Source organism: Kocuria salsicia (assembly GCF_039532055.1).
In the GTDB taxonomy this organism is placed as follows: domain Bacteria; phylum Actinomycetota; class Actinomycetes; order Actinomycetales; family Micrococcaceae; genus Kocuria; species Kocuria salsicia.
The window spans coordinates 1-922,746 of sequence record NZ_BAAARF010000003.1 but is presented as its reverse complement, the minus strand read 5'-3'; the positions used below and the strand labels follow the sequence as shown (position 1 = coordinate 922,746).

Genomic DNA, 922,746 nt, shown 5'->3' with positions numbered 1-922,746 from the left:
CTCCGCCGGAGGAGCGGAGTGCCCCAACTCAACCACCATATAGATGCAAAGTGATGCAACGCGGCCGTGTCGACGTCGTGCCACCAGCTTCCAGGCGTCGAAACGGTCCCTGAGCGGTACGGCACCGGTCTCGGACCCGCCCGCGGCGAACCTCCGCCGGGGCGGTGGAGGTGGCGCGCACGGCGCCGTAGTCTGGCGGTGCCCGTGACAGCACGCGGCTCCAGATCCCGCGAAGGAGCAACCATGACGCAGCCCATCCCGGACCCCAACCCGCTGGACGATCCCGAGGTGCACAACGAGATCCTCGGCAAGGACGAGTTCTCCGAGACCTCGGGGGACGAGGACGACGCCTGGGAGGAGGACGACGCCCAGTGGGGCCAGGACGACGACCCCCTGAAGCACCCCGAGGGCGCGGACGCCCGGCAGCTCGCGGACGACGAGGACCTCATGGTTGAGCCGGGTACGGACCCGGAGCTCACCGACCCGGAGGTCGAGCGGATGATCGACGACCCGCAGGCTGACGAGGAGGTCAACGAGTCCCTCGAGGACGCAGGCTTCGACAGCTCCGATCCCCTGGTGGACGAGGACTGACCGTCCGGGGGTGCCCTCTCCAGCAGTGGAGGGGGCACCCGCCCGGGTGACTGGACGCCGCGGCGTCGTCGATCACTCCGGACGCGGCGGTCGGCGCCCCGCGGGGAGTGGACACGGGAAACACGTGGTGCGCAACCGTGTCCGGGCGGAGGTCTATCCTGTTCCCATGACTCGTTTCAGCCCCCTGGAGTGGCCGGTCATCCGCCAGCTCCGCACGGGGGACCGCACCGGCCGCAGCTCTGCGGTGGAGTCCCGGCACACCCGTGACCTCACCGCCCGCACCGCCACGGCGGACCGGGTGGTGCAGAGCATCTGTCCCTACTGCGCGGTGGGCTGCGGACAGAAGGTGTACGTCAAGGACGAGCGCGTCATCCAGATCGAGGGTGACCCGGACTCGCCGATCTCCCGCGGGCGGTTGTGCCCCAAGGGCTCCGCGAGCGAGCAGCTCGTGAACTCCCCGGGCCGCCAGACCCAGATGCTCTACCGGGCGCCCGGCGCCTCGGAGTGGCAGCCCCTGGAGCTTGACACCGCGATCGACATGATCGCGGACCGCTTCCTCGAATCCCGACGCCGAGGCTGGCAGGACGCGGACGAGGACGGCCGTCCGCTGCGGCGCACCATGGGCATCGCGTCCCTGGGCGGCGCCACGCTGGACAACGAAGAGAACTACCTGATCAAGAAGCTGTTCACCGCGGCAGGGGCGGTGCAGATCGAGAACCAGGCCCGGATTTGACACTCCGCCACGGTTCCCAGTCTGGGAACCTCGTTCGGTCGCGGTGGCGCGACCCAGTCCCTGCAGGACATGGCCAACGCCGACTGCATCGTGATCCAGGGCTCCAACATGGCCGAGTGCCATCCCGTGGGCTTCCAGTGGGTCACGGAGGCCAAGGCGCGCGGTGCCAAAGTCATCCACGTGGACCCGCGCTTCACACGCACTTCCGCGGTCGCTGACAAGCACCTGCCCATCCGGGCGGGCTCGGACATCGTGCTGCTCGGTGCGCTCATCAACCACGTGCTGAGCAACGACCTCTGGTTCCACGACTACGTGGTCAACTACACGAACGCCTCCAACCTGATCAGCGAGGACTTCGAGGACGCCGAGGACCTGGACGGACTGTTCTCCGGCTACGACGAGGAGAGCGGCGGCTACCACCTGAAGTCGTGGGCGTACCAGACCGAGGACTCCGAGGGGCAGGACTCCCGCGGAGAGGCGTCTGACGACGCCGCGGGCCGCGGAGTCGACAACCACGTCTTCGGCGTCGAGCACGAGCACGCCAAGGGTGCCAAGCAGCGGGCCGAGGCCGGTGGCGACAAGTTCGGCAGCGGCGGCGCACCCGTGGGCGGGGGCGCTTCAGCGCGGGACGAGACCCTGCAGCACCCGCGCACGGTGTTCCAGATCCTCAGGCGCCACTATGCGCGGTACACGCCGCAGATGGTGCGGGAGGCGTGTGGCATCTCGGAGGCGGACTTCGAGTACCTGGCACGCTCCGTCACGGAGAACTCCGGACGGGACCGCACCACGTGCTTCGCGTACGCGGTGGGCTGGACCCAGCACACGCTGGGAGCCCAGTTCATCCGCACCGCGTCCATCCTGCAGCTGCTGCTGGGCAACATGGGCCGGCCCGGTGGCGGCATCATGGCGCTGCGCGGGCACGCGACCATCCAGGGCTCCACCGACATCCCCACCCTGTTCAACCTGCTGCCCGGCTACCTGCCCATGCCCTCGGTGACCCAGCAGTCGTTCTCCGACTACGTGGACGGCATCCGCACCACGGAGCAGAAGGGCTACTGGGCGAACGCAGAGGCGTACGCCGTCAACCTGCTGAAGGCGTGGTGGGGCGACGCCGCCACGGCCGAGAACGAGTGGGCGTACGACTACATCCCCCGCATCAACGGTGCCCACGGCACCTACCAGACGCTCATGGCCATGCTCGAGGACAAGGTGGAGGGCTACTTCCTCCTGGGGCAGAACCCCGCCGTGGGCTCGGCCAACGGACGGATGCAGCGGCTGGGCATGTCCCACCTGAAGTGGCTCGTGGTGCGGGACCTGAACATGATCGAGTCCGCCACGTGGTGGAAGGACGGCCCGGAGATCGCCTCGGGGGAGCTGAAGACCGAGGACATCCAGACCGAGGTCTTCTTCATGCCCGCGGCCACGCACGTGGAGAAGTCAGGCTCGTTCACCCAGACCCAGCGGCTCGTGCAGTGGCGCCACCAGGCCGTCACCCCGCCCGGGGACGCGCAGAGCGAGCTGGAGTTCTTCTTCGAGCTCGGCAAGCGCATCCGGCAGCGGCTCGCGGACTCCGAGGATGCGCGGGACCGTCCCCTGCTCGACCTCACGTGGAACTACCCGCTGGACGAGCAGGGTGAGATCGATCCGGTCTCCGTGCTGGCCGAGATCAACGGCCGATTCGAGACCGGAGAAGACGCAGGGGAGCCCCTGAGCAGCTACGGCCAGATGACCGCGGACGGCAGCACGTCCGGTGGGTGCTGGATCTACGCGGGCATCTACGCGGACCGCGTCAACCGGGCGGCCATGCGTGTTCCGGGGTGGCAGCAGGACGAGATCGCCTCGCAGTGGGCGTGGGCCTGGCCCGCGAACCGCCGCATCCTCTACAACCGCGCCTCCGCGGACCCGCAGGGCAGACCGTGGAGCGAGCGCAAGAAGCTCGTGTGGTGGGACGAGGAGAGCCGGCGCTGGACGGGAAAGGACAATCCGGACTTCCCCGTGGACAGGGACCCCTCGGCGCGGCCGGGACCGGACGTCGCCGGGCCTGACGGCCTGGCGGGCAACGACCCGTTCATCATGCAGGCGGATGGCAAGGGCTGGCTCTTCGCGCCCAAGGGCATGCTGGACGGGCCCCTGCCCACGCACTACGAGCCGCAGGAGTCCCCGGTTGCCAATCCGCTGTACGCGCAGCAGCAGAACCCCACCCGGGTGATGTTCCCGCGGGAGGACAACCTCTCCGCGGCCAGCGGTGACGCACCAGGCACGGACGTCTACCCGTTCATGTTCACCACGTACCGGCTCACGGAGCACCACACGGCCGGCGGCATGAGCCGGTGGCTGCCGTACCTCTCCGAGCTGCAGCCCGAGATGTTCTGCGAGATCTCGCCGGAGCTCGCGCAGCTGAAGGGGCTGGAGCCCTACGGGTGGGCCACCATCGTCTCGCCGCGCTCGGCCATCGAGGTCAAGGTCCTGGTGACGGACCGCATGACCCCGCTGACCGTGGCGGGCAAAACGATCCACCAGATCGGCCTGCCGTACCACTGGGGTGCGGGAACGGACGCGGTGGTCACCGGTGACGGTGCGAACGACCTGCTGGGCATCACGCTGGACCCCAACGTGCAGATCCAGAACTTCAAGACGGGTTCGTGCGACATCCTCCCCGGGCGGCGGCCGCGCGGTGCGCAGCGCAACGAGCTGGTGCGCGAGTACCAGCAGCGGGCGGGCCTCACGGTGCGCACGGGCATGGATCGGATCACGGATCCCGAGCGGGAGCTCAACCAGGATCCGCTGCGGGCACGCGACAGCGGTGACACCGCTGGCCGGTCCACGGCCTACCGCCCGGGGGTGCACCCGGAAGACCACCCCGCGGACCAGGAAGAGGACACGTGAGCACGGACCGGATGACGCCCACCTCGGCCTTCGAGGACGACACCTACTGGGAGCACTCCCACCCGCGGCGCGGGTTCTTCACGGACACCTCCATCTGCATCGGCTGCAAGGCCTGCGAGGTGGCGTGCAAGGAGTGGAACCGCAACCCCGCGGACTCGGACTACCAGATCCTCGGTTCCTCCTACGACAACACGGGCGGGCTCGGCGCGGACACATGGCGCCACGTCGCGTTCATCGAGCAGTCCCACGAGCGGATCGAGGAGGCCCGGGAGTCCGGGCGCGCCCTCGTGAGCCTGGGGATGCCGCGGGTGGGACCCCCTGCGACGTCGCCCGCGCCGTCGTCCGGTGGGTGCGCATGCGGCTCCGCAACCGGGGCCGACGCCGCGGCGGCGGCCACCGCTTCGCAGGGCGGGGCGTGCGGCTCGGGCGCGTGCGCGTGCGGTTCCACTCCGGACCCGGTCGACGCCGACGCGGCGGGGCCCGGGTGCGCGTGCTCGTCGCAGTCCACGCCGGGCGTCACCGCGCCCCTGGGCTGCGGCTCGGGGGGTGGCTGCGGCGGTGGCGCCGCGGCGTCGTCGACCCGCGGCACGCACGGCACGGACGCGGACGACTCGCCCGTGCTGGACACCCCGGACTTCCGCTGGCTCATGTCCTCGGACGTGTGCAAGCACTGCACCCACGCCGGCTGCCTGGACGTCTGCCCCACGGGGGCGCTGTTCCGCACGGAGTTCGGCACGGTGGTGGTGCAGGAGGACATCTGCAACGGCTGCGGCACGTGCGTGGCCGGGTGCCCGTTCGGTGTGATCGAGCGCCGCAACGACGGTCTCGTGGAGCCCAAGACTCAGCGCGGCGCCCCGCCCATGCCGGACACCGTGAAGGTCCCGCAGGACGGCATCGCCCAGAAGTGCACGCTGTGCTACGACCGCATGAAGAACGACCAGACCCCGGCGTGCGCGCAGGCGTGCCCCACCACGTCCATCAAGTACGGCGAGCGGGAGAGCATGCTCGAGACCGCCCAGCACCGCGTGACCCAGCTGCACGAGCAGGGCAGGACCGAGGCGCGGTTGTACGGCGCAAACCCCAGGGACGGCGTGGGCGGCACGGGCTCCATCTTCCTGCTGCTCGACGAGCCGGAGGTCTACGGCCTGCCGCCGGATCCCCGCGTGCCCACCGCGGACCTGCCGCGCATGTACAAGCGGGCGGGCGCCGCGGTGCTGGGGATGCTGGCGCTGGGTGCGGTGGCCTTCACGGCGGGTGACCGCGCATGAGCATCTCGCCCTACGACAGCTACCGCCCGCCCGAGGAGCCCCACCGCAAGCGGCGGCGCCGCAACCGGCCCGCCGGCGGGGGTGCCTTCCGCCGCGGTGGTGGGGACGGCTCCCGCGAAGTGGCCATGGTGCCCGAGCCGGAGTTCACCTCCTACTACGGCCGTCCGATCGTGAAGGCCCCGCCGTGGGACTCGAAGATCGCCACGTACCTGTTCCTGGGAGGGCTCTCCGGCGGCTCCGCGATCCTGGCGCTCGGCGGCTGCCTCACGGGCAGGTCCGCCATGCGCCGCAACGGTCGGCTGGCGGCGCTGACTGCGGCTGGGCTGGGCGGCATCGCACTGGTGGCAGACCTCGGGCGCCCGGAGCGCTTCCTGCACATGATGCGCACGTTCAAGCCCACCTCTCCCATGAGCGTGGGCTCGTGGGTGCTCGCGACGTTCTCCACGAACGCGGGGGTGGCCGCGGCCGTGGAGCTGGACCGCATGACGGGAGAGCGCCTGCCGCTGGGCCCGCTGCGCCCCGTGCTGCACGCGCTGGAACTTCCCACGAGTGTGGCCGCCGGTCTGCTCGGGGCGCCCATGGCCACGTACACGGCCATACTGCTCAGCGACACCTCTGTGCCCACGTGGCACGAGATGCACGGCCACCTGGCGTTCGTGTTCGCGTCCTCGGCATCCCTGGCCTCGGGCGGGCTGATCCTGCTCACCACACCCACGTCAGAGACGGGGCCCGCGCGCTTCTTCGCGGTGGTCGGTGTGGCCGGTGAACTCGTGGCCATGCACGTGATGAAGGGTGAGATGGATCCCGTGACGGTGGAGCCCCTGGAACAGGGCAAGCCCGGTGAGTGGCTGGAGTGGAGCGAACGGCTCTCGATCCTCGGGGGTCTCGGCGCGCTGCTCGGCGGACGACGCCGCTGGGTCGCCGCGGTCTCCGGCGCCGCCTTGATGACGTCCTCGGCGCTCACCCGTTTCGGCGTTTTCTGGGCCGGCAAGGAGTCCGTGAAGGACCCCAAGTACACGGTGATCCCGCAGCGCAACCGCCTCAACAAGCGGCGCGCGGCGGGTATCACCGACGACTCGATCACCACGGGCCCGCAGCACCAGGGGGGCTGAGACCACGCTTCCGCGCGGCTGCCGCCGGATGGTGCGCCCTCCGCCACCGCAACGGTCTCTTCACCGCGTGCTGCGGTGGCGCGGACGAGCAGGCGCCGCACCCTCGGTTCAGCTCACGCCTCAGCGCACGGTGACGAAGGTCTGCGCCGCCTCCGGAAGCACGGTGGTCTCGCCGATCACCGGGTAGCCCGGGACCTCGCCGACCACGAGCAGCCCGCCGGAGGTCTGGGCATCCGCGAGCAGCAGCAGGGTGTCCTCGGAGATTCCCGACTCGGCGGTGAGGTAGGGGCGTACCCAGTCCAGGTTGCGGCGGGTGCCGCCGGAGACGAAACCGTCCCGCAGGGCGTCCGCCGCGCCGTCGACCAGGGGAACGGCGGCGGCATCGATCATTGCGCCCACGCCGGAGGCCCGGCACATCTTGTAGAGGTGGCCCAGCAGGCCGAAGCCGGTGACGTCCGTGGCGGCCTCCGCCCCGGCGGCCAGTGCCGCCTCGGACGCCGCCTTGTTCAGTGACGTCATGGTCTCGATGGCCGCAGGGAAGATCTCACCGGTGGTCTTGTGGCGGTTGTTGAGCAACCCCACGCCGATCGGCTTGGTGAGGGTGATCGGCAGACCGGCCCGGGCGGCGTCGTTGCGCATCAGGCGCTGCGGGTCCGCTGTGCCCGTGACGGCCATGCCGTACGTGGGCTCCGGAGCGTCGATCGAGTGCCCGCCGATCACCGGGCAGCCCGCCAGCTGGGCCACGTCCAGTCCACCCTGGAGCACCTCCGACATCAGCTCCATCGGCAGCAGCTCGCGCGGCCAGCCCACCAGGTTGATCGCGACGACCGGGGTGCCGCCCATGGCGTAGACGTCCGAGAGGGCGTTGGCGGCGGCGATCCGACCCCAGTCGTAGGCGCTGTCCACCACCGGGGTGAAGAAGTCCGCCGTGGAGAGCACGGCGAGGTCCGGGCGCACGAGGACGGCCGCGGCGTCGTCGCCGTCGTCCAGCCCCACCAGGACGCCCGGCGCGTTCTGACCGGTCAGTCCGCGAACCGCGTCCTCCAGCTCTCCCGGGGGAATCTTGCACGCGCAGCCTCCACCGTGGGCGTAGCTCGTGAGGCGGCCGAGACCGGCTGCGGGGTCCTGGGCGGGGGAGTCCGCGGGGCGTTCACTCATGGGACCAGTGTAGGAACGCGCTCCGACAGCCTACTGAGCTCACGTGTCCGCGGGCGGTGATACATTCGGCCGCGGAGGCGTACGTGTCCTGGTGGGCGCCCCGGTCTTCAAAACCGGTGAGACCGAGCACCTCGGTCTGGCGGGTTCGATTCCCGTCCGCCTCCGCCAACCATCGCGTATCACGACCCCGGGGCTGCTGCGGTCAGGCCCGCGACCGATAGGTCCCGCTCCCGGGAGGCTGCCCCGCCCCAGCGCGGGCGGTGGGGTGCGGGGTCGTCGCGGACAGCCACGCGCAGCGCCCGCCGTGCACCGGGCCCGCACTCACCCGGGCGCCGGGCGGCCCCTGCGCGACCGGGGCGCCCGCGGGGAGCGGCGTCCAGACATCCACTCGAGGAGCAGCGTGAGCACAGAGGACCCCCGCCGTCGCATCCCCCGCACGGACCGTGTGCTTGCGGACCCGCGGGTCCGCGCGGCGGCCGCAGGACTGGGCGACGCCGCCGTGCGCGCCGCCGTCCTCGCCGCGCAGCAGCGCGCGCGGGGCGGGGAGATCGCCCCGGAGGCCGTGGTGGAGGCGGTGGTCGCGGGCCTGGGCGCGCGCGGCGCGAGCTCCCTGAGCCCGGTGCTCAACGCCACGGGCGTGGTTGTGCACACCAACCTCGGGCGGGCCCCACTGTCCCACGCCGCGAAGCAGGCCCTGCTCGCCGCCGCCGACTACGTGGACGTGGAACTGGACCTGGCCACCGGGCAGCGCTCCGCGCGCGGCGCGGGGGCCCGGGAGGCGCTGCTGGAGGCATGCCCCGCAGCGGAGGACGCTCTGGTCGTCACGAACGGCGCCGCCGCGCTGGTGCTCGCCACCACGGCCCTGGCCGGCACCCGAGAGGTGGTCGTCAGCCGGGGTGAGTTCGTGGAGATCGGAGCCGGATTCCGGCTCTCGGACCTCATGGAGTCCACGGGGGCGCGTCTGCGCGAGGTGGGCACCACCAACCGCACCCACCTGGGCGACTACGAGGCCGCTCTGGGTCCGGGGACGGGCTGCATCCTCAAGGTCCACCCCAGCAACTTCCGGGTGGCCGGCTTCACCGCGGCCGTGCCGCTGCGGGAGCTGCGCTCCCTCGCGGACGCGCACGGCGTGCCGCTCGTCGTGGACGTGGGCAGCGGCCTGCTGACCCCGGACCCCACCCTGCCGGACGAACCGAGTCTCGCCGAGGCCCTGGAGGCTGGGGCGGACGCGGTGATCGCGAGCGGGGACAAGCTCCTCGGCGGGCCCCAGGCCGGTCTGCTGCTGGGCCGCGCGAAGACTGTTCGGCGCCTGGCGCGCTTCCCGCTGGCCCGAGCAGTGCGCGCGGACAAGCTCACCCTCGCGGCGCTGGAGGCCACGCTGCGTGGGGGGCCCACTCCCGTCGGCCGGTCCCTGCACGCGGACCCCGAGCGGCTGCGCGAGCGCGCGGAGGCACTGGCCAGCGTGGTCGGCGCGGAGGCGGTCCCGCATGACGGCCGCGTGGGCGGGGGCGGCGCACCGGGGGTGCCTCTGCCGGGCTGGGCGGTGCGACTGCCGGAAGCGGCCGCCGAGGCGCTGCGGCTGGGCACCCCCGCGGTGCTGCCGCGCGTGCACGACGGCGCGTGCCTCGTGGATCTGCGCTGCATCCCGGAGGCGGACGACGCCGCACTGACCGACGCCGTGCGCGCCGCGCTGGAGGGACTGCGCTGATGTACGTGGTGGCAACCGCCGGTCACGTGGACCACGGCAAGAGCAGGCTTGTGCGGGCGCTGACGGGTATTGAGCCGGACCGCTGGGACGAGGAGAAGCAGCGCGGGCTCACCATCGACCTCGGCTTCGCCTGGACCGCGCTGCCCTCGGGGCGGCACGTGGCGTTCGTGGACGTCCCCGGGCACGAGCGCTTCCTCGGCAACATGCTTGCCGGCGTGGGACCGGCACCCGTGGTGTGCTTCGTGGTGGCCGCCGACGAGGGCTGGCAGGAGCAGTCCGGCGACCACCGGGACGCCGTGGCGGCCCTGGGCATCAGCGACGGGCTGATCGTGGTCACCAAGGCGGACCGCGCGCCGGAGCGGGTGGCCGACGTCGTGGCCCAGGCCCGCGCGGAACTGGCGGGAACGGGACTCGCCGAGGCCCCCGCCGTCGTCGTGTCCGCGCAGGACGGCACGGGGCTCGACCGGTTCCGCACCGCGCTCGACGACGTGCTGGCCCGGGTTCCCGCTCCTGACCCGGACGCGCGCGTGCGGCTGTGGATCGACAGGACGTTCACCATCTCGGGCGCTGGGACCGTGGTCACGGGGACGCTCACGGCGGGCACCCTGCGCGCGGGGGACCGCATGGTGCTGCGCGGGGCCGCGGGGGAGCAGGACGTCACGGTGCGCTCCCTGCAGAGCCAGAACACGTCGGTGCCGGAGATCGGGCCAACGAACCGCGTGGCCGTGAACCTGCGCGGCACGAGCAAGGACGCGATCCACCGCGGGGACACGCTGCTGACCCCGCGGGCCTGGCCGGTCACCGACGTCCTGGAGGTGAGGAGGGAGCGCGGGGAGCCCTTCACGGAGGTCCCGGAGCAGGTGGTGGTGCACGCCGGAACGGCCGGGGTGGGCGCGCGGCTGCGACCGCTGGACGCCGAGCACGCCCGCCTGCAGCTCGACCACCCGTTGACGCTGGTGCCGGGGGAGCGGCTGGTGCTCCGCAGCCCGGGGGCGCGCGTGGCGCTCGGTGGTGCTCGCGTGCTGGACGTGGACCCCCCGGCCCTGGACCGCCGCGGTGCCGCGTCGCGGGAGGCGGCGCGGCTCGCGGAGATTCCCGAGCACGGGGACCCCGTGGCCGAGACGGTCAAGTACGGCGCGGTCTCTGCCGCCCGGCTGCGGCTGCTCGGATTCCCCGCCGAGGCCGCACCCGCCGGTTCGCCCGTGCTGGTCACGGACGGGTGGTGGATCCACACCGCGCACCTGGACCGGTGGGCTCGCGAGCTGCGCGACGCCGTGGCGGCCCTGCGTGCGCGGGAGCCCCTGGCCCCGGGACTCTCCCGCGGTGCCGCGGCCACCGCACTGGGGGAGCCCGCCGCCCACGTGCTGCGCGCCGTCGTGACCCGTGCCGGTCTGGAGGAACGGGACGGGTACCTGCTCGTGCCCGGTCACGGGGGCGGGCTGGGCGCGGCCGAGACCGCCGTGGCCGCGCTCGAGGACAGGCTGCGCGCCACCCCCTTTGCTGCGCCCGAGGCCTACGAGCTCGACGACCTGGGACTGGGATCCCGCGAACTGGCCGCGGCGCAGCGGCTTGGCCGGCTGCTGAGGCTGCCCGGCGACGTCGTTCTGCTGCCCACTGCCCCCGCGCTCGCCATGCGCGAGCTCGCGCGCCTGCCGCAGCCGTTCACCACGAGCCAGGCCCGCCAGGCGTGGGGCACCACGCGCAGGGTCGCCATCCCCTTGCTCGAACACCTCGACGCGAAGGGCTGGACGCGCCGCGAGGACGGCAGCAACCGCAGCATCGTGCGCTGAGGAGCCGTGGGGCGACGACGCCGCGCGGCGGCCGGCGCGGCGGCTGCCGGTTCGCGCTGCGGTCCGGGGCACCGGGGGACCGTCCGCGTGACCTGCGGCAGGACGTGTGGCCCACTGACATGCAGGACGTGGCGCCCGACCTGTCGCGGGCCCTGCCACAGGCCGTGAGTGTGTCGGACGCCCCGCGTAGGATGACCGACACCGAACGCACCCCGTGGACCCCAGCGGTCCCCGACCCAGCCAAGGAGAAGCCATGACCGAGAACCCCGCACAGGAGCCCGGCGAGCAGAACGCCCAGCCGCCGCTCGAGAACGGCACGCCGGATGCGGCTCAGAACGGCGTCCAGGGTGGCGCCGCGCAGGGCGCGCCGCAGAACCCGGCCGGCAACGGGGCGCCCCAGGGCGAGACCATCGGTGCCACCGGGGACGCGCAGGACTCCACTCTGGAGAAGGACCCCTCCGAGTGGGTCAGCGGCGACGAGCCCATGACCCCCGCGCAGAAGTCCTACCTGGACACCCTCGCCAAGCAGGCCGGCGAGGAGCTGCCCGCGGACCTGACGAAGGCGCAGGCCTCCGAGCACATCGAGCGCCTCAAGGGTTCCTCGAACTGACCGACCCGGGTCTGTCCCGAGGACGCTTCCGGTGGGTCGCACCGCCGCGGTCTCACGACGGCGGCGAGCGGCCCACCGGCACCTCACGACCCTGCTCCGAGCGCGCCGGGCCCGGGTGACAGCCCCGTGCGACGCTGTCATCCGCTTTGGTGGCGCACGGACGGCGCAGTAGATTGACCGGCGTGCCGCAGGAAACGAAACCCACGCTGAAGACCACGCTCATCGGCTCCGGAGAGCACCGCCTCGTGTTCCTTCACGGGCTGTTCGGGCGGGGCAAAAACTTCACGAACATCGCCAAGGCCCTGCAGCCGGACTTCACGTGCCTGCTCGTGGACCTGCCGAACCACGGTGACTCGGCCTGGACGGAGAGCTTCGGCTACGCCGCGATGGCAGACACCGTGGCGGACGAGCTGCGCCGGGACTTCGCCGCGGACGGGCCCGTGGACGTGCTCGGGCACTCCATGGGTGGGAAAGTCGCCATGCTCCTGGCGCTGCGCCACCCGGACGTGGTGCGCAGGCTCGTGGTCGAGGACATCGCCCCCGTGGACTCCCAGGAGGCGGACACGGAGGCCTCCCGCGGGAACTTCGAGCACCTGCTCGGCTCCCTCAAGCGCCTGGACCTCACGGGCATCACGCACCGTTCCCAGGCCGACGCCGCCCTGCGCACCGAGATCCCCGAGGACCAGGTGCGCGGCTTCCTGCTCCAGAACCTGCGCCACCGCGACGGCGGCTTCGGATGGCAGCCCAACCTGGACCTGCTCCACGACCAGCTGGACGACGTGGGCGGCTGGCCAGAGGAGGACATCGCGGGCCGGACCTTCACCGGACCCGTCCTGTGGATGGCCGGCGAGAACTCGCCCTACATCCAGGACGCGGACGCACCGGTGATGCGTGCCCTGTTCCCCCGGACCGTGCGGATCACCGTGCGGGACGCCAGCCACTGGGTGCACGCGGACCGCCCGGACGAGGTCGTCATGGCGCTGCGCACGTTCCTGCTCGCGGACCGCTGAGCATGGTCCGCACCCCGCACCGCGACGGTTCCGCGCGGGACTCCACGGCTCAGGGTGTGCTCCTGGTGGTGGCCGCCACCCTCGTCACCCAGACGGGTGCTGCCATCGCCGTGAGCCTGTTCGACGAGATCGGCGCCCTGGGGGCCGTGTTCCTCAGACTCGCCATGGCCGCGGTGGTGCTGTGCGCCGTCGTCCGGCCCTCCCTGCGGGGGATGACCCGCGGGGTCCTCGGCGTGGTCCTGGCGTTCGGCGTCAGCCTGGGCGGGATGAACATGCTCATCTACCAGGCGTGGCGCGCCTGCCGCTGGGGGTCGCGGTGACCATCGAGCTGCTCGGGCCACTTGTCCTCTCCGTCGTGCTCTCCCGTCGGCTCACCGGGGTGCTGTGGGCCGGGCTCGCGCTCGCGGGTGTGCTGCTGCTCAGCGGAGTGGGTCCCGGAACGGAGATCCCCGATCCCGCGGGGGTGCTCTTCGCGCTGGGCGCGGCCTCCCTGTGGGTGCTCTACATCCTGATGTCCCGGCAGGCCGGGCGGTCGTTCCCCGGAGTGCAGGGGCTTGCGCTCGCCATGGTGGTGGGCGCGGTGCTCGCCGCGCCCTTCGGGATCGTCAGCGGCGGGGCGGCACTGCTGCGGCCGCACGTGCTGCTCATCGGTCTCGCCGTGGCCCTGATGTCCTCCGCGTTGCCGTACGCACTGGAACTCGCGGCGGAGACGTTCTCGATCCTCGTGAGCATGGCGCCCGCCGCCGCTGCACTCGTGGGGTGGCTGATCCTGGGGCAGGAGCTCGGGGCGGCGGAGCTGGCGGGTATGACGCTCGTGATCCTCGCGAGCGTGGCGGCGGTGCGGGCCGGGCGTGCGCCGTCGAAGGGGCCGACGCCGCCCACAGCCTGAGTGCCGGGACGTCCGGCCTAGCATGGGCAGCATGGGATTCACGCGCGCCGAACTCGACTCCTACCGCGACTGCACGGTCTCGGACCTGCTGCCGGACCCCTTGCGGCTGCTGTTCGTGGGCATCAACCCCGGACTGTGGACGGCCGCCACGGGGGCGCACTTCGCCCGGCCGGGCAACCGCTTCTACCCGGCCCTGTACCGGGCGGGGATCACCGACACACTCATCCACGCGGCGGACGGCTACGACCCCGCGGACCTCGACCAGCTCATGAGTCGGGGGATAGGCATCAGCAATGTGTGTCCCCGGGCGACGGCCCGTGCGGACGAACTCACTCTGGACGAGTTTCACGAGGGGGCCCAACGGCTCGACGCCCTGATCCGCGAGAAGCGGCCAGCGGTGGTGGCGGTCCTCGGCATCACCGCGTACCGCGCTGCTTTCGACCGTCCCAAGGCCACCGCGGGTAAGCAGGAGTCCCCATGGTCCGGCACGGAGCTGTACGTGGCACCGAACCCCAGCGGCCTCAATGCGCACTCCTCGCTGGACAACCTCGCACAGACCTACGGCGAGATCGCCCGGGCGGCGGGGATCGCCGCCCACGTTCCCGAGGACTGAGGGGCCGCGGCAATCCTCCGCGCACCGCGGGGTCAGGACGGCGCGGGTTGGAACGACAGCCACGCCGGGGCAGAACAGCGGGGGGGCGGCAACCCCGCCAGGCAATCTTCTGCGAGTCAGTCCGCGCCGCCCGCTGTGTCCTGCAAGTCGAACACCCGCAGCCCAGCACGGGCGTCCCCGTGGGCCCCGTGGCCCCGCGCGAACTCGGCCCAGGCGCGCCGCAGCCGAGCGCCGTCGTAGAGCACCTGGGCCCACGTGTGGCCCTCCACGAGAGGTGTGTGCTCCCAGACCCCGTGGCCCGGGAAGAGCAGCGGGAGCTCCGAGATGTGTGCACCGGCCACGGGATTGCGGCCCACGCCCCACGAGAACTCGTACCGCGCGCCGATGCCGCCGGCGTGCGCGTGCCGACGGGCGAAGCGAACCGCACCCTCCCCGTAGATCCGCCGGGTGAACGGTGCCACGAGGAACCGGTCCACGCGGGCTCCGCCGCGAGGACTGTGCATCCGGCGCAGCAGCGGCGGGATGCGGGCTGTGAACAGCGCGGCCTCGCGGACGGTGTTGCCCACCAGGACCTCCACGCGGTCGGCGGCCTCGCGCCAGCGGGCGTCGAGCTCCGACTCCGGCGGCAGGGGCGCCTGGCCGTACTGGAGTCCGAACGGCATCTGCCCCTTGAGCCCGTACCGGGTGGCGGCCTTCGCCACCCGCTGCTGCATGGCCCGCACGGCGGGCAGCGGCGCATCCTTCGCCAGTGGTGCGGCCACGGATGCCATGAGGGCGTTCATCTTCGCCCGGCCGGGGAGCAGCCCGAACGGCGAGCTCTGGATGATGGCGCGGCGAAAGAGCCCGCGGGTGCCGTCCGCGATCATCAGGTGTGCGACGGCGTCGCCGCCCGCCGACTGGCCGAACGCCGTGACGTTGCCGGGGTCCCCGCCAAAGGCCTCGATGTTCTCCCGCGTCCAGCGCAGTGCGGCGATCAAGTCCAGCAGGCCGAGGTTCGCGGGGATGTCCTTCCCATCGCCGAGAAACCCCAGCAGCCCTAGACGGTACGTGACGCTCACGATGACCACCCGCTGCTCACTCACCAGCGCGGCGGGGTCGTAGAAGGGCGCGTCACCGGCACCGGCGGCATAGGAGCCACCGTGGATCCACACCATCACGGGCAGCCCGGCGTCCGGCGCTGTCCCGGCGGGCACCGTGACGGACACCCGCAGGCAGTCCTCGTCCTGGGGCAGGTCGCCAATGTTGCTGCCCACGATGTCGTCCAGGAACGGCATGGGCGGCTGGGGGCAGGCGGGTGCCGGATCGGTCGCGTGGATCACGTTGGTGGCCGGGGGCAGCGGTGTGGGGAGTCCATAGCGTTCGGCCCGTGCATACCGGATGCCGGTGGCACGGTCCACGGGCCCATCGTGGCGGCCGAGCACCGTGCCGCACGGGGCATTCCACCGGGGCGCCCGGGCAGCGTGCGCATTCTCGCCCTGGAGCTCTGAGGCAGGGATCGGTGGGAGCCGCTGCCCGGCGGGCTCAATCGCGGGAGGCTCAATCGCGGGAGGCTCAGCCACGGGAGTCGTCCAGCCACATGGTCATGCCCTTGGTCATCGGCGCAGGGTCCGTGAACCCGCGCCCGGCGTGCAGCGCCTGTCCGGGGCGGTCCGCCATGAGGCTCACGTACGCGCCCGGGGGCGTGGAGGTGCGGATGGTCTCCAGCAGCCGGTCCAGGACGGCGCCGCCGAGGCCCTGCCCCTGGTGCTCGGGCAGCACGGCCATGTCGATCACGTGGAAGTACCACCCGCCGTCGCCGATCACCCGGCCCATGCCCACGGTCTCTCCGGAGGCGTCGTGGCGCACGCGCAGCGCCGCCCACACCCCGTGGATCCCGGCTTCTGCCTGCTCCTCGGTCTTGGGGCTCATGCCGGTCTCCCGGCGCAGTCTCAGGTAGTCCGCCACGTCGGGCGGGCCATCCAGCAGGGTGTATCCGGGGTGCACGGTGGTCATGGCACCATCCTGGCCCACCCCGCCGACACGCATAAGCGTTCCGGCCGTGGGCTGCCGCGTCCGGTCCCTCGGGGCGGGCCCGCGTCACGCCGGGACACCGCTGGAGACCACCGTCAGGCCGCCCCCTATGCTGTACGGGGCGCCGAGCGGCGTGACCGGGAGGGGAGGGCGCACGGTGAGCTTCGAGGCGGACGTCGTCTTCGACGTCGTGGACCTGCTGGGTGTGCTGACCAACGGCATCCTGGGCGGAGTGGTGGCGCGGCAGCTGCGCATGGACCTCGTGGGGTTCACGGTGCTCGCGATCCTCTCCGGCCTGGGCGGGGGCATCCTGCGCGACACGCTGCTGCAGCAGGGTTTCCCCGTGGCGCTGACGAATCCGGCCTACCTCACGTCCTCGCTCGTGGGCGCGGTGCTCGCGTACCTCATGGTCTTCGGCAGCACGTGGACCTTCCGTGCCCTCTTCCTCGCGGACTGCCTCTCGGTGGGCTGCTGGGCCGCGACGGGCACGGTCAAGGCCCTCGGGGCCGGTCTCGCGTGGCCGCCCGCCATCCTGCTGGGCGTTGTCACCGCGGTGGGCGGCGGCATGATCCGCGACGTCGCCGTCGGCCGGCTCCCCGCGATCTTCGGCGGCAACACCCTCTACGCCACCAGCGCCCTGATCGCGAGCGCCCTCATGGCGCTGTTTGCGGGACTCGGCCACCCCACGTGGGGCATGGCCGGCGCGATCGTGGTGAGCGCCGCGGTCAGCATCTCCGCGCGGCGCTTCGGCTGGCGGCTGCCCGGCCCGGCGAACCTGAGCCCGAGCACCCTGCGCAAGCTGCGACGTCGTCCCCGACAGGGCAGGCACGCGCGCCGGCGGTGAGGAACGGTGCTCGCCGGGTGGCGACGACGACGCCGCGTGGCCGCCTTGCCCGCGACCGGACGCTCAGCGGATCAGGGACTTCCACCGCATGGCCGGCTTCTCCACGAGCGTCCATGAAAGCCACGCAAGCGGCAGTACGAGAAGGAGACAGAGCAGGCAGTACCCCCCAGTAGCCCAGCGTGGTGTGCACACCCAGCACCACGAGCAGCTGCTGCAGGGGAAAGACATAGATATAGGTGCCGCAGGACCGGTCCGTGCGAGAGCAGAGCCGGACCGGGAGCACGGCACCGAGCCACAGCAAGGCGTAGGCCAGAGGCAGAGCCGAGACGATGTCGCCGTACGGTACCTCCCAGCGTGAGGCCACTAGCGCGAGCCCGAGGGCGGGCACGCCCAGCCATGCGCTGAGGGGCACCGACGACCGGGCCGCCCACAGGATCATCCCCGCGAGGAAGAAACCGGCCAGGCGCAGGCCGTTGAGGTAACGGCTCGTGGTGACGTCCAGGGGACCGTGCGCCAGGACCGCCAGCACGAGCACCACCACGAGCACCCCCGCGAGCCAGGGCAGCGGGCGCCGTCTCACGATCCCGACCGAGAGGACGAGACCAGCGGCCAGGTACGCGACGCCCTCGAACCACAGGGTCCACAGGGAACCGTTCCAGACTCCCGGATACGGCACCCCGAGCAGCAGGTGCTCGATGCCCCACTGGTGGATGGAGAGGCTCGCATTGTGGAGGACGTAGTCCACGGCGCGGCCCGCGATCCAGGACTCCCCGCTCAGTCGTGCCGTCAGGGGAGCGACCAGGAACGCCGTCGTCAGCAGCGCCACCCAGAACGCGGGGTACAGGCGCAGCGCCCGCCGCCAAAGGAAGCTGAGGAACGAGGTGCGCACACGAGAACCGGCGATCAGGAAGCCGGAGATCGCGAAGAATCCGTTGACAGCCATGCCGCTGAGGTCGTGCCACCGCTGTTGCTCGAAACCGCCCAGTACCGCGCCGTGACCCACGACCACGAGGGCTGCCAGGGTCAGGCGGATGAAGTTCAGGGCGTTGTCATGCGTACCCAGCCGGTCACCGAGCACGCGCCGAGGCGGGAGGTGGGTGCCGGGGGATGCAATGGTCCGGACGGAACGCAGCCGCCGCGTGGGGGGATGGGGAGCCACCCGCGCAGAGTAGTGGAGCGGAGCCTGCTCTAGGGTGAGGACATGGCCCTCCCCAAGATCGTGCTCTTCTACGTCTTCACCCCGCTCGCTGACCCGGAGGCCGTGCGGCTGTGGCAGCTCACCCTCGCGCGGGCGTGCAACGTCACGGGCCGGATCATCGTCTCGGAGCAGGGCATCAACGCCACGGTGGGCGGGGACATCCAGGACGTGAAGGCATACGTGCGCGCACTGCGGGAGTACGCCCCGTTCAAGCACGCGGACGTCAAGTGGTCGGACGGAGTGGGCAACGACTTCCCGCGGCTCAGCGTGAAGGTCCGCCCGGAGCTGGTGACCTTCAACGCCCCGGACACTGTCACCGTCACCGCGAACGGCGTGGTGGGTGGCGGCACGCACCTGTCCCCGCGCGAGGTGAACGAACTCGTGGCGCAGCGTGACGACGTCGTCTTCTTCGACGGCCGCAACGAGCTGGAGGCGCGCATCGGCAGGTTTCGGGATGCCGTCGTGCCCCAGACCGGGACCACCCGGGACTTCGTGGCCGAGCTGGACTCCGGCGCCTACGACCACCTCAAGGACAGGCCGGTGGTCACCTACTGCACCGGCGGGATCCGCTGCGAGGTGCTGAGCGTGCTGCTGCGCAACCGCGGTTTCCGGGACGTCTACCAGCTGGACGGCGGCATCGTCCGCTACGGCGAGGCCTACGGCAACGAGGGGCTGTGGGACGGTTCCCTCTACGTCTTCGACAGGCGCATGCACGTGGAGTTCTCCCCGGACGCCCGCTCCCTGGGTCGCTGCGCGCAGTGCCACGAGCCCACGCCGCGCTACGTCAACTGCGCCGATCCGCAGTGCCGCCGCCAGTTCCTGTGCTGCGAGTCGTGCACGGCCTCCGGTGCCCGCACCCGCTGCCCGCAGTGCGTGCCCGTCCCCGCGTGAGCCGCGCCCACCGACCCTGACAGGAGCCACATGGACAACCCACAGCCCACCGTCACCGACGCTCGGGTCCTCACGCTGCGCACGGGTGAGGTGCGTCGGCAGCACTGGGGCGGTCGTGACATCAGCACGGCGATCGAGAAGACCGAGCACCAGGGCCGCGTCTTCGTGAGCGGGTCCGGATTCATCGGGGACGAGCAGGGAGATCTCGTGCACCACGGCGGCCTGGAGAAGGCCGTGTGCTGCTACCCGGCCGAGCACTACGATGCGTGGCGCTGCGAGGGGCGTGACCTGGGGCCCGGCGCGTTCGGGGAGAACCTCACGCTGCGGGGCGCCACGGAGGACCGTGTGCACCTGGGCGACGTCTTCCAGGTGGGCACGGCGCTCGTGCAGGTGACGCAGCCTCGCACGCCGTGCAACACGCTGTCCCGGCGCTGGGCCGACGCCGAGCTTCCCCGTGACATGGAACGCCTCGGCCGGACGGGCTTCTACCTCCGTGTGCGGCGCGAGGGCCACGTCCGCGCCGGGGACGCGTTCGAGTTCGTGAGCCGGCCGTCCGGCGCGGTGTCCGTGGCCGACGTCGTGCGCGTCATGGCCGCGGGCGTCACCGACCGGGACGCGCTGCGGGCCTTGACCCGCGCCCCCGAGTTCCCTGAGCGGTGGCGCCGTCAGATCCTGCGGCGGCTGGGGGAGCAGAGCCTGCTCTGACCGGGGTGGCCGCCGCCGGCGGTCCAGAGGCGCGGCACGTTCTGGGCCGGGCCCGCCCTGGGGCCCGCGGCCCGGCAGGAGCGCGACGACGCCGCTCGCGCCGTGGCGTCCGGGCCGCGCGATACCCTCGGGGCGCCACGATGTCGTGATCCCGCCCTGCCGAGCCCGGCCCGGACCCGGGGGCCGCACGCTGAGAACCGAGAGAAGGGCACACCCATGAGCGAGACCCCTGAGCGGCTGCTGCCACACCCTCTGACCGGTCAGCTGTTCGCGTCGCCCGTGCCGCCCGGGACAGGATGGCCCGAGGACCCCGCCGCGCCGGACACCCCCGTGGCGCACACCGCGCGGCAGGTCCGCGAGCTCGCGGCGACCGCCCAGGACGTGGACCAGCTCAACGCCCTGTGCAGCGTGTGCAGCGCGTGCGAGCGGCTGGTCGAGTGGCGGGAGGACGTGGCCGAGCGCAAGCGCGCCTCCTTCGCCGGTGAGCCCTACTGGGGCAGGCCCGTGCCGTCCTATGGGGATCCGCACGCGCGGTTCGCCGTCGTCGGGCTTGCCCCCGCGGCGAACGGGGGCAACCGCACGGGCCGCATGTTCACCGGCGACCGCTCCGGGGACTGGGTCTACGCGGCCCTCCACCGGGCGGGTTACGCCGAGCACGAGACCGTCTCCACCGCCGGGGACGGCCAGGCGCTGCACGGCGTCCGCATGATCGCCCCGGTGCGCTGCGCACCACCGGCCAACAAACCCACCCCGGAAGAGAAGGCCACCTGCAGCGGCTGGTTCGACCGCGAGATCGAGCTGCTGCCGGAGCTGCGCGGCATGCTGGCCCTCGGCGGCATCGCGTGGCAGACGGTCCTCGCGGCCACCGCCCGCATGGGCTGGGAGGTTCCCCGGCCCAGACCCAAGTTCGGCCACGGCGCGGTCGCGTGGCTGCGCACCCCGGACGGGCGGGACATCCGGCTCGTGGGCTGCTACCACGTGAGCCAGCGCAACACCTTCACGGGCCTGCTGACCGAGCAGATGCTCGACGACGCCCTGGCACTGGCCGCGGCGCCCGTCGAGTGAGTGCCCACGCCCCGCAGGATGCGCTCCCAGCCCACGCCGGAGGAGCGGCCCGGTGCACGGGCCCGAGGCTGCTCTGGCTGCGGGATCCGCCATTGATGCCGTCCCCCGGGCTTGCACGGCTTGCACACTGAGCCCTCGTACCGCTGGCGGTAGGCTCGTCCACCATGAACGTATGTCCCTGCGGAGGTCTCCCGGCCGGTGCGTCCCTGCCCGAGTGCTGCGGCCCGGCGCTCGCGAACGAGGTGTGGCCAGCCACGGCGGAGACGCTGATGCGCTCGCGGTACACGGCGTTCGCCACCGGCGCGGAGGACCACCTGTTCCGCACGTGGCATCCCCGGACCCGCCCTACGGACACGTCCGTTGACCCGGAGACCCGCTGGACGGGGCTGGCCGTGGAGCGGGTGGTGGATGGCGGCGCAGAGGACGACCACGGCGTCGTCGAGTTCACCGCGTCCTACGTGAGCAACGGCGAGCCGGGCCGCCTGCACGAGGTCTCCGAGTTCACCAGGCGCGCGAAGCGCTGGATGTACGTGGGCCCCGCGTCCGAGTGATTCCCACGTGGCCGCTGGGCGTCGAACCTCGGGGCACGAGATGCCCGGCCGCGGCTCGCGTCACGTAGCGCGGCCGCGTTCTCACGGGCTGGCCGGGCCCTCCGAGCGGGGGAGCGGCAGTAGGGTGGCCGCATGAACATCGAGATCCGCAAGGGTGACATCACGAAGGTCCACACGGACGCGATCGTCAACGCCGCGAACTCCAAGCTCCTCGGGGGCGGAGGCGTGGACGGTGCGATTCACCGAGCCGCCGGGAAGCAGCTGCTGGCCGAGTGCAGGCGGTTGCGCGAGACCACGCTGCAGGACGGTTTGCCGGCCGGTCAGGCCGTGGCCACGGACGGCTACGACCTCCCCGCCCGCTGGGTGATCCACACGGTGGGCCCGGTGTACGCGAAGACGAAGGACAAGAGCGACATCCTGGCGTCGTGCTACCGCGAGTCGCTGCGCGTGGCGGACGAGCTCGGGGCAAAGTCGGTCGCCTTCCCCGCGATCTCCGCGGGCATCTACGGCTGGCCCATGGACAGTGCCACGCGAATCGCCGTGGACACGGTCCTGGCCTCGGACACGCAGGTGGGCACGGTCGTGTTCGTCCCGTTCTCGGAGGACGCGGAAGGGGCCTTTCAGGAGGCGTTGAGGACGTCGAGAGACGCGTAACACTGCCGGAACCTCTGCACTGACGGAGCAAATGCAGAAAACCGCGCCAAAGTCTGCGCCTGCTCCGCAGTTGCAGCCCCGGCCCTCAGACCAGGCCCAGCTCCGTCACCGCCGCGCGCTCCGTCTCCAGCTCGGCCACGGACGCGTCGATGCGCGTCCGCGAGAACTCGGAGATCTCCAGCCCCTGCACGATCGACCAGTCCCCGCCGGAGGTGGTCACGGGGAAGGAGCTGATGAGCCCCTCGGGCACGCCGTAGGAGCCGTCGGAGACCACCGCCATGGAGGTCCAGTCCCCGCGGGGGTTGCCGAGCATGAGGTCCCGGGCATGGTCGATGGTGGCGCTCGCGGCGGATGCGGCGGACGACGCTCCGCGGGCCTGCAGGATGGCCGCACCGCGGTGGGCCACGGTGGGGATGAACGTGTCCGTGACCCAGTCCCGGGAGACCAGTTCGGTGGCCGGGCGACCGGCCACCGTGGCGTGGTCGAGGTCTGGGTACTGGGTGGCGGAGTGGTTGCCCCACACGCTCAGGTGCTTGACGTCGTTCACGGACGCGCCGGTCTTCTCCGCCAGCATGGCCACACCCCGGTTGTGGTCCAGCCGGGTCAGGGCACTGAAACGTGAGGCGGGGATGTCCGGTGCGTTGCGCTGCGCGATCAGGGCGTTGGTGTTGGCCGGGTTGCCCGTGACCACCACCCGGACGTCGTCGTGGGCGGCGTCGTTCAGGGCGCGGCCCTGCTGCGTGAAGATCGCACCGTTGGCCTCCAGCAGGTCACCACGTTCCATGCCCTTGGCGCGGGGCCGGGCGCCCACGAGCAGGGCGAGCTGCGCACCGTCGAAGACCTCGTGGGGGTCGGATCCGATCTCCACGTCCTGCAGCAGCGGGAACGCGCAGTCCTGCAGCTCCATCACGGTGCCCTCCAGGGCGGGCAGTGCGGAGGGGATCTCCAGCAGCCGCAGCCGCACGGGCCGCTCCCGTCCCAGCAGGTCGCCGTTGGCGATCCGGAAGAGCAGGCTGTAGCCGATCTGACCGGCGGCCCCGGTCACGGCAACGGTCATGGGGTTGAGGCTCACGATGCTTCCTCCTGGGATGCGCAGTGCCTGTGGGGTGCGTGACGGGGACGTCCGTGGAATCGAGGCTATCAGCGGGCCCGGTTCAGCGCACGGCGTAAGCACCTGTCGAGGCCCTGGGTGGCGCACCAGAATGAAGCCATGACTACCACCGCATTCCAAGGAACCCCCGTCCACACCGTTGGCGAGCTGCCCTCCGAGGGCGAGGCCGCCCCCTCGTTCGAGCTGGTGAACACGGACCTCGCGCCGGTCACCTCGGACGAGTTCACGGGCCGCCGCGTGGTGCTGAACATCTTCCCGTCCGTGGACACCAGCGTGTGCGCCCAGTCCGTGCGTGAGTTCAACAAGCGCGCCTCCGCCCTGCAGGACACCACCGTGGTCTGCGTCTCCAAGGACCTCCCGTTCGCGCTGGGCCGCTTCTGCGGTGCCGAGGGGATCGAGAACGTGGTCACCGCCTCCGCCTTCCGCTCCGCGTTCGGCGAGGACTTCGGCGTCACCATGACCGACGGCCCGCTGGAGGGCCTGCTCGCCCGCTCGGTCGTGGTGGTGGACGAGAACGGCACCGTGGTCCACTCGCAGCTGGTCCCGGAGATCTCCGAGGAGCCGGACTACGACGCGGCTGTGGCCATCCTGTCCTGACGCGCCCGTGAGCGCGGGGCCAGGTCACGCCAGGACCCCGTTGCGAACGAAGAGCGTCATGGTCAAGCGCTGGCCGAACGGACGGTGCCTTGTACAAACGCCGCAGTGAACGAACGCCGCCGTGTCCCCGGGAAGGGGACGCGGCGGCGTTGTCGTGCCAGGAGCGCCGTCCCGATGCTGCCCGTGGTGCGCGGCGCTCCCGGAGAAGCGCCGCGCACCCCGAGCGGAACCAGGCCGCGCGGATCCGCCCGGTCGGCTCAGGCGGAGAGTGAGTCCATGATCCGGTTCAGCGTGGCGGAGGGACGCATGACGCCCGAGACCAGTTCAGGCTTGGGCCAGTAGTAGCCGCCCAGGTTCACCGGGGAACCCTGCACACCGAGCAGCTCGGCGTTGATGGCGTCCTCGTTGGCGCGCAGCTCGGAGGCGACCTTCTGGAATGCCTGGGCGAGCTCGGCGTCCTCCGTCTGCTGGGCCAGCTCCTCGGCCCAGTACAGAGCCAGGTAGAAGTGCGAGCCGCGGTTGTCGAGTTCGTGGACCTTGCGGGACGGGGACTTGTTCTCGTCCAGGAACGTGCCGGTGGCCCGGTCCAGGGTGTCCGCGAGGACCTGCGCCTTGGCGTTGTCGTAGCGCGTGGCGAGGTGCTCGAAGGACGCCGCCAGTGCCAGGAACTCACCGAGGGAGTCCCACCGGAGGTGGTTCTCCTCCAGGAGCTGCTGCACGTGCTTGGGCGCGGAGCCACCGGCACCGGTCTCGAACAGGCCGCCGCCGTTCATCAGCGGGACGATCGAGAGCATCTTCGCGGACGTGCCCAGCTCCAGGATGGGGAACAGGTCCGTGAGGTAGTCGCGCAGCACGTTGCCGGTCACGGAGATGGTGTCCTCACCGCGGCGCAGGCGCTCGATGGTGAACGCGGTGGCGTCCACGGGGGAGAGGATGCGGATGTCCAGCCCGTCCGTGTTCTCGTCCGCGAGGTAGGTGTTGACCTTCTCGATGAGGTTGCGGTCGTGGGCGCGGGTCTCGTCCAACCAGAACACGGCGGGCATCCCGGACTCGCGGGAGCGCCGCGCGGCCAGCTGCACCCAGTCCTTGATAGGGGCGTCCTTGGCCTGGCAGGCGCGCCAGATGTCACCCGGCTGGACCTCGTGGGACATCAGCACCTCACCGGCGGAGTTGACCACCTGAACGGTGCCGGCCTCGGGGATCTCGAAGGTCTTGTCGTGGGAGCCGTACTCCTCGGCCTTCTGCGCCATCAGGCCCACGTTCGGGACGGTGCCCATGGTGGTGGGATCGTACGCACCGTTCTCTCGGCAGTCGTCGATGACCGTCTGGTACACACCGGCGTAGGAGGAGTCCGGCAGCACGGCCAGGGTGTCCTTCTGCTCGCCCTCGCGGCCCCACATCTGCCCGGAGGTGCGGATCATCGCGGGCATGGACGCGTCCACGATCACGTCCGAGGGCACGTGCAGGTTCGTGACGCCCTTGTCCGAGTTCACGTAGGCGAGCTCGGGCCCGTTGTCGATGGCCTCCTGGAACGCGGCGGCGATCTCCTCGCCGTTCTCCAGCTGGGAGACCCCGGAGAGGATCGCGGCCAGGCCGTCGTTGGGGGACAGACCCGCCTTCTCGAGGTCCGTGCCGTAGCGCTGCAGGACGTCCTTGAAGAACGCCTTGACCACGTGGCCGAAGATGATGGGGTCCGAGACTTTCATCATGGTGGCCTTCAGGTGCGCCGAGAAGAGGATGCCCTCCTCCTTGGCGCGGGCCACCTGCTCCTCGAGGAACGCGTCCAGCGCGGCGGCGCTCATGAACGTGGCGTCCACGACCTCACCGGCGAGCACGGGCACGGACTGCTTGAGCACCGTGGTGCCGTGGTCCGTGACGTGCTGGATGGTGAGGGTGTCCTCCGCCGGCATCACCACGGACTGCTCGTTGGTGCGGAAGTCGTCGTGGCCCAGGGTGGCCACGTTGGTCTTCGAGTCCCTGGACCAGGCGCCCATGGTGTGCGGGTGCTTCTTGGCGTACTCCTTGACGGCCTTCGGCGCGCGGCGGTCCGAGTTGCCCTCCCGCAGCACGGGGTTCACGGCGGAGCCCTTGACGCGGTCGTAGCGCGCGCGGATCTCCTTTGCCTCGTCCGAGGAGGCGTCCTCCGGGTAGTCCGGGAGGTCGTAGCCGTCCGCCTGCAGCTCCTTGATGGTGGCCTTCAGCTGCGGGATGGACGCGGAGATGTTGGGAAGCTTCACGATGTTGGCTTCCGGGGTCTTGGCAAGCTCCCCCAGCTCGGCCAGGGTGTCCGGGACGCGCTGCTCATCCGTGAGCCGGTCCGGGAACTGGGCCAGGACGCGGGCGGCAAGGGAGATGTCCCGGGTCTCCACCTCCACACCGGCGGTCGACGCGAAGGCCTCCACCATGGGCTTGAACGAGTACGTGGCCAACATGGGTGCTTCGTCGGTCTCGGTGTAGATGATCTTGGGCATGAGCAATGACTCCTTGCATTGACGGTCACCGGGCTACCCTCCAGCCTACCCGCTGCGGGGGCGGCGCAGGCGGGCCCTGCGGGCCAAAAGCCCCGTCCCCGCGCGGATTTCCGGCCGTGGTCACCTGCGCCCACGGTGCCGGGGAGACCTCCGTCACGTGCCCTGCGTCCAGGGCCGTGGAGGGCCCATGGAGGGCGGGCGGCGGGGACGACGACGGCGCGCGGCACCCCGCGAGAGGTGGCCGCGCGCCGTCGTGGGCTCTGGGGGCGGGGGATCAGTCGGACACGGCCGTGCGGATCCGCTGCCGCTCCTTCTCGAGCTTGCGCAGGCGGTGCCCGAGCGTGAAGATCCGCACCGATCCCACGAGCGCCATGATGAGGGCGCCGGCGATGGCAGAGAACAGCATGGCCACGCCCAGCGGCAGGCTGAACTCCCAGGCCATGTACTCGAAGCGGGTGCTCACGTTGTTCTGGATGATGAACACGAGCAGCAGGATCAGCACGACCACCCCGAGGATCAGAGCGGCCCACACCGTGCCCGAGACCCCCCGCTTGGCGGGCTTGTCGAGGGCCGGGTCCACGGGGGCCTGCTGGCCCGTGGCGTGTGCCGACTCCGAGGTGCGGGGCGGTTCGGAGGGGCGGGGCTCGACGTCGTCGGCCGCGGTGGTCCGGGGGGCNCTCGACGTCGTCGGCCGCGGTGGTCCGGGGGGCGCTCGCACGTTCCTCGGCCACGGGCGACGGCGCCGCCCGGCCGGCTCCCGCGCGCTGCTCGCCGGGGGCGGGGGAGCCGAGCGGCTCGCCCGCCGGACCCCGGGTGCCGCGCGGGCGCGCGGCGTCGTCCCCGCCCGGCTCGCGTGCGGCGGTGGTGCGGTCGTGCGGTGTGGTGCTCACTGGGGGCCTCCCGGGACGGTGACGGTCTTGCGTGGTGGCACCAGGGTAGGCCAGCGGCGACGGTGCGGGGAGCCGTTTTCCTGGATGCGCGACACGCACGGGATGCCGACACGCCCACAACACGCTGACACTTTGACACGAATCAGGTTATCCACGGGTAACCTCTCGTTCACTGTGAGACGCACCACGGTCATGGGTGAAGCCAGCCACGGCCGGGGAATCCATCAGCGGGGGTGCAACGCACATTCCATGGACACCACATCGGGAGGAACCGACATGGGAAATCACACCTTCAAGGGCAAGGCTGCCCTCTCCGTGGCGGCGATCGCCGCTCTGACGCTCACCGGCTGCGCCAGTGTGGGCGGCGGCGGGGACGACAAGGCTAGCGGTGACAGCAGCGCAGCGGGCCAGGACGGCGGCGTCGTGACCGTGGCCGAGACCAACAAGTTCTCGGGCGCGAACCCCGGCTACACCAAGACGAACCTGGACATCAACGGCCACGTGGCGGAGATGACCCGCGAAGGGTTCACCACGGTGGACCCGGAGCAGAAGATCCACCCCAACGAGGGCTTCGGCACGTACAAGAAGACCTCGGACGACCCCCTGACGGTCGAGTACACGCTCAAGGACCCGCAGTGGTCGGACGGCAACAAGATCGACAAGGCCGACCTCATGCTGTGGTGGAGCGAACTCTCCGGCTACGCGAACGACTCCAGCGAGGACGGCAAGACCGGCAAGGACTACTTCTCGATCGCCGGCTCCACGGACATCCTGGGCTCCACGGAGATGCCCACGTTCTCCGAGGACGGCAAGACCATGACCGTCACGTGGGGCAAGCAGAACGCGGACTGGGAGATCGCCTTCGACGAAAACTCCCTGATGCCCGCGCACGTGGTGGCCAAGAAGGCCGGGATGTCCGAGGACGAGCTGCTCAAGGTGCTGGAGAACCAGAAGAAGGGGGACTCCAAGAGCCCGCAGAAGCAGCCCGAGCTGGAGAAGATCGGCAAGGCCTGGGACACCTCCTTCAACTTCACGTCCACCCCGGACGACAAGGACGTCCTCGTGGCCAACGGTCCGTACACGATCGACACCGTGGTGGAGAACAACTCCGTCACGCTGAAGAAGAACGAGAACTACAAGGGCGAGCACCAGGGCAAGCTGGACGAGATCACCCTGCGCACCATCGGCGACGCCACGGCTCAGATCCAGGCGCTGCGCAACGGCGAAGTGGACATCATGCAGCCGAACAACGTCAACAAGGACACGATGGACCAGGTCAAGCAGATCGAGAACGTGAACGTGCAGCAGGGCGACCAGCTCGCGTACGACCACGTGGACCTGAACTTCGGCTCGGACACCTTCAAGGACAAGGAGACCCGCGAGGCGTTCCTGAAGACCATCCCGCGCCAGCAGATCCTCGACCAGCTGGTCAAGCCGGTCAAGGAGGACGCCGAGGTGCTCAACTCGCAGATGTTCGTTTCCAGCCAGGGCGATGCCTACACGAAGGCCGTGGAGAAGAACGACGCCAAGAAGCTCTACGGGGACGTGGACATCGACGGCGCCAAGAAGCTGCTCGACGGCAAGACGCCCACGGTGCGGATCCTCTACAACAACGGCAATCCGCAGCGCGTGGACACCTTCCAGCTGATCAAGGAGTCCGCGGAGAAGGCCGGGTTCAAGGTCGAGGACCTGGGCGACCCGAACTGGTCCGAGAAGCTCTCCGACGGCGACTATGACGCGTCCCTGTACGGCTGGGTCTCCCCGGGCGTGGGCACCGAGATGCTCTCGCAGATCTTCAAGACCGGCGGCGGCGGCAACTACAACAAGTACTCGAACGCGGACGTGGACAAGCTCGTGGACGAGGCCCGCGCCAACCTGGACGAGTCCTCGCGCAACGACCAGATCGCTGAGGTGGACAAGCACACCTTCGAGGACGCCTACGGCCTCCCGCTCTTCCAGTCCGTGGGCTACGTGGCCACCTCGGACAAGATCGCCGGCGTGGACAAGTACCAGCCGAACCTGACCGGCGTGTTCTGGAACGTCTCCGAGTGGAGCCGCAAGTAGGGCGGCAGAGCCCCGACGACCGGGTCAACCCCTTCACGAGCACTGCGTGGGCGCGGGATCCCCGCGTCTGCGCAGTGCCGTGACCACCACTCGTCCTCCGAGGCAGCGACATGACTTCTTACATCCTCAGACGGCTCATCACAGCCGTGCTCATCCTGCTGGGCGCGTCCTTCATCGTGTACCTCATGACGGCCGCGTCCGGTGACCCTCTGTGGGACCTCTACGGCAACCCCAACGCGCAGCAGCTGATCCCGGCTCGCGTTGAGGCGCTGAACCTGGACACCCCTCCCGTGCTGCGCTATTTCACATGGCTCGGCGGGGCCGCCGGGTGCCTCGTGCCCTTCGCGGACACCTGCTCCCTGGGTGTGAGCCGCGAGGGCCAGGAGGTGACGAGCCTGCTGTCCTTCGCCATGGGCCAGACCATCATGCTCGTGACCGTGGGGACGATCCTCGCGATCGTCGTGGGCATCACCCTGGGCATCGTCTCCGCCCTGCGCCAGTACTCCGGGCTGGACTACGGCATCACGTTCCTGACCTTCCTGTGCTTCTCGCTGCCGAGCTTCTGGCTTGCGGTGCTGCTCAAGGAGGTCGTGGCCATCCAGTTCAACGACTTCCTGCAGAACCCGGCCATGTCCATGGGCTCGATCCTGCTGATATCGCTCGTGCTGGGCGTGATCTGGTACCTCGTCTCCTTCGGCAGGCCGCGGACCCGCATCCTGATGGGGGTGCTCGGCTTTGTGGTGACCTTCGGCGTCGTCTACTTCGTGCTGGCCACCAACTGGCTCAACCACCCGTTCCTGGGCATCCCGCTGATCGCCCTGACCGGGATCCTCGTGGCCGTGATCGCCACGGTGCTCATGGCGGGGCTGCGCAACCGGCGCGCCCTCTACGCCGCGCTCGGCACCGTGCTCGTGGGCCTGGTGCTGTACTTCCCGGTGCAGTCCCTCTTCAAGGGCGCCGGGGTCTGGACCGTGCTGGGTCTGACGGTCGTGATGGTCCTGGTGGGCGCCGGGATCGGGTACTTCGCCGGCGGCTACGACCGCGGCCAAGGCGCCCGGGTGGCCGGTGTCACCGGGTTCTTCGTGGCGCTGCTGCTCGTGCTGGACCGTTTCATGCAGTCCTGGCCGAGCTACGTGAACTCGGGGCACATCCGCGGCCGCCCGATCGCCACGGCCAACTCGGCCACCCCCGGGCTCACCGGTGACTTCTGGACCATGGGTCTGGACCGCTTCACCCACCTGCTGCTGCCCACCATCTGTCTGACGCTGCTCGCGCTGGCCTCCTACTCCCGGTACTCGCGGGCCTCGATGCTCGAGATCATGGGCCAGGACTACGTGCGTACTGCGCGCGCCAAGGGCCTCTCCGAGCGCACGGTGGTCATGCGCCACGCGTTCCGCAACGCGCTGATCCCGCTGGCCACGCTCGTGGCCTACGACATCGGTGGGCTGATCGGCGGTGCCATCATCACGGAGTCGGTCTTCGCGTTCACCGGCATGGGCCAGCTCTTCGTCCAGTCCGTGCGCAACGTGGACCCCAACCCCGTGATGGGCGTCTTCCTGGTCACCGGCATCGTCGCCATGGTCTTCAACCTGGTGGCGGATCTGGTGTACTCCGTACTCGACCCGCGCGTGAGGGTGAAAGCATGAGCCAGCCACAACCGATCGACGTCCCCCAGCCTGTGGGGCAGGTCCCCGAGGCGGGAGAGAAACCCCAGGACGTGCGCGGCAAGAGTCAGGGCCAGCTGGTGCGCCAGCGGTTCTTCGGCAACACGGGCGCGGTGGTCTCGCTGGTGGTGCTGCTGTTCATCGTGGTGCTCTCCGTGACCTCCCTGGGCGTGGGGCCCGTCCCCGGCTGGTGGAAGTGGAGTCCGGACGCCACCGGCACCGTGCTCGACGGTGGGCGGCCCACCCTCTCCCTGCTGCCCCCGGGTCTCGGGGAGCACCCGTTCGGCCAGGACAACCTGGGGCGGGACCTCTTCGCCATGGCCATGCAGGGCACGCAGTACTCCCTGGTGGTCATGATCGTGGTGGGTGTCGTGGCTGGGCTCGTGGGCACCGTGGTGGGTGGCCTCTCGGGCTACTTCCGCGGCTGGACCGAGGCCGTTCTGATGCGCCTCACGGACGTCATCATCATCATTCCGCTGGTGATCCTGGCGGCCCTGCTCGGGCGCCTCGCCATCACCTGGGTGCGCAGCCACGGCCTGCCCACGTTCGCCACGGTGGTGGCCCTGGGCCTGCTCGTGGGCCTGGCCTCATGGCCACCCCTGGGGCGGCTGGTGCGCGGCGAGTTCCTGACCCTGCGCGAGCGGGAGTTCGTGGACGCCGCACGCCTGGCGGGGGCCTCCAGTGGACGGATCATCTTCAAGCACATCCTGCCCAACACCGTGGGCGTGATCACCGTGAACATCACGCTGCTGATGTCCTCGGCCATCCTGCTGGAGACCGCGCTGTCCTACCTGGGCCTCGGCATCCAGGCGCCGGACTGGTCACTGGGCCGTCTGATCAGCGAGAACCAGACCGCGTTCGCCACCCGCCCCTGGTTGTTCTGGTGGCCCGGCGTGTTCATCGTGGCCATCGCCCTGACCATCAACTTCATCGGCGACGGCCTGCGGGACGCCTTCGACCCGCGCCAGCGCAAGTTCAACCCCCGGCGGGCCCGGGAGATCGGCTCCGGCCGTGACGAGCACGCGAGCGACGCAGCGACGACGGCGACGGCGTCGTCCCCCGGGGGCGCGGCCGGCACCCCTGCCGCTGACGGCGGGGGCGTCCGGTGACCCGCCCCGGATCAGAGCGTGAACAGGACGGCGCTCGCGGCCCCCAGCACCAGGGTGGTCGTGAGCGGTCCCGGCGTGAGCCGCACCCGCACCGGGTCCTCGGATCCGTCCGCGGAGGAGACGTCGAGCTCGCCGGTCTCGATCCTGCGCTGCCACACGCTGCGGACCCGGTGGGCCGCCGCGCCGGACGCGGTGGAGGTCAGGTCGCCCACGCGCACCGAGCCGTCCGGGCGGGCGATCGGATGGTTCCGGTTCACGGCGTCCGGGCCCGCGCGGAGGCTCGACCCGGCACCTGCCGCGGGCAGCGCGAAGCTCGAGTGCTTCCCGGTGTCGGTCACCAGGGTCACAGCGAACCGGGTGCCCACGTCCACGATCTGCGCCCACGGCACGCAGACGGTGCGCAGGGGATTCACCAGGCGCACCTCCCGCTCGTGGACCTCCAGCCGGGGACGCCAGTAGAGCGTGTAGCCCAGCCCCGCGAGGGCCAGGGCACCCAGCACGGCCGCCGCGTGGTGGGCCGGGGTGCGGCCCCAGCCCGAGACGCCCACCGACAGTCCCAGCAGCACCAGGAATCCTGTGAGCCACGGGGCCGACGCCCCGCGGTAGGTCTCGTGCTCCGGTGCTGCGTCGTAGCTGGTCGGCATGGTCCCCATGCTAGGCAGTCTGCGGCCCCGCACCGTGAACCCTCCGCTGCCCGGCACCGCAGTGCCCCGCACTCCGCGCGCGTCCGCCCCGCGCACCACGTTCTCGATACGATGGAGCACACACGATGAGCACCTCGAACCAGCCCCACGGCGTCCCCGAGGGTGCGCCCGATCCTCGCGACGGAGCCCAGTCTCCGGATGCGGTCCCCGCGCAGGGCCCGACCGCCGCCGAGCACAACGCCCCGTGGGACGGCTCGCTGGCCGGAGACGGCCGAGTGGCCACGTCGCCGACGGGTGATGCCGCGGCGCAGAACGCCGGGGCCCAAGGTGCTGAGACCAGCAGCGCCGAGGTCCTCGGGGCGAGCGAGGGCGTCGCGCCGGACAGTTCCGGTGCCACGTCGGAGGCGGGGAACGCCGTCGACGGCTCGACCGCCACGGACGCCAGCGCCGCGGCCGGGACGAAGAAGCGGGGCCGCCGAGCCCTGCGCGCCGAGCCCAGCGACCGGCGTGGCCGCTCCCGGACGAAGGTGGCCCGCGGGGAGCCCGTGCTGAGCGTGCGCGGCCTGAGCGTGGACTTCGGCGTGGACCGCGAGTGGGTTCCGGCCGCGATCGACCTGGACTACGACGTCGCCGCCGGTGAAGTCCTCGCGATCGTGGGTGAGTCCGGCTCCGGCAAGTCCGCGAGCTCGATGTCCATGCTGGGGCTGCTGCCGTCCAACGCGCGGGTGCGTGGCTCGGCGAAACTTGGCGGTGAAGAGCTGATCGGGCTGCGGGGCAGTGCCCTGCGCCGGGTGCGCGGTGAGGAGATTGCCGTGATCTTCCAGGAGCCCATGACCGCGCTGAACCCCGTGTACACGGTGGGCCAGCAGATCGTGGAGACCCTGCGCCTGCACCGGGACATCTCGCCCACGGAGGCCGCGGAGCGCGCCAAACAGATGCTCACCATGGTGGAGCTGCCGGACCCAGAGAAGGCGTTCCGCTCGTACCCCCACCAGCTTTCCGGCGGCCAGCGCCAGCGCGCGATGATTGCCCAGTCGCTCTCGTGCGACCCCAAGCTGCTGATCGCGGACGAGCCCACCACTGCTCTGGATGTGACCGTGCAGGCCGAGATCCTGGACCTGATCCGCAACCTCAAGGACCAGCTGGACTCAGCGGTCATCCTCATCACGCACGACATGGGAGTGGTGGCGGACCTCGCGGACAAGATCGCGGTCATGCAGAACGGCGTGATCGTGGAGCAGGGCAGCGCCGAACAGATCTTCTCCGCTCCGCGCCACCCCTACACGCGCACCCTGCTGGAGGCGGTGCCGCACCTGGGGCAGGGTACGGAGGGGGACGAGTCCGTGGACATGGTGGCCGCGCTCGAACGCTCCGTGGCCGCGCCCATCGTGGTGGACCGGAGCACGGCAGAGTCCGCCTCCATGGACACGCTCGCCCAGCGCGTGGCGGCACCCATCCTGCAGCTGAAGGACGTGGCGATCGAGTACCCCAAGCAGGGCCGCAACCCGGCGTTCCGCGCGGTGGAGGGCGTGAGCCTGACCGTGGCCTCGGGTGAGACCGTGGGCCTGGTCGGGGAGTCCGGATCCGGCAAGACGACGATCGGGCGCGCCGCCGTGGGCCTGCTGCCGGTGGTCGAGGGCTCGCTGGTGGTCGACGGCGTTGAACTCCACGGTGCCCCGCGCTCCACGCTAGACCGGGTGCGCAAGGACGTGGGCATGGTCTTCCAGGACCCGTCCTCGTCACTGAACCCGCGGCTCCCGATCGGCGAGTCCATCGGCGAGCCCATGTACCTGGCCAAGGTGGCCAAGGGTGCCGAGCTGCAGCACCGGATCGAGCAGCTGCTGGACCAGGTTCGGCTGCCGCGCAACTACCGCAACCGCTACCCGCACGAGCTCTCCGGCGGTCAGAAGCAGCGCGTGGGCATCGCCCGGGCCCTGTCCCTGAAGCCCAAGCTGCTTGTCGCGGACGAGCCGACCTCCGCGCTGGACGTGTCCGTCCAGGCCACGGTGCTGGACCTCTTCGAGGAGCTGCAGGCGGAGATGGGCTTCGCGTGCCTGTTCGTCACCCACGACCTCGCGGTGATCGACCGGCTCGCCCGGCGCATCGTGGTCATGCAGCACGGGCACATCGTGGAGCAGGGCTCGCGCGAGACGGTGCTGCGCCACCCGGAGCAGGAATACACCAAGCGGCTGCTCGCGGCGGTGCCCGTGCCGGATCCGCAGACCCAGCGCGCGCGGCGAGAGCTGCGCCAGCAGCTGGCGGAGACGCTGCCCTGAGCTCCTGAGCTCCTGAGCTCCTGAGCCCCTGAACCGCGGATGCCAGGAGGGCCCATGACGGAACCGCAGATGACCGGTTCCCGCCCTGGGCCCTTCGTCATGGCGCGGCTCACGGTCGGCTCACTACAGTGGGGTCCATGACGAACCCTTTGCGCGTGACCTCGGACCTCGCCCGACTGCGGCGGGAGACCGAGAGCTTCCTGGCCACCGTGGACTCCCTTTCAGACGCAGAGCTGGCTGAGCCGTCGCTGTGCGAGGGGTGGGACCGTGCCCACGTGGTCGCCCACCTGGCTTCCAACGGCCGGGCGCTCGTCCGGCTGGTCGACTGGGCCACCACGGGGGAGGCCCAGCAGCCCTACGACTCCCGGCAGGCACGGGAACAGGACATCGAGGCGTACGCGGTCCTGCCCCGGGAGGAGCTGGTCCAGGCGTTCGTGGACAGCGCCCGCTTCTTCGCTGAGCAGTGTGAGCGGCTGGAGGGGGAGCTGGCGGTCGAGGTGCTGGACCTGCACGGCAAGCCCATTCCCGCCGTGTCCATTCCCGCCGTGCGGATCACGGAGATCGTGCTGCACCACTGGGATCTCGACACCTCCTGGTCGCTCGCGCAAGCAGAGCCCGAGTCCGTGCTCGACGCGCTGGAGGCCGCGGTGAAGACCATGCGTGCCAAGAACGCTCCGGGCATGACGCTACGCACGGACGAGCACGACGAGTGGGTCGTCGGCGACGGCGGTCAGCTCGTCACCGGGGACCGCGTGGGCCTGCTGCTGTGGCTGGCCCGCGGAGAGACCGCCGCGGTCGAGACCGAGGGAGCACTGCCGGAGCTGCCGAGCTGGTGAGACCCGGGACGACGGCGGCGCGCGCCCGCGCTGCCGAGGGAATGGACCCGGCGACGTCCCGTCAGGAGAAGACCACGATGCCGTAGGCCGTGAAGAGCACGAGGTGAGCCGCCCCGTGCACGGCGGTGACGCGGGGCGCCGCGAGCGCGACCGTGGACAGCGCGAGCGTGACCCCGAGCAGCAGCAGGTTCGCGGGACTTTCCGCCAGCACCACGGTCTGACCTGTGAGCAGGCCGATCACGAGCACGGCGGGAATCGTCAGGCCCACGGTCGAGACCAGTGCACCGTGGCACAGGTTGCTCGCGCGCTGGATCCGCCCGGCACGCGCCGCCCGCAGAGAGGTGATGGACTCCGGCAGAAACACGATGCCTGCGATCAGCACCCCGGCCACGGCGGGCGGGGCGCCGGCGCGGCCCAGAGCGTCGTCGAGCAGCGCGGCCATGTCGTGGGAGAGCAGCACCACGGGCAGGACACTCACCACGAGGACCACCAGGCGCGCGGGCAGCTCGGGGCGGTGCGCGCGAAGGACCTCTCCCAGCGGAGGGCGGGACGCGGCGTCGTCGTCCCCGGTTCGAACGCTGCCGCTGGTGCCGGGAACAGGGGAGCTCACCGGCGCAGCGCCGCCCACCTCCGTGAAGTCCTCCGCCTGCGCGCCCGTCTGGCGCCACAGGAAGACGGCGTAGCAGCCCAGGGTCACAGCGACGACCGCGATCACCTGCCAGGGACGGAACGCGCCGTCCGTGCCGAGCGCCGCGGGCAGCCCGAAGGCGAGCATGCACAGCACCACGAGCAGGGACAGGTAGGTGGAGACGCCAGTGCGGTTGGGTTGCAGGTGCCCGTGCGCCAGACCGCCCACGAGCAGACAGAGTCCGACCACGAGGTTGAGAATGATCATGGACACCGCCATGACCGAGTCGCGGGCGATCGTGGGGTGCTCACCGGGGCCGAGCATGACGGCGCAGATCAGCACCACCTCGATCATCACGATCGACAGGGTGAGTACGAGGGACCCGTAGGGGTCGCCCAGCCGGCGCGCGAGCTGCTCCGCCTGGTGGACCACGCCGGTCGAGGCGAAGATGATCACGCCTACGATCACGGCGAGCGCAACCAGCAGCGGGACTGCCGGCACGGGTGGCGTCAGGAGATCAGAGACTGCCCACAGCACGAGGACGGTGAGCCAGCCCACGGCGGCGCGGGCGGTCGTCAGGGGTGTCAGGACACGGCGCAGGGCGGCGGTCATCTCGGGTCATCTGGTTCCTCGGGGCCGGGGGCACCGGTCGGCGCGGGACCGTGTGCTGCCCCGCTGGAGGCGGGGTCGTCCCCGGAATCTAGGACGGCGACCGGGTCGTCCCGGCAGCCGGGGGGGGGGGGGGGGAGAGAGACTGCGCCGCGGCGGGCCCCTGGCGGGTGGGGCCGCCCCCCCCGGGATGTCGAACGGTCCGGGTCCGACGGCGCGCGGCGCGGTGCCGCGCGGTGGGATCAGTCGCGCACGCCGAAGAGCCAGGGGTCTGCGCGGTCGGTGTGCGGGTCCTCGAAGTTCACGAACGTGCGGCCCTTGGCGGAGACCACCTTGTACTCCTGGACCACTTCGAGGCTCAGTCGTTCACGGTGCTCGACCTCGGCGATCACCGCGGCGGCGCCAGAGCGGTCCGGGAGGGTGGCGGGGTAGGCGAGAGCACCGACGAGGATGCTCGGAGCCTTCTCCCGCGCGATGGCACGCAAGGAGTCCAGGATCTGCTCGGGTCGCATGCCGGCGGCCTCCTGCGGGTCCACGGAGTTCAGCTCGAACTCTCCGTCCTTGCCACCGGTCACGAGGAACGCAGGGAAGGTGCCGTAGGCGGTCACCTGCTCCTCGACCACGGCCTGCACGTGGCTCAGTGCGGTGTCCACGGTCTCCACGGCGGAGTCCGAGATCCACTGCCGCCAGGCGTTGTCGTGGTCCGCGCGGGCGCGGGCGGCCTCGGCCCTGGTCATCCGGGACGTGCCCCGGGCGGGCGTGGAGCGGCGTCGGGAAGGGCGAGCGGAGGACTGAGCCACGAAGGAGGACCCCTTAGAACGGTGGAGCGGCAACGGGTGTGATGAGTCCAGGGTAGGCGCTCGCTAGACTGGATCGGAAACACTTTAGTCAATCCCAGGAGCATGCATGTCTGCGATCAACCGCGAACAGGTGGCGCACCTGGCGGAGCTGGCGCGGATCGAGATGACGGACGAGGAACTGGCCCGGGTGGCCGGGGAACTCGAACTGATCGTCTCGTCCGTGGCCTCCGTCAGCGAGGCCGCCGGACCCGACGTCCCCGCCACGAGCCACCCGCTGCCGTTGCAGAACGTCTTCCGCGATGACGTCGTGGGCGAGACGCTCACCCAGGAGGAGGCCCTCCTGAATGCCCCGGACGGCCAGGACGGCAAGTTCCGTGTCCCCGCGATCCTGGACGGTGAGTGAGCATGAGCGAGTCGATCATTGAACTCTCCGCCGCTGAGCTCGCGGCGAAGCTGGCCTCCGGCGAGGTCGCCTCGGTGGACGCCGTGCAGGCGCACCTGGACCACATCGAGGCCACGGACGGCACCGCGCTGGACGCGCAGGACCGCTCCCGCGGTACGGACGGGCTCAACGCCTTCCTGCACCGCAACACCGAGGAGGCGCTGCGGGTGGCGCGCGAGGTGGACGAGGCCCGCGCGAACGGTGAGGAGCTTCCCGAGCTCGCGGGCGTGCCGGTGGCCGTCAAGGACCTCATCGTCACGAAGGGCCAGCCCACCACGGCGGCCTCCCGCATGCTCGAGGGCTTCATGAGCCCGTACGACGGCACCGTCACCCGCAAACTGCGCGCCGCGCGGATGCCGATCCTCGGCAAGACCAACCTGGACGAGTTCGCCATGGGCTCCTCCACGGAGCACTCCGCCTTTGGCCCCACTCGCAACCCGTGGGATCTCACCAAGATCCCGGGCGGCTCCGGTGGCGGTTCCGCCGCGGCGGTCTCCGCGTTCCAGACCCCGCTGGCCCTCGGCACGGACACCGGCGGCTCCATCCGCCAGCCGGCCGCCGTGACCGGCACCGTGGGCGTGAAGCCCACCTACGGCTCGGTCTCGCGCTACGGCGTGATCGCCATGGCGTCCTCGCTGGACCAGGTGGGCCCGTGCTCGCGCACCGTGCTCGACGCCGCTCTGCTGCACGAGGTCGTGGGCGGCCACGACCCCGCAGACTCCACCTCCCTGCCAGACCCGGTGGGCGGCTACGCTCAGGCCGCGCGCACCGGCGCCGCGGACGGCGGGCTCAAGGGCCTGCGCGTGGGCGTGGTCAAGCAGCTCACCGGTGACGGCTTCCAGGCCGGCGTGCAGCAGCGCTTTGAGGAGTCCCTCGAATTGCTGCGCCGGGCCGGTGCGGAGATCGTGGAGGTGGAGACCCCCAACTTCGAGTACGCGCTGGGCGCCTACTACCTGATCATGTCCTCGGAGGTCTCTTCCAACCTCGCCAAGTACGACGGCGTGCGCTTCGGTCTGCGCGTCACGCCCGAGGGCACGCCCACCATCGAGAAGGTCATGGGCGCCTCGCGCGCCGCGGGCTTCGGCGACGAGGTCAAGCGCCGCATCATCCTGGGCACGTACGCGCTGTCCGCCGGGTATTACGACGCCTACTACGGCTCGGCGCAGCAGGTGCGCACCCTGGTGCAGCGCGACTTCGCCGCGGCGTTCGAGAAGGCCGACGTGCTGATCTCGCCCACTGCACCCACCACGGCGTTCGACATCGGCGGCGTGGACGAGTCCGCGGACCCCATGCAGATGTACCTCAACGACATCGCCACGATCCCCACCAACCTGGCCGGGATCCCCGCGCTCTCGCTGCCCGGTGGGCTGGCGCCCGAGGACGGGCTGCCCGTGGGCATCCAGTTCATGGCACCGGCACGCGAGGACGCCCGCGTCTACCGCGCGGGGGCAGGCCTGGAGCGGCTGCTCGCAGAGAAGTGGGGCGGGCCACTGTGGCAGCACCGCGGCGACGTCGCCGGCACCGTTCATGATTTCGCGGCCACCGCCGCGCAGGGAGGCAAGTGATGAGCCAGGACGTGCTGTCCTTCGAGGAAGCCCTCGAGCGCTTCGACCCCGTGCTGGGGTTCGAGGTGCACGTGGAACTGAACACGAAGACCAAGATGTTCGACGCCGCCCCCAACACCTTCGGGGACGAGCCCAACACCAACATCACACCGGTGTCTCTGGGCCTGCCCGGGGTGCTTCCCGTGGTCAACGGCAAGGCCGTGGAGTCCGCGATCAAGCTGGGCCTCGCGCTGAACTGCTCGATCGCCGAGAAGTGCCACTTCGCCCGGAAGAACTACTTCTACCCGGACACGCCCAAGAACTTCCAGACCTCCCAGTTCGACGAGCCCATCGCGTACGAGGGCTACCTGGACCTGGAGCTGGAGGACGGCACGGAGTTCCGGGTGGAGATTGAGCGCGCCCACATGGAGGAGGACGCCGGGAAGCTGACGCACATGGGCGGTGACGCCGGGCGCATCCAGAACGCCCAGTACTCCCTGGTGGACTACAACCGCGCCGGCGTGCCCCTGATCGAGATCGTCACCAAGCCCATCGAGGGTGCGGGGGAGCGGGCGCCGGAACTGGCCCGCGCCTACGTGGCCGCGATCCGCGAGATCGTGAAGAACCTCGGCATCTCGGACGCCCGCATGGAGCGCGGCAACGTGCGCTGCGACGCGAACGTGTCCCTGATGCCCAAGGGCGCCACGCAGTTCGGTACGCGCTCGGAGACGAAGAACGTGAACTCGCTGCGCGCCGTGGAGCGCACCGTGCGCTACGAGATCCAGCGCCACGCCGCCGTGCTCGCCGCGGGGGAGAAGGTCACGCAGGAGACCCGCTTCTGGCACGAGGACACCCGCTCCACCACGGCCGGGCGACCGAAGTCGGACGCGGACGACTACCGCTACTTCCCCGAGCCGGACCTGGTCCCGGTGGTCACCACCGCGGACTGGATCGAGGAGATCCGCACCACTCTGCCGGAGCCGCCGTCCGAGCGCCGCAAGCGTCTGAAGGCGGACTGGGGCTACTCGGACGAGGAGTTTCGCGACGTCGTCAACGCCGGCGTGATGGATGAGATCGAGCGGACCATCGCCGCGGGTGCCTCCGCCGCCACGGCCCGCAAGTGGTGGATGGGTGAGATCGCCCGTCTGGCCAAGCAGCGCGAGGTCGAGATCGCGGAGCTGCCCGTCGCCGCGGAGCACGTGGTGGAGCTGAACCAGCTCATCGAGGGCGGCAAGATCAACGACAAGCTTGCCAAGAAGGTCCTGGGCTTCGTCGTCGACGGCGAGGGCACGCCGGGAGAGATCGTCGAGGCCCGCGGCCTCGCGGTGGTCTCCGACGACGGCGCGCTGAGCACCGCCGTGGACGACGCCATGGCCCAGATGCCGGACGTCGTCGAGAAGATCAGGGGCGGCAAGGTGCAGGCCGTGGGCGCGCTGATCGGACCCGTCATGAAGGCCACGCGCGGTCAGGCGGACGCCGGGCGCGTGCGCCAGATCATCCTGGAGAAGCTCGGCATGCAGGGCTGATCCGCACTCTTCGCACGAGTGGTCGCTGAGGGCCGGTCCGGAAACGATCCCGGACCGGCCCTCAGTCCTTCCGGTCCTCGCTGAGCTTCCACTCGTGCAGCCCGTGCTCCCGCGCGGAGTCCGTGGTCACGATCCCCGCGATGCGCTCGCGGATGGCGGCGTCCTCCGCCTCCGAGCGGCAGACCCCCGAGGGGGCGTCCGACGCCACGGGGCACCACGCGTAGGCCCCGCCCTGCGTGTTGGAGCTCGGGACCCAGGCGAGATCGCTCACGCGCCAGTCGCCGTCGCCCGAGCGCGCGAACTGGAAGCGCGCCGTAATGCCCTGATTGTTCGTCTCGTTCACGGGCGGGGCGGTCTCGGTGACGTTGTTGCCCACCCCGTAGACGATCCACGTGTCGCGGTAGTTCTCGATCGGCTGGACGCTGTGCGAACCGTGGCCGTACACGGCGTCGAACACGCCGGAGTCCGCCAGGGCGTGGGCGGTCGTCCGCTGGTACTCGTCCGCGGTGTCCGTGTACTCGAGGATCGAGTGCATCGCGGCCACCACCACGTCCGCGCCCTCTTCCCGGGCCTTGCGGGCCTGCGCGACGGCGTGCGCCACGTCCTCGCGCGCCGCCTGCTCCCCGACGGCCGGGTCCGCCCCGTCACGCAGCCGGTCCACGCGCCAGGGTTGGTCCGCGGTCTTCTCGTTGAGGCTGTTCGTGCCCGTGACCACGGCGAGCTTCCCGGTGGGGGTGTCCACGATCATCGGCTCCTCGGAGTCCGCCTCGGTGGCGTACGAGCCCGTGTGCTGCAGACCGGCGTCGTCGAGGGCCCGCAGGGTGCGCTCCACGCCCTCGGTCCCCTGGTCGATCGAGTGGTTGCTCGCGGAGGTGCAGGCGTCGTAGCCCGCGCCCTTCGCCGCCGCGAAGATCTCGGGTGGCACGTTGAACTCGGGGTACCCGGAGTACGGCCCGCCGCTCGGGGCCACGGGAGTCTCGGCCTGGCACACGGCCACATCCGCGTTCTCCAGGTACGGCTTCTGCTGGGCCAGCAGGGGAGCGAAGTCGAAGTTCGCGCCGCCGGTCTGGGCCGGGTCCGCGGCGAACCGGCTCCACAGGCCCTCGTGCAGCAGCAGGTCGCCGCTGACCGCGAGGCTCAGGCACGTGTCCTCGGGGCACGCCGGGCCCTTGCCGGGTTCGGTCCGGTGGGACCCCGTCGAGTCCGTGGAAGCGGCTGCGGACCGGTCGGGTGCGGTGCCTTCGCCTTCCGCACCGGCCGAGCCGCCGGAGGACGACGACGACGCCGCGGCGTCGCCTCCCGCCCGCTCGCCGCCCGCGTCCCCGCCACCGGTCGGCGAACCGCAGCCGGTGGTGACCAGCAGCGTCGCCGCCGCGACCGCCACGGGCAGACGCCCGCGCAGGCGTGAGCGGTGGTCGGGGGTCCTGGCGGTCGTCGGCAGGGGAGTCATGCCCCGATGCTAGCGCCGGGTGAGGCACGCCACCATGACGATTTAGGACACGGCCGTGTGACCGAATTGCCGTCAGAACTTCCAGATCGCCGGTTCAGAGGTTAGGCTTTCCTAAGTTTTGCAGTCGAGATGAGCGGGGACGATCGTGGGTCGGTCGAACAACCAGGTGCGCGGTGGCCGCGCGAGCGTCGAGGAGCGGGCGGTCTCTCTCGCCCACCGGATGCTCGCCGGCTCGGGCCAGGCGAGCGTCGTGGCGTACCGGCTGGACGAGCAGCCCGTGCTGAACTCCGTGGCCCACGGCTTCACCCGCCGGGGGGAGCTCATGGTCGCGGCGGTCGTGGACCCCGCAGAGGTGGGCGAGGAGCTCGGTGTCACGGGGGAGCCCCTGGAGGTCCGCGTGGACATCACCAAGGTTGCGCCCGAGCCCAACGTCCGCATCGTGGCGGCCAGCGCGCACCTCCTCGCGTCCCTCGAGTGGCTGCACCCCCTGGATGCCGAGCTGCTCGCGGGCACCGGGGAGCTCCCGGAAATCGTGGCCGCGGTGGCGGCCGCACCCAACGGCCGCCTGGGCGTTCTCGACGTCGCCCGCGTGGTCCTCCACGACGGCGCCGGTGTCACGCCGCTGACGTTCGGCCAGCTCCTGGACCACCGCCACGGCGCCGTCGGAGACCCCGCCGAGGCCGTGGTGACCACGGAGGCCGCCGGTCTGGACGTGGTCACGGGCGTGGACCGCACGGACCTCGCGGTCATGTGCGACGCGGCGGAGCAGGGGTGGATGACCGCCCACATGCTCACCCAGAAGCCCTCGCTGAGCGGCTGCGCCCACACCACCAACAAGGACTTCGTGGTGGACGTGGACCTGACCGGGGTCACGGTGCTGCGCCACGGTGCGCAGCTCACGAGCGTCTACTTCATCCCGTTCGAGCAGGGCAGAACCTCACCGGCGGAACTGACCAACAACATCAGGACCCTGCTGGGAGCCCACGCCGCCGCGTGAGCCGCGGCGCATAACGAGCACGAACACGACGAAGGACCGCGGGGGTGTCCCGCGGTCCTTCGTCATGGGTGAGGTCGTGCGACCGAAGTGGCCGGCAGGGTGTCCCCGCCGGCCTGCTGCGAGGGGTCAGGCCGCCTCGTAGCTGCTGCAGTTGGCATCCGCGGTGACCTCGATGGAGGACGCGGTGCACAGCAGGTCCTTGTTGTGCTTGCACTCAAGACGCTGGCAGGCACCCACCTGGCCGTTGGCCGTGGGCAGGCCGCCGCGGGCGTCCAGCGAGATGAAGGTGGTGCAGGAGGCCTCGGAGCCCTGGCCGCCCACGGTGATGGCGGGGGCCTTGCAGCCGTTGTCGTTGAAGGCGCAGCCGGTGGCGGTGCAGGCGGACACAGCGGTGAGAGTAGCCATGAACTTCTCCTCGGTTGGTGTGGTGCTCTGTGCAACAAATGACGTTGGAACCAGATTAAAACCCTTTTCCGAAGCCGTCTAGCAAGTTCAACCTTACAACAGACGGGTATTTCCTAATTGCCGCCGCGCGGTTAGCGGTCAGCACAGGAATACCTCACCGGATTAAGAAAACATTCTGTTTCCTAATGTCCGCCCGGCGGTACGAGAGCGCCGGGCGCCCCTACCATGCCGCGCCGTTGCGGGGGTGGGAGGGCACTGGAGTTGGCCGCGCGGCTCTGGTGGAGCGGGCCCCGCGGGGGCCCGGAACGGCGTCGTCGTCCCCGGGGGCCCGGAAAGTCCCGTCAGAAGAGCAGGCCCGAGAGGGAATATGCGAGAAATCCTGCCACGAATCCCACGAGGAAATTCTTCGTCCCCAGTTTCACCAGCACGGAGACCGCCGCCGCGAGCAGCAGGCGGCCGAGCTGGGCGCCGGAGTCCGCCTCGAGCAGCGTGTAGACCACCAGGATCAGCATCAGCCCCGCGGGCAGCAGCGCCGCGAACTCCTGGAGGTCCTCCCGGTCCCGGTAGCGGTGCGCGACCAGCACCGGGACGAAGCGCAGCGAGAACGTCACGGCGGCGCACACAATGATGGCGGGGATCATCTCAGACCGTCCCTTCGGCTGCCGTCGCGGAACCGTGCCCACGGCGGCCCGAGGAACGGCCCGGCCGGGATCCCGCGAACCGGACCAGCAGGACGCACAGCAGGGCGTAGCAGAGCATGGCCCCCAGCAGGAACAGCGAGCGGGGCAGCAGCAGCCCCACGCCGATCGAGACACCCGCTGCGGCGAGGATCGCGACTCGGCGCGAGGCCCCTGCCAGGGCGTCCACGAACAGCAGGGAGAACAGGCCGGTCAGGGCGAAGTCGAACCCGTCGAACGAGTCCGGCACCAGCCCACCCGCAAACGCACCCACCGCGGCTCCGAAGACCCAGTAGAAGTGGGAGACGCCCTGGACCAGCAGTAGCTCGCGCTGCGTGGTGGGGTGCACGCCGCTGCTGATGAGCGCGTAGGCCTCGTCCGTGAGGGCGTAGGGGCCGTACACCTTGGCGAACGGCGAGTGCAGCAGGTGGGAGGGGTAGGAGAAGCCGTAGAAGATGTGACGGCTGTTGACCAGCAGAGTAGTCACGACGATCTGCGCGAGACCCGCGCTCGCCGCCACCAGACCCACGAGCAGGAACTCGATGGAGCCGGCGAAGACCACGAGCGCCGTGAGCGGCGCGAGGTACGGGGCGAAACCCAGGGAGACGCTGTATGCGCCGAAGGCCATTCCCAGGGGCAGATAACCCATGGCCACGGGCACCGTGACCCGCAGCGCCCAGGCGAGGCTGCCCTTCTCCGTGTTCATGGGGCCACTCCTGGCTCTCGGGACTGACGGTGTGCGGGGGCCGCCCGGTGGCCCGGTGGCCCGGGCCACCGTAGCGCGCGGACGCCGCGGCGTGGACCGCGGGCGTCACACGGGCGCCTGTAATCTACGACACATGACCTCCCGCTACGCGCACCCCGAGCAGCTCGTGACCACCCCGCGGATTGCAGGACTGGCGGCTCACCGCAACGGGCCGGTGGTGGTCCTGCGCCAGGAGCCCGCTCCGGACGGCAAGCGCTTCGTGAAGCACGCGTGGTCCGTGCTCCGCGACGGCGCGCCCGTGCAGCTGACCCACGACGAGAACGGGGTGCAGGAGGTGCGCCCCACGGGTTCCGGGGCCGTGTACTTCACCTCCGAGCGTCCGGTGCCCGGTGAGGACGCCAAGCGCACCCGGCTGTGGCTGCTCCCCGGGCACGGTGAGGCCCGTCCCGTGCTGGACGCCCCGAACGGGATCTCGAACCTGCAGCTGGGCGGGGGGCGCGTGTTCTTCGTCTCCGGCCTGCACCCCGGGGCCCGGGGCGCGGCGGACGAATTCGCCCGCAACCGGGAGATCCACGACCGTCGCGAGGAGACCGGAGTGAGCGCCGTTCTCTACGACCATGCACCCATCCGGTACTGGGACCACGACCTCCCGGCCGCGCAGGACGCCCTGTGGTTCCTCGACCCCTCGGGCCGGGTGCGACGTGTCGAGCTGCCCACGGGACGGTTCCTCGACTACTCCGTGGCCCCGGACGGGACGTGGCTGCTGGCGACCATCGGCACCCTGCTGCCCCGCGGCGTGCAGCGCTCGCAGCTGTGGCGGGTCCCGGTCTCCGGCGACGACGTTGCGGACCCCGACGGCGTGGCACCCCCCGGTCCGCAGCTGCTGCACGACTCCGCCGAGGCCGAGTCCTGGGACTGCGGCGAGGTCAGCCCGGACGGCACGCGCGTGCTGCTGACGCGGGAGCGGCTGTGGCGCGACGGTGTCAACATGGCGCTGTCCCTGTGGGTGCACGACGTCGCGACGGGCGCCGAGAGCGAAGTGGTTCCCGCGGACGAGCACTGGGCCCACGAGGGGCGCTGGATCGACGACGAGTCCTTCGTGTGCACCGCGGACCACAAGGGGCGTGGCATCGTGCTGCGCGTCCACTGCCCGCGGGACGGGCAGCCGCGAGTGGTCGTCGAGGCGGGCGGGGACGGTCAGGACTGGACGTACTCGTCGGTCCAGCCGGCCGGTGACGACCTCGTGGGACTGCGCGCGAGCTACGCGCACCCGGCGGAACTCGTGCGGTGGCCCGTCGGTGCGGGGGCGGTGGCCGAGGGGAAGGGCGTGGCGGCGTCGTCGAACGGCCTCGCGGAACCGGAGACCGTGGGCGGTCTGGTCCCCGAGGACACCGTCCCCGGGCACCTCGAGGAGGTCACCACCACCGCGGCGGACGGCACGGAGATCCGCGCGTGGCTCGCCCTGCCCGTCGACGAGCACACCGGGCCGCACCCGCTCCTCGTGTTCGTCCACGGCGGGCCGTGGGGATCCAGCAACCAGTGGAGCTGGCGGTGGAACCCGTGGCCGTTCGTGGCACGCGGCTACGCGGTGCTGCTGCCCGATCCCGCGATCTCCACGGGCTACGGGCAGTCAATGATCGAGCGCGGCCAGCAGGAGCTCGGGGGTGCGCCCTTCGACGACGTCATGGCCCTCACGGAGGCGGCCACGGCCCGGGCGGACGTGGACCCCGCACGGCAGGCGCTGCTGGGCGGCTCCTACGGCGGGTACATGGCCAACTGGGTGGCCACGCACACCGAGGACCGGTTCCGGTGCATCGTCACGCACGCCTCCCTGTGGAACCTCGACTCGATGGGCGCCACCACGGACAACACGGTCTGGCGCGAGGCCCTGGAGCCCGCGCAGGCCGCGGTGTACTCGCCGCACCGCTTCGTGGAGCGCATCCGCGTGCCGCTGCTCGTGATCCACGGGGACAAGGACTACCGCGTGCCCATCGCGCAGGGGCTGGAGCTGTGGTTGGACCTGCAGCTGCGCACCACCGTGGCCGGCCACCGGTTCCTGTACTACCCGGACGAGGGGCACTGGATCCTCAAGCCCGCCAACGCGCGCACCTGGTACGAGACGGTGCTCGCGTTCCTGGCCGAGCACGTGCTGGACGAGGACTGGACGCGCCCCGAGCTGCTCGGCTGAGCCGGACGGGCACGACGGCGCGGCCCGGGTGGCGCGGTGGTGCGGCGCGGGCGCGACGTCGCGGCATGCGCTGGCCCGACGGCGCGGCCCGGGTGGGCGGCCCCGGGAACCCGGGGTGCGGCGTCGTCGTCGGCGCGTGACGGCGGAGAGATCCATCACGTGTGCGCGGGAGGGTGCGCGCGGGGGAGTAGAATCACCAGGAATCCCCTCTGCCTCTATCTTGCGAAGAGAGACTTGTGTATGTCTGAAAACACCGCCCAGCGCGCCGATCTGCGCAACGTGGCCATCGTGGCCCACGTTGACCACGGCAAGACCACCATCGTGGACGCCATGCTCCAGCAGACGCACGCGTTCTCCAGCCACGGGGAGGTCGAGGAGCGCGTCATGGACTCCGGGGACCTGGAGCGCGAGAAGGGCATCACGATCCTCGCGAAGAACACCACGGTGTTCTACGACGGCCCCGCCGCGAACGGCGAGACCATCACCATCAACGTGATCGACACCCCGGGCCACGCGGACTTCGGCGGCGAGGTGGAGCGCGGGCTGTCCATGGTGGACGGCGTGGTGCTGCTCGTGGACGCGTCCGAGGGCCCGCTGCCTCAGACCCGCTTCGTGCTGCGCAAGGCCCTCGAGGCCAAGCTGCCCGTGATCGTGGTCGTGAACAAGGTGGACCGTCCGGACGCCCGGATCGAAGAGGTCGTCTCGGACACCATGGACCTGCTGCTGGGCCTGGCCTCCGACATCGCGGAGGACCACCCGGACCTGGACCTGGACGCCGTGCTGGACGTCCCCGTGGTCTACGCCTCCGGCAAGGCCGGCCGTGCCTCCACGGACCAGCCCGCGGACGGCGAGCTGCCGGAGAACGAGGACCTCGAGCCGCTGTTCAAGACGATCATCGAGCACATCCCGGCGCCGTCCTACAACCCCGAGGGAGTGCTGCAGGCCCACGTGACCAACCTGGACGCCTCGCCGTTCCTGGGCCGTCTCGCCCTGCTGCGCATCTTCAACGGCACCCTGAAGAAGGGCCAGACCGTGGCCTGGGCGCGGCACGACGGCACCCTGAAGAGCGTGCGGATCTCCGAGCTGCTCGCCACCAAGGGCCTGGACCGCGTCCCCGCCGAGAGCGCCGGACCCGGTGAGATCGTGGCCGTGGCAGGCATCGAGGACATTACAATCGGCGAGACGCTCACGGACCTGGAGAACCCGGCTCCGCTGCCGCTGATCACCGTGGACGACCCCGCGATCTCCATGACCATCGGCATCAACACCTCCCCGCTGGCCGGGCGCGTCAAGGGCGCGAAGGTCACTGCACGCCAGGTCAAGGACCGCCTGGACAAGGAGCTGATCGGCAACGTCTCCCTGAAGATCCTCCCCACGCAGCGTCCGGACGCGTGGGAGGTCCAGGGCCGCGGTGAGCTCGCGCTGGCCATTCTGGTGGAGCAGATGCGCCGCGAGGGCTTCGAGCTCACGGCGGGCAAGCCCCAGGTCGTCACCAAGACCGTTGACGGCAAGGTGCACGAGCCGTACGAGCACATGACCATCGACGTCCCCGAGGAGTACCTCGGCGCGGTCACGCAGCTGATGGCCGGGCGCAAGGGCCGCATGGAGGGCATGAGCAACCACGGCACCGGCTGGGTGCGCATGGAGTTCAAGGTTCCCTCGCGCGGTCTGATCGGCTTCCGCACCAGGTTCCTCACGGACACCCGCGGTGCTGGCATCGCCTCCTCCTACGCGGACGGCTACGAGCCGTGGGCCGGTGACATCGAGTACCGCACGAACGGCTCCATGGTGGCGGACCGCGCCGGCGTGGTGACGCCCTTCGCCATGATCAACCTGCAGGAGCGCGGCTCGTTCTTCGTGGAGCCCACCTCGGAGGTCTACGAGGGCATGATCGTGGGCGAGAACTCGCGCGCGGACGACATGGACGTGAACATCACCAAGGAGAAGAAGCTCACCAACATGCGTGCGGCCTCCTCCGAGACGTTCGAGAACCTGACCCCGCCGCGCAAGCTCACGCTCGAGGAGTGCCTCGAGTTCGCCCGCGAGGACGAGTGCGTGGAGGTCACCCCGGAGGCCATCCGCATCCGCAAGGTCGTGCTGGATGCCAACGAGCGCCTGAAGGTCGCACGCGCCCGGGCCCGCGCCTGATCGTGGTCGACCCGAAGTACCCGGGCGGGGGACACGCCACCGCGGGCGCAGTGGACTCGCTGCTGCCCGAGGGCGTGGACCCCGCCCGGGCGCGTCTGCTCTTCGTGCACGCGCACCCGGACGACGAGGCCGTGAACACCTCGGCCACGATGGGCCACTACAGCGCCCTGGGGGCCGAGACGGTGCTACTCACCATGACCCGTGGTGAGCGCGGCGAGGTCATCCCGCCCGCACTCCGGTACCTGGAGGTGGGTCAGCCGGGCTGCCCGGACACGGACGGCACCGCCCTGGGGCTGTACCGGATCGCGGAGCTCGACGCCGCCGCGCGCGCCATGGGTCTCGCGGACCGGTTCTACGCGGGGGAGCCCCCGGCGCAGGACCCGCGCGTGGGATTCGCGAACGGCGCGGGGAAGTACGTGGACTCCGGCATGAGCTGGGGTCCAGACGGCTACGCCCAGCCGGCCCTCGACGTCTCGCCCGCCGCCCTGACGGCGGCGGATCCTGAGGAGACGGCCGCGCACGTGGCTGCCGCGATCCGGGCGTTGCGCCCGCACGCCGTGGTCACCTACGCGGACGACGGCGGCTACGGCCACCCGGACCATGTGGCAGCCCACCGGGTCACCCAGCGCGCGGTCGAGATCGCGGCGTCTGCACCGGACGCCGCGGACGCCGTCTGGGACGTCCCCCTCTTCTGGGGCATCGAGAGCCAGGTGGACCCCGCCGACCCCCGGCTGCAGGCCGCGATCCACGGGGAGCTTGCCGTGAAGCGAGCCGCCATGGCGGCCCACGCCACGCAGATCGTGCTCGCGGAGGACCCGGAGGACCGCAGCTACACGATGTCCAACGGGGTGCCGCAACGCATCAACACCACCGAGACGTACCGGCTGCTGCGGCGGGCGGGCGCATGAGCACCTCCTCGCCGCAGCGCCGCGAGGCCCCGTGGGCGTCCCCCGAGGGCCAGAGATCGTACGAGACACCGGCGACGGACGAGCTGTCGGCGCCGGACGAGGAACGGACGACGGACGGGCCACGGGCGTCGGACGAGCGCCCCGGCGCAGCGTCGTCGGCCCTGACCGCCGTGCTCACCGGCGTGCTCGTGGGAGCGGTGGCCACCGCCATGCACGGTGGGATCTGGTACCTGGACGGGTGGTGGCTGCCGTGGGGGCTCGTGTTCTCCGGTGCTCTGCTGCTGTGCGCGGGTCTGTGGTGCGGCACCTCCACCCGCAGGGTCTGGGCCGCCGCGGTGCCCGGCCTGGCCACGTACCTGATCGCCTGGGCCACGGCCTACCTCCGGCAGGGTTCGGCGCTCGTGGTCACCCAGTGGAGCGCGCCCATCGGCGTGGTGGGCATTGCGTGGTTCGTGGTGGTCTTTCTGGCCGTGATGGCCTCGGTGATTGTTACGGGACGTTGGCTGGCCCGCCGGTGCACGCGGTAGCGTCAAAGGCCCGTCGCTAGAATGGTCGAAGTTTTGGGAACAGAAGGAAAGGTCCAACAACCGTGACTTACGTGATCGCTCAGCCCTGCGTGGACGTCAAGGACAAGGCGTGCGTGGAGGAGTGCCCCGTGGACTGCATCTACGAGGGTGAGCGCAGCCTGTACATCCACCCGGACGAGTGCGTGGACTGTGGTGCGTGCGAGCCGGTGTGCCCCGTGGAGGCGATCTACTACGAGGACGACACACCGGACGAGTGGGCCGACTACTACAAGGCCAATGTGGAGTTCTTCGACGACCTCGGGTCTCCGGGCGGAGCCGCGAAGCTCGGCAACACCCACAAGGACCACCCCCTGATCGAGGCGCTGCCTCCGCAGAACCAGGACTGAACCGGTGGATGAGCGCCGCGGCTTCGGCCTGGACCTGCCCGACTATCCCTGGAACGCGCTGGCTCCGTACCGTCGTCTCGCCGAGGAGCACCCGGGCGGTGTCGTGGACCTGTCCATCGGCACGCCGGTGGACCCCACGCCGCTTGTGGTCCAGGACGCCCTGGCCGCCGCCGCGGACGCACCCGGGTACCCGACGACGCACGGTACCGCCGCGTTGCGCGAGGCCGTGGCCGCGTGGTATGCCGAGCGGCGCAACGTTCCCGGGCTGGATCCCGATGCCGTGATGCCCACCGTGGGCTCCAAGGAACTCGTCGCGTGGTTGCCGCTGCTACTGGGGCTGGGCCCCGGGGACGTCGTCGTGCGGCCCGTGGTGGCCTACCCCACCTACGACATCGGGGCCCGGCTCGCTGGCGCCGAGGCGGTGGCCGCGGACTCCCTGGACGAGCTGGACCCGGCCGTGTGCGAGCGCGTACGCATGGTGTGGGTCAACTCCCCGGGCAATCCCACCGGCATCGTGCGGGACGTCGAGTCCCTGCGCACCCTGGTAGACCAGGCCCGCGCCCAGGGTGCCGTGGTGGTCTCGGACGAGTGCTACGCGGAGCTCGGCTGGGGCGCGTGGGACCCGTCGGAGGGCGGCGAACCCGTTCCGTCCGTACTGGACCCGCGCGTGAGCGGCGGGGACATGTCCTTGCTGTTCAGCGCGTACTCGCTGTCCAAGCAGTCGAACCTCGCCGGCTACCGCGCTGCGTTCCTCGCCGGTGACCCGGCGCTGATGCCGTCATTGATCAACTCCCGCAAGCACGCCGGGATGATCGTGGCGTACCCCGTGCAGGAGGCCATGCGCGTGGCCCTGGGGGACACCGTCCACGTGGCCGCGCAGAAGGCGCTCTACCGGGCCCGCCGCGCGGCGCTGAGGCCCGCGGTCGAGGCCTTCGGGCTGCGCGTCGAGCACTCGGAGGCCGGTCTCTACCTGTGGAGCACCGCGGGGGAGGACACATGGACCACCGTGGAGCGCTTCGCCCGCCTGGGCATCGTGGTGGGGCCGGGAACCTTCTACGGGGACGCCGGCGACGGCTTCGTCCGGCTGTCCCTCACGGCGTCGGACGAGCGCATGGCCGCCGCGGTGGAACGGCTCCGCACCGGGCGCTGAATGCACCTCCCGCGGGGCGGGAAAGTGGAATCGGGATCACACCAACGGGTAAGTTGGTGCCGGATCAATCTGTGTTCCCACCCGGCCCGCGTGCATGTCACCCGCCACGACGGTGTGGCGGACAGGGCCGCGAACAGGTCGCGGGACACCCCAGTCGAATTGCGAAGGACTCACCATGACAGAGGCCAAGAAGTCCACCGACAAGGTGGAGCTGAACTACGAGAAGGGCAAGTCCCTCGAGCTCCCCGTGCTGGAGGTGACCGAGGGCAACAAGGGCTACGGCGTGGGCTCCCTGCTCAAGGAGACCGGCAACGTCAGCTTCGACCCCGGGTTCGTGAACACCGCGAACACGCGCTCCACGGTGACCTACATCGACGGTGCCCAGGGCATCCTGCGCTACCGCGGCTACCCCATCGAGGAGCTTGCGGAGCACTCCAACTTCCTGGAGACCGCCTACCTGCTGATCTACGGCGAGCTTCCCACGCGTGAGCAGTACGAGGACTTCCAGCACCGCATCACCACGCACACCATGGTGCACGAGGACATCAAGATGTTCTTCAACGGCTTCCCCCGCTCCGCGCACCCCATGCCCGTGCTGTCCTCGGCCGTGTCCGCGCTGTCCACCTTCTACTCGGACTCCCTGGACCCGTTCAACAAGGAGCACGTGGAGATCTCCACCATCCGCCTGCTCGCCAAGGTCCCCACTCTGGCCGCGTACGCGTACAAGAAGTCCGTGGGCGAGCCGCAGCTGTACCCCCACAACAACCTCAACTACGCGGAGAACTTCCTGCGCATGTGCTTCGGTGTGCCCGCCGAGGACTACGAGGTGGACCCGGTGGTCGCCAAGACCCTGGACATCCTGTTCATGCTGCACGCGGACCACGAGCAGAACTGCTCCACCTCCACGGTGCGCCTGGTGGGTTCCTCCCACGCCAACATGTTCGCGTCCGTCTCCGCGGGCATCAACGCCCTCTACGGCCCGCTGCACGGCGGTGCCAATGAGGCCGTGCTGGCCATGCTGGACCAGATCCAGAACCGTGGGCTCTCCGCGGACGAGTTCATGGAGAAGGTCAAGAACAAGGAGGACGGCGTCCGCCTCATGGGGTTCGGGCACCGTGTCTACAAGAACTACGATCCCCGTGCCCGCATCATCAAGGGCTACGCGCACGACGTCCTGGCCAAGATGGGCGGCAACAACGAGCTGCTGGACCTGGCCATCGGCCTGGAGGAGAAGGCCCTCGCGGACGACTACTTCGTGGAGCGCAAGCTCTACCCGAACGTGGACTTCTACACGGGTTTGATCTACAAGGCCATGGGCTTCCCGGAGAAGATGTTCACCGTGCTCTTCGCGATCGGCCGCCTGCCCGGCTGGATCGCGCAGTGGCGCGAGATGATCGAGGACCCCGAGACCAAGATCGGCCGTCCCCGCCAGCTCTACGTGGGCGAGGGTGAGCGCCACTACCCCACGACCAACTGACCGCTCCCCGTACGCCGCCGCCCCGGTCACCTTCTCGGTGACCGGGGCGGCGTTCTCATGGGGCTTCGGCTGCGGCATCCCACCGCAGTACCGTGGTTGGGGCGGCCGGGGCTGCCCCAACGGCGATGGCGCTTCGGAACCAGCTCGGCTGAGCGGGCCCGGCGGTACCAGCCGAGGGACCAGCTCCGGGAGAGGGCTCAGCCCTCGTAGCCGTTGGGGTTGTTCTTCTGCCAGTTCCAGTGGTCGCGGCACATGGTGTCCATGTCGCGGTCCGCGGACCAGCCCAGCTCCGCCAGGGCGGAGGCGGGATCGGCGTAGGACACGGCGGCGTCGCCGGGGCGGCGCGGGGCGATCTCGTAGGGGATCTCGCGCCCGGAGGCCTTCTCGAACGCCTCGCGCACCTCCAGGACGGAGTAGCCGCGGCCGGTGCCCAGGTTCCACACGTGCACCCCGGGGTCCTCGCTGATCCGGTCCAGGGCCTTGAGGTGGCCGTCCGCGAGGTCCACCACGTGGATGTAGTCGCGCACGCCCGTGCCGTCCGGGGTGGGGTAGTCACCTCCGAAGACCATGAGCTTCTCGCGCCGTCCCACCGCCACCTGGGCCACGAAGGGCATGAGGTTGTTGGGGATGCCGGAGGGGTCCTCGCCGATCCGCCCGGACTCGTGCGCGCCCACGGGGTTGAAGTAGCGCAGCAGCGCCACGGACCAGCGCTCGTCCGCCGCGGCGAGGTCCGAGAGCATGTCCTCGATGTGCTCCTTGGTGCGCCCGTAGGGGTTCTGGGCATCCATCTCGAGCTTCTCCGTGAGCGGCATGGTCTCGGGGGCGCCGTAGACCGTGGCCGAGGAGGAGAAGACGATGGAGCGACACTCGTTCTCATCCATGGCCCACAGCAAATTCACGGTGCCACTGACGTTGTTCGTGTAGTACCACAGGGGCTTCTGCGCGGATTCCCCCACGGCCTTCAAGCCCGCGAAGTGGATCACGGCGTCCGGGCGGTGCTCGCGGAACACGCGGTCCAGGCCGGGGCGGTCCAGCAGGTCCACCTGCTCGAACGCGGTGACGTCCCGTCCGGCGAGTTCCGCCACGCGCTCCAGCGAGGTCCGCGAGGAGTTGGAGAGGTTGTCCAGCACCACGACGTCGTGCCCCGCCTCGAGCAGCGCCAGGACCGTGTGCGAGCCGATGTATCCGGTTCCCCCGGTGACAAGAATCTTCATGGACTCCACCCTATCCAGTGGGCCCCGGGAAACGGGTGTGGCCGGCGTCGCCAGAGGGCGGCGCCGGCCACGAACCGGGCGACGGGACTCAGTTGGCGTGCAGCACCGAGTTCAGCTTCACGGAGCCGCCGCTGCGGGGCAGGGCCTCCACTGCGCCGGTGGTGGAGTTGCGGCGGAACAGCAGGTTGTCGAGGCCCGAGAGCTCGGACGCCTTGACCACGCGGGGCTCCGCGGCGGCGTCGTCGAGCAGAGAGACCCGCGTGCCAGCGGTGACGTAGAGCCCGGCCTCCACCACGCAGTCGTTGCCGAGGGAGATCCCCACGCCGGCGTTGGCGCCCAGCAGGCACCGCTCGCCCAGGGTGATGCGCTGCTTGCCGCCGCCGGAGAGCGTGCCCATGATGGACGCGCCGCCACCGATGTCCGTGTGGTCGTGGACCACCACGCCGGCGGAGATCCTGCCCTCGACCATGGCCGCGCCGAGTGTGCCCGCGTTGAAGTTCACGAAGCCCTCGTGCATCACGGTGGTGCCCTCGCCCAGGTGGGCGCCCAGGCGCACGCGGTCCGCGTCCCCGATGCGCACACCGGAGGGGACCACATAGTCCACCATGCGGGGGAACTTGTCCACGGAGAAGACCGTCACGGGCCCTCCCGAGCGCAGGGCCAGCAGGGAGCGCGTGAGCTCCTCCGCGAGCACCGGCCCGCGGCTGGTCCAGGCCACGTTGGTCAGCAGACCGAAGAGACCGTCCAGGTTGAGGGTGTTCGGCCGCGCCAGGCGGTGGGAGAGCAGGTGCAGCCGCAGGTAGGCGTCGGCGGTGTCCTGCGGGGCGTCGTCCAGGTTGATGACAGTGGTCACGATCTCGGAGCGCACGTTGCGGTCCGGGTCCGTGGTGGCGGCCACACGCAGGTCTGCCTCGTAGGTCGTGTCGGGGTTGGCGCGCAGGGCGGGTGCGGGGTAGAAGACGTCCAGGACGGTCCCCGCGCGCTCGCCGGAGTCCACCACGGTGGCCAGGCCCACCGCGGAGGCCGTGCGGGAATTCTCGGTGCTCTCGCTCGTTGAAGTCATGGTCCCATCCTAGGGGGAGCGCCGGCACGCACAGGCGACGACGACGCGGCGTCCCCGCTGGTGGGACGGGCCCGGCCCGTTGATGCGAGGGCCACGCTCAGCCGAGTGGCCCGGCGCTGGAGGCCGTTGCGGTGACTATGCTGGCAGCCATGGCAGCCGATCAGCAGACCCCCGTACTCGACCTCACCACGGACCCCGCGGACCTCACGGCGGCGCTCGTGGACGTGGAGTCCGTCTCGGACCACGAGACGCCCCTCGCGGACGCCGTGGAGGCGGCGCTGCGGGCGCTGCCGCACCTGAGTGTGCACCGGGACGGTGACACCGTGGTGGCCCGCACGGACCTGGGACGGGCCGAGCGCGTGATCCTCGCCGGACACCTGGACACCGTGCCCCTGCCCTCCGTGGAGGGGGCGCTGGGCACCGTGCCGTCCGTGCGGCGTCGTGAGGGGGAGCGGGACGTGATCTACGGTCGCGGCACCACGGACATGAAGGGCGGCGTGGCCGTGCAGCTCGTGCTCGCGCAGCAGCTGCGGGAGCCGAACCGGGACGTGAGCTACGTGTTCTACGACCACGAGGAGGTTTCCAGTGACGCCAGCGGCCTGGGGCGCGTGATGCGCAACGCACCGGAGCTGCTCGAGGCGGACTTTGCGGTGCTGCTCGAACCCACCAACGGCACCGTGGAGGGCGGCTGCAACGGAACCATGCGCTTCCGCATCACCACCCACGGGAAGGCGTCCCACTCGGGGCGCTCGTGGATCGGGGAGAACGCGATCCACAAGCTGGCGGAGGTGCTGGCCACCCTGGCGGGCTACGAGCCGAAGACCGTGGGCGTGGAGGGACTCGACTACCGCGAGGGCCTCAACGCCATCCGCGTCGGTGGGGGAGTGGCGGGCAATGTCATCCCGGACACCGCGTGGGTGGAGATCAACTACCGCTTCGCCCCGGACAAGACCCTGGAGCAGGCGCAGCAGCATGTGCGCGAGGTCTTCGAGGGCTACGAGATCGAGTGGCAGGACCTCTCCCCGGCGGCGCGCCCTGGTCTGGACCGCCCCGCCGCCGCCCAGTTCGTGGCGGCGGTGGGCCAGGAGCCCCAGCCCAAGTACGGATGGACGGACGTAGCCCGCTTCTCCGAGCAGGGGGTCCCTGCCGTGAACTTCGGACCCGGGGACGCGCTGCTCGCCCACACGGACCACGAGCACGTGCACGCCGACGCCGTCCGCGAGTGCCACCGCGCGCTCCTCTCCTGGCTCTCCTGAGACCAGACGCGCCCCGCCTCGGGGGCGCACGGCGAGCGTGCAGAGCGGGACAGTAGCCTGTCCTGCATGCACACTGCCGAGTCATTGAACGAGCACACCATGCCCCCGGAGCGCCACAAGGGCCCGGTGGTGCTGCGCCGCGAGCAGCTGCGCCGCAGCACCTCCGACGAACGGCTGCTGGACCAGCGCCCCGCCCCGCCGGAGGACTTCACCCGCACGGATCCGTGGCGCGTGCTGCGCATCCAGGCGGAGTTCGTGGAGGGCTTCGACGCCCTCGCCCACCTGGGACCGGCGGTAGCCGTGTTCGGTTCCGCGCGAACCGCACCCGAGCACCCCGAGTACGAGCAGGCCCGAGAGCTCGGGCGCGCGCTCGGGGAGGCGGGGTACGCCGTCGTGACCGGGGGCGGGCCCGGCGTCATGGAGGCCGCCAACCGCGGCGCCGTGGACGCCGGCGCGAAGTCCGTGGGTATCGGCATCGAGCTGCCCCACGAGCAGCACCTGAACGAATGGGTGGACCTGGGGATCAACTTCCGCTACTTCTTCGCCCGCAAGACCATGTTCGTGAAGTACAGCCAGGGCTTCGTGGTGCTGCCCGGGGGCTTCGGCACCCTGGACGAGCTCTTCGAGGCGCTGACGCTGGTGCAGACGGGCAAGATCACGCGCTTCCCCGTGATCCTGCTCGGCACCGAGTACTGGGGTCCGCTCGTGGACTGGATCACCAGCACGCTCGTGGCCAGCGGCAAGGTCGCCGAGGGGGACCTGGACCTGCTGCGCGTGACCGACAGCGTGAGCGAGGCCGTGGCCGTGCTGACCGAGGTCCACGCGGGCTCCGAGTCCCTGCCCGACGACGCCGCGCCCGGTTTCGGGGCATGAGCCGGGCGGCACTCGATCCGGCCGCCCGCGCTACCCCGTCCGACTGCACCGCACGGGTGCGGCACGCCCTCGCGCGGTGCCCGTGGTGGCTCGCGGTGGTGCTGGTCTACGGCCTCTCGCGGTTGTGGGGCTGGGTGGTGTTCGCCACGATCGGCGGGCAGCAGGGCCCGGGGCCGTGGGGCGACGGCGCCCTGGGCTACCTGGACTTCGTGAACACCTGGGACGCGGACTGGTACCACCGGATCTTCAACGAGGGGTACCCCTCCACGCTTCCGGTGGACACCCTCGGCACGGTGGTGGAGAACCAGTGGGCCTTCTACCCGGTGTATCCGCTGCTCGTGCGGGGCATCACCGGACTCACGGGCACCGGGTGGGCAGGCACCGCGGCCACCGTGTCCCTGGTGGCCGGATTCGGGGCGGCCCTGGTGCTGTACCGGCTGTTCTGCAGCGCACCCGTGATGACGCAGCCGCGCACGGCGGGCGGGGTCTCCCGGCCCGCGCTGTGGGCTGTGGCTGTCTTTGCCTTCAACCCTGTGGCGCCCGTGCTGCAGACCCCCTATGCAGAGTCCCTGAGCATGCTCTTCCTGTGCGGCGCGATCCTGTGCGTGGTCCGCGAGCGGCCCGTGTGGGCGGTGGTGCTCATTGCGGCGCAGGCTCTGACACGGCCAACTGGGGTGGCGCTCGCTGCAGCCCTGGGCGTCTGGTGGCTGTGGCGCAGCGTGCGGGACGTCCGCGAGCGGCGTCGGCCCTGGTACCGTTGCGCGGATCGCTGGCTGGCCGTGGCCCTGTGTGCGTGCGTTGCCGCGCTCGCGTGGCCGGCCGTCGCGTGGGCGGTGACCGGGGAACCGGACGCGTACACCGCGACGGAGGCCGCGTGGCGGGGCAGCGGAGTGGTGGTTCCGGTCGTGCCCTGGTTCCACGAGGCGGCGACCTTGTTCGGCCCGGTCGGGGGCCTGGTGGCCCCGGTGGTCCTCATGGTGGTTGCGGTGCTGCTGCTGCGGTCCGCACCGGTCAAGCGCTCACTGCCGTTCTTCGTGCGCGTGTGGCTCGCCGCGTACGGGATCTATCTGCTGCTCGTGCTCAACCCACAGACCTCCACGTTCCGGCTGCTGCTGCCATGGGCCCCCGCCGCGGCCGCCCTGGTGCACGTGAGCGACTCGCGGGCCTACCGCGTGCTGCTGGTGATCACGGGCGCTGTGCTGCAGTTCGTGTGGGTCGGGTGGCTGTGGCACTGGAAGCAGCTGCCCGGCGGAGGCGACTACCCGCCGTGATGGCCGTTCCCGGACCAGTGTGTGTGTTCGATACCATGGAGGGCGTCAGTACACACGAAGAGGAGCTCTCAGATGGCGGCCATGAAGCCGAGAACTGGTGACGGACCCATGGAGGTCACCAAAGAAGGACGCAGCCTGATCATGCGGGTCCCCCTGGAAGGCGGCGGGCGTCTGGTGGTCGAGCTCAAGGCGGACGAAGCGGCGGAGCTGCGCGAGTGCCTGGCGTCGGTGACCCAGTAGCACCGGCGTCCACCCCACCTCATGCAGCGAGGGCCCCCGAAACCGGGGGCCCTCGCTGTGTGTTTGGGGTGCTGTGTGTTTGGGGTCTTCCGAGGGGGGGATTCAGCCGGCCCAGTGCGCGCCGAGTCTCATGCCGGCGGCGGCGGCGAGCAGGCTCCAGAACGCCGTGCCGAGCACCACGGCCAGCATGGCGCCGCCGCGGTGGCCGCGGGCCAGTCGAACGGCGTCCACCATCGCGGTGGAGAACGTGGTGTAGCCCCCGCACAGCCCCGTTCCCAGGGCCATGGTCCACACGGGACCGAGCACCATGCCCAGCCCGCTCACGAGCCCCAGCACGAACGAACCCGTGACGTTGACGACGATCATGGCCCACGGGAACGGACGCTTCTGACGCGAGGCGATCAGCCGGTCCACGAGGAAGCGCAGCACCGCGCCGGCGGCACCGCCCAGGGCGACGGCGAGCACGGCGATCACGGGGCCCCTCCATCCTGGGTGGCGCGCCCGGCGGCGTCGGACGAGCGCTGCAGTGCAGGTGCCGGATCCCCTCGCCCGGCCGCAGGACGGTCCCGCAGGGCGCTGCCGGCGAGAACCCCGAACGCTGCAGCGAGCAGACCGGCCCCGAGCGTGACCACGGCGTAGCCGAACGCCCCGGCGGAGTCACCGCCGTCGACCAGCTGCCACATCTCCTCGGCGAACGCGGAGTACGTGGTGAAACCGCCCAGCAGACCGGTGCCCACCAGCAGCCGCACGGTGTGGGCGCGCGTGCTCTCAACACCGGGGCGGGTCAGGAACTCCAGCAACAGGCCCAGCAGGAACGCACCCAGGGCGTTGACGGCGAACGTGGGCCAGTGCCACAGGGACCCGGCGGGCAGCACGTGGGCGACCCCCCAGCGGCCCAGGCTGCCGAGCGCTCCGCCGACGGCCACGAGCGCGGCGTCCCGCACGGGTGCCCGGCTCACCGGCGGACGGCCAGCAGCACGCCGGTGCCGGTGGACAGCACCGCGGTGGACAGCCTCGGCTCGTCGCGCAGCGTGCGCACGACCTCCCGCATGGCCACGGTCTCCTCCTGGCGCTGCGCGGGCTGGGGCACGAGGTCCTGGTGCAGGGCGTCGTTGACCACGAGCATCCCGCCGCGGCGCAGCAGCCGGGCACCCTCGATCACGTAGTCGGCCGTGCTCGCCACATCCGCGTCGATGAACACCATGTCGTAGGCGTTCTCGGTGAGTCGCGGCAGCACGAGCCCAGCCGCCCCGGAGATGGTGCGGGTGCGCTTGGTCTCGAACCTGGCCTCCCGGAACGTGTCTCGCGCGGCGCGCAGGGCACGGATGTCCGTGTCGATCGTGGTGAGGACGGACTCGGCGGGCATCCCGCGCAGCAGCGCGAGGCCCGAGACACCCGCACCGGTGCCCACCTCCACCGCGGTGGCGGGGCGGGCCGACGAGGCGAGGACGGTCAGCAGCGCGGCGGTCGCCGGGGTCACGGGGTCCAGCCGCAGGGCCAGGGAGCGCTCGCGGGCACGGAAGGCGGTCTCGTCCTCCGTGGCGTAGGCCTCGCAGTAGGCCCAGCTCGTGGTTTTATCCGTGGTCATGGACGCGGGGTGCCCTTCGCTGCTGTGTCTCGACGGTGCGCTCCCGGGTCCAGTGGACCCCGCGCTCCGCGGTTGGTGGACACGGCCTCGCGGCCGGGTCTCTTCGCTACGCTCAGCTTATCGCGGACCGTGCGCGGCGTCGGGAACACCCGGAGGACGCCCAGAGCTCTGTCAGGCTCCTGCACCACAATGGTCGCCGGAACGGCCCGGAACGGAGCCACCACCGGGGACGAGCTGAGCGGGAAGGGGAGCACATGGCCACACGTCTCGAGGGCCCTAGCACCCCGCGCACTCGTCTGCCGGGCAGGCGCACCGCGGGGCTCGTGGCCGCCGTTGCGGCGTGCGTGTGCGTGGCGCTGCTGACCGCGGTGGCGTTCACCGTGGGCAAGCGCTCGCAGCCGGAGGAGCAGCTCAGCGCCCGGGCCACCGCCACGTGGGCGCCCGGGGCCCAGGGGATGGTGGACACGACCTCCGAGTCGGACATCGGCACCCTCCGCTCCCAGGGCTGGGCGCTGCCTAGCCTCTCCTCGCAGGGCTACTCCATCGCGGACATCCGCCAGACCCGGGTGGGCGGACAGCCCGCCGTCGTGCTCTCCCTGCACAACGACCACGGCACCGTGACCATTGTGGAGCAGCGCGGACGGGTGAACGCGGAAAACCCCCTGGACGGCGTCACCGGGTTGCCGGTGAGCGCGGAGGGCATGGCGGCCTCCTCGATCTCCGGGTCCAGGATGTGGCTGGAGCGCCGCGAGTGGCGCGCCGTCGTGGCACGCACGGACGCGGTCTACACCGTGACGTCCCAGACCCCTCCGGCGACCATGGCGCAGACGGTCAGCGGAATCGTGGCGGAGGACCGGGGTCGGGTGAGTCTGCCCTCCGCGCAGGACGAGGGGTTCGCCGCCACCGTGGCGGACGGGCTCCGGAAGATGTTCGGGTAGGAGCGCCCCCGCGGGGGAGCTCCCTGACGTTGATAGGCTCGGCGAGTGTTCGGGATTTCTGGCGGAGAAGCCATCATCATTCTCATCGTGGCCCTGGTGATCATTGGGCCCGAACGGCTTCCCGAGTACACGCAGAAGTTCAAGGAGATGGTCAAGGCCGTCCGCCGCTACGCCACGGGTGCCACGGACGACCTCAAGGAGACCCTGGGCCCGGAGTTCTCGGACCTCGACTGGCGCAAGCTAGATCCCCGGCAGTACGACCCCCGTGTGATCGTGCGGGAGGCCCTGCTGGAGGAGGACCAGGACCGCGCGGCGCAGTCCCCCCGCGAACCTGCGCCGGGCACTCCCACGGTGCGACGGCTGGCCCGCGGCGAACGGGCGCCGTTCGACACCGAGGCCACCTGATCAGCCCCTCGGCGTGATTCCGAGGCTCTTCCCGGCGAGTCCCCGGCCCTGCTCGTCCAGAGCCCGGGCCACGTCCCACATCGCGGTGGCCGCGGGGGAGTCGGGGTTCGCCCACACAGCGGGAACCCCCCGGTCAGAGGCCTCCCGCACGGTGACGTCCAGGGGCACGCTGCCCAGCAGGGGGACGTCGTAGCCCAGCCGCTCGGTGAGGGACCTGGCGATCGTCTCGCCCCCGCCGGACCCGAAGACCTCCATCCGGGTGCCGTCTGGCATCACCATGGCGGACATGTTCTCCACGACCCCCGTGACCCGCTGCTCCGTCTGCTCGGCGAGCGTCCCCGAGCGCTGCGCCACGCTCACGGCAGCGTGCTGCGGGGTGGAGACCACCACCACGCCGGAGCGCGGCAGCAGCTGGCCCACCGAGATCGCGATGTCCCCGGTGCCCGGGGGCAGGTCCAGCAGCAGGTGGTCCAGGTCCCCGAAGTGCACGTCCGTGAGGAACTGCTCCACGGCCCGGTGCAGCATGGGGCCGCGCCACGCGACCGGTTGGGACGGGTCCACGAACATCCCGATCGAGATGACCTTAATGACACCGCGGGACCGGTGCCCGGCTCCCGCAGCGCTGTCCTCGGGCCGCCGGTCCACGCCCTCCGGGACCTCGACGACGGGCGGCAGGATCATGTCTCCCACGCGCGTGGGCGCCTGCGTGATGCCCAGCAGACCGGGCACGGAGAAGCCGTGGATGTCCGCGTCCACGATGCCCACGGTGCGTCCCATCGCTGCGAGCGCCGCCGCGAGGTTCACCGTGACGCTCGACTTTCCCACGCCGCCCTTGCCACTCGTGACAGCGTGCACACGCGTGAGGGTGTGCGGGTCGGCGAAGGGGTTGCTGCGGTGGTGGCCGAGACGTTCCTGCAGCTCCTGGCGCTGGGCCGGGGTCATCACCCCCACGTCAATGGTGACGTCCGTGACCTCGGGGACCTCCCGCAGGGCGGCGGTGAGGTCCGCCTCGATGGTCGAGCGCAGCGGGCACCCGGAGACGGTCAGCAGCACGCTGACCCGCGCCGCCCCGTCCTCCAGGGTTGCCGAGGGGATCATCCCCAGCTCCGTGACGGGGCGGCGCAGCTCGGGGTCGAGCACCCCGTCCAGGGCGGCTCGCAGCCGTGGGTCGACGTCATCCGTGGTCATCGCCGTGCTCCGTCCGTGTTCTTGGGCTGCGCGTCCAGCGCACCGCGCTGCGCCGCGCGCTCGTCCTGGTCCTGGATGATCTCCTCGAGCAGCCCGCGCAGCTCGGAGCGCACGTAGTCGCGGGTGGCGACCTCGCGCAGCGCGATCCGCAGGGACGCGATCTCCCGGGTGAGGTACTCGGTGTCCGCGAGGTTCTGCTGACCACGCTTGCGGTCCTCCTCCGCGACCACGCGGTCACGGTCGTCCTGCCGGTTCTGCGCGAGCAGCAGCAGGGGAGCCGCGTAGGAGGCCTGCAGCGAGAGCATCAGAGTGAGCAGCGTGAAGTTCAGCGACCGGGGGTCGAACTGGATCTCCTCGGGGGCCATGGTGTTCCACCCGAGCCAGATGGCCACGAAGACCGTCATCCACAGCAGGAACTGGGGGGTGCCCATCCACCGAGCGATCGACTCGGTGGACTGGCCGAAGGCGTCCGGGTTGGGCCGGAACCGGGTGAGGAACTCCTGGCGCTTCTCCCGCGGCTGGTCCAGGGGACCGGGGGAGTACTGCGAGGACGGGTTCTGTCTTGAGCTACTCATACCGCTTGCCCACCTTTCGAACAGGGGTTCCGTCGTCGTACGTGCGCCAGTCCTCGGGCAGCAGGGCGTCCAGGACGTCGTCGATCGTGACCGCGCCCACGAGCCGGTCCTGGTCGTTGACGACGGGCAGGATCGTGAGGTCGTACGAGGCCAGCTCGCGCGCCACGTCTGCCAGGGATGCCTGGTCCGAGACGGGCTCGATGGAGCGGTCGATCAGGTTGCCGATGGCCTCGGGCGGGGGATAGCGCAGCAGCCGCTGGGTGTGCACGAAACCCAGGTACTTGCCCGTGGGAGTCTCCAGGGGCGGGCGGCACACCAGCACCGCGGACGCCGCTGCGGGGATGATCTCCTCCTGGCGGATGTGCGCCAGGGCCTCCGCGACCGTGGCCTCCGGGGAGAGCACGATGGGCACGGGAGTCATCAGCGAACCGGCGGTGCCCTCCTCGTACTCGCGCAGTCGTCGGACGTCCTCGGCGTCCTCGGGCTCCATCATGGTGATCAGTCGCTCGGCCTCTGCCTCCGGCAGCTCGTTGAGCAGGTCCGTGGCGTCGTCCGGGTCCATCTCCTCGAGCAGGGCGACGGCGCGCTCGTTGTCCAGGTGCGTGAGGATGAACACCTGGTCCTCCTCGGGCAACTCCTCCAGGACGTCCGCGAGGCGTTCGTCTTGCAGCTCTGCGGCGATCTCGAGCTTGCGCTTGTCCGGCATGTCCCGCAGCTCGTCCGCGAGGTCCGCCGCCTGGTCCTCCTCGTGCTGCGCGACCCACTGGGTGGCCGGCTGGTGGCCCGCGTTGGAGGGGTCGTCCGTGTCCTCCCAGTCCACGATCAGCGTCTGGTTGCGACGCCGGATCAGACCACCGGTCGTCTGAGAGCGGCGCACGAAGAGCTGCGAGATGACCCAGTCCCCCCGGTTGCCGGACTTCTCCATGGCGACGTCCTCGATGGTCGCCGTGCCGGAGCCGTCCAGGAGCACCACCGTGCGGTCGAAGAGCTCTCCCACCGCCAGCGTCTCGGCACCTCGCTGCTCGAAGCGGCGCAGGTTCACCAGGCCCGTGGAGATGATCTGGTCCGCGTCGATGCTCGTCACCCGGGTCATGGGCACGAACACGCGTTTCTTTCCCAGCACCTCCACCACGAGACCCACCACGAGGGGACGGTTCATCACCGACGGGCGGGAGCCGGGGCGCAGCAGGACCACGACGTCGCGCAACCGCCCCAGGCGGTCGCCCAGGGGGTCGAAGACGTCCAGGCCGATGAGCCTGGCGACGAAGATCTTGGAAAGGTTTGTGCTCACCTGCCCAGCCTAGTGAACACGGCGACACGCACGCATTCCGGGCGCGGAGATCCGGTTCACGGGCCCCGCGGAGAGGGGAGGGGGGGCGTCGTCGTGTTCACCGGTCGCGATGCCCCGGCGTTCTCCCGGCGGGCTCCGGGGCGGATACGGGACAATGGTGGACATGAGCAACTCGAGTCGAGGTCCCGCACAGCTGTCCATCGCCCCGGAGATGCCGCGCGGCGAGGTGGTCGGTCGCTACCGCACCTACGCGCAGGCACAGAAGGCTGTGGACCACATGGCGGACGAGAACTTCCCCGTGGCCATGGTCTCGATTATCGGAAGCGACCTGAAGTCCGTGGAGCAGGTCACCGGGCGCCTGTCCTACCCGCGCGTAGCCCTGCAGGGTGCGCTCAACGGCGTGGTCTTCGGTGCGTTCTTCGGCCTGCTCATGTCCCTGCTGGGCGGCGCGAACATGGCGGCCTCCCTGGGGCTGACCATGGTGCTGGGTGGCGCGTTCTGGATGCTGATGGCCACCATCACGTACGCGATGTCACGCGGCAAGCGGGACTTCACGTCCACGAGCCGGATCGTTGCGGGCAGCTACGAGGTGCTGGCGGCGCCGGAGGTCGCGGGCCAGGCGCGGCAGGTGCTCAGCGCCATGGAGCGCGGCCAGGCCGCGGGACAGAACGGCCAGGGCCAGCCCCCCGCCGGGTTCGGCGGGCAGGCGCCGCAGGGCGGCCAGTGGGGCGGCCCGCAGCAGGGCGGCCCCCGCAACGGCGGCTTCCAGGGCGGACCGGGCCAGGGTGCACCGCAGCAGCGGCCCCCGTACGGCGGCCCCGCGCAGAACGGCCAGTACGGCAACAACGGCCAGGGCGCCCCGTCGCAGCCCTACAGTCCCGAGCCCTACAACCCGCAGTCCCAGGATCCGCGGACCCAGTCGTCGTCCGCGGGCGGCACCGGCTACGCCGGGGACGCGGCGCGCCCCGACGGCTCCACCGCCGCGGGCCAGTCCGCACAGGAGAGCGCCAACCGCTCGGCGAAGTTCCCCGACCTGCCGGACGGCCGCCCCCAGTACGGCATCCGCATCGACCCCGAGGCCAACGGCACGCCCACGGCCCCCGCGGCCCGCCCCGAGTCCGACCAGAGTCAGCCTGCCCAGGCCCAGCCGGAGCAGACGGCGCCGTGGAACCGCCCGTCCGGCGACGACGCCGCCCAGCGTACGGACGAGACGGAGCGCCTGCCGCAGGACCGCCGCGACTCCTGAGCCGGAACTGAGCGCTCGTCACCCCCACCCCCCCCTACGAAAGAGACCGCGCCCCGCACCATCTCGGTGCGGGGCGCGGTCTCTGCCGTTCGGCGTATCCCGAGCGGGAGGTCAGGCGGCGGGTCCCGCGGCGGGGCCCACGTTCTGGTCCCGGTTCCAGATGCCCTGGATCCAGGACTCGACGTCCTCCGGGCGGCGGGGCAGCGCCTCGGAGAGGTTCTCGTTGCCCTGCTCGGTGATCAGGACGTCGTCCTCGATGCGCACGCCGATCCCGCGGTACTCCTCCGGGATCGCGAGGTCCTCGTTCTTGAAGTACAGCCCGGGCTCGATGGTGAAGACCATGCCCGGTTCGATGACGGCGTCCAGGTACAGCTCGCGCTTGGCCTGCGCGCAGTCGTGGACGTCCAGACCCAGGTGGTGGCTCGTGCCGTGGGGCATCCAGCGGCGGTGGTGCTGCCCGGCCTCGGACAGGGAGACCTCCGCGGAGACGGGAAGCAGCCCCCACTCCTCGAGCCGCTGGGCGAGCACCGTCATGGCGGCCGCGTGCACGTCGCGGAAGCGGTTGCCGGGCACAGCGACCTCGAATGCGGCGTCCGCGGCGTCGAGCACCGCCTGGTAGATCCGGCGCTGCACGTCCGTGTAGCTGCCGTCCACCGGCAGGGTGCGGGTGAGGTCCGCGGTGTAGAGGGACTCGGCCTCCACCCCGGCGTCCACGAGGATCAACTCACCGGGCTTCACGGAGCCGTTGTTGCGGATCCAGTGCAGCACGGTGGCGTTGTTGCCGGCGGCGGCAATCGTGTCGTAGCCGAGGTCGTTGCCCTCCAGGCGGGCACGCGAGAAGAACGCCCCCTCGACCACACGCTCACCGCGCTCGCCGCCGATCGCGCGCGGCAGCACGGAGACGATGTCCTCGAAGCCGCGGATCGTCGCGGCCACGGCCTCGCGCAGCTGGGCGACCTCGTACCGGTCCTTGACCAGGCGCAGCTCGCTCAGCGCCTCGGACAGGGTGGCGTCCTTCGCGTCCGACTGCTCGAGGTCCACGCCAGTGTTGATCCGGGAGGTGTCCACGAGCGCGTCCATGTTCAGGTCCACGTCCCGCACGAGCCGGATGCTCAGACCGCCCAGGGCCGAGTTGCCGGCATCCTTCGTGACCGCGGTCTCCAGTGCGGAGAGGTCCTGCGTGGGCAGCGCGAACTCGTCCTGAAGCTGCTCGAGCGTGGGGCGCGGACCCACCCAGAACTCGCCGTTCTTGGCGTCCGCGTAGAACTCGGCGGAGTCCCGCCCGGCCATCGGGTGGAAGTAGAGGGTGGCCACGTGCCCCGAGCCGTCGTCCCCGGCTCCCTCGTCGGTGGGCTCCATGACCAGCACGGCCTCGGGCTCGTGGTCCACGCCCATGCCGGTCAGGTGGGCGAAGGCCGAGTGGGGACGGAAGCGGTAGTCGGTGTCGTTGGAGCGCACCTTCGGCGCGCCGGCCGGGACCACGAGGCGCTCACCCGGGAACAGTCGCGAGAGCCGGGCGCGGCGGGCGGCGGCGAACTCAGCGACCTCGGAGCGCGGCGTCGTCGTGTGCTCCGGCGCGGCCCAGCCGGAGGCCATGAACTCGCGGAACTGCTCGTTGTCGGGGCGCTGGGACCGGTTGTCCACGCGCTGCTCCATGGGCTGCGCGGTGTCCTCGCTCGCGTGCCCGGATGCTGTGGCGTGCTCTGAGCCCTGCGTCATGGGGCGCTCATCTCCTTCGCGGCGCGGATCCTCGCGCCCGTGGGGTCTGGTGGTGTCCGATCCATAGTGTCACGACGGTCAACCGGGCGGCGCGTGGGAGCCCGCGGGTATCGTGGCACGGGTGAAGATCGACCTGCACACCCACTCCATCGCCTCGGACGGCACCCAGACTCCCGCGGACGTGGCCCGCTCAGCCCGCGAGGCCGGACTCAACGTCTTCGCGCTCACGGACCACGACACGACGGCGGGCTGGCAGGAGGCTGGCGACGCCGCCGTGCGCCTCGGGGTGGCATTCGTCCCGGGGATGGAAGTCACATGCACCACGCAGGACGGGATCTCGGTGCACATGCTCAGCTACCTCCACGACCCCGGATACCAGCCGCTCGTGGAGCGGATCGAGGAGTGCCGCAGCAACCGCCTGACGCGGGCGCGCAGCATGGTGGAACTGCTCGCGGAGGACTACCCGATCTCGTGGCAGGACGTGCAGCACCAAGTGGGTCCGGGCGCAACGGTCGGGCGCCCGCACATCGCGGACGCCCTCGTGGAGCTCGGAGTGGTGCCCACCCGCTCCGCGGCGTTCTCCGGCCTGCTCTCGGGCCGATCCAAGTACTACGTGCGCCACCGGGCCCTGGACCCGGTGGAGGCCATCAAGCTCGTGCGTGCGGCGGGCGGGGTCCCGGTGTGCGCGCACCCCATGGCGCCGCTGCGGGGACGCGTGGCGAGTGCCGCGGACTTCGACGCCATGATCGACGTCGGGCTCGCCGGTCTGGAGGTGGCCCACCGGGACAACCCGGACGAGTCCCGCGCGATCCTCATGAAGCTCGCCGCGGAGCACGACCTGATCGTCACAGGCTCCAGCGACTACCACGGCGCGGGCAAGCCCAACCGGCTGGGGGAGAACTCCACCTCTGTGCGTTCGCTCACGAGGATCTGCGAACAGGCCACCTCTGGCGTGGAGGTGCGCTGGCCCTGAGGTCGGCAGCGGTGACCGGAGCGCGGCGTCGTCGGCGAGGGGCGGCCGCGACCTCTGGTCAAGCCGTCTCCCCACCGGATGGAAAGCAGGTGCTGCCGTCGGTTCGGGACCGGTGGTCGGGACAGTCGGTGGGCGGCGCGTCGTCCTCGGCCTGCTCGGCGAACGGCCCGCTCAGGGGGCGCGCAGCACCGGGACGCCCGGGAGGCGGCGGTGCATGACCGCCACGGACTCCGGGTTGCTGTCCACCAGCACGAACCGGCGGTCCAGGGCGGCGCAGACCGCGCCGGTGGTCCCGGAGCCGGCGAAGAAGTCGAGCACCCAGTCACCGGGGCGCGATGACGCCGTGACGATGCGCCGCAGCACCCCCTCCGGCTTCTGGGTGGGGTAGCCGGTCTTCTCCCGGCCCGTGGGGGAGACGATCGTGTGCCACCACACGTCCGTGGGCAGCTTGCCGCGGGCGGCCTTGGCCGGGCCCACGAGACCGGGGGCCATGTACGGCTCGCGGTCCACGTCCTCGGAGTTGAAGTGGTAGGCGTCCGGGTCCTTCACATAGACCAGGATGGTGTCGTGCTTCGCGGGCCAGCGCTTGAGCGTGCGCGCCCCGAAGTCGTAGGCCCAGACGATCTCGTTGAGGAAGCACTCCCGCCCGAACAGGGCGTCCAGCAGGATCTTCACGTAGTGCACCTCGCGGTAGTCCAGGTGCACGTACAGGGTCCCGTGGCTGGCGAGCACGCGCCGGGCGTGCAGCAGCCGGGGCTCCAGGAAGCCCAGGTAGTCCGCGAAGGAGTCCTCGTAGCGGCGCAGGCTGCCGAGCACCGTCTCGTAGGAGCGGCCCGCGAAGCCCACGCGGTCGCCCTCGCCCGCCGCACGATGGATGGAACGGGTGGTGCGCCGCACCTGGTCCCGGCCCGTGTTGAACGGGGGATCCAGGTAGATCAGGGAGAAGCTCTCGTCCGGCAGCGACTCCAGGACCGTGAGGTTCTCACCGGCCACCACGGCACTGACGCCCTGCGGGTCGAACGCGAAGGGCGCCCGCGCCGTCATCCGCCTCAGTCCTGGGCGGCGGGGGAGTTCTGCTCGCCCTGGGCGGGCCGGTTCTGACCCGAGGGACGGCGTCGCCGACGACGCCGCTTCGCCCCGGTTCCCGAGTTCTCCGTGGACTTCTCGCGTGGAGCCCGGGTGGAGTCCTCGCGGGAGCCCTCACCGCCGGCCTTCTCGCCAGCGGAGCCGTCCCGCGAGCGCTCGCCCGAACGGCCGGGGCCATCCGAGCGACTGCGGCCCGAGCCCCCGGAGCGGCTACGGCCGGAGCCGCCGCCGGAAGTGCCCGAGCGACGTCGTGACCCCGAGCCGTCGCGCGAGCCGCCCGGGGAGCGCTTGTCGCCGCGCGCCGGGCGGGCGTCGCCCAGGTCCTCGAGCTCCTCGCCGGCGAGGCCCTCGAGCGTGCGCTGGGAGCGGGGCAGCTTGCCCTTGGCCGTGCGCGGGATGTCGAGGTCCGTGTAGAGGTGCTCGGAGGATGAGTAGGTCTCCACGGGCTCGGGGATGCCGAGATCCAGGGCCTTGTCGATCAGCCGCCAGCGGGGGACGTCGTCCCAGTCCACGAACGTGATGGCCGTGCCCTTGTTGCCTGCGCGCCCGGTGCGGCCCGTGCGGTGCAGGTAGGTCTTCTCGTCCTCGGGGCACTGGAAGTTGATGACGTGGGTGACGTCCTCCACGTCGATGCCGCGGGCGGCCACGTCCGTGGCGACCAGCACGTCAACCTTGCCGTGGCGGAAGGCGCGCAGCGCCTGCTCACGGGCACCCTGGCCGAGGTCCCCGTGCAGGGGAGCGGCGGCGAAGCCACGGTGGATCAGCTCGTCCGCGAGCTTCGCGGCTGCGCGCTTGGTGCGCGTGAAGATGATGCTGCGTCCGCGGCCCTCGGCCTGCAGGATGCGCGCCACCACCTCATCCTTGTCCAGGTGGTGTGCGCGGTAGATGACCTGGCGGATGTCCTTCTTGGTGGTGCCCTCGTCCGGGGCGGCCGCGCGGATGTGCATCGGGTGGGTCATGTAGCGGCGCGCCATGGCGACCACGGGGCCCGGCATGGTGGCCGAGAACAGCATGGTCTGTCGCACCTCGGGAACGCTCGCGAGCAGCTTCTCGACGTCCGGGAGGAAGCCGAGGTCCAGCATCTCGTCCGCCTCGTCCAGTACGACCATGCGCACATGGCTCAGGTCCAGGTAGCGCTGCCGGCTGAGGTCGATCAGGCGCCCGGGGGTGCCCACCACGACCTCCACGCCCTTCTCCAGCTCGGCGATCTGCGACTCGTAGGGCCGCCCGCCGTAGATCGTGGCCACGCGGGCGTTGCGGGTCTTCGCGGCGATCGCGAGGTCGCTGCCCACCTGCACGGCGAGCTCACGCGTGGGGACCACGATCAGGGCCTGGGGGGCGCCAGGCTTCTTGAGCTGCTCCCACCCGGCGTCGTCCCGCCCCACGGCGCGCTGCAGCGCGGGGATGCCGAAGCCGAGGGTCTTGCCCGTGCCGGTCTTGGCCTGGCCGATGATGTCCTGCCCGGACAGCGCGATGGGCAGCGTCATGGCCTGGATGGGGAACGGGGAGGTGATGCCGTGGGCGGCGAGGGCGTCCACGATGTCCTGGCGGACGCCGAAGTCCGCGAACGTGGTCTCGGCCACGGGCTCGGCGGTCTCGACGGCCTGGGTCCCGGCCTCGTCGAGCTCGGGGGCTTTGTCCTGCGGTGTTGCGGTGATGTCGGTCACGAAAGTCCTTCACGGGTTGGCGCGGGGCACGAACCGCGGTGTCCGCTGCCGAGTCCGTCCTGGTGGACGGGCGGCGCGGGCCGGGGGCCGCCGCGCGGTGAGAGGAAGCCGATCGTGAAACGCACCCCGTCCGAGCGCTCTGCGGAGGGCGCTGGGGCTCTCCGGGCGGGATCCTCGAAAACGGGTGACAAGTGAACGTGACGGTCTCGTGGGACGACCGGTCATCCTGGCAAACAGTCCCAGTGTACCTGCTGCACGCACGATGCCCCCGGACGGGAGGTCCGGGGGCATCGTGCGGCGGGTCCTGGTGGTGGCGCCGGGCGGCGTCGGGCGTCCCAGGGCGTTTGAGCGGATCAGCCGAGGGGCAGCGGCGTGAAGCCCACCTTGCGCTTGGTCTCCTGGCCGGTCTCCACGTAGCCGATGCTCGCGGCGGGGACCACGGTGGTGCTGCCCTTGGTGTCCTGGAGCACGAGCGGCGTGCCGGACTGCAGGGCCTCGCTGACCTTGGCCTGGACCTCCTCCGCGCCGAGCTCCGAGTTCACGACGAGCTCGCGGGCCACGTTCTGGATGCCGATCTTGATTTCCATGGCTTGCCTCCTGCGACGGCGCGCGCTCACCGCGCGCCGGTGGGTGTCCTGTGTGCCGGACTCGGTGCCACCTCCGGGGCGGCGTGCCGTGTCAGGCGTGATCGTCGCCGCTCAGTCTAGGAGCCGCCTCGGCCCGGTCCTCGTCGAGCATCCTGATTCCGCCCCAGGCTAAACGGAAAACCTGCTCCTGCACCTCCTCCCGGGGGCCGGAGTCCGGGTGGTTGACCCAGAACACCGCGGAGGACTGCACCATGTGCACGAGACCGCGGGAGAGCAGGGTGGCCTGCAGCGCGGGGATGCCCGCGTTGGGTCCCAACAGGGCTGCCACGGCCTCCGCGACCCGCTCGTAGAACTCGTCCAGCTGGGCGGCAACCTCCGGGAAGGACATCAGGTCCGCGGAGAACACGAGCTTGTGGGCCACGGGGCTGGTGCACACGAAGCCGAAGTGCGTGTCGATCACGTTGCGCACCCGCTCCTTGTCCGTGTCCGCAGCGGACAGGGAGGCCTCCAAGCGCTCGGAGAGCTCCCGGAGCGTGAACTCCACGAGGCCGAGGAACAGCTCACGCTTGCCGGGGAAGTGCTGGTACAGCACGGGCTTGGACACACCCGCCGCCGTGGCGATCTCGTCCATGGACGTGGCGTGGTAGCCGCCCTCGGAGAAGACCCGCAGGGCGGTGCTGAGCAGCTGCTCCCGACGCTGGTCCCGGCTCATCCGGCGTGCTCGGGGGTGCTCGGAACGGCTGCGCGCCTCGCCGAGATCGGTCGCGTTCATGGGGTCCTCCTCCGGTCCGGGCGGCACGCCCGTGGTGTCGTCATCCCGCGGCACGCGGTCGGGGGGTGTCTGAGGAGGATCGTTCAGCGGGGGGTTCCTGTGCTTCCCCTGCGGTGCTGGGTGAACCGACCTCCAGGCCGTACAGCGCTTCCAATCCGGTGATGTACTCGTCCGCGCGGCCCTCGGCGGCGAGCTGGCGGGCCCGCACGGTGGGCGTGTGCAGCAGCGAGCGCACCATGCGGCGCATGGCCAGCTCGATCTGCTCTTCCGCACCCGTGCAGCCGTGGTGGGTGCGGACCTTCTTGAGCTCCGCGTCCAGCACGGACATGGTGTGCTTGCGCAGTGCCACGATCGCCTCGTCCATGCCCCGTGCGCTGCGGGCCGCCTCGAAGCGCTGGGCCGCGTGATCCACGATCTCCCGCGCGGCACTCACGGACTCGAGGGTCTCCTCGGGTGCGGCCACGCGCACGGACTCCAGGGTGATCAGTTCCACCTCGGGCAGGTCCGCGACGGCGGGGTCGAAGTCCCGCGCCAGGGCGAGGTCGACCACCGTGCGGGGCCCCTCCGGGAACACGTCCGCGGGCATGGGCGCCGAGCCTCCGGAGCAGCCGATGACGACGTCGGCCCGGCGCAGCGCCGCGGGCAGCTCCACCTGCGTGACGGGGGAGCCGCCGCGCTGGTCCGTAAACTGCTGGGCGCGCCCGGAGCCGGAGTAGACCTCGATGTCCGCGCAGCCTCGGTCGCGCAGGGCAGCCATGGTGGCGCCGGCATAGGCGCCGGTGCCGAAGACCAGGGCGCGGCGGCGGGGCCACTGCCCGGGGGTGATGTCATCCGCGAGGTCGAGGGCCACCGAGACGATGGACCGGCCGCGCTCACCGAGCGCGGTGCGGGTGCCCACCTCGCGCGCGGTGCGGGCGGCGGCCTCGAAGAGCTGGACGAGGTGGGGGGAGGCGGTGCCGGACTGGCGGGACTGGTTCAGGGCGCGTCGCACCTGACCGGTGATCTCCCGCTCGCCGACGACGGCGGACTCCAGCCCGGATACCACGGTGAAGAGGTGGCGGGGCACGCCCTCACCCTCGTGCGCGTCCATGGTCTCGAGTACGAAGCCCGCGTCCAGCCCGCAGCGTTCGGAGATCCGTTGGGCAACGTCCTGCTGGGCCCGGTGCACGAGACCGGGGGCCTCACCCGGGACCTCGCCGTAGAACTCCAGCCGGTTGCAGGTGGACAGCGTCACGGCGCCCGCCAGCGCTCCCGTGGAGACGGCGTCCTCGGCCACACCGAGGGCTCCGGTGCTCAACCGGGCAACAGTGTTGAGGTCAACGGATCGGTGGGATGCGACAAGACAGAAGAGAACCACAATCAAGCCATCCTAGACGAAGTCGATGCGCTACGCCCAGCATAGCCACGGGCGGCCCCTGGGCCCGGAAGGGCAGCCCCTCGACTCGGGCAGGCGGGCGGGCCCGGCACCGGGCGGGACGAACAGTCCGTCACCAAAACTCCCAGGTCTCCTTTGGCACAATGGGGAGCACTATGGCTTCCCAGATCGAGCGCGACGGCGACCACCGCGACCCCCTCAGCAGCGAGACCCCCGCCGCGGCCGCGCCAACCGTGGCGGACGGCACGGGCGGGTCCCGCCGGGCCGCGCCAGGACCGGGCACGCCAGGCCCGGACGCGGCAGGGGTGCACGAGGCAGTCTGGGCGCGGCGCCTGTCCCGCGTGCCGCAGGGCCACCCGCTGCACGGCACGGTCCGTGACTCCGCTCTCATCCGCACGCTGTGCGCCCTGCCGGTCCCGCACACCCCCGTGTGGTTCATGCGTCAGGCGGGCCGCTCCCTGCCGGAGTACCGCGAGGCGCGCCGAGGCACGGGGATGCTCGAGGCGTGCCTCGACCCGGCCCTCGCGGCGGAGATCACGCTGCAGCCGGTGCGCCGCCACGGCGTGGACGCCGCCATCTTCTTCTCGGACATCGTGGTTCCCATGAAGCTCGCGTCCGTGGACGTGGACATCGTCGCCGGGCGCGGCCCGGTGCTGGCGCATCCGGTGCGCACCGCCGCGGACGTCGCCGCCCTGCCCGAGCTGCCGGACGCGGCCCTGGACCCGATCCGCGAGGCTGTGTCCCGCACCGTCGCGGAGCTCGGGGACACCCCTCTGATCGGCTTCGCGGGAGCCCCGTTCACCATTGCCGCCTACGCGGTGGAGGGCGGGCCGTCCCGGGACCACCTGCGGCCGCGCACGATGATGCACGCGGACCCCTCGGCCTGGAACGCCCTGGCGCAGTGGGCGGCCCGCACCTCCGGGGCGTTCCTGCGGGCGCAGGTCGAGGCCGGGGCGAGCGCCGTGCAGCTGTTCGACTCATGGGCCGGCTCCCTCTCGCTCGCGGACTACGAGCAGCACGTCCGGGCGCACTCTGCGCAGGCGCTCGCGGCGGTCGAGGACCTCGGCGTGCCCCGGATCCACTTCGGCACCGGCACGGGGGAGCTGCTGGGTGCCATGCGCGACGCCGGTGCGGACGCCGTGGGCGTGGACTACCGGATCCCGCTGGACGAGGCCTCCCGGCGGCTGGGGGAGCGTACCGTGGTGCAGGGCAACATCGACCCCGCCCTGCTGGGCGCACCGCGGGAGGTCCTGCACGAGCACACCCGGGACGTCCTGCGCCGCGGCCGCACCGCACCCGGACACGTGGTCAACCTGGGCCACGGTGTTCCCCCGGAGACGGACCCGGACGTGCTGAGCGAACTCGTGACCTTCATCCACAAGGAGACCCGGTGACAACTTCCTCCGGTGAGAAACGGCGCACCCCCAGGCGCCCTCGGACCGCACTCGTGGTGGGTGGCGGCGTGGCGGGTCTCACGGCCGCACGCGATCTCGCCGCGGCGGGGCTGCGCGTGACCCTGGTGGAGGCCTCCGACCACTTCGGCGGGGCCGTGGGTGCACACCAGGTTGCGGGACTCGTGCTGGACTCCGGCGCCGAGTCCTTCGCCACCCGTTCCACCGCCGTCCCGGAGCTGCTGGACGAGCTCGGTCTCGCGGACCGGGTGGTCACCCCGGACCCGGCGGGCTCTTGGCTCTACCTGCCCGAGGGCGCCATCCCCGCACCGCACTCGGGCGTGCTGGGGATTCCCGCGGATCCCTCCGACCCCGAGCTGCGCGTCCCCCTGGGACGCGCCGGACTCGCGCGGGCACGGCTGGACCGGGTGCTGCCCGCGACCGTGGGAGCCGGCGAGCGCACCGTGGGCGGTCTCGTGCGCGCCCGCATGGGTCAGCGCGTCGTCGACAGGCTCGTGTCCCCGTTCGTCTCCGGCGTCTACTCCATGCACCCGGACCGTCTGGATGTCGACGCCGTCGCGCCCGGTCTGCGCAGCAGACTGCGAGAGCTCGGCAGCCTGGGGGCCGCGGCCGGCGCGCTGCGCGAAATCACCCCCGCCGGCTCGAACGTCGCGGGGCTCGACGGCGGGATGAATCTGCTGAGCGAGCGCCTGGTGGACGACGCCGAGCGGCTGGGCGTCAAGCTCGTCACCCGCTACGACGTGATCGCGCTGGACCGCGATCCCCGCCGGCCGGGCTGGATGGTCATCCAGCGCCAGCCCATGGACGGGGACAAGACGGCTGTGGCGCGCGGCGAGCTGCTCGTGATGGCCACGGACGGGCCCACCGCGGTGCGGCTGATGGGCAGCCACATGCAGGACGCCCAGAACTACACCCCGCGCCCCGGCCCGCGCATTGCGCTGGCCACGCTCGTGCTGGACTGCCCCGCCCTGGACCCCGCGCCGCGCGGCACGGGGCTGCTCGTGAGCGAGGACGTCCGAGACGTCAGCGCCAAGGCGCTGACCCACGCGAGCGCCAAGTGGAAGTGGGTGGCACGGGAGGTCGGCGAGCACCGTCACGTCCTGCGGCTGTCCTACGGCCGTGCGGCGCAGCGCGGCTCCGGCCCCTCCCCGGAAGTGGCGCTGGAGGACAAGCACCTCATCGCCCTGGCCCTGGGGGACGCCAGCACGCTGCTGGGGGTCCCCATCGAGCCGGAGCAGCTCGTGGGTGCGGACGTCGTGCGCTGGCACGCGGCGCTGCCACGCACGGATGCGGGGCACAGCGCCCGAGTCACGGGCTTCCGCCGGGCGCTGAAGGAGATCCCGGACGCCGCCGCCGTGGGCGCGTGGCTGTCCGGAACGGGTCTCGCGGCGGTTGTCGCGGACACCCGAAAGCAGGTCCGCACGCTGCTGGAGCACCACGGCTACGACACCGGCACCCCCTCGGGGAGCGCGGGTACGAGCCCGCACTAGGCACCGCGGTGCGCGGGCGGCGTCGTCGTGGGCAATGGTGCTCTGACGGCACCGCGAGCGCGGCGCGGACGGGAAGAGAACAGGACGTGGAAAGGAACGCGCAAGATGAGTGAGCACGCAGCGAAGACACAGGAGCACGGCGGCCAGAAGGCCGCGCCGGGCGGCGAGGACAAGCTCTACTGGTCCCAGTACACGGTGCTGGAGCGCACGGGGGACCGGTCGCAGAACGCGGACTCGGCGGCCAACAGGGAGAGTTTCGACACACTCGTGGCGCGGCTGGCGGAGCGGGACGTGGTCGTGCGGGGCGTGTACGACGTCTCCGGGATGCGCGAGAGCGCGGACCTGATGCTCTGGCTGACGGGCAGGAAGCCGGACGCCCTGCAGGCCGCCGTGCGCGAGCTGCGCCGGGAACCGCTGGTGGCCGGCACCCGCCAGTCCTGGAACGCCATGGGCGTGCACCGCGAGGCCGAGTTCACCTCGAACCACTCGCCGGCCTTCGCCCGGGGTGCAGAGCCCAGGGACTGGGTGTGCGTGTATCCGTTCGTGCGCTCCTACGACTGGTACTACATGAACCCCGAGCGCCGCGGCGAGATGCTCAAGAACCACGGCATGAAGGCGCGCGACTACCCGCAGGTGCTCGCGAACACCATCGCGTGCTTCGGGCTCAACGACTTCGAGTGGCTGCTGGCGCTGGAGGCCCCGGAGCTGGTGGACCTCGTGGACGTGATGCGCCACTTCCGCAACACCGAGGCGCGGCTGCACGTGCGCGAGGAGACCCCCTTCTACACGGGCCGCCGGATCCGCACGGACGAGATCGGAGAGGTCCTCGCCTGAGATGACTGAGACCCGCAACGACCAGACCAATGCCCTGAGCGCGGCGCGCAGCGCGCGGCCGCACGAGTTCCAGGCCCTGATCCTCTCGTCCTTCGGCGGACCCGAGGGCCAGGAGGACGTCATCCCGTTCCTGCGCAACGTGACGCGCGGGCGCGGCATCCCGGATGAACGGCTCGAGGAGGTGGCCACGCACTACCGTGCCAACGGCGGTGTGAGCCCCATCAACGCCCAGAACCGTGCGTTGCGAGACGCCCTCGAGGCGGAGCTCGCGCGGCGGGGGATTGAGCTGCCTGTGCTGCTCGCCAACCGCAACTGGGACCCGTACGTGGCGGACGTGCTGCGTGAGTGCCACGAGCGCGGTTACACGGACCTGCTGGTGATGGCCACGAGCGCCTACTCGGGCTACTCCAGCTGCCGCCAGTACCGAGAGGACTACGGCGTGGGACTCGAGGAGACCGGGCTGCAGGACGTCATGCACGTGGAGAAGATCCGGCAGTACTACGACTCCGAGGGTTTCCTGCGCCCCTACGCGCGCAACTTGCGCGACTCGCTGCAGGCCCTGCGCTCCCGCACGGACGGCGGGCTGCGGGTGCTGTTCACCACCCACTCGGTGCCCATGACGGACGCCAACGCCGCAGGCCCGCAGCGCATGGACTTCGAGGGGGACTCCGCCTACGTGGCCCAGCACCTCGCGGCCGCGCGCTGGATCGTGGAGCAGGTGGGGGAGGAGATGGCCGACGTCGAGTGGGAGCTGGTCTACCAGTCCCGTTCCGGGCCCCCGTCCACGCCGTGGCTGGAGCCGGACATCTGCGACGTCATCGAGTCGCTCCCCGAGCAGGGCGTGACCGGCGTGGCCGTGGTGCCGCTGGGCTTCGTCTCCGACCACATGGAGGTGATGTGGGACCTCGACACCGAGGCCCGAGACGCCGCCGCCGAGGCGCAGCTCGAGTTCGAGCGGATCCCCACTGCGGGAACGGACCCCGAGTTCGTGGCCGCTCTGGTGGACCTCGTGGAGCAGCGGCTGGGGACCCCCACCGCACCGCCGCGAGTCTCCGCGTGCTCCCGCGGCACGTGGTTCGACGAGTGCGCTCCCGACTGCTGCGTGAAGGTGCTGCACGGGCGGGACGAGCCCCGGCCCACGATCGCCCAGCGGCCGCAGGGGGAGCCCATCCCCGTGGACCTGGACACGGACGGCGGGGTGGTCCTGCGGTGAGCGCCGGCGTCTTCACCGTGGGCACCCGAGGCTCCCAGCTCGCGATGACCCAGACCCGCTGGGCGGCGGATGCGGTGACCCGCGCGAGCGGTGTGGCGCACGAGGTCGTCACGGTGCGCACCGAGGGGGACGTCCTCACAGGTCCCCTGTCCCAGCTGGGCGGCACCGGCGTCTTCGCGACCGCCCTGCGCTCGCGCGTGCTGGACGGGGACGTGGACCTCGCGGTCCACTCCCTCAAGGACCTGCCCACGTCGGATGTCGAGGGACTCGTGGTCGCCGCGCTGCCCGAGCGCGAGGACCCGAGGGACGCCCTGTGCGCCCGGGACGGCCTCACCCTGGAGGAGCTCCCCGAGGGTGCGGCTGTGGGGACCGGCTCGCCGCGGCGCGTGGCGCAGCTGCGGGCCCTGCGCCCGGACCTGCGCATCGTGGACATCCGCGGCAACGTGGGCACGCGGCTCAACCGCGTGGCACCGGCGGACCCGGGGGACCCGGGGGACCTGGATGCCGTCGTGCTGGCCGCCTCCGGACTGATCCGGCTGGGACTCGAGGGACGGATCACCCAGTACCTGGATCCGCACCTGATGCTCCCCGCCCCGGGGCAGGGAGCGTTGGCGCTGGAGGTGCGTGCGGACCTGGACCCGGACACAGAGCTGGCCCGCGGCCTGGCCGCCGTGGACCACCTGCCCACGCGCCTGGCGGTCACCGCGGAGCGCACTGTCCTTGCCACGCTCGAAGCCGGTTGCGCGGCCCCGGTGGGCACGTACGCGCGCCTCGTGGACGGTGTCCTGGAGCTCGAGGTGGTCGTGGCCGACCCGGATGGCTCCGAGGTCATGCGGCACGCGGCGTCGCTTCCGGGTGCTGACCTCGAGGGCGCCGCCGCCCTGGGTGCGCACGTGGCCCAGGAGCTGCTGGGCAACGGTGCCGGACGACTGGCGCGGTTGAGCCTGTGACCCCAACGCGCGTGCTCATCACCCGCGATCCCGTCGCTGCGCGCGAGCTCGCCGCCCTGCTGCGGGAGCGGGGCCACGAGCCGTACGCGTCCCCGATGCTGGAGGCGCAGCTTCCGGCGGACCCCTCCCAGCTCGCCGCCCTGCTGCGGCAGGCTGTCCACCCGTCCGTGCCCACCTGGCTGTGCGTGACGTCGGCCACCACCGTGGCCGCGCTCGACGCCGTTGCGGAGTCACCGGACTGGGGGGCTCAGCTGGAGGCGGCGCGCGCAACGGGCCTGCTCCGCGTGGCCGCAGTGGGAGATGCAACCGCCCGGGCGCTGGGGGAGTACGGTGTGGGGCTGGACTTCGTGCCGTCCCGCGTCCAGAGCGCGTCGGGAATGCTCGCGCAGTGGCCCGAGCGTCCTGGCGCACACCCGGGTGAGGGCGCTCGGGAGGCTCACCGCGCGTCCCGGCAGACGGGCGAGACGCCGCTGGCGCTCGTTCCCGTCTCGGCCCTCGGCTCGGACACCCTGGGCCAGGGTTTGCGCGAGCGGGGCTACGACGTGCGGCGGGTGACCGCGTACGAGATGGTACCCGTGCCCGCCCGACGGCCCGTGCCCCGCCGCCGTCCCGAGCCCCTGGCCGGGAACACGCCTGCCGGAGAACAGGCGAGCGAGGAACCGGCAGCGGTGGGGCCGACTGGCGCGGAGCCGGTGGTCGAGGAGCTGGCTCCGGGGGCCGCCCGGGCCGCCTGTGTGGCGGGTGGGGTGGCGGCGGTGGTGGTCACGGCACCGTCGCGGGCCGCCGCACTGCTCGACGGGCAGCGGCCCGCCGCCGACGTCGCATGGGTCGCGATCGGCGAGCCCACCGCCCGCGCGCTGCGGGAACGGGGCCTGAGCCCCGTGACCGCCACCTGGCCGACGCCGCGGGACCTGGCGGACGCGGTCGACGCCGCGCTCGGCACCGCACGACCCGACGGCCGCACCACGGCCGAAACAGACGCACGACCAACGACCTGCACCGACACGGATCAGGAGAACGAGAAGATGAACGACGACGAGATGTCCTACAACCTGGTGGCGCGCCCGCGCAGGCTGCGCACCACCCCCGCCATGCGCCGGTTCGCGGCCGAGACGCGGGTGACGCCCTCCGAGCTGATCCTGCCGGTCTTCGTCAAGGAGGGGCTGAGCGAGCCGCAGCCGCTCGCGTCCATGCCGGGCGTGGTCCAGCACAGCATGGACTCGCTGAAGCGCGCGGCCGCGGAGGCCGTGGAACTCGGCCTCGGCGGCTTCATGATCTTCGGTGTCCCCGAGACCCGCAACGCGGTGGGCTCGGCGGCGCTGGACCCGGAGGGGATCCTCAACCGCGGCATCCGTGCCGTGAGGGAAGAGGTGGGGGACGAGATCGTGGTGATGTCGGATCTGTGCCTTGACGAGTTCACGGACCACGGCCACTGCGGCGTGCTGGACGGGCAGGGCCGCGTGGACAACGACCGCACCCTGGAGATCTACGGTCGCATGGGCGTGGTGCAGGCGCAGGCCGGAGCGCACATGGTGGCTCCGTCCGGGATGATGGACGGTGAGGTGGGCGTGATCCGTGCCGCGCTGGACGCAGCCGGGCAGCAGGAGACCTCGATTCTCGCCTACAGCGCCAAGTACTCCTCCGCCTTCTACGGACCGTTCCGCGAGGCCGTGGACTCCACGCTCACGGGGGACCGCAAGGCCTACCAGATGGATCCCGCCAACCGCCGCGAGGCCCTGCTGGAGATGCAGCTGGACCTCGACGAGGGCGCGGACATGGTCATGGTCAAGCCGGCCATGAGCTACCTGGACATTCTGCGCGAGGTCGCGGACGCCTCCCCGGTGCCGGTCTCCGCGTACCAGATCTCCGGGGAGTACGCGATGATCGAGGCCGCCGCCGCGAACGGGTGGATCAACCGGGACGCCGCTGTGCGGGAGTCCGTGCTGTCCATCAAGCGCGCGGGCGCGAACTCAATCCTGACCTACTACGCCACGGAGCTCGCGCGGTGGTTCCGTGACGAGAACGGCCGGTAAACGCACGAGCGCCGCGCGTGGGTCTGCCGCGCCACGGTGTCCCCGGGAGCCGCTCCCGGCGAAAGGAATGAAGTGATCTCATGAGTGTTTCGCAAGAACTGTTCGACCGCGCCCGTCGGGTGATGCCCGGGGGAGTGAACTCCCCCGTGCGCGCGTTCAACTCGGTGGGCGGCACCCCGCCGTTCATCGCCGCAGCAAAGGGCCCCTACCTCACGGACGTGGACGGCCGGGAGTACGTGGATCTCGTGTGCTCGTGGGGTCCCGCCCTGCTGGGCCACGCCCACCCCGTGGTGACCGAGGCCGTGCACGAGGCCGTGGAGCGTGGGCTGGGCTTCGGTGCCTCGACCCGCGGGGAGACCGAGCTCGCGGAGCTCGTGGTGGACCGCGTGGCACCTCTGGAGGAGATCCGCATGGTCTCCACGGGCACGGAGGCCACCATGACGGCCCTGCGCCTGGCCCGTGGCTACACCGGGCGGGACCTCGTGGTGAAGTTCGCCGGCTGCTACCACGGCCACGTGGACTCCCTGCTCTCCGAGGCCGGTTCCGGGGTGGCCACCCTCGCCCTGCCCGGTTCCGCCGGAGTCACGGCCGCCACGGCCGCCCAGACGCTCGTGGTGCCCTACAACGACCTCGCCGCCCTCGAGGCCGTCTTCGCCGAGCACCCGGGAGAGATCGCCGCCGTCATCACCGAGGCCGCCCCCTGCAACATGGGCGTGGTCACCCCGGCGAACGAGTTCAACGCTCAGATCCGGCGTCTCACGCAGGACAACGGCGCCCTGATGATCCTCGACGAGGTCCTCACGGGCTTCCGTGTGCACGAGGCCGGCTACTGGGGACTGAGCAACGAGCACGGCGAGGACTGGGCCCCGGACCTCTTCACGTTCGGCAAGGTCATCGGCGGGGGACTGCCCACTGCCGCACTCGGCGGACGCCGAGAGATCATGGAGCACCTGGCGCCCACGGGTCCCGTCTACCAGGCGGGCACGCTGTCCGGGAACCCCGTGGCCATGGCCGCGGGCCTCGCCACCCTGAAGCTCGCGGACCGGATCGCGTACCAGACCATCAACCGGCGCTCGGAGCAGCTGCGCGCCGGGCTGCGCGAGGCGTTCGACGCCGCCGGGCTCGACTACTCGCTCCAGGAGGCGGGCAACCTCTTCTCCGTGGCGTTCGGCACCCGCGAGCACGGCGTGCACGACTACGCGGACGCCAAGGCGCAGGAGAGCTTCCGCTACACCCCGTTCTTCCACGCGATGCTCGATGCCGGGGTCTACCTCCCGCCCTCGGTCTTCGAAGCCTGGTTCCTCTCCGCGGCCCACGACGACTCGGCGATGGAGCGGATCCTCTCGGCACTGCCCACCGCCGCGGAGGCCGCTGCCTCCGCGCAGCCGCCGCAGGACTGAGCGGGCACCCCGGGCCGCCGCACACGGTGGCCGCGAGGATGTGACAACGGCGCGGCCCCTTCACGGGGTGCCGCGCCGTTTTTCTCTCGGCAGGTCGGCAGGTCGGCAGGTGGTCAGGTCGGCAGGGCAGCGGGGCCGTTTGAGCCAGCGGGTCAGCGGGCAGCGGGGTCACCAGGGTGCTCGGAGCGGAGGTGCCCAGAGGCGCGGGCGACTCGGCGCGGCCGTGACCAGGGCGCGGGTGCGCGGGGCGGAGGACGTCAGGGGCGCGGGTGCACGGGCCAGGTGCCGTCCACCACGGCGGCTGGATCCTTGCGCCGGAAGTACTCCTGCAGGGAGGCGGCCTGTTCGGCGGCCCACCCGATCTGCTGCTCGTGCAGCCGGGCGGCGGGCTGGCGCAGCTCGGCGAAGCGCGTGGCGAGCGCGGTGGCGAGGCGCTCGGTGGCGAGGGCGTCCGCGGCGGAGGTGTGGGCGGCGTCGAGCACCACGCCGTACTCCTCGCACAGCGCGCCCAGGGTGCGCTTGCCGCGGCGATAGCGGTGCACCTGCTTGTTGAGAACGAACGGGTCGAGCACGGGCAGCGGTGCGGGCGCGGTGAGGCCGTGGCGTTCGTTCTCACGCGCGAGGACCGTGAGGTCGTAGGCGGCGTTGAAGGCGAGCACCGGCACACCGTGGTCCCAGAGCCCGGCGAGGACGTCGTCGAGCTCCGCGGTGACCTCCGCGGCGGGGCGGCCCTCCGCGCGGGCGCGCTCGGTGCTCACGCCGTGCACCGCCGCGGCCTCCTCGGGGATCTCGACCTCGGGGTCCGCAAGCCACTCCCACTCCCGCAGCACGTCCCCGGAGGGCGAGACCAGCACCACGGAAGCCGTCACGATACGCGCCTGCTGCGGGTCCCGGCCGGTGGTCTCCAGGTCGAAGCACGCGCGGGGACCGTCGGTCCACGACGAATCCGGGTCCACGAGGGTGCCCTCGAGCGGGTTCACGGCGGCGCCACTGAGCGGTGCGCCCGTGGCGGGCGGTTGCGGGGAGCCGACGACGTCGGGCGCGGCGGTGCCGTGCGGCGCCAGGTCCCGGGGCGCTTCTGCGGGAGCCGTCGGCGCGGCGTCCACCTGCGGGGAGTTGACGTGCGGTGCCTCGAACAGGGCGGGCTGGTCAGGGAGCGCCGGTTCCGGGGCCGGGTCACCGGCGCTGGCCGGCGGCGTGGGCGCGTCGAAGAGCGCGGGCTGGTCGGAGTCCTCGGGACGGTGCGCGGAAGCCATGACCTCACGGTACCGGGAGCCGCCGACATGCTTATGAGTGTCGGAACGCCGTGGTCTGATGTGGTCATGCAAACGCAGCGTGAAGCGTCCTGGCGCGTCCTGCCGCCGCGCGGACTGGGCTCGGCCCAGGCCCCCGCGGTGCTGGACCCGGCTCAGGAGAGGGTCGCGGACCTGCCGCCCGGCCACGGTCCCGTGCTGGTCCTCGGCGCCCCGGGAACGGGTCGCAGCACCGTCACGGTCGAGGGCGTGGTGCGGCGCATCGCCGCTGGCGCGGATCCCCAGCGCATCCTCGTTCTCACGCCGTCGCGGGAGACCGCCGCCACGCTGCGGGACCTCGTCAGCAGCCGGGCCGCAGCGACCATCAGCACGCCGCTCGTGCGGGCCTGGCAGGCCTACGCGTTCGACGTCCTGCGGCGCGCGCTGGCCGAGGGACTGCTCCCGGGGGTCGCCACCGCCCCCGTCCTGCTCTCCGGGCCCGAGCAGGATGCCTTCCTCGCGGAGATGATGCGCGGCCACGAGGCCGGGTACGGGGGCGCGGTCGTGTGGCCCCCGGAACTGGACCAGGCCTTGGGCACGCGGGGGTTCCGTGGGCAGCTGCGGGAGCTCTTCGACCGGATGAACGAGTACCGTGTGGCGCCTGAGCAGCTCGCGGCCTGGGCCGAGCCCCTCGGCCATCCGGAGTGGCGCACTGCCGCGGCGTTCCGAGCCGAGTACCAGCAGATCCGGGCCCTGCGGATGCCGAACGCGTTCGACCCCTCAGAGCTCGTGGACCGGGCCGCGGGCGTCCTGGAGGAGAATCCCGAGTTCCTCGCCCGGGAGCAGCAACAGCTGGATGCCGTGCTGGTGGACGACCTCCAGGAGGCCACCCCCTCGGCCCACCGGCTCATCGGTGTGCTCACGCGCGGCCGGGACGCCGTCTACACGGCGGATCCTGACACCACAGTGCAGGGATTCCGCGGCGCCCGTCCGGACCTGTTGCGCACCCTGGAGGAACGGGTGGCCACTGCGGCCCACCCCCTGCAACGGCTGCACCTCGGCACGAGCCACCGCATGCCGCGGCAGGTGAACCTGGCATGGCAGAAGGTAGCGCGCGCGGTGTCCGTCGTGGCGGGTGCCCGCACCGACCGCTCGCCCGTGCCGCCGGAGACCGAGGGTGAGGATGCCCGCGTGGGCTCGGTGCGGGTGGCGCTCTTCGAGTCGCCGACCGCCCAGGCACGCTGGTGTGCGGACCACTTCCTGCGGCTGCATGTGCTGGACGGTGTGCCGTACCGGGAGATGGCCGTGGTGGTCCGCAGCGGCTCCCAGCTATCCGGGCTCACCCGTCAGCTCGCCGCATTGGGAGTCCCCACCACCACCTCCGCGGCGGAGACGCCGCTGCGGGACGAGCCCGCCGTGATCCCCCTGCTCAACGCCCTGCGCATCCTGCTGGCGGCGCAGGACCGCGGCGTCGGGCCCCAGGACGCGTTGAGGAACGCGACGGACGGTGCGGCTGAGACAGCAACAGACACAGAGACCGGGGACGGGACAGACGCCGCCGGGGACCTGGACCGTGACGAGCGCGGCACCATGCTCACTGCCACCGCGGCCGTCTCCCTGCTGACCTCGCGGATCGGCGGCGCCTCACCCATGGAGGTCCGCCGGATCCGCCAGAAGCTGCGCGGCTACGAGCTGCGCACGGGCGGTGGCCGCACGAGCGACGTCCTCCTGGTGCAGGCCCTCACGGACGGGGTGCTCCTCGAACTCGCGGAGGTCCGCTCGGACGCTGCCGCCCGTGTCGCGGACATGCTGCTGGAGGGCCAGAACGCGCTCCAGGAACCGGGGGCCACGGCGGAGTCCGTTCTGTGGGCCCTGTGGGAGGCCTCGGGCGTTGCCCCGAGATGGCGCCGTCGTGCCCTGGCCGGTGGAGCGGAGTCGGTGCGCGCGGACCGGGACCTGGACGCCGTTGTCGGCCTGTTCGAGGCCGCCGAGCGCTTCGTGGACCAGGTTCCCGGCGCCACGGCGCGTGCGTTCATGGAGTACATGGACCACCAGGAGCTGCCCATGGACACCCTCGCCGCGCGCGCGCCCGCTGAGGACAACGTGGCGGTGATGACACCGGCGGGGTCCGCGGGACGGGAGTGGAAGCACGTGGTGGTGGCTGGCGTGCAGCAGGGCGTGTGGCCCAACACGGCACTGCGCGGGCAGCTGCTCGGCACGGACGTCCTCACGGACGCGCTGGACCACGGGCCGGAGCAGGCCCTGCGGCTAGGGGTGGTGGACCGGCTGCGGCAGGTGCGCTTCGACGAGATGCGCCAGTTCTCGACCGCCGTCTCCCGGGCGGGGGAGAGTCTCGTGGTCACTGCCGTGGCCTCGCAGGACGAGCAGCCCTCCGAGTTCGTGAACCTGGTGGTAGGGAACGAGGGACAGGACACCGGGATGGTCGTCGAGCACCTCACCGCACCCGAACCCCTCACCCTGCGGCAGCTCACGGGCACCCTGCGCCGCACCCTGACCAGCGGCGCCTCCGACGAGCACGAGCGGGAGGCAGCGGCTCGGCTGCTGCACGATTTCGCCACCGCGGCGCAACCGGTGCGCGGGGCGGCCCCCGACGAGTGGTGGGGCCACGCCCCGCTCTCCAGCGAGGAAGCACTGTTCGACGCCGAGGAGGCGGTGCGTGTCTCGCCGTCCAAGATCGAGACGATCCACCGTTCACCACTCGACTGGTTCGTCGCCGAGGCCCGGGCCACCGAGGTCACGGACCTCAGCCGCAGCCTGGGCACCCTGGTCCACGACATCGCCGAGAACATGCCGGAGGCGGACGCCACGGAACTGGTGGCCGAACTGCGACGCCGCTGGCCCGCGCTCGGCATGCCCGCCGGGTGGACGGGCGCGCAGGAGCTCGAGCGCGCGGAGGAGATGCTCCGCAAGTTCGCCCAGTACGCCCGGGACATGGGTGGCAAGCACGGACGGCGGCTGGTGGGCGTGGAGGGAAGCTTCGAGGTGCTCGTGCGGGACGCCGCCAGGGATGCGCTGCTCACGGGTCGGGTGGACCGTCTCGAGGTCGACGCCCACGGACGCCATGTGGTGGTGGACCTGAAGACGGGCCGCTCGAAGCCCTCCAAGGAGGACCTCCCCGAGCACCCCCAACTCGCGGCGTACCAGGTGGCGCTGCAGGCCGGGGCCGGGCAGGCCATGGCAGAGCTCAGCCGCGCCGAGGACCTGCACGAGGCGCACCGGCCCGAGCGGATCGAGCTGCCCGAGGGAGTCGTGCTCGCCCAGCCTGGTGGTGCCCTGCTGGTCCAGCTCGGGGACGCCACGAAGACCCCGGGCGTCCAGGTGCAGGAGCCGCTGGACGAGGAGCAGAGCTGGGCGAGGGAACTCATCACCCGGGCCGCCGCACTGGTGGCGGGAACCCGGTTCGAAGCGCGCCACACGGCGGCCCAGGAGTCCGGGTTCGGCATCCGGTGCTCGGTGCCGTGGGTGTGCCCGCTGTGCGCACAGGGGAGACAGGTGACGGAGAAGTGACCGTGCAGCAGAACTTTGAGGAAAAGGTCCGGTACTCGCCGGAGCAGATCGCCGAGGCGCTGGGGGAGCACCCGCCCACCGAGCAGCAGTCGACGGTGATCTCCTCGCCGCTGACGCCCCGGCTGGTGGTAGCGGGAGCGGGGTCGGGCAAGACGACCACCATGTCGGACCGCGTGGCGTGGCTCGTGGCCAACGAGCTCGCGCAGCCGGAGGAGATCCTCGGCGTCACGTTCACCCGCAAGGCCGCCGGCGAGCTCTCCCAGCGGATCAACCACAAGTTGCGCAAGCTGCGCGCCACGGGGCTGATCACCGAGCCGGACGACGGGGACGACGCCCCGGAGGCCGTTCAGGAGCCCACCGTGAGCACCTACCACTCCTACGCGAACTCCCTGGTGCGCAGCTACGGCCTGAGACTCGGCGTGGAGTCGGACACCGTGCTGCTCGGGCAGGCCCAGGCATGGCAGCTGGCCCACGACCTCGTCCAGGGCTGGGACGGGCCCCTGCCCGCAAAGGTTCCGGCGGCCTCCACACTCACCACGGGACTGATGAAGCTCGCCTCCGAGGCGTCCGAGCACCTGGTGGACGCCCACCGCGTGCGCGAGTACGTCCACAACCTGCGGCTGCGCTGCCAGGGCGCTCCCCCTGCCGGCCGCAAGCGCAGCCCCGGGGGCAAGGTCAACGACGCACTGGCCCGAATGGAGCAGACGGAGGTCCTCGCCGAGCTCGTGGAGCGCTTCCACGCCGTGAAGCGAGTCGACTCCGCACTGGACTACGGGGACCTGCTCGCCCTGGCCGCCCGGATCGTGCAGGTGGACCCCCAGGCCCGCGCCGTCGAGCGGGACCGTTTCCGCGTGGTCCTCCTGGACGAGTTCCAGGACACATCCCACGCCCAGCTGGCCCTGTTCGCCGGGCTGTTCGGGGAGGGGCACTGCGTCATGGCGGTGGGGGACCCGCAGCAGTCGATCTACGGGTTCCGTGGCGCGTCCTCCGGGCAGCTGTTCAGCTTCGTGGAGAACTTCCCGCGCAGAGGGGCCTCCGAGGAGGACCCGGCACAGTTCGCGGACACCAGTTTCCTCACCACCGCGTGGCGCAACAGTCTCTCGGTGCTGGACGTGGCCAACACCGTGGCCCAGCCCCTGCGCACACCCCCGCCGTGGAGCCGCTCGGCCGCCACCGTGGAGGTCCCCGCACTCGACCCCGCCCCGGGCGCGGTGCGGGGCAGGGTCCGGGTCAGCAGGTTCCTCACGGACACGGAGGAGGCTCGGGAGGTCGCCGGCCGCATCCACGAACAGCGTGCTGCGCACAAGGGCCAGCCCCTCGAGGAGATGCCCACCATGGCGGTGCTGTGCCGCCGTCGGGCCCAGTTCGAGCCCCTGCGCCTGGAGCTCGAGGCGCTGGACATCCCCTACGAGGTGGTGGGCCTGGGCGGGCTGCTGGACACCCCGGAGGTCGGCGACGTCGTCGCCATGCTGTACGTGCTCACGGATCCGGGCCGCTCGGACGCGCTCGCCCGGCTGCTGACCGGCGCCCGCTGGCGGCTCGGCACCCGGGACCTCGCGGCCCTCGGCGACTGGGCCGCGGCGCTCGAACGAGGCCACGAGCGCGCGGCCCGGGGCGAGACCGACGATCCCACCCGCGCCGACGGCGGTCCCGCCGGGGACATCACGGGCGGGAACGCCACGGGTGAGCACGCACCGGGTGGGCACGCACCGGGTGGGACCGACGCAGCCGAGGAGACGGTCGTCATGGCGGACATCGTGGACCGGGCGAGCCTGATCGAAGCCCTGGAGACCCTGCCCCGCGAGGACTGGGTGTCCCCGCGGGGTCGCAGCATCACCCCGGAGGGGATGCGAAGGCTGCGGGCGCTGCGCCAGGATGTCCGGGAGCTGCGACAGGTGCTCGGAGACGAACTGACCAGTGTGCTCCACGAGGTGGAGATGGTCCTGGGCCTGGACGTGGAGCTCGCCGCCCTGCCGGACACGGATCCGGTGCACGTTCGGCGGAACCTGGACGGTTTCCACGACCAGGCCGTACAGTTCACGGCCACCACGCGCACGCACGACGTCCCGGCGTTCCTCGAGTGGCTGGAGGCGGCCTCCCACGAGGAGAACGGTCTGGAGCTGCCGCCGTCGCACACCCGGCACGACGCCGTCCAGCTGCTCACGGTGCACGCCTCCAAGGGGCTCGAGTGGGACCATGTCCACGTGCCCGGGCTCAACCGGGACGACTTCCCCAGCAAGAACCCGTCCGCGTGGACGGGGGAGGCGGCCAAGCTGCCGTGGCCCCTGCGTGGGGACGCCCACCAGCTGCCCCAGTGGGAGGCGCGCACCGGGGACGTGCGGGAGCTGGAGGAGTCCTTCGCCGAGTTCCTGGAGGACGTCTCGGAGCACGACCTGGCAGAGGAGAGGCGCCTCGCCTACGTCGCGTTCACGCGCGCCAAGTCCCTCCTTGAACTGTCCGGGAGCGTCTTCCGGGGGGCCTCCAAGGGTGCGAAGGACCCGTCGCCGTTCCTGCTCGAGGCGCGGGAGCTTGCAGAGGGGGTCAGCGCAGGTATCGAGCTCGGACCGTGGGTGGAACCGGAACCCGGTACCGCCAACCCGCAGCTGGACACCCGGGTCAGCGCCCTGTGGCCCTACGACCCCGTCGAGGGCCCGGAGATCGTGCGCACCGCGCGGGACGCAGAGGGGGAGCTCACGGAGACTGTGCTGCCGCCGGCGCACCGGGGGCGTCGCGCCCGGTTGGACGGCGCGGCCCGTGCCGTGCGCGAGGGTGGCTTCGACGCGACGCGCGACCTCACGGACCAGGATCTCGAGTGCGGCCCCGCGGGAGATCTCGTGACCCGGTGGCGGCGGGAGGCGGAGCTGCTGCTGGCGCGTCGTGAGGCCACCGACGAGCTGCGGACCGTCCACATGCCGTCCCACGTGTCAGCCTCCGCACTGGTGGCCATGGACACGGACCCCGAGGAGTTCGTGAGCACCCTGCGGCGGCCCATGCCGCGCCGTCCGGGCACCGCCGCCCGCGCGGGGACCGCGTTCCACTCGTGGGTCGAGGACTTCTTCGGGGACACGGCCATCTTCGACCTCGACGAGCTGCCCGGCTCGGACGACTACGTGGACGAGGACCTCGACCTGCCCCGTCTCACGGAGACCTTTCGGCGCAGTCCGTGGGCCACCCTGCAGCCCTATGCGATCGAGCTCCCCGTGGAGACCCCGGTGGGCTCGCTCACCGTGCGCGGCCGCATCGACGCCGTGTTCCGCACAGGGGACGGCTGGGAGCTCGTGGACTGGAAGACCGGCCGGGTGCCGCGAGGACGGGACCTGCGGCGCAAGGCGGGGCAGCTGGCCCTGTACCGGCTGGCCTTCGCAAGGCTGCAGGACGTGCCCCTGGAACGGGTGTCCGCCGCGTTCTACTACGTGGCCGCGGACGAGGTGGTCCGTCCCCACGACCTCGCCGGGGAGCGTGAGCTCGAGCGGATCGTGGAGTCCCTCTACCAGAGGGGCGTCCCTGGCTCGGATCAGGACCCGGATCGGGGCCCGGGCTCCGAGACCTGGCCCGGCCGGACGCGGCGGTCGAATCCGGCGGAGGAGGCTGGGAACTAGGCGTCGGTGCGCCGGCTCACCGCGGCGGCGGTCGAACCACCGTTCCCGGGACGGGCGGGCCGGAGCCGGGGCCCGTCGTCGCCCGCGGATGTGGCTCCGGGGGCTGTAGAAGCCGTTCCCTGTGTCCCGGTCGCCACGCCGTCCGCGTTCTCCGCAGCACCCGGGCCCGGCACACTGTCGGGAGCGGACGGGCCGTCCAGGTCCGATGCCGCGGGACGCCCCCACGACCCGACCCGGCCGGTCGTTCGGCCGAGGGGCGACGGACCGTGCTTGTCCACATCGAGGCCCGTCACCGTCGCGTCCACCGTGGCCCGAGCACCGGGCGCGTCCACCCCCGGGGTCGGCGAGGCACTTGCGCGGACGTCCTGCGCGAGCGTGGCGAGCATGCGCTCGGCGTTGTCCACCATGGACGGGATCCCGCGGTCCACGCCGCGCACGAGCCACTCGGCGAGCGCGAACTCGGCCTTGAGGTGCGCGCGCCGCAGCAGGTGGCGGTCCGGCGGCTGCACCGCGCTCACGGAGTACGCCTCGAGCACGGTGTCCACGAAGGTCGGGTCTGCCATGCCCACGAGCCACGAGAAGTCCTGGGCCGGGTCGCCCACATGCAGGTCGCTCCAGCCGGTGAAGGAGACGAGCGCCCCGTGGTCCACGGTGACGTTGTCCTCGTGCAGGTCGCCGTGGACCACGCGGGTGGAGAACTGCCAGAGGGTGGTGTCCTCCAACGCGTCCTCCCAGCGGCGCAGCAGCTCACCGGGGATCAGCCCGGTGGTGGCCGCCTGGTCGAGGTCGTGCAGCATCCGCTTGCGGCACTGCTCCGCAGAGTAGGCGGGAAGGTCCGCGTCCATGACGAGGGCGCGGGGCAGGGAGTGCAGGGTCCCGAGCGCGCGGCCGAGCTGCACCGCCAGCGGTGCCCGTGGCGCGGCACTCGGGGAGGGCACGTGCAGGGGCGGCTCGGGGTCCTCGTTCTGCCGCTGCAGCTGCCGGAGGCTGAGGGTGTGCCCGGGCAGGTGCGAGTACACGAAGGTGCGCAGCCCGTTGTGCGCCACGGAGCCGGCCACGGAAGGCAGGTGGAAGGGCAGGCGGGCGCGTACGGAGGGTGTGAAGGCCTGCAGCACCAGGTGCTCCGTCTCGAGGCGCATGCTCGACTCGGTGTTCAGGGGGCTGCGGACGCGCCAGCGCCGACCGTCCGCGTCCTGGATGATGCACGAGCGGAAGTCCGCGGGGTCGTCGGGGGAGGGACCGGTGGCCACAGGGGCCACCCCGGGCACGGCTGCGGCCGCCACGGCGGCTAGCAATTCGGGGGTCGTCCTCACCTCACCCACCCTACCGGCCTCGGCCCGGGGCGGGCTGTCCACCGCGGCCCGTGAGGATGTCCGGACCCCGGTCTACAGTGGTCGGGTGATCTCATCCCAGGACCGTCCCGGCGCCGTCGCGCCACTGCTCGACGACGCCCAGCTGCCCTTCGCCGGGCGCCCGTTCGACCGGGACGCGGTCGCCCGGGAGCACAGTGATCTCGTGGCTGAGGCGCTCGCCTCGCCCACCGCGCGGGTGCTCGTGCTGCGGGGCTCCCAGGCCCCCGCGCGCGACGGCGCCCTGGTCCTCCCGCTCGTGGCGGAGGTCCCGGGACCCACGGATGATGTCCGCCGCCCGGACGTGTACCTGGGCCGCCTGGCGGACGGCACCCAGGTGATCCTGCGCACCTTCCCCGAGGACACCCAGCTGTCCGGTCTCGACGGTGCCCGGTGGGAGGGGCTGCGCACGCTGGCCACCGTGGTGGACCCCGAGCAGACGTCGTTGCTCGTCACGGCGCAGGCGGTGGCCTTGTGGCACCGCGACCACCCGCGGTGTCCTCGCTGCGGGGCGCTCACGCAGAGCATCCGCTCCGGGTGGGCCCGGCGCTGCCTCGAAGACGACTCGCTGCACTTCCCCCGCACGGATCCAGCGATCATCGTGGCGGTGGTCGAGGACGGCCCGGACCCCGCCTCGCAGCGCATCCTGCTGGGCCGCTCGGCGGCATGGGCCGGCAACATGTACTCCACGTTCGCGGGTTTCGTGGAGCCTGGGGAGTCCGCGGAGCAGGCGGTGGTCCGCGAGGTCGGGGAGGAAGCGGGGATCACCGTGCACACGGTGCAGTACCAGGGCTCGCAGCCCTGGCCGTTCCCGCGCTCCCTGATGCTCGGCTTCCGGGCTCTTGCGAGTTCCGACGCCGCCGTGGCGGACGGCGAGGAGATCCTCGAGGTCCGCTGGTTCACCCGGGAGGAGCTCGTGGCGGCTGTCACGGACGGCACCGTCACCCTGCCGGGCGCCGTGTCCATCGCACACGCCCTGATCGTCAGCTGGCTCGGTCACAAGCTGCCAGAGACCGGGTGGTGAGCGTGGCGGAGCAGCGTGTCGAGGAGCAGAGCGCGGAAGAGCGGATCCTGGGCGGGCTGGACCCGGAGCAGCGAGCCGTGGCCACCACCCTGCACGGGCCGGTGTGCGTCCGGGCCGGAGCGGGCACGGGAAAGACGCGAGCGATCACGCACCGGATCGCGTGGGGGATCGCCTCCGGTGTGTACACCCCGCAGAAGACCCTGGCCCTGACCTTCACGGCGCGGGCGGCCAACGAGATGCGGCAGCGGTTGCGCGTGCTCGGGGCCCCGGGCGTGCAGGCCCGCACCTTCCACTCGGCTGCGTTGCGGCAGCTGCAGTACTTCTGGCCGCAGGCCGTGGGCGGGCCGCCCCCGGAGATCGTGAACCACAAGGCCCGGCTGATCACCGAGGCGGCGCAGGCCATGAGGCTCACCACGGACCGCGCGACCGTCCGTGACGTCGCCGCGCAGATCGAGTGGGCGAAGGTCACCATGCTCACCCCGGACACCTATGTCCAGGCGGCGGAGGGCCGTGACATGCCCGCGGGTTGGGACGTGCGCACCATGCAGCGGCTCTACCAGTCCTACGAGGACCTCAAGGCGGACCGCCACCTCATCGACTTCGAGGACGTCCTGCTGATCACCGTGGGCATCCTGGAGGAGGACGAGCGGATCGCGGCGGCGGTGCACTCCCAGTACCGCCAGTTCGTGGTGGACGAGTACCAGGACGTCTCCCCGCTGCAGCAGCGCCTTCTCGACGCGTGGCTTGGCTCCCGGGACGACCTCTGCGTGGTGGGGGACGCCTCCCAGACCATCTACTCGTTCACCGGGGCCACGTCCCGGCACCTGCTGGAGTTCCCGGCGCGCTACGCGGGTGCCACGGTCGTGGAGCTCGTGCGGGACTACCGCTCGAGCCCGCAGGTGGTCAACACCGCCAACAGGCTGCTCGCGGCCCGCCGCCCCACACTCGGCACCGCGCCGGACACATGGGCCACCCCGCTGCGGCTCGTCTCGCAGCGCCCGGCGGGGCCCGAGCCCACCTGGAACGAGTATCCGGACGACGAGGCCGAGGCCGCCGGCGTCGCGGTCCGTGTCCGGGATCTCATCGACGACGGCGTGGCGCCCCACGAGATTGCCGTCCTGTTCCGCACCAACGGGCAGTCGCAGGTCTTCGAGGCGGCGCTCGCGGACGCCGACATCGGCTTCCAGCTGCGCGGCTCGGAGCGGTTCTTCAACCGCCCCGAGATCCGCCAGGCCATCGTGCAGATCCGCTCCGCCGCCCGCACCGAGGGCGCGGACCGGGCGGACGTGCCCCAGCAGGTGCGGGACATGCTGCGCTCGCTCGGCTACAGCGACCGCGCACCGCGCTCGGACAGCGCCACGCGGGCCAGGTGGGAGTCGCTGCGCGCCCTCGTCTCGCTGTCGGACACCATGGCCGCCCGCGCGGCGGACAAGGACGAGACGCTGTCACTCGCGGGTTTCGCCCAGGAGCTGGAGCGCCGCGCCACCACCCAGGAGGCACCCGTGATGGACGGGGTCACGCTGGCCTCGATGCACTCCGCGAAGGGCCTCGAGTGGGACGCGGTGTTCCTCGCCGGGCTCTCCGAGGGGCTCATGCCCATCTCCTTCGCGGACACCCCGGAGGCCGTGGACGAGGAACGGCGTCTGCTCTACGTGGGGATCACCCGAGCGCGCGAGCACCTCGTGTTCTCGTGGTCGCTCTCGCGCACGCCGGGTGGGCGCCCGAACCGCTCGCGCTCGCGGTTCCTCGACGCCGTGCTGCCCCCGGCGTCGGGCGCGCCCGCGCGCCGTCGTTCCCGGTAGGACGACGACGCCGCGGCGGCTCAGCCCCGGTGGTCCACCTCGTCCCAGAACTCGCGCGCCAGGTGCGCGAAGTCCTCAGCACGCTCGATCTGTGGCCCGTGCCCGGTGTCCGCGAAGCGGTGGGTGCGAGCGCCCAGGGCCTTGGCGCCGCGCGCCATGTGCCGGAACGGCAGCACCGTGTCCTTGTCGCCCCACACGATGAGCACGGGCACGCCGGTGGCCCGGACGCGGGGGAGCAGCGCCCTGCGCCAGCCACCCTTCACGCCCGCGACTCCACCGAGCGAGCGCAGCATCCCCAGGAACGCGTCCGTGCCGCCGGGGCGCCCGGCCAGCTCGTAGCCGTGCTGCACACGCTCCTCGGTGACGAAGGCGGGGTCGTGGTACATCGCGCGTTCGGAGCGCCTGGCGCCCTCACGGCTGGGGCGCATGGCGCGCTCGCCCAGACCGGGGATGCTCGCCAGGCGCAGCGCGGGACTCACACCGCGGCCGAAGCCGGCGGAGTCCGCGAGCAGCAGGCTGCGCACGAGCTCCGGGTGGTCCGCGGTGAGCTGCATCGCCACGGCGCCGCCCAGGGAGTTGCCGACCACGTGGGCCGGGGCGACGCCCTGCGCGCGGAGGAACCCGGCGACGTCGCCCGCCAGGCGTTCCAGGGTCATGCCGCCGTCCGGGGCGGGGGAGTCCCCGAAGCCCGGGAGGTCCACGCTCCACACCTGGAAGGAGTCCTCCAGCAGCTCGTGCTGGGCCTGCCAGTCGGCGCGGCTGCGGCCGATGCCGTGGATGAGCAGCACCGGGGCGCCCTGCCCGCCCACGCGGTACGCGATGTCGTTGCTCAGCCGAGCGCTCACGACGCCACCGCCGCGGTCTCAGGGGTGGCCGGTGTGAACTCGAGCTGCCCGTCGCGCTCGCTGCCCGGTCGGAACAGGACTTTGTCCCGCAGGTAGTTCTGCCGCACGTGCCACGCCCCGTCCGGACCCTGGCGGGGGAGCAGGTGGGCGCCGCGCTGGATGTAGCCGGAGGCCAGGTCGATCAGGGGGCGCAGCTGGGACCGCGGCCCCTTGTAGCGCGGCGTCACGGCCACGGCGCCCCGGCGGTCCGTCTGGTCCAGCAGCCGACGGAAGTAGTCGGTGATGAGATCCACGCGCAGCGTCCACGACGAGTTGGTGTAGCCGATCGCGAAGGCGAGGTTCGGCACGCCGTCGAGCATCATGCCCCGGTAGCTCACCCGCGTGGCAGGATCCACGTGCTGGCCGTCCACCTGGACGTCCACGGCCCCGAAGAACTGCACGTTCAGGCCGGTGGCGGTGACGATCACGTCTGCCGGCAGGTGCCGTCCGGAGGTGAGGTCGATGCCGTCCGCGGTGAAGCGTTCGATGGTGTCGGTGACCACCTCGGCGTCGCCCTCGCGGATGGCCCGGAAGAAGTCGCCGTCCGGGGCGGCGCACAGCCGCTGGTCCCACGGGTCGTACTCGGGGGTGAAGTGCTCGTCCACGGGGAAGGTGGGACCCAGGTGCTTCACCGCGCCCTTGTGCAGCAGCTCGCGCATGGCCTGTGGGCGGCGGCGGCTGAACTCGTAGATGAACATCCCGCGTGCGATGTTGCGCCACCGGTTGGCCTCCCCGGCCAGGCGCGGCGGGAGCCAGGAGCGCAGCTTCATGCCCGCGGTGTCCCTGCCGGGCACGGAGGCCACGTAGGAGGGGGAGCGCTGCAGCATGCTCACGTGCGCGCCGCGCTCGGCGAGCGCCGGGAGCAGGGTCACGGCCGTGGCGCCGCTGCCGATCACGACGACGCGCCGGCCTGCCACGTCCACGTCCTCGGGCCAGTGCTGGGGGTGGATGACCGTGCCCCGGAAGTCCTGCAGGCTCGGCCACTCGGGCGTGTAGCCCTCGTCGTAGCGGTAGTAGCCGGTGGCCATGAACAGCCAGCGCGAGCTCAGTCGCGAGGTCTCCCCGGTGTGGACGTCCTCGTGGGTGACTGTCCAGGTGCTGGTCTCGGAGGACCACTGCGCGCTGCGGACCCGCTGTCCGAAGCGGATCTCGGAGGTGACACCCGCCTCGTCCGCGGCCTCGCGCAGGTACTCGAGGATGGTGTCGCCGGTGGCCAGGCTGCGCTCCCCGGTCCAGGGGTGGCTGCGGTAGCCGAAGGTGGCCATGTCCGAGTCGGAGCGGATGCCGGGGTAGCGGAAGAGGTCCCACGTGCCCCCGAGGTCGTCCCGGGCCTCCAGGACGGCGACCGTCCGCCCGGTTCCCGCAAGTTCGCGCGCGGCCCCGATGCCCGAGATGCCTGCGCCGACGACGATCACGTCAACGTCGTACGTGCTCATGGTGCGTCCCACTCCCTGTGGTCCTGTGCTGATGTGCTCGGTGTCCCGCCGCTGCCAGCCGGTGCCCTGCCCACTGTGCCGACTGCGTGCACGGCCCGGTGTCGGGCGGGTGTACTAACGCGTGTTAGTGTCTGTGGCACCGAGTGTAACAGGTCACATCAAGGGCGTCAGGGGCCAGGCTGTCAGAAGCTCAAAGCACCGGTGCATCTGTGCATCGGAGGACCAGGGTGCGCGGTGGTGCATCCAGCGCGTCTGCCCTGGGCGGAGCACGGCGGGAGAAGGAGCACGCGTATGGACGGTCAGGAGATCTCGCCCCGGCGGGCCACGAGTGCGGACGTCGCGCGGCTGGCGGGCGTCTCGCGCACCACCGTGAGCTTCGTGCTCAACGACACCCCCACCCAGTCGATCTCCGCGGAGACCCGACGCCGCGTGCTCGCCGCGGCGCGAGAGCTCAGCTACGCGCCGTCGGCCGAGGCGCGGGCGCTCAGCCGGGGCCGTTCCACGTCCGTGCTCGTCTACCTGCCGCCCGCCCGTTCCCTGACCGAGGAGATAGGGCGGATCGTGGAGCGGCTCTCCATGCTGTTCGACGAGGCCGGGCTGTCAATGGTCATCCACGCGTGGACCCGCCGCCCCGCGGCGCAGGTGTGGTCCTCCGTCACCCCGGCCGCGGTGCTCGCGTGGGACCTGACGGACGAGGACGCGCAGCTGATGCGCGGCAACGGCGTGCGCGGCGTGGCCTCCTGGACGGGCACGGACGCGATAGGCCGGTGGGTCACCGGCGCGAGGGAGCAGGACAGCGCACGGCTCCAGGTGGGACGGCTCGTGGCCGCCGGCCACCACCGGCTCGGCTACGCGGTCACGGGGGCAGACCACATGCACGGTGCATCCCAGTGGCGCTGCGAGGTGCTTCGCCGTGAGTGCGAGCAGCGCGGCCTTCCCGCACCCGGCGTGATCAGGTTGCCCGCGGATCCGTCGCGAGCCGCGCAGGCACTGGAGCAGTGGCGTGCCAGTGCGCCCGGGGTCACGGGGATCTGCGCACACGACAGCACTGCGGCGCTGGCCGTGCTGGCCGGTATGCGACGACTGGGGTGGCGCGCCCCGGAAGACCTCGCGGTGGTGGGCGTCAGCGACTCCGCAGCGGCGGCCCTGGCCGATCCGCCGCTGACCATGGTGGCGCTGGATCCAGAGGTCACCGCGCGCTACATCGTGGACGTCGTCACGGCGCTCGTTGCCGGGAGTCCGACACCGCCTGCGCCGTCCAGCGGCGGAGCGATCCTCGTGGACCGTGATTCCGTCTGACCCACCGCGGGCCCAGGCGACACGCTTCACGGGCCCATGAAGGACAGCGAGCACAGGCATCCGGGCTCGGGCGGCAGCAGAATCCGTCGCAGGCCGTGGTGCAGGGTGGGCCCCGCGAGGCACTGTCCCGCTGGAGGTTCACCGAGCTCCGCGGCGTCGTCGAAACCGAGCGCGAGGGACAGCAGGATTCCCGCGATCTCGCCTGCCACCACGGTGCGGGTCACCCGGCGGAAGGGCTGCGCGCGTTCCGAGAGGGCGGGTGCGGTCGCCACCAGCGGGTGCTCGCGGACGAACGCGCGGGCGTGGCGGGCAGCACCGGTCACGCAGCTGCGGCACGGCCGGTGCGCCCAGTCCGTCACGGGCCAGCGCACCACGCACGCGCCGTCCGTGAGCACCGTGAGGGTGGGCAGGTGCCCATCCACGTCCGGCACCGGGGGCTCTCTGAGATCCGCCAGGAGATCGCCCGCCACCGACCACGCGTGGACCGCGACTGCCCCGCCCACGGCGGCGCTCGGAAAGAGCTCCGGCGCGGTGAGGGGCACGCAGCGCGGGGAGCGCCGCCGGAGCATGGCGCGCATGGCGAGCTCCCGGGGCAGTCCTTCCGTCTGCGCGGGGTAGGGCCCGTCGAGGGCGTCCAGGGCGAGCACGCGAGACCGGTCGTTGACGTCGAAGAGACAGACCCCGGCGTCCGCCAGGGCGAGGGCCACCGCCGCCGCGAGCGGGTCGAGCCCGGTGAGGAGCACCCGGACATCGTCCACCCTCGGCACGGCGGCGCCCGGCCCCGCGAAGTTTTTGGGTGGTGATGCCGAGGTGGCGCGGACGGTGGACGTGCGCTGAGTCATGGCACCACTGTTCGACGCGAACCAGGCGCCGGGCCAGGCGCCGCGGGTAATCCACAGGGCGGATCGGCTTTGGCCACGCCCGGGTGGGGTGGTGGACTGGTGACATGCCCAGGAGACGAGCCCCCCAGCAGGCGCAGGACATGCCGGAGATCATCGTGCAGCGCAGCGCGCGACGCACCAAGACCGTGAGCGCCCACTTCAGCGGGGAGGCGATCGTACTTGCGGTGCCCCAGCGGGCCACCCGGGCGCAGATCGCGCACTGGAGCAGCACGCTGGTCCCCAAGGTGGTGGCGAAGCGTCGGACGGCGGAGGCCGCGGCCCGGCAGCGATCGACCGACACCGCGCTGGAGGAGATGGCCCAGCGGCTGTCCCGCACGTACCTGGACGGCGCGGCGCGACCCACGAGCGTGCGGTGGTCCGCGCGGCAGCACACCCGCTGGGGCTCGGCCACGCCCAGCACGGGAACCATCAGGATTGCCCGGCGCCTCGCGGACGCGCCCTCATGGGTTCTTGAGACCGTGGTGCTGCACGAACTCGTCCACCTGCTGGAGGCGCACCACAACGAGCGCTTCTGGGAGCTGGCGCGGCGCCATCCCAGAGCGAACGACGCCGCCCAGTTCTTGGACGGCGTCGCATGGGCAGAGCGTCACGGGGCCGGGGAGCCCGAGGATAGCGTTGCCAGTACTCAGCCCCGGTAGGCCCCGGGCTGGCGTCGTGCCCGGGGCCCGCACGGCGCCTGGTGGACCCAGCCGCGTCTGGCGGACCACCGCGTTCTCAGCGGATCGGGAGAGCAGGGCAGGTCAAGGAGACCCGGCGGATCGAGCGCACCGAGCACACCTGGTGGACCGAACAGACCCGGCGGACCCGTGGTGGCCGGTCCGCCGGACACCGGCCCCGTCTCAGCGCGCGGAGGGCCCCTCGGGGTCGGTGCCATCGGCGGGATCCTGGCCCTGCGGCCCGTTCTTCCCGGGTCCGTCGTTCGAAGCTCCGTCGTCCGCAGTGCCGTCGTCAGAAGCCCCGCTGTCCGGAGCACCGCTGTTGGCAGACCCGCTGCTCCGGGAGCTGTCGTCCTGAGATTCGTTGCCTTGTGCTCCGGCGGCCTCTGAACCTGGGGCCTCCGAATCGGTGGTCTCCGACCCGGACGCCCCGGACCCGTCGTCGTAGCCGCCCGAGAGCAGCTTCTCGAGGGCGGCGTCCATCTCCTCGTCGCTGGCCGTCAGCAGTCCGCGGCGCTCCTCGAAGCCCTGGGGGTCGTCGAGGTCCTCGTCGGTGGGCAGCAGCTCGGGGGACTCCCAGAGGCCGTCCCGCTCGGTGGTGCCGCGCTGCTCCTCCAGGTACGCCCAGAAGGCGGCCGCCTCGCGCAGCCTGCGTGGCCGCAGCTCGAGACCCACCAGGGAGCCGAAGGTGCGCTCGGCGGGCCCGCCCTCCGCGCGGCGCCGCGCCATCATCTCGGTGAGGGCGGGAGCGGACGGGATGTTCTGCGTGGCGGCCACAGTGACCCTGTTGACCCAGCCCTCGATGAGCGCGAGAACGGTCTCCAGCTTGGCCAGCGTGGCCTCCTGGCTGGGCGTCATCTCGGGGCTGAAGACCCCGGAGGTCAGGGCGTCCTGGATGCCGGAGGGGTCCGAGGGGTCCAGCTCCTGGGCGATGGACTCGATGCGCTCCATGTCGATGTGGATCTCGGAGGCGAAGGCCGTGATGAGGTCCAGCACGTACTGGCGCAACCAGGCGACGCCGTGGAACAGGCGCGTGTGGGCGGCCTCGCGGATGGCCAGGTAGAGCATGACGTCCGAGGCGGGCAGGTCCAGGCCCTCGCTGAACTCGGCCACGTTGGACGGCACCAGGGCGCACTTGTCCTTGGCCAGGGGGATCCCCACGTCCGTGGAGGAGAGCACCTCGCACGACAGCGCGCCCACCGCCTGACCGAGCTGCATGCCGAACATCATGGACCCGGCACCGGCGAGCATCCCGGAGAGGTCCGCACCGCCCATGGCCTGGGAGAGCTCCGGCGGAAGCTGCTGGGTGAGGGCCTCCGTCATGGCCTTGGACACCGAGGTGGCCACCGGCGCGGACATCTCCTGCCACGTCTGCCACGTGGCCTCTACCCACTCGGCTCGCGACCACGCGGACGGCAGCACCGGGGCCTCCCCGAACGCGGTCTTCTCCGTGAGCCACAGGTCCGCGAGCTTCATGGCGTCGCTCACGGCGCCCTTCTGCTTCTCCGTGACGGACGGATCGCCCTTCTGGGCGGCGGCCTGCCGGGCGTTCTGGTGGGCCAGCTCCCAGTTCACGGGTTCACCGCTGCCGGAGGAGCTCATCATGGACCGGATCTGCTGGAACATCATGGACATGGCCTGCGGGTCCACGGGCATCCCGGCGGGCATGTCACCGGGCTTCATGGCGCCGGAGCCAAGCAGACGTTCGAACATCTCCTGGAACGGGTCCTTGGGGTTCTCCCCGTTCTCGTCGTTGGGAGGATTCGAAGGCATGGGACCGCCAATCATCGAAAGAAGTCTGGGACTGCTTCCAGACTATCGGGAGGGCCCCAGCCCGAACCACTGTTCCCGCTCCCGGTTCGCTGACGGCTCAGGTCCTGCAAGCCACCTGAGAATGGGCGCCGGGACGCACGGCAAGGGGGTTGCCGCACCCACTGGCCGGGGGAGCTGTCCACGACCCGGGCGACGTCGTCCCAGGGACTGCGGGGGAGGGCACGTGCCGGGCACGACGACGCCGCGTGGCGACCCCGCGGCGTCGTCACCCCGTACCAGGGGGGAGCGGGGCGCGGCGCGCCGAGTACCATGGGGCGGTCCAGGAGGCCGCGGGAAGGGAACGAGACGTGACAGCTGAGCAGAAGGGGCGGTGGCGCGCACGCGTGCGACGGCCGTCGTTGCCCTCGGCGGCGCTCGCCGGTATGAGCGTGCTGCTCGTGGCCGGTGTGGTGCTGCCCGCACCGTACGTGGTCGAGGCCGCCGGACCCACGTTCAACACCGTGGGCAGCCACGACGACAAGCAGCTCGTGAAGATCACGGGCGCCGAGACCTACCCGAGCAACGGCCAGCTGGACCTCACCACGGTCTACGTCCAGGGTGGGCCCTCCGGCCGGATCAACTCCATCAACGCGATCCTCGGCTGGCTGGACCCCACGGAGGCCGTGCTTCCCGAGGACACGCTCTACCCGCCGCAGACCACGGGCCAGCAGGTGGACGAGTCCAACGCCGTTGCCATGACCACGTCCCAGGAGGACTCTGTGGCCGCGGCCATGACCTACCTGGGCAAGCCCTTCACCACCACGCTCACCGTGCACGCACTCGTGGCCAGCGGGCCTGCGGAGGGCGTCCTGCAGGCGGGGGACGAGCTTGTGTCCGTGAACGGCACGCGCGTCACGTCCCTGGACGGGCTTCGCAAGCAGCTGGATGCCGCCGGGGCCAGGGGTGCCGAGATCACGGTGCGCAGGGACGGGAAGGAGACCACCCGGCACGTGGCCCTCACCCGGGATGCGGACGATTCGCGCTGGCAGCTCGGCGTGTACCTTGTGCCCCACTACGACTTCCCCGTGGACGTGGACTTCCAGCTCGACCAGGTGGGCGGACCCAGCGCGGGCATGATGTTCGCGCTCGGGATCATCGAGGAGCTCACCCCCGGGTCCATGGCAGGAGACCAGCACATCGCAGGGACCGGGACCATTTCCCCGGACGGCACGGTGGGTCCCATCGGAGGCATCCGCCAGAAGCTCGAGGGCGCCAAGGACGCAGGGGCCACCTACTTCCTGGCGCCATCGCAGAACTGCGACGAGGTGGTGGACCACGTCCCGGACGGGCTCACCGTGGTGGAGGTGAACACCCTGGGCGAGGCCGTGAACTCGGTGGAGCACGCCGCCGCAGGCAACGTCACGGACCTGCCCAGCTGCGGCACGCGGTGACACCTCCGACACCGCGCAATTGCGCGTGTCAGAAGGGCTCAGCACAATAAGGTTGACACTGATCGTCGACAGACCGTCAGCCGCGCCCAGGAATCTACGAGGTATGCAGTGACCGCCGGATCCACATCCCCCCGTCCATCCAGCAGGTCCGCGACGGGCCGGCGCAAACGAGGGGCACTGCTGCCCACGGTGATTGCGGTGGTGGTCCTCATCGCGCTGTTCGTGGGCTTCACGCAGGTCTACACGAACGTCCTGTGGTTCCAGCAGCTCGGCTACCTGCGGGTTTTCATCACCCGGAACCTCGCCGTGGTCGGGCTGTTCGTGGTGGCCGCGCTGATCGTGGCCGGCCTCATGTTCCTCAGCCTGTGGCTCGCCTACCGCAACCGCCCCCGCGGTGAGGAGCGGATCAGCGAGAACATGCAGAAGTACCAGCAGGCGCTGGACCCGGTGCGCAAGGTCGTCATGGTGGCAGTGCCCGTGATCTTCGGGCTCTTCGCCGCCTCCACGATCGCCTCCCAGTGGAAGACGGTGCTGCTGTTCTTCAACCAGGAGCCGTTCGGGCAGACGGATCCGCAGTTCAACCTGGACCTAGGGTTCTACGTCTTCACCATTCCGTTTCTGCGCCTGCTCCTCGGGTTCCTGGTGACGGCACTGCTGCTCGCCGGGGTGGGTGGGCTGCTCATGCACTACGTCTACGGCGGCATCAGGATCCACGAGCGCGGGATCGACACCACCCGGGCGGCCCGCGTGCAGCTGGGATCGATCGCGGCCGCGTTCCTGGCCCTGCAGGCCGTGAACTTCTGGCTCGACCGCTACTCCACCCTGACCTCCAACTCCGGCAAGTGGACGGGCGCGCTCTACACGGACGTCAACGCGGTGATTCCCACCAAGGGGATCCTCGCCGTCGCTGCCGTCCTCGTGGCCATCCTCTTCGTCGTGGCCGGGTTCATCGGCCGCTGGAAGCTTCCGCTGATCGGCGCCGCGATGCTCGTGGTGGTGGCAGTGGTGGCCGGCGGGCTGTACCCGTGGGCCATCCAGCGATTCCAAGTGACGCCCACTGAGCAGGCCCTCGAGAACGAGTACATCCAGCGCAACATCACCATGACCCGCCAGGCCTACGGGCTGGACGACACCGAGGTCACCCCCTACGACGCCACCACGAAGACCGAGCAGGGCGCACTGCGTCAGGACACGGAGACCACCTCCAACATCCGCCTGCTGGATCCGAACGTGGTCTCCTCCGCGTTCGCCCAGCTCCAGCAGTTCCGGCCGTACTACCAGTTCGCGGACAACCTGAACGTGGACCGCTACGACATCGACGGCCAGACGCAGGACACGGTGATCGCCACCCGCGAGCTGAACCCGGACCAGATCCAGGGCTGGTACAACCAGTCCGTGGTCTACACGCACGGCTACGGCGTGGTCGCGGCCTACGGCTCACGGGTGCAGGAGGACGGCAAGCCGCAGTTCATGCAGGCTGGCATCCCCTCGAAGGGCCAGATCTCGGACGACTACGAGCCGCGCATCTACTTCGGTCAGAACTCCCCGGAGTACTCGATCGTGGGTGGCGGCGAGGGCGACGCCCCGCTCGAGCTCGACCGGCCCCAGACCAACGAGGGGGACGCCGCGGACGCGAAGACCACGTTCAGCGGTGACGGTGGGCCCAACGTGGGCAACCTGTTCAGCAAGCTCGCGTACTCCATCAAGTTCCAGTCCACGGACATGCTTCTCTCGGACGCGGTCCGTCCGAACTCCCAGATCCTCTACGACCGCAACCCGCGGGAGCGCGTGGAGAAGGTGGCCCCGTACCTGACAGTGGACGGGAAGCCCTACCCGGCGATCGTGGACAACAAGGTGGTGTGGATCGTGGACGCGTACACCACCGCGGCGTCCTACCCCTACTCCACGCCGTCAGTCCTGCAGGACGCAACCCAGGACACGCAGACCGCCCAGGGCACGGCCGCCGCGCTGCCGCCGGAGCGGGTGAACTACATCCGCAACTCGGTCAAGGCCACCGTCAATGCCTACGACGGCTCCGTGGACCTCTACGCCTGGGATGACGAGGACCCGGTGCTCAAGGCCTGGCAGAAGGTCTTCCCGAGCACGGTGAAGCCGTACTCGGAGATGTCTGCGGACCTCATGTCCCACGTGCGGTACCCGGAGGACATGTTCAAGGTCCAGCGGGACCTGCTGAACAGGTACCACGTCACGGACGCCAACAGTTTCTACGCGAACGACGACGTCTGGTCCGTCCCCAACGACCCCACCCAGCAGAACCGCAGCGTCTCGCAGCCGCCGTACTACCTGTCCATGCGGATGCCGGGGGAGAAGGAGGCGAACTTCTCGCTCACCTCCTCGTTCATCCCCCAGCAGAACGAGTCCGGCAATAGCCGCAACGTGATGTACGGGTACCTCTCCGCGAACGCGGACGCGGGTACCGGCCAGGCGGGCGTAAAGGACGAGAACTACGGCAAGCTGCGGCTGCTGGAGCTGCCACGCTCATCGGTGGTTCCCGGTCCGGGGCAGGCCCAGAACCTGTTCAACTCGGACACGGACGTGTCGCAGGATCTGAACCTGCTGCGCCAGGGTGCGTCCGAGGTGATCAACGGCAACCTCCTGACGCTGCCCGCCGGTGACGGGATGCTCTACGTCCAGCCGGTCTACGTGCAGTCCTCCGGCGACGCCGCGTACCCCACGCTGCGCAAGGTCCTCGTGGGCTTCGGCGAGAAGGTCGGCTACGCGCCCACGCTCGACGGTGCGCTGGACCAGGTATTCGGTGGCAATTCGGGTGCCACCACGGACAAGGGCGCGGGCGTGGACGAGAAGGCCGCGGAGGCGGCCCAGGGCGGGAGTTCGAGCGGCTCCAGCGACGACGGGGCCAAAGCCACCGCGAGCCCATCCCCTTCGACATCGTCGTCCGCGGAGCGCTCGGCCTCGCTCCAGGAGGCCCTGGACAAGGCGAACACCGCCATGAAGGACTCGGACAAGGCCCGGCAGGACGGTGACTGGGCCAAGTACGGCGAGGCCCAGGATCGGCTGCAGCAGGCCATCGAGGACGCCTTGCAGCAGGAGGGCGCCTCGCCCTCGAAGTGAGCACCTGCTTCCCTCGCCAGGGGCGGCTCCCGGGTTCCGGGGGGCCGCCCCTGGCTCGTCGGGCGTCGGACGGACGTGCCGAACGTGAGGCCGGGCGGGGGGAACCCCCCGATTTGCACGACCAGCCAACCCTCCGTATAGTTGTGGATGTCGCCGCGGGGTGGAGCAGTTCGGTAGCTCGCTGGGCTCATAACCCAGAGGTCGCAAGTTCAAATCTTGCCCCCGCAACCACGAAGAAGGCCGGTTCCCGAAGGAGCCGGCCTTCTGGCGTGTCCGGACCCGTGAACGGTCGGCGGCGCGGGGTATGGATTCGAATGCGCGTATGAGTAGGGCGTGTCACCGGGGATGCCGCCTGCGGGTGCGAGCACGCCGCCACCGGTCCCGTTCGACGGGCGCCGGCGGCGTGGGTTGCAGCAGGCAGCCACACGGCCCGGTGGGGCCGCTCAGCTCACCCGTCGGAGCGCACACCCACCTTGCGGGCCGGACTTCCGGCCCAGATCTCGTTCTCACCGGTGTCGCCCGTGAGCACGGAGTTGTCCCCCACGGTGCTCCCCGCACCGATCCGGTTGGCCCCGCCCAGCACCACGCAGCCGGGGAAGAGCACGGCGTCGTCCCCGAAGTGCAGCCGCCCGAACGGGGACTGCTCGCGGGGCAGATGCGCGTCCTGCCGACCGATGATCACGTTCTGGTCGATCCGCAACCGATCGCCCAGGGTGACCTCGGCGTCGACCACGGTGCCCATGCCGTAGTGCACGAGCCGCAGGCCATTCCCACCCCTGCCCCCCGGGGGATGGAAGTGTTCGCGGGCAGCAACGCGAGCCGCGCCCACCGGTGCCGACGTAGTGGCACGAGTTTCTCGGGCAGTCCCATGCCAGCGCAGACGAGTGGACCCGCGGGTCCCTGCCCGGGGCCGCCGCGGAGCCCGGTTGCCGCGGCTGGCGGACAGGGCCGGGGTCCGGTCCCGGGGGCGCAGGTCACTCCGCTTTCGCGATGGCTCGTGGCCCGCACAGCACGACGCCGACGGGCCCGTGGAGGGGCACCGGTGGCGTCGTGCGTTGCAGCGCTCGTCAACCGCGGCGGCGGCTCAGCGGCGACGCCGCGATGTGCCGAAAATCGACCGCGTGATCTCCCGGCCCAGCACGGACCCGGCTGAGCGCATCATCGAGCGCACCGCGGGATTCTCCATGACGGAGCCCAGGAAGCCGCCGTCCTCCTGCTCTTCGCGACGACCGCGGGGAGCGTCGTCACGGTCCTCGTCAGGACGTCGTTCCTCCGGGCGCTCCTCACAGGGCGCCTCGGGTGTCGCGTCCGTGCCGTCGGAGTCCGCCTGGGCCTTCTCCAGCCGCCCGCGCAGCAGCTCGTAGGCGGACTCGCGGTCCACCGCCTCTCCGTACCTGGACAGCAGCGGGGAGGCGGCGACCGCGGTGTCCACGGTGTCGGCCGGGGCCGGCTGCATCAGCGACTGCGGGGCGCGCATCCGGGTCCACGCCACGGGAGTGGGCGCGCCGGTCTCGGACAGCACCGTGACCACGGCCTCGCCGGTGGCGAGCTGCGTGAGCAGCTGCTCCAGGTCGTAGGCGCTCTTCGGGTAGGTGCGCACCGCGGACTTCAACGCCTTGGCATCGTCAGGGGTGAACGCGCGCAGGGCGTGCTGCACACGGTTGCCCAGCTGCGCCAGGACGTCCGAGGGGATGTCCTTGGGGGACTGCGTCACGAAGAAGATCCCCACGCCCTTGGAGCGGATCAGGCGCACGGTCTGCTCGATCGAGTTCAGGAACTCCTTGGAGGCGTCCTCGAAGAGCAGGTGGGCCTCGTCGAAGAAGAACACCAGGCGGGGCTTGTCCGCGTCCCCGACCTCGGGCAGGTCCTGGAACAGGTCTGCGAGCAGCCACATCAGGAACGTTGAGAACACGCGGGGGTGCTGCTGCACCTCGGAGAGCTCGAGGCAGGAGACGACGCCGCGGCCGTCCTCGGCCGTGCGCAGCAGGTCCGCCGTGTCGAACTCGGGCTCCCCGAAGAACACGTCCGCGCCCTCGTTGGCGAACGTGGTCAGCTCGCGCAGGATCACTCCGGCCGTCTGCTTGGACAGGCCGCCGATTTCCGCGAGCTCCTCCTTGCCCTCGGGTGAGGTCAGGTGCACGATCACCTCGCGCAGGTCCTTGAGGTCCAGCAGCGCATAGCCCTTGGAGTCCGCCCAGTGGAACACGAGTCCCAGGGAGGACTCCTGCGTGGTGTTCAGGCCGAGCACCTTGGACATCAGCGTGGGACCGAACGAGGTCACGGTGGCGCGGATCGGCACCCCCTTGCCCTGGCCGCCCAGGCTGTAGAACTCCGTGGGGCTTGCGGTAGGCGTCCACTGCTGGCCCACCGACTCCGCGCGCTGCGCGACCTTCGGGTTCTCCTCGCCGGGCTGCGAGATGCCGCTGAGATCGCCCTTGACGTCCGTGAGGAACACCGGCACACCCTGGGCGCTGAGCTGCTCCGCGAGGGCCTGCAGGGTCTTGGTCTTGCCCGTTCCGGTGGCACCGGCCACCAGACCGTGGCGGTTCAGAGTGGACAGGGGCACGCGGACCGGTGCGTCGGTGTGGGGACCGTCTTCGTCCAGGGCGGCACCGAGCTCGAGGCACGGGGCCTCGCTCGCGTAGCCGGTGCGGATGGCCTCGAGCTGCTCGCGGGCGCTGCCCGTCGTCGTCGCCACGACTCAGACTTCCTCGGAGGAGACGATGTTCTCCCCGTCCTTGGCGCCGGAGCCGGCCTTCAGCGCGGCGAGCCGGGCCTCGATCTCCGTCTGCTGGCCCATGTTCTCCAGCGCCTCGAACTGACGGTCCAGGGAGGAGTCCGCGAGCTCCTGCTGTCCGGCCACCCTTGCCTCCTCGCGGCGGACCTTCTCCTCGAAGCGGGAGACCTCACTGGTGGGATCCATGACGTCGAAGGACTTCAGGGCGTCCTGGACCTGGGACTGAGCCTGCACGGTCTTCTGGCGGGCGGCCAGCTCGTCGCGCTTGGTGGAGAGCTCCTGGAGCTTGCCGCGCATGCTGTTGAGCCCGTCCTTGAGCTTGTCCACGACCTCCGTCTGGGAGGAGATCTGCGGCTCTGCGGCGCGCGCCTCGTTCTCGGACTGGATCTGGCGCTGCAGTGCCACCTTGGCGAGGTCGTCGAACTTGCCGGCCTCCAGCTCCTTGCCGGCCCTGCGGAACTCGTCCGCCTTGTTGGACGCGGCGAGGGCCTTGTTGCCCCACTGCGCGGCCTCCTGGACGTCCTCCGCGTGGTCCTTCTCCAGCAGGCGAAGGTTGCCGATGGTCTGGGCCACGGCGGACTCTGCCTCGCGGATGTTCTCCGTGTAGTCGCGGACCATCTGGTCCAGCATCTTCTGCGGGTCCTCCGCAGAGTCGATCATGGCGTTGATGTTGGCCTTGGCCAGCTGGGCGATGCGCCCGAAAATCGACTGCTTGCTCATGTCGTTCTCCTCTTCTCGTGTGTCGGATGGAGCTGAGATCTTGCGGGTCAGGGCGGTGCGTGGCAGCCCGTGGGGACCCGGGGCGGCTCAAAAGCTGCCGCCCACCCCGCCGTCGAAGCCGCCGCCGTCGCCGAAACCACCGCCGAAACCGCCCCCGAAGCCGCCGCCGTCGCCGAAACCGCCGTCGTGGTGGCCGCCGCCGTAGCCGCCGCCCCCGTTGAGGATGCCGCCCAGCAGGATGCCGCCGAGCACCGCACCGCCAAGACCGTTGCTGCGGCGCCCGCCGTAGCCCATGCCGCCGTAGCCGGCGGGAGAGCTGTAGAACTGGTCGACGTCCGCGGTCGCGGAGCGCTGTGCGTCCTCGGCGAGCCGGATGGACTGGTTGGCCTCGTTTAGTGCACGCTCTGGATCGGACTCCTGCAGCTGCTGGGCGATCTGCAGGTGGCGCTCTGCCTCCGCGAGCTGGGTGCGCGCCTGAGCGCCCACGCCGCCCCGGCGCGCCCACACGTAGTCCGACGCCGTGGTGAGGCTCGCCTGCGCGCTCACCAGCGTGTGGGAGAGGGTCTCGCGGGCAGAGCGGGCACGGTCCTGGGCGTTGCGGACGTCCTGAAGCCCCTTGTCCAGCTCCGCCTTCGCCTGGGCCAGGCGACGGGCCGAGCCCACGGGGTCGTAGTGGCCCGAGGACATCTGCTCCGTGACCGTCTGCAGCACAGAGCGCACCCCCGCGGCGGCACCCGCGAGCTCGGGGCGAGAGCCGTGCTGCACGATCCCCTCGGCCTCGGCGACGTCCCGCTGCGCGATGCTCACGGCATCCTTGAGGGACTCCTCGGCCTTTGCCAGCTCGCGGCGCGCGTTGTCCACCGAGGTGATGAGCCCCTCGGCCTGACCCGTGGCCTCCTCGGCGGCCCGGATCGCGAGCACCCCTTCGGAGACCTCACCGGAGTCCAGGTGCTGCTGCGCCTGCTGGATCGAGGACTCCGCGAACTCGAGGCGGTCCCGCGCCTGGGTGCCGTTGTCCGCCACGGGGGCCAGGGCGGCGTCGTCGTAGGTCCCGTGCAGCGAGACGAGCGTAGCCTCGGCGTCCGCGAGGCGTGGCCGCGCGTCCGCCACGGCGCGGCGGACCCCCTCCAACGCCTCGGGGGCGCGGGTCTCCAGCTGCCGCAGCTGGGTGAAGTTCTTCTCCTGCTCCGCGAGCGGCGCCCTGGCCTGCCGCGTGCGGTCGATGATCTCACCGAGCCACGCGCGCTGGTCCGCCTCGGTGTCCGGGATGTCGTCCTCGAGCTTCTGCTGCAGCTCGAAGGACTCCCGCATGTGCTCCTTGGCGCGGGCGATCGCCTCCTGGAACGGCCGTGTCTGCTCCTCGCCGTACTGCAGCTGCGCGAACGCGAGCTCCTGCTCGGAGTGCTGGATGGCGTTGTCCGCCTCCACGAGTGCCGAGCCGGCCTGCCTGTGGAGCTCCGGCAGGGGCACCAGCGGACGCTGCGGCGCGCCACCGCGCTGCTGCTGGCCCCCCGGTACGTCTGCGCCACGACGACGTCGCTTGCGCGCCACGACCACGGCACCCACGCCCGCGGCGGCGAGCCCCCCGACCGCCACGGTGCCCAGAACCGCACCGCCACCGCCGCCCAGACCGCCGCTGAGGGCAGAGTCGATGCCCTTCACCGCGCCCTCGGCCGCGCCGTTCCAGTCACCCTTGTTCAGTGCGGGGGCAATGTCATCGGTGTAGATCTTCTGTCGGTCGCTGGTGGAGAGTGGCCCGGCGGAGCTGGCCAGGAATCGTGCCTGGCGAGCCTGTGTGGCCACCGCCAGCACGGCGTCGTTGCTGCCGAGACCGTTGTCGGAGGCGAACTGCTTCGCCCACTGCTCCGGGTCGGTGGGATCCGTGAAGCGCTCTACGTAGACCACGTAGAGCGTGATCTGGTGTTCCTGGGACAGGGACGCGATCGAGTCCTGCAGCGCGGAGGTGTCACCGAGCGCGTCCGCTGAATCCACGACGCGGACGCCCGGATCCACCGTGGGCGGGGTCTCGGCCAGTGCTGCGGGGGAGAGGAGCATCAGGGAGGAACCTGCGAGTGCGGCCGCCGACAGTGTGCGCCGCCAGTAGGTGCGTGAACTCATGACCCTCGTTCTTTCGACGTCAGCCCGGTGGTTCGGCGCCTCCCGTGATCGTCGGTGCGTTCTGCGCGGGAGCGGCGCCGCTCAAGTCACAGAATACGCTGAGCACAGGTGCTGGATCCGTGATGTCAGCGCGCACCCCGGAAAGGTTGAGCTGATTCACGAGAACCCGTCAGTTCTCACAGCACCGGCACAGCACGGGCGCGCATACTGTGGCAACGGAAAGAGACCGGCCCAGGAGTCGGTACCTGAGGTTCTGAGGAGAGAAGATGGCCGATTCCCACGATCCCCGCGACGGCGGCGATCCGCAGCGTCCCGTCCCCCGCTACGGAGAGCAGGCCTACAGAGCGAGCGACTCCGGGTCGACCGGCGCCGCGGGGGACACCGGGGCCGATCCGCGGCACGGTTCGCCCTGGAACCCGAACGACACTCAGCCCATTCCCCCCGCATCCCAGAACGGCCACAACGGCTACGGCTCGGGCAGCGCGGACGGCCAGGCTGGCGGGTACGGCGGGGGTTACGACGGTGCGTCGTTCCAGGGCGGCTCCGCGGCCCACCCGGGTGAGGGCGGCACGAAGACCCGCCGCAAGTTCTCCGCCGGCGCGATGGTGGCAGGCATGGCGCTCGCCGGTCTGCTCGGTGCGGGGACCGCGGTCGGCACCGGTGCGGTGGCCGGTGGGAGCAGCTCGTCGACGAGCGCGAACAGCTCCCCGGTGATCGTCAACAACACGGACTCGGTCAACGAGATCACGGGTGCCACGCAGAAGGCGTCCCCCTCCGTGGTCACCATCTCCGCGACGTCGGGCAGTGAGGCCGGCACCGGCTCCGGCGTGGTGCTCGACGACCAGGGCCACATCCTCACCAACACCCACGTGGTCACACTCGACGGCGCCACCTCCAACGCGAACCTGGAGGTGCAGACCGCGGACGGCTCGGTGCGCAAGGCCACCGTCGTGGGCACGGACCCCGAGTCCGATCTCGCCGTCATCAAGGTGGACCCCTCCGGGCTGACCCCCGCAGAGTTCGCGGACTCGAGCAAGCTCAACGTGGGCGACGTGGCGATCGCGATCGGTGCTCCTCTCGGACTGAGCGGAACCGTCACGGACGGCATCGTGTCCACGCTCAACCGGACGATCGCCGTCGCCTCCTCGGCGGCGCAGGAGACCCCGGAGGACTCCCAGCAGGGCGGCGGCGGGCAGGACTTCTTCTTCAACTTCCCGGACAACGGGCAGTCGGGCTCGCAGTCCGCGAAGTCGAGCGTCTACCTCAACGTCCTGCAGACGGACGCGGCGATCAACCCCGGCAACTCGGGTGGCGCGCTCGTGAACTCGAGCGGTCAGGTGATCGGCATCAACGTGGCGATCGCCTCGGCGGCGGGGTCCTCCTCGAACGACTCCTCCAGCTCGGGGAACATCGGGGTGGGATTCTCGATCCCGTCCAACACGGCCAAGCGGGTCGCGGACGAGATCATCAAGGACGGCAAGGCCACGCATGGCTACCTGGGCGCGTCCGTCTCCTCCTACACGCCGTCCGGGAGCAACTCGGGGCAGTTCTCCTCGGGCGCCCTGGTGCGCAGCGTGGAGAGCGGCTCCCCGGCCGCGGACGCCGGGCTGAAGGCCAACGACGTGGTCACGAAGTTCAACGGCAAGTCCATCACGGACGCCGATGCGCTGACCGCGGGCGTCCGCGAGCTCGCGGCCGGTTCCCAGGCGGAGCTCACCTTCCGCCGCGGCAACGACGAGAAGACCGTCACGGTCACCGTCGGCAACGCGGCGGACCACACGAGCAACTAGCCACTGCACGGGGACAGCCCCGGACGGAGCGCCCCTCGACGACGGCGCCCTGCGCACCCGGGTGCGCAGGGCGCCGCCGTTGTGCGCTGCGCTGGGCCGCCGTCGCCGTGTTCCCCGGCGTGGTGGCTGCGGTACCGGCCCCGCGCCGCCGTCGTCCCCGGCTCAGACGCCGTCCGGGAAGCCCAGCTGGCGCCAGGCCTCGTAGAGCGCGATGGACGCCGAGTTGGCGAGGTTGAGGGAGCGGCGGCCGGGCAGCATGGGGATGCGCACGCGTTCGCCCACGTGCGGGTCCTCCAGGACGTCCCCCGGAAGCCCCGTGGACTCGCGGCCGAAGAGCAGGACGTCCCCGTCCCGGTAGTCCAGCTGCGTGTGGCGCGTGCTCGAGTGGGACGTGAACGCGATCACGCGGGCATCCCCGAGCGAGTCCCAGAGCGCGTCAACGCTGGGGTGCACGTCCATGACTGCGAGGTCGTGGTAGTCCAGGCCCGCGCGGCGCAGGTTGGCATCGTCAAAGTTGAAGCCCAGGGGCTCCACCAGGTGCAGCCGCGCGCCGGTGCACGCGGCCAGGCGGATCGCGTTGCCCGTGTTGCCGGGGATCTCGGGGGTGTGGAAGACGAAGTGCAGCATGGGGGCGATTGTAGGCGCGCCTAGAATGGGGACCATGCCCACACCCCGCGTCTACATGGATCACGCCGCCACCACGGACATGCTCCCGGAGGCCGTTGAGGCGTTCGTCGAGCAGGCCCGCAGGGGCGGCAACCCGGCCTCCCTGCACTCCGGCGGACGCGCCGCGCGCATGACCCTGGAGACGGGGCGGGACCAGATCGCGGCAGCCCTCGACGCGGAACCGGTCGAGGTCATCCTGACCTCCGGCGGCACCGAGGCGGACAACATGGCGGTGCTCGGCCTCTACCGTGCGGCACGGGAGGCCGACCCTCGTCGCACGGTGATCGCGCTGTCCACCGTGGAGCACCACGCCGTGTCCGAGACAGCCGAGTGGCTCGTTGCCCACGAGGGCGCGGAGCTCGCGTGGCTCGAGGTGGCCGAGGACGGCCGCGTGGACCCCGCCGCGCTCGCGGACCTGCTCGCGCGGCGCGGTGACGAGGTCGCGCTGGCCACGGTGATGTGGGCGAACAACGAGGTCGGCGCCGTCCAGCCCGTGGCGGAACTCGCGGCCCTGTGCGACGACGCCGGGGTGGCCTGCCACGTGGACGCGGTCCAGGCGTTCTGCGCCGTGCCCGTGGACGCCCATCTGCGCGGCATCAGCACCCTCGCAGTCTCGGCCCACAAGCTCGGCGGCCCGATGGGTGTGGGTGCGCTCTACGCCCCACGCACGGTGAAGCTCGCCGCAACCAGCTTCGGGGGAGGTCAGGAGCGCAGTGTCCGCTCCGGCACCGTGAACGCGGCGGGTGCCGCGGCGTTCGGCGCGGCGGTCAAGGCGGCCCGGTCCGATCTGCGCGGGGAGTTCCTGCGCCGCGCACGCCTTCGCGACGCCCTCGTGGCCGGGATCCGGGAGCGGGTCCCGGACGCCGTTCTGCGAGGGACCGAGCCGGGTGCCCCGGAGGCGGAGTGGGAGCATCCCACCCGGCTGCCGGGCAACGCGCACTTCACGTTCCCCGGTTGCGAGGGGGACTCCATGCTCTTCCTCTTCGACGCGGCCGGGGTTGCGCTGTCCACCGGCTCGGCGTGCAACGCGGGCGTGCCGCGCGCCTCCCACGTGCTGCTGGCCATGGGCGTGCCGGAGGAGACTGCCCGCGGCGCGCAGCGCTTCTCGCTTGGGCACACGAGCACGCAGCAGGACGTCAAGCGCGTCCTGGACGCGGTGGGCGAGGTCTACGAGCGCGCCCGCACCGCGGGTCTCTCGGGACACGTGCCCGGAGCGTTCTGAGCAAGGCGCCGCCTGAGCACGACGACGCCGCGGCCCGTGCCGCTCGGACGTCCCGGCGCCGGGCACCCGCCCCGGCGTGCGGCGTCGTCGGGAATAGCGGCCGGAGAGGCACCGTTGTTAAGGCGTCCCACTCGACGACCTTCCCTGGAGGCACCCCGTGCGCGTTCTGGCAGCCATGAGCGGCGGCGTGGACTCGGCAGTGGCCGCGGCACGCGCCGTGGACGCCGGGCACGACGTCACCGGCGTCCACCTGGCACTGTCCCGCACCCCCGGCACGCTGCGCACCGGAGCGCGCGGGTGCTGCACGATTGAGGACTCCCGGGACGCGTGGCGCGCCGCGGAGAAACTGGGCATCCCGTACTACGTGTGGGACTTTTCCGAGCGCTTCCAGGCGGACGTGGTGGACGACTTCGTGGCCGAGTACGCCGCGGGGCGCACGCCGAACCCGTGCATGCGCTGCAACGAGAAGATCAAGTTCGCTGCCCTGCTGGAGAAGGCGCTCGCCCTGGGCTTCGACGCCGTGTGCACCGGCCACTACGCCAAGGTGGTGGAGGACGCGGACGGGCACAAGGAGCTGCACCGCGCCGCCGACTGGGCGAAGGACCAGTCCTACGTGCTGGGCGTGCTGACAGCCGAGCAGCTGGAGCACGCCATCTTCCCGCTCGCCGAGACGCCGTCCAAGGCTCAGGTGCGCGCGGAGGCGGAGCAGCGGGGGCTGTCCGTGGCCAAGAAGCCGGACTCCCACGACATCTGCTTCATCCCGGACGGCAACACGCGCGGGTGGCTCGAGGACCACATGGACCTGGACTCCGGGCGGATCGTCGACACCGAGGGCAACGATCTGGGCGAGCACCGCGGGGCCCAGGCCTACACCGTGGGACAGCGCCGTGGCCTGCACATCGGCCGCCCCGCCCCGGACGGCAAGCCCCGGTTCGTGCTGGAGATCCGGCCCAAGACCAACGAGGTGGTCGTGGGCCCCGAGCAGTTGCTCGCGATCGACGTCATGGAGGGGATCCGGCCCTCGTGGGCGGGTCTGGCCCCGCGCGAGGTCGCGGCCCTGGGGGACGCGACGGACGCCCGTTCCGAGGAGTTCCCGGTGACCGTGCAGGTGCGCGCCCACGGCGATCCCGCACCGGCCACCGCCTCGCTGAGCCGCGAGGCCGGTGAGCCCCGCCTGCACGTGCGCCTCGCCGAGTCCCAGCGCGGCGTCGCACCCGGCCAGACCATGGTCCTCTACCAGGGGACGCGCGTGCTGGGGCAGGCCACGATCGACTCCGCGCACGCGGACCGCCCTGTCGTCGCGGCCTCCTGAGAGCGTTTCGGGGCGCCGCGCCGCGGTGATTACAGTGGACGCATGACCTCAGCCACGCACCCGACCGGCCGCCCCGAGGACCACGCCCCTGTGGATTCGGCAGCATCCTCCGTCCCGCACCGCACGTCCGAGACCGCGCTCGAGCGGCTCGACTCGATCCGCGGCACGATCGACAACATCGACGCCGCTCTGATCCACCTGCTCGCGGAGCGCTTCAAGGCGACCCAGCGGGTGGGCAAGCTCAAGGCCGAGAACGACCTCCCGCCGTCGGACCCGGAGCGTGAGAAGGCACAGATCCAGCGGCTGCGCAGTCTCGCGGAGGCGGCCCACCTGGACCCCGAGTTCGCGGAGAAGTTTCTCACCTTCATCATCAGCGAGGTCATCCGTCACCACGAGGCCATCTCCGAGGACCGCCACCGCGGCCACGACGCATGAGCGCCCCCACGGGGGACGCCGTCACAGCCACCCTCACCCGGGCGCTGCGGGGGACGGACCTCTTCGAGACGTTCACCGTGCTGCGCGGTGAACTGGGGGCTCCCCACCTCGCGAGTGTTCCCGTGCTGCCGGACCGGGGGCCCCAGGCAGAGCTCGCGGCCCGCACGAGTGCCGTTCTCGACTCTCTGCACGCGGACCGGCAGCCCCACGGGTGGCGGATCACCTCGGTGCCCGGTGCTGACTCCCGGCAGGCCCGGGCCCTGCTCGCGAGCGACCTCAACGTGGTCGCGGACGTCCTGGGTGCCGAGTCCGGTTCGGACACCGGGCGCGTGTCCTTCTCCATGCTGGGCCCCGTCTCGCTGGCCGCCACGGTCCACGTGCACAACGGCGAGAAGCTGCAGTCCGATCCAGGCGCGCGGCGGGACCTCACGCAGTCGTGGCGCGCCGGGCTGGGCGAGCTGCTCGCAGCCCTGCGGCGCAACACGGACGGCCGCGGCACGGTGCTGGTGATCGAGGAACCCGAGCTGGACCGGGTGTTGCGCGGCACTATTCCCACCGCCAGCGGCTACCGCACCCTGCGCTCGCTGCCGCGCCACGAGGTGCGGGCGACCCTCACCGAGGCCGTCGGTGCAGCGCGCGACGCCGGTGCGGAGCGTGTGCTGCTCGCCGCCGGTTCCGCGGAGCCGGCCTGGGCGTTGCGCACGGGGGCGGACACTGCGGTGACCGCGCTGCCCACCGGTCCCACAGAGGCGTGGGAGCCCCTCGCCGCCCTGCACGAGGCGGGGGTGGGGCTGTGCTTCGACACCGCACCCGTGACCGGTCGTCCCGCCGTGCGCGCCCACGTGGAACGGGTGCTGCGTCCCTGGACCGAGCTGGGCATGAACCCCGCCGCGCTGCTCGGGACGCTGCTGGCGCCGTCGTCGGCCGTCAGCGAGCTCACCCCGCCCGAGCTGCCGGGCGCGCTGCGACGCGTGACCGGGCTCGGGGACGCGCTCACGGAAGCGTGCAGCGAGGCCTGAGCCCCACCAGGCCGTAGAATCTCAGCAGGACGCGGGGCGCCCGGTTGTGGCCGCACCCGATGGAGGACTCGAGTGCGAAAGCGGGCCATGAAGGCGAGAATCTTGGTAGTGGATGACGACGCCGCGCTGTCGGAAATGATCGGCATCATCCTGGCTTCGGAGGACTTCGAGCCGGTGTACTGCTACGAGGGTTCCAGTGCGCGCGAGGTCTTCCGCGCCTCCGAGCCGGACCTGATCCTGCTGGACCTGATGCTTCCGGGCATTGACGGCATCCAGGTCTGCCAGCAGATCCGTGCCGAGTCGGACATCCCCATCGTGATGCTCACCGCCAAGTCGGACACCGCGGACGTCGTGCGCGGGCTGGAGGCCGGCGCGGACGACTACGTCCCCAAGCCGTTCAAGCCCGCCGAGCTGGTGGCCCGCGTCAAGGCGCGGCTGCGCCCCACCGACCGCAGTGCCTCGCAGGAGATCACCCTGGGGGACATCGTCATCGACGTCACCGGGCACACGGTGACCCGCGACGGCGAGGAGATTGCCCTGACCCCGCTGGAGTTCGACCTGCTCGCCACTCTCTCGCGCTCCCCGCACCAGGTCTTCAGCCGCGACGAGCTGCTGCGAGACGTGTGGGGCTATCCCCACGCGGCGGACAACCGGCTCGTGAACGTGCACGTGCAGCGGCTGCGCTCCAAGGTCGAGCGCGACCCCGAGAACCCCGAGGTGGTGCTGACCGTGCGGGGCATCGGCTACAAGGCGGGCGGGCACCCGCATAGATGACGGTCGCCTCGGTGGACGCTGCGGCGCGCAAGCCCGGCCCGCGCCGTCGCCCCAAACGCTTCCGCAGGCTCCGGCTGAGCCGCCGTGTGCTGTTACGCCGCTGGCGGCAGTCGCTGCAGTTCCGGGCCATCGCGGTGGCGCTCACGCTCACCTCCATGGCGTTCTTCGCCACGGGCAGCTTCCTGTCCCACCAGATCGCGGACCGGCTTTTCACGGACCGTCTCAACCAGGTGCTCGAGGAGGCGCGCACGGACATCGGCACCGCGCAGGCCAGCTTTGACGCCTCGGACGCCTCGGACCGCACCGAGGTGCAGGCGCTCATCAACTCCACACTCGGCAAGCTGAGCCAGGACCCCAGCACCACGGACCACCGCTGGGTGCTGATCCCCCTGGACCAGGGGACGGGGCAGTCCTTCGTGGGGGTGCAGACGGAGAGCTCGTGGATGACCTCGGCATCGGTGCCCCAGCAGCTGCAGCAGCGCGTGGCGAGCGGGGACGGCACATACTGGCAGCCGGCGTCCGTGCGGATGGCCGAGAACGGGCCGGAGCAGCCCGTGATCGTGATCGGGGACGTGGTCCAGCTCAACCAGAACTCCCGCTACGGCCTCTACTTCGTCTACGACTTCTCGGACCCGCAGGCCACCCTGGACTCGATCCACGCCGTGCTGCTGCTGTCCATGGTGGCGCTGCTGCTGCTCGTGGGAACGATTGTGTGGTACGTGACCCGCGAGGTGGTGCGTCCGGTCTCCAACACGGCCCGCGTCTCCCAGCGCCTGTCCGAGGGCGACCTGGACGTGCGCATGGACGTGCGCGGCAGCAATGAGGTGGCACGGCTGAGCCGGTCCTTCAACCGGATGGCGGACTCCATCCAGAACCAGATCACGCAGCTCGAGCAGCTCTCGTCCATGCAGCAGACGTTCGTCTCGGACGTCTCCCACGAGCTGCGCACGCCCCTGACCACGGTCAAGATGGCCGCCGAGGTGCTCTACAACGCTCGCGACGACTTCGATCCTGTGAACCGGCGCTCGAGCGAGCTGCTGCACAACCAGGTGGAGCGCTTCGACTCGATGCTCTCGGACCTGCTGGAGATCTCCCGTTTCGACGCCGGCGCGGCGCGGCTGGACATGGCCTCGACCGACATCTTCGCCGTGATCTACGACGTTGTGGAGGCGGCCGCGCCGATCGTCCTCACCTCCGGCTCGGAGCTCACCGTGCGCTCGACCCTCACCCGCGCCGTGGTGCAGATGGACCAGCGGCGCATCGACCGGATCCTGCGGAACCTGGTGACCAACGCGCTGGAGCACGGGGAGAGCAAGCCCGTGGACATCTACGTGGGCGCGAACGAGAACTGCGTGGCGGTGGCGGTGCGGGACCACGGCATCGGCATGACCGAGGAGCAGGCCAGCAAGGTGTTCAACAGGTTCTGGCGCGGCGATCCCGCCCGCGCCCGCACCGTGGGCGGCACCGGCCTGGGGCTGGCGATCGCCACGGAGGACACCCTCCTGCACGGCGGACGGCTCGAGGTCTGGGCCGAGCCGGACAACGGCGCATGCTTCCGCCTCACCCTGCCGCTGCTGCGCGTCCAGCCCCTGGACCCGGAGCTGCCGAACCCCCTGCCCATGCCGCCGGACGAGGACTCCGCCGAGTCCACGGCGCGCGTCACGGACACCGGCTCCCTCCAGCTGACGGCGCCCACGCGCTTCGTGAGCGAGCCGGCCACGGGCGAGCTGCGCATCGACATCCCGGGGGCACGCGATGGACAGGACCCCTCGGCGGGCCCCGCAGCCCCGGAGCACGGGGACGGCTCCGGCGACGGCCGCGGTCAAGGACACGGTGACGCCACCGTGGACGTGACAGGGGGCGGTCACGGTGGGCGCGGCGTCGTCGCCGGCGCGGGAAGCGGTCAGGGCACGGGCTCGAGCCCGGCCGCGGACGGCCGCGGGACGGAGGAGTCATGACGGTACGGAAGCACTCGCGGCAGATGACGGGACGGACCGGCGGAACCCGGACCGGGAGGACGCGCGCGAAGCACCGGCGCGCCCGGTACACCGGTGCGCTGACTGCCGTGGCACTCGGTCTGATGCTGTCCGCGTGCGGGGCCATGCCGCGCTCCGGGCCGGTGCACAAGGTCATCGAGCCCACCGAGCAGTCCGAGCAGACCGCCATGGCGTTCAACCCCCAGGCCCCGCAGGTGGGGGCCTCGGCGCAGGAGGTCGTCGAGGGCTTCCTGGCCGCCGGGGTGGGAGCGCAGGACGACTACTCCGTGGCGCGCAAGTACCTCACCCCGCAGCTGGCCACCACGTGGAAGCCGGACACCCGCGTGCTCATCCACTCGGGTGAGCCCACCACCGTGCCCCGGCTCAACGAGGGCGAGTTCCGCACGAGTCTGGAGATCAGCGGGGAGCTGGGATCCAACGGCGTCCTCACATCCCAGCCCTCGGGCAGCACACGGGTGCTGGACTTCATGCTGACATCGGTGGACGGCCAGTGGCGGATCTCCAAGGCCCCGGACGGCGTGATCGTGCCGAGGGCCGACTTCGAGCAGATCTTCGACCCCATCACGCTCTACTTCTACTCCGCGAAGGACCCGAACTACCTGGTGCCGGATCCCCGGTGGTTCGTCAAGCGATCCACGGCCTCGACCGCCGCCGTGCGCGCCCTGCTGAGCGGGCCGGCGGGATATCTGGGGGGCGCGGTGACGAGCGCGCTGCCGCAGTCCGCGTCCCTCTCCCGCTCGTCTGTGCCCGTGTCCGGGGGGGCCGCCACGGTGGCACTGAGCCTCGCGAACTTCGACCCCGCGGATGTGGACGAGGCCCACCGCATGGACCAGCAGCTGCGGGCCACCCTGCAGTCGGTGCCGAACGTCGAGGACGTGGACCTCACCATCAACGATGCCCCCGTGGAGACCACCGGGCGGACGAGCAGCGAGGCCGTCCGCTCGGTCACCGTGCCCAACAGGCAGATCGGCGTGTCCGAGAACCACCTCGCGTTCTACCAGGGCGGGCAGTCCGAGGAGATCCCCAACGTGACCCTGCCCGAGGGCGCCTCGGTCGCCCGCCCGGCCATGGGCACCGAGGCCACCGTCTTCGGATTCGTCAACAACGCGGACTCCGCCGTCTACACCGTGGCCCCGGGGAGAGAGCCGGAGCGGCGCTGGTCCGGCACACAGCTGACCCGCCCCAGCTTCGACCGCATGGACTACGTGTGGGGCTCCGACCGTTCCGGGACGGTGCACGCGGTCCGCGCGTCCGACGAGGGCGAGGGCATGACCGTGAGCGCGCAGTGGCTGGAGAACCAGCACGTGGCATCCCTGCGGATCTCGCGGGAGGGGAGCCGGGCGCTCGTGGTCACCACCACGGGAAGCTCCTCCCGCGCCACGGTGTGGCTCGCGGGCGTGGTCCGGGATGACTCCGGACGCCCCACAGAGCTCGTGAAGGGCAACGCGGTGGCGGCGGACGTTGACGTGGACACGGCCCAGTGGATCAGCGCGGACGAGTTCGTCACCACGGCGCTGGACCAGGACGGCAACGCGCAGCCCCGGCGCTACACCGTGGCCGGGCGCTACGACGAGCTGCCCTCCCTGAAAGGCGTGACTTCGATCGCCGGCGGCAACGGCCCGGCCGCGGTGTACGGCGCCTCGGACGGCAAGCTGTACATGCTCACCGGCAGCTCGTGGGCCCTGCAGAGCGAGACGGTCACGGACACCGCGTTCGCGGGGTGAGACGGGGCTGATCCGGTGCGACATGCCTCGCCCCCTCCGCGAGGCGCACCCGGGGCCCGTGCGGTCTGCGCTCCCCACGGCTCTTGCGCGCTGTGGCCCGCCCGCCGCACGGTGTGGAGTGGTCCCATGATGACGACGCCGCGCCGCCCGCCCCCACGGCCGGCTCACCGCCCCGGGGCGGCGTGGGACGCCCGTGCCGCCCGGTTCGGCGGCTGGTGGGCCCAGGCCTTGGAACTTGTCCTGCCCGTGACCTGTGCAGTGTGCGGAGAACCGGGCAGGGCCCTGTGCCGCGAGTGCCGGATCGTGCTCCGGCGTGCCACGGCGCGCCCCCGTTCGCTGGTGCCCCCTCCGCCGCTTGCCGCCGCAGGGGTGCGTGTGTGGACGGCGGGTGAGTACGAGCACGAGCTCGCCTCCTGCCTCCTGGCGTTCAAGAACGGTGGACGCACAGACCTCGCCCCGGTCCTCTCGGCCGTGCTCGCCCCGGTGCTGGCCGCGGCCGCGCGGGACGTCCGGGAGGCGGCGGCTCCGGGGACGGTGCCGCTGTACTGGGTGCCGGTGCCCACGAGCGCCCGCGCGCGGCGTCGTCGCTGGCTTGATCCCGTGGCGAGCATCCTCGGGGGTGCCCCTCTGCCACGGAGCACCTGTGTCACTGCCGCCGTGTCCCACCGGCGGGTGCGGGGACGAGGCACCGGGAGCCAGAAAGGGCGCGGCGGGGCCCAACGGGAACGAGCGCTGCGCGCAACGATGCATGCCTCTGGAGTGCGCGGCGCGGTGTGCGTGGTCGTGGACGACGTCCTCACCACGGGTGCCACGGCGGCCGAGGCCGTGCGGGCGCTGCGGGCCGCCGGGGCGTGCGTGCCCGCTGTTGTGACCCTCGCCGGGGTCCGCGTCCCGCGTTCACCCCAGGAGAACGCATGGACGTCCGAGGTGGCGGTCAGTGAATTTCCTCACGGATTCATCTAGCGTTGGATCACGGGAATCAAAGGTGTCCCGCGTGGGCGAGCCACTGGTCCCACACCGTCCTCAAGCTCTGGAGGTTCTCATGGAACTGAACATCAAGGGTCGCAACATCACTCTGCCGGACCGTTTCCGGGAATACGTCGAGTCCAAGAGCGAGCGGTTCCAGCAGCTGGGCGACAAGGTGGAGTCCATCGAGGTCAAGGTGACCAAGGACAACCCTGGTTCCGGGCGCCAGGGGATCCGTGTGGAGATCACAGTGGTCGGTCGCGGTCCCGTGGTCCGCGCGGAGGCCCGCAACGACGACAAGTTTGCGGCATTCGACGAGGCCTACGCGAAGCTCATGGAGCAGTTGCGCCGGGCGCGTGACCGTCGCAAGATCCACCGCGGAGGCCACCAGCGCCCCGTCGCCGTCCACGAGGCCACGGGCTCCCTGCCCGTGGTGCCGAGCGATGCCGGGCCCACGTTCGGCTCCGAGCAGGAGCTGGCCGCCGCCGAGGACGAGGTGTTCGACGACGATTTCGTCCTGAGCGACACCCCCTCGCCCGTGGAGATCCGCCGCAAGCGCTTCCCGGCACACGAGATCACCGTGGACGAGGCCGTGGACCAGATGGAGCTCGTGGGCCATGACTTCTTCCTGTTCGTGGACAAGGACACGCAGGAGCCCTCGGCCGTCTACCGCCGCAAGGGGTGGGAGTACGGCGTGATCAGCCTCAGCGCGGACGGCGCCTCCGGCGAGGAGAAGGTCGCCTACCAGGCAGACGCCACTGCCCCCTGAATCCGCCCGCCGGGCATCACCGCCGAGCACCCCGCACCACCACCGGGCCCCGTGACCACGTCGCGGGGCCCGGGTCGTGGTCACGGGCGGCGTGCGTCCCGCGAGCACGCGGGAATCGTCCAGCCTCACTCACGTACACTGTTCGGCGGTGCACCCCCAGCCCATCTCCGGTGCCCACCACCGATCTCGGAGGAGCGAACACACGTGGCGTCATTCCTGGAAAAAGTCCTTCGCACGGGGGACAAGCGTGTCCTGAAGCGGCTGAGGACTTATGCGGACGCCGTCAACAGCCTCGAGGACAGCTTCAGGGAGCTCTCCGACGCCGAGCTGCGGGCCGAGACGGACTCGTTCCGGGAGCGCATCGAGGGCGGCGAGTCGCTCGACCGGCTGCTTCCGGAGGCGTTTGCGGCCGTGCGAGAGGCGGCTTCCCGCACGCTCGGCCAGCGCCACTTCGATGTCCAGATCATGGGCGGTGCGGCGCTGCACCTCGGCTACATCGCCGAGATGAAGACGGGTGAGGGCAAGACACTCGTGGCCACCCTGCCCGCGTACCTCAACGCGCTCACTGGCAAGGGCGTCCACGTAGTGACCGTCAACGACTACCTGGCCGAATACCAGGCGAACCTCATGGGCCGCGTCTACCGCTTCCTCGGGCTGGAGACGGGTGTGATCCTCAGCGGACAGGACCCGGCCACCCGCCGGGAGCAGTACAGCGCGGACATCACCTACGGCACGAACAATGAGTTCGGCTTCGACTACCTGCGCGACAACATGGCCTGGAGCAAGGACGAGCTCGTCCAGCGCGGACACAACTTCGCGATCGTGGACGAGGTGGACTCCATCCTCATCGACGAGGCCAGGACCCCGCTGATCATCTCAGGGCCGGCCTCCGGGGAGGCGAACCGCTGGTACCGCGAGTTCGCGACCGTCGTGAAGAAGCTCGTCCCGGAGACCGACTACGAGGTGGACGAGAAGAAACGCACCGTGGGCGTGCTCGAGCCCGGGATCGAGAAGGTCGAGGACTGGCTGGGGATCGAGAACCTCTACGAGTCGCAGAACACGCCGCTGATCGGGTTCCTGAACAACGCCATCAAGGCCAAGGAGCTGTTCCGCAACAACAAGGACTACATCGTGGCCGGTGGCGAGGTGAAGATCGTGGACGAGCACACCGGTCGTGTGCTCGCCGGTCGCCGCTACAACGAGGGTGTCCACCAGGCCATCGAGGCCAAGGAGGGTGTGGAGATCAAGCCCGAGAACCAGACGATGGCCACGATCACCCTGCAGAACTACTTCCGTCTCTACGACAAGCTCTCCGGCATGACGGGCACCGCCCAGACCGAGGCGGCGGAGTTCATGAACACGTACGAGATCGGCGTCGTCGCCATTCCGCCGCACCGGGGCATCGCCCGCGAGGACAAGCGGGACGTGGTCTACAAGAACGAGGCCACCAAGTACGCCGCTGTGGTGCGGGACATCGAGGAGCGCCACGAGAAGGGCCAGCCCGTGCTCGTGGGCACGGCCTCTGTGGAGAAGTCCGAGTACCTTTCCCGGCTGCTCGCCAAGCGCGGGGTGCGCCACGAGGTGCTCAACGCCAAGAACCACGCCCGTGAGGCCGCGATCGTAGCCCAGGCCGGGCGCAAGGGCGCGGTCACGGTCGCCACGAACATGGCCGGGCGCGGCACGGACATCATGCTGGGCGGCAACGCCGAGTTCAACGCCGTCGAGAAGATGGCCGAGCTGGGGCTGGACCCGGAGCGAGACGCCGAGAAGTACGAGGCGAAGTGGCCCACGGTGCTCGAGCAGTGCGAGGCCGCCACCCGCAGCGAGCACGACGACGTCCTGGAGGCGGGCGGCCTGTACGTGCTCGGCACGGAGCGCCACGAGTCCCGCCGCATCGACAACCAGCTCCGCGGCCGCTCGGGTCGTCAGGGCGATCCCGGGGAGTCCCGGTTCTACCTGTCCCTCTCGGACGACCTCATGCGCCTGTTCAACCCGGGTGCCGCCCAGCGTCTGATGGCCATCGCCCCGGATGACGTCCCTGTGACCGGGCGCCTGATCACCTCCGGTATCGCCAACGCCCAGAACCAGGTGGAGGGGCGCAATGCCGAGCAGCGCAAGAACGTGCTGAAGTACGACGACGTGCTCAACCGCCAGCGCGAGGTGGTCTACCGCGACCGTCGTCGGATCCTCATGGGCGAGGACATCAAGGGGCAGATCGAGCAGTTCACCGAGGAGATCATCACCTCCACCATCACCGACCGCACCCGCGTGGGACACTCCGAGGACTGGGACCTGGACGAGCTGTGGACCGCTCTGCGCGCCATCTACCCGATCTCGATCACGCACCAGGAAGTGGTGGAGGAAGCCGGCGGTCTTCCCCGTCTCTCTGCGGACTTCCTGCAGGAGCAGATCCTCTCGGATGCGAAGGTCAGCTACCAGGAGCGTGAGGAGCAGCTGGGCTCCGAGGCCATGCGCAACCTGGAGCGCCGGGTGCTGCTGTCGGTCATCGGGCAGCGCTGGCCGGAGCACCTGTACGAGATGGACTATCTCAAGGAGGGCATCGGGCTGCGGGCCATGGCCCAGCGCGATCCCCTGGTGGAGTACCAGCGCGAGGGCCACGCCATGTTCCAGGACATGATGGCCGCCATCCGTGAGCAGACCGTGGTCACGCTCTTCAACCTCGAGGTCCGCAGGCAGCGCACCGGTGAGACTGGCGGGGCGGTCGAGCTGACCACGCCGCAGCGCCCGGCGTTCCTGCAGTACACGGCTCCCGACGAGGACGGAGAGCCCCGCGCGGCGGTCGAGGCCGAGGCGCAGCCGGCGCCCGGCTCCGAGGCCGGAGCGGCCCGGGCGGCGTCGTCGGCCTCGTCGACCACCGCCTCGGCTGCGGCTTCCGCCGCTACCGCTACCGCGGCGTCGGACGGCGAGGCCGGTGGGGACGCAGACTCCGGGACGAACCGGGCCCAGCGGCGCACCAAGGCCGGCAAGGGCGCAGCCAGGACCAGGCGCAGCAAGCGCCGCTGAGCCGATGGCTCCCAGCACGGGAGCATTCAGCCGACCTCGAGGTGGGTGACCCGCCACTGGCGGCTGATCCGCTCGATGCGCAGCGCCACCGCGCGTGCCCGGGTGGTCTCCTCGACCACGAGCGAGGCTTCCCAGCACCCCGGGGCGGGACTGCACACGCGCACGCGACGGATTCTGGAGGCGCGGTGCACGTCGAATGCCGCACGCCGTTCGGGGCACTGCTCCTGCACGAGCTTCAGCATGGCCGCACGCTGCGTGAAGCGCTCGACCACCTCCGGTTCCGTCCACCGGGACAGCTGCGAGGCCGGACGGGTTCCCGCCAGGATCTCCACGGCAGCCTGGCCGATACTGCGCGCCATTGCTCCCACGCGCTCCATCTCATTCTTGCCGGTCAGCGCGGCGGCGGAACGGTCCTGCCGCCAGGTGTAGCCACCCGCGGGAGTGCGGGGTGCGGATTCGGGAACGGCGACGCTCATGGTGTGCTCCTCGTGGTTCGTGGTTCGTGGTTCGTGGTTCGTGGTTCGTGGTTGCTGGTTGCTGGTTGGTGCGATGGGGCCTCTGGCGCATCGGGGCTGCGCGGCGTGCGGTCTGCGGATTCAGCCTCGTCCTGCCTGCGCTGTCAGCAAGTGCGGTGGCACGCGCAGCTGGTCCCCGGGGTGGATCAGGTCCCCGTGCTCGGCGAGGGCGTTGTGCTCCAACCAGGCGCTGAAATTCTGGGGGAGGAGCGCGTCCGAGACGTCTGGGCCCAGCAGCTGGGACGTGAGGTCCCAGAGGGTGTCCCCGGCCATGACGGTGATGACCCCGTCCGCCACGCGATCCCGGGCGGGAGGATTGGTGGTCGGACTCGTTGTGCCGAGCGGCGCCCCTGCCCGCGTGTCAGCCTGGTCTGTGCTCTGGCCGAGCGGCAGATCCGTGGTCGAGGGCGTGCCTGCGGCGGGCGTCTCAGCCCTGCTCCTTCCGGCGGTGGGCGAACCGTCAGCGGGCAGGTCGGGGCTCTCCGGGGCGTCAGGGTCTGTCGCGGTGTCGGGTTCCGACGCCGTGGCATCCGTGGTGCTGGGCTGCTCGCCGGGTGCTGCGAGCTGCTCCGTGCCCGAGGCCGCGGAACCCCAGAACGGGTCCAGTGCGGCGTCGTCGGCGTGGGCGGGAGCGAGGACCGCGAGCTGGATGCCCACGGCGGCCGCCGTCGTCCGTGCGACAAGGCCCGGGGTGAGCCGAGTGGCCCAGCGCTCCAGGCCGGCCCAGCGCAGCCGTCTCGCGACCGCGGCGACGTAAAGCATGGCCAGTCCGCCGATCCACCACCCGGCCACGGCCAGGCACGTCCCGGCGGCGAGCACGGCGACGGCCAGGGTTGGGTCGTCGGTGGCGCCCGCGGAACGGAGGCGATCGGCCTGCACCCATCCGAGGGCTCCCAGAGGTGCAGCCGCGAGGGGAACCACGAGCCAGAGCGCCGCACGCGGTGACGGTGCGGAGGATTCGATCATTGCTCGTGGCATGTCGGACTCCTGATGATGTTGTTTGATGTCGTTTGATATTTTTAGATCATTCAGAGGTTTCACTCGGGAGTCAATCAAAGAACCAAATGCATGGAGCCGGAACGGGAGAGCGGCTGGGGCCCGAGCGCCCGGTGCCCTACGGTGAAGCGCAGGTCCTGCAGGGGCGCCGCCCCGGAGGGTGGCAGCTGGGCAGGGATCGGCACGGAGAGGCAGAGCTGGACATGCGGTGGGACGAGCTCTTCGAGGACATGGAGGCGCAGCTCGAGCAGGCGCACGTGCGCACCGTCGAGCAGGAGGCGGTGGAGACGGCGCGGGCGGAGCTCTCGCGGCTGTCGCTGCTGGAGCGGCTGGCCGCGCACAGGGAGCGCCCGGTACGGTTGCGACCCACACGGGGCGACACGCTGGAGGGCGTCCTGGCGGATGTTGGCGCGGGGTGGGTCGTGGTGCGGGAACGCCATCTGCAGCACCTGGTTCCGCTGCACAGTGTGGCGTGGTGGGAGGGGCTGCCGCGGCGTTTCGAGGTGCTGCCCGAGAGGTCCACGATCCGCAGACTCGGCATGGGCCACGTGCTGCGGGCCCTGAGCACGGCGCGGGTTCACGTGCGCGTGCTGCTGCAGGATCCAGCCGGTCAGGGTGAGCTGGAGGGCACGCTGGACGCGGTGGGGCAGGACTTCTTCGACGTGGCGGTGCACCCCGAGGACGAGTTCCGGCGACGCCGCGCGGTTACAGCGGTGCGCACGGTCGGATTCTCGGCGGTCGCCCTGGTCTCCTCGCTCGACACCGGGTCGGACGCGCTGTGAATCTCGGCCGAGCTCAGTGCAGGGTGCCCTCGCGCACCGCGGTCTGCGTGCGCTCGTAACCCTGCTGGATGTACTCCTCGAGCTTGCTCTTCTCCACGCGCCACTGTCCGCGGCCCCCCACCTGGATGGCCGGCAGCTCTCCGGAGCGCACCATCGCGCGGGCCTGTGCCACGGAGACGGAGAGGATCTCTGCGACGTCGGCGAGCGTGAGGAATCGTTGCTGCGTCACGGCCCTGTCTCACTTCCTTTGGTGCTGTTCGATGTCGAATCATCGGAGTTCACCGGACATTGTCCCACGTGGGGTGAGTGGGGACCGGCTATCAACAGGATCGACCGGGCATGGAGGCGTGGACATCTCTGTCCACAGTGTGTCCCGTCACACTTTCCAGCGCACGTCCGCGCGGGGCACACTCGGGTGGATCCGGTGGGTGCCGGGCACTGGGGAAAGGATGAGCACATGGGCAGCTCGGCATCGCAGGGGCGGGCATCCAGCACGGCGGCGAGGTTCCGGAAACCGTCCTGGCGTGACCCGCGGCTGCTCGTGGGTCTGCTGCTGGTGCTCGTCTCCGTGATGGGCGTGGTGCTTCTGGTCGCCGCGGCCAACAGGAGCCAGCCGTACTACGCCGCCGCCGGGGACCTCGCGGTGGGGCAGCGGATCACCCGAGAGGACCTCACCACCGTGGACGCGCACCTCCAGGACGCGTCCGAGCGCTACCTTTCCGCCTCTCGGGAGCTGCAGGAGAACACCGTGGTGACCCAGCGCGTGGCGCAGGGAGAGCTGGTCCCCGCCACCTCGCTGGGCACTGCCGACGAGCTGGACAGGACCCCGGTGGGCATCAAGCTCGAGACACCAGTCCCCGCCCAGGCCGGGCCCGGTTCCCACGTGGACGTGTGGGTGGCGCAGCCCAAGCCCACGGGTCGGGGGTACCAGGAGCCCAGGAGGCTCGTTCCGGGCGCGGAGATTGCCCGGGTGGACACCACAGACACCGCGCTCGGCGGCACGGGCGGCGTCACCGTCCACGTGCTCGTCCGCCAGGCGCAGGTGGGCCCGCTGGTGGACGCCCTCGGCAACGACGCCAAGGTCACCCTGGTGCTCGACGTCACCGGGAGCGGCTCGTGAGCATCTCCGTAGCCACCCTGGGGATCAGCACGTGGGAGCTGGTGGACCGGCTCGAACGGCTGCACGGAGACGTCACGGTGGTGCGGCGCTGCATGGACCTGTCGGAGCTGCTTGCCTGCTCGCACACCGGGATGGCGGACGTGGCACTCGTCGCGGAGGGCGCCGAGGAGCTCACAGGGAGTCTGCTGGAGCAGCTCGGCGGCAACGGCGTGAGCGTGCTCGTGGTCGAGGGGCACGACAGCTCACGGCTGTCCCGGCTCGGCGTGGGCAGCGTGGCCGTGGCGGCCTCGGGCGAGGACCTCGCGGAACGGATCCGCCTGGCGGTGCGAGGACCAGCCAGCGGCCACGCCGGGAACGGGGCCGGCGCGCGGGCGGTCGGTGCGACGTCGGCGGCCGCGGCGGAAGACGACGACGGCACAGCCCACGATGACGCTGCGGCGCGCCACGCGGAGGGCGCATCGGCCCGTACTCCAGCACGCGACGACGTCGCTGGCGCACCTGATCCCAGACTCGCACCCGCCGAACCCGGTGCGGCCGGAGGTAGCCGTTCCCGTGGGAGTCGATCCGAAGGTTCGGCGGGACAGGGGCGCAGCGGCGACAAGGGCAGTGCCGGCGGGGGCACGGCCGGGACCGGCACGGTCGGTGGTGGCCGGGACAAGCGCGGCAAGGCCGTGGGCCGTGCGGGCGGCGGTTCGTCCGACGCCACGGGGCGGAAGGCCCCCGGCAAGAGCGCTCGCGGGAAGGGACGCGGCCGCGCCGCAGGTCGGGCGGACGGTTCCGACGACGCACGTGGCAGCGCCTCGGCGCGTGGGGATTCCCCGTCAGCGGCACAGCCCACGGAGGGGGCTGGAGCCGCCACCTCGGCTGGTCCGGAGATGAACGAGCTCGGCCTGCGGTCCGGGGGGAACACCTGGCGGCCGGATGCTGACGCCGTGTCCGCATCCCCCGGGTCGGCCGAGGTCGGTTCTGGGGCCCGCGGTCTCGTGACCGTGTGGGGCCCCGCCGGCTCCCCGGGCCGGACCGTGACCGCCGTGAACCTCGCCGCGGAGGCCGCTCTCCTCGGCGTGCGCGTGCTGCTCGTGGACGCGGACACCTACGCCGCCTCGGTGGCAGCGAGTCTCGGCATGCTGGACGAGGCCGCCGGGCTCGCCCAGGCCTGCCGGCTGGCGGACCAGGGCCGCATGGACGAGGCGGGGCTTCGGCGCTGCGTCACGGCGGTCTCAGTGGCGGGTGGCTCGATGGACGTGCTGACCGGGATCACCCGTCACGACAGGTGGCCGGAGATCCGAGGGTCCGCGCTCGAGAGCGTCCTCAAACGGGCACAGCTGGACTACCAGCTCGTGGTGGTGGACGTCTCCTCGTGCCTCGAGGCGGACGAGGAGATCAGCACGGACTTCCTGGCCCCGCGCCGCAACGCTGCGGCCCTCGGCGCAGTCGCTGCGGCGGATACGGTGATCGCCCTCGGCGGCGCCGACGCCCTGGGGGTGCCCCGGCTCGTGAAGGCGTTGCCCGACCTCTGGCAGGCCGCGCCCTCCGCCCGCCTCGTGGTGGTGGTGAACAAGCTGCGCCCCGCGGCCGCGGGGCGCTCCGCGGGCGAGGCCGTGCGGGAGGCCTGGGACCGGTTCTCGCCTGGCCACCCCGTGGCCCACACTCTTCCGTGGGATCCGGCCGCGTGCGACGGCGCGCTGCTCGCCGGCGCGGTGCTCGCGGAGACGGCCCCGCGCAGCGCACTGCGGGTCGGGCTGGCCGCCCTCGTGCGCGTGCTGGAGCACCCGGAGGAAGACTCGGGTGCAGCGCAGGCCACCGTCAGGGGGACTAGGCTGGGGCGTCGAATGGGCGCGTGGTTGCGCCGCGGTTGACGGTCGGAAAGCGAGCCTGCCATGTCCTTCACGGACCCCCTGCGAAGCGTCCCGGACTTCGATGCGGGGGACGCCGAGTGGCTGCACCTGCTGGTGGGCGACTGGCAGATGGTCGCAGACCTCGGCGTGGGAGACCTGCTGCTGTGCTTCCCCCGCTCGGTGGTCTCCGCCGCGCAGAGTCCCACGGGCCGGCCCATCCCTACGGAGGACAGCGATTTCCTCGTGCTGGCCCACGCCCGGCCCACGACCGGGCCCACCGCGTACCAGAAGGACATGGTGGGAGAGACCGTTGGCGGGGACGTTGCGCGGACCCTGCGCAGGGCGTGGATCGACCAGCGCATCGAGAAGGTGGGTCCCTCGGAGTGGTCCAGCCTCGCGCCGCGGTCCGTGACCCTGGTTCCGCTCGTGCGAAACAACCGGACGATCGCTGTCGTGAGCCTGACGGCCGAACCCCACCACGACAGGCTGCCCTCCCACATGGAGCTGGTGTACCGGCAGTCGGCGAGCGACCTGCTGCGGATGGCCAACGAGGGCACGTGGCCGGACTTCGCCGTGCGCATCGACTCCAGGCGTGGAGCGCCACGGGTGGGCGACGGCCTGATCCGTCTCGACACGGACGGGGTCGTGGAGTTCTGCTCGCCCAACGGCCTCTCGACGTTCCGCAGGCTGGGCCTGCAGGGGGACCTGACGGGGCAGAACCTGCTCCACGCGGCTCGGCAGCTGCACCTCAACGCCCCGGGGGTGGACGAGACCCTGGCCCCCGTGCTGGCCGGGACCATGCCCTGGCGCGCGGAGCTCTCGGCAGTGAAGGCCTCGGCCTCGTTGCGGGCCTTCCCGTTGCGTCGCGGCACGGAGCGCGCGGGTGCACTCGTGCTGTGCCGCGACGTGACCGAGCTGCGGCGTCGTGACCTGCAGCTGGTCTCCAAGGACGCGACGATCCGCGAGATCCACCACCGGGTGAAGAACAACCTCCAAACCGTCTCCGCCCTGCTACGGCTCCAGTCGCGGCGCATGAACTCCGCCGAGGGCAGGAACGGTCTGCAGCAGGCCATGCGCCGTGTCAGCTCGATCGCCCGGGTGCACGAATCCCTCTCACACGAGATCTCCGAGGACGTGGACTTCGACGACCTCATCCGGCACCAGGTGAAGCTCGCCGTGGAGACGGCCTCCGCCTCCCAGCACGTGCGCACCGAGGTGCACGGGGAGTTCGGACGGCTGCCGTCCAAGAGTGCGACGTCGGTGGCGCTCGTGGTCAACGAGTTGGTCGCGAACGCGGTGGAGCACGGGCTCAGGGACAGCAACGGCACCGTGGAGCTGAGCGTGGCGCACCTGCAGGACGAGGTGGACGCCGCGGGGACCACCCACCGGGTCCTGGAGATCACGATCGACGACGACGGCAGGGGCATGGGGGACACCGTCATCGAGGAGTCCGGAGTGAACGCATACCGCCCTCCGGCCGAGGGGGAGGGGCTCGGGATGCAGATCGTGCGCACGCTCGTGGCGAGCGAGCTGGGCGGCGGCATCAGGTGGCAGCCTGGAGAAACCGGTGGGACCAGGGTGGTCATCACGGCGCGGTTCCCCCAGCAGACGTCGGGGCGGCGCTGAGTCGAACACGTGGGGCGCCCGCCGCGGCGGGGCCATCACCTCCCGGCGCTGCCCTGCAGCGGCCGCGCCAGTTCCATCCGAGCGAGGGCGCGCGGGTTCGCACCGGGGAGTGGGCAGGAACCAGGTGAGGTGCCCCGGACACGCCGACGGCCCGCGCACGTCTCTCTCCGAGAGGGTGCGCGGGCCGCGGAGTGTGGGACGTCAGGTCCCCGGTGCGTGGCTGCTCAGGAAGCGCGGCGGGCGCGGGCGGCACGACGCTTGAGCGCGCGACGCTCGTCCTCGCTCATGCCACCCCAGACGCCGGCATCCTGACCGGACTCCAGGGCCCACTGCAGGCAGGTGTCCATGACCTCGCACGTGCGGCACACGGACTTCGCTTCCTCGATCTGCAGCAGGGCGGGGCCCGTGTTGCCGACAGGGAAGAAAAGTTCGGGGTCTTTCTCGAGGCAGGCTGCGCGACTACGCCAATCCATGATGGCTACACCGCTCCTTTCAGGTTCGGGTGTGCCGGTCCGCGCACGTGCCGCAGTGCGCGGCGGGCCGTCGCGGCAGGGGGTGCTGGGGAGGGGCACACAGAAAAGGCCCGGGGGATCGGGCCTTTTGGGATCTTTTGATAGTTTCCCACGTAAACACACCGGAAACAAGAGTGTGAGCGCTACATCACAGGTGGGAAAGATGCGGGTTACTCGCGCGTACCGAGGGTCCGTGGAGACTGCCTGACCTCCCCGTGGGCGTGGGCGGGATGTGCGTTGCGCGGTGGTTGTCGCGGATCACCCGCAGCCCTCTGCTCACGCCCCAGCCGCACGGGGATCGGGGGGGGGGGGGGGGCACGGGCGGTCACTAGAGTGGAACGTGTCGTTCTTCCATTGAAAGGTCCTGTTCATGCTCAGCCCGGCGTCCCGTCCCTCCCCGGAGCTCTCCGAGGTCCGCCCGCGGACGGCAGGGGTGGTGACTGTGCTCGTGGCACTGGAAGCGGTGGCGCTGCTGGCCGTCGCGGTGGGTCTGATCGCATCGCTGTTCTCGGTCCACGTCCTACCTGTGGGCGGCATCGTCTTCGCAACCCTCGTGATGGCCGGGGGAAGCCTGTGGCTCGCGGCGGCCGCCCGGGGCACGTGGGGTGGCCGACGCTGGCCGCGGGCCGCGGTCCTCGTGTCGCAGGCGTTCCTCCTGATCGTGGCGATGTCCCTCCTGCGGGTGACGCTGGGGTGGTGGGGAATCCTGATCGCGGCGGTCCCCGTCATGACCATCCTGTGCCTCTTCGCCCCGCCCACCACGGCGTGGATGCAACGGACCCGCGATGATGCCGCCCGCTGAATCGACGCGGCACGGCGGCGGTGGCGCCGCTCGCTCGGGACCCGTTCCCGGATGGACAACGCTCGGTCGGGTGGCCCGCAAGTGCTGAAACCATCCCGTACGGCTGACCCCGTCGGCTCCGCCGCGGGCTCACGCACCGCTCCCCCCAGACGGACGCGGCACGGGTGCCGGGCTCTGCAGCAGCTCGACGAGACCGCGGTGCACCCAGAATGCCCTGCCCGCTGGGCCGCCCAGGGGCTGTCCCGTGAGCGGTGCTCCGAACAGGTCGCCGTCGAACGCGCGGCGGGGCCGGAGCAGGAGAGCATCCGCGCGGTGCCGCCACGAGAGCAGGGGCGGGAACGTGGATGTCAGCGAGTCGCTCAGGTGCACGGAGAGCACCAGGCGCGGGCCCGGTCGGCTCCCGGGTGGGCCCTGCGCCTCCCCGTCCGGCCGCTCGGAATCCGCCCGGCCGAAATCCTCCCGCGCGGAAACCCGCGGCTCCCACGCCGCCGCCAGGGCACGAATCGCCTCGATGGGCAGGGCGTCAGCGTCGTCGATCACGATGGTCACAGGGCGGGGGATCGCGCGGGCTTGCCGCAGGAGGGTCTCCACCTCCGCCGTCGTCCTGGGTAATGCCCGCACGACGCGATGGCTTGGGGTCAGCGCGGTGGGCCCGGTGTCCGCAGCGGCTCCGAGCCCGTTCGCAGTGCAGGCGGAGCCTGCTCGCGACCCCGCAGTGGTCCGCGTGGTCGCCGTTTCCACGACCCTCGGTGTGGTTCTCTCGCACTCCGACAGGCGTTCGGCGGCGCCGTCGAGGAACGTGGTGCGTCCAGAACGGGCGGGTCCGGCCACCACGAGGGTGGCGCCCGGCCCCCACGGGTGCACGACGACCTCGCCGTGCCGGGAGACGCCCAGGAGCAGGCCCGGGACGGCACGCGCGGGCGGCTGCCACGCCTCGGGCAGGGGGAAGGAACGGGGCCAGGCGTCGATCCCCGCTGACGCGAACGCGGGAACCGGTGACGGGCGTGACCCGGGACCGGGAAGTGGTGCGGTGCCGACCGCGAGCTGCACGACTGCCGAACCGTCCGTCGGCTGGGTGGTGCCCGGAGTGGTGCACCGGGCAGCACCCGGCCCGAAGTAGGCCGCGCGCAGGGCGTGGTGGGCCATCGGTGGCAGGCGCGGCCACTGCAGCAGGGCTTCCGGGGCCTGACCCACCGGGAAGTAGAGACGGCATGATCCCAGCTGCGCGGATCGCCCAGCGAGCAGCGCCCTGTCGCCGGCGACGAGGGCGGAGAGCCCGCGTGCAGGACCCACGGCCACGAGTGCCAGCAGCTCGTCCTCGAGGTGCGACCACGCCCCTGAGCGGAGGATCTGGCTGCAGCGGTCCCAGTCGTCGACGGCCAGGACTGCCCGCGGTGGTTTCTCCCCGGCTGCCGCCCCGGTCCGGTCGAGAGCCTCTCGCAGACGCTCGAGCAGATGTGCCAGGTCCGCGGGCCGGTCAGCCCGAGCCCAACCGCGCAGCGCCCCGTGCCGGGGCAAGCCCTCCGCGCTCGCGAGACCAGGGACCTCCGTGCCGGTCGCTGTCACGAGGTAGACCACGGGTGCCTGGTTTCCTCCGCCGGTTCGCGAGGTGAGGGCGCTTGCCGTGAGATCCGACGACGCCGCTGCCGCACCCGTACCCGCGTCCGCGCAGCGCCGGGCGAGCGCGGAAAACGGCTCACGCACCACGGACGGCCGGCCGATCAACAGCAGTGGTCCGTCCGCCCACGGTTCCCACGTGGACCGCCCGCACCAGTGTTCGGCCGGGTTCTCCCCGGGGCCGAGGTCCACGCCGGTGCCCTCGTGCTCCACAGTTCGGGCAGTGCGGGGCAGGGGCAGCGGTACCGCCAGCGACGCGGGGTCCGGTTCCACGGGACCCGCCCACGCCGCGCGGATGTCGGCCACTGCGGCGTCGACGCCCTGCACGGTGTGGTCTGAATGGCCGCCGTCGACCGCCGCTGTCTGCATCGGGCGGTGCAGGGAATGGAAGTGCATCGTCAGCGGTGCGGGTGCCGGTGGAGACATGCGGGTGGCCACGGCGCACTGCACAGCCACCGGGCTGCCGTCGCCGCGGTGCAGGAACCCGCGCCCAGGGATGGCGGGGATGCCCGCGGCGGCGGACGTCCCGAGCACGTCCATCGACTCCTGCTCCGTGCGCACCCGCAGGCACAGTGCCTGGGTGACGTTGGCGCGGACGTCCGCGGGCAGTGCCCCCTGGGGCCGCTGGGTGGCGAGCACCAGGTGGACGCCGAGGGAGCGGCCCACCGCGGCGATCACGGCCAGCTGCTCGGCGGCGTGCGGGAACGAGTCCGTGAGCATCTTGGCCTCGTCCACCACGACCACGAGCTCCCGGACCACCGGGTCCGGGCCAGCGTGCTCAAGCGCCTGGGCCATGTCCACGAATCCGCACCGGGCGAGGACCCGCTCGCGGCGCTGCAGCTCCGAGCGCAGGAAGGCCAGCGCACGTCGTACCTCGTCGGGGCCGAGATCGGTGAGCAGCGTGGTGGGGTGCGGCAGCGCCGTCAGGGGCGCGAGGGCCGCGCCTCCCTTGAAGTCAACCATTACGAACTCGAGACGACCGGGAGGGGCGGCCGCCGCGAGCCCCAGGATGAGCGTGCGCAGCACCTCCGATTTGCCGCACCCCGTGGTGCCGGCGATCAACAGGTGAGGGTTCTCGTCGTCGAGACCGATCCTCTCTGCCCCCGTGCCAGAGACCCCGATCGCGGTGCTCAGGCGCAGTGAGGTGGTGCCGGGCGCTCGCGGTTGGGCGCGGTTGTCGGGAACGTGCCCCGGTGCGTCGTCGCGCAGGAGCTCGTGCGTGCCCAGCAACCGGGGGAGAGAACGGTCCCCAGCAGTCCCGGCGCGCCCCACCGCACGCTTCCAGGTTCCCAGGGCCCGCGCCGCGGTCTCCCGTGCCACGGTGTCGGCCAAGAACTCCACGGTGACGCGCTGCTCTGCCGCGCACAGACCGGGGACCGCGGTGTCCACCGGGGTCGTGAGGCGGTACCGCGCACCGTGGGACGTGAGGAGGGCTGCCGTTGCATCCGGACGGCCCCCGCGCGCCACGACCACCCGCACCGCGTCCGGCCCCGGTGGCGATGCCCCCGCGTCCTGCGGGGTCAGGACTTCGAGCGTCGTGAGGGACGGCGGGTCGGGTTCCGTGGCCCGCGTGGACGCGGGTCTCGGACCTGGCTGCACGACGTCGTGGTCAAGCGGGGGATGCCACGAGATCCCCGGGGAGAGAACGAGGCCGTGCAGGGCCTGCGGACCGGTGAACAGCTGAAGCACCAGGGAGTCGAGGACACCGCGCAGCCGTTGCCCGTTCAGCTGGATGGTGAGCGAGGGGACGGCGGCGAGGTCCAGGAGCACGGGAGCGCGGCGGTGGCTCACACTCGCGAGCGGTGTGCCGCGTTCTCTCGTGAGCTGCGCCGCTCGCGGCCCGTGACCAAGCCGCACCCAGCGGGAGTGGCGTGCGGAAGGGGGTGCGGCGTGCCCGTTCGAGGGCTGAAGCGGGACGTGGAGTCCCTGGCGCGTGGCAGGGTCTCCTTGCAGCGCGTCGCACCGCTCCACGACCTCCGCGGACGACGGTGCGGCGTGGGCACTGCGGCGCAGGTCCCGGTCGAGCGCGGCGGCCACCCGGTGCCGGTGCTCCTGGCGGGCGCCCCGTTCCGAGGCCCATCCCGCGAGCGAGGTGGCCGCGCCGAGTGCGCTGAACAGGAGGAAGAACCACCAGCCGGTGGCCACGGCGATGCCGATGCCCGCCACGAGCGGCAGCAGGCCGGTCACCAGGGCGATCCGGCCAGCGTGCCGGCCCGGGTGCTCCAGCCGAAGAGGGCGCGACGGATCGGCCTCCTGCGCCGAGAAACCCGGCGGGGGCAGCGTCGGATCGGGCCAGCAGGTCTGCGCCACCACATCCCGGGGGAACATGCACCGGGCCCAGGACTCGTGCTCACCGTCGGACACGCGCACCCGGTCCCCGTGGGAGAGCACGGTCCCGCGGGGGAGAAGCCGCAGACCGGAGCCGTCCATGACGAGCGTTGTGCGGCGCGAGCCGTCCGTGGCACCGGTGTCGGTGGGTGGAACCGGGAGCAGCCGGGGAACGCCGTCGAGCAGCTCGAGCCGGAACCGGCCCCGCTGCAGCGGGAGCCTCAGCCCGACGGCGTCGCCCTCGACGACGACGAGGTGAGCGACGTTTTCGGACGCCACCGTGGAGGGCCCGTTGCGGCACGCCGTCCGCTCGGAGCCGGCGGGGGATTCTGGGGTGCCGGGATGGCCGGTCCCGGGATGCCCTTCACCTCGAGGGGGCGCAGCATGCGCCGAGTCCGCAGGATGCGGCCCGGAACCTGCCTCGCAGCACGGGGGATCCGCTCGTGCGCCCGTCAGCTTGCCCTCACCATCAGCGGGGCCCGCGGCCCGCAGGACGATCGTGGCGCCGTCGTCCAGGGGCGGGTGCCCCACCCGCGTCAGCTCCAGAGGGACCCCGTCCACGCTGGCTTCGTGACCTGGACCGAGGTGCCGGAGCAGTTCCCGGGCGAGCTCCTGCCCGCTCGTGTCGGCGGGCGCCGAGAGGGACACGGTGTGGAAATCCTGGGACCCGTGCCAGACCAGGCGGAGGGAGAGCTGCATGGGTCCACTGCAGTCGACCCGAGATCAACGGGGGTGGCGCCCCGACGTCCTTGGGGAGGCACAGGACCCACGAGGCTGCCCTGCGGATCGGGGGAGGGCGCTCGCCGTGCACCCACCACAGGGGCGCAACCCCGCGGTGAATCATGAGACAGTAATGCCCATGAGACCCCGCAAGGTTGTCATCGTCAGCCGCATCTTCCTCCCCGAACCGGCCGCTGCCTCCTTCCGCCTCGCCGCTCTCGCCAGGGGCTTCGCTGCCGAGGGCGCGGACGTCACGGTGCTGACCACCCGGCCGCCGCGCTCTATGGCTGCCGTGCGCGTGGACGAACCGTACGAGATCGTGCGCGTGCCCGTGCTGCGGGACAAGGAGGACTACGTCAGGGGCGTCGCCCAGTACCTGAGCTTCGACATTCAGGCCTTCACCCGTCTGCTGGTGATGGACGCGGACATCGTGGTGAGCGAGCCGCCGCCCACCACGGGCGTGGCCGTGTGGCTCGCAAGCGCGCTGCGTCGTCGGCCGTACATCTGGTACAACCCGGACGTCTGGACCTCCGCGACGCTGAACATGGACGTTCCCGGATTCGTCACGCAGGGGATGCGCGTGGCGGAGACGATCGCCGCCCGGCGCGCTGGCGGCGTCATCACCGTCTCCGAGTCCATGGGCGAGGAGCTCCACCGTGTGACCGGCGCCCGCTGGGACAGGATGTTCGTGGCGGAGAACGGGATCGACACGGACACCTTCACGGCGGACGGGCCCACCGAAGCTGTGCCCGGGCCCTATTTCGTCTACGCCGGCTCCATCTCGGAGTGGCAGGGCATGGACATCTTCATCGAGGCGCTGGCGCAGATCCTGCCCGAGCACCCGGACGTCACGCTCCAGGTGCTGGGTCGGGGCTCCGACCTCACGCGGGTGCAGGAGATCGCACAGCGGCTCGCCCCGCAGAACGTGGTCTTCCACGGCGTCCAGAGTCCGGCTCGCACCGCGGCCTTCACTCGCGGGGCGGTCGCCGCCCTCGCCTCGGTGATCCCGCACACCGGTTACGACTTCTCGAAGCCCACCAAGCTCTACGCGGCCGCCGCGTGCGGCACACCCTCCATCTACGCCGGGGTGGGGGTAGGGGCACGCCTGGTCGAGGAGAACGACCTGGGAACCCCCGTGGAGTTCACGCCCGACGCCGTGGCACAGGCCATGCGGCGAGCGCTCGGGGATGCTCGGTCCGGAGACAGAGCGGCGCAGCGCGAGCGCCGCAGCCGGTGGGCACGGGAGCACGCCTCCCTGGGGGCCTCTGGACGCGCCGCCGCCCGGTGGGTGCTCAGCGGTTTCCAGGAGTCGGGCCACTGAGCCGCGGGAGTCAGCCGGGCGGCATGTTGGGCGCCCGGTGCGCACCCGTCTGGACGACGACGTCGCGACGCGGGACGACGCCGCGGCCCACGGCCGTGCCGACGCCGGGGCGATGTCCTGGCACTGGGCGGCATCGCCCCGGGAAGTCTCGGGCGGCCCCGCGACCTGGGGTGATGCCGGGCACTCGGCACGCCACGGCCAGCGGGTCACACAGGGCCCTCGTGGCCTGGTCCGGTATTTTTAGCGCAGACGATGTGCGTGCATGGAACGTGGAAGAGGGTAGGAGAGACAGATGAACACTGATCTTGTGGTGGTGGGCTCGGGGCTTTTCGGTCTCACCGTGGCCGAACGGGCCGCGCGCGAGCTGGGTCTGAAGGTCACGATGATCGACCGGCGGCCGCACCTGGGCGGCAACGCCTACAGCGAGAACGAGGAGCGCACGGGCATCGAGGTGCACCGCTACGGCGCCCACCTCTTCCACACCTCCAACGAGCGCGTGTGGGAGTACGTGAACCGCTTCACCCAGTTCACCAACTACGTGCACCGCGTCTACACCCGCCACCAGGGCGAGGTGTACCCCATGCCCATCAACCTGGGCACGATCAACCAGTTCTTCCGGGCCGCCTACTCTCCCGGTGAGGCACGCGAGCTGATCCGCGAGCAGGCGGGCGAGCTGGCGGGCACGGACCCTCAGAACCTCAACGACAAGGGCATCCAGCTGATCGGCCGCCCCCTGTACGAGGCGTTCATCAAGCACTACACGGGCAAGCAGTGGCAGACGGATCCCAAGGACCTGCCCGCCTCCATCATCTCCCGGCTTCCGGTGCGCTACACGTACGACAACCGCTACTTCAACGACACCCACGAGGGTCTTCCGGTGGACGGCTACACCGCGTGGCTCGAGCGCATGGCGGACCACCCGAACATCGACGTCCGGCTGGAGACCGATTTCTTCGACAACTCCCAGGAGTTCTCGAAGGACAACGTTGTGGGTCAGGTCCCGGTGGTCTACACCGGTCCCGTGGACCGCTACTTCGACTACGCCGAGGGCGACCTCTCCTGGCGCACCATCGACCTGGAGGAGGAGGTGCTCGACATGGAGGACTTCCAGGGCACGTCGGTGATGAACTACCCGGACGAGGACGTCCCGTTCACCCGCATCCACGAGTTCCGCCACTTCCACCCGGAGCGGGACTACACGAGGGACGCCACGGTGATCATGCGCGAGTTCTCCCGTTTTGCTGAGAAGGGCGACGAGCCCTACTACCCCGTGAACACGTCCGAGGACCGTGAGAAGCTGTTCGCCTACCGAGACCTCGCCAACGGTGAGTCCTCCGTGCTGTTCGGCGGACGCCTGGGCACGTACAAGTACTTGGACATGCACATGGCCATCGGCTCCGCGCTGTCCATGGTGGACAACAAGATCGCACCGCACTTCACGTCCGGTGCACCCCTGACCAGTGGAGGAGTGGACGCGTGAGCGCCGATAACGCCCAGAAGACAGAGCAGTCGGCCGACGGGAACCACGAGTACCTGGCGAAGATCAACACCCAGCCGAGCACGCAGACGGATCTGCGAGAGGTGGCCCGCGTGATTTTCCCCGCCGACAAGGACCTCGACGCGCTGCCGCTGTACATCGACGGGCCCATCAACAGGGAGGGCCCGTCCTCCGCCGGCTCGGACACCGCCAACCAGCACCCGGACGACATCATCTCCCGGCGCTCGGTGCGCATCCGCGCGGGCCGCCGGGTGTCCTTCGGCTCCTACTTCAACGCGTTCCCAGCCTCGTACTGGCGCCGCTGGACCGTGGCGGACTCGGTGGTGCTGCGTGTGCGCACCACGGGTGCGGGCTCTCTGATCGTCTACCGCAGCAACGCCCGGGGTGTCTCCCAGCGCGTCGAGGACCGCCGCGTCAGCGGGGAGACCACCTGCGAGTTCGAGCTCACGCTCGCACCGTTCGGCGACGGCGGGTGGTACTGGTTCGACTTGATCTCCGACGAGGAGGGCATGGTCCTAGACGAGGCCTCGTGGCTGGTGCCCTCCCAGGGCCGTCCCGTGGGGCGGGTGACGCTCGGCGTGACCACGTTCAATCGGCCGGACTACTGCGTGAACACCATCAAGACCATCGCGAACGCGGACGGCCTGGACGAGGTCCTGGACGAGCTGATCATCGTGGACCAGGGCAACAAGCTGGTGCAGGACGAGCCGGACTTCGCGGAGGCGCAGAAGGCCATGGGCGGGAAGCTGCGCATGATCCGCCAGGGCAACATGGGCGGTTCCGGCGGCTTCGCCCGCAACATGTACGAGGTCGTGGAGGGGCGGCAGGGTCCGGACGGCGTCGAGAAGTCCGATTACGTGCTGATCCTGGACGACGACATCCTGCTGGAGTCCGAGGGCGTGCTGCGCGCGGCTGCTTTCGCGGACATGTGCCACACGCCGTCGATCGTGGGCGGGCACATGTTCGACATGTACAACAAGCCGCTGCTCAACGCGTACGCGGAGGTCGTGAACTCCTACCGCTTCCTGTGGGGTCCCATCGACGGCCTCGGCGCCGTGGACTTTGCCGAGCGTGGTCTGCGCTCCCGGCCCAGGCTGCACCGCCGCTGGGACGCCGACTACAACGGCTGGTGGATGTGCCTCATTCCGAGGGTGATTCTCGAGGAGATCGGGCTGTCGCTGCCGGTGTTCATCAAGTGGGACGACTCCGAGTACTCCCTGCGCGCCAAGGCCGCGGGCTACCCGACCATCTCCCTCCCGGGCGTTGCGGTGTGGCACGTGTCCTGGGCGGACAAGGACGACGCCGTGGACTGGCAGGCGTACTTCCACGAGCGCAACCGCCTCATCGCGGCACTGCTGCACTCGCCCTTCTCCAAGGGCGGGCGCATGCTGCGCGAGTCCATGACCACGGAGACAAAGCACGTGGTGTCCATGCAGTACTACCCGGCCAGGTCGGTGCTGCTGGCCATCCAGGACGTTCTGGACGGCCCGGACCGCCTGCACGAGATGCTGCCCAACCGCATGCCGCAGATCCGGGGCATGAAGGACAAGTACTCCGACGGTCGCGTGGTCAAGGACCTCTCCCAGCTGCCCCCGGTGCGGCGCGCCAAGCCGCCCAAGCGCATGGAGGCTCCCAAGTCGCCCACCAAGGCCCAGCTCATCCCGTGGGCGCTGCGCACCGTGCTCAAGCAGACGCTGCGCCCGGTGCGTGAGATGGCCAGGGAGTACCCGGAGGCCACCGTCGCCCACATGGACGGGCACTGGTCCTACCTGGCGACCCTCGACTCCGCGATCGTCTCCAACGCGGACGGCACGGGTGCCTCCTGGTATCGCCGGGACCCTGCGCAGGTGCGTGAGCTGATGGCGGAGAGCACCAAGCTGCACGCCGAGCTGCTGTCCCGGTGGGACGAGCTGAGCGAGCAGTACCGGGCTGCGCTGCCGGAGATCACCTCCCCTCAGGCCTGGGCCCGCACGTTCGCGGAGAACGGGCCCGCACAGTAGTTCCCTCCCGCCCGACGCCGCACGCCTGAGCAGGCGTGCGGCGTCGGCGTGTATTCCGGTCACGGCGCGTGAGGCGCGCCAGGAAAGGACGGCAGATGCCAAACGAAGCCCCCGCCACTCAGCTGCGGCCACCCGGGCAGGACCGCGGCCTGAGGGACGTGTTCGCCAACCGGTTCCTGCTCAGGCTGATCGTGGACAAGGAGATCCAGATCCGGTACCGAGGCACGGTGCTCGGACTTCTGTGGTCCTACCTCAAACCGGGAGTGCAGTTCCTGGTGTTCTACATCGCCATGGGCGTGTTCCTGGACCTCAACAGGGGGATCGAGAACTTCGCCGTGTACCTGTTCTCCGGGATCGTGGTGATGAACCTCTTTGGGGAGGTCTTCGGCAACGCGTCCCGCTCGGTCGTGGCCAACGGCGGACTGCTGAAGAAGATCTACCTGCCGCGGCAGCTGTTCCCCGTCTCCAACCTGCTCGTGGCCTTCATCCACTTCGTGCCGCAGCTGGTCATCCTGCTGCTCGCGTGCTTCGTCACAGGGTGGCACCCGGGGATCAAGCAGCTGCTCGCGGTGTTCGTGGGAACCGCGATCATCGCGGTGTTCTCCCTGGCCCTGGGCATGCTGTTCACCACGTTCAACGTGTTCTTCCGGGATGCCGAGAACATCGTGGACCTCATCATCATGGTCTCCACGTGGGCCTCCCCGGTGCTCTACCTGTGGACCATGGTGCACGAGAAGCTGTGGGACTGGGTGTACTACGTGTACATGCTCAACCCGCTCACGGTGGCGGTGGAGCTGTTCCACTACGGTTTCTGGTTCCCCACCACGGACTCTCCGCAGACGTGGCACATCCCGCCGCACCTGCTCACGGGGTGGACCCCGTTGGCCATCGTGACCAGTCTGATCGTCTTCTTCGTGGCGGACCGGTTGTTCCGGGCCCACGAGGGCAACTTCGCCCAGGAGCTGTGAACCATGTCCAGTGCAGTCAACGAGAACACACCGGGTCGCACGGACGCGGACCTCGCCATCCGGGTGAGCCACATGACCAAGGAGTTCGTGCTGCGCCACACGCGCTCCATGAAAGAGGCCTTCGTCTGGCTCGTGAAGGGCCGCAAGGGGGACCTGACCGCCAAGTTCACGGCACTCAACGACGTCTCCTTCGACATCCACGACGGCGAGACGGTCGCGCTGCTGGGCTTCAACGGCTCGGGCAAGTCCACCACGCTGAAGATGATCTCCGGTGTGATGAACCCGGATTCGGGTGAGATCCTCACGCGCGAGAAGGTGGCCGGCCTGATTGAGGTGGGTGCAGGCTTCCACCCGGACCTCACGGGCCGGGACAACGTCTACCTCAACGGCGCGATCCTGGGTATGACCAAGGAGGAGATCGACGAGAAGTTCGACGACATCGTGGCCTTCTCCGAGATCGCCGAGTTCATCGACACCGAGGTGAAGTTCTACAGCTCGGGCATGTACCTGCGGCTCGCGTTCTCCGTGGCCATCCACACGGATCCCGAGGTGTTCCTGGTGGACGAGATCCTCTCGGTGGGTGACGAGCCCTTCCAGAAGAAGTGCATCGGCCGCATCAAGGACCTGGTGCGACGCGGCAAGACCCTGGTGGTGGTCTCCCACGACCTCAACCTGGTGATGGACATCTGCGAGCGCGGCATCGTGATGGACCACGGCACCAAGGTCTTCGACGGCAGCGTGCACGGCGCGGTCGCCCACATGCGCAACCAGCCGGAGGAGGACGTTCGCCGGGAGCACGAGGAGGGCTTGGCCCGGGCGCTGGCGGACAAGCGCCACAAGCGGGAGTGGCAGGCGCGCGAGGCTGCCGAGCGCGGCGAGGAGTTCGTGCCCCAGTACGATCCCGACCTGGACGGGCCCCTGCCGGGCTGAGCTCGGCACTGTTTCGGACCGGATGACGACGGCGCCGCGAGAGACCATCTCTCGCGGCGCCGTCGTCATCCGGTCCAGGGTCAGTCGCCGCAGCCGGTGATCTTGTAGAGCTTGGCCTCGGGGCCGGTCTGGGCCAAGAGCTCGAAGCCCCTGTCAGGGGTGAGCTGGTCGTAGCCGCGCGTGTCGAAGTAGGCGAAGGGGTTCACCTGCCGGGTTCCGAAGTCCAGGACGTACTGCACGTTGTGCTTGTGCAGCGCGGGGCAGACCTCCGGGTCCGTGGTCAGTTCGTCGAGGTGGTGCGCGATCACGGAGGCCTCCCGGTCCGCGACGAGGCCGTTGTGGGGGAACAGCACCTTGACGTCGGAGACGGCGTAGGCCTGGGAGGTGCCCGTGAGGGGGTTGCCGAAGACCACGGCGTCCTGCGGCACGTACTCGGGAAGCTGCTCCAGCAGCTGCTCCTCGGCGGGGTCGAGCAGCGCGTACGGGTGGGCGCCGCCGCCGGCGTAGAGCGACTTGCCGTAGTTAACGACGTCCGTCATGGGCTCCGTCTGCACGGCCTGCCACCCCAGGACCACGGCCAGGAGGCCGCCCACCACGGCCGCGGTGCGGGTGCGCATCAGGGGACGCGTACGCTCGGCGGCCCGGCGGACGGCGGGAGAGGTCCCGGAGCGCTGGGAGAGCTTCAGGACGAAGGTGCGCACGTGCGTGACTACCCAGTGCAGCACAGCGAGCGCGCCGGCCACGGAGAGGGGAACGGCCATGACGGGGATGAGCGCGAGCAGTCGATTGGAGTCGTTGTACCAGACCCCGGTCCAGTCGTAGCGCAGCGGGAAGTTCCGGGAGGAGGCCACCAGGACGTAGAGCCACATCAGCAGGACCCACGCACCCACCAGCCAGCGAGAGGTGTGGCGCAGCAGGGCCGCGGCGCCGAGGAGCACCAGGACCATGAGCACCCAGGGGGCGTGCGGCGCGCCGGGGTAGACGGTGGCGAGCGCTTCACCCACGGCCTGGGGCTGGGTCGCGTGCGGCTTCCACGAGGAGGAGTCCCAGGAGGCCCGCGCGGAGAACCAGATCTGCTGCAGCACCAGGAGCATCGCCACCAGGGCGAGGGCGCCGAGCAGCTTGCGCCACCAGGCCCGCGGGGAGCGCAGCACCCGCCACCACAGGGTGAGCAGCATGATCCACAGCAGCGCGAGACCCAGCACCACGGTGGAGGGGTGGGCCAGTCCCATGGCCCCCGTGACCGCCAGGACGGTGATCCACAGGGCGAGCTTGGACCGGAGGTAGGGGCCCCGGGAGAGACCGAGCGCGTCCGTGAGCAGACCCAGCCATAGGGGCAGGAACGCGATGGACATGGCGTTCGGGAACAGGTTGCCGTAGAAGCTCAGCAGGTAGGGGAAGGCGGGGAAGCTGGAGGCCATGAGCCCGGTGGCCACGGCCACGGCAGGGCGGGAGCCCAGCACCCGCGTGGTGAAGTACAGGCAGCCCAGCACCCACACGACCCCGCACACCAGCATGGTCATCGCGTTGGCGGCCAGGGCCACGGGTAGGTGGCCCACCGCGGTCACGAAGGCCACGGAGTTGTGCCAGGCCGCGGGGTAGAACGAGGGGTCCGTGACGCCGAGCCCGCCGATCGTCAGCGAGGACGCGGTGCCGGTGTCCTCGATGTAGCGCACGGCGTTGTAGTGGAAGTTCGCGTCGTAGGTCTGGGAGAGGGCATCGGGGACCTGGAGGATCAGGTAGAGCCTCTGCACCACGATCCCGACGCCGAGAACCGCCCCGCACCAGATGCCCACCGTGGGGGCGGTGATCCGCTCCCGCCACGGGACGGTGCCCGCCCACGGAGCCGCGGCGACGCGGCGTCTTGCGGGGATCATGACAAGCCACAGCAGCACCGCCACTCCTGCGAACGCCGCCGTGACGGTGAGGGGGTTCCACGGCACGCCGAGCATCCCGTAGACCACCGCGGAGGCGCTGAACCCCGCCACGGACAGGGGGACCACGCTCGCCCACCGCGCCAGGCCGCGCAGCCCCAGGGCCACGCTCAGCAGCGCGCCGGGCAGGACCATGAGGACGGCCACCAGGGTGTAGGGGGGAAGTGCTTCAAGCCAGCTCAAGGGATCCAGGGCTCCAGACGGGGAAGGCGGGAGGGTCTGTGGGAAGTTTAGTGGACCGCCCGGCGCCCACCCCCGCGACCTGCGGGCCCCGCCTGCGCGCCGGAGGTCCCCAGCCGACTGTGGAACAATGAGGGGTGTGAGTCGAGCCTGGATAGTGATGCCCGTGTACAACGAGGCCCAAGTGGTGGGAGAGGTCCTGGAGAACCTCCGCAAGACCTTCCCGCACGTGGTCTGCGTGGACGACGGCTCCCGGGACGACTCCGCGCAGATCTGTCGGGACGCAGGGGCCGTGGTGGTCCAGCACCCCATCAACCTGGGGCAGGGTGCGGCGTTGCAGACGGGTTTCGAGTACGCGCTGCAGGATCCGGAGATGGACTGCGTGGTGACGTTCGACTCGGACGGCCAGCACCGCGTGATCGATGCGTACGACATGGTTCAGCGCATCCGCAGCGGCGAGGCCGAGGTGGTCCTGGGGTCGCGGTTCCTTGACGACCGCACACAGGTGTCCTCCTTGAAGCGACTCGTGCTGCGCACGGCGGCGTTCGTGTCCAAGTTCACGAGCGGCATGGACCTTTCGGACGCGCACAACGGCCTGCGGGCCATCAACCGGGACACGCTCGGCAAGCTGCACCTGAAGCAGAACCGCATGGCGCACGCCTCCGAGATCGTGAACCGGTTCGCGGAGATCCAGCCCAATTGGGTGGAGCACCCCGTGGAGATCATCTACACGGACTACTCGCGCGGCAAGGGCCAGTCCCTGCTCAACGGCGTGAACATCCTGGCCGAACTGTTCGTGAAGTAACGGGGCACTGCAATGACCATCGTGGTTCAGATCGTTCTCATCCTGGGCGTGGCCTACGGCGCGCTCACCCTGGTGCGCGGCGGCGCCAACGCCAAGCACCAGGCCATCCGCCGTCTGGGAGCGGTCGCCTTCTTCCTCTTCGCCGCCGTCTCGATCCTCGTGCCGGACCTGGTCACGCAGGTGGCCCGCCTGCTGGGGATCGGCCGTGGCACGGACCTCGTGCTCTACGCGCTCGTGGTGCTGTTCATGGTCTCCCAGTACAGCGCCGCCCAGCGCCGCCGCGTCGAGGAGGTCAACATCACGCGACTCGCCCGGCACATCGCCATTGCCGAGGCCGAGAAGCCGTGGGAGCCCGACGGCGCCCACACCGAGCGCGCCTCCGTGCTCACCTTCGCAGCGGCCTCCCCGCTGCAGCGCCCCGCCGAGGCACCCCACGTGGGGCCCGCGGGCCCGGACGTGTCCGTCGAGCGTCCCGCCACCGCTGCCCCCGGCGACGACGCCGCTCGCGGGGGTTCCACGGCCGTCTGACCTTCCGCACGTGCTCCACTGTGGTTCGGAGCACCGCGCATCACCCTGCCTTCGGCAGTCCCCGTCTTGTGGCCGGAGGGGCAAGGTGTTCCCGTCCCCTCCGACCAAAGCGTGATGAGTGTCACTTTGCATGAGGATGCATTCTGCGTCCGAGCATGACGCGTCGTGCTGCGGGCATCGGCGCAGGTCATGACGGGTTATCCACAGATCGGGCCCCCGGCCGTGTTCGCGGCCGGAAATTTCCCCTAGCGTTCCCTCCAGAGTTAACCAGCCAGTAACGGGTTCGGGGAAACCCCAGGGGGAGCCATGGCCACCGTTGCCGAGGACGCGATCGGACTGATCGAGGCGGACGTCCGCGAACAGATCCGGCGTACCGGGCTGGACCCGTTGCACGAGGTCGAGCCCACGCGCCGGATCGTGGCCGCGGTCGTGGCCGAGTACGACGTCCGCTCCGCGCAGGCCGGGCTGCCCCGGATCCAGGACCTGGAGGCCGCGCGCAAGACCGTGCTGGACCTCGTCGCGGGCTACGGGCCGCTGCAGCCGTACCTGGACGATCCCGAGGTCGAGGAGATCTGGCTCAACGGTCCTGCGTAAAACGGGTTTAGGTTTCTTGGTGTCAGGAGGTCACAACGACCTCACCGGAATCAAGAAAGGCACCACCATGAACACCACCGCACCCAAAATGCCCACCCCCTCCGAGATCAAAGCCTGGCCCAAGTTCAAAACCTGGACCCTCGGCACCACCCCCGGGCCCACCAGCCACCTGCACCAGGCCTGGAACGGCGACTACCTCTGGATTTACGGGGGGATGCTCTATGACTCCACCAGTCACACCATCTCGGCCTACTCCATGAAGGACGCCACGGACCGCGAGCGAACTGCCGTGAGCCGCGCCCTCGAGGCCCGCCACCGCCAATGGTTCCAGGGTGACGGAGAAACCACCCGCGACAAGATCCTCAGCGACGAGAACTGGCAGCCCGTGAACGGCCGGGAAGGGGTCTACGTGGTCGCCCTCGCCCGTGCGTGCCCCTTCGGCGGACCAGACACGGGAATGGAGCCCGGCGCCGCCAGTGAGATCGGCGAAGACGACGGCCACTTCGGGACGATGCTGGACACCGACGTGGACGGCCTGGACGGCGAGCGCAAGGAGTCCGAGTTCATCCTTACCCGGGTGTGGTCCCCGGAACACGGGGTGCAGCTCGCGGTGAGGATCGAGGACCGGAAAGTGGACGGCCCCGGGCACCCAGTGAACAACCTGGTGGCGTTCCACCAGCGCCTCGGGGAAGAGATCGAACGCCTGCTGCAGGATCACCCGGAGCAGGCCGGGTACTGGTCCGGGGAGTAGCCAAGTAACAGGGGACACCAGGGGATAAGAGAGCGGCCCTCAGCGTCATGCTGGGGGCCGCTTCTTCATGGGTCGAGGGTGGTTCTACAGACCAGACGTAACGCCGGCGTACTTCCCGTCCGGCAGACGGCCGGTAGCGATCATCACGCCGTCCGCGGTGTACATGGCCACGAGGTCAATGTTCTTCGCCTGCGGGGTGCCAGTCAGAGACTGGATCCTTGATTGCATGACACTGGGGGCGTAGTTCTCCGTCGCCGTAGCGCCTTGATTAGTGCGGAGTCGGATGATGTAGTCGTCTCCCTCCATCCCCTCTGACTCGACAATGGAGACGCCCTGCGATTCGTCCTCGGCAGCGTCTGTCTCTGCGGGTGCCGCGGGAGCTTCTACTGCGCCTGTGGGTGCGGTTTCGGGGGTCTCAGCTTCGGCGGGTGGTGCGGTCTCCATAGCCTGCGCTTCGGTGGTCTCGGCTGCTTCCGGGGTGGGCGTGAACGACTCAGCAGACGGAGTGGCCGTGACAGTGACGGTCGCCGTGGGTGCCGGGTCCTGCTGGGTGCCGCACCCGGTGAGAGCGAGGGCTGCGGCGGTGAGGGTCAAAGGGATGGTGTAACGGCGCATGGGGGTGCTCCAGGGCTAGTTTCGGGTGGGGTCTTTGAGGTGCTGCTCGAGCTTGTACGCCCCGCCCCAGTACAGGGTCTTCACGCCCACTTCGCCGCGCTCGCCGATGGTGATGACCTCGATGCGGGTGAAAGCCCGCGGGAACCACCACCCCAGGGCCAGGACCACAAGGACCGCGAAGAACCGGAGGACCAGGAAAGCGAGGACGACCACGGCGACGACCCACAACGCGTGAACGGTCAAGGCCACTGGCCATGCCGCCGTAAGGGGTTGCCCGGTTCGTACGTAAGCCTTGAACGGGCGGGTGGCGAGCAACTCGGACTTCCCCGTGGATGTCCGCTTAGTGATCTCCTGGGTGAGGATCTGCTCCCGCTGCTCAGCCGGCAACGTGTAGGGGACCGCGCTCATGAGGTGTCCTTAGCACTGGGGGTTGCTTCCGCTAAGTATTCCCGCCCCAGAGCCTGATACAGGTTGGGGCGGGAATGTTACCTGGGGGTCAGTGCGCGCCCCGCAGCTCACGGGTACCGTGCCGGTTTGCCGCCCGGCGCTCCCGCTGAGCCAAGAACCGCTCCAGTTCGGCCTTGATGACCGCCGCGTCCTGGGCGGTGTTCGCCGAGACCTGCACGTAGATGCTCTTACCGGCTCAGTACCTGCCGCACGGTGGACGCGTGCCAGGTGCGCCCGGTGGCGGTGGGGATGCTCTCATCGTTGAGGGCCGCGGCGATCTTGGCGTAGGACAGACCAGCGGCGCGCTCGCGGTGGATCCGGTCCACAGTGGCCTGGGGGAGCGCAGACGGGCGGCCCATGTGCTTGCCGGTGGTGGCCTTGATCTTGGCCATGCCGTCACGGGTCCGTTCGGCGATCTTCTTCCGCTCCATCTCCGCGAACGTGCAGGTGACCTGTGCCATGGCGGCGCCGGTGATGGTGGACGTGTCGATCCCCAGGTCCAGGCAGATCAGCGCCCAGTGTTGACGCGTGGCGGTCTCGAGCAGACCGGCGAAGTCTGCGACGGAGCGGGAGAGCCGGTCGAGCTTGGACACGGCGAGCGCGTCGGCCTTCCCGGCTTTGAGGTCCGCGAGGGCCTGGGCGAGCACGGGGCGGTTCTTGAGGGTCTTGGCGCTCGCGGCGTTCTCGCGTCTCAGGTCCAGCTCCCAGCCCAGCCGGTCCGCTTCGGCCTGTAGGGCGGCAATCTGCACCTCGGGGCCGATGTCCTGTTTATTGGTGGACACGCGGACGTAGCCGATGACGCGGAGCTGGGGGGTGGTCATGCCCTAACCATACACAAAGGGAACCCTTTATGTATGGTTTGTGCGGTAGCCCATCACGAAACCCTCCACACCGGCGCGGGTTGCCCGGTCCACCGGGTCCGCATCATCGGCAGGCAGCGCGGCCAGCATGTCCGCGAGCGCGTCCACCGTCCGGTCCGCCTCGTCCGGGGTCATGCCCGCGAACGTCTCCCTCAGATCGTCCATGCCCTCATCCTCTCAACCTCTCGGTGGGTGGGTCCTGTCCTAAACCCGCCCACCGGGGTGTCTGCCCTGCTGCTGGTCCTACGCGGCGGCGTCTGGGGTTGGTTCCGGTGTGCACCGCCGCTGGTCCTCACGCGCCGCTTCGACCCCGGCCTCCACAGCACGCGCCTGCCACGACACGGGTACCTCCTGACCGGCGGACCGCGCACGGGCACGCTCAATACCCACATCCTCGAACACCCGGTCCGCCAGCTCGCGCAGGTCACGGGCGAGGCGGTAAGGATCTGCTGGGTCCGGGTAGCCGATACCGTCGAGCTTGAACAGGGTGGGGGACTTCACCCCGTCGGGCGCCGCGTTGCCGGGACCGTAGAACGGGATTTCGCCGTGCTCCGCAAGGACCGCGGACCGCATCTCGGACCATGCGTCGGAGGCCGCGTAGGCGCGCCGCAAAAGGTCCTCCATGGCCGTGCGCACCTCGGCGGTACTGAGGTCCGCCTGGGTGGCTTTCGCGGCCTCTACGAGCTCACGGTGGCGGGCTCGGGCCTTCTCCTCGTCCACGGTGGACTGTTCGGCGTTGACGGCCGTCTGGGCGCGCTGGACCCGTTTGGATTTGATCGCAAGGTCACCTTGGGTGCCAGCCAGTTCCAGAGGGTCAACGTCCTCCCCGGACACTGCCCGATCCTCGAGGGCGGCGAACGCTGCAGCGGCGGTCTGGTGTGCCTGGGTGGCCTGTTCGAGGGTGGTCTGGGCTTCTCGCAGTCGTCGTTCAGCTCTGGTGCTCATTGTTCTTCTTTCTCGGGGTGGGGTAACGGGCGTCATGCTTCAGCCACGTTTTCGCGGTGGTGGCCTGTGTGGCCTTGTGGAGGGTTTCGAGGTCCGGGCGGCGGTACATGGCGCCGTTGACCAAAAACACGGTTGTGCTGGGCCGCCCCAGGTCCACTAGGGGCACCCCGGACAGACCCTCGGGGTCCGCCCCTCCCGCGAACGGGGGGAAGGCGCCGCACTCGGTGAGGACCCTGGCGCGGAGTTCGTCCCATGTGGCGATGTCTCGGACGCCTTCCCGGAAGTAGTCCTCAATGGCCTTGATGAGGGGCATCCCGTAGGACCCGAACCGGCGCATGCCCTCCACCGCGGCCACGAGGTCAGGGTTGGGCGTCATGGGTGGTGCCGCCCAGGGGACGCAGGTAGTCGGCTACGGCGAGCCGGATGAACCCTGCACGGCTGGTGCCGGTCAGCGAGCGCAGGGTGTCCACCCGGCGGACCATGTCCGGCGGCATGGCCACCACGAGGCGCTGCAGGTGGGGCGTGCTCACAGGCCCACCTCGTCCGCCCACTTGTCGAACGCGATGTCTTCGGCGGACTTGGCGTGGTAGTTCCGGGAAACCGAGAGCGCGCACTCGATAGCGGTCTCAGCGACCCGCGCACTGTTCCCGCGCTCGCCGAACTTGAGGGTGGTCAGTTCCGTCCAGAGGGCCCGTCCGAACTTCTCGAAGTCCGGCGGGTTCTGGGGGTCGAGCTTGGCCATGTGGCCCTCCTGGTGGTCGTGCCCCGGGGCTGGGTGCCCCTGGGCGGTGATACCAATGTGGGGTCAAAACGATGCCGAAAGGTGGACGGCGGGCAATGTCACCGGGCGCTCGCAGGCCGGCGTTTCCGCCGTTTCCCGGGCACTGGGCCACTCATAGCCGTAAACCGTTCCTGGGCCAGCAGCAGGCGCCGTCGCAGGTCCGGGAGCGCGTGTTGGGGGATGAACACGACCCCGGTACCGCCGTCGAGGCCGTTCAGGGACCCGCGGCGGGTGAGCCGGGCGCGGACCTCGTGCGGGTCCGCAGGGGCGAAATCGGTAAGTCCATTGCGCGAAAGTTTTTGCCCCTCCGCGGTCTCCTGAGGGCTTCCAGACGCCAGTCCTGTGCGCGCCATTACGGGGGTCCCACGTCCGGGGGAACGGGCCCTTCGGGGGCGGGGTCCGCCGGGGGCTGGGCCAGGGTAGTGGGGTCCTGTGGCCGCGGTTTGTTACTGTCCTGTGCGTTGCTCTGGTGGGTGTTCATGGGGTGTCCTTCCGGTGCTGGTGGAGCTGGAGTCGTAGCTGACGGTTGAGGTGCTGCAGGCGCATGTTCCGGGCATCCAGGGCCCGCACGAGGTCTTGCAGGTCGGCCTTGGTCCGGGCGTTGGTGAGCATGCCCTCGACGCGGCGGCGGTGGTAGTCCTCGAGGTCACCCATGGGAGGGGTCCACGTCCCTGAGCGCGGCCATGATCGCGGGTTTCGCCCATTCGGGGCGGATCTGCTGGAGGATCCCGGCGAGCGCCTCGGCCTGGGGTGCGGTGAGTGCTACTGGCTTGTGGTCCATCTGAGTCTCTCTTCCGTCCACGTGTGGGCCGGGACCACTCGTTTCCCCCTCTTTAGAGAGGGGGGAAAACGTGTGGTGGTCCGGGCGTGTGGTGCGTGTGGTAAACCGTGTGGTTCCTGACTAGGGGAAACGTTCAGAACGTGTGGTGCGTGGGTCCGCGTGTGGTCCCTGAGCGGACACACACCCGTGTGGTGCCCCGTGTGGCGCGTGTGGTCACGATTCACCATCCGTGTGAAGGGTCGGATCGGTGTTGATCGGGGTCCGGGGTGCGGTCCATCTCGAGACATCACGGTTGCGGTCATCCGTGATGTGCGTTTCCACCAGCAGCCCCTGCTTGGTGTAAGCCTTAATGCGCCGCCGGACCTTTTCCCTCTGCGCCTGACTGATCTCGTCCCCGTAGATAGCTTGGGCCGCCATGGTCACCGTGAGCCCTCCCCGGGCGCGGGCCAGTTCCACAAGGTCCACCTCTCCCTGGACGGTGGAAATACCGGCCTGGTGGTCGTGGAGGACTTCGAACGGGCCAACCTCCTCCATCACGGGCTTGAGCTGGGTGAGCTGCACGACCGGGTCACCGGCTTCGCCCCACAGCCCGATCACGGAACCGGCACCGGAGGTGAGCCAGGTGGACCCGTACACGTCCGAGAGCTTGTCCTGCTTTCCGCCCTGCGAGGTCGCCTTCCGCTGGTGGTGTAGCTCGATGATGTCCACACCGCCCGCGAGCGCGGTCTGTCGGGCCCTGTTGTACCCCGACCCCACGGCATCATCGGAGAGCCCCACCGCGGCATCCTTGAGGGAGTCCACGACCACCACGTCGGCGCCAGCTAGTTGGGCCAACTCGAGCAGGATGCCCGTCTTCTGAGCGAGGTCGTGCGGAGGAGGGCCCGGCCAGATGGTCAGCCGCTGGTCCACGCGCTCGCGGTCCGCCGGCCGGAAGTGGCGCCCCAGGGACCTGGCAATCTGTCGAGGCCGGTCCATGGCGAGGTACAGGACCTTCTCTGCGGGGGCCACGGTGTAGCCCAGGACGTTGTCCTGCAGCCCAAGTAGCCCGCGGACGACTTGCCCTGTGAGGGTGGTCTTGCCGACTCCTGGGGGTCCGCACAGCATGAGTGCCTCACCCTTGGCCCAGAGGATCTGTTCACCGTCTCCCCAGCGGGCGGGGATCTCTTCGGGCTGATCGAAGATGAACGCGCCGCCACTGACGTACCGCTCGTCGTGGTGCTCTCCGACTTCCTCTGAGAGCTCGGCGCTCGCAGACTGGATCATGTCTTCGAATGGGTGGTCGGTCATGCGGCTGCGCCCCCTTGGGTGCTGGCGCTTCTTGGGGCAGCGGCGGATCGGATAGTTCGGATAGCTTCGGCCCGGGGGAGACCGGCGGTTTCGGCTGCGTGGAGCAGAGCAATGGAGTAGTCCCGGGTGAACAGCCCGTCCTGCGCGAGTTGCCATGCCGCCCAGTTCAGCGTCGAGTTCCGTTGCCCCTCGGGTGCTTCGGCCACGGTGCGGATTAGGCCGCGGACCCGGCGTTCGACCTGCGAACGTGGCCCGGGGATGACCTGCGGCGTTCGCCGTTGTGTGGCCGCTGGGGTGGGCTTCTGCGGCTCGAGCAGCGCCCGGAGCCACTGGGGGAGCGGCGCGATGTTTCCAGGCCCTCCCACGGGCTTGTACGCCCCGTTGGGCAGGGTGGTGCCGGGTGCGCAGACGTACCCGCCCGCGGCCCGCACATCAACCTGCCAGCCGAGCTTCCCGGCGCTGTTGCGGATCCTGGAGCCCAGGGGTGCCCGGTAGTAGAAGTGCAGCCCACCGGAGGGGGTTTCCACGGTCATGGTGTCGAACAGCGGCGCCCGGGTGTGCCGGGCCCACAAGTCCGCGAACACGTCCAGGCCGTTGGTGATCCCCGGGCGGTCCCACTCCCGTGGGGGAGTCCCGCCGTGGTTGTCGCAGTCCACGACCACGAGCCCGGAGGGTCCGCACGCGATGCCGACACCGGCACCGGCTGGCCAGTTGTCCAGGAGGCTGGGTGCGGTGGTGGCTTTCTGCTCCCACCCGGTCACCATGGGGCGCTTCTCGCCGGGTACGAGCGGGAACACCCGGATGCCGTGCGCTGCGAGCGCGTAAAGGTGATCGCGGGTAGACTGGTGGTGGTTCGGAAGATCGTTCTTAGGGGCCCCCTGGTTGCCCGCCGGGGGGTTTCTTCTTGCCGTCATGCTGCTGCACCCCCGCGGGTCTCTACGGGGCGCAGGAGCCCGGCGAGCGTGGCCCGCTGGGCATCCGTGAGGGGTGGGGCCTCGGCGATGATGCGGGCCACGTAGGCGTCCAGGTCCAGCGCCCCGAACTGCGCTCGGATCACGGCGCTCATGCGACCACCTGCTTAGCGCGCCGGGCGGCCGCGGACTTGCGGCCCATCTCCACGTAGAATTCGCGCCGGGCCTCTGCTGCGAGGCGCTCGCGGTCCTCAGGATCCATGTATCCGTTCGGGTCCACTATCTTCAAGAACCGATCCCAGTTCGCCCTCCGCCCATTGGCTGTTCTTGCAGCGCGATCGGTGGTGAGATCCCATGATCGGCGGACCAGGACTCGGGCGGCCTCGGACGTTTCGGGGTGTGCGTGGATAGACGGCTCTGGGTACGCTTGAGCCGTCAGGTGGGAGCCTGACATTTGGAAACCTCTTCCGAAGGTTTTCAGTGCGGGTCCGGTGTTGGTAGCACCGGACCCGCAACTCTGTTCGATTGTGCTCCGAGTCTAGGCACCGATGACGGTGACGTTAGACGTTCTGGTGGCTCTGGAGAGTGCCGCACGGATTCGTACATGCGGGCTCCGCTGTGGATGGACTGTGGATGGACTGTGGATAACGGAAGCGTCTGTGTGGTTTGGGGTGGCTGGGTGTTTTCCACCATGCATTCCTTGTGATTCCGGCCCTCGAGGGCGGGACACGCCTAATATTTTCGTGGGTCGAAGTGGGGGAAAACATCCCCGGCCTTTCCAACCCTCGGGCCGTCTTGGGCGGGGCGCCCGCCTGAGGACTTCTTGACGGCGTCGGCAACATTGCCGGATTTTACTTGATTGGTGGACCCCAGCCCGGGCCTGAGTGCTTCAGGGAAATCTCCCAAGGTGACCGGAAGTGCTAACTTTTCCAGCTGATCTTCACGGATTCGGGGTCTCGTCCCCGCCCCGGACCCACGGGCAGGATGGTCACCGTCATCAGGGTGTCCACGATCTCTCGCTTCACCAGCAGGGTGGCGTCCTCCCAGCGGGCCACCGCATCTTCACCAGCTATCGCGGCCGCGGCGCTCGCCGGTGTCAGGTCCGCCAACTGGGCCCGGGTCTTGTCCAGCTGGGGGCGGACCCCGGCGGTGATCCTGGACAGCTGCTCACCAGTGATCGTGCCTGCCGTGAACAGATCCGCAGCCTCTGACAGCTTCGCCTCCAAGGTGGCGGCCTGCGAGCGCAGATCGTCCCCCCGGGCTGGATCCATCGTGGGCAGCGTCTCGAGCACGTCAGGGCGTTGCAGGCGCCCCAGGATCGCGCCCTCCACCACGGCGTCCACCAGGCCCATGGAGCGGGCCACACGGGTGCAGTCTCGGCACCCGTAGGAGGGCATGCCGTCACGGCCTCTGCTCTTCAGGTAGCGCATCTTCCCACCGCACCGGCCGCACTCGGCGATCCCGGTTAGCAGGTAGGCGGGGGTGGTGCCGTGGTGCACTCGGCGCCCCGGGTCTGCCAGGAGCGCCCGTACCCGGTGCAACTCGTCCTCGGTGATGAGCGGTTCGATCACGTCGGAGGGGAACAGCTCACCCTTGTGCTCGCGGAGCCCGGCGTTCGCGGCCCGCCGGAGGGTCTGCCGGACCGTGCCAGTCCTCCATCCGTTGCCCCGCTGGGTGGGTAACCCCTCCGTGTTCCAACGCAGGGCGATGGACCGGACCGATTCACCGGCAAGCAGTCGTGATACCCCGTCGCGGATCTGCTCCGCCTCGGGCGCATACGCCACGTCACGGCTCCCTGCGCGGCGTCCCTGGTCGTCGTAGACCCGGCGCCACCCGAACGGGCACAGTCCATTAGGGAGGCCCTGCTCAGCCCGTTCACGCTGCTTACGGCGGATACGTCGCGCCATCTGGTCCGTCTCATGCCGCGCCACACTGCCCTTGATGCGTGCCGTCATCCTTCCCTGTGGGGTTGCAAGGTCGATCTCCCCGCCGATGGACACCAGCGCGATGTTGTGGGCGTCGGCGAGGTCGATCACGTCTTCGAGCTCGCGGGGGGTGCGGGTGAGCCGGTCCACGTCCCACACAATGAGCGCGCCGGCGGTCCCGTTGGCGAGGTCCCGGAGCATCTGCTGGTACTGGGGGCGGACCTTCGCCCGGGTGGCGGAGGTGTCGTTCTCCACGTACTCATGGACCACGGTCCACCCGCGGGCGCTCGCGGCCTGCCGACAGTCCTCGAGCTGACGGTTCACACCCAGGTTTGTGCCCTCAGCGTCACGGCTGATGCGGGCGTAGATGACAGCGTCCATGTAAGAGATTCTAGCTCAGTCTTGACACCGGCCGAGGTGTACGTGGCACGCGGCGGGGAGTCCGAGCTGACGAGTCTCGTGCTGAGTGAGCCCCAGGTGCGCACCCTCGTGGAGCGGATGCTGAAGTCCTCCGGCCGGCGCCTGGACCTCAGCTCCCCGTTCGTGGACGCGTCCCTGCCGGACGGCTCCCGCCTGCACGTGGTCATCCCGGACGTCACCCGGACCCACTGGGCGGTGAACATCCGCAAGTTCGTGGCCCGGGCACGTCGGCTGCAGGACCTCGTGACACTCGGCTCGATGGCCGTCCAGGCGGCGGAGTTTCTGCACGCGGCGGTGGACTCCGGCCTGAACGTCCTGGTCTCGGGGGCCACGCAGGCGGGGAAGACCACCATGCTCAACTGTCTGTGCGCGGCCATCGGCCCGCGGGAGCGGGTGATCACCGTGGAGGAGGTCTTCGAGCTCAAGGTGGCGCTGCGCGACGTCGTCGGCATGCAGTGCCGGCAGGCCAACCTGGAGGGGACCGGCGAGATCCCGCTGCGGCGGCTGGTGAAGGAGGCGCTGCGGATGCGCCCGGACCGCCTGGTGGTGGGCGAGGTCCGGGAGGCCGAGAGCCTCGACATGCTGATCGCGCTGAACGCGGGTCTGCCAGGGATGTGCTCGATCCACGCGAACTCGGCACGGGACGCCGTCACCAAGATCTGCACCCTGCCGCTGCTCGCGGGCGAGAACATCAGCAGCGCGTTCGTGGTGCCCACCGTGGCCTCGTGCTTCGACATGGTGGTCCACTGCCACCGTGCCCCGGACGGGCACCGCTGCGTGGCCGAAATCCTGGGAGTCGGCAACCGGGTGGAGAACGGGGTGATCGAGACCTACCCCGTCTTCCAGCTGCGGGACGGCATCCTGCGAGCGGTCGCCTCCGAGGTGCCCGCGGCGCACAAGTTCGTGCGCGCCGGGTACTCGCCGGCGGTTCTCCTCCACGACGACGCCGCCCCGGGCCCCGGGGACGAGGGCACTTCGGAGCCGGTGTGGACTCTCGGCGGATCACTTCACGAGACGGGGGAAGGGTCCTCGGCCGGGGACGTCGCGGCAGTGAGCAGCGCGGGCGGCTCAGCTTCCGGCGCACGCCGCAACGGCGCCGGTCCACGCCGGGGCAGTTCCGGCCCGCGCGGCAACGGCACTGGTCCACGAGGTGACGCGTCGAGCGGGCGTGCGGGACGGGCCCCCCGGTGAGCGCGCTGCTCGGAGCCCTGCTCGGCACGGGAGTCTTCCTGGTGTGGTGGTCCTTCTGGACCCGGCGGCCTGCCCCGCGCACCCGACACGCGCGCACGGGCACGTTCCGCACCCTGATGGTCCAGGCGGACCTTCCCGGGGTCTCGCTCGCCGCGTTCGCGGGTCTCAGCGTCCTGCTCGCGTTGGTCGCGGGCGTCCTGGTGCTGGCGCTGACCTCCGCCGCAGTCTTCGGGCTCTGTGTCTTCCTGGTGTCCCTGTGCACTCCGCTCTGGTTCGTGCGCCGCCGCGCCCGTCGTCGCACCGCCGTGTTCCGTGAGGTGTGGCCGGACGTCGTGGACCACCTGCGCTCGGCGATCCGGGCGGGCATGGGGCTGCCGGAGGCGCTCATGCAGCTGCAGTACCGCGGCCCGGAACCGCTGCGGCCAGCCTTCGCGCGGTTCGCCGCCGACTACCGTGCGAGTGGTCAGCTGCACGGATCGCTCACGATGCTCAAGCAGCGCCTGGCCGATCCTGTGGCGGACAACATTGTGGAGGCCCTGCGGGTCACCCGCGAGGTGGGCGGCACGGATCTCGGCCGGCTGCTGGGGACGCTTTCGGAGTTCCTGCGCGAGAACGAGCGCACCCGCAGCGAGCTCGTGGCCCGTCAGTCCTGGACCGTCAACGCCGCCCGGCTCTCCGTGGCCGCCCCGTGGCTCATCCTCGCGCTGATGGCCACCCAACCCGCCGCGGTCCAGGCGTACAACACCGCTGCCGGTGCCGCCGTCCTCCTGGGTGGCCTCGCCGTGTCCGTGCTGGCCTACCAGCTGATGCTGCGCCTCGGCGCGCTGCCCACCGAACGGCGGGTGCTGCGATGAACGCCACCGTGGTCTCCGCCCTGCTCGGTGCGGTTCTGGCCCTGGGGCTGTGGCTCGTGCTGGTCGCCACCCGGGCGGTGGGCGCGCCGGGCTTCGCGGAGCGCATCGCACCCCAGCTGCGCGCCGCCGAGCTGGCGAACGGCTTGAGCGATCCCGCGTGGTCCTCCCGGCAGACCCGCGGCACGGCGCTGGCCGGTGCGGTCGGGGGCGCGGCCATGGAATGGCTCCTGCGGCGTGCCGCGCCCCTGTTCTCCAACGCGGACGTCCTGACCCGCCGGCTCGTGCGGGGCGGCTGCCGCAAGGACGTCATGGACTACCGGGCCGAGCAGGTGCTCTGCGCGGTGGCGGGCGCCGTGGCTGGCTGCGCCCTCGGTGTCGCCCTGGTGCTGCGGGAGGACGTGAACGTCGCGATCCTCGCCGTCGGGGCCGTGCTGGGTGCCGGGGTGGGCGTGTGGCTGCGCAACGACCTGCTCACCCGCAGCATCCGCGGCAGGGAGAAACGGATGCTTGCCGAGTTCCCCGCCGTGGCGGAGCTCATGGCGCTCGCGGTGGGTGCTGGGGAGAGCACCGTGGGTGCGCTCGAGAGGGTCTGCCGCGTGGCGGAGGGGGAGCTCGCGGGAGAGTTCCGGGCCGTCCTCGCCCAGACCCGGGCTGGCGCGGGGCTCACGACGGCGCTGCAGGACTTCTCGGCCCGCACGGACGTGGTTGCCCTCGGACGCTTCGTGGACGGCATCGTGGTGGCCATCGAGCGGGGCACTCCGCTCGCGGACGTGCTGCGCGCTCAGGCCCAGGACGTCCGCGACCACGACAAGCGCGTCCTGATGGAGATCGCGGGCAAGAAGGAGATCGCCATGCTCGTGCCCGTCGTGTTCTTCATCTTGCCCTTGAGCGTGGCGTTCGCGGTCTTCCCGGGCCTTGCGGTCCTCAACCTGGGGTTCTGAACCGCAGTCCCCGCCCCACTTCCACGAAGGAGAAACCCATGAAGCACCTGATCCGTCCGCTCGCCCTGCTGGGCTGGCTACTCACCACGGCGGTGCCCGCGCGGCTGCAAGCCGGGGAGGACGACGCCGACCGGGGAGACGTGCCCGGCTGGGTCATGCTCACCCTGATGTCCGCCGTGCTCGTGGCGGGGCTGCTGCTGATCGCACGCCCGGCGCTGGAGGGGCTGTTCCAGGATGCCATCAACAGGGTCTCCGGTCTCTGAGCCTCTCGCGCCCCGCCGCGCGGGCACGGGGGGAGCGCTGGCCGTGGACGAGGGCAGCGCCGTGGCGGAGTACGTCATGGTGCTGGCGCTCGCGAGCATCCTGTTCGGGATCATCCTCCAGGTGGGATTTGCCCTGCACGTGCGCAACACCCTGATCGACGCCGCCGCGACGGGTGCCCGGTACGCGAGCCTCGCGGACCGCACCGACGCTGACGGCGCCGAGCGCACCCGCGGGATCATCGCGGACACCGTGGGGGAGCGCTACGCGCAGGAGATCTCGGTGTCCCGGACCAGCGTGGGTGCGCTGCCCGCGGTGGAGATCCACGTCGTCGCCCCGCTGCCGGTGCTCGCAAGCCTCGGCCCTCCCGAGGGACTGGAGGTGAGCGGCCATGCGGTGGACATGGACTCCTGAGGCGAGGCAGGAACCGCTCGTGGACGACGACCCGGACCGGGGCAGCGCCATCGTGGAGTTCATCGGGCTCGGCCTGCTGCTGCTCATCCCCGTCATCTACCTGGTGGCCACCGTCGCCCGGGTGCAGGCGGCGTCCTTCGCGGTGGTCGCCGCGGCCGAGCAGGCGGGTCAGGCGATCTCCGTGCTGGAGGCGAAGGACGTGGACCGCACGGGCATCCACGACGTCGCCGCCGTGGCCGCGCAGGACCACGGCTTCGCCCCGCAGGACCTCACGGTCACGGTGGACTGCTCGGACGGCACGTGCGCCTCCCCGGGTGCGGTGGCGCGCGTCCACGCGAGCATCCGCGTGGGCCTGCCGGGCATGCCCGGATTCGCGACGGCCACGGTCGCGAACCTGTCGGCGGACGTCTCCGTGATCGCGGGGCGGTACTCGTGAGGCCGGTGCTGACGACGGCGGGGCGCGGGCGTTCCGGTCCGTTCACGCTGCTGCGCTCGCGATGGGCGGCGGAACCTGACGAGGACCCGGACGCGGGCCAGACCACCATCGTGCTGATCGGCTTCGCCCTCGTCTCGCTGCTGCTGGTGGTCACTGTCCTCGCGATCACGAGCGTGTACGTGGGCCAGCGGCAGCTGCAGTCTCTCGCGGACCGCGCGGCGGGTGCGGCGGCGGACACCTTCACCGACGTCGACCGCTCCGGCTCGGGTCCGCCCACGCCCATCCTCACGGACGAGGGCGTCTCCGGGGCCGCCACGAGCTACCTCGGAACCGTCGGCGCGTTCCACGACGTGAGCGGCCTGGCGGTGGGCGGGCCCACCGGCTCCACGGACGGGACGACGGCTCAGGTCTCGCTGACTGCTGTGGTCCACCCGCCTGTGGTCAACGTCGTCGTGCCCGCCGGTGTGCCCATCAGCGCCACCGGGGATGCCCGGGCCGTGATGCGTCGCTGAGGCATGACGCCGTGTGACACGGTGCCGAAACCCGTCCCGCGTCCGCCACCTCGGCCCCCGCCGAGCGCCCCGTGCGCCGCATCTGGCACTACCACGCGGTGGCCCCGGGCCTGCTCGTGCTGCGCGTGGTCCTGGGCAACACGTTTCTGATGCATGGCTGGCAAGATGTCCCGGAGTGGCGCTTCTCCGGCACCGCACAGAGCTTCGAGGGCATAGGCGTCCGCGCGTCCACCGCGTCCGCGGCCTTCGCGATCACCGTCGAACTGGTCGGCGGCATTGCGCTGATCCTCGGCGTGCTCACCCGCATTCCGGCCGCACTGCTGGCGCTGGACAGGGCAGCGGGCGTGGTCAGCGACTCCGGAGGTTTCGCGCCACCTGGCGTAATGCACCGTAGCGGCGGTACAGCCCGATCAGGGGGAGCACACCGCCCGCGCGGCGGACGGCCTGGTGGCGCACCGTGCGGAACAGCTCCCGCCGCAGCGCGGGACCGAGAGTGGCGCGGGATGGACGTCGCATGGCAGAGGCCTTTCGGGTGAGAGGACTGGGAGGACTTGTCAGTACTGTTCCCAGTTCCGGGGCAGTGCGGCGGAGGTGTCGAACGGCTCACGGTCCGCGACGGCACCGGATCGGTCGATCACCGTCACGTGCTGGGAGGATCCGCGCCGGGAGCCGCCGCTCACGTGTGCTCCGGTGTCCGCGACCACGTTCACCAGCTCCACGCCGGAGCCCACGTGCACACCGTCCAGCAGCACACAGTTGCGTACCACCGCACCGTGCTCCACCGTCACGTTCTGCCCGAGCACCGAGTGATCCACCGTACCGGCCACGTGCGAGCCGGGAGCCACCAGGGAACGGATGACCGCGGCGTCGTCGTCGACGAATGCGGGGAGCAGAGGGAGCTGTCCGCTCCAGACGGGCCAGGAGGGGTCGTCCAGGACCGCGCCGTCGCCGTCGAGCAGCTGCTGCTGGGCGGTCCAGAAGGACTGGACGGTGCCCAGGTCCATCCAGTACCCGCTGTGGCGGTGCTCCACCACCCTGTGGTGCTCCAGGACGTGGGGGATGAGGTCCTCGCCGTAGTCGCCGAGCTGGCCCAGCCGATCGTGCAGCGTCTCGAGCGAGTCCAGCAGCACGTCCGTGGTGAAGAGGAACATCTCCCCGGCCACCAGATGCCCCGAGGGTGCCTCGGGCTTGTACTCGAAGCCCGTGACCTCCCCGGACTCGGAGGTCTGGACCACGCTGTAGCGGGAGGGGTCCTCCGTGACCTCGGTGGTGACCATCGTGAGGTCAGCGCGCCGGCCCAGATGGGTGTCGACGACGTCCCTGAAGTCCACGGTGTAGAGGTGGTCCGCGGAGAGCACCAGCACGAGGTCCGGGGCCGCCTCCCGGATGACCGCGGCCTGCCGGAAGATGGAGTCCGAGTTGCCCGTGGCGAAGCCCTCCCCGTCCGCCCCCTCGTAGGGAGGCAGCACGTGCAGCCCGCCGTGGGAGCGGTCCAGGTCCCAGGGGCGGCCACCGGCCATGTAGAAGTTGAGGTCGTGGGGCAGGTACTGCTGCACCAGCCACACGTCCGTGATGTGCGAGTGCACCAGGTTGGACAGCGAGATGTCGATGAGGCGGTACGTGCCGCCCACCGAGAGGGCAGGTTTGACGGTGTGCTCCGTGAGTGCGCCCAGACGGGAGCCCTTGCCTCCCGCCAGGACGAGTGCGAGCACTGCAGGACGTTCCATCGACGGTCTCCTCGGTGAGCAGGCGGGGTGGATCCGAGCCTACCGGCTCCCGGGGTCCGCGGGCCATGACGTAAAGTGGTCTGCCATGGCCTCCATTGACTACGCTGCAGAAATCCGTGCCCTCCGCGCCACCTACGACTCCGTGGCGGCGGTCAGCGACGTCGAGTCCATGAAGACGCAGATCGCGGACCTCTCGGAGCAGGCGGCGGCCCCGGACCTCTGGGACAACCCGGAGGAGGCCCAGAAGGTCACGTCCCAGCTCTCCCACGCGCAGAGCAAGGTGGACCGGCTGAACAAGATCCACGGGCGCATCGACGACCTCGAGGTCATGGTGGAGCTCGCGGAGGACGAGGACGACCAGGAGACCCGGGACGCCTCGGCCGTGGAGCTTGAGTCCATCCGCAAGGCGCTGTCCGAGCTGGAGATCCAGACCCTGCTGGCCGGCGAGTACGACGAGCGCGAGGCCGTGGTCACCATCCGCTCCGGTGCCGGCGGCGTGGACGCCGCCGACTTCGCGGAGATTCTGATGCGCATGTACCTGCGCTGGGCCGAGCGCCACGGCTACCCCACCAAGGTGCTGGACACCTCCTACGCGGAGGAGGCCGGGCTGAAGTCCGCCACGTTCGAGGTCAAGGCCCCGTACGCGTTCGGCACGTTGTCCGTGGAGGCCGGCACCCACCGTCTGGTGCGCATCTCCCCGTTCGACAACCAGGGGCGGCGCCAGACCTCGTTCGCCGCGGTGGAGGTCATCCCGCTCATCGAGTCGGACGACACCGTGGAGATCCCCGAGACCGAGCTGAAGGTGGACGTGTTCCGCTCGTCCGGCCCCGGTGGGCAGTCCGTGAACACCACCGACTCCGCCGTGCGCATGACCCACATCCCCACGGGGATCGTGGTGTCGATGCAGAACGAGAAGTCGCAGATCCAGAACCGTGCGGCCGCGCTGCGCGTGCTGCAGTCCCGTCTGCTCCTGCAGCGCCAGGAGGAGGCGGACGCCAAGAAGAAGGAGATGGCGGGGGACGTGAAGGCGTCCTGGGGCGACCAGATGCGCTCGTACGTGCTGAACCCCTACCAGATGGTCAAGGACCTGCGCACCAACTACGAAGAGGGCAATCCCAGTTCCGTGTTCGACGGCGGGATCGACTCTTTCATCGACGAAGGCATTCGCTGGCGTGCAGGCGCGCGCCGCGACGACGAGAGCTGAGAGACTCTCACCGGCCGCGCGGCGTCGTCGGTCCCCGAGGGTGGGGGCCGTAGCGTGCACGGGGACCGGGGGAGCAGGGAGGAAAGAACAGGCCGATGGCCAAGAAGAACGCTGATGACGGCCGCCAGATCGTGGCCAACAACAAGAAGGCGCGCCACGACTACAACATCTACGACACCTATGAGGCCGGTCTGGCGCTCATGGGCACGGAGGTGAAGTCGCTGCGCATGGGGCGGGCGTCCCTGGTGGACGCGTTCTGCCAGTTCGACAACCGCGGTGAGCTGTGGCTCGAGCACGCCCACATCCCTGAGTACCTGCAGGGCTCGTGGACGAACCACTCCGCGCGGCGGCGGCGCAAGCTGCTGTTGCACCGCTCCGAGCTGGACAAGATCGCGGGCAAGACGCGCGAAGCCGGTTACACCATCATCCCGCTGTCCCTGTACTTCGTGCACGGCAAGCGCGTGAAGGTGGAGATCGCGGTGGCGCGCGGCAAGCGCGAGTACGACAAGCGCCAGACCCTGCGCGAGAAGCAGGACAACCGCGAGGCCCAGCGCGCCATGCGCTACCGCAACATGCGCGGCTGAGCCCTTCGACTCACGGCGTCCCGGCCGGTACCTCCAGTGCGAGGTGCCGGCCGGTCCAGTTCCTGCGCAACCAGCGGTCGTGGGAGGCCACGACCACGGTCCCCGGGTAGTTCGGCACCGCCGCCTCGAGCTGCGTGGCGAGCACGAGTGAGAAGTGGTTGGTGGGCTCGTCCAGCAACAACACGTGCGGCGGGTCCGCGAGCAGCACCGCCAGGGCGAGCCGACGCCGCTGACCCACGCTGAGCTCGCCGAGCCGACGGTTCTCGTCCCGCCCGGCCAGCAGACCGAACGTCCCGAGAGGAACGGTCTCCGCGCGATCCTCTCCCACGCGCTCATGGTAGATGTGGGCCGCCGTGCGCTCCGGGTCGGCGCCGGGCAGTGTGGCGTCCGGATCCAGTAACCCCACGCGTACGCCGGGTGCGACGTGCACGGAACCGCTCGTGGGTTCCAGTCGCCGGGCGAACAGGCTCAGCAGGGTGGATTTGCCCACGCCATTGGGACCCGTGATGAGCCACGACTCACCCGCGCTCACGGTCAGGGACGCGGGTGCCATCCGTCCCGCGACCTCGGCCGCGGAGGCGGTCAGTACCGGACCCGTGCGGTGCAGTGCGGCTTCCGATCCGGACAAACCCGCGGTGAGTCCCTGGAAGAACAGCTCCCGGGGTGGCTTGCGCACCTGCTCCTCCTCGAGCGTGGCGAGGCGCGTGCGGGTGTCGTTGACCCGGCGCGAGATCACGGTCGCGTTGCGGTCCGCGTAGAACTTCGCGGCCATCCGTGTCTCGGAGCGTGGGGTCCAGTTCGCGTGGCCCACGCTCTGCTGCTCCCTGACCGCGGCCCGCAACTCCTTCAGCTGCGCCTGCTCGTCCCGGTACGTGCGTTCCCAGCGCTCGCGGGCATCCATGCGGGCAAGCACGTACTGGGAATAGGTGCCGCCGAAGCGGGTCACGCCGATGCCCGTCCCGGTGCCGTCACCCACCAGATCCGAGGTGACGGCATGCGGTCGGGGTGCGGGGTCCAGGTCCACGAGCGAGGTTACGGCGGTGTCCAGAAATGCGCGGTCGTGGCTCGCCAGCAGCACCGGTCCGTGCCACGACCGCAGGGCCTCGCGCAGGAAGTCCGTGGCGGCGTCGTCCAGGTGGTTCGTGGGTTCGTCGAGCAGCAGCACGTCCGGGGTGGAGACCAGCAGCCAGGCCAGGGACAGTTGTGGGCGCTGTCCGCCGGACAGGGCACGCGTGGGCCGGTCGCGATTCACGCCTCCCAGGCCGAGCCCGTCCAGGGTGACGTCGATGCGGGTGTCCAGGTCCCACGCGCCGATCCGTTCGGCAGTGTCCAGGGCGGCGGCGTACGCGGTGGCGGCACCCTCGTCCTCCTGGGCGCGGGCGAGAGCGTCAGCTGTGCGGTCGACGGCGGATGCTGCGTGCCGCACGGTCCGCACCGCCGACTCCACGGCCCGGGCCACGGTGTCGTGCGGCGCGAAGGGGGGGGGTACTTGGTGCAGCAGGCCCACGCGCAGCGGATCGCCGGGTCCGACGGTGAGGACCTCACCGGCGTCGGGCTCGCCCAGGCCCGCCATGATGCGCAGCAGGGTGCTTTTGCCGGAACCGTTCCCTCCGATCAGACCCGTGGGGTCACCCACAGCCACGGAGAAGCTGATGTCCGTGAGCACCCGGTGGGAGCCGAAGGAGGCGGAGACGCCGGAAACGCGGATGTGCGCGGCCGTATTAGGGGAATGCGGGGGATGAGCCATGGGTGTCCTCGGATAGCCGGGATCCCCGCCGGGCAGCGGCCACGGGCGCGGGGAGGTCGAATGGCTCATCGGGACATGACCACACGGTAGGCCACGGTGGGCGAGCGGGCAAGGGCCGCACGGGACACCTTCCCCCGTCCGATCCGGGCGGCCTGTTGACGTGTGGTCAGGGGCGGGCGTATTCTTGTGTGTCCACGAGGTTCTCCGGTACTGGTACCGGGCGCACGTGGTGCTCATTGAAAAATGAATACGGGGATGATCGGTTTCGACGATGTGAGTTGAGACAGGGGAAGCGGGTCGAGGACACAGAGTTATCTCGTAAACGCTCTCTGTAAAAATATAAGTGCCAAATCCAAGCGCACTGACTTCGCTCTCGCTGCGTAAGTAGCGACAGCAGTCTGTCAGCCCAGGTACACCTTCGACCTGGAATCTGACATCAGCTAGAAGGTCACTGCTCTGGACGTACGTCACGGACGTCCAGAGGACTTCTACGTGACTGAGTCCGGCGGCCACTCGTGTGCGAGATGGCCGGGACTGAGAAACCTGCAAGCACACTGCACCCGGAGAAGCCCTGACAAAGCTGCATCGGACGGGGGTTCAATTCCCCCCATCTCCACTGGAACGGCCTGGGCCGCGACGTCGTGAACACGACCTCGCGACCCAGGCTTTTTTCGTGCGCCCGCCCCGCTGCATGCGTGCAGCGAACCCGCGGGCGCAGAGCCCCGTGTGAAAGACTGGAGTCCGCAACGGACCACCACCACCGAAAGGCAGGCGCCTCCATGAGCGAACGTCCCTCCGAGCAGTCCGGCTCCTCGTCGGCCTCCGACCGCGAGCAGCCCCGGTACGGGCAGTACTCCGAGAACCGCCCCCAGACCCCGGGGCAGGCCCAGCCCGAGTACGGCCAGTACGGGGACCACGCCACAACCGGTCAGTACGGGGACGCCGGCCACCAGGGTGCGGACCGCTCCAGCTACCGGGGCGGCTACGGCGAGCCCGCCGGGCCCCAGCAGGGCTACTCGCAGAACGGCTACGGCGAGCACAGCACCCAGCAGGGATACGGCAACCAGGGGTACGGCAACGAGGGCTACGGCGTCCAGTCCGGCACGGGCGAGCAGGACTACTCGGGCCAGAGCTACGGGAACCAGACCGGCGGCGGGTACCCCACGCACTACCAGAACGACTACTCGCAGCAGTCCTACGGACAGGGCTACAACGGCTACCAGCAGGGCCCGGTGCCAGGCAAGGGCCTGGCGATCGCGTCCCTCGTGCTGGGAATCCTCGGCATCCTGACCTTCTGGTTCTTCGGACTCGGCGGCCTGCTGGGCCTGGTGGGCCTGGTGCTGGGCATCATCGGCCTGGTCAAGATCCGCAAGTCCCGCCGTGACTCCCCGGCCCTGGCCATCGTGGGCATCGTGCTCTCGGCCCTCGCGCTGATCGGCGGGGCGTTCATGGCCGCCATCTTCGTGTGGGTCATGGGCTCCATGGGTGACTGCATGCAGTACGCCCAGCAGCAGGACCAGGCCCAGATGGAGCAGTGCATCAACGAGAACTTGAGCACCTCGATCGACTCCTGACGGGGTCCCTGGCGGGGCCGGTCACGGTCCACGCCGTTGCTCCCGGTACGACGACGCCCGGCACAGCTGTTCGCAGCGGTGCCGGGCGTCGTCGTGTCCGGGTCTTCGTACCCGGCTCTCCGTGTCCGGGTTCTTCTCGCCATGCCCTTCGCGCCTGCCCGTTCGTGCCTGGCTGTGACGCACGCGCTCCGGGGCGCGTGCGGGAATCGACCGGAGCGTGAGGGCGGCCGCTCCCGGCTCAGGACTCGCGGGTGCCGAGGGCGTCCAGAGCGGCGTCGTGCAGGAGGCCGTTCGTGGCCAGGGCGTTGCCCCCGAAGGGGCCGTCCTCCCCGGCGAGGGACGTGAACCGCCCGCCGGCCTCGGTCACGATCGGCACGAGCGCGGCCATGTCGTAGAGGTTCAGCTCGGGTTCGCACGCGATGTCCACCGCGCCCTCCGCCACGAGGCAGTAGGACCAGAAGTCACCGTAGGCACGGGTGCGCCACACGGTGTCCGTGAGATCCAGGAAGCGGTCGCGCACGCCGAGGTCCCGCCAGCCGCCGAGCGAGGAGTAGGACAGGGAGGCGTCCTGGAGCGTGGACACCGAGGACACGTGCAGGCGCTGGGCCTGGGAGAGGGAGCGGCCGGTGAACGCGCCGGAGCCCTTGGCTGCCCACCAGCGGCGGTTCAGGGCGGGTGCGGAGACCACGCCCAGCACCACCTCGCCGTCCTCCACGAGGCCGATGAGCGTGGCCCACACGGGCACGCCGCGGACGTAGTTCTTGGTGCCGTCGATCGGATCCACGACCCACTGCCGGCCTCCGGAGCCCGTGGTGCCGAACTCCTCGCCGATCACGGCGTCACGGTTGCGGATGCGTCCCAGCTGCGAGCGGATGATCTGCTCCGCCTCCCGGTCCGCGTCCGTCACGGGCGTGAGATCCGGTTTGGTCTCCACCGTGAGGTCCTGGGACTTGAAGCGCTTCATGGTCAGGCCGTCCACGGAGTCCGCCAGGATGTGGGCCAGGCGCAGGTCGTCCGTGTGGTTGCTGGGTGCTCGCATGTCCCTACGTTATCGCTTGTCCGAGCCGCTTTTCGCTGTCGCCCCGCTGTGTCTCCCCGCGCGACGCCGCCAGCAGGCGCCGCAGGGACTCGAGCCTTCCGGGGGCGGCGGGTGAGGCCTCCGGCCGGTGCACCCACGCATCGAGCGCGCAGCCGGGGGAGTCCTCCGTGTGCAGGCACCCGCGGGGGCAGTCCGCGGTGGCGGGGACCAGATCCGTGAACGCGTTGAGGAGGTCCTCCTCCGCCACGTGCGCGAGTCCGAGCGAGCGGATGCCGGGGGTGTCCACCACCCACGTGCCGGGGCGGGTGCCCGGGACGGTCAGGGCCAGCGCGGAGGAGGACGTGTGCCGCCCGCGGCCGGTGACGTCGTTGACGCCGCCGGTGGCGCGCTGAGAACCGGTGAGCGCGTTGACGAGCGTGGACTTCCCCACGCCGGAGGGCCCCAAGAACACGCTCACGTGCCCGTCCAGGACGGCGCGCAGCCTGTCGAGGGACTCGGGGGAGACCTCCAGCGAGGTGTCGTGCAGACCGGCCTCGGGGCGCTGACCGCGTTCCGTGGCGCGCTGCGTGGTCACCGTGAGGACGTCGAGGTCCTCGAAGTGCTCGAGGAACTCCGCGGGATCCTGGAGGTCCGTCTTGGTCATGCACACGACGGGGGTGATGCCGGCGTCCCAGGCGGCCACGAGCCCGCGGTCCACGAATCCGGTGCGAGGCGTGGGGGAGGCGGCGGCGAGGACGAGCACCAGACGGTCCGCGTTGGCCACGATCACCCGCTCCACCGGGTCGGTGTCGTCCGCGCTGCGTCGCAGCACCGTGGAACGGGGCTCGATCCGCACGATCCTGGCCAGGGTGTCAGCCTCCCCGGAGACGTCTCCGACCACTCCCACACGGTCCCCGGGCACGATGGGCTGACGCCGCAGCTCCTTGGCCCGGACGCACAGCACGGTGCGCGGGGTCGGGCCGTCCTCGTCCACCACGCACGTGTACCGGCCGCGGTCGACGGCGACGACACGTGCGATCACGGCGTCGTCGTGCGCCGGGCGCTGCTTGGTGCGGGGACGCGAGCCCCGCTTGTTGGCCCTGACGCGGACGTCCGACTCGTCCCAGCTCCTGCCCGCCACCGTTCAGGCCTGCGAGCCGAGCATCCGGGCCCACATCACCGGGAAGTCCGGCAGGGTCTTCGACGTGGTGGCGATGTCCTCGACCTCGATGCCCGGGACACGCAGCCCCAGGATCGCCCCGGCGGTGGCCATGCGGTGGTCGTGGTAGCTGTGGAAGACGCCGCCGTGCAGGGGCGCGGGGGTGATGACCAGCCCGTCCTGCGTCTCCTGCACGTTGCCGCCCAGCGCGTTGAGCTCCGCGCTCAGTGCGGCGAGCCGGTCGGTCTCGTGGCCGCGCAGGTGGGCGATGCCGCGCAGCCGGGACGGCGTGGTGGCCAGCGCGCACAGCGCGGCCACCGTGGGTGCCAGTTCGCCGGCCTCGGAGAGGTCCAGGTCCACGCCGCTGATCTGCTGCGGTCCGCTCACCGTGAAGGTGGTGCCGTCCAGCTGAGTCTGCGCGCCGAACCGGGGAAGGATCTGCCGCCAGTGGTCGCCGCCCTGGGTGGTCTGCCCAGGCCAGTCAGGAATGCTGACCGTGCCGCCGGTCACCACGGCGGCCGCCAGAAAGGGGCCCGCGTTGGAGAGGTCCGGTTCCACGGTGACGTCCATCCCGGCAATCGCTCCGGGGGTCACCCGCCACTCGGCGGGACCAGTGCGCTCGGCGTCCGCGCCGGCCTCGCGCAGCACCGCCACGGTCATGTCCACGTGCGGCAGGGAGGGCACGCCCCCCGAGCCCTCGTGGCGCAGGACGAGGGGGGCGTCGAAGGCAACGGCCGCCAGCAGCAGGGCGGAGACGAACTGGGACGACCCGCTCGCGTCGATCGACACGGTTCCCCCGGCCACGGCTCCGGTTCCGAGGACGCGCAAGGGCAGCGTGCCCCGGCCGTCGTCCTCGACGCCCACTCCGAGCTCGCGCAGCCCCGCGACCACGGGACCCATGGGGCGGACGCGGGCTCCGGCGTCGCCGTCGAAGTCCACGGCCCCGTCACGCAGTGCTGCCAGCGGCGGGACGAAGCGCATGACCGTGCCGGCGAGACCGCAGTCCACCGCCACGGGCTCCTCGAGCGCGCGGCCCACCGGCATGGGGGTGACGCGCAGATCCGGGCCGAAGGGGCCGGGATCGGGGAGGGGGGTGACCACCGCGCCCAGCTGCTCGAGCGCGGCCACCATCAGGGCGCTGTCACGCGAGTGCAACGGCTTGCGCAGCACCGAGGGCCCGGAGGCCAGCGCCGCGAGCACCAGGTACCTGTTGGTCAGGGACTTGGACCCGGGGATCGCCACCGTGGCGGAGACGGGAGTGTCTCGCCAGGGTGCGGGCCAGTGCGGGCCTGGGGACTGCGGCAAGCCGTTGCTCGGCGTCACGTGGGTACGGCTCCTAGTTCGAGACGGCGTCCTGCACGGCCTTCTCGGCCTGCGCCAGCTTCTTCTTCGTGTCCTTGCCCACCTTCGCGGCGTTCTTGCGGACGTCGTCCGCGAGGTGGCTCGCGCGCCACGCCAGCGAGGGGTTGCCGGAGGTGTCCACGGCGGCGATCATCACGGCACCGAGCAGGGACACGTTCTTCAGCAGACCGGCACGGCGGGTGGCCTTGCCCTCGGCAGAGCCCGTGTCCGCGGAGCGGTACTGGGTGTAGCCGTTGAGCGCGGTGGTACCCAGCAGCACGGTGGCCGAGAGGCGGGGCAACTTGCTGATGGCCAGCAGGGACGCAGCGGTGACCTGCGCGGCGGCGACACCCTGGGCGACGACGGCGCGGTTGGCGGTCACGGGGCGCAGCTGGGGGACAGCGGACTCCACGGCCTTCAGCACGGGATCCAGCTGCTGGGCGGCCGCGGACGAATTGCGGAACGCATCAATGCCTCCGGCGATGTAGCCGGTGGCCAGCAGCGGGCGGGCGAGACGACGAACGATGCTCATGGTTCTCCTCCTAGCATCCCGGCACTTCCGGGAGGGCACACCGACCATCCTATCGGCCTGCGCCCGTGCCTCCCCGGGAATACCCGCGTGCGGACGGCGTGTTATGCCGAATGGACAGACGGCGCCGCGCCCACGGTGCCGTGCCGCGTACGAGCCACGGAATGGGGTGATCACTGCAGATGCCGGTCGCGACCCTAGACTTGGGAACGATGAACGATCAGCGAAGTCAAGACTCCCGCGCAGTGGACCACCCGGAGGAAGTGCCCGCCGGGGAGGAGTCCACGCAGCAGCGGCGCGAACGGTTCGAGCGCGACGCCATGCAGTACGTGGACCAGCTCTACGCCGCCGCGTTGCGCATGGCGCGCAACCCCTCCGATGCCGAGGACCTGGTGCAGGAGGCCTACACCAAGGCGTTCTCCGCGTTCCACCAGTACAAACCCGGGACCAACCTCAAGGCCTGGCTGTACCGGATCCTCACGAACACCTACATCAACCTGTACCGCAAGCGTCAGCGCGAACCCCGCCAGGCCAACACGGACGCGGTGGAGGACTGGCAGCTGCATCGAGCGGAGTCGCACACCTCCACAGGCCTGCGCTCTGCCGAGGTTGAGGCGCTGGACCACCTGCCGGACTCGGACGTCAAGCGGGCACTGCAGGAGCTGCCCGAGGAGTTCCGCCTGGCGGTCTACTTCTCCGACGTGGAGGGATTCGCGTACAAGGAGATCTCCGAGATCATGGACACGCCCATCGGCACCGTGATGTCCCGGTTGCACCGGGGGCGCAAGCTTTTGCGAGAGAAACTGGGCGACTACGCCCAGGAACGAGGATTTGACACGTCCAAAACCCGCAAGGGCAAGGACGGCGCACCAGCGAAGGATCGAGGCTGAAAACATGACCGACAAACCGTGCCACAACGGCTGCACGGACGAGCGCATCCGCAGGATCTACGAGTACCTGGACGGCGCGCTGACCACCGAGGACCTCGAAGAGATCCACGCGCACCTCACGGACTGCCCGGAGTGCGCGCGTGAGTACAACTTCGAGTGCATCATCCGCTCGGTCATGAAGCGTTCGTGCTGCGAGACGGCGCCCACGGAGCTCAAGCGCTCGATCCTCGAGCGGATCGACGCCCAGTGCCGGGAGCACCCGGTGGCCTGAACAGTCATCTGTTCCAACCCCGGACGTGCAGAACGCCCGTGACCATGACGGTCACGGGCGTTCTGTGGTTCGTGTGCAAGACCTCAGGAGTTGGGCCGCTTGCCGCGGTTTGCCGAGTTCTTACGACGATCCTTGCGCTTACGTCCACGCTTGCTCATGATGTACCTCCTGCAGTGATTGGCTGGGACATCGTCTGTCAGTATCTCACATCCTCGCGCCGGTGCGAGCCACCCGAGCAGGCCACGGTTGCGAGCGACCGGGAACAACGACGCCGCGTCCGTGGGGTGCGCCGTGCGTGTGCGTACCGGGTTCCGCTCGGGTCAGCGGGGCTCGGGCAGCTGCAGCCAGGAGTACCAGCCACGGTGCAGCACGAGCCACGCGATGAGGCCGTAGCCGGCCTGTCCCGGGTTGCCGTGGTTCGCGGCGAGGTCCTTGCGCCACTGCTCGTGGTGCTGCAGGGGGTTGAACGTGTCCACGTACACGTGGTTGCGGCGGGTGGTGACGTCCCCGTAGGCGGCGGAGAGGTCAGCGATCTTGCGGTTGCGCTGCGGGTCCAGCGTGGGGGGAGGCCCCACCACGAGCACCTTGACGTTGTTCTGGGTGGCCTGGTCCACGATGTTCGCCATGTTCAGGCGGGAGCGCGCGGACGTGATGCCTAGGTCGATGTCCAGCACGGAGGGCGCGATGACCAGGCGGTTGTCGCAGGCCGGGTCGAAGCGGCGTGCCGCTTCGTCGAACCAGCGCTCGTTGAGGGTCTCGCTGCCTTCGCCCGGCGCCGCGAGGTTGTACGCGTCCACCGGGACGACGTCGCGGGGGGTGCGGGCCATGACGCGGCCGAACCAGCCGAGCGCGCGGGGGTCGTCCACGCCGGCCAGCAGTTCGTCTCCCACGGCCACAATGCGGATCCTGCGTTGGTCCACTCTTCTACATCCTTCGGGTTGCCGCGCGGACCGGGGTGGCCGCGCTGTCGTCGATCCCCCGCTGCCACGGACTCGACCAGGCCGGGTGCGGAACAGCGGAGGATCCGTTCCGGTGCCCCGGCGTGCGGTGTGCCCCGGCCCGCAACCGGAGCGCACCGCACGGGGATCTCACTCGCCGCGGTCGAACGCCTGCTGCACGAGGGTCTCCAGCTCGGCGGCGTGGCGCTTGGCCGAGCCGTTCGCGGGGGAGGCGGAGGCAGGGCGCGAGGCCAGCGTGACGGGGCGGTCCAGCTGGGGCACCAGGTTCACGGCCATGAACGGCCACGCGCCCTGGTTGGCAGGCTCGTCCTGCGCCCAGATGATGCGCGCATCCGGGTAGCGGTCCAGCTGCGCCTTGATCTCGTCCGTGGGCAGCGGGTAGAGCTGCTCAACGCGCACGATCGCGGTGGAGTGGTCGTCCGACTTTTTCCGCTGGGCCGCGAGGTCGTAGTACAGGCGGCCAGAGACGAGGATCACGTCCGTGACCTTGGCGTCGTCGAGCTCCGCGGCGTCCGGGATGACCGACTGGAAGTTGCCGCGCGTGAACTCCTCCACCGGGGAAGCGGCCGCCTTCAGGCGCAGCAGCTGCTTGGGGGTCGCCACGACCAGCGGACGGCGGGGACGGGAGTACGCCTGGCGCCGCAGCAGGTGGAAGTGGTTCGCCGGGGTGGAGGGCTGAGCCACGATCATGTTCTTCTCCGCGCACAGCGACAGGAAGCGCTCGATGCGGGCGGAGGAGTGGTCCGGGCCCTGGCCCTCGAAGCCGTGAGGCAGCAGCATGACCAGGTTGGAGCGCTGGCCCCACTTCTGCTCCGCGGAGGAGATGAACTCGTCCACGATCGTCTGCGCACCGTTGATGAAGTCGCCGAACTGGGCCTCCCACACAGTGAGCGCCTCGGGGCGCTCCACAGAGTAGCCGTACTCGAAGCCCAGCACGCCGTACTCGGAGAGCAGGGAGTTGTAGATCGAGAACCGTGCCTGGTCCGCAGAGAGGTTGTTCAGGGGCGTCCACTCCGCACCGTTCTCGGCATCAAAGAACACCGCGTGACGCTGGGTGAACGTGCCGCGGCGGACATCCTGGCCGGACATCCGTACCGGAACGCCGTCCATCACGAGGGAGCCGAAGGCCATGAGCTCGCCCATGCCCCAGTCGATGCCGCCCTCGAGAGTCATCTCCCGGCGCCTCTCCGCGAGCTTCTGCAGCTTGCGGTGCATGGTGAAGTTCTCGGGGAAGTCCACGTGGGCCTCGCCGATGCGGCGTGCGGTCTCCTCGGAGATGGCCGTGGTCTTGGGCACGGACACCCCGGAGTCCGCCTGCTGGGCGGAGGGGCGCTCGATGTTGGCGATCGCCGCGGCATCCCCGGTGACCAGGGGAACCGTGGAGTTCTGGGCTTCGTGCGTCTCCGCGAAGACCCGCTCGAGGCGCTCCTGGTAGTCCTTCAGTGCCCGGTCCGCCTCCTCTTGGTTGATGTCACCGCGGCCCACGAGGTTCTCGGTGTAGATCTTGCGGGTGGAGCGCTTGCCGTCGATCAGCGAGTACATCAGGGGCTGGGTCATCGAGGGGTCGTCGCCCTCGTTGTGGCCGCGGCGGCGGTAGCACACGAGGTCGACCACGACGTCGTGGTGGAAGCGCTGGCGGTACTCGAAGGCGAGCTGCGCCACGCGGGTCACGGCCTCGGGGTCGTCCGCGTTGACGTGGAAGATCGGTGCCTGCACCGTGCGGCCCACGTCCGTGGAGTAGGTGGAGGTGCGGCCCGCGGAGGGCGAGGTGGTGAAGCCCACCTGGTTGTTGACCACCACGTGGATGGTGCCGCCCACGTTGTAGGCGTCCAGCCCGGACATCTGCATGACCTCGTAGACGATGCCCTGCCCGGCCATGGCGGCGTCGCCGTGGACCTGGATGGGCAGCACGGGGAACTCGCCGTTGCCCTCGGGGCCGGCGCCCAGCACGTCCGTCTTGGCGCGGGCGATGCCCTCGATCACGGGATCCGCGGCCTCAAGGTGGGAGGGATTCGCGGCCAGGTAGACCTGGGTCTCGTTGCCGTTGTCGGAGGTGAAGACGCCCTCGGTGCCCAGGTGGTACTTCACGTCGCCGGAGCCCTCGGAGGCGCGCGGGTCCTGGCTGCCCTCGAACTCGCGGAAGACCTGGGCGTAGGACTTGCCCGCGATGTTGGTGAGCACGTTCAGGCGCCCGCGGTGGGCCATGGCGATGCCCACGCCCGCGAGGGAGGCGTCCGCGGCGTCGGAGATGATCGCGTCCAGCAGCGGGATCAGGGACTCGCCGCCCTCCAGGGAGAAGCGCTTCTGGCCCACGTACTTGGTCTGCAGGAAGGTCTCGAAGGCCTCCGCGGCGTTGAGACGCTCCAGGATGTGGAACTGCTCCTCACGGGCCGGCTTCTGGTAGTCCCGCTCGAGCTTGGACTGGAACCACTCGCGCTGCTCGGGCTCCTGGATGTGCATGTACTCCACACCCACGGTGCGGCAGTAGGCGTCCCGCAGCCGGCCGAGGATAACGCGCAGGGTGAGCAGGTTCTGGCCGCCGAAGCCGCCGGTGGGCCACTCGCGCTCGAGGTCCCACAGGGTGAGGCCGTAGGTGCGGATGTCCAGGTCCGGGTGCTTGCGCATCACGTACTCGAGCGGGTTGGTGTCCGCCATGAGGTGTCCACGCACGCGGTAGGCGTGGATCAGCTGCTGGATCCGCGCGACCTTGTTGATCTGGATCTCGGGGTTGACCTGGTTGTCCACGGCCCAGCGGACGGGCTCGTAGGGGATGCGCAGTGCCTCGAAGATGTGGTCGTAGAAGTCGTCCCCGCCCAGCAGGTAGTGCTCCACGAGCTTGAGGAACTCGCCGGAGCCGGCGCCCTGGATCACGCGGTGGTCGTAGGTGGAGGTCAGGGTGATGACCTTGGAGACCGCGTTGCGGGCGATCGTGCGGGGGGAGGCGCCCTTGTACTCGGCGGGGTAGTCGAGCGCGCCCACGCCGATGATGCACGCCTGGCCCTTGGACAGCCGCGGCACGGAGTGCACGGTGCCGATGCCGCCGGGGTTGGTCAGGGAGACGGTGGTCCCCGCGTAGTCGTCCATGGTGAGCGCGCCGTTGCGCCCGCGCTTGACGATGTCCTCGTAGGCGGTCCAGAACTGGAGGAACGACATCTCCTCGGCGCCCTTGACGTTGGGCACCACGAGGTTGCGGGAACCGTCCTTGTTGGGGATGTCGATCGCGATCCCGAAGTTTACGTGCGCCGGGTGGACGGCGGCGGGTTTTCCGTCCGAGTCGTCGTAGATCACGTTCATGGACGGGAAGTTGGACAGCGCACGAATGACGGCGTAGCCCACGAGGTGGGTGAAGGAGACCTTGCCGCCGCGGTTGCGGGCGAGGTGCGAGTTGATGACCAGGCGGTTGTCGATCAGCAGCTTGGCCGGCACGGCGCGCACGGTGGTGGCGGTGGGGACCGTGAGAGAGGCCTCCATGTTGGCGGCCACGGCCTTGGCGGGACCGCGCAGCTTGACCACGGTGTCCTCGGCCGGCTTCTCCTTGGCGGCCTTCGCGGACGCCTCGCCCTGGTGATCCTCCGGCTGTGCACGGATGGGGCGCTTGGTGCCGGAGGCCTCCGCGGCGTCGGCCTCGGTGTCCACGCCCGCGGGACGGCCCTTGGCCTTCGATCCGGTGGCGGCGGGAGCCGGGGACTTCGCGCGCTCGGGCGCGGCAGCGGCCTTGGGAGCGGACGCCGACGACGACGCCGCGGCGCCGGTCCCCGAGCTCTTCGCACCGGATGCCTGCGCGCCGGAGCTCTGAGTGGCGGAGTTCTGCTTGGGGGAGGCCTGCTTGCCGGAACCCTGCGCGCCGGAAGCCTGGTTGCTGGAGGCCGCGGGCTTCGCGTCCGAGTCGCTGCGACGGGAGGACGAGGCGACCTCTGAGGGCTTGTCGCCGCCGTCCATCTGCTCGAAGATGGGCCACCACTTCTTGTCCACCGAGTTCTTGTCCGCCTGGTACTTCTCGAACAGCTCGTCCACGAGCCATTCGTTGCCGGCGAATTCTTCAGGGATAAGGTGCTGCGGCTGCTCTGGCACGAGTGATACGCCTCTTCCGTAAGTGCTGTGTGTCCCGGGCGGTGAGCTGGTCCTCGTGGCCCGCTGGTGGCTCCCACGGAGCTTACCCGCCGTGGCTGACCTGCAGTGGCTTCGCGCTCGCAAAGCCGTGCCGACTTTCCAGTCTAGTAAGGCAGCTGGGCGCGTGCCACCCGTGACGGTGCGCTCCCGCACCGCACCCGGCACTAACCCGCAGCCCTGCCCGGCCCCGGCCCGCGCGGCCTCGGCGGGGACACCGTAGACTCCCGTGACGTGCGCTACCTCACGACTCCGACCACGGACCTCACCTACAACGACGTCTTCCTCGTGCCCTCCATGTCCCGGGTGACGTCCCGATTCGACGTGGACCTCACGCCGGGCGACGGCACGGGGGCCACGATCCCGCTCGTCGCCGCGAACATGACCGCGGTGACGGGCCGCCGCATGGTCGAGACCATGGCGCGGCGCGGCGGCCTGGGCATCCTCCCGCAGGACGTCCCGCTGGATGTGATCGCCGAGGTCACTACCTGGGTCAAGGACCGCTCGCACCTGTATGAGACCCCCGTGGTGCTGGCCGGGACGAGCACCATCCACGACGCCCTGGGCATCATGCACAAGCGCCCGCACGGTGCCGTGCTCGTCACGGACGAGGGAGGCGGCTATGAGGGGGTGGTGCTGGACGCGGACTGCCGGGACGTGGACCGCTTCACGCAGCTGCGGGACCTCGCCCGGACTGACGGACCCGTGCTTCAGGTCTCGGAGCTTCCCGCCACCTCGGACCCCGCCGCGCTGCGCGCCGCCTACGACACGCTCAGCGGCGCCCGCGTCCAGGCCGCACCCGTGCTGCGCGGACGCGAGGTGGTGGGGCTGCTGACGCGGCAGGGACTCGTGCGCTCCACCATCTACACGCCCGCGCTGGACACCTCCGGGCGGCTGCGTGTGGGCGCCGCGGTGGGCATCAACGGGGACGTCTCCGGCAAGGCGGCCAGGCTCCTCGCGGCCGGGGTGGACGTCCTCGTGGTGGACACCGCGCACGGGCACCAGGTCAAGGCGCTCGAGGCCCTGGCGGCCGTGCGCGCGCTGGACCCGCAGGTCCCCGTGGTGGCGGGCAACGTGGTCACCGCGGACGGCGTCCGGGACCTCGTCTCGGCCGGTGCGGACATCGTGAAGGTGGGGGTCGGACCCGGCGCCATGTGCACCACCCGCATGATGACGGCGGTCGGGCGCCCCCAGTTCTCGGCGGTCGTCGAGTGCGCGGAGGCCGCGGCGGACCTCGGCGCACACGTGTGGGCGGACGGCGGCGTCAAGCACCCGCGCGACGTCGCCCTCGCCCTCGCCGCCGGAGCAAGCCAGGTGGTGGTGGGCTCCTGGTTCGCGGGAACGCACGAGAGCCCGGGGGAGATCAACGTGGACGCGAACGGTCGCGCCTACAAGGAGTCCTTCGGAATGGCCTCGGCCCGTGCGGTGCGCCACCGCACGGTCGGCGAGGACCGCTTCGCCCGCGCCCGCAAGGCCCTGTTCGAGGAGGGCATCTCCAACTCCACCATGTACCTGGACCCGCAGCGCCCCGGCGTGGAGGACCTGCTGGACCACATCACGTCCGGGGTGCGCAGCTCGATGACCTACGCGGGGGCCGCGAGCCTCGAGCAGTTCGCGGCGCGCGCCGTTGTCGGCGTCCAGTCGCAGTCCGGCTACGACGAGGGTCGCCCACGCTCGGAGTCTTGGACGTGAGGCGCGGGGCCATGTGCCGACGCGGGCGCGAGTGGGTGTTCTCATCTGGCCGCTAATTGAGAATGGTTCGTGATAAGCTCGCTCACGCTCACGTGCCACCGATTCTCACGGCCCCGGTCGGGATCGCGACGGGAAGGAACCCCATGACCCAAGGACGCACCACTCGCACCGGCGGGCGCACCGTGGCCGCCGTCGCGCTCGCCGCGTTGACGGGTCTGACACTCGCGGGGTGCGCGAACGGCTCCACCGGCGGATCGGACGAATCCTCCGACGGTGGGAAGATCCGCGTGGTCACCTCCACCACCGTGTACTCAGACCTCACCTCCCAGGTGGGAGGGGACAAGGTCGAAGCCACCCCAGTAATTGACTCGAGCGCCCAGGACCCGCACTCCTACGAGGCCACCACGCAGGACAGGCTGCGGGTGGGTGAGGCGGAGCTCGTGGTGGAGAACGGCGGCGGGTACGACGAGTTCCTCTCGGGCCTCACGTCCAAGGACCAGCGCGTGGTCGACGCCGTCGACGTCTCCGGGCTGCGGAGCGGGGACCAGACGCGGGAGGCCGAGGACCACTCCCACGCGGCCGAGGACGGCCACCACGACCACGGCGACTTCAACGAGCACGTGTGGTATGACCTTGAGAGCATGCAGAAGGTCGTGGACGCGATCGCTACGCAGCTCGGCGAGGTGGACCAGGAGAACAAGGACTACTACGCGGACAACGCCAAGCGGGTCTCCTCCGAGCTGGGAACGGTGCGGGACGAGGTCTCGAAGATCGGGGCCTCCGGCGGCTACGTGGCCACCGAACCGGTGCCCGGGTATCTTCTGGAGGACGCCGGTCTGCACGACGACACCCCCGCGGAGTTCACCGCCGCGATCGACTCCGAGTCGGACGCCTCCCCGGCCGTGTTCAGCAAGACCGTGGACCTGGTCAAGAGCGAGCACGTCTCGCTACTGGCGTTCAACAAGCAGACCTCCACGGGCCAGACGGAAAAGCTGCGCACCGCCGCGCAGGACTCCGGGACGCCCGTGGTCGAGTTCACCGAGACCATCCCGGACGGCCAGAACTACCAGCAGTGGATGACGGAGAATACCCAGCACGTCGCCCAGGCACTCACGAAGTAGGACCATGCAGCCAGCCACACCACGCACCGGCCCCGCCGGGCCCGGACCGCAGAACGACGCGGCCGCACCGGCCACGGCGGCGGACGCCGCGCCCGCGATCAGCCTGCGGGACGCCGAGCTGGCGTTCGGGGACCGCGTCCTGTGGTCCGGGCTGAACCTCGACGTGGCACCGGGGGAGTACCTCGCCGTGCTCGGGGCCAACGGCACGGGCAAGACGAGCTTCCTGAAGGTGCTGCTGGGCCTGCTGCCCCTGACCTCCGGGACCGTGTCCGTGGCCGGAACCCGACCGCGCGTGGCTGCCGCCCACGTGGGCTATGTGCCCCAGCAGCGCGGCTTCCCCGCGCGGACCCCGCTGCGCGCCAAGGACCTCGTGGCCCAGGGCGTGGACGGGCACCGCTGGGGCGTCCGGCTGCACCCGCGGCGTGTGAACCGGCGCGTGGCCGAGCTCCTGGAGCGCGTGGGCGCCGCGGAGTACGCGGACGCGCCCGTGGGACTGCTCTCCGGCGGTGAGCAGCAGCGGCTGCGCGTGGCCCAGGCCCTGGCGGCGGACCCCTCGGTGATGCTGTGCGACGAGGCCCTGCTCTCCCTGGACCTGCACCACCAGCACGTGGTCAGCGAGCTCGTCCACGAGCAGCGCGAGCGCCACGGCAGCGCCGTCGTCTTCGTGACGCACGACGTGAACCCCATCATCGACCACGTGGACCGCATCCTGTACCTCGCCAACGGCTCGTTCCGGATCGGCACCCCGGACGAGGTGCTGCGTTCGGACGTGCTCTCGCAGCTCTACGGCACCGACATCGAGGTGCTGCGTAGCAACGGCCGGATCCTCGTGGCCGGACGCTCCGACAGCACCCACCACACCGACTCCCCGGAGGAGATCATCCCGTGATCCTGGCCGAGATCGACTGGAGCTCCTTCCTCAGCTCCGTGTTCGTCTTCGACGACTACGGCGAGCTGCTCGTGCTCGTGCGCAACTCCCTGTGGGCTGGCGCCGTGCTGGGGCTCGTGGGCGGCGTGGTGGGCACGTTCGTGATGATGCGGGACCTCGCTTTCGCGGTTCACGGAATCGCCGAGCTGTCCTTCGCGGGTGCGGCCGCCGCGCTGCTGATCGGCGCGGACGTGATCACCGGGTCCCTCGTGGGCTCCGTGCTCGCGGCGCTGATCATGGGCTTCACGGGGTTGCGCGCCAGGGAGGGCAACTCGTTCGTGGGTGTGCTGATGCCCTTCGGCCTGGGCCTGGGCATCCTCTTCCTCTCCCTCTACGAGGGGCGCTCCTCCAACAAGTTCTCGCTGCTCACCGGGCAGATCGTCTCGGTGTCCTCGCTGCAGCTCACGTCCATGGTGGTGCTCTCGGTGCTGGTGCTCGCCGTGCTCGTGGCCGTGTGGCGGCCACTGACGTTTGCGAGCACGGATCCGTTCGTTGCCCGCGCCAAGGGTCTGCCCGTGCGCGGGCTCGCCATCCTGTTCATGGTCCTGCTGGGGATCTCGGTGGCCTTGTCGGTGCAGATCGTGGGTGCGCTGCTCGTGCTGGCACTGCTCATCACCCCGGCCGCCGCAGCCATGAACCTCACCTCGAGCCCCGGCCGCACCGTGGTGCTCTCCGTGCTCTTCGCGGAACTGGCCATGGTGGGCGGGCTCCTGTTGGCACTTGGCGGGAACATCCCGATCAGCCCCTACGTCACCACCATCTCGTTCGCCCTGTGGCTCGTCTCGCGCGTGGTGCGCGCCGTCCGTGAGCGCTCGGCCTCCTACCGTCGCGCGGTGACGGCAACGGCAACGGCAACGACGACGACGCCGCGCGGCGCCGTGGCCGCGGACGGCACCGGGGCGGCCACGGCGTCGTCGACCCCGGCACCGTGACCCGCGGGGATCCGGACGCCGCGGGGCAGGATGTTCAACACGGGCAGCGTGCTCAGCAGGGGCAGGACGCTCAGAAGAGGAGCTGAACCGCCGCCGGCACGACCTCCAGGGACACGGGCAGGGGTCCCAGGCGCTCGCCGTCGCCGTACGCGGCGGCCTCGTGCGTCCCCTCGCCCTCGGTGGCCGCACCGTGCACCGCCACGCGGGCGGACACGGCGGGCTCCACCGAGACCTGCGGCAGCGCCAGGTGGGTGCCCCGGAACAGCTGCGGGAACCGCCAGACCAGGCGCAGCGGGTCCACGTCCGCGACCATGAAGAGGTCCAGCGCACCGTCCGAGGGGTCCGCGTCCGGCAGGATGGTGAGCCCGCCGCCGATCGAGGACGTGTTGGCCAGCACCAGGAACGAGAGGTCCCGGTCCGTGGCGTGGAGCATGCCGTCCGGGGAGGTCCACGACAGGTCGTAGCGCCGTGCGCGCATGGACAGCGCCTCGACGGCCAGCGCGACGGCGTACTTCGCGGAGACCTTGACCCGCGACCAGCGGTTGGCGCGCGCGTTGACGCGGGCGTCCAGACCGAGACACACCGCGGTGGCGCACAGGTGCTCGGTGCCGTCCGCGCAGGTCACACGGACCATGTCGGTGCTGCAGGGCTCGGACTCGAGACCGCGCAGCACGCGTCCGGCCGCGCGCTCCACGTCCCCCACGGGGATGCCGTGGAACCGGGCGAGGTCGTTTCCCGAGCCCGCCGGGACGAGCCCGAAGGGGAAGTCCACTCCCTGTCGGCGCAGGGCGTCCAGGCACTGCAGCACCAGGTGGGCCATGCCGTCCCCGCCCACCGCGACGACGGCCGCGATGCGCGGGGAGTCCGCGCGCAGAACGGCGACGAGCCGGCGGGACAGCTCCGCAGCGGTGGGCGCGGCCACGGGCACGGGCCGGTAGCCGCCCGCGCGCACGATGCCGGCCGCCCTGGCGTAGGCGGTGCGACCGGTGCGGGACGAGCCGTTGTGGACGAGCAGAATGTCTGAGGGTGGCTGCGGACTCACCGGTTCCGGCCCCGGGCGCGGGAGCCGTGCAGGGTGGAGGACGTGGTGGCGCGCGTCTCGTCCCGGGGGTCACTGGTCCCCGCGCCGGTCCCGGCGCTCGGCGCAGGGTCGGTCTCCGCCGGGGACCCGGACGCCTGCTGGTCCTCGGGATCGCCCCCGGCCTCAGCCCTCGCCGCCGCGGCGCACTCGGCGCAGATGCCGCTGATCTCCACCGTGTGGTCCACGTCTGCGTAGCCGTAGCGGCGGGCGGTCTGCTCCGCCCAGGACTCCACCTGTGGGGCCTCCAGCTCCACGGCGGCCCCGCACGAGCGGCACACCAGGTGGTGGTGGTGGTGCTCGGCCTCGCACCGGCGGTAGATGGCCTCGCCGTCCGAGCTGCGCAGCACGTCCACCTGTCCGAGCTCCGCCATGGACTGCAGGATGCGGTACGTGGTGGCCAGAGAGACCGACTCCTCCCGCTCCTGCAGCACGCGGTGCAGGTCCTGGGTGGAGATGAAGTCGTCCAGGTGCTGCAGGGCCCGGACGACGGCGCGGCGCTGCTTGGTGTTGCGCACTTCCGCGTGCTGCGTCTTCCTGGTGGTCACCCGGGTGTCCTTTCCATGGGCGGGCTGGTGCGGCCATGGTAGCGCGGGGTCCCGACACCACGAACGGGGCAGGATCCGCCGCGGGGCAGCGGGCGCGGTGCCCCGACGGTGCTGCGGCGGCACCGACCAGGCCTGCTCCCGAACACGTCTAGCCGCTAGGGTGAGGACATGCTGCTGACCAAGTTCACCCACTCGTGCGTGCGTCTGGAGAAGGACGGCGCGGTGCTCGTGATCGACCCCGGGACGTTCTCCGAGGTGGAGGAGGCGCTCGCGGGTGCCGGAACCGTGCTGGTCACCCACGTGCACGCGGACCACTACGACGCCGACCGGCTGGTGGCCGCGCTGGCCACCTCCCCGGGGCTCACGGTGTACGCGCCCCGGCAGGTGGTCGAGGAGCTCGCGCCGCGGGTGGCGGACGCCGACCGGCTGCACGCGGTGGAGGCGGACGGCGAGTTCACCGCGGGCCCGTTCACCGTGCGCACCTACGGGGGGCAGCACGCCCTGATCCACCCCCTCATCCCCACAATTGAGAACGTGGGATACGTGGTCGACGGCGCGGTGTTCCACCCCGGGGACTCGTTCACCGTCCCGCCGGGTCTGACGGTGCCCACCGTGCTTGTGCCGTTGCACGCCCCGTGGTCCAAGATGTCCGAGGTGATCGACTTCGTCATCGCCACGCGGGCCACCCGGGTGCACCAGATCCACGACGCCCTGCTCTCCGAGACGGGCGTCGGCGTGGTGGAGAAGCAGGTCTCGCACTTCGCCGGGGTCTACGGCACCGAGTACCAGCACCTGGACCCGCGCGAGAGCGTGGAGATCGTACCCGCATGACTTCACCCGTGCCCCAGCCTTGCCCCTCTGCCCCGTCAGCTGGGCGACCGACCGGCTGAGCAGCCGAACTCGGGTGCCGTCCGTGTACCCGCCCGACCGAGTTCCACCGCATCCCAGTGAAAGGACACCGCCGTGAGTTCAGTGTTCACCAAGATCATCGAGGGAGACCTCCCCGGCCGTTTCGTGTGGCGCGACGAGCAGTGCGTGGGCTTCCTGTCCATCCAGCCGCTCGCGCAGGGACACGTGCTCGTGGTGCCGCGCCAGGAGGTGGACGCGTGGGTTGACCTGCCCGGGGACCTCGCCGCGCACCTGATGACCGTGTCCCAGGCCATCGGAAAGGCCATCGACGCCGCCTTCGAGCCCAAGCGCGTGGGGCTCATGATCCAGGGCTTCGAGGTGCCGCACACCCACCTGCACGTGTGGCCCACCAACTCCATCGAGGAGTTCGACTTTGCCAACGTGGACCAGGACCCGGACCCCGCGGTCATGGACGAGTCCGCACGGCGGATCCGCGATGCGCTGATCGCCCAGGGCCACGCGGACGAGGTCGAGCAGGACTGACCCGTCCCACGGTCGCCTGAGTCGGCCGTCGGCGGCCGACACCGAGCACGTCACGCGCACCGCACGAGGCGCGGGCCACCCGAGGGTGGCCCGCGCCTCTGTCGTGCCGGTGTGCCGAGTCCTGCCGGGCGGGCGCCTCTGCCTTCCACTGCTCTGGTGCTCCGGGTCATCCCGGGGCTCCGGTGTCGGCGGACCGTGGGCCCCTGCTCAGGAGCGCTCGCGTAGCTTCTTGCGGATCCGCTTCTCCGAGACCGAGTGGGCGGTGCCGAGCTCCTGGGCGAAGAAGGACACGCGCAGCTCCTCGAGGTCCCACCGCACGGCGGTCAGCGCCGCGGGCACCGGCACGGTGGCCGGGACGGCCTCACGGGTACGGCGGTACTCGGCCTCGAGGTCGTGCACCGTCTGCATGGCCACGGCGTCGCGCTGCAGGTGCCCGGAGAGCTTGTCCAGCCGCCCGTTCACCCCGGCCAGGTAGCGGGGGAGGTGCTGCAGGGCCTGCCATCCGGTCCGGGCCACGAACCCGGGGTAGATGAGCCGGTCCACCTGCTCCGACATGTCCTTGAAGGCGGCGACAGCCCCCAGTGAGCCGGGCTTCTTCAGCCGTTTGCGTACCGTGGTGGCCTCCGTGAGCGTGGTGGTCACCAGCGAGGTGACAGCGAAGACGGTGTCGATGAGCTCCGCGCGCACGTGCTCGGCCACGCGGTCGAACTCCTCGCGGGTGAACGGGGGCTCCTGCGGCACGAGCCGGTCGATCGCGGCCACGGTGCAGTCGTGGATTAGCGCCTCTACCGAACCGTGCGGGTTCTGGGTGAAGATCAGCCGCTCCTTCTGGCTCAGGTGCTCCACCACGTAGCGGTGCACCGGGGGCAGGACGCGCTGCAGCATCGCAATCACGCCGTCGCGCTGGGCGGCGCGCTGCTCCTCGGGGTCGCTCAGGATCCGCAGGTCCACGCGCGGGGCCTCCGCGGTTCCCGGTGTCGCCGGGGGCACGGCCACGAGCGTGGGGTAGCCGGTAACCGTCTGACCGGCCACGAGCGTCTCCACGCTGCGGGGCGGGTCCGGCTCCGGCCAGGCCGTGAGGTCCGAGCGCTCCAGCCACGCGGTCGGCGGGGTGTCCTGGGTGCCGTTGCCGCCCGGGCGACGTCGTCCCGAGCCCGAGCGGGCTTCGTCGCGGGAGCCCGGCTTGCCGGTGCCCGCCCCTGCTGACTGTGAGCCCCGCGACCGCCTGCCCGAGTCGGCGGAACCGCTGCCTTGCCGGCCTCCGGTGCCCGCGGCGGCGTCGTCCGTGTGGGCGGCGTCGTAGAGCTGCGCGGCGGCGCCGCCCAGGGATGCCGCGAGCGCCTCCCGGACCCTGGGCCGCAGCCGCTGCTTGAGCTCCGTGAGGTCGTCCCCGCGGCCGAGCACGGCATTGCGGGCGTCGCGCACCTCGAAGCGCATCCGCAGGTGGGGCGGCAGCGCCTCCGGGTGGAAGTCGGCGGCCGTGACAGTGTGCCCGCGCAGGCGCTGCAGCACCGTGGCCAGGGAGGCGAGCAGCGAGTCCCGGGCGGGGTCGAACTCCTCGTCCAGGCGGGCGACGGCGCTCGCGGCGGTGTCCGGGGCGGGCACGAAGTTGCGGCGCACGGCCTTGGGCAGGGACTTGATCAGGGCGGTCACGAGCTCCACCCGCAGCCCGGGGATGTGCCACTCGAACTGCTCGGGGGACAGCCGGTCCAGGAAGAGGACGGGGATCCGCACGGTGACCCCGTCCGCGGTGTCAGCGCCGGGGGCGAACTCGTAGTCGAGGTCGAGGCTGAGCTCGCCGTCCGGGGTGGAGACCGTCCAGGAGCGGGGGAAGGACTCCGTGTCCAGCGCGGGAGCCTCGGGGGCGATCAGGTCCTGCGGTGTGAGGTCCAGCAGGTGCTCGTCCTCGTGGCGAGCCTTCTTCCACCACGAGTCGAAGTGGCGCTGGGAGACCACCTTCTCGGGGACGCGGGCGTCGTAGAAGTCGAAGAGCACCTGGTCGTCCACCCGCAGGTCCTTGCGGCGCATGCGGTTCTCGAGCTCCTCCACCTCCGCGAGTGCCCGGCGGTTGCGCTTCACGAACGTGTGGCGCGTCTGCCAGTCGCCCTCCACGAGGGCGTGGCGGATGAACAGCTCGCGCGAGAGCGCGGGGTCGATCGAGGAGAACAGCACGGGCCGTTCGCTCACCAGGGGCAGGCCGTAGAGCGTGACCTTCTCCGAGGCCATCACCGCACCGCGGGAGCGGGACCAGTGGGGCTCGGAGTAGCTGCGCTTGACGAGGTGCGGGGCGATCTCCTCGACCCACTCGGGGGAGATGGCCGCGTTGGTGCGCGCCCACAGCCGGGAGGTCTCCACGAGCTCCGCGGACACGAGCCAGTCCGGGGACTTCTTGAACAGGGCGGAGCCCGGGAAGATCGCAAAGCGTGTGCCGCGCGCGCCCCGGTACTCCCGGCTGCGCTCGTCCCGCACGCCCACGTTGCTCAGCAGCCCGGAGAGCAGGGACTTGTGCACGGCGTCCTGGTTCGCGGCCACGTCGATCTCGCGCGAGCCGCCGGCGTCGATGCCCACCTGCCGCGCGATCTGGCGCAGCTGGGCGTAGAGGTCCTGCCACTCCCGGATCCGCAGGAAGTTCAGGTACTCCCGCCGGCACAGCTTGCGGAACTGGGAGGACGAGAGCTCGTCCTGCTGCTCCTGCAGGTACTGCCACAGCAGCCCGAAGGAGAGGAAGTCTGAGGTCTTGTCACGGAAGCGCGCATGGAACTCGTCCGCGGCCTGGCGCTTCTCGAGCGGGCGCTCCCTCGGGTCCTGCACGGTGAGCGCGGCGGTCAGCACGAGCACCTCGCGCACGCAGCCGCGGCGCTGGGACTCCACGATCATCCGGCCCAGCCTCGGGTCCACCGGCAGCGCGGCGAGGATCTCGCCCGTGCGGGTGAGCGGGCCCTTCGCCCGTTCCCCGCCCCGCGGACCGCGGCCGCGGCGACCACGCCGGGAACGCTGCCGTGCGGAGGACGACGACGCGGCGGCGTCGTCCTCGTGCGGGTCCCCGGAACCCCGCAGCGCACCGAGCTCGCGCAGCAACAGGACCCCGTCCTTCACAGCGCGGGCGTCCGGTTTCTGCACGAAGGGGAACTCCGTGATGTCCGAGGGCTGCGAGACCACGCCCACGGAGATCATCTGCAGGATCACCGCCGCGAGATTCGTGCGCAGGATCTCCGGGTCCGTGAACTCGGGGCGGGACTCGAAGTCCTCCTGCGAGTACAGCCGGATGCACACGCCGTCCGAGGTGCGCCCGCTGCGGCCAGCACGCTGCTTCGCCGAGGCCTGCGAGATGCGCTCGATGGGCAGCCGCTGCACCTTGGTGCGGGCCGAGTAGCGCGAGATCCGCGCCGTACCCGGGTCCACCACGTACTTGATCCCCGGCACCGTCAGAGAGGTCTCGGCCACGTTGGTGGCGAGCACGATCCGCCGGTGCGAGGAGGGGGAGAACACCCGGTTCTGCTCCGCCATGGACAGCCTGCCGAACAGCGGCAGGATCTGGGTCCCGGCCAGCGAGCGGTGGGAGTCGATGACCTTCTGCAGGGCGTCCTGGGCGTCCCGGATCTCCCGCTCGCCCGCGAAGAACACGAGGATGTCCCCGCGGGGCTCCCGGGAGAGCTCGACGACGGCGTCGCACACCGCGTCGATCGGGTCCCGGTCCTCGTCCGCGAGCCCGTCCCCGGTCTCCTCCTCGTCCTCTCCGCCGTCCCCGCTGCGCTCCTGGCTCAGCGGCCGGTAGCGGATCTCCACGGGGTAGGTTCGTCCGGAGACCTCGATGATCGGGGCAGGCTCAAGCTCAGCCTCCGGGTGAAGCGGATCCGGCTGCGCAAAGTGCTCCGCAAAGCGCTGCGGGTCGATGGTCGCCGAGGTGATCACGATCTTCAGATCCGGACGCTGGGGAAGCAGCTGGCGCAGGTAGCCCAGCAGGAAGTCGATGTTCAGGGAGCGCTCGTGGGCCTCGTCGATGATGATCGCGTTGTAGCGCGAGAGCGTGGGGTCGTGGCTGATCTCGGCCAGCATGATGCCGTCCGTCATCAGCTTCACCCGGGAGTCCCGGCCCACCTCGGACGTGAAGCGCACCTGGTAGCCCACGGTGTCGCCCACGCGCTCGCCGAGCTCGTGGGCGATCCGCTCGGCCACGGAACGTGCGGCGATCCTGCGGGGCTGGGTGTGCCCGATCAGTCCGCCCTCGCCCAGACCAAGCTCCAGACACATCTTGGGCAGCTGGGTGGTCTTTCCGGAACCCGTCTCACCGGCGACCACCACCACCTGGTGGTCGCGGATGGCGGCCATGATGTCCTCCCGCCGCGCACTGACGGGCAGGTCTTCCGGGTACACGATGCGGGGTGCGGTGCTGGGCTCAGTCATCTCATCGAGAAGTCTACGGGTCGCCTCCGACACGCGAGTGTGACGGGGTTCCGGCCCAGGTCACGAGCCCCGTTGTCCTCACATGTGAGCTGCGTCGCATTTTTCGACCGATTGTTAGGTAATATCCAGTCACCACTCATCCTGCGGGGAAAGGACACCCACATGAAGCGTTTGCTCCCGATCACCGCGGCGGCCACCGCCGCCGCGCTGCTGCTCACAGGCTGCGGATCCGGCGGTGACGAGAAGTCCGACGAGAAGAAGGACGTCACCGTGGGGATCTCCCAGTTCGTGGAGCACCCCTCCCTCGACGCCGCGCGGGAGGGGTTCGTGCAGGCCCTCAACGACGCCGGGTACAAGGAGGGCGAGAACCTCACCCTCGACGTCCAGAACGCCTCCGGGGATCAGGCCACCGCCACGAACATCGCCTCCAACTTCGCCTCCTCCAAGGACGACCTGATCCTGGGCATCGCCACGCCGTCGGCGCAGTCCCTCGCGCAGGCTGTCACCGACAAGCCCGTGCTCTTCACCGCCGTGACCGACCCTGTGGACGCGGGCCTCGTGGACTCTGCCGAGAAGCCGGGCGGCAACGTGACCGGCACCACGGACATGAACCCCGTGGCGGACCAGATCAAGCTGGTCAAGGAGCTCAAACCCAGTGCCAAGTCCGTGGGCATCATCTACAGCTCCGGCGAGACCAACTCACAGATCCAGGTGGACGAGGCCAAGAAAGCCGCGGAGTCCGAGGGCCTGAAGGTCGTGGAGAAGACCGTGACCACCACGGCCGAGGTGGCCCAGGCCGCCGAGTCCTTCGACACGGACGCGATCTACGTGCCCACCGACAACAAGGTCGTTGCCGGGCTGGAGGCCGTGATCTCCGCCGCCGAGTCCAAGAAGATCCCTCTGATTGCCGGCGAGGGTGACTCCGTGGAGCGCGGTGCGCTGGCCACGCAGGGCCTTAACTACAAGGACCTCGGCAAGCAGACGGGTGAGATGGCCGTGCGCATCCTCAAGGACGGGGCGGAGCCCGCGGACATGGCGGTGGAGTCCCAGAAGGACACCAAGCTCATCATCAACGTCAAGGCCGCGAAGGCCATGGGCGTGGAGATCCCGCAGAGCCTGCGGGACAAGGCCGACCAGGTCATCGAGTAGCACCGGTGATCGCTGGAATCGAGCTGGGCCTGATCTACGCGATCATGGCCCTGGGGGTCTACCTCACGTTCCGCGTGCTGGACTTCCCGGACCTGACCGTGGACCAGTCCTTCACGAGCGGCGCCGCCACCGCCGCGATGGTCATCATCAACGGCGGCAGCCCGTGGCTCGCCACCGCGGTGGGATTCGTCGCGGGCGGTCTGGCCGGGCTGATCACGGCGCTGCTGCACACGAAGGCCCGCATCAACGGGCTGCTCGCGGGCATCCTGACCATGACGGCCCTGTACTCCGTGAACCTGCGGCTCATGGACGGCAAGGCAAACCTCGCGCTGCTGAGGGAGGACACCGTCTTCACCCCGCTTCGCGAGGTGGGGCTGCAGGGAACCATCGGGGGAGTGCTGCTCCTGCTGGTGGGCGTGCTCGTGGTCAAGGTGCTGCTGGACTGGTTCCTCTACACGGACGCCGGCCTGGCCATGCAGGCCACGGGTGACAACCCGGAGATGATCCGCTCGTTCGGGGTCAACACGGACAGGCAGAAGATTCTCGGGCTGTGCCTGTCCAACGCGCTGGTGGGTCTTGCGGGCGCGCTGATCGCCCAGTACCAGGGCTTCGCGGACATCGGTATGGGCATCGGCATGATCGTGGTGGGCCTCGCCTCCGTGATCCTGGGCCAGGGCATCTTCGGGACCCGCACCGTGGTGGTCGCCACGCTCGCCGTGGTCCTGGGCTCGGTGCTCTACCGCCTGGTCATCACCGTGGCGCTGCAGGCGGGCCTGAACCCCTCGGACATGAAGCTGATCTCCGCGGTGCTCGTGGTGATCGCACTGGTGCTCCCGCAGCTGAGCGTGTTCAAGCGATGGAAGCGGCGCCGCACGCTCAGAGCCGCCCAGGAGGTCCAGGCCGACGTGGGCGCGACCACCGAGCACCCGGTCACCGCGGCCATTGGCGCCGTCGACGCACGGAAGGGAGCGTGATCCCGTGCTGAGCATCACCGACGTCCGCAAGACGTTCTTCGCCGGGACGGTCAACGAGCGGGTGGCTCTCAACGGCGTGAGCCTCACGGTCAACGAGGGGGACTTCGTCACCGTCATCGGCTCCAACGGCGCGGGCAAGTCCACCCTGCTCAACACGGTCTCCGGGACGATCATCCCGGACAGCGGGGAGATCAGGGTGGGGGACCGCACGGTCACCCGCCTGCCCGAGCACCGCAAGGCCAGGTGGATCTCCCGCGTGTTCCAGGACCCCATGAAGGGCTCCTCGCCCACCCTGACGATCGAGCAGAACATGGCCATCGCCCAGCGCCGGGGACTCTCCCGAGGTCTCTCACGTGGCGTGACCAGGGCTCGGCGCCAGGAGTTCACCGAGGAGCTCAAGACGCTGCAGCTGGGGCTCGAGAACAGGCTCGGGGCGAAGGTGGGTCTGCTCTCGGGCGGTCAGCGCCAAGCACTGTCGCTGCTCATGGCCACGTTCTCCGCCCCGGAGATCCTGCTCCTGGACGAGCACACGGCGGCGCTGGACCCCCAGCGCGCGCAGCACGTCACGGAGATCACCGAGCGGATCGTGAACGAGCGGCACCTGACCACGCTGATGGTCACGCACAACATGGAGCAGGCGCTTCGGCTGGGCAACCGGCTGATCATGATGCACGAGGGGAGGATCCTCTTCGAGCTCGACGCCGAGCAGAAACGGGGCGCCACGGTGGCGGACCTGCTCGCGGAGTTCCGCAAGCTCCAGGCCGCCACGGGCGAGCCCGCGCTGGATGACGCTACGCTTCTGGAGACAGCTCGCAGCGCCGGGCCCAACGCCGCCGCGGAAGCAGTGGCACCGGGTGGCGCACCAACGGGTGGCTCCTCCGCCGCGGAGGTGGCACCGGAGAATCGGTGATCCCAGTGAATCAGCCCCATCGCAGACAACGACTCACCTCCGTCGTGACAGCGGTGGGGCTGATCCTTCTCTTCGTGTGCTGCTTCACGCTTCCCGAGGGGCTCGTGGCCCTGGGCCGGGCGGCCGCCGACCACGGGGGAGAGCCGCTGAACGCCAGGGGCTGGACGATGGTGCTCCTGGGTTTCGGGACCCTGGGGGTCGGGGGAGTCCTCACGATCGTGGGAGTGGTGCTGCGGCGCACGGCCGCACCGCAGCCGGTGGCGGAGGACGCGCTGCTGGAGGAGCAGTACGTGGGGGACGACGTCGTCAGCGCGTACGACCCGCTGCAGCTGCACCCGAACCTGCGGACGCGGGAGCAGCGGCGCGAACGGCGCTGAGACACTGCTCTGAGACGACGGGGTCCTGCGCTCCCGAAGGGCGGCGCCCGCACAGCGCGGAGGTTCGTGTGCGCGGGCGGGGTGAAGAGGGCATGGAAAGTGCCCGCGACAGAATGCGAACCTACGGCCTTCTGCGTCGTCGGTACCAGCAGCGGGTAATAGGGGCGTGGGGAACGAATAGGTGTCAACTGATCGTTGGCGTTGAGAGGCGCTGGCGGGGAGGATGTCATCATGGCTGGTCCTTATCCCGGAGAGTTCCGTGAGGACGTCATCGCGGTCGCTCGTCGCCGTGAGAGTGGTGAGAGTGGCGACACCATCAAACAGATCGCTACCGACTTCGGTATCAGCGAAGCGACCCTGCAGAACTGGCTCCGTCAGGCCGACGGTGCAGAAGGAAATCGGCCTGGTCACGCTGCGGCACACGCGGCGGAGGCTCGGGATCTGAAGAAGCGGATCCGCCTCCTCGCGCAGGACAACGAGGTGCTCAGGAGGGCTGCGGCGTATCTGTCGCCAGCGAATCTGCGCCTCGGCAGCTGCCCACAATGACATACCCGCTCGTTGCCGAGCTCGCCGACGCGGGGATACCCGTGACGGTTCAAGCACAGGGTGGGGAGCAGCCTCGACGGAACACCCCAACTCAACACGCTCCTGGAGCGTCTCGTGCCGGGCAGGACGTTGGTCGCCATGTGAGGTGCGCAAGAGCAAGTGGGTACGGACGATAACGTTCCATGGCATCCGCATCGCCACGGACTGTCCTTCCTCCGCGGCTCTCTGACGAACAAACCTCCGAGAAAAGGCCTGTATTTGAAGCGATGGCCGCCCCGAGGAACAGTCGCAATCATTTAACGATGTGACTATCTTCAAGTTCACTCTACGCCTGAAGTACATCGTCCCTTGGGCAACCCGCATCCAGGCGGCGACGCGTTGCATACTGCGTACCTCAACGCGTACTTGGCCACTACTCACTCCGGGCACCAAAAGGGCCCCTGATCGGCGTTTCTCATGATCAGGGGCCCTACCTTGTGCCCGCGACAGGATTCGAACCTACGACCTTCTGCTCCGGAGGCAGACGCTCTATCCACTGAGCTACGCGGGCGTGTCAGGTGCGCCACCCGTTTCATCCGGGCTGCAACGACGACTCGACGATACTACCAGGTGCACTCGGTGCACGAATCCGCACCAAACCGGGCCCGCACGGGCCCGCGAGCGTGTGAACCGTACCGGTCCGTGGCCGCGGGAACCGCTGCGCGTGACGGTCGGCGAATCGGTCCGCATGCACCTGCCCCGCTACACTGTCACAGTGACTCCTGAAGAACTTTCCTCCGCCGTCTCCGCATGCCTGCAGGACGCCGTGGCCGCCGGTGAACTCACCGTCGTGGACGGCGTCGACCTGCCCGAGGCGAAGGTGGAGCGCCCGAAGAACCGTGACCACGGCGACTGGGCCACCACGGTGGCCATGCAGGTGGCAAAGAAGGTGGGGCGCAGCCCTCGGGACGTCGCACAGATCCTCTCCGAGCGCCTCGCGCAGGTGCCCGGTGTGAAGACCGTGGACATCGCGGGCCCGGGGTTCCTCAACATCACGCTCGACGCCGCGGCGGCCGGTGAGCTCGCCCAGTCGATCGTGGAGCAGGGCGCGGCCTTCGGCACGGGGGAGACACTGAAGGGCACCACCATCAACCTGGAGTTCGTCTCCGCCAACCCCACCGGCCCCATCCACCTGGGCGGCACCCGCTGGGCCGCGGTGGGGGACTCCCTCGCCCGGATCCTGGGCGCGCAGGGCGCGGACGTGGTGCGCGAGTACTACTTCAATGACCACGGCAATCAGATCGATCGCTTCGCCCGCTCCCTGCTGGCCCGCGCCCGCGGCGAGGCCGCGCCGGAGGACGGATACGGCGGCCAGTACATCTCGGAGATCGCGGACCAAGTGCTCGCGCTGCACCCGGACGCCCTGGAGGCGGAGGACCCCCAGGAGGTCTTCCGGGCGGCCGGTGTGGAGCTGATGTTCGAGCAAATCAAGTCCTCGCTGCACGAGTTCGGGGTGGACTTCGACGTCTTCTTCCACGAGAACTCGCTCTTCGAGGGCGGGCAGGTGGAGACCCTGCTGGAGCAGCTGCGGACCTCCGGCTCCCTCTACTTCAAGGACGGCGCATGGTGGCTGCGCTCCACGGACCACGGGGACGACAAGGATCGCGTGGTCATCAAGTCGGACGGCAACGCCGCGTACATCGCCGGGGACATCGCATACTTCAAGAACAAGCGGGATCGTGGTGCGGACCTGTGCATCTACATGCTGGGTGCGGACCACCACGGCTACGTGGCCCGGCTCAAGGCCGCGGCGGCGGCCCTCGGGGACTCCCCGGACGCCGTCGAGGTGCTGATCGGGCAGATGGTCAACCTGGTGCGCGACGGCCAAGCCGTGCGGATGTCCAAGCGCGCGGGCACCGTGGTGACCATGGAGGACCTCGTGGAGGTCGTGGGCGTGGACGCCGCGCGCTACTCGCTGACCCGCTTCTCCGTGGACTCCAACATCGACATCGACCTCGACGTTCTCACGAAGCGCTCGAACGAGAACCCCGTCTTCTACGTGCAGTACGCCCACGCCCGCACGTGCGCGGTGAGCCGCAACGCCGAGGCCGCCGGTGTCTCGCGCACGGACGAGCAGGGGCAGTCCCTGTTCGACGCCGCGCTGCTGGAGCACCCGCGCGAGGCGGACCTGCTCGCGGCGCTGGGACAGTACCCGTCCGTCGTCGCGCAGGCCGCGCAGTTCCGCGAGCCGCACCGCGTGGCCCGCCACCTCGAGGCGCTGGCCGGTGCCTACCACCGCTGGTACGACGCGTGCCGGGTCACGCCGCAGAGCGAGGACCCCGTGGCCCCGATCCACCACAGTCGACTGTGGCTCAACGACGCCGTGCGCCAGGTCCTCGCCAACGGCCTGGACCTGCTCGGCGTGAGCGCCCCCGAGAGGATGTGACCCGTGTCCGAAACCTTTGAAACCCACCCCCTCGCACCGGCCTGGCTGGCAGTCCCCGCTGACCCGGCGGAGCTAGACCCACTGGTCTTCACGCGCCAGTACACCCGTGACGCGGACGGGTGCGTGTGCGTCTCCGGTGTGCCCGTCACGGAGCTCGCGCGGCAGTACGGGACGCCCAGCTACGTGCTCGACGAGCGCACCTTCCGTGAGCGCGCCCGAGCGTTCCGCGAGGCGTTCGAGGATGCGCTGCGCCCCCTCGGCATCGAGGTGGCCGTCTTCTACGCCTCCAAGGCACTGCTCACCACCGCCGTGGTCGGCTGGGCCACCGAGGAGGGGCTCAATGTGGACACCGCCTCCGGGGGTGAGCTGGCCGTCGCGCTCGCCGCGGGGGTCGATCCCGCACGCATCGCGCTGCACGGCAACAACAAGTCGGCCGCAGAGTTGGAGCTGGCCCTGCGCGTGGGCGTGGGGCGCATCGTCGTCGACTCCCTCGCGGAGATCGAGCTGCTCTCAGGACTCGCCCGTGACCGGGGCACCCGCGCGCCGGTGATGATCCGTGTGACCCCGGGCGTGCACGCCTCCACGCACGAGTTCATTGCCACGGCCCACGAGGACCAGAAGTTCGGCCTCTCCCTGAACCCAGCGCGGGACGGAGAGGACTCTCCAGCGCTGACGGCCGTGGCGGCGTGCCTGGAGGCCTCCGACGCCCTCGACCTGCGTGGGCTGCACTGCCACATCGGCTCCCAGATCTTCGCCGCCGAGGGTTTCGGTCAGGCGGCCGAGCGCGTGCTCGCGCTGCGAGAGGCAGTGGCGGCCCGCTGGGACGTCGTCCTGCCCGAGGTGGACCTGGGCGGTGGCCACGGAGTGGCCTACACCGCCGAGGACGCACCGCGCGAGGTGGCGGCCATCGCGGGTGACCTCGCCCCCCTGCTGGCCGAGTCGCTGGAAGCCTCCGAGCTGCCCGCACCACACCTTTCCTTCGAGCCGGGGCGCTACATCGCCGGTCCGTCCGGCTGCACCGTGTACACGGTGGGCACGGTCAAGACCGTGACCGTGGCCCCGGGCGTGCAGCGGCGCTACATCTCCGTGGACGGCGGCATGAGCGACAACGCCCGTCCCGTGCTCTACGACGCGGACTACACCGCGGTGCTCGGCAACAGGGTCTCCCACGAGGCCCCAGTGCTCAGCCGCGTGGTGGGCAAGCACTGCGAGTCGGGGGACGTCGTCGTCAAGGACGTCTACCTCCCGGGCGACGTCGCGGCGGGGGACCTGCTCGTCGTCCCCGTGACTGGCGCCTACTGCTGGGCGCTGTCGAGCAACTACAACTGGCTGCCGCGCCCTGGAATCGTGTCTGTGGCACCGGACGGTGCCACGCGCGAGATCGTGCGCCGTGAGACGGTGACGGACCTGCTCGGCAGGGACACCGGTGCCGTCGATCCCGCGGGCGCCATCACCGCGCACGCGCGCCCCGCATCCTGACCCCCCCCTTCCCGAAGCCCCCTTCCCAAGGAACCCGAGGACCATGAACACATCAGCCCCCGCACGCGAGACCCCCGTCCTGAAGGTCGGCCTGCTGGGTGCCGGCACCGTGGGTTCCCAGGTGGCCCGCGTGCTGCTCACCCAGTCGGACGAGCTGGCGCAGCGCACCGGTGTGCGGCTGGCGCTGACGGGTATCGCGGTGCGGGACGTCACCGCTCGCCGGGACGTGGAGCTGCCACCGGAGCTGCTGACCACGGACGCGGACGCCGTGATCGACCGGGCGGACGTGGTCGTGGAGCTGACGGGCGGCATCGAACCCACGCGCACCCGCGTGCTACGTGCCCTCAAGGCCGGGAAGTCAGTGATCACGGGCAACAAGGCATTGCTCGCGGAGTCCGGGCGCGAGCTGCAGGACGCCGCCGCGGGGTCGGGCGCGCAGCTGTCCTACGAGGCGGCCGTGGCCGGCGCCATCCCGATCGTGCGTCCCATGCGGGACTCGCTCGCCGGGGACAGCGTCAACCGCTTCCTGGGGATCATGAACGGGACCACGAACTTCATCCTGGACCAGATGGACAGCACCGGTGCCGCGTTCGACGACGCCCTGGCCGAGGCTCAGGAACTCGGCTATGCGGAGGCGGACCCGACGGCCGATGTCGAGGGCCACGACGCCGCGGCCAAGACCGCCGTGCTGGCGTCCCTGGCGTTCCACTCCAGCTACACGATCGCGGACGTTCACTGCGAGGGCATCACCGGGGTCACCGCGGACGACGTCGCGGCGGCACGGGAGGCGGGCTACGTCATCAAGCTGCTCTCCGTGGGAGAGCGCTGCGGGGACGGCGTGAACCTGCGGGTGAACCCGGTCATGATCCCGCGCGATCACGTGCTCGGCGGGGTGCGCGGGGCGTACAACGCGGTGTTCGTGGAGGCGGAGAACGCCGGGTCGCTGATGTTCTACGGGCAGGGCGCAGGCGGTGACCCCACGGCGTCGGCCGTGCTCGGGGACCTCGTCTCCGCGGCACGGGCCATCGCGCTGGGGGCCACGGGGATCCCGCTGGAGCCCTACGCGGCCCTTCCTGCCGTGAGCATGGACGACGTCACCACACGGCTGGCCGTTACTCTGGCCGCCAACGACCGGCTGGGCGTGCTGGCACGGCTGGCGAAGGTATTCGCGGACCACGGCGTGTCGATCTCCACCATGCAGCAGAGCGAGGACCCCCGCGAGAGCGACACGTCCCTGCTGCGACTGGTGACCCACAGCGGCCGCCACGAGTCCCTGATGGCCACGGTGGAGGCGCTGCGCGAGCTGCCGGTGGTGCGGGACGTCGTGTCCGTCACTCCGGTGGAAGCCGGAGAATGAGTTCCGGTGCCCGCCCACCGAGGGGCGGAGCACCGCGTGGAAGCAACGAGTCGAACCGAGGAGAGCGCCGCATGGCACACGTCTGGAAGGGCGTCATCAACGAGTACAGGGACCGGCTGCCGGTCACCGAGCAGACAGAGGTCGTGACCATGGGGGAGGGCGGCACGCCGCTGATCCGTGCGCGTGCGCTCTCCGAGCTGACCGGCTCCGCCGTGTGGCTGAAGTTCGAGGGCATGAACCCCACCGGCTCCTTCAAGGACCGCGGGATGACCATGGCAATCACCAAGGCCAAGGAGGAGGGCGCCAAGGCGGTGGTCTGCGCGTCCACCGGCAACACGTCCGCCTCCGCCGCCGCGTACGCGAAGCAGGCCGGAATGCGCTGCGCCGTGCTGGTGCCCGAGGGCAAGATCTCCATGGGCAAGATGTCCCAGGCCGTGGCGCACGGCGCGGACATCATCCAGATCGACGGCAACTTCGACAACTGCCTCGAGGTGGCGCGCAAGCTCTCCGAGTCCTACCCCGTGTTCCTGGTGAACTCGGTGAACCCGTACCGCATCGAGGGGCAGAAGACCGCCGCGTTCGAGGTGGTGGACACCCTCGGTGACGCACCGGACATCCACGCGCTGCCGGTGGGCAATGCGGGGAACATCACCGCGTACTGGAAGGGCTACCGCGAGTACGCGCAGGACGCCACGGCCACGGACGGCACCGCGCTTCCCGCCGTGGCAACGCACACCCCCGTGATGTGGGGCTTCCAGGCGGAGGGTGCCGCTCCGCTCGTGCTGGGCCACCCAGTGACCGAGCCGGAGACGATCGCCACGGCCATCCGGATCGGCAACCCCGCCTCGTGGCACACCGCCGTGGCCGCCCGGGATGAGTCGGGCGGGCTCATCGACTCCGTCACGGATGACGAGATCCTGGAGGCGCACCGCTGGCTCTCCTCGCGCGAGGGCGTGTTCGTGGAGCCGGGCTCCGCGGCGAGCGTCGCGGGTCTGCTCAAGCAGGCGCGCGCCGGTCTGGTCCCCTCCGGGAAGACCATCGTGGCCACGGTGACGGGCCACGGCCTCAAGGACCCCCAGTGGGCGGTCAAGGGCGCCGAGGCGGAGGACGCGCAGGCGGCCACGCCCAAGCGGGTGGCTTTCGACGTGGTCTCGGTGGCCGCGGCCCTCGGTCTCGAGTGAGCGGGTCCGTGGTGAGCGAGACACACGCAGCCGGCCCCGGCCAGGACGGCGCGCCCGGCCACGGTGCCGCCTCCTCTGAGGGCGGCGCCCCGCTCGGTGCGACCGTCACGGTCGAGGTCCCTGCCTCCACGGGAAACGTGGGGCCCGGTTTCGACTCGCTCGGGCTGGCCCTGGGCCACTACGACACCGTGCGGGTCACCCGGATCGCGAGCGGCCTGGAGTTCGACCTCACGGGGGAGGGCACAGACGGCATTCCGCGCACCTCTGAGCACCTGGTGCTGCGGGCAATGCAGGCCGCCTTCGACGCCGCGGGTGCGGGAGCGCTGCCCCCGTTGCGGCTCGAGGCGCACAACGTCATCCCGCACGGCCGAGGCATGGGCTCCTCGGCCTCGGCGGTGGTGGCCGGGGTGCTCGCGGCGAACGCTCTGCTCCCCATCCGCTCCCGGCTGAACCCGGACGAGGTGCTGCAGGTGTGTTCCAGGCTGGAGGGCCACCCAGACAACGTGGCGCCCACGCTGCTGGGCGGTCTCACGGTGTCGTGGGAGGAGACGAGCCGCTTCCACAGCGCCCCCGTGGACGTGCACCCGGACGTCGTCCCCGTGGTGGCGATCCCGGACTTCGAAGTGGCCACCGCGGTGGCCCGTGGACTGCTCCCGGACACCGTGGCCCATCGCGCCGCGGCGGTCAATGCGGGCCGCGCGGCCCTGCTCGTGGTAGCCCTGGGCGGGCGCCCCGAGCTGCTGCTGCCGGCCACGTTCGACCTGCTCCACCAGCGGTACAGGGCGCAGGCGATGGCCCCGAGTGCCGCTCTCGTGGAGGGGCTGCGCGAGCGCGGCCACGCCGCGCTGATCTCCGGCGCGGGACCCACGGTGCTGGTGCTCGCCAACGGGCCGCAGGGCGCCGAGCGCGCGGCCGAGGCGGTGCGTGCGATCGCCGCCGACGCGGCGTCGCCGGCACACTCCCACCACGGCGGGCGGGTCTCGTGGCGTGTCCTCACTCTGCACGTACCGCGCGAGGGTGCTAAGGTGAGTGTATCCACGCAATAGGCCCCGGGCTCCTGTCCGTCCAGGACGGGCCAGCCCCGTAGTCGAGCGTCATGCGCGGTTTTCCACCGCAGGTACTCGAACAGCATCGCCTCTCTGCGATCCTCTCTCGTGCAGACCCGCCACCTCTGTGATGTGGCAATTCGGTCCCACGAGGGATTCGGGGGTCTCCATTGCTGATGTCGCGTGCTCACGGCACGCACCCCGTGGCCCGCAACGGGCGGCCCACACCATCACCGCCGGGCTGCTGGCGATCTGGATGCCGCAGCCCCCACCGAGTCAGAAGGAACCTTCGTGACAGAATCCACCGCCCCCGAACAGGGAACGGAAACCTCGCAGGCCCAGAGCACCGGACTCTCCGGACTCAAGCTTGCGCAGCTGCAGGCCCTGGCCGCTCAGCTCGGCATCACCGGTGCCCGCCGGATGCGCAAGTCCCTCCTGGTCGAGGCGATCGAGGCGCACCAGCGCGGGGGCGCCGTCGCCGCCCGCGACAAGGCCGTCGAGGAGAAGATTGAGCAGACCGCTCGCCAGGCCTCCCGCCGCCACAAGGACACGGACGGCGACGACGCCGCCAAGGCCGGCACCGCGGAGGGCACCTCCCAGAGCGGCTCGGGCGGCACCGAGGACACCAGGTCCTCGGACGCGTCCCCCGCAGAGGGGGAGGACGGTGAGTCGAACGGCAAGCGCCAGAACGGCTCGCGCCGCTCCCGCCGTGAGGCCGGCTCCGCCGAGCGGCAGAACGAGCAGTCCTCCCAGGAGGAGAAGTCCGAGAACCAGAAGAACGGGTCATCGGACTCCGGCGAGGAGATCAAGGACGGTTCCGGCCGCGGCGGACGCAACCAGCGTTCGCGCGGCAACCGCGGGGAGAAGTCCTCACCGCAGGAGAATTCCGGCGCCAAGGACGAGAAGTCCCAGGATGCCAAGCGGGACGAGAAGTCCGATGGCGGCCGTGGCCGCGGCAACCAGAAGGACTCCAAGGACGGCGGCCAGGACCGCAACGACCGCGGCAACCAGCGCGACTCCAAGGACTCCCGCGACTCCAAGGACTCCGGGGACGGTGGCCAGGAAGGCTCGAACCGCAACGAGCGCCGCAACCGCAACAACAACGGCGGCAACGACGGCGAGAACGGTTCGCGCCGCAACCGCCGCAACCGCAACCGGAACGACCGGGACAACCGCGGCGATCGCAACGACCGCAACGAGCGCCGCAACCGCCGCAACCGCAACAACGGTCCCGACGTGGACGACGTTGAGATCACGGAGGACGACGTCCTGCTGCCCGTGGCCGGCATCCTGGACGTGCTCGACAACTACGCGTTCGTGCGTACCTCGGGCTACCTGCCCGGGCCCTCGGACGTCTATGTGAGCCTGTCCCAGGTCAAGAAGAACAACCTGCGCAAGGGCGACGCCATCGTGGGCGCCATCCGGGCGCCGCGCGAGGGGGAGCAGCACAACAACTCCCGCCAGAAGTTCTCCGCCCTCGTGCAGCTGACCACGGTCAACGGCCGCAAGCCGGAGGAGAACAGCGAACGCGTCGAGTTCAACAAGCTCGTGCCGCTGTACCCGCAGGAGCGCCTGCGACTGGAGACCGACCCGAAGAAGATCGGCCCCCGCGTGGTGGACCTTGTGGCCCCGATCGGAAAGGGCCAGCGCGGTCTGATCGTCTCCCCGCCCAAGGCGGGCAAGACCCTGATGCTGCAGTCGATCGCCAACGCGATCACCACGAACAACCCCGAGGTCCACCTCATGATGGTGCTCGTGGACGAACGGCCCGAAGAGGTCACTGACATGCAGCGCACGGTGAAGGGCGAGGTCATCGCCTCCACCTTCGACCGTCCCGCGGACGACCACACCACGGTGGCGGAGCTCGCGATCGAGCGCGCCAAGCGTCTCGTGGAGATGGGAATGGACGTGGTGGTCCTGCTGGACTCCATGACCCGCCTCGGCCGTGCGTACAACCTCTCCGCCCCGGCCTCCGGACGCATCCTGTCCGGCGGCGTGGACTCCGCGGCGCTGTATCCGCCCAAGAAGTTCTTCGGCGCGGCGCGCAACATCGAGAACGGCGGCTCGCTCACCATCCTGGCCACCGCGCTCGTGGAGACGGGTTCCAAGATGGACGAGGTCATCTTCGAAGAGTTCAAGGGCACGGGCAACATGGAGCTGCGGCTCTCCCGCCAGCTCGCGGACCGGCGCATCTTCCCGGCCGTGGACGTCAACTCCTCCGGCACGCGCCGCGAGGAGAACCTGCTCTCGTCCGAAGAGATCAAAATCATGTGGCGCCTGCGCCGTGTGCTCTCCGGTCTCGAGCAGCAGCAGGCCCTGGAGCTGCTCACGAGCAAGCTGCGGGACACCCAGTCCAACGCCGAGTTCCTGCTGCAGGTCCAGAAGACCACGCTCGCGGGCCACTAGGACGCCAACCCCGCGTCACGTCCCGCCCGTCGAGAAGGAGAACACCCCATGTCCGATCCCGTGCAGCCGCTGCTGGATGAGCACGCCCAGCTGCAGCACGAACTGGCGGACCCCGCCGTCCACGCGGATGCGGGCAGGGCCAGGAAACTGGGTCGGCGGTACTCCGAGCTCAACGCGATCGTGGAGGCGCACCGCAGGGTCGAGCGGCTGTCCGAGGACTTGGAGGCCGCGCGCGAACTCGGGAGCATGGATCCCGAGTTCGCCGCGGAGGTCAAGCCCCTCGAGGAGCAGCTCGGCGAGGCCCGTGAAGTGCTGCGCCGCAAGCTGGTGCCCAGGGACCCGGACGACGGCCGCAACGTGATCCTCGAGGTGAAGGCGGGGGAGGGGGGGGACGAGTCCGCGCTCTTCGCCGGGGACCTGCTGCGCATGTACATGCGCTTCGCGGAGCAGTCGGGGCTGAAGACGGAGATCCTCTCCTCGACCCCCACGGAACTGGGCGGCTACAAGGACGTCCAGCTGGCGGTGAAGGGAAACTCCCCGGACCCGTCCGAGGGCGCCTGGGCACGGTTCAAGTACGAGGGAGGGGTGCACCGCGTGCAGCGGGTTCCCGTGACGGAGTCCCAGGGGCGCGTGCACACCTCGGCCGCCGGGGTGCTCGTGTTCCCGGAGGTGGACGAGCCGGACGAGATCGACATCAGCCAGAACGACCTCAAGATCGACGTCTACCGCTCCTCGGGTCCCGGCGGGCAGTCCGTGAACACCACGGACTCGGCCGTGCGGATCACGCACGTCCCCACGGGCATCGTGGTCTCCATGCAGAACGAGAAGTCCCAGCTGCAGAACCGTGAGGCGGCAATGCGCGTGCTGCGGGCGCGTCTGCTCGCGCACCAGCAGGAGCAGATCGACGCGGAGAACGCGGCGGCCCGCAAGTCGCAGGTGCGCACGGTGGACCGCTCCGAGCGCATCCGCACCTACAACTTCCCCGAGAACCGCATCGCGGATCACCGCACGGGCTACAAGGCCTACAACCTGGACCACGTGCTGGACGGTGCCCTGGAGCCCGTCATCACGTCCGCGGTCGAGCTCGACGAACGCCACCGGCTGGAGCAGCTGAGCCAGGACTCCGCTGGGCAGGGGCCCTCGGGCCGGAAGAGCTGAGCCGTGACCACGACTCTCGCCCAGGCGATCGGGTGGGGCCGGCGCGAGCTCGCGGCCGCGGGCGTCCCCTCCCCGGACGCCGATGCCGTCCTGCTCGCCTCCCACGTCCTGGGCCTGGGCCGCGGGGAGACCGAGGCGAAGGCCATCCTGGGCGCGCCCGAGCCTCCTGGCTACCGGGGCCTCGTGGCGCGCCGCGCCCGGCGGGAACCCCTCCAGCACATCACCGGCCGAGCGCCCTTCCGACAGCTCGAGCTCGCCGTGGGGCCGGGGGTCTTCGTGCCACGGCCGGAGACCGAGCTGCTCGTGCAGCTGAGCCTGGACGAGGCACGGCTGTGGCGCGAGCACGGGGAGCTGCACCCCGCCGTCGTCGATCTCGGGACGGGCAGCGGGGCGATCGCCCTGGCTGTGGCCACCGAGGATCCGGCGTGCCGTGTGAGCGCGGTCGAACGGGAGCCAGAGGCCCTGCGGTGGACGCGCCAGAACCTCGCGGGCTCCCCGGTCCGTCTGCTCGAGTGCGACTACCGGGATCTCACGCTCGTAACGGCGGGCAGCTTCTGCGTGGTCGTGACCAACCCGCCGTACGTGCCCGACGGGGAGATTCCAGAGGACCCGGAGGTGCGGGATTACGACCCGCCCACCGCGCTCTACGGCGGCGACGAGACCGGGATGCGTCTGCCGTGCGCGGCGATGGACACGGCTTTGCGCCTGCTTCGCCCCGGTGGAAGCTTCATCGTGGAGCATGCGGAGTCGCAGGTGGCTGCCGTGGCCGAGGCACTGGTTGGGCGGGGTTTCACGGATGTAAGGCTGCACCACGATCTCGTGGGCCGGCCCCGCGCGACCACCGCTGTCCTGCCGGGAGAACGCTCCTGAGCCACGACCGACGGTTGCAGGCAGGGCGGGCCTACGCCCTGGGTGGGAGCACTGCACCCGTGACGACGAATCCCGGACAACAGAAGCCTCGACGGCGTCATGCTCCGGGGAAACAGACGAAGTACGTGAGCGGAGGAGAAGCCCGTGAGTGAGATCAGGCCCTGTGGGGACCAGCAGCAGCTGGACGAGGCCGTGGCGGCTGCCGCGGAGGTCGTGGGCGGCGGCGAGTGCATCGTGTTGCCCACCGACACGGTCTACGGCATCGGCTGCGACGCCTTCTCCGCCGCCGGGGTGCAGGCCCTGCTGGGCGCCAAAGGCAGAACGCGGGAGATGCCCCCGCCCGTGCTCATCGCCCGGCCCGAGGTCATGGACGCCCTCGCGGACCAGGTCTCGGCGGACGCCCGCGCGCTCGCGGAGGCCTTCTGGCCGGGTGCGCTGACCATCGTGTGCTGGGCGCAGCCCACGCTCGGCTGGGACCTGGGGGAGACCCACGGCACGGTGGCGCTGCGCGTCCCGGACGACCGCGTGTCGCGAGCGGTGCTCGAGCGGGTGGGACCCATGGCCGTGAGCTCAGCGAACCGCACGGGCATGCCCGCCGCACTGACCGCGCAGAGCGCCCAGGCGATGCTTCAGGACCGGGTTCCGCTCTACCTCGACGACGGCCCCCGCCCGGTTGTGTCCACCGCCGCGGGCGCACGGGACGTGGCCTCGACCATCGTGGACTGCACGGGGGAGACGCCCGTGGTGCTGCGCCACGGTGCTATTACGCTCGAGCGGCTGCGTGAGGTCGTTCCTGCGGTCCACGGCGGCGCCAAGGAGCCTGGCCAGGACGCCGCGACAGGCACCCCCGCGGAGGGCGTAGCCGCCGCTGCAGCCACCACGTCGGCCGAACCAGCTGCCGGAACCGTCGGCGCGACGGTCCCGTTGGCCGCGTCGCCCGCCGAGGACGGTACAGCGGCAGTGGCAACGGAGACCGGCGCGTCGGCGCAGACCGCCGCGGGTGCGGCGTCGTCGTCGGCCTCGCATGGCACGGCAGAGACGACGGATGTGACGTCCGCGGCCGGGACGACCGGTTCTGCCGGCGCCGCGGACGACGGCGACGTCGCGGCGCAGTCCTCCGCGGCGCACGAAGTGCCGCGGACCCCCACCACCCGGGATGCCTCCGATGTCTCGGACGAGGAGCTCATCAACGCCATGGTGCAGGACGGCGCGCCCACAGCGGAGAGCGCCGTCGACCAGGGCAGGGACCGCCGTGTGCGTCACGAACCCCGGTGGGACGGCACGAGCGCCCTGAGCATAGAGGACGCCGAACGTCTCGTGGGGGAGTGATCCCCTGACCTCACACAAGAACCCGCCCCCGTGCAGTGCTGCTGCGCCGCGAGGGGGCGGGCTCGTTGTTGGAAGGGGTCAGCGTCCGAGTGCGAGGTGCGCTTCTCGCAGGATCTCCTGGACGTGGGGCTGCGGAATCACGCCGTGCTCGTGGGCCCACCCGGGGACCTGCCGCTGGCCGAACCAGGTGACCTCGAGGCGGCGGATGAGACCCGCGTAGCGGTGTCCCACCGCGCCGGAGCCGAAGCGTGCGCACGCGATCACTGCGCGGCACAGCAGCGGCGGGAGGTTCAGGGGGTGGCGCCGGCCGGCGTCGCGCAGCACGGAACCGGTGGTTGCGCCCTCCCAGGGCTGCAGGATCACCGGCGGAAGCTCGCCCCGGAACTCGCCCACGGACGCGGTGAACTGCGCGAGCGCCGTCACCGAGGTCACGGGCGTGGGTGCGGTTCCGTCGCCGGCCACCGAGCTCAGCGGAGAGGAAGCGAAGCGGGCCAGCATGCGAGTCGTCCGACGGGCCGTGCCCATCACGGAGGTCGCCCGGATCACGGTGAGCTCCGGGGCGCTCGGCTCCTCGCTCCACTGCGAGTGCAGCCGGTACAGCGCGGACTCGCCGAGGGCCTTCGAGAACGAGTAGGGGGAGAACGGCGCCGTGCGGATGGACTCGTCGAGCACCGGTGCGTCCGCCTGCACCGATGCGGAGCTCATGTGGATCACCCGGCGCACACCGGTGCGGTGCGCCGCGAGCGCCACGAGCACCGGGAGCAGGGCGTTGGCGCCGGTCAGCGACTGCTGGTGGGTCTGGTCCGGTGCGGCGAGGCCCGCGGCATTGACGACGGTGTCGGCGCCCGCGAAGGACTCGGCCAGGTAGTCGATCACGGACTCCAGCCGGTGCGCGTGCTCAATCACGTGGTGGACGGTGGTCGCCGGAGAGGCCAGGCGGGGTGTGGCCACCGGGGTGACCGGGATGTCACGCGCCCGGAGGGCCGTGGTGATGGCGGAACCGATGAAGCCCGTTGCTCCGAGGACGCGCCAGCTGTGAGCCGTCACTGTGTATCTCCTCCCGTGATGGTCCTCCCATCGTACGGTAGCGCCGGAAGAGGACGGGGCCCGGCGCGCACCTGCAGCGGGCGTCCGGGTGACGTTGAGCGGGCACCACGGTGAGCGTTGATAGACTCCGGGAATTCGCCGGGCTCCGGCCCGCAGCGCGTCCGCCCGCGGTGGAGGGGAGCGCGACGGAGCAGCTTGGACTACCACACGACCAGATCGCCGGGGGCGTCATGACGGAAACCTACCCGAGGGCCGTGGCCCCCACGAACCCCATCGTGAGTGTTGCCTGCGTCACGCAGGACAGGCCGCGGGATGTGGCGGTGCTGATCGACGGGCTGCGCTCACAGACCGATCCCGTGGCGAGCCTGTGCCTCGTGGACGCTGGACGCACCGCACTGGACGAGGCCGCCCTGCGCGAGCAGATCGGGGGGGCTTTCGAGCTGCACTACCGCCGCTCCGTGGCGAACCTGGGGGGCGCCGGCGGCTTCTCCCTGGCCATCCTCACGGCCCTGGCCAGCGGAGCGGAGCAGGTCTGGCTCATGGACGACGATGCCCACCCGGAGGACCCCGACTGCCTGCGCGTGCTGCGCACGGCCGCCCGTGAGCGCGGTCTCGCCGTGGTCTCGCCCCTGATCGTGGCACCGCAAAACCACGAACTCCTCTCCTTCCCGTTCCGCCTCGACGGCGGGATCACGCACCGGCGCGAGGACCTTGTTCCGCTGGGTTTCATCGACTCGTACGCCAACTTCTTCAACGGGGCCCTCATGGATGAGTCCGTCTTCTTCCGTGTGGGCCTGCCGGACCTGAAGCTGTTCCTGCGCGGGGACGAGGTGGACTTCCTGGTGCGCCTGCGCAAGAGCGGGCTGCCGTTCGGCACCGTGACCACCGCCGCCGTCTCCCACCCGCCGGGCTGGGACGAGGAGCACGTGGTGATCCCCGGAAGGCTCCAGGTGCTGATCCCCCCGGGCGAGTTCAAGCAGCGCCACTTCTTCCGCAACCGCGGCTACGTCTCGTGGCGCTACAAGCGGTTCGTGCAGCTGGGCGCGGACGTGATCGGCTACCCGGCGCACTATCTCAAGAACCGGGACCTCGAAGGCCTGCGCACGTGGGTGCGGCTCTACGGCAACGGCATACGCGGACGTGGTTTCGGTGGCCCTCGCTGAGCCGCTGACCCCGTCCGAGCTGCCCGCGCGCTTCTCCCTGCTGCTGCCCGTGTACGCGGGGGACACACCCGAGCGCCTGCGCCGGGCGGTCGAGTCAAACACGGTGGAGCAGACCCGGCCCCCCGCCGAAGTCGTGGTCGTCCAGGACGGCCCTGTGCCGCCTGAGCTCCACGCCGAGCTCGAGCGTCTCGAGCGCGGGTGCCCGGTTCCCGTGCGCCTCGTACGCATCCCCGAGAACCACGGGCTCGCCCACGCACTGCGCACGGCTCTGCCCAGCTGCTCGTACGACGTCGTTGCGCGCGCGGACGCGGACGACGTCGCCTACCCTCGCCGCTTCGAGCTGCAGCTTCCGTTGATCGAGGCCGGCGCGGACCTCGTGGGGGCGTCGATGCACGAGATCGGCGACGACGAGGGCACGCCCCTGGCCCTGCGTGCGGCGCCCGTGGGGGCGCGGCGCATCATGGCGGTGAGCAGGCGCCGCAACCCCATCTCGCACCCCACCGTGGTGCTGCGCCGCAGTAGCGTGGAGCGCGTGGGCGGCTACGAGGACGCGCCGATGGCGGAGGACTACTGGCTGTGGGCACGCATGCTCCACGCGGGCGCGGACGTGCGCAATGTGGCCGAGCCGCTCGTGGGGTACCGGGTCTCCGCCGGCTCCTACGAACGCCGCGGCGGGTACAGCGTGCTCAGGGCGGAACTCGCGCTCCAGGCCCGGTTGCGGGCGCTTGGCCACGTGGGGTTCCTACAATGGGCAACGAACCTCACGGTGCGCGGCGGCTACCGGTTCGTGCCCGTCCGAGTGCGAGAAGCGGCCTACCGGCTCATGGTGGGTCACCGCAGCGGCTGATCCGCGCGCCCGAAAGGACTACGCCCCCATGCCCAACCCCCCGAGACCCACCACCCGAGGCGAGAAGCCCGTCGCGTGGCTGTGGATCCAGATGATCCTGGATTCCGCCGCGTGGATCGTGGCGCTGTGGGTGGCCGTCCTGCTGCGCTTCGAGCTCGACGTCGAGCTCGTCTCCGTGGGCGGTGTGGTGACCGCGTGCGTGGTGGCGGTGGCCCTGCAGCTGCTCTTGGGGTTCTCATTCGCCCTCTACAAGGGCCGGTACTCGTTCGGCAGCTTCGAGGAGGCCAAGCTGCTCGTGGTCGTCACGGTCATCGTGACGGCGCTGCTCGAGGGTGTGCTGCTCGTCTTCGGCGTCACGCTGCGGGTGCCGCGGTCGCTCGGTTTCATCGCCTTCCCCTTCGCGTGCCTGCTGATGGCCGCGTTGCGCTACCTGAAGCGGATGTACCAGGAGTCCACCGCCAAACCCGGGGACGAGGCCCAGCACGTGGTGATCTTCGGAGCAGGCGCCCTGGGCACGTTCCTGGTGCACCGCATGATGCAGGACCCCGCATCGGGCTTCCTGCCGGTGGCCCTGCTCGACGACGACCCGGCCAAGAAGCACCTGCGCATCTCCTCCGTTCCCGTCATGGGCACGCTGCACGACGCCGCATCCGTGCTGGAGCACACTCGCTCCGGTGTGCTGATCGTTGCGCTGGCGGACGCGGATCCCCGCACGATGCAGCGCGTGTCGGAGGCCGTGGAAGGCACCGGCACACGCGTGATGACCGTGCCCCCGCTGAGCGAGATGCTCGCCGGTGGGAACCAGGGCATGGACCTGCGCGACATCTCCATGGAGGACCTGATCGGCCGTCGGCCCGTGGACATCCATGTGGACGCCATCGCCGGCTACATCACCGGCAAGCGGGTACTTGTCACCGGCGCGGGCGGGTCCATCGGCTCCGAGCTGTGCCGTCAGCTGGTGGGCTTCGAGCCTGCTGAGCTGATCATGGTGGACCGGGACGAGACCGGATTGCAGGCCACCCAGATCTCCATCACCGGCCGCGGGCTTCTGGACGGCAAGGACACCGTGCTGTGCGACATCCGGGACGGGGACGCCCTGACCCGGGTGTTCCAGGAGCGCAGGCCACAGGTGGTGTTCCACGCGGCCGCGCTGAAGCACGTCTCCCTGCTGGAGCAGTATCCGGACGAGGCGTGGAAGACCAACGTGATGGGCTCCCTGAACGTGCTGGAGGCGGCGGCGTCGGTGGACGTGGACGTCTTCGTGAACGTCTCCACGGACAAGGCAGCAAACCCCACCACCGCGCTGGGCCACTCCAAGCGGGTCGCCGAGAAGCTCACGGCCTGGATGGGAGAGCAGACCGGCAGGCGCTACGCGTCCGTGCGATTCGGCAACGTCTTCGGCTCCCGCGGCTCCATGCTTCCCCTGTTCGCGGAGCAGATTCGGCAGGGTGGGCCGATCACCGTCACCCACCCGGACGCCACGCGCTACTTCATGACCATTCCTGAGGCCTGCCAGCTCGTGATCCAGGCCGGAGCGATCGCCCGCGGGGGAGAGGTGCTGATCCTGGACATGGGCGAGCCCGTGCGGATCATGGACATCGCCCAGCGGCTGCGGGCCATGTCCGGGCGGGAGGACATCGCCATCGAGATCACCGGGCTGCGCCACGGGGAGAAGCTGCATGAGGACCTGATCGGCACGGGGGAGACGGACGAGCGTCCCTTCCACCCCAAGATCTCCCATGCCAAGGCTGAACGTCTCGACCCCGCGAACCTGGACCGGCACGTGTGGAAGGTCCGCGGCGGCATGGTGTTCACGGGATCCATCCCCCAGGTTGTGGTGAGCACTCAGCCCAGGATCACGAGCTTCTCGGTGCCCCGCGCGGCGCGGTGCGTGTCCTCCCAAGAGGACGGGCGCGAGAGCGGGCACTCCTCGGCGGACACGCCGCGTGGTGCAACAGGCGGCGCCGTCGGGGCTTCCTCGGCGAGCCCTGATGGCAAGGGCGGCCATGCCGGCGACGGCGCGGGCCGGGTCCCGCAGCCACCCGCTGATCCGCACACCCCGGGGTTGAGCGTCCGAGACAACGAGGGGCACCGGGCATGAGCGCCGTGCTCACGGGCCTCCTCGCCCCCGCGCCAGCAGTGCTGGCGTTGACCGCGTCGTCGCCGGGCGCTGCCACCGTGCCGCGTGCCGCGCAGCTGCCGGCCATGGCCGAGCCCGGCGCGGTGACGGGCGGGGACGCGTTGTCGATGCTTCTGGGGCTGGCGCCCTGGACGCTGCTCCTGGCCTTCGTGCTCTCTGCGGTGCTTCCCTTCACGGTGAAGCCGTGGCTGACCCGCTGGGGGGTCGTCGACATCCCTTCGGACCGCTCCTCACACTCGAAACCCGTGCTGCGCGGCATGGGGCTCGCTGTGGCTGTCTCGCTCGTGCTCACCTACGGGACCTGCCTGCTGACCGGCCTGATTCCGGTGGACCGCTCGGTGGCCGTGGTGGTGCTCGCGATGACCCTGGCCCCGGCGGCCCTGGGCTGGGCGGAGGACTACCACGGCGTCTCCATCGGCATGCGCCTCGGCGCACAGGCTCTCGTGGGCGCCGTCGGCACGGCGGCGTTGATCGTCACCCTGGGCGTGCCCGCGTGGTGGTGGCCCGTGGGCGTCGTCGCGACCGTCGCGTACATCAACATCGCCAACTTCATGGACGGCATCAACGGGATCTCAGGTCTGCACGGCGGGGCCGTGGGGCTGCTCTACGCGTGGGCGGGTGCGGCCAACGGGATGCCCTGGATGGTCTGCGCCGGTCTTGCCCTGGCCGGAGCGTTCCTCGGGTTCCTGCCCTGGAACCTGGGACGCGGCACGGTCTTCCTGGGCGACGTCGGGTCCTACGTCCTCGGTGGCGCCATCGCGGCCATCGCGATCGCCGCCTTCCTCTCGGGTGTGTACGTGGAATACCTGCTGCCCCCGCTCCTCGTCTACCTCGCGGACACGGCCGTGACGCTGGTGCTGCGCATTCGTCGCGGCGAGGTCTGGTACAAGCCGCACCGTCAGCACGTCTACCAGCGCCTCACGGACGTGGGACTGTCCCACGTCCAGTCCTCGCTGGTGGTCACGGCGGCCACGGTGCTAGTCAGTCTGATCTCGTTGTACGGGCTGCGGGCGGACGGCACGGGCTCGGCGATCGCAGGCCTCGCCGTGGTGCTCGTCATCGTGGTGTACCTCGGCTCCCCGCAGTTGTTCTCGCGGCTCCAAAGGGTGAGGGGCGGGGCCGCATCGTGACGACTCGCCCAGAGACCGGGCGCGCCGGGGAGGACATCCCTCGTGCCGCCACCGACACGGCATCCTCCGTTGCCCCGCCAGCCGCGTCAACGATCCCGCAGTCCTACGGCCCGGGCGTGCGCCGCAGCTCCTTGGCCTGCCTCGGCCTCGGGGCGCTCCTCGTGCTGGTGGCCGGCCTGGGAACCTCCGACACGCTGCGCTCCGTCGTGCTCGGCGCGGGCCTGGTGGCCCTCAGCTCGAGTGCCACGGTGCTTGTTGCGGCGCAGATGTACCGGGTGGCCCCCGCAGCCACGGCCCCTGCGCTCGCGGCCCTCTACCTGCTCAAGGTGCTTGTCCTGGGATGGGTGCTGCTCGTGGTGGGCGCCCCCGGATGGTTGGCCTCGCGGGCCTTCGCCGTGACGGTGCTGGCCTGCCTCGTGCTCGCGACTGCCGTCTTCGCGCTGCTCGTGCGGCGCGTCACCGCCGGCATGACGCCCCGCTCCGAGCTCGCGCTGCCAGACGCCGATGGCGGCGCGAACCGGCCCCTGGGGGGCCTCCCAGGGAACAGGGACGCCACCGTCGGATCTCACCACCACGAGAGCGAGACGCCATGACCGCGACACCGGACCAGCCCGGCTCTCCGGGACCCACCGACCCGGACACTGACGGGTCTGCTGCCGACCGGCTCCGCAAGGCGTCCCACCGCTACCGAGACGCCGCGCGTGGGGAGACCCTGCAGACTGCGGGGGAGCTGGTCGAGGAGGGCGGTCTCGGCGGAGGACTCGCCGTGTTGCTCTACATAGTGGTCGGTGCGGTGTTATGGAGTTTGGTAGGCTGGTTCTTGGATCACCTGCTGGGAACACGGTGGATTGTGATCGCGGGTGCCGTCTTCGGCGCGTCCGCCGGGGTGTACCTCGGCTACCTCCACATGAGGGACGCCTTGAACCGCAGCCAACCCCCGCAGAAGACCACGTCGGAGACAAGGAAGTCATCTGAACCGGGCCACCGGCCCGGAGCATGACCGGTCTGGATACCGCAGAAAGGACCCGTATTGAACCCCGCCCTGAGGATTCCGGCCGAATTCGTGGCCCCTTCCACGGAAGACGCCCATCTTCCCCCGTTCTTCGAACTCGGGTCCCTCGCCTTCGGCAAGCAGTCTCTGCTGATCCTTCTGTCGGTGGTTCTGATCGCCGGCTTCTTCATGTTTGTGATCCGCCGCCGGGCCATGGTGCCCTCCAAGGGCCAGTACGTGGGCGAGATGGGCTACGGCCTGGTTCGCAACCACCTGGGTCGGGACATCATCGGGGAGAAGGACTTCCGGCCCTACGTGCCGCTGCTGTTCAGCTTCTTCTTCTTCATCCTGGTCAACAATCTCTTCGGGTCGATCCCCCTGCTCCAGCTTCCCACGCTGTCGCACCCGGGTTCCGCCTACGTGCTGGCCGCCATTGCCTACGTCGTGTGGGTCGGTGTCGGCATCAAACGTCACGGTCTCGGCCACTTCATGGTCAAGATGACCATGCCGCCGGACGTGCCCAAAGTCCTCTACGTGATCCTGATCCCGCTCGAGTTCCTCTCGAACATGATCATCCGTCCGGTGACGCACGCGCTGCGTGTGTTCGCCACGATGTTCGCGGGTCACATGGCCATCATGGTCGCAGCTGCGTTCATGGCGTACCTCGCCACCGAGGTGGGCGGCGTGCTCGGCATCGCCGGCTCGGCCTTCGGCCTCGTGCTGGGACTGTTCATCTACTTCCTGGAGGTTCTGATCCAGATCCTGCAGGCCTACATCTTCACCCTGCTGTTCGCCGTGTACGTACAGGGCGCACTGCAGGAGGGGCACTAGCCCCACGAAGGAGCGCCGCCTCCGGGCCGCTCATCTGACCATCGTCCGTTCACGGTTCTCGTAACGGCTCCACCGCTCGCTCCTGCGGGCACCCAGAAAGGAAACATCCACAATGGAAGGTTCGCTTAGCGTCATTGGCTACGGTCTTGCTGCCATCGGCGGTGGTATCGGTGTGGGGCTCATCTTCGCTGCCTACATGCAGTCCGTCGCTCGCCAGCCCGAGTCCCAGCGCGTGATCCAGCCGATGCTGTTTATGGGCTTCGCCGTGGTCGAGGCCCTCGCCATTCTGGGCTTCGTCCTGGCGTTGCTCTGAGGCGCCCCTCAGAACACGCCCTAACTAGAGAACAGGAATCGCGCTCATGAACGCACTGGTGTTGGCAGCCGAGGAGGCGAAGAGTCCTCTCTTCCCCGACGGCTGGGAAATGCTGATCACCTTCATCGGGTTCGTGATTCTGCTCTTCATCGCGTTCAAGTTCATCGTCCCGGCGTTCGAGAAGGTCTATAAGGACCGGGCGGACGCCATCGAGGGTGGACTTGCCAAGGCGAAGGCCGCTCAGGCCGAGGCCAAGGCAGCACGCGACGAGTACAACCAGCAGCTCGAAAGTGCCCGGCTCGAGGCCCAGAAGATCCGTGAGGAAGCTCGCTCAGAGGGCGAGAAGATCCTGGCGGACTTCAAGGATCGCGCCAACCTGGAATCCGCGCGGATCACCGAGAACGCCCACAAGGCCATCGAGGCCGAGCGTGCGGCGGCCGTGGTGTCCCTGCGGGACGAGGTCGGCACTCTGGCAACGCAGCTCGCGTCCAAGATCGTCGGGGAGTCCTTGAACGACGACGACCGCGCCAACCGCGTGGTCGATCGCTTCCTGGCTGACCTGGACGCCGAGCAAGGCCGTACGGGAGCTGCACGGTAATGGCAGAAGCATCGAACGAACCCTACCGACCCCTCACAGTGGACGTGGACCGCTGGGCCGGGGCCGCGAGCACCGGGATCACGAAGCAGCTCTTCGAGATCCTGCACATCGTGGACGCCAACGGCCCACTGCGCCGGGCACTCACGGACCCCTCGCGCTCCGCAGAGGACCGTGCCCGCCTCGTGCACACGCTGTTCGACGGCCGGGCCAACGACGTCGCCGTGGACATCGTCGCGGAACTCGCCTCCCAGCGAAGCGCCACCGAGCGCCAGCTGGGGGACGGGATCGAGCGGACGGCCGTGCAGCTCGCAGCCGCGGCCGCCGAGAACCGTGGCGGTGTCGACGCTCTCGAGGCGCTCGTGGACGAACTCATCGGGTTCAAGTCCATGCTGGAGCGCTCCGCCGAGCTGCAGCGCGCGTTCTCGGACGCGCGTGCGAGTGCCGAGGCCAAGGTGACCCTTGCCCGACGTCTTATGGCGCCGGGGTCCGAGGAGGCCGCACTGCTCGTGGAACGCGCGGTCAGCGAACCGCGCGGCTCGCTGCCCGGGCGGCTGCTCGAGCACTTCGCCCAGTGGGTCGCGGACCGGCAGCATCGTTGGATCGCCCGCGTGCAGACGGCTCGGCCGCTGCGCGAGGACCAGCTGGCGAAGCTGCGGGACGCGCTGAACCGCCTGTACGGACGGGATCTCAAACTGACCACGGAGACCTCTCCGTCGCTGGTGGGGGGTCTGCGCGTGCAGGTGGGCGAGGAGATCATCGACGGCTCGGTCACCCACCGGCTGGATCAGCTGCAGCAGCGGATCGCGGCCTGATCCTCTCGTGGAGCGAGGATCGCGGGGAGTCGGTCGATGCCGGCATCTCGTCGCGTTGCCTCCACGGGCGGCCCACGCGGCTGCACGGCGATGGGGCAACGCATCGCGACAAGAACAAGCCTGGTCATTGCTCACGCGATGATCACACGACGTAGAGAGCAGGGACAGCAGATGGCCGATGTGACCATCAATGCCGACGAGATCCGTAGCGCGCTGAACGATTTCGCCGCGTCCTACGATCCCGGCAACGTGGAACGAGTAGAAGTAGGACGCGTGTCGTCCGCGGCAGACGGCATCGCCCATGTGGAGGGCCTTCCCTCCGTCATGGCCAACGAGTTGCTCAAGTTCGAGAACGGGGTGCTGGGCCTGGCCCTGAACCTCGACACCCGCGACATCGGCGTCGTGGTCCTCGGCGACTTCCAGGGCATCGAGGAGGGCCAGGAGGTCCACCGCACCGGCGAGGTGCTCTCCGTGCCCGTGGGCGAGGGCTACCTCGGCCGCGTCGTGGATCCGCTCGGCGAGCCCCTCGACGACCTCGGGCCGGTCGCCACGGACGGCCGCCGCGAACTTGAGCTGCAGGCCCCCGGCGTGACCATGCGCAAGTCCGTGCACGAGCCGCTGCAGACCGGCATCAAGGCCATCGACGCCATGATCCCGATCGGTCGCGGCCAGCGTCAGCTGATCATCGGCGACCGCCAGACCGGAAAGACCGCCATCGCGGTGGACGCCATCCTGAACCAGCGCTCCAACTGGGAGTCCGGAGACGTCGAGAAGCAGGTCCGCTGCATCTACGTGGCGGTCGGCCAGAAGGCCTCCACCATCGCCGCTGTGCGCCAGACGCTGGAGGACAACGGTGCCCTGGACTACACGACCATCGTGGCGGCCCCGGCCTCGGAGTCCGCAGGTCTGAAGTACCTGGCTCCCTACGCCGGCTCGGCCATTGGCCAGCACTGGATGTACAACGGCAAGCACGTGCTGATCGTCTTCGACGACCTCTCCAAGCAGGCCGAGGCCTACCGTGCGGTGTCTCTGCTGCTGCGCCGTCCGCCGGGACGCGAGGCGTACCCCGGCGACGTGTTCTACCTGCACTCTCGCCTGCTCGAGCGCTGCGCCAAGCTCTCGGACGAGCTGGGCGCGGGCTCGATGACCGGTTTGCCCATCATCGAGACCAAGGCGAACGACGTCTCGGCGTTCATCCCCACCAACGTCATCTCCATCACCGATGGCCAGATCTTCCTCCAGTCGGACCTGTTCAACGCCAACCAGCGTCCCGCCGTGGACGTGGGCATCTCGGTGTCGCGCGTGGGCGGCGCCGCTCAGGTCAAGGCCATGAAGAAGGTCTCCGGCACGCTGAAGCTCGAGTTGGCGTCCTACCGCTCCATGCAAGCGTTCGCCATGTTTGCCTCGGACCTGGACGCCGCCTCCCGCCAGCAGCTGACCCGCGGTGAGCGTCTCATGGAGCTGCTCAAGCAGCCCCAGTACACGCCCTACCCCGTGGCGGACCAGGTCGTCTCGATCTGGGCCGGTACCACGGGCCAGCTCGACGACGTCGAGGTCGCCAACGTGTCCGAGTTCGAGCACGCGCTCCTGGACCAGGTGCGCCGCACGACCAACGTCATGGACTCGATCAACTCCACCGGCAAGCTCGAGGGCGACGCGATCGAGGCCCTGAAGACCGCGGTGGCCGAGGTCAAGCGTGACTTCCACGGTTCCAAGCACGGCATCGAGCCGGGCGTGGAGGAGCACGACAGCCTCGGCGCCACCGCTGTGAACCAGGAAACGATCGTCAAGAAGTAGCCGCTTCCGGTGGTGCGCCGGTCTTTGGCGCACCACCGCGGTGCTGAAAGGAAATTTCATGGGAGCGCAGATTCGGGTCTACCGACAGAAGATCGCATCCACGTCGTCGATGAAGAAGATCTTCAAGGCGATGGAGATGATTGCGACCTCGCGCATCAACAAGTCCCGGCAGAGCCTCGAAGGTGCGTACCCGTACGCCAACGCGCTGACCCGCGCGGTTTCCCAGATCGCCACGCAGCACAACATTACCCATCCCCTGACCACCGTTCCGGACGAGGTCCGGCGGGCGGCCGTCGTGGTCTTCACGTCGGACCGTGGGCTGGCGGGTTCCTACTCCTCCAACGTGCTCAAGCGCACGGAGGAGCTGCTGGAACTGTTGCGTTTGCAGGGCAAGGAGACCCGCGTGTACCTCGTGGGCCGCAAGGCCAAGGCGTACTTCGACTTCCGGCACCGCGACTACGACGACTTCTGGACGGGCAACACGGACAGCGCGAGCACCGAGCGCGCCGAGGAGCTCACCGAGCGTCTGATGAGCGACATCAACGCCCCCTACGAGGATGCAGGCGTGGACGAGGTCCTCCTCGTCTACACGCAGTTCAACTCCATGGTGAACCAGGAGCCGCGGGTGCTGCGCCTGCTGCCCCTGGAGGTCGTGGATGCGAACGACCTGGGCGATGAGGTCTCCCAGCGCTACGAGGCGCTGGAGGACACGCACAGCAACTTCGAGTTCGAGCCGAACCCGGAGGAGCTGTTCAACCAGATCCTTCCCAGGTATGTGAAGGCCCGCATCTACTCGGCACTGTGCCACGCGGCGTCGAGCGAGCTCGCGTCCCGCCAGCGCGCCATGAAGGCCGCGGGGGACAACGCCACCGAGCTCATCAAGAAGTACACGCGCCTGATGAACAACGCCCGCCAGGCGGAGATCACGACCGAGTTGACCGAAATCGTCAGTGGCGCCGAGGCCCTCTAGGCCCGCGCTGCCCATTGCCAGCCGAAACGAAGTGAGAGAAATGACTGCCACTATCAACGACCAGGCGACCCAGCCGGTCGCGGGGGGCGGCACCGGCCGCATCGCCCGCGTGATCGGACCCGTGGTCGACGTCGAGTTCCCCGAGAACCAGGTTCCGGACCTCTACAACGCGCTGACCGCTGACTACGACTTCAACGGCAAGCCGCGACGGATCACCTTCGAGACCGCCCAGCACCTCGGCTCCAACGTGGTGCGCGCGATCTCCCTGCAGCAGACCGACGGCCTGGTGCGCGGCACGCCCGTGCAGGACACCGGCGCCCCGATCTCCGTGCCCGTGGGCGAGGTGGTCAAGGGCCACATCTTCAACGTGCTCGGCGACTCCCTGGACTTGGCCACCTCCGAGCTGGACGTCCAGGAGCGCTGGCCCATCCACCGCAAGGCGCCGTCCTTCGCGGAGCTTGAGGGCAGCACCGAGATGATGGAGACCGGCATCAAGTCCATCGATCTCCTGACCCCCTACATCAAGGGTGGCAAGATCGGTCTGTTCGGCGGTGCCGGCGTGGGCAAGACGGTGCTCATCCAGGAGATGATCACCCGTGTGGCCCGCAACTTCGGCGGTACCTCGGTGTTCGCCGGCGTGGGCGAGCGCACCCGTGAGGGCAACGACCTGTGGGTCGAGATGGAGGAGGCCGGGGTTCTCAAGGACACCGCCCTCGTGTTCGGCCAGATGGACGAGCCGCCCGGAACGCGTCTGCGCGTGGCACTGACCGGTCTGACGATGGCGGAATACTTCCGCGACGTCATGAACCAGGACGTGCTGCTGTTCATCGACAACATCTTCCGCTTCACGCAGGCGGGCTCCGAGGTCTCAACGCTGCTGGGCCGCATCCCCTCCGCCGTGGGCTACCAGCCCACGCTGGCGGACGAGATGGGTGTCCTGCAGGAGCGCATCACCTCCACGCGCGGTCACTCCATCACGTCGATGCAGGCCATCTACGTGCCGGCGGACGACTACACGGACCCGGCTCCGGCCACCACGTTCGCGCACCTGGACGCCACCACGGAGCTCTCGCGTGAGATCGCCTCGCGCGGTCTGTACCCCGCGATCGATCCGCTGTCCTCCACCTCCCGTATCCTGGACCCGCAGTACGTGGGCCAGAAGCACTACGACGTGGCGACCCGCGTGAAGTCGATCCTGCAGGAGAACAAGGAACTGCAGGACATCATCGCGATCCTCGGCGTCGAGGAGCTCTCCGAGGAGCAGAAGGTCGTGGTCTCCCGCGCCCGTCGCATCGAGCAGTTCCTTTCCCAGAACACGTACACGGCGAAGCAGTTCACCGGTGTGGAAGGCTCCACGGTTCCCCTCGAGGAGACCATCGAGGCCTTTGGCAAGATCTGTGACGGGGAGCTGGACAATGTCCCGGAGCAGGCCTTCTACAACGTGGGCGGTCTGGACGACGTCATGCGGCGCTGGGACGAGATCAAGGCCGAGACGGGCGAGAAGTAGAGATGGCCGAACTCATCGTGGAAATCGTCGCCCTGGATCGGAAGATCTGGAACGGCACCGCCCGACTCGTACGGGTGCGGACCACCGAGGGCGACATCGGCATCATGCCCGGGCACGAGTCCATGGCTGGGCTGCTCACCGCCGGGGAGTTCGCGATAGACCGCGTGGAGGGTGACCGCCTGCGCGGCACCATCGACTCCGGTTTCGTCTCCGTCGACAACAACCGCGTCACGGTCGTCGCGGACGAGGTCTCCCTCGAGTCGGAGAACCGGTCCGCCTGACCGGATCGCCTGACCCGTCGTCATCGACCCTCGTGCCTGCTGGTGCGGGGGTCGACGACGTTGTGAGGTCTCCGCGGTGTCGTCACGGCCGCGCACGGTCACCGTGGCTGGCGCCGTTCCCAACTCCCCCAGACAATGCCGTGGCCACCAGGAGGAACCGTGGAAGAAATGATCGAGGTGCAGGGCCCGTCTGCCGTGGCCGGGGCACTGCCGGTGTATGGCGCCAAGAACAGCGTGCTCAAGCTCATGGCGGCCACGCTGCTGGCGGTGGGACGCTCCACCATCACCAACGTTCCCGAGATCCACGACGTCACCGTCATGGCGGAGCTGCTGCGGCGCCTGGGCTGCGACGTGTCCTACCGGCCGGCTGAGCACGAGGTCAGCATCGACGTCCCCGAGGAGCTCGGGCACCAGGCCGACTACGACCTCGTGCGGGCCATGCGCGCGTCCATCTCCGTGCTGGGGCCGCTGATGGCACGCTGCCACCGGGCGGAGGTGGCCCTGCCCGGGGGAGATGCGATCGGTACGCGCGGTCTCGACATGCACCGCGCCGGGCTGGAGGCCATGGGCGCCCAGCTGAGCATTGAGCGGGGCTTCCTGCGAGCCAGCGCGGACGGCGGGCTCGGGGGAGCGACGTACCGTCTCGGCTACCCGTCCGTGGGTGCCACGGAGAACCTGATGACGGCAGCGACCACGGCCCGGGGCGTGACCGTGCTGGAGAACGTGGCGCGTGAACCGGAGATCGTGGACATCGGCCGGATGCTGCGGGAGATGGGTGCCCGCATCGAGGGGCTCGGCACCACCACATTGACGATCCACGGGGTGCCCCGGCTGTCTCCGGTCACGCACCGCACCGTGGCGGACCGCATCGTCGCGGGCACCTGGGCTTTCGCCGCTGCGGTGACGGGTGGCAGAGTGGAGATCCAGGGGGCGGAACCCGAGCACCTGTCCGTGGTCCTCGACAAGCTGCGATGCGCGGGCTGCGAGATCGACACGCGCGAGGGACGGTTCGTGGTGCAGGGCCCCGAACGACCACGAGCCATCAACGTCTCCACGCTTCCGTACCCCGGGTTCCCCACGGACCTGCAGCCGTTCGTGGTGGCCCTCAACGCGGTGGCGGAAGGTTCCGGGATCATCACGGAGAACGTGTTCGAGGCTCGCTGGGGCTTCACGGCCGAACTCGAACGGCTGGGGGCGCGTGTCCGGCTGGACGGCCACCACGCCCGCGTGGACGGCGTCCCGGCTCACGAGCTCTCCGGCGCGCCCGTGGAGGCCATGGACATTCGCGCCGGCGCGGCCCTCGTGATCGCGGGCATGGCCGCCCAGGGCGTCACGGAGGTCTCCGGGGTGGAGCACATCGACCGCGGCTACGAGCACTTCGTGGACCACCTCGCCAACGCGGGTGTCCGGGTGCAGCGGCGGATCGCGCGCGGCTGGAGCTGAGCCGGGCGCGGGTCCCGGTCCTCCGGAACCCGCGCCCGGGCTGTCGGCGGGGGACCGTTCCCGGTCGGCTGTTCCGCCGCCGCATCCCGTGCCCGTCCCACCCCGGGCACGAGAAAACCCCCGCCACCTCTCGAGGTGGCGGGGGTTTCGTCCGGGGACGCGACTCAGATGAGGGTCACACCGGTGGCCTGGGGGCCCTTCTGGCCCTGGCCGATCTCGAACTCGACGCGCTGGTTCTCTTCGAGGGTGCGGAAGCCGCCCGACTGAATTTCGCTGTAGTGGACGAAGACGTCGCCATCAGCGTCGTCCGGCGTGATGAAGCCGAAGCCCTTTTCTGCGTTGAACCACTTAACGGTGCCCTGAGCCATAATGGGGCATCTCCTTCTGGAGTAATAGTGCGTGCACATGGATGTGCACCTGAACTGGTACCGCGAGAAGGCTGTGGATGCGGCTCACGATATGTTGTGCCACAGCGCCAGTCAGAACTTCACGCTCGCTACCATTCCTGCGAGCATGTCAAACATGATGCGAGAACACCTCAAGCATCACATACTGTTGCGGGACGGTCAATCGTTCCGCGTGGCCGCGGCGAATGTGTCGCCAAGATCTCAGTGGTAGCGCACTGGTCACTCTGAGCTCCGCAGGACACCACGACCTGCCATCCGGAGCGGTTGCAGCGACTGCGGCCCAGGAGGGAAGCGGCGCGTGCTGCCGGCCGGGGAGGCTCAGAAGAGTCGTGACTGCGTGTCGACGGCCCCGCGCATCTCGTCGTAGTCCAGGCTGAGGCACTCGATGCCGCGGTCGCGGGCCAGGGTGCGGGCCTGGGGTTTGATCTGCTGGGCCGCGTAGACGCCGCGGACGGGCCGCAGCAGGGGATCCCGGTTGAGGAGCTCGAGGTAGCGGGTGAGCTGCTCCACGCCGTCGATGTCGCCACGGCGCTTCAGCTCGATCGCCACGGTGGCCCCGTTGGCGTCCCGCGCGAGGATGTCCACGGGTCCGATGGTGGTGGGGTACTCCCGGCGCACGAGGGAGAAGCCCTCACCCAGGCGGGTGATCTGCTCGGCGAGCAGCCTCTGCAGGTCCGCCTCCACTCCGTCCTTGACCAGCCCCGGGTCCGCACCGAGCTCGTGGTGGAGCTGGCTGTGCACGGTGGTGATGTGGATGAGCAGGCGGTCGTCCGACTTGCCCGCGCGGACCTCCCACACCTCGGTGACTCCCTCCGCTGCAAGCTCCTCGGAGGGTTCGCGGACGTGGAGCGTCGCGGGTGGGCTCATCCAGTTCAGGGGCTTGTAGGAGCCGCCGTCGGAGTGCACGAGCACCGAGCCGTCGGCCTTGAGCATGATGAGTCGGCGGGCCGGGGGAAGGTAGGCGTTCAACCGTCCCTCGTAGCGCACCGAGCAGTCTGCAATCATTAAACGCACCAGGACAGCCTAGCGGCAGGCGTGGGTTGCGGCGGCGTCGTCGCTCACCGGGCGTCCTGGCGCGGGACGAAGACCTCACGGACCAGCAGCAGCCCCGCGGCCGCGGTGGGGATGGCGATGAGCGCACCCAGCACGCTCCACAGCGCGCCCCCGGCGGCGACGGCAATGACGGCCACCGCGCCCGGCACCGCGACAGCCCGGGCCATGATGCGCGGAGAGACCACGTAGGCCTCGAGCTGGAGGTAGGCGAAGTAGCAGATGGCGTAGGGGATGGCCGTGTCCCACCCGCCGAGGGAGGCCGCGATCGTGACAAGAATGCCGGCGAGCACGCCGCCCACGAGCGGGATGAACGCGAGCAGTCCCACGAAGAGCACGAGAAGGGTTGCGTAGGGCACTCCCCACACGTTCATGAGGATGAACGCCACGGCTGCGTTGATCAGCGCCACGCACGCCTGGCCCATGACGTAGTTGCCCACACCGTTGGTCATCCGCTCGCCGAGCTGCTGCACGCGGGCGCGGCGGCTCGCGGGGGCCAGCCGGTAGCACCACGCTTTCATGGTGGGCAGGGAGAAGAGGAAGTACAGGCTCAAGGCCATCACGATCAGCGTTCCGGTGATCGCGTTGAGCACCACCCCGCTCACGTTGACCACGGAGCCGAAGATGCCGCCCAGGAAGTTCTCGTCAGTGGTGATCCGCTTCTGCAGCCCGTCCGCGGCGGTCTGCACGGAGGAGGCGATGTCGAAGCGGGCGTCCAGGGTGTGGAAGAGGTCCGATTGCATGAAGTCGTTCACAAAGTCCGGGCCCCGCGCGGCAATCTGCTGCGCCTGTTCGACCATGCGGGGCACTACGCCCAGGATGAATCCGGTGATCAGCAGCGCCAGGGCGACGATCACAATTCCCGCCGCGAGCGGGCGGGGAAGGCCTTTGGATTCGAGCCACCGCACCAGGGGGTCGAGCCCCAGGCAGATGAACGCGGCCGTCACGATCCAGCCGACCAGCCCGCCCACGTTCGTGAGCACGTAGTAGACGAGCAGCGCGAGGCCCACGCCCACCGTGAGCATGAAGCCCGTCTGGACCGGGTGCGCCCGCACGTCACCCGGGCGATCCCAGGGGGCGCGGCGCCCATCCTGGTCCCCGGCGGGTTCCGGCGGCACCTCGAAGCGCTGGCGGGAGGGCCGGAATCGCGCGGGCGGCCTGCGTCGTGGATCGGAGGTTGTGCTCACGCCGGAAGCGTACATCGCGGCGCCGTCGGGACATCCCCGCCGCCCGGTGCACATAATGGAAATGACGACATCCGCGTGCTGTGTGGCACGGCGGGCACATTTTCGACCCGCGCTCCTCGAGGGCGCGGCTTCCGAGGAGGTCAGCCATGAGCGAGTTCCCCCCTTCACCGTCAGGACGTCAGGCCGGTGCGTCGGCCCGTGGACAGCAGGGTGCGCCCGGGCAGGGAGAGCAGCAGGTTCCCGCGTCTGTGCGCGGTGCCGTGGACCTGGGCGCGGCTACGGGCGGCGCGGCCGCCGGCGGGGCACCCCAGGCGGCGCAGGCGGCGTCGACAGCTGCGAACACCAGGGGCGGTTCCTACCGGGTGGCCCTGAACACCGGGAACTTCCAGCAGTACGCGGAAGCTTCCACGCAGTACCCGGTGGTCGTGGTGCTTCACGCGGCGCAGAGCCCGGAGTCGGAGAGCTTCGTTGACCTCGTCGCGAAGGTTGTGGACGGTTTCGACGGCAGGCTGCTGCTGGGCACGGTGGATACGGCCGCCGAGCCGCAGATCGCGCAGGCATTCCAGGCCCAGTCGGTTCCCACGGTGCTCGCCCTGCTGGGCGGGCGCGTGGTGCCGCTCGTGACCTCGACCGTCCCCGAGGAGCAGCTGCGCGGGCTGCTCGGCGAGCTGCTGGGCCTCGCGGAGCAGAACGGTGTCACCGGCACGGCGGAGCCCACGGATGCTGGGAACGGGGAGCCTGCACCATTGCCGCCCCTGCACCAGGAGGCGGTGGACAAGCTGGAAGCCGGTGACCTCGACGGCGCCGAGGCCGCGTACCGCAGGGCACTCGCCGAGAACCCCGGGGACCACGACGCCAAGCTCGCGCTCTCCCAGGTCCACCTGCTGCAGCGCGTGAGCTCCATGAACGCGAAGGCCGTGCGCGACGCCGCGGCGTCCGACCCGGAGGACCTGCAGGCGGCGCTCGCCGTCGCGGACCTCGACCTCTCCGGGGGTCACGTGGAGGACGCGTTCCGGCGGCTGCTGAACCTCGTGCGCACGAAGGCCGGCGACGAGAAGGACACCGCCCGGCAGCGGCTGGTGGACCTCTTCGACGTTGTGGGAGCAGACGACCCCCGGGTGGTCGCCGCCCGTTCGCAGCTCATGCGCGCGCTGTTCTGATCCGTTCGCGGTGTGGAGCAGTGACACCGGGGATGCCGGTTCCTAGGCTGGGAGCATGAGCATCCCCACAGACGGACCCACGACCCCGCGCCGCGAGCCCGGCCCAGGGGCCGCCACGACCGAGCGCACCCACCAGGACGTCCCCCGCCCGCAGGACCATGACCCCGCTGCGCGCCCCGGTGCGGCTGCGCTCGTGGTGCGGGCGCTCACCAAGGTCTACGGCCACGCGGAGCGCCCCGCCGCGGACCACGTGGACCTCACCGTCCCGCGCGGCTCCTTCTACGGCCTCGTGGGTCGCAACGGCGCGGGCAAGACAACCACCCTGTCCATGGCCACCGGACTGCTGCGTCCATCCTCCGGCACCGTGCTGGTGGGCGGCGGCAGCCGTGACGAACTCGTGGACGTGTGGGGGGACTCCGTGCGCGCCAAGCAGCGCATGGGCGTGCTGCCGGACGGCGCGCACCTCTTCGACCGGCTGACCGGCCGCCAGCTCGTGGCCTACTCGGGCCTGCTGCGCGGGATGGACAGGGAGGTCGTCAAGCAGCGCACGGAGGACCTGGTGAAGGCCATGGACCTTCAGGACGCCGCCGGACGCCAGGTGCAGGACTACTCAGCGGGCATGACGAAGAAGATCGCGCTCGCCGCCGCCATGATCCACGCGCCCAGCCTGCTCGTGCTCGATGAGCCGTTCGAGTCCGTGGACCCCGTCTCCGCCGCCAACATCCGCTCCCTGCTGCACCAGTACACGGAGGCGGGCGGGACCGTGGTGGTCTCGAGCCACGTCATGGACCTCGTTCAGCGCATGTGCGACCACGTGGCCGTGATGGACCAGGGGCGCGTGCTCGCTCAGGGCACCACGGCGCAGGTGTGCGACGGTCTCTCGCTGGAGGACCGTTTCGTGTCCCTCGTGGGCGGTCGCACAGACGCAGGGGAGGAGCTGCAGTGGCTTCGTCCCGAGTGAACCCCGACCAGTACCCTCTCGACCCTTCGCGCACCACATCGGGGCGTGCGCAGCCCCGGGACGGCACGACGTCGTCCGCGGAACCCGGTGCTGCCCCGTGGGACGGCACCGGGAGCCCGACGGCGCACGGTACGGACGCGCGCGATGCCGCCACGAGGGTACCTGCGGAAGCCGACGCCGCGGTGCCCCGCTCCGTGCACCCGGCGGGTGGCGGGGCAGCTGCCACCGTGCGGCACCTCGGGGTGCTAGAGGAGGCCCGTCGGCTCGCCTCACTGAAGTGGCGGGTGCTGCGCAACACGCTGTCCCGCAGCACGTGGGTGCTCGTGGGGACGATCCTCGGAGGGCTCTATGCCCTTGGCGTGCTCGCGATGCTGATGATCTCTCTCTACTTCCTGGGCGCGGAGGAGCTGCGGTGGGTGGTCACCGCGTCGGTGCTGCTGGGCACGGCGCTGCTGCTCGGGTGGTGGATCCTGCCCGTGGCCACGTCCAAGGCGGACGCGACGCTCGACCCCGCCCGGCTGGGACTCTTCCCGCTGAGCACGTCGGGTCTGCTGGTCGGACAGGTTCTGGGTGCGCTGATCGGCATCCCCGGAGCGCTGACGCTCGTTGCGGGCCTCGGGTGGGCGGTGGCATGGCGGAGCTCTCTTCCGGCGGTGCTCGTGTCCATTCCATGCGCGCTGCTCGGGTTGCTGCTTGCGTTCGTGGGATCGCGCTGCGTCTCCGCCGTGAGCCTCCGCCTGGCTGGTGGCCGGCGCACCACGGAGACGGTCTCGATCGTGGCGCTCGCGCTCGCGGTCCTGACCGGCCCGATCATCACCGCCCTGGGTGCCGGTCTGGAACGGGTCTGGGGCCTGCTCCCCACGTGGGCGGCGGTGCTCGCATGGACACCGCTGGGGGCCGTGTGGGCCGTGCCCGGCGACGTCGCCCTGGGCCACTGGGGCGCGGCACTGGCCCGCCTGCTCATCACCGCGGTGTCGATCGTCGCCCTCACGGTCCTTGCCCGTGTGGCCCTGCGCCGTGCCCTGGGGGACGCCGCAGCCGGAGCCGCCCGCGGCAGCACGAAGGCCATGGAGGGCATCGGGCTCTTCGGCCGTGTGCCCGCGACGCCCACGTGGGCGGTGGCCGTCCGCTGCCTGCTCTACTGGACGCGGGACCCCCGATACAGCGCGTCCCTGGTGATGGTCCCCGCGATGTGCGCGGTCGCGTGGTTCCTCACCTCGCAGTCCGGGTTCGTAGTCTGGCTGCTGCCTGCGGGCATCGCCCTGCTGATGGCCTTCGCGATCTCCGCGGACATCTCCTACGACAACTCCGCGTTCAGCCTGCACGTGCTGGCCGGGGTCCCCGGGCTGGCGGACCGGCTCGGGCGGGTGATGGCGCTGTTCGTCGTGAGCGTGCCCCTGGTGGCCGTGGCGCTCGTCGTGTGGCTCGTGCGCGCGGGGGACTGGGGCGCGGTGCCAGCAATGCTGGGCCTGTGCGCGACCCTGCTGCTCGGGGGTGCCGGAGTGGTCTCGGTCGTCTCTGCGCGCTACACCTATCCCACACCGCCCCCGGGGTCCACGCCCATGAAGAGCGCCCAGGGGTTCACCCTGCTGAACCTGGTGATGCAGTTCGTGCTCATGGGGGTGATCGTGCTGCTCGGCCTGCCCGCTCTCGCCCTGCTGGTCGTTTACCTGATCTCCGGGGACCACACGTGGAGCTGGCTCGCGCTGGCCGTCGGCCTCGTGGAGGGTCTCGCGCTGCTGTGGATCGGTGCGCGCGCAGGCGGGCGGTGGCTCGACGCGCGCGCCCCGGAGCTGCTGCAGGAGGTCTCCGCCTACCGGTGAACAGGGAAGTCGGCACTGGCACTCGGGGTACAGTGGGAGACATGGAATTCACCGATGCCCAGGAATCCCAGGTACCTTCCGTGCGGTCCTCCCGGGTGGTCAGCAGCACCGAGTCGGCGACCGAGCCGCAGACCGTGGGTGGCACCTCCACCATTGAGCGCGAGGAGACCCGCCAGTTCGCGGAGCCCGGTGACCACGAGCGCTTCGCGCACTACGTCCGCAAGGAGAAGATCATGGAGTCGGCGCTGTCCGGCGAACCCGTGATCGCCCTGTGCGGCAAGGTGTGGACCCCCGGTCGGGACCCGCAACGCTTCCCGGTGTGCCCGGAGTGCAAGGAGATCTACCAGGGCCTGCGCCCCGGCAAGGACAAGCCCGAGAACTGACTGGCATCCCAGAGCAGTGAGGCCCCGCAGAGCTGCGGGGCACCCGACGGCGCCCGCAACTGAGCGGGCGCCGTTGCCGTGCGACGTCGTTCCCTCGTGTGAGGACGACGCCGCCGCGGTGGTCGCGCGGTGCGCGACCGGGGCAGTGCGCGCCGCCGAGCGCGCGGAGAGGACGAACACCACGTGTCTGACGACGACCAGCTGTCCCTTTTCGGGGCGGCCGCAGATCTTCCCCCGGCCTACCCGGACAGGGCCGCGTGGGGCACCGCACCCAAGCTGCGCGCGTGGCAGGCCGAGGCGATCCAGCGCTACGAGACCGCCCAGCCCCGCGACTTCATGGCCGTGGCCACCCCCGGGGCCGGCAAGACCACCTTTGCGCTCACGGTCGCGAAGAAGCTGCACGACTCCGGCGCTGTCCAGCGCGTGACGGTGGTGACCCCCACCGACCACCTCAAGCGGCAGTGGGCGGACGCGGCCTCGCGCGTGGGGCTTGCCATCGACCCCAACTTCAAGAACGCGGACGGCCAGCACGGGCGAGGCTACATGGGCGCGGCCGTGACGTACGCGCAGGTGGCGAACAAGCCGTTGCTGCACCGGGCGCGCACCGAGGCCGGGCGCACGCTCGTGATCATGGACGAGATTCACCACGCGGGCGACGCCCTCTCCTGGGGCGACGGGCTGCGGGAGGCGTTCGAGCCCGCCACGCGGCGGCTCGCCCTCACGGGCACGCCGTTCCGCTCCGACACCTCACCCATACCGTTCGTGACCTACGAGGAGGACGGCGAGGGCATCCGGCGCTCCACGGCGGACTACACCTACGGGTACTCGAACGCGCTGCACGACCACGTGGTGCGCCCCGTGATCTTCATGGCCTACTCGGGGCAGATGCGCTGGCGCACCTCCGCCGGTGAGGAGATGGCCGCCCAGCTTGGGGAGGGCTTCACCAAGGACATCACCTCCCACGCGTGGCGCACCGCGCTGGACCCGAACGGCCAGTGGATCCCGTCCGTGCTGCGGGCCGCGGACCAGCGGCTCACGCAGGTGCGCCGAACGGTTCCCGACGCCGGTGCGCTCGTGATCGCCACCGACCACCAGGACGCGAAGGCCTACGCCGAACAGCTGCACGCGATCACGGGGGAGCGTCCCACCGTGGTGCTCTCGGACGACAAGGCGGCGTCGAACAAGATCGACCAGTTCTCCGAGTCGGACAGGCGCTGGATGGTGGCCGTCCGTATGGTCTCCGAGGGTGTGGACGTGCCGCGTCTCGCGGTGGGCGTCTACGCGACTTCGACGTCCACACCGCTGTTCTTCGCGCAGGCCGTGGGGCGCTTCGTGCGCGCCCGCAAGCGCGGCGAGACGGCCTCCGTGTTCCTCCCGTCCGTCCCGGCGCTGATGGCGCTCGCCAACTCCATGGAGGAGGAGCGGGACCACGCGCTGGACAGGCCCAAGAACATGCCCGGCGTGGTGGACTTCGACCAGCCCATGGAGGAGGGCTGGGACGACGACCTCCTGGACGCGGCAAATCGCGAGGAGAAGGCGTCTTCCGCGCTGGCCCAGGGCAACTTCCAGGCCCTGGACTCGGACGCCTCGTTCCACGGCGTGCTCTTCGACGGCGGCGCGTTCGGCGGGGGAGCGGCCGTGGGCTCCGAGGAGGAAGCCGAGTACCTCGGGATCCCGGGGCTTCTGGACCCGGAGCAGGTCTCGGCGCTGCTGCGGGAGCGCCAGACGCGCTCGTCACAGCGGCAGGGGTCGGGCGCCTCGCAGCCGGAGCAGCCCATGGTTCCGGACCACCGCCGGCTCAAGGAGCTGCGCTCTCAGCTGTCCAAGAACGTCTCCGCGTGGTCCGCCCGCACCGGCACGCCCCACGGCGTGATCCACAACGAGCTGCGCGCCAAGTGCGGTGGCCCCGCGGTGGCGCAGGCCTCGGAGGAACAGCTGGACGCGCGGATCGCGCTGCTGCAGCGGTGGTTCATCGGCCGCAAGTGAGCACTTGCCGCAGGCCGACGACGGCGCGGTCGTTCAGCGCCGTTCGGTCGGCGCCGTTCAGTCGAGTTCGGTGACGACCTCCGCGCCCGTGTCCTCGAGCTCTGCCACGGCCTGCTCACCGCGCTCGCGGTCCACCGGGGCGGTCAGGGGCAGCAGCACCCGCGTCTCGTAGCCGGCCTCCACAGCGTCCTTGGCGGTCGCGAGGACGCAGTGCTCCAGCGCGAGGCCCACGACGTCTACGACCTCGACGTTGCGCTCCCGCAGCCAGTCGTCCAGGCTCACCCGCTCCTCGTCCGCGCTCTCCTCGGGCTCGCCCATCGGAACGTCGACGTCCGGGGCAGAGAGGCCCTCGAAACCGGAGTAGGCGGCGTCGTAGGCGCCCTTGCGGAAGAACTCGGCCACGTGCTCCGTGTCCAGGTCCGGGTGGATCTCCGCGCCGCGGGTCTCCGCGACGCAGTGCACCGGCCAGCTCGTACGGTAGTCCGGGGTCTCGCTGAAGTGTGAGCCGGGCTCGATGTGCCAGTCCTGCGTGGCCGCCACGGCATCGTAGTCCGCGTGGTGGTCCTCGAGGTACTCGGAGACCGCAGCGGCCACCGCCGCGCCACCCGGCACAGCCAGGCTGCCGCCCTCGCAGAAGTCGTTCTGGATGTCCACGATCACAAGTGCGGTGCGCATGATCGCCTTCCTTTCGGTGTTCTCAGCCCGGTGTGTTCAGTGGGCAGTGCCGGGTTCGATGACGGTGGGAATCACGGGCTCGCCCTCCGAGAGCCTACGAGCCGCGCGCGGCAGCTCCGCGATCGACTCGGCGTGGCGAGTCCGGGCCCGCACCACGGCCTCAGGGCCGGTGAAGCCCTCGCGCAGCTCGCCGCCCGTCACGTAGTCCACGAGCAGGGGGCGGTCGTCGCCGTCGTCCTCGGGCAGGTGGGAGACGCCCACCATTTCGTGCGTGGCCACGCCCTGGGGGTTGCGACGGCGCAGCGCGTACTTCTCGCCGCCCACGGACGCCTTCCCGGACGAGGCCTTCGCCACGGGTTCCATCGTGCCGGATGCACCCTCGCGTGAGACGAGCTTGTAGACCATGGACGAGGTGGGGGCGCCGGAGCCGGTGACGAGCCGCGTGCCCACGCCGTAGGCGTCCACGGGAGCGGCCCGCAGCGCGGCGATGGCGTACTCGTCGAGGTCGCTCGTCACTGTGATCTTCGTGTGCTGGTTGCCGAGCGTGTCCAGCAACGCGCGCACCGACGACGCCTGGGTCACGAGGTCCCCGGAGTCCAGCCGCACGCCCCCGAGGTCCGGGCCTGCGATCTCCGCGGCGAGTCGGACGGCCCGCTCGACGTCGTACGTGTCCACGAGCAGCGCAGTGGAGACGCCCAGAGCGTCGAGCTGCGCGCGGAACGCCTGCTCCTCGGTGTCGTGCAGCAGCGTGAAGGAGTGCGCGGCGGTGCCCACGGTCTTCACGCCGTAGCGGAAGCCCGCCTCCAGATTGGAGGTGGAGTCGAAGCCGGCGACAATGGCGGCGCGCGCCGCGGCCACGGCGGCCTGCTCGTGCGCGCGGCGCGAACCCATCTCGATGCACGGCCGGCCCCCCGCGGCACCCACCATGCGTGACGCGGCGGAGGCCACGGCGGAGTCGTAGTTGAGGACGGAGAGGATGAAGGTCTCCAGCACGCACGCCTCGGCGAACGAGGACTCGACACTCAGCAGGGGTGAGTGAGGGAAGTACGTCTCGCCTTCGGCGTAGCCGCGGATCTGGCCCGTGAACCGGAAATTCTCCAGGTATGCGACGGTGGCGGCGTCGACGACGTTTGTGTCACGCAGGAAGCGCAGCTGCTCGTCCGTGAAGCGGAACTGCTCGAGGCCTTCGAGCAAGCGGCCCACCCCGGCGAAGACGCCGTAGCGCCGGCTGTGCGGCAGCCGCCGGGCGAAGACCTCGAAGACGCTGCGCCGCGACGCCGTGCCGGCGCGCAGGGCCGCCTGCAGCATGGTCAGCTCGTAGTGGTCCGTCAGCAGGGACGTGGGCTGCGGGTGCCAGGAGTAGGTGTGCTCGTTCACCCCGCCAGCCTAGTGCGCGCGCTCGACGAGCACATCCCGCCTGCGGATACGGGAACGCGCGACTACCATGAGGACAATGTCCGGTTCCTACACGGCGGCCCACACCCCGGCCCCCAGCACCAGCGCGGTTCCCGCGGTCCTCATGAGCGCCGCACCCGCGGAGTCCCCGACGGTCTCACGGGACGAGCAGGCCGCCACGGCCGTGAACGTCCCGTGGAACGTGGTGGTCTGGGACGACCCCGTCAACCTCATGAGCTACGTGGTCTACGTGTTCAGGGCCCACTTCGGCTACCCGGACGCCAAGGCCCGCACGCTCATGCTGGAGGTCCACCACCAGGGGAGATCCATCGTGTTCACGGGCTCGCTCGAGGAGGCCGAGGCGCACGTGAGTGCACTGCACGGCTACGGCCTGTGGGCGACCTACGAGAAGGCCGGGGAGAACTGATGGCACACGGGTTCAAACGCACGCGCAAGGGCATCACGGCTCGTTTCGAGCGTCCGGAGGTACGGCTGCTGCAGAAGCTGTTCTCCGACGTCGCCACCACCCTGGAGCCCGAGCCCCGCGAGGACGCGGACCCGCTCGAGTCACTCGTGGGGTGGGACGAGGAGGTCCCGGAGCCCGAGGACCCCGCGGTGCGTCGGCTGCTGCCCGCCGCGTCGTCGGACCCGGAGCAGGCCGCGGAGTTCCGGCGTCTCACTGACCGCACCCTGCGCGAGGGCAAGACCGCCGCGCTGCGGGCGTCCTCGCTCGCGCTTGAGTCCGATCCGGTGCTGCTCACCCCCGAGCAGGCGCAGGACTTCGCCCGCGCCCTCAACGACGTCCGCGTGGTGCTCGCCGCCCGGCTGGGCATCGAATCGCCAGAGGATGCCGAACGAGTGGGAGAGCTCACGGACTTCAGCCGCACGGAGACTGTGGAGGACTACATGGCGGTGGTCTACAACTTTGTCTCCTGGCTTCAGGAGACTCTCATGACGGCGCTGCTGAAGACGCTGCCGTCCCGGTAGCCCCGGCCCTGTTACCGGGTGACTCATGTGGGAGGTGCTCCCCGAAAAGCACTACAGTTTTCCGGTATGCAGGCTGAGCACGGACGTCGACCAGGACCAAACCCCAACTCGCCCATCGGTGTCTTCGACTCCGGTGTGGGCGGGCTCACGGTGGCCCGCTCGATCATCGACCAGCTGCCCCACGAGGAGATCCTCTACGTGGGCGACACGGCTCACGGGCCCTACGGCCCCCTGCCCATCGCGGAGGTCCGCTCCAACGCCCTGCGCATCATGGACGACCTCGTGGACTCAGGCGTCAAGCTGCTCGTGATCGCGTGCAACACAGCCTCCGCCGCCGTGCTGAGGGACGCCCGCGAGCGCTACACGCGCGGTTACGACATCCCGGTCACCGAGGTGATCCAACCGGCCGTGCGTCGAGCCGTGGCCACCACGCGCACGGGCCGGGTGGGCGTGATCGGCACCGAGGCGACCATCGGCTCGCGCGCCTACGACGACACCTTTGCCGCCGCACCCCAGCTGGAGATCACCTCCGTGGCGTGCCCCGAGTTCGTGGAGTACGTGGAGCGCGGCGTCACCACGGGCCCGCAGCTGCTGCGCACCGCCCAGGAGTACCTGCAGCCGCTCAAGGACGCCCAGGTGGACACGCTGGTGCTCGGCTGCACGCACTACCCGCTGCTCACCGCGGTGATCTCCTACGTCATGGGGGAGAGTGTCAACCTGGTCTCCTCCGCGGAGGAGACCGCGCGGGACGTCTACCGCTCGCTCATGGACCACGGCCTCGAACGCGATCCCGACCTTGCTCCCCACCACGAGTTCCTCGCCACGGGGGACCCCGTGGGCTTCGAGACGCTCGCGCAGCGCTTCCTCGGTCCCGAGGTGGTCCGGGTGCGCCACACCGCCTCCGTGGCGGAGCAGTACCCCACTGGCTCGCTCGCCACGATCCACCCGGCTCAGCGCTGAGCCGGCGGCAGAAAGGTCAACACATGCTGCTCACCGTGGTCGGCAACACCGGCAGCTTCCCCGGTCCCGACGCGCCTGCCTCCTGCTACCTGCTCAGCGGCGAGGACGCGGACGGCCGGACGTGGCGGATCGTGCTCGACATGGGCAACGGGACACTGGGCGCCCTGCAGCGCCACATCCAGCTCGATACCATCGACGCCATCATGCTGTCCCACCTGCACCCGGACCACTGCGTGGACGTGGGAGGACTGCACGTGGCGATCAAATGGGATCCCCGCAGCTGGACGGCCGGGACCATCCCGCTGTTCGGCCCGTCGCAGCTGCCGACCTACCTCAACCAGCTGCACCTGCTGCCTCCGGAGCACTCGATGGACACGGAGTTCGAGTTCCACGTGTGGCAGCCCCTGTGCGCCGTGACGGTGGGACCGTTCACCGTGACCCCGTTCCCGGTGAACCACCCGTGCCCCGAGCCGTACGCCCTGCGCGTGGAGTACCGGGGGCCCTCCGGGACCGAGGTGCTGACCTACTCGGGGGACACGGACGCGTGCGACGAGCTCGTGGAGGCGGCACGGGACGCGGACCTGTTCCTGTGCGAGGCGGCCTACCAGGAGGGGCGTGAGGACGGGTTGCGCGGCATCCACCTCACCGGCCGGCGCGCGGGAGAGACGGCCGTGGCCGCGGGAGCGCGGCGGCTGCTGCTCACCCACCTGCCCGTCTGGAACTCCCCGGAAACCGTCGAGGCCGAGGCAGCCGCGGTGTACGACGGCTCGGTGGAGGTGACGCGTGTGAACAGGCGCTACGACGTCGCCCGCCCCACCGAACGTTCGGTCGACGCGTTGGCACCGGCCGGAGCCGACGACTAGGCTGAGGCGCATGACCTCGCCTTCCGATCCGGCCACGTCCACCACCACCGCCGAGGGTCAGAGCGACTCGTCCGCTGAGCAGCTTGTTCGCTCGGACGGCCGCGGAGTCGCGGAGCTGCGACCCATCACCGTCACCCGCGGGTGGTCCGAGCAGGCAGAGGGCTCCGCGCTCATCGAGTTCGGCGGCACCAAGGTGCTGTGCACGGCCTCGCTCACGGAGGGCGTGCCCCGCTGGCTCAAGGGGCAGGGGCGCGGCTGGGTCACCGCCGAGTACGCGATGCTCCCGCGCGCCACCTCCACCCGCTCGGCCCGCGAGTCCGTGAAGGGCAAGATCGGCGGGCGCACCCACGAGATCTCCCGGCTGATCGGCCGCTCGCTGCGCTCCATCATCGACCTCGAGGCCCTCGGTGAGAACACCGTGGTGCTCGACTGCGACGTCCTGCAGGCGGACGGTGGCACCCGCACAGCGTCCATCACCGGTGCGTACGTTGCACTCGCGGACGCCCTCGCCTGGGCCCGCGAGAACGGCATCCTCAAAGCTGGCGCCCAGCCCCTGACCGACTCCGTGGCCGCCGTGTCCGTGGGCATCATCGACGGCGTGGCTATGCTGGACCTGCCTTACGTGGAGGACGTGCGTGCGGAGACCGACATGAACGTGGTCGTCACCGGCTCCGGAGACTTCGTGGAGGTCCAGGGCACTGCCGAGGGTGCGCCCTTCCGGCGGGACGAGCTCGACTCCCTGCTCGACCTCGCGGTGGCAGGGTGCGCACAGCTGGCGCAGATCCAGCACAGCACGCTGGATGGCACCCGTGACCGCTGACCCGCACGGTGCCCGCATCGTGCTGGCAACCCACAACCAGGGCAAGGTCCGCGAGCTGCAGAGCATGCTCGAGACGGCGGGGTTCTCCGGCACCGTGGTGGACGCCGCAGCGGCCGGACTGGGCGACGTCGTTGAGACCGGCGTGACCTTCCGGGAGAACGCCCTGCTCAAGGCGCGCGCCGCGGCCGCCGGGTCCGGTCTGATCGCGCTGGCGGACGACTCTGGTCTTGCCGTGGACGTGATGGGTGGGGCGCCTGGAATCTTCTCCGCGCGCTGGTCCGGGACGCACGGCGACGACGCCTCCAACCTCGACCTGCTGCTCGCCCAGCTCTCGGACATCGCGCCCGAGCATCGCCGTGCGAAGTTTGTGTGCGCCGTGGCCGTGGTGGGCCCGAGAGGCGAGGAGCACGTGGTTCACGGCGAGCTGCCCGGGACCATCCTGACCGCACCCGCCGGGTCGAACGGCTTCGGCTACGATCCCGTTCTGGCCCCTGAGGGGGAGGGCGGACGCAGCTGCGCGGAGCTGAGCCTCGAGCACAAGAACCGGATCAGCCACCGTGCGCGTGCCATGGCCGAGGCCCTTCCCATCCTGCTGGACCTGCTCCAGCGGGACTGCGGCGCCGCCCCGGGAGCGGACAGCAGGAGCGACGTCGTGGCGACCGAGGCCACCTCCTTTCCCGCCACGGAGCCCGAGGGCTGACACATGACCTTCGCGTGCGGACACCTCCCCTTTGCCGGAGCCGTCGAGGCGGTCCTCGCAGAGGCGGGCGTGAGCGTGGACCGCTCCGAGTGGGAGCTGCACGCCGGTGGATCGGCGCACATCGTGGTCAACGCCGGGCACCTCATGAGCGTGCGGATCGCCAAGAACCCCACGTCCGGAGAGAACGTCCGGCGGCGGACCGAAGCCCTCACGCGGCTGCCCGACTTCGACTTTGCAATTCCCCGGCCGCTGACCCCGGTGCTGCAGGACGGGCGCTACACGGCCGTGGGGATGACCTGGTTGCCGGGGGCCCCGCGCGCGCCGGGATCGGCCGACCCCCGGGAACTTCGCCGGGCGCTGGAGCAGATCCGGCACGCGGACGCCCGTGACGCCGAGCCGTGGCTGGACCGCCCGGGCCAGCACTGGGGCGGACACCGCCGCCGGCACGTTCTCCTCGACCAGGTGCTGCCCCTGCTGCTGCCGCGCACCAGGGACCGGGCCATGAGCGCGATCGAGGACCTCGTGGCGCTGGAGAACGTGACTCCCCAGCTGGTCCACGGGGACCTCATGGGCTCCAACATGCTGTGGGACGGTGAGCACCTGGTGGGTGTCATTGACTGGGACCATGCCTGCATGAGCGACCCCGCCTACGAGGTTGCCTCGCTCGGACTGTGGTTCGGGTGGTCGAGCGTGCGTGATGCCACCGATCCCGAGAGCTACGAGCGCGCGAAGCTGCACGCCAGGATCTTCCCCCTGCAGGCCATTGCCTACGCACTGCACCACGAGTTGGACGCCGCACAGGTCCGGCAGGCCGTGGAGAAGGCGGACGCGTGGTACGAGACGCGGGCGGCCGCGGCCGCCTGAAGGTCGTGGCGGGGCCGGCCGCCTTCGGGCAGACCACTCGCGGCCGGGTCGGTTTCTGCCGGATCGCTCTCTGCCAGATCGGTCTTGACCAGACGCGTCTCGGGCAGACCGCGCGTGGCCTGGCGTGTCTGGGTGTCGGAGTCGTTGCCTAGGCTCGGAGCGTGCCCGTCAGTTTCACCGCCATCGACTTCGAGACCGCCAACCGCAGCTTGGCCTCCGCATGCGCCCTTGGTGTGGTGCGGGTCCAGGACGGGCAGGTGGTCGACACGCGCTACTCGCTGCTCCGGCCACCTCCGGGCCACGACGCCTTCGAACCGGGAAATATCCGAATCCACGGCATCCGACCCGCGGACATCCAGAACGCCCCGAGCTTCGAGGCGGCCTGGGGCTGGGTGTGCCGCGCGATCACCCCGCAGGACCCGGACGCGGTGCTTGTGGCGCACAATGCGGTCTTCGACACGGGGGTCGTCAAGGCCGCCAACAGCGCCTGCGGTGGGACGGCCCGACCCTGGGACTACGCGTGCACCCTGCGTCTCTCCCGCGCGGCGTACACCCTGCGCTCCTACGCTCTGCCCTCGGCATCCCGCGCCGCGGGGGCCGAGGTGCAGGAGCACCACAACGCCCTCAGCGACGCGCTGGCCTGCGCGGGAATCGTGCTGGACCTGGCGCGGCGCAGCGGGGCGGACAGCATGGCCGAGCTCGCGGCGCACTATGGGGTGAAGATGCAGCGCACGGAGCTCTGAGGGGTTCGTGCCCGGTCGGGCGGTGCGGGGCCGAGTCGGGTTGTCACGTGCCCGCGGCCTCGGGGAATACCGGTCAGTGGTGCCACTCGCCCCCTGCCACTCGCCTGCGGCCTCGGGAAGCCGGCCAGGGCCTGCGACTCAGCCGCAGGCCCGGCGCGATCGGTCAGGACCGGAGCGCTCGGTCAGGGCCGCCACAGGGAGTTCCAGTGCTCCGCGAGGCGCAGGAGTTCCGTGCGCACCGGATCTACGGCATCCCGCGACCCGGTCTCCTCGGCACTTTGGGTGTTGCCGGCGCCCCCGGCACTCTCGATGTTCCCGGTGCTGCCGCGGTGTGATCCCGTCGGGACCCCCAGGGTGGGAGCATCGCCGGGGGAGTCAGCACCGTCAGACGCCATGGATTTCTCCGCCTGCTGATCCCCAGTCCGGGGCGCATCCTCTGCCTCCAGCTGAGCGGCTGCGAGTCCCCAGCGGGCGGCCGCGACGACGACAACCACCTGTTGCGCCGCGAAACTCGTCACACCGCGATCCGTGAGCAGGGCGCAGGCGCTGCGAACGACGTCGTCTCCCGAGCCGGGCCAGGCTCGGCCCTCCAGCGCACGGCTACCGGCATGGCCCTCACGCGCGAGGTCTTCACTCGCGAGGTCCTCGCGATCTGCTGCGTCCTCGACCGCGAGCAGTGCTGCGAGGCCCAGCGCCAGCGCGTCGGTGGCCGTAGCACCCGTGCCCAGCCGCCCCGTGAGGGTCTCGGGAGCACCGGTCCAGAGTGCCGTGCGGGCGTCCGCATCGGCCAGGGTTGCGAGCAGGTCGCGTGTGCGCGGGGCGGGCCTCGTGATCGCGGAGGAAACCCGGGCCGTCTCTGCGAGAACCTCTGCCAGGGAGGCGTCTGAACTGCGGGCTCGAATGGCCGCGTGGACCGTGAGAACCAGGGCTGTCGCCGCGGTCTGTGCCTCCGGGCTGCCGTGGGTGATCGCCGCCGAGTCGAGCGCCAGCACAATGAGCGACTTCCACCCCACGTTCGGAATCAGGCCGTACGGCGCAGTGCGCGCCAGCACCTCGGGGCTCTGCGCGTCCGGCAGGACCGGCCTCACGACCTCTCCGAGGCGACCGGTGGCAAGGGCCGTGAAACTGTCCCCGTCGTGCGGACCAGGGGCGGAGAGCGCCGGGAAGTCACGGTCCAGGACGTCAGCGGGCGGTCTGGGGGCGTCGGACGGGAGCTGCGCCCCGTTGGCGACGGCCCAGCGGAGATACGCCAGCCACGCGCAGGCGGTGGGGTCAGCGGACTGGCCGTCGTTGGCCCAGCGCGCGACCTCGTTGAGCGCACTCACCGTGCGGGCCGAGAGCTGGACGGCCTCGTTCCCAGCGGCTGGTTCCCCTGCGGACCACGGTGCCAGGAGGACGCTGCGCACCGCGTTCGGATAGTCCGACGACGACGGATCCAGGCCGTGGTCTCGGTCCAGCAGTTCAGGGGTCCCGGGTGACGTCATGGTTCCAGTCTATGAAAGGTGTGACTCCACGGCGCGGCTCGATTCAGTCCTCATTGCCTGACTCCAGGGCTCCCCGGCCCTGGGTTTCCGGCTCCCCGGCTCCTGGGCCCCTGACTTCCTGGGTCTCAGAGTGCGCGTCAGCGGCGACCACCCGGGCAGCCGAGTCCCGCGGGGTTGACCAGGCAGTCGTCGGCGACGTTGTGCACCGTGGCCCGCCACACCGTGAGCGCGACGGGCGGCGACGTGACCTGGTTGTAGCCATTGACCGGCTGCCACCCGGTGCCCGCGATGTTGTACTCCCCGTAGAACGAGGTGGTGAGCGTCAGGCTGTAGTCACCGGTGGCCGTGTAGACGTGCGAGGTGTCGGTGGGGACGTCCCATTCCCCGTCTGTCAGCGGGGCGCCCGTGAGGGGAGTGGGTCCAAGCGTGCTGCCGTCCCCGTAGTTCCAGGTGTACTGCACGGGATAGGCACGGACCGACACGGGATAGCCGCCCAGGGTGGTCTCAAAAGTCTGGGGCTGGGCCACCGCGTAGACGTTCGTGTTCATGTTCTTCAGGGTGTCCGGGGCTGGTTGGGCGTGGTTCTCCGCAGGTGCCACCGCGAGCTGTTGGAAATCCTGGAGCGTGAAGACGGGCAGGGGGACGTAGCCTTCATCGTCTGCACCCTCAGCCTGTCCCTGGGCCACGCACATCTGTGTCCCGCGAGCAGAACGCTGGCCGTCTCCGGCGCCACCCACCACGACGTCCATGTTCACACCCTTGGCTCCCGAGTCATTGGTGCACTCCTGCGACGTCCGGCAACGCGTGAGCGCGGATCCCTTGTCGTCGATGCAGGGATCCTGGAGACCAAAGGTTGTCCGGTTCTTGGCGGTGTCCATGAGCTGGGAGTTGAAGAAAATCGAGTCGTCGTTGGACATCAAGGCGTTGCGCAGAGCTCTCTGGTAGGAGGCATCCGTATCGGGATTCCAGGCAGCACCAGACTCCGTGCTTTTAGGCGCCGCGATGCCGACAACTTGGGACCCTGAATTGGATGCGCTTTTACGCACCTCTATTTCGATTGTGATATCCGAACCTTCAGCATTCGCCCTACTCAAACTTAACCCGGCTTCATCGCCTTGACCCCACCCTTGGCTTGAATCGTCTGCAAATGATACCCGTGAGCCATAAACCAGAAAAAAGAACGTCATGAATATGCCTAATACTATCGCTATTGGAATTTGGCGTTTTACGTGATTCACAGCGCGCCTCGAGGGGAAGCTGTTACGTATTGCCACGCGCCGTCCGTATAAACGATCGATGCATCAAGGAATGAATCTGAGTCGTACGGTCGCTGCCGACTATCGACCTTTCCATCTTTAAATACAATCACACCGCTACTGGTTGCATGCACCGGGGCTGTATATTCTCCGCTTTTTCGCTGAACGAACGAGTCTGGTAGAATCTCGGCAGTCTCGTAGCCACCTGCCATCCACTTACTGTCTGAAAAGTTTTCGTCAATGCGGGAATATTGATCACTGCAGCGAGTGCATGAGGGCGAGGTGACTGAGCGAATTAACGAGGTGTCCCCAGTTTGGAACGCGTACCATTGCGTCGCGAGTCGGTAATCCAGGAACGCCTGTGCGCCAGCCTCCGTCTCCTGCTTCGCCTCGTCGGGCATGACGGGCTTGGGTACGTTTCTCGCTGGGTGCGCGAGGGTGGCGGGTTCGTAGTCGTTGGGAATCTTTTGGCCCGTGGCGAGCACGGTGGGCTCCTGGGGACGCCAGTCGTCGGGCAGGGGGTTCTCCGACCCGGACGGTGCGGGCGTCGTCGTGCTGGTGTCATCGGACCCGGTGTTGGCGGTGGACTCAGCCGATGCACTGGCGTGGGAGGGTGACAACGAGTTGGACGACGCCGTGGCTGTCTCCTCGGGGACGTTGCCACCACCCGTGCACCCCGTGAGCAGCACCGCCGCCAGGACCGCGGCGGAGACCCCCGTTGCACGGCGGCTCCTCACTGCGACATCGTGGATGCCCATGATTTCCCCCTAGTCTCGAAACATCGGGTGTGACGTGTCGAACATCTCCCAGAGCATAGGGGGTGCTTCGCGACGCAAGCCACGCCTGCGGACGAACTGTGGACAGTAGGAAATATGCGCATGCATGACCGCAGGTCAGGGCCGGGCAGGAATCCCGAATCCGCTGAAACAATTCCGCGTGTTCACGGTGAGAGCCTGCACCACCCGTCCACGGGCATCGGGACAGCATCCCTCCACACGGCGCGGGATCCCATATGCGTGTCTGTGCTCCGTCTTACATTGAGCCCATGCTGATCCTTCACACCTCCGACTGGCACCTGGGGCGGACCTTCCACGGCGTCGACATCCTGGATGTCCAGGCGCGTGCCATGGGCGAGATCGTCGACTGGGTCCGCCGGTACGGAGTGGACGTGGTCCTGGTAGCCGGCGACGTCTACGACCGGGCCCAACCCCGGACCGAGGTGGTGGAGCTGCTGAACACGACCCTCGCGCAGATCCGGGAGGCGGGTGCGTACGTAGTGCTGACGAGTGGCAACCACGACTCCCCGGCACGCCTGGGCTTCGGCTCCCGCATCATGGCCCACGGCGGGGTCTTCCTCCTGACCACCCTGGAGGGATCCGCTCGGCCGGTTCTGTTCTCGGAGTCGTCCTCCGGAGGAATCACGGCCACCCGGGTGGAGATGGCCGGCCAGGGGACCGGCGGGCGAACGGCTGCGCAGCTTCCGTCCACGGGTGATGACGCCGCAGTCCTCGCGGTCTACGGCATTCCCTACCTGGATCCGCGGGCCACCGCGCCGCTGCTCGACTGCACACCCACCCACCAGGCGGTGCTGGGTGCGGTCATGCACCGTGTGGACGAGGACCGGGCCTCACGAGGTTCACCCGCATCCGTGGTCATGGCGCACGCCTTCGTCACGGGGTCCGAGGCCAGCGATTCCGAGCGCGTGGTGGACTCCGGCGGACTGGGGACTGTCTCCGCCCAGGTCTTCGCGGCGCACGACTACGCGGCACTGGGCCACATCCACCGACGCCAGCGCATCACGGAGACGGTTCGCTACAGCGGCTCACCCGTGGCCTACTCCTTCTCGGAAGCCACCCACGCCAAGGGCGCGTGGCTGGTGACGGTCGGCGGAAATGGCGTGGACGACGTCGTGCCCCTCGACCACCGGGCTGGCCTGCGGCTGGCACGGCTGAGGGGCTCCCTGGAGTCCCTGCTCTCGGACCACGCGCTGGCGCCCTCCGAAGATGCCTGGTGCCAGGTGGTCCTCACGGACGTGGAACGCCCAGCATCCGCCATGGAGCGGGTGCGCACGCGCTTCCCGAGAACAGTGGAGCTGAGGTGGGAGCCCGACGGCGGTCGGGCCAGTACCGAGCGCGACTACGGCGCACGCCTTGCGGAGGCCACGACCACAGAGGAACTGTGTGCCCAGTTCTATCAGCACGTCCGCTCGCGGGCACTGACTGCGCAGGAGTCGGCGGAGATCTCGGACGTCGTCTCCGTCGTGCAAAGCAGGGGAGTGGAACAGTGAAACTTCACCGTCTGGAGATCACCGCCTTCGGGCCGTTCCCGCAGCACGAGACCGTGGACTTCGACGCCCTCAACGAAGCCGGGGTCTTCCTGCTCAACGGCGAGACCGGCGCAGGCAAGACGAGTGTGCTGGATGCCGTCTGCTTCGCCCTCTACGGTTCCGGGCCCACCACGGTGGGCAAGGGTGGTCGCAAGGTTCAGCACAGCGACCACGCGGAGCCCCACACGGCTCCGCGCGTGGAAGTGGAGTTCACCGCGTCCGGTCGCCGGTGGTGCGTCACCCGGACCCCGGCGTGGCGAGAACCCTCCACGCGGGCGGCCTCCGGATGGCGCGACCGGCACGCCACGGTGCTGCTACGCGAGTACACGGAGGGGCAGTGGGCTGACCGGGGGCACCGCCCGGACGACGTGGGCCAGGCCATCCACCACGCCGTGGGCCTCAACCGGGAGCAGTTCACCCAGGTGATGATGCTGCCCCAGGGAAAGTTCGCCCAGTTCCTCCAGGCTGGATCGCGGGAGCGGGAGGAACTCCTGGAGACACTGTTCGGCACGGACGTCTACGCGGACGTGCAGGAGGAGCTGAAGGCCCGGGCGGACGCAGCCAAAACCGACGCGGCCTCGGCCCAGCTCGAGTGGGAACGCTCCGAGGAGCTGCTCTCCCGCGCGGGGGAGCGCCTGTCCCGACTCAACGAGCAGGATCCGCGGACCGGTCTGCCCGCAAGGGGATCCGTCCCGTCACCGGCTGACTCAGCAGACGGAGTGCGCAGTGCGAGCGAGGAGGATTCCCCGGACGACGGCGGTGATGACGAGGTCAGTGGCGGCGAAACCTCTCCTCCGGAGGGACCCGCTAGCCTCTCGGAGCGGTGGCATGCCCTCGTGTCCGATGGCGAATCGGCGCTCGCGGGAGCCGTAGCGGCCCGTGATGAAGCTGCCGATCGCCACGCATCTTCTCAGCAGCGGATCACGGAACTGGAGGTGCTGAGCGGGCTCCTCGCCCGTTTCGACCGGCTTACGGTGCGTCGTGCCGAGCTGCGGGCGCAGTCGCAGCGCCTCGGGGACGCGAGACGTCGGCTCGAGGAGCACGCGGCGGCCGAGGGCTTGGCGGAGCCCCTGGCATCGGCGATCCGGGCTCGACGGCGCGCGGCGGATTCTGCCTCCGCGGTCGAGGCGGTGCGGGCGGCGCTCACGGAGACCTCTGCGGGGGCGCGCTCGCTCCGGGATGTCCTGCGCGACCGGCCCGATCTGGTCCGAGAGCTGGAGGGCACCCCCGAGATGCCCCGGCAGCTGCGGGACGCGGCCGTGACGGCTCGTGAGGCGGCCCGTGGAACGGCGGAGCGCGCCCGCCTCCTGGCCCAGGAGGAGACCGCGCTGCAGCGGGACGAGGAGAGTCTGCGCACACTTGAGCTGCGATCCGAGGAGATCACAGCGGAGCTGACCGCACGGCACGCGGACCTCGCACGGTGGGAGGACTCCCGCCAGGAGCTGGAACTGCAGGTCAAGGACGAGGGCCTCGTGAGGGAGCGTGCCCGGGCGGCGCGCGAGGCGGTCGAGGCCAGCCGCGACTATGCCCGGGCCCGTGACACGGAGAACGCGCGGGCCGCAGAGTTCGAGTCCGCCGAGACCGCCCGGCGTGAAGCGGCCCGCCAGGTGGAGTCCCTGGAGACCCTCCGATATGCCGGTGCCGCCTCCAGCCTCGCCCGGGAACTCTCCGAAGGGGATCCGTGCCCCGTGTGCGGTTCCACGGTGCACCCGTGCCCGGCCACGGGGGAAGAGGAGCAGGACGTCACCCCGGGGATGCTGCAGCGCGCCCGGGAGGATCGGGAGACGGCGCAGAACACCGCCGATGCGGCCCACCACCGCTGGCAGCAGGCCCAGCGCACGAGCGCGGAACACCTGGCGCGCGGTGCCGGTGAGGACCTCGCAGACGTCGTGGAGCGGGCTCGACTGGCCCGTCTCGCCGAGGAGGCCGTCGAGTCCGCCCTCACGGAACTGCAGCGCGGCACGGAGGAAATCGCCACCGTGCACGACACCGTGACCCGTCTCGAGACGGAGGAACGGAACACCACCACACAGATGGCGGGTGTGCGCACGGGGGTGGAGGCGGCACGTGGTCGCTGCGCATCGGAACGGGAGCGCGTGGCCCGTGCCATCGGGCCTTTCGCGACCGTCCAGGACTGCGTCCGGGCCGCTGAGGAGCTCGTGCAGCTCACCACCCGCTGGTCCGACGCGCAGGACGAGCGGGACGCAGCCCGGCACGAGAAACGCACGGCGGAGGAAGCCCTTGACCGTGCGCTCGCGCGGTCCCCCTTCAGCAGGGAGGTGGACGTCCACGCGGCCCTCATGGACGAGGAGGAGGCCACCGAAGTGACCGACTGGGTCGAACGCGTCGCCAGCGAGGTCGCGGCGCTGGACGCGGAACTCGCAACCCAGGACATGCAGCGCGCGGCTCGGCTCACCGAGCAGCAGCGCCACGAGGTTTCGGCGGAGGCACGTGAACGCGCTCAGGCCGAGTGCGAGGAGGCCGCGCGCCACAGGGACGCACTCAACCGGCTGCTCGGAGGCCTCGAGGACCTCACGGTTGAGGCGCGATCCCACGCGCGCGAGGCACCGGCCCGTGAAACGGCGTTGCAGGCCGCCCGGGACCGGGCGGAACGCCTGAGCGGGCTCGCGGGCGTGGCCACCGCCACCACCTCGGAGAACTCCCTGCGCATGACACTGACCTCTTTCGTTCTGGCCGCGAGGCTTGAACACGTTGCGGCCGTCGCCTCGGAGCACCTCTCCACGATGTCGTCCGGGCGGTTCGCCCTGGTGCACACCGACCAGACCCGGGGCAGTGGCAAGTCCGGCCTTGGACTGGAAATTGAGGACGCCTGGACCGGAGCACGCCGCGGCACCGAGACCCTCTCCGGGGGTGAGTCGTTCTTCACCTCGCTGGCGCTGGCACTGGCGCTCGCGGACGTCGTGCGAGCCGATGCCGGGGGCACGGAGATCGACACGCTGTTCGTGGACGAAGGCTTCGGCTCCCTCGACGAGCAGACACTGGAACAGGTCCTGGAAACCCTGGACGGGCTGCGCCGCGGTGGGCGGGTGATCGGGGTGGTCTCCCACGTGAGCGAGATGAAGCAGCGGATCGAGACCCAGCTGGTGGTCACCAAGACTCCCCGGGGTTCCCACCTGCGTGTCGAGACCGGCTCTGCGGTGCTCACGTAGGCTGAGACGGTGAGTACCGCGACCCGCACCCAGGTGCCCGTTTCCGCGCCGCCCGATCCCGGCGCGCGGGAGCGGCTCGTCCGCAGCGACCGCCAGCTCAGCGCGATCACCCTGCTGCTGAGGTTGCCCCAGGTCATGGCTCCGCTCGGGGTGCTCACGTGGGTTGCGGTGTCCGCTTCCTCGGCATGGGCCGCGGCCCTGAGTTCCGCCGCGCTCTGCCTCGGCATGGCGGTGTGCGCCGTGGGCATGGCACTGTTCTCGAACGTCCGCTGGCGGCAGTGGGCCCTGGCCGGGATCGCCCTGATCCAGGGCGGGGTCATGTGGCAGCTCTCCCTGGTGGACGTCTCCACGGTGCCCGTCGCGTGGGGTGCGGTCTCCGCCTTCGTTCCCTTCTTCATTGCGGGCCTCTCCCTGACGCCCATGGGCCTCGCAGCCCGTCTGCGCTGGGCCTCCGTCCTTCAGGGACAGGGCCGTCTCGAAGCCTTCTCGTCGGCCATGCGGCGGGAGTCAGTCAACGAGGCTCTCGCCACCGTTCTGGGTGCGGCCCTCACCGGACTGCTCGCGGTGGTCATTGGCCCGTCCTCCGTTCTGAAGGTCTCCGCCACGCTGTCCCTGGTCACCATCGCGTTCTTCGTGGCCCACCGTTCGTCCCGCTATCCGCAGGCCAACATGCCGGTCCACCTGCTGTGGCGGGACCGTTCCCCGTTGGGCGTCCCCCGCTCCACCACGTTCCGGCTGCGCCACGGACTGCTCTACGGCATCGGGGCGCTCAGCGCGCTGCTCGGAGCGGTGCAGGGCTGCCTGGCCGTGTACTCCGTGTCCCTCGACAGCGGGGAGACCATGGGTGCCATCTACGCCCTCCTGGGATTCGGCGCAGCCGTGGGTTCGAGTTTGGCGGTGCGGTTCCGGCACCGCATCACGGCATCCAACATGATGGTGCTCTCGGGCACGGGGGCCCTGGTGGCATCCATGCTGCTCTCCGCACCCTCCGGGTCTCTGGGGTACTCGGTGGTGCTGCTGCTCGTGGGTCTCTTCTCTGGCCCCAGCCTGCTGTGCCTGCACAGTTCCGCTGGTCAGGTGGGCGTTACCACGGGGTTCCTGGGCCTGGTCGCCCAGATGTCAGTGGTCTCCAGCGCTTCCTCGGCCGTGGGGCTGATTGTCTGCGCCTACCTCGGCGTGCACCGCGACTACATGTCCGCGGCCATGGGACCGGTGGCGGCGGCGATGCTCCTTCTGGGCACGGCGCTCTTCTTCAGCTACACGCTGCGCCGCTCTCCGGTCCGCGATCCCAGGATCTGACCTCCGCACGGCCGCCGGGGGAGACTACGACGCCGCCCCGGCGCCTTCACCGTGGAAGGCACCGGGGCGGCGTCGTCGGCCAGAGGCCGGACCGTGTCAGTGACCGCGCGCGATCCACTCGCCCAGGTGGGGCTTCTCCTCGCCGATCGTGGTTGCGTCTCCGTGCCCGGGGAGCACGAGCGTGTCCTCCGGCAGCGTTAGCAGGCGCTTGTCGATCGAGTCGATGATCGTCGGGAAGTCGGAGTAGGAGCGTCCCGTGGCTCCCGGCCCGCCCTGGAAGAGGGTGTCGCCGGTGAAAACCACGCCGTGCTCACCGAGATCGGGGGCGTGGAAGACCACCGAGCCGGGGGAGTGGCCGGGCGTGGCGATCACGGTGAAGGCCACGGTGCCAGCGGTGAGCTCCTGGCCGTCGTGCAACGGTTCCGGTTCGGTCCCCTCGGGGTGGACGGCGTGCCACAGCATGACGTCCTCGGGGCTCATGAGCACGGGAGGGTTGCCGTCGAGCTGCTCCACGACGTCCCGCACGGCCCTGATGTGGTCGTCGTGGCCGTGGGTGAGCAGCACGTGGGTGACGGTGCGGCCGTCCACTGCCGCGAGCACGGCCTCGGGGTCGTGGGCGGGATCGATCACCACGCACTCGGCCTGGTTGCCCACCACCCACACGTTGTTCTCCACGTCCCACGTCTGCCCGTCAAGGCTGAAGGTGCCCTCCGTGACGCAGTTGGTCACGCGCACACCGTCGCGGGGGTCGGTGACGACGGTCTCGGGTGTCCGAGTCACCGGGACACCTCCACGACGGAGCGGAGGACCTTGCCGGACTTCATGGTCTCGAACGCCTCGTCCACCTGGGCGAGGCCGATGCGCTCGGAGACGAACGCGTCCAGGTCCAGGCGGCCCAGCACGTACTGGTCCACGAGCATCGGGAAGTCGCGGGAGGGCAGGGTGTCCCCGTACCACGCGGACTTGATGGACCCGCCGTGCGAGAACACCTCGTCCAGGGGGATCTCGGCGACCGTTCCGGGATTGGGCACGCCCACGAGGACCATGCGCCCCGCGAGGTCCCGGGCCTGGAAGGCCTGCATGAAGGTGTCCGGCACGCCGACGGCGTCAATGACGAGGTCCGCGCCGTTGCCGTGGGTCAGCTCCCGGATGCCCTCCACGGCGTCCGTCGAGCGGGAGTTGATCACGTGAGTTGCTCCGAGGCGCTGCGCGGTCTCGAGCTTCTCGTCGTCCACGTCCACCGCAATGATGGTGGTCGCACCGGCGAGAGCGGCACCGGCGACGGCCGCGGTCCCCACGCCGCCGCAGCCGATCACGGCCACGGACTCACCGCGCTTGACGGCGCCGGTGTTCAGCGCCGCACCGATCCCCGCCGTCACACCGCAGCCGAGCAGGCCCACGGCCGCGTACTGCTCGTCCTGCAGTGGGGTCTCGATCTTCGTGCACTGGCCGGCCGCCACCAGAGTCTTCTCCGCGAATGCCCCGATGCCGAGTGCGGGCTCCAGCTCGGTGCCGTCCTCGAGCGTCATCTTCTGCGTGGCATTGTGGGTGTTGAAGCAGTACCATGGCTCGCCCCGCCGGCACGCGCGGCACTCGCCGCACACCGCACGCCAGTTGAGGATCACGTGGTCACCCACCTCCACCTCGGTGACGCCTTCACCCACCGCGCTGACCACCCCGGCGGCCTCGTGGCCCAGGAGGTAGGGGAAGTCATCCCCCACGCCGCCTACCTTGTAGTGAAGGTCCGTCTGGCACACCCCGCACGTGAGCACGTCCACGAGTGCCTCGCCCGGCCCGGGATCCGGGACCAGGACGGTCTCCAGGGTTGCCGGCTCGTTCTTGGCGCGTACCACGACGCCCTTGACCTTGTGCATGCGGTTGCCTCCGTCGACTCGAATTCTGTGTCCTTCCCAGTATGCGTGGTGCCCCGCGAGCAGGGCACCGGTCGTGCGTCGTCGTTCGCCCACCGAGAAAACGCGCCTGACGCGGATCGCGCCCCGGCCGAGGGCAAGACCGGGGAGGCTCGAGGGGCCCGCACGGTGGTCACCGCGTGGGCCCCTCGGTGAGGAACAGGCTGTGCCGGAACCGGCTCAGGAGTCCTGGGAGTAGTCGATGTGCTCGGTGTGCAGCCGGATCTTGCGGCCCTGCGCCTCGAGCTCCTCCTCCTTCTTCTGCAGCTTCTCGGCCTGGGTGATGTCGCGCGGGGGAAGCTGGATGGTTCGCTCCGCGCGAATGCCGCCCTGCAGCTGGCGGACGCGCTCGATCTCCGCGTCCACCTCCGCGCCCAGAAGCAGCACGTTGTTCATGATCCACAGTCCCAGCAGCAGGATGATCACGGAGCCGATCACGCCGTAGGTTGCGTTGTACTTGGCGAAGTTCGCCACGTAGAACGCGAACGCCAGGCCGGCCACAGCCATGGCCACCAGGGCAATCGCGGCACCGGGGCTCAGCCACTTGAACTTGGGTTGCTTCACGTTGGGCGTGGCGTAGTAGAGGATCGCGATGAGCAGCACGAGCAGGAGGATGACCACGGGGATCTTGGCCCAGTTCCAGACAGTCACGGCGGTGCTGCCCAGGCCCACGAGGTCCCCGAGGGTCTGTGCGATGTCGCCCGAGATCACCACCATCATCATCACCAGTGCCACGATCAGGACCATCACGAGGGTCACGAGCAGCATGACCGGCTTCAGCTTCCAGAAGGGGCGCCCCTCCGTGACTTCGTAGATGCGGTTCATGGCCCGCGCAAAGGCCCCGGTGTAGCCGGAGGCGGTCCACAGGGCACCGACGATGCCGACGACCAGTGCCAGCCCTGCCCCCGACTGCGTGGTGAGCTGGGAGATGGGGCCGGAGAGCAGCTCCACCAGTGCCGAGGGGGCGTACTGGTCCAGGAAGTCCAGGATCGCGGTGGTGGTGGCCTCGCCCTGTCCGAAGACGCCCAGCAGGGACACGAGCGCGAGCAGCGCCGGGAAGATCGACAGGACGGCGAAGTACGTCAGGGAAGCCGCGAGGTCGGTGCACCCGTCCTTCGAGAACTCGGCCAGGCCGCGTTTGAAGATGTACCCCCAGGACCGGCCCTGGAGCTGGTGGGGGGACTCGGGCTTCGAGTCGTGGTCAGGGTGCGGAGCGGCGTCCTTCCGGTGGACGGTGGACTCCGGGTTCTGATCGGTCATGGGGATCCTCTCGGGGAGCGGAAGGCACGGATGCGGAGCGGGATTACTCCCAGAAGTGTACTGACTTCACGGTCCACAGTCCGGCACTTACGGTCACGGCGCTCGCGCGCTCCGGCGACGACGTCGCTCCCCGCCCTGCCGTCCGTCATGGAACCCCCGGGCTCGCAGTCACGGGATCCAAAGCCAGCCGCCGCGGAACCCCGCCGCGCGCCGTCGCGCCCCCGGACGACGACACCGCGCCCGTGAGAACTCACGGGCGCGGTGCGGATGTGAGGCGCGTGTCAGCGCGACAGCGAGAGCGCGTACTGGTGGATCCGCTCGCTGAGCCGCGTGAGGACCCTGATCTCCTGGGCGTCGAGCGCAGTGCTCATCACGTCCGCGACCTTCTGGTCATTGTCCTGCGAGATCTCGTCGTGGAGCCGGTTCCCGGCCTCGGTCAGGGCCACGCGCACTCCGCGCAGGTCCTGGGAGTCCTGACGGCGAGTCACGAGTCCCTTGTTCTCGAGACGTTCGAGCATGCGGGACAGGCTCGACTGCGTCAGCAGCACGTGGCTGTTGAGGTCTCGCAGCCTCAGGCCCCCACGGTCGGCGCTGTGCAGCGTTGTCAGCACCTCGAACTCACGACGGGACAGACCGCGAAGATCGACTTCGCGCTGCAGCTCCCGCGTGACGGAGACATGGCAGCGACTCAAGGCATCCCACGCCTCGATACTCCCCCTTGACGTCATACTTCCCCCTTTAATAACGCCCACCCCCCGATGGGCGTTATCTACATGCTACGAGAGGGTACTGACAGTTCTCTTATGACCTGTGTCCACACTTCTGGCCGAAGCCACGGGGCCTGTCCACGAAAAGGGGGCACGGGGAAAAGAGAACGGGGGCCTCCGCACGCTGTGCACGAAAGCCCCCGCGAAAGAGCGCGTGAGATCTACTTGATGCCGAGCACCGAGGCGGTGTGGCCCATGATCTCGTCCGCGAGCCCCGGGTTGTCGTTGAGCTTCACACCGTAGGCGGGGATGAGTTCCTTGATGCGGGGCTCCCACTCGGACATCTTGGCCGGGAAGCACTTGGTCAGGAGGTTCAGCATGATCGGCACCGCGGTCGAGGCGCCGGGGGAGGCGCCGAGCAGGGCCCCAATGGAGCCGTCCGCGCTGGTCACGAGCTCCGTGCCGAACTGCAGCACGCCACCCTTCTGGGGATCGGGCTTTATGACCTGCACGCGCTGGCCCGCCTCGATCAGCTCCCACTGGGACTCCTCCGCGGTGGGGTAGTACTCGTGGAGGGCGTCGATGCGCTGCGAACGGGTCTTGGTCAGCTCGCCCACCAGGTACTTCACGAGGTCCAGGTTGGCCATGCCCGCGCGGGTCATGGGGTACAGGTTGTGCGCGCGCACGCTCTTGGGTAGGTCCAGCAGGGAGCCGTGCTTGAGGAAGTTGGGCTTGAAACCGCCGTACGGGCCGAACATGATGGCGCGCCGGCCGTTGACGTAGCGCGTGTCCAGGTGGGGCACGGACATGGGCGGGGCTCCCACGGAGGCCTGGCCGTAGACCTTGGCGTTGTGCTGGGCGGTCACGGTGGGATCCGTGTTGCGCAGGAACAGCCCGGACACGGGGAAGCCGCCGTAGCCCTTGGCCTCCTTGATCTTGGACTTCTGCAGCAGTGGCAGGGCACCGCCGCCCGCGCCCAGGAACACGAAGCCCGCGCGGATCACGCGGTTGTTGTCGCTGTTGAGGCGGTCCACCACGGACACGAGCCAGGAGCCGTCGCTCTGGCGCTCCAGCGTGGTGACCTGCTGGCCGTACTGGATGCTCACGCCGCGGCCTCCCAGGTGGCGCAGCAGCTGGTTGGTCAGAGAGCCGAAGTCCACGTCCGTGCCCTCGGGAGCGAACGTTGCCGCTACGCGCCCGGCACCGCGGCCGTGCATGGTCAGGGGAGCCCACTGCGCGATCTGCTCGCGGTCCTCGGTGAACTCCATGCGCTCGAAGAGCTTGTGGGGCTTGAAGGCGTCGTAGCGGGCGCGTAGGTAGTTCGCGTGGTCGTCGCCGAAGACCATGGAGATGTGGGGCACGGAGTTGATGAATGTGCTGGGCGCGCCCAGCGTGCCGTTCTCCACGAGCGAGCTCCACAGCTGGCGCGTGATCTGGAACTGCTCGTTGATGTTCAGTGCCTTGGTGGCGCTGACTGTGCCGTCCGAGGCCTGGGGGGCGTAGTTGAGCTCGCACAGGGCGGAGTGGCCGGTGCCCGCGTTGTTCCAGGCGTTGGAGCTTTCGAGGCCGGCCGCGTCCAGGCGCTCCAGCACCGTCAGCTTCCACTCCGGCTGGAGGTCGTTGAGCAGTGTGGCCAGGGTGGCGCTCATGATGCCGGCACCCACAAGGACGACGTCGGCGGTTTCGGTGTGCTGAGGTGAAGTCACGTTTTCTCCCGTGCGTGCGTGATGGGCGCGGCATCGCACCCTGGCGTTCGTCGTCCAGGGTATCGCCCGCCCGGGGCAAGTCCCAACGGGTGGGGCCGAGGTCAGGCGAGCTGGAGCTCGTTGAAGCGCTCGAAACCCGTTGAGGTGAGGGGGAAAGAGGTCACGCGGGAGTTCACGGCCACTGCGGAGACGGGGTGGCACAGGGGGACGGCCGGCACGATGTCGGACACGCGGTTGTTGAGGGCCTTGTACGCGGCGCTGCGAGAATCGCCGTCCGGCATCATCGCGGCACGGTTGACGGCCGTCATGATCCCGTTGTCCGAGTAGCCCATCCGGGAGTCCGGGTTCCCGAGCAGCGGCGCCATGAAGCTGTCCGGGTCCCGGAAGCTGCCGCTCCAGCCGAGCAGGCTGAACGCGTGGCCCTTCTCCGGGTCCGTGACCACGTCCGCGTAGCCGTCCGCCCAGTTCACGGGAACGGGCTTGATCGAAAAGCCGGCCCGCGTGAGCTGTGCCGAGATCTGCGCGTACACGCGCTCGGGCTCCTGAAGGTACATGCGGGAGGTGTGGCGCGGGTAGTAGAAGGGTAGCCGCTGCCCGTTGTACGCGCTGGCCTTGAGGAGGTCCTTGGCGTGCTGCGGGTCGTAGCCGGGGATCTGGAGGTTGTCGCCGTCCACGTTGAACCGGGCCGGGACGAACTGGTTGGCCACGTTCGTGCCGTTGGGGAACAGGGACTTGGCGATCGCACCGCGGTCGATGGCGGCGGCGACGGCGCGGCGCACGTTCACGTCTTGCAGGATCGTGGCGCTCGGGTTCAGGCCGAGGTAGCTCACGGAGTACGGGTCTCGGTAGAGCACCTGCACGCCCTGCCGGGCCAGGGGACCGAAGGCGTCGAGCCCCACGAGATCGTACGCGTCGACGTCGCCGGAGAGCAGCAGCGCGCAGCGCACGTCGGCGTCGGGGACCACGCGCATCTCGAGCGTGCCCACGTCTCCGAGCTGTCCCCAGTAGCGGTCGTGGGCCACCAGGGTCACGGAGCTGTCCGAGGCGGAGTCGAAGCGGAAGGGTCCGGTGCCGACGGGGTGCTCCTCCCCGGAGCCGTCCGCGATGCTGGCCGGGGAGGCGATCCCGAACGCCGGCTGGGTGAGTGCGGAGAGCAGGGCCGTGTAGGGGCGGGTCAGGTGCAGGACCACCGTGTGCTCGTCAGTGGCCTCCACCCCGGAGTACGCGGTGCTGATCTGCGGGTTCGCGTGGCCGTGGCGGAAAGTCGTGGCGAACGCGCAGCGCGGTGCCCAGGACTCGTCCGACTCCGCCTGCGCCTGCCACTTGTCGAAGTTGGCCTTGACAGCCTCGGCATCCAGCGGGGAGCCGTCGTGGAAGACGACGTCGCGGCGCAGCGTGAACGTCACGGAACGGCGGTCGTCCGAGACGGTCCACGACTCGGCGAGACCGGGTGCCGGCTCTCCCGTGGAGCGGTCGGCGGAGACCAGCCCCTCCAGGATCTGGGCAGAGATCCGGGAGGTCTCCTGCGAGTTCCGGCGCGACGGATCCAGACCGGCGGGCGCGGCCGCGTGGGCCAGGACGAAGTGCCCACTGGGCACGGATGCGCCGGCGGACGGGCGGGCCGTGGCGTTCGAGCAGCCCGACAGTGCCAGCCCGAGACCGGCGGCGGCCAGGAAGCTGCGCCGGCCGAAGCGGTTCTCAGCGGCCATCGGGACCTTTCTGGCGTCGTCGGAAAGTCCTGCGCTCGGCAGGCTGGGCATGGTGCGCAAGACGGGACTCGAACCCGCACGCCGTGAGGCACAGGAACCTAAATCCTGCGTGTCTGCCAGTTTCACCACTCGCGCAGTCGCCGGCCGCGGGGATGCTCCGCGGCCGGCGAGATCGTGACCCATCCTAACCAGTCGCCGTGGCCGACTGGGGTGGATCCGGGCCGCGGTGGGGCCGTGCCGTGTGGCACCAGCCGGCGACGTCGACGCCGGCTGGCTCAGGCGTCGAGGCCCAGGTCCCGACGGAGCTTGGCCACGTGGCCCTTGGCGCGCACGTTGTACTGCGCGAGCGTCACCGCGCCCTGCTCGTCCACCACCACTGTGGAGCGGATGAGCCCCTCGTAGACCTTGCCGTAGTTCTTCTTCTCGCCCCACGCGCCGTAGGCCTCGGCCACGCGGTGGTCCTGGTCCGAGAGCAGGGGGAAGCCGAGCTCCTGGGCGGTCGTGAAGCGTTCCAGCGCGGCGGGGGCGTCCGGGGATATCCCGATCACGCGGTAGCCCTCGGCGGAGAAGGAGGCCATGCTGTCGCGGAAGTCGCACGCCTCGGTGGTGCACCCGGGGGTCGCCGCCTTCGGGTAGAAGTACAGGACCACGCGCTCACCGTGCAACTGCTGCGACGAGACGGTCTCGCCGTGCGCGTCCGGCAGGCTGAATTCGGGGGCGGGATCACCGGGGGACAGGTGTGCGGACACGGTGGATTCCTTCCGTCGTGGGAGACACGTGTTCCCCCAGTATGCGCCCTGCACGTTCAGTGCAGTCGTGGAGCATGGACGATCCGGTCTGTCGTCGCAGTGCTCGGAGTGTCCCTGGTCCCCCTCGGTCGAGTCGTTCCCGCGGGCCGCGAGGATCTCCGCGGAGCAGATCTTGACAGGCCGCTCCGACAAGGGCGGATGCTGCGTATATCCGCAGGGAATTGACCGCTCAGCGAACTTACTGTAATGCTCCGGAAATTTTTGTGCGGATATGATCAGCACATGCAAGACAGGAACCAGTGGCCTACGAACCGACTGCTCTCCACGGCAGCGCGACTCGTGGAGCACGCGTGGAACGAGAACCTTGCGTCGCTCGGCGTCACCCACGCGGGTGTCATGGCACTGGACGTCCTGCGCTCCGAGGGCAGCATGACGCAGGCGCAGCTCGCTCACCAGGTGCGGGTGCAGGCACAGACCATGGGCAAGACGCTGCACCGCCTGGAGGTCCACGGTCACATTACCCGGTCGAAGAACGAGCAGGACCGGCGCTCGCACGTGGTGAGCATCTCCCAGGCGGGCGAGCGGGTGCTGGAGGACGCGGCCGGGCTCGAGCGCGGGCTGCTGGGCGCGGGCGACGAGTCTGACGAGCAGTTCCGGCGCCGGCTCGCGGAGATCATCTCCTCACTCGGGGGAGCCCGGTGGCGCAAGGAGGTCCAGGAGGACCCCGACGTCGGCTCAGCAGACACCTCGGCCTCTGTTGAGGGTGTGCACGCGTCGGTGGCGAGTTCCTCGATCACGGGAGCCCCGGGCTCTGCCTTGTAGGTCTTCGGTTCCTCGCTCGTCAGCGCCATGGGCCTCACGCGCCGTCGCTCCCACTGTCCCCGGGCTTGCACGGAGCGGTGCTGCTGAGCCCAACCCGGCGTCCGTGTCAGCTCGGGGTGACCCCGAACGTGGCGGGGTCCACGGGGCGCCTGTGCCGGGGGAGCGCCTCCAGGACGAGCAGGTATGACTCGGTGACGAGTTCCTGCACGAGCTCGCGGTCCAGCTCGGCACTCGAGCGCAGTGTGATCCAGTGCTTCTTGTTCATGTGGTAACCCGGTGTAACAGCCGCGTACTGCTCACGCAGTGCTCGCGCGTCCTGGGGGCTCGCCTTGAGCGTGAGCAGCGGTTCCCCACCGAGCTCCGTGAGCAGCATGAAGACCTTGCCGCACACCTTGAACACGTCCCAGGCTGGACCGAAGGGGTGCTCGAGACCCGTGCCGGGCAGCTCGTCGGCACGCTCGCAGGCCCACTGCTGCACCGTGTCCCCACCTGATGTCTGCACGTGGCGCGCGCCCTCCGGTTGGTGGGCGGGAACCATGCGGGTGCCACCTCTTCGCTGGTCAGGTGCCGGAATCTCTGCGGGATGGGTGCCGTGCTGGACAGGCACAGAGACATGACGAAGGCCGGGTCACCTCGGTGACTCGGCCTTCGTCGTTCGTGCTGGTGCGCCCCCAGGGACTTGAACCCTGAACCCATTGATTAAGAGTCAATTGCTCTGCCAATTGAGCTAGAGGCGCATGGCGCTCGGGAAGATGCTTTCTGCTTTCGCCGTTGCCTTCTTCCTCGCAACGAGAAATAACTTTAGCATCACCGCGGAGGGAGTCAAATCAGGGGTGGGCCGGGGGCGATGCCGTCCTCGCGGCAGGCTGTCGAGAGGGCCGCCTGAGTAGACTCCGAGCATGGATTCCACGCCCCGGGACATCGCCCTGACCGACCTGCATGTGATCTCCCTCCCCGAGCCGCGCCTGTTCGAGGAGATCAGTGCGGCCACCTCGGGCTTTCGCTGCGTGCTGTGGGACCTCGTGGGGGAGCCGGAGGGGTGCTCTCGCGAGGAGGTGGACATCGCCGTGGCCCCCTACTACTCGAACCGCTGGCGCAAGGACACCTCGGTGCTGAGCGACGTGGCCCTGCTGCAGCTACAGTCCACGGGCTACGACGGCGTGCCGGAGCAGATCGGCCCGGACGTCGCCCTCGCGGCAGGCGGGTGGGTCCACGCGGCGGGCACGGCCGAGGTGGCGCTCGGCCTGATGATCGCCGCCCAGCGCGAGTTCGACCGCGCGATCGTGAACCAGCGCGCGGGCCGCTACGAGCGGTACTTCTCGCGCTCCCTCGCGGACTCGCGCGTCACAGTGGTGGGGACGGGGGAGATCGGCCGGGCCGTCATCGCGCGCCTGGAGCCCTTCGAGGTGGAGGTCACCCGGGTGGCCTCGAGCGCCAGGGAGGATGCCTCCGGGCGCGTGCACGGCGTAGCCGAGCTGGAGGAGATCCTGCCGCGCACCGACATCCTGGTCCTCGCGCTCCCCCTCAACGACGCCACCGAGCACCTCGTGGGGGAGTGGATGCTCTCCCTGCTGCCGGACGGCGCACTCGTGGTCAACGTGGGCCGCGGCGCCGTGGTGGACACGGCGGCCCTCACGGCTGAGGTGACGGCCGGGCGCCTGCGGTGCGCGCTCGACGTCGTCGACCCGGAGCCGCTGCCCGGTGACCACGCGCTGATGGCGGCGGAGGGTTCCATCGTGCTGCCCCACATCGGTGGCTCGAACGACTCCTTCCGGCCCCGCATCCGCACGCTGGTGCTCGAACAGCTCGAGGCCCTCCAGCAGGGGCGGAGCCCGCAGTTCCTGGTGCAGCCCGGACGGCTCGACCTGCCGCGGGACTGAGCCCCGGAGGCCCCGGGAGCCCGAGTGCGGCGCCGTGTCTCGCACCCGTCTCATTCTGGTGTCCACATTCTGAGACTGGGTGTCCGCGGATTGACACGGAGGTTTCCCACGTCACACCATGAGGGCATGAATACGGCACTGCGCACCCTCGTTGACCTCGTACCGGTCGTCCTCATTGGACACCGGGCCTGAGGCGTACCGAGCACGCACCCTCCAGGCCCTCAGCCCACGGAACCCGTGGCCAGGGCCTTTTTCATGTACCACGACGTCCCACCCGCTCGTTCCCGCCCCGCACCACCCCGCTCGGCGCCACGCACATCACAGCACGTAAGGACACAGCACTATGAGCAAGGACCAGCCGATCTCACCGGCGGTGATGGCACAGCGACGTGCGCCGTCCGCCGCGGTCGCCCAGGCCGCGGAGACGGACCCGGCACGGCTGACGGGCGCCGCGGCGGAGGTCGTGGGCCCCGAGGAGATGACCGGCTCCCAGGCGATCATCCGCTCCCTCGAGCAGCTGGGCGTGACGGACGTCTTCGGCCTGCCGGGCGGTGCGATCCTGCCGACCTACGACCCCCTGCTGGACACCGAGAAGATCAACCACATCCTGGTGCGCCACGAGCAGGGGGCTGGCCACGCGGCGGAGGGCTACGCGCTGGCCTCGGGTCGTGTGGGCGTGTGCATCGCGACGTCCGGACCCGGTGCCACGAACCTCGTCACCCCGTTGGCCGACGCAAACATGGACTCGATCCCGATGCTCGCGATCACTGGCCAGGTGGCCAGCTCCTCGATCGGCTCGGACGCCTTCCAGGAGGCGGACATCGTGGGCATGACGATGCCCGTGACCAAGCACTCGTACCTGGTCACCAACGCCCAGGACATCCCGCGCGTGCTCACCGAGGCCTACCACCTGGCCTCGACCGGGCGCCCCGGGCCGGTCCTCGTGGATGTGGCGAAGGACGCGCAGCAGGCCACGATGACTTTCAGCTGGCCCCCGGCCATGGAGCTGCCCGGGTACCGCCCGGTGACCCGCGGTCACTCCAAGCAGATCAAGGAGGCCGCACGCATGATCGCGGCCGCCGAGCGTCCCGTGCTCTACACCGGCGGCGGCGCCATGCGCGCGGATGTCGCGGACGAGCTCAAGGAGCTCGCGGAGCTCACAGGCGCCCCCGTGGTGACCACTCTGACCGCCCGCGGCATCTTCCCGGACTCGCACCCGCAGAACATGGGCATGCCGGGGATGCACGGCACGGTGCCTGCGGTCTTCGCGATGCAGCAGTCGGACCTTCTCGTGACACTGGGCGCGCGTTTCGACGACCGCGTCACCGGGCAGCTGGACACCTTCGCCCCCGGGGCCAAGGTAATCCATGCGGACATCGATCCGGCCGAGATCTCCAAGAACCGGATGGCGGACGTGCCCATCGTGGGGGACCTCAGGCACGTGATCCCGGACCTCACGCAGGCCGTGCGCGAGGTGGTCGAGGAGTCCGGCACGTCCGACCTCGAGGCGTGGTGGTCCGCCCTGAACACGCTCAAGGACACGTACCCTCTGGGCTACACCAGCACCGACGACGGCCACGGCAGCCCACAGCACGTGATCGAGCGGATCTCCGCCCTCACGGGCCCCGAGGCCGTGTACGCGGCGGGTGTGGGCCAGCACCAGATGTGGTCCGCGCAGTTCGTGGACTACGAGCGTCCCCGCCAGTGGCTGAACTCTGCCGGGCTGGGCACCATGGGCTTCGCGGTCCCCGCGGCCATGGGTGCCAAGGTGTCCCAGCCGGACCGGGTGGTGTGGGCAATCGACGGCGACGGCTGCTTCCAGATGACGAACCAGGAACTGGCCACGTGCGTGATCAACGACATCCCGATCAAGGTGGCGGTCATCAACAACTCGTCCCTCGGCATGGTGCGGCAGTGGCAGACCCTGTTCTACGACGGTCGCTACTCCAACACCGAGCTGAACACGGGGCACAACTCCCGCCGGGTCCCGGACTTCGTGAAGCTCGCCGAGGCATACGGCTGCGCGGCGCTGCGCTGCGAGCGGGACGAGGACGTGGACGCCACCATCAAGGAGGCTCTGGAGATCAACGACCGGCCCGTCGTGATCGACTTCGTGGTCTCGGCGGACGCGATGGTGTGGCCGATGGTCCCCGCGGGTGTGTCCAACGACCAGATCCAGATCGCCCGCAACATGACGCCCGAGTGGAACACGGAGGACTGATCGATGAGCCGACACACTCTTTCCGTTCTGGTGGAGGACAAGCCGGGCGTGCTGACCCGCGTGGCAGGGCTCTTCGCCCGGCGTGCGTTCAACATCCACTCGCTGGCCGTGGGCCCCACGGAACTGTCCGGGATCTCGCGCATCACGGTGGTGGTGGACGCGGACGGTGAGCTGCTGGAGCAGGTCACCAAGCAGCTGAACAAGCTGATCAACGTGATCAAGATCGTGGAGCTCACGGCCGAGTCCTCGGTGCAGCGAGAGCACATCATGGTCAAGGTCCGCGCGGACGCGAGCACGCGCCTGCAGGTCACGCAGGCGGCGGACCTGTTCCGCGCGACCATCGTGGACGTCTCCACGGAGTCCGTGGTGATCGAGTCCACGGGTTCGCGCGAGAAGATCCACGCCCTGCTGGACGTCCTGGAGCCCTTTGGAGTCCGGGAGATCGTCCGGGCCGGCACCGTGGCCCTGGGCCGCGGCCCCAAGTCCATGTCGGACAGGGCCCTGCGCCACTGACCGGCGGCCGCGCGAGCGGGCCGCCCACAGACCCGATCCCGGCTCCGCCGCCCGGCGGAGCGCGGATCACGCACAACCCCACCCGCTATCCAAGGAGACAGAGCAAGCTCATGGCCAAGATCTACTACAACGACGACGCCGACCTCTCGATCATCCAGAACCGCTCCGTGGCGGTCATCGGCTACGGCTCGCAGGGCCACGCCCACGCGCTGAACCTGCGCGACTCGGGTGTGGACGTCCGCATCGGCCTGAACGAGGGCTCTACATCCCGCGCCAAGGCCGAGGCCCAGGGCCTGCGCGTGCTGTCCATCGCGGACGCCGCGAAGGAAGCCGACGTCATCATGATCCTGACCCCGGACCAGGTCCAGGCCCAGGTGTTCAACGAGTCCATCAAGGACAACCTCGAAGAGGGCGACGCGATCTTCTTCGCGCACGGCTTCAACATCCGCTTCGGCTACATCGAGGCGCCCGAGGGCGTGGACGTCGCCATGGTTGCCCCCAAGGGCCCGGGCCACACCGTGCGCCGCGAGTTCGAGGCCGGGCGCGGCGTGCCGGACCTCGTGGCCGTGGAGGTCGACGCCTCCGGCCAGGCCCTGCAGCTCGCGCTGTCCTACGCGAAGGGCATCGGCGGCACCCGCGCCGGCGTCATCGAGACGACCTTCACCGAGGAGACCGAGTCGGACCTCTTCGGTGAGCAGGCCGTGCTGTGCGGCGGCATGTCCCACCTGGTCCAGTACGGCTTCGAGGTCCTGACCGAGGCCGGTTACCAGCCCGAGATCGCGTACTTCGAGGTGCTCCACGAACTGAAGCTGATCGTCGACCTGATGGTCGAGGGCGGCATTGCCAAGCAGCGCTGGTCCATCTCGGACACCGCCGAGTACGGCGACTACGTCTCCGGCCCCCGCGTGATCGACCCCTCCGTGAAGGAGCGCATGCAGGACGTCCTGAAGGACATCCAGGATGGCGTCTTCGCGGACCGCTTCATGAAGGACCAGGCCTCCGGCGGCAAGGAGTTCGCCGAGCTGCGCGCCAAGGAGGAGAAGCACCCCATCGAGACCACGGGCCGCAAGCTGCGCTCGCTGTTCGCGTGGGAGCAGACGGACGAGGACTACACCGAGGGCACGGCCGCGCGCTGATCCGCGCTGGTTCCGTGGCCCCCGCGAGGGCCGCGGCCTGAGACCCGACGACCTCGCCGCGGCGCCCCTCCCCACGGAGGGCGCCGCGGCGACGTCGTGCCCGGGGGTCGATAGAGTGGTGGGGTGACTGAGCAGACTCCCTTCTACGTGACCACCGCCATCTCCTACCCGAACGGGGCCCCGCACATCGGCCACGCCTACGAGGCGATCGCCGCGGACGCGCTGGCGCGCTTCAAGCGCCTGGACGGCTTCGACACCCGGTTCCAGACCGGCACGGACGAGCACGGCCAGAAGATGCAGCAGACGGCGGAGCAGCTCGGCGCCACGCCTCGGGAGCTCGCGGACACCAACTCGGCGCGCTTCCGGGCCATGGACGACGAGCTGGGGATCAGCTACGACCGCTTCATCCGCACCACGGACGATGACCACCGCGCGGCCTCGCAGGAGCTGTGGAAGCGGATGGAGGCCAACGGGGACATCTACCTGGACAAGTACGCCGGGTGGTACTCCGTGCGGGACGAGGCCTACTACGCCGAGGACGAGACCGAGGTTCGCGCGGACGGCCAGCGCTACTCGATTGGAACCGGCACCGAGCTGACGTGGACGGAGGAGGAGAGCTACTTCTTCCGGCTCTCCCGCTACCAGGACCGCCTGCTGGAGCTGTACCGCACCGGGTTCGTCCAGCCGGAGGCGCGCTCCCACGAGGTTGCGTCCTTCGTGGGCGGGGGGCTGCAGGACCTCTCGATCTCGCGCACCACGTTCGACTGGGGGATTCCTGTGCCGGGCAACCCGGACCACGTCATGTACGTGTGGGTGGACGCCCTGACCAACTACCTCACCGGGCTCGGCTACCCGGACACCGAGGACCCGCTGTTCCGCCAGTTCTGGCCCGCGCACGTGCACCTCATCGGCAAGGACATTGCGCGCTTCCACGCCGTGTACTGGCCGGCGTTCCTGATGTCCGCCGGCCTGGAGCTGCCGCGCAAGGTCTTCGCCCACGGGTTCCTGTTCAACCAGGGCGAGAAGATGTCAAAGTCCGTGGGCAATGTGATCGACCCGCACGCCATGGTCTCCGAGTACGGCCTGGACCAGCTGCGCTTCTTCCTGCTGCGCGAGGTGCCGTTCGGCCAGGACGGCAACTACTCGCACGACGCGATCGCCGGGCGCATCAACTCGGACCTCGCCAACGACCTCGGCAACCTGGCCCAGCGCAGCCTGTCCATGGTCGCCAAGAACCTCGAGGGCACAGTTCCGGAGCCGGGCGAGTTCACGCAGGAGGACCGGGAGATGCTCGCTCAGGCCGACGCCGTGGTGGCGGACTACCGGGCCGCGTTCGACTCCCTGGCGTTCCACCGCGGGCTGGAGTCCGTGTGGCGGGTCATCGCGTCCGCCAACCGGTACTTCACCGCTCAGCAGCCCTGGGTGCTGCGCAAGACCGACCCCGAGCGCATGGCCACCGTGCTGTACGTGACGGCCGAGGTGCTGCGGATCGTGGCCCTGCTGGTGCAGCCGATCATGCCGGGCTCGATGTCCCGCCTGCTGGAGCAGCTCGGCCAGCCCGAGGGAGAGGCACGTGGCTTCGAGGCCCTGGGCACACGCATCGCGCCGGGCACCGTGCTTCCCAAGCCCTCCGGGGTCTTCCCCCGGTACGAGGAGCCGGAGGCGCTGCAGGGCTGAGCTTGGCTCAACCGTGGAGTGGGGGTGGGCACCAGGGACAGGTCACGGGTGCCCACCGCCGTTTCGTCTCATTATCTGATACAGCGGTTCAGCATGTGGATGGAGGGCGCACGGCGTGCCTAGGCTGAGCGCATGAGCGAAACGACAGCCCCCGCACCCGCCCGCAGCCACTCGATCGCCGTTCTGCCCGGTGACGGCATCGGGCCGGAGGTTGTTGCGGAGGCCGTCAAGGTGCTCGACGCCGTGACCAGTCCGGCCGGGGTCACGCTCGAGAAGACCACCTACCCGCTCGGAGCTGAGCACTGGCTCGAGACCGGGGAGGTCCTCAACGAGGACACGATGGAGCGGCTGCGCGGCCACGACGCCATCCTCTTCGGTGCCGTGGGTGCCGCACCCAACGACAAGCGGGTGCCCTCGGGGATCCTCGAGCGGGACCTGCTGCTCAAGCTGCGGTTCGGCTTCGACCACTTCGTCAACCTGCGCCCCGCCACGCTCTACCCAGGGACCACGAGTCCACTGGCCAATCCGGGAGAGATCGACTTCGTGGTCGTGCGCGAGGGCACGGAGGGGCTCTACGCCGGCAACGGCGGCACCCTGCGTACGGGCACCGAGCACGAGATCGCCACCGAGGTCTCCGTCAACACCGCCCACGGTGTACGCCGGCTGGTGCGCTACGCGTTCGAGCTCGCCGCGAGCCGCGAGCGCAGGAAGCTGACCCTGGTGCACAAGCACAACGTGCTGGTCAACGCCGGTCGCCTGTACCAGCGCACCGTGGACGAGTTCGCGGAGCAGTTCCCCGAGGTCGCGGTGGACTACATGCACATCGACGCCGCCACGATCTTCATGACCACGGACCCCGCGCGCTTCGACGTGATCGTCACGGACAACCTCTTCGGGGACATCCTCACGGACCAGGCAGGGGCAGTGACGGGTGGCATCGGGCTCGCGCCGAGTGGCAACATCAACGCCGAGCGCACCGCGCCGTCCATGTTCGAGCCCGTGCACGGTTCCGCGCCGGACATTGCGGGGTCCGGCACCGCCCAGCCCACCGCCGCGATCCTGGCCGGCGCGATGATGCTCGAGCACCTGGGCCACACGGACCTGGCCGAGCGGGTCGAGCGGGCGGTGCGCCGGGACCTGGAGCTGCGCGGCACGAGCGCGCGCAGCACGTCCCAGGTGGGGGATGACGTCGTCGCCCTCCTCGGCGAGCCCGCCATCTAGATCCGCCCCCGCCGAGACCGGCTGCGGCCCAGATCCTGGGCGGGGCGCGCCCGACCCGGCATACTGCACGAAGAAGACTGCGTTCCTGCCCTCTCCGCCGGACGGGTGACGTGGACACGTTGGCAAGAGGAGAACACCCGTGAGCACAGAATTCGTCAAGCAGCTCAACACCCACCCGGCCACCGACGAGGTGCGCGAGGCCGTCCTGGAGAACCCGGGATTCGGGCAGCACTTCACCGACCACATGGTGTGCATCGACTGGCAGGGGGACGTGCAGGAGAACGTGGGGCGGTGGGACAACGCCCGGTTGCAGCCCTACGGCCCGCTGAGCCTGGACCCGTCCACGGCGGTGCTGCACTACGGCCAGGAGATCTTCGAGGGACTGAAGGCCTACCGGCATGCGGACGGCTCGGTGTGGACGTTCCGCCCCGAGGCCAACGCCGCGCGCCTGAACCGTTCCGCCCAGCGACTTGCCCTGCCCACGCTGCCCGAGGAGGTCTTCGTGGACTCCATCAGAGAGCTCGTGGTCCAGGACCAGCAGTGGGTTCCGTCCGGGGAGGGGGAGTCCCTGTACCTGCGCCCGTTCATGATCGGCACCGAGCCGTTCCTGGGGGTGCGCCCCTCCCGGCAGGCGCTGTTCTCCGTGATCGCCTCACCGGCCGGGAACTACTTCGGTTCCGTGGAGCCCGTGGACATCTGGCTCTCGCGCACCTACGCCCGCGCCGGCAGGGGTGGAACGGGGGCCGCGAAGTGCGGCGGCAACTACGCGGCGTCGCTGGTCGCCCAGATGGAGGGGGACGCCCACGGCTGCAGCCAGGTGGTCTTCCTGGACCCCGAGCGCGACGACGCGATCGAGGAGCTCGGCGGGATGAACGTGTTCTTCGTCTTCGACGACAACCGTCTGGTCACCCCGGAGCTGACCGGAACCATCCTCGAAGGCATCACCCGCGACTCTGTCATCCAGCTGGCACGGGAGCGCGGCATGACGGTGGAGGAGCGCGCCTTCACCCTGGACGAGTGGCGCGAGGGAGTGCGCTCGGGTCACCTCACGGAGGTCTTCGCGTGCGGCACTGCGGCCGTGATCGCCCCCGTGCGCCAGCTCGTGGGCCACGACGAGACCATCGGCCCGGACGACGCACAGCCCGGTGAGGTGACCATGTCCATTCGACAGCAGCTGCTCGACATCCAGACGGGGAAAGCCGAGGACACCCACGGCTGGCTGACCCGCCTGGTCTGAGCACCTGCCCCGCACCGCCTCGCGGTACCGCACAGCCGCCCCGTTCCGTGCCCCGGGACCGGGGCGGCTGTGTAGCCTGTGAGCATGCGTATCGCCCGTTTCACACACGAGAACGAAATCCACTACGGCACGGTCCACGGCGAGCCCGGGGACGAGACCCTGCAGTACCTCACCGGGGACCCGCTCTACGTGGGCGTCCAGGAGCTGGACCGCACGGTGGACGTCTCGGAGGCACGCCTGCTCGCGCCGGTGATCCCGCGCTCCAAGATCGTGTGCGTGGGGCGCAACTACGCGGACCACGCCCGGGAGATGGGCAATGACGTTCCCACCAGGCCGCTGCTTTTCTTCAAGCCGAACACCGCGGTCTCCGGCCCCGGTGACCCCGTCACGCTGCCGTCCTGGACCGAGGAGGTCTCCTACGAGGCGGAGCTCGCCGTGGTGATCGGTCGCATGTGCAAGGACGTCCCGGTGGAGCGGGTTCCGGAGGTGGTGTTCGGCTACACGGCCGCCAACGACCTCACCGCGCGTGACGCCCAGCGCACGGATGGTCAGTGGGCCCGGGCCAAGGGCTTCGACGGCGCGTGCCCACTCGGCCCGTGGATCGAGACGGAGCTGGACACCTCCGCGCTGTCGGTGCGCTCCAGCGTCAACGGCGAGCTCAAGCAGGACGGCAACACCGAGGACATGATCTTCGATGTCCCCACCCTGGTCTCCTACGTCTCCGAGGCCTTCACCCTGCTGCCCGGGGACGTGATCCTCACGGGCACCCCCGCCGGCGTGGGGACGGTGGACGACGGCGACCGGTTGAGCGTGGACGTCGAGGGGATCGGCGAGCTCACCACCGTGCTGCGCCGGTAGCACCCGGGTTCCCTGCCACGGACGTGTCGACGCCGCCGCGGTGCCGCGTGGTCGTCGCGGCTTCTCCGGACAGGGCCTGTGGACGGAACCCGGACACCGCACCCTGGCGCCGCCCCCGGCCGCAACAGCCCGGCCGCGCGGCCCGGGAGGTGGCGGGGCGCGGCGTCGTAGAATGGGCCCATCATGACTGACGACGCAGCGACCTTGCACCCCAACGTTCCCGAAGGCACCCCCGTGCGCGTGCGCTTCTGCCCATCACCCACGGGCACCCCGCACGTGGGCCTGATCCGCACCGCCCTGTTCAACTGGGCGTGGGCGCGCCACACCGGCGGCACCCTGGTGTTCCGGATCGAGGACACGGACGCCGCCCGCGACTCCGAGGAGAGCTTCCAGCAGATCCTCGAAGCGCTCGGCTGGCTGGGCATCACGTGGGACGAGGGCGTGAACGTGGGCGGTCCCCACGAGCCCTACCGGCAGTCCCAGCGCGGCGAGATCTACCAGGACGTGCTCGCGCGCCTGGTGGATGCGGGCTACGTCTACGAGGACTTCTCGACCCCCGCAGAGGTCGAGCAGCGCCACCGCGACAGGGGCGAGGACCCGAAGCGCGGCTACGACAACTACGACCGCGACCTCACCGAGGAGCAGAAGGCCGCATACCGCGCCGAGGGCCGTCAGCCGGTGCTGCGGCTGCGCATGCCGGACGAGGACATCTCCTTCACGGACCTCGTGCGCGGGGAGATCACGTTCAAGGCCGGCTCCGTCCCGGACTTCGTGGTGGCCCGCGCCAACGGCAAGCCGCTCTACACACTCGTGAACCCGGTGGACGACGCCCTGATGGGTATCACCCAGGTGCTGCGCGGCGAGGACCTGCTCTCCTCCACCCCGCGCCAGATCGCCCTCTACCGGGCGCTGATGGGCATCGGCGTTGCCGAGTTCATTCCCGAGTTCGGCCATCTGCCCTACGTCATGGGCGAGGGCAACAAGAAGCTGTCCAAGCGGGATCCGGAGTCCAATCTTTTCCTGCACCGGGACAACGGGTTCATCCCCGAGGGCCTGCTGAACTACCTGGCCCTGCTCGGCTGGTCCCTGTCCGCGGACGAGGATATCTTCACGGTCGAGCAGCTCGTGGCCAACTTCGACATCCACGACGTCCTGGCCAACCCCGCGCGCTTCGATGTCAAGAAGGCCACGGCGATCAACGGCACGCATGTGCGCATGCTGGACCCGCAGGACTTCCGGGACCGCCTGATCCCGTACCTGCGCGCGGCAGACCTGGTGGAGGAAACCCTCACCGCGCGGCAGAACGAGATCCTCGACCTCGCCGCACCGCTCGTCCAGGAGCGCATGAACCTGCTCGGGGAGACAGAGGGCCTGCTCGGGTTCCTGTTCCGCGCGGACGACGAGATCGTCGTGGCCGAGGACGCCGCCAAGCAGCTCAAGGACAGCGCACCCCAGGTCCTCGACGCCGCCGTCGCCGCGCTCGAGCCGCTCACGGAGTTCACCGCCGCGAGCATCGAGGAAGCCCTGCGCGAGGCCATCGTGGACGGCCTCGGCATCAAGCCGCGCCTGGCATTCGGCCCCGTGCGCACCGCGGTGTCAGGCCGCCGCATCTCGCCGCCGCTGTTCGAGTCCCTCGAGATCCTCGGCAAGGACTCCTCGCTGGCGCGGATCAGGGCCCTGCGGAACACGCTCGAGTCCTGAACCCGCCGCCGTCCTCCCACGACGGTGCGCGGCCGGGGGCCTCCTCCCGTGCGGAGGGGACCCCCGGGGCCCAGTTTGGCAGTCGCTCGGCACATGGGTATAGTTGTTGTTCGTTGCGCGGCACGGAGCAGTCGAGTCGGGTGACAGCCATTGGGATATGGTGTAATTGGCAACACAGCGGTTTCTGGTACCGCCGTTCTAGGTTCGAGTCCTGGTATCCCAGCGATTCTTCCTCGTGAATGGAGACGTTCGCGAGTGTGAGAACACCGTTCTGTTGAGCCTGACACGGCGAATTGGAACAACACACCGTTGATGTTACTGTTTGGTGCGTCAACCGGGCCGCAGGAAAGTTCACGCGGCCCACGAAAAGTACATGGCCCCATCGTATAGCGGCCTAGTACGCCGCCCTCTCACGGCGGTAACGCGGGTTCGAATCCCGCTGGGGTCACGCGACACAAAACCCCGGTTTCCACGGAAGCCGGGGTTTTGTCATGTCCGGATTCCGCGGCGTTGTCGGCACTGCGCGCCGGCGGCATGCCGAGCTGCTGGCACAATGACCGTGTGAACACCCACGAGACCCCGGCCGTGCCGCTCATCGAGGCCCTGGAGGGCACGCGCGAGCTCCTGCGTTCAACCACCCTGCCACTGGCCACCGCCAGCGCGCCCCAGCAGCGAGAGGACGCCGCCCGCGCCGTCGCCCAGCTGGACGACTACGTGCTGCCCCGGGTGCGTTCCCTGGACGCGCCCCTGCTCGCCGTGGTCGGAGGCTCAACGGGGGCGGGGAAGTCCACGCTCGTCAACGCCCTCGTGGGCCACCCCGTGACCCGGTCCGGGGCGATCCGCCCCACCACACGCAGGCCGCTGCTGATCCACCACCCGAGCGACGCCGGGGCCTTCACCACCCAGCGCGTGCTGCCCCGTCTGGCCAGGGTGCACGGCACCGTGGTGGCCGCGGGGCACACGCCGCCCGCGGGGGAGTCGGGTGACGGGACCGTCGAGGACACCGGGTCCCTCGTGCTGCTCGCGGACACGAACATCCCCGAGGGGCTCGCGATCCTCGACGCCCCGGACGTGGACTCGATTTCCGACGACAACCGTGCGCTCGCCGCGCAGCTGCTCTCCGCAGCGGACCTGTGGCTGTTCGTCACCACCGCCAACCGCTACGCGGACGCCGTCCCGTGGCAGCTGCTGCGCAACGCCGCGGGCCGGGACATCACCGTGGCCGTGGTGTTGGACCGGGTGCAGGCTTCCTCCGCCAAGGAGATCGAGGATGACCTCCGGCGGATGCTGGACGAGGAGGGCCTCGGGGCCGCGCCGATCTTCGTGGTGACCGAGTCCCCGCTGAACGAGACCGGGATGCTTCCGGCGGCGGCGGTGGAGCCGGTGCGCGAGTGGCTCGAACGCCTCGGCGCGGACGCCCAGGCGCGCTCCGAGATTGCGGCGCGCACCCTCGGCGGAGCGGTGCGCGAGCTGGCGGACACCACCGAGCGCACCGGCGAGGCCGTCGCCGCGCAGCAGCGCACCGAGGAGCACCTGCGCCGGGAGGTGTCCACCTCCTTCGGCGAGGCGCTGCGGGCGATCGTGGACTCCACGCGGGACGGCACCCTGCTGCGCGGAGAGGTGCTCTCCCGGTGGCAGGACTTCGTGGGGACCGGCGAGTTCTTCCGCAGCCTGGAGGCCGGGATCGGCCGGGTGCGGGACCGGATGACCGCGTTCTTCAAGGGCCAGCCGACGCCCGAGGTGCGGGTGGAGGAAGCCATCGAGACCGGGCTGCAGGCGGTGATCGTGGAGAACACGGCGCGCGCCGCGGAGTCCGCGGAGCGGCGCTGGCGGGACGAGCCGTCCGGGCAGGTGCTGCTCGCGGGACGGGACGCCTCCGCCCTGCCACCGGACTACCCCGAGCAGGTGGCCGAGAGCATCCGCGCCTGGCAGTCAGACGTGATGCTCATGATCCAGCAGGAGGGTGCGGGTAAGCGGACGCGTGCGCGGGCGATGTCCCTGGGCGTGAACGCCCTGGCCGTGATCCTGATGATCGCCGTGTTCTCGACCACCGGAGGGCTCACGGGACTGGAGGTCGGGATCGCCGGCGGCTCCGGTGTGGTGGGCATGAAGCTGCTCGAGGCCGTCTTCGGTGAGGACGCCGTGCGCCGCATGAGCGACCAGGCGCGCAGCAACCTTGAGTCCCGCATCCAAGGCCTTCTGGACCAGCGCGCCAAGCTCTTCCTGGACTCCATCGACGAGCTGGGGGAGCACCCCACCGCCCAGGAGCTGCATGCTGCGGCCGAGCTCGTGCGCCGGGAGAGTGAGGCCCTGTGAGCCCCCGTTCCCGGAACGAGACGGTAAGCCTGTCCGAACGGATCGAGGGGCTCGCACGGGCCACCGAGATCGCGGAGGGCCGCCTGGACGCGGACGTGGTGCAGCGGGCCCGGCACACGCTCGACACGGCCGGGCAGCGGCGTGCGCTGTCCGCGGACCACACGGTGGTGGGGTTCTTCGGCGCCACAGGCTCCGGGAAGTCCACGCTGTTCAACGCCGTGGCTGGCCAGGAGCTGGCCCGCGCAGCGGCACGCAGGCCCACGACGTCGAAGCCCCTGGCCGCCATCTGGGGCGAGGAGGGCAGCCAGCCGCTGCTGGACTGGCTCGACGTGGCCGACCGTCGGGTGGTGGGCCCCGCACTCAGCGTCTCCACCGGCAGCGGGCGGCGGGCGAGCACAGCGCAGGGTGGGCTCGTGCTGCTGGACCTGCCGGACTTCGACTCGGTGACCAGTGAGCACCGCCAGATCGTGCAGCGCATGGTGGGCCTGGTGGACGTGGTCGTGTGGGTCGTGGACCCACAGAAGTACGCAGACGCCGTGCTGCACCAGGACTTCGTGCAGCCGCTCGCCCGGCACGGGGCGGTGACCATGGTGGTGCTCAATCAGGCGGACCGGCTCGCGGAACGGGACGTGCCGGGCGTGCTCGCCTCGCTCACGGACCTCGTGCGCCAGGACGGGCTGCCCGCCACGGGGCAGAGCGCACCCGTGGCGGTCTCGGCCGCCACGGGACAGGGCATCGAGGTTCTGCGCGAGCGCATCCACGCGGTGGCCGCGGGGCGTGCGGCAGCGGGGCAGCGGCTCGAGACGGACGTGCAGCACGCCGCCCGGGAGCTCGCGAATGCCGCGGGACAGGGCGATCCGCACGGCATCGACAAGGCGGCGGGCGAACGACTCACCGAGGGGCTCGCGCGCGCCGGGGGGATCGAGATGGTCGCGGAAGCCGCTGCCCGCTCCTACCGGTTGAGGGCGGGCAGGCACACCGGGTGGATCGCCACCCGCTGGCTCTCCCGGTTCCGCAAGGACCCGCTCAAGCGCCTGCACATCGAGAGCCACGAGAAGACTTCCGACCCCGGGGTGCACCACACTTCGGTACCCGCGATGGACGCCTCCCGCAGGGCGGCAGCGGACTCCGCAGTGCGCGGCTTCGCGGACGAGGTCTCCGCCGGGGCCGGCGAGCCGTGGCGGCGCAGCGTCAGGGCCGCTGCACGCACCAACGAGCACCGCCTGCCGGACACGCTCGACCAGGCCGTGGCCCGCACGAAGTTTTCGGCCCACCGCTCGTCGTGGTGGTGGCTTGCCTTCGACCTCCTGCAGTGGCTCGCGATGCTCGTCACGGTGCTGGGCCTGCTGTGGCTGCTCGGGCTGTTCCTGGCCCAGTACTTCCAGATCCAGCTGCCGCCCCCGCCCACGGTCCAGGACTTCCCGCTGCCGGTGCCCACGCTGATGGTCCTCACCGGTGTGGTCCTCGCACTGTTCCTCGCGCTCACGGGTGCGGTGCTCGCGTCCCTTGCGTCCCGCGTCCACGCCTCGGGGGTGCGACGACGCCTGCTGCGCTCGGTGCGGGAGGCAGCCACCGAGTCCGTGGAGACACCGGTGCGCCGCGAGCTCGAGGCGCACCGGGAGTTCGCGGACGCCGTGGCGCGGGCGGGGCTCACGTCGCGCTGACGCGCACCGCCTCACTGAGCTGACGGGCGGCCTGGACCACGACATCCGCGTGCTTCTGTCCGGGCTGCTTGGACAGCCTCTCGATGGGGCCGCTGATGGACACGGCCGCGATCACCCTCCCGGAGGGGCCCCGCACGGGAGCCGAGACCGAGGCGATGCCCGGCTCGCGCTCGCCGATCGACTGCGCCCAGCCGCGACGTCGCACCCCGGCGAGCGTGGTTGCGGAGAACCGGGCGTGCTGCAGGCCCTCGATGAGCCGTGCGTGGTCTTCCCACGCTACGAGCACCTGGGCGGCGGAACCGGCCTTCATGGACAGCTGGGTGCCCACGGGAATCGTGTCCCTCAGCCCGATCGGGCGTTCCGCGGACGCGACGCACACGCGCCACTCGCCCTGGCGGCGGAAAACCTGCGAGGACTCGCCGGTGCTGTCCCGCAGCTGCAGCAGCACCGGGGCGGCCGCGGAGATCAGCCGGTCCTCGCGTGCCGCGGAGGCGAGCTCCACGAGCCGCGAGCCGAGGACGAAACGGCCCTGCACGTCCCTGCCCACGAGCCGGTGGTGGGCCAGTGCGACGGCCAGGCGGTGCGCCGTCGGGCGCGCGAGACCGGTGGCGTCCACGAGGTCCGCGAGCGAAGCCGGGCCTGCCTCGAGCGCGTCGAGGATCAGGGAGGCCTTGTCGATCACGCCCACGCCGGATGGTGAGAAGGAGGACTCCTCCTGCATGGCGGTGCCGGTGCCCCGGCCGCCCAGCGGAGAGCCCAGGGGAGCGCCGGACGGATCCATGGCGTGTGTCGTGTCCATTTTCTGATACTGCCGTCTCAGAATTCGAGAAGCAAGTTCGCGGAGTGGAACTGGTGCCCGGCAGCGGTGACGATGGTGCGAAAGGACGCCTCCGGCACCCGGAGCGCCACGGGCAGCCGCCCGCCACCGGGGCGCCGCAGCAAGAACGGGAGAGACGAGATGACGACGACCGCCGTGACCACCCCGCCGCGGACCCTCGCCGAGAAGGTCTGGAACGACCACCTGGTGCGCCAGGGCGAGGCGGGACGCCCGGACCTCATCTACATCGACCTCCACCTGCTCCACGAGGTCACGAGCCCGCAGGCCTTCGAGGGGCTGCGGCTGGCCGGGCGCGGCCTGCGCCGCACGGACCTCACGATCGCCACCGAGGACCACAACACCCCCACCGAGAACATTTTCTCGACCATCGCGGACGAGACCTCCCGCAAGCAGATCGAGACGCTGCGGCGCAACTGCGAGGAGTTCGGCGTGCGCCTGCACTCCCTGGGGGACTCCGAGCAGGGCATCGTGCACGTGGTGGGCCCCCAGCTGGGTCTGACGCAGCCGGGGATGACCGTGGTGTGCGGGGACTCCCACACCTCCACGCACGGCGCATTCGGCGCGCTGGCGTTCGGCATCGGCACCTCCGAGGTGGAGCACGTGATGGCCACGCAGACGCTCTCCCTGGCCCCGTTCAAGACCATGGCCATCAACGTGGAAGGGACGCTGAAGCCCGGCGTCAGCTCCAAGGACATCATCCTGGCCGTGATCGCCAAGATCGGCACGGGGGGCGGTCAGGGCCACGTGCTCGAGTACCGCGGCTCGGCGATCCGCTCGCTGTCCATGGAAGCGCGCATGACCATCTGCAACATGTCCATCGAGGCCGGCGCCCGCGCGGGGATGATCGCCCCGGACGAGACCACCATGGACTACGTCCAGGGCCGCCCGCACGCCCCGCAGGGCGAGGACTGGGACGCCGCCGTCGAGTACTGGCGCACGCTGCACACGGACGAGGGCGCGGCGTTCGACCGCGAGGTGTTCATCGACGCGGACGAGCTCGAGCCGTTCGTCACCTGGGGCACCAACCCCGGCCAGGGCGTGCCGCTGTCGCAGCCCGTCCCGGACCCGGAGGAGGTCGGGGACGACAACGCGAAGGACGCGGCGCGCCGCGCCCTGGAGTACATGGGCCTCGAGGCGGGCACCCCCATGAAGGAGATCCCGGTGGACACCGTGTTCCTGGGCTCGTGCACCAACTCCCGGATCGAGGACCTGCGCGCCGCCGCGGAGATCGTCAAGGGCCGCCGCAAGGCCGAGAACGTGCGCATGATGGTGGTCCCGGGCTCTGCCAGGGTTCGGCTGCAGGCCGAGGCGGAGGGCCTCGACCGGGTCTTCCGCGAGTTCGGCGCGGACTGGCGCTTCGCGGGATGCTCCATGTGCCTCGGCATGAACCCGGACCAGCTGGCCCCGGGGGAACGGTGCGCTTCCACGTCCAACCGCAACTTCGAGGGTCGGCAGGGCAAGGGTGGGCGCACCCACCTGGTCTCGCCCGTGGTCGCCGCGGCCACGGCCGTGCGCGGCACGCTCAGCGCGCCGTCGGACCTCGAGCCCGCCGGCGCCGCGGCGCCCGTGCCGTCCGGCCTCCAGCCCATGGCCTGAGCTCCGCAGCCCCGACCACCGCACCAGCTACTGAAGGACACCGCCATGGAGAAGTTCTCCACCCACACCGGCGTGGCCGCGCCGTTGAAGCAGTCCAATGTGGACACGGACCAGATCATCCCCGCCGTCTTCCTCAAGCGCATCACCAAGACCGGCTTCGAGGACGCCCTGTTCGCCGGGTGGCGCAAGAATCCGGACTTCGTGCTCAACCGCCCCGAGTACGAGAACGCCTCCGTGCTGGTGGCCGGCTCGGACTTCGGCACGGGCTCCTCCCGCGAGCACGCCGTCTGGGCGCTGCGGGACTACGGTTTCAAGGCCGTCATCTCCTCGCGCTTCGCGGACATATTCCGCGGCAACTCCGGCAAGCAGGGGCTGCTCGCGGCGCAGGTGGAGCAGTCGGACGTGGAGCTGCTGTGGAAGCTCATGGAGGAGCAGCCGGGCATCGAGGTCCGCGTGGACCTGGAGTCCCGCACCGTCACGTGCGGGCCGGTGACCGTGCCGTTCCAGATCGACGACTACACGCGCTGGCGGCTCATGGAGGGCCTGGACGACATCGGGCTGACCCTTCAGCAGGAGGAGGACATCGAGGCCTACGAGCGCACCCGCCCAGCGTTCAAGCCCACCACGCTGCCCGCTCGAACCTGAGCGGTGACTGGACCGGGGCCCGCCGCGAGTCGGTAGAATGTCGAGGTCTCGTGCGCGTTCCGCGTGCGGGCGACGCTTCCCCAGATCGGTAGGTCATGACTTCTCTGCGCATCACCGGCGGCGTGCCGCTGTCGGGTCAGGTGACGGTACGCGGCGCCAAGAACCTCGTTCCGAAGGCCATGGTGGCCGCACTCCTCGGGTCCACGCCGTCCACGCTCGGCAACGTGCCCGAGATCAAGGACGTCGAGGTCGTCACGGACCTGCTCGCGCTGCACGGCGTGGAGGTCACGCGTGACGACGCCCTCGGGCAGCTCACTCTCGATCCAACTAACGTCACGCGCGCCCGACACTCGGACATCGACGCCCACGCCGGGGACTCCCGGATCCCGATCCTGCTGTGCGGACCCCTGCTGCACGCGCTCGGTGAGGCCTTCATCCCCGATCTCGGCGGCTGCCGGATCGGGGACCGGCCCATCAACTACCACCTTGAGGTGCTGCGCAACTTCGGCGCCAAGGTGGACAAGCTCGACTCCGGCATCCGGATGAGCGCCCCGCACGGGCTGCAGGGCGCGAAGATCGACCTGCCGTACCCGTCCGTGGGTGCCACAGAGCAGGTGCTGCTGACCGCCACGCGCGCGGAGGGCCACACCGAGCTGCGCGGAGCGGCCACCGAGCCCGAGATCATGGACCTGATCGCCATCCTGCAGAAGATGGGTGCGCTCATCACGGTCCAGACGGACCGTGTGATCCGCATCGAGGGTGTCCCCGAGCTCACGGGCTACGTGCACAGCGCGCTGCCGGACCGCATGGAGGCGGCGTCGTGGGGCTCCGCGGCGCTCGCGACCAGCGGCGACATCTTCGTGGCCGGCGCCAAGCAGGCGGACATGATGACGTTCCTGAACACCTTCCGGAAGGTGGGCGGCGGGCTGGACATCCGCGAGGACGGCATCCGCTTCTACCACCCCGGCGGGGACCTGAACCCGCTGATCGTGGAGACGGACGTGCACCCCGGTTTCATGACCGACTGGCAGCAGCCGCTCGTGGTGGTGCTGACCCAGGCCAAGGGCGTGTCGATCGTCCACGAGACGGTCTACGAGAATCGCTTCGGCTTCACCCGCGCGCTCAACCGCATGGGATCCGTCATCCAGCTGCACCGCGAGTGCCTGGGCTCCGTGCCCTGCCGCTTCGGGCAGCGCAACTTCCTGCACTCCGCCGTGATCTCCGGACCCACGCCTCTGCACGCCACGGACATCCACATCCCGGACCTGCGTGGCGGCTTCTCGCACCTGATCGCCGCGCTGACCGCCGAGGGCGTGTCCCAGGTGACGGGTGTGGAGCTTATCAAGCGCGGTTACGAGCACTTCACCGACAAGCTCGACGGGCTCGGCGCGAACTTCGTCGTCGAGGAGTCGTGACGCCGCGGCGTCGTCGGCGCCCCGAACCTGCGTTGGCCGACGTGGCCCACGAAGCATCCCACAGCGGCCAGCGCCTCCCTGGGAGACGGCGCCTGCTGCCCACCGAGGAGTGGATGAACCCATGAGCAGGACCTCCCAGCGCCGCGTGTTCCGCGTGCTGGCGGGCATGGTGATCCCCGTCTACCGGGCGCTCGCCGTGCCGCGCTGGAGCGGGCAGGAGAACTTCCCCGCGCAGGGCGGCTTCGTGGTGGTGGCCAACCACCTCACGGAGATCGACCCCATCACCGTGGCGTACCCCGTCTACAAGGCCGGGATCATGCCGCGGTTCCTTGCCAAGGAATCCCTGTTCCGCGTCCCCGTGATGGGCTCCGTGATCCGGCGGACCGGCCAGGTTCCCGTGTACCGCGGCACCTCGCGGGCCAAGGACTCCCTGGTGGCCGCGCGCGCGGAGCTGGACAGTGGCGGCGCGATCATCGTGTACCCGGAGGGCACCATCACGAGGGACCCGGGCATGTGGCCCATGCGTGGTCGCACCGGTGCAGCCCGCCTGGCGCTGGAGACGGGTGTTCCCGTGGTGCCGATGGCGCACTGGGGGGACCAGGAGATCCTGTACCGGGATCCGCAGGGACACCGCACGTTCAGTGCGTGGCCCCCCAAGAGGGTCACGGGTGTCATCGGCGAGCCGCTTCGTGCACAGGACCTCGTGCCCGGCGGGCTCGTACGTTCCGGTCGCCCGTCCCCCGAGGAGCTCGGGCGCGCCACCGAGGTGATCATGGCCGCCGTCACCAGACTCACGGGCGAGCTGCGCGGCGAGACCCCGCCGCCGGAGCCCTTCGACCCCCGCCGTGGCGCGGCGCGGCAGCCGGGAGCAGTGACCGCTGGCGCGGCGTCGATGGACGTGGCTGGCACGGCCGGCGACGGCGCCTCGCCCGCAGAGACCCGTCTCGCCTCGGACGCGGCGCCCGGCAGCGCACCCGCTCCAGACCCGGGCGCCCCGCTCGGGAACGCCGGCGGGAGCGTGGCACCGTGACACGTACCGACGGGACACCTCCCGCCACCGTGCCGCGCTCCGAGGCTGGACCCGCCAAGATCACCGTGCTGGGCGCCGGGTCGTGGGGCACCACCTTCGCGAAGGTCCTCGCCGACGCCGCCGCGGACGCCGGTGCCGAGCGCACCGTGTGCCTGTGGGGCCGCTCCCCTGAGGCAATGGCCACCCTCTCCCGCGAGCACCGCAACGAGCGCTACGTGCCGGGCGTGGACCTGCCGGAGGGGCTTGAGTACTCGAGCGACCTCCCGGCGGCCCTGGAGGGCGCGGGACTCGTGGTCGCCGCGATCCCCGCCCAGTCGCTGCGCGCGCAGCTGACGGTGGCCGCCCCGCACCTGGACCCGGACGCCGTCGTGCTGTCCCTCGCCAAGGGGCTGGAGTCCACCACGGGTCTGCGCATGACCGAGGTGATCGCGCAGGTGCTCGGCGCGCACGCGGCCGGTTCGCAGGAGGAGTGGGCAGGGCGCACCTGTGTGCTCTCCGGGCCGAACCTCGCCATGGAGATCGCTCGGGAGGAGCCCACGGCGTCGGTCGTGGCCGCCCCGGAGCACGGGACCGCGGCATGGGTCGCCCTTTGCTGTGCCGCCCCGTACTTCCGTCCGTACACCAACGCGGATGTGGTGGGCACGGAGATCGGCGGACTCGTGAAGAACGTGATCGCCCTGTGCGTGGGGATCTGCGACGGTCGCGGCTACGGGGACAACTCGAAGGCCTCCGTGATGACGCGCGGTCTCGCGGAGACCACCCGGCTGGCTCTCGCACTGGGCGGGGACCTCACCACGCTGTCAGGGCTCTCCGGCATGGGTGACCTCGTGGCCACATGCTCCTCGTCCCTGTCCCGCAACCGCACCGCCGGCAGGCTCCTGGGGGCGGGCCTCACGCTCGCCCAGGTGCAGGACGCCATGACCCAGACCGCCGAGGGCATCACCTCGGCGCCCGCCGTCCTCACCCTCGCGCAGCGCCACGGCGTGGACATGCCCATCACGGACGCCGTCGTGAGCGTGCTGCGCGACGGCGCCCCGGTGGACGAACTGGCCCCCAAGCTGCTGGGCCGAGACCTGAAATCCGAAGGGAATACCGCATGAGCACCAGCCACGAGACCGCCGAGGCCACCGCGCAGGGCGAGAGGCCGTGCGTGGCGGTCGTGTTCGGTGGCCGCTCCTCCGAGCACTCCGTGTCCCTCATCACCGCCCGGTCCGTGCTGCGCGCGATCGACCGGGACAAGTGGGACGTCGTGAGCGTGGGGATCTCCCGGGACGGCGCATGGTTCCTGTTCTCGCAGGAGGAGCTGGAGGCGCTGCTGGAGGAGACGCCCCTGGCGCAGCTGCCGGTCGGGGAGCGCCGTGTGAGCCTTCCCCTGCAGGCCGGCGACAACCGCCTGCTGATCCACGACTCCGGCGAGTTCGGGGCACCGCTCACGAGGGGTCGCCACGTGGACGCCGTCTTCCCCCTGCTGCACGGGCCGTTCGGCGAGGACGGCACCCTCCAGGGGATGCTCGAGCTCGCGGACCTGCCCTACGTGGGGTGCGGTGTCGCCGCCTCCGCGATCGGCATGGACAAGCACTTCATGAAGATCGCTTTCGAGGCCGCCGGGCTCGAGGTGGGCCCCTACACGGTGGTCCCGGACCGGATGTGGCGCACGGACCGTGAGGGTGTGCGCGAGCGGATCGAGGCGCTGGGGTTCCCGGTGTTCGTGAAGCCGGCGCGCGCGGGATCGTCCTTCGGCATTACACGGGTGGACGAGGTGTCGCAGCTGGACGCCGCCATGGAGACGGCGCGGGAGCACGACCTGAAGGTCGTCGTCGAAGCGGGCCTCGAGGGCCGGGAGATCGAGTGCGCCGTCCTGGGGGATCACGGGATGGAGCCCGCTCGCGCGTCCCTGCCCGGGGAGATCGAGGTCCAGGGCCACGACTTCTACGACTTCGACGCCAAGTACGTGGAGGACGACGGCGCCACCCTCTCCTGCCCCGCACGGTTGCCGGACGAGGTGATCGAGACCCTGCGCCGCGACGCCGTGCGGGCCTTCAACGCCGTGGACGGTGAGGGACTCGCCCGCTGCGACTTCTTCGTCACTGCGGGCAACCGCGTGGTCATCAATGAGATCAACACCATGCCCGGCTTCACGCCCATCTCCATGTACCCCCGCATGTGGGCCGCGAGCGGGCTGGAGTACAGCGAGCTGATCGACGAGCTCATCACGCTCGCGCTCGAACGGCCCGTGGGGCTGCGCTGAGCGAGTGACCCCCCTGCGCCGCGGGTCCGGCGTCCGCGTTCGGTCGCGTTCCTCTGCTCCTGCGCCCAGGAAGTCCCTGCGCCCCGGAACATCCTGACCCGGTGACGTGAGCGCCGGGTCAGGACTGTCCCTGCTGCTCCAGGGTGTCCTTGACGGAGAGGCACTGGCGGGTCTGGGGAACGCTCTGCACGGCGGACCCGGTGTCCACCAGTGCCGTGGAGGAGGGCACTCGGCTTCCGTCGAAGAGCACCTCCGTGGCGGGGGAGCGCCCGTAGGTCACGGCGCGCCACTGGTCCTTCTGGTCCTCGACCTCGGAGATCAGCCAGTCCACGCCGTTGACGTTGGTGCACGGGTCCGTGGTGGGGCCCGGCTCGTCCACCCCGCAGCGCACGATCATCGCGGAGGGGTCCCCGTACGCGGTGGTCCCCTGGCTGGACGTCTCGCGGCGGTCTAGGTCGCTGACGACGTCAGGCATCGCCAGCATCACCGAGGCGCACTGCGGGTCCGTGGCGTGCGGGGCGCTCTCCACGGTCACGCTCGATCCGCAGCCCGTGAGTGCGAGCGTCCCGGCGACGAGCGCGCCGAGCCCCGCCGTGCGACGTCGTGCCCGCGAGGACGCCGCGCCGCGAGCAGGGTGCCCGGTCGTCCGGGCCGTGCCCGGAAGTCTCTCCCCGAGGGGCCTGGTGCCGCGGAAGCGCCGCGAGGCCGGGAGCCCCGTGTCCTGCGCCTGAACCTGCGCGTCGTCCTGAACATGGGCCCGAACCCCGGCCGATTTCCGGAACGACGGGCGGCGGTGTGGGGAGGGGAGAACCATGGCATCCAGGATAGGCGGTGGAGCGGGCGCGTAATGCGCGTCGGAGGGTGTGGCTAGGGTGAGACGCATGACGCACGAGTCCGTGACACCGCCGGGGGCCACCGTGTCCCAGGTGAGTGAGTCGCAGCTGTTGCGGGCGTTCCTGCCCGTCGCCACCACGCACGGCCCGCACGTGCTCACCGGACCGGGGGACGACTGTGCCGTGGTGGCCACACCCGGTGGCAGAGTGGTCGTCACCACGGACACGCTGACCGCGGGGCAGGACTTCCTGGCGGTGTGGCCCAGCGGAGACCGCACCACGGGCTGGGACCTCGGCCGCAAGTGCGCGGCGCAGAACCTTGCGGACGTGGCGGCCATGGGTGCCACGCCCACCGCGGTCGTCGTCTCCCTCACCCTGCCCGGGGACACCCCGGTGCAGTGGGTCACGGACTTCGCCGACGGTCTCTCCCGCGCGTTCGAGGAGCTTGGTGCCACGGAGTGCGCCCTCGTGGGAGGGGACCTCGGGCGAGGCCGGGAGCTCTCGGTCACCGCCACCGTGCTGGGACGCTGCGAGCTGGCCCCTGTGCTGCGCGGCGGCGCCGGGGGCGGGGGAACGCTCGTGCACACCGGCGTGCTCGGCCACGCCGCCGCGGGGCTCGACGCCCTCCTGACGCCCGTGCCCGGCCGGTGGGACGAGGTGCCCGGGGAGCTGCGCAGGACTCTGAGCGCGGCCCAGTTGCGACCCCGCCCACCGGTGGGCAGCGGGGTCGAGCTCGCCCGTGCCGGGGCCACCGCCATGCTGGACGTCTCGGACGGCCTGCTGCGGGACGCCCGAAGGATCGCCGAGGCCAGCGGGGTGCACATCGACCTCGATCCCACCGCACTGGAGGCCGCTCTGGCGCAGCTGGAGCCGGCGGCGTGGGTCGTGGGCACGGACCCGTGGCAGTGGCTGCTCACCGGCGGTGAGGACCACGGTCTGCTCGCCGTGCTGCCTGTGGATTCCCCTCTGCCCCCGGAGGTCCGTGCGATAGGCTCGTGTGCGCCCGCGGCCCCCGCGCGGGCCCGGTCCGGCAGTTCAGCGCCGGCGGGTTGCGACGCGCGCGGGCAGCATCGCGAGGGCCCGGCCGTCACGATCGCGGGACAGTCCCCGAGGCAGTGGTTCGGGTTCGACGTCGTTGAAGGATGGGATCATTTTGAGCCGTAAGCCCGGATCGTCCACCGAAGAGGTGCGCAGCTGGCTCGACGCCGCCCATCGCGGTCTGTGCGATCACGCGGACGTGCTGGACAACCTCAACGTCTTTCCTGTCGCGGACGCGGACACCGGGGCAAACCTCAGCGTCACCCTGGGCCACGCCGCGCAGGCCGCCCACCTGATCGAGGGCAGGGACGTCGGGGAGCTGCTGCTCTACGCGGGCCAGGCCGCCCTTGAGGAGGCACGGGGCAACTCCGGGATGCTGGCGGCCCTGACGCTCACCGCCATGGGCCACGCCGTGGAGGGCAGCGTGCGGCTGACCGCGGAGCAGCTCAGGGATGCCTTCACGGCGGCCAGGGTCCGCTGCTCCTCCGCCCTCACAGACCCCGTGCCCGGCACCATGCTCTCCGTGCTGCAGGCCGCCGGTGAGGTGCCCCTCCCGGACACGAGCGCCGAGGGCTCGAACCAGCAGCTCGTCGAGTGGCTGGACCTCATGCTGGCCTCGTGCGCTCAGGCGGTCGTGGACACCGTGGAGCAGATCCCCGTGCTCACCGAGCGCGGTACGGTGGACTCCGGTGCCCTCGGCATGCTCGTGATCCTCGCTGCCCTGCGGGCGGAGCTCGGCGGGGACGAGGGTTTCGAGGACCCCGTGACCGCGATCGTGCGCCAGCACGCGCTTCCACTGACGAGCGAACCCCAGGATCAGCTGGAAGGCTGGGAGGTCATGGGCACCATGGACCTGCCCGCCCTGGACGCCGCAGAGCTGCGCCATGAGCTGGACGACGCCGGTGACAGCGTCATCGTCAGCGCCGTGAGCGAGCAGGAGGACGGCTACACGTGGCGCGTCCACGTGCACGTCACGGACCCGGAGACCGCCCTGGAGCTGATGCGACGCCGCGGCAAGGCCCGCAACGTCACGGTCACCTCCCTCGCGGTGGAGCCCCGGTGACCGCCCGCGGGGGTGCCGGTGTCAGCGCCTTCGCCGGGGTCCTCGACCAGCCGCTGACCCGCTACGTCCCCGGCTCCTCGCCGCGCTCCACCGTGGCCCTGCTCGAGAAGGAGCTGGGCATCACCACGGTGGGCCAGCTGCTGGACCACGCCCCGCGGCGCTACATCAGGCGCGGGAAGATCCAGGCCCTCTCGGAGCTCGTGGCGGGGGAGCGGACCTCGTTCGTGGCGCGGGTGGAGAGCTCGAGCACCCGACGGATGCGCAGCGACCCGCGCCGAAGTCTCACGGACGTGGTCGTCTCGGACGACACGGGTGCGAGCCTGAAGATCACGTTCTTCAACGCCTACTCGGCCCAGAAGGACCTTTCCGTGGGCTCACTGGCCCTGTTCACGGGCAAGCCCGAGTTCTACCGCGGCACGCTGTCCATGGCCGGGGCGGACTACGCCCCCGTGGACACGCCCGAGTCACTCGACCGTTCGCCGGACGGCGAGCTGCTGCCCATTCCGGTCTACCCGGAGACGGCCAAGCTCACGACGCCGCGGATCGCGAAGGTGGTCCACCAGGTCCTGCTCACCGCGGACCTCGACTCCCTCGTGGACCCGCTGCCGTCGGAGGTGGTGGTTGTGGAGAAGCTGCCGCCCCCGGGCGACGCCTACCGAGACCTGCACCGGCCCGACTCCGTGGCCGCGTACGAGTCCGCTCAGCGCCGCTTCCGCTTCCAGGAGGCGTTCGTGCTGCAGGCCGAGCTGCGCCGTCGCCGTGCCGAGCACGCCTCGCACCCGGTGGACCCGCGCCCCGTTCTGGCGGACGGCATCCTCGCACGCTTCGACGCCGGTCTGTCGTTCGACCTCACCCGCGGCCAGCGCAAGGTGGGGGAGCAGATCGCGGCAGAGCTCGCGGGCACCGCGCCCATGAACCGCCTGCTGCAGGGTGATGTGGGCTCCGGCAAGACGGTGGTGGCGCTGCGGGCCATGCTGCAGGTGGTGGACAGCGGCGGTCAGGCGGCCATGCTCGCGCCCACCGAGGTGCTCGCCACCCAGCACCACGAGAAGATCACCCGTGCCCTTGGCCCGCTGGCCATGCCGGGCAGGCTGGGCGGGGACGAGCACGCCACCGAGGTCACGCTGCTCACCGGGAGCATGGGCGCCACGGCCCGGCGCAAGGCGCTGCTGGACATCGCGAGCGGTGCCGCCGGGATCGTCGTGGGCACCCACGCCCTGATTCAGGAGGCCGTCCAGTTCGCGGACCTCGGACTGGCCGTGGTGGACGAGCAGCACCGCTTCGGCGTGGAGCAGCGGGATGCCCTGCGGGACAAAGCGGGCCAGAGCCCCCACACCCTCGTGATGACGGCCACCCCCATCCCGCGCACCGTGGCCATGACCGTCTTCGGCGACCTGGACGTCAGCACGCTGCGGGAGCTGCCGGGTGGGCGCCGCCCGATCGAGACCCACGTGGTGGGTCTCGCGGAGCACGGCCCTGCGTGGGAACGCCGGGTCTGGGAGCTCGCCGCTGAGCACGTGGCCAACGGCCGCCAGGTCTACGTGGTGGCGCCGAAGATCGGCGACGACGCCGCGGTGCCGTCATTCACGAGTCTGCGGGAGTCCCTGGAGACCCAGGAGGACGAGCCGGAGGCCGCTACGGTCACGTGGCTCGCCGAGCTGGTTGCGGCGCGGCCGGAGTTGCGCGGTGCTTGCGTGCGGGTGCTGCACGGACGCCAGGAGACCCAGGACAAGGCCCGGACCATGGCGCAGTTCGCGGAGGGGGACGTGGACGTGCTCGTCTCCACCACCGTGGTGGAGGTCGGGGTGGACGTCCCGAACGCCACCCTGATGGTCGTGGTGGACCCGGAGCGCTTCGGGATCTCCCAGCTGCATCAGCTACGCGGGCGGATCGGGCGCGGGGAGCACGCGAGCACGTGCCTGCTCGTGACCCGCGTGGCACCGGACCACCCGTCCCGCGCGCGCCTGGACGCCGTGGCCGCGACCACGGACGGCTTCGAGCTCGCCGAGGTGGACCTGCGGCTGCGCCGGGAGGGCGACATCCTGGGTGCCTCCCAGTCCGGTGGCCGCTCCGGCTTGCGCTGGGTGGGGGTGCTGCGCGACGAGGCCCTGGTGGCCCGCGCCCGCACCGCCGCCGAGGCCGTGGTGGCCGAGGACCCGCAGCTCACCAACCACCCGCACCTGCGCGAGGCGATCGCCCGCGTGCTGGACGAGGACCGAGAAGCATTCCTGGAGCGAGGATGACACGCATCATTGCCGGCCGTGCCGGTGGCCAGCGCCTGAAGTCCGTACCGGGCTCCGCGACCCGACCGACCACGGACCGGGTCAAGGAGTCCCTGTTCGCGCGCCTGGACGCGTGGGGCATGTGCGACGGCGCCCGCGTCCTGGACCTCTTCGCGGGCTCGGGGGCCCTCGGGCTCGAGGCTGCGAGCCGCGGGGCGGCGACCGTGACGCTCGTGGAGCGCGCGGGACCCGCCGCGCGGGTGTGCCGTGAGAACGCGGCGACCCTGGCGGCGTCGTGCCCGGACACCCACATCACCACGGTGCAGTCCTCAGTGGGCGGCTACCTGGGGCGCGCCCCGTTCCACCGCTGGGACCTCGTGCTCGTGGACCCGCCCTACCCCCTGGAGAACGACGAGCTGGTCCGCACCCTGTCCCTGCTCAGGGGCAGGCTCGGCCCGGGCGGCGTCGTCGTGGTGGAGCGCTCGGCACGTACCGAGGAGCCGGTGTGGCCGGCCGGGCTGCAGCGCTTCGAAGTCAGCAACCACGGCGAGACGCGGCTGTGGTACCTCGAGGCGGAGGACGACGCCGCGGCGGCTGAGTAGGCCCCGCCTCAGACGGTGGCCACCAGTCCCGCCATCGCACCGCGCAGCACGTCCGTGCGCTTGCAGAAGGCCAGGCGCAGCCAGTCCGAGTAGAGCCCGCGGTTGCCCGGGCCCACGAACGCGGACACGGGGATGCCCACCACGCCCACCGTCTCGGCCCAGTGGTGCGCGAGGCCCTCGGCGTCCTGCACCCCGGCCAGCGGGTAGAGGTCGCTGACGTCCGCGACGGCGAAGAACGTGCCTGCTGGCATCGGCGGGTTCAGCCCGGCGGCGTGCAGACCGGAAACCAGCACGTCCCGGCGCTCGCGGTAGTCCTCGAGCAGCCGCTCGTAGAACCCGGCGGGTGAGGTCAGCACGGACGCCACGGCGTGCTGCAGGGGCGCGGCGGCGCTGTGGGAGAGGTAGGTCTTCACGGCCGTCACCCCGCGCACGAGGTCCCGCGGGCCGCTGACCCAGCCCACGCGCCAGCCCGTGGCGGAGAACGTCTTGCCCGCCGAAGACACCGTGAGGGTGCGACCCGCAGCTCCCGGGAGTTGGGCAATGGGCTCGTGCGGCCCGTTGTAGCGCAGGTGCTCGTAGACCTCGTCGGTCAGGATGACGGCGTCGAACTCGGTGGCGAGCTCCACGAGCTGCTGCTTGAACTCCCGGGAGGCCACCGTGCCGGTGGGGTTGTGGGGGTCGTTGAGGACCACCGCGCGGGTGCGCGGGGAGAAGGCTGCGCGGACGTCGTCCGGGTCCGGTACGAAGGTCGGCGGCAGCAGCGGAACGGGGACTGTGGTGGCCCCGGCGAACTCGACCACGGCACCGTAGAGGTCGTAGTGGGGCTCGAAGACGACCACCTCGTCCCCGGGCTGCAGCAAAGCCAGCAGGGCGGCGGTCATCCCCTCGGTGGCGCCGGCGCACACGGTCACCTGGCCGTCCGGGTCCAGGTCGAGTCCGTAGTGCTCGCGCTGGTGCGTGGCCACCGCCTCCCGCAGCGCGGGGACGCCCACGATCGGAGCGTACTGGTGGTGGCCGGCGTGCAGAGCGTCCACCGCGGCGGCCACCATCTCGGCCGGCGGGTCAAAGTCCGGGAAGCCCTGGCCCAGGTTCGCCGAACCCGTGCGGCGGGCCAGCGCGGTCATCTCCTCAAAGATCGTGGAGCGCAGCTGGCCGGAGGGATCCAGCAGGCCGCCGCCGGCAGCCATGCGCTGCCACGGTGCGGGGCGGCGGGGGTCCTCACCCGAGGAGCTCGCGGCGTTCGGTCGGTTCTGTGCGGTGCCGGTCATGGACCCAGTGTAGGAACCATCGGGGACACACCCGCATCGCCGGGCCACGGCTAGGGTGGTGCCATGAAACGCGCCATCTGCCCGGGGTCCTTCGATCCGCTGCACCTGGGACACTGCTCGGTAATCCGCCGTGCCGCCCGCCTCTTCGACGAGGTGGTCGTGGCGGTGTCCACCAACCCGCACAAGACCCACCGGTTCACGGAGCAGGAGAGGATCGCGCTGGTCCGCGAGGTCTTCGCGGACGAACCCGGCGTGGTGGTGGAGCCCCTGGAGTCCGGTCTGATCGCCGACTACGCGCAGCGACGGGAGGCCGTGGCCCTCGTCAAGGGGCTGCGCAACGGCGCGGACTACGACTACGAGCTGCCCATGGCCACCATGAACCGCTCGCTCACCGGCGTCGAGACGGTGTTCCTGCCGGGGGAACCCTCGCTGCTGCACGTGTCCTCCTCACTCGTGATGGAGGTCGCGGCACTCGGCGGAGACGTCTCCTCGTTCGTGCCGCCCCAGGTGCTGCACGCGATTCGCACCCGCTGAGTGCGCACCCGCCGGCCCTCGGACTGGCGGGCAACGACGCCGCGCGCCGCGGCCTCCCGTCTCGTCGGATCGCGGGGACCTACGAAGGCGATGCTCGACGGGAACGTGGACGGCGACGTCGTCGTCCACGGGGAGGCGCGATGTGAACAGGGGCCCACCGCGTGCTAAGATGGTCTGTCGGCCAGTGTCGTACGCCAGGAGTTTCGTGAATCACCGCAACAGTTCATCCCTCGCATTCGGTGTCAGGGAGCTCGAACACCGCCCGGGGACCATGGAAACCCTGGACGTCGAGGTCCCCGCACCGAAGGATTTCGGGACGGCGCTCATCGGTTCCCCCGAGGGCGCGCCCATGGATCTGCAGCTGCGGCTGGAATCCGTCCACGACGGTATTCTGGTCAGCGGAACCGTGATCGTCAGTGTTCACGGGGAGTGCAGCAGGTGCCTCGACCCCATTGACTACGAACTACCGGTCGACGTGCAAGAGCTTTTCGTCTTCGAACCGTCCCCCAAGGGTGACGAGAACGTCGAGGACGAGCAAGTGTATGAGGTGACGGACGAGGAGATCGACCTCGAACCGATGCTTCGGGACGCAGTGATCACTCAGCTGCCGTTCCAACCGGTGTGCCGGGCCGACTGCCCGGGCCTGTGCGCCCAGTGCGGCGCACTGCTCGAGAACGACCCGGACCACCACCACGACGTGACGGATCCCCGCTGGTCCGCCCTGCAGGGGCTGCTGACCAAGCCGGATCAGGATGCCGACACGTCGGAGCCGACAACCGACACGAGAGAAGAGAGATAGCCGTGGCTGTTCCCAAGCGGAAAATGTCCCGTGCGAATACGCGGATGCGTCGTTCGCAGTGGAAGGCGCAAGCCCCCCAGCTGGTGAAGACCGTCGAGAACGGCAAGGTCAGCTACAGCCTGCCGCACCAGGCCAAGCTGGTCTCCGATTCCGCCGGCACCCCCTTGTTCTACGAGTACAAGGGTCGCAAGGTCGCTGACGCGTAACGTGGCAACGTTGCCGGATTCCGGCGAACTGCTTGAGCGTCTCGGTGTCGATATCGACACCGAGACGCTTCGCATTGCGCTGACGCACCGTTCCTACGCCTACGAGCACACCGGGGAGTTGCACAACGAGCGCCTGGAGTTCCTGGGCGACGCCGTCCTGCAGCTCGCCGTGACGGACGAGATCTACCACCGCTACCCGGACTGGGACGAGGGGCGGCTCGCCAAGCTGCGGGCCTCCGTGGTCTCGGCCCGGGCGCTGGCCGGTGTGGCCCGCACCCTCGGTCTGGGCCCGCACATCCGCCTGGGCAAGGGAGAGATCCGCACCCACGGCAGCGAGAAGGCGTCCATCCTCGCGGACACCACGGAGGCCGTGATCGGAGCCGTGTACGAGTCCCAGGGGCCCGTTCCCGCGCGCGACCTCGTGCTGCGCATGATGGTCCCGCTGCTGGAGGACACCCGCGTGCTGCACGAGGGCAAAGACTGGAAGACCCAGATCGTCGAGCTGGTCGCCCAGCACGGCCTGGGCACCGTCCGCTACGAGGTCAAGGGCACCGGCCCGGACCACGAGCGCCACTTCACCGCCGACGCCGTGGTGAACGGCGAGGTGCTCGGCCACGGCGAGGGCACCTCCAAGAAGGCCGCCGAGCGCGCCGCCGCTGCCGCCGCGTGCGAGACGATCGCCGCCCGCTTCCCCTCGAAGAGCTGAGGCTTCCGTGCCCGAGCTGCCCGAGGTGGAGGTGGTGCGCCGCGGCGTCGAGCGGTGGATCGTGGGTCGGACGATCGACTCCGTGCAGGTTTTCGACGCGCGGTCACTGCGCCGCTACACGGCAGGCGTGCTGGACTTCCAGGAGAGCCTGACCGGGCTCACGGTGGACGCCGCGCAGCGCCGCGGGAAGTTCCTGTGGCTGCCCGTGCGCGCCCCCTCCGAAGCCGAGCCCTCCCGCGCGCTGCTCGTGCACCTGGGGATGAGCGGGCAGCTGCTCGTCGCCTCCGCGGATCAGCCGGCCCCGCGCCACGAACGGATCAGGCTGGGACTCTCACCCGCTGTGGCCTCAGACGGTTCTCCGCTGCCCGAGCAGGCACGGTTCGTGGACCAGCGGATCTTCGGCGGGATGCTCCTGGACCCGCTCGTCCCCAGCGCTGATGGCCAGGGCACCATCCCGGAGCACGCCTTCCACATCGCCCGTGATCCGCTGGACCCGCTCTTTGACGTCGACGCGTTCCACGCCGCCCTGCGACGACGCCGCACGGGGTTGAAGCGCGCCCTGCTGGACCAGGGGCTCATCTCCGGGATCGGCAACATCTACGCGGACGAGGCACTGTGGGCTGCCCGGCTGCACTGGGCTGCACCCACGGAGACCATGACCGCACCGCGCACGCGGGAACTCGTGGAAGCCTGCCAGCAGGTCATGCGTCGTGCCCTGGACGCGGGCGGCACGAGCTTCGACTCGCTGTACGTCAACGTGAACGGCGAGTCGGGCTACTTCGCCCGGTCCCTGAACGCCTACGGCCGTGCGGGGGAGCCGTGCCACCGCTGCGAGGAGGCCGGCCTCGACGGCGTCATCGTGCGCGAGAAGTTCGCGAACCGGTCCTCGTACCGCTGCTCGCGGTGCCAGCGGAAGCCGCGGCGGGCGCGGCCGTAGAAGCTGGTCAGTAGACGGTCTTCGTCGTGGTGACAGACACGCCGGAACAAGAGAACGGCGGGCGGCCCCGGAAGGGGACCGCCCGCCGTCGTCGTCTCCGCAGCCAGGAGACGGGGAACCTACCGGTCCCGCACGCTCTGCAGGTCCGTGGTCACGCCGCTGTCCTTGGCCTCCGAGGCCACAGAGGAGTCCTCCGCGCGGGCGCGCTGGTCGTCAGCCACTTCCTCCACGCGGTCCAGGGACGTGGAGCCGGTGTCCCTGCTGGGGCGCGGGTGGTCCTTGTAGTACGCCGCGAGCCGCGCAAAGCCCTCGTCCAGGCTCACGGACGGCGTCCAGTCGAGCAGCTCGCGCGTCTCGCGCTGGTCGAACCAGTGCGCGGTCGACATCTGCTCGGCGAGGAACTCGGTCATGGGCGGCTCGTCGTCCCCGCCACGGAACCTCGCGGGGATGTGCGGCCAGACCTTCTCGATCATGCGGCCCGCGAAGCGCGCCACGCCGCCCGGGATCGACCGCGTGGGAGCGGGGACGTCCGCGGCGGCGCACATGCGGGCCACGAGCTCGCCCACGGGGCGCGGTTCGCCATTGGTGACCACGAGCGCGCGGCCGTGCACGGCGTCGATCCGCTCGAGCGCGCGCACGATGGCCTCGGACGCGTTGTCGATGTAGGTGGTGTCGATCATCGCGGCGCCGTGGTCCAGGTCCGGCATGCGCCCGGCGGCCGCGCGGTCCACCACGCGCTCCACGAGCTGCGTGTCCCCGGGACCCCACACGATGTGCGGGCGCACCGCGGCGACCTTCAGCTCGCGCTGGCCGTCCATGCTCAGGGCCAGCAGCTCGGCGGCGGCCTTGGAGCGGGCGTAGTTGCCGCGGGCCTTCTCCGGGTTGGCGGGCTCCGCACCGGCGCCTTCAATGGAGACGCCCTCGTGCGCCACGGACGGGGAGGACACGAACACCACGTTGTGCACGCCGGCATTTTGCGCCTGGCACAGCAGCACGCGCGTGCCGGTCACGTTCACGCGCACGAACTCGGACCACTCGCCGGTGAAGGACACCTTGGCCGCCAGGTGGATGACGTCGTCCACGCCGTCGAGCGCGCGGGCCACGTCCTCGGGTTCGGTCACCGAGCCCAGCACCTCGTCCACGCCCTCGCGTTCAGCCACGGCTGCGTGGCCACGCTGGAACACTCGCACCTTCCAGCCGCGCGCGAGCAGGACGCGGGCGACGTCGCCGCCGAGCATCCCGGACGCACCCGTCACAAGAGCGGTGCGCCCGGTGCCGTCCAGGGTGCCCTTCGTGGCGGTGGCGCCGCCGCGCTCGGGGTCCGCGAACTGGACGGAACCCGTCACTCGGTCCGCGCTGGCCGGGGTGGACTCCGTGCGAGTCGGCTCCGGGTCGGCGGGACGGGGGTCAGCGGCGCGGTGGCGGCCGCGGGTCTGGTCGTCGCTCACAGGTCACTCAGCTTTCCGGTGGACAGGGCGCGCTCGGCCCAGCCACTCAACGCGGTCCGGTCGATCTTGGAGTTGTGGCGGATGTCGGTGGGCTGCTCGGGAATGACCAGCACCGCGCTCACGGGCAGCCCGGTGGCGAAGTCCACGGTGGCCCGCACGCGCTCGCTCAGCTCAGCGGGGGCGAGGTGCGGCTTCTCGGCGCGGGGCTCCGTTTCGATCACGGCCACGGCGGACTGCGAGCCCACGGGCCCGACGCCGACCACGGCGACGCGGCCCACACCGGGCACGGTCTGCGCGGCGTGCTCGGCGGCCACGGAGGAGACGGGGCCCTGTGCCATGGTGATCACGTGCGCGAGCCGACCCTCGTACCAGAGCCGCTCCCGGGCGTCGAAGTGCCCGACGTCCCCGGTGCGGTGCCAGCCCGGGGTCAGGTCCGACTCCCGCTCGGTGATCCACAGCCGGTCGTAGTGGTCCTTGGCGTGCGGGGCGCGCGCCACAATCTCGCCGGTCACACCGGGCGTGGTGACGATCTCCTCCGACACGGAACCGTCCACCGTCAGCGGCAGGACGCCGAGATCGGCGCCCTCCACGGGGGTCCCGATGCACACGCCACGTCCTGCGCCGTCGACGCCGCTCTGCGCATCCTCGCGGGCCGCCCGGATCACGTCCAGGCTGACGTCCGTGAGCGGCAAAGCCTCAGTCATCCCGTACGGGGTGTGCAGCTCGGCGGCGGGCATCAGCTCCTGCAGCCGCGCGAGCAGCTGCTCGGGGATGGGAGCCCCCGCGGAGAGCATGAGGCCCACGCGCGCCAGGGCGTCCCGCTCGGCGGGGGAGAGCTGGTCAGCGGTGGCCAGCACGTTCTCGATCGCCGCCGGGGACGCGAACACGGCGGTCGCTCGAATGGCCATGGTGGCCTCCGCCAGGGCCTGTGCCGTGAGGGTCTTGGGGCTCGTGACGTCCATGTCCGGGGTCACGGACGCCGCACCCAGCGCGGGGCCCAGCAGGGCGAACGGCGCGAAGCCGGCCACCAGACCGGTTCCGGCGCGCAGCCCGTAGGTGTCCCGGATGGTGTCCCGCATCCCGGCCATCTGGCGGTGGGTGTAGACCACGCCCTTGGCCGGGCCGGTGGAGCCGGAGGTGAAGAGCACGGCGGCCTCGGCGTCCGGGTCCACGGCGGGGATCTCGGCGGGGTCCACGCTCGTCACTGAGTCCATGAGCTCCGCCACCGTGTGCTCCACGCCGAGCAGCTTCTTGGAGACGGGGTCCAGGGAGTCCGCGGCGATCCGCCGTCCCGGCCACCCGAGGGCACGGGCACCCACGAGTGCCTTGCGGATGCCCACGAACCACTGCGGGGAGGAGCCCTTCAGTGCGCGGGTGAGCCCCTTGCGCCCGAGCCCCTGGTCCGCGACCACGATCACGGCGCCGATGCGCAGGCACGCGTAGATCAGCGTGGTGAGCATGGAGCCCGGGGGAACCATGAGGTTCACACGGTCGCCCGGGCGTACGCCGGTGCGCAGCAGGGCCACGGCGAGCCGGTCCACGGAGGCGGACAGCTGCGCCCACGTGACGCTGCGCTCGATGTTCAGCTCGGGCGCGGAGCCGTCCACGGTCCCGGTCACCGGGCCCATGTCCACCACGGCTGGGGTGTCGTCGTTGCGGCGGGCTTCCAGCTCCGCGAAGAAGGGGACGAACGCGGCCCGGCCACGGGCGCGGCGGTCACGGTGGGACTCGACCACGGGGTCGACGCCGCCGAAGCGCTCGTCCAGCCAGGTCAGAATCGCTGTGGAGATGTCCCGTGCCTCGGGCACCAGGTGCTTGGCGCCCTCGTAGCGGTGGACGTCCGCGTGGGGCGCGCGGTGCATGAGGTCCTCGAGGTAGCGCTGCTGGAACACCGGGTCCCCGGTGCCCCACAGCAGCAGGGTGGGGACCTCGCGGGCGCTCATCCGACCCGCGATCCGCTCGTACGCCGCGTGGGACGGGTGCTCCGGTGGTGCGGGGATGTCGGCGACGAAGTGCGCGATGCCCTCGCGGCGCTCACGGGTCGTGTAGGGCGCCTTGTACGCCTTCCTGACGTCCTTGGACGGCGCGGGATCGCACAGGGCGAGCGTGGTGTCCAGGAACGCGGTGGAACCAGTGGTCACGGGCCCGTGCACGGCCTTGTTCAGGGCCAGTCGCAGCGCGGAGGGGATCGGCTCGGCGTCGTCGTGGTGCACGGCGGTGTTGGTCATGACGGTCGCGGCGTGGATCTCGGGGTGCTCCTGGGCCCAGCCCTGCGAGATCAGACCGCCCCAGTCGTGCGCGAGGGTGACCACGGGCAGCCCGGCGGTGTCGAGGCCGATCTCCCGGGTGAGGTCGCCGAGGTCCGTCACTCGGTCCTCGAGGCGGCGGAAGAGCCCGGTGCGCTCGGAGAAGCCCATGTCCAGCTGGTCCACGGCCACCACGCGCCAGGGCCGCTCGGTCTCGGTGGCGGCCCGGACGACGTCGCGCCACAGGTAGGACCATGTGGGGTTGCCGTGCACGGCGAGGACGACGCCCTGGGGCGTGCGCCCGGCGGCGGAGAGGGCCTGTCCGTTGTCGAGCAGGTGCCAGCGGCGCTTGCGGCCAGGCACCGGCTCCACCGGGGCGGTGGAGGCCACGGTGACCACACGGGACCACGCGGGGTCCACACCGGGGAGGGGAGTCTCCGTGAACGGCAGCCGGGCGGCGTCGTCGGGGCAGGAGGTCATGCGTGCGGCTCCGTTCTCTGGGGCGCTCACCAGGCGATTTCCATGAGGGTCGTGTTCAGGCCCGAGCCCACTCCCAGGCACAGCACCCGGGCACCGGGCTCCAGTCGCTCGGCCTCGAGGGCGAGCGTCATGGGCAGGGCGGCGGCAGCCACGTTGCCCCAGTAGGGGAAGGTCAGGGGGACCCGCTCGGGGTCCAGACCCATGTCCGCGATGAGCTTGTTCGTGTGCGAGTTGGAGACCTGGTGGGTGACGTAGGAGTCCATGTCCCGCCAGTCCCAGCCGTCCTTCTCGGCGTCCAGCCAGGCCTCCACGACGAGGCCCACGCCGTGGTTGAGCAACCCGGTGGCGTCCGTGAACATGCCGTCCCCGCCTCCGATGCACAGCCGGCTGAACTCGGTACCGGCCCGGGTGACGGAGCCGACGATCCGGTGCCCGTCCGGGTGGCGGTCCGCGAGGCCCACCACGGCCGCGGCCGCACCGCAGCCGAGGGTGAGGGTCGCGAACTCCTGGACCACCTGGTCGCGGGTGATGCCGTCCTGGCTCAGCCGGGCGAGTGCCGCCTCGTGCCATGGGGAGGGATCCTCTCCGGCGACCACCAGGGCGTATTCGATCGCACCGGCGTCGATCATGGACGAGGCCACGGTGAGGGCGTTGACGAAGCCCAGGCACGCGTTGGTCATGTCGAAGTTCAGGGCCGAGCTGGGCAGTCCCAGTCGCTCGTGGATGCCCACGGCCACCGCGGGCTCGTAGTTGTCGCGTGTGACCGACGCGTTGATGAACAGCCCGATCTGCTCCGGTCGGATCCCGGCCTGCTGCAGCGCGGCCTCCCCGGCCTCCGTGGCGCCGTCCGTGAAGTGCCGACCGGGGGCCCACCCGCGGCGCTCCTTGATGCCAGCGAGCCGCTCCAGCAGCCCCTTGGGCATCCGCAGGCGCTTGAAGGTGTGCTCCAACTCCTCATCGAACCGGGTGGACGGGATGACCACGTCCGCCTCCGTCTTGGTCACGGACAGGATGGCGGCGTTGCGGTTTGTGATGGTGGAGTTACCGGTCAATGTGGCGCTTTCGATCAGACGCCACCCGTACGGTCAAGGAATCGGTCGCGACGAGCCTCGGCGCTCGGGTGAACAAGCGGGTAGGACCGGCCCAGTCTAACGGCCGATTCTGACAGGTTTCTCCGCCCGCGCGAGGCGTTGGCCCAGTTGCGGATGAACGCCCAGGCCACGCGGACCGTGGCCACCCGGGGAAGTGGCTGGAGCGGGCAGGCACGGGCGACGTCGCCGGGCCCGGGTCCGCGGGTGGCGCCGGGTAGACTCGCTTCCACCCCCGCAGCGCGCGCTCCGCGTGGGCCCGGCGCCCCCTGCCGCCCGCCTGAGCGTCCACCAGCTCGACACAGGAGACCCCCGGCGTGCACTTGAAGACACTCACCGTGCGTGGTTTCAAGTCCTTCGCCTCCGCCACCACCTTCGACTTCGAGCCCGGGGTCACCGCCGTGGTGGGGCCCAACGGCTCGGGCAAGTCCAACGTGGTGGACGCCCTCGCCTGGGTGATGGGCGAGCAGGGCGCCAAGTCGCTGCGCGGCGGGAAGATGGAGGACGTCATCTTCGCGGGCACCACCGGCCGTGCCGCCCTGGGGCGCGCACACGTCTCACTGACCATCGACAACGCGGACGGTGCACTGCCGATCGAGTACTCCGAGGTCACGATCTCCCGCACGCTCTTCCGCTCGGGCGGCTCCGAGTACGCGATCAACGGTCGCTCGTGCCGGCTGCTGGACATCCAGGAGCTGCTCTCGGACTCCGGGCTGGGCCGTGAGATGCACGTGATCGTGGGACAGGGGCAGCTGGACCGGATCCTGCAGGCCACGCCCGAGGACCGCCGCGGCTTCATCGAGGAGGCCTCGGGGATCCTCAAGCACCGGCGCCGCAAGGAGAAGACCCTGCGCAAGCTCGAGTCCGTGCAGGCGAACCTGGACCGGCTCGAGGACCTCACCGGGGAGATCCAGCGTCAGCTGACCCCGCTCGGGCGGCAGGCCCGCACCGCGCGCAAGGCGCAGCGGATCCAGTACGACGTGCGGGACGCCCGCGCCCGCCTGCTCGCCGACGACCTCGTGGCCGCCCGCGCGGGAATGGACACGGACCAGGGGGCGAGCACGGAGGCCCGGCGTCGCAGGGACGAGCTGGAGAAGTCCGCCGCCGCGCTCGCGGAGCGGCTGCAGGAGACCGAGACCCGGGCTGCGCAGACCGCCCCCGCGCTGAACGCCGCGCGCACCAGCTGGTACGAGCTGAGCACCGTGCGGGACCGCTTCCGGGCGCTGTCCGCGCTCGCGGGGGAGCGGCGTCGGCTGCTCGGCAGCGCGGAGGAGCCCGCTCCCCAGGGGCGGGACGCGGGCGCCCTCGAGGAGCAGGCCGCGCGCACGCTCGCCGAGGCCGAGCGGCTCGCGGAACGGGTCGCGGAGGCCCAGCAGACCCTGGACCGCGAGCACGCGGCAAAGGAGTCCGCGGAGGACGCGGCCCGCGCAGCCGAGGCCCACTCCGCAGAGCTCGTGCGGCGTGCCGCGGACCGGCGGGCGGGCCAGGCCCGGCTCGCGGCGGCGGCCACGGCCGCGCGCTCAGGGCTCACGGCGGCCGAGGCGGACGTGGAGCGCGTCCGTACCGAGATCACGGACGTCGTCGCTCGCGCCGAGAGGGCCCGGTTGGAGACCTCATCCCTCGCGGAGGCGGCGGAGACCACGGCCGCCCGGGCCCAGCAGGCGGGCGACCGGGCCCGGGAGGCAGAGGAGGCCGCCGAGGCCGCCCAGCGCGAGAGCCGCGCCGCGGAGTCCCGCAGGCAGGCCGCCGCGAGCGAGCTGAAGACCAACACCGTGCGTCTGGAGACGCTGCGCCAGTCCGTGCGCCAGCCGGACGGTTCCGCCTCCGTGGCGGACGTGGTCCCCGTCCTGGGTGAGGTGCCGCGGGCCGTGCGCGTGACCCCCGGGTGGGAGCGCGCCGTTGCCGCGGCCCTCGGGCCGTGGTCGGAGGCGCTCGCCGTCTCCTCGCACACCGCGGCGGCGCGCGTCTTCGCGCAGCTCACGGAGACGGGGCAGGGCCGGGTGCACCTTGTGGTCTCAGGAGGGGACGACGACGCCCGGGACCCGGCCGTGGCCCGGCTCACCCTTCCGGAGGGCTGCGTGGGCGCCGCCGAGGTCGTGCGCGCGGGGGAGACCGGCGGGGACGCCGCCCGGGTGCTCGCGGCGGTGCGCGCCGAACTGGCGACCACCGTCCTCGCCCCTGATGCGGAGACGGCTGTGCGGGTGCTGGAACTCGCGCGCTCGCGGGACGAGAGCACGGCCAACGCGGTGCGCGTTGCCACGAGCGACGGCAGCGTGTACTCCCGGCACCGGGCGCAGGGCGGTGCGGCGGAGGCTGCGGGACCGCTGGAGCTCTACGCGCTGATCGAACAGGCGGAGTCCCGCACCGCCGAGCTGCGGGACGCTGCCGAGCAGGCCGCCCGTGAGGCCGAACGCGCGGAGGCGCGGCGCGCGCGAGCCGTCGCCGCGGCGCGGGAGGCCGGGCAGGAGTCCACTCGGTCCCAGAAGGAGGCCGCTGCAGCAGGAGCGGCGCTGAGCAGGGCAGAGGCCACGGCGTCGTCGGCGGACTCGGAGCTGAAGCGCCGCCAGGACGTGCTCGCCACGGCCGAGCAGCGGCTGTCCCAGCGCGACGACGAGCTGCGCCGCGCCGTGGAGCGCGCCGACTCCGCGGAGACCGGGGACGAGGAGGACCTCGAGCGCGAGCAGCTCGCGGCCGCCGCTGCGAAAAACCGTGCCGACGCCACGGCGCGGGCGGCGCGGGAGGCGGAGACCGAGGCCCGGCTGTCGCTGCGCGGGCTCGAGGAGCAGCAGCGCCACGCGGCCTCCCGGGCGGAGGCGCAAGCCAGGGCCGCCCGCTCCGAGCGGGCCGCACAGGCCGAGGCCGCCCGCCGCGCGGAACGCCGCCGGGTGCAGGCCCGGGTCGCGTTCGCCGTCGCCACAGCTGCGGAGCACCTGAGGGCGCGAGCGGAGGAGGCGACCCGTGAGGCCGCCGCCGAGCGGGACGAGATCGAGACCCGGCGCGCCGGACTCGACGAGGCCGCCCAGCGGCTGCGCGCGGAACGCGACGAGGTCACGAAGGACCTGGCCCAGATCACGGAGCAGCTGCACCGCGCGGAGCTGAACCTCGCCCAGCGGCGCGCTCGGCTCGAGGGGCTGGAGACCACCGCGCTCGAGGAGCTCGGGCTGACCCCGGACTTCCTGGTGGACCACTACGGGCCGCACCTGCCCGTCCCGGACGCGGACTCCGTGCTGGAGCAGGCCCAGAGGGCCGAGGAGGACGCCCCGCGGCAGCTCGAGCTGCCGAAGATGACCGACCCCGGCGCGCCGTTCCGCAGGGAGGAGCAAGAGGTCCGGCTGCAGCGCGCGCAGAAGCAGCTCAAGGCGCTCGGCAAGGTCAACCCGCTCGCGCTCGAGGAGTTCGCGGCGCTGGAGGAGCGGCACACGTTCCTGGTCACCCAGCTGGAGGACGTCAAGAACTCCCGCACGGACCTGCGCAACATCATCCGGGACGTGGACCGGCACGTGGAAGAGGTGTTCACGCAGGCCTACCGGGACACCGCCGAGCAGTTCGTCTCCGTGTTCGCCACCCTGTTCCCGGGCGGCGAGGGGCGGCTGCGGCTCACGGATCCCGACGACATGCTCAACTCCGGCGTGGAGGTCGAGGCCCGTCCCGCCGGGAAGAAGATCAAGCGGCTCTCGCTGCTCTCCGGCGGCGAGCGCTCCCTGACCGCCATCGCCCTGCTGGTGGCCATCTTCAAGGCCCGCCCGTCCCCGTTCTACGTGATGGACGAGGTCGAGGCCGCACTGGACGACCGCAACCTGGGGCGGCTGCTCTCCATCTTCGAGCAGCTCAAGGAGAGCTCGCAGCTGATCATCGTGACCCACCAGAAGCGCACGATGGAGATCGCGGACGCCCTCTACGGGGTGTCCATGCGCGGCGACGGCGTGAGCCTGGTGGTGGGCCAGCAGCTCTCGCAGTTGCGCTAGTCACAAACCGCTGACGGCGACGCACGGTCGCGCTGCCGGCCCGTGTCGGCCTCCGGCGGGCGAGTCCTCCTGTGATCCCGAGCCCCTGATACGGACGACGGCGTCAGCACCAATGGCCGCGTGAAGCTCAGTGCCCGTGTCATCCTTCCGTGCTCGCACACGGGGATCGTGCTCGTGCAGGGCCTTCTCGATCGCCGTCGGGACAGAAGCGGAGTCAGCCGTGGACGACCACTTGTCACTGCGCGTGGAGGGTACCGGGAGGGTTTTCGACCGAGCCACGGGAGGATGACGCAGCGCAGCGCCACCATGAACAGCAGCACGACGACCGCCCCGGTCAGCAGCTCCGTGAGAAGGCCAGCCCCAGACTCTGGAACAGGAGCTGTCCCAGGACGCCGCGAAGCACATAACCGAGGAAGAAGCCGAGCACGTTGTAGCTCGTGGTGCTCGACGACGAACGCTTCGTCCTCATCGTGCCCTCACTCCTTCGTCTCCGTCCGTGTCGCGTCCGGCGCCGTCTCCCGCACCGGCAACCACGCGAGGGCGGCGATCAGCATGAGGGCCCCGGAGACCCCGAACGCCCACCCGAAGCCGGCGGCGTCCGCGAGTGCTCCGGCGATGATCGGCCCGGCGATCTGCCCGGCGTCCGCGCACATCTGGTAGCGGGACAGCACCTTGCCGCCGGCACGGTCCGGACCGATCACGTCGGCCACGGCCGCCTGCTGGCCGGGGTTCAGCGTGCCGGATCCCACGCCCGCGAGCAGTGAGAGAACGGCGAAGGCCACCACGGTGGAGCTGAGTCCCACCCCGATGGTTGCCACGCCGCACACCACGAGTCCCGTGAGAACCAGGGGTTTGCGCCCCCACCGGTCCGTGAGCCTGCCGGTCACCGTCAGCGCGCACGCGTTGCCCACCGCGAACAGGGCCAGTGCCAGCCCGGCGACGGCGGGGCCCTCGCCCACGATCTGCGTGGCCAGCAGCGGAACGAGAGCCACGCGCACGCCCATCGCGGTCCACCCCGTGGAGAAGCTGGAGGCGAGCGCGGCACGGTACGCCCCGGCGTCGAGTGCGTCCCGGACCCGCATGACCGGCTGGGTGGCCGCGCCTCGCCTGGCCCCGAGCGTCTCGTCCTTGAGCCGCAGCCACACCACGAGCACGGCCACGAACAGTGCCGCGGCGTAGATCAGGAACGGCGCGTGCATCCCCAGCCCGGCCAGCGCGCCGCCGAGCACGGGGCCCAGGATGCCGCCCAGCAGGAACGCCGTCGCGTAGTAGCCGGAGACCCGCCCGCGCATGGTCCGCGGGGAGAGCCGGACGATCAGCCCCATCGCGGAGACCGTGAACATGGTGGAGCCGATCCCGCCCAGGCCGCGGAAGACCAGCAGCTGCCAGTAGGTCTGCGCGAACGCGGTGGCCGCGGAGGACAGCGCCACCACGATCAGACCGATCAGGTAGGTGGGGCGCTCGCCGAGCCTGTTGACCACCGTGCCGCTCACGGGGGCGAAGACCAGTCGGCACAGGGCGAACGCGCTGATCACCGCGGAGGCCGCGGCCACCCCCACACCGAAGCTCGACGCGAACTGGGGCAGCACCGGGGCCACGATCCCGTAGCCCAGTGCGATCACGAACGCCGCGGCGATCAGCACCTTGATGGGTTCGGGGACCTTCTCCCGGGAGGCAGACGGCACGGCGTCCGGGACGGTCTCGACGGGGGGCTCGTCGGGGTCTGTCGGGATGCGGGGCTCGGCGGGATCGCGGGGTTCGAGGTGGGACACGCCTGGCAGTTTATGGGAGATTAGACGGGTGATGACTCCTGAACTGATGTGGATCGTGATAGCCGCCGCGGCGGTGGTGCTGCTCGTGGTGTTCGGCGTGCTGCTGCTGCGCAAGCCCAAGGCCCCGAAGGGTGGGTACCCGGGCACGCGGGACGTGGACGACGTCCCGGACATCACTGACGAGGGCGTGGTCGAGGACAGCCCCGTCGCCACTCTGGAGCGCCCCGAGTCCGCCCGCGGCCGCCTGGAGCGGCTTCGCGGACGCCTGGCGAAGTCCAACACAGTGCTCGGCAAGGGCCTTCTCAAGCTGCTCTCGCGCGAGCGGATCGACCAGGACACGTGGGACGAGATCGAGGACACGCTGCTCATGGCGGACCTCGGCACGGACGCCTCCGTGGAGCTCGTGGAGAACCTCAAGAAGCGTGTGCGCGTCACGGGCACCAAGGACCCGGGGGAGCTGAAGGCGCTGCTGCGCGAGGAGATGCTCGCCCTCGTGGATCCCACGCTGGACCGCTCCGTTCGCACCGAGGCGGTGCCCGGCAAGCCCGCCGTGGTGCTCGTGGTGGGCGTCAACGGCGTGGGCAAGACCACCACGGTGGGCAAACTCGCGCGCGTGCTCGTGGCCGAGGACAAGGACGTCCTGCTCGGCGCGGCAGACACGTTCCGCGCGGCCGCCGCTGACCAGCTCGAGACCTGGGGAGCCCGCGTGGGCGTGCCCACGGTGCGCTCCGAGCAGGAGGGCGCGGACCCCGCCTCCGTGGCCTACGACGCAGTGAAGGCCGGCATCGACCAGGAGGCGGACGTGGTCCTCGTGGACACCGCTGGCCGGCTGCAGAACAAGGCCGGTCTGATGGACCAGCTCGGCAAGGTCAAGCGCGTGATCGAGAAGGCAGCCGAGGTGGACGAGGTGCTGCTCGTGATCGACGCGACCACCGGGCAGAACGGCATGGCCCAGGCCAAGGTCTTCGCCGAGGCCGTGGACATCACCGGCATCGTGCTCACCAAGCTGGACGGCACCGCCAAGGGCGGCATCGTGGTCGCCATCCAGCGCGGGCTGGGCGTGCCCGTCAAGCTGATCGGTCTCGGCGAGGGCCCGGACGACCTCGCCCCCTTCAACGCCGAGCAGTTCGTGGACGCAATCATCGACTGAGCCTGCTTCCCCGCGCGATGCCGACGGCGCCCGCCCCCTTCGTGGGAGCGGGCGTCGTCGTCGGGGCACCGGCACTCGCCCTGGCCCTTGCCCCGGACTGGAACCGGCATCAACACCGGCACCTGAGGAGTTAACACGATCGTCACACGCGGACGTGACGTGAAACACCGGCGTCACGAACCCGCGCCGTCGCGGTAACACCCGCCCCGTTGACTGTGCGCAAGAGGCGCAAAGGCTGTGCCGACACGAAACAGGGACGAGGTGATCCGGGTGGAGTTGACCGCCGGACACGTGTGGACCGTGGTGGCCGCGGGGTTGGTGTTCTTCATGACCCCCGGACTTGCACTGTTCTACGGAGGCATGACCCGCGCCAAGGGTGTGCTGAACATGATGATGATGAGCTTCGCCGCGCTCGGCGTGGTGGGCGTCGTGTGGGTGCTGTGGGGCGGTTCCATGCTCGCCGGGGACCCGGTGCTGGGCGGCCTCACCGCGGATCCGTTCGCGCACTTCGGTCTGCACGGCCTGATGGGCACCGAGGACCTGCTGTCCTCAGACTTCTCCGTGACATTCGCGATCATCACCGTGGCCCTGATCTCCGGCGCGATCGCGGACCGCACCCGGTTCGGCACATGGGTGGTCTTCACGCTCGTGTGGGTCACCCTGGTCTACTTCCCTCTCGCGTACATGGTGTGGGGTGACGGGCTGTTCTCCGAGGACGGCGCCCTGGGCCGGATCTTCGGCGAGCCGATCGACTTCGCCGGCGGGCTCGCCGTGCACATCAACGCGGGCATCGCGGCTCTGGTGCTCATCCTGCTCATCGGTGCCCGCCGCGGCTTCGGCCGCGACTCGGGCCAGCGCCCGCACAACCTGCCGCTCGTGATGCTCGGCTCGGCCATCCTGTGGTTCGGCTGGTTCGGCTTCAACGCCGGCGCCGCAACCACCGTGGAGCAGGCCGCCCTGATCTGGACCAACACGCTCGTGGCCCCGGCTGCGGCCATGCTGGCCTGGCTGCTCACCGAGCGCATCCGGGACGGGCACGCGACGTCGCTGGGTGCGGCGTCGGGCGTCGTCGCCGGGCTCGTGGCCATCACGCCGGCGTGCGCCAACGTGACCCCGCTCGGCGCGATCCTGCTGTCTGCCGTGGCCGGTGCGTGCTCTGCGATCGCCGTGGGCCTGAAGTACCGGATCCACCTGGACGACTCGCTGGACGTGTGCGGCGTGCACCTGGTCTCCGGCATCGTCGGCACCGTGGCGCTGGGCTTCCTGGCGATCCCCTCCGAGGGCCGGGCCGGGGTGTTCTACGGTGGTGGCTGGGGCCTGCTGGGTACCCAGCTCGCCGCGACCCTCTTCGTGACGCTCTACACCGGCGTCCTCACGCTGGTCATCGGGCTCGTGCTGAAGGCCACCATGGGGCTGCGGATCACCCGCCGGGACGAGGTCATCGGCGTGGACCTCACCCAGCACGCGGAGTCCGCGTACTCGCTGAAGGACGAGGCCACCGGCTACTTCGCCGGGCAGGCCCCCGCGCGGCCCCTGCCCGGGACCGCCGAAGCCCCCGTGCCCGCCGCCAGCAAAGGAGACAACCAGTGAAGCTGATCACCGCAGTGGTGCGACCCGAGAAGTTCAGTGACGTCAAAGACGCCCTGGAGAGCTACGGCGTGCAGGGCATGACCGTGCTGACCGTCCACGGCTACGGCCGCCAGCGCGGGCACCGCGAGGTCTACCGCGGTGCCGAGTACACGGTGGACCTCCTCGAGAAGGTGCGCATCGAGACGGTCGTGGAGGACGGCGAGGTCCAGGACCTTGTGGACGTCATCGTCACCTCCGCACGCACGGGCGAACCCGGGGACGGCAAGGTGTGGGTGACTCCCGTGGAGAACACCGTGCGCGTGAGCACCGGCGAACTGGGTGACGTCGCGCTCTGAGGTCGCACGCGACGTCTTCGGCACAGGCCCCGTCCGGGCGACCGGGCGGGGCTTCGCTTGCTAACCTGGGACACTGAATTCATCCGTTGTCAGACGAAAGCAGCGACCACCCCGTGTTCAATTCACTGTCCGACCGGCTCACAGCGACCTTCAAGAACCTGCGCGGCAAGGGCCGGCTCTCGGAGGCCGATGTCGATGCCACCGTCCGGGAGATCCGCCGGGCCCTCCTCGAGGCGGATGTGGCCGTGCCCGTGGTCCGGGAGTTCACAGCGATCGTCAAGGAGCGCGCGCTCGGCGCGGAGGTCTCGGAGGCGCTGAACCCCGGCCAGCAGGTCGTGAAGATCGTCAACGAGGAGCTGCAGAACGTCCTCGGCGGCGAGACCCGGCGGATCAACCTCGCCAAGACCGGGCCCACGGTGATCATGCTCGCGGGCCTGCAGGGCGCGGGCAAAACCACCCTGGCCGGCAAGCTTGGCAAGTGGCTCACGGACCAGGGCCACAAGCCCGTGCTCGTGGCCTCCGACCTGCAGCGGCCCAACGCCGTCACCCAGCTGCAGGTGGTCGGCCAGCGCGCCGGGGTGCCGGTCTTCGCCCCGGAGCCCGGCGCCACCTCGGAGTTCGACGACCCCACGGGGGATCCCGTGAAGGTGGCCCGCGACGGCGTCGACTTCGCCCGCTCCAAGCTCTACGACGTCGTGATCGTCGACACCGCCGGACGCCTGGGCATCGACCAGGCGCTGATGAACCAGGCGCGCGACATCCGCGACGCCGTGGATCCGGACGAGGTCCTGTTCGTCATCGACGCCATGATCGGCCAGGACGCGGTGAACACCGCCAAGGCGTTCGACGAGGGCGTGGACTTCACCGGTGTGGTGCTCTCCAAGCTCGACGGCGACGCCCGCGGCGGTGCCGCGCTGTCCGTCCGTGCGGTGACCGGCAAGCCCATCATGTTCGCGTCCACCGGCGAGGGCGTGGGGGACTTCGAGCAGTTCCACCCGGACCGCATGGCCTCGCGCATCCTGGACATGGGCGACGTCATGACCCTGATCGAGCAGGCCGAGCGGCAGTGGGACAAGGCCGAGGCCGAGCGCATGGCCAAGAAGTTCACCGACCAGGAGGACTTCACCTTCGAGGACTTCCTCGCGCAGATGCAGCAGCTGCGCAAGATGGGCTCCATGAAGAAGATGCTCTCCATGATGCCCGGCGCCGCCGGCATGCGGGAGCAGCTCGAGAACTTCGACGAGCGCGAGATCGACCGGGTGGAGGCCATCGTGCGCTCCATGACCCCGCACGAGCGCGTGGCCCCCAAGATCATCAACGGTTCCCGCAGGGCGCGCATCGCCCGCGGCTCCGGTGTCACGGTCTCCGAGGTGAACCAGCTCATGGAGCGCTTCGCCCAGGCCCAGAAGATGATGAAGCGTCTCGCCTCGGGCCAGGGCGTCCCCGGTATGCCCGGCGGCATCCCCGGGATGGGTCGCGGCGGCGCGGCCAAGAAGGGCGGCAAGACCAAGAAGAAGGGGTCCAAGTCGGGGAACCCGGCCAAGCGTGCGCAGGAGAACGCGGCGCTGGCCTCGGGCCGGAAGCCCGCGGCCAGCGGCAGCTCCTTTGGAGCGCAGGGGCAGGAACTGGACGCCGAGTCCCTCAACCTGCCCAAGGGCTTCGAGAAGTTCCTCGGAAAGTAGAAAGTAGGCGGTCATGGGTTCGTACCTTCCCGACGACGAGCTGCGGGCGTTCATCGCCACGCTGCCCACCCGGCGACTCGCGTCTGCCGCGCTGATCCGTGACGAGAGCGGTCGCGTCCTGACGGTGGAACCCAACTACAAGGACGGCTGGACCCTGCCCGGCGGCACCGTGGAGGAGGGGGAGGACCCCCGCACCGGGTGCTTCCGCGAAGTGGTGGAGGAGGTTGGCCTGCACCTTCCCGAGGGGCGGCTGCTGGCCGTGAGTCACGGCGTGGCCATGGGCATGTGGGGCGACTCCGTCTCCTTCCTCTACGACGGCGGCGAGATCGCCTCTGACACGCCCATCACGGTGCAGGAGGAGGAGCTGTTGTCCCATCGGTGGGTCGCGCCGGAGGACCTGGAGACCGTGCTCCCGGCGAGCCTCGCGGAGCACCTGCGCGACGCACTCGGAGTTCTCGAGACCGGGGGCGTGGTGGAGCGCGTGGTGAACGGCGGCGGGGCATGAGCGAGACCGCGCACACCACGGCCCGGCAGACGCGCACTGTGGCGCTGCTGCACGCGGACGCACCCCAGCTGCCATTCCTCGCCGGGGCCCTGGGCAGCCCGTTCACCGCCGTCACCCAGGACGGCTGGTCGGCGGTGCTCGTCACTCCGGGCGTGGATCCCCTGGCACTCGCAGCTGCGGGTGACCCGGGCAGCGTCTCGGTGGTGCTCACCTCAGACGGCGAGAGCCGCACCCTGCGCGTGTGCCCGCCCGTGACGGCACTGGACTCGCACGCGGACTGGCGCGAGCAGCTGGCGGAGCTCGCCGAGGCCACCACCCTTCGGTGGGGTCCCGGGGAGCAGGCCGAGACCCCGTCAGACGTGGAGTCTGCCGCGGTCGTGGAGACGGTCGCGTCCCTGCGCGACCTGGACCCGGCAGCCACCGCGCGGCTCGAGAACTACGCCCGCACCCCGAGCTCGGCTCTGCTGCTGGAGTCCGTGCTGCAGCTGCTCGGTCTGCCCGTGATGGCGGCGAAGATCGTCGAGCAGCAGCGGGAGCTCCACGAGTTCGAGGGAGTCGGCGAGTACGAACCGCGGACGACAGGGCTGTCCCTGCTCGACGCCGCGAGCGTGGAGCCCAGCGGCAACGACGTGCTGGCGCGCATCCAGCGGGCCTACGTGCGCCGCCCCGCGCTGCTGCTCGCTGTCGGCGGGGCGGAGGTCGCCCTGGGCGCGGGTCTGGCCGGGCTGGCCTCGCGTGGCGGGCGCGGCGCGAAGCTGCTCGGCTCGGCGTCGGCCCTGATGCTCTCGGACGCCGCGGTGCAGACGGCACTGTGGGCGGCGGTACGGGCGCGCAAACGCCGCTGAGGCGCCGTCGTACCCGAAGAACGAGGGCACGACGCCCACGGGTGCCGGGTGATTTTGACACCTGTGGCACAATGGTCGGGTACTCGAACCGTGCGGACCCTCTCACCGCGCGTGATCTCGTGTCCACAGGAAACCCACGGACCACCCGCCCCACGGGCCGGTGCGTGCGGTGTCCGATCCATTCGAAACAGGAGTAACCACACAAGTGGCAGTCAAGATTCGTCTCAAGCGTATGGGCAAGATCCGCGATCCCCGCTACCGCGTGGTGGTCGTCGACTCCCGCAAGAAGCGCGACGGTCGCGTGATCGAAGAGGTCGGTGTGTACCAGCCCACCGAGAACCCTTCGTACATCAACCTGGTGTCCGATCGCGTGCAGTACTGGCTCGGTGTGGGCGCGCAGCCCTCCGAGGCCGTGCTGGCTCTCATGAAGATCACCGGCGACTGGCAGAAGTTCAAGGGTGAGCCGGGCGCCGAGGGCACCCTGAAGCAGCCCGAGGCCAAGAAGGAGTTCGTGGCCCCGGACAACGGGTCCGTGATCATCCCCGAGGCCATCACGCCCAAGGCTGAGAAGGCCGAGGAGGCTCCCGCCGAGGAGACCGCCGCCGCAGAGGACGACGCCGAGAAGGCCGAGTGAGCATGCTCGCCGAAGCCCTCGAGCACCTGGTCCGCGGCATCGTGGACGCCCCCGAGGACGTCACCGTGCGTGCCCGTGAGGGCCGCCGCGGTGAGACCCTTGAGGTCCGGGTGCACCCCGACGACCTCGGGCGCGTGATCGGGCGCTCGGGACGCACGGCCAAGGCCCTGCGTACCGTTGTCTCGGCACTGGCTTCCGGCGAGAGCGTTCGCGTGGACGTGGTCGACACCGACCGTCGTCGCTGAGCGGACACAGCACTGGTTCACGGCCCCCGTTCCTCCTTCGGTGAGGAATGGGGGCCGTTTTCGTCCCGTGGCACAGCCGCAGGGGCGACGAAACCCGGGCGGGGACGCCCTGGGACGCGACCGCCGGGCCGACAGGTGACCTGGGCGGCGCGAACGAGCACGAGAGACCACGAGATCCCACGAGGAGTTGCAATGAGCGTTCGGGTGGCCCGGATCGGCAAGCCGCACGGAGTGCGCGGCGAGGTCACGGTGGAGCTGTTCACCGATGACCCGCAGTCTCGCTTCACCCCGGGGTCGGTGCTGCGCGTTGCGGCGGGGAGACGTCCCCGCGGCGTGCAGGAGCCCCGGGAGCCGCTGCGCTTGGACGAGGTGACAGTGGCGGGTTCGCGCTGGAACAAGAGCGTGCTCGTGGCGAAGTTCGAGGAGATCTCGGACCGCAACGCCGCGGAGGCCGCACGGGGGCTCGAGCTCTTCGCGGAGGTCGCGGACCTCGACCTCGACGACGACGAGTGGCACCAGGACGACCTGCTGGGCCTCACCGTGGTGGACACGACCCGGGGAGACGCCACCATCGGCACGGTGAAGGCGCTGATCCAGGGCACGGTCCAGGACCTGCTTGAGGTGAGCCGCGCGGGGGGCGGCCAGCCCGTGCTGATCCCCTTCGTGGAGGAGATCGTCCCCGAGGTGGACCTGGACCGCGGGGTGGTCCTCGCGACCCCGCCCCCGGGTCTGCTCGAGCTGGGGGAGTCGGAGTAGAGCGTGCGCATCGACGTCCTGAGCATCTTCCCGGAGTACCTCGAACCGCTGCGGCTCTCGCTGATCGGCAAGGCCGTGACGGACGGGCTGCTTCAGCTGACCGTCACGGACCCGCGGGCGTTCGCGACCGACAGGCACCGCACCGTGGACGACACCCCCTACGGCGGGGGAGCGGGCATGGTCATGAAGCCGGAGCCGTGGGCGCAGGCCCTCGAGTCCGTGCTGGGCGCGCAGGACGACGCCGCGGCGTCGCGCCCCGTGCTCGTGGTCCCCTCGCCGGCGGGCGAGGTCTTCACCCAGGAGATCGCCTACGAGCTCGCCGCGGAGAAGCACCTGGTGTTCGCATGCGGTCGCTACGAGGGCATCGACGAGCGGTTCCTGGACTGGGCCAGCGGCGAGGTGCGGGTGCGTCCCCTGAGCCTGGGCGACTACGTGCTCAACGGGGGCGAGGTCGCGGTGCTCGCCATGACCGAGGCCGTGACACGCCTGATCCCCGGTGTGATCGGCAACCCCGAGTCCCTCGCGGAGGAGTCCCACACCGGCGGGCTGCTGGAGTACCCCGTCTACACGAAGCCCGCCACGTGGCGGGAGCGGGAGGTTCCCGAGACGCTCCTGTCCGGGCACCACGGCCGGATCGCGCGGTGGCGCCGGGACCAGCAACTGGCCCGGACCGCGCGGCGTCGTCCGGACATGGTGCTCGCGCTGGACCCGGCCACGCTGGACCGCGCGGACCTCGCGGTGCTCGCCGAGCACGGCTTCCACCCGGAGACCGGGGGCGAGGGTCTGGGCTGGCGCCGTGAGGTGACCCACGAGGCGCCCTGCAGCGGCCCCGATGTGGCATAATGGCACGCTGTGTGTGCGTCGGGCACGCCCCTGCCGCAGGGGGGAGAGCGACCAACGACGCACCGCGCGGACCGGGCATTCCATGATCCGGTCCGGATCTCAGCAGCGCGACCACCCCTCGGGGGCAGGGCGCAGACCACACGTGGGAGACCTGCGGCGATCACGAGGAGTCATGTCATGAACATTCTTGACCAGCTTGATGCCAAGTCGCTGCGCGACGACGTCCCCGACTTCCGTCCGGGCGACACCCTGAACGTTCACGTGAACATCGTGGAGGGCAACCGCTCCCGTGTCCAGGTGTTCAAGGGCTTCGTCCTGGGCCGCCAGGGCTCGGGCGTGCGCGAGACCTTCACGGTCCGCAAGGTCAGCTTCGGCGTGGGCGTGGAGCGCACCTTCCCGGTGCACTCCCCGATCATCGACAAGATCGAGCTCGTGAGCCGCGGCGACGTCCGCCGCGCGAAGCTGTACTACATGCGCGACCGTCACGGCAAGGCTGCTCGCATCCGCGAGAAGCGCGAGCCGAGCAAGTAGGACTCAACCGGGTGCCACAGCACACGGAACACGCGGAGGGCCCGGCAGCTGCCGGGTCCTCCGCCGTGAACAGGCCTGTTTCCACGCGTCGCTGGTGGCTGCGCGTGGTGGCCGTCGCCCTGCTCACGGCCCTCGTGCTGACCGCCGTGCTGCGGGGCTTCGTCGTGGACGTCTACTGGGTGGGTTCCGGGTCCATGGAGCCCACGCTGGAGGGCGGGGACCGGGTGCTCGTGGACAAGCTCGTCTCGGGGGACTCCGTGCAGCGCGGGGACCTGGTGGTCTTCGACGGTCGAGGCTCGCTGGAGCCCCTCCACTCCTCGGACCCGTGGTACGTCCAGGCGGCCCACACCACCGGGCGTTGGCTCGGCCTCACCGGCTCGGACACCGCCTACGTCAAGCGGGTCTTGGCCACAGCGGGCGACACCGTGGCGTGCTGCAGCGCGAACGGGCTGCTCACGGTCAACGGCCAGGAGCAGCACGAGGACTACATCTATCCTGGGGACGCACCCTCCGACATCACCTTCAGCGTGCAGGTTCCCGAGGGGCGGGTCTGGCTCATGGGCGACCACCGCCGCGTGTCCGTGGACTCGCGCTCCCTGCTGGGAGCCCCGGGCGGGGGCCTGATCCGCACGGAGCGGATCGTGGGCACCGCCGAACGCGTGGTGTGGCCCCTGGACCGCGCCCGCTCGTTGCACGGGTGAGGAACCCGGTGGACGCCGCGGGGCACCGTGGGCGTGGCCCGCGGGCGTGACTGCCGCCGGGCACCAGGGCGGGCCGCTACCGTGGCCCGCAGCAGCAGGTCCGACCACAGAGAAGGAACGCGCAGTGGCTGAGCAGCAAGAACCGGACGTTCCGGGCACCTCCCGTCCCCGCGAGGACCTCGGGGGGCAGACCCCCGCTGGGGCGGCCGAGTCCTCCGCCGACGCCGCGGCCTCGGGCGGGGCGCGCGGCGGCAGGGCACGGCGTCGTCGTCGTGGCTCCGAGAAGCCGACCACCGGGTGGGGCGCGGTGCGCGAGATCCTGATCGTGGTGGTGCTGGCGCTCGTGATCGCGTTCGTGGCCAAGACGTTCCTGATCCGCGGTTTCTTCATCCCCTCGGGGTCCATGGAGCAGACGCTCGAGCTGGACGACCGGATCTTCGTCAACGTGCTGGACGCGCGCATGGGAGAGATCGAGCGCGGGGACGTCGTGGTCTTCGACGACACGCAGGGCTGGCTCCCGGCCAGCGCCAAAACAGGGGCGAATCCCGTACGTGGTGCCCTGGAGTTCGTGGGGCTGCTGCCCGACAGCAGCCAGCAGGCCCTCGTGAAGCGTGTGATCGGCGTGGGCGGCGACCACGTGACGTGCTGCGACGCTTCCGGGAAGATCACCGTCAACGGCAAGGCCCTCGACGAGCCCTACCTGTACCCGGGCGTGCAGCCCTCCGAGATCCCCTTCGACGTCACGGTCCCGGGCGGCGAGTTTTTCGTGCTCGGCGACCACCGCAACGCCTCCGCGGACTCCCGCTACCACATCGAGACCGGGACCGAGTTCGTCAAGCGCGAGGACGTGGTGGGAACCGCGTTCGTGATCGCCTGGCCGCTGGACCGCTTCCGGTTCCTGCACAACCCCGAGGGGACGTTCCAGGACATCCCCTCGGCCGACAAGTGAGTCCAGCCAAGGCCGCGGCTCCGACCCTCGATCTCGAGCGCGAACTTGCACTCGCGGGTGCCCGCTACGTGGCGGGCATGGACGAGGTGGGGCGCGGCGCCCTGGCGGGACCCGCGAGCGTGGGTGTCGTGGTCGTGGACGCTGCCCGCTGGCTGGGCCCGGAGGGCGACGTCGCACCGTCCGGTGGGCTGTCGACGGCGCCGTCCGCGGGGGCTCCCTGGGAGGGCGTGCGCGACTCCAAGGCGCTCAGCGCCGCCCGGCGCGCCGCTGTCGCACCGACCATCCCCTCGTGGGCCGCAGCCCGTGGCGTGGGGCACGCAGAGCCCAGCGAGATCGACGCAGTGGGCATCAACGCCGCCCTGCGGCTCGCGGGGCTGCGCGCTCTTGCCGCGGTGCACGAGGACGGGGTGCCCGTGGACGCGTTGATCCTCGACGGGTCGTACAACTGGCTCGACGTCCCGCCTGTTCTCGGCCAGGACGAGGACCCCGTGGTGCTGCCGCCCGTGGTGCGCACCCTGGTCAAGGCCGATGCGCAGTGCGTGAGCGTCGCGGCCGCCTCGATCGTCGCCAAGGTGGAGCGCGACGACCTGATGGCCGCGCTCGACACCGACTACCCGGCGTACGGCTGGGCAGGCAACAAGGGGTACGGAAGTGTGGGACACCGGGAGGCGCTGACCCGGTACGGAAGCACTCCGCACCACCGGGTGAGCTGGAACCTGGGCATCTGAGGCAGCGCCCTCGCTCCACACCTGCGCCCCGTGCGTGACCTCGCCTGGGCGTACGGTTCACAGTGGGCGCATGAACACCTTTGCCCCGCACTCCGAAGCACCTCTGATCGAGCCTCCCACTGATCCGCCCACGGATCCCCCCGGCGGTCCGCGCACCGATCCCGCGAAAAACCCATCCACCGATCCCGCGGAGGGCCCACGTCCTCCCGCGGCCCCGCACCTCGGCGTGGGGCGTGCCGGCGAGGACCTCATCGCCGGTCTGCTCCAGCGCTCGGGGTGGCAGGTGCTGCACCGCAACTGGCGGCCCGTCCGGGCACCGGGCGCACCCCGCGGGGAACTGGACATCGTGGCGGAGCGGCACGGCCGAGTCACGGTCTTCGAGGTCAAGACACGCTCCGGCGGGGACTTCGGCCACCCTGCCGAGGCGGTGGGTGCCGACAAGCTCCGCAGACTGCACGTCCTCGCGCGGGCGTGGGCCCGCGAGAACGCCGCCGCCGTGCCGTCAGTGGACGTCGTGGCGGTGCACTGGCCACGCGGCTGCTCACCCCGGGTGGAGCACGTGGGATCGATCGGGTGGCTCTGACCGGCGCCCTCCTCGTACTGGCCCGGGCTCGCTGAGGGGGGTGATTCCCGCTCATCTCGGCAACTCCGACGGATTCCGGCGAGGGGACCACGGCGGAGCACATCACATTCGCCACGGGCGTCTCGTAGGATGGGAGCCTGCATGCGCGTGCCGTTCAGCGGCCGGGGGTGTGATTGGAGGGCCGGATGAAGACAGCGGGGTGGCTTCCACATGTGCTCTCCGCCACGGTGCTGACCGCCGCCGTCTCCCTGTGCGTCGTCGGCTGCGGGGAGGAGCGGAGCGACTCACCGGACACGAGGGCCTCCGCCTCTGCTTCGGCAGACGGCAGCCTGCACCCGGGCACCTTCCGGGCGAATCTCCCCGGCGGTGCGAGCGTGAGGATCACGTTGCCCGCTCCGGATGTCCCAGACCAGAGGATCGACAGGCTGCGCCAGGACGCCAAGGTCGCTCGTGCCACATACGCCACGGTGGAGATCGACAACGAACACGGTGCCTCGCCGGTGTCCGTGAGCCGTCTCGTACTCCGGGCGAAGGACGGCGCCTCCTACCAGCTCGAGCACGTCTCCCGCGCAACGGAGAAGTGGATGCCCCGGGTCCGCGACGAGGAATACCACGCCCGCGACGGGTCGACCCTGCCCCAGGAGACGGCCGAGAAGCTCAGGATGCGTCTGCGGGATGCTGCAGCATCCGCCACGAAGGACATCCCCGTGGGGGAACGGGGCTCCAACCTTCTGGTGGGGGACATCTCCGCGGTCCCGGACAGCTTCGTCAGTCTTGAGCTCATCCCCCAGATCGGTGACCGGGAGGTCACACCGGTGAAAGCCCACCCCGATGGCGGGGAAGGGTCCTCCGACGCACCGGGCACCAGCGGTTCGTCCCGGGTCGACGGCGCCGACGAGGCCGAGGACGCCCCCGCCCCGGACTCCACGGAGCTCCCCGTGGATCCGGGGGCGGCAGAGGACCCCAAGGACCCGGTGCCGTCCTCCCAACCGTCCGCGGCCAACCCGCCCGTGGACCCGGTCGACCCCAACCCCGTCGATCCGGGCCCCGTCGACCCCAACCCCGTCGATCCGGGCCCCGTCGACCCCAACCCCGTCGATCCGGGCCCCGTCGACCCCAACCCCGTCGATCCGGACCCCGAACTCTCGCAGCCCACGGTGCCGGATCCCCCGAACCCGGGTGCGCTCGACCCTCAGACGCCAGCCCCTGTCGACACGGATGCGGCGGTCACCGATCCCGTGGCGACAGCGCCTGAGCAGCCCGAGCCGGTGCCGACAGGCACCCAGATCGCCTCCGGGGCCCTGCGTCCTGCCGATCCGTCGGGCGTCACGGGAGAACTCGCTGCCTCCAGCCCACAGGGTCGCGTGGTGGACGTTGGATAATCCTCCTGTAGAAGTCGGCTGAGCCGCTGGGTGAGGCGGACAGTGCGCGGCCGTCCAGCGTTCCGGCGACCTGCCCGCCGCGCGAATCCCCGGTCCCCACCCCGCGGCGTGCGCACTGCACATCTCTCACGCGCTCCGGCCCTCTGGCGGGCCCTCGGGCACGGTGGACGCATGACTACTTCAGGGGTGATTGCGCGGGGCCCGGCCGGCAGCGGTGGTGGGGACGTGAGTGGGTTTGCACGCAGCCGCAGCGTGGCCCTCGTGGGGCTGGATGGCCACGTGGTGGAGGTGGAGGCGGACATCGGCCAGTCCCTCCCGGCCTTCACGATCATCGGGCTGCCGGACCAGGCGGTGAACGAGTCGAAGGAGCGCATCCGTTCCGCGGCACGACATGCCGGGGTGCCACTGGCCCCTCGCAAGATCACGGTAAACCTCTCACCCGCCACGTTGCCCAAGCGTGGTTCGCACTTCGACGTGGCCGTCGTCATGGCCGTGCTCAGCGCGCAGAGGGTGATCCGCGTACCCCCTGACACCGTGTTCTACGCGGAGCTGGGCCTGGACGGGTCCCTGCGGCCCGTGCGCGGCGTGCTTCCCTCGGTCCTGGCCGCCGTGCGGGCCGGAATCACCCGTGTGGTGGTCGCGGAGGAAAACAGGGCCGAGGCGGAGCTGGTGTCGGGCGCCTCCGTGAGTTCCGCGCGTCACCTCGCGGAGCTGCTGGTGGAGCACGGGGCCGATCCCGCGCTGCTCCAGCGCCTGAGTGTGTCATCTGTCACCCGCGCGGGACGGGGTCCCACCCCGGGGAGCGGGGCCGGGGAGGAGCCGGTCCGTGACCTGCGGGACGTCGTCGGGCAGGTCGAAGGGCGTCAGGCCCTGGAGATTGCGGCGGCGGGCGGGCACCACCTCCTGATGGTCGGCCCGCCGGGTGCGGGCAAGACGATGCTCGCCGAGCGGCTGCCGGGCATCCTGCCGGACCTCGAGGACGAGGACTCTCTGGAGGTCACGTCGGTCCACTCCCTGCGCGGCGACGACGGGTGCTCGGCCCTCGTGCGGCGTCCGCCGTTCCAGGCACCGCACCACAGCATCACGCTCCCGGCCCTGTGCGGAGGTGGCAGCGGCATGCCCCGTCCCGGGGCCATCTCCCTGGCCCACCGCGGGGTGCTGTTCCTGGACGAGGCACCCGAGTTCGACCGGCGGGTCCTCGACGCGCTGCGGCAGCCCCTCGAGTTGGGAAGCGTGACGATTGCCCGGGCGCAGTCCGTGGCGCACTATCCCGCCAGGTTCCAGCTCGTGCTGGCCGCCAACCCCTGTGCGTGCGGCAACGCCGGCGGAACCGGTCAGACCTGTACGTGCAGCGCGGTGCAACGACGGCACTACTTTGGCAAGCTCTCCGGGCCGCTGCTGGACCGGGTGGACCTGCAGCTGCGGGTGCCGGCCGTCACGTACCGGGAACTCAGCTCCACCGGGGACACAAGGCCCGAGGACAGCGCGACCGTCGCCGCACGCGTTCTCGCGGCCCGCAGGGCCCAGGTGGAACGTCTCGCGGCCGTGGGCTGTCGGCTCAACAGCACCGTTCCCGGTTCGCTGCTGCACCGGCGGCTGTCCCCGGGGACGCGTGCCGTCCAGCCCCTGCGTGCCGCCATGGAGCGCAGGACACTCACTGCCCGGGGATTCGTGAAGGTCCTCCGGGTGGCGTGGACGCTCGCGGACCTGGCCGGGAGCACCGTCCCCACCCCGGAGCACGTGCAGCTGGCTCTTTATTTCAAGACGACGGTGACGGCATGAGCGCTGATTCCTCCTCCGTCCGGGCCTGCCGCGTGCGCCTGGCGCGGGTGATCGAGCCTAGTGACGTCGCGGGTCTGCTCCTGTTGGAAGCCCTGGGTCCCGAGGTGCTGTGGCGCAGCATCAGCGAGCTGCAGACACCCAGCGCGGCGCTCGTGTCCGTGTACCGGAAGGCCGCGCAGGAGGCGTTGCCCGGTGCGGGGACTCCCGATCTCGCCCACCGGTTCGCGGCGTGGCGTGCGCGGCTGCCCGTGCCCGATCCCGCGACGGACGCGCGCCACGCGGAGCAGATCGACGCGTGGACCGTGATCCCAGAGGATGCCGACTGGCCGGCCCAGCTCGCATTCCTGGGGATTCAGCAGCCGATCGTGCTGTGGGGCAGGGGCGAGCGCACGGCCCTCAACCGTCTGGAGCGCAGCGTGGCCGTGGTCGGATCGCGCAATGCCAGCGCCTACGGCTCCGCAGTGACGCGCATGATCACCGGCGAGCTGTGCGAGGCGGGCTGGTGCGTGGTCTCCGGCGGTGCCTACGGGATCGACGCCGTCGCCCACCAGACCGCCCTCGAGACCGGGGCGGAGCACGCAACCACCGTGGCCGTGCTGGCCTGCGGGGTGGACAGGGTCTACCCCGTGGCGAACGCCGAACTTCTGGGTCGGATCTGCCACCGCGGCGCGGTCCTGAGCGAGGTCCCCCTGGGGTGCGCTCCCACTCGGTACCGGTTCCTGCAACGCAACAGGATCATCGCTGCCCTCACCCGCGCCACGGTCGTCACCGAGGCTGCGTGGCGTTCCGGTGCCCTGAACACCGCTCGGCACGCGGCAGGTCTTTCCCGGGAGGTAGCCGCCGTGCCGGGGGACGTGCTCGTCGGGGGATCCGCGGGATGCCACCGGCTCGTGCGGGAGGACCACGCGGTGCTCGTGAGCACCGGCGGAGAGGTGCTCGAACTCCTGGGTTCCCTCGGCAATGCGGCAGCTGAGGAGGTCCGCAGCCAGAGGGCGGGCCGGGACCAGAGGCCTGAGGACCGACTGGATCCCGTGCAGCTTCGGGTCTTCGATGCCCTGCCCCTGCACACGGATGCGGACCCCTCCCAGCTGTGTCGTGTCTCCGGACTCGGGCCGGGGGAGGTGCTCACGAGTCTTGCGCAGCTGCGGGAGCTTGGGCTGGCCACGGACTCGCTGCTCGGCTGGCGACGGGTAGGCTCACCGCATGGACGAATGGGCACACGACGCAGCGGTGGCTCGTGAGCAGCGCGCGTCGTCATCTCGAGCCGCTGACCGGGCAGGGGAGAACGCTGGGCAGCGGCGCGGGCGGGAAGCCCCACCGCAGCGTCGTGGCGCGGAAGGCTCGACCGGGCTTGTCCCGGAGGTGAGCCGATCTTCGGAGGTGTGTCGAGGTGATGGGGAGCGCCGAGCTGAGGAGGAGCGCCGATCCGTAACCCCGGGGGAGTCCGCTTCGCCGCACGGTGACAGCCCTGCGCCGGGGCCGCTCGAGGTGTACCTGCCACAGTTCCGAGCACACCTCGCGCTGGAGCGATCCCGCAGCGAGCACACCGTGCGCTCGTACACGAGCGATGTCCTGGACCTTTCGAACTGGATGCGGGACACGGGGATCGATGCCATGGACCTCCTGGACCGCGACGCGCTCCGGGGCTGGCTCGCGCAGCGTCACCAGCGGGGGCTCGCGCGCAGCTCCGTCTCCCGGGGGATCGCCGCCGTGCACACCTTCTTCCGCTGGGCTGTGGACACCCAGGGGTTGCGGTACGACCCCGCGTCCGGACTGCGCGGTCCGCGACCGGCACGGCACCTCCCTGACGTGGTCGGAGCCGCGGCACTGGCCACCATGCTGGACGACCTTGCGGATGCAGCCCTCGGGGAGCACGACGACGAGCAGGCCGCCGCGTGCGCCGCCCGCGACTGGGCTCTGCTCGAGCTGCTGTACGCAACCGGGGCCCGCATCAGCGAACTCGTGGGCCTGGACAGCTCGCACGTGGATGCCGTGAACCACGTGCTCACGGTCACCGGCAAGGGCGACAAGCAGCGCAGGATCCCCTACGGAGACGCCGCGGGGGAGGCACTGGCCCTGTGGTTCCACCGGCGCCGCACCCTTGCGCGACCCGCGGCCGGCAACGCCGTGTTCGTGGGGGCCCGCGGCGCCCGGATCGACCCCCGGGTGGCGCGGCGCGTCGTGGGCGAGGCCCTGCGCGGCGTCCCGGACACGAGTGCCCGCGGGCCGCACAGCCTGCGCCACAGTGCGGCGACACATCTGCTGGACGGAGGAGCGGATCTCCGAACGGTGCAGGAGCTCCTCGGACACTCCACGGTGGCGACCACGCAGATCTACACGCACGTCTCCGTGGAACGGCTGAAGAGTGCTTACTCACAGGCGCACCCGCGGGCTTGACTTCTGCCCTCCCCGCAGACTCCGGGTTGACCGTCGATGGGCCCTGCTGGACAATGAGAGCGACCGGCGGCGCGCGCGGCCTCGAATCCGCACAGCTCCACCCGGTTGACTCCGAAAACTGAACATGGGCGCCGGGTGACACGGCTGGGGCCTCCGTGCAGGACGTTGGGGAAGACGTACCTACACAACGGAGGAACAGGCTATGTCTTCACCCACCACGCGGGGTGTGCTCTACGTGCACTCCGCACCGCAGGCGCTGTGCCCCCACATCCAGTGGGCCCTGGAAGCCGTTTCGCGTGGCCGAACGGATCTAGAGTGGACCCCGCAGAACGCCGAACCCGGGTGCGTGCGGGCCGAACTGGAGTGGTCTGGCCGCGCAGGGACGGGCGCCCTTCTCGCCTCTGCCCTGCGCACGCTCGGACGCCTCCGCTTTGAGGTGACGGAGAACCCGAGCCAGGGCAGTGACGGCTCCCGGTGGTCCTTCACCCCGGACCTCGGCATCTTCCACGCCACCACGGACGCCGCCGGGAACATCTGCGTGAGTGAGGACCGCATCCGCTACGCCTTCGAGGCGGCTGGGGGGGACCCCTCCGCCGTCGTCTCCGAACTTTCCCTCGCGCTGGGGGAGGCCTGGGACGAGGAGCTCGAGCCCTTCCGTCACGCCGCAGAGGGAGCTCCGGTGCGCTGGCTGCACCGCGTGGGCTGAGACCGAGACCTTCCAACGTTCTCTGTGAGCCGCCCGGCGCGGCCGTCCAAGCTTTCCTGTCCCCGTTCCGTTGCGGGGGCTTGCGTCATTGCCCGCACTGCGACGACCGTGCCTGGATGACTGCTCGTCGTGAGCTGTGCAGAACAAACCCTGCGTGGAGATCGCTGCGCCGAGAACAGCGTGTGGCGAACCGAGTGTCGAGAAGCGGGACCTGCCACGGACGTGAGAGAACCCCGGTCACCTTCCGTAAAAGGTGACCGGGGTTCTCCGCACTCGGGGAGTCAGGGCCTCTAGAGCCTCCAGGGCGTCAGCGTGTCCAGCACCTCAGAGCGAGCGGAACGCCGCCACGGAGTTGTGGCCGCCGAAGCCGAACGAGTTGGAGATCGCGACCATGTCCCCTGGGCGGAGTTCACGGGCAGTTGTCACCACGTCGAGGTCGATCTTCGGGTCCTGGTTGTCCAGGTTGATGGTGCACGGTGCCATGCGCTCGGTGAGAGCGAGCACGGTCAGCACACCCTCCACGGCCCCGGAGCCGCCCAGGAGGTGACCGGTCATGGACTTGGTGGCCGAGACAGCCATGTCGTCCACGGCAGATCCGAAGGCCGCCCGCAGCGCGCCCGCCTCGGGCACGTCCCCTACCGGGGTGGAGGTGGCGTGGGCGTTGACGTGCTTGATGTCCGCCGGGTCGATGTCCCCGGAGACCATGGCCTCGCGCAGGGCGCGTGCGGGGCCGCCCTCGTCGCCGGTGGCCGGCGCCGTGATGTGGTGGGCATCCGCGCTGAGACCGGCACCCGCGAGCTCGGCGTAGATGCGGGCTCCGCGGCCGCGGGCGTGCTCCTCGGACTCGAGCACGATGGCACCGGCGCCCTCACCCATCACGAAGCCGTCGCGGTCGATGTCGAAGGGACGCGAGGCGTGCTCGGGGTCGTCGTTGCGGCGGGACAGAGCCTGCATGGAGTTGAACGCGGCGATGGTCATGGGGTGGATCGCACTCTCGGCGCCGCCCACGATCACCACGTCCGCCTTGCCGGAGCGGATCAGGTTCAGGCCCTGGAAGAAGGCTTCGGTGCCGGAGGCGCACGCGGACACGGGAGTGATGGCGCACGCGCGGGCCTTGAACTCCATGCTCACGGAGGAGGCGTTGCCGTTGGGCATGAGCATGGGGACCGTCATGGGCTTGACGCGGCGGGGGCCCTTCTCGACGAGGGTGTCCCACGCGTCCAGCAGCGTCCACACGCCACCGATGCCGGTGCCGAAGGCCACGCCCACACGGGTGGGGTCCAGCTCGTCGCTCGTGTCGGCGTCCGCACCGGAGAACCCGGCGTCGGTCCAGGCCTCGCGCGCGGCCGCCACGGACAGCTGACCCGAGGGATCCAGGCGCTTGGCCTGCACACGGGAGACGACGTCCTCCGAGGGTTTCGGGGACGTGGCACCGATGCGCACGGGCAGGTCGTACTTCTCCACCCAGTCCTGGGTCAGGGCATGGACGCCCGAGACGCCCTTGAGAGCGTTCTTCCAGGTCTCCTGGACGTTCTCACCGATCGGCGTGATGGCGCCGAGACCGGTGACCACTACTTTGCGGGACATGTTTGCACTTCCTCGTGTCCGAAATCGCAGGTGTTCCAGGGGCGGGGATGACCAACCGCCTGGTAGGACGGAGGTGGCGTGCCCCTCGTGCTGACAAGGGGCACGCCACCGCGCGCCGTGGGCTCAGCCCTGGGCGTTGTCGATGAAGTTGACGGCGTCCTCGACGGTCTTCAGGTTCTTGACCTCTTCGTCGGGGATGGTCACGTCGAACTTCTCCTCGGCGTTGACCACGATGGTCATCATCGAGATGGAGTCGATGTCCAGGTCCTCGGTGAAGGACTTCTCGAGCTGCACGGCCTCGGTCTCGAGTCCGGTCTCCTCGTTCACGATCTCGGCCAGGCCGGCCAGGATTTCGTCTTTGCTCGCCATATCGGCTTCCTTTCCTAGAGGTCGCAGTGCGCAACCGTACTGAGTCACACGGGGGTTCGGAAGAACCTCCGGGCGGGGCGTCCGATCACTCGGAACGCTGCAGGACAAGAGGTGTGCGGTCTAACCCTACGACACGCACGGGGGAGGATCAGGGCAGAAGAACCACTTGCGCTCCGTACACGAGACCGGCCCCGAAACCGATCTGCAGCGAGGGCTTGCCCGAGAGTTCGGGGTGTTCCGCGAGCAGGCGGTGGGTGGCCAGCGGGATGGACGCGGCGGAGGTGTTGCCCGCCTCCGCGATGTCCCGGGCCACGACGACGGACTCGGGAAGCTTCAGCACTTTGACCATCTGGTCGATGATGCGCATGTTGGCCTGGTGGGGCACGAAAGCCGCGAGGTCCTCGGGCTCCAGACCGGAGGCCTCCAGCGCCTCCTTGGCCACACGGGCACCCTCCCACGAGGCCCAGCGGAAGACGGTCTGCCCGTCCTGGCGCAGGGTGGGCCACAGGGTGGCGTCCTCGGGCATCTCCCCGGTCTCCGGGTCCACGAGGTCCTTGGAGAAGGTGCGCTGCCCGCCCTGCTCCACGGCGCGGATATCGGTGAGGGGGTGCGTCATGCGGATGGCATCCCACTTGGAGCCGTCCGAGCCCCACACGGAGGGGCTGATCCCGGGAACGTCGGACGGGCCGATGACCACGGCGCCGGCGCCGTCGCCCAGCAGGAAGGAGATGGAGCGCTCGGTGTTGTCGATGACGTCGGAGAGCTTCTCCACGCCGATGACCAGCACGTGGTCCGAGTCCCCGGAGCGCACGAGGGCGTCCGCCTGGGCCACGCCGTAGCAGTAGCCTGCGCACGCGGCGGAGATGTCGTACGCGGCGGCGGGAGTGGCGTCCAGGCGGTCCGCGAGCAGGGCGGCGCACGACGGCGTGAGGTACGGGAAGGTCACCGAGGAGACGATGACCGCGTCCAGCTGCTCGCCGGTGACCCCGGCGGCGGCCATGGCCTCACGGGCGGCGTGCTCCGCCATGTCGATCACGGACACGTCCGCCGGTGCGCGGTGGCGGGTGTGGACGCCGGTGCGCTTGACGATCCATTCGTCCGAGGAGTCGATCCACTGGCAGACGTCTTCGTTCGTGACGATCTCGGAGGGGCGGTAGGCGCCGATACCCAGGATCCGGGTGTGGGCGTTCGGGGTGTTCTGTTTCAAGGTCGCCACGGAAGGTCGACTCCTAACAAGGTGCGGTTCTCGGCGAGTGGGGTGTGCGGTGGGCACACGTCTCAGGTCAGGGTACTCCGCACCGTTTCGAGATCCTCCGGTGTGTTCACCGCGGTGGCTGGCACGCCCTTGAGACCGCGCTTCGCGAGTCCCACGAGGGTCCCAGCGGGGGGCAGCTCCACGATCTGCGAGACCTCCAGCTCGGCCATCGTCTCCATGCAGGCGTCCCAGCGCACCGGGCGGCACACTTGCTCCACGAGAGACTCGAGCACGGCGGTTCCGCCGGTGACGGCAGCGCCGTCGAAGTTGCTGAGCAGCGTGACGCGGGGATCCTGGGGGTTCAGCTGCGGCGCAAGCTCACGCAGGGGTGCGAGGGCGGGCGCCATGTGCTCGGTGTGGAAGGCGCCCGCAACCTTCAGCTTCACGACCTTGGCGCGGGTGGGCGGGTTCTCGGCCAGCGCGGTGAGCTGCTCCTCGGTACCGGCCGCGACCACCTGCCCGCCCCCGTTCGCGTTCGCGACGGTGACCCCCGCTGCGGCCAAGGCGGCGGCGACATCGTCCGGTTTGCCGCCCAGCACTGCGGCCATCCCCGTGGGGGTGGCGGCGGCCGCGCGGGCCATCTCCGCTGCGCGCACGCGCACGAAGCGCATGGCCTCCGCCTCGGTGAGCACCCCGGCGAGTGCCGCGGCGGTGATCTCGCCGACCGAGTGCCCGGCGAGCACGACGTCGTCCCGGGCCTCGAGCTGCGGGGCGAGCAGACGCCCCGCCACGAGACCGGCGGCCACGATCAGCGGCTGGGCGACGGCGGTGTCCTTGATCGTCTCCTCGTCCGCCTCCGTGCCGTAGTGCGCGAGGTCCAGACCGGCGGCGTCGGAGAGCTGCGCGAGATGCTCCGGCACGCCGGGGACGGTCAACCACTCGGTGAGGAAACCTGGCTTCTGGGACCCCTGTCCGGGGCAGACAACTGCAATCACCCGTTCATTCCACCAAGTCGGGCGGCCCATGACGCCTATGCGGTGTCACCAAGCCGGGGGACGGGATTTGTGGAGGTCCTACAAGTGCATGTCACGCGCCCGGGTTCAGCCGCCCCGCGAGCACCGCGCAGTGCAGCACGAACGCGTCCCGGGGCAGCAGCGGGTCCCAGCCGGTGATGTCACTGACGCGGCGCAGCCGGTAGCGCACCGTGTTGGCGTGCACGAACAGCTCGCGCGCGGTGGCCTCGAGCGAGTGCCCCACGCTGAGGTAGGTGGTCAGCGTGTCCACGAGACCGGTGGAGGAGGCGGAGAGCGGTTGCCAGACCGCCTCCACCATGGAGCGCAGCGCGAGCGGGTCCCCGTTGATGGCGCGCTCGGGCCACAGGTCCTCGGAGGCCGTGGGCCGCGGTGCCTGGGGCCACGCCGACGCCGCCCGCAGCCCCGCCTGGGCGCGGTCGGCGGACTGCTTGGCGTCGAACACGGAGCCGACCATCGGACCGTGGACCACAGGGCCGTCCCCGAACACGGCCGCGAGCCGGGCGAGGGACTGGGTCTGGTCACGCAACCCTCCCAGCACCAGCACGAGGCGGTCCGTCTGGATGGCTACAAGGCACTCTGCGGCGTGGCGTCCCGCGGCGCGGCGGATGCGCTCCACACCCACCGGTCCAGTGGTGGCCGGCGCGCGGCCCACCATCACCGTGACGTCCCCCGCGTCCGTCCAGCCGAGCGCGGAGACGCGGGAACGCATGGAATCCGAGTGGTCCCCCCGCATGATCCCGTCCACCACCAGGGACTCGAGCCGGGCGTCCCACGAACCCCGGTTCTCGGCGGCCCGGGCGTAGACGTCCGCGGCGGCGAACGCGACCTCCCGCGAGAAGCGCAGCACGGCCTCGCGCAGCGCCACCTCGTCGTTGTGCTGCGCGAGCTCCGGAACCTTCTCCTCCACCACGTCCACGACGATCCGCAGCACCTGCAGCGCGTTCTGCAGCGTGATGGAGCGGGTCAGGTCCGTGGGCGCCTGCTTGAAGATCTCGGTCAGCACCCACACGGGCTCCTGCGGGTTCTCGTACCAGCGCACGAAGGACGCGATGCCCCGCTGCGCGAGCAGCCCGAGCTCGGAGCGCTCGTCCGGGCGCAGCTGCGAGAACCAGGGGAGAGAGTTGTCCAGGCGCTGCACCGCGACCGTGGATACCTGCCCGAGGTTTGCCTTCAGGTTCTCGAGGGTCTTCGGGTGGGGCGTGCCCTGCTGGCGGCTGCGCAGCGGCCAGGTCACCCGGCGGCTGGAGCGTGACTTGCGGGAGGCTGGCCCGGAGGCGTCGGTGGGCATGAGTCGAGGGTAGTCGATGCGCGCACGCGCGCTCCGCCCCCACGGGTCCGGGGACGACGCCGCCCCCGCACCGTGGAAGGCGCGGGGGCGGCGTCGTCGTGGCCCAGGATCACGAGGGGATCAGGCGTCGCCCCCGGCGTTGCCCGACTTCCCCGCGGCGGGGTTGGCGAGGTCGTAGCGCGTGATGGCCTCGGCCGGAGCAGACCAGTCGATCTCGCCGCGCTTGGCCAGCATCTCGAGCGTGCGCACCACCATGGAGTGCGCGTCGATCGTGAAGAACCGGCGGGCACCGGCGCGCGTGTCCGCGAAGCCGAAGCCGTCCGCGCCCAGCGTGGCCCAGTCGTTGGGCACGTACTGGCGCACGGAGTCCGGCAGCTCGGACGCGTAGTCCGTGGTCGCGACGACCGGGCCGGTGGCACCGGCGAGCGCCTGCGTGATGTACGGCGTGGCCGCACCGCTCTCCGGGTGCATGAACGCGGCGTGCTCGCACGCCATGGCCTCCCGGCGCAGGTTCGTCCACGAGGTCACGGACCACACGTCTGCGGAGACGCCCCACTCCTCGGCCAGGATCTTCTGGGCCTCCAGCGCCCACGGCACGCCCACGCCCGAGGCCAGCAGCTGGGCCCGGGGGCCCTCGGTCTCGGCCGGCTTGAGGAGGTAGATGCCGTTGACGATCCCGTCCACGTCCACGTTCTCCGGCTCCGCCGGCTGGTGGATGGGCTCGTTGTACACCGTGAGGTAGTACATGACGTTGTGGTCCTCGTCCTTGGACCCGTACATGTGCTCGATGCCGCGCTTGACGATGTGCGCGATCTCGTACCCGTAGGCCGGGTCGTAGTGGATCACCGCGGGGTTGGTCGAGGCGATGATCGGGGAGTGGCCGTCAGCGTGCTGCAGGCCCTCACCGGTCAGCGTGGTGCGCCCCGCCGTGGCTCCAATGATGAACCCGCGGGCCAGCTGGTCCCCGGCGGCCCAGAACTCGTCACCGGTGCGCTGGAAGCCGAACATCGAGTAGAAGATGTAGACCGGGATCATGGTCTCGCCGTGGGTCGCGTAGGACGTGCCCGCCGCGGTGAACGCGGAGGTCGCACCGGCCTCGTTGATGCCCGGGTGCAGGATCACGCCCTGCGCGGACTCCTTGTAGGCCAGCATGAGCTCGCGGTCCACGGACAGGTAGTTCTGACCGTTCGGGTTGTAGATCTTGGACGTGGGGAAGAACGCGTCCATGCCGAACGTGCGGGCCTCGTCCGGGACGATCGGCACGATGCGGTGGCCGAAGTCCTTCTCCCGCATGAGGTCCTTGAGGATGCGCACGAACGCCATGGTGGTGGCGGCCAGCTGCTTGCCGGAGCCCTTCTTCCCGGACGCGAACGCCTTGTCCGAGGGCAGGGTGATCTCCGGCTGCTGGTGCGGGCGGTCCGGGAGGTAGCCGCCGAGCTCCTTGCGGCGCTCCTGCAGGTACTTGATCTCCGGCGAGTCCTGGCCCGGGTGGTAGTACGGGGCGTTGTAGATGTCCGCCTCGAGCTGCTCGTCCGTGATCGGGATGCGCAGGTGGTCGCGGAAGGTCTTCAGGTCCTCCAGCGTCAGCTTCTTCATCTGGTGGGTGGAGTTGCGCGCCTCGAAGTGGGGGCCCAGGCCGTAGCCCTTGATGCCCTGGGCGAGGATCACGGTGGGCTGGCCCTTGTGCTCGAGCGCCGCCTTGTACGCCGCGTACACCTTGCGGTAGTCGTGCGCACCGCGCTTGAGGTTCCAGATCTCCTCGTCCGTGTAGTCCGCCACGAGCTCCTTGGTGGCCGCGGAGCGGGCGAAGAAGTGGTCGCGGACGAAGCCGCCGGACTCCGCCTTGAACGTCTGGTAGTCGCCGTCCAGCGTCTCGTTCATGATGCGCACGAGCTCACCGGTGTGGTCCGCCTCGAGCAGGGCGTCCCACTCGCGGCCCCACACGACCTTGATGACGTTCCAACCGGCGCCGCGGAAGAACGCCTCCAGCTCCTGGATGATCTTGCCGTTGCCGCGCACCGGCCCGTCCAGGCGCTGCAGGTTGCAGTTGATCACGAAGGTCAGGTTGTCCAGCTTGTCGTTGGCGGCCAGCTGCAGCACGCCGCGCGACTCCGGCTCGTCCATCTCGCCGTCGCCCAGGAACGCCCAGACGTGCTGGTCCGAGGTGTCCTTGATGCCCCGGTTGTGCAGATACCGGTTGAACTGCGCCTGGTAGATCGCGTTCATGGGACCGATGCCCATGGACACCGTGGGGAACTGCCAGAAGTCCGGCAGGCAGCGCGGGTGCGGGTAGGAGGGCAGGCCGTTCGGGGCCATGGTCTTCTCCTGGCGGAACCCGTCCAGCTGGTCCTCGGTGAGGCGACCCTCGAGGTAGGCGCGGGCGTAGTTGCCGGGGGAGGAGTGGCCCTGGAAGAAGACCTGGTCCCCTCCGCCCGGGTGCTCCGGGCCGCGGAAGAAGTGGTTCAGGCCCACTTCGTAGAGGGTGGCGACGCCCGCGTAGGAGGAGATGTGCCCGCCCACGCCCACGCCGGGACGCTGCGCGCGGTGCACCATGACGGCCGCGTTCCAGCGCAGGAACGCGCGGTAGCGGCGCTCGATCTCCTCGTCACCGGGAAACTCTGGCTCCTGGTCCACGGGGATCGTGTTCACGTAGTCCGAGGTGGTCACCATCGGCACACCCACGGAGTGAGTTCCCGCGTGCTGGAGGAGGGCGCGCATCACGTACTGTGCGCGCTCGGTGCCCTGGGCCTTAATCAGGGCGTCGAAGGACTCGATCCACTCCTGGGTCTCCTGCGCGTCCGCGTCCTGGAGATTGTTCGTCAACCCACTCAAAATGTGGTGATTGCTGTCAGAAGACACGTGAACCTCTCTGTCGTCAGCTCCGCGCTGCGGGATCCCCGGTGTCGGAGCGGTGTGCCGTGCGACGGAAGGGGCCTGCACAGACCGGTCCCGTCATCCATCCATCGTGTCACAGGCTACGTGCTCAGCCCTTGCGACAACACGGTTCCGCCCGTCACACCGCCCGGAGGACACGCCGTCACACGGGGCGTGTCTCACCCCGCCCGGCGCCTGTGGGCTTGAACGTGCACCGGATCCGGTGTTGTCTTTGTTACGCACCGTTGGCACTCCCGTCACGGTGACGACGGTTCCGCACCACCGTTCCGCGGTGCTGTGGAACCCCCGGATCACAGCGCACGGAGATCGCGGCGCAGAAGGAGAGACACGGTGAGCGAGGCGAAAGCCCCCGAAGAGAGCATTGCGGAGCAGCTGAACCTGAAGGACGGCGACTACGTCCAGGAGTTCGGCTACGACGACGACGTCGATGCGCGGCTGCGGGAGCAGATCGAGGAAGCCATCGGCGCGGAGCTCTTCGACGAGGACGCGCAGGAGGTCGTGGACGCCGTCGTGCTGTGGTGGCGTGACGGGGACGGCGACCTCGTGGACGAGCTCGTGGACGTGCAGACCACGCTCGACGACGGCGGTGTGGTCTGGCTGCTGACGCCCAAGGCCGGGCGCGACGACCACGTCTCTCCCGCGGACATCCAGGAGGCGGCGTCCACCGCAGGGCTGCACGTCACGAGTACCGCGCGCGTCTCCTCCGACTGGTCGGTCTCCCGACTGGCACCCAAGCGCAACTTCTGAACCGCGCCGGGCAGATCCCAGATCCCACCGCAAGAAAGGCTCCCATGAGCGTCATCGGTTCCACCGCACCCGATTTCACCCTGGTTAACCGCCACGGCGAGCCCCGCAGCCTTTCCCAGTACCGGGGACGGCCGGTGGTGCTGGTGTTCTTCCCGTTCGCGTTCTCCCCGGTGTGCACGCAGGAGCTGTGCCACCTGCAGGACCACACGGACATGTTCGAGGAGTTCGACGTCACGCTGCTGTGCCTGTCCACGGACAGCCACTTTGCGCTGGACGCCTTCGCGCGCCAGGAGTCCTACGACTTCGAGCTGCTCTCCGACTTCTGGCCGCACGGCGAGGTCGCCTCCGCCTACGGCGTCATGGACGCGGAGGAGGGTTGCGCTCGGCGCCACACGGTGGTGGTCGACGCCGCCGGGACGGTCGTGGACGTCAGCGCGGCGGACATCACCGAGCCGCGCGCCTGGGAGGACCTGCGGCGGGTCCTCGAGTCGCTGCAGCGTTCCTGATGCCCCTCCGGGTGCTGCGTGCCGGATACGGCTCTCCCTCGCGGCAGGACCAGTTCCCGGACCCGCACGCGCTGGACGCCCGTGCCGGTCTGCCCCGGGCGATCGAGCTGCTCGACGGGCGGCGGATCGCCGTGCTCACGGGAGCCGGGGTCAGCACGCCGTCGGGCATTCCCGACTACCGCGGTCCGGACGCCACGCCGCGCACGCCCATGACGTACCAGGAGTTCATGTCCAGCGTGTCCAACCGGCGTCACTACTGGGCCCGCAACCAGTACGGCTGGCACTTCGTCGCCGACGCCGAGCCCACCGCCGCGCACACGGCCATCGCCCGCCTCGAGGCCGCCGGACACGTGGATGGGGTGATCACCCAGAACATCGACCGGCTGCACCAGAAGGCCGGGACCGTGGACGTGGTGGACCTGCACGGCACCTACGCGTGGGTGCTGTGCACCGCGTGCCGTTCACGGTTCCCCCGCGAGCAGGTCTCGCGCTACCTGGACGAGCTGAACCCGGGCTTCTACGACGGCATGGCCTCCGCGCAGGACATCGAGTACGCACCGGACGCGGACGCCACCGTGGAGGACACGGCGGGCTTCCGGGTCTGGGACTGCCCCGTGTGCCAGGGGGTGCTGAAACCGGACGTGGTCTTCTTCGGCGAGAACGCCCCGGCCGAGAAGGTGGCGCGCAGCCGGCGGATCGTGCAGCGCGCGGACGTGCTGCTGGTGGCCGGCTCCTCGCTGACGGTCAACTCCGGACGACGGTTCGTGCGCCAGGCCGCGCGGTCGCAGACGCCCGTGGTGATCGTCAACCACGGGGTGACCGGCGGAGACGCCTTGGCCACCGTGAAGGTGGACGCGCCGGTGGACCGCTTCCTCACGGAACTGGCCCGGAACCTGGGGGCTTGATCCCGTCAGGATCAGCGCATAGACTCCAGAAACGAGACCCCGAGGGTCTGCGGAGGGGAAGCCGCGGAAACCATCGGGGTCTCGCTCTGTGTACGGGCTCCTAGCCCGCCGTGTGCTGGCCCGGCCTACTTCACGGGGTCGATGACCGGCTTTGCGGCCTGCGCTTCACGGCACTGCTGCGCCCACAGTGCCGCCCCCACGATGCCCGCGTTGTTGCGCAGCGCGGCGATCTCCACCGGCGTGCGCAGTTCGAGGTAGGGAACGAACTTCTCCGAGTTCTTGGACACACCGCCGCCGATCACGAACAGGGACGGGGAGAAGAGGAACTCCACGTGCTCGAAGTAGCGCTGCAGCCGTTTCGTGGCCCACTTCTTCCAGGGCAGCTGCTCGCGCTCACGAGCGGCCGCGGAGGCGCGGGTCTCGGCGTCGTGCCCGTCGATCTCCAGGTGGCCCAGCTCGGCGTTCGGCACGAGCTGGCCGTTGAGGATCATTGCGGAGCCGATGCCGGTGCCGAGGGTGATGACCATGACCAGACCCTTCTTGCCCTTGCCCGCACCGTAGTGCGCCTCGGCAAGCCCGGCGCCGTCGGCGTCGTTGAGGGCCTCGACCTCGCGGCCCAGCGCCTCGGTCATGAGGGCGTCCACGTCCGTGTTGATCCAGGACTTGTCCACGTTCGCCGCAGACAGCGCCACGCCGTTCTTGATGATGGCGGGGAACACGATGCCCACGTGGCTGTCCGGCTCGGGGGCCTCCGGTCGCGACTGCAGCTCGTCCACGATCTGCCGGACCACACCCGCCACGGCCTCCGGGGTGGCCGGACGCGGCGTGGGGATCCGGAAGCGCTCGCCCACGAGCTGGCCCGTGGTGAGGTCCACGATCCCGCCCTTGGTGCCGGTGCCGCCAATGTCAATGCCGATGCCGTACCGCGATACGACGCCCTGCGGAGTACCTGAGCTCATGAACGGTCCCTTCGGTTCACGGTGGAGAACTGGAGCGGGGCCGATCGGAACGCCGTCGTCCCCCGCGTCGAGTTTACGGGAGGGTGAGGATCTCCACACCGTCCTGCGTGACGACCATGGTGTGTTCGTACTGCGCGGTGCGCATGCGGTCGTGGGTGGTGATCGTCCAGTCGTCGTCCCACTGGTCCCACGCGATGGTTCCGAGCGTGAGCATGGGCTCGATCGTGAAGATCATGCCCGGGACCATCTCGGTGGCGTAGGAGGGTGCGGCGTCGTAGTGCGGCACGATCAGACCCGTGTGGAACTCGCGGCCCACACCGTGACCGGTGAAGTCCCGCACCACCCCGTAGCCGAAGCGCTTGGCGTACTTCTCGATCACGCGGCCGATCACGTTGATCTCGCGCCCGGGGCGCACCGCCTTGATCGCACGGTTGGTGGCCTCCAGCGTGCGCTCCACGAGCAGGCGGGAGTCCTCGTCCACGTCCCCCACGAGGAACATGGCGTTCGTGTCCCCGTGCATCCCGTTCTTGTAGGCAGTGACGTCCAGGTTGATGATGTCCCCTTCCTCCAGCACCGTGGAGTCCGGGATGCCGTGGCAGATCACCTCGTTGAGCGAGGTGCAGATGGACTTGGGGAAGCCGCGGTACTCGAGACAGGAGGGGTAGGCGCCGTGGTCGCACATGTACTCGTGGGCGATGCGGTCCAGCTCGTCGGTCGTGACACCGGGCTTCGCCTCGGCACCGGCGGCCTGCAGCGCCCGCGCGGCGATCTGTCCCGCCTCACGGACGAGCTCGATCTCCTCGGGTGTGTAGACGTTCGAGGCACGGCCCTCATCCGGTTCCGCGCGGCCCACGTACTCGGGGCGCTCGATGCTCCGGGGGACCGGGCGCATCGGGGTGAGGGTTCCCGAGCTCAGGGCCCCCAGGGGCGCGGTGGATCCGGGTGCGGGTTCGAGGTTGTGGCTGGTCACGGTGGGTCTCTGCCTCCTGGGGCGTTCACGTGGTGGGCGGTCCGGGCACGTGGTGGCGCGCCGAACACCTGCTTCACCAACTACCCTAAGCCTTGGGTCCCGGGCTCGTTCCGCCCGGGCCGTTCGCGACCCCGCCAACCGGGCGGGCATGCGGCGCGCGGCGCCGGAGAGTGAGGAAGCACATGGCCGAGTACTGGTACAACCTCTACACCAAGCAGGTCGAGGAGGGCGCCAAGGACGACTACCGCCAGCTGATGGGCCCCTATGCGACCCGCGAGGAGGCCGCACACGCCCTGGAGCGCGCGGCTCAGAACACCAAGCGCTGGGATGACGAGGACGCCGCCTTCAACGGCGACTGAGTCCCTCGTCACGCGTCTCAAGGGCATCACGGGTCTCACGGGCCTCAGGGTTGCACGGTGCTTCACAGGCCTCGCGGGGTGGGGGCGGGCGACGATGCCGGGACGGCTTCCCAGCCCCGGCCCGGGTGGCGCGCCACGCGCCAGTCCGCGGCAGGTACGCGAGCCCACCTACCGGTCCGGCAACCGGTCCAGCCGGTCGGGGGACCCCGGCCACAGGACAACCGGGGCGTTCGTGCTTCCCCTGATCAGCCGCGGTAGGAGTGCTCCTCGCCGGGGAACGCGCCGGAGCGGACCTCGGCCACGTACTGCGCCACGGCGTCGTGCGCGGTCTCGGCCAGCTGCGCGTACTGCTTGACGAACCGCGGCATGGCCCCGGTACGCAGGCCCAGCATGTCCTGCCACACCAGGACCTGGCCGGTGGTCACGTTCCCGGCCCCGATGCCCACGGTGGGGATCCGCAGCTCCTGCTCGACGTCCCGTGCGGCGTCCGCGGAGACCATCTCCAGGACGACGGCGAAGCACCCCGCATCCTGCGCGGCCAGGGCGTCGCGGTGCAGCTGCGCGGCGGCGTCGCCCCGCCCCTGGATCCGGAAGCCGCCCAAAGCGTGCTCGGACTGCGGGGTGAAGCCGATGTGTCCCATCACGGGGATGCCCGCGCGCACCACAGCCGCCGCATGCCCGGCCAGGGCCGCACCCGCCTCGAGCTTCACGGCGTGCGCCCCGGTCTCGCGCATCACCCGCACGGCGTTGCGCACCGCCTGCTCGGGGGACTCCTCGTAGCTGCCGAACGGCAGGTCCACGACCACCAGGGCGCGGTTCGTGCCGCGCACGACGGCCCCGGCGAACGTGATCATCTGATCGAGCGTCACCGGAAGGGTCGAGCCGTGCCCCAGCACGGTGTTGCCGAGCGAATCCCCGACCAGCAGCACGTCCACGCCGGCGGCGTCGAAGATCCCGGCGGTGAGGACGTCGTAGCTCGTGAGCATCGAGAACTTCTCACCGGTGTCCTTGGCGCGCTGCAGGTGCAGGGTGCGCACGCGGGAGACCTCAGCGAGGGGACGGGCGGACGCGGAACCGGGCTGGGGAGCACTCATGGCTCCAGCCTACCGGGCGCTTCATGGGCCCCGGATGCGGCCGTCGGCCTGAGCTCCCGGGTGCGGTGCCGCGGCGGTGCATGGCCCCGAGATTCCCCGAGATTCGCGGGGCCGGCGCCGCGGCGGGGTGCGGGCGGCGTCGTCCGCGGGGTTCGAGGGCGGGGCTGCGGGGCGCGCCGAGGATGTCGGTGGGTGTCGTTAGAGTGGGGGCGACGCCCGGCCGGGGACCGGCTCGGGCTCCCAGACCGCTGTGCCGCACGCCCGAGGAATCCGAGGTGGACCGATGGACCGTCAGCAAGAGTTCGTGCTCCGAACGATCGAGGACAGGGACGTCCGCTTCGTCCGGCTCTGGTTCACGGACGTCGTGGGCACGCTGAAGTCCGTGGCGCTCGCCCCGGCGGAGGTCGAGGCGGCCTTCGAGGAGGGCCTGGGATTTGACGGCTCCTCGATCGAGGGACTCTCACGCGTCTTCGAGTCGGACATGCTGCTGCAGCCGGACCCCTCAACCTTCCAGCTGCTGCCGTGGCGCGGCGAGGACGAGCCCACGTCCCGGATGTTCTGTGACCTGAAGACCCCGGACGGCGAGCCCTCCGCAGCGGACCCGCGCGGCGTGCTCAAGCGCGTGCTGGCCAAGGCCTCCGACATGGGGTTCACGTGCTACACCGCGCCCGAGATCGAGTTCTACCTGCTGCGCTCCCCGGACCTCGACCCCGCCACGGGCGAGCCGGTGCCCGTGGACTACGAGGGCTACTTCGACCATGTGCCGGGCGGTGTGGTGCAGGACTTCCGGCGCCGCGCCGTGAGCATGCTGGAGGCCGTGGGCATCTCCGTGGAGTTCTCCCACCACGAGGCCGGGCCGGGGCAGAACGAGATCGACCTGCGCTACGCGGACGCCCTGCAGACCGCGGACAACATCATGACCTTCCGAACGGTCGTGCGAGAGGTGGCGCTGTCCCAGGGCATCTACGCGACCTTCATGCCCAAGCCGTTCTCGCGCCACCCGGGCTCCGGCATGCACACCCATTTCTCGCTCTTCGAGGGGGACACCAACGCGTTCTACGAGGCCGGTGCCGAGTTCCGGCTCTCCCAGACTGGGCGGCACTTCATTGCGGGGCTGCTGCGCCACGCACCCGAGTTCACCTCGGTGACCAACCAGTTCGTGAACTCCTACAAGCGGCTGTGGGCCGGCGACGAGGCCCCGTCCTACATGTCCTGGGGTCACAACAACCGCTCGGCGCTCGTGCGCGTGCCCCTCTACAAGCCGGACAAGGTGCAGTCCTCGCGGATCGAGTACCGCGGCATCGACTCCGCCACGAACCCGTACCTCTCCTACGCGGCACTGCTCGGGGCGGGACTGAAGGGCATCGAGAACGAGTACGAGCTGCCCCCAGTGGAGATGGACGACGTCTTCTCCATGAGCAGCGCCGAGCGCCGCGCCGTGGGCCACCAACCGCTGCCGAGCAGCCTGCACGACGCCATCCGTGAGACGGAGGACTCCGACTTCATGGCGGAGCTGCTGGGGGAGACGGTCTTCGACTACTTCCTGCGCAACAAGCGCCGCGACTGGGACCAGTACCGCCAGGAGGTCTCGCCGTACGAGCTGCGCACCAACCTGGGCATCCTGTAGGTGGCCGCGGTGAGCGGGGCGACGGGCAGCGCGAAGGAACGGGCGGAGAAGATCTCCGCGAAGGAGCTCATCGCGATCGGTTTCGCGGACGTCACGAACGCCCGGCGCTGGCTCGGCTTCCCGGAACTCGACACCGTGGAGCTGCCGGCGCTGCTGGAGGGCTTGTCCCACGCCGCGTCGCCGGACGTGGCCCTGCAGCTCCTGGTGCGGCTCATGGAGCAGCACCCGGAGATCGGCCGCCGCGTCAACGGGGACCCCGCCGACTCCGAGACCATGTTCCGGCTGCTCGGTGCCTCCGAGGCGCTCGGAGAGTTCCTGCTGCGCGCACCCGAGAACCTCGACCTGCTCGACATCCGTCCTCAGGTCCGTCCCGGCACGGACCAGCCCGCGGCGCTGCGGGCCGCGCTGCTCGAGTCGGTGGGTGCCGATCCGCAGGCGGAGACCCCCGTGGCCACGGTCACCGGTGCCGACGGCCAGAAGGCGTTGCGCCTGGCCTATCGTCGGGCTCTGGCGCGGGTTGCCGTGCGCGACGTGGGCGCCCTCGATCCCGTGGAGTACATGCCCGCGGTCGGACGCCAGCTCGCGGACCTCGCCGGCGCCGCCCTCGAGGCAGGTCTTGCCCTCGCCCGCGCCCAGTCGAACGAACGGTGGGACCCCGCGGTGGTGGAGCAGGTGCGCCTCGCGGTGATCGGCATGGGCAAGTGCGGCGCGCGCGAGCTGAACTACATCTCGGACGTCGACGTGGTCTACGTGATGGAGACCCGGGCCGCGGAGTCCGGAGAGGTCCCGGACGAGAACACCGCCACGGAGATCGCCACTGAACTCGCGCACCTGCTGGCCCAGGCCATGATGGCCACCGGTCCGGAGCCCGCCCTGTGGGAGGTGGACGCCAACCTGCGCCCCGAGGGCAAAGACGGCCCGCTCGTTCGTACGCTGGACTCCCACGTTCGCTACTACAAGCGCTGGGCGAAGTCCTGGGAGTTCCAGGCGCTGCTCAAGGCGCGCTGCGTGGCAGGGGACCAGGAGCTCGGGCGGCGATACGAGGACGCGATTGCCCCGTTCATCTGGTCCTCCGCCGAGCGGGAGGGATTCGTGGAGTCCGTGCAGGCCATGCGCCGCCGGGTCACCGAGAACATCCCCGAAGCCGACCGGGACCGGCAGATCAAGCTCGGCCCCGGCGGTCTGCGGGACGTGGAGTTCACCGTCCAGCTGCTGCAGCTCGTGCACGGGCGCAACGACGAGACGGTGCGCACCCGCGCGACGACCGAGTCCCTCGCCGCCCTGTCCTCCGGCGGGTACATCGGGCGCAAGGACGCCGAGGATTTCGGTCAGAACTACCGCTGGCTGCGACTGCTCGAGCACCGGATCCAGCTCTTCCGCCTGCGCCGCACCCACCTGATGCCGCGTGACGAACGCGAGCTCGCCGTCGTCGCCCGCTCCGTGGACGGCGCCGCACCGCGCACCCACCCCACGGCGCCGCGGCTCGTGGAGGAGTGGACCCGGGTCAAGCGGACGGTGCGCTCCATGCACGAGCGCATCTTCTACCGTCCGATGCTAGCCGCGCTGGCCAACGCCCCCGCGGACACGACCCTGACCACTGACTCCGCCCGGGACCGCCTGGCCGCCCTGGGGTACCAGGACACGAAGGCCGCCATGCGCCACATCGAGGCGCTGTCCCGCGGAGTGAGCCGACGTGCGGAGATCCTGCGCACCCTGCTCCCCGTGCTGCTCGACTGGCTCGCGGAGGGCGTGGACCCGGACGCCGGGCTGCTGAACCTGCGCCGCGTCTGCGACTCGCTGGGCACCACCCCGTGGTTCCTGCGGCTGCTGCGGGACTCCAACGCCGCGGCCGAGCGGCTGTGCCACATCCTCTCCAGCTCCCGCTACGTGTCGGACCTGCTGGAGACCTCCCCGGAGTCCACGGCGTGGCTCGGGGACGACTCCAAGCTCGCCACGCGCTCCCTCGACGAGCTCGTCACGGAGATGTGGGCCCAGCTCTCGCGGCACCGGGACGCAGCAGAGGCCATGCGTGCGGTGCGCCAGATCCGTCGGCGCGAACAGCTGCGTATCGCGCTGGCGGACACGAGCGGCGTGGCGGACGTGGAGACCACGGTGGCGGGGCTCTCAGACGTGGACCAGGCCACCGTGATGGCGGCCCTGCACCTCGCGCGCACAGAGTACGAGCGGGAGAACGAGCGGTCGGTGCCTGCCGAGATCCTGGTGGTGGCCATGGGTCGGCAGGGCGGCCGGGAGATCGGTTTCGGCTCGGACGCGGATGTGATGTACGCGTACGAGCCGGCGGAGGGTGCAGAGCCTCAGGAGGCACAGGAGGCCGCCGAACGCGTGCTCGCCCGCATGGTCAAGCTGCTCAAGCAGCCGTGCACGCCACCGATCCTGGCGGAGCGGATCCTGGAGATCGACAACGACCTGCGCCCAGAGGGCCGGTCCGGCGCGAAGGTGCGCTCCGTGGCTTCCTACGCGGAGTACTACGAACGCTGGTCCGAGACGTGGGAGCGCCAGGCCCTCACCCGGGCCCGGTACATGGCCGGCTCGGAGGAGGTGGCCCAGGCGTTCTTCCGCGTGGTGGACCGCTACCGGTACCCCGCGGAGTTCACGGACCGCCAGCTCGTGGACATCCGGCGCATGAAGGCCCGGGTGGAGAGCGAGCGGATGCCGCGAGGTGCCGACCCCACGCGGCAGGTCAAGCTCGGCCGGGGAGGTCTCTCGGACGTCGAGTGGCTCGTGCAGCTGCTGCAGCTGCAGCACGGCCACGACGTCCCGGAGCTGCGCACCACGTCCACGCTGCCTGCGCTGCACGCCGCCGTGGCCGCGGAGCTCGTGGGCCCGGAGGACGCCGCCGTGCTCGAGCACGCGTGGAAGCTCGCCACCGACATCCGCAACGGCAACGTGCTGCGCTCCGGACGTGCCTCCGACTCCGTGCCCTCCCGTCGCGCGGACCTCGAGGCGGTCGCCCGCTGGATCGGCTACGAGCCCGGTTCCGCCACGCAGCTGGAGGAGGACTACCTGCGGATCACGCGGCAGTCGCGCTCAGTCTTCGAGCGGCTGTTCTACGGCCGCTGAGTCCCTCCCTCACACTGCCGGGGCTGCTGGCCGCCCACCGCGCGCGTTCTGTCCGTACGCCGCCGGACTTACGGTCGCATGCGGCAGACTTCTGCGTGCACGCCGCGGGACTTCCGTCCGGACCAGGCGTGCACAGCCGGGGCACAGGCTGGAATGCGTGGCGGCTCAGACCCGCGGCGGACAGTGGGGTCATGTCAGCTTTCCCCTCCCACGGCGCGGTGCCGTCTCCACGTCAGCGCACCGCGGCGCCGTCACCCCGCCGTCGCCGTTCCACCGCGGTCCGCTCCGAGCTGCCCGTCGGGCCGGTCACGCGTGAGCCCGTGGGCCTGCCCGTGACCGGGGCCGTGATGGACCTGGTGGTCCCCGCGCGGGACGCTCAGCGGGAGCTCGAACCGTTCGTGCGCCGCCTGGACGGTTACCTCACGTGCTACTTCCCGTACGCGTACCGGCTCAGCGTGGTGGACCTCGCCTCCTCGGACCGGACGTTGGCGGTCGCGGAGCGCCTCGCCCGGGAGATGCCGGGAGTCCGCGCCGTGCACCAAGGTTCGGACAACCCCGTGACCGCGCTGCGTGCGGCGTGGGCGGAGTCGACCGCGCCCGTCGTGGCCGTCACCCGGATCGCACCCGGCATGGACTTAGCCGTCCTGGCCCCGCTCGTGGTTCCACTCATCAGCGGCCACTCGGACCTCGCGTTCGGCACCGACGCGGTGCGGGACCCGCGGTTCGCGCGGACGGTCGCGCAGCGCTCCGTCGCCCGGTTCGCCCACCGGCGCCCGCCCGCGGCCCGTGCCGTGCGACGTCGTCGTGCCAGCGCGGGCGTGGTGGCCGTGCGCGCGGACGCCGTCATGCGTGTGCTGCCTCTGCTGCGCGAGGAGGCCGGCACCTTCGAGGCGCAGCTGCTCGCGCTTGCCATCCGCAGCGACATGCGCGTGTTCGGAATGCCCGTGGAGCGCGCCGTGACCTGAGACGTGCGGCACCGCGCGGACCCGCTGTCAGTCGACGACGACGTCGCGCGGGTTCTGCAGCGGCAGCCGCACCTCGAACTCCGTGCGGCCCGGGCGGGAGTGCACCTCGACCGTGCCGCCGTGCGCCTCCACGATCGCCTTGACGATCGAGAGCCCCAGACCCGTGGTGTGGCCGTCCGAGCGCCGGGAGGTGTCCCCGCGGGTGAAGCGGCCGAAGATCTCCGGTAGCAGCTCAGGGTCGATGCCCTGGCCGTTGTCGGTGACGGTCAGGATGGCCTCACGGGCGTTGAGCGAGGGATGCACGCCGGCGACCACCCGTGTGCCGGCGGCCGTGTGGTTCCGGGCGTTGGCGAGCAGGTTGACGAGCACCTGGTGCAGCTGCCCACCGTCCGCGGAGACGAGCACCGGTTCCGGTGCGAGGTCGAGGTCCCACTCGTGGTCCCCGGCCGCGACGGCCACGTCCCCCACACACTCCACCACCAGCTCGGCGAGGTCCACGGGCTGCCGCGCCGGCGTGGTCTCGTGCGAGAGCCGGGTCAGCAGGAGCAGGTCCGAGACGAGCCCGCCCATGCGCTGGGCCTGCGCGCGGATGCGTTCCAGCGACTGCGCCCCGGTCTCGCTCAGGGGCTCGCTCATGCGCAGCAGGTCCGCGTAGCCCTGGATCGAGGCGAGGGGCGTGCGCAGCTCGTGGGAGGCGTCCGCGACGAAGCGGGCCATGCGGTCCTCCGACTCCTGGCGGGCCGTCAGGGCGGCGTCCACGTTGTCGAGCATGCTGTTCAGCGCGTGGCCCACGGCCCCCACCTCGTTGCCGGGATCCGCGTCCCTCGCCTCCACACGGTTGGCCTCCGGGAGCCGGGTGGAGCCGAGATCCAGGCGGGAGACCTCGGTGGCCACGTCCGAGACGCGTTCCAGTGGACGCAGGGCGCGGCGGATGCCCCAGCTGCCCAGCAGGCACACGAGCACCACGGCGAGGACGGAGACTGCCGTCACCACGGCCAGCACGGTGCCCAGGGGAGTGTTCACCTGGGACAGCGGCAGGCCCGTGATGATCACATCCCCGGTGGGCGCGGTGACCGCCTGCACACGGTATCTCCCTGCCTCGAGCCTCTCCGTGTGGACCGTGCCGTCCGGGGCGAGGGACTGCAGCCGGGAGCGGTCCGCGTCCGAGAGCGCCGTGACCTCTCCCTTGGCGTCCAGGATGCCGCTGTGCACCAGGGTGCCGCCGTCCACGCGGGCGTTCAGCGTGCCGGCGGCCTGCCCGGGGGCGTCCAGGGGATCCGGCGGGGCTGTGCGCGTGTCACCCTGGGACGACTCATGGGAGGGCTCCTGGGACGGCTGCTGCCCGGTCTGCTGGTCGGTCCTCCGGGAGGGACCGCCGCCGGAGAACCCGTCCGTGCCGGAGAACGAGGTGGCGCGCTGGGAGGCGTCCGCCAGCTGGCGGTCCAGCTGGTCCGTGAGCGAGCTCCGCACGGCAAGGTAGCTGGCCAGCCCCATGAGCACCGCCGCGGGGACGAGCAGGGCCAGCAGCAGGGCGAGCAGCCGGGTCCGCAGCCGACGACGCCGGGCCGGGCGGGCGCCCGTCGCGGCGGAGCTCATACTGCGGGCTTGATGACGTAGCCCGCCCCGCGCACGGTGTGGATCATGGGCGCCCGGCCCACGTCGATCTTCTTGCGCAGGTAGGAGATGTAGAGCTCCACGATGTTCGCCTGCCCGCCGAAGTCGTACTTCCACACGTTGTCGAGGATCTGCGACTTGGAGACCACGCGCTTGGCGTTCTCCATGAGGTAGCGCAGCAGCTCGAACTGGGTAGCGGTGAGCTCGATGTCCTCGCCACCGCGGGTGACCTCCCGCGTGTCCTCGTTCAGGACGAGGTCCCCGACCACGAGCTCCGCGCTGTCCGCCACGGTGGTCCCCGAGCGCTGGACCAGGCGGTGCAGGCGCAGCAGCACCTCGTCGAGGGAGAACGGCTTGGTGACGTAGTCGTCCGCGCCGGAGGCGAGACCGGCAATCCGGTCGTCCACCTGGTCCTTGGCGGTGAGGAACAGACACGGCACGTCCGCGTCCAGCTCGCGGATCCGGCGCAGCAGCTCGAGTCCGTCGAAGCCGGGGATCATGATGTCGAGCACCAGCACGTCCGGGCGGGCCGTTCTGGCGAGTTCGAGGGCGCTGGGCCCGTCCGCCGCCGTGTGGGGCTGCCAGCCGAGCATGGTCACCCCCATGGCGATCAGGTCCGAGAGCATGCGCTCGTCGTCCACCACGAGCGCGCGGATGGGTGAGCCGTCCGGGTGGGAGAGCGGAGGCAGGGACGCGGCGACGCCGACGGGTGAGTTCTGGGGGCTCATGGCCTCCGATGATAGGCGACGCGCCCACCAGGAGACCGGGAGCACTCGTGGCGCCCCTCTGCCCGGTCCCGTGTCGACGCCGACGGGTCCCGCGTCAACGGGCCCGCCTCTGCACCCGCTTGACCAGGTGTTGCGTGGTGCCCCAGGAGGGAGTCGAACCCCCGACCAAGAGATTAGAAGGCTCCTGCTCTATCCACTGAGCTACTGGGGCGGGCCGCGAAGCGACGACTCAGTTTAGCAACGGTGCGCCTGCCCGCCGGACACGGCCCGGTCCGTGCGGTGCGCCCTGCACAACGCGGGACGCGACGCCGCCCGCCCCGCGTTCTGCACGGATCCCGGCCCCGGTGCTGTCAACGCAGGGGACGGCGCGGAGAGTGGTGTCACCCCGCACCGGGGCCACCGATCGCCCGCAGGCCACCGCGCCGGGGCGCAGCGAACACAAGGAGCACCCCATGAGTGAACAGGTCACACTGCGCGGATTCGTGGGTAAGGACCCGCAGACCCGGATGTTCGACGACGGCACGAGCGTCGCCTGGTTCCGCCTGGCCACCACCTCCCGCCGCTTCGACGCCGCCACGAACACCTGGCACAACGGCACCACCAACTGGTACACCGTGCGCTGCTTCCGCACCCTGGCGATGCACGTCAGGGCCAGTGTCCGCTGCGGTCAGCCCGTCCTGGTCACCGGCAAGCTCGGCATCAACGAGTGGCAGTCGGAGAACGGGCCCCGCACGGAGATCCGCGTGGACGCCACGTCCATCGGCCACGACCTCGCCTTCGGCACCGCCAACTTCGCACGTGCGGGCGGTCGTCCGCAGCAGGGGGCGCTGGACGGGACCCAGAACGCCTGGGACGGCGGGTCGTCGGACCGGCGCAACGAGTCCGGGCCCCGTCACGGCACCGACGGGGAGGACGGCGGTGCCGAGGACGGCTCCGGCGGACGGTCCGGGAAGGACGAGGGCCACGGCGCGAGGTTCCGCTCCAGCCGGTCGCTGGGTCTCGGGGAGGACGGATTCGTGGGCACCAGCTCCGGTGCGGTGTTCGATCTTGCACCGGACGACGACACCTTCGACGGGCTGAGGACTCCGCAGGGGCAGGACGGGCAGGAACCCGAGGAGGAGAAGCAGCCGGTGGGCGAGGGTGCCCGCTGATTCCGCCCCGCGCCCGCGCCGGGGCCGGGGGCGGGGCGCTGCCCGTGGCACCCGGCCCGGGGTCGGCACGGTAGCCTGGAGGGTATGGCGGAATTTATCTACACCATGAACAAGGCCCGCAAGAAGGTGGGCGACAAAGTCATTCTGGACGACGTCACCATGTCGTTCTTCCCGGGCGCCAAGATCGGCGTCGTGGGCCCGAACGGCGCCGGCAAGTCGACGATCCTGAAGATCATGGCGGGACTGGACCAGCCCTCCAACGGCGAGGCGCGGCTGAGCCCCGGCTACTCCGTGGGCATCCTGCTGCAGGAGCCCCCGTTGAATGAGGACAAGACCGTCCTCGGCAACGTGGAGGAGGGCGTGGGCGAGATCAAGGCGAAGCTGGACCGCTTCAACGAGATCTCCGCCGAGATGGCCGAGCCGGACGCGGACTTCGATGCCCTCATGGAGGAGATGGGCAAGCTGCAGGAGGAGATCGACGCCGCGAACGCGTGGGATCTCGACTCGCAGCTCGAGCAGGCCATGGACGCGCTGCGCTGCCCGCCGCCGGACGCGGACGTCAAGGTGCTCTCCGGTGGTGAGCGCCGTCGTGTGGCACTGTGCAAGCTGCTGCTGGAGAAGCCGGACCTGCTGCTGCTGGACGAGCCCACCAACCACCTGGACGCGGAGTCCGTGCTGTGGCTCGAGCAGCACCTCGCCTCCTACCACGGTGCCGTGCTGGCCGTGACCCACGACCGGTACTTCCTGGACCACGTGGCGCAGTGGATCTGCGAGGTGGACCGCGGTCGCCTCTACCCCTACGAGGGCAACTACTCCACCTACCTGGAGACCAAGGCCAAGCGCATGGAGGTCCAGGGCAAGAAGGACGCCAAGCAGGCCAAGCGGCTGAAGGAAGAGCTGGACTGGGTCCGCACCAACGCCAAGGGCCGCCAGACCAAGTCCAAGTCGCGTCTGGCGCGCTACGAGGAGATGGCGGCGGAGGCCGAGAAGACCCGCAAGCTCGACTTCGAGGAGATCCAGATCCCGCCGGGACCGCGCCTGGGCAACCAGGTGATCGAGGCGACGGACCTGCAGAAGGGCTTCGGGGACCGCTCGCTCATCAATGGGCTCTCGTTCTCGCTGCCCCGCAACGGCATCGTGGGCGTGATCGGCCCGAACGGCGTCGGCAAGTCCACGCTGTTCAAGACGATCGTGGGTCTCGAGGAGCTCGACGGCGGCGAGCTGAAGGTCGGCGACTCCGTCCAGATCTCCTACGTGGACCAGAACCGCGAGAACCTGGACCCCGAGAAGTCGCTGTGGGAGGTCGTCTCGGACGGGCTGGACTACATCAACGTGGGCAAGGTGGAGATGCCCTCCCGCGCGTACGTCTCGGCCTTCGGCTTCAAGGGCCCGGACCAGCAGAAGAAGGCCGGCGTGCTCTCCGGTGGTGAGCGCAACCGCCTGAACCTGGCGCTGACCCTGAAGCAGGGCGGCAACCTGCTGCTGCTGGACGAGCCCACCAACGACCTCGATGTCGAGACGCTGGGTTCCCTGGAGAACGCCCTCCTCGAGTTCCCGGGCTGTGCCGTGGTCGTGTCCCACGACCGGTGGTTCCTGGACCGGGTGGCCACCCACATCCTCGCGTGGGAGGGCACCGAGGAGAACCCCGACCGCTGGTACTGGTTCGAGGGCAACTTCGAGGCGTACGAGGAGAACAAGGTGGAGCGTCTCGGTGCGGACGCCGCCCGCCCGCACCGTGTCACGCACCGTCGCCTCACGCGCGACTGACGGTCGCACCCTCCGGATCGCCCCGTGGACCCTCGTGCTCCGCGGGGCGATCCTCGTTCTCGGGTGGACCTCACGGGTGACGGGCAGAACACGGGTGGGAGACGGGGTGTCTCATCGGTCCGGGCCTGGCGTCGGAGCCCCGGGACGGGGGATGCCCCACGTACGAACCGCGGTGCATGGCGCACCCTGACTAAGGTTAGGCTTGCCTCTGTGAATTCGCGCGACGAGACGACGGCACCGACGACCTACGATCCCCGTGGGGCAGCCGCAGCAACCGGCACTGGGCCGACGCCGCCCGCGTTCGAGACCGTGGTGGTCACGGGGGCCGGCGGGGGAATGGGAACGGCCGTGGTGGCGGACCTGCTGGCGCGGGGCTATGCCGTGGCCGCGCTGGACCTTCCGGAGGGTGACCCGTGGCAGGGTCGGCGCGGACCCGGGGAGGACATCGAGGCCCTCACCATGACTGCCAAGGCGACGGAGACCGGGCGCCTGAGCTACCGCAGCTGCTCGGTGACCGACGGCACACAGGTGGCGAGCACGCTGGACGAGATCGCCGCGACCATGCCGCCGCTGCTCGGCCTGGTGAACGCGGCCGGCGCGCTGGAGACCGGCACGGTCCTGGAGACGGGCGAGGAGCAGTGGCACCGCGTGGTGGGCGTCAACGCCACGGGGGTCTTCCTGGTGACCCGCGAGACCTTGCGGGTGATGGTCAGCCAGTGCGCGCAGGACCCGTCCAACCGGCGCAGCCTGGTGACGATCTCCTCGAACTCCGCGGTGGTGCCGCGGGCTCACATGGCGGCCTACGCGGCGTCTAAGGCGGCGGCCACGCACTTCACCACGAGCCTCGGGCTGGAGTCCGCCCGCTACGGGGTGCGCGCGAACGTCGTGGCCCCGGGGACCACTCTCACCAACATGGTCATGGGCATGTGGGAGGGGCAGGACCGCTCGGCGCAGATGGTGGCCGGGGACCCGGAGGCCTTCAAGACGGGCATCCCGCTGGGCAGGGTTGGCCGGCCGGAGGACGTCACCGGCGTGGTGGGCTTCCTGCTGGGGGAGTCCTCGCGCCACATGACCATGCAGGTGCTCGCGGTGGACGGCGGCGCCGCCCAGCACTGAGCGGCCGGGCAACGAGGGGCCCGAACCGCGGGGAACGCAATGGGCGGCACACGCGCAGAACGCGTGCCGCCCATGGTCGTCGGGCCCGCCCGTGGGCCGGGGCTCAGGCCTCCAGCAGGCCCCGCCAGGCGTCGAGCCGGGGGTCCTCGGCGAGGTCCACGTAGTCGACGTCGTAGCCGCGCGCGATGATCCCCTCGACCACGCCCATGAGGCTTACAGAGTCCAACCCCAGGTCGGTCAGGTCCGCGGACGTGTCCACCTGCTCGGGCGCGACGCCCAGTGCCGTGGCGACCTCGCCGCGCAGCTCCTCGATGATCTCCGCCACCGTGTGTTCCTCTCGCTCCGACAGTGAAATTAGCTAAGGATAGGCTACCCTAATACGCGTTGTCCCAGCCCGTCCCCGGAAGGAACCCAGTCTCGCATGGCGTCCTCGTCGAGCCTCCCTGACCCCGCGGAGTGGTTTCCGCTCACCGGCGCGCAGGAGGGGATCTGGAACGCCCAGCGGCTCGATCCGACGTCCCCGTACTACGTGGTGGGGGAGGTCGTGGAGATCGGCCCGGGGGACGTCGACCCGCAGCGGCTGGCGGACGCGGTTTCCGAAGCCGTCGCGGAGACCGAGACCCTGCGGCTGCGCGTGCGTGAGCACGACGGCGCCGCGCAGCAGCGTGTCGCGGACGGGACGGGATACCGGCCCGAGATTCGTGACCTGCGGGCCGCACCAGATCCCTTCGCGCTCGCCGCGGCGGTCGTGGACGAGCAGCGCACGGACATGGCCCTGCGTTGCGCGCCGATGGTGGAGCGGGAGCTGTTCCGGTACACGATCCTGCGCCTGACGGACCAGCACGTGTGGCTCGTGCAGCTCTACCACCACCTCGTGATCGACGGGTACTCGGCGGCACGGCTGAGCCGCAGGATCGCTGCCCTCTACCGCGCCGTGACCACCGGCAATTCCGCGGCCCCGTCCGGCTACCGGTCGTTGCGAGATCTGGTGACCGAGGACCGCGAGTACCGGCAGAGCGAGCAGCGCGCGCAGGACGAGCGCTACTGGGTGGACGCCATGACCCCGCTGCCCCCGGTCGGCGGCAGAGAGGGCGGTGAGAAGCATTCCGGCGGGCGCACCGTGCACATCACGCAGACGCTCTCCCCGCAGGACAGCGATCGCCTGAAGAGCCTGGGCTCGCGCGCTGGCAGCAACTGGGTGGACGTGCTGCTCGGCGCGTACGCGGGGTACGTGCACCGGCTGACCGGGCGCCGCGACGTCGTCATGGCCCTGCCGATGATGGTGCGCACCACCACGGCCGCGCTGAAGACCCCGGCCATGGCGGTCAATGTGCTGCCCCTGCGCGTGCAGGTCTCCGCCGAGGACACCGCCGCGGACCTCGCGTCGAAGGTCTTCACAGCCATGGTGGGCGTGCGCGAGCACCAGCGCTTCCGCGGTGAGGACCTGCCCGGCGCCCTCGGGGTGCCCGGCGCCGGTGGCCTGCTGCACGGGGTGGGCGCCAACGTGAAGGTCTTCAACCCCGCGCTGGACTTCCACGGCGTCCCCGGGCTGCTGCGCAACGTGGCCGGAGGCCCGCCAGAGGACATGGGTCTCACGGTCACGCCGCTGGCCACCGGGCAGGGTACCGAGATCCAGCTGGGCTTCGAGACGGACCCGAGCCGGGTGACTCGTGACCGCGCGCTCGCCCGGCTGCGCGGGTTCGTCACGCTGCTGCGCGGGCTCCTCGCTGAGAACGCGCCCCGCCTGGGGGCGGTGTCCGCGCTGGCGGGTGAGGAACGGGAGGCGCTCGAGCGTCGTCGGGGTCCGTCGGCCGGTGCCGCGGAGGTCGGCGAGTCCTTCGCTCCCGTGGACCTCACGCAGGCCGTCGCGCAGATCGAGCTCCACCGCCCGGACGAGCCCGTGCTCGTGGACTCCCGCACCTCCCTCACCGGCACAGAGCTCGTGCACCGGGCCCGCGTGCTCGCGGGACGTCTGACGGAGGCGGGGGTGGGGCCCGAGGACGTCGTGGTGCTGGACCTGCCGCGCGGCCACGAGATGGTCCTGGGCATGCTCGCCACCCTGCTCGCGGGCGGCGCGTTCCAGGCGCTGGACCGCGCGCACCCCGCCGAGCGGCGTCGTACGACCACCGAGGACGGCGGCGCGGACGTCGTCCTCACGGATGCGGACGGCGACGCCTCCCTGCGCCCGGGTGCCCGCCGGATCCTGTGGGAGCAGGTCTGCTGGGACGCCCCCGCGTCCGAGCCCGCGGACGCCGCCGGGCCGGAGAACCTCGCCTATCTGTTGCACACCTCCGGGACAACCGGGCGCCCCAAGGGCGTGGAGGTGACCCGGGCGGCGCTCGGCCACCTGATCGCCCACCACCGCGCGCTGCTCTTCCCGCCGTCCGAGCAGCACGCGCAGACCACGCACCTGCACGTGGCGCACGCCGCGTCCTTCACGTTCGACGCCGCGATCGACCAGCTCTCCTGGCTGTTCGGCGGACACACGGTCCACGTCTATGACGCCACCGTGACCGGGGACGCCCTCGCCTTCCTGGACGCGCTCGCGGAGGACGGGATCGATGTGCTGGACTCCACGCCGTCGCTGGCCGGGGTGCTTGTGGAGTTCGGCCTGCTGCAGCTGCCCGCGCCCACCACGCTGATCCTGGGCGGCGAGACGCTGCCCACATCCCTGTGGCACGACGTCGTGGCCTCGGGGAAGCTCGCGTGGAACCTCTACGGGCCCACCGAGTCCACGGTGGACGCCGTGGCGGCGCCGGTGACCGGGCAGACCCCCACGATTGGGAGGCCCCTGGCCGGCCTCACCGCCCACCTGCTGGACACCGATCTGCAGCCCGTGCCGGACGGTGAGACGGGAGAGGTCTACCTGGGCGGCCCGCAGCTCGCCCGCAGCTACCGGACCCGTGCGATCGAAACAGCCACGCGCTTCGTCGCCGATCCCTTCACACCGGGTGGGCGCCTGTACCGCACGGGCGACCTCGCCCGCTGGGAGCCCGGCGTGGGCTACCTGCTGCTGGGCCGCGCAGATGACCAGGTGGAGATCCGCGGTCAGCGCGTGGAGCCCGCCGAGGTGGAGGCGCTGCTGCACGAGGTCCCCGGCGTGGCCGGGGCAGTGGTCGGCGTGCAGGGTCGGGACGAGGACGCGAGCCTCGTGGCGCACGTGGTGCCGTCGCGCGGTGCCCGCCTGGAGGCCGGGGCAGTGCGCGAGGGCCTGGCACGCCGCGCGCCGTCGCACCTGGTGCCCGCCCACGTGGTGGTGCTCGAGGCGTTCCCCGTCACGGTCGGCGGCAAGGTGGACCGCTCCGCCCTGCCCGCACCGCACGTGCAGGAGAGAATCCGCGAGGCACGGACCCCGGCGGAGGAAGTGCTCACGCGTGTGGTGGCCGAGGTGCTCGGCCGCCGCCGCGGGGCGAGCTGCGCTCCCGTGGCACTGGACCGGGACTTCGTCTCCCAGGGCGGGGACAGCATCAGCGCGCTGAGCGTGGTGGGCGCATCCCGCCGCGCGGGCCTGGACATCGCCGCCCAGGACCTGCTCAACGGCACACCGTTGGCCGTGGTCGCTACGCGCGCCGCGGCCTCGAACACGGACATTGCCGCGCTCGCGGCCGCTCGGGCCGAGGGCGGCACGGGAGAGGAGCTCGACGATGCCGCGGCCCCCTCCCGCGCCGACGTGGACCTCCCCGTGGGGCGCGTGGCGCTCTCACCGTTGGTGCGCACCCAGCTCGCTGCCGCGCCGAACGACCGGGCACTGGCGGGCCACGCGCAGTGGGTCGTGCTGGACACGGCCACCTCCCTGGACCGCGACGCCCTCGCGCGTGCGCTGCAGACGGTCCTGGACCGTCACGACTGCCTGCGCCTGGTGCTCGACACCACCGGTGGGGAACCCGCTCTGCTGGTGCGCCGGGCCGGTGCGGTGCTCGCCGAGGACGTCCTCGCCGGGTCGGAGCATCGCGCCGAGAACGACGCCGCTGCGACTGGCGCCGCTGGCCATTCCGGGCATTGCGTGGAGGACCACGCGGAGGCGCTCGTGGCGGAGCTCGACCCCCGCGCGGGCGTCGTGATCCGCGCGGCCGTGGTGGCCGTGAACGCCGCACAGCCGGTGGTCGCGGAGCAGCCCACGGGGGACCAACTTGTGCTCGTCGTGCACCACCTCGCGGTGGACGCCGTCTCCTGGCAGATCCTCACCGCGGACCTCGAGTGCGCGTACGAGGCCGCCGTGGCGGGGACCCTTCCCGAGACGGACGACGTGCCGTGCTCGTGGCGCCACGCCATGGATGTGATGGCTGCCCGCGCCGGTTCGGACACCGTGCGTGAGGACCTCCCCCACTGGGAGCGTGTGCTCCGCTCCGGCCCCGCCGCGCCCCTGGGCGGCCGTCGCCTGGACCCGGCTGTCGACACCGTGGCCACCGTCCGCACGGCGGACCTCGAGATCACCGGCGACGTCGCACGGGCGGTGCGTGAGACCGCACCCGAGGCGTACCGCATGCGCCCCGACGAGGTGGTGCTCGCCGTCGTGAGCCTCGCCCTCGCCCGCTTCGACCACGCGCGCGGACTGCCCGCCGCGGCGCTGCGGCCGGTGACGGTCGAGGGCCACGGCCGTGACACCCTCGCCCCGGGCTGCGACCTCTCGGGCACGGTCGGGTGGTTCACCACCGAGTCGCCCGTTCACGTGGCGTCGGACGCGCTCGGCCACCCCGTTGTCGGCGACGATTCCGGAACCGACTCCGGGACTGACGCCGTCGTCCGCGCCCGCGTGCTCGGCGCCGAGGACCTCGACGACATGCTCGGCGGCGGGTCAGCACTCTCCGCGCTGCTGCGCGCGGCCAAGGAGGCGCGCCGCACGAGCCCGGACACCGCCGGGTACGGCATCCTGCGCCACCTCGACCCGCTGGGCCGGGAGCGTCTCGCGGATCTGGCCGAGCCGGAGGTCGTGCTCAACGTGATCGCCGCGTCCGAGGAGGACCCGGATGGCTGGTCCACGGACGGTGGCCGCTCCTTCGCCGTCGTCGAGTCCCCCGAGCGGCGCCTGACCGAGGCGCTGACCGTCAACGTCTTCCAGAACGCGGGCCCGGAGCCGGGGCTGGGGATCGAGCTGCGCGCCGCGGGCGGCGTGTTCTCCGCCGCGGACCTCGACACCCTGGGTCAGTCCCTGCGCGAGGCTGCCGCCGCGGTGCACCTGCACCTGCTCCTGAACGAGAACGCCGGGGGAGCGAGTCCCTCGGACCTGACCCACCGCCTCCCACAGCCGGACATCGACGCCCTCGAACGCGAGCACGGCCCCGTGGCGGACGTGCTGCCGCTGTCCCCGCTGCAGGAGGGCCTGCTCTTCCACGCGCTCTCCGACGGAGAGGCGGACGCCTACGTCCTCGCGGCCGCGCTGGAGATCGAGGGGGCCGTGGACCCGCAGCGGCTGCAGGATGCCTTTGACGCCGTGCTGCGGCGCCACCCGGTGCTGCGCGCGGCGTTCGACGCGACCACCGTGGGCGAGCCCGTGCAGGTGGTCCCGCGCGCGGTGACCGTTCCGTGGCGCACCGTGGACCTGAGCGCGACCCCGGACGCCGCCGCCGAGCGCGCCGTGACGGCGCTGCTGACCGAGATGTCCCACCGCCCGGTGGACGTGGCCAGGGCACCGCTCGTGGCCGCCACGCTGGTGCGGCTGGGCCCGGAGCGCAGCGTGCTGATCCTCGGCGCGCACCACCTGGTCACGGACGGCTGGTCCACGCCCCTGATGGTGCGCGACCTCATGGCCTTGTACCGCGGCGAGGGGGACGAGCTGCCCACGGCCCTGCCGTTCGGCGCGCACGTCGCCCGGATCAGCGCCGGGGCCGACGCCGCCCTGGAGGCGTGGCGCACCCGCCTGGCCGGACTCGAGCATCCCACGGTGCTCGGCACCGAGCCGTCGGAGACCGCCGGTGGGAGGACGGAGCAGACCCGACAGGACCTGTCCCTCGCTCCGGGGACCGCGCAGCGCCTCGTCGAGGTGGCGCGGACGAACGGGCTCACCCCCAACACCGTGCTGCAGGGCGCGTGGGCCGTGGCGCTCGCCGCCGTGACGGGCCACGACGACGTCGTCTTCGGCGTCACCGTGTCCGGGCGCCCCACGGACCTGCCCGGCATCGAGAACACCGTGGGTCTCTTCGCCAACACGCTGCCCGCCCGGCTCACGCTGCGCCGCGACGAGCCCCTGCTCGAGGCCTTCGCCCGGCTGCGGGGCGAGCAGGCGGGGATGTCCGCGCACGAGTCGGCGGCGCTCGCCGAGATCGAGCGCGCCGTGGGGCTGGGCGAGCTCTTCGACTCGCTCGTCGTCTACGAGAACGCCCCGGCCGACGACGCCGGGCAGGAGGCACTGCCGCGCGTCACCGGTATCAGCAGCGCGGGCGGGACCCACTACCCGCTCAACGTGATGGTGCCGCCGGGGAACGAGTTCCGCGTGGTTGTGGAGCACGTTCCGACGCGCGTGGCCGAGCAGACCGCGCAGCGGTTGTGGGCGGAACTGGCCCGCGCCCTCGAGGCCGTGGCCGGGGATCCCACCGTGACGGTGGCGCAGCTTGCGGCCGGGCACGGCGGATCTGTGGCCGAGGAGGGGCGGCCGACGCCCGAGCACGGTGGAACCCCCATCGGGGAACAGGCGACATCGTCCCGTGTGACGGGCGCGGCCCCGACCGCCGAGGACGGGCAGACGGAGGGCGAGACGACCGGCGCGTCGGCCCAGGCATCGGAGAGCGCCAGGACGGCCGCCGCCGCGCCGGGGACGGCGGGTACGCCGTCATCCACCTCCGGGACGCCCAGGGCGACGTCGCCCGCGACGGACGGCGTCGCCACCGTCGTGGCCGCGGAGATGGCCGAGCTGCTGGGCCGCTCCGGAATGGACGTCGACGAGGACTTCTTTGCGCTCGGCGGGCACTCCCTGACCGCCATGCGACTGCTCGGCAGGCTGAGACGACGCGGCATCACCGTCTCCCTCGTGCAGGTGCTCGACGCCCGCACCCCGGCCGCCATTGCGCGGCTCGCGGAGGGCGGGGCGGTGTCGTCTGCGGACGGGGCGTCTCCGGACGACGCCGTGTCCGGTGACAACCAGGTGCCCCGCGACGCTGCCGTGTCGCAGCACGGCGCGGTGCCTCAAGACCATGCGATTGCACAGAACCGTGCAGACGCGCAGGACACGCCCCGGATCGAGGACGGCGCACGGGGTGGCGCGGAGGGCCCGACCAGCTCCGCTCCGGTCCTGACTCCCGCGCAGCAACGGCTGTGGTTTGTGCAGCAGCTGGAGGGCCCGTCCACGGTCTACGACGTGCCGGTGGCCCTCGAACTGCGCGGCGCCGTGGACGCGGAGGCACTGCGGGCGGCCTGGCACGACGTCGTGCTGCGCCACCGCGCCCTGCGCACCGTGTTCCCCGCCCAGCGTGACGGCACCGCGGGCGTGCGCGTGCTGGAGGGAGAGGAGCTGCCCGCGCTGCGCGTGCACGACCTCCCCGGTACCTTGGCGGAGACCGCTCCGAGCCGCGAGACGCTGGAGGGCGTCGTCGCCGAGCACCTGGCTGACCCGGCCCAGGCCGTCGACATCACCCGTGAGGCCCCGGCCCGCGCGGATCTGTGGACCGGCGGGGACACGGCGCTGCTGCTGGTCGTGGTGCACCACGTGGCGATCGACGCGGAGTCCGTCCAGCCCCTGCTCGCGGACCTCTCCGACGCCTACGGGGCGCGGGCCGCCGGGCGCGCACCGCAGTGGCCCGAGCCCCCGCACGACGAGCCCGCCGCCGAGGACCCCGAGCAGACGGCGGCGGACGAGAGCTTCTGGTCCGAGGAGCTGCGCGGCCTGCCCGCGGAGCTCGACCTGCCCCTGGACCGTCCCCGCCCGGAGACTCCGGGGCACGAGGGCCACACGGACGTGCTGGAGGTCCCCACAGAGCTGCGCGAACGCATGGACCGCGTGTGCGGCGAGCACGGCGTCACGCCCCTCATGCTGCTGCGCAACGCCGTGGCACTCACGTGGTGGCTGCACGGCGCCGGGCGGGACATTCCCCTCGGCAGCACGGTGGCCCTGCGCGAGGACCTCGCGGACGAGCAGCGTGCCGTGGGGTACTTCGTGAACTCGATGGTCGTGCGCTGCGCGGTGGACGCCACCGGCACGGTCGCCGAGAACCTGGCTGCCGTGCGGGGTGCCTCCCTGCGGGCGCTGGAGCACAGCGGGCTGCCGTTCGAGCGGGTCGTGGACCTCGTCTCACCCCAGCGTCAGCGCGCCCGGCACCCCCTGTTCCAGACGCTCGTCTCGCACGAGGCACCCGCCCCGACCCCGGGGATCGGCGCACTGGAGACCTCCGAGGTCACCGTGCGCACCACCACCTCGCGCTTCGACGTGGGCGTGTGGCTCGTGGACGGGGACACCTCCTCGCTGCGCGTCGTGGGGTTCGCGGACCTCTTCGACGCCGAGACCGTCTCCGCCCTCGCGCACCGAGTCCTGCGCGTGCTGGAGCAGGTGGCCGAGGACCCGCGTCGCGCCGTTGCCGCGCTGACGGTGGCGGACGAGGCCTCCCGCGAGATCCACCGGCCTGCGCAGCCCCACCGTTCTGCGGAGGCCCGCCGTTCTGCAGAGCGTCATGATCCTGCGGAGTCCGGCCGTGCGGCAGAGGGCCATCGCCCCGCGGCGAACCGGGACACGGCAGTGAACGCGGGCCCCGCGGAGACCCGGGTTCCGAGCGGGACGGACGCGCACGATGACGTCGTCCCCTGCCTCCCGAACGAGGGCGTGCCGAGCGTTCCCCGGGCCTTCGCGGCCCAGGTGGCACGGACACCGCACCGCGTGGCGCTGCGGGATGCCCAGGGAGACCTTTCCTACGCCGAGCTCGACGCCGCGGTGCGCGAGCTCGCCGCGAGGCTGGTCGCCCGCGGGGTGGGGGAGCAGTCGATGGTGGCCGTGGCCCTGCCGCGCGACCGCTCGCTGCTGACCGCCCTGCTCGCGGTGCAGCGCGTGGGTGCGGTCTACGTCCCGCTGGACCCGGACCACCCCCGCCAGCGCACGAGCCAGGTGCTCGAGGACGCCATGGTGGCCCTCGTAGTCTCCACGGCCGAGCTCGCCGCCGGGCTTCCCGCGGCCGGCGCGGACGTGCTGCTGCTGCTGGACGCTCCCGGCGCCCCGGAACAGGAAGGCGTGGACAGCGCCGGAGAGACGGCGTCGGCAGCCGGCGACCTGACCACCTCGGCCCTGCCCGAGATCCCCGCCGCAGACGACGGCCTGGCCTACGTCCTGCACACCTCCGGCTCCACCGGGCGGCCCAAGGGCGTCATGGTCACGCGGGCGAACATCGCCGCGTTCCTGCGCTCCGTGGCAGCGCTGGGCTGGGTCCGGGACCGGGACGCGCTCGTCGCGGTGACCACCGTGGCGTTCGACATCTCCGGCCTGGAGCTGTTCGCGCCGCTGTGCGTGGGCGGCACCGTGCACCTCGCGGACCGCGCAACCGTCCGCGATCCCGAGGCCCTGCTGCGCGTCGTCGCCCGGGCGGACGCGGACGTCCTGCAGGCCACGCCCTCCCTGTGGCGCGGTCTCGTGGAGGCCGCGGAGCACGAGGACGTGGACCTGAGCCGGGTGCGCGCTCTCGTGGGCGGTGAGGCCCTGGACCGGGACCTCGCCGCGCGCATGCGGCAGCGCTGCGCGGAGGTCCGCAACGTGTACGGACCCACCGAGGCCACCGTGTGGGTGACCCACGAGCCGGTCAGGGCCGAGGACCTCACGGGCTCCGGCGCCGTGCCGATCGGCACCCCGTGGGAGGGTGTGGACGCCACGGTGCTCGACGACGCCCTCCGGCCCGTGCCAGACGGCGTCGCCGGAGAGCTCTACCTGGGCGGCGTCCAGGTGGCTCGGGGATATCTGGGTCGACCGGCCCAGACCGCGGCGCGCTTCGTTGCCGACCCCGCGCACCCGGGGGCCAGGCTCTACCGCACCGGTGACCTGGTGGTGCGCCGCGAGGGACGGCTGCACTTCCTGCGGCGCGTGGACGACCAGGTCAAGGTCCGCGGGTACCGCATCGAGCTCGGCGAGGTCGAGACCGCGCTGCGCTCGCTGCCCGGCGTGCGCGCCGCGGCCGCGTGCGTGCGTCCCGATCCCAGCGGCGAGCACCGGCTGCTCGGCTACGTGGTTCCCACCGGGGACGACGACGCCGCGGGGCAGAGCTCCGCTGCGGCTGCCCGGGACGCCCTGCGCGAGCTGCTGCCGGAGTACATGGTTCCGGCGGTCGTCACGGTGGTTCCGTGCCTGCCGACGACCCCGAACGGCAAGATCGACCGCGCCGCCCTGCCGGAGCCGGACGGTTCCACGGCGGGCGGGATCGCACCGCGCACCGAGGTGGAGCGTGCCGTGTGCAGCGCCGTGGACGAGCTGCTCGGCCTGACCGGCAGCGGGCCGGAGGACGACTTCTTCGGGCTGGGCGGGGACAGCATCTCCTCCCTGCGCCTGGTCGCGGGTCTGCGGGAGAGCGGCTGGGACCTCACGGTCACGGACGTCTTTACGCACCCCGGCCTGGGTGAGCTGGCCGCGAGCGCCCGGCGCACCGCGAGCACGGTGGATGCCGAGGGCGCCACGGGGGCCCAGAGCACAGTCAGTGTGAAGGGTGCCGAGGGCACCGACAGCACCACCAGTTCCGGGAATGCCGCCAACATCACCAGCGGCGAGGGCAGTGACAGCGCCGTCGACTCCGGCAGCACCGGGGCCGAAACGCGCACGGCCACCCCCGCGGACGCCTTGTCCGTCCCGGTGACCCCCGAGCTGCGGGAGGTCTTGGAGGGGCTGGCTCCGCAGTGGCAGGAGGTGCTGCCGCTGACGCCGCTGCAGGAGGGCATGTACCTCCAGTCGCTCGTGGACGGAGCGGACGGCGCGGACGCCTACGTGGTCCAGCACCGCTTCACGCTGGGGGAGGACGTGGATCTCACGGCCGTGCACCGCGCGTGCGACGCCGTGTACCGGCGTCACCCGATGCTGCGGGCGGGCTTCACCCACCGCGGGGTGCCCGCGCCCGTGCAGTTCCTGCTGCCGGAGGGGCCCATGCCGTGGCACGAGACCACGGTGGACTCGCCCGCCGAGGTGGAGCGGGCGGCGTCGGCGCAATTCCACCGGCGCATCGACCCGCAGCGCCCGCCGCTGATCGGCGCGCTCGCCGTGCACCTTCCGGACGGCACGAGCGAACTGGTGGTCACGCAGCACCACCTGCTCACGGACGCGTGGTCCCAGGCGGTGCTCTTCGAGGAGCTGTTCACGCTCGTCGCTGCCCCGGGCCAGGACGAGTCTGTCCTGCCGCAGCCGGCGGACTTCCGTGAGCACCTGCGTCACGTGGCCTCCCGGGACGTGAACGCGGACACCGCGGCCTGGCGCGAGCACCTGGCCGGGATCGACGAGCCGACCCTCGTGGCCGGCCCCGCGCCCCTGACCGAGCCCGTGCCGCAGCTCGTTACCCGTCCCCTGGGCGCGGAGCTCGACGCCGCCGTGACCGCCCGCGCCCGGGAGCTCGGTGTCAGCCGGGCCACCCTGTTCCACGTGGCGTGGGGAGTGACGCTGCAGCAGCTGACCGGCCGCGACGACGTCGTCCTCGGCAGCGCCGTGACCGGCCGCGACCCCTCCGTGCCCGGGGCCGAGCGCATGGTGGGCCTGGCCCTGAACACCGTGGCCGTGCGCCTGAGCACCCGACCGCACCAGACGGTCCGGGACGTGGTGCGCCGCGCCTTCGCGCAGCAGGGGGCGATGAGCGCCCACCACCGCGCCGGGCTGGGCGAGATCCAGCGGGCCGCGGGTCACGCCACGCTCTTCGACACCCTCGTGGTGCACCGCAACACCGCGATGGACCGGGAGGACCCGAACGGTCCGTTCGCCGGCGCCGGTGTGCTGCGGGCGCAGGCCCTGGACGCCACCCACTATGCGATGGTGCTCGACGTTGACCCCGGGGACGGCACTCCCGGCTCCGGGACCGTCACGTGCGAGCACCACCCCGAGACGGTCTCGACCGAGCGTGCTCAGTGGGCTCTGGACCGCACCCTCGCGGCGCTGACCGACCTGGCCCGCGGCGACGCCGCGCACACGCGGATGGCCGAGGTGGCCGTGGCCGCCCCGCGCCCCAGCGCAGTGCTCGCACCCGCCCCGGTGCCGGTGCCCGGACCCGGTGAGCCCGGCGGCAGCGTGGACCGCCTGCTGCGGGACCTCGCGCGGCGCTCACCGGAGAGCCCGAGCCTCGTGTGCGGGGACGTGCGGTGGAACGCCCGTCAGGTGGACGAGCGCGTACAGCGCCTCGCCGCCGTGCTTGCTGACCGCGGGATCGGCCGCGGTGACGTGGTGGGCATCCGCCTGCCGCGCACGGCGGACCACATCGTGGCGATCTTCGCGGTCATGCGCACGGGCGCGGCCTACCTGCCGCTGGACGGCAACCAGCCGGTCGAGCGCGCCGCGCAGCTGCTCGCGGACTCCCACGCGAGCGGTCTGGTCCGCGGCGGGGACTGGGACGAGGTGCCGGGGGCACAGGACGCGCCGTTCGCCGTCGTCGACCTCGACGACGCCGCGGTGCGCGCCGTGCTCGACGGCACCGTGCCCGCCCCGGCCGTGGACCAGAACCGGCTCACCGGCCCCGCGAACCCGGACCAGCCGGCCTACGTGATCTACACGTCCGGCTCCACGGGCAGGCCGAAGGGCGTGCTCGTGGGTCACCGCGGGCTGACCACGATGTACCACAACCACGCCGCCGAGATCTTCGAGCCCACCGTGGCCCGACTGGGCGAGCGGCTGCGCGTGGCCCACACCGTGAACTTCGCGTTCGACATGTCCTGGGAGGAGCTGTTCTGGATGCTCCACGGGCACCAGGTGCACGTGGTGGACGACCGGCTGCGGCTGCAGACCGCGGAGCTCGTGGCGCACTACCACCGGGTGGGGATCGACGTGGTCAACGTGACCCCGACCTACGCCCGGGAGCTGCTCGGCCACGGCCTGCTCGAGGGGCCGCGCCACCCGGGGCTCGTGCTGCTGGGCGGTGAGGCCGTGCCGCAGGAGCTGTGGACGCTGCTGCGCGAGACGCCGGGCGTGAGCGGCTACGACCTCTACGGGCCCACCGAGTTCACGATCAACGCGTTCGGCTCGCCCGTCGAGGAGAGCACCTCGCCGTGCCTGGGCCGCCCCGTGCGCAACGCGCGCGCCGCGGTGCTGGACTCCTCCCTCCGCGAGGTGCCCGAGGGCGCCGTGGGGGAGCTCTACCTCTCCGGGGACGGGCTCGCGCACGGCTACGTGGGAATGCCGGGGCGCACCGCCACGACGTTCGTCGCGGACCCGCAGCGCTCCGGCCAGCGGATGTACCGCACGGGCGACCTCGTGCGCCGGGAACCCGGCGACAGGCTCGTCTACTGCGGCCGCAGCGACCGCCAGCTGAAGATCCGCGGCATGCGCGTGGAGCCGGGGGAGACGGAGGCCGCGGCCGAGTCCCTGCCCGGCGTCGCCTCCTGCGCGGTGGACGTGCGGGGCGGCGACGCCGCACGCCACCTCGTCGCGTGGGTCACCGCGGACGACGGCGCCGTGCTGGATCCCGCGGTGCTGCGCGAGCGGCTGCGAGAGCTGCTGCCCGCCCACCAGGTGCCGCGCCGCGTCACCGTGGTGGAGAAGATGCCGGTCACGGCCAACGGCAAGCTGGACCGCGCCGCGCTGCCGGACGAGCCCGGACGCGCCGAGGGGGCGGGCTCCCCGCGCACCGAGGCCGAGCGGGGGGTGTGCGACGCCGTCGCCGCGGTCCTCGAACTCGACGCCGCCGAGGTGGACGTGACCGGGTCCTTCGCGGACCACGGCGGGGACTCCCTGGCGGCCATGCGGGTGGCGAGCCACGTGGAGCGCCACGCCGGGTTCACCGTGGCCGTGGCAGAACTGCTCGCGGGGACGTCCCTCGCAAGGATCGCCGAGGCGTCGGACGGGTCGCAGGACCCGGTCGAGGACGACGCCGCACGGGACGCCTTCCCGGGCGACGGGACGGGTCTCGCGTCCGACGACACCCGGGACCCGGCCTCGGAGGCCACCGCGACGGTGCCGGAGACTGACGCTGGGGAGGTTCCCCTGGAGGTTCCCGCGGAGCGGGAGACTCCCGTGCCCGGGGCTCCCACTCCGGCTCAGCCCTCCTCCGCTCAGCCATCCTCGGCCCCGAGTACCCGGCTCACCCCGCCCACCCCGGCGCAGCCGGCCCGCGAGGTGCTGCACCTGCGGCGCGGCGAGGGGGTTCCGCTGTGGTGCCTGCACCCCGGTGGCGGCTTCGCGTGGCCGTTCCTGCCGCTCGCGACGCGGCTCGGGGAGCGGCCCGTGAACGGCGTGCAGCTGCCCACGGTGGAGGACGCGACGGACCGGGGCATCGACACGATGCGGGGACTCGCGCGGTTCTACGCGGACCTGATCCAGGAGGAGCAGCCCGAGGGGCCGTACGACCTGCTGGGCTACTCCTTCGGGGGAACCGCCGCGCACCACGTGGCCGCAGAGCTGACGGCGCGGGGTGAACGCGTGTCCTCGCTGACCGTGCTGGACGCCCACCCCGCGGGACGGGCCACGTCCCACCGCTCGGCGGCGGCCCGCCGGACCCGCGGGGAGCTGCCTGACGAGCACGTGATCGAGCTCGCGGGACTGGCCGAGGACTTCGCCACACGCTCGCCCGAGGTCCTGGACGCCCTGCGCGAGAACCTGCAGCGGTGCACCGCCCTGCTCACCACGTCCGAACCATGCGCCTACGACGGCCCGGTGATGCTCGTCGTCGCCGACCGGCTGCGGCCCGGCTTCGCCGAGAAGCAGGAGGAGGGCGTGTCCCGCCCCGGGCAGGACGACTGGGATCCGGAGAACGCGTGGCGCGCGTGCCACGACGGGGACCTCACGGTGCACCGGCTGCCGTTCTCGCACGCGGGGCTCGCGAGCCCCGAGGGCTGGGACACGATCCTGCCGCTGCTGCCACCGGCACCCACCCGCACCACCGCGGCCCGGTCGCAGGGTCGCTGAGACACCGCACCACCGAGACGCACCACCGAGACGCAGAACTGCTGACACACAGGAGGACGACACCATGAGTACCAACCCGTTCGACGACGAGGACGGCACCTTCCAGGTGCTCGTCAACGACGAGGAGCAGCACTCGCTGTGGCCCGTCTTCAAGCCCGTTCCCGAGGGCTGGACGGTGGCCTTCGGCGGGACCGAGGGCACCCGCCAGGCCTGCCTCGAATATGTAGAGGAGCACTGGACGGACATGCGCCCGCGCTCGCTGCGTGGGGATTCCGCCGACGCCTGAGACCCGCCCACCACGAAGGCCGCCCCCGCACACGCGATGTGTGCGGGGGCGGCCTTCTGCAGGGTGGTTCTGGCGTCTGGCGTCCTTTCACGGGCACGGGGTGGCTCAAACGGCTGCTCGTCTCAGCCGCGGGGGCGGGGTGGCGCCGGAACGGTCTCCAGCAGGTCCTGCACGCCCAGCGCCGTGAGGACGGGGGTGAACTTCAGCCGGGTCTCGGCGAGCTCGGCCTCCGGGTCGGAGTCGGCCACGATGCCGCCGCCCGCGTGCGCGGTGAGGCTGAGACCGTCCTCGGCCAGGTGGCCGCCGCGCAGCAGCACGCGCCAGTGCCCGTCTCCGGAGGCGTCGCACCATCCGACGGCACCGGCGTAGTACCCGCGCGGGGACTCGGTGGCGAGGATGTGGTCGAGCGCGGTGGAACGGGGCGACCCGCACACCGCGGGCGTGGGATGCAGGGCCGCGGCGAGGTCCAGTGCCGTGTGCGTCGGGTCGGCCAGGACGCCACGGATGGGGGTGCCCAGGTGCCAGATCCGCTCCGTGTGCGCGAGCGTGGGCAGGGGCGGCACGTCCAGCTCGGCGCACAGCGGACGGAGGACGGCCTCGATCGCGTCCACCACGTAGCGGTGCTCGTCGAGGTCCTTGTGCGAGGTCTGCAGTGCGAGCGCGGCCTCCCGGTCCAGGTTCCGGTCCTCGGGGCGGCGGGCGGCGGTTCCCGCCAGGGGGTGCGTGGAGACCTCGAGGCCTTCGCGCCGGACCAGCACTTCGGGGCTCGAGCCGATCATGTGCCCGCCGGGCAGCGCGGAGTCCGTGGGGAGACGGACGAGGTACCCGTTGCCCTCACGGTCGTCCGCCACGAAGCGCCGCAGCAGCTCCAGCGGATCCCCCGGCTCGGCGAGGTCCAGGCGCAGGACGCGGGCGAGGACCACCTTGTCGAGGGCGCCCGATCGGGCAAGTTCCACGGCGCGGGCCACGCGGGCCACGTGCTCGTGTGGTTCGGGCTCCTCGTGCCAGGAGCGGACGGTCGGCACGCCCGTGGCGGAGGTGCCGGGCCCCGGAAGGGCGGCGGCGTCCGGGTCCCAGGACTCGGGCTCGAAGAGTGCTGCCGGCTGGCGGGTGTCGAACGGAAGGCACCCGACGACGACGCCGGCGTCCCCGGCGCGCAGGGCGCGGGCCGCATCCTGCCCGGAGCTCCAGCGCTGCCGGATGCCGCGGCCCACGGCGGAGCGGCCGCGCTGGGAGAGGACGAAAGTGGGATCCAAGGCGCGGGAATGGGCTTGTGTGCGGGGAGAAGTCGTCGGCTGGTTCAACACGTTGCTAAGGATAGGCTAACCTAATTATTGAGTCCACAGTCTGCACCCTGGAGAACATCGTCATGCCCATTCCCCCCATCGACAGCTACGCCATCCCGGCGCCCAGCGAGGCCAACCGGGTGCACTGGCAACTGGACCGGTCCCGCTGCGCCGTGCTGGTGCACGACATGCAACGATACTTCCTCGCCGCCTACGACCGCGGGGCGGAACCGGCGCGCACCGCCGTGAGCAACACGACACTGCTGGTCGAGCACGCCCGGTCCCAGGGCATCCCCGTCATCTACTCCGCCCAGCCGGGGGACCAGCACCCGCACCGCCGCGGTCTGCTCAGCGAGTTCTGGGGCACCGGGATGACCGAGGGCGCCGACACCGAGATCATCTCGGAGCTCGAGCCGCAGGAGGCAGACGTGGTGCTGACCAAGTGGCGGTACTCCGCGTTCCAGCGCACGGACCTGCGCCAGGTGCTGAGCCACCTCAAGCGGGATCAGCTGGTGATCGCGGGCGTCTACGGCCACATGGGCTGCCAGGTGACTGCCACCGAGGCGTTCATGCACGACATCCAGCCGTTCCTTGTCTCGGACGCCGTGGCGGACTTCTCCCGGGAGGAGCACCGCAGCGCAGTGGACTACGTGGCCAAGCGCTGTGGCTACGTCCTGCAGACCCCGGACGTCCTCACGGCGTGGGACGCGGTTGGCACCGCGCAGGCCGGGGAGGTCGCCCGTGCCTGAGCCGAGCACCCAGGACCTCCCCCCGGTGCTGCCCAACGGCATGCCCGCCGAGGCCGCCCGGCGCTACCGCGAGCTCGGACTCTGGATGGGCCAGACGCACCGGGACCTCTTCGCCTCCGCGATCAACGGCCGTCCGGAGCACACCGCCGTGGTGGACCGCCACCGCAGCCTGACCTACCGGGAGCTCGGTGATGGCATTGCCCGCGCCGCCGCCGTGCTGGAGGCGGCCGGCGTGGGCAAGGGCTCACCCGTCGTCGTGCAGCTGCCGAACTCCGCCGTGTTCCTCGAGGCCGTGGGCGCGCTCTTTGCCCTCGGGGCCGTGCCGGTCTTCGCGCTGCCGGCGCACGGCTCGCGCGAGGTCGAGCACTTCTGCGACCTCGCCGACGCCGTGGCCTACGTGGGTCCGCGCCGCGGCCCCCGAGACCTGCTCACGGTGGCCCACGCCGTGCGGGAGCACCGCGGTGACATCGCCGTGGTGACCGTGGACGAGCGGGTCGCGGAACCGTGGGCCGAGGCCACAGTCGACGGCGACGTCGTCAACGTGCGCAAGGCGGCCATGCCCACCACCCGGGTCTCGCCCGCATCGCTTGCATTCCTGCAGCTCTCAGGTGGCACCACCGCGCTGCCGAAGCTGATTCCGCGCACCCACGACGACTACCTCTACTCCGTGCGGCGCAGCGTGGAGATCTGCGACGTGCGCCCCGAGGACGTCATGCTGGTGGCCCTGCCGTGCGCGCACAACTTCACCATGAGCTCCCCGGGGATCCTGGGCGCGCTGCACGTGGGCGCGACCATCGTGATGGCGGCGGACCCTAGCCCAACCACGTGCCTGAGCGCGATCGAGAAGTACGGAGTGACCCAGGCGGCGCTCGTGCCGCCGCTGCTGCTCGCGTGGCTCAACAGCCCGGCGGCGGCCCGCCACGACCCCTCCTCGCTGCGCACCCTGTGGGTGGGCGGCGCCAAGCTCAGCGACACCGCCGCCCGCCGCGTGGGCCCCGAACTGGGGTGCACGCTGCAGCAGGTCTTCGGCATGGCCGAGGGGCTCGTGAACTACACTCGCCTTGAGGATCCCGAGGACCTCGTGGTCACCACGCAGGGCCGGCCGATGTCCGAGCACGACGAGCTGCGCATCCTCGCCGAGGACGGCAGCCCCGTGGCACCCGGTGAGCCGGGCGTGCTGCACACCCGCGGGCCGTACACTATCCGCCAGTACTACCGCGCCCCTGAGGTCAACGCCCGCTCCTTCAGTGAGAACGGCTTCTACTGCACCGGGGACATCGTGCGCCAGCTGCCCAGCGGGCACATCGTGGTGGTCGGCCGGGACAAGGACCAGATCAACCGCGGCGGCGAGAAGGTGGCCCCGGAGGCGGTGGAGAACGAGCTGCTCGCCCACCCGGCGGTGCACGACGTCTCCGTGGTGGGCATTCCGGACGAGGTGCTCGGCGAGCGCATCTGCGCCTACCTGATCCCGCGCGCGGAGCACCGGGAGCGGATGCCCACGGCCGTGGAGCTGCGCGGGTTCCTGCGCGGACGCGGGCTGTCCTCGTTCGCCGTGCCGGACGTCTTCGAGGTCGTCAGCGAGTTCCCCCACACCGGTGTGGGCAAGACCAGCAAGAAGGATCAGAGGGGCATGGCGGTGCCGGGGCGGAACCCCGCCACCGACTGAGCCGCGCGAGTCCGTGCCTTCTCCTACGAACAACGAATCGAGTTGCCCCATGTACGACCTCATCGGCGTCGGCTTCGGACCGGCGAACCTGGCCCTGGCCATCGCGATCGACGACCACAACCGGCACTGCCCTGACGAAGAGCGGATCGAGGCGCTGTTCCTCGAGCGCTCGCAGCACTTCGCGTGGCACCCGGGCATGCTGCTGCCGCACACCACCATGCAGATCTCGTTCCTCAAGGACCTCGTCTCCTTCCGGGACGTGACGCACCCGCTGTCCTTCCTGTCCTACCTGCAGCACCGGGGTCGGCTGGACCACTTCGTGAACAAGCAGACGTTCTTCCCGTCCCGCGCCGAGTTCTCGGACTACCTGGGGTGGGCCGCGGACCAGGTCTCGGAGCAGGTGCGCTACGGCGCCGAGGTGCAGGCCGCCCGCGTGGATCCCGAAGACCGCAGCGTGGTGGTCGAGCTCGCGGACGGCGAGCAGCTGCACGCCCGCGCGGCGGTGCTGGCCCCGGGTCTGCAGCCGCGGCTGCCCGAGGGAGTGAGCCTCTCGGACCGGGTGATCCACACGTCCCAGACCGTGCACGCCCTGCAGCGACTGACGCGCCCCGTGCGCACCGCGGTGGTGGTGGGTGCGGGTCAGAGCGCCGCCGAGGTCGTGCGGTTCCTGCACGAGCGGGACACCGGGACCACCGTGCACTCCGTCTTCGCCAAGGTGGGCTACACCCCGGCGGACGACAGCCCCTTCGTCAACCGCATCTTCGACCCCGACATGGTGGACCGCTGGCACGGTGCCCCGGAGGACGTCCGGCGCCGGCTCTTCGACTACCACCGCGGCACCAACTACTCGGCGGTGGACCCGGAGCTCGTGGAGGCGCTCTACGACGTCGAGTACGAGGAGCGAGTGAGTGGGCACCGGCGACTGTTCATGGACAGCTGCTCGGAGGTCGTGGCCTACCGGGAGACCTCCGAGGCCGTGGAGGTGGACGTCCGAGACCTCACCACGGGGGAGACCACCACCCTGGAGGCGGACCTCGTGGTCTTCGCCTCCGGCTACCGCCCGGCGGACCCGGCCGAGCTCTTCGGCCCGGACGCCCGGTGGTACCGCCACGAGGGCACGGCACCGGCGGTCGCGCGGGACTACCAGTGGATCCCCGCGGACGAGTCCGCACCGCCGGTGTACCTCAACGGGGGTGTGGAGCACACCCACGGCCTGTCCTCGTCGCTGCTGTCCAACCTGGCGGTGCGCGGTGGCGAGATCGTGGACTCCGTGGTCGCGGCCCGTGCCGCGCAGTCCGTGGCCGACGCCGTCGACGCCGTCGACGCCGTCGACGCCGTCGACGCCGCGGGCGCCGTCGGCTCCGGCGCGCACTAGAGACCGCGCCGGTCCGCGCCGGTCAGCTCTCCGGCACGCACCAGACCGCACCCCGGCACCCGGCGGCCGGAGCCACAGACGCCGGAAGCGGGCGGCCCACGGCCCGCCCGGGCAGCAGGCAGAGAGAGGCAGCACATGCAACGCACCACCCGCGAGACCACCGTCTACCCGATCGCGATCCGCGAGCTGCAGGTGCAGCGGATCGAGGACCTGAGCCCGCACATGCGCCGCGTGGTGCTGGGCGGGCCGGGCCTGGAGGCCCACGAGCGCAACGGGGTCCCGGTCCCGGCGTTCCGCAGCACGGGCTTCGACGACGACGTGAAGATCATCGTCCCGGACCCGGTGACGGGGCTGTGCGCCATCCCGGAGCCCCAGCCCGGGGGCACGGTGGCGTGGACGGACGAGTCCGTCGCGCTCGCCCGGACCTACACGGTGCGCTCCGTGGACACCGAGGCGGGGGAGGTCGCCCTGGACTTCGTGCTGCACGGCACGGGCCTGGCCTCGGGATGGGCGCGGCGCGTCCGCCCGGGGGAGAGCGTGTACGTGGCGGGCCCCAAGGCCTCCGCCGCCGCACCCGAGGACGTGGACTGGCTGCTGCTGGCCGGAGACGACACCGCCCTGCCCGCGATCGCCCGCGCGCTGGAGGACCTGCCGCGCGGCACCCGGGTGCACGCCGTCGTCGAGGTCCCCACCGCCGCGGACCGGATCGAGCTGAGCACCGAGGCGGACGTCACCCTCACGTGGGCCGTGCGCGAGGCGGGCGAGGACCTGGTCTCCGCGGTGCAGGGCATCGACTGGCTGCCCGGCGAGGCCTTCGCGTGGGTGGCCGGGGAGGCCCTGAGCATCAAGCCCCTGCGCCGCTGGCTGCGCGAGGAGCGCGGCGTGACCCGCGAGCACACGGACATCTCCGGGTACTGGCGCCGACGGGACGTGGTCAGCGTGGCGGACTCCCCGGACGTCGTGGACGTGGGCGCCACCGGGCCCTCCGCGGAGGCCCGGCTGCACGAGCTCACCGAGCTGGCACCGGCGCTGCTCGTGCGCACCGCGTGCGCGCTGGGCGTGTTCTCCCACGTGGACGACGGCGCCACGAGCGTTCCCGCCCTGGCGCGCGTCCTCGACCTGCCGGAGACCTCGACCGGGCGGCTCGTGCGCGCCCTGCGCGTCCACGACCTGCTGACCGGGGACGACGACGCCGTACTGGCCCTGAGCGAGACGGGCGTCCTGCTCGCGGACCCCGACTCCCGGCTGGTGCGCTCCCTCTCCCCGGCGGCCACCGTGCGGGAGCTCTCCCTCGCGGGACTCGACCGGGCCCTGGCCACCGGCGCCGCCGTGCCCGTGGACACCGACGGCCGCCACTGGGACGAGCTGTGCTCCCAGGACGAGGCCCTCGCGGCGCAGGTCGACGACCAGGTGGCCGAGGAGGCGTGGTTCACCGCACCGGCGGTGCCCGCCGCCGTGGGCCTGGAGGAGTCCGAGACCGTGGTCTTCGCGGGTCCCGGATGCGGTGTCTACGCCGAGGAGGCGATGCGCCGCGTGCCCGGGCTGCGTGCCGTGCTGGCGGGCTCGGACGCCGAGGTGCGCCGGGGTCTGGCGGACGTCTCCGCCGTGCGCCGCGAGCACGTGCAGACCCTCGTCACGGAGGAGCCCGCGGACGTTCCCGACGGCACCGCCACGCTGCTGCTGCTCGACCCGTTCGGCTCCACCCCCGCGGCCGGGCACGCCGCCCTGCTGGACCGGGCCGTGCAGCGGGTGGGGCGCGTCGTCGTGATCACCGCCCTCGTGGACACCGAGACCCCCGACGAGTTCGACGTGGAGGAGGACCTGCGTCGGCTGTGCCTGAGCGGGGGCGAGATCCCCACCCGACACCGTCTGTCCTCGGTCGCCGCGGACGCCGGGGCGCTCGTCCACGCGGTGAACCCCGTGGGCTGGGGCGTGTGGGCCGTGGAGCTGCGACCCCTCACCGGACGGGTGTGAGCCCGGGTGCGCACGCTGCTCGAACCACCCGTTGACGAGGACCGCCGGACCTACCTGGCCGTGATGCCCTCGACCACCCCGGCGGGGCTGATCGGGCAGGTGCTGCGCTCGCGTCCCCGGCTGACCCTGGGCGCCGCGGTCCTCGCGGTCACCCACCAGCTCGGTGAGGTGCTCGTGCCCGTGGTCGTGGGCCGCGCGCTCGACGGGCCCCTGGCCAGCGGCGACCTGCGCGGCACCGTGCTGGTCGTGGTGCTGCTCGCGCTCGTCTTCGTGCTGCTCAGCTTCTCGTACCGCATCGGGGCCCGCAGGGGTCACGCCGCCACGAGCTATGTGGAGCACGAGCTGCGCCTGCGCGTGACGGACACCCTCACCCGACCCGAGGGCCTGGGCGGGCGCCGTCGCACCCCCGGTGACCTGATGACCGTGGCCGGTGCGGCCGTCACGGCGTTCGTCACGGACCGCCTGACCGCCCCGCTCGCCGCGCGCCAGCACCGGGCCCAGGAGACCGCGGGTGCCACGGCCGACGCCGCCGTGGACCACCTCACCGGTCTGCGGGTCATCACGGGGCTGGGAGCGGGCCCCGAGGCGGTCTCCCGCTACCGTGCCGCGGCGGTCGCTGCGCCGAGCTGTGGGCCGCCTCGCACACGGACGATACCGGGGCATGCTGACTCCTCCCCGGGGCCCGGCACGTTCAGGCCAGGACCTGGCCGTTCCGTGCTCTCGTGGTGGGGCGTGCCCCGGTCCTGGCATGGTGGGAACCGGCCACGTCACCACCCGGGAGCAGCCCGGGCCCCGCAGACCACCCCGGAGGTGCCCTATGAGACCCACGGCAGCCACGACCACTGGCACCGACAGTGCCTCCGGGGGTGGCGTGCCCGTCCCGTCCGGGCAGTCTGCGGTGGCCCGGGCGCTCGCGGCTCTGCTGCCCGACGGCGCGGTGGTGGTGGCGGCCACCGAGGACGTCGCGGGGGCACTGCGCCCCGGCGAGGGGGACTCGCTCGCCAAGGCCGTGCCGTCGCGGGTCGCGGAGTTCGCCACGGGGCGGTCGTGCGCGCACCAGGCACTGGATCTGCTGGGCGTGCCCACCGCGACGATCGGACGGGGCGGGCGCGGCGAGCCCCTGTGGCCGGCCGGTGTGGTGGGCAGCATCACCCACTGCGAGGGGCTGCGGGCGGCCGCGGTGGCCCGGGCGGGCGACGTCGCCGGCCTGGGGATCGACGCCGAACCCCACCTCCCGCTGCCCGAGGACGTCGTGGACCTCACGCTGACACGGCCCGAGCGGCATCGGCTGGTGGAGCTTCACCGCACGGCCCCGGACGTGGCGTGGACGCGCGTGGTCTTCAGCCTCAAGGAGGCCGTCTACAAGCTCTGGTACCCGTTGCGCCACGAGTGGCTCGGCTTCGAGGAGGTGGACACCGTGGTGCACCCGGACGGCACGTTCGCCGTGGCGCTGCCGCGCCCGCTGAGCGTCGGAGGTGAACAGATGATGACAGTGCGGGGGCGCTGGGCCCTCACGGGCGGATTCGTGCTGACGGCGGCGGCGCTGGGCCGTTCCAAGCAGTAACAGCGTCCTGGGGACAGTGCCCCGTCAGCGGAACTCGGGAAGGCGCATCATGCCCTCCTGCACCGTGGTGGCGATCATGGTGCCGTTGCGCGTGAACATCTTGCCGATGGACAGCCCTCGCGCCGACGACGCGCTGGGGGAGGTCTGCGTGTAGAGGATCCACTCGTCGGCCCGTGCGAAGCGGTGCCACCACATGGCGTGGTCCAGGGAGGCGACGTTCATGCCCCGGTCTCCCCAGGACCGGCCGTGGCGGCGCAGGATGGGTTCCATCATCGTGTAGTCGGACACGTAGGCCAGCGCCGCGCGGTGGATCGCGGGATCGTCCGGCAGGGGGGAGAGCGCCTTGATCCACACGGCGTTGTACGAGTCCTGGGCGCCCTGCCACGGGAGGAAGAGCGGCTGCGTGATGTAGCGCATGTCGAAGGGGCGCTCGAAGGCCTGGGCGCGGGCCTCGGGGATGTCCAGCGCCCCGAGGGTCTCACGCAGGGCCGGCAGCGACTCCGGGTCCGGGACGCCCTCGGGCATCTCGTCCTGGTGCTCCAGGCCCTCGGCGGGCTCCTGGAAGGACGCGATCACCGAGAGGATGGTCTTGCCCTCCTGGTAGGCGTGGATCCGGCGGGCGGAGAAGGAGCGGCCGTCCCGCACCCGCTCCACCCCGAAGGTGATGGGCACCTCGATGTCCCCGCCCCGCAGGAAGTACGCGTGCAGGGAGTGGATGGCCCGGCCCGGGTCCACGGTGCGCATGGCGGCCATCGCGGCCTGGGCGAGCACCTGCCCGCCGTACACCCGTGCCCGGGGGGTGGTGATCGTGTGGCCCACGAAGATGTCCTCCGTGGTCCGGGCGCCACCGCCGTCCGCGAGGTCGAGCATCCGGATCAGCGCGGCCACGGGTTCCTGGGTGGGATCGACAGTCATGGCCCCACTCTAAACCGGCTGACGAATGTGGTCTGATAGAACCATGACCTCGCTCAACATCCCCATCCAGATGCGCTTCTTCGACCAGGACCAGTACGGCCACATCAACAACGTGACCATGCTGCGCTACTTCGAGGACGCCCGCGTGCGACTGACAGCCTCGCCCATCGCCAAGGACCCGGACCACGGCATCCCCGAGGACACCACGTTCCGGGGGGCCGTGGGGGAGCTGCGCACCGTCGTCGCCCATCAGAGCGTGGACTACAAGGAGCAGCTGTTCTTCCGCATGGATCCTGTGTGCGTGCGCACGTGGATCTCCCGCATCGGCGGCTCGTCCTTCACCATCTCCTACAGCCTGCAGGAGGAGGACGGCTCGCACGTCTACGCGCAGGGCGAGTCCGTGATCGTGGTCATGGACCCGGAGACGGGCAAGAGCGTCAAGCTCTCCGAGGACCACAAGGCGCTGCTCGCCTCGCTCGAGGACGACGTGAAGTACGACCACGCACGATGAGCACCCCCCACGAGAACCCCGCCGAGGGCTTCGCGCTGCTGGACCAGCGCGACGCCGCGGACCTCGCCACGTACGTGAGCCGGGCCCGTTCCGTGGATCCCCAGGCCGCCGTGCGGCTGCAGGGCATGGACCGCGTGCTCGCCGTGTGGGTCTCCGTGATCCACCCCGCGGGCCTGCTCGACACCGCCCCGGTGGTCCTCGGGCTGCGCACCATGGCCCTCGCGGAGTCCTCGGGCCTGGACACCACGGTTGCTGCCTCGGCCATCACCGACCGCCTTGCGCGCGTGAGCACGCAGGCGGTTCCCGCGGGCGACGACGCCGTGTGGCTCAGTGCCCCACCGCAGCAGGTCAACGCGCCGTGGGCCGGGATCGTCGCACCGCGCACGGGTTGGAGCGCACTGGGGACGGTGGCCGCGCACCACGTGCGGGACGTTGCCCGCCGTGGCGTGCAGGCCGTCTCGGACGCCGTCCCCGCGGACTCGGGTGCCGCGATCGTGCAGAAGGTCCGCTCGCGGGTGTGGGGTGCCTCCTCCGGGTGGGGTCCACTCGACGGCCCGGAGATCCCGGACGGCGCCGCGTTCGCCCTGGACGTCCTCGGCTTCATCCCGTCCCCGGACTCAGACGTCCACGTGGCCGCGGAGCAGACCGGGCAGTGGCTGCGCCTGAGCACCGCCGCGGGCCACGTGCTGGTCAAGCTGCCGCGCTGATGCGGCTCGGCCCCACCACCGCGTCCGACGGCGCGGGGCTCACCCGTGCGCCGTCGGCAGAACCGGGAGCTCCCGCGGTGTTGCGGCCGTCGGAACCACCCGCACCGCCGGGAGCCGCGCCCGCATCTACGGGGCTCAGCCCGGCCGGTTCACCATCGCGTGGGCGGCCCGCTCGAAGTAGTCCCACATGATGCCGTCGTGCAGCGGGGAGAGCTGCACGGCGTCCATGGCCGCGCGCATGTGCGCCAGCCACGTCTCGCGCGCCCAGGTGTCCACGGGGAACGGCGCGTGGCGCATCCGCAGCCGGGGGTGCCCGCGCTGCTCGGAGTACGTGGTGGGCCCGCCCCAGTACTGCTCCAGGAACAACCGCAGCCGCTCCTCAGCCGGACCCAGGTCCTCCTCCGGGTACAGCGCCTTGAAGTCCGGGTCCTCGGCCACGCGCGCATAGAACTCGTGCGTGAGCTTCACGAACGTCTCGTGCCCGCCCACCTGCGCGTAGAACGAGTCCGACGACGCCGCCTCGGCGGCCTCCCGCGCGTCCCCCACCTGCTGCGGGGGCTGCGCCACGGACCCGCCCGCCGAGCGGGAGCCTACGGCCCCGAGGGTGAACGTGCGGCGCCCAGCGGGGGCAGCGGCCTCGGCGGACAGGTGTTCCGGATTGGCGGCGTCGCTCACCGGGCGGCTCCCTCACCATCGGAGGAGGACTCGCCCAGGGCCGCGGCGTCGATCCGCTGCGCGCGGACCGCGCGGCGTGCCGAGTCCTGGCGTTCGAGCACTATCCGCCGCAGCCCGCTCAGCTCGGGGTCGAGGGCGTCCAGGAAGCGCTGGGCCCCGTCCACGACCTCCTGGGAGTAGGCGCGGGGGAACAGCCCCACCGCGATCTGCTGGGCGATCTCGTGCGTGCGTTCGCGCCACACCCCGGTGACCTCCTGGAAGTACCGGTCCGCGTAGGGGGCCACCAGGGCGTCGTCGTGCCCGCGGAAGAAGCCCGCGATCGCCGCCTGCTGCTGGGAGTTGGGCAGGGCGCCCTGCTCCACCACGAGGCGCCAGGTGTTCGCCTTGGCCTCCGGCGTGGGGATCGCTGCGGACGCGGTCGCAGCCGCGATGGCACCCGTCTCGGTGTTGTCCTCGCGCAGGGCCGCCGCAATGTCGTCGGCGCCCTTGCGGCCGGCCGCCACGAGGGCGATCAGCACGGCCCAGCGGGTGTCAGTGTCCAGCTCCAGGCCCTCGGGAACGCCCTCGCCGCGGGAGAAGCCCGCCACACGCTCGATCTGGGCGTCCGTGCACGCCCGGCGCAGGAACGCGCGGAAGAACTGCCACTGGTGGTCGGAACCCGCCTCGGACTCCTCGACCAGGCGCCACAGGCTCTCCGCGGCGTCCTCCCGGACCTGCTGCGCGTGCTCGGGGGCGAGGTAGTGGTCCAGGGCGGTGTCCAGCTGGCGCAGCTGCACCTGCACGGTCGTGGAGTCCGTCTCGTGGCCCACGTTGGCGAGCACCAGGCGCACGTAGTCGCTCGCGGGGCTCACGCCGTCGTGCACGGAGTCCCAGGCCGCGGCCCACACGAGGGAGCGCGGCAGGGACTCGTCGAAGTCGCCCAGGTGGTTCATCGCGGTGGCCAGGGAGCACTCGTCCAGGCGGATCTTGGCGTAGGCGAGATCGTCGTCGTTGAGAAGCACGAGGTCCGGGCGCTCTCGGCCCACGAGGTCGGGGACCTGCGTGAGCTCGCCGTCCACGTCCAGTTCCACGCGCAGTGTGCGGCTCAGCCGGCCGGTGTCCTCGCGGTGGTCGTAGAAGCCCACAGCCACGCGGTGCGGGCGCAGCGTGGGGTGGCCCTCCTGGCCGATCTGCTCGATCGCGAAGGACGTGATGACCCCGTCCGCGTCCGCGGTCATTCGGGGGATCAGGGTGTTCACCCCGGCGGTCTCGAGCCAGCGCTCGGACCACCGCTTGAGGTCGCGACCGCTCGCCGCCTCCAGCTCCACCATGAGGTCGGAGAGCTCGGTGTTGGACCACGCGTGCTTGCCGAAGTAGCGGTTGAGCCCCGCCATGAACTCCTTCTGGCCCACCCACGCGACGAGCTGCTTGAGCACGGACGCGCCCTTGGCGTAGGTGATCCCGTCGAAGTTCACCAGGACGGCCTCGAGGTCCGGGATCTCTGCCTTGATGGGGTGCGTGGTGGGCAGCTGGTCCTGCGCGTAGCCCCAGGACTTCTCACCGGCGGCGAACGTGGTCCACGCGTTCGTGTACCTGGTGTTCTGCGCGCACGCGAGGGTGGACATGTACTCCGCGAAGGACTCGTTGAGCCACAGGTCGTTCCACCAGCGCATCGTCACGAGGTCCCCGAACCACATGTGGGCCAGCTCGTGCAGAACGGTGATCGCGCGGCGCTCCACGAGGGCCTGGGCCGGCTTGGAGCGGAAGATGTAGGACTCCACGAAGGTCACGGCGCCCGCGTTCTCCATGGCGCCGGCGTTGAACTGGGGCACGAAGAGCTGGTCGTACTTCTCGAACGGGTAGGGCACGCCGAACTGCGACTCGTAGAACTCGAAGCCCTGCTTGGTGATCTCGAACATCTCGTCCGCGTCCATGTGCTCGAACAGGGAGCGGCGGGCGAACAGGCCGAGGTCCACGGTGCGGCCGTCCGCAGAGACCAGGCTGTCGGTGGTCTTCAGGTACGGTCCGGCGATCAGCGCGGTCACGTAGCAGGACATCACCGGCGTGGGGGAGAAGTCCCAGCGGGCCACCCCGCCGGAGACGGCCACGGGCTCGGGGGTGGGCTGGTTGGAGACCACCTGCCAGGTCTCCGGTGCGGTCACGGAGAACTCGAACGCGGCCTTGAGGTCCGGCTGCTCGAACACGGGGAACATGCGCCGCGTGTCCGCGACCTCGAACTGCGAGTAGAGGTAGACCTCGCCGTCCGCGGGGTCCACGAAGCGGTGCAGGCCCTCGCCGGTGTTCATGTAGAACATGGTGGACTCGACCACCAGTTCGTTGTGCTCCGCGAGGCCGGGGAGCTGGATGCGCTCGCCGTCGCTGACCTCCGCGGGGCCCAGGGACTCGCCGTTGAGGGTCACCGACTCCACGGAGGCCGTGACCGCGTCGATGAACGTCTCGGACCCGGGCTCGGCCGTGAACACCACGGTGGTGCGCGCCGGGAAGGTCTCCGCCCCCCGGGTGAGGTCCAGGGCCACGCGGTAGGACTCCACCGAGATGGTCCGCGCGCGTTGGGCGGCCTCCGCTCGGGTCAGATTGGTTCCGGGCACGACGGCGTTCCTCTCCTCGACGACACTTCCATGCCCACGCGGGGCATTGGGCCATTATGACAGTCGTCGCAAGACCCGAGGCCCACGGCGGTCGTGCAGCCCGGTGGCCCGGTGGCGCCGCGGCCGAGGGGCGACGGCGCAGGGTCCGGCCGCGGCGATAGGCTGGGCACGTCCTGTTTCCCGGTCCGCGTCCCGTCCGGCGCGGCGGGGGACGTCTGCGGGAAACCACCTAGGAGTTGCAGAAGACCCATGCGCGTGCACATCGCCACCGACCACGCCGGCCTCGAGCTGTCCCACTACCTCATGGAGCAGCTCACGGAGCGGGGCTACGAGCTGATCGACCACGGCCCCGAGGAGTACGACGCCGCAGACGACTACCCGGCGTTCTGCATCAGCGCGGCACTCGGTGTGCGCGAGGACCGCGAGAACGGTCTCGACTCCCTGGGCATCGTGCTCGGCGGCTCCGGCAACGGCGAGCAGATGGCCGCCAACAAGGTGGCCGGGATCCGCGCCGCCCTGGCCTGGAACCTGGACACCGCACGTCTGGCCCGGGAGCACAACAACGCGCAGGTGGTCTCCCTGGGCGGTCGCCAGCATGAGAAGGAGGAGGCGCTGCAGCTCGTCGTCGCGTTTTTGGAGGAGCCGTTCTCGGACGAAGAGCGCCACGTGCGCAGGATCGAGCAGCTCGCCGAGTACGAGCGCACCGGGGACATCGCAGGCAGGCTGTCCGCGATCACGCCCCGCCCGTTCACCCGCGGCTGAGGGCTCCCGCGTGCCCGAGGGACACTCGATCCACCGGCTCGCCCGCCAGCTCGGGGACCTCTTCGAAGGCCAGCAGCTGGGCGTGAGCAGCCCGCAGGGGCGTTTCGCCGCCGGTGCCGCGCTGGTCGACGGCCGCGTGCTCACGAGCGCCCGCGCCCACGGCAAGCACTTGTACCTGGACTTCACCGCGCCGGAGGAGCCGTCGGACGTGCTCGTGCTGCGCTCGCACCTCGGGATCTACGGGGCGTGGAGCTTCGCGGGGGACGAGACGTTCGCGGCGGCGTCGTCGATCGGCGCGCCGCGCCGCGTGGGGGAGCGGGAGACCGGCAGCGCGGAGGCGGACGCCGTGACCTACGACGACGCCGGACGGGTCGTTCCCGAGGCCCCGGTGGGTGCCGTGCGTGCCCGGCTCGTGGGAGAGCACGGCTGGGCGGACCTGCGCGGTCCCGCGCTGTGCACAGTGGAGACGCCGGAGGAGGCCCGGGCCGCCGAGGCGAAGCTCGGACCCGATCCGCTGGACCCTCAGGCGGACCCCGAGCCGTTCCTCGCGGCTGCCGGTCGCAGCAGGCGGGCAGTTGGCGTGCTGCTCATGGAGCAGAACGTGGTCTCCGGGATCGGCAACATCTTCCGCGCCGAGTCTCTCTTCCGCCGCGGGGTGGATCCCCTGCGACCCGGCAGCTCCCTGACGCGCGATGAGCTGCTGGGGCTGTGGGAGGAGAACGTGGCGCTCATGGCCGTGGGCGCGCGGGTGGGGCGGATCATCACCACGGACCTCGCGGACCGCCCGGGTGTGCCCGAGTCCGAGGCGTGGCCCGAGCACGCAAACTACGTCTACCACCGCCACGGCCAGGACTGCCTGCACTGCGGGGCGACCGTGCTCAAGCGGGACCTCAACGGCCGGGGCCTGTACTGGTGCCCCGTGTGCCAGGCCTGAGGTCCGCAGAAGCCAGCAGGGCGGCGTCGTCGGCGTGCTCTCGTCCCGGTGGTGACGCGTTCTTGGCCGACACGCGAAAAACCCCGCAACCGGTGGCTGCGGGGTTTTATTCGCAATGACGAGGGGGCGACGGGAATCGAACCCGCGTAGCCAGTTTGGAAGACTGGGGCTCTACCATTGAGCTACGCCCCCGGGAACGTTGAAGACAGTACACGAGCACCGTGGGCCGTGCCACCCGCGGCGCCCGGTCCGGGGCCGGATTTACGGGCTCGGGCGTTCGGCACGATAGACTGTCGTGTTGTCGGCCGCCCACGGGCGCGCCGACGCCCGGTCCGCGCGCGTCCAGCAGTGGTGCGCGCGGGAGGAATTCGCGTGCCCCGCACGCGGCCACGGGGTGTAGCGCAGTGGCTAGCGCGCCTGCTTTGGGAGCAGGAGATCGCAGGTTCGAGTCCTGTCACCCCGACGTCTGGGCGCAACGGCCCGTGCCGTGCAGCCCGTGGACCCACCGGACCGACCCCGGTCCGTTGCAGGCAGTCACCCTACGACCCCAGGAGTACAGCGGAAGTGAAGAGCGCCGTCGAAAAACTCAATCCCACCGAGGCGAAGATCACCATGGAGATCGCCTACGAGGATCTGAAGCCTTTCCTCCAGGAGACCTACAAGGAGCTGGGCAACCAGATCCAGATCCCCGGTTTCCGCAAGGGCAAGGTGCCCTCCAAGCTCATCGACCAGCGCGTGGGCTTCGACTTCGTCGTGGAGAACGCCCTGAACGAGGGCCTCAACTCCTTCTACCAGCAGGCGCTGGCCGAGAACGAGCTCACCCCGCTGTCGCAGCCGCAGGTCGAGGTCCTCTCCAAGCCGGAGCAGGACGATCGCGAGGCCGACACCAAGGTCGAGATCTCCGTGGCCATCCGCCCCGACATCGAGCTGCCCGACTACAAGGGCCTCGAGATCGAGGTCGAGGCGCGTGAGGCCACCGCCGAGGACGAGCAGAAGGCTCTCGACGAGCTGCGCGCCCGTTTCGGCACCCTGAAGTCCGTGGACCGCCCCGCCGCCGAGGGTGACCACGTGACCCTCGACCTGCAGGCGCTCGTGGATGGCGACGAGGTCGACGCCGCGAACGACCTCTCCTACGAGGTGGGCTCCGGCACCATGCTCGAGGGCATGGACGAGGCCGTCACGGGTCTCTCGGCCGGCGAGGACGCCACCTTCGAGACCACCCTGGCCGGTGGCGAGCACTCCGGCGAGCAGGCGACCGTGAAGGTCAAGGTCACCGCCGTCAAGGAGCGCGAGTTGCCCGAGGCCGACGACGAGTTCGCCCAGCTGGCCTCCGAGTTCGACACCATCGAGGAGCTCAAGGAGGACCTGAAGAAGCAGGCCGCCGAGTCCGCCGTGGTCGAGCAGGGCATCGAGGCCCGCGACAAGGTCCTCGACAAGCTCGTGGAGCTCATCGAGGTCCCCGTGCCCGAGAAGGTCGTCGAGGACCAGGTCGCCCAGCACTTCGACTCCGAGCAGGCCCAGGCCTCCGCGGAGCCCGGTCACGACACCGAGGAGCACCGCGCGGAGGTCCGCAAGAACGCCGAGACCGCGTTCCGCAACGAGATCATCCTGGACGCCGTGGCCGAGGCCGAAGAGGTCGGCGTGGAGCAGTCCGAGCTGATCGACTACATCATCAACATGTCCCAGCAGTACGGCATGGACCCGAACCAGTTCGCGCAGATGCTCGACGGTTCCGGCCAGGCCGGGATGATGGTGGGCGAGGTTCGCCGCCGCAAGGCCCTGGGAAAGGTTCTGGAGACCGCCACTGTGAAGGACTCCAACGGCGAGACCGTGGACCTGTCCTCCTTCGTGGGCACCGCCGACGACGCTGAGAACACCGAGGCCACCGAGGCCGAGTGATCCCACCCGCCGTGGTGCCAGGGAGACCTGGTGCGGCGGCCCACGAGACGCCACGGCACCCCGCACGCACGCGGGGTGGCCGTGGCGTTTCGCTGTCCGCGTGCCACCATGCGCCACCAGCGAACAGCCCGGACCACCGGGCCACAGGCCGCGGGGCGGCTACTACGCTTCTGAGACAGCAAGTGATCGTGGGTCCGGGCGTGCCGTTCGGGCAGCTCGGACCCGTCCAGAAGAAAGAGGGCATTCATGACCTCCACTCCCATTCAGCCGTACGGTGCCGCACCGGCCACTCCGCGCATGGAGGACATGGCACCGGGCGGTCAGGACGACTACGTCTACAACCGGCTCCTCAAGGAGCGCATCATCTGGCTGGGCTCCGAGGTGCGCGACACCAACGCGAACCTGATCTGCTCCCAGATGCTCCTGCTCTCGGCGGAGGACCCGGAGGCGGACATCTACCTCTACATCAACTCCCCGGGCGGCTCGGTGACCGCGGGCATGGCCATCTACGACACCATGCAGCTGATCCCGAACGACGTCGTCACCGTGGCCACCGGCCTCGCCGCATCCATGGGTCAGTTCCTGCTCTCCTCCGGGACGAAGGGCAAGCGCTACGCCACGCCCAACGCCCGGATCCTCATGCACCAGCCCTCGGGCGGCATGGGCGGCACCGCGTCGGACATTCGCGTGCAGGCGGAGCTGATCCTGTCCATGAAGCAGCGCCTCGCGGAGCTCACCGCCGAGCAGACCGGCCAGAGCCTCGAGACCATCCTGCGCGACAACGACCGCGACAACTGGTTCGACGCCCCGCGCGCCCTGGAGTACGGCTTCTTCGACCAGATCGCGCAGTCCGCCGGCAACGTGACCGGCGGCGGCGGGACCATGAAGGACTCGCAGTAGCCCGCTCCCGCGCTGCCACGAACCATCCACAGACTTTTCAGGACGGACCAATGAACCTGCCACACGCCACCGCACCGCAGCTGCCCAGCAGCCGCTACGTGATCCCCGACTTCGAGGAACGCACCCCGTACGGCTACCGCCGTCAGAACCCGTACACCAAGCTGTTCGAAGACCGCATCATCTTCCTGGGCGTTCAGGTGGACGACACCTCCGCGGACGACATCATGGCGCAGCTGCTCGTGCTCGAGTCCCAGGACCCGGACCGGGACATCACCATGTACATCAACTCTCCGGGCGGCTCGTTCACGGCCATGACGGCCATCTACGACACCATGCAGTACATCCGCCCGGAGATCCAGACCGTGTGCCTGGGCCAGGCGGCGTCCGCGGCCTCCGTGCTGCTTGCCGGCGGCACCCCGGGCAAGCGCCTCGCGCTGCCCAACGCCCGCGTGCTGATCCACCAGCCTGCCATGGAGGGCCAGGGCGGCGGCCAGGCCTCGGACATCGAGATCCAGGCCAACGAGATCATGCGCATGCGCACGTGGCTCGAGGAGACCATGGCGCTGCACACGAACAAGGACGTGCAGGAGATCAACCGCGACATCGAGCGCGACAAGATCCTCACGGCCAGGGAGGCCCAGGAGTACGGGATCATCGACCAGGTGCTCGACTCCCGCAAGATCAACAAGCCCTCCACGGTCACCCAGGCCTGAGAGGCCCAGGGCCAGGACGCACCGCACGGTCACGGCGCACCCGTCACGGGGCGTCGTGACCGTCATGCGTCCGTGGGGGATTGGGCGCGGCCGGAACGGCTCGCCTAGAGTGGTTCCAGCATCCGTCGAGACGAAGTGTGAGGCTGATACATGGCGCGCATCGGAGAGAGCGTCGACCTGCTCAAGTGCTCCTTCTGCGGCAAGAGCCAGAAGCAGGTGCGCAAACTCATCGCCGGCCCGCGCGTGTACATCTGTGACGAGTGCATCGAGCTGTGCAACGAGATCATCGAGGAAGAACTCACCGAGGTCACGGAGACGGACCAGGCGGAGCTTCCCCGCCCGCAGCAGATCTACGACCACCTGCAGGAGTACGTGATCGGGCAGGAGCCCGCCAAGCGCGCCCTGGCAGTGGCCGTCTACAACCACTACAAGCGCATCCGGGCCGGTGTCTCCGGGCACACGCTGTCGATCGCCGGTTCCGAGGGGGACGAGGAGGCGATCGAGGTCGCCAAGTCCAACATCCTCCTGGTGGGCCCCACGGGCTCCGGCAAGACATACCTAGCGCAGTCGCTCGCCAAGAAGCTGGACGTGCCGTTCGCCGTGGCGGACGCCACGAGCCTCACGGAAGCAGGTTACGTCGGTGAAGACGTTGAGAACATTCTTCTCAAACTCATCCAGGCCGCTGATTTCGATATCAAGAAGGCGGAGCAGGGGATTATTTACATTGACGAGATCGACAAGATTTCGCGTAAATCGGAGAACCCCTCGATCACGCGCGACGTATCGGGCGAAGGGGTCCAGCAGGCGCTCCTGAAGATCCTCGAGGGCACCGTCGCCTCGGTTCCTCCGCAGGGTGGGCGCAAGCACCCGCAGCAGGAGTTCCTGCACCTGGACACCACCAACGTGCTGTTCATCGTCGCCGGGGCGTTCGCGGGGCTGGAGGAGATCGTCCAGCAGCGCACGGGAAAGAAGGGCATCGGCTTCGGGGCGCCCATCAAGGACACCTCCGAGGTGGACCTCACGGGCCAGGTGCAGCCGGAGGACCTGCTGAAGTTCGGACTGATCCCGGAGTTCATCGGGCGGCTGCCCGTGGTGACCACCCTCTCCAAGCTCTCGGTGCCGGACATGGTGCGGATCCTCACGGAGCCGCGCAACGCCCTGGTCAAGCAGTACCGCAAGCTCTTCCAGCTCGACGGGGTGGAGCTCACCTTCGACCCCCAGGCGCTGGAGGCCATTGCAGAGTTGGCGATCGAGCGCGGCACGGGAGCGCGCGGCCTGCGCGCGATCCTCGAGGACATCCTCATGCCCGTCATGTTCGACCTCCCGGGCCGCGACGACATCGCCGCTGTGCTCGTGACCGAGGACGCCGTGGCGAAGATCGCGGACCCCGAGATCTTCACGCACGAGATGATCGAGGCCGAGCGGCGACGTCACAAGTCCGCGTGAGACCGCGCAGAACGCACGAAAGGATTCAGTATGTCTGAGAAGCAGCACGTCGATTTCTGGTTCGACCCCCTGTGCCCGTGGGCGTGGATGACCTCCCGCTGGATGGAGGAGGTCGTGCGCATCCGGGACGTGGACGTGGACTGGAAGATCATCTCCCTGGGCATCCTCAACGAGGACAACCCCGAGAACCACCACCACGGCCACGACGAGTCCATGTGGCTCGTGCGCGTGATCCAGGCCGCGGCCGAGCAGCACGGCGGCGAGTACTACAAGAAGCTCTACGACGCCATGGGCTCCCGTCGTCACCCCGGTGGCATGCAGGACCTCGAGGCGATCATCACCGAGTCCCTCGCAGAGGTCGGTCTGCCGGCAGACCTCGCCGCGGCCAAGAACTCCACCGAGTACGACGACGCCATCCGGGCGTCCACGGACGAGGCCCGTGCCGTGGCGGGTCAGGACATCGGCACCCCGTGCATCGCCGTGAACGGCGTGGGCTTCTTCGGTCCCGTGTTCACCCCGGCGCCCAAGGGCGAGGAGGCCGGCAAGGTCTGGGACGGCGCCCTGGCGCTGGCGTCCTACCCCGGCTTCTACGAGCTCAAGCGCGGGCGCGAGAAGGGCCCGGACTTCAGCTGAGTCCGCTCCCGCACAGCGAGTGACAGACCCCGCCCCGGTGGCCTGAGAAGGTCACCGGGGCGGGGGTGCGTCGTCCTCGGGTCGGCCCCGCGAGCCGCTCCAGGTGAACCCATCCCGCCGTTCGGGCGCCCGGGGGGGGAGACGCGTGCTGTTACCGCCTCCGGTCGAAACCAGGCGGGATCAGTGCCGGTCCATGCCGTCCGCGAGGGCCCCGACGGCGTCGGCAAAGGCCCGGGGCTGGGCGTTCATGACGTCGTGCGCGGCACCGTCGACAATCCGCTCCTCCGGGTGTCCGAGCCGGTCCCGGGTGTCCTGGAGCGAGCCCCCGGATCGGGTGTCCTCCGCACCCCAGATGATGGCGCGGGGAACGGTGACCGCGCGCGTCTGGTCCTCCTGCAGGTGCAGGATGCCGCTGCGCCCGGCGCTGCCCAGCAGGGAGTGCTCCACGTCCCCCTGCATGAGCGGGCGCATCCACTGCTGGGCGAGGCGGGCGCCGTCGTCACCGTGGAACGCCGTGCACGCGGAGCCGCACGAGCCGGCCAAGGCCGCGCGGTTGAGCCACGTGAAGCGGGTAAAGATCCGGTACGCGCTCGTGGTGTACGGCAGGCGGGCGATGCGGGCCCGCCAGGTGCCGTCACCGAAGTTCAGGTCCTGGGCGTCGCCGTCCGCGAAGATCACACCGCCCACGTCCTCCGGATGCCACAGCGCGGTTCCCCCGGCCACGGCCGCGCCGAGGGAGTGGCCAACGACGACGGGCCGGGGAATTCCCAGCGCCCGGATCGAGCCCGCGACGAGGTCCGCCTGCAACCGCACGTCCTCGGTGTCCGCGCCGCGGGTGTAGCCGAATCCGGGGAGGTCGAACGCGTAGACGTCCCGGCCCTGCGCGGCGATCAGGGGTGCGGTGGCACGGAAGGCGACCGTGGACTCCGCGAAGCCGGGGAGCAGGACCACGGGCGCGGGGTCGGCGGAGGTGTGCTTCCCGGTCGCGGCCCAGTGCTCGTAGTGGACGGCCACGCCGCTTACGTCCGCGTACGCGCCCGCCTCGGGTTCGAGGGTGTCGGGCGGGGTGGTTACGGCGTTGCCCACCACGCTGACAACCGTGAGCAGCACGAGACCGACGACGCCGGCCAGCACCGCGCGGCGCAGGATGCGGCCGGTCCGTCGCAGGATCCGGCAGTCGCCGGACGGGGGAGGCGCGGAGGGCGGAGTCACCCGTTCATCATCACCCACGGGGGCTGGAACACGTACTGCGGCGGCGCTGCTTGGCCCTGCTGAGCACCGGCAGTTCTTCCACGTCCCGTGGTGCGGGAATCACTTCACCTCGACAGTGCTCTCCAGCGTCGAGTTGCCCAGGTAGTGGCCGACGGTCGCCAAATGGGTTTCCGTGGCGGCGGACTCGTCGGGTGACTGGATCACGGCGCAGACCCCGCCGTGGGACATCTCTGCCAGAGAGGCGGCTTCGTACTCCTTGTAGTCGGCGTTGCCGCTGAGGGCTCCCACGCCACTCTCCGACACCGCGTACTGGAACGGTCGCCAGTGGTGCCCGTTCGCGGTGGCTCCCGTCTCCTTCAGCTGCTCCTCGGTGGCGGCGTCGGAGCACAGCGCGCCCCAGGCACCCTTCAGCTGCGTAGGCATTGCGGCGTTGAGGTCCTTCTGCGCGTTGGGGCTGAAGATCCGGAAGTTGATGTCATTGCCCTTCAACGTGGTCCCGTTGAGGTCGGCCAGTTTGTCGTTGCTGCCCACGGCCTCGCTGGGCTCGGGGGCTCCCGTGGCCTTGTCGGTCTCGGCAGAGGTCTCGGACGGCGCGAGCGACGTCGTTCCGTTGACGGTGGCGTGCGTGACGTCGTGCGGGTAGTCGTTCTCCGAGGCGAGCACCACCGTCTTCTTCTGTCCCGCGACCACCTCGTACTCGTCGCTGGAGAACGCGTTGTGCACTTCGATGACCCGGTTCTCGGCGTCACCGCTCTCGCTCTCGGCGGCCTCGTAGTCGTTGAGGTAGTCGCCGACCATCGTGTATTCGACGAGCTCGCCCTCGGGAGTGGTGAAGGAGGCGCTGCTGGCACTGACCGGTTGTGTGCCGTGGATGTTGTCCACTGTCACGGCGAGGAAGTGCAGGGGCGTCTCCGACTTCTTCATGAGCGTGCGTGCTTCCTCGACCCCGGCCGGGGCTGCCACGTCTGCTGTGGCCCTAAACGCCACGCCGTCGTCTCCGGAGCCCTCCCAGTTCGTCACGCCCTCGAACGTGCCGTGGTCGGAGGCCTCCTGCGAGGAGCCGGTCCCGTTCTGACCGGCAGAGCAACCGGTGAGCGCGAGGAGGGCCAGGGCGGCGAGGGAGAGGGACTTCTTCATGGGATCGAGCTTTCTGGTGTGGGAGGGTGGCCCGCTCCGCGCGGGGACGAGCCGGTGGTTCATGCTGAGAGCGCCCCGGTGACCTGTCGAGGTCACCGGGGCGCTCTCCGACGCGTCGTCCGTCGAGACGGACTCCGCTCGTCGGCGGATCAGGCCTGCTCGGTCTGCTCCAGCACGACGTCGCTCACGGCCAGCTCGCCGTCCGCCTCCGTGAGGGTGACGTCCGCGGCGTTGCCGGCCGCCTTGAGGTCGTCCAGGCCGCCGCGCAGGCGGGCCAGGACGTCCGCCGGGGCGGAGATGGTGGCTGACTCCACGGCGGTGCGCTGCTTGACCTTGGCCTCGGACTTGGACTTGCGCAGCCCGGACAGGGCCTCGCCCACCACCGTGAGGACCTCGGGATCGCCGTCGCGCGCGAGCCCCGCGTAGCCGTCCGTGACGGGCCAGGAGGCGCGGTGCACGGAACCTGCACGCCACCAGGACCAGACCTCCTCGGTGGCGAACGGGATGAACGGAGCGAACAGCCGCAGCAGGGTGTCCAGGGTGGTGGCCAGCGCGGCGTGCACCGAGGCCTGGGCCTCGGCACCGCGGGAGCCGTACGCCCGGTCCTTCACGAGCTCCACGTAGTCGTCCGTGAACGTCCAGAAGAAGGACTCGATCAGCTGCAGCGCGCGGGCGTACTCGTACTCGCGGAACGCGGTGGTCGAACGCTCCACGACGTCGGCCAGCTGCGCGAGCAGGGCACGGTCCAGGTCGTTGCCGACCACCGAGGCGTCCGTCCCCGAGCCCAGCACGGAGGCCTCGGTGACACCCTGCGCGAGCACGAACTTGGAGGCGTTGAGCAGCTTGATGGCCAGGCGGCGCCCGATCTTCATCTGCCCCTCGTCGTACGCGGTGTCCGCGCCCAGGCGGGCCGAGGCGGCCCAGTAGCGAACGGCGTCCGCTCCGTACTTCTCGAGGACGTCGTTGGGGACCACCACGTTGCCCTTGGACTTGGACATCTTCTTGCGGTCCGGGTCCAGGATCCACCCGGACAGCGCCGTGTTGGTCCACGGCACGGTCCCGGCCAGCGTCTCCGCGCGCACCACGGTGGAGAACAGCCAGGTGCGGATGATGTCGTGGCCCTGGGGTCGCAGGTCCATGGGGAACGTCTTGGCGTGCAGCTCCTCGTCCACGCCCCATCCTGTGGCGATCTGCGGGGTCAGGGAGGAGGTGGCCCAGGTGTCCAGCACGTCAGGGTCCGCCATGAACCCGCCCGGCTGGTCGCGCTGCTCCTCGGTGTAGCCGGGAGCGGTGTCCGTCGCGGGATCCACCGGCAGCTGCTCGTGGGACGGCAGCACGGGGTGCTCGTAGTCCGGCTCACCGGAGGCGTCCAGCGGGTACCAGACGGGGAAGGGCACGCCGAAGAAGCGCTGGCGGGAGATCAGCCAGTCCCCGTTCAGACCCTCGATCCAGTTCTCATAGCGAGAGCGCATGAACGAGGGGTGCCAGGCCATCTCGCGGCCGCGCTGGATCAGGTCCTCGCGCCGCTCGGGGTCCCGCCCGCCGTTGCGGATGTACCACTGGCGGGAGGTGACCACCTCGAGGGGCTTGTCGCCCTTCTCGTAGAAGTTCACCGGGTGCATGATCTTCTTCGGCTCGCCCTCGAGATCTCCCGAGGCGGCGAGCATCTCCACCACGGCCTTCTGCGCGGAGAACACGGTCTTGCCGGCCACCTCGGCGTAGTGCTCGGCCGGGGCGCCGTCCGCGATCCACTCGGGCTGCTCGGCGGTGAAGCGGCCGTCACGGCCGATCAGGGCGCGCGTGGGCAGGTTCAGCTCACGCCACCAGGTGACGTCCGTGAGGTCGCCGAAGGTGCAGATCATGGCGATGCCCGAACCCTTGTCCGGCTTCGCGAGCGGGTGGGCGCGGACCTCGACCTCCACGTCGAACAGCGGCGAGCGCACCGTGGTGCCGAAGAGGTGCTGGTAGCGCTCGTCGTCCGGGTGGGCCACCAGGGCCACGCACGCGGGCAGCAGCTCGGGGCGCGTGGTCTCGATGAAGACCTTCCCGCCGTCGTGCTGGTGGAACGAGATCCGGTGGTAGGCGCCCTCGCGCTCGCGGTCCTCGAGCTCGGCCTGGGCCACCGCGGTGCGGAAGGTGACGTCCCACATGGTGGGGGCCTCGGCCATGTAGGCGTTGCCGGCCTCGAGATCCTTGAGGAACGCGAGCTGGGAGACCCTGCGGGAGTGGGCGTCGATCGTGCGGTAGGTGCGGTTCCAGTCCACGGACAGCCCGAGGGTGGAGAAGAGGTGTTCGAAGACCTTCTCGTCCTCAACGGCGAGCTCTTCGCACAGCTCGATGAAGTTCTGCCGGGACACGACGTCCCAGTCGCGCTGGTTCTTGGCGGGCTTCTCCGGGGGCCGGTAGCCCTCGACGTAGGGTCGGCCGGGTTCGCAGCGCACCCCGTAGTAGTTCTGCACGCGGCGCTCGGTGGGCAGGCCGTTGTCGTCCCAGCCCAGGGGGTAGAACACGTTCTTGCCGCTCATGCGCTGGTAGCGGGCAATGACGTCCGTCTGCGTGTAGGAGAACATGTGCCCCACGTGCAGGGAGCCCGAGGCCGTGGGCGGGGGGGTGTCGATCGAGTACACGGACGCACGGTCGGTGTGCTCGCGGAACGCGTACGTCCCGTTCTCGCGCCACTGCGTGGCGTACTTGTCCTCCAGGCCCTCCAGGGCTGGCTTCTCCGGGACCGCCACTGCGGCGGGGGTTGTGCTCTCGGTGTGCGTGGGCGTGTCTGTACCCGTCGTCTCTTGTGCCATGCCTCCCAGTCTCTCACGGGAGCCCGGGGCCCGGGCCCGTCCAGAGGGGGCGACGACGCCGCCCGCGCCGGTGCGCGGCGCACGGTTGCGGTCCTACGGGGCCGGGTGCGGGCGGCGTCGTCGGTAGAATCGGGGGCATGACGAACAGCACGGAATCGACGTATCCCGCCCCCGCCCGGCTCGGCGACGGCAAGGTGGCCGTGGTCTCCGGGGCCTCCACGGGAATCGGAGAGGCCACCGTGGAGCGGCTGCGCGCGAGCGGGTGGACCGTCTACGCGGTGGCCCGCCGCGAGGACCGGCTCGCGGAGCTGGCCGAGCGCACGGGAGCGGTGCCCGTGCCCACGGACATCACCGACCAGGCGCAGGTGGACGCCCTGCGGGACCGCGTGCTGGGCGAGGCCGGCACGGTGGACGCCCAGCTCAACATCTCGGGCGGGGCGCGCGGCACGGACTCCGTGGCGGACGCGGACGTGGACCGCTGGCAGTGGATGTACGAGGTCAACGTGCTCGGCACGCTTCGGGTGACCCGCGCGTTCCTGCCCGCGCTGCGGGCCAACGGGGAGGGCACGGTGCTGAACCTGACCTCGCTCGCCGCCATGCGCGCCTACGAGGGCGGCTCCGGGTACAACGCCGCGAAGTACGCGGAGCGCGCCATGACCGAGGCGCTGCGGCTGGAGGAGGCGGAGCACAACGTGCGCGTGGTCGAGATCGCGCCCGGGATGGTGCACACCCCGGAGTTCTCGCTGCGCCGCCTGGACGGGGACGCCGAGGGTGCGGACAAGGTCTACGAGGGTGTCGAGAAGCCGCTCACGGGCCGGGACGTGGCTGAGGTCTGCGCGTTCGCGGTGGAGCTGCCGCACCACGTGGACATCGACACCCTCACCCTCAAGCCCGTGGCCCAGGCGGCACCGCACAAGGTGATCCGCACCACCAGTTGAGCGTGGCCCCGCGTGGCGGCGGGGAACCTCTGGAGCACGGGGCGGTCTCCGCTTGCCAGCGCCGGGACGAGGAATTAGGTTAGGCGAGCCTTATCAAATTCTTTGCTCCAGGAGAGCCCATGCCCCGCGACCTGCCCCAGCCCCGTCACCAGCTCAGCCGCCGCGCCGTCCTCGGCTCCGGCCTGGCCCTGGCCTCCATCGTGGGCCTCGCCGCGTGCTCCACCGGATCCCGCGGAGGCGATGGCGCCGCGACCCCGGGGGCGACCGCCTCGTCCACGCCCACCGACGCGTTCCCCGTGACGGTCGAGCACAAGCTCGGCAGCACCACCGTGGAGAAGGCCCCCGAGCGCGTCGTGTGCGTGGGCGCGAGCAACACCCAGGACTTCGTGGCGGCCCTCGGCGTGGTCCCCGTGGGGATGACCAAGGTCTCGTGGGGCGGCAACGACAAGGGCTCCACGGACTGGTTCGACGCCAAGGTGACCGAGCTGGGCGGGCAGAGCCCCACGACCATCGACGAGTCGGACGGCGTGAACTTCACCGAGATCGCGCAGCTGAGCCCGGACCTGATCATCGCCGTGAACTCCGGGGTGACCCAGGACGAGTACACGCGCCTCACCGAGATCGCCCCCGTGGTGGCCTACCCCACGGGCCCGTGGGTGAACTCGTGGCAGGACATGCAGAAGCTCACCGCCAAGGCCCTGGGCCGCTCCCAGGCCGGTGACGACCTCGTCTCGCAGACCGAGGAGCTCATCAGCAAGCGCTCGGAGGACCTCGGGGACGCCAAGGGCAAGACCTTCATCTACGGGGACGTCACCCAGAGCCTGGGCTTCTACGGCCCCACGGACGGGCGGCCCCGCTTCCTCACCTCGCTGGGCCTGAGCCTGGCCCCGGTGGTCACCGAGAACATCCCCGGGGACGAGTTCTGGCGCGAGTGGCCCAAGGAGCGCGCTGACGAGCTGCAGAGCGACCTCTTCGTGGCGGCCGCGGAGGACGACGCCCAGGCGGAGAAGTTCCGCACGGACTCCGTGCTCAAGACGATCCCCGCGATCAAGGACGGCCACGGGCTGTTCCTCACGTCCAAGCCGGACGTGCTCTCCGGGTACTCGTCCTCGCCGCTGTCCATGCCGCACGCCCTGGACGCGCACGTCCCGGCACTCAAGAACGCCCTGGGGGCCTGACCTCCGTGAGCCTGAGCACCACCGCTGCCGGCCCCGAGACCCGGGGCTCCACCCGCGCACCCAGGACGGCGCGCGGGCCCGTCCTGTGGCTGGTCCTGCTCGTGGTGCTGGCCGCGGCGGTGGTGCTCTCCATCTCGTGGGGCGCGCGTCCCATCTCCCTGGACGCCACATGGCGCACGGTGCCGCAGGTGCTCTTCGGGGACCCGGAGAACGTCCCGGCAGTCGCCGCCATCGACGGTGCGGTGGTCCAGACCCGCGTGTGGCGCACGGCGGCCGGGGTCCTCACGGGCGCCGCGCTGTCCGTGGCCGGCGCGCTGCTGCAGGGCGCCACACGCAACCCCCTGGGCGACCCGGGAATCCTGGGCCTCACCGCAGGCGCGGCGTTCGCTGTGGTCACGGGCGGTGCCTTCCTGGGACTCACCGCCACGGTGGACCAGCTCTGGCTCGCGGCCCTCGGATCCGCGGTCGCGATGGCCGCCGTCTACGCCCTGTCCTCCGCCGCACGGGGCGGGGCCCGCCCCGTGACCCTGGCACTCACGGGCGCCGCCGTCTCCGCCGGACTGACCGCGCTCACCAGCTCCGTGCTGCTGAGCCACCAGGCCACCTTCGACACGTTCCGCCGCTGGCAGGTGGGGGAGCTCACCCGCCCGGACGGCTCGTTCCTGCTGCTCGCCACCCCGGTGGTCCTGGTGGGCCTGCTGCTGGGGTGGGCCGTCGCGCGCTCGCTGGACACCCTGACCCTGGGCGACGCCCTCGGGCGCGGCCTGGGCACGCACCCGGCTCTCACCCGTACGCTGGCCGGACTGGCCGTGGTGCTGCTGGCCGGCACGTCCACCGCACTGGTGGGACCGCTCGTGTTCTGCGGGCTGCTGGTGCCCCACGCGGTGCGCGTCCTCACCGGGGTGTCCTACCGCCGCGTGGTTCCGGCGTGCCTGCTCGCCGGGCCCAGCATCGTGCTGCTCGCCGACGTCGTGGCGCGCGTGCTCGTCCCGGACCGCGAGATCCAGGTGGGCATCGCCCTCGTCGTGCTCGGCGCCCCGGCCCTCGTGGCCGTGCTGCGCGGGAAGGCGGTGACCTGGTGAGCACCCTGACCGCACACCCACCGCAGCGCTCCGAGACCGTCACCGCCGTGCGCGCCTCCCGTTCCCGCACCCGACGCCGCACCCGCCGGGTGACCACCGGACTGCTCGCCGCCCTCCTGGTCGCCAGCTTTGCGCGGATCGCCCTGGGCAAATACGTGGTGGCGGTGCCGGACCTGCTCGCCGTGCTGGCCCACGACTACACCGGGCCCGCGGACTACATCGTCTGGCAGATCACCCTTCCCCGCACCGCGCTGGGCATCCTCACGGGAATCGCCTTCGGCCTCGCGGGCCACCTCTTCCAGCGGGTGCTGCGCAACCCCCTGGCCTCCCCGGACATCATGGGCGTCTCCTCCGGAGCCGGCCTCGGCGCCGTCCTCGCCATCACCGTGGGCGGGCTCTCCGGCGCCGCGGTCACGCTCAGCGCGCTCGCCGGCGGTTTCGGCCTCATGGCCGCCGTCGTCCTGGCCGCCGGGGGGACGCGCGCGAACATCGGCAGGCTCGTGCTCACGGGCGTGACGGGGGGCGCGCTCACGAGTGCGGCGATCAACGCCGTGCTCACCCGCGCGGACATCTACGCAGCGCAGGACGCCATGCAGTGGCTCACCGGCTCGCTTGCCGCCGCATCATGGCAGGACATCGCCCGGATGGTGCTCACCCTGCTCGTGCTGCTGCCCCTGTGCGCACTGCTGGTCCCCGCCGTGGACGCCCTCGGAACGGGCGACGCGCTCGCGGCCGGGCTGGGCGTTCGGGTGCCGCGGGTGCGTCTCGCCGCGCTGGGCCTGGCCGTGGCCCTGGTGGCCGTTGCCGCAGCCACGGTCGGCCCGGTGGCGTTCGTGTCCTTCATGGCCGCGCCCGTCGCGCGCGGGCTCGGCGGTGGTGAGGGCAGGGCCCACCACGCCGCACTGGTGGGTGCACTGCTCATGGTGGTCTCGGACTACGTGGCGGCCGAGGCCATCCCCACCCTGGCACTGCCCGTGGGTGTCGTCACGGCCGCCGCGGGCGCGCCCGTGCTGCTGTGGCTGCTGATCGGTCGAGGAAAGGGGGAGGCATGAGTGCTCTCCAGGAACAGGTGGACGCGACCGGGGACCGGCAGCGCGTGGCGTCGTCGCTCGAGGTGCGTGGGCTGAGCGTCGGCTACGGCGGCGCGCCGATCCTGCGGGACGTGAGCGTCTCGTTCCCCGCGGGGCGCGTGAGCGCGCTGGTCGGCGCCAACGGCTGCGGCAAGTCCACGCTGCTGCGCACGTGCGCCCGGCAGCTCACCGCGGACTCCGGACAGGTGCTCGTGGGCGGGGAGGACGTGAGCGCGTGGCACCGCCGACGCTTCGCGCGCACCGTAGGGTTTCTGCCGCAGGACCCGCTGGCGCCCGAGGGCGTGACCGTCCAGGAGCTGGTCTCCCGCGGACGCCACCCCCACCGCGGAGCCTTCGGGCGCTGGCGCGCCGAGGACGACGCCGCGGTGGCCGAGGCCATCGACCTCACCGGGCTGGCCGGGCTGGTGGACCGGCAGGTCACCGCACTGTCCGGCGGGCAGCGCCAGCGCGTGTGGATCGCGCTGGCCCTCGCGCAGCAGACGGACGTGCTGCTGCTCGACGAGCCCACCACCTACCTGGACATCGCCCGCCAGGTGGAGATTCTGGACATTCTGGGCCAGCTGCAGCGGACCCGCGGCATCACACTGGTCATGGTGCTGCACGAGCTCTCGCTGGCCGCCCGGTACGCGGACGTCCTCGTGGCCGTGAAGGACGGCGGCGTGGCCGCCCGCGGACCCGCCCACGAGGTCATGACGGACGAGACCGTGAGCTCCGTGTTCGACATGCGGGCGCGCGTGCTGCACGACGAGGTCACCGGGGCCCGTGTGGTGATCCCGCTGTCCACCGGGCGCGCGGACGCCCCAGCGGAAGGTGCGCGGTCGTGACGCAGCTGACATGCGTGAGCGCACGGGTCACGGGTACCGAGCGGTTGAGCGAGCACCTTGTGCGGGTGCGCGTGGCGGGTGAGCAGCTGTGGACGATGCCGTGGGGTGAGCAGGGCCCAGGTCCACGCGCCGACGCCTACCTCAAAGTGCTGGTCCCGCCGCGGCGCGGGCAGCTTCTGGACGTGGACGTCTCGGACGTGGCCCGTTGGCGCCGTGAGTTCATGGCCGCGCCGCCCGAGCAGAGCGGCTGGATCCGCACCTACACGGTGCGAGACGCCACCACCGTGGACATCGCCGGGCGGGAGGTCCCCGAGCTCGCGATCGACGTGGTGCTCCACGGGGACCCCGAGCACGGCATGGGCCCCGGGGCCGCGTGGGGCGAGTCCGCGCGGGAGGGCGAGGACGTCCAGCTGCTGGTTCCCGCGGGCGACGCCGCCTGGTGGGCCGCGTGGGACGAGCACCGGGCCGCCGGGCAGGACGTCGTGCTCGCCGGAGACGAGACGGCGCTGCCGGCCGTGGCGGCGATCGTGGACGGCCTCGACCGGGGGGTGCGGGTGCAGGCGGACGGCACGAGCTGCGCGCCGCCTCGACGGCTGGAGGTGGCCGTGGAAGTTCCCACGGGTGGTGACGCCGCGCGGGCTGCCGGACCGCGCGCACTGGAGCGGGCGGAGTCGTCCCCGGGGGACCGTGCGCTGCGTGTGCGGCTCGCGGGCGGCACCGAGCTGTCCTGGACGTGGCTGCCCCGGGAGCACCGGGCACGCAACCTGGCACTGGAGCTGTGGCTGTGGGCCCGGCTCTGCGAACGCTCGAGGCGGGGCTGGAGGCGCGCGGAGCCCGGGACCGCGAGCGCACCCGGGACCACGACCGAGGAACCGGAGTTCGTGTGGAACACGGCGAGCACGCAGGGCCGGGGCACGTACTGGTTCCTCGCTGCGGAATCCTCGGGCGTGAAGTCGCTGCGCCGGATGTGCGTGAGCGCGGGGGTGTCCCGCAGCGACGTCTCGTTCATGGGGTACTGGCGCCTCGGCGCCGCCACAGAGTGACGGGACACGCGTGACGCGTATGTGACGGGTCGGGCGGGCGCGGACGGTGCTGTGCGTAGCATGGCGGAGATCCCACCGTGCCCCGGTGTGTCGGCTCCGCCGTGGCGACCACTCGCTGCAATCGCCGCGCCCCCGGGCCCGGACCACCGCACGAGGACGGCCTCTCACCCGGGCCGCCCGCCCGAGGAGCTCCGCCGGCCATGACCTACCCCCTGGGCCTGAACCTGTCCGGACGCCGTGTCCTGGTGGTCGGCGGCGGTCCCGTCGCGGCGCGGCGGGTGCCGGGCCTGCTGGCCGAGGGCGCCGTCGTCGACCTCGTGGCTCCGCGCGTGACGGGTGACCTGCGTGAGCTGGCCACCGCGGGGGAGCTGACCTGGCACGAGCGCGGTTTCGCCCCGGAGGACCTCGACGGCGCGTGGCTCGTGCTCGCCCACACGGACTCCCCGGACCTCCAGGACCTCGTGGCGCGGGAGGCAGAGCGGCGTCGTGTCTTCTGCGTCAAGGGCGGCGACGCCGCGCACTCCGCTGCCTGGGTTCCGGCCACCGCGCGCGCCCACGGTGTGACGGTGGCCGTCAATGCCACGCGCGACCCGGTGCGCGCCAAGCGGGTCGCGGCGTGGATGGCCGCGCGCCTGGAGAGCGGTGAGATCCCCGTGGGCGCGCACCGCGCGTCCGAGGACGGCGTGGAGCGCGAACCGGGCGCGCAGGCCCCGGGCACCGTGGCCCTGGTGGGTGGCGGGCCCGGCGACCCCGGCCTGCTCACGCTGCGCGGCCGTCGGCTGCTGGCCGGCGCGGACGTCGTGGTCGCAGACCGGCTGGGGCCCACGTCTCTGCTTCCGGAGCTCTCCGACCACGCGCGGATCGTGGACGTGGGCAAGCGCGCCGGGTACCACAAGGTCACCCAGGACCGGATCAACGAGACCCTCGTTGCGGAGGCGCGGCTCGGGCACCGTGTCGTGCGGCTGAAGGGCGGGGACCCGTTCGTGTTCGGCCGCGGGGGCGAAGAGGTCGAGTACTGCCACGCCCACAGCATCCGGACCGAGGTGGTACCCGGGGTGACCTCGGCCATCTCCGTGCCCGCGGCGGCCGGGATCCCCGTGACGCACCGGGACCTGGCCCACGGATTCACGGTCATCACCGCGCACGAGGAGCTGCACCACGTGCCCTACCGGGACGGCCACACCCTCATCCTCATGATGGGCGTGCGCGGCCTGGCCCGGCACTGCGAGACACTCGTGGCCGCAGGCTACCCGCCGGAGACCCCCGTGGCGGTGGTCGAGCGGGGGTGGACCCCCGAGCAGCGGTGCACCGTGGGGGACCTGGCGAGCATTGCCGCCACCGCGGAGCAGCGGGGGGTGCGGGCGCCCGCCGTCATCCTGGTCGGCCGGGTGGCCGCGCTGGGGGAGGACGACGCCGCCGGGGAACGCTGAGGACCCCAGCCGGGAGCCCGTGAGGGCTCCCGGTGCTGCCGTCCCCAGGTAATGTTCCCAGCGAACTGGCCCCGGGCCCTTCCGCTCAGGAGAGACTGCTCAGAGGACCGCGGGTCAGGGGCAGCCTCAGGCGCAGTTGCTCGGAGAACGCCCGCTCACGGCTGGCCCACGGGGATCTTCGCCCCGGAGACGAGCACGCGGTGCCCGTTCCCGGCCTCGGACTCGTCCACCTCCTGCGGGGTGGCGGGGCGGATCTGGTCGCGTTCGAGCACGTACATGCGCGCGTCCAGGTCCGCGGGATCGCCCTCGGGCTCGTTGATGAAGGCCCGGAAGCGGCGCATGCGCTGCGGGTCCGCGAGGGTGGCGGCCCACTCGTCCTCGTACGCCTCCAGGTGCCGCTCCACCTCGGCCTCGAGGTCCGCGCAGATGCCGAGCGAGTCGTCCACGATCACGCTGCGCACGTGCTGGGTGCCGTCCCCGTAGGTCTCGTCCAGCTCCTCGAACCAGCGGGCGGTGCGCTGCAGCCGGTCCGCGGTGCGGATGTAGTACATGAGGTAGCGGTCCACGTAGCGGAAGACCTCCTCGCGCGTGAGGTCCTTGGCGAGCAGCCGCCCGTGCGCGGGGTTGGAGCCGCCGTTGCCGCCCAGGAACAGGTTCCAGCCGTGGGTCGTGGCGATCACGCCCACGTCCTTGCCCTGGGCCTCCGCGCACTCGCGGCTGCACCCGGACACGCCGAACTTGAACTTGTGGGGCGAGCGCAGCCCGCGGTAGCGGTTCTCCATGTCCACGGCGAGCGCCACGGAGTCCTGCACGCCGAAGCGGCACCACGAGTTGCCGATGCAGGACTTCACGTTGCGCAGGGCCTTGCCGTAGGCGGAGCCGGACTCGAAGCCGGCGTCCACGAGCTCCTGCCAGATCCGGGGCAGCTGCTCCAGGCGGGCGCCGTAGAGTCCGATCCGCTGCGCTCCGGTGATCTTGGTGTAGAGCCCGTACTTCTCGCCCACGGCGGCGAGCACGGCGAGCTTGCGCGGGGTGATCTCCCCGCCGGGGATGCGGGGGATGACCGAGTAGGTGCCGTCCTTCTGCATGTTGGCCATGTTGCGGTCGTTGGTGTCCTGCAGGGTGCCGCGCCCGCCGTCCAGCGAGTACGCGTGGACCTGGGAGTGGAGGATGGAGGCCACGGTGGGCTTGCACACCGCGCAGCCGTCCTCGCCGGTGCCGAAGCGGGCGAGCACGGACTCGAAGTCCTCCAGTCCGGTGCTGCGCACGGCCTCGTAGAGCTCGGGCCGGGAGAGCTCGAAGTGCTCGCACAGGGCCTTGGAGACCGAGAGCCCGAGGGCCTTCATGCGCTGCTTGAGGGTCTTCTCCAGCATGGGCACGCACGAGCCGCACTGGGTTCCGGCGCTCGTGCAGGCCTTCAGCGAGGCGACGTCCCGGTTGCCGGCGTCGATCGCGGAGCGCACCGTGCCGAAGTCCACGTTGTTGCACGAGCACAGCACGGCGTCGTCGGGCAGGTCGATGTCCCCGGGCCCGTCCCCGCCGGCGGCGGAGAGGTACACGCCCGGTTCGGCGGGCAGCTCGCGGCCCAGCAGGGGGCGCAGCGAGTCGAAGGGTGCGGTGTCGCCCACGAACACCCCGCCCAGCAGGGTGCGGGCGTCCTGGGCAACCACGATCTTCTGGTAGATCCCGCGCGCCGGGTCCGCGTAGACGACCTCGAGGCAGTCCGGGGTCTTGCCCAGCCGGTCGCCGAAGCCGGCGACGTCCACGCCGGAGAACTTCAGCTTGGTGGCCACGTCGAAGTCCGCGACGGCGCTGTCCCCGCCGAGCAGGTTCACGGCCGTGGCCTCGGCCATGGCGTTCGCCGGCGCCACGAGTCCCCACGTGCGCCCGAGGATGTGGGCGACCTCCCCGATGGACCACACGTGCGGGTCCGCGGTGCGGCAGCCCTCGTCCACCACGACGCCGCCGCGCGGGCCCACGGGCAGGTTCGCGTTCTTCGCGAGGTCGTCGTTGGGGCGGATGCCCGCGGCCATCACCACGAGGTCCGCGTCGATCGTGTGCACCTGGGACTCGTCCCCGAGGGACTCGGCCAGGGACACCGAGACCACGGAGCCGGAGGCGTCCAGGTTCACGGAGGAGATGAACGCGCCGCACTGCACGCCGATCCCCGTGGCCCGGATGAGGTCGTTGACCATGTGCCCGCCGGCCTGGTCCAGTTCGATGGACAGCAGCCACGAGGCCACATCCAGGATGGTGGGGTCCGCGCCCACGTGCTGCAGCCCCTGGGCGGCCTCCAGCCCGAGCAGTCCGCCGCCCACCACGACGGCCCGGGGCCTGCGCCCCAGCCGCGCGGTGAGCTCCGCGACCTCGTCGACCATGCCGCGGACGTCGTCCACCCCGCGGAACACGTGGGTGTGGTCCGAGCCGGGAATGGGGATCACGGCCGCGCGCGAGCCGGTGGCGAGCACGACGTCGTCGTAGGGGTGCTCCTCGCCCCGCTGGTCGGTGACCACCCGGCGCTCGCGGTCCAGGGCCACGGCGCGGGTCTCCGTGAGCAGGTGAACCTCCGGCCGGGACCACAGGGAGCCATCGCCCAGGGTGAGGTCCCGCTCCGGGTCGTCGAAGAGCTGCTCCAGCGCCACGCGGTCGTAGGGCGTGTAGGGCTCCTCCGCGAGCACGGTGATGCTCAGCGGCTCCTCCGCCCGTTCCGTGAGTGCGCGGACCAGGCGGAACGCGGCGGGGCCTCCACCGAGGACGAGGACGGACCGGGGCCTCTCGGCCGCGGGTCGATCGGAGAGCGTTGTCATGGGGTGTCCTTCCGGGGTCCGGCTGGCGTCCCGCGTCCGTGACGGACGCGACACTGCTAGATTAGCGCCGAGAATGCGAATTATCTGGGCGCCCGCGCGGCGCGGTGGGAGGTTTTCCATGGACAGCACGACGTCGCAGGGCACCACGCAGGGGTCTCCGGCCGCCCACGGCGAGGGGGCGCGGCGGCCGTCCGCCCCGGACGCGGAAGGCTGGGTGGACGTGTGCGCGTTCGAGGACCTGGAGGTCAACTGGGGCGAGGCCGCGATCGTGGCCGGGCACGAGTACGCGGTGTTCCGCACCAACGACGACCGCGTGTTCGTCACCGACCACCGGGACCCGCGCTCCGGTGCGCTCGTGATCGCCCGCGGCATCGTGGGCCGCCACGGCGAGCAGCACACGGTGGCCTCACCGCTCTACAAGGAGACCTACGACCTCGCCACCGGGCAGTGCGTGGCCGGCGGGGACTGGACGCTGCCCGTGTATCCCGTGCGGGTGCAGGAGGGCCGCGTGCAGTTCCAGCCCGCGGGGTGAGATCCCGGGCGCGTCGACCACGCCGACGGCGCAGGGAGCCCCGGGGCCATCACGAGCCGGGACAGCGCCCCTGGCGCCGGTCACGCCCCGAGCGCCGTACGTCACGGATGCCGGGGGAGGACGACGCCGTCCGGCGCGCTATCATGGACGGGCGCGCCTCGTGCGCGCGGGCGCTGATCCGGCCATCACCGGGGAGCCCCTCCGGAAGAACCGGCCGCCAGCGGCCCCAGTAGAACCGGACGTCCCGGGCACGTGACAGCCCTCAACGAGCGGCCCGCGGCGTCGTCGGCAGCAGCCGGCGAGGCGGCGGACAAGCGAGGTGGTACCGCGCCACCGGCGCCCCGTGCGCCCGGGCGTCCTCGCATCCTGAAACCGTTGTCATCTCAGGATGGAGCACCGTGTCCGACTCTTTCGTGTATCCCAAGGCGAGCACCGACCCCGCCGCTCAGGGTGTGCCGCCCGCACCGCGGCTTCCGCTCATCGAGGAGCGGGTGCTCGAGTACTGGAAGCTGGATCACACCTTCCAGGCCAGCATCGACCAGCGCGAGCGCGGCGAGGACGGCTCCAACGAGTTCGTCTTCTACGACGGCCCTCCCTTCGCCAACGGCCTGCCCCACTACGGCCACCTGCTCACCGGCTACGTCAAGGACCTCGTGGCCCGCTACCAGACCCAGCAGGGCCGCCGCGTGGAGCGCCGCTTCGGCTGGGACACCCACGGTCTGCCCGCCGAGCTGGAGGCCATGAAGCAGCTGGGGATGACCGACAAGCAGGAGATCGAGTCGATGGGCATCGACAAGTTCAACGACGCCTGCCGCTCCTCCGTGCTCACCTACGCCACCGAGTGGCAGGACTACGTGACCCGCCAGGCCCGCTGGGTGGACTTCGAGAACGACTACAAGACGCTGAACCCGGACTACATGGAGTCCGTGATCAGCGCGTTCAAGGCCCTCGACGACAAGGGCCTCGTCTACTCCGGCTACCGCGTGCTGCCGTACTGCTGGAAGGACGAGACGCCGCTGTCCAACCACGAGCTGCGCATGGACGACGACGTCTACAAGATGCGCCAGGACACCTCCCTGACCGTGGCGTTCCGGCTCTCGGCCGACACCTCCTGGGCCGCGGAGCCCGCCGTGGCCGCGGAGCTCGCCGGCGCCGAGGCCATCGCCTGGACCACCACCCCCTGGACCCTGCCCACCAACGAGGCGCTCGCCGTCGGGCCCGCAGTCGACTACGCACTGGTGCCCGGTGCGGGGGAGCTGGCGGGCCGCCGCTTCCTCGTGGCCGCGGAGCTGGCACCCGGCTACGCGAAGGACCTGGGCTACGGCGACGCCGAGGACCCGGCCGCCGCCGTGCGGGACGCGGTCACGGCGCACTACACGGGTGAGCAGCTCGCGGGCATCCGCTACGCCCCGCTGTGGGACTACTTCACCGACGCTGAGCGCTTCGGCACCGAGCATGCGTGGCAGATCCTCGTGGCGGACTACGTGACGACGACGGACGGCACGGGCATCGTGCACCAGGCCCCGGCCTACGGCGAGGACGACCAGTGGACGTGCGCCGAGCACGACATCCCGGTGGTGCTCACCGTGGACGAGAGCGGCCGGTTCCACCCGTTCTTCGCGGACGACTCGCTGGCCGAGGGCGCTCCGCTGGCCGCGCTCGCGGGGCTGAACGTGTTCGACAAGGAGGTAACCCGCACCGTGGTGCGCGACCTGCGTGAGCGCGGCGTGCTGGTGCGTGAGGCCTCCTACGAGCACTCCTACCCGCACTGCTGGCGCTGCCGGAACCCGTTGATCTACCGGGCGGTGTCCTCGTGGTTCGTGAGCGTCACCGCGTTCAAGGACCGCATGGTCGAGCTGAACCAGGAGATCAACTGGATCCCGGGCAACGTCAAGGACGGCCAGTTCGGCAAGTGGCTCGAGAACGCCCGCGACTGGTCGATCTCGCGCAACCGCTACTGGGGCTCGCCCATCCCCGTGTGGGAGTCCAGCGACCCCAACCACCCGCGCCGGGACGTCTACGGCTCGCTCGCGGAGATCGAGCGGGACTTCGGCCGACTGCCGCGCAACGCCTCCGGCGAGGTGGACCTGCACCGGCCGTGGATCGACGACCTCACGCGCCCCAACCCGGACGACCCCACGGGGCAGTCCGTGATGCGCCGGGTGCCCGAGGTGCTGGACGTGTGGTTCGACTCCGGGTCCATGCCCTACGCCCAGGTGCACTACCCCATGGAGAACCGCGAGTGGTTCGAGACGCACAACCCCGGTGACTTCATCGTGGAGTACATCGGCCAGACCCGCGGCTGGTTCTACACGCTGCACATCCTGGCCACGGCGCTGTTCGACCGCCCGGCGTTCCGCAACGTGATCTCCCACGGCATCGTGCTGGGCTCGGACGGGCAGAAGATGTCCAAGTCCCTGCGCAACTACCCGGACGTCAACGAGGTCCTGGACCGGGACGGCTCGGACGCCATGCGCTGGTTCCTGATGTCCTCGCCCATCCTGCGCGGTGGCAACCTGGTGGTGACCGAGCAGGGCATCCGCGACGGCGTGCGACAGATGCTGCTGCCCCTGTGGAACGTCTACCACTTCTTCGGTCTCTACACGAACGCCGCGCACGGGGGAGCGGGCTACGACGCCCAGCTGCGTTACGACGCCGAGCACGTGATGGACCGCTACATCCTGGCCGAGACCGGTGCGCTGGTCACCGACACCAAGCGGCTGTTCGACGAGTACGACATCTGGGCGGCCGCCGAGCGGCTGCGCAGCTACATGGACACCCTCACCAACTGGTACGTGCGCCGTTCCCGTGAGCGGTTCTTCGAGGAGGACACGGAGGCGTTCGACGTGCTGTACACGTGCCTGGAGACGGTCTGCCGCGTGAGCGCGCCCCTGCTGCCGCTGATCAGCGAGGAGATCTGGCGCGGTCTCACGGGCGGGCGCTCCGTGCACCTGACCGACTGGCCGGACGCGTCCCTGTTCCCGCGGGACGAGGACCTGGTCACGGTCATGGACCGCACGCGCGCCATCAGCTCGGCGGGCTCCGGGTTGCGCAAGGCCAGCAGCCTGCGCGTGCGCCAGCCGCTCGCAGGCATGACGGTCGCGGTTCCCGGTGCCCATGCCCTGGAAGGCACGTTCCAGGAGATCGTCGCGGACGAGCTCAACCTGCGCTCCGTGACCCTCGAGGACGCGGATGAGGTCTCTGCGGCCGATTACGGCATCTCCCAGGAGCTGAAGGTCAACGCCCGCGCGGCGGGCCCACGCCTGGGCAAGCAGGTGCAGCAGGTCATCAGGGCCACGAAGACGGGTGACTGGTCCGTGAGCGAGGAGGGCGGCGTCGTCGCCGGCGGGGTCGAGCTCCAGGAGGGCGAGTACGAGCTCGTCACCGTGGTCGACGACGCTGCGGCGAGCTCCGCGCGCGCCGTCACCGTGCTGCCGGGCGGCGGTTTCCTGGTGCTGGACACAGGGCTCACGGACGAGCTGCGCGCGGAGGGCGTCGCGCGCGACGTCGTGCGTGCCATCCAGCAGGCCCGCAAGGACGCCGCGCTGAACGTCTCCGACCGTATCCGCACCCGCGTGGCCGCGGACGCCACCACCGTGGCGGCCGTGGAGGCCAACCGCGAGCTCGTGGCGGGGGAGACCCTGTCCGAGGAGCTGGAGCTGGTCCCCGCAACGGACCTGAGCGTGAGCGTGGAGGTGGTGTCCGCATGAGCGCGGCGAGCGAGCACGAGAACTTCGCGTCCGTGGAGGACATCTACCAGCACCTGCTCTCCCGCGCGCCGGAGGACCGCATGGCGCCGCGCCTGGACGCGGTGCAGCTGGCCGTGGAGGCCCTCGGGGACCCGCACCGCAGCGCCCCCGTGGTGCACGTGACCGGCACCAACGGCAAGACCTCCACCGCACGGCTGATCGAGTCCCTGCTGCTGGCCCACGACCTGCGCGTGGGCCGCTACACGAGCCCGCACCTGGAGCGCGTGACCGAGCGGATCAGCATCGACGGCGAACCCGTCTCCGACGAGACCTTCGTGCGGATCTACGGCGAGATCGCCCCGTACCTGGACCTCGTGGACCGTCACCTGGAGGCGGACGGCGCCCCCCGGCTGACCTACTTCGAGACCCTCACGGTGCTCGCGTTCGCGGTCTTCGCGGACGAGCCCGTGGACGTGATGGTCCTGGAGGTGGGCATCGGCGGCTCGTGGGACGCCACCAACGTGGCGGACGCCGCGGTGTCCGTGGTGACGCCGATCGACCTCGACCACACCGGGATGCTCGGCGAGACCGTCGAGGAGATCGCCGGGGAGAAGTCCGGGATCGTGAAGCCCGGTGGGTTCCTGGTGAGCGCCGCGCAGCAACCCGGCGCCGCGCAGGTGCTGCTCGAACGCGCCACGGAGCTCTCCGTCCCGTTCCGGTTCGAGGCAGTGGAGTTCGGGGTCGAGCAGCGCACCACCGCCGTGGGCGGGCAGGTGATCACCCTGCAGGGTCTCGCCGCGCGCTACGAGGACCTCATGCTGCCGCTGTTCGGCGCCCACCAGGCGCAGAACGCCGCGGTGGCCGTGGCCGCCGTCGAGGCCCTGCTCGGGGGCGGCGAGAAGCCGCTGAACCACGAGCTCGTGGCCGCCGGGCTCGGCGCCGCGTCCTCGCCCGGCCGCCTCGAGCTCGTGCGCACCGCCCCGCCCGTGCTGCTCGACGCCGCCCACAACCCGCACGGGCTGCTCGCCTCCGCGGCCGCCCTGCGCGAGGCGTTCACGTTCACCACCCTGAACCTCGTGGTGGGCGTGCTCCAGGACAAGGACTCCGAGGCCATGTTCCGTGTGCTCGCGGACGAGTACCGCGAGTTCGACGTCACCCTGTGGTGCACGCGCTCGCAGTCCCCGCGGGCCATGGACCCGCAGGAGCTGGCGGAGATCGCCGTGGACATGGGCCTCGACGAGGACGCCGTGCGTGTGGCACCGCGACTGGAGGACGCGTGCTCGGCCGCCGTCCAGGACGCCGTGGACCGGCACGCCTCGGACGGGGCCGTGCTGATCACCGGGTCGATCACCGTGGTGGGTGAGGCGCGTGCGCTGCTCGAGCTCTGACCCCCGCGCCCGAACCCGCCACCCCCGATCCTCGGAAGGAACCGCATGGCCCGCATGAGCAAGGCGCAGCGCGAGTGGCGCCCCGGACAGCCCAAGAAGAAGGGCTCGGTCAAGACGATGTTCGCGTCCAGCGTGCTGAGCATCGAGGCCTTCATCGTCTTCTTCGCCGCGCTGGCCGCGTTCGGACTGGTGGCACGGGACTGGAGCACTCCCGCAAAGGTCTGGCTGATGGTCGGGGCGGTGGTGCTCGCGGCGGTGTTCGTCATGGTGTGCGCCGTGCTGCGCAGGCCGTGGGGCTACGCCGCGGGGTGGGTGCTGCAGCTCGCGCTGATCGCCACGGGGTTCGTGGTCCCGGCCATGTTCGTGATCGGTGCCATGTGCGCCCTGGCCTGGTGGTACGCCATGGTCAAGGGCGGAAGCATGGACCGGGAGAACGCCCAGCGCGCGGAGGAGCAGCGCCGCTGGGAGGAAGCCCACCCTCAGACCTGAACCGCCCGGGGCGGGCCCTGCCCCGGGCCGCGTTCCCGGACCCCCGGCCCGGGCGGATAGGCTCGCCACAGCACCCGACAACCCGGCACCGGCAGCGCCCTGCAGCTGAGAGGCACAGAGCGCGGTGCACCGCAGTGGACTCCTCACGAGTCCGTGACCAGCAAGGAGATCCTCATGACGCAGCGCACCCTCGTCCTCGTGAAGCCGGACGGTGTCCAGCGCGGACTCACCGGTCAGATCCTGGCCCGCATCGAGGCCAAGGGCTACACCCTAGCCGAGCTCAAGCGCGTGACGGCCACCCGCGAGGTCCTGGAGCAGCACTACGCCGAGCACCAGGGCAAGCCGTTCTTCGAGCCGCTCGTGGAGTTCATGATGTCCGGGCCCGTGGTGGCCGCGGTCGTCGAGGGCGACCGCGTGATCGAGGGCTTCCGCAGCCTCGCCGGCGCCACCGAGCCCACCACGGCCGCCCCGGGCACCATCCGCGGCGATCTCGGGCGCGACTGGGGCGAGAAGGTCCAGAAGAACCTCGTGCACGGCTCCGACTCGCCCGAGTCCGCCGAGCGCGAGATCGGCATCTGGTTCGGCTGACCGGCTCTCACCCGCCGACAGGACGCGGACCTCGGTCCGCAGAGACGACGACGGCGCGTCGCGGCCCCCTGGACATGGTCCGGGAGCCCGCGGCGCGCCGTCGTCGTACGGTGTCGGGCGTCCAGCGGGGGCGCTCAGGTGGTCAGGGTGCCCAGGTGGAGAGAGCGCTCAGATGTTCGGGGTGGTCAGCCGAAGATGACCGTGGCGAAGCGCACGGCGATCACGCCGAAGACCACCACCAGGGCGGCGATGCCGCTGAACCACGCCCACGCGGAGAGCCCGGAGTCCATCCCGCGCGGGGAGGAGCTGAGGATCCCGGCCTGGCGCATCCGGGCGGTGGTGTGTGCGAGCAGCAGGGTCTGGGCGCACCACACGATCATGCAGTAGAGGCACAGGGCGTTGATGTGGAAGGTGGTCTGCCACCACAGCCACAGGGTGAACACGGAACCCGCCGCGGTGCCCAGCCACAGCAGCACCCAGTACCAGCGCGCGTACCGGGCGCCGGCGAGCACACCCACGGCCACCGCGAGCACCACGGCGTAGGCCACGATGCCGATGAACGGGTTGGGGAAGCCGAAGAGCTCCGCCTGGGGGGTGCGCATCACGGTGCCGCAGGAGAGCCACGAGTTGAAGTCGCAGCTCGAGCGGTGGCCCGCGTCCTGGAAGATCGCGAGCCGTTCGGCCACGAGCACGGCGGAGGCAGCAAAGCCCACCACGGAGCACACGACGGCGAGCCAGGCCCAGGAGCGGTCCGCCCGGGGAACGGGAACGGGAGAGTGGTCCCGGACCGGATCGTGGGGGTGTGCGGCTGGTGCGGGGGATGTTGAGCTCACGCGCCCGATGGTAGACCACCTGTGTGGGCGTCCACTCGGTGCACCGCCGGGCCCGGGTGGGGAGTGCCCGCCGCCGGGATCACCTCCAGGAGGACCGTGTGCGCTGCACCACGCGGAATGCGCGGTGACAGGGGGACGACTGTGAGATACTGCAGGTGGTCGGCCCTCAGCCGCACATGAGGACCCGACCCGGCAGGAGCACCGATCGGCATCGGTGCGGACCCGCGGCTCTCAGAGGATCGAGCGCGTCCGCACCGGTCAAGTCCGCGGTCCCCAGGACCCAGCGGCTCGGGCATCCGTCGGCCCGTGGACGGCGCGCGTGACACACGCCACGCCCGCGGGTACGAAATCGACTTCCGGCGGCCGCGTGGAGAACACCGGCTCGACCGACCGAGCACACCTCGGGCCCGGGTGCGGGCGGTGCCCCGAGCAGGAGCACAACCACACATGGAACCTGAGCAGGAAAACTCCCAGTCCCCCCTGGAGGCCGCGGCCTCCACCCCAGTCGTGCAGGACGCCGCCGCTAGTACCGAGCCGGCCACCGCCTCCGTGGCGAACGACGCCGCTGCGGTTGCCGCGGCCGAGGAGGGCACCACCTCGGCCACGGTCGGCGAGATCCCCGCGGGGGACACCAAGGCCGCCGCCGCACTCGGTGCCTCAGCGCAGCCGTCCGCGGCGGAGCCCACCGACGCCGGTGCGGGTCAGGGCGAGGTCACGCCGTCGGAGTCCGGGCTGCAGCAGAGCGGGGCGGCCGAGGCCGTCGAGAACGTGACCGTGGAGGTCACCGAGGAGGAGACCGAGCCCCCCACGCAGGAGAACTTCGGCGCCTTCGGCCCCGGCGCGTCCCTGATGTTCCACGCGCCGGACCCGGACGAGATCCGCAAGGCCGCCGAGGCGCAGGCCGCTCGCCTCCGCGAGGCCGCCCAGGAGCGCGAGGCGCAGCGGGAGGCCGAGCGTGGCGCCCGCGGTGACCACGAGGACGAGGACGAGTTGGGCACCGCCTCCAGCAAGCGGCGTCGTCGTCGGCGCCGTGGCGAGGAGGACATGGAGCTCGTGGACGACTCCGACGGCTCCGTGACCCGCGTGCGCGCCCCCCGCGGCGGCTCCGAGGGCACCGGCCCGGACGAGGTGGTGGGCGTCAAGGGCTCCACGCGCCTGGAGGCGAAGCGACAGCGGCGCCGTGAGTCCCGCCAGTTCGGCCGCAAGCGCCACGTGATCACCGAGGCCGAGTTCCTCGCGCGCCGCGAGTCCGTGGAGCGCACGATGCTCGTGCGCCAGAAGGAGAACCGGATCCAGATCGGCGTGCTGGAGGACGGAATCCTCGCGGAGCACTTCGTCTCCCACACGCAGCAGGACTCCCTGATCGGCAACGTGTACGTGGGCAAGGTACAGAACGTGCTGCCGTCCATGGAGGCGGCGTTCGTGGACATCGGGCGCGGCCGCAACGCCGTGCTCTACGCCGGTGAGGTGGACTGGGACGCCGCCGAGCTCGGCAAGAAGCCCCGCAAGATCGAGAACGCCCTGAAGTCAGGGGACGCCGTCCTCGTGCAGGTCACCAAGGATCCGGTGGGCCACAAGGGTGCACGCCTGACGAGCCAGGTCTCGCTGCCCGGCCGCTACCTCGTGTACGTGCCAGGAGGCTCTATGACGGGGATCTCCCGCAAGCTGCCGGACGTCGAGCGGCAGCGGCTGAAGAAGATCCTCAAGGACCGCCTGCCCGAGGGCGCGGGCGTGATCGTGCGCACCGCGGCGGAGGGTGCCTCCGAGACGGAGCTGACCAACGACATCAACCGGCTGCGGTCCCAGTGGGAGCAGATCCAGGAGAAGGCCGCGTCCACCAAGACGCTCGCCCCGGAGATGCTCTACGCGGAGCCGGACCTGACCATCAAGACCGTCCGCGACGTCTTCAACGAGGACTTCACCGCCATGGTGGTCCAGGGCGAGCAGGCGTGGGACAACATCGAGGCCTACGTGACCTACGTGGCCCCGGACCTGCTGGACCGGCTGCACCGCTGGACCGAGGACGAGGACCTCTTCGAGCACATGCGCGTGGAGGAGCAGATCCACAAGGCGCTGGAGCGCAAGGTGTTCCTGCCCTCCGGTGGCTCCCTGGTGATCGACCGCACCGAGGCCATGACCGTGGTGGACGTCAACACGGGCAAGTTCACGGGCTCCGGCGGCAACCTCGAGGAGACCGTCACCAAGAACAACCTGGAGGCTGCCGAGGAGATCGTGCGCCAGCTGCGGCTGCGGGACATCGGCGGGATCATTGTGGTCGACTTCATCGACATGGTGCTCGAGTCCAACCGCGACCTCGTGCTGCGCCGGCTCGTGGAGTGCCTGGGCCGGGACCGCACCAAGCACCAGGTGGCCGAGGTGACCTCGCTGGGTCTCGTGCAGATGACGCGCAAGCGCATGGGCACCGGACTGCTCGAAGTCTTCTCGGAGCCCTGCGAGGAGTGCGCGGGACGCGGCGTCGTCGTCCACGACCACCCGCTCCAGGGCCGCTCCAGCGCCGCGCCCACGGACCACCGTGGCAACCGCAACGAGCGCAAGCGCTCTCGCTCCGGCAAGCCCCAAAGCAACCAGCAGCAGGGGCACTCCAAGTCCCAGAACCGGGGCGCGGGCTCGGAGGAGCAGGAGAACCAGGCCCGCGCCGAGGCCACCCGCGCTGCGCTCGCGAACATCGCCTCAGCCTCCACGCACGAGGACGACGACGCCGCGCAGCACGGTTCCGGTGCCGAGGCCACCCCGCAGGGTGGCGGCCAGAACCGGCAGGGCTCGGACACGAACGGTACTCCCGAGACTCACGGCTCCGCGGGCACCCACGGGGACTTGGACAACCGCAGCACCTCGGACGGCGAGTCCGACGGCGGCCGCCGCCGCAAGAAGCGCCGCGGCAAGCGCAGCCGGGGCCGTGGGCCGCAGGGCGAGGAGAATGGCACCCAGCAGGAGGGCTCGGCGGACGCGGGAGACTCCTCCGAGGGTGCGGACAGCTCCTCCAGCGTCACGATCCACGGCGAGGTCATCGAACTCCCGCAGGGACAGTCCGGCCAGGACCGCTCCGGCGCGCGTGACGTCGCAGGGCCCGGGGAGTCGCTCTCGCTGGACTCGCTGACGGCGGCGTTCACAGAGGAGACCTCCGGTGACTCCGCGCAGTCGGGGAAGAACCGTGGCGGATCCGGTGCGCCGGAGTCCGAGAGCTTCGACGGCTCCGAGGGCAAGGGCCCCGAGACCGCTGATTCCGGCTCGCGCGGGGGCAGCTCCCGCAACCGTTCGTCCAACGGCCGTGGCGGGTCCCGCCAGGGCAGCCGCCGCGCAGGACGCGACGGTGGTGCCGAGCAGGGCGGCCGTCAGGACGCGGAGTCGAACGCCCCGACATCCACCGGAAAGACCACAGCGCCCGCGCAGAACGGGGGCGCGGGCAGCCGTTCCGGCGTTCCCGCCACCACTGCCCAGCCAGCGGCCGAGACGCCGGCACCGGCGCGGCGTCGTCGAGGCTCGCGCCGTGCGGTGGCGCCGGCTGCCGCCCCCGGCACAGCGAGCGTGACCACCCAGGAGTACGAGGCGCAGAAGTCCACCGTCAGCCGCTTCACCGCGGCGGCCACCGGCCCGAAGAAGGCCGCGACCATGGACGGGCAGCCCACCGTGGTGGGCGTGGGTGTGAAGGCCCAGGACATCACGATGACCCGCAAGGGAGAGTGAACGCCGCCGCACCCCACTGGTGCGAGAGGTGAACCGATGCCGCAGGGGCGTCCGGAGGGATCCGGGCGCCCCTGTGGCATGATCGGTGGAGCACACACGGGGTGCCGCGCCACGCGGCTGAGAACACACCCGTCGAACCTGATCTAGCTCGCACTAGCGAAGGGATGTCGTGAACACCGCACCCGTCCTCACCGTGCCCCGCGTCCTGTCGATCGCCGGGACGGACCCCACCGGCGGCGCTGGCCACGCCGCGGACCTGAAGTCGATCGCCGCGATGGGCGGCTACGGCCTCAGCGTTGTCACCGCGGTGGTCGCCCAGAACACGCAGGGCGTGCGCAGCGTGCACACCCCTCCCGTCGACATTCTGCGCGCGCAGCTGGACGCGGTCTCGGACGATGTCGAGCTCGACGCCGTGAAGGTGGGGATGCTCGGTTCCGTGGACGTCATCGAGACGGTCCGGGAGTGGCTCGCGGCCGGTCGCGCGCCCGTGGTCGTTGTCGACCCCGTGATGGTCGCCACCGCCGGCGGGCGGCTGCTGGAGCGCGAGGCGGAGGAGGCTCTGCGCGGACTGCTGCCCGCGGCGGACCTCATCACCCCGAACCTTCCCGAGTTGGCGGTGCTCGCGGAGCGCCCCGTGGCCACCACGTGGGACGAGGCGCTCGCGCAGGGCCGCGCCGTCTCCGACGCCTTCGGCACGCGCGTGCTCGTCAAGGGCGGGCACCTGGGCGGCGAGCTCACGCCGGACGCCCTCGTGGTCCCGGGCGTCCACGAGCCGGTGGCCGAGTTCACCGGACCGCGCGTGGTCACACGCAACACCCACGGCACGGGCTGCTCACTGTCCTCCGCCGTGGCCACCGTGGTGGCTCGCACGGGGGACTGGGCCGGGGGCATCGGTACGGCCCGCGAGTGGCTGCGGGCCGCACTGCGCACCGCGGACACCCTGCACGTGGGCCACGGCAACGGCCCGGTGCACCACATGCACCACGTACAGGCCCTGGTCACGGACCCGCAGTTCCTGGCCGAGGCCTGCGCCGCCGACGCCACCGAGGCAGCGGACCCGGACGGCGCCGCCCCCGCGGGCGCAGCCACGCAGGGAGCCCCGGCGGCCTCGGACGTCTCGCCAAGGGAGCCATCCGCCGGCGACCTGGTCCCGGGCGATCGGTTCACCGACGAGCTGTGGGCGGACAGCGCCGAGATCCGGGAGCAGATCGCGCAGCTGGACTTCATCCGGGGCCTGGGGAACGGCACCCTGGGACCCGAGGCGTTCGAGTGGTACCTGGACCAGGACATGCAGTACCTCGAGTACTACTCCCGCGCGCTGGCCCTGCTCGCCGCGGCCGCCCCGGACGAGGACACCCGGGAGCACTTCGCGTCTGCCTCGGCATCGGTGGTCACCGCGGAGACCGCCCTGCACCGCGCCCGCCTGGCCGGGCGGGCACCCCACGAGCCGTCCGAGACCACGAGCGCCTACGCGGATTTCCTGCTGGCCCGCACCGGGCAGGACGGCTTCGCCGTGGGAGCGGCGGCCATCCTGCCCTGCTACTGGCTCTACGCCCATGTGGGGACCGAGCTCATGGAGCGTGCCCGCGCGGTGGGGTGGGAAGAGCATCCGTACGCGGACTGGCTGGCCACCTACAGCGATCCGGGGTTCCAGGCGGCCACCGATACGGTGCGCCGCGCCGTGGACCGCGCGGCTGCCGTCGCCAACCCGGCGAGCCGCTCCGAGATGCGGCGCGTGTTCCTGCGGGCGTGCCGACTCGAACTGGCATTCTTCGCCCAGACCGCGCGGGGGAGCAGCACGGAGGGGTGATTGGCGTGACTTCCCCGCATCGGGTAGTCTGGGCTGTCGGTGCCGGGCATCGCTGTGCGTCATATCAATGATCCGCACGCGGGAGCGGCACACTCGGGCGAACACCCTGTTCTGATGCGACAGCCACGTGGTACGCGGTCGGTCCTCGACCACCGCAGCGGGCTGACTCGACATTCGCAGCATCCAGGAGTCCGCCCGACCCACACACGCAGTCCATAGATGTCGAGAGAAGTGAGTTCCCAAGTGGTGTACGCGATTGTCCGCGCAGGCGGCCGCCAGGAGAAGGTTTCCGTAGGAGACCTCGTGACCCTTGACCGCGTCGCCGGCGAGGCAGGCAGCACCGTAGAGCTTCCTGCGCTGCTGCTGGTCGATGGGGACAAGGTCACCTCCGACTCCAAGACCCTGGCCGACGTCAAGGTCACGGCCGAGATCATCGAGGACCTGCGCGGTCCCAAGATCTCGATCATGAAGTACAAGAACAAGACCGGTTACAAGAAGCGTCAGGGCTTCCGCGCCGAGCTGACCACCGTCAAGATCACCGGCATCAACGCCTGATCCTCCCGGTCCCCGATACATTTTCAACGAAGGTAGGCACACACCATGGCACACAAGAAGGGTGCGAGCTCCACTCGCAACGGCCGTGACTCCAACGCCCAGTACCTGGGCGTGAAGCGCTTCGGCGGCCAGTCCGTCAACGCCGGCGAGATCATCGTCCGTCAGCGCGGAACGCACTTCCACCCCGGCCTGAACATGGGTCGCGGCAAGGACGACACACTGTTCGCCCTGGCCGCCGGTGTCGTCGAGTTCGGCACCCGCCGTGGCCGCCGCGTGGTCAACATCCAGACCGCCGAGTAGTCAGTTCTTCCGGACCCCAGGGTCCACCCGTCGCCGACTCGTGCGGTGACGACCACTAGAGGGTGGGCGCTCTACGCGCTCACCCTCTATTCTTTTCACCAGAGACCAACGGGTCCCGCGCACGGCGGGCCACCCAGATCCCGAGGAGCCACGTGGCCAGTTTTGTTGATCGAGTCGTCGTGCACGCCACCGGCGGCAACGGGGGCCACGGCTGCGTGTCCGTCAAGCGCGAGAAGTTCAAGCCCCTGGGCGGACCGGACGGCGGCAACGGGGGCGACGGCGGGTCGGTGATCCTGCGCGTGGACGGGCAGTCCACCACGCTGCTGGGCTTCCACCACGCCCCGCACCAGAAGGCCCCGAACGGCGAGCCGGGCAAGGGAGACATGCGCCACGGCTTCAAGGGCCAGGACCTGGTGCTCTCCGTCCCGGACGGCACCGTTGTCAAGGACCGCGAGGGCAATGTGCTCGCGGACCTGCTGGGAGAAGGCAGCGAGTACGTGCTGGCCGCCGGCGGCATGGGCGGCCGGGGCAACGCGGCGCTGGCCTCACCCAAGCGCAAGGCACCGGGCTTCGCACTGCTCGGCACCCCCGGTGAGGAGCAGGAGGTCGAGCTCGAACTGAAGTCCATCGCGGACATCGCGCTCGTGGGCTTCCCCTCCGCCGGCAAGTCCAGCCTGATCGCGGCCATGAGCGCCGCCCGCCCCAAGATCGCGGACTACCCCTTCACCACGCTCGTCCCCAACCTGGGCGTGGTGCAGGCGGGGGACACCCGCTTCACGGTCGCTGACGTTCCCGGCCTGATCCCCGGCGCGTCCGAGGGCAAGGGCCTGGGCCTGGAGTTCCTGCGCCACGTGGAGCGCTGCGCCGCTCTCGTGCACGTGATCGACTGCGCCACGCTGGAGCCCGGCCGCGACCCCCTCACGGACCTGGATGCCCTGGAGGAGGAACTCGCCCACTACGCGGAGGCCGTGCGGGACGAGGACCCCACCGCGGTCCCGCTCACCGAGCGCCCGCGGCTCGTGGTCTTGAACAAGGTGGACGTGCCGGACGCCAGGGAGCTCGCCAACTTCATCCGCCCGGAGCTCGAGCAGCGCGGCTACCCCGTCTTCGAGGTCTCCACCGCCTCCCACGAGGGCCTGCGGGAGCTCGGCTTCGCCATGGCGGCGCTCGTGTCCGAGGCGCGGGAGCAGGAGGAGAGGCGAGCGGAGGAGCAGCGCACGGTGACGGTTCTGCAGCCGGAGCCCGCGCGGCGTCGTCGTGGCCGGGACCGCCGCGAGTTCGTGATCACCCGCGAGGACCGGGCGGAGGAGCCTCTGTACCACGTACGGGGCGAGAAGCCCGAGCGGTGGGTGCTGCAGACGGACTTCAACAACGACGAGGCCGTGGGCTACCTCGCGGACCGTTTCGCTAAGCTCGGCATCGAGGATGAACTTTTCCGGATCGGCGCGAAGCCCGGCAACGCCGTGCTGATCGGACCGGAGGAGAACGGCGTGGTCTTCGACTGGGAGCCCACCATGCTGGGTGGCGCCGAGCTGCTCGGCGGTCCGCGCGGCACGGACCTGCGCATGGAGGAGACCTCCCGGCCCACCCGGCGCGAGAAGCGCGAGCAGTTCTACGATCGCATGGACGCCAAGTCCGAGGCACGCGCGGAGCTGGAGAACGAGCGCCGCGCGGGAATCTGGACCGAGTCCGTTGACGAGGCGCGTTCCCGCCGACAGACACCAAGCACCGAGGAGGAGACGCACGGTGAGTGAGCAACCACACCGCGAGAAGACCCCCACCGAGACGATTGACGTGTCCGCCGTGGAGCAGCAGGCCTCGAAGTCCGCGATCCAGCTCAGCACGGAGAGCCGCGGGAAGAACCGCCGCTCCGCGATCACGAGCCGGGAGCAGCTGCCCGAGGCCCGCCGCGTCGTCGTGAAGGTGGGCTCGTCCTCCCTGACGTCCATCGAGAACTCGATCGACGAGAACGCGCTGCGCGGCATCGTGGACGCCCTCGGGCGGGTCAAGGCACAGGGCGTGGAGATCGTCTTCGTGTCCTCTGGTGCCATCACGGCCGGGCTGCAACCGCTGGGGCTCTCCCGGCGGCCCAAGGACCTCTCCACCAAGCAGGCCGCGGCTTCGGTGGGCCAGGGGCTGCTGATCTCGCGCTACACCGAGTACTTCGCGCGCTACCACGTGACCGTGGGGCAGGTGCTGCTCACGGCAGAGGACCTGATGCGCCACTCGCAGTACAAGAACGCGCACCGCCAGATCGAGCGGCTGCTGGACCTAGGGATCCTGCCGATCGTCAACGAGAACGATGCCGTGGCCACCCACGAGATCAAGTTCGGCGACAACGACAGGATCGCCGCGCTCGTGGCGCACCTGATCAAGGCGGACGCCCTGCTGCTGCTCTCGGACGTGGACGCGCTCTACACCAAGCCCCCGCAGGACGGCGGGGAGCGGATCGCAACGGTCACGGACCCGATCACGGATCTCGAGGGCGTGGAGATCGGGACCATCGGCCGCGCCGGAGTGGGCTCCGGCGGCATGGTCACCAAGGTCGAGGCGGCGCGGATCGCGGCGGCGTCGGGCATCCCGGCGCTCGTGACGTCCGCGGCGAACATCGAGCGCGCCCTCGCTGGGGAGGACGTGGGCACGTGGTTCGCCACGACCGGCGGGCGTCGCAACGTGCGGTTGCTGTGGCTTGCCCACCTCGCGGACATCAAGGGCACCCTGACCCTGGACGACGGCGCCGTGGACGCGATTCGCGGCCGCCGGTCCCTGCTCGCGGCGGGTGTCACGGCCGTGAGCGGCACGTTCACGGCGGGAGACCCGGTGTCCATGGTGGACTCCGAGGGCAGCGAGGTGGGCCACGGGCTCGTCAACTATGGTTCGGACGAGATCCCCGGGATGCTCGGCAAGCGCACCGACGAGCTAGGGGAGGAGTTCGGCGAGGACTACGCCCGCGAGCTCGTCCACGTGGACAACCTCGTGAACCTGCGCCGCCGCTCCGCCCGCACGAAGCTCAAGCAGTAGGCCGCGGCGCCCACCGCCCCCGTTCGACACGCCCGACGAGCTGGCGACACGACGTCGTACCGCTCCCCAGCAAGCCCTCGACAAGCAGGAGGAACAGTGGCCGAGAACATGTCAGTGCTGACCGCGCAGGAGACCTTCGGGGACGACCCCGTGAAGGGTGTGGGCCTGATGGCCGACGACGCCCGCGTTGCAGCCCGCAGCCTCGCCCGCGCCCCGCGCGCGTGGAAGGACCGCGCCCTTAACCTGATGGCCGACCGGATCGAGTCCCGCCGGGACAGCATTCTGGAGGCCAACGCGCGCGACCTGGAGCGCGGGCGCCAGGACGGCACATCCGCCGCGATGCTGGACCGGCTGAAGCTGGACCCCGAGCGGATCACGGGGCTCGCGGACGCCCTGCGCGAGCTCGCGGCACTGCCGGATCCCGTGGGATCGGTGGTGCGAGGGCAGACGCTGGCCAACGGGCTGCGGATGCGGCAGATCCGGGTGCCCATGGGCGTCGTCGGCGTGATCTACGAGGCGCGGCCCAACGTGACCGTGGACATCGCCGGGATCGCCGTGAAGTCCGGCAACGCCGTGCTGCTGCGTGGCGGCTCCGCGGCCTTCGACTCCAACCGGGCGCTCGTGGGCGTGCTGCGGGACGCGCTGGCGGACGCCAAGCTGCCCGCGGACTGCGTGCAGACCGTGGACGACTACGGCCGCGAGGGCGCCAACGCCCTGATGGGCGCGCGCGGCAAGGTGGACGTGCTGATCCCGCGTGGTGGTCGGGGCCTGATCCAGTCCGTGGTCACCAACGCCACCGTGCCGGTGATCGAGACGGGCGAGGGCAACGTGCACGTGTTCGTGGACGAGTCCGCCCCCGCGGAGATGGCCGTGAAGGTGGTGGTGAACTCCAAGACCCACCGCACCTCCACGTGCAACTCCGCCGAGACGCTGCTGCTGCACAGCGGTGCTCCGGAGGCTTCCCGCGAGGTGCTGGCCGCGCTCGACAAGGCCGGGGTCACGCTGCACGTGGACGACCGTGCTGCGGCCCTGCTCCCCCCAGGCTCAGACCACCTGAAGGCCACCGAGGAGGACTGGGCCACGGAGTACCTGGACATGGACATGGCCGTGAAGGTCGTGGACGGGCTGGGGGAGGCGCTCGAGCACATCCGGCGCTACTCCACGGGTCACACCGAGGCCATCGTGACCAACGACCTCGCGAATGCCGAGTGCTTCACCGCCGAGGTGGACTCCGCGGCCGCGCTGGTCAACGCGTCCACCCGCTTCACGGACGGTGGGCAGCTGGGGCTCGGGGCGGAGATCGGGATCTCCACCCAGAAGATGCACGCTCGGGGGCCCATGGGCCTGGAGGAGCTGACCACCACCAAGTGGGTCGTCCAGGGTGACGGCCACGTGCGCTCCTGAGACGTACCATGGAGGGGACGTCCCCCGGGAGGTCCGTCACCACCGCAGACCGGCCCCGCCGGCACGAGAAGGGAAACGCATGAGCTCGCTGCACCTGTTGTCCACCGCCACCGTCCTCGCCGCCGAGGAGGGCCACTCCGTCAACGAGAGCCTCCACGAGCTGGCCCCGGTCTTCGGTGGCATCGCGTTCGCGCTCTTCCTCCTCATGCTGCTCGCGGCCATGTCCTTCTCCTCCCGCGGCACCGCCCCGAAGATTGGGGAGTACGAGGACCCGTCCCAGCTTCCCGCGGACGAGCGTGCCATGCTGGCCGGCGTCGGCGAACCCGTCCGCCACTGATCGACCGATCGGCCCGCGTGAACGCTCCGAGCCCCTCGGCGACGTCCCCTGACGACCTGAAGATCCCCCCGCGCACACCCGGCAGGCTCCGGCTGGGCGTGATGGGAGGCACCTTCGACCCGATCCACCACGGTCACCTGGTGGCGGCGTCCGAGGTGGCCTCAGTCTTCGACCTCGACGAGGTGGTCTTCGTGCCCACGGGCGAGCCGTGGCAGAAGGCCGGCCAGGACGTCTCCGACGCCGAGCACCGCTACCTCATGACGGTGGTGGCCACAGCGTCGAACCCGCGGTTCACGGTGTCCCGCGTGGACATCGACCGCAATGGGCCCACCTACACGGTCGACACTCTGCGGGACCTGCACCGGCTGCGCCCTGACGCGGAGCTGTTCTTCATCACCGGCGCGGACGCGATGGCGGAAATCATCACCTGGAAGGGCGCGGCGGAGCTGTGGCGTCTCGCGCGTTTCGTGGGCGTCACCCGCCCGGGCCATGTGCTCTCCGCACCCGTGGGCTCGGAGAGCGTGTCCCTGCTCAACGTGCCCGCCATGGCCATCTCCTCCACGGACTGCCGGGCCCGCGTGGCCGTCGGCAAGCCCGTGTGGTACCTCGTCCCGGACGGCGTGGTGCAGTACATCAACAAGTACGGGCTCTACCGCGGCCCCGAGCGTCTGGACGCGGGCGCGTCCTCCGCCGGGCCTGCGCAGCCCCCCGCCGGGGAGTGTGCATCCTCCCCGGCTTTCGCCCCCACGGAGTCCACCGAGACCCCCCACTCGGCACACAGGAGCACCGCGTGAGCACATCCTCCGAGAAGAACGACGCCCCTGGCACCCCTCAGAACTGCCCCTGGGCCACGCACCCCGCCACCGGCGAGCACGAGCGGTTGTCCCCGCCCGCCCCCATGATCGAGCTGGACACCCCCGTGTCCTCTAAAGCGGTCAAGCCGCTTGGCCCGCGCCGGCTCGCGCGGCTGCAGCGCGAGATGGCCGAGCACGCGCGGGAGATCCAGGACGCGGAGCGCGCCAACCAGGGCACGGGGGTCGACGACGCCCTGCTCGCCAAGCAGCAGCGGCTCGCGGACCTCGCGGTCCGGGCCGCAGCGGCGAACGAACGGGACCGCCACGATGCGCAGCGCGCGCTGGCGCGCAGCGGAGACGCCGCCGCCCCGGAAGCTTCCGGGGCTGCGGCTGCCGGTGTCATGGTTCCCGGGACGGCCACGCCGCGCGCCGGGGTTCCTCGGACCACCACTGCCGGCATCCCGGCTCCGGGCACCCATGATCCGAGAGCTCAGGCCCCCGATGCTACGGCGACGTCGTGGCCCGCGAGTCCCGTGGACTACGGGCCGGGCCCGGCCACCACTCAGATCCCGATCTACATTGCGCCGGCCGAGGCGACTGCTGCGCCGGCCGCGGCTGAACCGGCCGCCGGCCCCGAAGCCGGGCCGGGGGAGCGTGCGGGGGGTGACGCCGCGGCGTCGTCAACCGAGGACTCGCACCACGCCCCACCCGGCCGGCCCGTCCGCGCCGTGGACGCCGAAGGGCTCGAGCTTTTGGAGCCTGGCGCCTACAGGAGCCGCGGCGGCTGGATGCGGTGGCTGCTGGTGCTGCTGCTCCTGGTGGTCGCGGCGCTGGCCGTGGTCCTGATCATGTTCATCCTGTAAGACACACACCCTTGCGAAAGGACAGCACGCCTCCGTGACTGCAACCACCGAATCCATCGACCTCGTCCGCGCCGCCGCTCAGGCCGCGGACCAGAAGAAGGCGGAGAACGTCATCGCGTTCGACGTCAGCGACAGCCTGGCCATCACCGAGGCTTTTCTGGTGGCCTCCGCGCCCAACGAGCGCCAGGTGGCCGCCGTGGTGGACGCCGTGGAGGACACATTGATTGAGCGCTTCGACCGCCGCCCCCTGCGCCGCGAGGGCAAGGGCGAGGGCCGCTGGGTGCTGCTCGACTACGGCGACGCCGTGATCCACGTGCTGCACGACGAGGACCGCGCGTTCTACGCCCTGGAGCGGCTCTGGGGCGACTCCCCAGCCATCGACGTGCAGCTGCCGGAAGCGCCCGTGGCCCCCGCCGACGCCGCCTCGCCGGCCGTCTGAGCGGCCACCGCGACAATTTGCGCCCGTCCATCCTGACTGTTTAGGATGGTCGAGTTGTTCCGGGGAACTGGAAGCGCAAAGCCCCTCAGCGGGTGCACGGAAGACTCTTCCGGGCGAACGCGGACGGGCAGGCCGTGGTAGAGTTTTCCGAGTCGCACGGGGCTATGGCGCAGCTGGTAGCGCACCTGCATGGCATGCAGGGGGTCAGGGGTTCGAGTCCCCTTAGCTCCACGAAACAGGGAAACCCCTCACCGAGACGGTGAGGGGTTTTTCGCGTGCCCTGGTGCCCCTGGCTCGCAGGTGTCGAGGTGACGCGCGCCCGGCTGTCGTGGACCAGGGGCACAGGTGGTGGCGCTGCCCCTGGCACTCGGCGCTGTCCCCGTTCGTGCAGCTCTCCAGGGTGGAGGTCAGCGTCAGCCCCATGCTCTGCCTGAGGTCGGCGGTGGCGGACTCGTCGACTGCCTCAAGGAGGCTGGCACTCTCGTGGGCAATAACGTGCATTCCTCACTCGCCTTCGAGCGTCCGCGCGTCCACCAGCTCCATACCCGTGAGCGCGTACGAGGGCCACCCGGACACCGCCTCTCTTAGGGAACGGACGCCCGGGAACGGGGGAGCACCTCCCATGAAGGCGATCGTCATCATCGGCAGCACGCGGCCCGTCCGGGTGGGGGACCAGATCGCTGGGGTCGTGGACCGGATCAGGAGCGAGCGCGGCGTGGACACGAAGGTTGTGGATCTGAGCGAGCTGAACCTGCCACCGCTCAACGAGCCCCAGGTCCCCGCCACCGGGCAGTACGCCCGTGAGCACACCCGCAACTGGGCCGCCACGGTCAGCGGCGCGGACGCCGACGTCGTGGTGACGCCCCAGGACAACGACGGCGACCCCTCGGGCCCGAAGACCGCGATCAACTCGCTCTACAACGAGTGGCAGGGCAGGCTCGGCGCTATCATCAGCTACGGCGGTCGCGGTGGCGGCATGGTCTATGACCAGTTCGCCCAGGTGCTCTCCCTCGTGGGTCCGCAGCTGGACCCCGAGGGTGAGAAACTCTTCCAGTCGCGGGACGACTACGGGGAGAACGGCACGTTCACCGACGCGGAGGCCGCCGTCGGCGCCCAGGCGGCCGAGATCGCGGCGCTTGTGGACCGGGTGATCGCCGCCATGTCAGAGAAGGACGGCGCGCAGGGTTGACGACGCCGCCGCGGGACGGGAGAGCGCCTGTGGCCCGGGGTGCTGACGGATGGAGGCGGATCACCGCGTGAACGACTGGCTGCAGCGCCACCAGGTGCTCCTCTACCTGCTCGCCATCCTGGTGGGCGCGGCGGCCGGGTGGTTCGTGCCGGGCTCGGGCTCCCTGGCCAACCCCGCCGTGACGCCCCTCCTGGCCCTGCTGCTGTACGCCACCTTCCTCGGGATCCCGCTGCGCCACCTGGGCCGGGCCCTGCGTGACTGGAGTTTCCTGGGGACCGTGCTCGCCCTGGACTTCGTGCTGGTGCCGGTGGTCGTGCTGGGGCTGGTGCACCTGTTCGGCATCGAGGGGCCGCTGCTCACGGGGGCCTTGCTGGTCCTGCTGGCGCCGTGCGTGGACTACGTCATCGTCTTCACGGGCCTCGCCGGTGGTGCGGCCGAGAAGCTGCTCGCCGCCGCACCGGTGCTCATGCTGCTCCAGATCCCCGTGCTTCCTCTGCTCCTGTGGCTCTTTCTCGGGCCCGAAGCCGCCGCCTCTCTGCACTGGGGCACCTTCGCCTGGGCGCTGCTCACCTTGATCCTCGTGCCGCTGGCGCTCGCGGCCGCGACGCAGTGGGTGACGGCACAACGGACGACGGCGCGGCGGGCAACGGCGCCCGCCCGCCTGCCCTGCGCGTGGGAGGGTTTCGTGGCGGCGGCCATGGTGCCGCTGATGGTGCTTGTGCTCGCCACCGTGGTGGCCTCGCAGATTGCCGGCGTGGGTGCAAGGGTGTCGGAGCTCGCCCCGCTGGTTCCCCTCTACGCCGCGTTCGCACTGGTGATGACGGCGGTGGGCTGGGGTGTCGGGCGGCTCGCCCTGGGACCGGCTCGCGAGCGCCGGGCGGTGCTCTTCACCGGGGTGACCCGCAACTCGCTGGTGGTGCTTCCCCTCGCCCTGGCTCTGCCGGGCGGCTCGGGGCTCGCACCCCTCGCGGTGGTCACCCAGACGCTCGTGGAGCTGCCGGTGATGGTGGCCCTGGTGTGGGCCGTCCCCCGGCTGGTCCCGTTGCGTGGGGCGCAGAGGCCGGGGGACGGGGCCGAAAAACTGCAAGTCTCCAGCGAAACCTGAAAATCGCCACGGGGCGATGTTTCGAGTTTCACCCGAGACCTGAAAGGAAGTGACTGGGCCGACCGCCGGGTGGGGGAATCGGGGTGGTAACCAGCCCGCCGAAGCGGGCGCGGCGCGGCAGGGCCCGGGGGAACGGCGGCGTTGTCCGCGCCGGCGGAACCGGCCTGGTCCGGGAACTCGACGTAGAGGTTCGGGCCGGAGATCGGGAAGTACATGCCGTCACCGTGGGCCATGTCGTACTCCGTGGCACCGGATCAGTTGACGTACGTGTCGTCCAGGGATGCCTCGATCTGGTACCCCTCGTCGCTGAGGTCCGTGAGGTGCAGCCCCGCACGGTCCACGAACGAGACCGGGACGTTGGACCTGGAGGTCGTCTCCGCCTCGTCGTCGCGGTCGTGGACCACCTGTCACTTCTGCTCGTCCGAGAACGTGGCCAGGAACGCCTGCGCGGACTCGGCCGTCTCGGAGATCGTGCTCGCGGTGGTGGAGCCGTCTGCCGTCGCGTCCTCGGTGGTCGCGTCCGTGCTCGGCACGCTGGTCTTGGTGCTCGCCGTGGCCACGGTGGATGAGGACGCGGCGTTGGCCGGTGCCGAGCAGCCGCTGAGCAGGAGGCTGGAGGACAGCGCGAGGGTCGCGGACCAGACGGCGGTCTTGGGGAGGATCTTCATGGCGGGGCTCCCGTTCGTGACGATCGGTGGTTGACGTGCTCCACGCTAGGAACGGGCCCTGTGCCGGGTTGAGTGCGCGGCTGTGCCGGGGCTGTGACTCTGCGGGGTACGATCTTCGCCATGCCCACCGGTCCTTCGAGGACGGGCACGAAGCGAGCCCGGTGGCGGATCGTTGCGGTACTGGTTCTCCTGCTGGTCCTGATCGCCGCCGCCGTGCTCGTCGCCGTGGACCCGTTCACCTCTGCGCAAGCGCCCACCACCGACTGCACCCGCTATGGTCTCTCCGACGACGACTCCCGGGCCCATCCCCACACCGTGACCCTGCCCACCCAGCAGACGGACGAGGACCAGACGCAGGCCGGTGCGCTGGGTGCGCTGCAGCAGTCCTTCACCTCCAACGGCACCACGAGCAGGTACCACGTGGTGGACGGCGGGGTGGACACGAGCCGCCCCGTGGGCCTGGTGGTGGACCTGCACGGGGACGGGGGCGCGGAGTTCACCGAGCCCGGTGGACGCACCACGTGCCTGGCCGCGGTGGCGGCGTCCCACAACGCACTGTTGGTGGTCCCCCTGACACCCGACTGCACCGGCGACTGCACGTGGTGGCGGGACCTGCGCCCCAATCTGCGGTGGCTGCGGGCCCTGGTCACCCAGCGGCTGCTCACGGACCTGCCCGTGCAGAAGGACCGCGTGAGCTGGCTCGGCTACTCCGGTGGCGCCGAGATGCTCAGCTACGGGGTGCTCAGCGGCGCCCGGGACCTCGTGACCGGCGGTGCGGCAATGGTCGGCGGTGGCGGGTCCCCCGGATCGCTGATGAGCTCGGCGGACGAGCAGCAGAAGAAGGACCTGAAGATGTGGTGGTTCACCGGCGCGGACGACGACGGCACGGACCCCAATTCGGACTTCGACGCCGTGGAGGCCGCCACCCGGGGTCAGCGCTTCTACGAGAATCGCGGATTCCAGCAGACCCGGCTGGAGCTGCTCGCCGGGCACAATCACTTCGACATGCCCGACGCCGCGATCCTGGACGAGCTGCTCTCGGCCGAGGACCCGGCTGCCTCGCCGACCGGCTGAGCCCGCGCGGCCGCCGGGACCCCTGCTGGGTGCTCGACGGGAGACCCAGCGGAGCGCACGGCACGACATGGGTGTCACACACCACAGACGGAGAAGACATCCAGCGTGTTTTCTGACACAATGCCCCGAATCTCCTGAGTATTGCCCCGGCCAGGGCACATACCGTATTCTTGAACCACCATCTGGGCCAGCAGGGGGATTTTTCAACGCTGGAAACCGCGGCGCGTTCAAGGATGCCGCGCTGTCGTCGAGGTCGGGGGACCTGGGGGACGTCAAAGAAGCATCCACAACACACATGTGTCTCGTTCGGAGAAACGCGTGTGTCTCCTCCTGCGCCATCGGTCCTTAGCGAGGGGGAGAGTACACGCAGTGGACAGCCAAGAATCAACAAGCGGGGCACACGCCGCAGGTGCGGGCATCGGCCGGGACCGGGCCGTGTACCCGGTGGAGCAGCCACCGGAACCGCGCACCCTGGTGGACATCGTCCTGGACACCGTGGAGCAGTACCCGGACGCGATCGCGCTCGAGGACGAGAACGAGAGCGTGCCCTATGGCGAGCTCGAGGACCGTATCGAGACCCACGTGCAGCGGCTGTGGGATCTCGGCATCGGCCGCGGGGACCGCGTGGGCGTGCGCGTCCCGTCCGGCGGGGTGGACCTCTACGTGGCCATCCTCGCGACCCTCTTCGCCGGCGCGGCCTACGTGCCCGTGGACTGGGACGACCCGGACGAGCGCGCCAACACGGTGTGGGAGGAGGCCGGCGTCGCCGCCGTCTTCGGCCAGGGCCTCGAGCTGACCCGCAACCCCGCGGTCACCCCGGGCGAGCAGACGGAGACCCCGCGCACCCGCGACGACGCCTGGATCATCTTCACCTCCGGCTCCACCGGCAAGCCCAAGGGTGTGGCCATCAGCCACCGCTCCGCGGCCGCCCTCGTGGACGCGGAGTCCCAGATGTACCTGCAGCGCCGCCCGCTGAGCCCCGGTGACCGCGTGATGGCCGGGCTCTCCGTGGCCTTCGACGCCTCGTGCGAGGAGATGTGGCTCGCGTGGCGTCACGGCGCCACCCTGGTGCCCGCGCCCCGCAAGATCGTGCGCTCCGGCCCGGACCTGGGCCAGTGGATCGTGGACAAGCAGATCACTGCCGTCTCGACGGTGCCCACGCTCGCGTCCCTGTGGCCCAGCGAGGCGCTGGACCGGGTGCGCCTGCTGATCTTCGGCGGGGAGGCGTGCCCCCTGGAACTGACCAAGCACCTCGTGCGCCCCGGACGTGAGGTCTGGAACACGTACGGACCCACCGAGGCCACCGTCATCGCCACGGGTGCCCTGCTCACCGGTGAAGCGCCCATCCGCATCGGCTTGGCCGTGCCCGGGTGGGAGCTCGCCGTCGTCGACGCCGAGGGCGAGCCCGTGGCCTGGGGCGAGACCGGCGAGCTGATCATCGGCGGCGTGGGCCTGGGCCGCTACCTGGACCCGGAGAAGGACGCCGAGAAGTACGCACCGCTCGAGTCACTCGGCTGGGATCGCGCCTACCGTTCCGGGGACGTGGTGCGCGCCGATCAGGAGGGCATCGTCTTCGCCGGGCGCGCGGACGACCAGGTCAAGGTCTCCGGGCGGCGCATCGAGCTCGGGGAGATCGACACCCAGATGACCCAGGTCCCCGGCGTGAAGCTCGGCGCGTGCGCTGTGCACTCCACCCCGGGTGGCGGAAGCGTCATCGCCGGCTACCTCGTCCCCGAGTTCGAGGGTTCCGTGAACCTCTCCGAGGCGCGGCGCTGGCTCGTGGAGCGGCTGCCGGGCCAGATGGTCCCGGCCCTGTGCCTCATGGACGAGCTGCCCATGAAGACCTCCGGCAAAGTGGACCGCAAGGCCCTGCCCTGGCCGCTGCCCGCCTCCAACGAGGACGGCTCCGCGCCGCTGCAGGGCGATCTCGCGTGGCTCGCGGAACTGTGGGCAGACCAGCTCGGCCCGCTGCCCTTCACCGCGGACAGCGACTTCTTCGCCATGGGCGGCAGCTCGGTGGCACTCGCCCGCCTGGTCTCCGCCCTGCGCAAGACCCACCCGGACACCGAGATCGCCAAGATCTACTCGCACCCCACGCTCGAGTCCATGGCCGGCTACCTGGCCACGCTGGGGGAGTCCCACGACCACAAGCGGGACCCCGAGCCCATCCCCGCCTCCGCAGGATGGCTGCAGGGCGCGTTCCTGCTGCTGCTCAACGTGCTCAATGGCTTCCGCTACGTGGTCGGCTCAGTCATCGTGGTCTGGATCCTCGCCGTGGTCGCGGACGCCGGCTGGGTGCCCAAGCCGCCCCTGTGGCCGCTGATCATCGGGTGGCTCGTGATGTTCTCCCTACCGGGGCGCGTGCTCATCGGCGCGGCCACGGTGCGCCTGCTCACCGCCGGACTCAAGCCCGGGCACTACCCGCGCGGCAGCTGGAACCACGTGCGCGTGTGGGCCGCCGAGCGCCTGGTGGTCTACAACAAGTACGACGTTCTCACCGGCACGCCCATGGCGCGCGGTCTGCACCGGCTGTTCGGCAACCGAATCGGCAAGGGCGCCCACCTGTACAACACTCCTCCCGTCACCGGGCTGGTGAGCGTGGGCGAGAACTCCACGGTGGAGTTCGAGTCCGACCTCTCCGGCTACTGGCTGGACGGGGACGTCTTCCACGTGGGGGCCATCGAGGTCGGCAACGACGCCCGTGTGGGCACCCGCACCCTGCTGGACCCCGGAACCCGCGTGGGCGACGGCGCCGAGGTGCTGCCCGGCTCGCACGTCACCCACAGCATCCCGGACGGGGAGCTGTGGGGCGGCTCCCCGCTGCGCTACCTCGGCACCGCCGGGCTGACCTGGCCTGAAGGCTCCCCGGAGTCCACGGGTGGGCTGAAGACCTGGGGCAAGGGACTGTCCTACCTCATGTACAGCCTCGGCGCGGTCCTCGTGGGCGTGCTGCCGCTGCTCGCGCTGATCCCCGGGGCGCTGATCGTGCTCACCCAGGTCATCCACATCCAGGAGTACGAGATCGTGTTCCCCATCGTGGCCGTGTGGGTCCCGGTGTTCACGGTCGTCACCGCCGTGGTGTGGCTGCTGCTCGTCGTGGCGGTCGTGCGCCTGCTGGCCGGGACCATCGTCCCGGGCTACTTCCCGCAGGACAGCAAGGTGGGGTGGGCCATGTGGCTCACCGAGACGCTCATGCAGCGCACCCTGATCTCCACCTACCCGATCTACGCCTCGTGCATCACCCCGTGGTTCATGCGCCTGCTCGGTGCCAAGGTGGGGCGCAACGTGGAGATCTCCACCGCGGAGACCATTCCGCACCTGACCACGCTCAAGGACGGCTCATTCCTCGCGGACCACGCCCTGGTGACCTCGCACCGCGCTGGCTTCGGCTGGCTGCACGTGGGCACCTCGGTGATTGGTGAGCGCACCTTCGTGGGCAACTCTGGCATCGTGGGACCGGACCGGGACCTCCCTGCGGACGCGCTGGTGGCCGTGCTCAGCTCCGCGCCGTACCATGCCCCCGCCGGGTCCTCCTGGCTGGGTCGCACCGCGGAGCCGATTGCCCGGGCGAAAACCGAGGCGGACTCGGAGTCCACGTTCCAGCCGCAGCGCCGTCTGAAGGCGGCCCGCGCGTTCGTGGAGATCTTCCGCTTCCTGCCCGCCATGGTCTCGGCCTGGCTGGACCTGATCATCGTGTACGTGCTCACCGTGATCTACATGTCCCACGGCATGGGCGCCAGCGGCGTCGTGGCTGCGTTTGCGTGGTCCGGCGTGGTGCTGACCGTGGCGAGCACCGTGGCGTGCCTGGTGCCTGTGCTGGTCAAGTGGGCCCTGATGGGCCGCTTCCGGGCCTCGGAGCGCCCCCTGTTCAGCTCCTTCGTGTGGCGCAACGAGCTCACGGACATCTTCGCGGAGTCCCTGGCTGTGCCCTCCATGATCCGGCTGAGCGTGGGCTCGCCCATGTTCAACGTGTGGGCGCGCCTGATGGGCTCGAAGATCGGGCGCAGCGTGTGGTGCGAGACCTGGTGGCTGCCCGAGTTCGACCTCGTGCACCTGGAGGACAACGTGTCCGTGAACCGCGGCACCGTGCTGCAGACCCACCTGTTCCACGACCGCATCATGCGGATGGAGCCGGTGACCATGCGCCGCGGCTCCACCCTGGGGCCCAACAGCTTCGTGCTGCCGGGCGCCACGATCGAGGAGCGCACCACCGTGGCACCGGGCTCACTGGTGATGCGCCAGGAGACCGTGCCCTCGGACGGCAACTGGGGCGGCAACCCCATCCGCCACCTCGAGGCCGGTGACCAGGTGGTCAGCGCCATGGTGGTGCCCACCCCGGCACTGCCCACCGCCGGTGCCGCCGGCACCGGCACGTCGGCCACAGCGGCGTCGGTCACCCCGGGCTCCGGTGCCACCACGCACGGTGCCACGGAGCCCGGTGCGACAACGAGCAGCATGCCCGCCACGGCGTCGTCGCCCCGTACCGCAGGGTCCACCGCGGTGCCCTCGGCCCACACGGCCACCATCCCCCTCGGGGAGTCAGCCGCCCAGCACAAGGGAGCCACCGAATGACCCAGCAGAGTGTGAATGACGACGTCGTGGAAGGCGACCTCCCGCTCGGGCAGCGCCCGCAGCCGGGGCGCCGCCCACCGCGTGAGGTGTGGTTGGGGGACCGCGGGGACGAGGGCCGCACGGCCGCCGAGAGTGGACTGTGGACCCATGCCACCCCGGTGGTCACCGCCCCGCCGCGCTCCACCTCCGCGCCCCGTCACGGGGCGGTCACGCGCAACGAGACCAGTGCGGACGGGCGGCGCACCAAGCGCCGCATCATGGGCGTGGACGTGGCCCGTGGCTTCGCCCTGATCGGCATGATCGCGGTCCACGTGCTGCCCGCGACCCACGGCGTGGACGAGGAGCCCACCCTGCAGTGGAGCCTGTTCGCCGGCCACTCCGCCGCACTGTTCGCCACCCTGGCCGGAGTGAGCCTCGCGTTCATGACCGGCGGCCGCCACCCCCGCAAGGGCAGGGAGGGCCACCGGGCGCGCGTGTCGATCCTCGTCCGCGCGATCGTGCTGTTCCTCATCGGCATGACCATAAACCTGCTGGACCTGCCGGTGTACAACATCCTGATCTACTACGGTCTGATGTTCCTGGTGGCCATCCCGTTCACGCTGATGACCGTTCGGTGGCTGCTTGCCTCCTCGGTGTTCTTCGCGGTGGTCATGCCGTTCGTGATGCAGTGGTCCCTGTCCGTGCTGCCTGCGCACGTCTACGGCAACCCGAGCTACGCGGAGCTGTTCACGGATCCGGGAGCTGTGCTCGCGGAGCTGTTCCTCACCGGCACCTACCCGGCGCTGCCGTGGATGACGTTCATCTGCCTGGGCATGGCCCTGGGCCGGCTGCCGCTGTCCCGTGACCGGGTGCAGGTGCTGCTCGTGATCGTGGGTGCCGTGGTGGCCGCCATCGGCTGGGGGGTGTCCCTGCTGATGCTGTGGCGCTTCGACCTTGAGGACGCCCTGCTCCAGGCGACCCCGTGGATGACGTGGGAGGACGTGTGGACCATCCAGGCCTTCGGCCCGGACCCCCAGATGCCGAACACCACCAACCTGTGGCTGCTGCTCTCCGGGCCGCACACCAACACCCCGTTCGCGCTGTTCAAGAGTGCGGGCATGGCCATGATCGCGCTGGGCATCTTCCTGTTGCTCAGCCGCGTGATCGGCAAGTGGTTGACCTGGCTCGGCGCCATGGGCTCCATGACGCTGACCCTGTACGTGAGCCACCTGGTGTTCCTGTCCTTCGTGTGGACGGACGGCACGCCGTGGTTCTGGTACTTCGTGCAGATCGCGGTCGCGGCGCTGTTCGCGGTGGCCTGGCAGAAGGCGCTGGGCAACGGACCGCTGGAGCGGCTGGTCACGAAGGTGTCGAAGGGCGTGGCCGCCGCGGTCGTGCCGGTCAAGAAGGCGCCGCCGCGACGTCGTGCGGAGACCCGCGCGCGGTGAGCACCCGGTAGCGCGCACCGCATCCGACGAACGGACCTCAGCCCTGCGGGGCGGGGTCCGTTCGCCATGCCACGGCCAGCCGGGCGTTCTCCCGGGTGCTGGTGCGCACGTCGCCCACAGTCCAGTCCGGGCCGTAGGTGGCGCGGGAGCGGGTGCCCACGTTGATGCTCGCCGGGTCCCGTGCCAGGCCGGTCTGCCAACCCTTCACGAGCGCCTCCACGCGCACCCATGCGCGGGTCACCGCCACACGACGACGCCGCCCGCGCAGTCCCGCGAGCCGGGCGCGGTCTGCGGGGTGCAGGATATCCAGGAGCACGTCCGCCTCCACCTCGCTCTGCAGCCTCTCGACGTCGACGCCCACCTCGCGCTGCGCGGTGACCACCGCCACGAGACCCGCCGTGCGGGAGACCGAGAAGTGGACGGGGCGCAGAGCTCCGAGGGCGGGGGACCAGCCGAGTTCGGGGCCCGCGTCACCGCCCCACCCGGCCACGGCACTCGCGCGGCCGTGCACCTCGCGGGGAGCGCCGGTGCGCGGGTCGTGCGTCACGGGGGCGTCCCCGGGGGCGCAGCCCAGGCGGTGGCCAAGCACGTGGCGCAGGGCCACGCGGGAGACCACGAACAGCTCCCTTGCGGAGGTCTCCTGGATCCCGCGGGCGCGGGCGAGCTCCTCCGGGGAGAGACAGCCCGTTGCGGACTCGACCCAGGCCGCGACCTCGGACAGCGGCAGCACGTGCAGGGTCAGGTCTGCAGGGGCTCCGGGCACTCGGCGGCGCAGCTGCGCCCAGACGGGCTGGGCCACGGTGACGGTCCGGGCGCTCACAGGGCGCCGTCCGCGGACTCGTCCAGGGCGGCGTGGAGCAGGTCCGGGTGCGCATACAGGCCGTGGTGGCCACCGGGGACCTCCAGGGTGCGCACGGCTCCACCCGTGCAGCGGGCCCACCCAGCCATGGCCTCGGCGGTGGCGCCGCCGTCCTCGCGGGCGTGCACGAGTAGCAGGGGAGTCGCCAGGTGCGGGGGCTGTCCGTCGTAGGACAGGGAGGCGCGCAGGTCCGCTCGCAGCGGGGCGAGGACCATCTCGCGCAGCCCGGGATCGGTGAGCAGCTCCTCGGGGGTGCCGCCGAGGGCGAGCAGCCAGGCGGCCAGCGCGCCGTCGTCCTCCAGGATCGCCGCGAGCTGCGGGTCCGGAGCTGGCGGGGTGGCTTTGGCCGAGAGCACCACGCGCTCGAGGCGCCCCGGGCGCAGCCTGTCCAGGGCGGCGGCGAACTCCGCGGCGAGCAGCGCGCCGAAGGAGTGGCCGAGGACCGCGGTGGGAACGCCGTCGGCGTCAAGCACGGGAAGCAGGGCGGCGAGTGCCTCGTCGATGGCGCCGCGCACGCTCACGGGGGTGGGGTCGCCCATGCGGGACTCGCGGCCGGGGCGGCGGTGGACGACCACCTCCGTGCCGGGGTGCAGCAGTGCTCTGCCGCTGAGCCCGCCGCCGCCGGCGTGGGGGAAGACGAGCAGCCGGCGCCGGGGAGCGGCGCCGGCCGCGGGGAAGTGCTCGAGGGCCACCGGGTGCGGCTCGGGCAGAGGGGTGGTGCCGGGGGCGTGTGTGGTGGCCAACGTCCCGAACCTCCTGGGTCCTGGTGGGGCGCCCCCGCGCAGCCAGCCGCCGCGTGCGGCAAGGGCCCGGGGCTGAGGTGCGCGGTGATCGGGGGATCGTCGCGGGCCTGCTGTGGGGCGTACGGTGCGCGCAGAACGGGGAGGTGACGGGGGCGGTGCCGGGGGAGCACTCGTCCGTGCGGCGGGAGGGTCGTAGGCTCGTTGACCGTGACCCCGCAGGTCTCGGGGAGGTCCGCTGGAGGAGCTCTCGCCGCGCGGGCTGGTCACCACAGTACCCAAGCACACCGGGTACCGCCCCAGAGCGGGCTGGACACCGCCCGGGTGGAGTGTGAGAGGAGAGCGAGATGGCGAAGAAGAAGCACGGCGCGTCGGCCACCCCGGCCACCCAGCAGCTCACAGCGGCGGGGGTGGAGTTCGAGGAGCGGGCCTACGAGCACGACCCGCGCACGGAGTCCTACGGGTTGGAGGCAGCCCAGGAGCTGGGGGTGGAGGCCCGCAGCGTGTTCAAGACCCTCGTAGTGGAGCTCGACCACGAGGGCTTCGGGGTGTGCGTGGTGCCGGTGGAGATGCGCGCGGACCTGAAGGCCGCGGCCGCCGCACTGGGTGCCAAGAAGGCAAAGCTCGCGCAGCCGGCGGACGTGCATCGCCTGACCGGGTACGTGCTCGGCGGGGTGAGCCCGCTGGGCCAGCGCACCAGGCTGCCCACGGTGGTGGACGAGAGTGCCGGGAAGCTGGAACGGGTCTACGTCTCGGGCGGTCGCCGGGGGCTGGACGTGGGGCTCGCCCCACAGGACCTGACTCGGCTCACCGGTGCCGTTGTGGCCCTGGTGGCCGCCCCGTTGCGACACGGCTGACACGTCCCCGCACAAACCCCGCAGGCCCCGGAACCGCGGCGTTCTCGTGGTACTTTGAGATCATATTCTTAGGTGTGCCTAACCTCATGGGCGGAAGACGGGGACATGTTCCAAACTTTTCTGATCGGCCTGCGTGAGGGTCTCGAGGCGGCGCTGATCGTCGCGATCCTCATGGGATACCTCAAGCGGGTGGGGCAGCATTCGGCGCTGAAGCCCCTGTGGACGGGGGTCGTTGCGGCGATCCTCGTGGCCCTGGGGTTCGGCGCGCTGCTCACGTTCGGTCCCTCCACCCTGACCTTCGAGGCCCAGGAGGCCATCGGCGGATCACTGTCCATCATCGCAGTGGGCTTCGTCACGTGGATGATCTTCTGGATGGCCTCCGCTTCCCGCGGGCTCAAGAAAGAGCTCGAGTCCCGCGCCTCTCTGGCCGTGCAGGGTTCCACCGTGGGCATCGTGGTGCTGGGCGCGCTGACCGTGGGCCGCGAAGGACTCGAGACCGCGCTGTTCCTGTGGGCCGCCACCCGCGCCACCGGGAGCAGCGGAGGGATGCTCGCCCCCGCGCTTGCGGCGGTGCTCGGCATCCTCGTGGCCGTGCTCATCGCGTGGGCCATCACCCGCGGACTGCTGCGGCTGAACCTGTCCACCTTCTTCCGCTGGACCGGCGGGTTCCTCGTGATCGTGGCCGCCGGGGTGCTCGCCTACGGCTTCCACGACCTGCAGGAGGCCGGGATCCTGCCAGGGCTCAGCGCCCTGGCCTTCGACCTCTCCGCCACGATTCCTCCCACGAGCTGGTACGGCGTGCTGCTGAAGGGCGTCTTCAACTTCTCCCCGGCCACCACGTGGCTCGAGTTCGCGGCGTGGTGGCTCTACGTGCTGATCGTCATGCCGCTGTTCATCCGCCGATCCCGCTCCGGACGAGCCCGGCCCACCGCAGCAGTGAGCACGACGTCGCACCCCGCGTCCGACGCAGCCGCGGCCACTGCTTGAACCACAGTCCCGCCCGCGGCCACACGCCCCCGCAGCGAGAACTCACAGACCCATCCCACTGCCGTCGACGGCCGAGACCGAGGACCGCCATGCCCCGCACCGCTATGACCCTTTCCGCCCTGGTGACCGCCACCGGGCTGCTCTTCGCCCTCTCCGCGTGCCAGCCCAACGATCAGTCCGGCGCCAAGGACGACGGCACGATCTCCGTGACGAGCACCGACGACAAGTGCGAGGTCTCGGCCACCGAGGCGTCGTCGGGAACCCTGCGCTTCGACGTCAAGAACGACGGCTCGAAGGTCACAGAGTTCTACCTGCTGGGGGAGGACGGGCTGCGGATCGTGGGCGAGGTGGAGAACATCGCCCCCGGCCTGAACCGCACCCTCACCGTCTCCGCACCGGAGGGCAAGTACTTCACGGCCTGCAAGCCCGGGATGGTCGGTGACGGCATCCGCGGGGACTTCACTGTGACCAAGGGTGAGGCCGGGGACCAGGCGGATGCCCAGGACAGCCAGCTCAAGGACCAGGCCACCAGCCAGTACGCGTCCTACGTCAAGGACCAGGCCGAGCAGCTGCTCTCAGGCACCAAGGAGTTCGCGCAGGCCTACAAGAACGGCGACGACGACAAGGCCCGCGAGCTCTACGCCCCCGTGCGCATGCACTGGGAGCGCATCGAACCGGTCGCCGAGTCCTTCGGTGACCTGGACCCCAAGCTGGACCTTCGCGAGGCGGACCTCGAGGACGGCCAGAAGTGGACGGGCTGGCACCGCATCGAGAAGGACCTGTGGCCGCCGGCCACCGGGTACACGGCTCTCGCACAGAAGGATCGCGACGCCCTGGCCGACCAGCTCGTCACGGACACCCAGACCCTCCACGACCGCACCCGCGACATCACCTTCACCGCGGACCAGCTCTCCAACGGTGCCAAGGAGCTGCTCGACGAGGTCGCCACCGGCAAGGTCACCGGCGAGGAGGAGACCTGGTCCCACACGGACCTGTGGGACTTCCAGGCCAACGTGGACGGTGCCCGGATCGCGTACGAGGACCTCTCCCCGCTGCTCAAGAAGCGGGACACGGAGCTGGACTCCACCCTGAAGACCCGGTTCGAGGACCTCCAGAAGCTGCTCGACCAGCACAAGGAGGGCGACGGCTTCGTGACCTACGACAAGCTGAGCAAGGACGACGTCAAGAAGCTCTCCGACGCCGTCAACGCCCTGTCCGAACCCCTGTCCACCGTGACCGACAAGGTCGTGGAGTAACCAGTATGAACGAGGCACCACGGGACGAGCACCCGACCACTACCCGCCGCGGGTTCTCCCGGCGCGCCCTGCTCGGCACGGGCGCCGGGGCGCTCGCCGTGGGCGCGGGGCTGGGTGTGGCGGGGCCTCCCGCGGTTGCCGCACTGCAGGACACGCTCGGGGACCGCGCCCCGGACGACGTCGTGGACTTCCACGGCGAGCACCAGGCCGGGATCGTCACGCCCGCGCAGGACCGGCTGTGCTTCGCGTCCCTGAACGTGCTCACCAAGGACCGTGACGAGCTGATCGGGCTGCTCAAGGACTGGACGGCGGCGTGCCGGCGGATCACCCAGGGCCTGGACGTCACCGAGACGGGCTTCGACGGCGGCTCCGAGTACGCCCCGCCCCAGGACACGGGGGAGGCCCACGACCTCTCGGCCGCCCACCTCACGGTCACGGTGGGATTCGGCCGCTCCCTGTTCCAGGACTCCTCGGGCAGGGACCGGTTCGGTCTTAAGTCCAGGCTTCCGGAGGGGCTGGTCGAGCTGCCCCACTTCCCGGGGGACAAGCTCGAAGACGCGCGCACCGGCGGAGACCTGTGCATCCAGGCGTGCGCCGATGACCCGCAGGTGGCCGTCCACGCCGTGCACAACCTGATCCGCATGGGCTTCGGAGTGGTCTCCACCCGCTGGATGCAGCTGGGCTTCGGCCGCACCTCATCGACCTCCACCGAGCAGGCCACGCCCCGGAACCTCTTCGGCTTCAAGGACGGAACCGCGAACCTCAAGGCCGAGGACGCCTCCGCGATCCAGGACCACGTGTGGGTCACCGACGACTCCTGGCTGCGCGGCGGCACCTACCTGGTAGCCCGGCGGATCCGGATGATCCTGGAGACGTGGGACCGGGAGTCGCTCACCGGCCAGGAGAAGATCATCGGGCGCACCAAGGGCAGCGGGGCACCGCTGTCCGGCGGCGAGGAGTTCACGCCCGTGGACCTGGGGATGATGGGCTCCGGCAACCAGCCGATCGTGCCCGAGGACTCCCACGTGCGCCTGGCCCACCCGGACACCAACGACGGTGTGCAGATGCTGCGCCGCGGCTACAACTACGCGGACGGCACGGACACCGTGGGCAACATGGACGTCGGGCTGTTCTTCATCGCCATGGTCAAGGACCCCGCCACCGGTTTCGTGCCCATCCAGAAGAAGCTCGCCCGCCAGGACGCGCTCAGCGAGTACCTGCGCCACACCGGCTCCGGGCTCTTCGCCGTGCCCCCGGGGGTGTCGCAGGACGCGGCGGACTACCTCGGGCGCCCGCTCTTCGAGGCCTGAGCGCCGCTCGCTACGACGACGCCGCACTGGCCGTTCGCGACGTCGCCGCCCCGCGCCGTCGTGCCCGGCGGCCGCGACGCGCCCCTCGGGCCGGGACACCGCCCGCCGGGCGGGGCGCCGTCGACAGATCGTTACACGCAGGCCCTGGGCGTCACACGCTGCACTCAGGCCGTCAACACGCCGGAAACACGACCGCGTCAGGATCGAGGCATCCGCGGACACCGCGGGTCCCCGGGCGTGCCCCGCCCGGTGGGGATCCCGCTCCGGGGTCAGCTCCCGTGAGCGACGAAAGGACGGCGGCATGTCCCTGGACGTGAAATCCCGCAGTGAACTCTCCCCCTCGGAACCACCCGGCACCAGTCCGGGTGCCGGGGCTGCAACGGCCGGCACTGCAGAGGGCGGAGCCCGCTCGGCCGCGAAGGAGAGCCTGGAGGACTACACCCTGCGCTTCGCCCCGCGCTCCTACCGGCAGTGGGGACCGGGTGTCGTGGCCACGAGCGCGCTGGGCGGCATCGCCTACCTCGCCGACTTCTCGATCGGCGCGAACATCGGCATGGCCCACGGCACCACGAACGCCCTGCTGGGGATCCTCCTGGCCGCCGTGATCATCTTCGTGACGGGGCTGCCGCTGGCGTACTACGCGGCCCGCTACAACCTGGACCTGGACCTGATCACCCGCGGCTCCGGTTTCGGGTACTACGGCTCGATCATCACCAACGTCATCTTCGCCACGTTCACGTTCATCCTCTTCGCGCTCGAGGGCTCGATCATGGCGCAGGGGCTCGAACTGGGCCTGGGGATCCCCAAACCCGTGGGCTACGCGATCGCCACGATCATCGTGATCCCGCTGGTGATCTACGGAATGAAGTCCCTGGCCCGGGTGCAGGTGTGGACCACCCCGCTGTGGCTCGTGCTGATGGTGATCCCTGTGGGCTACCTGGTGGTCTCGGACCCCTCCTCGGTGGGGGAGTTCCTGGACTACCGCGGTGAGAGCGGGCAGGGCCCCAGCTTCGCCGCCGTGATGCTCGCCGCCGGCGTGTGCCTGTCGCTGATCGCGCAGATCGCGGAGCAGATCGACTACCTGCGCTTCATGCCGCCCAAGACGGAGGAGAACCGCGTGGCGTGGTGGCGTGCCGTGATCCTGGCCGGGCCGGGGTGGGTGGTCTTCGGGGCCGCCAAGCAGATCACCGGGCTGTTCATCACGGTGTACCTGATCGCGCGCCTGGACCCCGCGGCGTCGGCCACGGCCAACGAGCCCGTGCACCAGTTCCTGGGCGTCTACCAGCACATGATGCCGGGGTGGCTGGCCATGGTGCTGGCGGTGGTGCTCGTGGTGATCTCCCAGATCAAGATCAACGTGACCAACGCCTACTCCGGGTCCCTGGCGTGGACCAACTCGTTCACCCGCGTGACCCGCACCTACCCCGGGCGCCTGGTGTTCGTGGGCGTGAACCTGGCGATTGCGCTGACGCTGATGGAGCTGAACATGTTCGACTTCCTCAACACGGTGCTCAGCTTCTACGCGAACTGCGCCATCGCGTGGATCGTCACGGTGGCCACGGACATCGTGGTCAACAAGCACGTGCTGGGCCTCTCGCCCAAGGTCCCCGAGTTCCGCCGGGGCATGCTGCACAACTGGAACCCCGTGGGCCTGGTCTCCCTGGGCCTGTCCGCCGGGATCTCGATCGCCATGTTCTTCGGGGCCTTCGGACCCGGGATCGCCCCGTTCTCCCCGATCTTCGCGGTGCTGATCGCGCTCGTGGCCACTCCGCTGACGGCGATCGCCACCCGCGGGCGCTACTACCTGCGCCGCACGGACGACGGGATCGAGCTGCCCTACACGGACGCGGACGGCAACCCCTCCGACGAACTGCTCACGTGCCACGTCACCGGCCTGGACTTCGAGCGCCCGGACATGCTGCGCTCCAACGAGCCGGGGCCCGACGGCGAGGTCCAGCACATCTCCTCCCTCGCCCTGGCCACGGACAGGACCGGACGGTACGTGCTGCCCGCCCAGCCCTGAGCACGTTCCCTACCCGCCGGCCCCGTCCGGCACCCGGTGACGCGGGTGCCGGACGGGGCCTCCGGGGTTCCAGGGCCCCGGATGACGACGCCGCCCGGCTCATCTGCGGTGCGCGGCCCCCGGGTGGTCCAGCGGCAGCCGGGGCCCGGCACCGCCGAAGACCTCGCGGGCGGAGGGAACTCGCGCCGCGCCGTCGTCCCCTGTACCGGAGTCCCCGGCGCCGCCCACGGTGGCCGCCGGTGCCAGCACACCCCGCTCGCGCAGCACCGGCGCCACAAAGCGCCCGAAGCGCTCGAAGTCCGCGGGGCGCACGCACGCGTTGACGTTGAAGCCGTCCACGTCCGCGACCCGCGCCCAGCGCTCCAGCTCGTCCGCGATCTCCTCCGGGGAGCCCGTGATCACGGGACCTCGACCGCCGATCGCCACGAACTCCGCCACGCGCCGTGGCGTCCACGAGGCGTCCGGGTCCATGGTCGTGAACGACGCGAGCGCCGAACGGTTGGCGTCCGTCTCGACATGCTCCAGTGGAGCGTCGGGGTCCGCATCGGAGAGGTCCACCCCGGTCCACCCGCCGAACAGCGCGAGAGCCGCGGGCACGTCCACGTACCGGGTGTACTCGGCCAAGCGCTCGTGGGCCGCGTCACCCGTCTCGGCCACGACCACGGCGACGTTCGTGAACGCCTTGACGGAGCGTGGATCGCGCCCGGCGGCTTCGGCCTCCTCGCGGAGCCTGCCGGTCCACCGGGCGACGTGCTCGGGCGTGGGACCGGAGAAGAAGACGGCCTCGGCGTGCTTCGCGGCGAACGCGAGCCCACGAGGGGAGGCCCCCGCCTGGAAGAGGTACGGGGTGCGCTGGCGGGTGGGGGCCGTCAGGGAGGGGGCGGTGACGTCGAAGTACGTGCCGTGGTGGCCCGCGCCGCGCACCTTCGCGGGATCCACGACGACGCCGCTGTCCCGGTCCGCGGCGTACGCATCCTCCGCGTAGGAGCCCTCCCACAGGGCGTAGACCACGTCCATGTACTCGTCCGCGCGGTCGTAGCGCTCGTCGTGGGGCAGCTGCGTCCCCAGACCGAGGTTGCGCGCGGCGGACTCCTGGTAGGAGGTCACCACGTTCCACGCGATGCGTCCGTCCGTGAGGGCGTCAAGGGTGGCGAAGCGCCGGGCGAGGTCGTAGGGCGCCGCGTAGGTCACCGAGGCGGTCACTCCCACGGCGAGGTGCTCCGTGGCCCGTGCGAGCAGGGGCGCGAGCAGCAGGGGATCCAGCTGGGGGACCTGCACCCCGCCGCGCAGGGCGGCGTCCGGGGTGCCGCCGTAGACATCGTAGAGCCCGAGGACGTCCGCGAGGAAGATGCCGTGGAACCCCGCTGCCTCGATCGTCCTCGCCTCCCGCTCCCAGTGGGTCGGTGAGACGTAGTTGCGGGACTCGTCCTCGGGGTGGCGCCACAGCCCGGGGGACTGGTGGACGGGCACGGGCATCTCGAACGCGTTGAACAGCAGCGGACGGGGCATGGGGGCCTTTCACGGGGACGGGTGATGGTGCGGACGGTCGGGAAGCGGCGGTCCGAGCCGGGCGGAGCGGCGCTCGGGCAGGCGGGCGACGTCGTCGGACCGGTCGCTCAGGAGGGGACCGGGGCGCGGACGGGCACGGGGACTGCCCGGGCGCCGTCGGCCACGGAGTCCCGCGCCATGCGGGCGGTGACCACGGAGACCACGGCGAGGACGCTGAGGTAGCCGCACAGCAGCCACGGCGTTCCCCCACCGCGCGCCACGAGCCACGCGGCGATCATGGGGGTCAGCCCGCCCGAGAGGATCGTGCCCACCTGGTAGCCCAGGGAGACCCCTGAGTAGCGCAGGTGCACGGGGAACTGCTCGGCGAACAGTGCCGCCTGGGGGCCGTAGATGCTGTCGTGCAGCACGGCCAGGCCCACGAGGTACACGAACGGCAGCAGGGCCAGTGGGCCGTGGTCCAGGAAGAGGAAGTAGGGCCACACGAACACGCCGACCAGTGCGGCCGCGATCCCGGAGATCCGGCGGCGGCCCACACGGTCCGAGAGCCATCCCCACAAGGGTCCGCCCACGATCCCCACGGCCGCCGCGATCAGGATGGAGACCATGACCCACTGGCTCTGACCGCGGTGCTGGGTCACGTAGGTGAGCGTGTAGACGGTGAGGACCGAGAAGATCGCCGGCTGGACCATGCGCTGCCCCACGCACACGAGCACACCGCGCGGGTATTCGCGCAGTACCTCGCGCACGGGGGAGACGGCGCGCTTCTCCTCCGCCCTGACCTCGCGGAACTCCTCGGCATCCGTGACACCGGCGCGGATGACCAGCCCGATCACCACGAGCACCGCCGAGAACACGAACGGCACGCGCCAGCCCCACGCCTGGAACTGCTCCGGCGTGGTCACGGCCTGCACCACGGCGAAGAACGCGGTGGACAGCAGCATCCCCGCCGCCGAGCCGACCTGCGTGAACGAGCCGAACAGCCCCCGCAGCCCGGAGGGGGCGTGCTCCACCGACAGCACGGCCGAACCACCCCACTCCATCCCCGCGGAGAGCCCCTGCAGGATCCGGCAGGCCACCAGCAGCACCACCGCGGCCCAGCCGATCCGCCCAAAACCGGGCAGCAGACCGATCGCCGTGGTCGCCAGCCCCATGGTCAGCAAGGACGCCACGAGCAGCGCCTTGCGCCCGATCCGGTCCCCCAGATGGCCCGCGATGATCCCGCCCAGGGGACGGAAGAAGAACGCGATCGCGAAGGTCGCGAACGAGGCGATCACCGCTCCCACGCCCGAGCCCTGCGGGAAGAAATAGTGGTTGAACACCAGGGCGGCCGCCGCCCCGTAGAGGTAGAAGTCGTACCACTCGATGGTCGTGCCCACGAACGACGCCGCCAGCACCCGCTTCTTCGAGCGCACCGCTGCGCCCGCGGCCCGCAGGCCGCTAGAAGCAGCAGCGGGAGACAGGCCTGGGGCGGTGCCGTGAGGTGTGCTGGGGGTGGCACCGGGGAGCTGCGCCTCGGCAGCGGCGGTGCGCGCGGCGTCGTCGTGCCCGCCACTTGTTGTAACGGTGCCCGCGGGGCGGGGCAGAAGAGTCTCGTCGGTGCGGCCGGATGCGGCGTGGCCCATGAACAGTCCTTCAGACCGGGGCGTCACGAAGCGCAGGGGAACCGGACGCCGTCCTTGCCCGCACCGGTGTGGTCACGGGCCGAATCATCACCTGGGGCACCCCACGACAGCGTCAGAGGGTTGCCGTCCGGCCAGCCAGGGCTGTTGGGCCGGAACTCGTGATTCCTGTACCACCACACAACCACACCCGCCGCGGGGCGGACAACCCGGAACCCGCCGCACATGACGCCGTGTGGCACGGATCGGGGCACGGTGGGTGCAGCAGGGCTGCAAGGGTCTGGGGCACTGGGCCCCGGGGGCACCGAGGACGCAGGAGAGGTGGGAACGGTGTGCGGCCGGGTGCTGGAGAAGCCGGGTTGCCTCGCTACGCGGCCCTCCGGCGCTCCACCCACCACTCACCCCCCCGCGCCGGCTACGGGCCGCGCGCAGTCGTCAACCGCTCAGTAGGCCACCCCGAAGCGCTCGCGGTGGTGCGCCGGGCGCTCCACCTCGTCGAGGAACGCCTCCCCGAAGTCCGCCCCGGAGATCACCGAACGCCCCGACTCGTCGGTGAGCAGCACCTCGCTGCTCGTGCGGTAGGAACCGGTGTGCTCGCCGGGGTTCCACGCGCCGAACTCTCCGGCGGGGGAGATCACGAACCAGTCGAAGGACTCGGGGGTCTCGGCCAGGTCTGTCATCACGGTCTCGACCTCCACGGAGTCCCGGCGCCACTCAGGGTTGAAGTCCGGGGCGTCGTAGACCTTCGGGCCGCCCTCGCTGACCCGCAGGGAGCCAGCCCCGCCGACCATTCCGAAGCGGATGCCCCGGGCCATGGCCTGCTCCGCAATGCCCTTCTCGACGGCGCGCATCACGCCCTCTCCGGCCAGCGTGCCGCGCGGGGACAGGGCGGTGAGCACCACGTCCGTGCCCTCCAGGGCTGCGGCCACCACGGTGGGGTCGGCGACGTCGCCCGTGCGGTACTCGACGCCCGCCACCGGGTGCTCGGGGGCGTTCCTGCTCCAGGCGGTGACCTGGTGCCCGCGCCGGACACCCGCCGCTGCGATGTTGCTCCCGGCGTATCCCGTGCCGCCCAGGACTGCGATGCGTGTCATTTACTTGCTCCTTCTCCGTGCTCCGGACACCAGGGGCGGTGCCGGTTCACAGGAGAACTTCGCGGGCAGGCGGGGTATTCCGGGTGGAGGGTGCGGTGGGTTGGAGCGCGTCGAGTCGCTTATGCGTGTCGGACGGCCTTGGCACCGTCTCAGGAGTCGAATAAAGTTTCGAATATCCGGGGAGGACGGAACGCCATGACTGTGGTGGAGAGCATGGAGGTTGGGTCCTGGGAGGATCCGTGGGACTCGGTGCCGGTGATCGGCGCGGGGGTCAGGGCGGCGCCCAGCAGGCAGGGGCGTGAGCTCATCCCCGAGGGCACTGCGGCCGAGGTGGTCGTGCGCTGCAACGGTGCCGGTGTGCCCCGGGAGGTGGTCCACCGGGGGGGCGTGCACCACGTGGTGGAGCCGCCCGTGCGGTGGTACGAACGGCGGAAATGGTGGGAATCCGAGGATCGCGTGCCCCGTGAGTCCCGCATCAGCATGGTGGACCGGGAGCTGTGGCAGGTTCAGGCGCTGCGGGGCGGGGCGGCCGTGCCCTGCACCTTCCGGCTCGTGCGCAACCAGGTCTCGGACCAGTGGCAGCTGCTCGGGGTGACCCTTGGGTGAGCGGCCGGTGGAGCGGCCCGGAGGTGCTGCACCAGGACCCGCAGCACTTGACAAGTATTCGAATAAAGATTCGAATACGTCCATGCACTTCCCTCATCTCCACGTGGCCTCCGCCTTCAGCGCCCACTACGGTGTGGCGCGCCCGGAGGAGCTGGCGGCCACCGCAGCGGAGCAGCGGGCGGAGATCCTCGCGTGCACGGACCGGGACGGTCTCTACGGCGCGGTCAAGCACGTCCTGGCGTGCCGGGAGCACGGCCTCTCTCCCGTGCTGGGGGTGGACCTCGCGTTGCTCGGCGCGGGCCGTGCGGGCGTGGCGGGCACCCGCGGCGGGCAGCGACGTCGCCCGCTGCCGCCCCGGGTGCTCGGGCGCGTGGTGGTGCTGGCCACGGGAAACAACGCCGGGGCCGGCTACGCCGCCCTGTGCCGCGTGGTCTCCGCCGCGCACCGCGCCCACGACCGGCACCAGGGCCACCCGATCGGTCTCACCACCGCGCAGCTGGCCCGCCACGTCCACCGGGCCGCGGCGCACGGGAAGCCCGGTCTCGTGGTCCTGGTGGGCCCGGACTCGGACGTCGGCAAGCTGCTCGCCGGGCGCCACTACCAGCCCGCGCGCACCGCCCTGGAACGGTGGCGCCGCGTGCTGCCCCCGGGAACCCTCGTGGTGGAGACCGCCACCCACCTCTCTCCCCAGGGAACGCCCCTGAGCACCGGCCACGCGGTGCGCATGCTCCAGATCGGGCACCGGGCGCAGCTGCCCGTGGTGCTGAGCAACGCGGTGCGCTACGCCCACCCCGGCCAGGCCGTGACCGCGGACGTGCTGGACGCCGCCCGCACCCTGATGCCCCTGGATGAGCTCGCGGGCGCGGACCGCGGCGTCCTGCAGCCCAACGGTCAGGGCTGGCTCAAGGACGACGACCGCATGGCCCTGCTCGCCCACGAGATCGCCCGCGCCGCGGACCAGGGGGACGCCGGGCGGGACAGGCTGCTCGCAGACACCCACCACCTGGCCGAACGCTGCATCCTGGACCCCGAGCACGATCTCGGGATGGGCCGGTCCGTGATCCCGGAGGCCTCGGTCCTCGGGGTCCAGGGCAACCCGGACCGCGAACTCGCCCGCCGCTGCTACGCCGGCCTTGCACGCCTGCACGGGCACGAGGACTGGGACCGCACCGTGCCGGGACTCAACAGGGAGTCACTGCGCTCGCGGCTGGAACGGGAACTGGACGTGATCTCCCACCTGGGGTTCGCGGGCTACTTCCTCACCGTGGGGGAGGTCTCGGAGCTGATGAGCGAGATGGACGTGCGCCACGCCGCCCGCGGTTCGGGGGTCTCCTCCCTGGTGGTGCACCTGCTCGGGATCTCCCCGGCGGACCCCCTCGAGTACGACCTCGTCTTCGAACGGTTCCTCTCCCCGCTGCGCCCCAATCTGCCGGACATCGACATCGACATCGAGAGCGCCCGCCGCCACGCCGTCTACCAGCGGATCTTCGAACGCTTCGGCCCCCGGCGCGTCGCCCTCATGAGCATGCAGAATGCCTACCGCTCCCGCGGGGCCGTGCGGGACGCCGGACTCGCCCTCGGCCTCGGCGCCCAGGACGTGGACCACGTGGCGGGCCAGCTGTGGCGCGTCCCCGGAGCCACCCTGCGCCAGGAGCTCACCCGCCGGCCCGAGCTCGCACCTCTCGCGGACAGACTGCGCGGCAACCGGCAGCTGGACCTGCTCGTGGACCTCACCGAACGCCTCGACCGGCTGCCCCGCCACATCTCCATGCACCCGTGCGGGGTAATCCTCTCCGACACCACCCTCCTGGACCGCACCCCCGTGCAGGCCAGCGGGATCGGACTGCCCATGTCCCAGTACGACAAGCACGACATGGACCCCATGGGCCTGATCAAGCTCGACGTCCTGGGCGTGCGCATGCAGTCCACCCTGGCCCACGCCGTCGCCGAGACCGCACGGCTGCACCCCCACGAGCCACCCCCGGACCTCGACACCATGCCCCGCGACGACCCGGACACCTACCGCCTGATCAGCTCCACCCACACCCTCGGGTGCTTCCAGATCGAGTCCCCCGGGCAGCGCGAGCTCATCGGCACCATGGGCCCGCAGGAGTTCAACGACCTCATCGTGGACATCTCCCTCTTCCGCCCCGGCCCCATGCAGGCCAACATGGTCCGCCCCTACCTCGACGCACGCCACGGCTGGTCCGCACCCCAGCACCTGCACCCGGACCTCACCGAGATCCTCGCCGAGACCCACGGGGTGGCGGTCTACCACGAGCAGATCATGCGCATCATGGACCGGATGACCGGCTGCGGCCTCGGCCGCGCGGACGTCTGGCGGCGCCTGCTCGGCTCCCACGGCGAAGCAGCCGTGGAGGCCGCCTTCCGCGACGCCGCCCACGGCCGCGGCTACACCCACCGCACCATCGACACCGTGTGGGAGCTGCTCCACGCCTTCGGCAGCTTCGGATTCTGCAAGGCCCACGCGGTCGCCTTCGCCGTGCCCACCTACCAGTCCGCATGGCTGAAGACCCACCACCCCGAAGCCTTCATGGCCGGCGTCTGGGAGCACGACCCCGGGATGTACCCCGCCCGCCTGCTCGTGGGAGAGGCCCGCCGCATGGGCATCCCCGTACTCGGCCCGGACGTCAACCGCAGCGGCGAGCACCACCGGGTGGAACCCGTCACACCACGCCCCGGCACGGTGGAACCCGCAGACCTCGACCACGGCATCCCCCACACCCAGGACGGTGCCTGGGGAATCCGCATGTCCCTGAACTCCATCACCGGCCTCAGTGCCGCCGAGACCGAACGTCTCCTCGCCGGACAGCCCTACAGCACCCTCGCCGAGGTCAAGACCCGCGCCCGCCCCACCCGCAGAAACCTGCAACGCCTCGCCGCAGCCGGCGCACTCGACACCCTGCTGCGCGGCGCTGGCACCCGCGCCTCCCACACCGACATGGTCCACTTCCTCCGTGAACAGGCAGAGCGCCCCGTCACCGGCAGACCCCCGCGCTCACAGCCGGGGGAGGGTCAGCTGAGCCTGCCCTTGGGGGACGTGGACCTTGCCGGCCTGCCCGCCCGGCTCGCCGAACCGAGCCCCGAGGAACGGGTCCGGGCGGAGATGGACACCATGGGCACGGAGGTCTCCGCCCACCTGATGGACTCCCACGCGCAGCTCATGCGCCGCTACTGCGCCACCCGCGCCGAGGACCTGCTGGGGCTGCGCAACGGGACCGAGGTGGTCGTCGCAGGGGTCCGCGTCTCCACCATGACCCCGCCCATGCGCAGTGGCAGACGCGTGGTCTTCATCTCCCTCGACGACGGTTCCGGGGCGGTGGACTGCACCTTCTTCGATGAGGCCCAGGCCGTCTCCGGCGAGGTGCTCTTCGCCCCCACGCTGCTGCTGGTCCACGGCCACACCCGCCGCACCGGCCCCCGGGGCATCGGCATCCAGGCCGCGCAGGCCTGGGACCTCTCCCGCCCCGAGACCCTGCCGGACCCCTCGGCCCTGCTCGGCTCCCGCCCCACCCCCGGACGCCCACCGCGGCGCAGCGCTCCCGAACGCCCCTGGCCCCGGCAGGTGCAGCCCAGCGCCCCCGAACCCGGCACCTCCGAGCCCAGCGCCCCTGCCTTGCACACCCGGGGGGGCGCCCCATGACACATCACCGCACGCCGCACCCCGGCCATGGCGCCCACCCCCGCCTGTGGGAGACTGAGGACCATGGCGAAAGACAGTGGCGGAGGGGATCTGCTGCCGACCGTGGACCAGGTCACCGAGGAAGCGATCAACATCGGCTACCGCTTCGACCAGAAGCTGCAGCGCTGGCGGCAGGGCAGGGCAACCCAGCGCGGGGACATCCCCACCATGCTCGCCTTCGACGGCTACGGCAGCCCCCGCTACGTCCGGGCACTGGGCCGCGTGCTGCTCAAGACGCGCTCGCTGATCCAGGACACGGACGACGCCGACGAGTCGATCCGCGGCTGGCGCTCCTTCTCGTCCGTGCCCTTCGCGTTCGCCCACGTGAACATCTGGTTGGGGGATCACGAGTTCCACCTCGTCGCGGACAAGGGCGGCGTGATCGACGTGGACCTCAACGTGTCCATGGCCCCGGGGGTGCACTCCATCTACATGCAGGCCGAGGGCTCGGAGGTCACGGAGGCCAAAGTCACCGTGGTCTCGGACCAGCAGTACCTGGGGGTCGTGTGCGACGTGGACGACACCGTGATGGTCACCGCGCTGCCCCGGCCGATGCTCGCCGCCTGGAACTCCTTCGTGGCCAACGAGCACGCCCGCATCCCCACGCCGGGGATGTCCACCATGATGGACCGGCTGCGGCGCAAGCACCCGAATGCACCGTTCCTCTATCTCTCCACCGGGGCGTGGAACGTGGCACCCACGCTGCGCCGCTTCCTCACCCGCAACGCCTACCCCCCTGGTGCGCTGCTGCTGACCGACTGGGGTCCCACCACGGAGCGCTGGTTCCGCTCGGGCGCCCAGCACAAGGTCCAGAACCTGCAGCGACTGGCCACCAACTTCCCGCACGTGAAGTGGATCCTGATCGGAGACGACGGCCAGCACGACCCGCAGATCTACGCGGGCTTCGCCGAGCGCTACCCAGACTCTGTGGCGGCGGTCGTCATCCGCAACCTCTCACCCACCGAGGCCGTCCTCGCCAACGGTGCGCGTGTGCCGGACGGTCACCGGGTGATCGCCCCGGAGGGCGTGCTGTGGATCGAGGCCAACGACGGCGCCTCCATCTCGGACCAGCTGCGGGCCGCAGGACTGCTCTGACGTGCCCTGACACGAGCTCCGACCCTCCCTGACCTTCCCCGGCCATCTCTGCCCCCTCTCCTCAGCACCGGCTGCTGGTGCGCAACCCTCGGACGCCACGGGGCAGGCGATCGAGCGCGCCGGACTGGAGCACACCTTCCTGCGGGACAACTTCTACCTGGACGTCCTGCCCCTGTTTGCGGGTGGGGACCGTGTGCTGCGCGGACCCGCCGGGGACGGCCGCGTGGCCGCGGTGGCCCGGGCCGACGTCGCCGACGCCGTCGTGGCGGTCCTGCTGGACCCGTAGCCGCACACGCGCGGCGCCTAAACCCTCACGGGTCCCGAGTCGCTCACGATGACCGAGGTCGCCCAGGTCCTCACCTGCGTGACCGGGGAGCAGTACCGCTACGAGACGGAGACGGTCGAGGCCGCACGCGAGTCCTGCGCCAGCGGTGACCCGTGCCCTCCCGCCCGGGCGACACGGCTCGGCAGTGGTCGGGACACGCGGTGCGAAAAGTTTTTCCGTGACGTCGGGAACGCCGCTTATCCACACCCCGGCGGCGAAAAACCGCGTGCTGCCGGGCACCGGCCACCGGGGGTCCTGTGGACAACCCGGGGGATAACCTCCGAGGCCCTGTGGATCGGGCAACCACATCATCTAGGGCTATGTCCCGGTACGCGCCACAAGATGTAGTATTGATCCAGATCTTCAACCACCTGGCGCACCACCCGGACCACGAGCTGAAAAGCCCCGGAGGCGCCGGAGAATCGGTACTTCCCGCAAGGAGAGATGGGCTATGTCAGTCACCGTGTATTCCAAGCCGTCGTGCGTCCAGTGCAACGCCACCTACCGCGCCCTCACCAAGAAGGGCATCGACTACACCGTCGTGGACGTCACCGAGGACACCGCCGCGTACGACCACGTGGTGGGCCTGGGCTACCAGCAGGTCCCGGTCGTCGAGGCCGGCGGCGAGCACTGGTCCGGGTTCCGCCCGGACAAGATCAACAGCCTGGCGCTGCTGCGCTCGGCATGAGCCCCACGCCGTGGCACCCGAGGGTGCTACGGCGGACGCGGCCCGCACTCGGTGGTCCTGGGAGCGCGAGCGTCCCGGCGGCCACCGGTTCTCGCCACCCACCAATGTTCCCCCAGAATCGAAGTAACCCGGCATGAGTGCCCTGGCCTCCGTTCTCGCCCAGGCGAAGGAATGGGAAGAACGCAACACCCCCGTCGTCGTGGGGGAGGAAGCACCCCTGGTGGTGTACTTCTCCTCCGTCACCCGCAACACGGACCGGTTCATCGCCAAACTTCCCGTGCGGTCCCTTCGGCTGCCCCTGAAGACCTCTGATCCCGTTCCCCGCCTCACGGAACCGTACGTGCTGGCCGTGCCCAGCTACGGCAGGCCCGGGGGAGCGGGATCCGTTCCCCCGCAAGTCGTCAAGTTCCTCAACGACGCCCCCTCACGGCAGCAGCTCAAGGGTGTGCTCGGCGCGGGCAACACCAACTTCGGCCCCCTGTTCTGCGTGGCGGCGGAGAAGGTGGCCGCCAAGTGCCAGGTGCCCCTGCTCTACAAGTTCGAGCTGATGGGCACGGACGAGGACGTCGAAAAAGTCACCCAAGGATTGGAAGAGTTTTGGCAAGCATTCACGCAACCCCGGGAGTGAGCATTGAGCCCGGCCACGAGGACCCCACCTGCCCCGAGAAGTACCGGGGCCTGGGCTACCACGAGCTCAATGCCCTGCTGAACCTCTACGATGCCGATGGCAACATCCAGTTCGAGGCGGACCGCCAGGCGGCACGGCAGTACTTCCTGCAGCACGTCAACAAGAACACGGTGTTCTTCCACGACCTCGAGGAGAAGCTGCAGTACCTGGTGGACCACCAGTACTACGAGGCCGAGGTGCTCGAGAAGTACAGCATGGAGTTCATCAAGGAGCTATCCAAGCAGGCGTACGGCTACAAGTTCCGCTTCCAGACCTTCCTGGGCGCGTTCAAGTTCTACACGTCCTACACGCTGAAGACGTTCGACGGACAGCGCTACCTGGAGCGCTTCGAGGACCGCGTGGTCATGGTCTCCCTCTACCTCGCGGACGGGGACGAGACCCTGGCGAAGCGTCTGGTGGGCGAGATCATCTCCGGTCGCTTCCAGCCGGCCACTCCCACGTTCCTCAACGCGGGCAAGAAGCAGCGCGGCGAGCTGGTCTCGTGCTTCCTGGTGCGCTTCGAGGACAACATGGAGTCCATCGGGCGCAACATCAACTCGGCGCTGCAGCTGTCCAAGCGCGGCGGCGGTGTGGCGTTCGCGCTGACGAACCTGCGCGAGTCCGGTGCGCCGATCAAGATGATCGAGAACCAGTCCTCGGGCGTCATCCCGGTCATGAAGCTGCTGGAGGACTCGTTCTCCTACGCGAACCAGCTGGGGGCCCGTCAGGGCGCGGGTGCTGTGTACCTGCACGCCCACCACCCGGACATCCTCAATTTCCTGGACACCAAGCGCGAGAACGCGGACGAGAAGATCCGCATCAAGACCCTCTCGCTCGGCGTCGTCATCCCGGACATCACGTTCGAGCTGGCGAAGAAGAACCAGGACATGTACCTGTTCTCGCCGTACGACGTGGAGCGCATCTACGGAATGCCCTTCGCGGACGTGAACGTGAGCGAGAAGTACCACGAGATGGTGGACGACTCTCGGATCACGAAGACCAAGATCAACGCCCGCGAGTTCTTTCAGACCGTCGCTGAGGTGCAGTTCGAGTCCGGCTACCCGTACATCATGTTCGAGGACACGGTGAACCGCGCCAACCCGATCGACGGCAAGATCATCATGTCCAACCTGTGCTCCGAGATCCTGCAGGTCTCCGAGCCCTCGGTCTACAACGAGGACCTCACCTATGCGGAGGTGGGCAAGGACATCTCGTGCAACCTGGGGTCCATGAACATCGCCATGGCCATGGAGTCCCCGGACTTCGGGGCGAGCATCGAGACCGCGATCCGCGGCCTCACCGCCGTGTCGGACATGTCCAACATCGACTCCGTGCCCTCGATCCGCCGCGGCAACCAGATGTCCCACGCGGTGGGCCTGGGCCAGATGAACCTGCACGGGTACCTGGCCAAGGAGCACGTGTTCTACGGTTCCGAGGAGGGCGTGGACTTCACGAACATGTACTTCTACGCCGTGACGTACCACGCGATCCGGGCGTCGAACCTGATCGCCAAGGAGCGCGGGGAGTCCTTCGTGGGCTTCGAGAAGTCCGACTATGCGAAGGGCACGTACTTCGACAAGTACATCGACGGCACGTGGGAGCCGGCGACCGCCCGCGTCCGCGAGCTTTTCGCGCGCGCCGGTGTGGCGCTGCCCACCGCGCAGGACTGGCGTGAGCTGCGCGAGAAGGTCATGGCGGACGGGATGTACAACCAGAACCTGCAGGCCGTGCCGCCCACGGGTTCCATCTCGTACATCAACAACTCCACCTCCTCGATCCACCCGATCGCCTCGCGCATCGAGATCCGCAAGGAGGGCAAGCTGGGGCGCGTGTACTACCCGGCGCCCTTCATGGATGACGAGAACCTGGAGTACTTCCAGGACGCGTACGAGATCGGCTACGAGAAGATCATCGACACGTACGCCGCGGCCACGCAGCACGTGGACCAGGGCCTGTCCCTGACGCTGTTCTTCAAGGACACCGCCACCACGCGGGAGATCAACCGCGCGCAGATCTACGCGTGGCGCAAGGGCATCAAGACCATGTACTACTCGCGCATCCGCCAGCTGGCGCTCGAGGGCACCGAGGTCGAGGGCTGCGTCTCCTGCATGCTGTGACCTCCGCCGTCTCCTGACGGCACCGCGTCGGCCGACGCAACTCCCGCCCCGCCCGGGTCTCTTACCCGGGCGGGGCGGGAGTTTTCCACCCACCTACATGCTCATGGACTCGGCCACCCTGAGTCTTCGAGCTCTGCTGGAAGGCAACGTCCTCACCACCCTGCGGACCCCCGCCTTCTCGGCCGTGGCCACCGACTACCTGGCCCCGAAGGAGACAACCAAGCTCGTGGTGTTCGGCACGGGGCCGCAGGCGCTCGCCCACAGCGCGGCATTCGCCGAGATCCGCTCGTTCACGGAGCTGGTGGTGCGCGGCCGGACGCTGCGTGCGTCGTCGCCAAGGGATCCCACGAGCCACAGTTCCGCGAGCTCGATTCCGCGCTCACGGGTCGCGCCCAGGTGGTCGTGGAGGACCGGGCCACCGCCATGCGTGAAGCCGGGGACGTGATCCAGGCCGTCGCCGACAGTTCCTTGCACGAGGACTCACTCGTGGACCTCGCGGACGTCGTCACGGGCGGAGTGGCCCCTGATACGGCGCGGCCCCGCGTGTTCAAGTGCGTGGGCATGAGCCGGCAGGACCTGGTCGTGGCCGTATGGGTGGTCGATCCGAACGCGTGAGAGGGGAGAGGGCGCCGTCGTCTTGCTTCGTCAACGGCCACATCAGGGCGACGGCGTGCGCTGCGTACGGATGATGGTCCCGCTCCACGCGGCCACCAGGAGGGTGATCCCCAGCGCCGCGCCCAGGAGGGTCACCGGGCTCGAGGCGAAGGTCTGGGAAATGGCCCGTGTGGGCACACCCACGGCGAAACCGAAGGCGGCCAGGGTGCCCAGGTAGCAACCGAGCATGTTCCGCCGGTGCATTCGGACGTCGCCGTGCAGGATCCCCCACATGGCCGACCCCACCGAGAAGAGGGTGAATGCGGCGAGTCCGTGCAGCAATTGCACCGGTCCCAGCAGCAGAACAGAGAACGCGCACGACGCGTGAACGGCGATGATCGGTGTGAAGTGCTCCATACCGCTAAGATAGTTGCGGTATCCAGCGCGCGCCATCAGGACAACTGGCGCGCGGACGACTATCCGAGGGGGCTGCGTCATGCTGCTCAATGCCCTGGCCGAGGTCAGCAACACCACCACGGCCAGCATCAAGTTCTACCGCCGGGAGGGACTGTTGCCGGCCGGTACCAGGCTCACCGCGACGCGGCAGGACTACGGTCAGGGTCACGTGGAACGCCTGCAGCTCATCCGGGTACTGAGGGAGGAGGCCGGTGCCACGATCCCCGACATCCGTGCGCTGGTCACCGTGATCGACGATCCACGGCGGCCCCTCGTGAATGCCCTCGAGATCGCCCAGTCGCTCGCCGAGGGCCTGTCACCTTCCGAGGCAGGCGGGCCCCCGGAGCACCGGGAGGATCCGATGATCCGGGACCTGCTCACGCAGCTGGGGTGGCCGGACGTGGCCAGCGGGCCGCGCCGGGCGCTCGGTGAGTTGTTGGAGGGCATGCGGGCCGCTGGTTCACCCGTGGACAGGGGCGTCCTGCTGCGATACGGCCGCGCGCTCGATGAGCTCACTCGCGTGGACATCGCGGGTATGCTCGAGCCCGCGCAGCCTCCGGTGGATTCCCTCTCCGGCGACACCGGTGGAGCGGGGGAGACACCGTCCCGGGACGTCATCGTGGCCCGCGCGGTTTGGGGAATGGTCTCCTGCGATCGGCTGACCCGGGTGCTGCGGGCCCTGGGCCATGTCTCCCACTCGGTGCGCAGCGCCGGGTCGTAGGTCAGCGGTGACACGCGGAAGGCCCCAGAACGTAGTGTTCCGGGGCCTTGTCTAGTGCGCGATACTGGGATCGAACCAGTGACCTCTTCCGTGTCAGGGAAGCGCGCTACCGCTGCGCCAATCGCGCTCAATCTCTTGAACGAGGTGGTTGCACCGAGGTGGAGACGGGATTCGAACCCGCGTAGACGGCTTTGCAGGCCGCTGCCTAACCACTCGGCCACCCCACCGGGGACCAGATCCTTGGAGGACAAGGTCTCAGGTCTCGACCAGGGTCGAAAACTGCGAGCGGACGACGGGAGTCGAACCCGCGACCCTCACCATGGCAAGGTGATGCTCTACCAGCTGAGCTACGTCCGCATTGTTGGCCGATCGGGACCCTGTTTCTGCAGTGCTCCGTTCTTCCGAGCGGAAACTTTATCACAGGTTCTCGCGCTGTCCTCCGCTGTGCCTTGGGAACCTGAGTTCCTTCGGTGCGTTGCATCGGGGCGTTGCCAACGAGCAGAAACATTACCGACACGATCCGGCGGGGGCAAATCGGGTGGTCGGGCCCGTGGGGGCGGGGGGTGAGCTCAATTTGCCGATCCCCGGGGACGTGCTCTAGAGTTTTCAACGTTGCAAGCGCGATTGGCGCAGCGGTAGCGCGCTTCGTTCACACCGAAGAGGTCACTGGTTCGATCCCAGTATCGCGCACGGTAACGAGGAACCCGGTCCCGGGAGGGGCCGGGTTCCTCTGCGTCCGAGACCTTTTCGGTCGGCTTGCCGAACGCCACCAACCATGCGGCACTGGCACTGGCACTGAAATCAACGCCCACGCGCTCCACTGTCCGTGTCTGAGCCCTTTCCTACGCTGAGCCCATGACCCAACCTCGCCTGGCCCGCCAAACCGCCACCGGTCGCATGTATGCGCGCGAGGAGGGCGGTGACCTGCAGGTTCCGTCCATCACCACGATCATCGGCTGCGAGGCGAACGACCTCGGTGGCTGGTACGGCTACAGCGCGGCCCAGGCGCTGGCCTCCGACCCCCAGCTGCCGGATGCGCTGCGGGACTCGCGACGTCGTCGCGCCCTGGTGAACCATGCGGCGAAGGCCGCCGAGCGCCACCGGGATCAGGCGGCCCGGCGCGGTGACCGCGTCCACGACTACTGCGAGCAGCTCGCGCTGCGCGCCATGGGCCGGGAGCACCGGGCGGAGGAGGCACGGCGGGACCTTGCCGAGCACCACGAGTCCCGGTTTGCGGACAGCGCGGACCAGTGGTGGGAGCTCTACCGCCCCGAGCCACTGGCCGCAGAGATCACCGTGTGGAACACCACTGTCGGCTACGCGGGCACGCTGGACCTCGTGGCCCGTATCGGGGGCAAGGTGTGCCTGATCGACTACAAGACCCGCGGCACGGACCGTTCGGGGCGTGTTAAGGCCCCGGACCCGAAGGTCGTCACGCAGCTCGTGGCCGGGCTCAAGGCGGAGGAGTCCCTCGTGGACGCGACCACCGGCCGGTGGGAACCGTGGGCCTACGGGGATGCCGAGGTCCTCATGGCCGTGGCCATCGGGGAGACGGAGGCCCTGACCGTGCAGGCGGTGCCGGACCACCTGCCCGTGCACTGGTTCAAGTTCTGCGCCCTTGCCAAGGTGTGGGTGCGCTCCGCGGACCTCGAGGCCGCCGGCGCCCAGCTGCGGCCCCTCGCGCCGCCGCCCCTCGAGGACAACCCCACCGGGCGCGCGGGCGGTGTTCCGCAGAGCGCCACGGCCCGGACGGTCGAGGGCCCGGCCGTAGACTGAGACCCGCCCGCCCCACGTCCCACGACACCCAGCTAGAGGAGTGCATCGCCCGGTGAGTATTCTGCGCATCCGCACGATCGGGGACCCCGTGCTGCGGACCCCCGCCCAGGAGGTCACGCAGTTCGACGAGTCCTTGGGGACGTTGATCCGTGACATGTTCGAGACCATGTACGCCGTGGGTGGAGTGGGCCTCGCCGCGCCCCAGGTGGGCGTGGGCCTGCGCGTCTTCACGTGGGGCGTCCAGGGAGACGAGGGGCACGTGGTCAATCCCGAGGTGAGCCTCGGTGAGGACCCGCAGGAGGGCGGCGAGGGCTGCCTTTCCGTCCCCGGTCTGTCCTACGAGACGCCGCGCCGGAACTCCGTGGTGCTCACGGGCGTGGACCAGCACGGGAAGCCCGTGCGGCGCGAGGCCACGGGACTGCTCGCGAGGTGTTTCCAGCACGAGACCGACCACCTGTCCGGAAAGCTCTACGTGGACCGGCTCGTGGGGGAGGAGCGCAAGGACGCCATGCGGCAGCTGCGGCGGGCCACCTTCCAGGAGATGGCCGCGCGCATCACCCGTGAGCGGGAGGAGCAGCGCATCGGCGGCGGCCCGGGCACCGGGTCCGCACCGTCCGAGGACGACGCCGACCGCGCGGCTCACGCCGGGTCCTCGCGCGGTGCGGGAGGTTCCGCGTTCGGGCACGGAGGTGCACGATGACGACGAACGCTCCCAGCGAACCCTTGAAGGTCCTCTACGCGGGCACGCCCGAGACGGCCGTCCCCCCGCTCGAGGCGCTGCACGCCGATCCCCGCATCACCGTGGTGGCCGTGCTGACCCGGGAACCCGCACCCGTGGGACGCAGGAAGGTTCTCACGCCGTCGGCCGTCGGACGCCGCGCCGAGGAGCTCGGACTGCCCCTGCTCACCGCCAACCGCGTCACCGATGACCTGCTGGACGATCTCCGTGCCACGGGCGCGTCCATCGCGGCTGTCGTGGCCTACGGCGCCCTGCTGCCTGCGCCAGCGCTCGAGGTCTTCGAGCACGGCTGGATCAACCTCCACTTCTCTCTGCTGCCGCGCTGGCGCGGAGCCGCACCCGTCCAGCGCGCCCTCATGGCCGGGGACACCACGATCGGTGCCACCACGTTCGTCCTGGACGAGGGCATGGACACCGGGCCCGTGGTCGCCACGGTCATGGACGAGGTGCGCGCCGAGGACACCTCCGGCTCCGTGCTGGAGCGGCTCGCCCACGAGGGCTCGCCGCTGCTCGCGGACTCGCTGCTCGACGTCGCCTCCGGCCGGGTGAGGCCCGAACCGCAGCGCGGTGAACCGAGCCCGGCCCCCAAGCTGAGCGGCGCCGAGGCCCGCGTGCGGTGGGAGGATCCCGCCCCCGCGGTGTCCCACCGGGTCCGCGGTGTCACGCCCGAACCGGGAGCGTGGACCGAGTACCAGGGCCAGCGCTTCAAGCTCGAGCGCGTGGTCCCCGCCCCGGAGGTCACGGGGATCGCACCCGGTCACGTGGAGATCCGCGAGAAGCACGTGTACGTGGGGACCGGGTCCTCAGCGGTGGAGCTGACCCGTGTGCAGCCCTCCGGCAAGAAAGCAATGGCGGCGCTCGACTGGGCGCGCGGCCAGCAGAACAGGGAGCAGGTGGCGTTCGCATGAGCCGGGATCAGCACGAGCTGGGTGGCGCGTCCGACGGGCGCAACGAGCGCCGCAGTCAGGGGCCGGGGGACCGACGGGGTCCCGGAAACAGTCGCGGCGCGTCGCGTGACGGCTCCCGCCGCAACGCCCGTGGGCACGAGCGCAACCGCCGGTCCCAGCAGGAGCGCTCCTACTCCGCGCAGGCCCCGGCCCAGCGGCGTCGGAACTCCGACCCCGCACGGTTGACTGCCTTCCAGGCGCTGCGGGCGGTGAACTCCGAGGACGCCTACGGCAACCTGGTGCTGCCCCGCCTGGTGCGTGAGAACCGCCTGGACAGGAGGGACGCCGCCTTCGCCACGGAACTCGCCTACGGGACCATGCGCTGGCAGGGAACGTGGGACGCCGTGCTCGAGACATGCGTGGACCGCCCGCTCGACCAGCTCGATCCCGCCGTGCTGGATGCCCTGAGACTGGGTACCCACCAGCTGCTCGCCATGCGCGTGCCCGACCACGCGGCCCTCGACGCCACCGTGGGCCTCGTGCGCGGCGAGGTGGGGCAGGGCCCGGCAGGGCTCGTCAACGCGGTGCTGCGCAAGGTCGCGCGCCAGAGCGGGGAGGAGTGGCTGGACCAGCTCGCCGCCGAGCAGTCGGACGAGCTGCGGCGGATGGCCGTCCGGCACGCGCACCCCGCGTGGGAGATCCGTGCCATGCGGCGTGCCCTGCGCGTGAACGGCCGGGACACGGGGGAGATCGAGGCGCTGCTCGAGGCGGACAACGAACCGCCGAGCGTCCACCTCGTCGCGCTGCCGGGTCTGGGCTCCCTCGACGCCGCGATCGACGACGGCGCACGCCCGGGCGACCTCGTGCCGGACAGCGCCGTGAGCGCGGGCGGGGACGTCCACCGGATCCCCGGCACCCGCGAGGGTGTGGTAAGGGTGCAGGACGCCGGGTCCCAGCTCGTAGCGCGGGTCCTCGCCAAGGCCCCCGTGCAGGATGACGCCGGCCGGTGGGCGGACCTCTGCGCCGGTCCCGGTGGCAAGGCGGCCCTGCTGGCGGCGCTCGCGAACGAGCGCGGGGCCACGCTGCTGGCCAACGAGGTCGGCGAGCACCGCGCCGACCTCGTCCGCAATGCCCTCGCCCCCGTCCCGGAGGACGCGTGGCAGGTGCGGGTCGGAGATGCACGGGACGTCCCCGGTGCGGAGCCCGCCCGGTTCGACCGTGTCCTCGTGGATGTTCCGTGCACCGGCCTGGGGGCGCTGCGGCGCCGGCCCGAGGCGCGGTGGCGGCGCACGCCGTCGGACGTGGGGAATCTCGCCAGCATCCAGCGGCAGCTTCTCGACGCCGCACTGGACGTGACCCGCCCGGGAGGGGTGGCGCTCTACGCCACGTGCTCGCCGCACACCGCGGAAACGCACGACGTGCTCCAGGAGGTTCTGGACGCCTGCGGGGACGTCGAGGTCCTGGACACGGCGGAACTTGCCCGTTCCGCGGCCCTGCCCGGTGCGCTGGACGGGGAGCGCGCCGTGGGCCACGAGGTGCCCGGCGGTGGCACGAGCGTCCAGCTGTGGCCGCACGTGCACGGTACGGACGCCATGTTCATGGTCGCTCTGCGCCGGCGGTCCTGAGACTCGCGCCGACGTCGGGCGGAAACCCGGCGTCCGTGCGCGAGTCAGACGCCCGGCGGGCGCCGCCGCCCGCCCCTCACGTACGGGAATGTGCAGACAGACCCCCGGCACGTACATCCCGGCCACACCGGCCGCCCACCGGCTCCCAGGAGGAACCCATGTCACGCTGCGACATCCACCCGTCCATCCTCTCCGCAGACTTCTCGCACCTGGCGGAGGAGCTCCAGCGCATCTCCGGTGCGGACGCCGCGCACGTGGACGTGATGGACAACCACTTCGTCCCCAACCTGACCCTGGGTCTGCCGGCGGTGGAGAGACTCCAGGCGGTCTCGCCCATTCCCCTGGACCTGCACCTGATGATCGATGACCCGGACCGGTGGGCTCCCGCGTACGCGGAGGCCGGCTGCGCGTCCGTTACGTTCCACGCCGAGGCCGCCGCAGCGCCCGTCAAGCTGGCCCGGGAGCTGCGGGCCGCCGGGGCCAAGGCGGGTCTCGCAGTGCGGCCCGCCACCCCGGTCGAGCCCTACCTGGACCTGCTGGCCGAGCTGGACATGCTCCTGATCATGACCGTGGAGCCCGGCTTTGGTGGTCAGAAGTTCCTGGACGTGACGCTGCCCAAGTTGCGCCGGGCCGCCGCCGCCGTGAAGGACCACGGTGGAACGGTGGCCCTGCAGGTGGACGGCGGGATCACGGAGGAGACCATTGCCCGTGCCGCGGAGGCCGGCGCGGACACGTTCGTCGCCGGTTCCGCGGTCTACGGCCAGGACGACCCCGCCGTCGCGATTGAGGCGCTCCGCAGGACCGCGCGGGAGCACCGGGCCTGAATTTATGCGGGCCCCGATGACGGGTCAGCGGAGAACGCCCTGCCTGTCAGCGCAGGTCCAGGAGTTCACGCAGTTCCGTGAAGGCGCCCCGCACCACGGTGTAGTGCGCCCACTTGCCGCGCTGCTCGCGTGTGAGCAGTCCGGCGTCCACCAGCTTCTTGAGGTGATGACTCACGGTGGGCTGGCTGATGTCGAGGACGTCCAGCAGGTCGCAGGCGCACACTGCGTCGCAGCCCTGCGCGGCGATGTGGGAGAGCAACCGCAGGCGCGTCGGGTCGGAGAGCGCCTTGAGCTTCGCGGTCATGCGCTCGGCCTCGCCGGCCCCGAGCGGCGAGGAGGCGAGCGAGCAGCACTCGGTTGCTTTCTCATCGATCAGCTCGGGTCGTTGCGCGGGTGCTTTCATACCGACATTTTATATTGACGGAAATCTATATGACCTCGTAGCGTATGTCCCATAGATGACCGTCGATACGAGGAGCTCGCCGCCCGTGAGTACCACCATCGCCCCCGCACCGGTGAGGCAGAGCATGTCGTTCCTGGACCGGTGGCTGCCGGCCTGGATCCTGCTGGCCATGGGCGTGGGCCTGCTGCTGGGCCGGCTGGTGCCGGGGCTGAACACGGCCTTGGAAGCCATGACGATCGGACAGGTGTCGCTGCCGATCGCAGTCGGTCTGCTGGTGATGATGTATCCCGTCCTGGCCAAGGTGCGCTACGACGAGACCCGCCGCGTGACCGGCGACAAGCGATTGCTTGGCCTGTCGCTCGTGCTCAACTGGGTCGTGGGACCGGCGTTGATGTTCGTGCTCGCCTGGGTGTTCCTGCCCGATCTGCCCGAGTACCGCACCGGGTTGATCATCGTGGGCCTGGCCCGGTGCATCGCCATGGTCCTGATCTGGAACGATCTCGCATGCGGTGACCGGGAGAGTGCGGCCGTGCTCGTGGCCATCAACTCCGTCTTCCAGGTCGTAGCCTTCGGCGCTCTGGGGTGGTTCTACCTCCAGGTCCTGCCGTCGTGGCTGGGGCTGCCCACCACCACGGCCGAATTCTCCGTGGGGGCGATCGTAGGATCCGTCCTGGTGTTCCTCGGCATCCCGCTGCTCGCAGGCTTCCTCACTCGCGTCCTGGGTGAACGGGCGAAGGGCCGGGACTGGTACGAGGAGAAGTTCCTCCCCGCGATCGGCCCGTGGGCCCTGTACGGCCTCCTGTTCACCATCGTGATGCTCTTCGCGCTCCAGGGGGACGCCATCACCTCACAGCCCCTCGACGTGGTCAGGATCGCGCTGCCGTTGCTCGTGTACTTCGCTCTGATGTTCGTCATCGGCCTCTTCGCCTCGAAAGCAGTGGGGCTCGACTACGGCAAGTCGGCCACGGTGGCCTTCACCGCGTCGGGCAACAACTTCGAACTGGCGATCGCCGTGGCCATCAGCACCTTCGGCGTCACCTCCGGGCAGGCACTGGCCGGCGTCGTGGGGCCGTTGATCGAAGTGCCCGTCCTGATTGGCCTGGTCTACGTGGCCCTGTGGGCCGGCCAGCGCGTGTTCCCGAACGATCCTTCTGTCCCCACCGACCGAACCCGGGAGACCGCATCGTGAGCGCACCATCACCCACGAAACCGACCGTGCTCTTCGTCTGCGTCCACAACGCGGGCCGCTCCCAGATGGCGGCGGGCTACCTGGCCTCGATGTCAGGCGGGAGCATCGATGTCCGCTCGGCCGGGTCCGAACCGGCAGAGAGCCTGAACCCGGTGGCCGTGGAGGCAATGGCTGAGGAGGGCATCGATATCACCGCAGCTGTGCCCACGATCCTGCGGACGGAGCAGGTCAGGGCCTCCGACGTCGTCATCACCATGGGCTGTGGGGACACCTGCCCCGTGTTTCCGGGCAAGCGCTACGAGGCCTGGGACCTCGACGACCCGGCCGGTCAGCCCCTCGCGGACGTGCGCAGGATCCGCGACGACATCAAGGCCCGCGTCACCGGACTGCTCTCGGATCTGCAGGGCCGTGAGAACGGCCGGAAAACCAGGACGTAACCGCCCGGTGCCCCCGATCACGGGCATGGTGCGGCCGCGTGGCATAATGAGCGCAGCAACGTGTTCCGGGGTCGGTGCAATTCCGAACCGGCGGTGACAGTCCGCGAACCGTGAACACCGTGCGCCACCTCGCCCCGGCCCCTGTGGCCGGCCGGGCAGTGCACGGAACCACGGCCGAACCGGTGGAATTCCGGTGCCGACAGTACAGTCTGGATGGTAGGCACACGTGCGCGTTCCGGCGTTCCGCCGTGCTCATCCGCTGACGGGGGAGCACCCGGTCCCGTCGTGACGCCTTCCGCCGCACGACCCTGACCGGTCGGCGTGCGTCCTTCTCCCCGGAACCACTGGTCGTGGCGGGTGAGAGGAGACTCCATGGATGTCCTGCGGTGGTTGTTCGATGCACAGATCCGCGTGGGTGACGGGTTCATCCTGTGGCGCGAGGTGCTCGGCAACGTGTTCGGCCTGCTCTCCGCCCTGGGCGGGATGCGCCGGAAGGTCTGGGCGTGGCCCGTGGGCATCGTGGGCAACGCGATCCTCCTGACCGTCTTCCTGGGCGCCGTGTTCGACACCCCCAATCCCGTAAACCTGCTGGGCCAGGCGGGGCGCCAGGTCATGTTCATCGCCGTCTCGGTCTACGGCTGGGTGCAGTGGCGCCGGTCGCGGGGCGCGGAGCAGGAGGCCGTCTCGCCGCAGTGGGCGGGTCTGCGGCAGCGCGTCCTCCTGGTCGTCGCGCTGGTGGCAGGCACAGCGGTGCTGACGCCCGTGTTCCGCATGCTGGGCTCCTACGAGCCGGTGTGGGCGGACGCGTGGATCTTCATGGGCTCCCTGCTGGCCACCCTCGGCATGGCCAAGGGGTGGGTTGAGTTCTGGCTGTTCTGGGTCGCGGTGGACCTCGTGGGCGTCCCGCTGCTCTTCTCCGCGGGCTACTACGCCTCCGGGCTCATGTACATCTTCTACGGCGCATTCACCCTTGCGGGATTCTTCGTGTGGTGGCGGGTGAACACGAAGCAGCGCAGGAGCGCCACTATCGGGACGGGCTTCCCGGACCTCCACCTCTCCGTGGGCGAGGAGGAGCGGTGACGCCCGACGACGCCGCGCGGCCGCGTCCCCACGACGGTCACCGAGCGGTGGTCGGCGAGGCCTTCACCCCCGCGGAGGAAGCTGCCATGCGGGCGGCCCTCGCCGCGGCGCAGCGGGGCGTGCGCGGCGCGAACCCCGTGGTTGGTGCGGCCCTCATCGACGCCGCCGGAACCCCGCTGCACGTGGGCCACCACCGCGGCGCAGGCACGGACCACGCCGAGGTGGACGTGCTGCGGCAGGCCCGCGCAGCGGGGACGCCGCTGGGCGACACCACTCTGCTGGTCACCCTGGAACCGTGCCACCACACCGGGCGCACGGGCCCGTGCTCCGCCGCGATCCTTGCGGCCGGGATTCCCCGGGTGGTCTTCGCGGTGCCGGACGCCACGGACACCGCACGCGGCGGCGGGGCCCACCTCGCGGCGCACGGGGTGGACGTGCGCCACGGGCTGCTCGCGGACCCGGCGCGTGACCTCAACGACCGCTGGTTCCTGGCGCAGCGGCGTCGTCGGCCGTTCGTGACCCTCAAGCTCGCCCAGAGCCTCGACGGCAGGGCGGCTGCCGCGGACGGCACGAGCCAGTGGATCACCGGCGCCCCCGCCCGCGCCGAGGGCCACGCCCTGCGCGCGCGGGCGGACGCGATCCTGGTGGGCGGTGGCACGCTGCGTGCGGACGACCCGTCCCTCACGGCCCGGGACGCCCACGGGACCCCGGTCGAGAGTCAGCCGTTGCGCGCAGTGATGTCCACGGGGCCGGTACCGGAGCAGGCGCGCGTACGTCGCGGCGTCGCGGCGGGGCAGAGCGCAGCCCGGCCCGGGGCCTCCGGTGACGACGGGAGGTTCGCCCACCTGCCGACCCACGACCCCGCCGAGGCGCTGCAGACTCTTCGCGAGCTCGGCGCCGCCCACGTGCTCGTGGAGGGCGGGCCCACCGTGAGCGCAGCGTTCCTCGCCGCGGACCTCGTGGACGAGCTGTGGCTCTACCAGGCGCCCCTGCTGCTGGGCGAGGGCTCCGCATCCGTGGCCCCGCTCGGGATCGGCACGCTCACGGACGCCTCGCGCTGGCGGAGCGACCCGGTGGGGCTTCCAGAGGGGGAGCGCCCCGTGGCGGGGCTCGGCGAGGATGTCCGCTGGCACCTGCGGCCCGCACCCCGGGAGACGGTGTCCCCGTACCGAGGCCTGCACGCAGCGACGTTCGACAGGACGGTGACCGGCACCCCGGCGCCGCAGGATTTGACCACGCCTGATCCGGCGCCTCACGACCCTGGCCCATCCCACGCGGACTTGCCCGGTGCGGCACAGCACTGTGCCGCCCCGCCCCGCCCAGCATCCGCCGTTGCTCAGCAACCGTACGCCCACCCGTGCGCGCCGCGCGGCGCCTGACCTGCACCCCCGTCACTGAGGAGACCCGTTGTTCACCGGAATTGTCGAATCCCAGGCCACCGTCGAGCGCGTCGAACGGCTCGCGGAGGACGCCGCCCGCCTGCACGTGTCCGCCGGAGCGCTCGTCGCGGACCTGCCGGAGGGCGGGTCCCTGGCCGTCAACGGCGTGTGCCTCACAGCAGTGCCCGCCCCGGCGTCCGTGCCGGGGGACTTCACCGCGGACGTCATGGGGGAGACACTGCGCCTGACGACGCTGGGCGAGCTCAGCGGCGGGGAGACGGTCAACGTGGAACGCTGCACGGCCGCCGGGCAGCGGCTGGACGGACACGTGGTGCAGGGCCACGTGGACGGTGTCGGCACCGTGCTGCAGCGCACCGCGCACACGGGCTGGGAGACGGTGCGCGTGGGCCTGCCACGCGAGCTCGCACGCTACGTGGCCGTCAAGGGCTCTGTGGCCGTGGACGGCGTGTCCCTCACGGTCACCGCCGTCTCCGGGGTGGACGAGGCCGCGGCGTGGTTCGAGGTGGGGCTGATCCCCGAGACCCTGCGCACCACGACGCTGGGTGTGCGCGGGCCCGGTGCGCGCGTGAACCTGGAGGTGGACGTGATGGCCAAGTACGCGGAGCGGCTCGGGGTCTTCACCGCCCCGCAGGCGGCTTCCACCGACCGGGGCGTGGTGCTCGACGCCGTGCCGGACGCCGTGGCCGCCATCGCCTCCGGCGCCGCGGTGCTGGTCGTGGACGACGAGGACCGCGAGAACGAGGGGGACCTGGTCTTCGCCGCGCAGCACGCCACCCAGCCGCTCATGGGCTTCACCGTGCGTCACAGTTCCGGGGTGGTGTGCGTTCCCATGCCGCAGGAGACCGCGGACCGGCTGGGGCTGCCGCCCATGACCTCCCACAACGAGGACGCGAAGGGCACCGCCTACACCCTCACGTGCGACGCCCGGGTGGGCGTGAGCACCGGCATCAGCGCCCGCGACCGCGCCCTGACCGCCCGTTTGCTCGCCCTGCCCACCACGTCCGCCGCGGACCTGACCCGACCTGGCCACATCCTGCCGCTGCGCGCCGCGGCCGGGGGAGTCCGCGAACGCGCGGGGCACACCGAGGCCGCGGTGGAGCTCGCCCGCCTGGCGGGGTGCGAACCGGTGGGAGCGATAGCCGAGGTCGTGGACGACGGCGGCCAGCCCCTGCGCGCGCCCGCCCTGCGCCGTTTCGCGGACCAGCACGGTCTGGTGATGATCAGCATCGCAGACCTGGTGGAGCACCTGGACGGCACGGCCGCGGCCACGCCGGACGCTCCCACCGGGCAGCGGAAGGGAGGGCTGCCCGCATGAGCGCACGCGAACGAGGCGACGGCACGTCAACCGGGGCCGACGACGTCGGCCCCGAGCGCGGCACGAACGCCGTCGACGCCGTACCGGTGCACGGGTACGGCACAGGTCCAGCGGCGAGCACCGCGGCCCCGGAGGACCGGGCGGGCCCCGGGACGGACACCGCGGCGGCGTCCTCCGTGGGGGAGCTCGAGCACAGCGAGCCCGTGGTCGTGCCCACCGAGCACGGCACGTTCTCGACCATCGGGTGGCGCGTGCCCGTGCCCTCCGGCGTTCCCGCGGCCGAGCACCTCTCGCTCACGGCACCGCCGCCCCCGGAGGAGGCGCACCTGCCACCCCTCGTGCGGCTGCACTCGGAGTGCCTCACCGGGGACGTCCTCGGCTCGTGGCGCTGCGACTGCGGTCCCCAGCTGCACCTGGCCATGGAGCGGGTGGCCCGTCACGGCGGGGCGGTCCTCTACCTGCGCAACCACGAGGGCCGGGGCATCGGGCTGATCAACAAGCTGCGGGCCTACAAGCTCCAGGACGGCGGCGCGGACACCGTGGACGCCAACACCCTGCTGGGGCTGCCGGCGGAGGCCCGCGACTACACCGCTGCCGGGCGGATCCTCACGGCCATGGGACTCACCGAGATCCGGCTTCTGTCCAACAACCCGGACAAGGTCGCCAAGCTGGAGGCCCTGGGGATCACGGTCACGCAGATGGTGCCCCACGAGGTCCACGCCCGGCACGAGAACATCGACTACCTGCGCACCAAGCGCGATCGCATGCACCACCACCTGACCCACCTCATCCCAGGAGAGAACTCATGAGCGGACACGGCGCCCCCACCATCCAGGCCTCGGACCTCGACGCCTCGCAGCTGACGATTGCCGTCGTGGCGGCGAGCTGGCACACCACCATCATGGACGGGCTGGTGGCCGGGGCCCGCCGTGCCCTGGAGGAGGCGCACACGGGGAAGGTCCTCGAGGTGCGCGTCCCCGGAAGCTTCGAGCTGCCCGTGGCGGCGCGCCGGCTCGCGGAGTCCGCGGACGCCGTCGTGGCCCTGGGCGTCGTCGTGCGCGGCGGCACACCGCACTTCGACTACGTGTGCAGCGCGGCGACCATGGGGCTGACGGACGTCAGCGTGGCCACGGGCACACCGGTGGGTTTCGGCGTGCTCACGTGCGACACCGAGCAGCAGGGCCTGGACCGCGCCGGGCTGGAGGGCTCCACCGAGGACAAGGGCTACGAGGCCGCCCACGCCGCCGTGAGCACCGCCCTGACCCTGCAGGGACTGGGCGTGTGAGCGCGGCCGGCGGTTCGGGGGAGGCGTGCGCACCCATTACCCTGGAACGGTGAAAACCTTCGAAGACCTCTTCACCGAACTCAGCGACAAGGCCGCGCGGCGCCCGGAGGGCTCCAAGACCGTCACGGAGCTGGACTCGGGAATCCACGGCATCGGCAAGAAGGTCGTCGAGGAGGCTGCCGAGGTCTGGATGGCGTGCGAGTACGAGACCGAGGCCGAGGCCGCGGAGGAGATCTCCCAGCTGCTCTACCACCTGCAGGTCATGATGATCGCCAAGGGCATGAGCCTCGAGGACGTCTACAAGCACCTGTGAGCCGCGCGCCGCCCGCGCGAAGCCCCCACCACGTCACCAAGGCCTCCCCACGGAGACCACGTCACCGAGTTCTCATCACAGAGTCCGCGTCGCGGAAAGGAACACCATGCTGCGAGTAGCCGTGCCCAACAAGGGTGCGCTGTCGGAAGCCGCCATCACCATGCTCACCGAGGCCGGGTACCGGCAGCGGCGCAGCAGCCGTGAACTCGTGCTCGTGGACAACGAGAACCACGTGGAGTTCTTCTACCTGCGCCCCCGTGACATCGCGATCTACGTGGGCAGCGGCACCCTGGACCTCGGTATCACCGGGCGGGACCTGCTCCTGGACTCCGGAGCCGAGGCCCACGAGGAGCTCGGTCTCGACTTCGCCCGCTCCACGTTCCGTTTGGCCGGTCCCCGCGGCCAGTTCCAGGACCTGCGAGAGCTGGAGGGCAAGCGGATCGCCACGAGCTACCAGCTGCTGCTCGGACGCTACCTTGCAGAGAAGGGCGTGGACGCCGAGGTGGTCCGCCTGGACGGTGCCGTGGAGTCCTCCATCCGCCTGGGGGTCGCGGACGCCATCGCGGACGTCGTGGAGACCGGCAACACGCTGCGCGCCGCAGGCCTCGAGATCTTCGACGAGCCCGTCATGCACTCGGAGGCCCTGCTCATCCGCCGCGGGGACGAGCCGGAGCCCGAGGGGCTGCAGGTGCTGCGACGCCGTCTGAAGGGCGTCCTCGTGGCGCGCCAGTACGTGATGATGGACTACGACATCAGCGAGGACCTGCTGCCCGCGGCCACCGAGATCACCCCCGGCATGGAGGGGCCCACTATCTCCCCGCTGGGCCGCGACGGCGCTGTGGCCGTGCGCGCCATGGTCCGCAAGAGCGACACGAACAACGTCATGGACGCCCTCTACGAGGTGGGTGCGCGGGCGATCCTCGTCTCACCCATCCAGGCCGCGCGGATCTGAGCATCCACGCGGGCAGGAAGCATTGATCGCAACAGTGAGGACGGTGGCGTGATGGGAGTGGCCGTACGGGTCATACCGTGCCTGGACGTGGACGCCGGGCGCGTGGTCAAGGGCGTGAACTTCGAGAATCTGCGCGACGCGGGGGACCCGGTGGAGCTCGCCGCCAGGTACAACCTGGCCGGGGCGGACGAACTGACGTTCCTGGACGTCACCGCGTCCTCGAGCGAGCGGGACACGATGTTCGACGTCGTCTCCCGTGCCGCGGAGGAGGTCTTCATCCCCCTCACCGTCGGCGGCGGGGTCCGCGCGCCCCAGGACGTGGACCGGCTGCTGCGCTGCGGGGCGGACAAGGCCTCGATCAACACCGCGGCGGTCGCGCGCCCGGGGGTGATCGACGAGATCACGGACCGTTTCGGCAACCAGGTGCTCGTGCTCTCCCTGGACGCCAGGCGCACGGGCAACACCCCGTCCGGTTTCGAGGTCACCACGCACGGCGGTCGCACCCTCACGGGCCTCGACGCGCTGGAGTGGGCCCGCGAGGCCGAGGACCGCGGCGTGGGGGAGATCCTGCTGAACTCCATGGACGCGGACGGCACGCGCAACGGCTTCGACCTGGAGATGATCTCCGCGGTGCGCGAGCGTGTGGGCGTGCCCCTGATTGCCTCCGGGGGCGCCGGGGCGCCCGAGCACTTCCCGCCCGCCGTCGCCGCCGGTGCCGACGCCGTGCTGGCGGCCTCGATCTTCCACTTCGGCCCGCACGAGGCGATCGCCCAGGTCAAGGACGCCCTGCGGGCGGCCGGCTGCGAGGTGCGCTGATGAACGGGGCGCAGGAACCCGGCGTCACGGGTGCACTGGACCCCCGGATCGCCGAGCTGCTCAAACGGGACCCGGCGGGGCTCGTGGCGGCCGTGGTGCAGCAGTACGACACCCTCGAGGTGCTCATGCTGGGCTGGATGGACGACGAGGCGCTGCGGCGCACCCTCACGGAGGGCCGGGTGACCTTCTGGTCCCGCTCCCGCCAGGAGTACTGGCGCAAGGGGGACACCTCAGGGCACGTCCAGACGGTGCACTCCGTCCACCTGGACTGCGACGGGGACGCCCTGCTGGTGCGCGTCGACCAGACCGGCGCGGCGTGCCACACGGGCGCGCGCACATGTTTCGACGAGCGGGACCTCCACGCGGAAAAGGCGGTTTGAATGCGGGACCTCGGCACCATCACACCCACCCTCGAGGAGTTCCGGGAGTACGCGCGCACGCGCCGTGTGATCCCGGTGCGCACCACCGTCCTCGCGGACGCCCTGACGCCCGTGGGCCTGTACCGGTGCCTGGTCACCCGCGACGGTGACCCCGCAGCCGGCACGTTCCTGCTGGAGTCCGCGGCCGAGGGCGGCGTGTGGTCGCGCTACTCGTTCGTGGGTGCCGGCTCCGTGGCCACGCTGACGTCGAAGGACGGCCAGGCCCACTGGCTTGGCGAGGCGCCGGCGGGCGCTCCCACGGACGGCGACCCCATGGAGGCCCTGCGTGCCACCATGGAGCTGCTGCACACCGAGCCCTTCGAGGGCGTGCCTCCCCTGACGAGCGGGATGGTCGGCTTCGTGGGCTGGGAGGCCGTGCGGCACTGGGAGAAGCTGCCGGACCCGCCCGAGGATGACCTGCACATGCCCGAGCTCGCCATGAACCTCGTCTCGGACATGGCGGTGCACGACAGCAAGGACGGCACCGTGATGCTCGTCGCCAACGCCGTGAACGTCAACGGCACCGACGAGAACGCGGACGCCGCCTACCACGACGCCGTCCGCCGGCTGCGCTCCATGGTGGACCGGCTGGCCACCCCGCTCGGGCACACCACCGTCTCGGTCACGGACCGGGAGGACCTCGACTCCGGGGACGTGGAGTCCGCCGTGCGTCAGTCGTGGGACCGCGAGCTGTTCATGTCCGCCATCGAGCGCAGCAAGCGGGCGATCGTGGACGGGGACATCTTCCAGGTGGTCGTCTCCCGCCGCTTCGAGGCCGAGTGCGGTGCGAGCTCCCTGGACGTCTACCGCACGCTGCGGCGGATCAACCCGAGCCCGTACATGTACCTGTACTCGTTCCAGGACGCGGACGGGCGGCCCTACTCGATCGTGGGGTCCTCGCCCGAGGCGCTCGTGACGGTCACCGGCAGGGAGGCCGTGACCCACCCCATTGCCGGTTCACGGCCGCGGGGCGCCACGGTGGACGAGGACGTGGCCCTGGGCCAGGAGCTGCTCGCGGACCAGAAGGAGCGCGCGGAGCACCTCATGCTCGTGGACCTCGCGCGCAACGACCTCTCGCGGATCGCCGAGCCCGGCAGCGTGGACGTCAGCGAGTTCATGGAGATCGAGCGCTTCAGCCACATCATGCACCTGTGCTCCACCGTGGTGGCCCGCATGCGCGAGGACGTCAGCGCGTACGACGTGCTCGCCGCAACCTTCCCTGCCGGGACCCTCTCGGGTGCGCCCAAGCCGCGCGCCCTGCGGCTGCTCGACGAGTACGAGCCGCTGCGCCGGGCGGTGTACGGCGGCGTGGTCGGGTACATGGACTTCGCGGGCAACATGGACATGGCCATCGCCATCCGCACCGCGCTGCTTCTCGAGGGCACGGCGTACGTCCAGGCGGGCGGGGGTATCGTGGCGGACTCGGATCCGGAGACGGAAGCCCTCGAGTCCCTCAACAAGGCCACGGCACCGCTGCGCGCGGCGCTGATCGCCGAGTCCCTGCGCTCCCTGCAGCGCTGAGAACCCCCACCGCATCCCGCGAGGAGCTGAGATTGCTGCGCCGTACCGCACCCGCCGTCCTGGTCACGCTGCTGTGTGCCCTGGCCCTGTTCGGCACCACCACACAGACCTGGATCCACGCCGGGGTCACCACGTCCCTGCAGCCGGTCACGGTGGATGTGACGGGTTCCGACGCCGCTCCGGCCGTGACCGCCCTGGGCCTCGTGGCCGCCGTCGCGGCGGTGGCGTCCGTGCTCGGCGGCCGGTGGCTGCGCAGCGTCGTCGGTGTCGTCGTGGCACTGGCGGGTGCGGGGGCGGTGGTGGCGGTCCTGGCCGTCACCACCGACGCCCGCGCCGCGGCGCAGCCCACCGTGGGCACGCGCACCGGCGTGATCAACGAGGGCGGCGACTACGCCCTCACCGGGTGGCCCTGGGGCGCAGTGGCCGCCGCGGTGCTGCTGGGGCTGTGCGGGGTGTGGCTCGTCCTGGTCGCCCAGCGCGTGCGCCGCCAGGCCTCTCAGCGCTACGACCGCGCGGCGGTCACGGGCGCGGGGGCCCAGGGTGGCAACGGCGAGGCGTCGGCAACGGCGACGTCGGGCACCCCCGCGCCGGGCGACGTCGGCACCCCGACCACGGTGGGGCAGGCTCAGGCCGCGGAGCACGCGGACGACATCGACACCTGGGACGCCCTGACCCGCGGCGAGGATCCCACCGGAGACTGAGTCGCGTGGCTGCCCGGGGCAGACGCCGGATAGTGGCACAATGGAGCCAGAGAATCCGACCCGCACACCACGCGGGCGCAGCACACCATGGGCCACAGGCTCAACCGGCACGGGAGAGTGGACACGAATGTCGAACACCGATCAGATCATCCTGGACCACACCGCCGCGGTGGGCCACGGCAACACCGTGGCCGGGTGGGCCTGCGTGGCCGTGATGACCGTGGGCGTCATCGTCGGCTGCACCGGCTTCGTGATGGCCTCCACCCCGGTCACCGTGGTGGGTGTCGGCCTGATCGTGGTGGGCGTGATCGTGGGGATCGTCCTGAAGGCCATGGGCTACGGCAAGGGCGGTTCAAAGACCGCGTCCCACTGATCCCCGAGTCCGGGACCAGCACGCACAACCATCGACGATGACCAGTTCCACGCACCGCGGAACTGGTCATCGTCTTCCGCACGCCGGGTGCTGCGGCACCGGCCTGCGGACCGACGAATGAGGAGACGCATGACGCAGCAGCACAGCGCTACGGTGCTGGACCAGATCATCGAGGGGGTGCGTGAGGACCTCGAGACCCGCCGGGCCGCGGTGAGCCTCGAGGAGCTGCAGCGTGCCGTGGCCCAGCGCGGTCCCGCGCTCGATGCCGAGGCCGCCCTGCGCGGCTCGGAGCCCGCGAGCGTGCAGGTGATCGCGGAGGTCAAGCGCTCGAGCCCCTCCAAGGGGGCGCTCGCCGAGATCACGGACCCGGCGGAGCTGGCCGCGAGCTACGAGCGCGGAGGTGCCTCGGCGATCTCCGTGCTCACGGAGCAGCGCCGATTCGGCGGCTCGCTCGCTGACCTCGACGCCGTCCGCGCCGCGGTGGGCATCCCCGTGCTTCGCAAGGACTTCGTGGTCGAGGACTACCAGGTGTGGGAGGCCCGCGCGCACGGAGCGGACCTCGTTCTGCTCATCGTCGCCGCGCTCGACGACGCCGCACTGCGCCACCTGCTCGAGCTCACCCACGAGCTCGGCATGCACGCCCTCGTGGAGACGCACACGGCGGAGGAGGTCGAGCGAGCGGTGGCCGCCGGCGCGCGGATCATCGGCGTGAACACGCGCAACCTCAAGACCCTGGAGGTGGATGTCCACACCTTCGGCCGGCTCGCCGGAGCCATGCCGCAGGACGTCGTGGTCGTGGCGGAGTCCGGTGTGCTGGGCGAGGAGCAGATTCGGCTCTACGCCGGTCACGGTGCGAACGCCGTCCTCGCCGGGGAGGTCCTCGTGACCTCCGACGATCCCGCACAGAGCATCTCCCGCTTCCGTGAGGTCGGCGCCCTCGCGCGGGCCGAGCACCTGGATGGCGCCACCCCGCCGGCCGCTCAGGCCGCGTTCGCCGCCGCCCAGGTGGCGGGGGAGACCGCCCAGGGCACGGCGTCGTCGCTGCGCGAGGCCCCGGGGCCGTACTTCGGGGACTTCGGCGGGCGCTGGATGCCCGAGTCCCTCGTGGCCGCACTGGACGAGCTCACCGAGACCTTCGACAAGGCCCGCACGGACGAGGAGTTCCTCGAGGAGTTCGCGCGGCTCTCCCGCGACTACGCGGGCCGGCCCTCCATGCTCACCGAGGCCGAACGCTTCGGCGCCGAGCTCGGTGTGCGAGTGTTTCTCAAGCGCGAGGACCTCAACCACACGGGCTCCCACAAGATCAACAACGTGCTCGGCCAGGCGCTGCTCGCCCGTCGCATGGGCAAGACGCGCCTGATCGCGGAGACGGGCGCGGGCCAGCACGGCGTGGCCACCGCCACCGCCGCCGCGCTGTTCGGCATGAAGTGCTGCGTCTACATGGGCGAGGAGGACACCCGCCGCCAGGCGCTGAACGTCGCGCGGATGCGGCTGCTCGGCGCCGAGGTGGTGGCCGTGACCAACGGCTCGCGCACCTTGAAGGACGCGATCAACGAGGCGCTGCGGGACTGGGTGGCCTCCGTGGACACCACCCACTACCTGCTTGGCACAGCGGCCGGCCCGCACCCGTTCCCGGCGATGGTCCGCTACTTCCACGAGCAGATCGGCGAGGAGGCGCGCGCCCAGATCCTCGAGAAGGCCGGGCGCCTGCCGGACGCCGTGACGGCGTGCGTGGGCGGTGGCTCCAACGCCATCGGCATCTTCCACGGTTTCCTGGATGACGCCTCGGTGGAGCTCTACGGCAACGAGGCAGGCGGCGACGGCGTGGAGACCGGCCGCCACGCGGCGACCATCACGCTCGGGCGTCCGGGCGTGATGCACGGCTCCAGGACGTTCCTGATGCAGGACACGGACGGGCAGACGGTGGAGTCCCACTCGATCTCCGCCGGCTTGGACTACCCCGCTGTGGGCCCGGAGCACTCCTATCTGCACTCGATTGGGCGGGTGAAGTACGAGGCCGTCACGGACGCCCAGGCCATGGACGCCTTCCAGCTGCTGTGCCGCACCGAGGGGATCATCCCCGCGATCGAGTCCTCCCACGCGCTGGCGGGGGCCCGCGAGGTCGCCGCGAACTGGGTGCGCGAGCTCGGTCCGGAGGTCGCCGCCCAGAAGATCATCATGGTCTCTCTCTCCGGGCGCGGCGACAAGGACGTCGCCGCCGCCGCCGAGTGGTTCGACATGCTCCCGCAGGACAGCCACGAGGAACGCGTGGCCCAGAAAGGCGAACAACTGTGAGCACCACCGGAACGAACGCCACCACGCCCGCCACGCTGACCGAGCGCATCGTCCCCGCCGGGCTCTCCCGCAACGGTGACTCCGCACTCTCGCGCCGCATCGAGGACTGCCGTGCGCAGGGGCGGCCCGCCCTCGTGGGTTACCTGCCGGCCGGCTTCCCGACCGTCGAGGAGTCGGTCGCGGCCGCCGTCGCGCTCGGGCAGAACGGCGCAGACATCATCGAGATCGGCATCCCGTACTCGGACCCGGTGATGGACGGTCCCGTGATCCAGGCCGCCACCACGAAGGCGCTGGCCAACGGCTTCCGTGTGGCAGACGTGTTCACCGTGGTGCGTGCCGTCGCCGAGCAGACGGACGCCGTGCCCGTGGTGATGACCTACTGGAACCCCGTGCTGCAGACCGGCGTGGACGAGTTCGCCCGCCGGCTGGCGGAGGCCGGGGGAGCGGGGATCATCACCCCGGACCTCATCCCGGACGAGGCCTCCGAGTGGTTTGCCGCATCCGAGGCGCACGGCCTGGACCGGATCTTCCTGGTGGCGCCCTCCACCACGCGCGAGCGCATGAACATGACGGTCGGCGCGGCATCGGGCTTCGTGTACGCCGTCTCGGTCATGGGCGTCACGGGCACCCGCGACCAGGTCTCCTCCGCCGCCGAGGACGTCGTGCGGCGGGCGCGCGAGGCTGGTGCCGAGCGCGTGTGCGTGGGCCTGGGAGTCTCCTCCCGGGAGCACGTGCTGGAGATCGGGGCCTACGCGGACGGCGTGATCGTGGGCACGGCCCTCGTTCGCGCCCTGGGCGAGGGCGGGCCCGACGCCGTCGGCCGCCTGGCCGCGCACCTGGCTGGACGCGAGTGACCGCGCTCGTGGTCCCCGCGTCCATCCCGTCCCCGAGCGTCAGCAGCATCCACCTGGGCCTCTTCACCCTGCACTTCTACGCACTGTGCATCTTGCTGGGCATCGCCCTGGCCATCTGGCTGACGTCCCGCCGCTGGCGTGCGCGGGGCCAGGACCCGGACGTGCTGTGGGACATCATCTTCTGGGCGGTCGTCGCCGGGATTGTGGGCGCGCGGGCCTACCACGTGCTGATCACCGACCCCGCGGGGTACTTCGGCGTCGGGGCGGACCCGCTCGCGGTGTTCCGGATCTGGGAGGGCGGCCTCGGCATCATGGGCGCGGTGCTCTTCGGGGCGGGCGCGGCGTGGTTCGTCTCCCGCCGCAACGGGCTGTCCCTGTCCGTCTTCGCTGACTGCGTGGCCCCGGCCCTGCTGCTGGCCCAGGCCGTTGGCCGCTGGGGGAACTGGTTCAACCAGGAGCTCTTCGGCAGGCCCACCACCCTGCCGTGGGGCCTGGAGATCTCCCCGTCCTCGCCCAACTTCCCGGCGGGGCTGCCCGCGGACACCCTCTTCCACCCCACATTTCTCTATGAGAGCCTGTGGAACCTGCTGGGCGTGGTGCTGCTGCTCGCCCTGGACCGCCGGTTCCAGCTGCGCCACGGTCAGCTGTTCGCGCTGTACATGGTCTTCTACGGCTTCGGGCGGCTCATGATCGAGCTGTTCCTGCGAGTGGACCCCGCACTGATGGTCGCGGGGGTGCGCGTGCACGTGTGGACCTCGCTGCTCATCGTGCTGGCTGGGATCGCGATCTTCGTGGTCGCGGGACGTCACACACGGCGGGAGCGGGAAGTCCCCGCCGTCGGGGCGGCCGCCTGAGACAAGGCGCCGACGGCGCACCACCGCTTGGCAGCACGCGCCGAGGAAGACCCCGGGACCCGGCCCGGGGTCTTCCTGCCGTGGCCGGGGGCGGCCCGCGGGCGCGCAGAGTGACCCGGCTAACGTGGTAAATTACCCACGCGCCCGCCGGAACCGCTCACCCGCATGGTTCCCCGGCACGATCCTCGGCTCGTCGCAGAGCCGTCTCCTTCCGCAATGGGGCGGACACCGCGCGTCACACGGATCTCACGACGTCCGCTGCACACCCACCGAGTGTTCCCCGGGCTTCGTCGACGCACCAGACCTGCCCACCCCTCGGTGAGGAGCTCCCACATGAGCAGCCAGCACACCCGGACCACGGGACCCGAGAGCGCACCTGTCACGGACGAGTCCCGTGACGTGCCCACAGAGCCCACGGACGGCGGCGCGCCGGTCGTCTCCCCGTTCGAGCGCTTCTCCGCCGTCCCCCAGGACAGCGGCCTGTACCACCGCGAGGACGAGAAGGACGCGTGCGGCCTCGCTGTGGTCGCGACCCTCGACGGCGTGGCCTCGCACGAGATCGTCGACGCCGCCCTGACGGCCCTGCGCAACCTCGAGCACCGCGGTGCTGTGGGCGGTGACGAGGGCACGGGCGACGGCGCCGGGATGCTCACGCAGATCCCGGACGAGTTCCTGCGCCAGGAGGTCGACTTCCCCCTGCCGCCGCAGGGTGCCTACGTGGTCGGCACAGCCTTCATGCCTGCCGGGGGCAAGCACCTGGAGGACCTCAAGCGCTCCCTCGAGGAGCTCGCGCGCATGGAGCAGCTCACGGTGCTCGGCTGGCGCGACGTCCCCATCGTCGACGACGCCATCGGCGCCTCCGCGCGCGCCGTGATGCCCACGTTCGTGCAGCTCTTCGTCTCGGACCGCAGCCACAACGAGCGCGCCGCATCCCTGTTCGCCCGCGACGCGACGTCGTACGACCCCGTGGCCGCGCAGCGGGAGCTGGACCAGAAGGCGTTCCGCGTGCGCAAGCGCGCACAGAACAAGTTCGGCGTGTACTTCCCGTCCTTCTCCTCGCGCACCCTCGTCTACAAGGGCATGCTGACCACCGCGCAGCTCGAGCCGTTCTACCCGGACCTCTCGGACCCGCGCTACACGACCAAGCTGGCTGTGGTGCACTCACGGTTCTCCACCAACACGTTCCCGTCCTGGCCGCTCGCGCAGCCCATGCGCACGCTGGCCCACAACGGCGAGATCAACACCGTGGTGGGAAACCGAAACTGGATGCGCGCCCGGCAGTCGTCGATGTCCGGGGCGGTGCTGGGCCGCCAGCCCGAGGACCTGTTCCCCATCTGCTCGGAGGGCGCCTCCGACTCGCAGTCACTGGACGAGGTCGCGGAGCTGCTGCAGCTCTCGGGACGTCCCGTGACCGAGACCATGCTGATGCTCATCCCGGAGGCGTGGCAGAACCACGACACCATGGACCCGCAGCTCAAGGCGTTCTACCAGTACCACTCCACGCTCATGGAGCCGTGGGACGGCCCGGCGTGCGTGTCCTTCACGGACGGCGTGCGCGTGGGCTCCGTGCTGGACCGCAACGGGCTGCGCCCCGGGCGGTTCTGGCAGACCGAGGACGGTCTGGTGATCTTCGCGTCCGAGGTGGGCGTGGTGGACGTGGGGGACCGCCGGATCGTGCGGAAGGGCCGCGTCTCGCCGGGAACGATGTTCCTCGTGGACACGGACGAGGGCCGGATCATCGAGGACAGCGAGATCAAGGCCGAGCTCGCTGCCGCGAAGCCCTGGCAGGACTGGGTCCGCGAGTCCGTGCTGCCGATCGCCGAGCTGCCCGAGCGCGAGCACATGACCCACCCGGCGCACTCGGTGCGGCTGCGCCAGAAGACCTTCGGCTACACGGAGGAGGAGCTGAAGATGATCATCGGCCCCATGGCGCTGGCCGGGGCCGAGCCGATCTACGCCATGGGCACCGACACCCCCGTGGCCGTGCTCTCCAACCGCTCCCGGCTGCTCTACGACTACTTCGTGCAGTCCTTCGCGCAGGTCACCAACCCGCCGCTGGACGCCATCCGCGAGGAGCTGGTCACCTCCATGGCCGGGTCCGTGGGGCCCATGGCCAACATGCTCTCCACGCAGCAGACGCGGACCCGTCAGATCCACCTGACCTTCCCGGTGATCGACAACGACCAGCTGGACCAGTTCGTGCACCTGGACGACGAGGACGGCGTGCCGCTGAGCCTGCGCGTGCGGGGGCTCTACCGGCCCATGGACGGGGCGGAGTCCCTGCGGAGCCGGATCGCTGAGATCTGCGAGAAGGTCTCCGCGGCGGTCAACCGCGGCGTTCAGTTCGTGATCATCTCCGACCGTGACTCCAACGCCGTCTGGGCCCCGATCCCGTCCCTGCTGCTGACCTCCGCCGTGCACCACCACCTGCTGCGCTCGGCGACCCGCACGAAGGTCGCGCTGATCGTGGAGTCCGGCGACGTCCGCGAGGTCCACCACGTGGCCCTGCTGCTCGGCTACGGGGCCTCTGCGGTGAACCCCTACCTGGCCATGGAGTCCGCCGAGGAGCTCGTGCGGCGCGGTCAGGTCAAGGGCGTCACCGAGGAGCAGGCCGTGGCCAATCTCCTCAAGGCCCTGGGCAAGGGCGTGCAGAAGATCATGTCCAAGATGGGCATCTCCACGGTGCAGTCCTACTGCGGCGCGCAGACCTTCGAGGCGCTGGGACTCTCCAGCGAGCTTGTGGAGGACTACTTCGCGGGCACCCGCACCCAGATCGAGGGCGTCGGCCTGGACGTGATCGCCGCAGAGACCCAGTCCCGCCACCGGCTGGCCTACCCGGAGGACGGGGTCACCGAGCCCCACCGTGACCTGGCAACCGGCGGCGAGTACGACTGGCGCCGCGAGGGGCCGCGCCACCTCTTCGACCCGCACACCGTCTTCCGGCTGCAGCACGCCACGCGCACCGGGCGCTACGACATCTTCAAGTCCTACACGTCCCGCGTGAACAGTCAGGCGAAGGAGATCGCGACCCTGCGCGGGCTCATGAGCTTCGCCTCCACGCGCGAGCCCGTGGACATCGACGAGGTCGAGCCCGTGAGCGAGATCGTCAAGCGGTTCTCCACCGGTGCCATGAGCTACGGCTCCATCTCCATGGAGGCCCACGAGACGCTCGCGATCGCCATGAACCGGCTGGGCGGCAAGTCCAACACGGGCGAGGGCGGTGAGGACCCCGAACGGCTCGTGGACCCCGAGCGCCGCTCGGCGGTCAAGCAGGTGGCCTCCGGGCGCTTCGGTGTCACGAGCCTCTACCTCGCCTCCGCGGACGACCTCCAGATCAAGATGGCCCAGGGCGCGAAGCCCGGTGAGGGCGGTCAGCTGATGGCACAGAAGGTCTACCCGTGGATCGCGCGCACGCGCCACTCCACCCCGGGTGTGTCACTGATCTCTCCGCCCCCGCACCACGACATCTACTCGATCGAGGACCTCGCGCAGCTGATCTACGACCTCAAGCGTTCGAACCCCCGTGCGCGCGTGCACGTCAAGCTCGTCTCAGAGCGGGGGATCGGCACGGTCGCGGCGGGCGTGACCAAGGCCAAGGCCGACGTCGTGCTGGTCTCCGGCCACGACGGCGGCACCGGCGCGGCACCCCTGAACTCCCTCAAGCACGCGGGGATGCCCTGGGAGCTGGGCCTTGCCGAGGCCCAGCAGACGCTGCGGCTCAACGGGCTGCGGGAGCGCGTGGTCGTGCAGGCGGACGGGCAGCTGAAGACGGGGCGCGACGTCGTCGTGGCCGCGCTGCTCGGCGCGGAGGAGTTCGGCTTCGCCACCGCGCCGCTCGTGGTGGAGGGCTGCATCATGATGCGCAAGTGCCACCTGGACACGTGCCCCGTGGGCGTGGCCACCCAGAACCCGGAGCTGCGCCAGCGCTTCACCGGCAAGGCCGAGCACGTGGTGAACTTCTTCGAGTTCATCGCCCAGGAGGTTCGTGAGCTGCTCGCGGAGCTCGGCTTCCGCAGCATCGAGGAGGCCGTGGGCCACGCCGAGGTGCTGCGCACCCAGGAGGCCGTGGCGCACTGGAAGGCCAAGGGCCTGGACCTCAGCCCGGTGCTGGACTCCTTCCGCGCCGAGGGCGTCAAGGACGGGCTGCGCAACACGACCACCCAGGACCACGAACTCGACAAGCACTTCGACAACCGGCTCATCCCGCTGGCGGGACCGGCGATCGAGTCCGCGGAGCCCGTGCGGATCCAGGAGCGGGTCATCAACACGGACCGTGCGGTGGGCACCATGCTCGGTTACACGGTCACGAATGCGCTCGGCCTGCAGGAGCTGCCGGACGACACGATCGATGTGACCCTGACCGGTGAGGCCGGGCAGTCCCTCGGGGCGTTCATCCCGCGCGGGATCACGCTCCGGTTGGAGGGCGACGCGAATGACTACACGGGCAAGGGCCTGTCCGGCGGGCGGATCGTCGTCCGCCCGCCGCGGGACGCCGGGTTCGTTGCCCACGAGAACGTGATTGCCGGCAACGTGATCGGCTACGGCGCGACGAGCGGCGAGATGTTCTTCAACGGCGTGGTCGGTGAGCGCTTCCTGGTCCGCAACTCCGGTGCCACGGCGGTCGTCGAGGGCATCGGGGACCACGGCTGCGAGTACATGACCGGTGGCGTCGCAGTTGTTCTGGGCGAGACCGGGCGCAACTTCGGCGCGGGCATGTCCGGTGGCGTGGCCTACGTCCTGGACCTGGACGAGCTGGACGTCAACAAGCAGGCGCGGGAGAGCGGTGACCTGCAGCTCGAGCACCTGGACGCGCAGGACCGCGAGCTGCTCACCGCGCTGGTCAAGCGCCACGGGGAGGAGACCGGCTCGGAGTTCGCCCGCGAGCTGCTCGCCGATCCGCGGGCGATCGCGGAGCGCTTCACCAAGGTGCTGCCGCGCGACTACTCCGCGGTGCTCGCGCTGCGCAACGAGGCCGAAGCCGCTGGGGACGACCCGGACGGCGACGGCACCTGGCACAAGATTCTGGAGGTGACCAGCCGTGGCTGATCCCCGTGGTTTTCTCAAGGTCCGCACGCGTGAGGACCGCCCCAAGCGGCCGGTCCCCGTCCGGCTCATGGACTGGAAAGAGGTGCAGCAGCGACAGGAGGCGGGCACCATGCACGAGCAGGCCGGGCGGTGCATGGACTGCGGCGTGCCGTTCTGCCACCAGGGCTGTCCGCTGGGCAACCTGATCCCGGAGTGGAACGACCTCGTGTGGCGCGAGCAGTGGGCCGAGGCCTCCGAGCGCATGCACGCGACAAACAATTTCCCGGAGTTCACGGGCCGCGTGTGTCCCGCGCCGTGCGAGTCCTCGTGCGTGCTGGGCATCAACCAGCCGGCCGTGACCATCAAACAGGTCGAGTACGCGATCGGCGAGAAGGCGTTCGACGACGACCTCATCACCCCGTACATCCCGCAGCGTCTCGTGGGCAAGACGGTGGCCGTGGTGGGCTCCGGGCCGGCAGGGCTCGCCGCCGCGCAGCAGCTCACCCAGGCCGGGTTCACCGTTGCGGTCTACGAGCGCGACGACGCCATCGGAGGTCTGCTGCGCTACGGCATCCCGGACTTCAAGCTCGAGAAGTCGGTCCTGGAGCGCCGCCTGGAGATCATGCGCCAGGAGGGCACCAAGTTCCGCGCCGGCGTGGAGATCGGCAGGGACATCACGTGGGACGTGCTGCGCCGTCGCTACGACGCCGTGATCGTCGCCACCGGTGCCACGCGGCCCCGCGACCTCGAGATCCCCGGCCGCGAGCTGGACGGCGTGCACTTCGCCATGGACTACCTCGTGCGCTCGAACAAGCACGTGGCGGGCCGGGAGGTCCCGGACCTGATCGATGCGAGGGGCAAGAACGTGATCGTCCTGGGCGGCGGAGACACGGGTTCCGACTGCATCGGTACGGCCCTGCGCCAGGGTGCGGCGTCCGTGACGTCGCTTGCGATCGGGCGCAAGCCCCCGGTGGACCGGGCGGACGAGGAGCCCTGGCCCATGATGCCGCGCGTCTTCGAGGTCTCCACGTCCCACGAGGAGGGCGGTGAGCGCACGTACCTGGCCTCGACCGTCGAGTTCGTGGGCGACGAGCAGGGCAGGCTCACCGGCCTGAAGGTCGCCGAGACCCAGTACCGCGAGGACGGTTCCCGCGTGCCCGCGCCCGGCACGGAGAAGGTGCTGCCGGCGGACCTCGTGTTCCTTGCGCTGGGCTTCACCGGCAACGAGTCGGACGAGCTCACCGAGCAGCTGCCCGTGGCCCTGGACCGGCGCAGCAACGTGGACCGGGACGAGACCTACATGACCGCGGTGGACGGGGTGTTCTCGTGCGGTGACGCCGGGCGGGGGCAGTCCCTCGTGGTGTGGGCCATTGCGGAGGGCCGCGCGTGCGCAGCCCACGTGGAGCGCCACCTGACCGGCCAGACCCGGCTGCCGGAGCCGGTGGAGCCCTCGGAGCGCGCCATCGACCTCAGCGTGTGAGACGCCGGCCCTCGTGTGCGGGCAGCCCGGCTGAGTGGCTGCGCGCCCGGGGGGGGGGGAAGTGACGCACGGTGCACGGGCCCGTGAATGAGGTCGTACCCTTTCCCGGCGCGCGTTGCTAGAGTGGGGGAAGTCATCGGCGGAGCGGCCGCGGCCATGCAGCACTTCGTTGCAGGGCCCGGCCGCTTTGTCATGTGCGCCAACCATCCGCCATTCGAAAGGGAGTCACCCCATGCGTCGAGCGAAGATCGTGGCCACGATCGGCCCCGCCATTTCCTCGTACGAAAACATCACCCGGGCGATCGAGGCCGGGATGAACGTGGCTCGCCTGAACATGAGTCACGGCGACCACGACGTCCACAACGCCTCCTACGAGAACCTGCGCCGCGCGAGCCAGGAGCTCGACACCACCGTGGCGATCCTCGCGGACCTGCAGGGCCCCAAGATCCGTCTCGGCAACTTCGCGGACGGTCCCCACGACCTCGCGGTTGGCGACACGTTCACCATCACGGTCCGGGACATCCCCGGCACCAAGGAGATCTGCTCCACCACGCACAAGGGCCTGCCCGGAGACGTGAACGTGGGGGATCCGCTGCTCATCGACGACGGCAAGGTCGCGCTGCGCGCCACCGCCGTCTCCGACACGGACGTGACCACCGAGGTCGTCGTCCCCGGTCCCGTCTCCGACCACAAGGGCATCAACCTGCCGGGTGTGGCCGTCAACGTCCCCGCGCTGAGCGAGAAGGACGAGGCGGACCTGCGCTGGGCCCTGAAGCGCGGCGTCGACATCATCGCGCTGTCCTTCGTGCGCGACGCCAAGGACATCGACCGCGTGCACGAGATCATGGCGGAGGAGGGCGTCACGCTCCCCGTGATCGCCAAGATCGAGAAGCCCCAGGCCGTGGACGCGCTGCACGAGATCATCGACGCGTTCGACGGCATCATGGTCGCCCGCGGCGACCTCGGCGTGGAGCTGCCGCTGGAGGCCGTGCCGATCGTGCAGAAGCGAGCGATCGAGCTCGCCCGCCGCTGGGCGAAGCCCGTGATCGTGGCCACCCAGGTGCTCGAGTCCATGATCGACAACCCGCGCCCCACGCGCGCCGAGGCCTCCGACTGCGCGAACGCCGTGCTCGACGGCGCGGACGCCGTGATGCTCTCGGGCGAGACCTCGGTGGGCAAGTACCCCATCAAGACGCTCGAGACCATGTCGAACATCATTGTGGCCACCGAGACGCAGGGCATGGACCGCATGCCCCCGCTGGGCACCGAGCCCCGCACGCGCGGCGGCGCCATCACCCGTGCGGCGGTGACCATCGCCCGGCAGCTGGATGTGAGCTACATCTGCACGTTCACCCAGTCCGGTGACTCCGCGCGCCGCCTGTCCCGGCTGCGCCCGGACCGCCCGATCCTGGCCTTCACCCCCGAGCGCAGCGTGCAGTCCTGGCTGCAGCTGCTGTGGGGCGTGCAGCCCATCCGGGTGGAGCGCGTGGAGCACACGGACGACATGACCCGCCAGGTGGACCACTACCTGCTCGAGCACGAGCTCGCGAGCACCGAGGACATGGTCGTCATCTGCGCCGGATCGCCTCCCGGACACGCCGGGTCCACCAACCTGGTCAAGGTCCACCGCGTGGGCGACCTGCAGGACGCCGGAGAGGCCCCGCAGCGCGAGGAGCACGAGAAGGTGCGCCCGTGGGGGATCGACAAGCTCCAGGGCTCCGCGTCCTGGCGTGAGCCGTGAGCCGCTGACCGAGTGGTGACCCGCCGCGGCTGACACGCGGCGGGAGCACCGGGCCGACGGCGCGGAGTGCCGGATCGAGAGGATCCGGGCCCCGCGCCGTCGTCGTGCCCGGCGCGAGCGGGGAACGCGAGACACCGGTGGCCATCAAAACGGGGGACAGGGGGCGCCACAGCAACGTCGCGGCGTAGGCGAGGAACAGGGCGTACCCACGAAAAAACGGCCCCGCGTCAACGAGGCCGTTCCCGCACCGCTCCGCAGAGCGGTTTCTGTCGTGCCCAAGGTGGGACTCGAACCCACACATGTTTCCATACCGCATTTTGAGTGCGGCGCGTCTGCCAATTCCGCCACTTGGGCCTGACCGCGGGGCTCCTGACATGGGGCGACCGCCGCCGGTGCGGCTCACAGCATACACGATGGGGGTTAGGCTGGAGCCGGTCGCCTCGCTCCTCGTGCAGCGGCCCGGAACCACCGAGACCACCCCATCCCGAACCAAGGAGATCCCGTGACGGATGCACCGAACACCCCGGAGCCCACTGCCCCGGAGGCCGGGGCCGAGGAGCCCGCCGCCGCCAGCACCGCGGCCAGGACGGTCGTGGTGGCGGAGGACGAGGCACTGATCCGAATGGACATCGTCGAGATGCTCGAGGATGCCGGCTACCGGGTCCTGGCGCAGGCGGAGAACGGTGAGCGTGCCGTCGCCCTGGCCACCGAGCACCGCCCGGACCTCGTGCTCATGGACGTGAAGATGCCTGTGATGGACGGAATCACGGCCGCGGAGCAGATCGCTGGCCAGCGGATCGCACCGGTCGTGCTGCTCACCGCGTTCAGTCAGCGGGAACTGGTGGAGCGCGCCCGCGAGGCCGGTGCCATGGCGTACGTGGTCAAGCCGTTCACGGTCGAGGACGTGGTCCCGGCCATCGAGATCGCCATCTCCCGGTTCGAGGAGATCAGGGCGCTCGAGGACGAGGTCTCGGACATGAAGGAGCAGTTCGCCACTCGCAAGCTCGTGGAGCGGGCCAAATCCCTGCTGCAGACCAAGATGGGCCTGTCCGAGCCCGAGGCGTTCCGCTGGATCCAGAAGACCTCGATGGACCGGCGCCTGTCCATGCGCGAAGTGGCCGAGGCCATCATCAGCCAGGTGGCCTGAACCGGCGTCCACCGCCGGTGCGACCCGCGCGCGTCGGGGGCTGGCCCTAGGATGGACCCGTGACTGAGACGAAGCAGCAGGCCGCCCAGGACGATCCCGCCATCCGCACCGTGGTGATCGGCGAGAAGACCGACTCCCCGCGGGAGGTCCCGCTGCCGGAGCCCGTCTCGCGGCCGGAGAAGCGACTGCTGCTGATCGACGGGCACTCCCTGGCGTTCCGCGCGTTCTTCGCGCTCTCCCGCGCGGCCGAGTACGGCGGGGGCCCCGGTTTCGTGACGTCCGAGGGTGTCCACACCGAGGGCGTCTACGGATTCGTGAACACCATGGTCAAGCTCGTGCGCGAGGAGAAGCCCACCCACCTGGTCGTCTCCTTCGACCTCGAGGGCCCTACCCTGCGCTCCCGGGAGTACGGGGAGTACAAGGGCGGCCGGGACGAGACCCCGGAGGAGTTCCACGGGCAGGTCCCCAACATCCGCCGCATCCTCGAGGCTGTTGGCATTCCGATCGTCACGAGCGAGGGCCACGAGGCGGACGACGTCCTGGCCACGCTCGCCACCACGGCCGCAGCCGAGGACTTCGAGGTGCTCGTGTTCTCGGGTGACCGGGACGCGTTCCAGATGATCACGGATCACGTGACGGTGGTCTACCCGGGCCGCACGCCGTCGGACCTGCGCCGCATGGACGCGCAGGCGGTCTTCGAGAAGTACAAGGTCGCCCCGCAGAACTACCCGGATCTCGCCGCGCTGACGGGGGAGACCGCGGACAACCTACCGGGTGTGCCGGGCGTGGGCCCCGGGTTCGCCGCCAAGTGGATCACCGCCTACGGACCCGTGGAGTCCCTGCTGGAGCACGCCGGGAAGATCACCGGCAAGAAGGGCGAAGCGCTGCGCGAGAACGAGGACCTCGTGCGCCGCAACCGCAAGCTCAACCGGCTGCTCACGGACCTGCCCCTGGAGATCGACCTCGCGGACGCCGCCCTGCCGCACGCGGAGCCGGAGCGCGTCGCGGAGATCTTCGACGAGCTCGAGTTCGGCTCCCAGCTGCGCGGGCGCCTGCTGGACGCCTTCGGAACCGCCTCGGAGGGCGACGACGTCGCCACGGTCCCCGAGGTCACGGACGTCACCCGGGTGCGCACCGCCGCGGAGTTCACCGCGTGGCGGGACGGGCTCGCGGACGGTGCGGCCGCCGTCGTGCGGCGACTGACGCTCGATCCCAAAGCCCCCTCCGGCAGGGAGGTCACGACGCTCATGCTCACGGGGGCGAACGGCGCGGCCGTGGACCTGGTCACCGCGGACCCGTCCCTCTCGACGGCCGTCGAGGAATGGCTCGCAGACCCGGCGGCGCCCAAGATCGTGGACGGTCTCAAGGACCTCTACCGTGGCCTGGCCCAGCGCGGGATCGAGCTCGCCGGAGTGGTGGACGACGTCCAGCTCTCCGGGTACCTGGTGCGCCCGGCACTGCGCAGCTACGAGCTGGAGGCGCAGCTGGCCCAGCACCTCGATGTCGAGGTGGCAGCGGTGGCCGCGGCGGAGACGTCCGGCGCGAAGGACCAGGGACAGACCGCACTGGACCTCGACACCGCCGGCGAGCAGGACGAGCTCGACGGCACCCCGGACGCGGAGCTCGTGCGCCAGGCCACCCTGGGTGGTGCGTGCCGTTCCCTGAGCGAGCACCTGCGGGGACTGCTCGAGGCGGACGGGCAGCTGCCGCTGCTCACGGAGCTGGAGATGCCGCTCGCGGTGATCCTGGCCCGCATGGAGGCGGCGGGGATCGCCGTGGACCGGCACGGGATCGACCGGCTGCACGAGGACCTGCAGCAGCCCATCGACCAGGCCTTCGAGCTCGCCCAGGCGCAGATCGACCACGAGATCAACCTGGGCTCCACCAAGCAGCTGCAGGCCGTGATGTTCGACGAGCTGGGCCTGCCCAAGACCAAGAAGACGAAGACCGGCTACACCACGGACGCCTCGGCCGTGGCTGACCTGCTGGGCCGGGTGGACCCCGAGACGCAGGGCTCACGCTTCCTCGTGGCGCTGATGAACTGGCGCGAGTACTCCAAGCTCAAGCAGATCGTGGCCGGACTGCGGGACGCGATCGCCGAGGACGGCCGCATCCACACCACCTACCAGCAGACCGTTGCCTCCACCGGGCGGCTGTCCTCCACCGGGCCCAACCTGCAGAACATCCCGGTGCGCACCGAACAGGGCCAGCGCATCCGGGACGTGTTCGTGGTGGGGGAGGACGCCCAGGGGCCTCTGGAGTGCCTCATGACGGCGGACTACTCCCAGATCGAGATGCGGATCATGGCCCACCTCTCCGGGGACGAGGGACTGATCGAGGCGTTCCGCGCGGGGGAGGACCTGCACCGCTTCGTGGGCTCCCGTGTGTTCGAGGTGGCGCCGGAGGAGGTCACCCCGGCCATGCGCTCCAAGGTCAAGGCCATGAGCTACGGGCTGGTCTACGGCCTGAGCTCCTACGGCCTCTCGCAGCAGCTGCACATCGGCGTGGACGAGGCCCGCACCATGATGAGCGGGTACTTCGAGCGCTTTGGCGGTGTGCGGGACTTCCTGCGCGGCGTCGTCGAGGAGGCCCGTTCCAAGGGCTACACCGAGACCATCGACGGGCGCCGCCGCTACCTGCCGGACCTCACGAGCGACAACCGCCAGGCCCGCCAGGCCGCAGAGCGCATGGCGCTGAACGCGCCCATCCAGGGCTCGGCGGCGGACATCATCAAGAAGGCCATGATCGGCGTGGACCGCGCACTGCGCGAGGCCCGGCTGCGCTCCCGCGTGCTGCTGCAGGTCCACGACGAACTGATCGTGGAGGTGGCCCCCGGCGAGTCCGAGGCCGTCGAGGCGATCCTGCGCACCGAGATGGCCGGCGCTGCGGACCTCACCGTCCCCCTGGACGTGAATGTGGGCACCGGGCGCACCTGGCACCAGGCCGCCCACTGACGCACACCCCGGCACCGGCCCGCCCGGTGCTGACCGGCGCGAGCACTGCAGCGCGGTCCGCACACCGTTCCACGCACGTCCCCCGGCCGTCCCGCGGACTCCACCCGCGAGACGATCCCGCACAAGGAGGAGCACCATGACCACCACACCCCCGACCGACCAGCCGAGTGAGACGACCTACAGCGCGCGCGGGAGCAACTACGTGCTCCGCAAGTTCTTCGTGAGGGAGGGCGGTGTTGATGCCAACCCCGAGGCCGAGCAGTGGAACCGCGCGGTGGACCACGGCTTCCACGGGCCGGAGCCCACACGGGAGGCCACCGGCCACATCCTGGACTCCATGCGGAACTCTGGCGTCCGGCTGCGGGCCGCCTACACCGCGGACCCCGTCCCGGCCGCCGCCCTGGGCGCGGACCGCCCGGTGGCCACCTTCTGCTCATGGGACTCGGAACTCACGGTGTGCCCCGGGGTCGGCATCCCCGCGTGGCTGATCTCCGAGGTCACGGTGCGCCCCACGCACGCCCGCCGCGGGCTGCTGCGCCGGCTGATGACGGACGACCTCACCGAGGCCCACGAGCGGGGCTTCCCCGTGGCGGCCCTGACGGCGTCCGAGGCGACGATCTACGGTCGCTTCGGCTTCGGTGCGAGCACGTTCAACACCGAGATCACTGTGGACGCCCACACGCGGCTGCAGCTCAAGGCGCCCACGGTGGGCACGGTGGAGATGGCGGACAACGAGTCCGTGGCCCGGCTCGCCCCGGAGATCTTCGCGCGGTTCCACGAGGGCACGGCCGGTTCAGTCACCCGCCAGGACAAGTGGTGGGGCCTGGTCTCTGGCGCGTGGGACTGGCACGCGGGCAAGGCGGATCCCGAGATCCGCACCGCGGTGCACTACGACGACGCCGGGCAGGCGGACGGCTACGTCAGCTACAAGTTCCTGCCCACCCAGGGCTTCGAGGGGGCCCTCAAGGTCGTGGACCTCGTCTCCCCCAGCTGGCAGGGCCGGATCGCCCTGTGGGAATACCTGTGCAACCTGGACCTCGTCACGGAGGTGCGCTACGGCAGCGCCCCCATGGAGGACCCGCTGATGTGGAGCATGGTGGACATGTCCAAGTACACGGTGCGCAAGCGCTTCGAGCGCGTGTGGCTGCGCGTCCTCGACCCGGTGGCGGCACTGTCCGCGCGGCACTACACCTCCCACCGCCGGATCACGGTCTCGATCGTCGACTCGATGGGCTTCGCGGACGGCCTCTACGAGATCGACACCACCGGGACCGAGACCCGCGTCGAGCGGGTGGGGGACCGGCCCCGCACGCAGGACGACCTCGCCGGGAAGTCCATGCCCGCCGTGGAGCTCCCGGAGGGCGCGGACGTCGCGCTGAACGTGGACAGCCTGGGTTCCCTCTACCTCGGCGCGGTCAAGGCCTCCACCCTGTACCACGGGGGCCTGCTGAAGGTGCGGGACGAGGACGCGCTGCGGGACATCCAGGCCCTGATGTCCACGCCCACCGACCCGTACTGCATCTCCCCGTTCTGAGCCGGTCGGCGCTGCCGGGAGAGGCCCCGCCTCCGCCTGCACGCGCCGCTCCAGGCTTGAACCCGACGTGCTCGGGCTCTAGACTGGAGCGGTGCGTGTATTCGCACGCCCAAAGCACCACATGAGTTCCCGGCCCACGTCCCATCGGACGGAACCGGGAACGGCAAACCATCAAACCAATTCCATCGGAGTCCCTACTACATGACCACCACCACCCAGCAGGTTGCCGTCAACGACATCGGAACGGAAGAGGACTTCCTCGCCGCTGTCGACGCGACCATCAAGTACTTCAACGACGGCGACCTCGTGGAAGGCACCGTCGTCAAGGTCGACCGCGACGAGGTCCTCCTGGACATCGGGTACAAGACCGAAGGTGTCATCCCCTCGCGTGAGCTGTCCATCAAGCACGACATCAACCCCGACGATGTCGTGGCCGTGGGTGACGAGGTGGAGGCTCTGGTCCTCACCAAGGAGGACAAGGAAGGTCGCCTGATCCTCTCCAAGAAGCGCGCTCAGTACGAGCGCGCCTGGGGCGACATCGAGAAGGTCAAGGAGGACGACGGCGTCGTCACCGGCACCGTCATCGAGGTCGTCAAGGGCGGCCTCATCCTGGACATCGGCCTGCGCGGCTTCCTGCCCGCCTCCCTCGTGGAGATGCGCCGTGTCCGCGACCTCGCGCCGTACATCGGTCAGCAGCTCGAGGCCAAGATCATCGAGCTGGACAAGAACCGCAACAACGTGGTCCTCTCCCGCCGCGCCTGGCTCGAGCAGACGCAGTCCGAGGTGCGCGCCAACTTCCTGCAGCAGCTGCAGAAGGGCCAGGTCCGCACGGGCACCGTCTCCTCGATCGTCAACTTCGGTGCGTTCGTGGACCTGGGTGGCGTCGACGGCCTGGTGCACGTCTCCGAGCTGTCCTGGAAGCACATCGACCACCCCTCCGAGGTCGTCGAGGTCGGTCAGGAAGTCACCGTCGAGGTGCTGGACGTCGACATGGACCGCGAGCGCGTCTCCCTGTCCCTGAAGGCCACCCAGGAGGATCCCTGGCAGCTCTTCGCCCGCACCCACGCCCTGGGCCAGGTCGTGCCGGGCAAGGTCACCAAGCTGGTTCCCTTCGGTGCGTTCGTGCGCGTCGAGGACGGCATCGAGGGCCTGGTGCACATCTCCGAGCTGGCGCAGCGCCACGTGGACATGGCCGAGCAGGTCGTCTCCGTGAACGAGGAGCTCTTCGTCAAGGTCATCGACATCGACCTGGACCGTCGCCGCATCTCACTGTCCCTCAAGCAGGCGAACGAGGGTGTGGACCCCGAGTCCACCGAGTTCGACCCGGCCCAGTACGGCATGGCCGCCGAGTACGACGAGCAGGGCAACTACAAGTACCCCGAGGGCTTCGATCCCGAGACCAACGAGTGGATCGAGGGCTACGAGGACCAGCGCGCGGCGTGGGAGGAGCAGTACGCTCAGGCCCAGTCCCGCTGGGAGGCCCACAAGGAGCAGGTGCGCAAGCACATCCAGGACGACCTGGAGGCCGCGACGACCACGTCGTCCTCCTCTTCCTCGTCGTCTTCGTCCTCCTCGCCGGCTCCGAGCCGCGCGTCCGGTCCCACGAGCTACTCCTCCGAGCAGCCGGCCGAGGACTCCGGCACGCTGGCCTCGGACGAGGCTCTGGCCGCGCTGCGCGAGAAGCTCACCGGGCACTGAGTCACGCGTGAGCGTTGCCCCGCCGGTTCCGGTGGGTGATGCGCGCTGACCGTCGCCGAGAGGCCCCGCACCCGTCACGGGTGCGGGGCCTCTCGCGTGTCTGGGGCCGTTTCCACGGTGATGCCAGCGGCCCGGTGGGGGAGCGGTCTGTCAGGTGCCCGGGACGTCCTGCCACGTGGGCTCCCCGGTCACAGGTTCCCCGTGTCCCGAGGTGGCGGTGGCGAGGACGGCGCGTGCGGCGTCGAGCTCGGAGGGTGTGTCCGGCACGAGGACGTGCAGGATGGCGTGCTCGGAACCGTAGCTGGTGGGCTGCACGACAAGGCTGCGCGCCCGGATCTCGGCCTCCACGCGCCCGGCGTCCGCGTGCGGCACGGGCAGGGAGAGTTCGCGGCAGCGGACGCGCCGTATGAGGGGTGCGTCCTGGAGCGCGGCAGTGACGGCGCCGGAGTACGCGCGCACCAGGCCTCCCGCCCCGAGCTTGATCCCGCCGAACCAGCGGACGACGACGGCGCACACGTCCGAGAGGTCACCGGCCCCGTCCGCCTCGCGCTGCTTCGCCGTGAGGTGGGAGGACAGCGCCTGCAGAATTGGCACGCCCGCGGTGCCGGCCGGTTCGCCGTCGTCGGAGGAGCGGCCGATCTCACGGTGGGGGCCGACCAGGAACGCGGAGCAGTGGTGGCGCGCGTCGCGGTGCTCGGAGGCGGTGCGTGCGATGAACTGCCGGGCCTCGTCCTCGGTGTCCACGCGGGTGAGCAGTGCCAGGAAGCGCGACTTCTTGATCTCCAGCTCCGCCGAGTGGACGGTTCCCGCCCGGGGCACGGTGTACGACACGCGCGGGGCGGCGGCAGGTTCGGCGAAGAGTTCGGGGGACACGCTCCCAGTGTAGGGACGGGTGCTGGGCACCGCGCCGACCGCGGCGTCGTCGGCCGCTACAGTGGGTGCGGCCGGTCGCGGGACCGGACCGTGCGACCCTGTCCCCCAGCCGAAGGGCCACTCAGTGCTCCACCGTCTCCACGACCGACTCGGGCTGCGCACCACGCCCTCGATCTTCTTCGTCTCCGCGGCGCTCATCGTGGTGTTCACCGCCGCCATGGGGCTCTTCCCGGGCCCGGTGCAGGGCATCTTCGGGAGCATCGCCCACGTGCTGCGCTACCGCACCGGGTGGTTCTACACGTTCAGCGTGACGGCGCTGGTCATCTTCGCGGTGGGCCTGGCAGTGAGCCGCTACGGCCGCGTGAAGATCGGCGACGACGACTCCCAACCCACGTACTCGGGCCTCACCTGGTTCGGAATGCTCTTCGCGGCCGGCGTGGGTGCCGTGCTGATGTTCTGGGGCGTGGCCGAGCCCATCACCCACTACGCGAACCCGCCCATGTACGGGACGGAACCGGAGTCTGACCGCGCGGCGGTGGAGGCGCTGAACATCGCGAACTTCCACTTCGGCGTGCACATGTGGGCGATCCTCGCGGTGCCCGGCCTGGCGTTCGGGTACTTCACGTACAAGCGCAAGCTGCCGCCGCGGGTCTCCTACGCCTTCCACCCCCTGCTCGGGGACGGGATCCACGGGCCGTGGGGAAAGGCGATCGACATCCTCTCCATCGTGGCCACGGTGTTCGGCCTGGCCGTCTCCGTGGGCCTGGGTGCACTGCAGATCAACAGCGGGCTCACGTACGTGTACGGGATCCCCATGGCCGGGTGGATCCAGGCGGCGATCATCGCCGTGATCACGGCGGTGGGCCTGGCATCCGTGCTCGCGGGCATGGAGAAGGGCGTCAAGCGGCTGTCCTACGCGAACATCGTGCTGGCCGTGGCCCTGCTGCTCTTCGTGCTCATGGCGGGCGCGTCCATGGACACGATGCGCGCGATCGTGGAGTCAGTGGGTGGCTACGCGCAGCAGCTGCCCACCCTCGCGTTGTTCAACGACACCTACGGGGGTGGCACGTGGTCCGGGGACTGGACAGTGTTCTACTGGGCCTGGACCGTCACCTGGGCGCCTTTCGTCGGTATGTTCGTCGCCAAGATCTCCCGCGGGCGCACCATCCGAGAGTTCGTGGTGGGGGTGCTTGGAGTGCCCTCGGCGTTCGTGGTCGTGTGGATGGCGATCTACGGCTACAACGCCATCCGGATCGACCGCGCCCCCGAGACGCGGGCAACGCTCACGGAGACCATCGTCACACAGGGCAATCCGGAGGCAGCTCTGTTCCAGTTCCTGCAGACCATGCCGTGGTTCGCGGTGACCGCGTTCGTGGCGCTGATCGTGATCACCATCTTCTTCATCACCTCCATCGACTCCGGTGCCCTGGTGATGGATGCTATGGCCAACGGCCACGAGGACGAGGGGCCCCGGCGGCAGCGGATCTTCTGGACGCTCGCGGTGGGTGCCGTCTGCACGGCGATCATTGCGACGTCGGGGGAGAACGGGCTCAACGCGCTGCAGGAGGTCATCATCGTGATCGGCGCTCCCGTGATGCTGCTCGAGGTGCTCCAGGCGGTCATGCTCCTGCAGGCGCTGCGCCAGGACGCGGGAACGGCACGGCCCATGCGCACACGGCAGTGGAAGCGCGTGCTGCCGGCCGAGGAGTACCACCGCCGCGCGCAGGAGGACGGCACGGCCGTCTCGGACTACGTGATCCGCCCTGAGTACGAGGTGGGCACGGAACCCGAGCACGACACGCACCAGCCGCGCACGTGGCACTGGCAGCGTGAGCGGGAGGGGCGCCCGGTCTACCAACTCGCGCTCACGGGGGGCGCGTCGTCGGGCAAGCGGACCGCGGTCCGGGCGTTCGAGGAGCTCGGCGCTGTGGTCCTGGACAGTGCCCAGATGTGGCAGGAGCTGCTGGAACCAGGGTCCGGCACGCGCGCGGAGGTCGAGCGGATCTTCGGGGAGCAGCTGCCCACGGCGGCAAACACCCCCGCGGCGGACGTCGCCGTCGCGCTTGACGAGCTCATGGCCCGCAACGAGACCGCGCGAGCCAGGGCCCATGAGCTGCTCATGCCCGAGATGCGCGAGAGCGCGCGGCGTCGGGCGCGTGAGGCGGGTACCGATCGCGTCATGGTCCAGGTGGTCAGGGATCCCCTGGAGGCGGAGCAGCGGGACCGCTTCGACCTCGTGGTCGCCGTGGAGGCGCCCGTTGAGGAGCGCGTGCAACGGCTGCGCCGCACGGAGGGCGTGGCGGCCGACGTCGCGTGGGGCCTCGTCGACCAGGCCCCGTCGGACGGGGGGACCCGCGACGTCGCCGACCGCGTGATCGTCAACGACAGGGACGTCGAGCGCGTCCGAGAGCAGGTGCGCGAGATCTGGCAGGATCAGATCCAGCCCGTCCTGGACCACGAGAGCACGGAAGAAGGCCACGACCATGAAGGAACTGTTCACCAGACCGGATCGCGCTGACGTGCTGCGCGTGGGGCTGACCGGGGGGATCGCCTCCGGGAAGTCCACGGTCGCGCGCCGGCTTGCGGAGCACGGCGCGCTCGTCGTGGACGCGGACGCGATCGCCCGCGAGCTGCAGGAACCCGGCGCGGTGGGTTACGAGGCGGTTCTCGAGCACTTCGGTCCGGCCGTGGTGCGCGAGGACGGCGCCCTGGACCGCGCGGCGCTGGCCGGGATCGTCTTCGGGGACCCGGCTCAGCTCGAGGCGCTCAACGGGATCATGCACCCGCTCGTGCGTGCGCGCACGGCACGGCTGCTCGCCGACGTGCCACCGGGAGGGGTGGTGGTCCACGACATCCCCCTGCTCGTGGAGACCGGCCAGCACGAGCAGATGGACCGTGTGCTCGTGGTCGAGGCGCCGGAGGCCGAGCGCGTCCGGCGCATGGTCGAGGACCGGGGAATGGCCGAGCAGGACGCCCGACGCCGGATCGCCGCCCAGGCCAAGGACGAGGACCGGCGGGCGGTGGCCACCACCGTGCTCGAGAACACCGGCAGCATCGCGGAGCTGGAGGCGCAGGTGGACGAGTGGTGGAACCGGGAGGCGGCCTGAGACCGGGTCCTGGGAAGGCGCCGGAACCCGCGGGGCCCGCGGCGGTGCGCGGGCGTCGTCGTGTCTGAGCCTGCGCGTACCCTGATGCCATGTCGCTCGCCCAGAAGATCAACCGCGTGGTCGCCCCCTTCGAGGTCGTCTCCGGGTTCCAGCCCGCCGGTGACCAGCCCAAGGCCATCGCCGAGCTCGCCGAACGCATCCAGGGCGGTGAGAAGGACGTGGTGCTCATGGGCGCCACGGGAACGGGCAAGTCCGCCACCGCCGCGTGGCTGATCGAGGCCGTGCAGCGGCCCACACTGCTGCTCGTGCAGAACAAGACGCTCGCCGCGCAGCTCGCGAACGAGCTGCGGGAGCTGCTGCCTAACAACGCCGTCGAGTACTTCGTCTCCTACTACGACTACTACCAGCCGGAGGCCTACGTCCCGCAGACGGACACCTTCATCGAGAAGGACTCCTCCGTCAACGAGGAGGTCGAACGGCTGCGCCACTCCGCCACGAACTCCCTGCTCACCCGCCGGGACACCGTGGTGGTCTCCACCGTCTCGTGCATCTACGGCCTTGGCACGCCGGAGGAGTACGTCAAGCAGATGGTCACCCTGGCCGTGGGCCAGGAGATGGACCGGGACGCCCTGCTGCGCCAGTTCGTCAACATGCAGTACGTGCGCAACGACATGGACTTCCACCGCGGCACGTTCCGCGTGCGCGGGGACACCGTGGAGATCATCCCCATGTACGAGGAGATGGCGCTGCGCATCGAGTTCTTCGGGGACGAGATCGAGGCCATCTACACGCTGCACCCTCTCACCGGCGAGATCGTGAACGAGGAGCAGGAGATGTACGTCTTCCCCGCCTCGCACTACGTGGCCGGCGCCGAGCGCATGGCGGTGGCCATCGAGTCCATCCAGAAGGAGCTCCAGGAGCGGCTGCAGGAGCTGGAGTCACAGAACAAGCTCGTCGAGGCACAGCGACTGCGCATGCGCACGCAGTACGACCTCGAGATGATGGAGCAGATGGGCTACTGCAACGGCATCGAGAACTACTCCCTGCACATCGACGGCCGTCCCCGCGGCTCGGCCCCGCACTGTCTGCTGGACTACTTCCCGGACGACTTCCTGCTCATCATCGACGAGTCCCACGTGACCGTGCCTCAGATCGGCGGCATGTACGAGGGGGACATGTCCCGCAAGCGCACCCTGGTGGAGCATGGCTTCCGGCTGCCCTCCGCCATGGACAACCGGCCCCTGAAGTGGGACGAGTTCCTGGAGCGCATCGGACAGACCATGTACATGTCCGCCACACCTGGCCCGTACGAAATGTCCAAGGTGGACTCGGTGGTGGAGCAGATCATCCGCCCCACCGGGCTGGTGGACCCGCAGGTGATCGTCAAGCCCACCAAGGGCCAGATCGACGACCTCCTGGAGCAGATCGAGCTGCGGGTGGAGCGCAACGAGCGTGTGCTCGTGACCACCCTGACGAAGCGCATGGCCGAGGACCTCACCGAGTACCTCATGGAGCACGGGGTGCGCGTGCAGTACCTGCACTCGGACGTGGACACCCTCAAGCGCGTGGAGCTGCTGCGGGACCTGCGCATGGGCACGTACGACGTCCTCGTGGGCATCAACCTGCTGCGCGAGGGCCTCGACCTGCCGGAGGTGTCCCTGGTGGCGATCCTCGACGCGGACAAGGAGGGCTTCCTGCGCTCCACCACCTCGCTGATCCAGACGATCGGCCGAGCCGCCCGCAACGTCTCGGGCGAGGTCCACATGTACGCGGACAAGATCACGCGCTCCATGGACGTGGCGATCGAGGAGACGAACCGCCGCCGGGAGATCCAGGTGGCGTACAACAAAGAGCACGGGATCGACCCGCAACCCCTGCGCAAGAAGATCGCGGACATCACGGATCAGCTGGCCCGAGAGGACGAGGACACCCGGACCCTGCTGGCCCAGCGCTCCGCCGCGAACAACCACACCGCGCCGGTCAAGGGCAAAGACGGCGGTACGCGTGGCAGGGCCCCCGGCAGGGACCAGGCGGCAGCGGCAGCGGAGTCCAAGCTGCTGCGGGACGGTGTCGCGGCGGCCCCGGCCGAGGACCTGGTGCAGCTCATCGAGGAGCTCAGCGAGCAGATGCGCAATGCCGCGGCGGAACTGAAGTTCGAGCTCGCCGGGCGGCTGAGGGACGAGATCGCGGACCTCAAGAAGGAGCTACGCCGCATGAAGGACGCCGGGCACGCCTGAGCCCTCCTGAACCGTGCCTGGCGGCTCGGCGGTCGGGTACACTTCCACATCTGTGTGGTCCGTTCACGGGCTGCTCCCAGCAACGCTCTCGTCTAAGGGGTACTCGTGGAGATTTCCGGACTGCAGTGGGGGATCACCATCGCGGTGATCCTGGGCCTGCTCGCCTACGACTTCATCTTCCACGCGCGCAAGCCGCACGAGCCCACCATCAAGGAAGCGGCGCTGTGGACGAGCCTCTACGTGTCCCTCGCGCTGCTGTTCGGGCTGATCGTGCTGATCTGGGACGGGCCGGGCTTTGCGGCGGAGTACTACGCCGGGTTCATCACGGAGCAGGCACTGTCCGTGGACAACCTGTTCGTGTTCCTCATCATCATGGCGTCCTTCAAGGTGCCGCGGGCGGACCAGCAGAAGGTGCTGCTGTTCGGGATCGTGGTGGCGCTGATCGCCCGGACCCTGTTCATCTTCGTGGGGGCGGCAGCCATCAACCGCTGGTCCGCGCTGTTCTACGTGTTCGGCATCTTTCTCATCTACACCGCAGGCAACCTGGTCAAGGGCGAGGTCACGGACGTGGACGAGGAGGACGGCGCCAACAACGTCATGGTGCGCCTGGCCAAGCGTTTCCTGAAGACCACGGACGAGTACGACGGGGACAAGCTGTTCACCGAGGTGGACGGCAAACGCATGATGACCCCCATGCTGCTGGTCATGGTGGCGATCGGGCTCACCGACATCATGTTTGCGCTCGACTCGATCCCCGCGATCTTCGGGCTGACCCAGGAGACCTACATCGTCTTCACGGCCACGGCGTTCTCGCTCATGGGCCTGCGCCAGCTGTACTTCCTGATCGACGGGCTGCTGGACCGCCTCATCTACCTCTCCTGGGGCCTGGCGCTCATCCTCGGGTTCATCGGCGTGAAGCTCATCCTGCATGCGCTGCACGAGAACACCCTGTCCTTCATCAACGGGGGTGAGCCCGTGCACGTGGTCGAGGTGACCACCGGGTTCTCGCTCGCCGTCATCATCGGCGTCCTGGTGCTGACCGTCCTCGCCTCGCTCTACAGCCCCAAGGGCCGTGCCGTGCGGATCATCAATGGAGCCCAGCTGTGGGCCGAGCGCTACCTCGACACCCCGGAGAGCGCTCCGGTGGAGGAACGCACCAAGGCGGCCCAGAAGATGAACAAGTACCGTGCGCAGCTGCCGAACGTGAAGGAGAAGTACCGGGACGAGCTCATCGAGTCCGAGACCCGCTACCACGACCTCCTCGAGCGGGCTCACGGTCTGCGGGAGCAGCGCATCGCGGACGCGAAGGGTCGCGCGCGGAACTGACCCCGCGGCCGGCCGGCGGCTCCGGTATGATCGACGGCAAGCAAGGGAGTATCCCTCACCTTCCGTGTCCGTCAGTACGTCCGACGCCATCGTCGGGCCGGGCACGGACCACGCCAAACCGCGCACTCCGGTCGTTGCACCGGACATCACGGGCGTGGGGGAGAGACTTGTGTGGTTTCTCGACCCGCAAGGAGACTCCCTGTGGAGATCACCTCCCTCCAGTGGGGCATCACGATTGCCCTGATCCTCGGCCTGCTGGCCTACGACTTCGTCTTCCACGTCCGCAAGGCGCACGAACCCACCATCAGGGAAGCGGCCATCTGGTCCGCTGTCTATGTGGGGATCGCGCTGCTCTTCGGGCTCGTGATCCTGTGGCTGGACGGCCCCACCCTGATGGCCGAGTACTACGGCGGCTACATCACGGAAAAGGCGTTGTCCGTGGACAACCTCTTCGTGTTCCTCATCATCATGGGCTCGTTCGCCGTGCCCCGCGCGGACCAGCAGAAGGTGCTGCTCTTCGGCATCGTCTTCGCACTCATTGCCCGCACCGCGTTCATCTTCGTGGGCGCCGCGGCGATCAACGCGTTCTCCTGGGTGTTCTACCTCTTCGGCCTGATTCTCATCCTCACGGCTGGCAACCTCATCAAGGGGGAGATCAGCGAGGGCAAGGAGGACGACGCCAACAACATCGTGGTGCGCCTGGCCCGGAAGGTCTTCCACACCACGGACTACTACGACGGCGACAAGCTCTTCACCGTCCACGAGGGCAAGCGCGCGCTGACTCCCATGCTGCTGGTCATGGTCGCGATCGGCGGCACGGACATTCTCTTCGCGCTCGACTCGATCCCCGCGATCTTCGGGCTCACGCAGGAGCCCTACATCGTCTTCACGGCCACGGCATTCTCGCTCATGGGCCTGCGCCAGCTGTACTTCCTGATCGACGGGCTGCTGGACCGCCTCATCTACCTGTCGTGGGGCCTCTCGCTCATCCTGGCGTTCATCGGTGTGAAGCTCGTCCTGCACGCCCTGCACGAGAACACGCTGCCCTTCATCAACGACGGCGCCCACGTGCCCGTGGTCGAGATCGGCATCGGAGCGTCTCTCGCCGTGATCATCTCGGTGCTCGTGATCACCGTGCTGGTGTCCCTCTACAGTCCCAAGGGGCAGGCGCTGCGCACCATCCAGCGCGTCCAGGACCTCACGGAGCGCTACCTGGCGCTGCCCGCGGGCGCACCGGCCGAGGAGCGCAACGCCCTCGCGCGGCAGATCGCCGAGGCGCACGCGCACTTCCCCCGGATCTCGGAGAAGCACAAGGACGAGCTGATCACGTCGCGGGCCCGCTTCCGCGCGATGCTGGAGACAGCGCGCGGCCAGCACCGGGAGTTCGCCGAGACCGGCCGGGTCAGCACGCCCTCCCCAGATCTCGACGCGGACCGCTGAGGGCCGACGACGCCGATCGACCCGGTCTGGGAGACGGAACCGTCAGGTGCCGAACGGCCCGGGCGGCGTCGTGCACCACAGGCCGGCACCAGCGAACAGGGCCGCCCAGAGCAGGGAGACGAGCGTGCCGATGATGAACTGCTCCCGCTGCTGGGCGTTGGTGAACTCGCCGTAGCGGGCGAGACCCTTGACAGCCACGATCACGGCGATCCCGGCCACCATGCCGGTCATGAGCGAGACGATCGCCGCTGCGCGTTCGAGTGCGCCGATCACAAGTCCTCCGCGCAGGGGCGGGTCCACGGGGTCGGCCACGGCATCGGACTCGGTCCAGGGGCTCACCTCAGGCGCGGGGCGCTCGTCGGAGACGTCCGCGAAGGAGAAGACCGCGCGGACCACGGGATCCCCAGACAGGGTGCCGGCCACGAGGAGGGCGGGAAAGGTCCACACCCCCGGTGCGGTGCCTGCGAGCCACGTCCACACCGCCGTGACCGCCACGAGCACGAGCGGCAGCGCAACGGTGGCCAGGGGGCGCAGCGCCGTCATGAATCCCGCCCCTGATCGGCGAGGTCCAGCAGCGCCACGAGCGTCTCCCGCACCGCGTGCTCCTCGTGCCACAGCGCGGCTGCGAGTCGTCGTGACACCGAGGACTGGGCGATTCCCAGGGAGGTGGCCATCTGCTGCTGGGTCTGCCCGTCGTCGGCCAGGGCAGCGGCCCGGGCCCCGGCGTCCGTCCGGCGGTCCCGGACGGCGCACACGAGATCCAGCACGATTCCCGTCCGCTCGGCCCACTCGTTGCCGCTCACCACCGGGGCGCCGTGGTCCTTCGCACGGGTGACCGCGTCACGGGCGGCGACGAACGCCGGGCCCGTGGACTCCCGTACGGAGTCGCCCAGGGGCAGGTCCACGGGGCCGATGCCCAGGCCGACGTGCCACCGGGCCGAGTCCGCGAGGTGCAGCAGCGCGCTCAGGGCGGCCGCAGCGTCGTCGTACAGGGCCTGGAGCTCGTCCCCCGCGCTCACGTCCCAGCCGAGAACCGGGCGGGGCAGGCCGTGCTGCAGCTCGTCGCGCAGCGCGGAGATCTCCAGCGCCGGGCCGTCACGGCGTGACGCGCGTCGGTCGATCGTCAGGACGAACACGATGACTCCCTCTGCTTTATGCGATCAGCACTGCATGACAGCATGCTATGCGTTTAAAACCGCATATCAGCGGCAGTGCGTTACCGCCCCGTCTCCGTCACGTTGCCCACGTTGTCTACAAGGACCGCGGGGAAGCCGTCCTCGTCCGAGGCGGCGAGGTCGATGCGCGCATTGATGCCCCAGTCGTGGTGACCGTCGGGGTCGTCGAAGACCTGCGTGACCGTCCAGAAGCCCGCGAGACCGTCGGGGTTCTCGTTGATGCGGATCAGAGCCGGCCCGCGGGACTGGGCATCCGTGTAGATGTCCTCGTACTCGGCGAAGTAGGCGTCCAAGGCGTCTGCCCACCGGTCGCGGTTCCACCCGGTCTTCTCGTCGAGCGCGCCGAGGACCTTGTCCTTCTCCTGAGCGAAGAGCTCCACGCGCTGGAACAGGGCGTTGCGCACCATGACGCGGAAGGCCCGCGTGTTGGAGGTGACGCCCTCGGGCTGCTCCGCCACGAGCTCCTCGAGCGAGTCCACGCTGGTCCCGGAGGGAGACTCCACACCGGAGGCGAGCTTCTCCCACTCGTCCAGCAGGGAGTTGTCGGTCTGGCGGATGCTCTCGCCGAGCCACTCCACGAGGTCCGTGAGCGCCTCGGTGCTCGCGTCCACGGGCACCGTCTGGCGCAGGGCCTTGTAGGCGTCCGAGAGGTAGCGCAGCAGGATGCCCTCGGAACGGGCCAGACCGTAGAACTGCACGTAGTCCCCGAACGTCATGGCGCGCTCGTACATGTCCCGCACGATCGACTTGGGGGAGAGCTCGAACTGGGAGACCCAGGGCGCGGAACTCCGGTAGGTCTCGAACGCCTGCTCGAGGAGCTCCTTCAGCGGCTGCGGGTAGGTGATCTCGTCGAGCTCGCGCATCCGCTCCATGTACTCGAGACCCTCGGCCTTCATGGCGGCCAGCGCTTCGCCCTTGACCTTCTTCTCCTGCAGGTTCAGTACTTGCCGGGGCTTCTCGAGGGTGGCCTCGATGACGGAGACGACGTCGAGGGCGTACGTCTCGGACTCCGGGTCCAGCAGTCCCAGCGCGGCGAGGGCGAATGGTGACAGCGGTTGGTTGAGCGCGAAGTTCTCCTGCAGCTCCACGGTGAGCCGGTAGCGGCGCCCCGTCTCGTCCGGCTCGGGCAGCCGCACGACCACCCCGGCGCGCAGCAGCTCCTTGAGGATGGCGAGGGCCTGGCGCACGAGAGCGCGCTGGCGCGCCCGGGGCTCGTCCACGCTGGTGAGCAGCCGGTAGCCCGCGGTGATGTTGTCCCCGGGGCGCTGGAGCATGTTGAGCACCATGGAGTGGGTGACGTCGAAGGACGAGGTGAGGGGCTCGGGCGTGGCTTCCACCAGGTGGTCGAAGGTCTTGCGGCTCCAGGACACGAATCCTTCGGGCGCTTTCTTTTTGGGCACCTGGCGCAGCTTCTTCTGGTCGTCCCCGTGCTTGGCCCGTGCCTTCGCCATGGCCCGCTCGTTCTCGATCACGTGCTCCGGGGCCTGGACCACCACCGTTCCGGCGGTGTCGTACCCGGCACGGCCGGCACGACCGGCGATCTGGTGGAACTCGCGCGCGCTCAACCGGCGGGTGCGGCGGCCGTCGTACTTGGACAGCGCCGTGATCACTACCGTGCGGATGGGCACGTTGATCCCCACGCCCAGGGTGTCTGTGCCACAGATGACCTTCAGCAGCCCGGTCTGGGCGAGCTGCTCCACGAGCCGGCGATACTTGGGCAGCATGCCCGCGTGGTGCACGCCGATTCCGTGGCGCACGAGCCGGTTCAGCGTCTTGCCGAAGCCGGCCGAGAACCGGAAGTCCTTGATGAGCTCCGCGACCCGCTGCTTCTCGTCCTTGCTCAGCACGTCCACGGACATCAGGCTCTGCGCCTGCTCCGCGGCCTGCAGCTGGGAGAAGTGCACCACGTAGACCGGGGCCTGGTGGGTGGTGAGCAGCTCCTCGAGCTCCTCGTGGATCGGGCGCTCGGAGTAGTAGTAGTGCAGGGGGATGGGCCGCTCGGTGGAGGTCACGAGCGCCGTGGCGCGCCCGGTGGTCTCCTCGAGCCGCTGCTCGATGCGGGAGACGTCCCCGAGGGTGGCGCTCATGAGGAGGAACTGGGCCTGGGGCAGCTCGATGAGCGGGGCCTGCCACGCCCACCCGCGCTGGGGGTCCGCGTAGAAGTGGAACTCGTCCATGACCACCACGCCGAGGTCCGCGTCCGGGCCCTCCCGTAGTGCCACGTTGGCGAGGATCTCCGCGGTGCAGCACACGATGGGGGCGTCCTGGTTCACGGCGGAGTCGCCGGTGACCATGCCCACGTTCTCCGCGCCGAAGATCTCGCAGAGGTCGAAGAACTTCTCGGACACGAGTGCCTTGATGGGTGCCGTGTAGTACGAGCGCTGCCCGCGAGCGAGCCCCGCGAAGTGCGCGGCCACGGCCACGGTGGACTTCCCCGAGCCCGTGGGGGTCGCCAGGATCACGTTGGACCCGTTGGCCACCTCCAGCACGGCCTCGTCCTGCGCGGGGTACAGCTCCATGTCCCGGGAGGCGATCCAGCCCAAGAACCCCTCGTAGACCTCGTCCTCGCTCAGCGGGTTGGACGCGAAGTCACCCCGCAGGTAGTGGTGGCCGGGTGCGGAGAGATCGGGTGCCAGGGAGTCGAGGAGTTTCATCCCAGCCAGCCTATCGGGAGCCCCTGACACGCAGAACGACGTCGCTCTCGCCCCAGTGGGGGGGGGACGCGCAGGCGCCGCGCCCCGCGGGAGGGAAGGGGTTCCTTCAGGCGGCCAGGGCACGGCGGGATGTGGCCTTCGTGCCCGCGGGCGACGACCGGCCTAGAGTTTGTTGCGTGCCGTGGCGCGGGCATCCACCCGGCGACACAGCAGCGCGAAGACCGCGCCCGAGAGGTTGTGCCAGACGGAGAACACGGCACCCGGCAGGGCGGCCACAGGGGACATGTACTGCGCCGCGAGACCGGCGGCGAGACCCGAGTTCTGCATGCCCACCTCGATGGCAGTCGTGCGCCGCACCGGCGCGGGTTGGCCCGTCACCCGGCCCACGGCCCAGCCGAGGAGCAGCCCGAGCACGTTGTGCACGGCCACGGCGACGAGCACAAGCAGCCCCGCCTGCACGATCTCGTCCGCCGACCCGGAGACCACGATGGCCACGATGGCGGCGATCACCACCACGGAGAACCAGGGCAGCACCGGGAGCAGGCGGGAGACCACGCGGGGCAGGGCGAGGCGGACCACCAGCCCGAGCACCACGGGCAGCAGCACGACCATCGCGATCGAGCGGGCCATGGCGGCGCCGTCGAGGGGCATGTACGCACCCGCGAGCCACAGCGTCAGCAGCGGTGTGAGCAGGGGAGCGAGCAGGGTGGAGATCGAGGTCATGGTCACGGACACGGCCACGTCACCGCGAGCCAGGTACGAGACCACGTTCGACGCCGTGCCGCCCGGGGCGCAGCCCACGAGGATCACGCCCGCGGCGATCTCCGGGGGCAGCTGCATCAGCCACGAGACGAGCACGGCGACCCCGGGCATCACCACGTACTGCGCGAGCACGCCCACGGCGATGGGGACGGGGCGCTTTGCCACGAGCGCGAAGTCAGCGGGGCGCAGGGTCAGGCCCATCCCGAACATCACGAGCCCCAGCAGGGTGTTGGTCCAGGGTGCGGCCTGGTGCACGGTGGGCGCGAAGAGGTACCCCGCGAGCCCACCGGCCAGCACGAGGACGGGGAACACGAGCACCGCCACGTAGGCGGCGCGGTCCGCGGTACCGGGCCCCGCGGCGTCGTCGGCGGAACCGGCCTCGGCGCGGGGCGAGGGGGTGCTCACCAGCCGCGCTCTTCCCACTCCCGCAGGTGCGGCCGCTCCGCGCCGAGGGTTGTGGGGGCACCGTGGCCGGGGTGGATCACGGTGTCGTCGTCGAAGCGGTCGAAGATCCGCTGCGTGACGTCCGTGTAGAGCTGCCGGAACGCCTCGGGGGAGTCCGTCTTGCCGAGACCGCCCGGGAAGAGTGAGTCGCCGGTGAAGATGTGGGCGGGGCCGTGCGGGTCCCGGTAGACGAGCGCGATGGAACCGGGGGTGTGCCCGCGCAGCTCGATGACCTCCAGCTCGAAGCCGTCCAGCTCGGCGGTGTCCCCGTTCTCGAAGGTGAGGTCCATGGGCACCGCGATGTCGTTCTCGTCCGCCGCGCCGCACGCGGTCATGGCCTCCGAGTGCGTGGCCACCTCCTCCAGTGCCCGCACGTGGTCCCAGTGCGAGTGCGTGGTGACGATCAGCTGGAGGTTGGCCCAGTCCGAGCAGTCACCCGAGCCCGCGGCGACCATCCCGGCGATGGCGCGGGCGTTGTCCGCGGCGTCGATGAGCACCTGCGTGCCCTCCGCCTTGGAGGTCAGCAGGTACACGTTGTTGTCCATGTCACTCACGGAGATGCGCCGAATCGTGATGTCGGTGAGCTCCGTGACCTCTGTCTGGGTGGCGATCATGGCAGAGAGTCTAGGCCGCAGCCCGGTTGCGGGCGAACGGTCCAGGCCGTGCGACGCGCGGGGTGTGGCGGATCCAACACCGTCCCCGTCGACGCGGCACGCATCGCACCATATAGTTGCGTGAAACAAATATCTTTCCGTGGCACCCGTGTGCCCTCCGACCCCGCCCGGGAGGTGCCCGTGCCCCTGTCCCGCGAAACCGCCGAGGAGCTCGTCCGCGACCTGTTCGAGCTGCAGCGGGCCACCCGCCGGGTGCTCAAGGAGACGGCGGCGCACCGGGAGCTGTCGACGTCGCAGGTGAACGTCCTCACGTTCCTCTCGTGCCGGCCTGGTCGCCGCGCGAAGGACCTGGTGGCCGAGTCCAGCCTGGGGGCGTCCGGGATGAGCCGGCACCTCGCGGCCCTGGAGCAGCTGGGCCACGTGGCCCGCGCGCAGGACCCTCAGGACGGCCGCGCCCAGATCGTGGACATCACGGAGACCGGTCGCCGGGCGCTTGAGGCGCACCTGCGCCAGGACGCCGAACACCTCGCCGCCCGGCTGGCCGGGCTGGACGAGGCCCAGGCGCGCCGCACCCGCGAGGACCTGTCCAGTCTCACGGACCTTCTGACGCGGTCGCTGGGCACCGGCCGGGAGAGCACACCGCCCGCTGCCCGGGAGACTGAGTCCCACACCCCACCCCCGCAACCCGCCGCACCGGTGTCCCCGGAGCGCGGAGAGGAGACCCGCTCGTGACAGCCACCCAGGACCCGGGCCGCCCCGCCCGCACCGCCCGCACCCCCGACCAGGAGCACCGCGATGTCCTGCGGGCCCTGACCGGAATCCTCGCCGCGTTCTTCATGGCGATGGTCACCCTGACCATCATCGGCACCGCCCTGCCCGTCATCATGGCGGATCTCGGCGGGGACCAGACCGCGCTGTCGTGGACGGTCACGGGCACGCTGCTCGCCAACGCCGTCACCACCCCGGTGTGGGGCAAGCTGGCCGACCTCTTCGACAAGAAGAAGCTGCTGCTGGGCGCCATCGCCATCTTCGTGGTCGGCTCGGCGGTCGCGGGTCTCGCCGGCTCGATCACCATGCTCGTGGTGGCCCGCGTGATCCAGGGCGTGGGCATGGGAGGTCTCACGGCGCTGTCCCAGACCATCCTGGGAGCGATCATCGCCCCGCGCGAGCGGGGGCGCTACGCGGGGTATATGGGGGCCGTGATGGCCGTGGCCACGTCCGTGGGGCCGCTGCTGGGCGGGCTGATCGTGGACGCCTTCGGCTGGCGCTGGTGCTTCCTGATCCCCGTGCCGCTGTCCGTCCTCGCGGCGGTGCTGATCGTGCGCACGCTGCGCGTGCCGGAGGTCCGGCGCGAGCAGACACCCAAGGTGGACGTGCTGGGCATGGCCCTGCTCGCGGTGGCCACCTCCGGGCTGCTGCTGTGGGTTTCCTTTGCGGGCAAGCTCTTCGAGTGGGGCTCGTGGCAGTCGATCGCGCTGATCGTGGTGACCGTGCTCGGCACCGTGGCGTTCGTGGCCGTGGAGCGGCGTGCGAGCGAGCCCGCCATGCCGCTGAACGTGATCACGGAGCGCACCACCGTGCTCGCGATCATCGCCGCGATCGCCACCGGCGGTGCCATGTTCGCCTCCACCACCTACCTGGGCCAGTACTTCCAGCTTGGCCAGGGCTACACGCCCACCGAGTCCGGCCTGCTCATGCTCCCGCAGGTGGTCGGCTCGTTCCTGGGGTCCATGGTCGCGGGGCAGCTGATCACCCGCTTCGGCCGGTGGAAGCGCGTGCTGATCGTGGGCGGCATGGTGCTCTCCACGGGCCTGTTCCTCGCCTCGCAGCTGAACCACACCACGCCGGCGTGGCTCGTGGGGGTGTTCATCTGCCTCGTGGGCCTGGGCGTGGGCACGCTGAACCAGAACCTCGTGCTCGCGGTGCAGAACACCGTGGGGCTCAAGGACATGGGTGCGGCGTCCTCGGCCGTGGCCTTCTTTCGCACCGTGGGCGGCGCCGTGGCCGTCTCGCTCTTCGGCGCGCTGCTCACCCGTCACCTCTCCACGCAGATGACGGCCTTCGCCGCCGAGCACGGCATGGACTCCTCCGCCACGCCGGACGCCGCCTCGATGGACCTCGCGGGCCTGCCGCCCGCCGTGCTGGAAGCGATCCGCGAGGCCTACGGCACGGGCACCGGTCTGCTCTTCCTGGTGGCGGGTATCGCGTCCCTGGTCACCCTGGCGTGCGTGCTGCTCATGGTGGAGGTCCCGCTGCGGGCCACGGTGGACGTGGCCGAGGTGGACCCGGAGACCGGGCAGATCACGGTGGTCCAGCGCCGCATGGACCCGGTTGCGGCCGCCGGGCTGCGCATGCAGCACGCCGAGACGGGGCAGATCCCCGTGGTCGACGCGCGCGCCTCCGGCCTGCGCCGCTCCGCCCACGAGCGCCGGGGCGAGGAGGCCCTGTCGCCCCGCGGTTCGCACGCGGCGGCTCCCGCGACGACGGGCCCCTCGGACCCCTCGGTTTCCGCTGCGGTGGCCAGCAGTGCCGACGACGACGCCGCGCAGCCGGACGGGCAGGCGGGGTCGCCTGAGCACGGGGCGCCCGAGTACGGGTCCCCGGATCACGGGTCGCCTGAGCAGAGCTCGTCCGGGCGCGGCCGCCACCGCGCCTGACACGGGGCCGCCAAGAGTGTCGGAGGCAGCGACTAGAGTTGCAGCCGTGTCAGAGCGAACCCCTTCATCCGATGCCCAGTCCACGTCCGTGCTCGCCGAGCGCACGGCACACGAGCACGCGCCGAAGACCCGTGCCTCCGGGGTCTCGGACCTCACGGAGATCGTGGTGCAGGGGGCGCGCGAGCACAACCTGAAGAACGTGGACCTCACCATCCCGCGGGACTCCATGGTCGTGTTCACGGGCCTGTCCGGGTCCGGGAAGTCCTCGCTCGCGTTCGACACCATCTTCGCGGAGGGTCAGCGGCGCTACGTCGAGTCCCTGTCCTCCTACGCGCGCATGTTCCTGGGGCGCGTGGACAAGCCGGACGTGGACTTCATCGAGGGGCTCTCCCCGGCGGTGTCCATCGACCAGAAGTCCACCTCCCGCAACCCGCGCTCCACGGTGGGCACCATCACCGAGATCTACGACTACATGCGTCTGCTGTGGGCGCGCATCGGCCACCCGCACTGCCCCGTGTGCGGGGAGCCCATCACCAAGCAGACCCCGCAGCAGATCGTGGACCAGCTGCTCGAGCTGCCCGAACGCACCCGTTTCATGGTGCTCGCACCCGTGGTCAAGGGCCGCAAGGGCGAGTTCCAGGACCTGTTCCAGCAGCTGAGCCAGCAGGGCTACGCGCGCGCCGTCGTGGACGGCGAGACCGTCCAGCTGGAGGACGCTCCCAAGCTGAAGAAGCAGTACAAGCACACCATCGACGTCGTGGTGGACCGCCTGACCGCCAAGCCGGACGCCCGGCAGCGGCTCACGGACTCCGTGGAGACCGCCCTGAACCTGGCCTCCGGGCGCGTGGTGGTGGAGCTCGTGACCCGAGAGGGGGAGGAGACCCCGTGGGCGGATGCCCGGCGCACGTTCTCCGAGCACCTCGCGTGCCCCAACGAGCACCCGCTGCAGACGGACGAGATCGAACCCCGCTCCTTCTCCTTCAACGCGCCCTTCGGCGCGTGCCCCGAGTGCGACGGCATCGGCTCGCGGCTCGAGGTGGACGAGGACCTCGTGGTCCCGAACCCGGACCTCTCCCTCGTGGAGGGTGCCATTGCACCGTGGTCCCTCGGCAAGGCCACGAGCGACTACTGGAACCGGCTGCTGGCCGGGCTCGGCGAGGAGGTCGGCTTCGACCTCGTCACGCCCTGGAAGGACCTTCCGACCAAGGCGCGCAAGGCGATCCTGCACGGCAAGGACTACAAGGTCACCGTGGCCTACAAGAACAGGTGGGGCCGCGAGCGGCGCTACACCCAGGGCTTCGAGGGGGTCTTCGGCTACATCAAGCGCAAGCACGAGGAGACCGAGTCGGACCACGCCAAGGACCGCTACGAGCAGTACATGCGGCAGGTGGCCTGCCCCGAGTGCGGGGGCGCGCGGCTGAACCCCACGATCCTCGGCGTGACCGTGGGCGGGAAGAACATCGCGGAGGCCACCCGGCTGCCCATGCGGGACTCCCTGACCTTCTTCGAGCAGCTGGAGCTGGACAGCCGCGAGGCGAAGATCGGCGACCAAGTGCTCAAGGAGATCGTGGCGCGCCTGACGTTCCTGATCGACGTCGGGCTGGACTACCTCAACCTCGAGCGCGCCGCGGCCACCCTCTCCGGCGGAGAGGCGCAGCGGATCCGGCTGGCCACGCAGATCGGCGCCGGGCTCGTGGGCGTGCTCTACGTCCTGGACGAGCCCTCCATCGGCCTGCACCAGCGGGACAACCGGCGCCTGATCGACACCCTGCTGCGGCTGCGGGACATGGGCAACACGCTCATCGTGGTGGAGCACGACGAGGACACCATGCGCGAGGCCGACTGGGTCGTGGACGTGGGACCCGGCGCCGGCGTGCACGGCGGTGACGTGGTGCACTCCGGCACCTACGACGAGCTGCTGCACAACCGGGAGTCCATCACCGCGGACTACCTCACCGGGCGCAGGCTCATCGAGGTGCCCCGGAAGCGCCGCCCGATCGACCCCAAGCGCAAGCTGACGGTGGTCGGGGCGCGCGAGAACAACCTGCAGAACCTCACGGTGGACTTCCCCCTGGGGGTCTTCGTGGCCGTCACGGGTGTCTCCGGCTCCGGGAAGTCCACGCTCGTCAACGACATCCTCTACACGAGCCTGGCCAACCAGCTCAACGGTGCCAAGCAGGTGCCGGGTCGCCACCGGCGCATCGACGGGCTGGAGCACCTGGACAAGGTGGTGCACGTGGACCAGAGCCCCATCGGGCGCACCCCGCGCTCCAACCCCGCCACGTACACGGGGGTCTTCGACCGGATCCGCAAGCTCTTCGCGGAGACCCAGGAGGCCAAGGTCCGCGGCTACCAGCAGGGCCGGTTCTCCTTCAACGTCAAGGGCGGGCGCTGCGAGGCGTGCTCCGGTGACGGCACGCTGAAGATCGAGATGAACTTCCTGCCGGACGTCTACGTTCCGTGCGAGGTGTGCAAGGGGGCCCGATACAACCGCGAGACCCTCGAGGTGCACTACAAGGGCAAGAACATCGCCGAGGTGCTGGACATGCCCATCGAGGAGGCGGCCGAGTTCTTCGCCCCGTTCACCGCGATCGCGCGCTACCTCAACACCCTCGTGGAGGTGGGCCTGGGCTACGTGCGCCTGGGCCAGCCTGCCACCACCCTCTCCGGTGGCGAGGCCCAGCGCGTGAAGCTCGCCGCGGAGCTGCAGAAGCGCTCCAACGGGCGCACCATCTACGTCCTGGACGAGCCCACCACGGGTCTGCACTTCGAGGACATCCGCAAGCTGCTGATGGTGCTGCAGAGCCTCGTGGACAAGGGCAACAGCGTCATGACCATCGAGCACAACCTGGACGTCGTGAAGTCCGCGGACTGGATCGTGGACCTCGGCCCCAACGGCGGCTCGGGCGGTGGCACGGTCGTGGCCGAGGGGACCCCGGAGCAGGTGGCCCGCAACGAGGACAGCTACACGGGCCAGTTCCTGCGCGAGGTGCTCGAGAGCTCCGCCGCGAGGGAAGCCGCCCACGAGGCGGGCGAGCCGGCCACGCGGGAGATGGCGACGTCGGGGGAGCGGGCGTGAGCCCGCAGCGGCCCGTGGTGCTGTGGGACCTGGACGGCACCGTCCTGGACCCCGCCGGGGCCATCACGGACGGCATCGCGGAGGCGCTGTGGACGTGTGGGTTCGACGTCCCGGAGAACCTCGAACGCTTCGTCGGACCGCCCATCGGGGAGTCCCTGCGGCGCTACACCGACGTCCCGGAGGATCAGATCCGACAGGTGGTCTCCGTCTACCGGGCCGGCTACCTCACCGAGGGCCTCGAGCGCACGCGCCTCTACCCCGGGATCCGGGAGGTGCTCGACACCCTCGCGCAGCGGGGCGTGCGGCAGGCCGTCGCCACGCAGAAGCCCGAGCGCATCGCGACCACCGTGGTCGAGCGCTTCGACCTCGCCGGGTACTTCGAGACCGTCTCCGGCGCTGCGGACGACCTCGCCGGTCCCGGTGCGGGTGCGGGGAACGGCCCCGGTGCCGCGAACGCGCCCGGACCCCTGCACGACAAGCCCGCGATCATCGGCGAGGCCCTGCGCAGGCTCGGGGCGCTGCCCCCCGACCCCACCCGCACGGTCATGGTGGGGGACCGCAGCTACGACGCGGACGGCGCACGCAGCCACGGCATCGACTGCGTGGGCGCGCTGTGGGGCTTCGCTCAGCCCGGCGAGCTGGAGGGCGAATGTGCCGCACTCGCCCACGAGCCCGGTGATTTGGCACACTTGCTCCTGCCATACACGGAGCAGTAGGGAGCGCGAGCGATGATCACCAAGTACGACGTGACCAAGGCCACGGTGGCCCGGACCCTCAAGCTGCTTTGCCGACCGGTGATCACGGGCGTGGACCGGCTCCCCGAGACGGGGCCCGTCATCATCGCCTCCAACCACCTCACCTTCCTGGACTCGGTCATCATCTCCGCGTTCATGCCGCGCCGCGTGAAGTTCATCGCGAAGGCCGAGTACGTGAACAGCCCGGGGATCAAGGGCTGCCTGATGCGTCAGGCCTTCGAGTTCATCGACATCATCCCGGTGGCCCGCGGGCTGCAGAGCGAGTCCGTGGCCGCGCTGCAGCCGGCGGTCGAGCACCTGCAGCAGGGCCGGGTCTTCGGGATCTACCCGGAGGGCACCCGCTCCCGGGACGGCTACCTCTACCGGGGCCACTCCGGCGTCGCCTACCTCGCCCTGCTCACGGGCGCTCCCGTGGTGCCGGTGGGCATGATCGGCACCCAGCGGCTGCAGCCCCCGGGGGCCACGATGATCCGCCCCGCCAAGTTCGAGATGCACGTGGGGGAGCCCATCACCGTGCCCGCCGCCGGCATGCGCCAGACCGGGCGGATGCGCAAGGATCTCGTGGCCCAGGTGATGGACACCATCGCCGGGCTCTCGGGCCAGCCCCGCAAGGACGTCTACAACGTGTCGCCGTCGGCGCAGAGGGACCTGGGGAATGGCTGATCCGGCAAGCTACAGGCCGGCACGACAGGACATCCCCACCAATCCGGGCGTCTACCGCTTCCGGGACGAGCACGGCCGCGTCATCTACGTGGGCAAGGCCAAGAACCTGCGCAACCGCCTGTCCTCGTACTTCGCGCCGCTGAACCAGCTCGCGCCCAAGACGCGGGCCATGGTGACCACGGCCGCCGCGGTGCAGTGGACCGTGGTGGGCTCCGAGTTCGAGTCCCTGCAGCTCGAGTACACGTGGATCAAGGAGTTCGCGCCGCGGTTCAACATCGCCTACCGGGACGACAAGTCCTACCCGTACCTGGCCGTGACGATGTCCGAGGACGTCCCGCGCGCCATGGTCACCCGGGGGGAGAAGAAGCCGGGCAACCGCTACTTCGGCCCCTACTCCCAGGCGTGGGCCATCCGCGACACCCTGGACGCGCTGCTGCGGGTGTTCCCCGTGCGCACGTGCACCAAGGGCGTGTTCCAGCGGGCCGAGCGCAGCGGCCGGCCGTGCCTGCTGGGCTACATCGACAAGTGCTCCGCACCCTGCGTGGGGGAGATCTCCCGGGAGGACCACCGGGAGCTCGCTGACGACCTCTGCCGGTTCATGGCCGGGCACGCCAAGCCGTACATCCGCGAGCTGACGCGCCAGATGAACGAGGCCGCCGAGCGCATGGACTTCGAGACGGCCGCGGCCCGGCGGGACGACGTCGCCGCCCTGGAGCGCGCGTTCGAGCGCAACACGGTGGTTCTGCCGGACAGCACGGACGCGGACTTCTTCGCGATCGCCGAGGACGAGCTCGAGGCCGCCGTGCAGGTGTTCTACGTGCGCGGCGGGCGCATCCGTGGCCAGCGTGGGTGGGTCACAGAGAAGGTCGAGGACGTGACGACCGCCGAGCTGATGACCAACCTGCTGCAGCAGGTCTACGGGGAGGCGCAGTCCGGGCTCGCGCAGCCCGCCCGGACCCGGCGCAGGAGTGCCGCCCAGGGCAGCGAGGACGTGGTGGGCCAGCACCGCAGGACCTCCGAGCTCGCCTACCGCCAGGACACCATCCCGCGCACCGTCTACGTGTCCGCGGAGCCGGACGAGACGGACGAGCTGCGCGGGTGGCTGAGCGAGCTGCGCGGCTCGCACGTGAGCATCCAGCGGCCCCAGCGGGGGGAGAAGGCGCAGCTGCTGGAGACCGTGGCGGAGAACGCCCGGCAGGCGCTGGCGCTGCACAAGTCCCGCCGCGCGGGAGACCTCACCACCCGGTCCGCCTCCCTGCAGCAGCTACAGGAGGCGCTCGGGCTGCCGGACGCGCTCATGCGCATCGAGTGCTACGACATCTCCCACGTCCAGGGCACCAATGTTGTCGCGTCCATGGTCGTGTTCGAGGACGGACTGCCCCGCAAGTCCGAGTACCGCAAGTTTTCGATCACCGGTGACGCCGCCCGGGACGACACCGCCTCCATGTACGACGTGATCCACCGCCGGTTCTCCCGCCACGTGGAGCAGCAGCGCCGCGCCGAGGAGAAGGGCGTGAGCACGGGGGAGGTCGAGGCGGACACGGAGGACGCGACGTCGCGCGCGTTCGCCTACCCGCCCAACCTCGTGATCGTGGACGGCGGCCCGCCTCAGGTGGCCGCCGCCCAGCGGGCACTGGACGACCTCGGCGTCACGGACGTGCACGTGGTGGGCCTGGCCAAGCGCCTGGAGGAGGTCTGGGTGCCGGACGACGAGTTCCCCGTGATCCTGCCGCGCGCCTCCGAGGGGCTGTTCCTGATGCAGCGGGTCCGGGACGAGGCCCACCGCTTCGCGATCACGTTCCACCGCCAGAAACGCTCCAAGGCCATGACGGTTTCCGCACTGGACGAGATCCCGGGGCTGGGCCCGGCCAAGCAGAAGGCACTTCTCAAGCACTTCGGCTCGGTCAAGAAGCTGCGGGCGGCCTCCGCGGAGGAGATCCTCGAGGTCAACGGCTTCGGCCCCGCGCTGGCGGTGAAGGTCGCGGAGGCCCTGGGCGGCCGGGAGTCCGGCGTCCGCGAGCCCGTGATCGATACGGAGACCGGAGAGCTGCTCGACTGACGTGAAACTGGTCTACCCTGGGGGGAACCTTGCAGTCGGCAGATCAGGCGGTCCTTTACCCCATGAGCACCCCACCCCCGGATGCCGCACACCACGCGCTGGAGCCGGTGAAGCCTCCCACGACGGAGCTGCTCATCGTCACCGGGATGTCGGGCGCGGGCCGTTCCACGGCCGCGAACGCACTGGAGGACCTGGGCTGGTACGTGGTGGACAACCTGCCGCCACAGATGCTCGGCACTCTCGCGGACCTGGCGTGCCGCGCTCCGCAGACCCTGCCCAAGCTGGCGGTCGTGATCGACGTACGCGGCAAGGCCCTGTTCAACGACATGAAGGAGACCTTGGCCGCGCTGGAGACCTCAGGCGTCGAGTTCTCGGTGCTCTACCTCGAGGCGTCGGACGAGGTGCTGGTCTCGCGCTACGAGCACCAGCGCCGGCCCCACCCCCTGCAGGGCGGCGGGCGGATCCTGGACGGGATCAGGGCGGAGCGGGAGACGCTGAAGGACCTGCGCGAGACGGCGGACTCGGTGCTGGACACCTCCTCGTTCAACGTGCACGCCCTGACCCGGGCCGTGGCGGACATGTTCTCCACGAGCGGGCCCGTGGTGCTGCGCCTGACCGTGATGAGCTTCGGCTTCAAGTACGGGGTGCCCGCGGACGCGAACTTCGTGGCGGACGTGCGGTTCATCCCCAACCCGCACTGGGTCCCCGCGCTGCGCCCCCGTACGGGCAAGGATCCCGAGGTGCGGGACTACGTCTTCGGCAACGAGGGCGCCCAGACCTTCGTGGACCGCTTCGTGGCCATGCTCGAACCGGTCTTCGCGGGCTACCGCACCGAGAGCAAGCACTACGCGACCATCGCCATCGGCTGCACGGGCGGCAAGCACCGCTCGGTCGCGATCACCGAGGAGGTCGCCCGGAGGCTTGGCAAGTCCCCGAGGGTGACTGTGAACATCCAGCACCGGGACATGGGCCGCGAATAGTCCCGCCCCCTGACATGACGGATCCCATGAGCACATTTCCTTCGACGGGTGCGTTGCCCCGGCTGCCGCTGAGCAGCCGCCGCGACGTGGATCCCTACCACTCCCTGGACCCCTCCGCGCGAGAATCCCTCACGGACGCGGACTCCGTGGTCGCCCTGGGCGGTGGCCACGGTCTCTCCGCGAGCCTCTCGGCCCTGCGGCTGCTGGCGCCGGCTCTCACGGCGGTCGTCACGGTCGCGGACGACGGTGGATCCTCCGGCCGGCTGCGCGATGACCTCGGCGTGCTGCCCCCCGGTGACCTCCGGATGGCGCTGGCCGCCCTGTGCGACGACTCCCAGTGGGGCCGCACGTGGAGCGACGTCATGCAGCACCGCTTCAGCGTCGAGCAGCACCCCGACGAGGGGCTCGACAACCACGCCCTCGGCAATCTGCTCATCGTGACGCTGTGGGAGCTTCTCGGGGACCCCGTGGAAGGTCTGCGCTGGGCCGGCGCGCTGCTCGGCGCCCGCGGCCAGGTGCTGCCCATGAGCTGCGAGCCGCTCGTGATCGAGGGAGATGTCTCCCCGGGCAGCAGCCCGACGACGGCGTGCCCCCCTGAGAAGATCGTGCGAACCGTCACCGGCCAGTCCCGGCTGGCCAAGGAGGCGGACGTGTGCAACGTGCGGCTCAGCCCGGCGGACGCCCCGGCGTGCCCGGAGGCCGTCTCCGCGATCGAGGAGGCGGCGTGGGTGGTGCTCGGTCCCGGTTCGTGGCACACCTCGGTGCTGCCTCACCTGCTGCTGCCCGAGCTGCGGGACGCGATCTGCGCGTCCCCGGCCAAGCGTCTCGTCACGCTCAACCTCTCGCGGGACTCGGAGACCCTCAGCATGGGCTCGGGAGACCAGCTGCGCGTGCTTCAGCGCTACGCGCCCGAGCTGCGCCTCGACGTCGTCCTCGCGGACCCCTCGGCGGCCGAGTCGCCCAAGGACGTCGAGGCCGCGGCCGCCCAGCTGGGAGCGGAGGTGCACTGGGACTCCCTGCGGGAGAAGAACGGCAGCTCCGCGCACAACCCCTTCAAACTGGCCGCCGCCTACCAGCAGATCATGAACGCGCGGGGCTGACGGCCCCGTACCCCTCCGTCCACCTAGCGTCAAGGAGATCGTCCGTCATGGCATTGACCGCCTCGGTCAAGGAAGAACTCGCCCATCTGCAGGTCCGCAAGTCGGCCGTGCGCGCCGCGGAGCTCTCCGCCCTGCTGCGCTTCGCGGGTGGTCTGCACATTGTGGGCGGACGGATCGTTGTGGAGGCGGAGCTCGACACCGAGTCCGTGGCCCGGCGCACGGCCCGGACCGTGGGAGAGGTCTTCGGCCACGACTGCGAGCTCGGCGTGATCAGCGGCGGGGGGCTGCGCCGCGACCGCACCTGGGTGGTGCGGGTGGCCAAGGACGGTGAGGCCCTCGCCCGTCGCACGGGTCTGCTGGACGCCCACGGGCGCCCGGTGCGGGGACTGCCGCCCACGGTGGTCAACGGCAGTGTGGAGGAGTCCGCCGCCGTGATCCGAGGAGCGTTCCTGGCCCACGGCTCGCTCACGGAGCCGGGGCGGGCGGCCGCCATGGAGTTCACATGCCCGGGTCCAGAGGCGGCACTTGCGCTCGTGGGCTCGGCCCGGCGCCTGGACGTGCTCGCCAAGGCGCGGCAGGTCCGCGGAGTGGACCGGGTGGTCGTGCGCGACGGCGACACCATTGCGGCGCTGCTCACCCGTCTGGGTGCCCATCGGGCCCTGCTGCAGTGGGAGGACCGCCGCATGCGCAAGGAGGTGAGGGCCACGGCGAACCGGCTCGCCAACTTCGACGACGCCAACCTGCGCCGTTCCGCCCAGGCCGCCGTCACCGCGGGCGCCAAGGTCGAGCGCGCCCTCGCCATCCTGGGCGACGAGGCGCCCGAGCACCTGCGTGCCGCGGGTCGGCTACGGGTGGCCAACAAGCAGGCGAGTTTGGACGAACTGGGCAGGCTGTCCGAGCCCCCGCTGACCAAGGACGCGATCGCGGGGCGGATCCGACGCCTGCTCGCCATGGCTGACCGCCGCGCGGAGGAGCTCGGCGTGGCCACCACGTCCGAGTTCGCGGCCCACGCGAGTGCGGAGCACGCCGAGCAGACGGACCCGGCCCGGTCCAACGCCTGACTGGCGGCCTCTTGGCGGGTCCGACCTCATGTGGGTTTGTGTGGGGTCAGGTGAATGAGACGTGAAAACTCGGTTTTGCCACTGTCGCAGCGGCCCGGATCCCGGTAGAATAGAGCCGAAAGACCAGGCGGGACCGCCCGATGGGCGGCCACTGCGGTGTGGGAATGAGACCGATTGGTTTCGATCCAACATCACGGTAGCGCGGCCATGACGACCGCGGCCTGCCGCACCACGACACAGAGGAGATCGCAGTGACAGTCAAGGTTGGCATCAACGGTTTCGGGCGCATCGGCCGCAACTTCGCGCGGGCGCTGTACAGCCACCACGGCCACGACATCGAGCTGGTCGCGGTGAACGACCTCACCGATCCGGAGACGCTCAAGCACCTCTTCGAGTTCGACTCCGTGATGGGCCGTCTCGGCACGGACGTTTCCCTGGACGGGGACGTCATGACGGTGGACGGCCACAAGGTCAAGTTCCTGGCCGAGCCTGACCCCTCCAAGCTGCCCTGGGGCGAGCTCGGCGTGGACATCGTGATCGAGTCCACCGGTCGCTTCACCACCGGTCCCAAGGCCAAGGCGCACCTGGACGCGGGCGCCAAGAAGGTCGTCCTGTCTGCCCCGGGCAAGGAGGTTGACGGCACCTTCGTCTACGGCGTGAACCAGGAATCCTACGACCCCGAGACCATGAACATCGTCTCGGCCGCCTCCTGCACCACCAACTGCCTGGCGCCGCTGGCCAAGGTTCTCAACGACGAGTTCGGCATCGAGCGCGGCCTGATGACCACCATCCACGCCTACACGGGTGACCAGCGCCTGCACGACGCCCCCCACAAGGATCTGCGCCGTGCCCGCGCGGCCGCGCTGAACCTCATTCCCACGACCACCGGTGCCGCAGCCGCTGTGGGCCTCGTGCTCCCGGAGCTCAAGGGCAAGCTGGACGGCTTCGCCGTCCGCGTGCCGGTCCCCACGGGCTCGCTCGTGGACCTCACCGTGGACGTGCGCGAGGACGTCACGGTCGAGGCCGTGAACGCCGCCGTGAAGAAGGCTGCGGAGGGCCCCTTCAAGGGCATCATCGAGTACTCGGAAGAGGCGCTGGTCTCCAAGGACATCGAGGGCTACGACGTCTCCACGGTGTTCGACGCGCCGCTGACCAAGGTCATCGACAACGAGGTCAAGGTCATCGCCTGGTACGACAACGAGTGGGGCTACACCATCCGCCTGGTGGACTTCGTCTCGTACGTGGCCGATAAGCTCTGAGTCAGACCGTTCAGTGGCGCCGGTGCCCCGAGGGTGCCGGCGCCACTGTCGTCAGATCGTGATCACCCCAGGGAAAGGATGACAGACATGGCCAAGTCGCTCGACGATCTCATTGCCGAGGGGGTCTCGGGGCGCCGAGTTCTCGTGCGCTCGGATCTCAACGTTCCGCTCGACGGCTCCACGGTGACGGACGACGGACGCGTGCGCGCGTCCCTGCCCGTCCTCAGCAAGCTCGCGGAGGCTGGTGCGCGCGTCATCGTCATGGCGCACCTGGGACGGCCCAAGGGAACCGTGGACCCGAGGTACTCCATCAAGCCCGCCGCTGACCGGCTGGCCAAGCTCTCCGAGGCACCCGTAGTCGTCGCCACTGACGTGGTCGGCGAAGACGCGAAGGCCAAGTCGGACGCGCTCGAGGACGGCCAGATCCTGGTGCTCGAGAACGTCCGCTTCGACCCGCGCGAGACCTCCAAGGACGACGCCGAGCGGCAGCAGTTCGCCAAGGAGCTCGCCGCGCTGACCGGTGAGAACGGCGCGTACGTGGACGACGCTTTCGGCGCCGTGCACCGCAAGCACGCCTCCGTGTACGACATCGCGTACGAGCTGCCGAGCTACCTGGGTGATCTGGTGAAGACGGAAGTGGACGTGCTGAGCAAGGTCATCTCGGACCCAGAGCGCCCGTTCGTGGTGGTCATGGGCGGCTCCAAGGTCTCCGACAAGCTCGCTGTGATCGACAACCTGATCGGCAAGGCGGACTCGTTGCTGATCGGCGGCGGCATGGTCTTCACCTTCCTCGCCGCGCAGGGTCACGCCGTGGGTTCGTCACTGCTGGAGAAGGACCAGATCGACACCGTCAAGGGTTACCTGGACCGGGCGGAGGCGGCCGGCACAGAGATCGTGCTGCCCGTGGACGTCGTCTACGCCGCGAACTTCTCGGAGGACGCTGAGCACGAGGTGCGCCCCGTGGCGGACATCGAGGGCGGCTCCATCGGCGACTCCGGCCTGGGCCTGGACATCGGGCCCGAGTCCGCAAAGATCTTCGCGGAGAAGATCGCCGCGGCGAAGACTGTGTTCTGGAACGGCCCGGTGGGCGTGTTCGAGATGGCCCCGTTCGCCAACGGCACCAAGGCCGTGGCGCAGGCGCTGGCCACGTCCGACGCCATGAGCGTGATCGGCGGCGGCGACTCCGCCTCCGCCGTGCGCAACCTGGGCTACCGGGACGAGCAGTTCGGCCACATCTCCACAGGCGGCGGCGCCTCCCTGGAATTCATCGAGGGCAAGCAGCTTCCGGGCGTGGTGGCCCTCGGCGCGTGAGCGCCCCACAAAGCACCAGCCATCCGAGCGAAGGAGTCTCAGCATGACCACGCAGACCAACGGAGTTTTCGACCGGACGCCCGTGATCGCGGGCAACTGGAAGATGAACATGGACCACACGCAGGGCATCGCGCTGGTCCAGAAGCTCGCGTGGACGCTCAAGGACGCCAAGCACGACTACTCCCGTGCGGAGGTGGTGGTCTTCCCGCCGTTCACGGACCTGCGATCGGTGCAGTCCCTGGTGGAGGGGGACGGCCTGCAGATCAAGTACGGGGCACAGGACCTCTCCGACCAGGACAAGGGGGCCTACACGGGCGACGTCTCCGGTGAGTTCCTCGCCAAGCTCGGCTGCAGCTACGTACTGGTGGGCCACTCCGAGCGACGCCTCATCCACCACGAGACGAACGAGCAGTGCCGGGACAAGATCCGTGCCGCGATCCGACACGGCCTCACCCCCATGCTGTGCGTGGGGGAGGGGCTCGAGGAGCGCCAGGCCGGGCGTCACGTGGAGTACACGCTTGAGCAGCTGCGCGGCAGCCTCGCGGAGCTGACCGCCGGCGAACTCGAAGGCCTCGTGGTGGCCTACGAGCCCGTGTGGGCCATTGGCACCGGTGAGGTCGCCGGCCCCGAGGACGCGCAGGAGATGGCGAAGGCCGTGCGTGCGGAGCTCGAGAGCCTCTACGGCGCGGAGTTCGCGCGCGCCACCCGTGTGCTCTACGGCGGCTCGGTGAAGTCCTCGAACGTGGCCTCCATCATGGCGGGTCCGGACGTGGACGGTGCCCTCGTGGGCGGTGCCAGCCTCGATGCGGAGGAGTTTGCTAAGATTGCACGGTTCGAGCAGCACCTGGTCACCGATCAGTGATGTCGCGTCAGCTTTCGGTCGGCGCGTTGCTCACCCCCAGTTCTATGTGAATCGAGGCATTTCGTGGAGATCCTCCTGATCGCCCTCCAGGCGGTCATCGTGGTCACGAGCATCCTGTGCATCATGTTCGTCCTGCTCAACAAGGGCAAAGGCGGTGGTCTGTCGGACATGTTCGGCGGCGGAATGACACAGTCCTTGAACACCTCCGGTGCGGCGCAGAAGAACGTCGTGCGCATCACCACCGTGCTGGCGATCATCTGGGTGCTGGCCATCGTCGGCTACGCGCTGGTCCTCCGGTTCAACCCGGTGGCCTGAGCAGGCGCTCCACGGCATCCACCACGCAGCGCCACGTCACAACCAGCAGGCACTGGCACAGAGCGAAGGCCCGGACCGTCACGGTCCGGGCCTTCGTCGTGGCCAACACGGGTCCCCTGCTCAGTCCTCGGACTGCGCGGACGATCCGTCCGGGTCCTCCGGTACCCCCGGCAGCGCGTCCTCGGTGACGAGCCACAGGGTCTCCTGAGTGCCACGGACCGCGCTGCCCGGCGCCTCCACCGGCGTGACACCGGCACGGCGGATGCTCGCCAGGGCGTCAGCCTTGGGAGCGCCGGAGACGAGCAGCCAGACCTTGTGCGCGGAGTTGATCGCGGGCAGGGACATCGTCACACGCTCGGGCGGGGGCTTGGGGGAGTCGGCGACCGCGAACACGGTCGCGTCGGTGCGCAGCACGTCCTTCCGCCCCGGGAACAGGGACGCCACGTGCGTGTCCGGACCCAGGCTCAGGAGGGCGACGTCCACGTGCGGCAGGTCCCCGGTCGAGCCCTCGGCCTCCGCGGCCGCTGCAAGCTCCGCGCGATAGTCGGCCGCGGCCTCGTCGGCGGTGCTGATCTCATCCGAACCGGCCACGGGGTGCACACGGTCCCAGTCAAGCTCGAGGGTCTCGTCCCACGCGTCCGCGGCCTGGACCCCGTTGCGCTCGGGGTCCGCGCCGGGGAGGAAGCGCTCGTCGGACCACCACACGTTGACGCGCGACCAGTCGATCAGCGCGGCATCCGGGCTCGCGGCGACCTCACCGATCACACGCGTGCCCATGCCGCCGCCGGTGAGCAGCACCGTGGCCTCTCCGCGCTCGTCCTGGGCGGCCTCCAAGACCCCCAAGAGTCGGGCGGCTGTGTCCCGCGCGAGGCGGTCTTCCCCGTCGTGGGGGACCAGTCGCGGCTGGGGCGGCAGGGTCGCGCTCATGGGCGCACCGCCCCGTCGGCCTCGTCAGACCCCGACGTCGAGGTGTCCCCCTCACCGTCGCGGGCAGCAGCCCCACCCCGGTCTGCTGCTTCCGCCGTCATGTGCTCTGAACCGGTCTCGACGACGGCGTCCTCGGCCTCGACGACGTCGCCCACCTCCTGTTTGGCCTGGGCCGCCGTGCAGACCTCCGCGGCGTCGAGACCCGCGCGGATCACCTCGCCGTAGACCTCGTCCGCGTCGAGCCGCCGCAGCTCCTCGGCCAGGCAGGTCTTCAGGTCTCGCACGGGCATGGCGATCTGCTGGTCCGGCTGGTCAGGCTGGGAGAGCACGGCAACGGTGCGGCCAGGGCGGTTGATCTCCACGGCGCCCTGGTCCGTGAGCAGGGCAACGCGGTCCAGGGCCCGGCCGGAGCCGTCCGTGCGGATGGTGACCTTGGCCCCGAGCCGCTGCGAGAGCCACACGCCCAGCAGCAGCATGGACGGTGCCACGGCGTTGCCCTCGAGCACGATCTCCCTGACTGCAACGGGGCCCACCTGGTCGAGGACCGCCGCGAGCTGGACGCGCCAGTTCGTGATGCGCGTCCACGCGAGGTCCGTGTCGCCGGGGGTGTACTGCCGCGCGAGCTGCGTGAGCGAGGCGAACGGCTCGTCTGCGCGGGATGAGTCCGTGATGCGTCGGTGCGCGATCCTGCCGATCGAGCTCTCGCTGGGGTTCTGCGGGAAGTCGTGCGGCCACCACGCCACAATGGGGGCGTCCGGCAGCAGCAGCGCGGAGACGAGGGTCTCCGTGGGCTCGGCGAGGTCGCCGTAGCCGTGCATGAGGATGACCTCCGACGCGCCAGCGTCGCCGCCCACGCGCAGCTGCGCGTCCAGGCGGGTCTCGTCCGTGCGCGAGTGCGCCACGTGCACGATGATCCGGCACGGGTGCTCGTGGCTCGCGTAGTTCGCCGCCTCGACCGCCATCTCCGAGTGCCCCGCCTGCGCGAGGATCACCAGCGTGAGCACGCGCCCGAGCGTCACCACGCCGTTCTCGTCCCGCAGCTGGTTGAGCTTCTTCTCGATCTTCGCTGCGGTGGTGTTCTCCATCTGAACAATCACGGTCGCCTCCAGACCCGGCCGTCACGGGCCATCAACTCGTGGGCCGACTCCGGACCCCATGAACCGGGCGCGTACGGCTCGGGTTGCACTTGGTGCTCGGACCAGTAGTTCTCGAACGGGTCCAGGATCTTCCAGGACAGCTCCACCTCGGAGTGGTCCGGGAACAGGGGCGGCTCGCCCAGCAGCACGTCGAAGATCAGCCGCTCGTACGCCTCCGGGCTGGACTCCGTGAACGCGTGGCCGTAGCCGAAGTCCATGGTGACGTCCCGGATCTCCGACTGCGTGCCGGGGACCTTGGAGCCGAAGCGGATGGTCACGCCCTCGTCCGGCTGGATGCGGATCACGATGGCGTTCTGGCCGAACTCCTCGTTGTCCGTGTCCCGGAAGAGCAGGTTCGGGGACTTCTTGAATGCCACCGCGATCTCCGTGACCCGCCGGCCGAGCCGCTTGCCCGCGCGCAGGTAGAACGGCACGCCCGCCCAGCGGCGGTTGTTGATGTCCACGCGCAGGGCCGCGAAGGTCTCGGTGCGAGAGTCAGCGGGGATGTCCGACTCCTCGTGGAAGCCCTTGACGAACTCGCCGCCCTGCAGACCGGACGTGTACTGGCCCAGGGCCGAGTGCTCACCGAGGTCAGAGGGCAGCACCACGGACTCGAGGACCTTGGCCTTCTCCCGGCGCAGGTTGTGCGCGCTGAACGAGGCCGGCTCCTCCATGGCCGTGAACGCCAGCAGCTGCAGCAGGTGGTTCTGGATGACGTCACGGGCCGCACCCACGCCGTCGTAGTAACCGGCGCGGGAGCCGATGCCGATCTCCTCGGCCATTGTGATCTGCACGTGGTCCACGTACCGGGCGTCCCACAGGGGCTCGAACATCTGGTTGGCGAAGCGCAGCGCCAGGATGTTCTGCACCGTCTCCTTGCCCAGGTAGTGGTCGATGCGGAACACACTGTCCGGGCGGAAGACCCGCTCCACGATCGCGTTCAGCTCCCGGGCGGAGTCGAGGTCGTGGCCGAACGGCTTCTCGATGACCACCCGCCGCCAGCCCTTGCTGTCCTGCGAGTCCGCGAGGTCGTGGTCCGCCAGCTGCTGGCACACCACCTCGAACGTCTTGGGCGGGATGGACAGGTAGAACGCGTGGTTGCCGCGGGTGCCGCGGTCGCGGTCGAGCTCGTCGAGCGTCTGCGCGAGACGCACGTAGGCGTCGTCGTCGTCGAACTCGCCGTGCACGAACCGCAGCCCCGAGGCGAACTGGTTCCAGAGGTCCTCGTTGTAGGGCGTGCGGGCGTGCTCGGCGACGTGCTCCTTGACGTACTCCGCAAACTGGGCGTCGTCCCAGTCCCGCCGGCCGAACCCCACGAGGGAGAAGGCCGGAGGGAGCAGGCTGCGGTTGGCGAGGTCGTACATGGCCGGCAGCAGCTTCTTCTTCGCGAGGTCGCCGGTGACGCCGAAGAGGACGAGGGCCGACGGCGCCGCGACGCGTGTCAGACGCCGGTCGCGTGGATCACGCAGGGGGTTGTGTTGGGTGTTCTCAGGCACAGGCTCGCCGTCCGTTCGCGGGTTGTCGGGTGGGGATCACAGCTCGGACGCCGCGCGCAGCAGCTGGGCCACCCCGGCCTCCCGGTCCAGCAGCCGCAGCCGCAGGACAGGGCGGTGGTGCTCGGCGAGCACGGTGGCGTCCCCGTCCGCCTGCGCGTTGATGAGCTCGCCGAAGGTGAAGGGGATGCCGGGGATGTCCACGTCCGTGTCCGTGGCCGCAGTGATCTGCACGTAGACACCCTGGGCGGGACCGCCCTTGTGGTACTGGCCGGTGGAGTGCAGGAAACGCGGGCCCCACCCGAAGGTCACGGGACGCCCGGTGCGCCGCGCCAGCACGTCCCGCACGGACTCCAGCTCGGTCCAGCCGAGCCGGTCGAAGTACGCCTGGACGCTCACGTAGCCGTCCTCAGGCAGCTGCTCCAGAAGCGCCGAGAGGGCCGCGGGCACGGTGGTCGCGCCGCGCAGCACGTCCTCGGCGCCGCGGATCTCGATCTCCCCGTCCGTGGCGGCCGCGGGTGAGGGCTCGGGCTTGGAGGCCAGAAGCTCGCGTGTTGCCGCCTTGGCGGACTCGACGTCCGGCTGGTTGAACGGGTCGATGCCCAGCAGCTGGCCCGCCACCGCGATCGCGACCTCGAAGGCCATCATGAGGCCGCTCAGCGAACCGGCCACGCGCACCCCCTCGGACTGCTCGGGGTCCATGTCCTCCTCAGCCACGAGCGAGACGACCAGCACGTCCGACGCGCCGGAGGTCAGCTCGGGGGCGCCGTCGTGCACGACCACGGGCAGCACGCCCGTGCCGGACTTGCCGGTGGACTCGGCGATCAGCTGCTCCGCCCAGTCCGCGAAGCCCACGAACGGCGCGCCCTGGTTCACGAGCACGATCTTGTCGCGCAGCGGTGAGGTACCGCCCAGGGCGGCACCGAGCTGCAGGCCGATGTTGTTCTCGTCGTCCTCGCGCAGCATCTCGACGGCCTCCTCGGCGTCGTCGAGCAGCGCCGCGACGTCCACGCCGGCGAGTCCGGAGGGCACGAGTCCGAACGCCGTGAGCGCGGAGAAGCGCCCGCCCACGTTCGGGTCCGCGTTGAAGGTCTTGCGGTAGCCCGCCTCACGCGAGGCCGAGTCCATGGGGGAGCCCGGGTCCGTGACCACCACGATCCGCGAAGGGGCGTCCAACCCGGCGCGCTGGAAAGCGTCGATGAACACTCGGCGCGCGGAGTCCGTCTCCACCGTGGAGCCGGACTTGGAGGAGACGATCAGCGCGGTGTGCTCGAGGTCCTCGAGCGCCTTGGTGACCATCTCGGGGTCGGTGGAGTCCAGCACGAACAGCTCCACGCCGGCGCTGCGGGTGATCACCTCGGGAGCCAGGGAGGAACCGCCCATGCCCGCGAGCACGAAACGCGTGACACCTTCGCGGGCGAAGTCGTCCCGCAACTCCTCGATCTCCGGTACGAGCGGACGGGAGACGCTCACGGCGTCCGTCCACCCGAGGCGGACTGCCGCCTCCTGCTCCGCGGCGGCGCCCCAGAGGGCGGGGTCCTGGGCGAAAAGCTTGGACGCGAAATTCTCGGCGACCAGGCGGGGGACGTTCGTGTCGATCGCCTCTCGCGCGGCACCGGCGGCCTGCAATGACAGTGAGCTCACGGGGAGCCTCCTCAAACGTGGTGGGTGGGCGGTGCAGCGGCTGGGCCGCACCGCCCGGAAGTGGTGCTGCAACGGGACCGCCACCCGCGGTCGTGGGGCACCGGGTGCTCCTGCACAGCCGCGGGCGGCGAGACGAGGTCAGCTCGCGGCGTCGAGCGCCGTGCGCACGGTCTCGAGCAGCTCCTCCCAGGACTTGTCGAACTTCTCGAGGCCCTCGGTCTCGAGCAGCTCCACGACCTCCCGGTAGGACACGCCCTGACGGGCAACCGCGTCGAGGACCTCGGCGGACTCCTCGTAGGTGCCGCTCACGGTGTCACCTGTGACGTCCGCGTGGTCGTACGTGGCGTCCAGCGTCTTCTCCGGCATGGTGTTCACGGTGTTGGGGGCCACCAGCTCGGTCACGTACAGGGTGTCCGGCAGGTTGGGGTCCTTCACACCGGTGGAGGCCCACAGCGGACGCTGCGGGTTGGCGCCGGCGGAGGCAAGACGCTTCCAGCGCTCGGTCTGGAGCGACTGCTCGTAGACCTGGTAGGCGAGACGCGCGTTGGCCAGGCCGGCCTTGCCCTTGAGGGACACGGCCTCCGCGGAACCGACGGCGTCCAGGCGCTTGTCGACCTCGGTGTCCACGCGGGAAACGAAGAAGGACGCCACGGAGTGGATCGTGGAGAGGTCCTTGCCGTTCTCCAGCGCACGCTCGAGACCCTCCATGTAGGCGTTGATGACGCCGCGGTAACGCTCGAGCGAGAAGATCAGCGTGACGTTCACGGAGATGCCCTCCGCGATCGTGGCCGCGATCGAGGGCAGGCCCTTCTCGGTCGCGGGGATCTTGATCAGCGCGTTCGGGCGGTCGATTGTCTGGGAGAGCTTCTGCGCCATCGAGGCAGTGGCGTCGGCGTCCTGCGCCAGGCGGGGGTCCACCTCGATGGACACGCGCCCGTCCACACCCTGCGTGGCCTCCGCCACGGGGGCGAAGAGGTCGCACGCCTCACGGACGTCGTCCGTGGTGATGCGGAACACGGCGTCGTCGACCGAGACCCCTTCGGCGGCGAGCGCCGCGACCTGCTCGCGGTATGACTCGCCGTTGGCGAGCGCCGCGGCGAAGATCGTGGGGTTGGTCGTCACGCCGACGACGTTCTTGGTGTCGATGAGCTCCTGCAGGTTGCCGCTGGTGAGGCGCTGGCGGGAGAGGTCGTCGAGCCAGATGGAGACGCCGGCGTCGGAGAGCTTCTGGGTGGGGGTGGTCATGTTCTCTGTCCTCGATTCGTGAGAGAAGAGCATCTGGGGTGTGGTGGGCGGGGCCGGAGCCCCGCCCACGATTGCTGCTGTGCTGAGCTGCGGGGTCACCTCGCGGCGGCGATGGACTCCTCGGCTGCCTGTGCCACGGCCTCGGACGTGATGCCGAACTCGCGGTAGAGCGTCTGGTAGTCGGCGGACTCGCCGAAGTGCTCCAAGGACACGGCGCGGCCGGCGTCGCCGAGCAGGTCGTTCCACGACATGCGGATCCCAGCTTCAACGCTCACGCGGGCCTTGACGGCCTTCGGGATGACCGATTCGCGGTACTGCTCGTCCTGTGAGTCGAACCACTCGCGGCAGGGCATGGAGACCACGCGGGCCGCAACGCCCTTCGCCGCGAGCTGCTCCCGGGCCTCGAGGGCCAGCTGGACCTCAGAACCCGTGCCGATAAGCACCACGTCAGGGGTGCCCTCGGTGTCCGCGAGCACGTAGCCGCCGCGGGCCACGCCCTCGGCGGAGGCGAACTTCTCACCGTCGTACTCCGGGTGCAGATCCTCACGGGGAACCGTGGGCAGATCCTGGCGCGTCAGCGCCAGCCCTGCCGGGTGCTCGTGGTTCTCGAGAATCGTGCGCCAGGCCACGGCGGTCTCGTTGGCGTCCGCGGGCCGGACGACGTCGAGCCCCGGGATCGCACGCAGCGCCGAGAGCTGCTCCACGGGCTGGTGCGTGGGGCCGTCCTCGCCGAGGCCGATCGAGTCGTGGGTCCACACGTAGATGGACGGCACCTTCATGAGCGCACCCAGGCGCACCGCCGGACGCTGGTAGTCCGAGAAGATGAGGAACGTGCCCGAGAAGGCCCGGGTCTGGCTGCTCATCACGATGCCGTTGACGATCGCCGCGGCCGCGTGCTCACGGATGCCGAAGTGCAGCACCCGGCCGTACGGGGAGCCCTTCCACTTGGCCGTGGAGCGGCTCTGCGGAATGAAGGAGTCCGCACCCTCGATCGTGGTGTTGTTGGAGCCCGCGAGGTCCGCGGAGCCCCCCCACAGCTCGGGGAAGGTCCCGGCGATGGCGTTGATGACCTCGCCGGAGGCCTTGCGGGAGGCCACGGCCTTGCCCGCGGGGAAGGTGGGGAACGCGGCCGCGTAGTTCTCGGGCAGCTCCTCGTTCTTGATCCGGTCGTAGAGCTCGGCCTTCTCCGGGTTGGCCTCGCGCCACGCCTGGAAGGACTTCTCCCACTCGGCGCGCTCCTGCTTGCCCCGCTCGGCCACCTCGCGCACGTGCGCGAGGATCTCCGGCTCAATCTGGAAGGACTTCTCGGGGTCGAAGCCCAGAATCTTCTTGGTTGCCGCGACCTCCTCCGCGCCCAGGGCGGAGCCGTGCACGCCGCCGGTGTTCTGCTTGGTGGGGGAGGGCCAGCCGATGATCGTGCTCAGGGCGATGATCGAGGGCTTGTCCTTGACTTTGGTGGCCGCCACCACGGCGTCGTACAGGGCCTCGACGTCCTCCTTGTACTCACCGCCGTTGCGCCAGTCCACGCGAGCGGTGTCCCAGCCGTACGCGGCGTAGCGCGCCAGGACGTCCTCGTTGAACGCCACGTTGGTGTCGTCCTCGATCGAGATCTTGTTGTCGTCGTAGATCACCACGAGGTTGCCGAGCTGCTGGGTCCCGGCCAGGGAGGACGCCTCGGAGGTGATGCCCTCCTCGAGGTCTCCGTCGGAGGCGATCACGAAGATGTTGTGGTCGAACGGCGACTCACCGGCGGGGGCGTCCGCGTCGAAGAGACCGCGGGTGTAGCGCTGCGCGTAGCCGAAGCCCACGGAGGAGGCCAGGCCCTGGCCCAGCGGACCGGTGGTGATCTCCACGCCCGTGGTGTGGCGGTACTCCGGGTGGCCCGGAACCTTGGAGCCCCACGTGCGCAGCGACTCGAGGTCCTCCATCTCCAGGCCGTAGCCGGAGAAGAACAGCTGCAGGTACAGGGTGAGGGAGGTGTGCCCGGGGGAGAGGATGAAGCGGTCGCGCCCGGTCCAGCGGTCGTCCGAGGGATCGTGCCGCATCACCTTCTGGAAGAGCATGTACGCCACGGGGGCCAGGGACATGGCGGTGCCCGGGTGGCCGTTGCCGACCTTCTGCACGGCATCGGCGGCGAGGACACGGGCGGTGTCCACCGCGCGGGCGTCCTGCTCGGTCCAGTTCAACGGTTGATCAAGGTTCGGCACGGTGGCGAGCCCCTTTCGTGGGAGTGGATGGTGCGCGGCGCTGCCCGGTCCCGTTCCGTGGCCACGGTGGTCCGGCCGCAACGCCTGTTCCGCGCTCAACCTTAGTCCGGCGGGACCGCGAGCGTCAGGGACGTGGCCCCGGGTGATCGCTCACGGCTCACCGTGGGCCTCGTCACCGCGCCCCTGAGCGGCGCAGGCGGCTATACTGGCGACCGGGTGTCGGTGCGAGCCCGTCTCGCCCCGCCCGTTCAACGCCGCCCCCGGGCCGGCCACCAACGTTCTTTGGAGCATCGATTCCGTGAATCACCTCGACACCGCGACGCACCCGGACTCCTCGGGATCCCCCGCGTCGCACGGCCACGGAGCCACCGGGAGTCGCATCTCGGAGGTCGCGCCCGTCGGGTACGAGGGCCCCATGACGGCCGGTCGCAAGATCAAGGCCTACGTGGCACTGACGAAGCCCCGGATCATCGAGCTGCTGCTGGTGGCCACCATCCCCACCATGTTCTTCGCCCAGCAGGGTGTGCCGAACCTGTGGCTCGTGCTCAACACCCTTGTGGGCGGCACACTCGCGGCCGGGGCCGCAGGCGCGTTCAACTGCTACATCGACCGCAACGAGGACCGGCTCATGCGCCGCACGGCCAAGCGGCCGCTCGTGACGGGTGAGGTCAGCGACCGCGAGGCCCTCGTTTTCGCCTGGGTGCTCTCCGCCGTGGCCGTGGCCTGGCTGACTCTGGGCGTGAGCGTGCTGTGCGGCGTGCTCGGTGTGGTGGCGATCGCCCTGTACGCGGTGTTCTACTCGATCGTCCTCAAGCGCCGCACCGCCCAGAACATCGTCTGGGGCGGCATCGCGGGGTGCATGCCCGTGCTGATCGGGTGGGCGGCGGTGCGCGGCACCCTCGAGTGGCCGGCTCTGGTGCTCTTCGCGTTCATCTTCCTGTGGACGCCCCCTCACTACTGGCCGCTGTCCATGAAGTACGCGGAGGACTACTCCCGTGCGGGCGTCCCCATGCTCGGCGCCGTGGACACCGCGCGCACCGTCGGCGCCCAGGTGGTCCTCTACGCGTGGGCCACCGTGATCTGCTCGCTACTGCTCATCCCCGTGGGCGGGGCAGGCTGGGTGTACGGCATCATTGCGCTGGTCTCCGGGGGCTGGTTCACGTACCACTGCCACAAGCTCTACGGCCTGGCCACCGCGGGCAAGCCGACCCTGAAGCAGGCCATGTACGTCTTCCACGGCTCCATCGCCTACATCACGTTCGTGTTCGTGGGTGTGGCGCTGGACCCGTTCGTCGGCGGCCCCATCTTCTAGTCGCTGCGCGGACACCCTCGTGTCCGCAGAAGCCGCGCGGGCCACGGCTCAGACTACGGGTTGCACCCGCCGTAGGGCGCTCGCCCTGAACGGCCACGGTCGGATCATCCGACCGGTCGATGCCCGGTACCGGTAAGGCTCACCTAAACTTGTCCCATGCTCTCCATGACGTTCTCAGGCGTGACCGCCTATCCCGTGACCCCCCTGCACCCCGGCGGCGCCCTGGACCTCGACTCCCTGGAATGCACAGTGGCGCGGCTCGCGCACAGCGGCGTCTCCGGCATCGTCGTCCTCGGAACGTCCGGGCTCTTTGCCTACCTCGACGCGCAGGAGCGCGCCGACGTCGTGCGCACGGCCGTGAGGGCCGCCTCCGGCTCGGGTGTTCCGGTGGGGGTGGGTATCTCGGCCATCACCACGCGGGAGGTGCTTCAGCTCGCCTACTCCGCGGAGAACAACGGTGCGGACGGGCTCGTGCTGAGCCCCGTGAGCTACATTCCCCTGGTGTCGCAGGAGATCGCGGACCAGGTGGAAACGGTCGCCTCGGCCGTCTCGCTGCCGCTGTGCCTGTACAACAACCCCTCCACCACGGGTTTCACGTACCCGGTCGAGCTCGCGGCGGAGCTGTCCTGGCTGGACAACGTGGTCGCGTTCAAGGACACCGCCGCATCCGGCAGGCTCTTCCACTCGCGGCAGCTGCTCTTCGCCCAGCAGTCGGAGCCCGGCACCGTGCACGGTGCAAGTCGTGACCAGCTGATCGTGGACGAGCACCCGGATGCGGCGTGGCACAGCGGCATGGCGGCGCTGCTGGCTCCCGAGTTCGTTGCCTTCCACGAGGCAGTGACCCAGGGCAGGACCGAGGACGCCGCCGCGTGGAGCCGGGCCCTGCGGCCGCTGATGCAGCTGATGGGCCACGAACGCCCGCTGTCGGTGCTCTACGCCTTGGCGGAGGTCTGCGGTGTGCGCACGAGCGCCCCGCGCCGGCCCCTGCTGCCCATTCCGTCCCACAGCCGGGACGCCCTCGCCACGGCAGTGGCGCGCCTGCGTGAGACGGCGCCGTCGACGACGTCGCGCTGAGCGTGCGAGGGCCCGTCACCGGGCCCGGGGGTGCCCCGGGTCGAGTGACGGGGCGCCCACGTTCTGGACCCCCGGGAACGGGACCCGCCCGAGCGATCCTGCTCCGGCGATGTCGCGCCGGGACGAGAACTGCCCTGGCACCCGGTCCGCAACCCCCGCGGCAGGACGCCGGGCTCAGCCGACGGGCTGCGCCGCGGCGTCGTTCTTCTCCCCGAGGTCGACGGGGGCCGCGTGGGCGTGCTCGGGTTGAGCGAGGTACACGGAGAACGAGACCACGCGCGTGGCAGCCCAGATCACCACGGCGGAGAGGACCATGTGCAGGGCCACCGCGGGGATCGGCACGTGGTTGAAGTACTGGTAGTAGCCCACCAGGCCCTGGGCCACGATGATCGCAGCCATGATCAGGTACGCGTTGCGCAGCACCGTGGGCAGTCCCTTGACCGTGCACAGCACGATCCCGGCCAGGACCGTGAAGGTCAGCAGGTACACGGGAACGGCGTGGGCGCGCGTGATGGCTACGGAGTCGAAGGCCAGGCGGGCGCTGGAGTCGTCCCCGGCGTGCACGCCGGTGCCCGTGACGAGAGTGCCCACGTAGAGGATCACTGCGCTCAGCAGCCCCGTGAGGATGCCGAGCACGAGCACGGCGGTGCGGGAGGAGTGCAGCTGACCCGGACGCTGGTCGTGCGCCACGGCGGAGAGCCCCTCGCGGCGCGTGTTCAGCACGAGCAGCGTGGACAGCGAGATCATGGCCGCGGAGATCAGGTAGTGCACGCCCACCATCAGCGGGTGCAGGCCCACCAGCACGGTGATCCCGCCCACGACCGCCTGCAGCGGGATACCGATGCCCAGGGCGAGGGCGAGCCAGAAGAGCTTCGGGTGCGTGCGGACCATCCGCATCACGGAGAGGAACATCAGCACCGCGACCACCGCCAGCACGAATGTGAGCAGTCGGTTGCCGAACTCGATGATCCCGTGGATGCCCATCTCCTGGGTGTTCGTCCAGGACTCCGCCGAGCAGCGCGGCCATGTGGGGCATCCCAGCCCCGATCCCGTGAGCCGCACGAGCCCACCGGTGAGGATCAGCAGCGAGTTGGTGAGCAGGGAGGCGACGGCGAGTCGCCGCACCCACGGGGTCACGGTGCTGGGCCACCAGAAGGAGTCGGTGGCGGTACGGGCGGCGGCGTCAGACATGAGCGGTGCATCCAGGGGCAGTGGGAACGAAGACGCTCCCAGTGTAGCCAGCGCGGCCTGGGAACCCCCGAGGACCCAGGGATGTCTCAGGCACGCCGGACGGTCCCCGGAGTGCCCGGACCCGGCGGGGACATCAGGTGCCTCCCTGCGATCAGATCCAGCGGAACCACTTGACGGTGGCGGCCCAGCTGAGGACCGCCCACACGCCCAGCACGAGCAGCGGCGCCAGGGTGGCCGGTGTCCCCAGGAAGCACTCGCGCACCAGCTCACCCGCCGCCGAGGACGGCAGCAGCGCCACGAGCCGGGAGAGCCAGCCGGGCAGAGCGGTGAGCGGGAAGAGGACGCCACCTCCCGCGGCAAGGGCCACCCACACCACGTTGAGGACGGCGAGGGTGGCCTCGGCCCGCAGCGTGCCAGCGATGAGCATCCCCAGGCCTGTGAACGTGACGGCCACCAGGACGAGCAGGGGGATCGAACCCAGCACCGCGAGACCGGAGGGTCGCCACCCGAGCCACGCGGCCACGGCGGCGATCACGAGGTACTGGAGGACGAGCACGGCCAGGATGGCCAGCAGCTTGCCCGCGATGAGCCCCGACCGTCCCAGCGGGGTCGTGGAGAGGTGGCGCAGCACCCCGTAGCGGCGGTCGAAACCGGTTTGGATGCCCTGCCCGGAGAATGCGCTGGAGATCACGCACAGCACGAGGATGCCCGGAACGGCCACGTCCACGCGGGAGGCACCGTCCACGCGGTAGGGGTCCAGAAGATCGGTGAACGTCAGCCCCACCAGCGCCATGACGGGCAGGATCACGAGCAGCAGCAGCTGCTCGCCGTTGCGGACCATGGTCATGGTCTCGAAGCGGGCCTGGGCCAGCACGCGCCGGGACAGCGACGCCGCCCGGGGACGCTGCGAGGCGCTGCCGGTCAGCTGGTGGGACTGCGGTGCAGTGCCCGCAGTGGGGAGGTGCTGCGTTCTGCTCATCGAACATCACCGCCGGAGACCTCCAGGAACACGTCCTCCAGGGATCGGGGTTGCACGCTCAGCGCCTCCGGCAGTCGGTCGTCCAGTGTGGCCCACCCCGTGACCTCGCGCACGCGAGCGCCGTCGAGGGGGCCGGTGAGGGTCACGGTGCGGTCCTTGACGCTCCAGGTCACGTCCGTGAACCGTGGCGTGCGCCAGGGCGGATCCTCCCGCAGCCTGTGCGCGTCCTGCGGCGCGAGGGTCACGGTCATCACGAGAGGTGCCTCCCGCTCGGCGCTCACGAGTTCGGACACCGTTCCCTGCACAGCCACGGTGCCGCGGTTGACGATGTAGACGTAGTCGGCCAGGCGGGCGGCGTCGTCCATGAGGTGGGTCGTGAGGATGATGCAGACGCCGGAGTCGCGCAGCTGCTGCACGAGGTCGAAGACGATGTTGCGCGAGCGCGGGTCGAGCCCGGCGGAGGGCTCGTCCAGGAACAGCACGTCCGGGCGGCCCACGAGCGCGGCGGCCAGTGCCACGCGCTGCTTCTGGCCCCCGGAGAGCCGCCGGATGCCGGTGCCGAGGAACGGGCCGATGCCCAGCCGCTCCACGAGCTCATCCAGGGGCACCGGGTCCGCGTAGAGCCGGCTCACGTGCCGCAGCAGCTCTCCCGGGCGCACCGACTGGGGCAGTCCGCCGTCCTGGAGCATGACGCCCACGCGCGCGCGCAACTGGGCCGAGGCCTGCCACGGGTCCTCACCGAGCAGCCGGACGCTGCCGGAGGTGGGCCGCTGCAGCCCCTGGGCGCACTGCAGGGTGGTGGTCTTGCCAGCGCCGTTGGCCCCGAGCAGGGCGGTAATCCTGCCCTGGTGCGCCGCCATGCTCAGTCCGCGCACGGCACGGACGGGTTCTCCCCGGCCCTCGAAGGTCTTCACGAGACCGTCCACCTGCAGGGCCACGGGGGCGGGGCGGGAGGTCTGGTCCAGGCTGGCGGGAGCTGGGTGGGGCGGGGTCTGCACCCGGTCAGTCTAGGACCTCGGCCGGACCCGCGGCAGCACCCGCGGCCACGGCGGCCGGGAACGACGTCGCGGCGCGCGGGGGTGCCGGACGACCGCTCCCGGGCGCGGCGCGGAGCACCGAGAGCGTTTTGACGGGAATGGAATAAGGCATACGCTCGTTGTGTATTGCGTGTTCAGTGCGCGGTGCCGTCCCCGGGACGGACAGGTGCGCCGAACGCACCCCACTCACCTCTCTCCCGTAAGGATGTTGCACGGAGCATGAGTTCACCGGCCACGGACCGCGCACCCGCGGTCCGCTCGGAGCAGGACGACACCACCCGTTCGCGGGTGCTCTCCCTGGTGCTCGCCCACGGCCCCATCTCGGCGGCGCAGATCGCCAAGGACCTCGGCCTCACCCCGGCCGCCGTGCGCCGCCACCTGGACGCGCTCGAGGCCGAACTGATCATCGAGGTCTCCCCGGTGCGCAGTACGCGCTCCGGCGCGGGGCGCCCCGCCCGGCGCTACGTCGTCGCCCCCGGGGGCCACGAGCAGCTCGGCCACGACTACCTGGGACTGGCCCGGGAAGCCATCGACACGATGCAACGGGTGGGCGGGGACGAGCTTCTCCGCGCGTTCGTCGTAAGCCACATGGACCAGATGCGCGAGCGCTACCGCCCGCAAGTCGAAGCGGCCGGGGACGACGTCGAGGACCGCCTCAGCGCCCTCACCGCAGCCATGAGCCGCGACGGTTTCGTGGCCTCCCACACCACGGTCACGCCGCGGGGCCCCAAGGGCGTGGCGCTGCGCTCCGCCCAGCTGTGCCAGGGCCACTGTCCCATCCAGGAGATCGCGAACGAGCACCCCGAGTTCTGCGAGCAGGAGACGGAGCTGATCTCCGAGCTGCTGGACGTGGACGTCCGCAGGCTGTCCACCATGGCGGCCGGGGCCCACGTCTGCACCACACACGTCCCGCTGCAGCTTCGCAGCGCGGGATCCACACACTCCACCAACCACACAACCGCACGACAGGGAGGGTTGTCATGACCGAGCGCATCGTGCCCGCGGAGACCGCGGGCGACATGACAGGCGACACCACGATTTCCGAGATCCTGGAGATGAACCCGGAGCTCGAGGGGATCGGGCAGTACCAGTACGGATGGTCCGACAAGAACGATGCCGGCGCCTCCGCGCGCCGCGGCATCAACGAAGAGGTGGTCCGGGACATCTCGGCCAAGAAGAGCGAGCCGGACTGGATGACGCAGCTGCGTCTGAAGGGCCTGAAGTTCTTCGACCGCAAGCCCATGCCCACGTGGGGCGCGGACCTCTCGGGGATCGACTTCGACAACATCAAGTACTTCGTGCGCTCCACCGAGCAGCAGGCCGGCTCCTGGGAGGAGCTGCCGGACGACATCCGCAATACGTACGAGAAGCTCGGCATCCCGGAGGCGGAGCGCAACCGCCTGGTGGCCGGTGTGGCCGCCCAGTACGAGTCCGAGGTGGTGTACCACCAGATCCGCGAGGATCTCGAGGCGCAGGGAGTGATCTTCCTGGACACGGACACCGCGCTGAAGGAGCACCCCGAGTTCTTCGAGGAGTACTTCGGCACGGTGATCCCGGTGGGCGACAACAAGTTCGCCGCGCTGAACACCGCCGTGTGGTCAGGTGGCTCGTTCGTGTACGTGCCCAAGGGCGTGCACGTGGACATTCCCCTGCAGGCCTACTTCCGCATCAACACGGAGAACATGGGCCAGTTCGAGCGCACGCTGATCATTGCGGACGAGGACTCCTACGTCCACTACATCGAGGGCTGCACGGCGCCGATCTACAAGACGGACTCGCTGCACTCCGCCGTGGTGGAGATCATCTGCAAGAAGAACGCACGCGTGCGGTACACAACCATCCAGAACTGGTCCAACAACGTGTACAACCTGGTGACCAAGCGCGCGATCGCCCACGAGGGCGCCACCATGGAGTGGATCGACGGCAACATCGGCTCCAAGGTCACGCAGAAGTACCCGGCGGTCTACATGACCGGTGAGCACGCTCGCGGCGAGACCCTGTCGATCGCTTTCGCGGGCGAGGGCCAGCACCAGGACACGGGTTCCAAGATGGTGCACATCGCCCCGAACACGTCCTCCTCGATCGTCTCCAAGTCCGTGGCCCGCAACGGCGGCCGCTCGGCCTACCGCGGACTGGTGCAGGTGCGCGAGGGCGCCACCCACTCGAAGTCCAACGTGGTCTGCGACGCCCTGCTGGTGGACACGATCTCCCGCTCGGACACGTACCCGTACGTGGACATCCGTGAGGACGACGTCACCATGGGCCACGAGGCCACGGTCTCGCGAGTCTCCGAGGAGCAGCTGTTCTACCTGATGCAGCGCGGCATGCCGGAGGAGGAGGCCATGGCGATGATCGTCCGCGGCTTCGTCGAGCCGATCGCCCGCGAGCTGCCCATGGAGTACGCCCTCGAGCTCAACCGTCTCATCGAACTGCAAATGGAAGGATCCGTTGGCTGATATGTCCACCACTGATCAGACCGCCCGCGACACCCAGGACACAAGCGAGGAGGTGGGCGGGGTCCCCACCGGTGAGGACCGCGTGGCCATCCCCGGCATGAGCCAGGAGGGCGAGACCCTGCAGGAGGGCCGCAACCAGGCTGGTGAGCCCGAGATCAGGCACACGCAGCACGGTGACATCTCGGGCGTGCCGGACTCCTCGCGCGCCGGGCGCTTCACGTCCTACGACGTCGCGGACTTCCCGCCGCTGACCACCAAGCTCGAGGACTGGCGCTTCACGCCGCTGAAGCGGCTGCGCGGTCTCGACGACGCCGCCCTGGACGGTCCAGCCCCCGCGGTCTCCGTCACCGGGGGCGACGCCGTGGAGGTCACCTCGGTGCCCCGCGACGACGCCCGCATCGGCTCGGCCGGCATCCCCGAGGACCGGGTCTCCGCAAACGCGTGGTCCTCCTTCCGCGAGGCCACCGTCATCTCGATCCCCCGTGACGCGGAGGTCCAGGAGCCCCTGATCGTCACGTTCACCGGCGAGTCGGACCGCCCGGCGGCCCAGCACGTGGTGATCGACGCGGGGGAGAACTCCCGCGCGCTCGTGGTGCTGCGCCACGTGGGCACGGCCGTGCTGTCCCAGAACGTGGAGTTCTCCGTCTCCGACGGCGCCTCCCTCACCGTGGTCTCGCTGCAGGAGTGGACGGACGACTCCGTCCACGCGTCCTCGCAGCAGGCCCGCCTGGGCAAGGACGCCACGTTCAAGCACGTGCTCGTGAGCCTCGGAGGGGACCTCGTGCGCGTCACGCCGTCCACCCGCTTCACCGCAACCGGCGGCGACGTGGCCATGTACGGTCTCACGTTCGTGGACGAGGGCCAGCACCTTGAGTCTCGCCTGTTCGTGGATCACTCGGTGCCGCGCTGCAAGTCCCGCGTGAACTACAAGTCCGCGCTGCAGGGTGAGAACGCCCACGGCGTGTGGGTCGGGGACGTCCTGATCCGCGCGGAGGCCGAGGGCACGGACACCTACGAGCTCAACCGCAACCTGATCCTCAACGACGGCCCCCGTATGGACTCGGTGCCGAACCTGGAGATCGAGACCGGCTTGATCGCCGGCGCAGGCCACGCCTCCACCACGGGCCAGCTGGACGACGAGCACCTGTACTACCTGATGTCCCGCGGCATCCCGGAGGACCAGGCACGCCGCCTGGTCGTGCGCGGATTCCTCTTCGAGATCATCCAGCAGGTGGGCGTCGAGGCCCTCGAGGAGCAGCTGCGCGCGTCCCTCGAGGACGAGCTCGCCCGCACCGAGAACTGAGACCGGCCCCGCGCCGCAGCCCTCACCCACGTACGTCGCACCCGAGCCCGTGACCGGGCCTGTGCCCACGACCACAAGGAGAATCACCCCATGTCAACTCTGGAGATCAAGGACCTCCACGCGTCCGTCATCCTGGACGACGAGACCACCAAGCCCATCCTCAAGGGCGTGAACCTGACCATCAACTCCGGTGAGGTGCACGCGATCATGGGCCCCAACGGCTCGGGCAAGTCCACGCTGGCCTCCACCATCGCCGGTCACCCCAAGTACCAGGTGGACTCCGGCTCCGTGACCCTGGACGGCCAGGACGTGCTGGCCATGTCCGTCGACGAGCGGGCGCGCGCCGGGCTCTTCCTGGCCATGCAGTACCCCGTGGAGATCCCGGGCGTGACCACCTCCAACTTCCTGCGCTCGGCCAAGACGGCCGTCGACGGCGAGGCCCCCTCCCTGCGCACGTGGACCAAGGACGTCCGCGCCGCCATGGAGAAGCTGAAGATCGACACGGACATGCTGCTGCGCAACGTGAACGAGGGCTTCTCCGGCGGTGAGAAGAAGCGTCACGAGATCCTGCAGCTCGAGATCCTCAAGCCGAAGATCGCGCTGCTTGACGAGACCGACTCCGGTCTGGACGTCGACGCCCTGAAGATCGTCTCCGAGGGCGTCAACCGCGCCCTTGACCAGGACAACACCGGCATCATGCTGATCACGCACTACACCCGGATCCTGCGCTACATCAAGCCGCAGTTCGTCCACGTGTTCTCGGACGGCCGCGTGGTGGACCAGGGCGGGCCCGAGCTCGCGGAGCAGCTCGAGAACGAGGGCTACGACCGCTACGTGCAGGCCGCCGCCAAGTAGGCGCGGCGCACACGAGACCGGAGGAGGATTCCGTGAGTGATTCCACCGAGACCGCCGCGGCGGAGCAGGGCCCCAAGGGCCAGGCCTCGCTCGCGGAGATCGAGGACCTGCTGAAGAACGTGATCGACCCGGAGCTGGGCGTGAACGTCGTGGACCTGGGCCTGCTGTACGGCCTGCAGTACCAGGACGATGACTCCCTGCGCCTCGACATGACCCTAACCACGGCGGCCTGCCCGCTGCAGGACGTCATCGAGGAGCAGGTTGCCCAGAACCTCTCGCCCACCGTGGACGAGTGGCACGTGAACTGGATCTGGATGCCCCCGTGGGGTCCGGAGCGGATCACCGAGGACGGCCGGGACCAGATGCGGGCGCTGGGCTTCAACATCTGAGGTCCGAACCACCGCCACGGTACGGCAGGACGTGACCGCCACCAGGGCACGACCACTACGGTCGTGCCCTGTTCCGTATCCGGGGTCTCGCTGGAAAATGTCCGGGTCCTCCACAAGCCGTCCGGTCCGCCCGGAGCGGGACCGCCACCGGGCACGGTGCTAGATTCGGAACCGACCACCCGCGACTGTGAGGACTCATGTGCAACGCCACCTGCCCCAGCTCTCGGAGCTCAAGCCACTCATGCGGTTCGGCTCCTTCAACCCGGACCGCCGTGCTGCCCGGCTCGCCAAGGCGGCGGACGTGGAGGCGCTGCGGCGGATCGCGCGGCGTCGCACCCCGAAACCCGCGTTCGACTACGTGGACGGCGCTGCCGGCCAAGAACTGACCTACCGGCGCAGCCGCAAGGCGTTCGAGTCCGTGGAGCTGCTGCCGAAGATCCTGCACGGCACTGACACGGCAGATCTCAGCACGGAGATCGCGGGCTTCCGCAGCGCGCTGCCGTTCGGGATCGCGCCCACCGGGTTCACGCGTTTCATGCACGCAGAGGGTGAGATCGGGGGAGTGCGGGCCGCCGAGAAGGCCGGGATCCCGTTCTCACTGTCGACCATGGGCACGCGCTCCATCGAGGAGGTGCGGGACGCCGCCCCGGACGCCGAGCGCTGGTTCCAGCTCTACCTGTGGCGCGACCACGCGGCGTCGCTGGACCTGCTGCAGCGCGCGAAGGCCGCCGGTGTGGGCACGCTGCTCGTCACCGTGGACACGCCAGTTCCCGGTCAGCGGCTGCGGGACGTCCGCAACGGCATGGTCATCCCGCCGCGCCTGACGCCCGGCACCGTGCTGGACGCCTCCTACCGGCCCGAGTGGTGGTTCAATTTCCTGACCACGGACTCGCTGAAGTTCGCGTCCCTCTCGAACACGTCCTCCACGCTGGCGGACCTGATCTCCTCGATGTTCGACCCCGGCCTGGACCTGGACGACCTCGCCTGGATCCGCGAGCAGTGGGACGGCCAGCTGTTCGTGAAGGGTGTCCTCACTCGCAACGACGCCCGGCGGGCCATGAGCGTGGGCGCGGACGGGCTCGTGGTCTCCAACCACGGCGGCCGCCAGCTGGACCGGGCACCCGTGGCGCTGACCTCTCTGCCGGGCGTGCGCGAGGAGGTGGGCCCGGGCGTCCCCCTGATCCTGGACTCCGGAGTCCTCTCCGGCGCGGACGTGGTGACCGCGCTGTGCGCCGGCGCGGACTTCGTGCTGATCGGGCGGGCGTACCTGTACGGACTCATGGCCGGCGGCGAGCAGGGTGTCTCGCGGGTGATCGAGCTGCTGGAGGCGCAGATCCGCACGGACATGATGCTCATGGGAGCCGGGTCGATCGCGGACCTGGGCCCCACGTCGATGCGCGCACCGTGGCTGGAGCGGGCGGGGAACACGGACCGGGTCTGAACCGCGCCAGGATCCCGGAGCAGAGGTCGGCCGAGGGCGGTGGCCGGTCTCGTCTGAGCTGCAGGCACGGGGAACGGTCCGTTTGTACGGAGCCCCGCCCCTCCGTCCTAGCTCAGCGCGTCCGGGTGGTTCAGGTTGCGCGCGGAGAACGTGTTGCAGGCCGTGAGATCGCCGGTCTGGTACCCGGTGAGGAACCAGGCCTGGCGCTGCGCAGCGGTGCCGTGCGTGAAGGACTCCGGGTTGGCACGACCGCGGGCGGCCTCCTGGATGCGGTCGTCACCGATGGCTCCGGCGGCCTCGATCGCGTCCGAGAGCTGCGCGCGTGTGATCGGCTGCAGCTGCACCGCACCGCCGGACTCGGTGGCGTGGTGGGCCCACATCCCCGCGTAGCAGTCGGCCTGCAGCTCGGTGCGAACCGCGCCGGAATTGGCGCCACTTGGGTCCTGCTGGGCCCTGCCCAGGGTGCCCTGCAGGTCCTGGATGTGGTGGCCCACCTCGTGCGCCATCACATACTCCTGGGCGAGGGCATCCGCATCCGCGCCGAACTGGGTGCGCATCTCCTCGAAGAAGCCGGTGTCCAGGTAGACGGTCGAGTCCGACGGGCAGTAGAACGGGCCGGTGGCCGAGGACGCCTGGCCGCACGACGTGTTGTCCGTGCCGGTGAACAGCACGACCCCCGGTTCCGTGTACTGCTTCCCCGTGGCCCGGGGAAGGTAGTCGCCCCAGAACTGGTCGAGGGACTGCACCGTGGCCACCATGCGGCAGGAGGTGTCAGTGTTGGCGTCCGCGCCGGTGCGGCAGCGGTCCGCGAGTCCGGAGTCCACCTGCTGGGTCCCGGCCGTGTCCTGGGTGCCACCGCCGGTGAGGGCGTCGATGCCGTCCTGACCGAAGAACAGGCCCGCGATCAGCAGCAGGACCACACCGCCCAGCCCTCCACCCACGGCGATGCCGCGTCCACCACCGCCGCCGGAGCTGACCCGCCCGGAGTTCAGCTGGGAGTTGTCGTTGAAGCTCATGGGGGAAGCATAGGGCCACTGTGCGGGCACCGGGGCGATTGGGCGGGGACAACGCCGTGGCGCGGCTACTCGAGTCCTCTCGCCGCGAGCGCCTCCCCGGTGCGGTGGGCGTAGTCGACTGTGGCGATGACTGCGGGGGTGACCAGCTGCACGGGGTGCGGGCGCACGGTGCGGGCAGCGGCGGCATCGCGCAGGGAGGTGAGGACTCCGAACAGCCAGGGGACCGAGCGGATCATCAGGGACACCGCAAGTCCAATGCGCTCGGGATCCACGCCCGCGAGGCGCAGGGGTGAGCACAGCAGCACGAGCCCGTCGATGAGTCGGGGGAGGGGCGTGGTCGAGATGAGCAGGCGCGTGAGGGTGACCACGGCGAGCAGGGACAGCACGACGTCGGCGGCGCGCGCCGGGCCATTGGCGACGAGGTGGTAGGCCGTCAGCAGGATGACGAGCAGCAGCAGCGGGCGCAGCGAGCGCACCCACCGGCGCACGCCCAGACCGCAGGCGGCAGCGGCCGCCGCCGTGAGTGCGAGGGCACCCAGGGAGACCCGCCAGTCCCGCGCGGTCATGACGACCAGGCACGCTCCAAGAACCAGGAGCGCCTTGAGCCACAGCGGGCAGCGGTGCAGCGGGGACGTGCCGGGAACGTAGGTGCCGAGCAGGTCGTCACTCCGGGGGCGGGCGCGACGTCTCACGCCGCGGTCTCCCCGGGGAAGCCGTTCTCGCACCAGTGCCGGTAGAGGTGCAGCATCCGCTCGGGCGGGCCCTGGTCGATCAGGCGTGCCTCGTGGACGACCGCCACGTGGTCCGCGGAGGCCGCGAGGTCGAGGTCGTGGGTGCTGAGCAGCTGCTGCTGGGGGAGGCCGTCCAGGAGCTGGCGCAGGCGCAGCCGGTTGCGCAGGTCCAGCAGAGTGGTGGGCTCGTCCAGCACGAGCACGCGGGGCTCCACGGCCAGCACGGCGGCCAGGGCAACGAGCTGCCGCTCACCCCCGGAGAGGTCGAAGACGCTGTGGTGCGCGCGGTCCTCGAGGCCCAGCCGCCGCAGCCAGGCCATCGCCTGCTCGGTGCGCTCGGCGCGGTCCCGAACGCCACGCCGGAGGGACAGTTCGATGTCCTCGAGCGGGGTGGGCATGAGGATCTGGGATGCGGGGTCCGTGAAGACGAAGCCCACCAGGGAGCGGGCGTGCCGGGGGAATGCCGCCGGGTCCACATTGCCCGTCCGCACCACTCCCGAGGACGGCGTGACGAGCCCGTTGAACAGCCGCAGCAGCGTGGACTTGCCGGAGCCGTTGAGCCCCACCACCGCGGTGCGCCGTGCGGTGAACTCGCAGTCCACGCCCTCCAGCACGGTCACGGGTCCGCGAGGTCCCTCCACGGTCACGGTCACGTCCGCGCAGTACAGGGACTCCCGGTGCGGGGGCTCCAAGTCCGGGATTTCCCCGTGCGGCGTCTCCCCGCCCGGCTGCTGGGATGGGGCGGCACGCGGCTCGTCAGCCACTCAGAGAACCGCCCCGGCCATGCGGGGGAACGCGCGGTGCACCGCCACGGCGATCAGTGCGGCGACAACCACCTTGACGATGTCCCCGGGGACGAAGGCGAGGTCCGTGACAACGGCCGCCCCGAGTCCGAGCCCCGCGTTGATCATCAGGCCCGCGGTGCCCACCACGTGGGAGAGCACAAGACCGGCGAGGCCCGCGCCGATCAGTTTGACGGTGAGACCCCCGCGACGTCCCGGAGCCACGGAGGTGGCGCCGTCGCGTCGTCGTACCCGCTCACCGCGCACGCTGCGGTGGGCGAGCGCGCCAACGAGCGCGGCCGCGAACGGGAAGGAGAGCAGGTACCCGGCGGAGGGTCCGGCCAGCACTGCCGGTCCGCCAACGAATCCGGCAAAGACCGGCACGCCCAGCAGACCCACCACCACGTAGAGCAGCAGCGCCAGGAAACCGCGCCAGCCTCCGAGGATCATGCCCGTGAGGAACACGGCGAGCGTCTGCAGCGTGATGGGCACACCGACGGCACCCACGGGTATCGCCGGCGCCAGCGCCAGCACGCACGTCAGGGCGGCGAACACGGCAATGTTGGCGAGGTCGAAGGACGTGAGGGAGCGGGTTTCCCGCGCGGGAGAAGTCATGGCAGGCAGTCTAGTTGTCGCCTCGCGCGCGGCGGCGCCATGGGGCGGGGACGACGCCGCGGCACCGATTTGCGGCCCCGGGTAGACTGGGCAGTGCCCCGGATCCACGGGGTTTCTGTCTGCCCCGGGAGGCCCGCACCCCGTGACCGTGTCACGGGCCCGCGCAGCGCACGAGCGCACCGGCCCCGGGAGCAGCCCCGAGCGAGACCGCCCACGAAAGGCCCTGCACCCTTGATCACCGTCACGAACCTCGAACTGCGCGCCGGAGCACGCCTGCTCATGGACGAGGTGAGCTTCCGGGTGGACAAGGGCGACAAGGTGGGCCTGGTGGGCCGCAACGGAGCCGGGAAGACCACCATGACCAAGGTGCTGGCCGGGCTCACGCTGCCCGCCGCCGGCGAGGTCACGCGTTCCGGGTCCATCGGCTACCTGCCGCAGGACCCCAAGGTGGACGACATGGACCAGCTGGCCCGGGACCGCATCCTCTCCGCGCGCAACCTCGCCGGCGTGATCTCCCGGCTGCGCCGCACCGAGGAGGAGATGGCCTCGGAGGACGAGACCGTGCGCGCCAAGGCGATGCGCCGCTACGACCGGCTGGAGTCCGAGTTCCTCGCGGGCGGCGGCTACGCGGCGGAGTCCGAGGCCGCCACGATCACGAACAACCTGAATCTTCCCGGCCGTGTGCTGGACCAGCCGCTGCACACGCTCTCCGGCGGCCAGCGCCGCCGCGTGGAGCTCGCGCGGATCCTGTTCTCGGACGCGGACACCATGCTCCTGGACGAGCCCACCAACCACCTGGACCACGACTCCATCGTGTGGCTGCGCGAGTTCCTGCGCGGCTTCCAGGGCGGGCTGCTGATGATCTCCCACGACGTGGAGCTCATGGAGATGGTCGTGAACAAGGTGCTCTACCTGGACGCCAACCGCTGCGTGGTGGACGTCTACAACATGACGTGGAAGAACTACCTGCAGCAGCGCGAGCAGGACCAGGCCCGGCGAAAGCGCGAGCGCGCGAACGCCGAGAAGAAGGCTGGCGTGCTGATGGACCAGGCCAACAAGATGCGCGCGAAGGCCACCAAGGCCTCCGCCGCCCAGCAGATGATCCGCCGCGCCGAGCGGCTCATGGCGGGCATCGAGGGCGAGCGCGTGCAGGACAAGGTGGCCGCAATCCGCTTCCCCAAGCCGGCGGACTGCGGCAAGACCCCCCTGACCGCACAGGGGCTGTCAAAGTCCTACGGGTCCCTGGAGATCTTCACGGACGTGGACCTCGCGATCGACCGCGGCTCCCGAGTGGTGGTCCTGGGCCTCAACGGCGCAGGCAAGACCACCCTGCTGCGGATGCTCGCCGGGCAGTCCGAGCCGGACACCGGTGAGGTGATCCCCGGCCACGGCCTGAAGCTCGGGTACTTCGCCCAGGAGCACGACACCCTGGACACGGACCGCACCGTGCTGGAGAACATGAAGTCCGCCGCACCGGACCTCGCAGACACCCAGGTCCGCACGATCCTCGGCTCCTTTCTGTTCCAGGGCGACGACGTCGACAAACCCGCCGGGGTGCTCTCCGGCGGCGAGAAGACGCGCCTGGCGCTGGCCACCCTGGTGGCGTCGTCGGCGAACGTGCTCCTGCTCGACGAGCCCACCAACAACCTTGACCCGGCGTCGCGCCGCGAGATCCTCAACGCGCTGCGCACCTACGAGGGCGCCGTGGTCCTGGTCTCCCACGACGAGGGCGCGGTGGAGGCCCTTGAGCCCGAGCGCGTAGTCATGCTCCCGGACGGCGTGGAGGACCTGTGGAGCCAGGAGTACCAGGACCTCATCAGCCTGGCCTGATCCCCGGGGCACCGACGACGCCGCGGGGCCGCGCGGGTGCTCAGTCCCGCGGCGCGGCGTGGCCGTGACAGTGCAACGCGCCGGTCCACCCCGAGGCCGGGGACAGGACTCCGCTCGTCGCCCTGGTGGGGCCGTGGTGGTGCGCGTGTCCGCGGGCGTCAGTCCTCGAAGAGGATGACCTGACGCACCGCGCGGCCGTCCGCGAGCTGGTCGAAACTCTCGTTGATGTCCGCGAGGGCCACCCGCTCGGTGATCAGCTCCTCGATGGGAAGCCTGCCAGCGCGCCACAGGTCCAGGTAGACGGGGATGTCCCGCGACGGCACGGCGGAGCCCAGGTAGGAGCCCACGATGGTCCGCGCCTCGGCGGTGAGTCCGAGCGGGGCGATGGTGGAGCGCGCATCGGGGGAGGGCAGGCCCACGGTGACCGTGGTTCCGCCCGGAGCGGTGGCCGCCACGGCGCTCTCGAAGGCGCGGGGGTGCCCGGCGGCCTCGACGACCACGTCCGCGCGCACACCGTTGTCGGCGAGCTCGTCGGGGGTGTACACGGCAGAGGCGCCCAGCTCCCTGGCCCTCGCGAGCTTCTCGGGGTTGGCGTCCACGCCGATCACGGGGCCCTTCTGCAGGGACAGCGCAGTTAGGAGGGCGGCCATGCCCACTCCGCCGAGCCCCACGACGATGACCGTGTCCCCGTCCGAGGGGCGCCCCGCGTTGAGCACGGCCCCGCCACCCGTGAGCACGGCGCACCCCACCACGGCAGCGATCTCCGGGGGCACATCCGCACCCACTGGTACCACCGACTGGCGGCTCACCACGGCGTGGGACGCGAAACCGGAGACCCCCAGATGGTGGTGGACGTCCTGCCCGTCGCGGTGCAGCCGCAGGGTGGAGCCGGGCAGCAGCCCGGCGTTGTTGGTCTCGGTGCCCGGGGTGCAGGGCAGCTTCCCGTTGGTGGCGCAGTTGGCGCAGTCCTCGCAGCGCGGCAGGAACACGGTGGTGACCTGGTCCCCGGGGGAGACGTCCGTGACGCCCTCGCCCACCTGCTCCACGACGCCGGACGCCTCGTGGCCGAGCACCATGGGCAGGGGGCGGGGCCGGTTGCCGTCCACCACGGAGAGGTCCGAGTGGCACACCCCGGCCGCCCGGATCCGCACGAGCAGCTCGCCCGGTCCCGGCTCGTCCAGCTCCAGCTCCTGGATGGACAGCGGGCGGGACTCGGCGAACGGCCGGCGCAACCCGATCTCGTCCAGCACGGCGGCTTCAATCTTCACAGCGACTCCTTCGTCACGGGTGGGCCGGCGCGGGCGGTGCCGCTCCGGACAGCTACTTGCGGTTCAGCGTCTCGAGGGCGTCCAGCAGGGCGTCCTCCTCGTTCTCGTCCGTGGCGCCCGTGGTGGCTCGCGTGCGCTTGGGACGGTACAGGGACTTCAGGTGCGCGGGCATGTCGTCCGCCATCTGCAGCTGGCGGATCACCAGTCCCTCGTCCATCTCGCCGATGTAGTTGCCCTCGGCGTCGTAGTAGCGGGCGAGCCGACGCTCGACCTCCGCCGCGTAGGCACGGTCCCACTCCTCGTTCTTCACGTGCTGGCGCGCCGAGTAGCCGTAGGCCACGAACACAAGCACCGCGAATGCGTACCACTGTAGCGAGTAGGACAGGTGCGGGCCGTAGGAGACCTCCGGGCGCTCGGGCGCCTGCGGGGTGGCGGCCGCGGCGGGCTCCTCGGAGACGAGCTCACCGTAGCCCCCGGTGGCGAGGTCCCCGCCCCAGCGGGAGGACAGCTCGGGCAAGTCGATCGAGGCCACCTGACCGTCCGGCGCCCCGCGGTCCAGCGCGCCCTCGGAGGGGCGCAGCCTGGCGGTGACCGTCACGGTGCCGCTCGGGGGAGCGGGAACTGTCGAGGGCATTCCGTTCGCGGAGTCGTCCGTGGGGATCCAGCCCCGGTCAACGGCCACCACTGTGCCCTCCGTGGTGCGGAACGGGACGAGCACGTCGTAGCCCACCCGACCGTCGTGGGGCCGGTTGCGCACCAGCACGGTGTCCTGGGCCAGGTAGCTGCCGCGCAGCTGCACGGGGTGCCACGTGCGGGAGTCGTCGTAGTCCTCGAACAGGGGCAGGCCCGTCCCGGAGTTGTACGCGGCGGCGTCGTAGTTCTCAGTGATCTTCGCGTTCTCGGCCACCAGGTGGTCGTTGCGGGACATCTGCCACTGGGCGAGGTACAGGCACAGCGCGGCCGCTACGCACGTGAGGGCGAACCAGCCGAGCCACGTGCTCGAGCGCAGGAACGAGTACTTGCGCATCAGCGACCGCCCTGCGCTGAGGTCGGGTCGGTGCCGGGACCCGGGGAGCCGACGTCGCCGCGCCCTGCGGGTGCTTTGCGCAACCCGGGCGTCTCTCGCGGCCCGAGCGCCGGGGCGTCGTCACGGCCTTCCTGGAACCGCTCCACGGACTTGAGGAAACCGCGCTGTCCCAGGAAGTCTGCCAGGTGCTCGCGGTGCTCGTCGCACGCGAGCCACGCCTTGCGGCGCTCGGGCGTGTGCACCCGCGGGTTGTTCCACAGCAGGGCCCACCGGGCGGGGGACTGGCAGCCGCGGCGCGAGCACACCGCACCCGGGGCGCTCTCCGCGGGCCGAGGGGGTGCCGCGTCTGCCGCTGGGTGTTGGGGGTCGAGTGAACCGAGGAGATCGAATTCCACCGTGTGCGTGTCCTCCCGAGGTGACGGTGTGGGGGTCGTGCGGGGCGCTCAGTTGCGGCGCGTGGCCGTGTGGGGCGGGCGGGGCAGCTCCGGGCGGGGGCTGTGGACGGTGTACTCCGCGTCCACCACCACGTTCTCCGGATCCGGTGCCCGTTCGCTCGCCTCCGCGGCGGTGGGCAGCTCGGTGCGCTGCGGCGGGGCGTACGCCGAGCCGGCGCGCTGCGAGCGGTCCGCGCCCTTGTTGGCGAGCATCACCGCGAACCAGGGAAGCAGCGCGGCGCCCAGCAGCAGCACGATGCGCGCCACCAGGTTATCGATGAGCACCATTCCGATGATGCACACCACCCGCAGGCCCATCTGGATGGAGTACACCTTCATGCGCTGGCTCATGTCCGAGGTGTGCGGATCCGCCGCCGTGGTGATGGAGTGCACCTCGGTGGAGCCGTTCGTCTGCGGGTGGGAGCGTGTAATGGTGAACGTCCTTCGGCGAGTTCGTCCGCGGGGCCTGCCCCGGCGCACCCGGAGCAGCCGGGAGCGTGCTGACCATTCTCTCACCGTTGCGGTGCGCCCCCAAGTGCGCGCCACCTGGGAGAGCGTCGCAGGTGAGAGGGCGGTTAGGATGCTGGAAGTTCTGATCCACGGTCGCGGTGGGAGCACGGCGACCACCCGTCCACGGAAGGCTTCCCCATGACCGAACAGACCTCGACCGCGCGCACCGTGCTCGTCACGGGAGGCAACCGCGGCATCGGCCGCGCCATCGCCGAGGCCTTCGTCGCAGTCGGCGACAACGTGGTGGTCACGTCCCGTTCGGGGGACGACGGTCCCGACGGCGCGCACACCGTCCGCGCGGACGTCACCGACTCCGCCTCGGTGGACGCCGCGTTCAAGGAGATCGAGGCGCAGTTCGGCCCCGTGGAGGTCCTCGTGGCCAACGCGGGCGTCACCAAGGACGCGCTGCTCGTGCGCATGAAGGAAGCGGACTTCGAGGACGTGATCGACACCAACCTCACCGGCGCGTTCCGCGTGGTGCAGCGGGCCACCAAGGGGTTCATGCGTCTGAAGCGCGGCCGCGTGGTGTTCATCTCCTCCGTGGTGGGCTACACCGGTGCCCCCGGCCAGGTGAACTACGCCTCGTCCAAGGCCGGGCTGGTGGGCATGGCGCGCGCGATCACCCGGGAGCTCGGCTCCCGCGGTGTCACGGCCAACGTGGTGGCGCCCGGCTACATCGACACCGCCATGACGCAGGAGCTGCCGGAGGAGGTCAAGGAGAACTACCGCTCCATGATCCCCGTGAACCGTTTCGGCCACGCCTCCGAGGTCGCCGCGGCCGTGACGTACTTGGTGTCCGAGGGGGCCGCGTACGTGTCCGGCGCTATCATCCCCGTAGACGGCGGGCTGGGCGTGGGGCACTGACGCCCCACCCGGTCCACAGAAGTTTCCCCCTCGAAGGAGTAAGCGCATGAGCTCAGTGGCAGGCAAGACCGTGATCATCACAGGATCCTCGCGCGGGGTCGGCGCGGACACTGCAAAGATCCTCGCGGGCGAGGGCGCCAACGTGGTGATCAACTTCCGGCAGAAGGCGCCGCGCGCCAACAAGGTGGTCAAGGAGATCACGGAGGCCGGCGGCCGGGCCGTTGCCGTCCAGGCGGACATCACCGATCCCGAGTCCCGCGCCAACCTGTTCCAGGCGGCCACGGACGAGTTCGGCGGTCTGGACGTGCTGGTCCTCAACGCCTCCGGCGGCATGGAGACGGACCTCGGCGAGGACTACGCGCTGAAGCTCAACAGGGACGCGCAGAACGACGCCCTCACGGACGCCCTCGAACTGCTGCCGCGCGGTGGCCGCGTGGTGTTCGTCACGAGCCACCAGGCGCACTTCATCAACCAGGTGGAGACGATGCCCGAGTACGACGCCGTGGCCCGCTCCAAGCGAGCGGGGGAGGACACTCTCACCGCCCGCGTCCCCGAACTCGCAGAGAAGGGTGTGGACCTCGTGGTTGTCTCCGCGGACATGATCGAGGGCACCGTCACCGCCACCCTGCTCAACCGCGCCCGCCCCGGAGCCCTGGACGAGCGTCGTAAAGCGGCCGGAAAGCTGTACACGGTCAACGAATTCGCGCAGGAGATCGCGAAGATGGTCACCGCGGACGTCGAGAACGGGCACGTGGAGCTCGTGGGCGGCGCCGAGGACTTCCTGGCGAAGGCGGGCAAGTAGCCGCTTGTCGCGTTTCGCCCCCACCCGCGGGCGACGCCGCTCGGCAGGATCTGGGCGCTGTCGCCCGCGCTCGGTTCGAACGGGCCGGGCAACTGTGGTAGGTTTCTTGTCGTTGCCCAGGGCCACGGAGGTTTTCGAGAGAAGACCGAAACGCCCTGCGACACCTGCGCGGGTGGCGGAATAGGCAGACGCGCTAGCTTGAGGTGCTAGTCCTCGTATTAGAGGGTGGGGGTTCAAGTCCCCCCTCGCGCACAGAGCGAAGATCCCGCTCGACCATCACGGTCGGGCGGGATCTTCTCATGTCAGGCCAAGTTCACAGGCCGTTGCCCGTGGCGCCGTGGGCCGCCTGCTCCGGGGTGAACCCGTCGAACTGCAGCTGCTCGATCAGCCCCTGCCGGGAGAATCCCTGAACGTCCAGGTACTCCTTGCCCTTCTTCACCGCCTGCGCCATGTAGTCGGGATGGGCGGCGTCCACGCCGTGGGCCGCCTGCTCCGGGGTGAACCCGTCGAACTCCAGCTGCTCGATCAACCCCTGCTGGGAGAAGCCCATGAGCGAGACGTAGTCCTCGGCCTTCTTTGCGGCCTGGGCGTTGTAGTCGATCCCAGCCTGGTCCACGGCCGCGGCCGCCTCCTCGGGGCTGAACCCCTCGTAGCCGAGCTGGTCGATCAGGCCTTCCCGCGAGAAGCCCATGAGCGAGACGTAGTCCTGCACCTTGCGGGCCGCGCTGTCCTGGGACACGGAGGTGTTTCCTCTTGCCTGCGCGCTTCCGGCCCTCGCCCCGCCGCCCGAAGTTGAGGACTCCTCGGACGGTTCGCCGGAGCCACCGCCCGTCTCGGCCACGCTCCCTGTGCTCGGTGCTGCCTCCACCGCATCCTGGTCATCCGCACGGAACGCCGTCGCCCCCTCCTCGGGGGCTCCTGCCGCTGGGGCCGGCGGCGCGGTGGAGGCGCCCACGGCAGCGGAAGCCTCCTGGTCGAGCGGTGCCGCCGTCGACGACGCGACACTGTGGGCCGGGGAAGCCTCCGAGGCCCCCGAGGTGCCGGACTGTGCGCAACCGCTCAGGAGCAGCAGCGCCGCAAGGCCCCCGGTGACAACGAGGACGGGCGCGGGGGAGTGAGCCATGTGGGGCCTTTCGCCGGGCGGCACCGGATGGGTGCCAACAATGTTGAACAAGCATGGATTTGCTTTCATACATAATGGCATGGCTCACATGCCCCGCGATGTCCCCACATCGGCCGACCCCGCGCGGGCGGGCCCGGGGTTCGACCCCCCGGCGGCCACCCCGGCTGCGCGACGCGGCGTCGTCGGGCTCCACTCACGGCGGTCAGGGAGTCGGTCGCGGACACCCGTACGATGGAGGGGAGTTGCCCTGGCCAGTGCCGTATGCGCGTGGTCCCATGTGCCGAGACCTCCCAAAGGTGAGACATGCCGAGCAGACCAGCCACCCCTGTCCCGGACCAGGAGCACGGAAACGAGCCCCACGTTGTGCAGCACCCCGGTCAGGCGGGCGAGCGAGCGCGGCGGGCCGTCGAGTCCGACGGTGCAACCGGGTCGCCCGGGGAGCCGACGGGAACGGGCCGGGCGCGGGCGCCTGGCACGAGCCGGCGTGACGCTGTGCGCCACCGCGGGCTGTGGTGGATCCTCGCGATCGCCCTGGTGCTCGCCTGGTTCGGTGTGATGGGCGTGGGCGGGCCCACGTTCGGCAAGGTCTCTGACGTGGTCTCCAACTCGCAGGCGGCCTTCCTGCCGGTGGACTCGCAGGCCACACAGGTCCAGGACAGGCTGGGAGAGTTCCAGGACACGGACGGGCTGCCCGCCATCATCGTCGTCGAATCGGGAGAGAAGCTCTCGGACGCGCAGCTGGAAGAGATCAAGAACGTCACCGGTTCCCTCGGGGACATCCCAGAGGTCCTGGAGGTCTCCCCGCCCATCGCCTCCGAGGACGGCGAGGCGGCGGAGGTCATCGCCCTGGTGGACTCGGACGCCGAGACCGGGGACGTCGTGAAGGCGATCCGCGACCGCGTGGACGAGGACATGCCCGGCGGGCTGACCGTGGCGGTCTCCGGTCCCGCGGGTCTCGTGGCGGACCTCTCCGAGGCGTTCTCCGGCATCGACGGGCTGCTGCTGCTCGTGGCGCTCGTCGCCGTGCTCGTGATCCTGGTGGTCGTCTACCGCTCGCCGATCCTGCCCTTCCTGGTGCTGCTCACGAGCGTCGCCGCCCTGTGCGGGGCCATCCTCACGGTGTACGCCCTGGCCAAGGCCGGGGTGATCGACCTCAGCGGTCAGACCCAGGGCATTCTCTCCATCATCGTGATCGGCGCGGCCACGGACTACGGCCTGCTCTACACGGCCCGCTTCCGCGAGGCCCTGCACCACACGCCATCGCGCTGGGTGGCCACGCGCGTGGCGTGGAAGGGCACCGTGCCGGCGGTGCTGGCCTCCGGGACCACCGTGATCGCCGGGCTGCTGTGCCTGCTGTTCTCCGCGCTGACCTCCAACCGCGGTGTGGGCCCGGCGACGGCGATCGGCGTGGTCTTCGCGATCCTCGCCGGGCTGACCCTGCTGCCGGCACTGCTCGCGATCTTCGGGCGCGCGGCCCTGTGGCCCAAGGCGCCGCGCGTGGACGAGAACCCCGAGTCGCACGACGAGGCCATGAACCCGTACGAGCACAAGGGCCTGTGGGCGGCCGTGGCTCGACTGGTGGACCGCAAGTCCCGCGCGGTGTGGATCGTGTGCACGATCGTGCTCGCTGCCGCGGCCGCCGGCGCCACGCAGCTCGACGCGGGAGGCGTCCCCGAGTCCGAGTTCGTGCTGGGGGAGTCCGAGGCCCGTGACGGGCTGGCCATCATCGACCGCCACTTCCCGGGCGGCACCGGAGATCCGATGTACGTGCTCGCCCCCGAGGGGGAGGCGGAGACCGTGGTCAAGGCCCTGGACGGGGACGACGGCGTCTCCTCCGTCGCCTTCACCGCCAAGGACTCGCCGAGCGGCACGCTGCCGTATCCCACGCCGCAGGCCGGGCCGTTCGCCGGGGTGGAACCCACTCAGAGCAAGGGGGACGTGCTCATCCAGGCCACTCTGACCGACGCCTCCGACTCCGAGGCGGCACAGGCCACCGTCGCACGGCTGCGGGACGCGCTCGCCACTGACGTGCCGGAGGCCAAGATCGGCGGGACCACGGCCGTGCAGGTGGACACCATTGCCGCCTCGGAGCACGACCGCGCACTGATCATCCCCATCATTCTGGCCGTGATCCTGGTGATCCTCATGGTCCTGCTGCGCAGCGTGCTGATGCCGGTGCTGCTCATCGCCACCACGGTGCTCTCGTTCCTCGCTGCACTAGGAGTCGCCACGGGGGTGTTCAGCATCATGGGCATCAACCAGGCGGACCCCACAGTGCCGCTGTTCAGCTTCGTGTTCCTGGTGGCGCTGGGCATCGACTACAACATCTTCCTCATGAGCCGCGTGCGCGAGGAAGTGGTCACGGTGGGTCACCGGGCGGGCGTGCTGGCCGGGCTCATCACCACGGGTGGTGTCATCACGTCCGCGGGCATCGTGCTGGCCGCCACCTTCGCGGCGCTGGCGGTGCTGCCCATCCTGTTCCTGGTGCAGCTGGCGATCATCGTGACCATCGGTGTGCTCATGGACACGATCATCGTGCGGTCGCTTCTGGTCCCGGCCCTCGCGCTGGACATCGGCCCCCGCTCCTGGTGGCCCTCCCGTGCGGGCACGCCCGGACGGCACCGGGCCGTCCCAGCACCTACGGACTGAGCCCGCAGGGGGCCCCGGGCGGCGTCGTCACACGGACGCCCACCCGGGGCCTTCTTTGTGCCCCGTTCGTGCGGGCCGATACACTGCCGCCATGTCCCATCACTGCGCCGTCGTCGCCCTCACCGCCACGCCGGAAGAGGAATCCACCCCCGCGATCCTGGAGCTCGTGGAGGGCACCGGTGCCACGGTGGACTCCCACAACTGGGTGCGGGTGACGGGCAGCGCCTCGGACGAGCAGGCCGCGGACGTGGAGGGCTACAACGCGCTCACGGTGCACGTGCAGACCGAGGACCTGCCCCGGCTGCGGGCCGCGCTGCGCCCCGATCCGCAGTCGCAGCTGCTGCCCGGCATCGACCTCAATGCCCTGGACGCCCACTGGATGGACCACTCGAGGCGCAAGCTCGTGGTCCTCGACGTGGACTCCACCCTGATCCGTCAGGAGGTCATCGAGCTGCTCGCGGCCCACGCCGGGCGTGAGGCGGAAGTCGCCGCCGTCACGGACCGTGCGATGCGCGGTGAGATCGACTTCGTCGAGTCCCTGCGCGATCGCGTCGCGGTGCTCGCGGGGCTGCCCGCCGACGTGGTCCGCGACGTTGCACGCAGCGTCCGGCTCTCGCCCGGTGCCCAGGTGCTCGTGCAGACGCTGCTGCGCGAGGGTCACGCCGTCGCCGCAGTGTCCGGGGGCTTCGTGCAGGTGCTCGAACCGCTCGCCGCCAAGCTGGAGCTGACCCGCTCGGCGGCCAACACCCTGGAGGTCGAGGACGGTTTGCTGACCGGCCGGGTCACCGGGCGCGTGGTCGACCGCACCGCGAAGGCGGAGCTCACCGAGCAGTGGGCGCGCGAACTGGGGGTGGACCCCGAGGACGTCATGGTCGTGGGGGACGGTGCCAACGACATCGACATGGCGCGCCTGGCGGGACTCTCGGTCGCCTACCGCGCCAAGCCAGCACTTCGAGAGGTCGCGGACACCCAGCTGAACATCCCCAACCTGGACGCCCTGCGCTTCTTCATGGACCTCTGAGCTCCGCCCCGCACCCTGGCCGAGACCCGACGTGCGCGTCCGCGGGCGTCGCGCTGTCGTCCCCGCGTCGCAGCGCGGCCGACAAGAGGGCACGAAACCAGGGTGCCCAGACCTGAGCGCTAGGGAGCACAGTGCGCCGGACCGCGAACCGACGGGCCGTGGGCACTAGAGTTGCCGTCATGAGTTCAGTTCTGGAATTGGTGGACGTCACGGTGGTCCGCGGTGAGAAGACCCTGCTGGACGCGGTGAACTGGACCGTGCGCGAGGGCGAGCGCTGGGTCATCCTGGGCCCCAACGGGGCGGGCAAGTCCACGCTGCTGTCGATCGCGGCGGCCAGGTTGCACCCCACCAGCGGCATGGTGGACATCCTCGACGAGATCCTCGGCGCGGTGGACGTGTTCGAGCTTCGCCCGCGCATCGGCGTGAGCTCCGCCCCGCTGGCGGGGCAGATCCCGCACGCGGAGACCGTGGCGAACGTGGTGCTGACCGCCGCCTACGGCGTGACCGGGCGGTGGCGCGAGGAGTACGACGAAGCCGACGCGGCGCGCAGCGAGGAGCTGCTGCGGGCGTGGGGGCTCGAGGAGCTGCACGACCGCCGGTACGGGACGCTTTCGGACGGTGAGCGCAAGCGGGTGCTGATCGCCCGTGCGCTGATGACGGACCCGGAGCTGCTGCTGCTGGACGAGCCGGCCGCCGGGCTGGACGTGGGCGGGCGCGAGAAGCTCGTGCAGCGTCTGGACGAGCTCGCGAGGGACGACGCCGCGCCGGCCATGGTGATGGTCACCCACCACCTGGAGGAGGTCCCGGACGGCTTCTCGCACGCGCTGCTGCTGCGTGACGGAAAGATCGTGGCCGCAGGCCCCGTGGGGAAGGTCATGACGCAGAAGAACCTCTCCGAGACGTTCGGCATGCCGCTCAAACTGGTGCGCGTGGCGGAGCGCTACGCCGCGTTCGCGCGCTGAGCGCCGCTGTGCTGGCACTTTCCACCGCGGTGGTTCCCGCGGAGGTCTTCGGCTCCGGCAGTGCCATGGGCTTCGAGTGGTGGCAGGTTGCGCTCATCCTCGTTGCGGGGCTGTGGGCCGGGACGATCAACACGATCGTGGGCTCCGGCACGCTCGTGACGTTCCCCGTGCTGGTCACGCTCGGCGTGCCGCCGGTGACGGCGTCCATGTCCAACGCGATGGGCCTGATCGCGGGCAACCTCACGGGCGCGTGGAGCTACCGCAGCGAGCTCGGCGGGCTGAAGAAGACGCTGCTGAAGCTGCTTCCGTGCTCCGTGGTGGGCGGGGTGATCGGCGCGTACCTGCTGCTGCACCTGCCCGAGGAGGTCTTCGGGGTCGTCGCACCCTTCCTGATCGTGGTGGCGCTGCTGTTCGTGGTCTTCCAGCCGAAGCTGCAGGCCAAGGTCCGGGCTCGGAAGGAGCGGGAGGCCCAGGTCGCCGCAGCACCGGGTGGCGACGCCGCCGTCCCGGCCTCCACGGGCACGGCAGGTTCCGCGGCGTCCGGGGCGGCGGGAGCGACGTCGTCTGCTACCGCGTCCACGGCCTCGCCCGGGGTCGCCGCCGTGGACGGCTCCCAGCAGCCGGCCATCCTCTACGTGCTCGTGTTCCTTGCCGGGATCTACGGCGGGTACTTCGTGGCCGCCCAGGGTGTGCTGCTCGTGGGCGTGCTCGGGGTGTTCTTGCTGGCCCCGCTGCAGTCCGCGAACGCCGTGAAGAACGCGCTCGTGGCGGCCGTGAACATCGTGGCCGCACTGTCATACGTGCTTTTCGCGTTCGACCGCATCAACTGGTGGGTGGTGCTGTTCATCGCCCTGAGCTCCACCTTGGGCTCGTGGCTCGGTGCGAAGATCGGCAAGAAGATGTCCCCGGTGGCGCTGCGCACGGTCATCGTGATCCTGGGTCTCGTGGCCCTGGCCAACATGGTCTCCAAGCTCTTCTGAGCGCCCCGCCCCGTCGCCGTTGCCGTTGTTGCCCTGACCGCGCCCGTCCCGCCCACGTCGAGACCCGCACGTCCCCGATCCACCACCGACCCAGGAACCCCGTGACCTCTCCCGCACCCCTGTCCGAGCGCATAGTCCGCCTCTCGGACGCCGCCGATCCCCGCGTGGCCGACTACACCGGTCTCACCGATGTCTCCCTGCGTCGCAAGCTCGAACCGGAGCGCGGGCTCTACCTCGCGGAGTCCTCCAAGGTGCTGCGCCGCGCACTGGACGCCGGGCACCAGCCCCGGTCCTTCTTCATGGCGGAGAAGTGGCTGGACGGTCTCACGGACGTGCTGGAGCGCTACGACGTTCCGGTGTACGTGGGCCCGGACGAGGTCCTCGAGGGGATCACCGGCTTCCACCTGCACCGTGGTGCCATGGCCGCGATGCACCGCCCCGATCCGCTGGACCTGTCGGACGTGCTCGCGCGGTGCCGCCGCGTGGCGATCCTGGAGGACATCGTGGACCACACGAACGTGGGCGCGATCTTTCGTTCGGCCGCTGCCCTGGACGTCGACGCCGTGCTGGTCACCCCGCGCTGCGCGGACCCCCTGTACCGGCGCGCGGTGCGGGTGTCCATGGGCACGGTCTTCCAGGTCCCGTGGGTGCGCCTGGAACACTGGACCGCGGACCTGCAGCGCGTCAAGGACGCGGGGTTCCTCACCGCGGCCCTCGCCCTGTCCGACGACGCCGTCACCGTGGACGAACTCGCCGCCGAGCACCCAGAGAAGCTGGCACTAATCCTCGGCACGGAGGGTCATGGCCTGGGAGCGGCCACCCTGCACCACTCGGACCGGCACGTGGTGATTCCCATGAGCCACGGGGTGGACTCGCTCAACGTAGCTGCCGCGAGCGCCGTCGCCTTCTGGGAGACTCGGCCGCGATAGCTGTCCTCGACGCTGCTTCACAGGGTCCTGCGGGATAGGGTTCTGAGTCCATAGGTTTGACGTGGCCACCGCCGCCACCATGAGATCGCCGGAGTGGATCCACGACGTCTCCACCGTGTTCCGTTCCCCCTACGACGCACGTGAGGACTTCCTGGAAGGACTGGAAGATGCGGGACGTGACCTGTCCAAGGATCAGAAGCGACGAGTGTCAGAAGTTTTCGGTCGGCTGGACGGGTTGCGGCAGTACCAGTTCGAGGTGGTGCACATCCAGAAGGACGTGGACAAACGACTGGTCGCCGACATCTTCGTTCGCATCAACTCAGAGGGTGTGAACCTGAAGTCGTACGACTACATCCTCACGTGGTTGAGTGTGTTCTGGCCCAGGGCCGCGACGAGATCGAAGACTTCGCGCGAGGCTCTCGGATGTCACCCATCCGTGCAGCTGACCAACGTTGATGATCCCCATGAAGGTGAGCGATTGGATGGATCCGTCGTTGCCCAGCGTCAAGGGCCTCGAAGGACACCACCTCGTCCCACGGCACTACCAGGAAGCAGTCCTCGGGACCAAGGACACCAAGCGCATCAACCAGGTGGCGAACTTCGCTCCGTCCGACTGGCACACCAACCAGCAGATCTCAGACCGGGCGCCCTCCGAGTACTGGCCAGAACTCGTCCGGGCTCGGGGTGGCGATGCCACGTGGTTGGAGCGGCAGTGCTACTGGCACGCGCTGCCCCGTGACTGGCACATGATGACCTACGACGAGTTCCTCGTGGAGCGCCGCAAACGCATTGCCGGCGTCACTCGAGACGCGTTCGAAAAGCTGGGGCGTGTGGCCCAGGACGTAGAGCACGACCCCATCGACGTGGCGGGGGAGTTCGACGGGGAGACAGCCAGCGGCGAGAGGACACTCGCAGAGCTGTTCCATGAGGGCTACCTGCTCGCGGGGGATCAGCTGGATCCGGTCGACCCCGACTGGGTCGTCGACGCGGTGGTCACCGCAGATGGCACCGTGCAGATCGACGGGGTCCACGAATTCGACTCTCTGGACGCGGCCGCACGTTTCCTGGACGTGACGAACGTGACCGGGTTCGAGTTCTGGGCCCTGGAACAGGACAGCGGCCTGGCGCCCATGGATGAGGTCCTCGCGGCGGACCCGCGCACTGCCTGAGCCGGGGCCGCTGATCCAGACGCACGAGATCTTCCCCCGCACACGACGGCGGGCGGTCCCCGGAAAGGGGCCCCCCCCCCGTCGTCGTGCGAGTGGGGGAGCTCAGCGCGTGGTCCACACCCCGCGCTTGGAGGTCCAGTGGGCGGTGACGCCGTGGGAGAAGCGCTGGCGCACCTCACCGTTGCTCGTGTACTCGTCCGTGGTGGGCCAGCCCCAGCCGCGCTCCAGGCCGGCGCGCTTCCAGGCGCCGCCGATCCCGCCGGTCTCCTTCACCGCGTGCGCGCCGGACGAGGCGCTCCACAGGGTCTTGGTGGTCGTGGCGCCCTTGCGGTAGAGCTGGTAGGAGCCGCCGTTGACGCGCGCCTCGCCGGAGGCGGGGAATCCGTAGCCCCGCTCCCGGCCTGCTGCGATGAACTTCTTGCCGATCAGCGTGGCGTTCTCCACGATGTTCGCACCCGTGGCGCTGGACCAGTAGATGGTGACCTTGCGGCCGTTCTTCGTGAACTCCTGGTAGCGGCCGCCGTTGGCGGCGTTGGCCTCGTTCGTGACCGGGTTGCCCCACTTCGCGGCACCGCCGGTGGAGCGCCACTTGGCGCCGATGCCGCCGGTGGCCGTGTAGGAGGCCTGGGCCTGGCCCGTGGGAGCCACGGCACGCACCGCGGCCGAGGGGTTGAGGTTCAGCGACCCGAGCCGTCCGCTCGCGGTGGACTTCAGGATCTGCTCCACGCGTGCCGCGGTGATGGCTGGGTCACGCTGCTTCATCATGGCCACGGTGCCGGAGACCAGCGGGGTGGCCATCGAGGTGCCGTAGAGGTTGCCGTAGGTGGCGGCGCCGGGTGTGGTGGTGCCGCCGTTGACGGTTGAGAGCATGGGGAACTGGGCGGTGCCGCCCGGGGCGAGGACGTCCACCACGGCACCGGTGTTCGAGTAGCCCGCGGTGTTTCCGGCGTTGTCCGAGGCCCCGACCACGATGGTGTTCGTGCAGTTCGCCGGCGCGGTGCCGCCCGCGTTGACGGCGCGGTTGCCCGCGGCCACCACCACGGGGACGCGGCGGTTCACCGCGGTGTTGATCGCGTTCTGCATGGTGGTGCCGCACTCGCCCGGGTAGTTCAGGGACATGTTGATCACGGAGGCGGGGTTCTTGTTCGCGGGCTGATCCGCCACGGCGGCACCGGCGGACCAGGTGACGGCGTCCGCGATGTCCGAGACCCAGCCGTTGGTGCACTTGCCGAGCACACGTACCGGCAGGATCTTGGCGCCGGGGGCCGCCCCCGAGATGCCTGCCCCGTTGTTGGTCACGCCCGCGGCGAGACCGGCCACGTGCGTGCCGTGCCAGGACGAGGGCCGGGCCGCGGCGGAGCACTCTCCGGCCGCGCTCCAGTCGCCCTGGTCCTGCGGGTTGCCGTCCCGCCGGTCGCCGTCGCGGGAGAGTGCGGTGTCGTTGATGAAGTCACGGCCCGGCAGCACCTTCGAGTTGAGCTCCGGGTGCGAGGTGATTCCGGTGTCCAGCACCGCGATGGTCTGGCCGTTGCCGCGGGAGACGTCCCACGCACCGGGGAAGTTCACGCCGCCCTGGGCCGGCAGCAGGGTCCACTGGTAGGCCGTGTAGACGTCGTTGGGCATCCAGGAGGAGGAGGCGAGGCGGTCCGCCTCCGCATACTCCACGGCCGGGTCCGCCTGGATCTCGGCCACGAGCTTCTTCTGCTCGGTCTCGTCCAGCTCGCGGTCCAGCTCGAGCACATCGGCCTGTGCGGCGGTGGTCTTCACCTTCTCGCTGACCTCCGGTGCCTTCGCCTCGCTCAGCGCGTTCTCAGCGGCCTCTTCGACCACCTTTTCCTTGGTGGTCTCCGCGGCCGCGGGATCGTGGAACTTCACGATCACGCGGTCGGACTCGGTGGGCGGGTCGTTCGGCACGGTGCTCGCGGGAGAGTCCGGGCCGCTCTCGGGAGCCGCCACGGCGGGCTGCGCGGAGAACGCCAGGGCAGCGGTCACCGCGATCGGCAGCACGGACCGGCGCAGCACGCCCGTCAGGGAGGACCACGACGCCGCGGCGTCGTGGTCACCACGGGAGGAGCCGTCAGCGAGACCGGCACGGCGGGAGCTGTAGCGCGCTGCAGGCATGGTGCAGCGGCGGGAGAAGGGTGTCTTCATCGGTGGGGAGACCTTTCGCTGGCCGCGACGCAGGGAAGGGGGGACCGTCGGGGCCTGAGGGGGATTGAGCCGTGCACAATCCTATGCAAAAGATCACAGTTTGGTGACGGACACGCCGAAGGTGTCGTGACGTGTCCGCGACCCGGGGGCGGCCACGCCGCCCGCGCCCAGGCGGTTGGGGTCGTGCGCGTTCGCCGACCCGAAGCAACCGGGACCCGCTGTGTCCTGGAATGACGCACGCCCGGCACCACCGTGAGGTGGGCCGGGCGTCCGGAGGGAGCGAGTCCGACTTACTTGGAGGACTTCCCGAAGTTCGCGAAGCGCTGGTTGAAGCGCTCCACGCGACCGGCGGAGTCCATGATCCGCTGCTTGCCCGTGTAGAACGGGTGGGACTCGGAGGAGATCTCGACCTCGATGATCGGGTACTCGTTGCCGTCCTCCCACGTCTCCGTCTTGGAGGAGGTGGCGGTGGAACGAGTCAGCACGACCTTGCCGGAGGCGAGGTCGCGGAAGAGGACCGGGTGGTAGTCCGGGTGGATGTCAGCCTTCATGGTGTCAACCTTCTGTAGGTGCCTGGATTTTGCCAGGCACGGCGTTGCTCGGATGCGGTGCGCTCGGAAGCGGGCACCAAGGCACCAGCATACGCCCGCGCGGGCGAGCGGTCGACCGGGGACTCGGACCCGCCGGTAGGGTGGACCGGTGCCCACAATCCCCTGCCCTGTCAGCCCAGAAAGTGGTGTGCTCCCACTGAGGGGTTCCTCCTGGAGGCGTCACTCATCTCGATGCAGGCCGCGTTCCGTCGTCCTTGCGCTCTCGGGCGTGGGAATCCTGCTGATGAGCGCATGCGCCGCGCAGCCGGAACCAGCACCGACTGGGCCTTTGAGCGGGGTGGCCCGCAACGCCCCGTTGCACGACGTGGACCCTGCGGACGTCGTGGCGGCAAGAAATGCTCCCGAGGCCTACCCGGCGAGCGCCCCCACCCGTGGTGACACCAGCGCATCGGTTCGGGTGCCAACAACCCCGTCGGACACCAGTGAGTACCAGCAGGGTGCCGTGGGGTTGTCCTTCGAGTCCACCGACCTGGCCGACCAGCGCCTGGGCAGCGATTCCGACGACCTCGTGTCGATCTTTCGCGCGCTGAACGGACCTACGCTTCGGTTCGGTGGCAACTCCACCGACCGCAGAATGTTCTTCACCTCTGACGACGAACCTGCCCCCACCGACTGGAAACTCACTGAGGGGGAGAGGATCACCCGGGTGACGCCGTCCGACCTGCAACGGGTCGCCGGATTTGCCGACGCTACGGGTGCTTCGGTCATCGTGAGCGTGGACCTCGCGCACGACGACCCCGACCGCGCCGCGGACTTCGCCGAGCACGCGCACGAGGCCTTCGGGGACCAGCTCATCGGTGTGATGGTGGGCAACGAACCCAACGGATTCCACGATGAAGACGCCCCCGGGTTGAGCGTCAAGGGACCAGAGTGGAACACCCTGCAGTACACGCGCCAGCTCACGGCCTACTCGACGGCCATCCACGAGCGCGTGCCAGGTCTGCGAATCGTGGCACCAGGCGCGTATTCAGCCGACTGGTGGGACGCGGCGGCGGCATCGCGCGCCGCAAATCCGCTCGCCCTCGCGGTGCACCAGTACCCGTTGTCCGAGTGCGGGACGGACAACGTGCAGCAGAGACCCACCGTGGCCAACGCGGTGGGCTCCGTCACGCGGGAACGCGTGGACTCTTTCGTCCAGCGGGCCGCTGTCGACGCCGCGTCCCACGACGCCCCGCTGTGGATCACGGAGACCTCTGCCTCCGCGTGCGCGGGCAGCAACGCGATCACGGAGACTCTGGCAAGTGCGGTCTTCCAAGCCGAGTACTCGGTGCGGGCACTGTCCCGGGGAGCTGAGAGGATCGCCGTCCATTCATCGCTCGCTCCGTGCCACGGAGGCGCGCCGATGTCCCCCTTGTGCGCCAACGGAACAATCGACCACCCAGGAGAACGCTTCGCGCTTCGAGCCAACGGTCTGGCCCTGGCCCTCGTCGCCAGCATTCCGAGCGGAAGGGTGCATCCGGCCACAACGGGAACTTCGGACCTGACCGGGTACGCGGTGGAGCACGACGACGGTTCCACGACCCTCGTCCTCTCCGACTTCCGCGATCCCGGCACAGCCGGCACCCGGACCACCACCGTGACCATGCCCGACGGGGTCGCGAGGGTCACGGAGGCCCAGCTGAGCGCCGCCGAGTGGACGAGCGAGTACCCCGTGGACACCGTCCTTGACCACGCGGGGCAGTCCACCGGCGCGACCGCCAGCCCTGCAAGCACGTCGCACGGCGCAGACTATCCTGCGGACCCCGCCATCGGGCTCAGCGTCGAAGAAGCCGTGCGCCCCGTGGCATCGGGCTCGGTCGCCGTGGACGGCTACGGTCTGCCCATCGCCCCCGCGGCTAGCAGACCTGCCGTGGCGGGAGTCGACGCCGGCGAACGCACGTTTTCGCTCGCCCTCCCTGCGGGAACGACTTCCGTTCTGACCATTACTCCATCCGACCGATCGACCGGACCGAGCGGCACCGGGGTTCCCTCCGAGCCGACCGGTACGCCGTCTGGCACGATGCACCCCAGCGGTTCAAGAACCTCAACACGCAACGGAGGACAGTGAATGAACACGTCGCACGCCCACGGAGAGTACAAGGTCCCCGGCGGGAAGCTGGTGGTCGCGGACTTCGAGGTCCAGGATGGGCGCCTCGCACGGGTGTCCATCAACGGGGACTTCTTCCTGGAACCGGACGAGGCCCTCGCGGACATCAATGCCGCGCTGACCGGTCTGCCGGAGGACACCGCGCCCCAGGAGATGGTGCAGCGCATCGAAGCGGGGCTGCCGCCGTCTGCGGTGCTGTTCGGTTTCGACGCCCGCGCGGTGGTGATTGCCGTGCGGCGTGCGCTGGCACGGGCCACGAGCTGGACGGACCACGAGTGGGAGGTGATCCCCGCGCTGGTGCGCCCCACCCTGGAGAACCTGGCACTGGACGAGGTGCTCGCCCGCGAGGTGGGTGCGGGGCGGCGCAACCCCACGCTGCGATTCTGGGACTGGGACGAGCCGGCCGTGGTGATCGGCTCGTTCCAGTCGGTGGCCAACGAGGTGGACCCGGAGGCCGCGAAACGCCACGGAGTGCAGGTGGTGCGCAGGGTCTCCGGCGGCGGGGCCATGTTCATGGAGGCCGGCAACTGCATCACCTACTCCCTCTACCTCCCGCAGACCCTGGTGGATGGGCTGAGCTTCGCTGACTCCTACCCGTTCCTGGACGCGTGGGTGATGCAGGCTTTCAAGGACATGGGGGTGGAGGCGTTCTACGTGCCCCTGAACGACATCGCCACCCCGCAGGGCAAGATCGGCGGGGCGGCCCAGAAGCGCTTCGCCAACGGAGGGATGGTCCACCACGTGACCATGAGCTACGACATCGACGCCGAGAAGATGACGGACGTGCTGCGCGTGGGCAAGGAGAAGCTCTCCGACAAGGGCATCCGCTCCGCGAAGAAGCGTGTGGACCCGCTGCGCCGTCAGACGGGCATGGCGCGCGAGGACGTGATCGCCGCTCTCTCGCGCACCTTCACCGATCGCTACGCGGCGAGGATTGGTAAGGTCTCAGACAGCGAGCTCGCCGCGGCCAGGGAGTTGATCGAGCACAAGTTCGGCACCGAGGAGTGGATTCACCGGGTGCCGTAATAGTATGTGCAAACGCAATCACCACTGCGTCCGCTCCACCTGGCTTCGGAATGCCGCCCGCATCCCGAAGCCAGGGATCGGGTGAGCGTCGCGTGATGATGACCCCCCAGCCCCGGAGAGCCACGTGTCCCAGCCCCAGTACGAGTCAGACGCCCACGAGCCCCGCCCGGTGAGGAAGAAGCACACCGGGCGCAACATCATCCTGGTCCTGCTGTCCCTGGTGGTGGTCCTGGCCGTGGCCGCGGGCCTGTTCATGTGGAACCTGGGCCGCAACTTCGACAACGGGGCGGCCAGCCTGGACAACGCGTTCCCGGACGAGTCCTCCCGACCCGCCAAGGGCTCCGCGGAGGACAGCGGAACCACCGTGCTGCTGCTCGGCTCGGACAAGCGCCCCGAGGGCGTGGACAAGGACGTCACCGGCTCCCGGGCGGACTCGATCATGCTGCTGCACATCCCGGAGGACGGCGGGCAGATGTACGTCATGTCCATCATGCGCGACACGTGGGTGGACATCCCCGGCGTGGGCGAGTCCAAGATCAACGCGGCACTGGACCAGGGCGGGATGCCCCTGATGGTCCAGACACTGGAGGAGAACTTCGACACCCGCATCGACGAGGTGGCCATGGTGGACTTCGCCGGGTTTGAGGGCCTCACCGACGCCCTCGGCGGGGTGACTGTCAACGTGCCCGAGGCGTTCACCGCCCAGGGCGGGCAGCACTTCGAGGCCGGCCCCCAGGAGATGAACGGCGAGCAGGCGCTTGCGTTCGTGCGGGAGCGCTACGCGTTCTCCGACGGCGACTACCAGCGCGTGCGCAACCAGCGGGCCTACCTGCAGGCCATGATGAACAAGCTGCTGAGCACGGGCACCGTCTCCAACCCCGTGAAGCTCAACGAGGTGGTCAAGCAGATCTCCCCGTACCTGACCGTGAGCGACGGGTTGACCTCCACGTGGATCGCCCAGCGCGCGCCCCAACTGGTGGGTCTGAGTAGCAGCGACATCCACATGTTCACCGTGCCCAACAAGGGCGTGGGAACATCCGCGGACGGCCAGTCGATCATCGTCGCCGACGAGGACGCCATGAAGGCGATCGGCAAGGCCATCTCGAACGGCACCCTGGACAGCTACGTCCAGTCGCTGGACCAGCAGGGCCAGTGACCTCCGGCGCCCGGGCGGGACGTTCCGCCCGGGCGCCGTTGCAGGTGCGGGACCCGGCGCTGTCCGTCCCCGCAACGCAGACCCCTGCCTACGGCCCCACCCTCCCCATTAGGCCGTCGCCCCGGCACTTTCCCCCACCGCCCGGCAGCTCCCTCCCCTCCCCGCCGGCTCGTGACCGTGACGCGAGAGAGACATGACCCCCACCTCACCCCCCACAGGCACCGAGGCCGCAAGTTCCCAGCCGCCCCTTCGACTGCTGCTGCTCGCCAGCTCGTACTGGCCCGAGCACTCACCGCCGCAGCGCCGGTGGTACTCCCTGGTGAGCCATCTGCGCGAGCGCGCCTGGAGTGTGTCCGTGGTGTGCCCGGTGGCCCACTACGGTGCGGGTCCGGACTACTCCGAGACCACGCGGGGCCGTGCGTGGCGGCATCAGACCGGATTCCTGGGGGGAGCAGATCCACCGTGTTCCGTTCCTGTTCGTGGGTGACCACCGGACGGGCAAGCTGCTGGACCAGCTCGTGAGCGCGGCGGCCTCGGCGGTGCGGGGGTGCCTCACGGCGCGGCAGGACGTGGTGGTGGTGACGGCCCCGTCCTTGCCGCTGCTCGCCTCCGCCCTGGTGGTGGCGCGGGTCAAGGGCGTCCCCCTCGTGGTGGAGATGCGCGATGCGTGGCCGAACCTGGCCGAGGACGCCTCCGTGGTCCGCGGGGGATCGCGCTCGCTCGTGAACAGGGCGGTGGTCTCGGTGCAGAACAGGGCCGACCTCGTGGTCACGGTGACCCAGGGCTTCGCCCGGACATTGCGCGAGCGCGGTGTGCGCAACGTGGTCACGGTGCGCAACGGGATCCTGCTGGAGCGCACCCCGCAGCTTCCCCCACCACCGGTCGAGCGGGACGTGCTGCGCGTGCTCTACCTGGGCAACCACGGGGAGTCCCAGTCCCTGGACCGGCTGGTACGTGCCGCCCACCTCGCCGGGGACGCGGTGGAACTCACCCTCGTGGGCCAGGGCAGCCAGAAGCCCGCACTGAAGGAGCTCGCCCGTGCGCTCGGTGTGAACGTGCGGTTCCTGCCACCGGAGTACCGCGAGCTGGTCTTCGCCCGCTACCAGGCCACCGACTCGATCGTGATCTGTCTGCGCGACGACTGGAAGTCCTTCGAGGACACGATCCCCTCCAAGACCTACGAGGTGCTCGCCGTGGGGCGCCACATCACTGCCGTGGTGCGTGGAGAGGCCGCCCACGTGCTCGCGGAGGCGGGGGAGGGAGACATCGTGGGCTCCGACCCCAAGGAGATCGCGGCACTGTGGCTTGCGCTCGCGGCGGACCGGTCCCGTCTGCTGACCCACGGCTCCGGGCGGGAGTGGGTGCGTCACAACGCGGACTACGCAGACCTCGCCGTGCACTACGACCAGCACCTGCGGGACACGGTGCGCGAGCACACACGTGCGTGCGGTGCGGGGTTGCTCCCGCGCGCCGCACGGCTGGCGCGCTCGCTCCGCTGCTCGCTGCGAGCTCCGTCCCCCGCCTCATCGTGGACGGGACGGGCAGGCGCATCCCCGTCAGCCGGTCCCCGTGGGACGGGGCAGCCCGTGGCCGGGTTCCACCCTGCCTCGGAGCGCACGGCGGGAGGGGTCGGCGCGTGAGCCTCGAGCGCACCGGGAGGTGCCTGGAGCTCGCGGCCAACGCGTGGCTCACGACGGGCACCGTGGCCCGTCACGTCACCGACGACCCGGTGGTGTTCTGGTTGCAGGTATCCCGCCGTCTGCCCCGCCGGTGGGTCACCCCCGCGGCACGGTGCCTGCGCCACGCCCCGGGGGCCACGCCGCGGGCCACCGCGCTGCACCTGCTGGGCCACGACGACGCCGCACGCACCGTCCTCGCCGAGGAGTCGTCGGGCGCGCGGGGGACCCGGCGCGGTGCGGAGGTGGCCCTCGCCCTGGGGGACACAGACCTCGCTGCACGGCTGCTCGACTCCGTGCCGGAGGGAACCCCGGGGACTGCGGCAACCCGCGCCCGACTGGCCTGGCACCGCGGCGAGGTGGACCACGCCGTCGCGCTGCTGGACGCGGCCCGCTCACGGGGGACCGCTACCCGCGGCGAGCGCTCCCTGCACTGCCGGCTCGCCGCGGAACGCGACCTGCTCGGCGACTTCCTACCGCGCCTCGACCCCGTCACCGGCTACACCCCGCGCGAGCGGACCGTGCTCTACGCGGTGACCAACTCGCTGCCCCACACCGCGAGCGGCTACGCGCAGCGCTCCCACTCGTACCTCACCGCTCTGCAGGAGGAGGGATGGCACGTGCACGCGGTGACCCGCCCCGGCTACCCCGTGCAGGTGGGCAAGATCCTCGCCCGCCACACCGACGTGGCGGACGGCATCCCGTACCACCGCATCCTCTCCGCTGGACTCGCCAGCACCGCCACGGGACGCGTCCAGCAGCACGCGGACGCCCTGCTCGCACTCGCCCTCGAGCTGCGCCCCGCCGTGCTGCACACCACCAGCCACTACGTCAACGCGCTCGCTGTGGCCGCCGTGGCGCGGACGCTCGGCATCCCGTGGGTCTACGAGGTCCGCGGCCTGCTCGCGGACACCTGGGCCGCCACCCGCGGCGAACAGGCCGTGTCCTCCCCGTACTACGAGCGCTTCCAGCGCCGGGAGGCCTGGGCAGCCACGTCCGCCGACCGCACGGTGACACTCGGCACCGCCATGGCCGGACGCCTCATCGACCTCGCCGCCGATTACGCCACGGACGACGCCGTCGACACCCCCCGCGGGCGCGGAACCGCCGCGCACGGCGTTGCCGGGGCGCCCCTGCACGTGGACCTCGCTCCCAACGCCGTGGGCGACGCCCTCCTGGACGCCCCGACCCGCGACGCCGCCCGTGCCACCCTCGGGCTGCCCACCGACCGCTTCCTCGTGGGCACCGCGACCTCGGTGGTCGACTACGAGGGCCTCGACGACCTCCTGCGCGCCGCAGCACTGCTCCGAACCCGCATCCCTCAGCTCCGCGTGCTGGTCGTGGGCGACGGCGTGGCCCGGCCCGCCCTCGAGCACCTCGCCCATGACCTCGGCATCGAGGACATCGTCACCTTCACCGGCCGAGTACCCCGCGAGCACGCCGCCACGCGGACGGCCGCCCTCGACACCTTCGTCATCCCCCGCAAGGACCGCTCCGTCACCCGGGCCGTGACCCCCCTGAAACCCGTCGAGGCCATGGCCGCGGCAACCCCCGTGATCGCCAGCGACCTGCCCGCCCTGCGCGAGACCGTCCGCGACGGCGAGACCGGACTGCTCACACCCCCCGAGGACCCGCGTGCGCTCGCAGAGACCATCGAGCGACTCGCCCGGGATCCTGGGGAGGCCACAGACCTCGCCCTGACCGCACGTGCATGGGTTCGTGAACACCGCACGTGGGCCGCAATCGCCCAGCAAGCCTCCACACGGTACTGTGAATTGACTGGAGACATCCCCACAACAGCCCACGAACCGCAGGAGACCGACGCATGAGCACCACTGCCGACCAGGTCCCTGGCCCCGGCACGGCCGAGGGACCCGGTGCGGGTGACGGGTCCACCGGGGCCGCTCCGGCCACACGCGTGGAGCACTTCGACCCCGCTGCGATGAACGCGGTGGGTGCCCGGCCGCCCCTGCGCGAGTACGTCCGCGAGCTGTGGGGCTCGCGGCACTTCATTGCGTACGACGCTCGCGTGCGGCTTGCGGTGAGCCAGGACCACACGTTCCTGGGCAAGGCGTGGATCGTGCTGAACCCCGTGCTGCTGGGACTCACGTTCTACGTGATCTTCGGGCTGCTGCTGCACACGGGCCGGGGCATCGAGAACTTCGTGGCGTTCCTCGTGCTCGGGCTGACCATGTTCATGTACAGCTCCCGTTCGGTCGTGTCCGTCTCGCGCTCCATGGCGTCCGGGAAGGCGCTGGTGCGCGGGTTCATGTTTCCCCGCGCGGCCCTGACGCTGTCCATCGTGATGCGGGACGCCCTCACCCAGGCGTATGCCCTCGGGACGATTCTCGTGTTCCTGCTGATCGTGCCGCCGCTGGAGCCCATCTCCTGGACGTGGCTGCTGCTGATTCCCGTGTTCGCGCTGCAGACCGTCTTCAACTGGGGCTTCGGCATGCTGCTGGCCCCGGCGGTGCACAAGATCCCGGACCTCGCGAACATTCTCTCGTTCTTCATGCGGCTGTGGATGTACTCCTCCGGGATCTTCTACGACCCCTCCCGGTTCGTGAGCGACGAGCGGATCCTGGCCCTGTTCCACTTCAACCCGCTCTACCAGGTGCTCGCGATGAGCCGGGACCTCGTGCTGCGGGCGCAGCTGCCCTCGTGGTCCTCGTGGGGCGTGCTGAGCTGCGCCTCCCTGCTCGTGTTCGTCGTCGGCTTCCTGGCGTTCTGGCGCAACGAGGAGAGCTATGCGGACGAACGGTGAGGACGGCCCGGTGGAGGACTTCAGGGACGACGGGGCACTGTGCTCGCTCTTCGGCGCGGACGGAGACCTCTCCTTCCTCGACGAGGAGGAGCGGGGTGCGGCAACGGGACCCGCCGTGGTGATCGACCACGTGAGCATGGTCTACAACGTGACCTCCACGGGCGGGGGAGACGAGGTGGCCGTCCCAGCACCCGTGCGCTGGGCTCGCAAGGCCCTGGGGCGCCCGCCTGTGGTGCGCAACCGGGCCGTCAACGACCTCACGCTCGCCGTGCACCAGGGCGAGTTCGTCGGCTTCATCGGACGCAACGGGTCCGGGAAGTCCACCCTGATGAACATCGTGGCCGGTCAGATGAACCCCACCTCCGGCCGCGTCTACGCGGTGGACACCCCCGTGAAGCTCGGCGTCAACGTCTCGCTGGTTCCCGCGCTGTCCGGGGAGAAGAACATTCGCCTGGGCTGCCTGGCCCAGGGGATGGATCCGCGTCACGTGCAGGAAATCCTCCCGGAGCTGGTGGAGATCGCTGCCCTGGGCAACGCCATCCACTGGCCCATGAAGGCGTACTCTTCCGGCATGGCCGCCCGGCTGCGCTTCGCGGTGGCCACGGCGACGGACCCGCACATCCTGATCCTGGACGAGGCGCTGTCCACCGGGGACGCCCAGTTCCGCGAGCGCGGGCAGGCCCGCATGGCCCAGATCCGGGAGCAGGCCGGCTGCGTGCTGTTCGTGTCCCACACGATGGCCGAGGTGCGCGAGATGTGCACACGGGTGGTGTGGCTGGACCAGGGGGACCTGCTGATGGACGGGGACCCGGACAACGTCACACGAGAGTACGAGGCGTTCATGAAGCAGCTCGCGGCCGGGAACAACCACGCAGCAGAACGGGAGAAGCAGCGTCTGATGTCCCAGGTGGTACGCACCGAGTTGCGTGAGGTGCACGCATGAGCTCCCGGGGCAGCGGCAGCGACCTGCGCACGCAGCTGTGGCACCTGCGCCACGGTGGGTTCGCGCAGTGGCGGACCCACCGGCGGCGGGCGAACCTGCCCCAGGGGCCCTCCGCGAGCGCCGTCGTCACCGGCACGGGAGCCGGACAGGGTGACCGGCACGGGGCCCAGGACGCGCCGCGGGAGGTCTCCTTTGCCCCGCAGGCATGGCCTGAGCGTTCGCCCGTGCGCGCGGACGTCACCGCCGCCGTCATCCTCGACGACTTCTCCCTGCGCGCGTTCCAGTACGAGTGGAACCAGGTGGAGCTGATCCGCGGGAACTGGCGCGCCGAACTGGCTGCCCAGCCCGTGGACCTGCTGTTCGTGGAGTCCGCGTGGCACGGCAACCACGACGAGTGGCAGTACCAGTTCACGGGGACCTCCGGCGTGAAGGAACCCGTGCGCGAGCTTGTGGGCCACTGCCGTGCGCAGGGGATCCCCACCGTGTTCTGGAACAAGGAGGACCCGCCGCACTACGAGGACTTCCTGGAGTGCGCGCGCCTGTTCGACGTTGTGTTCACCACCGACGTCAACAAGGTCCCCGACTACCACAGGGACCTCGGCCACGAGCGCGTGGGCGTGCTGCCCTTCGCGGCCCAGCCGGCTGTCCACAACCCCGCGCGGCCCCGCACGGGCTTCCACGTCCGGGACGTCGCCTTCGGCGGCATGTACTTCGCCCACAAGTTCCCCGAGCGGCGCGAGCAGATGGACCTGCTGCTCGGTGGCGCCCACGACGTCTCGCCAACGCTCGAGACCGGACTGGAGATCTTCTCCCGCTATCTCGGACACGACGGGCGCTACCAGTTTCCCGCGCCCCTGGACCGCCACGTCGTCGGTACCCTGGGCTACGACCAGATGCTCACCGCCTACCGCGCGTACAAGGTCTTCCTCAATGTGAACTCCGTGGTGGACTCGCCGTCCATGTGCGCTCGGCGGATTTTCGAGATCACCGCGTGCGGCACCGCGGTGGTGTCCACCCCGTCCGAAGCCGTGCGACGGTACTTCACGCAGGACCAGCTCTCCGTGGTTGCAGACCGTGAGCACGCCGCTCACGTGATCCGCGCCCTCGTGCGCAGCCCGGAGCTCGCGGACCGGATGGTGCACCGCGCCCAGCGCGAGATCTGGGCCAAGCACACCTACACGCACCGCGTGGAGACGGTGCTCGAGCGCGCGGCCCCGCAGCTCGCCGTCGCCCGAGTGCGCCCCACCGTGACGGCGCTGCTGTGCACCAACCGCCCCGACCGCGTGGCCACCGCCCTGGCGGGGATCGCCGCGCAGCGGGATGTGACGCTGGACGTCGTCCTCGTGGCCCACGGTTTCGCGCCCTCGACGAGGGCCGTGGCCGACGCCGTTCACGACTCTGGCCTGCGGGTCACCATCGTGGCCGCGGACGCCTCGCTGACCCTGGGGGACTGCCTCAACCTGGCCGTGGAGCACGCCACCGGGGACGTGCTCTCCAAGATGGACGACGACGACTACTACGCGCCGCGCTACCTCGCCGACCTGCTGGACGCCCTGTCCTACGCGAACGCGGACGTGGTGGGAAAGCAGGCGCACTACATGCACGTGCAGTCCCAGGACGCCACGCTGCTGCGCTTTCCCCGCCGCGAGCACCGGTACACGGACTTCGTCATGGGCCCCACCATCACCGGCCGACGCGAGGTCTTCCGCCAGATCCCGTTCCAACGGCGCAGCACGGGGGAGGACACATCGTTCCTCGCGGCGGTGCGCGAGGCCGGCTACACGATCTACTCTGCGGACCGCTTCAACTTCGTGCAGTTCCGCGGCGCACACACTCACACGTGGCAGGTGTCCGACGCCGCAGCGCTGGCTACAGGCGAGGTCGTACTTTTCGGGGACAATAAAAAGCACGTGACGATATGATTTTTCGAATTCCCGTTGTCTCGAACGAGAACCACGCGTGCGCCCGCACGGGGCTGCGCGCCGACCAGATGAGGTGTGTCAATGAGTGAACCGCTGGAAGTCGTCTTCGTGGGGCTGGGCTACATCGGCCTGCCCACCGCCGTGGTGATGGCGAACCACGGGGTGCGGGTCCACGGTGTGGACGTCAACGCCTCGGCGGTCGAGCGGATCCAGCGCGGTGAGGTCACCATCGTGGAGCCCGGTCTGGAGGAGCAGCTGAAGCAGGCCGTGAGCAGCGGCCGACTCACCGCCACCACCGAGATGCAGCACGGTGACGCGTTCGTGATCGCCGTGCCCACCCCCTTCAAGGAGAACTACGAGGGGGACCTGACCTACATCATGTCCGCCGCGGAGTCGATCGCCCCGCAGCTGCGCGGTGACGAGACCGTGATCCTGGAATCGACCTCCCCGCCGCGCACCACCGAGAAGCTTGCGGCCAAGATCATGGAGCTGCGCCCGGACCTCTCCCAGGACGGTGCGGACGGCAAGCCGATCGTGCACTTCGCGTACTGCCCCGAGCGCATCCTGCCCGGCAAGGCCCTGGAAGAGCTGATCACCAACGACCGCATCATCGGCGGCCGCACCCCCGAGGCCGCCCGCCGCGCCCGCGAGGTCTACGCGTCCTTCTGCGAGGGCGCGCTGCTCGAGACAGACGATGTCACGGCGGAGATGTCCAAGCTCACGGAGAACAGCTTCCGTGACGTGAACATCGCGTTCGCCAACGAGCTCTCCCTGATCGCGGACAACCTGGGGATCGACGTGTGGGAGCTCATCGAGCTGGCCAACCACCACCCGCGCGTGAACATCCTGCAGCCGGGCCCCGGCGTGGGCGGGCACTGCATTGCCGTGGACCCCTGGTTCATCGTGGCGGCGGACCGTGAGAACTCGAACCTGATCCGCACCGCGCGCGAGGTCAACGACGGCAAGCCCAAGTGGGTCATCTCCAAGGTGGAGGAAGCCTGCTCCCATGTGGAGTCCCCGGTGATCGCGGCCCTGGGCCTCGCGTTCAAGGCCAACATCGACGACCTGCGCGAGTCCCCGGCCATGAACATCACCAAGGACCTGGCGCAGCACGTGAGCCGCGCGACCGTGCTGGCCGTGGAGCCCAACGTCAAGGAACTGCCCAAGGCCCTGCAGGGTCTGGGCAACGTGGAGTTCGCCGACTACCAGGACGCGATCGAGCGCGCGGACGTGGTCCTGCTGCTCGTGGACCACGACGAGTTCAAGACCCTGCCGGCCACCGCGCTCAAGGGCAAGGCCGTGGTGGACACGAAGGGTCTGTGGCGCTGAGCCACTGACGCGAGGGCGGTGGGAGCACCGTCCCCGCCCCCGCATCGTCTTCTCGCGCCTCCCCCCCGGCGCGCCGTATCCCCCAGGAGCACCCCCATGCATCCAGACGAACGCCGCGACCCAGCCCGGTTGCGGGAACTGGTGTACCGCCAGGTCGCCCGGGATCCGCGTGGCACGTTCGATCAGCTGGAAGCAGCACAACGCAGGATCCGGTCCCTGGAGGCCGCGGTCGCCACGGACCGGTCCCGGATCGAGAAGCTCACCGCGCAGAACCGCACATTGGCCGCCTCGTCGACGACTACGGAGGAGCGGGCGTCGGAGTCCGGCGCGGAACCCGCCAGCGAGGGAACCAGGGCCCCGGTCGACGACGTGGCGCCGACCGACGACGGTATGTCGGCGGCCGCCACGAGCCCGGCAACCCGGGTTCACGACGACGCCGCGGCCACCGGCCCGTCGAACCAGACGCCCCACGCGTCGTCGGCCGGTACCGAACCGACCGCAGAGGTCGAGCACTCCCTCGAGGACGTCCTGGCCACCCTGGAGGCCGAGCCCACCGCGGCGCACTTGTCCGCTGCTCTCAACCGGCTGTGGTACCGCGAAGGGAACATCACACGTGCGGCGGAACTGGTCGACCGCCACCGCGGCCTGCTGCCGGATCTCACCGAGAAACAGCGCTACTTGACGGACCGCATCCTGGGCACCGTGGCACTGGACCGCACTGCGGCGCGACTCGTGCCCCCGCGCTCCCGCGGTGCGGCGTACCTGCCCGAGCGGCAACGCATCCTGTACTGCGCGTACTCTGAAGCGCCCTGGGTTTCGTTCCGAGGTCAGGACGCAACGGGCGCTGAATCCTGGTCGTGAGTGTAGGCCGCCTCGACCTCCGCGGGAGTGCAGTAGCCGAGGGCTTCATGGAGGCGGGCCGTGTTCCACCAGTGCACCCACCCCATCGTGGCCAGCTCGACCGCCTCGACGGACTCCCAGATCCGCTTGGCGTGAATGAGTTCGGCTTTGTAGAGCCCGTTCACGGTCTCGGCCAGGGCGTTGTCGTAGGAGTCGCCCACGGTGCCCACCGAGGCGCTCACCCCGGCGGTGATGAGCGCGTCCGAATACGCCAGAGAGACGTACTGGGAGCCGCGGTCTGAGTGATGGACCAGACCTTCCCGGCCCCGGCTGGCTCCCGTGCTCAACAGCGCGTGCTCCAGGGCCAGCAACGGCAGCCCCGCAGTGTGAAGGCTGCCCGAGACGGCCCACCCGACGATGCGCCGGGAGTAGACGTCGGTGATGAAAGCGACGTAGCAGAACCCACCCAGGATCCTCACGTAGGTGATGTCAGCGACCCAGAGCCGATGCGGCCGATCCGCCGTGAAGCGGCGCTCGACCATGTCAGGGCGGGCATCCGGCTCGCGGGCAGGCTTCGTCGTGATCGGCTTGCGCCCTCGCCTCACGCCCTGCAGCCCGGCGGCACGCATGAGGCGGGCTACTTGGTCCCGGCCGATCTCCCAGCTGGCCCGACGCATGGCCTGGTGCATCTTCCTGACGCCGTAGACGCTGTAGTTCTCGACATGGACCCGCCTGATCTCCTGCCCGAGCATCGCGTCTCGCACAGACCGCTCAGAGGCGGGCCTGGTCTTCGCGGCGCGGTAGCCGCGCGAGGTGATGAACCCACACTCCGTTGCACTCAGCGTGCGGCAGATGGCCTCGACCCCGAACTGATCACGATGCATATCGATGAACGCGATCATCTCGTCGTGGGGCGGTCGAGCTCCGCTGCGAAAAAAGCCGAAGCCTTGCGCAGGATCTCGTTCGCGCGGCGCAGCTCAAGGTTCTCTCTGCGCAGCTTGGTGATCTCCTCGGCTTCAGCGGTGCTCAGCCCTGGAGCCTCGCCCTGATCGATGCGGTCCTGCTTCCACCAGTTCCTCAGCGTGTGCGGTGAGATTCCGCCGAGGGCTTCACCGACGGCGGTGCAGGCGACCCAGCCAGAGCACTGCTCGGCACGGACGCGTTCTTCGATGAGCTTCAGGGCTCGCGCCTTGAACTCGGGGGTGTACTTCTGGGGCACGATCCGATCCTCCTTGAGGAAGTAGGTCGGAACGAAACCCAGGGCGCTTCACGGTGAGTGTGCCCTCGCCTTGGTCGACGGAACGGATCTCGATCATGTCGGTCACGGCCAGCCTTGAGGTGTCTGACGAGGTGGAGTTGCCCCGTCCAGCCGGGTGAGCCGCGTTCATGCGGTTCAGAGGCGCAGGATTCCCGTGTTGATGATGTCTGCGGTCAGCTCCATGGGCAGCGGGTTGTGACCCGCCTGCATGTCGCAGTACTCAATGATCCGGATGCTGGACGCCAGGGCCGCATTGTCCTTGACGTACTTCTGCATCATGGGAAGATCGACCTCGCGGTCGTGCTTGGAGCTGATATTGACGTAGTAGTCGAGGCGCGCTTTCAGCCTGCGCTTCTTGAAGAGGTTGAGGACGTTCGTGCGCAACGGGTTCGTTCGTCGAAGGTCTGCTGGAAGCCGGTTGTTGAAGTGGACTTCTCTCAGCCTGTTGACGTCACCCGGCATCCACCGGGTCCAGTCGAACTGGGCGTTGTTGACGATGGCACGCGCACTGCGGTCACCCGCCAGCAACGCCAGCGAAAGGAATCCACCCGCCGAGGAACCGTAGTAGAGGCGCCGGTCTGCCCCCGGGACTCCCAGAGCTGTACTGAGAACACGTACAGCCCGCCCGATGTCATACACGGCCCAGTACTCGGGGCCCGCATTTCCCCATGCCAGTGACAACCTCAACGTACCCACCGTTCCGGGATCACACGAGAAGATGGCGTGCTGAGCCAGTTTCCCCGTCCACCGAGATCGTTGAAACACCGGCTCCCCATTGGCAATGTCGTGGTTTACCGCCCCGTTGCCGAACACGACGACTCCCTCGGCGGCCTCTTTCCTGTGAACGAGGAAAGGCAACACATGTCCGTTGGCGAGCACATCAATTCGCAACTGCTGGTGCTGGTCGAGGAGGTCCGGTGCCACGACAGGCAGCTCGTCGAGCGTCACGGTGTGAACCGGTCGTGTCGTGAGATCAGGCATGGTGTCGTGAAGTCCTTTCGTGGGGCGCGTCAACCCCGCCGCCCCAACGCCACATACCGCCACCCGGCGTCACGCCACGCATCGGGGTCCAGCACGTTCCGCCCGTCGATCACCTTGGGGGACTCCACGAGCGACTTAACGTACAGGGGGTCCATCTCCCGGAACTCCCGCCACTCGGTGAGCAGCAGGGTGACCTGTGCACCGGTGACGGCGGCGTCGAGGGAGTCCACGTAGTCCAGCCGGGGGTAGCGCTGGGCGGCGTTGGCGTTGGCCTGGGGGTCGTAGAGGCGCACGTCCGCGCCCATGGAGTGCAGGCGGGCGGCGATGTCCAGGGCGGGGGAGTCCCGGACGTCGTCGGAGTCGGGCTTGAACGCCGCACCGAGCACCGCGATCTGCGCCCCGTGCACCGATCCGCCGCACTCGGCCACGGTCAGCTGCACGGTGTGCTCGCGGCGTCGCAGGTTGATGTCGTCCACCTCGGCCAGGAAGCGCAGGGACTGGTCGAGTCCCAGTTCGGAGGCCCTGGCCCGCAGCGCGCGGATGTCCTTGGGAAGGCACCCGCCGCCGAAGCCCACTCCGGCGTTGAGGAACTTCCGTCCGATCCGCTCGTCCAGGCCGATGGCGTCCGCGAGAGTGCGGATGTCCCCGCCCACGGTCTCCGTGATCTCGGACAGCGCGTTGATGAAGCTGATCTTGGTGGCCAGGAAGCTGTTCGCGGCCACCTTCACCAGCTCGGCCGTCCCGTAGTCGGTCACGATGAACGGGGTCTCCGCGGCCAGCTGCTGCGCGTAGACCTCACGCAGTGCAGCTTCGGCGCGCTGCGCGCCGGAGGTGGGCCGGGCGGCGTCGTCCTGCTCCACGCCCAGTACCATGCGGTCCGGACGCAGTGTGTCCTGCACCGCGTGGCCCTCGCGCAGGAACTCGGGGTTCCACGCGAGATCCACGGTGACCCCGGGGCGCGACGCCGCTCGGGCCACCGCCTGCAGACGGGCCGCGGAACCGACCGGCACCGTGGACTTGCCCGCGATCACGCAGTCGTGGTCCGCGGCGCGCGCAATCTGCTCCACGGCGGCATCCACGTAGGTCATGTTTGCCGCGTGGCCCGTGCGCTTCTGCGGCGTGCCCACCCCGATGAAGTGGACGTCCCCGAACGCCCCGGCCTCCTCGTAGGAGGTGGTGAAGCGGACCGCTCCCGACGCCACGTGCGTGCGCAGCAGCTCGGGCAGTCCCGGTTCGTGGAACGGCACCTTGCCGGCGGAGAGCTTCGCGATCTTCCCGGGATCCACGTCCAGCCCGAGGACCTCGTGTCCGAGCTCGGCCATGGCCACGGCATGGGTAGCGCCGAGGTAGCCGGTTCCGATGACGGTCATGCGCATGATGAATTCCCTTCGGGGGGGGGGGGCGGGGAGTGGGGGAGGAGCGGGCTCAGGCCTGGGACTCGAAGTCCGCGATCCGCTGCCCCACACCGAACATCTGCTCGATCGCGGCCAGGGAGCGCTCGGCGGCCTTGCCGTCACCGTAGGGGTTCACGGCGTTGGCCATCTCGTGGTATGCGGCATCGTCGTTGAGCAACCGGTCCACCTCGGTCACGATCCGCTCCTCGTCCGTACCGATGAGCTTCACGGTCCCGGCCGTCACGGCCTCGGGGCGCTCGGTGTTCTCGCGCATCACGAGCACGGGCTTGCCAAGCGACGGCGCTTCCTCCTGCACCCCGCCGGAGTCGGTCAGCACCACGTGCGCCACGGACAGCATGCGGGTGAACTCGCCGTAGGCGAGCGGCTCGGTCACGACCACATTGGACTTGCCCTCGATGGCCGGCAGCACCGCCTCGCGCACCACCGGGTTGCGGTGGGCGGGCAGCACAATGGTCAGCTCGGGTTCCGCGTCCGCGATCCGGGCCAGGGCGCGTCCGACGCCGCGCATCGCCTCGCCCTGGTTCTCACGACGGTGCGTGGTCACCAGCAGCACACGCGTGCCGGAGGACGCGATCTTCTCGAGCTGGGGGTCCGTGAAGGGCAGCTGCTGCTCCACGGTGTGCAGCAGAGCGTCGATCACGGTGTTGCCCGTGACCACGATGTCCTCCTCCGCGATGGCCTCGCGCAGGAGATTCTCCTTGGACGTGGTCGTGGGGGCCAGGTGCAGGGACGTGATCTGCGAGGTGATCTTGCGGTTGGCTTCCTCCGGGAACGGGGAGAACAGGTTGAAGGAACGCAGCCCGGCCTCGGCGTGGATCACGGGGATCCCGCGGTAGAACGCGGCGATCGCCGCAGCGGTGGAGGTGGTGGTGTCACCCTGGACCACCACGGCGTCCGGGGGAGTGTCCTCGAAGATCCTGTCCAGACCCTCGACCGTGCGGGTCAGCACACCGTTGAGGGTCTGGCGCGGCTGGATGATGTTCAGATCGTGGTCCGGGGTGATGTCGAAGATCTCGTTGACCTGGTCCAGCATCTCCCGGTGCTGGCCGGTCACGGTGACCACGCACTCGAAGTCCGGGCTGTCCTGCAGCACCTTGACGATGGGTGCCATCTTGATGGCTTCCGGGCGCGTGCCATAGATCGGCATGATCGTGAACACTGGAGTCCATCCTTGTCTCGGGCCGAATGCGCACCGGCGCCGCATGTGGATCGTCATTTTCGGCGGCCGCTACCGCCCCGCAACAGTCTAGGGGACGCTCCCGCGCCCCAGTGATCTGTGCCGCACCCGATGTCCACCATAGTGGCGACAGCATCGGGGGTGAAAAATGGTGTTTCCCCTAGTCAGCCTCACCTACACTGTGTGCATACGAATGCAGGACCGGACGCGAGCACCCCCCCCGTCGCGCGATCCGAATTCCCTGCAGCTCGGGTCACGCCTCATGTCTCATGGCACGTGACATTCATTGACAGGTTCAGAGATCCGAAGGAAGATACCGTGGCACGCAACCCCCTGGCAGCGCGCTCCCGAACCCCCCACGTGTCGGTCCTGGTGACCTACCGCGACGCCGAGGGGCGGCAGCTTCCACTTCCCCAGGCGCAGACCCGCGAGAGCTTCACCGGACTGCAGCTGCTCACCAAGCGTGTCCTGGGCTTCGCGGAGGACTCCTTGTCCGGGTTCACGCAGGACTTCACCATCAGGCAGATGGGCCCCTCCACGTTCAGCATCGAGGTCCGAGCGGCCGCCACCCACGGCATCCGGCTCCGCGGGCGCCGAGCCGCCCAGGAGTACCTCACAGTCACCGCCATGCTCCACCACCTCACGGACGTCATCATGGGGGTGAGTGTGGCCGGGGTCTACCTCGCCAACCACCCGGACGTCCGCGTCCGCTACGTCGAGGACGACTTCGGCCCCTACTACGAGCTGTTCAACGGGGACCGTGCCGTCATGGCTGTGGAGGCGAATTCCCTGGAGACGCTGCTCACCCCCGAGGGGATGGGTGTGCTGTGCGCCCTGGTGGCCAACCTCAAGCAGCCCGGGCTCGCCTACGCGACCATCACCCAGCACACCCCGGGGCTGAAGTACGTGCGCCGCACCCAGGTGGCCACCACGGACGCACTTCGCGCCTTCGCCGCCGGCCAGCCCCTGCCCGTGACCACCCAGGACCTCGCGGAGGCGCGCGAGCGGGCGCGGGCCGGGGCGGCGTCGTCCTCGGCGCAGGACCAGGTGCCGACGGCCGAGGCCCCCACCGACTGAGTACCCACCCTCCGCGTCCGCCCCGGGGATGACGCCGCCGCGCGGCCGACTCGCCCGCTCAGCGCACCGTCTTCTTCGTCTTGCTGCCCCGCAGCACCCGCGCCAGGTGGCGCACCCGGTCCACGTTGGAGGAGATCGCGAGGTAGCCGCTGAGCACCCCCACGGTGGACATGCCCCCCACGATCAACGGCGTGTGGTACTTCTGCCACCGTTCCGGGTCCGAGGCGATGATGTGCGCTGTGCCGTTGATCGTCGCGGCGATCACGCCGCCGGCCACCACGTGGTGCCCGATCTTGGCACCGCTCTTGACCAGGGGGTTTAGCTCGTCCGTGCGCAGGTGGACGTCGAAGCCACCGCGCTCGAGCACCACGATGAAGCGTCGCACGTACTCGGGGACGTCCACCCCCATCTGCACGGCGTCCTCCACCGAGGACCGCAGCCGGTTGAGCAGCATCTCGGGGGAGAGCCTGTGCATGATGAACCGCTCCGCGTAGGGCTGCACGGAGGAGACCAGGTCAAAGCCGGGATCCAGACCCGTGCCCATGGACTCGGCGGTCACGAGCATGCGCAGCAACAGTGCGGACTGGCGGGGCAGCTGCAGCTTGTGGTGGCGCAGCACGGAGATCAGGTCCGCCATCAGCGCACCCACCCGCACCTCTTCGAGCGGCTTGTTGGCGTAGCGGCGCATCATGACCGCCACGTCCTTCTCAATCTCCCGCTTGGCGATGTCGTGCTCGCCGCTGTCGGTGAGACCCAGCAGGCCGGTGGCCGCCCGGCGCGGATTGTCCTGCACCACGCCCAGCAGCAGGGTGATGAGGTGGTCCCGGAACTCCTCGGTCAGGTTGCCCACCATGCCGAAGTCGATGATTCCGATCCGTCCGTCCGGCTCCACGAAGAGGTTACCGGGATGGGGGTCTGCGTGGAAGAAGCCGTCCTCGAAGACCATCTTGCAGATGGCGTCCGTGGCTTCCTTGGCCAGCAGGTGGCGGTCGATGCCCTCGGCCTCGAGAGCCTCGTAGTTGTTGATCTTGACCCCGAACATCCGCTCCATGGTGAGCACACGGGAGCTCGTGGCCTCCCAGAAGATCTCTGGGATGTGGATCTGGGGGTGGCCCAAGAAGTTCTCGGCCATGCGCTGCGCGTTGCGGGCCTCCTGGATGAAGTCGAGCTCGTCCCGCAGCGAGGAGCTGAACTCCTCCACGATTCCCTGGACGTCGTAGTCCTGCGCGGCCCTCCAGTAGCGTGAGACCCACGAGGCCATGTCCGTGAGGATCTCCAGGTCTCGGTTGACCTCGTCGGTGACACCCGGGCGCTGGACCTTCACGATCACCTGCCGACCCTCGAACGTGGCGGCGTGGGCCTGGCCGATGGAACCGGTGGCCACGGGCGTGGGATCGATGTGGGTGAGGATCTCCTCCGCCGTGGAGTCCGGCTCCGCCTCGATCATCGCGCGGATCTGCTCCACGGGGATGGGCGGGGTGTGGTCCTGCAGCTTCAGCAGCTCCTCCGAGTACCCCGGGGGCATCAGGTCCGGGCGGGTGGAGGCGAGCTGGCCGAGCTTGATGAAGGTGGGGCCCAGCTCCTCCAGCGCCATGCGCAGGTGCTCGGGCTGGGTGTGCAGCGTTCCTGGGTCGATCAGCTTGACCCGGGCCAGGGGGGCGCGCCACTGGGGTTTCAAACCGCCCAGGGTGAAGCCGAAGCCGTGCTTGGTGAGCACTTCGACGATCTGCAGGAACCGTTCTCGGCGGGAAATCATACGGGTGGAAGGACCCTTTACAGCGTCTTGTGGAGGTAGACGGCCATGAACCCGGTGGCTACGGCCACGATCAGCACGAGCGTGGTGGCCAGGGGCTCCACGCCGAGCAGCACCACGCCGAGCACCACCAGGATGACGGTCAGTATCAGCAGCCCCGTGACGAGCGGCTTCAGCCCGCCCGTCACTCCTGCCGCCCTGGTCGGGGAGGATCCTCCCGTGGCGGCCTGCGCCTGGTCGGGCCCGCTCACCGGCTTGTCCTTCGTGAACGCGGGGGCCTCGGCGTGCTCCGCGCGGGAGGCGGCGGTGAAGCCCTTGCGCCACTTCTTCGCGTTGCGTCCGCGGTCCGACTCCACGGCCACGTAGGCCGGGGGGACGTCGAAGTGCTCGGCGTCCGGGAGCAGCTCAGGGACGTCGTTGGGCAGCTCCTCGAACCACTGGGCCGGCACCTCGGAGGCTCGGGCGGCCTGCAGGGTCATGGACACCTCGAACGAAGAGCCACGAATTGTCCCCCACACTGCGGTGAGCAGGTCGTGCTCGAACACGTAGTGGATGATCGGGATGAACTGCTGGGACATCTGCGTGGACAGCCGCCCCACCTGCTTGCGCTCGTAGAGCACGTCCACAGTGTCCACGGTGACGCCGTGGCTGTTGCGGACCTTGTTGACCTCGAGGGTGAGGATCACGCGGCCCTCGCCGGAGGCGGGGACGATCGAGTGCAGGTACTCCGCGAACTCCTGCTCGTCCAGCACCTTGATGGAGGAGCCCTGGGGGAGCACCGCCGCCTGGGCCGGGCCGGTGTTCAGGGGGAAGAGCATGTCCGGGGGAGCGATGTCGATCACCGCGCGGGCGTCCACCTCCGCCACGCCGTCCTCCCGCTGCAGCTCGGCCTCAAGGTGCAGGGGCACCACGGGGGTGTAGCCAGAGGCGATCACGCGCGAGATCGGGTGCCAGTAGCGGTGGGCGTCCGGGGCGCTGAGGTGGGCCACCTTGTTCTCGCCCACGCGCACGGACACGGTGCGGGGGTCGAAGGGGTTGTCAGGCTCCGGGACCAGCGCCGCGAAACCGTTCCACGACTGCGCGCGGCCCACGGAGAGCCCGCCGAACACGCGCATGATCTCCGTGTCGTAGAAGTTCTCGGTGACGACGTCCAAGGACCCCCGGTCGTTGAGCGCGTAATCGGTCATGGTCTCCCTCGCTGTAGCGCCGTCGGGTGTCCACCCGCGGCGTGTCACCACATGCTATCCGTTGATCCCTGCGCATCGAGGTTCATCCACTGTGTGGACGCCCCGACCGCGGTTCACCGGGCCAGGCACCGTGCCTGCAGGTCCACCGAGCGCCGGGCCTCGTCCAGCAGCTCCGTCATGATTCGTCGCAGCGCGGCCGGGGCGTCCCCGTGCGCCTCGAGCCACCGCTGGGTGGCGCGCACCACGCGGTGCCCGTCCACGACGTCCGCACCGGCGGCGCGCACGTCCAGGGCGCGCGGGTAGAGGCCGCGGACCATGCGGGTGGCGATCTCCATGGAGCGCTCGTCCCACCACTGCGCGACACCTGCGAAGTAGGCGTCCTCGTAGCGGCGCAGCACCGTGGGGGAGGCCAGCTGGAAGCCGGCGATCGTGACGCTGAGTTCGTCGTTGGACAGCTCGCCCGAGAGGATCCGCTCCCACGCCTGCTGCTTGGCCCGGTCCGAGCGCATGGCCGCGAGCGCCTGGAGGTGGCCCAGGTGGCCGTCGCGAGTGGGGTCCTGGGCGTGCTCGGTGCGCAGCTCGGACATGGTGCTGTGGCCCGTAGCGGTCACGGCGGTGAGCAGCGACCAGCGCAGCTGGGGGCTCAGGGGCAGTCCCTCGACCACGCGGGTGCCACCGAGCAACTCCTGGATGTGCCGGGCGTAGGTGCCGTCCCGGGCGGCTTCGCGTGCGAAGGCCCGGGCGAGGATCAGCTGCCCGTCCGAGCCGGGGGCCGCCGCGAGCAGCGCGTCCCGCAGGGCGTCGAGGAGCACACGGCGCAGGTTCACACGGTGGGGCGCGGGGACGTACTCGCCCAGTGCCTGGTGCGCGTGGTCCAGCACGGTGGTGAGGATCGCCGCGTGGCTCTCCCCGGTGCACCGCTCGGCCACCATGCGGACGTAGTCCCCGGGGTGGGAACGGCCATCGCGGACCGCGGCCCACAGCTGGGAGTGGGCGACGGCGCGGGCCAGGGGGTCCTCGACCTCCGCCACGGCGTGGCCGAGCCGCTGCAGGGAGCGCGCATCCGGGTGGGCCAGGCAGTAGGTGAGGTCCGTGTCGTTCACGAGCACGAACGGGTCGCGCACGGCCTGTCCACCGGTGAGCGCCGCGGTCACGGCCTCCGGCAGGGGAGTCGGACCGTTCTCGGCGGGCACGCGCACCTCGGCGCGCCCGCTCACCGTGACGGGGCCTCCGTCCGAGGTGCGTCCGTAGACGCCCACGGTCAGGACGTGCGGGCGCAAGGGCGAGGCGGCCTGGGTGAGGCTCGGGCCCGCAGGTGCAGCGGCGTCGTGCCCCGTGGAGTCGGGCGCGTCCAGGGCGAGCACCGGGACACCGGTGGTGTGCAGCCACAGCTGGGCCCAGGCGCGCACGTCGTGGTCGCAGGCCTCGTCGAGCACGTCCAGGAAGTCGGAGAGGTCAGTATTGCGGAATGCGAAGCGGCGGAAGTAGGCGCGGCACGCGTCCATGAAGGACTCTTCCCCCACGAAGGCCACCAGCTGTTTGAGCACCGAGGCGCCCTTGGCGTAGGTGATGCCGTCGAAGTTCTGCCGCGCGGCCTCGAGGTCCACGATGTCCGCGACGATCGGGTGTGTGGTGCGCAGCTGGTCCTGGCGGTACGCCCACTCCTTGCGCGCCAGGGCGAAGGTGACCCACGCGTCCGTGTACTCGGTGGCGTGGACGCACGCGTAGGCGCCCATGAACTCGGCGAAGGACTCCTTCAGCCAGAGGTCGTCCCACCAGCGCATGGTCACCAGGTCACCGAACCACATGTGGGACATCTCGTGCATCAGCGTGTTGGCCCGGCCCGCCCGCTGCGCGCGGGTGGCCCCGGACGGGAAGAGGTAGTCCTCGGTGAACGTCACCATCCCGGGGTTCTCCATGGCACCCAGGTTGTACTCCGGCACGAACGCCTGCTCGTACTTGCCGAACGGGTAGGCGAACGCGAAGAGCTTCGGGAAGAAGTCCAGGCCCTGCTTGGTGAGCGCGAAGATCTCCTCGGCGTCCATGGCCTCGGCGAGCGCCCGGCGGCAGTACAGCGCCAGCGGGATGCTCACGGACTCGCCCTGGGGGTCAGTGCCCGTCCACTCGTCCGTGACGCGGGCGTAGGGCCCGGCGAGGACGGTGGTGATGTAGCTGGAGATCCGCTGGGTGGGCGCGAACTCGTGGCTCAACGCACCGGGGACGTCCCCGTCATCACTCGGCTGGGCCCCCAGGTGCTCGCCGTTGGACGCCGCCAGCCAGCCCTGCGGTGTGAGCACCGTGAAGTGGAACTCGGCCTTGAGGTCCGGCTGCTCGAACACCGCGAAGACCCGGCGGCAGTCTGCCGGCTCGTACTGCGTGTAGATGTAGACACTGCCGTCCTGCGGGTCCACATAGCGGTGCAGGCCCTCGCCGGAGCGGGAATACAGGGCACGCCCCACCACCCGCAACTCGTTCGCCTCACCCAGCTCGGGCAGGCGGATCCGGGAACCCTCCACGACGTCGTCCACGTCCAGCAGCTCGCCGTTGAGCTCCACGCTGCTCACCGACTCGTGCACGAAGTCGATGAAGGACTCCGCACCCTCGTCCGCGGTGAAACGCACCGTGACCTCCGAGCCGAAAGTGGCGCGCTGCGGGTCCTCCGCCCCGGACAGGTCCACCGTGACCCGGTAGTCCACCACCCTGATCTGCTCGGCTCTGGTCGTCGCTTCGTCTCTGGTCAGGCTGGATACCATGGCCCCAGTGTAGGCACCACCACACACGCGTGACCCGCATCCCACGACGCCGCCGCGCGCCCCGCGTCGGCGTCGGCCTCCTCACCGCCCTCGCGGCCGAGTACCGGGCCCGCGGCAGGAGACCGGCTCAGGGCCTGTGACAGGCGGGGCGGGACGGCCACACCAGCACCGACCGGACACGCGAACGCCCCGCCACGGACGCGAATCCGTGACGGGGCGCAGGCGGCTCGGGAGCGGACGCTCAGCTCTCGAAGCGATAGTTCTTCGGAGCGATCGTCAGCCCCGAGTCCGTGACCGTGAGGCCGCGCGCGAGGTCATGCTCGCGGTCCAGGCCCACCGTGGTCCCCGGAGGAACCACCACGTTCTTGTCCAGGATGCAGCGGTGCACCGTGGCGCCGGCACCGATCTGCACGTTCTGCATCAGCACCGACTCCGTGACCCGGGCGTCGTGCCCCACCTTCACCTTGGGGGACAGCACCGAGGAGCCCACGTGGCCGCCAGTGATCAGCACACCGGGGGAGACGATGGAATCGAACGCCACACCCGCCTGGCCATTGGGCCCGCGCACCGTCCTGGCCGGCGGGGCCATGATCTGGTGCGTGTAGATGGGCCAGTCGTAGTTGTACAGGTTGAACACCGGCAGCGGCCGGATCAGGTCCATGTGCGAGTCGTAGTACGAGTCCAATGTGCCCACGTCCCGCCAGTACTGGCGGTCGCGCTCCGTGGAGCCCGGGACGTCGTTGTGCGTGAAGTCGTAGACCCGCGCCTCACCGCGCTCGGAGAAGTACGGCATGATGTCCCCGCCCATGTCGTGGTGGGTGTCCGCCTTGCGGTTGTCGGTGCGCAGCGCCTCCACGAGGGCATCCCGGTCGAAGACGTAGTTGCCCATGGACGCGAGGAACGAGTTCGGATCGTCCGCAAGCGGCGTCGTCGTGTCCGGCTTCTCCACGAACCGCGCGATCCGCGTGGGATCCTGCTCGTCCGTCTCAATCACACCGAAGGACTTCACCATCTCCATGGGCTGACGCACCGCGGCCACCGTGGCCTTCGCCCCGGACTCCACGTGCTTGCGCACCATGTCCGAGAAGTCCATCCGGTACACGTGGTCCGCACCCACCACCACCACGATGTCCGGATCCGCATCGTCGATCAGGTTCATGGACTGGTAGATCGCGTTCGCCGAACCCAGGAACCAATCCTTGCCGCGGCGCTGCTGCGCCGGCACGGACGTCACGTAGTTGCCCAGCTGCGTGGAAAGCCGCCACGTCTCGGACAGGTGACGGTCCAGCGAATGCGACTTGTACTGCGTCAGCACCACGATCTGCAGGTACCCGGAGTTCACCAGGTTGGACAGAGCGAAATCGATCAGACGGTAGCCACCCGCAAACGGCACCGCGGGCTTCGCCCGGTCCTCGGTCAGCGGCATCAGACGCTTGCCCTCACCGCCCGCCAAGACGATGGCAAGGACCTTCTTGTGTCGTGACATTAGTACCTCTCACTTCCCGAGCGGGTCAGGGCCCCAAGGACCACGACGCGGCGTCGACATTGACTGGTCGTTCCCGCCATTGTCTCCCACCCGGAGCACCGCGCCACCACGCCAACCCAAGTGTTGCCGACGTGTTGCGCTCGCCGCGCGGCTCCCGTCGCCCGTGGAGCCCGTGTGATGTGCAGTACGCTCACACTGTGCGAGTAGACATCCTGAGCAAAGAATTCCCGCCGGCCATCTACGGGGGAGCGGGGGTGCACGTGGCCGAGCTCTCCCGCGTGCTCGCACCGCTCGTGGACCTCAACGTCCGCTGCTTCGGCGAGCCCCGCGAACCCGACTTCCACGGCGCCCACGTCACGGCCTACCCCGTTCCCACCGAACTGGTCGCCGCCAACGCCGCCGTCCAGACCCTCGGCGTGGACCTCACCATGATCCAGGACGTCGAGGGCGCGGACCTCGTCCACTCCCACACCTGGTACGCCAACATGGGCGGACACCTCTCCTCCCTCATGTACGACATCCCCCACGTGCTCTCCGCCCACTCCCTGGAGCCCCTTCGCCCCTGGAAGGCCGAGCAGCTCGGCGGCGGGTACCGGATCTCCTCCTTCGCGGAGAAGACCTCCTACGAGGCCGCCGCCGCGATCATCGCCGTGTCCGAGGGAATGCGCCAGGACATCCTGCGCTCCTACCCCAACGTGGACCCCGAGCGCGTGCACACCGTCCACAACGGCATCGACGTCTCCCAGTGGCACCAGGACCAGGACACGGACGTCCTCGCGGAGTACGGGATCGACCCCGCCCGTCCCTCGGTGGTCTTCGTGGGTCGCGTGACCCGCCAGAAGGGTGTGCCCTACCTGCTGCGCGCCGCCCTCCAGCTGCCCCCCGAGGTCCAGCTCGTGCTGTGCGCCGGTGCTGCGGACACCCCCGAGCTCGCCGCCGAGGTCAACGCCCTCATCGACCAGCTCAAGACCGAACGGGACGGCGTGGTCCTCGTTGAGAAGATGCTTCCCCGCCGCGAGGTCATCCAGATCCTCTCCCACGCCACCGCCTTCGCGTGCCCCTCCATCTACGAACCCCTCGGCATCGTCAACCTCGAGGCCATGGCCTGCGGCGCAGCCGTCGTCGCCTCTGCCACCGGCGGCATCCCCGAGGTCGTCGTCGACGGCGAGACAGGACGCCTCGTCCCCATCGACCAGGTCACCGACGGCACCGGCACGCCCCTGGACCCCCAGAAGTTCGTGGACGACTTCGCCGCGGCCCTGACCGAGGTCGTGACCGATCCTGAGCGCGCCCGCCGCATGGGCCAGGCCGGGCGACGCCGCGTGGAGGAGCACTTCGCGTGGGAGTCCATCGCGGAGCAGACCCTGGAGGTCTACCGCTCGGTGCTCTGAGCTGACGGCGCCGGTTCGCCCCGGGGCGACGACGCCGGGGACAGAACACCGCTGAGCAGTGCCTCCACGGCCGCCACGTAGTTCTCGTGGGTCCGGTCGGGATCGGGGGAGAGGCTCACCTGCACCATGTAGCCCTGGACGATGCCGATGAAGGCGGGGGCGAGGCGCTCGGCCAGCAGCGCGGCGTCGTCGTCCCCGAGGCCCCGTTCGGTGACCAGCCAGTCGGTGAGGTAGCTGCTCAGGTGCGAGCGTGCCTCCGCGAGGATCTTCAGTGCCACGCCCTGCATCTCGGGGCGGCGCACCGCCTCGCCCCACACCTGCACGGGAAGTCCCGGGAAGGCGCCTCGCTCCGGGATGTCCTGGACCACGAACGCCAGGGCGCGCGCCGGGTGGAGGAGGGGGCGCTGCTCCCGCAGGCGGCCGAGTAGGCCCAGGCGGTCGCGCATCACGCCGCGGCTGGCATCCAGGAAGAGCTCGTCCTTGCCCCTGTAGTAGACGTACACGGCGCCGGCGGAGAGCCCTGACTCCGCGACGATGTCCGCCATGGACACGGCGGAGAACCCCTTGCGGCCGATGCACGTCAACGCCGCCTCCTGGATCCGCCGACGCATGTGTTCCCGGTGCTCTTCTGTGACCTTGGGCACGTGTTCCTCCAAAAACGAATGATCGTTCTTGATATGCTATCGGAGGAGGCCCACACTCTTCAAGAACAAACATTCCTTGTGGAAGGAGTGCGTCGTGTCGCACGTCAGGACCCCGGAGCCCCGCCAGAGGCCCGCATGGACCGAGAGCGTCCGTGCTGCACTGATCGCCACGGTCGCCGTGTCGATCGTCCTGCTCGCGTTCGCGTGGCCCACCGCCACGTCGAAGACCGAGAACCTGCCGGTCGCGATCATCGGCACGCAGGAGCAGATCGCCACCATTTCCGAGAAGATCCCGGACAACATGCTCGAGCTGCACCCGGTGGCGAACCGCCAGGACATCATCAACGGCATCAAGACCCGTGAGGTCTACGGCGGCATCGTCCTGGGCGGCGAGCCCGAGATCCTGACGGCCAGCGCCGCCAGCCCCGTCGCGTCCCAGATGCTCACGGGCATCGGCACCACCATGCAGCGGGGGATCGACCAGCAGGTCATCGAGAACACGACGCAGGCTCTGCAGAAGATCACCTCCGCCCTGAGCCAGGGCCCGAGCGGGCTCGCCGCCCTGCAGGGCCAGCAGGGCTCCGGGCAGCAGGCGGGCACACCGCCCACGGTCAAGACCACGGACGTGGTACCCCTGTCCGAGGACGATCCGCGGGGGAGCGGTCTCGCCATCGCCGGCCTGCCCCTCACCATCGGCGGCGTGATCGGCGGCGTGCTGATCTCCACGCTGGTCACCGGCGTCCGCAAGCACCTGCTCGCAATCGCGCTCTACGGCGTGCTGGGCGGTCTCATGCTCACCGCCATCCTGCAGGGCCTGTTCGGGTTCCTGATCGCCAATTTCTTCGCCAACTGGGCCGCCGTGGGCCTGGGAATCGCCGCCACGGCATCCGTGATCGTGGGCCTGAGCTCACTGCTCGGCCGTGCGGGCCTTGCCATCGGCGCGGTGCTGACCATGTTCATCGGCAACCCGATCTCTGCCCTGCAGTCACCCAAGGAATTCATCCTGGCGCCGTTCGGTGAGATCGGCCAGTGGCTCGTTCCGGGCCTGTCCGGCACACTGCTGCGCGACCTGTCCTACTTCCCTGAGGCGAACATCGCCGGGCAGATCTGGGCACTCATCGGATGGGTCATCCTGGGGGCCGTCCTCACCATCCTGGGCCACCACAAGAACGAGTCCGCCCTCACGGGCAAGGACGAGACGAAGGAGGAGCCCGTTCACCACCGCGAGCACCGCCCGCAGTGCCAGTCGCAGCACAGTGCCACGGGCCAGCAGCCCGCGGTGTCCCAGCAGGGGGAGCAGGTGCACTACGGCGACGCCGCGCGGCAGGATTCCGCGACGGAGGCCGGAGCTACGGCCTGACAGTCCGGCAACGACGACGCGGCACCCGCCCACCACGGGACGAGAGTTCCGAGGTGGGCGGGTTTTTTCGTGCCGGGCAGGGAGCGACGGGAGCGGGAGAACGATGACCGGGAGGGTGGCGTGCGGGTGCGGCGGTGCGTTGCAAGCAGACGCAACGTGGTGCGGGTGGGGCTGGAAGGCGCCAGGGCGCGAAGTTGAGGGATCGAGGTGAAGGAGGCGGAGGGGAGAGCCCCTCTTGGCCTTCTCTTGGCCTTACTTTACATAATGTACATTATCGGACAGACGTGTCTGCAACGTGATGGTTGTTTTCTCATAGAACAGACAGCGGCTGTTCGGTCCGCAGCACAGGCAGTTCCCGCAGCCGCACGCCATCAGGAGCCTGGAGACGTCGGAGAACTCGCCATTCCTGCGCCGACCGCGGCATCCCGTCCACACGACGTCCGATTCTGTGAGCCGAGCTCATCGGCCTCAACTCCGATGTTCGAATGCGCCGCCACCACGTGCCGGTTTCGAACACGTGACAACCCCTCTCGCTCACAACGCATACGCCGCGGGCTCCGACTGGTACAAAACTCGCTCCCTGGTCGCAGCAACCGAGATCTGGTGAGATGGGGTGGCACACATCTCAGTCGGAACGATCCGCCCTCCGAAAGGATCTATCGTGGCGCAATTCATGATCTCCGTCTTCCACCAGGCGGACGCGCAGAGCTCGGGCGCGGTCTACGCCACGCAGGAGGAGATGAACGAGGCTGTGGCCGCGGTCACTCGCTTCAACGAGGACCTGCAGGCAGCGGGACAGCTCCTGTTCTCAGGATCCCTCACTCCCCCGAGTCTCGCCCACACCGTGGATGCAGTAGGCGCCGCCGCAACCACTCCTCGGGTTTCGCCCGGGCCATTTTCCATCTCGGCCACCGCCCTCGGAGGCTTCTGGATCATCGAGGCACCGAACGACACCGTAGCCCTGGACCGCGCCGCGCAGAGGTCCGCGGCCTGCGGGCAACGGGTCGAGCTGCGAGCACTCGAGGGCTGAAACCGATCACCTCAGCAGAGGGAACTTATCGCACGTTTTAACTTTCAGGTGAGCCTTAAGATACTGTTTTCAACATTCAGGTCTGACTTCAGAAATTTCTGCACGCTAAGATCGAGTGCATGAGTTCCGCAGCTTCAGACACACCTGCCCCGACCACTCCACCGCACCCCGACTCCCCCGGATCGGCGTCGACGTCAGGAGCGGCGAGCAGCAACGGCGAGCCCCACGGCGCCGTCCACCCCCCGGTGCGCTGGCCTCTCTTCCTCGCCGCAGACGTGGTTCTTGTGGTGGTCTTCGCCGGGATCGGCCGGGTCAGCCACGGGGAGGACCTCACGGGGGTCTTCACCACGGCGTGGCCGTTCCTGGTGGGTGCTCTGATCGGCTGGGCCGTGTCCCGGGGCTCCCGCTCCCCCGCCGCCCTTTGGCCCACCGGTGTGCTCGTCTGGCTCTCCGCGGAGATCGTGGGAATGCTGCTGCGCGCAGTCACGGGCCAGGGAACGGCACTGTCCTTCGTGATCGTCAGTCTGGTGGTGCTCGGGATCTTCCTGCTCGGCTACCGGCTCGTGGCGCGTGCCGTCGACCATGCCCGGGAACGCTGAGCCACGCAAGAGCTGGCCGACCGGTCAATTCCATCCCCGCCACCAGGCGGGGACAACACCTCGGAGAGGAACGCCCATGTTCACCGCCATCGTCCTGATCAAGACAAGCTCGGACCGGATTCCGGAGGTCGCCCAGGAGGTCTCCGACATCCGCGGCGTCACCGAGGTCTACTCCGTGACCGGTGAGTGGGACCTGATCGCCATGGTGCGCGTCCAGCAGCACGAACGACTGGCCGACGTGATCGCGGACGAGCTCTCCAAGGTGGCGGGAGTCGTCTCCACGAGCACCAACATCGCATTCCGCACCTACAGCACCCACGACCTCGATGCGGCGTTCTCACTGGGCATCGACGACTGACACCCATTCACGAAACACGCCGCCGGCCCCGGGGACAGGAGCGGGCGGCGGCGTCGTCATAGCAGAACCCGACCCTTTGCAATTAGGGAGCCTCACCAGCAGGGGGTGTGCGAGGACAGGGCGCTGACCGGCGCGCGACAGCGTCACTGCGCCGAGAAAGCCACCCAGCGGGAGAGGACGTCACGGGCAGCGCCGGAGTCGACCGCGTCCGCGGCGCGCGTGAGCGCGGCGGCGAACCGGTCCTCGAACGGACCTTCGGCGCGCTCGTCCACCGCCACGAGACCCGCCGCCGCGTTGAGGAGGACCGCGTTGCGGACGTGCCCCGGGGCGCCGTCGAGCACGTCCCTCACCACCCCCGCGTTGTAAGCCGCGTCATGACCCCGCAGGTCCTCGACGGTCGCACGCGGCATGCCGAGCTCCAGCGGCTCCAGCGTGTGTTCCGTGATCTCGCCGTTCCTGACCTCCCACACGGCCGATGGCGCCGTGACCGTGAGCTCGTCGAGCCCGTCACCGCCACGGAAGACCAGCGCCCGGTCTCCCCTGTTGCGGAAGACCCCGGCCATGAGCGGAGCGAGTGCGCCGTCCGCAACCCCGATCGCGGAGGCCTCCACGCGTGCCGGATTGGTGATGGGGCCCAGGAAGTTGAACGCCGTGGGCACGCCGAGTGCCTTGCGAACCGCCGCCGCGTAGCGCATCGACGGGTGGAACGTCTGCGCGAAGAGAAAGGTGATGCCCACCTCCGACGCCGCGCGCTGCACCCGGTCCACGGGCATGCCCAGCTGGACGCCGAGGGCTTCGAGAACGTCCGCGGAGCCCGATTTCGACGACGAGGCACGGTTGCCGTGCTTGACCACCCGCACCCCCGCGCCCGCGCACACCAGGGCGGACATGGTGGAGATGTTCACGCTAGACAGGCGGTCTCCCCCTGTGCCCACGATGTCCAGGGCTGGCCCGGGCACGGAGATGCGACGCGCGTGGCCGACCATCGCGTCCGCGAGCCCGTTGAGCTCGCCGACACTCTCGCCCTTGCTCCGCAGCGCCATCAGGAACCCTGCGATCACGGCGTCCTGGACCTCACCGGACATGATCTCGTCCATGGCCCAGTACGACTGCTCCCGGGAAAGATCCTCGCCCTGGGTCAGGGAGGCCAGCAGATCTGGCCACTGGTAGGGGGTCCGCGCATCGTTGGAGGTAGTCACGGTGCCGACTCTACCGTCCGTCCTGGACCCCCGCGGATCCCGGGATGCCGTGCTCACGCGGGCACGACGGCGCCGCTGCTGCACCGGTCCGCGGGACACCCTGCCTGTGGTCCAGATCATGAGCCGGAGCCGCGACACGGTGCGAGCCCAACGCGGTGGTGGTTGGTTCGCCGAGAGTTTTGGCGACATAATGTCTCTGTGACAACTGCGACTCATACCCCAGCCAAACCGGTGACGGCGACCATCACTCGCCCCAACCTCACCTCCGTGGGCACCATCGTGTGGTTGTCCTCCGAGGTGATGTTCTTCGCCGGCCTCTTCGCCATGTACTTCACCCTGCGCGCCACCTCCCCGGAGGTGTGGCACGAGAACACCGAGGTGCTCAACGTGCCCATGGCCACGGTGAACACCATCGTTCTCGTGCTGAGCTCGGTGACCTGCCAGTTCGGGGTCTTTGCCGCCGAACGGCTGCAGCCCCGCCGCACCGGCGGACTGCTCCAGCTCAACAAGTGGGGACTGACCGAGTGGTTCGCCCTCACTTTCCTCATGGGCGCGGTCTTCGTTTCCGTGCAGGTCTACGAGTACGCCTCCCTGGTCTCGGAGGGCGTCTCGATCTCCGCCGACGCGTACGGTTCTGCGTTCTACATCACCACCGGGTTCCATGCCCTGCACGTGACCGGCGGTCTGATCGCATTCCTCTTCATCATCGGACGCGCCTTCGTTGCCAAGCGCTTCGGTCACTACGAGGCCACCTCGGCCATTGTGGTGTCGTACTACTGGCACTTCGTCGACGTGGTCTGGATCGTCCTGTTCCTGCTGGTCTACTTCATCAAGTAGCCAGCCGCAGGACCTCACCCATCCAAGTCTCAGAACCGAGTAAAAGGAACGTTTGACGTGAAGGCACTCTCACAAAAGCGCCGCCATCCCATGGCAGCCCTCGCGCTGTTGGTCATGGCTTTGCTTCTGACCGGTGGACTCTACGCAGTTGCCACAACCACCAACGAAGCGAAGGCCGAGACCACCACCTACTCGGCTCAGGACATCGAGGAGGGGCAGAAGCTGTTCATGGCCAACTGCTCCACCTGCCACGGCATGAAGGCCGAGGGCACCAGCTCCGGTCCCTCCCTGATCGGCGTGGGTGCTTCCGCTGTGGACTTCCAGGTCGGCACCGGCCGCATGCCCATGCAGATGCAGGGTCCCCAGGCGCAGGTCAAGCCCCAGCAGTTCAACGAGGAGCAGACCAGCCAGCTCGCCGCGTACGTCGCCTCCCTCGGCGCCGGCCCCAGTGTTCCCGCGGATGAGGACCTCGACATCTCCAAGGGCAACTCCGCCAACGGTGCCCAGGTCTTCCTCGCCAACTGCGCCATGTGCCACAACGCGGCCGGCCAGGGCGGCGCCCTGACCCGCGGCAAGTTCGCCCCGTCCCTCATGGGCGTGAGCGAGAAGCACATCTACGAGGCCATGCAGACAGGCCCGCAGAACATGCCGGTCTTCAACGACGCCAACATCACGCCGGAAGAGAAGCGGGACGTCATCACGTACCTGAAGACCCTCGACAACAACACCACCGTCGGTGGGTTCAGCCTGGGCTCACTCGGCCCGGTCTCCGAGGGCCTTTTCATCTGGACCGTCGGCCTGGTGATCGTCATTGGCTTCACCGTGTGGCTGACCTCCCGCTCCGCCTGAGAGCACTCGCCGGCGGTCACCCGTCGGCACTTTAGACACTATTCACAGCACCAAGAGAAGAATGAGGGACCACATGGGCGACCATCGTGACGGCACTCCCCACAAGAGCGGGGCGGTTGTCACCTCGGACGGAGCGGAGCAGGACCAGTTCCCCAATCCGGGGCTTCCACCGCACCGCCCCCGCGTGACCGACGTAGATCCCAAAGCTGCCGAGCGGGCAGAGCACCAGGTGGTCCTGCTGTTCCTGCTCTCCATGGTCGGGTCCGTCCTGTTCTTCGTGGCGTACTTCGGCATCCGCGTGGACGGCCCCCTGTACGACGCGGTGAACACCGAGCCCACGAGCCAGCTGCGTCTTCAGAACACGCTGCTCGGTCTTGGCATCGCACTCGGCATGTTCGGCATCGGCATCGGCGTGGTCCACTGGGCCCGCACGCTCATGCCGGATCACGAGATCGTCGAGATGCGCCACGACATCCGAAGTGAAGAGGATCGCGCCGAAGCACAGAGCATCCTCAACACCATCTACGACGAGTCCGGGGTCAAGCGTCGCCCGCTGCTGCGCAACACGCTCATCGGTGCGGCCGTGCTGATGCCCCTCCCCTTCGTCGGATTGCTCAAGGATCTCGGCCCCACGGACCTCAAGGTCCTGCGCCACTCCATGTGGGATGAGGGAGTGCGACTGGTGCGCGACCCGTCCGGCACGCCCATCAAGGCCTCAGACGTCACCCTCGGCTCCGCCTTCCACGTGGTGCCGGAAAGCCTCAACAGCCTCAGCCACGAGGACGGCTACCTGAACGAGAAGGCCAAGTCCGTGGTTCTTCTCATGCGTTTGGACCCCGACACCGTGAACGTTTCGGAGGAGCGCAAGGACTGGAACGTGGACGGCATCTTCGCCTACTCCAAGGTCTGCACCCATGTGGGCTGCCCGATCGCTCTGTACGAGCAGCACACGCACCACCTGCTGTGCCCGTGCCACCAGTCCACCTTCGACCTCGTGAACGAGTGCGAGGTCATCTTCGGCCCGGCTTCCCGCCCGCTGCCGCAGCTGCCCATCTCCGTTGACTCCGACGGCTACCTCGTGGCGCGCAGCGACTTCCACGAGCCCGTGGGACCGACATACTCCCAGCGTGACTTCGCAGTCAAGGAAATGCAGGGTGAGGGGAACTAATGTCTACTTCGTCAGACTTCGAGTACCGGCCCAGCACCGGCACCGGTCGCATTGCCAACTTCGTGGACACCCGCGTGGGTGCCTCCGCCATGGTCAAGGAGTTCGGCCGCAAGGTCTTCCCGGACCACTGGACCTTCATGTTCGGTGAGGTGGCGCTCTACAGCTTCGTCATCCTCCTGCTCTCGGGCACGTTCCTGGCATTCTGGTTCGACCCGACCATGACCTCCATGGAGTACAAGGGCAACTACGTGCCCATGCAGGGCGTGGAGATGTCCGGGGCCTACGCCTCAGCGCTGAACATCTCGTTCGATATCCGAGGCGGCCTCTTCCTTCGCCAGTTGCACCACTGGTCCGCGCTGATGTTCGTCATGGCGCTGTCCGTGCACATGCTTCGTGTCTTCTTCACCGGTGCGTTCCGGCGCCCGCGCGAGCTCAACTGGGTCGTCGGCTGCGTGCTCTTCATCCTCGCGATCGTCGCCGGCTTCTCCGGCTACTCCCTCCCGGACGACGTCCTCTCCGGCAACGGCCTGCGCATCGCTGATGCGATCGCCAAGTCCATGCCGATCGTCGGCACCTACATCTCCATGTTCATGTTCGGTGGCGAGTTCCCGGGTCACGCGATCATCGGCCGCCTCTACATCGTGCACGTGCTGATCATCCCCGCGCTGATCCTGGTGATGATCGTGATTCACCTCTTCATGGTGGTCGTCCACAAGCACACCCAGTACCCCGGCCCCGGCCGCACTGAGGACAACGTGGTCGGTTTCCCCGTGGGCCCCATCTACGCGGCCAAGGCCGGGGGCTTCTTCTTCATCGTCTTCGGCATCCTCGCTGCCATTGCGGGCACCACGACGATCAACGCCATCTGGAACTACGGTCCCTACGATCCCTCCCCCGTGCAGGCCGGTTCGCAGCCTGACTGGTACATGGGCTTCTCCGACGGCGGACTGCGCCTGATGCCCGGCAACTGGCCGTTCTCCTGGGAGGTCAGCATCTTCGGCCTCGCGGTTCCGCTGGCGATCCTGTTGCCGCTGATCCCCATGGCTGGCATGTTCGTGGTCATGTTCGCCTGGCCCTGGATCGAGCGATGGGTCACTCGCGATGACCGTGTCCACAACATCCTGGACCGCCCCCGCAACGCGCCGTTCCGCACCGCGGTGGGTGCCGCAGGCATCACGTTCTACGCGGTGCAGATGATGGCCGCCAGCGGTGACCTCATTGCCACGCACTTCCACATGGCCGTGAACGACGTCATCTACTGGTTGCGCGCGCTGTACTTCCTCGGCCCGATCCTCGCGTTCATCATCGTTCGCCGGTTCTGCCTCTCCCTGCAGCGCAAGGACCGGGAGATTGTCCTCCACGGTCGCGAGTCTGGTCGTATCCAGGCCCTGCCCCACGGTGAGTTCGTAGAGGTTCACGAGCCGCTGAACGAGTACAAGCGGTACAAGCTGGTGGACTTCCAGGACCGCCCGGTCCTGCCAGCCCGTGCCAATGCCAAGGGCAAGGTCACCTCCTCCGAGAAGCTGCGTGGCCGCCTGAGCCGCCTGTTCTTCGAGGACCGTGTGGCTCCCGTGACACCGGCCGAGCTCAAGGCGGCACACGGCCACAGCCACGACGCGGAGCCCGTGGGTGTCGGAGCCGGTTCGCACCAGGGCGAGCTCGACAAGTAGCACCGCTCCCCCCGTCGGACCCGGATGGGGCTCAGGAGGGCCCGTGGAGATCACTGATCTCCACGGGCCCTTTTCATGTCCACATCGCGACCACGCCGTGGACCGCGAGTGTAGCGGCAGGACCAGGCCCGGCCATGGGCCACAGGCCGGTGGGAGCGTTCCACGTTGGCGTGTGTGCAGTGCGGCGGGTACGACCGCATCCGATTCGGGGCGGGATCGCCCGCGCCTCGCAGTTGCCACACGGCGGGTGCAACCAGCAGGTACCACCATCACGCGTTGGGACTCGCTCGAAGGTGACACCATCCCGCGGGCCCGGACAGCCTCCGTGATGAAGTCGCCCCCCGGAGGCAGACACGCCCAAGGGCCGACCATCGGGCGCGACCGTCCCTTCGAGGACCGAATGACATGGTCAGTGTTCGTGCGGGTCAGTCCACCGGGGAGACGGGGATGAGATTGCCGTCCGGATTCGTAGCCGCGAATGTGTGGCCGAAGACGTCACCGTGCGGCTCCGTCGCGATGTGGACGCACTGTGAGACCCAACTCGTGAAGGTCTTGTCAACTGTGGAGGCCGGGCCGGTGCTCATCACAGCCCGAGCTTGCTCGTGCGGGGGGCGCTCGAGACGGCGTGTTCGGTGCGTCTGGTCCACGGGGCGAACAGGACGCCGGGGGCAACGTCGAAAGCCATGTAGCGCGACTGAAGACCACGACAGGACCTGTCATCTTTTTCTGAAAGGACTGCTCGGATTGCAGGCCTCGAAATTGCTGCGCCTCCTGCCGTTCCTGCAGACGCGCCAGCGCATGCCCACGACCGAGCACGCCGAGCGTCTGGAGGTGTCCCGGCGGACGGTGCTGCGGGATGTCGCGGCGTTGAAAGTTTCGAGTGCCTCAGACTGCCTGCGGCGCATGAGACGGCCGCGCGCAAAATCACCGTCCGTCAGACCGCGGCGTCCGGGGCCTCGAACGTGACGCGATTGGCTGACCTGGTAACGGTCGACAGCGGCGTGTGGCTGGTAGAGCCGAGTGCGGAAGTGGACATCACCGAACGTGCCTGGGCGCTTCGTCACCTATGCCGGATGCAAATCCAGTACACGCGCAGCGCTGACGGGCGGGCATCGCCCCGCATCGTCGACCCGTACGGGCTTGTAGCGACGTCGGGCCGCCGGTACCTCATCGCCGACGAGCAGGGCACCGGCCGACTGTTCACTCTGGAACAGCTCTCGGACTGCACGCCGCTCGACGCACCGGCCGCCCTCCGGTCAGGTCATACGCGGCGCACCGTGTGGGCGGCGCTGAAAGAACGCGCCGAGTCGCCGGGTCGGGTGAGCGTGACCGTCCGCCTCCTAGAAAGCCGACTCGACCTCGTACGGTGCCTCAGCTCTTCCAGTTCGGCAACCACATCGAGATACTTCCCCCCGAAGGAGCACGCGAACGCATTCGTCAGATCAAGACGGACATGGCAGAGCGTCTCTCGCTCGAGTCCGACGACCGGTAAGCGAGATACCCGACCGTTGATCAACCTCCCTGCCCAGTGCTGCTATGAGCATCTTGGTGAAGAAGTAGCCGCAGCGCCGAGCGGTGACGTCCATGTCGAAAGCATTCGGGTTGACCTTGGTGCCCGCAAGGCCGTCAATCTCACGGCGCCCCACGCTTCTCGGCACCGACGCTGCTCTGGAGCACGGCGCGGCCAATGCCGTTGGACCTGACTGCGACCTGCGCTCCGCCCACACCGATCGGGACAGGCGCATCAGCTTACGCCCATTACGCCCCTGCCGTCACGAACTGCTCCATGGACCCTGGTATGTGGTCGCCTGCAGCACGTGGTGTCGGAGCTGCTCTGCAGTGCTCCTCTCTGTTGCGCGGAGACACGACGATGCCCGCCCCATTCGTGGATGGAGCGGGCATCGTCGCAAATCACGGTGCTCAGTGGTCGATCAGTGCGCGTGGTCTCCGCGGGAGTGCTCGAAGATCAGCCCCAGGAGGCCCAGCAGGGCCACAGGAGCGGCCAGGATGATGATCCACCAGCCAACGGCCAGCGCGGTCACGAACAACGCGCAGCCGATGCCGAGGAGCAGGGGCCACCAGCTCCACGGGGAGAAAGCACCGTAGTCGCCGGACATCTCCACGATCTCGCCGTCCTCGCGGTCCTCCGGCAGGCTGCCACCGGCGGAGCGCTGCACGAGCCAGAGGTAGATGACGAGCATGAAGCTCATGGCCGACAGAGCGAGGAGCGCCGGGAAGCCCGCGAGCTCCTGGAAGTCGGTCACGTATCCGTAGATGAACCCGACCACCAGGCAGAACACGGCCAGCATCAGGAACAGTTTGATGGTTGCTTTCATCGTCCGTTCCTCCCGGAACCGCCCACGAGGGGCATCTCGGCGTCGTACTGCTGGCTGGAAAACGCGGAGAGCTCCGGGTGGTGGAGGTCCAGCGCGGGCCGCTCAGAGCGGATGCGGGGCAGCGAAGTGAAGTTGTGGCGCGGGGGTGGGCAGGAGGTCGCCCACTCGAGAGAACCCCCGAAGCCCCAGGGATCATCCACCTCGACCTTTTTGGCGTTGCGGTGCGTGGTGTACACGTTCCAGAAGAACGGGATCATGGACACGCCCAGCAGCATGGAACCGACCGTCGAGAACTGATTCATCCAGGTGAATCCGTCCTCCGGCAGGTAGTCCGCGTAACGGCGGGGCATGCCGTCCACGCCCAGCCAGTGCTGGATGAGGAACGTCATGTGGAAGCCGACGAACAGCAGCCAGAAGTGGATCTTGCCGATGCGCTCGTTGAGCATCTTGCCGGTGAACTTGGGCCACCAGAAGTAGAAGCCCGCGAACATGCCGAACACGATGGTTCCGAAGATCACGTAGTGGAAGTGCGCCACCACGAAGTAGGTGTCCGAGACGTGGAAGTCCAGGGGCGGGGTCGCCAAGATGATGCCGGTCAGACCGCCGAACAGGAACGTGAAGAGGAAGCCCAGCACCCACAGAATGGGTGTCTCGAAGGTGAGCGAGCCCTGCCACATGGTGCCGATCCAGTTGAAGAACTTCACACCCGTGGGCACCGCGATCATCATCGTCATGAAGGAGAAGAAGCCCAGCGCCACAGCACCCGTGACGTACATGTGGTGTGCCCACACGGTGACGGACAGCGCCGCAATGGCGATGGTCGCGAAAACGAGGCCCTTGTAGCCGAAGATCGGCTTCCGGGAGAACACGGGGATGATCTCGGAGACGATGCCGAAGAACGGCAGCGCCAGCACATAGACCTCAGGGTGTCCGAAGAACCAGAAGAGGTGCTGCCAGAGGATGGCTCCACCGTTCTCAGCATCGAAGATGTGACCACCCAGTCGGCGGTCCATTCCCAGTGCGAACAGCGCGGAAGCCAGCGGCGGGAAGATCATGATGATGAGGATGGCGGTGATCAGCGTGGTCCAGGTGAACACGGGCATGCGCCACATGGTCATGCCGGGAGCGCGCATGCACACGATGGTGGTGATGAAGTTGACCCCACCGAGGATGGTGCCGAAGCCCTGCAGGCCCAAGCCGAAGACCCAGAGGTCACCGCCAACCCCTGGACTGAACGTGGTGCTGTTCAGAGGTGCGTAGGCGAACCAGCCGAAGGACGCGGCGCCCTGCGGGGACATGAAGCCGGAGACGGCCACGAGCGAGCCGAAGAGGAAGAACCAGAAGGCCAGCGCGTTCAGTCGCGGGAAGGCGACGTCCGGTGCGCCCAGCTGCAACGGGACGATCACGTTTGCGAAGCCGATGAACAGCGGGGTGCCGAACATCAGCAGCATGATCGTGCCGTGCATGGTGAACAGCTGGTTGTACTGGTCCTTCGTCTCGAGGATCTGCATGCCGGGCTCGAAGAGCTCCGCACGGATGAGCAGCGCCATAACGCCGCCCACGCAGAAGAAGATGAAGGACGAGATCAGGTACATGTACCCGATGGTCTTGTGGTCGGTCGAGGTGAGCCAGTTGACGATCACCTTGCCCTTGGAGCGTGGGACAACGCGGGGTGCGGCCGTGGCCGCGTCGTCCCGCGAGTATTCGAGCGTAGACATTGCCTATCCCCTAGTTGTTGGACGTTGCGTTGAGGTTCGGGTTGCGGTTGTACTCGTCGCCGACGATCCCCGTGTTGCCCTCGTCGCGCAGCTTCTGGATCTGGGCGTTGTACTCGTCCTTGCTCACGACGGACACGTTGAAGAGCATCTCGGAGTGGTACTCGCCGCACAGCTCGGCACACTTGCCGGCGAAGGTTCCCTCGCGACCGGTGGTAAAGCTCATGTAGTTCGTACGGCCCGGGACCATGTCGATCTTTTCGAGGAAGGCCGGGACCCAGAACGAGTGGATGACGTCGCGGGAGGAGATCTCCAGCTCGACCTTGCTGTCCGCCGGGAGGTACAGAGTCGGCAGGGTCTCTTCGACACCGGGCTCACCCGTGAGGTGCGCCTGCACGCCCTGGTAGTGGACGTCCTCGTCGAGGTAGTTGAAGTCCCACGCCCACTGCTTGCCGTACACCTGGATCTTCGCGTCGGGATTGTCGAAGCGGTCGGTGATGGCGGTCTGCGTACGGAAGGAGAAGAAGAACAGGCTCACGATCAGCGCGATGGGGACGATCGTGTAGAAGATCTCCAGCGGGGCGTTGTATGCGAGCTGACGAGGGTAACCGGTCTCGTTCTTGCGCCGGCGGTAGGCGACCATGCACCAGAGCATGAGACCCCACACCACGAGGCCAACGCTCAGTGCCGCGATCCAGGAACCGATCCACAGGTCCATGACCTGGTCAGCGTTGTCGGTGGTACCCCGTTCAGTGGGCAGGAAGCCCACCTTCGACTGCTCCGAGCACGCGGTGAGCGAGATCGTCGCCAGGACTGCCACTGCCGAGACCTTCAGCGCTCGGCCGCAGCGGGTGCCGGTTCGAGTTTGCGAACTCACAGACGGCCCTTCCTCTTCTGTACGTGGGTTCGGCATCGGCCCTGCGCGAGGGCAGAGAGGACACGTCGCCCGTTAATGGTTCTCCCTAGGAAGCTTACCCCTCAGCCCCTCCATGTGCTGACACTGTGTCAGCACGCCGTGTCGCCCGGGAATCCGGGCCCGGAGCTCGTTAAAACCGCTTCCACGCGGGCCCGCGACATCGTGGTCTGCGCCGCGCAGCGGCAGCTGCGGAACCACCCCGGACACGGAGAGCGGGGGTGTACCCGGCCCGTGGGCCGTGCACACCCCCGCTGCTGCGCGGTGTCCCCGCGGGGACTCAGTGGAAGGAGTCGCCGCACGCGCAGGAGCCCTGCGCGTTGGGGTTTTCGATCGAGAAGCCCTGCTTGGAGATGGTGTCCTCGAAGTCCACCGTGGAACCGCTGAGGTAGGGGACGCTCATCTTGTCCACGATGACCTCCACTCCCCCGAAGTCGCGCACGTGGTCGCCGTCCAGGACACGCTCGTCGAAGTAGAGCTGGTAGATCAGCCCGGAGCAGCCACCGGGCTGAACAGCCACGCGCAGCCGGAGGTCGGTGCGGCCCTCCTGTTCGAGGAGGTCGCGGACCTTCTGCGCGGCGTTGTCGGTGAGCAGCACCTCGTGGGTGGGCAGGTCCTGCATGGTCTCGTTGTCGGTCGTGACGCTCATGGTGCTCACTTTCTGTTCGACCCTGGGCTCACCCCGGGGTGCTGTCTGACCCTTCTGCCAATTCGAACGTCCAGGTGGGAGGAATCATTCCGTTCCCGGCGCGCCCTGTTCCGCGAGTGCCGCGAGGACCAGTGCCTCCGCGGTGACGGCGTGCAGGAAGTCCTCAATGTGCAGGGACTCGTTGGCGCTGTGGGCGCGGGTGTCTGGGTCCTCGATTCCGGTGATCAGGATCTGCGCCTCAGGATACGCCCGCGTGAGGGTGGCGGTGAAGGGGATGGAGCCTCCCATGCCGGCGGTCACGGCGGGGCGGCCCCATGCCTGCTCGAAGGCCCACAGGGCGATCTGCGAGCTCGTGGCCTCGGTGTCCGCGCTGAAGGCCGGGCCGGTCTCCTCGAGCTCGAAGCTCACGTGGGCGCCGAACGGCGCGTTGTCCTCGACGTGCTTGCGCAGCGCCTGTGCCGCCTCCTTCGGATCCTGACCCGGAGCGATCCGCAGGCTTAGTTTGGCGCGCGCCGTCGCGGCGATGGTGTTTGACGCCTTGTCCACCTCGGTGACGTCGATGCCGGTGACCGACAGCGCCGGCTGGGTCCACAGCCGGGACGAGATGGAGCCGCGCCCGGTCAGCTGCACTCCGTCAAGCACTCCGGCGTCCGCGCGGAAGCGGGTCTCGTCGTAGTCGACGTCCGTGTGGTCCTCGCTCAGCAGCCCCTCGATGGCCACTGCGCCGTCGTCGTCGTGAAGGGTGGCGATCAGTCGGGAGAGCACCGTGGGGGCATCCAGGACCGGGCCGCCGAACATGCCGGAGTGGACGGCGTGGTCCAGCACCTGGACCTCCACCACGCCGCCGACGACGCCGCGCAGGCTCGTGGTCAGCGCGGGCACCCCGACCTCCCAGTTGGCGGAGTCCGCGATCACGATGACGTCCGCCGCGAGCTTGTTCCGGTGGGCATCGAGGAAGGCCTCGAAGCCGGGCGAACCAGCTTCCTCCTCCCCCTCGACGAAGAGGGAGATCCCGAGCCCGGGCTCGCTTCCCGCCTGCTCGAAGAACGCGCGCAGGGCGCCCACGTGGGCCATCACACCGGCCTTGTCGTCCGCGGCGCCGCGTCCCCACAGCCGCCCGCTCTTCTCGACGGCCTCGAAAGGCTCGGTCTCCCACAGCTCGCGTCTGCCCGGGGGCTGCACGTCGTGGTGCGCGTAGAGCAGGATCGTGGGGAATCCGGTGGCCGCGGCCTTGCGGGCGACGACCGCGGGGTGGCCCGGCTTCTCGTCCGGGGCGGTGGGGACCCGCAGCACCTCGACGTCGTCGAAGGGCAGTTCGCGCAGCAGCCCGGCGACGGCGTCCGCGCTGCGGTCGAGGTCCGCGGAGTCGAAGGAGTCCCAGGCGATGCCCGGGATCGCCACGAGGGCGCTGAGGTCCGCGAGCAGCTCCGCTCGCGAATCGACGACGCGGCGACGCAGTGCGCCCACCGTCTGTGAACTGGGGCGGGTGAAGTCTGTGCTCATGGTCCCAGCGTAGACGGGACACCTGGGCACCGGCAGGTCACGCGGGCGGAAAGGCCGCTGCCCTCCGTTAGGCTGGTCGGGTGTTTGGACGCAAGAAGGCAGATCAATCCTCGGGTTCCACCGCAGTGCGCGCCACGGCCGTGAAGGACTCCACCGACTCCTCCGTGCGGGGTGCGCAGAGCCCCGCCACGGGCGGAAAGAAAGGTCGGCCCACGCCCACCCGCAGGGAGCAGGAGGCCGCGCGCCGTCGCCCCCTGATCCCGGAGGACCGCAAGGCTGCAAAGGAGGAGTCGAAGCAGCTCGAACGGGAGCGCCGAGCGCAGGCCCAGGCGGGCATGGCCGCGGGCGACGAGCGTTACCTGGGTCCGCGCGACGCCGGGCCCCAGCGTCGTTTTGCGCGCGACTGGGTGGACTCACGGTTCAACATCGGCGAGTACGTGCTGATCGTGCTGCTGCTCATCGTGGTGGTGATGTTCCTGCCGCTGCAGTCCGCCGCTCTGACCCTGATCTACGTGGTCTACGGGTACATCGTGCTGTGCGTGGTCGACGCCGCCATCACCACCACGCGCATGCACTCGGCCCTGCGCCGCAAGTTCGGCACGGTGCAGCGCGGCACCCGCTGGTACGCCGCCATGCGCACCTTCACCATCCGCCGTCTGCGCCTGCCCAAGCCACAGGTGCGCCGCGGTGAGCGCCCCGCCTGATCCACCACGGGCCGTTGTGCCCGTCATCTGCCATGACGAGGGGCCGGACCACCGAGCGGTGGACCGGCCCTTCGTCACGACAACAGCTGGGGATCTCAGCGGCCCCGGCGCGCTGCCTTCACCAGGCCCCGGTTGATCCGCGCCGCCCAGAACGGCCCCTCGTAGAGGAACGCCGTGTAGCCCTGGACGAGCGAGGCGCCGGCATCCAGCCGCTCCTGGACGTCCTGGGCCGTGGTCACTCCGCCCACGGAAACGAGGACCAGGCGGTCACCCACGTGCTCGCGCAGCAGGTGCAGCACCTCCAGGGAACGACGCCGCAGCGGGGCCCCCGAGAGTCCGCCCGCGCCGTCCGCGGCCACCTCTTCGGCGGGGGTCCGCAGCCCCAGCCCCTCGCGGGCGATCGTCGTGTTGGTGGCGACGATGCCATCCAGGCCCAGGTCCAGGGCAAGGTCCGCCACCGCGCGGACGTCCTCATCCGCGAGGTCCGGCGCGATCTTCACCAGCAGCGGCACCCGGCGTGACGTGACGCGGTCCGCCTCTTCCCGCACAGCCCCCAGCAGCGGCCGCAGGGCGTCGAGCTCCTGGAGCTGTCGTAGTCCGGGCGTGTTGGGCGAGGACACGTTGACCACGAGGTAGTCCGCGTAGGGCGCGAGGACGCGCGTGCTGTGGACGTAGTCCTCCGTGGCGTCCTCGAGCCCCACGGCCTTCGTCTTGCCGATGTTCACGCCGACCACCGGGCGGGGCCTGCTCGTGCGAATTGCCCGTCCCGCGAGGCTCTGCAGCGCCGAGACGACCCGGGGCGCCACGGCCTGTGCACCGTCGTTGTTGAAGCCCATCCGGTTGATGACGGCCCGGTCCGCCACAAGCCGGAACAGCCGCGGGCGGGGGTTGCCGGGCTGTCCCTGGCCGGTAACGGTGCCGATCTCCACGTGGCCGAAGCCGAGGTCCGTGAGCGCGTGGGTTCCCGTGGCTCCCTTGTCGAAGCCCGCGGCCAGCCCGAAGGGTGAGGGGAACGTGAGGCCCATGACCTGCACCTCGCTGCCGGGTGCCGGTGCCGTCACCCGGCTCAGTACACGGCCCAGACCGCAACGGTGGGCGAGCTTGATCCCGGCGAAGCCCAGCGTGTGGGCGAGCTCGGGGTCCATCCAGGAGAAAGCGACTCTGAAGAAGGTGGGATACACACGCATGGGAGCAGTTTTCCACACGGGCGCCTGTGCGCCGCTCTCCCTTTGAGTGGGGAGCCATCCTCCATGCGGGGAGGACGGAAGGCAAGTAATCATAGTTTCAGGTGAAGGTTGACATATATATTTTGAGTTTCAGCAAAACCTTCATCCTCCGTGTGGGATGTGGTGGGCTACTCCCCCGGTTCAGCGTCCGGTGCGCGGTCCACCGCTCCGCCATAGCGGCGGTCGCGGTCCACGTAGTCCTCGACCGCGCGCCACAGCACCCGCCGGTCCACGTCGGGCCACAGGACGTCTAGGAACACCATCTCCGCGTATGCCGACTGCCACAGCATGAAGTTGGACAGCCGCTGCTCCCCCGAGGAGCGCAGGAATATGTCCACGTCCGGCAACTGGGGCTCGTCCAGGTAGCGCTGGACGGTGGCCTCGGTGATGGACCCCGGTTTGAGCCGTCCCTCCGCGGCATCACGGGCCATCGCGGCCGCGGCGTCCGCGATCTCGGCCCGTCCGCCGTAGTTCACACACATGGTCAGGGTGATGACGTCATTGTCCTGCGTCTCCTGCTCCGCGGTCTCCAACCGCTTGATGACCGAGCCCCACAGCCGGGGTCGGCGCCCGGCCCACCGGACCTTGATCCCCCACTCCTGGAACGTGGGCAGCTGACGTGCCATGACGTCCCCCGTGAAGTTCATGAGAAAGGCCACCTCCGCCGGGGAACGTTTCCAGTTCTCCGTGGAGAACGCATAGGCGGAGACATAGGGGATTCCCAGCTCGATCGCACCGGCCACCACCTCCATGAGCGCGCGCTCCCCCGCGCGGTGCCCCTCGGTGCGCGGCAGCCCGCGCTCATTGGCCCATCTCCCGTTGCCGTCCATCACGAGCGCCACGTGCTGCGGCAGGGCGGCGCGCTCCAGGGCGGGCGCGGTGGCGCCGCTCGGGTGCAGGGGTGGCGGGGAGAAGCGGTTCACGCGGGAGTCCTCTCAACGGGGGTGCGATGTCGTCTCCACCCTAGGACGTTCACGGCCAGCTCCGCGCGGCCATGCCGGGCGGGGCTTCACGCCTTGGCGCAGCCGTTGCAGGCCGTCAAGGGCTCACGCCTCCCTACCACCGCCGCCGGGCTCCGACGTTCGCGTGACCGTTGCGTGCCGAGCTCAGGCCTCCCCGCGGTCCACGAGAGCCAGGGCCTTCACCGTGCGTTCCATGTGCCACTGCACGTACGCGGCCACCAGGCCGGCGGCGGCGCGTGCGGTGCGAGGGTCCGCGGCGTCGACCACGGGCCAGTCTCCCCGCAACAGACCGTCCAGCAGCACGAACGTCGAGGGGCTCGGCGCCGCTGCCCCCGGTGGCCGGCACTGCGGGCACACGGCCCCGCCGAGAGCGGCTGAGAACGAACGGTGCGGTCCCGGCGCCCCGCACCGGGCGCAGTCCACGAAGCTCGGCGACCAGCCGGCGAGGGACACGGCGCGCAGGAGGTAGGAGTCCAAGATGCGCCCCGGCGGGTGCAGACCGCGGGCCACCGCGGAGAAGGCCCCCGTGAGCAGGCGGAAGTGCTGGGCTGCGGTGTCGTAGTCGTCCGCGGTGAGCTTCTCGGCGGTCTCCGCCATGGCGGCCGCGGCCGTGTAGCGCTCGTAGTCGGCCACGATGCGCTCGCCGTAGGACCGCATGCCCACGGCCTGGGAGACGATGTCCAGCGTGCGGCCGTGCACCAGCTGCACCCGCGCCACGTTGAACGGTTCAAGCCTGGCGCCGAAGCGCGAGGTGGTACGTCGCACCCCCTTGGCCACGGCCCGCACCTGTCCGTGCTCCGACGTCAGCAGGATCACGATCCGGTCAGCCTCGCCCAGCTTGTACGTGCGCAGCACCACGGCGTCGTCGCTGTAGGAACGCGAAGCGAAGGTTGAGCGGGCCACAGCGTCATTGTGCCACCCGGTTCGGACACGACGACGCCCCGTCCCCGGCAGAGCCCACACCGTACCTGTCGCGGGCCGTAACGGTGGCGTGCTTCACCGGCCCCGCGCAGCAACTGGTGGTGTCGCAGTGGTTGGGGCGACCGGCCGACGGTGCCCGGGCGGTGCCTCGAAGACGGTACCGTGCGGCGGCGTCGTCCACGACGGATGGAGAAGGGGACCCCGGCCCACCGGGGCCGGGGTCCCCTGCGCTCACGGAAAGGTGATCAGGCCTGCCCCGCCAGCTGGGCGTCCCGGACGGCGCGGTTCACCCCGGAGATCACGGCCTTGAGCGAGGCTCGGGTGGTGTTGTTGTCCATCCCGGCACCCCACAGCACGCGGTCACCCACGGCCAGCTCCACGTAGCTAGCGGCCTGCGCGTTGGCCGCGGCGGAGAGCGTGTGCTCGGTGTAGTCCAGCAGCCGCACGTCCACGCCCTCCTCGTTGAACAGGTTGATCAGCGCGTCGATCGGGCCTGTGCCGTGGGCGCTGCGCTCGCGGTGCTCGCCACCGACGTCCAGGCCGATCTCCAGCACAGTGTTTCCCTCATCCTCCGCGTGGGTGGAGATGGACGTGATCCGGTAGTGACCCCATGTCCCCTCGCCGTCCACCTTGGCGGGCAGGTACTCGTCCGAGAAGATCTTCCACAGCTGCTGGGCCGTGACCTCCGAGCCGGAAGTCTCCGTGAACTTCTGCACCACACCGGAGAACTCGATCTGTGCGCGGCGCGGCAGGTCGATCCCGTACTCGCTCTTGAGCAGGTAGGCCACGCCGCCCTTGCCAGACTGCGAGTTCACACGGATCACGGCCTCGTAGCTGCGGCCCACGTCCTTGGGGTCGATCGGCAGGTACGGAACGGCCCACTCGAGGTCGTCCACGGCCACGCCCTGGGCCTGGGCATCCTGCTGCATGGACTCGAAGCCCTTCTTGATCGCGTCCTGGTGCGAGCCGGAGAACGCGGTGAAGACGAGGTCCCCGCCGTAGGGGCTGCGCTCCGGAACGGGCAGCTGGTTGCAGCGCTCCACGGTGCGGCGGATCTCCTCGATGTCCGAGAAGTCGATCTGCGGGTCCACACCCTGCGTCAGCAGGTTCAGGCCCAGGGTCACCAGGTCCACGTTGCCCGTCCGCTCACCATTGCCGAACAGGCACCCCTCAATGCGGTCCGCGCCGGCCAGGTAGCCCAGCTCGGCGGCGGCAACCCCGGTGCCGCGGTCGTTGTGGGGGTGCAGGGAGAGGATGATGTCCTCCCGCTGGTAAAGGTGCCGGCCCATCCACTCGATCGAGTCCGCATAGACGTTGGGGGTGGCCATCTCCACCGTAGCCGGCAGGTTGACGATCATCTTGCGGCCGTTGCCGATCTCGAAGGTCTCCGCCACCTCGTTGCAGATCCGGGCGGCGAACTCCAGCTCGGTGCCCGTGTAGGACTCCGGCGAGTACTCGTAGGTGACGGCGGTGTGCTTGAGCTGCTCCTCGTACTTGCGGCACAGCCGGGCTCCAGTGAGGGCGATGTCCACGATGCCGTCCATGTCCTGCTTGAACACCACGCGCCGCTGCAGCGTGGAAGTGGAGTTGTACAGGTGCACAATCGCGTGCGGGGCGCCGTCGATGGCCTCGTACGTGCGTTCGATCAGGTGCTCGCGGGACTGCGTCAGCACCTGGATGGAGACGTCCTCGGGAATGTGGTCACCCTCGACCAGGGTGCGCACGAAGTCGAAGTCCGTCTGCGAGGCCGAGGGGAAACCAACCTCGATCTCCTTGTAGCCCATGCGCACAAGCAGCTGGAACATCTGCAGCTTGCGCTCGGAGTTCATGGGATCGATCAGCGCCTGGTTGCCGTCACGAAGGTCCACGGCGCACCAGCGCGGCGCCGTTGTCGCCACCTTGTCCGGCCACGTGCGGTCGGACATGTCGAACGGGAACTTCTGGTGGTATGGGGTGTACTTGTGAACCGGCATGCCGGAGGGGCGTTGCACATTCTTCACGGGAGGGGGCCTTTCAATCTGTGACTGTGGGCCGGCACCACGGAACTCCGCAGCGGGTGGTCGGCCGTCAATAGGATCGTTCAGGCCCCGCTGCGGCACATAAGCACGAGTCGCTTCATGTCCTGCCGCATGTGATCCAACGTACCACTAGGCACGTTGACCCCCGGCCCCGTTACTCGTCCGCAGTCGCCTGGCACGTGAACTGCTCGGCCGTCTGGCCCTGCAGGTCGTCCGGGAGGGACAGGTTCTTGTCCATCCTGTCCCCACTCACGAAGTCCTGGCCCACGGCCACCTCCACACCCGTGACCTCGTAGGAGGCGGTGAGCTGGCTCGCGGAGACGTTGAGGAGTTCGGCGACGTCATCCGCCGCGGCCGCCCAGTTCGGGTTGTAGAAGATCTGCGTGGCGGAGAGCTGCGCACCGGACTTCTCGGTGGCGGCGTGGTCGTATCCGGCCTTCTTCAGCACCGAGACGAGCTGGCTGTCCCGGCCCCCGGCGTCCGAGCGGTTGGAGACGGCCAGCGGCACCGTGGCGGGGTCCAGCGCGGGCCCTGTGGCGCTCGGTGTGGCGGACGGGGAAGACGTCGCCCCGGCCGTCGAGTGACCGGCCCCGCTGCCGGAGGTCGCGGCGTCCGAGGACTCACCGCTCGGGGACGCGGAAGTGCCGTCCTGCGCCCGCGTGACCGAGACGTCGTCGCGCAACGTGGCGAAGAGCTTCTCGGCGCCCTTCTCGTCCAGCTGCAGCCGGTTCGGGTCCTCGGGGTAGACCTCGGTCGGGGCCGTGACGAACGCGATCTTCCCGGGGTCGATGCCGTTGAACGTGCGCGCGATGCCCACGAGCGTGGGGATCGAGGTGAGACCCGAGTCCACGTGCAGGTTCTGGGTCATGACCTCCGCGATGTGGTAGAGCTCCGGGAGGTTCGTGAGGGTCCCGTCGGACTGGATCTTGCGCGTCAGGGACGCCAGGAACGACTGCTGGGAGCGGATCCTGGCCTCGTCCCCACCGTTGCCGAACGCCGCGCGGGAGCGCAGGAACGCCAGCGCCTGTTCGCCCTCCACGGAGGAGATGCCCGCGGGCAGCTTCAGCCCGGACTTCGGATCGTCCACGGCGTTGTTCACGCACACCTCGACGCCGCCCACCGCGGAGGAGAGCTCCTTCACGGCGTTGAAGTCCGCGAGCATGAAGTGGTCGATGTTGACGCCCGTGAGCTCGTTGATGGCCGCCACGGTGCAGCCGGGTCCGCCGCGCTCCACCGCGCTGTTGAGCATGTCCGTCTCCGCGGCGTAAACCTTGCCGGAGTCCGGGTCCGTGCACTGCGGGATCTCCACCATCAGGTCCCGGGGAAAGGACACCACGGTCACGGCATCCCTGCTCTGCGTGACGTGCAGGAGCATCATCACGTCCGTGCGGCCTTCGGAGTCGTCCTTGCTGCCGTACTCGGAGTTGCCCGTGCCGCTGCGGGTGTCCGAGCCCATCACGAGGATGTCGAGCGGGCCGTCGTCCACTGCCTCCGCGCCGTCGGAGAGGTTCAGGGGGCTGGACTGCAGGTTTCCCGTCAGCCGCAGCGCGGCAATACCACCGATCCCGATTGCCGCGATCAGGGCGAGGACCGCCAGGATCACGGCGATCCTGCGGGCGGAGGCACGGTGCTCACGGGCCCTGTGGTGGCGCCCGGTCTGCCGCAGGTCGAAGGGCTCCCCCTCCCGGTTCGTGCGACGTGCCGGGTGCGTGACCCAAGGCGCCGTGGTCTCCTGCGCGCGGCGACCGCGACGGGGTGCTGAGCTGGGATCCACCGGTGACGTCTCCTGCAGTCTTTCGCTGTCTGGGGCGGGGCCGGGGGCGGCGCCCCGACCGCTCGGCCACGATACGCCCCGTCCCTCCGTGTGCGGTGTGGGCGGGGTCAGAATCCCAGCTTGGACAGCTGCTTGGGATCCCGCTGCCACTCCTTGGCGACCTTGACGTGCAGGTCCAGGTAGATGCGCGTGCCCAGCAGTGCCTCGATCTGCTCGCGCGCCTTGGTCCCGATCTCCCGCAGCCGCGCACCGCGCTTGCCGATCACGATGGCCTTCTGCGAGGACCGCTCCACGTACACGCTCGCGTGCACGTCCAGCATGGGGTTCTCGGGCGAGCGGCCTTCCCGTTCGGAGACCTCGTCCACGACCACGGCGAGCGAGTGTGGCAGCTCGTCGTGCACGCCCTCCAGTGCGGCCTCGCGGATCAGCTCGGCCATCATGGTGACCTCTGGCTCGTCCGTGAGGTCACCCTCGGGGTACAGCGGCGGAGAGACCGGCATCAGAGACACGAGCAGCTCTGCCAGCTCATCCATCTGGTAGCCGTCCGTTGCGCTCACGGGGATCACGTGGGCCCAGCCGGCGTCCTGGTCCTCCGTGGCGGGTGCCTTCTCCGACCGGGAGCCTGTGCCGCCCGACGACGCCGCGGCGCGCCGTCGTCGCCGTGCCTCGCGCTGGGCGCGCTCCTCGGACACGACCTCGCGGCCCAGCTCGCTCACGGCGATCAGCTGCTCGGCGAGCCGGTCCTGGGGCACGAGGTCCGCCTTGGTGACGATCGCGACCACGGGGGTGCTGCTCACGGCGGCCACGACCTGCTGGGCGATGAAGCGGTCCCCGGGGCCCACCTTTTGATCCGCGGGAACGCAGAACCCGATGACATCCACCTGGCTCAGGGTCTCCGCGACCACGTCGTTCAGCCGCTGCCCCAGCAGAGTCCGGGGCCGGTGCAGGCCCGGCGTGTCGACGAGGATCAGCTGCCCGTCCGGGCGGTGCACGATGCCTCGGATGGTGTGGCGCGTGGTCTGTGGACGGTTGGACGTGATGGCCACCTTGCGGCCCACCAGAGCGTTGGTCAGGGTGGACTTGCCCACGTTGGGCCTGCCCACGAACACGGCGAAGCCGGCCCGGAAGTCCGCGCCGTGCTCGGCGGTGGTGTCCTGCATCATGGTGTGTCCTCGCTCCTGCGTTCGATCGGGGTGCGCCTGTGGGGACAGCGCGCGGGGTCCTGCGGCTGCCCGGGGTGTGGCACCGGCGTCACGTCATGGTCTCCACGGGGGCATCGCGGCCCAGGAACTCCTCGAGCAGCGCGCGCTGGGCGGCGAACATCCGGGCGCGCTCCTCCTCCTGCGCGTGGTCGTGGCCTAGCAGGTGCAGCAGCGAGTGCGCCGTGAGCAGGCACAGCTCGTCCTGCGTGCTGTGCCCCGCGGCCTGCGCCTGGCGCTGCGCCACGGGCGGGCACAGCACCACGTCCCCGAGGACGCCCAGGCTGGGCTCCTCCGGGGTGCCCTCGCGCAACTCGTCCATGGGGAAGGACATCACGTCCGTGGCACCGGGCAGGTCCAGCCACTGCTCGTGCAGCTCGGCCATGCGCTGTTCGTCCACCACCGCGATCGAGACCTCGGTCTCAGGGTGGAGGTGCCACCGGGTGAAGGCGAGGTCCACGAGGGCCGCCAGCTGGTCCGTGTCCACCGCGCGGTAGCACTCCTCGAACCCTTCGAGCTCCTGCGGTCCGTCCCACGGCAGGTCGAACGAGACGCTCACAGCGCGCCACCCGCCGGCCCCGTGGCCTGGTCCGCTCCTGCTCCGTCGGCCCCAGCTCGCTCACCAGCAGCGCCCGCCCGGTGCACGGCCGCCGCACGGCGGTCCTCCTTGCGGTGCGCGCGCTCCATGCGGTGCCGGTTGGTGGTGTCGAACTGGTCGTAAGCGGCCACGATCTCCCCCACCAGCTCGTGGCGCACCACGTCCTCGGCGGTCAGCTCGCAGAACGCGATGTCGTCGATCTTTCCCAGCACGTGCTGCACCTGACGCAACCCGGACTTCGTGGAGCCCGGCAGGTCCACCTGGGTGACGTCCCCGGTGACCACGATGCGCGAGCCGAAGCCCAGCCGCGTGAGGAACATCTTCATCTGCTCGGGAGTGGTGTTCTGAGCCTCGTCCAGGATCACGAAGGCGTCGTTGAGGGTGCGCCCGCGCATGTAGGCCAGCGGAGCCACCTCGATGGCCCCCGCCTCCATGAGCCGCGGGATGGACTCGGGATCCATCATGTCGTGCAGCGCGTCGTAGAGCGGGCGCAGGTAGGGGTCGATCTTGTCGTTGAGCGAGCCCGGGAGGAAGCCCAGGCGCTCGCCGGCCTCCACCGCGGGGCGCGTGAGGATGATCCGGTTCACCTCCTTGGCCTGCAGCGCGCGCACGGCCTTGGCCATGGCCAGGTAGGTCTTGCCCGTGCCTGCCGGTCCGATTCCGAAGACCACGGTGTGCTCGTCGATCGCGTCCACGTACGTCTTCTGGTTCACCGTCTTGGGGCGGATGGTGCGGCCCCGGGTGGAGAGGATGCTCGTGGACAGTGCGCTCGCCGGGCGCACCTGCTGGGACTCGCGCATCATGCGGGCCACACGCAGCACGGTGCGCTCCGTGATCTCCGTGCCGCGCAGCGCCATCGCCAGCAGCTCCTCGAGCAGGGATGCCGCCAGCCGGGTGTCGAGCACGGGGCCCTCGAGGGCGACATCGAGGTCCCGCACGGTCATGCGCACCGCCGGGAACTCGCCCTCGAGGAGCCTCAGCGTCGAATCCGCCTGGCCCAGGCACCGCACGGCGGTGTCCCGGTCCGGCATGTGCACGGTCACACGGGTACTTTCACTGGGTGCAGCGGTCAGTGGTTTCATCCCCTCGGGTTGTTCTCTCATCGGGCACCAGCCTACCGGTCCCCTCCGACGCGCCGTCCGCCACGGTCCCGGGTTGCAATCGGGTAACGGTCCGCGCCACGGGCTCCCGGAGTTCGCGCGCACCCCCGCCGGTCGGTATCTTGTGAAGCCGTGAAATCATGCCGCCGGTGCCACACCGCGCGGTCCCACCCTCCAGGTTCTGTGTCGGAGAGGTGGGAACACGACGTCGCCGTGGCGCGGTCCCTGACCCCGCACCCGTCACCGAGGGCCCGGAGGAGGGCGAGCACCGCGTGAGACCGCGCCGCCGCGTACCACCGCGCACACCCCGCCGCTGGAGCCTCGCCGCGCTCGCTGTGGTCGCGTCCGTGGCGCTGGCCGGGTGCGGCACGGCCGCGGACCGCCCGGACGACAACTCCGCGGCCGCACCGGGAATCGGCGCGGTACCGGGCACCACGGACGAGGCGCTCGGCGGCGTGGCCACCGAGCAGGCCCCCATCTACTGGGTCGGCACGGGTGACCAGTCCGGCTACCTGTTCCGTGAGTTCCGCAACCCCGAGGACACGAGCACAGCGGACCCGGTGGCACGCGCCGCTGCCATGGTGACCCGTGCCACCCCCATGGACCCCGACTACCGCACGCTGTGGTCCCCCGTGAGCACGGTGGGAACCTCGGTGTCCCCGGACGGCATCATCACCGTGGACCTGCCCGCGGCGGCGTTCGGCACGCAGCTGTCCGAGAAGGACGCCCAGATGGCGCTGCAGCAGATGGTGTACACGGTCTCCGCGGCCGCCGTGACCGCGGGACTTTTGGACGCCTCCACCGCCAAGGAGGTCCGCATCCTGGTGGACGGGCGCACCGGGTTCTCGGCGTTCGGCTCCGTGGACCTCTCCGATCCGCTGACCCGCGACACGTCCCTGGCCGCGCCCGTGTGGCTCATCGACCCCCAGACGGACGCGGACCCCGGCAGTCCCCTGACCGTGTTCCTGCGCGTTCTGCCCGCGGTGCACGACGTCCGCTGGGAGGTCACGCAGGACGAGCGCACAGTGCGCAGCGGCACGGTCGCCGCGGCCTCCCCCGGCTCGGACCCCACTGTCGGCACCGAGCTGCGGACCACCATCGACCTGGACCCGGGCGAGTACACGGTGCGGGTCGCGGGAACAAACGACCAGGGCACCGTGCTCGTGGACGACCACGTGATCACCGTCGCTGCCACGCGCTGAGGCGCATCCGCCGTACGCGGGCGCGCGACGTCGTCGTCATGCCGTCCCGACGAGGCGCGGGTGGCGTCCCCGGCACGCTGCTCCCCCGAGATCCCGGGGTTCGTCCCACCCAGCCCCTCCCGCGGAGGGGGCGCTCAGCCCCAGAGGCCCAGGACAGAGTGCAGCGCGGCCAGGGCGGCCGGCCCGGCGGTGGCCGAGCGCATGACCGTGTCCCCGAGGCGCAGCGTGTGGGCCCCGGCCTCGGTGAGCAGCTGCGTCTCCGCATCGCTGATGCCGCCCTCCGGCCCGACCACCACGGCGATCCGGGTCCGCTCCCGCCAGGCGGTGACGTCGTGCCCGGACCACGCGGTGGAGGCGGTCTCGTGCAGCACGAGCCACAGGGTCTCCGTGTCCTCCGCCACGAGCCGCGCGAGGGCGGCGGTGTCCACCCACTGCTCCCGCCGCGGCCAGTGCGCGCGCCGGGACTGCTTGGCGGCCGCGCACAGGGTGGCGTCCCACTTGGCCATGGTCTTGGCGGCACGGTCCCCGCGCAGCCGCACGATGCTGCGCTCTGCCTGCCACGGGATCACGCAGTCCACACCGAGCTCGGTGGCGGTCTCCGCGGCCTGCAGGTCCCGGTCCCCTTTGGCCAGCGCCTGGACGAGCGTGAGGCGCGGCGCCGGCGGCTCCTCGTGCGCCACGGAGTCCACGGTGACGCTCATGCGGTCCTTCTCCCCCGCGACGAACGTGCACACCGCGCGGGTGCCGCGGCCGTCCACGAGGTCCAGGGACGCGCCCGCGCGCAGCCGGCGAACGGTCACGGCGTGACGGGCCTCGGGGCCGACGACGTCGAGGACCTCGCCGGGGTGCGCCCCGGTGAGGTCCTCGCGGTGGAAGACGGGATTCGTCACAGGTCGTTGAACCGGTCCCGCAGCCGGGAGAAGAACCCGCCGGAGTGGGAGGTGCTCACGGTGGTGCCGTCGTGGGCCTGCTCCTCGCGCAGCTCCGCCAGCCGCTCCACGAGTTCACGCTGCTCGCCGGTGAGGTCCCGAGGCGTCTCGACCTCGAAGTGCACCTGCAGGTCCCCGCGACCCTTGCCGCGCAGGTGGGTGACGCCGAGGTCGTCCAGCGTGATGGTGGCACCGGACTGGGTTCCGGGGACCACGTCCACGCTGCGCGTGCCGTCGAAAGTTTCCAGCGTCACGGTGGTGCCGAGTGCCGCGGCGGTCATGGGGATCCGCAGCCGCGCGTGCAGGTCGTCGCCCTCGCGCACGAACGTGGGGTCCGGGTCCACCTTCAGCTCCACGAAGAGGTCGCCGTTGGGTCCGCCGGCCGTGCCGGCCTCGCCCTGACCGCCCAGGCGGATCCGGTTGCCGGACTGGATGCCGGCGGGGATCTTCACCGTGAGGGGGCGGCGGTCGCGCACGCGGCCCTCGCCGTAGCACTCGTGGCACGGGTGCTCGATCACGGTGCCGAAGCCGTTGCACTGCGAGCAGGGCGCCTGCGTGGTGACCATGCCCAGGATGGACTGCCGCTGGTACTGCATGTGGCCGGAGCCGTGGCACATGGTGCACGTGGTGGGGCTCGTGCCGGGCTGGCAGCACGTCCCCTCGCACGTGGGGCACGTGACCGCGGTGTCGACGGTGATGTCCTTCTCCACTCCGAAAACGGCGTCCTTCAGGGAGATGCGCACGTTGATCAGGGCGTCCTGGCCCTGTCGCGTGCGGGACTGGGGGCCCCGCTGGCCGCCGGAGCCCGCGCCCTGGAAGAACGTCTCAAAGATGTCCGAGAAGCCGAACCCGCTGCCGGGGAAGCCTCCGCCGAAGCCGGTGTCCGTGCCGTTCTCGTTGCCCGTGGCGTCGTACACGCGGCGCTTGTCCGGGTCCGACAGGACGTCGTTGGCGTGCGAGACGCGCTTGAACTCCTCGGCTGCCTCCGGCGAGGGGTTCACGTCCGGGTGCAGCTTGCGGGCCTTCTTGCGATAGGCGCGCTTGATCTCTTCGGTGCTGGCGTCACGGCTCACGCCGAGGGTTTCGTAGTGATCGCTCACGATGTCGTCGCTTCTGCTTTCGTCTCTGGGTCGGTGGTCTGTGCCGGGGCGGCGCCGGGTGGCGCGTCAGTCCCCGAGGTTCTTGGAGAGGTAGCGGGCCACGGCACGCACGGAGGCCATGGTGGTGGGGTAGTCCATGCGCGTGGGGCCCACGACGCCCACCTTGGAGGCGTCCTGCGGGCCGTAGCCGGTGGCCACCACGGCCGCCTCGGCCAGCGGGTCGTCGTACTGCTCGGAGCCGATCCGTACCGCGACGCCGCGCTCGTCCTGCTGCATCTCGGACAACAATCGCAGCAGTGTCACTTGTTCCTCAAGCGCCTCGAGCACCGGGGAGATGCTCTGGGGGAAGTCCCCGCTGAAGCGGGCGAGGTTGGCGGTGCCCGCCCTCACGAGGCGCTGGTCGTCCGAGGCGGCGGCCAGCACTGCCACGGTGTCGGCGACGGCGAGCGCGGCCTCGCGGACCGGGTCTTCCACGGTCTCGGGGAGCTCGGCGACCGCGGCCGGCACGGTCTCCAGTGCCTGACCCAGCACGCGCGCCAGGACGGCGGCGCGCAGCTCGAGCAGGGCGTCCTCGGCAACGGGCGCGGTGAGGGCAACCGTGCGCTGCACCACGCGGCCGCTCGTGGGGATGAGCACCACGAGCAGCGTGTTTCCGCCGACGTCCACGAGCTCCACGTGGCGCACCGTTATCCCGGTGCGCACCGGGTACTGGATGACGGCCACCTGGTGGGTCAGCTGGGCCAGCAGGCGCACGGTGCGCTCCATGGCATCGTCGATGTCGTGGGCGCCGCCCAGGAAGACCTGCACGGCACGGCGCTGCGCAGGCGTGAGGGGCTGCAGCGCGGCGATCTGGTCCACGAACACCCGGTAGCCGCGGTCCGTGGGGATCCGACCTGAACTGGTGTGGGGTGCCACAATGAGACCGTCCTCCTCGAGGGCGGCCATGTCGTTGCGCACGGTGGCGGAGGAGACGGGCAGCCGGTGGCGCTCCACGAGCGCCTTGGAGCCCACGGGCTCGCGGGAGTGGACGTAGTCCTCCACGATGGCCTGCAGGATCTTCGCCCTGCGCGGATGCTCCATGTCTCCCACCTCCCGCTCGCGGATGTCCTCGGGCGCCCGTGCGGCACCCGGTGAACCGGGCCGCGACCAATTTTGGCACTCGAATCGGCACAGTGCTAATTCCGTGAGTCTAGTGGCCCTGCCGCGGACCGGTCCTTTGGTACGCTCGCGGCTGATTCGTCACCCGCGAGCGAGGAGCACCCCCGTGAACACATCCGGCTGGGGCTGGGGCCCGCAGGACCTCGGCAGCCCCGAGGTCTCGCGCCGCTCCCCCGCGGCCCGCGGGCTGCCCGTGGAGTCCGGCATGGTGCTCGAGGACGTCGAGAGCGGGTGGGTGGGCGCCGTGGTGAGCGTGGAGGTCGTGGGCGGCATGCGCGTCGTGGGCCTGGAGGACCGCCACGGCCGAGTCAAGGCCTTCCCCCTCGGTCCCGGTTTCCTGCTTGACGGCGAGCCCGTCCGCCTCACCCCGCCCGCACCTCGCAGTGTCCCGAGCGGGCCCAGAATTACGCGCTCCGGCTCGGTGGCCGTGGAGAACCTGCGCGCCTCGGTGGCCAAGGAGTCCCGCGTGTGGGTCGAGGGCTACCACGACGCCGAGCTCGTGGCGAAGGTCTGGGGCCACGACCTCGCAGTCGAGGGGATCGTCGTGGAGCCGCTGCACGGCATCGACGACCTCCCCGCGGCCATCGCGGAGTTCCACCCCGGCCCGGGCCGTCGTCTCGGGATCCTCGTGGACCACCTGGTCAGCGGGTCCAAGGAGTCGCGGATCGCGGATCGGGCGCTGTCTGTGCCGGGTGCGCGGGGCAACGTGCAGATCCTGGGCCACCCCTACGTGGACATTTGGCAGGCGGTGAAGCCTGCAGCCCTGGGCATCCCCGCGTGGCCCGTGATCCCTCGCGGTGTGGACTGGAAGACCGGGATGGCCAAGGCCCTCGGTATGCCCCACCGCACTCCCCAGGATGTGGGGCGGGCGTGGCAGGCGATCCTCGCCCGCGTGGACAGCTACTCGGACCTGGAGCCCGCACTGCTGGGCCGGGTCGAGGAGCTCATCGACTTCCTCACCGCACCGGACGGCTACTGAGGGGTTTTGGCACGTGGGGCGCCGGATGTGCCGTGTGGGACCCGTTGTCCCGGCCGACGCGGTTGGCGCGGTGGCCCCGGGCTGCCGGTGGCGCGGCGGCGTCGTCCGACATATCCAGGCTCACACGTGATTCCAGACGCACCCCGGTCCGTTTCCAGGAGCGCACCGTAGAATAGGGGGCACCGGGACTCCGATCCACCCCGGTTCGGCTACCGCCCCTGAAAGGGACACCCACCCGTGACTGACGCTGCTCCCACCCCCGCTGCCCCCGCCGCCCGCGCCGCGGGTGAGACCCCGTTCGAGGCCGTGCCCGCCGAGGCCCAGCCCCTGGACGTGAACCAGGACCGCCAGTGGGCCACCGTCGCGCACCTGGGCGGCGTGGTCGGCGCGCTGCCCAGCTACGTGATCCACCGGGTGTTCGGGGACCGCGGCCCGTTCACCGCGCAGGAGTCCCGGGAGGCGCTGAACTTCACGCTGCTGCCGAGTGTCGTGGTGCTGGCAGGCATCGCGCTCTCTCTCGTACCCGTGATCGGCTGGATCTTCTCCGTGGTCGCCGCCGTGACCTGGCTGTGGCTGGCCATCGCCTCCGTGGTCGCGGGCGTGAAGGTCAACCGCGGCGAGCCGCACCAGTATCGCGGCAACACACACCTCTACGACCGGCTCACCACGTCCCGCGGCTGACGCCCGCGCCCACGACTCGCCTCGGGCCGCTCACCAGTCGAGCAGCCGGCGCGTCACGGCGTCGGCCATGAGCCGTCCCGCGTCCGTGAGCACGGCCGTGCCCCGCACTGCGGCAGCACCGTCCAGCCAGCCGTCGGCGATCAGCCCGGCCACCGCTTTCCGGCCCTCCGGCTGCAGCTGCGCGGTCTCCAGACCGTCGCGGATCCGGATGCCGAGCATCACGTCCTCCACGTAGCGCGTCTGCGCGTCCAGCGTCTCCCGGCCCGCCGCGGGTGAGACGCCCTGGCGGACCTTGTTCGTGTAGGGCAGGGGGTGCTTGAGGTTCCACCACCGCACGCCGTCGCTGTGGGAGTGCGCTCCGGGGCCGATGCCCCACCAGTCCTGGTTGCGCCAGTAGGCGAGGTTGTGCGCGCTGCGGTTCTCCAGCGCGCTGCGCCCGTGGGCGTCCCGGGACCAGTTGGAGACCTCGTACCACTCGAAACCCGCTTCGCGGAGCATCGCGTCCGCCAGCGTGTACTTCTCCGCCTGGTCGTCCGGGTCCACCCGGGGGACCTCGCCCCGGCGCATCTGCGCGGCGAGCTTGGTGCCGTCCTCGATGATCAGCGAGTACGCGGACACGTGGTCCGAGTCCATCTCCAGGGCGGCCTCCAGCGAGGTCCGCCAGTCGGCCACGCTCTCCCCCGGGGTGCCGTAGATCAGGTCCACGCTCGTGCCCAGCCCGCGCTCCTTCGCCCAGCCGACGGCGCGCGGCACGTTTGCCGGCGTGTGCGTGCGTTCGAGCACCCTCAGCACGTGCGGCACGGCGGACTGCATCCCGAAGGAAACCCGCGTCACGCCCGCCTCGGCCAGCACGTCGAAGGTCTCCGCCGTGACGGAGTCCGGGTTGGCCTCCACGGTCACCTCGGCGTCCGGTGCGAGCCCGAAGCTCTGACGGGCCTGGCCGAGCATGTTCGCGAGCTCCCGGGCTGGGAGCAGCGTGGGGGTGCCCCCACCGAAGAACACGCTGTGCAGGGCCCGCGGGGGCGCCCCGGCGGCGTCGAGCACTGAACGGGCGAAACGGACCTCTGCCGCGGCGTCGCGGTGGTAGTCGTCCCGGGAGACCCCGTCCCCCAGCTGCTCCATGGTGTAGGTGTTGAAGTCGCAGTAGCCGCAGCGCACCGCGCAGAACGGAACGTGGACGTAGAGGCTCAGGGTGCGGTCCGCGGCGCGGGCCACCGCGCTCGCGGGGAGGGCGCCGTCCGACGGTGCGGGGTCCCCCTCCGGCTGGGCGGGCATTACTTCTTCTTGTCCTTCCCGTTGTCCTCGTCCGAGGACAGCGCGGCCACGAAGGCCTCCTGCGGGACCTCCACGCGGCCGACCATCTTCATGCGCTTCTTGCCCTCCTTCTGCTTCTCGAGCAGCTTGCGCTTGCGGGAGATGTCGCCGCCGTAGCACTTGGAGAGCACGTCCTTGCGGATCGCGCGGATGTTCTCGCGCGCGATGATGCGCGAGCCGATGGCCGCCTGGATGGGGACCTCGTACTGCTGGCGCGGGATCAGCTTCTGCAGCTTGCCCGTCATCAGCACACCGTAGGAGTAGGCCTTGTCCTTGTGGGTGATGGCGCTGAACGCGTCCACCTGTTCACCCTGCAGCAGGATGTCCACCTTCACGAGGTCCGCGGCCTGCTCCCCGTCCGCCTTCCAGTCCAGGGACGCGTAGCCGCGGGTCTTGGACTTGAGCTGGTCGAAGAAGTCGAAGACGATCTCCGCGAGCGGCAACCGGTAGCGCAGCTCCACGCGGTCCTCGGACAGGTAGTCCATGCCCTTCATCTCACCGCGCTTGGACTGGGAGAGCTCCATGACCGCGCCGATGAACTCCGAGGGCACAAGGATCGTCGCGGAGACCATGGGCTCGCGGATCTCCAGGATCCGACCCTCCGGGAACTCGGACGGGTTGGTGACCTCCACCTCGGAGTGGTCCTCGAGCGTCACGTTGTAGGACACGGACGGTGCGGTGGAGATCAGGTCCAGGTTGAACTCGCGCTCCAGACGGTCGCGGGTGATCTCCAGGTGCAGCAGTCCCAGGAAGCCGCAGCGGAAGCCGAAGCCCAGCGCCGTGGACGTCTCGGGCTCGTAGACCAGGGCGGCGTCGTTGAGCTGCAGCTTCTCCAGCGCGTCCCGCAGCACCGGGTAGTCGGAGCCCTCCACCGGGAACAGCCCGGAGAACACCATGGGCTTGGGGTCCTCGTAGCCACCCAGGGAGTCCTCCGCCGGCTTCTGCTGGTTGGTGACCGTGTCGCCCACGCGCGACTGGCGGACGTCCTTCACGCCCGTGATGAGGTAGCCCACCTCCCCCACGCTCAGGCCCTTCGACGGGATCGGCTCGGGCGAGATCACCCCGATCTCCAGCAGCTCGTGCGTGGCGCCGGTGGACATCATCTGGATCCGCTCGCGCGGCACCAGGGTTCCGTCCACCACGCGCACGTAGGTCACCACGCCGCGGTAGGTGTCGTACACGGAGTCGAAGATCATGGCGCGCGACGGCGCGTCCTTCTTTCCCTGCGGCGCGGGCACGTCCCGCACGATGCGGTCCAGCAGCTCCTCCACGCCCTCACCGGTCTTGCCCGAGACCTTCAGGACGTCCTCGGGCTCCACGCCGATCAGGTTGGCAAGCTCCGCGGCGTACTTCTCCGGCTGCGCGGCCGGGAGGTCGATCTTGTTGAGCACCGGGATGATCGTGAGGTCGTTCTCCAGCGCCAGGTACAGGTTCGCCAGCGTCTGCGCCTCGATGCCCTGGGCGGCGTCCACCAGCAGGATGGTGGCCTCGCACGCCGCCAGCGAGCGGGAGACCTCGTACGTGAAGTCCACGTGGCCCGGGGTGTCGATCATGTTCAGCGCGTAGTCCGTGCCGTCCACGTTCCACGGCATGCGCACGGCCTGGGACTTGATGGTGATCCCGCGCTCGCGCTCGATGTCCATGCGGTCCAGGTACTGGGCCTTCATCTGCCGGGGTGTCACCACGCCCGTGGCCTGGAGCATGCGGTCCGCGAGGGTGGACTTGCCGTGGTCGATGTGGGCGATGATGCAGAAGTTCCTGATCACCGAGGGATCGGTCGAGGCAGGTGCCGGTGGATTGACGGCCAACGGTGACACGGGCGGTCCTTTCGTTCTCAGGATGACTCCCCAGTTTCCCATGCCCACGACGATCGGGCGAACCGGTCCCCCTACGATGTCCCCATGGCCGACATCACTCGACTGCTGAACCAGGGGCTGCGCCTCGTCCGCATGTACCAGCGCTACGCGGGCTCCCGCGGTCCCGCCTCCCGCTCGTCTCGCTCCCGGGGCACGACGCCGCCGCCCACCTTCGCCCACGAGAACGGCACCTCGCGCGCCCGGCCGGGCAGGGCGACGTCGTCCCCGGGCACCCGCGCACCCGGCACCTCCGCGCCGTACCCCGGTGACTGGACGGGGCCCGTGAACCCGCGGTGGGCCGCGAAACCGGACGGTCGGCCCGATCCCGGGGAGGTCGTGTGGGCCTGGGTGCCCTACCAGGAGGACCACTCGCACGGGAAGGACCGGCCCGTGCTGATCGTGGACCGGGCCGGCGAGCACCTGCTGTGCGTGATGCTGACCTCCAAGAACCACGACACCGCCCGTCACGACGCCCCCTCCTACGTGGAGGTGGGCGTGGGCGGCTGGGACCGCTCCGGGCGGCCCTCGGAGGCGCGGATCGACCGGATCATCCCGGTGCGGCCGGAGGACGTGCGGCGCGAGGGGGCGGTGCTGGACCGCGCTCGGTTCGAGGCCGTGGCCGCGGAGCTGACGCGGCGGCGCTGAGCCGGGTGGAGTCCTGGTGGCACCGGGGCGGCGCCGGACGCCCGCTCTCGACTCGGTCCGTGCCCGCCCGTGCCGCGGAGCGTCACCCCAGCACGGACCCGGCGGCACACCCCGACGCGGCGCAGCGGGCATCCGCGGCTCTGGTCTGCTAAAGTAGTCCGCTGTGTGTCCGCGCTGGTCGTCGGGCACAGCGGATGGTTGCCACCGAGCATCCCCACTCTCACAACTCAGTCGATGACCATCCGTGAGCCCTCACTGACCTACTTCCGCAATCGTTCTAGGAGTTACACGTGGCCAACATCAAGTCGCAGAAGAAGCGCATCCTCACCAACGAGAAGGCTCGCCTGCGCAACAAATCGTACAAGTCCGAGCTCAAGACGCTCATCCGCAAGGTGGATGCCGCTGTCGAGTCCGGCAACAAGGACGCCGCCGCCGAGACCCTGCGCACCGCGTCCCGCAAGCTCGACAAGGCCGTGTCCAAGGGCGTTCTGCACAAGAACACCGCGGCCAACAAGAAGTCCGGTCTGGCCAAGAAGGTCGCCAAGATCTGAATCGGCTGACACCGTCGCACTGACGGAGCACACGGGCCCGGCACTCCTCGCGAGTACCGGGCCCGTTCTCGTGTGAGGACAGTGTCGTGTCCCGCCAGCGGTCCGTCGGTGCGGAGTCGCTACTCAGCGCCGCCCAGGACTGACCGTTCAGGTCACGGTGGCCCCGTACCCTTGCGCGCGGTGCCGCGGCGTGCGGTTGCACGGTGCCCGCGTTCGCGATCCTCGGTGGCCCCACCGTTGTCGGTGTTGTGGTGCCCGCTCAGCGGTGCCCGGAGGTGGCGATCACCGTGATGGCCCGCTCCACCGCGAAGTACGGGGACCGGGAGGCCCCCTTGACCTGGGCGTCGGCCTCGGCGATGGCCTGCAGCGCCCGGGTGACGTCCTGGGCCGTGAACCGGCGCGCCTCGTTCTGGGCGCGCTCCACCTGCCACGGCGCAGCCCCGACGTCACGGGCGATCTGCCCCGCTCCCCCGCGGGAACCGGCCGTGACGGCGATCAGGCGCATCTTCGAGCCCAGCGTGGCCACCATGGGCACCGGGTCCACCCCGACGTCCACGGCCTGACGCCACAGTTTCAGGGCCTGCTCCGCGTTGCCGGCCACCGCGGCGTCCGCCACCCGGAACGCGGTGACCTCCACGCGGCCGCCGTAGTACTTCTCCACGAGCTCGAGGTCCACGGTCACGGGGCCGTCCGCGATCAGCTGGGCGCACGCGGCAGCCAGCTCGGCGGTGGAGGTGCCGACCGCCGCGGCCAGGGCGCGGGCGGCGTCGGGCTCGATGCGCTTGTTCTGCGCACGGAACTCCGCGAGGACGAACGAGGACTTGTCCCGGTCCGACTTGGGCGGGGCGCAGTCCAGGACGAGGGCCTTCTCCTTGAGGGCGTCCAGCAGCTTCTTGCCGCGGTTCCCGCCGGAGTGCTGCCACAGCACCGTGACGTCCGGATCCGGGTTGGCCACGTAGGCCAGGGCGTCCGCCAGCAGGTGCTCGTTCATGCCCGCGAGCTCCTGGACGCACACGAGCTTGGGGTCGTCGAAGAGGGACGGGCTGGTGACCACGGCGAGCTGGCCCGGCTCGTAGTCCCCGGCCGCGATGTCCGTGACCTCGCAGGAACCCCGTTCCGCACGGATGGTGTCCCGGAGGGTCTCCCTGATGCGCTGCAGGATGTACTCGTCCGAGCCGGAGGCCAGCACGAGCGGCTGAGGAACGGCCTCACGCCAGGAGGTCTGCGGGGCCGTGGGCGCCTGTCGGCGGGAAGACGTGCGTGCCGGGGTCATGGTGCTCCTCGATCGTGGCCGACTGCTCGGGCGACGACGCCGCCCGGGACCGGGTGCGAGCGAGCCCCCTCACCGGAAGGTGCGGGGTCGGGACGCCGACGCTGCGTCCCCATGCTAGCCGTGGGTGCAGACACCCCCGGAGGGTCTGTGCAGGGCGGGAGCCGGCGCAGCCGCGTGCGGCACCGCGGACGCGTGCCGGGGCCGCGTCGTCGTCCCGGGTCCACCCCGACCCTTGCTCGTCGTTCCACTCCGCATCGCAGATCAAGCGGTGTCCCGCGAGCGCCCGGGCTCACGTGCTCGGTGTTCACCGCCGGATCACGCTCGCCTCGTCGTCCGGCGAGCGCCGGGGCTCACCGGGTGCGGGGTGGGCGGCGGTAGGCGCGTTCGTACTGGCCGGGGACGGGGGCGTCGGGGACGCCGAGGGTGTGGGCGGCGGTGAGGGCCGCGTGGGGGTCGCGGAGGGCTTCGCGGCCCATGAGCACCACGTCGGCGAGGCCGGTGGCGATGATCTGCTCGGCCTGCCAGGCGGTGTCGATCATGCCGACGGCGGCCACGGGGACTCCGGCGGTGGTCTTGATCTCGGTGGCGAGGGGCACCTGGTAGCCGGGGCCCACGGGAATCTCGGCGGGCACGTTGGCGGCGGAGGAGACGTCGATGAGGTCCGCGCCGTGCTCGGCGAGCCACCCGGAGACGCGGGAGGTGTCGGCGACCGTGAGCCCGCCCTCGGTCCAGTCGGTGGCGGAGAGGCGCACGAGCAGGGGCATGTCCTCGGGGATCACGTCGCGGACGGCGTCGGTGACGCGCAGCAGCAGCCGGGCGCGGTTCTCCAGGGTGCCGCCGTACTCGTCCGTGCGCTCGTTGCTCAGCGGGGAGAGGAACTCATGGAGGAGGTACCCGTGGGCGCCGTGGAGCTCCACGAAGTCCATGCCGGCCTCCACGGCACGGCGGGCCGAGGCGGCGAACGCGGCCACGACGTCGTCGAGGCCCTGCCCGTCCAGCGCGACTGGCTCGGCGAGCCCCGGGAAGGCGACGGCGGAGGGGCCCACGGTCTGCCAGCCCCCGTTCTGCGGCGCGATGGACCGGCCGGGGTTCTCGAAGCCCCAGGCGGCCTCCGTGCTGGCCTTGCGCCCCGCGTGGGCCAGCTGCACGCCAATGGCCGCGCCCTGCTGGTGGGCGAAGTCCACGATCCGCACGAGGGCGTCCCGCTGCTCGTCGTTCCACAGTCCCAGGTCCCGGGGACTGATCCGGCCCTCGGGCACGACGGCGCTCGCCTCCACGATCACGGCCCCCGCCCCACCGGCGGCGAGCGATCCGTAGTGCACGAGGTGCCAGTCCGTGGGCACGCCGTCCTCCCCGAACGCGGAGTACTGGCACATGGGCGGGATCCACAGCCGGTTGCGGACCGTGAGGCCGCGGAGGGTGAGTGGTTCGAACAGGGTGGAGCGCATGGGAGTCCTTCCATTGGGTGGCACGAGCACGGGGGCGCCGGGGGGCGGGCTCCTGACGACGCACGACCCCGGGGTGACCGGCGCGGATGCCCGGTGTTTCGTGGTGCACAACAGATCTTTCCCTCGCGATATTTCTGCTGGTGCTCCCCGGCTCAGCGCCGTGACACGACCACGCGATCTCCTTCGCGGTGCACCCACAGCGCGCCGTTCTGGTCGGTGCGGGCCACTGCAGCGCCCACCTCCTGCAACGCGGCGACCGTCCCGGGGTGCGGGTGGCCGTAGCTGTTGTCCTCCCCCACGGAGATCACGGCGAGCGCCGGGTGGGTGTCACGAATGATGTCGATGCCGCCGTTGCGGGCGCCGTGGTGGGAGACCTTGAGGACGTCGACCGGGGGTGGGTGTCCGCCGGGGAGGGTGTGCAGCGTACGGCGGTAGCCGTCCGCTTCAAGGTCGCCTGCACTGAGCCAGGTGGTGGTGCCGTCGGGGCCGTCGAGGGTCAGCAGCAGGACGAGGGAGGCGTTGTTCTCGTCCTCGGAGGTGACCTTCCGGTGCGGGGGGCGTGGTGTCGTGCTGCCGCCGGAGCCGCCTGCCCCGGTGCCCGGCGGCGCCGTGCCTGCCGTCGGGGAGCCATCAGGGACAGTGGGCGGAGGTGCGGGGGCGAGAACCTCCACGGTGAGCGGCCCCAGGCGCAGCTGCTCGCCGGGAGCAGGGCGCGTGGCGATGTCCGCCCACTGGCTGAGCTCGTCCGGTGGGATGTCCCCGGCGGCGGAGTACCAGACGCGGTCCACGGCCACGGCCTCGGCGAGCCCCTCCAATCCGGCAACGTGGTCGGCGTGGTCGTGGGTGGCGATCACCGCGTCCAGGTGGGTGACCTCGGCCTGCCGCAAGCACTGGGTCAGTGCCCGGGGGTCGGGGCCGCCGTCCACGAGCACGGCACTGTGCTCCCCCGTGCGGTGCAGCACGGCGTCGCCCTGCCCCACGTCGCACACCACGGACTCCCACGCTGGTGCGGGGCGCAGCCACCACACCACGGCCGTGACGAGCAGCGCCAGCAGTGTGAGGGCCGCGGTGATGGCGAGGGCGCGGCGTCGGAACCGGTGCTCCCGGGCGCGGACGCGCCACACGGCGTCGGGCAGGGGCGGCTCGGCCGGGGTCGAGGTGACCGTGCCTCGGGTGGGTCCGGGGCGACGCATGCGGTGGTCGAGGGCGTGCAGAGCGGCGAGCGCGAGCAGGGTTGCCGCGGTGAGCAGGACGATCCCGGCGATCCCCGGGGGCCAGGGCAGGTGCGCGCCGGGGAGTCCGGCAAAGGTGTCGGCAATGCGGCCGAGCAGGCGCGCGGGGTAGGAGGCGAGGCCCACGGGCAGTCCGGCGGTCCGCTCCCAGGCGGTGAACACGGCGGGGTCGGGTGTGCCGGGCACCAGCAGCTGCAGCACCGGGGTGAGGAGGTGGCCCGCGAGCAGGACGCACACCGCGAGCAGCCCGGCGACAGTCACGACCGGGACGAGCGGGGAGGCCGCCATGTTCGCGGGCAGGCTGTAGAGCGGCAGTGTGGGATTGAGCAGAAGCAGCACGGGCCCGCACCACAGCTGGGCAACCATTGGGACGGCCACGCACACCGCGAGCACCGTGGGCACGCGCATGGCGAGCAGCCGGGTGACAGGGCGGGCGCTGACGACGATGCCCGCCGTCGCCAGCACGGAGAGCACGAACCCGTAGTCGATGGCCAGCTGCGGTTCCACGAGCACGAGCCCCGTCACGGCGGCACACAGCGCGTTGAGGCTCACCCCGGGGCGGCCGGTGAGCATGGACAGCCCTCCCAGGGCGCCCATCACGCCGGCCCGCAGCACGGAGGGGTCCGGTCCCACCAGCACCACGAAACCGGCGAGCGCCGCCAGCCCCGCGAGGACGCACCCGCGGCGCCCCGCTCCGAGCGCGAGAGCGGTGTACCCGGTCAGGGTCATCACGAGCGCACAGTTGGAGCCGGAGACGGCGGTGAGGTGGGTGAGCCCTGTGTCCTTCATGCTCTGGGCCAGCGCGTCGGGCAGCCGGGAGGTGTCCCCCACGGTCATGCCGGGCACGAGTCCCGCACTCACCGCGCCGTGCTCCCCGGCGAGACGGGCGAGGTCCTCGCGGACAGTCGTCGGCAGGCCGTTCCCGTGCTCCTGTTCGTCGCCCTCCCTCGCAGGGGTCGGCGGCGAGGAGCCCCGCAGGGTGAGGTGTGCCGGGTCCGCGGTGGCGGTCACGCTCAGAACGGCGTCGACGCGCTGCCCGACCTCGACAGTGCCCCACGCGGGGTCCGTGGCGAAGACCGTGGCGGCAACGTCCTGTGGCGAGCCGTCCGCGACGGCGATGCGCAGGTCTACGGCCACACCGTGGGACGCCTCCTGCTCCCCCGGCGCCGGTCCTGAGGTGTACGGCGACGGCGCTCCCTGGACGTCTGCCTGAACCCGCACCACCGACCCGGCGGGGTGAGCGGCCAGGAACTCCCGGGCGGGCGCGGTCGCGGCGAGCGCCGTGATGATCCCCGCGGTGCCCGCGATCCCGATGACCACGGGCAGCACGAGCGCGGGCCCGAGCCGACGCCGCGCGCCCGCACCCGCGCCCGCTGACTGTGACGACGTCTGCCCCGGTGCTGGTTGCCCGAGCACCGCACCCGGGAACCGTGGTGACGTGCCCTCGACCTGCTCGCAGCTGCGAGCCCGCTCACAAACACGTGCCCGTTCGCCACGACGAGCCCTCAGGACCCCGGTGCGGAGACGGCGGAAGACGCGGTCCTGGAACCACGCGGGAGCGGACCACGCGAGCGTGAAAACCACGGCGCACACCACCGCACCCCAGGCGGCGGCCACCCAGCCGTCGAGCAGCGTGAGGATCGAGCACACCCACGTGGTCAGGGCCACCGGGAGCAGCCGCAGGTCCCACTGACCCCTCATACCGTGACCAGGGGAAGCAGCGCCTCCAGCATCGCGGGGCCCACACCGCTGACGTCGTCGATCTGCTCGGGTGCGGTGAACGGCCCGTGCTGTGTGCGGAAGTCCTCGATCCGCTGCGCCAGCACCGGCCCCACGCGGGGAAGGGTTTCCAGATCCGCGGCCGTGGCGGTGTTGAGGTTCACCAGCGCCCCACCTGCGGCCGTCCCTCCGGAGCCCTCAGCGAGCGCAGCACCGGCTCCCTCGGAACCGCCGCTCCCCGAACCACCGGAAGCAGCTGCGCCACCTGAAACCGCGGTGCCACCGGAACCGCCCGCTGAACCGCTGCCCGTTGCAGAGGACGAGGACGACGTCGCCCCGCCGGCCTGCTCCGCCGCCAACAGGTCCGCGTTGGCCTTGTTGGGGATCGTGATCTGCGCGCCGTCCTGCACGGGCTGGGCCAGGTTGATCCGGTCTTTCACCGCCACGGAGGTGAATCCCCCAGCGGCCTGCACGGCGTCCATCACGCGGGCACCCGGAGAGAGGGTGACCACGGAGGGGTCCTTGACCTCTCCGACCACGTGCACGGTGAGCACTCCCGTGTCCTGCGCGCGGGCCGTCGACACGTCCGAGGCCTCTGCCCCTCCTGAGCTGGCGTGGGACGTGGCGCTGGCGCGGCCGTGAGTGGACGCGCCCGACGACTCCCCGGTTCTCGCTCCGTCACCTGGCGCCTCGTCGTCGTTCGCCGCCTCCGTTCCCTCGCCAGAGACCGCGGCAGAGGTGACCAGGGCCGCTTCGTCCCCGCGCGAGAGCAGGGAGATCCCACCCAGCGCCACCGCGAGCAGCAGCACCGCACACAGCACCACCACCGCGGGGCGGGAGAGCCGACGCCGCACGAGAACGTCCTCGCGATGCCGGGACCGACCGCCGCCGGCACTGATGTCGGAGTCCTCATCGGGGCCATAAAAATCGTCGGGGGAACCGGTCCGAGGAACCGACCGGGAGCCCGCACCTGTCGGAGTGGAACCGAGACCATCCCGGGCGTCGCCCTGCGTACCCTCCGGGTCGAGGTGGCGCGCGTCCTCTTCCCTGGGCAGCGCCGTCCCACCCGCCGCGCCGGATGTGTCGTCCTCCCCCAGCAGCGCCGCCAACCGCTCGGTGGCCTGGCTGTCCCGAAACCGCCGTCGTCCCCTGAAATCGATGCCGCTCATGCGGCCCACTCCACCCCAACGATCTCGCTGACGTGGGCCGATGCCCCGCCCGTGTGGAGGACAGCAGATGTCCACGCCTCATGGAGCGGGCTGTGAAGGCCTCTCGCCGCGCTACACCGGCGCAGATGTGGGACCCTCCACCACCGCGGCCTTCGTCCCGAGCATCACATGCGCGCTGAGCACGGGCGGCAGGTCACTGCGTGGGTCAGTAGTGGTAGCGGGCTTGGAGGATGATCAGGTCTCCGTCGTCCACGAGATAGACGAGCCGGTGCTCCTCATTGATCCGCCGTGACCAGGCCCCCTGCGCCCCGTACTTCAGCTGCTCCGGCTTGCCGATGCCCCCGAACGGCTCCCGCAGGCAGGCGTCGAGGAGCAAGTTGATCCGCTTGAGGATCCTCCGGTCGACCGTCTGCCAGTGCTTGTAGTCCTCCCAGGCGGCCTCGTCCCAGACCAGTCGCACTCAGTGGTCCCGGGACTGGTCGGCCGTGTCGTCGGAACGGTCGAGTTCGTGAGCCTGGGCCTTCCCCGCGCGGGCACGGTCGTAGGCATCGAGCAGCCTGCGGGCGTTGGCCGGTGAACGGAACAGGTACGCGGTCTCCTGCCAGGCCGCGTACTCGTCGGCCGGCATGAGCACCGCGTTGCCCTTGCGGGAGACGATCTCGACAGCCTCCTGGTCCTGGTTCACGCGCTCGATGAGCGGGAACAGCGTCTTGCGGGCCTCGCTGGCACTGATGGACATGACAACCCCTTCACAGCCTCGACCGGTACAACTTTACGGTACCACTCGTGGTTTGAGGGCCTGTCGACTCGACAATCAGGTCACGAAGCGGGCTGTGCAGGCCTCTCGCCGCGCCACACCGGCACCGAGGTTGGCCCCTCCACCACCGCGGCCTTCGTCCCGAGCCCCACGTGCGCGCTGAGCACGGGCGGCAGGTCGCTGATCATCAGCTCGGCCTCGGGGCGGTAGCGGTCCCGCAGCACCTCGCCGATCTCGCGTGCCCCGTTCGCATCCGCCACGTGGTGCACGCACAGCACGGGCCGCTCGGGCTCCGCGTGGGCCAGCGCCTCCCCCACGAGCGTCATGAACCGCGCCCTCGCCTTCGCCAGGGACACCGGCCGCTCCACGGTCACGATCTTCCCCTCCGCCAGGCTCAGCAGCGGCTTGATCTGCAGCACGGAGCCCACCCTCGCCGTGGTCGGGTTGATCCGCCCGCCGCGGCGCAGCGTCTCCAGCGAGCGCACCTGGATGAGCACCTGCGCGCGCTGAGCAGCCTCGCGGGCGGCCTGGGCGACGTCGTCGATCCCGGCCCCCGACGCCGCCGCCTGCAGCGCCGCGCGCACTGCCAGTCCCTGCCCGAGCCCGGCGCTCTGTGTGTCAACGATCCGCACGGGGATCCCGATCTCCTGCCGTGCGATCCGCGTCGCGCCCACGGTTCCGGAGAGCTCCCCGGACAGGTGGACGGAGACGACGGCGTCGAAGCCCTCCGCCTCGAAGCGTCGGTACGCGGCACGCAGCTGGCCCGGGGCGGGGCGGGAGGTGGTCACCGGCTTCCCTTCGGCGAGCGCGACGACCAGTGAGGAGAGCGTGTCCGACTCGTCCTCGGTGTGCAGCTGCCCGCCGATCAGCACGGGCATGTCCACGAGCGCAAAACCGCCGGCCGTCGTGTAGTCGGTGAGCCAGGAGGTGGGCAGGGCTGCGGCGCTGTCGGCGACGACGGCGACGCGGCGGAGCGCGGCGTCGCCGTGGCCCGCAACGGGACGGAGCCCGCCCTCCGGCTCGCTCGAGTCGGGGGTCGGGCTCCGGGAACCGTGGCCGGTCATCAGACCACGATGTTCACGAGCTTGGGGGCGCGCACGATGACCTTGCGCACCGTGGCCTCGGTGAGCAGCCGCTGCACGGCAGGGGAGCCCATGGCGGCGGCCTCGAGGTCCTCGTCACTGATGTCCGCGGGGACCTGCAGCCGGTCGCGGACCTTGCCCTTGACCTGCACGACGGCGGTCACGGTGTCCTCCACGAGCAGCGCGGGGTCCACGGTGGGCCACGGGGCGCGCACCACGGAGTCCTCGTGGCCCAGCAGGCGCCACATGTCCTCGGAGGTGTAGGGCGCCACGAGGCTCAGCAGGATCGTGACAGCCTCCACGGCCTCGCGCACGGCGGGATCCGCGGGACCGCAGCCGGAGTCAATGGCCTTGCGCACCGCGTTGACCAGCTCCATGGTGCGGGCGATGACCACGTTGAACTTCCCGGAGTCCAGCAGCTGCTCGGAGTCCACCACCGTCTTGTGGGTGGTGCCGCGCAGCGCCCGGTCACCGTCGGCGAACGGTGCGGCGGGGTCCGACGTGCAGTCCTGCGCGAGGCGCCACGCGCGGGCGAGGAACTTCTGGGCGCCCTGGGGCGAGACGTCCGACCAGTCGACGTCGTCCTCCGGCGGGGAGGCGAAGACCATGGTCAGACGAACGGCGTCGACACCGAACTCGTCGAGCTGCTCGCCCAGGTCCACACCGTTGCCCAGGGACTTGGACATTGCCTTGCCGCCGTTGAGCACCTGGCCCTGGTTCAGCAGCGCCTTGAAGGGCTCGGTGAAGCCCACCAGGCCGAAGTCGTAGAGCGCCTTGGTGAAGAACCGCGAGTACAGCAGGTGAAGGATCGCGTGCTCCACGCCGCCCACATACTGGTCCACGGGCAGCCACCGGTCCACGGCGGCGCGCTCGAACGGGCCCGTCTCATCCGCAGGGGACGCGTAGCGCAGGTAGTACCAGGAGGAGTCCACGAAGGTGTCCATGGTGTCGGTGTCGCGCTTCGCCGGGCCACCGCACGCGGGGCAGCTCACGTTCACCCAGTCCGACGCCGCCGCGAGAGGGCTCTGGCCCTTGGGTGCCAGCTGCTCACCGCGCAGGTCCTCGGGCAGCCGTACGGGCAGCTGGTCCTCGGGCACGGGCACCTCGCCGCACGCGGGGCAGTGGATGATCGGAATGGGCGCACCCCAGAAGCGCTGCCGGGACAGCAGCCAGTCCCGCAACCGGAAGTTCACGTGGCGCTCGCCGGTGCCGGCCTCGGTCACGATCTCGATGGCCTTGTCCAGGGCCTCGGCCCTGGGCAGCCCGTCCAGGGGCCCGGAGTTGACCAGGGTGCCGTCGCCGGTCGTCGCCACACCCGTGACCGCGGGGTCCTCCTCGCCGGTGTCCAGGACCGTGCGCACGGGCAGGTCGAACGCGCGGGCGAAATCCAGGTCCCGCTGGTCGTGCGCGGGCACGGCCATGACCACGCCGGTGCCGTAGTCGGCCAGCACGTAGTCCGAGGCCCACACGGGCAGCTTCTCCCCGGTCAGGGGGTTCACCGCGTACCGGCCCAGGAACACACCGGTCTTCTCCCGGTCCGAGGACTGGCGCTCGATGTCCGACAGCGCCTTGACCTGCTCCCGGTACTCGGCGAGCGCCTCGGCGTGCTCGGGGGCCGCGATCGCCAAGGCGATGGCGGCGTCGGCGGCGACCACGCAGAACGTGGCGCCGTAGAGGGTGTCCGGGCGGGTGGTGAAGACGGTGACCTCGCGCCCGGAGGTGTCCGCGGCGTCAGCCCCCTCCGCGGGGGCGCCTTCGATCACGAACTTCACGTGCGCGCCCTCGGAGCGTCCGATCCAGTTGCGCTGCATGGCGAGCACTCGCTCGGGCCAGTGGCCCTCGAGCTCTGCCATGTCGTCCAGCAGCCGCTGGGCGTAGTCGGTGATCTTGAAGTACCACTGGTTCAGAGACTTCTTGGTCACCGGGGTGTGGCAGCGCTCGCACAGCCCGTTGACCACCTGCTCGTTGGCGAGCACGGTCTGGTCCTTGGGGCACCAGTTGACCGGGGAGTCCTTTCGGTACGCCAGGCCGTGGGAGTGGAACTGCAGGAACAGCCACTGCGTCCAGCGGTAGTACTCGGGGTCCGAGGTGTGGATCTCGCGGTCCCAGTCCACGCTGATCGCGTAGCGCTTGAAGGACTCACGCTGGGTGTCGATGTTGCGGTAGGTCCACTCGGCGGGGTGCGCGTCACGCTTGATGGCGGCGTTCTCCGCGGGCAGGCCGAAGGAGTCCCAGCCGATGGGGTGCATCACGTCGAAGCCTCGGTGCAGCCAGTAGCGGGAGACCACGTCCCCCATGGCGAACGCCTCCGCGTGGCCCATGTGCAGGTCACCGGAGGGGTAGGGGAACATGTCGAGCACGTAGCGACGCGGCAGTGAGTCGTCGTCGAGGGGCGCGAAGACCCGGTGCTTCTCCCAGTAGCCGGACCATGTGTCCTCGATCCGCCGGGTGTCGTAGTCGGTGCCCGCCTCCGGGGTGCTGTGCTCGCTCACGTGCCTCGCCTTCAGGGTTCACGGGGCCGGGCTGCTCCCGCGCCCGGGTTCCGAGGCGACGGCCTGGTCCCCCGTGGTGGTGTGTGGGGATCCCTCCCAGTTTAGACCAGCCCACCGTGCCCTCCGTTCCCACGTGCCACCGCTACCATGGGTGCGCTGAACCCGGAACTTTGGAGGCCACGGTGGAGAACCCCTACGCAGAACGCCGCAGCGTGGAACTGGACGGCTACCGCGTGCGGTACTGGTTCTACGACGCGGACAGACAGCGCAAACCGTTGCTCGTGATGCTCCACGGCTTCCGCGGCGACCACCACGGGCTGCAGCTGATAGCGAGCGCCCTGCGGGAGAGGTACCACGTGGTGGTCCCGGACCTGCCCGGCTTCGGGCGCTCCGAGCCGTTCCCGGACCGGGAGCACTCCGTGGCGAACTACGTCAACTTCACCCGCGCGTTCATCACCGCCCTGACCGACGGCGCCGTGTCCCCGGAGTCCGACACCGGCGTGGTGCTGCTCGGGCACTCCTTCGGCTCCACCGTGGCCGCCCACTTCGCCGCCGCCCACCCCTCGATGGTCGAACGCCTCGTGCTCGTGAACCCGATCTCGCAGCCCGCGCTCGCAGGCTCCCAGAAGAAGCTGACGAAGCTCACCGAGCTCTACTACGGGGTGGGGGCCTCGCTGCCGAAGCGGTTGGGCACCCGCCTGCTGTCCTCGAACACGGTGGTCAAGCTCATGACGGACGTGATGGTCAAGTCCGAGGACCCGGAGGTCACGCGCTACGCCCTTCGCCAGCACCAGGCGTACTTCAACGCGTTCGCCAACCGGCAGGTGGTCAGCGAGGCGTACCAGGCCTCGATCTCCCGCACCGTGGCGGAGGTGGCCATGCAGCTGAGCATGCCCACCCTGCTGGTCGTGGGCGAGCTGGACGACCTCGGTTCCGTGGACTCCCAGCGCACCATGGCCTCGTGGATCCGCAGCCACAGCCTGAAGATCATCCCCGGTGTGGGCCACCTGATCCACTACGAGACCCCCGTCCTGGCCGCGCAGTACATCGAGGAGTTCTTGGCCTCCCCCGCACCCGAGCCGCTGGAGGGCTACGACAAGCTGCCCCACGCGGACACCACCGTCTCCACCCCGGACCAGCTCACCGGGATGCTCCCGGCCGTCACCGCGGACGACGGCGCACGCCAGTTCGCGCGCGAGACCCGCACCCGCGGACTCGGGGGGACGGCGGCCCCCGCGGACGAGCACCACGTGAACGATGACGCGCGTCACCGGGACGGGTCCCGGCCGAAGTGAAGCTCCTCTTCGACGCCCGCTACATCCGCACCGACCACCACGACGGCATCAGCCGCTACAGTGCCGAGCTGCTCACCGCCACGGCCCGCGCCGTGGCCGAGGACCCCCGCGTGCGGCTGTGCGCGCTGATCAGCGACCCCGCCCAGGCCGCGTACCTTCCCGAGCTGCCGACCATCACCGGGCCGTCCGTGACCTCCCCCGCGGAGGCACTCACGGCGCTCGCCGTGAACAGGCACGCACCCGACGTCGTGTTCTCCCCCATGCAGACCATGGGCTCCCTGGGCCGCCGCCACCGCCTGATCCTCACGCTGCACGACCTCATCTACTACGAGCACCCCCAGCCGCCCGGTGATCTGCCCCTGCCCGTGCAGTGGGGGTGGCGCGCCTACCACAAGGCGTGGTGGCCCCAGCGGCTCACCCTGAACCGCGCGGACGCCGTGGCCACCGTGTCCGAGACGTCACGGCAGCAGATCCTCGCGCACCGCCTCACGAAACGGGACGTGCGCGTGGTGGCCAACGCGGCGCCGTCGTCCGGGATCCCGGGGGCCGAGGCGCTGCAACGGCTCGAACGCCGCGGCACGGACCTTGTGTACATGGGATCGTTCCTGCCGTACAAGAACGTGGAGACCCTCCTGCGCGCCATGGCCCACCTGCCGGGGCACACGCTGCACCTGCTCTCCCGGATCGCCCCCGCGCGGGAGGCTCAGCTGCGGACGCACGTCCCCGAGGGCGCGCACGTGGTCTTCCACCGCGGGGTGGGCGAGGACGAGTACCGCGAGCTGCTCACCTCGTGCGCCGCACTCGTCACGGCTTCGCGCGCGGAGGGCTACGGGCTGCCGCTCGTGGAGGCCTTCGCGCAGGGGGCCCCGGTCGTGTGCTCGGACCTGCCGATCTTCCACGAGGTCGCCGGGGACGCCGCCGGCTACGCCCCCTCGGACGACGACGCCGCGTTCGCCGCCCGGGTGCGCGAGCTCACCGATCCCGGTGTGGCCCGCGAGCGCGTCCTCGCCGGACTGGAACGGATCCGTGAGCACACGTGGGGGGACTCCGCCCGGGACCTGCTGGACCTGGCGTGGGAGCTGCACCAGCGCGGTTGAACCGCTGTGCACAGTTCCCCCGTACTCGCCCCCCGGTTCTCGGCCCTGGGGTCTTCAACCCGGAAGATTTCAGCAGCCAGTGCTCCGGACGGTGACCGGGGGTGCCGTGGGCGACCCGCTCAGGTGCGCACCACCCGTTCCCGCAGCAGCACCTGGGCGAGGGCGTCCAGCGCAATGCCGAGCAGTCCGATGGCGAGGATCACCACGAGCATCTCGTCGTAGGCCAGCCGGTCCCGGGCATTGAGGATCTCGTAGCCCAGCCCGGTGCTGACCCCGAGCATCTCGGCGGGCACCAGCACGACCCACGAGATGCCCAGTGCCAGACGGACCCCCGTCATGACGTGGGGCCGGATACTCGGCAGCACCACCGTGCGCAGCCGCTCGAACGGCGTCGCCCCCAGGGTGCGCGCCACGCGCAGGTGGGCCGGGTCCAGAGCGGCGACCCCCGCCGCGGTGTTCAGGGCGATCGGCCACACCGCCGCGGCCGCCACGAGGAAGAGCACCGGCGCGCTGCCCACCCCGAACAGTGCCACCGCCACCGGAGCCCACGACAGCGGCGAGACCATCCGCAGGAACTGCACGACCGGCGCACTCGCCCACCGCACCCGCTGCCACGATCCGATCACCAGCCCCAGCGGCACCCCGAGCACCGTGGCCAGCAGCAGTCCGCCGAGCAGCCGCCACAGGCTCGTGGCGGCGTCCTGCAGCACCACGCCGCGTTCCAGGAGCGAGCCGACGGCGTCAGGCAGCTGTTCGGGGCGGAACGCGGCGATCATCGTGGACCCGCCGGCGGCGGCGTGGGTGAACACCCACCACACGGCCACGCTCACGAGCACCCCGAAGGCGCCCCAGGCCACGGCCGCACTACGCTCGGCACCCCGGGTCGCCCGTCCCCGGGAGCTGGCGCGCGACGTGGCCCGGGAACCGTGCGCTCCGGGCCCGTTGTCGCCCGAGGCAGTCGAGCCAACCCCGTCCGACGACCGCGCGGCGTCGGGATCCGTGCGTGTGCTCTCGGGCGCGCTGCGGGACGTGCGTCTCATGCCTGGATCTCCTCGGTGCGTGTGGTGCCGTGCAGCCCGAAGACACCCCAGCCGCCCGCCTTCGCGATGCTGCGGGTCACCAGGGCGTCGTCCACCAGTTCTCGGTGCGCGGCGGCCGGGTCGAGCTCGGCGAGGAAGCCCTCGGGGGCGTCCACCACCGTGTCCTGCATCGCGCGCACCAGCTCCTGCGTGAAGCTCGGGTACGGGTAGGGCCGGAAGTCCAGTGACTCGCCGTGCCACCCGGGATGGTGCAGCGCCCCGGTGTGCTCGGCGGCCGAGTAGGTCAGGGCGCGCTGGATCACCGGCTTCGGCTGCGGGAGATAGCCGGAGGCCAGGACCGCCGCCGTCTCGGGGCGGTTCGTGCGCGCCCACGCCTGAGCGCGGACCAGCGCGTCCATGAAACCCGCCGCCTGATCGGGGCGCTCCCGCAGCAGCTGCCCGCGCAGCACGGTGACGCAGCACGCGTGGTCACGCCACACGTCCCCCAGGAACCGGTGGATCGTGCCCACGTGCTTCGCCTCCGCGGCCGCGTTGAACGGGTCCGCGACCACGTAGCCGCCGATCACCCCGTTGCTCAGGGCGGGCAGCATGTCCGAGGGGGCCATCGGCACCAGGGCCACGGTCTTGGCGCTCGTGGACGGGCTCTCGCGCATCACCGGGGTCAGCCCCTCGGCACGCAGCATCTTCTGCACCACCACGTTGTGGATCGACCACCACGCGGGAATTGCCACGGTGCGCCCCGCGAGACCCGCCAGCTCCGTGATCTCCGGGTGCACCGTCAACGACGAGCCGTTCGTGTGGTTCCACGCCGTGATCCGCACGTCCGCCTGCAGGCCGTAGCGCATGTACAGCGCCATGGGCATGAGCATGTGGATGGCATCCACCTTGCCCGCCACGAAGGCCTCCGACAGTGAGGACCAGCTGCGGAACAGGACGGGCCGCGCGACGGCCACCCCGGCGTCGTCGTAGTAGCCGTTGGCGTGGGCCACCAGCAGGGGCGCGGCATCAGTGATCGGCAGGTACCCGATGCGCACGGGCCGTGAGCCGTCGTCACCACCGCTGCCGGTGCGGGTTCCCGTGTAGAGGGAACCGGCGCCCCAGGCCGCACCCGTCAGTGCCACCGCCGCGGTCCCGGCGCGCAGGACGGCCCGCCGTGTGGTGAGCGGCCCGCTCATATCTCCCAGGTTCCCGCCTCGTCGTCCGTGCCGCGGTACGTCGCGAGAATCTGTCCGGCCGTGGTGCCGTCCTGGGACGGAACCCACTGCTGCCGGAAACCGCGCGGTCCGGCGAAGAAGCCGATCCGGTCCCCCAGCGCCATGGCCTCGGCGACGTCGTGCGTGACCAGGAAGACCGTCAGCCCGAGGTCAGTGGTCAGCTGCCGCAGCCACTGCTGCAGGTCCTCGCGGGTGGCGGGGTCCAGCGCACTGAAGGGCTCGTCGAGCAGCAGCACGTCCGGGCGCACAGCGAGGGCCCTGCCCACGGAGACCCGCTGGGCCTGGCCGCCGGAGAGCTCCTGCACGGGGGTGTGGGCGAGGTGGGAGAGGCCGAGGATCTCGAGCAGCTCGCCCACGCGCTCGTCGTCGAAGCGGTCGCGGTTGCGCCGGTACCTGCCGCCGAGGGCGATGTTGCGCCGCACGGACAGCCAGGGGAACAGTGCCGGGGACTGGAAGACCACGGCGAGGCGGGCGTCAGGGTCTGAGAACGCGATGCTGCCAGCGTCGAGGGTCTCGAGCCCGGCGATGGCACGCAGCAGGGTGGACTTCCCGGAGCCGCTGGGGCCCAGCACGGCGAGGGTCTCGCCCCGGTGCAGGGTGAGGTCCACGCCGTCGAGGGCGGGGTCGGAGGCCCCCGGGTAGGTTTTGCTGACACCAAGCACCCGAAGCGCGGTGCCCGGGTCCGTGGTCACCGCGGCGCCGTCGCGCCCGTGCCCGGACCTCACCCGAGCCTGCGCAGTTCCCACCGCAGGTGGCCTTCCGTGGGTGACTGGACGGGCAGGAACGCTGCCTCCCGTGCGCGGCGCGCCGTGGGCGAGGACAGCGCGTAGCCGCGGCCGCCCACGATCTTCGCCTCCAGGCGGGTGGCCTCGCCGGTGAGCAGGGCTGCGTCGAGGCGCAGCTGCAGGAGCTCGCGGGGTGCGGCGGCACGCGGTTCCCGTGCCAGGCGCACGAGGTCCGCGCGAAGGCGCTGCTGCTCCGCCACGGCGTCGTCCAGGTCCTCGCGGAACATCTCGCCGACGCCGCCCAGGTTCTCCCGCGCGCTCGTCAGCGCCGCCGCGGAGAGACCGAGGCAGAACGAGGTCTGCAGCAGCAGGAACGGTCCGCGGACCGTGGCCAGGAACCCGGGGACGTCCTCGGTGAGGACGTCCTGCTCCGCGTCGATTTCCACGCCCTCCAGACGCAGGATGCCGGACGCCGTGGCGTTGAGCGCCATGAGGTTCTCCAGCGGCCGCACGCTGACCCCGGGCAACGCCACCCGGGTGCGGACGATCGCGGGGCGTCCGTCCTCCCGGACGACCGGCAGGATCACGACGGCGTCCGGGTACAGGTTCGAGGCCCACGGCACGGTGCCGTCGAGCACCAGGTGGTCCCCCCGGCGGGTGAGCGTCACGGGGATCTCACCGATGCCCGCCGCGGCCTTGAACGCCGGTGCCATGGCGGAGCACAGCGGCACTTCGCCGGTGCGCAGCTCAGACGCGACGGGCGCCCCCACCGCGTCGAGGTACTCCAGGCCGGAGCGGTGGCCCCACAGCGAGAACGCCGTGGCCGTGCACTCGGCCGCGAGGTCGAAGACGACGGCAGCCTGTCCACGCAGGTCCCCGCCCCCGAGACCCAGGTCCAGCAGGCCCCGCTGCCCGAGCTCGCGCAGGGTCTCGAACGGGGTGGTGTCCGCCTCGTCGGTGGCCCGGGCACGCTCGGCCGCGCGTGCCCGGACCAGGCCGTGTTCCGGGTAGTCGGTCAGCGGGGCCAGGAGATCCTGGTCGGAGGCGGTCGCGAGGGTTGCCGAGGCACTGGACTGGGACATGGGTTCCGTTCTGACGGGGCGTGCGCCGGGTGCCGCGGCCCGTGGTGGGCGGCGGCACCCGGTGGTGGTGACGGGTGGACGCGGGACTCAGACCTCGAGCTTGAACATCCGGTCGAAGGGGGTGCTCACGGCCGCGCGGGCACGTACCACGGCGTCCTCGTCCGGTGCGTTGTAGAAGCACAGGCACTTGGCTGTGTCCTCACGGACGTAGGTGCGCAGGAACGACACCTCGGGAACCTCGGCGTACTTGGGCGAGTTCGCCTTCTTGCGGGCGAGGTACTGGTCCATGGTGATTTCGGCGGGGATGTCCCACTCCACGAGGTAGTCGGTCTGGCCACGAAGCTTCTTGATGTCATCGAGCTCCGCGCCCACCAGGCGCACCTCGTCCGGGCCGGTGACCTCGGTGACGGAATCCCCCAGCGCCGTGCGCACGGTCTGCGCAAGACCCTCGGGCGTGTCCTGCTGCGTCTCCACAACGACGAACACGCGAGCGTGGTCCGCCGTCACCTGGGACTCGATGAGTTCGGCAGAGGCCTGCGTGACAGCGCTCGACGTCGCGTCGATGATCGAGCGCACGGCCTCTTTCTCGGCCACGGCGGGAACAATTTCAATGAGCTGCAGCGACATGCGGATCCTTTCGGGAACGGGTCTGCGGTGATGACTCGGGCGCACGCCGGGACTCTCTGCCCCGGTGCGCGGTGCCACCCCGCGTGAACGTGCCCTCCACCGTAGGACTGCCACGTTCGCCCCGTGCAGGAGGATTAACAGTTCGACACATTGGACTGAGCAAGTCAGCCAGTCCTGGTGCACGCATGCGGTCCCGGTCCCGCCTCGCGATCCGCGGCACGTCAGGCTCCGCCGACGACGGCTGTGACGCGCCCTACAGCAGGTCGGCGACGTCGCAGCGCACCGTGACCGGCGCGTGTTCGCGCAGCGCGGAGGCGCGTGCCTTCTCCGCCCGCAGGGCACCGGTGACCCGCGGCGCGATCCCGAACCCAAAGAACAGAAGCGCACAGTAGAGCCGGTTCCCGCCGCGCTCCGGGGAGCCGGCGACGTCGACGGCATCCTGAGTGGCGGGCTCGGCCAGGTCCGCACCGTTTCCGGGTGTTTGCTCCACCGGCGCTGGCCCGACCACGCGAACACGCTCGGGCAGTGCGAGGTCACGCAGAGTGGCCTCCACGGCGTCGCGCGGGCCGGTCAGCGCCGCGGTCCGTACCGCTGGCGGCAGACCCAGCTCATGACGCTCCTGCAGCTCCCGCGCGGAGTGCCCTGCCGGATCCCAGCGCACGAGCGCCGAGACGGCACGGTCCTGGTCCGCCGTGACCACCACGGTGCCCCCGTCGGAGGACGACCGCACCAGGGCGGCCGCGTTGAACCACCGGCGCAGGGTCTGCTCCTCCGCGCGCAGCCAGGGTCGCGCGAGCATCTGGTTGCCGTCCAGCAGCAGGGCTGCCGCGTAGCCGCCCTCGGCCACGGGTTCGGCACCCGGCGTGGCCACCACGAGTGCAGGTGCAGACCCCACTCGCGCACGCACCGTGCGCTCGCTCGAGGAGATCACCGGCACCTGGGGGAAGGCGCGGCCCAGCTCCTCGGCAGTGCGCCCCGCGCCCACCGAACTCAGACGCACCCGCGCGAACCCGCACTCCGCGCACCGCCAGTCGTGGGCCTGGCGACCGCACCAGCTGCACACGGGCACCGCCTGCGCGGAGCTCAGCGCCAGAGGCCCGTTGCACGCGCGGCAGCGCGCGGGAGTGCGGCAGCGCTGGCACGCGAGCACCGGTGCGTAGCCCTTGCGGGCCACCTGCACGAGCACCGGGCCGCGCTCCAGCCCCGCGCGCGCCACCCGGAACGCCTCCTGCGGCAGCCGGGCCCGCGCCGCAAGCGGGTCCCGCTCACTGTTGAAGGAGTCCGACGTCGCCTCGATCCGCGGGGAGAACCGCCGCAGCACGGACCGGGGCGGAGCCACCCGCGCCGCCCAGCCCGTGGTCACGAGCCGCTGCGCCTCCGGGCTCACAGCGTGGCCGGTGAACAGACTCGCGAGCCCCTCGCGCTGCGCCCGCAGCAGGAGCACGTCGCGCGTGTGCTGGTAGGGCGCGCGCTGCTCCACGAAGTTGACGTCCCCGTCGTCGTGGCAGCACACGAGAGCGAGGTCCTGCACCGGGGCGTAGGCCGCCGAACGGGTCCCCACGGCCAGCTTCTTGCGGCCCAGGGCGAGCTCGAGGAAGCCTCGGTAGCGCGGGGTCGGGCCGTCACCGGCGTGCAGCCGGACGACGGCGTCCTCCCCCACCAGCTCGTGGAGCGCCTTCTCGAGGCGGTCAAGGCCCTTGTGGTCCGCGACCACACCCACCGCGCCCCGGCCAGCGGCGTAGGCCGCGGCCATGGCGTGGGCCGTGAGGAGCGCCCAGTCGTGGTCGGGGGCGGCGGGCAGCACCTCGACGACGGCGCGCGCGGGCTCGCCCGCCGCCACCGCGGCGATGTACTCGGGGCCGCCCTTGTAGTGATCCCAGAGGGCTGGCGACGGCGCGTGGGTGGGTGAGGTGTGCGCAGGCGCCCCGTGGGCGGGAAGCGAGTCCGCCCGCAGCGGGTCACCAGATGACGCTTCGGCAGGCAACGGGTCTGCCCGCGGAGGGGCGGCGGCATCGGTGGGGGCCGCCGATGAGGCAGCCTCGTGGGAAGGGTTTCCCGGTGCTTGACCGGTGGTTGAGGACGTGACCTCGCCGTCCCCGGACTGTTCCGCCGAGGAGAACTCCTTGTCCACCCGGGCGACCCGCGGGGCGATGGCCACCCGCAGCACGTCCGCGGCAGTTCCCGCACAGCGGTCCGCCACGGCCTGCGCGAGCTCCACGATCTCGGGCCGTGCAACGGGCAGGGGGCTGAGCACCCGACGCACGGGCAGCAGACGGTCCTCGGGGACGTCCGTGTGCGCCACCCGGTGCACGATCCACCCGGACATCTTGCGGCCCGAGAACAGCACGGACACCTTGGAGCCCACCACGGCCTGCGTGTCCAGCGCGGCGGTGACGCGGTAGTCGAAGAGCCGGTCCAGGTGGGGCACGTAGGCCTCCAGCAGCACCTGCGCCACGGGGTTCTCGGGGGCTGTGCCCTCGGAGCCCACCGCACGGCGGACAGGTGCCGCAGCAGCGTCGCGCCCGGTGCCCGCAGCAGGGGCCTTCGCCGGCCTCGCCACGGCCTGCGGAAGTCCCGCGAGGGTCAGCTGCTCTCCCGGCTCGTTGGCCCCGGCAGCAGCCGCCGGTGCGGACTCGGTCGGACCGGACCCCTGCTCGGGCTCCGGGGTCACAGACCCGCGGCGGAACGCAGCTCCTGGACGCGGTCCGTGCGCTCCCACGTGAAGTCCGGGTCGTTGCGGCCGAAGTGGCCGTGGGCGGCGGTCTTGGCGTAGATGGGGCGCTTCAGGTCGAGGTCCTCGATGATGGCCAGCGGGCGCAGGTCGAAGACCTCCGTGATGGCCTTCTCGATCCGCACGGGGTCCACGGTCTCGGTGCCGAATGTCTCCACGTAAAGACCCACCGGGTGCGCCTGGCCGATCGCGTACGCCACCTGCACCTCGGCACGGCGCGCGAGGCCTGCCGCCACCACGTTCTTGGCCACCCAGCGCATCGCGTACGCGGCGGAGCGGTCCACCTTGGACGGATCCTTGCCAGAGAACGCGCCGCCGCCGTGACGGGACATGCCGCCGTAGGTGTCCACGATGATCTTGCGCCCAGTCAGCCCGGCGTCCCCCACGGGCCCGCCGCGCACGAAGTTCCCCGCGGGGTTCACGATGATCCGCGCGCCGGAGAGATCCAGTCCGGACTCCTCCAGCACCGGGTTCACCACGCTCGAGGTGATGTCGCTGGTGAGTTGCTCGAGGTCGTAGTTCTCCACGTGCTGGGAGGAGACCACCACGGTGTCCACGGACACCGGCGTGTGGCCGTCGTAGCCGAGGGTGACCTGGGTCTTGCCGTCCGGGCGCAGCCCCGGCAGCACGGCGGTCTTGCGCACGCGCGTGAGCTGCTCAGACAGGCGGTGCGCGAGCAGGATCGGCGCGGGCATCAGGGCGTTCGTCTCGTCCGAGGCGTAGCCGAACATGATGCCCTGGTCCCCGGCGCCCTGCGCGTCCCGTGGGTCCTTGGCGGTGCCCGTGCGCTCCTCCAGGGACGTGAAGACGCCCTCGTAGATCTCGTTGGACTGCTCCCCCACGCTGATGGACACGCCGCAGAACTCGCCGTCGAAGCCGTGGACCGAGGAGTTGTAACCGATGTCCAGCAGGGTCTTGCGCACGATGTGGGGAATGTCCACGTACGCGTCCGTCTTGACCTCGCCCGCCACGTGCACGAGACCCGTGGTCACCATGGTCTCCACAGCCACCGAGGACTCCGGGTCCTCCGTGAGCAGGGCGTCCAGGATCGTGTCCGAGATCTGGTCGCAGATCTTGTCCGGGTGGCCCTCGGTCACGGACTCGGAGGTGAAGATTCTCAGGTGCTCACTCGATGCTGTCACGGAAGACCACACTACCTGCAGGCTCAGACGTGGAGTTCGGAGGCGATCCGGGCCACCACGAACCGTGCCACCTCGTCCTTCGTGCCGCGCGCACCGGACTCGTCCTCCGAGTGCGCCGAGAGGACCACAACCTCGGTGTCGTCCCGGCCGAAGACCTTGTCCGTGCCCACCTCGTTGAGCACGAGGAGGTCGCAGCCCTTGCGCCGCAGCTTGGCGCGGCCGAAGTCCAGGACGGAGCGCTCGGCGTCGCCCGTCTCCGCGGCGAAGCCCACCACGAGCTGCTCCCGGCCCTGCTCGTTGCGCAGCGTCACCAGCTCCCGCAGGATGTCCGGGTTGCGCACCAGGCGGATCACGGGGTCCGTGCCGTCCTCGGACTTCTTCATCTTGTGCTCGCCCACGGTGTCGGGGCGGTAGTCGGCCACGGCAGCGGCCATGACGACGACGTCGCAGCCTTCCGCCGCGGCCAGGCTCGCATCGCGCAGCTCCAGCGCCGAGGACACGCGGGTGACCCGGACGCCTTCGGGCAGCGGGGTCTCCACGTGCGCCGCGATCAGGTGCACGTTCGCACCGGCGTCGCGGGCGGCGCGGGCGATCGCGATCCCCTGCTTGCCGGACGAGCGGTTGCCGAGAAACCGCACGGGGTCCAGGGCCTCCCGCGTACCCCCGGCGGTGATGAGCACGCGCCGACCGGCCAGGGCGCGGGTGCCGGGCCCGGCGGCCTGGTCGGCCGCACCGTGAGCGACGGGTTGTCCGGTCCCCCGGGGCGGTTCGTCCAGGAGCGGTTCGTGCTGGTGCGATTCGTCCAGGCCGTGCCCCTCGGCGGTGTGGGCCGCGGGGGCAGACCCGGTGCGGTCAGCGACGAGCGCCAGGGCGGCATCGACAATCTCCCGGGGCTCCGGGAGCCGGCCGGGTCCGCTGTCCGCGCCCGTCAGACGACCCGAGGCCGGTTCCAGCACCGTGTGGCCGTGCTGGCGCAGCAGTTCCACGTTGCGCCGGGTGGCGGGGTTCTGCCACATCTCGGTGTGCATGGCCGGGGCCAGGAGCACGGGCGCAGCGGTTGCGAGCACCGTGGTGGTGAGCAGGTCGTCAGCGTGGCCGTGGGCGATGCGCGCCATCAGGTCAGCCGTGGCCGGCGCGATGACCACGAGGTCCGCCGCCTGACCCTGCGCCACGTGGTTGACGGTGTCCACGCGCTCAAACACGGAGTCCGTCACAGGCTCACCGGTCAGCGCCTCCCACGTGGGTGCGCCCACGAACTCCAGGGCGGAACGCGTGGGCATGGGCACGACGTGGTGGCCAGCCTCGGAGAGGAGGCGGGACACCAGGGCGGCCTTGTATGCGGCAATGCCCCCGCCCACACCAAGCACGATGCGCAACGAAGCGCTCGGGCCGGAGGGGACGGGGGCGGGGCCGGTGGAGTTCACCGTCACTGCTCGGTGGGCTCCGTGGAGTCCTCGGTGGCCTCCTCGGCCACGGTCTCCGTGACGGTCTCGGTGCCCTCGGGGTGCTGCTCCTCGGCAACCTGCACGCCGTCCGAGAAGACCGCCGCACTGCCGGCATCCTCACCCTGGGCGAAGAAGTCCCCGGTGAACATCTCGGTGGCCGTGGGCTCGTCCGAGACCAGCTGGCCGTTGGGGGTGAAGCCCCCGTTGGTCACGTGGTCGGCCTCGATCAGGCCCTCGTCGATCTCGCGGAAGGCGATGGACAGGGGCTTCTCGTTGAGCTGGGTGTCCACGAGCGGGCCCACGTACTCGAACAGGCCCTCGTGCAGCTGCGAGTAGTACGCGTTGATCTGGCGGGCGCGACGCGCAGCGAAGATCACCAGGCCGTACTTGGAATCCGTCTTGTCGAGCAGCCGGTCCACGGGCGGGTCGACGATGCCTTCGTTGTTCATGCTCACGTGTGTCAGGACTCCTCTGAAGTGCAGGTGGATGTCTGTGCTGGCTCGGGGTGGACCGCGCAGGTCCCCGGACGCAACGGGCTCAGCGGCCCTGTTCGTCCGGCAGCCCCATGAGAGCCACGAGTTCGGCGGCGGCGCGCTCCACGGTGTCGTTGACCACCGTGTGGTCGAACTCCGAACGTGCCGCAAGTTCCAGTTTAGCCGTTTCCAGGCGTCGCTGCTGCTGCTCGGGGGTTTCGGTGCCCCGGCCCACGAGCCGCTGCACCATCTCCTCCCAGCTGGGCGGCGCCAGGAACACGAAGCGCGCGTCCGGAAGGCTCTGGCGGATGCTGCGCGCGCCCTGCAGGTCGATCTCCAGCAGCACGCTGCGTCCGGCGGCCAGCGCCTCTTCCACCTTGTGCCGCGGTGTGCCGTAGCGGTGCAGGTTGTGCACCACGGCCCACTCGAGCAGGTCGTGGTCCTCGATCATGCGGTCGAACTCGTCGTCGCTCACGAAGAAGTAGTGCACGCCCTCCACCTCTCCGGGCCGCGGGGCCCGGGTGGTCGCGGAGACCGAGAGCCACACCTGCGGGTAGTGGTCCCGGACGTAGGTGGAGACCGTCCCCTTTCCCACGGCCGTGGGGCCGGCCAGGACGGTCACGGTGGGCGACGGGGTCACGGAATACCTCCAGCGGAGCAGTGGTGGACGAGCGGTCGGCTCGTCCGCCACTGTACCAACCACCGGCCGCACCGACCCGGCGGGGTACCGTCAGGCGCGACGTCGCCCGCAGGCCAGTGCCGGGGCCGGGGGGCTCAGTGGTCGAGGTACTCCACGAGCGCGCGGCGTTGGTGCTGGCCCAGCCCGCGCACGCGGCGCGTGGGTGCGATCCCGATGTGCTCCATGATCGCCGCGGAGCGCACCTTCCCGATCCCGGGGGTTGCCTCCAGCAGCTCGGTGACCTTCAGTCGGCTGACGGCCTCGTCCGTCTCACTCCTGGTGAGGACGTCCGCGACGCTCAGCGAGCCGTCCCGCAGCCCCTTCTTGATCTCCGCCCTCGCGGTCCGTGCCGCGGTGGCCTTCTCCCGAGCGTGCGCGCGCTCTTCATCCGTCAGTGGCCGTAGTGCCATGCCCAGCTCTCCTCCTCGTGTGCCTTCACCCCCGGGTGCGCCCGTGTTGGGGGGTGGCGCACCGGGGTGGTCACCCTGAAAGTACCCGACGCGTTTGCCCCGGTAAACACGGTGAACGCCCCCTGACGTGGCCGGACGGCTCACGGTCAGGGGGCGTTCCCGAGGTTGGACGGGTCAGCGCAGGGCGGCGGAGAGCTCCTCGCTGGAGCGCCGGATCGCTTCCCGCAGGGCAGCCGCGTCCGGGCCGTGAGCGAGGATGCCGCGCGAGGAATTCGCGAGCACTGCCGGTCTGACGTGCTGGAACACTGCCGCGAGGTCACCCGCCCCCGCGCCCTGGGCGCCGTATCCCGGTGCCAGGATCGGCCCGTCGAGCGCGCTCAGGTCGATGTCCAGGCGCTCGAGCGCGTCCCCCACAGTGGCCCCCACGACCACGCCGCACGAGCCGAGAGCGCCCCTGACAGGTGACGTCACGATTTCGTCACGATTCGCGAGACCCGCCCGCGCGGCGTCGTGGGCTCCCACCTGGGACGACGCCGCCGCGTCGCCCCAGGTGCCGGGCCGCGCGCCATCGTGCGCCACGACGTCGCGTGCGGGCGCGTTCTCGTGAGCCACCGCGTCGAGCACGGCCCCCGCCACGGAGCTGGTGCCGCCCACGTGCTGGACCGCCGCGCCCTCCGGGTTGGAGGTCAGCGCCAGCACGAACGTGCCACGGCCAGTCTGCCGCGCGAGGTCCAGGGCAGGGCGCAAGGACTCGAACCCGAGGTAGGGGCTGAGCGTCACGGCGTCGGCGGCCAGGGGCGAGTCGTCGGCGAGCCACGCCTGGGCGTAGGCCGCCATCGTGGAGCCGATGTCCCCGCGCTTGGCGTCCGCGATGCTGAGCACCCCTGCCTCACGGGACTCCCGCAGCACTCGTTCGAGCACCGCAAAACCCGCCGAGCCGTAGGCCTCGAACAGCGCGACCTGCGGCTTGACCGCGGCGGCCAGACCCGCGGCGGCCTCCACCACGCTCAGCGCGAAGCGCTCCAGTCCCGAGACCGTGCGGGGCAGAGCCCACGCGTCCAGCAGGGCCGGGTGCGGGTCGATCCCCACACAGAGGGGACCGGTCGCGCCCATGGCCGCCGCGAGGCGGGCGCCGAAGGGCTCACGCACCCGTCCGCTCCCCCGCCACCTGGCTGCGCAGGTTCTCCTCGTGCTCCTGCAGGGAGGTCACGGACCACGAGTACTGCCGCTGCGCCGTGATTGCCTGCAGTGCGGCACCGAGCTCCGAGACCGTCGTCATGGTCGGCACGCCCACGGACGTGGCCGCGGCGCGGATCTGGTAGCCGTCTCCGCGCGCCGCCTGGCCACCGGAGGGGGTGTTGAAGATCAGGTCGATCTCTCCCGCCGTGATCAGGTCCGCCACCGTGGGGCCGTCCTCGCCCGTGTCCGCGATCTTGGCCACCACACGGGACTCGATGCCGTTGCGACGGAGCACCTGCGCGGTACCGCCCGTGGAGACGATCTCGAAGCCGAGGTCCGCAAACATCTTGACGGGGATCACCGCCGAGCGCTTGTCCTTGTTGGCCACCGAGACAAACAGCCGGCCCGCGGTGGGCAGGGGGCCGCCGGCCGCGGCCTGGGCCTTGGCGAACGCGGTGTCGAAGTACTTGTCGATGCCCATGACCTCGCCCGTGGAGCGCATCTCCGGGCCGAGCAGCGAGTCCACGACCGCGCCCTCGGGGGTGCGGAAGCGGGCGAACGGGAGCACGACCTCCTTCACTGCGGTCGGTGTGTTCTCCGGCAGGGTGGTGCCGTCGTAGTCTGCCGGCAGCACGCCGTCGGCCCGCAGCTGTGCCACCGTGCGCCCGGTGCCGATCAGCGCTGCGGCCTTGGCCATCTGGACCCCCGTGGCCTTCGAGACGAACGGGACCGTGCGGGAGGCACGGGGGTTCGCCTCGATCACGTAGAGCACGTCCGAGGCCAGCGCGAACTGCAGGTTGATGAGACCCCTCACACCCACACCGCGGGCAATCGCCCCGGTGGCCTCGCGCACGCGGGCGATCACGTCGGGGCCGAGGGTGATCGGGGGCAGCACGCACGCGGAGTCACCGGAGTGGATCCCGGCCTCCTCGATGTGCTCCATGATCCCGCCCACGTAGCAGTCCCGGCCGTCGTAGAGGGCGTCCACGTCGATCTCGATCGCGTCCTCGAGGAACTTGTCGATCAGGGCGGGGCGGCTCGGGCTGATCTCCGTGGCGTTGTCCAGGTAGGTCTTCAGGGAGGCCTCGTCGTAGACGATCTCCATGCCCCGGCCACCCAGCACATACGAGGGGCGCACGAGCACGGGATAACCGATCTCGTGGGCGATCCGCCGCGCCTCGGCGAAGTCGTAGGCCGTGCCGTTCTTGGGCTGGCGCAGTCCGGCCTCGGTGAGCACGCGGGCGAACTCCCCGCGGTCCTCGGCGAGGTCGATCGCCTCAGGAGTCGTGCCCAGGATGGGCACACCCGCGGCCTTGAGGTCCGCGGCGAGCTTGAGCGGGGTCTGCCCGCCGAGCTGCACGAACACGCCCAGCAGCCCGCCCGAGCGGCGCTCGGCCTCCACGACCTCCATGACGTCCTCGAACGTCAGCGGCTCGAAGTACAGGCGCGTGGAGACGTCGTAGTCCGTGGACACGGTCTCCGGGTTGCAGTTGAGCATCACCGTCTCGTAACCGGCCCCGCGCAGCACCATGGAGGCGTGCACGCACGAGTAGTCGAACTCGATGCCCTGCCCGATCCGGTTGGGCCCGGAGCCCAGGATCATCACCGAGGGCTTCTCGTGCGGGGCGACCTCCGACTCCTCGTCGTAGCTCGAGTAGTGGTACGGGGTGAACGCCTCGAACTCCGCGGCGCACGTGTCCACGGTCTTGTAGACGGGGCGGATGTCCAGGGCGTGGCGCACCCCGCGCACCACGGACTCCTCCAGGTGCACGAGCTCGCCGATCTGCGCGTCCGAGAAGCCGTGCCGCTTGGCCTCTTGCAGGGTGGCGGGGTGCAGGTCCGGGTCCTGGCGGATCAGCTCGGCGGTCTCGTTGAGCAGCTGGACCTGGTCCAGGAACCACGGGTCGATCGCGGTGGCCTCGAAGACCTGCTCCACGGTGGCACCAGCCAGCAGCGCACGCTGCACGTTGCGCAGCCGCTGCGTGGTGGTCTCCCGGGTCTTCTCGACCAGGCGCGCCACCGTGTTGGGCCCGGGCTCCACGGCGGGCCTGGCGAAGCTGAAGGACGAGCCCTTCTGCTCCAGCGAGCGCATGGCCTTCTGCAGGGCCTCCGTGAAGTTGCGCCCGATGGCCATGGCCTCGCCCACTGACTTCATGGTGGTGGTCAGCGTGGGGTCCGCCGCGGGGAACTTCTCGAACGCGAAGCGCGGGACCTTCACCACCACGTAGTCCAGCGTCGGCTCGAAGCTCGCCGGTGTCTTCTGCGTGATGTCGTTGGGGATCTCATCCAGTGTGTAGCCCAGGGAGAGCTTCGTGGCGATCTTGGCGATCGGGAAGCCCGTGGCCTTGGACGCCAGCGCCGAGGAGCGGGAGACGCGGGGGTTCATCTCGATCACCACGATGCGCCCGGTGTCGGGCTCCACCGCGAACTGGATGTTGCACCCACCGGTGTCCACGCCCACCTCGCGGATCACGGCGATCGCGATGTCGCGCATCCGCTGGTACTCGCGGTCGGTCAGGGTCAGGGCGGGGGCCACGGTGATGGAGTCGCCGGTGTGCACTCCCACGGGGTCCACGTTCTCGATCGAGCACACGACCACCACGTTGTCGTTGGCGTCGCGCATCATCTCGAGCTCGTACTCCTTCCAGCCCAGGATGGACTCCTCCAGGAGCACCTCCGAGGTGGGCGAGTACTGGATGCCGGCGCCGGCGATGCGGTGCAGGTCAGTCTCGTTGTACGCGAGCCCGGAGCCGAGCCCGCCCATGGTGAAGGAGGGCCGCACGACCATGGGGTAGCCCAGCTTCTCCGCGGCCGAGAGCGCCTCGTCCATGGAGTGGACGATGACCGAGCGGGCGGACTCGGCGCCGCAGCGCTCGACGACGCCCTTGAAGGCCTCGCGGTCCTCACCGAGGTTGATGGCGGCGACGTCCGCGCCGATCAGCTCGACGTCGTACTTCTCGAGCGCTCCGTTGGCGTCCAGGGCGAGCGCGGTGTTCAGCGCGGTCTGACCACCCAGGGTGGGCAGCACGGCGTCCGGGCGCTCCTTGGCGATGATCTTCTCGACCGTCTCCGGGGTGATGGGCTCCACGTAGGTGGCGTCCGCGAACTCCGGGTCGGTCATGATGGTGGCCGGGTTGGAGTTGACCAGGATCACGCGCAGCCCCTCGTCCTTCAGGACGCGCAGGGCCTGGGTGCCGGAGTAGTCGAACTCCGCGGCCTGGCCGATCACGATGGGCCCGGAGCCGATCACCAGGACGCTGTTGAGGTCTTGCCTGCGGGGCATCAGTTGTCTCCTGCTTCCGGATCGGAGCCCTGGCCGGCCCGGTCCATCACGTCGATAAAGCGGTCGAAGAGGTAGGCGGAGTCGTGGGGACCGGCCGCGGCCTCGGGGTGGTACTGCACCGAGAACGCGGGGATGTCCTCGCAGCGCAGGCCTTCCACCACGTTGTCGTTGAGCCCCACGTGGGACACGGCCACCCGGCCGTAGCGGGACTCGGGGGCGGTCACGGTCTCGCCCACTGGGGCGTCCACGGCGAAGCCGTGGTTCTGGGAGGTGATCTCCACCGTGCCCGTGGCGAGGTCCATCACGGGTTGGTTGATGCCGCGGTGGCCGAAGGTCAGTTTGTACGTGCCGAAGCCGAGCGCGCGACCCAGCAGCTGGTTGCCGAAGCAGATTCCGAAGAACGGGATGCGGGCGTCGAGCACCTGGCGCAGCAGGGCCACCTGCTCGTCGGCGGTCGCCGGGTCACCGGGACCGTTGGAGAAGAACACACCATCCGGGTCCAGCTCGCGGAGCTGCTCGAAGGTCACGTCCGCGGGCACCACGTGCACGCGCACCCCGCGCTCGGCGAGTCGCTGCGGCGTCATGGACTTGATGCCGAGGTCCACGGCGACGACGTCGTGGCGCACCGGGGCGTCCCAGCCGTGCTCGGAGGGCTCCACCACATAGGCCTCGTCCACGCTCACGTGCTCCGCGAGCGAGCGTCCCGCCATGGCTGGCTGTTCGGCCACCTGCTGCACGAGCTGCGCGGTGGGCTGCTCGGCGGCCTCCCCGGAGAAGATGCCGGCGCGCATCGCACCCTTGTTGCGCAGGTGGCGGGTCAGGGCGCGGGTGTCCACGCCCTGGATCCCGGTGATGCCCTGCTCGGCGAGCTCCTCGTCCAGGCTGCGCTCGCTGCGCCAGTTGGAGGGGCGGCGGGCGGGGTCACGGACCACGAAGCCGTTCACCCAGATCCTGTGGGACTCCATGTCCTGCAGGTTCACGCCCGTGTTGCCGATGTGCGGCGCGGTCTGGATCACGATCTGCCCCGCGTAGGAGGGGTCCGTGAGCGTCTCTTGGTAGCCGGTCATCCCGGTGGCGAAGACCGCCTCGCCGAATGCCGTGCCGGGGGCGCCCCAGGCACGGCCACGGAAGACCGTGCCGTCCTCGAGGACCATGACGGCCGGTTCGATGCGTGGTGAGTTCATGGTGAACTCCTTTCGTTGAGCATGCTGGGAGGCTCCTTTGCGGTGCCGTCCCGGGATCAGGTTCTCGGGGTGTCTTCTCGGGTTCTGTGCTCAGGCGTCCAGCAGGGCCGACGCCGCGTCCTCCAGTTCGCGGGAGCCCTCACCGGTGCGGGCGCGGAAGCCGGTGTCCACACGGGTGTCCCCCAGGTCCCACGTGAGCACCACGAGTCCGCCGCGCTCCACGAACTTGCCGACCATCCCGGAGGCGGTCGACACAGCGCGCAGATGCTCCCGGGGGATGAAGACGTCCGGGGCGCCCTGGCGGTTGAGGAACACGCCCTCGGGTGCCACCACGGCCTCCGCAGTGGTGCGCACGCCGAGGCCGTGGCTCGCGATCCGCTCCAGCGGCTGGGAGGCGTAGGTGGTGACCACGTACATCCCGTCCACCCGGGCCGTGGCGCGCTGCATCAGGTCCCGCGGGGCCTGCGCCACGGGAGGCAGCCCCGACTGGCGTCGCACCCGACCCCGCCAGCCCCACCAGAGCAGGGCGAAGAGCACCACCACGATGAGGATGGTGAGCAGGGTGGGGACGAGCTTGTCCGACATCGAGACAGAACCTTTCGTGAACGCGCGGGGATCAGCGGGCCAGGGGGGTGGTCAGTTCCCCGTCCAGGACAACGGGGTGGCCGCGGTAGAACGTGGCGCGCACAGCCCCCGGCAGGTTCATCCCCCGGTAGGGGCTGTTGCGGCCCTTGGAGACGTGGCTCGCGGGGTCCACCGTCGTGGAGCCCTCCGGGTTCCACAGCACGATGTTCGCCGGCGCGCCGGGCTCCAGCTTCTGCCCCTGGTCGGAGAGCCCGAGGATCTCGGCCGGACGGTGGGACATGATCTGCGCCACCCGCTCCCAGCCCATGAGTCCGGTGTCCACGAGGGTCTGCTGCACCACGGCCAGAGCGGTTTCCAGCCCGGTCATCCCGTGGGCCGCGCAGCTCCACTCGCACTCCTTGTCCTCTGCGGGGTGCGGCGCGTGGTCGGTGCCGACCACATCGATCACGCCCTCGGCGACGGCGCGGCGCAGGGCCTGGACGTCCTCGTCCGTGCGCAGCGGGGGGTTGACCTTGTAGACGGGGTCGAAGGTTCGCACGAGCTCGTCCGTGAGCAGCAGGTGATGGGGGGTCACCTCGGCGGTGACGACCACTCCGCGCTCCTTGGCCCAGCGCACGATCTCCACCGAGCCAGCGGTCGAGACGTGGCACACGTGCAGGCGGGAGTCCACGTGCTGCGTCAGCAGCACGTCCCGGGCGATGATCGCCTCCTCGGCCACCGCGGGCCAGCCCGTGAGGCCGAGGTCCGCGGACACGGTGCCCTCGTTCATCTGCGCGTCCTGCGTCAGGCGCGGCTCCTGGGCGTGCTGCGCGATGATGCCACCGAAGGACTTCACGTACTCCAGCGCCCGGCGCATCAGGAGGGGGTCGTGCACGCACTTGCCGTCGTCGGAGAACATCCGCACGCCCGCGCGGGACTCGGCCATGGCGCGCAGCTCCGAGAGCTGCGTGCCCTCGAGGCCCACGGTGACCGCGCCCACCGGGTGGACGTCCGCCCAGCCCGCGTCGCGGCCCAGGCGCCAGACCTGCTCCACCACGCCAGCAGTGTCCGCCACGGGGTGGGAGTTGGCCATTGCGAAGACGGCGGTGAACCCGCCCTTCGCCGCGGCACGGGTGCCGGTCTCCACGGTCTCGGCGTCCTCGTGGCCTGGTTCACGCAGGTGGGTGTGCATGTCCACGAGACCGGGCAGTGCGACGGCGCCCGCGGCGTCGACGGTCTCGGTCCCCTCGGGCGCCTCCAGGGTTCCGGGGGCGCCCACGGACGCAATGACGCCGTCCGTGACGAGGATGTCCGCCGGCTCACCGCCCTCGGGGCGGGCACTGCTGATCAGGTAGGAGCTCATGGGACCGCCTCAGTTCTCGCTCGGGTAGGGGGTGCTCTCGTCTCCGGAGAGCAGCTGGAAGAGCACGGCCATGCGCACGGAGACGCCGTTGGACACCTGTTCCAGCACGGTGGAGCGCTCCGAGTCTGCGGCCTCGGAGGAGATCTCCAGGCCGCGGTTCATTGGACCGGGGTGCATGAACACCGTGGGCGCGCCGAGGGCCTCGAGACGCTGCACCCGCTGGGAGGTCAGCCCCCAGCCCCGGGTGTACTCGGCCTCGCTCGGGAAGAACGCCGCGTTCATCCGCTCACGCTGCAGCCGCAGCATCATCACGGCGTCCGGAGCCTCCGCCAGCACGGCGTCGAGGTCGTAGGAGACCTCGCACGGCCAGTCGTCCATGGCCACGGGCAGCAGCGTGGGCGGGGCCACGAGCGTGACCCGGGCGCCCAGGGCTGTGAGCAGCCACACGTTGGAGCGGGCTACCCGCGAGTGCAGCACGTCACCCACGACCACCACGTGCATACCGTCCAGGTCCATGCCCGTCGTGGGCGTGCCCGTGCGGCGGGAGCGCACCTGGCGCAGCGTCATCGCGTCCAGCAGCGCCTGCGTGGGGTGTGCGTGCTTGCCGTCCCCCGCGTTGACGACGGCGGCGTCGATCCACCCGGAGTCCGCGAGCTGCTGCGGCGCGCCGGAGGACGCGTGGCGGATCACCACGACGTCCGCGCTCATGGCCATCAGGGTCTGGGCGGTGTCCTTCAGGGACTCGCCCTTGGACACGGACGAGCCCTTCGCGGAGAAGTTGATCACGTCCGCGCTCAGCCGCTTGGCCGCCGTCTCGAACGAGATCCTCGTGCGCGTGGAGTCCTCGAAGAACAGGTTCACCACGGTGCGCCCGCGCAGCGCGGGCAGCTTCTTGACGGAGCGGGAGGACACGGCGGCCATCTGGTCCGCGGTGTCCAGGATCTGGACGGCCTCCCCGTAGGAGAGCTCGGCAGTGGAGAGCAGGTGCCTCATCGGCTCGTCCCCTCCCCCGCGGCCTCGGCGTCCCTGGCGACGTCCGGGTCCGAGGCCACCGGCGCGTCGATCACCACGCAGTCCTCGTGGCCCTCAGCGCGCGTGTCCGGGTCCGTCTCGCGCAGCAGCACCCGCACCTTCTCCTGAGAGGAGGTCGGCAGATTCTTGCCCACGTGGTCCGCGCGGATCGGCAGCTCGCGGTGCCCGCGGTCCACCAGGACGGCCAGCCGTACGGCCCGGGGCCGACCCACGTCCACGAGGGCGTCGAGCGCAGCGCGGATGGTGCGCCCGGAGCACAGGACGTCGTCCACGAGCACCACGGTGCGCCCGTCGATCCCGGAATCTGGGATCAGCGTGGGCTGCGGGGTGCGGGCGGGGTGGCGGCGCAGGTCGTCGCGGTACATGGTGATGTCCAGCTGCCCCGTGGCGGCGCGGGCCGTGAAGTCGGGGTCGATCTGCTCGAGCCTGGCCGCGAGGCGCTGGGCCAGCGGGAAGCCGCGACGGGCGATCCCCAGCAGCACGAGGTTCTCCGAGCCCTTGTTGGACTCCAGGATCTCGTGGGCGATCCGGGACAGGGCCCGGTCGATGTCGGATGTCGAGAGGATCACTCGGGAGACTGTGCTCCCCGGTGCCTGCTCGGCGTGTTCGGGCACGCTCACGTGCCGCCTCCTTCCCCGCCTCACCGGACGGAATTTAAAGGGTGCGATCTGTCTTTGAAGCTACCACACGGAAAAACCCCGGCCCGTGGGGTCCACGAACCGGGGTCACGGTCTCAGTCGTCCAGCAGGGACGGCTTGACCTTCTGCAGACGGCCCAGCAGGCCGTTGACGAAACGGGGCGAGTCGTCAGTGGACAGCTCCCGCGCCACGGCCACCGCCTCCGCCACGGCCACGCCGTCCGGGACGTCGTCGTTGTAGAGAAGCTCCCACGCGCCCACGCGCAGGGCGTTGCGGTCCACTGCGGGCATCCGCGAGAGCTCCCAGCCCTGCGAGTAGGTCTGCAGGAACTCGTCGATGTCCTCGCGGCGCCCGTCCACGCCCTCGAGGATCTCCACGGTGTAGGGCTGGATGGGCGAGGTCGAGTTCTCCCGCCGGCGCACCAGGGCGTCGCGGACCGACTCGTCACGTTGTTCGGCCTCGAAGAGGATCTCGACGGCGCGGACCCGGGCCTTGCTGCGTGCCCCGCTCACTCGTTGACGCGTCCCAGGTAGTCGCCGGTGCGGGTGTCCACCTTGACCTTGGTGCCCTGCTCGAGGAACAGGGGGACCTGGATCTGGTAGCCGGTCTCCACGGTGGCGGGCTTCGTGCCGCCCGTGGAGCGGTCACCCTGCAGGCCGGGCTCGGTGTAGGTGATCTCCAGGACCACCGAGGGCGGCATCTCGATGTACAGCGGCGCGCCCTCGTGGATGGCCACGGTCACGTTCTGGTTCTCGAGCATGAAGTTCGCCGCGTCCCCCACCACGACACCCGGGACAGTGATCTGGTCGTACGTGGAGTTGTCCATGAACACGTAGTCCTCACCGTCCTGGTAGAGGTACTGGTACTCGCTACGGTCCACCGTGGCGGTCTCGATCTTGGCACCCGCGTTGAACGTCTTGTCCACCACCTTGCCGCTCGTCACGTTGCGCAGCTTGGTGCGCACGAACGCGCCCCCCTTGCCGGGCTTGACGTGCTGGAACTCGATGGTCTGCCAGAGGTTGCCGTCGAGTTTGAGGATGGTGCCGTTCTTGATGTCGTTGCTGGTTGCCACGGTGTCACTTTCTCGTCGGGAACGTCTGCGGGCGGGATCGGCTCGTGGAGCCGCACCAGTCTACCGCGTGGCCGGGCCCGTCCGCCCGGTGGCCACGGCACGGGCCGGCGTGGCGGGTCTCAGTCCGCGATCTCCTGGTAGCACGCGAAAAGGATCGCGGGGTCCGGAACCTCCATGATGCGCGGTGCGGCAATGCGGTCCAGGACCACGAAGCGCAGCAGGTTGCCCCGCGTCTTCTTGTCGCGCTTCATGACCTCCAGCAGCCGCGGCCACTGGTCCGCACGGTAGCTCACGGGCAGCCCCAGGGAGGTGAGGATCTCGCGGTGACGGGCCACGACGTCGTCGTCCAGGGTTCCTGCCGCGCGCCCCAGTTCCGCCGCGAAGACCATGCCCACCGAGACTGCGGCACCGTGGCGCCACTGGTAGCGCTCGTTGTGCTCGATCGCGTGGCCCAGGGTGTGGCCGTAGTTCAGGTACTCACGCCGCCCGGACTCCTTCAGGTCCGAGGAGACGACCTCCGCCTTGACCCGTACACTGCGCTCCACCAGTTCCCGGACCACGTCCGACTGGCTGTCGCGCACCTGCTCGGGGTTCTTTTGGATCAGCTGCAGGATCTGCGGATCGGCGATGAAACCGCACTTGACCACCTCGGCCATCCCGGTCAGCAGCTCGTTCTCGGGCAGCGTGGCCAGGGAGTCGAGGTCGCACACGACCGCGGCCGGCGGGTGGAAGGAGCCCACCAGGTTCTTGCCCTCCGCGGTGTTGATCCCGGTCTTTCCGCCCACGGCGGCATCCACCATGCCCAGCAGAGTGGTGGGAAGGTGGACCACCCGCACCCCGCGCAGCCACGTGGCGGCCACGAAACCAGCGAGGTCGGACACGGCCCCGCCGCCCACGGAGACCACGGCGTCCGTGCGCGTGAAGTCGGACTGGCCCATGATCTGCCAGCAGAAGGCCGCCACCTCCACGCGCTTGCCCTCCTCCGCGTCCGGGATCTCCGCGACGAAGCTCTGGATGCCCGCCCGCCCGAGGTCCTCCTGCACCACGTCCCCGGTGGTTCGCAGGGCGCGCGGGTGGATGATGAGGACCTTCTTGACGCGCTCACCCAGCAGCTGGGGCACGCGGCCCAGCAGGCCGTGGCCCACCAGGACGTCGTACTGGTTCTCGGGGGTCTCCCCGCGGACGGGGATCACGGTCTCGGTCATGCGGTGTGCTCCTTCCCGCGTGCGGTGAGCACGGAGGTCTGCGGCTCACCGAGCGCGGCGTAGAGGTCGTGGGCGATCTGCGCGACGCTGCGGGGCGCGCGGCCGTCCAGGCGGATGGTGGCGAGCCGCTCGAAGGTCTCCCGGCGCTCGTCCAGGATCTGGCTCCATCGGACCTCGGGGTCCGGCTGCAGCATGGGCCGGGTGGTGTTGCCGCGGATCCGGGGTCGCACGGTGTCCAGGTCCACTTCCAGGTACGCGACCATTCGTCCACTGAGCAGGGGCTGCACGAGCGGGGACATGGGTGCTCCCCCGCCCAGGGAGATCACGCACTCCCGGTTCTGCGGGTCGTCGAGGGCCTCGGCCACGACTTCGGCCTCGACCCGGCGGAACTCCGCCTCCCCTCGCGCGCGGAACAGCTCCGGGATGGGTCCGTGGCGGGACACGATCAACCTGTCCGTGTCCACGTGGCGCAGTCCGTAGTGCGATGCCATGTGACGGGCCACGTGGGACTTGCCGGCAGCCATGGGCCCGATCAGCACCACGGGCAGGGGTGCGTGCCTCACGAGAGGTCCCCGCGCACCTCGTCCAGGGCCGCCAGCGCGGCGGGATCGGCAAGTTCCGGGGAGGTGCGCAGCTGGGCTGGGATCGCGGCCAGGTAGGCGTTCCTGTTCCGGATGACCTCCGCCACGGAGTCCCCGCCGAACTTCTCGAGCACGGCCTCGGCGAGCACGAGGGCCACCATGGCCTCGGCGACGACGCCCGCGGCCGGCACCGCACACACGTCAGAGCGCTGGTGGTGGGCCCGTGCGGGCTCACCCGTGGCGACGTCCACCGTGTGCAGGGAGCGCGGCACGGTGGCGATCGGCTTCATGGCCGCACGCACGCGCAGCAGGTCCCCGATGGACATGCCGCCCTCGATGCCGCCGGCGCGGTTGGACACGCGGTGCACTGCACCCTCCTCGGGCAGCGTCTCGTCGTGCGCCTGGGATCCGGGGCGCGCGGCCGTGCGGAAGCCGTCCCCGACCTCCACGCCCTTGATGGCCTGGATGCCCATGAGCGCGGCAGCGAGCCTGGCGTCGAGACGGCGGTCCCAGTGGACGTAGGAGCCGAGTCCCGGGGGCAGCCCCTCGGCGAGTACCTCCACGACGCCGCCCAGGGTCTCCCCCGCCTTGTGGGCCTCGTCCACGGCGGCCACCATGGCCTGGGAGGTCGCGGCGTCGAAGCAGCGCAGCGGGTCCGCGTCGAGCGCGGCGACGTCGTCCGGGCCGGGCAGCGGGGCGTCGTCGGGCACGGCGACGTCGGCGATGGCGGTGGTGTGCGCGACCAGGCGGATCCCCAGGGCCGCCAGGATCTGCGCAGCGACCACCCCGAGGGCCACGCGCGTGGCGGTCTCGCGCGCGGAGGCGCGCTCGAGCACCGGACGGGCCTCGTCGAAGCCGTACTTCTGCATGCCCGTGAGGTCCGCGTGGCCGGGACGCGGGCGGGTCAGCGGCGCGTTGCGGGCGCGCCCGGCGAGCACCTCGGAGTCCACGGGGTCGGAGCTCATGACATCCTGCCACTTGGGCCACTCCGTGTTGGCGATCTCGATGGCCACCGGCCCGCCCTGGGTGATCCCGTGGCGCACCCCGCCCAGGATCCGCACGCGGTCCTGCTCGAACTTCATGCGCGCGCCCCGGCCGTAGCCGAGCCGGCGCCGGGCCAGTGCGTCCTGGATCATCCCCGTGGTCAGTTCCACCCCGGCGGGGACGCCCTCGATGATTCCCACAAGTGCTTCACCGTGGGACTCTCCGGCCGTGAGCCAACGCAACATCCAACACTCCAGTTCTCAAGTTTTCGCGAGTCGTCTGCGCCGGGACCCGTGCGGTCCCGGTGTCGTGCGTGCCCTCCCGCGGCTCCGCGGCCCGGACGACACCTGCCACCCACGGTACGGGGCCGCGGCGGGCGGGTCAGCGCGGGAGCCGCGTGGTCTGCGCCTGCCGGACGCGCGCCGGGACGACACGCTCCGGGCGCTCCACCGCCCGGCACATGGCTGCGGTGACCTCGTTCTCGCGGGGCAGCGCGCGGGACGAGTCCCCCTGCGTGAACCAGCGCAGCTGGTCCACCGCCTGGAAGATGAGCATATCGACCCCGGGGGCAATGGCGCCGCCCGCGTCCTGCCACGCGGCCGCCAGGGCCGAGGGCCACGGGTCGTAGGCGACGTCGAGCAGCACACCGGACACCCGCGGGTGCTCCTCGCGCCAGCCCCGGGCCAGCTCGTCCGCGCCGCGGGGCGGGAGGGTGGCAACCACGACGTCCGCGCCGTGCAGAGCGGCACCCGCCTGCTCCCACGGCAGCACACGGATGCTCGTGCCCAGGGCCTCGGCCACCGCGGTCAGGGACTCGGCCCGCTGAGCCGTGCGCACCGCCACGTCCACGCAGTCCGCGCCTAGCCCGTGCAGCGCCGCCACCGCGGCACTCGCGGTGGCACCCCCGCCCAGGACGACGGCGCGCGGCGAGGCGGGGATCTCCCCCGCGGCGCCGAGGGCCGCCATGATGCCCATGACGTCCGTGTTGTCCGCGGCCACGCTCCCGTCCTGAGCGAACGTGAGCGTGTTGGCCACCCCGAGGGCACGGGTGAGAGGAGTCACACGCTCCGCGTCCCGAGCCGCGAAGGGCTTCAGGGGCATCGTGACGGAGAACCCCCGCCAGTGCCCCGACGCACGGGCCCCGGCCCAGAACTCGTCCCACTGCTGCTCGGGGACGTCGTGACGGACGTAGTCCGCGTCCAGACCCAGTACCTCGAACGCCGCGGAGTGCAGCGCTGGTGAGAGCGAGTGGTCCACGGGGTGCCCGAGGACCGCTGCGTGGAGCGTCGCCGTCATCTCAGGAGCACTTGCCGTCGTTGTCGGAGCACCACTTCTGGTACTCCTCCACGTACCTCTGGTGCTCCTCGTAGGTCTTGGCGAACTTGGTCTCGCCGGTGTCGAGGTTCACGGTCACCCAGTAGTAGTAGTCGTTCTTCTCGGGCTTTGCCGCCGCGGCGATGGCCTCGTCGCTCGGAGAACCGATGGGCCCCACGGGCAGGCCCGGGTTGGCGTACGTGTTGTACGGGTTGGACTTGTCCCGCTTCTCCTCGTCCGTGAGGTGCACGGTCTTCTTTCCCAGACCGTACGTCACGGAGGCGTCCGACTGGATGAAACCGCTCGTCTCGCCGTCCGGGTTGTTGATCCGGTTCTCGATCGCGCCGGCCACGGCCGGGTAGATCTTGGGTGTGCCCTCGAACTCCACGATGGACCCGATGGTCAGCACGTCGAACCACTTGTCCTCGGCGACGTCGTTGTCCTTCAACGTCTGCTTGGTGCGGTCGACCATCTCCTGGATGATCTGCTCAGCCGTGGCGTCCAGCGGGAAGCGGTACTCGCCGGGGTGCAGCCAGCCCTCGAGGTTGGGGAACTTGTCCGGGACACCGAACTTCGCCTTCTCGGTGGAGAGCTTCTCGAACTCGGACTTGTCGAGGCCGGTGGCCTCGCTGAGCGTGGTGAATGTGTCATCCATGCGCTGGGTCTTCGCGATGGCCGCGTAGTGCGAAGCCTCGTCGCGCTCCATGAGGGCGCTGACGACGTCGTCCGCGGGCATGTGGGTCTTGAGCTCGTACGTGCCCGGCTGGATGAAGTCCTCCGGGTAGCGGTCCTGGAACTTCTCGACGAAGTACGAGGCGTTCGCCACGATTTCCTGCGACTGCAGGTCCTGGGCGATCTGGCCCGTGGTGCTGCCGTCCGCGACGGAGAAGCTGACGTCCTGGTCGCCCGAGCCGTGGTAGTCCTTGCGCTCGAACAGCCCGAAGGCGGACCCCAGCACGGCCACGACCACGACCAGCGCTGCGACGAACAGGGCGACGGCGGTCGCGAGGGACGCGCGCGACCGCACCTTGCGACGCTTGCGCTGCTCCGGGGTCACGTCGTGGTGCTCGAACGAGCCCGCCAGGTTCGACGTGGCATCCCGGTCCGAGGCCGATGAAGAGTTCCGCACGTCGCCGTGGGACCCGTGGTCGGGCGTCCCGTCTCCGGTGCCGTTGCCTCGCGGCTCATCGCTCACGAATTGTCTCCGTCCGCCGTTCTGGTGGTGTGGTGTGGTCTCTCGTTTCCCCCCGGGCCTGCCGCGGCCCGGGCAGACACGATACCGCTCGTACTCAGCCCTGGACCGGGTCCCCGGGCTCGGCCCCGGTGCGCAGCCCCTGCTCGACGGCCGACTGCAGGAACGTCACGGCCGCGGCCTGGTCGACCTTGTCCATGTGGTGCCGCCGCGAGATCCCGGAGTCCCACAGCGCCCGGTGCCCGGCCACCGTGGAAAGCCGCTCGTCCACCAGGCGCACCGCGGTGGTGCACCCCCGTGAGCCTAGCCGACGAACGAGCGCTGCGGCGTAATCGCGCGCCATCTGGGTCGAGCGGTTCTCCGCGCCGTCCAGACTCAGCGGCAACCCCACGTAGACGGTGACCACGTCCCGCTCCTCGCACAGCCGTGTGATGATCTTCACGTCGAAGGCCTTGCGGGGGTTCGTATCGCGCTTCAGGGTCTGGTGCGGCGTGGCCAGGACGCACTCCGGGTCGGTCAGGGCTATCCCAACCCTGACCTGGCCCACGTCCACGCCCATGCGCACGCCGCGCTCGAAGCCCTCAGGCATCAGCCCGCGGTGGCCAGGATCTGGGCGCGGATCGCCTCGAGCGCCTCGGAGACCTTCGAGGGGTCCGAGCCGCCGCCCTGGGCAACGTCGGGCTTGCCACCCCCGCCACCGCCGAGCGTGGTCGCCGCCGTGCGCACGAGCTGTCCCGCTGCGAGACCGGCCTCCCGAGCGGCGTCGTTGACGGCCACGACGACGAGCGGACGGCCGTTGGCCACGCCCGTCACCGCGGCAACCGCGGGCTCCGAACCCAGCCGGGTCCGCAGGTCCAGCGCGAGGCTACGCAGGGCGTCTGCGGAGGCGACCTCCCCGGCGTGGTGAAGCACGGCCGTGACGCGTCCCACCCGCTCTGCTTCCTGGGCCAGCTGCCCGGCCTTCGCCTGCAGCTGCTGCTGGCGCAGGGCGCTCAGCTGCCGCTCTGTCTCCTTGAGCTTCTCCAGCGTGGCCGAGAGCCGCTCGGGCAGCTCCGCGCTGGACTGCACCTTGAGCATCCCGGTGAGCTGGTTGACGAGGGTGCGCTCCGCGGCCAGGTGGTTGAACGAGTTCAGGCCCACGAGCGCCTCGACGCGGCGGTTGCCCGAGCCCACGGACTGCTCCGAGACCAGGGACAGCGAGCCGAGCTGGGAGGTCGAGCCCACGTGCGTTCCGCCGCACAGCTCACGGGACCACGGGCCGTTCATCTCGACCACGCGCACCTGCTCCCCGTACTTCTCGCCGAACAGGGACATCGCGCCCAGCTTCTTGGCCTCTGCGAGGGGCATCTCGCGGGTGACGACCTCGAAGTCGTCGCGGATGGCCGTGTTCGCGATCTGCTCGATCTCCTGCAGCTGGGACGCCGTGACGGCCTCCCCGTGGGAGAAGTCGAAGCGCAGGTAGCCCTCCTTGTTGAAGGAGCCGCGCTGGACCGCGTCGGGCCCGAGGACGTCGTGCAGCGCAGCGTGCACCACGTGCGTGCCCGAGTGGGCGGCCTCGCCGTCGTGGCGGCGCCGGGAGTCCACGCGCGCGGTGACCTCATCCCCCACGACCACCTGGCCCTCGGAGACCTTCACCCGGTGCACGGACAGACCCTTGACCGGCTGCTGGACGTCCTCGACGGTCAGCTTCAGCCCGTCAGAGTTCTCGATCACGCCGACGTCCGCCGCCTGGCCGCCGGCCTCCGCGTAGAACGGGGTGCGCTCGAGCACCACCTCCACGCTCTCGCCCTGGCTCGCCGCCGGGACGGAAACCCCGTCCGAGAGGATGGCGCGCACCGTGGTGGGGGTGACGAGCTCGGTGTAGCCGGTGAACTCGGTGCCGTGCTCGTCGAGCATCCGCCGCAGCTCGGAGAGGTCCGCCAGCGCGCCCTTCTTGGCGCGGGCGTCCTCCTGGGCCCGGTGGCGCTGCTCGGCCATGAGCTCGCGGAACGCGGTCTCGTCCACGCTCACCCCGGCCTCACCGGCCATCTCGAGGGTGAGGTCGATCGGGAAGCCGAACGTGTCGTGAAGGGCGAAGGCGTCCGCGCCGCTGAGTGCGCGCTTCTCGCCCTTCGCCACAGCCACGGCGCCCTCAAGGCGCGTGGTGCCGGACTCGATGGTCTTCAGGAACGCACGCTCCTCGGCGTACGCGATCCGGGAGATCCGCTCGAAGTCCTCCGCGACCACCGGGTACACGCCCTTCATGGCGTCTCGGGACTCCGGCAGCAGCACCGGCAGGCAGGGGTCCGTGACGCCCAGCAGGCGCATGGCACGCACCGCGCGGCGCAGCAGCCGGCGCAGGATGTAGCCGCGGCCCTCGTTGCCCGGGGTCACGCCGTCCGCGATGAGCATGAGGGAGGAACGGACGTGGTCGGCGACGACGCGCATGCGTACGTCGTCCTCGTAGCCCTCCTCCCCCGGCTTCTCGGAGCCGCGGTACGCGCGTCCGGAGAGCTTCGCGGCGGCATCGAGCACGGGGCGGACCTGGTCGGTCTCGTAGAAGTTCTCCACGCCCTGCAGCAGCATGGCCAGGCGCTCGACGCCCAGACCGGTGTCAATGTTCTTCTTGGGCAGCTCGCCCAGGATCTCGTAGTCCTTGCCGTTGCCCTCGCCGCGCTGGTACTGCATGAACACGAGGTTCCAGATCTCGATGTAGCGGTCGTCGTCCACCGCCGGACCGCCGTCCTTGCCGTAGCGCGGACCGCGGTCGTAGAAGATCTCCGAGTCCGGACCGGCGGGGCCGGGCTGGCCCGTGTCCCAGTAGTTCTCGTCCCGGCCCATGCGCTGGATCCGCTGGGCGGGAAGGCCCACGGTGTCGTGCCACAGGTCGTAGGACTCCTGGTCCCCCTCGTACACCGTGACCCACAGCCGCTCGGGGTCCAGCCCGAACCCGCCGTCCGCCACGGCGGAGGTCAGCAGCTCCCAGGCCATCGGGATCGCCTCGGACTTGAAGTAGTCGCCGAAGGAGAAGTTGCCGGCCATCTGGAAGAACGTGCCGTGGCGGGCGGTCTTGCCCACCTCGTCGATGTCCAGGGTGCGGATGCACTTCTGCACGGACGTGGCCCGCGAGTAGGGCGGGGTCTCCTGGCCCAGGAAATACGGGATGAAGGGCACCATCCCGGCGATGGTGAACATGGCCCCGGACTGCTGCGAGACGAGGGAGGCCGAGGGCACCACCTGGTGCCCCTTCGCCTCGAAGTAGCTCAGCCAGCGCTGGGTGATCTCATGAGAGAGCATTACCGCTCGTTTCCTTCCGAAGGGTCATGGTCGATGATCCGGTGCCCGGTGTGCCCGGGACCGGTCGAGGGACGGGGGTCGACGGCGTGCCACGGCGCCCCGGCAGGGGCCACGGCATCGTCGCCGGAGTGGTTCGCCGTGTGGTCCATGGGTGAGCGCACGCCAAACTGCTCCCGCAGCTCGCTCTCGCGCTCGTCCATGCCGGCGCGCACACGGGCCGTGAACTGACGCAGCCGCCGGGCACCGCCGCGCAGCAGGGCCACGGGGCCGGACTCGGGGCGGCGCTCGACGTCCCCCGCAGTCCTGGCCGCAAGGGTTCCGCCGGTGTCCTCTGCGGCAGGCGCGCCGCCGGAGACCTGGCGTGCGAGGACCTGGCGCGCGGTGGGATCCGAGGCGACCCGCGTGGCGGCGCCCCCCATGAGGGCACCCGCGGCGAGCAGGGCGAGTTTCGACCAGACTCCCACGCTCAGCTCCCCGATCCGGTGGAACGGGGCCCCGACGTCGCGGAGGGACCGGGAGCCCCGGAAGCGGACGTCCCGTAGCGGGAGGCACGCGCGGTTCCCGACGCCGCGGCGTCGCCTGCGGGCCGGTCACCGGCCCCCGACGTGGGTGCGGAACCCTCCGGCCGGGCGGTCGAGGGGTTCGAGGCGTTCGCGTCGCCCGGGGAGCCTGCGGTGGGCGCCGTGCGGGGCGCCCCCGCAGGGCCAGGCTGCGGGGAGAAGGCCCGGCGCAGCCCGTGCGAGAAGGACGCCACCTTGATCAGGGGCTGCCCCACCGTGGAGGCCACGAGCGAGGACAGGGCCGAGACGTTCGCGGAGGCGTCCGAGACGTTCGAGGTGATGCCGTCCACCTTCTCCAGCTGCGTGTTGGTGGTGCTCACGGTGCGCGTGACCTCGTCGATCAGCGGTGTGGTGCCGTCGTTGATCGAGCGGATGGTCAGCCGGAGTTCGTCAAAGACACGACCGAGCTTGACGATGGGCAGTGCGAGCAGGCCCACCAGCACCGCGAAGACGAATGCCGCGATCAATCCGGCGATATCGCCACCGTCCATGGGGATCACTTCTTCCGTTCGAACTCGACGATCTGGGTGCCGGCGAGCAACGCCGACCGACTGGCAACTCTACCCAACAACCCGCGTCGCTCGGCGAACCGTGCCGCAGACGGCGAACAGCCCGCGACCGGGGTCGCGGGCTGTCCGTCCGCCGCCCCAGGGGGCGGCGTGGCGCTCGGAGGATCAGGCCATCCGGGCGTAGTACTCGACCACGAGCTGCTCTTCACAGGTCACGGGGACCTCGGAGCGCTCGGGCTTGCGCGAGAGCGTGGCCTGCAGCCGGTCGATCGTCACGTCCAGGTACGGCGGGGTGTTCGGCAGAACATCCTGGTTCGCACCCGTCGCGGCGATCTGGAACGGGACCATCTTCTCGGAGCGCGGGTGCACGTGGATCATCTGACCCGGGCGCACGCGGAACGAGGGACGGTCCACGCGCTGGCCGTCCACCATGATGTGGCGGTGGACCACAGCCTGGCGCGCGGCAGCCATCGTGCGCACGAAGCCCGCACGCAGCACCAGGGCGTCCAGACGGGTCTCGAGCAGAGCGATGAGGTTTTCACCGGTCTGGCCTTCGACGCGCTTGGCCTCGACGTAGGCACGGTGCATCTGCTTCTCGCGGATGTTGTACTGCGCACGCAGTCGCTGCTTCTCGGTCAGACGGACCTTGTAGTCCGAGTCCTGCTTGCGGCGGGCACGGCCGTGCTCACCGGGAGCATACGGGCGGCGCTCGAAGTACTTCTCGGCCTTGGGCGTCAGGGCGATGCCGAGGGCACGAGACTTGCGCACCTGGCGGCGCGCACGAGAACTGTTGTTCTGGGACAAGACTTGCCTTTCCTGCGGTTCGACGGTGCACGGGCGGGGCCCGTGCTCCGTTCTGGGTGGTACTGGCCTCCGGCGCGGAAAGTGGTTCCCGCGGGAGAGGTGCGGATCAGCCGCAATCCGACGTGCCTAGCGTCCGCGCAGCAGCCCGGGGCGGTGAGTGTTCACCGTCCGAGGGCATGCCGCAACGCGACGTGCCAGCCAGCCGTCCACTATATCCGATTCAGCTGACGTCCTCGTCCACCCAGTCGAGGGACTTGCCCACGGCCTTCGTCCAGTTGCGGAAGAGCCTGTCCTCCTCCGCGCGGTCCCCTTCCGGCTCCCAGCGCTTGTCCTCCGCCCAGTTCTGGGTGATCTCGTCCAGGTCCGCCCAGAACCCCACCGCGAGGCCCGCCGCGTAGGCGGCACCGAGAGCCGTGGTCTCCGTGATCTTCGGGCGGATCACGGGAACGTCCAGCTGGTCCGCCTGGAACTGCATGAGCAGCTCGTTGGCGGTCATGCCGCCGTCCACGCGCAGCTCCGTGAGGTCCTGCTTGGAGTCATTGTTCATGGCCTCCACGACCTCGCGGGACTGGAACGCGGTGGCCTCCAGGACGGCGCGGGCAATGTGTTCCTTGCGCACGTAGCGGGTGAGACCCACCAGGGCACCGCGGGCGTCAGGGCGCCAGTGCGGCGCGAAGAGCCCGGAGAACGCCGGCACGAAGTACGCGCCACCGTTGTCCTCCACGGCCCGGGCGAGGGGCTCGATCTCCTTGGCGTCCTGGATCAGGCCCAGGTTGTCGCGCACCCACTGCACCAGCGAACCTGTGACGGCGATGGAGCCCTCCAGGGCGTAGACCGGCTTCTGGCCCTCGATCTGGTAGCAGACCGTGGTGATGAGCCCGTACTCCGAGCGCACCGGGGTCTCCCCCACGTTCATGAGCAGGAAGCTGCCCGTGCCGTACGTGTTCTTGCCCATGCCCGGCTCGAAGCAGGTCTGACCGAACATGGCCGCCTGCTGGTCACCCAGGATGCCGGCGATCGGCACGCCCTTGAGGAATCCGCGGGCACGGCCCTTGCCGTAGACCTCGCTGCTGCAGCGGATCTCCGGGAGCATGGACATCGGAATGCCCATGGTCTCGCACAGCTCCTCGTTCCAGTCGAGGGTGTCGATGTTCATGAGCAGGGTGCGGGAGGCGTTGGTCACGTCCGTGACGTGGACGCCGTCCCCGCTACCGCCGGTCATGTTCCACACGAGCCAGCTGTCAGTGGTGCCGAAGAGCAGGTCCCCGGCCTCGGCCTTCTCCCGCGCGCCCTCGACATTGTCCAGGATCCACTTGACCTTCGGGCCCGCGAAGTAGCTCGCCAGGGGGAGGCCGGTGAGCTCCCGGAACTTCTCGTCCCCGCCGTCCTTCGCAAACTCGTCCACGATGGCCTGCGTGCGGGTGTCCTGCCACACGATCGCGTGGTAGACGGGCTCACCGGTGTTCTTGTCCCACACGACGGCGGTCTCGCGCTGGTTGGTGATGCCCACCGCCGCGAGGTCGTCCTTGGTGAGCTCGGTCTCCGCGAGCGCGTCCGCCACGCAGCGGCGGGTGTTGCGCCAGATCTCCTGGGCATCGTGCTCCACCCACCCAGCGCGGGGGAAGATCTGCTCGTGCTCGTACTGGCCCACGCCCACGATGTTGCCCGAGTGGTCGAAGACGATCGCGCGGGTGCTGGTGGTGCCCTGGTCGATCGCCATCACGTGCTTGGGTTCGGTCATGTCTGACTCCTTTGTCAAAAAGTGTGTTGCCTGCTGGGTGGCGCGGGTCAGCCGATGACCATGGCCGCGACACCGGCGAGGGCGCCGCCCACGAGCGGGCCCAGGACCGGGACCCAGCTGTAGGACCAGTCGCTGCTCACCTTATTCGGAATGGGCAGCAACGTGTGCACGAGGCGCGGGCTGAGGTCACGTGCAGGGTTGATCGCGTAGCCCGTGGGTCCGCCGAGGCAGGCGCCGATGGCCACAACGAGCATCGCGACGGCGAGGGGGCCGAGCTCACTGGGGGTCTCGCCGAAGACGAGGATCACGTAGACGAGCACGAACGTGGCGATGACCTCGGTGACGAAGTTCCAGCCGTAGCTGCGGATCTCCGGACCGGTGGAGAAGACGCCGATCGTCGCGACGCCCTCCTCACCCGCCGCGTCGAAGTGCTTCTTGTAGGCTAGCCAGCACACGAGGGCACCCACGAAACCGCCCAGGAACTGCGCCACCAGGTACACCACGGTGCTCGCCGGGGTGATGGTGACGCCCGGGGCGTACTCCGCGTTGTGACGTGCCAGCATGCCGATGGTCACCGCCGGATTCAGGTGCGCCCCGGACGCGTGCGCCACGTAGACGCCCGAGAACACTGCGAGCCCCCAGCCAAAGCTGATCAGCAGCCAGTCGGCGCCGTTGCCCTTGGTCCGGGGCAGGACCACGTTGGCCACCACACCGCAGCCCAGCAGCATCAGGATCGCCGTGCCGAACGCCTCGGACAAGAAAACGGTGGACAACGCGACCTCGGTCACTTCATTCACTGCACCCTCCATTGGATGGTCGGGGGCCCGGAGGAGTTCCGGGCCCGAGATCTGTGATCAGCCCCGGCGGGGGTACGGATCGCCCGCACCAGCGCGCAGCTGCTGCGCGCTGTTCTCGTCCGTCTCCCGCAGCGCGGCCCGCTCGGCCTCGTGCAGCTGCGTGTAGAGCTCCACCTGACGGGCCTGCTCGGCCTCGTCCCAGCCGAGGACTTCGCCCATGATGCGGGCGATCGCCGGGGCGGCGCCCAGCCCGCCGTCGCGCTGGTCGTAGTTCAGGTGGGTGCGCCGGCAGATGACGTCCTCGAGGTCCAGGGCGCCCTCGTGGGTTGCCGCACGATGGATTTCAACCGCGAGGTAGCGCGGTGCGCCCTCCACGGGCTCACCCAGCTCGGGGTGCTCGGCCACGACGTCCAGCATCTCGAGGGTCTCGTCCCCGTAGCGGTTGAGCAGTCGCTCGATGACCACCTGGTCCACGCCCGTGCGCCGGGAGAGGTGCTCGGCCTGGTTCATCAGCCCGGACCAGCCCTGTGCGCCCAGCAGTGCCACCTCGTCGGTGATCGACGGCAGCTTCTTGGCGGCCTTCTTGCCCAGGGCCGCGTCCACGGCGTCCTTGGCCATCACGCGGTAGGTGGTCAGCTTGCCGCCGGCGATTGCGAACAGCCCGGGCGCGGACTCCACCACGGAGTGCTCGCGGGAGATCTTGGTCGAGGGGGTCTCCTCGCCCTTGGTTCCCGGCTGCACGAGCGGACGAAGCCCGGCCCACGTGCCGATGACGTCGTCCACGGTCAGGGGGTCCCGCAGCACAGCGTTGGCGTGCTCGAGGACGTACTCGACGTCCGCAGCGTTGGCGGTGGGTGTCACGAGGTCCCGTTCGTACGGGGTGTCGGTAGTCCCGATGACCCAGTAGTCGTCCCACGGGATGATGAACAGCACGGACTTCTCGGTCTGCAGGATCAGCCCCGTGGTGCCGCTCAGACGCTCCTTCGGCACCACGATGTGGATGCCCTTGGAGGCCAGCACCTTCAGGCCGGTCTTGGACTCGGCGAGGTCCTGCACGGGCTCGGTCCACACACCGGCTGCGGAGATCACGGCCTTGGCGCGCACCTCGCGGGTCTCACCGGTGGTGATGTCCTCCACGAGTGCGCCGACCACGCGGCCCGTCTCGTCACGGACCAGTTTGCGGGCCGCCGCACGGTTGGCCGCGAGCGCGCCGTAGCGCTGGGCGGTGCGCACGAGGTCGAGGGTCAGGCGGGCGTCGTCCACACGCCCGTCCCAGTAGACGATGGCGCCCACGGCGGCGTCGTCCTTCAGCGAGGGGAAGGTGCGGCGCACGCCCTGCGCGCTGAGGTGGCGCTGCAGGGGCATGGACTCGCCCTTGGCGCCCACGTGGGCCAGGGCATCGTACATGCCGATGCCGGTGGCCACGAACGGGCGCTCCCAGCCCTTGTGCACCAGGGGGTACATGAACTGGATGGGCTTGACCAGGTGCGGGGCGATGCGGTGCATTAGCAGGTCTCGCTCCTTCAGCGCCTCTGCCACGAGGGCGAAGTTGAGCTGCTGCAGGTAGCGGAGGCCGCCGTGGACGAGCTTCGAGGAGCGCGAGGAAGTGCCCTGGGCCCAGTCCTGCGCGTCGATGATGGCGGTCGAGAGGCCCCGGGTGGCGGCGTCGAGCGCGATCCCTGCGCCCGTGATGCCGCCGCCGATGACTAGGACGTCCACGGGGTGCTCCGCCATGTCTCGCAGGTCGTCGCTGCGTTGCTGTGCGTTCAGTGAGGTCAGTGGCACGGTTGCCGCTCCTGTCTACCAAGGGGTTGCCGGTTGAGGTTGTAGGGCCACGTTCACGATAGTCCGCGTGCAACGGCACGGGAACAACCGGGGACCCGGCAGCCGGGATGTCGCGCGGTGCCCGGGCCCCGGGGGTGTCCCGCGGCCGCGGGACCCGCCGCTACCCGCCGCCGGTGCCGCGCACGAGCCCGCGCAGGATCTCCAGTCGCCTGGTCACGTTCTTCTCGTGGCCGAACTGGGTGGGTGCGTAGTAGTCGCGGCCCACGAGCTCGTCGGGAGGGTACTGCTGGGCGGCGACGGCGTTGGGGGCGTCGTGGGCGTAGACGTAGTGCGCTCCGTGGCCGAGCGCGGCGGCCCCGGGGTAGTGGGCGTCGCGCAGGTGCGGCGGCACGGGCCCGGCGCGGCCGGCTCGCACGTCCGCGATGGCGGCGTCCACCGCGAGGTACGCGGCGTTGGACTTGGGGGCGGTGGCGAGGTGCACGACCGCCTCCGCCAAGGGGATCCGGCCCTCTGGCATGCCGATCAGCTGCACGGCCTGTGCCGCCGCCACGGCGGTCTGCAGTGCCGTGGGATCAGCCATCCCGATGTCCTCGGACGCGGAGATGATGAGCCGGCGTGCGATGAACCGAGGGTCCTCCCCCGCCTCGATCATCCGGGCGAGGTAGTGCATCGCGGCGTCCACGTCCGAGCCTCGAATGGACTTGATGAACGCGCTCACCACGTCGTAGTGCTGGTCGCCCGTCTTGTCGTAGCGCACCGCCGCCCGGTTCACGGCCTCCTCGGCGTCCGCGAGGGTCACCGTGGGCGGGGCTGCGGCCCGCCCGTCCGTATCTTCCCGGGTGACGCCGCTGCCCTCCCCGGTCCCACGGCTTGCTCCGGTCTGTCCGCTCGTCCCCGTCCCACCGCTGCCGGCGGCCCCGCCGTCCGCTCCGACCCCCACCGGTTCCCCGGCCTCGTCGTATCCCACGGCCCTCTCGCGCGCCCCGGTGCCGTTGCCTGCTCTCCCAGCGCCGTCCGTGGCCGCTGCGGCGGAGCAGTCCGTGGCATGGGAGAGCGCCACTGCGGCCGCCGCCTCGAGCGAGGTCAGCGCCTTGCGGGCGTCCCCGCCGGCCACGTCAAGCAGGTGCTCGCGCGCAGCGGGGTCCAGCCGCACGGCACCGTCGAGCCCGCGAGGCTCCGTGACAGCACGCTCGAGCAGCTCGCCGATGTCGGAGCGCTCCAGGGGCTGCAGGGTGAGCAGCAGTGACCGGGAGAGCAGCGGGGAGATCACGGAGAAGGACGGGTTCTCGGTGGTCGCGGCCACCAGGACCACCCACCCGTTCTCCACACCGGGCAGCAGGGCGTCCTGCTGGGCTTTGGTGAAGCGATGGATCTCGTCCAGGAACAGCACGGTGGTGCGCCCGTGAAGGTCCCGCGCGGTCAGCGCCTCGTCCATGACCCGCCGGACGTCCTTCACCCCGGCCGTGACGGCGGAGAGCTCCACGAAAGTGGTGTCGTGGCCTCGCGCGATCACGTGGGCGATGGTGGTCTTGCCCGTTCCTGGTGGGCCCCACAGGATCACCGAGGACGGCGCGGCAGGACCCGTGAGTCCCGTGACGAGCGCGCGCAGCGGGGAGCCGGTGCGCAGCAGGTGCTTCTGGCCCACGACCTCGTCGAGGGTGCGCGGTCGCATCCGCACGGCCAGGGGTGCGCGGGAGCGGCGCCGCCCGTGCTCCGAGGCAGAACCCCCGGAAGCGGCCGAGGGCTCCGGGAACGCGGGGTCGTTGGCGTGCGCCCGGCCGCCGCGTGCGGGGTCCGGCAGGTCGAACAGGGAGTCGCTCACGCTTCGACCCTACTGCCCGACCCGGACACGCACACGAGCCCGTTCCGGGCGTCAGTCGCGGCGCGGGCGCTGCAGGTCGTCGCTGTCCACCACGAGCGTGATGGGCCCGTCGTTGACCAGGGAGACCGCCATGTGCGCCCCGAACCGGCCGGTCTCCACCGTCAGGCCACGCTCGCGCAGCGCGGCGACGAACGCGTCGAACAGCGGCTCGCTCAACGCTGCCGGGGCGGCGTCCGTCCACGAGGGCCGCCGACCCCTGCGCACGTCCCCGTAGAGGGTGAACTGGCTCACGGCCAGCACGGGCGCGCCGCTGTCCTCGCAGGAGGTCTCCCCCGGCAGCACCCGCAGCCCGGCGATCTTCGCGGCGAGCTTCTGTGCCGTGGCGGGGGTGTCCGTGTGGGTGATCCCCACGAGCAGTGCAAGCCCCGGCCCGTCGATCTCCCCGACCGTGAGGTCCTCGACCGTGACCCGGGCACCCGTCACCACTTGCAGCACGATTCTCATGCCACCACTCCACCACACCCGGAACCCCGTCCGGAACCGGTGGCGACGACGCCGCGGGGCGCGGGCGGCGTCGTCGTGCCTACCGCGGGCTCGCGTCCTCCATGAAGCGGTGCCGGGCGGTCATCAGCACACCCACGGTGAGCACCCCGAGCATGAGCCAGAGGTACCCGAACGACGTCCACCAGTTGCCCGTGGCCCCGAAGAGCAGGCCGAACATCAGCGGCCCGGCGCAGCCCGCCAGGTAGCCCAGGCCCTGGCCGAAGCCGGAGAGGGCGCCGGCGCCCGCGGTGGTGCGGGTGCGGATGTTGATCAGCGACAGCGCGAGCGGGAAGGACGCCTGGCCGAGCGCGGCGATCGTGATCCACACCCACACCAGCGGCAGGCCGCCCAGCACCTCCCGGGGCCACAGCAGCAGCGCGAGGTATCCGGTGCCGTACAGCAGCACGGCGCACAGCCCGGGCACGAGGGTGTTGCCCGTGCGGCGCACCAGCAGCGGGACCACGAGGCTCACTGGCAGGCCGAGGATCGCGTAGAAGGAGAGCATCGCGCCGGCCTCGTGCTCCGAGAAGCCGGCGTCCACCACGAAGCGGGGAAGCCACGCGAACATCGCGAACGTGTTGGACGAGGTGCCCACGAACATCAGCACCACCCCCCAGCCCACGCGGGTGCGCCACGGGGAGGCCCGCCCGGGGCCCGCCGCGGGGGCGGTGACGCCCGGGACGGGGACCTCGGCCAGCTCGGAGGCGCCCAGGACGCGGGCGGGCCGCGGCCAGCGGACGCCGAGCCAGACCACGAGCCAGGGAACGAGCGCCGCCGCGGAGAAGACCGCCCAGGACCCCACGGACGCACGCCACCCCGCGGCGTCGGCGATCGGGACCGCGAAGAACGGGGCCATTGCCGTGGACACTCCCAGCAGCATCGAGTACACGGCCGTGAGCGGCGCGATCCGGTTCGGGAAGTACTTCTTGATCACCGGCGGCAGCGCCACGTTGCCGATGCCCAGACCGCACATGGCCACGAACGTGAACACGAGGAACAGGATGACGTCCGTGCACAGGGCGCGCGCCACCAGACCCGCAGCGGCCAGGGCGCACGAGAGCATCAGCAGCGCCTCGAGCCCCATGCGGCGCATCAGGAACGCGGTGAGGAAGCCCGTCAGCGCGAAGCCCAGGGTGGGCATCATGGCGAGCACACCCGTGTTCGCTGCGGTGAGGTGCAGGTCGGTGGAGAGGCGTTCGAGCACCGGGGACACCCCGGAGACGCCGAGTCGGAGGGTGAAGGCAGTCAGAAGCACACCGGCCAGGGCCATCAGGCTCCGGCCGGTGTGCTGTTCAGCGGGTTGGACGACTACCGCCCGCTCTCGTTGGTCGTGGTGGTCTTGGACTCGCCGGAGGTGCGGGGCTCGGGCTTGGCGTCCACGCCCGCCTCCTTGCGCTGCTGCGCCGTGATCGCGGCGGGAGCGGCGGTCAGCGGGTCGTAGCCGTTGCCGGTCTTGGGGAACGCGATGACGTCGCGGATGGAGTCGGTGCCCGCGAGCAGCGCGACCACGCGATCCCAGCCGAAGGCGATGCCGCCGTGCGGGGGCGCACCGAACTGGAAGGCGTCCAGGAGGAAGCCGAACTTCTCCCGGGCATCCTCCTCGCTCAGGCCCATCACGCGGAAGACCCGGTCCTGCACGTCCCGGCGGTGGATGCGGATGGAGCCGCCGCCGATCTCGTTGCCGTTGCACACGATGTCGTAGGCGTAGGCCAGCGCGGAGCCGGGATCGGTGTCGAACGTGTCCATGAATTCGGGCTTCGGCGAGGTGAACGCGTGGTGCACCGCGGTCCAGGCGCCGGAGCCCACGGCCACGTCACCGGACTCCACGGCGTCGGCGGCCGGCTCGAACAGGGGCGCGTCCACGACCCACACGAAGGCCCAGTCGTTCTCGTCGATCAGGCCCACGCGGTGACCGATCTCCACGCGCGCCGCTCCGAGCAGTGCACGGGAGGTCTTGACCCCGCCGGCGGCGAAGAACACGCAGTCTCCCGGCTTTGCACCCACGGCCTCGGCCAGTCCGGCCTTCTCCTCCTCGGAGATGTTCTTGGCCACCGGTCCGGCGATCTCGCCGTCCTCCTTGAACAGGACGTACGCGAGGCCCTTGGCGCCGCGCTGCTTGGCCCACTCCTGCCACGCGTCGAGCTGACGGCGCGGCTGGGACGCACCACCGGGCATCACCACGGCACCCACGTACGGGGCCTGGAACACGCGGAACGGGGTGTCCTTGAAGTACTCGGTGAGCTCGGTGAGCTTCAGGTCGAAGCGCAGGTCCGGCTTGTCGGAGCCGTAGTCAGCCATGGCCTGCGCGTAGGTCATGCGCGGGATCGGGGTGGTGATCTCCACGCCGATCAGCGCCCACAGCGCCTTCACGATCTGCTCGCCCAGGGCGATGATGTCGTCCTCCTCCACGAAGGAGGCCTCGACGTCCAGCTGGGTGAACTCGGGCTGGCGGTCCGCGCGGAAGTCCTCGTCCCGGTAGCAGCGGGCGATCTGGAAGTACTTCTCGATCCCGCCCACCTGCAGCAGCTGCTTGAACAGCTGCGGGGACTGCGGCAGGGCATACCACGAGCCCGGAGCCAGGCGCGCCGGAACCAGGAAGTCGCGCGCGCCCTCGGGGGTGGAGCGGGTGAGGGTGGGCGTCTCCACCTCGGTGAAGCCCTGCTCGTGCAGCAGGTTGCGGGCCACGCGGTTGACCTCGGAGCGCAGCCGCATGATGCGGGCGGGCTCCGGGCGGCGCAGGTCCAGGTAGCGGTACTTCAGGCGCGCTTCCTCCCCCACCTCCACGTGCTCGTCGATCTGGAACGGCAGGGGCGCGGCGGTGTTGAGCACGGCGAGCTCGTCCACCATGACCTCCACCTCGCCCGAGGGCAGGTTCGGGTTCTCGTTGCCCTCCGGGCGGCGCTCCACGGTGCCGGTGACCTGCAGGACGTACTCGTTGCGCAGCTGGTGGAACTGCTCCTCGTCGCGCACCACGATCTGCGCCACGCCGGAGGCGTCCCGCAGGTCCACGAACGCCACGCCGCCGTGGTCCCGGCGGCGGCCGACCCAGCCCGCCAGCGTGACGGTCTGTCCGATGTTCTCGGCGCTCAGCGCGCCAAGCTCATGTGTTCGCAACAAGTGCATTCACCTTTTCATTGGTTGTGGTGCGGGGAGCACGTCCCCGGAGTTCTCTGGGCCGCGCGCACGCGGCGCCACGGGCACGGGGCACGACGTCGCCCGGCCCGGTGAGTTGTCTCCCGCGAGTCTACAAGCGCGCGGCGGCTCAGTCGTCGGCCGGCCCGGCGGCGACGCCCGGGCGGAGGTCCTCGACGGGCGGCTGCCACGACTGCGGGTCCGCCGGGACCTGCTCGCCGGAGCGGATGTCCTTGACCTCGTGGCCCACCGTGCCGTCCTCCGCCACCGTGGTGAACCACACGAACGGGATGCCCCGGCGCTCGGCGTAGCGGATCTGCTTGCCGAACTTCTGGGCCGTGGCGGCCACCTCGGTGGCGATTCCCCGGGAGCGCAGGGCGCCTGCGACGTCCTGCGCGGCGGACCACGACTCGTCGTCGTTCAGGGCCACGAGCACGGCCGAGGGCACGGAGCGGGAGGCGGAGGCCATCTTCTGCGAGAGGATGCGCGTGACCAGCCGGGTCACGCCGATGGACAGGCCCACGCCCGGGAAGTTCTTCTTGCCGGTGCTCGCGAGGGATTCGTACCGCCCGCCGGAGCACACCGAGCCGAGCTGCTCGTGGCCGACCAGGACGGTCTCGTAGACGGTGCCCGTGTAGTAGTCGAGACCGCGCGCGATCGACAGGTCTGCCACCACCTTGCCCGGCGCTCGGCGAGCGGCCTCCCCCACGACCTCCGCGAGCTCCGCGAGGCCCTCCTCAAGCAGCTCGTTGGTCTGGCCAAGGGCACGCACCTGCTCCACGAAGGAAGTGTCCTCGGTGCGGATCTCCGCGAGTGCCAGCGCGGCCCGTGCCTGCTCTGGGCTCGCGCCCACGGCGTCCTGGAGGTTGCGGGCCACGGCGTCCGCACCGATCTTCTCGAGCTTGTCGATCTCCCGCAGCACTGCGGGGGCGTCCTCGAGGCCGATGCCGCGGTAGAAGCCCTCAGCCAGCTTGCGGTTGTTGACGCGCAGCACGAACGGGGGGATGGGCAATGCGGACAGGGCGTCGATCATCACGAGGGCGAGCTCGACGTCGTAGCGGAACGGGAGGGTGCCGTCCCCGACGACGTCCACGTCCGCCTGGGTGAACTCGCGCGCGCGGCCCTCCTGGGGGCGCTCGCCGCGCCAGACCTTCTGGATCTGGTAGCGGCGGAACGGGAAGGTGAGGTATCCGTTGTTCTCCACCACGTAGCGGGCGAACGGCACGGTGAGGTCGAAGTGCAGCGCGAGCGCACCCTCCTTGGAGGAGTCCTCCTCGTCCTGCTGCAGCCGCGAGACGCCGTAGACCTCCTTGTCGATCTCGCCCTTGCGCAGCAGCTGCTCGACGGTCTCGACCGCGCGGGTCTCGATCGAGGTGAACCCGTGCAGCTCGAAGGTGCGGCGCAGCGAGTCGAGGACGTGCTGCTCCACGATCCGCTCCTCCGGGAGCCATTCGGGGAAGCCGGACAGGGAGGTGGTGCGAGCCATGGGTGGAACTCCTCGGTGTGGGTGGGCCACCGGCCGTGTTCGCCCTCGGCACGGTACCCGGGACGGTCGTGACGGTGTCTGCGGCCATTCTAGGGCGCGCCCCTCGTTAGGATGGCCGTGTCCACCAATGGAGCCCCCGCCGGGTGAGCAGCGCCACAGAGCCCTTCCGGCGAGGCCGTGCAGAAAGAGTTGTAGCGGTGACAGAACGTCCTGAATCCGACGACCGCCGTCCCGAGCAGGGACCGCAGACCCCCGAGGCGCCCGAGGAGCGCTCCCCCCAGACACCCGCGGCTGAGACTCCCGCATCCGAGTCCTCCGCCGCCCCGGCGGCGCCTGCACCGGTGGACCACGCCGCCGACGCGTCCGACGACGCAGCTGTGTCCGAGACCGCTGCGACACCAGAGACCGCTGCTGCGCCCGAGACGGCCACCGCGGCAGAGACGGGCAGCGCTCCCGCGACGCCCGCGCCCACCCCGCGGCCGTCGGCTCCCACGCCGGGTGCGCCGTCGCCGTCGGCCGCCGGACGTCCCACCCCGGCCGCGCCCAAGACCCCGAGCCCCGCGGCCCTGAAGACCCCGGCCGCCGCGACGTCGACCCCCGGGACTGCCGCGGAGAGCGCGCCCGCCGCGCTTTCCCCGGCCGAGTCCGTGGCCCGTGCCAAGCGCTTCGGCCGCGCGGACGAGAACGGCACCGTCTACGTCACCGTCCAGGGCACCGAGTACGAGTGCGGCCAGTTCCCGGACGCCACGAGCGACGAGGCCCTGGTCTACTTCGCCCGCAAGTTCGACGACGCCGAGGCGCAGGTCGCGCTGCTCGAGCAGCGCATCGCCGCAAAGGCCCCTGCTGGCGACATGCGCAAGACCGTCCAGCACGTGCGGGAGCAGGTGGACGCGCACGCCATGGTGGGTGACCTCGTGGACCTCTCCACGCGCCTGGACACGCTCGAGGACGCCATCCGCGTGGCACTGGAGCGCGAGCGGGAGGAGTCGAAGAAGCACAGGGCCGAGCAGCTGGCCCGCCGCACGGCCATCGTGGAGGAGGCAGAGGAGGTTGCTGGCCAGGACCCCGAGAAGACCCAGTGGAAGCGGTCCTCGGCCCGGATGGAGCAGTTGTTCACGCAGTGGCAGGAGCACCAGCGCTCGGGCGGGCGGCTGTCCAAGTCGGACGAGGACGCCCTGTGGAAGCGCTTCCGCAAGGCGCGCACCACGTTCGACCGCCACCGCAAGGCGTTCTTCTCCTCCCTGGACGAGACCAACGCCAAAGCCAAGCGTGTCAAGCAGGCCCTGATCGCCGAGGCCGAGGCGCTGTCCTCCTCCACGGACTGGGGCGAGACCGCGGGGAAGTACCGCGAGCTCATGGACCGCTGGAAGCAGGCCCCGCGCGCCTCCCGCAAGGACGACGACGCCCTGTGGGCCCGGTTCCGCGCGGCGCAGGACGTCTTCTTCAACGCCCGCAAGGCCGCGAACGAGCAGATCGACAAGGAGTTCGAGGGCAACCTGGGCGTGAAGGAGAAGCTGCTCGCCGAGGCGAAGCAGATCCTGCCGGTCAAGGACCTCGAGGCCGCCAAGAAGAAGCTCGCCTCGATCCAGCAGCGCTGGGAGGAGGCCGGCAAGGTGCCGCGCGCCCACATGCGCCGGGTGGAGAACGAGCTGCGCTCCGTCGAGGACGCCGTCAAGAAGGCGGAGGACGACAAGTGGCGTCGCACCGACCCGGAGACGAAGGCGCGCTCGAACTCGATGCTCTCCCAGCTGGAGAACAAGATCGCGGACCAGCGCGCGGCGGTCGAGACCGCCCGCGCCTCCGGCAACGAGAAGAAGGCCGCCTCCCTGGAGAAGGACCTGGCTACGAGCGAGCAGTGGCTCGCCACGCTGCAGACTTCCGCCTCCGAACTGGGCTGAGGCCCGCCCCGGGGCGGCACCGCTGACGGCGTGCCGTCCCGGGTCTCCTGGTGAGAGCGCCCGGTTCCGAGCTTTTCACGGCCAGCGCCCCCGTTCCGGTCCGCCGGACGGGGGCGCTTCTCGTGGGTTCTCCACAGGTGCGGCGCGGGTCTGCCGTGGCGCCGGTTCGTGGGGTGGGATGGGTCCATGACCTCCCTCGCCCCCGCGCTGCGCCCCTCCGGTTCCCGCTACGACGGCGCGTTCACCGTGTTCCTGCCCGGCCACCCGTTCAGCCGCGCGGAGCTACACGCCATGACCGTGGACGGTGTGCTGCGCCGCGAATTGCTGGACGCCCACGTGCACGCGTCCCAGCCCGTCACCGACTCCCTGCGGGCGGTGGTGCTGAGCCGGGTGGTGCCGGGCAACCTGCAGCGCCGGGGTGTGCTGGGGCGGCTGGGTGCGGCGTGGTTCTACCGCTGCGCGCGGGAGCCCTCGCCGCTGCCCGTGCTCGTGGACAAGAGCGCGCGCACCACGGCCACCGTTCCGCCGGGGATCGTGCTGCACCAGACGAGCTTCGCTCCGGAGGACGTCGTGACGTTGCGCGGAATTTCTCTGACGTCTCCTCGGCGCACGGCCCTGGACATCGCGCTGTACGTTCCGGGCCCCGCCGGCGACGCCGCCCTGCTGGCCCTCATGAGCGCCTCACGGCTGCGGTGCACTCCGCAGGACGTCCGCCTCGGCCTGGAGACCTTGCCCAAGACCCCCGGACGGCGCGCGGCGCTCACGCGGGTGCGCAAGCTGTCACGGGGGATGCAGACCGAGGCACAGGGCCGAACGGTGCAGCCCGCGGCGGTCACCGGGACCTGAGAATCTCGGTGGAGCTTGACCACGCCGAACGGCCCGGCCCGGGAAGGCGTGCGCTCCCGGGCCGATCACCTGCCAGACCGCTCACCCGCCGGACCGCACGCCGGAGGCCCAGGAAGTAGGCGCCCGCCCGGGCTGGCGTCAGGACACCACGGGCTGGTGGCCCGACACGCGGTACACGTCGTACACGCCGTCGATCCGCCGGACCTGGTTCAGCACGTGGTCCAGGTACCGGGTGTCCCCCATCTCGAAGGAGAAGCGTGAGATGGCCAGACGGGCACGAGAGGTGTGCACCTGGGCGGAGAGGATGTTCACGTGGTTCTCGGAGAGCACGCGCGTGACGTCGTAGAGCAGGGACTTGCGGTCCAGCGCCTCCACCTGGATCTCCACGAGGAACAGCGATGACTGCGTGGGAGCCCACGAGACCTGCTTGACCCGGTTGTCTCCCTCCGGCAGCGCCTTCATGTTCGCGCAGTCCACCCGGTGCACCGAGATCCCTGAACCACGGGTCACGAAGCCCACGATCTCGTCCGGGGGCACTGGCGTGCAGCAGCGGGCGATCTTCACGTAGACGTCCGAGGCGCCCTGCACGAGCACTCCCGCATCCGCCACGCCCGACCGCACCGGCTTGGTGACACGCGTGACCTCCGTGAGGTCCTCCTCCGTGCCGTCCGCACCGCCCAGGTGCTCCAGCAGCTTCTCCACCACCTGCTGGGCGCTGACCGCGTCCGAGCCGAGCGCCTCGTAGAGGGCGGCCACGTCCCCGCGGTTGAAGTCCTGCGCCACCGCGAGCAGCGACTCGCTCGTGACCGTGCGCTGCAACGGCAGGTGGTGCTTGCGCAGGGCCTTGGTGAGCATGTCCTTGCCTCGCTCGATCGCCTCCTCGCGCCGCTCCTTGGAGAACCACTGGCGGATCTTGGTGCGGGCGCGCGGGGAGCCCACGAACTTGAGCCAGTCCTGGGAGGGCGCGGCCTGCTCCGACTTCGAGGTGAGGATCTCCACCCGGTCCCCGTGCTGCAGCGTCGAGGACAGCGGTGCCAGCTTGCCGTTGACCCGCGCACCGATCGTGCGGTTGCCCACCTCCGTGTGCACGGCGTAGGCGAAGTCCACCGGCGTGGAACCCGCGGGCAGGGCCATGACCTCACCCTTGGGCGTGAACACGTACACCTCGGCGGTGTTGATCTGGTAGCGCAGCGAGTCCAGGAAGTCCGAGGAGTCCTTGGCCTCCTCCTGCCAGGAGACCAGGGAGCTGAGCCAGTTCAGCTCGCCCTCCTTGGCCTTGGGCGTGGCGGAGTTCGCCTGGTTGACCTTGTCCTTGTACTTCCAGTGCGCCGCCACGCCGTACTCCGCCCTGCGGTGCATCTCGTGGGTGCGGATCTGGATCTCCACGGGCCGCCCGTTCGGTCCGATCACCGTGGTGTGCAGCGACTGGTACATGTTGAACTTGGGCATGGCGATGTAGTCCTTGAACCGCCCGGGCAGCGGCCGCCACTTTGCGTGCAGCACACCGAGGGCCGCGTAGCACTCGCGCACGGAGTTCACGAGCACGCGCGCAGCCTGCAGGTCGTGGATCTCGTCGAAGTCCTTCCCGCGCACGATCATCTTCTGGTAGATCGAGTAGTAGTGCTTGGGTCGGCCCGTGATGGTCGCCTCAATCCCGGAGGCGTCCAGCGCCTCGCCGATCTCTCCACGAATCTGGGCGAGGTGCCGCTCCCGCTCGGGGGTCCGCTCCCCCACCATGCGCACGATCTCGTCGTAGACCTTGGGGTAGAGCGCGGCAAAGGAGAGGTCCTCGAGTTCCCACTTGATCGTGTTCATGCCCAGCCGGTGGGCCAGGGGCGCGAAGATCTCCAGCGTTTCGCGCGCCTTGCGGCCCGAGGACTCGGAGGAGACGAAGCGCCACGTGCGGGCGTTGTGGAGGCGGTCCGCAAGCTTGATGACCAGCACCCGGATGTCCTTGGCCATGGCCACGATCATCTTGCGGACGGTCTCGGCCTGGGCGTTCTCCCCGTACTGGATCTTGTCCAGCTTGGTCACGCCGTCCACGAGCTCGGCGACCTCCTCGCCGAACTCCGCCCGCAGCTCGTCCAGCGTGTAGGAGGTGTCCTCCACCGTGTCGTGCAGCAACCCGGCCACCAGGGTCGCACCCGTCATGCCGAGCTCCGCGAGGATCGTGGTCACTGCCACCGGATGGGTGATGTACGGGTCCCCGGACTTGCGCTTCTGGCCCTCGTGGTGCGCATCCGCCACGGCGAAGGCGCGCTCCAGCACGCTGAGGTCCTGCTCGGGGTGCGAGTTCTGCACCGTGCGCAGCAGCGGCACGAGCACGGGCGAACTGGGCACTGACTCCCCGCTCAGCACGGACAGCGTGGAGCGGGTCTTCTCGCTGCGACCGGGGAACACGGCGCGGCCGAAGACGGGGCGAGAGGCCGGGAGCACGAAGTGGGTTCCGCTGAAGTCCCCGCGGGCCACGGCGGTGCGCTGACCGCCGGCCGCGCGCGACGCGCCGTCGGCGGCCACGCTGGTTCCCACGGCGGACGTGGGGGCCGACCCCAGCGATGTGGCGTGACCCGTGGTCGTGCCGACAACCTCGGCAGACGCGGGAGCGGACGCCGACGACGTCGTGCGCGCCGTCGTCGCAGCGGCCGTGGCCTCGGCAGATCCCCTGGAAACGGGCGCGGGTGAGTCTGCGGGTGCGCGGGTACCCGCGTGGTCGGACGTGCTGGACATGAGTCGTGGCCTCCTCACCGTGCCGCGGTGCCGGGGAGGTGGGATCCTGGCCCGGCGCGGCTGATGACCCAGTGTAATGCCGCGGCCCAGTGCTCTGTGCACGGGGCCGCGGGGGCGTGAGCGCTGGTGGGGCCCGTGGTCCGGGTGTCCGGGCTCAGGCGGAGACGGGGTCCGAGCTCACCGGGGGCGCATCCGTGGTCCGCTCCTCCAGCACCTTCCGGGTCTGCTCGCGCACCGCGGGATCGCGGTCCCGCAGCCACGAGTACAGCGGCGCCGCGACGAACAGCGTGGCCAGGGTGCCCACGATGATGCCCACGAACAGCGAGAGCGAGAGGTCCTTCAGGGTTCCCGCGCCCAGCAGGTAGGCGCCGATGAACAGGATGGAGCCCACCGGCAGGATGCCCACCACGGAGGTGTTGATCGAGCGCACGAGCGTCTGGTTCACCGCCAGGTTCACCTGCTCCCCGTACGTGCGCTTTGCGCGCTCCGCAGGTGCGGTGCCGTCCAACAGCCCCGCGGTGTTCTCACGGACCTTGTCGAAGACCACCACCGAGTCGTAGAGCGAGTAGGAGAGCACCGTGAGGAAGCCGATCACGGCGGACGGGGTGATCTCGAAACCCACGAGCGAGTAGACACCGCCCGTGACCACCACGGTCACGAGCATCGCAGCAATCGAGGACACAGACATCTTCCACGTACGGAAGTACAGCGCCATCAGCGCGAGGGCCAGCACCACGAAGACCAGCAGGCCCCACAGCGCCTGCTGCGTGACGCCCTGACCCCACGTGGGACCCACGAAGTTCGAGGTCACCTGGTCCTCGCCCACGCCGTAGGAGTCCTGCAGCTTGGACTTCACACTCAGTGTCTGGTCGTCGTCGAGCTGCTGGGTCTGCACCCGAATGGTGCCGGGGGCGATGTTGGTGACCGTGGCCTCGTCCGCGCCGGGGGTGCCCGCCACGGCGCGCTGGCCGAGGGAGACGTCCGTGTTCTCGACCCCGGAGACCGTGAACTCCGATCCCCCGGTGAAGTCGATGCCCAGGTTGAACCCGCCTTTGACCACGGGGATCAGCACGGAGACCACCACGAGCGCCAGGCTCACCGCGAGCCACAACCCGCGCTTCTGGACGAACGGGTAGGAGCGGCGCCCGCTGTGCAGGTCGTTGCCGAATCGCGCGAGTCGGTTGCTCATCGCTGGGCCTCCTGAGTGTCGGAGTGGGCGGAGGACGACGCCGTGTCGTCACCGGGGGCCGCCTCGCGTGCCGCGCGGCGTCGTCGTTCGGCGATCGTGAGGCCGTCGTTCTCGGAGGGGTCGCGCAGCCGCCCGGCGCCGCGGTAGAGCGGCACGGCGTCGAGGGCCTCCGGGTCCAGGCCGGAGTTCTTGGCGCCGGAGCCGAAATAGCGCGTGCGGGCCAGCAGCACCATGACCGGGTGCGTGAACAGGAACACGACCAGCAGATCCGCGATGGCCGTGAGACCCAAGGTGAACGCGAAGCCGCGCACGTTGCCCACGGCCACGAAGTACAGGACCACCGCGGCCAGCAGGTTCACGGCCTTGGAGGCGAGCACCGTCTGACGTGCCCGCTGCCAGCCGTGGTCCACGGCGGCAGGAATCGTACGCCCGGCGCGGATCTCGTCGCGGATGCGTTCGAAGTAGACGATGAACGAGTCAGCAGTCTGCCCGATAGCCACCACCAGGCCCGCCACGCCGGCGAGTGAGAGCCGGTAGTTGGCGCCCCAGCCGAGCAGTGTGATCGCGAGGTACGTGAGCACACCGGCCACGACGAGCGACGCGATGGTCACGAGCCCCAACCAGCGGTACTGGAACAGCGAGTAGATGCACACGAGCGCCAGACCGATCAGACCGGCCACGATGCCCATGCGCAGCTGGTCGCTGCCCAGCGTCGCGGAGACCTGCTGCTCCGAGTCGATCGAGAAGGACACCGGCAGCGCACCGTACTTCAGCTGCTGGGACAAGAACTTGGCCTCGTCCTCCGTAAAGCTGCCCGTGATCTGCGCCTTGCCGTCCGTGATGACGGAGTTCATGCTCGGCGCGGAGATCACGGAGCCGTCCAGCACGATGGCGAACTGGGAGCGGGGATCGCCCTGGCTGCTCTGCCCCAGGCTGTAGAGCCGCTCGGAGAGGTCCTTGAAGGTCCTGGTGCCCTGCTCGTCGAACTGCAGGTTCACGGCGAAACCACCCGTGGCGTGGCCCTGCGAGTTCGTGGCCTGGGCGTAGGACGCGTCCGAGATCTCGGTGCCGGGGATCTCCACCGGCCCAAGGATGAACTTGGTGCCGTTCTCGGAGCCGCCCTGCGAGTCGCACGCCACCACGGCCTTGTCCTGCGGCTGCGCGGCACGCTCCTCCTGCGACTGACCCTTGGTGCAGTCCAGGGCCTCGTACTGGGCGTAAAGCTCGCGGGTCACCCAGTTGGGGTCCGAGGAGTTGGTGGGCTTCGCGTCCGGCTCCGGGATGGACTTCGGATCCGTGCGCTTGTCCGCCGGTGTGGGCGCACCGTCGCCGGTGACGATCACGGGGCGGAACGCCATCTGCGCCGAGGTCTGGATGAGGTCGCGGGTCTCGCTCGAGGGCACGCCGGGCATCGACACGACGATGTTGCGCCCGGACTGGGTCGTGATCTCCGCCTCCGAGACACCCGCGCCGTCCACGCGCTGGCGGATGATCTCCACGGCCTGGTCAAGCTGCTCCTGGGAGATCTCCTTGCCGGCGTCATCACCCTGGAGGGTGGGCGAGAGCACCATCTGCGTACCGCCCTCGAGGTCCAGGGCCAGCTTCGGACCCCACCCCGTGCGGTCCGTGCTGACCCCGTAGACCAGCACCCCCGCCAGGATCGCGACCACGGCCACGAGGGCGAGCAGGGCCTTGCGGGCCGACGCCGCAGCAGCAGCAGCCCCCGAGCGCGGCCGCGCCGTAGCGCCCCCGCCCTTCGCGCCGTTCGCGCGCAAGCCGGTCTCCTCCGATGTCCTGTGCCGACGCCAGCGGGAGCCCCTGGGCTCCCCGGGGGTCCCCGACGCCTTCTTCTGTGCTGCCATAGCCGTCCTTCAACGAGCCCGTCACCGGCACCGCACGGGCCGGTCGACGCATGAGAAACGGGCCGATGTCATCGGCCCGTGTCCCAGCGGGGGGGGTGGATCAGTTGGTGGTGGTACCGCGGTCCTCGCCGTTGCGGGCGTCGCGCCAGGTCCGGTGATCCTGCTCCGGTGCGACGTCGCCAGCTGCGGTGTTCCCGGCGGCGGTGTTCCCGGCGGCGGTTGCACCTCCGGGGGCGGTTCCGGTCGTGTCCGACTCACTGCGCGCGGCGCCGGTCACGACGTTGCCGTTCTCAGCGGCTGTGTTCCCGGACGCGTCGTGCACGGTGCCCGCGGTCGTCGTACCGGTGGCCGCAGGGCCGTCGACGACGGCGCCCCCATCCGCCCCGGAGTCCGCGGGAGTCTCGTCCACCACGGTGGTCACGGTCTGGGAGTGCACGGTGACGAGCTGGCCCGGGGAGATCTCCAGGACGGCCTTGTTCTGCTCGCGGTCCATGTCGCGCAGCGTTCCGTAGAGGCCGAAGCTGGTCATCACGCGCGTGCCGGGTTCCATGGTCGCCTGCTTGGCCCTCATCTGGGCCTGGGCCTTCTTCTGGCGGCGCATGGGCAGCCAGAGCAGCAGCACCATCACCACGAGCATCACGGGCAGGAACCACGCGGTCCCACCTCCGCCGGCAGCAGCTTCCTGGGTTTCTGCGAGGAGCGTCACAAATGATCCGTTCTGTCGTCGTGCGAGGGGTCGCGCGTGGCAGGTGCCCGCTGACCCGCGGGAATGATTCGAGCACGCGCTCGGGTTCGCATGAAGTTTAGTGGATGGATCTGGTGACCCGCTGGACGGTGACAGGACCGGCTAGGAGGAGGCGTCCCGCTCCTGCTCCGCGTTCGAGGCCAGCGCCGTGCGCAGGGCCGGATCCTTGAACGCCGCGTGGTTCGGGACCTCCAGACCCAGGTGTTCCCACGCGGCCGCCATGGCGATGCGCCCGCGCGGCGTGCGCCCCAGCAGTCCCTCCCGCACGAGGAACGGCTCGGCCAGGGTCTCCACGGTCTCGGTCTCCTCACCCACCGCGATCGCCAGGGTGGACAGCCCCACGGGGCCACCGTTGAACTTTCCCACGAGCGCCGAGAGCACGTTGCGGTCGAGCCGGTCGAGGCCACGGACGTCCACCTCGTACATGTCCAGTGCGGCGCCGGCGGCGCGCGCGTCGATCCGGTCCACGCCGTGCACGAGTGCCCAGTCCCGCACGCGGCGCAGCAGCCGGTTCGCGATGCGGGGGGTTCCCCGGGAGCGGGAAGCCACCTCGCTGAACGCCTCCGTGGTCATGGTGAGGTCCAAGAGGGCGGCCGAGCGGCGCAACACGAGTTCCAGCTCCGGGACGGAGTAGAACTCCAGGTGCCCTGTGAAGCCGAAGCGGTCCCGCAGAGGGCCAGGCAGCAGACCGGCACGCGTGGTCGCGCCCACGAGCGTGAACGGTGGGAGGTCCAGCGGGATAGACGTGGCACCGGCCCCCTTGCCCACAACGATGTCCACGCGGAAGTCCTCCATGGCCATGTAGAGCATCTCCTCGGCCGGGCGGGACATGCGGTGGATCTCGTCCAGGAAGAGCACCTCCCCGTGGGTCAGGGAGGACAGGATCGCGGCGAGGTCCCCGGCGTGCTGGATGGCGGGGCCGGAGGAGATCCGCAGGGGGACGTCCAGGTCCTGGGCAATGATCATGGCGAGCGTGGTCTTGCCGAGCCCCGGGGGTCCCGAGAGCAGCACATGGTCCGCCGTGCGACCGCGCAGCTTGGACGCCTCCAGCACGAGCGAGAGCTGGGCACGCACGCGCTGCTGGCCCACGAAGTCCTCGAGCGTGCCCGGGCGCAGGGACGCCTCGAGCTGCTGGTCGTCGTAGTCGCCCTCCGCACCAACGAGCCGCTGCTGCCCGGTGGACGCGCCGTCCTCGATGGCCATGCTCAACGCCCCCCGGTGCGGGCGTGAGAGGTGCCCTTGGAGGTGCCGAGCCAGGACAGGACGGCGCGCAGGATCTCCGCCACGTTGCCCGAGTCGGCGAGCTCGGGCTGGGTCTGCAGGGCGTCGTCGATGCCCCGGGCGGCGTCCTTCTCGCTCCACCCCAGACCGGTCAGGGCATCAACGACCTGCTCACGCCAGACCTGCATCTGCGGCTGGGCGCCCTGCACGCTTGCGGGCTCGGGGAGTACAAGCTTGTCGGCCAGTTCGAGCACGATCCGGCGCGCGGACTTGGGACCGATGCCCGGCACGGCGGTGAATGCCTTGTCGTCACCCGCGGCGATCGCGCGCCTGGCGTCGTCCGGGCCGAGCACGGAGACCGCCGCCAGGGCCGTGCGCGGGCCCACCCCGGAGACCCCGAGCATCACGGTGAACACTTCCTTCTCGTCCGCGCGGGAGAAGCCGAAGAGCAGGGGGGACTCGTCCTTCCGCGCGATGTACGCGGTGTGCAGACGCGTGGTGGAACCCACCCGCAGTCCCGCGAGGGTGTGGGTGCTCGCGTGGACCTCGACCCCGAAGCCGGCGACCTCCACGACCGCGAGCGTGGTCCCCACGAACTGCACCTCACCGGTGACCGAGGCAATCACGGTCCGCTCCCCTCTCCCGGCTCCGCGCGGGTCGTCTCAGTGGCGGCGGCCCCGCCGCCGGGGCGCCCGTCCGTGCGCAACCGTCCCACCGAGGGGGCAGCCGCACACGTTCGAACAGATGTGCGAATACTGCTGGCCACTGTACCAAGGCCCGGGGACATGATGAGCGACACCCGGATGCTCCAGCGTGCCGTCGCGATCCTGTCGCAACGGGGCGGGTCAGCGGAAGCGAGACCCGCCGGAGTGCCCGGAGGACCGGGGCTTTCCCGCACCCGGCGCGCGGGACGCCGTCTCGGCCCGCCGCCACGCCTGCTGCGCGGGGGTCAGCGTGCCGGCAGTGCCTGCGCGGGAGGGTCTGGACCCCGAGTGGGTGGAGGTCCGCTCGGCCGCGTTGACCCCGGAGACGCCGCCACGCCAGCCGTGGCACACCGCCAGAGCAAGGGCGTCCGCGGCGTCCGCGGGACGCGGCGGGGCATCCAGGCGCAGGATCCGCACGACCATGCGGTTGACCGACTCCTTGTCCGCGGACCCGTCACCGGTGACCGCGGCCTTGACCTCGGACGGTGTGTGCCAGGCCACGGGGATTCCGCGTCTGGCAGCCGCTGCGATGACGACGCCGGTGGCCTGCGCGGTGCCCACCACGGTGGGGGCGTTGTTCTGCGCGAACACGCGCTCCACGGCCACCACGTCCGGCCGGAAGCGCTCGATCAGCTCCTCGGCGGTCTCCATGATGGTCAGCACGCGCCGCTCCAGCGCCTCGTCCGCCTTCGTGCCGCTGACCTGGACGTGCACGAACGTGCCCGTGCGCTGGGCGGACATGTCCACCACGGCGAACCCGCAGCGTGTGAGGCCAGGGTCCACGGCGAGCACCCGACGCCCCCCGCGGTCCTGGGTGCGCGGCACGGTCCTACTCGTCGTCCTCGAGCTCGGCCATGACTTCGGCCGGGATGTTCGCGTTCGAGTAGACGTTCTGCACATCGTCGAGCTCCTCGACGGCGTCCACGAGCTTGAGGAACTTCCGCGCACCGTCCGCGTCCAGGTCCACCTTCATGGTCGCCCGGAACTGGGGGTCGTCGTTGTTGTACTCGAGCCCGGCCTCGTCCAGCGATGTACGGATCGCGGGCAGGTCCGTGGCCTCGCTGACCACCTCGAAGACGTCCGACTCGTCCAGCACCTCGTCGGCACCGGCATCCAGGACGGCCATCAGGACGTCGTCCTCCGTCAGCCCGTCCGTCTTCGCGACCTCGACCACGCCCTTGCGCTCGAAGAGGTACGCCACGGAGCCGGAGTCCGCCATGGAGCCGCCGTGGCGGGTCACCGCCACGCGCACCTCGGACGCCGCACGGTTCTTGTTGTCCGTGAGGCACTCGATGTACAGCGCGGTGCCCTGCGGGCCTCGGGCCTCGTAGAGGATCTCGGTGTAGTCGATCGTCTCACCCGTCAGCCCGGCACCACGCTTGACGGCGCGGTCGATGTTGTCGTTGGGCACCGAGTTCTTCTTGGCCTTGGAGACGGCGAGCTCGAGCGCCGGGTTGCCGGAGGTGTCGGCGCCGCCCATGCGGGCCGCGACCTCGATCCCCTTGATGTACTTCGCGAACGCCTTCGCACGCTTGGCGTCGATCGCCGCCTTCTTGTGCTTGGTCGTGGCCCACTTGGAGTGACCTGACATGGATGACCTCCTAGAAACAGTGCGTCCGGCCGTGCTCGGGCCGGACGCGGTGGTGGATTGACTGCCATGATACCGAGCGTGCCCCGTGCGCTGTCACACCAGCGCCTGCGGGCAGCCCCCCCCCCCCCCGCCGGGCGGCGTCGTCAGCGGGGCCGAGAGCTCGCGACCTCGCGGGCCCGCTCCGCGAGCGTGTCGTCGAAGGTCTTCTCCGGCAGGGCCTCACCCCGCACCTCGAGCGCGGCTGAGAGCAGGAAGTCCGCGACGGCCGGGTTCTTCGGCAGCATGGACCCGTGCAGGTAGCTGCCCAGCACGTTGGCCGTACGGGCGCCCTCTGTGCCGTCCTGGCCGTCGTTTCCCGCCCCGGAGACGACCGCGGCGAGCGGTTGCTGGCCCGCGCCCAGGTGGGTCAGTCCGGAGTGGTTCTCGTAGCCGACGATGGTGCCCAGTTCCTGTGACTCGGTCACGATGTTGCCGATCAGGCGCTCGGGGCCCGCGACCGTCTCCAGGTCGAAAATCCCGATGCCCTGCAGGGTCTCTCCCCCGCCGGTGCGGAAGCTCTTCCCCAGGAGCTGGTACAGCCCGCAGATGGCGAGCATCGGCACACCGCGCTCCGCAGCGTCGTGCAGGTGCCCCGAGACGGCCGCGAGGTCCTCCGCCACGCGGAACTGTCCCGAGTCCTGCCCGCCGCCGCCCACGAAGAGGTCCGCCTGCTCCGGCCAGGGGTCACCGGGGTTGTGGTCGTGAACCTCCACTGCGAGCCCGTAGCGTTCGGCTCGGCGCTTGAGCGTGAGGGTGTTGCCCCAGTCACCGTAGATGTTCATGTACCGGGGGTAGAGCTGCACGATGCGCAGCGGTTCTGTGCTGGTCTCTGGCACGGAGTCCTCCTAGATCGCGGCCACGTGAGTCATGCCGCCCAGGATCTTGCGCAGGGACAGCATGGCCGTGTAGGTGCAGAAGATGCGCATGGGACGGTCCCCCGACCCCGCGATGAAGTCCCGCAGGGCGGTCTCCAGGTCCGGCTCCACGGTGCCCACGGGCACGAGGTCGTAGTCCAGGCGCAGGGCCATGTCCCACGCGCGCACACCGGAGACCACGTCCACGCCGCCCTCGCGCAGCCGGTCGAAGTCCACGTCCCACAGCCAGGAGACGTCGCGGCCGTCCGCGTACTGGTCGTTGATCGCGATCATCGTCGCGTAGTCCTCGGCCGAGGCGGAGGCGAGGGAGAGCCGGAAGCCGGCGGGGTTCTTCACGAGCAGCAGCTGCAGGGGCTTGTCCTGGACCGTGATGGTCTCCCCGCGCCCGAACGCCGGGGTGACCTTGCCGAGCTCCGCCACCAGGGAAGCCGTGTCCGCGCGCTCGCCCAGCACCTGCAGGGCGAGTGCCAGCGCACCCGCCGCGTTGTACTGGTTGTAGACGCCGTAGAGGTCCACCGTGGCCTCGTAGGCCTTGCCGGCGACGTCGAGCTCAACGCTTCGAGCGTTGACGGCCTCGAGCACCACGTCCGCCCGCGGGCGCTCCGCCGAGGGAACGGCGCTGTCCTCGGCGCCCGGGTCCACCTGGCGCAGGCCGTCGCGCATGTCGTCGTCCGAGGGGAACATGGGACGCAGCGCGTCAGAGAGCCCGAACCAGCTCACCCCGGTGCCCTCCGGGAGGTCCTCGGCGAGCGAGGCGATCCGAGGGTCCTCCCGGTTCAGCACCACGGTCTCCGTGGTCGCGTGCGCCACCTGCCGCAGCATGCGCCGCGTGGTGTCGATCTCCCCGAAACGGTCCAGCTGGTCCCGCATGATGTTGAGCAGCAGGCTGGTCCGCGGACGGACCTGCTTCACGAAGTGCACCGCGTGGGCCTCGTCCAGCTCCAGGACGGCCACGTCCGCGTCCAGGCGGCCGAACGCGTCCATCTCGGCGAGCAGGGAGGCGGCCACGCCGCGCACGAAGTTGGAGCCGGTGCGGTTGGTGAACACCCGCAGCCCCTGCGAACGCAGCAGCTGCACGGCCATCTTGGTGGTGGTCGTCTTGCCGTTGGTTCCGCTGACCACCACCACTCCCAGGGGCAGCTTGGCGAGCTCCTCCGACACGAAGCGGGGGTGCAGCTTCTCCATGAACAGGCCGGGGAAGGCGGATCCGCCGCCGCGCAGGCTCGTGGCCCAGCGGACGCCCTGGCCGAGGGCACGTACAAGTGGTCTGGACATGGGCTCCATCCTAGTGAGCGGGCACGCTCGCCCGCGGTGCGGACCCGGGGGCCCGGTGGGTCAGTCCTCGGGCCAGGCGGCCGCGATGTCCTCGCGGGTGGATCCGAGGGTCTGGATCAGGGGTTTGGTGTGGGCGATCACCGGCATGAAGTTGGCGTCGCCGGTCCAGCGCGGCACCACGTGCTGGTGCAGGTGCGCGGACAGCGAGCCACCGGCGGCGGATCCCAGGTTGAGGCCCACGTTGAACGCGGCCGGCTGGGCGACGTCGCGGATCACCCGCACTGCGGTGCGGGTGAGCGTGTTCAGCTCCCACAGCTCCTCGTCCGTGAGCTCCTCGAGGTCCGCGACGTGCCGGTACGGGCACACGAGCACGTGCCCCGGGTTGTACGGGAACAGGTTGAGGACGGCGAAGCAGTGCTCCCCGCGGTGCACGATGAGGGACTCGTCGTCGGGGCGCCCGGGCGCCGCGCAGAACGGGCAGCCCGGTGGCTGCTCCACGGAGGTGTCCTCCCCCCGCACGTACGCGAGGCGGTGGGGGGTCCACAGCCGCTGGAAGCCGTCCGGCACGCCCGGGAGCTCGAAGTCGTCCCGGCCCACGCCCTGCTCGCCCGACGCCGGGCCCCGCCCGGTCACGGCTGCCCCGGCACGCCCGGCTCGCCGGTTTCCGTGCTCGCCCCGCCGGCGGCGGCACCGCGTGCGGTTGCCTTCCGGGACGAGGCCGACGCCGCGGCGTCCGCCGAATCCTCGACGACCGTCTCGGTCACGCGCACCTCGCCGCCACCGGAACCGTCTGCGGAGTCGTCCACCGCACCGGGCTGGGCGGGGGCCGTGGGGTCCGCGTTGACACGCTGTGCGATGTGACCGGAGATCAGCTCGACCGCCTCGTCCTGGGAGACGCCGTTGAACTGGGAGCCGTCGCGGAAGCGGAAGGAGACGGTGCCTGCCTCGGCGTCGTCCCCGCCGGCAATGACCACGAACGGGATCTTGTCCTTCGAGGCGGTGCGGATCTTCTTGGGGAAGCGGTCCGAGGAGGTGTCCACCTCGACGCGCACGCCCTTCTCCCGCAGCTTCTGCGCAAAGCCGTCCAGGTAGTCGTCGAACGCGTCCGCCACGGGGATCGCCCGCACCTGCACGGGAGACAGCCAGGCGGGGAACGCGCCGGCGTAGTGCTCCGTGAGCACGCCCATGAAGCGCTCCACGGAGCCGAAGAGCGCGCGGTGGATCATCACGGGGCGCTGGCGTGTGCCGTCCGAGGCCTGGTACTCCAGGTCGAAGCGCTCGGGGAGGTTGAAGTCCAGCTGAATGGTGGACATCTGCCACGTGCGCCCGATCGCGTCGCGTGCCTGCACCGAGATCTTGGGGCCGTAGAACGCGGCACCCGCCGGGTCCGGGACGAGCTCCAGGCCGGACTCCTCCGCCACCTCCTGCAGCGTGCGGGTGGCCTCCTCCCAGATCTCGTCCGAGCCCACGAACTTCTCCGGGTCCTTGGTGGAGAGCTCCAGGTAGAAGTCCTCCATGCCGTAGTCCTTGAGCAGCGAGAGCACGAAGTTCAGGGTGCTGGTCAGCTCGCCCTTCATCTGCTCGCGCGTGCAGTAGATGTGGGCGTCGTCCTGCGTCATGCCCCGCACACGCGTCAGACCGTGGATCACACCGGACTTCTCGTAGCGGTAGACCGCCCCGAACTCGAAGAGCCGCAGGGGAAGCTCACGGTAGGAGCGCCCCCGGGAACGGTAGATCAGGTTGTGCATGGGGCAGTTCATGGGCTTGAGGTAGTAGTCCTGTCCCGGCTTCGCCAGCTCACCAGTCTCGGGGTCCCGCTCCTCGTCCACGTGCATGGGCGGGAACATGCCGTCCCTGTACCAGTCCAGGTGCCCGGAGACCTCGTAGAGGTGCCCCTTGGTGATGTGCGGCGTGTAGACGAACTCGTAGCCGGCGCGCGCGTGGCGCTCCCGCGAGTAGTCCTCCATCTCCTTGCGGATGATCCCGCCCTTGGGGTGGAACACGGGAAGGCCTGAGCCGAGCTCGTCCGGGAAGGAGAACAGGTCCAGCTCCACGCCGAGCTTGCGGTGGTCGCGGCGCTCCGCCTCCGCCAGGCGGTCCTTGTAGGCCTTCAGCTCCTCCTTGGTGGGCCAGGCCGTGCCGTAGATGCGCTGCAGCTGCTTGTTCTTCTCGTTGCCGCGCCAGTAGGCGGCCGCGGAGCGCATCAGCGCGTAGCCATTGCCGATGTGCTTGGTGTCCGGCAGGTGCGGGCCGCGGCACAGGTCCTTCCAGGCCGTCTCGCCGCTCCTGCGGTCCACGTTGTCGTAGATGGTGAGCTCGCCACCGCCCACCTCCACGGATGCGCCCTCCGCGGACTCGTCCACCGCGCCGGACCCCGGCCCGCCAGCGAGGTCGATGAGTTCAAGCTTGTACGGCTCGTCCGCCATCTCTGCACGAGCCTCGGCCTCGGTGACGCTGCGGCGGCGGAAGATCTGGTTCCTGTTGACGATCTTCAGCATCGACTTCTCGAGCTTCTTGAGGTCCTCCGGGGTGAACGGCTCCGCGACGTCGAAGTCGAAGTAGAAGCCGTCCGTGATGTAGGGCCCGATCCCCAGCTTGGCGTCCGCGCGCAGCTCCTGGACGGCCTGCGCCATGACGTGCGCGGTGGAGTGCCGCAGCACCTCGAGCCCCTCCGGATCGCTGACGAGCACCCGCTCCACGACGTCCTCGTCCCGCAGGGGAGTCGCCAGGTCCTTGAGGTCACCGTTGATGTAGGCCACCACCACGTCGCGCTGCTGCGCGTAGAGATCGGCGGCCGTGGTGCCCTGTTCCGCGGTGCGGGACTCGCCGTCCACGCTCAGCCGTAGTGAAGGGGCGTCCGTCATGGTGATTCTCCTCGTCAGGTGTCATGTGTGCCCGCCCGTACCTGGGGCGTGCCTCTCGCCGGGGACCGCTCTGGGCCGCCGACGACGCTGTCGATGCTACCGCTCCGCCGCGACCCGCACGAAGCGGGCCGGACACGGCTGTGCCCCGGACACGGGGTCCGGGGCACAGCCTGTGCTCACTGCTCGGGCGCGTCACTCACGCCCGGTGCGGTTCAGCGGCGGGGCAGGTCGCCGTCGCGGCCGAGATCGTCGCGGCCGGCAGCCTTGCGGTCGACGTCCGTCTCGACGTCCACCTGCTCCTTCTTCACGTCGGCCTCGACGCGCTGGGTCTCGCGGACGGTCTGCTTGTTCAGCCCGACCTCCTCGACGGCCACGGTTTCCTTCTCGACGACGGGGCGCTCCTCGTGCAGAGTGACGTCCACCTCTTCCTCGCCGATGCGGCCGTTGTCCACGCGGCCCTCGGTGCCGTTGAGCGGGGTGCGCTCCACGGTCACCTCTTCGCGCTCGACAGGAACGTCCACGGTCTCGTGGTCGGTCACCACGTACTTGCGCAGGCGGGCGTGGCCAGCTTCGCGCTCCTGGGTGCCCACGTTCAGGCGCTCCTCGTGGCGGACCACGGAGGCGTCCTCGCCAGCGACGGCGGCGCGGTCCTGGTCCACGGCAGCGCGGTCCTGGTCCCCGGCGGCGCGGTCGCGGTCGGCAACCACGGCATCGCGGTCGGCGACGTCGCCGTCACGGCGGTCGCGGCCCGCGGCGGCGGTGCCAGCGGTGCGGCCGTCGTCGTAGTTCAGCTCGTAGTAGCGGTACAGCTCCTCTTCCTCGGCCGGGGAGAGGTGCTGGTCGGCGTCGACCTTCGGAGCGTCCTTGATGACGTCCTTGGTGTAGGGCAGGACCACACGGTCGCCGTCCTGACGAGCGCCCTTCACAGGAACGAAGTTCTCTTTGGCGCCGAACAGACCGGTGTTGACGGTCAGGAACGTGGGCTCGCCCGAGTTGTCGTCCAGGAAGACCTGCTCGACCTTGCCGATCTTGTCACCGTCGGAACTGTAGGCCGTGCTGGACAGAATTGCATTCACGTCGAACGTGGTCATCGCATTAACTCCTCAGTAAGTCTCTGCTTGCAGCGCACGGTTTTGTGCGCTTCGTTAGGCCACCGCCCCCGCAGTGGGTGTGCGGTCCGGCTTCGTGACTCATATTACGACGTGGGCAGCACGTCGCCACCGATTTCTCTCACGGGGAAACCGCCGCGCCGTTGCCGTGCGCCGCCGCCGCAGTGTGGTGGCCGACGTCGACGACGCGCCCTCCAGCGGCTCCCACCCGCTCCTCCGCGCGCCACCCCCGGCCCCGGGAGTGCCGTAGGGCACAATGGGACGGACCGAGTGGTGTGGATTCTCGGAGGGCGTCCGGGTGATTCACACGAAACGTCGACCCCGACGAGAACGGAGCCGCACCGTGTGGGAACCACTGGTCAACAACCCCTGGATCTTCTGGCTGATCGTCATGCTGGCCCTGGCCGCCATCGAGATGCTCACCCTGGACTTCCTGTTCCTGATGATGTCCCTGGCAGCGCTGGTCACCACCGTGGTGAGCCTGGTCGTGGACAGCTTCACCCTGCAGGTGGTGCTCTTCGCGGTGGTCTCGGTGCTGCTGATCTTCCTGATCCGCCCGCTCGCGCTGCGGCGGCTGAACCGCTCGACACCCACCACCCGCTCCAACGCCGAGCGCCTGGTCGGACTGCCCTGCACGGTGCTCGAGCCCGTGGGCCGGCACAGCGGGCTCGTGCGGCTGGAGGGTGACATCTGGACGGCCCGCGCGGACACCGAGCCGCCCCTCGCCGAGGGCAGCAGCGTGTTCGTGGAGCGCATCGACGGCGCCACCGCCGTGGTCTCGGCCACCGCCCCGGCCACCGTGGCCCCGGAAGGCCCCGGCCGCGGCGTCCACCCCTGAACGGCGACGACGCCGCGCGGGTCGAGTGCGGCGTCGTCACCGGATCCCGGCACGCGGGCACGGGCCAGGCCCGGCACCGCGCGCGGAAACCCCCGATGAAAGGTCCCCATGTCTGTCGTCATCCTCATCCTGCTGGTCGTGGTGGTGCTCGCCGCGGTCATCGCGCTGGTCAAGGCGGTGCGGATCATCCCGCAGTCGCGCGCCGGCATCGTAGAGCGCCTGGGCAAGTACCAGGCCACCCTGAACCCCGGTCTGCACTTCCTGATCCCCTTCATCGACCGGCTGCTGCCCCTGATCGACCTGCGTGAACAGGTGGTGCCGTTCCCGGCGCAGTCCGTGATCACCGAGGACAACCTGGTGGTGGGCATCGACACCGTGGTCTACTTCCAGGTCACCGATCCGCGCGCGGCCACCTACGAGATCACCAACTACATCCAGGCCGTGGACGAGCTCACGAGCGCCACGCTGCGCAACGTGGTGGGCGGGCTGAACCTCGAGGAGACGCTGACCTCGCGCGACAAGATCAACGCCGAGCTGCGCGGCGTGCTGGACTCCACCACCGGGCGCTGGGGCATCCGGATCTCCCGCGTGGACATCAAGGAGATCACTCCCCCGCCGTCCATCCAGGACTCCATGGAGAAGCAGATGCGCGCGGAGCGGGACCGCCGCGCGGCCATCCTGACCGCCGAGGGCGAGAAACAGTCCCAGATCCTCACCGCCGAGGGCTCACGCCAGGCATCGGTGCTCTCCGCCGAGGGCGACGCCAAGGCCGCCATCCTGCGCGCGGACGGTGAGGCCCAGGCCATCGCGAAGGTCTTCGACTCCATCCACCGCGCGAAGCCCACCCAGAAGCTGCTCGCGTACCAGTACATCCAGACGCTGCCCAAGGTCGCAGAGGGCTCGGCCAACAAGGTGTGGATGATCCCCGCCGAGCTCACCGGTGCGCTGCGCGGTGTGGGCTCCTACCTCAACCCCGGGGGCACCGACGCCCCGGACTCGGACGCCGACGACGAGCCTGTGCTCCCTCGGGACCTCCCCGAGGACGAGCCGATCGTCGCGCACGAGACCGTGAGGGTCACGGAGAAGGACCTCGAGCCGGACCTGAAGCTCACCGATCCGAGGGACTTCGAAATGCCGGGCTCCCCCTACACGTCCCCGCTCGCCCAGCAGGCCGCCGATCCGCACGTGGACGAGGTGGACGTCACCGGCGTCGTCGAAGGCGCCACGGACGCGGCCCGCGACGGCGAGCCGGGCACTCGGCACGCGCAGCACCGGGACGAGCCCGGCCAGCCGGAGGATCCCGGGAACCCCGGGAATGAAAACCGCTGACGGCCCGTTGTGCTCACGGAAGAGGAGTCGGGACCGCGCGGTGACACGCGCGGACGCGGGACGCCGAGGTGCGCCCCGCGGGACCCGGCCGAGCGGACGGCAGGAAGGATCGTTGCGTGAGTGATCGCAGCCTACGAGGGATGCGCCTGGGCTCCCAGTCCATGGAGACGGAGTCCGGTGTGGAGCCCGCACCGCGCCAGCGCGTGGAGTACCGCACCGCGGACGGCGAGTCCGTGTCCGTGATGTTTGCCGCGGAGGCGGAGATCCCCCCGGTGTGGACCACGAAGACCGGTCAGGAAGCCATCCTGGTCAACGGCGAGAAGCCCGAGAACCCCAACGAGAAGCACCAGCGCTCCCACTGGGACATGCTGCTGGAGCGGCGCAGCGTGGAGGAGCTCGAGGAGACCCTCGCCCAGCGCCTGGAGTTCTACAAGGAGCAGCACGCTCTCTGAGAATCCCGCGTTCACGACAGTGGCCCCCGTCCTCGGACGGGGGCCACTGTCGTGTGCGGGGGTCAGCGGCCGATGCCGAGCTTTCCCGCCAGGGTCTTGGCGCGCGCCGTGAGACCCCACTTGGCCACGCTGGTGGCGGCCTCGATGGTGACGTCGTTGCTCATCTTGGACACGCCCTCCTCACGCTCCACGAACGTGATGGGAACCTCCACGATGGTGAAGCCGAGCTGCTCGGCCCGCCACGCGAGGTCGATCTGGAAGCAGTAGCCGCGGGACTGCACGGAGTCGAGGTCCAGCGCCCGCAGGGTGGTGTCCCGGTAGGCGCGGAAGCCGCCGGTGATGTCGTGGATCGAGGTGCCGAGCAGCACGCGGGAGTAGAGATTGCCGCCGCGGGAGATGAGCTGGCGCTGCAGGGGCCAGTTCTCGGTGCGGCCACCGGGCACGTAGCGGGAGCCGACGGCCATGTCAGCGCCCTGCTCGATGGCGTCCAGCAGCAGGGGAAGCTGCTCGGGCTGGTGGGAGCAGTCCGCGTCCATCTCCACGAGGACGTCGTAGCCGTGCTCCAGACCCCATGCGAAGCCCGCGAGGTACGCCGGGCCGAGGCCCTCCTTGGCGGTGCGGTGCAGCACGTGGATGTTGCCGTCCTGTGCCGCGAACTCGTCGGCCATCCGACCGGTGCCGTCCGGGCTGTTGTCGTCCGTGATCAGGACGTGGGCGTCCGGCACCGCGGCGCGCAGCCGGGCGATGACCGTGGGCAGCGACTCGCGCTCGTTGTACGTGGGGATGATGGTGAGAACTCGCACCGGGCGTCCTTTCATGCCGATGGGGCTCGGGCGACGGAGCCCGAACAGACCACTGGGCAGGCCCATCCGCCTTCGGACCAGACGGGGCACTCGGCCTCGTTCTGTTTTCTAAGGACGGATGGACCCACCCGGCAGTAAGAACTCAGTCTAACCTCAGCGGACGCAAGGTCCAAGGTGAAAACACCCCGTCAGGGGCGCGGCTCCTCCCCGCTCACCAGGGTGCCCGCGACCATCGTCGCCTCGCACAGCGGCAGCCGGGAGTCGTCCAGGGAGGGCAGCACGGGCGTCCTCGCGCGCGGATCCGTGCTCCAGGACGCCCCGGTGCCCTGGGCCTGCTGCACCATGACCGACTCGGCGTCCCACACGGCCAGGGTGGCCTCCTCCCCGGGTGCGAGCTGGCCCGCCAGCGGTGCGCCCCCGGCCTGAGCGCGCCACGCGCCGCGCGTCAGCGCCAGGAAGGCCGCGCGCGCGGAGGTCCGCAGCCGTTCCTGCGGGGCGTCGAGGGCGGCCTTCACCGCGGTCCAGGGGTTCTCCGCGTCCGTCGTCAGCGTCACGGGGACCCCGGCGCGGGCGAGATCTCGAAGCGGCGCCTGCCCGGCACGGCACGAGACGGTGCAGGCGAGGCTCGCCAGGCGTTCGCACTGCGCGTCGTCGAGGTCGGCCACGCCCACGATGCGGTGGCCCCGTGCCCGGAAGGGCCGCTCCCCCACCTCGGCGCGGGCCGCCTCGGCGGCGGAGAGCACCCGGTCCAGGAGCACCGCGCCGGTGGACGCGGCGGGGGTGGCCGCCTGGGCGTCGGCAGCGGTGCTGGCCGGGACGGAGGCGGTGGCGGTGGCGGTGGCGGCAGCATCACCGGCATCGGTATCGGCACTCGCACTGGCACTGGCACCGTCCGCGGCTGCTTCGGCGGTGGATGCGGCGTCCGGCAGGGGCGAGGGGAGCACGAGCACCGCCTGAAGGCCCGCGCGGGTGCAGGCGACGAGGTGGCGTCGCACCGCGTCCTCGGGCGTGTCCTCGCGCACGGCGAGCCCCAGCGCCGGAGACGGCAGGGACGCCGGGTCGACGTCCCCCGTCAGGGCCTCTTCCCGCACGAGGACGGGCAGGGCGTGCATGCCGTCCTCGCGGATCCGCCGCACCGCCTCCGCGAGTTCCCCGGGATCTGTTCCCAGCACCTCGACGGCGCCGTAGCCGTCCCACGCGCGTGGCAGCCGCGCGGCGTCGTCATCGGATCCTGACACGCTCGACTGCCCCCGGAGCGATGCGAGGTCCCCGAGCAGGTGGTGCGCCACGAACGCGGGGGTGACCACGGCGGCCCGCAGGTCCCCGAGGACGGCGTTCGAACCCGCGATGCCGCGGGCGGCGTCGTCGGAGCCCACCCACGCGACGGTGGGACCGTCCACGAGCAGGGCGGTGGCGAACGGGTCCGCGGGCGAGTAGACCGACCCGTTGACCCACACCCGCTGACCGGGCTGAGCAGAGTTCACGTGACTCCTTCCGTGGCGGCGGCAGTGGCCGCCGCGACTGTTCCTACTGTTCGAAGACGCTGTACTCGACCACGCCGCGGCGCACCGACTCGATGGCCTCGTGGGCGGTCTCGCGCAGCTGGGGGTCGATTCCTGCGACGCTGCGCAGCTGGTCCAGGACGTCGATGGTCTGCTTGGCCCAGCGCACGAAGTCCCCGGCGGCGAGGTCGGTGCCCGTGAGGGTCCGCGTGAGCGTGGCGCCGCGCGCCCACCGGTGCATGGCCTCCACGAGACCCAGCTCGGGGGCGCCCGTGACCGGCAGCCGGTGCTCGGCCTCCTGGGCGCTGAGCACGGACCAGTTCTCCAGCAGGACCTGGACGGCGGCCTCCATGTGCGCGGTGGGCAGGTGGGGGCGCGAGCCCTGGTCCTCGCGGCGCGGCTGGTAGACGAGCGCAGTCATCACACCGGCGAGGCCGGGCGCGTCCAGCCCGTCCAGGAAGCCCTCCCGCAGGGACAGGGCGAGCAGCAGGTCCCGCTCGCCGTAGAGCCGCCGCAGCTGCTCGCCGGCGGGGGTGGGCCGCAGGTGCCCTGACTCGTCCGGTTCGAGGTACTCGAAGTGGGTGAGCACCGCGCACACGCGGTCGAACGTGGCCGCGATGCTGCCGGTGCGCCCGGCGATCTGCTTGCGCAGTCCCTGGGTGTCCTTCTCCAGCTTCCACGCGCGCTCCGCCCAGCGGGCGTGCTGCTCGCGGTCCGAGCAGCCGTGGCACGGGTGGGCACGCAGCCTGCGCCGCAGCTCCTCGATGCGGTGGTCCCGCGCGGAGGTGCCGCGGTCGAAGCGGATCGTGTGCCCGCCCGAGCCGCTGCGCGCCGGCCGGTGCTCGCGCAGCGCGGCGCGCACCGTGGCCGCGAGGTCCTTGCGCTCCTGGGGCGACTTGCCGGAGAAGTGCTTGGGGATCTTGATCCGGGACTCCGGCGCCAGGGAGCCGTCGAGGTCGTTCACGCCCACGCGGCGCAGCTTGCCGTCCACGGTGAGGATGTGCGGGCGCGGGTCGAACGGGTGCGCGTCCTCCCGCAGCACCACGGCCCACCCGGCGTTGCGCCCGTGCGGGATCTCGACGACGTCGCCGGGCAGCAGGTCCTGCAGGGACGCCGCGGCGTCGTTGCGCTGGCGCGCCGAGCGGGACTTGCTCGCGGACTTCTCCTCCCCGGCGAGCTCACGCCGCAGCTCGGCGTACTGCGAGAAGTCCCCCAGGTGGCAGGACATGGCCTCGCGGTAGGCCTCCAGCGTCTTCTCCTGCGAGCGCACCCGCTTGGCGATCCCCACCACGGAGCGGTCCGCCTGGAACTGCGCGAAGGAGGTCTCGAGGATCGAGCGCGAGCGCTTGGCGCCGTAGCGCGCGATCAGGTTGGTGGACATGTTGTACGTGGGCCGGAAGCTCGAGTTCAGGGGGTAGGTGCGCGTGGAGGCCAGGCCGGCGACGGCCTGGGGGTTCATGCCGTCGCGCCACAGCACCACGGCGTGGCCCTCGACGTCGATCCCCCGCCGTCCCGCGCGGCCCGTGAGCTGGGTGTACTCGCCGGGGGTGATGTCCACGCGGGCCTCGCCGTTGAACTTGTCGAGGCGCTCGAGCACCACCGAGCGGGCGGGCATGTTGATCCCCAGCGCGAGCGTCTCCGTGGCGAAGACCGCCTTGAGGAGCCCCTCCGCGAAGAGCTGCTCGACCACCTCCTTGAAGACCGGCAGCATCCCGGCGTGGTGGGCGGAGATGCCCCGGACGAGGCCCTCGTACCAGTCCTCGTAGTTCAGGGCCGCGAGGTCCGCGGTGGACATGTGCGCGGTGGCCTCCGCGGCGAACGCGCGGATGGTGCGCTGCTCCTGCGGGGTGGTCAGCCACAGGTCCGCGGCCACGCACTGGCCCACGGCGGCGTCGCACCCGGCCCGGGAGAAGATGAAGGTGATGGCCGGCAGCAGGGCCTCCGCGTCCAGGCGGCGCAGCAGCTGCGGGCGGGAGACCCGGTCCTGGCGCGCGGGGCGCGAGTCCTGGGGACGGCCGCGGCGGCGGTTGCGGTGGCCCGGCCCGCGACCGCCGGAACGACCACCGCGCGGGTGCTGCGCGCGGAACAGGCGCAGCAGCTCGGGGTTGACCTCGGGCTCGTCCCGGTGCTTGTCCGAGCGGCGCTGGGCGGCCTCCTCCACGGTCGTGTCGTCAACGAAGAGGTCCATCAGCTGCGGCCCCACCTGCACGTGCTGCCACAGCGGCACGGGGCGGTGCTCGGAGACCACCACGTCCGTGCTGCCCCGGACGTCGTCCAGCCACGCACCGAACTCCTCCGCGTTGGAGACCGTGGCGGACAGCGAGGCCAGCTGCACGTAGTCAGGGAGGTGGATGATGACCTCCTCCCACACCGCACCCCGGAAGCGGTCCGCGAGGTAGTGCACCTCGTCCATGACCACGAAACCCAGGTTGGTGAGGGTGGAGGAGCCCCCGTAGAGCATGTTGCGCAGCACCTCGGTGGTCATCACCACCACGTCCGCCTCCGAGTTCACGGACGTGTCCCCGGTGAGCAGTCCCACCCGCTCCGGGCCCCAGCGCCGCGAGAACTCGTGGAACTTCTGGTTGCTCAGCGCCTTGATGGGAGTGGTGTAGAACGCCTTGCGCCCCGTGGCCAGGGCGAGGTGGATGGCGAACTCCCCCACGACCGTCTTGCCCGCGCCCGTGGGCGCGGCGACGAGCACGCCGTGACCCTGTTCGAGCGCGCGGCAGCCCTCCGTCTGGAAGGGGTCCAGCTCGAAGTCGAGGGTCTGCTCGAACGCCGAGAGCTCAGTGCCTGCGTGGGCCGCGCGTGCCTTGGCGGCCATGTACCGATCGGCGGGGGAAGACATGGTGCCAGCCTACGCGGTGCCTCCGACACCCTGTCCGGGCCGTCGCGGACCGGTGATCGGGCTCACTTCTCCGCGGCGGTGCTGCCCATCGAGCGCAGGGCCTCCGCGGAGGTCCCCCGGTCCGCGCTCGCGCCGGTGGCGGCCGCCTGCTTCGCGGCCTTCTTCGCCCGACGGCGGTCCAGGTAGAGGCACAGCGCCACCGCCACGAAGAACAGGACGAGCAGCGGGATGGCCAGGTAGAGCATGGTCATGGGATCCGGCCCGGGGGCGGCCATCGCGGAGATCACGAGCACGATCACCACCACCACGCGCCAGGACTTGAGCACCGTGCGCCCGGACAGCAGGCCCATCATGTTGAGCCCCACGAGCAGCACGGGCACCACGCACGAGAATCCGAAGGTCAGGATCAGCTGCAGGAAGAACCGCAGGTAGACGCTGGCCTCCACGAAGTTCGCGCCGCCCTCCGGGGTGAACGCGGTCAGGGCGTAGACGGCCGCAGGCAGCGCGGTCACGGCCATGGCGCAGCCACCCAGGAACAGTGGGATGGCCGCGGCCAGGAACCCCAGGGCATAGCGCCGCTCGTTCTTGTGCAGCGCTGGAGTGATGAACGCCCACAACTGGTACAGCCACACGGGCGAGGCGAAGATCAGTCCGAGCACCAGGGCCACCTCGACCATGATGTTGAACGAGCCGCCCACCGACGAGTAGTTGATGGTTGCCGTGCGCCCGGACTCGGCGAGGCGCTGCAGCGGCGCGGTGATGTACTGCATGAACGGCTCGTAGGCCATGAAGCCGAGCACCGCGCACAGCACCGTGGCCACGGCGGACTTGATGAGCCGGTTGCGCAGCTCCCGCAGGTGCTCCTTCAGCGCCATCTCCGCCTGGGGGTTGCGACGCCGCGACGTCGCTTTCCTGCGCTGCCTGCGTTCCCGGCGTGCGGAGGCACCCGCGGTCCCGGTCTCGGGAGTGGACATGGCTCACTGGCCTCTCTGACGGGCGTGCCCCTCGCACGGGACGGGGCCGAGCCGACGGGCTCGGCCCCGGATCACGCGAGGGCTGACGGACTGCTGCCGCTCAGGCGGTGGGCCGCTGGTTCTGGTCCACGACCGGCGCCCCCTGGACGGGCTGCACCGGAGCCGCGGACTGGACCGGGGCGGGCTGGGTGGCCGTGGGCTGCTGCACGGTCGGCTGGGCCGCGGGCTGCGCCACGGTGGGCTGCTGGGCGGGGGCCTGGGCGGTGGCGCCCTGCTGCGCTGTGGCACCGGCCACCGGTTGGCCGTTGGCCACGGGCTGGCCGTTGACCGTCACGTTGGGGTCGTCGTCGTGCTTCATCTCCTTGACCTCGGACTTGAAGATGCGCATGGACTGGCCGAGGCTGCGGGCCATGCCAGGCAGCTTGGGCGCCCCGAAGAGCAGGAGGATGACCACGAGGATCAAAATGATGGTGATGGGGCTGTCAGCCAGACGACCGAACATGGTGGAGTCCTTTCGTTTCTGCCCGGCGCACGTCCCGGTAGCTCTGGGGCTGTCCCAGTGCCTCCCGACGCTGCATCCTGCGGATGAGCCGAGCGGTCTGTCGTTGGTCGCGGCCGCTGCGGTACGCGGCGCGGGTCTCGTCCACCGGGGTGAACAGGGCGGAGGGGGCGGGGGTGCGCAGCGGCGTGGACTGCCCCTGGGCCGCGGCGTTCCAGCGGACGGAGAAGTCCTCGGCGGTGCGCTCGAGGTCGTCCAGGGCGGGCAGCACCTGACCGCGCAGGGTCCGGTAGAGCAGCCATCCGATGAACGCCGCGCTGCTCAGGACCAGCACGGTCCACAGCAGGACCCACATCCACCAGAGCATGCTGCCAGTATAGGCGGGTCAGCCTAGGTGCGGGCTGTGCCGCTGCTGTCGAGCCACTGTTCCACGGCGGCCACGGCCTCCGGCGGGGAGACCACGCCCACGTGTCCCGCGTGGCGTGTCACCAGGGAGCACAGCGCGTCCAGCGTGGGGAAGTCCACCTCTGCCGCCACGAACTCCGGAAGCGGCCGCGGACCCCGTGCCGTGCGCGGACGGGCGGGCTCGCGCGCGCCGTGGGCCGCGGCGTCGTCGTCCGCTCCCCCGGCCCCTGGCCCCCCTGTGGCCGGGGCGGGAACCTCGACCTCAACGTGCCGCTTGGCGTGGTAGTGCTCCACGATCCACCGGCCGCGGCGGTCCGTGACCACCACGGCCTGCACGGGGCGGCGCTTGGCCGGCTGGATGCTCGAGCGCACCTCGGACTCCATCCGGGGGTGCACCTCTGCCTCCCCGGCGTCCTCGCAGCCCACGATCCGGTCCGTGCGGAACGTGCGCGGCGCGTTGGCCTGCAGGCACCACCCGCGCAGGTACTGGTGGCCGTCCGAGAAGATCATCCGCACCGGGTCCACGAGCCGCTCGGTGACCTCGTCCCGCGAGGTCACGAGGTAGCGCAGCCGCACGCGGCGCCCGTCCGCGATGGCGGCCCGCAGCCCGGTGACGAGCTCGCTGTCCCGGGGCTCCGAAACAGCGTCGGCGTCCGGAACGTCCAGCGCGTCCGCGAGCGGCAGGGCGTCCGCGGCGGTGGCGACCTTGCGCATGGCAGAGCGCACCACGCGGCTGTCACCGCCGGGAACCGCCTGCAGGGTCTGCAGCCCCATGAGCAGCGCGCTCGCCTCGGGCACGGTGAGCCGCACGGGCTCCGAGAGCTCCTGGGCGTTGCCCAGGTAGATGTGGCCGTCGTCCCAGGAGGCGTCGATCAACTGATCCGGGAGGTGGCCGGGGCGTCCGCACACGAACAGGGTCTGCAGGTCGTTGACCAGCTCCGCGTCCGTGATGCCGAAGTGCCGTGCGGTCTCCTCCAGCTCCGCACCCTGGTGCGCGTAGACGTGGCGCACGATGTGCAGCAGCCGCGCGAGGTGCTGCTCCGTGCTGGCCTTGGCCGCACCGTGGCGGCGCTGCTTGCCCCACTGCACCTGCACCCCGGACATCCGCGCCTGGAACGCGCGTGCGTCCTCGAGCCGCCGGGCCACGGCGTCCGCGACCGCCACCTGGGTGTCCTTGCCCACCGTCCCGTCCGGGTCCGCTCCCGGGGCCGGTTCGCGGGGCACGACGGCGTCCGGTCCGGCCGCGCACACGTGCTCCGCCGCGGACTCGGTGTCGTGCACCGCGAGCTGCACGGCGTCGTAGCCCTCGGGGGCCCGCCACGCGGGCGAGTCGGACGGAGCGGCAATGCGGCGCAGCAGCTGGCCCGCGCCCTGGCGGACGTGGACCACCACGCACAGCTGCGGCGGCTGGCTGACCATGCGCGCAAGCTGACCGCCCATGGAGAAGTCCCGGGGCGGCTCGAACGACTCGCGCGTGGTCTCCACCTCGGAGATGATGCGGGAGAGCCGGAACGTGCGCTGCGCACGCCGGTCCGTGTCCCAGCCCGCGAGGTACCAGGCTCCGTAGCGGGAGCCCACGCCCCACGGCTGCACCGTGCGCTGGGAGAACGCCCCGGTTCGGTCCACGTAGTCGAAGCGCACCGTGCGGTGCGCAAGCACTGCCGAGAGCAGCGGCTCGAAGGCGGGGTCCGCCACGGCCACGGTGGGCTGCAGGTCCCGGCCCGGCGCCGCCTCGCCGCTGAGCGCCGGTTCGAGCTTGTCGAGGGCGCGGCGTGCGAGCCGGTCCTGGGCAGCGTCGTTCCACGCGTCCGCCGCGACGGCGAGCACCGCGGACTCCTCCGCGCTGAACCGCACCCGGGGCAACCGGTACGAGCCCCGGGGCACGCGGTAGCGGGGGGTGAGCTGCGCGTCCGAGGCCCAGGGGTCGTCGTCCGGGATCTCCTCCACCGGGTACCCGAGTGAGCGCAGGTGCGCCTTGTCGCGCTCGAACATGCGCTCGAACGCGTCCTGATTTCCGGCGCGGTCGTAACCGGGCACGATCCCGCGCAGCTGCTCACGGGTGTACCCGGACTCGCGGTCGAGCAGCGCGATCAGCAGGTTGAGGAGCCGCTCGGCGGACGCCGTGGTGGAACGGCGCGCCGAGGGTCCCGCGGAGGGCGCCATTCAGCGGACGTCGAGCAGGTCCACCACGAAGATCAGGGACTCGTCCGGGCCGATCGCGGCGCCGGCGCCGCGCGAGCCGTACGCCAGCTCGGAGGGGATCTCCAGCCGACGCCGACCACCCACCTTCATGCCCAGCAGACCCTGGTCCCAGCCCTGGATGACCTGTCCCACGCCCACCGTGAAGCCCAGCGGCTCACCGCGGTTCCAGGAGGCGTCGAACTCCTCGCCGCCCGAGTACGTGACACCCACGTAGTGGCACGAGACCGTGTCCCCGACCTTCGCCTCCCGGCCGGTGCCCTGGATCTCGTCCACGATCCGCAGCTCGGTGGGAACCGGGTCCTGGGGGAAGTCGATCTCCGGCTTGGAACGATCAAGCTTGCGCTGTCCGAATGACACGGGCTCTACCTTTCGTCGTGGGCCCCGGGCGGGGCCGTGCCGAGCACACAGTGTAGCCGTGTCTCACTTGCCGGACGCAGAGGACTCCGGGCTCGCGCTCGGCGCCGTGGACGCACCGGGGGTGGCGCTCGCCGAGGCCTGCGGGCTCGCGGTCTCCGTCTTCGGGGTGGGTGTGGTGCCGAGGATGTCCACCACGAACACGAGCGCGCCCGCGGGGTACTGGGAGTCCTTGCCGAGCTCCTTCTCCGTGCCGTAGGCCTTGTCGGTGGGTATCACCAGCTCCACGCGCGAGCCCACCTTCTGGCCCTTCAGACCCTCCTTCCAGCCGGCGATCACACCGTTGAGGGGGAAGGAGGCCGGGGTGCCCTTCTCGTAGGAGGAGTCGAAGGACTTCCCGTCCGCCCAGCGCACGCCCACATAGTTCGCGATCACGGTGTCCGACTCCTTGACCGTGTCACCGTCCCCCTCGATCAGCACGTCCGTCTTCAGCTCCTTGGGCTCGCTGCCGGAGGGCTTGGCGATCGTGGGGGTGCCCTTGTCGTCCTGCGTGACGTTGGGCATGCCCTTGGAGGGGGTCTTCATCTTCTCGTTGAGCGGCGGCATGATCTTCTTGGTCACCTGGTAGACCTCCACCGAGGTGGAGTCGTCCCCCTCGGAGGCCGCGCCGCTGGTCTTGGGAGAGCTGTACGCGATGATCTCCCCCTCCTTGGCCTTCGTCAGGGCGTCGTACATCTGCGGCAGGGAGTCCTTGAGCTCGTCGTTGACGGTCAGCACCTGTCCGGCACCCTGACTGTAGGTGTCCCCCAGCGAGGAACCATCCGAGCCCTTGTACAGGGCCGCCTGCAGCATGATGCTGTCGCCGGCGTGGATCTCCTCACCGTCCCCCTCCTTCAGGACCTTGGTCTGCGCGTCGTCCACCTTCAGGGGGGTCTCGAAGGACACCGACGGCGCGGTGCCCTCCGAGGGGTCTGCGGACAGTTCCACGGAGTCCCAGCCCGAGCCCCCGCCGCAGCCGGTCAGCAGCAGGGACAGGGCGAGCGCGGCGGTGCCGGCGGGGATGATCTTTCGCACGAGGGGGTGACCTTTCGTCATCGGGGTGCTGGCTCGGGGCCAATGTAGAGGGCCCGCGTGGGCCGCGGCTGGGAGAGTCCCCGGAACACTGCGGGCGGGTGGGGTCAGGCGCGTCCGGAGGTGATCTCCGCGATCAGCCCCTCGACGTCCGGCTGGGTGGTGGCGAAGGGGTCCTTGCACATGACCGTGCTCTGCTGGTGCTCCCCGTTGAGCTTCAGGTGCACCCAGTCCACGGTGGTGCTGACCCCGGCGTCGTGGGCCGCGGCCACGAACCGCCCGCGCATCTGCGCCCGGGTGGGAGGGCCTTCGACGACGGCGCGCTCGACGTCCTGCGGGGTCACGAACGTCTCCACGGCACCGCGGCGCTCCAGCATGTGGAAGAGTCCGTGGCGCGCGGAGGTGTCGTGGTAGGCGAGGTCCAACTGCGCCATGCGGGGGTGGGACCAGTCCATCCCGTGGGCGCTCGCGTAGGAGTCCAGCAGCTTCTTCTTGATGGCCCAGTCCAGCTCGCGGTCCACCAGCGCGCTGTCCTGCTCCTCGACGGCCCGCAGCCCGCGGTCCCACAGACCGAGGACCCAGTCGAGGCGGTCGTGGTGCGCGCCGTGGCGCTGCACGAACCGGGTGACCTCCTCAAGGTACTCGCGCTGCAGTTCGATCGCCGAGCGGTGGCCCCCCGCGGCCAGCTCCAGCGGTGCCAAACCGGTGAGGTCGTGGGAGACCTGCCGCAGGGCGGCGGCCGGGTCCGCGAGCGTGCGGTCCGGCAGGATCTGGCCCGCCTCGATCATCCGCAGCACCGCGTCCGTGATGCCGATCTTCAGCGCCGTGGTGGTCTGGGACATGGACGAGTCGCCCGTGATGACGTGCAGCCGGCGGTAGCGCTCGGCGTCCGCGTGCGGCTCGTCCCGGGTGTTGATCATGGGCCGCGAGCGGGTGGTGGCCGAGGACGAGCCCTCCCACACGTGGTCCGCGCGCTGCGAGAACGAGTAGCCGGGGCGCCCGTCTCCCAGGGCCAGGGAGCCGAAGGGCGGCGGCCCGTCCGGGTGCACCCGGCCCGCGCCCACGAGGATCTGGCGCGTGACCAGCAGCGGCAGCAGGTGCTGGACCAGCCGGGAGAACTCCGTGCGGCGCGCGATCATGTAGTTCTCGTGCGAGCCGAACGAGTTGCCGGCGGAGTCCGCGTTGTTCTTGAACAGGTGCACCGTGCCGCCCACGCCCTCGGCGTCCAGGCTCTCCTGCAGCTGGGCGCGCAGGTCGTCCACGATCCGTTCGCCGGCGGCGTCCTGGGCGACGACGTCCTGCAGGGTCGCAGCCTCTGCCGTCGCGTACTCGGGGTGGGAGCCCACGTCCAGGTACAGGCGCCCGCCGTTAGGCAGGAACACGTTGGAGGCCCGCCCCCACGCGAGCACCGGTGCGAACAGCCGCCGCGCCGTCTCGTCCGCACCCAGGGGACGACCCTGCGGTGCGCTGTGGGTCAGTCCGAACTCGGTCTCGATCCCGTAGATGCGCCGTTCCACGCCGTCACTGACCGCCCTTCTGGACGAAGCCCTTCACGAAGGCCTCGGCGTTGGTCTCGAGCACGCCGTCGATCTCGGCGAGCAGGTCGTCCGTGCCCCGGGTGTCGTGCTGGGCCTGGGCGGCCCCGGACGACGGCGGGGTGGCCGGCGCGGGTGCGTCCGGCTCCTCCTCGCGGCGGGACCCCGTGCCGAAGATGCGTTCCTGTGCCATGTCTCCTCCTATGTGCCCGGGATTCGTTCACCCGGACGTGTCCGTTCGTGTCTGCGTGCGTCTCTTGTCCGGTGGTGCGTGTGCCCGCGTGCCACCCGGCCTGCCGGTGGTCGCTCGTGCGGCCGCGCCGTCCCTGTGAGCGGCACCGGGTCAGTCGGTGCCGCTGCCTGTGACCAGTCCGGGGCGGTGCCGGGCCACCTGGGCCACCCACTGCTCGGCGTCCGGGGCGGTGAACCAGTCTCCGCTCACCTTCCGGGTGAGGTCCCCGGGCTCGGGCATCGCGATCCGTGCGCCGCGGCGCACCCCGGGGAAGCTCACGCTCACGGTGTCCCACCCCACCCCGGCCATTGCCTCCGGATAGGTGGCCACTGCGGTGCCGCGGAACCACGCGCGGGTGTCCACGGGAGGGGTGTCCGCGGCGTCGACGATCCGGGCGTGGTCCACGAGGGTGCGGATCCGCCCGCCCGCCGCGAGCCGGTGGTAGAGGCCCTTGTCTGGCCGGACGTCCGCGTACTGCAGGTCGATGGCGAGCAGCCGCGGGTCGTCCCAGGACATCGCGTCCCGGCGGCGGTAGGCCTGCAGCAGGGCGTACTTGGCGGTCCAGTCCAGGCGGTCGGCCAGCTGGGCCGGGTCCGCGGCGAGGCCCGTCAGCACCTCGTCCCACAGTTCGAGCACCTGCGCGGTGTCCGGGTCCAGTCCGTCCGGGGCGAGCTCGGTCTCCAGCTCCAGGGCCGCCCGGTGGTACTCGCGCTGCAGCTGCACGCCCGTGAGCTCGCGGCCGTCGCGCAGGGGCACGGTCGTGGCCAGGGACGGGTCGTGGCTGATGCTCTGCAGGGCGGCCACGGGGTCCACGAGGTCCAGTTCCGGGACACGGTCGTGCTCCACGAGGTTCAGGACGAGCGAGGTGGCACCGAACTTCAGCAGGGTGGCCGTGTGGGAGAGGTTGGCGTCTCCGATGATCACGTGCAGCCGGCGGTAGCGGGCGTCGTCCGCGTGCGGTTCGTCCCGGGTGTTGACGATCGGCCGGTGGATGGTGGTCTCCAGCCCCACGGTGCGCTCGAAGAAGTCCGCGCGCTGGCTGAGCTGGAACCCGGGCCGGGAGCCGTCCGTGCCGATCCCCACGCGTCCGGCCCCGCAGACCACCTGGCGGGACGCGAAGAACGGCAGCAGCGCCGCGGTGATCCGCTCGAACGGGACGTCTCTGGAGACCGTGTAGTTCTCGTGGGCCCCGTAGGAGACGGACTTGTTGTCCGTGTTGTTCTTGTAGAGGTTCACGGGCGCGCCCTGCCCGGAACCCGCGGCGAGGAAGTCCACAGCCCGGTGCGCCACCACGTCCCCCGCGGCGTCCCATGTGAGGGCGTCGAGCGGGTTCGTGACCTCCGGGGAGGAGTACTCCGGGTGGGAGTGGTCCACGTAGACCCGCGCGCCGTTGGGGATCACGGTGTTCATGACCACCCGGCGCCAGTCCATGTCCTCCGCGTACAGCGCGGACTCCTGGATGGCCTCCGCGGCGATCTCCTCCGCCGTGAGCTCCGGGGCGCTGTCCGTGAGCTGCGACGGGTGGGCCGCTTCCCGGTCCATCGTGAAGCCGCGGGCGTCCGTGAGCGGGGCCTCCGAGCCGTAGTTCCACGCCGTGCCGAGCGGGGCGTTCTGCGATCCCGCACCCTGCTGGTTGGCAGCCGAGCGGTGCTGGCGGGCCACCCAGGCGGCGTAGCCGGTCACCACGCGCGTCGAGAGCACCGTGGGGTTGGCCCCCGGCTCGCCCTGGGCCAGCACGCCGAACTCCGTCTCGCTGCCCATGATCCTGCGCACCGTCACCGTGCACCACCCCGCAGGGCATCCAAACCGGTCGCCGAACCGGCGGCGGAGCCGTCCGCCGAACCGGCCGCTGAGCCCGTGCCGGAGCCAGTTTCCGATCCGGTGGACCCATCAGTCGAGGACGCGGTCGAGGATGCTGACGCGAGCGCGCCCTGCTCCGTGGCATCACCCTGCACCGGGGTGTGCCGCACGATCCGCACGTCCTGGAACGTGTCCGCGCGGCGTCCCGTGAGCCGGGCCCAGTCCTCGGCGTCCCCCGTGTTCGGCAGGTCCTGCTGCTCGTGGAACTCCTCGTCCACCGCACGCACCAGGTGCTCAGCGGTGAGCCCGCGCCGCCCGGTGGTGAGAAGGGTCTTGATCGCCTGCTTCTTGGCGCGGTCCACCACGTTGCGGATCACCGCGCCGGACGCGTAGTCCGCGAAGTAGAGGGTCTCCTGCGAACCGTCCTTGTGGGTGATCGTGAGGAACTCGGTGTCCGACACCCGCGCGTACATGCGCTCCACGGCGGCCCGGACCAACTCCTCGGCGGCGGCCGCGCGGGAACCGGCGCGGGCGACGTCGTCCTCCCGCAGCGGGAGGTCCTCGGTGACGTAGAGCGAGAAGATCTCGCGCGCCCCCTCGCGGTCCGGGCGGTCGATGCGGATCTTCACGTCCAGGCGTCCGGGGCGCAGCACGGCGGGGTCGATCATGTCCTCACGGTTGGTGGCACCCACGACCATGACGTTGTCGAGCTTCTCCACGCCGTCGATCTCCGTGAGCAGCTGCGGCACGATCGTGGTCTCCACGTCCGAGGAGAGCCCCGAGCCGCGGACCCGGAACAGCGAGTCCATCTCGTCGAAGAACACGACCACGGGCACGCCCCGGGCCGCCTGCTCGCGCGCGTTGGCGAAGATCGAGCGGATCTGCCGCTCCGTCTCCCCCACGTACTTGTCCAGCAGCTCGGGGCCCTTGATGTTCAGGAAGTACCCCTCGGCCCGCGAGCGCCCGGCCTTCGCGGCGCTGCGCTCGGCGAGGGAGCGGGCCACGGCCTTGGCGATCAGTGTCTTGCCGTTGCCCGGGGGCCCGTAGAGCAGGATGCCCTTGGGCGGGTGCAGGCCGTGCTCGCGGAAGATCTCGGGGTGGATGTGGGGCAGCTCCACGGCGTCGCGGATGGCCTCGATCTGGGGGCCCAGCCCGCCGACGTCCGAGTAGCTGACGTCCGGGACCTCCTCCAGCACGAGCTGCTCGACGTCCGTGCGGGCCACGGGCTCCAGGGCGAAGCCGGTGCGGTGGTCCACGGTGACGGCGTCGCCGGGTTTTGGGCGCTCGCGGCGCAGCCTGCCGGAGAGCAGCAGCACGCGCTCCTCGTCCGAGCGGCCCACAGTGAGGACGCGGTCGTGGTCCACCACTTCCTTGACGGTGGCGACCTCCCCGGTGCGCTCGTAGTCGAGCACCGCGACCACCACGTAGTTCTCGTTGAGCAGCACCCCGAGGCCGGGTTCGCACGCGCCCAGAGAGACGAGGGGGCTCAGTGCCACGCGCATCCGACGCCCGGCCGCGAGCACGTCCACGGTGGGTCCGGTGACCACGGGGCCGTCCCCGGTGGCCTCTCCCACCGGCTGCCTGCCGTGGTTGACCTGCAGGATCGTGGCGAACGTGGCGGGCGGCTCGGCCTCCGCAGCCAGGGTCTTCTTGAGCGTCACGATCTCCTGGCGGGACGCGTTGAGCAGCCGCACCAGCTTCTCGTTCTGCGAACCCAGGGCGCTGAGCTGCTTGTCGAGGTTGCGCTTCTGGTCCCGCAGCATGGCCATCTGCCGCTGCACGATCTCCTCCGACGAGCGCTGGGGCCGCTGCTGCGGGTGGGGTGCCTCAGACATGACGCTCCTCGTCCAGCCGCTCACCGGCCACGGTCGGGTGCGCGGCCGAGGCGCCCTGGGTGTCCTGGGTGCTCGAGGTGTCTGGGGACGACGACGCGCTTTCCGTGGCGTCGTCGCTGGCGGTCACCACTGGGTGCCTGTCCGACTCCGCGCGACCCTCGGAGATCTCGCGGTCCGCGCGGGCGGCGTGCTGGGCCAAAGACGTTGCGTCGCGCCCGGCGCGACGGAGCTTCTTGTCGGAGACCACGCGCTCGCCCAGGGCCACCGGGGTCCAGGCCTGCAGGTCCTCCTCGGTGTACTCGCTCTTCGATGCGCGCCGCTTCGGCGCGAGCCGGGGCGAGCCGTCGGCAAGGCGGCGGGACTGGATCAGGAAACCGGTGTGGGCGACCATGCGGTGGTCCGGGCGCACCGCGAGCCCTTCCACGTGCCAGCCTCGAACCATGGTCTCGGAGGCCTCGGGCTCGGTGAAGCGCCCGTCAGCGCGCATGGCCTCGGCCACGCGGGAGAGCTGCGGCACGGTGGCGACGTAGCAGATCACCACACCACCGGGGGCTATCGCGGTGGCCACGGCGTCGAGGCACTCCCACGGTGCGAGCATGTCCAGCACCACGCGGTCCACGGAGCCCGGCTCCTCGTTCTCCCCGAGCTCCTCGGCGAGGTCGCCCATGCTCAGGTGCCACGCGGGGTGCGGGCCGCCGAACATGGTCTCGATGTTCCCGCGCGCGATCTCAGCGAACTCCTCGCGGCGCTCGAAGGAGCGCACGTGGCCCTCGTCCCCCACTGCCCGCAGCAGCGAGATGGTGAGGGCGCCGGAGCCCACGCCGGCCTCGACCACGCGCGCCCCGGGGAAGATGTCCGCCATCGCCACGATCTGCCCGGCGTCCTTCGGGTACACCACGGCGGCTCCGCGCGGCATGGACAGCACGAAGTCCTTGAGCAGGGGGCGCAGCGCCTGGTACTGGATGCCCGAGGTGTTGGTCACCACCGTGCCCTCCGGCCGCCCGACCAGCAGGTCGTGGCCGAGGACCCCGCGGTGGGTGTGGTGCTCCCCTCCATCCACCAGGGTGATGGTGGTCATCTTCCCGCTCTCGTCCGTGAGCTGGACGCGCTCACCGGAGCGGAACGGACCGCGCCGGTTGGCGGCGCCGCGCACCGGGGCGGGGGTCACGGGGATGTCTCGGGGCTGCTGCTGGGTCATCTGCTCACTTTCACACCTGCTCGACGATGACGGCGGGTGCCGCCCGTCCTCGGCCCGCCGCACTGCCGTGCCGGGGCCTCTTCTCATTCTCTCACCGTACCCACACCGCTACCACCGGGGACGACGCCGCCCGCGCGCTGGCGGGGCCGCCGTCGCCTCGTAGCGGGCCGGGGTGGGGTGGAGAGGGGGCACTGCCGAGACCACGCCCGCCGGGATCCCGTCCGCAGAGGTCAGCGGTGCAGCGCGTGGCGCACGAGGTCCTCGTGGTGCACGACCCCCGTGACCGGGGCGACGTCGTCGGCCACCCACACCCACTGCAGCCGCCCGGCCTCCAGCTGCCGCGCGAGTTCGCCACCGGGGGTCCGCGGGGCGACCACCGCGTCCGCCGGGTACCACTGACACACGTCCCCCAGTGCCACGCGGGAGCGCTCCGGCAGCGGCACGCGGGCCGCGAGTGCGGGGTCGAGCACGCCGAGGGTGCCCCGGGCCGCGTCCCGGGCGACCACGTCCGGCGTCCAGCCGCGGTAGTCGTCCCCGGTGGCCGCCGTGACGGTGGCGTCAACGAGCGAGAGTGGGGTGGCGGGCGTGAACTCCATGGCGGGGCGGGCGATCTCCTCCGCCCGCACGGAGTCGAGCCGACCCATCAGCCGCGCCTGCCGCAGTGCCTGGCCGGCACCCGCGACGATGAATGTGACGACGAGCAGCGAGACCACGAGCACGGCGGGCTGGCGCCACTGCTGCGTCCACACGAGCCACAGCACCAGCAGCGCGGCGATCCCCCGTCCGCACCACGCGGACACGGCCGTGCCCCGCCACTCGGAGCCGGTCACCGTCCACACCACGGCCTCGACCACCCGGCCGCCGTCCAGGGGCAGGCCCGGCAGGAGGTTGAACAGTCCGAGCACCCAGTTCGCGATCACGAGCAGCTGCGCGAGTGCCCACCAGGGCCCGGTGGCCCCGGCCGGTGCGGCAGCGAGCAGGACCTCGCCGAGGACCGCGAGCGCCACGTTGGCCAGCGGGCCGGCGAGGGAGACCAGAGCGGTGGGCAGGGGTCGGGTGCGCACGGTGCCGAACGTGGTGTGACCGCCCATCAGGGTGAGCACGATCCGGTCCACGGGCCACCCGGCGCGTCGCCCGGCGGCCGCGTGCGCGAGCTCGTGTGCGAGCACGCTCACCGCCAGGCCCACGGCGAAGCCCAGCGCCACCACGAGGTTCAGCCACCCGAGGTCCGGGTACACCCGCCACAGCACCGGGCCGTACATCACCACGGTCAGGCCCGCGATCAGGAACCACGAGCGGTCCAGACGGACCTCCACGCCGAGCACCCGGCCCAGGCGGACCCCGCGAGAGCGGCGCGGGCGCCCCGCGGGTGAGGAGGCGGCGTCGGGGGCGGGGAAGCGGGGATCGGCCATGGTGCACATGGTAAGTGGGCCACCCGGCACCGGGCTGGGTGGCCGTCGTGGAACCGCCGGGACGGGCGCCGTACAGTGGAGCGGTGAGCACATCGCACAGCAATGCGGAGCAACCCGGCACCGGTCCCTTCGGAGTGGTGCGTGACGGTCGGGAGCAGGAGACCGTCACGGTCCTCATCGCCGCGTTCGAGGGCTGGAACGACGCCGGGGACGCCGCAACCGACTCTCTGAAGCTGATCCGCGAGCACCTCGGGGCCAAGGAGGTCTTCGAGGTCGAGTCGGACGACTACTACGACTACCAGTACTCGCGGCCCATCATCCGGCGTTCACTGACCGGGGAGCAGAAGCTGCACTGGCCCAGCACCCGGCTGACGAAGGCGAGCGTGGCGGGCACGAACCTCGACGTGGTCCTGCTGCACGGCTGGGAGCCGTCCTACCGGTGGCGGACCTTCACGGCGGAGCTCATCGAGCAGGCCACCGCACTGGACGTGGACTTCGTGATCATGCTGGGCTCCCTGCTCGCGGACGTCCCCCACACGCGCCCCATCCCCGTGACTCTGACCTCGGACACCGAGGAGTTGCGGGAGGAGCTCGAGATCGAGGCACCCCAGTACGAGGGCCCCACGGGCATCGTGGGGGTGCTCTCCCACATGGCCGCCCTCGCGGGCTTCCCCACGCTGAGCATGTGGGCCGCCGTGCCGCACTACGTGGCGCACTCGCCCTCCCCGAAGGCCCAGCTCGCGTTGCTGCGCCAGCTGGAGGACCTGCTCGGCATGTCGTTGCCCCTGGAGCCGGTGGTCGAGGATGCCGAGGCGTGGGAGCGCGGCGTGGACGAGCTCGCCTCCGAGGACCCGGAAGTCGCGGACTACGTCCGGCAGCTCGAGGAGGCCAAGGACACCGTGGACCTCCCGGAGGCCACCGGGGACGCGATCGCGCGCGAGTTCGAGCGCTACCTGCGCCGCCGCGACGACCGCAAATGACCCGGCCCCGCGGTCACTCGCCCGTCACCAGGGGGGCACACACCGCGCCGGGCACGGAGGAGGGCCCACGGACACCCTGTTCGGGGTGACCGTGGGCCCTCCTCCCACCGGGTCCTCAGAGGACGACGCCGAGCAGCGCGTCGAGCGTGTCCCGCACCAGCTGCGCGTCCTCCGCGGACGACTCGGAGCCGCGCTGGGCGGCTCCGCCCAGATTCCGGGCCGCCCACGCGTCCACGGCGAGCAGCGCCGCGGGAGCGTCGAGATCCTCGGCCAGTGCCGCACGCACGGCCTCCAGCAGTGCCTGGGCCCCGGCCGTCTCCGGCTTCGCGGCGGCCTCCCGCCAGCGGACCAGACGGCGCTTCGAGTCCTCCAGCAGCTCGTCCGTCCAGAACCAGTCTGTGCGGTAGTGGTTCGAGAGGATCGCGACACGGATGGCGGCCGGGTCCACGCCCTGCTGCCGCAGGGTCGAGACGAGCACCAGGTTGCCCTTGGACTTGGACATCTTCTCGCCGTCCAGCCCCACCATGGCGGTGTGCACGTAGTGCTGAGCCATCGGTTCGCTGGACAGCGCGTAAGCGTGCCCCGCGCCCATGTCGTGGTGCGGGAACGCGAGGTCCGAGCCACCACCCTGCACCGTGAACGGCGTGGGCAGGTACTTCAGCGCGATCACGCTGCACTCGATGTGCCACCCCGGGCGGCCACGGCCCAGGGACGCACCGTCCCACGAGGGCTCCCCCGGGCGCTCAACGCGCCACAGCAACGGGTCCAGGGCGTCGCGCTTGCCCGTGCGATCCGGGTCCCCGCCGTGGTCCGCGAACAGGGGCATCATCTGCCCGCGGTCCATGCGGCACGTGCTGCCCACCACCCAGGCGTCCGGGTCGTCCTCGCGCAGGCGCCCCGCGGCGGCGACGTCGAAGTAGACGTCCCCGGCGGGTGCCGGCTGCCCGTCCTGGCCGGTGCCCGCAGGCACCCGGTAGGCCAGCCCGCGCTCCACGAGCCGCTCGACGGCGGGCACGATCCACTCCACGGCCTCGGTGGCACCCACGTAGTGCTCCGGAGCGAGGACGTTCAGTGCGGCCATGTCCGTGCGGAACAGCTGCGTCTGTGACTCGGCCAACTCACGCCAGTCCACGCCCGTGGCGATCGCGCGCTCCAGCAGGGGGTCGTCCACGTCCGTGACGTTCTGCACGTAGTCCACGGGGTACCCGGCGTCGCGCCAGGCACGGTAGAGCAGGTCGAACGTGACGTACGTGGCGGCGTGGCCCATGTGGGTCGCATCGTACGGAGTGATCCCGCACACGTAGAGCCCCGCGCGGTCCCCCAGCGGCGCCACCGCCTCCGTGCGTCCGGTACTCGTGTCGTGCACCCTCGGGACGCAGGACGTCCCGGGCAGTTCCGGGACCGGGCGGCTGGGCCAAGACTTCATGTTCACCTTCGGTAGGAGGAGCTGACAGTACTCACGATCGCAACGGGCCCCGCCGGTGCGCTATTCCCCGGGACACGGGGAGCCACTCGCCGGGGCCGGTCGCCACGGCGGGTGCCCGGGCAGGATCAGGCGTTGATCAGACCCGTGCCGAGCAGCACGAACACCACGGCACCCAGCAGCACGCGGTACCACACGAACAGGTTGTAGCTGCGCTCGGAAATGTAGTGCATGAACCAGCCGATGATCAGGTAGCCCACCGCGAACGCAATGACGGTGGCCACGGTCGTCTGGCCCATGGTGTAGACCCCGCCGGCCTCCTTACCGCTGACCGCCTTGTAGAGCTGGTAGAGCCCGGAGGAGAACACGGCGGGGATCGCCAGCAGGAACGCGTAGCGCGCGGCGGCGGCTCGCGTGTAGCCCATCAGCAGACCGGCGGTGATGGTTCCGCCGGAGCGGGAGACTCCCGGGATCAGCGCAAGCGCCTGCGCGAAGCCGTAGCCCACGGCGTGCTTGAGGGTCAGGTCCTCCAGGCTGCGCTCCTGCTTGCCCACCCGGTCTGCGATGGCCAGGAAGAGACCGAAGACGACGAGCATCGTGGCCGTGATCCACAGTGAACGGAACTGCGTCTCGATGTAGTCCTGCAGCAGCAGGCCGAGCACCGCAATGGGCAACGAGCCCAGGATGATGAACCACCCCATGCGGGCGTCCGGATCGCTGCGGTCCGCCCTGCCGGTCAGCGACAGCGCCCACCGCTTGATGATGCGCACGATGTCCCGCCAGAAGAAGATGATCACAGCGGTCTCCGTGCCCAGCTGCGTGATCGCGGTGAAGGTTGCACCGGGGTCCGCGCCGTTCGGCAGGAACTCGCCCACGATCCGCAGGTGCGCGGAGGAGGAGACGGGGAGGAATTCTGTCAGGCCCTGCACCAGGCCCAGGATTATCGCTTCGATCCAGTTCACGCGACAACTGTACGGCACCCCCTCCGGGCCTCCCCCGCCACCGGCCTGAGAGCACTCTGGGCACCCACCGCGCGCCCGATCCGCACGCTGGATCCACGCCGAGGTCACAGGTGCGGGTCACAGGCCACGGGCGTCACAGTCGGCGGCGTGGCCGCGACGTCATCGGCGGGAACCCCGGGTGTCTTCCTGGGGGAAACGCACGAGGGCCCCCACCAGCGGTGGGGCCCCTCGTCGATCCGGTGTGCCGGTCGCGTCAGCGGCGCTCGCGCGACCCGTTGGAGGAGTCTGCGGAGGAGTCGTCGTCCTCGTCGTAGTCGTCCTCGTCCACGAGGTCCTCGTCCAGCATCTCGTTGTCCTCGAGGAGGTCGTCCTCCTCGTCGTCATCGTCCTCGTCGTAGTCGTCGTCCGAGTCGTCGTCGTCCGCGAAGACGGTGAGGGGGGTGACCTCGTCGTAGGCGTCGTAGAGCGCCTCCTCGTAGGCCTCGAACGAGTTCGCGATGGCCAGGTAGGCCCCGTCCACCGAGGGGTCGTCGTCCGAGCGGCGGTTGGCCGCGGCGGCGAGGTGTTCTTCGAGGGCGTTGACGAGAGATTGCAGGGCGGCGCGGGGATCGGTGCTCATGGTGTAGACGTTAGCCGGTATCGGAGCAGAATGGGTAGCGATGAAAGAACAACGTCTGAAGCACAGTTCGGTGTCCGGCCACCCCACCATGACCGGACGCGACGAGCGCTACGAGTACCTCTCGCTGACCGTGGCGCCCCGCGAGAAGATTGCCGAGGCCCGGACCCGCGTCAAGGAGCACGCGGAGTACGGCAAGTGGGAGCTCATGCGCTCCGCGGTGCTCTACGGGGGTGCCCGGCGCTACGTGATGCGCCGGCGCATCATGCGCGTGGATCGCACGCTCTGACTCGGGGCCTCACTCGCAGACGGGCCCGAGCAGGGAGGTGGCCGTGGCGGCGAGCACCGACTCCGGGTCCGAGGGGTGGTACAGCCCCGCGAGCACGTCTCGGTAGAGGCGTTCCAGCTCCGTGCCGCTGCGGTACTGGGACCCTCCGGAGGCGCGCAGGACAAGGTCCACGACCTCCCGGGCGGACTCGGTGGCACGGTGCTTGACGCCCGAGAAGAGGATGAACCAGCGCGCGCCGTGTCCGGGGTCTCGTTCGGACCCCAGGGCGTCCACGTCCGCCGCGAGCTGGCGCAGCTGCAGCTCCACCCCGTCCCGCAGCACCCCGGCCCGAGCGATGTGGCGGCGGATGTCCGGGTCGTCCGAGTACGGCGCGCCCTTGGCGAGTGAGCGGCGCGCAGTGGTGACCTCGACCGCCACCTGGATCGCCCGGTCGGCGATGCCCGTGTAGACGGCCGCCAGCAGCAGCTCGAAGCACCCGAAGATCCCCCACACCACCGGGTCCGGGTTCGGCCCCACCGGGGTGGTGGCCAGCAGGTCCTCCCGACGCAGCAGGGCACCGTCCAGCACGGTGGTGCAGGACTGCGAGCCCCGCATTCCCAGGGCGTTCCAGTCCTGGCGGACATCCACGCCGGGCACCGCGGTGGTGTGCTCCGCCCGGGTGAGGAAGCCGACGACGAGCCGTGCGGCATCGTCGTCCCCCTCGGTGCGCGCGTGCACGAGCAGGCGGGTCCACCGCGGGGACAGTGACGTGAAGATCTTGGTGCCGTGGAGGCGCCAGCCCTCGGGGGTGTCGTGCGCGCGGGTCGGGGTGTCGTGCGCGCGGGTCGTGGCGTCGAAGAGCACGGAGTCGTTTCCGGCCTCCGAGATGCCGAACGCGAAGACCTCCCCGGCCACCGCGTCCTCAAAGATCCGCCTGGCGCGCTCGTCCCCGCGCAGGTGCAGGGTGTAGCCGATCCCCACGATGACGTGGTGCATGTTGATGCCCAGGGCCGTGGCCGGCGCCGCGGTGGCGAGCCGACGCTGGGCCGCCACTGCCTGCTCCAGTGTGAAGCCCAGCCCGCCGAACTCGCGCGGCACGAGCATCCGCAGGTACCCGGCCTCCCGCAGGGCCTCGAAGTCCTCGTCGAAGAAACGGTTCTCGCGGTCCACCGCGCCCGCCCGGCCCCGGATCTGATCGATCAGCTCGTCCGGCAGCAGTTCGGTGACGGCGTTCATCTCAGGCTCTTTCCATGGGGTGCGTTCGGGACGCGGTGGTTGAACGGTGCAGGGGAGGCGACGCCGCGCGGCTCAGTAGCTGCGCAGCAGCCGGTCGAGCACGCGGGAGCCGAATTCGAGCGAGGACACCGGAACCCGCTCGTCCACACCGTGGAACATGCCCGTGAAGTCCAGCTCCGGGGGCAGCTGCAGGGGCACGAAGCCGTAACCGGTGATGCCCAGACGGGACAGGGACTTGTTGTCCGTGCCGGCGCCGAGCATGTAGGGCAGCACCACGGCGTCCGGGTCCTCCGCGCTCAACGCGTCCACCATGGCGTCCACCACGGTGCCGGAGAACGGGACCTCCAGGCCGATGTCCTCGAACTCGGTCTCGATGCGCACCCTGTCTCCCGCGAGCTCCTGCAGCTTGGCGCGCACGTACTCCTCCTGCTCCGGCAGGAAGCGGACGTCCACCGAGCCCTGGGCGGAGCCGGGGATCACGTTCGTCTTGTAGCCGCCGTCCAGGCGGGTGGGGTTCGAGGTGTTCTGCAGGGTGGCACCCACGAACCGTGAGACCGCCCCGAGCTCCTTCAGCAGCCGCTGGGGGTTCTGGGGGTCGAACTCCACCCCCGTGAGCTCGGTGACCTCGTCCAGGAACGCGCGGGTGGTCTTGGTCAGCTCCACGGGCCACGTGAACTCGCCGATGTTCGCCATCGCCCGCGAGAGGTGGGTGACCGCGTTGTCCTCGTGCAGCCCCGAGCCGTGGCCCGCCTGACCCTCCGCAACCAGCCGCAGCCACATGAAGCCCTTCTCCGCCGTCTGTAGCAGGTACGCCCGGCGCCCGCCGATGTCGGCGGAGAAGCCACCCACCTCGCTCAGGGCGTCCGTGACGCCGTCGAAGACCTCCGGGTGCTCCTGGACCATGTACTTGGAGCCGTAGCGCATGCCGGCCTCCTCGTCCGCGAAGAACCCGAAGACGATGTCCCGCTTCGGCCGTGTGCCCGTGCGGCGCATGTGGCGCAACACCGAGAGCATCATGGCGTCCATGTCCTTCATGTCCACGGCGCCGCGGCCCCAGATCATGCCGTCCCTGACCTCCGCCGCGAACGGGTCCACGGACCAGTCCTGGGCCATGGCGGGCACCACGTCCAGGTGGCCGTGCACGAGCAGCGCGTCCGCGCCGGGGTCCGAGCCCTCGAGGCGGGTGAAGACGTTCGCCCGGCCGGGCGCGGACTCGAAGTACTGGGCCTCCAGGCCCACCTCCTCGATCAGCCCGGCAACGTACTCCGCGGCCGCGCGCTCGCCCTCCGCCTCCCCGCTCGCGTAGTTGGAGGTGTCGAAACGGATCAGCTCGCGGCAGATCCGGGCGGCCTCCCCCTCGGGGGAGGAACCGCCTGCGGGGGTGGCGTCCGCTGCCGAGGGTGCTCCGGTGTGCTCGCTCATGGTCCTCGTCTCTCGTTGCTGTCTCTCGCCGCCGCGGTGGGTCTGCACCCCACGGTAGTCCCCGCGTGGACTTACAGGGGTTCTCCGCTACTCTGAATGACGGATGCACCCGTGTTCACCCCTGACCCGTGGAAGGCCGTCATGACTGGAAACATCACACTGATCGCCCGCACCGCGCCCGGTTCGCGCGAGGTCACGGCCACGAGCCGCGCCGTGACGGAGGCGGACACCGCGGAGCTCACCCGCCTGTTCCTGGAGGCCTACGGTTCCAAGATCTCCGGCACCGCCGAGGATGCCGAGCGCATGATCCGCGGCGCATTCCAGGGAGACTTCGGCCCGTTCCTGAGCCGGGAGTCGCAACTGATCGAGGACGAGAACGGCACCCCCGTGGCCGCCGCCGTGGTGCTGGAGCGGCGCAAGGACCGCACTCTCCCGGACGTCCCCTACCTCTTCGAGCTCTTCACGGCCTCCTCCCACCGCCGCCGCGGCTACGCGGAGCAGCTCGTGCGCCAGGTCATGGCTTCGCTGCACGAGAGCGGTTACGAGGAGGTCTGCGTGCGCATCCCGGAGGACAACGCCGCCGCGCTCGCCCTGTACCTCACGCTGGACTTCAACCGCTGGTCTCCCGAGCAGGACGAGTTCTAGCCCCGCACTCCCTGGCACACGCCCGGGTCGCGACGTCGTAGCCCACGACGGCGGCCCGGGCGTCGTCGTGTCCTGGGCCGGTAGGGCACCGCGCAGGCTGAGCCCGAGGCCGGTCGCTGTCAGCGCGCGCCCTGCCCTGCGCGGGCCACGACCGGCCCGGATCGCGGTCAGCGCAGGTCGAGCTCCGCCGCCAGTGGCGGCTGCTGCGTGGTGTCCGTGCGGGACGCCCAGCGCACCGTGACCTCCACGACCCGCAGGTTCTCCGGATCGTGGGTGTCCGTGGACCCCGGGTGCTGCGCGGCGAGCGCCTCCGTGGCGGGGGCGGCGTCCGAGCCCTCCAGGACCCGCGCCTCGCCCTCGAGCTGGACCTCGTGGGCTCCGTCCTGCACCAGGACCATGGACACGCGGGGATCCGAGGTGATGTTGGTGAACTTGCGGGACTGCGCGTTGGTGCCGAAGACGATCTTCCCGGCATCCGTGGCCGCGACGAGCACGTAGGCGGACTCCGGGGCTCCCGTGCCGCTGTTGCTCGCGACCACCGCCCCGCCGGTGCCGCAAACGAAGTCCACCAGCCATCGTGCGTCCTCGGTCAGGGTGTTGCCCAGTTCCACCATCGTCGTCCCCCGGTGCTCGTGAGTGTGCGGTGGTTCTCCCACCACGTCCCACTGTAGGGGCGGCCGTCGGAGCCGTCACGGGGTGCCGCGCCGGGCGGTGGTGTCAGAAGCGTGGTGCCAGTGGTGAGGTGTCGGCGATGCGGCCTCGTGCCGTGCGGTCAGGGCTGTAGCGTCACAGCAGGGTGTCGAGGGGTTCCACCAACCGGGGGCCCGTTGAGGAGACCGATCCCACCTCCGTGGTCACGGGGTGCATCTGCCACTCTGCGGCGACCCCCAGCGACTCGGCGACGGCCCGCTCCACGAGCGCCGCGGCGTGCGCCTTGTCCTTCCCCGGCGCGATCCACTCGCGCGCAAAGTCCCGGGTCATGCCCATCGGAAGCCGGTTGTGCAGCGCACCGAGCTGCGCCAGGTGGGGGTTCTCGTCCCTCGGGGATGGTGCCTCGCGCGTGAGAATCGAGCACGAGAGCAGCCAGTGCCCCGCGGCGCCGTCGCCCCCGGCGTTCCTCCCGGCCCGTGTCTGTCCCTCGCGCACCGCGTCCGACGCGTGCTCCGGGATGCGCCACCACTCGTAGATCCCGGCAAACCAGATCTCGGACCCGTCCTCGGGATGGGCGAAGTACGGCTGCTTGCGCCCCTTCCCCGTCTCCGGGGCCTTCCACTCGTAGTACCCGTCCGCAGGAATCGCGCACCGGCGGGCGGCCACGGCGGAACGGAACGATGGTTTCTCGGTGACCGTCTCGGAGCGGGCGTTGAACATCTTGGAGCCGATTGAGATCTCCTTGGCCCACGAGGGGACCAGACCCCACCGCGCCGCGTGCAGCTCCGCGACCAGCTGCCCGTCCTCGGACAGGCGCTCCAGCAGGACGGGCACGGTGTGGGTGGGGGCCACGTTCCAACTGGGCCCCACGGCGTCGCCCACCGAGTCGTCCACCCGGGCGTCGAAGGGCAGGGCCAGCTGGCCCGGGGTCCTCGCGATCACATAGCGGCCGCACATGGTGTGCTCCTTTCCTGATGGGCGCTCACCGTTCGCCGTCTCCGACGACCCGCCCGTAGCCCATGTAGGCGGAGTAGCGGCCGTAGACGTCGAGCAGCGCCTCCTCGACCTCGGCCACGGTGGTCCCGGGCCGGACGTCTGCCACGCACCCGGCAGTGCTCGGCTCCCACGGCACGTCGAGTGCGGCGTACACGTCCTCCAGCACTGCGCGCAGCGGTTCGGCCTCCTCGACCACGAGCACCGTGGAGAAGTACCAGGCCCCGGCCACCACGCGCTGGGCGGTGCCAGCGAGTTTGACGGGGCGCCGGGGGTCCTCGGCCGTGCCCGGCGCGTGCACGCTGTACTCCCCCGCGCAGTACTCCCCCGGGATCTCTCCCACCTGGGCAGGGACCTCGAGTTCCTCGAGCGCCGCCACGACCATGTCCCCGAACAGCCGGTAGCGGTCCTGGATGCCGGTCTTCGGGTCCGGGTCCGGTTCCACGTGGTCGATCACGAGGCAACCCCCGTGGTAGGCGGCTGCGCGGCCGCCCACGCGGCGCACGAGCGGGGTGAACGCGGCGTCGACGGCGGCCTGGCGGGCGTGCGCGAACCCCGGGTTGAGCTCGTCCCGCCGCCCGAATGCCACGGTGGGGCGCGGCTGGTAGACGCGCAGCACCGGTTCGGTGACGCCCCCGCGGGCCGCGTCGAGGATGGCGAGCGCACGGCGGTAGTCCTGCTCCGCGCCCAGGGATTCGCGCTGACGTATGAGTTTCATGCTGGCGCCAACTCTAGTCCAGGGAGGCGACGCCCAGACGGCGGTCCAGCACGGGCTCGACCTTGAACGCCGCGGACGGCACACCGGTGTTCTCACCGGACCTCGCGCACGACTCAGATCCCGCACACGCTCCCACACGCGGCGGGGCGCGACGACGCCGAGCGCTTCAGACGCCGGACGGAGCCAACTGCTCCCGGGACCGCTGTGCTCCGGTTCCCTGGGTGGCGGGCTGCTGCTGGGCCGGGGCCGCCGCGCGCGGAACCGCGGTCGCCGGACCGTGGGCCGCCGCGGCGACGAGCGCGGTCTTCAGCAGGTGCGGGTCGTCGAGCAGGTCACGGGACTGGTTGAGCGAAGCGAGCACCGTACACGTCATGGTCACGCCTCCGCGCGGGACGAAACGGTTGACGCGGCGCACGGCCGCGTTCCAGCGCCTGCGCTGGTCCCGGGTGAGCTCGTGGCCCCCCAGCTCGTCGAGCCAGGCGCGGGCGCCCACGAACACGCGGGTGACGAGCTCGCGCTCGAACGCCTCCACGGATCCGGTACCACCCATCACCCTGTTCAATGCCGTGAGTTCCGCGACGGACACCGCCGCCTTCACGGTTGCTGCAGCACGAGTCATGTCCTTCAAGCCCCCTGTGAAGATCTCTTCCACGGTGGCGGCGCGCGCCGCCACCCCGGTTGTCGATCGTGCCCCCATGAACCTCACGATCCCCCCGGATCGGCTGCGAGTTCACGGGGAACCTCCCCTTGTGCTCCCAGTCTAGGACTGCGCGCGAGGCGGTTACAGTCGCACATTGGGGGACGTGGGATACACCTGTCCCCGGGTGTGAAGCGGCGGTGCGGTGCGCAATGGCAACGCGACGTCGACGCCCCCCCGGACCGCACGCCACTTCAGGAACGCGGCAGGCCCGGGACCCGCGCGTCGTGCGGATCCCGGGCCCGGTGGCGCCCGCGTGTCAGCTCAGGGTCTCAGGGGCGGCTCAGAAGTCCCAGTCCTCGTCCTCCGTGTTCACGGCCTTTCCGATCACATACGAGGAGCCGGAGCCGGAGAAGAAGTCGTGGTTCTCGTCCGCGTTCGGGGACAGCGAGGAGAGGATTGCCGGGGAGACGTCCGTCATCTCGCGGGGGAACAGCGCTTCGTAGCCCAGGTTGTTCAGCGCCTTGTTGGCGTTGTAGTGCAGGAACTTCTTGACGTCCTCGGTCCACCCCACGGAGTCGTAGAGGGCCTCCGCGTAGGCCACTTCGTTTTCGTAGAGCTCGTCCAGCAGGTCGTAGGTGTAGTCCTTGAGCTCCTGCTGACGCTCCGGGGTCTCCTGCAGCAGACCCTTCTGGTACTTGTAGCCGATGTAGTAGCCGTGCACGGCCTCGTCGCGGATGATCAGGCGGATCAGGTCCGCGGTGTTCGTCAGCTTGGCGTGCGAGGAGAAGTACATGGGCAGGTAGAAGCCCGAGTAGAAGAGGAAGGACTCCAGCAGCGTGGAGGCAACCTTCTTCTTCAGGGGGTCCTCCCCCTTGTAGTAGCTCAGCACGATCTCGGCCTTGCGCTGCAGGTACTCGTTCTCACGGGACCAGCGGAACGCCTCGTCGATCTGCTTCATGGAGGACAGCGTGGAGAAGATGGACGAGTAGGACTTTGCGTGCACCGACTCCATGAACGCGATGTTGGTGTACACCGCCTCCTCGTGCAGCGTCTTGGCGTCGGGGATGAGCGAGACGGCGCCCACGGTGCCCTGGATGGTGTCCAGCAGTGTCAGGCCCGTGAACACCTTCATGGTCAGGTCCTGCTCCTCGGCGGTGAGGGTCTTCCAGGACTGGACGTCGTTGGACAGCGGCACCTTCTCGGGGAGCCAGAAGTTGCTGGTCAGGCGGTCCCAGACCTCGGTGTCCTTCTCGTCCTGAACCCGATTCCAGTTGATGGCCTCTGCCGGGTGGCGGAGCAGTTCGACCTGTTCGGTGGTCATGGCGGCGCAGACTCCTTCGTAGCTGACTGTGCCCCGGTGCGCACGTGGGAAGACTGCCCCGCGGTGTCGTTACCACATGGGGTTGGCGGGGGCCGTGCCAGGGGATCTCCCAGGTTACTCCACCCGCGCGCGGACCCTGCCGCGTTTCCGTCGACGGTGCCGGGGCTGTTTTCTGAGGGCGAACGACCCCCCCCGTGGGTCTTCCCTGTGGCGCCCACTGCCGTGCAGGATGAGTGACATGCCGACCCGGTACCGGGCTGGTGACTCAAGCGAAAGGAATCAGATCATGCCTGATCTTGGAGGACTCGCGGACAAGGCCAAGAATCTGGCCGGAGGCCACCAGGACAAGGTCAACGAGGGTATCGACAAGGCCGGAGACGCCGTCGACGACAAGACCGGCGGCAAGTTGGAGGGCCAGGTCGACCAGGGCCAGGACGCCGTGCGCGACCGCTTGGGCGGCAACGAGTAGTCGTTCCCCCTACAGACCACGACAGCGCCCCGTCCACTTCGGTGGAGGGGGCGCTGTTCTTCGTGCGGGCCTCTCCCAAGAGTCTTCTCGCGCCGGCCACTCGGCGTCCCGCAGCCGTGCGGGGCCTCAGGCCTCGTCGGCCTCGCGGGCAAGGGCGGTGAGACGGGAGACCGCGCGGTAGTACTTCTTCTGGTACCCGCCGGCCATCATCTCCTCGGTGAAGACCTGGTCGAACGGGACGCCCGTGGAGAGGATGGGCAGGTCCCGGTCGTAGAGGCGGTCGGCGAGCACCACGAAGCGCAGCGCCACGGCCTGCTGGTCGATCGTGCGCACCCCGCGCCACGCCATGGCGTCCAGGTCTTGGATCAGCGCCCGGTAGCGGGAGGGGTGCACACGGGAGAGCTGGTCCACGAGCGCCTCGAAGTCGTCCAGCGCCACCCGCTTGCCCGGGAAGTGCTGCTCGATCGCGGCGTCGAGCGCGGCGTCGTCGGCCAGGGGCGACGGTGCCTGGGGCAGACCGCGGTGGCGGTAGTCCTCGCCGTCCACCCGGACCACCTCGAACTGCGAGGAGAGCACCTGGATCTCGCGCTGGAAGTCCTGCGCCGCGAAACGCCCCTCCCCCAGCGACCCCGGCAGCGTGTTTGACGTCGCGGCGAGCTTCACACCGGCATCCGCGAGCTCGCGCATCAGCCGGGACATCAGCACAGTGTCCCCGGGGTCGTCCAGCTCGAACTCGTCGATGCACACGAGCGAGTACTCCTTCAGGGCGTCCACCGTACGGCGGAACGTCAGCGCACCCACGAGGTTGGTGTACTCCACGAACGTGCCGAACGCCTTGGGCCCGGGCACCGCGTGCCACAGGGACGCGAGCAGGTGGGTCTTGCCCACGCCGAACCCGCCGTCCAGGTAGATGCCCTGTGCCGCGGTCGATGCCTTGGAGCCGCCGAAGAGCTTCGAGAAGAACCCGCCGCCACCCTGGCCGCCGCGCCCCGAGACGCCCGCGGCGAAGGCCTTTAGCTTCTGCACCGCCTCCGCCTGGGTGGGCTGGGAGGGGTCCGGGCGGTAGGTGTCGAAGGAGACTTCACCGAAGCGCTCAGAGGGCCGGAAGCCGTCGAGCAGTTCTTCGGCCGAGACCCGCGGGTTGCGGTCGACCAGGTGTTCGATCTGAGTGCTCACGTTCCGGGACCTCCCGACCTGCTCCCCCGCGCACCCCGGGCTCGGGGTCCTGCAGGCAGCTGGTCCTGTGCATAGACGGTTGGCGGGAGCGCTGGCACGCACCCCCTTCTGCCCCCGATGCTACCGGTCAGCCCGTGGTGAACACGGCCCGGGCTGTGACGGGGCAGTCACTGCCCGGTATGCACGTGCCGCGGGCTCCCCACTACGCTGGAGGCAGGAAGACGGGCGGTCCGCCGTGGGCCGCAACCGTGACAGCGCCAGGACAAGGAGAGGTTTCAATGGCTGTAGGAGCAGAGCAGAACAAGGCGTTCGCACAGTACGCGCACCCGCAGCGGCTGGTGTCCACCGAGTGGGTGGCCGAGAACGTCGGGGCCCCGGGCGTCGTCGTCGTCGAGTCGGACGAGGACGTCCTGCTGTACGAGACCGGGCACGTCCCCGGTGCCGTGAAGATCGACTGGCACACAGACCTCAACGAGCCGGACACGCGCGACTACGTGGACGGAGAGCAGTTCGCCGAGCTGATGTCCCGCAAGGGCATCAGCCGCGACGACACCGTGGTGATCTACGGGGACAAGTCCAACTGGTGGGCCGCCTACGCCCTGTGGGTCTTCACCCTCTTCGGCCACCCGGACGTCCGTCTCATGGACGGTGGCCGCGACAAGTGGATCGCCGAGGGCCGTGAGCTGACCACGGACGCCACCGAGGTCACCCAGGCCGAGTACCCCGTGGTCGAGCGGAACGACGCCCCCGTCCGCGCGTATCGCGAGGACGTTCTGGCCGCGCTCGGCACCACTCCACTGATCGACGTCCGCTCCCCCCAGGAGTACACGGGCGAGCGCACCCACATGCCGGACTACCCCCAGGAGGGCACGCTGCGCGGCGGGCACATCCCCACTGCGGCCTCCGTCCCCTGGGCCCGTGCCGCCGCCGAGGACGGCACGTTCAAGTCCCGTGCGGAGCTCGAGGCCATCTACCGGGACGAGGTGGGCCTGCAGCCGGGCGACGACGTGATCGCGTACTGCCGCATCGGCGAGCGCTCCTCCCACACCTGGTTTGTGCTCACCCACCTGCTGGGTTACGAGAACGTGCGCAACTACGACGGCTCCTGGACCGAGTGGGGCAACGCCGTGCGCGTTCCCGTGGCCCAGGGCGAGGAGCGCGGCGAGGCCCCGGGGTCTTCCCTGTGAGCGCGCAGGACCTTCCGGAGCAGCTGGCGGAGCTCGTGAGAGAGTTCAACGAGGTCCCGGATCCGGACAAGCTGCAGCTGCTGCTCGAGTTCTCACGCTCCCTGCCCGAGCTGCCCGACCGTCTGGGTGAGCACCCCGAGGAGCTGGAGCAGGTCACCGAGTGCCAGTCGCCCCTGTTCCTCGCGGTCGAGGTGGGCGACGGCGACGACGCCCCGGTCAGCCTCTTCTTCTCGGCCCCGGCCGAGGCACCCACCACCCGGGGCTTTGCCTCGATCCTGCACGAGGGCCTCAACGGCCTGCCTGCGGCCCAGGTGCTCGAGGTCCCGGACGACCTCCCGGAGCGCTTCGGGCTGACCCGGCTCGTGTCCCCCCTGCGCATGCGGGGGATGTCCGCAATGCTTGGGCGCATCAAGCGCCAGATCCAGGCACGCCAGGCGGTCTGAGCCAGCCTCACGAAACGCGCGGTGCCCGGGACGTCGGTGCCGGGCACCGCGCTCGTGTCGTCCCAGGGTTCTCCACCGCCCGCCGTCGCCCCCCGTGCCTCGTCCGACCCGGTCTCTCGACCGTCTGGTCCGACGACGCCGCACCCCGGTCCGTGGCGCGACCGACCCGAGTGCCGAGCGCTCTGCCGCCCGGAGGACCGTGCGCTCGCGACGGGATCAGCGCCGCGGGGCGAGCCGTGACGGGAGCCAGTCCTGGATCGCCCGCTCGTAGCGCTTGCGCTCGATGTTCCACTCCTTGGTGTGCCGCGCGCCGGTGAAGCCCACGAAGTCCACGAGTGGGCTCAGGTCCGCAAGCTTCACGGACCCCGCCACGGGCACCACCTCGTCGTCCGTGGAGTGCAGGATGAGGGTGGGCGTGTCGATGTCCTCCCAGCGGGAGAGCCAGTCGAGGGCGTGCAGGTCCAGGGGTGCCGCGAGCCCGGTGATGCGCGGGCCCAGCCGGTGGGAGATCATGTCCGCGGCCATCCGCCCCACGCGCCGGGGCACCCGGTGCACCTTTGTCTGGTGGGCCAGCAGCTCGTACCAGTCCACCACGGGTCCGGTGAGCACGAGGGCGCGCAGCCGGTCACGGTACTCGGTGAGCTCAGCGGTGCGCAGCACGATGGCCCCGCCCATGGACCAGCCGAAGAGCACGATCTCCGTGGCCCCGTGCTCCAGCGCGTAGCGGATCCCGGCCTGGACGTCCTCCCACTCGGTGAAGCCCAGCCCGTAGCGGTGGTCCGGAGTGGCGGGCGCGTCACCGTCGTTGCGGTAGGACAGCAGCAGACTGTGCAGCCCGAGCCTGCGGGCCACCCGGGCGCCACGGATGCACTCAGCGCGCTGGGCCCCCCGGCCGTGGACCATCACGGCCCACGTGCCGGTGCGGGCGGCGTCGCCCCCCTTCGCGGGCACGAACCACGCCGGCGCGTCCCCCAGTGGGGTGGGGATCTGCACCTCCTCGTACGGCAGGCCCGCGTCCGACGGCCGGGCATAGACCGTGCCGGTCCACCAGCCCCGAGCGCCCACCGTGAGCTCGCCGCTGTACACGCGCTCCACCAGGCGGGTCACGGTGCCGCCGGTCTGTCGCACCACGAAGCCGATCCGGGCGAGGCCCCGGCCCTCGTCGAAGCGCAGCGCGTAGGTCCCTGCGACGCGGGTGTCCGGCGTGGTCGGCAGGGTCACGAGGTCCTGGCCCGAGTTAGCGTCCTTCTCGATCTTGAGCACCGTGACGTTGCCCGGACGGGTGGAGGGGGTCACCACGTGGCGGGCGACGAGTGCGGCCACGCCGCCGGACAGCGCGAAGGTGGCCGACGCCGCGCCCACACTGGCCGCGGCGCCCACGAGTGCGCCGTGGCGCCACGCGCGCGCGTCCGTGCCGGGGCGGGGAGAGGTCTCGGAAGCCATGGCGTCATTGTGGCACGCGGGCATAACGGCGACGGCTCCGTCGTTGGACACCACGGGAAGAAATGACACCGAGTAGCAGGAGGCACCACCGTGGATCCCCGGACCCAGCAGCACGACACCGACGGCCGAGGCGAGGACCGGGCCCTGAGCCCCGAGGCCGCCGCCGCCCGCACCGACGCGCAGTGGCGCCAGGTACTCAACCCCGTGGAGTACCAGGTGCTGCGCCAGGCGGGCACCGAACGTCCCCACACCGGCGAGTACGTGGACACCACCACCGAGGGGGTGTATGAGTGCCGCGCGTGCGGCGCGGAGCTGTTCCGCTCCGAGACCAAGTTCGCCTCCCACTGCGGCTGGCCCTCGTTCTTCGCGCCGCTGGCCGAGGACCGGGTGCGCTACATCGAGGACACCACCATGGGCATGAAGCGCGTGGAGGTCCGTTGCGCCACCTGCGACTCCCACCTGGGCCACGTCTTCGAGGGCGAGGGCTACGGCACGCCCACGGACCTGCGGTACTGCATGAACTCCGTGTCGCTGCGCCTGGTTCCCGCTGAGGCAGCCGAGGGTTCGGACGCGACGGTGTGAGACCACGCCGTCGTGAGCGGGACTGCCCGGTCTCGGGCCGACATGCGGGCGCGACACGACGCCAAAGACGCTGCGTTTCGTAACGCTGTGGTTACTGTGACGTTGTGGGAGCGGTAACCGAGTTGAACAGCACTCCGGACGTGTTCCGCGCGGTCGTGCAGGCTCTCGAGAGCGCCCGCTTCCGCCCGGAGGTCGCGCTCAGCCGGATCGCCCCGCCGCGCGGTCTCGCCCCCCACGCCATCTCCTTCGCCGCCGAGGTGGGACACGGCCTGCACCGCCGCCTCACCAACCCGGAGGAACCCCGCACCGCCCGCGAGGCACCGGCCTCCGGACGGTTCGTCGTGCTCTACGACGAGTCCTGTCCCCAGCCGTGGCAGGGACCGTTCCGGATCGTGAGCTGGTTCCGCTCCCGCCTGGACGCAGAGATGGGCCGCGACGAGCTCCTCCCGGACGTGAGCTGGTCCTGGCTCACGGACACCCTGGGAGAGCACGGTGCGCGGTTCACCGCCGAGGGCGGCACCGCCGCACGCACCGTCGAACGCCACTACGGCAGCCTGACCGAGCAGGCGGACGTGGCCCAGGTGGAGGTCAGAGCCTCCTGGACGCCCGTCCAGCACGGAGGCCCCCAGCACTGGGCACACACGCACCTCAACGCGTGGGCCCAGGTGCTGTGCACCGCCGCGGGGCTCCCGCCGCACCACGAGGGCGTCACCTACCTGTAGGTCCGCCCCGCACCCATCCGACCCGGCCGCGGAGAACCCCGCGACCCCTGATCCGCCGTTCGAGGACCACCCATCAGCAGCAACGCCAACGATCCCTCACCCGCCCGCGAACCGGGACCGCCCGAGATCGTGGTGCCCGGCTTCGAGCACTTCGACATTCCAGCGACCGTGCATCTCAACGGACCCGCGGACGGTCTGCCGCGCGTTGTCGACACCGCCCGTGGCCTCGCCCGGGCCGCCGAGCAGCTCGCGGTCGCCACCGGGCCGGTGGCCGTGGACACCGAGCGCGCCTCCGGCTTCCGCTACGGTCAGCGCGCGTTCCTCGTGCAGCTGCGCAGGGAAGGCGCGGGCACCATCCTCATCGACCCCGAAGCCGTGGGGTCCCTCGCCAGCGTGGACGAGGCCCTGCGCGGCGTCGAGTGGGTTCTGCACGCGGCCACCCAGGACATGCCGTGCCTGGCCGAGCTGGACATGCGACCCGACCGGCTCTTCGACACCGAGCTCGGCGGGCGTCTGCTCGGGCTGCGGAAAGTGGGCCTGGCCTCGATGACCGAGGAGCTGCTCGGGTTCACGCTGTCCAAGGAGCACTCCGCGGTGGACTGGTCGCGCCGCCCGCTGCCCGTGGACTGGCTGAACTACGCCGCGCTGGACGTCGAGGTCCTGGTGCAGCTGCGCTGGGCCACCGAGGAGCGGCTGTCCCAGGCCGGGAAGCTGGACTGGGCGCTCGAGGAGTTCGAGCACGTCCGCACCGCTCCCCCGCCGCCCCCGCGCCAGGACCCGTGGCGCCGCACGCACGGCATGGGCAACGTGCGCGGACGGCGCAAGCTCACGGCGCTGCGCAACCTGTGGCAGGCTCGGGAGACCCTGGCCCGCCACAAGGACCTTGCGCCCACACGGCTGCTGCCCGACTCCGCACTCGTGGCCGCCGCCAACGCGATGCCCCGCACGGTGCCCCAGCTGCTGGGGACACCCGGCTTCCACGGGCGCCAGGCGGAGCGGGAGGCCACCCGGTGGCTCACCGCCGTTCAGGAGGCGAGGCTCGCGGAGGAACCCGTGCCCGCCACCGTCCCCTCGAACACCCTGCCACCGGTCAAGGCCTGGGAGACCAAACGCCCGGAGGCCGCCGCGCGGCTCTCGGTGGTCAAGCCGGCCGTCGCGCACCTCGCGGAGGAGCTGGGCCTCCCCACGGAGAACCTGCTGACGCCGGAGCACCTGCGCCGCTTCTGCTGGCAGCCCCCGCGCTCCACGTCCGACGACGCCGTGGCGGAGCGGTTGCGCGAGCTCGGTGCCCGTGAGTGGCAGATCCGGCACGTTGCCCCCGTGATCGGTGCCGAGTGGCGAACCCTGCGCTCCCAACGGCGCTCTGAGAAGTCGGCGGAAGCGCAGGACTGAGCCTGCTCCGCGGTGTTCCGGCGCCATGGCCTCGCCGTTCGGCTCCCGGCACGGCAGTGGCCGCACTCCCCTGTGGGTGTGCGGCCACTGCATTTTCACGTGTTGCCACGCGGTCTCACCGAGGCCCCGCGGGAGCCTTCACGTCACTGTCCGCGGACGGCCCCGTGGGCGGGTCAGTTCTTCATGTCCTTGGCATCCGGCGCCGGGTGGGCCGGCTTCATGTCCACCTCGTCCTCGGTGGTCGCGGGCTTGGGCAGCTCGGTCTCGGAGTCCTTCGAGGACTTCTCCTGAGCCTTGTCCTTGACCTCCTGAGCCTTCTGCTGCGCGGTCTGGGAACCCTGGGCGGCCTTGTCCTTGACGGTGGCCGCACCCTCCTGGGCCTTGTCCTTGACCGCGGCGGCACCGTCCGAGGCCTTCGCGCCCACGGTCTCGGCGGCCTTCTGGGCGCTCTCCGCGAGCTTCTCGCCCACTACGGGCACCTCGGACTTGACCCAGTCCGTGCCCTCGGAGACCTTGGACTGGACCTTCGGATCGTTCCAGGTGTTCAGGGCGCTCTCGCGCAGGGACTCGTAGCTCTTCCGCCCGGACGCGGAGCCGACCACGAAGCCGATCCCGAAACCGGCCACAAATGCAAGACGCTTGATCATGGGGCGTTCCTTCCGTTCACGCGGGTCGAGGGGACTCGGCCCGATCCTGATCACCATGGTACTGACAGTTCCCCCCCCGCAAGGGCCCCCGCGCCGCTGCAAATCCACCGGACTGTGCAGATCTAGGATGGACGCGTCCGCGCACGAGGAGGAGCACCACCATGACCGCAGCCCACCGCCACCACGACGGCAGCGACCAGCAGGAGTTCGGCGAGGAGGCTCCTCCCGTGGCCTCCCGACGCCGCGTGGTCGGCGCGGCGGGGCTCGCCGCCGTGGGCGCCGCGGCCCTGAGTGCGTGTGGTTCCGGATCCGGCGGCGGCTCGAACGCCGCGGAAGCTCCCGCGGCTCCGGCCACCCCCACGGACGTGGCCGCGACCGAGGACATCCCGGTCGGCACGGGTGTGAAGGTGGACAAGGACGGTGTCCAGGCCGTGGTCGCCCAGCCCACCAAGGGAACCTTCACAGCGTTCTCCCCCGTGTGTCCGCACCAGGGCTGTCAGGTCAACCCGTCCGGGGACACCTACGTGTGCCCGTGCCACAGTTCCGTGTTCGACGTGCGCAGCGGTGACGTCACCGCGGGACCCGCCACCACCGGGCTGACGTCCTACCCGGTCTCGGTCCGCAACGGTCGAGTGGTGATCGGCTGAGCGCCGCACCCCAGTCGTGGCGGCATGTCCCAGTCCTGGCGATGCACCCTGGTCCCGGGGCCGTGTCCTGGCCCGCCCTAGTCCTGGCGGCGCGTCTCGGCGGCCGTCCCGCGGGGCGCGGCAGCGGCGTCGTCGGCCACGGGGCGGGCGTAGGGCACCTTGGTGCCCAGCACGGACGCGAGAGTGTCCTGGGCAATCCGCTGGGCGGTGACGCCCGTGCGCTGCAGGATCTGGTCCCTGCTCGCGTGATCGAGGAACTCCGTGGGCAGGCCCACCTCGTTCAGGGCCGTGTCGACACCGCGGGCGCGCATCTTCTGACGGATCAGGGAACCAATGCCCCCGGAGCGCACACCGTCCTCGATGACCACCACGATCCTGTGTGCCGCCGCGGTGTCCACCACGGACTCGGCCACGGGGAGCACCCAGCGGGGATCGAGCACCGTGGAGGACACGCCGTGCGCTGCGAGCCGCTCGGAGACCTCCAGCGCCGTGGTGCACATGGCGCCCACACCCACCAGAAGCACGTCCCGGTCGCGGCCGTCCGCCCCGGTGCCCTCCCCGTTGCGCGCCAGGACGTCCACGCCGTCGTCGAAGCGTTCGAGGGCGGGCAGGGGCTGGCCCACCGCGCCCTTCGGGTAGCGCACGACAGTGGGGGCATCGTCGACAGCCACCGCCTCTCGCAGCTCCTCAACCATCGTGGCCTCGTCCCGGGGTGCGGCCAGGTGCAGGCCGGGAACGATCTGCAGCAGCGCGAGATCCCACATGCCGTGGTGGCTGGGGCCGTCCGGGCCCGTGACGCCCGCGCGGTCCAGGACCACGGTCACGCCGGCGCGGTGCAGCGCGACGTCCATGAGCAGCTGGTCGAAGCCGCGGTTGAGGAACGTGGCGTAGAGGCCCACCACCGGGTGCAGACCGCTGAAGGCCATGCCCGCGGCCATCGTCAGGGCGTGCTGCTCAGCAATCCCCACGTCCACCACGCGCTCGGGGTGCGCGGCCTGCATCTTCTGCAGGCCCATGGGAATGAGCATGGCACCGGTGACGCCCACGACGTCCTCGCGCTCGTCCGCGATCCTCGCGATCTCGTCCCGGAAGACATGTGTCCAGGTGCGGGCGGTGGACGTGCCCTCGGGCTTGCCCGTGGCGGGGTCGATGATGGGCACGGAGTGGAACTGGTCGTTCTCGTCCAGGCGCGCGGGCAGGTAGCCGTGACCCTTCTCCGTGATGGCGTGGACGATCACCGGGCCGCCGTAGTTGCGGGCGTTGGTCAACGCCTGCTCCATGGCCTGCTGGTCGTGGCCGTCCACAGGACCCACGTACTTCATGCCGAGGTCCTCGAAGATCCCCTGCTGGACCACTACGTCCTTGATGCCCTGCTTCATGCCGTGCAGCCCGCGGTAGACGGCCTGGCCCAGGTGCCCCGACCCCGAGAGCAGCTGCCGGGCCTTCTCGAGGGTCTGCTCGTAGCGGCGGTCCGTTCGCATCGCGTCCACGCCCTGCTGCACGCTGGCCTGCAGCTCCTTGAGGTGGTTCGCAAAACCGCCCACGGTCGGGGCGTAGGAGCGGCCGTTGTCGTTGACTACGATCACCACCTTGCGGTGGCGGTCGGAGGCGATGTTGTTGACCGCCTCCCACGCCATGCCACCGGTCAGGGCACCGTCGCCGATTACCGCCACGGCGTGTCTGTCCTGCTGTCCCGTGAGCGCGTACCCGCGGGAGATTCCGTCCGCCCAGGACAGGGACGACGACGCGTGGGAGGACTCCACGATGTCGTGCTGCGACTCGACCCGGGATGGATAGCCCGCCAGCCCGCCCTGCTGGCGCAGCGTGGAAAAGTCCTGGCGGCCCGTGAGCAGCTTGTGCACGTAGGACTGGTGCCCGGTGTCGAAGACGATCGAGTCCTTCGGAGAGGAGAACACCCGGTGCACGGCCAGGGTGAGCTCGACAACGCCCAGGTTGGGTCCCAGGTGCCCGCCCGTCGCGGAGACGTGGGTGATCAGGAACGCCCGGATTTCCTCGGCCAGCTGCGCCATGGCCGCGGCGTCCAGGCCCTTCAGGTCCTCGGGTCCCTCGATGCTCTCCAGAAGCGTCATGGCCTGCTCTCCGTGGGTGTCTCGTGGTGCTCGGGCCCGGGGAACGGGCGAGCGGCCCGCCGGGGCTCACCCATGGGCCCGAAATGCTCCGTCCGATCCTACTCGCCCGCCCCGCGGGTGCGTGAACGGGCAGACGCCGCCGGCCGGTGACCTGAAGGTCACCGGCCGGCGGCGTTCTCGTGCTGGCAGCGCCTACTTGGCGATCTGACGCAGCACGTACTGCAGGATGCCGCCGTTGCGGTAGTAGTCGGCCTCACCCGGGGTGTCGATGCGCAGCACGGCGTCGAACTCCACGGTGGAGCCGTCCTCCTTCGCGGCGGTGACCTTCAGGGTCTTGGGGGTGGTGCCGTCGTTGAGGGCGGTCACCCCTTCGATCGAGAAGGTTTCTGTGCCGTCCAGGCCCAGCGAGTCGGCGGACTCGCCCTCGGGGAACTGCAGGGGCAGCACGCCCATGCCGATCAGGTTGGAGCGGTGGATGCGCTCGTAGGACTGCGCGATCACCGCGCGGACGCCGAGCAGCGAGGTGCCCTTTGCCGCCCAGTCGCGCGAGGAGCCGGAACCGTACTCCTTGCCGCCGAGCACCACCAGAGGCACGCCGGCCTCCTGGTAGTTCATCGCGGCGTCGTACACTGCGGCCTGGGGGCCACCGTCCTGGGTGAAGTCGCGGGTGAAGCCGCCCTCCACGCCGTCCAGGAGCTGGTTCTTGATGCGGATGTTCGCAAACGTGCCGCGGATCATGACCTCGTGGTTGCCACGGCGGGAGCCGTAGGAGTTGAAGTCCTTGCGCGCCACGCCGTGCTCGATCAGGTAGCGGCCCGCGGGGGTGTCGCTCTTGAACGAACCGGCCGGGGAGATGTGGTCCGTGGTCACGGAGTCGCCCAGCTTGAGCAGCACGCGCGCACCCTCGATGTCCTTCACCGGGGTGGGCTCCATGCTCATGCCCTCGAAGTACGGTGGCTTGCGCACGTAGGTGGACTCGGGATCCCACTGGAACACGTCACCCGTGGGGGTGTCGAGGTTCCGCCAGCGTTCGTCGCCGTCGAAGATCGTGCTGTACTCGCGGTCGAACATCTCCGTGTCGATCGAGGCGTCGATGATCTTCTGGACCTCGGTGGGGTCCGGCCAGATGTCCTTGAGGAACACGTCCTTGCCATCCGCGTCCTGTCCCAGGGGCTCCTTCTCGAAGTCGAAGTCCATGGTCCCGGCCAGGGCGTAGGCGATGACCAGCGGCGGGGACGCCAGGTAGTTCATCTTCACGTCCGGGTTGATGCGGCCCTCGAAGTTGCGGTTGCCGGAGAGCACCGACGTGACCGAGAGGTCGTTGTCCTGGATGGCCTGGGAAATCTCGGACTCGAGCGGACCCGAGTTGCCGATGCACGTGGTGCAGCCGTAGCCCACGATGTAGAAGCCCAGCTCCTCCAGAGCGGGAACCAGACCGGACTTCTCGTAGTACTCGGTGACCACGCGGGAGCCGGGGGCGATCGAGGTCTTGACCCACGGCTTGGCCTTCAGACCCTTCTCCGTGGCGTTGCGCGCCAGCACGGCCGCCGCCATCATCACGGAGGGGTTGGAGGTGTTGGTGCACGAGGTGATCGAGGCGATCGACACGGCACCGTGGTCCAGCTCGAACTCGCGGCCGTCCGGCATGGACACGGGCACCGGGTTCTCCACGCGCTCGCGCAGCTGCTCGGCGGTGGTGGAACGGGGCTCGTGCTCCGGATCCTGCTCCTCCGAGGCGTCGTGCGAGGGGGCGTCCGAGGCTGGGAAGGACTCCACCACGTTGGCGTCCACCTCCACGTTCTCGTCCCGCACCACGTAGTTCACGAGGTCTTCGCGGAACTGCTCCTTGGAGCGGGTCAACTCAATGCGGTCCTGGGGGCGCTTCGGGCCGGAGATGGAGGGCACCACGGTGGAGAGGTCCAGCTCCAGGTACTCGGAGTAGCTGACCTCCTTGGCGGGGTCGTACCACATGCCCTGCTCCTTGGTGTACGCCTCGATCAAGGCGATCTGCTCCTCGGAGCGGCCCGTGAGCTCGAGGTAGTCAAGGGTGACCTGATCGATCGGGAAGATCGCGGCTGTGGAGCCGAACTCCGGGGACATGTTGCCGATCGTGGCGCGGTTGGCCAGCGGCACGGCCGCGACGCCCTCGCCGTAGAACTCCACGAACTTGCCCACCACACCGTGCTCGCGCAGCATCTCGGTGATCGTCAGCACCACGTCTGTGGCGGTGGCCCCCGCGGGAATCTCGCCGGTCAGCTTGAAGCCCACCACGCGCGGGATCAGCATGGAGATGGGCTGGCCCAGCATGGCCGCCTCGGCCTCGATGCCGCCCACCCCCCAGCCGAGCACACCGATGCCGTTCTCCATGGTGGTGTGGGAGTCGGTGCCCACGCAGGTGTCCGGGTACGCGCGCACGGTACCGTCCACCTCACGGGTCATCACCACGCGCGCCAGGTTCTCGATGTTGACCTGGTGCACGATGCCCATTCCGGGCGGCACCACCTTGAAGTCGTTGAACGCGGTCTGGCCCCAGCGCAGGAACTGGTAGCGCTCACCGTTGCGCTCGTACTCGATGTCCATGTTGCGCTCGATCGCATCTGCGGAGCCGAACGCGTCGATCTGCACGGAGTGGTCGATGACCAGCTCGGCAGGTGCCAGCGGGTTCACGCGGGAGGCGTCGCCGCCGAGGTCCGCGACGGCCTCGCGCATGGTGGCGAGGTCGACGATGCAGGGCACACCGGTGAAGTCCTGCATGATCACGCGACCAGGGGTGAACTGGATCTCCGTGTCAGGCTGGGCGTTGGGGTCCCAGTTGCCGAGCGCCTCGATGTGCTTGCTCGTGACGTTCGCACCGTCCTCGGTGCGCAGCAGGTTCTCGAGCAGGACCTTCAGGCTGTAGGGGAGCTTCTGTGCTCCCTCCACGGCGTTCAGTCGGAAAATTTCGTAGTCGGTGCCCTTGACGTTCAGTACGCCCTTGGCTCCAAAGCTGTCCACAGTCATGGTGTGGAACTCCTCTCGCCACCGTTGGTTTCGTTCGAGGCCCACGGCACACCACGGTGCACCGCACGCGAGGAACGGTCCCTGCCAGTGTAGCCCGTGCGACACCGCCGACACCGCCAGCGCGGCGCGTGCCGCGGATGCTGGATGTACGCGGGTTCACACCGCGGGCGGAGTTCAGCCGTCGCGGCGCAGCAGCGCCACGGCCTCCACGTGGTGCGTGTTGGGATAGAGGTCGAAGGCCTCCACCCCGTCCACGCGCCAGCCCCGGCGGCGCAGCCTGCCGAGGTCCCGACCCAGCGCGGCAGGGTCGCACGCCACGTAGACGATGCGCCGCGGGGCGGCGTGGTCCACCGCGGCGAGCACGTCCTTGGCGGCACCGGCCCGCGGCGGGTCCATGATGACCACGTCCGGCCGCGCGGGTGCCGGCCCACCGGGGCGCATCGACATCGCACGCCCGCGCCCGCGCCGCTGCCCGCCGCGGCCCTGGGAGCCACGCCCGGTGAGCACCCGGGCGACGTCGCCTCGCACCGTGTTCACGTGCGGCGCGTCCGCAAGGTTGCGGGCGGCGTCGGCGGAGGTTACCGGGGAGCCCTCGACGGCGAGCACGCTGCCCGTCTCCCCCACGGCCCGCGCGGCCACCGCTGTGAACAGTCCCGCGCCGCTGTAGAGGTCCCACACCGCATCCCCCGGGGCGAGCTGTGCGGCGTCGAGGACCGCGCGCACGAGCGTGGTCGGGGCCTGCCGGTGGATCTGCCAGAAGCCCGTGGGGCTCACCTGCCACGAGAACTCCCCGCCGGCCTCCGGCACGCTGAGGGTTTCCACGCTGTGACCCGCACCGGTCCACACGCCTGCGTCGCGGTGGTCGGCCGTGCGCGCGGTGACGGCCACCCCGTGCTGCTCGCCCCACGGAGCCAGCTGGGCCCGCAGCGCGTCGATCTGCTCCTGGGCGGCGTCACCGTGCAAGCTCACGTGCAGCAACGGCCCGCTGCCGGATGGTGCGGCCACGTCCACGCGCTCGGCGCCCTCGTAGCGCAGGTCCCACGGTGCGAGCGCCCGCAGAGCGTCCGTGGCCAGGGGCATGTCAGTGACGGGAACGAGCTCGCCGCTGCGGTGCGGGTGCATGCCGGGCGAGCCGTCCGGGGCCACGTCCAGGTGCAGGCGGGTGCGCCAGCCGGTGCCGTCGGGGGTCTCCCCCGCCACGGCCCGCACGTGCCCGTCCCACTCGAGTCCGGCGAGGTGCGAGAGCTGCTCGGCGACCACGCTCGTCTTCAGCGCACGCTGCGTGGCCAGGTCCGCGTGGCCGAACTCGGCCCCGCCCAACGGGCTGGTGCCCGCGGCGGCTGCCAGCACGGCGTCGGCCCGGGACCACACGTGGGTGTCGCGGCGCCCGGGGACGGGTTCCAGAACCTCGACGACGTCCCCGCGCCAGAAGGAGGCGGCGGGCTCGTGGTCCGTGAGGCGCACGCGGACCAGTTCACCGGGCAGGCCGTGGCGGACGAAGACCACGCGGCCCTCGTCCGTGCGCGCCACCACGTGCCCGCCGTGGGCGACGGCGCCGAGGCGCAGCACGAGGGGGGCGGGAGCGTCGGTCATCTGCTGTTCTCCGTGAGTTGAAGTTCGCGCACCGATTCGAGGTGCCAGGGCACGGAGGCGATCATGACTCCGCGTTCGTAGTGCAGCCGGGTCCGCAGCGGACGGATGGCCTGGTTGTGCAGGAAGCGTTCCCAGCCGCGGCCCACCACGTACTCGGGCAGGTACACGATCACGAGGTCACGCGGGGACTTGCGCCGGATGCCCCGGATGTGGGCGATCACCGGGCCCACGGTGTCGCGGTACGGGGAGGCGAGCACGGTGATGGGCACGGGGATCTCGAGGGACTCCCACTGGCCCACGATCTGCGCGGTGCGGGAGCGGTCCGTGTCCACCACCACGGCCTCGAGGCTCGAGGGCCGGGACGCGCGCGCGTAGCTCAGGGCGCGCACTACCGGCTTGCGCACGGAGGTGACCACAATGATCGAGTGCACGCGCGAGGGCAGGGCGCGGATGGGGGTGTCCGGGCCGACCTCCAGCTCGGCGTCCACCGCGCGGTAGTGGTGGGCGATGGCGCGCATGAAGACCGTGGTCAGGGCGATCGCCCCGATCGTCAGCCACGCGCCCTGCGCGAGCTTGGTCACCAGCACCACCACGAAGACAGCGGCGCAAGCGACGAGCGCGACTACCGCGACGGTCAGCCGCAGCGCGAACTCGCGGTGAATGACCTCCACCGTGCGCAGCCGGCGTCCGCGCAGCCAGTGCCGCACCATGCCGGCCTGCGTGAGGGTGAAGGCGAAGAACGCACCCACCACGTAGAGCTGGATCAGGGCGTTGACGTTGGCCCCGAAGACCAGGGTGAACGCGGCAGCCACGACGGACAGCAGGATGATCCCGTTGGTGAATGCGAACCGGTCCCCGCGGCTCTGCAGCTGGCGGGGCAGCAGGGCGGCGGAGGCCAGCCGGGAGGCCAGCACGGGGAAACCCGAGTAGGCGGTGTTCGCGGCCATGAACAGCACGCCCACTGTCACGAGCACGAGCACCACGAACCACAGCGAGTCCACGCCCGCAACCGCCTGCGCGATCTGGCCGAGGATCGGCACCTGGTAGAAGTCCCCGCTCGGCGTGTGGCCGTGGATCAGCAGCTGCCGCGCGGGGTCCATCACGACCACCGCGCCGGTGCGCCACGTCAGGTACATCACGCCCAGCAGCAGGGCCGCGGACAGTGCCCCCAGCACCGCAAGGGTCCGGGCGGCGTTGCGCGCCTTGGGCTTGCGGAAGTAGGGCACGGAGTGGGTGATCGTCTCCACACCGGTCACGGCCACCGCGCCGGAGGAGAAAGCGCGCAACACCAGCATGGCTCCGGCCAGGCCCGTCAACCCGGCGTCCGCGCCGGTGGCGGGCAGCACGTCGTAGCCCGCCGACGGCGCGGGGTCCAGCGTTCCGGCCACGTCCTGGACCACGCCGGCCACGACCAGCACGAGCACCACGGCCACGAAAGCATACGTGGGCACGGACGAGGCGCGTCCCATGAACTTGAGCCCGCGCAGGTTCAGCAGTCCCACCAGCGCGATCCCGCCGACGGCCACGGCCGTCTGGTGGCCCACGAGCCACGGCACTGCCGCGGCCAGGTACTGTGCGGCGGCCGCCATGGACACGGCCACCACGAGCGTGTAGTCCACCATCAACGCTGCACCCACGGCTGCCCCGGCCGGGCGCCCCAGGTTCTTGGACGCGATCTCGAAGTCCGCACCGCCCGAGGGGTAGGCCTGCACGTTCTGGCGGTACGCGGTGATGACCACTGCGAGCACCACCAGCACCACGAGCCCCACCCACGGCGAGACCGCAATCGCGGCGCTGCCGGCGAGCGCGAGGGTCAGGACGATCTCGTCCGGTGCGTACGCCACGGAGGACAGCGCGTCCGAGGCGAACACGGGCAGGGCCGTGCCCTTGGAGAGCACCGTGCCCGCGGCGCGCTCGTTGTGGATCGGCTTGCCCACCAGCGCGCGGCGGACGAATTGGGACACATACACGAAGGAACACGCTAGTCCCTCGGCCGGGCCTTGTCCCGCGCCGCGGCGTCCTATGCTGTGCCCCATGGCGCATTTCGTGATCATGGGTGTGGGCCGGGTGGGTATCACCCTGGCGCACGCCCTTGAGGACTCAGGACACACCGTGGCGGTGATCGACCAGGACGACCGCGCGTTCCGCAAGCTGCGCCCCTCGTTCAGTGGCAAGAAGATCACGGGCCACGGCTTCGACCGGGACGTGCTGCGCCGCGCCGGGATCAGGGACGCATACGCGTTCGCGGCGGTCTCCAGCGGGGACAACTCCAACATCATCGCCGCGCGCGTGGCCCGGGAGACCTTCAAGGTCAAGCACGTGGTGGCGCGGATCTACGACCCCACGCGCGCCGAGTTCTACCAGCGCATGGGGATCCCCACCGTGGCCTCCGTGCGGTGGAGCGCGGACCAGGTGCTGCGCCGGATCCTGCCCGAGCACGCCATCACCGGGGACTTCCGCGAGGCCTCCGGGCGGCTGCAGCTCGGCGAGCTGCCGCTGGACGACTCCTGGTCCGGGCTGCACCTGGACCGCATCGAGGAGGCCGCCGGGGTCCGGGTCGCCTTCGTCACACGCTTCGGGGAGGGCATCCTGCCCGCGAGCGACACCAGCTACCAGCAGGGGGACATCGTGCACGCCATGATGCGCGTCGAGGACGTCGAACAGGTCGCCCGCGTGCTTTCGCGCCCGCCGTCGGACGAGGTCATGGAGGCCGTGGCACTCGCCGCCACGGAGCAGTCACGGGGGCGGCGCTGATGCATGTGGTCATCGTGGGCGGTGGGTCCGTGGGGTCTTCGATTGCCCGGGAGCTGCTCTCGCACGGTCACGACGTCGTGGTGGTGGACGCCACCTCCGAGGTCATCGGCCGCTCGAACCTGCGCGGCGCCCAGTGGGTCGTCGGGGACGCGTGCGACCTCGACGTGCTGCAGCGCGCGAGGGCCGAGGAGGCGGACGTCGTCGTCGCCGCGACCGGTGACGACAAGGCAAACCTGGTGGTCTCCCTGCTCGCCCGCAGCGAGTTCGGCGTGCCGCGCACCGTGGGACGGGTGAACAACCCCAAGAACGAGTGGCTCTTCGACGACGCCTGGGGCGTGGACGTGGCCGTGTCCACACCGCGGCTGATGACGGCGCTGGTGGAGGAGGCCGTGGAGGTGGGCGACGTCGTACGGTTGCTGAGCTTCCAGACCGGTGACGCCACACTGTCCGCATACACGGTCCCCCGGGAGCACCCGGTGGTGGCGAGCACGGTCACGCAGGTGCCGTGGCCGCCGGAGGTGGCTCTCGTGGCGATCCTGCGCGACGGCGTGCCCATCGCCCCGTCCGGGGATGACGTCCTCGAGGGCGGGGACGAGCTGTTCTTCATCACCACCACGGAGGGTGAGGAGCAGCTGCGGGCCATGTTCACCACGGCCCGGGACGTCAACCTGCAGGCGGCGCGGGGCGAGGGCGGCTCCACAGCCATCCCAGCCACAGCACAGCGGCGTACAGCGGGGCCCCCATCACCAGCCGGGTGATGCCGAGCCCGGCCACGTCCCCGGCGAAGTACAGCGGCAGCTGCACCAGCAGCCGCGCGGCGAACATCGCGAGCAGCACGCCGTTGACCCGCTGGTAGGCGCGGCGGCGCACGGGGTCCCGACGCCAGTGCGTGCCCTCCCCTCGGATGTAGCCGAAGAGCACCCCGAGCAGAGGCCAGCCGGCGAGCGCAGAGGCCGCCAGTCCGAGCAGCCACACGGCGTTGGTCACGAACCCCCACACGTAGTAGTCCAGAGCGTCCCCTCCCACGCGGGCGAAGAGTGCGCAGATCCCCACGCCCACGAGCCCGCCGAGGGCCTGGGTTACGGGCTGGCGCTGGACGAGGCGCACGAGGGTGAACAGCGCGGCGGCCGCCAGGGACGCGGTCAGCGCAGGGCCCAGCTGCCCGGTGACGACCACGCACACCAGGTAGACGAGACCTGGCAGCAGGGACTCGAGCAGGCCGCGCCAGCCGCCCACCGCGGAGAGCACGTCGAGCTGCCCGGCCTCGTCGCGGCGCAGCCCGGAGCGGCGGGCGAAGTCCTCGACGGCGCGGTCCCGTGCGGGGCGGCTCACGTCCTCGCGCTCCGGTGCCTCCGGGTCGCCTGCGCCGAGCGGGGTCTGCCGGGGGGCGTCCTCCGCACCGGGGCCTGCGGGCGAGCTCATCGCGTGACCTTCTTGGGGGTGATGATCTCGTAGCGCGGATTGTGCATCGTGGGGATCCCGTCGGGGAAGCAGATCACCCCGAGGCAGCGCAGCCTGGTCCCCGCGCTCACCCCCGGCACGGTGTGCTGGCCGTTCCACAGCAGCTCGAGCGCGCACGGCACAGCGGAGTCGGGGCGCGGCACCTTGAGCACGGCGCGGAACTGCGGCTGCCGCGTCACGGGCGCGATGGTGACCTCCACCACCCGGCCCTCCACGACCGCGCGGCGGCGGTGGCGCTCGCGGAAGGCCGGGTCGAGGTCCTCTGAGACCGCCTCGGGCTCCCCGAGCACGTCGATAGCCCCGGTAAGCGGGTTGTTGACGGGTGCCACTAGCCGATCTCCGTGATCTCCGGGCCCCGGCGCGGGGGCTGCACGGCCGGGCCCGACGGCGCGCCGTCGCCACCCCGCGGTGCCACCCCGTCCGCGTCCGCCACGGGAGCCGGGGGCTGCCCCGCAGAGTCAGCCATCCGGCGGACGGTAGCGTCTTCGGGGACGGAGAGGGTCAGGAGGTCGCGCGGCGGGCGGGGGTCCTGGCCGCGGACGACGACAAGTGCCCGCACGGCGTCGTCGAGCACCTCCGCTGTGGGTCCGGGCAGGGCCGCGCCGCCCGTGAAGACGGCGCGCAGGAACCAGCGGGGGCCGTCGATCCCCACGAAGCGCGCGAGACGGTAGCCCTGGCGCCCGTCCGCGGTGGTGGCGGGGAACTTGGCGTCCACCTGCAGCCCGAAAGAGCCGCGGGTGACGCTGGGGTCCCCGTTGTCCCGGCGCAGTCCGGCGATCAGCTCGGCGCGCACCTCCTCCCACAGACCGCTGGACTTGGGCGCGCTGAAGGGCTGCAGCTGCACGGAGCCGTCCCGGAAGTCGAGGTTCACCGCGCGCGGTTCCTGGGTGCGCTGGTCCACCTCGAGGCGCACGTCCACCTCGGAGATCGGCTTGACGAGCAGCGCCCCCAGGTCAAGGTACTCACTCCGCTCGCCCGGCAGCTCGCTCTCGTCCCGGGGGCCGAGTGCACGGGGGTTCTCCTGCGCCTGCTCGGCGGAGGCGGTGCCTGCCGTCTCCGCCGCGGCGTTCGACTCGCCGGACGGGACGACGCCGTCCCGGGTGCCAGTGCGCTTCTTGCGTCCGAACATCGATGATCTCCCGAAAATGTGTAGGTGGTGTCGTGGAGCAGAGGAAATAGGGGGGGTGCGTCCCGGTACGCCCGTCAGCCCGGCGTGCCCGTCAACCGTGGGGCCCGTCAACCATGGTGGGACGGGCAGCCGCCCCGCGCAACGAGCTCCACGCGGCCGCACCGTGGTCGCTCGGGCTCAGTGCGTTCCCGAAGAACCGAACCCGCGCTCGCCGCGCTCGCTCGACGGCAGGTGCGCGACCGTCTCGAAACGGGCCGTCGTCACCTCCTGGAGCAGCAGCTGCGCGATGCGTTCACCCCGGCGCACGGTGTAGGCGGTGCTGCGGTCCGTGTTCAGCAGGCACACCTTCAGCTCGCCCCGGTAACCGCTGTCCACGGTGCCGGGGGCGTTGAGCACGGTGATCCCATGCTTGGCTGCGAGCCCGGACCGGGGGTGCACGAGCCCCACGTAGCCCTCGGGGATCGCCACGGCGACCCCGGTGTCCACCAGGGCGCGCTCTCCCGGGGCCAGCGTCGCGTCGTGCCGCGCGCGCAGGTCCGCACCCGCGTCGCCCGGGCGCGCGTACGCGGGAGCGGGGAGGTCGGTGTCCAGCAGCTGCAGCGCCACGCTCACGGTGGCGGGTTCCCTCACGTCAGTCACAGTCCTCCACTCTAACGCGCACCCCCCGGCCTCCGGCGTGCGCGGCAGCACCTCTGCGCGGGCAGCGCCCATCCGCGAACAGGCCAGCCCGCGGATGACCGCCGTCCCGGCGGCCTCGCCACGGCGCCGGGCTCCCCGGGGAACCGACCGGGGAGCCGCCCGCGGCGCGGTAGGCAATCCCCAGCGGGAGTGTGCCAAGGTGGTGCCATGAGTTCCCAGCACCCCGAGTCCACCGAACCGGAGCCCACCGCGACAGTGCCACCCCTCCAGGGCGGTGGCGGGGTCCGTTACGAGGAGCGGCTTTCCGTCTCCTGGTGGGTGTGGCTCATCGTGCTGTTCGTCGGCGCGGCGGGGTTCGTGGCCGTGGCTCCCATCAGCATTGCGGTGGGTGTGATCGTGGGCGCCGTGCTGGTGGCCGTCATCGCGGTGGTGGTGCACCTGGGCACGCCCAGGATCGTGCTCACGGACGAAGACCTGCGCGTGGGACGCGCCCACATCGAGCGCCGCTACGTGGGCGAGGCCGAGGCCCTGCGCGGTGACGACGCCCGCCTGGCCCGCGGCCCCGCGCTGGACGGTCGCGCGTTCATGAACTTCCGAGTGTCCATCCCCGACCTGTGCCGGATCAGCATCGTGGACCCGGTGGACCCCACTCCGTACTGGCTCACGGCCACGCGCCACCCGGAGGAGCTGGCCCGCGCCATCAACGCCAGTCCCAGAGACGTCGAAAACATTGCGCGCGAGGTGCTCTCGGACTAGGGCGTGTCTCCTTTATTCACCATTCCAGCACTGACCCGGTGGATTGGTGACTACGAAGCAACGACACCGAATATTCACTGATGAGCAGTGGGAGAAGATTGAACCTCTCCGACGAGGCAAGCTCCAAGGCGACGAGTCAATCGAACGGGTTCGGGTGTTTCTGCGCGATACTGTCGGTATCGATGCGGACAGTGAGACTGCTCGCAGACTCGTCAATGCTCTACTTACAGGGGGCTGACTGGCTCTCGTCGCACAGCGCGACGTCCCGTCGATGATCGACGGGGTACTGACATCGCCCTCCCCATGAGGACGCGGGCATGCCAGGGCCAAAGCACGAGAACCTTCTCCATAATGCTGATGAACAATGTCTCCTCGTTTCGTGTTTCTCACTTGAGCATGACCTGGCCCCGGGGTGTTCCCGGGGCCGAAGGGGGAGCCGTGGACGGGTCCGCAGTGTTTTGACCGTCATTGTGGCGTCACTGCCGCGCATTTTGCGTCGAGCACACTGGTAAGAGAATTAGCAGACGCGATCGCACGGCTCCGAGGGTCAACATAAATGCGGAAACCTCTCACCTCCTCTCGTCTGGGCTCTCAGCGTTCTCAGGCTGGGGAGGAGAACGCTGACAAGCGAGGACTCGGTGGACGAAGGCCTGGGTTGCTGAGAGGCCGGGTGATCGGAACAGTTGCCACGGTGCGGAGTGCCTGAAGACCCGGCACCCGCAATGACTCACGACCTGCGGTTCATCACCTGTGTGGTGACTCGTGTCGAGGTCCCGCAGTTTGCGGTCGCTGAGGATGATCGCCCAGAACGCAGCATCGATATCCAGCTGATCGTTTGGTGCACACGTCTGCATGGCAACACGCCACCAATTGTTGTTAGGCACTGATGGCTGCTGGTTCAGCAGAGCCTGAGTTGATAGCGATCTTGCGGGGCTTCGCCGACTCCGCGACCGGGATACTGAGCGTGAGCACTCCGGCGTCATAGTTCGCCGTGATGCTGCTGGTATCAAGGTTGTCGCCGAGGACGAGCTGACGGCTGAAGGTCCCGCGGGGCCGCTCGGCCGCGACTGAAGACTCCCCGTGGTCGGGGGCGGGCCGTTCGGCTTTGACGGTGACGACGTTGTTCTCCACGTCGAGGTCGATGTTGTCAGGATCGATTCCTGGTAGGTCGAGTTCGACGCGGAAAGTATCGCCGTCGCGCCAGGCGTCCATGGGCATCATCACAGGGCGGGCCGTTGTGCCGGTGGCTCCGAAGATTTCTCTGCTCAGGCGTTCGACTTCGCGGAATGGGTCAGTGCGCATCATGATCATTGGTGAAACCATCCTTTGCTGGATGGTGGATTCGTGCAGATGATATGATCTACATCATCTGATAGACATATTATGTACTCGATCGGAATGCGAATGTCAACACTCAGTCGGGAGGAATTTTGGGAGATGGTGAGATGGCGAGTTCAGCGTCTGGTGGGCGCTTGTTCTCGATTTCGCATGTTGCGGAGCTGACCGGTGTTGGTGTGCAGTCGTTGCGACAGTACGAGGCTCATGGGTTGGTGGCTCCTGCTCGGAGTGAGGGCGGGACGCGGCGGTTCAGTCGCGGGGATATTGCTCGTCTGCGGCGTGTGCGCGACTTGGTTGACGTGGGCGCGAATCTCGTTAGCATCGGAATCATTCTCGATCTCCAGGATGAGAACACCTCGCTTCGGTACGAATTGAGGAGGATGCAATGATGGCGAATGAAACGCAGCCCGGTGTCGAGGTTCCTGAGCCGGACTGGAGCGAACAGCTCATTGACGCTCGAGAGCCTGAGGGTGTCAATCATGAAGACGTCGAATCGGTTCCTGGTTCGAACGCGATTCGCGAGGCCGACGACGGTGATGTCGCAGAACAGGGCGTCATCGTGGAGATCGACGATGATGACGGATACGACGACTCAGACGCAATCTAGGGCATGTCTCCTTTATCGGCGTAGCCATGTCAGGATCGCGCTGATCACGACCGCCGCCCGATAGGTGATCGCGAGCTTGTCGTAGCGCGTTGCTAATCCTCGCCACTGTTTGACGTAGGCAAACGAGCGTTCCACGACGTTGCGGTTCCGATACGCACCAGCATCGAACGTCGGCGGCCGTCCACCCTTACTCCCGCGTCTCTTTCGGCTCGCGACCTGGTCCTTCTTCTCCGGGATCACTGCCCGAATGCCTCGCGATCGCAGGTACTCGCGATTCGCCCTGGACCCATAAGCACGATCAGCGAGAACGGTATCCGGACGAGTGCGAGAGCGACCGCCACCAGCCCGCGGCACTCGAATATCGGCAAGGACCTGCGGCAGGATCACCCCGTCGTGGCGCTGTCCACCGGTGACCACCACTGCCAGGGGGCGGCCATTGCCGTCGACGGCATGATGGATCTTCGTCGTCAGCCCACCGCGCGAGCGACCGATGCCATGCCCGGTCGGCTCACACTCCTGATCGGGCAGATTCTTGTAATTCGACGTAGCCCCTGTGTCTTGGTCAGGGCGCGTCGTGTTCGTTGCATGCTGGTGGCCACGATTGATGGTGCCATCCACGGAGACGTTCCAGTCGATATCACCGGCAGCATCAGCATCAGAAAGTACGTGGGCCAGCACCCGGTCCCAGGTGCCATCGGCGGCGTAGCGGCGGTGACGTTTCCATACCGTCTGCCAAGGCCCGAAGTGCTCACGGGGCAGATCGCGCCAGGCGATGCCGACACGGTAGCGGTAGACGATTCCCTCGACGATTCGACGGTTGTTTTCAAACGGTCGGGCTCTTTTGCCGGCATTCGAAGGTAGGAGAGGTTCAATCTTCTCCCACTGCTCATCAGTGAATACTCGGTGTCGTTGCTTCGTAGTCACAACACCACCGTGTCAGTGCTGGAATGGTCAATAAAGGAGACACGCCCTAGCGGCCTCCGCCGGGCCGTGCGCCCCGGTGGGCGTTCGGCACCCAGCGCTTGTCCACGTTGGAGCAGGTACCCCGCGTCCCGGGCTCTCCATCCCGGTACGACGACGGACGGTCCACCGAGAAGGTGACCGCCCGTCGTCGTACTCGCCGCCCGTCAGCTCCGAACGGGTCCGGCGGCCCCGGTGCGCAACCGGGGTGGGGTGCGCGGGATCAGCCCACGCACTCGTGGCAGAACTTCACACCGTTGCGCTCCTCCGCGAGCTGCGAACGGTGGCGGACAAGGAAGCAGGAGCCGCAGGTGAACTCGTCGTCCTGGGCGGGAAGGACCACCACGGAGAGCTCCTCGTTGGAGAGGTCCGCGCCGGGCAGCTCGAAGCTCTCGGCCGCCGTGGCTTCGTCTTCGTCAACGCTTCCGGACTGGTGGTCCGACCGCCGGGACTGCAGCTCCTCGATGGAGTCTTCCTTGAGGTCCTCGTCCTGCTTGCGCGGTGCGTCGTAGTCTGTGGCCATGTGTCTATCCGCTCCAACCGGTCTTCGCGAGATCGCTGTGTGAAACGGTTCCCCGGACGATCTCCCCCCGGGGCCGTGTCGCGTAGATTGTTCACCATGGTGCCGCAAAAAGCCAGTACCGTGGCGGGCATTTTCTCCCAGCGCGAGATTTGTCCCTGGAGGGGGTCTTCCAACCCGGTCCCAGACGGCCGGCAACCGGCCCGGACGGGCCCCTGGCGACGTCGGTGCCGCACCACCGCCGCGCCCTGCCGCGGATCCTCGGCGTCCGGCAGACGCGGTGCCACTAGACTGGCGCACGAACGCGCCGCGCGCACCGCAGGAACACGGGGGCGCAGACACCCGTGAGGGAAGGACAGCATGGAGCAGTTGCGTCTGGTAGGAGTGCACGACGACGGTGAGCACCTCATCGTGGAGACCCACGACTCGACCCGGTACCGGGTAAAGATCGACCAGCAGTTGCGGCAGACCATCCAGCACGCCCGCCGCAAGCCCCCCGCTCGCGGCCGCGGCGGCTCGTCCTTCGGCCCCCGGGACATCCAGGCGCGCTTCCGCGCCGGGGCGAGCGTGGACGACGTCGTGGCGGAGTCCGGGTGGGAGGCCGAGCGGGTCAAGCGCTACGAGTGGCCGATCCTCGCCGAACGCTCCCACATGGTCACGGCCGCGTGCCGCGTGAAGGTCTCCGGCACCGCGCCCTCCCACGACGGCTACCGCTCCGTGTTCGAGGGCGAGCCCAAGACGCTTGAGGAGACCGCGGACGAGCGGGCCTCCCAGCTCGGCGTGGACCGGCGCAGCCTCGACTGGGACGCCTGGCTGCGCGAGGACCAGCTGTGGAACGTGCAGCTGAGCTTCTCCGTGTCCGACCCCCGGGCCTCGGGACTCGACACCGAGGGCCCCGCGCTGTGGAGCTACAACCCCGCGAACCAGACCGTGCGCGCCGAGAACGACTGGGCGCGCGCGCTCGGCGAGGAGCCCCGCGAGACGGGTCCGCTCGGCGTGACCGCCCCCGTCCCCCCGGCGGTCGCCACCCCCGTGGCCCCCACGCCCTCCGCGCAGCTGCGCCACCTGCAGCACGAGGCGAGCCAGGCGGACGACCTCCTGGACGTCCTGCAGTCCCGCCGTGGCCGCCGGCTCGGATCGGACGAGGACGGCGACGACCGCCTCGCCGAGATCCTCGGCCGCGGCATGGGCCGCGTGGAGCAGCGCCCCCGCCCGATCGACGCACCGGAGGACTCCCCCGTCTTCGACCAGCCCATCCAGCCCGCGGCCTCCCGCGTGGCGGAGGAGCAGGCCCTACAGGGAGAGGGCATCGAGATCGTGGACGACTCCACCCCCTACGGACACGACGCCGCCACCCCCGCCGAGGACCCGACCGCACCGCTGGCCCCGGGCGAGGCCACCGCGCAGCACCTCGCCTCCGGCGACACGGAGACCACCGACCAGAACGACGACGTGGCTCCTGACGCGGACGCGGAGGAACCCGCTGCGGAACCCACCGCACCCGAGACGCCGCGCTCGGACGAGAGCGCCCCCACCGAGGCGACCGCCCACGAGGACTCTGCCCCCGAGCACTCCGCCCCCGACGAGTCCGGCGAGCCCCTCGACGGCGATCGGGACGAGACCCCGGAGGAGGACCGCGCCGCCGCGAACGCCGCACCGGGACCCCGTGGACGCACGCCCCGGGCCAAGCGCTCCTCCGTTCCGAGCTGGGACGACATCGTCTTCGGCAACCGCACGTGAGCCGCGCCCACCGCTCCCACGTGCACTGATGCGAGAAACACGCGGCGCACGGTAAAGTCACCGGAGCGGATCGGGCTCAGGGGAGAATTGTCCCGGTCGCGTGACTTCTCGGGCGATCTTTAGGGACTTTGTGCATGAGCAACTCCATCCAGGACGATCTCTTCGGCGACGACGCCCAGGCCGGTGACGGCGCCGCGGCCTCGTCCCCGACGGGGGTCCGCAGGTACCTCGCGCCCTTCGCTCTCGGCGGCGCGGCCCTGCTCGTGCTGGCCGGGGTCGGAGCGGTCGCGTTCACGGGGCTCTCCGGCGGTTCCGACGACGACGCCCCCGCCACCTTCACGTCCGCCTCGCCGAGCGCGACCCCCAGCCCCACGCCGTCGGCAACGCCGTCCCCCACGCCAAGCGTGGAGCCCGAGCCCACGGAACCCGCGGAGCAGTACTACTACGTGCCCGCGCCCCAGCCCGTGGCGCCGGTCCAGCCCGAGGTCCCCGCCCCGCAGCCTGTTGCCCCGCAGCCCGCACCCACCACGGCCGCACCGGCCCCCACCCCGGAGAAGTCGCAGGCCCCGGCGCCCACGAAGCAGCCCGCCACCCCGCCCGCTGACGGCAGCACGGGTTCCAAGGGCGGGGATTCCACGGGCGGCGGCTCGAACGGCGGCGGTTCGGGCAACGGCAGTGGTTCCGGCGCAGGCAACGGAAGCGGCACGGGGAAATCCGGTGGGGGCTCGACCGGAAAGCAGGGCGGCACCACCGGCGGCACGGGCGCCGGCTCCAAGGCGACCCAGGGAACCGGGGGCGCCGGCCGCTGACGCGGAAGGGGCACCGGAACGGTCCAGGGGCCAGGACTGCCCGGGCTGCCACACGAGCCACGGCGTCAAGACGTCCTGGAAACATCAAGAGATGGCGTCACGTGTGCTCGGCCGCCGCAATGCCGTCGTTTGCCGTCACCTCACCACAGCAGTGCCGGGACCATCCGTTCCTGCTCGGTGAGCGAACCGTGCTGGCCCACCATGGCCAGCGGCCGGGTGCCCTGCCGCGCGACGTCGTACAGCGCGACGTCCTCCCGGCCCAGCACCCACACGTCACCCGCCCGGGCGAGCATCCGCTCGTCCGGGCCCGGGCCGAAGTAGCCGTACGCGGCCAGCTCGTCACGGGTGGCGAGCCACACCGCGTCTCCGAAGTGTGAGCGCCAGTGGTCCACTACCTCCTCGGCCGAGGTGCCGCGCTTCAGGTGCAGCTGCACCGCGCGGGGCTCCCCCGCGGTGTGCCGCACCCCGGCCATCAGCTCCGGGACGGCGGAGACGTCGAGGCGGTTTTCCTGGGGGACGTCCACCATGCCGTGGTCGGCCGTCAGGACCACCCGGGTGTTGGCGGGCAGCCGGGACACGAGCCGCTTCAGAGCCGAGTCCAGGTCCTCGAGCGCGCGCAGCCAGGAGTCCGAGCGCCAGCCCTGCTTGTGCCCGGTCTTGTCGAGGTCGTCCCAGTAGAAGTAGACCAGCCCGCGGCGGCCCTCCTTCAGCTGTTCCAGAGTCCGCGCCGAGCGTGCGTGGACGCCCTGCGCGCCCACGAATCTGCCACCGCGCAACACCGCGCGGGTCAGCGCCGAGGACTCGAACCGGGGGGAACTCACAGTCACGGCGTCCACGTGGCGTGAGGCCCGTTCCAGTACTGTCTCCCCGGGCTGCCACTGCAGGGGATCCAGGGAGGCAGGCCAGTTGCCGAGCATGTTGACCACGCGGTCCGTAGCGGGGTCCAGGACGTCGTAGCCCAGCATCCCGTGCCGGCCCGGAGCGCGCCCGGTGCCCAGGCACGCGAGCGAGACGGACGTCGTGGACGGGAACGCGGCGTCGAGCTCCCCCAGCGACTGGGCCGAGCGCAGAGTGGGTGCGTACCCGCTGACCTGCGAGAGCAGCCGCGAGCCGAGCCCGTCCACCAGCACCACCACGTAGCGCTGCGCGGCAGGCAGGCTCAGCGCGTTGCGGAACCCGGGGATCCCCAGGGCCGCGGCGGCGGAGGTCATCACCTCTCCCACGCCGCGGGAGCCGTACCTCGGGGGTGCGGGCAGGAACGGGGTTGGCGCGGCGTCCTCGCTCACGAGGAGCGCCCCGTGTCGCGCCCGTTGTGCCGGTGGCCGAAACGGGTGCGCGGTGCCGGGGTCTCCGTGCGGGCGGTGCCCTGGTACTGCGGGGCCTGGGCGAGCTGCGCCCCTGAGTCCGTCAGCGGGGCCACGTTGGCCCGACGCAGGGTCCGCGCGAACTCTCGAGCGCCCTCCACGGCGTCCTGGCCGTCCGCCTCGGAGCTGATGCGCATCACCACGTCCTCGCTCGCCGCAGTACCCGTGTAGCCGTGGTCCGCCTGGCACTCCGGGTCCTCGCACATGGCCGGGTAGAGCTCGAGCTGCTGGGTGCCTGTCCAGCTGACTGCGAGGTTCAGCTCCATGATGGGGGTGCCGGGTGTGTAGTTCTGGGGCTGGTGGTACGCGTAGCTCAGCGTCACGGAGCGGATCTGGGAAATCGGCACGGTCTCCGTGGACACTCGTGCCACGGTCTCCGCGCCGACGTCGTCGAACTGCTGGTCGTCCACGTGCGTGATGTGCAGAACGTCCTCCGCGAGCACGAGCGCCGTGATGTGGCGGTGCAGCTCGGTGTTCGTGAAGTGGGTCTCCAGCTGCACGAGGTGGGACACGGGACGCCTGCCGTCCAGGGAGTCCTTGACCACGTCCGTGACGAGCTGGGGGTAGAAGCCCGCCTTCTCGATGTCCTGGACCAGCCGTGAACCGTCGGGTGCTGAGAATGTCATGGCGCCATTGTCCTCTACCCGCGCGGACGGGGCACATCCGTGACCAGCCGCGCACCGCTCACGGGGTCACAACGCACGAGACCGTGCCGTCCTCCAGCTCCGTGCACACGGGCGTGGCGTCAGTGGTGGGTTCCGCGGTGGGCACGGTGGGCGCCCCGTTGCCCGGTTGTGCGGGGCTCGTGGTCGGTGCGGGTGAGGTGCTCGGACTCGAAGGGTCCGTGCCACCGCCCCACTGGGCGAGCAGCGGCCCGAGCCACACGTAGCCCACCGCCAGCGCGAGCACAACCAGGGCCAGCATCAGCAGCCACCAGGGCCAGCGCGGGCCACGACGACGCGGCGGGCCCGCCTGCCCCAGGCCCGTGTCCGCGGAGTCCGTCGTCGCCGGGTCCGTGGCCGCTGCCACAGAGCCCTGCGAAGCCCCGACGTCATAGGGTTCGGTCTCGTACAGCCCCGCCTGCACGGTGGCCACCACGGGCTCGACCACCAAGGGGTCGACCGCCGCTTGCCCCGAACCGCCCGGCGCCTGACCGTCACGGAATTCCTGACCGTCACTGAAGCCATGGTCGTCGGCGAAGCCCTGGCTGTCAGCGGTGCCGTGGGCGTCGGTGGGTATGGCAACGGTGGCGTCCGTGACCTCCCCGAGGGAGTCCTCCGCCGGGGCCAGCTGCTCCGTGGGCTCCACCGGGGCGAAGGGCCGCAGCGGGTCCCCGGACCACTGCGCCGCCACCGGCTGCCCCGCAGCGGCAAGGCCCTGCGCACGCTGCCCGTCAACCGGCTGTCTCCGAAGGTGTTGTCCCTGAGCTGGTTCCCCCTGGGCCGGCAGCGCCTTGCGGTGCACCGCGTGCCACGCGAGCGGTGCGTCCGGCGTGCCCGCCCCGGGAGGCAGTCGGGCGGCGTCGGCCACCGGGGACAGCTCCCGCTCCGTGGTGGGTTCCAGGACGTCGAACACCTCGAAGGGCTCGCCGTCCGCCGTCTCGCTCTGCTTGTTCTCGCGCTCCGGGGCGGTCTCCAACAGAGCGGTGACCAGCTCCTGCGCCGCCCGGGTGCGCTCCTCGGGCTCCCGGCTGAGCAGCCCAGCCACGCCCCGGCGCAGCACGGGCGAGTTCTCGAACAGCCCCAGCCGGGCAACATCGTCCGGGCCCAGAGGGTCCCCGCTGAGGTCAACCTCCGGCAGCACCATGCGCACGGCGGTCACGCCCGCGGCGTAGAGGTCCATGGTCGGAGAGGGGTTGCCGGGGGCGTACGCCTCGTGCGGGAGGTAGCCCGGGGTGCCCACCACGGTGCCGGTGTGCGTGAGCCGGGCGTCGTCCGTGCGCACCGCAATGCCGAAGTCCGCGAGCCGCGCGACCGGCGGGGCAGAGCCCGTGGGCTCGAGCAGCACGTTGGCGGGCTTCACGTCCCGGTGCACCCAGCCGCGGGTGTGCACGAACTGCAGGGCCTCGAGCAGCTGGTAGACGAGCTCCTCGGCGAGCGCGTCCGAGACCGGGCCGTTATCCTGCAGCGCGGCCTCCAGGGTGCCGCCGGAAACCAGTTCCATGGCGATGGCCACGTGCTCGTCCTCCGCGGCCCACCCGTAGGGGGCCACCACGTGCGGGTGCTCGAGGTTCACGGACTGTTCGCGCACGAAGCGCAGCAGGTCCGCGGAGTCGCGCTGGCGCAGCACCTTGGCAGCGCAGATCCGGCCGAGCCGCAGGTCCTGGGCGCGCCACACGGCACCGCTGCCGCCCTCCGCAACGGGCGTGAGCAGTTCGAAGCGTCCAGCGATCGTGTCCCGCACCCTGTCGGGGCCCCTAGCCCAGCATCGCGCGGCGGGCGCTGTCCGTGCGCTGTCCGGGGTCCCCGATCTTGACCGTGGCCGAGAGCACCGTGAGCACCGAGCCGGAGAGCACCACGGGGTTCAGTTCCAGGAAGGCGATCTCCGGGAAGCGGTCCTTGAGGAAGGCGACACGGTTGACGAGCTGCTCCAGGCCGGTCGTGTCCACCGGGGGCACGCCCTGGTAGCCGAAGAGCTTGCGGGCAGCCTTGGGGGCTCGCACCATGCGGGTGATGTCCCGGTCGGTGAGCGGGGGCACCCGGTGGGCCCAGTCGTCCAGGAGGTTCACCGCGTCCCCGGCCATCCCGAAGGAGAGCACGGGCCCGATCAGCGGATCCTCTGCCGCGCGCAGCACCACCGTCTGTCCGGTCGGGGCCATGGACTGTACCTCGAAGTCGGTCACGTCCCACCCCGCGAGCGTGCGCTTCATGGTCTCCACGGCAGTACGCAGCTGCCCCTCGTCCGCAATGTTCAGCACCACCCCGCCCAGGTCCAGGCGGTGGCGCAGGAACGGGTCCGTGGTCTTCAGCGCGACGGGGTAGCCGAGCCTGCCGGCAGCGGCCACGCCCTCCTCGAGGTCGTGGAAGCGCACGGACTCGAGCACACGGATTCCCGCGTGGCCCAGCAGCTCGTTGCGTTCCGCGACGCCGAGCTCGTAGAGGGCGTCCCCGGTGATCTTGCGGCGCTCGCGCTCCAGGAACTTCTCCACGGCGTCGAAGTCGAAGTCCTCCGGGTCCACCACCACGCCCTGGTCCTGCGAACGCCACGCGGTGTAGCCGATCACCCGCGCGAGCGCGTGCATAGCGGTTCCGGGCGAGTCGAAGCACGGCAACGCCGGGTGGCCGTCCGCGAGCACCGCGGTGGTCACGGCGTCCGGGCCGTGCTGGCCGGTGAAGACCGCCACCGTGGTGCGGTCGGCGGCGCTCGCCTCCTGCGCGACCGCTGCCGCGACCGCGCGCTGGTCCAGTCCGCGCACGGGCATCAGCACGAGCACCACGCTGTCCACGTCCCCTGAGGTGAGCTGGGCGCGGACGGCGGTCAGCACGGCCTCGTGTGCGTCCCCGGCACCGCCGGAGGTATCGACCGCGCCGTCGACCGCCACGGGTTCCAGGCCCAGTCGCAGCGCCGTGTCCTCGGTGAGCTGGGCGAGGGCCAGAGCGTTGGAGACCACCGCGATCCGGGCAGATGCGGGCAGCGGCTGGCTCTCGGTGATGGCCGCGATGTCCATGAGCTCCTCGGCGGTGGCCGCGCGGATCACCCCGGCCTGGCGGAACATGGAGTCCAGCGCACCCGGCGGTGCCTGGGTGACACGCCCGGTGTGGCCCGGGGGCAGCCGCAGCCCGGTGACCTCGGACTTGGCCACGATCACAGGCTTGCTCAGGGACAGCCGCCGCGCGATCCGGGAGAATTTGCGCGGGTTTCCCACCGACTGCAGGTAGAGCCCGCACACGGTGGTCCCGGGGTCGTCCTCCCAGTACTGCATGAGGTCGTTGCCGGAGACGTCCGCACGGTTTCCGGCGGAGAGGTAGCTCGACAGGCCCACACCGTGGCGCAGTGCCGCGCCGTAGAGCATGGAGCCAACGGCCCCGGACTGGGAGAACAGGCCCAGCCCGCCCCGCCGCGGCATCTCGGGGAGCACCGAGGCGTTGAGGGACACGTCCGGGTCCGTGTTCATCAGCCCCAGGCTCGCGGGGCCCACCACGCGCATCCCGGCCGCGCGGGCGATCCGCACGAGCCTGCGCTGGTCCGCCGCGCCGCTCGCGCCGTCCTCCGCATACCCACCCGTCATCACGACGACGGCCCGCACGCCGACCCTGCCGCAGTCGGCCACCGCCTCTTCGACGGCCTCGCGCGGGACAGCGATCACCGCGAGGTCCACCGCGGCGTCGATCTCCTGCAGGGAGGAGACGAACACGAGCCCCTCGCGCTCGTACGGCGTGTGGCCCACGCCGTAGAGGGTGCCGGTGTAGCCGCCGGTGAGGATCGCCTCAACCGCGTGGTGCCCTGCGTGGTCCGCGTGCGCCGAGGCCCCCACGACCGCCACCGTGGTGGGGGTCAGTAGCTGCTGCAGCGAGCGCGCCTCGGCCCGGTGCTCACGGGCGGCCATCACGGCAAGGGACTTCTCCGTGGGGTCGATGTCGAATTCGACCATCACCACACCGTCCTCGAACTGCCGGGAGACGTCGTAGCCGGCCTCCACGAAGACGTGGAGCATCTTGCGGTTCTCGGGCAGCACCTCCGCAGTGAAGCGGTCGATGCCGTTCTCGCGGGCCGCCGCGGCCAGGTGCTCGAGGAGGATGGAGCCGATCCCGCGGCCCTGGTGGTGGTCCGAGATCATGAACGCGACCTCGGCCACGCGGGGGCTGACGCGGTCGTAGCGGCCCACGCCAATCATCTTCCCGCCGAGGATCAGCACGAAGCACACGCGGTCCGTGTGGTCCACCGTGGTGAAGCGCTCCAGTTCCCGCTGGGAGAGCTGCGGCTTGTAGGAGAAGAAGCGCAAATAGATGGAGTCCTGGGACTGGGAGGAGTGCAGCTCCTGCAGCAGTTCCTTGTCCTGGGGGCTGATGGGGCGCAGGTGGGCCGTGGCGCCGTCGCGCAGGATCACGTCCGCCTCCCAGTACTCGGGGTAGGCCTTCGGCTGCGGAGCTTCGTCGGTGGAACCCATAGACTTCAGAGTAACCAACCGTCTGCCCCGGTCACAGGTGCACGCACCGATTTCAAGGAGTTCCCTCTCGATGGCACGCCGCCGCTCAGCCGCCCGCTCCCCCCAGGACGACCTGCCCGAGGACTTCGTCGAGCACATCGTGGACGTGGACGTCACCCGGGAGATGGAGACCAGCTTCCTGGAGTACTCCTACTCGGTGATCTACTCGCGTGCCCTGCCGGACGCCCGGGACGGGCTCAAGCCGGTGCAGCGGCGCATCCTGTTCATGATGGATCAGATGGGCCTGCGCCCAGATCGCGGCCACGTCAAGAGCGCGCGCGTGGTCGGCGAGGTCATGGGCAAGCTGCACCCCCACGGGGACGCGGCGATCTACGACGCGATGGTCCGCATGGCGCAGTCCTTCGCCATGCGCGTGCCTCTGGTGGACGGCCACGGCAACTTCGGTTCGCTCGACGACGGTCCGGCGGCCCCGCGCTACACCGAGGCCCGCATGGCCCCGGCGGCTCGCACGCTCACCGGGGACCTCGACGAGGACGTCGTGGACTTCGTGCCCAACTACGACAACCAGTTCCAGCAGCCGGGCGTGCTGCCCGCCGCGTACCCCAACCTGCTGGTCAACGGTGCCACGGGCATCGCGGTGGGCATGGCCACCAACATGGCACCGCACAACATGCGCGAGGTGGCCGCCGGTGCGCGCCACCTGGTGCTCAACCCCGAGGCCACGCTGGAAGAGCTCATGAAGTTCATCCCCGGCCCGGACCTGCCCTCCGGGGGCCGGATCGTGGGCCTGGAGGGGATCCGGGACGCCTACCGCACCGGGCGCGGCTCGTTCCGCACGCGCGCCACGGTCTCCGTGGAGCAGGTCTCCCCCCGCAAGCAGGGCATCGTGGTCACCGAGCTGCCGTACATGGTGGGCCCGGAGAAGATCACCGAGAAGATCAAGGACGCCGTCCAGGCCAAGAAGCTCACGGGCATCTCGGACGTCGTGGACCTCACGGACCGCACCAACGGGCTGCGCCTGGTCATCGAGGTCAAGAACGGCTTCAACCCCCAGGCCGTGCTGGCGCAGCTGTACAAGCACACGCCGCTCGAGGAGTCCTTCGGGATCAACAACGTGGCCCTCGTGGAGGGTCAGCCCCGCACCATGGGGCTGCTGGAGCTGCTGCGGGTCTACACGGAGCACCGGATCACGGTGGTGCGCCGGAGGACCGCGTTCCGGCTGGCGAAGCGGCAGGACCGGCTGCACCTGGTGGAGGGCCTACTGGTGGCCATCGTGGACATCGACGAGGTCATCCAGATCATCCGCTCCTCCGAGGAGACGGCGCAGGCGCGGGACCGGCTGATCGCCGTCTTCGACCTCTCCCGTGCGCAGGCCGAGCACATCCTCGAACTGCGGCTGCGCCAGCTCACCAAGTTCTCCCGCATCGAGCTCGAGGCCGAACAGGACCAGCTGCAGAAGGAGATCGCCGAGCTCGAGGCGATCCTGGGCTCCGAGGCCACGCTGCGCGGCGTCGTCGCGGACGAACTGGCGGAGACGGCAGAAGATTTCGGCGACGACCGCCGCACGGTGCTGCTCGAGGCCGAGGACCTGCCCGCGGTCACGGCGGCCCAGGCCGGTGGGAAGAAGGCCCTGGCCGTGTCCGTGGCGCTGGAGATCAGCGACGACCCGTGCTGGGTCTTCCTCTCCACCACCGGGCGCATCGCCCGCAGCGCCGCGCGTGCCCCGCTCGTGGACGCCTCGCGGCGCTTCAAGCACGACGCCCTGACCAGCGTGGTGCCGGCCACGGCGCGCGGGGAGATCGCGGCGGTCACCTCCACGGGCCGCATGCTGCGCGTCTCGTGCGTGGACATCCCGGTGCTCCCGGACTTCGACGGCGTTCCCCGGCTCGCGGACGGTGTCCCCGCCGCGGACTTCCTGGGCCTGGAGAAGAAGGAGGAGCTCGTGGGGCTCGTGCCCCTCAACGAGGTTGTCGCGATCGGCACCGCCGAGGGCGTGGTCAAGCGCGTGAACCCGGACTACCCTCTGAACCTGGACCAGTGGCCCGCGATCAAGCTCAAGGACCACGACCGCGTGGTGGGCATTGGCGCAGCCCCGGACAGCGCGGAGCTCGTCTTCGTCTCCTCGGACGCCAAGCTGCTGCGCTTCCCCGCCTCCGCGGTGCGGCCCCAGGGCAGGACCGCGGGCGGCGTCGCCGGCATGAAGCTCGCCGCCGGTGAGCGCGTGGTCTTCTTCGGCGCGGTGCTGCCGCGCGAGTCCACCGTGGTGGTCACCCAGGCCCGCAGCGACGGCCAGTTGCCCGAGATGGGCGAGGCGTCCCTGAAGGTCACCCCGCTCGCCGAGTTCCCGAGAAAGGGACGGGCCACCGCGGGCGTGCGGGCCCAGCGGCTGCTCACGGGCGAGGACGGCCTGACACTGGCGTGGGTCGGCCACGGCCCCGCCAAGGCGGTCTCCCCCGCCGGTGTCGCGCGTTCGCTGCCCACCGAGTACGGCCGCCGGGACGGCTCGGGGGTGGGGATCGACCGAGCCGTGGCCGCGATCGGGCCCGCTCTCACGGGGCTTGCGGTGGGTGAGGAGTCGGACGCGGGTACCGCGAGCTCCGCAGACGCCGCCGACGACGCTCCGGACGTTTCCTAGGCTCGGCAGGACCGGCCCGCTCGCGGGAGCCGTGGCCGCTCCCCGTGCCCCGCGTCGTCATCCACCGCCCAGAAAGGCGCACCGGATCAGGCGTCGATCTGCTCCTGGTTCAGGTGTGAGGCACCCGCGACGATGAAGTCCTTGCGCGGGGCCACCTGCAAGCCCATGAGCAGCGAGAAGGCGTGCTCCGCGGCCTCGGCGTCCGCCACGCGCACCCGGCGCAGCACACGGTGCCGGATGTCCATGGTGGTCTCCGCGAGCTGGTCCGCGTCCATCTCACCCAAGCCCTTGTAGCGCTGGATGGGCTCCTTGTAGCGGCGCCCCTGCTCCTCGAGGCTGCCCAGCAGCGTGTCCAGCTCTCGCTCCGAGTACGTGTAGACCATCTCGTTGGCCTTGGACCCGGGGTTCACGATCTGCACGCGGTGCAGCGGCGGAACCGCGGCGTAGACCCGCCCCGCCTCCACCAGCGGTCGCATGTAGCGGTAGAACAGGGTCAGCAGCAGGGTGCGGATGTGGGCGCCGTCCACGTCAGCGTCCGTCATCATGATGACCTTGCCGTAGCGGGCGGCGTCGAGGTCGAAGCTGCGCCCGGAGCCTGCGCCGATCACCTGGATCAACGCGGCGCACTCCGCGTTGGCGAGCATGTCCGTGATGGAGGCCTTCTGCACGTTGAGGATCTTGCCGCGGATGGGCAGCAGCGCCTGGTAGTTCGAGTTGCGGGCGAGGCGCGCGGTGCCCAGCGCGGAGTCCCCCTCCACGATGAACAGCTCTGAGCGGTCCACGTCCGCGGAGCGGCACTCCACGAGCTTGGTGGGCATGGACGAGGTCTCCAGTGCGTTCTTGCGTCGCTGAGTCTCCTTGTGCACGCGCGCGGAGATCCGGGACTTCATCTCCGCGACAACCTTCTCCAGCAGCTGGTTCGCCTGGGCCTTGTCGTCGCGCTTCTTGGAGGTCAGCTGCTTCGTCAATTCCGACTCGATCACCTTCGCCACGATCTGGCGCACCGCCGGAGTGCCGAGGACCTCCTTGGTCTGGCCTTCGAACTGCGGCTCTGCCAGGCGCACCGTCAGCACCGCGGTGAGCCCGGCCAGGACGTCGTCCTTCTCGAGCTTGTCGTTGCCCGCCTTGAGTTTGCGCGAGTTCGCCTCCACCTGCTTGCGCAGCGTCTTCAGCAGCGCGGTCTCGAAACCGCTCAGGTGCGTGCCCCCCTTGGGTGTGGCGATGATGTTCACGAACGAGCGGACCGCGGTGTCGTATCCGACGCCCCAGCGCAGGGCCACATCCACCTCGCACGTGCGCTCCACATCCTGCAGCTGCGCGTGCCCGGAGCCGTCGAGCACCGGGACCCGTTCGCTGAACGTGCCCTGCCCGTGCAACCGCCACACGTCCGTGACGGGTGCGTCCGGGGCGAGGAACTCCGCAAACTCGGAAATGCCGCCGTCGTACTGGAAGACCTCCTCCACGGGGCCGTCCGCGCCGGGGGTGCCCGGCAGTCGGCGCTCGTCCGTGACGGTGATGCGCAGCCCGGGAATCAGGAACGCCGTCTGCCGTGCACGGCGCACGAGATCCTCGGTGGAGAACTTGGCGTCCGGGGTGAAGATCTGGTCGTCCGCCCAGTAGCGGATTCGCGTTCCGGTGACCCCGCGCTTGGCCCTGCCCACCACCTGCAGGTGCGAGTCCGTGGTGAAGGGCTCGAACGGAGCGTTCGGCGACGGCGCACCCTTGTCCGCGAACGTGCCCGGCTCACCACGTTTGAAGGACATCTGGTAGGTCTTCCCGCCGCGGTCCACCTGGACGTCCAGGCGCGAGGAGAGCGCGTTGACCACAGAGGCGCCCACGCCGTGCAGACCGCCGGAGGCCGAGTAGGACCCGCCGCCGAACTTGCCGCCCGCGTGCAGCTTGGTGAACACCACCTCCACACCGGTCAGCCCTGTGCGCGGCTCGGTGTCGATCGGGATGCCGCGGCCGTCGTCGTGGACCTCCACGCAGCCGTCCTTGTGCAGGATCACCGCGATGTCCTGACCGTAGCCCGCCAACGCCTCGTCCACCGAGTTGTCGATGACTTCCCACAGGCAGTGCATGAGACCCCGCGAGTCCGTGGAGCCGATGTACATGCCCGGGCGCTTGCGCACCGCTTCCAGTCCCTCCAGCACGGAGAGGTGACGGGCGTTGTATTCGGAGCGAGACGGTGTCACGGTTGAGCTTCTCCCGGAGTCTGGGGGTGCCGCGCGCGGGCGGGGTGGGACTGTCTCACTCTAGACGGCGGCCCCGACGTTTGTGCGCGGTGGGCGAAACCGCGGGATCCCGGGAAGCAATCCCCGGGCCCGTGGGTTGTACTGGAACGTGCGGCCCCGGGTGTTCCCGGGACCGCACCGCGGCCGCACCGGCGTGCGAGGCCGCATCCCGTACTTGTGAGGAGGATCCCATGAACGCGACTGTCGAAACGCGTGAACTCAACGCAACCCACCGTTGCGACGCCTGCGGTGCCCAGGCATACGTGCGCGTGGTCCTCGAGTCCACGGGCGGCGAGCTGCTGTTCTGCGCCCACCACGCCCGCGTCAACGAGGACAAGCTGCGTCCCCTGGCGTCATCGTGGCAGGACGAGACCCAGCGCATCGGAGCCTGAGAAGACCACGCGGCCCGGGTGACACCGGGCCTTGGGGACGACGAGAAGGGGCACGCATCCATGGATGTGTGCCCCTTCTGCTGCGTCCAGCAGTGTCGTCCGCGAACTCAGGACCCGGGCTTGCGGCCCCAGAGGATCACGTTGGTGCCCAGGTACTTGCTCTCGTAGCCCACGTCCACGAAACCGGCCTCGCGCATCAGCTCCGCAACGCGGGCGGGCTGGATGAACCCGAGCGTGGAGTCCTTGAGGTAGTCGTAGGCGCGGCGGTCTCCCGCCACCACCTGACCGAGCAGAGGCAGCACCACACTCATGCCCGCCGAGATCGCCAACCGCAACGCGCCCCGGGGCGGCGCCGTCTCCAGCACGACGACGCGGCCGCCCGGGCGCAGCACCCGCACCTGCTCAGCCAGCACGCGCGGTACGTCGCTCACGTTGCGCAGCAGGTAGCCGTGCGTCACCGCGTCGAAGGACTCGTCGTCGAAGCGCAGGCTGTGGGCGTCCGCGAACTCCCACGTGATGGCGTCGGCACCGGGTTTGGTGCGGGCCGTCTCGAGCATCTTCTCCGAAAAGTCCACGCCCGCGACCTCCGCCCGCGGTTCCCGACGTCGCAGCGCCAGGGCGATCTCGCCGGTGCCGGTGGCGATGTCCAGGACCCGGCCCCCGGGACCCACGCCGGCACGCTGGGCGACCTCACGGCACCAGGCCGCGTGGCGACCAAGCGTCATGAGCGAGTTGACCCGGTCGTAGGAGGTGGTGATCCGGTTGAAGATCCCCTGTACCTGCGTGTCCCGTGCGGTCATCGTGTGCTCCGCTCCCGCGGTCGTCCCTGTCATCAGTCCAGGTAGTCCCGCAACACCTGGGAGCGGGACGGGTGGCGCAGCTTGGACATGGTCTTGGACTCTATCTGGCGGATCCGTTCGCGGGTCACCCCGTAGACCTTGCCGATCTCGTCCAGGGTCTTGGGTTGGCCGTCCGTGAGCCCGAAACGCATGGCCACCACACCGGCCTCCCGCTCGGAGAGGGTGTCCAGCACGGAGTGCAGCTGCTCCTGCAGAAGGGTGAAGGACACCGCGTCCGCGGGCACCACGGCCTCGGAGTCCTCGATGAGGTCGCCGAACTCGGAGTCGCCGTCCTCACCCAGTGGGGTGTGCAGCGAGATGGGCTCACGGCCGTATTTCTGCACCTCCACGACCTTCTCCGGCGTCATGTCCAGCTCGTTGGCCAGCTCCTCCGGGGTGGGCTCGCGTCCCAGGTCCTGGAGCATCTGGCGCTGAACGCGGGCCAGCTTGTTGATGACCTCCACCATGTGCACGGGGATGCGGATGGTGCGAGCCTGGTCCGCCATGGCGCGGGTGATGGCCTGACGTATCCACCACGTCGCGTACGTGGAGAACTTGAAGCCCTTGGTGTAGTCGAACTTCTCGACCGCACGGATCAGGCCCAGGTTGCCCTCCTGGATCAGGTCCAGGAAAAGCATGCCGCGACCGGTGTAGCGCTTCGCCAGGGAGACCACGAGGCGCAGGTTCGCCTCGAGCAGGTGGTTCTTCGCGCGGCGGCCGTCGTGGATGACCCACCTGTACGCCCGGCGGGTGTCCGCGTCCATGGAGTCCTGCTCCTCGGCGAACTTGTGCTCGGCGTAGAGGCCGGCCTCGATGCGCAGCGCGAGGTCCACCTCCTGCTCCGCGTTGAGCAGGGCCACCTTGCCGATCTGCTTGAGATAGTCCTTGACGGGGTCCGCGGTGGCACCGGCGACCACGACCTGCTGGGCCGGGGCGTCGTCGTCGTCGTTGTTGGTCAGCACGAACCCACGGGCGCTGCGGTCCTGACGGCCCTTCATGAGCTGCGCGGATTCCTCAGCGGAAGCCTGCTGCGACTCCTGCGACTCCTCGTCCTCGTCCTGGGGCTCCTCGGTGACGAGCTCGTCCTCGGCGAGGACCTCGTCCACGGGATCGGCCTTCTTGCGGCCCCGGCCCGTACCGGCGGGCTTCGCCGCGGGCTTGGCGGCCGCCTTTCGGGTGGCGGGCTTCACCGTGCCGGACGCCGGGGAGGCGGCGGTCTTCGACGCGTCGGTGCTCTTGGTGGCGGCCGTCTTGGTGGCCGTGGTCTTGGTGGCCGTGGTCTTGCGCGTGGTCGTCTTCTTCGGAGCCGCCGTCTTGCGCGCGGCGGTCTTCTTCGCCGCGGGCTTGGCATCGGCGGCGGTCTCCGACATCGTGGACCCGGCTGCCGCGGACTCGTCAGTGGCCGCGGACGACGCCGCAGTGGTCTTGGTCGCGGCGGTCTTGCCCGCGCTGCTCGCCACCGCAGTGGTGCGCTTGGCGGCAGTGGACTTGCGGGCCGCCGTCTTCTTGGCCGCGGTCGACTTCTTGGCCGGGGCCCTCTTGGCAGTGGTGGTCTGGGCGGTGGTCTCAGCCGAGTCGGTCCCCGCCTCGGGAGCCTGTGATCCGGATGCGGTCTTGCTGGCAGCTGGTGACACGGAAAGCCTTTCGTTGGACAGAGACAGGGTGCTCGCCGCACCAGCGGCCAACACACCTATGACCCTGTCAAGTCCGGCACCGCGACACGCGGTTCTCGCCGGGACTCTGAGGGTCCTACAGGCGGTAACGCCGCCCACCCTGGGATTGTTCCCAGGGTGGGAATCTTTTTTCACCGCGGGACTCAGCCCGCCGTCTGCCGCACCCACCAGCTCCTCCCCGGCCAGCCCGTCCGGGGGTCCGTGCACCACCATGGCGTACCCAGGCGCTGGAGCCGCCCGCGCACCTCCGCAACCGCCCCGCCGGGCCGCTGCACGGCAGACTCCGCGTCCGCGGTGCAGCGGACAAGCAGGCGCGCGGCGGTGTGCGCCCGTCCCCGGAAGAACTCCAGCTGGGCCAGGGCGGCCACCACCGTGTCCGCGGTCTCCGCCGTGAGCACCCCGCCCGCCGGCGCGCAACCGCCCCCGCCCACCCGCGCGTGGGCGATTCCGTCCAGCACCTGGAGGATGCGGTGTGCCACCTCGATCGACTCCCAGTGCGGTGGGCCCTCCCACTCCCCGGCCACGGCGACCACGCACCGCAGCGCCTCGTCGACCGCCTCTGCATCCGGCTCGGACCCGCCAGCTCCGCCTCGCACCCTGGCGATGGCGGGGCGCAGAGCGAGCCACGCGGCCTCCGCACGTACACGGTCCCCGCACAGCCACGCATAGAAGAGGCACGTGCGCGCGGCCTCGTCCCGCAGGCCGTCCAGCATGTCCCGCAGGTCTGCGGCGGGTGTCTCGAGCACCGCAGCCACCCAGTCCTGCCGACGCCGTTGCACGCGCCGCAGCGTGCGGTCCCACGCGGCGAGCGACGTGGGCGAGGGCGACGACGCGGCACCGGAACCTGGCGTGCCACTGGATCGTGGTCTGTCACCGAACCGAGCACCACGAGGTGCCGCATCCACTCCCGGGCAGGGATCGCCCCCGGTTGTCGCGCACCGGGCCTCCTGGCCGCTGGTCGCCGCGTGCGCAGTCGCGACGCGTCCGGGCCCGGCGAGTTCCCCCGCCTTCTCCCGCAACGCTTTCTGCCATCGTGGATCCTCCCCCGGTGCCGGCGGTTCCAGGGCACTGCCCAGCGCGACGAGCTGCGCGTTGACCGGGCTGTCCTCGACCAGCGTGATGGGGCGGGCCACGTGCGGCTGGACCGGGTTCCACCAGAACCGGGGCGTCACCAGGAGCACGGTGAGCAGCTCCACCCCCACTGCCCCGGCGATCTCCTCCCACTGCTGAGTGAGCGCGACCAGCTCGGACGCGGTGCTCTCGGGTATGGCCTCCCGGTAGACGACGACGATCACGTCAGCGGCACCGGGCAGGTGCTCCAGGGCCTTGGACACCTCGCGGCTCACCCCCTCCGGAGGGACGTCCACCGGGGGACGTGCCATCGTCAGCAGGAGCACGCCACTGTCTCCACCGGGAACGACGAGGACGCACGCGTCACGCGGTCTGTACCCCAGCTGGTGCGGAATCAGGGCGAGGAGATCCTCGGGGTGGCGGATGCGGACCACGGGTCCGTGGTCTTCGTGGGTCAGGGTCATGGGACCAGACTCGACACACCGCGCCCAGGAAACGCGTTAGCCACCGTCACCTCGGGACGAGCCACGACGCCGCCGCGCAGCCCCGTCGCCTGTGCAGGCCGCCCACCGTGCGGCCCCGGGGTCGCGTCAGACCGCGTCGGCCCCGTGTGCCCGGCGCACCTTGTGGGTGCAGCGCAGAATGGCCACGGTGCCCACAAGTGCCACGAGGCCCTGGGCCGCGATCGCCGGACGGAACGCCTCGCCGTCGTACAGGCTGGGTGAGAGCCCGGCTCCGTGAAGCAGGTCCAGCACGAGGCCCGTCACGTAGATGGCGAGCAGGGACGCCGCGAAGCCGCCCACGTTCGCGAGACCGGTGGCCGTGCCGCCGCGCTGCGGCGGGTTGAAGGCGCGCACGATGTCGAACGCGATCATCGAGGCCGGCAGGGACAGCGCAATCATGCACACGCACACGTACACCACGGCCAGGGGCGCGTGGCCCGGCCACAGCAGCAGGATCGCCCATCCTGACCATGCCATCACGCAGAACGAGAGCACCAGGCGGGAGCGGCGTCGGGCGAACCGTGCACTCAGCTTGCCCACGAACGGTGCCACGACCACGTTGAAGACCACGTAGACCGTCATCACGAACGACGCCTGCGTGGGATCGAGACCCTGGGCGTTCTGCAGGTAGGGGTAGGCCCACATCAGGGCGAACGTGTTGCCCACGAACTGCACGGTGAAGTGCACCCAGAACCCCAGCTGGGTGCCCGGCTCGCGCAGGGACTGGCTCATGGAGGCGCGGACAGAGGCGAAGGAGATGCTGTCGTTGAGGACCCGCACCCCCGGCGGGTTGTTGCGCAGCACGAGACCGGAGAGCACCGCCGCGAGCACGCACATGCCCGCCATCGTCACGAGGGACGGCACCCATCCGGTGGCATGCAGCAGCACGGCGAACGGGATCACTGAGAAGAGCTGCCCCAGGTTGCCGGTCATCCCCACCACCTGGGTGAGCATCGGCACCTTCAGCGCGGAGAACCACACGGGAAGCAGCCGCATCACGCACACGAACGTGGCGGCGTCGCCGGCACCCACCAGGATGCGCCCCACCACGCCGCCGGTCACGGACTGCGCCGCCGCGAGCTGCAGCTGGCCCGCGGCCATGGACACCGCTCCCACGGTGATCAGGATGCGCGGGCCGTAGCGGTCCACGAGCACCCCCACGGGAACCTGCAGCACGGCGTAGACCAGCACCTGCATCATGGAGAACATCGACAGCCCGGAGGCCGCGGTCTGGAAGCGGTCCGCCGCCTCCACGGTGGCCACGCCGAAGCTTGTGCGCTGCGCCACGGCGGAGAAGTAAGCGAACACCCCCATCGCCAGGATCAACCACGCGGTGGTCGAATCCTTGTACGTGGACGGTGGGGGTGTTGCTGCGTCGGACATGAGGGGAGGGCCTCCGCGGGCTGGTTCACGGCGACCCGCGCACGTGGGCCACGGGTCCTCTACTGCTGGTGGTCCTCCGGGTCGCTGCGACCGGCCAGGAACGCCTCTGCGGCGGCACCGAGGTCGTCGGCATCGGGGAGGTCGGCGTCGTCGGGCCCGGCGAGGATTGAGCGGCGGGCGGACGCGTCCACCACGTCATCGTATCGCCGTTCCATGTTCTCGATCACGGCCTGGACCTCAGGGGAGGAGCCCGCCTGCTCGTCGATCTGGCGAACCACGTCCCGGGAGGCCTCGCGCAGCTCATCCGTGGGCAGCGTGCGACCGGTGACGGCGCTGAGGTACTCCAGGGCCGCGACCGCCGCCTGCGGGAGGTAGGACTCCGCGAGGTACTGGGGGACATGAACGGACAGTCCCACGTGGTCGATCCCGCCCTCCTGCAGCCGCAGCTCGAGCAGGTGGGACGCGGACGCGCTGATCTCGAAGGTGGGCTTGCTGCCGTCCGTGCGGGGCAGCAGATCCGCGCGGGGCCCGTGCGCTGAGACCAGCACGGGCCGCGTGTGGGGAACCGGCATGGGGATCCCACTCACCAGCGCCACCAGGCTCACGCGCAACCGTTGCGCGAGTCCCACCACGGCGGCCGCAAAGCGCTCCCACTGGGTGTCCGGCTCGGGGCCGGTGAGCAGCAGGAAGTGGCGGTCCAGCCCGTCCGTGACCACGTGGAGGTTCAGTTCCGGAGCTTCCCAGTCCTCGAAGTGGTCCTCGGCAAACGTGACGCGGGGCCGCCGGGAGCGGTAGTCGTAGAGCTGATCCAGGTCGAAGCGGACGACGGTCTCGCTGGGCATGGAGTCGAGGACGACGGCCTCGATCTGTCCGGCAAGATGACCCGCCTCCACGTACCCGGACAGCGCGACGATCAGGGGCAGGCCGCGCAGCCTCTCATCGCTCAGCAACGCGGGATTGCCCAGGTACAGGGCCGTGGGATCCAGCACATCTCCTCCTTGTGGGCTCGTGCGCCGTGCGCCCCGGAAACGGGGCCGAAACCGGCTCGTGGTGGTACAACGCGATCCCGGGCACCGCCTATTCCCCGGTGCGCGTCACCGCGGGTCGTTAGGATCGGTCACACGTGGGCGCACCGCGCCCGGGGCCGTCGCACCACCCGTGCGGCCCGGCCCCGTTTCCAGGACATCCGTGAAAGGACGCCACAGTGACCACACCGCAGGAGATCCTCGCCACCCACGAGGTGCAGCTCACCGTCACCACCAAGCCCCTCGGGGACGCCCCCGCGGACGCACTGGTCCTCGGCGTCTCCCATGACGGCGCCGTCGCGGTTCCGGGCGACGTCAAGGGGGGCCTGCGCCGTCGTCTGAACGAGCTCGCCGAGCGCGCCGGTGCGCGCGGCAGCCTCGAGAGCGTCGTCGTGGTGCCCGCACCCGACGACGTCCGCGCGGGCGACGTCCTCTTCGTGGGACTCGGCCGCGGTGAGGCGGACGAGCGCCGCGAGAACCTGCGCCGCGCCGCCGGTGCCGCCACCCGTGCCCTCCAGGGGCGGGCAGCGTCCGCGACCGTCGCGCTGCCCGTGACCGGCGCCGAGGACGCCCAGGCCGTCGCCGAGGGCGTCGCGCTCGGCGCGTTCCACTACACCGCTCAGAAGTCCCGGACCCTCTCCGACGACGACGCACCGCTGGCCTCCGCCGCCGTGGCGGTTGCCAAGAACCTCGGCAAGGATGCCGGGCCCACCCTCCAGCGCGCGGCGCACGTGGCGCGAGCCGTGCGCCTGGCCCGCACGCTCGTGGACCTCTCCCCGGACACCGCGACCCCCGAGTTCGTGGCGGACGTGGCCCGCACCGCTGCGAAGGGCACGAAGGTCTCGGTGGAGGTCCTCGCGGAGAAGGAGCTCACCCGCGGCAACTACGGCGGCCTGCTCGGCGTGGGTGCCGGCTCGGTCAACGGACCGCGCCTGGTGAAGGTGCACTGGGCCCCGTCCCGCGCCAAGAAGCACGTGGCGCTCGTGGGCAAGGGCATCACGTTCGACTCCGGCGGCCTCTCCCTGAAGCCCCCGGCCTCCATGATGACGATGAAGTCGGACATGGCCGGCGCGGCCGCCGTGCTGAGCACAGTCCTCGCCGCGGCCGCACTGGAGCTTCCCGTGGCCGTGACCGGCTGGCTGTGCCTCGCCGAGAACCTGCCCTCGGGCTCCGCGACCCGCCCCGGCGATGTTCTCACCATGCACAGCGGGCACACCGTCGAGGTGCTGAACACGGACGCCGAGGGCCGTCTCGTCCTCGCCGACGGCCTGTGGGCCGCCGGGCAGGAGCACCCGGACGCCATCGTGGACATCGCCACCCTGACCGGCGCGCAGATGGCAGCCCTCGGTGTCCGCACCGCCGGCGTGATGGGCGACGACGCCGCCCGCGACCTCGCCGTGCGGGCCGCCACCCGTGCGGGCGAGCCGGCGTGGCCCATGCCGCTGCCCGAGCACCTGCGGCCCTCGCTCGACTCATTCGTCGCGGACCTGAAGAACATCGGTGACAAGCACGGCGGGATGCTCGTGGCCGGGCTGTTTTTGCGGGAGTTCGTCCCGGAGCACCGCGGGCGCAGGATCCCCTGGGCCCACATCGACATCGCCGGGCCGTCGTTCAACGAGTCCCAGCCGTGGGGCTACACACCCAAGGAGGGGACAGGCTTCGGCGTCCGAACCCTGTTGGCGATTGCGCGGGAGCACGCCGAGTAGGCTTCTGCCCATCGCGGACACGCCACGCAGCGGGGGCCCACCGGCACGCAATACATGGTGGGCCCCCGGGCGTGGCGTTAGGCTGGACCCCAACCGTGACCGCCCTTCACAGACCCCGGATCGGGCCTCGGGCGGGCACCCTAACCAAGCACTCGAACCCCGAGGAGCCAACGTGGCCGACAACCAATACGACATCCTGGTCCTGGGCGGAGGATCCGCCGGATACTCCGCAGCACTGCGCGCAGTCCAGTTGGGCTACAGCGTGGCTCTGGTCGAGAAGGAGAAGCTCGGCGGCACGTGCCTGCATTGGGGCTGCATCCCCACGAAGGCGTACCTGCACTCGGCTGAGCTGGCCGAGGGCGCCCGGGAGTCCGAGAAGTACGGCATCAAGGCCACCCTCGAGTCCATCGACATGGGTGCGGTGCGCGATTACAAGAACAAGATCGTGCAGGGCAAGTACAAGGGTCTGACCGGGCTCATGAAGATGCGCAAGGTGGACGTCATCGCTGGCAACGGCAAGCTCACCGGGCCCAACACGATCGACGTGGACGGCACCACCTACACCGGCAAGCACATCATCCTGGCCACCGGCTCGGTCTCCAAGACCCTCGGCATCGAGATCGGGGGCCGCGTGATGACCTCCACGGAGGCCCTGGAGATCGACTTCGTGCCCAAGTCCGCGATCGTTCTGGGCGGCGGCGTCATCGGCTGCGAGTTCGCCTCCATGTGGCGTTCCTTCGGCGTGGACGTCACCGTGATCGAGGGCCTGCCCCACCTCGTCGCCAACGAGGACCCCGCCATCATCAAGACGCTCGAGCGCGAGTTCAAGAAGCGCGGCATCAAGTACAACCTCGGCACGTTCTTCGAGAAGGTCGAGCAGAACGACGACGGCGCCAAGGTCACCCTCGCGGATGGCAAGGAGTTCGAGGCCGACGTCGTGCTCGTGGCCGTGGGCCGCGGCCCCAACACCGCGGACATGGGCTTCGAGGAGCAGGGCATCCCCATGGACCGCGGTTTCGTGACCCCGAACGAGCGGCTGCACACGGGCGTGGGCAGCATCTATGCGATCGGCGACATCGTCCCCGGCGTGCAGCTGGCACACCGCGGCTACCAGCAGGGCCGCTTCGTGGCCGAGGAGATCGCCGGGCTGAACCCCGTGGTCGTCCCGGACATCAACGTCCCCAAGGTCACCTTCACGGAGCCGGAGATCGCGTCCGTGGGCTACTCGCAGCCCAAGGCCGAGGAGAAGTTCGGCAAGGACAACGTGGAGACCTTCGAGTACAACCTGGCAGGCAACGGCAAGAGCTCGATTCTCGGCACCGGCGGCTTCATCAAGCTGGTGCGCGAGAAGGACGGCCCCATCGTCGGCTTCCACGCGATCGGCACCCGCATCAGCGAGCAGATCGGCGAGGGCCAGCTCATGGTGAACTGGGAGGCCTACCCGGAGGACGTGGCGGCGTTCGTCCACGCCCACCCCACACAGAATGAGGCCATCGGTGAGGCGGCCATGGCACTGGCCGGTATCCCGTTGCACGGCTGATCCACTGGAACCGGGTGCCCACCCTCGGGCTGGCGCCCGGTTCCCAACTCCGCGGGGGCCCGCACCCAGGCCCCCCGCACACTTTTCGAATCTTGAGAGAGGGACGGACGAAACAATGTCTGAAACCGTGAACCTGCCCGCACTGGGCGAGTCTGTCACCGAAGGTACCGTGACCCGCTGGCTGAAGCAGGTGGGCGACGAAGTGGCCGTGGACGAGCCCCTGCTGGAGGTCTCAACGGACAAGGTCGACACCGAGGTCCCCTCCCCCGTGGCCGGTGTGATCGAGAAGATCCTGGTCGAGGAGGACGAGGACGTCGAGGTCGGTGGTGCGTTGGTCGTCATCGGCGACGGCTCCGGTTCCGGCGACTCCGGTTCCGACGACGCCGCCACGCAGGACGACGCCCCGGCGAAGGCTTCCGGGGAGCCCGCCGAGCAGAAGAGCGAGCCCGAGCAGGCGCCCAAGGCTGACACGAAGCAGGCCTCGGGCAACTCGGTGGAGGTCACCCTTCCCGCACTCGGCGAGTCCGTGACCGAGGGCACCGTGACCCGCTGGCTCAAGCAGGTCGGCGAAACCATCGAGGTCGATGAGCCCCTGCTTGAGGTCTCCACCGACAAGGTCGACACCGAGGTCCCCTCCCCCGTGGCCGGCACCCTGCTGGAGATCAAGGTCCAGGAGGACGAGGACGCCGAGGTCGGCCAGGTGCTGGCGATCGTCGGCGACGAGTCCACCGCCGGGTCCTCCGACTCCGACAACGGCTCTTCGGACAACGGCTCCTCCGACCAGTCCGGAGAGACCAAGGCCGAAGCAATCGAGGACGCCGCAACCACCGCCGACTCCGGAGAGAACACCGAACAGGCCGCCGAGGCGAAGACTTCTCAGGCGCCCACGGCTGAGTCCGAGTCGGAGAAGACGCCGTCGAAGCCGGCCGAGTCCGCCCCGTCCGCGGGCAAGGATGTGCCCGGGTACGTGACGCCGCTCGTGCGCAAGCTGGCCCGCGAGAAGAACGTGGATCTCTCCACGATCTCCGGCACCGGCGTGGGGGGCCGCATCCGCAAGCAGGACGTCCTGTCCGCCGCGGAGAAGGCCGAGAAGTCCGTGGCGCCCGCCACCACGGATACCGGAGCGGACATGTCCCCGGCTGTGTCCACGCAGAGTTCCGGCAAGGCTGCTCCGGCCGCTGCCCCGGCGGCCGACCCCAAGCGCGGCACCACCGAGAAGGCCCCGCGCATCCGCATGACCATTGCCAAGCGGATGCGCGAGTCCCTCGAGGTCTCGGCGCAGCTCACGCAGGTCACCGAGGTGGACATGACCCGTGTCGCGCAGCTGCGGCAGAAGGTCAAGGACCAGTTCCAGAAGCGCGAGGGCGCCAAGCTCACCTTCATGCCCTTCTTCGCGAAGGCCGTGGCCGAAGCCCTGCAGGCGCACCCCGTGCTGAACGCGATGTTCAAGGAAGACTCCAAGGAGATCGTCTACAACTCCTCCGAGGACATCGCCATCGCCGTGGACACCCCGCGCGGACTCCTCGTGCCGGTGGTCAAGAACGCCGGCGATCTGAACCTCGGCGGTCTCGCCAAGCAGATCGCCGAGCTCGGTGGCGCCGCCAAGGACGGCAGCATCTCGCCGGATGCCCTGACCGGTGGGACGTTCACGATCACGAACATCGGGTCCTTCGGCGCGCTGTTCGACACGCCGATCATCAACCAGCCCCAGGTCGGCATCCTGGGCACGGGCTCGATCGTGAAGCGGCCCATGGTCATCGCGGACGCGGACGGCAACGACACCATCGCCATCCGTCACATGTGCTACCTGTCCCTGACCTACGACCACCGGCTCGTGGACGGCGCGGACGCCGGCCGCTTCTTGAGCACCCTCAAGAAGCGCCTCGAGGCCGGTCAGTTCGAGTCCGAGGTGGGTCTCTGAGCCTGACCGCTCGGCGGTGAGGACGGGGTCCTCGACCTCACCGCCATCCCGGTGCCCGCGGGCCCGGGCTGTCGCGTGCCGTGTGCACCCGGTGGTCCGGGCCCGCTGTCGTTCTCGAGTGTGTTTGCCTACCCCCACGCCCCGGCAGGTGTCAATGGTTCAGGCGACACTCGGTTACCCTCGAAGCATGACCTTTCTTCTCAGCCTCATGCTCTTCCTTCACATCGTGGGTGTGGCCGTCATAGTCGGCACCTGGATCTACACCATGAAGACTCCCACCGTCACGGTCAGCCAGTTCTGGGCCGCTGTGCTGATGCTCGTCACGGGCCTCGTCATGGTGGGTATCCGTGAGATGAGCGGCGGCCACGACAGCCTCAACTTCGCCAAGATCGGCGTGAAGTTCGTCATCCTCCTGGTGGTGCTAGTCGCCGCGTTCATCGGCATGCGCAAGACCCAGCGGGGCGAGCCGGTGTCCACCGGACTCGCCCACGCGGTGGGCGGCATGGCCCTCATCAACGCGGCGGTGGCCGTCTTCTGGTGAGCCGCTGACAGCTGACGAACGCCCGGGTGCCCTCACCCGGGCGTTCGGCGTTTCTTGCCCTTTCGTCCAAGTTCCCGCGGACGGTGCCGTAGGCCGCCCACCACTGATCGACGTCCCTTCAGCTCGTGCCGCCGCCGTTCCCCCACTGGTCGACGCACCCGCCCCTCGTCCCCGTGTCGTCGGCCTCCGCACGCCGCCGTCCGTGGCAGCGGTTCGGCTCGCCCCCGGTCGTGGCCGGTCACCCCGGCGCGGTGAGCGGGGTGACGTCCGCGAGACGCCAGCCCTGCGCTGTCGCCGTGATGGTGATGCGCAGCCGTTGCCTGGCCAGGTCCCCGTCCCCTGTCACGGCGGATCCCGTGGGCAGTGTGCCACGCCAGCCCCGGGTGACCACCTCGGCGTTGTAGGTCCTCGTGCGGGCAGCGTCGGCGGGTGAGAGGCGCGCCGCCGTGTCCGGCTTCTGCTCGGCAAGTGAGACGACCTCCATCCGGAGTTCTGAGAGCTCTGTCGTGCCGGCATCCGCCCCGCCCCGCGCAGCCGCTCGACGTATCAGGTCCTTGTCACGGGCCGCAAGACCGGACCGCGGGACGTACACCGCCTCCGCGGCGGCCTCGTCACCGGCCGCGAGCGCGGCCGCCCTCCGGGCCACGAGGTCTCCCACGGCCCCGCGAGCCTCCCGGTCCTTGTCCTGCATGCTCTCTCCCGGAGCCGTTCCCGTACCCGCGGACGATCCCCCGGACGCCGAGGGTGCCACCTGGCGAGGTGACCCGCCGCCGGTCCCCCCAGCATCCCGCGACGCGGATTCATCGGTGTTTCCCCCGGCTCCGCTGGTTCCGGACGGGTTGGCGCTCACCTCGAAGCCGCGCGCCTCATCGGGGCTGCGTGCGTCCTCGGGAGCCGCGGGCGACGCCGTGGCTCCGGTTCCGGCCACGACGTCGCCGTCGGGCCAGTTCGCGAGCACCCAGACGATCGCTGCGGCAGCGAGGACGGCCGCCGTGATCGCAAGGACGCGACGTGGACCGTGGCTCTCTCCGTCCGTGGCGGCAGTCCCGGCGGTGGCCTGCCCCACCGTCCGCGCACGTTCTCCCCCTCTGCCCTGGGACCGTTCGCTGCGTCCGCCGAGTCGGAGCGCGGCAGCGGCGAACGGGCGACGGCGCGGCCGCAGCACCGTCCCGTCGGCCCTGATCACCTCGGGTGTCATGCGCTCGGGCGGGCGACGCGCGGGCGACGGCTTCCGGACAGGTGTGTCGAATCCGGTGGCGAGCTCGTGGGCGGAGGGCCGCTGCGCGGGGTCGTCGCACAGTGCGCCCTCGAGCATCAGCACCAGGTGACGCGGCGCGTTGGGACACATGAGGCTCAGTGGCACCCGGTGCGCATCCGGGCCCGGGTAGCGTCCGGTGAGTGCGAGCCACCCTGTGACGGCAAGGTCGTGGACGTCCTGAGCCGCGCTCACCTCGGTGGAGGAACCCGCTGCCACCGGGCCCGCCTCGTCCATGTGGTGGTGGGCCCGGCCCAAGCCCACGGCCCGGTCCGCAAGCTCCTGGCGGGCGTCCGTGTCCTGGGCCTGCCCCCATGCCGGAGGCCCGGGGCGGGCACCGGCACGAACGCCGTAGCCGTCCAGCAGCGCCCTGCCGTCGGGAGTCACGAGCACATGCCGCGCACTCAGCGCGCCGTGCACCCACCCGCGCTCGTGCAGCCGTGACAGCCCCCGGGCGGCATCCGCGAGAACCGGCAGCAGAGTCTCCGGTGCCACTCGGCCCTGCTCGCCCATGATCTCGGCGAGGGGTCGAGCCTTCACGTGCTCAGCCACGAGGGCGCCCCGGTCCACTCCGTCCCCGCGGGGCGAGCCACCAGCCGGAGCTGCGGCGTTCCTGTGGATCGTCCCGTCCGCGATCACCGCCCGGACGCCCACCAGGGCGGGATGGGTCTCCTGCGCCCAGGCGTCGACGAGCGCCGCGAAGTCAGCCTCGACCGGGCGGCGTCGTTCAGGGTCCTCGGACACGGCGAACGTCACGGTGAACCCCTCGCGGGTGGACTGCTCCCGGGCGAGCCAGGTGCGGGTGCCGCCGCCCTCCGCGAGCCGCTCGACGAGTTCCAGCCCCTCCCCCTGGGCCGCACGGCGCTCCACCGCAAGCGATGGACCTCGGCCGACCACGTCGCCACCCGCGGTGGCGGCTCCGCTGGTGCCCCCGGGTGCATGCCGGTCAACGGTGCGCCCGCCGTCGACCGGACCTGGCGGCAGGTCCGCAGACGGGCCAGAAACGAGCGATGCAGCAGCGGGTGCTGCAGCATCAGGAGAGACCGGCTCGAGAGCGGGTGGCACGACTCCCCCGTGATCCAGTGGCTCCGCGGCCGAAGGTGTCCTTCGGGCCGCCCTCACCCGTTCCTCCGTGGTTCGGTGACGCCCGGTGGACCCGCCTGCCGTGTCCTCGACGTGGCCCGGACCCTGCCCGGCGTGACGGGTCCGGCCGTGGGCACGATGTTCGCTCATGACCCCACTGTGCCCGTCGGAAACCGTCTCCGCGCACGTTATCCACAGGCTGGGGAGAAGGGATAAGCTGTCCGAATGGCTCTGCACTTCGAACGCGTCGGCTTGGCACCGAACCTGGTGAACTACCGCGAGTGCCTGGACTTGCAGCGTGAGGTCCACCGGGAGGTCGTGGCCGGAACGCGCGGCAACACCGTGCTGATGGTCGAGCACGATCCCGTCTACACGGCCGGGCGCAGGACCGAGAAGCACGAGTATCCGTGGGACGGCACCGAGGTGGTGCCCATCGGCCGCGGCGGCAAACTCACCTACCACGGCCCAGGCATGCTCGTGGGCTACCCCATCGTGCGTCTGCCGATCCCCCTGGACGTCGTGCGTTTCGTGCGGGTCCTCGAAGAGGTGATCGTGGCCGTCGTGCGGGACTTCGGGGTGCCCGCCACCACCGTCGCCGGCCGTTCCGGCGCGTGGGTGCTCGCGGACGAGCGCGGACCGGACCGCAAGATCTCCGCCATCGGCGTCCAAGTCTCCAAGCGCGCCACCATGCACGGTTTTGCCCTGAACTGCTCCAACGACCTCCGTCCGTTCGGCAAGATCATCCCGTGCGGCATCACGGATGCGGGCGTCACCTCTCTCAGTGCGGAGACCGGGAATCGGATCGACCCCGTGGACGTTGTCGCGCGTATGGAGCAGGAGCTCGCGGCCCGCGAGGCAGATTTGTGCGTACCCTTCGAACCACCCACCCCCGCACCAGCACCCATGCTGCGGCACGAGTACGTCCCCACCGCCGCAAGGGAGACCACTGCCGCCCCGGACGCCATCCCCGCGTCCTGACACGCCCCAGTCGTCAACCACTCTCGACAACGGCCCCCACCACCGCACCGGGTGGGCACGGGCCACGCCAGCGTCACCAGCGAGGAGAACCCATGACCATCGCCCCCGAAGGCCGCAAGCTGCTGCGCGTGGAGGCACGCAATGCAGAGGTCCCCATCGAGAAGAAGCCGTCCTGGCTGAAGAACACCGCGAAGATGGGCCCCCAGTTCACGGAGCTGAAGTCCATGGCACGCGGCCGCGGACTCCACACGGTGTGCGAGGAGGCCGGGTGCCCCAACATCTACGAGTGCTGGGAGGACCGGGAGGCCACGTTCCTCATCGGCGGGGACACCTGCACGCGGCGCTGCGACTTCTGCGACATCGCAACGGGCAAGCCCGGCATGGTGGACGTGCAGGAGCCCCGGAAGGTCGCGGAGTCCGTGCGGGACCTGGGTCTGCGCTACGCCACCGTGACTTCAGTGGCGCGTGACGACCTCTCGGACGGCGGCGCCTGGCTGAATGCAGAGACCATCCGTGCGATCCACGCCATGAACCCCAGCACCGGCGTGGAGATCCTCATTCCCGACTTCAAGGGCCAGCCCGACGCCCTGCAGCAGGTCATCGACGCCCAGCCCGAGGTGTTCGCGCACAACCTGGAGACCGTCCCGCGGATCTTCAAGCAGATCCGCCCGGCCTTCGCGTACGAGCGCTCCCTGGACGTCCTGACCCAGGGCAAGGACAACGGGATGATCGTGAAGTCTAACCTGATCCTCGGCATGGGCGAGACGGACGACGAGGTCTACGAGGCGCTGTGCGACCTGCACGACGCCGGCTGCGACATCATCACCCTCACCCAGTACCTGCGCCCCGGCCCCACGTTCCACCCGATCGACCGCTGGGTGAAGCCGGAAACCTTCGTGGAGCTCTCCAAGGCCGCCGAGGAGATCGGCTTCCTGGGCGTCATGGCCGGGCCGATGGTCCGTTCCAGCTACCGCGCCGGCAAGCTGTGGGCCCGCGCGATGAAGAAAATGGGCCGCGAGATCCCGGAGCACCTCTCGCACATCGACGATTCCGGCTCCGCCACGCAGGAGGCCTCGAGCCTGCTCGCCCGGCTGGGCTGAGCCGGCACCGCTCTCGCATGACGACGCCGCCCGCGACCCGGGCGGCGTCGTCATCTCCGCGCCCGTCCCCCAGCGGATAGAATGACCGCGATCCCCTACCAGCAACTGCGAGGAACCACCGTGTCACCAGCCACGTCCACCAAGGCCAAGGCCGCCGAACGCGACCGCAAGCGCGAGGAGAAGCGCCAACGCAAGGCTGCCAAGGGGCCCGGCGTCTTCGCGCAGATGAAGCAGGTCTTCCAGATGACCCGCGAGCAGGAGCCGAACATCCTGTGGTGGATGATCCTGCTGGGCCTGGGCGTGCTGCTGGTCTTCCTGCTGATCGGTGTGGCGCTCGGCAACTGGATCACGTGGCTGCTGATCGGCATCCCCTTCGCTGTGCTGGCCGCGGTGATCCTGCTCTCCCGGCGTGCTGAGCGGGCGGCGTTCTCCCGGATTGAGGGTCAGCCCGGCGCCGCCGGTGCCGCGCTGTCCACCCTCAAGCGCGGGTGGATTGTGGAGGAGGAGCCCGCGGCCATGGACCCGAAGTCCAAGGACCTGCTGTTCCGCGCCGTGGGACGCCCCGGGGTCGTCTTCATCACGGAGGGCCCGGTGAACCGCGTGGACAAGCTCGTGAAGAAGGAGCGCCGCCGGATCGGGCCCGTGATCCAGAACGTGCCCATCCACGTGATCAAGTCCGGCAACGGAGAGGGCCAGGTTCCTCTGAACAGGCTCGCCAAGACGATGCGCGGGCTCGACAACAAGCTCACCAAGCAGGAGGTGCAGGTGGTCCACCGCCGCATGAGCACCCTGCAGAACCGCCTGCCCATCCCCAAGGGCGTGGACCCCATGCGGGCACGCCCGGACCGCAAGTCCATGCGGGGCCGCTGAGCGGACTGAGACCGCGAAGAACGAGGGCGAACGGGCCGGGTCACAAGACCCGGCCCGTTTTGCGTGCCCGCACCCGATGTCAACGCCCGACGTGGGAGCCTCATGTTGGAATCCGGCGTCAGGGCAGCGGCCGCCGGCGGTGGGGCCTCGCCCCTCCTGAGCTGTCAGCGCACGCGCACCAGCACGGTGTCGACCGCGCGGTCGTGCAATCCGCGCTGGTCCTCGTCCGAGACGAGCGGGGGGATCACCAGACACAGCAGCAGGGTGCGCACGAGCGCCTTGCCGAACCCTGCCGGGCGCCCGTCCATCGTTTGCACCTGCAACCCCGTGACCCAGTGCCCGATGGTTCGCCCGAAGAGGCCGACCATGAGCACGCTGAGCACGAAGAACACGGCCAGGTTCATCAGTCCCGAGCCGTTCCAGCGGGACAGGAACAGGCCCGCGAGCACGAGCGCCAGCAGCCAGTCGATCGTTAGTGCCACCAGCCGTGCGGGGAACCGTGCGATCGAGCCGGCACCACGTTCCGGGCGCCCCCACCGCTCACCCGGGTACCGCGAGCCCTCGCGGGGTGCGCCGTCGAGCCACGAGCCCATGTCCTGCCGTGAAACCATGCCCTCAACCCTAGCCGCCCGATCCTCCGGCAGCGTCACCCGCCGGTAGAGTGGGGAGGGTACTGACCGGTCGGCGGGGCCCCACCGCGCGGGTGGCGCGTGTTACACGCACGAAACACCCGTGACACCGTCGGGCAACGCCCGGTTCCTACGCTGGACACCAGAACCGGACGCTCGCGGTGGCTCCACCCGCCGCGGCGCCGATCGGACGCCCTTACAGAAGGAGAACAGGTCCATGTTCCAATCAGCCGAAGAAGTGCTGTCGTACATCCAGGACGAGAACGTCGTCTTCGTCGATCTCCGCTTCACGGACATGCCCGGTGTGCAGCAGCACTTCAACCTGCCGGCCAAGGCGGTGGACGAGGACTTCTTCACCGACGGACAGCTGTTCGACGGCTCCTCCATCCGTGGCTTCCAGGGCATCGCCGAGTCCGACATGCAGCTCATCCCGGACCCGCAGTCCGCGTTCGTGGACCCGTTCCGCGTAGAGAAGACCTTGGTGGTCACCTGCTCCATCGTGAACCCCCGCACCGGTGAGCCCTACCACCGCGATCCCCGCGGCGTGGCCGAGCGCGCCGAGGCGTACCTCGCCTCCACCGGCATCGCGGACACCGCGAACTTCGCCTCCGAGGCCGAGTTCTTCATCTTCGACGACGCCCGCTTCCAGGTGGAGCCGCAGTCCACGTTCTACAAGATCGACTCCGAGGAAGCACCGTGGAACAGCGGTCGCGAGGAGGAGGGCGGCAACCTCGCCAACAAGACCGCGGTCAAGGGGGGCTACTTCCCCGTCTCCCCCGTGGACAAGCAGGCGGACCTGCGTGACGCCATGTGCGTGGCGCTGGACGACATCGGCCTGGAGGTGGAGCGCTCCCACCACGAGGTGGGCGCTTCCGGCCAGGCGGAGATCAACTACAAGTTCTCCACCCTCACCGCAGCCGCGGACGACCTGCTGAAGTTCAAGTACGTCATCAAGAACACCGCGGACGCGTTCGGCAAGACCGCCACGTTCATGCCCAAGCCCGTGTTCAACGACAACGGCTCAGGCATGCACTGCCACCAGTCCCTGTGGAAGGGTGGCGAGCCGCTGTTCTACGACGAGAAGGGCTACGCGGGCCTCTCGGACGTGGCGCGCTGGTACATCGGCGGCCTGCTGGAGCACTCCTCCGCAGTCCTGGCGTTCACCAACCCGACCGTGAACTCCTACCGTCGTCTGGTCAAGGGCTACGAGGCCCCCGTGAACATGGTGTACTCGCAGGGCAACCGGTCCGCGGGCATCCGCATCCCGATCACGGGCACGAACCCCAAGGCCAAGCGTCTGGAGTTCCGCGCCCCGGACCCCTCGTGCAACCCGTACCTGGCGTTCGCCGCGCAGCTGATGGCTGGCCTGGACGGCATCCGCAACCGCATCGAGCCCGCGGATCCCATCGACAAGGACCTCTACGAGCTTCCGCCAGAGGAGGCCAAGGACATCAAGAAGGCCCCGGGCACCCTCGAGGAGGCCCTGAAGGCGCTCGAGGAGGACCACGAGTTCCTGCTCGCCGGTGACGTCTTCACCGAGGACCTCATCGAGTCCTGGATCGAGTACAAGCGCGAGAACGAGCTCAAGCCGCTCTCCCTGGTCCCCCATCCCCTGGAGTTCCAGCTGTACTACGGCGTGTGATCCCACACCCGGATCGGTCGAGGGCCCCGCTCGTGACGAGCGGGGCCCTCGCTCCGTCTCCACCTCTTGGGAACCGTCAACCGGTCCCAGAGCACCGCCCGGGTACCAGCTGCCCGTCACGGTCCCCGGGGTGGCGCCGCCGCGGGCAGGCACGGCGGCGTCCGGAAGCAGGGACGACGACGTCGTGCTCTACAGCACCGCGGTGCGGCCGCGGCTGTGTGCCTGGGCGCGGGCGATGCGCCGGGTCGCAGGGTCGAGCACCCACAGGTACACGCCGTAGGTGCAAGCCACGAGTGCTGCAATCACGCGGGCGGCCAGGAGGTTGAGATCCAGATAGGGGAAGACGTCCAGCTGGTCCGCCACGGCATAGACGGTGAAGAACGCCGTGATAAAAAACAGGACGTCCACCTGCCAGTCGTCGCGGATGCCGGTGATCGCGAACAGCGGTATGAGCCACACCACGTACCAGGCCTGGATGATCGGGGACAGCAGCACGAAGGCCGCGAGCGCCCACGCGAGGCGCCGGAAGATCCTGGTGTCGCGGCCCACGAACATCAGCACCACAACCACCAGGGCGGCCAGTGCCGTGCCTGCGGCGTGCACGGCATCCATCCAGGCGGAGCCGTTGAGACCCCACGAGCTTCCCACGAGTTGCGCGAAGAGCCCGAGAAGGCCGATGGGTGCGTACCAGATGTACACGGTGCCGGGGGTGGACACCGCGGAGACCCAGCCGAAACCAAATCCGTTGAGCAGCCCCATGAGCCCCAGCAGGGCTAGGGAGTACGCCAGAGTGAGCGCCCAGACCACGAACCGGCGGGGCCAGGATGCGTTGCGCCCGGCCCACAGCAGGCCCACGAACGGTAGGAAGACCAGGGTGATGGGCTTGATAGCCACGGACAGCGTCACGAGCGTGGTGCCGAGAAGCCCGCCCTTCCAGTTGCGCTGCACCGCGGCGGCGTAGGTTCCGAGCAGGGCGAGAGCCAGCATGATGGCGTCGTTGTGCGCGGAGACCACGAAGTTGGTGAGGAACAGCGGGTTGGCCACCGAGAGCCACATCGCGCGGCGCGGGTTCACGCCGTGCAGCCGCGCCAGGCGAGGGATCACCCACATGCACGCGATGACCGCCAGCACGCACATGCCGCGGAACAGCAGCACGGACGCGTCCGGATCCGTGCGAGTGACCGTAACCACGAGCTGCTCGAGCCACAGGAACACGGGCCCGTACGGGGGCGGCGACTGCGCCCAGAACTGGTCGGCGCCGAGCTGAAAGAAGTTGTCGATCGAGGAGACCCCGGACTCGTAGGGATTCAGCCCGTTGAGCATCACGCGCCCCTGGCCGATGTACGAGTACACGTCCCTGCTGAACAGGGGGATGCTCACGAGCATGGGCAGGGTCCACGCGCCGATCGCGATGAGCACCCATCGGGCGCTGGCGGGACCCCAGGGGTCGAGCTTCTGGCCGAGACGCAGCCACTGCCGCACCAGGAGCATGGCCCCGAGCGCCAGCGCGAGCACCGAAACGACGACGCCCATGGTTTCGAACCGCATCCAGATGATCAGGGGGTTGCGGCGAAGCCCCGAGACGCTCGCCAGCCACCCGACCCCCAGCGAGCCGAACGCGAGCATGAGCGATCCGAGGGTCCCCATCAGCACGGTGCGCGTGAGTGAGGACGCGCTGGTGTCCTCGGGGGCCAGGCAGCTGGGGTCTTGGTGGCCGGGGGCGGGTGCCACCGGCTGCCCGGCCTTCCTGGACGTGGTGCGCACTGCGAGGGCCTCCCGGTGGTCGTTGCGTCGGTAGCGGTCGTGGCCGCCCGCGGGCGGTGCCGGCCGCGCGAGAGTCGCGGGGGCGGCGTCGGGCCCGATCCTACCGCGCGTGCGGACGCCGCCGACCGCGCGCAGCCGGGTGCGCGGGTGGGAACCGGGCGGGAACGACGCGATAGATTGGAGGGGTGACGACTGGAAACCGGAGAATAGTGTGGATCGACTGCGAGATGACGGGGCTGTCCCTGTCCGATGACGCGTTGATCGAGGTGGCCGCGCTCGTGACCGACGACGAGCTCAACGTGCTGGGCGACGGCGTGGATGTGGTGATCAAGCCGCCGCAGACCGCCCTGGAGCAGATGAACGACTTCGTACGGAACATGCACGCGACGTCCGGGCTGCTGCCCGAGCTCGACAGCGGCACAGACATGGCCACTGCGCAGGCAAAGGTCCTCGACTACATCCGCGAGTGGGTGCCCGAACCCGGCAAGGCGCCCTTGGGCGGCAACTCTGTGGGCACCGACAAGACGTTCCTCTCCCGTGACATGCCCGAGCTCGTGGACCACCTGCACTACCGGATCATCGACGTCTCCACGATCAAGGAACTCGCTCGGCGCTGGTACCCGCGGGCGTACTTCCAGGCCCCGGAGAAGACTGGCAACCACCGCGCGCTCGGGGACATCGAGGACTCCATCGACGAGCTTCGCTACTACCGCCACATCCTGTTCCCCGGTGAGCCGGGCCCCACGTCCGACGACGCCCGGCGGGTCGCGGCGCTCATCAAGGCCTCTCCCACGCGCACGGCCGAGCGCGGCTAGCGGCCGCCCCCGCGGGCGGCGGGCGCCGGATGCGCGCAGAGGGCCTCGGGTGCGCTATAGTGGTCGTCGTTGCCCGGCGGGACGGAAACGTTGCGCGGTGGCACGCATGGTGGGCGTAGCTCAGTCGGCAGAGCGCCTGGTTGTGGTCCAGGAGGTCGCGGGTTCAACCCCCGTCGCTCACCCCACGAAGAACAGAACGCGGCACCCCGTACGGGGTGCCGCGTTCTGCATGCCCGGGCCCGGGCCCGCCTCGACGGGCGCCGCGGCACAGGGTGGTGGCGCTACGGCTTGAGCACCACCTTGATGCAGCCGTCCTTCTTCTCCTGGAACATCTTGTAGGCGTCCGGCGCCTCGTCCAGGGACACATGGTGTGTGGCCAGGGACTCCAGCCCGAGGACGTCCTCGGACCGGCTCGCGATCTCCAGAAGCTCGCCCGTCCAGCGGCGCACGTGGCACTGGCCCATGCGCATAGTGATGCCCTTGTCGAACATCTCCATCATGGGCATGGGATCCGCCATGCCTCCGTACACGCCGGAAACCGACACGGTGCCCGCACGGCGCACGCTGTGGATGGCCGTGTGCAGGGCGTCCAGGCGGTCGATGCCCGCGGTCTCGATGGCCTTGCGCCCCAGGGCCTTGGGCAGTCGTGCCGCACCGGCGACGACCTTCTCGGCGATCGGGTTGCCGTGAGCCTCCATGCCCACGGCGTCGAGAACACCGTCCGGACCGCGCCCGTCGGTCATGTCCCTGAGGGTGTCCGAGACGTCGTCCACCTCGCGCAGATCCACGATCTCCGCGCCCCAGCTCTTCGCCAGAGCCAGGCGCTCGTCCACGAGGTCCACGGCGATGATGCGTTTCACGCCCTGCAGTGCGGCGGAACGCACCGCCAGCTGGCCCACGGGACCGAGGCCCAGCACCGCGAGGGTGTCCTCCTCCCCCACGTTCGCGTACTTCACGCCCTGCCACGCCGTGGGCAGGATGTCGCTGAGGTAGAGGAAGCGCTCGTCCTCGAAGTCCTGGGGCAGCTTCACAGGGCCGAAGTCCGCGTGCGGCACGCGGACCATCTCGGCCTGCCCGCCGGGCACCGAGCCGTAGAGGGAGGAGAAGCCGAACAGGGCGGCGCCGGTGCCCATCTCACGGATCTGCGTGGTCTCGCACGCTGCGAACAGCCCGCGGTCGCACATCCAGCAGTGGCCGCACGCGATCACGAACGGCACCACCACGCGGTCCCCGGGACGCAGGCTGGAGACCCCGGAACCGACCTCCTCCACGACGCCCATGAACTCGTGGCCCAGCACGTAGTCCTTCTGCAGGTACGGGGCCAGCACCCCATAGAGGTGCAGGTCCGAGCCGCAGATGGCCGTGGAGGTTACCCGCACGATCGCGTCGGTGGGGTCCTGCAGTACGGGGTCGGGAACGTTCTCAACCCGGACGTCGCCGAGTCCTTGCCATGTCAGTGCTCGCATGTGGCCAGTCAACCACCAACGCCGTGAAATGACACCACCCCTGCGGGGGCGGTTGCGGCTCCGCAGGGGTGGTACTGGTGCGCGGGTCTCAGAAAACGGGCTTACCGCCGGTCACGCCGATCACCGTGCCCGAGACGTAGGAGGCCTCCGCGGGGCTCGCGAGGAACACGAACGCCCCGGCGAGCTCGGAGGGCTGGCCCGCGCGGCCCAGCGGGGTGTCCCCGCCGAACGAGGGCATGCCCTCCCCGGCCTTGGTGGCGGGCTGCAGGGGGGTCCAGATGGGCCCGGGCGCCACCGCGTTGACGCGGATGCCCTTCTCCCCCAGCTCACTGGCCAGGTTGACCGTGAAATTGTTGATCGCGGCCTTGGTGGAGGCGTAGTCGATCAGGTTCTCGGAGGGGTCGTAGGCCTGGATGGAGCTCACGTTGATGATCGAGGAGCCCTCCTTCAGGTAGGACAGCGCCTGCTGGGAGACCCAGAACAGCGCGTAGAGGTTGGTCTTGAAGACCCGGTCCATCTCCTCCGTCTTCAGCCCCTGCAAGCCACCGTCACGCCGAGCCCACTGGAACCCGGCGTTGTTCACGAGGACGTCGAGGCCGCCCAGCTTCTCCGCCGCCTGGTCCACGACGCCGCGCGCGTGGGACTCCTCGCGCAGGTCTGCCGGGAGCAGGACGGCCTTGCGTCCGGCCTCCTCAATCCACTGCCGGGTGTCCTGTGCGTCCGACTCCTCTTCTGGGAGGTAGTTGATGGCCACGTCCGCGCCCTCGCGGGCGAACGCGATGGCCACGGCGCGGCCGATCCCGGAGTCACCGCCGGTCACGAGGGCCTTGAGACCGTCCAGTCGCCCGCGTCCCACCCAGGTCTGCTCGCCGTGGTCCGGCAGCGGGTCCATGTCCGTGGTCAGCCCCGGAGGGGTCTGCTCCTGCTCGGGGAAGCCGCCGTCCTCGCCGGCGAGCTGCTGGGCCTTCTTCTGTGCTGCGTACTCGTCTTCGCTCATGCGCCCATTGTGCCCCGGGGCGGCGAGGCTCGTCACCCACCTGCAGAGGCAGGGCGTGCGAACCCACCGTCGGCACCGCGCAGGACAGGCCACCCAGCGGGGAGGGAGTGGCTCACGCGAAGAGGATGCGCTGCTGCTGGCTCGAGGGGTCCATCCCGTGTTGCACGCCCCACAGCACGGCCTGGCTGCGGCGCTCCACGCCCATCTTGCGGTAGGCGGAGCGGATGTAGGACTTCACGGAGTTGATGCTGAGGTAGCAGTTGCGGGCGATCTCGTCATTGGTGAAGCCCTGGGTGATGAGCGCAATCACCTCGGCCTCGCGCGCTGAGAGACCGGTCCTGCGGCCGGGCCAGTCCGGCGGGGTGACGTCCTCGCGCACGGGCTCAGGCTCCACCACGCGCTCGCCCTCGTGCACGCGCACCAGGGCGTCGCCGAGGTCCTGCGCGCTGAGCTCCTTGGACAGGAACCCGTCCATGCCCATGGCCAGGGCTTCGTCCACACGCTGCGCGCTGACGTTCCAGGTGTACATGACCACCCTGCGGAAGCGGGCCTCCTCCAGCAGCCGCATCACGTCCCGTGTGCCGCGCCCGGTGGCTGCGAAGGCGTCGTAGAGCACCACGTCCACGTCCTGCTCCGGCAGCAGACCGGAGTCCAGCTCCACCACGTCGAGCCGGGGGTGGCGGCGCAGCATGTGCGCCACGCCCTCGACCACCACCGGGTAGTCGTTGATCAGGGCCAGGGAGATGTCAGGACGTTCGGAACTCACCACACGAGCATAATGGTAAGTTCACGCACTACCGCCCGAATCCCGGGCGGTCTCGCGCCAGCGTCCGCCCTCCCGCACGATGAGTCCGCGGGAGGCGAACTCCCGCAACCAGCCCTCCATGGGCTCGAAGCCCCAGGTGTCCTGGAACAGGGCCGCATTGCGGACGATGGCGGAGACGTGCTGCACGGGCGGGGACTGCGTGGGGTGGTACTGGTGGTACGCCGTGGCTCCCCCGAGCCACCACAGCGTTCCCCCGGCGGCCGCCAGCCGCTGACCGAAGTCCGTGTCCTCTCCGCCGTAGCCCACGTAACGCTCGTCGAAGCCGCCGGCGAGGTCCCACGTGCTGACCGTGCACGCCAGGGACAGGGACCACAGCATGCGGGGGTCGGCCGCCTCGAGTGCCCCGGGCTCCGGCAGCACCCGCGCCGGGTGGTCTCGGCCCAGCCGCGCCACGGCCTGCGGGGTGTGCTCGGCCTCCGACATACCCTCGGGCAGGTACTGCACGCGTCCGCTCACCACGGCCGGGGCGCCGTCCAGCTCCCGGAGGGCCCTCGTGTAGTCGCGCACGACGTGCTCGTGGGGCAGGCAGTCCACGTCGAGCAGCACCACGGTGTCCGCGCCAAGCTGCGCGGCCCGTCGCACCCCGGCGTTGCGCGCCGCGGCCAGGGGCAGCTCCGCCGCGGGGGGCAGCTCCACTAACTCGCTCGGCAGGTCCGGACGAAGGGCCAGCACCTCCCGGATCCCGGGGTCCCCCATGCTCACGACCACGTGGGCCAGGGGTGTCTCGCTCTGCGCCGCGAGCCACGCGCGCTGACGCCGCAGGTGGGTGTGCCGCCCGCTCGCTATGGTGACGAGCACTGCGCTCACCGGACACCGCCGCCCAGCAGCGCCTCCATGGCGCGGGCCGCGCGGTGCGCTCCATCACCGTGGCGCCACAGTTCCCACCGCTCGCCGCCGAGGGTGAGGGCCCGTGCGAACAGACCGGGCCACTCGTGCGCCTCGGGCCAGCGCGAAAGCCCCACGCAGATCCCGGCCCGGTCCAGCGCCGCCGCGGTGGCCTCCTGCTCGTTGTGCGGGCGCGGCTGTGCAACGACCACCGCGTGGGCCTGCGCCGCAGCGAGCTCGGCCACGGCGTTGTTCCCGCCGTGGGTCACCACCACGGTGGCCTCGTGCAGCTCTCGCCACAGGTCCGGTGAGGGTGTGTCCGGCGTGCGCACGGTCCAGCCCCACCCCGGGGTGGCGGCGCGCGCCGCGTCGATCTGCGCGTCCCCCACCTCGGTGCCACCGCGCCCCCACACGATCAGCACGCGGCGTCCGGGCGCGACGGCGCCTGGGCCGTCGTCGCCGCCTGCGGGAACGACGCCGCTCGAGCTGTTTTCCTGCAGCTCGGGGGCAACGCCAGCAGGGGCGGGGGCAGGCAGCTCGCGCGTGACCCCGGTGGGGCCGGTGTCATGCAGCGCCGGGGCAACCAGCCCGTCGAAACGGGAGATGGCCCCGGTGAAGGTGGTCTTGCGGGTCCACTCCTCGGGCCAGTAGGGCTCCGCCGTCTCGCGGGACCACGGCGCGATCAGGGCCGTGGCGGCGTCGTAGGCGGCGCGGTGCGTGCGGTCGGTGCGGTCCCCGCGCATCGCGAGGACCACCGTGGGCACACCCATGAGCCGGGCCAGCAGGGTCACTTCGGCTGAGGTGTCCGTGACCATGAGGTCCACGTCCGAGCGCAGCCGTTCGGCGATCAGGCCCAGGCGCTCGCGGTGACCGGGGTGGCCCAGCGGGGCCCAGTGCAGCACGCCGTGGGCGGTGGGGTCCACCGGGTGCTCGGTGGTGTCCTCCGGCAGCCGCACCCACTCACCCGGCCACCCCTCGGGGCGCTCGAGCGTGCTGAACCCGACGACGGGCACGGTGAGTTCGCGTGCGATCTGCGTGGCGCGGTTGCGGTGACCGAGACCGTGGTGGTGGACGTAGTAGCCGATCACGCGCCCACCAGCTCCCGGTAGAGATCGACGTACGCGTCCACCGTGACGTCCAGCGAGCAGTGCTCGAGCGCGTAGCGGCGCACCCGTGCACGGTCCATGGCCACGACCAGCGGCAGCATGGCCGCGGCCGCGGCCACGGTCTCCGCCTCGCTCGCCCCGGGCTGGGAGGTGAGGCCCCCGGGGAAGCGGACGATCTCGCTCAGCCCGCCGCGTGCCACAGCGAGCACAGGAGTGCCGCACGCCATGGCTTCGGCGGCCACGAGACCGTACGGCTCCTCCCATGCAGGGGTCACGAGGCTCGCCGCGCTGTGGCCTGCGAGATCCCGCAGCTGCCCGGTGTCCAGGTGGCCCACGTAGGTGATCCTCTCGTTGAGCAGCGGCTTGAGCCGGGTCTCGAAGTACTGCCGGTCCGCGATCGGACCGGCGATCCGCAACCGTCTCCCGGCCCGGCTGGCGATCAGCGCCGCGATGTGAGGTGCCTTCTCCGGGACGATGCGCCCGGACCACGCGAGGGTGTCCCCGCCGGGGCCGGGGCGCCACTCGTGCGGGTCCACCCCGTTGCGGATCACGCGCGCGGAGGTGATGGTGCTCCACAGCTGCGCCACGGAGTCGCTGACGGCCACGGTGTGCGCGGTAGGCGTGAGCCGCAGCGCGGGCTCCAGCCACGGCGTGGCCGGGGTGTGCAGCGTGGTCAGCAACGGCTGCTGGATGGCACCGGACATCACGATCGGCAGGAAGTGCAGCGAGTTGTTGTGCACCACGTCGATGTCCGGCCGGGACGCGAACGCCCGCATCACCTGCAGGTAGGAGAACGTCTCCCTCACCTGCGCCTCGGGCGGCATGGCGACATCGTTGCGGGCCTCGTCGCTGAGCACGAGCGGCTCCACGTCCAGCTCCTCGATCCCCAGCGAGGGGTCCGAGCCGGGCGCGGCGAAGACGACCACCTCGATCCCGCGGCGCTTCAGCCCCCGTGCCAGGTGCCACGTGAAGGACTCCAGTCCGCCCGAGAACGGCGGCGCAACGGGGAACCGGTCGTGCGCGAGCAGCGCGACCTTCATCCGGACCACCCGTCCTCGCCGGCGACCGCCACCAGCGCGCGTCGGTACACCCGCTCGTGGGCGGCGGCGGTACGACGTCGCTGCTCTGCACGCTGCTCGGCGCTCGCCTGCCACCGACCGGACCCGGGCAGACTCGCGAGCGCGGCCAGGATCTGGTCCTCCCGCGGTTCGCCGGCGTCGTCCCACTCGAACGCCAGCACCCCCGGGTGCTGGTCGTGGTAGAAGCCCACCGTGGGCGCCAGCACGCGGGTCCCGAGGTCGTGGCACAGCTCGAGCCAGCCGGAGTGCGTGCCGAAGCGGTAGGTGAGCACGGAGAGGTCGAGGCCGCGCAGGTAGTCCTCCAGCTCCGCGTCGTCGTAGATATCGTGCACGTGCACCCGCACGTTGGGGATCTCCTCCGCGCGGGACAGAAGGTCGACGACGTCGCCGTCCCAGTGGCGCGCACCGGGCGTCACCACGTCCGTGTGGGCGTCGAGCACTAGCCGGATCTCACCGCGCGCCGCCGCGGCCACGAGCAGCCGGGCGACCGGGAGCGGATTCATGTTGGGGCGCATGCTCTTCACGTGCAGCCCCACCACGGGCACGCCCCCCACCGGCGGGTGCTCGTGCCACCGCTCCAGCGGGAGCAGGTGGGGGTGCGGGATCACCTCCGCGACGCGACCCCATCGCCGCGCGATCTCCAGGGCGGCGCCGTCGGTCAGGGTGATGAGCTCGTCGGCGGCCGGGACCAGGACGTCCAGGGCCGCGTCCTGCGTGGCAGGGTCCACCTGGTGGGGGTTGCGCAGGTCGTGGACCGTGTAGACGAACGCCTTGCCGTGCTCGTGCAGGGTGTCCACGATGCGCTGCAGGTCCTCGGGGGCGACCTGGTCGAAACCGAAGTGCAGGTGGTAGAGGTCGAACTCGTCCGCGTGCTCGCGGATCCAGGCGTCGTCGAGCATCACCAGCGGCCACCACGGGGCGCCCGGAACGGGGTACGCCGGCGCGGGGTCCGGAAGCCGGTGGACGCCCGTCTCACCGGCGGGGTCGCTCAGGTGCCGGACGTACGCGTGGCCGTGGGGCAGGGACGCGATCCTCACTCGGTGGAACCTCCTGCGCTCGGGACGGACGACGGTGGACTGCAGAACACGCTGGGGTCGGGAGCGCACCCGGTGCGGACGGCGTCGCGGCGTGCGAAGGGCTCGCGGACGACGTCGTCGCCTTCCGGGGGTGCTCCTGCCCGCGGCCTCGCCGCTGGCGGGGTTGCGGACCGACGGGAGCGCACGGCCCCCGGGCTGACGATACACAACATGCTGATGGTCACGACACGATATATTGTGCTCCGGCCGCGCGGTCACCGCGCGGACCACGCACTTCATACCCCCGGGCAGGCCCCGGGGCCCCGTCCGCAAAACCCGAGGTACCCCCGCATGAGCATCCGTCCCATTGTGATCTCCGGCAATCCCGTGCTGCACCGCCCCGCCGCGCGGGTCACGGAGTTCGACGACGCCCTGCGGGATCTGATCGCGGACATGCACGAGACGATGGACGCGTCCCACGGCGTGGGGCTCGCCGCCCCGCAGATCGGAGTGTGCCTGCGGATCTTCACCTACATCTTCGAGAACGAGGACGGCGTGGCACCACGGGGCACGCTCGTGAACCCCGTGCTGACCACGGGGAAGATCAGCGAGAAAGCCCCGGACCCGGACGAGGAGGCCGAAGGCTGCCTGTCCGTGCCCAGCCAGGCGTGGCCGCTTAAGCGCGCGGACTGGATCCGGATCGCGGGCCAGGACGGCAACGGGGACCCCGTGGCGTTCGAGGCCACCGGGTGGTTCGCCCGCGTGATGCAGCACGAGTACGACCACCTGGACGGCAAGCTCTATGTGGACCGGCTCAACCCTAAGTGGTCCAGGAAGGCCCGCAAGGCGATCGCCAGGGAGAAGTGGGGCACGGACTCCTCTTGGCTACCGGGCGTGGACGAGGACCCGTTCGGCCACTGACGCGCACTGGGGCGGGCGACCGGGGCCGGGCCACGTCCGGGTCGCCCCCGGATCACTGCGGGTCCAGCACCACCGTGAGCACGCCTGCCTTGCGGGCCGTCGGTTCTGTGAGCTCCACGGTCCATTGCTCGGCGAGCGCGTCCCGCACGTCTGCCACGGTGGCCGGTTCCGTCCCCGACGCCGCCGCCTCGCACAGCTGCCGCGCGACGACGCCGCGCGTGTGCTTCGCGTGGTGGGAAACCACGGAGCGGGAGCCATCCGGCTTCAACTGCTCCACCCGCACCGTGACCGTCCGCGCTGCCGGGGGCTTCCAGGCCGCCCCGTACGCCGCTGAGCGGCAGTCCACCACCACACCGTCCGCGGCGAGCTCGTCGAGCACGGGGGTCAGCCGGGGCTTCCACCACGTGCTCAGCTTCCCGGTGGCGGGCAGCGCTGTTCCCATCGACAACCGGTAGGCGGGAATCCGGTTCGTCGGACGCACAGCTCCCCACAGCGCGGAGACCACGAGGAGCGACTCGGCAGCCACGCGCTTCGCCTCCGGGGAGAGCGAGCTCGCGTCCAGGGCGTCGTAGAGGACTCCCGTGTAGACCTCCAGGGCCGGCGCGGCCGGCGCGGTGCGCAGCCGACGGTTGCGGGCGACGTCGTCGGCCAGGGAAGGCCCGGCACCCAGCACGGCGAGCGCATCCGGCTGCTCGCTCACTGCGGCGAGCGCATCCGCCACTTCGGACCGCGCGCCGGTGAGGGCGGGCAGGTCCAGGGATGCGAGATCCAGCGGATCGCCGCTCGCGGGGGCGGTCTTCGACTCGGAGGGCGGCAGCAGAATCAGCACCCCATGAGTGTAGGCGGCGTGGCCCCACCCTTCGTGTTGCCAGGGACCGTGCGGATCGTCCCGACAGCTCCACGACGACGGCGCGCGGCAGGCTCCCGGGACAGGTCACCCACGAGTCCCTGGAGCCGACGCGCGGCCACCACCGCAGCGGTCCGCGCGACGGATCCAGGAGCCCCCCACAGCGGACGCGCACCCACCGCGTAGAGGGCCTCGGTGACCATGGCCCCGACCTTCTTGAGGGTGCCGGGTTCGCGGCCCACCAGGATCTGAAGTCCGCCCGTAGGCGCCGTCGGCGTGGTTGCTGCCGCCGCTCCACACGGTCCGCCCGGTCTCCAGCTGGGAGGCCTGGGGGTCCTGGGGGGGTGGGGGGATCCGATAAAACCATCATGACGCACACCACAGAGAAGTCCATGACAATGCACACATTTCTGTGGGTGTGGTGGACAGGTGGGCCTGTGAGCCGGGTTCTGTGCCGCGGCCGGTTGCCCGCACCGCGGTGGCGACCATCCATCTAGGCCGTGCGTTGCCGCACAGCTCGAGCAGCCTACCCGGACGCTCGGGCGAGCAGCCCTCGAACGCGCCCTGCATGGCCTTGCTCCGGACGGGGTTTACCGAGCCACACCGGTCACCCGGTGTGCTGGTGGTCTCTTACACCACCTTTTCACCCTGACCCGCACACGGCGGGCGGTCTGTTTTCTGTGGCACTGTCCTGCGGGTTTCCCCGAGTGGGTGTTACCCACCGTCCTGCCCTGTGGAGCCCGGACTTTCCTCGAGACGCGTCATGACGACGACGCCGCGCGGTCGCCCAGCCCACCTGTCCACCCCGATCCTACCGCGAGGGACACGCGGCGCAGGCACGAGCGCGGGATGGGCGGGTCTCAGAGCAGGAGCATCGCCGCGCACTCGGGGCACTGCGGGATCGCAGACTCGGGCGTCGCCTCCAGAGCGGCGGCGTCCGCTGGGCTCAGCCGGGTGCCGCACGCCCCGCACGTCCCGTCCTCATAGCGCGCAACGGCGATCCGCCCTCCCCCGCGTGCGGTGCGGTGCTCGTCGTAGCGGGCGAGCAGGCCTGCGTCCGGGAACGCGGCGGCCATGCGTGCCCGCTCCCCCGTGAGACGCTCGTGCTCCGTCTTCAGGGCGGCCAGCTCGGCATCGCGCTCGGCCACGGCCGCGCGGGCCTCCGCGTCCGCGGCCCGCAGCAGGGGCAGCTTGCGCTCACGGTCCGCCGCCACCTCCTCGGCATGGTCCATCGCCACGAGCTGCTCCTCCTCCACCACGGCGAGCTGGGCGGTGAGGGACTCGATCTGGTGCTGAATGCCCAGGAGGTCCTTGGACGTGCCACCGGCGTTGAGCCGCTTTTCGTCCCGCTCAATCCTGGACTGGACCTCCTCCACCTTCGTCTCCGCGGCGACGATGGCGGACTCGGCCTCGGCCTTCGCCGCGTCCAGATCGCGCGACGCCGCGATCGCCTGCGCCCGGCGCCGCAGCAGCGTGGCCACCGACTCGGAATTCTGCAGCTGCCGCGCCCGGTTGACGGTGGTCAGCAGTCGGGAGTCGACGCCCTGCAGCTCCAGGAGCGCGGGAAGGGAGGTTCGAGACGGTGCCATGGCGTTCTCCTCGAGGTCAGCGGTACGGCGGTGTGGGGTGGGCGGAGCTGCGGCGGTGCGGACGATGGGAGTGGTGGCAGTTCAGTCCTGGGGCTGGGGATCGGCAGAGACCCGGAAGTCCCACGGGTCGGTGCGCAACGTGCTCACGTGGGTCTCCACATGGAAACCGCGCTCGGCGAGCAGTCGCTGCAGATCCTCCGCGGCCCACGGTAGCCACAGCGCCTCGCTGCCCCAGTGGGTGGCGTCGATCAGGGCGGGCGCGCCGTGCCCACCCGGTCCCACCGCCCGCTCCCGCGCCTCGGAGGCCGGGTGGTGGCGGAGGTCCGCGGTGACGTAGACGTCCGCCCCGTGCTCCCGCACCTCGTCGAAGAGGGAATCGCCCGAGCCCCCGCACACCGCGACCGTGCTCACGCGACGTTCCGGATCCCCGGCCACGCGCAGTCCCTGCACCCCCTGGGGAATCCGCGCGGCAAGTCGCTCGGCGAGCTCGCGCAGGGTCACGGCCCGTTCGAGGGTGCCCACCCGTCCCAGCCCCACAGCCGGGTCCGTGGCGTGCGGAACCAGCGGTGCGGCGTCGTCGGGATTCACCCCGCACGCCGCGCTCAGCGCGTCCGACACCCCGCGGCGCGCGGCGTCCGCGTTGGTGTGGCAGCTCAGCAGCGAGCAGCGGTTCTCCACCAGATCGTGGACCGCGCGGCCCTTGAAGCCGTCCGCGGACACGGACGTGACCCCGCGCAGCAGCAGCGGATGGTGGGTGAGCAGCATGTCCGCGCCCGCGCCCACCGCCTCCCGGACGACGACGTCCACCGGATCCACGGCCAAGTGGATCCGTTTGACCACCGCCCCGGGGCGGCCCGTGACCAGACCGGAGGCGTCCCACGACTCCTGGAGCCGAAACGGCCACAGGGTGTCGGCCGCGCGGACCACGTCCTGGACCGTGGGGTAGGGCGTTCGGGACGGCTGATCAGTGCTCATGGGCCCATCCTATGAGCACGGCCACGCAGCGGCCCGGGAATCTTCCGGCGCCCGCCGCGTTGTACAGGGCATGACTGAATCAACACCGCAGACGTTCGTGCTGGCCGGTGGCTGCTTCTGGTGCCTCGACGCCGTCTACCGCAGGGTGCGCGGTGTGCTCGGGGTCCGCAGCGTCTACACCGGGGGCCACACCGAGCACCCGGACTACGAGTCCGTGTGCTCCGGGACCACCGGCCACGCCGAGGCCGTGGAGGTCACCTTCGACCCCTCCGTGGTCCCCGCGGACGTGATCCTGGACCTCTTCTTCACGGGCCACGACCCCACCACGCTGAACCGGCAGGGCTACGACGTGGGCACCCAGTACCGCTCCGCCATGTTCCCCGCCGATGACGAGCAGCGTCGCCTCTTCGAGGCCTCGATCGCCCGCGCGCAGGAGTTCTTCGACGACCCCGTGGTGACGGCCGTGGAACCCATGGGCCCAGTGCACGAGGCCGAGTACTTCCACCAGGACTTCTACGGCAACCAGCCCTTCAACGGCTACTGCCAGGTGATCATCAACCCCAAGCTCGCGAAAGTCCGAAAACATTACGCCGCGTGGCTCACGGACTGAACGAGGCCAACCCGCACCGATACGCTGGAGAAGATTCTGTGCAGGTCCTGGCCGCGCCCATGAGCGCGCCCGGCACTGCGTGGCAACCGAACAGGAGAGATTTCCATGGGCAAGATCTACAACGACGTCACCGAGGTGGTCGGGGGCACTCCCCTGGTGCGCCTGAACCACCTGGACGAGGGCCTGCCCGGCAACGTGGCGGTCAAGCTCGAGTTCTACAACCCCGCCAACTCTGTGAAGGACCGCATCGGCAAGGCCATCGTGGATGCTGCAGAGGCCTCCGGACAGCTCAAGCCTGGCGGCACGATCGTGGAGGGCACCTCCGGCAACACCGGGATCGCCCTGGCCATGGTGGGTGCTGCCCGCGGCTACAAGGTCATCCTGACCATGCCGGAGACCATGTCCACTGAGCGCCGAGTCATGCTGCGTGCCTACGGTGCCGAGATTGTGCTGACCCCGGGTGCGGACGGCATGCGCGGGGCGGTGGACAAGGCCCAGGAGATCGTGGACACCACCGAGAACGCGGTGCTCGCGAGCCAGTTCGCCAACCCCGCGAACCCCCAGGTGCACTACGAGACCACGGGTCCGGAGGTCTGGGAGGACACGGACGGGCAGGTGGACGTCTTTGTGGCGGGCGTCGGCACCGGTGGCACCATCTCCGGCGTCGGGAAGTACCTGCGCGAGCAGAAGCCGGACGTGCGCCTCATCGCCGTGGAGCCCTCCGACTCCCCGCTGCTCACCGAGGGCAAGGCCGGGCCCCACAAGATCCAGGGCCTCGGCGCGAACTTCGTGCCGGACGTTCTGGACCGCGAGGTCTACGACGACGTCTACGACGCCACCGTGGAGGACTCCGTGAGGGTCGCACGCGACCTCGGCACCAAGGAGGGCATCCTCGGAGGCATCTCCTCCGGCGCCATCGTGTGGGCCGCCCTGCAGGAGGCTGCGAAGGAGGAGAACCGCGACAAGCTGATCGTGGCCGTGGTCTGCGACTTCGGTGAGCGCTACATCTCCACAATCCTCTACGAGGACATCCGGGGCTGATCGCACCCACCAACGGGCATCGCGGGTGCCCGGGGCCTGCACCCTCACCGGCGCGCCCCGGGCACCCGTTCGTCACTTTCACCGCCTCCCGGCCCCGCGCCCGGCACTCGGGTGCGGCGTGCACGGCCCGCCGACCTGGGACAATAAACCGGTCTGCCGGTCCACCACCGAAGGGGAATTTCACGTGAGCTTCTGGCGCCGACTCCGCGAGGACATCGACACGGCCCGCACCCACGACCCCGCGGCGCGCTCCGCCGTGGAGATCGTGCTGAACTACTCCGGGCTGCACGCCATCTGGGCGCACCGGCTCTCCCACCAGTTGTGGCAGAAGCCCGAGCGGCGGCTGCTGGCCCGCACCGTGTCCCAGGTCGCACGCTTCGCCACTGGAGTGGAAATCCACCCGGGGGCCACGATCGGCCGTCGCTTCTTCATCGACCACGGCATGGGGGTCGTGATCGGGGAGACGGCAGAGATCGGCGAGGACGTCATGATCTACCACGGTGTCACGCTGGGCGGCCGCTCGCTGGAGCCAGTCAAGCGCCACCCCACCATCGGGGACCGGGTCACCATCGGCGCGGGGGCCAAGATCCTGGGCCCGCTCACCGTGGGCCACGATTCCTCGGTGGGCGCCAACGCCGTGGTGGTCAAGGACGTCCCCGAGGACTCCATCGTCACGGGCATCCCCGGCAAGGTCCGCCGCAGGACACCGGAGAAGCAGGAGCCGCTCGTGGACCCGGCCACCTACATCGACCCCGCCATGTGGATCTGAGAGCTCCCCTCCCGCCACGACGACGGCGCCCGCTCCCCTTGTCGGGGAACGGGCGCCTTTTCGCTGCACGGACCCCATGGGAGCATGGCGCCCCGACGAGACCCCGCGACGTCGTTCCCCGGGGCCGGGTACCCACGACGAGAACGGGCCGGTTCCTCGTCGGAGGAACCGGCCCGCTGCCAGAGCGTCAGGGCGCCGAGCTCTGGTCTCTGAACTGCACAATCAGGAGACGACCTCGGAACGGTCCCCGCTCCACAGCACGTGGAAGCTGGACTCGGGATCGTCGATGCGCTTGTAGGTGTGCGCGCCGAAGTAGTCGCGCAGACCCTGGGTCAGCGCGGCGTTCAGACGCGGGCGGCGCAGGCCGTCGTAGTACGCGAGCGCCGAGGAGAACACCGGGGCGGGGATGCCGCGCTCCACCGCGCGGGCGACCACGCGACGCCACGCCGGCAGGGCGTCCTCAATGGACTTCACGAACTCGGGCGCGAAGAGCAGGTTCAGCGGGGCCTTGTCACCCTCGTAGGCCTTCATGATCACGTTGAGCAGCTCGGCACGGATGATGCAGCCGTTGCGCCACAGGCTCGCGATCGTGGCGAGGTCCAGGGTCCAGCCGTACTCGCGTCCAGCCATGGTGAGCATGTCCAGGCCCTGGGCGTAGGCCACGAGCTTGGAGGCGTAGAGCGCCTTGCGGACGTCCTCCACGAACCCGGGGTCACGCACGACATCCTCGGTGGTCTCGCCGATGCCTGCCGGCAGCACCTCCTGGGCCTCCTTGCGCATGGCGGGCTCGGACGACGACAGCGCGCGGGCGAACACGGACTCGGCGATCGCCGTGACCGGTGAACCCAGCTCGAGCGCCTCCTGCACGGTCCAGCGGCCGGTGCCCTTCTGGCCCGCGGCATCCGCCACGATGTCGATGAACGGCTTGCTCGTCCTGGGGTCCACCTGTCGCAGCACCTGCGCGGTGATCTCGATCAGGTAGGAGGACAGATCGGTCTTGTTCCACTCGTCGAACACGTCCGCCTGCTCGGCGGGCTCCAGACCGGCCACGGAGCGCAGCAGCTCGTGCGCCTCGCCGATGACCTGCATGTCCGCGTACTCGATGCCGTTGTGCACCATCTTCACGAAGTGGCCCGCACCGTCGGTGCTGATCCACGCGCAGCACGCAGCGCCGTCCTTCGCCTTCGCGGAGATGTCCTCGAGCATCGGCCCGAGCGTCTTGTACGACTCCTCGGAACCGCCCGGCATGATGGACGGACCGTTGAGCGCGCCCTCTTCACCGCCGGAAACACCCACGCCCACGAAGTGCAGGCCCTTCTCGGCGAGCTCACGCTCGCGGCGGCGCGTGTCCTGGAAGTAGGAGTTGCCGCCGTCGATGATGATGTCGCCCTCGTCCAGCAGCGGGGTGAGCTGCTCGATCACGGCGTCCACGGGTGCGCCCGCCTTCACCATGATCATCACGCGCCGCGGCGTCGCCAGCGAGTCAACGAGCTCCTGCACGGTCTCCGTGCGGACGAAGTCCCCCTCGGAGCCGTGCTCGGCGAGCAACGCGTCCGTCTTGCCCACGGAGCGGTTGTGCAGCGCCACGGTGTAGCCGTGGTGTGCGAAGTTGCGAGCCAGGTTGGCGCCCATCACGGCCAGGCCGGTGACACCGATGTCTGCTTTCTTGTCTGCTGCCATGCGTCCTAGCCTATCCACCCTGCCGCCCCGCCAGTAGCCGGGGCGGGGTGTCGTGGGACACGGCGGGGGAAACACAAAACCCCCGGGAGCTGTGGCTCCCGGGGGTTCCGATGCGTGGTGGAGACCGACGGAATCGAACCGCCGTATCTGTCACGCCCGAAGGCGATCCAGCGCACCAGCGTCCCCTGGTGTGTTGACCTCGACAACATCTACACCCTAGCGCATCCGTCGGGTCGGGTGTCAAACCCGTTCCCCGCGGGCATGGCGGACATCACGCGGGGTGGACGACGGCGCGTTGGGCGAGTTCCCGACCGACCGGTAAGCTGTCCTCCATCGGGTGCTGGCAGCTGTTCCAGTCGTGCCCACCCGATCCTGGGGCCTTTAGCTCAGCTGGTAGAGCGCTACGCTTACACCGTAGATGTCGTCGGTTCGATCCCGGCAGGGCCCACACCTCCCCTCTTCTCCCGCGCCGTCCTCTTCCTGCGGTGCCGCCACCGGTCCAGGCGCCCTGCCCCCGCTCCGCCCGGCGCCCATGTGAACCTGCACCCACGCGCCGGGCGCCCGCTCCCGTGGTGCCCATGCACGACGAGCCGGGGGACGAGGCGATCGTCTCCCGTCACAGAGCTACGGGCGAGGGGCTCAGCCACCTGGGTGACGCGCAGTCCCGGATTCGTTGGGGAAAGCTCGCGCTCGAGGTTCTGGACCCCGACGAGTCCGTCCTCGCCGCGATTCCCTGCATCGACGCCTTCGAACCGAGCCGGGCACTCGTGGTGACGGACCGCAGAGTGATCATCCGGGGCGTCCGTGTGCTGCGGCCCCGGCACACGGTCCGCGGGATTCCGCGGCATCACGTGACCGGCGCGCGTGTGGAGGACGGGTGGCTCGCCGACGGGACCATACTGAGGACCTCCACCGAAAGGGGCCTCCTGTGAGTGTCCGCCGGAGCGCAGCCGCACAACGGGTGGTGGACGGCCTCCACAAGCTCGTGACAGGCTGAGAGCCGGTGCACCTCAGGGCACCGCCGGGCGCACCATCCCGATCGCGGGAACGGTCCCCCGGCACGGCACGGGACCGCGCGAGATGAAACCGAAGCGCGCGTAGTACGGCACGAGGTCCTGCGTAGAGGCTTCCAGGTAGGTCTCCACGTGCTCGCCGTCGATCTCCCGCAGCCGCTCGTTCAGCAGCACGGTGCCCACCCCTTCACCCCGCACCTCGGGAACTGTCCCCACGGCCTTGAGGTACCAGTGCGGCGCGTCCGGATGCGCCTCGTGAGCAAGGTGCTCACTGACCAGGGCGTCCGGGAAACGCTGACGGAAGACCGACAGGTAGGAGAGCAGCCCGGGAAGCATCTGGCGCAGGGACACCTTCTCACCGGGCCCCTCCCACAGCGCCACCCCGAGCACCTCCCGCTCACCACGGCGCCTCGCGAGGTAGGCGTGACCACCGGCCGCCAGGGTCTCGCGCAGGATGCGCTGCCACAGGCGGGTGAGCGGGCGCAGGACGTCACCGCGGGGCAGCAGCCCCACGACGTGCGGGTCCACGGAGAACGCGCGGGCCAGGACGTCGGCCGCGGTGTCGACGTCCTGGGGCGAGGCGCGGACCACGTCCACATCCCCGCCCGTGCGATCGTGTGTGTTCTGTTTCATAGACACCCTGCGAGAATAACAGCCGAGGCCCAGCGGCCAACCGGGCCGTGATGCCGTCACGGCCGCAGCAGAGAGCTGGGCGTGTCAGAGCAGTCGCGGCTGGGTCACGGTATCCGCGGGCTTCTTGGCCCGGTGACGACGCGGCGAGGCCGGCTTTTCCTCACCCGGGGCCTGCGCGGCGGAGGCCGCTGTGGTCTCGGGGGTGGACGCCTCCGTGCCCGCGGCGGCCGACGGCTTGGTACCGTCCGGAGCAGGCGCGGTGCTCGAGGTGGGCACGGCGCGGCGCGTTGAGCGGCGTCGTGCCGGAGCGTGCTGCCCGGCCGGCGGCACGAGCGTCTGCTGCCCGGCGAGCTCCGCCTGCTGGTCGCGCAGCACATCGATGGCCCGCTCGAAGTCCTCGAGGTCCTCGAACGCCTGGTAGACGGACGCGAAGCGCAGGTAGGCGACCACGTCCAGACGCCGCAGCGGCGGAAGGATGGCCAGCCCGACGTCGTGGGCCTCCACCTCAGCGCTGCCCGAGGCGCGGATCGACTCCTCGACCTCCTGGGCGAGCATCGCGAGGTCGTCCTCGCTCACCGGCCGCCCCTGGCACGCCTTGCGCACGCCGTTGACGATCTTCTGGCGGTCGAACGGCTCGGTGACCCCGGAGCGCTTGATGACCGAGATGGAGGTGGTCTCCAGGGTGGAGAAGCGGCGGCCGCACTCGGTGCAGCGGCGGCGGCGGCGGATGGAGGTGCCGTCGTCGGAGGTGCGGGAGTCCACGACCTTCGAGTCGTTGTGGCGGCAGAACGGGCAGTGCACGGCTCAGCCTCCCGAGACGGTGTCGGTGCCCGTGCCGCGGTCCTCGCCGCGCAGCGTGACCGCGCGCCCGTGGGCAGGGAGGTCCTCGCTCGCGGACAGGGCCACGATGTCCTCCTCCAGCGCGGCCAGCGCCTCGCGCGAGTACTCGATGACTTGCACCGCCTTCATGAAGGAGGCCGCCTGCAAGCCGGAGCTGAACACCGCTGTGCCGCCCGTGGGGAGCACGTGGTTGGAGCCGGCCGCGTAGTCGCCGAGCGGCACGGGGCTGTAGGGGCCCACGAAGACGGCGCCGGCGTTGCGGATCCGGGCCGCCACCCCGCTCGCGTCGCGTGTGTGGATCTCCAGGTGCTCGGCGGCGTAGGCGTCCGCCACGGCCACGGAGGCCTCGAGGTCTTCGGTGAGAACCACCCCGGACTGCGGCCCGCCCAGCGCCGTGGTGATCCGCTCCCGGTGCTTCGCCTCGGAGACCTGCACCGAGAGCTGCTCCTCCACGGCGTGCGCGAGCTCCGGGGAGTCCGTGATCAGCACGGAGCCGGCGGCCGGATCGTGCTCCGCCTGGGAGATCAGGTCCGCGGCAACGTAGCGGGGATCGGCGGAGTCATCCGCAAGGACCGCGATCTCGGTGGTCCCGGCCTCGGCGTCCACGCCCACCACGGAGCGCAGCTGCCGCTTGGCCATGGCCACGAAGATATTGCCCGGGCCGGTGACGGTGTTCACGGGCTCCAGGACGTCCTCGCCGTCCACGACGCCGTGCGCCATGGCCGCGAGCGACTGCGCACCGCCGATGGCCCAGACCTCGTCCACGCCCAGCAGGCCGGCCGCACCGAGGATGACGGGGTGCGGCAGACCGCCGAACTCCTTCTGCGGTGGGGAGCACAGCACCACGGACTCCACGCCGGCCGCCTGCGCCGGGACCACATTCATCACCACGGAGGACGGGTACACGGCCAGCCCGCCGGGGATGTAGAGCCCAGCGCGCCGCACGGGGGTCCAGCGGTGGTGCAGGGCCGCGCCGGGTGCCACCTCCACGGTCACGTCCGACGGGCGCTGTGCGGCGGCGAACGCCCGTGTGCGCTCGATCGCGGACTCCAGACCGTGCCGCACGGCAGGGTCCAGGGCGGCGACGGCGCGCTGGATCTCCTCGGGGGCAACCCGGATGCGCTCCTGGTCCACGCCGTCGAACTTCCGGGCGAGCTCGCGCAAGGCCACCGCTCCGCGCGCCTTCACATCCTCGATGATCCCCCGCACGGCGTCCTCGGCGTCCACGACCGACGACGGCGCCTGCCGAGGCACCGCGGCACGCAGCTCGCTCCAGCCCAGGTGCGTCCCCCGAAGGTCTGTGACCCGCAGGTACGAGCCGGGGGTGGTGGTGGGCGCGGGGATCAGGGGTTGCTCAGTCACGTTTTCAGTCTACAATCGCGCGTCAATCGGACGGGGCTCGATCGGAGGAGGCCTCGGCACTGCCCGGCGCGGAGCGCCGTCGCGGGCGGATCAGGCAACCGACCGGTCCGCCGCCGCGGTGATGCGGGCACCGCTGCGGCCGCACGCGGCGCGCACGGCGCGGCGCGGCTCACGCCTCCAGGCAGGCCGGGCCCAGCAGCACCTTGAGGTCCCCGAACAGCGCGGGCGACGGGTTCACCCGGTACTCGGGTCCGAGCCTCATGACCTGGGTGCTGCGGCGCGTGTCCAGGTGGATGCGCACCTCCGAGTCCCCCTTGTGGTTGCGCAGCACCTCGCCGATCCGGCGAATCGTGGCCTCCGTGGCCCGGTGCTCCGGCAGCGCCACGCACACCGGCCCGGAGGAGCCGTCCACGCTGAGCTCCGGCACCGTGAGCTCCTGCGCGGAGATCGAGACGGAGCCGTCGTCTCGGCGCTGCATCCGTCCCTTGATGACACAGATCAGGTCCTCGGTCAGCACCCCGGCGATCGGCGCGTAGGCCTTGCCGAAGAACATCACCTCGATGGAGCCCGAGCGGTCCTCCAGCTCCACGCGTGCATAGGCATTGCCGGAGGTCTTCGCGATCCGCCGCGAGAGCGAGGTGATCATGCCCCCGATGGTGACCACGGCCCCGTCGGGCCGGGTGTTCTCCTCCGTGAGCAGCGGGGCGATGGCCGTGTCCGTGTACTGGCCCAGGGCGTCGTCGAGACCGCGCAGCGGGTGGTCCGAGACGTAGAGACCCAGCATCTCGCGCTCGAAGGCCAGCAGGTCCTTGCGCTCCCACTCGGGGACGTCCGGGACCTCCACGGAGAAGGTCTCCTGCTCCGTGTCCTGCGAACCGCTCATCGAGAAGATGTCGAAGGTGAACTCGCCGTTGTCCTCTTTTTTCTTCTGCGCGACCACGTCCTCCACGGCCTGCTCGTGGCACATCACCAGGCTGCGGCGGGTGTGGCCGAGCTGGTCGAACGCACCGGCCTTGACCATGGACTCGATGGTGCGCTTGTTGCACACCACGGCCGGGACCTTCGCCAGGAAGTCGTTGAAGGAGGTGAACTTGCCCTCCTCGTTGCGTGCACCCACCATGGCCTGGACCACGTTGGCGCCCACATTGCGCACCGCACCCATGCCAAAGCGGATGTCAGTGCCCACAGGGGTGAAGTTCAACTCGGACTCGTTCACGTCCGGCGGCAGCACGGTGATGCCCATGTGGCGGCACTCCGTGAGGTACATGGCGAGCTTGTCCTTGTCGTCGCCCACCGAGGTCAGCAGGGCCGCCATGTACTCGGCCGGGTAGTGTGCCTTGAGGTAGGCGGTCCAGTAGGAGACCAGCCCGTAGGCCGCCGAGTGCGCCTTGTTGAACGCGTAGTCCGAGAAGGGCAGCAGGATATCCCACAGGGCCTTGATCGCGTCCTCGGAGTACCCGCGGTCGATCATCCCCTGGTGGAAGCCCTGGTACTGCTTGTCCAGCTCCGCCTTCTTCTTCTTGCCCATCGCGCGGCGCAGAATGTCCGCCTGGCCCAGGGAGTAGCCGGCCACCTTCTGGGCGATCGCCATCACCTGCTCCTGGTAGACGATCAGACCGTAGGTGGTGCCCAGGATCTCCGAGAGCGGCTCGGCGAGCTCCGGGTGGATGGGCGTGATCTCCTGCGCGCCGTTCTTGCGCAGCGCGTAGTTCGTGTGCGAGTTCGCGCCCATGGGCCCCGGCCGGTACAGGGCGATGGTCGCAGAGATGTCCTCGAAGTTGTCCGGGCGCATCAGCTTGAGCAGCTGGCGCATGGGCCCGCCGTCCAGCTGGAACACGCCCAGGGTGTCCCCGCGCGCGAGCAGGTCGTAGGACCCGGCGTCGTCGATCGGCAGGTGCTCCAGGTCCAGCACGAACCCGTCCCGGTTGAGCGTGATGTTCTCGAGGGCGTCCGAGATGATCGTGAGGTTGCGCAGCCCCAGGAAGTCCATCTTGATCAGCCCCAGGCCCTCGCACGTGGGGTAGTCGAACTGCGTGATGACCTGCCCGTCCTGCTCGCGGCGCATCAGCGGGATGATGTCGATCAGCGGATCCGAGGACATGATCACGCCGGCCGCGTGCACACCCCACTGCCGCTTGAGCCCCTCCAGGCCCTGGGCGGTCTCGAAGACCTTCATGGACTCGGGGTCGTCCGCGAGGATCTCGCGCAGCTCCCCGGCCTCGTCGTAGCGCTTGGCATCCTCGTCGTAGACGTCCTGCAGGGAGATGCCCTTGCCCATCACGTCCGGCGGCATGGCCTTAGTGAGCCGCTCCCCCATGGAGAACGGGTAGCCCAGAACGCGTGAGGAGTCCTTCAGCGCCTGCTTGGCCTTGATGGTGCCGTAGGTGACGATCATGGCCACGCGCTCGTCGCCGTACTTCTCGGTGACGTAGTGGATCACCTCAGAGCGTCGGCGGTCGTCGAAGTCGACGTCGAAGTCCGGCATGGACACGCGGTCCGGGTTCAGGAAGCGCTCGAAGATCAGCCCGTGCGCCAAGGGGTTCAGCTCGGTGATGCGCATGGCGTACGCAACCATGGAACCGGCACCGGAGCCACGCCCCGGACCCACGCGGATCCCGTTGTCCTTGGACCAGTTGATGAAGTCCGCGACCACCAGGAAGTAACCCGGGAAGCCCATCTGGATGATGATCTTCTTCTCGTACTCCGCCTGCTCGCGGACGTCATCCGGGATGCCGGCCGGGAAGCGGTAGTGCAGCCCCTTCTCGACCTCCTTGATGAACCATGAGGTCTCGTCCTCGCCCTCCGGCGTGGGGAAGCGCGGCATGTAGTTGGCGGACGTGTCGAAGTCCACCTCGCAGCGCTCCGCGATCTCCAGCGTGTTGTCGCACGCCTCCGGGAAGTCCCGGAACACCTCGCGCATCTGTTCCGGGGACTTGAGGTAGAACTCGTCCGCGTCGAACTTGAAGCGCTTTGGGTCCTGCAGGGTGGAACCGGACTGCACGCACAGCAGCGCCGCGTGGGACTTGGCGTCCTCCGCGTGCGTGTAGTGCAGGTCGTTGGTGGCCACCAGGGGAAGGTTCAGTTCCTTGGCCAGGCGCAGCAGGTCCCCCGTGACCCGCTTCTCGATGCCCAGCCCGTGGTCCATGAGCTCGCAGTAGAAGTTCTCGGCGCCGAAGATGTCCCGGAAATCGGCAGCGGCCTTGACCGCCTCGTCGTACTGGCCCAGCCGCAGCCGGGTCTGCACCTCCCCGGAGGGGCAGCCGGTGGTGGCGATCAGCCCCTTGCCGTACTGGTTGAGCAGCTCCCGGTCCATGCGCGGCTTGTAGAGCTGGCCCTCCAGGGACGCTTTGGTGGAGGCGCGGAAGAGGTTCTGCATGCCCTCGCTGGACTGCGCGAGCAGGGTCATGTGCGTGTAGGCACCGGCACCGGAGACGTCGTCGCGCCCGCCGTCCGCGAACTTCACGCGCGTGCGGTCCTGCCGGGCGGTGCCCGGGGTCAGGTATGCCTCGACGCCGACAATCGGCTTGATGCCGGCCGCACGGGCCTTGTTCCAGAAGTCGAAGGCACCGAAGACGAACCCGTGGTCCGTGGTGGCCAGGGAGTCCATCCCCAGCCGGTGGCACTCCTCGAAGAGGTCGTTCAGGCGCGCGGCACCGTCCAGCATGGAGTACTCGGTGTGCACGTGGAGATGGGTGAAGCCTTTTTTGCCGGTCGCCGAAGTCACGGGACAAGTCTAGGCGGCGGCTCCGACACCCAGGACACGCCTACTCGCCTCAGAGCTGCGGGCCGCCCTCCCGCAGGGTCTCCACGGCGTACGCGAGGTCCGTGGGATAGGGGCTCTCGTACTCCACGTACTCCCCCGTGACAGGGCTCGTGAACCCCAGCCGCTTGGCGTGCAGCCACTGCCGCGTGAGCCCCAGGCCCGCAGACAGGGCAGGGTCCGCCCCGTAGGTGAGATCACCGCAGCACGGGTGCTGCAGCGCGCTGAAGTGCACGCGGATCTGGTGGGTGCGCCCCGTCTCCAGGTGCACCTCCACGAGCGAGGCCCGCCCGAACGCCTCGAGCACCTCGTAGTGGGTCACGGAACGGCGCCCGTCCGAGAGCACCGCGAAGCGCCACTCGTGGCCGGGGTGCCGCCCGATGGGCGCGTCGATCGTTCCCTTCAGCGGGTCCGGGATGCCCTGGACCACGGCGTGGTAGACCTTGGTCACCGTGCGCTCCTTGAACGCGCGTTTGAGCTGCGTGTACGCGGTTTCCTCCCGCGCAACGACCATCAGCCCGGAGGTTCCCACGTCCAGCCGGTGCACGACGCCCTGACGCTCGGGGGCGCCGGAGGTTGCCACGGACACCCCGGCACCGGCCAGGGCGCCCACCACCGTGGGCCCTTTCCACCCGGGCGAGGGGTGCGCGGCCACTCCGGCGGGCTTGTCGACCACCACGTAGCTCGGGTTGACCTCCACGAGGCGCAGGTCCGGCACGTGCTGCGGCGCAATGCGCTCGGGGTCCTCGGGCACGGGGACCTCCACGGTGTAGGTCTCGGACGCCGCCACCCGGTGAGACTTGGCCACGGGCCGCCCGCGGTGGGAGACCCGCTCCTGCTCGCACAGCTGCGCCGCGGCGGAGCGTGACAGGCCCGTCCAGGCGGCCACGGCGGCGTCGAGCCGGGTACCCTCCAGCTCGGGGGACGCCGTGAACCGCTCGCTCTCGTACTCCGGCTCGGAGCCGGTGGGGCGGGTGCGCTCAGCGCTCACGAGCCACCCCCGAGTCCCGGTTGAGCAGGATCAGCAGCAGCACCAGGCCGATGCCCACCACCACGCCGCAGTCGGCCACGTTGAAGATCGCGAAATGGGGCACCGCGATGAAGTCCACCACGTGCCCGCGCCCGAACCCCGGTTCCCGGAACAGGCGGTCGGTCAGGTTCCCGAGCGCGCCGCCCAGCACCAGCCCCAGGGCGAGGGCCCACAGGGGGTCGCGGACCCGGCGCAGGTGCCACAGGATCGCCACGACCACGGCGGCCATCACGAGCGTGAAGACCCAGGTGGCACCGGAGCCCAGCGAGAACGCCCCGCCGCTGTTGCGGATGTGCTGCCACCACAGCAGGCCCGGGACCACCGGGTACTCGCGGCCGAGCACGAGGTTGTCCACGACCCACAGCTTGCTTGCCTGGTCCCCCGCGTAGAGCAGCGCGGCCACCACCAGGGACACCACGACGCAGCGGCGGCCCGCCCGGGTGGGGACGGGTGCCGCCGCTGCGTGGGTGGAGCTATCGCTCACAGGCGTCCTACTTGGTGCCGGGGCGCTTGCCCGCGGTGGAGACCGACTGGGCCGGCTCCAGGGACCCGGTGTTGTCGAGGTCCCGCAGCTGGCCGTTGAGGAAGGTCTTGAGGTTGCTGCGGTAGTCCTTCTCGAACGAGCGCAGCTTTGCCACGTTGGACTCGAGGTCCACCTTCTCGCGCTCGAGCGAGGACAGCGTCTCCTCCTTGATGCGCTTGCCCTCGGAGACGAGCTGGTCCGCCTGGACTCGGCCCTCGGTGATGAGGCGCTCGCGTTCCTGCTTACCCTGCGTCACGTAGTCGTCGTGCAGCTTCTGGGCCATCGCCAGCACGGCGGCGGCGGACTGCGCGGACTCCCCGGTCGCGGCACCCGTCTGGGCGCCGGTGGCGGTCTGGGCCGACGACGTCGTGCCCGCGGTCTCCGCTGCGGCGGTGTCCGTGGTGCGGTGCTCGCTCGCCGCGGCGACCGGGGTCGTCTCGGCGGGCGCGGCCTGGGTCGCGTTCGCCGAGGTGGCGTCCCCGGCGTGCGAGCCGGAGCCGGTCGAGGCGGACGTGGTGGTGGTCTCCGAGACGCTCTCGGAGGTGGCCGCGGACTCGTCCGGGGTGCCGCCGAGGGTTTCCACCTGCTTGCGCAGGTTCTCGTTCTCCTGCGTCAGGCGGCGCAGCTCGACGACCACCTCGTCCAGGAAGTCATCCACCTCGTCCTGGTCGTAGCCCTCACGGAACTTGGTGGGCTGGAACCGCTTGTTGATGACGTCTTCGGGTGTCAGAGCCATGGATCTTCTCACTCCTCGTGTTGTACGGAAAATACCGCTGGATCCTGCCGCGCGCACTGGCGCGCTGAAGACCCGCGGAGGGATTCTGCTCCACAATAGCGCTCAGCGGGCGCCCGCTCCTCGCGGGCGAGCGCCGCCGCAGGTCAGCGGGCCCGGCGCTCAGAGCCGGAACAGGATGTTGCCCAGCACCGACTGCAGGATGCTGATGGCGAAGACCAGGATCAGGAACCCCAGGTCCAGCGCCACCCCTCCGAAGCGCAGCGGCGGGACCAGCCGGCGCAGCGCATTCATGGGCGGGTCGGTCACCGAATAGACCGTGGACGCCACCACCAGGGCCAGGCCCTTGGGACGCCAGCTGCGCGCGAACATCTGCACCCAGTCCAGGACCAGGCGTCCCAGCAGGGCGATGTAGAGCACGTGGACCACCAGGTAGACGATCGACAGCACCAGGCTCATGCTCTCAGCCCTCGACCTGCTCGTGGGCCGTAGCGTTCTCGTCGATCTCGTCCGTGTGGCCCTGGTCCCGGACCTCCACGAAGGACGGGGTCAGCAGGAACACCTTGGCGGTGACGCGCTCGATGGATCCGTGCAGGGCGAAAACCAGGCCCGCCGCGAAGTCCACCAGCCGCTTGGCCTCGGCCTCGCCCATGTCCGAGACGTTCATGATCACGGGGGTCCCGTCCCGGAATGCCTCACCGATGGACTTGGCGTCGTTGTACGACCGGGGGTGCACGGTGGTGATGGTGCGCAATTCGTTGTCGTCCTCTCGGGAACTGGGAGCCCGTTTGATGGGGGTCACGGGGGCTCGGTACTCGGGGCTCCGGCGGCTGACCGCCGTGCTGCCGGCGTCGTTCGCCGCAGGAGCGGGCCCGTTCGAGACCGTGTGGGGGATGTCCCGGGGGCGGGGGGTGTCTGCGGAGATGTACTCGTCGTCGCTCTCGGCCAGCCCGAGATACACCATGGTGCGACGCAGCGCTCCGGCCATATTCTCTCCTCAATCACTGAACGGGCCGAGTGGGATCGGCCCGCGTATCGTCAGTCCTTTACGCTACCGCACGGCGGGCCGGGGCCCGAGAACATCCGATCCGATGCGCACGTGCGTGGCCCCCGCGGCCACGGCGGCCTCGAGGTCACCGCTCATCCCGGCCGAGACGGCGCGGGCCTCCGGGTGCTCCAGGAGCAGTTCCTGCGAAATTCCCCACAGTCGGTCGAAGGCCTCACGGGGATCGGCGTCGCGGGGTGCCACAGCCATCACACCGCCCAGCCGCAGCCCGTCCGTCTCTGCGACCCTGCGCGCGAGCTGCGGCACGGCCCGCGGGTGTGCACCGCCCCGGGAACTCTCCGGAGTGGCCTCAGGATCCAGGTCCACCTGCAGCAGGCACGTGAGGTCCTCGGTGGCGCACGGTCCCGGCTCGGCATCCCCGGCGACCACCGCCTCCCGGTGGTTGCGCACCGCCCTGCCGAGCGCCGTCACCAGCGAGGTACGGTCCACCGAGTGCACCCACGCGGCGTAGCACACCACGTGTTTGGCCTTGTTCGACTGAAGCTGACCCACGAAGTGCCACACGGGCGGGGACACGGGAGGCTCACGCTCGGCCAGTGCGGCCGCCACCTCGGCGGCCTTGGGTCCGGCCTCCTGGTCCCGGTTCTCCCCCACCGCGCGCACCCCCAGCTCGCGCAGTCGCAGGACGTCCTGCGCGGGGAAGAACTTGGTCACCACCACGAGCGAGGGCAGCTCGCCCCCGTGGGAGCGGTCCTCCTCGCGCTGGGCGGACGCGTCCAGAATCCGCCGACGCACGGCCGAGAGCCGCTGCGCGAGCTCCGCCGTGCGTCCGGCGTCCTGCGGGTCCACTCCGTCACCGATCTCACGCATCACGCCCACTTTCCTCGCTGACCCACACGAGGCCGGCGAGCCGGCCCCGGGTCTTGTCCCTGCGGTACGAGTACAACTCATCGTGCTCCAGCGTGCACCACGCGGCGCGGTCCGCGGTCTCCTCCCGGACCCGCACCCCGTGGTCCTCCAGGATCGAGCGCGCGGCACCCGGCAGGTCGAGACCGTCCGTGCCCCACGACGTCGTCGTCGCGACGCCCGGTAGGGCCTCCTCCGCCTGCTGCGCCATCTCGGTGGGCACCTCATAGCACGCCCCGCACACGGCGGGCCCGATCCAGGCCTCGAGGTCCAGTGCCCCGTGGGCCCGCACGGCCGCCACGGTTTCCTGCAGCACGCCGGCCAGCAGACCCGGGCGCCCGGCGTGGGCCACCGCGAGCACCGGAACGCCGCCCGCCCGTCGACCCACCAACACCACCGGCAGGCAGTCCGCGGTGAGGATCCCCACCGGAGTCCCGTCCGCACTGACCATCGCATCTGCCTCCGGGGCGGCGAGCAGGTCCGTGGCATTGGACGCCGTGCCTGTGACGTCGAGCACCGCGGTTCCGTGCACTTGCCACGCGTAGCGCACCAGCCCCGTTCCCAACTTCTGCTCCACACGACGACGCCGCCGCGCCACCTGCGCCGGCTCGTCACCCGTGTGCGCGGCGAGGTTGCCATCCGAGACGTCAGTGAACGCCACTCCCACGCCGCCGCTGTCCGTGCGGTACCACATGCTGGTCCTCCTCGTTATTCTCTGGGGCCGGACTCCGGGCGCCGCTCGTCGTACCCGATGAACCGGTGCGACGCGCCACCACCGCCCTCACAGCAGGTGGCGCCGCCCGTCCTCAACCTCGTCTGTCCGGCCTGCCCATCCTGGCTGGGCGGATGCCGAAGGGGGTGGCCACCGCAACGGTGGCCACCCCCTTCTGAACGCTCCCGCGCCAGTGCCGATCTCCTCGCACTGTCCCCGAGGGGCGACGGCGTGTCAGCGGGCGCCGGGCGCCCGTCGCCTCACTTCAGGAAGTCGGGGAAGTCCAGCGAGTCCTTGCGGGCGGAGGAGCTCGAGGAGGACGGCGCGTCCGACTCGGCGGGCAGGTCCACGTCAAACCCGGCGTCGTCCGGGACGTCATCGTTCTGGTTCTGGCGCGAGCCGAAACCGCCCGTGGGAGCGGCGTAGGAATTCCCGCCGCGCTGCGGGGAACGGCCCAGGCCCGAGGGACGGGAGGCATCCCCGCCGAAGGTCGCACGCGTGTTCTCCGCCTGGCGCTGAGCCGGGGAGGAGTTGTTCGCGTTGGTCTCCTGGGACACGGAGTCGAAGCCCGCGGCGATCACGGTGACGCGTGCCTGGTCCCCCAGGGCGTCGTCGATCACGGCACCGAAGATGATGTTCGCCTCCGGGTGGGCAACCTCCTGCACCAGACGGGCAGCCTCGTTGATCTCGAACAGACCGAGGTCCGAGCCGCCCTGGATGGACAGCAGCACGCCGTGGGCGCCGTCGATGGACGCCTCGAGCAGCGGGGACGCAATGGCGAGCTCCGCAGCCTTGACCGCCCGGTCCTCGCCCTGCGCCGCGCCGATGCCCATCAGCGCCGAGCCCGCACCCTGCATCACGGACTTGACGTCCGCGAAGTCCAGGTTGATCAGGCCCGGGGTGGTGATGAGGTCCGTGATGCCGGAGACGCCGGAGAGCAGCACCTGGTCCGCGGACTTGAACGCGTCCAGCATGGAGACGTTGCGGTCCGAGATGGAGAGCAGACGGTCGTTGGGGATCACGATGAGCGTGTCCACCTCGTCCCTCAGGGTCTCGATGCCGTTCTCGGCCTGGTTGGAGCGGCGGCGGCCCTCGAACGTGAACGGGCGGGTGACCACACCAATGGTCAGGGCACCCAGCGAGCGGGCGATGCGAGCGACCACGGGAGCGCCGCCGGTGCCGGTGCCACCGCCCTCACCCGCGGTCACGAAGACCATGTCGGCGCCCTTGAGCACCTCCTGGATCTCCTCCTCGTGGTCCTCGGCCGCCTGGCGCCCGACGTCCGGGTTCGCACCGGCGCCGAGGCCGCGGGTCAGCTCACGGCCGACGTCGAGCTTGACGTCCGCGTCCGACATCAGCAGAGCCTGGGCGTCGGTGTTGATGGCGATGAACTCGACGCCGCGCAGGCCTTCCTCGATCATGCGGTTCACGGCGTTGACGCCGCCGCCGCCGATGCCGACCACCTTGATGACGGCCAAGTAGTTCTGGGGGGTTGAGGAGTCCATATGCACCTAACTCGCGTGGGCTTGCGCTATCCGGGGATGATTCGCTGAAAAAGTCTAAAGTCTTGCGTTAAACTCGGGTGAACTGAGGTGCCCGGAGGCACACCATTCCTTTGACGGTAAGGATAACAACCTCGGGGGCGTTCTCCATATCATGCCGGGGCGTGTTACCCGATTACCCCGCAAACCTCCAGGTCACGCAGAGGACTTCTCTTCAAGTCGCTCTTGAGCGTTGAAATTTTGGTCACTTGACGACAGGGTGCAGCGGTGCGGACACGTCGATCTGGGTGGCGTTCGCCGTGGCCTCGGAGTTCACGAGGGCCGCGACCACCTGCGCCTTGAAATCGCTCTGTGAGGCGTCCCCCCACAGCACCTTACGGCCGTCCTTGAAGGTCAGCTCCACGGCCGAGCCCGAGGGTGCGGCGGCGCTCTCGAGCCTCGAGAGGACCTCCGCGGGCAGCGCCGCGAGGACCGCGGAGACGTCCGTGAACTTCTGCGTGCTCAGGACACCGCGCCCGCCGGAGACCAGCGGAACGTCCGGACGCTGGGCCTTCGCCACAGTGGAGAGGGGCTTGCCCTCGGAGTCCACCAGCATCAACGAGTCGCCGTCCTCCACGACGGCCACTCCCACGCGCTCGTGCAGCTGCACGGTGATCGTGTGCGGCGGGTGGAATACCACGTCCACGGACTTCACCTGGGGGACGTCCCCCAGGGAGTCCCTGACGTCCTGCTTCGAGATCCGGGTGAGGGGCACGCCCTGGAATCCGGAGAGTGCTTCCTGCACCGCCTGCGGGTTCGTGAGGGTCGCACCCTCCACGTCGATCGTGCGGGCGGCGAACAGCGGGGAGAAGAAGACCACGAGCGCGAGCAGGGCCAGTGCCGCGAGGGACACGAGCAGCGTGATCAGTCGGCGTCTGCGGCGGCGCCGGTGGGTGCTGGGCGGGAACTGCAGCACCGTGGAGTCGGCGTCCTCACCGGCGGCGTCGCCCGGATCACCGGTCGACCCGGCCGCCTCCTCGGCTCGCGCGGCACGGCGTCGCGCACGCCACGTGGAGAAGCGCCCCCCCGCCGCGGGGGCCGCCTCGAGCTGACCCGTGTCCACGCGGGTGACCTTGCCGCTGTCGTTGACCCGCACCACGGGCGGCTCGTCCGCGACACCGTGGAACTCCTCGCCCGGGCCGACACCCCAGTCCGCATCCCAGTCCGCGTCCCACTCGGGATCGCGCCCGTCCGGGCCCGCAGCGGCCGCCGAGTCCTCCTCGGAGGCGGGCCCGTCGGACCCGGGGTCTGCGGCGTGGAAGTCCTCGGAGTGGGCTTCGCCGGAAGCCCGTCCGCCGAAGGACGGCTGGTGCGGGGGCAGGGAGCGGGCCATCAGCGTCGCGCCAGGGCGGAGAGGATCTCGGGGCCGAGCGCGGTGACGTCGCCGGCACCCACGGTCATGACGACGTCGCCCGGGGCCGCCCGCGCGACCACCGCCGCAATCGCGTCCTCGGCCGCGGGCGTCGAGACCACCGCGGCGCCGTCGGCGAAGCGTGTGATGCTCTCCCCCGTGACGCCGGGCTCCGGCTGCTCGCGGGCCCCGAAGACGTCCAGGACGCACGCGAGGTCCGCGAGCTCCAGCGCACGGCAGAACGGCTCGGCGAACTCGCGCGTGCGGGAGTACAGGTGCGGTTGGAAGACCACGAGCACGCGGTGCTCCCCCGCCACGTCCCGGGCGGCGGTCAGGGCTGCGGCGACCTCCGTGGGGTGGTGCGCGTAGTCGTCGAAGACCCGCACGCCGTCCTGCTCGCCGCGCAGGTCGAAGCGGCGCGCGGAACCGTGGAACCCTGCCAGCCCGCAGAGCAGCCGGACGGGATCTGCGCCGGCGGCGAGTCCCGCCGTGAAGGCGGCGGCGGCATCGGCCACGTTGTGCGCCCCGGGGACCGCAAGACGCAGCTCGGCGGTTCGGCGTTCCCCCGCGGCGGGGAAGTCCAGGCGGCACGAGGAGCCGGTGCCGTGCGGGGTGACCTCCGAGACCACCACGTCCGCCGAGGGGTCAGCCCCGTACGTGAGCACCGGCGCGCCGGATGCACGGCGACGCTCGGCCAGGCGGGCGGCGCCGGGATCGTCCGCGCACGCCACCAGGGTGCCGCCGGTGCGGATGGTGTCCGAGAACTCGTCGAAGGCCTGGTAGAACGCCTCGGCGCTGCCGTAGTGGTCCAGATGGTCCGGCTCGATGTTCGTCACCACCGCCACCGTGGGGTGATAGGCCGTGAACGAGCCGTCCGATTCGTCGGCCTCCGCGACGAACCAGTCGCCCTCGCCGAAACCGGCGTTGGCACCGAGGTCCGCCACGTGCGCGCCGATCGCCCACGAGGGGTCGAGCTCCGCCTCCCGCAGGGCGACCGCGGCCATGGAGCTCGTCGTGGTCTTGCCGTGCGTGCCCGCGACGGCGATCACGTGGCGCCCGTGCATGGCGGCGGCGAGCGCCTCGGAGCGGTGCAGCACGCGGGCACCGGCGGCGCGTGCCGCGGCGAGCTCCGGGTTGCCGTCCTTGATGGCCGTGGAGACCACCACGGTCTCGGCCCCGGCGACGTTCTCGCCCGCCTGGCCGACAAACACGGTGGCGCCCATTGCCTCTAGCTCGCGCAGACCCGCGGAGTCCCTGGCGTCTGAGCCACTCACCTCCACGCCGCGGGCGAGCAGCAGGCGCGCCACGGCGGACATGCCCGCACCGCCCATGCCGATGAAGTGCACGCGGCCCAGGCCGTGGGGGTCGAGGGGTTGCTGGGTGTTCACGGTCGTCTCCTGTGGTGCGTGCGGGGAAGCGGGGGTCAGGCGAGGGCGGTGTCGAGGGTGAGCCGCGCCATCACCTGGGCGGCGTCGCGGACGCCGTGCGCCGCGGAGGCGCGTGTCATCTCGTCCAGGCGGGCGGCGTCGGTCACCAGGGGCGCCACGGTGTCCCGGTAGAAGCGGGGTGTGAATTCGGCGTCGGCCACGAGCTGCGCGCCGCCCGCGGCCACGAGGGAACGGGCGTTCAGCGCCTGCTCCCCGTTGCCGATGGGCAGGGGCACGAACACGGCGGGCAGGCCCACCGCGGCGACCTCGCACACGGTGGCCGCACCCGAGCGCGCGACGAGCAGGTCTGCCGCGGCGTAGACCTTCTCCATCCCGTCCACGTACTCGGTCTGGACGTAGTGCGGGGCGCGCAGCAGCTCACCCTCCGGAGTGCGCAGCTCCTTGCCGCGTCCCGTCACGTGCAGCAGCTGGTAGCCCTGTTCCCCCACCTCGCGGACCACGGCCTCGACGGTGCGGTTCATGGACTGCGCGCCCGAGGAACCCCCCGTGACCACCACGGTGGGCAGGTCCGGTTCCAGGCCGAGGTCGGCGCGGGCTGCGGCTCGCTGCGCCGCGCGGTCCAGCGTGGCAATCTCGCGGCGCATGGGCATGCCCACCACGCGTGCGCCCCGCAGCGGCGTGTCCGGGAAGGCGGTGGCCACGGCGGTAGCGAAGCGCGCGCCCACCCGGTTGGCGATCCCGGGCTTGGCGTTCGCCTCGTGGATGACCACGGGGATGCCCCGACGACGGGCGGCCAGGTACACCGGGGTGCAGACGTAGCCGCCCACACCCACCACCACGGTGGCCTGCCGGGAGTCGAGGATCCGCCCCGCCTGGTGCACCGCGGTGGCCATGTGGCGAGGCAGCCTCAACAGGTCCACGGACGGCTTGCGCGGCAGGGGAACGCGTCCGATCAGCTCGAGGTCGACACCGGCGGCGGGGACCAGCCGGGTCTCCATGCCCGAGGCCGTCCCCACGGCGCACACGCTCGCGTCCTCGCGCTCATCCCGGATCGCGCGCGCAATGGCGAGCAGCGGGCTGATGTGCCCCGCCGTGCCGCCCCCGGCGAGCACCACACGGGCAGATCCCGCGCGCTGCTCCAGTGCTGCGCTCTCCTGCGTGGAAGTCATCGTCGTCCCTTTCCGAAGCGTCCGGTCACGCGCTGCACCCACGAGCCGCGAGCCGCGCCGTCGCCGTCGTCGAGGCCCTGTTCGTGGGCTTCCTGGGCGTCCAGGACCTGGGAGCCGCCCGGGCCCTGGCCGCGGCCCACGCGCACGGTGCGCGGCACCCGGGCGAAGGACATCACCACACCCACGGCGGCCATGGTCATGAGCAGCGCGGAACCACCGTAGCTGATGAACGGCAGGGGGATGCCGATCACCGGGAGCAGGCCCGTGACCATGCCGAGGTTCACGAACGCCTGGCCCACGAGCCACGTGGCGATCCCCGCGGTGGTGATCCGCACGAAGGTGCTGCGGGTGCGGGTGAGGATCCGGGCCATGGCAACCACCATCACGATGAACAGCACCAGGATGATGGTGGTGCCCACGAGGCCGAGCTCCTCCCCGATGATCGAGAAGATGTAGTCGTTGTGGGCCTCGGGGACGTAGTTGTACTTCAGCCGGGACTGCCCCAGGCCCACGCCCCACCAGCCGCCGGTGGCCAGCGCGTTGAGCCCCTGCTGCGCCTGCCAGCACGCGTCCGTGGCACCGCAGTCGCCGAAGAGCCAGCCCTTGATGCGGTCCAGCCGGTGCGGGGCGGTGACCACCAGGAACAGGCCGCCGACTACGGCGAGCGCCGCACCCCCCAGGAAGATCGTGATCGGTGCGCGCACGAACCACAGCGCGGCGGCGTAGATCAGGCAGAACACGATGGCCGTGCCGGCGTCACCTCCCCCGAGCACGAGGACCGTGGGGACGCCGAAGCCGAGCAGGGAGGGCCACAGCGCCTTCTTCCACTCGTGCTCCACCACGTCCCCCTGCTTGGCGAACAGTGCGGCGAGCCACAGGCACAGCGCGAGCTTCGCGAGCTCGGAGGGCTGGAAGGACTGCCCGCCGAGGACCAGCCAGTTCCGGTTTCCGTTGACCTCCTGCCCCAACGGGGAGAAGACCAGCAGCGAGAGCAGCACGCTGAGACCCCACAGGGGCCATGCCGCGGCGCGGTACCAGCGGGCGGGCACCAGCGAGAGCGAGAACATGAGAACGAGTCCGACCAGCCCGAAGACCGCCTGCTTGGCGAACAGGGAGTACGCGGAGCGGCTGTCGGAAATGGACTCCACGGCGGAGGCCGAGAGCACCATCATCACGCCGATGCCGGTCAGCAGGATCACGCACCCGGCCAGGGCGTAGTAGGAGTGGAAGAGCGGGCCGTCCGTGAGGTGGTGCCACAGGGCGCGCAGGCGGGTGGTCAGTGCCGCCCCGGCGGGGCGCGGTGTGCTCTCGGGCGCCTCGCCCTGGGGGGAAGTCGGTGCGGGTGCGCGTGTGCTCATGCCAGTCCTAGTTCCTCGTGGACGCTGCGGGCGAAAGACGTGCCGCGGTCCGCGTAGTCAGTGAACTGGTCCATGGACGCGGCGGCCGGGGCCATCAGCACGGTGTCACCGGGCTCGGTCCGCGCCGCGGCGAGCTGCACCGCGCGGCGCATCACCGCGTGCCCGTCCGAGGGGTCGATCGCGGGCTCCCCGTTGGAGGTGGCCGTGCCACCTGCCAGGCCCGGTGTGGCCGCCAGAACCGGGACCTCCGGGGCGAGCCGGGAGAGCGAGCCCAGCAGCGCGGCGTCGTCGGTGCCGATGACCACGACGGCCTTGAGGCGCTGCGCATTGGCCGCCACGAGCTCGTCGTAGTCCACGCCCTTGGACAGCCCTCCCGCGATCCACACCACCGTGTCGAACGCGGAGAGCGAGGCCTGCGCGGCGTGCGGGTTCGTGGCCTTGGAGTCGTCGATCCAGCGCACGCCCTCCGTCTCAGCCACGAGCTGGATCCGGTGCTCCCCCGGGCGGTAGGCCCGCAACCCGTCCCGCACGGCTCCCGGCTCCACTCCCGTCGCGCGTGCCAGCGCGGCGGCCGCGAGCGCGTTGGCCACCCCGTGACGTGTGGGAAGGTCCCCGGTGTCCGCGACGGAGCCGATCTCCGCGGCGCTCGTGGCACGGTCCGCGACGAACGCCCGGTCCACGAGCAGCTCGTCCACCACCCCGAGCATCGAGAGACCCGGAGTGCCCGTGGTGAAGCCGACCGCGCGGCAGCCCTCGACCACGTCCGCCGCCTCCACCAGCTCCTCCGCGCCCGGCTGGTCCACGTTGTAGATGCACGCCACGCGCGTGTTCTCGTACACGCGGGACTTGTCCGCGCGGTAGTTCTCAAAGCTGCCGTGCCAGTCCACGTGGTCCTCGGCCACGTTGAGCACCGCCGAGGCCAGCGGGGACACCGAGTGCGCCCAGTGCAGCTGGAAGCTCGAGAGCTCCACGGCGAGGACGTCGTACTCCACCGGGTCGCGCAGCGCGTCCAGGATGGGGGTGCCCACGTTGCCCACAGCGATGGCCTTCAGCCCGGCGGACCGCAGGATCGACTCGGTCATCCCCACCGTGGTGGTCTTCCCGTTCGTCCCGGTGACGCACAGCCACTGCGGGGTGCGACGGCCGCGGCGCTCGCTCACGCGCCACGCGAGCTCCACGTCCCCCCAGATCTGGATCCCCTCCTCGCGCGCCGCCGTCAGCAGCGGGTTCGTGGGGCGGATTCCGGGCGAGGTCACCACGAGGTCGGGACGGACCCCGACCACGTCCGGGACGCGGGTCATGGCGTCCGGGCCGAGCACGACGTCGCGCGCGCCCACGATCTTCAGAGTGTCCGCGGCCTGTTGGTTGCGTTCGTTGTCGCCCGAGTCCAGGACCGTGACGAGGGCACCGAGCTCGATGAGCGTGTCCGCGGCGGCGAAGCCGGAGACGCCGATCCCGGCGACCACCACGCGCAGTCCGGACCAGTCGGCGTCCCAGCTGGTGAGCTCGGTGAGCCGCAGGTTGTCCAGGACGGGGTTCTCGTTGCTCGCGTGCATCATGACTGGTCGGTGCCTCTTCTTCCTCTGGTCCGGGTGTCGTTCGTCGGGGGTCCCGGGGTCCCTGGGGAGACCGGGTGCGGGGTGTCGGTCCAGCGCTGTCAGTGCAGCACTTCGGTGCCGGGGAACGCTCCCCCGTTGTGCAGCAGCCAGTCGCCGTAGAACACCCCGAGGGCGGCGGCCACGAAGAGCCCGGCAATGATCCAGAAGCGCACCACGATGGTGACCTCCTGCCAACCCTTGAGCTCGAAATGGTGCTGCAGGGGCGCCATCTTGAAGATCCGTTTGCCGTGGGAGAGCTTGAAGTAACCCACCTGAAGGATCACGGAGAGGGTGATGACCACGAAGAGCCCCGCGATCAGCACCAGCAGCAGCTCAGTGCGGGAGAGCACCGCGAAGGCCGCGAGCGCCCCGCCCAGACCCAGGGAGCCGGTGTCGCCCATGAAGATCTTGGCGGGCGAGGTGTTCCACCACAGGAAACCGATCAGCGCGCCCACAAGGGCGGCGGCCACGATCGAGAGGTCCATGGGGTCGCGGACCTCGTAGCACGCGGCCTGCCCCACGGTGTCGCACAGGTGCCCCGCCTGCCACAGCGAGATGAGCATGTAACCGCTGAACACGAGGATCGAGGCGCCGGTGGCGAGGCCGTCCAGCCCGTCCGTGAGGTTCACGGCGTTGGTGGTGCCGGTGGCGATCAGGTTCACCCAGACCACGAACAGGACCAGGCCCACGAGAGGCCCGGCGAACGCGAGGTCCAGCCCGGTGTCCCGCGTCCAGGAGATCGCCGTGGAGGCGGGGGTGTGTCCGGAGGCGTCCGGGAAGAACAGCACGAGGACCGCGAACGCCGTTCCGATGGCCCCCTGCAGGATCATCTTGCCGGCGGCGGTGAGCCCGAGGTTCTGCTTCTTGGAGATCTTCTTGAAGTCGTCCAAAAAGCCCACGAGTCCCATGCCCAGCATGAGCCCCAGGGCCAGCACCCCGGAGAGGGTGATGCCCCCGTTATCGGGCCAGGCGAGCACACTGATCAGGTGGGTCACGAGGTACGCGGCCACCACCGAGAGCAGGATGGCCACACCGCCCATGGTGGGCGTGCCCCGCTTGGTCTGGTGGGACGTGGGGCCGTCGTCGCGGATGTACTGTCCGTACCCGCGCCGGGCCAGGAGCTTGATGAGGACCGGGGTCCCGAAGATGGAGAACACGAGGCCGAGCCCCGATGCCATGAGAAGTTGGATCATGCGGCTCAGACCTCCCGCTGGATCGTCTCGGACCCGGATGCCGCGATCCGGTCACCCAGGTGGTTCAGTCCCGCCGCGTTCGAGGACTTCAGCAGCACGATGTCCCCGGGGCGCAGCTGCTCCCGCAGGTACTCCTCTGCGTGCTCGGCGTCCGGCACCCAGGCCGCCTCCTCGCCCCACGACCCCTCGAGGGTCGCGGCGGTGAAGACGGGCCGGGCGAGATCCCCCACGGCCAGCACGTGCGAGATGTTCAGCCGCACGAGCAGCTGCCCGAGATCCGCGTGGGCCTGGACGGAGTCCTCGCCGAGCTCGTGCATTGCGCCGAGCACGGCGATCGTGCGGCGGGCGGGGTGCTCGGCGTTCCCGCGTCCCAGCTGCGCGAGCGTCTGCAGCGCGGCCTTCATGGACTGCGGGTTGGCGTTGTAGGCGTCGTTGATCACGGTCACGCCGTCCGCGCGCTCGGTGCGCTCCATGCGCCACCGGGAGCGCGCGCCACCCTCGAGGCCGGCTGCGATCTGCGCGGGATCCACTCCGGCGGACCACGCGACGGCGGCCCCCGCGAGCAGGTTGGTCACGTGGTGCACGCCGATCAGCTTCGAGCGCACCGGGTGCTCGGAGCCGTCCGGCAGGTGCAGGGTGAACACCGGGCAGCCGTCCGCGCCCGTCGTGACGTCCTCGGCCCACACGCGCGGGTCCGCCGTGGCCGCGTCGTGGGCCTCGGGGCCCTGGCCGAAGGAGACCACGCGCGCCACGGTGCGTTCGCGCATGGCGCGCACCCGGGCGTCGTCGTCGTTGAGCACAGCGGTGCCCTCCGGGGCCAGTGCCTCGACCATCTCCCCCTTGGCGCGCGCAATGTTATCGACGCCGCCGAACTCGCCCGCGTGGGCCGAGCCCACGCACAGCACCGCACCGACGTCCGGGCGGACCATCTCGCACAGGTAGCGGATGTTGCCGATGTGCGTGGCACCCATCTCGATCACGAAGAACTCGGTCTCCTCCGTGGCGGTGAAGACCGTCAGCGGCACCCCGACCTCGCCGTTGTAGGAGTTGCGCGGGGCCACCGTGGGCCCCTGCGCGCTGAAGATCCCGTGCAGCAGGTCCTTGGTGGTGGTCTTGCCCACGGAGCCCGTCACGGCGACCACCGTGACAGCGTGGTCCGCGCGCAGCTGCCCGAGCACGTGCGAGGCGAGCGCGCCCATGGCGAGCACCACGTCCTCCACGACGACGGACGGGAAGGGTGTTCCCGACTCCTCGGCAACCTCGCGCTCGGTGAGGTGCAGCACGGCACCGGCGTGCGCGGCCTGCGGCAGGAAGTGGTGGCCGTCCGTGCTCTGCCCCGGCTTGGCCACGAACAGTGTGCCGGGCACGACCTCGCGGGAGTCGGTGGTGACCGAGGTGACGGTCACGGCCGAGGGGTCCAGGACCCCCACGAGCCGGCCCGAGACGGCCTCGGCCACCTGGGCGGCGGTGATGGCTATCATTTCTGCTCCTTCGTGTGCGCGTGCAGCGCCTCGAGGGCGCTCCGCAGCTCCACGCGATCGTCCAGGGGGACGCTCACGCCGTTGAAATCCTGTGCGGTCTCGTGCCCGCGCCCGGCCACGATGATCGAGTCCTCGGGGCGGGCCATCCGAACGGCCGTGCGGATGGCCGTGGCACGCGGCTCGATGACGAGCACATCCGTGGCGCGCGCTCCGTTCGCCACGGCCTCGCGGGCCCCGGCGGCCACCTGCTCCCGGATGGGGGCGGGCTCCTCGGAGTGGGGGTCGTCGTCCGTGACGATCACGACGTCCGCCTCCTCGGCGGCCACCCTGCCCATGACGGGCCGCTTGGTCGTGTCCCGCTGGCCCGTGGCGCCGAAGACGACGATCACGCGGCCCTCGCGGTCCTCGGGGGTCACCGATCGCAGGGAGCGCACGAGCGCGTCCGGGTTGTGGGCAAAGTCCACCAGGGACGTGGGGGCGGTGCCCACGAGCTGCATCCGGCCCGGCACGCTCGTGGTGAGCGGGTCGTGCTCGTCCAGCGCGCGCTGCAGGGCATCCACGGCCACGCCGGAGTCCAGCACCATGAGCACGGCCAGCGCCGCATTGGCCACGTTGAACTCGCCCGGCAAGCCCGTGTGCACGCGCAGCTGTGTCCCGTCCGTGTGCTGCAGCCGGAACGCATTGCCGATCCCCCTGCGTTCGAGCGAGCTGAGGGTCCAGTCCGCGGGCTCCCCCGCGGCGTCGCTGCCGCGCAGGGCCACGGTCGTCACATTCTCGGCCCCCAGGTTCTCGCGGGCGCGCTGCGCCATCGCGGCGCCCCAGGGGTCGTCCTCGGAGAGCACGAGCACGGCGCGCCGCGTGCGTTCCGCCGTGAACAGCTGCGCCTTGGCCTCGAAGTACTCGGCCATGGAGCCGTGCAGGTCCAGGTGGTCCTGCGTCAGGTTGGTGAATCCGGCGATGTCGTAGCGCACGCCGTCCACCCGGTGGTACTCGAGGGCGTGGGAGGAGACCTCCATGCCCGTGGCCGTGATCCCGCGCTCGCGCATCAGGGCCAGCAGCGAGTGCACGTGCGGTGCCTCCGGTGTGGTCAGGCGCGAGGGGATGGGGGTGTCTCCGGCGAGGATCTCGATGGTGCCGATCAGCCCGGTGGTGTGGCCCAGGGCGCGCAGGATCGAAGTGGTGAAGTACGTGGTGGTGGTCTTGCCGTTGGTCCCGGTCACGGCGAAGAGCTCCTGGCCGGTGCCGTCCTGCGGCTGGGAGTCGTAGACCGCGCGGGCCACCGGACCCACCCACGTGCGCGGTTGCGGGCTCACGAGCACGGGCAGGTCCACACCAGCCGCCGCGAGCTCACGCGCACCCACCGGATCGGTGAGCACGGCCACGGCACCCGCGGCGGCGGCGTCGCCGGCGAAGCGCGCCCCGTGCACCCGCGCACCGGGCAGTGCCGCGTAGAGGTCACCGGGCTGCACCTCGCGCGAGTTCAGGACCACGCCCGTCACCGCGCCGGCCGCATCGGAACGGGCGGGCACCAGTTCGGCACCGGTCAGCCGGGCCAGCTCCTGCACCGTGTGGGGCACGGGTCGGGAGGGACGCATGCTCTGCGCGTCGACCCCCTCGTGGGCAGATGTCTCCATGAAAGTCCTTCTCGAAACCTGTCTGCGAACGATCCCCGCTCACCCGGGCCGGCAACTCACCGGTAGTAGTCCACGCTGTGCGCGCCTGCATCGGAAGTTTAGCCCTGGGAGTCGTCCCTGCTCGGCTCGGGCCAGGTCTGCTCGAGGGCGTTCTCCGGGGTCACGTCCCGCTTGATGTTCTCCGGGACCTGCATGTCGAACTTCGGGCCCTCGGTGGTGGAGGGTGCCACGTTGTAGTGGTGGAGCACCTGGGACATGATCGTGGAGAACGTGGAGGTGACCCCGACCGTGTGGACGTCGCCCTGGGGGCGCTGCATGGTCACGGCCACCAGGTACTGCGGATCCTCCATGGGCGCCACGCCCACGAACGAGGTCGTGTAGCCGTCGTAGCCGCCGCTGTCGCTCGGGGCCTCGGCCGTTCCCGTCTTGCCGCCCACGCGGTAGCCCGGCACGGCGGCCTCCTTGGCACCGCCCTGGGTCACCACGTTCTCCATCACGTCCAGCGTGTCCTGGGCCGCGGACTCGGAGAGCACCTGCTTGGGTTCGGGGCTCTGCGGGGTGCTCACGGTGCCGTCCGCCGCCGTGACGGAGTTCACGATGCGCGGCTCGATCTGACGGCCCTTGTTGGCCACGGCCTGGAAGATCGAGGCAGTGCGAAGCGGGGTCTGGGAGACGCCCTGGCCGAAGAGCACTGTGTACTCCTGGCGGGCGTCCCACTGGTCCGCGGGAGCGAGGATGCCGGTGGACTCGCCGGGCAGCTCGATGCCCGTGGCCTGGCCCACCCCGAAGTTCGCGAGGTTGTCGTGCCGGGTCTGTTTGTCCATCTTGGAGCCCATGATCACCGTTCCCGTGTTCATGGAGTCCCCGATGATGCCCGCGACCGTGCGGTTCTGCGCCGGGTGGTCGAACGCGTCCGTGATCTTCTCCGAGCCGATCTGCAGGTAGGAGGGCACCGTGATCTGGGTGGACGGGGTCACAATCCCCCGGTCCAGCGCACCGGCGAGTGTGGCGATCTTCTCGGTGGAGCCCGGCTCCACCGACTGCGTCACCGCGCGCACCCCGAGGTCCTCCGCCTTGGCCTCCCCGGGCGCGTTCGGATCCACGGAGGAGGTGTCCGCCAGCGCCAGCACCTTTCCGGTCTTCACGTCCATCACGACGGCCGTGCCCCACTCTGCCTTCAGGGCCTTGGCGCGCTCGCGCACCGCCTGCTCGGCGAAGAACTGCACGTCGCTGTCCAGGGAGAGCTGCACGTCCGAGCCGTTCTGGGCGGCCTTCTGCTCCTGCGGGGCCACGGGGATGCGCACGCCGTCGCCCGAGATCTCGAAGCGCCGCTCGCCGTCCGTGCCGCGCAGCGCGGAGTCCTGGGTCTGCTCGATGCCGCCCAGCGCCTGGCTGTCCCCGCCGAGGAAGCCCACCACCGAGCCGCCCAGGGAGCCGTTCGGGTAGCTGCGCTGGAACGTGGGCTGGCCATAGATGTAGGGCAGGTTCAGCTCCCGCAGCTTGTTGTACTGCTCGGGGGTCACGCCGCGGGCCACATAGTTGAAGGTCTTGTCGCCGTCCAGCGCCTTCTTGACGTCGGTGTCGCTCATTCCCAGGGCGTCGGCGATCTTGTACACCGCCTGGGTGGGGGTCACGGTCTGGGTGGAGCCGTCCGTGCTGGGGACGTCCACCGAGGTGACCGCCGTCTGGTCCACCGTGATGTCGTAGCGCTGCAGTGTGCGGGCGAGCACCGCGCCCCGGGAGTCGGTGATCTCACCGCGCACCGCCGGGATCGACTCCACCAGCGTGCGCTGCGCCGCCGCAGCCTCCGCCCTGCCGCTGGGGTCCAGTCCCTGGATCCAGAAGAGCTTGCCCACCACCAGCAGCAGCAGCACCAGCAGCACGGCGATGCCCACCTGCATGCGCGAGTAGGGCCTGAGCAGTCGGTTCCTGCGCGCTGTGGATGGTGACACGGTCTTCCTCGTTTCCTGGACTCCGGCGTGGTGCGGCTCCCTCCGATGGGTGGTGGTCGCGGGTCCGACGTGTGGACCCTCGGCGTCAGTTGCCGGGTGCGCGCTGCGACGGCGCGGGCAACGAGCCCCCGTTGAGGTCCCGCGCGTTGTCGGCCTTCTGGGCGGCCTCGCGCTCGGCGGTTTTCTTGTCCGCCTCCTCCTTGGCCCGCTTCTCCGCGCGTTCCTCGGCGGCACGGCGGTTGGCCTCGGCGGCGTCGGAGCCCTTCAGCTTGGCCGGCGGCACGAGGATGTTCTGCGGGTCGCCCTTCTCGGCCACGGCGGACGGCGCGCTCACAGCTCCAGAGGCGATGTCGATGCTGCCCACGTCCTTCGCGCTGACCATGCCGAGGTCGTTGGCCCGGGCCGCGAGGTTCTGCGGGGCGGAGTTCGCCTCGATGTCCTGGGTCAGGGCCTCGTTCTCCTGGGACAGGGCGCGCTGCTGGCCCGTCAGCTCGGTGAGCTCGTACTGCCCCTGCGTGATCTGGATGTTGAGCACGAGGATCCCCACCAGCGCGGCGGCGAGCGCGAGCGCACACATCACCACTGTGGATACGCGGCTGCGACGGCTGGCTCGGTGAGGCACCACGGACAGGGGCCGACGGCGCTCCGGGCCGTGGCCCTCGGAGGCGCCGCTCGAGGCGGTGGTGGCCGCACTGCTCATCGGACGCTCCCTGGGGTCATGGTCTCGCGGAGCTTCTCCACCGCGCGCAGCCGTGCCGAGGCGGCCCGCGGGTTGCCCTCGGTCTCCTCCGGCGTGGCCCGCTCGGCGCCGCGCGTCAGCACGGTCAGCGAGGGACGGTGCTCGGGCAACTCCACGGGAAAGCCCTTGGGAGCCGTGGAGCGGGCGCCGCGGGCGAACTCCTGCTTCACAATTCTGTCCTCCAGGGAGTGGTAGCTCATGGCGACGACACGCCCTCCCACCCTGACAGTTTCCACCGCCGCGGGAACGGCACGCTCCAGCACGTCGAGCTCCTCGTTGACCTCGATCCGCAGCGCCTGGAACGTCTGCTTGGCGGGGTGGCCCTTCTTGTGCTGGGCCGCGGCGGGCACGGCCGAGCGGACGACGTCGACCAGCTGGGCCGTGGTGCGCAGCGGCGTCTGCGCGCGGGCCGCGACGATGGCCCGCGCGATCCGGGGGGCGAAGCGGTCCTCTCCCCAGCGGTAGATGATGTCGCGCAGCTCCGCCTCCGTGTACTCGTTGACCACGGTGGCGGCGGAGAGCTGCGCGTGCGAGTCCATGCGCATGTCCAGGGGCGCGTCGAAGGAATAGGCGAAACCGCGTTCGCGCTCGTCGAGCTGCAGCGAGGAGACGCCGAGGTCGAAGAGGATGCCGTCCACCCGCTCCACCCCGGCGAGGGCGGCGGCGTCCGCAACGTGGTCATAGGTGCTGTGGACGCCCTGGAAGCGCGAGCCGAAGCGGGCCAGGCGCGCACCGGCCAGCTCAAGGGCCTGCGGGTCCCTGTCGATGCCCACTACGCGCAAGGAGGGGAAGCGCTCGAGCATGGCGTGGGTGTGGCCGCCCATCCCGAGGGTTGCATCGACGACGACCGGCTCCGGGGTGTCCAGCGCGGGGGCCAGCAGGTCCAGGCAGCGCCCCAGCATCACGGGTATGTGCCGTTGCTCGGCGGGCGCGTCTTCCATGCCGGGCTCCTGGTCCGTCGCGGGTGTTACCTGGGGGTCTTGTCGAGGTGTGCCCGGCCCGGGCCGTTCATCCGCGGTGCCGTTCATGTGCCGCACCGTGTCCACGGGGTCCGTCTGCATGGCGGCCACGCACCGTGCGGCGCGGCCCACGTGCGGCCGGTCACCAGATCCCCATCCGCCGCTCGTCCCTCGAATCCGGCCTGACTCGGGGGAAGTCGAGTCAGGACGGTGACGTGGGCGGCTGGAGATCTCACGACCGGCGACGTCGCGTGCGCACCTCCGGCTGCTCCCGCTCCCTAGAAGAGACCGGGTATCACCTCGTCCTCGGTGTCGGAGAAGGCCGCTTCCTTCTCCGCGAGGTACTGCTGCCAGGCGGCCGCATCCCAGATCTCGGCGCGGCTTCCCGCCCCGATCACCGCCAGTTCCCTGTCCAGGCCCGCATACGAACGAAGTGACGCGGGAATGGTGATGCGGCCCTGCTTGTCCGGGATCTCGTCCGAGGCCCCGGAGAGAAAAACGCGGATGTAGTCCCTGGCCTGCTTCGACGACAGCGGTGCCGCTCTCATCTGTTCGTGCACCCTGGCGAACTCCTGCGCGCTGAACACGTAGAGGCAGCGTTCCTGCCCTCGTGTCAGCACCAGTCCGTCCGCCAGTTCAGCCCGGAACTTGGCCGGAAGGATCAGCCGTGCTTTCTCATCCAGGCGCGGCTCGTATGTTCCGAGAAACATCGCCACCGCCTTCGGATGAGGGCCAGCCCGACCCCGCTTCTCTACCGTCCTCCACTTTACTCCACAGTCCTCCCCCGTCAATGCAGAGCCGCTCCACGACACGGCTCGAGAACCTGGGCCGGAGCCCGACGTCGCGCACCCGGCGCCCTCTCCTGGCCCGTGAACCGGGGCTGACGAGGGCTGAGACGAAAAGAGCTCCCCGGCGGTGTGCCGGGGAGCTTGTGCTGGACCGGGAGGTCCGAATCTGTGGTGGTAGGGGGCTCAGCGCCCGCCCTGGTTGCGTCTGTCCCACTTCTCCTCGAGGTTCTGGAGGAAAGTGGAGGACTTTCCGGAACCGGAGGAGCTGTCACGGGGTGGCCGCGGTGAGCGCCCCCTGCCCGTGGCCCCGCCGGGGGCGGCACTGCTGCGCAGGGTGGCCACGTACGCGCCGACGGCCATGAGCACGAAGCCGAGCACCCCCACGACGATCAGGTGGGTGGAGACACCGGTCAGCAGGACGCCCAGCCCGACGACCGCAATCACCACGCCCAGCACCAGGTTGCGCATGGAGCCGCGGCCCCGCGCCGCCTCCTTGTGCATGGTGGATGCGAAGCGGGGGTCTTCTTCGTGCAGCTGCTTCTCGAGCTGGGCGAGAAGCTGCTGTTCGTGCTCGGAGAGAGGCACGATTCCTCCTGAGGGGTTGAGCGTGGGGCGGGCGAGCCTCACGTGTCGTCCAGAATATCCCGTGCGGGGCGGTTTGGCATCGTGGGCTCCATGAGTCTGGCCGGGCGCAGCGTCCCGGGGCCGAATTTGTGGTGCACCCGGTCCATGGCCTCCTCCGCCGCACCCCACTCCGCCTCACGACCGTCCAGGCTCAGCTGCAGGGCGTGCTCGCTGCCCGTGAGCTTCTCGGCCCGCACCCCGAGCAGCCGCACGGACTGGGGCCGCGGACCGATCCCGTCGAGCAGCGCGCAGGCCTCGGAGTAGAGGTCGTGCGCGGAGGTCACCGGGTGCCCGAGCGTGCGCGAGCGGCTGATCGTGGCGAAGTCCGCGTAGCGCAGCTTCAGTCCCACGCGCCCCGCGCGCAGCCCGTGTCGGCGCAGCCGGGCCGCGGTGTCGTGGCTGAGCCCGAGCAGCACCCGTTTCAGGGCGGCGGTCTCGGCGACGTCGCGCTCGAACGTGCGCTCGGCACCAAGGCTCTTCTCCTCCCGCACGGGTGTCACCGGGCGGGGGTCGTGCCCGTTGGCCAGCTGGTGCAGGTGGGCGCCTGCCGCCGCCCCCACGAGCGAGTGCAGGCGGGGAAGCGGGGTGGTCGCGATGTCGCCCACCGTGGGAAGACCGGCGGCCTGCAGCGTCTCGGTGGTGCGCCGGCCCACGCCCCACAGCTTGTTGACGGGCAGCTGGGCGAGGAACGCGCGCGTGTGCTCTGGGGCGACCACCAGCAGCCCATCCGGCTTGCAGTAGGCGGAAGCGATCTTGGCGACCGTCTTGTTCTCGGCGACGCCCACCGACGCCGTGAGCCCGGTAGACTCCTGGATCTCGCGCCGCAGCCGCCGAGCAATCTCCACGGGCGGTCCGCAGCGTCTGATGGCCCCTGAGACGTCCAGGAACGCCTCGTCCACGCTCAGCTGCTCCACGCGGTCCGTGACCGAGCGGAAGATTCCCATGACGATGCGCGAGTAGTGCGCGTAGGCCTCCTTGTGCGGCTCCAACAGCACGGCGGAGGGGCACCGCGCGCGGGCCTGCATCAGCGGCATGGCCGAGTGCACGCCGTACTCGCGGGCTTCGTAGGACGCGGAGAGCACCACGGAACGGGCGCCGGAGCCCGCCACGATCACGGGCCGGCCCCGGTGTTGCGGGGCGTTGAGAAGCTCCACCCCCACGTAGAACATGTCCATGTCCACGTGCAGGATCGCGCAGCGCCGGTACTGCTCCAGCTGCTCCGCACTCGGACCCGCCATCCCGCTCCTCCCGCAACCGCGCCCATCGGCATTCCAGGTGCAAGAGTAGGTGGAGGCTCCGACACGCACGCCGCGGCGGCCGGTTAGGCTGGACGGGCGCAGCAGAACTCCTGCGGAGCGACTTCCCCAGAACAGAGGTGCCCCGGCATGACCCCCTCCGACGCGACCGCGACCGCAGCGCTCCAGGACCGGGAGTTCTCCGCCCGGCTGGACGCCCGGCTGCGGGAGTTCTTCCGCGCCGAGCGCGAGCGCGTCACGGGCATCTCGCCCTCCGCCACGGACCTCGTGGACGCCATCGAGCGGCTGACCCACGGCGGCAAACGGCTGCGGGCGCGGCTGTGCTACTGGGGATGGCGCGCGGCTGGCGGTGGGGCGCACGAGCCCGAGCCCGAGATCGCGGCCGCGGCGCTCGAGCTGTTCCAGACCGCCGCGCTGATCCACGACGACATCCTGGACCGCTCGGACACCCGCCGCGGGAACCCGAGCGTGCACCGGGTCTTCGAGTCGCTGCACCGTGAGTCCCGCTGGGCCGCGGACGCCGAGCACTTCGGGGTGAGCGCCGCGGTGCTCACCGGCGACATGAGTCTGTCCTTCGCAGAGCAGCTCTTCGCCGACGCCGCGGCCCGGGTCCCCGCGCCCGCCGCGGCACGGGCTCGCGAGCTGTTCTCGACCATGCGCACCGAGGTCATGGTGGGCCAGTACCTCGACATCCACGCCGAGGTCTCCCCGGCCCCGCAGGATCCCCGCGAGCAGCTGGAGCGCGCCATGACCGTGCTGCGCTACAAGTCCGCCAAGTACTCGGTGGAGCACCCCGTGAGCATCGGTGCCGCACTGGCCGGGGCGGGACCCGCCTTCCTGACCGCGTGCACCGCCTTCGCCCTGCCCCTCGGGGAGGCCTTCCAGCTGCGCGACGACGTTCTGGGAGTCTTCGGGGATCCCGAGACCACGGGCAAGCCCGCCGGGGACGACATCCGCGAGGGCAAGCGCACCGCCCTGGTGGCGCTGTGCGCGCAGTACGGCGACCCCGCCGGGAACGCGTGGCTCGACTCTGTGCTGGGCACCCCGGAACTCGGCGACCGGGACGTCGACCGGGCCCGCACACTGATCCGTGACAGTGGCGCGCTGGCGCGCTCGGAGGAGCTCATCGACTCGCTGGTGACCACCTCGGACGAGGGCCTGGCCGCCCTCGCCACGGACGGGGTGAGCCGGGCCGGGCTGCGCAACCTCGCCGACGCCGCCGTGCGGCGCGCCCGGTAGAACCGGGCCCGTGCCTTACCAGCCCAGAGCCTGGGCCCGCCGTCGCACCTCTGTCTTCTGACCGCGCCGCAGCGCGTCGATGGGGCGGCCCGGCAGGGATTCGTCCGCGGTGAAGAGCCAGCGGATGGCCTGCGCGTCCGTGAACGCGGCGTCGCGCAGCACACCCACGGTGCCCTTGAGGGAGTCGAGGGGGTGGGAGCCGTCCATGAACTCGGCGGGCACCACGCGCACGCGGTCCTCGGGGCGGCGGACCTCGAGCAGGGAGCCGTCGTCCATGAGCCGGTGCACTCGCGTCACCTGCACGTCCATGGCCTCGGCGATGTCCGGCAGATAGCTCCACTCGCCCACAAGCGCATCCAGCTCGGCAAATTCCTCGGGTGTCAGATCCGTTGCGTAGTTCACGGGCACTACTCTGCCACGGCGCGGCGCCAGGCTCACACCCCCGGGGCCGGGCCGGAGTCGTCGGGTAATCTGGTGGGGACACGCGCCGCCCGCGAGCGCACCGCGTGCACCCCCTACTTCCCCCACCCGAGGCAGGAATCGCGAACATGCCGGTTGAGCCGCCCCACGACCGCCCCTCCCCGCGACCCGCGTGGGGTCGCCGCGCCGCGCAGGGCTCGGCCGCCGCTCTTGCGGCCCTCACCGCACTGGGGACCGTCGGTCCCGCCCAAGCAGCCCCCGCCCCGGCGCAGAGCGTCCACGCATCCCAGCAGACGGGCTCCTCGTCCGTGACCGTGCGGCCCGGGGACTCCCTTTGGTCCCTCGCCACCGCCCACGGCGTCACGGTCACCCAGCTGATGGCCGCCAACGACGTCCCGGCGCACGGGATGCTCCGACCGGGCCAGCGCCTCACGCTGCCCACCGCCACGCAGGCAGGTGCCGCGAATGAGCGCGCCACGCGGGCCAGCACCTCGATGGACGGCGCCGAGCGCGACGACGCCGCCCGCACCGGTTCCCACCCCGTCGCCCGTCACACGGTGGCCTCCGGTGACACCCTCTGGGACCTCGCGCTGCGCCACGGGGTGAGCGTCGCGGACCTCGCGGCCGCCAACGGCCTCCCGGCAGGTGCCGGGTTGCGCCCCGGGCAGAGTCTCGCTGTGCCTGCCCCTGATGGGGCACAGAGTGGCCGTACGACGTCGTCGGAGGATCCCCTGGACACCACGGACACCGCAGCCGCAGCCGACACCACTGCCGGGGCCCGCCCGGCCCACGGCGCCGCCGGTTCCGCCCCGACGGGGCCCACGTCGATGGCCGGGCGCACGTACCCCACCGAGGTCGTCGCCTCCGCGGACGCCCACCGCCAACAGCTCGCCGCTCGCGCCCAGCCGTCCGCCGACGAGCTGCGGGAGCTGGTGCGCAGCACGGCAGATTCCATGGGCGTGGACCCCGCGCTCGCGCTGGCGCACGCCTCCCAGGAGTCGGGCTTCCGCCACGCGGTGGTCTCCCCCGCGGACGCCGTGGGCACCATGCAGGTGGTCCCCGCCGCGGGAGAGTGGGCCTCGGCCATGGTGGGTCAGAACCTGGACCTGCTGGACCCCCGCGACAACGTCACGGCCGGGGTGGCGATCATCCGCGAGCTGCAGGACAGGGCCCCGTCCAAGGACGTGGGCGTCGCGGCCTACTACCAGGGTCTGCACGGCGTGCGGACGTACGGTATGTACCCCGACACCAAGGCGTACGTGAAGGCCGTGAGCGCACAGGAACGAGACTTTGCCCAGTAGCAGCACGAACGACCCCCGCGAGGGAACCCTGCTCGAGGACCGCTACACGGTCCGGCGCAGGATCGCGCGCGGCGGCTCCGCGACCGTGTACGAGGGGCTCGACGAGCGCCTCGACCGGCCCGTGGCGCTGAAGATCATGCACCCGCACCTCGCGGACGACTCCTCGTTCGTGCGGCGGGCCCAGCGCGAGGCGAAGTCCGCGGCCCGGCTGCAGCACCCCAACGTCGTCTCCGTCCTGGACCAGGGGCACACCCGCGAGGGCGAGCTCTACCTCGTGCTCGAGTACGTCGCCGGGCCCACGCTGCGGGAGGTCATCGCACGCGAGGCTCCGCTCTCCGCGCGGCGGACCCTGGACCTGCTGGTCCCGGTGTTGCGCGGCCTCGCGCAGGCGCACCGGATCGGTCTGATCCACCGGGACGTCAAGCCCGAGAACGTCCTGCTCACCGAGGACGGCCAGGTCAAGGTCGCGGACTTCGGGCTGATGCGCGCCGTGGACGAGCACACCGCGAGCGCGACCGTCCTGGGCACGGTGGGCTACGCGGCCCCGGAGCTCGTGGGGGACGGCCCCGTGGACCAGCGCAGCGACGTCTACGCCGTGGGGATCATGGCGTACGAGATGCTCACGGGCTCCCGCCCCTACACGGGCACCGCCCTGCAGGTGGTCAACGCCCACGTGAGCCGCGACGTCCCGGCCCCGAGCGGCGTCGTCCCCGGGGTGCCGCCCGCCCTGGACGAGTTCGTGCTGCGAGCCACCGCGCGCGATGCCTCCCGCCGGCCCGTGGACGCCGCCGCACTGCTGGACCTCGCGCTCGCCATCCGCCGTTCCCTGCCGGCGCCCCAGGACCCGCCCTCCCTCGACACCGCACTGACGCAACCGCTCTCCGCGCTCGACGGCGACGCCGCCCGCGCCGGGTCCGCGGGCGAGGCACCCACCGAGGTGTTCGGCACCACCACGCGGCACGGGGACGAGATGGCAACCGAGGCGTTCGACGCCCGGAATCGTCTGGGCAGCGCATCTGACTCCGGCACCCTCGGGGATGGCGCACCGGGCGGCGAGGCCGCGACGGAGGCGCTGGGCACCGCAGAGCGCACCGCCACGATCCGCCCAGATCCCTACGCCACCCGCGTGATGGGAACGCCACGCAGCGGCCCGCCCACCTCCCCGATCCTTCCGAGCTACGACCCGGAGGCCACCGGAACCACCACCGCAGTGGGCGCCCGCGCCGGCCGGCAGTCCGGCTCCACTGCGCGCCGCTCCCCCGAGACTCCGCGCGTCCGCCTGAACCCGAACCTGACACCGCTGCACGTGGCGGTCGCCGTGATCCTGTTCGCGCTGCTGCTGACGGTCGCAGGATTCCTGGGCTGGTGGCTGGGCTCGGCGCCGGGCACCGCGTCCGCCACTGTTCCCGCCGTGGCGGGGCAGGACGCCGCCAGCGCAGAGCGCGCACTGAACGCCGCGGGAATCTCCAACGTGGGCGTGCGCTCCACCACCAGCCGGGACGCACCGGAGGGCACCGTGATCTCCACGGACCCGGCCGCCTCCGCCTCCGTGCGCGGCATCGAGCAGGTCAACCTGCTCGTCTCCGAGGGACCGGCCCGCGTGGACGTCCCCGCGTTCACGGGTCTCTCCGCCGACGCCGCACGGACCGCGGTCACGGACGCCGGGCTCACGGTGGGCACGGTGACGAGCACCTACTCCACCCAGGCCGTGGACACCGTGGTCTCGCAGTCCCCCGCCGCGGGCGCAAGCGTGGACGAGGGCACGGCTGTGGACCTGACCGTCGCGGCGGACAGCCCGCAGGGGGATCCGCCGAACGTGGTCGGCCAGAGCGAGGAGGAGGCGCGCAGCACCCTCGAGGCGAAGGGCTACACGGTGGAGGTCTCTGCTCCCGTGGGCTCCCACCTGCACCGCGTGGTGAGCCAGCGCGAGGAGGGCGACACCGTCTTCCTGACCGTGCTCTGAGCACACAGTCCGCGCAGCCGGCTTCGGTGGCGGCGGCACCCGCAGACGTGAATCGCCCCGGCACCACCTCGCGAGGTGGTGCCGGGGCGATCCCGTGACGAACCGGTTCTGACGCCACCGGTCCAGGCCCGGCCAGTCGTTGTGCAGCCGGTCTCGGCCCGGTCAGTTCTCGTTCGAGAGGTACTCCGCCACGAGGAACGCGATCTCCAGGGACTGCATGTGGTTCAGCCGCGGATCGCACAGCGTCTCGTAGCGCTCCGCGAAGGAGGACTCGGCCACGGGATCCGAGCCGCCCAGGCACTCCGCGACGTCGTCGCCCGTCATCTCCACGTGGATGCCGCCGGGGAAGCTGCCCAGCTCACGGTGCACCTCGAAGAAGCCTCGCACCTCGTCCACGACGTCGTCGAAGTTGCGGGTCTTGTACCCGGAGGGCAGGGACACCGTGTTGCCGTGCATGGGGTCGGTGACCCACACGGGCCTGGCGCCCGCTTCCTGGACCGCCTTGATGACCGGGGGAAGCTTCTCTCGGATGTTCTTGGCGCCCATGCGGGTGATGAACGTCAGACGTCCGGGCTCGCGCTCGGGGTCCAGGGCGTCGATCAGGCGCAGCGCGTCCTCGCCGGTGGTGCCCGGGCCGAGCTTCACGCCAATGGGGTTGCGCAGCCGCGAGAGCAGGTCCACGTGGGCGCCGTCGAGCTCGCGGGTGCGCTCCCCGATCCACAGGAAGTGGGCGGAGGTGCCGTACGGCAGGTCCGTGCGGGAGTCAATGCGCGTGAGGGCCCGCTCGTAGTCGAGCAGCAGCGCCTCGTGGCCCGCGAAGAACTCGGTGGTGCGCAGCGCGTCGAAGTCCGCGCCGCACGCGGCCATGAACTTCACCGCGTGGTCGATTTCCCGCGCCATGGTCTCGTACCGGGAGTAGGCGGGGTTGGCGGCGAAGCCCATGTTCCACTGGTGCACGCGGCGCAGGTCCGCGAAGCCGCCCTGGGTGAACGCGCGGATCAGGTTCAGGGTGGACGCCGAGGTGTGGTAGCCGCGCAGCATCCGGTTCGGATCGTGCTCGCGGGACTCCGGGGTGAAGTCGAAGCCGTTGACCATCTCGCCGCGGAAGGAGGGCAGGGTCACGCCGTCGCGGGTCTCCTCGTTCGAGGAGCGCGGCTTGGAGAACTGCCCGGCCATGCGGCCCATCTTCACCACGGGCATCGAGGCACCGTAGGTGAGCACCACGGCCATCTGCAGCAGGGTGCGCACGCGCCCGGAGATCTTGTCCGCCGTGGCGCCCTCGAAGGTCTCGGCGCAGTCGCCGCCCTGGAGGAAGAAGGCCTCGCCGTTGGCGACCTCCGCGAGGCGGGCACGCAACCGGTCCACTTCGCCCGCGAAGACGAGCGGCGGCACCGTGTTGAGCTCCTCGATGGACCGCGCGAAGTCAGGGTGCTGCGCCCACTGGGGGTGCTGGCCGATGGTCTTGCCCCGCCAGTCGTCCAGGCCGGGGTAGTTCGCGGCACGCAGGGACGAGGCCGGGGATCGGAACTGTTCAGGCAGGGTCAGGGAACTCATTCGGACAGTGTAGGCCGTTCAGCGCGGGCCCCGCTCGTCCGTTCCGTCATGTGAACGGTCCCGCAGCTTCTCCCCGAGCGCGCCGGCCTGCTGGGAGACCGCGTCCGTCACCGCGCGGCCCTTCTCCTTCGTGGCCTGGGCGACCTCGCGCGCCTGGGTGGACAGGCCTCCGGACTTCTCCTGGGCCTTCTCCTGCGCAAGCCAGCGCTTGTGGTCGGCGGCGTAGACGTCCGCCCGCTCCTGCCCGGAGAGCTGCTGGATGGCCGCCATGATCTCGTCGGTCACGCGCCGCAGCGTGGCGTGGTCCCCGTGCTGGGACATCAGGTGGGAGAAGTCCATGGGCTCGCCGAACGTGGTGGTGATCTTCGCGCGGCGCGGGTCCGGGAAGCGCGAGCCCAGGGGCTGCATGCGGTCGGTGCCGTGCATGGCCACGGGGATCACAGGGGCCCCCGTCTCGAGCGCGAGCCGGGCCACGCCGATCTTCCCCCGGTACAGCCGCCCGTCCGGCGACCGTGTTCCCTCCGGGTAGATGCCCACGAGCTTGCCCTCGGCGAGCGCCTGGCCCCCCGCGCTGAGGGACTCCGCGCTGGCCCGTCCCCCACGGCGGTCCATGGGGATCTGGTTGATGGCGCGGAAGAACCACGCGACGACCCGCCCGCGCAGGCCCGGGGTGGTGAAGTACTCGGACTTCGCCAGGAAGTAGACCTGGCGGGGGACGGCCACGGGCATGAAGATCGAGTCCGGGACGGAGAGGTGGTTGCTCGCGAGGATCGCGGGGCCCTCGGCGGGGACGTTGTCGAGGCCGATCACCATGGGGCGGCAGATCAGGTTGACCACCGGCGCCACCACATAGGTCCGCAGGAACATGTACACCATCAGTGGGAGCCTTTCGTGGACGCGCCGCACCGTGCGGGTGGTGGGCGGGTCCGTCGTCGTCGCCGGGAGCGGGGCCCGTGGCCGGGCGTCCACGGGCGATTGTCTCACGGGGCGGGCGGGCGGCTGGCACAATGGCGCCATGTCTCCTGATCCGCGGCACGGCCCCCTGTCCCTTCCCGGCACCTCCTCCGTGGGAGTGCTGGTGCTCCACGGCTTCACCTCGACCACTGCCTCCGTGGCACAGTGGGCGCGGGCGATCCACACGGCCGCCGACGACGACGGCGCCCACCCGGGCGTGCGCGTCCCCCTCCTGCCGGGTCACGGCACCCGCTGGCAGGACCTCGCCGGACAGCACTGGCAGGACTGGCGGGACGCCGTGGACGCCGAGTACTGGGCGCTGCGCCGGGAGCACGAGCACGTGGTGGTGTGCGGGCTGTCCATGGGCGGCGCGCTCGCGCTGCACACCGCCGCGCGGCGGGACGTCGCCGGCGTGCTGCTGGTGAACCCCGCCCTGGCGCTGGTGAACCGGATGGCTCGCTTCAGTCACGTTCTCGCCCCGGCCGTGCCCTCTCTGGAGGGCATTGGCAGCGACATCAAGCACCCCGCGGGCCTGGAGTCCGCCTACGACCGCACTCCCCTGGCCGCCGTGGCCCAGCTGAACACCCTGATGCACCACACCGTGCGGATGCTCCCCGCCGTCACGGCACCGGCCGTGGTGTTCCGTTCCGACGAAGACCACGTGGTCTCCGGGTCGTCCGCAGACCTGCTTGCGCGGCGCAGCCGCGGCGAGGTTCTGGTGGTCCCCCTGCACGAGAGCTACCACGTGGCCACCCTCGACCGCGACGCCCCGGTCGTCGAGGCCACCTCACGCGACGCCGTGCAGCGGCTCTCCCGCGGCGAGCCGTTCCTGCACGGGGACCGGGCATGAGCGGGCGCACCCCCTCCGAGGACCCGTTCGAGAGCATCATCCGCGCGAACAGCTGGGACGACGTCCCTCGTGACGACGAGGACTTGGAGCCCTGGGCGGAGGATGTTCCCTGGGAGCCCCGCGAGCAGCCCGCGGACGGGATTCCCCCGGAGCTCACGGAGGATCCCGCCGACGAACGCTACGACCCTGACCCGGGCCCCGTGACGAGCGGGATCTCCCCCGCGATGCTGCGGGCTCTGGGCGTGATCCTGGCGGTCCTTGTGATCATGCTGGGCCTCGCCCTGCTGCCCGGCCCCCTGCCCGGGCTCGTGTGGGTTGCGGGGATCGCCGGGATCGTGGCAGGTCTTGTCCTCGTCTTCCGGGCGCTGCCCGAGGACGCCCCGGAGGACGACGACGGCGCCGTGGTCTGAGTGCCTCGCCGTCGTCCGCGCATCGCGCCGTCACCCGAGCGTCGCGCCGGTGTATGAACGGAAACACACAGTAGGCTGAGGCTCGATCTCACCAGGAAGGTTCCCCATGAGACGCGTCAGTGCCCCCGCCATCGTCGATCCCCTGCCGTACCCCGGCACCGCCCACATCCTCGCGGAGCGTGCGGAGAAGACACCCGATGCGGTCCTCTACACGGTCCTCGCGCCGGGGCGCGAGCGGGACGTCACCGCCCGGCAGTTCCGCGACGAGGTCGTCGGGCTGGCCCGGGGCATGGCCGCCCGGGGCATCGGTGCCGGGGACCGCGTGGGGCTGCTGAGCCGCACGCGCTACGAGTGGAGCCTCGCGGACTTCGCGCTGTGGTGGCTCGGGGCGGTTCCCGTGCCGGTCTACGACACCTCCTCACCTGACCAGATCGCGTGGATCCTCTCGGACTCCGAGGCCGTCGCGGTCTTCGCGGAGACCGACGAGCTCGCGGACCGCGTGCGCGCGGCCGCGGAGATCACTGCGTTCCCGGCCGCACAGCGGATCTGCGTCTTCGACACGACGTCGGACGAGCTCTCCCTCGACGCACTCGTGGCCGCGGGCTCGGGGCGAACGGACCTGACCGGCCCCTACGACGGCGTCTCCCTCGACGACACCGCCACCCTGATCTACACCTCGGGGACCACGGGCCCGCCGAAGGGCTGCGAGCTCACGCACCGCAACTTCGTGGCGTGCTCGCAGAACACGATCCCCGTGGCGGGACCCATCATGGCCGAGGGTGCCCGCACCCTGCTGTTCCTGCCGCTCGCCCACGTCTTCGCGCGCTTCGTGGAGGTCACGTCACTGGACGCCGGGATCACCCTCGCGCACACCCCGGACGTCTCCCAGCTGATGGACGACCTCGCCCGGTTCAAGCCCACGTTCATCCTCGCGGTGCCCCGGGTCTTCGAGAAGATCCTGGTGGGCGCCCGGTTCAAGGCGCAGGCGGGCTCCCCCGTCAAGAAGCTCATCTTCGAACGGGCCGTGACCACGGCCGCCGCGTGGTCCAAGGCCTCGCAGAACGGGCACGTCCCGCCGTGGCTGGAGTTCCGCCACCGGCTCTACGACAAGCTCGTGTACTCGACGCTGCGCGAGGCCATGGGCGGCGAGGTCCGCTACGCCGTGTCGGGCGGGGCGTCGCTCGGCGAGCACCTCGCACACTTCTTCAACGGCATCGGCGTCTACGTGGTGGAGGGCTACGGGCTCACGGAGACCACCGCGCCCATTGCCGGCAACTTCCCGGCGATCAACAGGATCGGCACCGTGGGCCACCCCATCCCGGGCAACGAGATCGCGGTCGCCGAGGACGGCGAGATCCTCGTGCGCGGCTCCAACGTCTTCGCCCGCTACAACGGGCTGCCGGAGAAGACCGCGGAGGTCTTCCACGACGGCTGGTTCGCCACCGGGGACCTCGGCCACCTGGACGAGGAGGGGCTGCTCACCGTCACTGGGCGCAAGAAGGAGATCATCGTGACCGCCGGTGGCAAGAACGTGATCCCCACGCAGCTCGAGGATCCCATCCGGGCCTCGGCCACCGTGGGTCAGATCATGGTGGTGGGAGACAACCGCCCGTTCGTGGCGGCGCTCATCACGCTGGACCCGGACACCCTTCCCACAATTCTGAGGGGCCTCGGCCTGGACCCCGCAATGAACCCGGCGCGCGCCGGCCACGAGGACGCCGTGATCGCGCACGTGCAGAAAATCGTGGACCACGCCAACGCCAGGGTCTCCCGCGCGGAAAGCATCAGAGCTTTCCGGATCCTCGAGGAGGACCTCACGGTGGAGGACGGGTACCTGACCCCCTCGCTCAAGCTCAAGCGAGCCAAGGTCGCTGAGGACTTCGTTGATGTCATCGAGGGCATCTACGCGAAGTAGAAGCAGGGGACGACGGCGCGGCACCGGAACCCACGGGGCCGGCGGCGCTGGGGTGGGAGCCAGCGGCACTGGCTCGCGGGTCACAGCCGTCGCGGCGCGCAGGCCACGACGGCATCAGTGTGCCGGGGCCTGGCGGGATCCGGCGGCCTGAGCCCGGCCTGCGCACCAGGGCGCATTCTGATCGGCGGGCCCTGGCACGGCGTGGCCGTCAGTCCCTGACGTGCTGGCCAGGGACGTCCAGGCCCAGCAGGGCGTTCTCCACGACCTCCGCGAGCGCTGGGTGGATCCAGTACTGCCCGCGTGCCATCTCGTGGGCCCGCAGCCCGAAGGACATGCCCTGGACGAGCGGCTGGATCAGGTTGGAGGAATCGTGGCCGATGAGGTGTGCCCCCAGCAGCTCGCCGGTGCGGGCGTTCGCGATGAGTTTGCAGATCCCGGCGTGGTCCTCCATGGCCCAGCCGTAGGCAACGTCCCCGAAGTCCTGTTCCTTAACCGTGATCTGCTCGCCGTTCCGGGCGGCCCAGTCGCGGGCTTGGACCTCGGTCATGCCCACGGACGCGATCTGCGGTTCGGTGAACACCGCGGACGGCACGTAGCGGTGATCGGTCGCGCGCAGATCCTGCGGGTGCACCACGTTGTGGGAGACCGTGCGGGCCTCGGCGTTGGCTACGTGCTTGAGCTGGTACGGGGAGCACACGTCCCCGAGGGCCCACAGGCCGGTCACGGGTTCCCCGTCCGAGAGCACACGCTGGTACTCGTCCACGGCGAGCAGTCCGCCACCGGTGACGTCCAGGTGGGCGGCTTCCGGGCGCAGCGTGTCCGCATTGGGGACGCGCCCCGTGGCCAGCAGGACGACGTCGGCGGTGCCGTCCCAGTGCTGCCCGGAACCGTCGGAGGCCTGCGCCAACACCGTCAGGCGGCCGTCCTCGGCACGCTCGATCCCGGACAGCGTCCACCCGAGTTGCAGGTCCCACTGTTCGGCGGCCTCGCGCGTGAAGCGTTCGGCGATCGTGTCGTCGTGTTCGCGCAACAAGCGCTGCGAACGGTTGAGCTGGGTCACGGAGGCGCCCAGTCCGCGGAAGACGTGACAGAACTCGGCGGCCACGTACCCGCCGCCCACCACGATGACGTCTCGGGGGAACTCGTCCAGGCGCATCACGGTGTCCGAGGTGTGCACCCCGGGCAGGTCGGTACCCGGCACGTCCGGGATGCTGACCCGCGAACCGTTGGCCAGCACGATCTCATCGGCGGTGATCCGCTGCCCGGACTCGGTCTCGAGGACCTTGGGTTCCACGAAGTGCACGTACTCCTGGATCACCGTGACGTTGTCGAGCGACTCGCGGTACTGCAGCCCGTTCTTGGAGATCGCGTCGATCCGGGCGAAGATGCGATCCCGCATGCCGGGCCAGTCCACACCCTCGATCACGGCGTCCAGGCCCAGCCGTATGGCGTCCCGCGCTTGGTCCCCCACGGTGGCCGGGTAGGCATACATCTTGGTGGGGATGCACCCCGCGTTCAGGCACGTGCCGCCGAACCGGCCCGGTTCCACGATGGCGACGTCGAGGTCCGCGTACTCGTCTGTGAGGATGGAGTTGCCGGAGCCGGAGCCCACGATGATCAGGTCGAAAGAACGCATACGCCCCATCCTAGGCCGCCGCCCCGCGCGTCCGGGGACAGGCGGGGCGGCGGGATCCGTCACTCGGGGTCGATCACCAGCACCAGGTCCCCGCCGCTGACGTGCGCGGTGTCCGCAAGTGCCACGCGGGAGACCGTGCCCGAGACCGGCGCAGTGATGGACGCCTCCATCTTCATGGCCTCGATCGTGGCCACTGAGTCCCCCGCGGCGACCTTTGCCCCCTCGGAGACCGTGACCGTGACCGCACCGGCGAAGGGTGCCGCCACGTGCCCGGGCTTGGAGGTGTCCGCCTTCTCGGTCTCCACGGCCTGGGACTTCACCGACTCGTCGCGGATCTCGAGCAGGCGCAGCTGACCGTTGAGGGTCACCATGACCGTGCGCATCCCCTTCTCGTCCGGTTCGGAGATCGCCTGCAGGGTGACCAGCAGCCGCACCCCCTTGCCGAGCGAGATGACGTGCTCGTGGTCCTGCTTCAGCCCGTACAGGAAGTCGCGGGTGTGCAGGAGGGAGATGTCCCCGTACTTGGTGCGCGAGTTCTGGTAGTCGCGCGTGGGGCCGGGGAAGAGCAGCCGGTTCAGGGCCGCGCGGCGCACCTCACCCGGCTGGGCGAGCTCCTCGACATCCTGCTCCGAGAGCTCCTCGTCCGCCAGGTGCACGGTGCGTCCCTCCAGCGCCTTGCTGCGGAACGGTTCCGGCCAGCCCGCGGGCGGGGTGCCGAGCTCGCCGGCGAGGAAGTTGATCACGGAGTCCGGGATGTCGAACTTGCGGGGATCGGCCTCGAACTCGGCGGGGTCCACGTCCATGCCCACGAGCTGCAGGGCGAGGTCGCCCACCACCTTGGACGACGGCGTGACCTTGACCAGGTGCCCCAGCATCCGGTCCGCGGCGTGGTACATGTCCTCGATCGCCTCGAACTTTTCCCCGAGCCCCAGCGCGATGGCCTGCTGGCGCAGGTTTGACAGCTGCCCGCCCGGGATCTCGTGGCGGTACACGCGGCCGGTGGGCCCGGTCAGCCCGGACTCGAAGGGCTTGTAGATGGAGCGCACCACTTCCCAGTAGGGCTCCATGTCGCTCACGGCGTCCAGGTCAAGTCCGGTGTCCCGGTCCGTGTTCTCGAGCGCGGCCACGAGCGCGGAGCCCGAGACCTGGGACGTGGTGCCGGCCATGGACGCGGATGCGGCGTCGACGGCGTCGACCCCAGCCTGCGCGGCGGCGAGCAGCGTGGCGAGCTGCCCGCCCGCGGTGTCGTGGGTGTGCAGGTGCACCGGCAGGTCGAAGCGCTCGCGCAGGGCCGCCACGAGACGCCGCGCGGCCTCCGGGCGCAGCAACCCAGCCATGTCCTTGATCGCCAGGATGTGCGCGCCGGCGTCCACGCACTGCTGCGCGAGGTCCAGGTAGTAGTCAAGCGTGTAGACGTTCTCCTGCGGGTCGAGGAGGTTGCCCGTGTAGCACAGGGCCACCTCGGCCACCGCGGTGCCCGTGGCTCGCACCGCCTCGATGGCCGGGCGCATCTGCTCGACGTCGTTGAGCGCGTCGAAGATCCGGAAGATGTCGACGCCGGTCTCGGCCGCCTCAGCGACGAACGCGTTGGTCACCTCCACCGGGTACGGCGTGTACCCCACGGTGTTGCGCCCGCGCAGCAGCATCTGGATGGGGATGTTCGGCATCGCCTCGCGCAGCAGCCGCAGCCGCTCCCACGGGTCCTCCCCCAGGAAGCGCAGCGCGACGTCGTACGTGGCACCGCCCCAGGCCTCGACCGAGAGCAGCCCCGGCAGCAGGTGCGCGTACGCGGGTGCCGCCGCGAGCAGGTCGCGGGTGCGCACGCGGGTGGCCAGCAGTGACTGGTGGGCGTCACGGAACGTGGTGGACGTCACCGCGAGCGGTTCGTAGTCCCGCAGGGTGCGCGCGAAGCCCTCGGGCCCCTGCTCCTGGAGCACCTGGCGCCAGCCGGAGGGCACCTCGTGGGAGGACGGGCCGTCGAACGGGCTGCGGAAGGGCTCGTCCCGCTTGTCCCCCGGGTAGTGCGGGAGCTTGTCGCGCGGGTCCATGCCGTCGATGCGCTCGCCGTGGGGCTTGTTGACCGTCACCTCCGCGAGGTAGTTCAGCGCGCGGGTGCCGCGGTCCGCCGAGCCCTTGCCCTTGAGCAGACCCGGGTGGTTCTCGATGAAGTCCGTGGCCACGTCCCCGGCCAGGAAGTCCTTGTCGTGCAGCACGGCCTGCAGGAACTGGATGTTGGTGGCGATGCCACGGATGCGGAACTCCGCGAGGGCACGGCGCGCACGCAGCACGGCGGTCTCGTAGTCGCGGCCGCGGCACGTGAGCTTCACGAGCATGGAGTCGAAGTGCGGGGAGATCTCCGCCCCCGCGTAGAGGGTGCCGCCGTCCAGGCGCACCCCCGCGCCACCGGCCGAGCGGTAGGCAGAGACCTTGCCCACGTCCGGGCGGAACTCGTTGGCCGGGTCCTCGGTGGTGATGCGGCACTGAAGCGCCGCACCGCGCACCCGCAGGTCCTCCTGGGAGATGCCCAGCTCCGAGAGCGACTCCCCCGCGGCGATCCGCAACTGGGACTGCACAAGGTCCACGTCCGTGATCTCCTCGGTCACGGTGTGCTCCACCTGGATGCGCGGGTTCATCTCGATGAACACGTGCTGCCCGGCCCGCTCCCCGGCGGTGTCCACCAGGAACTCGACCGTGCCGGCGTTGACGTAGCCCAGCTCCTTGGCGAACTTCACGGCGTCGCGGTGCAGCGCCTCCCGGATCTCCTCGTCCAGGTGCGGGGCCGGTGCGATCTCGATGACCTTCTGGTGGCGGCGCTGCAGCGAGCAGTCCCGCTCGAAGAGGTGCACAATCTCACCGTCGTTGTCCGCGAGCACCTGGACCTCGATGTGGCGGGGGCGCAGCACGGCCTGCTCGATGAACACCGTGGGGTCCCCGAACGCGGTGTCCGCCTCGCGCATGGCGGCGTCCAGTGCGTCGGCGAGCTGCTCGGGCGCCTCGACCCGGCGCATCCCGCGCCCACCGCCGCCGGCCACGGCCTTCACGAACACGGGGTAGCCGATCTTCTCGGCCTCGGCGATCAGGAACTCCTTGTCCGAGGACGGGTCCGAGGACTCCAGGGTGGGGATCCCGGCGCGGCGGGCCGCGCGAAGCGCCGCCACCTTGTTGCCGGCGAGCTCGAGAATCTCCGCGCGCGGGCCCACGAAGGTGATGCCCTCCGCGGCCGCGGCACGCGCGAGCTCCGGATTCTCGGAGAGGAAGCCGTAACCGGGGTAGATCGCGTCCGCGCCGGACTCCTTGGCCACGCGGATGATCTCCGCGACGTCCAGGTACGCACGGACGGGGTGGCCGTCCTCACCGATGTGGTAGGCCTCGTCCGCCTTCTGACGGTGGATCGAGTTGCGGTCCTCGTAGGGGAACACGGCCACGGTCTTGGCTCCGAGCTCGTACGCCGCTCGGAAGGCGCGGATGGCGATCTCGCCGCGGTTTGCCACCAGGATTTTGGAGAACATTGCTGTCGTTTCCGCGCGCGGGACCGGTGGGCCGCCGCGCACTGGGTGAGGGGTCGAGTACCGGGATCCATCTTACGTGAGCGCCACCTCACACGACCCTCTCCGCCGTTTCGTGTCCACCGCCGGGCCCCCCGCCACGCGATCCGCCCTCGCCGCCACCGGGAACTGCACCGATTAGCATGTACCTGTGGGTTGTAAAGCCCCATTTCAGATGACAGAAGGGTGATCCGTGCAGATCGTCAGCATCAGCAGCCTCAAGGGCGGCGTGGGTAAGTCCTCGGTGGTCCTGGGACTCGCGTCGGCGGCCCTGGAGGCTCGGGTCCCCGCCCTGGTGGTGGACCTCGATCCGCACGGCGACGCCTCCACTGCGCTCGGGGTCCACGCCCGGGCGGGCCAGGACGTGGGCAGTGTGCTGCGCCGTCCCCGTAAAGGGGGACTTGCTGCGGTCGCAGCTCCGTCACCGTGGACGCGGCACCCCATCACCCCCGAGGTCAGCGGCACACAGCAGGATCCCGGCTGGCAGCCCGCCGGCTCCCCGGCCGTCGGACGGCCGGTGCTCGACGTCGCCCCCGGCTCCGCGGCGTCGTCTCACCTTGACCACGCGGCGTTCCGGACCAAGGACCTCAAACGACTCGAGACCGTCCTGCACGGGCTGGAGCGCTACGAGCTCGTCCTGATCGACTGCCCACCCACCCTGAGCGCCCTGACGCGCATGGCCTGGGCGGCCTCCCACATGGTGCTCTCCGTGGCCGAGCCGTCGCTCTTCTCGGTGGCGGGAACCAAGCGCACGATGTCCGCGCTCGCGCAGTTCGAGACCTCACGGATCTGGGCAGTGCCCGATGCCGGGGTGGTCGTGAACCGCTTCCGGGACGGCTCCGACGAGCAGCACCACCGCCTGCGGGAGCTGCAGGAACTCTTCGGCCAGCTCGTGGTAGACCCCGTGCTGCCGGACGCCCCCGTGGTGCAGCAGGCCCAGGGCGCGGCGTGGCCCGTGCACCGTTGGCCGGGAACCGCTGCCTCGGACCTCGCGGGGCGGTTCAGCTCGATCCTCCAGGGCATGCTGCACTGATGCCTCGGTGGGGGCGTGACGGACCGGGCACGACGACGCCGCGTCAGCCCGCGTTCTTCTTGCGCCGCCTTGCGCGGCGGGCGGAGAGCTCGTCCTCCGGGAAGGTGTCGGGTTGGGATGACCCGTCGAGGGCCGCGTGCTCCGCAGGCATCGAGGCGAGCGTGGCCTCCACCTCGCGCCACACGCGTCCCACGGCGATGCCGAACACGCCCTGGCCGCCCTGCACGAGGTCGATCACCTCGTTCGGGGAGGTGCACTCGTAGACGCTCGCGCCGTCGGACATCAGCGTCAGCCGGGTGAGATCCTCCATCCCCCGCAGCCGCAGCGCGCCCACGGCGGAGCGGATCTGCTGGAGGGACACCCCTGTGTCGAGCAGTCGCTTGACCACTTTGAGCACGAGGATGTCCCGGAAGCTGTAGAGCCGCTGCGAACCCGATCCCTTCGCACCGCGCACGGTGGGCTCCACGAGGCTGGTACGGGCCCAGTAGTCCAGCTGGCGGTAGGAGATTCCCGCGGCCTTGCACGCGGTGGGGCCGCGGAATCCCACGGTCTCGTCGTAGCTGCCGAGGTCCTCCGAGAAGAGCATCTCCTGCGTGCCACCGGCCAGGGAGGAGGCACGCAACTGCGCCGCGTCGAACGGCAGCTCCGGGTTGCTCAAGCGTCCTCCTCGTGGATGGGGGGTGGTGCGCACGGACCGCGCCCGGTGATTTCGGCCGGTGCTCCCGGATGACCGGGCGGGTGCTCGGGTGATGTCCTCCGACGGTAGACCCGGCCGGGGACCGGGTCAAAGACATACCGCGCGGCTGCGACCGTGTCGCCAGCCTACCCGCCGCGGGTGCCCGCACGGTGATTCAGGACTGGAAGTCCTCCGGGTCCACCTGGTCCAGGAAGTCTCGGAACTCCCGCACCTGAGCCTCTGCCTCCCGTGGCGCGTCCCCCGCCTGTTCCCGCAGTTCGCCGTCCGCGCTCAGCACCAGCCCGGCCTCGTCCAGCACGGCGGTGGCGCAGCGGACGGGGCAGCCTGTGCGCGCAGCGAGCGCGAGGGCGTCCGAGGCACGGGCGTCCACCACGGTGGAGTCGTCAAACGTGATGGCCGCGTGGAAGACGGTGTCCTCCACCGTGTGCACGACCACGCCGGTCACGCTGCGGCCGAGCGCCCCGACCACCGAGAGCAGCAGGTCGTGCGTGAGGGGGCGCGGTGGCCGGATGCCCTGCAGTGCGAAGACGATGGAGGTGGCCTCGTTGGTCCCCACCCAGATGGGCAGCCGGCGCGCACCGGCGGCCTCCTTGAGGACCACCACGGGCTGACCGCTGGGCACGTCCATGCGCACGCCGGCAATCTCCATGAGGACGTCCGCGCTCACCGGGTGCTCCCGGACCGCTCTTGAGCCTCTAGCCCGCGGACGGTGCCGTCCACCTGCGCGTTCACCATGGCGGACATCATCGACAGGCACAGGGACGAGATCTCCCTGGCGCGGTGCACGGCAATCTGCCGGGTCTCCGGGTCACGCCGGTTGCGCAGGGGCGAGACACTGCCGTCCACGAGGGCCACGATCCGCTCGGACGCCCCGCGCAGCACCCGCAGGTGGCGCGGTTCGATGCCGTAGCCGCTGAGCCGGCCCGCCGCCTCGGCAATCGCCAGCGCACGGTCGTCGAACTCTCCCGAGCGCTCCACGATGAGTCCGTGGTTGAGTAGCTCGCGCACCAGGGGCACCTCGGAACTGGAGCGCGCCGCGAGCTCGCGCAGGGTGTAGCGGCGCCCGCTGGGGGGCCCGGCGACTGGGGCGGCGACGTCGTCGGACGGCTGCATTCCAACGGAGGGCGACGACGTCGCGTCCGGGACCTGGCGCTCGGAACCGGCCGCAGGGTCCAGGCCGCGGTCCAGGCGGTCCCGGATCACGCGCAGGGGCAGGTAACGCTCCTGCTGCAGGGACAGCACCGTCTCCAGACGCTCAACGTCCTCCTCAGAGTACTTCCGGTACCCGGACGCCGTGCGCTGCGGGTGCACGAGCCCCTGGTCCTCCAGGAATCGCACCTTGGACGCGCTCAGGTCCGGGAAACGGGGTTGCAACCGACGCAGCAGGGCGCCGATGCCCAGCCGCGTGGTCTGCTGCTGCTCGGGTTTAGACATGGAGCGCGTCAGGCCCCGTTCTGCACAGAATGGTAGAAGGTGAAGCGGAACTTGCCGATCTGCACCTCGTCGCCGTTCTCCAGCACCTTGGTGTTCACACGGTCGCTGTTCACGTAGGTCCCGTTGAGGGAGGACTGGTCCACCACCTCGAAGGTGTGGTCGCGCCGGATGAACTCCGCGTGGCGCCGGGACACCGTGACGTCGTCCAGGAACACCGAGCACGCGGGGTGCCTCCCGGCCACGATCTCGTCCCGGTCCAGCAGGAATCGAGCGCCGGTCAGCCCCCCGTTGGTCTCCAGCAGCAGGGCGGAGCCGGGGGGCAGGGACGCCACCGCGTTCTGCTCGCCCTCCGTCAGCTTGTGGTGCGCCGCGGTCGAGAGCACGTCCGCGACGATCTGGATGGACGTGGTCTCCGGACCGGTCCCGGCCTCGGACTTCTCTTGATTGGACATGGATCCCCTCACCTCACGTGAAGTGTCGTTGTTAGTCCAGCAGCTGCTGGTAAGCCTGTGCGTCCAGCAGGTCCGCGGGGGCCTCCCCCGAGCCCGCACGCACCGTGAAGAGCCATCCCGCCTCGTAGGGAGACTCGTTGAGCAGCCCGGGGTTCTCCACGAGCTCCTCGTTGACGCCGACGATCTCACCGCTGACCGGGGCGAAGAGGTCGCTCACGGACTTGGTGGACTCGATCTCACCCACCACGTCCCCCGCGGCCAGGGTGTCCCCGACCTCGGGGAGCTGGACGAAGACGACCTCGCCCAGTTCGCTCTGTGCGTGGTCCGTGATGCCCACACGGAACGTGTCGTCCTCGTGGAGGTCCTCGACCCACTCGTGCTCTGCCGTGTACGCGAGTTCCGCGGGAATGTTGGTCATGTCGGTCAGTTTAGGGCACGCACGGTGCAGTAGCGGCCATCACACGCGCGCCCGCGGGAGGTGCCTCCCCCGGCCTGCCGGAGCGTCACGGCACGCGGCAAGCCCCCGGGCCTCGTACGGGGGTTACCGAGGGCCCTCGGACGGGTGTACTTTTGCCCGGTGCCCATTACCGAGGCGTTCCGTCAGGCCGCGATCCGCTCGCAGACGAACGGTTCCAGGATCCCCCGCGCGGTGCCGCTGCTGCGAAGTCGTCCGGACCCGCTGCACCTCCACGAGCTGACCCCTGCGCGCTCGGCAAGGGTCCTCGTCACCGCCTTCCTGCTCGCCCTGCTGACCGGCACGGGTCTGCTCATGCTGCCCGTGTCCACCGTGGACCCGGGCAGCGCGGAGGCGATCACCGCGGCCTTCACCGCCACGTCCGCTCTGTGCGTGACGGGCCTGGTAACCGTGGACACCGCCACCTACTGGACCCCGTTCGGTCAGGTGGTGATCATCTGCCTGATCCAGGTGGGCGGCCTGGGCGTCATGACGTTCACTACCATGCTGGGCATCCTGCTGGCCCGCAAGTTCGGGCTGTCCACGCGGCTGCTCGCCAACGTGGAGACCAAGTCCCGCGGCGGAGCCCGTCAGGTGGTCGCGCGCATCGTGCTGACCACCGCGGTGATCGAGACCGCCGCCGCGGGGATCCTTTTCCTGCGGTTCTGGGGCTACTACCACTACTCCCCCGGCGCGGCACTGGCCCACGGGGCGTTCCACGCGGTGTCCGCCTTCAACAACGCCGGGTTCGCGCTCTACTCCCTGAACGTCATGGACTTCTCCGGCGACCCGTGGATCCTTCTGACGCTGGCCGCGTGCGTGATCCTGGGTGGGCTGGGCTTCCCCGTGCTCTACGAGCTGCGCCGCCACATCCGCACCCCGCGGCGCTGGAGCATGAACACGCGCCTGGTGCTGCTCGCCACACCCGTGCTGCTGCTCGGCGGCACGGTGTTCCTGGCTGTACTGGAGTGGAACAACTCGCAGACCCTGGGGCAGGAGTCCCCCGCGGTGAAAGTGCTCAATGCGTTCTTCCAGTCCACGATCGCCCGCACCGCCGGGTTCAACAGCATCGACATCTCCCACATGCACCCCGTGTCCTGGCTGGGGCTGGACATCCTCATGTTCATCGGCGGCGGACCTGCCGGAACCGCGGGCGGCCTGAAGGTCACCACGTTCGGCGTGCTCTTCTTCATCGCCCTCACGGAGATCCGCGGCGGGGCGGCCGTCCCCGTGCTCGGCAAGCAGCTCTCCCGCTCCGTGCAGCGCGAGGCCATGACGGTGGTGGTCCTGGCCACCGGTGCGGTGATCGGCGGCACCATGCTCATCATGCTCACGGACGAGTCCCTGGGCCTGGACCGGGTGCTCTTCGAGTGCATCTCCGCGTTCGCCACCGTGGGACTGAGCACGGGCATTACCCCCACGCTGCCGGTCTTCGCGCAGTGCGTGCTGATCGTCCTGATGTTCATGGGACGTCTGGGCCCTGTCACGGTGGCCGCCGCGATCGCCTTCGGCCGCAGGCCGCCCGCCTACGAGCTGCCCAAGGAACGCCCGCTGATCGGCTGACGCCCCCGGACGCACGACGTCGTCCTCCCCCCCTTTCCCCGCGCGCCGCAAACGCGGCGCGCACCGACCCGAGAGGCGGTTCACATGTTCGGATCCCACCCCGCAGAGTCTTCCCGCAAGGGCATGTCCAATGCCGTGGCGGTGATCGGCCTCGGCCGCTTTGGCGGCGCGCTGGCGTTGGAGCTGATGCGTAACGGCACGGACGTGCTCGGCGTGGACCACGACGAGGCCACGGTGCAGCGTTTCAACGGCAAGCTCACCTCCGTGGTGCGCGCGGACGCCACGGATGAGGACGTCCTGCGGGAACTGTCCGTCAACGAGTTCGAGCGCGCCGTGGTGGGGATCGGCTCGGACATCCAGGCGAGCATCCTCACGGCGTCGCGGCTCGTGAAGTTCGGCTGCCCGGCCATCTGGGCCAAGGCCATCACCGAGCCGCACGCGGAGATCCTCACGCAGCTCGGAGTGCAGCACGTGGTCAACCCCGAGAGCGACATGGGCACCCGCGCCGCGCACCTGATCCAGCACCGGATCCTCGACTTCGTCCCCATCGACGACGGCTACGCGCTCGTGCGCTGCACCCCGCCGCTGCCCATCCAGCAGCGGCCCATGGACCTGCTCAACGTGCGGCAGAAGCTCGGGGTCTCGGTCGTCGCGGTGTGCCGTCCCGGTGGCCAGTGGGAGCCGATCGAGCCGGGGACCATGCTGTACCACGACGACCAGATCCTCGTCACCGGGCCCACCCGGAAGGTCGAGCGGTTCTCGAACCTGGCCTGACGACGTCTGCCGGGACGGTCCCAGACGGTCGGCTCCGGTCTGCCGTAGCCAGCTGCGGGACTTCCGCGGCCGGCGTCGGCGATGCCACGGCGTGCGTCCGCCGAGACCGGGCGGGCTCCGACGTGTGCCTGTCCCCGGGGTCTGCACAGAGGTAGCGGGTCAGGCGCCGCAGCTCCCGCGACGACGGTACCTCGGCACGTTCCGTGGCGGCGAGGACGTCGAGGCCCACGGGTGACGACGCCGTGTCCTCGGGTCCGATCGCCGCGACCACCGAGTGCGGTGGTGCCTGCGCGGGACGGCTCGTCCGCGCGACCGTGACGTAGCCGGCCACCGAGTGCGCGGCGAAACGGCGCAGCCCCGAGGGCGTGAGCACGTCCACGAGTGCCTTGACCCGGTGCACGGACGCCGGAGGATCCTCCAGCAGATCCGTGATCGTCGCAGGGTCCACCGGGGCGGGCACGTCGAGGCTCACCGCGCGGTGGTGGACGTGGTGCTCATGGCCGTGGTGGCCGTGCTCGCGCGGCGCCTCGCCGGTCTCCCAGAGGGGCAGCTGCGCACCCTCCGGGACGGTGTGCTCTGCGGCGTCGAAGAACAGCGCCGGGTCCACCGCCCCGTGAGGCGCGTCGAGGACCGTGGTGCGGGGAATGGCCGCGAGGACGCACTCGAGGGTGCGGGCAAGCTCCTCGGGTGGCGCGATGTCGGACTTGGTGAGCAGCACCACGGCCGCGGCCGTGACGTGCTGCTCCAGGTCCCAGCCGCCGGACTCCGCGTGGGCCACGTGGGCGGCGTCAAGGACCTCCACGAGGCCCCCGAAGCGGATGCTCGGGACCTCGCTGGCCAGCACGAGCTGGATCAGTGCCGGGGGGCTCAGCGAGCCCGGACCCCTCGATCACGATCGCGTCCAGCTCCGTGGCCGGGCGGGAGAGGGCTGCCAGGGCAGAGTCCAGCTGACGCGGGTCGTCGATGCAGCACAGGCACCCGCCCGCGATCGACACGGGCTCGGCCACCTGCCCGGCCACGACGGGGCCTTCCCGGATCGGGGGACCGCGGTGGGCGGTCTTCGGGTGGCCGGTGGTACCGGACCGGGGCCTCGGCGCGGCCCCGGGTCGCGGATACACTCGGGGCGACGACGACGAAGGAGACACCCGGTGGACGAACTGACCATCCTGGCCGTGGCGGCGGTGATCGTGGTGGTGGCCGTCACAAGCTTCTCGGACAGGGTCGGGGTGGCCGCACCCATCCTGCTGGTGATCGTGGGCGTGGGGCTCAGCCTGGTCCCCGGGGTGCCCACGGTGACGATGAACCCGGACGTGATCCTGGACGTCGTGCTGCCGCTGCTGCTCTACGCCGCGGCCGTGAACATGCCCGCCAGGGACTTCCGCCGCGACCTGGGCGCCATCAGCGCGCTGTCCGTGGTGCTGGTGGTCGTCTCCGCGTTCGCGGTGGGGCTGCTGATCTGGTGGCTGCTGCCGGACCTGGGCTTCGCCGCGGCGGTGGCCCTGGGCGCCGTCGTCAGCCCGCCCGACGCCGTGGCAGCCACCTCGATCGGCAAGCGCCTCGGCCTGCCCGGTCGGCTCGTGACGATCCTCGAGGGCGAGGGCCTCGTCAACGACGCCACCGCGCTGGTGGTGCTGCGCTCGGCGGTGGTCGCGACCGCCGGGGCGATCAGCGTGGGCGGGGTGCTCGCGGACTTCGGCTACGCCGTCGTAGTGGCCGTGGTGATCGGCATCGTGGTGGGCTGGGTCTCCATCCAGATCCGAGCGCGTCTGGAGCAGCCCGTGACGAGCACCGCGATCTCCCTGGTGGTCCCGTTCATCGCGTTCATGCCCGCCGAGCATCTCGAGGCCTCCGGCGTGCTCGCCGTGGTGGTCGCGGGGATCGTCACCGGGATCAAGTCCCCCCGGTTGCTCTCCTCCCAGGCGCGCGTGTCCGAGAGGACCAACTGGCGCACCGTGCTCCTGCTGCTGGAGCACGGCGTGTTCCTGGTCCTCGGGCTGCAGATCGCGCTGCTCGTGGACGAGGTGGAGGAGGCCCACCTCAGCGTGGGCGGTGCTCTGGCCCTCGGACTGCTCGTGACCGTGGTGCTGTTCGTGATCCGCTTCGCGTTCGTGGCGCCCATGATCACGGTGATGGCCCGGCAGCAGGAACGGGCCCAGGGGAAATCGCAGTGGTATGACAGCGCGAGGGAACGGCTCGAGAACCACCCGGACGCCTCGCAGCAGCGGATCACGAGGCTGCGCCACATGATCACGCGCCGCCAGGCGGACGCCTCGTTCTTCAGCCACGAGGGCATCGGCAAGCGCGGCGGGTTCGTGATCGCGTGGTCCGGGATGCGCGGCGTCGTGACCGTGGCGGCGGCCCAGACGCTGCCCGAGGACCTGCCCTACCGCCCGCAACTGATTCTGATCGCGTTCACCGTAGCCGTGGTGACGCTCGTGGTGCAGGGCGGCACCCTGCCGCTGCTGATCCGGATCCTGGGCATCCGCGGCACGGACGAGGAGGAGATGCAGCGCGAGCTGACGCGCCTGATCAACACCCTGGCCGAGGCGTCCGAGGACCTGCTGGAGTCCCCCGCGCTGCACCGCAACGACGGCGAGCCCTTCAGCGAGAAGATCCTGGAGATGGCCAGGAAGCGCACGCGCAAGCTGCCCGAGAGCGTCTCCACCGAGACTCTTCAGGTGTGGACGACCGCCCGGCAGGAGCAGCAGGAGCTGCAGCGCAAGCTCCTGGAGGCGCAGCAGGACGCCCTTCTGGACGCGCAGGCCTCGGGGGTCTACCGGTCCCAGAGCATCGAGTCGGCCCAGCAGTTCCTGGACCGACGCAACATGCTCATCGACTGAGCACTCAGTTGCGGCTCCCGCCGTGCACCGCGGCTGCGAGCCGGTCCACGGCCTCGACCACGGTCTCCGGGGCGCACGCGAGGTTCATGCGGGCGAAGCCCCTGCCCGGCGGGCCGAAGGTGGGGCCCGGGGACAGCGCCACTTTCGCGTGCGTCACCGCGTGCTGCGACGGGTTATCGCCCCAGCCGAGCGCGCGCATGTCGAGCCAGGCGAGGTAGGTGGCCCGGCCTCTGCGGAAGGTGACCTCCGGGAGCTTCTCGGCCAGCTCCCGCTCCAGGAGGTCCACATTGGACTCGACCACCGCGATCGTGGCATCCAGCCAGTCCTCGCAGTGCAGAAAACCCTCCCGCGTGGCCAGCAGGCCCAAGATCCCCGTCCGGTAGGACACGGCCGGCGGCAATGCCGCGAGCCACCGTGCCATGGGCCCCGAGTCCACCACGAACATGGCGGCCTTCAGGCCCGCGAGGTTGAACGCCTTGCTCCCGGACGCCGCCGCGACCCCGTGCCGCCGGGCGGCGTCGGAGACCGAGAGGTACGGGGTGAAGTCGACACCGCGGTGGACCATGGGCGCGTGGATCTCGTCGCTGACCACGTGGGCGCCGTGGCGCTCCACCACCTCCGCGAGCGCCGCAAGGTCCTCTCGCGAGTGCACCAGGCCGAGGGGATTGTGCGGGTTGCACAGCAGCACCGCCCGGGCCCCCGCCGCGAGCGCGGCGTCGATGCCGGGGACATCCAGACGGTACGCGGTGCCGTCGTCCTGCAGCGGTACCTCCACCACGTTGCCGCCGGCCTCACGCACGAGGTCGTAGAACGGGGCGTACACCGGCGGGGTGATGACCACGCCATCCCCGGGGGCGATCAGGCGGCGCAGCGACTCCACGAGCACCACCGTCACGTCCGTGGTGTAGGCGATGCGCTCGGGGTCCGGGCGCCAGTTCCAGCGCCGGGCGGCGAAGTCCGCCCAGGCCTGAGCGGGCCCGCGCTCCGCCGTGGCCGCGTAGCCGGTGTCGTTGTTCTCGACAGCGGCCAGCAGTGCCTCCTTGATCCGCGGGGGCGTGGGAAAGTCCATCTCCGCGATGAACATGGGCATCACGTCCTGTTCGTAGCTGCGCCACTTGGTGCTCGTGCGGCGACGCAGGGCGGAGATCTCGTCGGCGGTGGTCATGCGTCCCTTTCGTGGTGTGCGGCAGGGACTACTCACTCGTCAGTTTGTGAGCCTCGCCCAGCCGCAGCTGTTCCAGTGCTTCCTCCTGCTCCCGGGCGCGTCGGCTCAGCTCCCGGAGCATGTCTTTGTCCAGCCTGTCGTCAGGCGCCTCCAGGAGCAAGCGCCACCCGAGCCCCTTGGCGTGGACCGCCGCCACGAGACCCTCAAGTTCTTCGATGTCGGACAGCGGCGAGCGGCTCTGCAGCCGCTCGTTGGGCTTGAAGCGCGCGGCCTTCTCCGCGGCGCGCGCGGGGAGGTCCTTGAGCGGGGCCGGCTTCACACCGAGGGACGCCATCAGCTCTTCGAGCGATGTCTGGTCCTGGGCCACCTCCTCGGCAATCCGCCCCACTGCCTCGCGCACCTCGGGCTCCGAGTGGCCCGCGGCGACCCGGCGGAACGCGTCCACTCCCGCCGCCGAGCCGGCGTGATGGTCCTGCAGGTAGGTGGTGATGACGTTGCTCATGGGGAGCCCCTTTCGTCGTGTCCCGCCAGCCAAGCAGGTGCCGTCTCCTCCCACCACACCCGGGCGGGTATGTGACACCGTGCGGGGCATACTGGAACGGGGAGGCCAAGGACGAGCCGGGTGGTGGGCACCACGCGGCGTCGGCCACGGACTGTGGAGGGGACAGCATGACACCGGAGACCTTCGTGGAGTTCACGGCACCGAACGGCCTGGACTCCTGGTACCACCTGTGGGAGAGCGGCACCTCGGGGTTCCTGTACTACTTCGACGGCGACTACTGGGACCTGGAGGACACCTCCATCAACTGGCCGGAGGAGGGCGACCTCGCCAGGCTCGCCATCGCGGCCCAGGCGCGGGACCTCATGTTCGTGGCCGTGAACACCCCTGACGAGGACGGCTCCGGCGACGGGTACACGTGGTGGGAGGACTGCAAGGCGAACGGCAAGTACTTCCGGGCGCTGCACGAGCACCTCGTGGCGCTGCACCCGGAGGTGGACGCCACCAACATCTGGCTGATCGGCTACAGCGGAGGCGCCGAGTTCATCACGTACGAGCTGCTGGACCGTGGCATCGAGGGGATGTCCCACGGCGGTGCCGTGATCGTCGGGGGCGGCGGGGCCAACGCGCCCGTTGCGCGGAAGAAGAAGGCCCGGCCGTGCATCGGCAACATGGCCATGCACTGGTGGGTGGGCGATCAGGACGTGGACGGTGCCACGAACCCGCCCGAGTGGAGCGCGCTGGGCGCCGCCGAGGAGGGCGTCGCCGCGTTCCAGGCCGCGGGTTTCGACACGAACCTGCACGTCCTGCCGGGCGTGGACCACTCCGGGTACGACGCCGTGGCATGCCTTTCGCACGCACTGCCCGCGGTCTCGCGCAAGGCGGGCCTGCGCGCTGCGCTGTCCGACAGGTGGGTGCGGCTCACGCGGGACACCTGAGGAGTGATGAGGAACGGCCGAGCGGCGGGTCATGATTCCTAGTGGAGTCAAAACAGCTTCGCCGCACCGAAATGTGCTCTAACTCCACTAGAAATTTCGGGTGGTAGCCATGAGCGGGACCGTGCACCAAAAACCGGCTCCGACCAAGCATTTCTGCCTGGCCGGAGCCGGTTCACTCGGTCGGGACGACAGGATTTGAACCTACGACACCCTGGCCCCCAGGCGTCCATACTGCTCCGGCCAGACCGGATTCCGCGTGATTCCGGGCGTCAGATCATGCAGAACACGTCACGAGATGCATGGATTGCATGATTCTGGTCCCCTTCTGGTCCCCCTCGTGGACAAGCTCAGTTCGCGGCCAGAGCCGCGAGAGGCGCTACGGCGGCGTGGAACCTGTTGCCCACGAGCAGCACGACGATCTTGTGGCTGGCTCTGGAGAAGACCACGTAGAGGAGACGTGGGATCCGAGTTCAAGGGCGATCTCGGCAATGGCTGGGAGCCGGGTAACTCCTCCGTCCGGCCCTGGCGGGGCGACCAAGCGGATGCCGATAGCCTCGGTCTTTCATAACGGCGGTCGGGATCGTGTCGGAGCCGTGTGGTCGAGTGCGCCCGTGTGCGGAGTGATTGCGGGTATGACGACGGGCCGGCTGGCGCTGCCGGGCTGCGGTTTTCCGGGTGGTGATGTCGGGGGCGGACGGGCCGGTTGCGGGATGGCGGCGATGTTCGCGAAGACCGCGACGATCGCGGTTGCCCAGGGCCATGACTCCGGGATCTTGAGGCGACGTCGGCGTGCGCTGTGAGCGAGTCGGGCGGGCACGTGGAGGAAATCGGTAGCGCACCGCCTTCGGCTCGCAGGTTGCCAACGTGGCGGCGTCGCCGACGCAGCCGAGCAGGCGGGTCCGCGCGGTCAGGTCGGCTGCAATCTGGGTGATCATCAGCCAGGTCTGGTTGATGTTGAACTCCAGCGACGGAAACCGTCCCAGGCCACTGTCCTTGGTGTGGCGGATACGGTCCTCGACCCGTGCATGGGCCCGGTGGCGGGCCTCGAGAAAGGCGAGCTGGCCGGCCGTGGTGTTGGTGACGAAGGCTTCGTAGCGCCAGCCGTCGCGTTGCTCGAACAGAGACAGTTGCGCGCCGGGGTGGGGGCGTTCGCGGCGCACGATCACCCGCATCCCGGCTGGCCACTTGGCGAGAACCTTCGGGTCGATGAGGCCGGTCAGTTCGGCGACGTCGCCGCCCTAAGGCGAGGTCGACACCATCGTCCTCCGCACCCGCGCGGGGCTGGCCGAGCGGGTGGAGCGGCTCCTCGGCGCCCTGGATCCCCCGGCTCAGCCAGGCGCCGGTCGCGAAGACGAGGTGGCGCAGGGTCTGGGAGAAGCACCACTCTCCCTCGACCGAGACGTCGACTGCGCCGTCCGGGAGCGCCGATGCGCGGTCGGTCGCCTGGCGCCATGAGCCTTCTACCGCGCCCCAGGCCCCGCGCAGTCCCTCGGCGTCCTCGGCGCGCCGCTGCGTCCCGCAGGCTCCTGCCGACAAAGCGGGCACCCTCGAGCTTCAGCGAGTCGGGAACCGCGGACACGTCTTTGAAGGTGCCAGCCGACCCCTGGATTCATTGTCAGACACGCCCCAGGCGTTCCGGCCTCAGTGGACTTGGCCGGCGGCTGCGGGACCGATCCGCGGCCGTCGCACGAGTTCGCACGTCAGGCGCAGGGCGCCGACCGCGGTGAGAGCCGTCAACACTGACCATGCGGGCATGGTCAGTGCTGGCGGGATGATGAGCAGGGATGCGGCCGCCGTGAGGAGGCGGTCCGGCACGAGCTGATGGTGATCGCGCCATCGGTAGGCGACATCGGCGGCGTAGAACAGGCCCACCCCGCCACTGAGGGCGATGGCCGGCAGCAGCGGTAACGGGTCGAACACGTGCTCGAGCGCCACGCTGGCGCCGAAGCCGAAGAAGGCGACCCCGGCGACCAGGGGAAGGTGGAGGTAGCTGTAGGCGTCGCGGGCCAGTCGGGCGCGTTCGGGCCCGTCGGCGTCTTCGAGGCGTTGCTCGGCGCCGGCGGTCAGACCGAAGTAGGTCCACCACAACGAGGCGGCGATCAGGACTCCGAGGACGGTGGCGGCGAGCACGACCGGTTGCTGCAGGTGCTCGCTGGCCCCGGTGCCCAGCCCGACGACGGCTTCACCGAGCGCGATGATGATGACGAGGCCGTGGCGCTCGACGAAGTAGGAGGGCACCACCCGGAAAACCTCCACCCCGGCGACCAGGGGTCCGCCGAAGTCGATGATGGCTGCACCGATCCAGAGCAGCTCTCGGTAGGGGGCTGGGAAAGCGGCGGCGACGGCGATCAGGACTGGTGCGATGAGCAGGCTCGGGGCCAGCCGCAGGAGGCCTGCTCGGAGGTGTTCGTCGTCGTGGGAGGCGTCCACGACGAACAAGACTAGGTGGATGACGCGGATGGCGAGCAGGGCAAGCCCGAAGACGAGGGCTCCGGTGCTGAACGCGGTCGGGAGTGCGCTTGCGGCCAGCAGCATCGCAGCCATGGCGGCGATGACCAGGCAGCGAAACACCACCCGATTCGTGGTGAAGGTGTTGGTGAGCCAGGTGTAGCAGACCCAGGCCCACCACACCGCCAGTAGGCCGAGCACACCATGACCGAAACCCCGCCACGAAACGTCGTCCCGCACCAGCTCGGTCAGCTGCGCCATGGCGTAGACGAACACCAGGTCGAAGAACAGCTCTAGGTTGCCCACCGACCCGCTGCCGCTGTCCCGCGCGTCGGCCTCGCTGCCCGGCTCAGAGTTCTCTGACATCCGCGAAATCATCCCCTTTCAAGCCCGGCAACTCCCACCCCCGAACCGACGGTGCTGCCGCGCCGTCCGGAGCGCTGCCCGGACCGACCGGGCTGCGCCCTTGGGCAGGGTCACAGCATTTCTAGTGGTTGTGGTCCGCTCGGCGGCGGAAACGCACGGTCCAGAGCATCCAGGTCTTCGCGGGTCAGCTCCACGTCCAGTGCTGTGGCGTTGTCGCGCACGTGCTGCGGGCTGCTCGCCTTGGGGATCGTGCAGAGCGAGTCGCGGCGCAGCACCCAGGCGATGGCCGCCGCCGCGGGGCTGACGCTGTGACGGGCCGCGACGTCGTTCAGCGTCGTGTCGTGAAGAATGCGGCCCTGCTCGATCGGCGAGTACGCCATGACCGGCAGCTGGTGGTCGGCGCACCACGGCAGCAGGTCGTACTCCGGTCCTCGCCGCGACAGGTTGTACAGCACCTGATCCGTGGCCAGCCCGCCGCCGCCCGGCACATCCCGCAGGTCGGCGAGGGCCCGGTGGTCGAAGTTGCTGACGCCCCAGTAACGGATTTTCCCGTCCTCGACGAGCTGTTGGAAGGCCGCGACGGTGTCCTCCAGCGGGTACCTGCCCTGCCAGTGCAGCAGGTAGAGGTCGATCCGATCGGTGCCCAGGCGTTTCAAGCTGCGTTCGCAGGCCGCGATCGTGCCGGAACGGGAGGCGTGGGACGGCAGGACCTTGCTGACCACGAACGCTTCGTCGCGGCGACCCGCCAATGCTTCCCCGAGCACCTCCTCCGCGCCGCCGTCGGCGTACATCTCGGCGGTATCGACCAGCGTCATGCCCAGCTCGAGGCCGGCGTGCAGCGCCGCGACCTCGTCGCCGCGGCGGCCGGGGTCCTCACCCCAGCCCCAGGTGCCCTGGCCCAGCACAGGGATGAACTCCCCGCTCGGCAGCGTTATCCGTCGCATCCGCGATCACTTCCTTCTGGTTGTCCTGAGGTGGGATGTGGGCTGAGATCCTCGAAGGCCAGCGCATCCCCGGCCGGTGCTGGCTTACTGCGTGGGTCATCGGTCGAGTTGGAAGACGGCCCGGACGCAGCCGTCCTGCTTGTTCTTGAACATCTCGTAGCCGTGGGGTCCTTGGTCCAGCGGCATGATGTGGGTGGCGAGGTGCTCGGTGGAGAGCTCGCCGTTGGCGATGTGCTGCAGGATCTGGGGGATGTAGCGATGGCCGTGCTGCTGGGCCCCGCGCACGGTCATGCTCTTGTTCATCATCGCGCCGAGCGGGAACTTGTCGACGAACCCGCCGAAGACTCCGAGGATGAAGAGGCTGCCGCCTTTGCGGCAGGCGTAGATCGCCTCCCGTAGGGCGGTGGGCCGGTCGGACTGCAGCCGCAACTGCTGCTTGAGCTGGTCGTAAACGTAAGCTGGGCCGGTTCCGTGCGCTTCCATCCCTCCGGCCTCGATGACGACGTCCGGGCCGCGGCCGCCGGTGCGTTCCTTGAGTTCGGCCACGATGCTGTCCTCGGTGTAGTCCAAGGTGTCCGCACCGATGTGTTGCCGGACTTGGGCGAGGCGTTCGGGGAGCCGGTCGATGACGATGACCTGCTCGGCGCCCATCAGCATCGCGCCGCGGGCGGCCATCTGTCCGACCCCGCCGGCGCCCCACACCGCGACCGTGTCGCCCGGGGTGATGCCGGCGCCGTCGGCGCCGGTCCAACCGGTCGGGGCGGCATCGGAGGCGAACAGGGCCGCCAGGTCCGACACCCCGTCCGGTACTGCGAACGCACCCTGGTCGGCATAGGGGACCCGTACGTACTCGGCGTGGCTGCCGGCGAAACCGCCCAGCATGTGGCTGTAGGCGAAGCAGCCGCCGATGGCGCTGCCCCACATCCCCTCGCTCAGGCCCGGGTTGGGGTTTCCGTTGTCGCACAGTGAGTACAGCTTCTGGGAGCAGTACCAGCACTCCCCGCAGGCGATGAACGAGCAGACGGTGACGCGGTCGCCGACCTTGTGGTTGCGGACGTCCTTGCCGACCTCGGCGACCTCGCCCATGAACTCGTGGCCGAGCACATCACCGGCGCGCATCGACGGGATGTACCCGGCGAGCAGGTGCAGGTCTGAGCCGCAGGTGGTGCTAAGTCGCACCTTGACGATGATGTCGTGGTCGTTGAGGATCTTCGGGTCCTCGACGGTCTCCACCGACGTCTTGTTGACGCCGGTCCAGCACAGCGCCTTCACAGCACTCCCTCCCCGCCGGCGCGCCGGGTGACGAGGTCGATGAGCTTGCCGGTCGGGGTCGGCGGACGGCGGCCGTGCGGAGTGGGATCCATCCGCAGAACCTCCCCGACCTCGACCAGCTGCTTGGACTGACGCAACGCCGACCGGACCTGCTGGCGCGGATCGTGGCCGCTAACCCGGGCCCGCGCTGCACGCGGGCCGGTCGGCTCGGGCACCCGCAGCCGGGCGGCGAGCTCGGTGCCCTTTCCGCCAGGGGCCGGCCGGACCTGGACCTCGACGAGGTCGCCCAATTCCGCCAACGGACCGGGCATCTGCCCGTTCGGCATGACCTCATCCTGGCTGCGGTTGAGCGTGACGCTGTGCCAGCGCCCCGTGGACTCCTCGCCGGCGGATTCGGGCGTCGATTGAACAGCGCGGCGGGCGACGACCCCGCCGGCAGCTGCGCCGGCCAGGACCACAATGACCATTGCTCGTCTCATGTGCTACCTACCTCCAGGAGGTTTGCGGGTACCGAGGTGCCGGGTGTCGAGCTGCTAGTCAGCCCCGCCTGCGTCATGTGGCGTACCGGGCTGCTCACGAGCAGTTTCCGGCGTCGGTGGGCTAGACAGTACTCCCGCGGCGGAACAGAGGGAAGAGATCATCGGGTGAGCGGCTGGTGGCCAGGTTCCCGTCTCGGGCCACCTCATGGTCCACCACGTTCGCGCTGTCCCACGTTTGAGCGTCCGCCACGGTGGGCGACGGCCATGGTGAGCGCGTCCACGGCGAGCTGGGAGGTCATGTGGCGATCGATCGAGTACCCGACGATCCGGTTTGAGAAGACGTCCTTGACCGCGCACAGGTAGAGCTTCGAGTCCCCGGCCCAGTGCTCCGACATGTCTGTCAGCCAGAGCTGATGAGGCTTGCCTGTGGCGGGCATCTGGGCGCGTTGTGAATGGACGGGTACTTTGCCTTCCTGCCAGGACAGCCAGATCCGTGCGGACGGCGTTGTCGTGTTCGCGGTCCAGCGCAGTTGAAGTTCGCGTCGTTGGCCGGGGAGCCACAGGCGATCGCGGAGGTTGATGGACACCGGCGACATCGGAGACCGCTCCGGACTGGAGGTGGAAGGCCCGTCGCGGGGTGTCGTAGCCGAACCGGGCCCGGGCGGCGTCTCCTAGACCGATGGTGACCTCAAGGGTCTGCGGTTGGTCGGCCCCCCTGGTCGGGCGCCAGGACAAGGCGGTGGTCGTCGACTCGCCCGGCCGCAGGCGGGCCCGCTGGGCGCCTCCTCCTCGGGACAGGACCCGGGCGTCGAGGCCGGTGGTTAGCTGCAAACCAGGGGTGCCCGCGACGTCACAGGGCCTGTCGGCGATGTTCCGGACCGACAGCCGCAGCTGGTCGACATTGCCTGCGATGATCAGCTGGTCGGAGCCTGACCCGGTTTCCCGGACGGTTGGTGTTGGTTGAATCACGCCGCCGTGGCAGCTATGGCGTGAAGGGTTTCGAACTCGTGGGGTGACAGCATCCCGATCCCGCAGTGTCGCCGGCGGGGGTTGTACCAGCCCTCGATCCACTCGAACACCGCCGACGCGAGGACCTGTTTCGACGGCCACGACCGCCGATCCAACAGCTCGCGCTGCATGGACGACCAGAACGATTCCATCGCCGCGTTGTCCTGGCTCGAGGCGACCCGGCCCATCGACCCGAGCAGCCCGGCCTCGCGGAGTCGGTGTCCGAACAGCCAGCTCGTGTACTGACTGCCCCTGTCCGCGTGAACGATCGTCCCGGGCGGTGGACGGCGCTGCCAACGGGCCATCTGCAACGCGTCGACGACGAGTTCGGTCCGGATGTGGTCCGCGATCGCCCATCCAACGATCCACCTGCTCCAGGCATCCCTCACCGCGCAGCAGTAGACCCAGCCGTCCGCGGCCCGGTATTGCGTGATGTCTATGAGCCACAGCCGGTCCGGGCCCTCGGCACGGAACTGGCGCTGCACCAGATCGTCATGCGTGGCCGGCAAGGGGATATGACCGCCTTTGCGGCGCTGGCACACTCCCTGCAGCCCGTCAGCACGCATCAACCGGGCCACGCGTCTGCAACCACACCGAACACCCAGCCCGAGCCGCAGCTCGGCATGGACCCGCGGGGCTCCGTAGGTTCCACGCGACTGGCGGTGGACCTTGCCGATCGTGACCATCAGTTCGCGGTCGGCCATCGTCCTGCGGCTAGCGGGCCGGTCGCGCCACTCGTAGAACCCGGACCGTGACACCTTCAACACCCGGCACGCCACCGCCACGGGAAACCCCGCCTCGGCCAGCTCCGCGACGCACCGGAACCCTATTCTGGGAGGACGTTCTCCCTCACGAAACAGGCACTGGCGCGTTTCAGAATCTCGACTTCCACCTCCAGCACCCGGTTCTTGCGCCGCAACTCGGCCAGCTCTGGGCGCTCATCGCTGGTCAAGCCCTCGACCACGCCAACATCGATTGCTTCTTCCCGTCGCCCCCGACGCAGACATGACTCGCTGATCCCCAGATTCTTCGCGACCTGGGCAACCGGCTCGCCCTGGTCGACCAGCTCAAGAGCACAACCCCGGAACTCCGGCGACTTCGCAACAGGCATCACGGACTCCTTCCCTGAGGTCATCATCACCTCAGAATCAGTGTCCGAAGAACCGGGTCAGGCTCCCAACCCGGTAACTCGGGAGTCGACCGTCGGCAATCATTCGCCGCACTGTGCGTGGGCAGACCCCAAGCCGACTAGCGGCCGACTGCACACTCTCCACATCAAGCGTGCGCTGCCCTGCATTCATGCCCACCCAACAACATCGGCTCAGATTGGTGCCCACGCGACCCGGTCAGGAAACCTGGCGGGCTAGTCGCGGCGAGGAAACGCGAGTCAGGCACAGCGGAGAAACGCCTAGTCACGAGGGGGAAACGCAGGTGTCGAATGCAGGTGCAAACTCCGTCCTGTAATGTCGATAGGGCACGAAGAAGGGGCCTGTCAGAGCCAACCAGCTCTAACAAGCCCCTTCGGACGTCGGGATGACAGGATTTGAACCTGCGACCCCTTGACCCCCAGTCAAGTGCGCTACCAAGCTGCGCCACATCCCGCGACCGTGTTCGACACCGCTTCCGGCCCCGAACACCCGAGTTACATTACCCCAACCCTGCCCGAATTTCACATCGGCGCGGGCGACTCGCGAGCCGCCCGCGCCGCATGGAAACCGAGCCAGTAGGGGCAACCACTCAGCGCTTGCGCTGGCGCTTCTCCCTCACGCGCATGCTGACCTCCAGCGGGGTGCCCTCGAAGCCGAAGGTCTCGCGGATGCGGCGCTGGATGAACCGGCGGTAGCCGGGGTCCAGGAAGCCGGTGGTGAACAGCACGAACTTCGGCGGGCGGGAGGAGACCTGCGTGCCGAAGAGGATGCGGGGCTGCTTGCCGCCGCGCACGGGGTGCGGATGCGCGGCCACGATCTCCCCCAGGAATGCGTTGAGGCGCCCGGTGGGGATGCGGCGGTCCCACGATTCCAGGGACGTGTGCAGCGCAGGGACGAGCTTGTCCTTGTGCCACCCGGTCTTGGCCGAGAGGTTTACGCGCGGCGCCCAGGACACGTGGGCCAGATCCCGTTCGATCTCGCGTTCCAGGTAGAACCGGCGCTCGTCGTCCAGGGTGTCCCACTTGTTGAACGCGAGCACCAGGGCGCGCCCGGAGTCCACGGCCATCTGCAGGATCCGCACGTCCTGCTCGGAGAGCACCTCGTCCACGGCGAGCAGCACCACGGCGACCTCCGCGCGCTCCAGGGCGGTCTGCGTGCGCAGGGACGCGTAGAAGTCCGCGCCCTGCTGCAGGTGCACGCGGCGGCGGATGCCGGCGGTGTCGATGAACCGCCACGCCTCCCCGCCCAGGAGGATGATCTCGTCCACGGGGTCGCGCGTGGTGCCGGCGGTCTCGTCCACCACCACGCGGTCCGAGCCGGCAAGCTTGTTCAGCAGCGAGGACTTGCCCACGTTCGGCCGTCCGATCAGCGCCACGCGGCGCGGACCGCCCTCCAGCTCCGCCTCGGCCACCTCGGAGAACTCGGGCAACGCCTTCACGAGCGCGTCGAGCGCGTCACCGGAGCCCTTGCCGTGCAGGGCGGAGACCGGGAACGGCTCCCCCATGCCCAGGGACCACAGCGCGGTCGCGTCGATCTCCAGCTGCGGGGAGTCCGCCTTGTTGGCCACCACGATGATCGGCTTCTTCACGCGCCGCAGCATGTTCACCACGGCCTCGTCCGTGGCGGTCACGCCCACGGTCACGTCCAGCACGAGCAGCACCGCGTCCGCGTTCTCCACGGCCAGCTCCGCCTGCTCCGCCACACGCTTGTGGATGCCCTTGGCATCCTGCTCCCAGCCCCCGGTGTCCACCAGGGTGAAGTTCTTGCCGTTCCACTCTGCCTTGTAGGACACGCGGTCACGGGTCACCCCGGGGGTGTCCTCGACCACGGCCTCGCGGCGGCCGAGCACGCGGTTGACGAGCGTGGACTTGCCGACATTCGGCCGTCCGACGACCGCCACCACGGGATCGGGGCGGCGCGCGTTGCGCTCGTCCTGCCCGTCGATCCAGTCCGCGAGCAGCAGCGCGTCCTCGTCGTCGAGCTCGTAGTCGGCCAGTCCCTCGCGCAGGGCCTGCGCCCGGGCCTCGGCCTCGTTGTCGTCGATCGCGGCCAGGCGCTGGGAGATGTCCTCGTTGCCCCCGCCCAGGACGGACTGCTCGTAGGAGTCCACCGTGGGCTCGTCGGGTGCGCTCATGGTTGCCTCGCTTCCTCGGGGGCCGCAGCACCCGTGTCGTCGGGGGCCTCGGCGGCCCCGTCGTGTGCCGTGTCCGTGTCACGGATGACCAGGTCGATCACTCCCTGCACGGTTTGTTCCATGGTCAGTTCGGAGGAGTCCAGCAAGTGGACGCCGTCCTGGGCACTGGTGAAGTTCACCACGGTGGAGTCCTTCGCGTCACGGCCCACCACCTGTGCCTGCAGGTTCGACGACGCCGCCGCGCCCAGCTGCCTGCCCCGCCGCGCCATCCGCGCGGCCTGCGAGGCGGTCAGCAGGATCCGCACGTCTGCATCCGGGGCCACCACGGTGGTGATGTCCCGGCCCTCGGCGACGATCCGGTTCCCGCTCTCGTGGATGATCTCCCGCTGCATCCGCACCAGGATCTCGCGGGCCGGGACTGTGGTGGAGACCGCCGAGACGTGGTCGGTCACGCGGTCCCCCCGGATGGCCGCGCGGACATCCTGCCCGGCCACGAGGATGCGCTCCTCATCCGGGTCCGTGCCCATCTCCAGGGGGACGGAGCGCGTGGCAACCAGGACCGCCGCGTCGTCGTCCAGGTCCACTCCGGACTCCAGGCACCACCACGTCACCGCGCGGTACATGGCACCCGTGTCCAGGTAGGCCAGCCCGAACCGGCGGGCGACCTCCTTGGAGACCGACGACTTCCCGGACCCCGAGGGCCCGTCGATCGCGATCACCAGTCGTGCGTTCACGTCGCGTGCGTTCATCACTGCACCACCTTCCAGCCGCGTTGCTGCAGCTCGTCGACGAGGTCCGCGTGCCGGGAGGGCTCCACCGACGCCGTCGCCAGACCCACGGGCTGCCCGGGCGAGTGCTCCAGGCGCATGTCCTCCAGGTTGACCCCGATCTCCCCGATCTCCGTGAGCAGCCGCGCGATCTGCCCCGGGGTGTCGTCCACGGCCACCGTGAGGGTCGCGAACGCACGGGGCGCGCCGCCGTGCTTGCCGGGGATGCGGGCCTGGCCCGCGTTGCCCTCGGCCATCAGCTGGGCGATGTCCAGACGCGCGCCCGAGGCCTCCGGGTCCTCCAGGGTGGCGATCAGGCGGTCGATGTCCTCCCGCACCTCGTGCAGGGACGCCACCACGGGGCGGGCGTTCGCGGAGAGGATCTGCACCCACAGCCCGGGGTCCGAGCCGGCGATCCGAGTGGTGTCCCGCAACCCCTGCCCAGCCAGCGAGAGGTGGTGCGGCGGGGTCTCCTGCAGCCGGGAGGCCAGCAGCGAGGACATCACCTGGGGCAGGTGGGAGATCAGCGCCACGGTCTCGTCGTGCTCGGCGGGCTCCATCACCGTGATGGTCGCGCCCAGGTCCACCGCGAGGTTCTTGGCTGCGGCGACCGCACGGGCGCCAGTCTCCGGGCCGGGGCAGATGACCCACGGCATCGAAGTGAACAGTTCACCTCGTGCCGCCACCGGGCCGGACTTCTCACGCCCCGCCATCGGGTGGGTGCCCACGTACCGGGTGAGGTCCGCTCCCGCGGCACGCACGGCGTCGAGGATGGGACCCTTGACCGAGGCGATGTCCAGCACCACGGCACCCGGGTGCTCGGCGAGCGCCTCGACGACGAGCTCGGCGACCACGTCCGGGGGTGCCGCAACCACCACGAGGGCGGGTTCGGGCACCTCCTCGTGGGCGGCGCGGGCGGCGCGCACGGAGCGGCCCGCCCCGATGTCCTGCGCCACCGCCTCCGTGGTGGGCGAGGAGTCCCGGACCTGCACGTCCACGCCCAGGTGGCGCAGCCCCAGCCCGATGCTCGCACCGAGCAGGCCGGAGCCGACCACCAGGACGGGCCCGGTGCTCGTGGCGATCGTGGGAACCACGCTCACATCCCCACGGACGCGAGGAGGTTGCCCACCTCGGTGTGCGAGAGCTTGCGCACCGTGCCCTGCTTCTGGTCCCCGATCGCGATGGGGCCCACGTGGGTGCGGGCGAGCTTCTCCACCGGGTGGTCCACGGCGTCGAACATGCGGCGCACGATCCGGTTGCGCCCGGAGTGCAGGACCACCTCGATGAGCACGTGGCCCGGGGTGGAGTCCACCAGCCGGAAGTCGTCCACCTTGGCGATGCCGTCCTCCAGGCGGATGCCCTCCTTCATCCGGTTGCCGATGCCCTTCTCCACGGGCCCGTGCACCTGCACGAGGTAGGTCTTGGGGACCTCGTAGGAGGGGTGGGTCAGGCGGTTGGTGAGCTCGCCGTCGTTGGTCAGCAGCAGCAGGCCCTCGGTCTCAACGTCCAGGCGGCCCACGTGGAACACGCGCTCGTGCTTGCGCGGGTCCAGGTAGTCGCTCACGCAGCGGCGGCCGTCAGGGTCCTCCATGGTGGAGACCACCCCGGCGGGCTTGTTGAACGCGTAGTAGACGAGCTTCTCGTCCGTCTGGATGCGCATGCCGTCCACGTGGACCACCTGCAGCGCGGGGTCCACGCGCACGCCGAGCTCGGTCACGATCTGCTCGTCCACGCTCACGCGGCCGTCCTGGATCATCTCCTCGCACACCCGGCGGCTGGCCACCCCGGCCTGCGCCATGAGCTTCTGCAGCCGCACACCGTTCTCGTCGTGGACCTCCAGCCGGTCCACCGGCGGGTTCTTGGGGCGACGACGCCGGTGCGGGCCGTGCTCCTTGATCGCCGAGGCGCGGCGCTCGTACTTGTCCACACCCGCGAACGCGCGGGGCTTCTGCGGACCCTTCTGCCCGGCGGCAGCCTTGGGCTTGCCCGGGCCCTTGCCCCGCCCGGAAGCGGGACCCTTGGCGTAGCCGCGCCCGGCGGCGTCGCCCGTGCGCGAGCCCTTGCCCGGGCCGGAACCCTTGCCGGATCCCGAGCTCTTGCCCGGTCCGGAGCGGAAGCCGCCCTTGGGGCCGGCCTTGGAGCCCTTGCCGCGCCCCTGGGGGCCGCGGGCGCCCCCGCCGCGTGCCGAGTTGCCGTGTGATGCTGCCATGCGTCGATCAGTCCTCTATGTCGTCAAGTTGGTCGGTTCCGGGCAGCAGAGGTGCAATGTCCGGGAGCTCGTCCAGCGAGCCGAGACCGAGTTTTTCCAGGAAAAGGGGGGTCGTGGAGTACAGGACGGAGCCGGAGGCCTCGTCGCGCTCCCACGCGGTGAGCAGGCCTCGCTGCACCAGGGTGCGCACCACGCCGTCCACGTTCACGCCGCGGATGGCGGAGACGCGCGAGCGGGAGACCGGCTGCAGGTACGCCACCACGGCCAGGGTCTCCAGTGCGGCCTGGGAGAGCCGGGAGCTGCTGCCCTCCACCACGAAGTCCGTCACGAGCTGCGCGTGGTCGCTGCGGGCGTAGATCCGCCAGCCGCCGGCCACTTCCCGCAGCTCGAAGCCCCGCACCCGCGGAGCTGCCGGAAGGTCGTTCTCCCGGTGCGTGGGTGAGTGCGTGTGTGAGGCCGACCGTCCATCATAGCCCGGCTCCGTGAGCTGGGGTGGGGGTGCCGCGGTGTTTCCGGTCACGCCGTCGTAGTCGGCCTTCAGGTGCTCCAGCGCGCTGCGCACCCGGTGCGAGGACTCCCCCGTGACGCGCGCGAACTCGTCCACCCCCACGGGGGCGGCGGCCACCATGAGCACCGCTTCCAGCGCCGAGAGCAGGTCGTCTCCCGTGCGGTTCTCCCCGGGAGTCTCCACCGGGGGTGCGGGGTCCGTCTCGGCCACGCGCTCATCATCTCCTTCGGTACGGTTCACACCGATCCTGTACTGGGTTCAGTCTCCCAGGTTTTCGCTCTCCGTGCCCACCGGGGCCTGTGGTGCCGAGCCCTCGTGGCCGCCGGGTGCCGCCGCCGCGACCTCGTCGGGCTCAGCGCCCGTGTACTCGCTGCTCAGCGCTTCTGCCGACCAGTCCCGCGGTCCGTCCCAGCGCACGAGCAGGGGTCCGAGCACCTCGTCCTGGTACAGGCGCACCACCCTGTCCCGGTACATCTCGAGCAGGGCCAGGAAGCGCACCACGACCACCAGGGTGGACTCCGCGGCCGCGATCAGGGAGTGGAAGGTGTGCTCCGCGCCGTCGCGCAGGGCCTCGGCCAGGATCTCGGCCTCGTCCGCGACCCGCACCTGCGCGCCGTGCAGGTGCGCGACGTCGACCTCCTGCGGCACGTGGCGCTCCGGGTCCAGCGCCGCGACCGCGAGGTGCGCGAGCTGATCCGGGGTCAGCGTCCACACGAGCGGGGGCAGGGCCGTGGTCACGGCGGGGTCGAGGTCCACCTGGCGCGGGGTCCGCACGGACTCCGCGGCGAGGCGCACGTGCAGCCGCCCCGCGACCTCCTTGAACGCCTTGTACTGCAGCAGCCGCGCGAAGAGCAGGTCGCGGGCCTCCAGCAGCTCGACGTCGTACTCGTCCTCCACCTCGCCGCGGGGCAGCAGCCGGGCCACCTTGAGGTCCAGCAGCGTGGCGGCCACCACCAGGAACTCGCTCGCCTCGTCCAGCGCCTGGGGCGACGCCGAGCGCTGCAGGGCCCCCACGTACTGGATGAACTCGTCCGTGACCACCGACAGGGACACCTGCGTGATGTCCATCTCGTGCTTCGCGATCAGCGAGAGCAGGACGTCGAACGGACCCTGGAAGTTCTCCAGGGCCACGGTGAACCCGCTGCTCCCCTGCCCGGTCCGCTCCGCCTCGGCCTCGGCCTCGGCGGGAACGGGGACGGGCGGCGCCACGACGTCGACGTCGACGTCGCTCACGCGCCCCGCTCCCCCGGGCGCAGCCCTCTCAGGTGGCGCGTTCCGGCCAGGTGGCGCATTCCCGTCAGCCAGCGCGTACCGGCCAGGGCGCTCGCCCGGCTCGGCCGGTGTGCCTCAGTGAGGGCGCGCGTCCGCCGGTGCTGCTCAGGCACGACGGATCAGGGCGCGCCGCCGCGCGAGATGAGCTCGCGGGCAAGCTGACGGTAGGACTCCGCGCCCGGGTGGTTGGTGGCGAAGTTCAGGATGGGCTCCGCGGCCACCGTGGCGTCCGGGAACTTCACGGTGCGCTTGATGACGGTGTCGAAGACCTTGTCCCCGAACGCGTCCACGATCCGGGCGATGACCTCGCGCGAGTGCAGGGTGCGGGAGTCGAACATCGTGGCCAGCACGCCGTCGATCTGCAGCTTCGGGTTGATGCGGTCCTGCACCTTGGAGATCGAGTCCACCAGCAGGGCCACCGCGCGCAGGGCGAAGAACTCGCAGATCAGCGGGATGATCACGCCGTGCGAGGCGGTCAGCGCGTTGACGGTGAGCAGCCCCAGGGAGGGCTGGCAGTCGATGAGGATGACGTCGTAGTAGTCCTCCACCTTGCGCAGCGCGGAGGCGAGCACCTGCTCGCGGGCCACCTCGTTGACGAGCTGCACCTCCGCCGCGGAGAGGTCGATGTTGGCGGGCAGCAGGTCGACGTTCTCCACGTGAGTCTGCTGCACGACGTCCCACACGTCCACGGAACGGTCCATCATCACGTTGTAAATGGTCAGGTCCAGCTCGTGGGGGTTGGAGCCGAAGCCCGCCGAGAGCGCGCCCTGAGGGTCGAAGTCCACGAGCAGCACCTTGCGGCCGAGCTCCGCGAGCGCGGCGCCCAGGTTGATGGTCGAGGTGGTCTTGCCCACCCCTCCCTTCTGGTTCACCATCGCGATGATGCGCGCGGGTCCGTGCTCGGTGAGCTCGGGGGGATCCGGGAAGGTTCGCACGGGACGTCCCGTGGGGCCTACGGCGTCCGACACCGCAGCCTGGGTCTGCTGGGGCCTCTCATCATGGGCGTTGCTCACGGGCGACGGCCTTCCTTCCTGGGCGGGACAACGGGGTCTCAACGCCCTACCCTACCGCCGACGTGCTGTTCCGCTCCCAGCGTCCGGCCCCGAGCCTGCCCAGCGCCTGGGCTCGGGGCCGCGCTCGGAGGACGGGATGACGGCGAACGCCCACCCGGTGGCGTGCACCGGGTGGGCGTCAGGGGCCGTTGCTCGGCCGGGTCGCGCTAGTGGGCTGCGGGCGGAGGAGTCGACGGCGTGCCCGTCGTCGACGTCGCACCAACCTCCCCTGCCGGGGCGCTCTGCGTGACCGAGGCGTGCGGGTCAACGGCCAGCGTGGTCTCGTCGAAGGGCTCCGCGCCGGAGAGGACCCGCTGCACGCGGGCCTTGTCCACTTCCTTCACCCACGTGCCGAGCACGAGCGTGGCCACGGCGTTGCCGGAGAAGTTGGTCAGGGCGCGAGCCTCGGACATGAAGCGGTCGATGCCGACGATCAGGTCCACGCCGTCCAGCAGGTCCGGGCGGTGGGACTGCAGTCCGGCCGCCAGGGTGGCGATGCCAGCGCCGGTGACACCGGCCGCGCCCTTGGAGGCGATGATCATGAACACGAGCAGGGCGATCTGCTCACCGATCTGCAGGGGCTTGCCCATGGCGTCGGCCACGAACAGTGCGCCCATGGTCAGGTAGATGGCCGTGCCGTCCAGGTTGAACGAGTACCCGGTGGGCACCACGATCCCCACCACGGTCTTCGACACACCCAGGTGCTCCATCTTGGCGATCAGCCGCGGCAGGGCCGCCTCGGACGAGGACGTGGAGAAGATCAGCAGGTACTCGCGTGCCAGGTACTTCATGAGCGTGAAGATGTTCACACCGGAGACGAGCTTCAGGATCAGGCCCAGGACCACCACGATGAAGAGGATGCAGGTGACGTAGAACGCGACCATGAGCCCGAGAAGGGAGAACACGGCCTTCAGACCCGTGGCCCCCACGACCGCCGCGATGGCGCCGAACGCCCCGATCGGGGCGAGCCACATGATCATCGACAGCAGGCGGAACACCACAGCCTGGATGTAGCCCACGGCCTTGAGCACGGGCTGTCCGGCCTCCCCCATGGCCTGCAGGGCGAAGCCCACGAGCAGGGCGACCAGCAGGGTCTGCAGGATCTGCCCCGAGGTCAGCGCGGAGAAAAGGGTGGTGGGGATGATACCCAGCACGAAGCCCACCAGGCCGCCCTCGCTCTCCTCGTGGCCGGTGGCCAGGGAGGACTGGTCGAAGTGCGCGTTCGCAAGATCCAGACCGGCGCCGGGCTGGACGATGTTGCCCACCACCAGGCCGATGGCGAGCGCGAAGGTGGACATCACGATGAAGTAGAGCAGCGCCAGACCGCCCACCTTCCCGACCGTGGCGGCCTTGGCCACCGAGCCCACGCCCAGCACGATCGTGCAGAAGATCACGGGCGCGATGATCATCTTGATGAGCGCCACGAAGCCCGTGCCGAGCGGCTTCAGTGCCACCCCTGCATCGGGGAACACGAGACCCACCACGATGCCCAGGACCACCGCGGCGATGACCGCGATGTAGAGGTAGTGGGTGCGGTCGCGCTTCTTCTTGACCGGTGGTGGCGCGTCACGCGGATCGCGCGCGGCGGGTTGGTTCGTCATGGTGGCTCCTGATCGATCGGTGTGTGTCCGGTGCGCGGGCGGGCTCCCGGGGTGCCGGCCCCGTGTGCTCACGCCCACGTGTGCATGACGGAGCTCACCCTATCCGGGGTTCCCGCCGTCCCCCGAACAGGTCAGCGTTTCGACGCGAGCACGGCCTTCAGCGCCTCAAGCACGGAGTGGTCCTCGATGGTGGAGGGCACCACGTAGGTCTCGCCGTCCGCCATCTGCCGCATGGTCTTGCGCAGGATCTTCCCGGATCGCGTCTTGGGCAGGGCCTCGACCACGGCCACGTCCTTGAAGTCCGCGACCGGCCCGATCTGCGAGCGCACCATTTTCACGAGCTCCTCACGCAGCTGCTCCTGCGTGATCCGGGCACCGGTCTTGAGCACCACGTACCCGGAGGGTCGTTGACCCTTGAGCGGGTCGTTCACGCCGATCACCGCGCACTCGGCCACGTCCGGGTGGGTGGCGACGATCTGCTCCATCTGCCCCGTGGACAGGCGGTGGCCCGAGACGTTGATGACGTCGTCGGTGCGGCCCATCACGAACACGTAGCCGTTCTCGTCGATGTAACCGGAGTCCCCGGTGGCGTAGTAGCCCGGGAAGGCAGAGAGGTAGGAGGAGACGAAGCGTTCGTCGTTGCCCCACAGGGTCGCGAGCGTGCCCGGGGGAAGCGGCAGCCGCACCGCGATGTTGCCCTCCTCCCCGGGCCCCAGGGGCTCGCCGACGGGATCGAGGATCTCCACGTGGAACCCGGGCACCGGCACCGTGGGCGAGCCGGGAACGATGGGCAGCCGCTCGATCCCGAACGGGTTGGCACAGATGGCCCACCCGGTCTCGGTCTGCCACCAGTGGTCCACCACGGGGACGGCCAGAACCCGGGCGGCCCAGTGGTAGGTTTCCGGGTCCAGCCGCTCCCCCGCGACGAACAGCGCCCTCAGGGAGGAGATGTCGTACTGCCGGACGAATTCACCCTCCGGGTCCGCCTTGCGAATCGCACGCAGGGCAGTGGGTGCGGTGAACAGCACCTTCACTCCGTGCTCGGCCACGCGCTTCCAGAACGCTCCGGCATCCGGGGTGCCCACGGGCTTGCCCTCGTAGACCACGGTGGTGGCCCCGGCCAGCAGGGGCCCGTAGACGATGTACGAGTGCCCCACCACCCACCCGACGTCTGACGCCGTCCACATCACGTCCCCGGCGCCGATTTCGTAGATGTTCGCCATGGACCAGGTCAGCGCCACCGCATGGCCGCCGTTGTCCCGCACCACACCCTTGGGCTTTCCCGTGGTCCCGGACGTGTAGAGGATGTAGAGGGGGTCGGTGGCCTTGACCACCACGGGTTCGGCCGGAGCCACCCCGTCCTGCGCCTCGATCCAGGAGAGCCACGAGGGACCGGCGGATGCCGTCGCCCTCTCGCGGGCCCCGGCCACCGTGGTCTCGAAGCCGTCACGCTCGTGGACCAGCACCGCCAACGGCGCGTGCTCGCTGAGCTGCAGCGCCTCTTCGATCGCGGGCAGGTACTCGATCCGCCGCTTGGGCTCCACACCACCGGAGGCCGTCACGATCACCACCGGCTGCGAGTCGTCGATGCGGCTCGCGAGCTCACGGGGCGCGAAGCCGCCGAAGACCACGGAGTGCACCGCCCCGATCCGCGCGGACGCGAGCATCGCGATCACGGACTCGGCAATCATCGGCATGTACAGAAGCACGCGGTCCCCCTTCCCCACCCCCTGCGCGGCGAGCGCGCCGGCGAAGCGCGCCACGCGATCCTGCAGCTGCGCGTAGGTGATGTGCTCTTGCACGTTGAGCACGGCGGAGTCGTAGATCAGCGCGGTGCGCTCCCCGTGGCCCGCGGCCACGTGCCTGTCCACCGCGTTGACGCACGTGTTCAGATCCCCGTCCGGGAACCAGCGGTAGATGGGCGCGGCGGAGTCGTCCAGCACCCGTGTGGGGGCCTTGACCCAGTCCACGGCCCGGGCGGCGTCGAGCCAGAACTGCTCGGGGTTCTCCACACTCGCGCGGTAGACGGATTCGTAGGTGCTCGGCGTCATGGCTTCCTCCGGGTGTGGTGCGGGCGGGCTTCGGCGTAGTGACAGCGTAGTGTCATGGATCACATGCAAACAAGGGTTGTGTATACAAAAGACGGGAAATTTCGTGTCAATCTTCCATAATGCTTGGTTCGAGACGCGCGGATGTATACAGTGAGGGTGTTTCCACACGTCAGGAGGAGCCATGCGAGCTGGTGAGCGCGCGTACCGCGAGCTGCGGGCGGACATCGTGTCCTGGCGGCTGACCCCGGGTCAGGTGCTCGGCGAGGTGGACCTATCCGAACGTCTCGGCATCTCCCGCACTCCAGTGCGCGAAGCGCTCTCCCGTCTCACCGCGGACGGGCTGACCGAGCCCCACAACGGCCGTGGCGTCGTCGTCAGCGCCATCTCCGCCGGGGACGTCCGCGCGCTCTACGAGCTGCGGGACAGCCTGGACTGCCGCGCCGCAGAGCTCGCCGCGCAGCGCGGCGACAGGGACACCTTCCGCGCCCTGGCCGAGGAGCTCTCGCACGCCGCGGAGGCCCTCTCCGACGACCCGGACCACCCCGCCTACTACGAGCTCGTGGACCGCATGGACGCCGAGATCGACCACGCGGCCGGCAACCCGTACCTGCAGCAGGCCCTCGCCAACGTGCGGCTGCACCTCGCCAGGGTCCGTCGACTGTCCACCTCCAACCCCCGGCGTCTCGCGATCGCGGCCGCCGAGCACGAGGCCATCGCCCGATCCATCGCTGAGGGGGACCCCGCGCTCGCCGTGGCCACCACCCGCGTGCACCTGAAGAACGCGCTGGGCAACGCCCTGCGCACCCCCGAACTCGCCCCGGTCAGCCCGGTGGCCTCCTGAACCCGGCCGCGACCGGCCGCTCGAGAACCCGAGAACTCCCGCCCCGAAAGGAACGCCCGTGACCGTCACACACACCGTGCGCACGTACTCGTCCAAGGAGGAGCTGCCCCGCGAGGAGCAGCTCGCCCACAAGCTCGCCGCCGTGGCCACGGACCCCGTGGCCGTGGCACCCGAGGTCGTGGAAATGGTGGTCAACCGCATCATCGACAACGCCTCCGTGGCCATCGCGTCCCTGAACCGCGGGCCCATCGTCTCCGCCCGCTCCCAGGCGCTGTGCCACCGGGTGGTCCCGGGCGGCGGCTTCACGGGGCAGGGGGCGCTGCTCTACGGGGCTCCGGAGAACGACGCCGCTGTGTCCCCTGAGTGGGCGGCCTGGGCCAACGGCGTGGCCGTGCGCGAGCTGGACTACCACGACACGTTCCTCTCCGCCGAGTACTCCCACCCCGGTGACAACATTCCGCCCATCCTGGCGGTGGCCCAGCACGTGGGCAGCACCGGCGAGGACCTTATCCGTGGGATCGCCGCCGGTTACGAGATCCAGGTGGACCTCGTCAAGGGCATCTGCCTGCACGAGCACAAGATCGACCACATAGCGCACATCGGCCCCTCCGCGTCCGCAGGCATCGGCGCCCTGCTGGGCCTGGACACCGAGACCGTCTTCCAGGCGATCGGCCAGGCGCTGCACACCACCACCCAGACTCGCCAGTCCCGCAAGGGCGAGATCTCCACGTGGAAGGCTCACGCCCCCGCGTTTGCCGGGAAGATGGCCGTGGAGGCTGTGGACCGCGCAATGCGCGGACAGACCTCCCCCACCCCCATCTACGAGGGTGAGGACGGCGTGATCGCGTGGTTGCTTTCCGGTCCCGAGGCCCGCTACGAGGTGGCCCTGCCCGCGCCGGGTGAAACCAAGCGCGCCATCCTGGACACCTACACCAAGGAGCACTCCGCGGAGTACCAGGCCCAGGCGTGGATCGACCTCGCCCGCAAGCTGCACCGCGAGCACCCCGAGCTCGCGGACCCGGCGAACGTGGCGTCCGTGCTCATCAAGACCTCGCACCACACGCACTACGTGATCGGCTCCGGGGCGAACGACCCCCAGAAGTACGACCCCACGGCCTCGCGCGAGACCCTGGACCACTCGATCCCCTACATCTTCACGGTCGCCCTTCAGGACGGTGCGTGGCACCACGTGGACTCCTACGCCCCGGAGCGGGCCGCCCGCCCGGACACCGTGGAGCTGTGGCACAAGGTGACCACGCAGGAGGATCCCGAGTGGACCCGCCGCTACCACTCGCTGGACATCTCCGAGAAGGCATTCGGAGGATCGGTGGAGATCACCCTGACGGACGGCTCGGTCATCACGGACCAGATCGCCGTGGCGGACGCTCACCCGCTGGGAGCCCGCCCGTTCGCCCGTGAGCAGTACATCACCAAATTCCGCACCCTGGCTGAGGGCCTGGTGGCCCCCGAGGAGATCGAGCGCTTCCTCGACACCGTCCAGCGGCTGCCCGAGCTGAAGGCCGGCGAGCTGGGCCAGCTGAACATCGCCGCGGCCGTGGAGCTGGAGACGTCGCCGAAGGGAATCTTCTGATCATGCTGTACACCACCGTGACCCCCGCGCAGAAGCGCGAGCGCTTCCGGGAGCTGCTGGCCGACCCGCAGATCTCCCAGTTCCCCGGCGCGTTCACCCCGCTGTCCACCAAGCTCATCCAGGAGCAGGGCTTCGAGGGCGTCTACATCTCCGGCGGTGTCCTGGCCAACGAGCTCGGCCTGCCGGACATCGGGCTGACCACGCTCACGGAGGTGGCCACCCGGGCCGGACAGATCGCCCGCAGCACGGACCTGCCGTGCCTCGTGGACGCGGACACCGGCTTCGGCGAGCCCATGAACGTGGCCCGCACCGTGCAGGAGCTCGAGGACGCCGGCCTGGCCGGCTGCCACATCGAGGACCAGTTCAACCCGAAGCGCTGCGGGCACCTGGACGGCAAGAACGTGGTGGACACCGCCACCGCCACCCAGCGCATCCTCGCCGCCGTCGCGGCCCGCCGCGATCCGAACTTCGTGATCATGGCGCGCACCGACATCCGCGGGGTGGAAGGGTTCGACGCCGCCGTGAACCGGGCGAAGGCGCTGGCGGACGCCGGCGCGGACGTGATCTTCCCCGAGGCCATGGCGGACCTCTCCGAGTTCGAGCGCATGGCCTCCGCACTGGACGTGCCCGTGCTCGCGAACATGACCGAGTTCGGCAAGTCCGAGCTGTTCACCACGCAGCAGCTGCAGGACGCCGGGGTGTCCATGGTCATCTACCCCGTGTCCCTGGAGCGCCAGGCCATGGGTGCGATGGAGCGCCTGCTCACCACCATCCGCGAGGACGGCACGCAGCAGGCGCAGGTGGACACCATGCTCACCCGCAAGCGGCTGTACGAACTCGTGGACTACACGGGGTACAACCAGTTCGACTCCGGGGTCTTCAACTTCGAGGTGCCCGGCTCCCCGAACGCGTGACCTGCTGTTCCCACCCCGCCCGATGTGGTGGGGTGGGAACCACGTACTTTTCTGTCCACTGCTGTCGAAGGAGATCAACCGTGGCTGACATCGAAATCCGCAAGGGCCTCGCAGGCGTCGTGGCGGACGCCACCGCCGTGTCCAAGGTCAATGCCGAGACCAACTCCCTGCTCTACCGGGGCTACCCCGTGCAGGAGCTCGCCCAGAACTGCTCCGCGGAGGAGGTCGCCCTGCTGCTGTGGAACGGTGAGCTGCCGTCCGCGGAGCAGCTTCGTGCCTTCCAGGACTTCGAGCACACCCACCGCGCCCTCACGCCAGAGCTGCGGCGCGTGATCGACGAGCTGCCCACCACGTGCCACCCCATGGACGTGTGCCGCACCGCCGCGTCCGTGATCGGCGCGCAGCACCCGCTCGCGGAGGACAACTCCCCCGAGGCCGAGCTGGCCAAGGCCCAGGACCTGTTCGCGGTCATGCCGGCCGTAGTCTGCTACGACCAGCGGCGCCGGCACGGCCAGGAGCCCGTGGAGCCCCGCGAGGACCTCGACTACGCACAGAACTTCCTCTGGATGGCCTTCGGCGAGGAGGCCGCGCCCGAGGTGGTGGACGCGTTCCGCGTGTCGATCATCCTGTACGCGGAGCACTCCTTCAACGCCTCGACCTTCACGGCGCGCGTGATCACCTCCACGCTCTCGGACCTGCACTCCGCAGTCACCGGCGCGATCGGCGCCCTCAAGGGCCCGTTGCACGGCGGCGCCAACGAGGCCGTCATGCACACCTTCGAGGAGCTCGGCATCCGCAAGGAGGAGACCGCTGAGGAGGCCGAGAAGCGCGCCAAGGAGTGGATGGACCAGGCCCTGGCCGAGAAGAAGAAGGTCATGGGCTTCGGCCACCGGGTCTACAAGCACGGTGACTCCCGTGTGCCAACCATGCAGGACGCTCTGTTCCGCATGCTGGACTACTACGACCGCCAGGAGATCCTGGGACTCTACAGCGGTCTGGCGAAGTCCATGGACGAGGCCAAGTCCATCAAGCCCAACCTGGACTACCCCGCCGGGCCCACCTACTGGCTCATGGGTTTCGACATTCCCACGTTCACGCCCATCTTCGTGTGCGCTCGGATCGTCGGGTGGAGCGCCCACATCATGGAGCAGCGCGCCAACAACTCGCTGATCCGCCCACTGTCCGCCTACAACGGCCCGGACGAGCGCCACCTGAACTGACCCGCGAATCCGACCACGACGCCGTGCCCCGCCTTCTGCGGGGCACGGCGTCGTTCGTGCTGCGGCCCCCTGCGCCTTCTGACTCCCCGGCGCCACCGCGCCTGCGCCGCACGCGGGGCATCGTCGTCCTCCGTGGGGCCCGCCTCTCCGAATCGCACCGGGCGCGCGGCACAGCGCCGCGCCCTCGCCCGGCGGCTCAGTAGGTCGGAGCTGCCGGGAGCTCGAGGTACGCCTCGAGGTTCGCCCGCCCGCTCTTCTTGACGCTCTTCGCGGTGACGGTCCCCACGTAGCGCAGGTGCCACGGCTCGTAGGCGTAGCCGGTGGTGGGTGTCTGGCCCTGCGGGTAGCGCACGATGAATCCGTACTCGTGGGCGTGGGCCGCGATCCACCGGCCCTGCGGCGTGGCCGAGAAGCACGCGAGCAGAGTGCAGGCGCCGGTGGGCGTGGCGACGTCCACGGCGAGGCCCGTCTGGTGCTCGGAGTAGCCCGGCCGCGCGGAGAGGGAATCTGCGATCGCCTGCCCGTAGGAGGCGGTGTACCCGCGGTAGAGCGAGTCCTGCGTCGCGTAGTCCCGGTACCCGCTCTGCGCCACCAGCGGGACGCTCTGCGCGGTGGCCGCACGGCTCATGCGCTGGTAGGCAGTTGCCGCGTCGTCGCGCAGCTGGACTCCCCCGCCCACGGCGCGCAGCGGGGACGGCACGTACCTGCGCGGGGACAGCGGGCGCTTCTTGTTGACGACCACCGACGCGCTCGAGGCCGCGTCCACGTCCCGGTGCACCACGGCACCGGCCGTGGCGGTCCAGGTGATGCGTCCGCGCTGGTAGCGCACCTCGCACCCGTCCTTCCCGCACGCCTCCCGGCTCACGGGGTACCCGAGGGTGCCGTGCTCGGAGCCCTCCGCGCGCCAGCGGGCCAGGATGCCTCCGCGCTGCGCTCGGGCCCCCGTGGTGGGCGACCAGTGGATGGTGCCCTTCTGGTACTGCCGGTAGCACCCGTCGTCGCGCAGCCCGCAGCGCTCCGCAGAGACGGGGTCGCCGAGCCAGGCACCGGGATCAGGCAGCGCACGGTACTCCCGATCGATCCCGATGCCGGTCCCGGACACGGCGGAGACGGGCGACGCCCCGGCCGCGAGCAGTCCCCCGGCCAGCAGCGCGGTGAGCAGGGCGTGCGACAGGCGGGAGAGTGTTCGCATGCTCCTCACGGTACTCCGTGGTTCACACCGGGGAAGTGCGGCGCTCCACGAGCACACCGGGTGACGAAGCTGCACGCACACGCCCGGGGCGGGTCCGGCTCAGCGGGCGCGCGGGTGCGATGTCGCGTACACCTCGCGCAGCGACTCCACCGAGACGCGGGTGTAGATCTGCGTGGTGGCCAGCGATGCGTGACCGAGCAGCTCCTGCACGACCCTCAGGTCCGCACCGCCCTCCAGCAGGTGCGTGGCGAACGAGTGGCGCAGCGTGTGAGGGGTGATGCCCTCTTCCCGGTGGATCGTGCGGGCAGCGTCCTTGACCATGTTCCAGGCGGTCTGCCGTGAGATCCGCGATCCTCGCGCGTTGAGGAAAACGGCCGGGGACCCCTGGCCCTTGCGGGAGAGTTCGGGGCGGGCCCGCACCAGGTAGCGCTGGAGTGCGTCCACGGCGAAGGACCCCACGGGCACGAGCCGCTGCTTGTCGCCCTTGCCGTGGACCCGGATCAGTGCGAGCTCCTCGTCACGAAGGCCGGCGAGGTCGTCCACGTCCAGGTCCACGGCCTCGGAGATGCGGGCTCCCGTGGCGTAGAGCAGTTCCAGGAACGCCCGGGCGCGCAGCCCCGCAGGCGTCTCGGGATCCGGCGCGGCCAACAGGTTCTCTACTTCGGTGATCCCGATCGCCTTCGGCAGCCTGCGGCCCGGCACGGGCGGGCTCACGCGGGAGGCGACGTCTGAGTCCACCGTGGACTCGGTGGCCCAGAACGCGTGTGCTCCCCGCACCGCGGCCAGCACCCGCGCGCTGCTGCGGGCGGACAGGGGCGGATGGCCCTCCTCGCCCTCGCGCAGCACCCGAAGGAACGCCCTGACGTGGTCGGTGGTGATGTCCCGCGGAACGCGAATCTCCGCAGCGCGGGTGGTGAGGTGGTGCTGGTAGCGGGCGAGGTCCCGGCGGTATGCCGCCAGAGTGTTCTCCGCCAGCCCGCGTTCCACCACCAGGTGATCCAGGTACCTCTCGACAGCGCGGCGCAGCTCGGGCGCGGGGTCCTCCGCCGGTGCCGGGTTGGAGCCGGAAGCGCGCCGGCCCGCCTGCGGAGACTCCGCCGCGGAAGTGTCCCGATCCGGATCCGGATCCTGCTCCTGGTCGCGGTTCAGGTCCTGGCCCAGCTCCGGGTCCTGGTCATGGTCCTGGTCGGACGGTGCGTCCGTGGTGGCGTCGGGCGGGAGGGCATCCCTCGAGCGCTCGTTCTGCACGAGCGCCTCTGGGATGACGGGCAGGGGCTCCGTGATCGGCCCGTCCGCCGAAAACCGCTCCGCGCTCACACCGCGAGCTCGGGATGGGCGGGCCAGGCGGCGTCGGCGGGGCGCAGCGTGCGCCAGCCGCGGGCCTTGGCAGTGTGCGCGGCCATGATGCCGAGGGCCGCCGCCGGGGAGGCGAGCCGGCCGGCGAGCACCGCGTCCACGGCGTCGTCGAGGTCCGCGAAGCCTGCCACGATCTCCGCCTCCTCACCCTCGCGGGCGAAGCGCTCCGCCGCGGGAACCTCGGAAAGACCCCGGGCGAGGAAGATGCGGTTGGCCTCGGCGGAGGACCCCGGGGAGTTGTCGAAGTCCACGAGCGCGTCCCACTGCTCGGCCACGAGGTCAGCCTCCTCGCCCAGCTCCCGCCGGGCGGCCTCGACGGCGGGCTCGCCGTCGACGTCGAGCAGACCAGCCGGGATCTCCCACATGCGCATGCCCACCGGGTGGCGGTACTGGTTGATGAGCAGGATGCGGTCCTGCTCATCGAGGGCGACGATCGAGACAGCACCCGGGTGCGTGATGAACTCCCGGACCAGGGGCTTCTCCTGGCCCGCCATGCGGAAGGTCTCACGCCGCACGTTCCAGATGGCGCCGTCCAGCACAGTCTCGGACGCGTCCACCGGTCGCGGATCCGGGCGGTCCCGCAGCTGGTCGGCGGTGATGGAGGTGAATTCCACGGTGACTCCGTTCGGGAAGGGGACGGGACAGGACGGTCCGCGGCGCAGAGGTGCGGCGCCCGACGAGGTGCGGCGTGGACGCACGCGGAAGGGCGGGTGCGGAACACCGCACCCGCCCCACGTCACGAGGCCGTCTGCACCCCGCGGCGCTCCAGTGCGGCCTTCACCAGACCGTCGAACAGCGGGTGCGGGCGGGTCGGGCGGGAGGCCAGCTCCGGGTGGGCCTGCGTGGCCACGTAGTACGGGTGCTCCTCGCGCGGCAGCTCCACGAACTCCACCAGGGTGCCCTCCGGAGAGGTTCCCGAGATCCGCAGGCCGGCTCCCGTGAGCGCCTCGCGGTACGCGTTGTTGACCTCGTATCGGTGCCGGTGCCGCTCGGAGACCTCGGTGGCGCCGTAGGTCTCGGCCACCACGGAGCCCTCGGCGAGCGCGGCCGGGTACAGTCCCAGACGCATCGTGCCGCCCAGGTCCCCGGCGCCCTCGACGAACCGCTTCTGCTCCTCCATGGTCGCGACCACAGGGGTGTCCGTGTCGGGGTCGAACTCGGTGGAGGACGCATTGGGCAGGCCAACGACGTCCCGCGCATACTCGATGACCATGCACTGCAGCCCGAGGCACAGCCCCAGGGTGGGCACCTTGTGCTCGCGGGCCCACTGCAGCGCGCCCAGCTTGCCCTCGAGGCCACGGATACCGAAGCCTCCCGGGACCAGCACCGCGTCCACGTCGCCGAGCTCGCGCTGGGCCCCCTCGGGGGTGTCGCAGAGGTCCGAGGCCACCCACTTGATGCTGACCTTCGCGTTGTTGGCGAACCCGCCCGCGCGCAGCGCCTCGGACACCGAGAGGTAGGCATCCGGGAGGTCGATGTACTTGCCTACGAGCGCCACGCTCACCTGGTGGTCCGGCTCGTGCACTGCAGTGAGCAGCCGGGACCACTGCCGCAGGTCGGCATCCCGGTAGTCCAGACCCAGGTAGTCCAGGATGTAAGTGTCCAGGCCCTGGCTGTGCAGGGTGTTCGGGATGTCGTAGATGCTGGGGGCATCCGGGCAGGAGATCACCGCGTCCAGATCCACGTCGCAGGCGCTGCCGATCTTGCGCAGCATGGCGTCGGGCACGTCCCGGTCGCAGCGCAGCACGAGGGCGTCCGGCTGGATGCCCAGACCGCGCAGCGTGGCCACGGAGTGCTGGGTGGGTTTGGTCTTCAGCTCGCCAGAGGGGCCGATGAACGGAATCAGGGAGACGTGCAGATAGAAGACGTTGCGCCGCCCCACGTCCTGGCGGACCTGGCGGGCCGCCTCGATGAACGGCTGGGACTCGATGTCACCGACCGTGCCACCGATCTCGGTGATGATGATGTCCGGGGCGTTCTCGTCCTCCGCGCGGCGGCGCATCCGGCGCTTGAGCTCGTCCGTGATGTGCGGGATCACCTGCACGGTGTCCCCGAGGTACTCGCCGCGGCGCTCCTTGGCGATCACGGTGGAGTAGACCTGGCCCGTGGTCACGTTCGCGGAGGCGTCGAGGTTCTCGTCGAGAAAGCGCTCGTAGTGCCCGATGTCGAGGTCCGTTTCCGCGCCGTCGTCGGTCACGAAGACCTCGCCGTGCTGGAACGGGTTCATGGTGCCCGGGTCCACATTGAGATAGGGGTCCAGCTTCTGCATGGTCACGGAGAGTCCACGTGCCCGCAGGAGCATTCCGAGTGAGGACGCGGTGAGACCCTTACCGAGGGACGATGCCACGCCCCCCGTGACGAAGATCTGCCGGGTCACCTTGCCGTTGTTCTTTTCTATGCCTGCCTCGTGGGCGGCGTCCTGAGCATTCACCACGGATTTCGAGCCTACCATTCGTGTCTAGTGGGGGTTGCGGAGAGTTGGGGCGTGCGGAAACTTATGCGGTGGCGCCCCGCAGGAGCTCGCGGGCGTGTTCGCGGGCGGCGTCGGAGTCCTCGTGGCCGGCGAGCATCCGGGCCAGCTCGACCACCCGCTCCTCGTGCGTGAGGACCTTCACGTCCGAGACACTGGAGTCGGCTGACTTGGTGACCAGCACGTGCTGGTCCGCGAAGGCGGCCACCTGCGGGAGGTGCGTGACCACCAGCACCTGCACGTTGCGGGCGAGCATCTTCAGTCGGCGACCGATCTCCACCGCGGCCTTGCCGCCCACGCCGGAGTCCACCTCGTCGAAGACGAACGTGGGCACGGGGTCCACCTCGGAGAGCACCACCTCCAGCGCGAGCATGATGCGCGAGAGCTCACCACCGGAGGCCCCCTTCCCGAGCGGGCGGGGCGTCGCGCCGGCGTGAGGTGCGAGCATGAACTCGATGCTGTCCCGGCCGTCGTCGGTGAAGCGCTCGGCGGGCTCCACAGCCACCACGAGCGTCGCGTTGGGCATGGCCAGGGCCGTGAGCTCCTCGCTCACCGCGGCCGCGAGCCGTTTTGCGGCGGCCCGGCGCAGGGACAGCAGGGTGGCGGCGTGCTCCTCGAGCCCCGCGCGCAGCGCCTCCCCCTCGGCACGCAGCTCTTCCTCCCGGTGCGGGTCCACGACGAGCTTCTCGAGGCTGGCCCTGGCGTCGTCCGCCCACGCGAGGACCTCGTCGATCGTGGCGCCGTACTTCTTGGTCAGCCGGCGCAGCGCGCTGCGCCGGGCCTCGACCTCCGCGAGGCGGGCCGGGCCGTCCTCATCCAGCCCGCTCCCGTACCCGGAGAGGTCCGCGGCGACGTCCGCGGCGACCACGGTCAGTTCCCGCACCCTCACGGCGAGTGCGGCGAGGTCCGGGTCCGCGTCCGCCTCGTTCTCCAGGGCCTGCTGGGCCTGGGACAGCATGGCGACGGCGTTCGCGCCCGCGGCGTCGTCGTCGTCTGATCCGCTCAGAGCGGTGTGGGCGGTCAGGGCCGCACTGCGCAGAGCCTCGAGGTTCGTGAGCTTCTCGCTCTCCGCGTCCAGCTGGGCGTCCTCGCCCGGGACAGGCTCCACCGCATCGATCTCGGCGAGTGCGGTGGTCAGGCTCTGCGCCTGCAGGGCCCGCTCGCGGGAGTTCTCCTTGGCCGCGCGCAGAGTGGCGACGACGCTGCGGTAGCGGGCGAGCTTCTCCCGGTACAGCCCGAGCTCGTGGGCGATGGGAGGGCCCGCATAGTCGTCCAGGGACTTGCGCTGGGCAACCGGGGACTTCAGGCGCAGCTGGTCCGACTGACCGTGCACCGCCACGAGGGTCTCCCCCACGGCGCCGAGCGTGCCCACGGGGGCCGCACGGCCACCCACGTGGGCGCGGCTGCGGCCCTCGGCGGAGACCGTCCGGGACAGCAGCACGAGTCCCTCCTGCGCACGGCCCACGTCCTCGTGGTCCACGGTTCCACCAGACTCCTCAACGAGACCCACTGCCGGGTGCTCCGCGGGGACCCGGACCGTGGCCTCCGCGAGGGCCTTGGCGCTGCCGGAGCGCACGGCACCGGCGTCCGCCCGGTTGCCCAGCAGCATTCCGAGCGCGGTGACCACCATGGTCTTGCCCGCGCCGGTCTCGCCGGAGAGCACGGAGAGCCCAGGCCCCAGGGGCAGCACGGCGTCGGTGATGACACCGAGGTCGTGGATGTGGATTTCCTCGATCACGGACGAGGCTCCTCACGGTGTCCGGTGGCTGCCGCGCCGCCGCCGTCCGAGGCGCCGTCGGCGGCGTCCTGCGGGGTGCTCGCACCCGGCACTGGCGTTTCTGCAGCGGGTGTGTGCGAGGTCTCCGGGTGGTCCCGGTCGTCGCCGTGGTGCGGGATCTCCCGACCCACTGTGAGCTTGGGCTGGTGCTCGTCCTGCGGGACCACCTTCATGGTCGGCTGCACCAGCGGCAGTGCGGTGGTCATGGCCTCGCCCTGCTCGCTCGGCATGGGCCCCCGCCAGCCCGCGATGGGAAGCTCGAACTTCCTCACGAGCCGTTCGGAGAACGGCGTGGCGTGTATGCGGGCAAGGTTCACGGACTTCTCCGAGCGGCGCACCTCGATGCGGGAACCCGGCGGGAGATCCGCGGTGCGGCGACCGTCGCACCACAGCACGCCCCGGGCGTCCGTGCGGGTGAGCACTTCCACGGCAATCATGGACCGCGGCGAGATCACCAGGGGACGGGAGAACAGTGCGTGGGCGGACAGCGGCACCATGAGCAGGGCCTCGACCTCCGGCCAGACCACGGGCCCGCCCGCGGAGAACGCGTAGGCGGTGGATCCCGTGGGAGTGGCCATCACCACGCCGTCGCAGCCGAACGTGGACAGCGGCCGGCGGTCCACCTCCGTGACCACCTCGATCATCTTCTCGCGGTCGCCCTTCTCCACGGAGGCCTCGTTGAGGGCCCACGTGTGCAGCACCTTGCGCCGGTGCTCCCACACCGTCACGTCCAGTGCCATGCGGCGCTCCACGGTGTAGCGCCCGTCCACGATCGCTTCGACCGTCTCGCTGAGCCCCGAACGCTCCGACTCCGCCAGGAACCCCACGTGACCCAGGTTCACCCCCAGCAGGGGCGTGTCCACGCCGCGGACCAGCTCGGCGGCCCGCAGGATGGAGCCGTCTCCGCCCAGGACCATGACGATCTCGATCTCACGCAGGGCGAGGTCCTCCTCGAGGATCTCCACCGGGGGCAGACGGAAGCCGTCCGCGCGCAGGGCCTCGACGTCCGGGCGCGAGAGGACGGGCACGAGCCCCGCGGCGTAGAGCTGCTCGCAGGACTGGCGGGCGGCGTCCTTGGCCTCGGAGCGGCCCGTGTGGGTCATCACCAGGATTTTGCGGGTCACGAGTGGGGGTCCATCCTCCTGCGGTCGGGTCCCACGGTGGGCTGACTCAGCCAAGACTACGCGAGCTCTCCGACGCGCTCCGTGCGCCAGGACGTCTGCAGTGCACGAAGAACTCCACGTTGCCGTCCTGCCCCGGCAGCGGGCTCGGGGCTGTGCCGAGGACATCCAGCCCCGTGTCCTCGGCGCACGCCGTCACGCGCCGCACGGACGCCTCCCGCGCGGCCTCGGAGGTCACGACGCCGGTGCGGGAGAGGTTGTGGACGCCCACCTCGAACTGCGGCTTCACCATGAGCAGCAGGTCCCCGCCGGCCCGTGTAGCGCCCGCGAGGGCCGGCAGCACCAGGGTGAGGGAGATGAACGAGAGGTCGCAGACCGTGAGATCCGCCGGTCCCCCGATCTGCGCCGGGTCGAGGTAGCGGACATTGAGCCCCTCGAACACGCGCACCCGTGGGTCCTCGCGCAGCTGCGGAACCAGCTGGTCGTGGCCCACGTCCACGGCGAGCACCTCCCGCGCACCACGGCGCAGCAGGACGTCCGTGAACCCGCCGGTGGAAGCACCGGCGTCCAGGCAGCGCAGCCCGGCGGGGTCTACGTCCGCAAAGCGCTCCAGCGCACCCACGAGCTTGTGCCCGGCGCGGCTCACGTACTCGTCTCCGGCGGACGCGTCCAGCGTGATCTCGTCCTCCGGACCCACCACCGCCGACGGCTTCACGGCCACGGCGCCGTTGACCCTGACACGGCCCTCCTTGATCCGGACCGCGGCGACCGTCCTGGACCGGGCGAGGCCGCGCTCCGTCACCTCACGGTCGAGACGTGGCACCACCGGCTACCGTGCCGACCGGGCGCGCTCGTTGGCGCCACTCTTGCCCGGACCGCGCTGCTGGCCCGGGCCGACGGAGCCCCCGGCGCCACTGGTCAGCCCCGAGGGCACGTGCCCGGGACGCTCCTCCAGAATCCGCTCGAGCTCGGCGTGCAGGGCCACGTAGGCGGCCGCGCGCTGGGTCACGGGAAGCTCGCCGATCTCCACCTCACGGGCCAGCACCCGGTCCACGGGCTCCAGGCCTGTGCGCGGCGGCTCCGTGGCACTTTGCTCCGGGTCCCTAAGCTCAGGGGTCGGCAGATCCGTGGTCGGCAGCCGCGCGTCCCCCGGCCCGGTGCCGGGCAGATCCGTGCCGGACAGCTCCGCACGCTCCTCGCTCACGCGGGGTCCTGCCACTGGACGGCGGGCTCGGCCGCCTCGTGCGGGTTCTCGGCCCACCAGGCGGCACACGCAGCGCGCCAGCCGTCGAGGTCGTCCCGCGGCGCGGTCACGACCACGACGCCGTTCGCAACGTCCGCACCCGCCTCGCGGCAGCGTGCGCTCACCCGCCCTGCCCGGCGTTCCACCGCCACGGAGGGGTACGGCTCGAAGAGTTCCCTCAGGGTGCCGAGAAGATAGGTGGGCCGCTGCGCGGGGGACGCGGCGATCGTGCTGGCAGGTCCGTCCACTCCCGTGAGGACCTCGATGCTCTCCATCTCCGCGTTGTGCGCGCCCAGGATGTCCGTGTCCAGCCGGTCGCCGACCACCGCGGGTCGCGCAGCACCCACACGTCCAGCCGCCTCCCGGAAGATTGGCGCCTCTGGCTTGCCCGCGACGAGAGGCTCCCGCCCGGTCGCCTCTGCCACCGCGGCCACCAGGGTCCCGTTGCCCGGAGCAATGCCTCGCTCCCGCGGGATCGTGCGGTCCGTGTTGGTCGCGCACCACAGCACGGAGTCGTCCGCGAGGGTGAAGGACGCTTCGGCGAGCTCCTCCCACCCCAGGTGCGGGTCGAAGCCCTGCACGACGGCGTGGGGTTCCTCCCCCTGGGTGCGCACCGGCACGAGCCCGACGGCGCAGATCTCCTCCGCGAGCGCCGTCGCCCCCGTGACCAGCACGCGAGCGGACGGCGCGAGGCGGTCTGCCAGCAGCGCGGCGGCGGCCTGCGCGGAGGTCACCACGTCCTCGGCCGTGGTGGGCGCACCGAGCGAGGTGATGTGCTCGGCCACAGCCGCGGGCGGGCGGGACGCGTTGTTTGTCACGTACATGACCGCGCACCCGCTCTCACGGGCGCGGTGCAACGACTCGGGGGCCCCGTCGATCGCGTGGGGGCCCGCGTAGACCACGCCGTCCAGATCGCACAACAGTGCGTCGAACCGCTCCACGAGGGGGCGGTCCTGATCCGCTCCGGCTCGATCAGTCACTGAGGTTCTCCCGGCGCGCGGCGTCTTACTCATTGCTCGCACCGCGGCCGTCGAGCGCATCGCCTTCGACGGGGCCGCGGTCGAGCTCGCTCGCACCGGCCCCGCTCCCCGACGCGTACCCGTAGGCGCCGTCGGCCGGCACCTCGCCGAACTCGCCCTCCAGGTCCTCGTCACCAGACTCGCCGCGCCCGAGTTCGTCGTCACCCAGCTCGTCGCCCGAGGGCTCGTCGTCACCGGGTCCGTCGATGGACGCGGCTCCCGCACCGCCGTGAAGCGAAGCGGCAGTGGTGTGTTCGCTGTCGCCATCCCCGCGGTAGCTGTCCGGATCGTTGGTGGTCAGATCTCTGGAGCCTGGCTCCACTTCGAGCCCGTCCTCGGCCGCAGCGGCCACGGACACCGGGCCCTCGGCGCGGTGGTCCGCCGCGCCGTCGTGCCCCTCGCCGTCGACGTCGCGGTGCCCGGCCCGGTCCTCGCGCTCAGAACGGTCACCGCGCTCAGTGCCGTCGTCATCGCGCTCGCCCCTGGTGGAGTCCTCGACCCCTCCGACGCTGTGCCGCCTCTGTGCCTCGCGCACGGTGCGTTCGGCTTCGTCCTCGTCCAGGTCGTCGCCGAGGTCCACGATCTCCGGCTCGGAGAACTGGCCCATGCCGAGGGCGGCCTCGGCAACGATGGCCTGGCGCTCCCAGGACATCGACTCCGAGTCCCGGCCCACCGCGCGCAGGGCGTCCGCGTAGGCGCGGAAGAGCTTGGGGCTGTAGTAGAAGCCGCGGTTCTTGTCGAGCTGCGGGATCTCCAGGGCCGTGAGCGCCGCGGCGTGGTCGCCGGCGTCGGCGTGGATGCCGGAGACCACCATGGCGAGTTCGGCCTTGGCCTCCGCGTCCAGGGAGTCGGCGGCGCCGGACCTGGCCTCTTCGAGGGCCTTGTCCGCCCTGCCGAGGGCGCGCTGGCAATCGACCATCATGGGCAGGTGCTCCTGGGAGCCGGAGATGCGCCGGTGCGTGCGAAGCTCCTTGAGAGCCAGGGCGTAGTCTCCGGCGGCGTAGGCGGCGATGCCCGCGGTCTCGCGGACGACGCCAATCCGGCCGGCCTTGCGGACCGCAGCGTTGGCGTGCTCGAGGGCGAACTCGGGGTCGTCGTCCACGTAGCGCGCCGCCATCACCAGGTGCTTGGAGACGCGCTCGGCGTTGCCCGGCTCGAGGGCGTCGAGCTCGTGACGGGTCACGCGGTCGATCTCGCGGCCGGTCACGTCCGCGTCGATGTCCGGTGCGACGAAGCGGGGCTGGCCGTCATCGTGGCTGCGACGACGGTCCTCGCGCTCGAAACGCCCGCCGTCACCACCGCGGGCTGCCCCGCGGCGGTCGTCGCGGACCCGGTCCCCGCCACGTCGGTCTTCCCGGCGATCGTCACGAGTGAAGCCACCGCGACGATCATCACGGCCGTAGCTGCGGTCACCGGTGCGCGGACGGCGGTCATCACGGCGGTTCCCACCGGAGAAGCCGCCCTCGCGACGGCCACCACGACCATCACGACGCTCGTACCCACCACGGCGGTCACCACCGCTGACGCCTCCATCGCGACGGTCGGACCGGTCAAAACTGCGGTTCTCCGAACGGCTCCCACGGTCGTCACGGCGCTCATGCCCACTGCGACGGTCGTCACGGCCGTATCCACGGTCCGCCGAACGTCCGCCGCGCTCATCGCGGCCCCGGTACCCGCCGCCCTGGGAACGGTTGCCGCCCTCGCGGTAGCCACCGGAGCGGTCATCGCGACGACGCTCGTCACGGCGGTCGCCGACGCCGCCCTCACGACGGCCCCGATCCCGGTCACCACCGCGATCGGTCCGCTCTCCCTCGCCCCGGTACCCGCCGCGGGCGTCGTCCCGACCGCGCCCCGCGCCGTCCTGCCGACCGCCCCGGTACCCGCCGCCGCGACGCTGGCCGTCACGAGCGCCGTCGTTGCGACGACGATCGCGGGAGAACCCGCGCTCGTTCCTGCCGCTGTCGCGCCGCCGGTCGTCGCCATCGTGGGAGCCGTGCTGATCCGATTCGCTCAAGGGGTGTCTCCTACCGTGGCCCGCGGCCACACTGTGACGGGCCTCGACCTGTTGCGACGCCCACTGCTCTGCTGAGCATTCTACAAACGCGGCGGGCGGCCCTCCCAATGCCGGGTACCGCGCAAAGCAGGAGGTCATGCCTCCCCATCCACTGCCCCACGCACCTCGGGCAGTTCCAGCCGTGCCCTGTGAGGACGGCGCCACTACCGCGCGGGGTGCGACGCCACGCACACGACATCGTGACCCCCGAGGCACCTATCCCAGTGATAATGAACCATGCATTTGAGATCCCTTTCCAAGAACCTGCTGGTGCGGGTGCTCGTGGCCATCGTCCTGGGTGTCGTGGTCGGGCTGTTTCTGCCCGAGTGGTTCGCCCGCGTCTTCACGACCTTCAACGGCATCTTCAGCCAGTTCCTCGGCTTCCTGATCCCCCTCATCATCGTGGGACTCGTCACCCCGGCCATCGCCGACCTCGGTCGCGGTGCGGGCAAGTGGCTCGCGGTGACAGCCGCCATTGCCTACGGATCAACGATCTTCGCGGGGCTGCTCGCTTTCCTGGTCGCCAAATCCACCTATCCGTGGCTGCTCGGCGGTGAACGGACGGTCAACGGCCTGGCGAATCCCGAGGACCACGCGCTCTCCGGATACTTCGAGATCACCATGCCGCCCGTGTTCGACGTCATGACTGCACTCGTCCTCGCGTTCTGCCTAGGCGTGGGCATCACCCTGATCAAGGGCAACGTGCTGCACGACGGCTTGAGCGAGCTGCGCACCATCGTGATGCGCGTCGTGGAGAAGGTCATCATTCCCCTGCTGCCGGTCTACATCTTCGGCATGTTCCTCAGCCTCACGATGAACGGGCAGATCGTCCTCGTCATCACCACGTTCCTGCGGGTGGTCATCCTCGCGTTCATCATGACCATGGTGATCCTGGTCATCCAGTACTGCGTGGCCGGCCTCGTGGCCCGTCGCAACCCGTTCGTCATGCTCAAAAACATGGCACCCGCGTACGCGACGGCGCTCGGTACCGCATCATCCGCCGCCACCATTCCCGTGACCCTGGCGTGCACGAAGAAGAACGGTGTGGACGACCGCGTGGCAGGGTTCACCATTCCCCTGTGCGCAACCATCCACCTCTCCGGGTCCACAATGAAGATTGTCCTGTTCTCACTGGCCATCATGACGATCTCCGGCATGCCCATCAGCACGGGGCAGTACATCGGGTTCATCTTCCTTCTGGGAGTCACCATGGTGGCGGCACCCGGCGTTCCCGGTGGCGCGATCATGGCCGCGGTGGGCATCCTGCAGTCCACACTCGGCTTCGACGAGACGGACGTGGGGCTGATGATCGCCACCTACGTGGCCATCGACTCCTTCGGGACAGCTTGCAATGTCACCGGCGACGGTGCCATCGCCTCCGTCATGGACCGGGTTCTGCGGGTCAAGGACGGCACCCTGCGCAACGCCCCGGTAGAGACCTCCGCATAAGCTCAGGCCATGCAATTCGCCCCGTGGCGCGCCGGCCCCCGTGGCAGGCGCGCCACAGTCATCCCGACGCCTTCAGCCGGAACCATCCCCACCCAGCGCGATCCGCATCTGAGCAGCCCAGAGCAATCAGGAGGCTGTAAACCGACCCGTGCGCAGGCCAATGGCTCACCCTGGGCATAGACGTGTCTGCCAGTGGGTTCGAGGCAATATCCATGAGCTGCCCCGTAAGGCTCACCGGTTACAGCCCCCGGTGGCGCATCCAGCGCGACATCTGAACCTGCCGGCGGGGCGTGAGCCCTCACCGTCTGGAATCCCCCAGAGGATGATGAAGGGCCCTGCGGGGTGGGAACCCACGACTGGGTTCCCACCCCGCAGGGCCCTTCCACCAACGCCCGCACCAGTACCGTTGTTTCGGGTGTTGGGTGGGTGCCTCGTGGAACACACCAGTGTTAAACACGGGGAGGCCCCACACCATCCTGGTG

772 protein-coding genes, 21 tRNA genes, 2 other RNA genes, 11 pseudogenes, 3 riboswitches and 1 other annotated feature are annotated in these 922,746 nt (G+C 70.5%); of the genes and pseudogenes, 422 read left to right on the top strand and 384 right to left on the bottom strand.

Going from position 1 to position 922,746, the window contains the following annotated elements:
- Nucleotides 1-243 precede the first annotated feature (243 nt).
- The 4 genes from ABD264_RS04080 to nrfD all read left to right on the top strand — a co-directional run bounded on the left by ABD264_RS04080 (nucleotide 244) and on the right by nrfD (nucleotide 6,590).
- Nucleotides 244-591, top strand: a complete 348-nt coding sequence (locus tag ABD264_RS04080) for a hypothetical protein (protein ID WP_144941966.1) — start codon at nucleotides 244-246, stop codon at nucleotides 589-591.
- Between the two features lie 166 nt (nucleotides 592-757).
- Nucleotides 758-4,210 (top strand): formate dehydrogenase, encoded by a 3,453-nt coding sequence (fdh, locus tag ABD264_RS04075; protein WP_344204452.1) that lies wholly within the window; start codon nucleotides 758-760, stop codon nucleotides 4,208-4,210.
- Nucleotides 4,207-5,478 carry a 4Fe-4S dicluster domain-containing protein gene (locus tag ABD264_RS04070; RefSeq protein ID WP_344204449.1) on the top strand — a complete coding sequence of 424 codons (1,272 nt, stop codon included), beginning with the start codon at nucleotides 4,207-4,209 and terminating at the stop codon, nucleotides 5,476-5,478. The genes fdh and ABD264_RS04070 overlap by 4 nt, the downstream gene beginning before the upstream one ends.
- The gene (gene nrfD / locus ABD264_RS04065; protein ID WP_344204446.1) at nucleotides 5,475-6,590 is read left to right on the top strand and encodes an NrfD/PsrC family molybdoenzyme membrane anchor subunit; all 1,116 of its coding nucleotides are present in this window, start codon (nucleotides 5,475-5,477) and stop codon (nucleotides 6,588-6,590) included. The genes ABD264_RS04070 and nrfD overlap by 4 nt, the downstream gene beginning before the upstream one ends.
- 120 nt (nucleotides 6,591-6,710) lie before the next feature.
- Here nrfD and selD read toward each other — a convergent pair whose 3' ends face one another.
- Nucleotides 6,711-7,748 carry a selenide, water dikinase SelD gene (selD, locus tag ABD264_RS04060; protein ID WP_344204443.1) on the bottom strand — a complete coding sequence of 346 codons (1,038 nt, stop codon included), beginning with the start codon at nucleotides 7,746-7,748 and terminating at the stop codon, nucleotides 6,711-6,713.
- Between the two features lie 73 nt (nucleotides 7,749-7,821).
- Here selD and ABD264_RS04055 point away from each other — a divergent pair.
- From ABD264_RS04055 to ABD264_RS04020, 7 genes and pseudogenes are all read left to right on the top strand, one after another.
- A tRNA-Sec gene (locus tag ABD264_RS04055) sits at nucleotides 7,822-7,916 on the top strand.
- 232 nt (nucleotides 7,917-8,148) lie between these two features.
- Entirely contained in the window at nucleotides 8,149-9,456 is a 1,308-nt protein-coding gene (gene selA / locus ABD264_RS04050) for an L-seryl-tRNA(Sec) selenium transferase (protein ID WP_303105065.1), read from the top strand.
- On the top strand, nucleotides 9,456-11,246 hold the full coding sequence (gene selB / locus ABD264_RS04045) for a selenocysteine-specific translation elongation factor (RefSeq protein ID WP_344204438.1): 1,791 nt from the start codon (nucleotides 9,456-9,458) through the stop codon (nucleotides 11,244-11,246). Before selA ends, selB begins: the two co-directional genes overlap by 1 nt.
- A 253-nt stretch (nucleotides 11,247-11,499) precedes the next feature.
- Nucleotides 11,500-11,856, top strand: coding sequence for a DUF3072 domain-containing protein (locus tag ABD264_RS12445; protein WP_145009652.1), 357 nt, complete (start codon nucleotides 11,500-11,502; stop codon nucleotides 11,854-11,856).
- Between the two features lie 182 nt (nucleotides 11,857-12,038).
- Entirely contained in the window at nucleotides 12,039-12,866 is an 828-nt protein-coding gene (locus tag ABD264_RS04035; RefSeq protein ID WP_295108124.1) for an alpha/beta fold hydrolase, read from the top strand.
- Between the two features lie 2 nt (nucleotides 12,867-12,868).
- Nucleotides 12,869-13,755: pseudogene (locus ABD264_RS04025) on the top strand (EamA family transporter).
- A gap of 31 nt (nucleotides 13,756-13,786) precedes the next feature.
- Nucleotides 13,787-14,368, top strand: coding sequence for a mismatch-specific DNA-glycosylase (locus tag ABD264_RS04020; RefSeq protein ID WP_344204426.1), 582 nt, complete (start codon nucleotides 13,787-13,789; stop codon nucleotides 14,366-14,368).
- A 116-nt stretch (nucleotides 14,369-14,484) separates the two neighbouring features.
- Here the strand turns inward: ABD264_RS04020 and ABD264_RS04015 are convergent, their stop codons facing one another.
- Both ABD264_RS04015 and ABD264_RS04010 read right to left on the bottom strand, forming a co-directional pair.
- The gene (locus ABD264_RS04015) at nucleotides 14,485-15,864 is read right to left on the bottom strand and encodes a carboxylesterase family protein (protein WP_144942197.1); all 1,380 of its coding nucleotides are present in this window, start codon (nucleotides 15,862-15,864) and stop codon (nucleotides 14,485-14,487) included.
- A 55-nt stretch (nucleotides 15,865-15,919) separates the two neighbouring features.
- Nucleotides 15,920-16,360: a GNAT family N-acetyltransferase gene (locus tag ABD264_RS04010; RefSeq protein ID WP_344204423.1), complete on the bottom strand. Its 441-nt coding sequence runs from the start codon at nucleotides 16,358-16,360 to the stop codon at nucleotides 15,920-15,922.
- A 175-nt stretch (nucleotides 16,361-16,535) separates the two neighbouring features.
- Between ABD264_RS04010 and ABD264_RS04005 the strand changes: the two genes are divergently transcribed.
- Nucleotides 16,536-17,222, top strand: a complete 687-nt coding sequence (locus tag ABD264_RS04005) for a trimeric intracellular cation channel family protein (RefSeq protein ID WP_144941987.1) — start codon at nucleotides 16,536-16,538, stop codon at nucleotides 17,220-17,222.
- Here the strand turns inward: ABD264_RS04005 and ABD264_RS04000 are convergent.
- A complete protein-coding gene (locus tag ABD264_RS04000; protein ID WP_344204419.1) occupies nucleotides 17,104-18,381 on the bottom strand; it encodes an acyltransferase family protein in 1,278 nt (425 codons plus the stop codon). The two genes, ABD264_RS04005 and ABD264_RS04000, sit on opposite strands and share 119 nt — an antisense overlap.
- Before the next feature lie 42 nt (nucleotides 18,382-18,423).
- On the opposite strand from ABD264_RS04000, the gene trhO reads away from it, so the two are divergent.
- From trhO to ABD264_RS03975, 5 genes are all read left to right on the top strand, one after another.
- Nucleotides 18,424-19,311, top strand: a complete 888-nt coding sequence (trhO, locus tag ABD264_RS03995; protein ID WP_145009640.1) for an oxygen-dependent tRNA uridine(34) hydroxylase TrhO — start codon at nucleotides 18,424-18,426, stop codon at nucleotides 19,309-19,311.
- A 30-nt stretch (nucleotides 19,312-19,341) separates the two neighbouring features.
- The gene (locus tag ABD264_RS03990; protein WP_145009637.1) at nucleotides 19,342-20,016 is read left to right on the top strand and encodes an MOSC domain-containing protein; all 675 of its coding nucleotides are present in this window, start codon (nucleotides 19,342-19,344) and stop codon (nucleotides 20,014-20,016) included.
- A gap of 216 nt (nucleotides 20,017-20,232) precedes the next feature.
- Nucleotides 20,233-21,081: a uracil-DNA glycosylase gene (locus tag ABD264_RS03985; RefSeq protein ID WP_144941996.1), complete on the top strand. Its 849-nt coding sequence runs from the start codon at nucleotides 20,233-20,235 to the stop codon at nucleotides 21,079-21,081.
- 164 nt (nucleotides 21,082-21,245) lie between these two features.
- Complete coding sequence (locus tag ABD264_RS03980) at nucleotides 21,246-21,632, top strand: YchJ family protein (protein WP_144941998.1); 387 nt, start codon at nucleotides 21,246-21,248, stop codon at nucleotides 21,630-21,632.
- A gap of 132 nt (nucleotides 21,633-21,764) precedes the next feature.
- The gene (locus ABD264_RS03975) at nucleotides 21,765-22,286 is read left to right on the top strand and encodes an O-acetyl-ADP-ribose deacetylase (protein WP_344204411.1); all 522 of its coding nucleotides are present in this window, start codon (nucleotides 21,765-21,767) and stop codon (nucleotides 22,284-22,286) included.
- Between the two features lie 85 nt (nucleotides 22,287-22,371).
- On the opposite strand, the gene ABD264_RS03970 is transcribed toward ABD264_RS03975, so the two are convergent.
- Nucleotides 22,372-23,343 carry a malate dehydrogenase gene (locus ABD264_RS03970; RefSeq protein WP_222126482.1) on the bottom strand — a complete coding sequence of 324 codons (972 nt, stop codon included), beginning with the start codon at nucleotides 23,341-23,343 and terminating at the stop codon, nucleotides 22,372-22,374.
- A 153-nt stretch (nucleotides 23,344-23,496) separates the two neighbouring features.
- Here ABD264_RS03970 and tpx point away from each other — a divergent pair, with 153 nt between their 5' ends.
- Nucleotides 23,497-23,994, top strand: a complete 498-nt coding sequence (gene tpx / locus ABD264_RS03965; protein WP_145009628.1) for a thiol peroxidase — start codon at nucleotides 23,497-23,499, stop codon at nucleotides 23,992-23,994.
- A 257-nt stretch (nucleotides 23,995-24,251) separates the two neighbouring features.
- Here tpx and ABD264_RS03960 read toward each other — a convergent pair whose 3' ends face one another.
- The gene (locus ABD264_RS03960) at nucleotides 24,252-26,465 is read right to left on the bottom strand and encodes an NADP-dependent isocitrate dehydrogenase (protein WP_144942006.1); all 2,214 of its coding nucleotides are present in this window, start codon (nucleotides 26,463-26,465) and stop codon (nucleotides 24,252-24,254) included.
- Nucleotides 26,466-26,739: 274 nt separating this feature from the next.
- On the bottom strand, nucleotides 26,740-27,045 hold the full coding sequence (locus tag ABD264_RS03955; RefSeq protein ID WP_344204406.1) for a LapA family protein: 306 nt from the start codon (nucleotides 27,043-27,045) through the stop codon (nucleotides 26,740-26,742).
- A gap of 586 nt (nucleotides 27,046-27,631) precedes the next feature.
- Here ABD264_RS03955 and ABD264_RS03950 point away from each other — a divergent pair.
- The 3 genes from ABD264_RS03950 to ABD264_RS03940 all read left to right on the top strand — a co-directional run bounded on the left by ABD264_RS03950 (nucleotide 27,632) and on the right by ABD264_RS03940 (nucleotide 32,192).
- A complete protein-coding gene (locus tag ABD264_RS03950) occupies nucleotides 27,632-29,419 on the top strand; it encodes an ABC transporter family substrate-binding protein (protein ID WP_344204403.1) in 1,788 nt (595 codons plus the stop codon).
- A 110-nt stretch (nucleotides 29,420-29,529) separates the two neighbouring features.
- Nucleotides 29,530-31,065 (top strand): ABC transporter permease, encoded by a 1,536-nt coding sequence (locus tag ABD264_RS03945; RefSeq protein WP_055086059.1) that lies wholly within the window; start codon nucleotides 29,530-29,532, stop codon nucleotides 31,063-31,065.
- The gene (locus tag ABD264_RS03940; protein WP_303105046.1) at nucleotides 31,062-32,192 is read left to right on the top strand and encodes an ABC transporter permease; all 1,131 of its coding nucleotides are present in this window, start codon (nucleotides 31,062-31,064) and stop codon (nucleotides 32,190-32,192) included. The genes ABD264_RS03945 and ABD264_RS03940 overlap by 4 nt, the downstream gene beginning before the upstream one ends.
- A gap of 11 nt (nucleotides 32,193-32,203) precedes the next feature.
- Here ABD264_RS03940 and ABD264_RS03935 read toward each other — a convergent pair whose 3' ends face one another.
- The gene (locus tag ABD264_RS03935; RefSeq protein ID WP_344204397.1) at nucleotides 32,204-32,836 is read right to left on the bottom strand and encodes a PH domain-containing protein; all 633 of its coding nucleotides are present in this window, start codon (nucleotides 32,834-32,836) and stop codon (nucleotides 32,204-32,206) included.
- 125 nt (nucleotides 32,837-32,961) lie between these two features.
- Between ABD264_RS03935 and ABD264_RS03930 the strand changes: the two genes are divergently transcribed.
- Both ABD264_RS03930 and ABD264_RS03925 read left to right on the top strand, forming a co-directional pair.
- Nucleotides 32,962-35,112 carry an ABC transporter ATP-binding protein gene (locus tag ABD264_RS03930; RefSeq protein WP_303105042.1) on the top strand — a complete coding sequence of 717 codons (2,151 nt, stop codon included), beginning with the start codon at nucleotides 32,962-32,964 and terminating at the stop codon, nucleotides 35,110-35,112.
- A 137-nt stretch (nucleotides 35,113-35,249) separates the two neighbouring features.
- On the top strand, nucleotides 35,250-35,948 hold the full coding sequence (locus ABD264_RS03925) for a maleylpyruvate isomerase family mycothiol-dependent enzyme (RefSeq protein ID WP_144942014.1): 699 nt from the start codon (nucleotides 35,250-35,252) through the stop codon (nucleotides 35,946-35,948).
- Nucleotides 35,949-36,009: 61 nt separating this feature from the next.
- On the opposite strand, the gene ABD264_RS03920 is transcribed toward ABD264_RS03925, so the two are convergent.
- Together ABD264_RS03920 and ABD264_RS03915 are read right to left on the bottom strand one after the other, a co-directional pair.
- On the bottom strand, nucleotides 36,010-37,188 hold the full coding sequence (locus ABD264_RS03920) for a calcium:cation antiporter (protein WP_144942016.1): 1,179 nt from the start codon (nucleotides 37,186-37,188) through the stop codon (nucleotides 36,010-36,012).
- A gap of 239 nt (nucleotides 37,189-37,427) precedes the next feature.
- Entirely contained in the window at nucleotides 37,428-37,922 is a 495-nt protein-coding gene (locus ABD264_RS03915; RefSeq protein WP_144942200.1) for a hypothetical protein, read from the bottom strand.
- Nucleotides 37,923-38,091: 169 nt separating this feature from the next.
- On the opposite strand from ABD264_RS03915, the gene gatC reads away from it, so the two are divergent.
- From gatC to gatB, 3 genes are read left to right on the top strand one after another with little or no spacing between them, the layout of a single operon-like run.
- Complete coding sequence (gene gatC, locus ABD264_RS03910) at nucleotides 38,092-38,388, top strand: Asp-tRNA(Asn)/Glu-tRNA(Gln) amidotransferase subunit GatC (RefSeq protein ID WP_144942018.1); 297 nt, start codon at nucleotides 38,092-38,094, stop codon at nucleotides 38,386-38,388.
- 2 nt (nucleotides 38,389-38,390) lie between these two features.
- Nucleotides 38,391-39,992 carry an Asp-tRNA(Asn)/Glu-tRNA(Gln) amidotransferase subunit GatA gene (gene gatA / locus ABD264_RS03905; protein WP_144942020.1) on the top strand — a complete coding sequence of 534 codons (1,602 nt, stop codon included), beginning with the start codon at nucleotides 38,391-38,393 and terminating at the stop codon, nucleotides 39,990-39,992.
- A complete protein-coding gene (gatB, locus tag ABD264_RS03900; RefSeq protein ID WP_145009613.1) occupies nucleotides 39,992-41,497 on the top strand; it encodes an Asp-tRNA(Asn)/Glu-tRNA(Gln) amidotransferase subunit GatB in 1,506 nt (501 codons plus the stop codon). Before gatA ends, gatB begins: the two co-directional genes overlap by 1 nt.
- Nucleotides 41,498-41,558: 61 nt before the next feature.
- On the opposite strand, the gene ABD264_RS03895 is transcribed toward gatB, so the two are convergent.
- Nucleotides 41,559-42,947, bottom strand: coding sequence for a CapA family protein (locus ABD264_RS03895; RefSeq protein WP_344204387.1), 1,389 nt, complete (start codon nucleotides 42,945-42,947; stop codon nucleotides 41,559-41,561).
- Between the two features lie 145 nt (nucleotides 42,948-43,092).
- Between ABD264_RS03895 and ABD264_RS03890 the strand changes: the two genes are divergently transcribed.
- On the top strand, nucleotides 43,093-43,944 hold the full coding sequence (locus ABD264_RS03890; RefSeq protein ID WP_303105031.1) for a hypothetical protein: 852 nt from the start codon (nucleotides 43,093-43,095) through the stop codon (nucleotides 43,942-43,944).
- 126 nt (nucleotides 43,945-44,070) lie between these two features.
- On the opposite strand, the gene ABD264_RS03885 is transcribed toward ABD264_RS03890, so the two are convergent.
- From ABD264_RS03885 to ABD264_RS03875, 3 genes are all read right to left on the bottom strand, one after another.
- Nucleotides 44,071-44,349 (bottom strand): DUF1540 domain-containing protein, encoded by a 279-nt coding sequence (locus ABD264_RS03885; protein WP_055086042.1) that lies wholly within the window; start codon nucleotides 44,347-44,349, stop codon nucleotides 44,071-44,073.
- A 341-nt stretch (nucleotides 44,350-44,690) separates the two neighbouring features.
- Nucleotides 44,691-44,990, bottom strand: coding sequence for an AzlD domain-containing protein (locus ABD264_RS03880; RefSeq protein WP_290499602.1), 300 nt, complete (start codon nucleotides 44,988-44,990; stop codon nucleotides 44,691-44,693).
- 1 nt (nucleotide 44,991) lies between these two features.
- Nucleotides 44,992-45,732, bottom strand: coding sequence for an AzlC family ABC transporter permease (locus tag ABD264_RS03875; RefSeq protein ID WP_344204380.1), 741 nt, complete (start codon nucleotides 45,730-45,732; stop codon nucleotides 44,992-44,994).
- 133 nt (nucleotides 45,733-45,865) lie between these two features.
- On the opposite strand from ABD264_RS03875, the gene ABD264_RS03870 reads away from it, so the two are divergent.
- The 7 genes from ABD264_RS03870 (at nucleotide 45,866) to ABD264_RS03840 (ending at nucleotide 54,516) form a co-directional block, all read left to right on the top strand.
- Nucleotides 45,866-47,920 (top strand): S9 family peptidase, encoded by a 2,055-nt coding sequence (locus ABD264_RS03870; RefSeq protein WP_303105026.1) that lies wholly within the window; start codon nucleotides 45,866-45,868, stop codon nucleotides 47,918-47,920.
- A gap of 240 nt (nucleotides 47,921-48,160) precedes the next feature.
- Entirely contained in the window at nucleotides 48,161-50,068 is a 1,908-nt protein-coding gene (gene typA, locus ABD264_RS03865) for a translational GTPase TypA (RefSeq protein WP_144942035.1), read from the top strand.
- A 2-nt stretch (nucleotides 50,069-50,070) separates the two neighbouring features.
- The gene (locus tag ABD264_RS03860) at nucleotides 50,071-50,976 is read left to right on the top strand and encodes a PIG-L family deacetylase (RefSeq protein WP_145009602.1); all 906 of its coding nucleotides are present in this window, start codon (nucleotides 50,071-50,073) and stop codon (nucleotides 50,974-50,976) included.
- Nucleotides 50,973-51,503, top strand: a complete 531-nt coding sequence (locus ABD264_RS03855; protein ID WP_260983318.1) for a hypothetical protein — start codon at nucleotides 50,973-50,975, stop codon at nucleotides 51,501-51,503. The genes ABD264_RS03860 and ABD264_RS03855 overlap by 4 nt, the downstream gene beginning before the upstream one ends.
- Before the next feature lie 62 nt (nucleotides 51,504-51,565).
- Nucleotides 51,566-51,889: a ferredoxin gene (fdxA, locus tag ABD264_RS03850; RefSeq protein WP_055086032.1), complete on the top strand. Its 324-nt coding sequence runs from the start codon at nucleotides 51,566-51,568 to the stop codon at nucleotides 51,887-51,889.
- 4 nt (nucleotides 51,890-51,893) lie between these two features.
- Complete coding sequence (gene dapC, locus ABD264_RS03845; protein ID WP_303105021.1) at nucleotides 51,894-53,039, top strand: succinyldiaminopimelate transaminase; 1,146 nt, start codon at nucleotides 51,894-51,896, stop codon at nucleotides 53,037-53,039.
- 175 nt (nucleotides 53,040-53,214) lie between these two features.
- On the top strand, nucleotides 53,215-54,516 hold the full coding sequence (locus ABD264_RS03840; protein ID WP_145009596.1) for a citrate synthase: 1,302 nt from the start codon (nucleotides 53,215-53,217) through the stop codon (nucleotides 54,514-54,516).
- A 197-nt stretch (nucleotides 54,517-54,713) separates the two neighbouring features.
- Here the strand turns inward: ABD264_RS03840 and galE are convergent, their stop codons facing one another.
- Nucleotides 54,714-55,730, bottom strand: a complete 1,017-nt coding sequence (galE, locus tag ABD264_RS03835; protein ID WP_144942043.1) for a UDP-glucose 4-epimerase GalE — start codon at nucleotides 55,728-55,730, stop codon at nucleotides 54,714-54,716.
- Between the two features lie 88 nt (nucleotides 55,731-55,818).
- Nucleotides 55,819-56,793, bottom strand: a complete 975-nt coding sequence (gene dapD / locus ABD264_RS03830) for a 2,3,4,5-tetrahydropyridine-2,6-dicarboxylate N-succinyltransferase (protein WP_290499610.1) — start codon at nucleotides 56,791-56,793, stop codon at nucleotides 55,819-55,821.
- Nucleotides 56,794-56,942: 149 nt separating this feature from the next.
- On the opposite strand from dapD, the gene dapE reads away from it, so the two are divergent.
- The 4 genes from dapE (at nucleotide 56,943) to ABD264_RS03810 (ending at nucleotide 60,433) form a co-directional block, all read left to right on the top strand.
- The gene (gene dapE / locus ABD264_RS03825) at nucleotides 56,943-58,049 is read left to right on the top strand and encodes a succinyl-diaminopimelate desuccinylase (RefSeq protein ID WP_244944699.1); all 1,107 of its coding nucleotides are present in this window, start codon (nucleotides 56,943-56,945) and stop codon (nucleotides 58,047-58,049) included.
- A gap of 66 nt (nucleotides 58,050-58,115) precedes the next feature.
- Nucleotides 58,116-58,922 (top strand): LOG family protein, encoded by an 807-nt coding sequence (locus ABD264_RS03820; RefSeq protein WP_144942047.1) that lies wholly within the window; start codon nucleotides 58,116-58,118, stop codon nucleotides 58,920-58,922.
- A complete protein-coding gene (locus tag ABD264_RS03815) occupies nucleotides 58,919-60,193 on the top strand; it encodes a hypothetical protein (RefSeq protein ID WP_144942049.1) in 1,275 nt (424 codons plus the stop codon). The genes ABD264_RS03820 and ABD264_RS03815 overlap by 4 nt, the downstream gene beginning before the upstream one ends.
- Nucleotides 60,194-60,265: 72 nt before the next feature.
- Nucleotides 60,266-60,433, top strand: a complete 168-nt coding sequence (locus ABD264_RS03810; RefSeq protein WP_082810297.1) for a DUF3117 domain-containing protein — start codon at nucleotides 60,266-60,268, stop codon at nucleotides 60,431-60,433.
- Between the two features lie 102 nt (nucleotides 60,434-60,535).
- On the opposite strand, the gene ABD264_RS03805 is transcribed toward ABD264_RS03810, so the two are convergent.
- The 3 genes from ABD264_RS03805 to ABD264_RS03795 are packed head-to-tail and all read right to left on the bottom strand — an operon-like array spanning nucleotide 60,536 to nucleotide 62,021.
- On the bottom strand, nucleotides 60,536-60,907 hold the full coding sequence (locus tag ABD264_RS03805; protein WP_144942051.1) for a fluoride efflux transporter FluC: 372 nt from the start codon (nucleotides 60,905-60,907) through the stop codon (nucleotides 60,536-60,538).
- Nucleotides 60,904-61,392 (bottom strand): fluoride efflux transporter FluC, encoded by a 489-nt coding sequence (locus ABD264_RS03800; protein ID WP_144942053.1) that lies wholly within the window; start codon nucleotides 61,390-61,392, stop codon nucleotides 60,904-60,906. The genes ABD264_RS03805 and ABD264_RS03800 overlap by 4 nt, the downstream gene beginning before the upstream one ends.
- Entirely contained in the window at nucleotides 61,389-62,021 is a 633-nt protein-coding gene (locus tag ABD264_RS03795) for an O-methyltransferase (RefSeq protein WP_344204353.1), read from the bottom strand. Before ABD264_RS03795 ends, ABD264_RS03800 begins: the two co-directional genes overlap by 4 nt.
- A gap of 254 nt (nucleotides 62,022-62,275) precedes the next feature.
- On the opposite strand from ABD264_RS03795, the gene ABD264_RS03790 reads away from it, so the two are divergent.
- Nucleotides 62,276-62,959 (top strand): hypothetical protein, encoded by a 684-nt coding sequence (locus ABD264_RS03790; protein WP_144942057.1) that lies wholly within the window; start codon nucleotides 62,276-62,278, stop codon nucleotides 62,957-62,959.
- A 45-nt stretch (nucleotides 62,960-63,004) separates the two neighbouring features.
- Nucleotides 63,005-63,364: a twin-arginine translocase TatA/TatE family subunit gene (locus tag ABD264_RS03785; RefSeq protein ID WP_144942059.1), complete on the top strand. Its 360-nt coding sequence runs from the start codon at nucleotides 63,005-63,007 to the stop codon at nucleotides 63,362-63,364.
- Here ABD264_RS03785 and ABD264_RS03780 read toward each other — a convergent pair whose 3' ends face one another.
- The 3 genes from ABD264_RS03780 to ABD264_RS03770 are packed head-to-tail and all read right to left on the bottom strand — an operon-like array spanning nucleotide 63,365 to nucleotide 66,418.
- Entirely contained in the window at nucleotides 63,365-64,552 is a 1,188-nt protein-coding gene (locus ABD264_RS03780; protein ID WP_144942061.1) for an Mrp/NBP35 family ATP-binding protein, read from the bottom strand.
- The gene (locus ABD264_RS03775; protein ID WP_344204346.1) at nucleotides 64,549-65,127 is read right to left on the bottom strand and encodes a DUF1003 domain-containing protein; all 579 of its coding nucleotides are present in this window, start codon (nucleotides 65,125-65,127) and stop codon (nucleotides 64,549-64,551) included. The genes ABD264_RS03780 and ABD264_RS03775 overlap by 4 nt, the downstream gene beginning before the upstream one ends.
- On the bottom strand, nucleotides 65,120-66,418 hold the full coding sequence (locus ABD264_RS03770; protein WP_126874962.1) for a magnesium transporter MgtE N-terminal domain-containing protein: 1,299 nt from the start codon (nucleotides 66,416-66,418) through the stop codon (nucleotides 65,120-65,122). Before ABD264_RS03770 ends, ABD264_RS03775 begins: the two co-directional genes overlap by 8 nt.
- Before the next feature lie 163 nt (nucleotides 66,419-66,581).
- Between ABD264_RS03770 and ABD264_RS03765 the strand changes: the two genes are divergently transcribed.
- The gene (locus tag ABD264_RS03765) at nucleotides 66,582-67,664 is read left to right on the top strand and encodes a general stress protein (protein WP_186366665.1); all 1,083 of its coding nucleotides are present in this window, start codon (nucleotides 66,582-66,584) and stop codon (nucleotides 67,662-67,664) included.
- A gap of 111 nt (nucleotides 67,665-67,775) precedes the next feature.
- On the opposite strand, the gene ABD264_RS03760 is transcribed toward ABD264_RS03765, so the two are convergent.
- A complete protein-coding gene (locus tag ABD264_RS03760) occupies nucleotides 67,776-69,383 on the bottom strand; it encodes an aminopeptidase P family protein (protein WP_344204339.1) in 1,608 nt (535 codons plus the stop codon).
- 121 nt (nucleotides 69,384-69,504) lie between these two features.
- Here ABD264_RS03760 and ABD264_RS03755 point away from each other — a divergent pair, with 121 nt between their 5' ends.
- Entirely contained in the window at nucleotides 69,505-70,356 is an 852-nt protein-coding gene (locus ABD264_RS03755; protein WP_144942067.1) for a PHP domain-containing protein, read from the top strand.
- Nucleotides 70,357-70,527: 171 nt separating this feature from the next.
- Here ABD264_RS03755 and ABD264_RS03750 read toward each other — a convergent pair whose 3' ends face one another.
- The 5 genes from ABD264_RS03750 to ABD264_RS03730 all read right to left on the bottom strand — a co-directional run bounded on the left by ABD264_RS03750 (nucleotide 70,528) and on the right by ABD264_RS03730 (nucleotide 75,825).
- Nucleotides 70,528-71,400, bottom strand: a complete 873-nt coding sequence (locus ABD264_RS03750) for a DNA-methyltransferase (protein ID WP_144942069.1) — start codon at nucleotides 71,398-71,400, stop codon at nucleotides 70,528-70,530.
- A gap of 5 nt (nucleotides 71,401-71,405) precedes the next feature.
- Nucleotides 71,406-73,109, bottom strand: a complete 1,704-nt coding sequence (locus ABD264_RS03745; protein ID WP_344204333.1) for a DEAD/DEAH box helicase — start codon at nucleotides 73,107-73,109, stop codon at nucleotides 71,406-71,408.
- 353 nt (nucleotides 73,110-73,462) lie between these two features.
- Complete coding sequence (locus tag ABD264_RS03740) at nucleotides 73,463-73,696, bottom strand: DUF3107 domain-containing protein (protein ID WP_055086565.1); 234 nt, start codon at nucleotides 73,694-73,696, stop codon at nucleotides 73,463-73,465.
- 91 nt (nucleotides 73,697-73,787) lie between these two features.
- Nucleotides 73,788-74,468: a TetR/AcrR family transcriptional regulator gene (locus ABD264_RS03735; RefSeq protein WP_290499631.1), complete on the bottom strand. Its 681-nt coding sequence runs from the start codon at nucleotides 74,466-74,468 to the stop codon at nucleotides 73,788-73,790.
- Nucleotides 74,469-74,508: 40 nt separating this feature from the next.
- Complete coding sequence (locus tag ABD264_RS03730) at nucleotides 74,509-75,825, bottom strand: glutamyl-tRNA reductase (protein WP_145009579.1); 1,317 nt, start codon at nucleotides 75,823-75,825, stop codon at nucleotides 74,509-74,511.
- 173 nt (nucleotides 75,826-75,998) lie between these two features.
- On the opposite strand from ABD264_RS03730, the gene hemE reads away from it, so the two are divergent.
- From hemE to hemL, 8 genes and pseudogenes are all read left to right on the top strand, one after another.
- Nucleotides 75,999-77,237, top strand: a complete 1,239-nt coding sequence (gene hemE, locus ABD264_RS03725) for a uroporphyrinogen decarboxylase (protein WP_344204327.1) — start codon at nucleotides 75,999-76,001, stop codon at nucleotides 77,235-77,237.
- Nucleotides 77,234-78,745 (top strand): protoporphyrinogen oxidase, encoded by a 1,512-nt coding sequence (hemG, locus tag ABD264_RS03720; protein WP_144942077.1) that lies wholly within the window; start codon nucleotides 77,234-77,236, stop codon nucleotides 78,743-78,745. The genes hemE and hemG overlap by 4 nt, the downstream gene beginning before the upstream one ends.
- A 105-nt stretch (nucleotides 78,746-78,850) precedes the next feature.
- Entirely contained in the window at nucleotides 78,851-79,579 is a 729-nt protein-coding gene (hemQ, locus tag ABD264_RS03715) for a hydrogen peroxide-dependent heme synthase (RefSeq protein WP_144942079.1), read from the top strand.
- A gap of 1 nt (nucleotide 79,580) precedes the next feature.
- On the top strand, nucleotides 79,581-80,792 hold the full coding sequence (locus ABD264_RS03710) for a ferrochelatase (protein ID WP_344204321.1): 1,212 nt from the start codon (nucleotides 79,581-79,583) through the stop codon (nucleotides 80,790-80,792).
- Nucleotides 80,789-81,742: a hydroxymethylbilane synthase gene (gene hemC, locus ABD264_RS03705; RefSeq protein WP_344204318.1), complete on the top strand. Its 954-nt coding sequence runs from the start codon at nucleotides 80,789-80,791 to the stop codon at nucleotides 81,740-81,742. The genes ABD264_RS03710 and hemC overlap by 4 nt, the downstream gene beginning before the upstream one ends.
- Nucleotides 81,739-82,644 (top strand): annotated as a pseudogene (locus tag ABD264_RS03700) (uroporphyrinogen-III synthase); the annotation flags it as partial. The gene hemC and the pseudogene ABD264_RS03700, both read left to right, overlap by 4 nt.
- 138 nt (nucleotides 82,645-82,782) lie before the next feature.
- Nucleotides 82,783-83,775 (top strand): porphobilinogen synthase, encoded by a 993-nt coding sequence (gene hemB, locus ABD264_RS03695; protein ID WP_344204561.1) that lies wholly within the window; start codon nucleotides 82,783-82,785, stop codon nucleotides 83,773-83,775.
- Nucleotides 83,776-83,855: 80 nt separating this feature from the next.
- Nucleotides 83,856-85,175, top strand: a complete 1,320-nt coding sequence (gene hemL / locus ABD264_RS03690; RefSeq protein WP_145009558.1) for a glutamate-1-semialdehyde 2,1-aminomutase — start codon at nucleotides 83,856-83,858, stop codon at nucleotides 85,173-85,175.
- Nucleotides 85,176-85,432: 257 nt separating this feature from the next.
- Here hemL and ABD264_RS03685 read toward each other — a convergent pair whose 3' ends face one another.
- A complete protein-coding gene (locus ABD264_RS03685) occupies nucleotides 85,433-86,131 on the bottom strand; it encodes a 3'-5' exonuclease (RefSeq protein WP_144942204.1) in 699 nt (232 codons plus the stop codon).
- A gap of 366 nt (nucleotides 86,132-86,497) precedes the next feature.
- On the opposite strand from ABD264_RS03685, the gene ABD264_RS03680 reads away from it, so the two are divergent.
- Nucleotides 86,498-89,935, top strand: coding sequence for an ATP-dependent helicase (locus tag ABD264_RS03680; RefSeq protein ID WP_344204315.1), 3,438 nt, complete (start codon nucleotides 86,498-86,500; stop codon nucleotides 89,933-89,935).
- Between the two features lie 2 nt (nucleotides 89,936-89,937).
- On the top strand, nucleotides 89,938-93,534 hold the full coding sequence (locus tag ABD264_RS03675) for an ATP-dependent helicase (RefSeq protein WP_344204312.1): 3,597 nt from the start codon (nucleotides 89,938-89,940) through the stop codon (nucleotides 93,532-93,534).
- On the opposite strand, the gene ABD264_RS03670 is transcribed toward ABD264_RS03675, so the two are convergent.
- Nucleotides 93,531-94,847, bottom strand: a complete 1,317-nt coding sequence (locus ABD264_RS03670) for a macrolide 2'-phosphotransferase (RefSeq protein ID WP_344204309.1) — start codon at nucleotides 94,845-94,847, stop codon at nucleotides 93,531-93,533. The two genes, ABD264_RS03675 and ABD264_RS03670, sit on opposite strands and share 4 nt — an antisense overlap.
- A gap of 85 nt (nucleotides 94,848-94,932) precedes the next feature.
- Between ABD264_RS03670 and nudC the strand changes: the two genes are divergently transcribed.
- The gene (nudC, locus tag ABD264_RS03665; RefSeq protein WP_144942093.1) at nucleotides 94,933-95,907 is read left to right on the top strand and encodes an NAD(+) diphosphatase; all 975 of its coding nucleotides are present in this window, start codon (nucleotides 94,933-94,935) and stop codon (nucleotides 95,905-95,907) included.
- Nucleotides 95,908-95,909: 2 nt separating this feature from the next.
- Nucleotides 95,910-97,709, top strand: a complete 1,800-nt coding sequence (locus ABD264_RS03660) for an ATP-dependent helicase (RefSeq protein WP_425554278.1) — start codon at nucleotides 95,910-95,912, stop codon at nucleotides 97,707-97,709.
- A gap of 20 nt (nucleotides 97,710-97,729) precedes the next feature.
- On the opposite strand, the gene ABD264_RS03655 is transcribed toward ABD264_RS03660, so the two are convergent.
- Together ABD264_RS03655 and ABD264_RS03650 are read right to left on the bottom strand one after the other, a co-directional pair.
- A complete protein-coding gene (locus tag ABD264_RS03655) occupies nucleotides 97,730-98,554 on the bottom strand; it encodes an alpha/beta fold hydrolase (protein ID WP_144942097.1) in 825 nt (274 codons plus the stop codon).
- On the bottom strand, nucleotides 98,551-100,029 hold the full coding sequence (locus ABD264_RS03650) for a flavin-containing monooxygenase (RefSeq protein WP_303104981.1): 1,479 nt from the start codon (nucleotides 100,027-100,029) through the stop codon (nucleotides 98,551-98,553). The genes ABD264_RS03655 and ABD264_RS03650 overlap by 4 nt, the downstream gene beginning before the upstream one ends.
- Before the next feature lie 291 nt (nucleotides 100,030-100,320).
- Between ABD264_RS03650 and ABD264_RS03645 the strand changes: the two genes are divergently transcribed.
- Nucleotides 100,321-101,328 (top strand): LacI family DNA-binding transcriptional regulator, encoded by a 1,008-nt coding sequence (locus ABD264_RS03645; protein ID WP_145009541.1) that lies wholly within the window; start codon nucleotides 100,321-100,323, stop codon nucleotides 101,326-101,328.
- Nucleotides 101,329-101,354: 26 nt separating this feature from the next.
- Here ABD264_RS03645 and ABD264_RS03640 read toward each other — a convergent pair whose 3' ends face one another.
- Nucleotides 101,355-102,170: a hypothetical protein gene (locus ABD264_RS03640; RefSeq protein WP_244944697.1), complete on the bottom strand. Its 816-nt coding sequence runs from the start codon at nucleotides 102,168-102,170 to the stop codon at nucleotides 101,355-101,357.
- Nucleotides 102,171-102,274: 104 nt separating this feature from the next.
- Here ABD264_RS03640 and ABD264_RS03635 point away from each other — a divergent pair, with 104 nt between their 5' ends.
- Entirely contained in the window at nucleotides 102,275-102,868 is a 594-nt protein-coding gene (locus ABD264_RS03635; RefSeq protein ID WP_244944696.1) for a M48 metallopeptidase family protein, read from the top strand.
- A 201-nt stretch (nucleotides 102,869-103,069) separates the two neighbouring features.
- Here ABD264_RS03635 and ABD264_RS03630 read toward each other — a convergent pair whose 3' ends face one another.
- Nucleotides 103,070-104,659: a zinc-dependent metalloprotease gene (locus ABD264_RS03630; RefSeq protein WP_144942103.1), complete on the bottom strand. Its 1,590-nt coding sequence runs from the start codon at nucleotides 104,657-104,659 to the stop codon at nucleotides 103,070-103,072.
- 347 nt (nucleotides 104,660-105,006) lie between these two features.
- Here ABD264_RS03630 and ABD264_RS03625 point away from each other — a divergent pair, with 347 nt between their 5' ends.
- From ABD264_RS03625 to ABD264_RS03615, 3 genes are all read left to right on the top strand, one after another.
- Entirely contained in the window at nucleotides 105,007-106,089 is a 1,083-nt protein-coding gene (locus ABD264_RS03625) for a YlbL family protein (protein ID WP_244944695.1), read from the top strand.
- Nucleotides 106,090-106,197: 108 nt separating this feature from the next.
- On the top strand, nucleotides 106,198-109,182 hold the full coding sequence (locus ABD264_RS03620; RefSeq protein WP_094394305.1) for a UPF0182 family membrane protein: 2,985 nt from the start codon (nucleotides 106,198-106,200) through the stop codon (nucleotides 109,180-109,182).
- A gap of 154 nt (nucleotides 109,183-109,336) precedes the next feature.
- Nucleotides 109,337-109,413: transfer RNA gene (locus tag ABD264_RS03615), tRNA-Met, on the top strand.
- Nucleotides 109,414-109,630: 217 nt separating this feature from the next.
- On the opposite strand, the gene ABD264_RS03610 is transcribed toward ABD264_RS03615, so the two are convergent.
- The 4 genes from ABD264_RS03610 to ABD264_RS03595 all read right to left on the bottom strand — a co-directional run bounded on the left by ABD264_RS03610 (nucleotide 109,631) and on the right by ABD264_RS03595 (nucleotide 114,757).
- Entirely contained in the window at nucleotides 109,631-109,936 is a 306-nt protein-coding gene (locus tag ABD264_RS03610) for an acyltransferase (RefSeq protein ID WP_303104975.1), read from the bottom strand.
- Between the two features lie 330 nt (nucleotides 109,937-110,266).
- Complete coding sequence (locus ABD264_RS03605; RefSeq protein WP_144942109.1) at nucleotides 110,267-111,880, bottom strand: helicase HerA-like domain-containing protein; 1,614 nt, start codon at nucleotides 111,878-111,880, stop codon at nucleotides 110,267-110,269.
- A gap of 3 nt (nucleotides 111,881-111,883) precedes the next feature.
- A complete protein-coding gene (locus tag ABD264_RS03600; protein ID WP_094394299.1) occupies nucleotides 111,884-112,639 on the bottom strand; it encodes a PspA/IM30 family protein in 756 nt (251 codons plus the stop codon).
- 87 nt (nucleotides 112,640-112,726) lie between these two features.
- On the bottom strand, nucleotides 112,727-114,757 hold the full coding sequence (locus ABD264_RS03595) for a TPM domain-containing protein (protein ID WP_344204287.1): 2,031 nt from the start codon (nucleotides 114,755-114,757) through the stop codon (nucleotides 112,727-112,729).
- Nucleotides 114,758-115,023: 266 nt separating this feature from the next.
- Between ABD264_RS03595 and ABD264_RS03590 the strand changes: the two genes are divergently transcribed.
- Entirely contained in the window at nucleotides 115,024-116,547 is a 1,524-nt protein-coding gene (locus ABD264_RS03590) for a S1C family serine protease (protein WP_344204284.1), read from the top strand.
- Nucleotides 116,548-116,709: 162 nt separating this feature from the next.
- On the opposite strand, the gene ABD264_RS03585 is transcribed toward ABD264_RS03590, so the two are convergent.
- The gene (locus ABD264_RS03585; protein ID WP_055084835.1) at nucleotides 116,710-117,174 is read right to left on the bottom strand and encodes a tRNA (cytidine(34)-2'-O)-methyltransferase; all 465 of its coding nucleotides are present in this window, start codon (nucleotides 117,172-117,174) and stop codon (nucleotides 116,710-116,712) included.
- A gap of 34 nt (nucleotides 117,175-117,208) precedes the next feature.
- Between ABD264_RS03585 and ABD264_RS03580 the strand changes: the two genes are divergently transcribed.
- The 10 genes from ABD264_RS03580 (at nucleotide 117,209) to secA (ending at nucleotide 130,455) form a co-directional block, all read left to right on the top strand.
- Nucleotides 117,209-118,435 carry a cysteine desulfurase family protein gene (locus ABD264_RS03580; RefSeq protein WP_344204281.1) on the top strand — a complete coding sequence of 409 codons (1,227 nt, stop codon included), beginning with the start codon at nucleotides 117,209-117,211 and terminating at the stop codon, nucleotides 118,433-118,435.
- 157 nt (nucleotides 118,436-118,592) lie between these two features.
- Nucleotides 118,593-119,747: a tRNA 2-thiouridine(34) synthase MnmA gene (gene mnmA, locus ABD264_RS03575; RefSeq protein ID WP_144942115.1), complete on the top strand. Its 1,155-nt coding sequence runs from the start codon at nucleotides 118,593-118,595 to the stop codon at nucleotides 119,745-119,747.
- A gap of 42 nt (nucleotides 119,748-119,789) precedes the next feature.
- Nucleotides 119,790-120,182 carry a chorismate mutase gene (locus tag ABD264_RS03570; protein WP_144942117.1) on the top strand — a complete coding sequence of 131 codons (393 nt, stop codon included), beginning with the start codon at nucleotides 119,790-119,792 and terminating at the stop codon, nucleotides 120,180-120,182.
- Nucleotides 120,179-121,201: a hypothetical protein gene (locus ABD264_RS03565; RefSeq protein ID WP_144942119.1), complete on the top strand. Its 1,023-nt coding sequence runs from the start codon at nucleotides 120,179-120,181 to the stop codon at nucleotides 121,199-121,201. The genes ABD264_RS03570 and ABD264_RS03565 overlap by 4 nt, the downstream gene beginning before the upstream one ends.
- An 87-nt stretch (nucleotides 121,202-121,288) precedes the next feature.
- The gene (gene mtrA, locus ABD264_RS03560; protein ID WP_144942121.1) at nucleotides 121,289-121,975 is read left to right on the top strand and encodes an MtrAB system response regulator MtrA; all 687 of its coding nucleotides are present in this window, start codon (nucleotides 121,289-121,291) and stop codon (nucleotides 121,973-121,975) included.
- Nucleotides 121,972-123,933: an MtrAB system histidine kinase MtrB gene (mtrB, locus tag ABD264_RS03555; protein ID WP_295107993.1), complete on the top strand. Its 1,962-nt coding sequence runs from the start codon at nucleotides 121,972-121,974 to the stop codon at nucleotides 123,931-123,933. The genes mtrA and mtrB overlap by 4 nt, the downstream gene beginning before the upstream one ends.
- On the top strand, nucleotides 123,930-125,696 hold the full coding sequence (locus ABD264_RS03550; protein ID WP_344204273.1) for an LpqB family beta-propeller domain-containing protein: 1,767 nt from the start codon (nucleotides 123,930-123,932) through the stop codon (nucleotides 125,694-125,696). The genes mtrB and ABD264_RS03550 overlap by 4 nt, the downstream gene beginning before the upstream one ends.
- 126 nt (nucleotides 125,697-125,822) lie before the next feature.
- A complete protein-coding gene (locus ABD264_RS03545) occupies nucleotides 125,823-126,659 on the top strand; it encodes a ComF family protein (RefSeq protein ID WP_344204271.1) in 837 nt (278 codons plus the stop codon).
- A gap of 79 nt (nucleotides 126,660-126,738) precedes the next feature.
- Nucleotides 126,739-127,431, top strand: a complete 693-nt coding sequence (gene hpf / locus ABD264_RS03540; RefSeq protein ID WP_290499670.1) for a ribosome hibernation-promoting factor, HPF/YfiA family — start codon at nucleotides 126,739-126,741, stop codon at nucleotides 127,429-127,431.
- Nucleotides 127,432-127,635: 204 nt separating this feature from the next.
- Nucleotides 127,636-130,455, top strand: a complete 2,820-nt coding sequence (gene secA, locus ABD264_RS03535) for a preprotein translocase subunit SecA (RefSeq protein ID WP_344204267.1) — start codon at nucleotides 127,636-127,638, stop codon at nucleotides 130,453-130,455.
- A 26-nt stretch (nucleotides 130,456-130,481) separates the two neighbouring features.
- Here secA and ABD264_RS03530 read toward each other — a convergent pair whose 3' ends face one another.
- Complete coding sequence (locus ABD264_RS03530) at nucleotides 130,482-130,931, bottom strand: Rv3235 family protein (protein WP_144942127.1); 450 nt, start codon at nucleotides 130,929-130,931, stop codon at nucleotides 130,482-130,484.
- A 120-nt stretch (nucleotides 130,932-131,051) separates the two neighbouring features.
- A complete protein-coding gene (locus ABD264_RS03525) occupies nucleotides 131,052-131,948 on the bottom strand; it encodes a LysM peptidoglycan-binding domain-containing protein (protein WP_344204265.1) in 897 nt (298 codons plus the stop codon).
- A gap of 86 nt (nucleotides 131,949-132,034) precedes the next feature.
- On the opposite strand from ABD264_RS03525, the gene ABD264_RS03520 reads away from it, so the two are divergent.
- Nucleotides 132,035-132,748 carry a hypothetical protein gene (locus tag ABD264_RS03520; RefSeq protein ID WP_244944691.1) on the top strand — a complete coding sequence of 238 codons (714 nt, stop codon included), beginning with the start codon at nucleotides 132,035-132,037 and terminating at the stop codon, nucleotides 132,746-132,748.
- A 13-nt stretch (nucleotides 132,749-132,761) separates the two neighbouring features.
- Here ABD264_RS03520 and ABD264_RS03515 read toward each other — a convergent pair whose 3' ends face one another.
- Nucleotides 132,762-132,977 (bottom strand): helix-turn-helix domain-containing protein, encoded by a 216-nt coding sequence (locus tag ABD264_RS03515; RefSeq protein ID WP_290500417.1) that lies wholly within the window; start codon nucleotides 132,975-132,977, stop codon nucleotides 132,762-132,764.
- A gap of 228 nt (nucleotides 132,978-133,205) precedes the next feature.
- Between ABD264_RS03515 and ABD264_RS03510 the strand changes: the two genes are divergently transcribed.
- The 3 genes from ABD264_RS03510 to ABD264_RS03500 are packed head-to-tail and all read left to right on the top strand — an operon-like array spanning nucleotide 133,206 to nucleotide 137,332.
- Nucleotides 133,206-133,868 carry a CpaB family protein gene (locus ABD264_RS03510; protein WP_186367269.1) on the top strand — a complete coding sequence of 221 codons (663 nt, stop codon included), beginning with the start codon at nucleotides 133,206-133,208 and terminating at the stop codon, nucleotides 133,866-133,868.
- A complete protein-coding gene (locus tag ABD264_RS03505; RefSeq protein ID WP_344204261.1) occupies nucleotides 133,865-135,727 on the top strand; it encodes a CpaE/TadZ family protein in 1,863 nt (620 codons plus the stop codon). Before ABD264_RS03510 ends, ABD264_RS03505 begins: the two co-directional genes overlap by 4 nt.
- 21 nt (nucleotides 135,728-135,748) lie before the next feature.
- On the top strand, nucleotides 135,749-137,332 hold the full coding sequence (locus ABD264_RS03500; protein ID WP_144942133.1) for a sensor histidine kinase: 1,584 nt from the start codon (nucleotides 135,749-135,751) through the stop codon (nucleotides 137,330-137,332).
- Between the two features lie 224 nt (nucleotides 137,333-137,556).
- Here ABD264_RS03500 and ABD264_RS03495 read toward each other — a convergent pair whose 3' ends face one another.
- On the bottom strand, nucleotides 137,557-137,805 hold the full coding sequence (locus tag ABD264_RS03495) for a WhiB family transcriptional regulator (RefSeq protein ID WP_055084871.1): 249 nt from the start codon (nucleotides 137,803-137,805) through the stop codon (nucleotides 137,557-137,559).
- A gap of 409 nt (nucleotides 137,806-138,214) precedes the next feature.
- On the opposite strand from ABD264_RS03495, the gene ABD264_RS03490 reads away from it, so the two are divergent.
- The gene (locus tag ABD264_RS03490; RefSeq protein WP_344204256.1) at nucleotides 138,215-138,646 is read left to right on the top strand and encodes a hypothetical protein; all 432 of its coding nucleotides are present in this window, start codon (nucleotides 138,215-138,217) and stop codon (nucleotides 138,644-138,646) included.
- A 129-nt stretch (nucleotides 138,647-138,775) separates the two neighbouring features.
- Here the strand turns inward: ABD264_RS03490 and ABD264_RS03485 are convergent, their stop codons facing one another.
- Nucleotides 138,776-142,870, bottom strand: coding sequence for an FtsK/SpoIIIE domain-containing protein (locus tag ABD264_RS03485; protein WP_344204253.1), 4,095 nt, complete (start codon nucleotides 142,868-142,870; stop codon nucleotides 138,776-138,778).
- A gap of 580 nt (nucleotides 142,871-143,450) precedes the next feature.
- Between ABD264_RS03485 and ABD264_RS03480 the strand changes: the two genes are divergently transcribed.
- The 5 genes from ABD264_RS03480 to ABD264_RS03460 all read left to right on the top strand — a co-directional run bounded on the left by ABD264_RS03480 (nucleotide 143,451) and on the right by ABD264_RS03460 (nucleotide 150,028).
- Nucleotides 143,451-144,632, top strand: a complete 1,182-nt coding sequence (locus ABD264_RS03480) for a glycosyltransferase family 4 protein (RefSeq protein ID WP_055082157.1) — start codon at nucleotides 143,451-143,453, stop codon at nucleotides 144,630-144,632.
- A 292-nt stretch (nucleotides 144,633-144,924) separates the two neighbouring features.
- The gene (glf, locus tag ABD264_RS03475) at nucleotides 144,925-146,112 is read left to right on the top strand and encodes a UDP-galactopyranose mutase (RefSeq protein ID WP_344204250.1); all 1,188 of its coding nucleotides are present in this window, start codon (nucleotides 144,925-144,927) and stop codon (nucleotides 146,110-146,112) included.
- Nucleotides 146,109-148,130: a glycosyltransferase gene (locus tag ABD264_RS03470; RefSeq protein ID WP_144942143.1), complete on the top strand. Its 2,022-nt coding sequence runs from the start codon at nucleotides 146,109-146,111 to the stop codon at nucleotides 148,128-148,130. The genes glf and ABD264_RS03470 overlap by 4 nt, the downstream gene beginning before the upstream one ends.
- Before the next feature lie 95 nt (nucleotides 148,131-148,225).
- Nucleotides 148,226-149,098 (top strand): ABC transporter permease, encoded by an 873-nt coding sequence (locus tag ABD264_RS03465; RefSeq protein WP_055082150.1) that lies wholly within the window; start codon nucleotides 148,226-148,228, stop codon nucleotides 149,096-149,098.
- Nucleotides 149,099-149,101: 3 nt separating this feature from the next.
- Nucleotides 149,102-150,028, top strand: coding sequence for an ABC transporter ATP-binding protein (locus tag ABD264_RS03460; RefSeq protein WP_303104938.1), 927 nt, complete (start codon nucleotides 149,102-149,104; stop codon nucleotides 150,026-150,028).
- An 80-nt stretch (nucleotides 150,029-150,108) separates the two neighbouring features.
- Here ABD264_RS03460 and ABD264_RS03455 read toward each other — a convergent pair whose 3' ends face one another.
- Nucleotides 150,109-152,145 carry a DUF6541 family protein gene (locus tag ABD264_RS03455; RefSeq protein ID WP_303104936.1) on the bottom strand — a complete coding sequence of 679 codons (2,037 nt, stop codon included), beginning with the start codon at nucleotides 152,143-152,145 and terminating at the stop codon, nucleotides 150,109-150,111.
- A 127-nt stretch (nucleotides 152,146-152,272) separates the two neighbouring features.
- Between ABD264_RS03455 and ABD264_RS03450 the strand changes: the two genes are divergently transcribed.
- The 4 genes from ABD264_RS03450 to ABD264_RS03435 all read left to right on the top strand — a co-directional run bounded on the left by ABD264_RS03450 (nucleotide 152,273) and on the right by ABD264_RS03435 (nucleotide 154,820).
- Complete coding sequence (locus tag ABD264_RS03450; RefSeq protein ID WP_126874448.1) at nucleotides 152,273-152,947, top strand: glycosyltransferase family 2 protein; 675 nt, start codon at nucleotides 152,273-152,275, stop codon at nucleotides 152,945-152,947.
- Nucleotides 152,948-152,959: 12 nt separating this feature from the next.
- The gene (locus ABD264_RS03445) at nucleotides 152,960-153,475 is read left to right on the top strand and encodes a DUF2304 domain-containing protein (RefSeq protein ID WP_055085486.1); all 516 of its coding nucleotides are present in this window, start codon (nucleotides 152,960-152,962) and stop codon (nucleotides 153,473-153,475) included.
- 306 nt (nucleotides 153,476-153,781) lie between these two features.
- Entirely contained in the window at nucleotides 153,782-154,069 is a 288-nt protein-coding gene (locus ABD264_RS03440; RefSeq protein WP_290500406.1) for a hypothetical protein, read from the top strand.
- 67 nt (nucleotides 154,070-154,136) lie between these two features.
- Nucleotides 154,137-154,820: a hypothetical protein gene (locus ABD264_RS03435; RefSeq protein WP_344204239.1), complete on the top strand. Its 684-nt coding sequence runs from the start codon at nucleotides 154,137-154,139 to the stop codon at nucleotides 154,818-154,820.
- Between the two features lie 84 nt (nucleotides 154,821-154,904).
- Here ABD264_RS03435 and ABD264_RS03430 read toward each other — a convergent pair whose 3' ends face one another.
- The 15 genes from ABD264_RS03430 to ABD264_RS03360 all read right to left on the bottom strand — a co-directional run bounded on the left by ABD264_RS03430 (nucleotide 154,905) and on the right by ABD264_RS03360 (nucleotide 163,753).
- On the bottom strand, nucleotides 154,905-155,048 hold the full coding sequence (locus tag ABD264_RS03430; protein ID WP_170221131.1) for a hypothetical protein: 144 nt from the start codon (nucleotides 155,046-155,048) through the stop codon (nucleotides 154,905-154,907).
- Between the two features lie 402 nt (nucleotides 155,049-155,450).
- Complete coding sequence (locus ABD264_RS03425; protein ID WP_344204232.1) at nucleotides 155,451-155,843, bottom strand: hypothetical protein; 393 nt, start codon at nucleotides 155,841-155,843, stop codon at nucleotides 155,451-155,453.
- A gap of 88 nt (nucleotides 155,844-155,931) precedes the next feature.
- Complete coding sequence (locus ABD264_RS03420; RefSeq protein WP_344204229.1) at nucleotides 155,932-156,060, bottom strand: hypothetical protein; 129 nt, start codon at nucleotides 156,058-156,060, stop codon at nucleotides 155,932-155,934.
- A 10-nt stretch (nucleotides 156,061-156,070) separates the two neighbouring features.
- The gene (locus ABD264_RS03415) at nucleotides 156,071-156,703 is read right to left on the bottom strand and encodes a recombinase family protein (RefSeq protein WP_344204226.1); all 633 of its coding nucleotides are present in this window, start codon (nucleotides 156,701-156,703) and stop codon (nucleotides 156,071-156,073) included.
- Between the two features lie 27 nt (nucleotides 156,704-156,730).
- Nucleotides 156,731-156,907 (bottom strand): hypothetical protein, encoded by a 177-nt coding sequence (locus tag ABD264_RS03410; RefSeq protein ID WP_344204223.1) that lies wholly within the window; start codon nucleotides 156,905-156,907, stop codon nucleotides 156,731-156,733.
- Between the two features lie 78 nt (nucleotides 156,908-156,985).
- The gene (locus ABD264_RS03405) at nucleotides 156,986-157,687 is read right to left on the bottom strand and encodes a hypothetical protein (RefSeq protein ID WP_344204220.1); all 702 of its coding nucleotides are present in this window, start codon (nucleotides 157,685-157,687) and stop codon (nucleotides 156,986-156,988) included.
- A complete protein-coding gene (locus ABD264_RS03400; protein WP_344204217.1) occupies nucleotides 157,671-158,063 on the bottom strand; it encodes a hypothetical protein in 393 nt (130 codons plus the stop codon). Before ABD264_RS03400 ends, ABD264_RS03405 begins: the two co-directional genes overlap by 17 nt.
- Nucleotides 158,047-158,217 carry a ribbon-helix-helix domain-containing protein gene (locus ABD264_RS03395; protein WP_289929132.1) on the bottom strand — a complete coding sequence of 57 codons (171 nt, stop codon included), beginning with the start codon at nucleotides 158,215-158,217 and terminating at the stop codon, nucleotides 158,047-158,049. The genes ABD264_RS03400 and ABD264_RS03395 overlap by 17 nt, the downstream gene beginning before the upstream one ends.
- A complete protein-coding gene (locus ABD264_RS03390; RefSeq protein WP_344204211.1) occupies nucleotides 158,214-158,429 on the bottom strand; it encodes a hypothetical protein in 216 nt (71 codons plus the stop codon). The genes ABD264_RS03395 and ABD264_RS03390 overlap by 4 nt, the downstream gene beginning before the upstream one ends.
- A 516-nt stretch (nucleotides 158,430-158,945) precedes the next feature.
- Nucleotides 158,946-159,122 (bottom strand): hypothetical protein, encoded by a 177-nt coding sequence (locus ABD264_RS03385; protein ID WP_344204208.1) that lies wholly within the window; start codon nucleotides 159,120-159,122, stop codon nucleotides 158,946-158,948.
- Nucleotides 159,115-159,249 (bottom strand): hypothetical protein, encoded by a 135-nt coding sequence (locus tag ABD264_RS03380; protein WP_344204205.1) that lies wholly within the window; start codon nucleotides 159,247-159,249, stop codon nucleotides 159,115-159,117. Before ABD264_RS03380 ends, ABD264_RS03385 begins: the two co-directional genes overlap by 8 nt.
- 213 nt (nucleotides 159,250-159,462) lie before the next feature.
- Nucleotides 159,463-160,536 carry an AAA family ATPase gene (locus ABD264_RS03375; protein ID WP_344204202.1) on the bottom strand — a complete coding sequence of 358 codons (1,074 nt, stop codon included), beginning with the start codon at nucleotides 160,534-160,536 and terminating at the stop codon, nucleotides 159,463-159,465.
- Nucleotides 160,533-161,450, bottom strand: coding sequence for a bifunctional DNA primase/polymerase (locus tag ABD264_RS03370; protein ID WP_344204199.1), 918 nt, complete (start codon nucleotides 161,448-161,450; stop codon nucleotides 160,533-160,535). The genes ABD264_RS03375 and ABD264_RS03370 overlap by 4 nt, the downstream gene beginning before the upstream one ends.
- Nucleotides 161,447-161,602, bottom strand: coding sequence for a hypothetical protein (locus ABD264_RS03365; RefSeq protein WP_186321545.1), 156 nt, complete (start codon nucleotides 161,600-161,602; stop codon nucleotides 161,447-161,449). The genes ABD264_RS03370 and ABD264_RS03365 overlap by 4 nt, the downstream gene beginning before the upstream one ends.
- 765 nt (nucleotides 161,603-162,367) lie before the next feature.
- Nucleotides 162,368-163,753, bottom strand: a complete 1,386-nt coding sequence (locus ABD264_RS03360) for a recombinase family protein (protein ID WP_344204194.1) — start codon at nucleotides 163,751-163,753, stop codon at nucleotides 162,368-162,370.
- 27 nt (nucleotides 163,754-163,780) lie between these two features.
- Between ABD264_RS03360 and ABD264_RS03355 the strand changes: the two are divergent.
- From ABD264_RS03355 to ABD264_RS03320, 8 genes and pseudogenes are all read left to right on the top strand, one after another.
- A pseudogene (locus ABD264_RS03355) lies at nucleotides 163,781-164,983 on the top strand (TadA family conjugal transfer-associated ATPase); the annotation flags it as partial.
- On the top strand, nucleotides 164,980-165,837 hold the full coding sequence (locus tag ABD264_RS03350) for a type II secretion system F family protein (RefSeq protein ID WP_303104930.1): 858 nt from the start codon (nucleotides 164,980-164,982) through the stop codon (nucleotides 165,835-165,837). The pseudogene ABD264_RS03355 and the gene ABD264_RS03350, both read left to right, overlap by 4 nt.
- Nucleotides 165,834-166,778, top strand: coding sequence for a type II secretion system F family protein (locus ABD264_RS03345; RefSeq protein WP_303104928.1), 945 nt, complete (start codon nucleotides 165,834-165,836; stop codon nucleotides 166,776-166,778). Before ABD264_RS03350 ends, ABD264_RS03345 begins: the two co-directional genes overlap by 4 nt.
- 38 nt (nucleotides 166,779-166,816) lie before the next feature.
- Nucleotides 166,817-167,041 carry a hypothetical protein gene (locus ABD264_RS03340; protein WP_144942152.1) on the top strand — a complete coding sequence of 75 codons (225 nt, stop codon included), beginning with the start codon at nucleotides 166,817-166,819 and terminating at the stop codon, nucleotides 167,039-167,041.
- A 43-nt stretch (nucleotides 167,042-167,084) separates the two neighbouring features.
- Entirely contained in the window at nucleotides 167,085-167,453 is a 369-nt protein-coding gene (locus tag ABD264_RS03335) for a TadE family protein (RefSeq protein ID WP_244944688.1), read from the top strand.
- Nucleotides 167,431-167,889, top strand: a complete 459-nt coding sequence (locus ABD264_RS03330) for a hypothetical protein (RefSeq protein WP_344204188.1) — start codon at nucleotides 167,431-167,433, stop codon at nucleotides 167,887-167,889. Before ABD264_RS03335 ends, ABD264_RS03330 begins: the two co-directional genes overlap by 23 nt.
- On the top strand, nucleotides 167,886-168,401 hold the full coding sequence (locus ABD264_RS03325; protein ID WP_244944686.1) for a pilus assembly protein TadG-related protein: 516 nt from the start codon (nucleotides 167,886-167,888) through the stop codon (nucleotides 168,399-168,401). Before ABD264_RS03330 ends, ABD264_RS03325 begins: the two co-directional genes overlap by 4 nt.
- 71 nt (nucleotides 168,402-168,472) lie before the next feature.
- Entirely contained in the window at nucleotides 168,473-168,937 is a 465-nt protein-coding gene (locus ABD264_RS03320; protein WP_144942154.1) for a DoxX family protein, read from the top strand.
- 18 nt (nucleotides 168,938-168,955) lie between these two features.
- Here ABD264_RS03320 and ABD264_RS03315 read toward each other — a convergent pair whose 3' ends face one another.
- Nucleotides 168,956-170,128, bottom strand: coding sequence for a glucose-1-phosphate adenylyltransferase family protein (locus ABD264_RS03315; protein ID WP_303104920.1), 1,173 nt, complete (start codon nucleotides 170,126-170,128; stop codon nucleotides 168,956-168,958).
- Nucleotides 170,129-170,213: 85 nt separating this feature from the next.
- Here ABD264_RS03315 and prfB point away from each other — a divergent pair, with 85 nt between their 5' ends.
- Both prfB and smpB read left to right on the top strand, forming a co-directional pair.
- Nucleotides 170,214-171,332, top strand: coding sequence for a peptide chain release factor 2 (gene prfB, locus ABD264_RS03310; protein ID WP_055085474.1), 1,119 nt, complete (start codon nucleotides 170,214-170,216; stop codon nucleotides 171,330-171,332).
- A 95-nt stretch (nucleotides 171,333-171,427) separates the two neighbouring features.
- The gene (gene smpB / locus ABD264_RS03305; protein WP_055085472.1) at nucleotides 171,428-171,916 is read left to right on the top strand and encodes an SsrA-binding protein SmpB; all 489 of its coding nucleotides are present in this window, start codon (nucleotides 171,428-171,430) and stop codon (nucleotides 171,914-171,916) included.
- A gap of 10 nt (nucleotides 171,917-171,926) precedes the next feature.
- Here smpB and ABD264_RS03300 read toward each other — a convergent pair whose 3' ends face one another.
- Entirely contained in the window at nucleotides 171,927-173,663 is a 1,737-nt protein-coding gene (locus tag ABD264_RS03300) for an ABC-F family ATP-binding cassette domain-containing protein (protein WP_344204179.1), read from the bottom strand.
- Nucleotides 173,664-173,914: 251 nt separating this feature from the next.
- Between ABD264_RS03300 and ssrA the strand changes: the two genes are divergently transcribed.
- Nucleotides 173,915-174,282: a transfer-messenger RNA gene (ssrA, locus tag ABD264_RS03295) on the top strand.
- Nucleotides 174,283-174,442: 160 nt separating this feature from the next.
- Nucleotides 174,443-175,237 (top strand): DUF4190 domain-containing protein, encoded by a 795-nt coding sequence (locus ABD264_RS03290; protein WP_344204176.1) that lies wholly within the window; start codon nucleotides 174,443-174,445, stop codon nucleotides 175,235-175,237.
- Between the two features lie 238 nt (nucleotides 175,238-175,475).
- On the opposite strand, the gene hisN is transcribed toward ABD264_RS03290, so the two are convergent.
- From hisN to ABD264_RS03270, 4 genes are read right to left on the bottom strand one after another with little or no spacing between them, the layout of a single operon-like run.
- Nucleotides 175,476-176,276 carry a histidinol-phosphatase gene (gene hisN, locus ABD264_RS03285; RefSeq protein ID WP_144942162.1) on the bottom strand — a complete coding sequence of 267 codons (801 nt, stop codon included), beginning with the start codon at nucleotides 176,274-176,276 and terminating at the stop codon, nucleotides 175,476-175,478.
- 4 nt (nucleotides 176,277-176,280) lie between these two features.
- Complete coding sequence (rsgA, locus tag ABD264_RS03280; protein ID WP_144942164.1) at nucleotides 176,281-177,396, bottom strand: ribosome small subunit-dependent GTPase A; 1,116 nt, start codon at nucleotides 177,394-177,396, stop codon at nucleotides 176,281-176,283.
- A gap of 3 nt (nucleotides 177,397-177,399) precedes the next feature.
- On the bottom strand, nucleotides 177,400-178,737 hold the full coding sequence (gene aroA, locus ABD264_RS03275) for a 3-phosphoshikimate 1-carboxyvinyltransferase (protein ID WP_344204172.1): 1,338 nt from the start codon (nucleotides 178,735-178,737) through the stop codon (nucleotides 177,400-177,402).
- 13 nt (nucleotides 178,738-178,750) lie between these two features.
- The gene (locus ABD264_RS03270) at nucleotides 178,751-179,287 is read right to left on the bottom strand and encodes a DoxX family protein (RefSeq protein WP_144942166.1); all 537 of its coding nucleotides are present in this window, start codon (nucleotides 179,285-179,287) and stop codon (nucleotides 178,751-178,753) included.
- Between the two features lie 209 nt (nucleotides 179,288-179,496).
- Here ABD264_RS03270 and ABD264_RS03265 point away from each other — a divergent pair, with 209 nt between their 5' ends.
- Nucleotides 179,497-180,174 carry a sigma-70 family RNA polymerase sigma factor gene (locus ABD264_RS03265; protein ID WP_144942167.1) on the top strand — a complete coding sequence of 226 codons (678 nt, stop codon included), beginning with the start codon at nucleotides 179,497-179,499 and terminating at the stop codon, nucleotides 180,172-180,174.
- A 4-nt stretch (nucleotides 180,175-180,178) separates the two neighbouring features.
- Complete coding sequence (gene rsrA, locus ABD264_RS03260; protein ID WP_144942168.1) at nucleotides 180,179-180,445, top strand: mycothiol system anti-sigma-R factor; 267 nt, start codon at nucleotides 180,179-180,181, stop codon at nucleotides 180,443-180,445.
- Nucleotides 180,446-180,528: 83 nt separating this feature from the next.
- Here the strand turns inward: rsrA and ABD264_RS12440 are convergent, their stop codons facing one another.
- From ABD264_RS12440 to ABD264_RS03250, 3 genes are all read right to left on the bottom strand, one after another.
- Entirely contained in the window at nucleotides 180,529-180,603 is a 75-nt protein-coding gene (locus ABD264_RS12440; RefSeq protein ID WP_098054049.1) for a 50S ribosomal protein bL37, read from the bottom strand.
- Between the two features lie 162 nt (nucleotides 180,604-180,765).
- Nucleotides 180,766-181,365 (bottom strand): GDSL-type esterase/lipase family protein, encoded by a 600-nt coding sequence (locus ABD264_RS03255; protein WP_055085455.1) that lies wholly within the window; start codon nucleotides 181,363-181,365, stop codon nucleotides 180,766-180,768.
- 168 nt (nucleotides 181,366-181,533) lie between these two features.
- On the bottom strand, nucleotides 181,534-185,475 hold the full coding sequence (locus ABD264_RS03250) for a multifunctional oxoglutarate decarboxylase/oxoglutarate dehydrogenase thiamine pyrophosphate-binding subunit/dihydrolipoyllysine-residue succinyltransferase subunit (protein WP_303104907.1): 3,942 nt from the start codon (nucleotides 185,473-185,475) through the stop codon (nucleotides 181,534-181,536).
- Between the two features lie 270 nt (nucleotides 185,476-185,745).
- On the opposite strand from ABD264_RS03250, the gene ABD264_RS03245 reads away from it, so the two are divergent.
- From ABD264_RS03245 to ABD264_RS03230, 4 genes are all read left to right on the top strand, one after another.
- Nucleotides 185,746-187,203 carry a GuaB1 family IMP dehydrogenase-related protein gene (locus ABD264_RS03245; RefSeq protein WP_344204159.1) on the top strand — a complete coding sequence of 486 codons (1,458 nt, stop codon included), beginning with the start codon at nucleotides 185,746-185,748 and terminating at the stop codon, nucleotides 187,201-187,203.
- Between the two features lie 143 nt (nucleotides 187,204-187,346).
- Nucleotides 187,347-188,324: a metal ABC transporter solute-binding protein, Zn/Mn family gene (locus tag ABD264_RS03240; protein ID WP_295110692.1), complete on the top strand. Its 978-nt coding sequence runs from the start codon at nucleotides 187,347-187,349 to the stop codon at nucleotides 188,322-188,324.
- Nucleotides 188,325-188,328: 4 nt separating this feature from the next.
- Nucleotides 188,329-189,213, top strand: coding sequence for a metal ABC transporter ATP-binding protein (locus ABD264_RS03235; RefSeq protein ID WP_344204155.1), 885 nt, complete (start codon nucleotides 188,329-188,331; stop codon nucleotides 189,211-189,213).
- Nucleotides 189,214-189,224: 11 nt separating this feature from the next.
- Nucleotides 189,225-190,184 (top strand): metal ABC transporter permease, encoded by a 960-nt coding sequence (locus ABD264_RS03230; protein ID WP_344204558.1) that lies wholly within the window; start codon nucleotides 189,225-189,227, stop codon nucleotides 190,182-190,184.
- A 70-nt stretch (nucleotides 190,185-190,254) separates the two neighbouring features.
- Here ABD264_RS03230 and ABD264_RS03225 read toward each other — a convergent pair whose 3' ends face one another.
- Nucleotides 190,255-191,226: a diacylglycerol/lipid kinase family protein gene (locus ABD264_RS03225; protein WP_344204152.1), complete on the bottom strand. Its 972-nt coding sequence runs from the start codon at nucleotides 191,224-191,226 to the stop codon at nucleotides 190,255-190,257.
- Nucleotides 191,227-191,390: 164 nt separating this feature from the next.
- A pseudogene (locus tag ABD264_RS03220) lies at nucleotides 191,391-191,810 on the bottom strand (Fur family transcriptional regulator); the annotation flags it as partial.
- A gap of 168 nt (nucleotides 191,811-191,978) precedes the next feature.
- On the opposite strand from ABD264_RS03220, the gene ABD264_RS03215 reads away from it, so the two are divergent.
- Both ABD264_RS03215 and ABD264_RS03210 read left to right on the top strand, forming a co-directional pair.
- Nucleotides 191,979-192,641: an MBL fold metallo-hydrolase gene (locus tag ABD264_RS03215; RefSeq protein WP_295110696.1), complete on the top strand. Its 663-nt coding sequence runs from the start codon at nucleotides 191,979-191,981 to the stop codon at nucleotides 192,639-192,641.
- Nucleotides 192,642-192,773: 132 nt separating this feature from the next.
- The gene (locus tag ABD264_RS03210; protein WP_295110699.1) at nucleotides 192,774-193,202 is read left to right on the top strand and encodes an HIT family protein; all 429 of its coding nucleotides are present in this window, start codon (nucleotides 192,774-192,776) and stop codon (nucleotides 193,200-193,202) included.
- 207 nt (nucleotides 193,203-193,409) lie between these two features.
- Here the strand turns inward: ABD264_RS03210 and hrpA are convergent, their stop codons facing one another.
- Nucleotides 193,410-197,606 carry an ATP-dependent RNA helicase HrpA gene (gene hrpA, locus ABD264_RS03205; RefSeq protein WP_344204146.1) on the bottom strand — a complete coding sequence of 1,399 codons (4,197 nt, stop codon included), beginning with the start codon at nucleotides 197,604-197,606 and terminating at the stop codon, nucleotides 193,410-193,412.
- 162 nt (nucleotides 197,607-197,768) lie between these two features.
- Here hrpA and ABD264_RS03200 point away from each other — a divergent pair, with 162 nt between their 5' ends.
- From ABD264_RS03200 to ABD264_RS03180, 5 genes are all read left to right on the top strand, one after another.
- Entirely contained in the window at nucleotides 197,769-198,755 is a 987-nt protein-coding gene (locus ABD264_RS03200; protein ID WP_145009413.1) for an ABC transporter substrate-binding protein, read from the top strand.
- Nucleotides 198,756-198,760: 5 nt separating this feature from the next.
- The gene (locus ABD264_RS03195) at nucleotides 198,761-199,729 is read left to right on the top strand and encodes an ABC transporter permease (protein ID WP_295107778.1); all 969 of its coding nucleotides are present in this window, start codon (nucleotides 198,761-198,763) and stop codon (nucleotides 199,727-199,729) included.
- Between the two features lie 4 nt (nucleotides 199,730-199,733).
- A complete protein-coding gene (locus ABD264_RS03190) occupies nucleotides 199,734-200,639 on the top strand; it encodes an ABC transporter ATP-binding protein (RefSeq protein ID WP_144942179.1) in 906 nt (301 codons plus the stop codon).
- Nucleotides 200,640-200,644: 5 nt separating this feature from the next.
- Nucleotides 200,645-201,016, top strand: coding sequence for a hypothetical protein (locus ABD264_RS03185; RefSeq protein WP_260983325.1), 372 nt, complete (start codon nucleotides 200,645-200,647; stop codon nucleotides 201,014-201,016).
- Between the two features lie 231 nt (nucleotides 201,017-201,247).
- Nucleotides 201,248-201,562: a transposase gene (locus tag ABD264_RS03180; protein ID WP_295107781.1), complete on the top strand. Its 315-nt coding sequence runs from the start codon at nucleotides 201,248-201,250 to the stop codon at nucleotides 201,560-201,562.
- A gap of 477 nt (nucleotides 201,563-202,039) precedes the next feature.
- Here the strand turns inward: ABD264_RS03180 and ABD264_RS03175 are convergent.
- Nucleotides 202,040-202,112 (bottom strand) — tRNA-Arg (locus tag ABD264_RS03175).
- Between the two features lie 204 nt (nucleotides 202,113-202,316).
- Here ABD264_RS03175 and argS point away from each other — a divergent pair.
- The 9 genes from argS (at nucleotide 202,317) to ABD264_RS03130 (ending at nucleotide 214,813) form a co-directional block, all read left to right on the top strand.
- Complete coding sequence (gene argS / locus ABD264_RS03170) at nucleotides 202,317-203,987, top strand: arginine--tRNA ligase (protein WP_055084964.1); 1,671 nt, start codon at nucleotides 202,317-202,319, stop codon at nucleotides 203,985-203,987.
- Between the two features lie 3 nt (nucleotides 203,988-203,990).
- Nucleotides 203,991-205,466: a diaminopimelate decarboxylase gene (lysA, locus tag ABD264_RS03165; protein WP_344204134.1), complete on the top strand. Its 1,476-nt coding sequence runs from the start codon at nucleotides 203,991-203,993 to the stop codon at nucleotides 205,464-205,466.
- 43 nt (nucleotides 205,467-205,509) lie between these two features.
- Complete coding sequence (locus tag ABD264_RS03160; protein WP_144942465.1) at nucleotides 205,510-206,823, top strand: homoserine dehydrogenase; 1,314 nt, start codon at nucleotides 205,510-205,512, stop codon at nucleotides 206,821-206,823.
- A gap of 71 nt (nucleotides 206,824-206,894) precedes the next feature.
- Nucleotides 206,895-208,004: a threonine synthase gene (gene thrC / locus ABD264_RS03155; protein ID WP_295107786.1), complete on the top strand. Its 1,110-nt coding sequence runs from the start codon at nucleotides 206,895-206,897 to the stop codon at nucleotides 208,002-208,004.
- An 11-nt stretch (nucleotides 208,005-208,015) separates the two neighbouring features.
- On the top strand, nucleotides 208,016-209,050 hold the full coding sequence (gene thrB / locus ABD264_RS03150; RefSeq protein ID WP_295107788.1) for a homoserine kinase: 1,035 nt from the start codon (nucleotides 208,016-208,018) through the stop codon (nucleotides 209,048-209,050).
- Between the two features lie 291 nt (nucleotides 209,051-209,341).
- Nucleotides 209,342-211,456: a transcription termination factor Rho gene (gene rho, locus ABD264_RS03145; protein ID WP_344204128.1), complete on the top strand. Its 2,115-nt coding sequence runs from the start codon at nucleotides 209,342-209,344 to the stop codon at nucleotides 211,454-211,456.
- A gap of 48 nt (nucleotides 211,457-211,504) precedes the next feature.
- Nucleotides 211,505-212,614: a peptide chain release factor 1 gene (prfA, locus tag ABD264_RS03140; protein WP_144942469.1), complete on the top strand. Its 1,110-nt coding sequence runs from the start codon at nucleotides 211,505-211,507 to the stop codon at nucleotides 212,612-212,614.
- 3 nt (nucleotides 212,615-212,617) lie between these two features.
- Nucleotides 212,618-213,484 (top strand): peptide chain release factor N(5)-glutamine methyltransferase, encoded by an 867-nt coding sequence (prmC, locus tag ABD264_RS03135; protein ID WP_144942470.1) that lies wholly within the window; start codon nucleotides 212,618-212,620, stop codon nucleotides 213,482-213,484.
- Nucleotides 213,485-213,628: 144 nt separating this feature from the next.
- Nucleotides 213,629-214,813: an L-threonylcarbamoyladenylate synthase gene (locus ABD264_RS03130; RefSeq protein WP_303105679.1), complete on the top strand. Its 1,185-nt coding sequence runs from the start codon at nucleotides 213,629-213,631 to the stop codon at nucleotides 214,811-214,813.
- Between the two features lie 78 nt (nucleotides 214,814-214,891).
- Here ABD264_RS03130 and ABD264_RS03125 read toward each other — a convergent pair whose 3' ends face one another.
- Nucleotides 214,892-215,860: an NAD-dependent epimerase/dehydratase family protein gene (locus tag ABD264_RS03125; RefSeq protein WP_295107798.1), complete on the bottom strand. Its 969-nt coding sequence runs from the start codon at nucleotides 215,858-215,860 to the stop codon at nucleotides 214,892-214,894.
- A 230-nt stretch (nucleotides 215,861-216,090) separates the two neighbouring features.
- Here ABD264_RS03125 and ABD264_RS03120 point away from each other — a divergent pair, with 230 nt between their 5' ends.
- From ABD264_RS03120 to murA (ABD264_RS03050), 15 genes are all read left to right on the top strand, one after another.
- Entirely contained in the window at nucleotides 216,091-217,023 is a 933-nt protein-coding gene (locus ABD264_RS03120; protein ID WP_144942473.1) for a glycosyltransferase family protein, read from the top strand.
- Entirely contained in the window at nucleotides 217,010-217,870 is an 861-nt protein-coding gene (locus ABD264_RS03115; protein WP_303105682.1) for a glycosyltransferase, read from the top strand. The genes ABD264_RS03120 and ABD264_RS03115 overlap by 14 nt, the downstream gene beginning before the upstream one ends.
- A gap of 28 nt (nucleotides 217,871-217,898) precedes the next feature.
- Nucleotides 217,899-219,971, top strand: coding sequence for a polysaccharide biosynthesis protein (locus tag ABD264_RS03110; protein ID WP_295107801.1), 2,073 nt, complete (start codon nucleotides 217,899-217,901; stop codon nucleotides 219,969-219,971).
- Complete coding sequence (locus ABD264_RS03105; RefSeq protein WP_313960150.1) at nucleotides 219,968-221,140, top strand: MraY family glycosyltransferase; 1,173 nt, start codon at nucleotides 219,968-219,970, stop codon at nucleotides 221,138-221,140. The genes ABD264_RS03110 and ABD264_RS03105 overlap by 4 nt, the downstream gene beginning before the upstream one ends.
- The gene (locus tag ABD264_RS03100; protein WP_344204115.1) at nucleotides 221,137-221,733 is read left to right on the top strand and encodes a hypothetical protein; all 597 of its coding nucleotides are present in this window, start codon (nucleotides 221,137-221,139) and stop codon (nucleotides 221,731-221,733) included. The genes ABD264_RS03105 and ABD264_RS03100 overlap by 4 nt, the downstream gene beginning before the upstream one ends.
- Nucleotides 221,730-222,140: an AtpZ/AtpI family protein gene (locus tag ABD264_RS03095; RefSeq protein ID WP_244944682.1), complete on the top strand. Its 411-nt coding sequence runs from the start codon at nucleotides 221,730-221,732 to the stop codon at nucleotides 222,138-222,140. The genes ABD264_RS03100 and ABD264_RS03095 overlap by 4 nt, the downstream gene beginning before the upstream one ends.
- Nucleotides 222,141-222,170: 30 nt before the next feature.
- Entirely contained in the window at nucleotides 222,171-222,962 is a 792-nt protein-coding gene (gene atpB / locus ABD264_RS03090; RefSeq protein ID WP_058954379.1) for a F0F1 ATP synthase subunit A, read from the top strand.
- A 112-nt stretch (nucleotides 222,963-223,074) separates the two neighbouring features.
- A complete protein-coding gene (gene atpE, locus ABD264_RS03085; protein WP_035964663.1) occupies nucleotides 223,075-223,275 on the top strand; it encodes an ATP synthase F0 subunit C in 201 nt (66 codons plus the stop codon).
- A 46-nt stretch (nucleotides 223,276-223,321) separates the two neighbouring features.
- A complete protein-coding gene (locus ABD264_RS03080; protein WP_055084922.1) occupies nucleotides 223,322-223,873 on the top strand; it encodes a F0F1 ATP synthase subunit B in 552 nt (183 codons plus the stop codon).
- Nucleotides 223,873-224,685: a F0F1 ATP synthase subunit delta gene (locus tag ABD264_RS03075; protein ID WP_344204106.1), complete on the top strand. Its 813-nt coding sequence runs from the start codon at nucleotides 223,873-223,875 to the stop codon at nucleotides 224,683-224,685. Before ABD264_RS03080 ends, ABD264_RS03075 begins: the two co-directional genes overlap by 1 nt.
- A 171-nt stretch (nucleotides 224,686-224,856) precedes the next feature.
- On the top strand, nucleotides 224,857-226,482 hold the full coding sequence (atpA, locus tag ABD264_RS03070; protein ID WP_144942477.1) for a F0F1 ATP synthase subunit alpha: 1,626 nt from the start codon (nucleotides 224,857-224,859) through the stop codon (nucleotides 226,480-226,482).
- Between the two features lie 58 nt (nucleotides 226,483-226,540).
- On the top strand, nucleotides 226,541-227,452 hold the full coding sequence (locus ABD264_RS03065; RefSeq protein ID WP_344204103.1) for a F0F1 ATP synthase subunit gamma: 912 nt from the start codon (nucleotides 226,541-226,543) through the stop codon (nucleotides 227,450-227,452).
- Between the two features lie 40 nt (nucleotides 227,453-227,492).
- A complete protein-coding gene (atpD, locus tag ABD264_RS03060; RefSeq protein WP_144942479.1) occupies nucleotides 227,493-228,959 on the top strand; it encodes a F0F1 ATP synthase subunit beta in 1,467 nt (488 codons plus the stop codon).
- A gap of 2 nt (nucleotides 228,960-228,961) precedes the next feature.
- Nucleotides 228,962-229,240 carry a F0F1 ATP synthase subunit epsilon gene (locus ABD264_RS03055; protein WP_344204099.1) on the top strand — a complete coding sequence of 93 codons (279 nt, stop codon included), beginning with the start codon at nucleotides 228,962-228,964 and terminating at the stop codon, nucleotides 229,238-229,240.
- A 159-nt stretch (nucleotides 229,241-229,399) separates the two neighbouring features.
- The gene (murA, locus tag ABD264_RS03050) at nucleotides 229,400-230,683 is read left to right on the top strand and encodes a UDP-N-acetylglucosamine 1-carboxyvinyltransferase (RefSeq protein ID WP_144942481.1); all 1,284 of its coding nucleotides are present in this window, start codon (nucleotides 229,400-229,402) and stop codon (nucleotides 230,681-230,683) included.
- A 164-nt stretch (nucleotides 230,684-230,847) separates the two neighbouring features.
- Here murA (ABD264_RS03050) and ABD264_RS03045 read toward each other — a convergent pair whose 3' ends face one another.
- The 3 genes from ABD264_RS03045 to ABD264_RS03035 form a co-directional block, all read right to left on the bottom strand.
- Complete coding sequence (locus ABD264_RS03045) at nucleotides 230,848-231,051, bottom strand: cold-shock protein (RefSeq protein WP_144942482.1); 204 nt, start codon at nucleotides 231,049-231,051, stop codon at nucleotides 230,848-230,850.
- A gap of 357 nt (nucleotides 231,052-231,408) precedes the next feature.
- Nucleotides 231,409-232,104, bottom strand: a complete 696-nt coding sequence (gene nucS / locus ABD264_RS03040) for an endonuclease NucS (protein WP_144942483.1) — start codon at nucleotides 232,102-232,104, stop codon at nucleotides 231,409-231,411.
- A gap of 44 nt (nucleotides 232,105-232,148) precedes the next feature.
- Nucleotides 232,149-233,327: an AI-2E family transporter gene (locus tag ABD264_RS03035; protein WP_244944681.1), complete on the bottom strand. Its 1,179-nt coding sequence runs from the start codon at nucleotides 233,325-233,327 to the stop codon at nucleotides 232,149-232,151.
- Between the two features lie 146 nt (nucleotides 233,328-233,473).
- Between ABD264_RS03035 and ABD264_RS03030 the strand changes: the two genes are divergently transcribed.
- The 5 genes from ABD264_RS03030 to ABD264_RS03010 all read left to right on the top strand — a co-directional run bounded on the left by ABD264_RS03030 (nucleotide 233,474) and on the right by ABD264_RS03010 (nucleotide 239,640).
- Nucleotides 233,474-234,487 carry a tetratricopeptide repeat protein gene (locus ABD264_RS03030; protein WP_144942485.1) on the top strand — a complete coding sequence of 338 codons (1,014 nt, stop codon included), beginning with the start codon at nucleotides 233,474-233,476 and terminating at the stop codon, nucleotides 234,485-234,487.
- 55 nt (nucleotides 234,488-234,542) lie between these two features.
- Nucleotides 234,543-235,448: an ABC transporter ATP-binding protein gene (locus tag ABD264_RS03025; protein ID WP_290500435.1), complete on the top strand. Its 906-nt coding sequence runs from the start codon at nucleotides 234,543-234,545 to the stop codon at nucleotides 235,446-235,448.
- Nucleotides 235,430-237,271, top strand: a complete 1,842-nt coding sequence (locus ABD264_RS03020) for a hypothetical protein (protein WP_303105700.1) — start codon at nucleotides 235,430-235,432, stop codon at nucleotides 237,269-237,271. The genes ABD264_RS03025 and ABD264_RS03020 overlap by 19 nt, the downstream gene beginning before the upstream one ends.
- A 41-nt stretch (nucleotides 237,272-237,312) precedes the next feature.
- A complete protein-coding gene (locus ABD264_RS03015) occupies nucleotides 237,313-237,654 on the top strand; it encodes a DUF3039 domain-containing protein (protein WP_290500438.1) in 342 nt (113 codons plus the stop codon).
- Between the two features lie 183 nt (nucleotides 237,655-237,837).
- Nucleotides 237,838-239,640: a DEAD/DEAH box helicase gene (locus tag ABD264_RS03010; protein WP_303105704.1), complete on the top strand. Its 1,803-nt coding sequence runs from the start codon at nucleotides 237,838-237,840 to the stop codon at nucleotides 239,638-239,640.
- A gap of 57 nt (nucleotides 239,641-239,697) precedes the next feature.
- Here ABD264_RS03010 and ABD264_RS03005 read toward each other — a convergent pair whose 3' ends face one another.
- Together ABD264_RS03005 and ABD264_RS03000 are read right to left on the bottom strand one after the other, a co-directional pair.
- Nucleotides 239,698-240,315: an isochorismatase family protein gene (locus tag ABD264_RS03005; protein WP_144942488.1), complete on the bottom strand. Its 618-nt coding sequence runs from the start codon at nucleotides 240,313-240,315 to the stop codon at nucleotides 239,698-239,700.
- A 36-nt stretch (nucleotides 240,316-240,351) separates the two neighbouring features.
- Nucleotides 240,352-241,692, bottom strand: a complete 1,341-nt coding sequence (locus tag ABD264_RS03000; protein WP_344204087.1) for a nicotinate phosphoribosyltransferase — start codon at nucleotides 241,690-241,692, stop codon at nucleotides 240,352-240,354.
- A gap of 76 nt (nucleotides 241,693-241,768) precedes the next feature.
- Between ABD264_RS03000 and clpS the strand changes: the two genes are divergently transcribed.
- The 8 genes from clpS to ABD264_RS02960 all read left to right on the top strand — a co-directional run bounded on the left by clpS (nucleotide 241,769) and on the right by ABD264_RS02960 (nucleotide 247,647).
- Nucleotides 241,769-242,137, top strand: a complete 369-nt coding sequence (gene clpS / locus ABD264_RS02995) for an ATP-dependent Clp protease adapter ClpS (RefSeq protein WP_144942490.1) — start codon at nucleotides 241,769-241,771, stop codon at nucleotides 242,135-242,137.
- On the top strand, nucleotides 242,137-242,697 hold the full coding sequence (locus ABD264_RS02990; protein WP_290500440.1) for a DUF2017 domain-containing protein: 561 nt from the start codon (nucleotides 242,137-242,139) through the stop codon (nucleotides 242,695-242,697). The genes clpS and ABD264_RS02990 overlap by 1 nt, the downstream gene beginning before the upstream one ends.
- Before the next feature lie 66 nt (nucleotides 242,698-242,763).
- Complete coding sequence (murI, locus tag ABD264_RS02985) at nucleotides 242,764-243,657, top strand: glutamate racemase (RefSeq protein ID WP_144942492.1); 894 nt, start codon at nucleotides 242,764-242,766, stop codon at nucleotides 243,655-243,657.
- Nucleotides 243,658-243,680: 23 nt separating this feature from the next.
- Entirely contained in the window at nucleotides 243,681-244,520 is an 840-nt protein-coding gene (locus ABD264_RS02980; RefSeq protein ID WP_295107820.1) for an MBL fold metallo-hydrolase, read from the top strand.
- Between the two features lie 10 nt (nucleotides 244,521-244,530).
- The gene (gene rph / locus ABD264_RS02975; RefSeq protein WP_144942494.1) at nucleotides 244,531-245,340 is read left to right on the top strand and encodes a ribonuclease PH; all 810 of its coding nucleotides are present in this window, start codon (nucleotides 244,531-244,533) and stop codon (nucleotides 245,338-245,340) included.
- Nucleotides 245,321-246,040, top strand: a complete 720-nt coding sequence (gene rdgB / locus ABD264_RS02970) for an RdgB/HAM1 family non-canonical purine NTP pyrophosphatase (protein ID WP_414672755.1) — start codon at nucleotides 245,321-245,323, stop codon at nucleotides 246,038-246,040. The genes rph and rdgB overlap by 20 nt, the downstream gene beginning before the upstream one ends.
- A gap of 3 nt (nucleotides 246,041-246,043) precedes the next feature.
- Entirely contained in the window at nucleotides 246,044-246,904 is an 861-nt protein-coding gene (locus ABD264_RS02965) for a phosphotransferase (RefSeq protein WP_303105708.1), read from the top strand.
- A gap of 161 nt (nucleotides 246,905-247,065) precedes the next feature.
- Nucleotides 247,066-247,647, top strand: coding sequence for a 3'-5' exonuclease (locus ABD264_RS02960; RefSeq protein WP_303105710.1), 582 nt, complete (start codon nucleotides 247,066-247,068; stop codon nucleotides 247,645-247,647).
- A 182-nt stretch (nucleotides 247,648-247,829) separates the two neighbouring features.
- Here the strand turns inward: ABD264_RS02960 and ABD264_RS02955 are convergent, their stop codons facing one another.
- From ABD264_RS02955 to ABD264_RS02945, 3 genes are all read right to left on the bottom strand, one after another.
- Nucleotides 247,830-249,131 carry an ADP-ribosylglycohydrolase family protein gene (locus ABD264_RS02955; protein ID WP_303105712.1) on the bottom strand — a complete coding sequence of 434 codons (1,302 nt, stop codon included), beginning with the start codon at nucleotides 249,129-249,131 and terminating at the stop codon, nucleotides 247,830-247,832.
- A 137-nt stretch (nucleotides 249,132-249,268) separates the two neighbouring features.
- On the bottom strand, nucleotides 249,269-250,048 hold the full coding sequence (locus ABD264_RS02950; RefSeq protein WP_303105714.1) for a PKD domain-containing protein: 780 nt from the start codon (nucleotides 250,046-250,048) through the stop codon (nucleotides 249,269-249,271).
- A gap of 317 nt (nucleotides 250,049-250,365) precedes the next feature.
- Nucleotides 250,366-251,145: a DUF6318 family protein gene (locus ABD264_RS02945; RefSeq protein WP_303105716.1), complete on the bottom strand. Its 780-nt coding sequence runs from the start codon at nucleotides 251,143-251,145 to the stop codon at nucleotides 250,366-250,368.
- Between the two features lie 287 nt (nucleotides 251,146-251,432).
- On the opposite strand from ABD264_RS02945, the gene ABD264_RS02940 reads away from it, so the two are divergent.
- From ABD264_RS02940 to ABD264_RS02930, 3 genes are read left to right on the top strand one after another with little or no spacing between them, the layout of a single operon-like run.
- Nucleotides 251,433-252,674 (top strand): exonuclease SbcCD subunit D, encoded by a 1,242-nt coding sequence (locus tag ABD264_RS02940; protein WP_303105718.1) that lies wholly within the window; start codon nucleotides 251,433-251,435, stop codon nucleotides 252,672-252,674.
- The gene (locus ABD264_RS02935; protein WP_303105720.1) at nucleotides 252,671-255,883 is read left to right on the top strand and encodes an AAA family ATPase; all 3,213 of its coding nucleotides are present in this window, start codon (nucleotides 252,671-252,673) and stop codon (nucleotides 255,881-255,883) included. The genes ABD264_RS02940 and ABD264_RS02935 overlap by 4 nt, the downstream gene beginning before the upstream one ends.
- A 9-nt stretch (nucleotides 255,884-255,892) precedes the next feature.
- Nucleotides 255,893-257,182, top strand: a complete 1,290-nt coding sequence (locus ABD264_RS02930) for an MFS transporter (protein WP_244944676.1) — start codon at nucleotides 255,893-255,895, stop codon at nucleotides 257,180-257,182.
- A 96-nt stretch (nucleotides 257,183-257,278) separates the two neighbouring features.
- Here ABD264_RS02930 and ABD264_RS02925 read toward each other — a convergent pair whose 3' ends face one another.
- The 8 genes from ABD264_RS02925 to bcp form a co-directional block, all read right to left on the bottom strand.
- On the bottom strand, nucleotides 257,279-257,962 hold the full coding sequence (locus tag ABD264_RS02925; RefSeq protein WP_303105723.1) for an MBL fold metallo-hydrolase: 684 nt from the start codon (nucleotides 257,960-257,962) through the stop codon (nucleotides 257,279-257,281).
- Nucleotides 257,959-259,056, bottom strand: coding sequence for an S-(hydroxymethyl)mycothiol dehydrogenase (locus ABD264_RS02920; RefSeq protein ID WP_055083366.1), 1,098 nt, complete (start codon nucleotides 259,054-259,056; stop codon nucleotides 257,959-257,961). Before ABD264_RS02920 ends, ABD264_RS02925 begins: the two co-directional genes overlap by 4 nt.
- 216 nt (nucleotides 259,057-259,272) lie before the next feature.
- Nucleotides 259,273-260,352 carry a YihY/virulence factor BrkB family protein gene (locus ABD264_RS02915; RefSeq protein WP_055083368.1) on the bottom strand — a complete coding sequence of 360 codons (1,080 nt, stop codon included), beginning with the start codon at nucleotides 260,350-260,352 and terminating at the stop codon, nucleotides 259,273-259,275.
- A gap of 281 nt (nucleotides 260,353-260,633) precedes the next feature.
- On the bottom strand, nucleotides 260,634-261,044 hold the full coding sequence (locus tag ABD264_RS02910; protein WP_232300230.1) for a MarR family winged helix-turn-helix transcriptional regulator: 411 nt from the start codon (nucleotides 261,042-261,044) through the stop codon (nucleotides 260,634-260,636).
- 236 nt (nucleotides 261,045-261,280) lie between these two features.
- A complete protein-coding gene (locus ABD264_RS02905; protein ID WP_144942502.1) occupies nucleotides 261,281-262,765 on the bottom strand; it encodes a malate:quinone oxidoreductase in 1,485 nt (494 codons plus the stop codon).
- 101 nt (nucleotides 262,766-262,866) lie between these two features.
- On the bottom strand, nucleotides 262,867-264,474 hold the full coding sequence (locus tag ABD264_RS02900) for an ABC transporter substrate-binding protein (protein ID WP_144942503.1): 1,608 nt from the start codon (nucleotides 264,472-264,474) through the stop codon (nucleotides 262,867-262,869).
- 50 nt (nucleotides 264,475-264,524) lie between these two features.
- Nucleotides 264,525-264,609, bottom strand: a tRNA-Leu gene (locus tag ABD264_RS02895).
- A gap of 140 nt (nucleotides 264,610-264,749) precedes the next feature.
- The gene (gene bcp / locus ABD264_RS02890; protein WP_144942504.1) at nucleotides 264,750-265,223 is read right to left on the bottom strand and encodes a thioredoxin-dependent thiol peroxidase; all 474 of its coding nucleotides are present in this window, start codon (nucleotides 265,221-265,223) and stop codon (nucleotides 264,750-264,752) included.
- A gap of 282 nt (nucleotides 265,224-265,505) precedes the next feature.
- Between bcp and ABD264_RS02885 the strand changes: the two genes are divergently transcribed.
- Complete coding sequence (locus ABD264_RS02885) at nucleotides 265,506-266,045, top strand: MarR family winged helix-turn-helix transcriptional regulator (RefSeq protein ID WP_144942505.1); 540 nt, start codon at nucleotides 265,506-265,508, stop codon at nucleotides 266,043-266,045.
- Nucleotides 266,046-266,151: 106 nt separating this feature from the next.
- Here ABD264_RS02885 and ABD264_RS02880 read toward each other — a convergent pair whose 3' ends face one another.
- Together ABD264_RS02880 and ABD264_RS02875 are read right to left on the bottom strand one after the other, a co-directional pair.
- Nucleotides 266,152-266,583, bottom strand: coding sequence for an MmcQ/YjbR family DNA-binding protein (locus tag ABD264_RS02880; protein ID WP_144942506.1), 432 nt, complete (start codon nucleotides 266,581-266,583; stop codon nucleotides 266,152-266,154).
- A gap of 123 nt (nucleotides 266,584-266,706) precedes the next feature.
- Nucleotides 266,707-266,782 (bottom strand) — tRNA-Lys (locus ABD264_RS02875).
- A gap of 162 nt (nucleotides 266,783-266,944) precedes the next feature.
- On the opposite strand from ABD264_RS02875, the gene ABD264_RS02870 reads away from it, so the two are divergent.
- The 13 genes from ABD264_RS02870 (at nucleotide 266,945) to ABD264_RS02810 (ending at nucleotide 282,469) form a co-directional block, all read left to right on the top strand.
- Nucleotides 266,945-267,925 carry an NAD(P)-dependent oxidoreductase gene (locus tag ABD264_RS02870; protein WP_144942507.1) on the top strand — a complete coding sequence of 327 codons (981 nt, stop codon included), beginning with the start codon at nucleotides 266,945-266,947 and terminating at the stop codon, nucleotides 267,923-267,925.
- Between the two features lie 343 nt (nucleotides 267,926-268,268).
- Complete coding sequence (locus ABD264_RS02865) at nucleotides 268,269-270,146, top strand: acetolactate synthase large subunit (protein WP_344204056.1); 1,878 nt, start codon at nucleotides 268,269-268,271, stop codon at nucleotides 270,144-270,146.
- A gap of 3 nt (nucleotides 270,147-270,149) precedes the next feature.
- A complete protein-coding gene (gene ilvN / locus ABD264_RS02860) occupies nucleotides 270,150-270,659 on the top strand; it encodes an acetolactate synthase small subunit (protein WP_055083383.1) in 510 nt (169 codons plus the stop codon).
- Nucleotides 270,660-270,769: 110 nt separating this feature from the next.
- Nucleotides 270,770-271,795 carry a ketol-acid reductoisomerase gene (gene ilvC / locus ABD264_RS02855; RefSeq protein WP_055083385.1) on the top strand — a complete coding sequence of 342 codons (1,026 nt, stop codon included), beginning with the start codon at nucleotides 270,770-270,772 and terminating at the stop codon, nucleotides 271,793-271,795.
- A gap of 123 nt (nucleotides 271,796-271,918) precedes the next feature.
- On the top strand, nucleotides 271,919-273,472 hold the full coding sequence (metG, locus tag ABD264_RS02850) for a methionine--tRNA ligase (protein WP_144942509.1): 1,554 nt from the start codon (nucleotides 271,919-271,921) through the stop codon (nucleotides 273,470-273,472).
- A gap of 132 nt (nucleotides 273,473-273,604) precedes the next feature.
- A complete protein-coding gene (locus tag ABD264_RS02845) occupies nucleotides 273,605-274,693 on the top strand; it encodes a 3-isopropylmalate dehydrogenase (RefSeq protein WP_344204049.1) in 1,089 nt (362 codons plus the stop codon).
- A 139-nt stretch (nucleotides 274,694-274,832) separates the two neighbouring features.
- Nucleotides 274,833-275,930: a branched-chain amino acid aminotransferase gene (locus ABD264_RS02840; RefSeq protein ID WP_144942510.1), complete on the top strand. Its 1,098-nt coding sequence runs from the start codon at nucleotides 274,833-274,835 to the stop codon at nucleotides 275,928-275,930.
- Between the two features lie 84 nt (nucleotides 275,931-276,014).
- A complete protein-coding gene (locus ABD264_RS02835; protein ID WP_145009375.1) occupies nucleotides 276,015-276,788 on the top strand; it encodes a fumarylacetoacetate hydrolase family protein in 774 nt (257 codons plus the stop codon).
- Between the two features lie 183 nt (nucleotides 276,789-276,971).
- Nucleotides 276,972-278,489, top strand: coding sequence for a glutamate--tRNA ligase (gene gltX, locus ABD264_RS02830; RefSeq protein WP_344204044.1), 1,518 nt, complete (start codon nucleotides 276,972-276,974; stop codon nucleotides 278,487-278,489).
- Between the two features lie 151 nt (nucleotides 278,490-278,640).
- Nucleotides 278,641-278,712: transfer RNA gene (locus tag ABD264_RS02825), tRNA-Gln, on the top strand.
- Nucleotides 278,713-278,864: 152 nt separating this feature from the next.
- A tRNA-Glu gene (locus ABD264_RS02820) sits at nucleotides 278,865-278,937 on the top strand.
- An 86-nt stretch (nucleotides 278,938-279,023) separates the two neighbouring features.
- Nucleotides 279,024-280,805, top strand: a complete 1,782-nt coding sequence (locus ABD264_RS02815) for a dynamin family protein (RefSeq protein WP_144942683.1) — start codon at nucleotides 279,024-279,026, stop codon at nucleotides 280,803-280,805.
- Nucleotides 280,802-282,469 (top strand): GTPase, encoded by a 1,668-nt coding sequence (locus ABD264_RS02810; RefSeq protein WP_344204026.1) that lies wholly within the window; start codon nucleotides 280,802-280,804, stop codon nucleotides 282,467-282,469. Before ABD264_RS02815 ends, ABD264_RS02810 begins: the two co-directional genes overlap by 4 nt.
- On the opposite strand, the gene ABD264_RS02805 is transcribed toward ABD264_RS02810, so the two are convergent.
- The gene (locus ABD264_RS02805; RefSeq protein ID WP_144942514.1) at nucleotides 282,456-283,268 is read right to left on the bottom strand and encodes an IclR family transcriptional regulator; all 813 of its coding nucleotides are present in this window, start codon (nucleotides 283,266-283,268) and stop codon (nucleotides 282,456-282,458) included. The two genes, ABD264_RS02810 and ABD264_RS02805, sit on opposite strands and share 14 nt — an antisense overlap.
- A 159-nt stretch (nucleotides 283,269-283,427) precedes the next feature.
- Between ABD264_RS02805 and leuC the strand changes: the two genes are divergently transcribed.
- The 6 genes from leuC (at nucleotide 283,428) to ABD264_RS02775 (ending at nucleotide 290,241) form a co-directional block, all read left to right on the top strand.
- Nucleotides 283,428-284,903, top strand: a complete 1,476-nt coding sequence (leuC, locus tag ABD264_RS02800; protein ID WP_144942515.1) for a 3-isopropylmalate dehydratase large subunit — start codon at nucleotides 283,428-283,430, stop codon at nucleotides 284,901-284,903.
- 45 nt (nucleotides 284,904-284,948) lie between these two features.
- Nucleotides 284,949-285,548 carry a 3-isopropylmalate dehydratase small subunit gene (gene leuD, locus ABD264_RS02795; protein WP_144942516.1) on the top strand — a complete coding sequence of 200 codons (600 nt, stop codon included), beginning with the start codon at nucleotides 284,949-284,951 and terminating at the stop codon, nucleotides 285,546-285,548.
- A 95-nt stretch (nucleotides 285,549-285,643) separates the two neighbouring features.
- Nucleotides 285,644-286,963, top strand: a complete 1,320-nt coding sequence (murA, locus tag ABD264_RS02790; RefSeq protein ID WP_344204015.1) for a UDP-N-acetylglucosamine 1-carboxyvinyltransferase — start codon at nucleotides 285,644-285,646, stop codon at nucleotides 286,961-286,963.
- A gap of 121 nt (nucleotides 286,964-287,084) precedes the next feature.
- Nucleotides 287,085-287,993, top strand: a complete 909-nt coding sequence (locus tag ABD264_RS02785) for a lysophospholipid acyltransferase family protein (RefSeq protein ID WP_344204013.1) — start codon at nucleotides 287,085-287,087, stop codon at nucleotides 287,991-287,993.
- Nucleotides 287,990-289,093 (top strand): NAD(P)H-dependent glycerol-3-phosphate dehydrogenase, encoded by a 1,104-nt coding sequence (locus tag ABD264_RS02780; RefSeq protein WP_425554277.1) that lies wholly within the window; start codon nucleotides 287,990-287,992, stop codon nucleotides 289,091-289,093. Before ABD264_RS02785 ends, ABD264_RS02780 begins: the two co-directional genes overlap by 4 nt.
- Entirely contained in the window at nucleotides 289,090-290,241 is a 1,152-nt protein-coding gene (locus ABD264_RS02775; protein WP_344204011.1) for a D-alanine--D-alanine ligase family protein, read from the top strand. Before ABD264_RS02780 ends, ABD264_RS02775 begins: the two co-directional genes overlap by 4 nt.
- Nucleotides 290,242-290,359: 118 nt before the next feature.
- Here the strand turns inward: ABD264_RS02775 and ABD264_RS02770 are convergent, their stop codons facing one another.
- A complete protein-coding gene (locus ABD264_RS02770; protein WP_244944675.1) occupies nucleotides 290,360-290,776 on the bottom strand; it encodes a DUF3515 domain-containing protein in 417 nt (138 codons plus the stop codon).
- Nucleotides 290,777-291,122: 346 nt separating this feature from the next.
- Here ABD264_RS02770 and thiL point away from each other — a divergent pair, with 346 nt between their 5' ends.
- Genes thiL through rsmD form a run of 4 tightly spaced genes read left to right on the top strand, consistent with a single transcriptional unit; the run spans nucleotide 291,123 to nucleotide 295,999 of the window.
- Nucleotides 291,123-292,238 (top strand): thiamine-phosphate kinase, encoded by a 1,116-nt coding sequence (gene thiL, locus ABD264_RS02765; protein ID WP_295107846.1) that lies wholly within the window; start codon nucleotides 291,123-291,125, stop codon nucleotides 292,236-292,238.
- On the top strand, nucleotides 292,228-293,175 hold the full coding sequence (locus tag ABD264_RS02760) for a DAK2 domain-containing protein (protein ID WP_295107857.1): 948 nt from the start codon (nucleotides 292,228-292,230) through the stop codon (nucleotides 293,173-293,175). The genes thiL and ABD264_RS02760 overlap by 11 nt, the downstream gene beginning before the upstream one ends.
- Nucleotides 293,172-295,418 (top strand): ATP-dependent DNA helicase RecG, encoded by a 2,247-nt coding sequence (locus ABD264_RS02755; protein ID WP_290500487.1) that lies wholly within the window; start codon nucleotides 293,172-293,174, stop codon nucleotides 295,416-295,418. Before ABD264_RS02760 ends, ABD264_RS02755 begins: the two co-directional genes overlap by 4 nt.
- Entirely contained in the window at nucleotides 295,415-295,999 is a 585-nt protein-coding gene (gene rsmD / locus ABD264_RS02750; protein ID WP_145009356.1) for a 16S rRNA (guanine(966)-N(2))-methyltransferase RsmD, read from the top strand. Before ABD264_RS02755 ends, rsmD begins: the two co-directional genes overlap by 4 nt.
- 8 nt (nucleotides 296,000-296,007) lie before the next feature.
- Here rsmD and ABD264_RS02745 read toward each other — a convergent pair whose 3' ends face one another.
- Nucleotides 296,008-297,186, bottom strand: a complete 1,179-nt coding sequence (locus ABD264_RS02745; protein WP_145010310.1) for an aminotransferase class I/II-fold pyridoxal phosphate-dependent enzyme — start codon at nucleotides 297,184-297,186, stop codon at nucleotides 296,008-296,010.
- Nucleotides 297,187-297,330: 144 nt separating this feature from the next.
- Here ABD264_RS02745 and coaD point away from each other — a divergent pair, with 144 nt between their 5' ends.
- From coaD to mutM, 5 genes are all read left to right on the top strand, one after another.
- Nucleotides 297,331-297,801: a pantetheine-phosphate adenylyltransferase gene (gene coaD / locus ABD264_RS02740; RefSeq protein WP_144942524.1), complete on the top strand. Its 471-nt coding sequence runs from the start codon at nucleotides 297,331-297,333 to the stop codon at nucleotides 297,799-297,801.
- Between the two features lie 205 nt (nucleotides 297,802-298,006).
- Complete coding sequence (locus ABD264_RS02735) at nucleotides 298,007-298,600, top strand: YceD family protein (protein WP_344204005.1); 594 nt, start codon at nucleotides 298,007-298,009, stop codon at nucleotides 298,598-298,600.
- A 2-nt stretch (nucleotides 298,601-298,602) separates the two neighbouring features.
- Nucleotides 298,603-298,806 carry a 50S ribosomal protein L32 gene (gene rpmF / locus ABD264_RS02730; protein WP_094394193.1) on the top strand — a complete coding sequence of 68 codons (204 nt, stop codon included), beginning with the start codon at nucleotides 298,603-298,605 and terminating at the stop codon, nucleotides 298,804-298,806.
- A gap of 1 nt (nucleotide 298,807) precedes the next feature.
- Complete coding sequence (rnc, locus tag ABD264_RS02725) at nucleotides 298,808-299,512, top strand: ribonuclease III (RefSeq protein WP_145009352.1); 705 nt, start codon at nucleotides 298,808-298,810, stop codon at nucleotides 299,510-299,512.
- Between the two features lie 7 nt (nucleotides 299,513-299,519).
- Entirely contained in the window at nucleotides 299,520-300,449 is a 930-nt protein-coding gene (gene mutM / locus ABD264_RS02720; RefSeq protein WP_290500491.1) for a bifunctional DNA-formamidopyrimidine glycosylase/DNA-(apurinic or apyrimidinic site) lyase, read from the top strand.
- Nucleotides 300,450-300,568: 119 nt separating this feature from the next.
- On the opposite strand, the gene ABD264_RS02715 is transcribed toward mutM, so the two are convergent.
- Genes ABD264_RS02715 through ABD264_RS02705 form a run of 3 tightly spaced genes read right to left on the bottom strand, consistent with a single transcriptional unit; the run spans nucleotide 300,569 to nucleotide 305,675 of the window.
- Nucleotides 300,569-301,897 carry an NAD-dependent epimerase/dehydratase family protein gene (locus tag ABD264_RS02715; protein WP_425554276.1) on the bottom strand — a complete coding sequence of 443 codons (1,329 nt, stop codon included), beginning with the start codon at nucleotides 301,895-301,897 and terminating at the stop codon, nucleotides 300,569-300,571.
- Nucleotides 301,894-304,623, bottom strand: coding sequence for an alpha/beta fold hydrolase (locus tag ABD264_RS02710; RefSeq protein ID WP_344204000.1), 2,730 nt, complete (start codon nucleotides 304,621-304,623; stop codon nucleotides 301,894-301,896). Before ABD264_RS02710 ends, ABD264_RS02715 begins: the two co-directional genes overlap by 4 nt.
- 26 nt (nucleotides 304,624-304,649) lie before the next feature.
- Nucleotides 304,650-305,675 (bottom strand): 3-oxoacyl-ACP synthase III, encoded by a 1,026-nt coding sequence (locus ABD264_RS02705; RefSeq protein WP_344203998.1) that lies wholly within the window; start codon nucleotides 305,673-305,675, stop codon nucleotides 304,650-304,652.
- Nucleotides 305,676-306,028: 353 nt separating this feature from the next.
- Between ABD264_RS02705 and smc the strand changes: the two genes are divergently transcribed.
- The gene (gene smc / locus ABD264_RS02700) at nucleotides 306,029-309,676 is read left to right on the top strand and encodes a chromosome segregation protein SMC (RefSeq protein WP_344203996.1); all 3,648 of its coding nucleotides are present in this window, start codon (nucleotides 306,029-306,031) and stop codon (nucleotides 309,674-309,676) included.
- A 334-nt stretch (nucleotides 309,677-310,010) separates the two neighbouring features.
- Here smc and ABD264_RS02695 read toward each other — a convergent pair whose 3' ends face one another.
- Nucleotides 310,011-310,145, bottom strand: coding sequence for a hypothetical protein (locus ABD264_RS02695; RefSeq protein ID WP_256385980.1), 135 nt, complete (start codon nucleotides 310,143-310,145; stop codon nucleotides 310,011-310,013).
- Nucleotides 310,146-310,152: 7 nt separating this feature from the next.
- Nucleotides 310,153-311,448: an MFS transporter gene (locus tag ABD264_RS02690; RefSeq protein ID WP_371413783.1), complete on the bottom strand. Its 1,296-nt coding sequence runs from the start codon at nucleotides 311,446-311,448 to the stop codon at nucleotides 310,153-310,155.
- 31 nt (nucleotides 311,449-311,479) lie between these two features.
- Here ABD264_RS02690 and ftsY point away from each other — a divergent pair, with 31 nt between their 5' ends.
- From ftsY to ABD264_RS02590, 20 genes are all read left to right on the top strand, one after another.
- The gene (gene ftsY / locus ABD264_RS02685) at nucleotides 311,480-312,598 is read left to right on the top strand and encodes a signal recognition particle-docking protein FtsY (RefSeq protein ID WP_295109689.1); all 1,119 of its coding nucleotides are present in this window, start codon (nucleotides 311,480-311,482) and stop codon (nucleotides 312,596-312,598) included.
- A gap of 270 nt (nucleotides 312,599-312,868) precedes the next feature.
- Nucleotides 312,869-314,188 (top strand): ammonium transporter, encoded by a 1,320-nt coding sequence (locus tag ABD264_RS02680; RefSeq protein ID WP_270241062.1) that lies wholly within the window; start codon nucleotides 312,869-312,871, stop codon nucleotides 314,186-314,188.
- The gene (locus ABD264_RS02675) at nucleotides 314,185-314,523 is read left to right on the top strand and encodes a P-II family nitrogen regulator (RefSeq protein WP_126875005.1); all 339 of its coding nucleotides are present in this window, start codon (nucleotides 314,185-314,187) and stop codon (nucleotides 314,521-314,523) included. Before ABD264_RS02680 ends, ABD264_RS02675 begins: the two co-directional genes overlap by 4 nt.
- A 113-nt stretch (nucleotides 314,524-314,636) precedes the next feature.
- Nucleotides 314,637-316,205 carry a signal recognition particle protein gene (gene ffh / locus ABD264_RS02670; RefSeq protein ID WP_144942533.1) on the top strand — a complete coding sequence of 523 codons (1,569 nt, stop codon included), beginning with the start codon at nucleotides 314,637-314,639 and terminating at the stop codon, nucleotides 316,203-316,205.
- Nucleotides 316,206-316,218: 13 nt separating this feature from the next.
- Nucleotides 316,219-316,710: an NUDIX domain-containing protein gene (locus tag ABD264_RS02665; RefSeq protein WP_145009342.1), complete on the top strand. Its 492-nt coding sequence runs from the start codon at nucleotides 316,219-316,221 to the stop codon at nucleotides 316,708-316,710.
- Nucleotides 316,707-317,555, top strand: a complete 849-nt coding sequence (locus ABD264_RS02660; protein ID WP_144942535.1) for a hypothetical protein — start codon at nucleotides 316,707-316,709, stop codon at nucleotides 317,553-317,555. The genes ABD264_RS02665 and ABD264_RS02660 overlap by 4 nt, the downstream gene beginning before the upstream one ends.
- A 205-nt stretch (nucleotides 317,556-317,760) precedes the next feature.
- Nucleotides 317,761-318,189, top strand: a complete 429-nt coding sequence (gene rpsP, locus ABD264_RS02655; protein WP_055083651.1) for a 30S ribosomal protein S16 — start codon at nucleotides 317,761-317,763, stop codon at nucleotides 318,187-318,189.
- Nucleotides 318,190-318,191: 2 nt separating this feature from the next.
- Nucleotides 318,192-318,434, top strand: coding sequence for an RNA-binding protein (locus tag ABD264_RS02650; RefSeq protein ID WP_055083649.1), 243 nt, complete (start codon nucleotides 318,192-318,194; stop codon nucleotides 318,432-318,434).
- Nucleotides 318,435-318,626: 192 nt separating this feature from the next.
- Nucleotides 318,627-319,190 carry a ribosome maturation factor RimM gene (gene rimM, locus ABD264_RS02645; RefSeq protein WP_295109702.1) on the top strand — a complete coding sequence of 188 codons (564 nt, stop codon included), beginning with the start codon at nucleotides 318,627-318,629 and terminating at the stop codon, nucleotides 319,188-319,190.
- Nucleotides 319,191-319,193: 3 nt separating this feature from the next.
- Nucleotides 319,194-320,033, top strand: a complete 840-nt coding sequence (gene trmD / locus ABD264_RS02640) for a tRNA (guanosine(37)-N1)-methyltransferase TrmD (RefSeq protein WP_295109705.1) — start codon at nucleotides 319,194-319,196, stop codon at nucleotides 320,031-320,033.
- A 177-nt stretch (nucleotides 320,034-320,210) separates the two neighbouring features.
- The gene (gene rplS / locus ABD264_RS02635) at nucleotides 320,211-320,564 is read left to right on the top strand and encodes a 50S ribosomal protein L19 (RefSeq protein ID WP_055083644.1); all 354 of its coding nucleotides are present in this window, start codon (nucleotides 320,211-320,213) and stop codon (nucleotides 320,562-320,564) included.
- Between the two features lie 11 nt (nucleotides 320,565-320,575).
- Nucleotides 320,576-321,265, top strand: a complete 690-nt coding sequence (gene lepB / locus ABD264_RS02630) for a signal peptidase I (protein WP_295109708.1) — start codon at nucleotides 320,576-320,578, stop codon at nucleotides 321,263-321,265.
- A gap of 124 nt (nucleotides 321,266-321,389) precedes the next feature.
- Nucleotides 321,390-322,214 carry a signal peptidase I gene (lepB, locus tag ABD264_RS02625; protein WP_344203986.1) on the top strand — a complete coding sequence of 275 codons (825 nt, stop codon included), beginning with the start codon at nucleotides 321,390-321,392 and terminating at the stop codon, nucleotides 322,212-322,214.
- On the top strand, nucleotides 322,211-322,942 hold the full coding sequence (locus tag ABD264_RS02620) for a ribonuclease HII (RefSeq protein ID WP_344203984.1): 732 nt from the start codon (nucleotides 322,211-322,213) through the stop codon (nucleotides 322,940-322,942). Before lepB (ABD264_RS02625) ends, ABD264_RS02620 begins: the two co-directional genes overlap by 4 nt.
- A gap of 70 nt (nucleotides 322,943-323,012) precedes the next feature.
- On the top strand, nucleotides 323,013-323,525 hold the full coding sequence (locus ABD264_RS02615) for a YraN family protein (RefSeq protein ID WP_344203982.1): 513 nt from the start codon (nucleotides 323,013-323,015) through the stop codon (nucleotides 323,523-323,525).
- A gap of 185 nt (nucleotides 323,526-323,710) precedes the next feature.
- Nucleotides 323,711-324,907, top strand: coding sequence for a hypothetical protein (locus ABD264_RS02610; protein ID WP_344203980.1), 1,197 nt, complete (start codon nucleotides 323,711-323,713; stop codon nucleotides 324,905-324,907).
- Nucleotides 324,908-325,132: 225 nt separating this feature from the next.
- Nucleotides 325,133-326,689: a YifB family Mg chelatase-like AAA ATPase gene (locus ABD264_RS02605; protein ID WP_144942542.1), complete on the top strand. Its 1,557-nt coding sequence runs from the start codon at nucleotides 325,133-325,135 to the stop codon at nucleotides 326,687-326,689.
- A complete protein-coding gene (gene dprA / locus ABD264_RS02600; RefSeq protein WP_344203978.1) occupies nucleotides 326,686-327,930 on the top strand; it encodes a DNA-processing protein DprA in 1,245 nt (414 codons plus the stop codon). The genes ABD264_RS02605 and dprA overlap by 4 nt, the downstream gene beginning before the upstream one ends.
- 247 nt (nucleotides 327,931-328,177) lie before the next feature.
- Nucleotides 328,178-329,086, top strand: coding sequence for a tyrosine recombinase XerC (locus ABD264_RS02595; protein WP_344203976.1), 909 nt, complete (start codon nucleotides 328,178-328,180; stop codon nucleotides 329,084-329,086).
- A 202-nt stretch (nucleotides 329,087-329,288) separates the two neighbouring features.
- On the top strand, nucleotides 329,289-329,792 hold the full coding sequence (locus ABD264_RS02590) for a DUF3145 domain-containing protein (protein ID WP_344203974.1): 504 nt from the start codon (nucleotides 329,289-329,291) through the stop codon (nucleotides 329,790-329,792).
- A 324-nt stretch (nucleotides 329,793-330,116) separates the two neighbouring features.
- On the opposite strand, the gene ABD264_RS02585 is transcribed toward ABD264_RS02590, so the two are convergent.
- The 6 genes from ABD264_RS02585 to aceE all read right to left on the bottom strand — a co-directional run bounded on the left by ABD264_RS02585 (nucleotide 330,117) and on the right by aceE (nucleotide 338,124).
- The gene (locus ABD264_RS02585; RefSeq protein ID WP_145009321.1) at nucleotides 330,117-331,379 is read right to left on the bottom strand and encodes a beta-ketoacyl-[acyl-carrier-protein] synthase family protein; all 1,263 of its coding nucleotides are present in this window, start codon (nucleotides 331,377-331,379) and stop codon (nucleotides 330,117-330,119) included.
- Between the two features lie 123 nt (nucleotides 331,380-331,502).
- Nucleotides 331,503-331,748, bottom strand: coding sequence for an acyl carrier protein (locus ABD264_RS02580; protein ID WP_055082136.1), 246 nt, complete (start codon nucleotides 331,746-331,748; stop codon nucleotides 331,503-331,505).
- 148 nt (nucleotides 331,749-331,896) lie between these two features.
- Nucleotides 331,897-332,964 carry a beta-ketoacyl-ACP synthase III gene (locus tag ABD264_RS02575; protein WP_144942546.1) on the bottom strand — a complete coding sequence of 356 codons (1,068 nt, stop codon included), beginning with the start codon at nucleotides 332,962-332,964 and terminating at the stop codon, nucleotides 331,897-331,899.
- 62 nt (nucleotides 332,965-333,026) lie between these two features.
- A complete protein-coding gene (locus tag ABD264_RS02570; RefSeq protein ID WP_344203970.1) occupies nucleotides 333,027-333,938 on the bottom strand; it encodes an ACP S-malonyltransferase in 912 nt (303 codons plus the stop codon).
- Between the two features lie 91 nt (nucleotides 333,939-334,029).
- Nucleotides 334,030-335,265 carry a PucR family transcriptional regulator gene (locus ABD264_RS02565; protein WP_344203968.1) on the bottom strand — a complete coding sequence of 412 codons (1,236 nt, stop codon included), beginning with the start codon at nucleotides 335,263-335,265 and terminating at the stop codon, nucleotides 334,030-334,032.
- Nucleotides 335,266-335,385: 120 nt separating this feature from the next.
- On the bottom strand, nucleotides 335,386-338,124 hold the full coding sequence (gene aceE, locus ABD264_RS02560) for a pyruvate dehydrogenase (acetyl-transferring), homodimeric type (protein ID WP_344203966.1): 2,739 nt from the start codon (nucleotides 338,122-338,124) through the stop codon (nucleotides 335,386-335,388).
- A gap of 366 nt (nucleotides 338,125-338,490) precedes the next feature.
- Here aceE and ABD264_RS02555 point away from each other — a divergent pair, with 366 nt between their 5' ends.
- The 3 genes from ABD264_RS02555 to ABD264_RS02545 are packed head-to-tail and all read left to right on the top strand — an operon-like array spanning nucleotide 338,491 to nucleotide 340,318.
- On the top strand, nucleotides 338,491-338,907 hold the full coding sequence (locus tag ABD264_RS02555; RefSeq protein ID WP_144942550.1) for a DUF3052 domain-containing protein: 417 nt from the start codon (nucleotides 338,491-338,493) through the stop codon (nucleotides 338,905-338,907).
- A 44-nt stretch (nucleotides 338,908-338,951) separates the two neighbouring features.
- Entirely contained in the window at nucleotides 338,952-339,413 is a 462-nt protein-coding gene (locus tag ABD264_RS02550) for a redoxin domain-containing protein (protein WP_344203963.1), read from the top strand.
- Nucleotides 339,413-340,318 (top strand): Sir2 family NAD-dependent protein deacetylase, encoded by a 906-nt coding sequence (locus tag ABD264_RS02545; RefSeq protein ID WP_344203961.1) that lies wholly within the window; start codon nucleotides 339,413-339,415, stop codon nucleotides 340,316-340,318. Before ABD264_RS02550 ends, ABD264_RS02545 begins: the two co-directional genes overlap by 1 nt.
- Nucleotides 340,319-340,443: 125 nt before the next feature.
- Here the strand turns inward: ABD264_RS02545 and ppgK are convergent, their stop codons facing one another.
- Together ppgK and map are read right to left on the bottom strand one after the other, a co-directional pair.
- Nucleotides 340,444-341,277: a polyphosphate--glucose phosphotransferase gene (gene ppgK / locus ABD264_RS02540; protein ID WP_144942553.1), complete on the bottom strand. Its 834-nt coding sequence runs from the start codon at nucleotides 341,275-341,277 to the stop codon at nucleotides 340,444-340,446.
- 73 nt (nucleotides 341,278-341,350) lie between these two features.
- Entirely contained in the window at nucleotides 341,351-342,247 is an 897-nt protein-coding gene (gene map / locus ABD264_RS02535; protein WP_144942554.1) for a type I methionyl aminopeptidase, read from the bottom strand.
- Nucleotides 342,248-342,429: 182 nt separating this feature from the next.
- Between map and ABD264_RS02530 the strand changes: the two genes are divergently transcribed.
- Nucleotides 342,430-342,606 carry an SPOR domain-containing protein gene (locus tag ABD264_RS02530; protein ID WP_145009312.1) on the top strand — a complete coding sequence of 59 codons (177 nt, stop codon included), beginning with the start codon at nucleotides 342,430-342,432 and terminating at the stop codon, nucleotides 342,604-342,606.
- A 245-nt stretch (nucleotides 342,607-342,851) separates the two neighbouring features.
- Here ABD264_RS02530 and panB read toward each other — a convergent pair whose 3' ends face one another.
- Nucleotides 342,852-343,700, bottom strand: a complete 849-nt coding sequence (panB, locus tag ABD264_RS02525) for a 3-methyl-2-oxobutanoate hydroxymethyltransferase (protein WP_344203958.1) — start codon at nucleotides 343,698-343,700, stop codon at nucleotides 342,852-342,854.
- Nucleotides 343,701-343,983: 283 nt separating this feature from the next.
- Between panB and glnA (ABD264_RS02520) the strand changes: the two genes are divergently transcribed.
- The 3 genes from glnA (ABD264_RS02520) to ABD264_RS02510 all read left to right on the top strand — a co-directional run bounded on the left by glnA (ABD264_RS02520) (nucleotide 343,984) and on the right by ABD264_RS02510 (nucleotide 349,373).
- Nucleotides 343,984-345,327, top strand: a complete 1,344-nt coding sequence (glnA, locus tag ABD264_RS02520) for a type I glutamate--ammonia ligase (protein ID WP_094394173.1) — start codon at nucleotides 343,984-343,986, stop codon at nucleotides 345,325-345,327.
- 9 nt (nucleotides 345,328-345,336) lie between these two features.
- Complete coding sequence (locus ABD264_RS02515; protein ID WP_144942557.1) at nucleotides 345,337-348,408, top strand: bifunctional [glutamine synthetase] adenylyltransferase/[glutamine synthetase]-adenylyl-L-tyrosine phosphorylase; 3,072 nt, start codon at nucleotides 345,337-345,339, stop codon at nucleotides 348,406-348,408.
- A gap of 191 nt (nucleotides 348,409-348,599) precedes the next feature.
- Nucleotides 348,600-349,373, top strand: a complete 774-nt coding sequence (locus ABD264_RS02510; RefSeq protein ID WP_344203955.1) for a glycosyltransferase family protein — start codon at nucleotides 348,600-348,602, stop codon at nucleotides 349,371-349,373.
- A gap of 27 nt (nucleotides 349,374-349,400) precedes the next feature.
- Here ABD264_RS02510 and ABD264_RS02505 read toward each other — a convergent pair whose 3' ends face one another.
- From ABD264_RS02505 to ABD264_RS02495, 3 genes are all read right to left on the bottom strand, one after another.
- Nucleotides 349,401-350,969: a HAMP domain-containing sensor histidine kinase gene (locus ABD264_RS02505; RefSeq protein WP_344203953.1), complete on the bottom strand. Its 1,569-nt coding sequence runs from the start codon at nucleotides 350,967-350,969 to the stop codon at nucleotides 349,401-349,403.
- On the bottom strand, nucleotides 350,966-351,715 hold the full coding sequence (locus ABD264_RS02500; protein WP_144942560.1) for a response regulator transcription factor: 750 nt from the start codon (nucleotides 351,713-351,715) through the stop codon (nucleotides 350,966-350,968). Before ABD264_RS02500 ends, ABD264_RS02505 begins: the two co-directional genes overlap by 4 nt.
- A gap of 135 nt (nucleotides 351,716-351,850) precedes the next feature.
- Nucleotides 351,851-351,926, bottom strand: a tRNA-Arg gene (locus tag ABD264_RS02495).
- Between the two features lie 241 nt (nucleotides 351,927-352,167).
- Between ABD264_RS02495 and ABD264_RS02490 the strand changes: the two genes are divergently transcribed.
- The 3 genes from ABD264_RS02490 to ABD264_RS02480 all read left to right on the top strand — a co-directional run bounded on the left by ABD264_RS02490 (nucleotide 352,168) and on the right by ABD264_RS02480 (nucleotide 355,749).
- On the top strand, nucleotides 352,168-352,866 hold the full coding sequence (locus ABD264_RS02490) for a single-stranded DNA-binding protein (protein WP_344203950.1): 699 nt from the start codon (nucleotides 352,168-352,170) through the stop codon (nucleotides 352,864-352,866).
- Nucleotides 352,867-352,950: 84 nt separating this feature from the next.
- Nucleotides 352,951-354,633, top strand: coding sequence for an energy-dependent translational throttle protein EttA (ettA, locus tag ABD264_RS02485; RefSeq protein WP_055082438.1), 1,683 nt, complete (start codon nucleotides 352,951-352,953; stop codon nucleotides 354,631-354,633).
- Nucleotides 354,634-354,843: 210 nt separating this feature from the next.
- Complete coding sequence (locus ABD264_RS02480; RefSeq protein WP_290500548.1) at nucleotides 354,844-355,749, top strand: SDR family oxidoreductase; 906 nt, start codon at nucleotides 354,844-354,846, stop codon at nucleotides 355,747-355,749.
- A 103-nt stretch (nucleotides 355,750-355,852) separates the two neighbouring features.
- Here ABD264_RS02480 and ABD264_RS02475 read toward each other — a convergent pair whose 3' ends face one another.
- Nucleotides 355,853-356,074, bottom strand: coding sequence for a phosphopantetheine-binding protein (locus ABD264_RS02475; RefSeq protein WP_344203946.1), 222 nt, complete (start codon nucleotides 356,072-356,074; stop codon nucleotides 355,853-355,855).
- Nucleotides 356,075-356,170: 96 nt separating this feature from the next.
- On the opposite strand from ABD264_RS02475, the gene ABD264_RS02470 reads away from it, so the two are divergent.
- Together ABD264_RS02470 and ABD264_RS02465 are read left to right on the top strand one after the other, a co-directional pair.
- Nucleotides 356,171-370,735: an amino acid adenylation domain-containing protein gene (locus ABD264_RS02470; RefSeq protein WP_344203944.1), complete on the top strand. Its 14,565-nt coding sequence runs from the start codon at nucleotides 356,171-356,173 to the stop codon at nucleotides 370,733-370,735.
- Nucleotides 370,736-370,799: 64 nt separating this feature from the next.
- Nucleotides 370,800-371,021, top strand: a complete 222-nt coding sequence (locus ABD264_RS02465) for an MbtH family protein (RefSeq protein WP_144942564.1) — start codon at nucleotides 370,800-370,802, stop codon at nucleotides 371,019-371,021.
- 122 nt (nucleotides 371,022-371,143) lie between these two features.
- Here the strand turns inward: ABD264_RS02465 and ABD264_RS02460 are convergent, their stop codons facing one another.
- Entirely contained in the window at nucleotides 371,144-372,277 is a 1,134-nt protein-coding gene (locus tag ABD264_RS02460; protein WP_344203941.1) for an isochorismate synthase, read from the bottom strand.
- A 113-nt stretch (nucleotides 372,278-372,390) separates the two neighbouring features.
- On the opposite strand from ABD264_RS02460, the gene ABD264_RS02455 reads away from it, so the two are divergent.
- The 5 genes from ABD264_RS02455 to ABD264_RS02435 all read left to right on the top strand — a co-directional run bounded on the left by ABD264_RS02455 (nucleotide 372,391) and on the right by ABD264_RS02435 (nucleotide 379,635).
- The gene (locus tag ABD264_RS02455) at nucleotides 372,391-373,056 is read left to right on the top strand and encodes an isochorismatase family protein (protein ID WP_344203939.1); all 666 of its coding nucleotides are present in this window, start codon (nucleotides 372,391-372,393) and stop codon (nucleotides 373,054-373,056) included.
- Nucleotides 373,049-374,722: a (2,3-dihydroxybenzoyl)adenylate synthase gene (locus ABD264_RS02450; protein WP_344203937.1), complete on the top strand. Its 1,674-nt coding sequence runs from the start codon at nucleotides 373,049-373,051 to the stop codon at nucleotides 374,720-374,722. Before ABD264_RS02455 ends, ABD264_RS02450 begins: the two co-directional genes overlap by 8 nt.
- A gap of 49 nt (nucleotides 374,723-374,771) precedes the next feature.
- On the top strand, nucleotides 374,772-376,097 hold the full coding sequence (locus ABD264_RS02445; protein WP_344203935.1) for a lysine N(6)-hydroxylase/L-ornithine N(5)-oxygenase family protein: 1,326 nt from the start codon (nucleotides 374,772-374,774) through the stop codon (nucleotides 376,095-376,097).
- Nucleotides 376,098-376,232: 135 nt separating this feature from the next.
- Nucleotides 376,233-378,071, top strand: a complete 1,839-nt coding sequence (locus tag ABD264_RS02440) for a siderophore-interacting protein (RefSeq protein WP_295108420.1) — start codon at nucleotides 376,233-376,235, stop codon at nucleotides 378,069-378,071.
- A gap of 817 nt (nucleotides 378,072-378,888) precedes the next feature.
- On the top strand, nucleotides 378,889-379,635 hold the full coding sequence (locus ABD264_RS02435) for a 4'-phosphopantetheinyl transferase family protein (protein ID WP_344203931.1): 747 nt from the start codon (nucleotides 378,889-378,891) through the stop codon (nucleotides 379,633-379,635).
- A gap of 24 nt (nucleotides 379,636-379,659) precedes the next feature.
- On the opposite strand, the gene ABD264_RS02430 is transcribed toward ABD264_RS02435, so the two are convergent.
- The gene (locus ABD264_RS02430; protein ID WP_310745676.1) at nucleotides 379,660-380,550 is read right to left on the bottom strand and encodes an acyl-CoA thioesterase; all 891 of its coding nucleotides are present in this window, start codon (nucleotides 380,548-380,550) and stop codon (nucleotides 379,660-379,662) included.
- 43 nt (nucleotides 380,551-380,593) lie between these two features.
- Between ABD264_RS02430 and ABD264_RS02425 the strand changes: the two genes are divergently transcribed.
- On the top strand, nucleotides 380,594-381,061 hold the full coding sequence (locus ABD264_RS02425; RefSeq protein WP_344203927.1) for an acyl-CoA thioesterase: 468 nt from the start codon (nucleotides 380,594-380,596) through the stop codon (nucleotides 381,059-381,061).
- Nucleotides 381,058-381,768 carry a DUF8185 domain-containing protein gene (locus ABD264_RS02420; RefSeq protein WP_144942572.1) on the top strand — a complete coding sequence of 237 codons (711 nt, stop codon included), beginning with the start codon at nucleotides 381,058-381,060 and terminating at the stop codon, nucleotides 381,766-381,768. The genes ABD264_RS02425 and ABD264_RS02420 overlap by 4 nt, the downstream gene beginning before the upstream one ends.
- 135 nt (nucleotides 381,769-381,903) lie before the next feature.
- On the opposite strand, the gene ABD264_RS02415 is transcribed toward ABD264_RS02420, so the two are convergent.
- Nucleotides 381,904-382,314, bottom strand: coding sequence for a globin (locus ABD264_RS02415; protein WP_144942695.1), 411 nt, complete (start codon nucleotides 382,312-382,314; stop codon nucleotides 381,904-381,906).
- Nucleotides 382,315-382,439: 125 nt separating this feature from the next.
- A complete protein-coding gene (pepN, locus tag ABD264_RS02410; RefSeq protein WP_344203925.1) occupies nucleotides 382,440-385,031 on the bottom strand; it encodes an aminopeptidase N in 2,592 nt (863 codons plus the stop codon).
- Nucleotides 385,032-385,280: 249 nt separating this feature from the next.
- On the opposite strand from pepN (ABD264_RS02410), the gene ABD264_RS02405 reads away from it, so the two are divergent.
- A complete protein-coding gene (locus tag ABD264_RS02405; RefSeq protein ID WP_144942574.1) occupies nucleotides 385,281-385,793 on the top strand; it encodes a ribose-5-phosphate isomerase in 513 nt (170 codons plus the stop codon).
- Between the two features lie 10 nt (nucleotides 385,794-385,803).
- Entirely contained in the window at nucleotides 385,804-386,727 is a 924-nt protein-coding gene (locus tag ABD264_RS02400) for an Fpg/Nei family DNA glycosylase (RefSeq protein ID WP_144942575.1), read from the top strand.
- Nucleotides 386,728-386,848: 121 nt separating this feature from the next.
- Here ABD264_RS02400 and ABD264_RS02395 read toward each other — a convergent pair.
- Nucleotides 386,849-386,919: transfer RNA gene (locus tag ABD264_RS02395), tRNA-Gly, on the bottom strand.
- Between the two features lie 198 nt (nucleotides 386,920-387,117).
- Between ABD264_RS02395 and ABD264_RS02390 the strand changes: the two genes are divergently transcribed.
- The 6 genes from ABD264_RS02390 to ABD264_RS02365 all read left to right on the top strand — a co-directional run bounded on the left by ABD264_RS02390 (nucleotide 387,118) and on the right by ABD264_RS02365 (nucleotide 392,318).
- A tRNA-Pro gene (locus ABD264_RS02390) sits at nucleotides 387,118-387,190 on the top strand.
- Nucleotides 387,191-387,291: 101 nt separating this feature from the next.
- A complete protein-coding gene (gene tig / locus ABD264_RS02385) occupies nucleotides 387,292-388,626 on the top strand; it encodes a trigger factor (protein WP_186366656.1) in 1,335 nt (444 codons plus the stop codon).
- Between the two features lie 297 nt (nucleotides 388,627-388,923).
- Nucleotides 388,924-389,526, top strand: coding sequence for an ATP-dependent Clp protease proteolytic subunit (locus ABD264_RS02380; RefSeq protein ID WP_186366686.1), 603 nt, complete (start codon nucleotides 388,924-388,926; stop codon nucleotides 389,524-389,526).
- Nucleotides 389,527-389,576: 50 nt separating this feature from the next.
- Nucleotides 389,577-390,239: an ATP-dependent Clp protease proteolytic subunit gene (locus ABD264_RS02375; RefSeq protein WP_144942577.1), complete on the top strand. Its 663-nt coding sequence runs from the start codon at nucleotides 389,577-389,579 to the stop codon at nucleotides 390,237-390,239.
- Between the two features lie 150 nt (nucleotides 390,240-390,389).
- The gene (gene clpX, locus ABD264_RS02370) at nucleotides 390,390-391,685 is read left to right on the top strand and encodes an ATP-dependent Clp protease ATP-binding subunit ClpX (protein WP_144942578.1); all 1,296 of its coding nucleotides are present in this window, start codon (nucleotides 390,390-390,392) and stop codon (nucleotides 391,683-391,685) included.
- 30 nt (nucleotides 391,686-391,715) lie between these two features.
- Entirely contained in the window at nucleotides 391,716-392,318 is a 603-nt protein-coding gene (locus tag ABD264_RS02365; protein WP_144942579.1) for a mycothiol-dependent nitroreductase Rv2466c family protein, read from the top strand.
- Between the two features lie 180 nt (nucleotides 392,319-392,498).
- On the opposite strand, the gene ABD264_RS02360 is transcribed toward ABD264_RS02365, so the two are convergent.
- From ABD264_RS02360 to valS, 3 genes are all read right to left on the bottom strand, one after another.
- Nucleotides 392,499-393,530, bottom strand: a complete 1,032-nt coding sequence (locus ABD264_RS02360) for an alpha/beta fold hydrolase (protein WP_344203920.1) — start codon at nucleotides 393,528-393,530, stop codon at nucleotides 392,499-392,501.
- A 99-nt stretch (nucleotides 393,531-393,629) separates the two neighbouring features.
- The gene (locus ABD264_RS02355) at nucleotides 393,630-394,667 is read right to left on the bottom strand and encodes a hypothetical protein (protein WP_344203918.1); all 1,038 of its coding nucleotides are present in this window, start codon (nucleotides 394,665-394,667) and stop codon (nucleotides 393,630-393,632) included.
- A gap of 149 nt (nucleotides 394,668-394,816) precedes the next feature.
- On the bottom strand, nucleotides 394,817-397,465 hold the full coding sequence (gene valS / locus ABD264_RS02350; protein WP_144942582.1) for a valine--tRNA ligase: 2,649 nt from the start codon (nucleotides 397,463-397,465) through the stop codon (nucleotides 394,817-394,819).
- 137 nt (nucleotides 397,466-397,602) lie between these two features.
- Between valS and ABD264_RS02345 the strand changes: the two genes are divergently transcribed.
- The 7 genes from ABD264_RS02345 to cobA all read left to right on the top strand — a co-directional run bounded on the left by ABD264_RS02345 (nucleotide 397,603) and on the right by cobA (nucleotide 405,051).
- Nucleotides 397,603-398,403 (top strand): SDR family oxidoreductase, encoded by an 801-nt coding sequence (locus tag ABD264_RS02345; protein ID WP_344203916.1) that lies wholly within the window; start codon nucleotides 397,603-397,605, stop codon nucleotides 398,401-398,403.
- A gap of 119 nt (nucleotides 398,404-398,522) precedes the next feature.
- Complete coding sequence (locus ABD264_RS02340; RefSeq protein ID WP_344203914.1) at nucleotides 398,523-399,581, top strand: ABC transporter substrate-binding protein; 1,059 nt, start codon at nucleotides 398,523-398,525, stop codon at nucleotides 399,579-399,581.
- A 5-nt stretch (nucleotides 399,582-399,586) separates the two neighbouring features.
- Nucleotides 399,587-400,663: a FecCD family ABC transporter permease gene (locus ABD264_RS02335; RefSeq protein ID WP_303105846.1), complete on the top strand. Its 1,077-nt coding sequence runs from the start codon at nucleotides 399,587-399,589 to the stop codon at nucleotides 400,661-400,663.
- Nucleotides 400,660-401,715: a FecCD family ABC transporter permease gene (locus ABD264_RS02330; protein ID WP_244944670.1), complete on the top strand. Its 1,056-nt coding sequence runs from the start codon at nucleotides 400,660-400,662 to the stop codon at nucleotides 401,713-401,715. Before ABD264_RS02335 ends, ABD264_RS02330 begins: the two co-directional genes overlap by 4 nt.
- A complete protein-coding gene (locus ABD264_RS02325) occupies nucleotides 401,712-402,578 on the top strand; it encodes an ABC transporter ATP-binding protein (protein ID WP_145009271.1) in 867 nt (288 codons plus the stop codon). Before ABD264_RS02330 ends, ABD264_RS02325 begins: the two co-directional genes overlap by 4 nt.
- Nucleotides 402,575-403,621 carry a siderophore-interacting protein gene (locus tag ABD264_RS02320; RefSeq protein WP_144942587.1) on the top strand — a complete coding sequence of 349 codons (1,047 nt, stop codon included), beginning with the start codon at nucleotides 402,575-402,577 and terminating at the stop codon, nucleotides 403,619-403,621. The genes ABD264_RS02325 and ABD264_RS02320 overlap by 4 nt, the downstream gene beginning before the upstream one ends.
- A 200-nt stretch (nucleotides 403,622-403,821) precedes the next feature.
- On the top strand, nucleotides 403,822-405,051 hold the full coding sequence (gene cobA / locus ABD264_RS02315) for a uroporphyrinogen-III C-methyltransferase (protein WP_344203910.1): 1,230 nt from the start codon (nucleotides 403,822-403,824) through the stop codon (nucleotides 405,049-405,051).
- Between the two features lie 155 nt (nucleotides 405,052-405,206).
- Here cobA and nirB read toward each other — a convergent pair whose 3' ends face one another.
- Nucleotides 405,207-407,858: a nitrite reductase large subunit NirB gene (gene nirB / locus ABD264_RS02310; protein ID WP_145009263.1), complete on the bottom strand. Its 2,652-nt coding sequence runs from the start codon at nucleotides 407,856-407,858 to the stop codon at nucleotides 405,207-405,209.
- A 118-nt stretch (nucleotides 407,859-407,976) separates the two neighbouring features.
- Here nirB and nirD point away from each other — a divergent pair, with 118 nt between their 5' ends.
- The 5 genes from nirD (at nucleotide 407,977) to ndk (ending at nucleotide 414,544) form a co-directional block, all read left to right on the top strand.
- Complete coding sequence (gene nirD / locus ABD264_RS02305; RefSeq protein WP_144942590.1) at nucleotides 407,977-408,390, top strand: nitrite reductase small subunit NirD; 414 nt, start codon at nucleotides 407,977-407,979, stop codon at nucleotides 408,388-408,390.
- Between the two features lie 398 nt (nucleotides 408,391-408,788).
- Nucleotides 408,789-412,100 (top strand): isoleucine--tRNA ligase, encoded by a 3,312-nt coding sequence (ileS, locus tag ABD264_RS02300; RefSeq protein WP_344203906.1) that lies wholly within the window; start codon nucleotides 408,789-408,791, stop codon nucleotides 412,098-412,100.
- On the top strand, nucleotides 412,097-413,467 hold the full coding sequence (locus ABD264_RS02295; RefSeq protein WP_344203904.1) for a bifunctional folylpolyglutamate synthase/dihydrofolate synthase: 1,371 nt from the start codon (nucleotides 412,097-412,099) through the stop codon (nucleotides 413,465-413,467). Before ileS ends, ABD264_RS02295 begins: the two co-directional genes overlap by 4 nt.
- Nucleotides 413,468-413,512: 45 nt before the next feature.
- Entirely contained in the window at nucleotides 413,513-413,956 is a 444-nt protein-coding gene (locus ABD264_RS02290; RefSeq protein WP_344203902.1) for a DUF4233 domain-containing protein, read from the top strand.
- 174 nt (nucleotides 413,957-414,130) lie between these two features.
- Nucleotides 414,131-414,544 carry a nucleoside-diphosphate kinase gene (ndk, locus tag ABD264_RS02285; RefSeq protein ID WP_055083885.1) on the top strand — a complete coding sequence of 138 codons (414 nt, stop codon included), beginning with the start codon at nucleotides 414,131-414,133 and terminating at the stop codon, nucleotides 414,542-414,544.
- Between the two features lie 185 nt (nucleotides 414,545-414,729).
- Here the strand turns inward: ndk and ABD264_RS02280 are convergent, their stop codons facing one another.
- The gene (locus ABD264_RS02280) at nucleotides 414,730-415,377 is read right to left on the bottom strand and encodes a vitamin K epoxide reductase family protein (protein WP_144942595.1); all 648 of its coding nucleotides are present in this window, start codon (nucleotides 415,375-415,377) and stop codon (nucleotides 414,730-414,732) included.
- 447 nt (nucleotides 415,378-415,824) lie between these two features.
- Here ABD264_RS02280 and ABD264_RS02275 point away from each other — a divergent pair, with 447 nt between their 5' ends.
- The 14 genes from ABD264_RS02275 to ABD264_RS02210 all read left to right on the top strand — a co-directional run bounded on the left by ABD264_RS02275 (nucleotide 415,825) and on the right by ABD264_RS02210 (nucleotide 430,899).
- On the top strand, nucleotides 415,825-419,082 hold the full coding sequence (locus ABD264_RS02275; protein WP_344203898.1) for an Rne/Rng family ribonuclease: 3,258 nt from the start codon (nucleotides 415,825-415,827) through the stop codon (nucleotides 419,080-419,082).
- An 87-nt stretch (nucleotides 419,083-419,169) separates the two neighbouring features.
- A riboswitch (TPP riboswitch) is annotated at nucleotides 419,170-419,264 on the top strand.
- Nucleotides 419,252-420,892, top strand: a complete 1,641-nt coding sequence (locus ABD264_RS02270) for a bifunctional hydroxymethylpyrimidine kinase/phosphomethylpyrimidine kinase (RefSeq protein WP_344203896.1) — start codon at nucleotides 419,252-419,254, stop codon at nucleotides 420,890-420,892. (Overlaps the previous riboswitch by 13 nt.)
- Nucleotides 420,893-421,135: 243 nt before the next feature.
- The gene (gene rplU, locus ABD264_RS02265) at nucleotides 421,136-421,447 is read left to right on the top strand and encodes a 50S ribosomal protein L21 (protein WP_055083891.1); all 312 of its coding nucleotides are present in this window, start codon (nucleotides 421,136-421,138) and stop codon (nucleotides 421,445-421,447) included.
- A gap of 45 nt (nucleotides 421,448-421,492) precedes the next feature.
- The gene (rpmA, locus tag ABD264_RS02260; RefSeq protein ID WP_012398199.1) at nucleotides 421,493-421,747 is read left to right on the top strand and encodes a 50S ribosomal protein L27; all 255 of its coding nucleotides are present in this window, start codon (nucleotides 421,493-421,495) and stop codon (nucleotides 421,745-421,747) included.
- A gap of 152 nt (nucleotides 421,748-421,899) precedes the next feature.
- Nucleotides 421,900-423,501: a GTPase ObgE gene (obgE, locus tag ABD264_RS02255; RefSeq protein WP_344203894.1), complete on the top strand. Its 1,602-nt coding sequence runs from the start codon at nucleotides 421,900-421,902 to the stop codon at nucleotides 423,499-423,501.
- Entirely contained in the window at nucleotides 423,494-424,768 is a 1,275-nt protein-coding gene (proB, locus tag ABD264_RS02250; protein ID WP_303105871.1) for a glutamate 5-kinase, read from the top strand. Before obgE ends, proB begins: the two co-directional genes overlap by 8 nt.
- Nucleotides 424,769-424,864: 96 nt before the next feature.
- Nucleotides 424,865-426,172 carry a glutamate-5-semialdehyde dehydrogenase gene (locus tag ABD264_RS02245; protein ID WP_145009245.1) on the top strand — a complete coding sequence of 436 codons (1,308 nt, stop codon included), beginning with the start codon at nucleotides 424,865-424,867 and terminating at the stop codon, nucleotides 426,170-426,172.
- A gap of 79 nt (nucleotides 426,173-426,251) precedes the next feature.
- Entirely contained in the window at nucleotides 426,252-426,509 is a 258-nt protein-coding gene (locus ABD264_RS02240) for a hypothetical protein (protein ID WP_145009243.1), read from the top strand.
- A 101-nt stretch (nucleotides 426,510-426,610) separates the two neighbouring features.
- Nucleotides 426,611-427,303 carry a nicotinate-nucleotide adenylyltransferase gene (nadD, locus tag ABD264_RS02235; RefSeq protein WP_244944743.1) on the top strand — a complete coding sequence of 231 codons (693 nt, stop codon included), beginning with the start codon at nucleotides 426,611-426,613 and terminating at the stop codon, nucleotides 427,301-427,303.
- Nucleotides 427,300-428,166, top strand: a complete 867-nt coding sequence (locus ABD264_RS02230; protein ID WP_145009241.1) for a hypothetical protein — start codon at nucleotides 427,300-427,302, stop codon at nucleotides 428,164-428,166. Before nadD ends, ABD264_RS02230 begins: the two co-directional genes overlap by 4 nt.
- 34 nt (nucleotides 428,167-428,200) lie before the next feature.
- Entirely contained in the window at nucleotides 428,201-428,605 is a 405-nt protein-coding gene (gene rsfS / locus ABD264_RS02225; protein ID WP_145009239.1) for a ribosome silencing factor, read from the top strand.
- A 158-nt stretch (nucleotides 428,606-428,763) separates the two neighbouring features.
- A tRNA-Ala gene (locus ABD264_RS02220) sits at nucleotides 428,764-428,836 on the top strand.
- A gap of 391 nt (nucleotides 428,837-429,227) precedes the next feature.
- The gene (locus tag ABD264_RS02215; RefSeq protein WP_344203890.1) at nucleotides 429,228-429,794 is read left to right on the top strand and encodes an NADPH-dependent FMN reductase; all 567 of its coding nucleotides are present in this window, start codon (nucleotides 429,228-429,230) and stop codon (nucleotides 429,792-429,794) included.
- A gap of 49 nt (nucleotides 429,795-429,843) precedes the next feature.
- Nucleotides 429,844-430,899 (top strand): arsenic resistance protein, encoded by a 1,056-nt coding sequence (locus ABD264_RS02210; protein WP_425554275.1) that lies wholly within the window; start codon nucleotides 429,844-429,846, stop codon nucleotides 430,897-430,899.
- Between the two features lie 254 nt (nucleotides 430,900-431,153).
- Here ABD264_RS02210 and ABD264_RS02205 read toward each other — a convergent pair whose 3' ends face one another.
- Together ABD264_RS02205 and ABD264_RS02200 are read right to left on the bottom strand one after the other, a co-directional pair.
- A complete protein-coding gene (locus ABD264_RS02205; RefSeq protein WP_186366653.1) occupies nucleotides 431,154-431,303 on the bottom strand; it encodes a hypothetical protein in 150 nt (49 codons plus the stop codon).
- A gap of 3 nt (nucleotides 431,304-431,306) precedes the next feature.
- Nucleotides 431,307-431,567, bottom strand: a complete 261-nt coding sequence (locus ABD264_RS02200; RefSeq protein WP_144942605.1) for a hypothetical protein — start codon at nucleotides 431,565-431,567, stop codon at nucleotides 431,307-431,309.
- A gap of 120 nt (nucleotides 431,568-431,687) precedes the next feature.
- Here ABD264_RS02200 and ABD264_RS02195 point away from each other — a divergent pair, with 120 nt between their 5' ends.
- From ABD264_RS02195 to ABD264_RS02185, 3 genes are all read left to right on the top strand, one after another.
- Nucleotides 431,688-432,641, top strand: a complete 954-nt coding sequence (locus ABD264_RS02195) for an alpha/beta hydrolase family protein (protein WP_244944665.1) — start codon at nucleotides 431,688-431,690, stop codon at nucleotides 432,639-432,641.
- Between the two features lie 369 nt (nucleotides 432,642-433,010).
- The gene (locus ABD264_RS02190) at nucleotides 433,011-437,213 is read left to right on the top strand and encodes a Pls/PosA family non-ribosomal peptide synthetase (RefSeq protein ID WP_344203885.1); all 4,203 of its coding nucleotides are present in this window, start codon (nucleotides 433,011-433,013) and stop codon (nucleotides 437,211-437,213) included.
- Nucleotides 437,210-438,640 (top strand): DUF418 domain-containing protein, encoded by a 1,431-nt coding sequence (locus ABD264_RS02185; protein WP_144942606.1) that lies wholly within the window; start codon nucleotides 437,210-437,212, stop codon nucleotides 438,638-438,640. Before ABD264_RS02190 ends, ABD264_RS02185 begins: the two co-directional genes overlap by 4 nt.
- Before the next feature lie 37 nt (nucleotides 438,641-438,677).
- On the opposite strand, the gene ABD264_RS02180 is transcribed toward ABD264_RS02185, so the two are convergent.
- Complete coding sequence (locus ABD264_RS02180; RefSeq protein WP_144942607.1) at nucleotides 438,678-439,460, bottom strand: 4'-phosphopantetheinyl transferase family protein; 783 nt, start codon at nucleotides 439,458-439,460, stop codon at nucleotides 438,678-438,680.
- Nucleotides 439,457-440,242, bottom strand: coding sequence for a thioesterase II family protein (locus tag ABD264_RS02175; protein ID WP_344203881.1), 786 nt, complete (start codon nucleotides 440,240-440,242; stop codon nucleotides 439,457-439,459). Before ABD264_RS02175 ends, ABD264_RS02180 begins: the two co-directional genes overlap by 4 nt.
- Before the next feature lie 344 nt (nucleotides 440,243-440,586).
- On the opposite strand from ABD264_RS02175, the gene ybaK reads away from it, so the two are divergent.
- The 5 genes from ybaK to ABD264_RS02150 all read left to right on the top strand — a co-directional run bounded on the left by ybaK (nucleotide 440,587) and on the right by ABD264_RS02150 (nucleotide 446,672).
- On the top strand, nucleotides 440,587-441,096 hold the full coding sequence (gene ybaK, locus ABD264_RS02170) for a Cys-tRNA(Pro) deacylase (RefSeq protein ID WP_344203879.1): 510 nt from the start codon (nucleotides 440,587-440,589) through the stop codon (nucleotides 441,094-441,096).
- 105 nt (nucleotides 441,097-441,201) lie between these two features.
- Nucleotides 441,202-442,083, top strand: coding sequence for an iron uptake transporter permease EfeU (gene efeU, locus ABD264_RS02165; RefSeq protein ID WP_145009231.1), 882 nt, complete (start codon nucleotides 441,202-441,204; stop codon nucleotides 442,081-442,083).
- Nucleotides 442,084-442,172: 89 nt separating this feature from the next.
- Entirely contained in the window at nucleotides 442,173-443,339 is a 1,167-nt protein-coding gene (gene efeO, locus ABD264_RS02160; RefSeq protein ID WP_290500612.1) for an iron uptake system protein EfeO, read from the top strand.
- Between the two features lie 5 nt (nucleotides 443,340-443,344).
- The gene (gene efeB, locus ABD264_RS02155; RefSeq protein ID WP_144942610.1) at nucleotides 443,345-444,649 is read left to right on the top strand and encodes an iron uptake transporter deferrochelatase/peroxidase subunit; all 1,305 of its coding nucleotides are present in this window, start codon (nucleotides 443,345-443,347) and stop codon (nucleotides 444,647-444,649) included.
- Nucleotides 444,650-444,950: 301 nt separating this feature from the next.
- Nucleotides 444,951-446,672, top strand: a complete 1,722-nt coding sequence (locus ABD264_RS02150; protein WP_144942611.1) for a purine-cytosine permease family protein — start codon at nucleotides 444,951-444,953, stop codon at nucleotides 446,670-446,672.
- Between the two features lie 99 nt (nucleotides 446,673-446,771).
- On the opposite strand, the gene ABD264_RS02145 is transcribed toward ABD264_RS02150, so the two are convergent.
- From ABD264_RS02145 to ABD264_RS02135, 3 genes are all read right to left on the bottom strand, one after another.
- A complete protein-coding gene (locus ABD264_RS02145) occupies nucleotides 446,772-448,181 on the bottom strand; it encodes an NtaA/DmoA family FMN-dependent monooxygenase (RefSeq protein WP_295109981.1) in 1,410 nt (469 codons plus the stop codon).
- A 107-nt stretch (nucleotides 448,182-448,288) separates the two neighbouring features.
- Complete coding sequence (locus tag ABD264_RS02140) at nucleotides 448,289-449,803, bottom strand: MFS transporter (protein ID WP_260983352.1); 1,515 nt, start codon at nucleotides 449,801-449,803, stop codon at nucleotides 448,289-448,291.
- 45 nt (nucleotides 449,804-449,848) lie between these two features.
- Nucleotides 449,849-449,967: riboswitch (SAM riboswitch) on the bottom strand.
- Between the two features lie 276 nt (nucleotides 449,968-450,243).
- Entirely contained in the window at nucleotides 450,244-450,894 is a 651-nt protein-coding gene (locus ABD264_RS02135) for an NAD(P)-dependent oxidoreductase (protein WP_145009229.1), read from the bottom strand.
- 195 nt (nucleotides 450,895-451,089) lie between these two features.
- Between ABD264_RS02135 and ABD264_RS02130 the strand changes: the two genes are divergently transcribed.
- The 8 genes and pseudogenes from ABD264_RS02130 (at nucleotide 451,090) to ABD264_RS02095 (ending at nucleotide 460,710) form a co-directional block, all read left to right on the top strand.
- A complete protein-coding gene (locus ABD264_RS02130) occupies nucleotides 451,090-451,500 on the top strand; it encodes a hypothetical protein (protein ID WP_244944660.1) in 411 nt (136 codons plus the stop codon).
- Between the two features lie 82 nt (nucleotides 451,501-451,582).
- Entirely contained in the window at nucleotides 451,583-455,164 is a 3,582-nt protein-coding gene (locus ABD264_RS02125; RefSeq protein ID WP_344203870.1) for a DNA polymerase III subunit alpha, read from the top strand.
- 63 nt (nucleotides 455,165-455,227) lie between these two features.
- Nucleotides 455,228-456,298, top strand: coding sequence for an App1 family protein phosphatidate phosphatase (locus tag ABD264_RS02120; protein WP_303105904.1), 1,071 nt, complete (start codon nucleotides 455,228-455,230; stop codon nucleotides 456,296-456,298).
- A gap of 776 nt (nucleotides 456,299-457,074) precedes the next feature.
- Complete coding sequence (gene nrdH, locus ABD264_RS02115; protein ID WP_144942617.1) at nucleotides 457,075-457,311, top strand: glutaredoxin-like protein NrdH; 237 nt, start codon at nucleotides 457,075-457,077, stop codon at nucleotides 457,309-457,311.
- A gap of 133 nt (nucleotides 457,312-457,444) precedes the next feature.
- Nucleotides 457,445-457,939: a class Ib ribonucleoside-diphosphate reductase assembly flavoprotein NrdI gene (gene nrdI / locus ABD264_RS02110; RefSeq protein ID WP_260983354.1), complete on the top strand. Its 495-nt coding sequence runs from the start codon at nucleotides 457,445-457,447 to the stop codon at nucleotides 457,937-457,939.
- Nucleotides 457,936-460,095 (top strand): class 1b ribonucleoside-diphosphate reductase subunit alpha, encoded by a 2,160-nt coding sequence (gene nrdE / locus ABD264_RS02105; protein WP_144942618.1) that lies wholly within the window; start codon nucleotides 457,936-457,938, stop codon nucleotides 460,093-460,095. The genes nrdI and nrdE overlap by 4 nt, the downstream gene beginning before the upstream one ends.
- Nucleotides 460,096-460,192: 97 nt before the next feature.
- Nucleotides 460,193-460,363 (top strand): annotated as a pseudogene (locus tag ABD264_RS02100) (ornithine cyclodeaminase family protein); the annotation flags it as partial.
- Between the two features lie 2 nt (nucleotides 460,364-460,365).
- Nucleotides 460,366-460,710 carry a hypothetical protein gene (locus ABD264_RS02095; protein WP_344204545.1) on the top strand — a complete coding sequence of 115 codons (345 nt, stop codon included), beginning with the start codon at nucleotides 460,366-460,368 and terminating at the stop codon, nucleotides 460,708-460,710.
- 42 nt (nucleotides 460,711-460,752) lie between these two features.
- Here ABD264_RS02095 and ABD264_RS02090 read toward each other — a convergent pair whose 3' ends face one another.
- Complete coding sequence (locus ABD264_RS02090; RefSeq protein ID WP_290499788.1) at nucleotides 460,753-461,106, bottom strand: DUF2306 domain-containing protein; 354 nt, start codon at nucleotides 461,104-461,106, stop codon at nucleotides 460,753-460,755.
- A gap of 79 nt (nucleotides 461,107-461,185) precedes the next feature.
- On the opposite strand from ABD264_RS02090, the gene ABD264_RS02085 reads away from it, so the two are divergent.
- The gene (locus tag ABD264_RS02085) at nucleotides 461,186-461,866 is read left to right on the top strand and encodes a MerR family transcriptional regulator (RefSeq protein ID WP_290499787.1); all 681 of its coding nucleotides are present in this window, start codon (nucleotides 461,186-461,188) and stop codon (nucleotides 461,864-461,866) included.
- Nucleotides 461,867-461,921: 55 nt separating this feature from the next.
- Here the strand turns inward: ABD264_RS02085 and ABD264_RS02080 are convergent.
- The 3 genes from ABD264_RS02080 to ABD264_RS02070 all read right to left on the bottom strand — a co-directional run bounded on the left by ABD264_RS02080 (nucleotide 461,922) and on the right by ABD264_RS02070 (nucleotide 462,223).
- Nucleotides 461,922-461,993, bottom strand: a tRNA-Val gene (locus ABD264_RS02080).
- 29 nt (nucleotides 461,994-462,022) lie between these two features.
- Nucleotides 462,023-462,093: transfer RNA gene (locus ABD264_RS02075), tRNA-Cys, on the bottom strand.
- Between the two features lie 57 nt (nucleotides 462,094-462,150).
- Nucleotides 462,151-462,223, bottom strand: a tRNA-Gly gene (locus ABD264_RS02070).
- A gap of 261 nt (nucleotides 462,224-462,484) precedes the next feature.
- Here ABD264_RS02070 and ABD264_RS02065 point away from each other — a divergent pair.
- From ABD264_RS02065 to rpe, 6 genes are all read left to right on the top strand, one after another.
- Nucleotides 462,485-462,556: transfer RNA gene (locus ABD264_RS02065), tRNA-Val, on the top strand.
- Nucleotides 462,557-462,721: 165 nt separating this feature from the next.
- On the top strand, nucleotides 462,722-463,642 hold the full coding sequence (locus tag ABD264_RS02060; protein WP_144942620.1) for a cytochrome: 921 nt from the start codon (nucleotides 462,722-462,724) through the stop codon (nucleotides 463,640-463,642).
- 52 nt (nucleotides 463,643-463,694) lie between these two features.
- On the top strand, nucleotides 463,695-464,342 hold the full coding sequence (def, locus tag ABD264_RS02055; protein ID WP_144942621.1) for a peptide deformylase: 648 nt from the start codon (nucleotides 463,695-463,697) through the stop codon (nucleotides 464,340-464,342).
- A gap of 23 nt (nucleotides 464,343-464,365) precedes the next feature.
- Nucleotides 464,366-465,289, top strand: coding sequence for a methionyl-tRNA formyltransferase (gene fmt / locus ABD264_RS02050; RefSeq protein WP_144942712.1), 924 nt, complete (start codon nucleotides 464,366-464,368; stop codon nucleotides 465,287-465,289).
- Nucleotides 465,286-466,893 (top strand): RsmB/NOP family class I SAM-dependent RNA methyltransferase, encoded by a 1,608-nt coding sequence (locus ABD264_RS02045; protein ID WP_344203864.1) that lies wholly within the window; start codon nucleotides 465,286-465,288, stop codon nucleotides 466,891-466,893. Before fmt ends, ABD264_RS02045 begins: the two co-directional genes overlap by 4 nt.
- A gap of 158 nt (nucleotides 466,894-467,051) precedes the next feature.
- Nucleotides 467,052-467,717, top strand: coding sequence for a ribulose-phosphate 3-epimerase (rpe, locus tag ABD264_RS02040; protein WP_144942623.1), 666 nt, complete (start codon nucleotides 467,052-467,054; stop codon nucleotides 467,715-467,717).
- A gap of 46 nt (nucleotides 467,718-467,763) precedes the next feature.
- Here the strand turns inward: rpe and ABD264_RS02035 are convergent, their stop codons facing one another.
- Nucleotides 467,764-468,120: an ArsR/SmtB family transcription factor gene (locus tag ABD264_RS02035; protein WP_052160694.1), complete on the bottom strand. Its 357-nt coding sequence runs from the start codon at nucleotides 468,118-468,120 to the stop codon at nucleotides 467,764-467,766.
- Between the two features lie 55 nt (nucleotides 468,121-468,175).
- Between ABD264_RS02035 and arsB the strand changes: the two genes are divergently transcribed.
- From arsB to pyk, 20 genes are all read left to right on the top strand, one after another.
- Nucleotides 468,176-469,309: an ACR3 family arsenite efflux transporter gene (gene arsB / locus ABD264_RS02030; protein ID WP_144942624.1), complete on the top strand. Its 1,134-nt coding sequence runs from the start codon at nucleotides 468,176-468,178 to the stop codon at nucleotides 469,307-469,309.
- Nucleotides 469,306-469,746 (top strand): arsenate reductase ArsC, encoded by a 441-nt coding sequence (locus ABD264_RS02025; RefSeq protein WP_144942625.1) that lies wholly within the window; start codon nucleotides 469,306-469,308, stop codon nucleotides 469,744-469,746. The genes arsB and ABD264_RS02025 overlap by 4 nt, the downstream gene beginning before the upstream one ends.
- A 57-nt stretch (nucleotides 469,747-469,803) precedes the next feature.
- Nucleotides 469,804-469,975, top strand: a riboswitch (FMN riboswitch).
- 143 nt (nucleotides 469,976-470,118) lie between these two features.
- A complete protein-coding gene (pnuC, locus tag ABD264_RS02020; RefSeq protein WP_145009219.1) occupies nucleotides 470,119-470,826 on the top strand; it encodes a nicotinamide riboside transporter PnuC in 708 nt (235 codons plus the stop codon).
- Nucleotides 470,823-472,205: a bifunctional diaminohydroxyphosphoribosylaminopyrimidine deaminase/5-amino-6-(5-phosphoribosylamino)uracil reductase RibD gene (ribD, locus tag ABD264_RS02015; protein WP_313960152.1), complete on the top strand. Its 1,383-nt coding sequence runs from the start codon at nucleotides 470,823-470,825 to the stop codon at nucleotides 472,203-472,205. The genes pnuC and ribD overlap by 4 nt, the downstream gene beginning before the upstream one ends.
- 28 nt (nucleotides 472,206-472,233) lie before the next feature.
- Complete coding sequence (gene ribB, locus ABD264_RS02010; RefSeq protein WP_145009217.1) at nucleotides 472,234-473,541, top strand: 3,4-dihydroxy-2-butanone-4-phosphate synthase; 1,308 nt, start codon at nucleotides 472,234-472,236, stop codon at nucleotides 473,539-473,541.
- Entirely contained in the window at nucleotides 473,538-474,350 is an 813-nt protein-coding gene (locus tag ABD264_RS02005) for a GTP cyclohydrolase II (RefSeq protein ID WP_290499782.1), read from the top strand. Before ribB ends, ABD264_RS02005 begins: the two co-directional genes overlap by 4 nt.
- The gene (ribH, locus tag ABD264_RS02000; protein ID WP_344203859.1) at nucleotides 474,347-474,826 is read left to right on the top strand and encodes a 6,7-dimethyl-8-ribityllumazine synthase; all 480 of its coding nucleotides are present in this window, start codon (nucleotides 474,347-474,349) and stop codon (nucleotides 474,824-474,826) included. The genes ABD264_RS02005 and ribH overlap by 4 nt, the downstream gene beginning before the upstream one ends.
- Nucleotides 474,827-474,875: 49 nt before the next feature.
- Complete coding sequence (locus ABD264_RS01995; protein ID WP_145009215.1) at nucleotides 474,876-475,139, top strand: phosphoribosyl-ATP diphosphatase; 264 nt, start codon at nucleotides 474,876-474,878, stop codon at nucleotides 475,137-475,139.
- 106 nt (nucleotides 475,140-475,245) lie between these two features.
- Entirely contained in the window at nucleotides 475,246-476,091 is an 846-nt protein-coding gene (gene hisG / locus ABD264_RS01990; protein WP_144942630.1) for an ATP phosphoribosyltransferase, read from the top strand.
- 51 nt (nucleotides 476,092-476,142) lie between these two features.
- A complete protein-coding gene (gene hisF, locus ABD264_RS01985; protein WP_144942716.1) occupies nucleotides 476,143-476,907 on the top strand; it encodes an imidazole glycerol phosphate synthase subunit HisF in 765 nt (254 codons plus the stop codon).
- Complete coding sequence (gene hisI, locus ABD264_RS01980; protein WP_144942631.1) at nucleotides 476,907-477,287, top strand: phosphoribosyl-AMP cyclohydrolase; 381 nt, start codon at nucleotides 476,907-476,909, stop codon at nucleotides 477,285-477,287. The genes hisF and hisI overlap by 1 nt, the downstream gene beginning before the upstream one ends.
- Complete coding sequence (locus ABD264_RS01975; RefSeq protein WP_303105920.1) at nucleotides 477,288-478,847, top strand: anthranilate synthase component I; 1,560 nt, start codon at nucleotides 477,288-477,290, stop codon at nucleotides 478,845-478,847. It abuts the gene before it with no gap.
- A 32-nt stretch (nucleotides 478,848-478,879) separates the two neighbouring features.
- Nucleotides 478,880-479,548 (top strand): Trp biosynthesis-associated membrane protein, encoded by a 669-nt coding sequence (locus ABD264_RS01970; RefSeq protein ID WP_055084767.1) that lies wholly within the window; start codon nucleotides 478,880-478,882, stop codon nucleotides 479,546-479,548.
- Nucleotides 479,549-479,675: 127 nt separating this feature from the next.
- Entirely contained in the window at nucleotides 479,676-479,921 is a 246-nt protein-coding gene (locus tag ABD264_RS01965) for an HGxxPAAW family protein (RefSeq protein ID WP_055084765.1), read from the top strand.
- A gap of 117 nt (nucleotides 479,922-480,038) precedes the next feature.
- Nucleotides 480,039-482,216 carry a bifunctional phosphoribosylanthranilate isomerase/tryptophan synthase subunit beta gene (locus tag ABD264_RS01960; RefSeq protein WP_344203858.1) on the top strand — a complete coding sequence of 726 codons (2,178 nt, stop codon included), beginning with the start codon at nucleotides 480,039-480,041 and terminating at the stop codon, nucleotides 482,214-482,216.
- The gene (gene trpA / locus ABD264_RS01955) at nucleotides 482,213-483,070 is read left to right on the top strand and encodes a tryptophan synthase subunit alpha (protein WP_144942634.1); all 858 of its coding nucleotides are present in this window, start codon (nucleotides 482,213-482,215) and stop codon (nucleotides 483,068-483,070) included. Before ABD264_RS01960 ends, trpA begins: the two co-directional genes overlap by 4 nt.
- Entirely contained in the window at nucleotides 483,067-483,924 is an 858-nt protein-coding gene (gene lgt, locus ABD264_RS01950; protein WP_055084760.1) for a prolipoprotein diacylglyceryl transferase, read from the top strand. Before trpA ends, lgt begins: the two co-directional genes overlap by 4 nt.
- Nucleotides 483,925-484,257: 333 nt before the next feature.
- Nucleotides 484,258-488,970: a glutamate synthase large subunit gene (gltB, locus tag ABD264_RS01945; RefSeq protein WP_258924117.1), complete on the top strand. Its 4,713-nt coding sequence runs from the start codon at nucleotides 484,258-484,260 to the stop codon at nucleotides 488,968-488,970.
- Complete coding sequence (locus ABD264_RS01940) at nucleotides 488,963-490,429, top strand: glutamate synthase subunit beta (RefSeq protein ID WP_144942636.1); 1,467 nt, start codon at nucleotides 488,963-488,965, stop codon at nucleotides 490,427-490,429. Before gltB ends, ABD264_RS01940 begins: the two co-directional genes overlap by 8 nt.
- 232 nt (nucleotides 490,430-490,661) lie before the next feature.
- Nucleotides 490,662-492,170: a pyruvate kinase gene (gene pyk / locus ABD264_RS01935; protein WP_144942637.1), complete on the top strand. Its 1,509-nt coding sequence runs from the start codon at nucleotides 490,662-490,664 to the stop codon at nucleotides 492,168-492,170.
- A 272-nt stretch (nucleotides 492,171-492,442) separates the two neighbouring features.
- Here pyk and ABD264_RS01930 read toward each other — a convergent pair.
- Nucleotides 492,443-492,524, bottom strand: a tRNA-Leu gene (locus ABD264_RS01930).
- A 238-nt stretch (nucleotides 492,525-492,762) separates the two neighbouring features.
- On the opposite strand from ABD264_RS01930, the gene ABD264_RS01925 reads away from it, so the two are divergent.
- From ABD264_RS01925 to rpsA, 4 genes are all read left to right on the top strand, one after another.
- Nucleotides 492,763-493,317 carry an ANTAR domain-containing response regulator gene (locus ABD264_RS01925; protein WP_260983367.1) on the top strand — a complete coding sequence of 185 codons (555 nt, stop codon included), beginning with the start codon at nucleotides 492,763-492,765 and terminating at the stop codon, nucleotides 493,315-493,317.
- A gap of 59 nt (nucleotides 493,318-493,376) precedes the next feature.
- On the top strand, nucleotides 493,377-496,271 hold the full coding sequence (gene polA / locus ABD264_RS01920; RefSeq protein WP_344203853.1) for a DNA polymerase I: 2,895 nt from the start codon (nucleotides 493,377-493,379) through the stop codon (nucleotides 496,269-496,271).
- A 136-nt stretch (nucleotides 496,272-496,407) separates the two neighbouring features.
- Nucleotides 496,408-497,805, top strand: a complete 1,398-nt coding sequence (locus ABD264_RS01915) for a GNAT family N-acetyltransferase (protein ID WP_344203851.1) — start codon at nucleotides 496,408-496,410, stop codon at nucleotides 497,803-497,805.
- 201 nt (nucleotides 497,806-498,006) lie between these two features.
- Complete coding sequence (gene rpsA / locus ABD264_RS01910; RefSeq protein WP_344203849.1) at nucleotides 498,007-499,503, top strand: 30S ribosomal protein S1; 1,497 nt, start codon at nucleotides 498,007-498,009, stop codon at nucleotides 499,501-499,503.
- A gap of 150 nt (nucleotides 499,504-499,653) precedes the next feature.
- On the opposite strand, the gene ABD264_RS01905 is transcribed toward rpsA, so the two are convergent.
- Complete coding sequence (locus tag ABD264_RS01905; RefSeq protein ID WP_344203847.1) at nucleotides 499,654-500,376, bottom strand: IMPACT family protein; 723 nt, start codon at nucleotides 500,374-500,376, stop codon at nucleotides 499,654-499,656.
- 124 nt (nucleotides 500,377-500,500) lie between these two features.
- Between ABD264_RS01905 and ABD264_RS01900 the strand changes: the two genes are divergently transcribed.
- The 5 genes from ABD264_RS01900 to ABD264_RS01880 all read left to right on the top strand — a co-directional run bounded on the left by ABD264_RS01900 (nucleotide 500,501) and on the right by ABD264_RS01880 (nucleotide 508,486).
- Nucleotides 500,501-502,894 (top strand): dephospho-CoA kinase, encoded by a 2,394-nt coding sequence (locus ABD264_RS01900; RefSeq protein ID WP_344203845.1) that lies wholly within the window; start codon nucleotides 500,501-500,503, stop codon nucleotides 502,892-502,894.
- Nucleotides 502,860-503,483, top strand: coding sequence for a dephospho-CoA kinase (gene coaE, locus ABD264_RS01895; protein ID WP_303106427.1), 624 nt, complete (start codon nucleotides 502,860-502,862; stop codon nucleotides 503,481-503,483). Before ABD264_RS01900 ends, coaE begins: the two co-directional genes overlap by 35 nt.
- An 89-nt stretch (nucleotides 503,484-503,572) precedes the next feature.
- Nucleotides 503,573-505,720: an excinuclease ABC subunit UvrB gene (uvrB, locus tag ABD264_RS01890; RefSeq protein ID WP_144942642.1), complete on the top strand. Its 2,148-nt coding sequence runs from the start codon at nucleotides 503,573-503,575 to the stop codon at nucleotides 505,718-505,720.
- A gap of 105 nt (nucleotides 505,721-505,825) precedes the next feature.
- A complete protein-coding gene (locus tag ABD264_RS01885; protein WP_344203842.1) occupies nucleotides 505,826-507,046 on the top strand; it encodes a TerC family protein in 1,221 nt (406 codons plus the stop codon).
- A gap of 201 nt (nucleotides 507,047-507,247) precedes the next feature.
- Entirely contained in the window at nucleotides 507,248-508,486 is a 1,239-nt protein-coding gene (locus tag ABD264_RS01880) for a TerC family protein (protein ID WP_144942644.1), read from the top strand.
- Nucleotides 508,487-508,528: 42 nt separating this feature from the next.
- Here ABD264_RS01880 and ABD264_RS01875 read toward each other — a convergent pair whose 3' ends face one another.
- The 5 genes from ABD264_RS01875 to ABD264_RS01855 form a co-directional block, all read right to left on the bottom strand.
- Nucleotides 508,529-509,029, bottom strand: a complete 501-nt coding sequence (locus ABD264_RS01875; protein WP_144942645.1) for a hypothetical protein — start codon at nucleotides 509,027-509,029, stop codon at nucleotides 508,529-508,531.
- Nucleotides 509,026-509,622 (bottom strand): transcriptional regulator, encoded by a 597-nt coding sequence (locus ABD264_RS01870; protein ID WP_144942646.1) that lies wholly within the window; start codon nucleotides 509,620-509,622, stop codon nucleotides 509,026-509,028. The genes ABD264_RS01875 and ABD264_RS01870 overlap by 4 nt, the downstream gene beginning before the upstream one ends.
- Before the next feature lie 80 nt (nucleotides 509,623-509,702).
- Nucleotides 509,703-512,315: a DEAD/DEAH box helicase gene (locus ABD264_RS01865; RefSeq protein WP_303106430.1), complete on the bottom strand. Its 2,613-nt coding sequence runs from the start codon at nucleotides 512,313-512,315 to the stop codon at nucleotides 509,703-509,705.
- 162 nt (nucleotides 512,316-512,477) lie between these two features.
- Entirely contained in the window at nucleotides 512,478-513,485 is a 1,008-nt protein-coding gene (locus ABD264_RS01860; RefSeq protein WP_425554282.1) for a bile acid:sodium symporter family protein, read from the bottom strand.
- Entirely contained in the window at nucleotides 513,479-514,135 is a 657-nt protein-coding gene (locus ABD264_RS01855; RefSeq protein ID WP_144942648.1) for an MBL fold metallo-hydrolase, read from the bottom strand. Before ABD264_RS01855 ends, ABD264_RS01860 begins: the two co-directional genes overlap by 7 nt.
- 120 nt (nucleotides 514,136-514,255) lie before the next feature.
- Between ABD264_RS01855 and ABD264_RS01850 the strand changes: the two genes are divergently transcribed.
- From ABD264_RS01850 to secG, 13 genes are all read left to right on the top strand, one after another.
- On the top strand, nucleotides 514,256-514,867 hold the full coding sequence (locus ABD264_RS01850; protein ID WP_344203837.1) for a MarR family winged helix-turn-helix transcriptional regulator: 612 nt from the start codon (nucleotides 514,256-514,258) through the stop codon (nucleotides 514,865-514,867).
- Nucleotides 514,864-516,792 carry an MDR family MFS transporter gene (locus tag ABD264_RS01845; protein WP_290499773.1) on the top strand — a complete coding sequence of 643 codons (1,929 nt, stop codon included), beginning with the start codon at nucleotides 514,864-514,866 and terminating at the stop codon, nucleotides 516,790-516,792. The genes ABD264_RS01850 and ABD264_RS01845 overlap by 4 nt, the downstream gene beginning before the upstream one ends.
- An 88-nt stretch (nucleotides 516,793-516,880) precedes the next feature.
- On the top strand, nucleotides 516,881-519,871 hold the full coding sequence (gene uvrA, locus ABD264_RS01840) for an excinuclease ABC subunit UvrA (RefSeq protein WP_344204535.1): 2,991 nt from the start codon (nucleotides 516,881-516,883) through the stop codon (nucleotides 519,869-519,871).
- Nucleotides 519,868-520,587: an HAD hydrolase-like protein gene (locus ABD264_RS01835; RefSeq protein ID WP_244944652.1), complete on the top strand. Its 720-nt coding sequence runs from the start codon at nucleotides 519,868-519,870 to the stop codon at nucleotides 520,585-520,587. Before uvrA ends, ABD264_RS01835 begins: the two co-directional genes overlap by 4 nt.
- Before the next feature lie 12 nt (nucleotides 520,588-520,599).
- Nucleotides 520,600-521,289: a lysophospholipid acyltransferase family protein gene (locus ABD264_RS01830; RefSeq protein WP_145009186.1), complete on the top strand. Its 690-nt coding sequence runs from the start codon at nucleotides 520,600-520,602 to the stop codon at nucleotides 521,287-521,289.
- Nucleotides 521,282-523,348, top strand: a complete 2,067-nt coding sequence (gene uvrC, locus ABD264_RS01825) for an excinuclease ABC subunit UvrC (protein ID WP_303106434.1) — start codon at nucleotides 521,282-521,284, stop codon at nucleotides 523,346-523,348. The genes ABD264_RS01830 and uvrC overlap by 8 nt, the downstream gene beginning before the upstream one ends.
- A gap of 62 nt (nucleotides 523,349-523,410) precedes the next feature.
- Nucleotides 523,411-524,328, top strand: coding sequence for an RNase adapter RapZ (rapZ, locus tag ABD264_RS01820; RefSeq protein WP_144942651.1), 918 nt, complete (start codon nucleotides 523,411-523,413; stop codon nucleotides 524,326-524,328).
- A 26-nt stretch (nucleotides 524,329-524,354) separates the two neighbouring features.
- Nucleotides 524,355-525,428: a gluconeogenesis factor YvcK family protein gene (locus ABD264_RS01815; RefSeq protein ID WP_144942652.1), complete on the top strand. Its 1,074-nt coding sequence runs from the start codon at nucleotides 524,355-524,357 to the stop codon at nucleotides 525,426-525,428.
- 47 nt (nucleotides 525,429-525,475) lie between these two features.
- Nucleotides 525,476-526,489, top strand: coding sequence for a DNA-binding protein WhiA (whiA, locus tag ABD264_RS01810; RefSeq protein WP_144942653.1), 1,014 nt, complete (start codon nucleotides 525,476-525,478; stop codon nucleotides 526,487-526,489).
- A gap of 251 nt (nucleotides 526,490-526,740) precedes the next feature.
- Nucleotides 526,741-527,748 carry a type I glyceraldehyde-3-phosphate dehydrogenase gene (gene gap, locus ABD264_RS01805; RefSeq protein WP_144942654.1) on the top strand — a complete coding sequence of 336 codons (1,008 nt, stop codon included), beginning with the start codon at nucleotides 526,741-526,743 and terminating at the stop codon, nucleotides 527,746-527,748.
- Between the two features lie 87 nt (nucleotides 527,749-527,835).
- A complete protein-coding gene (locus tag ABD264_RS01800) occupies nucleotides 527,836-529,059 on the top strand; it encodes a phosphoglycerate kinase (protein ID WP_144942655.1) in 1,224 nt (407 codons plus the stop codon).
- 43 nt (nucleotides 529,060-529,102) lie between these two features.
- Complete coding sequence (gene tpiA, locus ABD264_RS01795; RefSeq protein ID WP_094394033.1) at nucleotides 529,103-529,921, top strand: triose-phosphate isomerase; 819 nt, start codon at nucleotides 529,103-529,105, stop codon at nucleotides 529,919-529,921.
- A 63-nt stretch (nucleotides 529,922-529,984) separates the two neighbouring features.
- On the top strand, nucleotides 529,985-530,236 hold the full coding sequence (gene secG, locus ABD264_RS01790; RefSeq protein WP_144942656.1) for a preprotein translocase subunit SecG: 252 nt from the start codon (nucleotides 529,985-529,987) through the stop codon (nucleotides 530,234-530,236).
- Nucleotides 530,237-530,356: 120 nt separating this feature from the next.
- Here secG and pgl read toward each other — a convergent pair whose 3' ends face one another.
- The 6 genes from pgl to tkt all read right to left on the bottom strand — a co-directional run bounded on the left by pgl (nucleotide 530,357) and on the right by tkt (nucleotide 538,888).
- Entirely contained in the window at nucleotides 530,357-531,163 is an 807-nt protein-coding gene (gene pgl / locus ABD264_RS01785) for a 6-phosphogluconolactonase (RefSeq protein WP_344203825.1), read from the bottom strand.
- Entirely contained in the window at nucleotides 531,160-532,260 is a 1,101-nt protein-coding gene (locus ABD264_RS01780; protein ID WP_313960153.1) for a glucose-6-phosphate dehydrogenase assembly protein OpcA, read from the bottom strand. Before ABD264_RS01780 ends, pgl begins: the two co-directional genes overlap by 4 nt.
- The gene (gene zwf / locus ABD264_RS01775) at nucleotides 532,257-533,795 is read right to left on the bottom strand and encodes a glucose-6-phosphate dehydrogenase (RefSeq protein ID WP_344203822.1); all 1,539 of its coding nucleotides are present in this window, start codon (nucleotides 533,793-533,795) and stop codon (nucleotides 532,257-532,259) included. Before zwf ends, ABD264_RS01780 begins: the two co-directional genes overlap by 4 nt.
- A 36-nt stretch (nucleotides 533,796-533,831) precedes the next feature.
- Nucleotides 533,832-535,436: a glucose-6-phosphate isomerase gene (locus ABD264_RS01770; RefSeq protein ID WP_290499769.1), complete on the bottom strand. Its 1,605-nt coding sequence runs from the start codon at nucleotides 535,434-535,436 to the stop codon at nucleotides 533,832-533,834.
- A gap of 138 nt (nucleotides 535,437-535,574) precedes the next feature.
- Nucleotides 535,575-536,681 (bottom strand): transaldolase, encoded by a 1,107-nt coding sequence (gene tal / locus ABD264_RS01765; RefSeq protein WP_126874270.1) that lies wholly within the window; start codon nucleotides 536,679-536,681, stop codon nucleotides 535,575-535,577.
- A gap of 95 nt (nucleotides 536,682-536,776) precedes the next feature.
- A complete protein-coding gene (gene tkt, locus ABD264_RS01760; RefSeq protein WP_094394023.1) occupies nucleotides 536,777-538,888 on the bottom strand; it encodes a transketolase in 2,112 nt (703 codons plus the stop codon).
- 415 nt (nucleotides 538,889-539,303) lie between these two features.
- Here tkt and ABD264_RS01755 point away from each other — a divergent pair, with 415 nt between their 5' ends.
- Nucleotides 539,304-540,200, top strand: a complete 897-nt coding sequence (locus ABD264_RS01755) for a heme o synthase (RefSeq protein ID WP_094394788.1) — start codon at nucleotides 539,304-539,306, stop codon at nucleotides 540,198-540,200.
- 156 nt (nucleotides 540,201-540,356) lie between these two features.
- On the top strand, nucleotides 540,357-541,274 hold the full coding sequence (locus ABD264_RS01750) for a dihydrodipicolinate synthase family protein (RefSeq protein ID WP_144942660.1): 918 nt from the start codon (nucleotides 540,357-540,359) through the stop codon (nucleotides 541,272-541,274).
- 174 nt (nucleotides 541,275-541,448) lie between these two features.
- Here ABD264_RS01750 and ABD264_RS01745 read toward each other — a convergent pair whose 3' ends face one another.
- The 3 genes from ABD264_RS01745 to ABD264_RS01735 all read right to left on the bottom strand — a co-directional run bounded on the left by ABD264_RS01745 (nucleotide 541,449) and on the right by ABD264_RS01735 (nucleotide 544,442).
- Nucleotides 541,449-542,465, bottom strand: coding sequence for a COX15/CtaA family protein (locus tag ABD264_RS01745; protein ID WP_144942661.1), 1,017 nt, complete (start codon nucleotides 542,463-542,465; stop codon nucleotides 541,449-541,451).
- A gap of 151 nt (nucleotides 542,466-542,616) precedes the next feature.
- On the bottom strand, nucleotides 542,617-543,444 hold the full coding sequence (locus tag ABD264_RS01740; protein ID WP_344203817.1) for an ABC transporter permease: 828 nt from the start codon (nucleotides 543,442-543,444) through the stop codon (nucleotides 542,617-542,619).
- The gene (locus ABD264_RS01735) at nucleotides 543,441-544,442 is read right to left on the bottom strand and encodes an ABC transporter ATP-binding protein (RefSeq protein ID WP_244944651.1); all 1,002 of its coding nucleotides are present in this window, start codon (nucleotides 544,440-544,442) and stop codon (nucleotides 543,441-543,443) included. The genes ABD264_RS01740 and ABD264_RS01735 overlap by 4 nt, the downstream gene beginning before the upstream one ends.
- 258 nt (nucleotides 544,443-544,700) lie before the next feature.
- Here ABD264_RS01735 and ABD264_RS01730 point away from each other — a divergent pair, with 258 nt between their 5' ends.
- The 6 genes from ABD264_RS01730 (at nucleotide 544,701) to ABD264_RS01705 (ending at nucleotide 550,925) form a co-directional block, all read left to right on the top strand.
- Nucleotides 544,701-545,465, top strand: coding sequence for a helix-turn-helix transcriptional regulator (locus tag ABD264_RS01730; protein ID WP_094394014.1), 765 nt, complete (start codon nucleotides 544,701-544,703; stop codon nucleotides 545,463-545,465).
- On the top strand, nucleotides 545,462-546,937 hold the full coding sequence (sufB, locus tag ABD264_RS01725) for a Fe-S cluster assembly protein SufB (protein WP_094394012.1): 1,476 nt from the start codon (nucleotides 545,462-545,464) through the stop codon (nucleotides 546,935-546,937). The genes ABD264_RS01730 and sufB overlap by 4 nt, the downstream gene beginning before the upstream one ends.
- Nucleotide 546,938: 1 nt before the next feature.
- Nucleotides 546,939-548,240, top strand: a complete 1,302-nt coding sequence (gene sufD, locus ABD264_RS01720) for a Fe-S cluster assembly protein SufD (RefSeq protein WP_344203812.1) — start codon at nucleotides 546,939-546,941, stop codon at nucleotides 548,238-548,240.
- A 90-nt stretch (nucleotides 548,241-548,330) separates the two neighbouring features.
- Complete coding sequence (gene sufC, locus ABD264_RS01715) at nucleotides 548,331-549,095, top strand: Fe-S cluster assembly ATPase SufC (protein ID WP_344203810.1); 765 nt, start codon at nucleotides 548,331-548,333, stop codon at nucleotides 549,093-549,095.
- A gap of 32 nt (nucleotides 549,096-549,127) precedes the next feature.
- Entirely contained in the window at nucleotides 549,128-549,484 is a 357-nt protein-coding gene (locus tag ABD264_RS01710; RefSeq protein WP_396350887.1) for a metal-sulfur cluster assembly factor, read from the top strand.
- A gap of 199 nt (nucleotides 549,485-549,683) precedes the next feature.
- Nucleotides 549,684-550,925: an alpha-hydroxy acid oxidase gene (locus ABD264_RS01705; protein ID WP_344203808.1), complete on the top strand. Its 1,242-nt coding sequence runs from the start codon at nucleotides 549,684-549,686 to the stop codon at nucleotides 550,923-550,925.
- A gap of 107 nt (nucleotides 550,926-551,032) precedes the next feature.
- Here the strand turns inward: ABD264_RS01705 and ypfJ are convergent, their stop codons facing one another.
- From ypfJ to ABD264_RS01685, 4 genes are all read right to left on the bottom strand, one after another.
- Nucleotides 551,033-551,941, bottom strand: a complete 909-nt coding sequence (gene ypfJ / locus ABD264_RS01700) for a KPN_02809 family neutral zinc metallopeptidase (RefSeq protein ID WP_144942665.1) — start codon at nucleotides 551,939-551,941, stop codon at nucleotides 551,033-551,035.
- A 65-nt stretch (nucleotides 551,942-552,006) separates the two neighbouring features.
- Nucleotides 552,007-552,633: a CbiQ family ECF transporter T component gene (locus tag ABD264_RS01695; RefSeq protein ID WP_344203805.1), complete on the bottom strand. Its 627-nt coding sequence runs from the start codon at nucleotides 552,631-552,633 to the stop codon at nucleotides 552,007-552,009.
- Entirely contained in the window at nucleotides 552,630-553,364 is a 735-nt protein-coding gene (locus tag ABD264_RS01690; protein ID WP_295109017.1) for an energy-coupling factor ABC transporter ATP-binding protein, read from the bottom strand. Before ABD264_RS01690 ends, ABD264_RS01695 begins: the two co-directional genes overlap by 4 nt.
- Nucleotides 553,365-553,436: 72 nt before the next feature.
- Nucleotides 553,437-554,069 (bottom strand): biotin transporter BioY, encoded by a 633-nt coding sequence (locus tag ABD264_RS01685; RefSeq protein WP_344203802.1) that lies wholly within the window; start codon nucleotides 554,067-554,069, stop codon nucleotides 553,437-553,439.
- Between the two features lie 231 nt (nucleotides 554,070-554,300).
- Here ABD264_RS01685 and abc-f point away from each other — a divergent pair, with 231 nt between their 5' ends.
- The gene (abc-f, locus tag ABD264_RS01680; RefSeq protein ID WP_055086230.1) at nucleotides 554,301-555,899 is read left to right on the top strand and encodes a ribosomal protection-like ABC-F family protein; all 1,599 of its coding nucleotides are present in this window, start codon (nucleotides 554,301-554,303) and stop codon (nucleotides 555,897-555,899) included.
- Nucleotides 555,900-556,057: 158 nt separating this feature from the next.
- On the opposite strand, the gene ABD264_RS01675 is transcribed toward abc-f, so the two are convergent.
- From ABD264_RS01675 to ABD264_RS01660, 4 genes are read right to left on the bottom strand one after another with little or no spacing between them, the layout of a single operon-like run.
- On the bottom strand, nucleotides 556,058-557,167 hold the full coding sequence (locus tag ABD264_RS01675) for an alcohol dehydrogenase catalytic domain-containing protein (protein ID WP_344203799.1): 1,110 nt from the start codon (nucleotides 557,165-557,167) through the stop codon (nucleotides 556,058-556,060).
- Between the two features lie 52 nt (nucleotides 557,168-557,219).
- Entirely contained in the window at nucleotides 557,220-558,194 is a 975-nt protein-coding gene (locus ABD264_RS01670) for an SURF1 family cytochrome oxidase biogenesis protein (RefSeq protein WP_344203798.1), read from the bottom strand.
- Nucleotides 558,194-558,589, bottom strand: coding sequence for a hypothetical protein (locus ABD264_RS01665; protein WP_344203796.1), 396 nt, complete (start codon nucleotides 558,587-558,589; stop codon nucleotides 558,194-558,196). Before ABD264_RS01665 ends, ABD264_RS01670 begins: the two co-directional genes overlap by 1 nt.
- A 48-nt stretch (nucleotides 558,590-558,637) precedes the next feature.
- The gene (locus tag ABD264_RS01660; RefSeq protein WP_238693913.1) at nucleotides 558,638-559,021 is read right to left on the bottom strand and encodes a DUF3099 domain-containing protein; all 384 of its coding nucleotides are present in this window, start codon (nucleotides 559,019-559,021) and stop codon (nucleotides 558,638-558,640) included.
- Between the two features lie 255 nt (nucleotides 559,022-559,276).
- On the opposite strand from ABD264_RS01660, the gene fabG reads away from it, so the two are divergent.
- The 3 genes from fabG to ABD264_RS01645 all read left to right on the top strand — a co-directional run bounded on the left by fabG (nucleotide 559,277) and on the right by ABD264_RS01645 (nucleotide 561,056).
- The gene (gene fabG / locus ABD264_RS01655) at nucleotides 559,277-560,002 is read left to right on the top strand and encodes a 3-oxoacyl-ACP reductase FabG (protein WP_344203793.1); all 726 of its coding nucleotides are present in this window, start codon (nucleotides 559,277-559,279) and stop codon (nucleotides 560,000-560,002) included.
- Nucleotides 560,003-560,048: 46 nt separating this feature from the next.
- Entirely contained in the window at nucleotides 560,049-560,804 is a 756-nt protein-coding gene (locus ABD264_RS01650) for an SDR family oxidoreductase (RefSeq protein WP_344203791.1), read from the top strand.
- Between the two features lie 166 nt (nucleotides 560,805-560,970).
- Nucleotides 560,971-561,056: transfer RNA gene (locus tag ABD264_RS01645), tRNA-Leu, on the top strand.
- Nucleotides 561,057-561,117: 61 nt separating this feature from the next.
- On the opposite strand, the gene ABD264_RS01640 is transcribed toward ABD264_RS01645, so the two are convergent.
- A complete protein-coding gene (locus tag ABD264_RS01640) occupies nucleotides 561,118-561,927 on the bottom strand; it encodes an Ltp family lipoprotein (RefSeq protein WP_344203789.1) in 810 nt (269 codons plus the stop codon).
- Between the two features lie 303 nt (nucleotides 561,928-562,230).
- Between ABD264_RS01640 and ABD264_RS01635 the strand changes: the two genes are divergently transcribed.
- The 6 genes from ABD264_RS01635 to ABD264_RS01610 all read left to right on the top strand — a co-directional run bounded on the left by ABD264_RS01635 (nucleotide 562,231) and on the right by ABD264_RS01610 (nucleotide 569,637).
- A complete protein-coding gene (locus ABD264_RS01635) occupies nucleotides 562,231-564,576 on the top strand; it encodes an MMPL family transporter (protein ID WP_344203788.1) in 2,346 nt (781 codons plus the stop codon).
- A gap of 91 nt (nucleotides 564,577-564,667) precedes the next feature.
- Nucleotides 564,668-565,597, top strand: coding sequence for a phosphoserine phosphatase SerB (gene serB, locus ABD264_RS01630; RefSeq protein ID WP_344203786.1), 930 nt, complete (start codon nucleotides 564,668-564,670; stop codon nucleotides 565,595-565,597).
- A gap of 179 nt (nucleotides 565,598-565,776) precedes the next feature.
- On the top strand, nucleotides 565,777-566,559 hold the full coding sequence (locus ABD264_RS01625) for an ABC transporter ATP-binding protein (protein ID WP_144942673.1): 783 nt from the start codon (nucleotides 565,777-565,779) through the stop codon (nucleotides 566,557-566,559).
- 65 nt (nucleotides 566,560-566,624) lie between these two features.
- Nucleotides 566,625-567,539 (top strand): sulfite exporter TauE/SafE family protein, encoded by a 915-nt coding sequence (locus ABD264_RS01620; RefSeq protein ID WP_425554281.1) that lies wholly within the window; start codon nucleotides 566,625-566,627, stop codon nucleotides 567,537-567,539.
- A gap of 101 nt (nucleotides 567,540-567,640) precedes the next feature.
- Nucleotides 567,641-568,468, top strand: a complete 828-nt coding sequence (locus ABD264_RS01615) for a TrmH family RNA methyltransferase (protein WP_344203781.1) — start codon at nucleotides 567,641-567,643, stop codon at nucleotides 568,466-568,468.
- Between the two features lie 464 nt (nucleotides 568,469-568,932).
- Nucleotides 568,933-569,637: a hypothetical protein gene (locus ABD264_RS01610; protein ID WP_344203779.1), complete on the top strand. Its 705-nt coding sequence runs from the start codon at nucleotides 568,933-568,935 to the stop codon at nucleotides 569,635-569,637.
- 102 nt (nucleotides 569,638-569,739) lie between these two features.
- Here the strand turns inward: ABD264_RS01610 and ABD264_RS01605 are convergent, their stop codons facing one another.
- Together ABD264_RS01605 and ABD264_RS01600 are read right to left on the bottom strand one after the other, a co-directional pair.
- Nucleotides 569,740-571,788, bottom strand: a complete 2,049-nt coding sequence (locus tag ABD264_RS01605; protein ID WP_344203777.1) for a S8 family serine peptidase — start codon at nucleotides 571,786-571,788, stop codon at nucleotides 569,740-569,742.
- 290 nt (nucleotides 571,789-572,078) lie between these two features.
- On the bottom strand, nucleotides 572,079-572,339 hold the full coding sequence (locus tag ABD264_RS01600; RefSeq protein WP_055083062.1) for a type B 50S ribosomal protein L31: 261 nt from the start codon (nucleotides 572,337-572,339) through the stop codon (nucleotides 572,079-572,081).
- A gap of 328 nt (nucleotides 572,340-572,667) precedes the next feature.
- On the opposite strand from ABD264_RS01600, the gene ABD264_RS01595 reads away from it, so the two are divergent.
- The 10 genes from ABD264_RS01595 (at nucleotide 572,668) to ABD264_RS01550 (ending at nucleotide 586,162) form a co-directional block, all read left to right on the top strand.
- Nucleotides 572,668-574,446 (top strand): hypothetical protein, encoded by a 1,779-nt coding sequence (locus ABD264_RS01595; RefSeq protein WP_344203774.1) that lies wholly within the window; start codon nucleotides 572,668-572,670, stop codon nucleotides 574,444-574,446.
- Complete coding sequence (gene lplAB, locus ABD264_RS01590; RefSeq protein WP_303106459.1) at nucleotides 574,447-575,511, top strand: lipoate-protein ligase LplAB; 1,065 nt, start codon at nucleotides 574,447-574,449, stop codon at nucleotides 575,509-575,511. It abuts the gene before it with no gap.
- Between the two features lie 124 nt (nucleotides 575,512-575,635).
- Nucleotides 575,636-576,667, top strand: coding sequence for an LCP family protein (locus ABD264_RS01585; protein ID WP_303106460.1), 1,032 nt, complete (start codon nucleotides 575,636-575,638; stop codon nucleotides 576,665-576,667).
- Between the two features lie 347 nt (nucleotides 576,668-577,014).
- Entirely contained in the window at nucleotides 577,015-578,307 is a 1,293-nt protein-coding gene (locus ABD264_RS01580; protein ID WP_344203771.1) for a glycosyltransferase family 4 protein, read from the top strand.
- Nucleotides 578,304-580,172 (top strand): glycosyltransferase family 4 protein, encoded by a 1,869-nt coding sequence (locus ABD264_RS01575; protein WP_344203769.1) that lies wholly within the window; start codon nucleotides 578,304-578,306, stop codon nucleotides 580,170-580,172. Before ABD264_RS01580 ends, ABD264_RS01575 begins: the two co-directional genes overlap by 4 nt.
- Nucleotides 580,169-581,107 (top strand): ABC transporter permease, encoded by a 939-nt coding sequence (locus ABD264_RS01570; protein ID WP_303106463.1) that lies wholly within the window; start codon nucleotides 580,169-580,171, stop codon nucleotides 581,105-581,107. The genes ABD264_RS01575 and ABD264_RS01570 overlap by 4 nt, the downstream gene beginning before the upstream one ends.
- Entirely contained in the window at nucleotides 581,091-582,050 is a 960-nt protein-coding gene (locus ABD264_RS01565; RefSeq protein ID WP_303106464.1) for an ABC transporter ATP-binding protein, read from the top strand. The genes ABD264_RS01570 and ABD264_RS01565 overlap by 17 nt, the downstream gene beginning before the upstream one ends.
- The gene (locus tag ABD264_RS01560) at nucleotides 582,047-583,972 is read left to right on the top strand and encodes a glycosyltransferase family protein (protein ID WP_303106465.1); all 1,926 of its coding nucleotides are present in this window, start codon (nucleotides 582,047-582,049) and stop codon (nucleotides 583,970-583,972) included. The genes ABD264_RS01565 and ABD264_RS01560 overlap by 4 nt, the downstream gene beginning before the upstream one ends.
- An 81-nt stretch (nucleotides 583,973-584,053) precedes the next feature.
- The gene (gene wecC / locus ABD264_RS01555; RefSeq protein ID WP_303106466.1) at nucleotides 584,054-585,301 is read left to right on the top strand and encodes a UDP-N-acetyl-D-mannosamine dehydrogenase; all 1,248 of its coding nucleotides are present in this window, start codon (nucleotides 584,054-584,056) and stop codon (nucleotides 585,299-585,301) included.
- Nucleotides 585,302-585,397: 96 nt separating this feature from the next.
- Nucleotides 585,398-586,162, top strand: coding sequence for a hypothetical protein (locus ABD264_RS01550; protein WP_344203763.1), 765 nt, complete (start codon nucleotides 585,398-585,400; stop codon nucleotides 586,160-586,162).
- On the opposite strand, the gene ABD264_RS01545 is transcribed toward ABD264_RS01550, so the two are convergent.
- The 4 genes from ABD264_RS01545 to wecB all read right to left on the bottom strand — a co-directional run bounded on the left by ABD264_RS01545 (nucleotide 586,129) and on the right by wecB (nucleotide 590,999).
- Nucleotides 586,129-587,363 (bottom strand): IS3 family transposase gene (locus tag ABD264_RS01545; protein ID WP_425554280.1). Its coding sequence is split into 2 segments (ribosomal slippage): nucleotides 586,129-587,081 and nucleotides 587,081-587,363, totalling 1,236 coding nucleotides; the frame shifts between segments, so codons are not numbered across the junction. The two genes, ABD264_RS01550 and ABD264_RS01545, sit on opposite strands and share 34 nt — an antisense overlap.
- Nucleotides 586,972-587,082 (bottom strand) — a sequence feature (AL1L pseudoknot). Its footprint overlaps the gene before it by 111 nt.
- 171 nt (nucleotides 587,364-587,534) lie before the next feature.
- A complete protein-coding gene (locus ABD264_RS01540) occupies nucleotides 587,535-588,380 on the bottom strand; it encodes a hypothetical protein (RefSeq protein WP_303106470.1) in 846 nt (281 codons plus the stop codon).
- 29 nt (nucleotides 588,381-588,409) lie between these two features.
- Nucleotides 588,410-589,756, bottom strand: coding sequence for a UDP-glucose dehydrogenase family protein (locus ABD264_RS01535; protein ID WP_303106472.1), 1,347 nt, complete (start codon nucleotides 589,754-589,756; stop codon nucleotides 588,410-588,412).
- 49 nt (nucleotides 589,757-589,805) lie between these two features.
- Nucleotides 589,806-590,999 carry a non-hydrolyzing UDP-N-acetylglucosamine 2-epimerase gene (wecB, locus tag ABD264_RS01530; RefSeq protein ID WP_425554274.1) on the bottom strand — a complete coding sequence of 398 codons (1,194 nt, stop codon included), beginning with the start codon at nucleotides 590,997-590,999 and terminating at the stop codon, nucleotides 589,806-589,808.
- 291 nt (nucleotides 591,000-591,290) lie between these two features.
- On the opposite strand from wecB, the gene ABD264_RS01525 reads away from it, so the two are divergent.
- Nucleotides 591,291-592,049, top strand: a complete 759-nt coding sequence (locus ABD264_RS01525; protein WP_303106475.1) for a hypothetical protein — start codon at nucleotides 591,291-591,293, stop codon at nucleotides 592,047-592,049.
- A gap of 58 nt (nucleotides 592,050-592,107) precedes the next feature.
- Here the strand turns inward: ABD264_RS01525 and ABD264_RS01520 are convergent, their stop codons facing one another.
- The 4 genes from ABD264_RS01520 to glgC form a co-directional block, all read right to left on the bottom strand.
- Nucleotides 592,108-593,805, bottom strand: coding sequence for an ABC1 kinase family protein (locus ABD264_RS01520; protein ID WP_303106476.1), 1,698 nt, complete (start codon nucleotides 593,803-593,805; stop codon nucleotides 592,108-592,110).
- A gap of 17 nt (nucleotides 593,806-593,822) precedes the next feature.
- Nucleotides 593,823-594,989 (bottom strand): hypothetical protein, encoded by a 1,167-nt coding sequence (locus ABD264_RS01515; protein ID WP_303106477.1) that lies wholly within the window; start codon nucleotides 594,987-594,989, stop codon nucleotides 593,823-593,825.
- A gap of 113 nt (nucleotides 594,990-595,102) precedes the next feature.
- Entirely contained in the window at nucleotides 595,103-597,742 is a 2,640-nt protein-coding gene (pepN, locus tag ABD264_RS01510) for an aminopeptidase N (protein WP_303106478.1), read from the bottom strand.
- A 241-nt stretch (nucleotides 597,743-597,983) separates the two neighbouring features.
- The gene (glgC, locus tag ABD264_RS01505; protein WP_144942927.1) at nucleotides 597,984-599,228 is read right to left on the bottom strand and encodes a glucose-1-phosphate adenylyltransferase; all 1,245 of its coding nucleotides are present in this window, start codon (nucleotides 599,226-599,228) and stop codon (nucleotides 597,984-597,986) included.
- 197 nt (nucleotides 599,229-599,425) lie between these two features.
- On the opposite strand from glgC, the gene glgA reads away from it, so the two are divergent.
- On the top strand, nucleotides 599,426-600,619 hold the full coding sequence (gene glgA, locus ABD264_RS01500; protein WP_144942926.1) for a glycogen synthase: 1,194 nt from the start codon (nucleotides 599,426-599,428) through the stop codon (nucleotides 600,617-600,619).
- Here the strand turns inward: glgA and ABD264_RS01495 are convergent.
- Entirely contained in the window at nucleotides 600,601-601,263 is a 663-nt protein-coding gene (locus tag ABD264_RS01495; protein ID WP_260983383.1) for a TetR/AcrR family transcriptional regulator, read from the bottom strand. The two genes, glgA and ABD264_RS01495, sit on opposite strands and share 19 nt — an antisense overlap.
- A gap of 94 nt (nucleotides 601,264-601,357) precedes the next feature.
- Between ABD264_RS01495 and ABD264_RS01490 the strand changes: the two genes are divergently transcribed.
- From ABD264_RS01490 to ABD264_RS01475, 4 genes are all read left to right on the top strand, one after another.
- Nucleotides 601,358-602,623, top strand: coding sequence for an ABC transporter permease (locus ABD264_RS01490; protein WP_303106481.1), 1,266 nt, complete (start codon nucleotides 601,358-601,360; stop codon nucleotides 602,621-602,623).
- Between the two features lie 661 nt (nucleotides 602,624-603,284).
- Nucleotides 603,285-603,653, top strand: coding sequence for a YciI family protein (locus tag ABD264_RS01485; RefSeq protein WP_344203759.1), 369 nt, complete (start codon nucleotides 603,285-603,287; stop codon nucleotides 603,651-603,653).
- A gap of 119 nt (nucleotides 603,654-603,772) precedes the next feature.
- Complete coding sequence (locus ABD264_RS01480) at nucleotides 603,773-604,252, top strand: DUF3054 domain-containing protein (protein WP_344203757.1); 480 nt, start codon at nucleotides 603,773-603,775, stop codon at nucleotides 604,250-604,252.
- 76 nt (nucleotides 604,253-604,328) lie between these two features.
- Entirely contained in the window at nucleotides 604,329-604,610 is a 282-nt protein-coding gene (locus tag ABD264_RS01475) for an Lrp/AsnC family transcriptional regulator (protein WP_144942922.1), read from the top strand.
- Nucleotides 604,611-604,753: 143 nt separating this feature from the next.
- Here the strand turns inward: ABD264_RS01475 and trpD are convergent, their stop codons facing one another.
- On the bottom strand, nucleotides 604,754-605,809 hold the full coding sequence (gene trpD, locus ABD264_RS01470) for an anthranilate phosphoribosyltransferase (protein ID WP_260983381.1): 1,056 nt from the start codon (nucleotides 605,807-605,809) through the stop codon (nucleotides 604,754-604,756).
- 198 nt (nucleotides 605,810-606,007) lie between these two features.
- On the opposite strand from trpD, the gene ctaE reads away from it, so the two are divergent.
- The 6 genes from ctaE to ABD264_RS12430 all read left to right on the top strand — a co-directional run bounded on the left by ctaE (nucleotide 606,008) and on the right by ABD264_RS12430 (nucleotide 612,036).
- On the top strand, nucleotides 606,008-606,646 hold the full coding sequence (gene ctaE / locus ABD264_RS01465; RefSeq protein ID WP_144942920.1) for an aa3-type cytochrome oxidase subunit III: 639 nt from the start codon (nucleotides 606,008-606,010) through the stop codon (nucleotides 606,644-606,646).
- Between the two features lie 57 nt (nucleotides 606,647-606,703).
- Nucleotides 606,704-607,495 carry a cytochrome bc1 complex diheme cytochrome c subunit gene (gene qcrC / locus ABD264_RS01460; RefSeq protein ID WP_144942919.1) on the top strand — a complete coding sequence of 264 codons (792 nt, stop codon included), beginning with the start codon at nucleotides 606,704-606,706 and terminating at the stop codon, nucleotides 607,493-607,495.
- A gap of 73 nt (nucleotides 607,496-607,568) precedes the next feature.
- The gene (gene qcrA / locus ABD264_RS01455) at nucleotides 607,569-608,663 is read left to right on the top strand and encodes a cytochrome bc1 complex Rieske iron-sulfur subunit (RefSeq protein ID WP_344203752.1); all 1,095 of its coding nucleotides are present in this window, start codon (nucleotides 607,569-607,571) and stop codon (nucleotides 608,661-608,663) included.
- Nucleotides 608,663-610,333: a cytochrome bc1 complex cytochrome b subunit gene (gene qcrB, locus ABD264_RS01450; RefSeq protein ID WP_144942918.1), complete on the top strand. Its 1,671-nt coding sequence runs from the start codon at nucleotides 608,663-608,665 to the stop codon at nucleotides 610,331-610,333. Before qcrA ends, qcrB begins: the two co-directional genes overlap by 1 nt.
- A gap of 405 nt (nucleotides 610,334-610,738) precedes the next feature.
- Nucleotides 610,739-611,299: an HTH domain-containing protein gene (locus ABD264_RS12435; RefSeq protein WP_425554273.1), complete on the top strand. Its 561-nt coding sequence runs from the start codon at nucleotides 610,739-610,741 to the stop codon at nucleotides 611,297-611,299.
- Entirely contained in the window at nucleotides 611,296-612,036 is a 741-nt protein-coding gene (locus ABD264_RS12430; RefSeq protein ID WP_425554272.1) for a WYL domain-containing protein, read from the top strand. Before ABD264_RS12435 ends, ABD264_RS12430 begins: the two co-directional genes overlap by 4 nt.
- 228 nt (nucleotides 612,037-612,264) lie before the next feature.
- On the opposite strand, the gene ABD264_RS01445 is transcribed toward ABD264_RS12430, so the two are convergent.
- From ABD264_RS01445 to ABD264_RS01425, 5 genes are all read right to left on the bottom strand, one after another.
- On the bottom strand, nucleotides 612,265-612,669 hold the full coding sequence (locus tag ABD264_RS01445; RefSeq protein ID WP_144942917.1) for a cytochrome c oxidase subunit 4: 405 nt from the start codon (nucleotides 612,667-612,669) through the stop codon (nucleotides 612,265-612,267).
- The gene (gene ctaD, locus ABD264_RS01440; RefSeq protein WP_144942916.1) at nucleotides 612,666-614,387 is read right to left on the bottom strand and encodes an aa3-type cytochrome oxidase subunit I; all 1,722 of its coding nucleotides are present in this window, start codon (nucleotides 614,385-614,387) and stop codon (nucleotides 612,666-612,668) included. The genes ABD264_RS01445 and ctaD overlap by 4 nt, the downstream gene beginning before the upstream one ends.
- Before the next feature lie 10 nt (nucleotides 614,388-614,397).
- The gene (gene ctaC / locus ABD264_RS01435) at nucleotides 614,398-615,261 is read right to left on the bottom strand and encodes an aa3-type cytochrome oxidase subunit II (RefSeq protein ID WP_303105322.1); all 864 of its coding nucleotides are present in this window, start codon (nucleotides 615,259-615,261) and stop codon (nucleotides 614,398-614,400) included.
- Nucleotides 615,262-615,577: 316 nt separating this feature from the next.
- The gene (locus tag ABD264_RS01430) at nucleotides 615,578-615,946 is read right to left on the bottom strand and encodes a HesB/IscA family protein (protein WP_344203749.1); all 369 of its coding nucleotides are present in this window, start codon (nucleotides 615,944-615,946) and stop codon (nucleotides 615,578-615,580) included.
- An 84-nt stretch (nucleotides 615,947-616,030) separates the two neighbouring features.
- Nucleotides 616,031-617,449 (bottom strand): dipeptidase, encoded by a 1,419-nt coding sequence (locus ABD264_RS01425; protein WP_344203747.1) that lies wholly within the window; start codon nucleotides 617,447-617,449, stop codon nucleotides 616,031-616,033.
- Between the two features lie 80 nt (nucleotides 617,450-617,529).
- Between ABD264_RS01425 and ABD264_RS01420 the strand changes: the two genes are divergently transcribed.
- Nucleotides 617,530-618,153 (top strand): DUF3043 domain-containing protein, encoded by a 624-nt coding sequence (locus ABD264_RS01420; protein WP_295109872.1) that lies wholly within the window; start codon nucleotides 617,530-617,532, stop codon nucleotides 618,151-618,153.
- Between the two features lie 95 nt (nucleotides 618,154-618,248).
- On the opposite strand, the gene ABD264_RS01415 is transcribed toward ABD264_RS01420, so the two are convergent.
- From ABD264_RS01415 to ABD264_RS01380, 8 genes are all read right to left on the bottom strand, one after another.
- Entirely contained in the window at nucleotides 618,249-619,340 is a 1,092-nt protein-coding gene (locus tag ABD264_RS01415; RefSeq protein WP_303105329.1) for a quinone-dependent dihydroorotate dehydrogenase, read from the bottom strand.
- Between the two features lie 167 nt (nucleotides 619,341-619,507).
- Nucleotides 619,508-620,302, bottom strand: coding sequence for an isoprenyl transferase (locus tag ABD264_RS01410; protein WP_295109876.1), 795 nt, complete (start codon nucleotides 620,300-620,302; stop codon nucleotides 619,508-619,510).
- 183 nt (nucleotides 620,303-620,485) lie between these two features.
- Complete coding sequence (gene recO / locus ABD264_RS01405; RefSeq protein ID WP_144942910.1) at nucleotides 620,486-621,244, bottom strand: DNA repair protein RecO; 759 nt, start codon at nucleotides 621,242-621,244, stop codon at nucleotides 620,486-620,488.
- A gap of 263 nt (nucleotides 621,245-621,507) precedes the next feature.
- Nucleotides 621,508-623,262: a 2-isopropylmalate synthase gene (leuA, locus tag ABD264_RS01400; RefSeq protein WP_144942909.1), complete on the bottom strand. Its 1,755-nt coding sequence runs from the start codon at nucleotides 623,260-623,262 to the stop codon at nucleotides 621,508-621,510.
- A 172-nt stretch (nucleotides 623,263-623,434) separates the two neighbouring features.
- Nucleotides 623,435-625,054, bottom strand: coding sequence for an LCP family protein (locus ABD264_RS01395; protein WP_144942908.1), 1,620 nt, complete (start codon nucleotides 625,052-625,054; stop codon nucleotides 623,435-623,437).
- A gap of 107 nt (nucleotides 625,055-625,161) precedes the next feature.
- On the bottom strand, nucleotides 625,162-626,217 hold the full coding sequence (locus tag ABD264_RS01390) for a GTPase Era (RefSeq protein ID WP_303105336.1): 1,056 nt from the start codon (nucleotides 626,215-626,217) through the stop codon (nucleotides 625,162-625,164).
- 88 nt (nucleotides 626,218-626,305) lie between these two features.
- Nucleotides 626,306-626,794, bottom strand: a complete 489-nt coding sequence (gene ybeY / locus ABD264_RS01385; RefSeq protein WP_414672742.1) for an rRNA maturation RNase YbeY — start codon at nucleotides 626,792-626,794, stop codon at nucleotides 626,306-626,308.
- A gap of 14 nt (nucleotides 626,795-626,808) precedes the next feature.
- Complete coding sequence (locus ABD264_RS01380) at nucleotides 626,809-627,933, bottom strand: PhoH family protein (protein WP_186367297.1); 1,125 nt, start codon at nucleotides 627,931-627,933, stop codon at nucleotides 626,809-626,811.
- A gap of 290 nt (nucleotides 627,934-628,223) precedes the next feature.
- On the opposite strand from ABD264_RS01380, the gene ABD264_RS01375 reads away from it, so the two are divergent.
- Nucleotides 628,224-629,153: a GerMN domain-containing protein gene (locus ABD264_RS01375; protein ID WP_344203741.1), complete on the top strand. Its 930-nt coding sequence runs from the start codon at nucleotides 628,224-628,226 to the stop codon at nucleotides 629,151-629,153.
- 134 nt (nucleotides 629,154-629,287) lie between these two features.
- Here ABD264_RS01375 and ABD264_RS01370 read toward each other — a convergent pair whose 3' ends face one another.
- The 3 genes from ABD264_RS01370 to hrcA all read right to left on the bottom strand — a co-directional run bounded on the left by ABD264_RS01370 (nucleotide 629,288) and on the right by hrcA (nucleotide 632,262).
- The gene (locus ABD264_RS01370; RefSeq protein ID WP_145010744.1) at nucleotides 629,288-630,043 is read right to left on the bottom strand and encodes a 16S rRNA (uracil(1498)-N(3))-methyltransferase; all 756 of its coding nucleotides are present in this window, start codon (nucleotides 630,041-630,043) and stop codon (nucleotides 629,288-629,290) included.
- Entirely contained in the window at nucleotides 630,040-631,182 is a 1,143-nt protein-coding gene (gene dnaJ, locus ABD264_RS01365; RefSeq protein ID WP_344203739.1) for a molecular chaperone DnaJ, read from the bottom strand. The genes ABD264_RS01370 and dnaJ overlap by 4 nt, the downstream gene beginning before the upstream one ends.
- Nucleotides 631,183-631,248: 66 nt before the next feature.
- The gene (gene hrcA, locus ABD264_RS01360; RefSeq protein WP_145010747.1) at nucleotides 631,249-632,262 is read right to left on the bottom strand and encodes a heat-inducible transcriptional repressor HrcA; all 1,014 of its coding nucleotides are present in this window, start codon (nucleotides 632,260-632,262) and stop codon (nucleotides 631,249-631,251) included.
- Between the two features lie 184 nt (nucleotides 632,263-632,446).
- On the opposite strand from hrcA, the gene ABD264_RS01355 reads away from it, so the two are divergent.
- Nucleotides 632,447-633,319, top strand: a complete 873-nt coding sequence (locus ABD264_RS01355; protein ID WP_303105342.1) for a DUF3097 family protein — start codon at nucleotides 632,447-632,449, stop codon at nucleotides 633,317-633,319.
- A gap of 237 nt (nucleotides 633,320-633,556) precedes the next feature.
- Entirely contained in the window at nucleotides 633,557-634,000 is a 444-nt protein-coding gene (locus ABD264_RS01350; protein WP_238694003.1) for a DUF4870 domain-containing protein, read from the top strand.
- A 30-nt stretch (nucleotides 634,001-634,030) separates the two neighbouring features.
- On the opposite strand, the gene hemW is transcribed toward ABD264_RS01350, so the two are convergent.
- Nucleotides 634,031-635,275, bottom strand: a complete 1,245-nt coding sequence (hemW, locus tag ABD264_RS01345; protein ID WP_055084709.1) for a radical SAM family heme chaperone HemW — start codon at nucleotides 635,273-635,275, stop codon at nucleotides 634,031-634,033.
- On the bottom strand, nucleotides 635,275-637,131 hold the full coding sequence (lepA, locus tag ABD264_RS01340) for a translation elongation factor 4 (protein ID WP_055084708.1): 1,857 nt from the start codon (nucleotides 637,129-637,131) through the stop codon (nucleotides 635,275-635,277). Before lepA ends, hemW begins: the two co-directional genes overlap by 1 nt.
- Before the next feature lie 84 nt (nucleotides 637,132-637,215).
- Here lepA and ABD264_RS01335 point away from each other — a divergent pair, with 84 nt between their 5' ends.
- Entirely contained in the window at nucleotides 637,216-637,815 is a 600-nt protein-coding gene (locus ABD264_RS01335) for a type II toxin-antitoxin system PemK/MazF family toxin (RefSeq protein WP_303105347.1), read from the top strand.
- Nucleotides 637,816-638,105: 290 nt separating this feature from the next.
- Nucleotides 638,106-638,366 carry a 30S ribosomal protein S20 gene (gene rpsT / locus ABD264_RS01330; RefSeq protein WP_141269800.1) on the top strand — a complete coding sequence of 87 codons (261 nt, stop codon included), beginning with the start codon at nucleotides 638,106-638,108 and terminating at the stop codon, nucleotides 638,364-638,366.
- Nucleotides 638,367-638,625: 259 nt separating this feature from the next.
- Here rpsT and holA read toward each other — a convergent pair whose 3' ends face one another.
- The 8 genes from holA to leuS all read right to left on the bottom strand — a co-directional run bounded on the left by holA (nucleotide 638,626) and on the right by leuS (nucleotide 649,538).
- Entirely contained in the window at nucleotides 638,626-639,639 is a 1,014-nt protein-coding gene (gene holA, locus ABD264_RS01325) for a DNA polymerase III subunit delta (RefSeq protein WP_141269802.1), read from the bottom strand.
- Between the two features lie 350 nt (nucleotides 639,640-639,989).
- The gene (locus tag ABD264_RS01320) at nucleotides 639,990-641,087 is read right to left on the bottom strand and encodes an NADH:flavin oxidoreductase/NADH oxidase (RefSeq protein WP_344203724.1); all 1,098 of its coding nucleotides are present in this window, start codon (nucleotides 641,085-641,087) and stop codon (nucleotides 639,990-639,992) included.
- 152 nt (nucleotides 641,088-641,239) lie between these two features.
- Nucleotides 641,240-644,020: a ComEC/Rec2 family competence protein gene (locus tag ABD264_RS01315; protein ID WP_344203721.1), complete on the bottom strand. Its 2,781-nt coding sequence runs from the start codon at nucleotides 644,018-644,020 to the stop codon at nucleotides 641,240-641,242.
- The gene (locus ABD264_RS01310; RefSeq protein WP_344203719.1) at nucleotides 644,017-645,207 is read right to left on the bottom strand and encodes a ComEA family DNA-binding protein; all 1,191 of its coding nucleotides are present in this window, start codon (nucleotides 645,205-645,207) and stop codon (nucleotides 644,017-644,019) included. Before ABD264_RS01310 ends, ABD264_RS01315 begins: the two co-directional genes overlap by 4 nt.
- 205 nt (nucleotides 645,208-645,412) lie before the next feature.
- Entirely contained in the window at nucleotides 645,413-645,667 is a 255-nt protein-coding gene (locus tag ABD264_RS01305) for a Txe/YoeB family addiction module toxin (RefSeq protein ID WP_055084690.1), read from the bottom strand.
- Complete coding sequence (locus ABD264_RS01300) at nucleotides 645,668-645,946, bottom strand: type II toxin-antitoxin system Phd/YefM family antitoxin (protein WP_055084688.1); 279 nt, start codon at nucleotides 645,944-645,946, stop codon at nucleotides 645,668-645,670. It abuts the gene before it with no gap.
- Nucleotides 645,947-646,026: 80 nt separating this feature from the next.
- A complete protein-coding gene (locus ABD264_RS01295) occupies nucleotides 646,027-647,028 on the bottom strand; it encodes a DegV family protein (protein WP_344203715.1) in 1,002 nt (333 codons plus the stop codon).
- Nucleotides 647,028-649,538 (bottom strand): leucine--tRNA ligase, encoded by a 2,511-nt coding sequence (gene leuS / locus ABD264_RS01290; protein WP_295109602.1) that lies wholly within the window; start codon nucleotides 649,536-649,538, stop codon nucleotides 647,028-647,030. Before leuS ends, ABD264_RS01295 begins: the two co-directional genes overlap by 1 nt.
- 182 nt (nucleotides 649,539-649,720) lie before the next feature.
- Here leuS and ABD264_RS01285 point away from each other — a divergent pair, with 182 nt between their 5' ends.
- Nucleotides 649,721-650,833, top strand: coding sequence for an alpha/beta fold hydrolase (locus ABD264_RS01285; protein ID WP_303105385.1), 1,113 nt, complete (start codon nucleotides 649,721-649,723; stop codon nucleotides 650,831-650,833).
- Complete coding sequence (locus tag ABD264_RS01280; RefSeq protein WP_344203712.1) at nucleotides 650,830-651,930, top strand: glycosyltransferase family 4 protein; 1,101 nt, start codon at nucleotides 650,830-650,832, stop codon at nucleotides 651,928-651,930. Before ABD264_RS01285 ends, ABD264_RS01280 begins: the two co-directional genes overlap by 4 nt.
- A 119-nt stretch (nucleotides 651,931-652,049) precedes the next feature.
- On the opposite strand, the gene ABD264_RS01275 is transcribed toward ABD264_RS01280, so the two are convergent.
- The 38 genes and pseudogenes from ABD264_RS01275 to hisS all read right to left on the bottom strand — a co-directional run bounded on the left by ABD264_RS01275 (nucleotide 652,050) and on the right by hisS (nucleotide 695,544).
- Nucleotides 652,050-652,970, bottom strand: coding sequence for an ABC transporter permease (locus tag ABD264_RS01275; RefSeq protein WP_222126496.1), 921 nt, complete (start codon nucleotides 652,968-652,970; stop codon nucleotides 652,050-652,052).
- Nucleotides 652,967-654,145 carry an ABC transporter substrate-binding protein gene (locus ABD264_RS01270; RefSeq protein WP_144942895.1) on the bottom strand — a complete coding sequence of 393 codons (1,179 nt, stop codon included), beginning with the start codon at nucleotides 654,143-654,145 and terminating at the stop codon, nucleotides 652,967-652,969. Before ABD264_RS01270 ends, ABD264_RS01275 begins: the two co-directional genes overlap by 4 nt.
- The gene (locus ABD264_RS01265; protein WP_290499845.1) at nucleotides 654,142-654,876 is read right to left on the bottom strand and encodes an ABC transporter ATP-binding protein; all 735 of its coding nucleotides are present in this window, start codon (nucleotides 654,874-654,876) and stop codon (nucleotides 654,142-654,144) included. Before ABD264_RS01265 ends, ABD264_RS01270 begins: the two co-directional genes overlap by 4 nt.
- A gap of 29 nt (nucleotides 654,877-654,905) precedes the next feature.
- Complete coding sequence (locus ABD264_RS01260; RefSeq protein WP_344203708.1) at nucleotides 654,906-655,991, bottom strand: acyl-CoA dehydrogenase family protein; 1,086 nt, start codon at nucleotides 655,989-655,991, stop codon at nucleotides 654,906-654,908.
- Nucleotides 655,992-656,078: 87 nt separating this feature from the next.
- A complete protein-coding gene (locus tag ABD264_RS01255; RefSeq protein WP_344203706.1) occupies nucleotides 656,079-656,618 on the bottom strand; it encodes a DUF4242 domain-containing protein in 540 nt (179 codons plus the stop codon).
- 253 nt (nucleotides 656,619-656,871) lie between these two features.
- Nucleotides 656,872-659,289 carry a primosomal protein N' family DNA-binding protein gene (locus tag ABD264_RS01250; RefSeq protein ID WP_344203704.1) on the bottom strand — a complete coding sequence of 806 codons (2,418 nt, stop codon included), beginning with the start codon at nucleotides 659,287-659,289 and terminating at the stop codon, nucleotides 656,872-656,874.
- Nucleotides 659,286-660,491 (bottom strand): methionine adenosyltransferase, encoded by a 1,206-nt coding sequence (gene metK / locus ABD264_RS01245; protein ID WP_055084674.1) that lies wholly within the window; start codon nucleotides 660,489-660,491, stop codon nucleotides 659,286-659,288. Before metK ends, ABD264_RS01250 begins: the two co-directional genes overlap by 4 nt.
- A gap of 23 nt (nucleotides 660,492-660,514) precedes the next feature.
- Complete coding sequence (locus ABD264_RS01240) at nucleotides 660,515-661,867, bottom strand: bifunctional phosphopantothenoylcysteine decarboxylase/phosphopantothenate synthase (protein ID WP_144942951.1); 1,353 nt, start codon at nucleotides 661,865-661,867, stop codon at nucleotides 660,515-660,517.
- 50 nt (nucleotides 661,868-661,917) lie between these two features.
- The gene (gene rpoZ, locus ABD264_RS01235) at nucleotides 661,918-662,391 is read right to left on the bottom strand and encodes a DNA-directed RNA polymerase subunit omega (RefSeq protein WP_055084672.1); all 474 of its coding nucleotides are present in this window, start codon (nucleotides 662,389-662,391) and stop codon (nucleotides 661,918-661,920) included.
- A gap of 82 nt (nucleotides 662,392-662,473) precedes the next feature.
- Nucleotides 662,474-663,049: a guanylate kinase gene (gene gmk, locus ABD264_RS01230; RefSeq protein ID WP_055084670.1), complete on the bottom strand. Its 576-nt coding sequence runs from the start codon at nucleotides 663,047-663,049 to the stop codon at nucleotides 662,474-662,476.
- 134 nt (nucleotides 663,050-663,183) lie between these two features.
- A complete protein-coding gene (gene mihF / locus ABD264_RS01225; RefSeq protein WP_055084668.1) occupies nucleotides 663,184-663,498 on the bottom strand; it encodes an integration host factor, actinobacterial type in 315 nt (104 codons plus the stop codon).
- A 174-nt stretch (nucleotides 663,499-663,672) separates the two neighbouring features.
- A complete protein-coding gene (pyrF, locus tag ABD264_RS01220) occupies nucleotides 663,673-664,611 on the bottom strand; it encodes an orotidine-5'-phosphate decarboxylase (protein WP_055084717.1) in 939 nt (312 codons plus the stop codon).
- A 28-nt stretch (nucleotides 664,612-664,639) separates the two neighbouring features.
- The gene (gene carB / locus ABD264_RS01215) at nucleotides 664,640-667,960 is read right to left on the bottom strand and encodes a carbamoyl-phosphate synthase large subunit (protein ID WP_344203696.1); all 3,321 of its coding nucleotides are present in this window, start codon (nucleotides 667,958-667,960) and stop codon (nucleotides 664,640-664,642) included.
- Nucleotides 667,960-669,144 (bottom strand): glutamine-hydrolyzing carbamoyl-phosphate synthase small subunit, encoded by a 1,185-nt coding sequence (carA, locus tag ABD264_RS01210; protein ID WP_144942890.1) that lies wholly within the window; start codon nucleotides 669,142-669,144, stop codon nucleotides 667,960-667,962. Before carA ends, carB begins: the two co-directional genes overlap by 1 nt.
- Nucleotides 669,145-669,234: 90 nt before the next feature.
- Nucleotides 669,235-669,729: a PH-like domain-containing protein gene (locus tag ABD264_RS01205; protein WP_144942889.1), complete on the bottom strand. Its 495-nt coding sequence runs from the start codon at nucleotides 669,727-669,729 to the stop codon at nucleotides 669,235-669,237.
- Nucleotides 669,730-669,760: 31 nt separating this feature from the next.
- Nucleotides 669,761-671,071: a dihydroorotase gene (locus ABD264_RS01200; RefSeq protein WP_094393896.1), complete on the bottom strand. Its 1,311-nt coding sequence runs from the start codon at nucleotides 671,069-671,071 to the stop codon at nucleotides 669,761-669,763.
- A 9-nt stretch (nucleotides 671,072-671,080) separates the two neighbouring features.
- The gene (locus tag ABD264_RS01195; RefSeq protein WP_344203691.1) at nucleotides 671,081-672,064 is read right to left on the bottom strand and encodes an aspartate carbamoyltransferase catalytic subunit; all 984 of its coding nucleotides are present in this window, start codon (nucleotides 672,062-672,064) and stop codon (nucleotides 671,081-671,083) included.
- The gene (gene pyrR / locus ABD264_RS01190; RefSeq protein WP_094393892.1) at nucleotides 672,061-672,723 is read right to left on the bottom strand and encodes a bifunctional pyr operon transcriptional regulator/uracil phosphoribosyltransferase PyrR; all 663 of its coding nucleotides are present in this window, start codon (nucleotides 672,721-672,723) and stop codon (nucleotides 672,061-672,063) included. The genes ABD264_RS01195 and pyrR overlap by 4 nt, the downstream gene beginning before the upstream one ends.
- A 113-nt stretch (nucleotides 672,724-672,836) precedes the next feature.
- Nucleotides 672,837-673,253 carry a transcription antitermination factor NusB gene (gene nusB, locus ABD264_RS01185; RefSeq protein ID WP_055084653.1) on the bottom strand — a complete coding sequence of 139 codons (417 nt, stop codon included), beginning with the start codon at nucleotides 673,251-673,253 and terminating at the stop codon, nucleotides 672,837-672,839.
- Nucleotides 673,250-673,813, bottom strand: coding sequence for an elongation factor P (gene efp / locus ABD264_RS01180; protein WP_055084651.1), 564 nt, complete (start codon nucleotides 673,811-673,813; stop codon nucleotides 673,250-673,252). The genes nusB and efp overlap by 4 nt, the downstream gene beginning before the upstream one ends.
- Nucleotides 673,814-673,932: 119 nt before the next feature.
- Complete coding sequence (aroB, locus tag ABD264_RS01175; RefSeq protein WP_344203686.1) at nucleotides 673,933-675,018, bottom strand: 3-dehydroquinate synthase; 1,086 nt, start codon at nucleotides 675,016-675,018, stop codon at nucleotides 673,933-673,935.
- The gene (locus ABD264_RS01170) at nucleotides 675,015-675,581 is read right to left on the bottom strand and encodes a shikimate kinase (RefSeq protein WP_094393890.1); all 567 of its coding nucleotides are present in this window, start codon (nucleotides 675,579-675,581) and stop codon (nucleotides 675,015-675,017) included. The genes aroB and ABD264_RS01170 overlap by 4 nt, the downstream gene beginning before the upstream one ends.
- Nucleotides 675,578-676,828, bottom strand: a complete 1,251-nt coding sequence (aroC, locus tag ABD264_RS01165; protein WP_144942887.1) for a chorismate synthase — start codon at nucleotides 676,826-676,828, stop codon at nucleotides 675,578-675,580. The genes ABD264_RS01170 and aroC overlap by 4 nt, the downstream gene beginning before the upstream one ends.
- Nucleotides 676,829-676,964: 136 nt before the next feature.
- On the bottom strand, nucleotides 676,965-677,879 hold the full coding sequence (locus ABD264_RS01160) for a shikimate dehydrogenase family protein (RefSeq protein WP_126874996.1): 915 nt from the start codon (nucleotides 677,877-677,879) through the stop codon (nucleotides 676,965-676,967).
- A 1-nt stretch (nucleotide 677,880) separates the two neighbouring features.
- A complete protein-coding gene (mltG, locus tag ABD264_RS01155; protein ID WP_055084643.1) occupies nucleotides 677,881-679,092 on the bottom strand; it encodes an endolytic transglycosylase MltG in 1,212 nt (403 codons plus the stop codon).
- Between the two features lie 94 nt (nucleotides 679,093-679,186).
- Nucleotides 679,187-679,678, bottom strand: a complete 492-nt coding sequence (ruvX, locus tag ABD264_RS01150; RefSeq protein WP_094393884.1) for a Holliday junction resolvase RuvX — start codon at nucleotides 679,676-679,678, stop codon at nucleotides 679,187-679,189.
- Nucleotides 679,678-682,365: an alanine--tRNA ligase gene (gene alaS, locus ABD264_RS01145; RefSeq protein ID WP_303105415.1), complete on the bottom strand. Its 2,688-nt coding sequence runs from the start codon at nucleotides 682,363-682,365 to the stop codon at nucleotides 679,678-679,680. Before alaS ends, ruvX begins: the two co-directional genes overlap by 1 nt.
- Nucleotides 682,365-682,829, bottom strand: a complete 465-nt coding sequence (locus ABD264_RS01140) for a hypothetical protein (protein WP_145010777.1) — start codon at nucleotides 682,827-682,829, stop codon at nucleotides 682,365-682,367. The genes alaS and ABD264_RS01140 overlap by 1 nt, the downstream gene beginning before the upstream one ends.
- Nucleotides 682,830-683,047: 218 nt before the next feature.
- Nucleotides 683,048-683,416, bottom strand: a pseudogene (locus ABD264_RS01135) (DUF948 domain-containing protein); the annotation flags it as partial.
- 183 nt (nucleotides 683,417-683,599) lie between these two features.
- On the bottom strand, nucleotides 683,600-684,238 hold the full coding sequence (gene rpsD, locus ABD264_RS01130) for a 30S ribosomal protein S4 (RefSeq protein ID WP_144942884.1): 639 nt from the start codon (nucleotides 684,236-684,238) through the stop codon (nucleotides 683,600-683,602).
- A gap of 220 nt (nucleotides 684,239-684,458) precedes the next feature.
- The gene (glpK, locus tag ABD264_RS01125) at nucleotides 684,459-685,979 is read right to left on the bottom strand and encodes a glycerol kinase GlpK (RefSeq protein WP_303105418.1); all 1,521 of its coding nucleotides are present in this window, start codon (nucleotides 685,977-685,979) and stop codon (nucleotides 684,459-684,461) included.
- A 47-nt stretch (nucleotides 685,980-686,026) separates the two neighbouring features.
- Nucleotides 686,027-686,788, bottom strand: a complete 762-nt coding sequence (locus ABD264_RS01120; protein ID WP_186367291.1) for an MIP/aquaporin family protein — start codon at nucleotides 686,786-686,788, stop codon at nucleotides 686,027-686,029.
- A 45-nt stretch (nucleotides 686,789-686,833) separates the two neighbouring features.
- On the bottom strand, nucleotides 686,834-688,561 hold the full coding sequence (locus ABD264_RS01115; RefSeq protein ID WP_303105421.1) for a glycerol-3-phosphate dehydrogenase/oxidase: 1,728 nt from the start codon (nucleotides 688,559-688,561) through the stop codon (nucleotides 686,834-686,836).
- 160 nt (nucleotides 688,562-688,721) lie between these two features.
- Complete coding sequence (locus ABD264_RS01110) at nucleotides 688,722-690,383, bottom strand: replication-associated recombination protein A (protein ID WP_238694079.1); 1,662 nt, start codon at nucleotides 690,381-690,383, stop codon at nucleotides 688,722-688,724.
- Between the two features lie 51 nt (nucleotides 690,384-690,434).
- Entirely contained in the window at nucleotides 690,435-690,887 is a 453-nt protein-coding gene (dtd, locus tag ABD264_RS01105) for a D-aminoacyl-tRNA deacylase (protein ID WP_126875077.1), read from the bottom strand.
- 79 nt (nucleotides 690,888-690,966) lie between these two features.
- Nucleotides 690,967-692,196 (bottom strand): MFS transporter, encoded by a 1,230-nt coding sequence (locus ABD264_RS01100; protein ID WP_303105426.1) that lies wholly within the window; start codon nucleotides 692,194-692,196, stop codon nucleotides 690,967-690,969.
- Nucleotides 692,197-692,234: 38 nt separating this feature from the next.
- Nucleotides 692,235-694,043 carry an aspartate--tRNA ligase gene (gene aspS / locus ABD264_RS01095; protein ID WP_303105428.1) on the bottom strand — a complete coding sequence of 603 codons (1,809 nt, stop codon included), beginning with the start codon at nucleotides 694,041-694,043 and terminating at the stop codon, nucleotides 692,235-692,237.
- Nucleotides 694,044-694,188: 145 nt separating this feature from the next.
- On the bottom strand, nucleotides 694,189-695,544 hold the full coding sequence (gene hisS, locus ABD264_RS01090) for a histidine--tRNA ligase (protein ID WP_144942878.1): 1,356 nt from the start codon (nucleotides 695,542-695,544) through the stop codon (nucleotides 694,189-694,191).
- Nucleotides 695,545-695,741: 197 nt separating this feature from the next.
- Here hisS and ABD264_RS01085 point away from each other — a divergent pair, with 197 nt between their 5' ends.
- On the top strand, nucleotides 695,742-697,442 hold the full coding sequence (locus ABD264_RS01085) for a DUF349 domain-containing protein (RefSeq protein WP_244944795.1): 1,701 nt from the start codon (nucleotides 695,742-695,744) through the stop codon (nucleotides 697,440-697,442).
- A 186-nt stretch (nucleotides 697,443-697,628) separates the two neighbouring features.
- Complete coding sequence (locus ABD264_RS01080; RefSeq protein ID WP_344203661.1) at nucleotides 697,629-698,288, top strand: type IV toxin-antitoxin system AbiEi family antitoxin; 660 nt, start codon at nucleotides 697,629-697,631, stop codon at nucleotides 698,286-698,288.
- A 138-nt stretch (nucleotides 698,289-698,426) separates the two neighbouring features.
- On the opposite strand, the gene ABD264_RS01075 is transcribed toward ABD264_RS01080, so the two are convergent.
- The 13 genes from ABD264_RS01075 to ABD264_RS01015 form a co-directional block, all read right to left on the bottom strand.
- Nucleotides 698,427-701,015 carry a RelA/SpoT family protein gene (locus ABD264_RS01075; RefSeq protein ID WP_260983378.1) on the bottom strand — a complete coding sequence of 863 codons (2,589 nt, stop codon included), beginning with the start codon at nucleotides 701,013-701,015 and terminating at the stop codon, nucleotides 698,427-698,429.
- Between the two features lie 154 nt (nucleotides 701,016-701,169).
- The gene (gene secF / locus ABD264_RS01070; RefSeq protein WP_144942876.1) at nucleotides 701,170-702,204 is read right to left on the bottom strand and encodes a protein translocase subunit SecF; all 1,035 of its coding nucleotides are present in this window, start codon (nucleotides 702,202-702,204) and stop codon (nucleotides 701,170-701,172) included.
- Entirely contained in the window at nucleotides 702,201-704,066 is a 1,866-nt protein-coding gene (secD, locus tag ABD264_RS01065; protein ID WP_303105436.1) for a protein translocase subunit SecD, read from the bottom strand. Before secD ends, secF begins: the two co-directional genes overlap by 4 nt.
- A 100-nt stretch (nucleotides 704,067-704,166) precedes the next feature.
- Nucleotides 704,167-704,772 (bottom strand): preprotein translocase subunit YajC, encoded by a 606-nt coding sequence (locus ABD264_RS01060; protein ID WP_344203655.1) that lies wholly within the window; start codon nucleotides 704,770-704,772, stop codon nucleotides 704,167-704,169.
- A 141-nt stretch (nucleotides 704,773-704,913) separates the two neighbouring features.
- Nucleotides 704,914-706,014 (bottom strand): Holliday junction branch migration DNA helicase RuvB, encoded by a 1,101-nt coding sequence (ruvB, locus tag ABD264_RS01055; protein WP_344203653.1) that lies wholly within the window; start codon nucleotides 706,012-706,014, stop codon nucleotides 704,914-704,916.
- 2 nt (nucleotides 706,015-706,016) lie between these two features.
- The gene (ruvA, locus tag ABD264_RS01050; RefSeq protein WP_344203650.1) at nucleotides 706,017-706,658 is read right to left on the bottom strand and encodes a Holliday junction branch migration protein RuvA; all 642 of its coding nucleotides are present in this window, start codon (nucleotides 706,656-706,658) and stop codon (nucleotides 706,017-706,019) included.
- Nucleotides 706,659-706,877: 219 nt separating this feature from the next.
- Entirely contained in the window at nucleotides 706,878-707,561 is a 684-nt protein-coding gene (ruvC, locus tag ABD264_RS01045) for a crossover junction endodeoxyribonuclease RuvC (protein WP_144942872.1), read from the bottom strand.
- Between the two features lie 4 nt (nucleotides 707,562-707,565).
- Nucleotides 707,566-708,327: a YebC/PmpR family DNA-binding transcriptional regulator gene (locus tag ABD264_RS01040; RefSeq protein WP_144942871.1), complete on the bottom strand. Its 762-nt coding sequence runs from the start codon at nucleotides 708,325-708,327 to the stop codon at nucleotides 707,566-707,568.
- Nucleotides 708,328-708,470: 143 nt separating this feature from the next.
- Nucleotides 708,471-709,202 carry a type 1 glutamine amidotransferase gene (locus ABD264_RS01035; RefSeq protein ID WP_344203647.1) on the bottom strand — a complete coding sequence of 244 codons (732 nt, stop codon included), beginning with the start codon at nucleotides 709,200-709,202 and terminating at the stop codon, nucleotides 708,471-708,473.
- A gap of 9 nt (nucleotides 709,203-709,211) precedes the next feature.
- The gene (locus tag ABD264_RS01030; RefSeq protein WP_144942869.1) at nucleotides 709,212-710,525 is read right to left on the bottom strand and encodes a Mur ligase family protein; all 1,314 of its coding nucleotides are present in this window, start codon (nucleotides 710,523-710,525) and stop codon (nucleotides 709,212-709,214) included.
- Nucleotides 710,526-710,576: 51 nt separating this feature from the next.
- On the bottom strand, nucleotides 710,577-711,149 hold the full coding sequence (locus tag ABD264_RS01025; RefSeq protein WP_144942868.1) for an HIT family protein: 573 nt from the start codon (nucleotides 711,147-711,149) through the stop codon (nucleotides 710,577-710,579).
- Nucleotides 711,146-713,380 carry a threonine--tRNA ligase gene (gene thrS / locus ABD264_RS01020; RefSeq protein WP_425554271.1) on the bottom strand — a complete coding sequence of 745 codons (2,235 nt, stop codon included), beginning with the start codon at nucleotides 713,378-713,380 and terminating at the stop codon, nucleotides 711,146-711,148. Before thrS ends, ABD264_RS01025 begins: the two co-directional genes overlap by 4 nt.
- Before the next feature lie 212 nt (nucleotides 713,381-713,592).
- Complete coding sequence (locus ABD264_RS01015) at nucleotides 713,593-714,471, bottom strand: DUF2382 domain-containing protein (RefSeq protein WP_303105445.1); 879 nt, start codon at nucleotides 714,469-714,471, stop codon at nucleotides 713,593-713,595.
- A gap of 361 nt (nucleotides 714,472-714,832) precedes the next feature.
- Here ABD264_RS01015 and ABD264_RS01010 point away from each other — a divergent pair, with 361 nt between their 5' ends.
- The 3 genes from ABD264_RS01010 to ABD264_RS01000 all read left to right on the top strand — a co-directional run bounded on the left by ABD264_RS01010 (nucleotide 714,833) and on the right by ABD264_RS01000 (nucleotide 717,108).
- Nucleotides 714,833-715,327: an NfeD family protein gene (locus tag ABD264_RS01010; RefSeq protein WP_094393860.1), complete on the top strand. Its 495-nt coding sequence runs from the start codon at nucleotides 714,833-714,835 to the stop codon at nucleotides 715,325-715,327.
- A gap of 108 nt (nucleotides 715,328-715,435) precedes the next feature.
- Nucleotides 715,436-716,656 carry an SPFH domain-containing protein gene (locus ABD264_RS01005; RefSeq protein WP_344203642.1) on the top strand — a complete coding sequence of 407 codons (1,221 nt, stop codon included), beginning with the start codon at nucleotides 715,436-715,438 and terminating at the stop codon, nucleotides 716,654-716,656.
- 116 nt (nucleotides 716,657-716,772) lie between these two features.
- The gene (locus ABD264_RS01000) at nucleotides 716,773-717,108 is read left to right on the top strand and encodes an RNA polymerase-binding protein RbpA (RefSeq protein WP_144942865.1); all 336 of its coding nucleotides are present in this window, start codon (nucleotides 716,773-716,775) and stop codon (nucleotides 717,106-717,108) included.
- 62 nt (nucleotides 717,109-717,170) lie between these two features.
- Here the strand turns inward: ABD264_RS01000 and ABD264_RS00995 are convergent, their stop codons facing one another.
- From ABD264_RS00995 to ABD264_RS00925, 15 genes and pseudogenes are all read right to left on the bottom strand, one after another.
- Nucleotides 717,171-717,911: a polyprenol monophosphomannose synthase gene (locus ABD264_RS00995; protein WP_303105451.1), complete on the bottom strand. Its 741-nt coding sequence runs from the start codon at nucleotides 717,909-717,911 to the stop codon at nucleotides 717,171-717,173.
- A gap of 188 nt (nucleotides 717,912-718,099) precedes the next feature.
- Entirely contained in the window at nucleotides 718,100-719,395 is a 1,296-nt protein-coding gene (locus ABD264_RS00990; protein ID WP_303105452.1) for an amidohydrolase family protein, read from the bottom strand.
- A 43-nt stretch (nucleotides 719,396-719,438) separates the two neighbouring features.
- A complete protein-coding gene (locus tag ABD264_RS00985) occupies nucleotides 719,439-722,261 on the bottom strand; it encodes a DEAD/DEAH box helicase (protein WP_144942863.1) in 2,823 nt (940 codons plus the stop codon).
- A gap of 62 nt (nucleotides 722,262-722,323) precedes the next feature.
- Nucleotides 722,324-723,136 carry a twin-arginine translocase subunit TatC gene (gene tatC, locus ABD264_RS00980; RefSeq protein ID WP_144942947.1) on the bottom strand — a complete coding sequence of 271 codons (813 nt, stop codon included), beginning with the start codon at nucleotides 723,134-723,136 and terminating at the stop codon, nucleotides 722,324-722,326.
- A 355-nt stretch (nucleotides 723,137-723,491) separates the two neighbouring features.
- Nucleotides 723,492-723,737, bottom strand: a pseudogene (tatA, locus tag ABD264_RS12425) (Sec-independent protein translocase subunit TatA); the annotation flags it as partial.
- Entirely contained in the window at nucleotides 723,718-724,101 is a 384-nt protein-coding gene (locus ABD264_RS00970; RefSeq protein ID WP_144942861.1) for a hypothetical protein, read from the bottom strand. The gene ABD264_RS00970 and the pseudogene tatA, both read right to left, overlap by 20 nt.
- 23 nt (nucleotides 724,102-724,124) lie before the next feature.
- Nucleotides 724,125-726,302, bottom strand: coding sequence for a WYL domain-containing transcriptional regulator (locus ABD264_RS00965; RefSeq protein WP_126874797.1), 2,178 nt, complete (start codon nucleotides 726,300-726,302; stop codon nucleotides 724,125-724,127).
- Nucleotides 726,303-726,698 carry an FKBP-type peptidyl-prolyl cis-trans isomerase gene (locus ABD264_RS00960; RefSeq protein ID WP_126874796.1) on the bottom strand — a complete coding sequence of 132 codons (396 nt, stop codon included), beginning with the start codon at nucleotides 726,696-726,698 and terminating at the stop codon, nucleotides 726,303-726,305. It lies immediately after the preceding gene.
- A gap of 63 nt (nucleotides 726,699-726,761) precedes the next feature.
- Nucleotides 726,762-727,769 carry an FKBP-type peptidyl-prolyl cis-trans isomerase gene (locus ABD264_RS00955; RefSeq protein WP_222126497.1) on the bottom strand — a complete coding sequence of 336 codons (1,008 nt, stop codon included), beginning with the start codon at nucleotides 727,767-727,769 and terminating at the stop codon, nucleotides 726,762-726,764.
- 104 nt (nucleotides 727,770-727,873) lie between these two features.
- Nucleotides 727,874-729,283 carry a Pup--protein ligase gene (gene pafA / locus ABD264_RS00950; RefSeq protein WP_303105461.1) on the bottom strand — a complete coding sequence of 470 codons (1,410 nt, stop codon included), beginning with the start codon at nucleotides 729,281-729,283 and terminating at the stop codon, nucleotides 727,874-727,876.
- A gap of 4 nt (nucleotides 729,284-729,287) precedes the next feature.
- On the bottom strand, nucleotides 729,288-729,494 hold the full coding sequence (locus ABD264_RS00945) for a ubiquitin-like protein Pup (protein ID WP_055083727.1): 207 nt from the start codon (nucleotides 729,492-729,494) through the stop codon (nucleotides 729,288-729,290).
- Between the two features lie 150 nt (nucleotides 729,495-729,644).
- Nucleotides 729,645-731,312 carry a depupylase/deamidase Dop gene (dop, locus tag ABD264_RS00940; protein ID WP_344203625.1) on the bottom strand — a complete coding sequence of 556 codons (1,668 nt, stop codon included), beginning with the start codon at nucleotides 731,310-731,312 and terminating at the stop codon, nucleotides 729,645-729,647.
- Nucleotides 731,309-733,168: a proteasome ATPase gene (arc, locus tag ABD264_RS00935; protein ID WP_244944800.1), complete on the bottom strand. Its 1,860-nt coding sequence runs from the start codon at nucleotides 733,166-733,168 to the stop codon at nucleotides 731,309-731,311. Before arc ends, dop begins: the two co-directional genes overlap by 4 nt.
- Nucleotides 733,161-734,366 (bottom strand): tRNA (adenine-N1)-methyltransferase, encoded by a 1,206-nt coding sequence (locus tag ABD264_RS00930; protein ID WP_290499825.1) that lies wholly within the window; start codon nucleotides 734,364-734,366, stop codon nucleotides 733,161-733,163. The genes arc and ABD264_RS00930 overlap by 8 nt, the downstream gene beginning before the upstream one ends.
- A gap of 230 nt (nucleotides 734,367-734,596) precedes the next feature.
- On the bottom strand, nucleotides 734,597-735,778 hold the full coding sequence (locus ABD264_RS00925) for a site-2 protease family protein (RefSeq protein ID WP_144942857.1): 1,182 nt from the start codon (nucleotides 735,776-735,778) through the stop codon (nucleotides 734,597-734,599).
- A gap of 83 nt (nucleotides 735,779-735,861) precedes the next feature.
- On the opposite strand from ABD264_RS00925, the gene ABD264_RS00920 reads away from it, so the two are divergent.
- Nucleotides 735,862-736,758: a PAC2 family protein gene (locus ABD264_RS00920; protein ID WP_144942856.1), complete on the top strand. Its 897-nt coding sequence runs from the start codon at nucleotides 735,862-735,864 to the stop codon at nucleotides 736,756-736,758.
- 115 nt (nucleotides 736,759-736,873) lie between these two features.
- Here the strand turns inward: ABD264_RS00920 and mshC are convergent, their stop codons facing one another.
- The 3 genes from mshC to ABD264_RS00905 all read right to left on the bottom strand — a co-directional run bounded on the left by mshC (nucleotide 736,874) and on the right by ABD264_RS00905 (nucleotide 739,762).
- Complete coding sequence (mshC, locus tag ABD264_RS00915; protein WP_144942855.1) at nucleotides 736,874-738,184, bottom strand: cysteine--1-D-myo-inosityl 2-amino-2-deoxy-alpha-D-glucopyranoside ligase; 1,311 nt, start codon at nucleotides 738,182-738,184, stop codon at nucleotides 736,874-736,876.
- A gap of 125 nt (nucleotides 738,185-738,309) precedes the next feature.
- Nucleotides 738,310-739,143, bottom strand: a complete 834-nt coding sequence (locus ABD264_RS00910; RefSeq protein ID WP_344203619.1) for an undecaprenyl-diphosphate phosphatase — start codon at nucleotides 739,141-739,143, stop codon at nucleotides 738,310-738,312.
- Nucleotides 739,144-739,396: 253 nt separating this feature from the next.
- Nucleotides 739,397-739,762 carry a primosomal protein gene (locus ABD264_RS00905; RefSeq protein ID WP_144942853.1) on the bottom strand — a complete coding sequence of 122 codons (366 nt, stop codon included), beginning with the start codon at nucleotides 739,760-739,762 and terminating at the stop codon, nucleotides 739,397-739,399.
- Between the two features lie 40 nt (nucleotides 739,763-739,802).
- On the opposite strand from ABD264_RS00905, the gene ABD264_RS00900 reads away from it, so the two are divergent.
- The gene (locus ABD264_RS00900) at nucleotides 739,803-740,048 is read left to right on the top strand and encodes a DUF5703 family protein (RefSeq protein WP_414672736.1); all 246 of its coding nucleotides are present in this window, start codon (nucleotides 739,803-739,805) and stop codon (nucleotides 740,046-740,048) included.
- Nucleotides 740,049-740,057: 9 nt separating this feature from the next.
- On the opposite strand, the gene ABD264_RS00895 is transcribed toward ABD264_RS00900, so the two are convergent.
- Entirely contained in the window at nucleotides 740,058-741,263 is a 1,206-nt protein-coding gene (locus ABD264_RS00895; protein ID WP_344203616.1) for an acyl-CoA dehydrogenase family protein, read from the bottom strand.
- Between the two features lie 72 nt (nucleotides 741,264-741,335).
- Nucleotides 741,336-742,685, bottom strand: coding sequence for a M20/M25/M40 family metallo-hydrolase (locus ABD264_RS00890; protein WP_144942851.1), 1,350 nt, complete (start codon nucleotides 742,683-742,685; stop codon nucleotides 741,336-741,338).
- 141 nt (nucleotides 742,686-742,826) lie between these two features.
- On the opposite strand from ABD264_RS00890, the gene ABD264_RS00885 reads away from it, so the two are divergent.
- Nucleotides 742,827-743,330: a GNAT family N-acetyltransferase gene (locus ABD264_RS00885; RefSeq protein ID WP_344203614.1), complete on the top strand. Its 504-nt coding sequence runs from the start codon at nucleotides 742,827-742,829 to the stop codon at nucleotides 743,328-743,330.
- Nucleotides 743,331-743,497: 167 nt separating this feature from the next.
- Here ABD264_RS00885 and ABD264_RS00880 read toward each other — a convergent pair whose 3' ends face one another.
- From ABD264_RS00880 to nrdF, 5 genes are all read right to left on the bottom strand, one after another.
- Nucleotides 743,498-743,986: a pyridoxamine 5'-phosphate oxidase family protein gene (locus tag ABD264_RS00880; protein ID WP_260983377.1), complete on the bottom strand. Its 489-nt coding sequence runs from the start codon at nucleotides 743,984-743,986 to the stop codon at nucleotides 743,498-743,500.
- A 130-nt stretch (nucleotides 743,987-744,116) separates the two neighbouring features.
- The gene (locus ABD264_RS00875; protein ID WP_344203609.1) at nucleotides 744,117-744,938 is read right to left on the bottom strand and encodes an SOS response-associated peptidase; all 822 of its coding nucleotides are present in this window, start codon (nucleotides 744,936-744,938) and stop codon (nucleotides 744,117-744,119) included.
- 25 nt (nucleotides 744,939-744,963) lie between these two features.
- Nucleotides 744,964-745,692 (bottom strand): lipoate--protein ligase family protein, encoded by a 729-nt coding sequence (locus ABD264_RS00870; protein ID WP_145010804.1) that lies wholly within the window; start codon nucleotides 745,690-745,692, stop codon nucleotides 744,964-744,966.
- Between the two features lie 166 nt (nucleotides 745,693-745,858).
- Nucleotides 745,859-746,311 carry a hypothetical protein gene (locus ABD264_RS00865; protein ID WP_344203605.1) on the bottom strand — a complete coding sequence of 151 codons (453 nt, stop codon included), beginning with the start codon at nucleotides 746,309-746,311 and terminating at the stop codon, nucleotides 745,859-745,861.
- Between the two features lie 361 nt (nucleotides 746,312-746,672).
- Nucleotides 746,673-747,653, bottom strand: a complete 981-nt coding sequence (nrdF, locus tag ABD264_RS00860) for a class 1b ribonucleoside-diphosphate reductase subunit beta (RefSeq protein WP_144942847.1) — start codon at nucleotides 747,651-747,653, stop codon at nucleotides 746,673-746,675.
- A 286-nt stretch (nucleotides 747,654-747,939) separates the two neighbouring features.
- Between nrdF and ABD264_RS00855 the strand changes: the two genes are divergently transcribed.
- Complete coding sequence (locus ABD264_RS00855) at nucleotides 747,940-748,122, top strand: antitoxin (RefSeq protein WP_344203599.1); 183 nt, start codon at nucleotides 747,940-747,942, stop codon at nucleotides 748,120-748,122.
- Nucleotides 748,123-748,248: 126 nt separating this feature from the next.
- On the opposite strand, the gene zapE is transcribed toward ABD264_RS00855, so the two are convergent.
- The gene (gene zapE / locus ABD264_RS00850) at nucleotides 748,249-749,298 is read right to left on the bottom strand and encodes a cell division protein ZapE (protein ID WP_344203596.1); all 1,050 of its coding nucleotides are present in this window, start codon (nucleotides 749,296-749,298) and stop codon (nucleotides 748,249-748,251) included.
- A 278-nt stretch (nucleotides 749,299-749,576) separates the two neighbouring features.
- On the opposite strand from zapE, the gene ABD264_RS00845 reads away from it, so the two are divergent.
- Both ABD264_RS00845 and ABD264_RS00840 read left to right on the top strand, forming a co-directional pair.
- Entirely contained in the window at nucleotides 749,577-750,485 is a 909-nt protein-coding gene (locus tag ABD264_RS00845; RefSeq protein WP_144942844.1) for a sulfurtransferase, read from the top strand.
- On the top strand, nucleotides 750,482-750,928 hold the full coding sequence (locus ABD264_RS00840) for a SufE family protein (protein ID WP_144942843.1): 447 nt from the start codon (nucleotides 750,482-750,484) through the stop codon (nucleotides 750,926-750,928). Before ABD264_RS00845 ends, ABD264_RS00840 begins: the two co-directional genes overlap by 4 nt.
- Before the next feature lie 216 nt (nucleotides 750,929-751,144).
- Here ABD264_RS00840 and ABD264_RS00835 read toward each other — a convergent pair whose 3' ends face one another.
- Nucleotides 751,145-752,371, bottom strand: a complete 1,227-nt coding sequence (locus ABD264_RS00835; RefSeq protein WP_344203591.1) for an alpha/beta hydrolase family protein — start codon at nucleotides 752,369-752,371, stop codon at nucleotides 751,145-751,147.
- A gap of 90 nt (nucleotides 752,372-752,461) precedes the next feature.
- On the opposite strand from ABD264_RS00835, the gene msrB reads away from it, so the two are divergent.
- From msrB to ABD264_RS00820, 3 genes are all read left to right on the top strand, one after another.
- Entirely contained in the window at nucleotides 752,462-752,953 is a 492-nt protein-coding gene (gene msrB / locus ABD264_RS00830; RefSeq protein WP_414672735.1) for a peptide-methionine (R)-S-oxide reductase MsrB, read from the top strand.
- A gap of 104 nt (nucleotides 752,954-753,057) precedes the next feature.
- A complete protein-coding gene (locus ABD264_RS00825; RefSeq protein ID WP_144942841.1) occupies nucleotides 753,058-753,675 on the top strand; it encodes a DUF3000 domain-containing protein in 618 nt (205 codons plus the stop codon).
- 168 nt (nucleotides 753,676-753,843) lie between these two features.
- The gene (locus ABD264_RS00820) at nucleotides 753,844-755,067 is read left to right on the top strand and encodes an HRDC domain-containing protein (protein ID WP_344203588.1); all 1,224 of its coding nucleotides are present in this window, start codon (nucleotides 753,844-753,846) and stop codon (nucleotides 755,065-755,067) included.
- 173 nt (nucleotides 755,068-755,240) lie between these two features.
- Here the strand turns inward: ABD264_RS00820 and ABD264_RS00815 are convergent, their stop codons facing one another.
- Nucleotides 755,241-755,714 (bottom strand): YtxH domain-containing protein, encoded by a 474-nt coding sequence (locus tag ABD264_RS00815; protein ID WP_290499814.1) that lies wholly within the window; start codon nucleotides 755,712-755,714, stop codon nucleotides 755,241-755,243.
- A 161-nt stretch (nucleotides 755,715-755,875) separates the two neighbouring features.
- Between ABD264_RS00815 and ABD264_RS00810 the strand changes: the two genes are divergently transcribed.
- The gene (locus ABD264_RS00810) at nucleotides 755,876-756,361 is read left to right on the top strand and encodes a Rieske (2Fe-2S) protein (protein WP_144942838.1); all 486 of its coding nucleotides are present in this window, start codon (nucleotides 755,876-755,878) and stop codon (nucleotides 756,359-756,361) included.
- A 77-nt stretch (nucleotides 756,362-756,438) separates the two neighbouring features.
- On the opposite strand, the gene dxs is transcribed toward ABD264_RS00810, so the two are convergent.
- From dxs to ABD264_RS00790, 4 genes are all read right to left on the bottom strand, one after another.
- Complete coding sequence (gene dxs, locus ABD264_RS00805) at nucleotides 756,439-758,451, bottom strand: 1-deoxy-D-xylulose-5-phosphate synthase (RefSeq protein WP_145010818.1); 2,013 nt, start codon at nucleotides 758,449-758,451, stop codon at nucleotides 756,439-756,441.
- Between the two features lie 192 nt (nucleotides 758,452-758,643).
- Nucleotides 758,644-761,451 carry an aconitate hydratase AcnA gene (acnA, locus tag ABD264_RS00800; RefSeq protein ID WP_055084472.1) on the bottom strand — a complete coding sequence of 936 codons (2,808 nt, stop codon included), beginning with the start codon at nucleotides 761,449-761,451 and terminating at the stop codon, nucleotides 758,644-758,646.
- 174 nt (nucleotides 761,452-761,625) lie between these two features.
- Complete coding sequence (locus ABD264_RS00795; RefSeq protein ID WP_344203578.1) at nucleotides 761,626-763,044, bottom strand: class I SAM-dependent RNA methyltransferase; 1,419 nt, start codon at nucleotides 763,042-763,044, stop codon at nucleotides 761,626-761,628.
- Nucleotides 763,041-765,014 (bottom strand): APC family permease, encoded by a 1,974-nt coding sequence (locus ABD264_RS00790; RefSeq protein ID WP_186366720.1) that lies wholly within the window; start codon nucleotides 765,012-765,014, stop codon nucleotides 763,041-763,043. Before ABD264_RS00790 ends, ABD264_RS00795 begins: the two co-directional genes overlap by 4 nt.
- Nucleotides 765,015-765,078: 64 nt before the next feature.
- Here ABD264_RS00790 and ABD264_RS00785 point away from each other — a divergent pair, with 64 nt between their 5' ends.
- Both ABD264_RS00785 and ABD264_RS00780 read left to right on the top strand, forming a co-directional pair.
- Nucleotides 765,079-765,798 carry a potassium channel family protein gene (locus ABD264_RS00785; protein WP_145010824.1) on the top strand — a complete coding sequence of 240 codons (720 nt, stop codon included), beginning with the start codon at nucleotides 765,079-765,081 and terminating at the stop codon, nucleotides 765,796-765,798.
- Complete coding sequence (locus ABD264_RS00780; RefSeq protein WP_083482442.1) at nucleotides 765,798-766,556, top strand: potassium channel family protein; 759 nt, start codon at nucleotides 765,798-765,800, stop codon at nucleotides 766,554-766,556. Before ABD264_RS00785 ends, ABD264_RS00780 begins: the two co-directional genes overlap by 1 nt.
- Here ABD264_RS00780 and ABD264_RS00775 read toward each other — a convergent pair.
- The 4 genes from ABD264_RS00775 to dut all read right to left on the bottom strand — a co-directional run bounded on the left by ABD264_RS00775 (nucleotide 766,462) and on the right by dut (nucleotide 769,027).
- On the bottom strand, nucleotides 766,462-767,220 hold the full coding sequence (locus ABD264_RS00775; protein ID WP_144942833.1) for a DUF3159 domain-containing protein: 759 nt from the start codon (nucleotides 767,218-767,220) through the stop codon (nucleotides 766,462-766,464). The two genes, ABD264_RS00780 and ABD264_RS00775, sit on opposite strands and share 95 nt — an antisense overlap.
- Nucleotides 767,217-767,588 carry a single stranded DNA-binding domain-containing protein gene (locus ABD264_RS00770; RefSeq protein WP_144942832.1) on the bottom strand — a complete coding sequence of 124 codons (372 nt, stop codon included), beginning with the start codon at nucleotides 767,586-767,588 and terminating at the stop codon, nucleotides 767,217-767,219. Before ABD264_RS00770 ends, ABD264_RS00775 begins: the two co-directional genes overlap by 4 nt.
- Nucleotides 767,588-768,388 carry a DUF3710 domain-containing protein gene (locus ABD264_RS00765; protein WP_344203568.1) on the bottom strand — a complete coding sequence of 267 codons (801 nt, stop codon included), beginning with the start codon at nucleotides 768,386-768,388 and terminating at the stop codon, nucleotides 767,588-767,590. The genes ABD264_RS00770 and ABD264_RS00765 overlap by 1 nt, the downstream gene beginning before the upstream one ends.
- A gap of 177 nt (nucleotides 768,389-768,565) precedes the next feature.
- Nucleotides 768,566-769,027, bottom strand: a complete 462-nt coding sequence (gene dut, locus ABD264_RS00760; RefSeq protein ID WP_344203565.1) for a dUTP diphosphatase — start codon at nucleotides 769,025-769,027, stop codon at nucleotides 768,566-768,568.
- Between the two features lie 207 nt (nucleotides 769,028-769,234).
- Here dut and ABD264_RS00755 point away from each other — a divergent pair, with 207 nt between their 5' ends.
- Nucleotides 769,235-769,783, top strand: a complete 549-nt coding sequence (locus ABD264_RS00755) for a DUF3093 domain-containing protein (protein ID WP_144942829.1) — start codon at nucleotides 769,235-769,237, stop codon at nucleotides 769,781-769,783.
- Between the two features lie 876 nt (nucleotides 769,784-770,659).
- On the opposite strand, the gene ABD264_RS00750 is transcribed toward ABD264_RS00755, so the two are convergent.
- Entirely contained in the window at nucleotides 770,660-771,091 is a 432-nt protein-coding gene (locus ABD264_RS00750) for an Hsp20/alpha crystallin family protein (RefSeq protein ID WP_173157991.1), read from the bottom strand.
- Nucleotides 771,092-771,228: 137 nt separating this feature from the next.
- Between ABD264_RS00750 and ABD264_RS00745 the strand changes: the two genes are divergently transcribed.
- A complete protein-coding gene (locus ABD264_RS00745) occupies nucleotides 771,229-771,510 on the top strand; it encodes a MerR family transcriptional regulator (RefSeq protein ID WP_173157987.1) in 282 nt (93 codons plus the stop codon).
- Complete coding sequence (locus ABD264_RS00740; protein ID WP_190246670.1) at nucleotides 771,507-771,728, top strand: hypothetical protein; 222 nt, start codon at nucleotides 771,507-771,509, stop codon at nucleotides 771,726-771,728. The genes ABD264_RS00745 and ABD264_RS00740 overlap by 4 nt, the downstream gene beginning before the upstream one ends.
- Nucleotides 771,729-771,740: 12 nt before the next feature.
- On the opposite strand, the gene ABD264_RS00735 is transcribed toward ABD264_RS00740, so the two are convergent.
- Together ABD264_RS00735 and ABD264_RS00730 are read right to left on the bottom strand one after the other, a co-directional pair.
- Nucleotides 771,741-772,652, bottom strand: coding sequence for an IS5 family transposase (locus tag ABD264_RS00735; protein WP_081749190.1), 912 nt, complete (start codon nucleotides 772,650-772,652; stop codon nucleotides 771,741-771,743).
- 259 nt (nucleotides 772,653-772,911) lie between these two features.
- Nucleotides 772,912-773,211, bottom strand: coding sequence for a DUF4193 domain-containing protein (locus ABD264_RS00730; RefSeq protein WP_144942828.1), 300 nt, complete (start codon nucleotides 773,209-773,211; stop codon nucleotides 772,912-772,914).
- A 357-nt stretch (nucleotides 773,212-773,568) separates the two neighbouring features.
- On the opposite strand from ABD264_RS00730, the gene sepH reads away from it, so the two are divergent.
- Nucleotides 773,569-774,948: a septation protein SepH gene (gene sepH / locus ABD264_RS00725; protein ID WP_344203557.1), complete on the top strand. Its 1,380-nt coding sequence runs from the start codon at nucleotides 773,569-773,571 to the stop codon at nucleotides 774,946-774,948.
- 134 nt (nucleotides 774,949-775,082) lie between these two features.
- Complete coding sequence (locus ABD264_RS00720; protein ID WP_344203554.1) at nucleotides 775,083-775,757, top strand: hypothetical protein; 675 nt, start codon at nucleotides 775,083-775,085, stop codon at nucleotides 775,755-775,757.
- Between the two features lie 140 nt (nucleotides 775,758-775,897).
- Here the strand turns inward: ABD264_RS00720 and ABD264_RS00715 are convergent, their stop codons facing one another.
- From ABD264_RS00715 to ABD264_RS00700, 4 genes are all read right to left on the bottom strand, one after another.
- Nucleotides 775,898-776,968 (bottom strand): alkaline phosphatase family protein, encoded by a 1,071-nt coding sequence (locus tag ABD264_RS00715; protein ID WP_344204526.1) that lies wholly within the window; start codon nucleotides 776,966-776,968, stop codon nucleotides 775,898-775,900.
- A gap of 71 nt (nucleotides 776,969-777,039) precedes the next feature.
- On the bottom strand, nucleotides 777,040-777,747 hold the full coding sequence (locus tag ABD264_RS00710) for a DUF5998 family protein (protein WP_144942825.1): 708 nt from the start codon (nucleotides 777,745-777,747) through the stop codon (nucleotides 777,040-777,042).
- A 58-nt stretch (nucleotides 777,748-777,805) separates the two neighbouring features.
- Nucleotides 777,806-779,524 carry a serine/threonine protein kinase gene (locus tag ABD264_RS00705; protein ID WP_344203550.1) on the bottom strand — a complete coding sequence of 573 codons (1,719 nt, stop codon included), beginning with the start codon at nucleotides 779,522-779,524 and terminating at the stop codon, nucleotides 777,806-777,808.
- 13 nt (nucleotides 779,525-779,537) lie between these two features.
- A complete protein-coding gene (locus ABD264_RS00700) occupies nucleotides 779,538-782,228 on the bottom strand; it encodes a bifunctional acetate--CoA ligase family protein/GNAT family N-acetyltransferase (RefSeq protein ID WP_145010842.1) in 2,691 nt (896 codons plus the stop codon).
- 70 nt (nucleotides 782,229-782,298) lie between these two features.
- On the opposite strand from ABD264_RS00700, the gene ABD264_RS00695 reads away from it, so the two are divergent.
- Nucleotides 782,299-784,863: a DNA gyrase/topoisomerase IV subunit A gene (locus tag ABD264_RS00695; RefSeq protein ID WP_303105513.1), complete on the top strand. Its 2,565-nt coding sequence runs from the start codon at nucleotides 782,299-782,301 to the stop codon at nucleotides 784,861-784,863.
- Nucleotides 784,864-784,949: 86 nt separating this feature from the next.
- Here the strand turns inward: ABD264_RS00695 and ABD264_RS00690 are convergent, their stop codons facing one another.
- On the bottom strand, nucleotides 784,950-787,058 hold the full coding sequence (locus ABD264_RS00690) for a DNA gyrase/topoisomerase IV subunit B (RefSeq protein ID WP_344203546.1): 2,109 nt from the start codon (nucleotides 787,056-787,058) through the stop codon (nucleotides 784,950-784,952).
- 230 nt (nucleotides 787,059-787,288) lie between these two features.
- Between ABD264_RS00690 and ABD264_RS00685 the strand changes: the two genes are divergently transcribed.
- The gene (locus tag ABD264_RS00685) at nucleotides 787,289-787,489 is read left to right on the top strand and encodes a DUF7455 domain-containing protein (RefSeq protein WP_094393794.1); all 201 of its coding nucleotides are present in this window, start codon (nucleotides 787,289-787,291) and stop codon (nucleotides 787,487-787,489) included.
- 107 nt (nucleotides 787,490-787,596) lie between these two features.
- On the opposite strand, the gene ABD264_RS00680 is transcribed toward ABD264_RS00685, so the two are convergent.
- From ABD264_RS00680 to ABD264_RS00660, 5 genes are all read right to left on the bottom strand, one after another.
- Nucleotides 787,597-788,322 (bottom strand): ubiquinone/menaquinone biosynthesis methyltransferase, encoded by a 726-nt coding sequence (locus ABD264_RS00680; protein WP_303105518.1) that lies wholly within the window; start codon nucleotides 788,320-788,322, stop codon nucleotides 787,597-787,599.
- Nucleotides 788,322-789,962, bottom strand: coding sequence for an RNA polymerase sigma factor (locus ABD264_RS00675; protein WP_144942820.1), 1,641 nt, complete (start codon nucleotides 789,960-789,962; stop codon nucleotides 788,322-788,324). Before ABD264_RS00675 ends, ABD264_RS00680 begins: the two co-directional genes overlap by 1 nt.
- A 182-nt stretch (nucleotides 789,963-790,144) precedes the next feature.
- Entirely contained in the window at nucleotides 790,145-791,536 is a 1,392-nt protein-coding gene (locus tag ABD264_RS00670; RefSeq protein ID WP_145010849.1) for a DUF4192 family protein, read from the bottom strand.
- Between the two features lie 126 nt (nucleotides 791,537-791,662).
- Nucleotides 791,663-792,958, bottom strand: a complete 1,296-nt coding sequence (locus ABD264_RS00665) for an MFS transporter (RefSeq protein ID WP_303105523.1) — start codon at nucleotides 792,956-792,958, stop codon at nucleotides 791,663-791,665.
- A 59-nt stretch (nucleotides 792,959-793,017) separates the two neighbouring features.
- Nucleotides 793,018-793,947 (bottom strand): proteasome assembly chaperone family protein, encoded by a 930-nt coding sequence (locus ABD264_RS00660; protein ID WP_144942817.1) that lies wholly within the window; start codon nucleotides 793,945-793,947, stop codon nucleotides 793,018-793,020.
- A gap of 215 nt (nucleotides 793,948-794,162) precedes the next feature.
- Here ABD264_RS00660 and ABD264_RS00655 point away from each other — a divergent pair, with 215 nt between their 5' ends.
- The 4 genes from ABD264_RS00655 (at nucleotide 794,163) to ABD264_RS00640 (ending at nucleotide 799,691) form a co-directional block, all read left to right on the top strand.
- On the top strand, nucleotides 794,163-795,689 hold the full coding sequence (locus tag ABD264_RS00655) for a leucyl aminopeptidase (protein WP_344203537.1): 1,527 nt from the start codon (nucleotides 794,163-794,165) through the stop codon (nucleotides 795,687-795,689).
- Between the two features lie 172 nt (nucleotides 795,690-795,861).
- Nucleotides 795,862-797,229, top strand: coding sequence for a dihydrolipoyl dehydrogenase (gene lpdA / locus ABD264_RS00650; protein WP_144942815.1), 1,368 nt, complete (start codon nucleotides 795,862-795,864; stop codon nucleotides 797,227-797,229).
- A gap of 115 nt (nucleotides 797,230-797,344) precedes the next feature.
- On the top strand, nucleotides 797,345-799,150 hold the full coding sequence (gene sucB, locus ABD264_RS00645; protein WP_344203534.1) for a 2-oxoglutarate dehydrogenase, E2 component, dihydrolipoamide succinyltransferase: 1,806 nt from the start codon (nucleotides 797,345-797,347) through the stop codon (nucleotides 799,148-799,150).
- Between the two features lie 187 nt (nucleotides 799,151-799,337).
- Nucleotides 799,338-799,691, top strand: coding sequence for a hypothetical protein (locus tag ABD264_RS00640; protein ID WP_144942813.1), 354 nt, complete (start codon nucleotides 799,338-799,340; stop codon nucleotides 799,689-799,691).
- A 238-nt stretch (nucleotides 799,692-799,929) separates the two neighbouring features.
- Here the strand turns inward: ABD264_RS00640 and ABD264_RS00635 are convergent, their stop codons facing one another.
- Nucleotides 799,930-801,816: a serine/threonine-protein kinase gene (locus ABD264_RS00635; protein ID WP_344203529.1), complete on the bottom strand. Its 1,887-nt coding sequence runs from the start codon at nucleotides 801,814-801,816 to the stop codon at nucleotides 799,930-799,932.
- Nucleotides 801,817-802,254: 438 nt separating this feature from the next.
- Between ABD264_RS00635 and lipB the strand changes: the two genes are divergently transcribed.
- The 3 genes from lipB to ABD264_RS00620 all read left to right on the top strand — a co-directional run bounded on the left by lipB (nucleotide 802,255) and on the right by ABD264_RS00620 (nucleotide 804,977).
- Nucleotides 802,255-803,007, top strand: a complete 753-nt coding sequence (gene lipB / locus ABD264_RS00630) for a lipoyl(octanoyl) transferase LipB (protein WP_144942811.1) — start codon at nucleotides 802,255-802,257, stop codon at nucleotides 803,005-803,007.
- 92 nt (nucleotides 803,008-803,099) lie between these two features.
- Nucleotides 803,100-804,107 carry a lipoyl synthase gene (gene lipA / locus ABD264_RS00625; protein WP_303105534.1) on the top strand — a complete coding sequence of 336 codons (1,008 nt, stop codon included), beginning with the start codon at nucleotides 803,100-803,102 and terminating at the stop codon, nucleotides 804,105-804,107.
- 120 nt (nucleotides 804,108-804,227) lie between these two features.
- Nucleotides 804,228-804,977 (top strand): DUF4191 domain-containing protein, encoded by a 750-nt coding sequence (locus ABD264_RS00620; protein ID WP_144942809.1) that lies wholly within the window; start codon nucleotides 804,228-804,230, stop codon nucleotides 804,975-804,977.
- A 164-nt stretch (nucleotides 804,978-805,141) separates the two neighbouring features.
- On the opposite strand, the gene ABD264_RS00615 is transcribed toward ABD264_RS00620, so the two are convergent.
- A complete protein-coding gene (locus ABD264_RS00615) occupies nucleotides 805,142-805,588 on the bottom strand; it encodes an RDD family protein (RefSeq protein WP_144942808.1) in 447 nt (148 codons plus the stop codon).
- A gap of 235 nt (nucleotides 805,589-805,823) precedes the next feature.
- Here ABD264_RS00615 and glnA (ABD264_RS00610) point away from each other — a divergent pair, with 235 nt between their 5' ends.
- A complete protein-coding gene (gene glnA, locus ABD264_RS00610; RefSeq protein ID WP_144942807.1) occupies nucleotides 805,824-807,248 on the top strand; it encodes a type I glutamate--ammonia ligase in 1,425 nt (474 codons plus the stop codon).
- A 189-nt stretch (nucleotides 807,249-807,437) separates the two neighbouring features.
- On the opposite strand, the gene mptB is transcribed toward glnA (ABD264_RS00610), so the two are convergent.
- Nucleotides 807,438-809,012, bottom strand: coding sequence for a polyprenol phosphomannose-dependent alpha 1,6 mannosyltransferase MptB (mptB, locus tag ABD264_RS00605; RefSeq protein WP_244944805.1), 1,575 nt, complete (start codon nucleotides 809,010-809,012; stop codon nucleotides 807,438-807,440).
- 185 nt (nucleotides 809,013-809,197) lie between these two features.
- Here mptB and orn point away from each other — a divergent pair, with 185 nt between their 5' ends.
- Both orn and ABD264_RS00595 read left to right on the top strand, forming a co-directional pair.
- Nucleotides 809,198-809,827 carry an oligoribonuclease gene (orn, locus tag ABD264_RS00600; protein WP_344203523.1) on the top strand — a complete coding sequence of 210 codons (630 nt, stop codon included), beginning with the start codon at nucleotides 809,198-809,200 and terminating at the stop codon, nucleotides 809,825-809,827.
- A 109-nt stretch (nucleotides 809,828-809,936) separates the two neighbouring features.
- A tRNA-His gene (locus ABD264_RS00595) sits at nucleotides 809,937-810,012 on the top strand.
- A 96-nt stretch (nucleotides 810,013-810,108) separates the two neighbouring features.
- On the opposite strand, the gene ABD264_RS00590 is transcribed toward ABD264_RS00595, so the two are convergent.
- The 7 genes from ABD264_RS00590 to ABD264_RS00560 form a co-directional block, all read right to left on the bottom strand.
- Nucleotides 810,109-811,293, bottom strand: coding sequence for a zinc-dependent alcohol dehydrogenase (locus ABD264_RS00590; RefSeq protein WP_144942806.1), 1,185 nt, complete (start codon nucleotides 811,291-811,293; stop codon nucleotides 810,109-810,111).
- Between the two features lie 88 nt (nucleotides 811,294-811,381).
- Entirely contained in the window at nucleotides 811,382-812,290 is a 909-nt protein-coding gene (locus ABD264_RS00585; protein WP_144942805.1) for an SDR family oxidoreductase, read from the bottom strand.
- Nucleotides 812,291-812,402: 112 nt separating this feature from the next.
- Nucleotides 812,403-813,056 (bottom strand): response regulator transcription factor, encoded by a 654-nt coding sequence (locus tag ABD264_RS00580; RefSeq protein WP_344203520.1) that lies wholly within the window; start codon nucleotides 813,054-813,056, stop codon nucleotides 812,403-812,405.
- Nucleotides 813,057-813,077: 21 nt separating this feature from the next.
- On the bottom strand, nucleotides 813,078-813,923 hold the full coding sequence (locus tag ABD264_RS00575) for a glycosyltransferase family 2 protein (protein WP_344203517.1): 846 nt from the start codon (nucleotides 813,921-813,923) through the stop codon (nucleotides 813,078-813,080).
- The gene (locus ABD264_RS00570) at nucleotides 813,920-815,029 is read right to left on the bottom strand and encodes a glycosyltransferase (protein ID WP_303105544.1); all 1,110 of its coding nucleotides are present in this window, start codon (nucleotides 815,027-815,029) and stop codon (nucleotides 813,920-813,922) included. The genes ABD264_RS00575 and ABD264_RS00570 overlap by 4 nt, the downstream gene beginning before the upstream one ends.
- Nucleotides 815,026-816,087, bottom strand: a complete 1,062-nt coding sequence (locus tag ABD264_RS00565; protein WP_290499059.1) for a glycosyltransferase — start codon at nucleotides 816,085-816,087, stop codon at nucleotides 815,026-815,028. The genes ABD264_RS00570 and ABD264_RS00565 overlap by 4 nt, the downstream gene beginning before the upstream one ends.
- Complete coding sequence (locus ABD264_RS00560; RefSeq protein WP_344203512.1) at nucleotides 816,084-817,163, bottom strand: glycosyltransferase family 1 protein; 1,080 nt, start codon at nucleotides 817,161-817,163, stop codon at nucleotides 816,084-816,086. Before ABD264_RS00560 ends, ABD264_RS00565 begins: the two co-directional genes overlap by 4 nt.
- Nucleotides 817,164-817,493: 330 nt before the next feature.
- On the opposite strand from ABD264_RS00560, the gene def (ABD264_RS00555) reads away from it, so the two are divergent.
- Entirely contained in the window at nucleotides 817,494-818,063 is a 570-nt protein-coding gene (def, locus tag ABD264_RS00555) for a peptide deformylase (RefSeq protein ID WP_144942799.1), read from the top strand.
- Nucleotides 818,064-818,115: 52 nt separating this feature from the next.
- On the opposite strand, the gene ABD264_RS00550 is transcribed toward def (ABD264_RS00555), so the two are convergent.
- From ABD264_RS00550 to ABD264_RS00535, 4 genes are all read right to left on the bottom strand, one after another.
- Nucleotides 818,116-818,892: a YaaA family protein gene (locus ABD264_RS00550; protein WP_144942798.1), complete on the bottom strand. Its 777-nt coding sequence runs from the start codon at nucleotides 818,890-818,892 to the stop codon at nucleotides 818,116-818,118.
- Nucleotides 818,893-819,332: 440 nt separating this feature from the next.
- Nucleotides 819,333-819,709, bottom strand: an RNA gene (rnpB, locus tag ABD264_RS00545) — RNase P RNA component class A.
- Between the two features lie 61 nt (nucleotides 819,710-819,770).
- Nucleotides 819,771-820,499 carry a zinc ribbon domain-containing protein gene (locus ABD264_RS00540; RefSeq protein WP_144942797.1) on the bottom strand — a complete coding sequence of 243 codons (729 nt, stop codon included), beginning with the start codon at nucleotides 820,497-820,499 and terminating at the stop codon, nucleotides 819,771-819,773.
- A gap of 81 nt (nucleotides 820,500-820,580) precedes the next feature.
- Entirely contained in the window at nucleotides 820,581-821,474 is an 894-nt protein-coding gene (locus ABD264_RS00535; RefSeq protein ID WP_344203507.1) for a Nif3-like dinuclear metal center hexameric protein, read from the bottom strand.
- 70 nt (nucleotides 821,475-821,544) lie between these two features.
- Between ABD264_RS00535 and msrA the strand changes: the two genes are divergently transcribed.
- The 3 genes from msrA (at nucleotide 821,545) to epsC (ending at nucleotide 823,894) form a co-directional block, all read left to right on the top strand.
- Nucleotides 821,545-822,084: a peptide-methionine (S)-S-oxide reductase MsrA gene (msrA, locus tag ABD264_RS00530; protein WP_290499068.1), complete on the top strand. Its 540-nt coding sequence runs from the start codon at nucleotides 821,545-821,547 to the stop codon at nucleotides 822,082-822,084.
- 105 nt (nucleotides 822,085-822,189) lie between these two features.
- Complete coding sequence (gene cysK / locus ABD264_RS00525; RefSeq protein WP_290499070.1) at nucleotides 822,190-823,125, top strand: cysteine synthase A; 936 nt, start codon at nucleotides 822,190-822,192, stop codon at nucleotides 823,123-823,125.
- A gap of 184 nt (nucleotides 823,126-823,309) precedes the next feature.
- On the top strand, nucleotides 823,310-823,894 hold the full coding sequence (gene epsC / locus ABD264_RS00520; RefSeq protein WP_344203504.1) for a serine O-acetyltransferase EpsC: 585 nt from the start codon (nucleotides 823,310-823,312) through the stop codon (nucleotides 823,892-823,894).
- A 222-nt stretch (nucleotides 823,895-824,116) separates the two neighbouring features.
- Here epsC and gndA read toward each other — a convergent pair whose 3' ends face one another.
- Entirely contained in the window at nucleotides 824,117-825,574 is a 1,458-nt protein-coding gene (gene gndA, locus ABD264_RS00515) for an NADP-dependent phosphogluconate dehydrogenase (protein ID WP_344203501.1), read from the bottom strand.
- Between the two features lie 115 nt (nucleotides 825,575-825,689).
- Nucleotides 825,690-825,787 (bottom strand) — tRNA-OTHER (locus ABD264_RS00510).
- A gap of 162 nt (nucleotides 825,788-825,949) precedes the next feature.
- Here ABD264_RS00510 and ABD264_RS00505 point away from each other — a divergent pair.
- Nucleotides 825,950-826,022: transfer RNA gene (locus ABD264_RS00505), tRNA-Val, on the top strand.
- Between the two features lie 130 nt (nucleotides 826,023-826,152).
- Nucleotides 826,153-826,506 (top strand): hypothetical protein, encoded by a 354-nt coding sequence (locus ABD264_RS00500; protein WP_303105556.1) that lies wholly within the window; start codon nucleotides 826,153-826,155, stop codon nucleotides 826,504-826,506.
- Between the two features lie 78 nt (nucleotides 826,507-826,584).
- On the opposite strand, the gene ABD264_RS00495 is transcribed toward ABD264_RS00500, so the two are convergent.
- From ABD264_RS00495 to dinB, 26 genes and pseudogenes are all read right to left on the bottom strand, one after another.
- Entirely contained in the window at nucleotides 826,585-827,220 is a 636-nt protein-coding gene (locus ABD264_RS00495) for a GNAT family N-acetyltransferase (protein WP_144942792.1), read from the bottom strand.
- 342 nt (nucleotides 827,221-827,562) lie between these two features.
- Nucleotides 827,563-828,021 (bottom strand): annotated as a pseudogene (gene nrdR / locus ABD264_RS00490) (transcriptional regulator NrdR); the annotation flags it as partial.
- Between the two features lie 3 nt (nucleotides 828,022-828,024).
- Nucleotides 828,025-829,422 (bottom strand): histidinol dehydrogenase, encoded by a 1,398-nt coding sequence (hisD, locus tag ABD264_RS00485; protein ID WP_144942790.1) that lies wholly within the window; start codon nucleotides 829,420-829,422, stop codon nucleotides 828,025-828,027.
- 169 nt (nucleotides 829,423-829,591) lie between these two features.
- On the bottom strand, nucleotides 829,592-833,086 hold the full coding sequence (dnaE, locus tag ABD264_RS00480; RefSeq protein WP_244944823.1) for a DNA polymerase III subunit alpha: 3,495 nt from the start codon (nucleotides 833,084-833,086) through the stop codon (nucleotides 829,592-829,594).
- Nucleotides 833,087-833,195: 109 nt separating this feature from the next.
- Nucleotides 833,196-834,173 carry an RluA family pseudouridine synthase gene (locus ABD264_RS00475; RefSeq protein ID WP_186366721.1) on the bottom strand — a complete coding sequence of 326 codons (978 nt, stop codon included), beginning with the start codon at nucleotides 834,171-834,173 and terminating at the stop codon, nucleotides 833,196-833,198.
- Nucleotides 834,163-834,696 carry a signal peptidase II gene (gene lspA / locus ABD264_RS00470; protein WP_055085757.1) on the bottom strand — a complete coding sequence of 178 codons (534 nt, stop codon included), beginning with the start codon at nucleotides 834,694-834,696 and terminating at the stop codon, nucleotides 834,163-834,165. The genes ABD264_RS00475 and lspA overlap by 11 nt, the downstream gene beginning before the upstream one ends.
- A 7-nt stretch (nucleotides 834,697-834,703) precedes the next feature.
- On the bottom strand, nucleotides 834,704-835,471 hold the full coding sequence (locus ABD264_RS00465; protein ID WP_303105563.1) for a DivIVA domain-containing protein: 768 nt from the start codon (nucleotides 835,469-835,471) through the stop codon (nucleotides 834,704-834,706).
- Between the two features lie 159 nt (nucleotides 835,472-835,630).
- The gene (locus ABD264_RS00460; RefSeq protein WP_144942787.1) at nucleotides 835,631-835,927 is read right to left on the bottom strand and encodes a YggT family protein; all 297 of its coding nucleotides are present in this window, start codon (nucleotides 835,925-835,927) and stop codon (nucleotides 835,631-835,633) included.
- Nucleotides 835,928-835,931: 4 nt separating this feature from the next.
- Nucleotides 835,932-836,456 carry a cell division protein SepF gene (locus ABD264_RS00455; protein WP_303105565.1) on the bottom strand — a complete coding sequence of 175 codons (525 nt, stop codon included), beginning with the start codon at nucleotides 836,454-836,456 and terminating at the stop codon, nucleotides 835,932-835,934.
- A gap of 63 nt (nucleotides 836,457-836,519) precedes the next feature.
- Nucleotides 836,520-837,344 (bottom strand): YggS family pyridoxal phosphate enzyme, encoded by an 825-nt coding sequence (locus tag ABD264_RS00450; protein WP_303105567.1) that lies wholly within the window; start codon nucleotides 837,342-837,344, stop codon nucleotides 836,520-836,522.
- Complete coding sequence (locus tag ABD264_RS00445; RefSeq protein WP_303105569.1) at nucleotides 837,337-838,074, bottom strand: purine nucleoside phosphorylase YfiH/LACC1 family protein; 738 nt, start codon at nucleotides 838,072-838,074, stop codon at nucleotides 837,337-837,339. Before ABD264_RS00445 ends, ABD264_RS00450 begins: the two co-directional genes overlap by 8 nt.
- A gap of 278 nt (nucleotides 838,075-838,352) precedes the next feature.
- Nucleotides 838,353-839,597 (bottom strand): cell division protein FtsZ, encoded by a 1,245-nt coding sequence (gene ftsZ / locus ABD264_RS00440; protein ID WP_303105571.1) that lies wholly within the window; start codon nucleotides 839,595-839,597, stop codon nucleotides 838,353-838,355.
- 241 nt (nucleotides 839,598-839,838) lie between these two features.
- On the bottom strand, nucleotides 839,839-840,966 hold the full coding sequence (locus ABD264_RS00435; protein ID WP_290499088.1) for a cell division protein FtsQ/DivIB: 1,128 nt from the start codon (nucleotides 840,964-840,966) through the stop codon (nucleotides 839,839-839,841).
- Nucleotides 840,966-842,372, bottom strand: a complete 1,407-nt coding sequence (gene murC, locus ABD264_RS00430) for a UDP-N-acetylmuramate--L-alanine ligase (RefSeq protein WP_344203483.1) — start codon at nucleotides 842,370-842,372, stop codon at nucleotides 840,966-840,968. Before murC ends, ABD264_RS00435 begins: the two co-directional genes overlap by 1 nt.
- A 35-nt stretch (nucleotides 842,373-842,407) precedes the next feature.
- Nucleotides 842,408-843,541 carry an undecaprenyldiphospho-muramoylpentapeptide beta-N-acetylglucosaminyltransferase gene (gene murG / locus ABD264_RS00425; RefSeq protein WP_344203480.1) on the bottom strand — a complete coding sequence of 378 codons (1,134 nt, stop codon included), beginning with the start codon at nucleotides 843,539-843,541 and terminating at the stop codon, nucleotides 842,408-842,410.
- Complete coding sequence (gene ftsW / locus ABD264_RS00420; RefSeq protein ID WP_344203477.1) at nucleotides 843,538-844,899, bottom strand: putative lipid II flippase FtsW; 1,362 nt, start codon at nucleotides 844,897-844,899, stop codon at nucleotides 843,538-843,540. The genes murG and ftsW overlap by 4 nt, the downstream gene beginning before the upstream one ends.
- Nucleotides 844,896-846,458 carry a UDP-N-acetylmuramoyl-L-alanine--D-glutamate ligase gene (murD, locus tag ABD264_RS00415; RefSeq protein ID WP_344203474.1) on the bottom strand — a complete coding sequence of 521 codons (1,563 nt, stop codon included), beginning with the start codon at nucleotides 846,456-846,458 and terminating at the stop codon, nucleotides 844,896-844,898. The genes ftsW and murD overlap by 4 nt, the downstream gene beginning before the upstream one ends.
- A gap of 98 nt (nucleotides 846,459-846,556) precedes the next feature.
- Nucleotides 846,557-847,690: a phospho-N-acetylmuramoyl-pentapeptide-transferase gene (gene mraY, locus ABD264_RS00410; RefSeq protein ID WP_144942778.1), complete on the bottom strand. Its 1,134-nt coding sequence runs from the start codon at nucleotides 847,688-847,690 to the stop codon at nucleotides 846,557-846,559.
- A 5-nt stretch (nucleotides 847,691-847,695) separates the two neighbouring features.
- A complete protein-coding gene (locus ABD264_RS00405; RefSeq protein WP_144942777.1) occupies nucleotides 847,696-849,171 on the bottom strand; it encodes a UDP-N-acetylmuramoyl-tripeptide--D-alanyl-D-alanine ligase in 1,476 nt (491 codons plus the stop codon).
- Nucleotides 849,168-850,805 (bottom strand): UDP-N-acetylmuramoyl-L-alanyl-D-glutamate--2,6-diaminopimelate ligase, encoded by a 1,638-nt coding sequence (locus tag ABD264_RS00400; protein WP_144942776.1) that lies wholly within the window; start codon nucleotides 850,803-850,805, stop codon nucleotides 849,168-849,170. Before ABD264_RS00400 ends, ABD264_RS00405 begins: the two co-directional genes overlap by 4 nt.
- Nucleotides 850,806-850,903: 98 nt before the next feature.
- Nucleotides 850,904-852,757 carry a peptidoglycan D,D-transpeptidase FtsI family protein gene (locus tag ABD264_RS00395; RefSeq protein ID WP_244944807.1) on the bottom strand — a complete coding sequence of 618 codons (1,854 nt, stop codon included), beginning with the start codon at nucleotides 852,755-852,757 and terminating at the stop codon, nucleotides 850,904-850,906.
- Nucleotides 852,758-852,842: 85 nt separating this feature from the next.
- Nucleotides 852,843-853,457, bottom strand: a complete 615-nt coding sequence (ftsL, locus tag ABD264_RS00390) for a cell division protein FtsL (protein WP_144942775.1) — start codon at nucleotides 853,455-853,457, stop codon at nucleotides 852,843-852,845.
- On the bottom strand, nucleotides 853,454-854,437 hold the full coding sequence (gene rsmH, locus ABD264_RS00385; protein ID WP_344203467.1) for a 16S rRNA (cytosine(1402)-N(4))-methyltransferase RsmH: 984 nt from the start codon (nucleotides 854,435-854,437) through the stop codon (nucleotides 853,454-853,456). The genes ftsL and rsmH overlap by 4 nt, the downstream gene beginning before the upstream one ends.
- 296 nt (nucleotides 854,438-854,733) lie before the next feature.
- Complete coding sequence (mraZ, locus tag ABD264_RS00380; protein ID WP_290499155.1) at nucleotides 854,734-855,165, bottom strand: division/cell wall cluster transcriptional repressor MraZ; 432 nt, start codon at nucleotides 855,163-855,165, stop codon at nucleotides 854,734-854,736.
- 261 nt (nucleotides 855,166-855,426) lie between these two features.
- Nucleotides 855,427-855,828: a DUF3040 domain-containing protein gene (locus ABD264_RS00375; protein WP_303105585.1), complete on the bottom strand. Its 402-nt coding sequence runs from the start codon at nucleotides 855,826-855,828 to the stop codon at nucleotides 855,427-855,429.
- A 38-nt stretch (nucleotides 855,829-855,866) separates the two neighbouring features.
- The gene (gene dinB, locus ABD264_RS00370) at nucleotides 855,867-857,105 is read right to left on the bottom strand and encodes a DNA polymerase IV (RefSeq protein WP_303105586.1); all 1,239 of its coding nucleotides are present in this window, start codon (nucleotides 857,103-857,105) and stop codon (nucleotides 855,867-855,869) included.
- A gap of 147 nt (nucleotides 857,106-857,252) precedes the next feature.
- Here dinB and ABD264_RS00365 point away from each other — a divergent pair, with 147 nt between their 5' ends.
- A complete protein-coding gene (locus ABD264_RS00365) occupies nucleotides 857,253-858,362 on the top strand; it encodes a polyprenyl synthetase family protein (protein ID WP_144942771.1) in 1,110 nt (369 codons plus the stop codon).
- A gap of 15 nt (nucleotides 858,363-858,377) precedes the next feature.
- On the opposite strand, the gene ABD264_RS00360 is transcribed toward ABD264_RS00365, so the two are convergent.
- Complete coding sequence (locus tag ABD264_RS00360; protein WP_186366723.1) at nucleotides 858,378-858,770, bottom strand: Rv2175c family DNA-binding protein; 393 nt, start codon at nucleotides 858,768-858,770, stop codon at nucleotides 858,378-858,380.
- Nucleotides 858,771-858,910: 140 nt separating this feature from the next.
- Here ABD264_RS00360 and ABD264_RS00355 point away from each other — a divergent pair, with 140 nt between their 5' ends.
- Together ABD264_RS00355 and ABD264_RS00350 are read left to right on the top strand one after the other, a co-directional pair.
- Complete coding sequence (locus tag ABD264_RS00355) at nucleotides 858,911-860,083, top strand: LysM peptidoglycan-binding domain-containing protein (protein WP_344203456.1); 1,173 nt, start codon at nucleotides 858,911-858,913, stop codon at nucleotides 860,081-860,083.
- A complete protein-coding gene (locus ABD264_RS00350; protein WP_145010881.1) occupies nucleotides 860,073-862,046 on the top strand; it encodes a protein kinase domain-containing protein in 1,974 nt (657 codons plus the stop codon). Before ABD264_RS00355 ends, ABD264_RS00350 begins: the two co-directional genes overlap by 11 nt.
- A gap of 162 nt (nucleotides 862,047-862,208) precedes the next feature.
- Here ABD264_RS00350 and ABD264_RS00345 read toward each other — a convergent pair whose 3' ends face one another.
- Nucleotides 862,209-863,600, bottom strand: coding sequence for a class II 3-deoxy-7-phosphoheptulonate synthase (locus ABD264_RS00345; RefSeq protein WP_344203450.1), 1,392 nt, complete (start codon nucleotides 863,598-863,600; stop codon nucleotides 862,209-862,211).
- An 18-nt stretch (nucleotides 863,601-863,618) separates the two neighbouring features.
- Nucleotides 863,619-864,476 carry a lysophospholipid acyltransferase family protein gene (locus ABD264_RS00340; RefSeq protein ID WP_344203447.1) on the bottom strand — a complete coding sequence of 286 codons (858 nt, stop codon included), beginning with the start codon at nucleotides 864,474-864,476 and terminating at the stop codon, nucleotides 863,619-863,621.
- Between the two features lie 139 nt (nucleotides 864,477-864,615).
- Here ABD264_RS00340 and ABD264_RS00335 point away from each other — a divergent pair, with 139 nt between their 5' ends.
- From ABD264_RS00335 to ABD264_RS00325, 3 genes are all read left to right on the top strand, one after another.
- Complete coding sequence (locus ABD264_RS00335) at nucleotides 864,616-865,404, top strand: alpha/beta hydrolase (RefSeq protein ID WP_344203444.1); 789 nt, start codon at nucleotides 864,616-864,618, stop codon at nucleotides 865,402-865,404.
- Nucleotides 865,401-865,814, top strand: coding sequence for a hypothetical protein (locus tag ABD264_RS00330; RefSeq protein WP_055083095.1), 414 nt, complete (start codon nucleotides 865,401-865,403; stop codon nucleotides 865,812-865,814). Before ABD264_RS00335 ends, ABD264_RS00330 begins: the two co-directional genes overlap by 4 nt.
- A 106-nt stretch (nucleotides 865,815-865,920) precedes the next feature.
- Nucleotides 865,921-867,729 carry an AMP-dependent synthetase/ligase gene (locus ABD264_RS00325; RefSeq protein ID WP_303105593.1) on the top strand — a complete coding sequence of 603 codons (1,809 nt, stop codon included), beginning with the start codon at nucleotides 865,921-865,923 and terminating at the stop codon, nucleotides 867,727-867,729.
- Nucleotides 867,730-867,937: 208 nt separating this feature from the next.
- On the opposite strand, the gene ABD264_RS00320 is transcribed toward ABD264_RS00325, so the two are convergent.
- Nucleotides 867,938-869,365, bottom strand: a complete 1,428-nt coding sequence (locus ABD264_RS00320; RefSeq protein WP_055083099.1) for a mycothione reductase — start codon at nucleotides 869,363-869,365, stop codon at nucleotides 867,938-867,940.
- 59 nt (nucleotides 869,366-869,424) lie between these two features.
- Entirely contained in the window at nucleotides 869,425-872,874 is a 3,450-nt protein-coding gene (locus ABD264_RS00315; RefSeq protein WP_303105595.1) for a pyruvate carboxylase, read from the bottom strand.
- A 229-nt stretch (nucleotides 872,875-873,103) separates the two neighbouring features.
- Here ABD264_RS00315 and ABD264_RS00310 point away from each other — a divergent pair, with 229 nt between their 5' ends.
- Nucleotides 873,104-873,943: a ParA family protein gene (locus ABD264_RS00310; RefSeq protein ID WP_144942763.1), complete on the top strand. Its 840-nt coding sequence runs from the start codon at nucleotides 873,104-873,106 to the stop codon at nucleotides 873,941-873,943.
- A gap of 43 nt (nucleotides 873,944-873,986) precedes the next feature.
- Here ABD264_RS00310 and ABD264_RS00305 read toward each other — a convergent pair whose 3' ends face one another.
- The 5 genes from ABD264_RS00305 to gcvH all read right to left on the bottom strand — a co-directional run bounded on the left by ABD264_RS00305 (nucleotide 873,987) and on the right by gcvH (nucleotide 876,944).
- Nucleotides 873,987-874,529, bottom strand: coding sequence for a MerR family transcriptional regulator (locus ABD264_RS00305; protein ID WP_232300221.1), 543 nt, complete (start codon nucleotides 874,527-874,529; stop codon nucleotides 873,987-873,989).
- 265 nt (nucleotides 874,530-874,794) lie between these two features.
- A complete protein-coding gene (locus ABD264_RS00300) occupies nucleotides 874,795-875,307 on the bottom strand; it encodes a bifunctional nuclease family protein (protein WP_126874316.1) in 513 nt (170 codons plus the stop codon).
- Nucleotides 875,304-876,074, bottom strand: a complete 771-nt coding sequence (gene ftsR / locus ABD264_RS00295) for a transcriptional regulator FtsR (protein ID WP_344203434.1) — start codon at nucleotides 876,072-876,074, stop codon at nucleotides 875,304-875,306. The genes ABD264_RS00300 and ftsR overlap by 4 nt, the downstream gene beginning before the upstream one ends.
- A gap of 8 nt (nucleotides 876,075-876,082) precedes the next feature.
- Nucleotides 876,083-876,526, bottom strand: coding sequence for an FHA domain-containing protein (locus ABD264_RS00290; RefSeq protein WP_094393696.1), 444 nt, complete (start codon nucleotides 876,524-876,526; stop codon nucleotides 876,083-876,085).
- A gap of 31 nt (nucleotides 876,527-876,557) precedes the next feature.
- The gene (gene gcvH, locus ABD264_RS00285; protein ID WP_055083111.1) at nucleotides 876,558-876,944 is read right to left on the bottom strand and encodes a glycine cleavage system protein GcvH; all 387 of its coding nucleotides are present in this window, start codon (nucleotides 876,942-876,944) and stop codon (nucleotides 876,558-876,560) included.
- 159 nt (nucleotides 876,945-877,103) lie between these two features.
- Here gcvH and ABD264_RS00280 point away from each other — a divergent pair, with 159 nt between their 5' ends.
- Together ABD264_RS00280 and ABD264_RS00275 are read left to right on the top strand one after the other, a co-directional pair.
- Nucleotides 877,104-878,543, top strand: a complete 1,440-nt coding sequence (locus ABD264_RS00280; protein WP_344203424.1) for a TrkH family potassium uptake protein — start codon at nucleotides 877,104-877,106, stop codon at nucleotides 878,541-878,543.
- 84 nt (nucleotides 878,544-878,627) lie between these two features.
- Entirely contained in the window at nucleotides 878,628-879,317 is a 690-nt protein-coding gene (locus ABD264_RS00275; RefSeq protein WP_145010896.1) for a potassium channel family protein, read from the top strand.
- Here ABD264_RS00275 and ABD264_RS00270 read toward each other — a convergent pair.
- Both ABD264_RS00270 and ABD264_RS00265 read right to left on the bottom strand, forming a co-directional pair.
- Entirely contained in the window at nucleotides 879,271-880,161 is an 891-nt protein-coding gene (locus ABD264_RS00270; protein WP_344203421.1) for a CobW family GTP-binding protein, read from the bottom strand. The two genes, ABD264_RS00275 and ABD264_RS00270, sit on opposite strands and share 47 nt — an antisense overlap.
- Entirely contained in the window at nucleotides 880,106-880,312 is a 207-nt protein-coding gene (locus ABD264_RS00265) for a GTP-binding protein (RefSeq protein ID WP_344204523.1), read from the bottom strand. Before ABD264_RS00265 ends, ABD264_RS00270 begins: the two co-directional genes overlap by 56 nt.
- Nucleotides 880,313-880,465: 153 nt before the next feature.
- Here ABD264_RS00265 and ABD264_RS00260 point away from each other — a divergent pair, with 153 nt between their 5' ends.
- Nucleotides 880,466-882,157 (top strand): cation:proton antiporter, encoded by a 1,692-nt coding sequence (locus tag ABD264_RS00260; RefSeq protein ID WP_303105608.1) that lies wholly within the window; start codon nucleotides 880,466-880,468, stop codon nucleotides 882,155-882,157.
- Between the two features lie 4 nt (nucleotides 882,158-882,161).
- Here ABD264_RS00260 and ABD264_RS00255 read toward each other — a convergent pair whose 3' ends face one another.
- Both ABD264_RS00255 and ABD264_RS00250 read right to left on the bottom strand, forming a co-directional pair.
- Nucleotides 882,162-883,322: a MalY/PatB family protein gene (locus ABD264_RS00255; protein ID WP_303105610.1), complete on the bottom strand. Its 1,161-nt coding sequence runs from the start codon at nucleotides 883,320-883,322 to the stop codon at nucleotides 882,162-882,164.
- 28 nt (nucleotides 883,323-883,350) lie between these two features.
- The gene (locus ABD264_RS00250) at nucleotides 883,351-883,824 is read right to left on the bottom strand and encodes a hypothetical protein (protein ID WP_145010905.1); all 474 of its coding nucleotides are present in this window, start codon (nucleotides 883,822-883,824) and stop codon (nucleotides 883,351-883,353) included.
- A gap of 167 nt (nucleotides 883,825-883,991) precedes the next feature.
- Between ABD264_RS00250 and ABD264_RS00245 the strand changes: the two genes are divergently transcribed.
- Nucleotides 883,992-884,759 (top strand): alpha/beta hydrolase, encoded by a 768-nt coding sequence (locus tag ABD264_RS00245; RefSeq protein WP_344203414.1) that lies wholly within the window; start codon nucleotides 883,992-883,994, stop codon nucleotides 884,757-884,759.
- A 470-nt stretch (nucleotides 884,760-885,229) separates the two neighbouring features.
- Here the strand turns inward: ABD264_RS00245 and ABD264_RS00240 are convergent.
- The 20 genes and pseudogenes from ABD264_RS00240 to ABD264_RS00155 all read right to left on the bottom strand — a co-directional run.
- Nucleotides 885,230-885,997, bottom strand: a pseudogene (locus ABD264_RS00240) (transposase); the annotation flags it as partial.
- A 403-nt stretch (nucleotides 885,998-886,400) separates the two neighbouring features.
- Nucleotides 886,401-887,573, bottom strand: a complete 1,173-nt coding sequence (locus ABD264_RS00235; RefSeq protein WP_344203408.1) for a low temperature requirement protein A — start codon at nucleotides 887,571-887,573, stop codon at nucleotides 886,401-886,403.
- A gap of 110 nt (nucleotides 887,574-887,683) precedes the next feature.
- The gene (locus tag ABD264_RS00230; protein WP_303105617.1) at nucleotides 887,684-888,517 is read right to left on the bottom strand and encodes an aldo/keto reductase; all 834 of its coding nucleotides are present in this window, start codon (nucleotides 888,515-888,517) and stop codon (nucleotides 887,684-887,686) included.
- 96 nt (nucleotides 888,518-888,613) lie between these two features.
- Nucleotides 888,614-889,789 carry a zinc-dependent alcohol dehydrogenase gene (locus tag ABD264_RS00225; RefSeq protein WP_344203404.1) on the bottom strand — a complete coding sequence of 392 codons (1,176 nt, stop codon included), beginning with the start codon at nucleotides 889,787-889,789 and terminating at the stop codon, nucleotides 888,614-888,616.
- Nucleotides 889,786-890,256 carry a hypothetical protein gene (locus tag ABD264_RS00220; protein ID WP_303105621.1) on the bottom strand — a complete coding sequence of 157 codons (471 nt, stop codon included), beginning with the start codon at nucleotides 890,254-890,256 and terminating at the stop codon, nucleotides 889,786-889,788. Before ABD264_RS00220 ends, ABD264_RS00225 begins: the two co-directional genes overlap by 4 nt.
- 257 nt (nucleotides 890,257-890,513) lie before the next feature.
- Nucleotides 890,514-890,726: pseudogene (locus tag ABD264_RS00215) on the bottom strand (DDE-type integrase/transposase/recombinase); the annotation flags it as partial.
- 235 nt (nucleotides 890,727-890,961) lie between these two features.
- Nucleotides 890,962-891,237 (bottom strand): annotated as a pseudogene (locus ABD264_RS12420) (DUF4232 domain-containing protein); the annotation flags it as partial.
- Nucleotides 891,234-892,106, bottom strand: a complete 873-nt coding sequence (locus ABD264_RS00210) for an IS3 family transposase (RefSeq protein ID WP_303105658.1) — start codon at nucleotides 892,104-892,106, stop codon at nucleotides 891,234-891,236. The pseudogene ABD264_RS12420 and the gene ABD264_RS00210, both read right to left, overlap by 4 nt.
- Nucleotides 892,103-892,387, bottom strand: a complete 285-nt coding sequence (locus tag ABD264_RS00205) for a transposase (RefSeq protein ID WP_303105623.1) — start codon at nucleotides 892,385-892,387, stop codon at nucleotides 892,103-892,105. The genes ABD264_RS00210 and ABD264_RS00205 overlap by 4 nt, the downstream gene beginning before the upstream one ends.
- Before the next feature lie 37 nt (nucleotides 892,388-892,424).
- Complete coding sequence (locus ABD264_RS12415; RefSeq protein ID WP_368494346.1) at nucleotides 892,425-892,577, bottom strand: excisionase family DNA-binding protein; 153 nt, start codon at nucleotides 892,575-892,577, stop codon at nucleotides 892,425-892,427.
- A 227-nt stretch (nucleotides 892,578-892,804) separates the two neighbouring features.
- Nucleotides 892,805-892,878 (bottom strand) — tRNA-Pro (locus tag ABD264_RS00200).
- 135 nt (nucleotides 892,879-893,013) lie between these two features.
- Nucleotides 893,014-894,558 carry a ribosome biogenesis GTPase Der gene (der, locus tag ABD264_RS00195; RefSeq protein WP_144942749.1) on the bottom strand — a complete coding sequence of 515 codons (1,545 nt, stop codon included), beginning with the start codon at nucleotides 894,556-894,558 and terminating at the stop codon, nucleotides 893,014-893,016.
- A complete protein-coding gene (gene cmk / locus ABD264_RS00190; RefSeq protein ID WP_144942748.1) occupies nucleotides 894,555-895,307 on the bottom strand; it encodes a (d)CMP kinase in 753 nt (250 codons plus the stop codon). Before cmk ends, der begins: the two co-directional genes overlap by 4 nt.
- On the bottom strand, nucleotides 895,307-896,425 hold the full coding sequence (locus tag ABD264_RS00185; RefSeq protein WP_303105627.1) for a prephenate dehydrogenase: 1,119 nt from the start codon (nucleotides 896,423-896,425) through the stop codon (nucleotides 895,307-895,309). Before ABD264_RS00185 ends, cmk begins: the two co-directional genes overlap by 1 nt.
- Entirely contained in the window at nucleotides 896,422-897,534 is a 1,113-nt protein-coding gene (locus tag ABD264_RS00180; RefSeq protein ID WP_126874941.1) for a pseudouridine synthase, read from the bottom strand. The genes ABD264_RS00185 and ABD264_RS00180 overlap by 4 nt, the downstream gene beginning before the upstream one ends.
- A gap of 7 nt (nucleotides 897,535-897,541) precedes the next feature.
- Nucleotides 897,542-898,282, bottom strand: coding sequence for an SMC-Scp complex subunit ScpB (gene scpB / locus ABD264_RS00175; protein ID WP_244944814.1), 741 nt, complete (start codon nucleotides 898,280-898,282; stop codon nucleotides 897,542-897,544).
- Nucleotides 898,283-898,300: 18 nt separating this feature from the next.
- Nucleotides 898,301-899,275 (bottom strand): segregation and condensation protein A, encoded by a 975-nt coding sequence (locus ABD264_RS00170; RefSeq protein WP_425554270.1) that lies wholly within the window; start codon nucleotides 899,273-899,275, stop codon nucleotides 898,301-898,303.
- Nucleotides 899,276-899,433: 158 nt separating this feature from the next.
- A complete protein-coding gene (locus tag ABD264_RS00165; RefSeq protein ID WP_055086571.1) occupies nucleotides 899,434-900,327 on the bottom strand; it encodes a ParA family protein in 894 nt (297 codons plus the stop codon).
- Between the two features lie 206 nt (nucleotides 900,328-900,533).
- The gene (locus tag ABD264_RS00160) at nucleotides 900,534-901,967 is read right to left on the bottom strand and encodes a cation:dicarboxylate symporter family transporter (protein WP_290499808.1); all 1,434 of its coding nucleotides are present in this window, start codon (nucleotides 901,965-901,967) and stop codon (nucleotides 900,534-900,536) included.
- Between the two features lie 131 nt (nucleotides 901,968-902,098).
- A complete protein-coding gene (locus ABD264_RS00155) occupies nucleotides 902,099-904,018 on the bottom strand; it encodes a propionyl-CoA synthetase (RefSeq protein WP_344203384.1) in 1,920 nt (639 codons plus the stop codon).
- A 181-nt stretch (nucleotides 904,019-904,199) separates the two neighbouring features.
- Here ABD264_RS00155 and ABD264_RS00150 point away from each other — a divergent pair, with 181 nt between their 5' ends.
- From ABD264_RS00150 to ABD264_RS00135, 4 genes are all read left to right on the top strand, one after another.
- Nucleotides 904,200-904,859 carry a GntR family transcriptional regulator gene (locus ABD264_RS00150; protein WP_144942742.1) on the top strand — a complete coding sequence of 220 codons (660 nt, stop codon included), beginning with the start codon at nucleotides 904,200-904,202 and terminating at the stop codon, nucleotides 904,857-904,859.
- A 58-nt stretch (nucleotides 904,860-904,917) separates the two neighbouring features.
- A complete protein-coding gene (locus ABD264_RS00145; protein WP_290499806.1) occupies nucleotides 904,918-906,450 on the top strand; it encodes an MmgE/PrpD family protein in 1,533 nt (510 codons plus the stop codon).
- 2 nt (nucleotides 906,451-906,452) lie between these two features.
- Nucleotides 906,453-907,364, top strand: coding sequence for a methylisocitrate lyase (gene prpB / locus ABD264_RS00140; protein WP_145010944.1), 912 nt, complete (start codon nucleotides 906,453-906,455; stop codon nucleotides 907,362-907,364).
- Nucleotides 907,365-907,444: 80 nt separating this feature from the next.
- The gene (locus ABD264_RS00135) at nucleotides 907,445-908,584 is read left to right on the top strand and encodes a bifunctional 2-methylcitrate synthase/citrate synthase (protein WP_344203377.1); all 1,140 of its coding nucleotides are present in this window, start codon (nucleotides 907,445-907,447) and stop codon (nucleotides 908,582-908,584) included.
- Nucleotides 908,585-908,780: 196 nt separating this feature from the next.
- On the opposite strand, the gene ABD264_RS00130 is transcribed toward ABD264_RS00135, so the two are convergent.
- The 10 genes from ABD264_RS00130 to ABD264_RS00085 form a co-directional block, all read right to left on the bottom strand.
- Nucleotides 908,781-909,776 (bottom strand): D-alanyl-D-alanine carboxypeptidase family protein, encoded by a 996-nt coding sequence (locus ABD264_RS00130; protein WP_303105633.1) that lies wholly within the window; start codon nucleotides 909,774-909,776, stop codon nucleotides 908,781-908,783.
- 99 nt (nucleotides 909,777-909,875) lie between these two features.
- Nucleotides 909,876-911,093, bottom strand: a complete 1,218-nt coding sequence (locus ABD264_RS00125; RefSeq protein WP_303105635.1) for a site-specific tyrosine recombinase XerD — start codon at nucleotides 911,091-911,093, stop codon at nucleotides 909,876-909,878.
- On the bottom strand, nucleotides 911,090-911,746 hold the full coding sequence (locus ABD264_RS00120; RefSeq protein ID WP_303105637.1) for an NUDIX domain-containing protein: 657 nt from the start codon (nucleotides 911,744-911,746) through the stop codon (nucleotides 911,090-911,092). Before ABD264_RS00120 ends, ABD264_RS00125 begins: the two co-directional genes overlap by 4 nt.
- 122 nt (nucleotides 911,747-911,868) lie before the next feature.
- Nucleotides 911,869-913,584, bottom strand: coding sequence for a CTP synthase (gene pyrG / locus ABD264_RS00115; protein ID WP_145010953.1), 1,716 nt, complete (start codon nucleotides 913,582-913,584; stop codon nucleotides 911,869-911,871).
- Nucleotides 913,585-913,627: 43 nt separating this feature from the next.
- Nucleotides 913,628-915,340, bottom strand: coding sequence for a DNA repair protein RecN (gene recN / locus ABD264_RS00110; protein ID WP_303105639.1), 1,713 nt, complete (start codon nucleotides 915,338-915,340; stop codon nucleotides 913,628-913,630).
- Complete coding sequence (locus ABD264_RS00105) at nucleotides 915,337-916,503, bottom strand: NAD kinase (RefSeq protein ID WP_290499800.1); 1,167 nt, start codon at nucleotides 916,501-916,503, stop codon at nucleotides 915,337-915,339. Before ABD264_RS00105 ends, recN begins: the two co-directional genes overlap by 4 nt.
- Before the next feature lie 46 nt (nucleotides 916,504-916,549).
- Nucleotides 916,550-917,326 (bottom strand): TlyA family RNA methyltransferase, encoded by a 777-nt coding sequence (locus tag ABD264_RS00100; protein ID WP_290499799.1) that lies wholly within the window; start codon nucleotides 917,324-917,326, stop codon nucleotides 916,550-916,552.
- Nucleotides 917,327-917,329: 3 nt separating this feature from the next.
- On the bottom strand, nucleotides 917,330-917,704 hold the full coding sequence (locus ABD264_RS00095) for a hypothetical protein (protein ID WP_344203360.1): 375 nt from the start codon (nucleotides 917,702-917,704) through the stop codon (nucleotides 917,330-917,332).
- Nucleotides 917,701-918,756 carry an HAD-IIA family hydrolase gene (locus tag ABD264_RS00090; protein ID WP_425554269.1) on the bottom strand — a complete coding sequence of 352 codons (1,056 nt, stop codon included), beginning with the start codon at nucleotides 918,754-918,756 and terminating at the stop codon, nucleotides 917,701-917,703. The genes ABD264_RS00095 and ABD264_RS00090 overlap by 4 nt, the downstream gene beginning before the upstream one ends.
- Nucleotides 918,749-919,969, bottom strand: coding sequence for a hypothetical protein (locus ABD264_RS00085; RefSeq protein ID WP_344203356.1), 1,221 nt, complete (start codon nucleotides 919,967-919,969; stop codon nucleotides 918,749-918,751). The genes ABD264_RS00090 and ABD264_RS00085 overlap by 8 nt, the downstream gene beginning before the upstream one ends.
- A 45-nt stretch (nucleotides 919,970-920,014) precedes the next feature.
- On the opposite strand from ABD264_RS00085, the gene ABD264_RS00080 reads away from it, so the two are divergent.
- Together ABD264_RS00080 and ABD264_RS00075 are read left to right on the top strand one after the other, a co-directional pair.
- Entirely contained in the window at nucleotides 920,015-920,851 is an 837-nt protein-coding gene (locus ABD264_RS00080) for a hypothetical protein (protein WP_344203353.1), read from the top strand.
- 201 nt (nucleotides 920,852-921,052) lie between these two features.
- Complete coding sequence (locus ABD264_RS00075) at nucleotides 921,053-922,264, top strand: dicarboxylate/amino acid:cation symporter (RefSeq protein WP_344203350.1); 1,212 nt, start codon at nucleotides 921,053-921,055, stop codon at nucleotides 922,262-922,264.
- Nucleotides 922,265-922,746 lie beyond the last annotated feature (482 nt).

Coding starts and splice junctions, on each gene's coding strand:
- wecB (WP_425554274.1), bottom strand. CDS start 590,999: ATGCGGCGCCGGTGCGCATTCGGCCCGAGACAAGGATGGACTCCAGTG.
- ABD264_RS03435 (WP_344204239.1), top strand. CDS start 154,137: ATGAACACCACCGCACCCAAAATGCCCACCCCCTCCGAGATCAAAGCC.
- ABD264_RS03480 (WP_055082157.1), top strand. CDS start 143,451: ATGAGACCCCGCAAGGTTGTCATCGTCAGCCGCATCTTCCTCCCCGAA.
- ABD264_RS03600 (WP_094394299.1), bottom strand. CDS start 112,639: ATGAGCAAGCAGTCGATTTTCGGGCGCATCGCCCAGCTGGCCAAGGCC.
- ABD264_RS03235 (WP_344204155.1), top strand. CDS start 188,329: ATGCAGCCAGCCACACCACGCACCGGCCCCGCCGGGCCCGGACCGCAG.
- ABD264_RS00795 (WP_344203578.1), bottom strand. CDS start 763,044: ATGACCGACGCTCCCGCCCCCCTCGTGCTGCGCCTCGGCGCCGTCGCC.
- ABD264_RS03460 (WP_303104938.1), top strand. CDS start 149,102: ATGTCCAGTGCAGTCAACGAGAACACACCGGGTCGCACGGACGCGGAC.
- ABD264_RS03585 (WP_055084835.1), bottom strand. CDS start 117,174: ATGCTGCACTTCGTCTTCCACACCCCCGAGATCCCCGGCAACACGGGC.
- ABD264_RS00205 (WP_303105623.1), bottom strand. CDS start 892,387: ATGCCTGTTGCGAAGTCGCCGGAGTTCCGGGGTTGTGCTCTTGAGCTG.
- ABD264_RS03645 (WP_145009541.1), top strand. CDS start 100,321: ATGGACGGTCAGGAGATCTCGCCCCGGCGGGCCACGAGTGCGGACGTC.
- nrdF (WP_144942847.1), bottom strand. CDS start 747,653: ATGACCACCGAACAGGTCGAACTGCTCCGCCACCCGGCAGAGGCCATC.
- ABD264_RS00720 (WP_344203554.1), top strand. CDS start 775,083: ATGAGCAACTCCATCCAGGACGATCTCTTCGGCGACGACGCCCAGGCC.
- ABD264_RS03530 (WP_144942127.1), bottom strand. CDS start 130,931: ATGAGCGTCGCCGTTCCCGAATCCGCACCCCGCACTCCCGCGGGTGGC.
- ABD264_RS01800 (WP_144942655.1), top strand. CDS start 527,836: ATGGCCAAGTCGCTCGACGATCTCATTGCCGAGGGGGTCTCGGGGCGC.
- aroC (WP_144942887.1), bottom strand. CDS start 676,828: ATGTTGCGTTGGCTCACGGCCGGAGAGTCCCACGGTGAAGCACTTGTG.
- ABD264_RS01260 (WP_344203708.1), bottom strand. CDS start 655,991: ATGTCCCAGTCCAGTGCCTCGGCAACCCTCGCGACCGCCTCCGACCAG.
- murA (WP_344204015.1), top strand. CDS start 285,644: ATGACTTCTCTGCGCATCACCGGCGGCGTGCCGCTGTCGGGTCAGGTG.
- ABD264_RS02490 (WP_344203950.1), top strand. CDS start 352,168: ATGAGTGAACAGGTCACACTGCGCGGATTCGTGGGTAAGGACCCGCAG.
- rimM (WP_295109702.1), top strand. CDS start 318,627: ATGAGCGTTCGGGTGGCCCGGATCGGCAAGCCGCACGGAGTGCGCGGC.
- hemQ (WP_144942079.1), top strand. CDS start 78,851: ATGAGTGAGCACGCAGCGAAGACACAGGAGCACGGCGGCCAGAAGGCC.
- ABD264_RS03565 (WP_144942119.1), top strand. CDS start 120,179: ATGAGCGCCCCCACGGGGGACGCCGTCACAGCCACCCTCACCCGGGCG.
- ABD264_RS00775 (WP_144942833.1), bottom strand. CDS start 767,220: ATGAGCTCGCCCGCAGGCCCCGGTGCGGAGGACGCCCCCCGGCAGACC.
- hemL (WP_145009558.1), top strand. CDS start 83,856: ATGAGTGTTTCGCAAGAACTGTTCGACCGCGCCCGTCGGGTGATGCCC.
- ABD264_RS01075 (WP_260983378.1), bottom strand. CDS start 701,015: ATGTCCAGCACGTCCGACCACGCGGGTACCCGCGCACCCGCAGACTCA.
- ABD264_RS03980 (WP_144941998.1), top strand. CDS start 21,246: ATGAACGTATGTCCCTGCGGAGGTCTCCCGGCCGGTGCGTCCCTGCCC.
- secD (WP_303105436.1), bottom strand. CDS start 704,066: ATGGCAGCACAGAAGAAGGCGTCGGGGACCCCCGGGGAGCCCAGGGGC.
- atpD (WP_144942479.1), top strand. CDS start 227,493: ATGACTGCCACTATCAACGACCAGGCGACCCAGCCGGTCGCGGGGGGC.
- ABD264_RS03875 (WP_344204380.1), bottom strand. CDS start 45,732: ATGAACACGGAGAAGGGCAGCCTCGCCTGGGCGCTGCGGGTCACGGTG.
- ypfJ (WP_144942665.1), bottom strand. CDS start 551,941: ATGAGCTTCAACGACAACTCCCAGCTGAACTCCGGGCGGGTCAGCTCC.
- ABD264_RS02275 (WP_344203898.1), top strand. CDS start 415,825: ATGGAACCTGAGCAGGAAAACTCCCAGTCCCCCCTGGAGGCCGCGGCC.
- ABD264_RS01445 (WP_144942917.1), bottom strand. CDS start 612,669: ATGAAAGCAACCATCAAACTGTTCCTGATGCTGGCCGTGTTCTGCCTG.
- gatB (WP_145009613.1), top strand. CDS start 39,992: ATGAGCCAGGACGTGCTGTCCTTCGAGGAAGCCCTCGAGCGCTTCGAC.
- ABD264_RS03710 (WP_344204321.1), top strand. CDS start 79,581: ATGACTGAGACCCGCAACGACCAGACCAATGCCCTGAGCGCGGCGCGC.
- ABD264_RS01975 (WP_303105920.1), top strand. CDS start 477,288: ATGCGGGACCTCGGCACCATCACACCCACCCTCGAGGAGTTCCGGGAG.
- ABD264_RS01335 (WP_303105347.1), top strand. CDS start 637,216: ATGGCCGACATCACTCGACTGCTGAACCAGGGGCTGCGCCTCGTCCGC.
- hemE (WP_344204327.1), top strand. CDS start 75,999: ATGGCTTCCCAGATCGAGCGCGACGGCGACCACCGCGACCCCCTCAGC.
- ABD264_RS03265 (WP_144942167.1), top strand. CDS start 179,497: ATGAACGATCAGCGAAGTCAAGACTCCCGCGCAGTGGACCACCCGGAG.
- ABD264_RS01745 (WP_144942661.1), bottom strand. CDS start 542,465: ATGTCTGACGCCGCCGCCCGTACCGCCACCGACTCCTTCTGGTGGCCC.
- ABD264_RS03740 (WP_055086565.1), bottom strand. CDS start 73,696: ATGGAAATCAAGATCGGCATCCAGAACGTGGCCCGCGAGCTCGTCGTG.
- ABD264_RS03030 (WP_144942485.1), top strand. CDS start 233,474: ATGAGCGAGTTCCCCCCTTCACCGTCAGGACGTCAGGCCGGTGCGTCG.
- dnaE (WP_244944823.1), bottom strand. CDS start 833,086: ATGCTGGACGGTGCCGCGCGCCTGAACGACCTCTTCGAGGAGTGCCAC.
- ABD264_RS02775 (WP_344204011.1), top strand. CDS start 289,090: ATGAGCACCAGCCACGAGACCGCCGAGGCCACCGCGCAGGGCGAGAGG.
- atpA (WP_144942477.1), top strand. CDS start 224,857: ATGGCCGATGTGACCATCAATGCCGACGAGATCCGTAGCGCGCTGAAC.
- ABD264_RS01005 (WP_344203642.1), top strand. CDS start 715,436: ATGTCTGTCGTCATCCTCATCCTGCTGGTCGTGGTGGTGCTCGCCGCG.
- ABD264_RS01740 (WP_344203817.1), bottom strand. CDS start 543,444: ATGAGCAGAACGCAGCACCTCCCCACTGCGGGCACTGCACCGCAGTCC.
- nadD (WP_244944743.1), top strand. CDS start 426,611: ATGGGAGGCACCTTCGACCCGATCCACCACGGTCACCTGGTGGCGGCG.
- ABD264_RS00730 (WP_144942828.1), bottom strand. CDS start 773,211: ATGGCCACAGACTACGACGCACCGCGCAAGCAGGACGAGGACCTCAAG.
- hrpA (WP_344204146.1), bottom strand. CDS start 197,606: ATGACTGAGCCCAGCACCGCACCCCGCATCGTGTACCCGGAAGACCTG.
- ABD264_RS03200 (WP_145009413.1), top strand. CDS start 197,769: ATGAAGCGTTTGCTCCCGATCACCGCGGCGGCCACCGCCGCCGCGCTG.
- ybaK (WP_344203879.1), top strand. CDS start 440,587: ATGGCGAAGAAGAAGCACGGCGCGTCGGCCACCCCGGCCACCCAGCAG.
- ndk (WP_055083885.1), top strand. CDS start 414,131: ATGACGCAGCGCACCCTCGTCCTCGTGAAGCCGGACGGTGTCCAGCGC.
- efeO (WP_290500612.1), top strand. CDS start 442,173: ATGCCCCGCACCGCTATGACCCTTTCCGCCCTGGTGACCGCCACCGGG.
- ABD264_RS00970 (WP_144942861.1), bottom strand. CDS start 724,101: ATGCTCTGGTGGATGTGGGTCCTGCTGTGGACCGTGCTGGTCCTGAGC.
- ftsR (WP_344203434.1), bottom strand. CDS start 876,074: ATGTCTAAACCCGAGCAGCAGCAGACCACGCGGCTGGGCATCGGCGCC.
- ABD264_RS02405 (WP_144942574.1), top strand. CDS start 385,281: ATGCGCGTGCACATCGCCACCGACCACGCCGGCCTCGAGCTGTCCCAC.
- ABD264_RS02420 (WP_144942572.1), top strand. CDS start 381,058: ATGAGCACCCCCCACGAGAACCCCGCCGAGGGCTTCGCGCTGCTGGAC.
- mraZ (WP_290499155.1), bottom strand. CDS start 855,165: ATGTTTCTCGGAACATACGAGCCGCGCCTGGATGAGAAAGCACGGCTG.
- ABD264_RS03445 (WP_055085486.1), top strand. CDS start 152,960: ATGACCATCGTGGTTCAGATCGTTCTCATCCTGGGCGTGGCCTACGGC.
- ABD264_RS03855 (WP_260983318.1), top strand. CDS start 50,973: ATGAGCACCTCCTCGCCGCAGCGCCGCGAGGCCCCGTGGGCGTCCCCC.
- ABD264_RS02845 (WP_344204049.1), top strand. CDS start 273,605: ATGAGCGAAACGACAGCCCCCGCACCCGCCCGCAGCCACTCGATCGCC.
- ilvN (WP_055083383.1), top strand. CDS start 270,150: ATGAGCCGACACACTCTTTCCGTTCTGGTGGAGGACAAGCCGGGCGTG.
- ABD264_RS01960 (WP_344203858.1), top strand. CDS start 480,039: ATGAGGAGACGCATGACGCAGCAGCACAGCGCTACGGTGCTGGACCAG.
- ABD264_RS03365 (WP_186321545.1), bottom strand. CDS start 161,602: ATGAGCGCCGTGATCCGAGCGCAGTTCGGGGCGCTGGACCTGGACGCC.
- rdgB (WP_414672755.1), top strand. CDS start 245,321: ATGGCACCCGTGACCGCTGACCCGCACGGTGCCCGCATCGTGCTGGCA.
- ABD264_RS03500 (WP_144942133.1), top strand. CDS start 135,749: ATGTCCTTCACGGACCCCCTGCGAAGCGTCCCGGACTTCGATGCGGGG.
- ABD264_RS00435 (WP_290499088.1), bottom strand. CDS start 840,966: ATGGCCCGCTCCCTGCCCCCGCACCAGCCGTCCTTCGGCGGACGGGCT.
- ABD264_RS02950 (WP_303105714.1), bottom strand. CDS start 250,048: ATGTCCAACGACGACTCGATTTTCTTCAACTCCCAGCTCATGGACACC.
- ABD264_RS03055 (WP_344204099.1), top strand. CDS start 228,962: ATGGCCGAACTCATCGTGGAAATCGTCGCCCTGGATCGGAAGATCTGG.
- ABD264_RS01320 (WP_344203724.1), bottom strand. CDS start 641,087: ATGCGCTCCACCCTGTTCGAACCACTCACCCTCCGCGGCCTCACGGTC.
- ABD264_RS00925 (WP_144942857.1), bottom strand. CDS start 735,778: ATGGCCGATCCCCGCTTCCCCGCCCCCGACGCCGCCTCCTCACCCGCG.
- glf (WP_344204250.1), top strand. CDS start 144,925: ATGAACACTGATCTTGTGGTGGTGGGCTCGGGGCTTTTCGGTCTCACC.
- thiL (WP_295107846.1), top strand. CDS start 291,123: ATGACGCACGAGTCCGTGACACCGCCGGGGGCCACCGTGTCCCAGGTG.
- ABD264_RS01865 (WP_303106430.1), bottom strand. CDS start 512,315: ATGAAACTCCTCGACTCCCTGGCACCCGATCTCTCCGCACCCGGCCAC.
- ABD264_RS03930 (WP_303105042.1), top strand. CDS start 32,962: ATGAGCACCTCGAACCAGCCCCACGGCGTCCCCGAGGGTGCGCCCGAT.
- ABD264_RS00495 (WP_144942792.1), bottom strand. CDS start 827,220: ATGAAACAGAACACACACGATCGCACGGGCGGGGATGTGGACGTGGTC.
- ABD264_RS03950 (WP_344204403.1), top strand. CDS start 27,632: ATGGGAAATCACACCTTCAAGGGCAAGGCTGCCCTCTCCGTGGCGGCG.
- ABD264_RS01295 (WP_344203715.1), bottom strand. CDS start 647,028: ATGACCGGCCACGGTTCCCGGAGCCCGACCCCCGACTCGAGCGAGCCG.
- gatC (WP_144942018.1), top strand. CDS start 38,092: ATGTCTGCGATCAACCGCGAACAGGTGGCGCACCTGGCGGAGCTGGCG.
- ABD264_RS03590 (WP_344204284.1), top strand. CDS start 115,024: ATGGCCGATTCCCACGATCCCCGCGACGGCGGCGATCCGCAGCGTCCC.
- selD (WP_344204443.1), bottom strand. CDS start 7,748: ATGAGTGAACGCCCCGCGGACTCCCCCGCCCAGGACCCCGCAGCCGGT.
- cobA (WP_344203910.1), top strand. CDS start 403,822: ATGACCTACCCCCTGGGCCTGAACCTGTCCGGACGCCGTGTCCTGGTG.
- ABD264_RS00245 (WP_344203414.1), top strand. CDS start 883,992: ATGACACCGGAGACCTTCGTGGAGTTCACGGCACCGAACGGCCTGGAC.
- ABD264_RS03880 (WP_290499602.1), bottom strand. CDS start 44,990: ATGATCCCCGCCATCATTGTGTGCGCCGCCGTGACGTTCTCGCTGCGC.
- ABD264_RS00325 (WP_303105593.1), top strand. CDS start 865,921: ATGAGACGCGTCAGTGCCCCCGCCATCGTCGATCCCCTGCCGTACCCC.
- ftsL (WP_144942775.1), bottom strand. CDS start 853,457: ATGAGCAGTGCGGCCACCACCGCCTCGAGCGGCGCCTCCGAGGGCCAC.
- ABD264_RS01610 (WP_344203779.1), top strand. CDS start 568,933: ATGAAGGTGAGCGATTGGATGGATCCGTCGTTGCCCAGCGTCAAGGGC.
- ABD264_RS02505 (WP_344203953.1), bottom strand. CDS start 350,969: ATGAGCTCCGCCGCGACGGGCGCCCGCCCGGCCCGGCGTCGTCGGCTG.
- ABD264_RS02710 (WP_344204000.1), bottom strand. CDS start 304,623: ATGACCTCCTGCCCCGACGACGCCGCCCGGCTGCCGTTCACGGAGACT.
- ABD264_RS00870 (WP_145010804.1), bottom strand. CDS start 745,692: ATGAAACTCATACGTCAGCGCGAATCCCTGGGCGCGGAGCAGGACTAC.
- ABD264_RS01275 (WP_222126496.1), bottom strand. CDS start 652,970: ATGAGACGCACGTCCCGCAGCGCGCCCGAGAGCACACGCACGGATCCC.
- alaS (WP_303105415.1), bottom strand. CDS start 682,365: ATGCTCTCTCATGAGATCACCCAGCGCTGGCTGAGCTACTTCGAGGCG.
- ABD264_RS03430 (WP_170221131.1), bottom strand. CDS start 155,048: ATGCAATCAAGGATCCAGTCTCTGACTGGCACCCCGCAGGCGAAGAAC.
- ABD264_RS01040 (WP_144942871.1), bottom strand. CDS start 708,327: ATGTCAGGTCACTCCAAGTGGGCCACGACCAAGCACAAGAAGGCGGCG.
- ABD264_RS00765 (WP_344203568.1), bottom strand. CDS start 768,388: ATGTTCGGACGCAAGAAGCGCACTGGCACCCGGGACGGCGTCGTCCCG.
- ABD264_RS03360 (WP_344204194.1), bottom strand. CDS start 163,753: ATGGACGCTGTCATCTACGCCCGCATCAGCCGTGACGCTGAGGGCACA.
- ABD264_RS00700 (WP_145010842.1), bottom strand. CDS start 782,228: ATGGGTTCCACCGACGAAGCTCCGCAGCCGAAGGCCTACCCCGAGTAC.
- pgl (WP_344203825.1), bottom strand. CDS start 531,163: ATGAGCGCGACCCTGCCGCCCCAGCCGCGACTGGTCCCCCACGACGGG.
- ABD264_RS03425 (WP_344204232.1), bottom strand. CDS start 155,843: ATGAGCGCGGTCCCCTACACGTTGCCGGCTGAGCAGCGGGAGCAGATC.
- ABD264_RS02185 (WP_144942606.1), top strand. CDS start 437,210: ATGACCCAGCAGAGTGTGAATGACGACGTCGTGGAAGGCGACCTCCCG.
- ABD264_RS01205 (WP_144942889.1), bottom strand. CDS start 669,729: ATGTCGGACAAGCTCGTCCCCACCCTGCTCACCATCCTCATCGTGGTG.
- ABD264_RS00590 (WP_144942806.1), bottom strand. CDS start 811,293: ATGCGAGCACTGACATGGCAAGGACTCGGCGACGTCCGGGTTGAGAAC.
- holA (WP_141269802.1), bottom strand. CDS start 639,639: ATGACCCCGGCACGCACGTCTTCCCGCCGACAGGCGCCCACGGCCCCG.
- ABD264_RS02545 (WP_344203961.1), top strand. CDS start 339,413: ATGCCCCTCCGGGTGCTGCGTGCCGGATACGGCTCTCCCTCGCGGCAG.
- ABD264_RS03375 (WP_344204202.1), bottom strand. CDS start 160,536: ATGACCGACCACCCATTCGAAGACATGATCCAGTCTGCGAGCGCCGAG.
- ABD264_RS00455 (WP_303105565.1), bottom strand. CDS start 836,456: ATGGCCGGAGCGCTGCGTCGCACCATGGTGTATCTCGGGCTGGCCGAG.
- ABD264_RS00345 (WP_344203450.1), bottom strand. CDS start 863,600: ATGAGTTCCCTGACCCTGCCTGAACAGTTCCGATCCCCGGCCTCGTCC.
- valS (WP_144942582.1), bottom strand. CDS start 397,465: ATGGCACAAGAGACGACGGGTACAGACACGCCCACGCACACCGAGAGC.
- coaD (WP_144942524.1), top strand. CDS start 297,331: ATGAAACGCGCCATCTGCCCGGGGTCCTTCGATCCGCTGCACCTGGGA.
- tpx (WP_145009628.1), top strand. CDS start 23,497: ATGACTACCACCGCATTCCAAGGAACCCCCGTCCACACCGTTGGCGAG.
- murG (WP_344203480.1), bottom strand. CDS start 843,541: ATGACTTCCACGCAGGAGAGCGCAGCACTGGAGCAGCGCGCGGGATCT.
- glpK (WP_303105418.1), bottom strand. CDS start 685,979: ATGACCGAACCCAAGCACGTGATGGCGATCGACCAGGGCACCACCAGC.
- lipB (WP_144942811.1), top strand. CDS start 802,255: ATGGCTCTGCACTTCGAACGCGTCGGCTTGGCACCGAACCTGGTGAAC.
- ABD264_RS02465 (WP_144942564.1), top strand. CDS start 370,800: ATGAGTACCAACCCGTTCGACGACGAGGACGGCACCTTCCAGGTGCTC.
- ABD264_RS01640 (WP_344203789.1), bottom strand. CDS start 561,927: ATGGCTCACTCCCCCGCGCCCGTCCTCGTTGTCACCGGGGGCCTTGCG.
- hisG (WP_144942630.1), top strand. CDS start 475,246: ATGCTGCGAGTAGCCGTGCCCAACAAGGGTGCGCTGTCGGAAGCCGCC.
- ftsW (WP_344203477.1), bottom strand. CDS start 844,899: ATGAGCACACGCGCACCCGCACCGACTTCCCCCCAGGGCGAGGCGCCC.
- ABD264_RS03400 (WP_344204217.1), bottom strand. CDS start 158,063: ATGACGCCCAACCCTGACCTCGTGGCCGCGGTGGAGGGCATGCGCCGG.
- ABD264_RS00815 (WP_290499814.1), bottom strand. CDS start 755,714: ATGATCAAGCGTCTTGCATTTGTGGCCGGTTTCGGGATCGGCTTCGTG.
- ABD264_RS02435 (WP_344203931.1), top strand. CDS start 378,889: ATGAGACCCACGGCAGCCACGACCACTGGCACCGACAGTGCCTCCGGG.
- thrS (WP_425554271.1), bottom strand. CDS start 713,380: ATGACGGACGCCCCTTCACTACGGCTGAGCGTGGACGGCGAGTCCCGC.
- ABD264_RS03025 (WP_290500435.1), top strand. CDS start 234,543: ATGAGCATCCCCACAGACGGACCCACGACCCCGCGCCGCGAGCCCGGC.
- ABD264_RS00985 (WP_144942863.1), bottom strand. CDS start 722,261: ATGTCTTCCCCCGCCGATCGGTACATGGCCGCCAAGGCACGCGCGGCC.
- ABD264_RS03970 (WP_222126482.1), bottom strand. CDS start 23,343: ATGACCGTTGCCGTGACCGGGGCCGCCGGTCAGATCGGCTACAGCCTG.
- ABD264_RS02870 (WP_144942507.1), top strand. CDS start 266,945: ATGGATTCCACGCCCCGGGACATCGCCCTGACCGACCTGCATGTGATC.
- ABD264_RS03080 (WP_055084922.1), top strand. CDS start 223,322: ATGAACGCACTGGTGTTGGCAGCCGAGGAGGCGAAGAGTCCTCTCTTC.
- ABD264_RS02355 (WP_344203918.1), bottom strand. CDS start 394,667: ATGAAGAAGTCCCTCTCCCTCGCCGCCCTGGCCCTCCTCGCGCTCACC.
- ABD264_RS03635 (WP_244944696.1), top strand. CDS start 102,275: ATGCCCAGGAGACGAGCCCCCCAGCAGGCGCAGGACATGCCGGAGATC.
- ABD264_RS01600 (WP_055083062.1), bottom strand. CDS start 572,339: ATGAAGGCTGACATCCACCCGGACTACCACCCGGTCCTCTTCCGCGAC.
- rapZ (WP_144942651.1), top strand. CDS start 523,411: ATGAGCACCCCACCCCCGGATGCCGCACACCACGCGCTGGAGCCGGTG.
- rpsA (WP_344203849.1), top strand. CDS start 498,007: ATGACCACCACCACCCAGCAGGTTGCCGTCAACGACATCGGAACGGAA.
- ABD264_RS00895 (WP_344203616.1), bottom strand. CDS start 741,263: ATGAACGCCGTCACCGAACTGCTGCCGGACGAGCTGATCGATCAGATC.
- ABD264_RS00400 (WP_144942776.1), bottom strand. CDS start 850,805: ATGGAGACATCTGCCCACGAGGGGGTCGACGCGCAGAGCATGCGTCCC.
- serB (WP_344203786.1), top strand. CDS start 564,668: ATGTCCCATCACTGCGCCGTCGTCGCCCTCACCGCCACGCCGGAAGAG.
- ABD264_RS00890 (WP_144942851.1), bottom strand. CDS start 742,685: ATGAGCGAGCACACCGGAGCACCCTCGGCAGCGGACGCCACCCCCGCA.
- ABD264_RS03545 (WP_344204271.1), top strand. CDS start 125,823: ATGATGACGACGCCGCGCCGCCCGCCCCCACGGCCGGCTCACCGCCCC.
- ABD264_RS00445 (WP_303105569.1), bottom strand. CDS start 838,074: ATGTGGTACCGCACGGACAGCGGCGGCGTGGGAGTGGCGTTCACTGAC.
- ABD264_RS02865 (WP_344204056.1), top strand. CDS start 268,269: ATGAGCAAGGACCAGCCGATCTCACCGGCGGTGATGGCACAGCGACGT.
- mshC (WP_144942855.1), bottom strand. CDS start 738,184: ATGAAGTCTTGGCCCAGCCGCCCGGTCCCGGAACTGCCCGGGACGTCC.
- ABD264_RS01685 (WP_344203802.1), bottom strand. CDS start 554,069: ATGACTTCTCCCGCGCGGGAAACCCGCTCCCTCACGTCCTTCGACCTC.
- ABD264_RS02380 (WP_186366686.1), top strand. CDS start 388,924: ATGGAGGACATGGCACCGGGCGGTCAGGACGACTACGTCTACAACCGG.
- cysK (WP_290499070.1), top strand. CDS start 822,190: ATGGGCAAGATCTACAACGACGTCACCGAGGTGGTCGGGGGCACTCCC.
- ABD264_RS01855 (WP_144942648.1), bottom strand. CDS start 514,135: ATGATCGCCACCCAGACAGAGGTCACGGAGCTCACCGACATCACGATT.
- ABD264_RS00405 (WP_144942777.1), bottom strand. CDS start 849,171: ATGATAGCCATCACCGCCGCCCAGGTGGCCGAGGCCGTCTCGGGCCGG.
- ABD264_RS03415 (WP_344204226.1), bottom strand. CDS start 156,703: ATGACCACCCCCCAGCTCCGCGTCATCGGCTACGTCCGCGTGTCCACC.
- ABD264_RS03495 (WP_055084871.1), bottom strand. CDS start 137,805: ATGGATTGGCGTAGTCGCGCAGCCTGCCTCGAGAAAGACCCCGAACTT.
- ABD264_RS00365 (WP_144942771.1), top strand. CDS start 857,253: ATGACCCCCTCCGACGCGACCGCGACCGCAGCGCTCCAGGACCGGGAG.
- ABD264_RS03520 (WP_244944691.1), top strand. CDS start 132,035: ATGCATGGAGCCGGAACGGGAGAGCGGCTGGGGCCCGAGCGCCCGGTG.
- ABD264_RS04020 (WP_344204426.1), top strand. CDS start 13,787: ATGGGATTCACGCGCGCCGAACTCGACTCCTACCGCGACTGCACGGTC.
- ABD264_RS00355 (WP_344203456.1), top strand. CDS start 858,911: ATGCCGGTTGAGCCGCCCCACGACCGCCCCTCCCCGCGACCCGCGTGG.
- ABD264_RS00330 (WP_055083095.1), top strand. CDS start 865,401: ATGAGCGGGCGCACCCCCTCCGAGGACCCGTTCGAGAGCATCATCCGC.
- ABD264_RS02980 (WP_295107820.1), top strand. CDS start 243,681: ATGCTGCTCACCGTGGTCGGCAACACCGGCAGCTTCCCCGGTCCCGAC.
- dprA (WP_344203978.1), top strand. CDS start 326,686: ATGAGCGCTGATTCCTCCTCCGTCCGGGCCTGCCGCGTGCGCCTGGCG.
- pyrG (WP_145010953.1), bottom strand. CDS start 913,584: ATGGTAGGCTCGAAATCCGTGGTGAATGCTCAGGACGCCGCCCACGAG.
- ABD264_RS01310 (WP_344203719.1), bottom strand. CDS start 645,207: ATGAGCGGCATCGATTTCAGGGGACGACGGCGGTTTCGGGACAGCCAG.
- ABD264_RS00670 (WP_145010849.1), bottom strand. CDS start 791,536: ATGACCCTGACCCACGAAGACCACGGACCCGTGGTCCGCATCCGCCAC.
- dapE (WP_244944699.1), top strand. CDS start 56,943: ATGGCAGCCGATCAGCAGACCCCCGTACTCGACCTCACCACGGACCCC.
- nrdH (WP_144942617.1), top strand. CDS start 457,075: ATGTCAGTCACCGTGTATTCCAAGCCGTCGTGCGTCCAGTGCAACGCC.
- ABD264_RS02510 (WP_344203955.1), top strand. CDS start 348,600: ATGTCAGCTTTCCCCTCCCACGGCGCGGTGCCGTCTCCACGTCAGCGC.
- ABD264_RS00540 (WP_144942797.1), bottom strand. CDS start 820,499: ATGGCACCGTCTCGAACCTCCCTTCCCGCGCTCCTGGAGCTGCAGGGC.
- ABD264_RS03795 (WP_344204353.1), bottom strand. CDS start 62,021: ATGACCACGGATAAAACCACGAGCTGGGCCTACTGCGAGGCCTACGCC.
- ABD264_RS02585 (WP_145009321.1), bottom strand. CDS start 331,379: ATGTCCCGCAAAGTAGTGGTCACCGGTCTCGGCGCCATCACGCCGATC.
- ruvB (WP_344203653.1), bottom strand. CDS start 706,014: ATGGCCATCGAGGACGGCGCGTCCACCGGGCAGCAGCGGCTCGTTGGT.
- ABD264_RS03765 (WP_186366665.1), top strand. CDS start 66,582: ATGAGCAACTCGAGTCGAGGTCCCGCACAGCTGTCCATCGCCCCGGAG.
- der (WP_144942749.1), bottom strand. CDS start 894,558: ATGAGCGCACCCGACGAGCCCACGGTGGACTCCTACGAGCAGTCCGTC.
- panB (WP_344203958.1), bottom strand. CDS start 343,700: ATGAGTGCTCCCCAGCCCGGTTCCGCGTCCGCCCGTCCCCTCGCTGAG.
- ABD264_RS02120 (WP_303105904.1), top strand. CDS start 455,228: ATGGCGAAAGACAGTGGCGGAGGGGATCTGCTGCCGACCGTGGACCAG.
- ABD264_RS01515 (WP_303106477.1), bottom strand. CDS start 594,989: ATGACCGATTACGCGCTCAACGACCGGGGGTCCTTGGACGTCGTCACC.
- ABD264_RS00340 (WP_344203447.1), bottom strand. CDS start 864,476: ATGGTGTACATGTTCCTGCGGACCTATGTGGTGGCGCCGGTGGTCAAC.
- ABD264_RS04010 (WP_344204423.1), bottom strand. CDS start 16,360: ATGACCACCGTGCACCCCGGATACACCCTGCTGGATGGCCCGCCCGAC.
- nrfD (WP_344204446.1), top strand. CDS start 5,475: ATGAGCATCTCGCCCTACGACAGCTACCGCCCGCCCGAGGAGCCCCAC.
- ABD264_RS00755 (WP_144942829.1), top strand. CDS start 769,235: ATGAGTTCCCAGCACCCCGAGTCCACCGAACCGGAGCCCACCGCGACA.
- mtrB (WP_295107993.1), top strand. CDS start 121,972: ATGACGGTCGCCTCGGTGGACGCTGCGGCGCGCAAGCCCGGCCCGCGC.
- ABD264_RS03120 (WP_144942473.1), top strand. CDS start 216,091: ATGACGGAAACCTACCCGAGGGCCGTGGCCCCCACGAACCCCATCGTG.
- ABD264_RS00180 (WP_126874941.1), bottom strand. CDS start 897,534: ATGGCAGCATCACACGGCAACTCGGCACGCGGCGGGGGCGCCCGCGGC.
- ABD264_RS03095 (WP_244944682.1), top strand. CDS start 221,730: ATGACCGCGACACCGGACCAGCCCGGCTCTCCGGGACCCACCGACCCG.
- ABD264_RS01300 (WP_055084688.1), bottom strand. CDS start 645,946: ATGTCCATCAGTGCCAGCGAGGCCCGCAAGACGCTGTTCCCGCTCATC.
- ABD264_RS02815 (WP_144942683.1), top strand. CDS start 279,024: ATGCCGAGCTGCTGGCACAATGACCGTGTGAACACCCACGAGACCCCG.
- ABD264_RS01605 (WP_344203777.1), bottom strand. CDS start 571,788: ATGAAGACACCCTTCTCCCGCCGCTGCACCATGCCTGCAGCGCGCTAC.
- glnA (WP_094394173.1), top strand. CDS start 343,984: ATGGACCGTCAGCAAGAGTTCGTGCTCCGAACGATCGAGGACAGGGAC.
- ABD264_RS00810 (WP_144942838.1), top strand. CDS start 755,876: ATGACCGCAGCCCACCGCCACCACGACGGCAGCGACCAGCAGGAGTTC.
- nirD (WP_144942590.1), top strand. CDS start 407,977: ATGGACAGCACGACGTCGCAGGGCACCACGCAGGGGTCTCCGGCCGCC.
- ABD264_RS01120 (WP_186367291.1), bottom strand. CDS start 686,788: ATGGAGGGTGCAGTGAATGAAGTGACCGAGGTCGCGTTGTCCACCGTT.
- ABD264_RS12435 (WP_425554273.1), top strand. CDS start 610,739: ATGGTCAGTGTTCGTGCGGGTCAGTCCACCGGGGAGACGGGGATGAGA.
- pnuC (WP_145009219.1), top strand. CDS start 470,119: ATGGATGTCCTGCGGTGGTTGTTCGATGCACAGATCCGCGTGGGTGAC.
- ABD264_RS00945 (WP_055083727.1), bottom strand. CDS start 729,494: ATGGCACAGGAACGCATCTTCGGCACGGGGTCCCGCCGCGAGGAGGAG.
- ABD264_RS03925 (WP_144942014.1), top strand. CDS start 35,250: ATGACGAACCCTTTGCGCGTGACCTCGGACCTCGCCCGACTGCGGCGG.
- ABD264_RS00255 (WP_303105610.1), bottom strand. CDS start 883,322: ATGACCACCGCCGACGAGATCTCCGCCCTGCGTCGCCGCACGAGCACC.
- ABD264_RS02565 (WP_344203968.1), bottom strand. CDS start 335,265: ATGCCCACCGACGCCTCCGGGCCAGCCTCCCGCAAGTCACGCTCCAGC.
- ABD264_RS01570 (WP_303106463.1), top strand. CDS start 580,169: ATGAGCACCACTGCCGACCAGGTCCCTGGCCCCGGCACGGCCGAGGGA.
- tal (WP_126874270.1), bottom strand. CDS start 536,681: ATGACCACCCCCACCCAGAAGCTCTCCGACGCCGGCGTCTCCATCTGG.
- ABD264_RS00235 (WP_344203408.1), bottom strand. CDS start 887,573: ATGTCAGAGAACTCTGAGCCGGGCAGCGAGGCCGACGCGCGGGACAGC.
- ABD264_RS02940 (WP_303105718.1), top strand. CDS start 251,433: ATGCTGATCCTTCACACCTCCGACTGGCACCTGGGGCGGACCTTCCAC.
- ABD264_RS00640 (WP_144942813.1), top strand. CDS start 799,338: ATGACCTTTCTTCTCAGCCTCATGCTCTTCCTTCACATCGTGGGTGTG.
- ABD264_RS02785 (WP_344204013.1), top strand. CDS start 287,085: ATGAGCAGGACCTCCCAGCGCCGCGTGTTCCGCGTGCTGGCGGGCATG.
- sucB (WP_344203534.1), top strand. CDS start 797,345: ATGTCTGAAACCGTGAACCTGCCCGCACTGGGCGAGTCTGTCACCGAA.
- uvrB (WP_144942642.1), top strand. CDS start 503,573: ATGTCGCTCGCCCAGAAGATCAACCGCGTGGTCGCCCCCTTCGAGGTC.
- ABD264_RS01015 (WP_303105445.1), bottom strand. CDS start 714,471: ATGACCACGTTCGACGTGAATGCAATTCTGTCCAGCACGGCCTACAGT.
- ABD264_RS03815 (WP_144942049.1), top strand. CDS start 58,919: ATGAGCCGGGCGGCACTCGATCCGGCCGCCCGCGCTACCCCGTCCGAC.
- ABD264_RS02150 (WP_144942611.1), top strand. CDS start 444,951: ATGTCCCTGGACGTGAAATCCCGCAGTGAACTCTCCCCCTCGGAACCA.
- hrcA (WP_145010747.1), bottom strand. CDS start 632,262: ATGGAGCATCCGCGCAGGGCGAAGATCCTGCAGGCCATCGTGGAGGAC.
- ABD264_RS03650 (WP_303104981.1), bottom strand. CDS start 100,029: ATGAGCACGTACGACGTTGACGTGATCGTCGTCGGCGCAGGCATCTCG.
- leuD (WP_144942516.1), top strand. CDS start 284,949: ATGGAGAAGTTCTCCACCCACACCGGCGTGGCCGCGCCGTTGAAGCAG.
- glgC (WP_144942927.1), bottom strand. CDS start 599,228: ATGTCACGACACAAGAAGGTCCTTGCCATCGTCTTGGCGGGCGGTGAG.
- ABD264_RS03410 (WP_344204223.1), bottom strand. CDS start 156,907: ATGGACGATCTGAGGGAGACGTTCGCGGGCATGACCCCGGACGAGGCG.
- ABD264_RS03015 (WP_290500438.1), top strand. CDS start 237,313: ATGGAATTCACCGATGCCCAGGAATCCCAGGTACCTTCCGTGCGGTCC.
- ABD264_RS03215 (WP_295110696.1), top strand. CDS start 191,979: ATGCTGCTGACCAAGTTCACCCACTCGTGCGTGCGTCTGGAGAAGGAC.
- fabG (WP_344203793.1), top strand. CDS start 559,277: ATGACCGAACAGACCTCGACCGCGCGCACCGTGCTCGTCACGGGAGGC.
- ABD264_RS03630 (WP_144942103.1), bottom strand. CDS start 104,659: ATGCCTTCGAATCCTCCCAACGACGAGAACGGGGAGAACCCCAAGGAC.
- ABD264_RS03895 (WP_344204387.1), bottom strand. CDS start 42,947: ATGACTCCCCTGCCGACGACCGCCAGGACCCCCGACCACCGCTCACGC.
- ABD264_RS00250 (WP_145010905.1), bottom strand. CDS start 883,824: ATGAGCAACGTCATCACCACCTACCTGCAGGACCATCACGCCGGCTCG.
- sufD (WP_344203812.1), top strand. CDS start 546,939: ATGTCCACCACTGATCAGACCGCCCGCGACACCCAGGACACAAGCGAG.
- mihF (WP_055084668.1), bottom strand. CDS start 663,498: ATGGCACTACGGCCACTGACGGATGAAGAGCGCGCGCACGCTCGGGAG.
- ABD264_RS01520 (WP_303106476.1), bottom strand. CDS start 593,805: ATGATTTCCCGCCGAGAACGGTTCCTGCAGATCGTCGAAGTGCTCACC.
- lipA (WP_303105534.1), top strand. CDS start 803,100: ATGACCATCGCCCCCGAAGGCCGCAAGCTGCTGCGCGTGGAGGCACGC.
- ABD264_RS01755 (WP_094394788.1), top strand. CDS start 539,304: ATGACGGCCGGTCGCAAGATCAAGGCCTACGTGGCACTGACGAAGCCC.
- gndA (WP_344203501.1), bottom strand. CDS start 825,574: ATGGCAGCAGACAAGAAAGCAGACATCGGTGTCACCGGCCTGGCCGTG.
- ABD264_RS01475 (WP_144942922.1), top strand. CDS start 604,329: ATGTTCACCGCCATCGTCCTGATCAAGACAAGCTCGGACCGGATTCCG.
- ABD264_RS00900 (WP_414672736.1), top strand. CDS start 739,803: ATGAAAGAACAACGTCTGAAGCACAGTTCGGTGTCCGGCCACCCCACC.
- ABD264_RS02805 (WP_144942514.1), bottom strand. CDS start 283,268: ATGGACACGACACACGCCATGGATCCGTCCGGCGCTCCCCTGGGCTCT.
- ABD264_RS00965 (WP_126874797.1), bottom strand. CDS start 726,302: ATGGCGCCCTCCGCGGGACCCTCGGCGCGCCGTTCCACCACGGCGTCC.
- ABD264_RS03340 (WP_144942152.1), top strand. CDS start 166,817: ATGAAGCACCTGATCCGTCCGCTCGCCCTGCTGGGCTGGCTACTCACC.
- ABD264_RS02530 (WP_145009312.1), top strand. CDS start 342,430: ATGGCCGAGTACTGGTACAACCTCTACACCAAGCAGGTCGAGGAGGGC.
- ABD264_RS02195 (WP_244944665.1), top strand. CDS start 431,688: ATGCCCACCGGTCCTTCGAGGACGGGCACGAAGCGAGCCCGGTGGCGG.
- pyk (WP_144942637.1), top strand. CDS start 490,662: ATGCGTCGAGCGAAGATCGTGGCCACGATCGGCCCCGCCATTTCCTCG.
- ABD264_RS03920 (WP_144942016.1), bottom strand. CDS start 37,188: ATGACCGCCGCCCTGCGCCGTGTCCTGACACCCCTGACGACCGCCCGC.
- ABD264_RS01195 (WP_344203691.1), bottom strand. CDS start 672,064: ATGAGGCACCTGCTCTCCACTGCCGAGCTCTCCTACGGGGAGGCCGTC.
- hisS (WP_144942878.1), bottom strand. CDS start 695,544: ATGGCTCGCACCACCTCCCTGTCCGGCTTCCCCGAATGGCTCCCGGAG.
- ABD264_RS00585 (WP_144942805.1), bottom strand. CDS start 812,290: ATGAGCGAAGACGAGTACGCAGCACAGAAGAAGGCCCAGCAGCTCGCC.
- ABD264_RS03810 (WP_082810297.1), top strand. CDS start 60,266: ATGGCGGCCATGAAGCCGAGAACTGGTGACGGACCCATGGAGGTCACC.
- ABD264_RS01830 (WP_145009186.1), top strand. CDS start 520,600: ATGATCACCAAGTACGACGTGACCAAGGCCACGGTGGCCCGGACCCTC.
- msrA (WP_290499068.1), top strand. CDS start 821,545: ATGACTGAATCAACACCGCAGACGTTCGTGCTGGCCGGTGGCTGCTTC.
- ABD264_RS01565 (WP_303106464.1), top strand. CDS start 581,091: ATGCGGACGAACGGTGAGGACGGCCCGGTGGAGGACTTCAGGGACGAC.
- ABD264_RS02915 (WP_055083368.1), bottom strand. CDS start 260,352: ATGACCGATCAGAACCCGGAGTCCACCGTCCACCGGAAGGACGCCGCT.
- clpX (WP_144942578.1), top strand. CDS start 390,390: ATGGCGCGCATCGGAGAGAGCGTCGACCTGCTCAAGTGCTCCTTCTGC.
- ABD264_RS02445 (WP_344203935.1), top strand. CDS start 374,772: ATGTACGACCTCATCGGCGTCGGCTTCGGACCGGCGAACCTGGCCCTG.
- ABD264_RS00715 (WP_344204526.1), bottom strand. CDS start 776,968: ATGACCTCCGCCGCCGCGGCCCTGGGGATCCCCGGGTTCCGCAACGCG.
- ABD264_RS03790 (WP_144942057.1), top strand. CDS start 62,276: ATGGCCACACGTCTCGAGGGCCCTAGCACCCCGCGCACTCGTCTGCCG.
- hemB (WP_344204561.1), top strand. CDS start 82,783: ATGTCCTACAACCTGGTGGCGCGCCCGCGCAGGCTGCGCACCACCCCC.
- ABD264_RS03985 (WP_144941996.1), top strand. CDS start 20,233: ATGAGCGAGACCCCTGAGCGGCTGCTGCCACACCCTCTGACCGGTCAG.
- ABD264_RS00305 (WP_232300221.1), bottom strand. CDS start 874,529: ATGCTCTTCTCGGAGGACCTCGGCAGCTACGACGAGACCGTGGGATTC.
- ABD264_RS03390 (WP_344204211.1), bottom strand. CDS start 158,429: ATGGCCAAGCTCGACCCCCAGAACCCGCCGGACTTCGAGAAGTTCGGA.
- rph (WP_144942494.1), top strand. CDS start 244,531: ATGACCTCGCCTTCCGATCCGGCCACGTCCACCACCACCGCCGAGGGT.
- sufB (WP_094394012.1), top strand. CDS start 545,462: ATGACCGAGCGCATCGTGCCCGCGGAGACCGCGGGCGACATGACAGGC.
- pyrF (WP_055084717.1), bottom strand. CDS start 664,611: ATGGGCGCGACCGGTCCCCTCTGTGTGGGGATCGACCCGCACCCGGCC.
- whiA (WP_144942653.1), top strand. CDS start 525,476: ATGGCATTGACCGCCTCGGTCAAGGAAGAACTCGCCCATCTGCAGGTC.
- dxs (WP_145010818.1), bottom strand. CDS start 758,451: ATGACGCTTCTGGAGAGCATCGAGGGACCCGAGGACCTGAAGGGCCTG.
- ettA (WP_055082438.1), top strand. CDS start 352,951: ATGGCGGAATTTATCTACACCATGAACAAGGCCCGCAAGAAGGTGGGC.
- arsB (WP_144942624.1), top strand. CDS start 468,176: ATGACCGTCGATACGAGGAGCTCGCCGCCCGTGAGTACCACCATCGCC.
- ABD264_RS01875 (WP_144942645.1), bottom strand. CDS start 509,029: ATGACGGCGCTGCGCCCCCTGGCCACCGTTGCGCTGCCGCTCGTGCTC.
- nrdI (WP_260983354.1), top strand. CDS start 457,445: ATGAGTGCCCTGGCCTCCGTTCTCGCCCAGGCGAAGGAATGGGAAGAA.
- ABD264_RS01415 (WP_303105329.1), bottom strand. CDS start 619,340: ATGCGTGTGTATCCCACCTTCTTCAGAGTCGCTTTCTCCTGGATGGAC.
- sepH (WP_344203557.1), top strand. CDS start 773,569: ATGGAGCAGTTGCGTCTGGTAGGAGTGCACGACGACGGTGAGCACCTC.
- ABD264_RS03945 (WP_055086059.1), top strand. CDS start 29,530: ATGACTTCTTACATCCTCAGACGGCTCATCACAGCCGTGCTCATCCTG.
- ABD264_RS01315 (WP_344203721.1), bottom strand. CDS start 644,020: ATGAGGGGTCAGTGGGACCTGCGGCTGCTCCCGGTGGCCCTGACCACG.
- ABD264_RS00680 (WP_303105518.1), bottom strand. CDS start 788,322: ATGACAGGGACGACCGCGGGAGCGGAGCACACGATGACCGCACGGGAC.
- ABD264_RS12415 (WP_368494346.1), bottom strand. CDS start 892,577: ATGAATGCAGGGCAGCGCACGCTTGATGTGGAGAGTGTGCAGTCGGCC.
- ABD264_RS01100 (WP_303105426.1), bottom strand. CDS start 692,196: ATGGCCCTGGCCGGTGTGCTTCTGACTGCCTTCACCCTCCGACTCGGC.
- rpmA (WP_012398199.1), top strand. CDS start 421,493: ATGGCACACAAGAAGGGTGCGAGCTCCACTCGCAACGGCCGTGACTCC.
- ABD264_RS02345 (WP_344203916.1), top strand. CDS start 397,603: ATGACGAACAGCACGGAATCGACGTATCCCGCCCCCGCCCGGCTCGGC.
- ilvC (WP_055083385.1), top strand. CDS start 270,770: ATGGCCAAGATCTACTACAACGACGACGCCGACCTCTCGATCATCCAG.
- ABD264_RS01965 (WP_055084765.1), top strand. CDS start 479,676: ATGTCGAACACCGATCAGATCATCCTGGACCACACCGCCGCGGTGGGC.
- ABD264_RS00785 (WP_145010824.1), top strand. CDS start 765,079: ATGGCGCATTTCGTGATCATGGGTGTGGGCCGGGTGGGTATCACCCTG.
- ABD264_RS03180 (WP_295107781.1), top strand. CDS start 201,248: ATGGCTGGTCCTTATCCCGGAGAGTTCCGTGAGGACGTCATCGCGGTC.
- ruvX (WP_094393884.1), bottom strand. CDS start 679,678: ATGCCTGAGGGCTTCGAGCGCGGCGTGCGCATGGGCGTGGACGTGGGC.
- ABD264_RS03750 (WP_144942069.1), bottom strand. CDS start 71,400: ATGACGGCGCGGGCGCCCTTCGCGTTCGACCCGCAGGGCGTCAGTGCC.
- ABD264_RS02660 (WP_144942535.1), top strand. CDS start 316,707: ATGAGCGAGACCGCGCACACCACGGCCCGGCAGACGCGCACTGTGGCG.
- arc (WP_244944800.1), bottom strand. CDS start 733,168: ATGTCTGAGGCACCCCACCCGCAGCAGCGGCCCCAGCGCTCGTCGGAG.
- ABD264_RS02035 (WP_052160694.1), bottom strand. CDS start 468,120: ATGAAAGCACCCGCGCAACGACCCGAGCTGATCGATGAGAAAGCAACC.
- tatC (WP_144942947.1), bottom strand. CDS start 723,136: ATGGCGCTGAAGGAGCACCTGCGGGAGCTGCGCAACCGGCTCATCAAG.
- ABD264_RS02140 (WP_260983352.1), bottom strand. CDS start 449,803: ATGGGCCACGCCGCATCCGGCCGCACCGACGAGACTCTTCTGCCCCGC.
- ABD264_RS00780 (WP_083482442.1), top strand. CDS start 765,798: ATGCATGTGGTCATCGTGGGCGGTGGGTCCGTGGGGTCTTCGATTGCC.
- prpB (WP_145010944.1), top strand. CDS start 906,453: ATGCTGTACACCACCGTGACCCCCGCGCAGAAGCGCGAGCGCTTCCGG.
- ABD264_RS00335 (WP_344203444.1), top strand. CDS start 864,616: ATGTCTCCTGATCCGCGGCACGGCCCCCTGTCCCTTCCCGGCACCTCC.
- ABD264_RS00155 (WP_344203384.1), bottom strand. CDS start 904,018: ATGACGCCGAGCACCTACGAATCCGTCTACCGCGCGAGTGTGGAGAAC.
- gatA (WP_144942020.1), top strand. CDS start 38,391: ATGAGCGAGTCGATCATTGAACTCTCCGCCGCTGAGCTCGCGGCGAAG.
- ABD264_RS03045 (WP_144942482.1), bottom strand. CDS start 231,051: ATGGCTCAGGGCACCGTTAAGTGGTTCAACGCAGAAAAGGGCTTCGGC.
- ABD264_RS02295 (WP_344203904.1), top strand. CDS start 412,097: ATGAGCGCGGCGAGCGAGCACGAGAACTTCGCGTCCGTGGAGGACATC.
- ABD264_RS03840 (WP_145009596.1), top strand. CDS start 53,215: ATGACAGAGGCCAAGAAGTCCACCGACAAGGTGGAGCTGAACTACGAG.
- ABD264_RS01030 (WP_144942869.1), bottom strand. CDS start 710,525: ATGGAGCCCATGTCCAGACCACTTGTACGTGCCCTCGGCCAGGGCGTC.
- ABD264_RS02610 (WP_344203980.1), top strand. CDS start 323,711: ATGAAGACAGCGGGGTGGCTTCCACATGTGCTCTCCGCCACGGTGCTG.
- ABD264_RS01380 (WP_186367297.1), bottom strand. CDS start 627,933: ATGAAACCACTGACCGCTGCACCCAGTGAAAGTACCCGTGTGACCGTG.
- ABD264_RS03105 (WP_313960150.1), top strand. CDS start 219,968: ATGAGCGCCGTGCTCACGGGCCTCCTCGCCCCCGCGCCAGCAGTGCTG.
- ABD264_RS03960 (WP_144942006.1), bottom strand. CDS start 26,465: ATGCCCAAGATCATCTACACCGAGACCGACGAAGCACCCATGTTGGCC.
- ABD264_RS03990 (WP_145009637.1), top strand. CDS start 19,342: ATGGACAACCCACAGCCCACCGTCACCGACGCTCGGGTCCTCACGCTG.
- ABD264_RS00130 (WP_303105633.1), bottom strand. CDS start 909,776: ATGCGAACACTCTCCCGCCTGTCGCACGCCCTGCTCACCGCGCTGCTG.
- efeB (WP_144942610.1), top strand. CDS start 443,345: ATGAACGAGGCACCACGGGACGAGCACCCGACCACTACCCGCCGCGGG.
- ABD264_RS03595 (WP_344204287.1), bottom strand. CDS start 114,757: ATGAGTTCACGCACCTACTGGCGGCGCACACTGTCGGCGGCCGCACTC.
- ABD264_RS01550 (WP_344203763.1), top strand. CDS start 585,398: ATGCATCCAGACGAACGCCGCGACCCAGCCCGGTTGCGGGAACTGGTG.
- ABD264_RS00320 (WP_055083099.1), bottom strand. CDS start 869,365: ATGCGTTCTTTCGACCTGATCATCGTGGGCTCCGGCTCCGGCAACTCC.
- ribH (WP_344203859.1), top strand. CDS start 474,347: ATGAGCGGACACGGCGCCCCCACCATCCAGGCCTCGGACCTCGACGCC.
- hisF (WP_144942716.1), top strand. CDS start 476,143: ATGGGAGTGGCCGTACGGGTCATACCGTGCCTGGACGTGGACGCCGGG.
- ABD264_RS02240 (WP_145009243.1), top strand. CDS start 426,252: ATGAGCTCGCTGCACCTGTTGTCCACCGCCACCGTCCTCGCCGCCGAG.
- ABD264_RS01750 (WP_144942660.1), top strand. CDS start 540,357: ATGCTCTCCATGACGTTCTCAGGCGTGACCGCCTATCCCGTGACCCCC.
- ABD264_RS02290 (WP_344203902.1), top strand. CDS start 413,513: ATGGCCCGCATGAGCAAGGCGCAGCGCGAGTGGCGCCCCGGACAGCCC.
- ABD264_RS02965 (WP_303105708.1), top strand. CDS start 246,044: ATGACCTTCGCGTGCGGACACCTCCCCTTTGCCGGAGCCGTCGAGGCG.
- ABD264_RS00685 (WP_094393794.1), top strand. CDS start 787,289: ATGAACGCGACTGTCGAAACGCGTGAACTCAACGCAACCCACCGTTGC.
- murI (WP_144942492.1), top strand. CDS start 242,764: ATGCAGGCTGAGCACGGACGTCGACCAGGACCAAACCCCAACTCGCCC.
- rpe (WP_144942623.1), top strand. CDS start 467,052: ATGTCACGCTGCGACATCCACCCGTCCATCCTCTCCGCAGACTTCTCG.
- pepN (WP_303106478.1), bottom strand. CDS start 597,742: ATGGTATCCAGCCTGACCAGAGACGAAGCGACGACCAGAGCCGAGCAG.
- ABD264_RS02455 (WP_344203939.1), top strand. CDS start 372,391: ATGCCCATTCCCCCCATCGACAGCTACGCCATCCCGGCGCCCAGCGAG.
- prfA (WP_144942469.1), top strand. CDS start 211,505: ATGTCCGATCCCGTGCAGCCGCTGCTGGATGAGCACGCCCAGCTGCAG.
- ABD264_RS02325 (WP_145009271.1), top strand. CDS start 401,712: ATGAGTGCTCTCCAGGAACAGGTGGACGCGACCGGGGACCGGCAGCGC.
- ABD264_RS02365 (WP_144942579.1), top strand. CDS start 391,716: ATGTCTGAGAAGCAGCACGTCGATTTCTGGTTCGACCCCCTGTGCCCG.
- ABD264_RS00160 (WP_290499808.1), bottom strand. CDS start 901,967: ATGACGAACCAACCCGCCGCGCGCGATCCGCGTGACGCGCCACCACCG.
- ABD264_RS01390 (WP_303105336.1), bottom strand. CDS start 626,217: ATGATGCAGGACACCACCGCCGAGCACGGCGCGGACTTCCGGGCCGGC.
- ABD264_RS00835 (WP_344203591.1), bottom strand. CDS start 752,371: ATGGCTTCCGAGACCTCTCCCCGCCCCGGCACGGACGCGCGCGCGTGG.
- ABD264_RS02900 (WP_144942503.1), bottom strand. CDS start 264,474: ATGGCCGCTGAGAACCGCTTCGGCCGGCGCAGCTTCCTGGCCGCCGCC.
- ABD264_RS00150 (WP_144942742.1), top strand. CDS start 904,200: ATGCGAGCTGGTGAGCGCGCGTACCGCGAGCTGCGGGCGGACATCGTG.
- ABD264_RS03510 (WP_186367269.1), top strand. CDS start 133,206: ATGGGCAGCTCGGCATCGCAGGGGCGGGCATCCAGCACGGCGGCGAGG.
- ABD264_RS02430 (WP_310745676.1), bottom strand. CDS start 380,550: ATGACTGTCGATCCCACCCAGGAACCCGTGGCCGCGCTGATCCGGATG.
- typA (WP_144942035.1), top strand. CDS start 48,161: ATGTCTGAAAACACCGCCCAGCGCGCCGATCTGCGCAACGTGGCCATC.
- mraY (WP_144942778.1), bottom strand. CDS start 847,690: ATGATCCAACTTCTCATGGCATCGGGGCTCGGCCTCGTGTTCTCCATC.
- gcvH (WP_055083111.1), bottom strand. CDS start 876,944: ATGACCAACATTCCCGCGGAACTCGCGTACACGGCAGAGCACGAGTGG.
- ABD264_RS02615 (WP_344203982.1), top strand. CDS start 323,013: ATGAACACCTTTGCCCCGCACTCCGAAGCACCTCTGATCGAGCCTCCC.
- ABD264_RS02990 (WP_290500440.1), top strand. CDS start 242,137: ATGGCACACGGGTTCAAACGCACGCGCAAGGGCATCACGGCTCGTTTC.
- ABD264_RS01815 (WP_144942652.1), top strand. CDS start 524,355: ATGAGCACATTTCCTTCGACGGGTGCGTTGCCCCGGCTGCCGCTGAGC.
- ABD264_RS01620 (WP_425554281.1), top strand. CDS start 566,625: ATGGGCTTCGAGTGGTGGCAGGTTGCGCTCATCCTCGTTGCGGGGCTG.
- ABD264_RS03405 (WP_344204220.1), bottom strand. CDS start 157,687: ATGAGCACCAGAGCTGAACGACGACTGCGAGAAGCCCAGACCACCCTC.
- ABD264_RS03940 (WP_303105046.1), top strand. CDS start 31,062: ATGAGCCAGCCACAACCGATCGACGTCCCCCAGCCTGTGGGGCAGGTC.
- ABD264_RS03820 (WP_144942047.1), top strand. CDS start 58,116: ATGCACACTGCCGAGTCATTGAACGAGCACACCATGCCCCCGGAGCGC.
- ABD264_RS03735 (WP_290499631.1), bottom strand. CDS start 74,468: ATGAACGCGACCGATCTCGGCGAGGCGCGCAGCCGTTCCGAGCACCCC.
- gltX (WP_344204044.1), top strand. CDS start 276,972: ATGACTGACGACGCAGCGACCTTGCACCCCAACGTTCCCGAAGGCACC.
- ABD264_RS03345 (WP_303104928.1), top strand. CDS start 165,834: ATGAACGCCACCGTGGTCTCCGCCCTGCTCGGTGCGGTTCTGGCCCTG.
- ABD264_RS00500 (WP_303105556.1), top strand. CDS start 826,153: ATGCACGACGAGCCGGGGGACGAGGCGATCGTCTCCCGTCACAGAGCT.
- ABD264_RS12445 (WP_145009652.1), top strand. CDS start 11,500: ATGACCGAGAACCCCGCACAGGAGCCCGGCGAGCAGAACGCCCAGCCG.
- rsrA (WP_144942168.1), top strand. CDS start 180,179: ATGACCGACAAACCGTGCCACAACGGCTGCACGGACGAGCGCATCCGC.
- ABD264_RS00535 (WP_344203507.1), bottom strand. CDS start 821,474: ATGAGCACTGATCAGCCGTCCCGAACGCCCTACCCCACGGTCCAGGAC.
- trhO (WP_145009640.1), top strand. CDS start 18,424: ATGGCCCTCCCCAAGATCGTGCTCTTCTACGTCTTCACCCCGCTCGCT.
- ABD264_RS01650 (WP_344203791.1), top strand. CDS start 560,049: ATGAGCTCAGTGGCAGGCAAGACCGTGATCATCACAGGATCCTCGCGC.
- ABD264_RS00665 (WP_303105523.1), bottom strand. CDS start 792,958: ATGTCCGACGCAGCAACACCCCCACCGTCCACGTACAAGGATTCGACC.
- ABD264_RS00855 (WP_344203599.1), top strand. CDS start 747,940: ATGCCTGATCTTGGAGGACTCGCGGACAAGGCCAAGAATCTGGCCGGA.
- ABD264_RS01560 (WP_303106465.1), top strand. CDS start 582,047: ATGAGCTCCCGGGGCAGCGGCAGCGACCTGCGCACGCAGCTGTGGCAC.
- ABD264_RS02090 (WP_290499788.1), bottom strand. CDS start 461,106: ATGGAGCACTTCACACCGATCATCGCCGTTCACGCGTCGTGCGCGTTC.
- efeU (WP_145009231.1), top strand. CDS start 441,202: ATGTTCCAAACTTTTCTGATCGGCCTGCGTGAGGGTCTCGAGGCGGCG.
- ABD264_RS02135 (WP_145009229.1), bottom strand. CDS start 450,894: ATGACACGCATCGCAGTCCTGGGCGGCACGGGATACGCCGGGAGCAAC.
- ABD264_RS00905 (WP_144942853.1), bottom strand. CDS start 739,762: ATGAGCACCGATCCCCGCGCCGCCCTGCAATCTCTCGTCAACGCCCTC.
- ABD264_RS03330 (WP_344204188.1), top strand. CDS start 167,431: ATGCGGTGGACATGGACTCCTGAGGCGAGGCAGGAACCGCTCGTGGAC.
- ABD264_RS03935 (WP_344204397.1), bottom strand. CDS start 32,836: ATGCCGACCAGCTACGACGCAGCACCGGAGCACGAGACCTACCGCGGG.
- dinB (WP_303105586.1), bottom strand. CDS start 857,105: ATGGCGGGTCCGAGTGCGGAGCAGCTGGAGCAGTACCGGCGCTGCGCG.
- ABD264_RS02885 (WP_144942505.1), top strand. CDS start 265,506: ATGCAAGACAGGAACCAGTGGCCTACGAACCGACTGCTCTCCACGGCA.
- ABD264_RS03490 (WP_344204256.1), top strand. CDS start 138,215: ATGCTCAGCCCGGCGTCCCGTCCCTCCCCGGAGCTCTCCGAGGTCCGC.
- ABD264_RS02880 (WP_144942506.1), bottom strand. CDS start 266,583: ATGGTTCCCGCCCACCAACCGGAGGGCGCGCGCCACGTGCAGACATCA.
- rplS (WP_055083644.1), top strand. CDS start 320,211: ATGAACATTCTTGACCAGCTTGATGCCAAGTCGCTGCGCGACGACGTC.
- ctaD (WP_144942916.1), bottom strand. CDS start 614,387: ATGTCTACGCTCGAATACTCGCGGGACGACGCGGCCACGGCCGCACCC.
- coaE (WP_303106427.1), top strand. CDS start 502,860: ATGAAGGAACTGTTCACCAGACCGGATCGCGCTGACGTGCTGCGCGTG.
- ABD264_RS02500 (WP_144942560.1), bottom strand. CDS start 351,715: ATGAGCCCCCAGAACTCACCCGTCGGCGTCGCCGCGTCCCTGCCTCCG.
- clpS (WP_144942490.1), top strand. CDS start 241,769: ATGTCCGGTTCCTACACGGCGGCCCACACCCCGGCCCCCAGCACCAGC.
- ABD264_RS02695 (WP_256385980.1), bottom strand. CDS start 310,145: ATGAGGACGAAGCGTTCGTCGTCGAGCACCACGAGCTACAACGTGCTC.
- ABD264_RS00220 (WP_303105621.1), bottom strand. CDS start 890,256: ATGGTCATTGTGGTCCTGGCCGGCGCAGCTGCCGGCGGGGTCGTCGCC.
- ABD264_RS01430 (WP_344203749.1), bottom strand. CDS start 615,946: ATGAGCGTCACGACCGACAACGAGACCATGCAGGACCTGCCCACCCAC.
- atpE (WP_035964663.1), top strand. CDS start 223,075: ATGGAAGGTTCGCTTAGCGTCATTGGCTACGGTCTTGCTGCCATCGGC.
- ABD264_RS01625 (WP_144942673.1), top strand. CDS start 565,777: ATGAGTTCAGTTCTGGAATTGGTGGACGTCACGGTGGTCCGCGGTGAG.
- ABD264_RS03160 (WP_144942465.1), top strand. CDS start 205,510: ATGAACACATCAGCCCCCGCACGCGAGACCCCCGTCCTGAAGGTCGGC.
- ABD264_RS02215 (WP_344203890.1), top strand. CDS start 429,228: ATGAAGGCGATCGTCATCATCGGCAGCACGCGGCCCGTCCGGGTGGGG.
- ABD264_RS01540 (WP_303106470.1), bottom strand. CDS start 588,380: ATGCCTGATCTCACGACACGACCGGTTCACACCGTGACGCTCGACGAG.
- ABD264_RS00090 (WP_425554269.1), bottom strand. CDS start 918,756: ATGAGTAAGACGCCGCGCGCCGGGAGAACCTCAGTGACTGATCGAGCC.
- ABD264_RS00930 (WP_290499825.1), bottom strand. CDS start 734,366: ATGACCCAGCAGCAGCCCCGAGACATCCCCGTGACCCCCGCCCCGGTG.
- ABD264_RS02060 (WP_144942620.1), top strand. CDS start 462,722: ATGACCCAACCTCGCCTGGCCCGCCAAACCGCCACCGGTCGCATGTAT.
- ABD264_RS02835 (WP_145009375.1), top strand. CDS start 276,015: ATGCGTATCGCCCGTTTCACACACGAGAACGAAATCCACTACGGCACG.
- dapD (WP_290499610.1), bottom strand. CDS start 56,793: ATGACTTCAACGAGCGAGAGCACCGAGAATTCCCGCACGGCCTCCGCG.
- ABD264_RS03075 (WP_344204106.1), top strand. CDS start 223,873: ATGGCAGAAGCATCGAACGAACCCTACCGACCCCTCACAGTGGACGTG.
- ABD264_RS03290 (WP_344204176.1), top strand. CDS start 174,443: ATGAGCGAACGTCCCTCCGAGCAGTCCGGCTCCTCGTCGGCCTCCGAC.
- ABD264_RS02945 (WP_303105716.1), bottom strand. CDS start 251,145: ATGGGCATCCACGATGTCGCAGTGAGGAGCCGCCGTGCAACGGGGGTC.
- lplAB (WP_303106459.1), top strand. CDS start 574,447: ATGAACACGTCGCACGCCCACGGAGAGTACAAGGTCCCCGGCGGGAAG.
- cmk (WP_144942748.1), bottom strand. CDS start 895,307: ATGAACGCACGCGACGTGAACGCACGACTGGTGATCGCGATCGACGGG.
- galE (WP_144942043.1), bottom strand. CDS start 55,730: ATGAAGATTCTTGTCACCGGGGGAACCGGATACATCGGCTCGCACACG.
- ABD264_RS00615 (WP_144942808.1), bottom strand. CDS start 805,588: ATGGTTTCACGGCAGGACATGGGCTCGTGGCTCGACGGCGCACCCCGC.
- acnA (WP_055084472.1), bottom strand. CDS start 761,451: ATGACTGTGGACAGCTTTGGAGCCAAGGGCGTACTGAACGTCAAGGGC.
- ABD264_RS01200 (WP_094393896.1), bottom strand. CDS start 671,071: ATGAGCTCCTACCTGATCAGCAGTGCCCGCCCCGAGGGCGGTGAGCCG.
- ABD264_RS03680 (WP_344204315.1), top strand. CDS start 86,498: ATGCAAACGCAGCGTGAAGCGTCCTGGCGCGTCCTGCCGCCGCGCGGA.
- thrC (WP_295107786.1), top strand. CDS start 206,895: ATGGCACACGTCTGGAAGGGCGTCATCAACGAGTACAGGGACCGGCTG.
- ABD264_RS03870 (WP_303105026.1), top strand. CDS start 45,866: ATGACCTCCCGCTACGCGCACCCCGAGCAGCTCGTGACCACCCCGCGG.
- ABD264_RS03580 (WP_344204281.1), top strand. CDS start 117,209: ATGCCCACACCCCGCGTCTACATGGATCACGCCGCCACCACGGACATG.
- ABD264_RS00460 (WP_144942787.1), bottom strand. CDS start 835,927: ATGAGCCTGGTGCTGTCGATCGTCTACCTGGTGGTCCACGTGCTCTAC.
- ABD264_RS03450 (WP_126874448.1), top strand. CDS start 152,273: ATGAGGGGTGTGAGTCGAGCCTGGATAGTGATGCCCGTGTACAACGAG.
- ABD264_RS03915 (WP_144942200.1), bottom strand. CDS start 37,922: ATGACCAGGGCCGAGGCCGCCCGCGCCCGCGCGGACCACGACAACGCC.
- ftsZ (WP_303105571.1), bottom strand. CDS start 839,597: ATGGACTCCTCAACCCCCCAGAACTACTTGGCCGTCATCAAGGTGGTC.
- dtd (WP_126875077.1), bottom strand. CDS start 690,887: ATGAGAATCGTGCTGCAAGTGGTGACGGGTGCCCGGGTCACGGTCGAG.
- secF (WP_144942876.1), bottom strand. CDS start 702,204: ATGAGCAACCGACTCGCGCGATTCGGCAACGACCTGCACAGCGGGCGC.
- ABD264_RS02210 (WP_425554275.1), top strand. CDS start 429,844: ATGGAGGCGGATCACCGCGTGAACGACTGGCTGCAGCGCCACCAGGTG.
- ABD264_RS01670 (WP_344203798.1), bottom strand. CDS start 558,194: ATGCGCAAGTACTCGTTCCTGCGCTCGAGCACGTGGCTCGGCTGGTTC.
- ABD264_RS01480 (WP_344203757.1), top strand. CDS start 603,773: ATGAGTTCCGCAGCTTCAGACACACCTGCCCCGACCACTCCACCGCAC.
- ABD264_RS03465 (WP_055082150.1), top strand. CDS start 148,226: ATGCCAAACGAAGCCCCCGCCACTCAGCTGCGGCCACCCGGGCAGGAC.
- ABD264_RS01535 (WP_303106472.1), bottom strand. CDS start 589,756: ATGCGCATGACCGTCATCGGAACCGGCTACCTCGGCGCTACCCATGCC.
- tpiA (WP_094394033.1), top strand. CDS start 529,103: ATGACCACGCAGACCAACGGAGTTTTCGACCGGACGCCCGTGATCGCG.
- ABD264_RS02045 (WP_344203864.1), top strand. CDS start 465,286: ATGAGCCGGGATCAGCACGAGCTGGGTGGCGCGTCCGACGGGCGCAAC.
- ABD264_RS00290 (WP_094393696.1), bottom strand. CDS start 876,526: ATGTCCAATCAAGAGAAGTCCGAGGCCGGGACCGGTCCGGAGACCACG.
- ABD264_RS00465 (WP_303105563.1), bottom strand. CDS start 835,471: ATGGCTCTGACACCCGAAGACGTCATCAACAAGCGGTTCCAGCCCACC.
- ABD264_RS00710 (WP_144942825.1), bottom strand. CDS start 777,747: ATGACATTCTCAGCACCCGACGGTTCACGGCTGGTCCAGGACATCGAG.
- ABD264_RS00740 (WP_190246670.1), top strand. CDS start 771,507: ATGATGGCGAATGAAACGCAGCCCGGTGTCGAGGTTCCTGAGCCGGAC.
- qcrB (WP_144942918.1), top strand. CDS start 608,663: ATGTCTACTTCGTCAGACTTCGAGTACCGGCCCAGCACCGGCACCGGT.
- ABD264_RS02340 (WP_344203914.1), top strand. CDS start 398,523: ATGCCCCGCGACCTGCCCCAGCCCCGTCACCAGCTCAGCCGCCGCGCC.
- ABD264_RS03240 (WP_295110692.1), top strand. CDS start 187,347: ATGACCCAAGGACGCACCACTCGCACCGGCGGGCGCACCGTGGCCGCC.
- ABD264_RS03760 (WP_344204339.1), bottom strand. CDS start 69,383: ATGACGCAGGGCTCAGAGCACGCCACAGCATCCGGGCACGCGAGCGAG.
- ABD264_RS01255 (WP_344203706.1), bottom strand. CDS start 656,618: ATGTCGCTGCAGCTCATTGAAATTGTTCCCGCCGTGGCCGAGAAAGAG.
- ABD264_RS03570 (WP_144942117.1), top strand. CDS start 119,790: ATGACCTCAGCCACGCACCCGACCGGCCGCCCCGAGGACCACGCCCCT.
- ABD264_RS03640 (WP_244944697.1), bottom strand. CDS start 102,170: ATGACTCAGCGCACGTCCACCGTCCGCGCCACCTCGGCATCACCACCC.
- ABD264_RS00230 (WP_303105617.1), bottom strand. CDS start 888,517: ATGCGACGGATAACGCTGCCGAGCGGGGAGTTCATCCCTGTGCTGGGC.
- ABD264_RS02590 (WP_344203974.1), top strand. CDS start 329,289: ATGTCTTCACCCACCACGCGGGGTGTGCTCTACGTGCACTCCGCACCG.
- selB (WP_344204438.1), top strand. CDS start 9,456: ATGTACGTGGTGGCAACCGCCGGTCACGTGGACCACGGCAAGAGCAGG.
- ABD264_RS02200 (WP_144942605.1), bottom strand. CDS start 431,567: ATGAAGATCCTCCCCAAGACCGCCGTCTGGTCCGCGACCCTCGCGCTG.
- ABD264_RS02665 (WP_145009342.1), top strand. CDS start 316,219: ATGGGTTCGTACCTTCCCGACGACGAGCTGCGGGCGTTCATCGCCACG.
- ABD264_RS00275 (WP_145010896.1), top strand. CDS start 878,628: ATGTTCGGATCCCACCCCGCAGAGTCTTCCCGCAAGGGCATGTCCAAT.
- carA (WP_144942890.1), bottom strand. CDS start 669,144: ATGAACTCACCACGCATCGAACCGGCCGTCATGGTCCTCGAGGACGGC.
- nirB (WP_145009263.1), bottom strand. CDS start 407,858: ATGACAACGCTCTCCGATCGACCCGCGGCCGAGAGGCCCCGGTCCGTC.
- ABD264_RS01635 (WP_344203788.1), top strand. CDS start 562,231: ATGCCGAGCAGACCAGCCACCCCTGTCCCGGACCAGGAGCACGGAAAC.
- ABD264_RS01270 (WP_144942895.1), bottom strand. CDS start 654,145: ATGAGCGGGCCGCTCACCACACGGCGGGCCGTCCTGCGCGCCGGGACC.
- aroB (WP_344203686.1), bottom strand. CDS start 675,018: ATGACCGAGACCGTGATCCCCGTCCGCGGGGAGACCCCCGAGAACCAG.
- ABD264_RS03110 (WP_295107801.1), top strand. CDS start 217,899: ATGCCCAACCCCCCGAGACCCACCACCCGAGGCGAGAAGCCCGTCGCG.
- ABD264_RS03780 (WP_144942061.1), bottom strand. CDS start 64,552: ATGACCACGGATGACGTCGACCCACGGCTGCGAGCCGCCCTGGACGGG.
- ABD264_RS01730 (WP_094394014.1), top strand. CDS start 544,701: ATGAGTTCACCGGCCACGGACCGCGCACCCGCGGTCCGCTCGGAGCAG.
- ABD264_RS03525 (WP_344204265.1), bottom strand. CDS start 131,948: ATGCCACGAGCAATGATCGAATCCTCCGCACCGTCACCGCGTGCGGCG.
- ppgK (WP_144942553.1), bottom strand. CDS start 341,277: ATGAGCTCAGGTACTCCGCAGGGCGTCGTATCGCGGTACGGCATCGGC.
- ABD264_RS03065 (WP_344204103.1), top strand. CDS start 226,541: ATGGGAGCGCAGATTCGGGTCTACCGACAGAAGATCGCATCCACGTCG.
- ABD264_RS03380 (WP_344204205.1), bottom strand. CDS start 159,249: ATGGACCACAAGCCAGTAGCACTCACCGCACCCCAGGCCGAGGCGCTC.
- hisI (WP_144942631.1), top strand. CDS start 476,907: ATGAACGGGGCGCAGGAACCCGGCGTCACGGGTGCACTGGACCCCCGG.
- ABD264_RS01425 (WP_344203747.1), bottom strand. CDS start 617,449: ATGAGCACAGACTTCACCCGCCCCAGTTCACAGACGGTGGGCGCACTG.
- ftsY (WP_295109689.1), top strand. CDS start 311,480: ATGACTCCTGAACTGATGTGGATCGTGATAGCCGCCGCGGCGGTGGTG.
- ABD264_RS03440 (WP_290500406.1), top strand. CDS start 153,782: ATGGCCACCGTTGCCGAGGACGCGATCGGACTGATCGAGGCGGACGTC.
- hpf (WP_290499670.1), top strand. CDS start 126,739: ATGGAACTGAACATCAAGGGTCGCAACATCACTCTGCCGGACCGTTTC.
- ABD264_RS02145 (WP_295109981.1), bottom strand. CDS start 448,181: ATGCCCCGTCCGCTGCTGTTCAACGCGTTCGAGATGCCCGTGCCCGTC.
- ABD264_RS00845 (WP_144942844.1), top strand. CDS start 749,577: ATGGCTGTAGGAGCAGAGCAGAACAAGGCGTTCGCACAGTACGCGCAC.
- hisN (WP_144942162.1), bottom strand. CDS start 176,276: ATGCGAGCACCCAGCAACCACACGGACGACCTGCGCCTGGCCCACATC.
- ABD264_RS02650 (WP_055083649.1), top strand. CDS start 318,192: ATGCTCGCCGAAGCCCTCGAGCACCTGGTCCGCGGCATCGTGGACGCC.
- ABD264_RS02130 (WP_244944660.1), top strand. CDS start 451,090: ATGACTGTGGTGGAGAGCATGGAGGTTGGGTCCTGGGAGGATCCGTGG.
- ABD264_RS00695 (WP_303105513.1), top strand. CDS start 782,299: ATGGCACGCCGCCGCTCAGCCGCCCGCTCCCCCCAGGACGACCTGCCC.
- qcrA (WP_344203752.1), top strand. CDS start 607,569: ATGGGCGACCATCGTGACGGCACTCCCCACAAGAGCGGGGCGGTTGTC.
- hemW (WP_055084709.1), bottom strand. CDS start 635,275: ATGCCCGCCCAGCCGGAGGGGGACCCCGCACCGTCGGACGGCGCCCTC.
- ABD264_RS00885 (WP_344203614.1), top strand. CDS start 742,827: ATGACTGGAAACATCACACTGATCGCCCGCACCGCGCCCGGTTCGCGC.
- murD (WP_344203474.1), bottom strand. CDS start 846,458: ATGATGCACGCGAGCAACGAGAACCCCGTCCTGGACAACCTGCGGCTC.
- rsmD (WP_145009356.1), top strand. CDS start 295,415: ATGACACGCATCATTGCCGGCCGTGCCGGTGGCCAGCGCCTGAAGTCC.
- gltB (WP_258924117.1), top strand. CDS start 484,258: ATGAGCAGCCAGCACACCCGGACCACGGGACCCGAGAGCGCACCTGTC.
- ABD264_RS03300 (WP_344204179.1), bottom strand. CDS start 173,663: ATGGCTCATCCCCCGCATTCCCCTAATACGGCCGCGCACATCCGCGTT.
- ABD264_RS02920 (WP_055083366.1), bottom strand. CDS start 259,056: ATGCACAAGGTCAAGGGCGTCGTGGTACGCGCCAAGAACGAGCCGGCA.
- ABD264_RS00565 (WP_290499059.1), bottom strand. CDS start 816,087: ATGAAGGTCGCGCTGCTCGCGCACGACCGGTTCCCCGTTGCGCCGCCG.
- ABD264_RS02425 (WP_344203927.1), top strand. CDS start 380,594: ATGACCTCGCTCAACATCCCCATCCAGATGCGCTTCTTCGACCAGGAC.
- ABD264_RS03005 (WP_144942488.1), bottom strand. CDS start 240,315: ATGCGCACCGCACTTGTGATCGTGGACATCCAGAACGACTTCTGCGAG.
- ABD264_RS02955 (WP_303105712.1), bottom strand. CDS start 249,131: ATGACGTCACCCGGGACCCCTGAACTGCTGGACCGAGACCACGGCCTG.
- ABD264_RS00315 (WP_303105595.1), bottom strand. CDS start 872,874: ATGTTCTCCAAAATCCTGGTGGCAAACCGCGGCGAGATCGCCATCCGC.
- ABD264_RS00075 (WP_344203350.1), top strand. CDS start 921,053: ATGCATTTGAGATCCCTTTCCAAGAACCTGCTGGTGCGGGTGCTCGTG.
- ABD264_RS04080 (WP_144941966.1), top strand. CDS start 244: ATGACGCAGCCCATCCCGGACCCCAACCCGCTGGACGATCCCGAGGTG.
- mtrA (WP_144942121.1), top strand. CDS start 121,289: ATGAAGGCGAGAATCTTGGTAGTGGATGACGACGCCGCGCTGTCGGAA.
- sufC (WP_344203810.1), top strand. CDS start 548,331: ATGTCAACTCTGGAGATCAAGGACCTCCACGCGTCCGTCATCCTGGAC.
- ABD264_RS02470 (WP_344203944.1), top strand. CDS start 356,171: ATGGCGTCCTCGTCGAGCCTCCCTGACCCCGCGGAGTGGTTTCCGCTC.
- ABD264_RS03385 (WP_344204208.1), bottom strand. CDS start 159,122: ATGGGTGACCTCGAGGACTACCACCGCCGCCGCGTCGAGGGCATGCTC.
- ABD264_RS02125 (WP_344203870.1), top strand. CDS start 451,583: ATGCACTTCCCTCATCTCCACGTGGCCTCCGCCTTCAGCGCCCACTAC.
- ABD264_RS03315 (WP_303104920.1), bottom strand. CDS start 170,128: ATGGAACGTCCTGCAGTGCTCGCACTCGTCCTGGCGGGAGGCAAGGGC.
- ABD264_RS02745 (WP_145010310.1), bottom strand. CDS start 297,186: ATGGCTGCCGGCGGCGGCCTGCTGGATCCCTCCGGCCAGCTGCGCTCC.
- glnA (WP_144942807.1), top strand. CDS start 805,824: ATGTTCCAATCAGCCGAAGAAGTGCTGTCGTACATCCAGGACGAGAAC.
- smpB (WP_055085472.1), top strand. CDS start 171,428: ATGGCCAAGAAGAACGCTGATGACGGCCGCCAGATCGTGGCCAACAAC.
- ABD264_RS03270 (WP_144942166.1), bottom strand. CDS start 179,287: ATGAGCATCGTTCGTCGTCTCGCCCGCCCGCTGCTGGCCACCGGCTAC.
- ABD264_RS02550 (WP_344203963.1), top strand. CDS start 338,952: ATGAGCGTCATCGGTTCCACCGCACCCGATTTCACCCTGGTTAACCGC.
- ABD264_RS02375 (WP_144942577.1), top strand. CDS start 389,577: ATGAACCTGCCACACGCCACCGCACCGCAGCTGCCCAGCAGCCGCTAC.
- ABD264_RS01160 (WP_126874996.1), bottom strand. CDS start 677,879: ATGACGGCGACGCTCCACGCAGCGGTCCTCGGGCACCCCGTGGACCAC.
- ABD264_RS03550 (WP_344204273.1), top strand. CDS start 123,930: ATGACGGTACGGAAGCACTCGCGGCAGATGACGGGACGGACCGGCGGA.
- ABD264_RS00450 (WP_303105567.1), bottom strand. CDS start 837,344: ATGCGTGAGATCGGTGACGGAGTGGACCCGCAGGACGCCGGACGCACG.
- ABD264_RS02085 (WP_290499787.1), top strand. CDS start 461,186: ATGCTGCTCAATGCCCTGGCCGAGGTCAGCAACACCACCACGGCCAGC.
- def (WP_144942799.1), top strand. CDS start 817,494: ATGAGCATCCGTCCCATTGTGATCTCCGGCAATCCCGTGCTGCACCGC.
- ABD264_RS03370 (WP_344204199.1), bottom strand. CDS start 161,450: ATGACGGCAAGAAGAAACCCCCCGGCGGGCAACCAGGGGGCCCCTAAG.
- carB (WP_344203696.1), bottom strand. CDS start 667,960: ATGCCCCGCAGGCAAGACCTCAACAGCGTCCTGGTGATCGGCTCCGGG.
- ABD264_RS01080 (WP_344203661.1), top strand. CDS start 697,629: ATGACCTCCCTCGCCCCCGCGCTGCGCCCCTCCGGTTCCCGCTACGAC.
- prfB (WP_055085474.1), top strand. CDS start 170,214: ATGGCCTCCATTGACTACGCTGCAGAAATCCGTGCCCTCCGCGCCACC.
- rsmH (WP_344203467.1), bottom strand. CDS start 854,437: ATGGAAGACGCGCCCGCCGAGCAACGGCACATACCCGTGATGCTGGGG.
- ABD264_RS03775 (WP_344204346.1), bottom strand. CDS start 65,127: ATGAGTAGCTCAAGACAGAACCCGTCCTCGCAGTACTCCCCCGGTCCC.
- ABD264_RS03975 (WP_344204411.1), top strand. CDS start 21,765: ATGAACATCGAGATCCGCAAGGGTGACATCACGAAGGTCCACACGGAC.
- ABD264_RS03885 (WP_055086042.1), bottom strand. CDS start 44,349: ATGGCTACTCTCACCGCTGTGTCCGCCTGCACCGCCACCGGCTGCGCC.
- ABD264_RS00875 (WP_344203609.1), bottom strand. CDS start 744,938: ATGTGCGGCCGCTATGTGATCGCGAGGACCCCGGGCCAGCTGGCCCTG.
- wecC (WP_303106466.1), top strand. CDS start 584,054: ATGAGTGAACCGCTGGAAGTCGTCTTCGTGGGGCTGGGCTACATCGGC.
- ABD264_RS02440 (WP_295108420.1), top strand. CDS start 376,233: ATGCAACGCACCACCCGCGAGACCACCGTCTACCCGATCGCGATCCGC.
- ABD264_RS02580 (WP_055082136.1), bottom strand. CDS start 331,748: ATGGCGAGCAAAGACGAAATCCTGGCCGGCCTGGCCGAGATCGTGAAC.
- ABD264_RS01915 (WP_344203851.1), top strand. CDS start 496,408: ATGACCACCACACCCCCGACCGACCAGCCGAGTGAGACGACCTACAGC.
- ABD264_RS00865 (WP_344203605.1), bottom strand. CDS start 746,311: ATGACTCGTGCTGCAGCAACCGTGAAGGCGGCGGTGTCCGTCGCGGAA.
- ABD264_RS02005 (WP_290499782.1), top strand. CDS start 473,538: ATGAGCGCACGCGAACGAGGCGACGGCACGTCAACCGGGGCCGACGAC.
- leuC (WP_144942515.1), top strand. CDS start 283,428: ATGACGACGACCGCCGTGACCACCCCGCCGCGGACCCTCGCCGAGAAG.
- ABD264_RS00745 (WP_173157987.1), top strand. CDS start 771,229: ATGGCGAGTTCAGCGTCTGGTGGGCGCTTGTTCTCGATTTCGCATGTT.
- uvrC (WP_303106434.1), top strand. CDS start 521,282: ATGGCTGATCCGGCAAGCTACAGGCCGGCACGACAGGACATCCCCACC.